General features: G+C 47.5%; 897 protein-coding genes, 10 tRNA genes, 1 rRNA gene, 25 pseudogenes, 2 CRISPR repeat arrays and 1 riboswitch (2 of these 936 only partly in view). Of the genes and pseudogenes, 474 read left to right on the forward strand and 459 right to left on the reverse strand.

Annotated features, from left to right (window positions below; genetic code table 11):
- The 3 genes in view from QVC96_RS08790 to QVC96_RS08800 are tightly spaced (at most 57 nt apart) and all read left to right on the forward strand, a layout consistent with a single transcriptional unit that may run on beyond the window.
- Positions 1-1360, forward strand: partial view of a glycosyltransferase family 2 protein gene (locus QVC96_RS08790; RefSeq protein WP_287690463.1) — the 3' portion only. Its footprint begins 116 nt before the window's first position; only the last 1360 of its 1476 coding nucleotides appear in the window; the start codon falls outside the window, past its left edge; it ends in the stop codon at positions 1358-1360.
- Positions 1361-1417: 57 nt separating this feature from the next.
- On the forward strand, positions 1418-2296 hold the full coding sequence (locus QVC96_RS08795) for a C2H2 type zinc finger domain-containing protein (protein ID WP_287688952.1): 879 nt from the start codon (positions 1418-1420) through the stop codon (positions 2294-2296).
- A complete protein-coding gene (locus QVC96_RS08800; protein ID WP_287688953.1) occupies positions 2293-2622 on the forward strand; it encodes a TA0938 family protein in 330 nt (109 codons plus the stop codon). Before QVC96_RS08795 ends, QVC96_RS08800 begins: the two co-directional genes overlap by 4 nt.
- On the opposite strand, the gene treH1 (QVC96_RS08805) is transcribed toward QVC96_RS08800, so the two are convergent.
- Entirely contained in the window at positions 2616-4382 is a 1767-nt protein-coding gene (treH1, locus tag QVC96_RS08805; RefSeq protein WP_287688954.1) for an alpha,alpha-trehalase TreH1, read from the reverse strand. The genes QVC96_RS08800 and treH1 (QVC96_RS08805) overlap by 7 nt on opposite strands.
- A gap of 377 nt (positions 4383-4759) precedes the next feature.
- On the opposite strand from treH1 (QVC96_RS08805), the gene QVC96_RS08810 reads away from it, so the two are divergent.
- Positions 4760-5377, forward strand: a complete 618-nt coding sequence (locus tag QVC96_RS08810; RefSeq protein WP_287688955.1) for a DUF973 family protein — start codon at positions 4760-4762, stop codon at positions 5375-5377.
- Between the two features lie 19 nt (positions 5378-5396).
- Here the strand turns inward: QVC96_RS08810 and QVC96_RS08815 are convergent, their stop codons facing one another.
- On the reverse strand, positions 5397-6200 hold the full coding sequence (locus QVC96_RS08815; RefSeq protein WP_287688956.1) for an acetoacetate decarboxylase family protein: 804 nt from the start codon (positions 6198-6200) through the stop codon (positions 5397-5399).
- A 59-nt stretch (positions 6201-6259) separates the two neighbouring features.
- Complete coding sequence (locus tag QVC96_RS08820) at positions 6260-6874, reverse strand: helix-turn-helix domain-containing protein (protein ID WP_287688957.1); 615 nt, start codon at positions 6872-6874, stop codon at positions 6260-6262.
- 110 nt (positions 6875-6984) lie between these two features.
- Between QVC96_RS08820 and QVC96_RS08825 the strand changes: the two genes are divergently transcribed.
- The 4 genes from QVC96_RS08825 to QVC96_RS08840 all read left to right on the forward strand — a co-directional run bounded on the left by QVC96_RS08825 (position 6985) and on the right by QVC96_RS08840 (position 11419).
- A complete protein-coding gene (locus QVC96_RS08825; protein WP_287688958.1) occupies positions 6985-8460 on the forward strand; it encodes an MFS transporter in 1476 nt (491 codons plus the stop codon).
- A 5-nt stretch (positions 8461-8465) separates the two neighbouring features.
- Positions 8466-8945 (forward strand): flavin reductase family protein, encoded by a 480-nt coding sequence (locus tag QVC96_RS08830; RefSeq protein ID WP_287690464.1) that lies wholly within the window; start codon positions 8466-8468, stop codon positions 8943-8945.
- A gap of 84 nt (positions 8946-9029) precedes the next feature.
- Positions 9030-9956 (forward strand): 3,4-dihydroxyphenylacetate 2,3-dioxygenase, encoded by a 927-nt coding sequence (hpaD, locus tag QVC96_RS08835; protein WP_287688959.1) that lies wholly within the window; start codon positions 9030-9032, stop codon positions 9954-9956.
- A complete protein-coding gene (locus QVC96_RS08840) occupies positions 9953-11419 on the forward strand; it encodes a 4-hydroxyphenylacetate 3-hydroxylase family protein (protein ID WP_287688960.1) in 1467 nt (488 codons plus the stop codon). The genes hpaD and QVC96_RS08840 overlap by 4 nt, the downstream gene beginning before the upstream one ends.
- A gap of 71 nt (positions 11420-11490) precedes the next feature.
- On the opposite strand, the gene sdx is transcribed toward QVC96_RS08840, so the two are convergent.
- Positions 11491-11823, reverse strand: coding sequence for a sulredoxin (gene sdx, locus QVC96_RS08845; RefSeq protein WP_238026609.1), 333 nt, complete (start codon positions 11821-11823; stop codon positions 11491-11493).
- 618 nt (positions 11824-12441) lie between these two features.
- A complete protein-coding gene (locus tag QVC96_RS08850; protein WP_287688961.1) occupies positions 12442-13587 on the reverse strand; it encodes an AAA family ATPase in 1146 nt (381 codons plus the stop codon).
- Between the two features lie 115 nt (positions 13588-13702).
- Here QVC96_RS08850 and QVC96_RS08855 point away from each other — a divergent pair, with 115 nt between their 5' ends.
- A complete protein-coding gene (locus QVC96_RS08855; protein WP_287688962.1) occupies positions 13703-15115 on the forward strand; it encodes an MFS transporter in 1413 nt (470 codons plus the stop codon).
- On the opposite strand, the gene QVC96_RS08860 is transcribed toward QVC96_RS08855, so the two are convergent.
- From QVC96_RS08860 to QVC96_RS08870, 3 genes are all read right to left on the reverse strand, one after another.
- The gene (locus QVC96_RS08860) at positions 15104-15538 is read right to left on the reverse strand and encodes a hypothetical protein (RefSeq protein WP_287688963.1); all 435 of its coding nucleotides are present in this window, start codon (positions 15536-15538) and stop codon (positions 15104-15106) included. The two genes, QVC96_RS08855 and QVC96_RS08860, sit on opposite strands and share 12 nt — an antisense overlap.
- Positions 15535-16077: a class I SAM-dependent methyltransferase gene (locus QVC96_RS08865; RefSeq protein ID WP_238026614.1), complete on the reverse strand. Its 543-nt coding sequence runs from the start codon at positions 16075-16077 to the stop codon at positions 15535-15537. The genes QVC96_RS08860 and QVC96_RS08865 overlap by 4 nt, the downstream gene beginning before the upstream one ends.
- Positions 16078-16267: 190 nt before the next feature.
- Positions 16268-16879, reverse strand: coding sequence for a methyltransferase family protein (locus QVC96_RS08870; RefSeq protein ID WP_287688964.1), 612 nt, complete (start codon positions 16877-16879; stop codon positions 16268-16270).
- Between the two features lie 708 nt (positions 16880-17587).
- Here QVC96_RS08870 and QVC96_RS08875 point away from each other — a divergent pair.
- Together QVC96_RS08875 and QVC96_RS08880 are read left to right on the forward strand one after the other, a co-directional pair.
- Complete coding sequence (locus QVC96_RS08875; RefSeq protein ID WP_287688965.1) at positions 17588-18658, forward strand: transposase; 1071 nt, start codon at positions 17588-17590, stop codon at positions 18656-18658.
- A gap of 302 nt (positions 18659-18960) precedes the next feature.
- Positions 18961-19314, forward strand: coding sequence for an ArsR/SmtB family transcription factor (locus QVC96_RS08880; RefSeq protein WP_238026617.1), 354 nt, complete (start codon positions 18961-18963; stop codon positions 19312-19314).
- Here the strand turns inward: QVC96_RS08880 and QVC96_RS08885 are convergent.
- The gene (locus tag QVC96_RS08885) at positions 19311-20243 is read right to left on the reverse strand and encodes a nucleoside hydrolase (protein WP_287688966.1); all 933 of its coding nucleotides are present in this window, start codon (positions 20241-20243) and stop codon (positions 19311-19313) included. The two genes, QVC96_RS08880 and QVC96_RS08885, sit on opposite strands and share 4 nt — an antisense overlap.
- Before the next feature lie 152 nt (positions 20244-20395).
- Between QVC96_RS08885 and QVC96_RS08890 the strand changes: the two genes are divergently transcribed.
- Positions 20396-20827 carry a hypothetical protein gene (locus QVC96_RS08890; protein WP_287688967.1) on the forward strand — a complete coding sequence of 144 codons (432 nt, stop codon included), beginning with the start codon at positions 20396-20398 and terminating at the stop codon, positions 20825-20827.
- On the opposite strand, the gene QVC96_RS08895 is transcribed toward QVC96_RS08890, so the two are convergent.
- Entirely contained in the window at positions 20815-21312 is a 498-nt protein-coding gene (locus QVC96_RS08895; protein ID WP_287688968.1) for a hypothetical protein, read from the reverse strand. The genes QVC96_RS08890 and QVC96_RS08895 overlap by 13 nt on opposite strands.
- Complete coding sequence (locus QVC96_RS08900) at positions 21294-22574, reverse strand: hypothetical protein (protein ID WP_287688969.1); 1281 nt, start codon at positions 22572-22574, stop codon at positions 21294-21296. Before QVC96_RS08900 ends, QVC96_RS08895 begins: the two co-directional genes overlap by 19 nt.
- Positions 22575-23010: 436 nt before the next feature.
- Between QVC96_RS08900 and QVC96_RS08905 the strand changes: the two genes are divergently transcribed.
- The 7 genes from QVC96_RS08905 (at position 23011) to QVC96_RS08935 (ending at position 30226) form a co-directional block, all read left to right on the forward strand.
- Positions 23011-23754, forward strand: coding sequence for a beta-ketoacyl-ACP reductase (locus QVC96_RS08905; RefSeq protein ID WP_238026623.1), 744 nt, complete (start codon positions 23011-23013; stop codon positions 23752-23754).
- Positions 23755-23762: 8 nt separating this feature from the next.
- Positions 23763-24920, forward strand: a complete 1158-nt coding sequence (locus QVC96_RS08910) for a thiolase family protein (protein WP_238026624.1) — start codon at positions 23763-23765, stop codon at positions 24918-24920.
- Position 24921: 1 nt separating this feature from the next.
- The gene (locus QVC96_RS08915; RefSeq protein WP_287688970.1) at positions 24922-25215 is read left to right on the forward strand and encodes a Zn-ribbon domain-containing OB-fold protein; all 294 of its coding nucleotides are present in this window, start codon (positions 24922-24924) and stop codon (positions 25213-25215) included.
- An 82-nt stretch (positions 25216-25297) separates the two neighbouring features.
- Positions 25298-26896 (forward strand): alkaline phosphatase family protein, encoded by a 1599-nt coding sequence (locus tag QVC96_RS08920; protein ID WP_287688971.1) that lies wholly within the window; start codon positions 25298-25300, stop codon positions 26894-26896.
- Between the two features lie 103 nt (positions 26897-26999).
- Positions 27000-27836: an undecaprenyl-diphosphate phosphatase gene (locus QVC96_RS08925; RefSeq protein ID WP_287688972.1), complete on the forward strand. Its 837-nt coding sequence runs from the start codon at positions 27000-27002 to the stop codon at positions 27834-27836.
- 66 nt (positions 27837-27902) lie between these two features.
- Entirely contained in the window at positions 27903-28835 is a 933-nt protein-coding gene (locus QVC96_RS08930; protein ID WP_287688973.1) for a zinc metalloprotease HtpX, read from the forward strand.
- Positions 28836-28945: 110 nt separating this feature from the next.
- Positions 28946-30226: an MFS transporter gene (locus tag QVC96_RS08935; protein ID WP_287688974.1), complete on the forward strand. Its 1281-nt coding sequence runs from the start codon at positions 28946-28948 to the stop codon at positions 30224-30226.
- Between the two features lie 1062 nt (positions 30227-31288).
- On the opposite strand, the gene QVC96_RS08940 is transcribed toward QVC96_RS08935, so the two are convergent.
- Positions 31289-31813, reverse strand: a complete 525-nt coding sequence (locus QVC96_RS08940) for a hypothetical protein (protein WP_287688975.1) — start codon at positions 31811-31813, stop codon at positions 31289-31291.
- Between the two features lie 192 nt (positions 31814-32005).
- On the opposite strand from QVC96_RS08940, the gene QVC96_RS08945 reads away from it, so the two are divergent.
- The 5 genes from QVC96_RS08945 to QVC96_RS08965 all read left to right on the forward strand — a co-directional run bounded on the left by QVC96_RS08945 (position 32006) and on the right by QVC96_RS08965 (position 38721).
- The gene (locus QVC96_RS08945; RefSeq protein ID WP_287688976.1) at positions 32006-33496 is read left to right on the forward strand and encodes a class I adenylate-forming enzyme family protein; all 1491 of its coding nucleotides are present in this window, start codon (positions 32006-32008) and stop codon (positions 33494-33496) included.
- Between the two features lie 371 nt (positions 33497-33867).
- Positions 33868-34284 carry a universal stress protein gene (locus tag QVC96_RS08950; protein ID WP_238026633.1) on the forward strand — a complete coding sequence of 139 codons (417 nt, stop codon included), beginning with the start codon at positions 33868-33870 and terminating at the stop codon, positions 34282-34284.
- Positions 34285-34539: 255 nt separating this feature from the next.
- Positions 34540-37377, forward strand: a complete 2838-nt coding sequence (locus QVC96_RS08955) for a thermopsin family protease (RefSeq protein ID WP_287688977.1) — start codon at positions 34540-34542, stop codon at positions 37375-37377.
- A 396-nt stretch (positions 37378-37773) separates the two neighbouring features.
- Complete coding sequence (locus QVC96_RS08960) at positions 37774-38271, forward strand: hypothetical protein (RefSeq protein WP_287688978.1); 498 nt, start codon at positions 37774-37776, stop codon at positions 38269-38271.
- A 15-nt stretch (positions 38272-38286) separates the two neighbouring features.
- Positions 38287-38721 (forward strand): hypothetical protein, encoded by a 435-nt coding sequence (locus QVC96_RS08965; protein ID WP_287688979.1) that lies wholly within the window; start codon positions 38287-38289, stop codon positions 38719-38721.
- Here QVC96_RS08965 and QVC96_RS08970 read toward each other — a convergent pair.
- Complete coding sequence (locus tag QVC96_RS08970) at positions 38707-39372, reverse strand: hypothetical protein (RefSeq protein ID WP_287688980.1); 666 nt, start codon at positions 39370-39372, stop codon at positions 38707-38709. The two genes, QVC96_RS08965 and QVC96_RS08970, sit on opposite strands and share 15 nt — an antisense overlap.
- A 142-nt stretch (positions 39373-39514) precedes the next feature.
- On the opposite strand from QVC96_RS08970, the gene QVC96_RS08975 reads away from it, so the two are divergent.
- The 3 genes from QVC96_RS08975 (at position 39515) to QVC96_RS08985 (ending at position 42161) form a co-directional block, all read left to right on the forward strand.
- A complete protein-coding gene (locus tag QVC96_RS08975) occupies positions 39515-41248 on the forward strand; it encodes a DNA/RNA helicase domain-containing protein (protein WP_287688981.1) in 1734 nt (577 codons plus the stop codon).
- A gap of 47 nt (positions 41249-41295) precedes the next feature.
- Positions 41296-41670: a hypothetical protein gene (locus tag QVC96_RS08980; RefSeq protein WP_287688982.1), complete on the forward strand. Its 375-nt coding sequence runs from the start codon at positions 41296-41298 to the stop codon at positions 41668-41670.
- A gap of 65 nt (positions 41671-41735) precedes the next feature.
- The gene (locus QVC96_RS08985; RefSeq protein WP_238026642.1) at positions 41736-42161 is read left to right on the forward strand and encodes a hypothetical protein; all 426 of its coding nucleotides are present in this window, start codon (positions 41736-41738) and stop codon (positions 42159-42161) included.
- Positions 42162-42425: 264 nt separating this feature from the next.
- Here the strand turns inward: QVC96_RS08985 and QVC96_RS08990 are convergent, their stop codons facing one another.
- Complete coding sequence (locus tag QVC96_RS08990; RefSeq protein WP_287688983.1) at positions 42426-42608, reverse strand: hypothetical protein; 183 nt, start codon at positions 42606-42608, stop codon at positions 42426-42428.
- A gap of 67 nt (positions 42609-42675) precedes the next feature.
- Here QVC96_RS08990 and QVC96_RS08995 point away from each other — a divergent pair, with 67 nt between their 5' ends.
- Positions 42676-43953 carry an ATP-binding protein gene (locus tag QVC96_RS08995; protein ID WP_287688984.1) on the forward strand — a complete coding sequence of 426 codons (1278 nt, stop codon included), beginning with the start codon at positions 42676-42678 and terminating at the stop codon, positions 43951-43953.
- Positions 43954-44026: 73 nt separating this feature from the next.
- Here the strand turns inward: QVC96_RS08995 and QVC96_RS09000 are convergent, their stop codons facing one another.
- Both QVC96_RS09000 and QVC96_RS09005 read right to left on the reverse strand, forming a co-directional pair.
- The gene (locus tag QVC96_RS09000; RefSeq protein ID WP_287688985.1) at positions 44027-44614 is read right to left on the reverse strand and encodes a hypothetical protein; all 588 of its coding nucleotides are present in this window, start codon (positions 44612-44614) and stop codon (positions 44027-44029) included.
- Positions 44586-45446: a hypothetical protein gene (locus QVC96_RS09005; protein WP_287688986.1), complete on the reverse strand. Its 861-nt coding sequence runs from the start codon at positions 45444-45446 to the stop codon at positions 44586-44588. The genes QVC96_RS09000 and QVC96_RS09005 overlap by 29 nt, the downstream gene beginning before the upstream one ends.
- 388 nt (positions 45447-45834) lie before the next feature.
- On the opposite strand from QVC96_RS09005, the gene QVC96_RS09010 reads away from it, so the two are divergent.
- The 6 genes from QVC96_RS09010 to QVC96_RS09035 all read left to right on the forward strand — a co-directional run bounded on the left by QVC96_RS09010 (position 45835) and on the right by QVC96_RS09035 (position 49628).
- On the forward strand, positions 45835-47070 hold the full coding sequence (locus QVC96_RS09010) for an AAA family ATPase (RefSeq protein ID WP_287688987.1): 1236 nt from the start codon (positions 45835-45837) through the stop codon (positions 47068-47070).
- Between the two features lie 330 nt (positions 47071-47400).
- Entirely contained in the window at positions 47401-47889 is a 489-nt protein-coding gene (locus QVC96_RS09015) for a nucleotidyltransferase domain-containing protein (RefSeq protein ID WP_287688988.1), read from the forward strand.
- The gene (locus tag QVC96_RS09020) at positions 47879-48301 is read left to right on the forward strand and encodes a HEPN domain-containing protein (RefSeq protein ID WP_287688989.1); all 423 of its coding nucleotides are present in this window, start codon (positions 47879-47881) and stop codon (positions 48299-48301) included. The genes QVC96_RS09015 and QVC96_RS09020 overlap by 11 nt, the downstream gene beginning before the upstream one ends.
- Positions 48302-48362: 61 nt before the next feature.
- The gene (locus tag QVC96_RS09025; RefSeq protein ID WP_287688990.1) at positions 48363-48503 is read left to right on the forward strand and encodes a hypothetical protein; all 141 of its coding nucleotides are present in this window, start codon (positions 48363-48365) and stop codon (positions 48501-48503) included.
- Between the two features lie 30 nt (positions 48504-48533).
- The gene (locus QVC96_RS09030; RefSeq protein ID WP_287688991.1) at positions 48534-48656 is read left to right on the forward strand and encodes a hypothetical protein; all 123 of its coding nucleotides are present in this window, start codon (positions 48534-48536) and stop codon (positions 48654-48656) included.
- 126 nt (positions 48657-48782) lie between these two features.
- Entirely contained in the window at positions 48783-49628 is an 846-nt protein-coding gene (locus QVC96_RS09035) for a metallophosphoesterase (RefSeq protein ID WP_287688992.1), read from the forward strand.
- 93 nt (positions 49629-49721) lie between these two features.
- Here QVC96_RS09035 and QVC96_RS09040 read toward each other — a convergent pair whose 3' ends face one another.
- Together QVC96_RS09040 and QVC96_RS09045 are read right to left on the reverse strand one after the other, a co-directional pair.
- On the reverse strand, positions 49722-49865 hold the full coding sequence (locus tag QVC96_RS09040; protein WP_287688993.1) for a hypothetical protein: 144 nt from the start codon (positions 49863-49865) through the stop codon (positions 49722-49724).
- A gap of 335 nt (positions 49866-50200) precedes the next feature.
- Positions 50201-51277, reverse strand: a complete 1077-nt coding sequence (locus tag QVC96_RS09045; protein WP_287688994.1) for an AAA family ATPase — start codon at positions 51275-51277, stop codon at positions 50201-50203.
- 335 nt (positions 51278-51612) lie between these two features.
- On the opposite strand from QVC96_RS09045, the gene QVC96_RS09050 reads away from it, so the two are divergent.
- Both QVC96_RS09050 and QVC96_RS09055 read left to right on the forward strand, forming a co-directional pair.
- On the forward strand, positions 51613-51774 hold the full coding sequence (locus tag QVC96_RS09050; RefSeq protein WP_287688995.1) for a hypothetical protein: 162 nt from the start codon (positions 51613-51615) through the stop codon (positions 51772-51774).
- Positions 51775-51930: 156 nt separating this feature from the next.
- Positions 51931-52218 carry a hypothetical protein gene (locus QVC96_RS09055; protein ID WP_287688996.1) on the forward strand — a complete coding sequence of 96 codons (288 nt, stop codon included), beginning with the start codon at positions 51931-51933 and terminating at the stop codon, positions 52216-52218.
- Between the two features lie 393 nt (positions 52219-52611).
- On the opposite strand, the gene QVC96_RS09060 is transcribed toward QVC96_RS09055, so the two are convergent.
- Both QVC96_RS09060 and QVC96_RS09065 read right to left on the reverse strand, forming a co-directional pair.
- Positions 52612-53865: a hypothetical protein gene (locus QVC96_RS09060; RefSeq protein WP_287688997.1), complete on the reverse strand. Its 1254-nt coding sequence runs from the start codon at positions 53863-53865 to the stop codon at positions 52612-52614.
- Positions 53840-55570, reverse strand: a complete 1731-nt coding sequence (locus QVC96_RS09065; RefSeq protein WP_287688998.1) for an AAA family ATPase — start codon at positions 55568-55570, stop codon at positions 53840-53842. Before QVC96_RS09065 ends, QVC96_RS09060 begins: the two co-directional genes overlap by 26 nt.
- A gap of 180 nt (positions 55571-55750) precedes the next feature.
- On the opposite strand from QVC96_RS09065, the gene QVC96_RS09070 reads away from it, so the two are divergent.
- The 4 genes from QVC96_RS09070 to QVC96_RS09085 all read left to right on the forward strand — a co-directional run bounded on the left by QVC96_RS09070 (position 55751) and on the right by QVC96_RS09085 (position 58458).
- Positions 55751-56425 carry a hypothetical protein gene (locus QVC96_RS09070; protein ID WP_425597946.1) on the forward strand — a complete coding sequence of 225 codons (675 nt, stop codon included), beginning with the start codon at positions 55751-55753 and terminating at the stop codon, positions 56423-56425.
- A gap of 57 nt (positions 56426-56482) precedes the next feature.
- A complete protein-coding gene (locus QVC96_RS09075) occupies positions 56483-57160 on the forward strand; it encodes a hypothetical protein (protein WP_287688999.1) in 678 nt (225 codons plus the stop codon).
- Positions 57138-57317, forward strand: coding sequence for a hypothetical protein (locus tag QVC96_RS09080; RefSeq protein ID WP_287689000.1), 180 nt, complete (start codon positions 57138-57140; stop codon positions 57315-57317). The genes QVC96_RS09075 and QVC96_RS09080 overlap by 23 nt, the downstream gene beginning before the upstream one ends.
- A gap of 73 nt (positions 57318-57390) precedes the next feature.
- Positions 57391-58458, forward strand: a complete 1068-nt coding sequence (locus QVC96_RS09085; RefSeq protein ID WP_287689001.1) for a transposase — start codon at positions 57391-57393, stop codon at positions 58456-58458.
- Positions 58459-58539: 81 nt separating this feature from the next.
- Here the strand turns inward: QVC96_RS09085 and QVC96_RS13925 are convergent.
- The 5 genes and pseudogenes from QVC96_RS13925 to QVC96_RS09105 all read right to left on the reverse strand — a co-directional run.
- Positions 58540-58773 (reverse strand): annotated as a pseudogene (locus tag QVC96_RS13925) (hypothetical protein); the annotation flags it as partial.
- Positions 58745-59233 carry a helix-turn-helix domain-containing protein gene (locus tag QVC96_RS09090; RefSeq protein WP_238027283.1) on the reverse strand — a complete coding sequence of 163 codons (489 nt, stop codon included), beginning with the start codon at positions 59231-59233 and terminating at the stop codon, positions 58745-58747. The gene QVC96_RS09090 and the pseudogene QVC96_RS13925, both read right to left, overlap by 29 nt.
- A gap of 35 nt (positions 59234-59268) precedes the next feature.
- Complete coding sequence (locus tag QVC96_RS09095; protein ID WP_287689002.1) at positions 59269-60063, reverse strand: IS5/IS1182 family transposase; 795 nt, start codon at positions 60061-60063, stop codon at positions 59269-59271.
- A gap of 179 nt (positions 60064-60242) precedes the next feature.
- Positions 60243-61379 (reverse strand): AAA family ATPase, encoded by a 1137-nt coding sequence (locus QVC96_RS09100; protein WP_287689003.1) that lies wholly within the window; start codon positions 61377-61379, stop codon positions 60243-60245.
- A gap of 372 nt (positions 61380-61751) precedes the next feature.
- Complete coding sequence (locus QVC96_RS09105) at positions 61752-61904, reverse strand: hypothetical protein (RefSeq protein ID WP_287689004.1); 153 nt, start codon at positions 61902-61904, stop codon at positions 61752-61754.
- Here QVC96_RS09105 and QVC96_RS09110 point away from each other — a divergent pair, their 5' ends adjacent.
- From QVC96_RS09110 to QVC96_RS09140, 7 genes are all read left to right on the forward strand, one after another.
- Positions 61905-62879, forward strand: coding sequence for a hypothetical protein (locus QVC96_RS09110; RefSeq protein ID WP_287689005.1), 975 nt, complete (start codon positions 61905-61907; stop codon positions 62877-62879).
- 537 nt (positions 62880-63416) lie between these two features.
- Positions 63417-64019: a hypothetical protein gene (locus QVC96_RS09115; protein WP_287689006.1), complete on the forward strand. Its 603-nt coding sequence runs from the start codon at positions 63417-63419 to the stop codon at positions 64017-64019.
- 470 nt (positions 64020-64489) lie between these two features.
- Positions 64490-65227 carry a hypothetical protein gene (locus QVC96_RS09120; protein ID WP_287689007.1) on the forward strand — a complete coding sequence of 246 codons (738 nt, stop codon included), beginning with the start codon at positions 64490-64492 and terminating at the stop codon, positions 65225-65227.
- A gap of 24 nt (positions 65228-65251) precedes the next feature.
- Positions 65252-66793, forward strand: coding sequence for an ABC transporter ATP-binding protein (locus QVC96_RS09125; RefSeq protein ID WP_287689008.1), 1542 nt, complete (start codon positions 65252-65254; stop codon positions 66791-66793).
- Positions 66794-66797: 4 nt separating this feature from the next.
- Complete coding sequence (locus QVC96_RS09130; RefSeq protein WP_287689009.1) at positions 66798-67760, forward strand: energy-coupling factor transporter transmembrane component T family protein; 963 nt, start codon at positions 66798-66800, stop codon at positions 67758-67760.
- Positions 67761-69110, forward strand: a complete 1350-nt coding sequence (locus QVC96_RS09135; RefSeq protein WP_287689010.1) for an alkaline phosphatase family protein — start codon at positions 67761-67763, stop codon at positions 69108-69110.
- Between the two features lie 403 nt (positions 69111-69513).
- On the forward strand, positions 69514-70536 hold the full coding sequence (locus tag QVC96_RS09140; RefSeq protein ID WP_287689011.1) for an AAA family ATPase: 1023 nt from the start codon (positions 69514-69516) through the stop codon (positions 70534-70536).
- Positions 70537-70616: 80 nt separating this feature from the next.
- On the opposite strand, the gene QVC96_RS09145 is transcribed toward QVC96_RS09140, so the two are convergent.
- On the reverse strand, positions 70617-71522 hold the full coding sequence (locus tag QVC96_RS09145; RefSeq protein WP_287689012.1) for a UbiA family prenyltransferase: 906 nt from the start codon (positions 71520-71522) through the stop codon (positions 70617-70619).
- A gap of 806 nt (positions 71523-72328) precedes the next feature.
- Here QVC96_RS09145 and QVC96_RS09150 point away from each other — a divergent pair.
- From QVC96_RS09150 to QVC96_RS09165, 4 genes and pseudogenes are all read left to right on the forward strand, one after another.
- A complete protein-coding gene (locus tag QVC96_RS09150) occupies positions 72329-73984 on the forward strand; it encodes a thiamine pyrophosphate-binding protein (protein ID WP_287689013.1) in 1656 nt (551 codons plus the stop codon).
- Between the two features lie 256 nt (positions 73985-74240).
- A complete protein-coding gene (locus QVC96_RS09155) occupies positions 74241-75728 on the forward strand; it encodes a serine protease (protein WP_287689014.1) in 1488 nt (495 codons plus the stop codon).
- 331 nt (positions 75729-76059) lie between these two features.
- A pseudogene (locus QVC96_RS09160) lies at positions 76060-76839 on the forward strand (ATP-binding protein); the annotation flags it as partial.
- A gap of 306 nt (positions 76840-77145) precedes the next feature.
- Positions 77146-77631: pseudogene (locus tag QVC96_RS09165) on the forward strand (DUF4143 domain-containing protein); the annotation flags it as partial.
- Between the two features lie 72 nt (positions 77632-77703).
- Here QVC96_RS09165 and QVC96_RS09170 read toward each other — a convergent pair.
- Entirely contained in the window at positions 77704-77835 is a 132-nt protein-coding gene (locus QVC96_RS09170; protein ID WP_287689016.1) for a hypothetical protein, read from the reverse strand.
- A 104-nt stretch (positions 77836-77939) separates the two neighbouring features.
- Between QVC96_RS09170 and QVC96_RS09175 the strand changes: the two genes are divergently transcribed.
- Positions 77940-79109: an AAA family ATPase gene (locus QVC96_RS09175; protein WP_287689017.1), complete on the forward strand. Its 1170-nt coding sequence runs from the start codon at positions 77940-77942 to the stop codon at positions 79107-79109.
- Between the two features lie 350 nt (positions 79110-79459).
- Here QVC96_RS09175 and QVC96_RS09180 read toward each other — a convergent pair whose 3' ends face one another.
- Complete coding sequence (locus QVC96_RS09180) at positions 79460-80626, reverse strand: NAD(P)/FAD-dependent oxidoreductase (RefSeq protein ID WP_287689018.1); 1167 nt, start codon at positions 80624-80626, stop codon at positions 79460-79462.
- A 687-nt stretch (positions 80627-81313) separates the two neighbouring features.
- Between QVC96_RS09180 and QVC96_RS09185 the strand changes: the two genes are divergently transcribed.
- The 3 genes from QVC96_RS09185 (at position 81314) to QVC96_RS09195 (ending at position 82968) form a co-directional block, all read left to right on the forward strand.
- Positions 81314-82495, forward strand: a complete 1182-nt coding sequence (locus tag QVC96_RS09185; RefSeq protein WP_287689019.1) for an MFS transporter — start codon at positions 81314-81316, stop codon at positions 82493-82495.
- A 100-nt stretch (positions 82496-82595) separates the two neighbouring features.
- Positions 82596-82844, forward strand: coding sequence for a hypothetical protein (locus QVC96_RS09190; protein WP_287689020.1), 249 nt, complete (start codon positions 82596-82598; stop codon positions 82842-82844).
- Positions 82837-82968, forward strand: coding sequence for a hypothetical protein (locus QVC96_RS09195; protein ID WP_255776212.1), 132 nt, complete (start codon positions 82837-82839; stop codon positions 82966-82968). The genes QVC96_RS09190 and QVC96_RS09195 overlap by 8 nt, the downstream gene beginning before the upstream one ends.
- A 210-nt stretch (positions 82969-83178) precedes the next feature.
- Here the strand turns inward: QVC96_RS09195 and QVC96_RS09200 are convergent, their stop codons facing one another.
- The 7 genes and pseudogenes from QVC96_RS09200 to QVC96_RS09230 all read right to left on the reverse strand — a co-directional run bounded on the left by QVC96_RS09200 (position 83179) and on the right by QVC96_RS09230 (position 89398).
- Positions 83179-83613: a single- stranded DNA-binding family protein gene (locus QVC96_RS09200; protein WP_287690466.1), complete on the reverse strand. Its 435-nt coding sequence runs from the start codon at positions 83611-83613 to the stop codon at positions 83179-83181.
- Positions 83614-83863: 250 nt separating this feature from the next.
- Positions 83864-84658 (reverse strand): hypothetical protein, encoded by a 795-nt coding sequence (locus QVC96_RS09205; RefSeq protein ID WP_287689021.1) that lies wholly within the window; start codon positions 84656-84658, stop codon positions 83864-83866.
- A 74-nt stretch (positions 84659-84732) separates the two neighbouring features.
- Positions 84733-85086, reverse strand: coding sequence for a nucleotidyltransferase domain-containing protein (locus QVC96_RS09210; protein WP_287690468.1), 354 nt, complete (start codon positions 85084-85086; stop codon positions 84733-84735).
- Positions 85079-85462, reverse strand: a complete 384-nt coding sequence (locus QVC96_RS09215) for a HEPN domain-containing protein (RefSeq protein WP_287689022.1) — start codon at positions 85460-85462, stop codon at positions 85079-85081. The genes QVC96_RS09210 and QVC96_RS09215 overlap by 8 nt, the downstream gene beginning before the upstream one ends.
- Positions 85463-85892: 430 nt before the next feature.
- Positions 85893-86366 (reverse strand): hypothetical protein, encoded by a 474-nt coding sequence (locus tag QVC96_RS09220; RefSeq protein ID WP_238026407.1) that lies wholly within the window; start codon positions 86364-86366, stop codon positions 85893-85895.
- Entirely contained in the window at positions 86356-87660 is a 1305-nt protein-coding gene (locus QVC96_RS09225; RefSeq protein ID WP_238026405.1) for an AAA family ATPase, read from the reverse strand. The genes QVC96_RS09220 and QVC96_RS09225 overlap by 11 nt, the downstream gene beginning before the upstream one ends.
- A gap of 672 nt (positions 87661-88332) precedes the next feature.
- Positions 88333-89398: pseudogene (locus tag QVC96_RS09230) on the reverse strand (transposase).
- Positions 89399-89996: 598 nt separating this feature from the next.
- On the opposite strand from QVC96_RS09230, the gene QVC96_RS09235 reads away from it, so the two are divergent.
- From QVC96_RS09235 to QVC96_RS09255, 5 genes are all read left to right on the forward strand, one after another.
- Positions 89997-90155, forward strand: coding sequence for an AbrB/MazE/SpoVT family DNA-binding domain-containing protein (locus QVC96_RS09235; RefSeq protein WP_425597993.1), 159 nt, complete (start codon positions 89997-89999; stop codon positions 90153-90155).
- Positions 90156-90263: 108 nt separating this feature from the next.
- Entirely contained in the window at positions 90264-90530 is a 267-nt protein-coding gene (locus QVC96_RS09240; protein WP_287689023.1) for a hypothetical protein, read from the forward strand.
- 177 nt (positions 90531-90707) lie between these two features.
- Positions 90708-90953, forward strand: a complete 246-nt coding sequence (locus QVC96_RS09245; protein WP_287689024.1) for an AbrB/MazE/SpoVT family DNA-binding domain-containing protein — start codon at positions 90708-90710, stop codon at positions 90951-90953.
- Positions 90931-91320, forward strand: a complete 390-nt coding sequence (locus tag QVC96_RS09250) for a type II toxin-antitoxin system VapC family toxin (protein WP_287689025.1) — start codon at positions 90931-90933, stop codon at positions 91318-91320. The genes QVC96_RS09245 and QVC96_RS09250 overlap by 23 nt, the downstream gene beginning before the upstream one ends.
- A 1352-nt stretch (positions 91321-92672) precedes the next feature.
- On the forward strand, positions 92673-92798 hold the full coding sequence (locus tag QVC96_RS09255) for a hypothetical protein (RefSeq protein ID WP_287689026.1): 126 nt from the start codon (positions 92673-92675) through the stop codon (positions 92796-92798).
- A 348-nt stretch (positions 92799-93146) separates the two neighbouring features.
- Here the strand turns inward: QVC96_RS09255 and QVC96_RS09260 are convergent, their stop codons facing one another.
- Positions 93147-94655, reverse strand: a complete 1509-nt coding sequence (locus tag QVC96_RS09260; RefSeq protein WP_287689027.1) for an ankyrin repeat domain-containing protein — start codon at positions 94653-94655, stop codon at positions 93147-93149.
- A gap of 84 nt (positions 94656-94739) precedes the next feature.
- Between QVC96_RS09260 and QVC96_RS09265 the strand changes: the two genes are divergently transcribed.
- Positions 94740-94901 carry a hypothetical protein gene (locus tag QVC96_RS09265; protein ID WP_287689028.1) on the forward strand — a complete coding sequence of 54 codons (162 nt, stop codon included), beginning with the start codon at positions 94740-94742 and terminating at the stop codon, positions 94899-94901.
- An 829-nt stretch (positions 94902-95730) separates the two neighbouring features.
- On the opposite strand, the gene QVC96_RS09270 is transcribed toward QVC96_RS09265, so the two are convergent.
- Positions 95731-96000, reverse strand: a complete 270-nt coding sequence (locus QVC96_RS09270) for a hypothetical protein (RefSeq protein ID WP_287689029.1) — start codon at positions 95998-96000, stop codon at positions 95731-95733.
- On the reverse strand, positions 95997-97220 hold the full coding sequence (locus tag QVC96_RS09275) for a YeeE/YedE thiosulfate transporter family protein (RefSeq protein WP_287689030.1): 1224 nt from the start codon (positions 97218-97220) through the stop codon (positions 95997-95999). The genes QVC96_RS09270 and QVC96_RS09275 overlap by 4 nt, the downstream gene beginning before the upstream one ends.
- A gap of 337 nt (positions 97221-97557) precedes the next feature.
- Here QVC96_RS09275 and QVC96_RS09280 point away from each other — a divergent pair, with 337 nt between their 5' ends.
- The gene (locus QVC96_RS09280) at positions 97558-98007 is read left to right on the forward strand and encodes a tetratricopeptide repeat protein (RefSeq protein ID WP_287689031.1); all 450 of its coding nucleotides are present in this window, start codon (positions 97558-97560) and stop codon (positions 98005-98007) included.
- 501 nt (positions 98008-98508) lie between these two features.
- Here the strand turns inward: QVC96_RS09280 and QVC96_RS09285 are convergent.
- Positions 98509-98646 (reverse strand): hypothetical protein, encoded by a 138-nt coding sequence (locus tag QVC96_RS09285; protein ID WP_287689032.1) that lies wholly within the window; start codon positions 98644-98646, stop codon positions 98509-98511.
- A 9-nt stretch (positions 98647-98655) separates the two neighbouring features.
- Between QVC96_RS09285 and QVC96_RS09290 the strand changes: the two genes are divergently transcribed.
- The 3 genes from QVC96_RS09290 (at position 98656) to QVC96_RS09300 (ending at position 107691) form a co-directional block, all read left to right on the forward strand.
- A complete protein-coding gene (locus QVC96_RS09290) occupies positions 98656-98928 on the forward strand; it encodes a hypothetical protein (protein WP_287689033.1) in 273 nt (90 codons plus the stop codon).
- Between the two features lie 597 nt (positions 98929-99525).
- Positions 99526-106099: direct repeats of the CRISPR family, unit length 30 nt; unit sequence GTTTCAAACCCTCAAAGGATCTCTACAAAC.
- A gap of 244 nt (positions 106100-106343) precedes the next feature.
- On the forward strand, positions 106344-107075 hold the full coding sequence (gene cas6, locus QVC96_RS09295; RefSeq protein WP_287689034.1) for a CRISPR-associated endoribonuclease Cas6: 732 nt from the start codon (positions 106344-106346) through the stop codon (positions 107073-107075).
- A 436-nt stretch (positions 107076-107511) separates the two neighbouring features.
- Positions 107512-107691 (forward strand): hypothetical protein, encoded by a 180-nt coding sequence (locus tag QVC96_RS09300; RefSeq protein ID WP_287689035.1) that lies wholly within the window; start codon positions 107512-107514, stop codon positions 107689-107691.
- A gap of 582 nt (positions 107692-108273) precedes the next feature.
- Here the strand turns inward: QVC96_RS09300 and cas1b are convergent.
- The 4 genes from cas1b to cas2 all read right to left on the reverse strand — a co-directional run bounded on the left by cas1b (position 108274) and on the right by cas2 (position 110630).
- Positions 108274-109230, reverse strand: a complete 957-nt coding sequence (cas1b, locus tag QVC96_RS09305) for a type I-B CRISPR-associated endonuclease Cas1b (protein WP_287689036.1) — start codon at positions 109228-109230, stop codon at positions 108274-108276.
- 314 nt (positions 109231-109544) lie between these two features.
- A complete protein-coding gene (locus QVC96_RS09310; RefSeq protein WP_287689037.1) occupies positions 109545-109700 on the reverse strand; it encodes a hypothetical protein in 156 nt (51 codons plus the stop codon).
- A 292-nt stretch (positions 109701-109992) separates the two neighbouring features.
- Positions 109993-110292, reverse strand: a complete 300-nt coding sequence (locus QVC96_RS09315) for a hypothetical protein (RefSeq protein ID WP_287689038.1) — start codon at positions 110290-110292, stop codon at positions 109993-109995.
- Positions 110293-110369: 77 nt separating this feature from the next.
- Entirely contained in the window at positions 110370-110630 is a 261-nt protein-coding gene (gene cas2, locus QVC96_RS09320; RefSeq protein ID WP_287690470.1) for a CRISPR-associated endonuclease Cas2, read from the reverse strand.
- Between the two features lie 34 nt (positions 110631-110664).
- On the opposite strand from cas2, the gene QVC96_RS09325 reads away from it, so the two are divergent.
- The 4 genes from QVC96_RS09325 (at position 110665) to QVC96_RS09340 (ending at position 114702) form a co-directional block, all read left to right on the forward strand.
- A complete protein-coding gene (locus tag QVC96_RS09325; RefSeq protein ID WP_287689039.1) occupies positions 110665-112407 on the forward strand; it encodes a TM1802 family CRISPR-associated protein in 1743 nt (580 codons plus the stop codon).
- 11 nt (positions 112408-112418) lie between these two features.
- The gene (gene cas7b, locus QVC96_RS09330; RefSeq protein ID WP_287689040.1) at positions 112419-113309 is read left to right on the forward strand and encodes a type I-B CRISPR-associated protein Cas7/Csh2; all 891 of its coding nucleotides are present in this window, start codon (positions 112419-112421) and stop codon (positions 113307-113309) included.
- A gap of 15 nt (positions 113310-113324) precedes the next feature.
- A complete protein-coding gene (gene cas5 / locus QVC96_RS09335; protein WP_287689041.1) occupies positions 113325-114008 on the forward strand; it encodes a CRISPR-associated protein Cas5 in 684 nt (227 codons plus the stop codon).
- Between the two features lie 196 nt (positions 114009-114204).
- Positions 114205-114702, forward strand: coding sequence for a CRISPR-associated protein Cas4 (locus QVC96_RS09340; RefSeq protein ID WP_287689042.1), 498 nt, complete (start codon positions 114205-114207; stop codon positions 114700-114702).
- A 690-nt stretch (positions 114703-115392) separates the two neighbouring features.
- Here the strand turns inward: QVC96_RS09340 and cas3 are convergent.
- Positions 115393-117603, reverse strand: coding sequence for a CRISPR-associated helicase Cas3' (gene cas3, locus QVC96_RS09345; protein ID WP_287689043.1), 2211 nt, complete (start codon positions 117601-117603; stop codon positions 115393-115395).
- A 223-nt stretch (positions 117604-117826) separates the two neighbouring features.
- A CRISPR array of direct repeats spans positions 117827-124626; the repeat unit is 30 nt; unit sequence GTTTGTAGAGATCCTTTGAGGGTTTGAAAC.
- Positions 124627-124716: 90 nt separating this feature from the next.
- Here cas3 and cas6 (QVC96_RS09350) point away from each other — a divergent pair.
- Positions 124717-125412, forward strand: coding sequence for a CRISPR system precrRNA processing endoribonuclease RAMP protein Cas6 (gene cas6 / locus QVC96_RS09350; protein ID WP_287689044.1), 696 nt, complete (start codon positions 124717-124719; stop codon positions 125410-125412).
- 714 nt (positions 125413-126126) lie between these two features.
- Here the strand turns inward: cas6 (QVC96_RS09350) and QVC96_RS09355 are convergent.
- Together QVC96_RS09355 and crn1 are read right to left on the reverse strand one after the other, a co-directional pair.
- Positions 126127-127338 carry a hypothetical protein gene (locus QVC96_RS09355; protein ID WP_287689045.1) on the reverse strand — a complete coding sequence of 404 codons (1212 nt, stop codon included), beginning with the start codon at positions 127336-127338 and terminating at the stop codon, positions 126127-126129.
- A gap of 694 nt (positions 127339-128032) precedes the next feature.
- The gene (crn1, locus tag QVC96_RS09360) at positions 128033-128572 is read right to left on the reverse strand and encodes a CRISPR-associated ring nuclease Crn1 (RefSeq protein WP_287689046.1); all 540 of its coding nucleotides are present in this window, start codon (positions 128570-128572) and stop codon (positions 128033-128035) included.
- A 13-nt stretch (positions 128573-128585) separates the two neighbouring features.
- On the opposite strand from crn1, the gene QVC96_RS09365 reads away from it, so the two are divergent.
- The 3 genes from QVC96_RS09365 to QVC96_RS09375 all read left to right on the forward strand — a co-directional run bounded on the left by QVC96_RS09365 (position 128586) and on the right by QVC96_RS09375 (position 132300).
- Positions 128586-128717, forward strand: coding sequence for a hypothetical protein (locus QVC96_RS09365; protein WP_287689047.1), 132 nt, complete (start codon positions 128586-128588; stop codon positions 128715-128717).
- An 878-nt stretch (positions 128718-129595) separates the two neighbouring features.
- Positions 129596-130933, forward strand: a complete 1338-nt coding sequence (locus tag QVC96_RS09370; protein WP_287689048.1) for an MFS transporter — start codon at positions 129596-129598, stop codon at positions 130931-130933.
- A 326-nt stretch (positions 130934-131259) separates the two neighbouring features.
- A complete protein-coding gene (locus tag QVC96_RS09375) occupies positions 131260-132300 on the forward strand; it encodes a hypothetical protein (protein WP_287689049.1) in 1041 nt (346 codons plus the stop codon).
- A 48-nt stretch (positions 132301-132348) separates the two neighbouring features.
- Here QVC96_RS09375 and QVC96_RS13930 read toward each other — a convergent pair whose 3' ends face one another.
- From QVC96_RS13930 to QVC96_RS13940, 3 genes are all read right to left on the reverse strand, one after another.
- On the reverse strand, positions 132349-132924 hold the full coding sequence (locus QVC96_RS13930) for a transposase (RefSeq protein ID WP_425597947.1): 576 nt from the start codon (positions 132922-132924) through the stop codon (positions 132349-132351).
- Between the two features lie 67 nt (positions 132925-132991).
- Entirely contained in the window at positions 132992-133123 is a 132-nt protein-coding gene (locus QVC96_RS13935) for a hypothetical protein (RefSeq protein ID WP_425597948.1), read from the reverse strand.
- A 13-nt stretch (positions 133124-133136) separates the two neighbouring features.
- The gene (locus tag QVC96_RS13940) at positions 133137-133382 is read right to left on the reverse strand and encodes a hypothetical protein (protein WP_425597949.1); all 246 of its coding nucleotides are present in this window, start codon (positions 133380-133382) and stop codon (positions 133137-133139) included.
- Between the two features lie 1030 nt (positions 133383-134412).
- Between QVC96_RS13940 and QVC96_RS09385 the strand changes: the two genes are divergently transcribed.
- The 5 genes from QVC96_RS09385 to QVC96_RS09405 all read left to right on the forward strand — a co-directional run bounded on the left by QVC96_RS09385 (position 134413) and on the right by QVC96_RS09405 (position 137818).
- On the forward strand, positions 134413-135717 hold the full coding sequence (locus tag QVC96_RS09385) for a hypothetical protein (protein WP_287689050.1): 1305 nt from the start codon (positions 134413-134415) through the stop codon (positions 135715-135717).
- Between the two features lie 360 nt (positions 135718-136077).
- Positions 136078-136410 (forward strand): hypothetical protein, encoded by a 333-nt coding sequence (locus QVC96_RS09390; protein WP_287689051.1) that lies wholly within the window; start codon positions 136078-136080, stop codon positions 136408-136410.
- Between the two features lie 645 nt (positions 136411-137055).
- The gene (locus tag QVC96_RS09395) at positions 137056-137196 is read left to right on the forward strand and encodes a hypothetical protein (RefSeq protein ID WP_287689052.1); all 141 of its coding nucleotides are present in this window, start codon (positions 137056-137058) and stop codon (positions 137194-137196) included.
- Positions 137193-137516: a hypothetical protein gene (locus tag QVC96_RS09400; RefSeq protein ID WP_287689053.1), complete on the forward strand. Its 324-nt coding sequence runs from the start codon at positions 137193-137195 to the stop codon at positions 137514-137516. Before QVC96_RS09395 ends, QVC96_RS09400 begins: the two co-directional genes overlap by 4 nt.
- A gap of 5 nt (positions 137517-137521) precedes the next feature.
- The gene (locus QVC96_RS09405; protein WP_287689054.1) at positions 137522-137818 is read left to right on the forward strand and encodes a hypothetical protein; all 297 of its coding nucleotides are present in this window, start codon (positions 137522-137524) and stop codon (positions 137816-137818) included.
- 166 nt (positions 137819-137984) lie between these two features.
- Here QVC96_RS09405 and QVC96_RS09410 read toward each other — a convergent pair whose 3' ends face one another.
- Positions 137985-138386, reverse strand: coding sequence for a hypothetical protein (locus QVC96_RS09410; RefSeq protein WP_287689055.1), 402 nt, complete (start codon positions 138384-138386; stop codon positions 137985-137987).
- A gap of 336 nt (positions 138387-138722) precedes the next feature.
- Between QVC96_RS09410 and QVC96_RS09415 the strand changes: the two are divergent.
- A pseudogene (locus QVC96_RS09415) lies at positions 138723-139789 on the forward strand (transposase).
- On the opposite strand, the gene QVC96_RS09420 reads toward QVC96_RS09415, so the two are convergent.
- Complete coding sequence (locus tag QVC96_RS09420; protein WP_287689056.1) at positions 139744-140709, reverse strand: PQQ-binding-like beta-propeller repeat protein; 966 nt, start codon at positions 140707-140709, stop codon at positions 139744-139746. The pseudogene QVC96_RS09415 and the gene QVC96_RS09420 overlap by 46 nt on opposite strands.
- 1005 nt (positions 140710-141714) lie before the next feature.
- Between QVC96_RS09420 and QVC96_RS09425 the strand changes: the two genes are divergently transcribed.
- Entirely contained in the window at positions 141715-142329 is a 615-nt protein-coding gene (locus QVC96_RS09425) for an IS6 family transposase (protein WP_287690472.1), read from the forward strand.
- Position 142330: 1 nt separating this feature from the next.
- Entirely contained in the window at positions 142331-143110 is a 780-nt protein-coding gene (locus QVC96_RS09430) for a hypothetical protein (protein ID WP_287689057.1), read from the forward strand.
- 268 nt (positions 143111-143378) lie between these two features.
- Here QVC96_RS09430 and QVC96_RS09435 read toward each other — a convergent pair whose 3' ends face one another.
- Positions 143379-144491 carry a hypothetical protein gene (locus tag QVC96_RS09435; protein ID WP_287689058.1) on the reverse strand — a complete coding sequence of 371 codons (1113 nt, stop codon included), beginning with the start codon at positions 144489-144491 and terminating at the stop codon, positions 143379-143381.
- Between the two features lie 647 nt (positions 144492-145138).
- On the opposite strand from QVC96_RS09435, the gene QVC96_RS09440 reads away from it, so the two are divergent.
- From QVC96_RS09440 to QVC96_RS09460, 4 genes and pseudogenes are all read left to right on the forward strand, one after another.
- Positions 145139-146206, forward strand: a complete 1068-nt coding sequence (locus QVC96_RS09440) for a transposase (protein ID WP_287689059.1) — start codon at positions 145139-145141, stop codon at positions 146204-146206.
- Between the two features lie 635 nt (positions 146207-146841).
- A complete protein-coding gene (locus tag QVC96_RS09445) occupies positions 146842-149706 on the forward strand; it encodes a hypothetical protein (RefSeq protein ID WP_287689060.1) in 2865 nt (954 codons plus the stop codon).
- A 201-nt stretch (positions 149707-149907) separates the two neighbouring features.
- A pseudogene (locus QVC96_RS09455) lies at positions 149908-150968 on the forward strand (transposase).
- Between the two features lie 358 nt (positions 150969-151326).
- Complete coding sequence (locus QVC96_RS09460; RefSeq protein WP_287689063.1) at positions 151327-152109, forward strand: hypothetical protein; 783 nt, start codon at positions 151327-151329, stop codon at positions 152107-152109.
- 397 nt (positions 152110-152506) lie between these two features.
- Here QVC96_RS09460 and QVC96_RS09465 read toward each other — a convergent pair whose 3' ends face one another.
- Together QVC96_RS09465 and QVC96_RS09470 are read right to left on the reverse strand one after the other, a co-directional pair.
- Positions 152507-154057, reverse strand: a complete 1551-nt coding sequence (locus QVC96_RS09465) for a hydantoinase B/oxoprolinase family protein (protein ID WP_287689064.1) — start codon at positions 154055-154057, stop codon at positions 152507-152509.
- Positions 154054-155976 (reverse strand): hydantoinase/oxoprolinase family protein, encoded by a 1923-nt coding sequence (locus QVC96_RS09470; protein ID WP_287690473.1) that lies wholly within the window; start codon positions 155974-155976, stop codon positions 154054-154056. Before QVC96_RS09470 ends, QVC96_RS09465 begins: the two co-directional genes overlap by 4 nt.
- Positions 155977-156077: 101 nt before the next feature.
- On the opposite strand from QVC96_RS09470, the gene QVC96_RS09475 reads away from it, so the two are divergent.
- Positions 156078-157862, forward strand: coding sequence for a HEAT repeat domain-containing protein (locus tag QVC96_RS09475; RefSeq protein WP_287689065.1), 1785 nt, complete (start codon positions 156078-156080; stop codon positions 157860-157862).
- Between the two features lie 600 nt (positions 157863-158462).
- On the opposite strand, the gene QVC96_RS09480 is transcribed toward QVC96_RS09475, so the two are convergent.
- On the reverse strand, positions 158463-159521 hold the full coding sequence (locus QVC96_RS09480) for an AAA family ATPase (RefSeq protein WP_287689066.1): 1059 nt from the start codon (positions 159519-159521) through the stop codon (positions 158463-158465).
- A gap of 174 nt (positions 159522-159695) precedes the next feature.
- On the opposite strand from QVC96_RS09480, the gene QVC96_RS09485 reads away from it, so the two are divergent.
- On the forward strand, positions 159696-160184 hold the full coding sequence (locus QVC96_RS09485) for a helix-turn-helix domain-containing protein (RefSeq protein WP_238027283.1): 489 nt from the start codon (positions 159696-159698) through the stop codon (positions 160182-160184).
- Entirely contained in the window at positions 160156-160692 is a 537-nt protein-coding gene (locus tag QVC96_RS09490) for an IS630 family transposase (protein WP_287688834.1), read from the forward strand. The genes QVC96_RS09485 and QVC96_RS09490 overlap by 29 nt, the downstream gene beginning before the upstream one ends.
- A 663-nt stretch (positions 160693-161355) precedes the next feature.
- Here QVC96_RS09490 and QVC96_RS09495 read toward each other — a convergent pair.
- On the reverse strand, positions 161356-162270 hold the full coding sequence (locus QVC96_RS09495) for a zinc ribbon domain-containing protein (RefSeq protein WP_287689067.1): 915 nt from the start codon (positions 162268-162270) through the stop codon (positions 161356-161358).
- A 278-nt stretch (positions 162271-162548) separates the two neighbouring features.
- Here QVC96_RS09495 and QVC96_RS09500 point away from each other — a divergent pair, with 278 nt between their 5' ends.
- Positions 162549-163610 (forward strand): transposase, encoded by a 1062-nt coding sequence (locus QVC96_RS09500; protein ID WP_425597945.1) that lies wholly within the window; start codon positions 162549-162551, stop codon positions 163608-163610.
- Positions 163611-163760: 150 nt separating this feature from the next.
- Here QVC96_RS09500 and cas6 (QVC96_RS09505) read toward each other — a convergent pair whose 3' ends face one another.
- A complete protein-coding gene (gene cas6 / locus QVC96_RS09505; protein ID WP_287689068.1) occupies positions 163761-164633 on the reverse strand; it encodes a CRISPR system precrRNA processing endoribonuclease RAMP protein Cas6 in 873 nt (290 codons plus the stop codon).
- Positions 164634-164772: 139 nt separating this feature from the next.
- Between cas6 (QVC96_RS09505) and QVC96_RS09510 the strand changes: the two genes are divergently transcribed.
- The 4 genes from QVC96_RS09510 to QVC96_RS09525 all read left to right on the forward strand — a co-directional run bounded on the left by QVC96_RS09510 (position 164773) and on the right by QVC96_RS09525 (position 167590).
- The gene (locus tag QVC96_RS09510) at positions 164773-165699 is read left to right on the forward strand and encodes an Hsp20/alpha crystallin family protein (protein WP_287689069.1); all 927 of its coding nucleotides are present in this window, start codon (positions 164773-164775) and stop codon (positions 165697-165699) included.
- Between the two features lie 24 nt (positions 165700-165723).
- Positions 165724-166383: a hypothetical protein gene (locus QVC96_RS09515; RefSeq protein WP_287689070.1), complete on the forward strand. Its 660-nt coding sequence runs from the start codon at positions 165724-165726 to the stop codon at positions 166381-166383.
- A 63-nt stretch (positions 166384-166446) separates the two neighbouring features.
- Positions 166447-167001 carry an ADP-ribose-binding protein gene (locus tag QVC96_RS09520; protein WP_287689071.1) on the forward strand — a complete coding sequence of 185 codons (555 nt, stop codon included), beginning with the start codon at positions 166447-166449 and terminating at the stop codon, positions 166999-167001.
- A 106-nt stretch (positions 167002-167107) separates the two neighbouring features.
- Positions 167108-167590 carry a hypothetical protein gene (locus QVC96_RS09525; protein ID WP_238026804.1) on the forward strand — a complete coding sequence of 161 codons (483 nt, stop codon included), beginning with the start codon at positions 167108-167110 and terminating at the stop codon, positions 167588-167590.
- A 276-nt stretch (positions 167591-167866) separates the two neighbouring features.
- On the opposite strand, the gene QVC96_RS09530 is transcribed toward QVC96_RS09525, so the two are convergent.
- Entirely contained in the window at positions 167867-168946 is a 1080-nt protein-coding gene (locus tag QVC96_RS09530) for an AAA family ATPase (RefSeq protein ID WP_287689072.1), read from the reverse strand.
- 563 nt (positions 168947-169509) lie between these two features.
- Here QVC96_RS09530 and QVC96_RS09535 point away from each other — a divergent pair.
- Positions 169510-170520, forward strand: coding sequence for a DNA double-strand break repair nuclease NurA (locus tag QVC96_RS09535; protein ID WP_287689073.1), 1011 nt, complete (start codon positions 169510-169512; stop codon positions 170518-170520).
- Between the two features lie 110 nt (positions 170521-170630).
- Positions 170631-172196 (forward strand): ATP-binding protein, encoded by a 1566-nt coding sequence (locus tag QVC96_RS09540; protein ID WP_238026802.1) that lies wholly within the window; start codon positions 170631-170633, stop codon positions 172194-172196.
- Positions 172197-172360: 164 nt separating this feature from the next.
- Here the strand turns inward: QVC96_RS09540 and QVC96_RS09545 are convergent, their stop codons facing one another.
- Positions 172361-173122 carry a sulfite exporter TauE/SafE family protein gene (locus QVC96_RS09545; protein ID WP_238026801.1) on the reverse strand — a complete coding sequence of 254 codons (762 nt, stop codon included), beginning with the start codon at positions 173120-173122 and terminating at the stop codon, positions 172361-172363.
- A 155-nt stretch (positions 173123-173277) separates the two neighbouring features.
- Between QVC96_RS09545 and cobB the strand changes: the two genes are divergently transcribed.
- The 4 genes from cobB (at position 173278) to QVC96_RS09565 (ending at position 176677) form a co-directional block, all read left to right on the forward strand.
- Positions 173278-174018: an NAD-dependent protein deacetylase gene (cobB, locus tag QVC96_RS09550; protein ID WP_287689074.1), complete on the forward strand. Its 741-nt coding sequence runs from the start codon at positions 173278-173280 to the stop codon at positions 174016-174018.
- 71 nt (positions 174019-174089) lie between these two features.
- Positions 174090-174578, forward strand: a complete 489-nt coding sequence (locus tag QVC96_RS09555) for a helix-turn-helix domain-containing protein (protein WP_238027283.1) — start codon at positions 174090-174092, stop codon at positions 174576-174578.
- Positions 174550-175086, forward strand: coding sequence for an IS630 family transposase (locus tag QVC96_RS09560; RefSeq protein WP_287688805.1), 537 nt, complete (start codon positions 174550-174552; stop codon positions 175084-175086). Before QVC96_RS09555 ends, QVC96_RS09560 begins: the two co-directional genes overlap by 29 nt.
- A 139-nt stretch (positions 175087-175225) precedes the next feature.
- A complete protein-coding gene (locus QVC96_RS09565; RefSeq protein WP_238026799.1) occupies positions 175226-176677 on the forward strand; it encodes an MFS transporter in 1452 nt (483 codons plus the stop codon).
- Between the two features lie 148 nt (positions 176678-176825).
- Here the strand turns inward: QVC96_RS09565 and QVC96_RS09570 are convergent, their stop codons facing one another.
- Positions 176826-178100, reverse strand: a complete 1275-nt coding sequence (locus QVC96_RS09570; RefSeq protein WP_287689075.1) for an MFS transporter — start codon at positions 178098-178100, stop codon at positions 176826-176828.
- 406 nt (positions 178101-178506) lie between these two features.
- On the opposite strand from QVC96_RS09570, the gene QVC96_RS09575 reads away from it, so the two are divergent.
- Positions 178507-178995, forward strand: coding sequence for a helix-turn-helix domain-containing protein (locus QVC96_RS09575; protein WP_238027283.1), 489 nt, complete (start codon positions 178507-178509; stop codon positions 178993-178995).
- A complete protein-coding gene (locus QVC96_RS09580) occupies positions 178967-179503 on the forward strand; it encodes an IS630 family transposase (RefSeq protein WP_287688834.1) in 537 nt (178 codons plus the stop codon). Before QVC96_RS09575 ends, QVC96_RS09580 begins: the two co-directional genes overlap by 29 nt.
- 77 nt (positions 179504-179580) lie before the next feature.
- Here the strand turns inward: QVC96_RS09580 and QVC96_RS09585 are convergent, their stop codons facing one another.
- Positions 179581-179817, reverse strand: coding sequence for a hypothetical protein (locus QVC96_RS09585; protein WP_287689076.1), 237 nt, complete (start codon positions 179815-179817; stop codon positions 179581-179583).
- A complete protein-coding gene (locus tag QVC96_RS09590; RefSeq protein ID WP_287689077.1) occupies positions 179805-180218 on the reverse strand; it encodes a nucleotidyltransferase domain-containing protein in 414 nt (137 codons plus the stop codon). Before QVC96_RS09590 ends, QVC96_RS09585 begins: the two co-directional genes overlap by 13 nt.
- A gap of 129 nt (positions 180219-180347) precedes the next feature.
- On the opposite strand from QVC96_RS09590, the gene QVC96_RS09595 reads away from it, so the two are divergent.
- A complete protein-coding gene (locus QVC96_RS09595) occupies positions 180348-181235 on the forward strand; it encodes a pirin family protein (protein ID WP_287689078.1) in 888 nt (295 codons plus the stop codon).
- Positions 181236-181341: 106 nt separating this feature from the next.
- On the forward strand, positions 181342-182679 hold the full coding sequence (locus QVC96_RS09600) for a dihydrolipoyl dehydrogenase (protein WP_238026795.1): 1338 nt from the start codon (positions 181342-181344) through the stop codon (positions 182677-182679).
- Here the strand turns inward: QVC96_RS09600 and QVC96_RS09605 are convergent, their stop codons facing one another.
- From QVC96_RS09605 to QVC96_RS09625, 5 genes are all read right to left on the reverse strand, one after another.
- Positions 182680-182910 carry a hypothetical protein gene (locus QVC96_RS09605; RefSeq protein WP_287689079.1) on the reverse strand — a complete coding sequence of 77 codons (231 nt, stop codon included), beginning with the start codon at positions 182908-182910 and terminating at the stop codon, positions 182680-182682.
- Complete coding sequence (locus QVC96_RS09610) at positions 182882-183256, reverse strand: hypothetical protein (protein ID WP_287689080.1); 375 nt, start codon at positions 183254-183256, stop codon at positions 182882-182884. Before QVC96_RS09610 ends, QVC96_RS09605 begins: the two co-directional genes overlap by 29 nt.
- Positions 183249-183419, reverse strand: coding sequence for a hypothetical protein (locus QVC96_RS09615; protein WP_287689081.1), 171 nt, complete (start codon positions 183417-183419; stop codon positions 183249-183251). Before QVC96_RS09615 ends, QVC96_RS09610 begins: the two co-directional genes overlap by 8 nt.
- Entirely contained in the window at positions 183406-183636 is a 231-nt protein-coding gene (locus QVC96_RS09620) for a hypothetical protein (protein WP_287689082.1), read from the reverse strand. The genes QVC96_RS09615 and QVC96_RS09620 overlap by 14 nt, the downstream gene beginning before the upstream one ends.
- Before the next feature lie 123 nt (positions 183637-183759).
- Positions 183760-184122: a NifB/NifX family molybdenum-iron cluster-binding protein gene (locus QVC96_RS09625; RefSeq protein WP_287689083.1), complete on the reverse strand. Its 363-nt coding sequence runs from the start codon at positions 184120-184122 to the stop codon at positions 183760-183762.
- A gap of 108 nt (positions 184123-184230) precedes the next feature.
- On the opposite strand from QVC96_RS09625, the gene QVC96_RS09630 reads away from it, so the two are divergent.
- Positions 184231-185568, forward strand: coding sequence for an APC family permease (locus QVC96_RS09630; RefSeq protein WP_287689084.1), 1338 nt, complete (start codon positions 184231-184233; stop codon positions 185566-185568).
- An 82-nt stretch (positions 185569-185650) separates the two neighbouring features.
- Here the strand turns inward: QVC96_RS09630 and QVC96_RS09635 are convergent, their stop codons facing one another.
- Positions 185651-186061: a hypothetical protein gene (locus QVC96_RS09635; protein WP_238026791.1), complete on the reverse strand. Its 411-nt coding sequence runs from the start codon at positions 186059-186061 to the stop codon at positions 185651-185653.
- A gap of 369 nt (positions 186062-186430) precedes the next feature.
- Between QVC96_RS09635 and QVC96_RS09640 the strand changes: the two genes are divergently transcribed.
- From QVC96_RS09640 to QVC96_RS09655, 4 genes are all read left to right on the forward strand, one after another.
- Positions 186431-187024, forward strand: coding sequence for a haloacid dehalogenase type II (locus QVC96_RS09640; protein WP_287689085.1), 594 nt, complete (start codon positions 186431-186433; stop codon positions 187022-187024).
- Between the two features lie 262 nt (positions 187025-187286).
- Complete coding sequence (locus QVC96_RS09645; protein WP_287689086.1) at positions 187287-187973, forward strand: DUF929 domain-containing protein; 687 nt, start codon at positions 187287-187289, stop codon at positions 187971-187973.
- A complete protein-coding gene (locus QVC96_RS09650; protein ID WP_238026788.1) occupies positions 187970-188509 on the forward strand; it encodes an adenosylcobinamide amidohydrolase in 540 nt (179 codons plus the stop codon). Before QVC96_RS09645 ends, QVC96_RS09650 begins: the two co-directional genes overlap by 4 nt.
- A gap of 174 nt (positions 188510-188683) precedes the next feature.
- Complete coding sequence (locus QVC96_RS09655; RefSeq protein ID WP_287689087.1) at positions 188684-189664, forward strand: NAD(P)/FAD-dependent oxidoreductase; 981 nt, start codon at positions 188684-188686, stop codon at positions 189662-189664.
- Positions 189665-189699: 35 nt separating this feature from the next.
- Here the strand turns inward: QVC96_RS09655 and QVC96_RS09660 are convergent, their stop codons facing one another.
- Positions 189700-190629: a hypothetical protein gene (locus tag QVC96_RS09660; RefSeq protein WP_287689088.1), complete on the reverse strand. Its 930-nt coding sequence runs from the start codon at positions 190627-190629 to the stop codon at positions 189700-189702.
- 213 nt (positions 190630-190842) lie between these two features.
- On the opposite strand from QVC96_RS09660, the gene QVC96_RS09665 reads away from it, so the two are divergent.
- The 6 genes from QVC96_RS09665 (at position 190843) to QVC96_RS09690 (ending at position 196823) form a co-directional block, all read left to right on the forward strand.
- Positions 190843-191367, forward strand: a complete 525-nt coding sequence (locus tag QVC96_RS09665) for an Hsp20/alpha crystallin family protein (RefSeq protein ID WP_238026785.1) — start codon at positions 190843-190845, stop codon at positions 191365-191367.
- Between the two features lie 350 nt (positions 191368-191717).
- A complete protein-coding gene (locus tag QVC96_RS09670) occupies positions 191718-194330 on the forward strand; it encodes a DEAD/DEAH box helicase (protein WP_287689089.1) in 2613 nt (870 codons plus the stop codon).
- A complete protein-coding gene (locus tag QVC96_RS09675) occupies positions 194331-194966 on the forward strand; it encodes an SWIM zinc finger family protein (RefSeq protein ID WP_287689090.1) in 636 nt (211 codons plus the stop codon).
- Positions 194967-195383: 417 nt separating this feature from the next.
- Complete coding sequence (locus QVC96_RS09680) at positions 195384-195725, forward strand: DsrE family protein (protein WP_287689091.1); 342 nt, start codon at positions 195384-195386, stop codon at positions 195723-195725.
- A 540-nt stretch (positions 195726-196265) separates the two neighbouring features.
- Entirely contained in the window at positions 196266-196655 is a 390-nt protein-coding gene (locus QVC96_RS09685) for a hypothetical protein (protein ID WP_287689092.1), read from the forward strand.
- A 15-nt stretch (positions 196656-196670) separates the two neighbouring features.
- Positions 196671-196823: a hypothetical protein gene (locus QVC96_RS09690; RefSeq protein ID WP_287689093.1), complete on the forward strand. Its 153-nt coding sequence runs from the start codon at positions 196671-196673 to the stop codon at positions 196821-196823.
- An 86-nt stretch (positions 196824-196909) separates the two neighbouring features.
- On the opposite strand, the gene QVC96_RS09695 is transcribed toward QVC96_RS09690, so the two are convergent.
- The gene (locus QVC96_RS09695) at positions 196910-197971 is read right to left on the reverse strand and encodes a hypothetical protein (RefSeq protein WP_287689094.1); all 1062 of its coding nucleotides are present in this window, start codon (positions 197969-197971) and stop codon (positions 196910-196912) included.
- A 253-nt stretch (positions 197972-198224) separates the two neighbouring features.
- Positions 198225-198926: a hypothetical protein gene (locus tag QVC96_RS09700; RefSeq protein WP_287689095.1), complete on the reverse strand. Its 702-nt coding sequence runs from the start codon at positions 198924-198926 to the stop codon at positions 198225-198227.
- 190 nt (positions 198927-199116) lie between these two features.
- Here QVC96_RS09700 and QVC96_RS09705 point away from each other — a divergent pair, with 190 nt between their 5' ends.
- From QVC96_RS09705 to QVC96_RS09720, 4 genes are all read left to right on the forward strand, one after another.
- Complete coding sequence (locus QVC96_RS09705) at positions 199117-199356, forward strand: antitoxin VapB family protein (RefSeq protein WP_238026781.1); 240 nt, start codon at positions 199117-199119, stop codon at positions 199354-199356.
- Positions 199322-199690 (forward strand): type II toxin-antitoxin system VapC family toxin, encoded by a 369-nt coding sequence (locus QVC96_RS09710; protein WP_287689096.1) that lies wholly within the window; start codon positions 199322-199324, stop codon positions 199688-199690. Before QVC96_RS09705 ends, QVC96_RS09710 begins: the two co-directional genes overlap by 35 nt.
- 320 nt (positions 199691-200010) lie before the next feature.
- Positions 200011-200703: a peroxiredoxin gene (locus QVC96_RS09715; RefSeq protein WP_425597994.1), complete on the forward strand. Its 693-nt coding sequence runs from the start codon at positions 200011-200013 to the stop codon at positions 200701-200703.
- Positions 200704-200937: 234 nt separating this feature from the next.
- Positions 200938-201669, forward strand: a complete 732-nt coding sequence (locus QVC96_RS09720; protein WP_287689098.1) for a GNAT family N-acetyltransferase — start codon at positions 200938-200940, stop codon at positions 201667-201669.
- Positions 201670-201746: 77 nt separating this feature from the next.
- Here QVC96_RS09720 and QVC96_RS09725 read toward each other — a convergent pair whose 3' ends face one another.
- Together QVC96_RS09725 and QVC96_RS09730 are read right to left on the reverse strand one after the other, a co-directional pair.
- Complete coding sequence (locus QVC96_RS09725; protein WP_287689099.1) at positions 201747-202646, reverse strand: hypothetical protein; 900 nt, start codon at positions 202644-202646, stop codon at positions 201747-201749.
- Between the two features lie 5 nt (positions 202647-202651).
- A pseudogene (locus QVC96_RS09730) lies at positions 202652-202942 on the reverse strand (lycopene cyclase domain-containing protein); the annotation flags it as partial.
- A gap of 45 nt (positions 202943-202987) precedes the next feature.
- On the opposite strand from QVC96_RS09730, the gene QVC96_RS09735 reads away from it, so the two are divergent.
- Together QVC96_RS09735 and QVC96_RS09740 are read left to right on the forward strand one after the other, a co-directional pair.
- Positions 202988-203476 (forward strand): helix-turn-helix domain-containing protein, encoded by a 489-nt coding sequence (locus QVC96_RS09735; RefSeq protein ID WP_238027283.1) that lies wholly within the window; start codon positions 202988-202990, stop codon positions 203474-203476.
- Positions 203448-203984, forward strand: coding sequence for an IS630 family transposase (locus QVC96_RS09740; RefSeq protein WP_287688834.1), 537 nt, complete (start codon positions 203448-203450; stop codon positions 203982-203984). The genes QVC96_RS09735 and QVC96_RS09740 overlap by 29 nt, the downstream gene beginning before the upstream one ends.
- Here the strand turns inward: QVC96_RS09740 and QVC96_RS09745 are convergent.
- Both QVC96_RS09745 and QVC96_RS09750 read right to left on the reverse strand, forming a co-directional pair.
- On the reverse strand, positions 203952-204410 hold the full coding sequence (locus QVC96_RS09745; protein ID WP_287689101.1) for a lycopene cyclase domain-containing protein: 459 nt from the start codon (positions 204408-204410) through the stop codon (positions 203952-203954). The two genes, QVC96_RS09740 and QVC96_RS09745, sit on opposite strands and share 33 nt — an antisense overlap.
- Positions 204365-205216: a phytoene/squalene synthase family protein gene (locus QVC96_RS09750; protein ID WP_287689102.1), complete on the reverse strand. Its 852-nt coding sequence runs from the start codon at positions 205214-205216 to the stop codon at positions 204365-204367. Before QVC96_RS09750 ends, QVC96_RS09745 begins: the two co-directional genes overlap by 46 nt.
- 128 nt (positions 205217-205344) lie before the next feature.
- Here QVC96_RS09750 and QVC96_RS09755 point away from each other — a divergent pair, with 128 nt between their 5' ends.
- The 3 genes from QVC96_RS09755 to QVC96_RS09765 all read left to right on the forward strand — a co-directional run bounded on the left by QVC96_RS09755 (position 205345) and on the right by QVC96_RS09765 (position 208305).
- Positions 205345-205818: a porin gene (locus QVC96_RS09755; RefSeq protein ID WP_287689103.1), complete on the forward strand. Its 474-nt coding sequence runs from the start codon at positions 205345-205347 to the stop codon at positions 205816-205818.
- A 1-nt stretch (position 205819) separates the two neighbouring features.
- Entirely contained in the window at positions 205820-207202 is a 1383-nt protein-coding gene (locus QVC96_RS09760; protein WP_287689104.1) for a phytoene desaturase family protein, read from the forward strand.
- Positions 207203-207399: 197 nt separating this feature from the next.
- On the forward strand, positions 207400-208305 hold the full coding sequence (locus QVC96_RS09765) for an alpha/beta hydrolase (RefSeq protein WP_287689105.1): 906 nt from the start codon (positions 207400-207402) through the stop codon (positions 208303-208305).
- On the opposite strand, the gene QVC96_RS09770 is transcribed toward QVC96_RS09765, so the two are convergent.
- The 4 genes from QVC96_RS09770 to QVC96_RS09785 are packed head-to-tail and all read right to left on the reverse strand — an operon-like array spanning position 208261 to position 210662.
- A complete protein-coding gene (locus QVC96_RS09770; RefSeq protein ID WP_287689106.1) occupies positions 208261-208524 on the reverse strand; it encodes a hypothetical protein in 264 nt (87 codons plus the stop codon). The genes QVC96_RS09765 and QVC96_RS09770 overlap by 45 nt on opposite strands.
- A gap of 50 nt (positions 208525-208574) precedes the next feature.
- Positions 208575-209108: a hypothetical protein gene (locus tag QVC96_RS09775; protein ID WP_287689107.1), complete on the reverse strand. Its 534-nt coding sequence runs from the start codon at positions 209106-209108 to the stop codon at positions 208575-208577.
- A complete protein-coding gene (locus tag QVC96_RS09780) occupies positions 209105-209845 on the reverse strand; it encodes a hypothetical protein (protein ID WP_287690474.1) in 741 nt (246 codons plus the stop codon). Before QVC96_RS09780 ends, QVC96_RS09775 begins: the two co-directional genes overlap by 4 nt.
- Positions 209814-210662, reverse strand: a complete 849-nt coding sequence (locus QVC96_RS09785; RefSeq protein ID WP_238026768.1) for an ABC transporter ATP-binding protein — start codon at positions 210660-210662, stop codon at positions 209814-209816. Before QVC96_RS09785 ends, QVC96_RS09780 begins: the two co-directional genes overlap by 32 nt.
- Before the next feature lie 227 nt (positions 210663-210889).
- Here QVC96_RS09785 and QVC96_RS09790 point away from each other — a divergent pair, with 227 nt between their 5' ends.
- A complete protein-coding gene (locus tag QVC96_RS09790; RefSeq protein ID WP_287689108.1) occupies positions 210890-211885 on the forward strand; it encodes an AAA family ATPase in 996 nt (331 codons plus the stop codon).
- Positions 211886-211943: 58 nt separating this feature from the next.
- On the opposite strand, the gene QVC96_RS09795 is transcribed toward QVC96_RS09790, so the two are convergent.
- Together QVC96_RS09795 and QVC96_RS09800 are read right to left on the reverse strand one after the other, a co-directional pair.
- The gene (locus tag QVC96_RS09795; protein ID WP_287689109.1) at positions 211944-213137 is read right to left on the reverse strand and encodes an MFS transporter; all 1194 of its coding nucleotides are present in this window, start codon (positions 213135-213137) and stop codon (positions 211944-211946) included.
- 111 nt (positions 213138-213248) lie between these two features.
- Positions 213249-214238 (reverse strand): hypothetical protein, encoded by a 990-nt coding sequence (locus tag QVC96_RS09800; protein ID WP_287689110.1) that lies wholly within the window; start codon positions 214236-214238, stop codon positions 213249-213251.
- A gap of 302 nt (positions 214239-214540) precedes the next feature.
- Between QVC96_RS09800 and QVC96_RS09805 the strand changes: the two genes are divergently transcribed.
- Entirely contained in the window at positions 214541-215026 is a 486-nt protein-coding gene (locus QVC96_RS09805) for a CcdC protein domain-containing protein (RefSeq protein WP_238026764.1), read from the forward strand.
- Between the two features lie 39 nt (positions 215027-215065).
- Here QVC96_RS09805 and QVC96_RS09810 read toward each other — a convergent pair whose 3' ends face one another.
- Entirely contained in the window at positions 215066-217087 is a 2022-nt protein-coding gene (locus QVC96_RS09810) for a xanthine dehydrogenase family protein molybdopterin-binding subunit (protein ID WP_287689111.1), read from the reverse strand.
- A 256-nt stretch (positions 217088-217343) separates the two neighbouring features.
- Here QVC96_RS09810 and QVC96_RS09815 point away from each other — a divergent pair, with 256 nt between their 5' ends.
- Complete coding sequence (locus QVC96_RS09815; protein WP_238026762.1) at positions 217344-218174, forward strand: DMT family transporter; 831 nt, start codon at positions 217344-217346, stop codon at positions 218172-218174.
- On the forward strand, positions 218174-219118 hold the full coding sequence (locus QVC96_RS09820) for an iron-containing alcohol dehydrogenase (RefSeq protein ID WP_287689112.1): 945 nt from the start codon (positions 218174-218176) through the stop codon (positions 219116-219118). The genes QVC96_RS09815 and QVC96_RS09820 overlap by 1 nt, the downstream gene beginning before the upstream one ends.
- Positions 219119-219155: 37 nt before the next feature.
- Here the strand turns inward: QVC96_RS09820 and QVC96_RS09825 are convergent, their stop codons facing one another.
- Entirely contained in the window at positions 219156-219785 is a 630-nt protein-coding gene (locus tag QVC96_RS09825) for a class I SAM-dependent methyltransferase (protein WP_287689113.1), read from the reverse strand.
- A 464-nt stretch (positions 219786-220249) separates the two neighbouring features.
- On the opposite strand from QVC96_RS09825, the pseudogene QVC96_RS09830 reads away from it, so the two are divergent.
- From QVC96_RS09830 to QVC96_RS09840, 3 genes and pseudogenes are all read left to right on the forward strand, one after another.
- Positions 220250-220889: pseudogene (locus QVC96_RS09830) on the forward strand (IS1 family transposase); the annotation flags it as partial.
- 106 nt (positions 220890-220995) lie between these two features.
- Positions 220996-222264 (forward strand): NAD(P)-dependent malic enzyme, encoded by a 1269-nt coding sequence (locus QVC96_RS09835; protein ID WP_238027277.1) that lies wholly within the window; start codon positions 220996-220998, stop codon positions 222262-222264.
- Positions 222254-222715: a GNAT family N-acetyltransferase gene (locus tag QVC96_RS09840; RefSeq protein WP_238027276.1), complete on the forward strand. Its 462-nt coding sequence runs from the start codon at positions 222254-222256 to the stop codon at positions 222713-222715. The genes QVC96_RS09835 and QVC96_RS09840 overlap by 11 nt, the downstream gene beginning before the upstream one ends.
- Before the next feature lie 61 nt (positions 222716-222776).
- Here the strand turns inward: QVC96_RS09840 and QVC96_RS09845 are convergent, their stop codons facing one another.
- Positions 222777-223064, reverse strand: coding sequence for a twin-arginine translocase TatA/TatE family subunit (locus tag QVC96_RS09845; RefSeq protein ID WP_287689114.1), 288 nt, complete (start codon positions 223062-223064; stop codon positions 222777-222779).
- 161 nt (positions 223065-223225) lie between these two features.
- The gene (locus tag QVC96_RS09850; protein WP_287689115.1) at positions 223226-224170 is read right to left on the reverse strand and encodes a membrane dipeptidase; all 945 of its coding nucleotides are present in this window, start codon (positions 224168-224170) and stop codon (positions 223226-223228) included.
- Positions 224171-224631: 461 nt separating this feature from the next.
- Here QVC96_RS09850 and QVC96_RS09855 point away from each other — a divergent pair, with 461 nt between their 5' ends.
- Both QVC96_RS09855 and QVC96_RS09860 read left to right on the forward strand, forming a co-directional pair.
- Entirely contained in the window at positions 224632-225024 is a 393-nt protein-coding gene (locus tag QVC96_RS09855) for a HEPN domain-containing protein (protein ID WP_287689116.1), read from the forward strand.
- A 67-nt stretch (positions 225025-225091) separates the two neighbouring features.
- The gene (locus QVC96_RS09860) at positions 225092-225331 is read left to right on the forward strand and encodes a nucleotidyltransferase domain-containing protein (RefSeq protein WP_238027272.1); all 240 of its coding nucleotides are present in this window, start codon (positions 225092-225094) and stop codon (positions 225329-225331) included.
- Between the two features lie 126 nt (positions 225332-225457).
- On the opposite strand, the gene QVC96_RS09865 is transcribed toward QVC96_RS09860, so the two are convergent.
- From QVC96_RS09865 to QVC96_RS09900, 8 genes are all read right to left on the reverse strand, one after another.
- The gene (locus tag QVC96_RS09865; RefSeq protein ID WP_238027271.1) at positions 225458-226390 is read right to left on the reverse strand and encodes an ABC transporter ATP-binding protein; all 933 of its coding nucleotides are present in this window, start codon (positions 226388-226390) and stop codon (positions 225458-225460) included.
- Positions 226371-227372: an ABC transporter ATP-binding protein gene (locus QVC96_RS09870; RefSeq protein WP_287689117.1), complete on the reverse strand. Its 1002-nt coding sequence runs from the start codon at positions 227370-227372 to the stop codon at positions 226371-226373. Before QVC96_RS09870 ends, QVC96_RS09865 begins: the two co-directional genes overlap by 20 nt.
- Positions 227341-228216, reverse strand: a complete 876-nt coding sequence (locus QVC96_RS09875; protein ID WP_238027269.1) for an ABC transporter permease — start codon at positions 228214-228216, stop codon at positions 227341-227343. Before QVC96_RS09875 ends, QVC96_RS09870 begins: the two co-directional genes overlap by 32 nt.
- Positions 228213-229280, reverse strand: coding sequence for an ABC transporter permease (locus tag QVC96_RS09880; RefSeq protein ID WP_287689118.1), 1068 nt, complete (start codon positions 229278-229280; stop codon positions 228213-228215). The genes QVC96_RS09875 and QVC96_RS09880 overlap by 4 nt, the downstream gene beginning before the upstream one ends.
- Positions 229281-229288: 8 nt before the next feature.
- On the reverse strand, positions 229289-231322 hold the full coding sequence (locus QVC96_RS09885; protein ID WP_287689119.1) for an ABC transporter substrate-binding protein: 2034 nt from the start codon (positions 231320-231322) through the stop codon (positions 229289-229291).
- A 481-nt stretch (positions 231323-231803) separates the two neighbouring features.
- On the reverse strand, positions 231804-233486 hold the full coding sequence (locus QVC96_RS09890) for a thiamine pyrophosphate-binding protein (protein ID WP_287689120.1): 1683 nt from the start codon (positions 233484-233486) through the stop codon (positions 231804-231806).
- 538 nt (positions 233487-234024) lie between these two features.
- On the reverse strand, positions 234025-235311 hold the full coding sequence (locus QVC96_RS09895) for an MFS transporter (protein WP_287689121.1): 1287 nt from the start codon (positions 235309-235311) through the stop codon (positions 234025-234027).
- 433 nt (positions 235312-235744) lie between these two features.
- Positions 235745-236710 (reverse strand): VOC family protein, encoded by a 966-nt coding sequence (locus tag QVC96_RS09900; RefSeq protein ID WP_287689122.1) that lies wholly within the window; start codon positions 236708-236710, stop codon positions 235745-235747.
- 198 nt (positions 236711-236908) lie between these two features.
- On the opposite strand from QVC96_RS09900, the gene QVC96_RS09905 reads away from it, so the two are divergent.
- The 3 genes from QVC96_RS09905 to QVC96_RS09915 all read left to right on the forward strand — a co-directional run bounded on the left by QVC96_RS09905 (position 236909) and on the right by QVC96_RS09915 (position 239679).
- Positions 236909-237661, forward strand: a complete 753-nt coding sequence (locus QVC96_RS09905) for a creatininase family protein (RefSeq protein ID WP_287689123.1) — start codon at positions 236909-236911, stop codon at positions 237659-237661.
- Positions 237662-237920: 259 nt separating this feature from the next.
- A complete protein-coding gene (locus QVC96_RS09910; protein ID WP_287689124.1) occupies positions 237921-239171 on the forward strand; it encodes an aromatic ring-hydroxylating oxygenase subunit alpha in 1251 nt (416 codons plus the stop codon).
- A 4-nt stretch (positions 239172-239175) separates the two neighbouring features.
- On the forward strand, positions 239176-239679 hold the full coding sequence (locus QVC96_RS09915; RefSeq protein ID WP_287689125.1) for an aromatic-ring-hydroxylating dioxygenase subunit beta: 504 nt from the start codon (positions 239176-239178) through the stop codon (positions 239677-239679).
- Positions 239680-239820: 141 nt separating this feature from the next.
- Here QVC96_RS09915 and QVC96_RS09920 read toward each other — a convergent pair whose 3' ends face one another.
- Positions 239821-240828: an amidohydrolase family protein gene (locus tag QVC96_RS09920; protein ID WP_287689126.1), complete on the reverse strand. Its 1008-nt coding sequence runs from the start codon at positions 240826-240828 to the stop codon at positions 239821-239823.
- A 134-nt stretch (positions 240829-240962) separates the two neighbouring features.
- A pseudogene (locus QVC96_RS09925) lies at positions 240963-241918 on the reverse strand (transposase); the annotation flags it as partial.
- Positions 241919-242783: 865 nt separating this feature from the next.
- On the opposite strand from QVC96_RS09925, the gene QVC96_RS09930 reads away from it, so the two are divergent.
- Together QVC96_RS09930 and QVC96_RS09935 are read left to right on the forward strand one after the other, a co-directional pair.
- Positions 242784-243851: a hypothetical protein gene (locus QVC96_RS09930; RefSeq protein WP_287689127.1), complete on the forward strand. Its 1068-nt coding sequence runs from the start codon at positions 242784-242786 to the stop codon at positions 243849-243851.
- Positions 243844-244626, forward strand: a complete 783-nt coding sequence (locus QVC96_RS09935) for an SDR family NAD(P)-dependent oxidoreductase (protein ID WP_287689128.1) — start codon at positions 243844-243846, stop codon at positions 244624-244626. Before QVC96_RS09930 ends, QVC96_RS09935 begins: the two co-directional genes overlap by 8 nt.
- Here QVC96_RS09935 and QVC96_RS09940 read toward each other — a convergent pair.
- Positions 244616-245257 (reverse strand): helix-turn-helix domain-containing protein, encoded by a 642-nt coding sequence (locus QVC96_RS09940; protein WP_287689129.1) that lies wholly within the window; start codon positions 245255-245257, stop codon positions 244616-244618. The two genes, QVC96_RS09935 and QVC96_RS09940, sit on opposite strands and share 11 nt — an antisense overlap.
- Before the next feature lie 150 nt (positions 245258-245407).
- Here QVC96_RS09940 and QVC96_RS09945 point away from each other — a divergent pair, with 150 nt between their 5' ends.
- A complete protein-coding gene (locus QVC96_RS09945; protein ID WP_287689130.1) occupies positions 245408-246475 on the forward strand; it encodes a transposase in 1068 nt (355 codons plus the stop codon).
- A 156-nt stretch (positions 246476-246631) separates the two neighbouring features.
- Here QVC96_RS09945 and QVC96_RS09950 read toward each other — a convergent pair.
- Positions 246632-247354 (reverse strand): annotated as a pseudogene (locus tag QVC96_RS09950) (IS1 family transposase).
- A 215-nt stretch (positions 247355-247569) separates the two neighbouring features.
- On the opposite strand from QVC96_RS09950, the gene QVC96_RS09955 reads away from it, so the two are divergent.
- Entirely contained in the window at positions 247570-248127 is a 558-nt protein-coding gene (locus QVC96_RS09955) for a helix-turn-helix domain-containing protein (RefSeq protein ID WP_287689131.1), read from the forward strand.
- A gap of 34 nt (positions 248128-248161) precedes the next feature.
- On the opposite strand, the gene QVC96_RS09960 is transcribed toward QVC96_RS09955, so the two are convergent.
- Positions 248162-249469 carry an MFS transporter gene (locus QVC96_RS09960; RefSeq protein ID WP_287689132.1) on the reverse strand — a complete coding sequence of 436 codons (1308 nt, stop codon included), beginning with the start codon at positions 249467-249469 and terminating at the stop codon, positions 248162-248164.
- A 35-nt stretch (positions 249470-249504) separates the two neighbouring features.
- Entirely contained in the window at positions 249505-250728 is a 1224-nt protein-coding gene (locus tag QVC96_RS09965) for an amidohydrolase family protein (protein WP_287689133.1), read from the reverse strand.
- Between the two features lie 200 nt (positions 250729-250928).
- Here QVC96_RS09965 and QVC96_RS09970 point away from each other — a divergent pair.
- Positions 250929-251252 (forward strand): annotated as a pseudogene (locus tag QVC96_RS09970) (IS1/IS1595 family N-terminal zinc-binding domain-containing protein); the annotation flags it as partial.
- 45 nt (positions 251253-251297) lie between these two features.
- On the opposite strand, the pseudogene QVC96_RS09975 reads toward QVC96_RS09970, so the two are convergent.
- Positions 251298-252526: pseudogene (locus QVC96_RS09975) on the reverse strand (IS256 family transposase).
- A 65-nt stretch (positions 252527-252591) separates the two neighbouring features.
- Between QVC96_RS09975 and QVC96_RS09980 the strand changes: the two are divergent.
- Positions 252592-252982: pseudogene (locus QVC96_RS09980) on the forward strand (IS1 family transposase); the annotation flags it as partial.
- 220 nt (positions 252983-253202) lie between these two features.
- Positions 253203-253871 carry a helix-turn-helix domain-containing protein gene (locus QVC96_RS09985; RefSeq protein WP_287689134.1) on the forward strand — a complete coding sequence of 223 codons (669 nt, stop codon included), beginning with the start codon at positions 253203-253205 and terminating at the stop codon, positions 253869-253871.
- 428 nt (positions 253872-254299) lie between these two features.
- Here the strand turns inward: QVC96_RS09985 and QVC96_RS09990 are convergent, their stop codons facing one another.
- The 3 genes from QVC96_RS09990 to QVC96_RS10000 form a co-directional block, all read right to left on the reverse strand.
- Positions 254300-255088, reverse strand: a complete 789-nt coding sequence (locus QVC96_RS09990; protein WP_287689135.1) for an ATP-binding cassette domain-containing protein — start codon at positions 255086-255088, stop codon at positions 254300-254302.
- A 10-nt stretch (positions 255089-255098) separates the two neighbouring features.
- Positions 255099-256064 carry an ABC transporter permease gene (locus QVC96_RS09995; RefSeq protein WP_287689136.1) on the reverse strand — a complete coding sequence of 322 codons (966 nt, stop codon included), beginning with the start codon at positions 256062-256064 and terminating at the stop codon, positions 255099-255101.
- Positions 256065-256142: 78 nt separating this feature from the next.
- On the reverse strand, positions 256143-257462 hold the full coding sequence (locus QVC96_RS10000) for a sugar ABC transporter substrate-binding protein (protein WP_287689137.1): 1320 nt from the start codon (positions 257460-257462) through the stop codon (positions 256143-256145).
- 274 nt (positions 257463-257736) lie between these two features.
- Here QVC96_RS10000 and QVC96_RS10005 point away from each other — a divergent pair, with 274 nt between their 5' ends.
- Entirely contained in the window at positions 257737-258573 is an 837-nt protein-coding gene (locus QVC96_RS10005) for an IS5/IS1182 family transposase (RefSeq protein WP_287689138.1), read from the forward strand.
- Here QVC96_RS10005 and QVC96_RS10010 read toward each other — a convergent pair.
- Together QVC96_RS10010 and QVC96_RS10015 are read right to left on the reverse strand one after the other, a co-directional pair.
- A complete protein-coding gene (locus QVC96_RS10010) occupies positions 258541-259077 on the reverse strand; it encodes an IS630 family transposase (protein WP_287688834.1) in 537 nt (178 codons plus the stop codon). The genes QVC96_RS10005 and QVC96_RS10010 overlap by 33 nt on opposite strands.
- Complete coding sequence (locus tag QVC96_RS10015; protein ID WP_238027283.1) at positions 259049-259537, reverse strand: helix-turn-helix domain-containing protein; 489 nt, start codon at positions 259535-259537, stop codon at positions 259049-259051. The genes QVC96_RS10010 and QVC96_RS10015 overlap by 29 nt, the downstream gene beginning before the upstream one ends.
- Positions 259538-259582: 45 nt before the next feature.
- Between QVC96_RS10015 and QVC96_RS10020 the strand changes: the two genes are divergently transcribed.
- The 5 genes and pseudogenes from QVC96_RS10020 (at position 259583) to QVC96_RS10040 (ending at position 262180) form a co-directional block, all read left to right on the forward strand.
- Positions 259583-259750: a hypothetical protein gene (locus QVC96_RS10020; RefSeq protein WP_287689139.1), complete on the forward strand. Its 168-nt coding sequence runs from the start codon at positions 259583-259585 to the stop codon at positions 259748-259750.
- Positions 259751-259905: 155 nt separating this feature from the next.
- A pseudogene (locus QVC96_RS10025) lies at positions 259906-260260 on the forward strand (helix-turn-helix domain-containing protein); the annotation flags it as partial.
- 533 nt (positions 260261-260793) lie between these two features.
- The gene (locus QVC96_RS10030) at positions 260794-261021 is read left to right on the forward strand and encodes a hypothetical protein (RefSeq protein WP_287689140.1); all 228 of its coding nucleotides are present in this window, start codon (positions 260794-260796) and stop codon (positions 261019-261021) included.
- Between the two features lie 64 nt (positions 261022-261085).
- The gene (locus QVC96_RS10035; RefSeq protein WP_287689141.1) at positions 261086-261211 is read left to right on the forward strand and encodes a hypothetical protein; all 126 of its coding nucleotides are present in this window, start codon (positions 261086-261088) and stop codon (positions 261209-261211) included.
- Between the two features lie 297 nt (positions 261212-261508).
- On the forward strand, positions 261509-262180 hold the full coding sequence (locus tag QVC96_RS10040; protein ID WP_287689142.1) for an HAD family hydrolase: 672 nt from the start codon (positions 261509-261511) through the stop codon (positions 262178-262180).
- Here QVC96_RS10040 and QVC96_RS10045 read toward each other — a convergent pair.
- Both QVC96_RS10045 and QVC96_RS10050 read right to left on the reverse strand, forming a co-directional pair.
- Positions 262168-263427, reverse strand: coding sequence for a mandelate racemase/muconate lactonizing enzyme family protein (locus QVC96_RS10045; RefSeq protein ID WP_287689143.1), 1260 nt, complete (start codon positions 263425-263427; stop codon positions 262168-262170). The two genes, QVC96_RS10040 and QVC96_RS10045, sit on opposite strands and share 13 nt — an antisense overlap.
- A 460-nt stretch (positions 263428-263887) precedes the next feature.
- Positions 263888-265357 carry an MFS transporter gene (locus tag QVC96_RS10050; protein WP_287689144.1) on the reverse strand — a complete coding sequence of 490 codons (1470 nt, stop codon included), beginning with the start codon at positions 265355-265357 and terminating at the stop codon, positions 263888-263890.
- A gap of 1005 nt (positions 265358-266362) precedes the next feature.
- Between QVC96_RS10050 and QVC96_RS10055 the strand changes: the two genes are divergently transcribed.
- The 5 genes from QVC96_RS10055 (at position 266363) to QVC96_RS13945 (ending at position 273199) form a co-directional block, all read left to right on the forward strand.
- Positions 266363-267109: a sugar phosphate isomerase/epimerase family protein gene (locus QVC96_RS10055; protein WP_287689145.1), complete on the forward strand. Its 747-nt coding sequence runs from the start codon at positions 266363-266365 to the stop codon at positions 267107-267109.
- 231 nt (positions 267110-267340) lie between these two features.
- Positions 267341-268330, forward strand: coding sequence for an inorganic phosphate transporter (locus QVC96_RS10060; protein WP_287689146.1), 990 nt, complete (start codon positions 267341-267343; stop codon positions 268328-268330).
- A gap of 692 nt (positions 268331-269022) precedes the next feature.
- Positions 269023-270504 carry a CoA-acylating methylmalonate-semialdehyde dehydrogenase gene (locus QVC96_RS10065; RefSeq protein WP_287689147.1) on the forward strand — a complete coding sequence of 494 codons (1482 nt, stop codon included), beginning with the start codon at positions 269023-269025 and terminating at the stop codon, positions 270502-270504.
- Positions 270505-271098: 594 nt separating this feature from the next.
- Positions 271099-271875 carry an acetoacetate decarboxylase family protein gene (locus QVC96_RS10070; RefSeq protein WP_287689148.1) on the forward strand — a complete coding sequence of 259 codons (777 nt, stop codon included), beginning with the start codon at positions 271099-271101 and terminating at the stop codon, positions 271873-271875.
- A gap of 334 nt (positions 271876-272209) precedes the next feature.
- Positions 272210-273199, forward strand: coding sequence for a Gfo/Idh/MocA family oxidoreductase (locus QVC96_RS13945; protein ID WP_425597995.1), 990 nt, complete (start codon positions 272210-272212; stop codon positions 273197-273199).
- A gap of 241 nt (positions 273200-273440) precedes the next feature.
- Here QVC96_RS13945 and QVC96_RS10085 read toward each other — a convergent pair whose 3' ends face one another.
- Positions 273441-274187, reverse strand: a complete 747-nt coding sequence (locus tag QVC96_RS10085) for a cyclase family protein (protein WP_425597950.1) — start codon at positions 274185-274187, stop codon at positions 273441-273443.
- A gap of 391 nt (positions 274188-274578) precedes the next feature.
- On the opposite strand from QVC96_RS10085, the gene QVC96_RS10090 reads away from it, so the two are divergent.
- The 3 genes from QVC96_RS10090 to QVC96_RS10100 all read left to right on the forward strand — a co-directional run bounded on the left by QVC96_RS10090 (position 274579) and on the right by QVC96_RS10100 (position 278742).
- Positions 274579-275661 carry an alcohol dehydrogenase catalytic domain-containing protein gene (locus QVC96_RS10090; protein ID WP_287689149.1) on the forward strand — a complete coding sequence of 361 codons (1083 nt, stop codon included), beginning with the start codon at positions 274579-274581 and terminating at the stop codon, positions 275659-275661.
- A 195-nt stretch (positions 275662-275856) separates the two neighbouring features.
- Positions 275857-276855, forward strand: coding sequence for a Gfo/Idh/MocA family protein (locus QVC96_RS10095; RefSeq protein WP_287689150.1), 999 nt, complete (start codon positions 275857-275859; stop codon positions 276853-276855).
- Between the two features lie 126 nt (positions 276856-276981).
- Positions 276982-278742 (forward strand): thiamine pyrophosphate-binding protein, encoded by a 1761-nt coding sequence (locus tag QVC96_RS10100; RefSeq protein ID WP_287689151.1) that lies wholly within the window; start codon positions 276982-276984, stop codon positions 278740-278742.
- A gap of 162 nt (positions 278743-278904) precedes the next feature.
- Here the strand turns inward: QVC96_RS10100 and QVC96_RS10105 are convergent, their stop codons facing one another.
- On the reverse strand, positions 278905-280002 hold the full coding sequence (locus QVC96_RS10105) for an AAA family ATPase (RefSeq protein WP_287689152.1): 1098 nt from the start codon (positions 280000-280002) through the stop codon (positions 278905-278907).
- Positions 280003-280140: 138 nt separating this feature from the next.
- Positions 280141-281115: a GH12 family glycosyl hydrolase domain-containing protein gene (locus QVC96_RS10110; RefSeq protein ID WP_287689153.1), complete on the reverse strand. Its 975-nt coding sequence runs from the start codon at positions 281113-281115 to the stop codon at positions 280141-280143.
- A gap of 484 nt (positions 281116-281599) precedes the next feature.
- Here QVC96_RS10110 and QVC96_RS10115 point away from each other — a divergent pair, with 484 nt between their 5' ends.
- Positions 281600-281749 carry a hypothetical protein gene (locus QVC96_RS10115; RefSeq protein ID WP_238027260.1) on the forward strand — a complete coding sequence of 50 codons (150 nt, stop codon included), beginning with the start codon at positions 281600-281602 and terminating at the stop codon, positions 281747-281749.
- 130 nt (positions 281750-281879) lie between these two features.
- Here the strand turns inward: QVC96_RS10115 and QVC96_RS10120 are convergent, their stop codons facing one another.
- The 6 genes from QVC96_RS10120 to QVC96_RS10145 all read right to left on the reverse strand — a co-directional run bounded on the left by QVC96_RS10120 (position 281880) and on the right by QVC96_RS10145 (position 288003).
- Positions 281880-282896 carry a thiamine pyrophosphate-dependent enzyme gene (locus tag QVC96_RS10120; protein WP_238027259.1) on the reverse strand — a complete coding sequence of 339 codons (1017 nt, stop codon included), beginning with the start codon at positions 282894-282896 and terminating at the stop codon, positions 281880-281882.
- 15 nt (positions 282897-282911) lie between these two features.
- Complete coding sequence (locus tag QVC96_RS10125) at positions 282912-284150, reverse strand: pyruvate ferredoxin oxidoreductase (RefSeq protein ID WP_238027258.1); 1239 nt, start codon at positions 284148-284150, stop codon at positions 282912-282914.
- Positions 284147-285238, reverse strand: coding sequence for a 4Fe-4S dicluster-binding protein (locus QVC96_RS10130; protein ID WP_287689154.1), 1092 nt, complete (start codon positions 285236-285238; stop codon positions 284147-284149). The genes QVC96_RS10125 and QVC96_RS10130 overlap by 4 nt, the downstream gene beginning before the upstream one ends.
- 206 nt (positions 285239-285444) lie before the next feature.
- Positions 285445-285903, reverse strand: coding sequence for an Lrp/AsnC family transcriptional regulator (locus QVC96_RS10135; RefSeq protein ID WP_238027256.1), 459 nt, complete (start codon positions 285901-285903; stop codon positions 285445-285447).
- A gap of 196 nt (positions 285904-286099) precedes the next feature.
- Positions 286100-286357 (reverse strand): hypothetical protein, encoded by a 258-nt coding sequence (locus QVC96_RS10140; protein ID WP_238027255.1) that lies wholly within the window; start codon positions 286355-286357, stop codon positions 286100-286102.
- A gap of 113 nt (positions 286358-286470) precedes the next feature.
- Positions 286471-288003: an MFS transporter gene (locus QVC96_RS10145; protein WP_287689155.1), complete on the reverse strand. Its 1533-nt coding sequence runs from the start codon at positions 288001-288003 to the stop codon at positions 286471-286473.
- Positions 288004-288448: 445 nt separating this feature from the next.
- Here QVC96_RS10145 and QVC96_RS10150 point away from each other — a divergent pair, with 445 nt between their 5' ends.
- From QVC96_RS10150 to QVC96_RS10160, 3 genes and pseudogenes are all read left to right on the forward strand, one after another.
- On the forward strand, positions 288449-288844 hold the full coding sequence (locus tag QVC96_RS10150) for a hypothetical protein (RefSeq protein ID WP_287689156.1): 396 nt from the start codon (positions 288449-288451) through the stop codon (positions 288842-288844).
- 348 nt (positions 288845-289192) lie between these two features.
- A pseudogene (locus QVC96_RS10155) lies at positions 289193-289969 on the forward strand (sulfurtransferase); the annotation flags it as partial.
- Positions 289966-290208, forward strand: coding sequence for a hypothetical protein (locus tag QVC96_RS10160; protein ID WP_287689158.1), 243 nt, complete (start codon positions 289966-289968; stop codon positions 290206-290208). The pseudogene QVC96_RS10155 and the gene QVC96_RS10160, both read left to right, overlap by 4 nt.
- Before the next feature lie 34 nt (positions 290209-290242).
- On the opposite strand, the gene QVC96_RS10165 is transcribed toward QVC96_RS10160, so the two are convergent.
- The 9 genes from QVC96_RS10165 to glcT all read right to left on the reverse strand — a co-directional run bounded on the left by QVC96_RS10165 (position 290243) and on the right by glcT (position 300138).
- Positions 290243-291241, reverse strand: a complete 999-nt coding sequence (locus QVC96_RS10165; RefSeq protein WP_287689159.1) for an alpha-ketoacid dehydrogenase subunit beta — start codon at positions 291239-291241, stop codon at positions 290243-290245.
- The gene (locus QVC96_RS10170; RefSeq protein ID WP_425597996.1) at positions 291238-292272 is read right to left on the reverse strand and encodes a thiamine pyrophosphate-dependent dehydrogenase E1 component subunit alpha; all 1035 of its coding nucleotides are present in this window, start codon (positions 292270-292272) and stop codon (positions 291238-291240) included. The genes QVC96_RS10165 and QVC96_RS10170 overlap by 4 nt, the downstream gene beginning before the upstream one ends.
- Positions 292273-292768: 496 nt before the next feature.
- Positions 292769-293173, reverse strand: coding sequence for a type II toxin-antitoxin system VapC family toxin (locus QVC96_RS10175; RefSeq protein ID WP_238026286.1), 405 nt, complete (start codon positions 293171-293173; stop codon positions 292769-292771).
- Positions 293157-293393 carry an antitoxin gene (locus tag QVC96_RS10180; protein WP_238026287.1) on the reverse strand — a complete coding sequence of 79 codons (237 nt, stop codon included), beginning with the start codon at positions 293391-293393 and terminating at the stop codon, positions 293157-293159. The genes QVC96_RS10175 and QVC96_RS10180 overlap by 17 nt, the downstream gene beginning before the upstream one ends.
- Before the next feature lie 556 nt (positions 293394-293949).
- On the reverse strand, positions 293950-295560 hold the full coding sequence (gene glcS, locus QVC96_RS10185) for a glucose ABC transporter substrate-binding protein GlcS (RefSeq protein ID WP_287689161.1): 1611 nt from the start codon (positions 295558-295560) through the stop codon (positions 293950-293952).
- A 221-nt stretch (positions 295561-295781) separates the two neighbouring features.
- Positions 295782-296882, reverse strand: coding sequence for a glucose 1-dehydrogenase (locus QVC96_RS10190; protein WP_287689162.1), 1101 nt, complete (start codon positions 296880-296882; stop codon positions 295782-295784).
- A 471-nt stretch (positions 296883-297353) separates the two neighbouring features.
- Positions 297354-298430: a glucose ABC transporter ATP-binding protein GlcV gene (gene glcV, locus QVC96_RS10195; RefSeq protein ID WP_287689163.1), complete on the reverse strand. Its 1077-nt coding sequence runs from the start codon at positions 298428-298430 to the stop codon at positions 297354-297356.
- A gap of 2 nt (positions 298431-298432) precedes the next feature.
- Positions 298433-299284: a glucose ABC transporter permease GlcU gene (gene glcU, locus QVC96_RS10200; protein WP_287689164.1), complete on the reverse strand. Its 852-nt coding sequence runs from the start codon at positions 299282-299284 to the stop codon at positions 298433-298435.
- Positions 299281-300138 carry a glucose ABC transporter permease GlcT gene (gene glcT / locus QVC96_RS10205; protein WP_287689165.1) on the reverse strand — a complete coding sequence of 286 codons (858 nt, stop codon included), beginning with the start codon at positions 300136-300138 and terminating at the stop codon, positions 299281-299283. The genes glcU and glcT overlap by 4 nt, the downstream gene beginning before the upstream one ends.
- Before the next feature lie 427 nt (positions 300139-300565).
- On the opposite strand from glcT, the gene glcS (QVC96_RS10210) reads away from it, so the two are divergent.
- Positions 300566-302227 (forward strand): glucose ABC transporter substrate-binding protein GlcS, encoded by a 1662-nt coding sequence (gene glcS, locus QVC96_RS10210; RefSeq protein ID WP_287689166.1) that lies wholly within the window; start codon positions 300566-300568, stop codon positions 302225-302227.
- Between the two features lie 115 nt (positions 302228-302342).
- Here the strand turns inward: glcS (QVC96_RS10210) and araD are convergent, their stop codons facing one another.
- Positions 302343-303461, reverse strand: coding sequence for an arabinonate dehydratase (araD, locus tag QVC96_RS10215; RefSeq protein ID WP_287689167.1), 1119 nt, complete (start codon positions 303459-303461; stop codon positions 302343-302345).
- Between the two features lie 590 nt (positions 303462-304051).
- On the opposite strand from araD, the gene QVC96_RS10220 reads away from it, so the two are divergent.
- The 3 genes from QVC96_RS10220 to QVC96_RS10230 are packed head-to-tail and all read left to right on the forward strand — an operon-like array spanning position 304052 to position 307715.
- Entirely contained in the window at positions 304052-305089 is a 1038-nt protein-coding gene (locus QVC96_RS10220) for a MaoC family dehydratase (protein ID WP_287689168.1), read from the forward strand.
- A complete protein-coding gene (locus QVC96_RS10225; RefSeq protein WP_287689169.1) occupies positions 305077-306537 on the forward strand; it encodes an acetyl-CoA hydrolase/transferase C-terminal domain-containing protein in 1461 nt (486 codons plus the stop codon). The genes QVC96_RS10220 and QVC96_RS10225 overlap by 13 nt, the downstream gene beginning before the upstream one ends.
- Positions 306534-307715, forward strand: coding sequence for an acyl-CoA dehydrogenase family protein (locus QVC96_RS10230; protein ID WP_425597997.1), 1182 nt, complete (start codon positions 306534-306536; stop codon positions 307713-307715). Before QVC96_RS10225 ends, QVC96_RS10230 begins: the two co-directional genes overlap by 4 nt.
- A gap of 103 nt (positions 307716-307818) precedes the next feature.
- Here QVC96_RS10230 and QVC96_RS10235 read toward each other — a convergent pair whose 3' ends face one another.
- Both QVC96_RS10235 and QVC96_RS10240 read right to left on the reverse strand, forming a co-directional pair.
- Positions 307819-308994, reverse strand: a complete 1176-nt coding sequence (locus QVC96_RS10235) for a metal-dependent hydrolase family protein (protein ID WP_287689170.1) — start codon at positions 308992-308994, stop codon at positions 307819-307821.
- A 69-nt stretch (positions 308995-309063) separates the two neighbouring features.
- A complete protein-coding gene (locus tag QVC96_RS10240; protein WP_238026292.1) occupies positions 309064-310443 on the reverse strand; it encodes a 4-hydroxyphenylacetate 3-hydroxylase N-terminal domain-containing protein in 1380 nt (459 codons plus the stop codon).
- A gap of 204 nt (positions 310444-310647) precedes the next feature.
- Between QVC96_RS10240 and QVC96_RS10245 the strand changes: the two genes are divergently transcribed.
- The 3 genes from QVC96_RS10245 to QVC96_RS10255 all read left to right on the forward strand — a co-directional run bounded on the left by QVC96_RS10245 (position 310648) and on the right by QVC96_RS10255 (position 313735).
- On the forward strand, positions 310648-311295 hold the full coding sequence (locus QVC96_RS10245; protein WP_238026294.1) for a helix-turn-helix domain-containing protein: 648 nt from the start codon (positions 310648-310650) through the stop codon (positions 311293-311295).
- Between the two features lie 187 nt (positions 311296-311482).
- Positions 311483-312886, forward strand: a complete 1404-nt coding sequence (locus tag QVC96_RS10250) for an MFS transporter (RefSeq protein ID WP_287689171.1) — start codon at positions 311483-311485, stop codon at positions 312884-312886.
- Between the two features lie 84 nt (positions 312887-312970).
- The gene (locus QVC96_RS10255; RefSeq protein WP_238026296.1) at positions 312971-313735 is read left to right on the forward strand and encodes an SDR family oxidoreductase; all 765 of its coding nucleotides are present in this window, start codon (positions 312971-312973) and stop codon (positions 313733-313735) included.
- Here the strand turns inward: QVC96_RS10255 and QVC96_RS10260 are convergent.
- A complete protein-coding gene (locus QVC96_RS10260) occupies positions 313710-315215 on the reverse strand; it encodes an AMP-binding protein (RefSeq protein ID WP_238026297.1) in 1506 nt (501 codons plus the stop codon). The two genes, QVC96_RS10255 and QVC96_RS10260, sit on opposite strands and share 26 nt — an antisense overlap.
- Positions 315216-315374: 159 nt before the next feature.
- On the opposite strand from QVC96_RS10260, the gene QVC96_RS10265 reads away from it, so the two are divergent.
- Together QVC96_RS10265 and QVC96_RS10270 are read left to right on the forward strand one after the other, a co-directional pair.
- Positions 315375-315602: an AbrB/MazE/SpoVT family DNA-binding domain-containing protein gene (locus tag QVC96_RS10265; protein WP_238026298.1), complete on the forward strand. Its 228-nt coding sequence runs from the start codon at positions 315375-315377 to the stop codon at positions 315600-315602.
- Positions 315586-315990: a PIN domain-containing protein gene (locus tag QVC96_RS10270; protein ID WP_287689172.1), complete on the forward strand. Its 405-nt coding sequence runs from the start codon at positions 315586-315588 to the stop codon at positions 315988-315990. Before QVC96_RS10265 ends, QVC96_RS10270 begins: the two co-directional genes overlap by 17 nt.
- Here QVC96_RS10270 and QVC96_RS10275 read toward each other — a convergent pair.
- The 5 genes from QVC96_RS10275 to QVC96_RS10295 form a co-directional block, all read right to left on the reverse strand.
- On the reverse strand, positions 315974-316870 hold the full coding sequence (locus QVC96_RS10275; RefSeq protein ID WP_287689173.1) for an isocitrate lyase/PEP mutase family protein: 897 nt from the start codon (positions 316868-316870) through the stop codon (positions 315974-315976). The genes QVC96_RS10270 and QVC96_RS10275 overlap by 17 nt on opposite strands.
- A 276-nt stretch (positions 316871-317146) precedes the next feature.
- Positions 317147-317824 carry an ABC transporter permease gene (locus QVC96_RS10280; protein ID WP_238026301.1) on the reverse strand — a complete coding sequence of 226 codons (678 nt, stop codon included), beginning with the start codon at positions 317822-317824 and terminating at the stop codon, positions 317147-317149.
- Positions 317821-318624, reverse strand: a complete 804-nt coding sequence (locus tag QVC96_RS10285) for an ABC transporter ATP-binding protein (RefSeq protein ID WP_238026302.1) — start codon at positions 318622-318624, stop codon at positions 317821-317823. Before QVC96_RS10285 ends, QVC96_RS10280 begins: the two co-directional genes overlap by 4 nt.
- The gene (locus QVC96_RS10290) at positions 318625-319770 is read right to left on the reverse strand and encodes an ArsR/SmtB family transcription factor (protein WP_287689174.1); all 1146 of its coding nucleotides are present in this window, start codon (positions 319768-319770) and stop codon (positions 318625-318627) included.
- Between the two features lie 415 nt (positions 319771-320185).
- Positions 320186-321505: an arsenic transporter gene (locus QVC96_RS10295; RefSeq protein WP_287689175.1), complete on the reverse strand. Its 1320-nt coding sequence runs from the start codon at positions 321503-321505 to the stop codon at positions 320186-320188.
- A 277-nt stretch (positions 321506-321782) separates the two neighbouring features.
- Here QVC96_RS10295 and QVC96_RS10300 point away from each other — a divergent pair, with 277 nt between their 5' ends.
- The gene (locus QVC96_RS10300) at positions 321783-322124 is read left to right on the forward strand and encodes an ArsR/SmtB family transcription factor (protein WP_287689176.1); all 342 of its coding nucleotides are present in this window, start codon (positions 321783-321785) and stop codon (positions 322122-322124) included.
- Between the two features lie 780 nt (positions 322125-322904).
- On the opposite strand, the gene QVC96_RS10305 is transcribed toward QVC96_RS10300, so the two are convergent.
- Entirely contained in the window at positions 322905-324176 is a 1272-nt protein-coding gene (locus QVC96_RS10305) for a transposase (RefSeq protein WP_287689177.1), read from the reverse strand.
- Positions 324154-324720 (reverse strand): IS607 family transposase, encoded by a 567-nt coding sequence (locus tag QVC96_RS10310; RefSeq protein WP_287689178.1) that lies wholly within the window; start codon positions 324718-324720, stop codon positions 324154-324156. The genes QVC96_RS10305 and QVC96_RS10310 overlap by 23 nt, the downstream gene beginning before the upstream one ends.
- A gap of 415 nt (positions 324721-325135) precedes the next feature.
- Here QVC96_RS10310 and QVC96_RS10315 point away from each other — a divergent pair, with 415 nt between their 5' ends.
- The 4 genes from QVC96_RS10315 to QVC96_RS10330 all read left to right on the forward strand — a co-directional run bounded on the left by QVC96_RS10315 (position 325136) and on the right by QVC96_RS10330 (position 328358).
- Positions 325136-325273: a hypothetical protein gene (locus QVC96_RS10315; protein ID WP_287689179.1), complete on the forward strand. Its 138-nt coding sequence runs from the start codon at positions 325136-325138 to the stop codon at positions 325271-325273.
- Positions 325274-325354: 81 nt separating this feature from the next.
- On the forward strand, positions 325355-326464 hold the full coding sequence (locus QVC96_RS10320; protein WP_287689180.1) for a hypothetical protein: 1110 nt from the start codon (positions 325355-325357) through the stop codon (positions 326462-326464).
- Positions 326465-326643: 179 nt separating this feature from the next.
- On the forward strand, positions 326644-327309 hold the full coding sequence (gene bluB / locus QVC96_RS10325; RefSeq protein ID WP_287689181.1) for a 5,6-dimethylbenzimidazole synthase: 666 nt from the start codon (positions 326644-326646) through the stop codon (positions 327307-327309).
- Between the two features lie 230 nt (positions 327310-327539).
- Positions 327540-328358, forward strand: a complete 819-nt coding sequence (locus QVC96_RS10330) for a mechanosensitive ion channel family protein (protein ID WP_287689182.1) — start codon at positions 327540-327542, stop codon at positions 328356-328358.
- An 83-nt stretch (positions 328359-328441) separates the two neighbouring features.
- Here QVC96_RS10330 and QVC96_RS10335 read toward each other — a convergent pair whose 3' ends face one another.
- The 3 genes from QVC96_RS10335 to QVC96_RS10345 form a co-directional block, all read right to left on the reverse strand.
- On the reverse strand, positions 328442-329458 hold the full coding sequence (locus QVC96_RS10335) for an AAA family ATPase (protein WP_287689183.1): 1017 nt from the start codon (positions 329456-329458) through the stop codon (positions 328442-328444).
- Positions 329459-329895: 437 nt separating this feature from the next.
- Positions 329896-330252: a hypothetical protein gene (locus QVC96_RS10340; RefSeq protein ID WP_238026315.1), complete on the reverse strand. Its 357-nt coding sequence runs from the start codon at positions 330250-330252 to the stop codon at positions 329896-329898.
- A gap of 40 nt (positions 330253-330292) precedes the next feature.
- On the reverse strand, positions 330293-331315 hold the full coding sequence (locus QVC96_RS10345; protein ID WP_287689184.1) for a thermopsin: 1023 nt from the start codon (positions 331313-331315) through the stop codon (positions 330293-330295).
- Positions 331316-331701: 386 nt separating this feature from the next.
- On the opposite strand from QVC96_RS10345, the gene QVC96_RS10350 reads away from it, so the two are divergent.
- The 6 genes from QVC96_RS10350 to QVC96_RS10375 are packed head-to-tail and all read left to right on the forward strand — an operon-like array spanning position 331702 to position 333709.
- The gene (locus QVC96_RS10350; protein WP_287689185.1) at positions 331702-331953 is read left to right on the forward strand and encodes a hypothetical protein; all 252 of its coding nucleotides are present in this window, start codon (positions 331702-331704) and stop codon (positions 331951-331953) included.
- 31 nt (positions 331954-331984) lie between these two features.
- Entirely contained in the window at positions 331985-332494 is a 510-nt protein-coding gene (locus QVC96_RS10355; RefSeq protein ID WP_287689186.1) for a hypothetical protein, read from the forward strand.
- A 35-nt stretch (positions 332495-332529) separates the two neighbouring features.
- A complete protein-coding gene (locus tag QVC96_RS10360; protein ID WP_238027283.1) occupies positions 332530-333018 on the forward strand; it encodes a helix-turn-helix domain-containing protein in 489 nt (162 codons plus the stop codon).
- Complete coding sequence (locus QVC96_RS10365) at positions 332990-333187, forward strand: hypothetical protein (RefSeq protein ID WP_287688932.1); 198 nt, start codon at positions 332990-332992, stop codon at positions 333185-333187. The genes QVC96_RS10360 and QVC96_RS10365 overlap by 29 nt, the downstream gene beginning before the upstream one ends.
- A complete protein-coding gene (locus QVC96_RS10370) occupies positions 333184-333522 on the forward strand; it encodes a transposase (RefSeq protein ID WP_287688789.1) in 339 nt (112 codons plus the stop codon). Before QVC96_RS10365 ends, QVC96_RS10370 begins: the two co-directional genes overlap by 4 nt.
- On the forward strand, positions 333515-333709 hold the full coding sequence (locus tag QVC96_RS10375) for a hypothetical protein (protein ID WP_287689187.1): 195 nt from the start codon (positions 333515-333517) through the stop codon (positions 333707-333709). The genes QVC96_RS10370 and QVC96_RS10375 overlap by 8 nt, the downstream gene beginning before the upstream one ends.
- 643 nt (positions 333710-334352) lie before the next feature.
- Here the strand turns inward: QVC96_RS10375 and QVC96_RS10380 are convergent.
- The 3 genes from QVC96_RS10380 to QVC96_RS10390 all read right to left on the reverse strand — a co-directional run bounded on the left by QVC96_RS10380 (position 334353) and on the right by QVC96_RS10390 (position 338627).
- Complete coding sequence (locus QVC96_RS10380; RefSeq protein WP_287689188.1) at positions 334353-334760, reverse strand: type II toxin-antitoxin system VapC family toxin; 408 nt, start codon at positions 334758-334760, stop codon at positions 334353-334355.
- Positions 334757-335002: a VapB-type antitoxin gene (locus QVC96_RS10385; RefSeq protein WP_238026316.1), complete on the reverse strand. Its 246-nt coding sequence runs from the start codon at positions 335000-335002 to the stop codon at positions 334757-334759. The genes QVC96_RS10380 and QVC96_RS10385 overlap by 4 nt, the downstream gene beginning before the upstream one ends.
- 697 nt (positions 335003-335699) lie before the next feature.
- Positions 335700-338627, reverse strand: a complete 2928-nt coding sequence (locus QVC96_RS10390) for a thermopsin (protein WP_287689189.1) — start codon at positions 338625-338627, stop codon at positions 335700-335702.
- 309 nt (positions 338628-338936) lie between these two features.
- Here QVC96_RS10390 and QVC96_RS10395 point away from each other — a divergent pair, with 309 nt between their 5' ends.
- From QVC96_RS10395 to QVC96_RS10410, 4 genes are all read left to right on the forward strand, one after another.
- On the forward strand, positions 338937-339647 hold the full coding sequence (locus QVC96_RS10395) for an ABC transporter ATP-binding protein (RefSeq protein WP_238026318.1): 711 nt from the start codon (positions 338937-338939) through the stop codon (positions 339645-339647).
- Entirely contained in the window at positions 339637-340986 is a 1350-nt protein-coding gene (locus QVC96_RS10400; protein WP_287689190.1) for a hypothetical protein, read from the forward strand. Before QVC96_RS10395 ends, QVC96_RS10400 begins: the two co-directional genes overlap by 11 nt.
- Before the next feature lie 261 nt (positions 340987-341247).
- Positions 341248-342084: an MBL fold metallo-hydrolase gene (locus QVC96_RS10405; protein WP_287689191.1), complete on the forward strand. Its 837-nt coding sequence runs from the start codon at positions 341248-341250 to the stop codon at positions 342082-342084.
- Positions 342085-342103: 19 nt separating this feature from the next.
- Positions 342104-342787: a class I SAM-dependent methyltransferase gene (locus tag QVC96_RS10410; protein ID WP_287689192.1), complete on the forward strand. Its 684-nt coding sequence runs from the start codon at positions 342104-342106 to the stop codon at positions 342785-342787.
- Positions 342788-342799: 12 nt separating this feature from the next.
- On the opposite strand, the gene QVC96_RS10415 is transcribed toward QVC96_RS10410, so the two are convergent.
- The 5 genes and pseudogenes from QVC96_RS10415 to QVC96_RS10430 form a co-directional block, all read right to left on the reverse strand.
- Positions 342800-343426: a DUF981 family protein gene (locus tag QVC96_RS10415; protein ID WP_287689193.1), complete on the reverse strand. Its 627-nt coding sequence runs from the start codon at positions 343424-343426 to the stop codon at positions 342800-342802.
- Between the two features lie 443 nt (positions 343427-343869).
- A pseudogene (locus QVC96_RS13950) lies at positions 343870-344253 on the reverse strand (ISNCY family transposase); the annotation flags it as partial.
- Positions 344254-344266: 13 nt separating this feature from the next.
- Positions 344267-344610: pseudogene (locus QVC96_RS13955) on the reverse strand (hypothetical protein).
- Positions 344555-344905 (reverse strand): hypothetical protein, encoded by a 351-nt coding sequence (locus tag QVC96_RS10425; RefSeq protein WP_287689194.1) that lies wholly within the window; start codon positions 344903-344905, stop codon positions 344555-344557. The pseudogene QVC96_RS13955 and the gene QVC96_RS10425 overlap by 56 nt, the downstream one beginning before the upstream one ends.
- 504 nt (positions 344906-345409) lie before the next feature.
- Positions 345410-345754 carry a hypothetical protein gene (locus QVC96_RS10430; protein ID WP_287689195.1) on the reverse strand — a complete coding sequence of 115 codons (345 nt, stop codon included), beginning with the start codon at positions 345752-345754 and terminating at the stop codon, positions 345410-345412.
- A gap of 53 nt (positions 345755-345807) precedes the next feature.
- Between QVC96_RS10430 and QVC96_RS10435 the strand changes: the two genes are divergently transcribed.
- Positions 345808-346296, forward strand: coding sequence for a helix-turn-helix domain-containing protein (locus tag QVC96_RS10435; protein WP_238027283.1), 489 nt, complete (start codon positions 345808-345810; stop codon positions 346294-346296).
- Complete coding sequence (locus QVC96_RS10440) at positions 346268-346804, forward strand: IS630 family transposase (protein ID WP_287688805.1); 537 nt, start codon at positions 346268-346270, stop codon at positions 346802-346804. The genes QVC96_RS10435 and QVC96_RS10440 overlap by 29 nt, the downstream gene beginning before the upstream one ends.
- 305 nt (positions 346805-347109) lie before the next feature.
- On the opposite strand, the gene QVC96_RS10445 is transcribed toward QVC96_RS10440, so the two are convergent.
- From QVC96_RS10445 to QVC96_RS10455, 3 genes are all read right to left on the reverse strand, one after another.
- Positions 347110-347409, reverse strand: coding sequence for a hypothetical protein (locus tag QVC96_RS10445; RefSeq protein ID WP_287689196.1), 300 nt, complete (start codon positions 347407-347409; stop codon positions 347110-347112).
- A gap of 2 nt (positions 347410-347411) precedes the next feature.
- Entirely contained in the window at positions 347412-347864 is a 453-nt protein-coding gene (locus tag QVC96_RS10450; RefSeq protein ID WP_287689197.1) for a conjugal transfer protein, read from the reverse strand.
- A 102-nt stretch (positions 347865-347966) separates the two neighbouring features.
- A complete protein-coding gene (locus tag QVC96_RS10455) occupies positions 347967-348398 on the reverse strand; it encodes a hemerythrin domain-containing protein (protein WP_287689198.1) in 432 nt (143 codons plus the stop codon).
- Positions 348399-348435: 37 nt separating this feature from the next.
- Here QVC96_RS10455 and uvsE point away from each other — a divergent pair, with 37 nt between their 5' ends.
- Complete coding sequence (gene uvsE, locus QVC96_RS10460) at positions 348436-349440, forward strand: UV DNA damage repair endonuclease UvsE (RefSeq protein WP_287689199.1); 1005 nt, start codon at positions 348436-348438, stop codon at positions 349438-349440.
- A 9-nt stretch (positions 349441-349449) separates the two neighbouring features.
- Here the strand turns inward: uvsE and merA are convergent, their stop codons facing one another.
- The 3 genes from merA to QVC96_RS10475 form a co-directional block, all read right to left on the reverse strand.
- Complete coding sequence (merA, locus tag QVC96_RS10465) at positions 349450-350796, reverse strand: mercury(II) reductase (protein WP_287689200.1); 1347 nt, start codon at positions 350794-350796, stop codon at positions 349450-349452.
- A gap of 9 nt (positions 350797-350805) precedes the next feature.
- Positions 350806-350979, reverse strand: coding sequence for a TRASH domain-containing protein (locus QVC96_RS10470; RefSeq protein ID WP_287689201.1), 174 nt, complete (start codon positions 350977-350979; stop codon positions 350806-350808).
- 113 nt (positions 350980-351092) lie between these two features.
- The gene (locus QVC96_RS10475; RefSeq protein ID WP_287689202.1) at positions 351093-352685 is read right to left on the reverse strand and encodes a B12-binding domain-containing radical SAM protein; all 1593 of its coding nucleotides are present in this window, start codon (positions 352683-352685) and stop codon (positions 351093-351095) included.
- 246 nt (positions 352686-352931) lie between these two features.
- On the opposite strand from QVC96_RS10475, the gene QVC96_RS10480 reads away from it, so the two are divergent.
- A complete protein-coding gene (locus QVC96_RS10480) occupies positions 352932-353447 on the forward strand; it encodes a hypothetical protein (RefSeq protein ID WP_287689203.1) in 516 nt (171 codons plus the stop codon).
- 775 nt (positions 353448-354222) lie between these two features.
- Here the strand turns inward: QVC96_RS10480 and QVC96_RS10485 are convergent.
- From QVC96_RS10485 to QVC96_RS10505, 5 genes are all read right to left on the reverse strand, one after another.
- The gene (locus tag QVC96_RS10485) at positions 354223-354426 is read right to left on the reverse strand and encodes a hypothetical protein (RefSeq protein WP_287689204.1); all 204 of its coding nucleotides are present in this window, start codon (positions 354424-354426) and stop codon (positions 354223-354225) included.
- Positions 354427-354916: 490 nt separating this feature from the next.
- Positions 354917-355948, reverse strand: coding sequence for an NAD(P)-dependent alcohol dehydrogenase (locus tag QVC96_RS10490; RefSeq protein ID WP_287689205.1), 1032 nt, complete (start codon positions 355946-355948; stop codon positions 354917-354919).
- Complete coding sequence (locus QVC96_RS10495; RefSeq protein WP_287689206.1) at positions 355926-356387, reverse strand: iron-sulfur cluster assembly protein; 462 nt, start codon at positions 356385-356387, stop codon at positions 355926-355928. Before QVC96_RS10495 ends, QVC96_RS10490 begins: the two co-directional genes overlap by 23 nt.
- Positions 356388-356390: 3 nt before the next feature.
- Entirely contained in the window at positions 356391-357467 is a 1077-nt protein-coding gene (locus QVC96_RS10500; RefSeq protein ID WP_287689207.1) for an amidohydrolase family protein, read from the reverse strand.
- A 333-nt stretch (positions 357468-357800) separates the two neighbouring features.
- A complete protein-coding gene (locus QVC96_RS10505; RefSeq protein ID WP_287689208.1) occupies positions 357801-358061 on the reverse strand; it encodes a hypothetical protein in 261 nt (86 codons plus the stop codon).
- A 304-nt stretch (positions 358062-358365) separates the two neighbouring features.
- Between QVC96_RS10505 and QVC96_RS10510 the strand changes: the two genes are divergently transcribed.
- The 5 genes from QVC96_RS10510 to QVC96_RS10530 all read left to right on the forward strand — a co-directional run bounded on the left by QVC96_RS10510 (position 358366) and on the right by QVC96_RS10530 (position 362607).
- Entirely contained in the window at positions 358366-358815 is a 450-nt protein-coding gene (locus QVC96_RS10510) for a hypothetical protein (protein ID WP_287689209.1), read from the forward strand.
- A gap of 115 nt (positions 358816-358930) precedes the next feature.
- Positions 358931-360724 (forward strand): FAD-binding protein, encoded by a 1794-nt coding sequence (locus tag QVC96_RS10515; protein ID WP_287689210.1) that lies wholly within the window; start codon positions 358931-358933, stop codon positions 360722-360724.
- A complete protein-coding gene (locus QVC96_RS10520; protein ID WP_287689211.1) occupies positions 360721-361893 on the forward strand; it encodes an NAD(P)/FAD-dependent oxidoreductase in 1173 nt (390 codons plus the stop codon). Before QVC96_RS10515 ends, QVC96_RS10520 begins: the two co-directional genes overlap by 4 nt.
- A complete protein-coding gene (locus tag QVC96_RS10525; RefSeq protein ID WP_287689212.1) occupies positions 361890-362177 on the forward strand; it encodes a ferredoxin family protein in 288 nt (95 codons plus the stop codon). Before QVC96_RS10520 ends, QVC96_RS10525 begins: the two co-directional genes overlap by 4 nt.
- A 40-nt stretch (positions 362178-362217) precedes the next feature.
- The gene (locus tag QVC96_RS10530) at positions 362218-362607 is read left to right on the forward strand and encodes a CBS domain-containing protein (RefSeq protein WP_287689213.1); all 390 of its coding nucleotides are present in this window, start codon (positions 362218-362220) and stop codon (positions 362605-362607) included.
- Between the two features lie 124 nt (positions 362608-362731).
- Here the strand turns inward: QVC96_RS10530 and QVC96_RS10535 are convergent.
- From QVC96_RS10535 to QVC96_RS10545, 3 genes and pseudogenes are all read right to left on the reverse strand, one after another.
- Positions 362732-363767: pseudogene (locus tag QVC96_RS10535) on the reverse strand (ISH3 family transposase).
- Positions 363768-363956: 189 nt separating this feature from the next.
- The gene (locus QVC96_RS10540; protein WP_287689214.1) at positions 363957-365075 is read right to left on the reverse strand and encodes an MFS transporter; all 1119 of its coding nucleotides are present in this window, start codon (positions 365073-365075) and stop codon (positions 363957-363959) included.
- Positions 365076-365105: 30 nt separating this feature from the next.
- A complete protein-coding gene (locus QVC96_RS10545) occupies positions 365106-366794 on the reverse strand; it encodes an MFS transporter (protein ID WP_287689215.1) in 1689 nt (562 codons plus the stop codon).
- 195 nt (positions 366795-366989) lie between these two features.
- On the opposite strand from QVC96_RS10545, the gene QVC96_RS10550 reads away from it, so the two are divergent.
- On the forward strand, positions 366990-367397 hold the full coding sequence (locus tag QVC96_RS10550; RefSeq protein ID WP_287689216.1) for a DUF3211 domain-containing protein: 408 nt from the start codon (positions 366990-366992) through the stop codon (positions 367395-367397).
- 133 nt (positions 367398-367530) lie between these two features.
- Entirely contained in the window at positions 367531-368484 is a 954-nt protein-coding gene (locus tag QVC96_RS10555) for a hypothetical protein (protein ID WP_287689217.1), read from the forward strand.
- A gap of 179 nt (positions 368485-368663) precedes the next feature.
- Here QVC96_RS10555 and QVC96_RS10560 read toward each other — a convergent pair whose 3' ends face one another.
- A complete protein-coding gene (locus tag QVC96_RS10560) occupies positions 368664-369536 on the reverse strand; it encodes an SDR family oxidoreductase (protein WP_238026348.1) in 873 nt (290 codons plus the stop codon).
- Between the two features lie 134 nt (positions 369537-369670).
- Between QVC96_RS10560 and QVC96_RS10565 the strand changes: the two genes are divergently transcribed.
- Both QVC96_RS10565 and QVC96_RS10570 read left to right on the forward strand, forming a co-directional pair.
- The gene (locus QVC96_RS10565) at positions 369671-370282 is read left to right on the forward strand and encodes a maleate cis-trans isomerase (RefSeq protein WP_287689218.1); all 612 of its coding nucleotides are present in this window, start codon (positions 369671-369673) and stop codon (positions 370280-370282) included.
- Positions 370270-371088 (forward strand): hypothetical protein, encoded by an 819-nt coding sequence (locus QVC96_RS10570; protein ID WP_287689219.1) that lies wholly within the window; start codon positions 370270-370272, stop codon positions 371086-371088. Before QVC96_RS10565 ends, QVC96_RS10570 begins: the two co-directional genes overlap by 13 nt.
- 173 nt (positions 371089-371261) lie before the next feature.
- Here the strand turns inward: QVC96_RS10570 and QVC96_RS10575 are convergent, their stop codons facing one another.
- From QVC96_RS10575 to QVC96_RS10590, 4 genes are all read right to left on the reverse strand, one after another.
- Positions 371262-371537, reverse strand: a complete 276-nt coding sequence (locus QVC96_RS10575; protein ID WP_238026351.1) for a winged helix-turn-helix domain-containing protein — start codon at positions 371535-371537, stop codon at positions 371262-371264.
- A 533-nt stretch (positions 371538-372070) separates the two neighbouring features.
- Entirely contained in the window at positions 372071-373042 is a 972-nt protein-coding gene (locus QVC96_RS10580; protein ID WP_238026352.1) for a DUF5305 domain-containing protein, read from the reverse strand.
- On the reverse strand, positions 373039-373464 hold the full coding sequence (locus tag QVC96_RS10585) for a hypothetical protein (protein WP_238026353.1): 426 nt from the start codon (positions 373462-373464) through the stop codon (positions 373039-373041). Before QVC96_RS10585 ends, QVC96_RS10580 begins: the two co-directional genes overlap by 4 nt.
- Positions 373454-374560 carry a signal peptidase I gene (locus tag QVC96_RS10590; RefSeq protein ID WP_287689220.1) on the reverse strand — a complete coding sequence of 369 codons (1107 nt, stop codon included), beginning with the start codon at positions 374558-374560 and terminating at the stop codon, positions 373454-373456. The genes QVC96_RS10585 and QVC96_RS10590 overlap by 11 nt, the downstream gene beginning before the upstream one ends.
- A gap of 387 nt (positions 374561-374947) precedes the next feature.
- Here QVC96_RS10590 and QVC96_RS10595 point away from each other — a divergent pair, with 387 nt between their 5' ends.
- Positions 374948-375526, forward strand: coding sequence for a hypothetical protein (locus QVC96_RS10595; protein WP_238026355.1), 579 nt, complete (start codon positions 374948-374950; stop codon positions 375524-375526).
- 591 nt (positions 375527-376117) lie between these two features.
- Positions 376118-376819: a hypothetical protein gene (locus QVC96_RS10600; protein WP_287689221.1), complete on the forward strand. Its 702-nt coding sequence runs from the start codon at positions 376118-376120 to the stop codon at positions 376817-376819.
- 370 nt (positions 376820-377189) lie between these two features.
- Here QVC96_RS10600 and QVC96_RS10605 read toward each other — a convergent pair whose 3' ends face one another.
- Together QVC96_RS10605 and QVC96_RS10610 are read right to left on the reverse strand one after the other, a co-directional pair.
- Entirely contained in the window at positions 377190-377624 is a 435-nt protein-coding gene (locus QVC96_RS10605; protein WP_287689222.1) for a PIN domain-containing protein, read from the reverse strand.
- The gene (locus tag QVC96_RS10610; protein WP_238026360.1) at positions 377584-377811 is read right to left on the reverse strand and encodes an AbrB/MazE/SpoVT family DNA-binding domain-containing protein; all 228 of its coding nucleotides are present in this window, start codon (positions 377809-377811) and stop codon (positions 377584-377586) included. Before QVC96_RS10610 ends, QVC96_RS10605 begins: the two co-directional genes overlap by 41 nt.
- Before the next feature lie 335 nt (positions 377812-378146).
- On the opposite strand from QVC96_RS10610, the gene QVC96_RS10615 reads away from it, so the two are divergent.
- Positions 378147-378476: a winged helix-turn-helix domain-containing protein gene (locus QVC96_RS10615; RefSeq protein WP_287689223.1), complete on the forward strand. Its 330-nt coding sequence runs from the start codon at positions 378147-378149 to the stop codon at positions 378474-378476.
- Positions 378477-378631: 155 nt separating this feature from the next.
- Here the strand turns inward: QVC96_RS10615 and QVC96_RS10620 are convergent, their stop codons facing one another.
- Complete coding sequence (locus QVC96_RS10620; RefSeq protein WP_287689224.1) at positions 378632-379612, reverse strand: N-acetylmuramoyl-L-alanine amidase; 981 nt, start codon at positions 379610-379612, stop codon at positions 378632-378634.
- A gap of 91 nt (positions 379613-379703) precedes the next feature.
- Between QVC96_RS10620 and QVC96_RS10625 the strand changes: the two genes are divergently transcribed.
- Complete coding sequence (locus tag QVC96_RS10625) at positions 379704-381209, forward strand: APC family permease (protein WP_287689225.1); 1506 nt, start codon at positions 379704-379706, stop codon at positions 381207-381209.
- Between the two features lie 64 nt (positions 381210-381273).
- On the opposite strand, the gene QVC96_RS13960 is transcribed toward QVC96_RS10625, so the two are convergent.
- Positions 381274-381534, reverse strand: a complete 261-nt coding sequence (locus QVC96_RS13960; RefSeq protein WP_425597998.1) for a PIN domain-containing protein — start codon at positions 381532-381534, stop codon at positions 381274-381276.
- 62 nt (positions 381535-381596) lie between these two features.
- Positions 381597-381833 carry an AbrB/MazE/SpoVT family DNA-binding domain-containing protein gene (locus tag QVC96_RS10630; protein ID WP_287689226.1) on the reverse strand — a complete coding sequence of 79 codons (237 nt, stop codon included), beginning with the start codon at positions 381831-381833 and terminating at the stop codon, positions 381597-381599.
- Positions 381834-382096: 263 nt separating this feature from the next.
- On the opposite strand from QVC96_RS10630, the gene QVC96_RS10635 reads away from it, so the two are divergent.
- Both QVC96_RS10635 and QVC96_RS10640 read left to right on the forward strand, forming a co-directional pair.
- Positions 382097-384139: a xanthine dehydrogenase family protein molybdopterin-binding subunit gene (locus QVC96_RS10635; RefSeq protein WP_287689227.1), complete on the forward strand. Its 2043-nt coding sequence runs from the start codon at positions 382097-382099 to the stop codon at positions 384137-384139.
- Positions 384140-384169: 30 nt separating this feature from the next.
- The gene (locus QVC96_RS10640) at positions 384170-385198 is read left to right on the forward strand and encodes a tellurite resistance/C4-dicarboxylate transporter family protein (protein ID WP_287689228.1); all 1029 of its coding nucleotides are present in this window, start codon (positions 384170-384172) and stop codon (positions 385196-385198) included.
- Positions 385199-385212: 14 nt separating this feature from the next.
- Here QVC96_RS10640 and QVC96_RS10645 read toward each other — a convergent pair whose 3' ends face one another.
- Together QVC96_RS10645 and QVC96_RS10650 are read right to left on the reverse strand one after the other, a co-directional pair.
- The gene (locus QVC96_RS10645) at positions 385213-386484 is read right to left on the reverse strand and encodes a transposase (protein ID WP_287689229.1); all 1272 of its coding nucleotides are present in this window, start codon (positions 386482-386484) and stop codon (positions 385213-385215) included.
- Positions 386462-387028 carry an IS607 family transposase gene (locus QVC96_RS10650; RefSeq protein WP_287689230.1) on the reverse strand — a complete coding sequence of 189 codons (567 nt, stop codon included), beginning with the start codon at positions 387026-387028 and terminating at the stop codon, positions 386462-386464. Before QVC96_RS10650 ends, QVC96_RS10645 begins: the two co-directional genes overlap by 23 nt.
- A gap of 212 nt (positions 387029-387240) precedes the next feature.
- Between QVC96_RS10650 and QVC96_RS10655 the strand changes: the two genes are divergently transcribed.
- Together QVC96_RS10655 and QVC96_RS10660 are read left to right on the forward strand one after the other, a co-directional pair.
- Positions 387241-387609: a DUF302 domain-containing protein gene (locus tag QVC96_RS10655; RefSeq protein WP_238027357.1), complete on the forward strand. Its 369-nt coding sequence runs from the start codon at positions 387241-387243 to the stop codon at positions 387607-387609.
- Positions 387610-387758: 149 nt separating this feature from the next.
- Positions 387759-387899 carry a hypothetical protein gene (locus QVC96_RS10660; RefSeq protein ID WP_287689231.1) on the forward strand — a complete coding sequence of 47 codons (141 nt, stop codon included), beginning with the start codon at positions 387759-387761 and terminating at the stop codon, positions 387897-387899.
- Between the two features lie 4 nt (positions 387900-387903).
- Here QVC96_RS10660 and QVC96_RS10665 read toward each other — a convergent pair whose 3' ends face one another.
- The gene (locus QVC96_RS10665; protein ID WP_287689232.1) at positions 387904-389796 is read right to left on the reverse strand and encodes a 4Fe-4S binding protein; all 1893 of its coding nucleotides are present in this window, start codon (positions 389794-389796) and stop codon (positions 387904-387906) included.
- A gap of 149 nt (positions 389797-389945) precedes the next feature.
- Between QVC96_RS10665 and QVC96_RS10670 the strand changes: the two genes are divergently transcribed.
- The gene (locus QVC96_RS10670) at positions 389946-391736 is read left to right on the forward strand and encodes a glycoside hydrolase family 15 protein (protein ID WP_287689233.1); all 1791 of its coding nucleotides are present in this window, start codon (positions 389946-389948) and stop codon (positions 391734-391736) included.
- Here QVC96_RS10670 and QVC96_RS10675 read toward each other — a convergent pair.
- Positions 391733-392182 (reverse strand): MarR family winged helix-turn-helix transcriptional regulator, encoded by a 450-nt coding sequence (locus QVC96_RS10675; RefSeq protein ID WP_238027354.1) that lies wholly within the window; start codon positions 392180-392182, stop codon positions 391733-391735. The genes QVC96_RS10670 and QVC96_RS10675 overlap by 4 nt on opposite strands.
- Positions 392160-393848, reverse strand: coding sequence for an MFS transporter (locus tag QVC96_RS10680; protein WP_238027353.1), 1689 nt, complete (start codon positions 393846-393848; stop codon positions 392160-392162). The genes QVC96_RS10675 and QVC96_RS10680 overlap by 23 nt, the downstream gene beginning before the upstream one ends.
- Positions 393849-393952: 104 nt before the next feature.
- Here QVC96_RS10680 and QVC96_RS10685 point away from each other — a divergent pair, with 104 nt between their 5' ends.
- Positions 393953-394228 carry a hypothetical protein gene (locus tag QVC96_RS10685; protein WP_238027352.1) on the forward strand — a complete coding sequence of 92 codons (276 nt, stop codon included), beginning with the start codon at positions 393953-393955 and terminating at the stop codon, positions 394226-394228.
- A 35-nt stretch (positions 394229-394263) separates the two neighbouring features.
- Here the strand turns inward: QVC96_RS10685 and QVC96_RS10690 are convergent, their stop codons facing one another.
- Positions 394264-394932, reverse strand: coding sequence for a maleate cis-trans isomerase family protein (locus QVC96_RS10690; RefSeq protein WP_287689234.1), 669 nt, complete (start codon positions 394930-394932; stop codon positions 394264-394266).
- A gap of 36 nt (positions 394933-394968) precedes the next feature.
- Between QVC96_RS10690 and QVC96_RS10695 the strand changes: the two genes are divergently transcribed.
- A complete protein-coding gene (locus QVC96_RS10695) occupies positions 394969-395658 on the forward strand; it encodes a hypothetical protein (RefSeq protein ID WP_287689235.1) in 690 nt (229 codons plus the stop codon).
- A 31-nt stretch (positions 395659-395689) separates the two neighbouring features.
- On the opposite strand, the gene QVC96_RS10700 is transcribed toward QVC96_RS10695, so the two are convergent.
- Positions 395690-396589: a 2-hydroxyacid dehydrogenase gene (locus QVC96_RS10700; RefSeq protein WP_238027349.1), complete on the reverse strand. Its 900-nt coding sequence runs from the start codon at positions 396587-396589 to the stop codon at positions 395690-395692.
- 352 nt (positions 396590-396941) lie between these two features.
- Here QVC96_RS10700 and QVC96_RS10705 point away from each other — a divergent pair, with 352 nt between their 5' ends.
- From QVC96_RS10705 to QVC96_RS10735, 7 genes are all read left to right on the forward strand, one after another.
- Complete coding sequence (locus tag QVC96_RS10705) at positions 396942-397589, forward strand: hypothetical protein (RefSeq protein ID WP_238027348.1); 648 nt, start codon at positions 396942-396944, stop codon at positions 397587-397589.
- 70 nt (positions 397590-397659) lie between these two features.
- Positions 397660-398130 carry a hypothetical protein gene (locus tag QVC96_RS10710; RefSeq protein ID WP_238027347.1) on the forward strand — a complete coding sequence of 157 codons (471 nt, stop codon included), beginning with the start codon at positions 397660-397662 and terminating at the stop codon, positions 398128-398130.
- Positions 398123-398533, forward strand: coding sequence for a hypothetical protein (locus QVC96_RS10715; RefSeq protein ID WP_238027346.1), 411 nt, complete (start codon positions 398123-398125; stop codon positions 398531-398533). Before QVC96_RS10710 ends, QVC96_RS10715 begins: the two co-directional genes overlap by 8 nt.
- Positions 398534-398854: 321 nt before the next feature.
- Positions 398855-400447, forward strand: a complete 1593-nt coding sequence (locus QVC96_RS10720; protein WP_287689236.1) for a B12-binding domain-containing radical SAM protein — start codon at positions 398855-398857, stop codon at positions 400445-400447.
- Between the two features lie 165 nt (positions 400448-400612).
- On the forward strand, positions 400613-401389 hold the full coding sequence (locus QVC96_RS10725; RefSeq protein ID WP_287689237.1) for a dienelactone hydrolase family protein: 777 nt from the start codon (positions 400613-400615) through the stop codon (positions 401387-401389).
- A 267-nt stretch (positions 401390-401656) separates the two neighbouring features.
- Complete coding sequence (locus QVC96_RS10730; protein ID WP_287689238.1) at positions 401657-401899, forward strand: AbrB/MazE/SpoVT family DNA-binding domain-containing protein; 243 nt, start codon at positions 401657-401659, stop codon at positions 401897-401899.
- Positions 401877-402269: a PIN domain-containing protein gene (locus QVC96_RS10735; RefSeq protein WP_238027342.1), complete on the forward strand. Its 393-nt coding sequence runs from the start codon at positions 401877-401879 to the stop codon at positions 402267-402269. The genes QVC96_RS10730 and QVC96_RS10735 overlap by 23 nt, the downstream gene beginning before the upstream one ends.
- 127 nt (positions 402270-402396) lie before the next feature.
- Here the strand turns inward: QVC96_RS10735 and QVC96_RS10740 are convergent, their stop codons facing one another.
- From QVC96_RS10740 to QVC96_RS10755, 4 genes are read right to left on the reverse strand one after another with little or no spacing between them, the layout of a single operon-like run.
- Positions 402397-403368 (reverse strand): ABC transporter ATP-binding protein, encoded by a 972-nt coding sequence (locus tag QVC96_RS10740; protein WP_238027341.1) that lies wholly within the window; start codon positions 403366-403368, stop codon positions 402397-402399.
- On the reverse strand, positions 403365-404165 hold the full coding sequence (locus QVC96_RS10745) for a carbohydrate ABC transporter permease (protein WP_238027340.1): 801 nt from the start codon (positions 404163-404165) through the stop codon (positions 403365-403367). Before QVC96_RS10745 ends, QVC96_RS10740 begins: the two co-directional genes overlap by 4 nt.
- On the reverse strand, positions 404162-404986 hold the full coding sequence (locus QVC96_RS10750; RefSeq protein WP_255776327.1) for a carbohydrate ABC transporter permease: 825 nt from the start codon (positions 404984-404986) through the stop codon (positions 404162-404164). The genes QVC96_RS10745 and QVC96_RS10750 overlap by 4 nt, the downstream gene beginning before the upstream one ends.
- A 5-nt stretch (positions 404987-404991) precedes the next feature.
- Entirely contained in the window at positions 404992-406446 is a 1455-nt protein-coding gene (locus QVC96_RS10755) for an ABC transporter substrate-binding protein (protein ID WP_287689239.1), read from the reverse strand.
- Positions 406447-406718: 272 nt separating this feature from the next.
- On the opposite strand from QVC96_RS10755, the gene QVC96_RS10760 reads away from it, so the two are divergent.
- Complete coding sequence (locus QVC96_RS10760; RefSeq protein ID WP_287689240.1) at positions 406719-407855, forward strand: thiolase family protein; 1137 nt, start codon at positions 406719-406721, stop codon at positions 407853-407855.
- A complete protein-coding gene (locus QVC96_RS10765) occupies positions 407852-408073 on the forward strand; it encodes a hypothetical protein (RefSeq protein ID WP_238027336.1) in 222 nt (73 codons plus the stop codon). Before QVC96_RS10760 ends, QVC96_RS10765 begins: the two co-directional genes overlap by 4 nt.
- A gap of 199 nt (positions 408074-408272) precedes the next feature.
- Here the strand turns inward: QVC96_RS10765 and QVC96_RS10770 are convergent, their stop codons facing one another.
- Positions 408273-409928, reverse strand: coding sequence for an AMP-binding protein (locus tag QVC96_RS10770; RefSeq protein ID WP_287689241.1), 1656 nt, complete (start codon positions 409926-409928; stop codon positions 408273-408275).
- Positions 409929-410424: 496 nt separating this feature from the next.
- Complete coding sequence (locus tag QVC96_RS10775) at positions 410425-410547, reverse strand: hypothetical protein (protein WP_287689242.1); 123 nt, start codon at positions 410545-410547, stop codon at positions 410425-410427.
- Here QVC96_RS10775 and QVC96_RS10780 point away from each other — a divergent pair.
- A pseudogene (locus QVC96_RS10780) lies at positions 410495-410638 on the forward strand (IS256 family transposase); the annotation flags it as partial. The gene QVC96_RS10775 and the pseudogene QVC96_RS10780 sit on opposite strands and share 53 nt — an antisense overlap.
- A 37-nt stretch (positions 410639-410675) precedes the next feature.
- Here QVC96_RS10780 and QVC96_RS10785 read toward each other — a convergent pair.
- Positions 410676-410888 (reverse strand): hypothetical protein, encoded by a 213-nt coding sequence (locus QVC96_RS10785; RefSeq protein ID WP_287689243.1) that lies wholly within the window; start codon positions 410886-410888, stop codon positions 410676-410678.
- 207 nt (positions 410889-411095) lie between these two features.
- On the opposite strand from QVC96_RS10785, the gene QVC96_RS10790 reads away from it, so the two are divergent.
- Complete coding sequence (locus QVC96_RS10790; protein WP_238027334.1) at positions 411096-411275, forward strand: hypothetical protein; 180 nt, start codon at positions 411096-411098, stop codon at positions 411273-411275.
- A gap of 217 nt (positions 411276-411492) precedes the next feature.
- Positions 411493-412443 carry an IS5/IS1182 family transposase gene (locus tag QVC96_RS10795; protein ID WP_287689244.1) on the forward strand — a complete coding sequence of 317 codons (951 nt, stop codon included), beginning with the start codon at positions 411493-411495 and terminating at the stop codon, positions 412441-412443.
- A gap of 136 nt (positions 412444-412579) precedes the next feature.
- Here QVC96_RS10795 and QVC96_RS10800 read toward each other — a convergent pair whose 3' ends face one another.
- The 3 genes from QVC96_RS10800 to QVC96_RS10810 form a co-directional block, all read right to left on the reverse strand.
- The gene (locus tag QVC96_RS10800; RefSeq protein ID WP_287689245.1) at positions 412580-415156 is read right to left on the reverse strand and encodes a tetratricopeptide repeat protein; all 2577 of its coding nucleotides are present in this window, start codon (positions 415154-415156) and stop codon (positions 412580-412582) included.
- 22 nt (positions 415157-415178) lie between these two features.
- A complete protein-coding gene (locus QVC96_RS10805) occupies positions 415179-415415 on the reverse strand; it encodes a hypothetical protein (RefSeq protein ID WP_287689246.1) in 237 nt (78 codons plus the stop codon).
- Positions 415416-416652: 1237 nt separating this feature from the next.
- A complete protein-coding gene (locus QVC96_RS10810) occupies positions 416653-417315 on the reverse strand; it encodes a hypothetical protein (protein WP_287689247.1) in 663 nt (220 codons plus the stop codon).
- Positions 417316-418341: 1026 nt separating this feature from the next.
- On the opposite strand from QVC96_RS10810, the gene QVC96_RS10815 reads away from it, so the two are divergent.
- The 3 genes from QVC96_RS10815 (at position 418342) to hsp14 (ending at position 420790) form a co-directional block, all read left to right on the forward strand.
- The gene (locus tag QVC96_RS10815; RefSeq protein WP_287689248.1) at positions 418342-419166 is read left to right on the forward strand and encodes an SMP-30/gluconolactonase/LRE family protein; all 825 of its coding nucleotides are present in this window, start codon (positions 418342-418344) and stop codon (positions 419164-419166) included.
- Between the two features lie 4 nt (positions 419167-419170).
- On the forward strand, positions 419171-420250 hold the full coding sequence (locus QVC96_RS10820) for an MFS transporter (protein WP_287689249.1): 1080 nt from the start codon (positions 419171-419173) through the stop codon (positions 420248-420250).
- A 168-nt stretch (positions 420251-420418) separates the two neighbouring features.
- Positions 420419-420790 carry an archaeal heat shock protein Hsp14 gene (hsp14, locus tag QVC96_RS10825; RefSeq protein ID WP_238026995.1) on the forward strand — a complete coding sequence of 124 codons (372 nt, stop codon included), beginning with the start codon at positions 420419-420421 and terminating at the stop codon, positions 420788-420790.
- Here the strand turns inward: hsp14 and QVC96_RS10830 are convergent.
- Complete coding sequence (locus tag QVC96_RS10830) at positions 420771-422228, reverse strand: AarF/UbiB family protein (protein WP_287689250.1); 1458 nt, start codon at positions 422226-422228, stop codon at positions 420771-420773. The genes hsp14 and QVC96_RS10830 overlap by 20 nt on opposite strands.
- 153 nt (positions 422229-422381) lie before the next feature.
- Here QVC96_RS10830 and QVC96_RS10835 point away from each other — a divergent pair, with 153 nt between their 5' ends.
- The 5 genes from QVC96_RS10835 to QVC96_RS10855 all read left to right on the forward strand — a co-directional run bounded on the left by QVC96_RS10835 (position 422382) and on the right by QVC96_RS10855 (position 428334).
- Positions 422382-423251, forward strand: coding sequence for a bifunctional 2-dehydro-3-deoxy-phosphogluconate/2-dehydro-3-deoxy-6-phosphogalactonate aldolase (locus QVC96_RS10835; RefSeq protein ID WP_287689251.1), 870 nt, complete (start codon positions 422382-422384; stop codon positions 423249-423251).
- A gap of 5 nt (positions 423252-423256) precedes the next feature.
- A complete protein-coding gene (kdgK, locus tag QVC96_RS10840; protein ID WP_287690480.1) occupies positions 423257-424183 on the forward strand; it encodes a bifunctional 2-dehydro-3-deoxygluconokinase/2-dehydro-3-deoxygalactonokinase in 927 nt (308 codons plus the stop codon).
- A 16-nt stretch (positions 424184-424199) separates the two neighbouring features.
- The gene (gapN, locus tag QVC96_RS10845) at positions 424200-425714 is read left to right on the forward strand and encodes an NADP-dependent glyceraldehyde-3-phosphate dehydrogenase (protein ID WP_287689252.1); all 1515 of its coding nucleotides are present in this window, start codon (positions 424200-424202) and stop codon (positions 425712-425714) included.
- Between the two features lie 167 nt (positions 425715-425881).
- Positions 425882-426559, forward strand: coding sequence for an STK_08120 family protein (locus QVC96_RS10850; RefSeq protein WP_238027008.1), 678 nt, complete (start codon positions 425882-425884; stop codon positions 426557-426559).
- A 29-nt stretch (positions 426560-426588) separates the two neighbouring features.
- Positions 426589-428334 (forward strand): prolyl oligopeptidase family serine peptidase, encoded by a 1746-nt coding sequence (locus tag QVC96_RS10855; protein WP_287689253.1) that lies wholly within the window; start codon positions 426589-426591, stop codon positions 428332-428334.
- On the opposite strand, the gene QVC96_RS10860 is transcribed toward QVC96_RS10855, so the two are convergent.
- From QVC96_RS10860 to QVC96_RS10870, 3 genes are all read right to left on the reverse strand, one after another.
- Positions 428289-428468, reverse strand: coding sequence for a hypothetical protein (locus QVC96_RS10860; RefSeq protein WP_238027013.1), 180 nt, complete (start codon positions 428466-428468; stop codon positions 428289-428291). The two genes, QVC96_RS10855 and QVC96_RS10860, sit on opposite strands and share 46 nt — an antisense overlap.
- 6 nt (positions 428469-428474) lie before the next feature.
- Positions 428475-429542: a glucose 1-dehydrogenase gene (locus tag QVC96_RS10865; protein ID WP_287689254.1), complete on the reverse strand. Its 1068-nt coding sequence runs from the start codon at positions 429540-429542 to the stop codon at positions 428475-428477.
- Between the two features lie 67 nt (positions 429543-429609).
- Positions 429610-430575: a radical SAM/SPASM domain-containing protein gene (locus QVC96_RS10870; protein ID WP_287689255.1), complete on the reverse strand. Its 966-nt coding sequence runs from the start codon at positions 430573-430575 to the stop codon at positions 429610-429612.
- A gap of 128 nt (positions 430576-430703) precedes the next feature.
- Between QVC96_RS10870 and QVC96_RS10875 the strand changes: the two genes are divergently transcribed.
- Positions 430704-431885 (forward strand): mandelate racemase/muconate lactonizing enzyme family protein, encoded by a 1182-nt coding sequence (locus QVC96_RS10875; RefSeq protein ID WP_287689256.1) that lies wholly within the window; start codon positions 430704-430706, stop codon positions 431883-431885.
- A gap of 44 nt (positions 431886-431929) precedes the next feature.
- Here the strand turns inward: QVC96_RS10875 and QVC96_RS10880 are convergent, their stop codons facing one another.
- The 3 genes from QVC96_RS10880 to QVC96_RS10890 form a co-directional block, all read right to left on the reverse strand.
- Positions 431930-432556: a PIG-L deacetylase family protein gene (locus QVC96_RS10880; RefSeq protein WP_238027061.1), complete on the reverse strand. Its 627-nt coding sequence runs from the start codon at positions 432554-432556 to the stop codon at positions 431930-431932.
- Positions 432557-432590: 34 nt separating this feature from the next.
- Positions 432591-433631: a HoxN/HupN/NixA family nickel/cobalt transporter gene (locus QVC96_RS10885; RefSeq protein WP_238027063.1), complete on the reverse strand. Its 1041-nt coding sequence runs from the start codon at positions 433629-433631 to the stop codon at positions 432591-432593.
- Positions 433632-433788: 157 nt separating this feature from the next.
- The gene (locus QVC96_RS10890) at positions 433789-434952 is read right to left on the reverse strand and encodes a glycosyltransferase (protein ID WP_287689257.1); all 1164 of its coding nucleotides are present in this window, start codon (positions 434950-434952) and stop codon (positions 433789-433791) included.
- A gap of 188 nt (positions 434953-435140) precedes the next feature.
- On the opposite strand from QVC96_RS10890, the gene QVC96_RS10895 reads away from it, so the two are divergent.
- Both QVC96_RS10895 and QVC96_RS10900 read left to right on the forward strand, forming a co-directional pair.
- A complete protein-coding gene (locus QVC96_RS10895) occupies positions 435141-435629 on the forward strand; it encodes a helix-turn-helix domain-containing protein (RefSeq protein ID WP_238027283.1) in 489 nt (162 codons plus the stop codon).
- Entirely contained in the window at positions 435601-436137 is a 537-nt protein-coding gene (locus QVC96_RS10900) for an IS630 family transposase (RefSeq protein WP_287688834.1), read from the forward strand. Before QVC96_RS10895 ends, QVC96_RS10900 begins: the two co-directional genes overlap by 29 nt.
- A 16-nt stretch (positions 436138-436153) precedes the next feature.
- On the opposite strand, the gene QVC96_RS10905 is transcribed toward QVC96_RS10900, so the two are convergent.
- The 4 genes from QVC96_RS10905 to QVC96_RS10920 form a co-directional block, all read right to left on the reverse strand.
- Complete coding sequence (locus tag QVC96_RS10905) at positions 436154-436450, reverse strand: type II toxin-antitoxin system VapC family toxin (RefSeq protein ID WP_287689258.1); 297 nt, start codon at positions 436448-436450, stop codon at positions 436154-436156.
- A complete protein-coding gene (locus QVC96_RS10910; RefSeq protein WP_238027066.1) occupies positions 436447-436707 on the reverse strand; it encodes an AbrB/MazE/SpoVT family DNA-binding domain-containing protein in 261 nt (86 codons plus the stop codon). The genes QVC96_RS10905 and QVC96_RS10910 overlap by 4 nt, the downstream gene beginning before the upstream one ends.
- A gap of 159 nt (positions 436708-436866) precedes the next feature.
- Complete coding sequence (locus QVC96_RS10915) at positions 436867-437499, reverse strand: type 1 glutamine amidotransferase (RefSeq protein WP_287689259.1); 633 nt, start codon at positions 437497-437499, stop codon at positions 436867-436869.
- 169 nt (positions 437500-437668) lie between these two features.
- On the reverse strand, positions 437669-438190 hold the full coding sequence (locus QVC96_RS10920) for a PaREP1 family protein (RefSeq protein ID WP_287689260.1): 522 nt from the start codon (positions 438188-438190) through the stop codon (positions 437669-437671).
- 155 nt (positions 438191-438345) lie between these two features.
- Here QVC96_RS10920 and QVC96_RS10925 point away from each other — a divergent pair, with 155 nt between their 5' ends.
- From QVC96_RS10925 to QVC96_RS10945, 5 genes are all read left to right on the forward strand, one after another.
- On the forward strand, positions 438346-438552 hold the full coding sequence (locus tag QVC96_RS10925; protein ID WP_287689261.1) for a hypothetical protein: 207 nt from the start codon (positions 438346-438348) through the stop codon (positions 438550-438552).
- A gap of 120 nt (positions 438553-438672) precedes the next feature.
- Positions 438673-439323 carry a cyclase family protein gene (locus QVC96_RS10930; RefSeq protein WP_287689262.1) on the forward strand — a complete coding sequence of 217 codons (651 nt, stop codon included), beginning with the start codon at positions 438673-438675 and terminating at the stop codon, positions 439321-439323.
- 191 nt (positions 439324-439514) lie between these two features.
- Complete coding sequence (locus tag QVC96_RS10935; RefSeq protein ID WP_287689263.1) at positions 439515-439967, forward strand: peroxiredoxin; 453 nt, start codon at positions 439515-439517, stop codon at positions 439965-439967.
- Positions 439968-440042: 75 nt separating this feature from the next.
- Positions 440043-440462: a hypothetical protein gene (locus tag QVC96_RS10940; RefSeq protein ID WP_287689264.1), complete on the forward strand. Its 420-nt coding sequence runs from the start codon at positions 440043-440045 to the stop codon at positions 440460-440462.
- A 15-nt stretch (positions 440463-440477) separates the two neighbouring features.
- The gene (locus tag QVC96_RS10945) at positions 440478-441104 is read left to right on the forward strand and encodes a hypothetical protein (RefSeq protein WP_287689265.1); all 627 of its coding nucleotides are present in this window, start codon (positions 440478-440480) and stop codon (positions 441102-441104) included.
- Between the two features lie 32 nt (positions 441105-441136).
- On the opposite strand, the gene QVC96_RS10950 is transcribed toward QVC96_RS10945, so the two are convergent.
- Positions 441137-441766: a hypothetical protein gene (locus QVC96_RS10950; RefSeq protein ID WP_287689266.1), complete on the reverse strand. Its 630-nt coding sequence runs from the start codon at positions 441764-441766 to the stop codon at positions 441137-441139.
- 281 nt (positions 441767-442047) lie between these two features.
- Here QVC96_RS10950 and fdhF (QVC96_RS10955) point away from each other — a divergent pair, with 281 nt between their 5' ends.
- From fdhF (QVC96_RS10955) to fdhD, 3 genes are read left to right on the forward strand one after another with little or no spacing between them, the layout of a single operon-like run.
- The gene (gene fdhF, locus QVC96_RS10955; RefSeq protein ID WP_287689267.1) at positions 442048-444969 is read left to right on the forward strand and encodes a formate dehydrogenase subunit alpha; all 2922 of its coding nucleotides are present in this window, start codon (positions 442048-442050) and stop codon (positions 444967-444969) included.
- Positions 444933-445289 carry a DUF1641 domain-containing protein gene (locus QVC96_RS10960; protein ID WP_287689268.1) on the forward strand — a complete coding sequence of 119 codons (357 nt, stop codon included), beginning with the start codon at positions 444933-444935 and terminating at the stop codon, positions 445287-445289. The genes fdhF (QVC96_RS10955) and QVC96_RS10960 overlap by 37 nt, the downstream gene beginning before the upstream one ends.
- Entirely contained in the window at positions 445270-446034 is a 765-nt protein-coding gene (fdhD, locus tag QVC96_RS10965) for a formate dehydrogenase accessory sulfurtransferase FdhD (protein WP_287689269.1), read from the forward strand. Before QVC96_RS10960 ends, fdhD begins: the two co-directional genes overlap by 20 nt.
- On the opposite strand, the gene QVC96_RS10970 is transcribed toward fdhD, so the two are convergent.
- Positions 446031-447554, reverse strand: a complete 1524-nt coding sequence (locus QVC96_RS10970) for a 4-hydroxyphenylacetate 3-hydroxylase family protein (protein WP_238027079.1) — start codon at positions 447552-447554, stop codon at positions 446031-446033. The two genes, fdhD and QVC96_RS10970, sit on opposite strands and share 4 nt — an antisense overlap.
- Positions 447555-447620: 66 nt before the next feature.
- Positions 447621-449318, reverse strand: a complete 1698-nt coding sequence (gene treH1, locus QVC96_RS10975) for an alpha,alpha-trehalase TreH1 (RefSeq protein WP_287689270.1) — start codon at positions 449316-449318, stop codon at positions 447621-447623.
- 75 nt (positions 449319-449393) lie between these two features.
- Here treH1 (QVC96_RS10975) and QVC96_RS10980 point away from each other — a divergent pair, with 75 nt between their 5' ends.
- On the forward strand, positions 449394-450530 hold the full coding sequence (locus QVC96_RS10980) for an NAD(P)/FAD-dependent oxidoreductase (protein ID WP_287689271.1): 1137 nt from the start codon (positions 449394-449396) through the stop codon (positions 450528-450530).
- 86 nt (positions 450531-450616) lie between these two features.
- Here the strand turns inward: QVC96_RS10980 and QVC96_RS10985 are convergent, their stop codons facing one another.
- Positions 450617-451759, reverse strand: a complete 1143-nt coding sequence (locus QVC96_RS10985; protein WP_287689272.1) for an AAA family ATPase — start codon at positions 451757-451759, stop codon at positions 450617-450619.
- Positions 451760-452032: 273 nt separating this feature from the next.
- A complete protein-coding gene (locus QVC96_RS10990; RefSeq protein ID WP_287689273.1) occupies positions 452033-452368 on the reverse strand; it encodes a hypothetical protein in 336 nt (111 codons plus the stop codon).
- Between the two features lie 109 nt (positions 452369-452477).
- Between QVC96_RS10990 and QVC96_RS10995 the strand changes: the two genes are divergently transcribed.
- Together QVC96_RS10995 and QVC96_RS11000 are read left to right on the forward strand one after the other, a co-directional pair.
- Positions 452478-452966, forward strand: a complete 489-nt coding sequence (locus QVC96_RS10995) for a helix-turn-helix domain-containing protein (RefSeq protein WP_287689274.1) — start codon at positions 452478-452480, stop codon at positions 452964-452966.
- Complete coding sequence (locus QVC96_RS11000; protein ID WP_287688834.1) at positions 452938-453474, forward strand: IS630 family transposase; 537 nt, start codon at positions 452938-452940, stop codon at positions 453472-453474. The genes QVC96_RS10995 and QVC96_RS11000 overlap by 29 nt, the downstream gene beginning before the upstream one ends.
- Here QVC96_RS11000 and QVC96_RS11005 read toward each other — a convergent pair.
- From QVC96_RS11005 to QVC96_RS11015, 3 genes are all read right to left on the reverse strand, one after another.
- Positions 453442-454158 (reverse strand): transposase, encoded by a 717-nt coding sequence (locus QVC96_RS11005; protein ID WP_425597951.1) that lies wholly within the window; start codon positions 454156-454158, stop codon positions 453442-453444. The two genes, QVC96_RS11000 and QVC96_RS11005, sit on opposite strands and share 33 nt — an antisense overlap.
- A 559-nt stretch (positions 454159-454717) precedes the next feature.
- On the reverse strand, positions 454718-455254 hold the full coding sequence (locus QVC96_RS11010; protein WP_287688805.1) for an IS630 family transposase: 537 nt from the start codon (positions 455252-455254) through the stop codon (positions 454718-454720).
- On the reverse strand, positions 455226-455714 hold the full coding sequence (locus tag QVC96_RS11015; protein WP_238027283.1) for a helix-turn-helix domain-containing protein: 489 nt from the start codon (positions 455712-455714) through the stop codon (positions 455226-455228). Before QVC96_RS11015 ends, QVC96_RS11010 begins: the two co-directional genes overlap by 29 nt.
- 195 nt (positions 455715-455909) lie before the next feature.
- Between QVC96_RS11015 and QVC96_RS11020 the strand changes: the two are divergent.
- The 3 genes and pseudogenes from QVC96_RS11020 to QVC96_RS11030 form a co-directional block, all read left to right on the forward strand.
- A pseudogene (locus QVC96_RS11020) lies at positions 455910-456095 on the forward strand (IS256 family transposase); the annotation flags it as partial.
- Between the two features lie 481 nt (positions 456096-456576).
- Positions 456577-457359: an AAA family ATPase gene (locus QVC96_RS11025; protein WP_287689276.1), complete on the forward strand. Its 783-nt coding sequence runs from the start codon at positions 456577-456579 to the stop codon at positions 457357-457359.
- A gap of 53 nt (positions 457360-457412) precedes the next feature.
- Positions 457413-457814, forward strand: a complete 402-nt coding sequence (locus tag QVC96_RS11030) for an acyl-CoA thioesterase (RefSeq protein WP_287689277.1) — start codon at positions 457413-457415, stop codon at positions 457812-457814.
- Here the strand turns inward: QVC96_RS11030 and QVC96_RS11035 are convergent, their stop codons facing one another.
- The 5 genes from QVC96_RS11035 to QVC96_RS11055 form a co-directional block, all read right to left on the reverse strand.
- On the reverse strand, positions 457815-458981 hold the full coding sequence (locus QVC96_RS11035) for an OFA family MFS transporter (protein ID WP_287689278.1): 1167 nt from the start codon (positions 458979-458981) through the stop codon (positions 457815-457817).
- A gap of 147 nt (positions 458982-459128) precedes the next feature.
- A complete protein-coding gene (locus tag QVC96_RS11040; RefSeq protein ID WP_238025369.1) occupies positions 459129-459545 on the reverse strand; it encodes a nucleotidyltransferase domain-containing protein in 417 nt (138 codons plus the stop codon).
- Positions 459508-459867, reverse strand: coding sequence for a HEPN domain-containing protein (locus QVC96_RS11045; RefSeq protein WP_320056936.1), 360 nt, complete (start codon positions 459865-459867; stop codon positions 459508-459510). The genes QVC96_RS11040 and QVC96_RS11045 overlap by 38 nt, the downstream gene beginning before the upstream one ends.
- Before the next feature lie 60 nt (positions 459868-459927).
- Positions 459928-460458, reverse strand: coding sequence for a hypothetical protein (locus QVC96_RS11050; RefSeq protein WP_287689279.1), 531 nt, complete (start codon positions 460456-460458; stop codon positions 459928-459930).
- Position 460459: 1 nt separating this feature from the next.
- The gene (locus tag QVC96_RS11055; RefSeq protein ID WP_287689280.1) at positions 460460-460771 is read right to left on the reverse strand and encodes a muconolactone Delta-isomerase family protein; all 312 of its coding nucleotides are present in this window, start codon (positions 460769-460771) and stop codon (positions 460460-460462) included.
- A 147-nt stretch (positions 460772-460918) separates the two neighbouring features.
- Here QVC96_RS11055 and tenA point away from each other — a divergent pair, with 147 nt between their 5' ends.
- Complete coding sequence (gene tenA / locus QVC96_RS11060) at positions 460919-461584, forward strand: thiaminase II (protein ID WP_287689281.1); 666 nt, start codon at positions 460919-460921, stop codon at positions 461582-461584.
- Positions 461585-461608: 24 nt separating this feature from the next.
- Here the strand turns inward: tenA and QVC96_RS11065 are convergent, their stop codons facing one another.
- Complete coding sequence (locus QVC96_RS11065) at positions 461609-462169, reverse strand: acetate uptake transporter (protein ID WP_287689282.1); 561 nt, start codon at positions 462167-462169, stop codon at positions 461609-461611.
- A 97-nt stretch (positions 462170-462266) separates the two neighbouring features.
- Between QVC96_RS11065 and acs (QVC96_RS11070) the strand changes: the two genes are divergently transcribed.
- Positions 462267-464261 carry an acetate--CoA ligase gene (acs, locus tag QVC96_RS11070; protein ID WP_287689283.1) on the forward strand — a complete coding sequence of 665 codons (1995 nt, stop codon included), beginning with the start codon at positions 462267-462269 and terminating at the stop codon, positions 464259-464261.
- Here the strand turns inward: acs (QVC96_RS11070) and QVC96_RS11075 are convergent.
- From QVC96_RS11075 to QVC96_RS11090, 4 genes are all read right to left on the reverse strand, one after another.
- Positions 464239-466221 carry a DEAD/DEAH box helicase gene (locus tag QVC96_RS11075; RefSeq protein WP_287689284.1) on the reverse strand — a complete coding sequence of 661 codons (1983 nt, stop codon included), beginning with the start codon at positions 466219-466221 and terminating at the stop codon, positions 464239-464241. The two genes, acs (QVC96_RS11070) and QVC96_RS11075, sit on opposite strands and share 23 nt — an antisense overlap.
- A gap of 40 nt (positions 466222-466261) precedes the next feature.
- Entirely contained in the window at positions 466262-466447 is a 186-nt protein-coding gene (locus QVC96_RS11080) for a double zinc ribbon domain-containing protein (RefSeq protein WP_238025361.1), read from the reverse strand.
- Between the two features lie 85 nt (positions 466448-466532).
- Positions 466533-467660, reverse strand: coding sequence for an MFS transporter (locus QVC96_RS11085; protein WP_287689285.1), 1128 nt, complete (start codon positions 467658-467660; stop codon positions 466533-466535).
- 60 nt (positions 467661-467720) lie between these two features.
- Entirely contained in the window at positions 467721-468128 is a 408-nt protein-coding gene (locus tag QVC96_RS11090) for a hypothetical protein (RefSeq protein WP_238025359.1), read from the reverse strand.
- A 241-nt stretch (positions 468129-468369) separates the two neighbouring features.
- On the opposite strand from QVC96_RS11090, the gene QVC96_RS11095 reads away from it, so the two are divergent.
- From QVC96_RS11095 to QVC96_RS11110, 4 genes are all read left to right on the forward strand, one after another.
- Positions 468370-468711 (forward strand): DUF2173 family protein, encoded by a 342-nt coding sequence (locus QVC96_RS11095; RefSeq protein WP_238025358.1) that lies wholly within the window; start codon positions 468370-468372, stop codon positions 468709-468711.
- 67 nt (positions 468712-468778) lie between these two features.
- Entirely contained in the window at positions 468779-469687 is a 909-nt protein-coding gene (locus QVC96_RS11100; protein ID WP_238025357.1) for a fumarylacetoacetate hydrolase family protein, read from the forward strand.
- 16 nt (positions 469688-469703) lie between these two features.
- On the forward strand, positions 469704-470885 hold the full coding sequence (locus QVC96_RS11105; RefSeq protein ID WP_425597952.1) for an MFS transporter: 1182 nt from the start codon (positions 469704-469706) through the stop codon (positions 470883-470885).
- A gap of 41 nt (positions 470886-470926) precedes the next feature.
- Positions 470927-471646 carry a carotenoid biosynthesis protein gene (locus QVC96_RS11110; RefSeq protein ID WP_287689286.1) on the forward strand — a complete coding sequence of 240 codons (720 nt, stop codon included), beginning with the start codon at positions 470927-470929 and terminating at the stop codon, positions 471644-471646.
- Here QVC96_RS11110 and QVC96_RS11115 read toward each other — a convergent pair.
- From QVC96_RS11115 to QVC96_RS11125, 3 genes are read right to left on the reverse strand one after another with little or no spacing between them, the layout of a single operon-like run.
- On the reverse strand, positions 471584-472042 hold the full coding sequence (locus QVC96_RS11115) for a DUF2299 domain-containing protein (RefSeq protein ID WP_238025355.1): 459 nt from the start codon (positions 472040-472042) through the stop codon (positions 471584-471586). The two genes, QVC96_RS11110 and QVC96_RS11115, sit on opposite strands and share 63 nt — an antisense overlap.
- A gap of 4 nt (positions 472043-472046) precedes the next feature.
- Entirely contained in the window at positions 472047-472517 is a 471-nt protein-coding gene (locus tag QVC96_RS11120) for a DUF2299 domain-containing protein (protein ID WP_238025354.1), read from the reverse strand.
- Positions 472518-472538: 21 nt separating this feature from the next.
- Positions 472539-473801, reverse strand: a complete 1263-nt coding sequence (locus tag QVC96_RS11125; protein WP_287689287.1) for a phytoene desaturase family protein — start codon at positions 473799-473801, stop codon at positions 472539-472541.
- 89 nt (positions 473802-473890) lie between these two features.
- Here QVC96_RS11125 and QVC96_RS11130 point away from each other — a divergent pair, with 89 nt between their 5' ends.
- From QVC96_RS11130 to QVC96_RS11145, 4 genes are all read left to right on the forward strand, one after another.
- Positions 473891-474457, forward strand: coding sequence for a GMP synthase subunit A (locus QVC96_RS11130; protein WP_287689288.1), 567 nt, complete (start codon positions 473891-473893; stop codon positions 474455-474457).
- 32 nt (positions 474458-474489) lie between these two features.
- Positions 474490-474933: a protein-tyrosine phosphatase family protein gene (locus tag QVC96_RS11135; RefSeq protein WP_287689289.1), complete on the forward strand. Its 444-nt coding sequence runs from the start codon at positions 474490-474492 to the stop codon at positions 474931-474933.
- A gap of 47 nt (positions 474934-474980) precedes the next feature.
- Positions 474981-475532 carry an endonuclease V gene (locus QVC96_RS11140; RefSeq protein WP_287690484.1) on the forward strand — a complete coding sequence of 184 codons (552 nt, stop codon included), beginning with the start codon at positions 474981-474983 and terminating at the stop codon, positions 475530-475532.
- 142 nt (positions 475533-475674) lie between these two features.
- Positions 475675-476034, forward strand: coding sequence for a hypothetical protein (locus tag QVC96_RS11145; RefSeq protein WP_238025350.1), 360 nt, complete (start codon positions 475675-475677; stop codon positions 476032-476034).
- Here the strand turns inward: QVC96_RS11145 and QVC96_RS11150 are convergent.
- The 3 genes from QVC96_RS11150 to QVC96_RS11160 form a co-directional block, all read right to left on the reverse strand.
- Positions 475943-477820, reverse strand: coding sequence for a peptide-N4-asparagine amidase (locus QVC96_RS11150; protein WP_287689290.1), 1878 nt, complete (start codon positions 477818-477820; stop codon positions 475943-475945). The genes QVC96_RS11145 and QVC96_RS11150 overlap by 92 nt on opposite strands.
- Positions 477817-481629 (reverse strand): S53 family peptidase, encoded by a 3813-nt coding sequence (locus QVC96_RS11155; protein ID WP_287689291.1) that lies wholly within the window; start codon positions 481627-481629, stop codon positions 477817-477819. Before QVC96_RS11155 ends, QVC96_RS11150 begins: the two co-directional genes overlap by 4 nt.
- A gap of 101 nt (positions 481630-481730) precedes the next feature.
- On the reverse strand, positions 481731-482885 hold the full coding sequence (locus tag QVC96_RS11160; protein ID WP_238025347.1) for a hypothetical protein: 1155 nt from the start codon (positions 482883-482885) through the stop codon (positions 481731-481733).
- A gap of 218 nt (positions 482886-483103) precedes the next feature.
- Between QVC96_RS11160 and QVC96_RS11165 the strand changes: the two genes are divergently transcribed.
- A complete protein-coding gene (locus QVC96_RS11165) occupies positions 483104-483559 on the forward strand; it encodes a PadR family transcriptional regulator (RefSeq protein ID WP_238025346.1) in 456 nt (151 codons plus the stop codon).
- On the forward strand, positions 483556-483924 hold the full coding sequence (locus QVC96_RS11170) for a NifB/NifX family molybdenum-iron cluster-binding protein (protein WP_238025345.1): 369 nt from the start codon (positions 483556-483558) through the stop codon (positions 483922-483924). The genes QVC96_RS11165 and QVC96_RS11170 overlap by 4 nt, the downstream gene beginning before the upstream one ends.
- Positions 483925-483929: 5 nt before the next feature.
- On the opposite strand, the gene QVC96_RS11175 is transcribed toward QVC96_RS11170, so the two are convergent.
- Positions 483930-485372, reverse strand: coding sequence for an APC family permease (locus tag QVC96_RS11175; protein ID WP_238025344.1), 1443 nt, complete (start codon positions 485370-485372; stop codon positions 483930-483932).
- A 199-nt stretch (positions 485373-485571) separates the two neighbouring features.
- Here QVC96_RS11175 and hel308 point away from each other — a divergent pair, with 199 nt between their 5' ends.
- Positions 485572-487674: an ATP-dependent DNA helicase Hel308 gene (gene hel308, locus QVC96_RS11180; protein WP_287689292.1), complete on the forward strand. Its 2103-nt coding sequence runs from the start codon at positions 485572-485574 to the stop codon at positions 487672-487674.
- Complete coding sequence (locus QVC96_RS11185; RefSeq protein ID WP_287689293.1) at positions 487625-487810, forward strand: hypothetical protein; 186 nt, start codon at positions 487625-487627, stop codon at positions 487808-487810. Before hel308 ends, QVC96_RS11185 begins: the two co-directional genes overlap by 50 nt.
- Here the strand turns inward: QVC96_RS11185 and QVC96_RS11190 are convergent.
- The 8 genes from QVC96_RS11190 to QVC96_RS11225 all read right to left on the reverse strand — a co-directional run bounded on the left by QVC96_RS11190 (position 487807) and on the right by QVC96_RS11225 (position 497738).
- Positions 487807-489381 carry an acyl-CoA carboxylase subunit beta gene (locus tag QVC96_RS11190; RefSeq protein ID WP_238025341.1) on the reverse strand — a complete coding sequence of 525 codons (1575 nt, stop codon included), beginning with the start codon at positions 489379-489381 and terminating at the stop codon, positions 487807-487809. The genes QVC96_RS11185 and QVC96_RS11190 overlap by 4 nt on opposite strands.
- A 216-nt stretch (positions 489382-489597) precedes the next feature.
- Positions 489598-491214: an ABC transporter permease gene (locus tag QVC96_RS11195; RefSeq protein WP_287689294.1), complete on the reverse strand. Its 1617-nt coding sequence runs from the start codon at positions 491212-491214 to the stop codon at positions 489598-489600.
- A complete protein-coding gene (locus QVC96_RS11200; protein ID WP_238025339.1) occupies positions 491211-491954 on the reverse strand; it encodes an ABC transporter ATP-binding protein in 744 nt (247 codons plus the stop codon). The genes QVC96_RS11195 and QVC96_RS11200 overlap by 4 nt, the downstream gene beginning before the upstream one ends.
- Positions 491955-492063: 109 nt before the next feature.
- Positions 492064-494037 carry a DEAD/DEAH box helicase gene (locus tag QVC96_RS11205; RefSeq protein ID WP_238025338.1) on the reverse strand — a complete coding sequence of 658 codons (1974 nt, stop codon included), beginning with the start codon at positions 494035-494037 and terminating at the stop codon, positions 492064-492066.
- A gap of 66 nt (positions 494038-494103) precedes the next feature.
- Positions 494104-494907, reverse strand: a complete 804-nt coding sequence (locus QVC96_RS11210) for a hypothetical protein (RefSeq protein ID WP_287689295.1) — start codon at positions 494905-494907, stop codon at positions 494104-494106.
- 30 nt (positions 494908-494937) lie between these two features.
- Entirely contained in the window at positions 494938-495789 is an 852-nt protein-coding gene (locus tag QVC96_RS11215) for an ATP-binding cassette domain-containing protein (RefSeq protein ID WP_287689296.1), read from the reverse strand.
- Entirely contained in the window at positions 495790-496539 is a 750-nt protein-coding gene (locus tag QVC96_RS11220) for a peptide ABC transporter permease (protein WP_238025335.1), read from the reverse strand.
- The gene (locus QVC96_RS11225) at positions 496536-497738 is read right to left on the reverse strand and encodes an ABC transporter permease (RefSeq protein ID WP_287689297.1); all 1203 of its coding nucleotides are present in this window, start codon (positions 497736-497738) and stop codon (positions 496536-496538) included. Before QVC96_RS11225 ends, QVC96_RS11220 begins: the two co-directional genes overlap by 4 nt.
- Positions 497739-498035: 297 nt before the next feature.
- Here QVC96_RS11225 and QVC96_RS11230 point away from each other — a divergent pair, with 297 nt between their 5' ends.
- A complete protein-coding gene (locus QVC96_RS11230; protein ID WP_287689298.1) occupies positions 498036-499187 on the forward strand; it encodes a VWA domain-containing protein in 1152 nt (383 codons plus the stop codon).
- 33 nt (positions 499188-499220) lie between these two features.
- The gene (locus QVC96_RS11235; RefSeq protein WP_287689299.1) at positions 499221-499637 is read left to right on the forward strand and encodes an SRPBCC family protein; all 417 of its coding nucleotides are present in this window, start codon (positions 499221-499223) and stop codon (positions 499635-499637) included.
- A gap of 43 nt (positions 499638-499680) precedes the next feature.
- On the opposite strand, the gene QVC96_RS11240 is transcribed toward QVC96_RS11235, so the two are convergent.
- Positions 499681-500103 carry a type II toxin-antitoxin system VapC family toxin gene (locus QVC96_RS11240; protein WP_287689300.1) on the reverse strand — a complete coding sequence of 141 codons (423 nt, stop codon included), beginning with the start codon at positions 500101-500103 and terminating at the stop codon, positions 499681-499683.
- Complete coding sequence (locus QVC96_RS11245; RefSeq protein WP_287689301.1) at positions 500100-500330, reverse strand: ribbon-helix-helix domain-containing protein; 231 nt, start codon at positions 500328-500330, stop codon at positions 500100-500102. Before QVC96_RS11245 ends, QVC96_RS11240 begins: the two co-directional genes overlap by 4 nt.
- A gap of 152 nt (positions 500331-500482) precedes the next feature.
- Between QVC96_RS11245 and QVC96_RS11250 the strand changes: the two genes are divergently transcribed.
- Positions 500483-501058: an XdhC family protein gene (locus tag QVC96_RS11250; RefSeq protein ID WP_287690485.1), complete on the forward strand. Its 576-nt coding sequence runs from the start codon at positions 500483-500485 to the stop codon at positions 501056-501058.
- Positions 501055-501453 (forward strand): SAM-dependent methyltransferase, encoded by a 399-nt coding sequence (tsaA, locus tag QVC96_RS11255; RefSeq protein WP_425597953.1) that lies wholly within the window; start codon positions 501055-501057, stop codon positions 501451-501453. Before QVC96_RS11250 ends, tsaA begins: the two co-directional genes overlap by 4 nt.
- Here the strand turns inward: tsaA and QVC96_RS11260 are convergent, their stop codons facing one another.
- On the reverse strand, positions 501454-502470 hold the full coding sequence (locus tag QVC96_RS11260) for a metallopeptidase TldD-related protein (protein WP_287689302.1): 1017 nt from the start codon (positions 502468-502470) through the stop codon (positions 501454-501456).
- Between the two features lie 126 nt (positions 502471-502596).
- Here QVC96_RS11260 and QVC96_RS11265 point away from each other — a divergent pair, with 126 nt between their 5' ends.
- A complete protein-coding gene (locus QVC96_RS11265; protein ID WP_287689303.1) occupies positions 502597-503496 on the forward strand; it encodes a BadF/BadG/BcrA/BcrD ATPase family protein in 900 nt (299 codons plus the stop codon).
- 51 nt (positions 503497-503547) lie between these two features.
- On the opposite strand, the gene QVC96_RS11270 is transcribed toward QVC96_RS11265, so the two are convergent.
- The 7 genes from QVC96_RS11270 to QVC96_RS11300 form a co-directional block, all read right to left on the reverse strand.
- Positions 503548-504027, reverse strand: coding sequence for a dCTP deaminase (locus QVC96_RS11270; RefSeq protein WP_287689304.1), 480 nt, complete (start codon positions 504025-504027; stop codon positions 503548-503550).
- Positions 504028-504068: 41 nt separating this feature from the next.
- Positions 504069-504587 (reverse strand): hypothetical protein, encoded by a 519-nt coding sequence (locus QVC96_RS11275; RefSeq protein ID WP_238025326.1) that lies wholly within the window; start codon positions 504585-504587, stop codon positions 504069-504071.
- Between the two features lie 100 nt (positions 504588-504687).
- Positions 504688-505860 (reverse strand): M28 family peptidase, encoded by a 1173-nt coding sequence (locus QVC96_RS11280; RefSeq protein ID WP_287689305.1) that lies wholly within the window; start codon positions 505858-505860, stop codon positions 504688-504690.
- On the reverse strand, positions 505800-506243 hold the full coding sequence (locus tag QVC96_RS11285; RefSeq protein WP_287689306.1) for a hypothetical protein: 444 nt from the start codon (positions 506241-506243) through the stop codon (positions 505800-505802). Before QVC96_RS11285 ends, QVC96_RS11280 begins: the two co-directional genes overlap by 61 nt.
- Complete coding sequence (locus QVC96_RS11290) at positions 506179-506424, reverse strand: hypothetical protein (RefSeq protein ID WP_287689307.1); 246 nt, start codon at positions 506422-506424, stop codon at positions 506179-506181. The genes QVC96_RS11285 and QVC96_RS11290 overlap by 65 nt, the downstream gene beginning before the upstream one ends.
- Before the next feature lie 132 nt (positions 506425-506556).
- The gene (locus QVC96_RS11295; protein WP_287689308.1) at positions 506557-506871 is read right to left on the reverse strand and encodes a DUF4898 domain-containing protein; all 315 of its coding nucleotides are present in this window, start codon (positions 506869-506871) and stop codon (positions 506557-506559) included.
- 218 nt (positions 506872-507089) lie between these two features.
- Positions 507090-507392 (reverse strand): hypothetical protein, encoded by a 303-nt coding sequence (locus QVC96_RS11300; RefSeq protein ID WP_238025322.1) that lies wholly within the window; start codon positions 507390-507392, stop codon positions 507090-507092.
- A gap of 52 nt (positions 507393-507444) precedes the next feature.
- Between QVC96_RS11300 and QVC96_RS11305 the strand changes: the two genes are divergently transcribed.
- Positions 507445-507783 carry a hypothetical protein gene (locus QVC96_RS11305; protein WP_238025321.1) on the forward strand — a complete coding sequence of 113 codons (339 nt, stop codon included), beginning with the start codon at positions 507445-507447 and terminating at the stop codon, positions 507781-507783.
- On the opposite strand, the gene QVC96_RS11310 is transcribed toward QVC96_RS11305, so the two are convergent.
- Positions 507759-508145, reverse strand: coding sequence for a MarR family transcriptional regulator (locus tag QVC96_RS11310; protein WP_238025379.1), 387 nt, complete (start codon positions 508143-508145; stop codon positions 507759-507761). The genes QVC96_RS11305 and QVC96_RS11310 overlap by 25 nt on opposite strands.
- A gap of 394 nt (positions 508146-508539) precedes the next feature.
- Between QVC96_RS11310 and QVC96_RS11315 the strand changes: the two genes are divergently transcribed.
- Positions 508540-508860, forward strand: coding sequence for a transcriptional regulator (locus QVC96_RS11315; protein ID WP_238025320.1), 321 nt, complete (start codon positions 508540-508542; stop codon positions 508858-508860).
- Between the two features lie 58 nt (positions 508861-508918).
- On the opposite strand, the gene QVC96_RS11320 is transcribed toward QVC96_RS11315, so the two are convergent.
- Positions 508919-510901: an acetate--CoA ligase family protein gene (locus QVC96_RS11320; RefSeq protein ID WP_287689309.1), complete on the reverse strand. Its 1983-nt coding sequence runs from the start codon at positions 510899-510901 to the stop codon at positions 508919-508921.
- A gap of 90 nt (positions 510902-510991) precedes the next feature.
- On the opposite strand from QVC96_RS11320, the gene QVC96_RS11325 reads away from it, so the two are divergent.
- Together QVC96_RS11325 and QVC96_RS11330 are read left to right on the forward strand one after the other, a co-directional pair.
- Positions 510992-511996 (forward strand): pyridoxal-phosphate dependent enzyme, encoded by a 1005-nt coding sequence (locus QVC96_RS11325; RefSeq protein ID WP_238025318.1) that lies wholly within the window; start codon positions 510992-510994, stop codon positions 511994-511996.
- 162 nt (positions 511997-512158) lie between these two features.
- Positions 512159-512419: a P-loop NTPase gene (locus tag QVC96_RS11330; RefSeq protein ID WP_287689310.1), complete on the forward strand. Its 261-nt coding sequence runs from the start codon at positions 512159-512161 to the stop codon at positions 512417-512419.
- Here QVC96_RS11330 and QVC96_RS11335 read toward each other — a convergent pair.
- Positions 512379-512993, reverse strand: a complete 615-nt coding sequence (locus tag QVC96_RS11335) for an IS6 family transposase (protein WP_287690488.1) — start codon at positions 512991-512993, stop codon at positions 512379-512381. The two genes, QVC96_RS11330 and QVC96_RS11335, sit on opposite strands and share 41 nt — an antisense overlap.
- A 122-nt stretch (positions 512994-513115) precedes the next feature.
- Positions 513116-513843, reverse strand: a protein-coding gene (locus QVC96_RS11340) for an IS1 family transposase (protein ID WP_425597954.1) whose coding sequence is annotated in 2 segments (ribosomal slippage) — positions 513116-513627 and positions 513627-513843 — 729 coding nt in all. Because the reading frame shifts where the segments join, the coding sequence is not laid out codon by codon here.
- Between the two features lie 82 nt (positions 513844-513925).
- Here QVC96_RS11340 and QVC96_RS11345 point away from each other — a divergent pair.
- Both QVC96_RS11345 and QVC96_RS11350 read left to right on the forward strand, forming a co-directional pair.
- Positions 513926-514408 carry a hypothetical protein gene (locus QVC96_RS11345; protein WP_287689311.1) on the forward strand — a complete coding sequence of 161 codons (483 nt, stop codon included), beginning with the start codon at positions 513926-513928 and terminating at the stop codon, positions 514406-514408.
- Between the two features lie 60 nt (positions 514409-514468).
- Positions 514469-514648, forward strand: coding sequence for a hypothetical protein (locus QVC96_RS11350; RefSeq protein ID WP_012021347.1), 180 nt, complete (start codon positions 514469-514471; stop codon positions 514646-514648).
- A 1-nt stretch (position 514649) separates the two neighbouring features.
- Here the strand turns inward: QVC96_RS11350 and QVC96_RS11355 are convergent, their stop codons facing one another.
- On the reverse strand, positions 514650-515030 hold the full coding sequence (locus QVC96_RS11355) for a RidA family protein (RefSeq protein WP_287689312.1): 381 nt from the start codon (positions 515028-515030) through the stop codon (positions 514650-514652).
- Positions 515031-515115: 85 nt separating this feature from the next.
- Here QVC96_RS11355 and QVC96_RS11360 point away from each other — a divergent pair, with 85 nt between their 5' ends.
- From QVC96_RS11360 to QVC96_RS11370, 3 genes are all read left to right on the forward strand, one after another.
- On the forward strand, positions 515116-515718 hold the full coding sequence (locus QVC96_RS11360; protein WP_287689313.1) for a hypothetical protein: 603 nt from the start codon (positions 515116-515118) through the stop codon (positions 515716-515718).
- Positions 515719-515723: 5 nt separating this feature from the next.
- Positions 515724-516182: a hypothetical protein gene (locus QVC96_RS11365; protein ID WP_287690490.1), complete on the forward strand. Its 459-nt coding sequence runs from the start codon at positions 515724-515726 to the stop codon at positions 516180-516182.
- A gap of 133 nt (positions 516183-516315) precedes the next feature.
- A complete protein-coding gene (locus tag QVC96_RS11370; RefSeq protein WP_287689314.1) occupies positions 516316-516999 on the forward strand; it encodes a creatininase family protein in 684 nt (227 codons plus the stop codon).
- Here QVC96_RS11370 and QVC96_RS11375 read toward each other — a convergent pair.
- The 3 genes from QVC96_RS11375 to QVC96_RS11385 are packed head-to-tail and all read right to left on the reverse strand — an operon-like array spanning position 516996 to position 518070.
- On the reverse strand, positions 516996-517295 hold the full coding sequence (locus QVC96_RS11375) for a hypothetical protein (RefSeq protein WP_287689315.1): 300 nt from the start codon (positions 517293-517295) through the stop codon (positions 516996-516998). The genes QVC96_RS11370 and QVC96_RS11375 overlap by 4 nt on opposite strands.
- Positions 517292-517567 carry a hypothetical protein gene (locus QVC96_RS11380; protein WP_287689316.1) on the reverse strand — a complete coding sequence of 92 codons (276 nt, stop codon included), beginning with the start codon at positions 517565-517567 and terminating at the stop codon, positions 517292-517294. The genes QVC96_RS11375 and QVC96_RS11380 overlap by 4 nt, the downstream gene beginning before the upstream one ends.
- Positions 517568-517596: 29 nt before the next feature.
- Complete coding sequence (locus QVC96_RS11385; RefSeq protein WP_287689317.1) at positions 517597-518070, reverse strand: hypothetical protein; 474 nt, start codon at positions 518068-518070, stop codon at positions 517597-517599.
- 303 nt (positions 518071-518373) lie between these two features.
- Here QVC96_RS11385 and QVC96_RS11390 point away from each other — a divergent pair, with 303 nt between their 5' ends.
- Positions 518374-518724 carry a transcriptional regulator gene (locus QVC96_RS11390; RefSeq protein ID WP_287689318.1) on the forward strand — a complete coding sequence of 117 codons (351 nt, stop codon included), beginning with the start codon at positions 518374-518376 and terminating at the stop codon, positions 518722-518724.
- A gap of 188 nt (positions 518725-518912) precedes the next feature.
- Here the strand turns inward: QVC96_RS11390 and QVC96_RS11395 are convergent, their stop codons facing one another.
- The 8 genes from QVC96_RS11395 to QVC96_RS11430 are packed head-to-tail and all read right to left on the reverse strand — an operon-like array spanning position 518913 to position 526291.
- Entirely contained in the window at positions 518913-519365 is a 453-nt protein-coding gene (locus QVC96_RS11395) for a GNAT family N-acetyltransferase (protein ID WP_238025309.1), read from the reverse strand.
- Positions 519366-519418: 53 nt separating this feature from the next.
- Complete coding sequence (gene pyk / locus QVC96_RS11400; RefSeq protein WP_238025308.1) at positions 519419-520756, reverse strand: pyruvate kinase; 1338 nt, start codon at positions 520754-520756, stop codon at positions 519419-519421.
- Positions 520753-521262 carry a DUF1955 domain-containing protein gene (locus tag QVC96_RS11405; RefSeq protein ID WP_287689319.1) on the reverse strand — a complete coding sequence of 170 codons (510 nt, stop codon included), beginning with the start codon at positions 521260-521262 and terminating at the stop codon, positions 520753-520755. Before QVC96_RS11405 ends, pyk begins: the two co-directional genes overlap by 4 nt.
- A gap of 59 nt (positions 521263-521321) precedes the next feature.
- On the reverse strand, positions 521322-522428 hold the full coding sequence (locus QVC96_RS11410) for an NAD(P)/FAD-dependent oxidoreductase (RefSeq protein WP_287689320.1): 1107 nt from the start codon (positions 522426-522428) through the stop codon (positions 521322-521324).
- Positions 522425-523093, reverse strand: coding sequence for a hypothetical protein (locus QVC96_RS11415; protein WP_287689321.1), 669 nt, complete (start codon positions 523091-523093; stop codon positions 522425-522427). Before QVC96_RS11415 ends, QVC96_RS11410 begins: the two co-directional genes overlap by 4 nt.
- Positions 523050-523256, reverse strand: a complete 207-nt coding sequence (locus tag QVC96_RS11420; protein WP_238025304.1) for a MoaD/ThiS family protein — start codon at positions 523254-523256, stop codon at positions 523050-523052. The genes QVC96_RS11415 and QVC96_RS11420 overlap by 44 nt, the downstream gene beginning before the upstream one ends.
- A 9-nt stretch (positions 523257-523265) precedes the next feature.
- Positions 523266-524960 (reverse strand): glycosyltransferase, encoded by a 1695-nt coding sequence (locus tag QVC96_RS11425; RefSeq protein ID WP_287689322.1) that lies wholly within the window; start codon positions 524958-524960, stop codon positions 523266-523268.
- Positions 524957-526291 carry a glycoside hydrolase family 57 protein gene (locus QVC96_RS11430; protein WP_287689323.1) on the reverse strand — a complete coding sequence of 445 codons (1335 nt, stop codon included), beginning with the start codon at positions 526289-526291 and terminating at the stop codon, positions 524957-524959. The genes QVC96_RS11425 and QVC96_RS11430 overlap by 4 nt, the downstream gene beginning before the upstream one ends.
- A 34-nt stretch (positions 526292-526325) precedes the next feature.
- Here QVC96_RS11430 and QVC96_RS11435 point away from each other — a divergent pair, with 34 nt between their 5' ends.
- Genes QVC96_RS11435 through QVC96_RS11445 form a run of 3 tightly spaced genes read left to right on the forward strand, consistent with a single transcriptional unit; the run spans position 526326 to position 531265 of the window.
- Positions 526326-527570: an NDP-sugar synthase gene (locus QVC96_RS11435; RefSeq protein ID WP_287689324.1), complete on the forward strand. Its 1245-nt coding sequence runs from the start codon at positions 526326-526328 to the stop codon at positions 527568-527570.
- A 7-nt stretch (positions 527571-527577) separates the two neighbouring features.
- Positions 527578-529425 carry a glycoside hydrolase family 15 protein gene (locus tag QVC96_RS11440; protein ID WP_287689325.1) on the forward strand — a complete coding sequence of 616 codons (1848 nt, stop codon included), beginning with the start codon at positions 527578-527580 and terminating at the stop codon, positions 529423-529425.
- Positions 529426-529429: 4 nt separating this feature from the next.
- Positions 529430-531265: an amylo-alpha-1,6-glucosidase gene (locus QVC96_RS11445; protein ID WP_287689326.1), complete on the forward strand. Its 1836-nt coding sequence runs from the start codon at positions 529430-529432 to the stop codon at positions 531263-531265.
- Positions 531266-531299: 34 nt separating this feature from the next.
- Here QVC96_RS11445 and QVC96_RS11450 read toward each other — a convergent pair whose 3' ends face one another.
- Together QVC96_RS11450 and QVC96_RS11455 are read right to left on the reverse strand one after the other, a co-directional pair.
- Positions 531300-532718, reverse strand: coding sequence for a phenylacetate--CoA ligase family protein (locus QVC96_RS11450; protein ID WP_238025298.1), 1419 nt, complete (start codon positions 532716-532718; stop codon positions 531300-531302).
- A gap of 31 nt (positions 532719-532749) precedes the next feature.
- Positions 532750-533925 carry a 3-hydroxyacyl-CoA dehydrogenase gene (locus QVC96_RS11455; RefSeq protein WP_287689327.1) on the reverse strand — a complete coding sequence of 392 codons (1176 nt, stop codon included), beginning with the start codon at positions 533923-533925 and terminating at the stop codon, positions 532750-532752.
- Positions 533926-534006: 81 nt separating this feature from the next.
- Between QVC96_RS11455 and QVC96_RS11460 the strand changes: the two genes are divergently transcribed.
- A complete protein-coding gene (locus tag QVC96_RS11460; protein WP_238025296.1) occupies positions 534007-535089 on the forward strand; it encodes a succinate-semialdehyde dehydrogenase in 1083 nt (360 codons plus the stop codon).
- Positions 535090-535145: 56 nt separating this feature from the next.
- Here the strand turns inward: QVC96_RS11460 and QVC96_RS11465 are convergent, their stop codons facing one another.
- Positions 535146-535535, reverse strand: coding sequence for a CBS domain-containing protein (locus QVC96_RS11465; protein WP_238025295.1), 390 nt, complete (start codon positions 535533-535535; stop codon positions 535146-535148).
- A 167-nt stretch (positions 535536-535702) separates the two neighbouring features.
- On the opposite strand from QVC96_RS11465, the gene QVC96_RS11470 reads away from it, so the two are divergent.
- The gene (locus tag QVC96_RS11470; protein WP_287689328.1) at positions 535703-536701 is read left to right on the forward strand and encodes an acryloyl-coenzyme A reductase; all 999 of its coding nucleotides are present in this window, start codon (positions 535703-535705) and stop codon (positions 536699-536701) included.
- 425 nt (positions 536702-537126) lie between these two features.
- On the opposite strand, the gene QVC96_RS11475 is transcribed toward QVC96_RS11470, so the two are convergent.
- Together QVC96_RS11475 and QVC96_RS11480 are read right to left on the reverse strand one after the other, a co-directional pair.
- The gene (locus QVC96_RS11475; RefSeq protein WP_287689329.1) at positions 537127-537387 is read right to left on the reverse strand and encodes a PaREP1 family protein; all 261 of its coding nucleotides are present in this window, start codon (positions 537385-537387) and stop codon (positions 537127-537129) included.
- Positions 537388-537653: 266 nt separating this feature from the next.
- Complete coding sequence (locus QVC96_RS11480; protein WP_287690472.1) at positions 537654-538268, reverse strand: IS6 family transposase; 615 nt, start codon at positions 538266-538268, stop codon at positions 537654-537656.
- A gap of 333 nt (positions 538269-538601) precedes the next feature.
- A riboswitch (Fluoride riboswitch) is annotated at positions 538602-538680 on the forward strand.
- Between the two features lie 15 nt (positions 538681-538695).
- On the opposite strand from QVC96_RS11480, the gene QVC96_RS11485 reads away from it, so the two are divergent.
- From QVC96_RS11485 to QVC96_RS11515, 7 genes are all read left to right on the forward strand, one after another.
- On the forward strand, positions 538696-539988 hold the full coding sequence (locus QVC96_RS11485) for a proton-conducting transporter membrane subunit (protein ID WP_287689330.1): 1293 nt from the start codon (positions 538696-538698) through the stop codon (positions 539986-539988).
- On the forward strand, positions 539985-541091 hold the full coding sequence (locus tag QVC96_RS11490; RefSeq protein ID WP_287689331.1) for a hypothetical protein: 1107 nt from the start codon (positions 539985-539987) through the stop codon (positions 541089-541091). The genes QVC96_RS11485 and QVC96_RS11490 overlap by 4 nt, the downstream gene beginning before the upstream one ends.
- A complete protein-coding gene (locus QVC96_RS11495; RefSeq protein ID WP_238025290.1) occupies positions 541088-541699 on the forward strand; it encodes an NADH-quinone oxidoreductase subunit B family protein in 612 nt (203 codons plus the stop codon). Before QVC96_RS11490 ends, QVC96_RS11495 begins: the two co-directional genes overlap by 4 nt.
- The gene (locus QVC96_RS11500) at positions 541696-543411 is read left to right on the forward strand and encodes a proton-conducting transporter membrane subunit (RefSeq protein ID WP_287689332.1); all 1716 of its coding nucleotides are present in this window, start codon (positions 541696-541698) and stop codon (positions 543409-543411) included. Before QVC96_RS11495 ends, QVC96_RS11500 begins: the two co-directional genes overlap by 4 nt.
- A complete protein-coding gene (locus tag QVC96_RS11505; protein WP_287689333.1) occupies positions 543408-544349 on the forward strand; it encodes a respiratory chain complex I subunit 1 family protein in 942 nt (313 codons plus the stop codon). The genes QVC96_RS11500 and QVC96_RS11505 overlap by 4 nt, the downstream gene beginning before the upstream one ends.
- The gene (locus QVC96_RS11510) at positions 544342-544971 is read left to right on the forward strand and encodes a hydrogenase (RefSeq protein WP_238025287.1); all 630 of its coding nucleotides are present in this window, start codon (positions 544342-544344) and stop codon (positions 544969-544971) included. Before QVC96_RS11505 ends, QVC96_RS11510 begins: the two co-directional genes overlap by 8 nt.
- A gap of 130 nt (positions 544972-545101) precedes the next feature.
- Complete coding sequence (locus tag QVC96_RS11515; protein ID WP_238025286.1) at positions 545102-545848, forward strand: exodeoxyribonuclease III; 747 nt, start codon at positions 545102-545104, stop codon at positions 545846-545848.
- Positions 545849-545907: 59 nt separating this feature from the next.
- Here QVC96_RS11515 and QVC96_RS11520 read toward each other — a convergent pair whose 3' ends face one another.
- From QVC96_RS11520 to QVC96_RS11545, 6 genes are all read right to left on the reverse strand, one after another.
- Complete coding sequence (locus QVC96_RS11520) at positions 545908-546789, reverse strand: hypothetical protein (RefSeq protein ID WP_287689334.1); 882 nt, start codon at positions 546787-546789, stop codon at positions 545908-545910.
- Positions 546790-547473, reverse strand: a complete 684-nt coding sequence (locus tag QVC96_RS11525; protein WP_287689335.1) for a hypothetical protein — start codon at positions 547471-547473, stop codon at positions 546790-546792.
- Positions 547474-547548: 75 nt separating this feature from the next.
- The gene (locus QVC96_RS11530) at positions 547549-547872 is read right to left on the reverse strand and encodes a hypothetical protein (RefSeq protein WP_287689336.1); all 324 of its coding nucleotides are present in this window, start codon (positions 547870-547872) and stop codon (positions 547549-547551) included.
- 9 nt (positions 547873-547881) lie between these two features.
- Positions 547882-548346 carry a hemerythrin domain-containing protein gene (locus QVC96_RS11535; RefSeq protein WP_287689337.1) on the reverse strand — a complete coding sequence of 155 codons (465 nt, stop codon included), beginning with the start codon at positions 548344-548346 and terminating at the stop codon, positions 547882-547884.
- A 9-nt stretch (positions 548347-548355) separates the two neighbouring features.
- Positions 548356-548667, reverse strand: coding sequence for a 4Fe-4S dicluster domain-containing protein (locus QVC96_RS11540; RefSeq protein WP_287689338.1), 312 nt, complete (start codon positions 548665-548667; stop codon positions 548356-548358).
- Positions 548668-548910: 243 nt separating this feature from the next.
- The gene (locus QVC96_RS11545; RefSeq protein ID WP_287689339.1) at positions 548911-549279 is read right to left on the reverse strand and encodes a helix-turn-helix domain-containing protein; all 369 of its coding nucleotides are present in this window, start codon (positions 549277-549279) and stop codon (positions 548911-548913) included.
- 134 nt (positions 549280-549413) lie between these two features.
- Between QVC96_RS11545 and QVC96_RS11550 the strand changes: the two genes are divergently transcribed.
- From QVC96_RS11550 to QVC96_RS11570, 5 genes and pseudogenes are all read left to right on the forward strand, one after another.
- Positions 549414-550013 carry a DUF2249 domain-containing protein gene (locus tag QVC96_RS11550; RefSeq protein ID WP_287689340.1) on the forward strand — a complete coding sequence of 200 codons (600 nt, stop codon included), beginning with the start codon at positions 549414-549416 and terminating at the stop codon, positions 550011-550013.
- Between the two features lie 329 nt (positions 550014-550342).
- A complete protein-coding gene (locus QVC96_RS11555; RefSeq protein WP_287689341.1) occupies positions 550343-551299 on the forward strand; it encodes an alpha/beta hydrolase-fold protein in 957 nt (318 codons plus the stop codon).
- 288 nt (positions 551300-551587) lie between these two features.
- Positions 551588-551977 (forward strand): annotated as a pseudogene (locus QVC96_RS11560) (IS256 family transposase); the annotation flags it as partial.
- 110 nt (positions 551978-552087) lie between these two features.
- Positions 552088-552576, forward strand: a complete 489-nt coding sequence (locus QVC96_RS11565; RefSeq protein WP_238027283.1) for a helix-turn-helix domain-containing protein — start codon at positions 552088-552090, stop codon at positions 552574-552576.
- A complete protein-coding gene (locus QVC96_RS11570) occupies positions 552548-553084 on the forward strand; it encodes an IS630 family transposase (protein WP_287688805.1) in 537 nt (178 codons plus the stop codon). Before QVC96_RS11565 ends, QVC96_RS11570 begins: the two co-directional genes overlap by 29 nt.
- Before the next feature lie 71 nt (positions 553085-553155).
- On the opposite strand, the gene QVC96_RS11575 is transcribed toward QVC96_RS11570, so the two are convergent.
- Complete coding sequence (locus QVC96_RS11575; RefSeq protein WP_287689342.1) at positions 553156-554241, reverse strand: IS110 family transposase; 1086 nt, start codon at positions 554239-554241, stop codon at positions 553156-553158.
- Positions 554242-554295: 54 nt separating this feature from the next.
- Here QVC96_RS11575 and QVC96_RS11580 point away from each other — a divergent pair, with 54 nt between their 5' ends.
- Together QVC96_RS11580 and QVC96_RS11585 are read left to right on the forward strand one after the other, a co-directional pair.
- Positions 554296-554712 carry a hypothetical protein gene (locus QVC96_RS11580; protein ID WP_287689343.1) on the forward strand — a complete coding sequence of 139 codons (417 nt, stop codon included), beginning with the start codon at positions 554296-554298 and terminating at the stop codon, positions 554710-554712.
- A 91-nt stretch (positions 554713-554803) separates the two neighbouring features.
- Positions 554804-556897 carry a heavy metal translocating P-type ATPase gene (locus QVC96_RS11585; RefSeq protein ID WP_287689344.1) on the forward strand — a complete coding sequence of 698 codons (2094 nt, stop codon included), beginning with the start codon at positions 554804-554806 and terminating at the stop codon, positions 556895-556897.
- Between the two features lie 194 nt (positions 556898-557091).
- Here QVC96_RS11585 and QVC96_RS11590 read toward each other — a convergent pair whose 3' ends face one another.
- On the reverse strand, positions 557092-557259 hold the full coding sequence (locus QVC96_RS11590) for a hypothetical protein (protein WP_287689345.1): 168 nt from the start codon (positions 557257-557259) through the stop codon (positions 557092-557094).
- A 104-nt stretch (positions 557260-557363) separates the two neighbouring features.
- Positions 557364-557495, reverse strand: a complete 132-nt coding sequence (locus QVC96_RS11595) for a hypothetical protein (protein WP_287689346.1) — start codon at positions 557493-557495, stop codon at positions 557364-557366.
- Positions 557496-557996: 501 nt separating this feature from the next.
- Here QVC96_RS11595 and QVC96_RS11600 point away from each other — a divergent pair.
- Positions 557997-558443: pseudogene (locus QVC96_RS11600) on the forward strand (DUF4322 domain-containing protein); the annotation flags it as partial.
- Between the two features lie 175 nt (positions 558444-558618).
- Here QVC96_RS11600 and QVC96_RS11605 read toward each other — a convergent pair.
- Genes QVC96_RS11605 through QVC96_RS11620 form a run of 4 tightly spaced genes read right to left on the reverse strand, consistent with a single transcriptional unit; the run spans position 558619 to position 560632 of the window.
- Positions 558619-559368: an IS5/IS1182 family transposase gene (locus QVC96_RS11605; protein WP_287689347.1), complete on the reverse strand. Its 750-nt coding sequence runs from the start codon at positions 559366-559368 to the stop codon at positions 558619-558621.
- Positions 559361-559897 carry an IS630 family transposase gene (locus tag QVC96_RS11610; RefSeq protein WP_287688805.1) on the reverse strand — a complete coding sequence of 179 codons (537 nt, stop codon included), beginning with the start codon at positions 559895-559897 and terminating at the stop codon, positions 559361-559363. Before QVC96_RS11610 ends, QVC96_RS11605 begins: the two co-directional genes overlap by 8 nt.
- Positions 559869-560357: a helix-turn-helix domain-containing protein gene (locus QVC96_RS11615; protein WP_238027283.1), complete on the reverse strand. Its 489-nt coding sequence runs from the start codon at positions 560355-560357 to the stop codon at positions 559869-559871. Before QVC96_RS11615 ends, QVC96_RS11610 begins: the two co-directional genes overlap by 29 nt.
- A 35-nt stretch (positions 560358-560392) precedes the next feature.
- Positions 560393-560632 carry a hypothetical protein gene (locus QVC96_RS11620; protein WP_287689348.1) on the reverse strand — a complete coding sequence of 80 codons (240 nt, stop codon included), beginning with the start codon at positions 560630-560632 and terminating at the stop codon, positions 560393-560395.
- A 496-nt stretch (positions 560633-561128) separates the two neighbouring features.
- Here QVC96_RS11620 and QVC96_RS11625 point away from each other — a divergent pair.
- The 3 genes and pseudogenes from QVC96_RS11625 to QVC96_RS11635 all read left to right on the forward strand — a co-directional run.
- A pseudogene (locus QVC96_RS11625) lies at positions 561129-561454 on the forward strand (ISH3 family transposase); the annotation flags it as partial.
- A 107-nt stretch (positions 561455-561561) separates the two neighbouring features.
- Entirely contained in the window at positions 561562-561756 is a 195-nt protein-coding gene (locus QVC96_RS11630) for a hypothetical protein (RefSeq protein ID WP_287689349.1), read from the forward strand.
- On the forward strand, positions 561756-561995 hold the full coding sequence (locus QVC96_RS11635; RefSeq protein WP_287689350.1) for a hypothetical protein: 240 nt from the start codon (positions 561756-561758) through the stop codon (positions 561993-561995). Before QVC96_RS11630 ends, QVC96_RS11635 begins: the two co-directional genes overlap by 1 nt.
- Positions 561996-561997: 2 nt before the next feature.
- On the opposite strand, the gene QVC96_RS11640 is transcribed toward QVC96_RS11635, so the two are convergent.
- Positions 561998-562528, reverse strand: coding sequence for a class I SAM-dependent methyltransferase (locus QVC96_RS11640; RefSeq protein ID WP_287689351.1), 531 nt, complete (start codon positions 562526-562528; stop codon positions 561998-562000).
- Positions 562529-562922: 394 nt separating this feature from the next.
- A complete protein-coding gene (locus QVC96_RS11645) occupies positions 562923-563735 on the reverse strand; it encodes a hypothetical protein (protein WP_287689352.1) in 813 nt (270 codons plus the stop codon).
- Positions 563736-564017: 282 nt separating this feature from the next.
- Here QVC96_RS11645 and QVC96_RS11650 point away from each other — a divergent pair, with 282 nt between their 5' ends.
- Together QVC96_RS11650 and QVC96_RS11655 are read left to right on the forward strand one after the other, a co-directional pair.
- On the forward strand, positions 564018-565706 hold the full coding sequence (locus QVC96_RS11650) for a DNA polymerase domain-containing protein (protein WP_238025277.1): 1689 nt from the start codon (positions 564018-564020) through the stop codon (positions 565704-565706).
- Entirely contained in the window at positions 565699-566283 is a 585-nt protein-coding gene (locus tag QVC96_RS11655; RefSeq protein WP_287689353.1) for a hypothetical protein, read from the forward strand. The genes QVC96_RS11650 and QVC96_RS11655 overlap by 8 nt, the downstream gene beginning before the upstream one ends.
- Here QVC96_RS11655 and QVC96_RS11660 read toward each other — a convergent pair.
- Together QVC96_RS11660 and QVC96_RS11665 are read right to left on the reverse strand one after the other, a co-directional pair.
- On the reverse strand, positions 566263-566787 hold the full coding sequence (locus QVC96_RS11660) for a DUF429 domain-containing protein (RefSeq protein WP_287689354.1): 525 nt from the start codon (positions 566785-566787) through the stop codon (positions 566263-566265). The genes QVC96_RS11655 and QVC96_RS11660 overlap by 21 nt on opposite strands.
- Before the next feature lie 4 nt (positions 566788-566791).
- Positions 566792-568057: an APC family permease gene (locus tag QVC96_RS11665; RefSeq protein ID WP_287689355.1), complete on the reverse strand. Its 1266-nt coding sequence runs from the start codon at positions 568055-568057 to the stop codon at positions 566792-566794.
- 115 nt (positions 568058-568172) lie between these two features.
- On the opposite strand from QVC96_RS11665, the gene purE reads away from it, so the two are divergent.
- From purE to QVC96_RS11680, 3 genes are read left to right on the forward strand one after another with little or no spacing between them, the layout of a single operon-like run.
- On the forward strand, positions 568173-568646 hold the full coding sequence (gene purE, locus QVC96_RS11670) for a 5-(carboxyamino)imidazole ribonucleotide mutase (protein WP_287689356.1): 474 nt from the start codon (positions 568173-568175) through the stop codon (positions 568644-568646).
- Complete coding sequence (locus QVC96_RS11675; RefSeq protein WP_287689357.1) at positions 568618-569703, forward strand: 5-(carboxyamino)imidazole ribonucleotide synthase; 1086 nt, start codon at positions 568618-568620, stop codon at positions 569701-569703. Before purE ends, QVC96_RS11675 begins: the two co-directional genes overlap by 29 nt.
- Positions 569700-570047, forward strand: coding sequence for a winged helix-turn-helix domain-containing protein (locus tag QVC96_RS11680; protein ID WP_238025265.1), 348 nt, complete (start codon positions 569700-569702; stop codon positions 570045-570047). Before QVC96_RS11675 ends, QVC96_RS11680 begins: the two co-directional genes overlap by 4 nt.
- 10 nt (positions 570048-570057) lie before the next feature.
- Here the strand turns inward: QVC96_RS11680 and tpiA are convergent, their stop codons facing one another.
- On the reverse strand, positions 570058-570753 hold the full coding sequence (gene tpiA / locus QVC96_RS11685) for a triose-phosphate isomerase (protein WP_287689358.1): 696 nt from the start codon (positions 570751-570753) through the stop codon (positions 570058-570060).
- 152 nt (positions 570754-570905) lie between these two features.
- Between tpiA and QVC96_RS11690 the strand changes: the two genes are divergently transcribed.
- A complete protein-coding gene (locus QVC96_RS11690) occupies positions 570906-572726 on the forward strand; it encodes a phosphoenolpyruvate carboxykinase (GTP) (protein ID WP_287689359.1) in 1821 nt (606 codons plus the stop codon).
- Between the two features lie 5 nt (positions 572727-572731).
- Here QVC96_RS11690 and QVC96_RS11695 read toward each other — a convergent pair whose 3' ends face one another.
- The 3 genes from QVC96_RS11695 to QVC96_RS11705 form a co-directional block, all read right to left on the reverse strand.
- Positions 572732-573883 (reverse strand): MFS transporter, encoded by a 1152-nt coding sequence (locus QVC96_RS11695; RefSeq protein WP_287689360.1) that lies wholly within the window; start codon positions 573881-573883, stop codon positions 572732-572734.
- A 66-nt stretch (positions 573884-573949) separates the two neighbouring features.
- Positions 573950-574729, reverse strand: a complete 780-nt coding sequence (locus QVC96_RS11700) for an MBL fold metallo-hydrolase (RefSeq protein ID WP_287689361.1) — start codon at positions 574727-574729, stop codon at positions 573950-573952.
- 38 nt (positions 574730-574767) lie between these two features.
- Positions 574768-576675: an APC family permease gene (locus QVC96_RS11705; protein WP_287689362.1), complete on the reverse strand. Its 1908-nt coding sequence runs from the start codon at positions 576673-576675 to the stop codon at positions 574768-574770.
- 368 nt (positions 576676-577043) lie between these two features.
- Between QVC96_RS11705 and acs (QVC96_RS11710) the strand changes: the two genes are divergently transcribed.
- Positions 577044-579011, forward strand: a complete 1968-nt coding sequence (gene acs / locus QVC96_RS11710; RefSeq protein ID WP_287690492.1) for an acetate--CoA ligase — start codon at positions 577044-577046, stop codon at positions 579009-579011.
- On the opposite strand, the gene fdhF (QVC96_RS11715) is transcribed toward acs (QVC96_RS11710), so the two are convergent.
- Positions 579012-580988, reverse strand: a complete 1977-nt coding sequence (gene fdhF, locus QVC96_RS11715; RefSeq protein ID WP_287689363.1) for a formate dehydrogenase subunit alpha — start codon at positions 580986-580988, stop codon at positions 579012-579014.
- Between the two features lie 112 nt (positions 580989-581100).
- Here fdhF (QVC96_RS11715) and QVC96_RS11720 point away from each other — a divergent pair, with 112 nt between their 5' ends.
- Positions 581101-581883 (forward strand): aldose 1-epimerase, encoded by a 783-nt coding sequence (locus QVC96_RS11720; protein WP_287689364.1) that lies wholly within the window; start codon positions 581101-581103, stop codon positions 581881-581883.
- 18 nt (positions 581884-581901) lie between these two features.
- Here QVC96_RS11720 and QVC96_RS11725 read toward each other — a convergent pair whose 3' ends face one another.
- The 5 genes from QVC96_RS11725 to QVC96_RS11745 form a co-directional block, all read right to left on the reverse strand.
- The gene (locus QVC96_RS11725) at positions 581902-582174 is read right to left on the reverse strand and encodes an ArsR family transcriptional regulator (RefSeq protein WP_287689365.1); all 273 of its coding nucleotides are present in this window, start codon (positions 582172-582174) and stop codon (positions 581902-581904) included.
- Between the two features lie 102 nt (positions 582175-582276).
- Positions 582277-584094 (reverse strand): thermopsin, encoded by a 1818-nt coding sequence (locus QVC96_RS11730; RefSeq protein ID WP_287689366.1) that lies wholly within the window; start codon positions 584092-584094, stop codon positions 582277-582279.
- Positions 584095-584144: 50 nt separating this feature from the next.
- Positions 584145-585776, reverse strand: coding sequence for a hypothetical protein (locus QVC96_RS11735; RefSeq protein WP_287689367.1), 1632 nt, complete (start codon positions 585774-585776; stop codon positions 584145-584147).
- 161 nt (positions 585777-585937) lie between these two features.
- Positions 585938-587254, reverse strand: a complete 1317-nt coding sequence (locus QVC96_RS11740) for a class II fumarate hydratase (RefSeq protein ID WP_287689368.1) — start codon at positions 587252-587254, stop codon at positions 585938-585940.
- A 137-nt stretch (positions 587255-587391) separates the two neighbouring features.
- Positions 587392-588249 (reverse strand): FAD-binding protein, encoded by an 858-nt coding sequence (locus tag QVC96_RS11745; protein ID WP_287689369.1) that lies wholly within the window; start codon positions 588247-588249, stop codon positions 587392-587394.
- 305 nt (positions 588250-588554) lie between these two features.
- Here QVC96_RS11745 and QVC96_RS11750 point away from each other — a divergent pair, with 305 nt between their 5' ends.
- The 4 genes from QVC96_RS11750 (at position 588555) to acnA (ending at position 594083) form a co-directional block, all read left to right on the forward strand.
- Positions 588555-589460 (forward strand): hypothetical protein, encoded by a 906-nt coding sequence (locus tag QVC96_RS11750; RefSeq protein ID WP_287689370.1) that lies wholly within the window; start codon positions 588555-588557, stop codon positions 589458-589460.
- A gap of 29 nt (positions 589461-589489) precedes the next feature.
- Positions 589490-590368, forward strand: a complete 879-nt coding sequence (locus QVC96_RS11755) for a (Fe-S)-binding protein (protein WP_287689371.1) — start codon at positions 589490-589492, stop codon at positions 590366-590368.
- Positions 590362-591492 carry a lactate utilization protein B gene (locus tag QVC96_RS11760; protein WP_287690494.1) on the forward strand — a complete coding sequence of 377 codons (1131 nt, stop codon included), beginning with the start codon at positions 590362-590364 and terminating at the stop codon, positions 591490-591492. Before QVC96_RS11755 ends, QVC96_RS11760 begins: the two co-directional genes overlap by 7 nt.
- Positions 591493-591560: 68 nt before the next feature.
- A complete protein-coding gene (gene acnA / locus QVC96_RS11765; protein WP_287689372.1) occupies positions 591561-594083 on the forward strand; it encodes an aconitate hydratase AcnA in 2523 nt (840 codons plus the stop codon).
- Positions 594084-594217: 134 nt separating this feature from the next.
- On the opposite strand, the gene QVC96_RS11770 is transcribed toward acnA, so the two are convergent.
- Positions 594218-594373 (reverse strand): AbrB/MazE/SpoVT family DNA-binding domain-containing protein, encoded by a 156-nt coding sequence (locus QVC96_RS11770; protein ID WP_012021412.1) that lies wholly within the window; start codon positions 594371-594373, stop codon positions 594218-594220.
- 207 nt (positions 594374-594580) lie between these two features.
- On the opposite strand from QVC96_RS11770, the gene trm10 reads away from it, so the two are divergent.
- A complete protein-coding gene (gene trm10, locus QVC96_RS11775) occupies positions 594581-595489 on the forward strand; it encodes a tRNA (adenine(9)-N1)-methyltransferase Trm10 (RefSeq protein ID WP_238025214.1) in 909 nt (302 codons plus the stop codon).
- Here trm10 and QVC96_RS11780 read toward each other — a convergent pair.
- Positions 595449-595766 (reverse strand): hypothetical protein, encoded by a 318-nt coding sequence (locus QVC96_RS11780; RefSeq protein WP_238025213.1) that lies wholly within the window; start codon positions 595764-595766, stop codon positions 595449-595451. The two genes, trm10 and QVC96_RS11780, sit on opposite strands and share 41 nt — an antisense overlap.
- A gap of 29 nt (positions 595767-595795) precedes the next feature.
- On the opposite strand from QVC96_RS11780, the gene QVC96_RS11785 reads away from it, so the two are divergent.
- On the forward strand, positions 595796-596524 hold the full coding sequence (locus QVC96_RS11785; protein ID WP_425597999.1) for a CoA-transferase subunit beta: 729 nt from the start codon (positions 595796-595798) through the stop codon (positions 596522-596524).
- Positions 596525-596529: 5 nt separating this feature from the next.
- Here QVC96_RS11785 and QVC96_RS11790 read toward each other — a convergent pair whose 3' ends face one another.
- The 7 genes from QVC96_RS11790 to QVC96_RS11820 all read right to left on the reverse strand — a co-directional run bounded on the left by QVC96_RS11790 (position 596530) and on the right by QVC96_RS11820 (position 600477).
- On the reverse strand, positions 596530-597285 hold the full coding sequence (locus QVC96_RS11790; RefSeq protein WP_287689373.1) for a CoA transferase subunit A: 756 nt from the start codon (positions 597283-597285) through the stop codon (positions 596530-596532).
- A gap of 59 nt (positions 597286-597344) precedes the next feature.
- Positions 597345-597947, reverse strand: coding sequence for a methylase (locus QVC96_RS11795; protein WP_287689374.1), 603 nt, complete (start codon positions 597945-597947; stop codon positions 597345-597347).
- A 96-nt stretch (positions 597948-598043) separates the two neighbouring features.
- Positions 598044-598430 carry a CBS domain-containing protein gene (locus QVC96_RS11800; RefSeq protein WP_238025209.1) on the reverse strand — a complete coding sequence of 129 codons (387 nt, stop codon included), beginning with the start codon at positions 598428-598430 and terminating at the stop codon, positions 598044-598046.
- Positions 598431-598501: 71 nt separating this feature from the next.
- On the reverse strand, positions 598502-599164 hold the full coding sequence (locus QVC96_RS11805; RefSeq protein ID WP_238025208.1) for a DsbA family oxidoreductase: 663 nt from the start codon (positions 599162-599164) through the stop codon (positions 598502-598504).
- 79 nt (positions 599165-599243) lie between these two features.
- Complete coding sequence (locus QVC96_RS11810; protein WP_238025207.1) at positions 599244-599576, reverse strand: hypothetical protein; 333 nt, start codon at positions 599574-599576, stop codon at positions 599244-599246.
- Positions 599577-599608: 32 nt separating this feature from the next.
- A complete protein-coding gene (locus QVC96_RS11815) occupies positions 599609-600022 on the reverse strand; it encodes an OsmC family protein (protein WP_238025206.1) in 414 nt (137 codons plus the stop codon).
- A gap of 8 nt (positions 600023-600030) precedes the next feature.
- The gene (locus tag QVC96_RS11820; RefSeq protein WP_238025205.1) at positions 600031-600477 is read right to left on the reverse strand and encodes a hypothetical protein; all 447 of its coding nucleotides are present in this window, start codon (positions 600475-600477) and stop codon (positions 600031-600033) included.
- Between the two features lie 204 nt (positions 600478-600681).
- Here QVC96_RS11820 and QVC96_RS11825 point away from each other — a divergent pair, with 204 nt between their 5' ends.
- Positions 600682-601398, forward strand: coding sequence for a CBS domain-containing protein (locus QVC96_RS11825; protein WP_238025204.1), 717 nt, complete (start codon positions 600682-600684; stop codon positions 601396-601398).
- 27 nt (positions 601399-601425) lie between these two features.
- Here the strand turns inward: QVC96_RS11825 and QVC96_RS11830 are convergent, their stop codons facing one another.
- Both QVC96_RS11830 and QVC96_RS11835 read right to left on the reverse strand, forming a co-directional pair.
- The gene (locus tag QVC96_RS11830; RefSeq protein ID WP_287689375.1) at positions 601426-602520 is read right to left on the reverse strand and encodes a lipoate--protein ligase family protein; all 1095 of its coding nucleotides are present in this window, start codon (positions 602518-602520) and stop codon (positions 601426-601428) included.
- Position 602521: 1 nt separating this feature from the next.
- Positions 602522-602968 carry a glycine cleavage system protein H gene (locus QVC96_RS11835; RefSeq protein ID WP_240252766.1) on the reverse strand — a complete coding sequence of 149 codons (447 nt, stop codon included), beginning with the start codon at positions 602966-602968 and terminating at the stop codon, positions 602522-602524.
- Between the two features lie 67 nt (positions 602969-603035).
- On the opposite strand from QVC96_RS11835, the gene QVC96_RS11840 reads away from it, so the two are divergent.
- A complete protein-coding gene (locus QVC96_RS11840) occupies positions 603036-603410 on the forward strand; it encodes a GIY-YIG nuclease family protein (protein WP_287689376.1) in 375 nt (124 codons plus the stop codon).
- Here the strand turns inward: QVC96_RS11840 and QVC96_RS11845 are convergent.
- Entirely contained in the window at positions 603378-604025 is a 648-nt protein-coding gene (locus QVC96_RS11845) for a DNA/RNA nuclease SfsA (protein ID WP_287689377.1), read from the reverse strand. The genes QVC96_RS11840 and QVC96_RS11845 overlap by 33 nt on opposite strands.
- 65 nt (positions 604026-604090) lie before the next feature.
- Positions 604091-605347 carry a M20/M25/M40 family metallo-hydrolase gene (locus QVC96_RS11850; RefSeq protein ID WP_287689378.1) on the reverse strand — a complete coding sequence of 419 codons (1257 nt, stop codon included), beginning with the start codon at positions 605345-605347 and terminating at the stop codon, positions 604091-604093.
- 32 nt (positions 605348-605379) lie between these two features.
- Here QVC96_RS11850 and QVC96_RS11855 point away from each other — a divergent pair, with 32 nt between their 5' ends.
- Positions 605380-605694, forward strand: coding sequence for a hypothetical protein (locus tag QVC96_RS11855; RefSeq protein ID WP_238025198.1), 315 nt, complete (start codon positions 605380-605382; stop codon positions 605692-605694).
- Here QVC96_RS11855 and QVC96_RS11860 read toward each other — a convergent pair.
- Genes QVC96_RS11860 through QVC96_RS11870 form a run of 3 tightly spaced genes read right to left on the reverse strand, consistent with a single transcriptional unit; the run spans position 605691 to position 607334 of the window.
- Entirely contained in the window at positions 605691-605900 is a 210-nt protein-coding gene (locus QVC96_RS11860) for a hypothetical protein (RefSeq protein ID WP_287689379.1), read from the reverse strand. The genes QVC96_RS11855 and QVC96_RS11860 overlap by 4 nt on opposite strands.
- A 38-nt stretch (positions 605901-605938) precedes the next feature.
- On the reverse strand, positions 605939-606394 hold the full coding sequence (gene priX / locus QVC96_RS11865; RefSeq protein WP_287689380.1) for a DNA primase noncatalytic subunit PriX: 456 nt from the start codon (positions 606392-606394) through the stop codon (positions 605939-605941).
- Complete coding sequence (locus QVC96_RS11870) at positions 606378-607334, reverse strand: tRNA lysidine(34) synthetase (protein WP_287689381.1); 957 nt, start codon at positions 607332-607334, stop codon at positions 606378-606380. The genes priX and QVC96_RS11870 overlap by 17 nt, the downstream gene beginning before the upstream one ends.
- Before the next feature lie 42 nt (positions 607335-607376).
- On the opposite strand from QVC96_RS11870, the gene QVC96_RS11875 reads away from it, so the two are divergent.
- Positions 607377-608054 carry a hypothetical protein gene (locus QVC96_RS11875; RefSeq protein WP_238025194.1) on the forward strand — a complete coding sequence of 226 codons (678 nt, stop codon included), beginning with the start codon at positions 607377-607379 and terminating at the stop codon, positions 608052-608054.
- 1 nt (position 608055) lies between these two features.
- Here the strand turns inward: QVC96_RS11875 and QVC96_RS11880 are convergent, their stop codons facing one another.
- Positions 608056-608670, reverse strand: coding sequence for a zinc ribbon domain-containing protein (locus QVC96_RS11880; RefSeq protein ID WP_287689382.1), 615 nt, complete (start codon positions 608668-608670; stop codon positions 608056-608058).
- Between the two features lie 147 nt (positions 608671-608817).
- On the opposite strand from QVC96_RS11880, the gene QVC96_RS11885 reads away from it, so the two are divergent.
- The 3 genes from QVC96_RS11885 to QVC96_RS11895 are packed head-to-tail and all read left to right on the forward strand — an operon-like array spanning position 608818 to position 611461.
- Positions 608818-609480, forward strand: a complete 663-nt coding sequence (locus QVC96_RS11885) for an FHA domain-containing protein (RefSeq protein ID WP_287689383.1) — start codon at positions 608818-608820, stop codon at positions 609478-609480.
- Complete coding sequence (locus tag QVC96_RS11890; RefSeq protein ID WP_425597955.1) at positions 609477-610313, forward strand: metallophosphoesterase; 837 nt, start codon at positions 609477-609479, stop codon at positions 610311-610313. Before QVC96_RS11885 ends, QVC96_RS11890 begins: the two co-directional genes overlap by 4 nt.
- Positions 610310-611461 (forward strand): VWA domain-containing protein, encoded by a 1152-nt coding sequence (locus QVC96_RS11895; protein WP_287689384.1) that lies wholly within the window; start codon positions 610310-610312, stop codon positions 611459-611461. The genes QVC96_RS11890 and QVC96_RS11895 overlap by 4 nt, the downstream gene beginning before the upstream one ends.
- Here QVC96_RS11895 and QVC96_RS11900 read toward each other — a convergent pair.
- Entirely contained in the window at positions 611445-611984 is a 540-nt protein-coding gene (locus tag QVC96_RS11900) for a hypothetical protein (protein WP_287689385.1), read from the reverse strand. The genes QVC96_RS11895 and QVC96_RS11900 overlap by 17 nt on opposite strands.
- A gap of 298 nt (positions 611985-612282) precedes the next feature.
- Between QVC96_RS11900 and QVC96_RS11905 the strand changes: the two genes are divergently transcribed.
- Together QVC96_RS11905 and QVC96_RS11915 are read left to right on the forward strand one after the other, a co-directional pair.
- Entirely contained in the window at positions 612283-613329 is a 1047-nt protein-coding gene (locus QVC96_RS11905; protein ID WP_238025188.1) for a DEAD/DEAH box helicase, read from the forward strand.
- A 422-nt stretch (positions 613330-613751) separates the two neighbouring features.
- The gene (locus QVC96_RS11915; protein WP_287689386.1) at positions 613752-615335 is read left to right on the forward strand and encodes a sodium:solute symporter family protein; all 1584 of its coding nucleotides are present in this window, start codon (positions 613752-613754) and stop codon (positions 615333-615335) included.
- 2 nt (positions 615336-615337) lie between these two features.
- On the opposite strand, the gene QVC96_RS11920 is transcribed toward QVC96_RS11915, so the two are convergent.
- Positions 615338-615571, reverse strand: a complete 234-nt coding sequence (locus tag QVC96_RS11920; RefSeq protein ID WP_238025185.1) for a MarR family winged helix-turn-helix transcriptional regulator — start codon at positions 615569-615571, stop codon at positions 615338-615340.
- Between the two features lie 124 nt (positions 615572-615695).
- Between QVC96_RS11920 and QVC96_RS11925 the strand changes: the two genes are divergently transcribed.
- Both QVC96_RS11925 and QVC96_RS11930 read left to right on the forward strand, forming a co-directional pair.
- Positions 615696-616295 carry a hypothetical protein gene (locus QVC96_RS11925; protein WP_287689387.1) on the forward strand — a complete coding sequence of 200 codons (600 nt, stop codon included), beginning with the start codon at positions 615696-615698 and terminating at the stop codon, positions 616293-616295.
- Between the two features lie 104 nt (positions 616296-616399).
- Complete coding sequence (locus QVC96_RS11930) at positions 616400-617206, forward strand: DUF929 domain-containing protein (protein WP_287689388.1); 807 nt, start codon at positions 616400-616402, stop codon at positions 617204-617206.
- On the opposite strand, the gene QVC96_RS11935 is transcribed toward QVC96_RS11930, so the two are convergent.
- Positions 617181-618212, reverse strand: a complete 1032-nt coding sequence (locus QVC96_RS11935; RefSeq protein ID WP_287689389.1) for a hypothetical protein — start codon at positions 618210-618212, stop codon at positions 617181-617183. The genes QVC96_RS11930 and QVC96_RS11935 overlap by 26 nt on opposite strands.
- 43 nt (positions 618213-618255) lie before the next feature.
- Between QVC96_RS11935 and QVC96_RS11940 the strand changes: the two genes are divergently transcribed.
- Complete coding sequence (locus QVC96_RS11940; RefSeq protein WP_287689390.1) at positions 618256-619449, forward strand: cation:proton antiporter; 1194 nt, start codon at positions 618256-618258, stop codon at positions 619447-619449.
- Positions 619450-619452: 3 nt separating this feature from the next.
- Here the strand turns inward: QVC96_RS11940 and QVC96_RS11945 are convergent, their stop codons facing one another.
- Genes QVC96_RS11945 through QVC96_RS11955 form a run of 3 tightly spaced genes read right to left on the reverse strand, consistent with a single transcriptional unit; the run spans position 619453 to position 622172 of the window.
- Positions 619453-619986 carry a DUF1404 domain-containing protein gene (locus tag QVC96_RS11945; RefSeq protein ID WP_287689391.1) on the reverse strand — a complete coding sequence of 178 codons (534 nt, stop codon included), beginning with the start codon at positions 619984-619986 and terminating at the stop codon, positions 619453-619455.
- Positions 619987-620041: 55 nt separating this feature from the next.
- Positions 620042-621607, reverse strand: a complete 1566-nt coding sequence (locus QVC96_RS11950; RefSeq protein ID WP_287689392.1) for an APC family permease — start codon at positions 621605-621607, stop codon at positions 620042-620044.
- A gap of 58 nt (positions 621608-621665) precedes the next feature.
- On the reverse strand, positions 621666-622172 hold the full coding sequence (locus tag QVC96_RS11955) for a DUF1286 domain-containing protein (protein ID WP_287689393.1): 507 nt from the start codon (positions 622170-622172) through the stop codon (positions 621666-621668).
- A 216-nt stretch (positions 622173-622388) separates the two neighbouring features.
- Here QVC96_RS11955 and QVC96_RS11960 point away from each other — a divergent pair, with 216 nt between their 5' ends.
- On the forward strand, positions 622389-622835 hold the full coding sequence (locus tag QVC96_RS11960) for an EVE domain-containing protein (protein ID WP_238025134.1): 447 nt from the start codon (positions 622389-622391) through the stop codon (positions 622833-622835).
- On the opposite strand, the gene QVC96_RS11965 is transcribed toward QVC96_RS11960, so the two are convergent.
- Genes QVC96_RS11965 through QVC96_RS11980 form a run of 4 tightly spaced genes read right to left on the reverse strand, consistent with a single transcriptional unit; the run spans position 622822 to position 625403 of the window.
- Complete coding sequence (locus tag QVC96_RS11965) at positions 622822-623043, reverse strand: hypothetical protein (protein WP_238025127.1); 222 nt, start codon at positions 623041-623043, stop codon at positions 622822-622824. The two genes, QVC96_RS11960 and QVC96_RS11965, sit on opposite strands and share 14 nt — an antisense overlap.
- A gap of 1 nt (position 623044) precedes the next feature.
- Positions 623045-623767: a lipoate--protein ligase family protein gene (locus QVC96_RS11970; protein ID WP_287689394.1), complete on the reverse strand. Its 723-nt coding sequence runs from the start codon at positions 623765-623767 to the stop codon at positions 623045-623047.
- Positions 623764-624606, reverse strand: a complete 843-nt coding sequence (locus tag QVC96_RS11975; RefSeq protein ID WP_287689395.1) for a radical SAM protein — start codon at positions 624604-624606, stop codon at positions 623764-623766. Before QVC96_RS11975 ends, QVC96_RS11970 begins: the two co-directional genes overlap by 4 nt.
- Positions 624603-625403 (reverse strand): radical SAM protein, encoded by an 801-nt coding sequence (locus QVC96_RS11980; RefSeq protein ID WP_287689396.1) that lies wholly within the window; start codon positions 625401-625403, stop codon positions 624603-624605. Before QVC96_RS11980 ends, QVC96_RS11975 begins: the two co-directional genes overlap by 4 nt.
- 183 nt (positions 625404-625586) lie before the next feature.
- Here QVC96_RS11980 and QVC96_RS11985 point away from each other — a divergent pair, with 183 nt between their 5' ends.
- Positions 625587-626570, forward strand: coding sequence for an NAD(P)/FAD-dependent oxidoreductase (locus QVC96_RS11985; RefSeq protein WP_287689397.1), 984 nt, complete (start codon positions 625587-625589; stop codon positions 626568-626570).
- Here the strand turns inward: QVC96_RS11985 and QVC96_RS11990 are convergent.
- The 3 genes from QVC96_RS11990 to QVC96_RS12000 all read right to left on the reverse strand — a co-directional run bounded on the left by QVC96_RS11990 (position 626567) and on the right by QVC96_RS12000 (position 628943).
- Positions 626567-626785: a sulfurtransferase TusA family protein gene (locus QVC96_RS11990; RefSeq protein ID WP_238025084.1), complete on the reverse strand. Its 219-nt coding sequence runs from the start codon at positions 626783-626785 to the stop codon at positions 626567-626569. The genes QVC96_RS11985 and QVC96_RS11990 overlap by 4 nt on opposite strands.
- Before the next feature lie 25 nt (positions 626786-626810).
- Complete coding sequence (locus tag QVC96_RS11995) at positions 626811-627476, reverse strand: HAD family hydrolase (protein ID WP_287689398.1); 666 nt, start codon at positions 627474-627476, stop codon at positions 626811-626813.
- A 63-nt stretch (positions 627477-627539) separates the two neighbouring features.
- Positions 627540-628943 carry an MFS transporter gene (locus tag QVC96_RS12000; RefSeq protein WP_287689399.1) on the reverse strand — a complete coding sequence of 468 codons (1404 nt, stop codon included), beginning with the start codon at positions 628941-628943 and terminating at the stop codon, positions 627540-627542.
- A 154-nt stretch (positions 628944-629097) separates the two neighbouring features.
- On the opposite strand from QVC96_RS12000, the gene QVC96_RS12005 reads away from it, so the two are divergent.
- The 3 genes from QVC96_RS12005 (at position 629098) to QVC96_RS12015 (ending at position 631634) form a co-directional block, all read left to right on the forward strand.
- Positions 629098-629721, forward strand: coding sequence for a hypothetical protein (locus QVC96_RS12005; RefSeq protein WP_287689400.1), 624 nt, complete (start codon positions 629098-629100; stop codon positions 629719-629721).
- A gap of 63 nt (positions 629722-629784) precedes the next feature.
- Positions 629785-630606 (forward strand): DMT family transporter, encoded by an 822-nt coding sequence (locus QVC96_RS12010; protein ID WP_287689401.1) that lies wholly within the window; start codon positions 629785-629787, stop codon positions 630604-630606.
- 53 nt (positions 630607-630659) lie between these two features.
- Positions 630660-631634, forward strand: coding sequence for a hypothetical protein (locus tag QVC96_RS12015; protein WP_287689402.1), 975 nt, complete (start codon positions 630660-630662; stop codon positions 631632-631634).
- Here the strand turns inward: QVC96_RS12015 and QVC96_RS12020 are convergent.
- The 3 genes from QVC96_RS12020 to QVC96_RS12030 form a co-directional block, all read right to left on the reverse strand.
- Entirely contained in the window at positions 631582-632541 is a 960-nt protein-coding gene (locus QVC96_RS12020; RefSeq protein ID WP_287689403.1) for an inorganic phosphate transporter, read from the reverse strand. The two genes, QVC96_RS12015 and QVC96_RS12020, sit on opposite strands and share 53 nt — an antisense overlap.
- 17 nt (positions 632542-632558) lie before the next feature.
- Positions 632559-632774 carry a ribbon-helix-helix domain-containing protein gene (locus QVC96_RS12025; RefSeq protein ID WP_238025064.1) on the reverse strand — a complete coding sequence of 72 codons (216 nt, stop codon included), beginning with the start codon at positions 632772-632774 and terminating at the stop codon, positions 632559-632561.
- Between the two features lie 533 nt (positions 632775-633307).
- Complete coding sequence (locus QVC96_RS12030) at positions 633308-634354, reverse strand: transposase (RefSeq protein WP_425597956.1); 1047 nt, start codon at positions 634352-634354, stop codon at positions 633308-633310.
- 472 nt (positions 634355-634826) lie between these two features.
- Here QVC96_RS12030 and QVC96_RS12035 point away from each other — a divergent pair, with 472 nt between their 5' ends.
- Complete coding sequence (locus QVC96_RS12035) at positions 634827-635324, forward strand: hypothetical protein (RefSeq protein WP_287689404.1); 498 nt, start codon at positions 634827-634829, stop codon at positions 635322-635324.
- A gap of 38 nt (positions 635325-635362) precedes the next feature.
- Here QVC96_RS12035 and QVC96_RS12040 read toward each other — a convergent pair whose 3' ends face one another.
- The 3 genes from QVC96_RS12040 to QVC96_RS12050 are packed head-to-tail and all read right to left on the reverse strand — an operon-like array spanning position 635363 to position 638288.
- Entirely contained in the window at positions 635363-636022 is a 660-nt protein-coding gene (locus tag QVC96_RS12040) for a DUF47 domain-containing protein (protein ID WP_287690498.1), read from the reverse strand.
- A gap of 33 nt (positions 636023-636055) precedes the next feature.
- Positions 636056-637168 (reverse strand): citrate synthase/methylcitrate synthase, encoded by a 1113-nt coding sequence (locus tag QVC96_RS12045; protein WP_238025061.1) that lies wholly within the window; start codon positions 637166-637168, stop codon positions 636056-636058.
- A complete protein-coding gene (locus QVC96_RS12050; protein WP_287689405.1) occupies positions 637146-638288 on the reverse strand; it encodes a DUF763 domain-containing protein in 1143 nt (380 codons plus the stop codon). The genes QVC96_RS12045 and QVC96_RS12050 overlap by 23 nt, the downstream gene beginning before the upstream one ends.
- A gap of 32 nt (positions 638289-638320) precedes the next feature.
- Here QVC96_RS12050 and QVC96_RS12055 point away from each other — a divergent pair, with 32 nt between their 5' ends.
- Positions 638321-638977: a metallophosphoesterase family protein gene (locus QVC96_RS12055; protein WP_238025059.1), complete on the forward strand. Its 657-nt coding sequence runs from the start codon at positions 638321-638323 to the stop codon at positions 638975-638977.
- 5 nt (positions 638978-638982) lie between these two features.
- Here QVC96_RS12055 and QVC96_RS12060 read toward each other — a convergent pair whose 3' ends face one another.
- The 5 genes from QVC96_RS12060 to QVC96_RS12080 form a co-directional block, all read right to left on the reverse strand.
- Positions 638983-639630, reverse strand: coding sequence for a peroxiredoxin (locus QVC96_RS12060; protein ID WP_287689406.1), 648 nt, complete (start codon positions 639628-639630; stop codon positions 638983-638985).
- A gap of 362 nt (positions 639631-639992) precedes the next feature.
- Positions 639993-640964: a DHH family phosphoesterase gene (locus tag QVC96_RS12065; RefSeq protein ID WP_287689407.1), complete on the reverse strand. Its 972-nt coding sequence runs from the start codon at positions 640962-640964 to the stop codon at positions 639993-639995.
- Positions 640965-640993: 29 nt separating this feature from the next.
- Positions 640994-641593 carry a cysteine hydrolase family protein gene (locus tag QVC96_RS12070; RefSeq protein ID WP_287689408.1) on the reverse strand — a complete coding sequence of 200 codons (600 nt, stop codon included), beginning with the start codon at positions 641591-641593 and terminating at the stop codon, positions 640994-640996.
- Positions 641594-641633: 40 nt separating this feature from the next.
- A complete protein-coding gene (locus tag QVC96_RS12075; protein ID WP_287689409.1) occupies positions 641634-642863 on the reverse strand; it encodes an ABC transporter permease in 1230 nt (409 codons plus the stop codon).
- Positions 642860-645466 carry a COG1361 S-layer family protein gene (locus QVC96_RS12080; RefSeq protein ID WP_287689410.1) on the reverse strand — a complete coding sequence of 869 codons (2607 nt, stop codon included), beginning with the start codon at positions 645464-645466 and terminating at the stop codon, positions 642860-642862. The genes QVC96_RS12075 and QVC96_RS12080 overlap by 4 nt, the downstream gene beginning before the upstream one ends.
- Positions 645467-645732: 266 nt before the next feature.
- Here QVC96_RS12080 and QVC96_RS12085 point away from each other — a divergent pair, with 266 nt between their 5' ends.
- From QVC96_RS12085 to QVC96_RS12100, 4 genes are all read left to right on the forward strand, one after another.
- Positions 645733-646407: an ABC transporter ATP-binding protein gene (locus tag QVC96_RS12085; protein WP_238025052.1), complete on the forward strand. Its 675-nt coding sequence runs from the start codon at positions 645733-645735 to the stop codon at positions 646405-646407.
- A gap of 198 nt (positions 646408-646605) precedes the next feature.
- Positions 646606-647409, forward strand: coding sequence for a DMT family transporter (locus tag QVC96_RS12090; protein WP_287689411.1), 804 nt, complete (start codon positions 646606-646608; stop codon positions 647407-647409).
- Between the two features lie 120 nt (positions 647410-647529).
- On the forward strand, positions 647530-648192 hold the full coding sequence (locus tag QVC96_RS12095) for a tetratricopeptide repeat protein (protein WP_287689412.1): 663 nt from the start codon (positions 647530-647532) through the stop codon (positions 648190-648192).
- A complete protein-coding gene (locus tag QVC96_RS12100; protein WP_287689413.1) occupies positions 648140-648271 on the forward strand; it encodes a hypothetical protein in 132 nt (43 codons plus the stop codon). The genes QVC96_RS12095 and QVC96_RS12100 overlap by 53 nt, the downstream gene beginning before the upstream one ends.
- Positions 648272-648342: 71 nt before the next feature.
- Here the strand turns inward: QVC96_RS12100 and QVC96_RS12105 are convergent, their stop codons facing one another.
- The 5 genes from QVC96_RS12105 to QVC96_RS12125 form a co-directional block, all read right to left on the reverse strand.
- Positions 648343-648756, reverse strand: coding sequence for a hypothetical protein (locus QVC96_RS12105; protein ID WP_287689414.1), 414 nt, complete (start codon positions 648754-648756; stop codon positions 648343-648345).
- Between the two features lie 959 nt (positions 648757-649715).
- Entirely contained in the window at positions 649716-650108 is a 393-nt protein-coding gene (locus QVC96_RS12110) for a type II toxin-antitoxin system VapC family toxin (RefSeq protein ID WP_238025048.1), read from the reverse strand.
- Positions 650089-650331 carry an AbrB/MazE/SpoVT family DNA-binding domain-containing protein gene (locus tag QVC96_RS12115; RefSeq protein ID WP_238025047.1) on the reverse strand — a complete coding sequence of 81 codons (243 nt, stop codon included), beginning with the start codon at positions 650329-650331 and terminating at the stop codon, positions 650089-650091. The genes QVC96_RS12110 and QVC96_RS12115 overlap by 20 nt, the downstream gene beginning before the upstream one ends.
- Before the next feature lie 81 nt (positions 650332-650412).
- The gene (locus tag QVC96_RS12120) at positions 650413-650763 is read right to left on the reverse strand and encodes a nucleotidyltransferase domain-containing protein (protein WP_425598000.1); all 351 of its coding nucleotides are present in this window, start codon (positions 650761-650763) and stop codon (positions 650413-650415) included.
- Positions 650705-651136 (reverse strand): HEPN domain-containing protein, encoded by a 432-nt coding sequence (locus QVC96_RS12125; protein ID WP_238025046.1) that lies wholly within the window; start codon positions 651134-651136, stop codon positions 650705-650707. Before QVC96_RS12125 ends, QVC96_RS12120 begins: the two co-directional genes overlap by 59 nt.
- An 888-nt stretch (positions 651137-652024) precedes the next feature.
- On the opposite strand from QVC96_RS12125, the gene QVC96_RS12130 reads away from it, so the two are divergent.
- The gene (locus QVC96_RS12130; RefSeq protein WP_287689415.1) at positions 652025-653389 is read left to right on the forward strand and encodes an ammonium transporter; all 1365 of its coding nucleotides are present in this window, start codon (positions 652025-652027) and stop codon (positions 653387-653389) included.
- Positions 653390-653499: 110 nt separating this feature from the next.
- Here QVC96_RS12130 and QVC96_RS12135 read toward each other — a convergent pair whose 3' ends face one another.
- The 10 genes from QVC96_RS12135 to QVC96_RS12180 all read right to left on the reverse strand — a co-directional run bounded on the left by QVC96_RS12135 (position 653500) and on the right by QVC96_RS12180 (position 661466).
- Entirely contained in the window at positions 653500-654417 is a 918-nt protein-coding gene (locus QVC96_RS12135) for a sodium:calcium antiporter (protein ID WP_287689416.1), read from the reverse strand.
- A 157-nt stretch (positions 654418-654574) separates the two neighbouring features.
- Complete coding sequence (locus QVC96_RS12140; RefSeq protein WP_238025043.1) at positions 654575-654907, reverse strand: YidH family protein; 333 nt, start codon at positions 654905-654907, stop codon at positions 654575-654577.
- A gap of 30 nt (positions 654908-654937) precedes the next feature.
- Positions 654938-655858: a CoB--CoM heterodisulfide reductase iron-sulfur subunit B family protein gene (locus QVC96_RS12145; protein ID WP_238025042.1), complete on the reverse strand. Its 921-nt coding sequence runs from the start codon at positions 655856-655858 to the stop codon at positions 654938-654940.
- Positions 655855-656547 carry a 4Fe-4S dicluster domain-containing protein gene (locus QVC96_RS12150; RefSeq protein WP_287689417.1) on the reverse strand — a complete coding sequence of 231 codons (693 nt, stop codon included), beginning with the start codon at positions 656545-656547 and terminating at the stop codon, positions 655855-655857. Before QVC96_RS12150 ends, QVC96_RS12145 begins: the two co-directional genes overlap by 4 nt.
- Positions 656534-657220: a hypothetical protein gene (locus tag QVC96_RS12155; protein ID WP_238025040.1), complete on the reverse strand. Its 687-nt coding sequence runs from the start codon at positions 657218-657220 to the stop codon at positions 656534-656536. The genes QVC96_RS12150 and QVC96_RS12155 overlap by 14 nt, the downstream gene beginning before the upstream one ends.
- A gap of 46 nt (positions 657221-657266) precedes the next feature.
- Entirely contained in the window at positions 657267-658364 is a 1098-nt protein-coding gene (locus QVC96_RS12160; RefSeq protein WP_238025039.1) for a CoB--CoM heterodisulfide reductase iron-sulfur subunit A family protein, read from the reverse strand.
- A gap of 44 nt (positions 658365-658408) precedes the next feature.
- Positions 658409-659728 carry a heterodisulfide reductase-related iron-sulfur binding cluster gene (locus QVC96_RS12165; protein ID WP_425598001.1) on the reverse strand — a complete coding sequence of 440 codons (1320 nt, stop codon included), beginning with the start codon at positions 659726-659728 and terminating at the stop codon, positions 658409-658411.
- A gap of 147 nt (positions 659729-659875) precedes the next feature.
- On the reverse strand, positions 659876-660718 hold the full coding sequence (locus tag QVC96_RS12170) for a 4Fe-4S dicluster domain-containing protein (protein ID WP_238025037.1): 843 nt from the start codon (positions 660716-660718) through the stop codon (positions 659876-659878).
- Positions 660719-660788: 70 nt separating this feature from the next.
- The gene (locus QVC96_RS12175; RefSeq protein WP_238025036.1) at positions 660789-661031 is read right to left on the reverse strand and encodes a sulfurtransferase TusA family protein; all 243 of its coding nucleotides are present in this window, start codon (positions 661029-661031) and stop codon (positions 660789-660791) included.
- Between the two features lie 18 nt (positions 661032-661049).
- Positions 661050-661466 carry a DsrE/DsrF/DrsH-like family protein gene (locus QVC96_RS12180; RefSeq protein ID WP_012021491.1) on the reverse strand — a complete coding sequence of 139 codons (417 nt, stop codon included), beginning with the start codon at positions 661464-661466 and terminating at the stop codon, positions 661050-661052.
- 194 nt (positions 661467-661660) lie between these two features.
- On the opposite strand from QVC96_RS12180, the gene QVC96_RS12185 reads away from it, so the two are divergent.
- Genes QVC96_RS12185 through QVC96_RS12200 form a run of 4 tightly spaced genes read left to right on the forward strand, consistent with a single transcriptional unit; the run spans position 661661 to position 664275 of the window.
- A complete protein-coding gene (locus tag QVC96_RS12185; protein ID WP_012021492.1) occupies positions 661661-662062 on the forward strand; it encodes a DsrE family protein in 402 nt (133 codons plus the stop codon).
- Between the two features lie 5 nt (positions 662063-662067).
- The gene (locus tag QVC96_RS12190) at positions 662068-663390 is read left to right on the forward strand and encodes an FAD-dependent oxidoreductase (protein ID WP_238025035.1); all 1323 of its coding nucleotides are present in this window, start codon (positions 662068-662070) and stop codon (positions 663388-663390) included.
- Positions 663362-663721 carry a hypothetical protein gene (locus QVC96_RS12195; protein WP_287689418.1) on the forward strand — a complete coding sequence of 120 codons (360 nt, stop codon included), beginning with the start codon at positions 663362-663364 and terminating at the stop codon, positions 663719-663721. The genes QVC96_RS12190 and QVC96_RS12195 overlap by 29 nt, the downstream gene beginning before the upstream one ends.
- Positions 663718-664275, forward strand: a complete 558-nt coding sequence (locus QVC96_RS12200; RefSeq protein ID WP_238025033.1) for a thioredoxin family protein — start codon at positions 663718-663720, stop codon at positions 664273-664275. The genes QVC96_RS12195 and QVC96_RS12200 overlap by 4 nt, the downstream gene beginning before the upstream one ends.
- Here the strand turns inward: QVC96_RS12200 and QVC96_RS12205 are convergent.
- Positions 664253-664570 (reverse strand): PIN domain-containing protein, encoded by a 318-nt coding sequence (locus QVC96_RS12205; RefSeq protein WP_238025032.1) that lies wholly within the window; start codon positions 664568-664570, stop codon positions 664253-664255. The two genes, QVC96_RS12200 and QVC96_RS12205, sit on opposite strands and share 23 nt — an antisense overlap.
- Before the next feature lie 49 nt (positions 664571-664619).
- On the opposite strand from QVC96_RS12205, the gene QVC96_RS12210 reads away from it, so the two are divergent.
- Positions 664620-665873 (forward strand): DUF1641 domain-containing protein, encoded by a 1254-nt coding sequence (locus QVC96_RS12210; RefSeq protein ID WP_238025031.1) that lies wholly within the window; start codon positions 664620-664622, stop codon positions 665871-665873.
- On the opposite strand, the gene QVC96_RS12215 is transcribed toward QVC96_RS12210, so the two are convergent.
- Genes QVC96_RS12215 through QVC96_RS12235 form a run of 5 tightly spaced genes read right to left on the reverse strand, consistent with a single transcriptional unit; the run spans position 665838 to position 670645 of the window.
- Positions 665838-666872: a histone deacetylase family protein gene (locus tag QVC96_RS12215; protein ID WP_287689419.1), complete on the reverse strand. Its 1035-nt coding sequence runs from the start codon at positions 666870-666872 to the stop codon at positions 665838-665840. The genes QVC96_RS12210 and QVC96_RS12215 overlap by 36 nt on opposite strands.
- The gene (locus tag QVC96_RS12220; RefSeq protein WP_287689420.1) at positions 666829-667650 is read right to left on the reverse strand and encodes a hypothetical protein; all 822 of its coding nucleotides are present in this window, start codon (positions 667648-667650) and stop codon (positions 666829-666831) included. The genes QVC96_RS12215 and QVC96_RS12220 overlap by 44 nt, the downstream gene beginning before the upstream one ends.
- The gene (locus QVC96_RS12225) at positions 667651-668718 is read right to left on the reverse strand and encodes a radical SAM protein (RefSeq protein WP_287689421.1); all 1068 of its coding nucleotides are present in this window, start codon (positions 668716-668718) and stop codon (positions 667651-667653) included.
- Positions 668715-669614 carry a radical SAM protein gene (locus tag QVC96_RS12230; protein ID WP_287689422.1) on the reverse strand — a complete coding sequence of 300 codons (900 nt, stop codon included), beginning with the start codon at positions 669612-669614 and terminating at the stop codon, positions 668715-668717. The genes QVC96_RS12225 and QVC96_RS12230 overlap by 4 nt, the downstream gene beginning before the upstream one ends.
- Positions 669611-670645, reverse strand: a complete 1035-nt coding sequence (locus tag QVC96_RS12235) for a lipoate--protein ligase family protein (protein WP_287689423.1) — start codon at positions 670643-670645, stop codon at positions 669611-669613. The genes QVC96_RS12230 and QVC96_RS12235 overlap by 4 nt, the downstream gene beginning before the upstream one ends.
- A gap of 157 nt (positions 670646-670802) precedes the next feature.
- Here QVC96_RS12235 and QVC96_RS12240 point away from each other — a divergent pair, with 157 nt between their 5' ends.
- The 3 genes from QVC96_RS12240 (at position 670803) to QVC96_RS12250 (ending at position 672270) form a co-directional block, all read left to right on the forward strand.
- Positions 670803-671366: a hypothetical protein gene (locus QVC96_RS12240; protein ID WP_238025025.1), complete on the forward strand. Its 564-nt coding sequence runs from the start codon at positions 670803-670805 to the stop codon at positions 671364-671366.
- A gap of 66 nt (positions 671367-671432) precedes the next feature.
- Positions 671433-671852 carry a CoA-binding protein gene (locus QVC96_RS12245; protein ID WP_238025024.1) on the forward strand — a complete coding sequence of 140 codons (420 nt, stop codon included), beginning with the start codon at positions 671433-671435 and terminating at the stop codon, positions 671850-671852.
- 70 nt (positions 671853-671922) lie between these two features.
- Positions 671923-672270: a helix-turn-helix domain-containing protein gene (locus QVC96_RS12250; protein WP_238025023.1), complete on the forward strand. Its 348-nt coding sequence runs from the start codon at positions 671923-671925 to the stop codon at positions 672268-672270.
- On the opposite strand, the gene QVC96_RS12255 is transcribed toward QVC96_RS12250, so the two are convergent.
- The 3 genes from QVC96_RS12255 to QVC96_RS12265 all read right to left on the reverse strand — a co-directional run bounded on the left by QVC96_RS12255 (position 672256) and on the right by QVC96_RS12265 (position 673557).
- Complete coding sequence (locus QVC96_RS12255; RefSeq protein WP_238025022.1) at positions 672256-672516, reverse strand: sulfurtransferase TusA family protein; 261 nt, start codon at positions 672514-672516, stop codon at positions 672256-672258. The two genes, QVC96_RS12250 and QVC96_RS12255, sit on opposite strands and share 15 nt — an antisense overlap.
- 204 nt (positions 672517-672720) lie before the next feature.
- Positions 672721-673107 (reverse strand): HTH-type transcriptional regulator Lrs14, encoded by a 387-nt coding sequence (gene lrs14 / locus QVC96_RS12260; protein WP_238025021.1) that lies wholly within the window; start codon positions 673105-673107, stop codon positions 672721-672723.
- 96 nt (positions 673108-673203) lie between these two features.
- Positions 673204-673557 carry a hypothetical protein gene (locus tag QVC96_RS12265; protein WP_238025020.1) on the reverse strand — a complete coding sequence of 118 codons (354 nt, stop codon included), beginning with the start codon at positions 673555-673557 and terminating at the stop codon, positions 673204-673206.
- 34 nt (positions 673558-673591) lie between these two features.
- On the opposite strand from QVC96_RS12265, the gene QVC96_RS12270 reads away from it, so the two are divergent.
- Positions 673592-674191, forward strand: a complete 600-nt coding sequence (locus QVC96_RS12270) for a 7-cyano-7-deazaguanine synthase (RefSeq protein ID WP_238025019.1) — start codon at positions 673592-673594, stop codon at positions 674189-674191.
- Here QVC96_RS12270 and QVC96_RS12275 read toward each other — a convergent pair.
- Positions 674180-674671, reverse strand: coding sequence for an HAD family hydrolase (locus QVC96_RS12275; RefSeq protein ID WP_287689424.1), 492 nt, complete (start codon positions 674669-674671; stop codon positions 674180-674182). The genes QVC96_RS12270 and QVC96_RS12275 overlap by 12 nt on opposite strands.
- A gap of 51 nt (positions 674672-674722) precedes the next feature.
- Here QVC96_RS12275 and QVC96_RS12280 point away from each other — a divergent pair, with 51 nt between their 5' ends.
- Together QVC96_RS12280 and QVC96_RS12285 are read left to right on the forward strand one after the other, a co-directional pair.
- Entirely contained in the window at positions 674723-675136 is a 414-nt protein-coding gene (locus tag QVC96_RS12280) for a glycine cleavage system protein H (protein ID WP_287689425.1), read from the forward strand.
- Positions 675126-675446 (forward strand): hypothetical protein, encoded by a 321-nt coding sequence (locus QVC96_RS12285; RefSeq protein WP_238025016.1) that lies wholly within the window; start codon positions 675126-675128, stop codon positions 675444-675446. Before QVC96_RS12280 ends, QVC96_RS12285 begins: the two co-directional genes overlap by 11 nt.
- On the opposite strand, the gene QVC96_RS12290 is transcribed toward QVC96_RS12285, so the two are convergent.
- The 3 genes from QVC96_RS12290 to QVC96_RS12300 all read right to left on the reverse strand — a co-directional run bounded on the left by QVC96_RS12290 (position 675398) and on the right by QVC96_RS12300 (position 677028).
- Entirely contained in the window at positions 675398-675967 is a 570-nt protein-coding gene (locus QVC96_RS12290) for a hypothetical protein (RefSeq protein ID WP_287689426.1), read from the reverse strand. The two genes, QVC96_RS12285 and QVC96_RS12290, sit on opposite strands and share 49 nt — an antisense overlap.
- On the reverse strand, positions 675968-676231 hold the full coding sequence (locus tag QVC96_RS12295) for a winged helix-turn-helix domain-containing protein (protein ID WP_287689427.1): 264 nt from the start codon (positions 676229-676231) through the stop codon (positions 675968-675970).
- A 185-nt stretch (positions 676232-676416) separates the two neighbouring features.
- A complete protein-coding gene (locus QVC96_RS12300; RefSeq protein ID WP_287689428.1) occupies positions 676417-677028 on the reverse strand; it encodes a hypothetical protein in 612 nt (203 codons plus the stop codon).
- Positions 677029-677151: 123 nt separating this feature from the next.
- On the opposite strand from QVC96_RS12300, the gene QVC96_RS12305 reads away from it, so the two are divergent.
- Both QVC96_RS12305 and mvaD read left to right on the forward strand, forming a co-directional pair.
- Positions 677152-678117 (forward strand): phosphomevalonate kinase, encoded by a 966-nt coding sequence (locus QVC96_RS12305; protein WP_287689429.1) that lies wholly within the window; start codon positions 677152-677154, stop codon positions 678115-678117.
- Positions 678101-679072 carry a diphosphomevalonate decarboxylase gene (gene mvaD, locus QVC96_RS12310; RefSeq protein WP_287689430.1) on the forward strand — a complete coding sequence of 324 codons (972 nt, stop codon included), beginning with the start codon at positions 678101-678103 and terminating at the stop codon, positions 679070-679072. Before QVC96_RS12305 ends, mvaD begins: the two co-directional genes overlap by 17 nt.
- A 41-nt stretch (positions 679073-679113) precedes the next feature.
- On the opposite strand, the gene QVC96_RS12315 is transcribed toward mvaD, so the two are convergent.
- Complete coding sequence (locus QVC96_RS12315; RefSeq protein WP_287689431.1) at positions 679114-680340, reverse strand: HD domain-containing protein; 1227 nt, start codon at positions 680338-680340, stop codon at positions 679114-679116.
- Positions 680340-681056, reverse strand: a complete 717-nt coding sequence (locus QVC96_RS12320) for a purine-nucleoside phosphorylase (protein ID WP_287689432.1) — start codon at positions 681054-681056, stop codon at positions 680340-680342. Before QVC96_RS12320 ends, QVC96_RS12315 begins: the two co-directional genes overlap by 1 nt.
- Before the next feature lie 106 nt (positions 681057-681162).
- Between QVC96_RS12320 and QVC96_RS12325 the strand changes: the two genes are divergently transcribed.
- Positions 681163-681705, forward strand: a complete 543-nt coding sequence (locus QVC96_RS12325; protein WP_238025009.1) for a hypothetical protein — start codon at positions 681163-681165, stop codon at positions 681703-681705.
- A 76-nt stretch (positions 681706-681781) separates the two neighbouring features.
- A complete protein-coding gene (locus QVC96_RS12330) occupies positions 681782-681979 on the forward strand; it encodes a hypothetical protein (protein ID WP_238025005.1) in 198 nt (65 codons plus the stop codon).
- A 2-nt stretch (positions 681980-681981) separates the two neighbouring features.
- Here the strand turns inward: QVC96_RS12330 and sucD are convergent, their stop codons facing one another.
- From sucD to QVC96_RS12350, 4 genes are read right to left on the reverse strand one after another with little or no spacing between them, the layout of a single operon-like run.
- A complete protein-coding gene (gene sucD, locus QVC96_RS12335) occupies positions 681982-682839 on the reverse strand; it encodes a succinate--CoA ligase subunit alpha (protein ID WP_287690501.1) in 858 nt (285 codons plus the stop codon).
- Positions 682836-683849: a succinate--CoA ligase subunit beta gene (locus QVC96_RS12340; RefSeq protein ID WP_238024996.1), complete on the reverse strand. Its 1014-nt coding sequence runs from the start codon at positions 683847-683849 to the stop codon at positions 682836-682838. Before QVC96_RS12340 ends, sucD begins: the two co-directional genes overlap by 4 nt.
- Positions 683850-683851: 2 nt before the next feature.
- Positions 683852-684517, reverse strand: a complete 666-nt coding sequence (locus QVC96_RS12345) for an endonuclease III domain-containing protein (RefSeq protein ID WP_287689433.1) — start codon at positions 684515-684517, stop codon at positions 683852-683854.
- On the reverse strand, positions 684510-685460 hold the full coding sequence (locus QVC96_RS12350; RefSeq protein ID WP_287689434.1) for a UDP-N-acetylglucosamine--N-acetylmuramyl-(pentapeptide) pyrophosphoryl-undecaprenol N-acetylglucosamine transferase: 951 nt from the start codon (positions 685458-685460) through the stop codon (positions 684510-684512). Before QVC96_RS12350 ends, QVC96_RS12345 begins: the two co-directional genes overlap by 8 nt.
- 45 nt (positions 685461-685505) lie before the next feature.
- Between QVC96_RS12350 and thrS the strand changes: the two genes are divergently transcribed.
- Positions 685506-687131: a threonine--tRNA ligase gene (gene thrS, locus QVC96_RS12355; protein ID WP_238024977.1), complete on the forward strand. Its 1626-nt coding sequence runs from the start codon at positions 685506-685508 to the stop codon at positions 687129-687131.
- Positions 687132-687608, forward strand: coding sequence for a methylated-DNA--[protein]-cysteine S-methyltransferase (locus QVC96_RS12360; RefSeq protein WP_287689435.1), 477 nt, complete (start codon positions 687132-687134; stop codon positions 687606-687608).
- 226 nt (positions 687609-687834) lie between these two features.
- Here QVC96_RS12360 and QVC96_RS12365 read toward each other — a convergent pair whose 3' ends face one another.
- Positions 687835-688032 carry a hypothetical protein gene (locus QVC96_RS12365; RefSeq protein WP_238024962.1) on the reverse strand — a complete coding sequence of 66 codons (198 nt, stop codon included), beginning with the start codon at positions 688030-688032 and terminating at the stop codon, positions 687835-687837.
- Between the two features lie 646 nt (positions 688033-688678).
- Here QVC96_RS12365 and QVC96_RS12370 point away from each other — a divergent pair.
- Positions 688679-688765 (forward strand) — tRNA-Thr (locus QVC96_RS12370).
- Between the two features lie 2 nt (positions 688766-688767).
- On the opposite strand, the gene QVC96_RS12375 is transcribed toward QVC96_RS12370, so the two are convergent.
- The gene (locus QVC96_RS12375; RefSeq protein ID WP_238024961.1) at positions 688768-689121 is read right to left on the reverse strand and encodes a hypothetical protein; all 354 of its coding nucleotides are present in this window, start codon (positions 689119-689121) and stop codon (positions 688768-688770) included.
- 120 nt (positions 689122-689241) lie between these two features.
- On the opposite strand from QVC96_RS12375, the gene QVC96_RS12380 reads away from it, so the two are divergent.
- On the forward strand, positions 689242-690426 hold the full coding sequence (locus QVC96_RS12380; RefSeq protein ID WP_287689436.1) for an RNA-guided endonuclease InsQ/TnpB family protein: 1185 nt from the start codon (positions 689242-689244) through the stop codon (positions 690424-690426).
- A gap of 96 nt (positions 690427-690522) precedes the next feature.
- Here QVC96_RS12380 and QVC96_RS12385 read toward each other — a convergent pair whose 3' ends face one another.
- Together QVC96_RS12385 and QVC96_RS12390 are read right to left on the reverse strand one after the other, a co-directional pair.
- Complete coding sequence (locus QVC96_RS12385; RefSeq protein WP_238024958.1) at positions 690523-690945, reverse strand: universal stress protein; 423 nt, start codon at positions 690943-690945, stop codon at positions 690523-690525.
- A gap of 164 nt (positions 690946-691109) precedes the next feature.
- Positions 691110-692429 carry a glycosyltransferase family 4 protein gene (locus QVC96_RS12390; RefSeq protein ID WP_287689437.1) on the reverse strand — a complete coding sequence of 440 codons (1320 nt, stop codon included), beginning with the start codon at positions 692427-692429 and terminating at the stop codon, positions 691110-691112.
- A gap of 119 nt (positions 692430-692548) precedes the next feature.
- Here QVC96_RS12390 and QVC96_RS12395 point away from each other — a divergent pair, with 119 nt between their 5' ends.
- Both QVC96_RS12395 and QVC96_RS12400 read left to right on the forward strand, forming a co-directional pair.
- A complete protein-coding gene (locus QVC96_RS12395; protein ID WP_287689438.1) occupies positions 692549-693736 on the forward strand; it encodes an RNA-guided endonuclease InsQ/TnpB family protein in 1188 nt (395 codons plus the stop codon).
- 99 nt (positions 693737-693835) lie between these two features.
- Positions 693836-693925, forward strand: a tRNA-Ala gene (locus tag QVC96_RS12400).
- A 107-nt stretch (positions 693926-694032) separates the two neighbouring features.
- On the opposite strand, the gene QVC96_RS12405 is transcribed toward QVC96_RS12400, so the two are convergent.
- The 3 genes from QVC96_RS12405 to QVC96_RS12415 all read right to left on the reverse strand — a co-directional run bounded on the left by QVC96_RS12405 (position 694033) and on the right by QVC96_RS12415 (position 695506).
- Positions 694033-694470, reverse strand: coding sequence for a phosphate-starvation-inducible PsiE family protein (locus tag QVC96_RS12405; RefSeq protein WP_287689439.1), 438 nt, complete (start codon positions 694468-694470; stop codon positions 694033-694035).
- 101 nt (positions 694471-694571) lie between these two features.
- Positions 694572-695066 (reverse strand): hypothetical protein, encoded by a 495-nt coding sequence (locus tag QVC96_RS12410; RefSeq protein WP_287689440.1) that lies wholly within the window; start codon positions 695064-695066, stop codon positions 694572-694574.
- Between the two features lie 272 nt (positions 695067-695338).
- A complete protein-coding gene (locus tag QVC96_RS12415; RefSeq protein ID WP_287689441.1) occupies positions 695339-695506 on the reverse strand; it encodes a hypothetical protein in 168 nt (55 codons plus the stop codon).
- Positions 695507-695551: 45 nt separating this feature from the next.
- On the opposite strand from QVC96_RS12415, the gene QVC96_RS12420 reads away from it, so the two are divergent.
- The 8 genes and pseudogenes from QVC96_RS12420 (at position 695552) to QVC96_RS12455 (ending at position 700338) form a co-directional block, all read left to right on the forward strand.
- Positions 695552-696040, forward strand: a complete 489-nt coding sequence (locus tag QVC96_RS12420; RefSeq protein ID WP_238027283.1) for a helix-turn-helix domain-containing protein — start codon at positions 695552-695554, stop codon at positions 696038-696040.
- On the forward strand, positions 696012-696209 hold the full coding sequence (locus tag QVC96_RS12425) for a hypothetical protein (protein ID WP_287688932.1): 198 nt from the start codon (positions 696012-696014) through the stop codon (positions 696207-696209). The genes QVC96_RS12420 and QVC96_RS12425 overlap by 29 nt, the downstream gene beginning before the upstream one ends.
- Positions 696206-696544 carry a transposase gene (locus QVC96_RS12430; RefSeq protein ID WP_287688789.1) on the forward strand — a complete coding sequence of 113 codons (339 nt, stop codon included), beginning with the start codon at positions 696206-696208 and terminating at the stop codon, positions 696542-696544. The genes QVC96_RS12425 and QVC96_RS12430 overlap by 4 nt, the downstream gene beginning before the upstream one ends.
- A gap of 22 nt (positions 696545-696566) precedes the next feature.
- Positions 696567-696923 (forward strand): annotated as a pseudogene (locus QVC96_RS12435) (IS1 family transposase); the annotation flags it as partial.
- Positions 696924-696992: 69 nt separating this feature from the next.
- Positions 696993-697712 (forward strand): class I SAM-dependent methyltransferase, encoded by a 720-nt coding sequence (locus QVC96_RS12440; protein WP_287689442.1) that lies wholly within the window; start codon positions 696993-696995, stop codon positions 697710-697712.
- Between the two features lie 821 nt (positions 697713-698533).
- A complete protein-coding gene (locus QVC96_RS12445) occupies positions 698534-699214 on the forward strand; it encodes a hypothetical protein (RefSeq protein ID WP_287689443.1) in 681 nt (226 codons plus the stop codon).
- Positions 699192-699455, forward strand: a complete 264-nt coding sequence (locus QVC96_RS12450; protein ID WP_287689444.1) for a hypothetical protein — start codon at positions 699192-699194, stop codon at positions 699453-699455. The genes QVC96_RS12445 and QVC96_RS12450 overlap by 23 nt, the downstream gene beginning before the upstream one ends.
- 613 nt (positions 699456-700068) lie before the next feature.
- The gene (locus QVC96_RS12455) at positions 700069-700338 is read left to right on the forward strand and encodes a hypothetical protein (protein ID WP_287689445.1); all 270 of its coding nucleotides are present in this window, start codon (positions 700069-700071) and stop codon (positions 700336-700338) included.
- Here QVC96_RS12455 and QVC96_RS12460 read toward each other — a convergent pair whose 3' ends face one another.
- Positions 700339-700887 (reverse strand): cob(I)yrinic acid a,c-diamide adenosyltransferase, encoded by a 549-nt coding sequence (locus tag QVC96_RS12460; protein WP_287689446.1) that lies wholly within the window; start codon positions 700885-700887, stop codon positions 700339-700341. It abuts the gene before it with no gap.
- Between the two features lie 257 nt (positions 700888-701144).
- Between QVC96_RS12460 and QVC96_RS12465 the strand changes: the two genes are divergently transcribed.
- Positions 701145-701218 (forward strand) — tRNA-Ala (locus QVC96_RS12465).
- Positions 701219-701221: 3 nt separating this feature from the next.
- On the opposite strand, the gene QVC96_RS12470 is transcribed toward QVC96_RS12465, so the two are convergent.
- From QVC96_RS12470 to QVC96_RS12485, 4 genes are all read right to left on the reverse strand, one after another.
- A complete protein-coding gene (locus QVC96_RS12470) occupies positions 701222-701800 on the reverse strand; it encodes an indolepyruvate oxidoreductase subunit beta (RefSeq protein ID WP_287689447.1) in 579 nt (192 codons plus the stop codon).
- Positions 701788-703614: a thiamine pyrophosphate-dependent enzyme gene (locus tag QVC96_RS12475; RefSeq protein ID WP_425598002.1), complete on the reverse strand. Its 1827-nt coding sequence runs from the start codon at positions 703612-703614 to the stop codon at positions 701788-701790. Before QVC96_RS12475 ends, QVC96_RS12470 begins: the two co-directional genes overlap by 13 nt.
- A gap of 259 nt (positions 703615-703873) precedes the next feature.
- Positions 703874-705268 (reverse strand): hypothetical protein, encoded by a 1395-nt coding sequence (locus QVC96_RS12480; protein WP_287689449.1) that lies wholly within the window; start codon positions 705266-705268, stop codon positions 703874-703876.
- A 433-nt stretch (positions 705269-705701) separates the two neighbouring features.
- A tRNA-Pro gene (locus QVC96_RS12485) sits at positions 705702-705777 on the reverse strand.
- Positions 705778-705822: 45 nt separating this feature from the next.
- On the opposite strand from QVC96_RS12485, the gene QVC96_RS12490 reads away from it, so the two are divergent.
- Complete coding sequence (locus QVC96_RS12490; RefSeq protein WP_238026868.1) at positions 705823-706548, forward strand: helix-turn-helix domain-containing protein; 726 nt, start codon at positions 705823-705825, stop codon at positions 706546-706548.
- Here QVC96_RS12490 and QVC96_RS12495 read toward each other — a convergent pair.
- A complete protein-coding gene (locus QVC96_RS12495; RefSeq protein ID WP_238026867.1) occupies positions 706508-706855 on the reverse strand; it encodes a nascent polypeptide-associated complex protein in 348 nt (115 codons plus the stop codon). The two genes, QVC96_RS12490 and QVC96_RS12495, sit on opposite strands and share 41 nt — an antisense overlap.
- Positions 706856-706913: 58 nt before the next feature.
- Here QVC96_RS12495 and QVC96_RS12500 point away from each other — a divergent pair, with 58 nt between their 5' ends.
- From QVC96_RS12500 to QVC96_RS12540, 9 genes are all read left to right on the forward strand, one after another.
- Complete coding sequence (locus QVC96_RS12500; RefSeq protein ID WP_238026866.1) at positions 706914-708179, forward strand: MBL fold metallo-hydrolase; 1266 nt, start codon at positions 706914-706916, stop codon at positions 708177-708179.
- Positions 708176-709336 carry a threonyl-tRNA synthetase editing domain-containing protein gene (locus QVC96_RS12505; RefSeq protein ID WP_287689450.1) on the forward strand — a complete coding sequence of 387 codons (1161 nt, stop codon included), beginning with the start codon at positions 708176-708178 and terminating at the stop codon, positions 709334-709336. Before QVC96_RS12500 ends, QVC96_RS12505 begins: the two co-directional genes overlap by 4 nt.
- Positions 709323-710273, forward strand: a complete 951-nt coding sequence (mvk, locus tag QVC96_RS12510) for a mevalonate kinase (protein ID WP_238026864.1) — start codon at positions 709323-709325, stop codon at positions 710271-710273. The genes QVC96_RS12505 and mvk overlap by 14 nt, the downstream gene beginning before the upstream one ends.
- Before the next feature lie 16 nt (positions 710274-710289).
- Positions 710290-712077 carry a glutamine--fructose-6-phosphate transaminase (isomerizing) gene (glmS, locus tag QVC96_RS12515; RefSeq protein ID WP_238026863.1) on the forward strand — a complete coding sequence of 596 codons (1788 nt, stop codon included), beginning with the start codon at positions 710290-710292 and terminating at the stop codon, positions 712075-712077.
- The gene (locus tag QVC96_RS12520; protein WP_238026862.1) at positions 712074-713132 is read left to right on the forward strand and encodes a sugar phosphate nucleotidyltransferase; all 1059 of its coding nucleotides are present in this window, start codon (positions 712074-712076) and stop codon (positions 713130-713132) included. The genes glmS and QVC96_RS12520 overlap by 4 nt, the downstream gene beginning before the upstream one ends.
- Before the next feature lie 75 nt (positions 713133-713207).
- Positions 713208-713609, forward strand: coding sequence for a DsrE/DsrF/DrsH-like family protein (locus tag QVC96_RS12525; protein WP_238026861.1), 402 nt, complete (start codon positions 713208-713210; stop codon positions 713607-713609).
- A complete protein-coding gene (locus QVC96_RS12530; RefSeq protein WP_238026860.1) occupies positions 713606-713824 on the forward strand; it encodes a sulfurtransferase TusA family protein in 219 nt (72 codons plus the stop codon). Before QVC96_RS12525 ends, QVC96_RS12530 begins: the two co-directional genes overlap by 4 nt.
- A gap of 37 nt (positions 713825-713861) precedes the next feature.
- Positions 713862-714755: a cysteine synthase family protein gene (locus QVC96_RS12535; protein ID WP_238026859.1), complete on the forward strand. Its 894-nt coding sequence runs from the start codon at positions 713862-713864 to the stop codon at positions 714753-714755.
- Between the two features lie 147 nt (positions 714756-714902).
- On the forward strand, positions 714903-715565 hold the full coding sequence (locus QVC96_RS12540) for a serine/threonine protein kinase (RefSeq protein WP_238026858.1): 663 nt from the start codon (positions 714903-714905) through the stop codon (positions 715563-715565).
- On the opposite strand, the gene QVC96_RS12545 is transcribed toward QVC96_RS12540, so the two are convergent.
- Positions 715549-715734, reverse strand: a complete 186-nt coding sequence (locus tag QVC96_RS12545; RefSeq protein WP_238026857.1) for a hypothetical protein — start codon at positions 715732-715734, stop codon at positions 715549-715551. The two genes, QVC96_RS12540 and QVC96_RS12545, sit on opposite strands and share 17 nt — an antisense overlap.
- A gap of 38 nt (positions 715735-715772) precedes the next feature.
- On the opposite strand from QVC96_RS12545, the gene moaA reads away from it, so the two are divergent.
- Genes moaA through folE form a run of 3 tightly spaced genes read left to right on the forward strand, consistent with a single transcriptional unit; the run spans position 715773 to position 718455 of the window.
- The gene (gene moaA / locus QVC96_RS12550) at positions 715773-716726 is read left to right on the forward strand and encodes a GTP 3',8-cyclase MoaA (protein WP_238026856.1); all 954 of its coding nucleotides are present in this window, start codon (positions 715773-715775) and stop codon (positions 716724-716726) included.
- On the forward strand, positions 716707-717771 hold the full coding sequence (locus tag QVC96_RS12555) for a M24 family metallopeptidase (RefSeq protein ID WP_287689451.1): 1065 nt from the start codon (positions 716707-716709) through the stop codon (positions 717769-717771). Before moaA ends, QVC96_RS12555 begins: the two co-directional genes overlap by 20 nt.
- 54 nt (positions 717772-717825) lie before the next feature.
- Entirely contained in the window at positions 717826-718455 is a 630-nt protein-coding gene (gene folE / locus QVC96_RS12560; RefSeq protein ID WP_238026854.1) for a GTP cyclohydrolase I, read from the forward strand.
- Positions 718456-718516: 61 nt separating this feature from the next.
- Here the strand turns inward: folE and glnA are convergent, their stop codons facing one another.
- The 4 genes from glnA to QVC96_RS12580 all read right to left on the reverse strand — a co-directional run bounded on the left by glnA (position 718517) and on the right by QVC96_RS12580 (position 722457).
- Positions 718517-719929, reverse strand: coding sequence for a type I glutamate--ammonia ligase (glnA, locus tag QVC96_RS12565; protein ID WP_238026853.1), 1413 nt, complete (start codon positions 719927-719929; stop codon positions 718517-718519).
- Positions 719930-720049: 120 nt separating this feature from the next.
- Complete coding sequence (locus QVC96_RS12570) at positions 720050-720655, reverse strand: ATP-binding cassette domain-containing protein (protein WP_287689452.1); 606 nt, start codon at positions 720653-720655, stop codon at positions 720050-720052.
- Positions 720656-720716: 61 nt separating this feature from the next.
- Positions 720717-721115, reverse strand: a complete 399-nt coding sequence (gene trxA / locus QVC96_RS12575; protein WP_238026851.1) for a thioredoxin — start codon at positions 721113-721115, stop codon at positions 720717-720719.
- Positions 721108-722457: a class I adenylate-forming enzyme family protein gene (locus QVC96_RS12580; protein ID WP_287689453.1), complete on the reverse strand. Its 1350-nt coding sequence runs from the start codon at positions 722455-722457 to the stop codon at positions 721108-721110. The genes trxA and QVC96_RS12580 overlap by 8 nt, the downstream gene beginning before the upstream one ends.
- Positions 722458-722793: 336 nt before the next feature.
- On the opposite strand from QVC96_RS12580, the gene QVC96_RS12585 reads away from it, so the two are divergent.
- From QVC96_RS12585 to QVC96_RS12595, 3 genes are read left to right on the forward strand one after another with little or no spacing between them, the layout of a single operon-like run.
- Entirely contained in the window at positions 722794-723648 is an 855-nt protein-coding gene (locus QVC96_RS12585) for a beta-ribofuranosylaminobenzene 5'-phosphate synthase family protein (RefSeq protein WP_238026849.1), read from the forward strand.
- 31 nt (positions 723649-723679) lie between these two features.
- The gene (locus QVC96_RS12590) at positions 723680-724675 is read left to right on the forward strand and encodes an RsmB/NOP family class I SAM-dependent RNA methyltransferase (RefSeq protein WP_238026873.1); all 996 of its coding nucleotides are present in this window, start codon (positions 723680-723682) and stop codon (positions 724673-724675) included.
- A 2-nt stretch (positions 724676-724677) separates the two neighbouring features.
- The gene (locus QVC96_RS12595; protein WP_238026848.1) at positions 724678-725196 is read left to right on the forward strand and encodes a DapH/DapD/GlmU-related protein; all 519 of its coding nucleotides are present in this window, start codon (positions 724678-724680) and stop codon (positions 725194-725196) included.
- Here QVC96_RS12595 and xerA read toward each other — a convergent pair.
- Entirely contained in the window at positions 725193-726053 is an 861-nt protein-coding gene (xerA, locus tag QVC96_RS12600; RefSeq protein ID WP_238026847.1) for a site-specific tyrosine recombinase/integron integrase, read from the reverse strand. The two genes, QVC96_RS12595 and xerA, sit on opposite strands and share 4 nt — an antisense overlap.
- A gap of 47 nt (positions 726054-726100) precedes the next feature.
- Positions 726101-727732 carry a hypothetical protein gene (locus QVC96_RS12605; RefSeq protein ID WP_287689454.1) on the reverse strand — a complete coding sequence of 544 codons (1632 nt, stop codon included), beginning with the start codon at positions 727730-727732 and terminating at the stop codon, positions 726101-726103.
- 87 nt (positions 727733-727819) lie between these two features.
- Between QVC96_RS12605 and QVC96_RS12610 the strand changes: the two genes are divergently transcribed.
- Positions 727820-728818 (forward strand): DUF711 family protein, encoded by a 999-nt coding sequence (locus tag QVC96_RS12610; RefSeq protein ID WP_287689455.1) that lies wholly within the window; start codon positions 727820-727822, stop codon positions 728816-728818.
- Positions 728819-728867: 49 nt separating this feature from the next.
- Entirely contained in the window at positions 728868-729917 is a 1050-nt protein-coding gene (locus QVC96_RS12615) for a phosphate signaling complex PhoU family protein (RefSeq protein WP_287689456.1), read from the forward strand.
- Here the strand turns inward: QVC96_RS12615 and QVC96_RS12620 are convergent, their stop codons facing one another.
- Positions 729918-731084, reverse strand: coding sequence for a nicotinate phosphoribosyltransferase (locus QVC96_RS12620; protein ID WP_287689457.1), 1167 nt, complete (start codon positions 731082-731084; stop codon positions 729918-729920).
- A 60-nt stretch (positions 731085-731144) separates the two neighbouring features.
- On the opposite strand from QVC96_RS12620, the gene QVC96_RS12625 reads away from it, so the two are divergent.
- The 16 genes from QVC96_RS12625 (at position 731145) to QVC96_RS12700 (ending at position 741678) form a co-directional block, all read left to right on the forward strand.
- On the forward strand, positions 731145-731615 hold the full coding sequence (locus QVC96_RS12625) for a 30S ribosomal protein S19e (protein WP_238026842.1): 471 nt from the start codon (positions 731145-731147) through the stop codon (positions 731613-731615).
- An 8-nt stretch (positions 731616-731623) separates the two neighbouring features.
- Positions 731624-731977 (forward strand): DNA-binding protein, encoded by a 354-nt coding sequence (locus QVC96_RS12630; RefSeq protein ID WP_287689458.1) that lies wholly within the window; start codon positions 731624-731626, stop codon positions 731975-731977.
- The gene (locus tag QVC96_RS12635) at positions 731974-732129 is read left to right on the forward strand and encodes a 50S ribosomal protein L39e (protein ID WP_238026840.1); all 156 of its coding nucleotides are present in this window, start codon (positions 731974-731976) and stop codon (positions 732127-732129) included. The genes QVC96_RS12630 and QVC96_RS12635 overlap by 4 nt, the downstream gene beginning before the upstream one ends.
- Before the next feature lie 3 nt (positions 732130-732132).
- Positions 732133-732396, forward strand: coding sequence for a 50S ribosomal protein L31e (locus QVC96_RS12640; RefSeq protein ID WP_287689459.1), 264 nt, complete (start codon positions 732133-732135; stop codon positions 732394-732396).
- On the forward strand, positions 732396-733067 hold the full coding sequence (locus QVC96_RS12645) for a translation initiation factor IF-6 (RefSeq protein WP_238026838.1): 672 nt from the start codon (positions 732396-732398) through the stop codon (positions 733065-733067). Before QVC96_RS12640 ends, QVC96_RS12645 begins: the two co-directional genes overlap by 1 nt.
- A 1-nt stretch (position 733068) precedes the next feature.
- Positions 733069-733329, forward strand: a complete 261-nt coding sequence (rpl18a, locus tag QVC96_RS12650) for a 50S ribosomal protein L18Ae (RefSeq protein WP_238026837.1) — start codon at positions 733069-733071, stop codon at positions 733327-733329.
- Positions 733330-733334: 5 nt separating this feature from the next.
- Positions 733335-733769, forward strand: coding sequence for a prefoldin subunit alpha (gene pfdA / locus QVC96_RS12655; RefSeq protein ID WP_287690502.1), 435 nt, complete (start codon positions 733335-733337; stop codon positions 733767-733769).
- Entirely contained in the window at positions 733766-734884 is a 1119-nt protein-coding gene (ftsY, locus tag QVC96_RS12660) for a signal recognition particle-docking protein FtsY (protein WP_287689460.1), read from the forward strand. The genes pfdA and ftsY overlap by 4 nt, the downstream gene beginning before the upstream one ends.
- Positions 734885-735157: 273 nt before the next feature.
- The gene (locus QVC96_RS12665; protein WP_238026835.1) at positions 735158-735337 is read left to right on the forward strand and encodes a preprotein translocase subunit SecE; all 180 of its coding nucleotides are present in this window, start codon (positions 735158-735160) and stop codon (positions 735335-735337) included.
- Between the two features lie 11 nt (positions 735338-735348).
- Entirely contained in the window at positions 735349-735810 is a 462-nt protein-coding gene (locus QVC96_RS12670; protein ID WP_238026834.1) for a transcription elongation factor Spt5, read from the forward strand.
- A gap of 11 nt (positions 735811-735821) precedes the next feature.
- Positions 735822-736328, forward strand: coding sequence for a 50S ribosomal protein L11 (locus QVC96_RS12675; RefSeq protein ID WP_238026833.1), 507 nt, complete (start codon positions 735822-735824; stop codon positions 736326-736328).
- 4 nt (positions 736329-736332) lie between these two features.
- Positions 736333-736989 (forward strand): 50S ribosomal protein L1, encoded by a 657-nt coding sequence (locus tag QVC96_RS12680; protein ID WP_287689461.1) that lies wholly within the window; start codon positions 736333-736335, stop codon positions 736987-736989.
- Positions 736986-737984, forward strand: a complete 999-nt coding sequence (locus QVC96_RS12685) for a 50S ribosomal protein L10 (RefSeq protein WP_287689462.1) — start codon at positions 736986-736988, stop codon at positions 737982-737984. Before QVC96_RS12680 ends, QVC96_RS12685 begins: the two co-directional genes overlap by 4 nt.
- Positions 737985-738026: 42 nt before the next feature.
- Positions 738027-738335, forward strand: a complete 309-nt coding sequence (gene rpl12p / locus QVC96_RS12690) for a 50S ribosomal protein P1 (RefSeq protein WP_012021579.1) — start codon at positions 738027-738029, stop codon at positions 738333-738335.
- Between the two features lie 51 nt (positions 738336-738386).
- A complete protein-coding gene (gene alaS / locus QVC96_RS12695) occupies positions 738387-741098 on the forward strand; it encodes an alanine--tRNA ligase (RefSeq protein ID WP_287689463.1) in 2712 nt (903 codons plus the stop codon).
- Positions 741058-741678 carry a DUF434 domain-containing protein gene (locus QVC96_RS12700; protein ID WP_287689464.1) on the forward strand — a complete coding sequence of 207 codons (621 nt, stop codon included), beginning with the start codon at positions 741058-741060 and terminating at the stop codon, positions 741676-741678. The genes alaS and QVC96_RS12700 overlap by 41 nt, the downstream gene beginning before the upstream one ends.
- Positions 741679-742013: 335 nt before the next feature.
- Here QVC96_RS12700 and QVC96_RS12705 read toward each other — a convergent pair whose 3' ends face one another.
- The 3 genes from QVC96_RS12705 to QVC96_RS12715 form a co-directional block, all read right to left on the reverse strand.
- The gene (locus tag QVC96_RS12705; RefSeq protein ID WP_287689465.1) at positions 742014-743417 is read right to left on the reverse strand and encodes a hypothetical protein; all 1404 of its coding nucleotides are present in this window, start codon (positions 743415-743417) and stop codon (positions 742014-742016) included.
- Between the two features lie 224 nt (positions 743418-743641).
- Positions 743642-743732: transfer RNA gene (locus QVC96_RS12710), tRNA-Arg, on the reverse strand.
- 163 nt (positions 743733-743895) lie between these two features.
- Complete coding sequence (locus QVC96_RS12715) at positions 743896-745263, reverse strand: hypothetical protein (RefSeq protein ID WP_287689466.1); 1368 nt, start codon at positions 745261-745263, stop codon at positions 743896-743898.
- Between the two features lie 425 nt (positions 745264-745688).
- Here QVC96_RS12715 and QVC96_RS12720 point away from each other — a divergent pair, with 425 nt between their 5' ends.
- The 11 genes from QVC96_RS12720 (at position 745689) to glyA (ending at position 754373) form a co-directional block, all read left to right on the forward strand.
- Entirely contained in the window at positions 745689-746252 is a 564-nt protein-coding gene (locus QVC96_RS12720; protein ID WP_287689467.1) for a hypothetical protein, read from the forward strand.
- Complete coding sequence (locus tag QVC96_RS12725) at positions 746249-746686, forward strand: hypothetical protein (protein ID WP_287689468.1); 438 nt, start codon at positions 746249-746251, stop codon at positions 746684-746686. The genes QVC96_RS12720 and QVC96_RS12725 overlap by 4 nt, the downstream gene beginning before the upstream one ends.
- A 6-nt stretch (positions 746687-746692) precedes the next feature.
- Positions 746693-746851, forward strand: a complete 159-nt coding sequence (locus tag QVC96_RS12730; RefSeq protein WP_287689469.1) for a hypothetical protein — start codon at positions 746693-746695, stop codon at positions 746849-746851.
- Between the two features lie 632 nt (positions 746852-747483).
- The gene (locus QVC96_RS12735) at positions 747484-747618 is read left to right on the forward strand and encodes a hypothetical protein (RefSeq protein ID WP_287689470.1); all 135 of its coding nucleotides are present in this window, start codon (positions 747484-747486) and stop codon (positions 747616-747618) included.
- Positions 747619-748279: 661 nt separating this feature from the next.
- A complete protein-coding gene (locus QVC96_RS12740; protein WP_287689471.1) occupies positions 748280-748720 on the forward strand; it encodes a hypothetical protein in 441 nt (146 codons plus the stop codon).
- A gap of 100 nt (positions 748721-748820) precedes the next feature.
- Positions 748821-749207, forward strand: coding sequence for an adenosylmethionine decarboxylase (gene speD, locus QVC96_RS12745; RefSeq protein WP_238026823.1), 387 nt, complete (start codon positions 748821-748823; stop codon positions 749205-749207).
- A gap of 77 nt (positions 749208-749284) precedes the next feature.
- On the forward strand, positions 749285-750331 hold the full coding sequence (locus QVC96_RS12750; protein WP_287689472.1) for a hydroxymethylglutaryl-CoA synthase: 1047 nt from the start codon (positions 749285-749287) through the stop codon (positions 750329-750331).
- Positions 750332-750340: 9 nt separating this feature from the next.
- Complete coding sequence (locus tag QVC96_RS12755) at positions 750341-751423, forward strand: thiolase family protein (RefSeq protein WP_287689473.1); 1083 nt, start codon at positions 750341-750343, stop codon at positions 751421-751423.
- Between the two features lie 4 nt (positions 751424-751427).
- Positions 751428-751835: a Zn-ribbon domain-containing OB-fold protein gene (locus tag QVC96_RS12760; RefSeq protein ID WP_238026820.1), complete on the forward strand. Its 408-nt coding sequence runs from the start codon at positions 751428-751430 to the stop codon at positions 751833-751835.
- Positions 751822-753054, forward strand: a complete 1233-nt coding sequence (gene hmgA / locus QVC96_RS12765; protein WP_287690503.1) for a hydroxymethylglutaryl-CoA reductase (NADPH) — start codon at positions 751822-751824, stop codon at positions 753052-753054. Before QVC96_RS12760 ends, hmgA begins: the two co-directional genes overlap by 14 nt.
- Before the next feature lie 23 nt (positions 753055-753077).
- Positions 753078-754373, forward strand: a complete 1296-nt coding sequence (gene glyA, locus QVC96_RS12770; protein WP_238026819.1) for a serine hydroxymethyltransferase — start codon at positions 753078-753080, stop codon at positions 754371-754373.
- A 126-nt stretch (positions 754374-754499) separates the two neighbouring features.
- Here the strand turns inward: glyA and QVC96_RS12775 are convergent, their stop codons facing one another.
- From QVC96_RS12775 to QVC96_RS12800, 6 genes are all read right to left on the reverse strand, one after another.
- The gene (locus tag QVC96_RS12775; protein ID WP_287689474.1) at positions 754500-755705 is read right to left on the reverse strand and encodes an ATP-binding protein; all 1206 of its coding nucleotides are present in this window, start codon (positions 755703-755705) and stop codon (positions 754500-754502) included.
- A gap of 356 nt (positions 755706-756061) precedes the next feature.
- Positions 756062-756469: a universal stress protein gene (locus tag QVC96_RS12780; protein ID WP_238026817.1), complete on the reverse strand. Its 408-nt coding sequence runs from the start codon at positions 756467-756469 to the stop codon at positions 756062-756064.
- Positions 756470-756473: 4 nt separating this feature from the next.
- Positions 756474-757496 (reverse strand): phosphorylating glyceraldehyde-3-phosphate dehydrogenase, encoded by a 1023-nt coding sequence (locus QVC96_RS12785; protein WP_238026816.1) that lies wholly within the window; start codon positions 757494-757496, stop codon positions 756474-756476.
- A complete protein-coding gene (locus QVC96_RS12790; protein ID WP_238026869.1) occupies positions 757493-758734 on the reverse strand; it encodes a phosphoglycerate kinase in 1242 nt (413 codons plus the stop codon). Before QVC96_RS12790 ends, QVC96_RS12785 begins: the two co-directional genes overlap by 4 nt.
- A gap of 41 nt (positions 758735-758775) precedes the next feature.
- Positions 758776-759519, reverse strand: coding sequence for a hypothetical protein (locus QVC96_RS12795; RefSeq protein WP_238026815.1), 744 nt, complete (start codon positions 759517-759519; stop codon positions 758776-758778).
- A gap of 92 nt (positions 759520-759611) precedes the next feature.
- Complete coding sequence (locus QVC96_RS12800; protein WP_287689475.1) at positions 759612-759797, reverse strand: hypothetical protein; 186 nt, start codon at positions 759795-759797, stop codon at positions 759612-759614.
- A 37-nt stretch (positions 759798-759834) separates the two neighbouring features.
- Between QVC96_RS12800 and QVC96_RS12805 the strand changes: the two genes are divergently transcribed.
- Positions 759835-760029 carry a hypothetical protein gene (locus tag QVC96_RS12805; RefSeq protein WP_287689476.1) on the forward strand — a complete coding sequence of 65 codons (195 nt, stop codon included), beginning with the start codon at positions 759835-759837 and terminating at the stop codon, positions 760027-760029.
- A 245-nt stretch (positions 760030-760274) separates the two neighbouring features.
- Here QVC96_RS12805 and QVC96_RS12810 read toward each other — a convergent pair whose 3' ends face one another.
- From QVC96_RS12810 to QVC96_RS12820, 3 genes are all read right to left on the reverse strand, one after another.
- Positions 760275-760790 carry a PaREP1 family protein gene (locus QVC96_RS12810; RefSeq protein WP_287689477.1) on the reverse strand — a complete coding sequence of 172 codons (516 nt, stop codon included), beginning with the start codon at positions 760788-760790 and terminating at the stop codon, positions 760275-760277.
- A gap of 929 nt (positions 760791-761719) precedes the next feature.
- A tRNA-Gln gene (locus tag QVC96_RS12815) sits at positions 761720-761792 on the reverse strand.
- Positions 761793-761990: 198 nt separating this feature from the next.
- Positions 761991-763394 (reverse strand): hypothetical protein, encoded by a 1404-nt coding sequence (locus tag QVC96_RS12820; RefSeq protein ID WP_287689478.1) that lies wholly within the window; start codon positions 763392-763394, stop codon positions 761991-761993.
- 124 nt (positions 763395-763518) lie between these two features.
- On the opposite strand from QVC96_RS12820, the gene QVC96_RS12825 reads away from it, so the two are divergent.
- The 3 genes from QVC96_RS12825 (at position 763519) to QVC96_RS12835 (ending at position 764947) form a co-directional block, all read left to right on the forward strand.
- Entirely contained in the window at positions 763519-764382 is an 864-nt protein-coding gene (locus tag QVC96_RS12825; RefSeq protein ID WP_238026061.1) for a metal-dependent hydrolase, read from the forward strand.
- Between the two features lie 73 nt (positions 764383-764455).
- A tRNA-Met gene (locus QVC96_RS12830) sits at positions 764456-764546 on the forward strand.
- A 312-nt stretch (positions 764547-764858) separates the two neighbouring features.
- Positions 764859-764947: transfer RNA gene (locus QVC96_RS12835), tRNA-Thr, on the forward strand.
- Here QVC96_RS12835 and QVC96_RS12840 read toward each other — a convergent pair.
- The 9 genes from QVC96_RS12840 to gcvT all read right to left on the reverse strand — a co-directional run bounded on the left by QVC96_RS12840 (position 764929) and on the right by gcvT (position 772350).
- Positions 764929-765066 carry a ribbon-helix-helix protein, CopG family gene (locus tag QVC96_RS12840; protein WP_048057707.1) on the reverse strand — a complete coding sequence of 46 codons (138 nt, stop codon included), beginning with the start codon at positions 765064-765066 and terminating at the stop codon, positions 764929-764931. The two genes, QVC96_RS12835 and QVC96_RS12840, sit on opposite strands and share 19 nt — an antisense overlap.
- An 82-nt stretch (positions 765067-765148) precedes the next feature.
- Complete coding sequence (locus QVC96_RS12845; RefSeq protein ID WP_287689479.1) at positions 765149-766285, reverse strand: SufB/SufD family protein; 1137 nt, start codon at positions 766283-766285, stop codon at positions 765149-765151.
- Entirely contained in the window at positions 766286-767725 is a 1440-nt protein-coding gene (gene sufB / locus QVC96_RS12850; protein WP_238026078.1) for a Fe-S cluster assembly protein SufB, read from the reverse strand.
- 98 nt (positions 767726-767823) lie between these two features.
- Entirely contained in the window at positions 767824-768570 is a 747-nt protein-coding gene (sufC, locus tag QVC96_RS12855; RefSeq protein WP_238026058.1) for a Fe-S cluster assembly ATPase SufC, read from the reverse strand.
- A 31-nt stretch (positions 768571-768601) separates the two neighbouring features.
- Positions 768602-769582, reverse strand: coding sequence for an AbrB/MazE/SpoVT family DNA-binding domain-containing protein (locus tag QVC96_RS12860; RefSeq protein WP_238026056.1), 981 nt, complete (start codon positions 769580-769582; stop codon positions 768602-768604).
- Between the two features lie 169 nt (positions 769583-769751).
- On the reverse strand, positions 769752-770129 hold the full coding sequence (locus QVC96_RS12865) for a CS domain-containing protein (protein ID WP_238026054.1): 378 nt from the start codon (positions 770127-770129) through the stop codon (positions 769752-769754).
- Positions 770130-770134: 5 nt separating this feature from the next.
- Positions 770135-770896, reverse strand: a complete 762-nt coding sequence (locus tag QVC96_RS12870) for a proteasome assembly chaperone family protein (RefSeq protein ID WP_238026077.1) — start codon at positions 770894-770896, stop codon at positions 770135-770137.
- On the reverse strand, positions 770889-771296 hold the full coding sequence (gcvH, locus tag QVC96_RS12875; RefSeq protein WP_287689480.1) for a glycine cleavage system protein GcvH: 408 nt from the start codon (positions 771294-771296) through the stop codon (positions 770889-770891). The genes QVC96_RS12870 and gcvH overlap by 8 nt, the downstream gene beginning before the upstream one ends.
- A 10-nt stretch (positions 771297-771306) precedes the next feature.
- Complete coding sequence (gene gcvT, locus QVC96_RS12880) at positions 771307-772350, reverse strand: glycine cleavage system aminomethyltransferase GcvT (RefSeq protein WP_287689481.1); 1044 nt, start codon at positions 772348-772350, stop codon at positions 771307-771309.
- A 44-nt stretch (positions 772351-772394) separates the two neighbouring features.
- On the opposite strand from gcvT, the gene gcvPA reads away from it, so the two are divergent.
- A complete protein-coding gene (gene gcvPA / locus QVC96_RS12885) occupies positions 772395-773738 on the forward strand; it encodes an aminomethyl-transferring glycine dehydrogenase subunit GcvPA (protein WP_287689482.1) in 1344 nt (447 codons plus the stop codon).
- Positions 773739-775229 (forward strand): aminomethyl-transferring glycine dehydrogenase subunit GcvPB, encoded by a 1491-nt coding sequence (gcvPB, locus tag QVC96_RS12890; protein ID WP_287689483.1) that lies wholly within the window; start codon positions 773739-773741, stop codon positions 775227-775229.
- Here gcvPB and QVC96_RS12895 read toward each other — a convergent pair.
- Positions 775206-775634: a signal peptidase I gene (locus QVC96_RS12895; RefSeq protein ID WP_238026076.1), complete on the reverse strand. Its 429-nt coding sequence runs from the start codon at positions 775632-775634 to the stop codon at positions 775206-775208. The two genes, gcvPB and QVC96_RS12895, sit on opposite strands and share 24 nt — an antisense overlap.
- Positions 775615-775938: a chromatin protein Cren7 gene (locus QVC96_RS12900; RefSeq protein ID WP_238026049.1), complete on the reverse strand. Its 324-nt coding sequence runs from the start codon at positions 775936-775938 to the stop codon at positions 775615-775617. The genes QVC96_RS12895 and QVC96_RS12900 overlap by 20 nt, the downstream gene beginning before the upstream one ends.
- Before the next feature lie 347 nt (positions 775939-776285).
- On the opposite strand from QVC96_RS12900, the gene eno reads away from it, so the two are divergent.
- Positions 776286-777536 (forward strand): phosphopyruvate hydratase, encoded by a 1251-nt coding sequence (gene eno, locus QVC96_RS12905; protein WP_287689484.1) that lies wholly within the window; start codon positions 776286-776288, stop codon positions 777534-777536.
- Position 777537: 1 nt separating this feature from the next.
- Here eno and QVC96_RS12910 read toward each other — a convergent pair whose 3' ends face one another.
- Complete coding sequence (locus QVC96_RS12910) at positions 777538-777786, reverse strand: hypothetical protein (protein ID WP_287689485.1); 249 nt, start codon at positions 777784-777786, stop codon at positions 777538-777540.
- Positions 777787-777957: 171 nt separating this feature from the next.
- Between QVC96_RS12910 and cdvA the strand changes: the two genes are divergently transcribed.
- Genes cdvA through cdvC form a run of 3 tightly spaced genes read left to right on the forward strand, consistent with a single transcriptional unit; the run spans position 777958 to position 780629 of the window.
- Positions 777958-778677 (forward strand): cell division protein CdvA, encoded by a 720-nt coding sequence (gene cdvA, locus QVC96_RS12915; RefSeq protein ID WP_238026046.1) that lies wholly within the window; start codon positions 777958-777960, stop codon positions 778675-778677.
- An 18-nt stretch (positions 778678-778695) separates the two neighbouring features.
- Entirely contained in the window at positions 778696-779514 is an 819-nt protein-coding gene (locus QVC96_RS12920; RefSeq protein WP_425597957.1) for a cell division protein CdvB, read from the forward strand.
- A 5-nt stretch (positions 779515-779519) separates the two neighbouring features.
- Entirely contained in the window at positions 779520-780629 is a 1110-nt protein-coding gene (gene cdvC / locus QVC96_RS12925; protein ID WP_238026044.1) for a cell division protein CdvC, read from the forward strand.
- A 134-nt stretch (positions 780630-780763) separates the two neighbouring features.
- Here cdvC and QVC96_RS12930 read toward each other — a convergent pair whose 3' ends face one another.
- The 5 genes from QVC96_RS12930 to QVC96_RS12950 all read right to left on the reverse strand — a co-directional run bounded on the left by QVC96_RS12930 (position 780764) and on the right by QVC96_RS12950 (position 784461).
- Entirely contained in the window at positions 780764-781063 is a 300-nt protein-coding gene (locus tag QVC96_RS12930; protein WP_238026043.1) for a DNA-directed RNA polymerase subunit K, read from the reverse strand.
- A gap of 30 nt (positions 781064-781093) precedes the next feature.
- On the reverse strand, positions 781094-782215 hold the full coding sequence (locus QVC96_RS12935; RefSeq protein WP_287689486.1) for a pyridoxal-phosphate-dependent aminotransferase family protein: 1122 nt from the start codon (positions 782213-782215) through the stop codon (positions 781094-781096).
- Entirely contained in the window at positions 782212-783183 is a 972-nt protein-coding gene (locus QVC96_RS12940; RefSeq protein ID WP_287689487.1) for an NAD(P)-dependent oxidoreductase, read from the reverse strand. Before QVC96_RS12940 ends, QVC96_RS12935 begins: the two co-directional genes overlap by 4 nt.
- A 212-nt stretch (positions 783184-783395) precedes the next feature.
- A complete protein-coding gene (locus QVC96_RS12945) occupies positions 783396-784001 on the reverse strand; it encodes an N-glycosylase/DNA lyase (protein WP_287689488.1) in 606 nt (201 codons plus the stop codon).
- Entirely contained in the window at positions 783934-784461 is a 528-nt protein-coding gene (locus QVC96_RS12950; protein ID WP_287689489.1) for a hypothetical protein, read from the reverse strand. Before QVC96_RS12950 ends, QVC96_RS12945 begins: the two co-directional genes overlap by 68 nt.
- Before the next feature lie 290 nt (positions 784462-784751).
- Here QVC96_RS12950 and QVC96_RS12955 point away from each other — a divergent pair, with 290 nt between their 5' ends.
- Complete coding sequence (locus QVC96_RS12955) at positions 784752-784970, forward strand: hypothetical protein (RefSeq protein WP_287689490.1); 219 nt, start codon at positions 784752-784754, stop codon at positions 784968-784970.
- 14 nt (positions 784971-784984) lie between these two features.
- Positions 784985-785263 (forward strand): hypothetical protein, encoded by a 279-nt coding sequence (locus QVC96_RS12960; RefSeq protein WP_287689491.1) that lies wholly within the window; start codon positions 784985-784987, stop codon positions 785261-785263.
- Here the strand turns inward: QVC96_RS12960 and QVC96_RS12965 are convergent.
- The 3 genes from QVC96_RS12965 to QVC96_RS12975 are packed head-to-tail and all read right to left on the reverse strand — an operon-like array spanning position 785215 to position 786872.
- Positions 785215-785526: a hypothetical protein gene (locus QVC96_RS12965; RefSeq protein WP_238026035.1), complete on the reverse strand. Its 312-nt coding sequence runs from the start codon at positions 785524-785526 to the stop codon at positions 785215-785217. The two genes, QVC96_RS12960 and QVC96_RS12965, sit on opposite strands and share 49 nt — an antisense overlap.
- 10 nt (positions 785527-785536) lie before the next feature.
- Positions 785537-785914 carry a hypothetical protein gene (locus QVC96_RS12970; protein ID WP_287689492.1) on the reverse strand — a complete coding sequence of 126 codons (378 nt, stop codon included), beginning with the start codon at positions 785912-785914 and terminating at the stop codon, positions 785537-785539.
- Positions 785895-786872 (reverse strand): NAD(P)/FAD-dependent oxidoreductase, encoded by a 978-nt coding sequence (locus tag QVC96_RS12975; RefSeq protein ID WP_287689493.1) that lies wholly within the window; start codon positions 786870-786872, stop codon positions 785895-785897. Before QVC96_RS12975 ends, QVC96_RS12970 begins: the two co-directional genes overlap by 20 nt.
- 106 nt (positions 786873-786978) lie before the next feature.
- Between QVC96_RS12975 and QVC96_RS12980 the strand changes: the two genes are divergently transcribed.
- Positions 786979-789375, forward strand: coding sequence for a valine--tRNA ligase (locus QVC96_RS12980; RefSeq protein ID WP_287690508.1), 2397 nt, complete (start codon positions 786979-786981; stop codon positions 789373-789375).
- Between the two features lie 46 nt (positions 789376-789421).
- On the opposite strand, the gene QVC96_RS12985 is transcribed toward QVC96_RS12980, so the two are convergent.
- From QVC96_RS12985 to QVC96_RS13025, 9 genes are all read right to left on the reverse strand, one after another.
- Positions 789422-790612 carry a pyridoxal phosphate-dependent aminotransferase gene (locus QVC96_RS12985; protein ID WP_287689494.1) on the reverse strand — a complete coding sequence of 397 codons (1191 nt, stop codon included), beginning with the start codon at positions 790610-790612 and terminating at the stop codon, positions 789422-789424.
- A 13-nt stretch (positions 790613-790625) separates the two neighbouring features.
- The gene (gene trpC / locus QVC96_RS12990; protein WP_287689495.1) at positions 790626-791378 is read right to left on the reverse strand and encodes an indole-3-glycerol phosphate synthase TrpC; all 753 of its coding nucleotides are present in this window, start codon (positions 791376-791378) and stop codon (positions 790626-790628) included.
- A gap of 2 nt (positions 791379-791380) precedes the next feature.
- Entirely contained in the window at positions 791381-791962 is a 582-nt protein-coding gene (locus QVC96_RS12995) for an aminodeoxychorismate/anthranilate synthase component II (RefSeq protein ID WP_287689496.1), read from the reverse strand.
- Positions 791962-793224, reverse strand: coding sequence for an anthranilate synthase component I (locus QVC96_RS13000; RefSeq protein WP_287689497.1), 1263 nt, complete (start codon positions 793222-793224; stop codon positions 791962-791964). Before QVC96_RS13000 ends, QVC96_RS12995 begins: the two co-directional genes overlap by 1 nt.
- Positions 793221-793805, reverse strand: coding sequence for a phosphoribosylanthranilate isomerase (locus QVC96_RS13005; protein WP_287689498.1), 585 nt, complete (start codon positions 793803-793805; stop codon positions 793221-793223). The genes QVC96_RS13000 and QVC96_RS13005 overlap by 4 nt, the downstream gene beginning before the upstream one ends.
- Complete coding sequence (trpD, locus tag QVC96_RS13010) at positions 793802-794833, reverse strand: anthranilate phosphoribosyltransferase (RefSeq protein ID WP_287689499.1); 1032 nt, start codon at positions 794831-794833, stop codon at positions 793802-793804. Before trpD ends, QVC96_RS13005 begins: the two co-directional genes overlap by 4 nt.
- Positions 794823-795548, reverse strand: coding sequence for a tryptophan synthase subunit alpha (trpA, locus tag QVC96_RS13015; RefSeq protein ID WP_287690509.1), 726 nt, complete (start codon positions 795546-795548; stop codon positions 794823-794825). Before trpA ends, trpD begins: the two co-directional genes overlap by 11 nt.
- Before the next feature lie 8 nt (positions 795549-795556).
- Positions 795557-796825, reverse strand: coding sequence for a TrpB-like pyridoxal phosphate-dependent enzyme (locus tag QVC96_RS13020; protein WP_287689500.1), 1269 nt, complete (start codon positions 796823-796825; stop codon positions 795557-795559).
- A 61-nt stretch (positions 796826-796886) separates the two neighbouring features.
- On the reverse strand, positions 796887-797162 hold the full coding sequence (locus QVC96_RS13025; protein WP_238026022.1) for an acylphosphatase: 276 nt from the start codon (positions 797160-797162) through the stop codon (positions 796887-796889).
- Between the two features lie 92 nt (positions 797163-797254).
- Here QVC96_RS13025 and QVC96_RS13030 point away from each other — a divergent pair, with 92 nt between their 5' ends.
- Positions 797255-798334 (forward strand): inositol-3-phosphate synthase, encoded by a 1080-nt coding sequence (locus QVC96_RS13030; RefSeq protein WP_238026021.1) that lies wholly within the window; start codon positions 797255-797257, stop codon positions 798332-798334.
- A gap of 226 nt (positions 798335-798560) precedes the next feature.
- Here QVC96_RS13030 and ppsA read toward each other — a convergent pair whose 3' ends face one another.
- Positions 798561-800894: a pyruvate, water dikinase gene (gene ppsA, locus QVC96_RS13035; protein WP_287689501.1), complete on the reverse strand. Its 2334-nt coding sequence runs from the start codon at positions 800892-800894 to the stop codon at positions 798561-798563.
- 109 nt (positions 800895-801003) lie between these two features.
- Entirely contained in the window at positions 801004-801669 is a 666-nt protein-coding gene (gene cdvB1/B2 / locus QVC96_RS13040; RefSeq protein ID WP_287689502.1) for a cell division protein CdvB1/B2, read from the reverse strand.
- Positions 801670-801750: 81 nt separating this feature from the next.
- Between cdvB1/B2 and QVC96_RS13045 the strand changes: the two genes are divergently transcribed.
- Positions 801751-802023, forward strand: coding sequence for a hypothetical protein (locus tag QVC96_RS13045; RefSeq protein ID WP_238026019.1), 273 nt, complete (start codon positions 801751-801753; stop codon positions 802021-802023).
- Here QVC96_RS13045 and QVC96_RS13050 read toward each other — a convergent pair.
- Positions 801995-803449: a UbiD family decarboxylase gene (locus tag QVC96_RS13050; protein ID WP_287689503.1), complete on the reverse strand. Its 1455-nt coding sequence runs from the start codon at positions 803447-803449 to the stop codon at positions 801995-801997. The two genes, QVC96_RS13045 and QVC96_RS13050, sit on opposite strands and share 29 nt — an antisense overlap.
- 89 nt (positions 803450-803538) lie before the next feature.
- Here QVC96_RS13050 and thrC point away from each other — a divergent pair, with 89 nt between their 5' ends.
- From thrC to QVC96_RS13075, 5 genes are read left to right on the forward strand one after another with little or no spacing between them, the layout of a single operon-like run.
- Positions 803539-804723: a threonine synthase gene (gene thrC, locus QVC96_RS13055; RefSeq protein WP_238026017.1), complete on the forward strand. Its 1185-nt coding sequence runs from the start codon at positions 803539-803541 to the stop codon at positions 804721-804723.
- Entirely contained in the window at positions 804710-806044 is a 1335-nt protein-coding gene (locus QVC96_RS13060) for an aspartate kinase (RefSeq protein WP_238026016.1), read from the forward strand. Before thrC ends, QVC96_RS13060 begins: the two co-directional genes overlap by 14 nt.
- Entirely contained in the window at positions 806032-807078 is a 1047-nt protein-coding gene (gene asd / locus QVC96_RS13065) for an aspartate-semialdehyde dehydrogenase (RefSeq protein ID WP_287689504.1), read from the forward strand. The genes QVC96_RS13060 and asd overlap by 13 nt, the downstream gene beginning before the upstream one ends.
- Positions 807075-807737, forward strand: coding sequence for a PHP-associated domain-containing protein (locus QVC96_RS13070; RefSeq protein ID WP_287689505.1), 663 nt, complete (start codon positions 807075-807077; stop codon positions 807735-807737). Before asd ends, QVC96_RS13070 begins: the two co-directional genes overlap by 4 nt.
- Positions 807691-808920, forward strand: a complete 1230-nt coding sequence (locus QVC96_RS13075; RefSeq protein WP_287689506.1) for an Nre family DNA repair protein — start codon at positions 807691-807693, stop codon at positions 808918-808920. Before QVC96_RS13070 ends, QVC96_RS13075 begins: the two co-directional genes overlap by 47 nt.
- On the opposite strand, the gene argF is transcribed toward QVC96_RS13075, so the two are convergent.
- Entirely contained in the window at positions 808910-809833 is a 924-nt protein-coding gene (argF, locus tag QVC96_RS13080; RefSeq protein ID WP_238026072.1) for an ornithine carbamoyltransferase, read from the reverse strand. The genes QVC96_RS13075 and argF overlap by 11 nt on opposite strands.
- Positions 809834-809865: 32 nt before the next feature.
- Between argF and QVC96_RS13085 the strand changes: the two genes are divergently transcribed.
- From QVC96_RS13085 to QVC96_RS13105, 5 genes are all read left to right on the forward strand, one after another.
- Positions 809866-810489, forward strand: coding sequence for a DUF4443 domain-containing protein (locus tag QVC96_RS13085; protein ID WP_238026012.1), 624 nt, complete (start codon positions 809866-809868; stop codon positions 810487-810489).
- Positions 810467-811525, forward strand: a complete 1059-nt coding sequence (locus QVC96_RS13090) for an ATP-NAD kinase family protein (RefSeq protein ID WP_287689507.1) — start codon at positions 810467-810469, stop codon at positions 811523-811525. Before QVC96_RS13085 ends, QVC96_RS13090 begins: the two co-directional genes overlap by 23 nt.
- 150 nt (positions 811526-811675) lie before the next feature.
- Positions 811676-812317, forward strand: a complete 642-nt coding sequence (locus tag QVC96_RS13095; RefSeq protein ID WP_255776174.1) for a replication initiator protein WhiP — start codon at positions 811676-811678, stop codon at positions 812315-812317.
- A gap of 164 nt (positions 812318-812481) precedes the next feature.
- The gene (locus tag QVC96_RS13100) at positions 812482-812808 is read left to right on the forward strand and encodes a hypothetical protein (protein WP_238026009.1); all 327 of its coding nucleotides are present in this window, start codon (positions 812482-812484) and stop codon (positions 812806-812808) included.
- A 21-nt stretch (positions 812809-812829) separates the two neighbouring features.
- Complete coding sequence (locus QVC96_RS13105; RefSeq protein WP_287689508.1) at positions 812830-813621, forward strand: hypothetical protein; 792 nt, start codon at positions 812830-812832, stop codon at positions 813619-813621.
- Here QVC96_RS13105 and QVC96_RS13110 read toward each other — a convergent pair.
- Positions 813563-814279: a hypothetical protein gene (locus QVC96_RS13110; protein ID WP_287689509.1), complete on the reverse strand. Its 717-nt coding sequence runs from the start codon at positions 814277-814279 to the stop codon at positions 813563-813565. The genes QVC96_RS13105 and QVC96_RS13110 overlap by 59 nt on opposite strands.
- Positions 814280-814463: 184 nt before the next feature.
- Between QVC96_RS13110 and QVC96_RS13115 the strand changes: the two genes are divergently transcribed.
- Together QVC96_RS13115 and thsA are read left to right on the forward strand one after the other, a co-directional pair.
- A complete protein-coding gene (locus tag QVC96_RS13115) occupies positions 814464-815075 on the forward strand; it encodes an IS6 family transposase (RefSeq protein WP_287690511.1) in 612 nt (203 codons plus the stop codon).
- 80 nt (positions 815076-815155) lie between these two features.
- Entirely contained in the window at positions 815156-816844 is a 1689-nt protein-coding gene (thsA, locus tag QVC96_RS13120; RefSeq protein ID WP_238026003.1) for a thermosome subunit alpha, read from the forward strand.
- 3 nt (positions 816845-816847) lie between these two features.
- On the opposite strand, the gene QVC96_RS13125 is transcribed toward thsA, so the two are convergent.
- Complete coding sequence (locus QVC96_RS13125) at positions 816848-817201, reverse strand: hypothetical protein (protein WP_238026071.1); 354 nt, start codon at positions 817199-817201, stop codon at positions 816848-816850.
- Between the two features lie 333 nt (positions 817202-817534).
- On the opposite strand from QVC96_RS13125, the gene QVC96_RS13130 reads away from it, so the two are divergent.
- Positions 817535-817837 carry a hypothetical protein gene (locus QVC96_RS13130; protein ID WP_238026001.1) on the forward strand — a complete coding sequence of 101 codons (303 nt, stop codon included), beginning with the start codon at positions 817535-817537 and terminating at the stop codon, positions 817835-817837.
- On the opposite strand, the gene QVC96_RS13135 is transcribed toward QVC96_RS13130, so the two are convergent.
- Entirely contained in the window at positions 817834-818205 is a 372-nt protein-coding gene (locus QVC96_RS13135) for a hypothetical protein (protein ID WP_238026000.1), read from the reverse strand. The genes QVC96_RS13130 and QVC96_RS13135 overlap by 4 nt on opposite strands.
- Positions 818192-818389, reverse strand: coding sequence for a hypothetical protein (locus QVC96_RS13140; protein WP_238025998.1), 198 nt, complete (start codon positions 818387-818389; stop codon positions 818192-818194). Before QVC96_RS13140 ends, QVC96_RS13135 begins: the two co-directional genes overlap by 14 nt.
- A 51-nt stretch (positions 818390-818440) precedes the next feature.
- On the opposite strand from QVC96_RS13140, the gene QVC96_RS13145 reads away from it, so the two are divergent.
- The 4 genes from QVC96_RS13145 (at position 818441) to QVC96_RS13160 (ending at position 823615) form a co-directional block, all read left to right on the forward strand.
- Complete coding sequence (locus QVC96_RS13145) at positions 818441-820291, forward strand: arginine--tRNA ligase (RefSeq protein WP_425598003.1); 1851 nt, start codon at positions 818441-818443, stop codon at positions 820289-820291.
- Between the two features lie 10 nt (positions 820292-820301).
- Positions 820302-820376, forward strand: a tRNA-Arg gene (locus QVC96_RS13150).
- Positions 820377-820647: 271 nt separating this feature from the next.
- Positions 820648-823119 carry an adenosylcobalamin-dependent ribonucleoside-diphosphate reductase gene (locus QVC96_RS13155; RefSeq protein WP_287689510.1) on the forward strand — a complete coding sequence of 824 codons (2472 nt, stop codon included), beginning with the start codon at positions 820648-820650 and terminating at the stop codon, positions 823117-823119.
- 121 nt (positions 823120-823240) lie between these two features.
- Positions 823241-823615: a transcriptional regulator gene (locus QVC96_RS13160; RefSeq protein WP_238026070.1), complete on the forward strand. Its 375-nt coding sequence runs from the start codon at positions 823241-823243 to the stop codon at positions 823613-823615.
- On the opposite strand, the gene QVC96_RS13165 is transcribed toward QVC96_RS13160, so the two are convergent.
- The 4 genes from QVC96_RS13165 to QVC96_RS13180 are packed head-to-tail and all read right to left on the reverse strand — an operon-like array spanning position 823602 to position 828082.
- A complete protein-coding gene (locus tag QVC96_RS13165) occupies positions 823602-824615 on the reverse strand; it encodes a hypothetical protein (RefSeq protein ID WP_287689511.1) in 1014 nt (337 codons plus the stop codon). The genes QVC96_RS13160 and QVC96_RS13165 overlap by 14 nt on opposite strands.
- A gap of 57 nt (positions 824616-824672) precedes the next feature.
- Positions 824673-826565 carry a Glu-tRNA(Gln) amidotransferase subunit GatE gene (gene gatE / locus QVC96_RS13170; RefSeq protein WP_287689512.1) on the reverse strand — a complete coding sequence of 631 codons (1893 nt, stop codon included), beginning with the start codon at positions 826563-826565 and terminating at the stop codon, positions 824673-824675.
- On the reverse strand, positions 826558-827874 hold the full coding sequence (gatD, locus tag QVC96_RS13175) for a Glu-tRNA(Gln) amidotransferase subunit GatD (RefSeq protein WP_287689513.1): 1317 nt from the start codon (positions 827872-827874) through the stop codon (positions 826558-826560). Before gatD ends, gatE begins: the two co-directional genes overlap by 8 nt.
- A gap of 34 nt (positions 827875-827908) precedes the next feature.
- Entirely contained in the window at positions 827909-828082 is a 174-nt protein-coding gene (locus QVC96_RS13180) for a 30S ribosomal protein S30e (protein WP_238025991.1), read from the reverse strand.
- 71 nt (positions 828083-828153) lie between these two features.
- Here QVC96_RS13180 and QVC96_RS13185 point away from each other — a divergent pair, with 71 nt between their 5' ends.
- From QVC96_RS13185 to QVC96_RS13205, 5 genes are read left to right on the forward strand one after another with little or no spacing between them, the layout of a single operon-like run.
- Positions 828154-829380, forward strand: coding sequence for a C/D box methylation guide ribonucleoprotein complex aNOP56 subunit (locus tag QVC96_RS13185; protein WP_238025990.1), 1227 nt, complete (start codon positions 828154-828156; stop codon positions 829378-829380).
- An 11-nt stretch (positions 829381-829391) separates the two neighbouring features.
- Complete coding sequence (locus QVC96_RS13190; protein WP_287689514.1) at positions 829392-830093, forward strand: fibrillarin-like rRNA/tRNA 2'-O-methyltransferase; 702 nt, start codon at positions 829392-829394, stop codon at positions 830091-830093.
- Between the two features lie 4 nt (positions 830094-830097).
- Positions 830098-830511, forward strand: coding sequence for a DUF61 family protein (locus tag QVC96_RS13195; protein ID WP_238025988.1), 414 nt, complete (start codon positions 830098-830100; stop codon positions 830509-830511).
- Position 830512: 1 nt separating this feature from the next.
- On the forward strand, positions 830513-831412 hold the full coding sequence (locus QVC96_RS13200) for a helix-turn-helix domain-containing protein (RefSeq protein WP_238025987.1): 900 nt from the start codon (positions 830513-830515) through the stop codon (positions 831410-831412).
- On the forward strand, positions 831390-832520 hold the full coding sequence (locus tag QVC96_RS13205) for a tRNA (guanine(26)-N(2))-dimethyltransferase (RefSeq protein ID WP_287689515.1): 1131 nt from the start codon (positions 831390-831392) through the stop codon (positions 832518-832520). The genes QVC96_RS13200 and QVC96_RS13205 overlap by 23 nt, the downstream gene beginning before the upstream one ends.
- Positions 832521-832681: 161 nt before the next feature.
- Here the strand turns inward: QVC96_RS13205 and QVC96_RS13210 are convergent, their stop codons facing one another.
- On the reverse strand, positions 832682-833062 hold the full coding sequence (locus QVC96_RS13210) for a winged helix-turn-helix domain-containing protein (protein WP_425597958.1): 381 nt from the start codon (positions 833060-833062) through the stop codon (positions 832682-832684).
- Positions 833063-833384: 322 nt separating this feature from the next.
- Between QVC96_RS13210 and QVC96_RS13215 the strand changes: the two genes are divergently transcribed.
- Both QVC96_RS13215 and QVC96_RS13220 read left to right on the forward strand, forming a co-directional pair.
- On the forward strand, positions 833385-833948 hold the full coding sequence (locus QVC96_RS13215) for a TATA-box-binding protein (protein ID WP_080512771.1): 564 nt from the start codon (positions 833385-833387) through the stop codon (positions 833946-833948).
- A gap of 23 nt (positions 833949-833971) precedes the next feature.
- Complete coding sequence (locus QVC96_RS13220) at positions 833972-834181, forward strand: DUF5622 domain-containing protein (protein WP_238025985.1); 210 nt, start codon at positions 833972-833974, stop codon at positions 834179-834181.
- On the opposite strand, the gene QVC96_RS13225 is transcribed toward QVC96_RS13220, so the two are convergent.
- Both QVC96_RS13225 and QVC96_RS13230 read right to left on the reverse strand, forming a co-directional pair.
- Positions 834178-835224: a DUF373 family protein gene (locus QVC96_RS13225; RefSeq protein WP_238025983.1), complete on the reverse strand. Its 1047-nt coding sequence runs from the start codon at positions 835222-835224 to the stop codon at positions 834178-834180. The genes QVC96_RS13220 and QVC96_RS13225 overlap by 4 nt on opposite strands.
- Entirely contained in the window at positions 835199-836107 is a 909-nt protein-coding gene (locus tag QVC96_RS13230; protein ID WP_238025982.1) for a coiled-coil protein, read from the reverse strand. Before QVC96_RS13230 ends, QVC96_RS13225 begins: the two co-directional genes overlap by 26 nt.
- Before the next feature lie 822 nt (positions 836108-836929).
- On the opposite strand from QVC96_RS13230, the gene QVC96_RS13235 reads away from it, so the two are divergent.
- Both QVC96_RS13235 and QVC96_RS13240 read left to right on the forward strand, forming a co-directional pair.
- The gene (locus QVC96_RS13235; protein WP_238025981.1) at positions 836930-837211 is read left to right on the forward strand and encodes a Gar1/Naf1 family protein; all 282 of its coding nucleotides are present in this window, start codon (positions 836930-836932) and stop codon (positions 837209-837211) included.
- 5 nt (positions 837212-837216) lie between these two features.
- Positions 837217-838101 (forward strand): transcription initiation factor IIB, encoded by an 885-nt coding sequence (locus QVC96_RS13240; RefSeq protein WP_238025980.1) that lies wholly within the window; start codon positions 837217-837219, stop codon positions 838099-838101.
- Positions 838102-838128: 27 nt separating this feature from the next.
- Here the strand turns inward: QVC96_RS13240 and QVC96_RS13245 are convergent, their stop codons facing one another.
- Positions 838129-838878, reverse strand: coding sequence for a metallophosphoesterase (locus tag QVC96_RS13245; protein ID WP_287689516.1), 750 nt, complete (start codon positions 838876-838878; stop codon positions 838129-838131).
- A 42-nt stretch (positions 838879-838920) separates the two neighbouring features.
- On the opposite strand from QVC96_RS13245, the gene dph5 reads away from it, so the two are divergent.
- Entirely contained in the window at positions 838921-839685 is a 765-nt protein-coding gene (gene dph5 / locus QVC96_RS13250; RefSeq protein ID WP_287689517.1) for a diphthine synthase, read from the forward strand.
- Positions 839667-840323: a cytidylyltransferase family protein gene (locus tag QVC96_RS13255; RefSeq protein ID WP_238026068.1), complete on the forward strand. Its 657-nt coding sequence runs from the start codon at positions 839667-839669 to the stop codon at positions 840321-840323. The genes dph5 and QVC96_RS13255 overlap by 19 nt, the downstream gene beginning before the upstream one ends.
- Here QVC96_RS13255 and QVC96_RS13260 read toward each other — a convergent pair.
- The 5 genes from QVC96_RS13260 to cutA form a co-directional block, all read right to left on the reverse strand.
- Entirely contained in the window at positions 840314-840967 is a 654-nt protein-coding gene (locus QVC96_RS13260) for a CTP-dependent riboflavin kinase (RefSeq protein WP_255776161.1), read from the reverse strand. The two genes, QVC96_RS13255 and QVC96_RS13260, sit on opposite strands and share 10 nt — an antisense overlap.
- Entirely contained in the window at positions 840964-842058 is a 1095-nt protein-coding gene (gene twy1 / locus QVC96_RS13265; protein ID WP_287689518.1) for a 4-demethylwyosine synthase TYW1, read from the reverse strand. The genes QVC96_RS13260 and twy1 overlap by 4 nt, the downstream gene beginning before the upstream one ends.
- Positions 842059-842120: 62 nt before the next feature.
- Entirely contained in the window at positions 842121-843536 is a 1416-nt protein-coding gene (gatA, locus tag QVC96_RS13270) for an Asp-tRNA(Asn)/Glu-tRNA(Gln) amidotransferase subunit GatA (RefSeq protein WP_287689519.1), read from the reverse strand.
- Position 843537: 1 nt separating this feature from the next.
- Positions 843538-843831 (reverse strand): Asp-tRNA(Asn) amidotransferase subunit GatC, encoded by a 294-nt coding sequence (gene gatC, locus QVC96_RS13275; protein ID WP_238025973.1) that lies wholly within the window; start codon positions 843829-843831, stop codon positions 843538-843540.
- Positions 843828-844151 (reverse strand): divalent-cation tolerance protein CutA, encoded by a 324-nt coding sequence (cutA, locus tag QVC96_RS13280; RefSeq protein ID WP_238025972.1) that lies wholly within the window; start codon positions 844149-844151, stop codon positions 843828-843830. Before cutA ends, gatC begins: the two co-directional genes overlap by 4 nt.
- A gap of 35 nt (positions 844152-844186) precedes the next feature.
- On the opposite strand from cutA, the gene QVC96_RS13285 reads away from it, so the two are divergent.
- Positions 844187-844549: a hypothetical protein gene (locus tag QVC96_RS13285; protein ID WP_238025971.1), complete on the forward strand. Its 363-nt coding sequence runs from the start codon at positions 844187-844189 to the stop codon at positions 844547-844549.
- Positions 844509-846125 carry a DEAD/DEAH box helicase gene (locus tag QVC96_RS13290; RefSeq protein WP_238025970.1) on the forward strand — a complete coding sequence of 539 codons (1617 nt, stop codon included), beginning with the start codon at positions 844509-844511 and terminating at the stop codon, positions 846123-846125. The genes QVC96_RS13285 and QVC96_RS13290 overlap by 41 nt, the downstream gene beginning before the upstream one ends.
- On the opposite strand, the gene QVC96_RS13295 is transcribed toward QVC96_RS13290, so the two are convergent.
- From QVC96_RS13295 to albA, 3 genes are all read right to left on the reverse strand, one after another.
- Positions 846101-846568: a hypothetical protein gene (locus QVC96_RS13295; protein ID WP_238025968.1), complete on the reverse strand. Its 468-nt coding sequence runs from the start codon at positions 846566-846568 to the stop codon at positions 846101-846103. The two genes, QVC96_RS13290 and QVC96_RS13295, sit on opposite strands and share 25 nt — an antisense overlap.
- A 437-nt stretch (positions 846569-847005) precedes the next feature.
- Positions 847006-847326, reverse strand: coding sequence for a hypothetical protein (locus QVC96_RS13300; RefSeq protein ID WP_238025967.1), 321 nt, complete (start codon positions 847324-847326; stop codon positions 847006-847008).
- A gap of 111 nt (positions 847327-847437) precedes the next feature.
- Entirely contained in the window at positions 847438-847734 is a 297-nt protein-coding gene (gene albA, locus QVC96_RS13305) for a DNA-binding protein Alba (RefSeq protein ID WP_238025966.1), read from the reverse strand.
- 372 nt (positions 847735-848106) lie between these two features.
- Between albA and rgy the strand changes: the two genes are divergently transcribed.
- Positions 848107-851556 carry a reverse gyrase gene (gene rgy, locus QVC96_RS13310; RefSeq protein ID WP_287689520.1) on the forward strand — a complete coding sequence of 1150 codons (3450 nt, stop codon included), beginning with the start codon at positions 848107-848109 and terminating at the stop codon, positions 851554-851556.
- Here rgy and QVC96_RS13315 read toward each other — a convergent pair.
- A complete protein-coding gene (locus QVC96_RS13315) occupies positions 851521-851799 on the reverse strand; it encodes a DNA-binding protein (protein ID WP_342765755.1) in 279 nt (92 codons plus the stop codon). The two genes, rgy and QVC96_RS13315, sit on opposite strands and share 36 nt — an antisense overlap.
- 104 nt (positions 851800-851903) lie before the next feature.
- Positions 851904-854699 (reverse strand): DEAD/DEAH box helicase, encoded by a 2796-nt coding sequence (locus tag QVC96_RS13320; RefSeq protein ID WP_287689521.1) that lies wholly within the window; start codon positions 854697-854699, stop codon positions 851904-851906.
- Between the two features lie 79 nt (positions 854700-854778).
- On the opposite strand from QVC96_RS13320, the gene QVC96_RS13325 reads away from it, so the two are divergent.
- The 5 genes from QVC96_RS13325 (at position 854779) to QVC96_RS13345 (ending at position 860279) form a co-directional block, all read left to right on the forward strand.
- Positions 854779-855018, forward strand: a complete 240-nt coding sequence (locus QVC96_RS13325) for a hypothetical protein (RefSeq protein ID WP_287689522.1) — start codon at positions 854779-854781, stop codon at positions 855016-855018.
- Between the two features lie 102 nt (positions 855019-855120).
- Positions 855121-856563, forward strand: coding sequence for an RtcB family protein (locus tag QVC96_RS13330; RefSeq protein WP_238025962.1), 1443 nt, complete (start codon positions 855121-855123; stop codon positions 856561-856563).
- On the forward strand, positions 856560-857492 hold the full coding sequence (locus tag QVC96_RS13335; RefSeq protein WP_238025961.1) for a deoxyhypusine synthase: 933 nt from the start codon (positions 856560-856562) through the stop codon (positions 857490-857492). Before QVC96_RS13330 ends, QVC96_RS13335 begins: the two co-directional genes overlap by 4 nt.
- Positions 857493-857526: 34 nt before the next feature.
- On the forward strand, positions 857527-859122 hold the full coding sequence (locus QVC96_RS13340; RefSeq protein ID WP_238025960.1) for a DNA topoisomerase VI subunit B: 1596 nt from the start codon (positions 857527-857529) through the stop codon (positions 859120-859122).
- Positions 859116-860279 (forward strand): DNA topoisomerase IV subunit A, encoded by a 1164-nt coding sequence (locus tag QVC96_RS13345; protein ID WP_238026065.1) that lies wholly within the window; start codon positions 859116-859118, stop codon positions 860277-860279. Before QVC96_RS13340 ends, QVC96_RS13345 begins: the two co-directional genes overlap by 7 nt.
- Before the next feature lie 44 nt (positions 860280-860323).
- On the opposite strand, the gene QVC96_RS13350 is transcribed toward QVC96_RS13345, so the two are convergent.
- Positions 860324-860494 carry a hypothetical protein gene (locus tag QVC96_RS13350; protein WP_238025958.1) on the reverse strand — a complete coding sequence of 57 codons (171 nt, stop codon included), beginning with the start codon at positions 860492-860494 and terminating at the stop codon, positions 860324-860326.
- A gap of 127 nt (positions 860495-860621) precedes the next feature.
- On the opposite strand from QVC96_RS13350, the gene QVC96_RS13355 reads away from it, so the two are divergent.
- The 10 genes from QVC96_RS13355 (at position 860622) to lysS (ending at position 868931) form a co-directional block, all read left to right on the forward strand.
- Complete coding sequence (locus QVC96_RS13355) at positions 860622-861017, forward strand: translation initiation factor IF-5A (RefSeq protein ID WP_238026064.1); 396 nt, start codon at positions 860622-860624, stop codon at positions 861015-861017.
- Between the two features lies 1 nt (position 861018).
- Positions 861019-862359 carry a signal recognition particle protein Srp54 gene (locus QVC96_RS13360; protein WP_238025956.1) on the forward strand — a complete coding sequence of 447 codons (1341 nt, stop codon included), beginning with the start codon at positions 861019-861021 and terminating at the stop codon, positions 862357-862359.
- Positions 862325-863404: a pseudouridylate synthase gene (locus QVC96_RS13365; protein ID WP_238025954.1), complete on the forward strand. Its 1080-nt coding sequence runs from the start codon at positions 862325-862327 to the stop codon at positions 863402-863404. Before QVC96_RS13360 ends, QVC96_RS13365 begins: the two co-directional genes overlap by 35 nt.
- Before the next feature lie 7 nt (positions 863405-863411).
- On the forward strand, positions 863412-864269 hold the full coding sequence (locus tag QVC96_RS13370) for an NAD(P)-dependent oxidoreductase (RefSeq protein WP_287689523.1): 858 nt from the start codon (positions 863412-863414) through the stop codon (positions 864267-864269).
- A gap of 24 nt (positions 864270-864293) precedes the next feature.
- The gene (agl16, locus tag QVC96_RS13375; protein ID WP_287689524.1) at positions 864294-865343 is read left to right on the forward strand and encodes a glycosylation protein Agl16; all 1050 of its coding nucleotides are present in this window, start codon (positions 864294-864296) and stop codon (positions 865341-865343) included.
- Positions 865344-865416: 73 nt separating this feature from the next.
- Positions 865417-866211, forward strand: a complete 795-nt coding sequence (locus QVC96_RS13380) for an SDR family oxidoreductase (RefSeq protein WP_287689525.1) — start codon at positions 865417-865419, stop codon at positions 866209-866211.
- A 103-nt stretch (positions 866212-866314) separates the two neighbouring features.
- Positions 866315-866494 carry a chromatin protein Cren7 gene (locus QVC96_RS13385; protein WP_012021704.1) on the forward strand — a complete coding sequence of 60 codons (180 nt, stop codon included), beginning with the start codon at positions 866315-866317 and terminating at the stop codon, positions 866492-866494.
- Between the two features lie 30 nt (positions 866495-866524).
- Positions 866525-867199 carry a UMP kinase gene (pyrH, locus tag QVC96_RS13390; RefSeq protein WP_287689526.1) on the forward strand — a complete coding sequence of 225 codons (675 nt, stop codon included), beginning with the start codon at positions 866525-866527 and terminating at the stop codon, positions 867197-867199.
- A gap of 2 nt (positions 867200-867201) precedes the next feature.
- Positions 867202-867474 carry a hypothetical protein gene (locus QVC96_RS13395; protein ID WP_238025949.1) on the forward strand — a complete coding sequence of 91 codons (273 nt, stop codon included), beginning with the start codon at positions 867202-867204 and terminating at the stop codon, positions 867472-867474.
- A gap of 74 nt (positions 867475-867548) precedes the next feature.
- Positions 867549-868931: a homocitrate synthase gene (gene lysS / locus QVC96_RS13400; RefSeq protein WP_238025948.1), complete on the forward strand. Its 1383-nt coding sequence runs from the start codon at positions 867549-867551 to the stop codon at positions 868929-868931.
- A 130-nt stretch (positions 868932-869061) separates the two neighbouring features.
- Here lysS and QVC96_RS13405 read toward each other — a convergent pair whose 3' ends face one another.
- From QVC96_RS13405 to QVC96_RS13425, 5 genes and pseudogenes are all read right to left on the reverse strand, one after another.
- Positions 869062-870126 (reverse strand): transposase, encoded by a 1065-nt coding sequence (locus tag QVC96_RS13405; RefSeq protein ID WP_287689527.1) that lies wholly within the window; start codon positions 870124-870126, stop codon positions 869062-869064.
- A 177-nt stretch (positions 870127-870303) separates the two neighbouring features.
- A tRNA-Leu gene (locus QVC96_RS13410) sits at positions 870304-870399 on the reverse strand.
- Positions 870400-870556: 157 nt separating this feature from the next.
- Positions 870557-870712: pseudogene (locus tag QVC96_RS13965) on the reverse strand (PaREP1 family protein); the annotation flags it as partial.
- The gene (locus QVC96_RS13420; RefSeq protein ID WP_238025945.1) at positions 870669-871034 is read right to left on the reverse strand and encodes a PaREP1 family protein; all 366 of its coding nucleotides are present in this window, start codon (positions 871032-871034) and stop codon (positions 870669-870671) included. The pseudogene QVC96_RS13965 and the gene QVC96_RS13420, both read right to left, overlap by 44 nt.
- An 84-nt stretch (positions 871035-871118) precedes the next feature.
- The gene (locus QVC96_RS13425; protein WP_287689528.1) at positions 871119-871388 is read right to left on the reverse strand and encodes a hypothetical protein; all 270 of its coding nucleotides are present in this window, start codon (positions 871386-871388) and stop codon (positions 871119-871121) included.
- A 405-nt stretch (positions 871389-871793) separates the two neighbouring features.
- On the opposite strand from QVC96_RS13425, the gene QVC96_RS13430 reads away from it, so the two are divergent.
- The 3 genes from QVC96_RS13430 to QVC96_RS13440 form a co-directional block, all read left to right on the forward strand.
- The gene (locus QVC96_RS13430) at positions 871794-873245 is read left to right on the forward strand and encodes a hypothetical protein (protein ID WP_287689529.1); all 1452 of its coding nucleotides are present in this window, start codon (positions 871794-871796) and stop codon (positions 873243-873245) included.
- 352 nt (positions 873246-873597) lie between these two features.
- Positions 873598-873921 (forward strand): hypothetical protein, encoded by a 324-nt coding sequence (locus QVC96_RS13435; RefSeq protein ID WP_238025942.1) that lies wholly within the window; start codon positions 873598-873600, stop codon positions 873919-873921.
- Positions 873922-874759: 838 nt separating this feature from the next.
- Positions 874760-875845: ribosomal RNA gene (locus tag QVC96_RS13440) — 16S ribosomal RNA — on the forward strand; it runs 411 nt beyond the window's last position.

The following is an 875845-nucleotide window of genomic DNA, read 5'->3' on the forward strand; positions in this document are numbered from 1 at the left end:
CTACCGGAGATCTAGGGTATACACACCTGAAATAGTAGGAGAACTTCCCAAGTTGAAGGTAGCCTCTTTCGTAACCTCATTCAATGAGGATCCTAACATTGTTAAATCAACACTTGTGTCTGTAAAGCTCGCAACAGACGGATTAGGTAAGGTTTTCCTCTTGGACGATTCAACAAACCCCGAGATCAGAAAGGAGCTGGAGAAGTTCTGTCGAGAAAATGGCATAGAGTACTTCCACAGGGATAACAGACGAGGTTTTAAGGGAGGGGCCATAAATGACGCGCTCAAGAAAGTAGGAGATGAATTTGATCTGGTTGCCATTTTTGATGCTGATCAAAGGCCAGTGGAAGATTTCTTCAAACAAGTGTTACCCTATTTCAAGGATCCAAAGGTTGTCATGGTTCAAATCCCGCAGGAATATAGTGAGACTTATAGCAAGATATCTAGGGGAGCAAGGTATCAGCAGGAGCCCTTCCTGAGGGTGATAATGCCCGGGAGATCAGGTACCTCGGCCTTCTCCCTAGGTTCAGGTTCCGTCTTCAGGGTCTCTGCTTTGAAGGAGGTTGGTTACTTCGCGGAGTTCAGTATAACGGAGGATGCGGCTACTTCCATCCTTCTCCACGAGAGGGGTTACAGGACTGTGTACGCTGACGCCTCATTGATCTGGTATGGGGAGCCACCGGAAGACTTGCCCTCCTATCTCACACAGCAGAGTAGGTGGAGCTTCGGGTACTTTCAGCTATTTGGTAGATTGTTAAGGAGTAACTTGGGGTTGTCAGTCTTTTTTGACTACTACTCTGGTTTCCTCTACTGGCTGAAGGAGGGACCGGTAACGCTCATGGAGTTCGTGGCTCCCATGGTGTTTCTTATCCTAAGGGTCCCCATCGTGAAAATAAACCCTTTCCTCTATGCCATGCTTTACTTTCCCTACCTTTTGGTCACCATAGCACTGTTCAGTTTCTCAGTTAGAGGAAAGGGGGAATATGGCATGAAGGGATTCTTTTATCATCAGGTTGTAGAGTACCTCTCTTTCGTGGCAATTACTGGATCATTTATCTCATGGTTAATGAGAAGGAAAATCCCCTTTAAGGTAACGCCCAAGGGAGTGAGGAGGAACTCAAGAAACCTTAGGCTCATCTGGATGCATATTTTGGTTACTCTGCTTCTAGTTATTAGTGCCATTCTGGGCATGCTATGGTTCCTTCAGGCCAGTTCCGCCAATCTCAGATATGCCATAGCCATTAACGTGTTCTGGGCACTTTACCAAGTTCCATTTCTACTGGGTGGTATATTGTTCGCTTTATCACCAATTGAAGAAGGTAGGGAGTACGTGAGGGTTGATGCTGAAAGAAGCGGTTAAGATATCTTTAGTTAATAGTGAACATTTCTTTAAATTCGAGAGTGAAGAGAAGGATTTATGCCCATCTGTCCGGCATGTGAGATCAAACTTGATTCTTGGAGGTCCGTCACTGATCATATGAGTGAGCGGGCCCAGAGAAGCGATCCAGCTCACGTAATGTGGTTGAACCGAAACCTATCCTTGCGGGAGATGACAAAGGAGGAACTGGAGGAAAGACTGGAGGCCTTCTTCTCAGGAGAGCTGAAACCCTGGATAATCTCCAGGTTTATTGAGAAGTTTTACGGCGAGAAACCTCACCCCTTCATGGTGGCCATGCAGAACCCAAGTAGGGAGGTCCTGCTGGGATATGTGATAGAACATCAGCATTTTCTGGTCAACTGGGTCAGGATCCTTTCCAAGATAGTGTATGAGACGGAGGAGTTGCCCGTAATAAGGTATGAACTGGGGAACATAACCACGGAGTTCGTAGGTACGGAGAGCTCTCCTGCCCACTACGAGCTCCTCCTCAGGATGGGAGAAAGCCTGGGGATGAAGAGGGAGAAAATACTTTCAACCCCACCTCTCAAGGGGACAGTGGAGGCAATCAACACCTGGAGGAAGTTATCCCAGAGGCACTGGGTTGAGACCATGGCAGCCATGCATAGTCTAGAACTGGTTGCCCACAAGAACCTTAGAAGGTATGGGGCCAGGATTCACTATTTCAATGAGAGAATTCTGGATTCTCAAGATTTTCCCGAGGCGGTAAAGAACTTCCTCAGGGAGGGCTATGAGGCGGATCAGTACCACGCTGAGGAGGCCCTTGACCTGGTGGAGAGGTACGCGGTTGACCAGGAAAGGGTCAAGGTAACTGTTCTGAAGTCGTTTGATGCGTTTTCCAAGTATCTCCTCTCTAGGTTAGAGAGAGCCTGGTCACTGGAGGCTGAGGTGATAGCGTGAGGATAGTGGTGAATGGGGAGGAGGCGGGGACCAAGGAGAAGGGGTGTGCCCTTTGTGGCGCAACCTGGGGAGGGTGGTACGAGGAAGTGGAAGGAGAGAGATTGTTCTTCTGTTGCCATGTATGTGCAAGGGAGTTCATCAACATGTTAAACAAGTTAAAACAGGCCACTGGCTGGGATAGAGTGGACGAACTGGTGATCAATGGAGATTATTATAGGGGGAGGAACTGCGAGGCGAGACACGGGGAAAGATCCCTAAGTTTCTACGTAAAGTTTGGTGAGGATGCGGAGGTCACCACGTTCAGGATCCTTTCAGAAAATCACTGATCTTCCTCAGGGCTGGTGGACCTGGCCTCAGCGAGCTCATTCAGTGCAAGTATCAGGTTGGATTGGGCGAACGCCTGAGGAAAATTCCCGGTGAACAGTTTTCTTTTGGGGTCCACGTGCTCTCCCACAAGGTAGGTTCCCCTTGTGGCCTCAAGGATTCCTGATATTGTTCTTTCCGCATCCTCCACTCTTCCCAGTTTTATGTAAACCCTCGCTAGCCAGAGGCTGGCCAGAGTGAAGGGGTATCTTGCCTCCCCTAGAAAGTCTCTCATGTACCGCTTGGCCTGTCCGTCAACAACCAGGTTGCGCTCTATTTCCGTCAACGTGTTGAGGAAAGTTTCGTCACTCGGCTCCACGAATCCGTAAAGAGGTAAGGTGAGTAGGGCGGAGTCCACCTCGTCACTGCCCGGTTTCTTCACGAACTTTCCCTGATTCACACAGTTCTCCATCACCCATTCCCTGACCTCTTTCCTGACCTCCTTCCATTTGTTTTCCCTGTCCACCACCTTCATGAGCTTCCCCGCTCTCTCCAGCGCCACCCACATCATTGCCTTGGAGTGAGTGTAATGGGCCTGGACCCCCCTTTCCTCCCATATCCCCACATCCTGAAGCTTCCAGTTCTCGGACACCCAGTCCGCAATGTACTCTATTACGTCCAGATGCCCCCTCACGTAAGACACATCTCCCGTGGCCACATAATACTTGTAAAGGGCATCCATGAAGAACCCCTCAAGGTCCAGCTGAAGTTGCGCTGCGGCAGCGTTTCCAACCCTGACAGGTCTGGAGTTCATGAATCCGGAGAGCCAGGGGATCTCCACCTCCTTTGGGGGAACAGAACCGTCTATGGAGTAGAGGGGATAAAGGAAGGGCTTCGTGGTGAAGGACACCATTCTGGACAGGAACTCTATGATTCGCCTGGCGTCCATGGTGTGACCTGCTGAGATGAGGCCCTCGGCCACAATGGAGGAGTCCCTCACCCATGCGAAACGATAGTCCCAGTTTCTCACGCCTCCCTCGATCTCGGGAAGAGAGGTTGTGGGCGCAGCCACCACCGCGCCCGTGGGATTATACATTAACCCGAGGAGCATGCCCACCGAGGTCTCGTATGCCGTCACCAGATCCTCTCCCTTAAACCCTGGTATCTCAAGGCGGGAAATTTTCCCCCTTCCCTTTCCCCTCCTGATCAGGTTTCTCCAGTAGTTTATGGTCCTCTCCACTCCAGTTTCCACGTCAAACCTGAGTTCCTTCCCGAATATCCCGAACCTTTCATCGCTGAAATGTCCCAGGAAGGCGTAGCCGTCCCCTGAGATAACCCATCCCCTGCTGGTCTCCTGGATCGAGGGGAAGATCAGGTGTAGTTCCAGGAACTCCGGATTCTCCGGATTAACCAGTTTGTAGATCCCGTTACTCAACCTGTAAACCTTTGCCTTCACTCTCCCGTAGTTAAACGTTGGATCAACCCAGATCTCTCGGGGAGTCCTGGCGTTGATTTTCCTGACTAGGGAGTGTTCTCCCCTGAGAAGAAGGTCCACAACCTCAGTTCCGTCCTTAAGCACGGTTTTCAACACGTTTGGGACCAAGTACTCCTGTGTTGCCACCTCCCCTGATATGCCAAAGGAACCCCCTCTCTCGTCTAGAAGCCTGGAGAAAACGGGGGAGGAATCATATCTGGGAAATGTTAACCATACCACTTCGGTACCAGTTATTAGGGCGCCGGTGAACTCGTTGTTGATACAGAACATTCTTGAAGAGAAGTCCATGAATCCTTGGTTTAGGTGATGTAATTAAACTCTTGCGTTTCATGGCAGTTGTCAAGATGATTTCTAAAAAGAAATATTAACTGATTCGTCATTTATCACATTGCGTAATGCCTCGCAAATTACCAATGGAGTTTTCGACAAAACTTAATATAATCGTGATCAATTTATATTTATGGCATCACCACAAGAAATGAATGGAATTTCCAGACTCAGGGGCGGAATAGCCTTTGAGTTTTTAGCGGCAATTTTGGCCATCATAGGCATCATCTTTTTTGCGGGAGGCATTGCTGGAATAGCGGTAGGTTTGGTAATTCTGGTTATAGCAGTAGTGATTGGCATCATAGCATTAATAAGGCTCTATGGAGGGTTTTCGGCCTTTGGATCCCTACGTTCCCAACATGGTGCTGGGAAAGGTTGGGGTAATACTGGCTATCATTCCATATATCAACCTTGTGGGTCTCATTCTCGTAGGAATAGCCCTCTATTTCATTGGCGACAGGTACAACAATGGCACACTGAAGACAGGGGGTATAATCACTGCGATCCCGTTCATAAACTTCATTGGTCTCATCATATCCTACATAGGACTTGGCTCCATCAACTTCTCCGCAGTTCCTCAACCCTATCCACCGGGTTATGGACAGGGGACAGGACCTGGACAGGGATACGGACCTTCCACTCCACCCTCACCTTTACCGCAACAGGGCCAGCCAAACGTGTCAATTTATCAGGTAGGTCAGGGAACTCTCAGGTATAACACCGCCAACTTCACCCTCTACTCCTCAGGCCAAGCAAGGATTATGGGGGCATCCCTGGAAGGAGTGGACACCTACGCGATCAGCATCAACCCCATGTTCCTGAATCCCGGAAATAACAACGTGTCCATAAACTTCTCATCATTACCTCAAACCATGGTCCCCGGAGGGGCTTACAGGATAAAGGTGAACCTGGATAATAATACGTCAGTTTACGTAACAGTAATATATTCGCAATAATCGCAACAAGAAAATCTTTTTACGTTACTTTCTCCACCTGTCCCTTTACCTTGTCTAGGAGGACAGTCTTGGTTACCCTGAAGTAGAGAGTGTAATAATACCCACCGTACACCTGGTCCACGGAGAGGACGTTAACCTCATCGTTCACGTAGCCTCCAAGTTCCACCTCCGCCGTTCCCTTCCACATCTCTCCGTACCTGCTCTCATCTCTTAACCTGCTCACAATCTCGTATACGTCATCCTCTCCTTCTCCCCTGGAGGCAAATCTTCTCACGTTTATAAAGGGTCCGAAGTTCTTCAGGGGAAGTGAATCAGTCTTGCCCTCAAGTTCAACCCTCAGCCTGAACATTACTCCACCTCCCCTGGTCACGTAACCGCCCATCTTGAGGTCAGTTTCAGGTTTATTGTATTTTGGCAGGAGGGGATGAAGTTTCGTCATCCTTATGTTGGCAATCTTCTTGGGATATCCATCCAGCCATCCCCTAACGAGGGCCCAATCCTTATCCACCCACATGTAGGGGAAATAGAGGTAATTCTTTCCCTTGTACTCCACCTTCAGCCCTATGGCGCCCTCCATGTACTGTACCAGGTCCGGCTCCAGGTACATGTAGTCCCAGTTGGACTCAGCCGTGGAAATGAACTCTGCAATGTATACCCAACCTTCCCCATCGGTCTTCATGAACTCTGGAATAATCTGTTCTGCCCCGCTGAACCTCACGTGAGATGCTATATACGTGACGCCGTAATACCATGGTGGAGGGAAAACCGTTTGCGATCTGCCCGTCCTGGTTATGGGCATTGTGAAATCCTTTTCGGAGGACATGGAATCGAGTCCCTCGCTCTATTTTTAAAAGATATCTCTAACAAGTTTCACGGAACGAGTCAGAACACCAGGTGATCTGAAACGTATTTCAGGATCTTTCTCTGAGCGTTTCTCCAGTGATATAGAAAGGTTACCTTGCTCACTCCCAGAACCTTAGCTAGGTCCTCAGCCTCGATCTCCCTGGGGTAATTGAGGTAGCCGTTATTGAGGGCCATCCAGAATACCTTTCTTTCCATTTCAGTTAGATATGGGTAACTGGGCGAGAAGTCCTCAACCCCTACCCGGACTATCTTTCCCAGGGAGGACAATTTCCCCTTCAGTTCGCTGAGCGTTCCACTCCCCGTAACAAATGTCCAGAATTCCGTTCCCCTCTCGTTGTAGTTTCCTAGAATCAACACCTCTCTGGAGTAGAGCAGACCCGCAATGGAACCCTCATATACGTTCAGGAAATCCAGAAGCGTGTCTCCTCTGTTAGCGTAAACCCTGTTCAATTTCTTGACAGACCTGTGCGATGCCATCCTTTTCCCAAGTTCCCTTGACGGAGAAACAAGCCAGCTCCTCAAGTATCCTTTGTCAGGGTAAACCTCCAGGTTCATGGTAATTGCCCTTTCCTCCGTCTCCGATGTCCAGCATCCATCGTGAATCACCCCAATCGTCACCTTCTTAAGCACCATTTTCCATCATCTATAATCTAGTTTATACCGTAATAACCTTATACTTATAATGTTTCAATATTAAACTAGTTTGATATAACGGATTAATTACTATGAACAATTCCCAAATTATGGCAGAAAAGTCCGTAAAGGCAGGGGAAATAGTCGCCAGGATAGATAGATTGCCCATCTGGTCGCTCTCGTACATTTTCATAGGCATACTGGGGATGGGATTCCTCTTCACGTTTTTTGATATTTTTGACATAAACGTCTCCTTCATCCAGACCTCCCTCACCATATTTCACGTGAGCAGTCCCTCCTCCCCAGAGATAGGGGTCCTGTTGGGACCAGCAGTGTTACTGAACTTGGTGGGGTATATAGTTGGGTCCCTCCTTCTTTCTCCCCTATCGGACAGGATAGGCAGGAGGAACATGCTCATGATAACTATGGCTATAACGGGTCTGGGAAGCCTGTATAATGCGTTTGTTAATGATTACCCCAACTTCCTCCTGGCCAGGACCATCACCGGAGTCGGGGTTGGCGCGGATCTGGCAGTGGTTAACACCTACATAGGGGAGGTAGCTCCCACGAGTGGAAGAGCAAAGTACACCAGTTTTGTGTTCCTGTTCTCCACACTGGGAGCGGGTCTGGGTCTGTGGCTCGGACTTCTGTTGACCACCCCTCCATCTCCCTTCCCTCTGGGCCTTCCCTTCGCCCTGGGAGGCTCAGGATTCCTTGCTTTAAACGGATGGAGAGTGATGTACGGAATAGGTGCTCTCCTGGCGTTGATAGGCCTGCTTCTCAGGTTCAATCTCCCCGAATCTCCCAGATGGCTAATATCCAGGGGGAGGATAGCTGACGCTGAGACAGTGGTGAAACAGATGGAGGAGAGGGCATCCAGAAAGCTTGGGTCTCTCCCTCCCCTTCCAGCAGTAATACCTCCCTACGTGGTGGAGAGGTTGTCCTATCTTGACTCATTGAAGGCAGTAATACTTGATAGAAGGTATGCAAAGCGACTTGCGGTCCTAATTCCCATGTGGTTCTTTGGATACATGACAGTTTACGTGCTGGCTGCGGGGTTAACCACAATTCTCGCGTCGCTGGGTTATCCCCCACCAGAGGCAGGCATTATAGCTTCCTTTGGAGACATAGGGTTCATCCTCTGTGCCCTCACCATAATGTTCGTTGGAGATAAGCTGGAGAGAAGCAGGTGGACCGCAATTTCGGTGATCTTCACCGTGGTGGGAGGAATTGTGATAGCGCTAGCCAAGACAGACTTGCCCTTATCCTTCCTAGGATCATCAATACTGTTTTACGGTTTCAATCTCTGGGTTCCAGTGTCCTACGCGTGGAGTGCGGAGAGCTTCCCCACGAGGGCGAGGGCTACGGGATTTGCCCTCACTGACGGACTGGGACATATAGGAGGAGGAGTGGGAACGGTGGCAGTTGCGTCCTTCGTGGCATCTCTAGTGTCCAGCGGAGTTACCACGGGATTGGCCATTGAGGTTTTCCTGCTAATAGCATCTTTCCAGATCATCTCAACTGTTATTGCTGTAACTCTAGGGCATAAAACGGCTAATAAGAGGCTTGACGAGATATCTCCGTGAGTTACATGGAAATCAACCTTTCCGAGGGCTTAAGGGATTTAATGCGAAGGTATCCGCAGGGTGTGGCAGTGGTAACCACTGAATGGAAGGGTAAGCTGGTGGGAATGACCGTGAACACGTTCAATTCGCTATCCCTGAACCCTCCGTTGGTTCTCTTCATTGCCGATAGGAGTAGGGGTAACGACTTGCCGTTCAGGGACAGCCCCAGCTTTGCCGTCAACCTTGTGGACAGCAGGGAGGTACTTGACACTTTTGCCACCAAGCCTGTGGAGACCAGGTTTCAGGAGGTGAAGTATCAACTCTCAGGTGAGGGAGTTCCCATCCTGAGTGACGCTTACGCTTACCTGATCGCTACCAGAGGTCAGGTTGTGGATATAGGAGATCATGCTATCATAGTGGGAGAGGTGAAGGAGGTTAACCTGAGCAGGGAACCGAGCCCACTGGTTCATTACATGAGGAACTACAGGAAGGTTTGCCTTCCCTGAAGGGAAGTTCTTCAATCTTTTAGATTCCAGGTCTTTAACCAGTTTGATGTAAACCTAATAAAATTCGTAAATTAAAATAGATGCATGAATAACTTGAACGTGTTTAGACTCTCCCATGTATGCGTGAGGGTAACCGACCTGGAGAGAGCGGAGAACTTCTACGTCAATCTTCTGGGTTTCGTGGAGACGGAGAAGGATGGAGATTACCTCTATCTCAGGGGGATAGAGGAGGGACAGCACCACAGCCTAGTCCTGAAGAAGGCAAGTTCGCCGGGTCTGTGCTACATTGCCTTCCGGGTGAGAGAAGGACTTGACAAGGCGAGGGAACTGGGAAACTCAGTGAAATTTAAGGAGAAGGGAGTTGAGGACTCGATCCTTCTGGAGTCTCCTGGAGGAGTTCCTTTGCTCTTTTACGAGGATATGGAGTACGTGGGTGACATCAGGTTGAAGTTTCACCTTCACCGCGGAGTTTCTCCCGTGAAGTTGGCCCACGTGAATTACATGGTGGGCGATCTGGGGAGGGAGGAGAGGTTTTTCAAGGAACTTGGGTTTGTGGAAACGGAACACTTCCTAGACAAGACGGGAAGGAAGACTGTGGTCTGGCTCACCAGGAGAGGTAACTCGCACGAGGTGGCAATAGCCGAGTCCAAGAAGAAAGTTCCAGGCTTCCATCACGAGACCTACTACGTGCACGACGTAAAGGATGTGATAAGGGCGGCCGACCTTCTAGCGTCTATGGGATATTGGGATAACATAGAGAGGGGGCCGGGGAGACACGGGGCCACAGAGGGATATTACATCTACCTCAGGGACCTGGACATGAACAGGCTGGAGTTCTTCACCAACGATTACGAGGTATTGGACCCGGATAAGTGGAGAACCGTGGAGTGGACCCATGAGCAGTTCAGATTCAGAAGCGACTTCTGGGGAAGGCCAATCCCAGACTCCTGGCTTCAGGAGTGGATGCCAGTGGAAAACCTTAACGGTGAGTTGCGGAGGTGGGAGGCATGATAAGGAAGGGAAGTGATTACGTGGAGAGTATAAGCAGAAACCCACCAGTCACCTACTATGAGGGCGAGGTTGTGAAGGATGTGGTGAACCATCCGGCATTCAGGATTCCTGTCAAAACGGTGGCAAGTTATTATGATCTTCACTGGAAAGTGGAGGGATTGAGGGCGTACAACAGGGATGTGGGTGAGGAGACGAGCATAAGCCTCATTAGGCCAAGGAGTAAGGAGGATCTCCTTAAACTGGGGGAGGGGCTGGTCAAGATTTACGAGTTCTACAGAGGTTTCTTCGGAAGAAGTCCAGATTACATGAATCTCTGGACCATGGTTTTCTTCGCTCATGCTGAGGATTATTTCGGGAAACATTTCGGTTCCAGGTTCATGGAGAACGCCATGGAGATCTATCGTGAATCCACGAAGAAGGATCACTTTTACACTCACGCAATTGTTGCCCCAATGTACGACAGATCAAGACCCCCGTCCCAGTGGGAGGACCCATACATACAGGTTGGGATAACGGAGGAGAGACCGGAAGGAGTGGTGGTGAGGGGAGCAGCGATGATCTGCACCGCAGGTCCCTACGCTGAAATGTTGTGGTACCTCCCCAATATGAGGAGGGACTCCGATCCCAGGTATGCCCTTTACTTTTCCATTCCCACGACCACCAAGGGAGTGAGGTTTATAGCCAGGAGGGGATTCCAGCCAAGGGAAGGCGGAGAGTTCGAGTATCCCATCTCCTCGAGGTGGGATGAGGCTGACGCTATCCTAGTCCTTGATAACGTGCTGGTTCCGTGGGACAGGATCATTTTCTTCAAGAAGCCTGAACTCATAGAGGACCTGATGTGGCATACCGTGGGACTGAGGGGATGGTTCAACTGGCACTTCATGATACAGCACTACACGAGGCTTAAGTTTCTGGCTGGGCTAGCCATGACCATCACCGAGGCAGCGGGAACTAGTACCTTCATCAATGTTCAGGAGAAGATAGGTGAGATTCTCCTGTACGTGGCGCTGAACGAGGCTGCCCTTTACGGCTCCGTGGCCAGGGCTCAGGAATTGCCCAACATCGTGAGACCGGATCCATACATCTCCATCTCCGCCAGTCACTTCAACATGAAGGCAGTTCCAAGGGCCAACGAAATCCTGAGACTCATAAGTGCCGGTTCCTCCATACCGATCCCAGCAGGGGCTAAGGATTTCACTAACCCGGAGGAGAGGGCTTACCTGGAGAAGTATATGGCCATGAAGGGGTTTGACGCCCTTGAGAGAGTGAAGACCTTCAACCTCCTCTGGGACGTGATAGGGTCTGAAGTTGGAATGAGGTATGAGCAGTACGATCGTTTCAGCAGAGGAGATCCAACTATCAGATGGGCCCAGACCTATACAGAGGTCTTCAAGGACAGGAAAAACGAGTTCGTGAAACTGGTCAAGGAAATCCTAGATCAGATGCCCAACCCTAAGGCGTAAAAATGGACTCCTGGTGTGTTTCACGGTTAGGGGGCCCTGGTTACGCAATGAGGAGGTTACTCTTATCCTCTTTATTCCACGTCCACTTCAATCCATCCGTTATTGTCCCTGACCTGATAGGTCTTTAGTCCAAGTTTTTCCTTTGGAGCATCCTTGGCCACGTATGGGGGTTCCAGCATCTCCCCGGTCTTCAGATTGAACACTGCGTGATGGCAGGGACACTTCACCGTTAAGTTCTGAGCGTCAAGCTCGCCTAGAATGCATCTTGCGTGGGAACAGACGGCGTCCATTCCATGGAGGGTTCCGTTGATATTGGCTATGAAAATCACCTTATCATCCACCTTAACTGCGGCGTGGCCTGCCTTTTCAAGAGCCCTTGCACTTATGGTTCTTTTCCAAGTCATAGCATGTGCTCTTTACTAGTTCTCTTAAATATTTCATTTTATAAAAATATATATGTTCTGGAATAACCAGAAAATTATAATGGAAAATGGAACGGTTTAGGAAGATCAGTGATCGCCACTCTCTGAACTGAGAGGCAGGGAAATTAAGGAGTAACAAGGTCAAGGAGAGATTCGCCACTAATCTAGAGAACGTCTACATAGATAGCAGATGGAGACGTGGAATACGATAGAACTCAGGTGGAGGAAATTTTGAGATCAATGGAGGAAATCATGAACTGGAGGAGATTTCCAGAAATGTCGAGCTGAGTAAGGGATAAATTCAGGCATCTCTCCATGTAGGGAGTACACCAAGGCCGTGTAAGCGCTGTAAGAGAGCTAGATCCCGGATGAAGGTACATGTTTGGGTGAGCGACGGAGGACAGGATTACGGTCCTCAGTGACATAGATATTCTCGTGATCTCTCCGAGACCTCTCAGCGATAAGGAAATCAAGTTGAGGAAGGGGATATTACTAAACCCCGTTGACAGACTCCTTTCCCCTCAATTCCCCAGTAGAATTACACGTGGTTGACGGGGAGAGGGCGAGGCGTATTTCAGAAACGAAAGAGACTCGTGGAAATTACGTGAGCGTCAGCTTGGGAAGGATTTTCGCAATTATGGGGTCAACCACCTGGTAAATCCCTCTCTCCTCCCTCCTCACGTAACCCTCACCCAGGAGGCTCTTGATACCCTCATTCACCCCGGATCTGTTGAGTTCAATCCCCCTCAATGTTGACCTTCCACCCCTCTCAGCCAGGAATCTCAGAATTTTCCTCGCGTTCCTCCCCAGCTTCGCGTACTCCTCGGCCACAATGTTCCTTATCAATGGATCCTCCACCATCTCCCCTAGCTTGCTCCTGGCGCACTCAAAGTCCACTTTCCCGCAGGACAGGGTTTTCAGCCCAAAGTAGTTCAACCAGGCTGGAATTCCGTCCAGTTGATCCACGGCAAAGCTCAGGGCGATCTCCTCGAAGTCCTTCCCCTCCTCCTGATAGCCCTGTTCCAGAAACCTAACTGAGATTTCTCTTGTGAAGGGCCTTATGTAGAGAGGGTAGAAGAACTGGTAGAAGGGTTCCTCTCTACTGCCGAAGATCCTCTCCAGTATACCCACGGAGGAACCCGAGACCACATATGTTACTCTATTGTGGAACTGCCACTTGCTTCTCATCAAATGAAATATCCCGGGATAGTTCTGGGATGCCAGCCTCAAGAACTGGAATTCATCAAGGAACACCACGAAGTTCAGTCCAAATCTCTCCCCTAGCACCTGAGGGAGGTCCAGGATCGCCGGCAGTGACTCTCTTCTTCCCCTTTTCTCGTCCAGGAAGACCTCAATCTCAGATGGGGGAAAATTGAACCTTATCTTAACATAACCAAGGATCTCCCTCAATCTCTCAATGAGTTGTCTTCCCTTCACCTTCATTATCTCGGGCAGTTTCACCGATGGATCAAGGCTTTTCACCAGCTCGGTGAGTATTGCTGAAGAGTAAAAGGAGAGAAAGGAAGCCAGATCGAAACTTTTCCCCTCCACAAAATCCTCTAGGGAAATGTAAACCTTGGGGATGTCAATCTCCTTGAGACTGCGCAGGATGACGGAGGTTTTCCCGATTCTCCTCACTCCCACCACCGCAGTTGGTTGCCTCCTCCTGATCATCTCCATCAAGCTGGAAACCTCGTTTTCCCTGTCAAAGGGATCGTCCGTGGGTTTGCCGAAGATAAATTTCATGGGTACCCGTGAAACATGGGTACCCATGCATAAAAGGTTTCTTGCGTTATTCTGTGTCATCTTCGTCGCACTCACCCTAGCAAAGCAAATTAATCCTGTTATCGATATATCTACTATGAGGAGCGAGTTCTGGAAGTATGTGCCCATTCTCGCCTTCATATCAATAATGACCATGTACGTGGAGATGGTGGTCCTGCCCTCATTGCCCAAGATAGAGACCCAGTTCAATGTCACTTCTTCGGAGGGCTCCTGGATACTCTCCTCGGAGACTCTGGCTGGAATGGGACTCGCCCCCTTCATAGGCAGGCTGGCTGACTCCTGGGGAAGGAAGAGGGTACTAATGTCCATTCTTTCAATCTACGTGATCTCGGTAGCCCTAACCTCACTCTCACCTAATTTCGCAATACTCATAGCATCAAGGTCGGTACAGGGGATAGGGCTGAGCATAAATCCCCTGGCGTATACCCTTCTTAGGGAGAGACTGAGCAATAAGGAACTGCCTGTAGCTCAGGGAGTAATAGCGTCCACGTTCGCGGTTGGGGCAGCAGTAGCTCTACCCATAGGTAGCTTCATATCTGAGTATTACTCATGGCAATTCGCGTATATAACTTCCATTCCATTCCTCATCGCGAGCGTGATACTGGTTTACCTCCTTCTTCCCAGCTCCACCGTCAGAACGGGGGAGAGGATTGATCTTGTGGGAGTTGGTCTGCTCTCCCTAGGGTTTCTCTTGATAGGGGTTGGGTTCACAGAGGCCCCCAGCTGGGGCTGGACCTCTCCCGGGTTCCTCTCCCTCCTGGCTCTCGGTGGATTTATCCTGGTGTACTTTGGTCTCCGCGAGAGGAGGGTCAGCAACCCACTCATCAACCCTGAAGATCTCAAGAATCCCAACATTGCAGTTCCCCTTCTTTCCTCGTTCATAACGGGATTCGGGCTTTTTCTGACATTTCAATCCCTCGTGTTCATTTTCGAGCTACCCAGGCCTGTGGGTTATGGTTACAATATTCTTCAGACTGGAGAGACAATGGCTCCCATATCCCTTATCCTCCTGATTGGCGGACCGCTCTTTGGGAGCCTCGTGAACAGGATAGGTTACAAGAGGGTAATCCTATCCTCATCCGTGGCCTCAACCGGAGCTCTGGGCTTACTTGGATGGGTTGTGGGTAAGGTAGGCGTACCGGAACTCATGGGTGTTCTGGTCCTGGTGCTATTCTTCATTTCTGGGATGAACGTCACCAGGATCACCCTCCTTCTGGCATCATCCTCAAGGGAGAAGATGTCCTCGATCACGGGCACAAACACCTCCATGAGATTGATGGGAAACACGTTGGGACCCATCATAAGCGGATCGCTTCAGGACACGTATAAGTTTCCCCTGTTCTCCGGTTTCCTTGGTAGCATTCCTCTCTTCACCTTCATTCCCTCGATCCAGGCCTTCCAGTACTCGTTCCTCATTTCCATGGCCTCTGTGATTTGCGTGGTGATACTCGCAACTAGGATAAGGGAATCTCCCATGCTAACCAGTTGAGTTGGGCCATCTCCTCCAGTCCCCGAACCTGTCATACTGGGGACAACCCCTCCTGTAGTTTATCCCCTGGATCCAATCCACGTTAACGAAGGCATCGAAGAACTTTCTCTCCAGGATAGAGGGCCTCCCAACAAGGGGGGAGAGTTCCCTCAACACCGACTCCATTTCCCGCCTAGAGGAGAAGTAAAGGATTATGATCCCCCTGCTGGCGAGCCTCAGGGGAAGCCCGAAGTGGGAGTACTTCCAGGGAACTCCCAGCTCGTTCAGAATGATCAGCACCTCCTTCAGGTCCACCTTAAGGGAAGAGATTGGGATCCCCACCTTCCAGCAATTCAGGGAGTTCTGGTGCTGAACACCGCGAAGGAAATCCGCGTAACACGGACCGCACTTCTCCCACTTTGCCCCTCCATGAACCCATCTCATTTTTCCACCAGGGCCCACCATTCCATGAAAGATGAACCGCTCTCTATCACCTTGAATGTGGAGAGGATCTCCCTCCATTCTTCCTCCGTGACAGCCCTTGGATCCCTTCCTCTTCCCTTCCTGGAACTCACGTAGGCCCTGGCACCTGGCTTCATGACCCTTCTCATTTCTGAGATTGCTCCCTTATGATCCACAAGGCAGCATATGACCAGGTTTGAAAACACGAAGTCCACACTCCCGTCCTCCAGAAAGGAAAGGGAACTGGCAGATCCCACTCTGGCCTCAACGTTGCTAAGCCCCTTCCTCTTCACTTTTTCAATTGCTCTAGGGTCAGGATCAACTGCCCAGACCTTACCCTTCTCACCCACAAGTCTGGACAGGAGAGGGAGGAAGAACCCTGGCCCAGAGCCCACATCAAGGACCACCATCCCGGGTTTCACCGAATCCCTGAACCTGCTTACGATTCTGGTGGGAGGAGAGAAGGCCCTCCTTATGGGATTATCCAGCACGAATGGTGGTATTCTCCTGTCCTGAACCATAAGTGGAAGTGGAGACGGAGATTAAATTTTTTCTCATAAATGTATTAAGTAGAAATCTAAGTTATTAATTTAAACTCAAGAGTTTAATTGAGTTTTTGCTTCAAGTGATCTAATAGTGTTGTGTTCTCGAACCTTAACTGTTTGGGAACAAGCGACATAGAGTAGATTAATGGTGAAGGGTTATCTATCCCTATATTATTCTTGGAAAGAACCTTTTGGTAACGCGATGCATGTATGAGATATACTCATCTCCCAACTCCTGAACCAAGAGTCTTTCCTCCAACTTCGCCCTGTGATTATAAACAAGAAGAGATACAATAAGTGAAAGAACCAATGAGAAGATCGATCTTGAGGTAGTTGCTATTCCGATCAGCATTATTATGGATCCACTGTAAGCTGGATGCCTTACATGTACATATGGACCTGAATCCACCACCCTGTGATCCTCCAGCACGGTCACAACTGGAGAAAAGAATTTTCCCATAGTCAAAATTGCCCACAGCCTAAACCCTATACCCCCTAATGTCAACACCACCCCTAAGTATGTCAGGGGAAATGGTAGTTCGCCAAATCCAGAGTAATAGGAAAAATACATGAAGAAGGTATCCATAAAGAAAATTGCATATAGAGAAAGTATTAGGGTTACAAAGGATTTAAATTCTCTGGATTTACGTTCCCTTCTCCCAGTTTTGCCTCCTTTCCTAACCTTAGGTAGTACATATGCGAACAGTAATTCCACAGCAAGAGTTCCATATAACAATCCGAAAAAGATTTCAGTGGTTTCTCCAATCTCATTAATCATTGAATAACTTTCTAACTTCTTGTATTAAAATTCTCTGGCATGGCGAGATTGATCCCGAAAAGACAACACTGCTGTACTGATATATTTGGTAATCCAAACTACACAATCCCAATCTATGTAGTGACATATGACTCTGTTACGATCTATGGGCGACGACAGGCCTTTTTGGGATATCCACCAAACCTCGGGGCAATTCTTGGGATATACCACAAGTATGGGAGACATTGGAAAGGCAATGGGAGCTATGACCGTGATAGCGGGATATCCAATTGATCAATACATAAACATTAAGTCTCATAAATAGTACCGAACTCCAGCTAGCTAACCAATTCTCCTCAAACCCGGCTCTGGCAAACCAGCTCATTAGGATAGTGGGGAACTCATTCCCTCTAGCATTGACTCATAGGGCGTATCAATCGGTGATAGCCAACATGTTTATCGAAGGGTTACAATCACAGGGCTATATTGTGATGGCTCCATTTACTTCTCAAATAACCGCAAATGGAATTAATCTAGGCGTACCACTACCGCAGGTTAGGACGCAATACTTTCAACCAGTGTGCATTTCAATGTACCCTCTTTACGGAAATGGTCAATATGAGGTATATATCATCGTGGCAATATACCAGTTTTAGCATTTCCCTGAACTTGACGTCAGTGCCTTGGCCCTTGAAAAGTTTTTTACCTGGGTAATACGCGTTTTGAATAATGAGAAGGGGAAAGTGGCTGAGGAAACTGAAGGAGGCATTAAGGTGGAGGAGGGACTTCCTCAACGCGCTGAGGGAGGTGCTCAGGAAGTTCAGGGCTGACGTTGTGAGGAAGCTGCTTTTGGCTGTGATCTCGGAGAGGGGAAGCCTAGCGAGTATGGCCGAGGCCCTGGGCTTCGACTACGAGAGCGTGCTGGGCAAGCTAGACGAGCTGGCCGAGGTTGACCTCATCCCGATTGTGAAGCTCCTGGTTGGAGGTCACCCCGTGCAGGTGGCGGTGGACGATACCTTCGACGAGAAGGCCTACGCCAGGGCCATGCCCGTGTCCAGGAACCTGGCCATGTTCTTCTACTCCAGGGTGAAGGGGACCTTCATCCCCGCCATCCAGCTCCTGGTGGTCACGGTGAGGGACCTGGTCACGGGCGAGGTGTACCTGGTCCACGTAGACGCGTACGTGGCCAGGAAGGTGGCCGAGATGGCCAAGGCCGTGGGACAGGACCTGAATTTCTCCACGAAGGTGGACATGACCCTCCAGGTCCTGGACAGGTTGAGGAGGGAGCTCAACGTACAGGTCATAACCTTCGACTCCTGGTACGTGAACGGGAGGACCCTCCTCTCAGACGTGGTGTCCTCCCTCAAGTCCAGCGCACGGGTCGTCGAGGGTGACAGGTCCGTGCCCGTTGGACTCCTCCCCGAGGGAGAACACCACGTCACGTACCTGGGAGTCCCCTTGAAATTAGTTGTACTGGAGGACTATAAGGGTTACGGCAGGAGATACCTCTTCTCCACCGACCTCTCCATGTCCCCTGAGGAGATACTCACCGCGTGGGAGAACAGGTGGGACGTGGAGGTGGTTATAAGGGAGTTGAAGGCTCTGGGCCTGGAAAAGGGTTCGTTCAGGACGTGGAGGAGGAACCTGGGCTACGTCAAGCTCATCTCGATCACGTTGAACTTCCTCCTCTCCCTGAGATACGTCCTTGGGGAGAGCCTGGGTGTCGTGAGGCTCTCCCGCCTGCTTAAAACCCTTTACCTTGAGGTGGGTGATACCAAGAAACTGTTCAGCCTGAGGTAAGTTCCGAAAAGTGCTACAGTTTGTTCAACCTGGCTCGTTAGCAACAAATGAGCTCGTTAGCAACAAATGAGTAAGATCACTCAAGTTATTTAGCGGAACTTCGTTATACATTTTACAATATTCTCGACATTTTTTAGATAGAGTCTACATCTAAAAATTTATTCCTTCTGTAATTAATGAGAGTTTTTACTTAATTAATACTTGATAGAATTGTCCAAGGTTGAGGTAAAGTTCAACTTACAATGGATGCAAGACCTGTAGGTAAAGGGTATGTTTTTAAGCGTAAAAAGAGATACTAATTCATGGATAACAGACCGCTGATACTTGAGCTGGAGTCCTTCTTCTCAGCGCTATCTGACGGGACGAGACTGGAGATTGCCCTGTACCTGAGGGATCATGAGGCCACAGTTCAGGAGATATCCTCTGCCCTGGGGAAATCCCAGTCATTGATATCCCACCACCTGTCCTGCCTCAGGAACTGTGGGGTGGTGAACGTGGAGAAGAGGGGGAAATACTCGGTTTACTCCCTCAATGGTGAGGCCGTGAGGAGAATAATAAACGAGGCCATAGATCACGTGAGCAGACACAGCAAGTCAATCCTGTCCTGTGAGATAGTGAGAGAGGAAAAGGCTGGGAAGGTCACGCAACCCGGTTAATTACCTTTCAGCAGTTGGAAGAGCATGTTCATGAATTTGGATCTGTCTAGCTGGTAAACCACGTTCACATTGGGTTCCTTACCCAGTACTCCCAGGTAGTCTATCACTGTTGCTCCCCTGGTGAGGCAATCGCAATTCTCCACGTCCACGAACTGCCTCTCCACGTGGGTCGCAACCCCAGGGTCAAGGGCCACCGCCGTGGTGATCAGGTCGGGATGGGGATTCCCCTTCATCCTCTGCCTCGTCATGGCAAAGTTTCTGTAATGCGTGTAGAACTTCACGTACAGCTGACTCATCTCCGTGTTCATTCTCTTAATCTCCTCCCACTCCTCGTTAACCGTGTACTGTGTTATCAGGTCCCAGGAAACCATGGTTAGATCAAATCCCGCATTGAACACGAGCTTTGCAGCGTCAGGATCCACCCAGATGTTGTATTCTGCGGCGGGGGTTATGTTGCCGTGACCGTTTATGGTTCCTCCCATCACCCACACCTTCTTCAACTTCTCAGGGAGGGTTCTGTCCTTCAAGTATGCCATGGCCAGGTTGGTGAGAGGAGATATTGCGAGAAACTCCAGCTCCCCCGGGTATCTATCAGCCATCTCGAGGATGAAGTCAACCGCATGTTTCTTCTCTGGAGCGCTAGATGCCTCCAGTGCTGAATCACCTATTCCCCCGGTCCCGTGGACGTTCTCCACTGTCCTAAAATCTTTCACCAGAGGCCTCTCCATCCCTGGATACACGGGGACATTCACGTGGAAGTATCTCCTTGCGAATTCAGACGCCCATAGAGCGTTCCTAACCTCAACCTGGAAGGAAACATTTCCCTCCACAACTGTTATTCCGTGGACTTGAGCTCCCCTGTGAAGGAGAAGGAAAAAGCTGAAGATATCATCTTCAGCCGTGTCGCAATCTATGATGAAATGCCTCATGTGTCTTCTTTCATGCATGAACTAAAAGAAGTTTCTGGGATCACGGGCAGGGTCGGAGATAGATAGCACTAAGCCCTGCTTCGCTTCGCGCTATCAGCTCACGTGATCGCCAGTACCGCTTCATTTAATTGCTTTGCTGAAGAAATTCTCTCGTGATTAGACTTCTGGGATTCTTCGGAACGCTAGAGAGAGACATGGATGTTATTGTGGTAGCCGACACTTACTCTGAGGCGGAGGAGACCATATCCACTTTCTTGGTTCCTCTGAAGGAGGTAGACCTTCACGTACTCACCACAGGTGAGTTCGTGGAGCTGGTCAAGGAGGAACCCTTTTACGCCAATGTTTATCTCAATGGAGACTTCGTTCTAAAGAACCTAAGCGTGAAGATATCCTTAGACAGAATAAGGGAAAAGGCTAGGGAGAGGTTTATAGAGCAGTGCGCTAAGGGGATAGCCAATGCGGGATTGGCATATTATTACCTCATATCTAAGGGAATTTTCCCGAGGAACAGGGATGACGTAAGGAGAATACTGAAAATTGATCCAAAGACCAAGGGAGTGATGAAGCTGTGTCAGGGCTTGTAACAGTCCTCCCTCCCAGGTCCATTTCCTCCTGTCACTGTAGTCCCACAAACTAGAATGCATAAGAGGTCGATTTTCCCCTTAGCTAAACTCTTCATTTTTCTGATCTGGTCTTTTTCCCTAAAGAGTAGGGCTCTCGTCTGAGATGGGATTACTATGTAAACTCCTATTCTGAAATCACGCTGTGTTATCAACTCAGCAATGAAATCGCCCACTTTCCTGTATTTCTCGTCTAATATATCCAAATTCCTTTGGGATTTATGGATGAAAAGGTTTCCTATCTTTTTAACGATGCTATCCATGGCTTGACCCTTTAGATTTCCCATTGCCTTCAATTCGATGTATACTATTTCATTCTGTCTAACGCAAATTCCCTCAGGATGTGGAATAGGTGCCCTGACAACGTTATCGTTTTCAAAGGAGAGAAAAACGGAACAATCTAAACGTATACTGCAATCTCCTTCCCTTATCATGATCTCTGTTGGCATCTAGCCTCCCACTTCTCGTACAGGTTTAAACCGAGGTCCAGTAGCTTCTTGTTCACCTCAGAGAATATCTCGGTGTTATTGAGAATATCCCCAGCAGAGCGCTCCATTAAGGTTCCCTCCATGACGTGATAGAAAGAGACGTTAACAGGTTTAACGAACTCTACGGTATTACCAAATACATTCTTAAATTCCGTGAGAGCTTCATCTCCCAGGCAAGGAAGGTAGTAGCTTAGCATGGCGAGGGTTAGAAGAATAATTTCGCTATGAGTGGTAATAGCTATCCTGAATTTTCTAGCTAGAGAGTAGAGGATGAGAGCCATCCTAACCTGAGACATCACGTCTAGCTGGGTCTCTGGCTCCTCTATCAACACAAGTCCACCTCTACCATCTGAAAGGCTCAGCCTCAGAGCCGCCATCTCAAGGAGGCTGGAGGAGGAGAGGGTAACCGTAAGGCCATCAAGGAGTAGCTCACCACTCTCTAGCTTCATGTTCAGGTTAAACACTTTCCTTACCTCCTCGTCATCAGCTCCATTTCTGATCATCTCCTTACCCCTTTCAATCCAGTAGAAGGCACTCCTGAAGTACGGATCGATAAGGCTCACCTTATGAAAGAGTGCCAGGAATCTACCGTGATTGAGAAGCCTTACCGAAGGAACTTTCACGCTATCCCCTATCGGCTTCATCATTCGTGGGATCACAACTGAACGTAAATAGGAGATTATGCTTGCCCTGATCTTATTTGCTAGGGCACTCATGCAAAACTCACTGTCCATTACCGTACCAGATTTGGTCACTGAGACGTCAATACTACCGTTGACGAACCCGATCTCAATCGTGTAACTGGCTCCCGGGCATATGGGACCATACGAAGGGTAAATTCGCTTTTCCAGTCTCAGCATTTCGCTTTGCCTCTCGATTAAATCAAGGAGACCATTCACATCCTTCCCCTCAATAGTTAGCTTGGTATGGTTCAATGACGTGAAGCGCCTGGAGTACCTCTCCAATAACATCTCCACTCCGCGCCTAAAATCTATGGGGCGCGAGAATTGACCCCCTTCAACAAGGGATGGGATTTCAAGGTCACCTGTCATTAGCGTAGCCAGTTCGAAGGAGTTTGCCTCGTCAAGGAAGCACAGCCACGAGTATAGAGCCTTGAGAATGTACGATTTTCCCGTATTTGACCTTCCAAATATTACGGAGAGATCTCCTAGCTTCAGATCTGAGTTCCTTATGGGTCCCAGTTCCTTGATAGTCAGTTGCATTGGATTACATTTGATTATAACATATAAATCCCCCTCAAATTACAGGGATAGTTGCTTTGTGTTTTAGGGTTACCCAGGGAAGTGATCCGGTTTGAAGGGCCTGTTGTGATTAAGGTCTATTTTTACAATGTCGCCAACCTGTGCCACTATCTTACTCTAACTCGCTGACTGTTCCATCATTATAGTGTAAGGGATGTTGGCGACACCCCTTTCACATCTCGAGTAAATTATCATGAAAAGAGGACTTGGGGGAAGTTCCTCTCGACATTTTGACGCACGCATCAATCTAACTCCTTGATTAGATTGCGTGCCTCCTTATCCTCCACAAGTGCTTAGGGAAACCTTCAATAAAACATGATGAGATCAACTGGCTGTAGAAATCGCGTGTGATTGAGACCCTAATAACGCTTTTTACCCACTCTTCCCGGTCTATGCTATGGGGGTTCAACACGTTAACAGTTTAGCCCTGGTGACTGGGGGCGCAAGTGGCATAGGCTACGCCATATCTCAGAAACTGGCGGAGAGGGGATTCAACGTTGCCATAGGCGATCTCAAGAACTACGAGGAGAGTGCAGAGAACCTGAAGAAGCTAGGCCTTCCAGTTGTAGGTCTTCCCCTGGACGTCACCAGCTGGGACTCCTGTGCCCAGTTCGTGGAGGCTTCGCTCTCCCACTTCCGCACCGACCACGTGGATGTCCTGGTTAACAACGCCGGGATAATCAGGGACTCGCTCTTCGTGAAGATGTCAAGGGAGGACTGGGACCTGGTGATCAGGGTTCACCTCTACGGGGCTTTTAACATGACCAAACAGGTTGTGGAATCTATGATATCAAAACAGCACGGGCGAATAGTTAACATGTCCTCCCTTAGCTGGACAGGTAACGTGGGGCAGGCCAACTACGCGTCAGCAAAGGCCGGCCTCATAGGATTCACCAAGACCCTAGCCAAGGAGCTGGGGAGATACAACATCACTGTGAACGCCATAGCCCCCGGTTTCATAGACACTCCCATGACCAGGAGTGTGCCTGACAAGATCAGGGAGAAGTTCATGGAGAGGCTGGCCATAAGGAGAATAGGTGATCCCGTGGATGTGGCTAACCTGGTGGCCTTCCTGGCATCAGATGAGGCGTCATACATCACAGGAGAGGTAATAGGTGTGACCGGGGGTCTAACCTTCTAGGTGGTATCATGATACTGGGTTTCGGTAGCGTTGTTCAGAAAACCTACCCAGGCACCACCTTTCAGTTGATGTCTTCCGCCGTGGATCAGGCCCTGGAGATGGCCCAGCTCACCAGGGATAAGATTGATGGTATAATTGCGACCTTCCTCCCTGGTACCTTTGACGGAAACGTGGCCCTCCATTTCTACACAAGTCAGCTTGCCCAGTATCTTGGAATAAGGCCTAGGTTTCTGGATTACGTGGATTTTGGAGGGGCATCCGCTCTGGCCATGCTGTACAGGGCGGAGAAGGCGGTGGCAAGCGGAGATGCCGATAACGTCATCCTCCTGGTTGGGGGAAAGGCTTCCCCGGTGAGGGAGAAGAGGGTCACCGCAGATTCCGTGGATAGGGCATTCTCAGGTATCAGGCTGACCCCCTTTGATGAGGTCTTCAGGGTCTACGACGACATGAACCCTGTAACGGACTACGCCCTCGTGGCAACCAGACATTCCCACCTCTTCGGTACCACCGACGAGCAGAGGGCCAGCATTGCAGTGAAGCAGAGGTTCAACGCTCAGGGTAACCCCAGGGCCATGTACAGGGATCCACTCAAGGTGGAGGACGTGCTCTCCTCCAGGATGATAAGCACTCCCCTTAGACTTCTGGAGATTGTGTACCCAGTTGATGGCTTTCACGTGTTCGTTGTGGGGAAGAGCGGAGGTAAGTCCAACATGAGGCCACTCTCCATAAAGTACTTTGGCGAGGCACACTGGCCTGAGATGCCACCCGAGTTACCGGACATAGTCTCAACGCCCGCAGTTGAAAGCGCCAGGGGTGCGAGGAGTTTACTGGAGAAGGTGGATTGCTTCCAGCTCTACGACTCCTTCACCATCACTGTCCTCCTGCAGATAGAGGACATAGGGCTCGCAGAGAAGGGAAAGGGAGGTAAGTTTGCCCAGGAGGTGGACTTCACCTACAAGGGGGAGATCCCCATAAACACTGGAGGTGGTTCACTTAACGTGGGTCAACCAGCGTACATGAGCGGTGGGGTTATCCTGGAGGAGGGGCTAATCCAGTTAAACGGAATGGGAGGCCCGAGGCAGGTGAAGGGTGTGGACACCGTTCTCCTTAACGGGATCGGTGGATGGAACAGGGCCCACTCCACCACGCTGGTACTGGGTGAGTGAAATGACCTTCAATGAAGGTAGAATAGAGTACCTCCACTGCGAGGAGTGCGGGCACAATTTCTTCTACCCAAGGGACAGATGCCCCAGATGTCACGGCAACAGGCTGGAGAGGAGGACGAGCTCAGGGAATGGAAAAATTTTCTCGTATACAGAATTCCAGGGCGGAATTTACGCAATAGTGGAGATGGATGAGGGGTTCAGACTCTACGCCAACGTCAGGAATAAGGTGAAGATAGGGGACAGGGTGAGGGCCGTGCAGGGAAAGGGAAGACCAGAATTCGTGAGAGAGCCATGAACCTATATAGCTCTACAATCACTATATATTTTACTATTTTTATGTAAGTAATGGTTATTTTCAGGATAGAAACCCTTTTGATATGAACACCTGGAAATTGATTTCCACAGTTTTGGTAATCCTGTTCGTGGCCTCCTTTTTACCCACAGCCCATGCGGGCGAGGCCTCCTCCACTGCCACCCCAATAAAGCACGTCATCTTCATAGAGCTGGAAAACCATGCCTTTGACAGCATATTCGGTACGTATCCCTTTGGTTACCCAGTGATAGAGAACAACATAACCATGTCGTTGATGAGACCGGTGAACTACATCTACAACCTCTCTCTTCTTACCCTACTCATGCAGAGCCACGGGAACGTGACGTGGATATCAGTTCCGTCGGGGAAGGATTACCTTCATCCCTACTACGCCAACTCCACAGTCCTGAAGGATCCTGTTGAGGGATACTCCAACTACCACGAGGACTGGAACTGGGGTAAGATGAACGGTTTCGTGAACGGTTCAGGTCCCCAATCCCTCGCCTACATCTCGTATGAACAGGTCCCTCTCCTGTGGGATTACGCAGAGGAATACGTTTTGTTTGACAATTACTTCTCCCCCACCCTATCCGTGACTGTTCCAAACAGGATTGCGTACATCACTGGCTTCCCAACCCAGGTGGAGAGCGACGCACCGCAGTTCGGATTGATACCCCTCAACGACTCAATACTGTATCAGCTCACGGAAAACAACATTAGCTGGGGCTGGTACGAGTACGGCTACTCAAGGGATTTCCAGCTGTTGTCTCCAGACCTCTACCTAGGTTACAACAACACCGCACCTCTCCCCGTGAGCCTGCTGAAGGGAGCAAACCAGTGGAATTCACACTATCACGATCTAACTGACTTCCTAGCTCAGGCAAAGAACGGAACCCTACCCTCCGTCTCCTACGTGATGTTCACGGGTCCCATGGGTTACGACGATCATGTGCCGGGTTACGATATGCATCCTCCCTTCAACACTACGCTTGCCATGATAGCCCTTGATAACGTGATAAATGCAGTAATGACAAGTCCTGAGTGGAACTCCACGGTGATCTTCATCACCTTCGACGAAGGAGGTGGATATTACGACCCTGTCCCACCACCCATAGTGTATGGGTTTGGACTGGCGAACGCTCCCATCCTCTCCAAGTTGTTACCGGGTTACTTCACCCTGGGACAGAGGATTCCACTGCTCATGATATCTCCCTACGCCAAGGAAGGATTCGTGGATAATTACACTGCCTCAGGCTACTCCATCCTTGCCTTCATCGATTACAACTGGCATCTCCCCTACCTTAACCCCATAGTGAAGGAGTTCGGCCCCAATGCCATCCTGTATGGACTCAACTTCACCTCTCCCAGGGCTCCTCTGGTCCTGACTCCCGAGAACTGGACCTATCCCGTACCATTGCAGTATCCCATACATTACGGATACGTTGCCACCATAAACAACAACTACACAGAGTACAACCAGCTGTATCACGTCATGAGTATGGGCAACTACTCCCTCCCAGAGTACTTCACGCAGGGAAACGTGGTTCAGGGAAGTACAGCTTCAGGCCAAAACTCAAGTCAGGGATTTCCTTCTCTCCTCCTCATGATCCCGGTGCTTCTGGTAATAATAGGCATAGGCCTCTATCTGGAGAGGAGAAAATGAGACCTATATAGAAACTGTAGACTACATAGATCTAATTAGACCTATATTCCACACTTTTTCTATATGTGTAAATCCTAATTTCCCCAACCCATCTAGCTCTACCATGAACTACATACTTGTGGGAATAGTTCTTGGACTGGTTCAAGGGATAAGCGAGTGGCTACCCATCAGCAGTAAGACACAGGTGTTGATAGCGTCAACCTTCCTCCTCGGTTTGCCCTTCTCTCTGGCCTATTCATTCGGACTCTTCATGGAGATAGGGACCATCTTCGCTGCAGTCATCTACTTCAGGAGGGAGATAGTTCGACTATTCAAGGCAATGGTGGGCAGGGGTACCGCTCTGGATCTCAAGTTATTGAAGTTCGTGATCATCATAACCGTGATTACGGGTCTGGTGGGAGTTCCCCTTTACCTCTTTGTGATAGACCTAGTTACGTCAGCGGTGGTGGGAATACCAATGACCATTCTGGGAATAATCCTCATCCTGGACGGGGTGGTAATATACTTGACCAGAAGGAGATACGTTCCCAGAAGAGGATTGGAGGAGCTGGGATGGAGAGACATGGTGATCATAGGCCTCGCCCAGGGTCTGGCGGCGCTCCCTGGGGTCAGCAGATCGGGAATGAGCACATCGGCCATGATATTGCTGGGCGTGAAACCTGAGGAGGCCTTCAGGCTCTCCTTCATCTCCCTGATACCTGCAGCCCTAGGAGCAATAGGTGTCACGGTCCTTTTCAGTAAAGCTGAGGTAGTTCAGGCCGTTCATCTCATAAATGTAACAGGACTGGCTGTATCTATGATAGTGGCCACAGGCATAAGTCTAGTGCTAATAGATGCTCTGCTCAAGTTTGCCAGATCCGGGAAGGTCCTTGTCCTGGTGTTCACCCTGGGACTGCTGGCGATCCTGAGCGGGTTGCTCAGCACCGTTTTTGGAGGATAAAACGTCCACGCCCTCTTGCACTCCTCGCTCTCCTAAACTTTTAACTCCATCACCTAATCTAGAACCATGAGCGTTAGGGAAAGGCTCCTGGTCAGCATGACAGTGGCCCTGATTCTCACAGTGCTCTCAGAGGGACTGATTCTTCTGGTAATCTCGTCGGCCCTCAGGATACCTCTTCTGCTGATTTTCCCGCTCCTCTTCGTTTTCTGGCTCTTTCAATGGTTCATCTCACCATACCTTGTGGGGAGAGGAGGGGTTGAAGTCTTCATCAACGATCCCGAGTACGGGTGGATAGTACAGATGGTTCGAGAGATTGCAGTGGCGTCAAGGGTTTCTCCGCCAAGGGTTTTCCTGGTTGATGCCCCCTATCCCAACGCCTTCGCCTATGGTAACAGTGTTTCAGGAAGGAGGGTCGGTATTACCCTTCCCCTTCTTCAAATACTGGATATGAACGAACTGAGAGCTGTGATAGCTCACGAGATAGGTCACCTTAGGCATAGGGACGTGGAGATCGGAATGACCCTTGGACTCATTCCCACCGCCCTAGGTTACATCAGCACTCTCCTCATGAATGTGGGCTTTCTGGCGATTCTCTTCGCCGGGGACGAGTTTGAGTTCCTTTTCGCCCTCCTCGCCTTAGCCCTGGGTTTCATCCTCCTGGTGGCCACTCTCACGCTTCAGATTTTCGTCCTCTGGTTCAACAGGTTAAGAGAGTCATATGCAGATTACAACTCCTATCAGGTGCTGGGAGAGGGGTCAGGTGCCCTAGCCACTGCCCTGGCAAAGATAGAGCTTTACATGCAAAAGATCAGACTGGATCCATTCACAGGGATCATTGTAACGGCAGCCCCGGTTAGGGTTGAGCAACAGGAGCCCCTCCTCGTGGTGAGGGAGTGGCTGAACAGGAAGGTCAGCGTTTTCACGGACATCCTGTCCACTCACCCTCATCCAGCAAGGAGGGTTCAGATGCTCTACAGGCTCATCAGGGAGGGAGGGTGACCAAGCTCACCAAGATTCCTAGTAACATTTTAATGGTAATACCATATCATCTAAACTTTTTAGACAGTCACACGGTTAACCTTTAAAATCTACTCAATTCATATACCTTGATGGATCCAAATCCCTTCAGTAAGAACCTGGACAAGTTCTCTTGGTCCAGGGTGCATACCTTCGCGTTCATAGCCTTCTCGGCGGGATTTTTCCTTGAGGCCTACATTTTTGGCATGGCCTCCATTGCAACCGGCTGGGTCTCCGTTCCCAAGTTCCTCACCAGTACACTCCTGGCGTGGGCTCCCCTCTGGCTCATAATAGGGATAATAGTGACCGGACCCCTCTCTGACAAGCTGGGAAGGAAAACCATGTTCTACATCACCATGACGCTTTACGGTGTGGGTGCGGTTGGCCTGGTTTTCAGCGGAACCTACTACCTTATCCTCCTATTCCTGGCGCTCATGCTCTTCGCCGCCGGGGGAGAAATGAACACAATAATGATTGCAACTCACGAGATAATGCCCAGGAAGCACAGGAGTAAGGCCTTCTTCCTTGAGCTAAACTTCATCAATGTGGGAGGTTTCGTCCTGGGCCTGGTGGGTTACCTGGTTCAGAATCAGACCGTGTTCTTCCAGAGACTCATGATAGGCGTCACGGTCCTCATTGTGCTCATGGTCCTGATCTACGCGAGGCTGAAAATACCCGAGTCCATAAGGTGGCTGGAGAAGCAGGGCAGACTGGAGGACGCTGAAAAGGAGATGAAGAAGTACTTCGGAGATGTGAAAATAATTTCCCAGGAGGAGCTGAGACCCAAGATCAAGGTAAAGAAGTTGCCCACTTGGTTTAAGCTTTTCGTGGCCATAGTGGTGGCGGCTGCGAACACCATAGGCTATGGGCTGATGACTTATGTACTAGGCCCATATTACTTTCCCAGTCAGACTGCCCTCATAATACTGGTCACAAACCTGGCTGAAATGGCTGTGGGATTCGTGATCGGAGCTTTCGCGGACTCGCTGAGCAGGAAACTCCTGCTTCTAATTTCCTTTGTCGGCGCCACAGGGTTCACTTTCCTCATCATGGGTACCATTCCCGCGTGGAGCGTCAACCTCTCCCTGTTTTACTCCCTTCTGGTGTTGCTGAACATATTCGTGGGGATCTCCTACCTCACGGAGGACGCGTTGAAGAGCGAAATATGGCCCACGCTCAGGAGGGGTACCCTGACGGCAATAGCAAGGTTCATATCAATTGGAGCGTACATTCCCACCATCTACCTGACCAGCAACTTCAGCATCTTCCAGTACACCCTGTTTAACGGTCTGGTATGGGCAGTGGGTACGGTGGCTGCTGTTCTCTGGTTTGTGAAGGGATATGAGACAGGCAAGGGAGTGAGCGTGGACTAGGTATCGGGAGAGCTGGAAGGGACAAAGGTGTAATCTTTTTTTTATGAAGAGAAATCTTTTTAAGTGTGGGGCTGTTCGCTCCTGTAATCTTGGTTGATCTCGAGAGGGGAGATCATCCTCTCCACCTTTGTACCCCTCAGTCGTCGCTATTGAACCTCGGGGTTCGTCTCCCCAATCTGTCCTCACGGTTCATTGTTTCACGAAGTTCTGAACTCTTCCAATAAAAACTCGTATGGCGGAAATCCCTATCTATCTGTTGTCCATCCTTCTAACCTCCCTCTAATCCCGGCTAACAACAATTCTCTCGCCCTAGTCAATTCGTAGCCATGATTTAACCCCTTGTTTCTCTCTCCTTGATGGAGTCGTCGGCGCGCGTAACCTGGATGAGCCTTGAGTTCAGTTCGTCGTAAAAGTCAGGTTAAAAGTCGTTCTCAAGCTTGGATCGACCACGTAAACCTTGTTGTCACAAAGATTCGGAAAGTCTCGCCCTTCGGAGTGGGATAGTTCACAGGTAAGCCACTGCCTCAGTTTCTGACCGTATCTGGACGGGGGAAAAGAGCATATGTGCCTCACTAATTCGGTTTGCCCATACCTCCAACGTGGTCTTATTCAGGTCCATCTCCCGCTGATCCACAAGAATCTGCTTCATCCTCAACGTTCACGGGGTGTCTGTGGAGGTCTCAGTAAAATGGTCTACCATACTATACCAACTCTACATGGACTTGGTATAGTATAATGTACCAACACGTGGACACGTCAAAGCCTTTACTCCAGGAAGGGATAATTAGGAATCCTCGCTCTAAACATTTCCTGGAGATTCCTTGGATTACTGCACCTCTCACGGGATTGATACATGAAAAGGTAATAGAATCCTCTCTGGCCCGAGGCAGATCATACCGTGAATTCAAGGGTTTTACCCACGGATCTACTCCCGGTCAAGAGTTTTACCTTTTCAAACAATTGTGAGGTAGCTCAACTGTGATCAAGGTAAAGAGGACATGGGAGGCATGAGGATAACGCGTTTAATTTCAGCGTACCACGTTACTCTCCCTAGAACTTCTCTCATCCTATTCCGCTACTTACCCCGGACTTGGCCAGCAACATGACGATACCCGCCATCTTGATCACGTCCCCTACTATGGACACCATGCCCGCGTTAAAGAGGAAAAGCGGAAGACCGGCTGTGAAGATCACAGCACCCCAGAAGAAGAGCGATGAATAAAGTCTCGATATCTTGTTTGCCGTGATATAAATGGATATCCCTGCAATTGGCTCCAGGGTGTAACCTGCCAGGATTATCTCCACTCCCAGAAATAGATGTTCAAATGCCAGAACCAATCCCACGAGTGTTATCACCATTGCGCTAACGGCCATATAGTCCATGATCCACGGCTTCTCCAGTTTGCTCATTCTGTAGCTCATGTAAGATGGTATGGCCATTACCCACACCACCGCCATTATGGCGAGAAAGGGTTCAGAGAGCGCATACGAGATGCCGTGAATCTCAAGTAGGGCCAGTCCATAGAGAATTACGAGTGAAGCTATCAGGCTAATTACGTTTCCTTGAAATAGATATTTCCTGTTCATATATTTCAGTTCACGGAAAAGAACTTAAACTATTGTTAAACCATATTTTAATCCTGGACCAGTTGAACTGGACCCCGTTATCTCCCCCCGAGGATTGCTTTATCCTGGAGAAAATTCGATGATAGGGGCAGAGGCGTTAGACATCCACCGAAACCTAGCAGGACTTTTAAGCCGGCGTGTTCACTCTCCATAATGATTGCAGGGCCTTCACTTAGGGAGTTATTGAGCCCTCTCACCCAACCCGAGATCCTTGAGAGGTCTACCGGTGACATCTCAGTAACCTATTTCGGTACCAGCATCTCTTACCCCAGACTAAGGGAGCTAGTTGAGGGAACATCCTCCCTACTGGCAGACCTGGGGGTAGGCAAGGGGGACGTCGTTATTCTCTCCACTCAGAATATTCCGCAGTTCCTGATAGCTGAATACGCAGTGTGGAGAAGGGGTGGAATAGTCCTGCCAGTGAATCCAGGTTACACGGAGAGCGAACTTGCCTACCTGGTTCAGGACTCCGGCGCAAGGCTCATGATCGCTTCCTGCGAATCCCACATCACAACCAGGGTTCCAGTGGTAAGGACAAATCCCCATACCTTCCATGAGGTGGAGGGATGGAACGTTCCCGACTGCGAGGAGGAGCTGGTCACGGGGGGTAGGGCTGACAAGGTCTTGGTGTCCCCAGATGACGTTGCCGTTCTCATGTACACATCCGGCACAACTGGTAAACCCAAGGGGGTGCCCATAACCCACCGTAACCTCTTTGCCTCCTCCCTCATTTATACAACCTGGTTCAGGTTCACCTCCGGGGACAGGGTACTCGGGATTGCTCCCTTCTTTCATGTAACTGGACAGGTCTTTCATGTGACCACACCCATCATGGCGGGGGCTGAAATCCATACGTCGTACAGGTTCGATCCCAGGAGAGCCCTTCAGACAGTGGAGAGGGAGAGGACAACTGTTACCATGAGCGTGGCCACGGCGTACAGGGCCATGCTGAACTCCTATTCTGGAGAGGACCTCTCTTCCATGAGACTGTGGTCCTCGGGAGGGATGCCCATGCCCAGAGCCTTAGAGGAGGAATGGAGGAAGGTGACCGGATCCTGGATTTACATGGCCTGGGGGCTCACCGAGACAACTTCACCTGCAACGCTTTGGCCCTATCCCTACGAGGGTAACCTGCCCGTAAACGAAATGGGGGTGGTGAGCTCAGGCGTACCCGTTTACAACACGGAGATCAGGCTGGAGGACGGTGAGCTTCTGGTGAGGGGACCTCAGGTCGTGAGGGGATACTGGAAACAGGAGGAGTTCAGGGACGGCTGGCTTCCCACGGGAGATGTTGGGGAGATAAGGGATGGATGGGTTTACGTTATAGACAGGAAGAAGGACGTGATAGTGACCTCCGGTTTCAAGGTGATGCCAAGGGAGGTCGAGGAGGTTCTGCACCTTCATCCTGGGGTTGATGAGGCGGTTGTTGTGGGTTTACCCGATGAGTACCGAGGGGAGAAAGTGGTAGCCTTCGTCAAGCCCAGAAAAGGGGCGACCCTGAACCTTGACGAGTTGAAGGAGTTCTGCAGGACCAGGCTGGCCCCCTATAAGGTACCCAGAGAGATCAGGATAGTGAATGAGATTCCAAAGACAGGCTCAGGGAAGATAATGAGGAGGGCGTTCAGGGAGGGATCCCACTCTTGACGTAGGGGCCTGTTGTGACACTAACGCACTCCTGGATATGACCGTAGGGAGACCATCAATTTTTCACGGATCGTGAGAAAGTGCAGGGGTTGAAGCTCCGGTACCCCTTCCCCTCAAACGAGGGCACGTCCTCTCTCTTGCGTATATGAGAGTTAGGGGCAAGGATCACCTTCCCCCAGTGAACTGGTTACTCTTTTAATTTACCTCCTTGATACTTGATCGCTGTTATGCCTTAACTTGATAGTTTTCATTCTACCCCAGTCTTCTCCCCTCATAATTTGATCATTTTTAAGTTAATCAAGACTCGCAATAAATGAAACTAATAGAAAAGTTTAAATTGTTCCATTAGTAAGATATAGCAGTGGCCTCACTTGTACAGAAAACTATTAGTGGGATATGATGGATCGGAGCACGCCAGGAGGGCATTGATTCACGCCATTCAGCTGGCCAAGCTTCATTCAGCCAAGGTGATAGCTGTGGAGGCAATAGACTCAGATCACTTTGTGCTGGAGGGATATTACAGGGAGGATCACGTTAAGATCAAGGAGAGGGTCATGTCCCACACTGAGGAGGTAAGGAGGATCTCACGTGAGCACGGGATTGAGGTGGAGTTTAAGGTGGCGAGAGGTCCTCCCGATCAGGTTATCTCCAAGTTCGCAGAGGAGGAGGACGCGGATCTCATAGTTCTTGGAACCAGGGGTCACAGGGGACTGAAGAAGGTTTTTCTGGGAAGTGTGAGTTCCTCAGTTGCGGAGAGGACCAAGAAGCCGGTTCTGGTGGTGAAGTGAGCTCACCAGTTCAAGAACGGGCAGGCAATTTGCGGTAAGTGTTAAGGTTTTCCCGCCACCCGAGCCCTGTTGAACCATATGATGTCATCACGTGTGAAAATCTTGATATGAGTCAATATTCATGCGCGTTTATCCCAGTCCTGGCAGGGAGCTTGTTCAGGTAAGAATCCAAAAACAAAATTAATCACCTACCCATGTGTCTGGATCACGGGGAATTTGGAACAAGTTTAAAGCAGTCCGGAGATCAAAACTCCCATGCGTTATGTGATGCTTACCCTTGTCCTTCTCTCCCTTGTCACTCTGTATCCCCAGGTTCACGTCCATTCCGCCCTTCCGGTTCAGGTGCCCCGTCACCTTCACGGTGATCCCTCCTCCTACTTCTACCTTCTTCCAGGATATTACCAGACCTTCTCGTGCACCATTTACTCTGGACAGAACATGACGGGACAACTCACCTCCTCCAATCCCGTCACCCTCCTCGTCCTGAACTCCACCGAGTATCAGGAGTATTCATCCACGGGCTCCTCCGCGTCCATCTTCTCGGCATATGGGGTGAATATATCCTTCAACGTGGGCCCACTTCAGGGAGGTCAGTATTACGTGGTGGTGGAGAACAACAACTCCCTAATTGCCAACATTTTCCTCACCTACAGAGGGATCCCCCTTGTCCCCTTCACCGTTCATTCCTCCCCACCGGCACCCATTGGGATAGCTGACTACGGCGTTGATAATACCTCAACCGGGTTGAAGGGCTACGTGGTGAAGTTCAACGAGGCCATTGGTAAGTTCACCATATACTCAATCTCAGCCTACAACGCCACTCCTCCCCAGGGAATATCTCCCTACTCAGCCTCCCTTCAGTTCAACCTAGTGCTTCAGGTCAACACCTTGAGGGGAAGTTACCAGTACTGGCTCCAGAACGTTCCCATCTTCCTTACAAACAACCACACGGTACTTCTCGTGGATAACGTGTGGAACCTCACCAGCTACCCGTCAGTCCTCTCCAACTCCACGGTGTCTGGACAGGGGCACGTTTACTCCTTTGGCAGGGGATATTACACAGAGTATTACTACGCCTATGGAACCTCCAACTTCAGCTATACCATACCTTTCTCAGGGGAGCTTTACGTGAAGGTGAATCCCGTGTCCCAGGGGGTCCTGGTCATGTTCGGGTTCTATAACGGAACCATGAACTGGTACGATAACGTCACCATTCATCAGAGTGGAGTGAGGAGTGCCTACCTCCTCGTGGATGGATTTAACACCACCGGGAGCGGAAGCAGATATGACGCCGAGCTCGTGTTCGGGGGAGGAGGAGGCGGGGAGATAACCTACTTCAACTCCATGAACGCAAGTCTCTCCATGTCCTACCTTGTGAACGGATCCCCAGTCACCCCCAGGGAACTTTACGGGTACGGAGCTGACACTGCAGAGGCTGCGGACAACCTGAAGACCTCCCTCGTGAATGGGGAGCCCGTGGTCACGGTGGGACAGGAGAATTTCTTCGAACCGCTCTACCCGGTTCAGGGCCTCGCGGGCCACTTCTCCTTCCATGTGGTGAGGGCAGAGGAGGGCTCCCCAGTACTTGTGAACGTGAGCGTCCAGGTGCTGAACGGAGTGGGACCTTACATCTACAGGTTCTACCTGGATCACGTCCTGGTGAGGGAGGTGAGCGGTACCTCAAGCCTATCCATCCAGCTGGATCTGGGAGTTCTGAGCGCGGGGCCACACAATCTAAGCGTGGTGGTCGTGGATGGGCTGGGTCAGTCCGTGACAGGATCAACCCAGTTCTCGGTGGGAAGCGGACCCGTGGTGACCATAAATGCCCCCACCCTCTTGGATTACGGTCAACCCCTGACGGTTAACCTTCAATACTCGGGGGGAACTCCACCCTACACCGTAACCCTCTACGTGAACGGAACACCCCACCAGGTTAGCGGGAACGCGGTAACCCTGACCCTGCAACCTGGAACCTACGTGATCTTCGCAACCGTGACCGATTCGCTGGGAGTGTCATCCTCCTCAAACAGGGTGATGGTGAAGGTGAACCCGGATCCCAGCCTTACGTTATCCTTCCCCACGATCTTGGATGTTGGCCAGGGAGGCAACATCACCTACTCGGCGTCAGGGGGAACTCCACCCTACCACGTTGTGGTATACCTCAACGGAACACCTGTGGGAAATCACGTAACCTTCACCAGGCCTGGAATTTACCTGATCACGGTGATCCTGAGGGACAGCCTGAACTACACCGTAACTAGGTACCTGACCGTGACAGTGAACCCGGACCCCCAGGTGAACCTCTCCTCCTTATCTGTCCTGGATGCCGGGCAGGTTAATCCGGTGAACGTGACCGTGTCGGGAGGAACCCCACCCTACAGAGTGGTGTACAGCGTGATGGGTCAAACCTTTACCAGCCTTGTGAACGGTAGTCTCTCCATACCCCTTTCCCCTCCGCCCGGGAACTACACCCTCAGAGTCACAGTGGTGGACTCCCTTGGGGTCTCGGTAACCAGAAATGTGACGTTCCAGGTGAACCCGGACCCGTCCCTGACCCTGGTTTACAATTCCACGATCACGGATCAGGGCGTTCCCATTTCCCTACAGGCCAGGTATTCCGGGGGAACTCCACCCTACCAGCTAGAATGGTCCACAGGCTCCTCCTCTCCCGGGATACTCTTCAACGATCCCCCGGGAAACTACACTGTAACCGTTAACCTGAGGGATGGAGCGGGGTTCACCCTGAGCAGGAGCGTGACTCTTGTGGTTCATCCGAGGCCTCAGGTTAACTTCACTCTACAGCAGACCTCCCTGTTCCTGGGCGGGGCACTGGTTGCCTCATCCCATGTGATTGGAGGGACTCCTCCATACTCCTACACCTGGTTGCTGAATGGAAGGGATGCGGGTAACGGGAGTGAACTCAACCTTACCCTCTCGCCTGGAGAGTATAACCTCACCCTTGTGGTCAGAGACTCCCTGGGGGTCCCCACCACGTATGGCATGTCCGTGAACGTGGGTTACGGCTACGTCGTGTACTTGTTTCCCGCGGCCGGAGTGCTTGCGGTGGTGGTGTTGGTGTTAAGAAGGAAATGAACCAAAGCTGAGTGAGAAAAGGTGAGCCTGAATGAATGAGATTAGTCTCTTGTTCCATTTTTATTCGATATGCCCAAATTTTATCCAGAATCAGTGTATAGAAATTAATCAAAAGCTACTGGATAGATTTTGAGTGAATATGTATAGTTATTCAGCCTTCCTCGATTGAAACAACGTAATAAATATGGATCTCCAAAATCCCGATACACCTCCTCAGTGGGCAGTGGAGAAGCGATTATTTAATGCCTTCAGATACCAGGCCTAGTTTCCAAGAGTTAATATGAAACTAGAGAAAATATATTTTAGTTATTATTACATGAGTAATATATTACCCACCCGTATCTTTTAACGTCACTAACGGAAAACCATATAAGTGTCATGTGTAATCTATTACACATGTCATATGACCCGAGGAGAAACATTTACCTCAATCTGTTCTCAGGTGTAATCAGCGAGGCGGATATTGTTAACATCCTGGGATATATAGAGAACGAGACGTCAGCCAAGGAACTTGAGGAGAGGAGCGGAATAAGCAGGAAATCCATATACAACTGGACCCATGGTAAGGTTGAAACTATATCTAGGGAGAGCAGAAGAAAATTCCTAGAGGCTCTTTTCGACATTGTGGGTGTAGAGAGGAGTCTGCTTTACCTTGCTAAATCTAAAAGGGTGACTTACATTAGATTACTCGGAGCACTCCTTGAGAACAACGTAGACATCTCTGAACTTCAGGTGATAGTTCATGGTAACATCATAACCAACAAGACGCCAGTTACACGACTCAAACCCGAATCCCTTCTATCCCAGAGCAACGAATATTTCTCTGCCGAAGGTGACACCAGCAAGAGCCAGTTATCGTCTGAAATTTCACTACCCAAACAACTTAATAAGTAGACGAGGTGTATCTTTTTGATAAATATTAAGAGAGAATTTGACTACGAAATTAAAAAGCTGGAACCTAATATATACGATATCGATCTGCAGGATAAGGGAATCAAAGGAAAGTTAGTGGTTTATGCTGTGGTGACCAACATCTATGAAAGGGAGGACCAGGGCAAAGAGCTAGAGGACAGGATTTTGGTTCGTTTCAACATCAATGTGGGTTTCAGGAATCAGGGTGAGAGAAGGTACACAGAGGAGCAGAAGCCATCAAGTCAGCTAGATATACTGGAAATGGTCAAAGTTGTTCAGGAGCCCTTCACAGAGTATGTGCTCGAGGATGGAACCACGCTGAGGACAAGGTACGTGCCTACACATATCTACTTGATGGAGGGTGCTAGGGACATGGTTGGGGATCCGATTTTCACGGTAAAGGGTTCATTACTAGTCTCACTTGCAAAATAGATTAGGGTCCATCAACGAAGCCTCCAAGTCAAACCCCGTTACTTTGGACGTAATGTCTACGGCGGAGTATATGCAATAGGGAGTAAGCGGATAACACTGGTGGTTACCCTCACGTATTTCTCTCGATATATTTTGAATTAACTCATGTCTCTCCCACTGCTCTAGGATATCCTCAATGGAATAGCCGTCCCTCTCACTCACCTGATAGAGAAGCATAGAGAGAGTAAATTTACTACTCGTTTGATACAAGTCTGAAGAGAAATATTTGAATTCTTTTGTGAGGTTCTTACATATCAGGGAAAATGTGAGGGAATCAACTAAACCTTCTAGAACTTCTTTCAGTATAGGATCGCTTACATCCCTGTGATATCTCCAATGCAAAACTTCGTGTAACACCACCCTCACGTGGATATAATTATCCATAGAATAAGGAAAAATTGTAATTTTCTTTTTGTGAGGGTCATATATACCCTCTAAGTTGTTTGAGGTAGAGAATGGTCTTGGAACAACTTCAAAGTCTGCTTGGATGACGTTAATTCTCGAAATCATTATTAGCCTTTCCAGTACCTCCTGCCTATACTTCAGCTTTTCCTCTTCACTACGGCTAATATAGGAGTCAAAGGAGATGCAGAGATTGCATCCACAGGCCATAAATTTGTTCTCCCCATTAAACCTTTAACCACTTACTAATCATTTTCTAGTATTATTGTCCACATGTCAGCTTCCAATATATCACCCGGAAATCGACACTAACCAGGAGCCCTTTTAATGACCGAAAGTTTTAGTTAAGTTGATGACTCTTCCCCTCGTTGAAAGGCCTGACAGTATCACGGTAGACATGCTGGAGAACGCGTACCTCTCCACATTCACGGAGAGGCCGGGGCTGGAGCAGGTAAACGCTTGGAAAAGCAGCCTGGAGTTCCTCAGAAACAGCGGGATCAAGACTCCGGTCATAGTGGAAATGCCTATCCTGGGTGGCGAGAGGGCGGATTTCGTTTTTGTGGACGATCAAAGAGGCCTGGTAGTGGAAATGAAGGGATGGAAAAACGTCAGGGTCCTAGATGATTACCTAGTAAAGGCTGACGGTGGGATACATCTTAACCCGTGCTATCAAGTTGAAAATTATGTGAATAAATTAAATTATTTCCACTCCTCCAACGTCAGATTTGAGGGAACGGTTGTCATGTACAACGCCAGGGACGTGGAGTTAGAGTGTGACGTAATCACAGAACCTAGGGAGTTAAGGGATGCTGTGAACTCTCTGGGCCCCGTCAATCAAGAGGCGCTCGATAGAGTTCTCAGGGGGAAGTTTCACATCACCGACGCCCTTGTTAGCCTTCTGGAGAGCCAGGGCAGCAGTATCCTGCAGAACGCCTCAAGGGCTCTCCTATCTAGGGGGTACGGACTCACGGAGGAGCAGGCTTTGCTGGTTCATCAGGTTATGGAAGATCTGGATAACAACAGGGACAGAACTTATCTGGTGAGGGGAGAGAGCGGATCAGGTAAGACGCTTGTGGCCATTACCCTCCTGATCGAGGGTCTGAGAAGGGGGAAGAGGACTGTCCTAGCCTACAAGAATAATCGTTTACTCAATACCCTGCGGATGGTACTGGGACCTGTTAGCGGTGCCGTCAGGTTTTACTCCACAGGGTATAAGGATGGGGTGGGACAGCCAAGGTTCAATGAGGAGCTCGACCTTGTTATCTTCGACGAGGCGCAGAGAATGACGGAGGACGTGATAAAGACGTCTATGACCAGGGGGAAGGTGAGGGTTTTCTTCTACGATGACAACCAGATCCTGATTGGGGAGGAGGTTGGCACCAGAGATATGTTCAGGCGTTACGCGAGTTCCTCAGCCTTCACGGAAATGTCATTATCCAGTCCTTTCAGGCAGTCCAAGGAGTACCTTTTCTGGGTAAGGGAACTCCTGTGGGGTAAACCTGTAATGGCCAGAAATCTGGGGATTGAGATCAGGGTATTCAATTCCATAACGGACATGTTGAGGGAACTAAACAACAGGGAGGACAGAGCGCTGGTATGTGCCTTTACGGAGTCTGAGGGAGACCAGAAGAATCCTGACTCTCTAAAGAACGTGAGAATAGGCTTCCCGCTTCAATCGGGTTTCTCTCTCTACAGGAACGTGGACCTGAGAAACGTGGTGGGTAGGGATAGGATAACTTGGCTTATGGATCCCAAGAAGGACTATCCCCTATACTGGACCCGAAGAAGTGACCTCTCCAGATGTGCCTCTGTGTATGGGGCTCAAGGATTCGAGGCGAGCTATGTGGGAGTCGTGTGGGGGAGGGACCTAGTATGGAGGGGTGGATGGAGCATAGATCCTGGTCCAATCACGGATGACGTGGGAGGAAGACACTCACTCAAGCGGCTAGCCTCAAGGGATCCAAAAAGGGCATTGGAACTCCTGAAGAACAGGTACTACATCATGTTGACCAGAGGAATCAAAGGTGTTTACATCTTCCCGGAGGACAGGGAAACAGGGGTCTTCCTTAACTCGCTCCTGACTTAAGTACACAATGCAGCACTTATTAACCGCTGCCCCCACAAAGCAGCGAAATGATTGAGGACCCGGTCAAGGTCACAATATACCCCAGGACACTGATAGATGAGATCCTGATCTCCAAGGAAATTGAAGGGGAGAAGATAAACGTAACAATCACCATAGCCTTTGCCAACATATGTTCCCTCCTCAGGTATAGGGTGTCCCCAGGCGAGCAGAAGGTGAGGGTGGAATACATTTACAACCTGGTGAAGAATGATGTTGAGACTGACGAGGTAAACCTTCACGAGGAGTTCCACAGGGAAATTGTAGAGGGAATTGAACTATATCTGAGCGGAACCTACAACGAGGAGGACCTGAAGTGGACGTTATTCTATAACCTTTACGACGACAGGCTGGGTTCACATTTACAGAGACTGATAATGAGGTGATACCTGAAGTACGTTGAACTTACTCTTACGAAAAAGGTTATAATATTAGTCGTAAACTATGCTATGTGAAACTTCTCATTTTGCTGGTTGTATTCCTAGTTGTAGCCGTTTCCCTAGGGGTAATTGAGGAAACCCATCTCTTCACCCGTTTCACAGTAACTAGTGCCCCATCTCGCAATTCCACCCAGGCTCCCTCTCCCACCTTCCATTCACCGCAGGGATTTTACGTGGTTAATTCCAGCGTGTACCTGGTTTACTACTCTCCATTTTCCCAGGTTAGGATAGGGAACGTTACCTTCATACATGGAGGCCCCATCATGGCCGGGTACGACGGAGTATATCTCGTGGAGAACTCCACTCCCCTGAATCTGGGGGAGGTCCAGTTCTATAACGGCACTTGGTTTAACATAACCCTTCCAGTGTTCCATCAGGGGCCCGGGATGTTGCCTCGAGGAACTCTGTATCCTGAGAACGGCGTAATACCATTTTAGGGGATTGGTCTGCTTCATGCTGGTTCAGCCGGTTAGGTGCTGGGCCTTTAAGGTTAGGTTGTACGGTTCGTCCTCCTCGGCTCCGGTTGAATGTGATGTCCTGTTTATCTCTTCTGGATTTATCGAAGCTGGCTAGAGTGCTGAGTTCATTAAATGATGGACGCAAGAGAAATTCACAACAAGAAAAAATCAGGATCACTGTCCCGTCTTATCCTGTGACCCTACCACGTGTACATAGGAACTCCCTTTCTCAGTGTCTAACCTTCATTTCCGGGCAATGTCTCCCACCGGACTTTTTAGAGCAGAGGAACTGGTCATCTGCCAGCTTCCCAGGAGGGCCCACGTATATCTCAAGAGGGGTGGCTTCAAGTGATCTGGAGCCTTCATTAGGATCTTAACCCACGGATCCGGTCTTGAGGCGCTGTCTCCTTTTTTGATTCTTCCCAAGAATCAAATTTACCTGTTTTTGATTCTTCCCAAGAATCATTTTTAACCTTCCATCGAATCTCCTACCATGAACAGGGATTCAATCATCAAGGCCATGATGGACTGGAACTTCTGGTACAGGGAACAATTCACGGGAGTCTCAAGGGAGGAGTATGTCTCCGCTCTTCTTCGTTACCTGGAAACCGGCCTGGTGGTGAATCTTTCCGGCGTGAAGAGGTCAGGGAAGTCCACCATCTTCAATCAGGCCATCAGGAGACTGATACAGGGAGGGATTGATCCCCTGAACACCCTCCTCCTCAACTTCGAGGATCCACGTCTCTCCGTCGACGGAGAGGAACTCTTCCAGGTCTATTCCCTCTTTCAGGAACTGAGGGCGGAAAAGGGAGTTAAGGGTAAGCCCTACCTGTTCCTAGATGAGGTCCAGAGAGTGAGGGGTTGGGAGGGATTCGTCAGATCCATTGTGGACAGAAAGGAGTCATTTGTAGCAGTCTCCGGATCAACCAGCGAACTTCTACACCTCAACCAGGTCCTCTCAGGGAGGCACGTTGCCCTCTCCGTGTATCCCCTCTCGTTCAGGGAATTCCTTACCTTCAAAGGAGTTCAGATCTCCTCTGAGCTGGACCTGCTGGCCAGGGAGAGCGAGGTGAAGGCACTGTTCCAGGAATACCTGAGGTATGGCGGATTTCCCCTGGTTGTCCTTTCCCCCATGAAGGAGAGCATCCTGGTCAACCTCTACCAGGATCTTGTGAGCAAGGATGTGATCGAGGCCTGTAACCTGAAGAACGCCCACCAGGTTAGGGACCTATCCCTCTTCTACCTGAGCAACGTGGGAAACAGGGTTACCCTGAGAAGGGTTTCTAGGCTCCTCAACATACCCTTCAAGAACGCACTGAGGTACACAGAGTGTCTGAGGAGAGCATTCCTGGTGTTTCTGATGAGCCCCCTCACCCCCAAGCTGTCCGAGATGGTCAGGGGAGAGAAGAAGGTGTACTCTGTGGATCACGGGCTGGCAAACGTGGTGGGATTCAGGCTGGGAGAGTCGCTGGGTTCCCTCCTGGAGAACCTGGTGTTCCTGGAACTGTTGAGAAGACATGGGGAGGGAATTTACTACTTCAGGGGAAAGAGGGGCGAGGTGGATTTCGTGGTGAAGGGAAAGGTCATTGAGGCCTATCAGGTCACCTATTCCCTGGAGGCGCAGGAAAGGGAGGTGAAGGGAATGGAGGAGCTCCTGGAGAGGGGCGAAGTCAGGGCCAAGATCATAACCTTTGATGAGGAAGGTGAAGTTGAGGTCAAGGGGAGAAGGGTTCCGGTGGTGAAGGCGTGGAAGTGGTTGCTTGGTAGGTGAGGCTCTCACCCGGTCATGGGTTCACGGCGAGCAGTTACCCGTGACGCAGAGTCTTATGCCTTAACGGGATCTATCAGCATTGAGACAGGTGAAAGCGAGCGTAAAGATAGGCCATCAGGAGGACATCATTGATGATGATCACCGTCTGCCTCTGCAATGCCTCACCGTGTCTGGACCCCCTTCCGTGAAAGAGGGACGAAAAGGAATCAATTCCCCTTAGTACAAGGTAAAATTCCTCAGCATCGTCTTCAAGGATTTGATCCGTGAGTCCCTCATGCGATTCATCCCTCAATTTACGGTAGATTTCTAAGGTTCTCATCCTCCACGCCTCCTTCCTGATCTCGCCCAAATTTCTTTTGAGCTCAAGACATAATTTCCCGCAATCCAGTGTCCCACCCCTAGCGGGATCACAGTATTCTTTACACCTCATGAAAAATACATCGGGGTATGTAGCATTGATATTAACTAGACGTTCATATCCCCTGTATACACTCCCTATTCTCCTCAATTCATCCAGTCCGATCATACTGGGATCTTTGGCTAGGGATATCAACTCCACAAATTCCTCGTTCCCGTAGGCCAGTCTCTCCAGGCACTCAAGTACACGTGATTTCCCCTCCGTACCCAACAGTTTAGTCAATAAGTCCCTGAACTCTTCCAAGTTTCATCACCAGATCCACGGCCCCTCTCACCTCCTCTATCCCCGGGCTAGGATGATCCAGCACCCTCACGAAATAACCCTTCCCCACCTCTCTAATCCAGGAGGGATAGTATGTCCCCCTGCATGTGGTGAAGTCCAGTTTCGTTGTGGAGAGCGGTATGAGGTTATGTGAAGCCTTCACAGGCCTCATTGCCTTTGAATAGGAGTAACCGAGTAATTTACCCACGATCGTGGGATTACTGTCAACCTCTCTCTCAGAGTAACAAATTCCGCTGAGATCAAGGAATTTGAGGTACTCGGTTCTAAAGGGCATATATCTGCTGTCCATGGAGGGAGTGATGTACGATGTCCCTATGATATCCCTGAAGCAGGTCCTCTCATCAACCTCGGTGAAGTGGAGATGCTCCTCCATGAATTTCAGGTTACTCATCCACTTATTTTTCTCCCTGAACTGTGAAAGCGGGTCACTGGGTAGCTTGCCCTTCTCATAACATCTCAGCCGATAGAAGAAGGGTACGTCCCCCATCCAGAGGAGGATGCCCCCTGCGTTCAGAAACCTTCCCAGGTTATTGGAGAGGGAGAACAGGTCTATGTACTCCGCGTCAAAGAGGGTGTATGGAATCACGTCCTGCAACATGATCAGTATTCCGAGAGTTTTGACGAAGTTCTGAACGGTATCGTAATCCAGTTGCGTAAAAGTGAGACCTTCCACCTGGGGTGAATTCAGGAAGGATTTGATGTCCTCTTTCACTCCGTACAGGAACTCCATTCCGGCCCTTTCAAGTCTAGGGTCGTAGTAAATCCCCACCGGTTTTCTGGCCACACTATCCATGTGCTATCCCTATCCAAAATATCTGACGGTGAAATCAGGGACCCCCGATCGAGAGTGAACCCAGTGGAAAGTGAGGAGATGTTCTTCAAGATCAGGGCCTATTTCGGTTATTTGCGTATTTAGCGTTAAAGACCCCTAAAATACACAATAATACGGGGCAGTCCCTCTAGATTGACTATCTCTTTATGAAGCAAGGCCATAATTCACGATTCAAAGCCCGCGATATAGTCCGTTACTTGTCCAGGTAGTAGGGAAGGATCACCAAGAGAGATGGGGACTCACCCCCAGACTGTAAACCGATATCTTGTTCGGACTCCTCTCTGGAGGCAATTTCGCTATCCTCATGATATCCTTATTAACATAGCGCATCCTTTAACTTGGATAATCAATGATTTCGGAAGTTAGCATTGCCAATTTCAAGGGTATTTCCAGCGTGAATATATCGCTCTCAAAGGTGAACGTGTTTGTGGGCGAGAACGGAACAGGTAAATCTACCGTAGCTCACGCCCTGGCCATGCTCTCCAGGTCTTTGAACGCTTCCAGCTTGGACATAAATCTACCCTTCATAAATCTGGGCCCCTTTAGCAAGCTGGTCCCTCCAGGTGAAAGGGGAACCATAACTTTGAAGGGCACTGAGAGGATACCAGGTTCTCCATCTCTGGAGGTTAAATACTCCCTCAGGGTGGAGTTCGATTCCCAGGGACTGTACGGGTATAAGACTGAGGTTTCCACATCCGCGTTAAACAATCTTAAAGTCACCAACACCTGGATCAGGTATGGTTCCTCGACTGTTACTCCCGCCTCGCTAAACATAGAGGGTATAACCTATGTCCTCGCTCCATCAGGTGTCATAGGTAAGGCCTTTAAACCAGGAGCATATACCTATCCTCCGCCCTCTATTCCTGAAATGGAGAACAGGGCTAGGGAAATTTACGAGCTGTTAAACGCCATATCCAATGTCCCAACCACGTCGCTACAAAAAGTCAGGGTTGTACCAATTCTACGTGGGTTCTTGGAACCGATGTACCCCATCCTTCCCTCAACCTCATCAGAGTTCAATATTAGGGGCCTGATGCACTCTGTGGGTAGCGAGATGGCGAGCAGATTAGTCTACATGGACCCTCAATCCAAGGAAAAAATCCAGAACTGGCTCAAGAGAATCTTTGACGCCAAGATAGATTGGAGAGTGGAACCCGGACCGCAGGTGAGCATATTCAACGCTGATAGGGATGTGTATCTGGTGAATGAGGGATTCGGAATAAACCAGATGGTGTTCGTTTTAGCGGAAATGCTAGGGAGTAAGGTAGTGATTGTGGAGGAACCTGAAATTCACCTGCATCCTAAGGCCCAGTTCCTCCTTGGAAGATTGATTTCAGAAATAAGTGTGAAGGAGGACGTTCAGGTAATCCTCATCACCCACAGCGAGAACATAGTATCCGGTATACTACACGCGGTAAGATCCAAGACGATTAAGCCCGAAGATGCAACTATCTGGCTATTTGAGAAAAAGGAAAAGGGTAACACGGCCAATAGGTGTTCCATTAACGAGGATGGTACCACGGATGAGGGTCTCAAGACCTTCATGGAGGCTTCAATTCTGGAACTTAGCGACATAATAGGCTAAGGTGTAGGGCGTGGGAAATCTGGTTATCCATATGAATGTGTGGATAGCGGCTGCCACTTCGAAGAATCCCAATACTGGAGATGTTGATGACAGAGCCCCCAATCTCTTACTTAGCATACTCAAGTGCAGACATAGATTTTCGTGTTGAGAGAAATAGAAAGGGAGTATTATAGCCTATTCGAGAGAATACCTATGGTGACGCCTTGCAAAATGTTGTCTATTACGCTCTAGTATCTCTATCAAATATGGTCGTCAGGTCAATCACCTCCTGCTTCGCCAGATGGCTTTCGTAAGCCGAAAAATCCTTTTACTTTCATTCTCTCATGTTTTATGGAACGTGTAGATGAGCCCTACGCCACAATCCTGAGGAACCTGCTGGAGCTACTCAGGGAGAGATTCGGAGACGATCTTTACTCCCTAGTGCTTTACGGAAGTGTGGCCCGGAGAGAGCAGAGACCTGACAGTGACGTTGATCTCCTCCTGATTGTGAGGGGCCTTCCCAGGGAGATCACAAGAAGGATTGAAATCTTCATGGAGCTCGAGGAGAAATTGAACCTGGAGAAGTACATGGACCAGGGCTACTACATAACCCTTTCACCCATCATCAAAACCCCGGAGGAGGCATCCCGCACCTCTCCCCTCTACTTTGACATGGTTCAGGATGCCGTAATCCTGTATGACAGGGACAGCTTCTTCTCGGGGATACTTGACAGGCTCAGGAAAAAGATGGAGGAACTGGGGGCGGAGAGGGTGAGGATGGGAAGGATGTGGTACTGGAGGTTTAACAAGTACAGGCCAGGTGATAAGGTTGAACTTTGATGGGCTGGCCAGGTCTTACATCATGCAGGCAGATGAGAAGCTTGAGATCGCCAGGAACGAGAGATCAAGAGGTAAATACAACATTGTGGTGAGGCAGTGCCAGGAGGCGGTGGAGCTCTCCCTCAAGGGATGTCTCAGACTTGTGGGAGTGGAGGTCCCCAAGTATCACGAGGGACCTGCTCTCAAGAGGGAGAGGGAAAGGTTCCCAGAGTGGTTCAGGGAAAAGATCGAGATATTTGCGTCGTACTCCAGATGGCTCAGGTCTGAGAGGGAGACCTCGATGTATGGTGATGAGGAGACGGGAACTCCACCTGAGATGCTGTACTCCGCCTACGACGCTGATGAGGCCCTGAAGAAGGCCTCGGAGGTCGTGGAGTGGGCCAAGAAATTGCTGGAGGCTCTGTCCACTTAAGGTATGAGGGCCGAAGCTGACCCGTTTTCTGAAGAGTCTTCATTGATGTTGGGACAGGTCCATGAACCTCCTGATCCTCTTGGAGGTTGAGGAGACTGAAGTGAGGAACGCTGCCATATCGCCAGTCAAGGAACTCCCTCCCATCCCAGGTCCTCAGGAGTTTTCACGGACCCATCCCAGGTCAGAATATTTTCACCCCTGACCCCGCTCTTCTCAAACTCCTCTTTCCCTGATGATATGGATCCGGATAGGAGAAACAAACCTGATCTTCCCAGACGAGGAGTCCATGCTCAGGGTATTGAAGAGCGCAGGAATAAGACTTGAGGATATAACCGTGGTGGAGAAAAGGGAGTAGATCTTTTTTCCCTTCCAGTTTTCCCTAAATTTGCGGATAACTTGAGAGTTTTCATGTATCTCTGGGAGAGAGTGTTTAACCCCTTCACGGGGAAAAAGCCGAAACCGTGGTACACATATACCGGAAATGAGAGTGTATCCCGTGAAGGTCCTTTTCGCCTCTGACGTTCATTACCCTGACGGTGATAGAACCTCCAGACTCTTCTCCCTTCTCAGGGGTAAACCAGATCTCCTGGTTCTGGCCGGTGACTTGATCACCCTGGGCTCGGTGCAGGATCTCAGGAAGTTCTTCGTCAAGTTGAGGAAGGTGTATCAGGGACCTGTGGTGGGAGTTCCGGGCAATCACGAGCACTGGCTCACCAGGGGAGAGAGGGACAGGGGAATCACAAGCCTCGAGAAGGTGGAGATGATAGCGGAGGTCTACAGGGAGTTCCGCGGTGTTCTCCTGCAGGTTGACGGGCCCTTTCAAACCGACTCAGGCCTCACCCTGGTGGGAACCACTGGCTGGTACGACTACTCCTTCGCCAGGGATCTGAACTTCTCCGTGGAGGATTTCGAAAACTGCAATCCGTATCACTGTACCAGGGAGGAATTGATGGCGTGTGAGAAGAGGGGTTATTGTGACTGTAAGTCCTGGTTCAATGACTGCATTTACGTGAATCTTGGAATGTCCAACGAGGAGTATCTGAGACTTAACGTGAGGATCCTGGAGGATCAGCTGAGGTCAGTGAAGGATGCGGTGGTGGTTCTCCATCACGCGCCCAGAAAGGATCTGATCAAGGTGACAGGGGAGAGGGAGAAGGACTTCTTCCTGGCCTTCGACGGAAGCGAGAGGCTTGAGGAGGTGATAAGGAATCACGGGGTTGAACACGTGATATATGGTCACCTTCACGAGGGGAGCAGGCAGGATCATGTCACGGTGGATGGGGTGAGGTACGTCAATGGGTACAGGTTCCAGCTCATGGAGATGTGATGGTCACTGGTCAACCGGTTGTGGAGTGCGTAAAGGTGAATTGAACTCACCGGTTAAGTTCTCCTTTCCTGGTGATGCGTGAACCAGATCGTCTTAGGGATCTGTCACTGCTCCTAGGAAATCCTGGAAACTCCTCTTCCTCTCGAGAAGATCTAGGGGAATCATGTTCACCATTCTGGTAAGGTCACTCTTATCATAATCCATGTGCTGTTCAATGTTGAGACGGTTCAGGATCATCCGCTTGATCCACTCCTCAATTTCTGGGTCAAAAATTACGGAATGTATCTTGTTTTTCCTATAACTCTTTCCAAGGAATTCAAGGAATTTCGCAGGTCATCCAGATTGTCATCATCCCTATCCACAAAAATCAATATCTTGTCGCAGTATGAGCCCAGCCCTTTAGAATCCTCTCAGTCTTGGAGGACATCACGTTCTGCTTTCCTCCTACAGAGTAACAGTCGGTGAACCCGACCGATTCATCAACTCTTCATAATGACTTAAGCTTCTCTAGGATCCCACGGACGAATTCACATCCATATGTGTCCTCAGAGATCCCACAAATCCTCAAGTCATCAATATATGATCCACTCGCTCAGGGTGAGCCCCTTCTCACGAAGGTTCCTTCTCAACTCCTCCGGGTTCTCAAATCTCCTCGGTTTTGTCTCACCCATCTCCCTGTCCAGGAGAATGATCTCAGATGGGTCCATGAAGTCCATCACCATGGGCGAATGGGTTGTAACAAGGAATTGGGGGGCAGAATAATTCATTACATCAATTAACCTCTCCACGAACCTCAGATGGAGGGAGTTCTCCAGTTCGTCAACCACCACCAGACTGGGCTTGAGCATATACACGCCGACCATGAGGGTGAGCATTTTGACCACACCGGAGGGCGTGGATGAAATGGTGATCTGTTTTCCGTTCACGTTCTCCTCAGCATATAATCTCACGTTTCCGTCCTCCGTCACTGTCGTCCTCACGGCCAGATTCAGCGAGTTCAGGAACTCGGAAACCTGCTTTGGCAAGGGCTTGCCCAGCAGAATCCTTGGAAGACCCATTCCATCCTCCCTCAGTCCCTCCGGAAAGCTGATGTGAACCGGTGAAAGGGCGTTCTCCGTGGAGCGGAGGATCATAACGTCATTGAAGAAATTGAGCATGAAGTCCAGGAAGTCACCCCAAGGAAGAGGTGGGAGTGAACTCATCACTATATCCCCGATCCTGGTGAACATGTTGAAGAGGCTCATGTTCTCTGGAACCTCCGCCCTTTTCCCCTCCAGATCAACTGTATTTCCCTGTCTCACGATCTCATGACTATCAAGTCTAATCTTCTCCTCCTTCACGACGAAGGCGTATTTCCCGTTGAGTGTGATCTCGTATCTGAACTCCCTATCTCTGTACTTCCCTGAGAGTTGGAACGAAATGTCAAGGTCCGGATCCTGCATGAACACAACGCTCCTGTAATCTCCCCACCTCGCAAAGGGATATGGGGGAAGAGAGGTTGGCCTCAATACCTGCTTCAGGAATGAGAAAGCGTCAATCAGGTTGGTTTTACCGCTTCCGTTGGGCCCAACCACTGTATTGATTTTCCCCAGCTCGAGAGTGACGTCCCTGTAACTCTTGAAGTTCCTAATCGTGATGGTGTGGAACATGTCTATACAAAGTTATTTCCTGCGTATAATAGCTTTCCTAGCTAACAAGGTATCCAGTCACGGGAATCGGGTTTTCAACGTCTTCCCGTATTGGATGAAGTTCAGGTAAGAGGGGAGTTTGGTCATGTTTGTCCCTGCTGGTAGCCAGATCCTATTGGAGTTGGTGTGGACTAAAACTTTGCGGGTCAAAGTAGTGGCGGGTCGATCCGCACCTCACCTCTGTTCGTTAATCACATTGGGTCGAACTAGAGGTCAGGAGACCGTTCCGGTTAAGTATAGCCTTAGTACGAGGCGACAACCTGTTCTCAAGAGTGCAGAAGGAGTTGTTTGGTTAGATGCTCATAGAGATCAGGTTGAAGGGCGAGGAGGTATATCCGTCGCAGATAAGGGGTAAGCTGGCCTTCGAGAAGAACGTAATTCTCCTGTTCAGGGTACAGGAAGGATTGTATATGTGGATTACTGTGCAGAGAACCTGGGAGGATACGAACCTCCCCTGATCCTCCAGGGAAAGGTGTACACGCTGGAGGTTGTGAGGGTTCCCCGGAGTACTCTACCTACATCAGGTGCATAGCTGGGGAAGTGGAGAGAAGGGTTAACCCTCTCTTCAGGAACAAGAAGCTGGCCTGTAATGACGAGCTGACTGTGGTGCTGGAATGAGAGTGGAGGAGATACTGGATTGCGGAGCGGTAAGGTGCATGAGGACCGGGGAGGTGTGCGTGGAAGTTGACAGGGTCAGGGTGGTGTACTCAGTGAACGTCAACCCGGGGATCCTGATGGAGATAACCCTGGAGGGGAATAACTACTCCTCCACCTGCAGGATAATTTACGATATGAGACTGGACAAGGTTGTGGACATTTCCTGTGTAGGGTTCAAGGAGAAGAGGGTCAAAATCACACTGGAGGAATGTTTCAAGCGGAAGGGAATTCTGTACGCGAGATAGGGGCTGGAGTTAAGCAGGAGTTTGACGGGTTAAGATAGGCCTAGTTGAAGCCTAGATCTGAGGTGTACACGCTGAGCTAACCCAGGTTTCCGGATGAGGACTACTCCGTATTGTTGTGTATTTAAGGTGCCTTTAACGCGAAATATACAACAAACCGAACTAGGCCCGACAATTTTCATTAGATAGTACTTTCCTGAAAATCCCTTCAAGTCCATTTTACCTAAAAGTTTTTCAGATCTGTCCAAGGATCTTCCAGTTAAATTTTATCTTTAAGATCAATGACATCGCTCATCTATGAACGATTTTCGTTTTGGTATGGATTTTCTTGAAGAATGTCTCACTACGTTAAAATCATAATAAAAGCATTATTAGAGATATGTAGAAGGAAGAAATCTATAATAGGTTCTTGAGGTAGTCGTTTGACGTGAATATCCTAGCAATCTTTGCAACGTTTTCATCATCATCGTCAGAAGGGTCTAGCACGACTATGTATAATTTCTTGGAATTTCTGAAGCTTATGTCAATAAAGCCTTCCCTCTTAGCCCGCTCATCCATCATGTATGTGGCTTTCTCCTCCACATCGAGAGTTGAAGATGAACTGCCTGCTGTTAATCTCTGAGCATCCAATCCAGGATATGTCAATATGACCGTTAATGGATCATATTCGTACGCATAAGCCATGATCTTGAATCTACTGGCGGTGAGATAACTTATACTGCTGGAGTACTTGCATTCAATCAGAACGGACTTTTTGGCTACCAACGAAAGATCTGGCCTGCCCCTGAAGCTCTTGATCTCATCCAACTTGTCTACAGCCTCAAGCTGGGAAACGTCTAAGTCACTATTCAATACCAGCTGGAATTCCTTTTCCCCTTTTCTAGCAACATATACGTTACCTCTCTCCTCTATGGTAAATCCTTCTCCCTCTAGGTACTTTACAACCAAGAAGAATATGTAAATCTCGTATAGCCTCCATAGGATGAGCTTAATCATCTTCCTCGATACCTCGTTCGTTTTCCAGTCCTTTGATTTAATTCCAAAAGATAAACCCTCGAGTTCCGACAGAGTCACATACAAGTTATAGGTTCCCTTGAGCCAACTCGGATCGTAGTCAGTCAGTGGCCTGAAATATTCACCTCTGAAGTAGTTAAGTACCCCTTTGAGTTCCTGCAATTTTTGCTCCAGCTTTTCCTTAACACTGAAGTATTTCACCTCTTCAGGTACATCCTTGACCATCTCAAAGTATCTGCTTGCTATCGCATATATCCGTCGAAGCAAGTAGTTCATTATCGCGTATTCTGGAGCGTCATAGCCCTTAATGTAAGTGTAATAGGCGTAAACTCTCCTAGACATCACGCCCAGCGTTCTCGGAACATCAACTACGCCCAGCGGTTCGCTATCATATTCGACGGTAAACTCCCGGTAGGTGAGCCTTGTTCGCCTTGCCTGCCTGAAATAGTCAAGTGCCTCTTTAATAACGGAGAGTGTCATTGTTGCCAGCACGAAATACCTAGTGACCTTATCTACCTCAACAATCTCAAGATCCTTGGCCAGCAATGATTCTAGCCTCACGTTTCCCTTATACGCAAGGTAGTATCTCCCTATCTTTTCAATTAGGCGTCTATCCCTTTTCAGCAACCTTCTCACACTCTTCCATAAATATGTCGTAATTCTTCAGGTCTCTTGAATTAACTGTTCCTAGCGTACTTTTCAAAATTTTTCCGAAACTCAAGACATCTTTATTTTCCAGTGCAGAATAAACGATTATTGCCTTTCTTAATGATGCCGGAGATATATTAAATGTAGATCTTGTATCGAACCCTTCCATTGAATCCTTGCTAGACTTTAGGGATGCGAATCTCTCTCTGAGGCATTTGACGAACTCCTTCACCTTATCGTCAACCTGTATGTTGAACGCATCAAGATCCTCTACTCCCTTGGGATACCTGAATTCAAAAACGAAAAACCTTCTGCTCAGTGCACTGCCTATGTCAAAGAGGTTTCTAAAGTCAACAAGATTCATGGTGGCAATAATCCTCAATCTAGTCAAAGGTGCGTTCTTGTGTTCTCCGTAATGTCTGAGGAAGTCTTTTGCCTCTTGATCTATCCTGTCGTCATAACTTTGAATTTCCTCTATGAGATAGGAGGGTATTTTCCATTTACTGGGATCAGTGTTCGAAAATATCGTGAAAAACTCTCCAAAAGCCTTATCTATGTCTGCTCTATTAATTTCGTCTATAATCACGACATAGTTTCCTGAGTCCTTGATCTCGGCTGCCCTGTTATAAGCTCTGATAAGTATGCCACTTCTCCATGCGACACTCCCACCTTGGATGGTCTCTCCGCCTATCACATCTCTTCTAAACCAGAGCGAGTTCGCAGTGGCTATTGTATAACAGTTATCCCCCGCAAAGTATTGCGCTAGACGTTCGGCTACCTCCGTCTTTCCAACTCCAGGAGGTCCAACAAGAAGAAGATTACCGTTCTCTATACCAGCTTTTAGATACGATTTAAGCTTAGATATGTCAAATGGAGAATTGATGTACAGTCCATCCAGTGCGATATCTGTAGTCTTCGAACATGTTATTTGACGTGGAGTACGATTAATCTCCAGTTGAGTTTGTTGCTGGATAGCCTCTTCTTGAGGACGAGAGGAATTTGTCTCCTGGTATATTTTCCTGTAAAATAGGAGAGTCTCTTTTATTTCATTCTTTTTTAGCCTTATGTAATTATCAAGCAAACATTTTACAATTTCGGGGTCATTAAAACAGTTATTCGAATTCCTTGATAGTCGGCAATCGGGCAAAGGATCAAAGGGGGTATCCCCAAAAGATTCCCAATCACTCTCAGGGCTATCCCTAAGTTTTTTGTGTATGTAAAGGACCTTCATCCTTACACGTATCTTCCAGATTCTCTCGCTCTCATTCCAGAATGCAAAATTTCTAAGGATATCATAATTGATGTCTGTAATTAATCCAAAACCGAATATAGAATTCTTTACGTAAAATAGGGCAAGTAAGGGTCTATCAATGGTATTCTCCTTTATCTGATTCCCGTAAGCTTCTACTAAACCCTTAAATGGAAATCCTGTAAGTACGTCATTTCCTTTGTTGTCGGCAACATCACCCCATAATATATAACTTGTCTCGCCATAGAGGGAGTATCTGAATGAATTCATCCAATGTTGATAATTATCTCTATTTGAGATGAACATGCATATCCTTTCTGGTTGCCTATCTGTTAGGGCCACCAATTTATTGATTGAGTCCTCTAGCTCCTTTTGGTCGGTTATGTATAGATAAGAATCTAGGTACTCTAGCCCCTTTCTAGGCGCAAGCCACTTACCAAACATTATATTGTTTGAATGTAAGACGATTTTAATTCTTGTGCATCCCTGGGAACAGGCCGTACACTATCTGGGGGCGATTCAGGTTTCCATTGCGAATTGTAATTAGTTAATCTACGTGAGAAGATCAAAATCAATCTATCATTTTTCAGTAATACTTTAAGGGGCCGAACACGATGTCATACCATGACCTCAACTCAGATACAAACCGCGTATCAACTCCAGGAGGAGTTGGTACACATCGTGTTCGACCCCGTATTTCCTAAGCACTGGCTCATAAATAAACCTGTTGAGGAGGTGGAGGAGCTAGCGATGAGGGAGGCGGAGGAGGTAAGCCCGAGGTACGCGAGGGGGAAGAGGCTGAAGAGGAGGGGATACGCGAGGTACAGGTTCCTAACTGGTTTCTCGGTGGTGATGGAGGGCAGGAGGATTGACAGGCTCAGGTGGATGAGCGTGAGGTTGCCCGTGATGTACGATGGGAAGGGGAGGGTGAGGACGGGGGTTGAGAGGGAGTTGCTGAGGGAGGAGGAAGATGTGCTCAGGAAGCTGCTCACGTTCTACTCAGTGCTGGGAGGGAAGATGAACGCGAGGCTCTGGACCCCTGAGCTTGAGGTTGAGGGAGACTTCCGGTACGTGATAGTTGACGGGAAGTGGGTCAAGCTAAGGGGAGGGAAGGGAGTCCTCCTGGTGACAGGCGTCACGCGCGAGGGTAGGAAGGCTGTGCTGGACTTCCTCCTGGCTAAGGAGGAGGACGCGAGGAGTTACTGGAGGCTTTTTGCAAGGGTGTGGAGGAAGTTCAACTTCAAGCTCGTGAGAGTGTCCGGATTGAGAAAAATTCAACAAGAAAATATCTGCAAATGATAGAATTTTAGTAGAATTTGGCGTAATACTTAAGTCGGGGAGAACGGACATCATACCATGGACAACGCCACAATCCAACGACCACAATACGTGGTGATGTCCGTTCCCCCACTGGAAGATATGCCCTCCAGAAAAATCCTTTTCCTCCTCATGCCCGTGGTGGAGATGTTGAGGGAGAGGGTGGAGGGGAGGTTACCGGGTGGGTTCATCTTCAAGCTACTGATCGTGATGATCGTTTTCACGTGTTCGTTAAGGGACGCGGTGAACCTTGTGAACACGGACGTGGTGGTCAGGCTCTTCGTTGGTGAACGAGTGGGGAAGACAACCCTGTTCGACTTCCTTGAGAGGTTCGCAAGGGAGAGGAAGGGTCTGCTCAGGGAGATCGCGAGGGATCTGGAGGGGAGGTGCAGGACCATGTACCTACCGTCTAGCGCGCTCTACGAGGGGAGTGGCTGGTGGACTCGTTCCTGCTGGACCTCCCTCCCGGGAAGACTGGAGACCATGATGGAGTATAGACTTGACGCCGTTCACCTGGGAGTGGCGGAAAGGTTGAAGGCGTTCGTGAAGGCCAGGCTAAGGAGGACAAGGAGGAGGTTCCAGGGAAGGTGGACCAAGAAGCGGTCAAGGTCGTACTTTGGGCTCAAGGTCTTCCCGCTCATCTCACCCTCTTCGTCCACCTTGAGGTTGAGTTCGCCAACTTCTCCGACGCGAGGTGCTGTCCAGGAAGGAGCTTAAGCTAGACAGGGGTTTCAGGGAACGCGGTACCTTCGTCCATCCCCGCGGTCCCTGGAAATATCTTCGTCCCTACGTGGAGCACTTCGGTATTTTCCTTAAGCACTGGAGGCCCTACGCTGAGAGCAGAACCAGGAACGAGGCCTTCATCTACATGTAGCATTTCCCTGAACTTGACGTCAGTGCCTTGGCCCTTGAAAAGTTTTTTACCAGGGTAATACGAGTTTTGAATAATGAGAAGGGGTAAGTGGCTGAGGAAACTGAAGGAGGCGCTAAGGTGGAGGAGGGATTACCTGAACGCGCTGAGGGAGGTGCTCAGGAAGTTCAGGGCTGACGTTGTGAGGAAGCTGCTTTTGGCTGTGATCTCGGAGAGGGGAAGCCTAGCGAGTATGGCCGAGGCCCTGGGCTTCGACTACGAGAGCGTGCTGGGCAAGCTAGACGAGCTGGCCGAGGTTGACCTCATCCCGATTGTGAAGCTCCTGGTTGGAGGTCACCCCGTGCAGGTGGCGGTGGACGATACCTTCGACGAGAAGGCCTACGCCAGGGCCATGCCCGTGTCCAGGAACCTGGCCATGTTCTTCTACTCCAGGGTGAAGGGGACCTTCATCCCCGCGATCCAGCTCCTGGTGGTCACGGTGAGGGACCTGGTAACGGGCGAGGTGTACCTGGTCCACATAGACGCATACGTGGCCAGGAAGGTGGCAGAGCTTGCCAAGGCCGTGGGACAGGACCTGAACTTCTCCACCAAGGTGGACATGACCCTCCAGGTCCTTGACAGGTTGAGGAGGGAGCTCAACGTCCAGGTCATAACCTTCGACTCCTGGTACGTGAACAGGAGGACCCTCCTCTCAGACGTGGTGTCCTCCCTCAAGTCCAGCGCACGGGTCGTCGAGGGTGACAGGTCCGTGCCCGTTGGACTCCTCCCCGAGGGAGAGCACCACGTCACGTACCTGGGAGTCCCCGTGAAGTTAGTTGTACTGGACTATAAGGGTTACGGCAGGAGATACCTCTTCTCCACCGACCTCTCCATGTCCCCTGAGGAGATACTCACGGCATGGGAGAACAGGTGGGACGTGGAGGTGGTTATAAGGGAGTTGAAGGCTCTGGGCCTGGAAAAGGGTTCGTTCAGGACGTGGAGGAGGAACCTGGGCTACGTCAAGCTGATCTCGATCACGTTGAACTTCCTCCTGTCCTTGAGGTATCTCCTTGGGGAGAGCCTGGGTGTCGTGAGGCTCTCCCGCCTGCTTAAAACCCTTTACCTTGAGGTGGGTGATACCAAGAAACTGTTCAGCCTGAGGTAAGTTCCGAAAAGTGCTATCCAGGATAGCCCCCGTCTTGTGGGAGGAGTGGTTGTCAAGGACGAGGTACTTGGTCTCCCTGCCCCACTTCCTCTCCATCCTGTAAACGAAGCTCTTCATGTTCTTGCTGGAGAGGGAGTTGTAGAGGGTGTACAGCACCTTCCTTGAAATGGCGTCAAGGGCGAGGAAGACGTAGAAGTGCTGGAAGCCCAGGTTCACCCTGATCCTGGGCCTGGAACCCCTCCTGGCGAGGCACCTCCTCACCGTGGTGCCCACCACCACCCTTGTCTCATCGAAGAACGCTATCCTGCGTCCCATCAGTTCCTTCACTTTTTTTAAAATCGCGGTGCTTCTCCACCTCGGCCCTGGCGTTCACCGGCCTGGGCGTCACGAAACCGTACCCCAGCTGGTGCACTACCCTGTAAAGGTGATACCTATTGTAAACTATCCCCCTCTTCCTCAGCTCAGCGTTCAGCGCCCTCATGGTCCACCCCTCCAGGTTGTATCCCAGCTCCCTGGGACTTGTCTCCAGCACCTTCTTCACCTCCTCGCTGGAGTACTTCCTGGGCCTACCCGACCTTGGCCTATCCCTCAACGCTCCGACCCCTCCCCTCTTGTACTTCGCGACCCACTTCTTCACCGTTGAGTACGAAACCCCGAGGACCTCGGCCACCCTGTACTCCCTGAACCCGTCCACGAGGTACATCTTCACCCCCAGTATTCTCTGCCTTATCCTAGCATTCTTTTCCTCCCTGTAAGCCTTCTCTAATTCCTCCACATTCTATATTAGTAATACCAAGATAAAAACTTTACCTAAGTACTAACGTAGGGGCGAAGGTACTTCCATGGACCGCGGGGATGGACGAAGGTTCCGCGTTCTTTGAAGCCCCTGTCCACAAGCTTAAGTCCCCTTCTGGACAGCCTACATCTAGCGTCCGAGAAGTTGGCGAACTCGACCTCAAGTCCGTGGACGAAGAGGGCGGGCGAGACGAGCGGGAAGACCTTTAACCCGAAGTACGACCTCGACCGCTTCTTGGTCCACCTTCCCTGGAACCTCCTTCTCGTCCTGGCCCTCAACTTAGCCCTCACGAAGGCCTTCAACTTCTCCACTTGCCCAAGGTTTACAGCGTCAAGCCTGTACTTCTCCATCATGATCTCCAGGCTGGTCTTCCCTGGAGGTAAATCCAGGAGGAAGGAGTCAACGAGCCACTCAACTCCCTCGTAGAGCGCGCTAGAAGGTAAATACACGGTTCTGCACTTGGCCTCAAGTTCGCTCGCAATCTCCCTGAGCAGGTCCCTCCTAACCCTCGCGAACCTCTCCACGAAGTGGAACAGGGTGGACTTCCCAACGCGTTCACCAACGAAAAGCCTAACTATCACGTCCGTGTTCACAAGGTTCACCGCGTCCCTCAGGGAACAACAATACACTATCATGACCACCAGCAACTTGAAGTAGGTGAAGCTCCCCGGTATCCTCCTCTCCACCCTCGGCCTAACCATCTCCACCACGGGCGTTAGGAGGAAAAGGATTTTATCCCTGAAGGGCATATCCTCTACCGGGGGAACGGACATCACCACGTATTGTGGTTGGATAATCTTGGAGTTCATGGTATGATGTCCGTTCTCCCCCACTTAAGTATTACGCCACGATTCTACAGAAGTTCTATAATCTCCAAATATTTTCTCGTAGAATTTTTCTCAGTCCGGACACTCTCTCGACAACACCGTCGTTCTCTGGGCCATCACTGACTTGGACACATTAACGTGACGCGGGCCCAACTTTCCCCTCACAGGCGTTTCACGGCCTCCCTGTACACGGGATCCAGGAACTGGTACCCGGATATCACGCTCATTCCCTCCAGCTGAGAGATGACGTTACTCAACACGCTTGACGACAGTGCGACTCCTTCCCTCTCGCTCACGCACCTCTCAAGCTTGCTCCATGAGTTCGCCCCCTCTCCCACACACTTCAGCACTTCCCTGTATCTCCTCCCCGTCACCTCTGAGATCCTGGCCTTGCTCTCTATAAGGTTTCTCAGCTCGTTCAACGCCAGCCTCACGCTCATTTCCTTCACTTCACCCAGATCCCTCCTGGACAGGTAATGGTTCCCCGCCACGGTTAACCATCCCGGTATTCCGTCAAAGAACTCCACCATCTCCTCAATCACGCTCTCCTCTACCTTCATCCCGGCCTCACTGAATCCCCTCTCCAGGAACTGGAAGCTCTGTTCCCTGCTGAACCTCTCCAGCCTCACCTCGTGATAGTACCTGGAGTAGAGTGGCGAGCCCTCGTCCTCTGTCCCCAGAAACTCGTGAAGGAGGCCTACCTCCGACCCAGTCAGGACAAAGGTCAGGTTCCTGTCGTAGTCGTAGGCGTGGGCCATGGCGTTCTTTATCTCCCCTGAATGGGGTCCCCTGAGCCTCTGGGCCTCATCCACTGCGATGATGATCCTCTTCTCGTTGAGGTGATCGAAGAGGTCACCCAGGGACACGTATCTCTTTCCCTTCCACGACAGTTCCACGTAATTTCCCATTATGCTCACTCCCTGCACCCTGGAGAGGACATCCTTTAACCTGTCCAGAGAGGAGGAGAGGGCCTGGGATAGGAGGGCGTAGAGGTCCCCCAGGGAGTAGTTATCCCTCAATTTCCTTGCATCCACCACGAGGAAGGGCAGTCCGCTCTCCCTAAGCGCAACCATGAGGGTTGAGGTTTTGCCTATCCTTCTCACACCTGTGACCACAACGAGGGGTCTGTGAAGGTTGTTCACCAGTTCCTCCAGTTCCCTCTCCCTGTCGAAGAGGTCCCTCCTCTCGGTTTTAGGCCTCTCATCGAATAACAACTTCTGCCCCAGAAGTATACTTCTGCCCCAGAAGTAAAAACTTTCCGTCAGCGTTGAGGATCCTGGACGGAGTGATCCCTTCATTCAGTCGTGTAGCGGGAGAGGGAGAGTCTCCGCCAGTAGTTCTTGTTAATTTTTATCCTCTGGCATGGGCATCGTTAAAAGAGAAGGGCAAACACTTACATAAAGTACTAGCGTAAATCGCTTACGTGGAACTTTAACTCTTTGGGGGTTAAGGGGGTGGAAGTCCCCCATCCGTAAGGGTGGGGATGGATAACCCCCTTATAGGGAAAACTTATTATTCTTTTTCTTCGTAACTTTATCTAGCCCTACAAGGCTAAAAGTGCTGGTAGGAATGAGGGTTGGGACTGCCTGATAGCCTGTGGAGCCAAGACCCTCCGTAACCCTCCTACCACACGGGGCGTCAAGGATGGGTTCCATTCGACGGGACCTCCGCTATGGGTGAGAGGGGATCGAGGTCTGGCTGAGAAGCAGGAAATCCCCATCGTGAGGTGGGGATGCTCCGTCCGTAAGGGCGGAGTAGTTCACACTGGACTTGACCGCCCTACCCACCTCATAACCTTTTAACCTGGGAGGAGAACCCTTCACATGGATGCCGATCAGATTGCCTCCATCCTGGAGGAGCGGGCCATCAAGGAAATTGAGGAACTACCCGAGGACAGGTACGAGGAGGTGATTGACGGTTTCCTGAAGTCTCCCTATTTCCTCGGGATTTACCCCAACGAGGAGGTTATGCTCAACGATCTGGTTGCCTGGTTTGCCCTGGAGTACGTGAGGTCCAGCACCACCATACTGGACGAGGTCCTTTCCAGCCTGGGGATTGACCGCAGGGAGGTGAAGGTTCTCCACGGTCCTTTCAGCATAAGGGATGCAGTGAAGGTTAATGACAGGTATTATGTGAAGCTGTTCCATCGTGACGCGGGGGAGGTTATGGTTGAAGTTGACCCTGAGCTGTGGAAAGACCTGAAGGGCTCGAAGAGCCGGATAGCGTTGCAGACCACAGTCCTGGTGGTGGGGAACAGCGCCACCACCATGGGGAACCTGTTGAAGGAACCCCTGATGACGGATTTGGGCTTCCTAACCTCAGGCTTCCTGGATAAGGCCATGGAGATGATTGACAGGGTGAGGCTGGAGGACCTTGAGGGCGTGCAAGTGTCCTCCCGGATGACGGTGAGGCAGGTGCTCAACAAACTTCCCGCCACCTGGGTGGAGGAAGCAAGCAGGTTACTCAAGGTTAATGGAAGGGTGAAGAAGGAGAGGATTGAGGCGCTGGAGAGGCTCTACCTGAATGAGACGGAGAGGGTGGTGAACAGTCTTCCAGCGGAGGCTAGGGAGGCGCTCAGGTTCATACTGGAGAAGGGAGGGATGGTGAGATATGGGGACCTCACCAGGAAGTTTGCAGATGATACAACGTATTTCTACCACGAACCCAGGACCCCCGTGGGACTGCTCAGGCTCTACGGCCTGGTTTTCGTGGGGAAGGCAAGGAAGGGAGAGAGGAGTTACAGGGTCGCCATAATCCCAGCGGACCTGAGGGAGAAACTTGAGAGGGTCCTGAAATGAGAGGAGAGGATCAGGAGCCGGTCTCGTGTAACGGAGTTGGTCGATCCTTATGTTGACTGAGGGGTGAGCCTCCGTCCAAATGTGGAAGCTGAAAGGCATATTTGGGCCCCTATGATTCGTTGTGTGTTCCACGTTAGGATCCCAATACGCGCGAAGTGATCCACAAGTTCACGGTGTGATACCTGCCAAGAGTTGCATCTCGTCACGGGAGGAAGTTTTCAATCCGTGGTGCTGAGAACCTGTTCACCCGCCTCCTGACGGGGTTCGGTGCTGATTGATCCTGTCCTCCCCCGGCAATTGGAGCGCAGATACCTAGTACCCCATACTACTGTTTGTTCAGGGGCCCTTTAACGTGAAAACAACAACTCAACCAGTTCAATATCTAGAAGTGCTGGATATCCTCAGGTGAACTCCGGTGTCGGGGACCCACGGGGGAATCCTTGAGGACAAGCGGATTTCCACGACCGACACGGCCTCAAGACTCATCACTCCCACCCTGCTCTCAGGTTTATTTATCTCGACACTAAATTGAGTAATATGAGCGACATCGTCTCCCTGGCCACTGACATAGTGGTGGAGTACGTCAAGAGCCTCGTGGACAAGTCCAGGCAGGGGAAGAAACTCACGGAACAGGAGTACAACGTTCTCCTCACCTTCCTGACCAACAAGAGAATAGATGACTTGAAGACCTACCTGGAAAGGAGCGTTGACGATCTGCGATCTGAGGTAAAGGGAGTGAAGGAGGAGGTTAAGGGAGTGCGGGACCTGGTGGAGAAGAAGTTTGAGGAATCCAGGGAGTACACGGAGAAGAAGTTCGAGGAATCAATGCGATTCACGGAGAAGAAGTTCGAGGAATCAATGCGATTCACGGAGAAGAAGTTCGAGGAATCAATGCGATTCACGGAGAAGAAGTTCGAAGAGTCAAAGCAGTATACCGATAGGAAGTTCGAGGAACTTAAAGCATATGTGGATAAAAGGTTCGACGAGATGAAGGCCTACGTGGACTCGAGATTCGACGGAGTGGAGAAGAAATTTGATACCAAACTTGATGGGGTTAACATGAGAATAGATGACCTTCGGAATGACCTGAACTCTAGGTTTGATCAGCTCATAAACATTCTAACCAAGAAGGGAGAGTGACCTCTTCACTTTCCAGGGACCGGGGACGCGCCCTCAGGTCCGTTGTGAACTTCACGTCCCTTCACGCATTGCGTAACCTGGAAATCTTCCAGGGTTTGACGGGTTAGAGATTAACGTAGCCCCATTTCGTCTATTATTTCACGTGTTATAATAAAAACTATTAACAATGTACCTTTCCTTCACACGTCAAGGATGGAAAAAACTCAAACTAAACGCTGTCAAGCTGTAAAATTTTTAAGGGGTAAGTTGACTCACGTCAATTTCGCATAGCCTGTCTGAAATTTGTGCCCCTGGATGGGTAACAGATAGGTAACTTAGTTTCGCCTTGTCATCTCTCAACCCGTGCACCGCAGATCCCCTTCTCCTATTTAGATTCAGTGGACTATATATTACTCTATATTACCATATACTTTTCTGATTCCCTATACAGTATTTCTATAAACCAGATATCGAGATATTCTCGAGAAAAAATGGGATTTAATGGTATAGAAGGAGCAATAAACGTTCCCGGTCAGATTCCTTGGGAAATTGTGGTGATTTACTTCATTGTGGCCATTTTTCTTGCATTCTACCTGGGTAAAAGGACCGGAGGCCTGAAGGCGTTCACCACTGTGGATCTGGTTTACATAGGCATCGGTGGGGCATTCTCCGTGGTATGGGAATTTTATGTGGGTGGCTTCATAGGAAGGTTTCTCCCCAGCACGGCCTTCATAAGCGTTGGCTTCTGGGGGAGACTCATCATCGTGTTCATCATAGCAGCGCTGGTGAGGAAGGTCGGGGCGGGCATGCTCACCCTCTTTGTTTACAATTTGCTGGGGGACCTGTTCCATTACGGCTTTGGCGGAGAACCAATGTACTTCATTTACGAGACGCTCACCTACGGACTCTTCGTTGACCTGATGATAGCTGCTACCGGAGGGCATATCTTCGGAATTGGAAAGGAGCTGAGGAACGGAGGCGGTGGAGGGAGAACTGCAGTCAAGGGGGCGACCCTGCTGGCGGTAGCGCAGGGAGCATTGCTTGGATTCAGCTGGGCCATTCCCGATCCCATCTTCTACAGCGCCTTCTTCAGCCCCTTCCTGTACGGCTCCTACGTGAACTGGGCCCATGTCCTGTTCAACCTGGGGGCCTTCATACCGGGAGACGTGGTGATGGGGATCATTGGAGGTCTGCTGGCTATCAGGGTGGTTAGGGCCGTTGGTCAGTAGGCGAATGGTCAGCAGGTGAACCTCTTGAATTTTGTGGAGGTCAGGGATCTCAGGGTTACTTATCTCGGTAGAGGGGAGCCGTCTCTTCAGGTGGATGGCCTGGAGATCAGGGAAGGGGAGTCAGTCCTGGTCCTGGGGAAGTCGGGATCGGGGAAATCAACCCTGGTTAACGTGCTCAACGGGGTGATTCCCGGACTGATCTCTGCCAGGGTTGAGGGGGAAGTCAGCGTTTTCGGCAGGGATCCCAGGAGGACTCCGGTTCACGAGATGGCCACCCTGGTGGGCACTCTCCTTCAGGACCCAGAGGCCCAGGTATTTCATCACCTGGTGAGGGACGAAATAGCCTTTGGACCTGAGAACTTTGCCCTTTCAAGGAAGGAAATTGAGGGCAGGGTTGAGGAATCCGCAAGGGTTACGGGGGTATCACACCTCCTCTCAAGGGAGACTTCCACCCTCTCCGGAGGGGAACTGCAGAGGACTGTCCTCGCCTCTGTCCTGGCACTTCAACCCAGGGCCCTTATCCTGGACGAGCCAACCTCCAGCATTGATCCGGAGGGAACGGCGGAGATCCTGGGCCTTCTCAGGTCGCTCAGAAGAACTGGGATGAGCATGATAATTGTGGAGCACAAGGTGGAGAGGGTGCTTCCCTACGTGGACAGGGTCATCCTGGTGGACGGTGGGAGGATAGCGCTTAACGTGGAGAAGGGAAGGCTCATGGATCACGTGGAGGTGTTAAGCGGGGCCGGAGTTGAGGTTCCAGAGTACTATCATTACCTGAGGAACCACGGCCTATCCAGGCCGGCCCTGTCCGGTTACAGGAAGAGCAAGGTCAGCAGGGTCAGGGGAGAGAGAGTGATTCTCTCAGGGAAGGTAATGGTGAAGACCAGGGATGGGAAACCCCTGGTCCACACTAGCTTCTCCCTCAGGGAGGGAGAGGTTGTCGCGCTCATGGGGAGGAACGGCGCGGGAAAGACCACTCTCCTCAGGGCCATCATGGACCTCCTGGACTCAAGGTTGAGGAGTGAGGTCACCCTTTCCCTCATGGGCAAGGACATCTCCGGAACCAGGTATTATGAGAGGGGAAGCTACATTGCGTACCTTCCCCAGAACTTTGACGTGATGTTTGTGAGGAGGACTGTGGAGGATGAGATCAGGTCATCTTCACGGAACCCTGAGATCTACCTGAGACTTTTCTCCCTTGAGCAGGTCAGGAAGGACGATCCCCTGACCCTATCCTTTGGTCAGAGGAGGAGGGTGGCCATGGCCTCCATCCTTGGAAGGGGACAGAGGGTCGCTCTCCTGGATGAGCCCACGAGCGGACAGGACTGGTATCACAGGGAGAACCTAGGAAAGGAGCTGAGGGAGCTCTCGGGAAGGGGAATCTCCATCCTTGTGGTGACCCACGATTCCAGGTTCGTGGACAGGTTCTGCGACCGCGTCATGGTTATGGATGCGGGAAGGATAGTGATGGAGGGAACACCGGAGGAGGTTTTCCAGAGGGGAGTGGTCACACCTCCCACGGAGTACCTTGTGGAGGCGGGGGTCTGGAATCCCCTTGATGGGTGAGAGCTTGAACCCCGTACTCGTTAACCTGATTAGCTGGTTCCTCTTCTTCTACGGGGTGGGACTGCCCGTTCTCCTCATAGTTACCGTGGTGAGGCTCAAGGGTTTCATGGAGATAACAAGGTTTGAGTCAGGTAAGGGATTCCTCTACAGGGTTAACCCTGTCACCAAGGTGGCCCTCAGCCTGGCGGTCATGGTAACTGCCTCCACCACAATCTGGTGGCTGGGAGGACTCCTGACCCTGGCCATTTCACTGGTTTACCTCACCCTGAGGGACGGGGTGAGAAAGTTCGTGTACCTCATGGTCGTGCTCTTCAGCAGTCTGGTATCCTCAACGTGGAGCGTGGCTCCCTACGTCCCTCCCTCAATACTGGAGCCCCTCTTCCCCAACCAGCAATTCGTGACCCTGTGGACCTGGCCCTCCTACTTTGAGGTAATGGGATACGAACCCAACCTAACCCTTCAGGGTGTGATCTATGGACTGCAGATAGGGTTCAGGGTAACGGCAGTACTGGCCTCAGCCCTTCTCCTCATCCTCACAACCACGACCTCCGACATCTTCAGGATGTTCACGAAGCTCAAGGTACCGTTATCCGTAACCTTTTCCCTTCTCGTGGGAGTCAGGACCGTGCCCAAGATATTTGAGTTGCTGGACTCCTCCGTGAAGATGCAGTTCCTGAGGGGACTGGGACAGGGGAAGCCCAGGGTGCTCTACCCTCTCCTAATGCTTTATGCCGTGTTCCTGGCGATCGTCCCCACCATGGTTTACCTGCTGAGGGGAGCCAAGACCATGGCCATCTCAGCTGATACCAGGGGTTTCAGGGCTAGGCCCAGGAGGACGGAGCTGGTTGAGCTGAGCTTTGGAAGGGAGGACTACGTGATGTGGGGAGTGATCGCTGGGCTACTCATCCTGGCAGTGGTGGCAAATTTAACGGGGTTCGGAAGATTCATACCATACGTGGGTGTTTAGATGAGGTGGGCAATCCTTCTGCTCCTTATTCTGATTCCGGCACTGATCTCCGAAATTCAGGTGAGGGGACAGAGCACGGTAACGCCCATACAGCACGTGATAATAGTGATTGATGAGAACCACTCCTTCGACAATCTGTTTGGAGTTTACCCCTTTGGCGTTCCACCCATCATTAACAACGTTACCTGCTCCGTGATGAGGCCCGTGAACCTGGAGGAGAGTCCGGGGATCCTTCGTGACGTGAGGGTACCCCTGGTGCCCGGCCTTCCCTGGTACACCTCCCCATTCTACATCAACTCCTCAACCCCTCCAGACCCCCAGGAGGGTTACCAGACCTACCACTGGGATTACTGGTACGGAACGGAGCAGGGCTTTCCCCTCTTCTCCGGATCCCAGTCCATGGGCTACTTCTCCTACGAGCAGGTGGGTATCCTGTGGGACTACGCAGAGGAATACGTTCTCTTCGACAATTACTACTCCCCTGTGCTGGACGTCACTGAGCCCAACAGGATTGCGTACCTCCTGGGCTTCCCTCCATCTTTCCACAACGACGAAAGTTCAGGGATATACTCCTTCAATCAGAGCATAATGTATCAGCTCACCCTCCACAACATGTCGTGGGGCTACTTCGTGTACGACCTTCAGGGCATTCCGTGGCCTGTTTCCACACTGAGGGGAGTTCCAGACTCCAACTTCTATAACCTGAGCGTGTTTTATGAGGACCTGAAAGACGGGAATCTACCGAGCGTTTCGTGGGTGATGTTCCTGGGCGGATCCAGTGACAGGTATGACATGCACCCACCACACAACGTGACCGCTGGAGCAATTGCTTTCTCACAGGTGGTTAACGCCGTGATGAGGAGCGAGTACTGGAACTCCACCGCGATCCTTTTCACATTCGATGAGGGAGGTGGGTATTACGATCAGGTCACTCCTCCCTACGTGAATGGGACCTCCCTGGGTCAGAGGATCCCACTCCTGCTGATTTCCCCATACGCCAAGGAGGGATACGTGGATAATTACACGGTATCCGGTTATACCCTCCTGGCCTTCATAGACTATAACTGGAGACTGCCGTGGTTGACCAGCTGGGTGGAGAACAGTGACCTGCAGGGTTTTCTCCAGGCCTTTAACTTCTCCACGGCGAGGCCACCGCTTATTCTTACACCAGGTAACTGGACCTATCCCGTCCCACTACAGTACCCAGTGAAGTATGGATATGTGGCGACCGTGGATCATCCTGTGGATAACTTGTTGTATTCCTTTCCCTCGGAAGATCTGATCCTTCCCGTGGTCATACTAATCCTAGTGGCTCTGGCAGTGGTAGTGAAAAGACGGAGAGGTCCGTGATACGCTAAATAGTCTGGAACATGATGTGTCTCTCACGTGTACAGTTTACTACACTAGAAATAACTGATAAGTAGGCATATAGTGTTGTCAAACCTGCATAAATTAGTTTAATGGCTTCGTGCCTTCGCATTGAATTCCTTGAAACTTCAAATATACCAACATGACGACACTATGAGTAGGTGTGAAAATATCTATCATTTATCACGAAACCGAGTTCTCAGGTTACAGGGAGAGGAAAGGCCAATTTTATATCGATATGTCGAAAATTTACGGAAAGTTTTTATAATAGCTAACTAAGAAAACTGCCCCGCCCTCACGATGTGGTATTTAACCCCCTTAACCAACAAGCTAATCCTGAATAGCTTTATATCCGATGTTGGGTAACTTTGGGGGGTAAACCAGTTTGGGGGGCAAATCTTATTTCACCACAAAGCCTAGGGATGATCTGAGGGATATCTTTGATCGAGATACTGAGGTTGGGCAACTCAAGTTTCTCTTAGAGAGATATCAATGGGCCACAGTATTGGGCCCAAGGATGTCTGGAAAGACCAGTCTCGCCCTGGCTGTTTCCAGATCATTCTCGAGGAGAGTTGTGTATGTCGATCTCACTCAGGTAAGGGGAATGGGAGATTTCGTTCAGAGATTCTATCTGTCCATTCCCAAATCCTTCTCGGACAAGGTGAGGGATGCCTTGGAAGCCGTAGGAGTTAACGTTGGCCCTCTCTCCCTCAGTTTCAGGCTGAAGAATAACGTGGTCCTGGCCACAATGATCAGGAGTATTTGTGACGATACCATAGTTATCTTGGACGAGGCTCAGGACCTGAGACAAGGGATAAATCACGTGATTGCGACTCTACACGGACTCCTCAATTCCTGTCCTAGACTGTCCATGGTGTTCACAGGATCTGCCATAGGGCTGATAAGAACTCTCCTCTCCCAGGAGGGAAAGGATCCCCTTGCAGGTAGGAGACCGACAGAGATTTCGCTAAAGTCCTGGGACGAGGACATAGCCAAGGAGTACCTGAGGACAGGTCTTCAGGAATGCAACGCTTCATTTTCGTCGAGCGAGTTGAACGAGACCATCAGGGAAATTGGAACCCTGGTGGGATGGCTGAACGTGTATGGAGTTAACAGGTGTATCAAGCCCCATGACGAAGCCCTGAGGGTCACACTGAGGGATGCCATCGAGATAGTTAAGGGGGAGATAAGAAACGTGGTTGAGGCGAACGCGTGGAGGAGAAAGGCCATGAGGATGCTCGCCTTGGGGGCAACATGGAGTGAGCTCCTCAGGGAGACAGGAGTGTCCACTAGGACCCTGTCCAACTTCCTGGATAGGCTGGAGAGGTTGTATATGATTGAGAGGCGGGGAGATACTTACGTCCTCTCAGACCCGGTTTATAGGAAGGTGGCCACTCTGAGGGAGTAAAATATCAGGGGCGAGTGTCGATCTGTCTTTAGCTAAGGTTAACGCCCTTCTTTACGCTACCCTGTGCGCTCGGTGGTGGCTCACGTCCAAACTCCCAGAAGAGTGGATATCACGTAAAGCGCTCCAAACAACATGAAGATCTGAGAGGTTTGAGCTGGAGAGTCAGGCGGAAGTTCTCTTGAAATCTTCAAAGACCTCCTGATCACAAAGTAACCAGTGAAAAGTGAGATTATTGCCGATATGGGAAGCAACTTCACAGCAACCAGTGAGGCCAGAGCAAGGTAGGGACAGGTCATGAAGGCCACATACAGCCTTCTCGAAAGGTCAGGGTAAAGGATTGCCAGCGTTTTAGCGCCCTTCCCCCTGTCACTTTCAATGTCTCTCAGGTTATTCACCATGAGGACCCCCGCTATGGGTAGGGCCAGGGGAATACCGTCCAATATTCCCGCCATCGAGATCGTTCCCGTGGATATGTAGTAACCACCCAGCACTATCAGGTCATAGGTCACGAAAACCAGGATCTCCCCAAGGGCCCTATGCTTCAGGTTGAAGGGAGGCCCATTGTACATGTACAGAAGGAGAACACCCAGCAGGCCCAGAGGCAGGGCCAGGGGTCTGTAAAGGGTGAGGTAAATGGCCGTGCCTAGCCCCACCACTCCCAAAGCTATGCCAAGGATTAAGGTGTCCCTCTGGCTCAGCACTCCGTGAATGATGGGATGTACCCTGTAACCGGTGTTCTCCCTCGTGTCTATACCTCGAACGTAATCGAAGTAGTCGTTGAGAACGTTCACGGACGCATTGAGCAAAACGGTTCCCAGTAATACTAGAATGTAGAAGAGAGGGTTAAACGACCTGGTCATGTAATATCCCAAGGAAAAGGCAAAGGAGGTGCAAATCACAGGCATGATGAAGGACCAGGGCCTACTCACCACGAAAAGGTTTCTAGAGGTGGTGATGAACCGTCTTGCTGAGATTTCAAAGGTCATTATTACGCGATATTTTCCACGGCGCGGGATTAGGTGCCTGAGTTTAGTAACATTTAGCTTAACAAGCGATATCATGATTAAATTATAGTTTGCAAAAATTTATAGTAACTTTGCTATATTTATCCTCAAATTGGTTAACTAGGTTAAATATTGGTAAACAAAATCTATTTCCGCTTTCATGAGGGGGAACTCGGTGAAAGAATTGGGAGAAGGCATTCATCCCGGGAGGAATACTTGTAACTTCAATCTCCCTAAATTCTGCTTGAGAATACAAGTAACATGATTGGGGTTTACGCAATACTCGTGGGTTTTGCAACAGTGTTTGGAGGCGGAGGTCTTATGGCCTACGTTAACTAGAATTTTCCAACAAAGATAAGGAGCACAGGGGTCTCTCTAAGTTGGAACATTGGTTTCCTAGTAGGGACTAGTAGGGAATTTAGTACCGCTCATCCTGACATTCGTTCTATATGATACTTCCATAGCTCTGTTCCCCATTTTGGAGATGATATCAATGATAGTGTTAGGTATCTTGATAGTGATCACAAGCTCTATCTCCCACGAGACAAGGGGAAACATTGAGTTAGATGGACCGGGTTAACGGGACCCATCATGCCTTATGTCACTGACGTTCTCGTGCTGGCTTGGGCATCATGTTGTATGTCCAGGCCCTTTTGTTTAACACATAACGATATGGGGTAGCGCGCTATGTATTTGAGGGTTTTTCATGTTTCAGATATTAACCTGAAAGTTAAGGAACCATCTTCCTGCAGGAACAAGGTTTTAATCTAAAGTCCATCTTATCTCCCATGAAGGGTTCAACTCTTCTCTTGGAGCTGTTGAAGGATTATGACGTGGAACACGTTTTCGGTTTGCCCGGAGAAACCTCGATCCCCTATTACCCTGAACTTGCGGGACTCCACGTGATAACCAGGGATGAGAGGAACGCAGTTTACATGGCCGATGCCTACGCTAGGGTGAGCTTCAAACCTGGGGTTGTGGAGGGTCCCAGCGTGGGCTCGCCATACATGTTACCCGGAGTTATTGAGGCTTACAAATCCTCTTCCCCCGTGATCGTGATCACCACCGACACAGACCTTTACGGCGAGAAAATGAACATGCTTACCTCACTGGATCAAACTGCCCTGTTCAGGCCATACACCAAGGACTCCATCACCGTGACTAGGGCTGACGATCTCTCTCACGCCGTGAGGAGGGCCTTCAGGCTCGCCACCGCAGGGAGACCCGGACCAGTTCACCTCAGGATACCCTCCCACGTACTTGAGGAGGAGGGCTCCATTACTCTCCCCCCACAGAGGGAGTTCTCGAGGTATCCTGCGCAGAGACCAGTTGCCGACCAGGACGCCATCCGGCTCGCCGTCTCTGCCCTCCTTGACAGCGTAAATCCGGTCCTGGTGTGCGGACAGGGGGCCCTCTACTCGAGGGCGTGGGACGAGGTCGCGGAGCTGGCGGAGTTGCTGGGAACCCCCGTGGGAACCACGATCACAGGGAAGGGATGCATCTCAGAGTATCACCCCCTCTCCATAGGAGTTGTGGGAGGAAGGGGAGGGACTAGTTTCTCCAATTCCTTCCTCGAGGAGGCTGACCTTGTCTTCCTGGTGGGATCCAACGCCGATTCAGCCAACACTGACAGGTGGAGGTATCCCTCCAGATCCAAGACCCTGATTCAGCTGGACGTGAGCGAGGCAGAGGTGGGAAATAACTATAACGCCATCTCGCTCATTGGAGACGTCAAGGCCACCCTGAGGGAGATCATCAAGGAGTTGAGGTCCCGTGGAGTGAGGAGGAGGGAGATCAGGGTGAACAGGAAGGAGTTCGACTCAAGGATAGAGGAGGTAGCTGGCGTCAGGGGAGACCGCGTTAATCCCGTCAGGTTCATCAAGGAGCTTGAGAGGAGGGTGGAGGACCAGGTGATCGTTGCCGATCCGGGAGTTGGGGCCATTTACACCTCTGCCCTGTTCCGCACCAGGAAAGCGGGAAGGCACTTCATTTTCAACTACGGGCTCGGGGGACTGGGTTACTCCATCCCCGCCTCAATAGGTGCACAGCTGGGATCGGGGAGGCAGGTTCTGGCCATGAGTGGGGACGGTAGCTTCGGCTTCTCAGCAGGGGAGCTGGAGACCATTTCCAGGTTAAGGAGTGACGTGGTGGTGTTCCTGTTCAACAACTCCAGCTACGGATGGATAAGGGCAGAGATGAGGGTTCAGGGCAGGGACGTCAGGGGAACTGATTTCTCCTCCCTGGATTACGTGAAGATAGCCGAGGGGTTTGGGCTCAGGGCTTACAGGATCTCAACTGACGAGGATATAGGTGATGTCGTGGAACAGGCCATGAGGACCACTCCAAGTCTCGTGGAGGTGGTTGTGGAGCCTGAGGACAGGTTCTTCCCACCCGTGGCCCACTGGACCAGGTCCCTGCCAGGGGACGTGAAACACGTGTACTGATGAATTAGAGGCAGGTAACACAAGCTGTGAAACCTGATAGAAGCGTGACCGCGTTAAACATGTAAGGCGTTTTCTAAAGCAACGCACACAATGATCATACGAGATATAATCCATCAAAACTGGATAACTATCAATCTCCGCTCTGATTTGGGTAAAAATTTATATTATTAAGACTGTCGTCTCATTTTAAATGAAAAGAATAATTTTAGTTATTATACTTATAACTTTATTTATTTTTTCTGGTATAGCGGGTTACATGGCTGGAAGCATAGAGGCCGGTAAGGTAACTGTTACTAACACAGTAATCTCTCCCTCTCCGTTATCGGATCCAGCGAACCTCGGGAACGAAGAGGATTACCTGATTAACCCGGTTTTCCCTGCACACACCATAGCTGCTCAATACGCCTATGTCACATCAGGTCAGGGCATAGTTATGATTGGGGACCCATATGCCTCGGGAAATGGATATCTGGCGGGGGCAAAGGGTTCAGCTGACGTTGCCTCCATGCTGGCTTATGAGCCTTTAACCGTGTATAATTACTATTTGTATATCAATGCACCCTATCAAATAAACGTGGGCGGCGCGGTGAAAACGGACTCCGCCACCGTGATGTATTTAGCCTCTATGCTCAATCAGCAATCCGCCCTCAACAAGTCCCTCTATTTCCTGGGAGATGTTGGGCTTGAGGGCTACATGTACTCCACCGGAGTGGTATATCAGAGGATAGTTCAGCTATATCAAGGAGGGATATATTACCTTGTAGTGCCGCAGATGATGGCCCTCGCTGAGGGAAACAACTATCAGATGGCCCTTCAGTTTGCGAAGCAACACGGTGAGGTGCTATACACCGTGTCTTCCATACCCCAGATATATCAAATCGTTACTAATACTAAGTTACCATCTCCTCAAGGCTACATTGATTTTCCGGTTAACTACAGTGTAGGGTTCAGTTATCTCTCAACTATTTACTCCAAATTATACAATGATAGTACCAACTCCACAGCGAAACAGCTGGCCAGTATGTACTGGTCCAAGGCACTTACCTTATACAGGGACAGAAATTACACAGCCTTTTACTTCCTTCCCAACCCGGCGGTGACCGCAATCCAGATACTTTACCAACCCACGTTTAACCTTTCAACGGAAGTGGATGCAGCTATAGCCAATGCAAGTGATCTGAGTAATCTGTGGAAGATTGAGTTGGCGTCGGAGGCCTCCTATCTAAGTCAAGGGAATGTATCTGACAAGATTCTGGCCAACGCCTGGGCAGCCCTGAGTCTCTCAGTCAATGCAGGTCCCACCATAACACCTGCGGGATTCTATCAGGGTCTGTACAACGCATACCTAACGGATCTATACGCAGCTGAATATCTGGATAGTGTTACCAACGGAAATTATGGTAACGTTACCTTAATCACACAGGTTTATAGGGATCCAAACGTAATCTACGACTTTGGATTTTTCGCGAACTATTATGGAAACATGTCCATAGAGTTCAGGGATTATTATCTACATCAATTAAATGCCACGGATCAACAAATAGTGCTGAATTCCATTTACTCTTACATGAACAATGAGACCAAGATTTTGGAGAATGCAGCTGCTTACTACGACGGACCTTCCATCGTGGGTTACATGTTCATGAGTTATGGAGATCAAACGCATAACCTGAATCTGCTCTACTATTCGATGCCCTTCTCCAGGTTCGTGATGAATACCGAACAGCTTACTTGGATATTATAGATTGCAGAGCTAGAATTTTTTTCTTAATCAGAGACATCAGGAAATGTTAAACATGATGTCCCAACTGGTGTATTCTAGGACCTAGAGAGTCGATTCTGTATTACCGCATTACACACTTAACGGTAAAACATCACAGTTAGTATTCAAGACGTGCGATCCAAGGATATATATCCTAAATGCGATCATGTAGGTTAAGTCTCTTTCACCTTTTGACATCTCACTAGAGAACGATCCATCAATTCATGATTAACTTGCCACCTAACTATCAACTTTTCCGGTAAACTTGCCATCAATCACTCAACTTTATAGGCAAACTTGCCACCTAACTATCATGTCTCTTGTTTCCCAGATGAGCTTTCAGAATCCGTGGTGGACCGATCCCTCCAGCATAGAGAATGACGAACACGTGAGGAGGGCCAGGTACTCCCTTCCAGTGCTCAGGGAGAACCTTCTCCTCCTTGGCCCCAGGCAGGTGGGCAAGACCACTTACCTGAAGACCACCATAAGGACTCTCCTCCAGGAGGTAGAACCGAGAAAGGTGTTCTACTTTTCATGCGATTCGCTCTCAAGGAGGGAGGATCTGGTTCAGCTGATTCACGAGTACAGGACTCTAGTAAATGGGGAGGAAAGCTTCATTTTCCTGGATGAAATCACATCGGTGAGGGAATGGAACATTGCCCTCCTCCACCTCTTCAATGCAGGTTACCTGAGAAACTCGCTGGTCTACGTGTCGGGATCATCTTCCATAAGCCTTAGCAGGGAGACCCTCCCTGGAAGACCCCTCCGTAAGACCGTATATTACCCCCTCAACTTCAGGATGTACTTCAACCTTTTCTCCAGGAAGCTGGAGGCCCCCACGGTTCCCGTGAACGATCTGGAGGGAATGCTGGGAGAGGCCAGGAAGCTTCTCCCATACCTCTCATCCCTGAACAAGGCTCTCCTGGACTACCTGGAGAGGGGAGGTTTCTTCGCCACAAACCTGGGACCCGGTCCCCATTACGAGACCTACAGGGACACCTTCCTCAGCGAAATAGCCAAGACGGGAAGGAGTGAAACCATATTCAAGCAGATCATCTCCAGGATAGTGGAGAGTTACGGAAGCAGGATATCAGGTGAACTGCCCCACCCTCACGGATGAGGCTTCTTGGTTCATTGACCATGCTCGATCCCCTCTCACCCACAGCGGAGGTTCCGTCGAATGGAACCCATCCTTGACGCCCCGTGTGGCAGGAGGGTTACGGAGGCATTGATCTCCGCAAGCTTGACTTCGGGCTGTTCCATCCCTAGGTGGCCATCCCACGGCTATTACCGCACGATGGGGTTCGGCAGGCCACGACATATTTACGCATGTTATCATTTAAAACCTTTCTTCGGAGCTATCCATCCCTCACGGATGGGGTCTTCCGCCCCCCAAAGAGATAACGGGATAGCCAGGGATATCTCGGTCTCGCACACCACCGTGTCCGAGTACCTGGAGTTAACGGAGAGGCTCTTCCTCACGAGAACCTTCAGGAAGTGGGAGAACGGGAAAGTGAACTACAGATCGCTGAAGAAAGTCTACTTCGTGGATCCATTCCTTTTCAGGGTGATGAAGAGATATTCCCTGGGAAAGGACGTTGAGACAGAGGAGATTCCGCTGTTGATAGAGGGAGTGGTCGGGGAACATCTCGCCAGGGAATACGGTGAAAATCTCTTCACCTTTTTCAAGGATGGGAGGGAAGTGGATTTCGTGGTTAAGGGGATCGGAGTGGAGGTGAAGTGGAGCAGTAGGGTGAGGGCCAGGTCCAGGATGCCTGGATATGTTCTCACCATGGACGAGTATGACCAGAATCAGAGGAGGATCCCGGTGTCTCTGTTCCTCTACCTAGTCTCCTCGGAGAGGGTGTTTTACGATCTGGGTTAGCTTGAGGCCTCCATCCCTTCACTGACGGGATAAGAGCACCCGGTTAGAGTTCTTTCCTGATTGGTTTCGCCTTCAGAACGATTTCACGTTCCCTGACCTTAACGTGGGATTGAATGTGACTATCCACACGACCAACTCAGTTCTGTTCTTGGTATGTCTTGGCGCTCTCATGGTTCCATACTTTCTCGATTTCAAGGTGCCCATACCAGATGGCTCAGTCCGAGTCGGTTGGGCCTTGAGAGATCATGATGGTCCTCAAACCTAAAATTTTAATTATACGGTGCCGTAATCATTACGGTGCCGTATAATTGCTGTTCAGCACAAGACCCAAGGAGGATAGGAGGGACCTTTACGACAGGGAAAGGGAAATTGACATGATAAAGGAGAGCATTGAAAGAAGGGAGTGGGTCTCAGTAATTGGCCCCAAGAGGGTGGGAAAGACCAGCCTTGTAAACGTGGCAGTGAAGGAGACAAACAACGCCGTTATTCAGGTAAACCTCATGAGGTTGTACGACCCCAGGAAAAAGCAGTACCCCAAGGAAGATTTCATAAGGCTCTTTCTGGAAAGCGTTAACACTTCTATCAGGAATTACACGGCACTGGGGAAGGCGATCAGGATTGTCTCTAACATTCTTGGAGTGGAAGGGCAGGGAGAGCTTGACCTTAACAGCCTGAAGTTGAAGGCGAGGCTCAAGAGGTTGAGGGGACAGGACATATCCTACTTGCTCTCAGAGATGAACTCCCTTGCTAGGGATAACGGAAAGAAACTCGTGGTGGTGCTGGACGAATCGCAGGAGCTTTCCAAGGTTATGGGGGTGAACTTTTCCTCCATATTTCACCACGTTTATGACAACTGCGAAAACACGGTAATCGTGTTCACCGGCAGTCAGTCCAGACTTGTGGAGAGGGTCCTGAGGAACATGGAGTACTCGGAGCCATTCTTCGGTAGATACATTCGTACTGTACCCCTGGGAAGATTCACGAGGGATCAGAGCGTCGATTTCCTTGAGAGGGGATTCAGGGAGGAAGGAGTCAAGGTGGAAAGGGACGTAATTGAGGGGGTGGTGGACCTTCTGGATGGGATACCAGGATGGCTCACCCTTTTCGGCTCGGAATACTCCTTTGGAGTAAAACACGGTTTGAAGCCCAACCTTGAGAAAATAGTGGATAGGGCAACGGAGGAGGTCAAGAGCGAGGTTTTGAATTTCCTTGAGGCGAGCCAGTCACCCTTCAGGTACTCAGCCATAATTCTGGCACTCGATAGGGTTAGGAGCGCCACTCTAAACGAAATAGTGAAGGTTGCCAGTTCCATCCTGGGTGAGGAGATTCCAGAGCCCAGGGTATATGAAATGTTGAAGAGGCTGGTTGACCTCGAGTTCGTGATGAAGGACGGGGATAGATATAAACTGCAACCTGATGAACCTGGGATGAGGGGAACAGTGATGGCTGCAAAGGAGATACTTCAGGGAAGAGAGTGAGCCTTCTGATGGGAGATGCTGTCGCTTCATACATCTGCCCAGATAACGTAGAACCCCGTGGACCTATGGGCCTGGGTCCCACGCCAACTATGCGATTTTTATCCAGTGTTCTTGAATGATGCTCATGCCGTGTAGTGTGGATTTTCTGAAAACTAAGCCCTATCCATAGGACACCATGGCTCAGCTAAACCTTATCCTGACGTGAATTCAAAAACTCCACACACCAATGCCGTGTGACGAAAATCAATCAAAACCACTACCGATGAGTAGAAGATTACTCCCGTATTTCCCGACCAAAAAATGAACCCACCGTGAGAGGGCACAGGTAATCCATAGGTTCAACCAAAAACTCATACCCTGTATCCGAACAGCCTCTCCAGGTAGGCCTGTTCCCATTTATCCTTCTGTATCGTGTACTCCCTATTGAGTTGCGGGTCCTTCCCCGGCTTCGGAGGTTGCGTAGTGAGGTCCAGCTGGAACTGCAGGCTCATGGTCTCGAGCTTGCCCTCCAGGTTACCCATGTAAGCCCATCCCACAAAGGCGTACTGGACCGGAACCCTCTCCGATACTCCCTCCATCTCCATTATCTTGTTGGAGGCAAAGAGGGAGCTCTCAAAGGCTATCTCTTGGTTCTTGGGGAAAGGCAACTTCGCCACGTCACCCACGGCCAGGACATCGTCGTACTTGGGATGTCTCAGGTCCTGGGGAGACCTGACATCAACGAAGGGAGAGCCCAGCCCAGCCTCCTCCACAAACCTGGGAGCCCTGTTGGGTTCCAGGAGGGCAAGGATTGTGTAGTTGTACCTCTCTCCAGACCTGGTCACAACCTGGTTCCCGTTCACCTCCGTTATCTCCTGGCCGGTTACCAGCTCAATTCCAGCCTTCTCGTAGACCTGCTTCACCACGTCGGCAATGAAGGGTGGCTGGGTCTTGTCATTAGCGTCAATGTGAACTATCCTGAACTTCCCCCTCACTCCCCTGTGGCTCAGCACCGTGTGTGCAAGCAGGGCAGTCTCCGTGGGCGCTGGGGCACACCTGTAGGGTGCCTTGGGGGCATAGACCACCACCGTTCCCTCGTTCTGTGTCCACAGCTTCTCCTTGAGCACGTTCACCCTCCCTGGATCGTACACGGTGGTGTTCTTCCACCAGAATCTGTCCATTCCCGTGATTGACGAGCCGTCAAAAACTATTCCCGTGGCCAGAACCAGGTAGTCGTAATTCATCTCCCTCACTGCACCGAAGCTTGACTCGGCCAGGTACACCTTCCTGTTCTCCGGATCCACCCTGGTCACGTTGCCCACAACCACCCTTATCCCCTTCTCTCCAGCCTTCTCGTAACCCCTTATCGCCCTGTCATATGTCTGCTCCCCCGTCAGGATCAGTGGCCTCGACGGCCCTGCAAGGTAGTAGTCCTCCTTGTTCACCACGGTGATCTCAGCGTTTAACTTTCCAGCAAGGGTGGTGGCAACTCCCATTCCACCTATTCCTCCACCAATAACCACTATCTTCTTGGTCATATGATACACTATCATTAACGCTATTTAGAGCTACTTTTAATCAGACAAATCAGAAAAACTTTTATTCCACTAAACTAGATTATCTGAAAATTTCATAACAAGAGTAGGAATGTTTAGAACAGAAACTTCCTTAACCAGTTTTAGGAATATTGAAAAGAATTGATAAAATCCGGCGTGTGTTGGTGTGGAGTATTTGAGTGAATCACGACAGGATAAGGCTAGCTGGGCCGTGGTGTCACGATGGATTGGGCTCAGTTTTCAGAAAATCCACATTAGCGTGGTGTGGTCAAACCTGCACAAATTTGTTTTAGAACATGATAGAGACTAACGTAGCCTCTATTTTGTCTATTATTTCACGTATTGGAATAAAAATCATTAACTATAAACCGTTCCTTTACACGTCAATGATGGATAAAACTCAAACTAGGCACTATCAAGTTGTAAAATTTTTAAGGAGTAAGGTAAGTCACGTCAATTTCGCATATAACCTGTTTGTTTTATGGCCTCGTGGCCTCGCATTCAACTCCTTGAACCTTAAAACAAGACGACACCACGAGATAGGGTCATCGCCCCATTCAGTTTCAGGGGCTTAACTTACCCATTCACGGGGTGAGCTAACCCTACGACGAGCTGAGCTTCACCGGATCGCGTAACCCTTAAATAGGTAACATTGATATCCATATCCTCATGAACAGGAGAAACCTGGAGTTCATACAGGTTTTGCTGATCATAGTTTCCATGACCTTCGCGGTGAGGGCCTCGAACAACATGATAGGCACCACCATCCCGCTACTCTCCAAGTTCTACTTTCACTTCACCCAGACGCAGGTGGGCTTCCTGTCTGGACTCATGTCGCTTGGAACCTTCGTGACCAGCGGAATAGTGAACGCAAGGCTGAGAAGCCATGTGAGGAGGAAGGTATTCGTCATTTCCTCCGTGGCATATGCGGTGATCCTTCCATCCTTCTATCTGGTTAACTCCACCACGATCTGGATTGTGTCCCTCCTGGCGGGGCTCTCCCTGGGGTCCATTATGCCCAACATCATTAACTCAGCGGGTCTCCTTGAGGACAGGAGGGCCAGGGAAAGGTTGCTCTCCATCTATACCCTGGCCCTTAGCGCGAGCCTGGTCGCAGGTCCAGCCCTTGAGAGCGCTGTCCTTCGCTTTTACCCTGTTCCCTTCACCTTCCTGTTCTTTGCTCCCCTGGGTATCGTGGCGGGAGTGCTCTCCCTGTTCATCAGGTTTCCCGAGGAGAGGAACACCAGCGCCAGGGTAAACGTGGTCAGGAATCCAGGTTTCATCACTGCGGTAATAAACATACTAGCGTATAACGTTCCCTTTTCCGTGATTCTCTCCTTCGGAGGTATTTACGCTGTCCAGCAACTTCACGTGAGTTACGCCGAGGTTGAGGGACTCTTCTCCCTGTTCTTTGCAACCTCCTTCCTTGCCAGGATTTACCTCTCGATCAGGCCACCTGATTCGGTCAGGGCTCACGCTGTGCTGGCCATCTCCATGACTGGACTTGGCCTCCTCCTCCTGGTTCTGTCGGGGAATGTTCTCCTGTTCACCCTGGCCCTCCTGATCCTGGGTTTCCCCCACGGTCTAACTTACCCTCTCTCCATCATCTCCATAAGCAGAACCTTCAAACCTGAGGAGAGGAACCCGGCCAACAGTCAGTTCTTCGCAACCATGATGGTGATAGGAGTTGTGACCCCTTCAGTTGCGGGGCTGGTGGCCGACGTGGTGGGATTGAGGACGCTTTTCGGAGCCCTGATACCCATCGTAGTAGTGCTACTGCTCCTCCTGAACAGGTATGTGAGGGTGGTAGACGAGGTCACCAAGGTGGAGAAGGTGGCCAAAACCCCATAATTTGTCATCAGTCAATTATCATCGATTCTCTCTGGAGAACGCAGGGTCACAGCAGGTGGACTAGGGCCTTCTTTGAGGGGCACTACAGGCTCACGGCCCTGTGGATGGTTGCCCGTGTCCAGTGGGACCGGTGTCAGCGTGGACCAACTGGTCCAGGAGTGATGAAGGGCGAGAAAGTTGCGGGAGAGTTCAGTTCGTGGAGAAGATAGGGGAGATAATGTCCAGGGCGAGCGTACCCAAGTTACAGGAGGGAGATATCCCTGAGGGAGTCCTCCTCACAGATCTCGGCCCTGGTGGGAAATCAGGAGGTGGTGTACAGGGAACTGGAGAGTATGCAACCCATGTTTGACAGATCGAAGGCACCCGTGATCATGGACGTCCTGAGGAGGCAGATGCTGTGTCCAAACCTGCAAAACAGCGGTAGGGTGCTATTCATCACAGCTGACAAGGGAAGGAGGAGAGGGAATACTTGAGACAGTCTACTACATGGATCATGAACCGCTGTTCATGGACGGGGAAAGGTCCTTAAGGGTGATGTTGAAGAAGGCCGTAAAGGGGAGAATGCCGAGAGCTGGAGGCCCACGACTACGTCTACGACATTCCTTCTTGAGGAACAGGTTTTTCTCCCTTCATCGTTTCAGGCGGAAAAGGCTCCACTTTCCCGTGATGGTTCATGGTAAAAATCAGATTGACTTGGTTAACTGTTCAAGGGTGGCCTTAATCTGACTGAGTTCCTTCTTCATCTTCTCGTATTCCTGACTGATGGCAGAGTTCATGGCCCTGCACTGTTCCTCCGTGTAATATCTGGTTATCTTCACGTTCTCGAAGTAAAGCTTCTTCTCATCCCTGTTGAACCTGACCTCAACCACAATCTTAACCAGGTCCAGCTTCCCAATCTTCATCTCCGTTAACCTGTTGAATAGCTCCTTGTTCAACTCCGACACGTCCCTTATTATCACGTCCCTTGGAACTATCCTGTTCAGGGAAACTAGGGCCACCCTCCTCAGCTTGTCGGCGAACCTGGCTGCGATTATGATGCCCGTGGATAGTTCAAACCTGTTCTCCCCCAGGGGTGAGACCCTCGAGGTGGTCTCCTCGTACTCCTGGGCCCTCTCCATATCCCGATTAATCTCCGTGGATAGTTCAAACCTGTTCTCCCCCAGGGGTGAGACCCTCGAGGTGGTCTCCTCGTACTCCTGGGCCCTCTCCATATCCCGATTAATCTCCTCTACTGACATATACTAAATTATCGAATGATTAATTATAAGGTTTTCCCGTCCCTGTACGACCGGGTACCGGGTCAGCTCTCCTCAGCCGTGGATTCATACTAGGGATGGCGCTCCCCGGGGTTCAAGGAGACCAGATCCCCTATCCTGACCTCCTGGTCTCCCTTCCGGTGAGGGTTCCGGCTATAACCCTGATCCCGTCCTCCTCGGCCATCCTCATCAGTCTCCTCGAGATCACGTTACACACCAGGTAGGGTATGATCTCCTTCCCTCCCAGACTGGAGCTGTTCTCCACTAGCTTCCTTCTCACGATCAGCTGATCCAGATCGTCCTTGGAACAGTTTGTCTTTATCTCGAAGATGTAGATCCTCTCTCCCTCCTCGTAGAAGTCAATCTCGAATTTTCGCCCCTTCACTATCAACCCCTTCTCGTCCTCTATCTCGCCGTGCTTTACCCCTGAGGGATTTATCCCGTGAAGTAGCAATGCCTCCCTGTAGAGATTTAACATGGCCCTCTCCATGTGAACTCCTCCTCTTGAGGTGTATGCCTTGAGTTCCCACCTCATGTTTCTCATTTCCCTTTCCAACCGGTCCAGCTTGGCTCCATGTTCTGTGACCAGGGTCTCCAGCCTGTCCAGCTTCTCACCCTGTCTCCTCCCATTCTCCTTGACGACTTTAAGCTCCTCCTTCAGCTCCCCGACCTCCTTCTTCAACCCATTCATGTCTCCCTTCAGCTCCCCGACCTCCTTCTTCAACCCATTCATGTCTCCCTTCAGCTCCCCGACCTCCTTCTTCAACCCATTCATGTCTCCCTTCAGCTCCCCGACCTCATCCTTAACCTCTTCCAGAGATGATATGACCACTTCATTCTTGATCCTTTCCAGAACAGCCCTCGCTACCTTCTCAATGAACTCCTGGTTGTTCAAGAGGTCTTCCATGTTAAGTCACTCACTAATAAAGAGGAGACTGTTCACCGTAATAATCCTTACTGTAGCAGACGAGTTCCCCGGCCTCACCACATCCAGACTTTTCCCTCCCTCCTATACCTCCTCCTCACTTCCCTGAAAATCTCCATTGTTAACGAGATGAACTCCTCATCACCGCACAGCACCTTACCGTCCTCAATGACCTCAAGCAGGAAGGTGCTCCCTTCCCTCAACTTCCTCAGGAACACCTCGCTGTTGTAGGCTGTGGGTATAACCCTCGGGTACCTGTACGCCAGCGCGAAGGCCTCCCTGGGGTCCTCGGGAAGCCTATCCGACACCACCAGCACGTCTATGTCGCTGTTGTTGGTGTAGTCTCCCCTGGCGTAGGATCCAAAGAGTATCACCAGCCTTGGTTCCAGGTCCTGAATCAGCTCACATATCCACGTGGCTCCTCACCCAGTCTAGTACCATCCTTGCACACTCCATACACCGCTCTCCGTTGGCCCTGTTGTAGAAATCCAGGGGAGCACCCTCGGCATACGCGTCGGGGTAACGGGAGGGAATATAGTGCTTATCCAGTTCCTGGGCGCACTCCATCACCCCGAGAATCTCCACGGTCACCTGCTGAAGAAGCAGGGTTATGGCGCTTCCCTTCTCCTCCCTGTGCAAGTGGTTCAGTAGGGCCTTCACCGCCTTCTCAGCAGTCTGCTGGGACTCGTAACACGTCTCCTCGTAAAGTCCGTTCTGGTAGTTGACCTTAGCTGACCTGAGGTTTCTCTCGGCCTGCCTTAACCAGTCCCTGGCTCTGCTGGGCATACAATAAAGTCTGTGCGGGGAGTATTAAATACCTTGTATCGTTGGCCACTAATAATCTACAGGTCATGATCTATTCTTTCCTTGATGACAATCCTTTCAGGAAACCCCGATAGAGAATGTGCCTACCTCCATTCATCAGAAGCCTTTCCATACCTAGGGCATCTTACGATGAAAGAGATACTCCCAAAAAAGTTCTCGTTCAAGTGTTTAAGCGTTAATGCTGAAGGGATAGGAAGGCGTGAGTTCGTCCGTGCGGATTATGGAACATGAAAAGAGCATGATAAATGATGAGAACCACCCCAAAACCGAATTCAGGAAGTTTATGGGATCAGGATAACAATGAACGAATTACGCAGAGAGCGGAGAGGCTGTGAAGAGATGAGGGATGAGGACAACCATCATGACAGGCTTGCCCAAACCCATCCCGATATCAAAAATTTATACAGTTCCAATTTTTATCAATCTTATTAATACTGGAACCGCAAGCTACAATACAAAATTCATCAAATCTTCCCTTCAGAAACCTGAATCCCTTTATTGTGGCATAGAACGTAGAGATGAACATAGCTGGAACCACTAGGAAAAAGCTGACTCTGCCTCCTCTTATCTGTTCAATTAAGAACTTTGAACACTGGATGTAATTGTTATTAAGGTACCCCTCATCTGATTTTCCCCTGTGTATATCCACCTTACTCATCTTCTCTCTTATATTATCCAAAAGATCATCTGTGGGGTTCGAGCTCATATACTTCATCTCGATGTAGATTACTTCTCCGTTCCTAACACAAACTCCCTCTGGATGTTCTCCGCTTCTTACCACCCTGGCATTCTCGAAAGAGAGATAAAGTATGCAGTCTGTCACCAGTTCACACTCACCATCCTTTATAGAAACATCAGTGGTCATTTTCTCTACCTTCTTTACCCTCTTTTTCTTGGCACTCCCTGGACCATTTCTCATACAGGGCCGAGTTAACCTTCAGTAACCTCCTGTTAACATCCAGAAAAATCTCGTCGTTCTCAAGGATCTCCTCTGACGTCTTATGGTGTAACTTCCCATCCTTTACAAAATAGAAGTTCACCTTCGTAGGTTCCCCCAGTGGTATCCCTATATCGAACTCCTCGCTAAATTCGTGGATATCCTTGAGGCAGGAATGATATTGTGAAAGCATGGCCAGCGTCAGTAGTATGACCTCGCTATGCGTAGTAATGATTAACCTGAACCTCTGTGAAAGGTTGTAAAGGATCAGGGCCATTCGTACTTGGTTATATATGTCCAGCTGTGATTCTGGTTCCTCAATGAGCACCAGTCCCCCACTACTGTCAGCCAGGGAAAGGTAAATGGACGACATCTCAACCAGGCTTGCGGAAGAATGCATGATGTAATGCCCATTCACGAAGAGTCTTCTATCTCTTACCTCGAGGTTCAGCCCGAATAGTTTCGCAATTTCCTCATTAACTGAATCTAGTGTGTTTAGATTTCTAGAGATCCAGTAAGACGAGCTTCTAAAATACCGAGGTCCTGTCCAAGGTGTTCTTAATGTGCCAGTACCCCCCAATAGCTTAAGGAACCTGCCATAGCTTATGAACCTCACACTAGGTAAACCTAGCCCTACTCCCAGGGAGTTAAATATCCTTCCGATAACCTCCCGGCTCAGATAGAAAATTATTCCTTGTCTTACCTCACGGCTCAACGCTCCCATACATGCCTCCTCATCATTCACTCTATCATAGTTCTTGGCTACTATATTCAGTACCCCCTTCACCATTCTCATCTCAATGCTGTATCCTGTATCGGGACAGATGACGGGTGTGACACGTTTTACTTGTTTAAACTCGGTCCTTACGAGCATTGTCGTTGCCGATTCCATTATATCTCTTATGGACGATTTGCCAATGTTAATCTCGTAATCTGCATCTCCAACAAAGCTCGCCCTATATGTCCCGATTAACTCCTCTAGTTTTAGGTTCACGGGAATATCCAAATAAACCTCTTTGGGAGAGTCTACCCTAAAGTAGGGGATTGAAAGGCTGGCTAGTTCAATGTTGTTGCTCTTGTCCAGAAAGCTGAGGGAAGAGTAAATCGCCTTCAGGACGAAGGACTTTCCTGAGTTGGACCTGCCAAACAGGACAGTAATGGGCGAGCTGAAATCCAGGGAGGTGTCATGAAGGGGGCCAAGGGAGTTAATGGTTATTCTCATTATCTACAAAACCCACCATTTCCTTAAAAGTTTAGATAACTGCCCACTCCCGTGAGGTATCGGGATCGGCCGTTAGCGGATTGCCTTCGGGTCATTCCATGAATATTCCGCAGATAGCCGATTAACCCGCACCTAAATTCCTGTACAGATGGATCACGTCACGATAAGGTTTGGCTGAGCCATGGTGTCACTATGGACAAGGCTTAGTTTTCAGAAAACACATTAAGATAGATAACATTAAGATAGGGAACTTCCTGATCAGGCAGGTGTGGTCACGGTTTGTTCATGGAACCAGGTGCCGGACCTGGACCCATGGATCCCTCCTCCACCGCATCCCACTGGTTTAACTCTAAACCACAGGTAAGATAAACTTTTAACAAGGCATGAGCTCGTGCCGAATTCCCTGGACCTTAACGTGCTGAAGGTGGTGCAGGGTTACCCAATCAAGGACCTCCGGCTTTCACCAGATCTCAAATTGAAAGAGAACGGAGGACGTCACTTAACAGATACCCATGCGTGAGGGCATCGCGACCAGTTTTCCAGATCTTTCGAGGAGAACGTGGTGGGATACCGACACACCCGTGAACTGAGCTGGAGGGTTCACACTCACAGACGTTTCGCCATGAATGATCTTCTTCCATTTGATAATCCAGGTATAGCACTTTTCGGAACTTACCTCAGGCTGAACAGTTTCTTGGTATCACCCACCTCAAGGTAAAGGGTTTTAAGCAGGCGGGAGAGCCTCACGACACCCAGGCTCTCCCCAAGGAGATACCTCAAGGACAGGAGGAAGTTCAACGTGATCGAGATCAGCTTGACGTAGCCCAGGTTCCTCCTCCACGTCCTGAACGAACCCTTTTCCAGGCCCAGAGCCTTCAACTCCCTTATAACCACCTCCACGTCCCACCTGTTCTCCCACGCGGTGAGTATCTCCTCAGGGGACATGGAGGGATCGGTGGAGAAGAGGTATCTCCTGCCGTAACCCTTATAGTCCTCCAGTACAACTAATTTCAAGGGGACTCCCAGGTACGTGACGTGGTGTTCTCCCTCGGGGAGGAGTCCAACGGGCACGGACCTGTCACCCTCGACGACCCGTGCGCTGGACTTGAGGGAGGACACCACGTCTGAGAGGAGGGTCCTCCTGTTCACGTACCAGGAGTCGAAGGTTATGACCTGTACGTTGAGCTCCCTCCTCAACCTGTCCAGGACCTGGAGGGTCATGTCCACCTTCGTGGAGAAATTCAGGTCCTGTCCCACGGCCTTGGCCATCTCGGCCACCTTCCTGGCCACGTACGCGTCTACGTGGACCAGGTACACCTCGCCCGTGACCAGGTCCCTCACCGTGACCACGAGGAGCTGGATGGCGGGGATGAAGGTCCCCTTCACCCTGGAGTAGAACATGGCCATGTTCTGACACGGGCATGGCCCTGGCGTAGGCCTTCTCGTCGAAGGTATCGTCCACCGCCACCTGCACTGGATGGTCTCCAACCAGGAGCTTCACAGGTGGGAGCAGGTCAACGTCAGCCAGTTCGTCAAGCTTGCCCAGCACGCTCTCGTAGTCGAAACCCACGGCCTCAGCCCTACCCGCCAGACTTCCCCTCTCCGCGATCACGGCAAGGAGCAGCTTCCTCACAACGTCAGCCCTGAACTTCCTTAGCGCATCCCTCAGCGCGTTCAGGTAATCCCTCCTCCACCTTAATGCCTCCTTCAGTTTCCTCAGCCACTTACCCCTTCTCATTATTCAAACTCATTATTCAAAACGCGTATTACCCAGGTAAAAAACTTTTCAAGGGCCGAGGCACTGACGTCAAGTTCAGGGAAATGCTACAGGTAGTGGGATACACTGGAACGGGTCCCGCAGGTAGCGAGACGGCAACTAAATTCTCAGTTCACTGGTGAACCCCGGACCCGATACTAGTCCCCGGGACTCCTCTCAAAGTCCTGGTGGCTTTTCCGGTGAGTATCTACCCAGGTCCCCGGTCCCTGGCGCTCTCCACATCACTCGTAACTAAACCTTCGCGAGGCACCATCACCCATGAAGCGATGGCACCTGTTTCCATCATCTCCACCAGTGGTTTTGATCAATTTTATCCTCTGGCACGGACTCCGTTCAAAGAGCATTGGGTAAAAAATTACACAGGGTACTAACGCTGTGGCACGTGAAGCCCGGGCGCAGACTCACGTAACGGCATCTTTCCCGCTGAAACTGTTCTCCTGGACGTTCCATACTAGAAGTGTTTTTATTCCAGTTATTCGCCCAGTAACTCATGGAAAGGGTCAAGGTAACAAGGAATTACTAGGTTACCATTCCTGCATCCATAAGGGAGAAACTGGACATAAGGGAGGGCGACATCGTGGAGATCACCCTCAACAACGACGAGATCGTAATAAGGAAGGCCAGGAGCAGGAGGCCCAGGATAAAACTGAACAGGAAGCTCACCGTGGATGAGGTAGAGAGGGATATAGAGGAGGGAATGAATGAGGGCAGTGGTTGACACCAACGTACTCATTTTCGATTACGTTGAGGACTCGGAGTTCCATAAGGAGAGAGAGAATTCTGGATCAGCTTGAGAGATGGGTTATCCCTCCTCTTGTGGCATGAGATGGTCTGGTTTTTCAGGAGGAATGGGCTGGACAGCAGGATAGGTGACGTGATCTCCTACCTGAATCACGAGAAAGCGGAGCTCTCGGAGGACAACTCCAGGGTGTTGAGGAAGGGACTGGAGATCATCTCGTCGGAGAAGCTATCCCTATCCCACTACAATGACGTGATCATTCTGTCCCATTCCATTATCAATGAACTGCCACTGGTCAGCTTTGACAGGAATTTGATGAAACTGGCCAGAAAGTACAACGTGAAAACTCTCTGACTCCCCGGGGATGGGCCGGAGACCGAGTTGAACCCGCGAGGATAACCTCAGGCCTGAACAGATCCAAAGAGCTGGGAGTACCGCGTTTAACCTCGTTCCAGTATTGATCGCATTCAGGGTTCGGGTGACTGCACAGGGGCAGGATAAGCTTTTGATCGTGAAACACCATTCTTCATCATGAAAATTTTCATGCTCAAGGTACACGGGAAAGGGGTAGTGGTCCTCCCGTCAGAGGTGATGAAGGCCCTGGGGATAAGGGAGGGTTCCATCCTGGAGCTCAGGGTGGAGGGTAACAGGGCTGAGATGATTGCCCCGAGGTCCCTCCTGGACCTCTTCGGGATGGACGGCGAAGGGGCGCTGGAGGTCGTGAGGGGGATGGAGGAGGAGAGGAGAAGGGAGATTGAAAGAGAGTTACGTGATTGATGCCGGAGTCGTTTCCTTGTTTCCGGGCCTCGTGAAGAGGTGTTTTGAGGACATGGTGGGGAACAGGGTGAGGCTAGTCACCAGCGAGCTGACACCCGCCGGGTTCATCTTCCATTACGCCAGGAGGTTTGGGAAGGACGTAGCTTTGGCCAGGTACAGGTCCTTAAGGAACAGCCCCCTTGAGGTGATATCACCCGACAGCTGGATAACGGAGACGGCGGGAGTGTTGAAGGCCAGCCATGGAGAGAGATTATCGCTCGCGGATTGTTTCCTTGTGGCAACTGCCATGAAGGTGAAAGGCACAGTATTGACGACCGACTCCGGGATAAGAGACGTTTACGGGAGGGTGATCAAGATAGAGTACTGAGCGACAACTCTGATCGGCTTATCCCGTTAAAGGCGACTGGGGTTGCCGGAACTCAGGTCCTCTCAGGTTATGGGTCAGCGTTATCTTCACCCTGGGCCATGGGTGTGACGGGACATTATGGAGCGTTCACGGGTGGCCTTGAAGGTAATGCGTAATCGGTTCTGATTTTCTTGGATGGGCGTCGTTTGAGGAGCACCATGTAAAGTTTATACAAGGTAGCGGTGTGCGGAGTTACCTTAATTAAAGACCTCCAGGTTTCTGCGAGATGTCAAATTGAAAGAGAACCGAGGACGTCACTTAACGGATACTCCACGCACAAGGTACTGGTGTTTTCTCTGATAACAAGTTTGGCTCTCGAGATCTCATGTAGTACTTTCTTGAAAATCCCTTCAAGCCCATTTTATCTAAAACTCTTTCAATTCAGTCCCAATAGTCTCACAATTATATTTTCATTTTAAGGTCTATGGCATTGCTCGTCTGTGAACGATTTTTATTTCAACATAAACTTCCTAGAAGAGTATCTTACCGCGTTAAAATCAGTGAAACACTATTTCAATGGGTTCCCTCTGACTTTAACCCGTTTAAGGCGGTGACGGATACTCCGCCGGGTTTATCATAACCTCCCGTGGAGATCAGTGCTCTCTCCGTAAAGATCTAAGAAACGTACTTACCATATTCTGGAGAGAGTAAAGGGGACCGTCTAGATCTCTAAGAATCTCCACAAACTAGTTATTTATAGGGAGAAGGGGATGAGGGAAGGTGAACCCCACGCGCCCGATCATGATGAACGGCTGACACTCTGACGGAGATCCCTCATCCCCTGAGGTTTCGTTATCCTCATCCCTATAAAGCTTTTTCCTCAAGTTTTTCTTGTTTTCAAACCCTCAAAGGATATCTACAAACTGTGTTATCTATATCTCTTCTCTCTATAAGACCTCCCGCTTATCCCTGTAATTTCACTCCTCCTCCCCTGTCACTATAAAGCCAATTTCCCCTAGAAAGATACGTTCATCATCTATATATTTCTCTTATCCCTTTCGCCGCCGATTTTTTTAATAGAAAAATAAACAGACTTTTACAAAATACCCCCAACACAAACCATTGAAGGTTCGAAATAGTCACCAAAAGCTAAATTAAATCGAATAGGACATAATAGGGGCATAGGGGACCGATCTGACCCCACCTAGTCATGGTGAGTGCCTTGCCGGGCGGTCATACCCTATCCCCTTTTCAATTTCCAAAAAGTTTTTGAGAACCTTTGAGGGTTTAGGCCCCCGATCACGAGAAAGCCTTAGAGAACAATCAAGGTGGTAATGGGAAACATCTTTGACCCGCCTCATCTAGGTCAGATTATGGTCGTAATATTCCTACCAGTTTACAGGGATCACCTCAGGTACCGAAATGCCTGCTTCCTGGCACTACCCATCAAGGCGGACCGTGGTATTCAGCGCCAATACGTATGGTCCAGGGATAGATAACTCATGTTACCAGTGCATCATGGTAAAGGCTCAGTGATATTTCGGTCTCTTCATGTAGACATCCAGTATTTCGCCATTTGAAGGTATCTCCATGGAGATGGGGGACCGGTTCACTTCCACGCTCCCGGGCCTTCGCAATCTCTCTCGAACTTGAAGGGTGACTGATCTCCCGGGACTACCCCACATTGTTGTATATTTGAGGGGCCTTTAACCTGAAATACACAACAAACCTAGCTAGGCTCTATCTCCCAACACATGCTCAGGTCAAAACATGGTGTGCTAGATAAATATCACCCTGACGCTGTTCATTAACCAGTACCACCAGTCTCCAAACAGTCCAGGCATAATCTAGATCACGATCTTCTCGCAGTTTGACACAACGGCCACCTCCCTCACATCCATTCCCATGGCGTCCCTCCACTCAAGGTCGGCCCCCGCCCCAATGAGGTACCTCGCCACATCCTCACGGCACTTCTCAACGGCCCAGAACAGGGGAGTCCTTCCGTTGGCCTCCAACCCGTTCACGTCAGCCCCTCTCCTCACGAGCTCCTCCACCAGGTTGAGGCATCCCTCCCCTGAGGCCACGTGAAGGGGCGAGACTCCATCCCTGTCCTTAGCCCTGACATCCGCTCCACCCGAGATGATGAGCTGGGCAATCTCCGGCATATCCCTGCATAACCTGAGGGCGTAGTGCAGTGGAGTCCTCCCCTGAGAGTCCCCCACGTTGGGATCCGTTCCGTGGTCCAGCAGGAGGGAAACGATCCTGATCAGATCATCAGGGCAGATGCGTGGGGGTGACGGCATTCCCTCACTGTCGGGATCCTTCCCGTGGTCCCTAAGCTCAGGTAACGCAGATAGGCCCCACCTTCTCAAAAACCAGGTAAAACCAGTCAGGACCTTGGGGGTGAAGCTGTCCAGGATCTGGTCCTTCCACGACCCGTCGTTGGACTTCACACGGCACTGCACTGCCAGGTGAAGGGGTGTGAGTCCCTGGTCGTCCCGGGCATTGGGATCAGCCCCAAGCCTCAGCAGATACCTGATCATTTCCTCGTCTCCCTCATCCACGGCCATGTGGAGGGGAGTTCTCCCTTTCCCGTCCCTCTCGTTCACGGTCCACCATAGCCTCCCTATCACCTCCCTGCACATCTCCTCACGGGGATCCCTTGCCCCGAACTGGCTCAGGTCCTGGGATTGGGAGAGGGGAATGCACCTTTTCACCATTGCGTGAATTGGCGCAAGCCCGCTCGGGTCCCTTATCCTGGGATCCGCTCCCCACTTGAGGAGGATAGGGATAGCCCTGGGGCATTCCCTGACCGCCACGTGAAGGGGTTTCTCCTTCCCGGCGTTGGGGTTGGCACCCCTCTCCAGCAACTTTCTCACGAGATCAAGGTTGCACATGGAGACGGCCACCTGCAGGGGGCCAGGCTCGGACATGTTCAGGTTCCCTCCCCAGTCCAGGATCAGGTCAAGGAGGGAGGGACAATCGCAGATCGCCGTGACCACCGGGTTCTCTCCCCTCACCGGAATGGCACCCCTGATCAGGAGGAGAAGGAGGAGGGATCGGTCGCAGGCAGAGACTGCGAAGTTGAGGGGAGATAGCCCCATGTCAAGAACGTTGGGATCAGCCCCAAGGGTTATGAGGACCCTCATCATCCTGGCCCTTATCTCCATGACCAGTTTCCTCTGCATTTCCCTGTCCTTCACAAGCCCAGAAATTCCCGCGGGGACGTGATCGTGAACGTGAACTATGTACCTCATGGCCTCGTCCAGTCTCTCCCTGGGCTGAAATGGTGCAATCTCCATGAACTCCAGGAGATTGCACGCGTAAATCGGTTCAAGGAGAGGATTTGTTACCATCCCTTGATTGTTTCGAAGTAATAGTGGAAAAAGATATCTGGAATTTTGGATGCGAGTTCGCCTCCCAGGGGGTGCGTGAGGAGGGTGAAGGGGGTAGCCGTGGAGGGAGTGACCAGTTCGTTGAAAATACATCATGGGATTCCGGCGTATGGTGGGGCCTCGCCTGGATATGCAGGACAGGGATGGGAGCAAGGACATGGACCTCCAGGGAGATTACAGGGAGGAGAACTGCACGCATTCAATTAGCGGGATTAACCTCGTCACCTGGACCCCACGGCTCGTGTGAGAACATACCAGGCACCGGTGTGGCAGGAGGTCAAAGATCATCCATCCAGGCTGGTCATCTCTACGAGAAATGCCCCCTATATCCATCCTGGATGGTCTGGACGCATGGACCCTCCGGTTGAGACCCCCCTGGGAATTCCGGCTCCATGACCTCAACCTCGGCGTGAAATGGTAGAAATAGCCATGAGAAATCTGATCAACTGCCTTCCATGGCCCCAACCACACCCCAAGGCCTTATCCCATCCCGAGTACGCGATTAGGTGAAGGACCTGTCTGCACCAGCTACCCGCGACATGGGTTTGAGTAGAACTGGAACCCCGCTGACCAAAACCTGCGCTATCACGGTGATGTCACCGGGGATGTCCATCGCACAAGATCCCAGCGCCAGTGGGTGGTGAGTGATATCTAGCCTTCATTGAACTCGTCACTTTTGTTACTGAAGGATAGGAAGTTACAGGAATTACCAGACCAGGCTATCTCTGCACCAGTGAGAGCTGTGCATCAAGGCACCAGTGGGAGGTATCAAGGATAATTTAACGTGGAATACACGACAAACCAGTCCTCTTGTCGCGATGAGGAACCTCAAGATGCGCCTGAGGGAGTACCTCACCCTCTTCCGGTGCAAGTTTTCATCCGCTCTCCTGGTGCCCATGCCTGCACGTTGATCTAGGCTTTTCGCAATTCTTCCCAGTGATGTCCACATCACGGGAAAATATGAAGGTCCAATCTTCCCAGGTTCTCAAGAACTAGATCAAGGAAAAAATCGTTGTCTTCATCACGCTGTCCTCAATCAGGACCTTGCCTTCACTTCTTTCTGTTTCTCCTCCTTGGGCTTACCCAGCACGGAGTAGGGGAACTGCTCGTAGACCACGGTGGCGCTCACCAGCAGGATCACCGGTATTATTCCCACAGCCGCTACCTGCTGAGCTGTCAGGGGCTTCGTTGCCGTGTTTCCCGTCACCAGGGCCGCGACCACCAGCTCCAGTATGAACCCCACGATGAACAGGACCTTGAACGCCCTGTCCATCCTCTCCAGGTTCCTTTCCCTCTGCTCGGTCATTTGTACATCACCTTCGCAGTTATGATCATTGCAGCGAACACCGCGGCCGTGAACTCAAGACCGCTCAGGGCCATCTGCATGTCACCGCTCAGTATGTGTCCACTTGCGCATCCCCCTGCCATCCTTGCACCGAACAGCATCAGGTAACCACCCACGAAGGATCCCACGAAACGCAGTGCCTGGTTACTCCCGAACCTGCTGGCCCAGCTGGGAGGTATTATGTTCCTGAAGGAGGTGAACCTCCTGGTGATGAACACGGCGCTGAAGAACGCTCCCATCAGGGTTCCAATGTCGCTGAAGGGCTCCCATCCTATTCCCTTGAACACTATCTGGCTGTAGGTGAAGGAGGGCATGAAGAGCTGGCCCACTATCCAGGAGTACGTTGTGGACTCGCCGAAGATCTGGTGTAGGAACATCTCCAGGACCACGGTGAGCCCAACTATGCCCGCCACAGACACCATGAACCACCTGGTCACGTTGCTCTCCGTTGCGTAGTACTCGTTCACCTTCTTCGCCAGGGATGTCTGGGAGTAGGGAAGAGCTCCGTCCGTCAGGTAGATTGCAGTGTCCAGGTGCTTCTGTATCTCCAAGGGAGTGTTTCTCCTCTCAATGTTCTCCCTTATGCAACTCCTTGTTCCTCCCTTATACCTGGGAAGGTAATATGCCACCAGGAAGAGCCCAATGGCGTAAACAAGGGATATGCCGAAGAGGTCCACGGGGGTAAGTCCGGAGAAGGGCTGAATCACGAACGCGGATACATGTTTCCCTCCTATCACCAGGCTTCCGAAGTTCAGCGTCTTCACCAGCCACTGACCTGCGCTGGTCTGAAACAGGGCAGTCCACGAAGCAGCTCCAAGGAGGGCTCCCAGCAGGGCGTAGATTGCGTCCCTCCTGCCCTCACCGAGGGCCATCCAGATTGAGCCAGGGAAGTAACCGGCTATTGCCAGCCCCGCTCCGAAGAGCACACCGCCCAGACCCACGCCCACCAGATAAAGGGGCTTGGGACTGAAGTGAAAACCGATACCGAGGGCGTATAGCCCGAAGAGCACGGGAGTGGAGATGGCAAGACCCAGGGCTATGCAGATCACGAAGAGCCTGTCCTCCCACTTTGCTAGCCTTATTAACGTCTCAGGATTGGCTATGCCCCAGGCCTCGGCAGCTGCTCCTATCACGAACCCTATGAGAATTCCAACCCACATGGGTGCTGTAAAGGTTATCATCTCGAGCACCAAAATCTATTTCCGCATTTGAAGGTAAAGTATCTTGATATAGTTTTTATGCAATAAAGTCATTAACCAGGTTTATTAGAGTTCTAAGAAATAATGGCAAAAAGATGAGGGGAGACACCATTTAATAAGTGAAAAGCTTGTGTGGGGAACAGGGTGAGGAGAAGCTGTGTTAAGGATAACGGGGGGAGGAGGGAGAATGGCTGGGGGCGGTGACCACTGAACACTATTTAATAGAGAGGGGATGAAACTGAGAAATAGTTAAGGGAGAACCACCAGGATAGCGGAACGGTCTCCAGAAGTTTAAATAGGCGAACTCCCAATCCCCTGTGTGGCCAGAACTTCTTATTCGGCCATCCAGCTGGCTGAAGAGTACTACTCCCTGGCCCTTAAGCTCATGGAGAAGAAGCGTTACGCCGATGCTGTCAGGAAATTGAGGAAGGCCATAAGCCTGTACCGCGACAACCACCTCTTTCACTACAAACTGGGAAATGCCCTCTTCTACACCGGAAAGTACCTTGAGGCCATTGAAGAGTTCGACGTGGCGATCAGCATAAATCCCGGTTACATTAACGCCCACTACAACAAGGGGGTGATCCTCATGGAGGAGTTCAAGTGGTATGAGTACGCTTTGGAGGAGTTTGACAAGGTCATCAGCCTTGACCAGAATGACGTGGATGCGCACAGGAGGAAGGCTGACTGCCTCTATTACCTTGGAAGGTATGAGGAGGCTGCCGAGGAGTACACCGTGGTCATGTCCTTTGATAGGAGCTACTGGTAGGTGGACGGTCAGGTTTTTTCTTGGTGAGCCAATGGCTTTATGCGAGTTTTCCCAACTCCCTGAAAGGTGCCTGTGCCAGAGAAAAAATCAAAGGATGTCCATCATTTTCTCTTGACGGAACATCCCCTTCTCAGGATGTTGACCCTCCACCATCCCACCCTTCCCACTCCAGTCGCGGGATTCCCTGTACCCAGGTATATCCTTCCTGGGTTGGCCCCATCAATTTGGATCTCAAGGCGTGGATCACGACCCCGCCCCGGAGGTAGTGGATCCTGGAGGAGACGCGGGTGCTGTCATTGTGAAACCGAATTTTCCTCTCCCCTGATGGTCCTGACCGCAGGGTTGAGCTTGAGCTCAGCTCGGTTTGCTGTGTATTTCGCGTCAAAGGCCCCTCAAATACATAATATGAGATAACCTCAGCACGGAGCTTCACCACTGTACTTTCCTCATGGACTCTGCGCCAAGGTGGACCGCAACTCTAGGGAGATTAACCCTCTGCACTTAACCCCACGCTTTCCCCGTTCCGTCGCTCACTGGCTCGATCTCGGCCTTACCTCTCAGCTTGATCTTCCCGTGGATAGTCCTGATCCAGCAAACCGGTAATTCCCATCCTGTTAAGAGACCTTCATATCCCCTCAATACCCTCCCATGGATGGACAAAGAAGCACTGGTTCTCTCAAGTTAAGAGACCTTCATATCCCCTCAATACCCCTGCACGTGAAGGAAGGCGAGGAACCAGTTGAGCATCAGGGGAGCTCCGTGCTCGGTCCCAGCGTTCCTGCTGTCCTCCTGGAGAAGCTTGTGCCACTGTTCAAGGAGGGACAGGAATCTCCTACTGGTTACGAGGCTCTCGTCATACTTCCCAGTCCCCGGTGTATCTCCTCTTCTAACATGCCCAAGTCGTGTTTTCAAACCTTCTAATGATATCTACAAACCCTCCCTTAAGGGATAGAAATCGAGGGATGAAGGGGATAGTGAGGGCTTGGACAACTGACGAATGCGGATGGCTTGGAAGCTGACCCAGACCCCTTCATCCCCACATCACCGTATTTCTTCTCTTTTAAATAAGTTTTTCCTCGCATAGTGAGTTTGCCCACAGTATCGTTACTAAGGTACAGATTCTGGGAGCAACCCTCTCTCAGAGAACTAGAACTACGGAGTGCCTCATTATATCCAAGCTTCTGTCCACCTTGGTTGCCCACTTGAACCTCACGAGCCTGTACCTGAGGAGTGAGAGGACTCATGAGAGTTTAATGGGTGACGCCACACTGCGTTCCGGAGGAGGTAGAGATGTAGTTCGTGACCCAGGTCCCCTTCCCAAGTGCATGGGCTCCTGTCTGTAATGGAGAACATAAAGTGCATTCCAGTCCTGGAGGACACGAATCCTGTGAAGACCCATGAGTGAAATGCTACCTATACAATGTTTATACCTTAATAATGGCCTGTGGACACACTCATAGTTTCACTCAAAGGATCTCTAATATAAGATTCTAGAAATATAGTCTATTCACTGAAAGTCTTTCAAATCCTCAAAGGATCTCTACAAACAAGGGAGAGAAAGAAAGCGGTGTAATATGGTTATGGAATTGTTTCAAATCCTCAAAGGATCTCTACAGACTCACGTGTCTTCCCCTGTACTCGTACAGGTACTGCTGGTTTCAAATCCTCAAAGGATCTCTACAAACTCGTAGGAGCTCCTCCTCGTCTTTGTCTAGTTTCCTATCGTTTCAAATCCTCAAAGGATCTCTACAAACCTAGGTATACCATTATCACGCCTCCGGCCATTAATAGTTTCAAATCCTCAAAGGATCTCTACAAACACTATAGACTTGATAAGCACGGATAACTCCTCAAATATGTTTCAAACCCTCAAAGGATCTCTACAAACTCTACCTGGCTCACAGGTATGCGTAGATCGGCACAGGTTTCAAACCCTCAAAGGATCTCTACAAACACCTGTAAAACTTCCCTTATCTCCTTTTTATGTATCTCGTTTCAAACCCTCAAAGGATCTCTACAAACATGGTGAGTATTACCTCTTCTTGAACAGGTGTGACGAGTTTCAAACCCTCAAAGGATCTCTACAAACATACCCGTATGGGAAATATAGATATGTGGAACAGCCCCCAGTTTCAAACCCTCAAAGGATCTCTACAAACCTCAACTCCCAGCCCATGGCTGGGAGTCGAGAAGGAGTTTCAAACCCTCAAAGGATCTCTACAAACTTTCAGGGGAGGGCCTAAGGATATGCTCGCGAAACTCGAGTTTCAAACCCTCAAAGGATCTCTACAAACAATTGATGAAGTCAAGGGAACTAACGACTTGAGGTAGTTTCAAACCCTCAAAGGATCTCTACAAACTGAAATAATAGAACATAAGCCAAATAAGTCCGGTCACTTGTTTCAAACCCTCAAAGGATCTCTACAAACCATGATAGAGGCTGGCAAGAAGTACAGAGAGAACTACATGTTTCAAACCCTCAAAGGATCTCTACAAACCAGACTGTGGGGAGAAGAAATAGAGGTCGTGGAAAGAGGTTTCAAACCCTCAAAGGATCTCTACAAACAGAGAAAAGAGTCAACGTAAATTTAACGCATGATTCAGCGTTTCAAACCCTCAAAGGATCTCTACAAACGGAAAATGGGCTATACCATACAGGAAAAGTTCACGTGCAGTTTCAAACCCTCAAAGGATCTCTACAAACTACGACCCAGAAGAAGGATATGAAATCGCAGAGAGGCGTTTCAAACCCTCAAAGGATCTCTACAAACAATTTCAACGCTGAACCTTTACAATTTAGAGTTATAGGTTTCAAACCCTCAAAGGATCTCTACAAACTCACCTGTACATCCCACTATCCACGAACATTTTTCCCTGTTTCAAACCCTCAAAGGATCTCTACAAACCCCAGATGTAGATGTCTGAACATGGTATCACCACGCTAGTTTCAAACCCTCAAAGGATCTCTACAAACACAGTACCGGAGACCAATCTGACACCGCAACAGATAGCTGTTTCAAACCCTCAAAGGATCTCTACAAACTAGAAGCCACGTTCTCCAGCGTATTCAACGACATCCAGGTTTCAAACCCTCAAAGGATCTCTACAAACGAGTTAACCAGAACAGGGCAAAAGTACAGTGCAATAGTTTCAAACCCTCAAAGGATCTCTACAAACTGTAACAGCACCATTTAGAACTCTACCACCAGTGCCTGGTTTCAAACCCTCAAAGGATCTCTACAAACCGTTCCCTAGTGCATTCTGTATTCCCTGTCCTAGACTTCCGTTTCAAACCCTCAAAGGATCTCTACAAACCTGGATCATCAAGAAGAAGGATGGGACCACGAGAACTAGTTTCAAACCCTCAAAGGATCTCTACAAACTGATCTCTGACTTTCTGAAACACAGAAGGGAAACTAAGTTTCAAACCCTCAAAGGATCTCTACAAACTTGACCGTAGAGTTCACCAGATAGATGCGGACGTTATGGTTTCAAACCCTCAAAGGATCTCTACAAACTGGGAACCCAACTAGGGCTCCTGCCAGAAAGAGATATGGTTTCAAACCCTCAAAGGATCTCTACAAACCCCCTACAGGATTAAGAATTTCTTAATGCTACTTTCATGTTTCAAACCCTCAAAGGATCTCTACAAACGATATGTATTGATGTCATTACTGTCAATATCGTGGTAGTTTCAAACCCTCAAAGGATCTCTACAAACTTTTCCTCTCTCTCCTCACTCATTCTCTCTCTTTTTGTTTCAAACCCTCAAAGGATCTCTACAAACTTCTGTTCCAGGTCGAAGTCTTTCTTTGCTATGGCGTTTCAAACCCTCAAAGGATCTCTACAAACTGAGTGGAACGTGGTCGGTGTAACAATTTGAAATTATTGTTTCAAACCCTCAAAGGATCTCTACAAACACTAAAAGTGAAATACTTAAAAATGGCACGAAAACACGGTTTCAAACCCTCAAAGGATCTCTACAAACTCGATCTTGCAAATTCAATTAACTTCGCGTTGTTGAGTTTCAAACCCTCAAAGGATCTCTACAAACCAGACCCAAACAACTCGGCCGATATTTATTTAGGAAATGTTTCAAACCCTCAAAGGATCTCTACAAACCAGAGATCACTAAAGACTAGCGACAGAATGCCGATACGTTTCAAACCCTCAAAGGATCTCTACAAACACGAGGCGTATAAATTTTGTAATGTCCGCGGTCTTTAGTAGTTTCAAACCCTCAAAGGATCTCTACAAACTGAAGAGAATAGCACTGTATCGCCCGTTCACTTTCCACGTGTTTCAAACCCTCAAAGGATCTCTACAAACCCTTTTTCGCGGATCCTGATATGTTTTGGGAAACGGTGTTTCAAACCCTCAAAGGATCTCTACAAACCACTCTTCCAGATATTCAAAATCGCGAAGAAGATAGCGTCGTTTCAAACCCTCAAAGGATCTCTACAAACATCAAGTCTTTCCAACACAACCCTGTCGTGGTCAAGAGTTTCAAACCCTCAAAGGATCTCTACAAACACCTGTGGGGGAAACCCCCACACCCCCTAGATTTTCCTTTTGTTTCAAACCCTCAAAGGATCTCTACAAACTTGCCGTAATAACCCACAATTATGTGAATTAAACTAGTTTCAAACCCTCAAAGGATCTCTACAAACCATATCTTCCAATATTTGAGGGAATCTTAGGTTTTTCGTTTCAAACCCTCAAAGGATCTCTACAAACCGATACCCCGGATCCGCTGTCACACGTCTGTGACATGTTTCAAACCCTCAAAGGATCTCTACAAACCAAATCAAATCAGGGACAAAGTGAAAGATACATTATATTGTTTCAAACCCTCAAAGGATCTCTACAAACTTTGGAGGGCGAATAATATGGTCAGTTGTTATCGGACCACGCATGAAAAAGAAGAGATAGAGGACGCAAGTTTCAAACCCTCAAAGGATCTCTACAAACAAGAGCTTAGGAGAACAATAAATGAATACTTAAGGAGATGTTTCAAACCCTCAAAGGATCTCTACAAACCGTTCACAGAGATCTGGCTGATTATCGCGTCTTTAGGGTTTCAAACCCTCAAAGGATCTCTACAAACGGTATCAGCGAAGAAAAAGAACTGAATGAAAGTGAATAGTTTCAAACCCTCAAAGGATCTCTACAAACAATAATTGAAATATCGGGTGGATTTGTTGAAATTGGAGTTTCAAACCCTCAAAGGATCTCTACAAACCGAATCCAAGAAGTTGTGGAATACACGGAAGGGAACGGTTTCAAACCCTCAAAGGATCTCTACAAACGGGAAGAGACATTGTTTATATACGGTTGTAAAATGTTTCAAACCCTCAAAGGATCTCTACAAACGCCCCTGACACTCTGGAACGTGAAGATCGTTCTCAGTAACGCGTTTCAAACCCTCAAAGGATCTCTACAAACCCACAACCTTGCTGATATTCGCGATACTCGTCTTGTTGTTTCAAACCCTCAAAGGATCTCTACAAACACAACCATTTTTATTCACCCTCTACGAAGAAAATTCGTTTCAAACCCTCAAAGGATCTCTACAAACTCCTATTTAAGTCTTTCTTACTAACACGCCACGTCCGGGTTTCAAACCCTCAAAGGATCTCTACAAACGATTATGAATTGTGATAATATGTGTGGGGGGACTATCAGTTTCAAACCCTCAAAGGATCTCTACAAACTCCTCAAATCCTGAAACAAATCCTTCCCAAGACAATCAGGTTTCAAACCCTCAAAGGATCTCTACAAACTAAAACCTGTCCCGGCTGTAGGGCGAATTTCTGAATGGTTTCAAACCCTCAAAGGATCTCTACAAACTATGGCAAAAAGGGCACTTCACTTCTTTGCGAATATGAGTTTCAAACCCTCAAAGGATCTCTACAAACGAGACAAAAGAACGAAGATGAAGTTCCTAGTCTCAGTCATTGTTTCAAACCCTCAAAGGATCTCTACAAACCACAGAGAGCACAGTCGAGCTCCATATACCTGGGATGAGGTTTCAAACCCTCAAAGGATCTCTACAAACCAGGTACCACTCCTCAAATTTCAGGGGGGTGGCCAGAGTTTCAAACCCTCAAAGGATCTCTACAAACTCCTTTATGTAAGAACACCTAACCTTAGCCTGAACGCCAGTTTCAAACCCTCAAAGGATCTCTACAAACTCCCAATGATGAAGTTGCCTTCTATCTGGTTGTGTTAGGGTTTCAAACCCTCAAAGGATCTCTACAAACCTGATTCTGCTAGCCATAATAGTCCTTATGATATTTGGTTTCAAACCCTCAAAGGATCTCTACAAACTATAGGTAGTGATTCATTTTCTCTTCACTTGTGGGGGTTTCAAACCCTCAAAGGATCTCTACAAACAAGGCATATGCTCTAGCATTTACATATTCCTTTAAACCCAGTTTCAAACCCTCAAAGGATCTCTACAAACATCCATTTGAGGAGTTCAGCGTGAGGTTGGGTGTTTGTATGGTTTCAAACCCTCAAAGGATCTCTACAAACCGCTCAAGGAATACGAAAAATTGCGGGAATCGGTAAGTTTCAAACCCTCAAAGGATCTCTACAAACTCGAACATATCAGGATGAAGATAATCGAGAAATTCTGGTGTTTCAAACCCTCAAAGGATCTCTACAAACAATTCTGGAAAAAACTATCATGAAGGACGAATTCGCAGTTTCAAACCCTCAAAGGATCTCTACAAACCTACGCCCCCACACCCCCTTCGCCCCACGCCCCGATTGGTTTCAAACCCTCAAAGGATCTCTACAAACTGGTTTGATGACTACTGGACCTAGAGGTCCAACTAAGGTTTCAAACCCTCAAAGGATCTCTACAAACACTATATCTGCCACCCAGGAAAGTTTCAGAACTGGGATGTTTCAAACCCTCAAAGGATCTCTACAAACGACAAAAGAGATATACACTTCTGGTATGGAACAACCAGTTTCAAACCCTCAAAGGATCTCTACAAACACCCAGAGATCCACACTTACACCAGCCACATAGACACCCAGTTTCAAACCCTCAAAGGATCTCTACAAACTCCTGTTCCAGAAAATTGTAATGAAGTGGAAGATAGTGGTTTCAAACCCTCAAAGGATCTCTACAAACTCCACTATCTCCAGGAATTTTCCGCCAAGCGCCTTCTCGGTTTCAAACCCTCAAAGGATCTCTACAAACGAATATGAAAATAGAACTGGTTCTGGATGGTCAAAAGGGTTTCAAACCCTCAAAGGATCTCTACAAACATCCCTATGGTGTGGGAAACAGCAAAAGGAGCCTACGGGGTTTCAAACCCTCAAAGGATCTCTACAAACGTGAGGTTCCTCGCGTTCATTGAACCCATTGGACCTCAGTTTCAAACCCTCAAAGGATCTCTACAAACTTTTCTCAAACTTCTTGAACACCAGAATGAATGGGTGTTTCAAACCCTCAAAGGATCTCTACAAACCCCTGGGTTCTTCTCTTCTGTATCTGGATGTGGTGAAAAGTTTCAAACCCTCAAAGGATCTCTACAAACTCTTGTAATTCTGAAGTGATATCATCTGGTCGCTCTGCGGGTTTCAAACCCTCAAAGGATCTCTACAAACTCCTCTTTTTGTATCAAGCCATGTCGCGTTTAAAGAGTTTCAAACCCTCAAAGGATCTCTACAAACGATATTTGTCTTCAATTTCAACACCATCAATTTTATAAGTTTCAAACCCTCAAAGGATCTCTACAAACTGTAGCGTAGTTGGGCTTACCTCGGGGAATGAGTTTCAAACCCTCAAAGGATCTCTACAAACTGTGCCTGGTACTGGGAGAAAGAGTACCCTGTTGTCTAGTTTCAAACCCTCAAAGGATCTCTACAAACTGTCATAAAGGTCAGCCTGTCTGGTGTTCAGTCTGTGTTTCAAACCCTCAAAGGATCTCTACAAACCCCTGTGATGGACCTGATAAGTTCTGGTTTACTTTTTGGTTTCAAACCCTCAAAGGATCTCTACAAACCAGACTCTACAGTTACGCATAGAACGTCCCCGATACCGGTTTCAAACCCTCAAAGGATCTCTACAAACAGCTCTTATTTCTTACATCTTTTCTCCCTAAAAAACCTTCCCCCGGACTCGGCAATTCAACCCCTCCCTTCCCTCCCCTTTCACTGCCGAGGTAATTTTCCCTCAAAAAGATATGTTCATCTCTACACATTTCCGCTCTCCCTTTCACTGCCGATTTTTCAATAGTAAAATAAACAGACTTTCACAAAATTCCCTGATCTCCGCAAACAATTAAATCATCCCCTCCTTCTAACATCAGGTAACGATGAGGATCTGCATGTCCTTCCTGGCGAGGGGCCACGTCCCCACACACTACAACTACCTCGTACAATCGGCGATCTATCATCGTCTCCCAGGGAGGATTTCCAGGGCTCTCCACGAAAAGGGTATCAGGGAAGGCCCCAGGCATTTCAAAATGTTCACCTTCTCACGCCTTTACGGCGACTTCACCAGGGACCAGGAGGGACTGCTCTTCAGGGATAGGGCCTACCTCTGCTTCTCCTCTCCCCTAGAGAGGGTCGCCACGGAGGTTTATCGATCCTTTCTCGTGGATCCGGTAATGAGACTGGACAATGCCGAGCTCATGGTGGAGGTCATGAAGGTGGTGGAGGAACCTGAGTTCACTAGCTCAACCCTGGTGTACACCCTCTCCCCAATCACAGTTTACAGGAAGTCGGATGACGGGATCAGGTACTACTCCCCTTACGAGCTGGAGTGGGGCGCCCTCGTGGACCTGAACGCCAAGAGGAAGTATCACGCTCTTAAGGGTAGATACCTGAAGTCCGGGTTGCAGGTGAGACCTCTCAACGCCGGCCTGATCAGGGTGAAGTACAAGGATAACCTAATCATGGCCTGGAAGGGAGAGTTCCAGATGAGGGGTCCCAAGTCCCTGCAAAGGGTCGTATACGAGGCGGGGATGGGGAGCAAGAACAGTCAGGGCTTCGGCATGATAGAGGTGAAGGGGAGGAGAATGAGGGATCTCCTCAGCCTCGAATGAAACGGAATTGGGGCGGTGATCGGCTGAGAGGACAGGGTGGGTCAGGTGGCCGGTCGTGAAGACCGAAGAGGAGAACCTCCTGACTTCCAGACAACGGCTCACGAACTCATTTCTTTAAAAAGTTAATTCCTCAACAGGAAAAATATATGGGCACTGTATGTTTTTTTAAAGGAATTTGTGAAAATCTTCAATATCACGGGATAATACCATCTTTCCCTTCGGATCTCAGGTAGTTTTATCCCTGGTTAACGGTGGTTGAAACGGGATCAATAGGGGATAGAAAAGGGTCTGAAATCTTTCTAGGGGTCTCGATGCTCTGGAGACCCAGTGTGTGTAGTGTGTGGATTTTCTGAAAACTAAGCCTTATCCGTCGTGACACCACGGCTCAGCCAAGCCTTATCCTGACGTGATTCACTCAAATACTCCAGACACCACTGTGTGTGGAGTTGCTAATAAGGACCTCCAGGTTTCCGTGAGATGTCAAATTGAAAGGGAGCCTGAGACGTCGCTTAACACATACTTCACACCCTACTGGAGACCGGCACTGCGCTTGGGCGGACCTGACATGGGGCATCCCTGCAGGATCGTGCTGGAGATCGATCAGAACCGACAGTGATAGCTGGTAGGTACTGGTTTCGTGAAGCGACAATGACGGGGCGAGAGGATCCATCGGATGAGGCCTGGTCACAGGGAACGCGACGCGGGACCCGGTGGTCTCGACGGTTTCATCCTCTGGCGGGAACGCAACATATCTCCACGTGACGGTCGCATACTCTTCATGTCTCGATGGTCTTATCCTCCGCTGATCATCACGACACCGGGAGGCTCACACAGAGTGTAAGCGTAAGAATCCCGCGAAATCCCGCTCGCCCCGGACGGGAAACCCAGGACTTACCTTCTCAAGATCTGGACCACCTGATACTGTGTATTTAGGGAGCCCTTAACGTGGAGTACCCGGGAAACCGGGCCAGGTCAAAAATCCATGTCCGGGGTACGGAGACTCAGGGTAACGTGATTCAGTGACATCGGGTCCCAAAGGGGCCATTCATCCCATGGAAGGACCAGGCATAAACTCGCCCTCGAGGAAAACACCGGCGCCCCACAGGGACCACACAGATGGTCTTCAGAGTTCTGGGAGAACTACGGATGCCCTGTCACCCGTGACCGAATACCGGGCTCCCCGACACCTTCACCGTCTTCATCTGGCTACGTATGGCCTATATGTCATCTCCCCCATGACGTGCCTCTCGAGCTTGTACCCCTCCATTCTTATCAGTGAGGTGTAGCTCACCTTCCTCCTCTTCACCGTTATCGTGCTGGACAGCTTCCTGTCGTACTCTGAGAGGAACTTCCTCAGCGCCTCCCTTGTGAGGCGGAGTCCGGAGGAGCCCTCCTCGAAGTCCTGTGGGGTTATGGATCCCCTGTTAATCATGGAGATTATGAGCCTGTCCACCACCACGGGCTTGAATACCTCCGCCACGTCCAGATTGAGGGAGAACCTGCGGAAGTTGGTGGTATGGAGGAAGCCTATCCTGGGGTCCAGATGTGTCTTCCTGATCTCATCCAGAACCGTGACGTAGAGCAGGGAGTTTCCAAGGCTTATGAGGCTGTTGAGCCTGTTCTGGGGAGGCCTTCTAGTCCTCTTCTCAAAGGCGAAATCCTCTCCTAGAACCTGATCGAAGCATGAGTAATACATCTCCCTTGCGTTCCCCTCGACTCCCAGTAGCTCCTGAACCGAGGATACATCCCTGTCCAGAAAGGTCCTGAGCTTGCTGGCGCACTCCGGAAGACCGTTCTCCCTCAGAATTAGTGCCATGTTCCTGATGGAGCCCTCCACGAAGGCCCTGGCCAGGGTCAGGCGTAGCCCAGGATCGTTGTAATGCTCCACCTGTTTCAGGAGAAGGTAACCAGAGACGTGATGGGTGACAGGGAGGTAACTTCCCAGGTAATGCCCCCTCAGGGTGAAGAAATGGAGGGGAATCCCTGCCCTGCTGAGGAAATGGAGGAACCTCTTGTTCAGCGTGACCTCCCCGAGAACGTAGATGGACTCAACCTCCGTGTAAGGAAGATACCTGGTTCCTTCCCTGGTGATGAAGGAGATGGTGTTGGACTTTCGCTTCAGGGTGCCGGAAGAGGTGATGAAAATCCTCTTCATGGGTAAATGTGGTTAAGGAGGGAAAAATAGTTTCATGACATTTGAAGGATGAAAACTCAGGTGATAGAAGCGATCGTGATAGAGTTCCAATAGTACTTTCCTGAAAATCCCTTCAAGTCCATTTTACCTAAAAGTTTTTCAGATCTGTCCAAGGATCTTCCAGTTAAATTTTATCTTTAAGATCAATGACATCGCTCATCTATGAACGATTTTCGTTTTGGTATGGATTTTCTTGAAGAATATCTCACTACGTTAAAATCCGTAAAGCACTATTCCAAAAAAGTTTCCGACATTTTACGGCCCGCATGGGCTCATCAAGTCCTGGGCCCGACAAAGGAGGGAACTGGTAACTGGATGAGAAAGGGAGGGGGTAATCCACGTTCAAACCCGACCCACCACTCCAGATCCCCCCAGTCCAGAGGAGGGTCACGCAGGCTCTGATCGAATCCTCCGAAGTGGGCACTTTTCATAGAGACGTGAGCCTGATCAGGTTTGTATTATTTCACGTTTAGGCCCCCTCAAATACACAATTATGGGGCATAGAGTCGTAAAATTTGTATAAATTCATCATTATGGCGTTGAGAGTTCCCATTGAAACTTGGGATACACTAACGTGACGACGCTACGACGGCGGGACTCCATAAACCCGGTGTGTGGAGTATTTGAACGAATCACATCGGGATAAGGCTTAGCTGGGCAATGGTGTCACGATGGATAATGCTTAGTTTTCAGAAAATCCACACCCATAAACCGGGTAAAAACCTACACTGAGTACCAGGGTAAAGGCGCAGTGTGGTGGGCCTCCTTTAACGCCTTTAACGGTCTCATACCCCCGTTCTGGCTCAGGAGCTTAGTTCTGGGGCACGGGTTTCGCCGAGTCCACGCCCCCTTGTGCTCAGGACGGAGGGCATAAAGGGACGGGATCGTGCCCGCTCTCCGTTGCCCTACGCCCCGGAAAGCCTCACCCCATGAACAGGGTCCCTCCATCGTCACCGTCCCCTGATTGAGGCTCTTTGCCCCTGGAGTCACGTGTTCTATCCAGCAATCCAGGCCTGTACGCACGGAGACCCTCTCAGACCTGATCAAAATCGCGCAGATCTGGAGGGCTCCTCAGACTGATGGGTCAAATCGCCCGCCCCCTATATTACGTTGCTATCCGGGTCCGTGACCCTTCCCAGGATTTCCCTCTTCACTCCCTTCCTGTTCTCCATCCTGTATATGACGACGTAATCCTGATCCCTCATTATTTTCCCTAGCTCTGCCCTGAGCAGTTCCAGCCGACCCTCCGTGATCTCGCCCTCAAACACCGATCTCTGAACCCACACGAGGTACTTCCTGCAGGTCTTGAGCACCCTGTTCACCCTGGTCTCATCTATATCGTAAACCAGAATGACGTACATCAATCTTTATAGTTGTGAATCGCCATAATAATCCATGCTATACTCCCTGCTGAAAATGGCCGAGGCCGGAATGGACCTAACCTCCCAGGATATCCCCACGCAGAAGGTTGAGCAGAAGAAGGGAAAGGAGGGAATGGAGATAATAGTCTTTGACTGCGATAAACGCCAGGTTTACTCCATCTCCGAGAAAATCACGGACAGGACATCCGAGGAATGGAACTTCGTGGGGAACTCTCCAGCCAACAGCCCCCAGGACGTGATAACCACAGACACCCTCAAGTACATTCTTGGGGTGGACGAGAAGGGAGAACCGGTGAAACCCACCAAGTTCTCCCTGAAAGTTGTCGCCGAGAGAATTCAGGGCGAACCAGCGGAGGCACTCCGGGCCGTTCTCTCCTGGTACAATCCCTCCACCCTGGATCTCACCAAGTTCAACTGGAAGGCTGCGCTCTACTCGGTGAGGGTTATCCTCCACGGTAAGGAGGTGGACATAGCCAAAACCAGGGAATACAGGGAACACCTGTTGAGGAGGTCCACTGTGGGCAAGTCCCAGGTCAACACCTCGGTCAGGTGTCAGATCTGCGGGGGTCCCGGAGCCCTGGACGATCCTGACTATCCAGCCGGATCTCCCCTTAAGGTTTACATTGTTGATAAGCTCGGGTTCGCATCGGGAATTGCGGACTCTCCAGAGGCCAGGCTCAGGTCACACGCCATCTGTCCCCGGTGCAGGAACAGGTTACTTGTGATCTCCAAGAGACTTGAAGACTTCTCGGTGAGGATAAATAAACTCAAGGCCTATGTCCTCATCCTTTCCCAGCAACCCGTCAAGTTCACTCCATCCTCCTCAGGCTGGATACTTGAGGAGCTGGAGGCCCTCTACAGGGGCGAGAAGGAGGTTCAGATAGTGTCTGGGGGGCAGGCCCAGATCACCCTGCTGTTCGGTGAAAGACAGCAGTCCAAGTTTAGACTTTACAGGATGATCCCCGACGTTCCAGTGTTCAGACTGGTGGAGTTCACCAGGACTGCCGGGGTTGTGCGTTCGAGCAGGGACTCGGATCCTCGGGGCCTTGGCCTCACGGAACTGTCCGGGAAGGCTTCACTGGATCTGTCCTTCAACTCCCTCTACTCCGTGCTACCCGTTGAGGACATGGGTAACACCCCGAGGTACATCCCCTTCCTGGACGCGATTCAATCCATTCTCCTGGAGTACCCCCTTGACCAGGACCACCTCTACGCCCAGTTCCTCAGCGTACTGAGATGCAGGAGATATGACACATGCCTCAATTCCATGACTGGGAAGTTCAGCCTGGAGGATGTGGCCATCCTTCAAACAAGCTTTATTAAGTTGTTCAGGCTACTGGGAATCATGTCAACTCCTTCACAACCAGTTCAGACCCTAGAGAAAGGAGATATCTACGATTACGTGAACAGGATAGGGCTCAATAAGGGCCAGGCCGGCCTCTTCCTCCTGGGGGCTGTGATCGCGTACATAGGAAGAGAGCAGTACCGCAAGGGAGATGAGAAGAAGGCAATTCTGGACAGGATAGATTACGAGGGAATGGACGTTGGAGACATCCTGACCCTGGTGAACAGGGTTTATGAGTCGGCTAGGGACTACAAGGTGCTCAACCGGACACAGGTGTTGCTGAGCGATGCCAATACCTACATCCTGGAGGGGAGAGATCAGCTGACCAATCCGGTGGAGAACGTCTTCCACATCCTCTCAGGGTATTCATTCCAGACAAAGTTATTTATGACCAAACAGGATAATGAGTGAGGTGGAATTTCGTGAAAAACAGTGAGATCCTTTTCGTGTATGAGGCCAAGTTAACCAATCCCAACGGTGATCCGGACGACGAGAACAGGCCAAGGATGGACCCCAAGTCCAAGAGGAACCTCGTCTCAGACGTGAGGTTGAAGAGATATCTCAGGGACTACATAGCCTCCAGGTACGGGGAGGAAAAGGTATGGGTGACCAAGATGGAGGGGAAAACGGTGGATGCCACGGATAGGGTGAACAAACTTGGAGGACCCGATAACGTTCTCAAGAACTGCATAGACGCCAGGCTCTTCGGTGCCACCATCCCCCTTAAGGGAGAGGGTAAATCCAAGGGCGCTTCCATCTCCTATGTTGGGGCAGTTCAGTTCACCTGGGGCATGTCCCTCCACAGGGTGGACCTTGTGGACTCCAGGTCCATAACCTCGGTTTTCGCGGGGAGGGATTCCGGGGAGGAGACCAAGTATGGAACAATTGGAAAGGATTACAGGGTTTACTACTCCATGATAGCCTTTCACGGTGCCGTGAGCGCGAAGAGGGCTGAGAAGCTCGGGACCAGGGACGAGGATCTGAGGGTGCTGGACAACGGGCTTTGGGAGGCTTTGCTCACAGAGACCATCACCAGGAGCAAGATAGGGCAGAGGCCCCTTCTCTACCTGAGGGTTGAGTACGACGGGGATAACTTCCTCGGAGACCTGAGGAGGTTCATAGACGTGGAGGAGAAGGATGCCGTGAGGGACATCTCAGACGTCAAGGTTAAGTGGGACAGGCTTGTCGCCGAGATCGCCAGGGCGAATCCCCCGGCAGTGTACGTGAGGTGCGCCTCAGATCCAGTGATACAGGACCTGTGCTCGAAGCTGAAGAGCACCCTGGGGGACAGGGTGAAGTCCCTGCCCCGGTAATTACGGGTAAGCGCCATGGAGGTACTGAGGTTCAGGATATCGGGTTACATGGCCCACTTCAGGAAGGTATATTCCAACTCCACCTCCCTGACCTACTTCTTCCCTCCAAGGACAACGGTGATGGGCCTCCTGGCCGGCGCGATGGGTAGGGACAGGGACTCCTACTATGAGGATTTCTCGGATCTGAAGATTGCGGTAATACCCAGGACTCAGCTGAGGAAACTGGTGTTCGCTGAGAGTTACCTGGATACCGATAGCCTCAGCGCAGATAAGTTCAGGGGGATAGGAAACAGGGTGCCCACCACCAGGGAGTTCGTTGTTGGAGATCAGGGTCTCACCTATGAGGTGTGGGTTGCTGAGGGAAAGGAGTTTGAGAGGGCCCTACGATACCCCGTTTATCCTCCCTCCCTGGGACCGGCAAACCTTCTGGCGTGGGTTCACGACGTGAGGGTGGAGGAGTGCACTCCAGTTCAGGAGATCTCGGGGGAAGTTGTGGGAGTGGTGAGGGCGAATCTGGTGGATGTAACGCCAGAGTCAGGACAGAAGGTGGTGGTGGAGGAGCTGGTGCCCAGGGAGTTCGACGGGGAGAGGCACTCGGGACCCCTGGTAAACTACTATCTAGAAGTTAGGGGAAGGCCCATCAGGGTGAAGGGTAAGGCAGAGGGAGTGCGGTGCGGGGAGACGGCCGTCTTCATGTGACCTAGCGGGTGAGTTCCGTTCACTGCGCTAGTTTTTACCCAGTTCTCCGGGCTGTGCCCGTGAGGACTGAACTCAATTAACCCCTGAAGGGATGGGGATACGTTCTCAGGACGGTACCCATGCCGGAGGATAAAAGTTCATCAAAACCACCACAGGGAACTCCACAGGATAAATAGGACTTCCCCATAATTCACTCATGTCCTACCGGATTTTCGACGACGTATTCGTGACGGGAACTCTGGTGTGGTACGTTCACGTGTGCAGGAGGGAGACCTGGCTCATGTCCAGATCCATTACACCCTATCATCAGCATCCACGCCTGGAGCTGGGCAGGGCCATTGACAGCCTGCACTCCGACCGTGTGCCCATCACCCTGGAGGGAATGAAGATTGATTCCTTCAGGGTTGAGGATCAGACCGTGATTGAGGTGAAGACATCTTCCCGTCACCTGGAATCGGCCATGGCCCAGCTCAACTATTACCTGTACCGGCTCAGGGAGGTGGGTGTGAATGCGAGGGGTCAGGTTTACATCCCCCGGAAGGGTCAGAGGATTCAGGTCACCCTGGACGAGGAGAGGGCCAGGAGGGACATTGAGGCAGTCAAGGAAGTGGTCATGGGTGAGCTTCCGCCCCCCAGGAGGATAAGGTACTGCAGGAAGTGTGCATACAGAGACTTCTGCTGGCCCCTGGAGTAGTACCGGAGCAGAGAAGGGTGAGGGAGTGGGCCTGGCAGAACTGAGCGTAGTGTCACCCACTCTCCGGCGTGGTTCCAGTCTGGCCCTCCATGAGTTTTTACCCGTGGCCCTACTCGTGGTAACCCGTGTTTGCAAATGTTTTGATGATCTGAAATTACGCCATACCATGATTAATCTAGGCCATAGTCGAGAGTCCTCGTCGGGTCGAGATCTGCTGAAGCCGGGCCCATTCACGTGACAGTGCGATCCCGGGTTGAACCTTGTCCCATTCATGTCAGGTTACCCAGCGATTTCGATTAATTTTTATCCCCTGGTGGCACCACCCGGATAACACAGGGTAAATGCCTGCAAAACCAATGCCTGCACCGAGCCCGTGAGGGGAAACTGGTCCAAACCCTCTCTCGCCGACCCTCAATCTCGGTGTGACATAATGTAGCGTTAGTACTTTGTGTAAGTTTTTACCCAGTGCTCTTTGAACGGCGCCCATGCCAGAGGATAAAAATTAATCAAAACTACTAGTGTGGATTTTCTGAAAGCTAGCGAAAACCAGCATTATCCAGTAACATCACGGCCAAGCCCATCTCGACGTGATTCATTCGAGCGCTCCACACACCACCTAACGTGATATACCCAAACCGAACCAGTCTCCCCAACCTCAAGAGTAACAATCAGATCCAGACCCCTGCGCCATCACCAGAGGGCCTGTTCCTCATCCCTGGGAACGTAACCCGTGAATCTATCATACCTTGCCTGATCCTCAAGGATGTACCACTCCAGGTCCCTGTCCTGCAACAGTCCAGGTTCCTCCCACACCCTCACCACGAAATCCATCGCCCTGCTCAGGAGTAACCTCATCCTCCACCTGGGCTCCCTGTTCCTCTTGGCCCTCCTGAGCTCCTCCAGAACCTGACTCGCCTCCTCGCCCAGCTTCACGAAGACCGGGTACTTGGGTTCTTCCTCAATGAGGCTCACCTTCAGTTCGTCATAGCTCAGCTTCATCACCCTCTCCCTATTCTCCTTGTACTCTGGCACCCCGTCCGGATGATATCTCCTGTTCACCAGGTCATAATACCTGGAGAGGTAGGGGAGAAGTTTCGCCTCAGACACTGGATTACCCTCAGAGATCAGTTCCTGAACCACCTCCCCTGTCACCTGGTAGGCTATCCTCCCGTAAATTCTCTGGAAGTCCGACCTGCCGTCCCTCACCACCTCAGGGACTAGGACCCTTCCCTTCCCCTGCCTCCAGTTCCTGTTGCATCTGCCCGATGCCTGAACCACGCTGTCCAGCGGTGCGAAGTCCCTTATCACCACGTCGAAGTCGAGGTCAACCCCGGCCTCCACCACCTGTGTGGTCACCAGGATCACCTTCTCCCTGGCCATCACCTTCCTCAGCTCCTGAATCCTTCTCCTCCTGTCCCCGGGAGTAACGTGAGTGGAGAGGTAAAACTTCCTCTTCTCCCCCAGCTGGCTGAATACCTCCCTGGCAGAGGCTATGGTGTTGACCTCAACCATCACCGATTTCCCCTCCCGGAACAGCTCCTCGGCCATCCTCGCCAGGTCCTTTGGTGAGGACTTCCCGAGCCTGAACTCAACCTCATACCTGTCCGGCGTGGCGTCAAGGGAGACCACTGGCTCCAGGGCCATGATCTGGTTAACCGTGGCGGACATCAGGATCACATTAACGTCAAGGTAGTCAACCAGGGACTGCAGGGCCTCCCTCAGGAGGAACTGGTACTCCACCGGTATGGCCTGAACCTCATCCAGGATGAGTGTGGAACCGGCGAGGCTGTGCAACCTCCTCAGGGACCTGTTGTTGGGGGACAGGATTGAGGCCACCAGGGCCTCAAAGGTTGTGACCACAACGGGGTAATCCCAGGACTCAGCGATCATGAGCCTTTCCTCTGCACTAACGTCCTCGTCGTCCTGTCCCCTGGGATCAACTCCCGGATAGAGGTGGTAGAACTTGAGGGGGCTCGTTCCCGGGAGAGCCCTGGACAGCACATCGTGAACCTGCTCCACAATGCTTATGTAGGGGAGGGCGTAAACCAGCCTTGACCTCCCAGTCTTGAGGGCAGCCAGCACGCCGGAGAGAGTCTTCCCGGAGCCTGTGGGCGCCACCAGGGTGAGGGTCTTCCCCATGGACAGGGACGAGACCAGTTGATTGAGCCTCTGCCTGAGCTCCGCCATGCTTCCCTTCCCCTGAAGGGATGAGATGAAGTTCTGGAGGGCTGAAAGGGACGGAGTGTTTGACTGCTGGAATGGGGTATCGCTGGCGCTGTGCTTGTCCGAGTCTATGAGGGAGGAGAACAGGAGCAATCCCTTAAAGTACCATTCCCAGGTATTCCTTGGAGCATCCCTCACGGTCATGAGGTCATGCATGTATTCTCTCAGGACATCTACAAGGTCCAGATCCAGGAAATCACCAACGTACTCGTGATACCTTATGTCCGACATGTCCCTGAGGATTATATCTCTTCTCCCCTTCAGGTTTTCGTACTGGGGTTTAAGGTAGCCTGGATCGTCCTCCTTGTACATGGCCCAGTTCAGGACGCTCTGCACTCCCTTCAGGTGACCGTGATGGGACCTCACCGCCAGGGATACTAGGACGGGAAGCTCCCTGGAGGACCCAGAAAGCACTCTCCTGGCCACATGATATGCGATGAGGGACGAAATCTCGGCGTGAGTGGACCTGGGGTCCTTACCGGTCTGCCCGCGGAGATGTTTCTGAAAGTAGGTGGTGTACTTACCCACGTCATGATAGGCTCCCGCAATGTACGCGGGGACGGATAGCTGGGGATGGGTGCGAGAGATGATGACCGACGCAGTGGTACCTACCTCGTTCAGGTGAACCTTGAGAAGTTTGTCGGGATGGGAGCAGAGGTCCTGAGGAGAGCAGTTCATGGGGAAAGATTGGGGAGATGATTTAAAAATATGTTAGGGAAGCGTTGTGATATTTTTACTATTGAAAAATCGGCAGTGAAAGGGAGAGCGGAAATGTGTAGAGATGAACATATCTTTTTGAGGGAAAATTACCTCGGCAGTGAAAGGGGAGGGAAGGGAGGGGTTGAATTGCCGAGTCCGGGGGAAGGTTTTTTAGGGAGAAAAGATGTAAGAAATAAGAGCTGTTTGTAGAGATCCTTTGAGGGTTTGAAACTATCTACACACCATCTGAATGAAAAGGAAGAAGCTGGAGTTTGTAGAGATCCTTTGAGGGTTTGAAACCTTAATCTTTTTCTGCACATGTGGGGCTTGAAGATTCTAGGTTTGTAGAGATCCTTTGAGGGTTTGAAACACTCCCCAGTTAATCACGCCCTTTTAAGGAAAAAAGGGTTTGTAGAGATCCTTTGAGGGTTTGAAACCTAAGACAAAGAGCTGTAGCAACAGAAATTCTATCAAAGTTGTTTGTAGAGATCCTTTGAGGGTTTGAAACTTTTCGTAAGTTTCCCAAAAAGAGATTACTCCCGTTGTTTGTAGAGATCCTTTGAGGGTTTGAAACTTAAAAGCCTTTTTTCCATATTTTCTTCGAATAAAAGTTTGTAGAGATCCTTTGAGGGTTTGAAACTAAAGGTCCACTTCTAAATCCCATATTTTCATCAATCACCTGTTTGTAGAGATCCTTTGAGGGTTTGAAACCACATGGTGAGACTGACTAGAGAATACAGACAGATTCTGTTTGTAGAGATCCTTTGAGGGTTTGAAACACATTATCCCAGTAAAAGCAGACACTGAATGGCTCATGAAGTTTGTAGAGATCCTTTGAGGGTTTGAAACTCCTGAATTCAACATATGGAAAGTTTGGACAGCACAAAGAGTTTGTAGAGATCCTTTGAGGGTTTGAAACAGACTATATATAGTCAGGATCAAGTCGACAATCTCTTGAGTTTGTAGAGATCCTTTGAGGGTTTGAAACCCAGAGTGGGGATGAAGGTGACTGTGAAGAAAGCACAGAGTTTGTAGAGATCCTTTGAGGGTTTGAAACTCTCATTAGAAATATCTTTTACAAATTCAGTAATTGAAGTTTGTAGAGATCCTTTGAGGGTTTGAAACTTTACTATGAATTGCCAGGTGGATTCTCCCTGGAAAGGTTTGTAGAGATCCTTTGAGGGTTTGAAACTCACTATTCTACCCCAATCAATGTCTGCCTTTCCTGTTTGTAGAGATCCTTTGAGGGTTTGAAACTATCATCATATTAGCGAAATTGAAAATGATGTCTACGTTTGTAGAGATCCTTTGAGGGTTTGAAACAATCAAAGCCTGAATCACAGTCTGAATCAAAGGTTGAATGTTTGTAGAGATCCTTTGAGGGTTTGAAACCTTACGATCTGAATAAACAGATTGAAAAGAAGAAATAGTTTGTAGAGATCCTTTGAGGGTTTGAAACATGACACTGTTTATGATATTGGCATTAACACTGGCCGTTTGTAGAGATCCTTTGAGGGTTTGAAACGACTGATAGGGAACACTATATTAATCCTCCTACTCATGTTTGTAGAGATCCTTTGAGGGTTTGAAACTCACTTGAGGGGGGTGTAATAGAATTTCCTGTACCGTTTGTAGAGATCCTTTGAGGGTTTGAAACTAGAGGTGGCAGAACAGAGGCCCTCAGAATCACAAGAGTTTGTAGAGATCCTTTGAGGGTTTGAAACCAATTTCAGTAAATTCTTTTTGTCGTAATTTGGGCTTCGTTTGTAGAGATCCTTTGAGGGTTTGAAACCTTGGCACTAGGAAATACATGCCCCATGGCCTCTCCACAGTTTGTAGAGATCCTTTGAGGGTTTGAAACTTCAAGGAACTAATAGAATTACAAAGAGATAATACAAGAGTTTGTAGAGATCCTTTGAGGGTTTGAAACTCTGGATGAGGCGATAACGAATAGAGTACCTCTTCTAATGGTTTGTAGAGATCCTTTGAGGGTTTGAAACAATCCATGGTGCGATAGCGAAGCCGACTCCGAGAGCCATGTTTGTAGAGATCCTTTGAGGGTTTGAAACAGATATGAAATTGAAGGAAAAATCTGGAGGGGGTACCGTTTGTAGAGATCCTTTGAGGGTTTGAAACGATACACAACGGAAGATCTGAGAGAGAAATTACATGGGTTTGTAGAGATCCTTTGAGGGTTTGAAACATGATGCCCCGTTTTCTGTACCCAAACCTCTCCTTCTTGTTTGTAGAGATCCTTTGAGGGTTTGAAACACATAAAGAAGTTGACGGAAGATGAAAAGACGAGATACGGTTTGTAGAGATCCTTTGAGGGTTTGAAACTGGTTACAAAAGATGAGGGAAGAAAGCTTTGAGGTGAGGGTTTGTAGAGATCCTTTGAGGGTTTGAAACAATTATGGGCAAGAGTAGCGTTTTCTTCGAGATAGAAGGTTTGTAGAGATCCTTTGAGGGTTTGAAACACTCCCCGGTTAACTTGGAAAAAAATTCAGTTTCTTGTTTGTAGAGATCCTTTGAGGGTTTGAAACTTGAAAGGGGAAGAAATTGGGGGATAGGAGTTTGGGGAAGTTTGTAGAGATCCTTTGAGGGTTTGAAACTACCCTGTTCAGAAGTGGATTGCGAACTTGGCGGTAATTGTTTGTAGAGATCCTTTGAGGGTTTGAAACCTTTTGCTCTACCTTTTGCGTCTCAACATGCTTATGGTTTGTAGAGATCCTTTGAGGGTTTGAAACTGTTCAGATCCCGAAAAATAGAATAATGCAATATAATGTTTGTAGAGATCCTTTGAGGGTTTGAAACACATCAAGAAGTGTGGCTTTCTGGTAGACCATTGTGGAGTTTGTAGAGATCCTTTGAGGGTTTGAAACCAATTTCCTCTTGTTTCTGTTGGAAAATCTTTTCAAAGGTTTGTAGAGATCCTTTGAGGGTTTGAAACTCTACCTTCTCCCTAGGAATGTTGTAGGCCCTTATGAGTTTGTAGAGATCCTTTGAGGGTTTGAAACAATATGACGATAGCGAAAATATTCTTGCGAACCAGAGTTTGTAGAGATCCTTTGAGGGTTTGAAACCAGCTGACAGAGACAGCTGTCAACGTGCGATACATTATAGTTTGTAGAGATCCTTTGAGGGTTTGAAACTAAAACAGATTTCTCTTGTGTCATAGGAATTGTACCGTTTGTAGAGATCCTTTGAGGGTTTGAAACGCAGCTGCTGGGCCGTCAAGCAATCTCTCAAATATTGTTTGTAGAGATCCTTTGAGGGTTTGAAACTCCAGTTGTACTTGACATCCAGTCTGTCCACAACTGTCGTTTGTAGAGATCCTTTGAGGGTTTGAAACCTAATTTCGAAATCGCAACTTGCGGAGTTAATAGGTCGTGTTTGTAGAGATCCTTTGAGGGTTTGAAACTCTTGCCCCTCCATTTGAACCACCAATTGGGTCACTGTTTGTAGAGATCCTTTGAGGGTTTGAAACAGTGCAACATCCACAACTTCCGGGTAGTTACTGAACTTGTTTGTAGAGATCCTTTGAGGGTTTGAAACTTCTGGTTTATAAGTGGTAACGCTTCTGCGGGATCCTGTTTGTAGAGATCCTTTGAGGGTTTGAAACCAAGAGAAAAGTCAAGATATTTCCAGTAAAAGTTAGAGAGTTTGTAGAGATCCTTTGAGGGTTTGAAACTGCTATAATCCTCTCTTTTCCCTTTTCCTCTTCCTAGTTTGTAGAGATCCTTTGAGGGTTTGAAACATAAATTCATACACTTCATCAAGATCAGTTACCCTCTGTTTGTAGAGATCCTTTGAGGGTTTGAAACAATAGTGGTGTTGTGTATATGTGTGGTAGTGGTATGAGTTTGTAGAGATCCTTTGAGGGTTTGAAACTCGCACAGAACTCCCGTACCCTCTCTGGTCTCCACTAGTTTGTAGAGATCCTTTGAGGGTTTGAAACCCGATGAGCGTGCCTGCTTTCTAGACATCTGGACGGTTTGTAGAGATCCTTTGAGGGTTTGAAACCAGGGTCAGGCAACCCCCTTCCAAACACCTGAGGATTGTTTGTAGAGATCCTTTGAGGGTTTGAAACTATCAAAGGATCTCTCAATCAGGGCTGAGAACCTGAAGTTTGTAGAGATCCTTTGAGGGTTTGAAACATAACAACGCCTTCAAGTATAGCGGAATAATAATATGCGTTTGTAGAGATCCTTTGAGGGTTTGAAACTCATTCAGGGGAAGTTTGTTTGCCTGGGCAAATACAGGTTTGTAGAGATCCTTTGAGGGTTTGAAACCTTCCAAAGATTTTGAATGTGGGTATTCCTTCCCACAGGTTTGTAGAGATCCTTTGAGGGTTTGAAACTCTTAGAGGAGTGCAGAAAATGAGTAAAGGAGAAATGTTTGTAGAGATCCTTTGAGGGTTTGAAACAGATGTACAAGACGTTCAAGATCGTAATTCTTCTTGGAGTTTGTAGAGATCCTTTGAGGGTTTGAAACTTTTGAGGCTGACTCGTTGCCAACTGCCGGTTGCAAGTTTGTAGAGATCCTTTGAGGGTTTGAAACTCCTGTTTCCTCCCTCTTTTTCTCCTTCTCAAAAAAGTTTGTAGAGATCCTTTGAGGGTTTGAAACTCCTGTTTCCACTCTTCGAGTTCGTCACTGGATAGTAGGTGTTTGTAGAGATCCTTTGAGGGTTTGAAACATTTCTCAGGTCAGCAGGCATCGAATACGATGTAGAGAGTTTGTAGAGATCCTTTGAGGGTTTGAAACCTGATAGCGGATCTACAATGAGGTATTCCCCACTTAACGTTTGTAGAGATCCTTTGAGGGTTTGAAACTTGTATCCAGGGCTGTGAGGATCTGAAAATGCCTTCCCTGTTTGTAGAGATCCTTTGAGGGTTTGAAACAGCTCCCTCCCTACAGACAATATGGCCATCAATCCGTCGTTTGTAGAGATCCTTTGAGGGTTTGAAACTTGGCTAATGTTTCTTTACAAAAATAAATCTCAAAAAGTTTGTAGAGATCCTTTGAGGGTTTGAAACAACGAAAGGAACTCGTTATTACGTTCATAGTGTCGTGTTTGGTTTGTAGAGATCCTTTGAGGGTTTGAAACACTGTTCCCCTCACAATCTTGAGGGGCTTATACAACTCGTTTGTAGAGATCCTTTGAGGGTTTGAAACTCTTTAGCGAAAGACTCGAGGCGTGAGGCCAGGACTTCGTTTGTAGAGATCCTTTGAGGGTTTGAAACCTATTGATAGGGACTATAATGCGTCTCTGAACATTTTGGTTTGTAGAGATCCTTTGAGGGTTTGAAACGACTATAGTCTCGAGACTCACTTTTCCTCGACAGTAGCGTTTGTAGAGATCCTTTGAGGGTTTGAAACAAAATCCCTGGGAATCATGAACGTGTTCCTAACCTTCAGTTTGTAGAGATCCTTTGAGGGTTTGAAACTCTTTGACCTGGTTGCAGAGATTATTTTCTCATAAAGTTGTTTGTAGAGATCCTTTGAGGGTTTGAAACTTCCCTAGAAAGTTACGTATTGTTTTCTTTCTTTGGACGGTTTGTAGAGATCCTTTGAGGGTTTGAAACGTAATTCAGATTCATGCATATCTTTTAGGGCTTTGTGTTTGTAGAGATCCTTTGAGGGTTTGAAACTCATCATTTTGTGCTTCTCACTATTCTGTGCCAGTTTCTGTTTGTAGAGATCCTTTGAGGGTTTGAAACTTGTGGAATACTGAGGCTTGATGATCTCACTACATAGTTGTTTGTAGAGATCCTTTGAGGGTTTGAAACTTGCCAGAGCCTGTTCCCTCTTAATCCCTAGTCCCGAGTTTGTAGAGATCCTTTGAGGGTTTGAAACAGACGCCAGGTGGAACTGTGACAGAACCGTACTCGGTGTTTGTAGAGATCCTTTGAGGGTTTGAAACAGAAAAACAAGGCAGAGAAGAGAGAAAAAAGAACAAAGTTTGTAGAGATCCTTTGAGGGTTTGAAACCAATTTCGGCAATAGCGTGGGGGGAGCAATATGGGCCGTTTGTAGAGATCCTTTGAGGGTTTGAAACTGTAATTCAGAAAATCTTGATAAGATAACGTTCTTTTTGTTTGTAGAGATCCTTTGAGGGTTTGAAACATAATGATAACAAGGAGGAAGAAGAAACAGTGACAGAGGGTTTGTAGAGATCCTTTGAGGGTTTGAAACCTTTGTAAAGTCGGTTTACGTAGGAGAGCGAGGGTAGTTTGTAGAGATCCTTTGAGGGTTTGAAACGTGGGTTTTTGCCCCTGGAGTGACAACATGACATCCCCGCGTTTGTAGAGATCCTTTGAGGGTTTGAAACCGTTCTTTGTGTCCTTCTTCAGGTTCAATGAACGCGATGTTTGTAGAGATCCTTTGAGGGTTTGAAACTTTTTCTTCGAAAGAATAGAGATTACTGGGCTGTCGTTTGTAGAGATCCTTTGAGGGTTTGAAACTAAATGTCTGGAATTGCTGAAACATTGTAGAATTGTAGTTTGTAGAGATCCTTTGAGGGTTTGAAACTGCTAGAGAATGTCAGTAACGTCAACCGGTCTAAGGTGTTTGTAGAGATCCTTTGAGGGTTTGAAACTAGAATTGATAAAGTCGGCAGCGTATGTGTATATTGCTGTTTGTAGAGATCCTTTGAGGGTTTGAAACCTACGACCTAAATGGAGGAACAGCACTGGCGAGTGGTGGTTTGTAGAGATCCTTTGAGGGTTTGAAACTGCTAATCTCTTGAATTGAAGCAACTTTCTCGTTCTTGTTTGTGGAGATCCTTTGAGGGTTTGAAACAATGGTGTCTATAGCTTCTAATTCTAATCTCGTTAAAGTTTGTAGAGATCCTTTGAGGGTTTGAAACGCAAACTGGTTTACCCACTCCTCAGTCTGAACGTTAGGTTTGTAGAGATCCTTTGAGGGTTTGAAACCCTGCGAGAGTCGTTACATATTTCGGCTCCGTCCACGAGTTTGTAGAGATCCTTTGAGGGTTTGAAACAATCAACGAATTTCTCATCAGTTTACCTTGAGATGGGTGATGCCAAGAAACTGTTCAGTCTAAGGTAAGTTCCGAAAAGTGCTACTTGGGGTGGAAGGGAGGAGACTCTTCTCCAGGAGGCCAATCACCGTCAGGGGTGGTACAGTGCTGGAGGCCTCTGTGGCCTTTCCCCTCAACCCGGAGGCCATGAACGTGCAGGAAAGCAGGGTCAGGACACCCTACGGCGAGTTCCTTTTACGTCCCCGCTCCCTGTCGGTCCTGGATGCGCTTACCCCACCCGACGGGAATGTGGTGAGGGTGAGGTTCCTTTCCCCGGTTCTCCTCTCCTCCCTCCTCCAGCTACCTCCTTCGCTCTGGTCAAGGTTCAGGGGGAGGGGCTCCAGCTTCACCGTTCCCTCCCCGGGTCTCATACTTGGCTCCGCCTACAAGGTTTACCAGGGGGCCAGGGGAAGGAGGGAGGAGGATGAGAGGGTTTTCAGGCTGGTGACGCTGGCCAACTCCCTCTCCAGGGTTACGGATTTCAGGATGAGGCCCGTGACGGTGGCTCTGGGCGAGGACCGTGACGGAAGGCTGAGGAAGGTCAGGGGAGTGACGGGATGGATTGAGTTTCATCTTCCTCAGGAACTGAGGGGAACCCTGAAGTACCTGATGGTGGGGTCATACCTGGGTATTGGAAGGAGCAGGGGAATAGGGCTGGGGGAGATCCAGGTGGAGGTGGGAGATGAAAGGACCTCCCGTGAGGCTGAGGGGAGAGGGGACCTGAGCGGGGAGGCAGGCCCTTCCTGATCTGGGTACGCAGGGTTGGGCATGCGTAACATACCTTCACGGTGTCTGCTGGTGTGTGGAGTGTAATCAAACACCTGGGTTTCTGCGTGATGTGAAATTAAAAGACAGCCGAAGACGTCACTTGAGTTTACATACCAGATGTCCATTGATATACTTTTAGGTCAGGGAACCCGGTGAGAAGTCAAGCTGGAGGACGTTACCCAGGCTTTGCTACGACAGGGAGTCAGTCCTTAGAGGGTGGTGTGCGGAGTGTAATCAAACACCTGGGTTTCTGCGATGTGTTGAATTGAAATAAGACCGAAGACGTGTCTCAACAGAGTCTCCCGGAGGCAGAATTCAGGGACTGCTCCTCACTTCGTTCACAAACCCTCCCACAGCGTCTCAAGGGCAGATGGAATTCAGAGGACATTGATGAAACTTGAGGTGGTGATGAGGGAGGCCCGAGACACAGGGTTGCCCTCATCCGCTTCCATGGATCATAGTTCATCCTTGATCTTTTCAGGTGAATAGACAGGATATGGCGCTCCCATCGGGAGACTGAAGCATCGCCTCTGGAGTGAGATGGTCATTTTCCAGACGAGAAATAATTCCTTAGTGCCTTCACTAGTTTTGAAGCGATAATGTAGAAGGTTCTACACTGGACCTGGATCTCCATTCACCCTCGCTTTTGTACCTTGCATGCGGTTCAGCCCACCGCAGGTCTGATGAATTCCGTCAGACAAGATCCTGCAGGTACTCCAGCACCTTGGCGTAGTTTAGCTCCCCCACCAGCGTCCTCACCCTTGTCCTCAACTCTCCCCCTTCAGCCACTGTCTGCCCCATCTCCACCACCTCCTTTCCGTCAAGCAGTATCCTGGCTTTCCCCGTCCTCGCCTGGATCCTCCCGAGACACTGCAGGAACGTTCCCCGGTCACCTTCTCCCACCCTGATCCCCTCCAGTGTCACTGTGTCCACGCCAAACCCCATGGCCTTAGAGCCCAGCTCCCTATCCCCTGTCACGAAGATCACCTTTTCCATCACGTAGCTCTTGATGGATCTTACCTCCTTCAGTATGGAAACGTCACTGCGTTCTCCCCTGCGTTCCCCGGGAACCCTGTGAATTGCGTTGTAGGCGTCGAGCCCGAGGAGGAAGGTGAAGAGGTTGGGGTCCCTTGAGCTGTTCATTGCCCTGCTGGCCAGCTCATCGTAGACAGTCCTGAGGGGAAGAAGTTTCAGGTTCCTTCCCACCCTCGCCAGCTCAGCCAACCTGGTGCCCATCCTTATGTATACGTTTGTGTCAGCCACGATTATCCCCTCCCTGGCCTTACTGGTCACCAGGTCCTCGTTGGAGAACCTCAGGAAGCCGGACCTGAACAGGCAGAGTTCCTCATAATCCTCATACTCACGGGGTAACTTCACGCCCACCTTTCCCTTCAGGGAGAGCACGTTATACAGGGCTGTGAGCGAATCGGCAGTGAGAGAGGAGATGGGCTCTCCACCGGTCACGGGTGGAGGATCCAGCTTCACCACGTCCCCTGTTCTCATGTCCGTGAGCCTGAGGTGATGGAAGGGGAGGTAACCGAACACCCTGTATCCCTCTGACTCCTGGAGGATATACGCATATCTTACCTGGTCCGCCATAACGTAGTTAAAGGCCGTGAGGGCCATGTATTTCCTTCCGGGGGTAATGTCCAGTACGTTCACGCTCTCCTCCCTCATCCTGCTCCTCCATGAGGTTATGTCGTTCCCCACCACCACCTCACGAATCTGGGGAGATAGGCCCAGGAGGCGAAGCGCGCCCTCCAGTTTGGCCTTCCTCTCCCCCAGACCATTACTGTCCTCCCTGTAAATCCTTATCTCCTCCGGTTTCACACCAGCGAACACCTCAGTCATGATTGCGTTAACTGTGGAGACAGACTTATCGGATCCCAGGGTTGCCAGTATCATGCAGGTAGATGGGAGTGGGAATTTAAAAGGTGAGAGGCCGTTTTCCATGTCCTGTCGTCTACTGGACGATCTAGGTAGGGAGTGGACCTGGTAGTTTTGATTAATTTTTATGCTCTGGCATGGGGCACCATTCAGAGAGCGCCGGGGAAAACTTAAACAAAGCACTACCATGTCCCCAGTGACCGAACAGTGCAGGAGTCACTGACTAAAGACTTCCAGGTTTCTGCGAGAATTGAGGGCAGAGGACGTCTCTTGAGATACTCCACACACTGACTCTGGCGCGGAGCAGGGCTCAGTAGGCATACATGAGGAGGGATGTCACTATCCTGCTGACTACTCACACCACCTGCGCAGGGAACTCCGCAAGGGTCGCCCAGGTGATCCAGAGTGATCCAGACATCATGTACTGAACCAGAAATTCGTTAAACGTTAACCCATGGTCTCCCCCATTCCTTGAGGATTATCTCGTCGCCGGGTTTTCACGCTCGCATGAGGGTTAGGACCCGGGACATTTCTCGAATAGTGTGTGGAGTATTTGAATGAATCACTTCAGGATAAGGCTTGGATGAGCCATGGTGTCACGTTAAGGCCTGGTTTTCAGAGAACTCTCACATTAAGTTTTCCCACTTGCTCCCTTCTAATTCCCGGGCCACAACCCGCCCCAGACGAGTTAGCTGACCCCCCAGCTTTCCCCTCACTCCAGGAGAATGGTCTTGACGTTCCTGGAGGTCAGGGTGCAGAAGTCCACCCTGCACTCTCCCCTCTCTCCTGCTGAGATGTCCTCATCTCTGAAGTTCTTCATCCTGTTCTGAATCTCGTTGTAATCGCTCTGGGGAATGATGGAGGTGATCACATGGGCTTCCCTCTGTCTCGCAGCCATCACTGCAGCCACGCTCATGGCCTTCCTTCCTCCCGTGAAATCCACGTAGTCCTCAGAGGAAATCCTGGACAGGACCTCCCTTCTAAACTGAATGTAGTCTGACCTGGAGTTAATATCGTTCATGTTCAGGGGTATTCCCACCACCTCCACGTCCCTACCGCCACAGCAGGCGAATATGGCCTTGAGTAGCCTGAACGCCCTTTCCACTGCCGGGTCGGATGTCCTTATCACGTAAACCACCTTAACGTCCACAGGGACGGGATTATCAGCCTCGTAATTCCCCTGCCTCAGGTTCATGAAGGTCTCGAAGACGCCACCCGGGCTTGTCCCGAGCGTGGATACCAGTTTGACCATAACCTGAATTGTGGTGGAAATAAATAAGCTTGACGAGATTGAGCGGTCAGGGACGGGTAAGCCCCGGGACCGGGGATCCGGGAGAGTCCTGGCGAGCGGGGATGGAAGTCCCTCCATCCCGGGTGTCCCTCACATCTTGCTGTGATCTTCAACTGGCCCGCTTTTTTTGTCCGATGGAATCTCCCGGGAAAAGCAGGGAGAGCTACTTGATGGGATTCCCGCCACACCTCCCCAGGCCTGAGGAGCTATCCACGACCCGATTATATCCGGGGGTCAGGTAACCGACTAAACTATCCCAGTTTCTCTGGGTCAGGCTTGATCACGGCGGGGATATCCCAGGGATGAGACCAGGCCATTGCCCGTACATCTTTAGTGTTTACTCCATGCCCTGCGGATCGGGAGCCACAAAGACGCGAATAAAACCACTGACCGCACTGTGCGGTACTGTGATCAAGGACCTCCAGGTTCGTGCGATGTAAAATTGAAAGAGAACCGAAAGCGTCGCTCAGCGGATAAGTGGTGAGCGAATTCAGGGAAAAGACCAGGGGAATATGTAAACTTGGCCCCGTGCCGTGGTCGCTTAATTACGGCGCTCATGGTCCATTCCCCGTTCCAGTAGTAATACGGAATGGTCCATAGCAGGTGATTTCTCGTCTTTTTCTCGGCATCGACACGCCCTCATCATTCCCCCGGAACAGGGTGGGATCCAAGGAGCCAGGCCCCCGTGCTCATCGCCGTTTCTCTCTCGGGATCTCCTCACCATTCAGACGCAAGTCCCTACCTTTCAGGGCCCACACTGGGCGTGACGTGATGTTACCCCGTCCATATCAGGCCTCCTCATCTCAAGCAACCTATATACTCAATATACCCCTATATACACCTATCTATCCTATGTCGATAATTGTTAAATCTTAAAATCATCTAGAAAAAGTTAAATGAATTTAAAAGATGTTTTCAAACCCCTCGATGAAACGAACTTCAATATGTACCACTTCAGAAGCCTGTTAATAGCAAACCCTTGGGATGTTCACAATAAGCTACAACACCACGTTCGTCTCCATAGAGCTGAAACAGCTATCGCACATCTTTCACACCACCGGAATCCTGTTCGTGTTGCTGGGCACCGCGTCCCTGTGGACGGCAATAGCCGGGGCGCTCATCTTCGGCTTCATCTCAAACTTCAAGGGAAGGAAGGCAGTGTACGGTTTCGAGTGCCTCTTTCTGGCCATTGGTTCCATCCTGGGCGCCCTCACCACTAATGCCGTGGAGCTTGTGATAACCCAGATGATATTCGGCATTGGCATAGGTGGAGATTTCGTGCTGTCTCCAATAGTGGTGGGAGAGTTCTCGGAGATCAGGGACAGGGGCAAGCTCCTTGCCTTTTCCGTGGGCGTCACCGGTCCCATAGGAAGCGTGGTCAGCGCCGGAACGATTTTACTGCTGAACGCGCTGAACGTATCCCCCGACCTCAGCTGGAGGATAGTCCTGGCCCTGGGTGCCATCATCCCAGGCTCCGTGATCTACCTGAGGAGGAAGGTTCCGGAATCGCCCAGATACCTGGCGAGGATAAAGGGAGATCTGAAGGAACTTGAAAACGTCATCAAAACCGTGGCAAGGAAGGACGTGAATCTTGACGCAGACGTCAGGGACAGGACGCCGGTCCTCTTCTACATCAGGAAGTATGCGTGGTTCATATTCATTGCCGGGTTCCTGTGGTTCCTGGATCACATGGTCAACCCTGGAGGAGTTTTCGAACTGGCCCTGGTGGCCTACCCGCTGGGAATAAAGGACCTGGCGCTGTTCAGTCTGCTGATAACGCTTCTGGCCTCCATCCCTGGGGGCATAGTGAACCTGCTACTCATTGACAGGTGGGGAAGAAAACCCCTGGAGGCCGTAGGTTTCGTGGGAATGGGAGTTGCCCTCATCCTGTTCTTCGTGCTGAAGGTGACGGTTCTGAAATCTCCGGAGGGCCTTGTTCCCCTGGTGGCAGCCCTGATCCTGGCGGGATATCACTTCTTCCACAATGTGGGACCGGCAAACGTGAGCGCGGCCGGAGTGTTCAACGTCGAGCTAGTTCCCACCAAGATAAGAGGGATAGCTTCGGGGATAACTGTGGCAATAGACAGGACCGGAGCACTGGCGAACTCCGCAATATTTCCGTTCCTGGTGACCAACTTCGGTATAGGTCTTGCCGTGGGAATAGGGGGTTTCCTGGGAATTCTGGCTGCGATGATCACCATGCTCCTGGTGCCGGAAACCAAGGGCAAATCCCTGGAGGAGGCGAGCAGGGAGGAGGAAGTGGCGAGGCTCGCGGGTAACGCTGAGAAGCAGAGGGGTCTGGATTACGAGGAAAAGAAGTGATGAAAGTTTTAGAGAATTTTTTGTGGGTCTCTCTGGTGTGTGGAGTATTTACTTATATCTTGAGATAGATTTGAGTGGGAATTTAAAATACAGAATCATGATCAGGAACCTGCTCATCTCGTCAACCGGACACTTCACGTTGAGAGAAGGAAATAATTCTTGGGTTGTCCAAGTCTGCGGGGAAGTTGTCACGGGCCATGAATGAAGTTTACATCAAGGGGTCAGATACCATGTTGCATGTATACGGTTCCAGATAGGTGGCGGTGAACTGGCCACATCCCAATTTGATCAACAAGGTATAAAAGCATCTCATGTAACCAGAAAATGTGAGATCTTTAAAAATATTTTTCAGTGTTATAATACCGGGTATACCGCGCGCCATTGAGGAGCTGAACGTGGAGATTGGCGACGGAAATGAAGTGAAGATCAGGGCACTTGACGGGATGGGTGCTGAGTACCACGTGAACTCATCTCATGTTGAAGTGGATGGTCAGGTTTATGAATGGATGGCTCCAGATCAGCACGTGACCGTGGCGGGGAGATCACCCCAAATTGTCCAAGCTCCCGTGATGGAGGAGAACGGTATGCAAAGGCCCTGTTACGTTTACCTGGGAAGATCCTCGATCAACGGGAATGTTATTCACCTGGATGAACTGATAATCTCCACCGCTGAGTTGAAGATCCTGAACGTTCGCCACATCTTCAGGGAGTCCAGGACTGCCCTCCTGGAGATAACGGAGTATGAGATCGAGAATAGCCTGAATTTCCCCGTGGAATACGCCTATCTCTCCATGGACAGGGACGTGGAGAGGGTGACGGTGAACGGAAGGAGAGAGGGATTCAGGTGGTTGACACAGGTGCCTGAATTGGATCTGGCTGTGGTCCAGCTGGGGCAAAGAGTTCCCCCGGGGAGAATCTTCTTCGTCAGGACCTTCAAAACCCTGAGGGCGAGCGGGGACACCAGATCTATTTCTATCCCGCTTAAGAAGGGTACCGAACATGAGGTGTTTCTCTACCCGTACGAGGACTTCAGTCTGCTACCACTGGAGATAACGCCGAAGGAGATGATTGAGGAGAGAAGGCCAGACATGCTGCACTTGAAGACAGGGAAAAGACTTGAAAAGGACCTTGACTTGAAAATCAAGTATATAACGCTTTACAATAAGATAGGCTACGTGATTCTGGCCGTGTTCATGTTATCAATAACTTCTTTTGGATTACTAGGAGGCGCCGTAGGTCTAGACTTACCATTGCTGACTCATTACCTGTTTGAGCCCTTATCTAATCACAAGTTAATATTTCCAAATCTTTTTACCTCGTTCTTAATTGGAGGGCCATTCAGGTTTCCATTGCGAATTGAATTCTAGTTCCTTCATTTCTCATTATTCAATGTAGGATTAATTGAGTGGAAACGTCTAGATCGTAAAGAAAACGCTAAATATATGGATATTATTCCATTTCTGCAAAAAATTATCCAAAATGTTGTAGTTATCGGCGATGGCCCAGACGATCTGGAGCAGCCTGTGGGGCGTGTGGTACTTGCCGAACCTCCTCCTCTCCACCAGGGAGTTGAAGGACTCCACCAGGTTGTTGGTGGAGAGGAGGCGCTGAAGTTCTTGGGGAAGGGAGAGGAAGGAGAGGAGACCGCGTTCCACCAGTTCCTTGATCCTGTCAGGTAACTCGGCGAGCAGGCCAGACACGAGGAGGTCGATCTCCTTCCTTTCGTCGCAGTCTAAGCGCCTCTTGACGTGGTTGAGGCAGAGCTGCCTCTTCGCGTCTATTCCCGAGAGCTCAAGCGCGGAGTCCACGGACCTGACCATGTCCGCAACCACGAGCTTGAAGTTGAACTTCCTCCACACCCTTGCAAAAAGCCTCCAGTAACTCCTCGCGTCCTCCTCCTTAGCCAGGAGGAAGTCCAGCACAGCTCTCCTTCCCTCGCGCGTGACGCCCATGGCCACCAGGAGGACTCCCTTCCCCTGAGCTTGACCCACTTCCCGTCAGCTATCACGTACTGGAAGTCTCCCTCAACCTCAAGCTCAGGGGTCCAGAGCCTCGCGTTCATCTTCCCTCCCAGCACTGAGTAGAACGTGAGTTCCTGAGCACAGCTTCCTCCTCCCTCAGCAACTCCCTCTCAACCCCCGTCCTCACCCTCCCCTTCCCGTCGTACATCACGGGCAACCTCACGCTCATCCACCTGAGCCTGTCAATCCTCCTGCTTCATCACCACCGAGAAACCAGTTAGGAACCTGTACCTCGCGTATCCCCTCCTCTTGATCCTCTTCCCCCTCGCGTACCTCGGGCTTACCTCCTCCGCCTCCCTCATCGCTAGCTTCTCCACCTCCTCAACAGGTTTATTTATGAGCCAGTGCTTAGGAAATACGGGGTCGAACACGATGTGTACCAACTCCTCCTGGAGTTGGTACGCGGGTTCGATAGTTAGTTTGCTCATGGTATGACATCGTGTTCCCCTTAAAGTATTACTGAAAAATGATAGATTGATTTTGATCATCCCACGTAGATTAACTAATTACAATTCGCAATGGAAACCTGAATCGCCCTACTGTTGTGAATTTCGTGGGACTTCGGCATGAAATTCGTGGTAGACCAGCTCCTACCCGTCCTCGCATGCGCTCTATCAACGAAGCGTCAGCGCCCTCATGTAATCTGGTGGGAATGTTCATTCCCTGGTGTAAAGGATTTAAGAACCTCACATCCCACAAGCTCTAGATTGCGGGCTACTCCACATTGTCATGTATTTGAGGAGCCTTTGACTAGTGTGTGGAGTATTTGAATGAATTTGAATGAATTACGTCAGGATAAAGCTTGGATGAGCTACGGTGTTACGATAGATAAGGCTCGGTTTTCAGGAAAATCCACGCGTTAGCCTTTAACGCAAAATATTCTACAATCGACCTGGCCCCCCTCATATGGAGCAGAGTTCAGTAATATGAGCAGATATTTTTCTTATGGGGTGAGTGGAGCATCCCGACAAGGCTGGAGTGGTCCTGGTAGGACTATTTAGTTGTCACAGGTAAGATTTAGTTGCGATCCAGAAACCGGATGCGCATAGTCTCGTCAAACCTGCATAAATTCGTTTTACGGCCTCATGACTTCGCGTTGAGCTCCTTAAACCTTAAAATATGCCAACATGATGACACTATACGGATGCGGAATAATATCCTTATTCTTAGAGCCGGAATTATTGATATATTGGATTTTTGTGAATACTCCTTATCTTAATAAAGGAGGTTCTCCTGATAGCTCCTGGATTGAATAATAAAATGATAGGATAAAAATATAATTAAAATATAATTCTTAACTGGACCATGGATAGCACGCAATTTTACACGGGTTGAACTAATCGGCTGGGATCATAAAGATTGGGAAAATCCTCATCCTTCAGGGCGATGTAGCTCACAGTGAAAATCTCCTAACTGCCTAGAAAAATTTTTTAATTAATATTTAAGATTTGGTAAGCGATGGCGTCACTCCGTAGTTTTCTAGTGATAGGAGAATTAATCATGGTTATCTTGTCAGCCCTCTTCATCCTTTCCTCAAATAACAGTGGGGTTGTTTCAGTTAATAACTCTGTCACAAAAATATCCAACATTAATAACTCTAGCTCTAATACTAGGAATGCACAAAATACCGGCACGGGTACAGGCACCACGGAAATAACCACAAACATAAATAAGGTTCTGAACGTAACCCCCATACCAAACGGCACTGAGATAAGGCTAAAAATTGTAAATTTCCAGGATTCCTTCACGCCCTCCCCGTTCCAGGTGGAGATCACGTTGACCAGGAACGAGCTAGGGTCGGTTGTGTTCAATCACGTGGTGGCGGATCCACTCAGCGCACTATTTTATGAGCCCGGTGTTGGGAACCTTTACGCCTGGCTGGAGAACTACACGGGCAACTACATGGTGTGGTGGGTCAAGTTACCACAGGCTATACCCCCCAGCTCGGCCGTCACCATCTACATAAACCTGAGTCGCGTCAATAACTATCCCTTCACGGGAATGTCGCCCGAGGTGGAGAACGCGCTGGGCATTCACGGATACGATAACGGCGGGAAGGTGTTCCTCGCGTATGGATACTTTAATGACACGACAGATGGGTGGAAAGCGTATAATACCAGCGATCAATTTGTCCCGCAACCCTCCCCAGATGGAATAGAGATGCTAAATAATCAGGGAGATCAGGGTACATACATTCTCCCTCCGGTAAACTTCTCGTTAATGCCGGTGGTGATTGAGGAGGCGTGGTACGAGTCCTCTGGAGCAGATGCCAACACCATAAACCTGTTCGGGAACGGGACAGTTATAGGGGCAACAGGACCGGGCGGTACTGACGGGGGAGGTACGCCTGCCACGGGAATTTTCGCCCAGTTCGAGTACTACTCCAACCAGCTCTTCCTGAAGTCGGCCTACACCAATTCCATTCTCAGCCAGACCTCTTTCGTATCCTCGGCCTACACGCTTTACTCATACATGATAGTGAGCCCAAACCAGGTGACAGCAGGTTACTACGAATACTCACCAAACCAGGTATGGGTCCCATTGACCATGCTGGGTAGCCTCCTGTCCTCGGGAAACACTTCCTCCGCGCCAGGCTTTCCACTGAACAGCACGTCAGCTCGATTGGCTGGGCCCAGCCTGATGATCGGGGCGGGTAGCGGGGATTCCACCTCCTATCAGTACGTTGAATGGGTCATAGCCAGGGCTTACCCACCCAACGGTATGATGCCGGTTCTGGAGAACATCTCTATTCAATCCGTGTGAAAATTAGTTGCGATTTTTTGTATGATATTATTTCATTTATAATGTATTCCGATAAAAAATTGAGCGGGACGGAAAGAATTTACAGAAGCTCATAACATGAGCGTGCTCCTGTAAATCCTCCGCTACAATTCCTGAAGGTCTCATTGAAAGGGCTCAACGGGAGGAGACTCGTTCCCTCAACCATTCATGAAGATCGCAGAAGGGGCAGGTAAACCTGGGAAAGATCTCCTAAAGCAGACTCAAGTGCTATCATGTCCTGTTGTAGTAGATGGTGCCTAATGTGGTTGCAGAAGAAAGAATTCTCTATGCACTTCCCTACTAGAAAGATAAGCTTAATAAATGAACGCTTTATAATCATTTGTGACTGGAAATAGAAGTTACAGGGGATTATCTTCAAAAAAGAGCGAGATATTACTGTTCCTTCTAATGTTGATTTTGATAGTTCTGGGCTTACATCTGGGGTCCAAATTACTTCTGGAAGTAAACTTAATAATCGGTGTGATGATCGCTCTTCCCTACGAAACCTATCTTCTTGTCTCCTCAAGGAGACGGCCAATTATGCCTTCTCCTCCTCCTCAGAACGGCTTAGGGAAATTTGATTTAGTTATTAATAATGATTCTAATTCTATTTGTATGATAATGGATATCATTAATGATAAAGGAAAAAAGATGTACAGGATAGTCTGTGATTAAACGAGCTGATGTGAATTTTCCTGGTTTTCTAGGTTCACTTCATGGATGACATTTAGATCGTTTTAGGGCGAGAGTCAACAGAGTACCTAACTGAGAAAAATGAATGAGAAAATATTTGGGTTTTCAGGTTTTGGAGGAATATGGGCAACGTTCAGAGAACACCAGGCAAAAAATACACAAAGTACTAACGCAAAGTCTTGGACATGACTTTACGTGTTTTCTGACTCCCTAAACTAAGGCATTGCTCATGCTTGGAGGATAAAATTAATCAAAACTGATAGTGGCAAAGGAGGGGCGACTCAGGTTTCCATTGCGAATTGAAATAAGTTAATCTACGTGAGAAGATCAAAATCAATCTATCATTTTTCAGTAATACTTTAAGGGGGACACGATGTCATACCATGAGCAAGGTAAAAATTGAACCCGTGTATCAACTTCAGGAGGAGTTGATACACATCATGTTCCCGTGTTCCCTGTATTTCCTAAGCACTGGCTCATGAACCTGTTGAGGAGGTTGAGGAGCTCGCAATGAGGGAGGCGGATGGGGTAAGCCCTAGGTACGAGAGGGGTAAGAAGTTGAAGAGGAGGGGATACGCGAGGTACAGGTTCTTGAAGGTTTCTCGGTGATAATGGAGGGCAGGAGGATTGAGGGGCTCAGGTAGACGTGAGGTTGCCCGTTGTGATGGGAAGGGTAGGGTAAAGACTAAGGTTGAGAGGGAGTTGCCGAGGGAGGAGGAAGATGTGCTCAGGAACTCACGTTCTACTCGGTGCAGGGATGGAAGATGAACGCGAACTGGACCCCTGAGGTTGAGGGAGACTTCCAGTACGTGATAGCTGACGGGAAGTGGGTCAAGCTCAGGGGAGGGAAGGGGGTCCTCCTGGTGACAGGCGTCACGCGCGAGGGTAGGAGGTGCTGGACTTCCTCCTGGCTAAGGAGGAGGACACCAGGAGTTACTGGAGGCTTCTTGCAAGGGTGTGGAGGAAGTTCAACTTCAAGCTCGTGGTTGCGGACATGGTCAGGTCCGTTAGTGCTTTGTGTAAGTTCTTACCCGATGCTCTTTGAATGGTCCTCGTGCCAGAGGATAAAAATTAATGAAAACTACTAGTAGACATGCTTGAGCTCTCGGGTGTAGACGCAGGGCAGCTCTGCCTCAACTACGTCAAGAGGCACCTGAACCGCGACGAAAGGAAGGAGGTCGACCTCCTGCTCTCTGGCTTGCTCCAGTTCCCCGACAGGATCAGGGAACTGGTGGAACGCGGTCTCCTCTCCTTCACCTCCCTCCCTCAAGAACTTCAGCGCCTCCTCTCCACAACCTGGTGGAGTCCTTCAACTCCTGGTGGAGAGGAGAAGATTCAGCAAGTGCCACACACCCCAAAGACTTCAGATGGTCTGGGCTATCGCCGATAACTACAACATTTAGGATAGTTTTTTACAAGAATTAAATAATATCCATGTACTTCTCGTTTTCTTTACGATTGAAACGTCACCACTCAATTAATCTTGCATTGAATAATGAGAAATGAAGGAACTAGAATTCAATTCGCAACGGAAACCCGAATGGTCCTTTCATATCCTACCTTCTACGTATTACCAGTATTATAATTACTATTGCAATAATTACAGCATTTAATAGAGCAATTAGTAAAGTGTACTTTACTGTACTTGAACGGTACACTATATCCAATTGGCCAGATCCATTAATCGTCCCATTGAAGGTATTGGTATACCATTTCTCATTCAAAGTTGTATTGACAATGGGATTAGTGACGCTGTAAGACGAACCTGAGTCTAGCCATATCGCTACAGGTTCTCCGGATAATGTAACTGAGATAGGCGAACCAAAACTAAAACCTGCTAGAACAGGAGGGTTGGGAAAACCTTCTCCCCCAACAATACTGTATGAAAAGTTAACTAAGTATTGATGATAGTAAACTATTTTAATCGACTGTGTACCTGTTACAATTCCAGAGGTCATATTTGTTGCCCACCTTTGAGCCCCATTGGAACCAGGTAATATGGGCGTCACATTCCATTGCGTTCCATTCTCGACTACGATTGAAGTAGGTGTCTGGCTTAATATAACTGTAATTCTAGATCCATCGAACACATACGTTAAGGATGGGGAGCCATATCCAAATCCTCCTCCGACTACCTCATAGCTTACATAAATCTGAATACCTGACGAGAAGGCGTAAAGATTCCCGTTTGATGTCAGGACATACAGAAAACCATTTATAGCATTTCCCTGAACTTGACGTCAGTGCCTTGGCCCTTGAAAAGTTTTTTACCTGGGTAATACGCGTTTTGAATAATGAGAAGGGGAAAGTGGCTGAGGAAACTGAAGGAGGCATTAAGGTGGAGGAGGGACTTCCTCAACGCGCTGAGGGAGGTGCTCAGGAAGTTCAGGGCTGACGTTGTGAGGAAGCTGCTTTTGGCTGTGATCTCGGAGAGGGGAAGCCTAGCGAGTATGGCCGAGGCCCTGGGCTTCGACTACGAGAGCGTGCTGGGCAAGCTAGACGAGCTGGCCGAGGTTGACCTCATCCCGATTGTGAAGCTCCTGGTTGGAGGTCACCCCGTGCAGGTGGCGGTGGACGATACCTTCGACGAGAAGGCCTACGCCAGGGCCATGCCCGTGTCCAGGAACCTGGCCATGTTCTTCTACTCCAGGGTGAAGGGGACCTTCATCCCCGCGATCCAGCTCCTGGTGGTCACGGTGAGGGACCTGGTCACGGGCGAGGTGTACCTGGTCCACGTAGACGCGTACGTGGCCAGGAAGGTGGCCGAGATGGCCAAGGCCGTGGGACAGGACCTGAATTTCTCCACGAAGGTGGACATGACCCTCCAGGTCCTGGACAGGTTGAGGAGCTCAACGTACAGGTCATAACCTTCGACTCCTGGTACGTGAACAGGAGGACCCTCCTCTCAGACGTGGTGTCCTCCCTCAAGTCCAGCGCACGGGTCGTCGAGGGTGACAGGTCCGTGCCCGTTGGACTCCTCCCCGAAGGAGAACACCACGTCACGTACCTGGGAGTCCCCTTGAAATTAGTTGTACTGGAGGACTATAAGGGTTACGGCAGGAGATACCTCTTCTCCACCGATCCCTCCATGTCCCCTGAGGAGATACTCACCGCGTGGGAGAACAGGTGGGACGTGGAGGTGGTTATAAGGGAGTTGAAGGCTCTGGGCCTGGAAAAGGGTTCGTTCAGGACGTGGAGGAGGAACCTGGGCTACGTCAAGCTGATCTCGATCACGTTGAACTTCCTCCTGTCCTTGAGGTATCTCCTTGGGGAGAGCCTGGGTGTAGTGAGGCTCTCCCGCCTGCTTAAAACCCTTTACCTTGAGGTGGGTGATACCAAGAAACTGTTCAGCCTGAGGTAAGTTCCGAAAAGTGCTACATTTACTAGAACCGGGTTTGCGGTTATTGATGCCCCTAGGTTCTTCTCCCAAACCGGTTTCCCGTTAGTTGCATTAAGGGCGTAAATTATGCCATTGGTCGAACCCACATAAACTATGCCATTACTCGACACAACAGGGGAAGCTATTACAGCACCTTGAACTGAGTAAGTCCACATTATATTGCCTCTTGATTGGGTTAACTCATAGATGTTACCTCCGTCAGTACCCACGTATATGAACCCATTAGCTAAAGACGCTGTGTCCTCTATCGGAAACCCTAAATTCACCTTCCACAATACAGTACCCGCCACACTGATGGCATAAAGATATCCAGATGATGTACCCAGGAAGAAAGTCCCAGAACTATAGGAGGGTGTGGAAGTTATGTTCCCAGTGATGTTCAGGCTCCATTGCGTGATCCCTGATGATATATTTATTGCAGAAACCTTATTCCCTCCGGCCACGACAACTAGGCCATCTCCCACTGTGGGTATAGTAGTAATACTGAAATTAGTATGATCTGTCCAATCTGTCGAACCAGTACCTGCAACATACGAAGTTATCTGGTTGAGTTGATACGGAACTTCAAATACATATCCGTCATAGTACGTAACAAGACCATACGAGTAATAGGCACTCTCCGCGGGTGCAGGAGTGATTGAGATAGACCAAACCTGCCCTCCATTGTAGGCGTTATCGGCAACTAGATCAACTGTTGTTCTGAAAAAGCCAACTTCATAGTTCTCCGCGAAGATAAGCCCCTCACCGTAAGCTGGATATGAAGTCCCACTAACTCCGTTCACATACGCGGAGAATAGGGTACTTCCATTTAAACCATTGATAGCCGTTATTCCCCCGCTATCGGGTTTACTGACGTACAAAATGTTGTTAATAACTATCAAACCATCTCTAGATCCTTGTATATTATCACTCCATACGATATTATTAGTAGTTGGTCCAATTGAGCCAATATAACCGGTGTGACAGGCGTTACCATCGAACTGACTCCACACCTCCGACGTAGAATTTGAGACAGGGCTCAGTGGTGCGCTTCCCGTTCCCTGGGATGCAGAATTAACCATTAAGACCAATCCGTTAAACGCTCCTAGGAATAAAAGAAATATAATAACTAAATTGATACTCTTGTAAAATTTTGCATCATACTTTGAATTACTCGTTATCATACCGCTATACCTCCCTCTCGCAATCATATTTAGCGTCACATATAATGTATAGTCGTATCTCTTGCTCTGCTAAATAATTTGGACAAATAAATCTTTCACTACCATCAGTTTTTAACATATTATTAGTAAATTCATAAATTGTTGTATATAAACCTTCTTGTTCCATCCTCTGGGTGCATTCACGTCTCCATTGTGAATTGAATTCCAGTTCCTTCACTTCTTATTATCCAATGTAAGGATTAATTAAGTAAAGCCGTCGGTAGTGTTATTATTGAGGTACAAATTCTTGGACAAGCCCCCTTTTCCACAGAATGAGACCTACGGAGTACCTCACCATCTTTGATCTGCGTGAGACTGTCCGGACTGAGAAAAATTCAACGAGAAGCCATTGAGTTTCTAGATTTTCGCTAAATTAGGGTAAAGCTTTAGTTTAAGGTACCAGGAATAACGTAAAGTCACTGGAGCCTTCGATGGAATTAAGGTGACTACTTAATTCGACTTATTTATCTATACTTTTCTATCAAAATAAGTTGAATTTTGTGCGTTCCGGATACTCTCTCTTCAGACTTGCATAAACTCATCTTATGGCTTCGTGACTTAGCATTGAATTCCTGAGTGTGTCCAACAATATTGCTATAATAGACAAAATTTAAGTTGGGCCAGGACGGGTTGAGTTTGGGTGAGAGCGTGAAGATCGCGTCTCTCCCCGTCCTGACCCAGATAATGTGTTACCTTCTAAGGGTTAATAACCTTGAGCCCAGGTTCCACTCCCTGGAGGAGGTGGCGAGGGCCCTTGCTGGTTACTACCTGGGCCACTCGCTCAGGAGGTTCAGGTTGCCCAGGAGCACGGTTCACTACTACTGGAGAAGGCTGTCCAGCGCGAGAGTTGACGTGCCTGTGTCAGGGGAGTACGCCGTGGACGAGACCAAGGTAATCCTGGTTAAGGGCGTGGTGTACTACCTGTGGGTCGTGAGGGACCTCAACACGGGCGTTATACCCTTCTTCATGGTCACCGAGGCCAGGTCAGGTCTGGACGTGCTAATCCTGGTAGGGGGAGTGAGGGAGGTTGAGCTGAGGGTGAGGGGCGAGGTGCTTAAGGCCAGGTACGTCCACGACGGCCTACCCGCGTACAACTTCCTCTCCATGGCAGGGGTAGAACACGAGCACATCACCTTCGGGGTGAGGAACAGGGTTGAACAGGTCTTCAGGACGGTGAAGCACAGGTTGTCAGGGATGGACTTCCACTTCCCGTGGAACTCCAGCAAGTGGAGCCTGAGGAAGTGGTTCTCCACTTACTTCACCGTCTACAACCTGTTGCAATTGTGGCAGGTGAGATAAATTGTTGGACACACTCGAATTCCTTAAAACAAAACTTAAAACATGCCAACATGAGGACATTATGATGAACATTAGCGAGATTAATCTTTTCCACCTCCTGAGTCACGGTCTCTCTCAACTGGGCTCCACTTTTGATCACTTATCAATGTCTTTATTTATGAACCTTAGTATTGTAAACATTATAGCCCTGAGCTTGGGCAATTTTGTTGGGACTGTTTTAACAGTTCTTTTAATAATTGGTAGAATATCTTTAATTATTTTAGTAGTTGTCATTATTAAACTTGTTATCTCTAAAGGTGAGTTAGAAAATAAGTTTAAATTACTAATTTCAGCTTTTGTTGCTTTTATTGCAATAATATCACTTATTATTTCCTTGAATAAAGGACTTCTTTCATATATTGTAGACGCGCTACTGGAGGTTCTAGGGTTCATATCTTTACTCGCCATAGTACGGCCAGGAATTCCTATATTTGGTTATCTTTTCCAGATTCTTAAAATAAAATTACTTGAAAGAGAACTGAACAATCTTCGTTCATCTAAAAAAGAGGACTATCAGCGGATGAATCATCTGGATATAACAGAGGATTTCCAGAGAAAACAAGAATTCTCTGCCTCAGTACGAAATGAAGAATTCTCTGTAACAACACGAAGACAACCTAAAGGACCATCCCGTCCTAAGTTCAAAAAGTATGACATTGCGATTATGAATGGGAAAATCGTATTCATTGAGGATATAGTGGAGAAGGATGGGGACATCTACTATCTGGTGAGGGAAGTTTAAATTTTATTTCAGTAACACTGTCAATACTATCTCCTAGGTATTGATGCGAAATCAGCTAATATTGTCGCAAGGCACGAACTCGATACAACTGTTAATTTTGTGCTTATCAGTAAAGTCGAATTTCATGCGTTGTGACACTCTCTTATTTTTCAGGTTTTCGAAGAGTCAGAGCAATACTCTAGTTTAGGGAGTCAGGAATCACGTCTCTCTATTCAAAGTATCTGACCTTCTACTAAAAGTGAGTCGGACTATTTGTTTTTCACACTCCCTACCTTCTCCTCACAACTGCAATGATTAAATACATTATCATGACCACTAAATTGGCTAACTCCAGCAGGACATAGTTTGAGCCCACTGCCCCTTGTACACTTGGTATTATGGCCGTCCCCGTACCAGAGGAGACCGAACTGATGGGTGTAACTGGATGGGACGAATTTGTCGAAAAAATCTCCAGAACTCCAACGTTGTTATCCGTACCTGCCGCTATAACTTCCCCCATGTTGTTAATTATCGCGTCATTGACTCTGGTAAAATTATCAAGCAATGTTTGATTAAAGGGAATAAGGGTCTGATTACCGGGGTAGTACTCAGCGAGAAACGGTATGTTGCCGGGTAATTCCCCACTTATCAAAATTTCTTGTCCGTGACCGTAAAATGACCCGACTGACAACTGTGGAGGAAACTCTTTGGTAATATTAATTGATGTATTTGTCCTCGTATTAAATAGATAAATGTAATTTCCCGAAGACGTTTGTCCACAAATGATTATGTAAGGCCCGGCATATCCTATTCTCCAGATCACATTCAGACTGTTCACCGCATAACTGTAATCAACGAACTGCCCACCGTTGGTTATGCTACCGAACTTTGCATTTGTATTGGGAAAACTTCCAGCTCCCGCTCCCGCTATAAAATACGTTTTGGTGTAGTTATCCCAAAGCGCAGAGTTGGTGGCGAAATAGTAGCCTATGTTGGATCCGAGGTTGGTAAACTGGTTATTGCTGGGATAATAGAAGTCAAGAGGTGTGAATAGGGAACTTGCTCCTGCCAAAAGAAAGGTACTCCCGTTTGAAGCGATTGTGTTCATCCACCCAAAATTCCCGCTTTGCAAAATTTCTGATGACATGTCCCTGAAGGTCAGATTGCTATACAGGATTCCAAAATTGCTGGTTGGGTTACTGCTGGTTCCACTCCCACCAACAACAAACACATTGCCACCGTAGGTTACTGAGTTCAGCGGTCCGTAATACGTGGGTAACATGGAAGAAAGATCATAAAAAGTGTCGTTTGATAGGTTCAATATCCCTAACCTAGCATTATTGTAGTTATTTCCCCCGCCCACCAGAACAACCATGTTACCATTTTCAGCCAGCGAGTTCACGCTGTTCCATCCATTAATTTTAAGAATACTATAAAAACTGGGGTTCAAATTACCGGGATCACTCCTGGACGGGTTAACTCCATTACCCGTAGCCGTTATAAACGTTGAGGATAGAAAGATCATCGTCAGTATTACCACTATGGTTAAATCTTTCCTTTTCCTTGAGCAGATATTTCTAAATGAAATCTGTTTCAAGTGGGTCAGAATTATGTCTGTTTTCTCCTATAAAATCTCGTGTGGAATAATCCGGGGCGATTCAGGCTTCCATTACGGGTCGTGCTCTGGTTTCTACCTTTCCATAAAACTTAGAATAGCAAATAAGATCAATTGAGCAAAGCCCTCTTGATCGTGAGGTAAAAGAGATTTATGTAAGGATATTATTTTTGGGGCCTATCTCATACTGTTTTGTATAGGGAGCCTTCAACAAGTTTGGATTTTCTGAAAACTAAGGCTTATCCATCGTGACACCATGGCTTAGCTAAGCCTTATCCTGACGGGATTCATTCAAATACTCCACACGCTAGTCTTTAACGTGAAATACACGACAAACCAAGCTGGTCCATTGTTCCTATAGCATTTCCCTGAACTTGACGTCAGTGCCTCGGCCCTTGAAAAGTTTTTTACCTGGGTAATACGGGTTTTGAATAATGAGAAGGGGAAAGTGGCTGAGGAAACTGAAGGAGGCGCTAAGGTGGAGGAGGGATTACCTGAACGCGCTGAGGGATGCGCTAAGGAAGTTCAGGGCTGACGTTGTGAGGAAGCTGCTTCTGGCTGTGATCGCGGAGAGGGGAAGTCTGGCGGGTAGGGCTGAGGCCGTGGGTTTCGACTACGAGAGCGTGCTGGGCAAGCTTGACGAGCTGGCTGACGTTGACCTGCTCCCACCTGTGAAGCTCCTGGTTGGAGATCATCCAGTGCAGGTGGCGGTGGACGATACCTTCGACGAGAAGGCCTACGCCAGGGCCATGCCCGTGTCCAGGAACCTGGCCATGTTCTACTCCAGGGTGAAGGGGGCCTTCATACCCGCCATCCAGCTCCTGGTGGTCACGGTGAGGGACCTGGTCACGGGCGAGGTGTACCTGGTCCATATTGACGCGTACGTGGCCAGGAAGGTGGCAGAGCTGGCCAGGGCCGTGGGACAGGACCTGAACTTCTCCACCAAGGTGGACATGACCCTCCAGGTCCTTGACAGGTTGAGGAGGGAGCTCAACGTCCAGGTCATAACCTTCGACTCCTGGTACGTGAACGGGAGGACTCTCCTCTCCGACGTGGTGTCCTCCCTCAAGTCCAGCGCACGGGTCGTCGAGGGTGACAGGTCCGTGCCCGTTGGACTCCTCCCCGAGGGAGAACACCACGTCACGTACCTGGGAGTCCCCGTGAAGATAGTTGTACTGGAGGACTATAAGGGTTACGGCAGAAGATACCTCTTCTCCACCGACCTCTCCATGTCCCCTGAGGAGATACTCACGGCGTGGGAGAACAGGTGGGACGTGGAGGTGGTGATAAGGGAGTTGAAGGCCCTGGGCCTGGAGAATGGTTCCTTCAAAACGTGGAGGAGGAACATGGGTTACGTCAAGCTCATCTCACTGGCGTTGAACTTCCTCCTCTCCCTGAGGTATGTCCTTGGGGAGAGCCTGGGAGTCGTGAGGCTCTCCCGCCTGCTTAAAACTCTTTACCTCGAGGTTGGTGATGTCAAGAAACTGTTCAGTCTAAGGTAAGTTCCGAAAAGTGCTATTCCTACTATAAAGACTTCTAAAACATTGCAGTTTTAGGCCATGGCTCAGACCATCTCCAGAAAGAAGAACTGGCACTTGGGAGGGGTAAAAGGTGTGAAGTGGTACTTCAATCTCCATAACCTTCTGGAATTGGACTAAACAACACGACCCGTGAGTCCACGTTGAGTGACACGTTAGTTCTTTTTCGAGTGGGAAAAGACCGCTGGACTCCTGTCAAACCATTAACTTTAACTGGTGTAGTGTAATTCTAAAACACCTTAAAAACCCATTTTATCTAAAAGTTCTTCATTTCTGTCCCAACAGCTCACGCTTATATTTTACTTTTAAGGACTATGGAATTGCTCATCAATGAAATATTTTCATTTCAGCACAAACTTCCTTAAAGAGTATCTCACTACGTAAAAATTTAGAGTAATTACACCAGTGGTTTGTGTAAGTTTTCACACACCCTCCGAGAGTGCCCTTGACAAAAATTTTCAAAACTGCTAACGAGTAGTTTCTTCCCATTATTCTCTAGGAAGAGTCCCATAAATAAAAAGAAAAATCACTTAATCGAAATTCTCAGAGTCGCGGATCTTTCATTCAACATTTTTAATCCCCTCATCATTCATGTTCCCATGGTAAATGAAGTGGACAGGAAGCAGGTGGCCGAGGAGATCCGGGAGTTAAGCGTGGCCACTGTCTCCGGCCTACCTCTTGTGGGGAAGACCACACTGCTCAGGGAAGTGAAGGGAGATAAGGAACTGCTGGAACTACCCAGGGAGTTCAGCTCCGTGGAGGAAATCAGGAGAGTGAGGGAGGAGGTGGCCCAGAGGAGGAAGAGGGGAAAAGTTGTGGTGGAGGGAAGGAGTTACATCATCGCCCTCCTTCTGGGAAAGGCTAAGCTGGGAGAGCCCTCACTGGACAATCTGCTCTACGGGAACATGCTCACCAACTACTCATGGGACGCCATGAAGATCGAGGGAATGAAGTCGCTCAACGAAGAATCCCTACTTAAGGTAATAGAGTACTCGTATCTCACCACTAAGCGACACGGGACCTTCATTCCTCCCCTCGTGAAGGAGGGAATTTCCCTTCTAAAAGAAGGTAAACTGGACGAGATACTTCCGGCGGTACAACGCCTGAAGCAACTGTACGCCAATCCCCCAAGGGCAAAGGGCGAGGCTGGTGTTACGGAAATAGTGGGTTCAGTGTTTTCTCCCGGGGAAATGAGATGGGTATGGGATAGGTTGAGCGATAACTGGAAGGAGCTAATCTACTACCTTCTAGATGCGTATCTGGGTCTCCTTCCCGGCAGAGCTAGGGAAATCATCAGGGAATACATCAACGTGGAATCCAGGAGGCCGTCCCTCAATCTACTTGATCTGAACTTTCCCTCCAGCCTTCTGGATAAAGTGGAGCGGAACGCAACACAGCTTGTTCACGGGCATCTGGTCATTCACGGTATGCTTGGAATAGGTAAGACGGAGTTTGCAGGTCATGTGGTCAGGTATATCACCACGAGGGAAAGCTCCTTCGTCCTCACCGAGCCGGAGAGGGTGGAGGAGGTAAGAGCTCAAGGCAAGATTCCCCTGATCCTGGTGGATTATCACGATACCTCTTTCCATTCCCTCAGGGAGCTCTGGGATAGGGCCCAACTCAACGCCAGGAAGATCTACGTTCTCACCCACGAACTCAGGCACGTCATGCAAAGGGTAATGGGAGATGGAGTCACGTATTTTAACTATGACGTGCTGATCACGCCAGAAAGGCTCAATAACGTTCTCAAGTATGACTGGAGTGGCCTGCTTTTCAATGTGGTTTTCCGGGGAGACGAGAACCTCGCGAGAAAGTATCAGCCACTGGTGGCCATGGCCGGAAAGTACGGAGGTCCCCTCCCCCCGAGGTTCGCCGAGATGATTCTGAAGGTTAACGGTGTGGAGAACCAGGACCAGGAGGTGGTTCAGTACTTTACATCTGCCAGGATATTACCTACGAGTGAGGGTAGCGTCAAGTACAGGGATCCCTTTGACGACTACCTGAAGGAGTTTGTGGAGAAGGTGAGAAGGGAAGGGCTGGCAAGACAGTTCATGACCGCATATGTCCTCTTCAGCCTGAGAGGACTGGAGGAGTTCAGGGGGTTACTCAGATATGTGGATTTCCCCAGTGAGCTTGCGGACTACCTCGGGTCACCCTCCCGTTTGCCCAGGGTTTCGGGGCTCCTTCTCTCCAGGGCAATTCCCCAGCTGGTTGATCTCTACCCTGAGAACTGTGAACTGGTCCCTGACCTCTTCGAGTGGAAAGATGATGAGGACGTCAAGGAACTCGAGAAGATAGTTGAGGATCCCGTGGGCACGCTGGAGGCACTGGTGGGCACGCTGGTTCACTCCACCCAACTGCCCTGCCTGAGGAAGGCCTTCGAGTACGCCACTTTCCTGGTTTTCAGGGGTGCAAAGGGGATATTCAACCCGCTCAAGGACATAATGTTCAGGAGAATCATGGAAACGAGGGATGACTACCTGGTGCTTCTTTATTCCTACATGTCGATGATAAAGAACAGCGTGGATCACCTGAATGAGCTGGCGCAGATCTCACCCAGGGCCAGGAGTTACACCCTGCTGGCGGACCTGGGAAAGGATGATAAATCTCCCCTGGGAATCCTGATGGGATGTCTGGGCATGGCATTCGGCCTGGAGAAGTTTGCATTGAGAGTCCTTAAGGACTTTAGTTACGCGCAGGATTTTATGGATGCTGTGAACGAGTTTCAGAGAAGGGTTAACCTATTGAAATCCTCCATCAAGAGGGTGGACAGGGAGAGCCTAAACATGATTAGCAGGGTGTTTTCGCTTCACCCTGACAGTGTGGTGCAGGAAATGGAACTGGTGCTGGATGATTTAAAGTATTTGATGGCCTTCATTCTGTTCAGGGACTCATACGGGAGGGATCTGAGGGATACCCTGAGGGATATTCTGAGCCTGAGCTCCGGGTTCTGCAATCACGTGTTCAGGAACAGGAAAGAGGCGGAAAGTGGGAAGCTCCTGGGCTGTTATCAGTTCAAGCTGGCCAGGGTGCTTCTCATGGGAAACAAGTATGAATACAGGAACGTTGTGGAGGACATCCTGGAAATCTCTAACCGGGATGACGAAATCCTCGCCACTGCAGGGTACATCGCCTCCCTTGCCCTGGGCAAACCCGCTAGGAAGGGGAAGGTCACCATACTGAGGAACCTCATTCTCATGGATGTGGCAGAGGCCCTTGCGGGTAACGCTGAGAAACTTGAGGAGATAAGGGAGACAGTCAAGGTTACCGCGGAGGATGCTCTCCTGCACGATCCTATCATGTCGGAGGTGGCAATTTCGGTCAGGATGATGAACGGTGAGGATCCCACCCCTGTAGCGAGGAAGGCTGACGAGAACGTGGGCATTTTCGCTAGCAGGGTGGTTCATCAAAACCTCAATGATAGGACGAGGTATCTCGCGTCCCTCATTCTCCTGGTACATTGAGGCGTCTACGGTGGTTTACCCAGGTTATTTCCCGTTAAACGGGTGAGCTACTTCAAAGCGGGACATGGGATTGGTCATGTGCGAACAGCGCTTTTCGGAACTCACCTCGTGCTGATAAGTTCTTGTAGCATTTCCCTGAACTTGACGTCAGTACCTCGGCCCTTGAAAAGTTTTTTACCTGGGTAATACGGGTTTTGAATAATGAGAAGGGGAAAGTGGCTGAGGAAACTGAAGGAGGCGCTAAGGTGGAGGAGGGATTACCTGAACGCGCTGAGGGATGCGCTAAGGAAGTTCAGGGCTGACGTTGTGAGGAAGCTGCTTCTTGCCGTGATCGCGGAGAGGGGAAGTCTGGCGGGTAGGGCTGAGGCCGTGGGTTTCGACTACGAGAGCGGGGTAAGCTTGACGAGCTGGCTGACGTTGACCTGCTCCCACCTGTGAAGCTCCTGGTTGGAGATCATCCAGTGCAGGTGGCGGTGGACGACACCTTCGACGAGAAGGCCTACGCCAGGGCCATGCCCGTGTCCAGGAACCTGGCCATGTTCTACTCCAGGGTGAAGGGGGCCTTCATACCCGCCATCCAGCTCCTCGTGGTCACCGTGAGGGACCTGGTCACGGGCGAGGTGTACCTGGTCCACATAGACGCGTACGTGGCCAGGAAGGTGGCAGAGCTTGCCAAGGCCGTGGGACAGGACCTGAACTTCTCCACGAAGGTGGACATGACCCTCCAGGTCCTGGACAGGTTGAGGAGGGAGCTCAACGTCCAGGTCATAACCTTCGACTCCTGGTACGTGAACAGGAGGACCCTCCTCTCAGACGTGGTGTCCTCCCTCAAGTCCAGCGCACGGGTCGTCGAGGGTGACAGGTCCGTGCCCGTTGGACTCCTCCCCGAGGGAGAACACCACGTCACGTACCTGGGAGTCCCCGTGAAGTTAGTTGTACTGGACTATAAGGGTTACGGCAGGAGATACCTCTTCTCCACCGATCCCTCCATGTCCCCTGAGGAGATACTCACGGCATGGGAGAACAGGTGGGACGTGGAGGTGGTGATAAGGGAACTGAAGGCTCTGGGCCTGGAGAATGGTTCGTTCAGGACGTGGAGTAAGAACCTTGGTTACGTCAAGCTCATCTCGATCACGTTGAACTTCCTCCTCTCCCTGAGATACGTCCTTGGGGAGAGCCTGGGAGTCGTACGGCTCTCCCGCCTGCTTAAAACTCTTTACCTCGAGGTTGGTGATGTCAAGAAACTGTTCAGTCTAAGGTAAGTTCCGAAAAGTGCTACTGGAGGTCTTTGATTACAGTTACGCCACTAACTACTCTTTCACAAGTACAATTCAAGGGGCATTGGGTAACGACTGACACAAAGTACTACCTAGGAGGTTACTTCCAGTCCCTTTACCCGGTGACCTACATGATCGTGGCGATCCATTGAAACAACGAGAGGTGGAAGCCACGTTCCGTGCAATCAGGTACCACTCCTATCACCCTCCCTTGTTCAACTCTTCCAAGTGACGGCCACGAAAGCTTAAACACGGTTTCTTATAGTCCCCTTTACAGCAGTGTGGAGCAGACCCCTTGCACAGGCCACGAAAGTTTAAAACTTCCCTCTTGTTCATCCTGTAAATGACCTTTGTAATTTCTATGGTTGCGGGTCAGGGGGTCATCTTCGCATCGGATAGCAGGGCCACAAGCGGGGCAGTCTTTGAGGAGGAGAGGAAGATCCTTCCAATCTTCGTCATGGATAAACAGGAGGTGGACCTGGCTGTAGTAGCAGGAGCTGGGAACGCCTCAATCGTGAAGCAATCGTTTCAGATCATCACGAGGCACTTCACCGGTTATTACCAGAACATGAAGGTGGCACCGGAGGGTGAGGAGCTCGATAGGTTAGTGGACGAGATCCAGGACACTTTAATGACCAGGTTTCAATACCTGCGACAGAACGGGATCCAGCCAGATGTGTCAATCCTTCTTGGTACCCTGTCAGGTTGCGAGCCCAGGCTCTACTCCTTTGACTCGACGGGACTTTACGAGCCGAGGCATTATGACCCGGGGTATGAAATGATAGGAATAGGGAGGGACACCGGTGGTTTAACCCTGCTCAACCTCCTCGGGTACTCCAAGGACAAGAACTGGGACATGGGGCTCCTCACAATGTTCCTCATAGACGTGATCGCCAGGGTGAATCCATACGTTTCCCCGGTGACGAGCTTCATTGACTCAATGTACCTGAGGTGCGAGAATGGGAGAAGAGTTATGGGCCCTCTGCAGTGGAAGGCCTTTCGCAGGTATAAGAAGAGCGTTGAAAAGAGGATAGAGATGATTAGGACGGTTTGGGAGCTTGGTGAGAGATTAGGGGATGAGAGCGTCCTTGAGGCGTTGAAGAAATTGGCCGAGGAGAAGAAGTGACCAGGCGAAGGGCTCTTAACCTAAGAAGTTAGCTGGGAGAAGGTAACCTCAACGTTCTAAAGAATTAAGTTTAGAAGTCTTTAGTTTCGGATCGTCCGGGCGAAGAGCTAGCTTTAGGGAATCGTTCGGGATCGTGCTCCGTGAAGTAAAACTCTCTTTCACTCAAACCACTTCAATAAGAACGTAATTTCCTTGAAATTCTTTCAGGTACATCCAGTGTGTGGAGTATCTGAGGGTGGACAGAGCCTTGATCACAGATGCCTGGGGTAGTCCATCAACCCCGTCTCATCGAAGTGGGATATCATCGGGACGGGAAAATCTCCACACCACCTCCTCAAGTCAAGCTGGCTTGATCAGCAACTCTCCCGAAAATCCACCTGCTCTCCACCAGGTCTGATCAAACCTGACGGGAGGCATTCCCTTCCCCTGTCTCGACCCGACCGTATCCTCCACCACCAGGTGTCTCTATCACAACCTCGTCCCCTCTCTCTAGGACTGTGGAGAATTTTCCTGGCATTTCCTCCTTCCTCCCTGTGGCCCTGATAATGGTCACCCTCCCGGGCTTTCCGTCTCCTCCACCCTTCAGTCCCCACGGACCAATCCTGAACCTCTCAGCCATCACGGAGAGCCTTGTCCTCTCCAGCACCTTGAAGCTCCTCACTATCCCGTCCCCTCCTCTGAATCTTCCGCTCCCTCCGCTTCCCTCCCTCACCCTGTACCCTGTGAAGAGGAGGGGGTATTGCCTTTCCGCCACCTCAATGGGCGTGTTCAGGGTGTTGGTCATGTTCACCTGAACTGCCGAAACACCGTCCCCATCCGGTCTGGCTCCCGTCCCGCCTCCCACGGTCTCGTAGTAGGCCCAGTACCTCCCCCTCAGCCCTCCCATCATTACGTTCATCATGGTACCAGATCCGGCTGCCGGAACGGGCATCAGGTGGGAGAAAGCCTTGAACGTTGCGTCCGCAATCCTCTGCGAGGTCTCCACGTTTCCTCCTCCCACGGCCATGGGCTTCACCGGATTCACGAGGCTACCCTCAGGTGCGTCCACCCTGATCAGGCTGTAGAACCCATCGTTGGTGGGTATGTCCTTTCCCAGAAGGGCTCTCACCACGAAGCTCACTGCCGAGAAGGTTACCCCGTACACGGCGTTGAAGGGAGCATCAACCTGGGGATCCGTGCCGGAGAAGTCAGCCCTTACCCCTTCCCTCACCTCGACCCTGACCCTGATCCTCCTGAGCTCATCCAGCTCCAGAAAGTCCTGGTCCTCTCCAGACCCCTCACCCCACTTAAGGATCTCTGAGAGGGCTAGCCTCCTTCCGTAATCCATGGTCCTCTCCCACGCCTCCCTCACCCTCTCCACGCCGTATCTCTCTACTATCTGTCTGACCTTGGAGATCCCCACCAGGTTCGCTGAGATCTGGGCATTGAGGTCTCCCAGAGACGCGTCCGGAACCTTGAAGTTCTCCCTGACGAACCTGAACACATCCCCGTTCACTTCTCCCCTCCTGACTACCTTCACGGGAGGAATGACCACACCCTCCTCGTAAAGCGTGATAGCGTGGGGATTGAGACTACCTGGATATGGACCTCCCACGTCCACGTGGTGGGCCTTGTTCACAACGTAACCCAGTAGTCTTCCCTGAAAGATTGGGGCCATCACCATGACGTCATTGAGATGGGTTCCAGAGATGTAGGGATCATTCACCACCACCATGTCCCCTTCCTCCAGCTCCACCTGCCTGAGGAGGTTCTTCACGCCCACGCTGAAGGAGCCCAGGTGTACGGGGATGTGCTCCGCCTGTGCCACTATTCTCCCCTCCTCGTCAGCGATGGCACAGCTGTGGTCCATCCTCTCCCTTATGTTGGGTGAAATGGCCGATCTCTTGAGCATGACCCCCATTTCCTCCGCCACGAACTCCATGGCCCTGTGAATAATCTCCCAGCTCATGGTCTCACCATCGTAATTGAGTCCTCCACCACGGCCTCCCACCCATCCTTCACCAGGGTGGTGGAGCTGAACTCCTCCACGATCGCCGGTCCCCTGACCCTGAAGCCCCTGGGCAACCTCTCCCTCACGTAAACGTCCACGTTCACCCAGTCGTCGTCTAGCAGGACTCTCCTCCTTTCCCGTGGTCTGTCCACCTCGCCAAAGCTGACCCTGATCTGCACTGGCCTCCGCCTGATGGCGAATACCCTTATGGTCACCACCTCTATGTCCCTGTCCCCCATGACGAAACCGTAGATGGATTTATGAGCCTCTTCGAAGACTCTCCTCACATCCCCCACGTCGCTAACGGGCACTGTTAGCTCCCATCCCTGACCCTGATACCTCACGTCTGCATACCTGAGGAAGAGGTCAACCTTTCCCCTGAGCCTCTCCGCGAGGCTCCTCTCCAGCTGGGCGAACTCAGCCTCCAGGTCTTGAGGGTAGGATTTCCTTGCCTCGAAGCGCCAGTCCGCCAGTAGGAGGCCCATGGCACTGAATAGTCCAGGGTAAGGGGGTACCTTCACCGTCCTTATCCCCAGCTCCTCGGCGAGGTACAGCGCGTGCTGTGGCCCAGCCCCACCGAAGGCCACCAGGGTGAAACCGGAGGGATCGAGGCCCCTCTCCACGGTGACCAGGCGAATTGCCCTGGCCATCTCCAGGTTGACCAGTTCCAGGGCCTCCTTGCTCACCTCGTGGGGATCTCCGAGGAATGAGAGACCCCTCATGGCCAGTTCCCTGTTCAGTTTCAGCCCTCCCGCCAGGAACTCTCCAACCCTCCCCAGGACCAGGTTGGCGTCCGTAATCGTGGGCTTCTCCCCTCCCCTGCCGTAACACATGGGACCTGGATCCGCCCCCGCGCTCACAGGTCCTACCCTGAGCGCCCCCGCCTCATCCCTCCATATCACAGTCCCTCCCCCTGCGGAAACCTCTGCCAGATCCACGAAGGGGAACCTGATGGGGTAACCGCTACCCTTCACCACCCTTCCATAGTGGACCTCTCCCCCAACCTCGTACTCCGTGGTTATCTCAAACCTTCCATCAAGTACCACCCCTGCCTTGGCCGTGGTTCCGCCCATATCGAAGCTGATCACCTGCCCTGGGAAGAGGGAGGCTGAGGCCACCACACCCGACGCGGGACCGGACTCCACAAGCTGGACAGGTCTGGACGTCGCCTCCTCCACGTCCACGAGTCCTCCTGAGCTGGACATTATGTAGAGGTTGGGGATGAACCTGAGCTCCTCCAGGTAGGATGAGATAAGTGGCATGAGCACAGCGTTCACGAGGGTGGTTGACGTCCTCTCATACTCCCTGGGCTCCGGGGACACCCGGGAGGAGAGGGAGACATATCTGAAGTGCCTGGAGAGCACCCTTCCCGTCCTCTCCTCGTTATCCGGGTTGAGATAGGAGTGAAGGTAACTCACGGCCACTGACTTCACCCCTTCCTTCCTCAGCATCTCGGAGATGGCCTCAATTTCCTCCTCCCTAACCTCCCTCAACACGTTACCCTGGGCGTCAACCCTCTCGTCCACCTCAATCCTCAGCTCCCTGGGGACCAGTTGCCTAGGCTTCTGGAAATAGAGGTCGTAGAGCCTTGGCCTGTTCTGCCTCCCTATCTCCACCACGTCCCTGAAACCCTTCGTGGTGAGCAGTGCCGTCCTGGGGAGGTCCAGTTTCTCCTGTCCCAGCAGGGCATTGGTTGCAAGGGTCGTGGCGTGAACCACCTCTGAGGGAGCGCACTCCATGGAGGAGAGGACGTCCCTTATCACCTGGGCCGGTCTGGTGGGATTCGTTAGAGTCTTCACCGTGACTATCTCCCCATCCCTGAGGGTCACGAAGTCCGTGAAGGTTCCGCCAACGTCTATGGCAACCCTGCATTCCATGTGTAAAGTGTGGTGGGCAGGGTTAAGTTTCTTGTTGATCCAGACCGCAAATTCTTGACCTGGATCCGAAATGCTCAAAACTTTGCTGTTAAACATTACGCATGGACCTGAAAAATGTCCTTAACGAGAGGTTTCTGGATCTCCTCAGGTCAGGGGATCTATATTACGAGCATGAATGGATGGATTACGCGGAGGAGTTATACGATTTTCTCATATCTCCAGATAGGGTAAATCTCCTTGAATCAGAGGAACCCGTTGTAAGGGAATACGCGTGGAAGATTTTCCTGAGTGTTGCAACAGATGAGGAGATAAGGATGAGAAAGACCGGGTTCCTGGAGTCGCTGGACATGGGGGCAAATCTGTGGTTCAAGGTTAACGAACTCCTGAAGAACAGAATCCTCACTAAACAGGAGATTTTACCCTTTTACGGTCACAGGAATGAATGGGTGAGGTATTATGCCTGGATCCATGTGACGCCCGGCGTAATCACGCAGCGAGACCTGGAACCCTACAGGAGGCGCTTCCTGGAATTGCTCGTCTCCAGCGATATGAGCCTGAGATTGAATGCCTGGGAAGGTTTACTTCGCCTTGATAAAATAAATGTGATGAAAGTCACTGAGGGCTCAAGATACAGGAGAGGGTTTATTGAACTCCTCAGGTCAGACAATGAGAGGACGTTCCTGATCTACGCGGATCTTCTCAGGGGACCTGCCAGAAAGGATTTCCTGGATCTCCTGGGAAGCGATGATCCCATGGTGAGAGCGAACGCGTGGTATTCCCTGGCGAAGGATGAGAGCTACCTGGAACTGGGGATGAGGTGGGTGGGCAAGCTGAGGGAATTGCTCTCTCACCCGGATCACTGGATCAGGATAAAGGCCTGGACGGCTTTCTCGACCCTGGTTATGATGGACCTGGTAACGAGGGAGGAGACGGACATTGGACTGGAGGAGTTACTGGAGGACCCTGACCTGGAGATAAGGATAAGGGCATGGGTAGTGGGAGATCAGGTACTCAAAACCGAGGAGATGATGCCACATGTTAACGCATTGATGGAGGTGATAAGGTCGGGAACTCTAGATTGGATTGACGCCATAGATCTGTTTAATGTCCAGGTACTTGAACCGAGCGATCGCGTGGACATGGTGAGGCGTTATCCTGAGATGCTCAACGAGGCGTTCAGGGAGATATTCTCGGAGTTGGGAGTTGAGGGGATGGAGGAGATCCTAGCCGAGGGGGATGAGAGGATATGGAGAGAGCTAGGTAGGGAAAAGCCGTTTAAGATCAGAAACGAAATGAGGGATTCGAGTTTTCAGGGACTAGTGAGGAAGTTTCTGGCGCATCCTAACCTGAGATTGAGAGCCATGGCCTGGTTCCACTCAGCTAGATATCTTGATGCTAGGGAGAGAACCAATTTCATCCCGTACTTAAGGGAGATCTTTTCGGGGGATGACGAGGAGGCGAAGATCATAGCCTGGAGGGCAATAGCTAGGAAGGATAATGAGATCAATCCCAGGGACTTTCCGGGATATGTGGAGGTGGTGATAAGACACCTAGATGAGTTGCCTGAGGTGGTTGTGATGTTGCTGAGGGAGGGCTTGTTATCGCCCGTCAAGGTTAAGGGACTGAAACCAGAGGAACTTGTGAAGAGGGCCAGTAAGGAGGATATCATCTTTCTAGGAAAGATGGGTCTTCTCACAGGAGAGGACCTTATGCTGATAGCCAAGGAGACCGCAGATCCGGAGCTGGAGATCGCCCTGTGGAATCAGTTTCAGGAGCTGTTTGAGTTTAGACTGGAGGAGAGCCTGAGTTACCTTTTGAGGTTCTGGGAGGAGAACAGGATGGAGATTATGCTGGTTCTCATGAAAATTGCTAGAGGGAAGACGTAGTGGAGCTCACCTCGTAATGGAAGGGGGTGAATAGCCCCGGGAACTGGAGGGGATGAACTCATGGGCAATCTTGATGATGCTAAATCCATCGTGCAATCATAAACGTGGGCGCCATGGGATAGAAAAGAAGTGGAGCTTGAGGAGGATCTTCCCAACCGTCCTTCCCCATGGGGTGCCATCAACGAGGTGCGTTGGACTTAACATCCACGGATGAGAGAGATGCATAGCGGATTGGCTAGGAGGCCCATTCATGAGGGTGAGGGTAGTGTGTGAAGTTACTGTAATCAGAGACCTCTAGGTTTCTGGGAGATGTCAAATTAGAAGAGAAAGGAATACGTCACTTAGCAGACACTCCACACGCTAGGATGATGAGGTTGAACCCAGGGAGCTACCTCACATCGTTGTGTATTTAAGGAGCTTATAACATGAAGTACACAACAAACCGAATTAGACCCACCAATGATTCTTCACTGACCTAGCATCCCATGAAGGAACACTGCCTTCATGTAGAGTTTTCTTGTTGGTACAATTTTGAGGTCACGATGACCTTGTGCAAAGTCATCACAGCACTACTGTGGAAATTTCACCACGACACGGTCCTCAGCCTCCAAGGGCCCTCCTCACCACCGGATCCGTTAACTCATACCTCCCCCTCTCCCTTCTGGTCACGTAGCTCATTTTCTCCAGTCTCTCCAGGAACCTTTTTATCTCGGCATCATACACAATCCTCTTCTCCTTCTCCTCCAGATATCTTTTGATCTCGCTCCACCTGTCATGCCCCAGGGCTATGGCCTCCAGAACCAGGACGTAGTTCCGGGAGAGGTGACCAAGCTCATGAAGCACAGTCTTGCCTGCCACATCGATCACCTCATCCACAAACTCATTCCTCGCCTCCTTAGCCCTTACGCACCTATACCCGAACTCCGTTAACCACCCCACGACCCCATCCAGGCTCTCCACCGCGTAATCTAGGACCTCCTGTGACGGGGTGAGGTTCACCTGACTGAATCCCCTCTCCAGGAATTCCCTCGACGCACCGTGATCAAATCTCTCCAGCCTGATCTCCTCCACATGCCTTCCGTACAGGGGAGAGGATGGGTCCTCGAGCCTCAGGAAGTCGCGCAGGAGGCCTATTTCCGATCCCGTGAGGATGAAGGTGGTATTCCTGCAGTAGTCGTAACAGTGAGCCAGGAGGGATAGCATTTCATTCCCAACCTTTCCCCTCAGGTTCTGCGCCTCATCCAGCGCAATCACCACCTTACCGGACTCGTTCATCCTGTCCATGATCTGGGCCAGGGATGGCCTGCTCCTGACGTCCCAGGATAGGGACACGTTTACCCCGAAAAACGACACTCCCGAGATATGCTCCAGCAGTGGTCGGAGCGGACTCCTTCTGTTTATCTGGGAGAGAACCTCGGAAAAAAGCACGTAGAGGTTCTTGTATGAGGAGAGCGACATCCTGGCGTCCACCAGGGCATGAGGCAGATCCACCTCGTTGAGAAACACCTTGAGTACTGAGGTCTTGCCAATCCTCCTCACTCCGGTGAGCAGGATTATGGGCCTGCCCACAAGCGCGTGAAGTTCTCTCAGCTCCCTTTCCCTGTCATACAGGTCCTCCCTGGTCTCCTTGGCTGTGGGCTCGAAGTAGATAACTAACACCCTGTTAGTATACTAACACCCTGTTAGTTTTAAGCTTTATAGTCTTAGATTCCCTCCAGGACATTATCTAAGAAGTGCAGTATGGTGAAGATCCACGTATCTGCCTTAAGGTGAAACTCTAGACTGCACTAGTACTTAGGTAAAGTTTTTATCTTGGTATTACTAATATAGAATGTGGAGGAATTAGAGAAGGCTTACAGGGAGGAAAAGAATGCTAGGATAAGGCAGAGAATACTGGGGGTGAAGATGTACCTCGTGGACGGGTTCAGGGAGTACAGGGTGGCCGAGGTCCTCGGGGTTTCGTACTCAACGGTGAAGAAGTGGGTCGCGAAGTACAAGAGGGGAGGGGTCGGAGCGTTGAGGGATAGGCCAAGGTCGGGTAGGCCCAGGAAGTACTCCAGCGAGGAGGTGAAGAAGGTGCTGGAGACAAGTCCCAGGGAGCTGGGATACAACCTGGAGGGGTGGACCATGAGGGCGCTGAACGCTGAGCTGAGGAAGAGGGGGATAGTTTACAATAGGTATCACCTTTACAGGGTAGTGCACCAGCTGGGGTACGGTTTCGTGACGCCCAGGCCGGTGAACGCCAGGGCCGAGGTGGAGAAGCACCGCGATTTTAAAAAAAGTGAAGGAACTGATGGGACGCAGGATAGCGTTCTTCGATGAGACAAGGGTGGTGGTGGGCACCACGGTGAGGAGGTGCCTCGCCAGGAGGGGTTCCAGGCCCAGGATCAGGGTGAACCTGGGCTTCCAGCACTTCTACGTCTTCCTCGCCCTTGACGCCATTTCAAGGAAGGTGCTGTACACCCTCTACAACTCCCTCTCCAGCAAGAACATGAAGAGCTTCGTTTACAGGATGGAGAGGAAGTGGGGCAGGGAGACCAAGTACCTCGTCCTTGACAACCACTCCTCCCACAAGACGGGGGCTATCCTGGACCTGTTCAGGAGAAGGGGAGTGAGACCCGTTTTCACCCCAAAGTACTCGCCAGAGCTAAACCCTGTGGAGAGGATCTTCAAGGACCTGAAGTTCCACCTTGCGAACAGGTTCTTCAACAACGTGGAGGAGGCAAGGGAGGAGGTGAGGAGGTTCTTCGAGGAACATCACGATCAGTTTAATCTTGATGTGGTCCAATATCTGGATTTAGATGAAATAGAGGTAGAAAACAATGGATAAAAACTTCCACAAAGTACTAACGGATTTTCCGTTTTCAACAAGGAAATTTAACCCGCCGGCTTGTCACGAAGCGAGGCAGTCTGTGAAGGGGATGCAAAGCTTAAGGAGTTAACCCATGACGGGGTCAAACACAGAAGGGTACATAGGCCTCTCCCCAAACTTTTTACCCTCACTTTGAAACCATTTGAATGGTCAAAGATCTAGGTCTGCTTCGTCGTAGATGAGCCATGATGAGGACGTGAAGGGACCGGAGAGTGAGGACAGAGACGACTGTTGGATATCTGGTTAGCTAAGGGGTTACGTGAACACATCACGTACAAATTCCTTCTTTTCGCCTAGCGGGTGGAGTATCTATTAGGTGACGTCCTCGGCGCTCTTTCGATTTGACATCTGGGAGAAACCTAGAGGTCTTTGATTGCAGTAACTCAATACACTACTTTTCGCTGATGATATGTAAACCTTTCTGAAACCTCGCCTTTCTCTCCTGACTCTCGGTTGATGGATCATTTTCCAGGATCATATTTAGTCCATCCCGTGATCTATTTAAACATGTGGCGTGATATCTTCGGACATCTTGAGCGAAAGGGCTGTACACAAGCGTAAAAACTGGTTTGCGGTCACCAAAACACTTCTAGGAAAAAAGCGATACTCCCTTCTAAAAAACTATTGGAGGATATCTTGAATTATAGAATGCAACTGTTGCTGGCTTGGGGAGATGTTTTCCACATACACAAATATAACCGTGGTTCCGTTAACTGCTGAAACTGAATGATAACCGTATCCGTAGGTGAAGCCATTGATAGTCCCTGCATTAGGATCATCGGCGGCCCTGTACTTGAAGTACGATATGGCTTCCTGTGGTGTCTGGAACTGGTATTTCCATACCGATATGAACACGTATGAAGAATAAGCTCCTGACACGTTGTAGCCATAGATCTGTTCATTTATCACGTAATTGTAGTTGTAGGAACCATATTCCTTCACCTGTGTGCCGTTCAAGTAGGTTAGGGTCGAGACGTTTCCTGTGACGTTGGTTATGGAGGACTCGCTGGTATTGAGGATCCATTGACCTCCAAATATGCTAACAGCCTGCGATGGCGTCATGAAGCACACATCAGAGGATGGTAGAGGCGCAACGTGAGTAACATTGGGGTTGGTTAATGGTGAACTCCCGCCAGATCCGGAGGAACTGGTAGACCCAGAGGAACTGCTAGACCCACCTGACGAGGAAGTAGATGAGCTTCCAGACGAGGAGCCTGAGGAACTTGATCCTCCTGGAGGAGTTGGTGGAATCACTTTGCTTGTTGACGGATGATTGAACATTGGAACAACCACGAAGACCGCAACCAGGAGTACCAGCACAGCCATAACTCCTGCCACTATGGGTAGTTTGAGGGACCTCCCTTTCTGAGGAAGAGCAGGGTACTGTGCGGGCTGATACGGCTGATATGGTTGATAACTTGGTTGATAAGCTGGTGTGGTCTGATATGGTTGCTGGTTTAGGAGAGAACCGCACTTTATGCAGTAGTTGAAGTCATCTCTGTTCTGGTATCCGCATTTGGGGCAAACTTTGACCATGATCTATCATCCATTTATAGCTTAAAGAATATATAAACATTTCTTAGTGGTTAAAATGTTACTTTGATGAGTTGTAATGATTGAGCAGGGTATGAAGTGCAGAGTATTAGATGAACCACGTTAAGATACGGTTAAGCGAAGCTAGGATATTGCCATCAGTAAGGGGGGCGATTCAGGTTTCCATTGCGAATTGTAATTAGTTAATCTACGTGGGATGATCAAAATCAATCTATCATTTTTCAGTAATACTTTAAGGGGGCCGAACACGATGTCATACCATGACATCAACTCAGATACAAACCGCGTATCAACTCCAGGAGGAGTTGATACACATCGTGTTCGACCCCGTATTTCCTAAGCACTGGCTCATAAATAAACCTGTTGAGGAGGTGGAGGAGCTGGCCATGAGGGAGGCGGAGGAGGTAAGCCCGAGGTACGCGAGGGGGAAGAGGCTCAAGAGGAGGGGATACGCGAGGTACAGGTTCCTGGCCGGATTCTCGGTGGTGATGGAGGGCAGGAGGATTGAGTACAGGCTCAGGTGGATGAGCGTGAGGTTGCCCGTGATGTACGACGGGAAGGGCAGGGTGAGGACGGGGGTTGAGAGGGAGTTGCTGAGGGAGGAGGAAGATGTGCTCAGGAAGCTGCTCACGTTCTACTCGGTGCTGGGAGGGAAGATGAACGCGAGGCTCTGGACCCCTGAGCTTGAGGTTGAGGGAGACTTCCAGTACGTGATAGCTGACGGGAAGTGGGTCAAGCTCAGGGGAGGGAAGGGAGTCCTCCTGGTGGCCATGGGCGTCACGCGCGAGGGAAGGAGAGCTGTGCTGGACTTCCTCCTGGCTAAGGAGGAGGACGCGAGGAGTTACTGGAGGCTTTTTGCAAGGGTGTGGAGGAAGTTCAACTTCAAGCTCGTGGTTGCGGACATGGTCAGGTCCGTTGACTCCGCGCTTGAGCTCTCGGGAATAGATGCGAAGAGGCAGCTCTGCCTCAACCACGTCAAGAGGCGCCTGGACCGCGAAGAAAGGGAGGAGGTCGACCTCCTAGTGTCTGGCCTGCTCCAGTTCCCCGACAGGGTCAGGGAACTGGTGGAACGCGGTCTCCTCTCCTTCCTCTCCCTTCCCCAAGAACTTCAGCGCCTCCTCTCCACCAACAACCTGGTGGAGTCCTTCAACTCCCTGGTGGAGAGAAGAAGATTCGGCAAGTACCACACGCCCCACAGGCTTCTTCAGATCGTCTGGGCCATCGCCGATAACTACAACATTTTGGATAATTTTTTACAAGAATGGAATAATATTCATATACTTCTCGTTTTATTTACGATCAAAACGTCATCACTCAATTAATCCTACATTGAATAATGAGAAATGAAGGAACTAGAATTCAATTCGCAATGGAAACCTGAATGGCCCAGTAAGGGTAAGCTAGGGAAAATTTTCACCTGCACTGCAACTGAACTTAGGTCGCAATAACACCGAGTCTGGGGCGTTCCGGCCTCACATGGTCCTCTCCGCCTCGGGTTTCGCCTCACCCTCCCTTTCCTTCACGAGCCTGATCGATATCTCCCCCAGTCCGATTCCCCTGCTCCTCCCTATTCCAAGGAAGGACCCCACCTCGAGGTACTTCACTATCCTCCTCTTGAGGCTACCAGGCACATCAAACTCCATCCATCCCATTACACCCCTGGTCTTCCTCAACCTTCCCTTCTCATCCTCACCTATTATAGCTGTGACTGGATGGAGGTTGTATCCCACAACCCTGGAAAGGGCGTTCACCATCACGGTGAGCTTGAACGTTTTCATGTCATTCTCGTAACCGCTGGTTTTTCCCAGGACAGCGAGATACTGGCGATACGCCGAGGCCACCACGAGCCCCGGGGAGGGAATGAGTGAGAATCCCGCGTTATACCTCCTGTACCTCTCCTGAAGGAAGGGTGGAAGATAGATCTTTGAGGATAGCAGGGTTGGGGTCCTGAACCACACCTTCAGGTTTCCCTCAATGCTGGCCGGAGGGGATTCGTCCAGGATAGTGATCTCCTTGAGTGATACCTGAAACTCCCCATAGGGCGTGCTCACCTTTCCTCCCTCAACGTTTAGTGCCTCCTTGGTGAAGGGAAATGAAACCGAGGCAAACATTCTGACCCCTCCCTTCACCGCCACCGGTTCACCGGTGGAGAACAGCCTCTTACCGTTCACCTCAAGATTGGAGATGAAGAGGGGCTTCTGCTTCTCCCCTGACTTGACCATCTCCTGGAGGAACGGGAGAACCTGATTGGACAGCACCAGGTATTTCACCACCTTGGAGGAGAGAGGAGGTAGCACCACATCGCTCACTGGAGTCACGGTGAAGGTCATTCTGATGAGTTGCATGGAAGATAGAGCTCTTCATGGTATAAAAGGATGAGGTAACCGTGACCTGATTGGAACCCCGGAAACACGTTCGTGAGACTCTCCCGGTTCACACCAGCGTAACTCAAGGTTTATTATTTTTGGTATCCCAGATAATTACATGTCTCAGGATGATGTGGCTTCGCTGGTTCAGACCATGACCCGGAAATACGCGGAAATCATCGCCATCATCTTCTCCAACGACCAGGTGATAGGGGAGATGGAGGAGGCGCTGGAGAGGGTGAACCAGACCCTGGACAGGATTGATGCCCTTCTAGGTGAGCATAGGTTCTACATGGATGAGGTAAACGAGGTCTCAGACGAAATCCAGGAAGCCCCGGACGAAATTCTCAGGAAGTTCAGGGAAGACCTAAGGAACCACATACTGGACCTGGGTTACATAAAGAAGAAGGCGGCGGAGATAGATGAGAAATTTAAGAAACTCTCCCAGAGGAACAGGGAGATATCCAGGGAGACCAAGGAGGTAAGGGCCAGAACCCTGGAGAGCATGATGAGGGCGAGGGATTTCCTCAAGGAGCACGAGCAGGTCTTCGAGTTGCTGGAGAAGGTCAGGGACGGCTCCACGCTGGATCCCAGGGAGGTGGAGAAGCTGAGGGCCATTGAACCGGGGATGGACCCGATCCTTCAGGATCTGAGAAGTTCGAACGAGGGGCTGAGGAAGTTGAGGAACACCTACCAGGAACTTGGGGATAACCTTTACGAGCTTCTCCTGGAGATAGAGGCCTTTAACTCAACGCTGGAGGGAGTGGTGAGGAGGTTCACCCTGAGTAACCTGGTTTCAGGTAAGAGGAGACCAGAGGTGATAGTGAAGGGGGACAGGATACTGGTGGTCATGGAGGTGAGGGGCGTGAAGGAGGAGGACGTCAGCGTGAGCGTTGAGGGAATGATTCTTGTGATCAGGGTTAAGGATAGGGAGATGATGGTGAACCTGCCCGAGAGGGCGAGGCTCACCTCGGTAAAGGTTGTGAACGATACCCTCACCGTGGATCTGAGGAGGGAGGCAGGTGAGCAGGGCGGGCTAGCTTAGGGTGGCCCGGGTGTAGGTGTGAACATGAAAGCCGTGAACCTCGACAGCTTCTTCGACTACCTTCCCAGTCTGGGCGAGGAGGAATATTACCTTTTCTACCTCATTTCCCGGGATCGCGAGGCAAGGAGGGAACTGGGTGTCAACGTGGACAAGGTTCTCTTTCGCGTCGCGGAGAGGGATCCCAGGAGGGCCACCGAGATTCTCAGCGCCATCAGGGGGAGGGCAGAAATCTTCAAGGTGAGGGGAGTGGCGGTGAGGCGGGAATGGGTTAAGATCATGTTTCTGCTGAACCCCGTAAACTTCGTGAGGGCCTCCAGGAAGGTCACAGCCAGGTTCGTGGAGAGCTGTGGGGAAAAGATGGATATAATGAAGCTGTATCATTCGGAGCTTGCAAGAAACGTGGATTTCAGGATATTCATGCTGGATATTGACGTAAGGGAGAGGGAGGTTCTGAGGCAACTGAAGGGCATCAGGGCCAGACTGGTGATCACCACCAGGAGGGGATTCCACGTTCACATGTGGAAGGAGGACGTGGATGAGCCCAGGCGACTCTTCAAGCTTCAGGGAGTTGAGGTCAAGACCAGGGACGCCTTGGAGTATGTGCCCCTTCTGGATCAGGGGAACTTCACTCCCCAGGCATATCAGGTGGAGGACGCATCTGAGGTTGAGTCACTTCTCCAGTGAGGAAAGTCAAGCGAGAGACCTCGCGGAGATGAGAATTTAAACGTGCACCCAAATTTTCCCCTCGTGAAGCTCTTCCGCCTCAATTTCGATGTGGTGCTCACCAGGGGAGATATAACGGAAGTTGAAGCAGATGCCATAGTCAACGCGGCCAACTCTTACCTTTCCCACGGGGGAGGGGTGGCATGGGCAATTGTGAGTAAGGGAGGAGACGTGATCCAGAGGGAGAGCGATCAGTACGTTCTGGAACACGGTCCCGTCCCCGTGGGGGAGGTGGCGGTGACCAGTGCAGGGGCTTTAAGGGCCAGATATGTAATTCACGCCGTGGGACCGAGATATGGGGTTGAGGGCAAGGATAAGCTGTACTCCGCCGTGAGGAGATCGCTGGAGAAGGCAGAGGAGCTGGGGTTGAGGAGCTTGGCACTTCCGGCTATATCCACAGGAATATTCGGTTATCCTCACGAGGATTGTGCCGAGGTGATGGCCCGCGTGTTCCTGGAGTTTAAGCCGAGGAGTTTGAAGAAAGTGATTGTGGTCCTCTACGACGGGAGGGCATACTTAACCTTTGAGGATGTGTTCATGAGGTTGCTGAAATCGCGGGGATCTCACGAGGAAACATGAGCCCATTCGCGACCTGACTGGCTCCGTGAAAGTCTGAGCAGAGATATCAACGCTGATTGATCAGGATGTTCAATCTTTATATTTTCCTTAGCACATAGAGATGATAATGGCTATAATAGTGAGAAAGGTTCATAAGAGGGACGATGGAACCACCGTGTGGATAAGGGTTGGAGACTCGTCCCCAATTATAAAGGACGGCTCCGTGATAGACGGAGGTTTCTTCATCAGGATTGGAGACGACTCAGGGGACAAGATGATCAGGCTCTCGGATCAGGAGGCACTGGACATCGCCTACAGGATAATCGAGGCATATAGGAGACATGTTAGGACCTTCGCTAAGCTTGACGAGCTCTCCTACGAACAGTACAAGAGGACCAAGAGGGCTGAGAACGAAGAGGAGGAGGAGCTCACCCCTGAGATAATGGAGAGGGAGATCATCAATTTTCTCAAGGACCTGGGTGGGGAAAGCACACTGGAGGAAATAAGGAGTGCCCTGGGAGAGGAGTATGCAGCCTACGCTCGAGGTCCCATGAAGGACAAGAGGGTCAAGATTGAGGGAGGGAAGGTGAAACTCCTGAAGGGTGAGTGAATCGCGGAGACAGTGTTCTCCCGGTTTGTGTCCGGATTATGAATTTCACGGGGTAGTTACTCCGTGTCCTGCTTGTCACGCTTCACCAAGTGCCCTTTTTGTGACGCCTCAATCCCGCAAGGGATTTGATGGTCGTGAACCGGACCCCTAACAACATCACAAATTACATAGTCTTCATCCCTATCTGAACTTTTCTGTGTCAAAATGACCACTTGCGAATGATCCCGCACCCCGTGACCCAACTTTAGAACGCACCTCAACTAGTCCACAGCTTCACTAGAACTCCTCCAGTACTGAGTATCTCACTATGGGATCGGCCACACGATAACCGTCATCAACCTTCTCCAGGAATCCGTTTTTAACCAAGTTTTTAAGGTCCCTTGATAGGGTTGTATTGCTCACGGTTCTTCCGGTGGAGGCAACCAGGTAATCCTTTACATTTTTCCACTTTGCCTTCCCCAGGCTGGCCACACACTTCATTATGGGAAGGTAATAGGGACTCTTCATGAACAGTTCCTGCAACTCTTCCCTGATTAACCTGGTGCCCAGCTCCTTCACCTCCTGTATTGCCTCACCGCCCCTCTCCAGGTAAAGCTTTCCGAAATAAACCAGCCAGCCCACAATCCCATCAAGTTCCTCAACAGCCCTCTCAATCAGGGAGTCGCTAACGCTCATCCCCAGCTCCTCGAATCCCCTCCTCAAGAACTCCCTGGATCTCTCCCTGTTGAATGGCTTCAATTCAACCTCAACGTAATATCTTCCGTAGAGCTCTGACCTGGGGTCGTCCGCTCCTAAAAAGTCGTGAAGTAGTCCCACCTCACTCCCGGTTAAAACCAAGTTGATCCCCTTCAAGTGATCGTAAACGTAGGCAAGTATGGGCCTCAACCCGATTGTCGAGAATCTCAGGTACTGTGCCTCATCGAACACGAGCGGAATGCCTCCCTGCTTTAGTCCGATCTCGTTCAGGACTGTTAGGATGTTGTTCAACTCTCTGCCCATTTCTCCAGGCCTCAGGTTCACCTTCACTGGCCACTCCACGCTAAGGTTCAGCCTACTCAGTATGTCCCTGACCTGTTCTTTCCTGCTAATCTTGGTTAATGAGGAGTACAGTTCCTCGACCAGCTTTTGAGCGTGAACCTTCCTAGTGTTGGAATCGAAAATCTTTCTAACATCAACGAAAATGTAATTCAACCTGAGCGAGTTGAGCACTGAGAGGATAAGGCTGGATTTACCAACTCTCCTGAGTCCCGTAAGTACAATCATCCTTTCCCTCAGGTTCTCCCGCAGTTTTCTCGTCTCATCTTCCCTGTCGAAAAGATCGTCAAGCGAACCCTTGGGTTGCGTATCGAAGAGCAAGTTACACCCCTGTAACTTAGTTACACCCCTGTAACTTAAATCTAACTGTCGACCAGTTTGGATTTAGTGAGAACCTGATCTTGAGACCACAGCTTGGTTTAACCGTGTTTTGACGTGATCCTTTCAGATAATCTCCGCGTAGTCCCAGGCCCGCCAAACTGGGAATAACGCCATCCAAGTTAATGTGTGGAGTATTTGAATGAATCACGTCAGGATAAGGCTTGGATGAGCCATGATGTTACGATAGATAAGGCTCGGTTTTCAGAAAATCCACACATATCCAAGCCGTCATAATTGCGACTCGGTTATCTACCAGTGCGTCCGGGTGTATTAACACAGACCGTGAAATAATGAAGAGGTTGAAACCAGATCGCGTGTGCAACGTCTCACAGTAGGTGCTGTGCGGATCTAACCATCTCAACCCGAATAAATTATCTCCGTATTTTCCGTTAAATTCAATCCCATTAGGGAAAGTCTTCACTGACCTTAACGTGTATTGGCTACCCCGCCCCTAGGTTGTCCCAATCTTTATAATACTTGTGGGATATACACTTTCGATCAAGGTGGAAGTCCACGAGGTAATCAGGGACCTGATGGCAACGCTTTCCCGGCTTTCCAGGGAGAAGCTGTTTCTGGGCGTGACCCTCCAGGAGGTTGAGGACTCCACTTCGGTAGAGGTTGAAGGTCCCCTAGAAAGTTGCGAACCCTTCACCTCCTTCTCCTATCTGGATACTTCCTCCCGGTATATGACCGTGAGGGGGGCCAACATATACATGGCCTCCCTTTACGCCAACCTGGAGGGGCAACACATGACTGTGCCCCTTAGCGCTTCCCTCCCCTTCCTTGCGATTAAGGGTTCGAAGGACGTTATGGAGATGATAGAGGGCTCACCGCTCTCCTCCATTGTGAGGACCAGGAACGTCAACGGGGTCCCCTACGATCCAGGTTACAAGGATGACAACATTCTGGACGAGTTGAGGATATACCTTGAGAACAGGGCAATAGAGAGGGCTAGGGTTGCCATAGTGGATGGTCCCGTCTTTCCCGGGCCCTACCTGCCCCTGGTGGGTGAACCATACAGGTCCGCGTTCGAGAAGCTGATCCACGACAGAAAGAGAGATCGCCTGGTGGGAGTGGTGAAGAGGCTCTCCATGTCGAGGAAACTCTCCAGGGTGAAGGACCTGTGGAGAGGGGATGGAGCTCCCACCGATGACGTGCTGACCCTGGAACTGGGAAGGGGGAAACAGGTTTACGTCACTCCCGTGTTGAGGGAGGAATACCAGCTCTCCAGCATTTCACTTCAACGTTACATGGTTTACGTGAAGGTCAGGGATTCAGCCTTCAGAGTGGAGAGTCCCTCCAGGGATCTGCTGTGTCAGGGAGTGGCCACGTCCCTGGCCCACGCGTCATATAGGGGTATACCCGCCTTCATAGAGGCTGCCGACAGGCTCTCAAGGAAGTTGAGCGCATCCACCTTCGTTCTGTCGTTCATCTATGCCAGGGGACAGGTTGATGTCACCTATGACGACTGGAACAGGTTCCAGCAGGCCAACATGGATCTGGAGATGGGGTAGTGAAAAGAGGGAATCCCGTTCACGTTGATCTGGATGCGAACTGTCAACCACGGGGTGAGGCCTCTTCGTGACTCCCAAAGAGTTAAAAATAAAAAATCCCCTTAAATCCCATGAGCCTTGAGGAAGCCAGGAACAGGGCCAGCAGATACGGGGAAGTCGTGGGACTGATCAGCAGGGTCACGCCCATCTCCCACGGGAAGGACAACAATGAAATTCGCGCCGAGATCCCCTATGAGGTTTACCTCAAAAGGAAATTCCTCATTGGAAGTTACGTGGGTATATCCATCCCGGTATCCGGTACCCTCATGCTGGGGAGGATAACCTCAGTTGAGAGGGCAGACATCCTTGCCATTTCCAGGATTCCAGCTCTTTCACCCGTGGAGGACACCTCCGCCATAACCACGCCTCTATCCCTCACCATAGAGCTTCTCTCGGAGAAGGTGGAGGGCGAGGTCGTTCCTCCCAGTTCCCCAGTGGATCCCCAGAGTCCCATCTTCGTTCCTAACACGGAGTTCATAAAGGAGATGCTGGGTTTACCACCTGATGGAATCACCGTAGGGAAACTGGTGGAGGGGTATAAGCTTCTGGACGTTCCAGTGAACCTCACCGGGGAGGCATTGCGACACCACGTCCTCGTGGTGGGGACCACTGGCGCGGGTAAGACCAACCTTCTTCGCCTCCTGATAACCAGGAGCAATATCCCCGTCCTCGCCTTCGATATTCAGGGCGATTACGTGAGGACGATGGCCACGATTGGGGGAACCGTCCTGGTTCCCGTGACCAGGGAGATGGGGAGGGTGACAGATTTCATCTCCCTTTTCTTGAGGAGAAGTAACCTGCAGGACTACAAAATAGCCAGCGTTGATGGGCAGAGGGTTACCCTCACCAACGGGGAGAGGACCTTTTACGTGGAACTGATGGGGTTCAGGTTGAGAGAGACGTACAGGGAGATCCCCGATGTCTCGCCCATCTTCTCGGGACAGGGAGCCTACTTCTTCAAGATGATTGCTGAAAACTGCCTCACGGAGATTGATAACTGGATCGAGGAGTGCAACCCTCTTTTCAGCGAGTTTCACGTACATCAAACCACGGCGGAGAACATTAGAAGGTCAGTGATTATGTTGCAGGAAACGGGAATTCTGGACATCCCCCTGGAGGGGGGATATCTGGGAGAACCTGACTACGAGGACCTTGTGAGGAGGAAGGCCATCGTGGACCTGAGGTGGGTGATGGAGAAGGGAGTGTCCACTGCGACAACGACGGCCTTTCTCGTGGTGGATCGGATATTCAGGTTGATAGATTCCAGGTATAAGAACGAGGGAGTGGAGACGCCCTATCTTCTGGTGTTTGACGAGGCTCATGAGTACTTCCCTCAATCAAGGCGAGATGAGGAAAAGGAGGGGCTGGAAAGGCTAATAAACAGAATATTGAGGCTGGGAAGGGTCAGGGGAATTGGAGCAGTGCTAGCTACTCACAGGCCAACGGACCTCAATGATCTCATCCTTACCCTGACCAACACCAAGATTGCCATGAGGGCAGATGAGGATGCACTGGAGAAGATCGGTATGGAAGAGTACGCCAAGATCCTTCAGGCCTCTCCTCCGGGTTACGCGGTTATGAGAACCTTCTCCCTCAAGGTACAGGATCTGGTGTTCAGAACTGACAAGTATCAGTGATGGGCAACGGTGAGACCACAGCAAAAAAGCATGGAGGCCTGACGCCTGTCGTGGTGATTGGTGCTTTGTGTGGTTTTTAACAGTGTTCTGTGAATAGTGTCCACGCCACTATAAAAGCAATCAAAACTACTAATGCATCTCCCTACCGCGGATCCCGTGCTAAATCAGGCGGGAATTATCCTGAGCACCTCGCTGAGGGAAGTTATCACGAAAACGCTACCCAGGAACATGTACATGTGAGAGGGCTTCATACCGTTGGCCAGCCTGGCGAAGAAGTAGCCAGAGATAAGCGCGGTGATCCCTATCACCAGTGAAGCAAGGAGGTTCACCCTATCCGCGAGGGAATATGCCAGTCCACCGCTCAATGCAGATAATAACATGGCCAGCGTTGCAGTCCCTATCATTTTCTTCACGTCCATGGAGAAAAGTATCATCATCACTGCAATGAACATGATTCCCCCACTGGCTCCCAGCGTTCCTGTCACGACTCCTATGATCACGCTCATGACAGGAGCCAGTACGTAGCCCCAGAGTCCCAGATTCCTTCTTCTGATCTTCAGGGACGGATTTCTGGATCTCCGGAAGGAGATGTAGGCCATCACTGCGGTGAAGACCGTGAAGGTTCCCTCCAGCAATTTATCTGGAGTGATGAAGGCAATCCTTGATCCAAGCTGGGCTCCCAGGATTGCCCCAACACCCATCAACAGGGAGGTCCTGAGGTCCACGTTCCCGTGCCTGAAATAAACGAATATGACTGAGAGTGTGGTGATTATGTCGACCCAGAGGCTTGAGCCTACGGAATCAACAAAGCTCAACCCAAGGTAGGACAGGGCAGGTACTACGATCAGGACGCCACTTGATCCCGTAATTCCCGTCAACGCACCAACGGCAATTCCAACGAGTACGAGGATTAATATCGATATCATGATAACCATCTAACAAACTAAACGGATTAATATTCCTAGTGATCCAGGTAGCGTCTCGAGTGTCGCGAAAGCATGAACTACTCCGCCCTCAAGGATGAAGTGCTTGCAGGTTAAGACTCCCAAAGAGTTAAAACATGAAGGGAGGAGAGTAACTCATGGAACTCGCTGAACTGCTCCTCACCTCCACTCACGGGATCGCCTTCACCGGTGCTGGGATAAGTACTCCCTCCGGAATACCTGACTTCAGGGGTCCCCAGGGCCTATGGAAGAAATATCCGCAGGAACTCTCCTCCGCCTCTTACCTTAAAAGCGACCCCAGGGGGTTCTGGGAGTTCTACGCCTTCAGGTTAAGGGCCATGGACTCGGTCTCCCCTAACCCTGCCCATTACGCGCTGGCGGAGCTGGAGAGGATGGGCCTCATCAAGTACGTGATCACGCAGAACATAGACGGACTTCATCAGGATGCCGGTTCAAGGAACGTGATAGAGCTTCACGGTACCTCCCGGAGATTCTACTGTGAGGAGTGCGGGAGGCAATTTGAGAGACGGGAGGTTCTGGAGAAGGTACAGGGTGGAGAGTTACCACCCCGTTGCCAGTGCGGGGGACTCATAAGGCCCGCAGTGGTGCTCTTTGACGAGCCAGTACACCGGATAGGGGAGGCCCTAGCAATCGCTCAGGAGTCAGACCTGGTTCTAGTGGTTGGATCTTCCCTGACGGTTTACCCCGCGAACCTGATTCCACAGGTGGTGAAGGAGAACGGTGGGAGGCTTGTAATCATAAACATGGTGGAGACTCCCCTAGATCACGTGGCGGATCTGGTCATTAGGGAGAGGGTGGAGGAGGTCCTTCCCAAAACTGTGAAAAGAGTCAAGGAGATTGTGGGATTAAGCAATTGAGAGGTTTCACCGTTCACTCCGAACGCTAGTACTTAGGTAAAGTTTTTATCTTGGTATTACTAATATAGAATGTGGAGGAATTAGAGAAGGCTTACAGGGAGGAAAAGAATGCTAGGATAAGGCAGAGAATACTGGGGGTGAAGATGTACCTCGTGGACGGGTTCAGGGAGTACAGGGTGGCCGAGGTCCTCGGGGTTTCGTACTCAACGGTGAAGAAGTGGGTCGCGAAGTACAAGAGGGGAGGGGTCGGAGCGTTGAGGGATAGGCCAAGGTCGGGTAGGCCCAGGAAGTACTCCAGCGAGGAGGTGAAGAAGGTGCTGGAGACAAGTCCCAGGGAGCTGGGATACAACCTGGAGGGGTGGACCATGAGGGCGCTGAACGCTGAGCTGAGGAAGAGGGGGATAGTTTACAATAGGTATCACCTTTACAGGGTAGTGCACCAGCTGGGGTACGGTTTCGTGACGCCCAGGCCGGTGAACGCCAGGGCCGAGGTGGAGAAGCACCGCGATTTTAAAAAAAGTGAAGGAACTGATGGGACGCAGGATAGCGTTCTTCGATGAGACAAGGGTGGTGGTGGGCACCACGGTGAGGAGGTGCCTCGCCAGGAGGGGTTCCAGGCCCAGGATCAGGGTGAACCTGGGCTTCCAGCACTTCTACGTCTTCCTCGCCCTTGACGCCATTTCAAGGAAGGTGCTGTACGCCCTCTACAACTCCCTCTCCAGCAAGAACATGAAGAGCTTCGTTTACAGGATGGAGAGGAAGTGGGGCAGGGAGACCAAGTACCTCGTCCTTGACAACCACTCCTCCCACAAGACGGGGGCTATCCTGGACCTGTTCAGGAGAAGGGGAGTGAGACCCGTTTTCACCCCAAAGTACTCGCCAGAGCTAAACCCTGTGGAGAGGATCTTCAAGGACCTGAAGTTCCACCTTGCGAACAGGTTCTTCAACAACGTGGAAGAGGCAAGGGAGGAGGTGAGGAGGTTCTTCGAGGAACATCACGATCAGTTTAATCTTGATGTGGTCCAATATCTGGATTTAGATGAAATAGAGGTAGAAAACAATGGATAAAAACTTCCACAAAGTACTAGCGGAGTTTTCTTTGGTTCATTTTCCTTCCCTAACTAATCCTGACCGGTTCTTGCGCTTTAAAAACTCGATCTAAAAGATATATCGAAAAGTTTAATTCGCGCAAAAACATTTTCTTGTCATGAATCCCAGGGGAGTTACAAGAACTCTTCTCTCCCTCACCCTCATGTTGATGCTAGTGAACTATGTGGAGACCATGGTCATACCAGCGTTACCCAAGATAGAGGATCAATTCTCCACCACAGCGACGACAGTTGCGTGGGTAACCTCGGCCTATCTCATCGTTGGGGCTGTGGCGTCTCCCATTTTCGGCAAACTAGGAGATAGGTACGGTAAGAAGAAGGTTTACCTCATCTCCATTGGGTTCTATTCGCTTGCGGTTCTCATGGCCGGTTTCTCACCCAACATCTACTTCCTTATCTTCTCAAGGGGAGTTCAGGGTATAGGTTACTCCACCTTTCCTCTGGCAATAGCCATAATCACTGACCTCTTTCCCAAGGAGAGGGTTGCATGGGCTCAGGGAATCCTCAGCGCGACGCTGGCCGCAGGTCCTGCCCTGGGCCTTCTTGTGGGTTCATACATAGTTCAGGATCTGGGATGGCCCTACGCCTTTCACACAGCTTTCATCCTATCCGTGATCCTTCTTGCCATCTCGGCCAAGTTCATCGTGGAGATTCCTGAGAAAACTAGGGAGAAGATAGACTACCTAGGTGCAACCTTTCTCATGCTCACTGTGGTGCCCCTTCTGGTTTACCTGTCCAACGGCCCAAACGTAGGATGGACGACCCTGAGCCAGATTTCCCTGATTGTGGTGTCAGTGGTGGCTTTCCCCATTTTTGTGATGGTTGAAAGGAGGACCTCTGAACCGTTAATGAGGCTTGACCTCTTTAAGGTGAGGAATCTCATGGTAGCGAACGTGGCCGGCCTCATCTCAGGCACAGGAATGTTCCTGATGTTTACGGGACTGGTTTACTATCTCCAGTTACCTCAACCCTACGGACTGGGCCTGACCATAATTGAATCTGGCCTTCTCATGGCGCCTGTGGCCCTGGTCATGATGACCCTGGGCCCCGTTGTGGGCAGGGCAATTAACGTAATAGGTCCCAAACCCCTTCTCGTGGTAGGGTCCCTGGTTAGCATGCTTGGATACTTCTTACTGGACACCTTCAGATACAATGAGTATGAGGTGCTGTTTGACGTGATCGTGGCCGCAGCGGGGCTGGTAAACTTGATAATTCCGCTGGTTAACATGGTCGCTGTAGCTCTACCTGAGGAGCAGAGGGGAATAGGAATAGGAATGAATACCCTGATCAGGACCATTGGGAGCGCCATAGGGCCAGTGATATCCACTGTTTTCATGGATACCTACACTACCTGGTTGTTGTATGATGTGAATGGTCAGTTCTTCCCGGTGGCACAGGTACCGGATTACTCGGCCTTTCACTACATGTACATGGTTGCCATAGTCCTCATGTTCTTCAGCCTGATAGCGTCTCTCTTCACGAAGAACTACGTCATAAAGGCTAGACAGGAGGTGAAGAAGGAGGCCATTGAGGCCAGACACCCAGGATGATTTTTCACGTCCTTGGGGATTCTCAAGGTCAGGAACTTTTCAATAGTGAAAATTGATTCTTTCATTTCTTGCAAGCACAGACTTCCCCAGTCTCGTGTTAGACCTTCCCGTAGCAATGGACTTGCACTTCCACAGCAAGTACAGGACCTCATTGCCTGCTTTTAACTTCCTTTAATCCCAGGGACACCTCCTCCAGTTCCTTCCTTTTAGTCTCCCTCAACAGGAGGGCCATCCCGAGGGCTATTGCGGAGGTTACCGAGAACACCAGAAGTGAACTGGACAGCCCGAGGGCCTTGACCATGCTCGGGAAGAAAACCACCCCCAGGACCGCTCCCATCCTGCTCACCGCAGTTGCGAATCCCTGAGCGGAGGACCTCACAGGGGTAGGGAAAACCTCAGCTGGATAGAAGAGCGTTACAGCCCCTGCCCACTGCTCCATGGCCACGAACACCGCAAAATAGGGTACGAGAGCGACCCCGGTTATCTTGAGAAGGCCTCCTGCGCCAAGGAGCAGGGCCATTACCCCCAATCCAGTCAGGAGGACCGCCCTCCTTCCCATGGAATCAATGGCTACCTCTGCAAGGACGTACCCAATAATTGCCCCAACTGCAATTATCATGGTGGCGTAAATTACCTCGTAGTTGGAGGGAAGCGAGAATTCCCTGAAAATGGCGGGGTAATACAGTCCTATGCCGTAGGATGCCACATCAAACAGGAACCAGATGGTTGAGACTAGGAGGAGGTAGGGAAGTAACTTAATTCTGAACAGGTCCAGGAACCCCCTCACTCCCTTGTTCTCCTCCTCCTGCGTTGGCATACCCTCACCGCTCAGCTTACCCTTACTTATTAACCACCTGGGAGACTCAGGAAGGGAGAACCTGGCCACTATCACTGGGATGGAGAGAAGCGCACCAAACGCGAAGGAATACCTCCAGAAGTATCCCCCTGTGGGGAGAAACACCAGGTTAACCACCGCGGAGAGCAGGGTACCCACCCAGTACATGGAGACCGCCCCTACCAGATACCTTCCCCGGGACTTTGAGGGTGAGTACTCTGCCATGAGGGAACTGCTCAGGGGATAATCTCCACCAATACCAACGCCTAGCAGTAACCTGGAGAGGAATAGCTCTAGGAAGTTCTGTGAAAGCGCAGAGGTAATGGCGAAAACCGTGAAGATGGCCAGGTCAAATCCCATGAGCTTCTTCCTCCCCATCCTGTCAGAGAGAAGTCCCAGTAGCACTGAACCTACTATCATTCCCATGAGGGATGCTGAGCTCACCAACCCCTCCTGCAGTGGATTCAGATGGAGTTCCTTGGGGAGGAAAAGAAGCGCAAAGGATATCACGGATAGATCGTATCCGTCCAGAAGAAATCCTGCGGAGGAAACGAAGAAGGATTTTAGCTTTCCGGGAGGACTAGACACACTCTTCTCTTTCAGTCCACCCTTAAATGCTTTCAGGGATGAGGATAGAGAATTCGTCAAGACGAGTTTAGTGGGGTGAGTGGAGGTTCATCGTTAAGTGGCCAAGCTGGGCTGGACTGGGGAGTTTTTAAGAGTCACAACCCATTCGTAAAAGGTCCAGACAGGAGAGCAAGGTCATCGACTTTCCAAGACTTTGAGGTAACTAACACAGTACGTCGCTTTCCCCAATCGCATCTGCCTCAAGGATCCCAGTACTCTCTGGCCCTCTCCTTCAATTTCATTGCTATTTCAAGGAGCTTCCTGTACTCCCTTCGGTTCAGTATATCCTCCACCATCTCTAGATCCACCTCTGAATATTCGTTAGTACTTAGGTAAAGTTTTTATCTTGGTATTACTAATATAGAATGTGGAGGAATTAGAGAAGGCTTACAGGGAGGAAAAGAATGCTAGGATAAGGCAGAGAATACTGGGGGTGAAGATGTACCTCGTGGACGGGTTCAGGGAGTACAGGGTGGCCGAGGTCCTCGGGGTTTCGTACTCAACGGTGAAGAAGTGGGTCGCGAAGTACAAGAGGGGAGGGGTCGGAGCGTTGAGGGATAGGCCAAGGTCGGGTAGGCCCAGGAAGTACTCCAGCGAGGAGGTGAAGAAGGTGCTGGAGACAAGTCCCAGGGAGCTGGGATACAACCTGGAGGGGTGGACCATGAGGGCGCTGAACGCTGAGCTGAGGAAGAGGGGGATAGTTTACAATAGGTATCACCTTTACAGGGTAGTGCACCAGCTGGGGTACGGTTTCGTGACGCCCAGGCCGGTGAACGCCAGGGCCGAGGTGGAGAAGCACCGCGATTTTAAAAAAAGTGAAGGAACTGATGGGACGCAGGATAGCGTTCTTCGATGAGACAAGGGTGGTGGTGGGCACCACGGTGAGGAGGTGCCTCGCCAGGAGGGGTTCCAGGCCCAGGATCAGGGTGAACCTGGGCTTCCAGCACTTCTACGTCTTCCTCGCCCTTGACGCCATTTCAAGGAAGGTGCTGTACACCCTCTACAACTCCCTCTCCAGCAAGAACATGAAGAGCTTCGTTTACAGGATGGAGAGGAAGTGGGGCAGGGAGACCAAGTACCTCGTCCTTGACAACCACTCCTCCCACAAGACGGGGGCTATCCTGGACCTGTTCAGGAGAAGGGGAGTGAGACCCGTTTTCACCCCAAAGTACTCGCCAGAGCTAAACCCTGTGGAGAGGATCTTCAAGGACCTGAAGTTCCACCTTGCGAACAGGTTCTTCAACAACGTGGAAGAGGCAAGGGAGGAGGTGAGGAGGTTCTTCGAGGAACATCACGATCAGTTTAATCTTGATGTGGTCCAATATCTGGATTTAGATGAAATAGAGGTAGAAAACAATGGATAAAAACTTCCACAAAGTACTAGTGAATCACAATGTTCCTAAAACCTATGACCTTGTTCATGAAATCCACGTCTTCCTCGTCAATAAGTCCCCTCTCCCAACTTTCTTGTAATGTTTTTGTAGCCTTGCGCGCTATCCCCCATGTTGGAGAGAAGCCTTGATCCAAGGTGAATGAGAGCTTGAGCCTGCAACTGAAGAGAATGAAGGGCTACCATTTGATCCCTCCAATCACTCAGGTCGTAATCCCCGGATGTGAACTGATCCGGCCTGCCCGTTATATCCTCCAGGACTTTCAACAACTTGTCTAGGACCGCCATCTCCTCATTATCGCCCTTCCCGCATTGTCTATTATGTCCAGCTTCCTCATGTCTATGAGGAAGTCCTCACAGATGGATGCCCTCCTGTGCATTCTGTCGTAATCCTCGAGATAAAGGATTAAGGAGTCGCTGAAGACCTCGTGAACCAGAAAGCAGTCGGTGCTGTCTGATATCATGACGAGGTCAACCCTCTCGAGGTCCAGGTACTCCATCAAGGAGGTGAGAAGGGATGAGTAGGCCTCCAAACTCTTCCTCTTGAATTCCACCGCTATATCCAGATCCCTTCCCCTGCCCTTCCTGGCGAGTGACCCAAAGAGAACTGCATAATACACGTTGAAGTCCTTCCAGTTAAAGGCCCTGAGCCTCCCCAGATATTGTGAAAGTTCAAGTAAGTCTGGCACATGTAAATTAAGCACTGGTCGCTTATTAGCTCTGCTTTTGCCTTCCTAACTTAACGCCGGGGAGCCATTTACGCATGGACTTGCCCAAGTTGAAGCAAGCTTAAATACTTTACTTGGTAAAGTTAATTTATGCTTAGAAAAGTCTCGTATATGTTAGAGGGTAAGGAAACCAGGGATGGGGCTGGAGTCAAGCTGTACAGAGTTTTCGGCGGACCTCATACCTATTCCTTGACCGATCCGTTTCTTCTCCTGGACTTCTTCGGCTCAGATAACGTGGAGGATTACATAGCGGGGTTTCCGTGGCATCCACACAGGGGTATTGAGACCCTAACCTATCTCATCCAGGGAAAGGTGGAACACGAGGACAGCACTGGAGGGAAGGGGGTTCTTTACCCCGGGGACGCACAGTGGATGACCGCAGGTAGCGGGATATTCCATCAGGAAATGCCCAAGCCCTTGAGCGAGGAGGATGTACTTCACGCCACGGTACTGAATACCATGAATAAGGGGCTTCAGTTATGGATCAACCTGCCAAGGAACATGAAGATGACTGACCCCGTGTATAGGGATGCTAGGAGAGGTGATATACCTGAGGTTAAGATAGATGGCGGAAGGGTCAAGATTATCACGGGGGAATACGACGGAGTTGAGGGTCCCGTGAGAGTCACCAGCCCGGTTGATCCAACCTACTATGAGGTGAAACTGGAGCCTGAGAAGGAGTTCAGGGCAAGTGTGAAGAGGGGTTACACCGTGCTGGCCTTCGTTGTGGAGGGAAGTGCAAAGATGGACGATAATGTGACTCTGTCGGAGGGTCATCTGGCGATCTACGACGACGGTGATGAGCTCCAGATAACCACGAAGAAGGGGGCCCACGTCATAGTCCTGTCCGGGAGGCCCATCAATGAACCCATAGCCTGGTATGGTCCCATAGTGATGAATACCGAGGAGGAGTTAACCCAGGCCCTGCTTGATCTGAGAAGAGGTACCTTCGTGAGGAAGGCCCCCATCACCCAGTGAAATTATCCCGAAGAGTCCTGGCAGTAATAGGGGCATCTGCCTCGTCGTTGATTGGGTTGGATCTAAAACTAAATAAATATTTAACTTTTAATTCGTGTTTTATTCCATGACTGACTTCGACGCCATAATCCTTGGTGGAGGAGGAGCAGGTTACACCACTGCCTTTGAGCTTTCCAGGGGCGGAATGAAGGTCCTGATGCTGGAACCTAAGGGCGTTCTGGGAGGAAACTGCCTATATGAAGGCTGTATACCCTCCAAGACCTACTGGTATGGAGCAAGTGAAATTGAAAGGTCCAGGAGAGTCCCCTTCATGAAGGCGGAGATATCCTTCCCCAAACTCGTGGAGTGGAAGGATCAAGTACAGGAAAGGAGGTTCAGGCAACACGACGAGGAAATCAAGGAACATGAGAACTTGACCTTCATCGCAGATTCCGGGGTAATGGTGGATCAGCAACACGTCAAGGTTAGGGATAAGACGTTCAGTACAAGATACCTCGTGATAGCCACTGGGGCCGACCCTGTAGTACCGAAGGGGTATGAGGGCGGGATCACCACCCACGACCTGCTAATGCCCAAAACAACCATAAGGGAAGTTCCAGAGAAGTTTGCGATCGTGGGAGGAGGATACATAGGGGTGGAGATGGCCTCAATCTTCGCCAGACTGGGCTCACAGGTTACCTTGTTTGCGTCCCATCTCATCAAGGAGGTTTCGCAGGAGGTTCAGGCTCTTCTGGAGAAGGAGTTGACCAATGCGGGAGTTAAAATAGTGAAGGAAAGGTCCTCGGGCATCCTCAGGGAGAACGGGAAAACGGTCATTACGGAGAAGGGAAGATATCAGGGTTTCGATGAAGTGCTTGTTGCTGTGGGAAGGAAGCCCAATACCTCTGCGGTGAACGGAATTCCCCTGGGAAAGAGGGGCGAGATAGAGACTTCCCCCGGGATGAGGACCGTACTGGATAACGTATATGCGCCCGGGGACGTGAACGGAAAGTTCATGCTATTCCACATCGCAGTGCTTGAGGGATGGGTGACCGCACAGAACATTCTCGAGGGAAACAGGGAAGTGGTAGAGATGGATTACAACGCTGTCCCCTTCGCTGTTTACTCCTTCCCACAGGTAGCATGGGTGGGACTCTGGAAAGAGCAGGCCATCGCCAGGGGTTTTGACGTGGAGACCAGAAGATACGATCTCTCCCTGGATTCCAGGGCACAGATAGATGGATTCGCAGAAGGATGGATGGAGGTGGTCATAGAGAGGGGAAGCCAGAGAATTCTTGGGGCACAGGTTGTGGGAGAGGATGCGGACATGTTAATAGGGGAACTGGCCCTGGCTGTTGGTGAGAGACTAACCAGTTATGAGCTGGCCAGAATCAGTCAGCCACATCCCACACAGCTTGAGCAAATCACCTCACTGATGAGGAGAGTGGTGAGGAGAGCGAGGTAATCACGACAAATCGATGATGTTTGCCCTCTCCTTGGCGAAATATAGGAATTCATCTACTGACATATCTGCGATCCTGGACGCACCGCGAAAATCACCGCTATCCACGTAATACTCCAGGGCTATCCTCAGTTTTGGAGGAAGGGAGTTGATGAAGTTCCAGTCGGCAGATTTCCTTCTCATCTCCCTGGCCTCCTCAACAAATCTAAGTATTTTCCCAAGTTTGGATTCCATATTTTCCAAGTAGATCCCGAGTATATGAATGTTTGGTTAGCCTCATGTAATTTAATATTTCTTTTTTAAAATCATGGATTATTCCTTTCCCGCTTAGATTAAACAGAACGTCTATGCCCCTGAGTGCCCTCACCCCCTGATACTCGTCTATCATCTCTATGGCAGAAAACACTCCCCCATTCTCCGTGAGCACATCTATGGACAACTCCTTGCCAAAGACCAGGCATACTGCCTCGGGATAGTCCGCGCTTCTAACCGGCAGTGATCTGGTCTTATCCACGACGTTTAAGGCCCTGTTCCTGGTCTCCGAGTTCTCCCCCAGTACCTTGATTCTTCCGTTACTCATCCAAGTTGGAAACCCAGATTAGGGGAACTTCAGTTCTGATCTCGTTCAAGACGCTTTCAGTGATAAACACTATCTCGTAACAACTGAAGAGTAGATCCCTCTTATCATACTTGGTCCAGTCAATCAGAAATGAGGTATCCATGATTGCCCTAATCGACTGCAATGATCCCAGCCTTTATCCTCAACTCATTGAATTCATCGACGGCCAACCCTGCTAGCTTGGCCCCATTATAAATATCTCCAGTCTCCACGTAATACTCCAGGGCTATCCTCAGTTTTGGAGGAAGGGAGTTGATGAAGTTCCAGTCGGCAGATTTCCTTCTCATCTCCCTGGCCTCTTTTTCGGCCTCCATTCTTCTCCTAAGCCACTCCTCGTTCATTGTTTACAATATCTCCTTAAAGAATAAGAGATATGTGGGACTTTGTTGCGTACAGGTTGAGTGTAGGGGACCCAGGAACGTTAAATCATCCTCAAGATGTCCCTAACCCTTGAACTTGACCGCTCAGTGTCCTCTAATCCTCTCCATGATGGCCTGCATACTTGAATACAGGATCTCTCCCCTGGTAACAGGGGAAAATTCCTCAAAGATTCCCTGACCAGGTCTTCCAACCAACATTTCCACGTTATTCCTTTTCAGGATCGAGTACGAGGGATAACACAGGGAACCATGTGCTGCTATCACCCTTTGCGCCCCCAGCCTGACGCATTCCCTGGCCACGGCAGGTCTCTTCATTGGAGAACGGAGAGCCGGGTTTTCCTCCCTGGTCATTATTTCCCTGTTCCTGTCGTCAAATAGGATTAGAAATTTTCCCCTGGAGAAGACCTCAATCTTATCCTGATCGTCCACAACTGTACAAATTTTCATAGGAATGAGAAGAACTGGTGGCTAAAAACCTTAGCTCAAGCGTGCCTTTCCACTGAGGCAGAGTTCCGGACCTAGACCATTTAAATATCCTTGTGTGCACAAATTGTTATGGAGAAGATCAGTGTCGCCTACGCAACAGCGGTTAGCTTAGGGGCCATAATTGGATCGGGGATTTTCGTCCTCAGTGGAACCGTCATCTCCCTGGCCGGGATTCTGTCAATTCTGGCCTTCGCCTTTGTGGGCTTTCTGGCCCTCATTATTGCGTTTGAAACAGGCGAGCTCACATCCCTCTTTCCTGACCTTAAAGGATCAGCCTATTCCTTCGCCAATGAGGCCTTTGGTACGCATTTGGGTTTCGTCACAGGGGTACTCCTCTATTTCAGTTACGCCTCCAGTATAGCAGCTATCTCCACTGGTTTTGGATCATATCTTTCCTCTATAGTGGGCGGGGATCCAATCATCTATGCAATACTGCTCATACTGATCCTGTCGGTGCTTAATCTGATGGGTGTGCAGAAGGCAGCCGAGGCCGACTTCTACCTGGTCATGATAAAGGTGGCTATCCTTGTAATTTTTTCCGCCTTTGCCCTCCTCCTTGTGAACAGGGTGAACCTGGCCAGTCACTTCACCATCCCCGCAGACGCAGGATATGGCTTTCTGGAGTCTTTCCAGGGGATAATCTTCGCGTACTCGGGCTTTCAAAGCGTTTCAACAATAGCATCAAGTGTGAAGGGAGGAGGAAAGGGAGCAGCCAGGGCAATAATATACAGCGTGATCATAAGCCTGGTACTGTACGTGACCGTGGTAATTTCCATGATGATCCTGGTCCCTGCAAACCTTTACAGAATTAGCGCGGATCCCCTATCCTTCGCCCTATCCTACGTGCATGCACCACAATGGCTTTACCTTGTAGTTGGAATTGGGGCACTCATTGCCACAACCTCTGCAACCCTGGCCATGATCCTGACTTCGTCCAGAATGATCTATCAGCTTGGAGCGGATGGACTACTGCCAGGGATTGTGGCCAAGTACAACAGGGAGAGAGATGTGGCAAGTAACGGAGTGATAATTTCAGCTATCATAGGCCTCGTCACGCTCTTTGCAGGGAACGTATACGTGATAGCTGCCATCAGTAACTTTGGTCTCCTTTTCTCCTATCTTGTTACGTCCCTGGCGGTCATCCACCTGAGGAAGAGAACCAATCCAGAGTTCAAGACTCCTGGCTATCCCTATCTGCCCTGGTTCTCGGTGGTGGGACTTCTGGTCATCTTTGTGGGAATGCCTAAGGAGGCTCTGCTCATAGGTGCCCTTTCAACAATGGTACTGCTCGTGATATACTCCTTGATGAGGGAAGGTAAGAGGGAGAAACCGGAGAAGGTGAGGCTGTTTGATGTTCTGCTCAGCTGGAAAGAAAGGAGAGATCAGGGGATGAAACAGGGATCGTGACCAGGACGTGGGACCAGCTTGGAGTTTTGATGATGCCTGACCAGGACATGATTAAGAAGCGTGAATAAAACTTTACGGGGCGCTAATCCAACTCCTTCTGAACTTTCAGGACCCTCCTCCACAGACCTTCCTCCACGAGGGAGGAGATCCAGTTAAACTCCAGGGATTTCAGGAGAGTCAGGATCGCTTCCCCATCCGGGTTACCTTCTCTCCATTGATTGAAAAGAGTTAGAGCTCTCACGGTCATGTTCACAATTCCCGGATATCTCACCTCAAGTTTACGGGAAACGTCAATCATGTAAGCCTTGGGCACCGCGCAGTAGGTGTCTTCCCTCCTCAGACCGTGAACCACCGCAAGGGCCTGCAGTAATCTTCTCTCACTCTTGTAAGCCCTGAAGGCTGAGAGTCTCAAACAACCTCTCCTCAATCTACTCACTGCCACAAGGAAATCATTCAGGCTCATCCTTGCATAATCCCTTTCATTTCGCGTCATGAAGAACCTGAGAATGGCGAGTTAATAGCTTCACCTACATGAAGCTCACTGCGATGGACTTCCGGCCGGTAACTCAAGCTGGAGTAGTGCTTTACGGATTTTAACGTGGTGAGATATTCTTCAATAAAGCTCGTATTGAAATGAAAATCGTTCATAGATGAGCGATGACATTTACCTTAAAAGTGAAATTTAATTGGAAGATAATTGGGACAGAACTGAAGGACTTTTAGGTAAAATGGACTTGAAGGGATTTTCAGGAAAGTACTACTGGAGCTTTTCAAGCTGTGCGTCTCGCGCGGGAGAGGGTTTTGTCCAAACCAAAGGTTAACCAATTTACAATCTTTTAACTGCGCAATTCAAGACATGACCATGAGACTCATACTCGCATTCGACGTTTTCGGAACGCTTCTGGATACCTCAAGTTTTCCGCCGGAAATAAGGAGAAGACAGCTGGAACTTACATGGGTCTACACAACCATGGAGAAGTTTGTCCCCTTCAGGGAGATCACCAGACAGGCCATTCAGGAGTACCTCCTCACTCACGAGGGATCGGAAACCGATCTGATGAACGCCTGGTTGAACCTGAGGGCTTACCCCGACACCAGGTTCTTGAAGGACATATCAGAACTTGCCGACGTTTTCGCGTTGAGTAACGGTTCGGTAGAGGAGGTTGAGGAACACCTGAGGAGGAACGGGGTGCTCCAGTATTTCAAGGGAGTGGTTAGTGCCGAGGAGGTTAAGGCATACAAACCTTCCCCCAGAGTCTACAAATACTTCCTGGAGAGAGCCGGTTACCCTGCATTCCTGGCCTCATCAAACTGGTTTGACCTCATGGGGGCGAAAAACGCCGGGATGGGGGCCCTCTACCTGAACAGGAGAATGGAGAAGCTCTCCCTGGTTCAGGTTGACATAATAGCAAGGGACCTGGAGAAACTGGCCCTTTACCTGAAGGAGAAGGCGTAAACGAGAGGGTTCTCTGGCCTCTTCAGGAAAAACTCCAACATGTGAACGCATCCCAATTCATTGTTTGTACCAAGTTTGAAACTAGGGGCTACTTCATATTTTGTTATGTATTTAAGGAGCCTTTAACCTGAACTACACAACAAACTGAGCCGGGCCCTGAAACTAATCTGGTGTCGTCTTTCATCGCTCTTCTCCCCGCTTCAGTTAGACCTCCATCGCCAAGTTACGGCAACCATTTTATTTCATACGCGGAACTTTTCTCATGAATCAGAAAGTCATCGTGATCGGGATTACCATAATCGTGGTACTGATCCTGGTTCTGGGAACACTCCCCGTGTATGGAGTTCCGCTGGATACGCCGTTCAGGGTTTCCCCGCAACAGCTCACCAACCAGACGTGCGTTCTCTTCATTTCCTGGTATGGATGTCCCTATGGAGCTACGGACAGCTGGGCACTCTATCTAGCCCTGTCCCACTACGGAAAACTTAACGTAACCCTGAACCACTCTGACCCGCTGGACGAATACCCCAACACCTCCGGGCTTATCTTCGAAGGTTTTACCCCAAATTCAACGGTGAGATTCAGGGTGATATACCTCTACAATGAATATCTTAACGCTTCTGCCAATGGCACGCCCATCAACAATTACGTGGAGTATGGCCTTCAGCTGATCAGGGATGAGGCTCCGTGGGCCTACCCTCTGGTCAACAGGTATGAAGTTCAGAGCTTTGCCTCAGGAGAGTTCTTCAGACCTGCAGTGGACCTGGGTAGTCCATCACACATACCCTCCACCATTATCATATCCGGGCCAAAGGGAACCTACATGGTGATTGGTTACCTGTATTCTCCCTCTACAATAACCGGTTACTCCCCGGAGCAACTGCTTCACAACCTCACCAGCCTAAAACCGGTGGTGAGTGCGTCGGAGGAGATCGAGGGATTGCTATGATGAAAGTGATGCATCTCCCCCTCAAGAGGGAATACATTGTCCTAACCTCTGCCCTCTACCCTGAAGGGGTTGGCAGGGCCAGGGGAATATGCGCCATATTCGTGGATAAGGCCTACTGTAACAAGGATCCGTGGAGCGACGTGAGATCTCTCTGCGCTGAGGGCGAGATCGCCTTCATCACAGCTGCCACCGCTTACTCCCACGAGGAAAGATCCTGGGGCGAGCTTTACGTGAGTGCGGGAGTTGGGGAGAGCGGGGAGGACGCAGGCTGTACCATCAACGTGGGGGCATTTGTGAACGAGGGACTGAACCTGAATGGTCTTGTGGACCTTGTGAGGACCGTAACTGAGGCAAAATCAGGGGCCTTGAGGGATCTGGGACTTAACCTCACCGGTACGGTGAGCGACGCAGTGGCGGTGGGCAGTACACCCGGGGATGGATATTTCGCCGGTCCAGGCACGGCACTGGGCAAGGAGGTTGCAAGGGATGTGAGGCGAAAGATTGTGGAACTGCTGAGGTCCACGTCCAGTGATTAGCGCTTCACGATCATGACAGGAAGGGTAAATTTTGCGTGCTTTCTCTTAGTATTTTTCATTAATTTTTATCGCCTGGCACGATCACCATTCAAAGGAATTCGAGTAAGAACTTACATAAAGAACTGCTGAAGAGACATCAGGCTAGATCGTGAAAATCCATGGGGGAGATTTCATTTGTCCCCTTCTCAAGTCACTTTTTCCCTTCTCGTTCTCCTGATTCCCGTCACTAACACGGAGTCGAGTGCCTTCCCCGGCATGAAGCCCTATTTACCACATGAAGAAATTTCTTCCATGAAAATAGCCATAGTGGGCGCGGGACCGGCAGGACTCTTTCTGGCCAGAAACCTGAAGGAGGACGTGATTGTTTACGAAAGGGAGAAGAGGCTCGGCACCAAACCCTGTAGCTGGGTTGTCCTGTCCTCGGTGGAGGACCTCCTCTCAAGGAATGAAATTCTGTTCAAGATAACGGGGTACAGGATCTTTTTTGACAACAAACTGGTCCACGAGGTTCATTCCAGCGAACCCTTCGCGTATATAATAGACAAACCCAGGTTTCTGGAACGCTTGGCTGAGGGAGTTGAGATCAGGTGGGAGAAGGGAGAGATCAGGGGAAACGAGGTCAATGGTATCAGGTATGACCACGTGGTGGACGCAAGGGGATATCAGGCCCTCTCCCACGACACCGTTCAGGCAATCCAGTACGATACTACCTATCACGCAGAGGAGAACGTGCTGAACTCCTATTTCTACTCAGATTTCGTGGGTTACGGATGGGTTTTCCCTGGTCCTCACGGCGCCAGGATAGGGATTGGTGGTGAGGCTCCCTTCACCGTGCTCAGGGAGAGACTCAATTCCCTCCTCGCTGGGGAAAAGGTTAGCTACGGAGTGGCCAGGATCTCCATGGGAGGTCTGAAGCTGGGGAACGCGGTGGGAGAGGCAGGTGGCGCGGTGTTTCCCATCACAGGGGAGGGAATAAGACCATCCCTGATGCACGCGGAACTTGTGGCCAGGAGGATTGCTGGCGAGGAGGTGGACCTGAGGAATTCCAGCCTCTTCAGGATTATGAATGCCCATCTCAAGGTTGTGGAGGAGGCGAGGAAACGTGAAAAACCCGGGGAATACGTAAGCAAGGTGTTCATGGGAACGTTAAGGTGACAGCTCATGATCTTGGAGAGTTTCACAACTTCAATCTATCCAGACTCCACAAGCTTCTCCACAAGGATTATGCCAGGCTCCACATGAACTCTCTTCTCCCCTCCCCTATTTACCACCAGGTCACCCGGGTTCAGGATCAGGATGGTCCCAGTTCTCCTCTCAAAGGAGTCCAGAAGTACGCCCGTGGTGTTCACAGGTCCCCAGGTCAGGGGGCCCTCGCTTCTTCTCAGATACTCGAGGAACCCGTCAATGTTTTCCCTCACCTTCCTGGCTCTAACCTGTGCCAGTATGTGAAGTACGTCCAGGGGACTCTCCACCTCCCTCTCTATGTGTTCCTCATCCTCGGAGATGTGCTCCTCCGGGTCTATCCTCCCGTAACCCTCAACGTACTCAACTCCGTTCTTCCCTGCAATGCGGAGGATCTCAGCCTCCACTTCCCTGAATTTCTCCTCCAGCTTCTCCACCCCCTCAGGGTTCCTGTCCAGAACACGATACATCTCCATGTAGTTCCTGGATAGGAGGGCCAGCTCCTCCACCTCACGGTCGCGGAGCGAGTTCACGAACCTCTGATATACGTTCTCCGGTTCACTGGTGTTCCTCAGGTACATGTAATCCCTTGCCTCGAACTGGATCAGTTCCTTGTTAAGGATGTGCTCCCTCAGACCTGACATATCCCTGAAGCCCTTTATGATCCTTAGGGCGATGTCCAGAACTCCCACCGACACGCCCTCCTGGAAGGGAAAGGGCTCGCTATATAGGTAATCTATGCCCAGGCATTTCCTCACGTCGGTGCAGTGCTTGTTCACCTCAAGAACGTAGACCACTCCATTGTCTTCCCCAATGACGTAATCCCTCAGGGGATCAACAGTTTCCACGTACGTGTATCCCTGAATCTTGTAGGTATTTTCAGCTATGGCCATTGCCATTTCGTACCTGTTTTCGTGGAATTTATCCAGGAATTTCATGCATCTACATGAATACGTGAGATTATAAGCATGGACTGACCGGTCAAGATACGGACTCGAAGGCAAATTTTCTAGGAAAGGAACTCTTTCCGTCTCGAACGTGATCAGTGTGGATACGGAGTCTAGAAGGGTCTTAAATCACCCCGTTCCTTCCTTTACGGAAACAAGAAATCGTAAAGACATGTTTTTAACTCTCAAATCCACACCTTATTTATGTTTGGATTTGGAAAAAAGAAGGACAAGAAGAAAGATGAGGAAAATAATGAACAGACGGGGCCCGTTGATCCGTTCTCCAGCTTTGACGATATCTTTAATCAATTCCTGAAGATGCAGGAGGAAATGATCAAACAGCTCATGGAGAGTGGAGACGTCAGGACATACACCAGGAGAGTGACCATAGGTCCGGACGGACAACCGAGGATTGAGGAATACGTCAATGGAGTCCCGATCTCCCAGGTCAAGGAGAAGGAAGTTGAGCCTCCTGAGGGAGACTTCGAGGTGGTGGAAAGCGGGGATAAGGTTATAGTTACCCTTGAGGTTCCAGGCGCGAAGAAGGAGGAAATTCAGGCAACCCTAAAGAATAAGGTGAAATTGATAGTGGAGTGGAATGGGAGGAAGAGCGAGATATCCCTTCCCGGTCCGGTGGAACCAGTGTCAACGAAGCTCAATAACGGGGTCCTGGTCTTCACCTTCAAGAAAGCTTACAAGGATGGTGAAGAGAAGCTCAAGATTCAATGATTTCACAGTCCATAGAAACCTACATAAATTCGTCTATAACGTGCTAACGTAGCGTAAAAATCCTAAAAACCTTAAAAATGATATAACGATTCGACGAACAATTTTGTTGTCCTGAATAACAATTACAGTAAGAGAAGGAAAATATCTCCAAACAGGTGTGAGTTGCGTAAGTGTGATGGCAAAAATCATGATGACGTAATGTCCCTGTCTTCTGTGTTTCTAATGAGGTTTTGGGGCTACCCCATATTGTTGTATATTTAAGGATACTTTAACGTGAAATACACAACAAACCAGACTAGCCTCGAGGTTTTTCAATTAAAACTTAAATGTCACCAGCACGTTCTAAAATTGTGGGCGTATTACACGGAACCTGGGATGGCGAAAATTTTTACACATGGCTTGAGAACGAAAACGATGGAGAGCTGGGCTCCCTGAAGGACGTGGATGTCCTGATCCAGGAGCTAGAAGCCGTCCCTACCACAATAGAGGTCGCTTTTCCTTCTAAAGATGGAAAGCCCGCCCTTTATCCCTACTCTTCGGCAAGGGAGATCTCGCAATTTAAGATCCAGGCCATGAAGATTCCTAACCGCCATCTTCTGAGATTTCTCGTTGAGAGATACGACTTCCCCTACTCAAATTCCATGAACTACTGGAGGCACGTGCTCCTTGTGGTGCTCACCCTGATCAAATGGAGGAGAGGTTTTTACCCCAGATTTGAAGATAGGATACACTGGGAGATCGAGGAAAATCTCCTGCATGAGATCACGAAAATCGCACCTGTGGATTCCATGCCCTACAGTTCCTGGTCCTCAAAGGAGGGAAGAAAGGAGATTGTGAAAAGCTTTGTCGACGCAGTAATGGATTCCTTGGCCAACCTCAGTCTGAGTCCTGATGATTTGAGGGTTCTCTCCAGTTATTCCCTTTCCTCCTCGTCCCGCTACACCCTTTACTTCCTCGCCACGCCTGAGGAGGAAGGATGGAGAGTGACCTTTGGACTTTATGACCTTCAAAGGAACGCCATGATTCCCTACGATTTCTCAGTCTTGAAGGCGGAATTCCACGAAATGCTTCACAGGGTAATGAGATACCCAGAGGTTAGAAACAACATTTACTATAATACCCCTTTCGTCGTGGATCACGAAAGTGCAAAAATGGTAATGAGGGCCCTCTCCTATCTATCTAAAAAGGGATACAAGGTTTTTGTGAGGACCAAGGCCCGGGTGAAGCCAGTGATAAGGACCTCCGGCCTAAATCTACTTACCAAGGAGGAGATAGAGAGTTTCGATTACAGGATTGCCCTTGGAGATCACGAGCTCTCTCCCGAGGAATTTGAAAGGCTTGTTCGAGAGAACAGACCCTACCTTGAACTGGGGGGTAAGCTAATAGAAATCTCTACGAAAGACCTAGAGAGGGTTGAGAGGATCCTCGATAGGATCAAGAAGGGCGAGCTAAGCAGGACCGAGCTCGTGAGGGAAGCCCTGTCAGGTTACGTGGAGGGAGAACATATCAAGGGACTAGTAGAAAAGCTGGAGGATAAGAAATTCTCCGTTCTTGAGCCCCCAAACCTGAACGTGAAGTTAAGACCCTATCAGGTTAAGGGCTTTTCTTGGATGAGATTCATGACCTCCCTTGGTTTTGGAGTCTGCCTAGCCGATGATATGGGACTTGGAAAGACTATTCAGACAATTGCCACCATAGCCAAGGCAAAGGAGGAAGGGGAAGAGGTATCACCCTCTCTAGTGGTATGCCCCACCTCCGTGTTAAGGAACTGGGAAGAGGAGATAGGGAGATATGCCCCATCTCTCACCTTCACCGTAATTCACGGAAAGGAGAAGGGCAGTGTGAACGGTGAAAAGGTAGACGTTTACATCACCACCTACAATACCCTTCTCATGAGAGAGGAGTTGTTAAGGGTAAACTGGAAGTTCCTTGTTCTGGACGAGGCTCAGAACATAAAGAACTCCGACACCAGGCGGAGCAGGTTAATTAGGCAGTTAAAGGGAGAGTACAGGATTGCGTTAACGGGCACTCCCATAGAGAACAGCGTGAACGACTTGTGGTCAATAATGAACTTCCTCAACCCAGGTTTGCTGGGCAGTAGAAATGAATTTGAGGAGAGATTCGCGAAACCCATTAGAGGGGGAGATCAGGAGGCCAAAGAGACCCTGAGAAGGTTAATAGCCCCCTTCATCCTCAGGAGAACGAAGAACGACGAAAGCGTTGCCCTTGACCTTCCCGACAAGATAGAGATGAGCGAATACTGCAATCTCACGGAGGAACAGGTCGCCCTGTACAGAGCAATTGTGGACGATTTCTTAACTAGGGTGGATAAGCTCAGCGGAATGAAGAGGAGGAGTTCCATTCTGGCCACAATAACCAAACTCAAGGAGGTGGTCGATCATCCTGCCCTCGTGAAGGGGGACAGGGACTACTCCCCGGTGAGATCGGGCAAGTTAAAGAGGGCCCTGGACGTGGTGGAGGAGGCCGTAAAGGAGGGAGATAGGGTGGCAATCTTTACCCAGTTCGTGGAGATGGGGGAGATCCTGAAACTTGCCCTTGAGATGGGAGACTATAACCCCCTTTTCTTTCATGGAGGTCTCTCAAGGGAGGAGAGGGACAGGTTACTTAACGAATTTAACGCAAACTCGGACAGAAAGGTCATTATAATGTCCCTTCGTGCAGGAGGAGTTGGGATCAATCTGACATCGGCAAACAGGGTGATCCATTACGATAGATGGTGGAACCCAGCTGTGGAGAATCAGGCCACGGACAGGACCCACAGGATAGGCCAGACTAAGAAGGTAATAGTTCACAAAATGATCTCGCTGGGCACAATCGAGGAGAAAATAGACGAAGTAATAAAAACAAAGGAGCAGGTATACAGGGAGTTCATAAGGGGGAACGAGGAGGTACTGACTGAACTCTCCACTGAGGAACTAAGGAGAATCCTGGAGTTGAGATGAATGCCATTGTACGATAGCTCTTGGTATACGGATGCATGGGTGAGACTGGGTTTAAGGAGGGCTAAGAGGGAAAGGAAGGAGAGGGGAATAGACTACTATAAGGAAGGAAGGGTGAACGTGGTGAGCATCGCTGAGGGTGAGATCAGGGCAACGGTGAGGGGAAGTTCCAGATACCTAGTTACTATTAGGGCTCTACCATTCCCTCCTGGTGCGAACAGGATTATCCTGGAGAAGTTAAACGTTATACTTAATCTCAACACCTTTCCCGAGGAGGTTGAATTGGAGCTCAGGCTGAAGGGTCTCTCCCTCCTCCCGGAAAAGATTGATTATGACTGCACATGCCCGGATAATGCGAGGCCTTGCAAGCATGTGGTGGCCACTATTCTTGAGACCGCGAAGATCTTCGCAAGGGACGTACGCAAATACCTAGTCTTCAGAGGATTTAAATCTGAAAACAACTTCGACGTTAAGGAATATCTTGGGGACAGGGAGGAGATGGAGAACCATTTCTCGTCCCTTGTGAAGACAATGACCTTCATGTATTCTCCTGTGGAAGATGAGGAACTTGTAAGGATACTCAGGAAGATGAGCAAGGTGGGGGACACTCTTCTAAAGAAGCTCAAACAGAACCTCTAGTGATGGCCGTAAAAGTGTCTTGGGAAAAGAGGGAAAAGTCACGCTATGCGAAAGGGTTAAGTAAAACCATGGGATCGATAATTACATTGAATACCATTCCTTCAAAGGCACATTCATCCTTAAGACCTGAAACGCGATGTAAAAACAATAATGCAAAATGATTCCGTCTCCTAGTAATTGGATTATTTAAACCACCAAGTTTTACGTATTCTAAGGTAAAGGGGATTTTCATCGAGACGACGAGATGAATGACTGCGGTACTTTTCCTTCCCGTACTCAAAATAAAAACAGATCAGGAACTTGTTAGGATCCTTCTCCTTTTGTTGGTAGACGTCTTCAGTCCCTGAGAAACGTTATAACCAGGAAAATACTATTCATAAAAGAAAAACTTAAGATTGCTAAAAGAGTTTTTAGTTCATGGCTAAATTCCTACTTGTGGTAAAATCCCAGGATCAGCCAAATGTAAATACTGCAGTGAATGTGGCAAATGGTCTAAAGATGATGGGTGCGGAGGACGTGAGGGTGGTATTCCTGGGACCTGGAATAACCGCACTTGACAAGAAAGGCAAGCTCTCAGAGATAGTCAGTAAAAACGTGGATGCGTTTAGGAAGAACTCGGTCAAGGTGTACGCCTGCGAGATGGCAATGAAAAACTATAACGTGAGTAAGGAGGAACTGGTTCACGCAGATGAGATCAGCAGGGGAGCAGACGTCATAGTAAAGTTCGCTAATGAGGGCTACATCATCTTAACATTTTAAGGCTCAAGTTCTATACAGATTTATTTCCAATTTTTTTTAAATTATATATCTGTGATAACTTATCTGAACCAAACTAGGAAAAGATAGGCTGGAAAAAGGAGAGATGTCAAAAGACATGACCTTGAATATTACAGTTGAAAATATATACATAATTATAGTAAAATTTTATAGCTGATCATAGTGTCATCATATTGGTATTTTTAAGTTTCAAGGAATTCAATACGAAGTCATGAGGTTATAAAACTTTATGCAAATTTCGCGACATTATGGAGTTGAGTCTTATTATCATAGCATTTCTATGACCTAACAACTCTTGACGAGACTACTTTATATGCTGTGTAGTCGAGATCTATGATGCTGAATATATAATAGAGCCAGTAAGTTGGATCTTTTTTAATCTTCTTGTTCATCCAATGCTTGGGAGTATCCATAACCTCTAGCGCCCTTAAAAACAGATATGAACGGACCGTATTAGTCTTAGGTCCGCCACACAGTGGCAAATCGGCATTTGCTTATCTATTGTTTAAGGCACTTAGGGAAGTGGGAAACGATGCTGCCCTACTGGATTGCGATATTCCTTCCCCTACATTTAGAAGATATGATATACTTTCAAATGAGGAAAACCAGCATGCATACTTAACTCCTAACTACAGCAAGCCCACCGAGGAGATTAACCCAGAGATGTACGAAAATATTATTGATCTAAACCTAGCTGCAGTGATAGAGAAGGGAATAATAGTAATGGATGGATTGGGTAAGCATTCAAGGTTAACTGATGCCCTCATTAAACGCTCTAAGGCACTCATTGTGCTGAGCAAGCACAACTTAACCCAAGATGAAATGAAAAGTTCCAATTACGTTATTAATGGCAATCCAACTCATCCCTTTACGTTCTACAGAGGGGCATTGAGGATAACGACCTATACGTAAAAGGTTCAGGTATACGTGAACATTGACAATTTTGAGGGTCAGCTTTACGGACTGTCAAGAAGTGGAATACATCACGGAGATGTGACTTCGATACCCAAAGATACCCTAGCGGAAATAAGGAAGGTAGCTTCCTACATTCACGATCACGGTTTGTGGACTTCCTCGTGACCCTAACGGGGCAACATCCTCCACGATCGTCGTGGCAACTTATTATTGTTAACCGTCATGCCCTGAATGACAAATTTTCTGAATATCTATAACTTTTGAGTTTCATCGAACTCTGATATCCTGTAATTGACTCCACTCCTCTTGAGCACGGCCACCGTTTCCTCAAACGCCCTATCGGGCACGAGCAAGTGATCGTGGGATATGAACTTGATTCCTTTGAACTTCCTGGAAAGTCCATGATATTGCTTAACATAAGTCTTGTTTCCAACCCTCTGTACAGTCCTACCTCCCACGAGCAACCTATGTAACGTCCTTTCACTTACCAGGGTAGACTTGGATATTTTCAAGACCACTTGTGGAAATCCGCCTATTCCCAAGAAGTAGCCCATGTCCACCTGATCCACCGGATTCCCGAACTCTAGTACGGCTCCTTTACCAAATCTAGCCTTCAACCTTAATTTCTCTCCGCTAACGTCAAGGAAAAACGTCGGTTTAACTGTGAATATCGCATTCACAGCTCCATGAACAAGCATAGGTTCGACTCCCTCTGTCACGTATATCTCAAATAGGTCGGCATAGACTTCAGGTGAGTTCTTCTCAGCCAGAAGTATTGATCTTCTCTCACGTTTGACTATCCTCCTTGGACTCTTAAAGTCCTCACCCTTGATCACCCTCTCTACCGTCTCCTCCATGGAGCTCAATGAGGTCTGGATTATTCCCCTCACCTTCTCTAGCTCGCTCTGTTCTGGAGCCCTCTCCATAGAGATAATCTCGTTCAATTTCACCCATTCATCTTCATGATCGCCAAGAAAACATCTGGATACCTCCCTATCGGGCGTCACTGAGATACCTTTCTCCGTCAGGATCTCCCTCTCTATCCTGGTAGGGGAGTTAAGTTTGCTGGGAACGTAGAGAACAGCTACCTCTCCCGGTTCTATCTTAATCTCGTTTACGTCTTTGGGGAGAGGAACATCCAGAATCACAAGAGATCTGTCGCTTGGATCAGTGAATTTGAGGACATTCTCCCATAACTCCGATCCCACAAACCGGTAGTTTACGCTCTTCCCTTGACTTCGCAATTCCTTTACGGTGAGGGCAACATTGATGACGGCAGGGATGGAAGTTCTTGACGCTATAACATTTACCATATGTAGTCATTAAACTGACTACAATAAAACCTTTGCGGACATCTCCGTGGGAATATGGTGAGGAAATAGCCAGGACCACTGGGATTGTATATTTTCATGCTAGAGTCAGTGTGTGGAGTTACTGTAATCAGAGACCTCCAGGTTTCTGCGAGATGTTAAATTGAAAGAGAATCGAAGACGTCGCTTAAAGATACTCCACACATTATATCTTTCCTAGAGACTAGATCAATTCTCAGCTCAACTCTGGATGATATCATGTTTCCGGTATCAATTCCATAAGCTTCCCTTTCTCGGCCTGACCAAGGCTCCTGCACCCAACCTTACTCAGGGAGGAGGACATCACATACCCCTTTCCAACATGAAGGTCATAGTACTGGTCACTTGAGCTGGCCCAGTTGAAATAATGAAGGCTTGCCCTGGAGAGAGGAGATCCAACTCCCCGTGGAATTTTGAGGACCAATAGATTCAATGCAGTCCGCGTGTAAGGAATCAGCTCGTTCACGCTGTTAACTCCCTTCATGGAAAGGTATCTAGCAACTAGCTCTGAATCAACCACTCCCTCAACCCCCATTCCAATCTCCTTTCCAAGGGAGAGGTTCACGCTCCCATTATGGGCCACGTAGAGCAATTCCCTGTCGTTGGATTCTAGGTAGGGATGGGAGTACATGGAGGACACCAGGGAGGGATCACTAGCTTTCCTAGCGTGAATGATCACCATCATCCTGCCTGAAAGGGAGTCCACCAGGTTGATGAGAGTGCTTCTCTCGGAGGGTTCAAACACAGGCCTTGAGCTCCTGTGATGAATTAGCCTGTCCTCCGTGAGCGCCACAATACCCCATCCGTGAGGATGTGACCATCCCTTGAGTGGGTCGTCCTCCGCTGCCTTCACCAGGCAGTCCGCAAGTTCCCTTAACGTTGCCCTGTTACTTCCGTGATATGCTACCATCCTGCACATGTGAAGATATTGAAATTGACTTGATTTAAATATTGCTTCCGGTAATTCTGTTCAAGCTTGTTAATTTTTCACATAATATTCAGTTCCTGGACCTGAATCTGCCACCATGGGAATCTGGCACAGGTTAAAGAACCCGTATTAGCCCTATCAGCGTAATCCTTTTATTACCTGTAGTCTATATACAGAATACATGAAGACCATTATGATCAGAGATGACGTGTATGAGAGGCTTCTGGAAATCAAGGGTGACAGGAGCTTTAGTGAACTGATAGATCAGCTGATAAGGGAGTCCAGGGATTCAAGGAATAAACGCCTCATGAGGTATTTTGGAATACTGACGGATGAGGAGGCGAATAAACTGGAAGAAGAGGTCAAGAGAGCTAGGGAGAAGTTAGATGAAAGTATTAGCCGACACGTCCGCTCTGATTGAGTTCATGAGAGGAAATGAAAGGGCAAAGAGTTTTATCACTGGCGCGGAAAAGGTCTACGTGAGCTCCCTGTCCCTTTACGAGATTCTGGTGGGTAGAACGCCCAGAGAGGAGATATTGGGCCTAGTCTCTTCCCTTGATGGAGTTCTTCCGCTGACCGGACGGGACGGCGTTATTGCATCCTCCATATACAGGAAGTTGAAGAGTGAAGGAAAGCTAATAGGGAGCATTGATATACTTATTGCCTCCCAGGCCTTGACCAGGAAGCTGACGGTGCTGACCAAGGACAAGGACTTCCAAAACGTTAAGGACGTCAGGGTTGTGCTGATTGAATAGGGCTTATCCATCAGGGGTTGAAGTACTATTCTTACGTCACACTGGTTTCCTTGATCAAGATTGAGAGCAATTTCCGGTCATTTTTGCTCAGTTACACCTGTGCAGTTTTCAGGTGTCCCTGAGAACTGGACAAGGTCGTGATACTCTCGCCATTAATGCAGGGATGGAGTTTCTGCCTCTTTCTCATGGGCTAACCTCAGGAATCAAGAGGAGTCTTTATCCTATTACCCTCTCCTTATCGGCCTTTACCAGTTGTATTTAATCTAAACTAGAGGTTAATCTTAAATAAGAGTTACTCTAAATTACATTTGGATGGAAAAATGGAAACTCAGGAAAGAATACCCCTAATAGGTGAAAAGTTCCCGGAGATGGAGGTGGATACAACCCAGGGTAGGATGAAACTACCCGAAGTATTTTCAGGGAAATGGTTCGTGATCTTCTCCCATCCAGGGGACTTTACTCCAGTGTGCACCACGGAGTTCTACAGCTTCGCCAAGCGATACCAGGAGTTCAAGAACCTGAACACCGAGTTGATTGGCCTATCCGTTGATAGTAACATCAGTCATATTGAATGGGTGAACTGGATAGAGCAGAACCTGAAGATTGAGATTCCCTTCCCCATAATTGCAGATCCAATGGGTAACGTTGCAAAGAAACTGGGGATGTTGCACGCAGAGTCCTCAACGGCCACAGTGAGGGCTGTGTTTATCGTGGATCCTAAGGGAATAGTGAGGTTAATAATGTATTATCCGCTGGAAATTGGAAGGAACATAAGCGAAATATTGAGAAGCGTTAAGGCGTTGCAACTTGTGGATAAGACCGGGAATGTGATACCAGCTAACTGGCCCAACAACGAAATGATCGGGGACAACGTGCTAAATCCACCGCCCAGAACCGTGAAGGACTCCAAGCTGAGATTACAGCAATTCAAGGGATTTGCGTGGTGGCTGACTTACAGGGAAGCTGATAAGAAGGAGGTAGAGGAGGCAAAGAAGCTATTGTCCCAGAACTAGTCTCATGAATACAATTTCTTTTTTAATAATATTAGAAAATTAACTCTATTCAGTTATAGAAAAGAGTAATAACATTTTACAATTACTCCTTGTTTTATGCCATGAGCACTGGGGAAATCCCTCTGAAGGATTAATAATCCACAGGTGAAGGGTTTAGCACTATTATGCGTTTAGCTCTGGTCTGCACGTCCTTGCACAGTGGGTGCTTAATACATTGTATGTCGCATCATTTTCATGCGTATATACTTCCATAGTCTCGATCAGTTACCCCCGGATCTTAGGGAAAGGATAAGGAAACTGTACGCAAGGGATCCCATAACATATGCCTACCTTTATTACGACCTAATCACTCCCGAGGAATCCGCAAACACCTCCTTGATACTGGACAATTCCATGGTAGTTCTCTGGAGAGGCCTCATGAGGAATGACGTATTGCTTTACGGAAACGAAGTGGAGCTTATCCCGGACTTGGACATACACAATATTCAGACTTACAACCTAGAGGAAACGGAATATCTATCAAGGAGATTTCCTAAACTGAGGGCCATCAGATATCTTGACATGATATGCGAACCCATTGGACCCAGCGAAACTGCGACTAAACTGCAGGTCGAAGACCTTGATCAACTAGCGGAAATCAGGGAATTATCCACGGGTAGAATATCCCGGGAAAGGGCCAGGAGACTGCTGGAGAAAACATTTGGAGTTAAGGAAGGTGGTAAACTCGTGTCTATTGGCAGTTCCCTAGTTACCTTACCGGAGGTCTGGATAACAGGCGGAATGTTCACCTTGCCCGAATACAGGGGAAGAGGATACGCAGGGGAGGTAGTGAAGGCCATGGCATGGGAGGCCAGAAGAAAAGGAGCCATTCCCCTTTTGCACGTTAGGGAAGATAACCTCCCGGCTATCAGGGCCTATTCACGGGTAGGGTGCAGAGAATTAAGGAGGCGGTGGTGGTTCATATGACGTGGAGTGCATGTAGTAGCCACACGCTCACAGATACCACGACCGGTCTCAAGCACAGGGAAACCTTAAAGGAGAACTCAACTGTGACTTAACTCACGCTCAGTTCCAGGGATGGACAGAACGCCTTTCTCCAGAAGGTAGTTCAGATAAATCTCGTTCACGAAAGTCCTCACAAACCTCGCCTCTCCAAATCCCAGGCTTGCTCCCCTTTGCTCTTCAATTCTGTAGTTAATAACCGCATATCTGGATGTCATGGAAAGGACCAGGTCCTCATGGGAATTAATGAAGGTCTCGTCCAGTGGACTTCTCCTTGGCCTTATCACGGCAAAGCTACCCGCATTGAGGACCCTGTAACTCTTTCCTGCAAATCTGGCCATCGGTCCCACCATGCTCTCTATCATGGTTACGAACCTTACCCCCAGCTTTTCCCTGAACTTAAGCAGTTTGCCGTAAACCTTGGCCGGGGCAAGACCTGTTAACTTCCCGAAAACGCCCATTCCCGTCACGAACCAGGGTTTGGGATCCATCAGGAGCACGTGATAGGTGTGGTAACTTGAGGGTGAGGCCATCACCAGATCCACGCCGGTGACCGAGTCCAGCTGATCCCTCAGCTTACTCACGCTCTCCACCCTGGTGAGATCGTCGTTTGATATCACCACCCACTTTGGCTTGAACTTCAGAGCCTCATTGACCCCTGCGTTCACGCTCCTAGCGTAATTGAAGAGCGGTCCTCTGCTCTCCACGAAAATGATATGCAATCCCTGAAAGTGCTCCCTCGTCCTTGAGGCTAGCTTCCCTGAGGCGTCCGCAGTGGGAACCACTACCACGATCTCGCTATCTCCCTCAACCTCCACAAACCTCATATCTGCGCTGGGCCTTCCCTTCATCCACTCTATTATCTCCTCCCTGGAGAAGGTGTAGTATATCCTCTCCACGTCCTTGGGAGACCCCCTGAAAAGCTTCTCTATCTCCTCCATGATCATCACCTCACGTTTGCGGTCTGCCTCCCCAGAAAGTACCTGTAGAAGAGGGTGTAAAGGGTCAGCATGGAAAAGGAGTAAATGAAATCCTCAACCGGGATCGTTATCACCCTGACTCCCAGTATGCTTCCGGGACCATACTCCACCACGGGAAGGGCTGTGAGAAAGAAGTCAAACACCAGGAATGGAACGTAACTGAGGGCTATGAAGCGCCAGAAATTCAAGGACTCCAGCATTCCCCTGTCAAGTAACCAGCTCGCAATCAGGGCCATTCCCATGTAAAGCAGGTCCACTAGTACTTAGGTAAAGTTTTTATCTTGGTATTACTAATATAGAATGTGGAGGAATTAGAGAAGGCTTACAGGGAGGAAAAGAATGCTAGGATAAGGCAGAGAATACTGGGGGTGAAGATGTACCTCGTGGACGGGTTCAGGGAGTACAGGGTGGCCGAGGTCCTCGGGGTTTCGTACTCAACGGTGAAGAAGTGGGTCGCGAAGTACAAGAGGGGAGGGGTCGGAGCGTTGAGGGATAGGCCAAGGTCGGGTAGGCCCAGGAAGTACTCCAGCGAGGAGGTGAAGAAGGTGCTGGAGACAAGTCCCAGGGAGCTGGGATACAACCTGGAGGGGTGGACCATGAGGGCGCTGAACGCTGAGCTGAGGAAGAGGGGGATAGTTTACAATAGGTATCACCTTTACAGGGTAGTGCACCAGCTGGGGTACGGTTTCGTGACGCCCAGGCCGGTGAACGCCAGGGCCGAGGTGGAGAAGCACCGCGATTTTAAAAAAAGTGAAGGAACTGATGGGACGCAGGATAGCGTTCTTCGATGAGACAAGGGTGGTGGTGGGCACCACGGTGAGGAGGTGCCTCGCCAGGAGGGGTTCCAGGCCCAGGATCAGGGTGAACCTGGGCTTCCAGCACTTCTACGTCTTCCTCGCCCTTGACGCCATTTCAAGGAAGGTGCTGTACACCCTCTACAACTCCCTCTCCAGCAAGAACATGAAGAGCTTCGTTTACAGGATGGAGAGGAAGTGGGGCAGGGAGACCAAGTACCTCGTCCTTGACAACCACTCCTCCCACAAGACGGGGGCTATCCTGGACCTGTTCAGGAGAAGGGGAGTGAGACCCGTTTTCACCCCAAAGTACTCGCCAGAGCTAAACCCTGTGGAGAGGATCTTCAAGGACCTGAAGTTCCACCTTGCGAACAGGTTCTTCAACAACGTGGAAGAGGCAAGGGAGGAGGTGAGGAGGTTCTTCGAGGAACATCACGATCAGTTTAATCTTGATGTGGTCCAATATCTGGATTTAGATGAAATAGAGGTAGAAAACAATGGATAAAAACTTCCACAAAGTACTAACGAAGGTGTAGGAATGTGCAAGGAAGAGAGGGGAGATTGAAAGCGAGGCCACTCCGGCCAAGAGGCTAATCCACGAGGCCCACCTGACGCGCGAGTCCCTTCTCCTCCTCATAAAGTCGTATATCATGATGGTGGCAAAGGGAGTGACCACAAAGAACATCACCTCCTCAACCGGCAGGTTAACCACGTAAAGCCCCAGCACGTGAGAGGGATTGAAGGCCCACGAATCACGATAGGTGGCCAGGAAATCCCAGAACAGGTAGAGCGGGGCAACCACCCCCACTGATTTCATGAGGGCAACATAGTTCCTCCCTCCCATCCACAGCGAGATCAGCAGGGTGGGGAAGAACATCATGGAATCTATCTCAGCATAGGCAAACCTGCCAACGAGGAAAGGGATCTCCATACGTAAACACCCACAGAGTTCTTCATGACTGAAAGAACTATCTTCCTCTTCTTGGGTTTAACCTTTCTGGACAGGACGACGCAGGGGGAGGAGCTGATCCTCAATCCCGTCCACTTATACATCTCGGAGGCGGTCTTTATGGGTACGAGGTATCTGCTGGGGATGAACCTGTAACCCCTCTCTGCCTCCCTCTCAAATTCCAGGTATCTCTCAACCTGAAACCTCATGAAGTCCTTGAACTTGTCGGTGCACTCCAGTCCCCTTACCCCAAATCTCTCCATATCCTCAACTGGAAGGTACTGCCTTCCCAGGTACTCGTCCTCCTTTACGTCCCTGATGAAGTTGAGGTACTGCATGCTCCTGCCCAGCATCTTGGCGTAGGGCTCCGCCTCGCCTGGCAGATCCAGTATCTTCATCATGAAAAGCCCTATCACCTCCGCCGATCCATACATGTACTTGAGGGTCTCATCCAGGGTATAGTACACCCTCTTATGAAGGTCGCTCTCCATGGCGTTAAGGAACGCCTCTACCCACTCCTCCCTGAAGCCCTTCCTCTCCTTGAGCTCAACGAAGTTCTCCAGTACCACATTTCCCGTCCTCCTTCCATCCCTCTCCATCTCATACATTTTCCTCATCTGATAGAACTCATCCCTCCTCTGGGGAACGCTGTCCACAAGGTCATCAAAGACCCTCACAAACGCGTAAAGTTTGGTCACATCCTCCCTAATCCTGGGAGGAAAGAACAGAGTGCTGTTGTAGTATGTCGTGCTCCCACGCTTGAAAATTTCGTCAAGCTGTTTGTTCAAGTTGTATCGTGTTAAACCCTGTTAAAGTGAATTAATGCATTTGTAAAAAACTCTTTAATTGACGACTATAGGGAACTGAAAGAAAAAATCTAATTCATATTTAAAAGGGGACCCTCGCCCTTACAATTATGATCATTGAAAATATGCTGGAATATGCAGGAATTTTCGCCCTCACCTTCGTGGGGATGGAGTTCGTGGCAAGGGGAATGCACAAATATGTGATGCATGGGGTGATGTGGTCCGTTCACGAGGATCATCACAGGGAAAGGCAGGCGGAACTGGAGAAAAATGATCTCTTCGGGCTCCTTTTTGCTGGAGTTGCCATTTTCCTGATATTTCAGGGGATCCTCCACGGAAACCTGCTGGCCCTGAGCGCTGGTCTGGGCCTCACGGGATATGGGGTGGCCTACTTCTTCGTGCACGACATGGTAATCCACGACAGGCATCTACACCTCAGGAGCTGGGGAATGAGGCACAGTCCATTCAGGGAATTGATCCTGGTTCACGACGTGCATCATGCTGAGGGAGAGGGTAACTGGGGGTTCCTCTTCGTGATAAAGGGACTGGACAAGATACCCCCGGAACTGCAGGTGAAGAAGTGACATGAGGGCAGTGATAGTGGGTGGAGGGATAGGTGGACTGTCCACTGCCCTTCTCCTGAGGGGAAAGTTTGAGGAAGTAGTTGTGGTGGAGAAGAACTCCACCGTGGGAGGGAGAGCCAGGTCCTTCAGGGCAGGGGAGTTCAAGTTTGACATGGGACCCTCCTGGTATCTCATGCCCGAGGTGTTTGAGAGGTTCTTTCGCGAGATAGGGGAGAACCCTCATCCCGTGGTTAGGGTGAATCCGCTGGTCAGGGTTGACAGCGGGAAACTGGGAGAGAGGGGAGAGAGCGTAACCTTCCATGAGATCGCGGAGGAGATGAGGGATTACCTTGAGGACACTGGTTACATGTATGAAGTGGCCATGAGGAAGTTCCTGAACAAGGAAATGACCATACTGGACTTCCTGGACAGGGAAGTTCTCTCCAATCTGGGGAGGATTCCCCTCTGGGAGAGCCTGGACAGGTTCAATTCCCGATATTTTCGCACCGACCTCATGAGAAAGGCCATGGGCTTCTCCTCGGTGTTCCTGGGTGGCTCTCCATTCAATACGCCTGCAGTTTACGCAATGGTGAACTACACCATATATGGACAGGGGGTATATTACCCCAAGGGCGGATTTGAGGGATATGTGGACAACCTTTACCAGATGTGCAGGAGGGCGGGAATCGAGTTCAGACTTAACTCTCCCGTGACCAGGGTGAAGGTTGAGGATAGGAGGGTCATGTCCGTGATCACTCCAGATGGGGAAGTGGAGGGAGACGTGTTCGTGTTTAACATGGACTACCACTACGCGGATACCCTCCTTCCAGATGAGTTCCAGGTGGAGAGGGAGTGGTGGAGGAAGAAGCTAGCCCCATCAGCGATCCTTGGTTACCTGGGAGTGGAGGGAGAGATTAACCTGCCCCATCACACGGTGATAGTGAACGGGGACTGGGCCGATCACTTCAGGTCACTGGAGGAGAGGAGATTGCCCACACCGGAGAACATGTCCTATTACGTCAGCTACAGGCGGGCAACTGACGATAACCTGCTGGGAAGGGACCTGGTTATACTTATTCCCGTGGCGCCCGGGGTCAACACCAAGGAGGAACTGGTTAAGATAGCGTTGAGAGACCTTGAAATTAAGACGGGGAGCAAGATTCAGGTAAAGTACTCCAGGATTTACGGTCCCGAGGACTTCGTGAGGGATTACAACGCGTATCAGGGAACGGCATTCGGGCTCTCCCACACTCTCGATCAGACTGGCCCCTTCAGGTTACCCATGAAGAACAGGAAACTGAGGAACCTCTACTACGTGGGCCAGTACACCCAGCCCGGAATAGGTGTTCCAATGGTAACCCTGTCCTCCATTCTAGTGAGGGATAGGATTCTCAGGGAAATGTGAATCTACAAACATCCTCTAGACCCAACAATTCGAGCCACTGATTCTTGAAGACGTGAGTCACGGGAGTGTGCAATGGAATATCTATCCCGATGATTGCGTGTCACCTCGCCTGCCGTGTCGGAAACCACAAGCATCCGATTCATGTCGCCCCTGACCAGATCTTCTTTACCTATTATCCTGTTCTCCTCAGTTATTGTATGCCCCTGAATCCAGAAGTAAAGAAATTCCTCTCCCTCTTACCTCCCCAGGACCTATCCCGCGACGTTAGGGAGTTAAGGAGGGCCTGGGACTCGGCCTTCTTCGCAACGAGGGAGAAACTGGAGATTGTTCAGGACCTCGAGATACCCACCAGGGATTCCAGGATCAGGGCCAGGCTTTACGTTCCCTCTAACAGGGAGAATCTTCCCGTGCTGGTTTACTATCACGGTGGAGGCTTCGTTTTCGGTAGCATTGAGAGCTATGACGGTCTCTCTAGCCTCATAGCCAAGGAGTCCGGAGTGGCTGTCCTCTCAGTCGAGTACAGACTGGCCCCAGAGCATAAGTTCCCCACCGCGGTGAACGACTCCTGGGATGCTCTTCTCTGGATCTCGGAAAACGGGAGCAAGCTGGGTCTGGACACCTCCAGACTAGCAGTTGCCGGTGACAGTGCAGGAGGGAATCTGTCCGCCGTCATGACCCTCCTGGATAGGGATCAGGGAAAACGAATGATCGGATATCAGGTCCTGATTTACCCTGCAGTCAACATGGTGGATAACTCTCCTTCAATTCACGAGTTCGGCGAGGGATATTTCCTCACCAGGTCCATGATGAGCTGGTTCGGATCCATGTACTTCTCCTCGGGTAGAGACGCAGTATCCCCCTACGCCTCACCCGCCCTGGGCAACCTCCATGACCTGCCTCCCTCCCTGGTGATAACGGCAGAATACGATCCCCTGAGGGATCAGGGGGAGACCTACTCTCACTCCCTCAACGAGGCTAGGAACGTCTCCACCCTGGTCAGATATCAGGGAATGATTCACGGCTTCCTCTCGTTCTATCCATGGATAACTGCGGGTAGGTTAGCCATTCATCACATTGCCGGAGTTCTGAGATCCGTCCTTTAATCTACCCTTGCACATGTCCTCAATCACCGAGATCATGGCAACAATGACCAGCGTCTGGGTATCTATGCTCTCGTCGTAGGACGCGTTCTGAAAGTACCTGATTCTCCTCCTGGTCTCCTTTAACACGTCCTCCAGGTAACCCGTTCTTTCTGAAATCCTCTCAAGTTCTGAGAGGAATCTATCCACCGATCCCGTATACGAGGGAATTGTTCTTCCCATGGGTTTACTTGCACCCCTCAGCTTAAATTTTCAGAGAGGGATTACCGAAACTAAATTGAGAGGTTGAGACGGGTCTCCAGAATAACGAGGATCAGGCCCAGAGCCGTCAGGATCCCTCCCACGCCCTCCACCACGGCTGGATCCTGTACCAGGTCCATTCTGTCCACCTCCACGTGAATATACACAGGAGAGGTGACGTTGCTGGACACGTTCTGAACCAGGTGATTTACCACCTTCTGGGTAGTGACGTTACCGCACTTCAACGTCTCGTTCTGCGTGATTACCTCCTTGGCAACGGTGACTATGATCTCCTTATACCCCTCTATGCTCCAGTTTCCCGGGGTAAGGGGCGAGGAATAGGGAAGCTTGACCACCCTACTCCCATCGTGATTTATGAGGACGTAGACCGTAGTGTTTGTGGCGTTCTCAGAGATGGAGATGAAACCTGACGCTGTGGGCGGGACGTCCAGGTTCACGGGGTGGGGTCCCAAGGTTAGAGTGTACTTCACGTGTGCGTTAATGCTCACACTGCCCAGGGCAAGGATCGCTATCCCCAGGGCGAGTAGGAGGGTTCCAATCTTCATGGCTCTAACCCCCTGAATCTGAAGAAGGCGAATAGAAGGGCGAGAACTGCCAGCACCCCATCCACCCAAACCCCCGAGATTATCTGGGAGATCAGGTTTCTTCCCAGCGAATCTGCTATCCACAGCACGTAAGGGTTGGAGAAGGAACTGAGGTAGAGGAGGGAAGTGTTTCCCTGTATTAGCTGGTAATATCCCAGGGCACCCCCAAACACAAATATGGATCCAAGAACGAACATTGAGGTCAGGGTTGCAACGCCAGGACTCTTCAGGAGGATGGTGAGAAGGAACACCACGTTGAGGGAGAAGAAGTATCCCGAGGTGAAGGTGGCCAACAGCAGGGAGGGCACGCGTATCCCTGAGAGCTGGGAGTAAAGAAGCGAAGTCAGGAGCCACAACGCCCACGGTATCACCACGTCCGCGAAATATATGTAAAGGAAGAAGATCTCTCTCCTCACGGGCATGGTGAGAAATGAGATTATACTTCCCTTGTACACGTGATCTCCCGTGACGAATATGACGTTCCTGAGCCCCAGGGCGAAGGCCAGGGTCTCCGCCACGCTGATCACAGGAGTGAAACCCAGCACCACGCCCAGGAGGCTGAAGTTTCCCCTCTCGTAAAATGCGGAGAGGAAAATGTTGGCAACTAGCATGGTTGGCAACACCAGCTCAAGGGTGGGCTCCCTGTACCTCTCCCTGAAAACTATCCTAAATATTTGAAAACCTCTTGAAAGCCTCATCAAGGGACGACCTCCTCACAGTGATCACGCTAATGTGGTTCTCGTCCAAAAGGTCCACCACTTCCCTCAGGTTACCCGTGACCTTGATGTATCCTCCCTCCATGGTTCCCCTTCCAAGAACCTTGATTGCCCTCTCAGGATCGTCAACGAGAAGGTAAATCTCTCCCTCCTCAACCCTCAATGCCTGATTTATTGTACCAGAGAAGGAGATCTTTCCCCTGTTTATGAAGATCACGTGAGTTATCACCTTCTCCAGTTCAGAGAGTATATGGGAGGAGATGAAGAGGGTAACTCCCCTTCTGTGGAGCTTGGAAATGACGTCGTAGAATTCAAGCCTGGCCTTGGGGTCAAGGTTTGCGGTGGGTTCATCTGCTATGATTAGTTCAGGGTCCCTTATGAGGGCTGACACCAGTTGAACCCTCTGAGCCAAGCCAGAGGAGAGCTGAGAAAGCCTCTTGTCGGCGTGTGGGGTGAGCGCAAACTCCTCCATGAGATCCCGGGGATCCCTGCCGTATACCTTCCCCACGTCGGTGAGGTATTCCCTCACCTTAACCTCCTGCGGGTGATAGATTGTGGTGAAGATGATCGCTATTCTCTCGTAAATCCTCGGGTTGTTCCATGGGTCCATACCCATCACCTCCACCTTACCCGAGGTTCTCCTGAGCAGTCCTGTGAGAATCTTGATTGTGGTGGTCTTGCCTGCACCGTTGGGACCTATGAAACCCGTAATGGACCCCTTCTCCACGGAGAAGCTTACTGAGTCCAGCACCGGTCTCTTGCCGTAAACCTTGGTGAGGTTCTCAACAAGAATCATCAAGAATCATTATGGGTCAATCTTCTACCAGTTAATATATTTCTGCCCATATTCTCCCCCAGGGAGTTTACTGTGGATCTTGTTAGTAGTTTTGTAAGTTCCATCACACGGGATGACAGAGACTTGACGTACAAACTCTCCTGGTTATACCCCTATTAGTTACTAATATGGCATCTATTCTCCCTGGAATAAGGGAAGAATTTAAGGGAGTACCCCTATTAGTTACTAATATGGCATGCTCATTATTCGATCCCTATCCCAAGGACGACAGGAAGAACTTCTTTGATAGGGACGAGCTGATCGAGGACGTTAAGAAACTGGTGGAGGCAAAGTTCTGGCCCCTGCTTGTGGGGCCAAAAAGGGTGGGCAAAACCTCGATAGTCAAGATAGTTACCAAGGAGCTCGACGGAATTTACCTTGACGCCAGCGGTATCTCCTCCATCAGGGAGCTCACCAGTCGACTTATTGATAGGATAGAGACGCTTTCCCTAAGCCTAGATATCAGGATCCTGAAAGTTGAGGTCCAGAGGAAGCCTGTAATCACCCTGGAGAAGGTTCTCTCGAAACTGGGTGACAGGGTTCTCGGTGTAGATGAGGTTCAGAACATAGCAACTCCCTGGCTGACCTCGGTTCTCTCAACGGCCTACAACTCCAGTGATGTAAGGTTCATCTTTACAGGATCCATGATTGGAATGTCCAAGGTATTGGCCGGTGGAGGGAAGGGAAAGAGCAAGACCATAAAGGGTAGGCCAATTGTGGAGAGGGAAGTGACACCCCTGAACCTGGAGGAGGGGATCGCCTTTCTCAGGGAGGGTAAGAGAAGATGTGATGTGAACATGACCGAACAGGAGATGACGGACGCCTCATTGACGTATAGGGGGATAGCGGGTTGGCTCACGTACTATGGCAATTTCAGGAGCCTCGGGTACGATCACGAGAAATCCAAGGAAGAGGTGGAAAAAATTGCCCTAAAGCTCGTGAAAGAGGAATACGAGAGGCTTGGAGAGATTGAGAGGGCAGTCCTAAGGGGATTAAGCCTGCTAAACTCTCCGAGCTGGAGGAACCTTAAGAAGGTGACCGAAGCTTTACTGGGAAGAGAGGTGAAGGACTGGAGCTTCACCCACGCCCTTAAACAGCTAATCAATGCCAGAGTTGCTAAAAAGGAAGGTGAAAATTACTCGCTGGTGGATCCCATGTATAGGGAACTCCTGAAAACTGGGGATTAATTCAACGATCGCCCACCATGAAGGTCTTTGATCTCGTCATCTCGTTTCATGCCCCTGTCTACCCCTCAGAGATAACCACCTTACCTGTTACTGCCTTATCAACTCCCCTGAAAAACTTGAAGTACAGGAACGAGTTAGCTACCGTGGCAACGAAAGCGGCCTCAAAGGGGATCGCGAAGGACACAGCGTGCAACAGGTAGCCGGAAAGCGACGTTGAGGCAGCAGCTGGAATAAGTCTACCAGCCTGATTCGCACCTGTGGCTGTGGCTCTCCTTCCCTCTCCCACCAGGTTCATCATGAGCGCTTGCTGAGCTGGCAACGCTATTACCCTGAGTGGAGTGAACAGCAGATAATCAATTGAGGCTAGGTACCACACCCCAAGGAAAGGAAACAGGAGAACTAGGACAGCTGAAATGGTCCTTGTGGTTATGATCAGCCTTACGAAACCCAGCCTCTCTGTGAGCGCTGGAGTTGCCAGCATGAGGGTGGCCGAAATCACTCCTCCAAGTGAAACTAGGTCCCCAATGAAACCCTGAGATAAACCATAAGCCTCGCTGAAAATTATGGGAATGAAGGGAACGATCAACCCCTGTGATACTCCGTTCAGGATACCGGTGAGGGTGAATTTCTTTATCGTTTCGTTATCTCTCCTTGTTACCTTGGGCTCCTGTTTCCTCTCCCTTGGCTTAAAGTTCTCCTTCACGGGAAGAATGGCCAGCGCAGATAGGGCAGATACCAGAAAGGAGATCACGAAGAGCTCGACATAGCTTGATCCGTTGGCTAGCAGAGCTCCTGCAGAGCCAGCGTAGCTGGAGATAATGGTGAACCAGGAGAATATCTTGGTCCTTTCCTCCGGCTTAACCTTCTCGGTGAGAAGCGCGGTCTGCATGGGGGCCACACTCGCTCCAACACCTCCACCCACTAGTCCCCCTGCTATCCCGAAACCTCCCAGCGCAGAGGATAACATGAGAAGGAAGAAGTTTGAGGTGAGTAGAAGGATGAGGACTGACACGGGAAGGAAGGAGAGTGTGGCCAGAAGTATCTTTTTTCTTCCGTACCTATCAGAGTAAAATCCCAGCACCAGGGTAAGCAGGGGCGTAACGAAGGCCCCCACCCCGAACAATATACCCACCTGCAGAAGGGAGAGATGTAACCCGTGAATGTAATACAATCCAACAATTACCGCCAGAAGCCCGGCGGCGAAGCTCCTTGCAACCCTCGAGATCATTAATAAAAAGACGTCCCGTTTCATAGACTAAATGGAATGAATGAACATTAAATATTTTATGATTAAGGTTCTAAACACTCTTGATGTCAATGGAAAGGCTCTAAACCAGCGTAAAGGGGTACGGAAAGTTGGACGTCATTCCGGTAAGGGCCACCTCCCCGTGGAAAAGCCGTAGAAGTCCTCATACACGATATACTCGAGATGAGCGTCATTCAGGCTCTGAATTAAGGACATGTACTCATCCCTGTTTTCATAAACACATCCCACCGGAATCATGCCCTCATAGTAATCCCTGTACATTATATAGTTCTCTGAAAGTATCTTTAAGGTCCTGCTCGTGGTCTCTGCCTTGTCCTTTTCATCGCAGAGTATGGTTAGGGCGAACATGGTCTTCCCACTCAACTTCGTGGAGTCTATCTGGGGGTAAAGCCAGAACGCCCTCAACTTCACCATGGAGTCCAGGATCCTCTTAACTGTCCTGTATCTAGATTTTCCCTCCCCTTTCATCACCTTATTAGCTATCTTGGGAACAGAAAGTGACGTATCGTCCCACAAAGATCTCAGGATTTTCCTCTCCAGTGAGTCTCTCTCTTTCAAGTTCTTCAGGACCCTCTCTTCCTGATGGGTCTCTGGTTTCACTGAGATAAAGTTCGCCTTAACTATGGTATTATCCATTATCTCCAGGTTCCTGTATTTTAAGGACATGTACTCCAGCTTCTCCCTCAGTGTGGATTCGTGAGACACTATTTCCATGACCACAAGGGATGTATCCGAGGGAGGGCCCGTGTTGGCTCTATAAAAGCTCTCCAGGAATGAGGGAGGTTCCCTTCTCACATCATCGTAAATTGCCTTCACCTCACGGGAGGGAGTCAATCCCAGCAGGATGAACTTGGAGAAACCCAGATAATCCAGGTTGAGGGCTATGTACAGTTTCTCCGATACGAATCCGGCAGATCTCATCTCCTGGAGTCTCCTGTCCACCTTACTGAAATTTATTCCAAGCTTGCTTGCGATTCTAGAGGAGGTGGGGTAATGAAACTGCCTTTCCTCACCGGGAAAATGAAGTAATCTAACAATGTCCCTTGAAGTATCATCAAATTGTAACAATTTCGCCTTTTCTGACACTTTTGTCAAAGTAAATATTAAACTTTGCTCAAGTTTAACGAAAACTTGTCAATTCTTTTAAATTTGAACAAAATGTGAATAATGAAATATCACCTAGCAGGCTTGCAGTATAAATGGCAGGCTCCGTGATGCAAACGAGGCTAATATTTAGAGGGAAATTGAAAACCACTTAGCTTTGGGCAATCATAACTTTAAGTTGGTCTAGTAACCCTTAAAAGATCATATATGCTTTCTGGAACAAAACATTATTGCATAAGAGATTTTATTATCTTGTTAATGAAATAACTAATCATGTGACTAATATGGCTTCAGTAAATGATGCTTCTGGCACAAATCTCAGTATTTTAATCTATATATTTATTATAGCAATCATCGTATTTATTGGATTCCTAAGGAATAGAAATGGGAGAAGGTACCGCCCTAGAAGACTCCTTATAAGGCCAATTATTTATCTTCTTCTTGGATTAATCATTTCATTGGAGAACATTTCCTTTTTACCCTTTGTAATTGTCGCTGTATTTGCCGGTTTCTTAGTCGGAATGAGATATGGGGAATCTGTAACGCTGTTTCATAAAGATGAGCAATTATACTACAAAAGGTCATCGTTTATTTACGGGGTTTGGCTAGTCCTGCTCTTGGTGAGATTGTCGCTTGAATTCCTGTTTCCTACAAACATAACCATTTCCTTAATCATTGATTCCATGCTCATGTTTTCAGCGGGTCTTTTGATAGGAGAATCCTATCATGTTTTAAGAATGGCTAACTTTATGAAGAAAGGATTAATATAGTGAAATAATATAATAAGATTTAAATAAATTCGTTTTAATTTACCATGGTTCAAAGGGTAACGAGCTCAACTTCTTTCCCAGAGCCTTCTCTAGAGCCAGGAAAGTGGCTGGAAGGGCGCCCGTGGTTCCAGCCTCGCCAACACCCCTTGATCCTGAGAAGAGGGATGACCTGAACTCCACGTACTCCGGAGTAACCTTCCTAGGACCTTCTACAGCAGTCAACATACCGCAATCCGCCACTGAACTGCACATGGGGTTACCCCTCTCATCAAACTTCATGGCCTCCATCATAACTTGAGATACTCCCTGAAGAACCCCTCCAATTATTTGGCCCTCCACTTCCTCGCGATTGAGAACTCTTCCCACATCATCCACAGCGTAGTATTCCACCACCCTGAACATGCCCGTTTCGCGATCCAGTTCTACCCTGGCCACATGGGCTCCTGGGGCAAATATGTCCTCGGCCCTATAAAACACCTCCACTGCAATCTCTTTGCTCAGGTCAATCCTCCCACCCATTCTCCTCTTTAGTTCTTGGGCAGCGGCCAGAGCAGCCGAGCTTCCAACAGTGCCTCCTCTTGAGCCGAAACTTCCTATTCCCTCCTTCACTCCCTCACTGTCACCGGTTTTGACCTCGACCTTATCAGGGTCTATTCCCAGTTCCTCAGCCACTAGTCCCTTAAAGGAAGACTCGTATGCCTGACCATGAGCTCCCAACCCTAGGTGAACTATTACCCTCCCATCCCTGACCTCTATCCTAGCGCTCTCTCCCGGTGAGGTCCTCACTATCTCGGTGAAGGTCACAAGGGATACTCCCCTGGATGTTTCTCTAAGCTTTCTGTAGTAATTGGCTGCCCTATCAAATACCTCCCTGTATCCTGCTGCGTCATACCTTAAACCAAGAGGTGTCACGTAACCTGAATCATCAACGAGGTTCTTCCTCCTTATTTCCACTGGATCCATCCCCAGTTCCTCAGCCAAGTCCTCCACTAAGGTTTCATGAATGAGCGCAGCCTCAGGTCTTCCAGCTCCCCTATAGAAGCCCATGGGCGGAGTATTGGTGTAAACCGTGACCGCCCTTACTGAGGCAAACTTTAACTTGTATGGACCATTGGAGAGTCTGGCCACGAACTGAGATATGAAATAGTTTATTCCGTAGGCATATGCCCCCATGTTTGCTATTACCACTCCCTCCATTCCCAGCATCTCACCGGATCGAGTGGCGTAGAGCTTCATGTCAGATACCTCTCCTCTCCCCTGCGACTGGGCGTTGTTTAGTATCTCAGATCTAGTCTCAATCCATTTCACGGGTCTCCCTAGCTTCAGTGAGGCTAAGGCAGCTAAGGCATATTCAGGGTAACCTCCGCTCTTGTTTCCGAAACCACCTCCCACGTTCGGTGGGGAACTGACCTTGATCTTCTCAGGCGGTATACCAAGTAGCTCATGAAGGTCGTTCCTCACCCCGAAGGGAGCCTGAGTGGATACCCTGACGTTTAGTGTGTCTCCCTCCCACCAGCACAGAATCCCCTTGGGCTCCATGGGATTTGTTGCCACCCTGCTCTGCTTGATCTTCCTTCTCACAACCACGTCAGCCTTTTCCTTGAGGGAGAGATTGCCTCCCTGAAGGGGTTGATCCATGAAAACGTTACTCCTGAGCTCCGGGTGAATGGGCTCTGTTTCAAGGGCCCTTTCCGGATCAGTCACGGCCTCTAACTCTTCATAATCCAGAGAAACCTCATCAGCCAGATCTTCCCCCTCATACCTATCCTCAACCACAAAGGCCATCACGGGTTGACCCACGAAGTTCACCCTTCCATTTGCCAGCACTGGCATCCTCACCACCTGAAGACCCTCGGATGGACCGAAGAGTCTCACCGGCATCCAATTCTTTACCTGTTCCCAGGTGAAGGTGAGTAGAGCCTTTTCTGGTCCCGACACCGACTTGATTATCCCCCTCGCTATCGGAGATCTGACCACATGAAGGTAAGCCGTATTAGGGGGAGTTATGTCGTCTATGTATACGGACTTTCCCACTATAATGGGGTAGTGTTCCTTTAACATATCCTATATCTACGCGAAACGCGTATTAAGCTTAACTACCTGAATATTAACTTTCTTTTGATTCTTAAACTTCGCCAATAGGTCTTGTCAGGAGTTCCGATACGACTTTTTTGTTTTCCGGTTGAGGGAAGTGACGTAACTGTGTAACTTATCAATGCCCTAACGCCCCTAGATCAAAACTGCATGATAAACCCAGATCGATTTCAAAAAAGGAAAATAATTAACCATTTAAACTTTAATTTGATACTAATTCTCTGTGTCTAATGCCTATCTCAAGGGTTTTAGATGGTTAGGACCACTGGCCATAGTGTGGGGGTTAACCTATCCCCTGACCAAGATAGTGTCGGCAGACGTTTCTCCCCTGATCATTACCTGGGTCAGATTTGCTGTCGGGGCACTCTTCTTTCTTATCATGTCCGGTTTCAAGGTATCTGCCGGGAGGAAACAGCTCATCACTGCGATCTTCAACTTCACCATCTTCATGCTTTGCCTTAACGTGGGTACCTCGATTTCCAGTAACCCAGGACTTGCAGCACTGATGATATACACTCAGCCAATATTCGTAATAATATTTGAGAGAATGCTGGGAACTACCATCTCTACTAGATCAGTGGTAGGGATTGTCTTGGGAATATTGGGGCTTGCTCTGTCCATCACATCAGCCAGTCTAGATGTGGGAATCCTGATTGCACTGATCGGAGGAATAAGCTGGGCAGTGGGAACTGTGTACTACTCAAGGAACCTTACGGGCGAGAGCGTGCCCAAGCTTAACGCTTTCATGAGTTTGGTGTCCTTACCCGTGGCGCTTGCTGTCACTCCCCTGGACTATTACTTTACCTTCACTCCCCTTACCCTAGCTCTACTAATAGCTCTAGGCGTGCTGGGGCAGGCTGTGGGGTACATCCTCTGGTTCAATGCGTTAAAGGAAATGGGAAGCATCAGGGCATCTGCCGGTTCTCTTCTTGTACCAATTGCGGCATACATTCTCAGCTTTCTAACCCTTGGCGTACTTCCAAGCCTGGGAGAGGCCGTGGGATCCGTGATAACGCTGATAGGAATATATTTGACCATTACGTCAAGAAAATAATGTGGGTCACTCAGTTTTACAACGTGAGGGTGTATTACGGGAGGGGAGTCCTGGACTCCTTAAGGGATCTGGAGATGAAGGAACCCATCGTGGTGACCACCGGGAGCCTCTTGAATTCCTCCCTTCTAAGAGAGGTTACATCCAGGGTGGATAATCCCTTGGTGATAAGGGGACCATCACAGCATACGCCTAAGGCAGAGCTTGAGGTTCTCTCCAAGATAAAGGGAAGGAACGTGATATCCCTGGGAGGAGGAAGCATCATCGATGCGGTCAAGATTTCCTCTCCCGCCTTTCACGTTTCCGTTCCGACCACATTGTCGGGAGCAGAGCACACTGCGGTTGCCGGATACACTGATGACGGCATCAAGAAGACAGTGAGGACAAGACCACCTGACGTGGTCATCCTTGACCCGCTCTCGTTAACAGGGACTCCTGAGAGGCTAGTGGTAACCACCGCATTCAGGGCATTGGATCATGCGGTTGAGGCAAGCTACTCCACGAAGAGTTCTCCCTTTACCGATGCTCTCTCTGCGAAGGGATACGAGTACCTTGTAAACTGCCTCGTGAAATGGGACCTTGAGCTCTGTCAAGTGGGTACCTGGCTGGCCTCACTCTCTTTCATGTATGGGGGTAGAGGATTGAGTCACGTCTTTGGATACGTTTACGGACCAGCCTTCAACATTCCCCACGGCGTCACGTCCTGCATATCCTTGATTGAGGCCGTGAAATTCAATGGTGGGGCCCCAAAGTTGGGTAACGTTGTGGAAACACTGGAGAAAATCCTTGAGAAGTACAGGATTAAGGAGAGCCTCTCTAAGTATACTACCCTTGAGGGGGCACTTACTCACGCCAAGAAGTTGAGTGAGATGACCAATGCCTCAGAAAATCCTAGGAAAATGAGCGTTGAGGAGGCCAAGGAATTCATCGAGACGGTCTATGATTAATCTTTGTCGATAACATCCTGTTTAGCTAGGAGCAATGCTACCTCTTCAATATCATTCCTAACCCGCCAGCATCTTCCGCCACTCTAATCAGCTTGACATTACTCTCCTTAGCGAAATCACGTGGAGCCCTTGTAAAATCCAAGTTATCAATCAATAGCACTCCTCCCTGCCTAAGGTGAGCCCAAGCAATCCTCAACTCAAACATCACGTTCTCGTAAGTATGTTCACTGTCATGAAGGAAAATGTCGATCTTTCCAGCTTGATTCATCAGTTTAGGTAACACGTCCTCACTTCTCCCTATGTACAGCCTCCATTTTCCCTTCAGTTCATCGGGAACAAGAAAACCGACTGGTTTACCGTTCTCTAGGATATCCCTCACATCCACAGAGTAGAGGATCCCCTTTCTCAATCCCGAGAGAATCATTGTTGTGGATACTCCTGGACCCACCCCTGTCTCGATTGCGACCTCAGGGTCCAGATACCTCACAAGAGAGTAGAGAATGAGACGCTTCCTCTCGGTCAATGCGTAGGGAAAACTGGAGCCCAGAACGCTCCCAAGTCTGTCGCTGATCTCCTTTGCCTCTCTCCAGTAACCCTGTAGGTTCACTCCCAGTACTTCTTCCAGTTTTTCCATTGCTGTAGATATGTCATCCGTGTTATTATTCATGAACTATCCAAGGGACGCCACGAAAATAGCTGTGTGAAATTTCATTGTTCCACGAATGCTAAATATTATTCAATGTAAATCGGTAACTAAATAAAATTAATTTAGACATCTCTCCTCTAGGTGCTTCTCATGCCATTTCTCTCTATACCTTCTCTGATAATGAAGGAGAAACTCAGGATTAACTTAATTCGATAAAAACTTTTAAAAATTCGATCCGTTAAATTAATAATCTTTTATTCAATAAAATAGCGATCAGAGTGGACAAATATTTCTGAACTTAGCTAATATATTCCACGTTATGTTAAAATCTCTGGCGAATTGAGCATCCGTAAACGAGGCCTATGCGCCTTTACAATGTCAGTTCGGACCAATCGTTTCAATATCTCCTTTGGTTTGTGGGGTTTCTGGAGTGTGCCCATAGTGTCGTCATAAAGGCATTAATATTTGTATAGAAAGTATTGCTTATGGCCAGGAGGGGAATGAAACCTGTTTATAGGGACGTTACCTGTACCTCTTGTCGAATCACGTGGTTAAGAACAGGAAGATAATGGAGAGGCAGTTCTACCTGTGCAGGGAGTACAGGAGGAAGTGGAGGAAGCGAAACACCATTGAGATAAGAGCGTGAGGGAGAGGGCCCTCAGGATGCTAACGGGATGAGCATGAGATCTCCAGGGTACTTCAGGTTCCCCTGGGCACGGTCTTCATATGGATCAAGAAGTACTGAGGAAAGAAGTACACAAAGCCCGCGGAGCTGTGGAGGAGAGCCAGGGATGAGCTGAACGAGGGCGTGAAGGTCGTGAATGAGATGCGAACCTCAGAAGGTACGCGAAGGCGTTTTACTGATGGGTCTTCACGGGATTCATGTTCTCCAGCAAGGGAATGTACGTCATGTTCTCCGTGGGAGACAGGAGCGAGAATTTCAGGAGCTCGCGCATCTGAGAAGGGGACCTGGGTCACGGACGTCCACATCTCTATTTCCTCCCGGAACACAAGGTGGTGTCACCCGTTAACTCCAACGAGTCCCTCAGGGACAGGCTCGTGAGGTTCAAGAGGGCAACCAAGGTGGACAGGGGCCTTGAGATGATTAGGTACTCCGTAAGTCTATTCTGTGAGAGAGGGCTGGCCCAGAATTTATACCTTAATGACAACATTATGGACACACTCACAAATCGAACCATAACATTTTATACCAATCCCTTAATTTATCATTATGAAATCCGTAGAGATCTCCCTTAAGTACCAGGGTAAGATCGAGATGCTTCCGAAGGTTCCCATCTCCAGCTACGAGGATTTCTCCGTGATATATACTCCAGGAGTGGCCGAGGTCGTGAAGGAGATAGCCAAGGACAGGGAGAAGAGCTTCCAGTTGACCAGCAGGTGGAACAACGTGGGTATTATCACGGATGGGACGAGAGTGCTAGGTCTAGGTAATGTGGGGCCTGAGGCCTCTCTGCCCGTGATGGAGGGGAAGGCCCTCCTCTTTAAGTATCTAGGTGGCGTGGATGCGTTTCCCCTTCCCCTCGCGGTGAAGGATGCTGACGCCATAGTTAACGTGGTTTCCGCTCTGGAGCCGTCGTTTGGAGGGATAAACCTGGAGGACATTGAGAGTCCCAAGTGCTTCTACGTTCTGGAGAAGCTTCAGGAGAGAATGAATATACCCGTATGGCATGACGATCAGCAGGGAACCGCGGGAGCAGTGCTAGCTGCGCTCATAAATGCCATGAAGCTTACTGGGAAGGGACTGGACAGTAAGATAGTGATATTTGGCGCTGGGGCAGCCAACATCGCCACGGTTAGGCTACTGAAAGCATATGGCTTTGATCCCAAAAGAATGATAGTGGTGGACAGGGAAGGTGTGCTTCACGCTGAAAGGAGGGACTTGGACTCCATGATGTTCAATCATAAGTGGAAGTACGAGATTGCGGTCACTACAAACGGATTCAACATCACAGGTATAGATGAGGCTTTCAAGGATGCGGACATCCTCATCTCGGCATCAATGCCAGGACCTAACACGATATCCAAAAGATGGATAGGTCTCATGAAGGATCCCATTGTCTTCGCGTTAGCTAACCCAATTCCAGAGATTTACCCCTCCGACGCGTTGGACGCCGGGGCCAAGATTGTTGCCACAGGTAGAAGCGATTTTCCCAATCAGGTAAATAACTCCCTTATTTTCCCTGGAGTTTTCAGGGGAGTCCTGGACAGTAGATCCTCGAAGGTTGATGATCAAATGGTGATAGCCGGCTCGGAGGCTTTGGCCAAATACGCTGAGAAGAAGGGGATATCCCCAACATACATTATTCCAAGGATGGATGAGATGGACGCCTATTATGAACTTGCCTCAGCTGTTGCGGAAAAGGCCGTGGAGAGGGGATATGCAAGGGTAAAGCTGAGCAGGGAAGAGTTCAGGCTCATGGCCAAGATTAAGATAGAACAGTCAAGAAATAAGATAAAGGCGATTCAAAGTGTTGATTAGAAAGGCCGAACCCAGGGACGTTGAAGTCATAGCTGATATGTTCGAGAGAATGTATGCTCTCAATTCCGAGTTTGATCCCCTCCTTCAGGTGCATGACGAGATCGAGGAAAGACTGAAGAAAAGCCTCTCCGAGGACTTGAGGAGCGAGGATAGCCTGGTGGTTGTGGCTGAGGAGGATGGAAAAGTCATAGGAGCAGTGAGGGTAAGACTAGAAAGGAGAGAGTACTACGTACCGGAGAAGATGGCAGTTATTGAGGAGATCTACGTAATGCCTGGATATAGAAGGGAGGGAGTGGGAGAGAGACTTGTGGACTTCGTGATATCTGAGCTGTCCAGAAAGGGAGCTAAGTCTATTATGGCCCGTTTCCCTGCCAAGAATATCATCGCCGTCTCCTTCTACAAGAAGAGGGGGTTCAGGGAGATACATTATGAATTCATAAAGAAAATATGAGAGGCGTTAGGTTCGGCACAAGGTTAGATCTGGGCAATTATCATAACAAGGAAAAAGTGCCTTACTTGGAGCCTTGCCTTTTCAATTGCTCCAGCTGGTTCCGAAGATTCCTTATCTGTCTCTCCAGTTCCTCAACCGATACCTTCCTCTGCGAAGCCTGAGAAACCTGCTGAGACTGTTGAACCTGCATCTGGGCAATTTCCATTTCCGCCTCCATTCTCCCCTTCTTGAACTCCCCAAGAGCCCTTCCCATGGATCTGAACAACTCGGGTATTTTGTTACTTCCCACGAATAGAACTAGCGCTACTATTATTATGATCGCGAGATCGGATGGTTGCATCGCGACCATTTTCTGTTTCCTCTTACATAGCTTAAACTCAAGAGTGTTAAAAAAGATAACTTTGCAATTTTAGGTCCAAATATTGAAAACAGAGTTCAAAATCTTGTCGTCAATGATGCCGACTGGTTAAGAAGAGCTAATCACCCTGTTAAAGTACTGTGGATGGGTCATCATGGAACAGAGTAGCCCATATTGCTCATAATCACCCTCATGGCATTTTTCCAGAGAACTTCCTCCTCGTGACCATCCACAAACTTCAGTAGTTCCTTTACCTTCATCACGTTCTCGAAGCCCTGAGGTGTCTCTTTAATCCCCAGGAAATCGGTTCCCAGGGAAACGTATTCCCACCCGTACGACTCCCCCACATATCTCAGATTCTCCGCCACTCCCTGAATAGTGGGCTCACGTAAGGTTGAGACAATGGCAGTTATTCCTATCACTCCCTTGGTCTTAACCACTGCCTCGATCTCCTCGTCATCCAGATTCCTCCTGTGCATTTTTAATTTCATCATATTTCCGTGGGATACTATTACAGGTTTCCTAGTGATTGAGGCCACTTCCAGGACTGTCCTTTTTCCTGCGTGGGCAAGATCCACTATAACTCCAAGGGAGTTGGCCAGCTTAACCAGTTCCTCTCCCTCCGAGGTCAAGCCGTAATCCTTCCCTGACATGCAGGAGGAGGCGAACTTATTGTCATAATTCCAGGTCAGTCCCAGGTTCCGAACGTTAAGTTCCCTTAGGAGGTAAATGTCGATGTAATCCCTCAACGCATCAGCTCCCTCCAGGGAGAGGAGGAGTTTCGTTCGTGGCTCGTTCAGATCTTTTGCAGACCTTACTATCTTGACAAGTCCCTTTCTTTCCAGGTAGAGGTAAAACTTGATCTGGTCTATGAGAAGTTCGAAGGAGAAAGTCGTGGAAGGGGTGAACGATCCATAAAGGGAGGTCAATAGATCGGATCTCTCATCCCTTGTGTTAACGTGAGGGAAAATGGAGGCAAAAACAAGGGAATCGAAGTTGCTCAGAAGCTTAAGGCTTGACTGATGATCTCCATCAATTACGTCTATCCCCTGCTGATTGGAGTAGGCCAGATCCTCATGAAGATCTATGAGTTTCATGGCATTTTCTTATGTGATATCCTTAAAAGGGATTGCTGGATCTTACGGTATATGTTTTCGGTCAAATTACCAGAAATCACTAAAAGTCATATTCTAAAATATGATATTAGCGGATATGATGTGCCTAGGTAGTGAGAAGAGCGAGTATCAGGGGTGAGTATCAGGGGGTGCCTCTCTGTTTGGTTAGTATTCATGGTGCATAAATATCATGATTAATGAGGACATATAGTCATGAATACATTTTAGATTTTTAAAATGAAGATCAAGTGAACGTCAAGTTATTCCACGGCTACTTATAGTCTAATGAGTATCATTTAGCCGAGCCAAAAAAGAAGTTTAAAAATATTTATTATACGGAAGATTACAGGAACCAATGGAATTATCCTAGAGATAAACCTCTCATATCTGTATAACGACTTGGGATCCCTACTATTTAAAAGGCGTCATGAAGTATCTATCATATGACAAAGGAGGAGGAATATGGTCATCTGCTGGACAGATCAAAACGCTTTTATGAAACTGCCATCTTCCAGCTCCAGAAAGGTTATTATGACCTTTCCGCCTTCAGTCTGGAGCAGTCATTACAACTCTTCCTAAAAGCCATGATTGTAAGGCTTGGATATGATTACCCCAGGACCCATAGCATCAGGAGGCTCCTGGAGATAATACGCGAGATAACTGGACTGGATGAGATAGCCCGGCTCGAGACTAGGTACGAGGTAGAACTTGGACTATTTGAGGACGTCTACATCACCTCTAGATATATAGCAAGGGAATTTAAGGAGGGTGAAGTTAAAAGATTAAGAGAGGTAGCGGATGAGGTGATGAGAGTTATCGGACAAACTCTTAATTGAGGAGGCAAAGCGCAGGGCTAAGATCTTCAATGACTTGCCCCATTATTTCTCGATAATACTTGAAACCATGAATGAGCTGGATAAAGGGGCTGAGGTGTACCTTTTCGGAAGCGTTGCTGAGGGGAGGCATTTACTTTCCAGCGATATAGACATCCTGGTGGTCACGGAAATCCCGCCTGAAGTTGTGATATCAACCCTGTGGAAAAAGGGTGTGGAAGATCCCTTCGAGATTCACGTGATAAGTAGAAATGATCTTGAACTGTATAGGCGGAGATCTAAACTAATTTCCTTAAAAAGCCTAGTTTAGTCTGGAATCTCACGCAGGACTTAAGGGAATTTTGACGTCAATTCCTAGGAAATGTTATAGGTCCTTTCAAAGGGAAAAAGTGTATATTGACTCAGCGATATCGCTGATCTAATCCTTAGACGTGAGTTAATATAGGAAACAGGCGACCTCGTGATCTTGTGAGACCCTTTTCAGCACAGGCTCAGTAGTCCTGCAAACTTCCTTTGCGAATCTGCACCTGTTTGCGTATCTACACCCCTTGACGGGTACTTCCCCTTCCTGAATAAACTCCAGTTTCCTTATCCTCTCCATGAAGCCCTTGGTGGGAGTTACGTTGAGCAATTCCATAGTATAGGGGTGTAGGGGTTTCCCTATTACTTCCCTCGCTGAACCCCTCTCCACAATCTTTCCCGAGTACATAACAGCCACATTATCGGACATGTACTTTGCCACCAGCATATTATGGGTTATGAGGAGATAGGACACCTTCCTCTTTTCCTGAATATCCAGAAGGAGATTGAGTATCTGGGCCTGTATGGAAACGTCCAGATTGGAGGTCGGTTCATCCAACACGATGAACTTGGGATCGCTGATCAGGGATCTAGCAATGGCTATTCTTTGCCTTTGCCCGCCAGAGAACTCGTGTGGAAATCTGGTCGCCACTCCTGGATCTAGTCCCACTAGGTTAAGCACTTCCCCCACCTTCTCTTCTCCCTTCTCTCCTAAGGGCAGGAGAGGTTCCCTGATTATATCACCCACCCTCAATCTAGGATCTAGGCTCAGGTAGGGATCCTGAAGCACTATCTGCATCTCCTTTCTTATGCTCCTCATTTGAGACTCCTTCAGGTTTGTTATGTCCTCTCCCTTGAAGATGATCCTTCCCTCCTTTATCTTGATGAGTTTAAGAATTGCCAGAGCCAAGGTAGATTTACCGCTCCCTGACTCCCCTATTACAGTGAAAGTCTCTCCTTCTCCTATCCCTAGTGAGACTCCATCAACGGCTCTTATGATCCTTCCTCCCGCGTTGAACTCCACCTCCAGGTTCTCGACCTGGAGCAGGTTAGTATAGGTGGCAGGCAACCTTCCTCCCTCCTAAAACTCTGGTTTCAGGGTCCTCAGATATGCACTTTTCCATGGCCAACTTACACCTTGGATTGAAGGAACAGCCAGATGGCAACTTAAGAATGTTTGGTGGAGAACCCGGTATTGACTCGATTCTCTTCTCGTTCTTATATCCATCAGGGATGGAGTTAATTAGACCCTTAGTGTAGGGGTGCATGGGCGATTCAATTATCTCCTCTGCCTTTCCCTCCTCCACGGCCTTCCCGGCGTACATTACAACGATCCTATCAGCTATCTGCCCCACTAACACCATATCGTGGCTTATGAAGAGAACTGAAAGTCCCAGGTTTTCTCTCAGTTCCGAAAGAAGTCTCATCACCTGCGCCTGGGTTATCATGTCCAGAGCAGTGGTCGGCTCGTCTGCGATAAGGAGTGAGGGTTTCAGGAGATATGCCATGGCAATCATGATCCTCTGCCTCTCTCCCCCCGAGAGTTGATGGGGATACTTCTCCATGATAACCCTGGGCCTCTTAATCCCAACCCTTTCTAGGGAGTCCACAATCTCCTCTTCGTTGTCGCCCTTTGGGGGTTTCCACATTCCAACGCTCCATCCTCTCCTTCCTGACCTGACGTCTATGGCTTCCTGTAACTGGTCACGAATCTTCATGGTAGGGTTAAGGCTCGACATGGGATCCTGGAATATCATGAAGATGTTTGTTCCCCTGTAAAGGTATCTTTGGTCCGTCTTCACCTTGGTGATGTCCCGTCCCTTAAACAGGATTCTTCCCTTGCTTATCCTCGAGTTCCTGGGGAGTAGTCCTATGATGGCGTGGGCGAGGGTACTCTTCCCTGAACCGCTTTCCCCCACCACCCCTACAACTTCTCCCTTTCCCACGTCTAGATAAATATCTCTTACGGCAAACGCTTCCCTTCCCTCCAGGTAATAGGAAACCCAGAGGTCCTCAACCTTAAGCGTTAGCTCTTCTGACGTAGTCTCCACCTCTTGGATCTAGGTAATCCCTAAGTCCCTCACCGAAAAGTGAGAAACCTACAGCCATTAACGTGATAGTTAGGGCAGGGAAAACGGAGGACCACCAATTCCCTGGCAAGGCAGTTAAGCCGTCGTATACCATCCTTCCCAGCTCTGGAGTGGGCGGAGGAGCGCCCAAACCAAAGAAGGCAAGGATAGAGTAGAAAAGGATAATGGTTCCCATGTCCAGCGTAATATACACTATAACAAGGGATAATATATTTGGGATAATATGTCTCCTCATGATCTCCCACCTAGTTAAACCTGCTGCCTTTGCCAAGGTAATGTAGGGCATTCCCCTCACTTGAAGAACCTGACTCCTCACCAGTCTAGCGTAAATCGGCCAATTCACCACAATAAGGGCAATCATGCTGAAGTAGAGCCTTTCCGCCACGTGCGTCTGTCCTAGAATTGTGCTTATGGCCAAGGCCAGCAATATTCCAGGGAAGGCAAGGAAGATGTCTGTGAACCTCATTAATCCCTCATCCACGAGCCCTCCCACGTAACCGGAGATCATCCCCACGAGCCCTCCTATGAGAGCCGAAGCTCCGGCAATGATGTAGGGAATTGCCACATCGTTGGGTAGGGCCGCAAGCACCCTTGTGAAAACGTCTCTACCCTCGCTATCTGTGCCGAAGAGGTGAGCAGTGGAAGGTGGAAGGTTGGCCAAGGCGAAGTTGATCTTGTTGGGATCGTAGGGAGTAAGGAGTTTCAAGTCCAGTGCAGAGATGATGGCCAAGACTATGAACCCAACAATGATTACAGCTCCTGCCAATAATGTTTTACTCGATAACAGTACTGTTCTGGCACTCATACCGTCTCCCTCACCCTAGGATCCACTACGCTGTACAAAATGTCGGCAACAAGGTTAGATATGACCACCACTATTGTTACCACAACCGTCCCAGCTAACAGGGAAGGAGTATCTAGGTCCAAGAGACTCTGAGCAAGGTAGTATCCCATTCCGTAATAATTAAAGATTGTTTCCACCACGAGAGCTCCCTGAATTGAACCCGCGAAGATCACGCTTGACAATGTTATTGTGGGAAGAAGGGAATTCCTCAGTGCATGACGATATATCACGACCCTCTCCCTTAACCCCTTCGCTCTTGCGGTCTTAATGTAGTCCATGTTGAGGGCCTCTATCATTGAGTTTCTGGAAAGTCTAGTTATCCCACCGAAACCAAAGAGGGTAAGGCTCAACGCCGGTAAAATCGCGTGATCCAGGGCTGAAGCGAAGGCGCTGAAATCCCCCACGAGAAGAGCGTTCAGGATGGGCATGTTATCAAAGAACCAGAATGGGTAATACTTTCCGTTGAATGGGTCATATATCTCAAACTTGGGCTCCTTTAACGCCAGTATCGGATCAACTGGATACGAAGCGGGGAAGGCGTGAACGTCGTAGGCTAACACTAGGAGGAGACCCAGAGCCACAAAGAAGGGGGGAACGCTTCTGGTTACTGTGTAGATAATCCTGATGGCATTATCTAGAAAGCCATTGGGCTTAAGACCTGACAGGACGCCCAAGGGAATCTCAATGATCAACTTGAGTATCAGGGATATGACTGCAAGCTCCAGAGTAACGGGCAGGTACTCCTCCACAAGCTGAATAACGGGGGTTTGGTAAAGGGGTGAGATTCCCCAGTTACCTGTGAAGAAATTCTTGACATAATAGAGGAACTGAATGTACCACGGAGAGTTCAGGTGGTAAAGTTGGGTAATTATCTGTATTTGTTCAGGTGAAGCTTCGGGCCCTGCCCAAATGGAGGCTGGATTTGGGGCCGCCACGTTAACCAAGAAAAAAACGAGAACTAATTCACCAAAAATAACTAGAAGTGCTCCTGCCACACGTTTTCCGATTAGTTTGGCCAGCCCCATGTTCTTCCCTAGTATATTGTTGCGTAGAATAATCCATCAAATCCTGGACTGTAATATATTCCCTGAATTCCGTGAGCTGTCACCGTGTATGCAATGAAGTCGTCAAGCCACACGTATTGGGCCTGCTGTAGCGAGAGCTCGGTAATTTCGTTAAAGATTCTTTGAAGCTGAACCGGGTTATCAGTCCTCACTGCCTGAATTATAAGGGAGTTTATCTGCGAATTATCTACGAAAGCTGGGTTACCGTGATGAAGCCTTGCCTGAGACATTAAATAGATTGCAGGATCAATGGGGTTCAGCACAGGTGGGAAATTGGCCGCAAGTTGGAATGCCGGATAACTGCTGGAATTGGGCGGGTTGAGGTAGGACTCCACTATGGTAACTGCAGATTCAGGATTTAATTGCACTTTAATCCCGATCTGAGCTAGTTGCTGTTGCACTATGAGAGCCTCGTCCTGAAGTGCCGTGCTACCTGTCTGGTAAGTTAGCACTATGGTGGGGAAGGGTGTCCCTCCAGGATTAACAGTTGTTCCGTTGGGAAGGGTTAGACTGAATCCTGCCTGAGTTAGGAGATGTATAGACAGGGATGGATCGTAAGTGTAGCCTTGTATTGAGGAGTTATAGAAGGGAAGGGACGGATCGTCAGGACCCACGTAGCTTATGGCCAATCCGTCATAAACCTGTTGCTGGATCTGTGTTGCATTTATTGCATGAGCGATAGCCAATCTGACGTTAGTGATATTGAATGGGTATTGATAAGCATCCATTGCCAAGAAGTCTATTTCTGGATATGGTCCCCACACGTAAACAGTTCCATATGTGCCATTATAGACCACAGGATAGCTAGTGTGACTTCTTATGTAAGAAATACCCTGGGAGCCAATAATCTGCGATAAATCTATTATATCAATCTGAGCTATCTGGGCCTTCCCGGATTGAAGATCACTTATTCTCAGGGCTTCGTTGGTCTGGTAGTCTATCACGATGGTCTTGATCTTGGGGGTAGCCAACATGAAGTTCCTCTGAGACTGAGGAACCTTGGAAGCCCAGTAGTTAGGATTAGCCTGTAGGATGACATAGGACTGACCTATTGGAGTTTCCAACACATAGGGACCTGAACCTAGGGCGTGGGTGGAAAGGTAAGTGTTGGCTGTATCAATCTGGACTCCTCCATGCTCATCCACGAAGACCGGATCTACCACAGCTCCTGCAGAAGTGGACATTGCTGCCAGGAATGCTGAATATGGATATTGCAGGTTAAATTGAACAGTATACGGATTTACCACGACCACAGCCTGATAGGGATAGCTCATGACTTTTTGAATGGTTTGGTTACTCACGTTGAAGTGGGATAGAATATAGGCTAGGTCGTATGCGGCTTGTTCATATGCCTGAGTTAAGTTTGAGGGAAAGGTATAGCCCGCGTACTCCAGAGCTTGAAGGGTACCGTTAGGCAACTCTATGGTACCAGTTGCGCCACTTGGCAACTTTCCTACGAATCCAAGTCCATCATTAACTGATAGTCCCTGGCTAACGTAGACCGAAATTCCAAGGTTGATTAACATGGTCCTATAGACCGAGAACCAAACGTCAGTAGCATTCAGAGGATCGCCGTTGCTGAAGGTTATAAATGGCCACAGGTGGAACACGTAGGTCGTTCCGTTATTTAGTACCGTGTAATTCTCAGCCAATACACCTACAAAACTGGAGGTATTGGTTCCGTTGTAAAACACGAGAGTCTGATAAACGTTCTGTATTAATTCTCCTCCTGCAATATCATAGCTAGATGCAGGATCTACACTAACTGGTGGAGTTGCCTCGTCAACTGTGATGGTTGAGGGTATGGATGTAACGTTTGTCGTGGTCACAGTCACGTTTGTCTTAGTAGTTGTTATGTTCGTAGGGTGAGTAACATTAACGGGCGAGGGAGTAGGTACAGTTGTATGTCTCGATAGAGATATGAACGCTACTGCAGCTATTATAATTATTACTACAATTATACCAGCAACTAGGGTCCGACTTATACCTTTTCTATATTTCATAAGCAACTAGGTTTAGTAGTTATATTAAAACATTATCCCATAAGGGATGTGCCTAACTATTACAGGATTAAAAAGTTTTATTAAACAGTTTATTACTATCATTATAAATCTTAGTATTATAAAGTGAAATATCCAGGGATGTATTTATGTATGTTTTCTTAAAAACCCGACCTTATATTAAAAGTTTCTAATTAAAGGGTAAACTAAGTATATAAGTAGCAATAAGTCAATTTTATTTCTGGCTAATTTTGCAAAATTATCATACTTCAATTGCAATATTATTAACATTTAGCCTTATCAATAAAAATCATTCAAATGACGTTTACCTAGAAGAGATTTTTGTGTGGAATTCTGGAGCATTGTAATGTGATCATGAAACTATAGAACCAGGAATGATCCTCTCTCAAAAACCTTAAGATCTCAATATCTCCAAAATATGTCCCATCAAATTATATGAGATAATATCTAATTTTATATATTTCTAGAAATATTTTCTTTTCCAGATTGTTCTTGATGGATATGGAAATTCGGAGTTCATGGGGACCTCAATTACCGTTCCTATCTTTGACGTTAATGCTCTCTGGAGCTTGTCATAGAACTCTTCATTAGAGCTTACAGTAACTCCATTAAGCCCCATCGCTTCCGCAATTTTTGAGATATTTACCTTAGGAAGTTCTGTAGCCACTGGCTTAGATCCTCTTTCAATCTGTTCCTTCCATATTAATCCAAGCTTACTGTCATTGAAAACAACTATCACTGGATTAACATGCAACTTGTTCACTAGTCCAAGGTCAGACACTCCCAGAAGGAAGCTCCCATCTCCTGTCACGGCCACTACGTCGGCCTCAGGTGCAGCAATCTTTGCTCCAATAGAGCCAGGAACTGCAAAACCCATGCTATCGTAGTTTCTAGAATGTAAAAACCTACCAGTCCTTCTAAACCTAAAGACATCGTTAAGCCACACTCCACCAGCAGCCCCTGCGTCACCTATGAGAAAGAAGTTATCATTTACTGATCTCTCTATGGCCCTTATCACATACAGGGGATTGAGCCTTTCCGACACCGATACTATTTCTTTCTCCACTTCACTCTCTACTTGAACCTTTATTTTGTTAATTATATATATTCTCTCCTCTCTTCCTGCCCTATCCAATTTATGTTCACTTAGGCTTGAAATAAGCGCTTCCAAGCTTATCCTCATGTCACCGAAAAGTCCATCCACCTCTGAGTTACTTGGGTTATCTATATCTATATAAATAATATTGCAATGCTTATTACATCTACTTCTTAGCGCCAGATCCTCAGATGAGCCTACTCTTATACCGACACTGATTACTAGGTCAGACGTAGATATGGCATAGGTTGCGGAAGGATGATCAGACTGCCCAATACTACCAGCATAAAGTTCCCCGTAGGGAAAGGCATCTGGATAATTTCTAGGAACTATAACGGGGGAAGCTAGCAATTTAGCCAGTTCCTCCACCTTATCTTGGACACCTGCTCTTATTACGTATTTACCTGCAAATATAAGCGGTGCCTTAGAAGTAACTATCTCGTTTACTATCTTACTTAAAGGACTTCCCTTGACTGTAGGAGAATCTATTGATAAGTTAATTTTGTGTTCTGGAAACTCTGTTTCTTCATTGAGTACCTTATCCACGACGGCAACGTATGATGGTCCAAATCTCCCACTAATAGAATGTCGATAAGCCTCTATTATGGTAGGCTCTATCTCCTTAGGTTCCTTAACTGTTGCAGTGTACTTGGTAATTGGTTCGAATATTCTCTCTTGAAAATAGGGATCTGCGACTCCATGAAAGGCCTCTGTGGGGCCCTCAGGCGGGTTTCTGGCTGAGACAAGCAGTAATGGAGAATTGGCCGTATACGCTTGGGCCACACCTGTTACGCAATTGGTAACACCAGGTCCTGCGGTCACTAATACCACTGCGGGTTTACCTGTTATTCTTCCAACTACGTCTGCCATTACTACACCGTTACCCTCATTTATCACTCCTATTATCTCTGGAACGCTCTTGTCCAAGTAATCTAGGATAGGAAGAATTTGACTGCCAGGTTCAACAAAGACCTTACTCATTCCCAGCTTCTCTATCACATTTGCTACAATCTCTCCTCCTCTTTTGACTGAAGTAAAAGGAAGAGCCATGTAGTTAGTGCGTTAGGGATGCTTAAATCATTTATGTAATTATGAAGAATAAGGGGAATATGGTAGCATGTGAAGTATGCGAAGATGAAGTCGAACCTATTCAGACTAGACGTTTAACTGAATGATAATAATATCTTGATCTTCTCCCGTAAATACTATAAGACAGATTAAGATATACAATAAGTAGAATTAAGTCGAGCAATAAGACATAGTGTCGTCATGTTAGCCTTTTAAGGATCAGGGATTTCCGTGCGAAATTACCACGTTATAAGGCGAATTTATGTAAGTTTGACGACACTATGCAATAAGACTGCACTGTTTCCCGAGTCAAGATATCCTAGAAAAATACTCCTAGAAAATTACTTTTGATTTAACTCGTTATTTATAATATGCATAAGGTCTCAAGGACCATAATTAGGAGACAATTCAGTGATAATGTATATAATATAACTAGGGAATATCTTCGTTAATTACAGATCTCCTATAGTAGTAAATCTTTACAAAAAATTTCTTATATATCGAAATAAATATATTATATTCACCCGACCTTGATACCTCTCGTTTCCCTAGCTAAGAGCAACGAAACGAGGGAAAGAATGGCTGTAATTGCAAGTATGATACCTATATATATCGAGTTTACTTTACTGGTACCTACTATATAACCTATTAGCAATGACTGTGGGAGAACACCCAAGAGAACACCTATCTGATAGGCCAAACCTGATCCTGAAGCCCTATATTTTGGATCAAAATATTCCGAAAGATAAGAGGACAGCACAGCCACAGCTCCGAAGGCTAATCCCATTAGAATCACTTGGCTTAGCAAAACTAACGAAGGAACTGCAGTATTTACCAGGAGAATGTATGGAATTGAGAAAATTATCGCAATCGCGTAAATGGCAATTAGCAAGTTCTTCCTTCCAACTATGTCAGCTAAGAGACCACAAATTATCACTAGAAATCCTCCAACTATTTCTCCTATTACCGTAGTGAAAGAGGCAAACGACCTAGGTAGTGAGAGGGCCACCGATATATAAGTAATCATCACTGTAATCGCAACGTAAAATGGTGTTTGTGCAATCATATTGATACCTGCAAGCTTAAGGACGTCTGTCCATTTCTCCTTAAATACTTGTAGGGATGGGAGCGAAAGGACTTTTCTCTCGCTAAAAATTTTGGAGAAGATAGGACTCTCCATGAGAGTATATCTTAGAAACGCTCCAATGAGTATTACCACAATACCAATATAGAATGGTATCCTCCAGTAAAAATCCACGAACGATTTGAACCCGTATATACTTAGGAGCAAGGTAGTTAGCACAGCCGCAGCTAATCCTCCTATAGCATATCCCTCTGGAACTATACTAGCCCATAAAGCTCTCCATTTGGAAGTGGACGCGTGCTCCACAACCCAAGTAGTGACACTTCCCCATTCTCCTCCATAGCCTAGTCCCTGAAGTATTCTCGCAATGAAAAGGAGTATGGGGGCTGCCAATCCCAAAACCGCATAACCTGGTACTATCGCTATGATCAATACTCCAACTCCCATAGTTAAGAGCGTAAATACTAGGCTACTTTTCCTTCCAAGTCTATCTCCATAATGTCCGAAAAGAAACGCTCCAAATGGTCTCGCAACAAAGGAAACTAAGAACGCGCCCAGGGAGGCAAGCAGATCCGCAGCAAAGTTACCTTTAGGAAAGAACACATATGGCCAAGCTATGCTTGAGGCGAGTCCTGCTGCTATAAAGTCGAAATCCTCTATTGCAGTACCTATCATTCCCATTGCGGAAACCTTAGCTAGTTCAGACACCTTGGACTGAGCCATCATTTTATGTTAATATTAACTTGTATTTAAACTTTATATTAATGAAGAACTATACATTTTATCTATTAATATAATAAGAAAATGAAATAATAGCTCATAGGATCGTCATGTTAGCATAATTTCAAGATTCTAGAAACTTGATGCAAGGTTATCATGTCTTAGAATGAATTTACGCTAATTTGACCACACTATGTAATGGCTAACTGTCTGTCTATCCATGCTATTGCTTTTCGCCTTGAAAACAGATTTCTATGTCAAAGCAAGAAGTTCCCAAAAGTATACGCACGACCGTAATATTGGAGATCGCACTAGTTGATCTCTTACAAGTTAGATTTTAGAGCCTGTCAGAACCTTCAATATATAACAACATCATCTTAGGTCTTTGTTGAGCCCTTATCTTGTTAAAACGTAATGTAATACATAGATAATATCCTTACAGCGAGATAGGAGTTTCGCCGCCAATCTTGCTTTGAGTTGCAAGTTTCCCTGTAATTGGATCGATAACAGGGGTTTTTTCCCTAAATCGTGGTGGAGGTATATGTCCCCAAAGCACAAGCCTCCTTGGGTCCTCCTCCCACACTATTGGTTGCCAGTTAGGGTTAATCACCATATAATCTCCTGTGAATAGCTCAACTCTATAACCGTTTGGGTCCCTTAAGTAAATGAAAAGCCCGTTAGTGGCCCTATGACGGCCTGGACCAAATTCAATTTGATCAATTCTATTCATGTACCCAAGAATATCACAAACTCGTATTATATCATTCACATCTCTCACTTGAATTGCAATATGATGAACCGCGGGCCCATCGGACCTAAATACAGCTAAATCGTGAGTGTTACCCTTCCTAGTGAGAAATATTCCGTTGGTTTTGCCTTCCTTGGATCTTATTTCTTCAGTAATGATAAACCCTAACTGCCTAGCATAAAAATCTACTTCTTTTTCAATTAATTGTGTATGTACTGTAACATGGTCCAAGCGTAATGGAAATCCTCCCTTTCTAGTTATAAAGTCTTGATGCATTATTTTTTCGCTTTTCATTGAACTGACGAATTCTACAGGGAAACCTGACGGATCCTCCACCAACAGTCCCTCGTTAACTCCCTTTTCATGTTCGATCCTTCTATACCCTAAGTTCTTTTCATCGAGGATTTTCATGATGGAATTTAGCGCCTTTTCCCCATTTACCCAAAAAGCGAAGTGATGCAGGCCAATTTCTTTTCCCTCAGATAACATTATACTGTGATGGAAGTCTTCCTCGTACCCCCTCAGATAAGCCTCTGTGCCATTATCTTCTGTTACAATCATACCTATCACATTTTTATAGAAATCTAGGGATTCCTGAATATCCTTTACCTTCAGGGACACATGAGAAATTCCTGTAATTAAGGTATCTATCATGAGTGAGATTATTTATTACTGATTATAAAAGAATTTCGGTAGTGGTCGTCTTATGAGAGAATTGCATTTATATTGCCAGGTAAAAAAGTCTATAATTGTAAGGTCTACTGAAGAGAGATTACATAAAAATAGATAGATTACATAAAAATGAACTACCTCCTGGAACGCTTAAATACAGCATATCCTCAATTATAGCTAATGAAAGTAGATCACGAAGTCATGACCATATTCATGACATGGAATGAAGTCATGGAAAAGATAAATAATGGTAGAAAAACCTTATTTATTCCGGTAGGTTCAACGGAGCAACACGGTTCACATCTTCCTCTCTACACCGACTCTCTATTAGCAACTCATATATCTACTTCCCTTGCCAAAAGAATGAACGGTTTGGTGGGGCCACTGGTATCCTTGGGATATTCTCCCTATCATCTTCATTTCCCTGGAACGGTTTCCCTCTCATCTCAAACCCTGAAATCAATCTTGTTAGATTACATATCATCAGCCGTAAACCATGGATTTGAGAGAATAATCATTATTCCAGCCCACGGTGGGAACTTTAAAGCAGTAAACGAAGCCATTAACGAATCAGGTTTCAGTAATGTAGAATCTTATCCGGATTTTGAACGTTTTTCCGAAATAATTAATCAACCGGCTTTGAAAAGAGGAATACCGAGGGAATTAGTGGGAGCTCATGGAGGAATCGGAGAAACATCCCTTATGTTATATCTAGAGCCCGATTTAGTTAGATTGGATAAGTTAACCAAGGGTTATGTAGGAAACGTGGAAAAAGCCAGGGAATTAATGAGGAAGCAAGGCATTCATACCGTGTCTGATGTGGGAATTATAGGTGACCCTACTTTATCTTCATCCGAGATGGGGAAAGAGGCCTTCGAGCTCCTAATAACAGAATTATACAGTTATTTTAATAAAACTATAAATAAACTTTAATAATGGTGTTCGCTTAAATAATATTTATAGTTAGATCCTAGAGGTGGTATAGTGTTCAATATCGGTTAGGTGACCTAGTTATCTTTCAGTTAAACATTTAATTCAGCCCCTATTTGGCCTTGTTTTTATATGCTTCATACGCTACTAAAATACATATTCGAAATATGGAACGAAGGCACCTGACATCATAGATAAGTTTTGTTAGCATGAATAGAAAAGATCTAATAACCCCAATCAAATAATACATTCTGATGGCAAGATGGATCTTGATTCTTTGGTAATAGTAGATGAAGGCCTTATTTCGCGGGAAATATTTACGAACGAAGATATTTACCGGTTAGAGCAAGAGAAAATTTTCGGTAAATGCTGGTTATATCTAGCCCACGAATCCCAGCTGAAGAATCCTGGAGACTACGTTACCACGTACATGGGGGAAGACCCGGTTTTAGTAATACGAGGAGAAGATGGAAAGATCGGGGCATTTCTTAACCTTTGCAGGCACAGAGGTACAAAGCTCTGCGTAAGAGACGAGGGAAACTCATTTTTCTTTACTTGTCCATATCATGGTTGGACTTACAACAGCGAAGGAAGATTGACTGGTGTCCCATTGGAAAAAATAGCTTATCCAAATTTGGATAAGAGTGAGTGGGGGCTAATACAGGTTCCTAGACTGGTTAATTACAAGGGGACTATCTGGGGAAATTGGGATCCAGAAGCCCCTTCGTTTGAGGAATACCTAGGGGACATGAAGCCATATTTCGACATGTTTCTAGACCGGTATGACGGAAACATGAAAATATATGGAGGAGTGCACAGATGGATTATTCCAGTTAATTGGAAAATACCTTCTGAAAACTTTATGGGAGATTCGTACCATGCATTATTCACTCATAAATCCGCTGTGGAAGTAAGGTTAAGAAACCCATATTCTCCAAACGATTTTGAGATCTCAACTAAAAATGGGCACGGCTTTGGGGCTCAGGTAGGGGGAACCGGAAGAGGAGTTGAGGCCAGTGAGGAATATAAGAAGATACTGTGGGAGTCCATAGATAAAATAGCTGATAAGATGGGCGATTTTGTAAGGGATATCATGCCATTGGGACATCTCCATATTTTTCCTAACTTTTCAGTACTGGATTTATGGCCATACACCTTCCTTCGTGTTTGGAACCCCAAGGGGCCAGAGAAGACTGAGGTAAGGAGTTGGCTAGTAGTGGACGGAAGGGTATCAGAGGAGGAAAACAGGAAAATAGCAAAAAAATTTGAGTTAGAATTTGGCCCTGGAGGAGTATTTGAACAGGACGATGCTGAGGTTTGGTTCAGAATTTCAGAAACCTTAAGAGGACCAATGGGCAGAAAAGTAAAGCTAAACTATCAAGGTGGTTTGGGAATGGAAAAGGAAGCCAGTTCGGTTCTTGGTCCTAACGCACGTGGAATATTGGGTGCTCCCTTCGGCGAAACAAATCAACGCATGTTTTATAAAAGATGGCTAGAACTGTTAAAGGGATAAGATAATGGAACAATTCCCAAGGCAGGAGATAGAGGATTTTTTATATCGTGAAGCTAGGCTTCTCGATGAAAGAAATTTTGACAAATGGTTAGAGATGTTTACTGACGATGCTGAATACATTGTGGTATCGACTAAGTTTCAAGATACGGTTAGTTCAGAGGGCGTAGCCACTCATGGTAAAAGGGAAATAATCATCTTTGATGATACTAAGGCAAGTCTTACATTGAGGGTTCAGAGACTTAAGACAAAATATGCTTGGGCCGAGGATCCACCGTCAAACACCGTTAGGGTTGTGAGCAACGTATTAGTAGAGCCTGTGAGCAACGTAGCATTGGTCTTTAGTGATGTAGTAATTTATAAGGCAAGAGAGGAGGCTGATATTGATGTAATCATAGCCACCAGAAAAGATGAGATCGTAAGGAAAAAGGAAGAATTAAAAATTAGGAGACGCGAGGCAAGGCTAATTCCACCTGTCCTAAACATCAGGAATATTAGTGTTTTCATATAAGTCCAAGGGGACGCATGGGGCTTGATCTGGTCTCACGTTCATTTCATGTTAAAGACTTCTTATCTTAAATATATCACAAAATGGTTAGCCATGGTAATGAGCCATGACATAACAAGTAAATAAAGTATTAGCTAATCGAACCTAAATATTTAGGATTCTTCTTATATTCTCACTGAATATATATCTTTTGCTTTCGTCGCTTATAATTAATTCATGTATTATTTTGGGATATGTCTCAAGTCTATGTCGTCCTGATTTAGGTCCCCATGGGTAATCGGTGGAAAAAACAAGTCTCTTCGGTCCTAAAACCTCTAGTGCGCATTTAATACTTGCAACGTTTCCCCCTATTGCAGTATCATAATAGATTTTTTGTAACCCTTCTTGGACTCTTTCGGGTGAAGGAACTTGGTTAGGAGTGGAGAGGGAACTTTGATCTAGGGACTCAAATATCCTTCCCCATAAAAATGGTATTACGCCACCCAAATGATGGGTTACAAGTTTAACGTCAGGATATTTTTCTAGAATACCTTTAGAGGCCAATCTATAGATTACAAGAGCTGACTCATAGGGCCATGAGAATATATGAAGAGCGTTAAATTCCCCTTCCGATGGTCTTATCATTCCTGCACATGGATCTATGGGATGAAGAAAAATAGGAGCTTGTAGCGAATTTGCCTTATCCCAAAACTGCTTAAATTCATCCACAGGGGTACATTTGATATGTGACAAGGCCAGAAAGCCCTTTAAGCCCAGATCATTTATAACTCTTTTCATCTCCTCCTCATCTATCTGACCTGCATTGGATATAGCTACCGTGCCAATAGCGATAATTTTTCCATTACTACTTTCTTGTATCTTCGATAGTTCATCATTGAGAATGGCAGATAATTTCCTTTTCATGTCATATGAAATGTCGAAGATATTGGGATCTAGGGTCGGTTGAACTGTGATCACTTGAACGTCTATTCCAAACTTCTCCATGTCCTTTATTCTTTCCAAAGTATCGCAGAAATGCCTATGAACATTACACATCTCTAGGTAATTACCAGAAACATTCGTAATTGAAAAATTACCCAATTCCCTTCCTATCTCCTTAAGTCTTTTAAGATATAATGGGGGATTAATGTGAGTGAAGCTATCTATTATCATGAATTAATATTTGCTTTTCTGTGTTAATTTAATTTATGGTTGACCAGCAAGGGCCATTCAGGTCTCCATTGCGAATTGAATTCTAGTTCCTTCATTTCTCATTATTCAATGTAGGATTAATTGAGTGGAAACGTCTAGATCGTAAAGAAAACGAAAAGTATATGGATATTATTCAATTCTTGTAAAAAATTATCCAAAATGTTGTAGTTATCGGCGATGGCCCAGACGATCTGGGTTAGCCTGTGGGGCGTGTGGCACTTGCCGAACCTCCTCCTCTCCACCAGGGAGTTGAAGGACTCCACCAGGTTGTTGGTGGAGAGGAGGCGCTGAAGTTCTTGAGGAAGGGAGGTGAAGGAGAGGAGACCGCGTTCCACCAGTTCCTTGATCCTGTCAGGTAACTCGGCGAGCAGGCCAGACACGAGGAGGTCGACCTCCTTCCTTTCGTCGCGGTCCAGGCGCCTCTTGACGTGGTTGAGGCAGAGCTGCCTCTTCGCGTCTATTCCCGAGAGCTCAAGCGCGGAGTCCACGGACCTGACCATGTCCGCAACCACGAGCTTGAAGTTGAACTTCCTCCACACCCTTGCAAAAAGCCTCCAGTAACTCCTCGCGTCCTCCTCCTTAGCCAGGAGGAAGTCCAGCACAGCTCTCCTACCCTCGCGCGTGACGCCTGTCACCAGGAGGACTCCCTTCCCCTAAGCTTGACCCACTTCCCGTCAGCTATCACGTACCGGAAGTCTCCCTCAACCTCAAGCTCAGGGGTCCAGAGCCTCGCGTTCATCTTCCCTCCCAGCACTGAGTAGAACGTGAGCAGCTTCCTGAGCACATCTTCCTCCTCCCTCAGCAACTCCCTCTCAACCCCCGTCCTCACCCTGCCCTTCCCGTCGTACATCACGGGCAACCTCACGCTCATCCACCTGAGCCTGTACTCAATCCTCCTGCCCTCCATCACCACCGAGAAACCAGTTAGGAACCTGTACCTCGCGTAACCCCTCCTCTTGATCCTCTTCCCCCTCGCGTACCTCGGGCTTACCTCCTCCGCCTCCCTCATCGCTAGCTCCTCGATCTCCTCAACGGGTTCATGAGCCAGTGCTTAGGAAATGTGGGGTCGAACACGATGTGTATCAACTCCTCCCGGAGTTGATACGCGGGTTCGATAGTTAGCTTAGTCATGGTATGACATCGTGTTCCCCTTAAAGTATTACTGAAAAATGATAGATTGATTTTGATCATCTCACGTAGATTAACTAATTACAATTCGCAATGGAAACCTGAATCGCCCACCAGCAATGTTTCCGGCGGATAATTGGCGATAAATGAGGAACATTAGGCTTTATAAAATAATTCAATTTAACATTAATGCATGTAATATCAGTTAGGTAGCTGTAAGGCTATATTTCTGTTAAATGTCCATTTGCCATCGATCTGGCCTTGTTTTCGGATATCCCGCACATTAATTTTATGTAATTTTTCGTAACAACGCCCACAGCTTATAACATTTACTAGAATTTCTTGGATGCTCTCATAGTGTAGTCATGTTAGCATATTTTTAAGGTTCAAGGAGTTCAGTACGAACTCTCGAGGTCATAAGACGAATTTATGCAAATTTGACGACACTATGGATGCTCTGAACCTTCACATAATCCCTTCTACACAGGTTTAGGTTGGAAATTACTGGAAATATCGGTTAATATCTCTAAGCTAATTAGAATGAACTTGCAATCTAATTAACCGTCAAAAGTATATGGTAGCTGCTGGGAACCATAAAATCTTCTTTAACATTTATATGGCCTATGTGAAAATGAAAGGGCTTTGTTTATAGATACTCCGCATATTGCCTTAGCGAAACGGAAATCAGTGGTTTATTTCGAAATACTATATACCACAAATCCTATTATATTATTGGGCAATAAAATTTAATAGCTAAAGTTGCAGGATTGAGATTGGTGATGATTTAAATGGAGCAGAGTGATGTATCTCCTTTCCTATATAAAATGTTCAGGAGGCAGCTCCAAAACTGTAAGTTAAGAAGTGACGAGTCCTTAGCGGTAGTTACGGACCTAACAAGTAGGAGGGATTACGCTGTGGCCGCAATGGCTGCAGCATCAGATATGGGATCCGACACCTTCCAAATAACAATTCCCAATTGGGGTAGAGGATGGTATGATGAAAGTGGAAATATAGACTTAGGAGGAATGCTGGCCCTATCTAGGTCGGTCATTAACTCTTTAAAGGGAGTTAATCTAGTTTTGGATCTTACCCTTGAGGGTTTCATACACACGCCAGGAAGAGTTGAATTGGTTAAATCGGGCACAAGAGTACTAAGAGCAGGGGCACAATCACCGCAGGTACTCAGTAGACTCATGCCATGGTCTGATGAGGAAGCTAAAATGATGAAAGAAAGGGTACTTAAATATGCCTCCATGCTGAGAAATGCCAAGGTCATGAGGGTAATGTCGCAAGCGGGAACAGATTTCACAGCTATACTTTCCCCTAATACTACCTTTGCCTCATATGGTTTCTCCGATGAACCCGGAAGGTGGGACGTTTGGGGTCAAAATATGGTGAGTAACTATCCCACGGATTCTCACGGTAAAGTAGTCATAGATACTGGAGATTATAACGTTACACCCTTCGCAATGTATCACACTGGGAGGATCGAGTTAATTATCGAAAACAACTACGTCGTTGATGTTAGGGGAGATAGCTTTGATGCCAAGCTAATGCGTGAACATTTAGCTATATACAACGACAAGAACGTGTATGCCGTATCCCATGTGGGATGGGGGTTAAACAAGAAAGCCAAATGGCCCAACATGGCCACCTATGACAGATCGCCAGACACTAAGGGAGTGAGCGGAGATGAGGGAAGGGTGTTCTGGGGAAACTTTCTATTTTCCACAGGTCCCAATCACCATATTGGAAGATTCACTAGGAACCACTACGATATTGCCATGAGGGAATGTACCATCTATCTAGATGACAAGCTGGTAGTGGATAGGGGAAGAGTCTTAGGAGATGAGTGAGCGGGGAAAGGCTTTGCAAGAGCTATCGGGTAAAGTATCGCTTGTGGCAGGAGCGCTGGGTGGAATAGGAGAGGCCATTTCCTCAAAGCTAGCAGACATGGGATCGGATCTGATCCTTGTGGCTAGGGACTCTAATGGATTGACGCGTTTAAAGGAGAAACTCATGGAAACGCACAGAGAAACAAGGATATGGACCTATCCTATGGACCTATCCTCCGTGGATGAAGTAAGGGGTAAAGGCAAGGAAATCGTATCAACTTCAGGTAAGGTTGACATACTAGTTTACAACGCTGGTGTGAACTCCCCACATCACTTCCTTGACTTAGACCTAGAAGAGTGGGAGACCATTATCAACACCAATCTCAGGGGCGCATTTCTGCTCCTGAAGGAGATAGTTCCAGAAATGATGACCAAGAAATATGGAAGGATAGTTATAATGTCCAGCATAGTGGCAAAGACAGGTGGACTAGGCAAGGCCAATTTAGCCTATACGGTTTCCAAGGCTGGACTCCTGGGATTAACAAGGAATCTAGCTAAGTACTTAGCGCCCTATAACATTACCGTAAATGCGGTGGCTCCATCCTTTATTGAAACTGATATGCTTCGCAAGACTGGATTTGATCAAAGATTGGAGGAACTAAAGAAACTCCATCCACTCGGTAGAATTGGAACCCCTGAGGACGTGGCAAATGTTGTGGCGTTCCTAGTTAGCGATGCAAGCTCCTTTATAACTGGCGAAACCGTAAACGTGAACGGCGGATTGCTTATGGATTAATTTTCCTCAGGAAACTTCCTATTATCTTTCTCTCGGCATTCCTCAAATGATATATAAGGGTAGACTTCTTTACACCGAGTAGAGATGCTAATTCCTCGGCCTTAACTCCTTTAGGGTACTCAAAATAGCCCATATCGAAGGCTAGATTCAGCGCGGTGATTTCTGAATCAGTAAGACCATTTAAATAGTTTCCTACATCACTTATTGTATAGGATTCTATTTTCGCACTTCCTCTTAGATCACTTATAACTCTGGATATTTGATATTCGTATCCCAAGAAACTCCATTTCTCCCTACCACCGACATTTGACATATTTAATGCTAGGACGTTATTCATGTTAAAAATCTCTAAAATGGATCCACGATAACCCACTATCATATCGACTAGAAATTTATTATTTAATCTTGAGATATTATTTACCTTCTTTATTTTAGTTCCGTTTAGCATGAAGATCTTTTCTAGATCCTTTTTATTCATAAGCATGAATACCCTTATCTTGTTATCTTCTGGATAATATACTCTCCCTAACGATTCGATAACAGACTCTTCGATATATGATGTCCAACAATCCTCATGAAATACGTTCATGTCGACACGCTTCAAAGGAAACTTTGTGTGATCGCTTTTCATGCATAGAAGTTTGTACCAATATATATATAAATATATGTTATAAACATGTGATATTTTCCTTTTTCATATATGAATAGCATTTCCCTGAACTTGACGTCAGTGCCTCGGCCCTTGAAAAGTTTTTTACCAGGGTAATACGAGTTTTGAATAATGAGAAGGGGTAAGTGGCTGAGGAAACTGAAGGAGGCGCTAAGGTGGAGGAGGGATTACCTGAACGCGCTGAGGGATGCGCTAAGGAAGTTCAGGGCTGACGTTGTGAGGAAGCTGCTTTTGGCTGTGATCTCGGAGAGGGGAAGCCTAGCGAGTATGGCCGAGGCCCTGGGCTTCGACTACGAGAGCGTGCTGGGCAAGCTTGACGAGCTGGCTGACGTTGACCTGCTCCCACCTGTGAAGCTCCTGGTTGGAGATCATCCAGTGCAGGTGGCGGTGGACGATACCTTCGACGAGAAGGCCTACGCCAGGGCCATGCCCGTGTCCAGGAACCTGGCCATGTTCTTCTACTCCAGGGTGAAGGGGACCTTCATCCCCGCCATCCAGCTCCTGGTGGTCACGGTGAGGGACCTGGTCACGGGCGAGGTGTACCTGGTCCACGTAGACGCGTACGTGGCCAGGAAGGTGGCCGAGATGGCCAAGGCCGTGGGACAGGACCTGAATTTCTCCACGAAGGTGGACATGACCCTCCAGGTCCTGGACAGGTTGAGGAGGGAGCTCAACGTACAGGTCATAACCTTCGACTCCTGGTACGTGAACGGGAGGACCCTCCTCTCAGACGTGGTGTCCTCCCTCAAGTCCAGCGCACGGGTCGTCGAGGGTGACAGGTCCGTGCCCGTTGGACTCCTCCCCGAGGGAGAGCACCACGTCACGTACCTGGGAGTCCCCGTGAAGTTAGTTGTACTGGACTATAAGGGTTACGGCAGGAGATACCTCTTCTCCACCGACCTCTCCATGTCCCCTGAGGAGATACTCACCGCATGGGAGAACAGGTGGGACGTGGAGGTGGTGATAAGGGAACTGAAGGCTCTGGGCCTGGAGAATGGTTCGTTCAGGACGTGGAGTAAGAACCTTGGTTACGTCAAGCTCATCTCGATCACGTTGAACTTCCTCCTCTCCCTGAGATACGTCCTTGGGGAGAGCCTGGGAGTCGTACGGCTCTCCCGCCTGCTTAAAACTCTTTACCTCGAGGTTGGTGATGTCAAGAAACTGTTCAGTCTAAGGTAAGTTCCGAAAAGTGCTATATGAAATATTCGGTAAGTTACACGATGATTATCTTTTCATTGATTATCTCATGACGAGGCTCATTCAGGTTCCCCCTTGTGAATTATAATTAATCTACGTAAGATGGTAAAAACGATCTGTTATTTCATAGTGTCATCATTAAGGTACAAATTCTGGCACCAGCCCCCTCTCCCACAGAACGAGACCTACGGAGTACCTCATCATATCAAAGCTCCTGTTCACTGCCTTGGTTGCCCTCTTGAACCTCACGAGCCTGTCCCTGAGGGACGAGTGGAGGGACTCATTGGGGTTAACGGGTGACACGACCCTGTGCTCGGGGAGGAGGAAATAGACGTTGTAGTCGTCCGAAACCCAGGTCCCCTTCTCGGGCACGTACTGCGCGAGCTCCTGAAACGTGTTCTCGCTCCTGTCTCCCACGGAGAACATGACGTACATTCCCTTCCTGGAGAACACGAATCCCGTGAAGACCCACAAGTAAAACGTCTTCGCGTTCCTCCTGAAGTAGGTCCACATCTCGTCCACGACCTTCACGCCCTCATTCAGCTCATCCCTGGCTCTCCTCCACAGCTCCACGAGCTTTGCTCATTCTTCCCTCCGTACCTCTTGATCCACGTGAATACCATGCCCAAGGGGACCTGAAGTACCTTGGAGATGGCCCTCATGCTCATCCCGTTCGCGTACATCCTGAGGGCCCTCTCCCTCACGCTCTCATCGTGATGGTGCTTCGCTCCCTTCACGTCTTCCCGCACTCCCTGCACAGGTAGAACTGCCTTCCCGTCACCTTCCCGTTCTTAACCACGTGATTCCGCACGAGGGACAGGGAACGTCCCCGTAAACAGGTTTCCTTCCCCTCTTGGCCATAAGTAATACTCCCTATACAAATATTTATACCTTAATGACGACGCCATGGACACTTTCGTGTATAAACGTTAAGAATATAGCTCAAATAAACATATTACTAATGAAGGTTTGTGAGGAATACGTTATATGAATTAAGCTTTTCCATTCATCATGACAACTGTTGGACAACATTTATAGGAAATTATGTTATTGAAAATCTTTCGCGTTTCGTAAATTTGGAAAAGGGTTATGTTAGAAGTACTATAATATTGGAAAAGAAACATAAGGATTTAATTTATACAATAAAGAAACATAGGTCATACATCGACTATTATTCGCTACATACTTCCGGCAGATATGTGATATTTGATTTCAAGAAAAATACCCATCGTGTATTGGAAGCCATACTTTCGTTGGACGGATTAGTAGTTGATGATTTTAAATATGATGGGAAGGAATTTTGGAAAGTGTTAATATATAGGGATAAAATCAATGAGCTTTTAGATATATTGAAGAGCGAAGGGGATATCCAGGTTTTAGGTATGAAGGAGTATGAACATAAAGAAGACGAATTAACTCCACAAGAGTTAAAAATACTGAGTCTAGCATTTATGCAAGGTTATTTTAACTTTCCAAAATCCATAAGAATGGGTAAACTGGCCAAATTCTTAGGTGTTAACAAAGCCACTGTCGCTTATCATTTGAGGTCGGCGGAGCGTAAAATGATCAACAGATATCTAGAGGAATTGAGATTTAGGAACATTATTCAAGCTAAAAAAGACTATGAAACCTAACTCCTCCTGTTTATCCTCCACGAAGTGTAAAGGGTTACTCCAAGGCCCTTGTAGCTGTATCCTCCTTGACGAGTAATACTCCTATCAAGCCCAGAACACCGTAAATCACACTTACTAATGCCACGTAAGGCCAACCTATTAAATAATTATCATTAAATTGTTGAAGTATAAACGTCATTATTATTGGTGCTAATCCTCCAGATAAAGGTGTTGCAAGATTTATTGCAAACGACGTCGCCGTGTATCTATATTTTGTTGGAGTATATTCAGCATAAAACGTTGGCATTACAGACCATCCAAATAATTCTATAACATAATATGCAGCAACGGCAAGTATAACTAAAGATGGAACTCTTGTATTCATTAGAATGAAGAAAGGAAAACTAAATAAAATGACTCCAATGGGACTAATTATCATGATCTTTTTCCTGCTTCCTATAACATCACTAAGATACGCTGCTACCATTGTTCCAAATACTGTAGCTATAGCTCCTATCATTACTGCTAAAGTTGCAAAGCTTGAATTAAAATGAAGAAATGATTTTATATATGCTTGACTGAAGCTAATTGCAATATAGAAACCTGCACTGGCCTCTAGGAATATCATAGCCATGATAAAAACTTTCTTCCAATCTTTTTTCATCATGTCAACAAATGGTATCTTCGATATTTCTTTTTTAGAAAGCAACTTGGTGAAGAGTGGGGTTTCATAGACTTTATATCTTAAAACAGCTGCAGTGATGGCTATTACAAATCCAATATAGTATGCTATTCTCCATCCAGAACTTAAAAATACCGGCTCGGGTAGTCTTTCGAGTAATAAGAAAGCGACATTTCCAAGAATAACGCCAAACTGAAGCCCTTGCTGAATCCAACTTACCCAGAATCCCCTGAACCTTTTAGTACTTACGAACTCAGTTAACATCGTAGCTGCCCCACCCCACTCGCCACCTATCCCAAGTCCCTGAAGTAGCCTAAAAAGAGTGAGCAAGATAGGTGCCAGTATACCTATTTGGGATAAAGAAGGATCTAGACCTATACCTAGAGTGCCTATGCCCATAGTTAATAATGTCCATACTAGTGACGATTTCCTCCCAATTTTATCTCCAAAATGACCGAATAAAATTGATCCTATAGGTCTAGACAAGAAACCTATCCCAAAAACGGTAAAGGATAGGAGCAGTGCTGTAGCGGGGTTAGAAGAAGAAAAGTATATTTCAGGCCACACTATTGCTGCTGCTGTTGATGACACTACAAAATCATACCATTCAAGAGACGTACCTATATTAAGTACGGCTGTTATTTTTACAAGATCTTTCCTTGCAAGTTCTCCTCCACTCATTTCAGCACCTCTTAATTCAATTTGAGCATAAAAATTTAAAAATTAAAATTATAGAATTTCTTTGAATTCAAAGATAGAATATTCATTAAAGATTCTTTTCCTAGCTCACTTTGATTCTCTATGAAGTTCCTTACTGCACCAATCACCATTTCTTCATGGCCATAATCTGTGGCAAAGACTAATTGCGATCCTATACCCATTTTTCTTATCATATATTCCAAGATATCTGTAGGTTCTTCGGCCTCAACACTTACATATATATTTCCTGACTTCAAGTATTCTAATGGCTGGGCCTTAGGAAGCTCGTTTATACCATAATATTCCTTTGCTATTTTTATGGATGGATGCTCATATTGCTCGCTGTAATAAAATATCCAGTAGGGAAGCCAAGTGGATCCGGCCTCTGCCAGCAAAACTTTGATGTTAGGATATCTATCAAAGTAACCTTCACCAATTAGCAATGTGAGTAATATTTCCATGGTTATAGAGTGGGTCATAACTCTTGAATAAAGATACTTTCTCCCTAGCAAAATCCATGGTAACGGCAGTGAGGATAGAGAGTGGATGGTGACAGGAACATTAAGTTTTGAGACCTCTTTCCAGAACGGATCGAATGAAGGATCGGCAACTGTTTTTATTCCGTTCCCCACTTCACCTTCACCAATAACTATCGGTGGAATTGCAATTCCGGCATAACCATTGTAGTTTACCACTCTATGTAGCTCGTCGATGGCAAGTCCGACATCCTGTAATGGCACGACATAATTAGCCTTAATCCTTTCAATGCTTTCTAGTTTATCTGAAACATATTGATTGTATGCCCTGCACAGTGAGGCAGCGTAATTAGCATCCTTTATCATAGCTATGGGTATAGCTAGCGTAGGATTCACAACCTGCATATATACTCCCATCCTATCCATGTCCCTAAGTCTTCCCTCTATGTCATCTAACGAGCCGTCCCTAGCAGACGGTGTCTCATTGTGCATATCTATTACTTTACCAAACCTTGGATGATCAAAATGCTGAATTAGACCTTTGACGGGACCTGGTCCAGGCGCTCTTAACGGCCTCGGTACTAACATACCATCAATCACCCAATATCTGGTTCCAAACTCCACATCTTCTACAACTTGAGGTAACTTGTACTTTGAATCCAGGTATTTTTGGTAATGCTCAAGCTTCTCAACTATATGTGCATCTGCATCTATGACTTTTATCTCTTTATTAAAGATACTTTCCAATTTTTCCTTCTCACTCATTTTGTCTTCCCAATCATAAGCTAGACAAAGTCGTAAAAATAACATTCTCAAACGACGTTTAAGGCCGTTAATGACAAAAATGGGTTGAGATCGTTCCCGAAAGCATTATACTTTCATAATTTTACGGGGAAAATAACATAGTTAAACTGCTTCAGAGTGTCGTCATGAAGGTATAAATATTTGTATAAAGAGTATTACTTATGGCCAGGAGGGGAAGGAAACCTGTCTACGGGGACGTTCCCTGTCCCTCTTGTGGAAGTAATCACGTGGTTAAGAACGGGAAGATAAGGGGAAGGCAGTTCTACCTGTGCAGGAAGTGCGGGAGGAAGTTCGTGGAGGGAGCGAAATATCGTTACGATAGGAGCGTGAGGGAGAGGGCCCTCAGGATGTACGCGAACGGGATGAGCATGAGGGCCATCTCCAGGGCACTTCAGGTCCCACTGGGCACGGTATTCACGTGGATCAAGAGGTACGGAGGGAAGAAGTACGCGAAACTCGCGGAGCTGTGGAGGAGAGCCAGGGACGGGGCTACCCCATATTGTTGTGTAGGAAAATATAAAGAACCCGCGTTATAAGCTTTCATGGTCCGTCACCTGGAAGCGGGCAGCGTGGAGCTGGCGAAGGTGGTAGGAGTGGTGCCTGATGACCGACATGGGACGCGACTTCCACCTCGCGTTGTTTCCATGGATAGCCACGAACAGGTAGGTCTCCAGGTAAAGGAGGGACGGGAAGTAACCTCCGAGGTCGTCCTGTATCCCGTCAAGGTAGGAGTTGAAGCTCTCGGAACTGTTGTTGGTGTAGATGTAGTGCCTCACCTCCCTGGGAAAGTTCAGGAAGGTGTAGAGGTCTGAGGCCTCAAGGAGTCGCCTGGCTCGCCTGGGCGAGTAGGGCTCCACTACCTTGCTGAGGGACTCGAGGATGGCCTTTCCCTCCTCAACGTTCCTGGCCGACTTGAGGGGAGATGGGAGGAGACCTTCTCCTTCTCGCCGTCCGGAAGCGCCCTGTACAGGTTCCTGGCCAGATGAACCAAACAGAGCTGGTGCTGGGAGGAGGGGAAGAGCGTGGAGATCAGCCTGTCCAGTCCCGGGAAGTCGTCCGTGACAATCACGTCAACCCTGCTGACTCCCCTGGAGATTAGCCCGTTGAGGAAGTGCCTCCACCCGTCTATATCCTCGTTCTCCCTTATCTCGTAGTCCAGGACGAACTTGTTTCCGTCCAGGTCGACGCCGATCGCCACGTATACTGCTTTCTCCTTCACCACCTCGTTCTCCCTGACCTTGATGAACTTCACGTCCGCATACACGGCAAATAGGTCGTGGGGGAGAGGAGTGGATTTGAACTCCATCAACCTTCTCGCTATTCTCTCGACCACCCTGTCCATCACCTCCGGGTACTCTATCCCCCTGCTCCTCAGGACTGCCTTGACCTGGCCTGGGGACAACCCCTCCAGGACCAGGGCCTCCAGGAACTCCTCGTAGTCCTCGCTTGTCCTCTCTCCCTTTTCAGGCAAAATCCTTGGCCTGAAGCCCTTCCTCCTCGTCCTCGGAACCCTCCTAAGCTCGTCGTCCCTGGTCCTCAGGTACCTGAAGTACGTCCCGTTCTTCACGTCGTCGTGCTCCTCCAGGTACGCGTCCCTCTCCGCCTCCATTGCTGCCTGGAGCACAAGCTCCTCTATCTCGGTGAGGGACACGCCCTTCTTAACTGCCTCCTCCAGCACTGCCTTGGCCTTGGCCTTTACCCTCTCTGCTTCCGGACTCATGGTATTACCCCTTCCGGGGATATTTTTATTTTTTGCCATTATTTTTCACCTCGTACTCCACAACTAACCGGGGTAGCCCCAGGGACGGGCTGAATGAGGGCGTGAAGGTCGTGGACGAGATGTGGACCTACTTCAGGAGGAACGCGAAGACGTTTTACTTGTGGGTCTTCACGGGATTCGTGTTCTCCAGGAAGGGAATGTACGTCATGTTCTCCGTGGGAGACAGGAGCGAGAACACGTTTCAGGAGCTCGCGCAGTACGTGCCCGAGAAGGGGACCTGGGTTTCGGACGACTACAACGTCTATTTCCTCCTCCCCGAGCACAGGGTCGTGTCACCCGTTAACCCCAATGAGTCCCTCCACTCGTCCCTCAGGGACAGGCTCGTGAGGTTCAAGAGGGCAACCAAGGCAGTGAACAGGAGCTTTGATATGATGAGGTACTCCGTAGGTCTCGTTCTGTGGGAGGGGGCTGGTGCCAGAATTTATACCTCAATGATGACACTCTGAACTGCTTTCAAGAGCTATTAACGTAGACCTTTATGTATTCCCAAGATACCGAACAAATAGTATCTTCACAATAAAAGCGAGAACATGTTCGCTTAGGACTCACCGAAAGAAAAGGTAAGAAACTATAACTTCATTTCCCTGATTAAGCATTGTGTTTTTGGAAAATCCACTCTAAACCTTTATTTAAGAACTATAACTAATATATTCTTATGAAGTCCTATCCAACAAGTTTGGTCAAGATTACTGTAAGAGGTATTCATGATAACTGCTGGAGTACAGACAAAAGATTAACTAAGGGCATTAAAATCCTTGATTTTAGAATAATTGATGATAATCATCTCAGAATGCTTGTGTCAGTACACAAGGACAATATAAGCATCCTACTACGATTACTCAGGGAAACATACAATCTGTTTATAGTTAATGGAGTTTCTGCGTATGGTACAAATAACTATATTGTAAGCTTTGTTAAGAATATTCACGAAATTTCTATACCTAAAATGATTGACATGTATCACGGTTACTTTCTGGGTAGTATTTACAAGAATGGTCTTGAAGAATGGAGATTTGTCTTACCCGAACGCGAGACAAGGATTGTTCTTTCAGAGATCAAAAAGATCATGAGCCAAATGGAAGTAGAAGAAGACAAATATGAACCTGTTGAACCGATCGACCTCAACGATAAAGAGATAGAAATCTTGAGAGTTGCTACCGAAATGGGCTATTATGATAATCCTAAGGGAGTAGACTTAGAAGAAATTGCAAGAATATTGCATATGTCACCATCTAATGTTAACTATCATTTGAGAAATATAGAAAGAAAAATTCTAGTCAGTTTCATGAAAGGACACGGTGCCATATCCCGTGTGAATGAATAGTATTTATTTTCTTACGGATATAAGCCAATCAAAATATGAAAGTTTTGTACTTTTATCTTAGCGATTTATTTTTAAGATTAATATACTGTATATAACTTACTAACATCTTTCAACGGAATCATATTAATAGAGAACAAAATATGAACTAATCGCATTATAAAATACTAAGGATATTTCAGCAATAAATCAATAATGAAGATAAAGTACACTTTCTAGTCCGCCTTGTTCAATAACACTTCGGATTTATACTTCTCTTCTATAAGGTTATCACGTTTATTTGGAACTTTTTATTGATTTAGCCTAAAGTCCATGGTACATAGCGAACTAGATCATACAATAAGAGATATGCTTGATGCGCAAATAAAAATTCATGCCAATAACGCTATCTTCGTCAGTTGGAAATCTCCGTGTGCTCCATCTAGAAAATATTAATGAACCGCTCTCTCCCTAGTTATTTTTACAATATATTCTTCCATTTCCGTTGGACCCATATCACCTCTTTTTACATCTAGCACTAATTTACCCTGATCCATTACAAGGATTCTTGTTGCTATAGAATATACATGGTATATATTATGGCTAACTATTATTGCTGATGCGTTATCTTTATAGGTTTCGTTTATTACTCTTTTTACGAAATTCAATACCTCGTTTGCCTCATACACTGATAATGCACTTGTGGGCTCATCTAATAGGATGAGACTGGCATTAAACATAAGAGCCCTCGCTATTGCCACTAATTGTCTTTGTCCTCCTGACAATTCTCCAGCTAACTTATCTGGGTCTACCTTGATCCCTAGGGATTTTAAAAATTTTTCACTCTCCTGTTTCATTCTTTTCTTATCTAGAAATATCCCTTTTTTCTTCTCAAAGGATAGATATATGTTCCTATATATGGGCATTGTCGATATCAAAGCCAAATCTTGATAGACAATCTCTATCCCTGAAATCCTAGCGTCATAAGGGGACTTAAAATTTACCTTTTCTCCTTTAAAGTATAGGGAACCCTTGTCTGGTTTATGATAACCGGCTAATAACTTCAGTAAGGTCGACTTTCCTGCACCATTATCGCCCACTAGTCCAATTATTTCCCCATAATCTATCCTAAACGAGACATCGTTTACTGCTGGGAAATCCCCGTAATACTTGTAAAGGTGATCTGCAACAAGTAAAGGCTTGCCTTTTTGTTTCTCGTTATTAATGTAATCCACAGTCATTGTACCCACCTTAAGTTTGAACTTTCCTCCTTAATAATTTTTCATTGACAATAGCGATTGATACAAGCAGAGCACCTACGAATGAATAGTAATAATATGAAGGGACCCCAGCAAGTACCAATCCCACGTATATTGCACCTATTGTTAAGGCGCTAAACACTGTGCCTTCTACGCTTCCAACACCTCCAAACAGAGACGATCCCCCTATAACCGCAATTGCTAGCACAATAAGGGGTAGGTCTTGTCCCTCCACAGGTGATATGGTAGTATAATAGAGTAGGGACATTATTCCCACAAGTCCAGCGATAGTACTGCTGAATATGAAGAGAATTATCTTAGTAAGCCTAGTATTCACTCCAACAGCATATGCCGCATTTTGAGATCCACCAGTTGCGAATATGTGATTCCCAAACCTAGTATGTTCCAGAAGAATGTAGCTTAACACGGCAAAGATAATAAACCAGGCTATCCACATGTTAAAGCCATAAGGAAGTCTCCCACTTAGGTAATACCAAAATGGAACTCTTGAGAGGCTTACAGATATTTCAAACCCTCCTGTTGTCACAAATATCAAACCCTCTAAAAGGAAAGACGTGCCCAGGGTTGTTATAAAAGATGGGACACGAAGGTATGTTGTAATTAACCCGTTACCTAATCCTATAATTGCTGAAATTACAAGAGCTAGGAGTAGCGCTAAATATGGACCAAGAGTAGGTAATGCATATCCGAAAATCATACCAGAAAAAACGAAGACCTCGCCCACAGATAAATCAAATTCTCCCCCTATGAGTAGCAAAGTAACAAATATAGCTATTATTCCATCCTGAGTAGCGACTAAAAGTATATCACTCAGGCTCTCCGGAGTGAAGAACAGTTTATTTATAGCATCAAATAGAAACATTATTACTATAAAAATAATTAATATACCTAATCCTCTCTTTTCCCTAAATAGCCTAATTATATACGAGCTACTCAAAACAATCACCCAATATTAATTGGATTAGCTATATTAAAAAATTTTATCTTGATGATGCTTTCATTAATTACATGACTATTACAGATATCTGATTACGTCTCTGAAAATGTCCTGAACTATTGCGGTTATATCGTGTTCTAAGGACTGTAGTGATGTTTGATTTCTCTCGCCATTAATAATAACTTCATAGTAACCTTTCTTATGAATAAATTGTACCGTGACTCTAGAAAGCAATTGCTTTGAGTTTATGTGACCTAATATCAACGGATTCATATATACGCCATTTGGATCTCCGCCTACTTTTAGATAGGATGAAAGTAAACTAGTCTCCCCATTTTGTTCTTCTATCAGTTGAACATTTTGGGGAGTAATTATAAATGGACCTGTGGAGATGTTATAGATTGCTGGAGCTAGATGTAGCTTTATATACATAAACATTACAATAACACTTAAGAATCCCTGTTCCATGGGCTGTTGGTCAACAGTACCGTCATCTATCCCAGCTTTAATTGCATTAATAGTGGTGTTATCATAATCGAAAGAGAATAGGGCAATCTTATGTGCCAGACCGGTCTGATTAAGAGCTGCTACAGCCGGATCGGTTCCTGCGGGTCCTAAGGTGATGATCACTTGGGTGTTTGGGTGATCAGTGAGGTATGAGGATATGATCGATTCGGATTGAGCAAAGTTAAGATTGGTAGGTACTACTGTAGCGTTGGGCAGCCCATTCTGATTTAATACATAGTCTATACCAGCTATCCTTTCTGTTAAGGAGAACTGACCTGGTTCATGGTTAAAAATAACGATGTTTGTTGGTTTCTGCCCATTATGAGTTTGTTCATACCAAGTAATTATATAATGAGCCAATCCTACCCCAGCTTCGTAGTCGTCTTGTCCAACGTATGCTATTGTCTCGTTATAGGGGAATGATGGATATGAAGAGGAAGTGGGAATTGCGTTCACCACTAACACTGGTATTCCTTCTTGATAGGCCTGATTAATATATGGAATTTCTGCTGAGGGAGCGGGAACTGAAATTATTAGGCCATCAGGCTTCGCAGCCAATGCACTGGACAAGAGTTGCGTCATGGCTGAGATACTGAAAGTACTCGGAGCCTCATAAATAACCTTAATTCCTAATAGAGCTGCTGCATATTCAGCTCCCTCTATTACTGGTATCCAGAATGGATCCGTGGGAGCACCATGAGTTACCATGTATATCGTTATTCCAGAATTTGCGGCTGCAGCTGGAGGAAGAGTAGAGGAGATTGTAGAATTACTTGTGGTTGAAGTTACAGGGGTAGGAGTTGTAGTGGTAATATGTGTATAAATTAGCACGCCTGCGAGTGCACCTACTATTATTACTAGTGCTATAATTATAGGAATATACTTATTCATAGCTAATTCACCTATCTATTGAGTTTATCTTTCATTTCTCCAGGTATAAAAGTTTTATCGTAGTGTCCATAGTGTCGTCATAAAGGTATAAATATTTGTATAGGGAGTATTACTTATGGCCAAGAGGGGAAGGAAACCTGTTTACGGGGACGTTCCCTGTCCCTCGTGAGAGTGTCCGGATTGAGAAAAATTCAGCAAGAAATTATCTGCAAATGATAGAATTTTAGCAGAACTGTGGCGTAATACTTAAGTGGGGGAGAACGGACATCATACCATGAACACCTTAGATATCAAGAGACCACAATACGTGGTGATGTCCGTTCCCCCACTGGAAGATATGCCCTCCAGGGATAAAATCCTTTTCCTCCTCATGCCCGTGGTGGAGATGCTGAGGGAGAGGGTCGAGGGGAGGTTACCGGGCGGGTTCACGTACTTCAAGCTGCTGATCGTGATCGTTTTCACGTGTTCCTTGAGGGACGCGGTGAACCCTGTGAACACGGACGTGGTGGTCAGGCTCTTCGTTGGTGAACGCGTTGGGAAGACGACCCTGTTCGACTTCCTGGAGAGGTTCGCAAGGGAGAGGAAGAACCTGCTCAGGGAGATAGCTAGGGATCTGGAGTGGAGATGCAGGACCATGTACCTACCGTCTAGCGCGCTCTACGAGGGGATCGAGTGGCTGGTGGACTCGTTCCTGCTGGACCTCCCTCCCGGGAAGACCAGCCTGGAGACCATGATGGAGAAGTACAGGCTTGACGCTGTGAGCCTTGGACCTGTGGACAGGTTGAAGGCGTTCGTTAAGGCCAGGCTGAGGGCGAGGACAAGGAGGAGGTTCCAGGGAAGGTGGACCAAGAAGTGGACAAGGTCGTACTTTGGGCTCAAGGTCTTCCCGCTCATCTCGCCCGCCCTCTTCGTCCACGGTCTTGAGGTCGAGTTCGCCAACTTCTCCGACGCGAGGTGCAGGCTGTCCAGGAGGGGGCTCAAGCTCGTGGACAGGGGTTTCAGGGAACGCGGTACCTTCGTACACCCCCGCGGTCCCTGGAAATACCTTCGTCCCTACGTTAGTACTTTGTGGAAGTTTTTATCCATTGTTTTCTACCTCTATTTCATCTAAATCCAGATATTGGACCACATCAAGATTAAACTGATCGTGATGTTCCTCGAAGAACCTCCTCACCTCCTCCCTTGCCTCTTCCACGTTGTTGAAGAACCTGTTCGCAAGGTGGAACTTCAGGTCCTTGAAGATCCTCTCCACAGGGTTTAGCTCTGGCGAGTACTTTGGGGTGAAAACGGGTCTCACTCCCCTTCTCCTGAACAGGTCCAGGATAGCCCCCGTCTTGTGGGAGGAGTGGTTGTCAAGGACGAGGTACTTGGTCTCCCTGCCCCACTTCCTCTCCATCCTGTAAACGAAGCTCTTCATGTTCTTGCTGGAGAGGGAGTTGTAGAGGGTGTACAGCACCTTCCTTGAAATGGCGTCAAGGGCGAGGAAGACGTAGAAGTGCTGGAAGCCCAGGTTCACCCTGATCCTGGGCCTGGAACCCCTCCTGGCGAGGCACCTCCTCACCGTGGTGCCCACCACCACCCTTGTCTCATCGAAGAACGCTATCCTGCGTCCCATCAGTTCCTTCACTTTTTTTAAAATCGCGGTGCTTCTCCACCTCGGCCCTGGCGTTCACCGGCCTGGGCGTCACGAAACCGTACCCCAGCTGGTGCACTACCCTGTAAAGGTGATACCTATTGTAAACTATCCCCCTCTTCCTCAGCTCAGCGTTCAGCGCCCTCATGGTCCACCCCTCCAGGTTGTATCCCAGCTCCCTGGGACTTGTCTCCAGCACCTTCTTCACCTCCTCGCTGGAGTACTTCCTGGGCCTACCCGACCTTGGCCTATCCCTCAACGCTCCGACCCCTCCCCTCTTGTACTTCGCGACCCACTTCTTCACCGTTGAGTACGAAACCCCGAGGACCTCGGCCACCCTGTACTCCCTGAACCCGTCCACGAGGTACATCTTCACCCCCAGTATTCTCTGCCTTATCCTAGCATTCTTTTCCTCCCTGTAAGCCTTCTCTAATTCCTCCACATTCTATATTAGTAATACCAAGATAAAAACTTTACCTAAGTACTAGTGGAGTACTTCGGGATCTTCCTTAAGCAGCACTGGAGGCCCTACGCTGAGAGCGGGACCAGGAACGAGGCCTTCATTTACGTGATAGCCATCACGTACAACATGGTCCACTTCCTCTCCATCCAGAGGAGGACTCCTCCCCACCTGCGGGCAGTGCAGTTCCCCTGACGTCCTGGGACGTGAAGAGTCAGGGTGAAGCGATGATGACGTATTAAGATTTGCTCTTAGATATAAATTATGTAGAATTATTTAATCCTTCTTCAAGGTGCAAGCTTGATATGACTGATTAATATTATACATTATAGTCAAATAAGCCGAATTTTGTGCATTCCGGACACTCTCTCGTGCGGAATCACGTGGTTAAGAACGGGAAGGTGACGGGAAGGCAGTTCTACCTGTGCAGGGAGTGCGGGAAGACGTGAAGGGAGCGAAGCACCATCACGATGAGAGCGTGAGGGAGAGGGCCCTCAGGATGTACGCGAACGGGATGAGCATGAGGGCCATCTCCAAGGTACTTCAGGTCCCCTTGGGCATGGTATTCACGTGGATCAAGAGGTACGGAGGGAAGAATGAGCAAAGCTCGTGGAGCTGTGGAGAAAGGCTGGGGAGACATTGGATGAGGGCGTGAAGATGAACGAGATGTGGACCTACTTCAGGAGGAACGCGAAGACGTTTTACTCGTGAGGGTGTCCGGACCGAGAAAAATTCAACGAGAAACTGTTTGAGTTTCTAGGTTTTCGCAGAATCAGAGTAATACTTTAGTTTAACATGTCAAGAATCACGTAAAGTCATTCCTGGAACTTTCCATGGAATTAAGGTCTCACTAATTCAACTTATTTATCTATATTTTCCTATCAAAATAGATTGAATTTTATGCGTTCTGGACACTCTCTCGTGGGTCTTCACGGGATTCGTGTTCTCTAGGGAGGGAATGTACGTCGTGTTCTCCGTGGGAGACAGGAGCGAGAACACGTTTCAGCATAGTGACGTCATCAAGGCATAAATTCTAGCTATCCCTTTCCTATGACACGGGACCTATCCGTAGGATATGAATATTGAGTATCAGTGTGTAGCATCTGAATTATTTCATCCAAGATTACATATTCGTATCGTTAGTTTTCCTAGAGGACCGCGAGTTATTCAGTGATTATACGGACTAGACTACCCGTACCGTGTATGCCTCTACCACGGGGAAGTGGGCGACGTTCCTCATGACATGGTATAGCCGGAACTTGAGCAGGAGTACCTGGTCTGAAGGACTGGCCCTAGTACTGTTGCTGAACACCTCTTCATGGGGATCACGATCTCGGCCCTCTACCTCCTCCTGCTCCACTCCCTGGAAGATCCCTGTAGGTCTTCACAAAAATGGCGTAATACCCATTGAATTCGTGTCCTCTGAGAGGAGGAAGGACAGGATTGGTCAAATTACGACGAGGTGAGGAATGCCTCCCTAGACTCCGAAGGAGTGAAGGACAGGATTGAGTCGATGAGTGACGGGACGGGATGAGCGCGAAGCGGAAGGTATGCATGAGTGAGAAGGAACCAGCATCAAGGTGGTTCGTAAATAAGGAGAGGATGAACATGGTGGAGTGGAGATGTGGAACTCAGAGATTGAGTCCGCGAGATTAATAGGATTAGGGGAGGGAGGTAAGGTAGTCAGGTTTGGAGACAGGGCGTATGACTCCAACGGGATTTACGAGCTGGTCCCTACCCGGTTACACTCGGGAAGGATGCTAACTCTTCAGACACTCCACACACCACACGCTAGTATAAATGAATGTTGTTTTATGTCTTCCAACAGATGTTGCACATGTTACTACAGACTAAAATAGATTTATCATAAATATATAGAAAAAATTATAAAATGTTTTAACTTGAGGCTACAAGCATAAAATATTTTTATTAAATAGCTTTAAACAACATGACATGAAAGCTGTTATTTTTGACATCGATGGGACGCTACTCGAAAATTCGAGGGCTCACAAATTAGCTTTCTCCACACTTTTTAAGAGATATGGAATAGATAAGCATAAATATAATAATCTAATAACACACGGAATGACGGATAGAGGTATAGTCTACGAGGTATTTAGAATTAGTGGGTTTCAAAAATCTGAACAAGAACTGGATCTCCTCGTTAAAGAACTCTCGGATATCTTCATGGAGTTCTTTGAACCTTCGGATGTGGCAATGCTACCGGGCGTAGCTGATCTCTTGAAAGAACTCTCCAATAAAGCCATACTTGGAATAGGAACTGGTAACTGTAAGAAAATTGCATTGGCTAGGCTAGCTGCTGCCGACCTACATTCTTACTTCAAGTTCGGCTCTTTTGGAGATAACTTTCTAAGGCGAGAGGAAATGTTACAGGAGGCTCTGAGCCTAATACCTCGTTCAGAGAATTTGGATATTTTTGTGATAGGTGACACACCTAAAGATATAGATGCTGCCAAAAAAGTACGAGCTACTGCCATAGCAGTGGCCACGGGAAATTATACCGTTGACCAGTTGGCCGATGCGGATCTTGTCGTCGAGAACTTCTCAGTTGACAGAAGAAAAATAATAAACTTTATTTTAAATCACCACAGTTATAAATCATAATCAGGCCAGTATTTTCTCATGGCTTCATCGTCGAGATCTAAGCCTATTCCCGGTTCTTCGGTCAGGTTTATGAAACCTTTATCTATTATTTTCTTTTTATGCTTTATAATATCATTCCAGAAAGGAACGTCATGCCCATGAAACTCCAGCACTCCCAGTGTATTTGCTGTGGAAAGTACATTGGCATAGGCCATGGTCCCAATGGGTGAGGCGGTATTGTGAGGAGAAAGTTCTATATCATACATTGAGGCGAGTTCACCAATTCTTCTGAGTTCAGAGATACCACCGCATTTTACTCCGTCGGGAGTCCATACTTTCACTCCAGTTTTAAGTAGGTCTTTAAACTGGTATACGGTGTATAGATTTTCACCTGTAGCAATTTGACCGCAGTACCTTTCCAATAACTGTAACTCATCCATATTATAGATCGAGATTATAGCTGGTGTGGGATCCTCTATCCATCTTAGCCTATAGGGCTTCAGAGCTTCACAGATCCTTATAGCAGTATTAAGGTTAAATCTCCAGTGAAGATCTACCATTAGGTCTACTTCCGTGCCCACAGTTTCTCTAACGGCTCTCATTATGTCGGCTAAGTAATCTATATCTTTTAGGGTAAGTTCACCGCTCCTTATTAGATAATCTTTTAGATATGGGGTAGGGATATCTAAATCAAATTTCAGTGCGGTAAACCCTTCATCAACTAGCTTCTTAGCTCTCTTAGAGTAGGCTTCTGGCGTATAGTCTTCGTTCCACCTTTCAATGGAAAGCCTACCATGGACTGGGTTGGACGTGGTAGCTAATCTTTGGGATTCCACTTCGGCTGACTTTATCCAAGGTAAATTAACTGGCAAATGCATAGCATTCATCGCCTCTAGTCCCTTTCCTCCATGCGCATCCACATATACCCTTATAGATTCCCTATCTCCACCCAATAACCTCCAAACTGGCACGTTCAGATATTTCCCTATTAAGTCAAAGAGGGCTATATTTATTGCAGAAATAACATGATAGACAGTGGTTCCCGCGTAGAGAGAAGCGAACCTAAGTTTCTGCTCAATCCTGTTTATCTTAAATGCGTCTTCTCCCACCAAGAGTTGCCTGAACTCGTCTTCCATTCCCTTTAGACCTGGTGCAGGACCAGCTTCACCAGTTCCATATAGGCCGTTATCTGCATATACCCTTACAAATGACCACTCAAAGTTTGCTTGCGCAGTGAACAACTTGAAATCCTTGATTTTTAGATTCATATCAACCCATCATAATGATTCCTTGCGTATTGGCTTTAAATTTTTTTATTTGCAGGCATGAATGGGGTTCTAGGATTTTTAATATTTCATACTTATAATGAGAAATTTATCTATTTAATGAAACTCTAAAAACGATATCAATGTGGCAGACCCCGGTATGGTTTGTACATGATATTTCAATTGATTTTTAAATTTTCCTAGATCTATATAATCAGTCATCACCGGTATAATAAATAATCCAATGTGCATTGGTGGATAGAGTGTCTAATAAATGGTCATCAAAATCTGGCTTGGTTAAGCCATGGTCTCATGAGGGGTTAGGCTCGGTTTCAGAAAATCCACACTATGCACCCTTGTTCTAGATACAAATAAGGCCTTTTTAAGATTTCATACACAAGATAATTTATATGCTCATAAAAACTAATTTTCTTAATAAAAATTTTAAATTAGTTATAGATCTTTAACTAACTTGAGGCTTGCTAGCCTTCTCTTTTTTCTTATTCTTAAATATTCCCATATAAAGCCTTGTCTCCAGTTCATCTGGAGTAAGATTGGATGCTTCGGGCATCATTAGGAATGACCATAGGGCTACAAATAAAATTGCGGCACCTAACAGGGCTAACGCGCCTCCGAAGCCCACTGCAGCAACTATGGAGGGGATAACGAACGAGCTGGTGGCTGCTCCGATCCTGGAGAATGTAGATGCTAATCCCATTCCTGTACCTCTAACCCTAGTAGGCCACAGTTCTGCCAACGTCATTGTATATGGACCTGGCCCGAAATTCATGAAATAGTAATATGCTGAGAATAATCCCAGCACTGCAAGGAAAGGAAGAACCTTAAGAGATTCATATATGGCTAATCCTACAAACATATCAATGCCCATTATGAGGGAACCCACAATCACTAGAATTCTTCTTCCAATCCTATCGTAGTAATAGGCAGCAGTGTAGTAACCCAAGAGTGCAATTCCCCAGTATAACGCCGAGGCTAAGAAAGCGTCTGCCTTAGATGTGAGGCCAAGTCCAGCCGTAATATATGGTGTGTATAGGTTTGCTCCATAGGCTGCAACGTCGAAAACCGGCCACCAAACCCACGCAAATAGGGTTACCAGCCACATCTTACCTCTAAATAAATCTTTGATGGAACCTTTAGTAGCTTGTCCAGTGGATATCTTAGCGTCTGAGCTCCCAGCGATTTTCTTTATGGAATCCTCTGCTTCCTTTTCCCATTTCTCCTTTTTAGCCCCTCCAAGTTTAGCTTGGATTTCAGCCCATCTAGGAGATTCCAATATACCTGTCCTCAGGAGGATTACCACAAGTCCCCAGATAGCTTCGGAAGCTAGCATTACTCTCCACGCTAAGTTCGGATTTGATGCTAGACCTACGGCCAGTGCATACGCGGTAAGAAATCCTACGATCGAACCTATTCCCCAGAAGCTATTCATAGATGCTAGGGCGAAGCCTCTCCTTTTAGACGGAGCATACTCAGCAACTAGAGTTGGTGAAAGTGCATAATCTCCTCCTACACCAATTCCCACTAGAAGTCTTGTGATGAATAACTCAGCAAAATTGTATACAAGACCAGAAAGAAGTCCGAAAACAACCAGAAATGTTAGATCGAAAATGTAGAGGAATCTTCTGCCAACTCTGTCAGCAATTGAGCCAAATACAGGTGCACCGACTGCCACGCCTATGAAAGCAGAGGCAGCTAGAAGTCCCGTATCAACTGCGTTTAATTTCCATAATGGGATGAGGAAAAGGAGAGCTGCACCTATAATTAGTGTATCATATGCATCGACGAATTGCCCCATTGAGGCTGTAAACCATGCATACCACCAGTATCTGGGCAATTCCCTAAGACCTTTATTCTCGAAGTCTTCTGTTCCTCCTAAACCTTTATCCTTTGAATCTTTACTTTCCACTCCCATGGCCTCAATTCATTTTTGTTTTAACTTATTTAAAAGGTTTTCGTTTTATCATGATACTCTATTATATTGTAAGATTTTATATAGTAATTTAGTAATTAGGAAATAAGATAGCTCCTGGGAAGGCCTTGAATTTCCTTTTAGGTAAAATATAGTCATACTTTTAACCCTCTTGTGAATACATTAAATATCAGAATCAAGGAGGAGGCCAAAATTTTTATATTAAGCTTAGGCAAAAGGAGATAAACTTTTGTTTTAACTTTTCGAAATAATCTAATCTCGATTCTTAAATCGTGATTTCTGGACGTCAAAACTAGCAAGTATAAAGACGTTAACTCGCAAATATTCGAGGCTTCACGATAGAAGTAAGGCAAAGCTTATATATGGAAGATTGTGATAGTGGCCACCTCTTGAACATTGCTAAGAGTTAATTACCGTAGAGACCAACTTTTAAGAGTATGAGTCCCATCTAATTGATAGTTAATAAAAATAAAAATTTCACGATTTCATGAATTCAGGTCAATATGGAGTATCTGAAAGCCATCCTCAATCCATTGTTCAGATGGGCTAACGATAGGTAAGTACTGGATTTCAGAAAATCATGCTAATTTAGTGGTTTGATGTATGAAATCTCTATTAGGCGACATGTTAAATCTTCTTTCAATTAGATATTTAATAGATGCTCACAAGGCCTTAATTACAATAACTCCAGGCACTAGGTTAAGCATACTCTACATGAGCGTTACTTTCACTAAAACTTGCTTTCACAGATGGAGAATATAAATGTACGTTACAGCTAGTATCAGATTAAATGCGATCGGAACAACTGAATAATTTTCTCTTTCTCTAAGATAATCCTTTAGGCCAGGAAAATGGATCCTAGGATATGCTTCTCTACTTTCATAATGATCTTCTAGCTTCAGAGATTTAGTAAACAATTAAATTACCTAAAACCTCACGTAGTATGGTAAATTAAACTTATTAATTAAGCTGACATGAACTATTGATGTGAAAATAGCTGTTACCACGTTATGTTGGGGAAAAATAAAAGACAAAAACGAAATGCAAACTGTCTTACATGAGGCTAAATCAATAGGATATCAAGGTATAGGATTGGAATTTAGGCTTCTCCCTAAAGAATTAATTAAACATCCACATAAGATTGCCATAATGTTGCACGAGACTGGGATTGATAACGCTGGTGGTTATTTCTCGTTAAGAGAAGAAGAACTGGATGTAGCAGAGAAAAGTGGTACTACACTTTTATGGATAGTTGCTCGTGAAAGGGACTGTTCCAGTGCTATAGAGAAAATAATAACATATAAGAAAAAGTCCAGCGAAAAGGGCATAGACTTAGCTCTCCACAATCATTTGAGGACATGTTTCGAATCGGAACCTGAGATAGTAAAGTTGCTAGAAGTGGTTCCAGATCTAAAGATATGTCTTGATACTGCACATGCTGAAGCTGCTGGAATTAATATTATTAATTTTATAAAGAAATTTAGCAATAAAATAAGTCTTATTCACTTAAAGGATCTAAGAGCAAGATTACCTAAAAGTGAAGTTAGATTTACGAGAGACTTTGTAAATGTGGGCCAAGGCATAATAGACTTTTATGAGATTTTATCAACATTAAAAGATGTTGGTTATGATGGCTATGTTATGTTAGAGTTCGATAAAATGGAGAGAGAAAAAGTAAAAGAAGAGATCAAAAAAGGATATTCTTACATAAGAGATATACTGAAGAAGATATAACATAGTTTACCTCCTAGTTATGATGAATAAATAATTAATCTTGATTCCTTATTTAAAATTTTAAATAAGTTATTAAAACAATGTATATAGAAGCTTAAGTTTGATGATCTTAATGAAGTAATTACCACCACACAATTCTGAAATCTATATAGAATATATAGACTATATTGTCCTATATAGTTTCTATAGATCACCGCAAAGTTAAAAAACGATAATTGAGAGTAATCTCCCTTGGATGTTTCAGAGATGGTGGTAATACCGATAATGATGCTTTTATTTGGAGCCTTGCTGTCATTCATGGTAGGCGGCAATAATGCTGTTCCAGGTATTTCCATTTTAATAGCAACAAACGTAATAAAAAGACGATACGTGATAGTCGTAAGCTGTTTGGCAATGTTCTTAGGAGCATATTTGGGGAGTATCCGGATGGTAAATTACACTTTGACTGTGTTTTCTGGTCCAATGCAACTACTTCAAATAATAGGTTTAAGCTCCTTACTGACCTCACTAGGTTCCTTTTATTTCTTAAATAGAAGGGGAATTCCCACGTCATTGAGCCAAATGCTACTTCCATCTCTAGTTATATTATCCCTTATTACATCTTCTATACATATTTACTGGAGTAAAGTTGATCTTACGGTTATATCATGGGTTATTGCACCAATCGCATCTGCTTTCTCGTCTATCATTTTGATAAATATAATAAGAAAAACTATAAATAGATTTATAGATAAGAATCTAATAGTATCTATGAAAATTTACAAAATATTAATTTTAATATCATCTAGCCTTATTATTTTTGTATTAGGGGCCAATACTATAGGTCTCATAATATCCGTAGGATTAATTGGATCACGTAGTATTAGTATTATTGTACCATTCGTTTTCGCAGTTATGTCGGCACTGGGAGTATTACTCCTTTCTAAAAGATCAGCACTGAAGATGGGGTTTAAGCTGGCTAAATTAAATTATTCGTCTTCGTCATCTGTCATGCTATCAAGCTTCCTAGTAAGTGAAATATTTACGTTGATCGGAATACCTATTTCACTTACCCAAGTTACCATGGGAGGCATTATGGGAATAAGTCTACTAGACCTTAATCGGTCAAATATACCTGAGCTCAAAAAAATACTCACAACTTGGTCCATCGCACCAACCGTGTGCCTGCTAGGATCGACAGTGTCCTATGAAGCCCTTTTATCCATATTGCTCCACTATTAATTTCATAGTATTGTCATAATAGGGATAAATTCTGGGATCAATTTCCTCTCCCACAGAACTAATCCCATCAAGTATCTCATGGTCTCAAAACTCTTGCTCAATGCCTTAATATCCCTCATGAACTTAGTAAATCTATTCCTTAAGGATGAGCAAGGGACTCTCCCTAGAAGGTTCTATCGCTCTTGTCCTCACGTAAAAGACCATGTACATGTCATTCCTAGGAATACGAATGTCACTAAAAATCCCCATACGCGAAATGCTTAAGTGTATACCATGCTAAAGTCCAGATCTTGTTAATGACATTGATATCTTGGTCCCCTACATTCTCGCACCCCAGAGCACCATGATCTTGGCGTCCCCACCCCATCCTCTTGATCCATGTGAAGACCCTTCCTAGGGTACCCGAAAACTTCGGAGAGCATAGTGCCGTCATAAGGGAATAAATGGGCTACCACACAATGTTGTGTATTTAAGGAGCCTTTGACGTGAAATACACAACAAACCGAGCTAGGCCCGAATAAATTATAAGCTCCACAGAGTCAGACGTAACCTCATGGCATTACTAGAGAGATTTATACCAGAACGACACTACGAATCGCGGGCCTATTTTCCTTTACACAGAAAATATATTATAACATTTTACTGGTAATTTTAAACATACTAGTGAAAGGTTTAAATAACACATATCCTATATGACAAATAATGGGAACATGTCACTCCATATTATCCACGATAAAATAATGAACCTAATAAACGGTAAACTGGTAGAATCCTCATCGCATGACTATCATCCCATATTTGATCCAGGCAAAGGAGAAGAGATTGGAATGGTACCATTCTCGTCTAAAGATGATGTGGATAAGGCGGTAGAAAGTGCTTCTGACGCTTTTGAGAGTTGGAGCAAACTTCCAATGCCTGATAGGCTCCAATACCTTTTCAAGTTAAAGGTTGCTATGGAGGAGAAAAAGAAGGAATTGGCAACTGCCATAACCATAAATCACGGAAAAACCTTGACCGAAGCTATAGGAGAGCTGGATAGGGCGATTCAAAACATCGAGTCAGCAATATCCCTTGGATATACTCTGTTTAAGGGGCAATATATGAGATCGGTTGCTGTAAAAATTGATGAGATTTCTGTGAGAGAACCTATAGGCGTTGTGGGGATTATCGCTCCATTTAATTTTCCTATTATGGTCCCATTCTGGTTCATTCCATACGCTTTAGTCTATGGAGATACGGTAGTAGTTAAGCCCAGCGAAATAACTCCATTGGGCATGATGCTAGTAGGTGAAATACTTCAGAAGATCTTTCCCCCAGGAGTTGTTAATATCGTCAACGGTGCCAAGGAATCAGTAGACAGAATCTTAGAACATGGAGATATTAAGGCGGTAACATTCGTGGGATCAACTAACACGGCTAAATATATTTATGCGAAGGCAGCAGAACACGGGAAAAGAGTTAGCGCTAGTGGAGGAGCTAAAAACTTTGCAGTCGTAATGCCTGACGCTAAGTTAGACGATACTGTGAGCAACTTGATCTCGTCGTTCTTTGGAAGTGCAGGTCAAAGATGCTTGGCTAACGCAAACCTAGTAGCAGTTGGAGATGTTTATAATGAGTTAAAGCGAAAGTTCGTTGCTGCGTCAAAGTCCATGAGGGTAGGATATGGACTAGATGAGGGAACTGACGTTGGCCCTGTTGTAAATGAAAATGCTCTAAGAAGAATCAGAGGGTATATCGAGAAAGGCGTAGAAGAGGGCGCCAAGTTAATACTTGATGGTAGGGATGTCAAGGTAGAGAGGTATCCAAAGGGATATTATATAGGTCCTACCATTTTTGACGAAGTGTCTCCCGATATGGTAATAGCCAAGGATGAAATATTCGGTCCTGTAGCATCCATACTTCATGTCAGAAACTTAGACGAGGCAATTGACCTAGTAAATAGAAGCAGATATGGCAACGCATCATCAATATTCACATCCGCTGGGGGTGTTGCAAGGGAATTCGCTTCTAGAGTAGTCGCTGGAAATGTGGGAATTAATATAGGAGTTGCGCAACCTATGGCATTCTTCCCATTTGCTGGAATGAAGGAGTCCTTCTTCGGTGCGCTACATCCTCAAGTGGAAACTCTTGATCTCTTCACAGATAGAAAGGTTATAATTGAAAGGTGGTTCTAAATTTTAAAGCCTTCCTTTTTTGTATAGTTTTTATCTAAGGCATAAGGCCTTTATAGTTATTTTAGGTCGGACCATTTACGTCTTCATTGCGAATTGTATTCTAGTTTTTCGTTTCTTATTATTCAGTATAGGATTAATTGAGTAGAATTGTCTTGATAGTAGAGAAAAGAGAAAATAAGATATATGGATACTATTCCATACTATATAATAATTATTGAGAATACTCATGGCGCCATCAATTTTGCAAAAATTGTTACACGACGACATAGTGTAATCATAGTGGCATACTTTAAGTTTCAAGGAGTTCAATGCGAAGTCATAACGCCATAAGGCGAATTTATGCAAGTTTGACGACATGATACACGACGAAATAGCTTTGAGATCTAATTCCCTGCTCTCTTAAATTATGCTGATGTGACGACAGTATGAACACACTTTATATTATCTAAAATAAAATTATAACGAGATTACGTACCGGAAGATGAAGTTAATTCATGATAACTATATTAACTATAATTTAAAAATGTAATTAAAATGCAAGATCCAATTAGAAAAATATATAAATTTATTCTTCGGAAGGTATAGAGAAGAAATATGTCTTTCACTCTACCCATTACCAGAACGGGAAATTCGAGTATAGTACCCCCACCCCCATATTATTATGGTGTAACATACATAGCGTCTCACGTAAAGTTTGAATGTAAGAAAGCATCCAAGATACTCCCTGAGTACCTGACGACTGATGGGGAAGGGTGGATTTATGTAGCAGAATTCATATCAGTAATGGGAGAAAAGTGGGAAAATATGTATATGGATCCAGATTTAACGCAATATATGGAGGGCGCGATAGGACTAAAGGTTAATTTTGAAGGAAAAAACTACCTTTATTATCCTTTTATGTGGGTCGATAAGGATTGGGCATTAGTCAGGGGATGGTTAGACGGTTATCCCAAAAAATTAGCTAAGATAAGCATGACAAAGCTTCATCCGCTTTTACCAAAATATGATTCGCCCAAAAGTGGAATAAAGCTGGGAGGCTATGTGGTAAGAGGAGGAGGTGTCATGTTTAGATTGAGGGTAGAGCTAGCTGAAAAAGCGGAAAAAATTCCAGTAAGTGATTTTGGCCCTTTTCTTAACATCAGGAGATTTCCAAGCAGAGGGGATGGAGAAGAAGAAGTATATGAGCTTGTCAGTAGAGTGAAAGAAGATAGTAAACTTGAGAACGTATGGAAAGGAAACGCAGAAGTGGAACTTGGAGGATATATCAATGACGAGGTTAACTTGTTAGAAATAGAAAAAATATATAGTGGATATCACTTTCTACAGTATTTTAAAGTAAATAAAACTGTTTTACTTAAAAAAGGACCTTAACCCAGACGGTCAACGAATAGAGCCTTGTTTTTCCATAGTGCCGTCAAACTCGCATAAATTCATTCTATAACGCGGTAACTTAGCACTTTTCATTCAGGTTTTTGTTGATTTCGATAAATATTCAATGTATTATCCTGAGAAAATTACGTATAACAAGTTAATCATGATATTTCTTATAAATAAAAAAGATATTGTGATAGTTAACGATAATTCAATATAGATAGAGATGTTAAGTAAAACTTACTTTTAGGCAACCTCACTAAGTAGTCGTCATTTAGGCATCCATAAAAATCCTTAATTTAGAGTTCTGCCTATGTTGTTTTGACCTCCAATGATGTATAAAGCAATAATAGTAGGAGCAGGAAGATTGGGTAGAATCCATGGAATAAACCTAAAGAATACCGGAATGGTAGAAATTGTAGGCGTAGTAAATCCATCCAAGGAGAAAGGAATGAAACTTGCAAGTGAGTTGGGCGCTATCTATTTCAACGACTTCCAGAGCTCTTTAAAGGCCATGAAACCTGATATGGTGATCATAGCTTCGCCTATGAACACTCATGCTAATCTAATTATTGAGTCTGCAGAAAACGGTATCCACGTATTCACAGAAAAACCTATGGGGATAAATTCCAATGAAAATAGCAAAATTGTGTCATCGGTACAAAAGAATAAAATCAAGCTACAGATTGGCTTCCAGCGATTGTATGATGATAGCTTCATAAATGCTAAAAGATTATTGGACAGCAACGCTATCGGCAGGCCGTTAATTGCAGAGCTTATTAGTAGAGACCCGACCCCAGAATTTCTACCCTATTTACCCTATCCTGGAGCCATATATGATGACTTTGTAATACATGATTTTGCCACATTGGTTTCATTTTTTGGTTTCAAGAGAATGACCGTCTACTCAACCGCACTCGCCTTTTCATTTCCACAATATAAGGAGGCTGGGGATTACGACAACACGTTGGTGAACGTGAAGTACTACGATGGTCCGCTGGTCAACATAGACACCAGTAGGTGCTCCAAGTACGGCTACGATATAAGGCTGGAGGTACTTGGGGAGAACGGCCTGTTAAAGGTCGAGAACGTTACTGACTACCAGACCTTCGTGTATAAGGGGGATTCCGTCACTCATCCTCCTTACCTGTGGTTCGAGGACAGGTTCAGGGACGCGTACAGGAGGGAGATAGAGGCCTTCGTCAAGGCGGTGATGAACGACGAGAGGACCTTTCCTGACGAGGTCTTCGGGATGCAGGTGGGAAGGATATCCGATGCGGCGAAGAAGTCGGCGCTGGAGGGAGTGCCGGTGACAGTTGAATGAAGAACGCGCGACGTGGAAAAGGAATATAAAAAATTTTTATTTTTATAGAGATATTTTAATGTGTGGTAGCCGCTAAGTAATGTTATAGACTCTCTTTCAATTTAATGTTTAGTAGGAGTAATAGGACCTCAATTACCTATACTCCACACACTAGAGATATTTCCTAAATATTCTAGAATTTATTTCATAAAACATATGAACTTATATGCGCCTCCATGCTAACTCCATAACATCTAAACAATCATTCCTTAAACCTCATGAATATCGCTCTTACAGGAGATCCATCTAGTCCAACAAGATTCAGCGGCATAACAATAAATATTCCAGTTACAAAGTCTATTTTAGTCCCTCTAAAAACAGCCTCTAGATTGTATAGTCCTTCCACTATTAATATATCATTCTTCATTAATTCTACATGGGTCAAGATTGCATCATCTCTACTCATTCTGGGAGTTGCAACTTCTACTGTACCTGACCAACCAGCAATGCTCGGACTATCTATCCCCACTAACCTTAGATTATTAAAAGAGGCCAAATATCTTGCACTATCAGGAGTCAGATATCTCCAATCATATACTGGAATGTTGTACGGCTTCTTGAACCCAGTATAGAGAATTACTGAGGTGGCTTTCGCTATCTCTTCTTCGAATTTCTTTAGCTCATTCACTAGTATTTGCATCTGTCCTCCATTACTCACATTTATAAGTAGGGCATCCGTTACGAATCTATCCACTGTGAATTTGTCGATACTATTTCCACTGGTCATGTGAGATGGGGCATCAATATGAGTATAATCTTGTGTAGTTATACATATTTCGTGAGCTTCAGACCTATCTCTTTCCTTGTATCTTATCTTGTTAATCCTTATTGGGGGCATGGTAGGCCACATTATTGCGTTATGGGTCAACGGCATGGAAAAATCGTAATATTCAAAATTGCGTAGAAACTCTCTGATTTGTGACGTATCTTTATTCGGAAGATCTCTCATCTCTCATTGATTAATTTTTAGTGGGGTAGTATGTAAACTTTTAGATTTCATTGTCGCTTGTAAATCCTGAAGGACCTCAGTCCTCTTTTTTGTTAGGGCAACCGGTCCGCTGATTTAATACCATAGGGAACTAGGGCATTACATTCATTTAATGGCAAAGATTCTAGAGAACGAAAGTATAGTAAATTGAGACTAACTTAGATATTTATGAAATATATCTTTTCATGTAGCCAGTACCGACTATATGGACTATAATAACTCCGAGGGAAAGAATTACTCTCGAACTGAGACCTAGATATGATATGACCGTAAACATATGGCTTTCTAACGTCGAGTTACAGCGTTATGTTTAATTAATTTTTGAGAGATGTCAATAAGAAGTTGGATGGATATGAGAAGAGCTATAATAATTAATCCACCCCAAGCCGGGGTTAGATTTGAAAGACTCCCTGACGAGAACAGACCAGCTCCTAACCAGATAAAAGTAAGAGCAATTTACACGGGGATCTGTGGAACGGATAGGGAATTAGCCAACGGCCTATTAAAGCACAGCATCCCGCCTGAAGGAAAGGAGTTCATGATACTGGGTCATGAGGTAATAGGTGAAGTCGTGGATAAAGGCAAGGATGTTGACGAATTTGAGATTGGCGATAAAGTAGTTGGATTAGCCAGGAGAAGATGCGGAAAATGTTTAAGCTGTGAGATGGGGAGGCCAGATTTGTGCGAAACTGGTCAGATGCCCATTGCCGGAGTGAAAGGAAAAGATGGTTTCATGGCAGATACCTTTAATGATGAGGCAAAATTTTTCGTTAAATTACCCGATACTATTACGGACGAATCGGCTGTTCTCATTCAACCTCTTGGAGACATAATCAAGGCAGTGTATACGGGAATAAATGCGCTTAACTCTAGGTTCACATGGTATTGTAGGGATTCTACACTGCGGTGCAGGACGGCTATGATACTAGGCACAGGTTCAACAGGGCTTTTATTTTCAATGTTATTGAAGACCTTAGGTCTGAAAGTAATTCTTGTAAATAGGAGAGGTCCCACAAGTGCAGAGGAAAGCATCACAAAAAGTGTTGGTGTAAGCTTCTTAAGAATAGACGAGGAGTTACCGCTAGTAGATCTTCTCATTGATACTTCAGGATCCACAGTTTCATTACTACGGGCCCTTCAGAGGGTAAGGCCAAATGGTGGAGTAATTCTTTTCGGGTTTGGATTAGGAGATGAGTCCACGTTTAAAGCCCAACATCTGACAGACCTAGTTTATAGGAACATACTAGTTCTTGGATCAGCAGCGCATGGCAAAATACATTTAGAGGAAGCGGTAAAGCAGTTTGAAATTATAAAATCGTATTACAACGAGGCTATAAAGAAAATGATAACAAGGGTAATTTACCCGGAGGAGGCAATTCCATATATAATGAAAAAGCAGGAAAATGAAATTAAGATAGTCATGAAATGGAGGTAGCTAGATGATCTTCTTCGGCTTGACTTTCTGTGCATTTTAAATAATATTCTTCTTTTTATTCCTTATCAATTAGACCTTAAATTTGGATCCGAACTCGATTAGGCTTCGTTATTAAAATCCATACGCTAATTCTTAGCATGAATTACCCACGTTAACTTTATAAATTGACTACAGTAGCTAGTTTTGTTCTGAGGCATGAGAAAGGTTCAGGCAATAGTAGTGGGAGCAGGAAGAATGGGAAAAGTACATTCTAGGAACTTAAAACAAATCCCAAATGTAGAACTAAAGGCAATAGTTGATATAGATCAAAGAAGGGCATCGGAACTTGCCAACGAGGTAGGTGCTGCCCCCTTTTCTAGCTTATCTTCTGCGATTGCTAGTGTTAAACCCGACCTTGTGGTCATTACCAGTAGCACTCAAACTCATCTACCACTTATAAAGGAGGCCGCCGAGAACGGAGCCTATATTTTTGTGGAGAAACCAATGGGACTTAATTCAAAGGAAAACGAGGATATAGTAAGAATAGTCCAAAGTAAGAAGGTGAAGCTTCAAGTAGGTTTCCAAAGGTTATATGATCTTTCTTTTATCGAGGTCCAGAAGCGTTTAGGTAGCGGAGAAATAGGGAAACCGCTTATAGCTGAGCTCATAAGCAGAGATCCTTCTCCCCAGCCTGGTATTGGAACCATACTCTACCCTGGAGCAGTATATGACGATATGGCAATACACGACTTTGCCACTATGGTTTGGTTGTTTGGTTTCAAGAAAATGACGTTATTCGCTACTGGAATGGCCGCAGTATTTAAGGAGTATAAGGAGGCTGGGGATTACGACAACACGTTGGTGAACGTGAAGTACTACGATGGTCCGCTGGTCAACATAGACACCAGTAGGTGCTCCAAGTACGGCTACGATATAAGGCTGGAGGTACTTGGGGAGAACGGCCTGTTAAAGGTCGAGAACGTTACTGACTACCAGACCTTCGTGTATAAGGGGGATTCCGTCACTCATCCTCCTTACCTGTGGTTCGAGGACAGGTTCAGGGACGCGTACAGGAGGGAGATAGAGGCCTTCGTCAAGGCGGTGATGAACGACGAGAGGACCTTTCCTGACGAGGTCTTCGGGATGCAGGTGGGAAGGATATCCGATGCGGCGAAGAAGTCGGCGCTGGAGGGAGTGCCGGTGACAGTTGAATGAGCCGTAGCCAACATTTGCTTACGAATCAGATAATCTAACTTAATACTAACAACGTCAGCATAACTTATATAACAATTTTTCCATATATCTCTTGATCTTAGAATGACGTTATATACAGGAAGTCAATTGGCTCTTGAGTATTTTAAGAAGGCTGGAATAAAACACGTATTTGGCATTCCGGGGCATGGAAATGCCGCTTTAACTGACGTTCTATACGACATGAAGAAAGACATGGAGTTTATCCCAATAAAACATGAACAATACGGAGGGCATATGGCTGATGGATATTTTAGGGCGAATAGGAAAACTCCCGCCATCGTAACTACCTCAGTGGGTCCTGGAGCTACTAACCTAGCTACAGCTTTGGCTACTGCCTATGTCGACTCCTCGACATTCATAGCGTTAACAGGGGACATTCAGACATATCTTCTTGGGAAAGGAATATTCCAAGAGATTGAAAGGCAATTTCAAAGCGATTATATTAATGCCATGAGACACTTCACCAAAAGGGCATATTTTGTCACAGATGTAAGGCAACTTCCAAACGCTATTTCCAATGGTCTCAAGGAAGCAGTCTGTGGAAGACCTGGACCGGTATTGATAGGTTTGCCAATGAACATTCAAACAGACACAATAGACGTCGATATTAATAGTATCCCTCTTGTATTACAAGTGGGCAGGATTAGACCAGATAGGGAGAAAATAATTGAAGCGGCCAAACTCCTTGTATCAAGCGAGAGACCCTTTATTCTTGTTGGAGGAGGAGTTGTGATGTCGGATGCCACAGAGGAGCTTGTCAAGTTAGCAGAGCTACTGGGTGCCCCAGTTGCTACTACATTCAGGGGTGATGCCAAGGGTAGTTTTCCAGAGACCCATGAACTATACGTTTTCTCAGTGGGTAATATAGGAAACCCAGTAGCGAATAAACTTGCATCAGAGGCGGACGTCATATTGGCTATAGGTGTGACATTTAGTGACGAGACCACAAGTTCCTATGTGCGCGGTATTACCTTTAACATACCGCCCACCAAGGTGATTCAAATAGACATTGATCCTCATGAAATCGGAAAGAACTATCCGGTGGAGATTGGAATATGGGCCGACGCTAAGACTGCTTTAGCGGAGCTTTACGAGGCCGTAGAAAGCTTGGGCAAAAGAGGTAAGAATATCTCAGAATACACCAAGAGGATAAGGGAGATGAAACAGCAATGGTTTAATGAGGTTGAGGAATTAAGGAAACAGGCACCAATGGGGATACCTGCATTGACTAAGATTCTTAGAGAAAACTTAAGCAATGATACAATAATAACACTCAGTGCTGGATTGCCGCAAGAGATATTCTCCCAGTTGTGGATCACGGATAAGCCTAGAACCTTTATTAGCTCAGGTGGATTTTCTACCATGGGTTTCGCACTTCCTGCAGCAATAGGAGCTAAGTTGGCAGTGGGTGACACTCCAGTTATTGCCATAGAGGGGGATGGGTCCTTTCTGATGAATAATATTGAATTACTTACCGCATCTCAGCAAAACTTACCCGTTATAACAATCATACTAAATAATTACGGCTGGATCTCTATAAGAGACCTCCAAATAAGGAATTTCGAACATAGATTGATTGGAACAGAATTTAGAGATAGAAGAGGAAATTTAAAGGCTCCTTCCTTTGAAAAGATTGCCAAAGGTTATGGAGCGGAGTACTTCAAGGCAGAGACGCCCGAGGAAGTAATCTCGACTGTAAAATCCGCTCTTAAAATAAGCGATACCCCCTCGGTTATTGAAATAATGATAGAAAATAAGTTCCCATATAGCGGGACAAAGGCATATGGCTACTGGGATATACCTAGAAGGTCAGGAACCAGCGATAAGGAAGTACGGAGTTCAAGGTGATGCCCAGACTAGCCTTACAGGAATTCATTGACTACTATGCCAACGATATGGCATCCTGTTCCTGGTGTAGAGTTACTGAAAATTCTGAATTAATTTAGCTTATACTTACTCAACTAAATATAAACCAAGGAAATCTCAACGACCCTCATAAAATGTTTTAGTTTACGTCTTGCCTAGCTTCTTAGAAATCTCAATTAACTCCTTAGGGCCTATGGAAACGTCTCCAATTTCCGGAGGTTTCTCCCTCAGGCCTATCAGCCCAACCTTATCCGCGACTTTGCTCATCCTCTTCACCGCCTCTCTGGCCTCCGAAGTGGTTATCTCTCCCATCTTGACCTCAAATGCTATAATTCTCCTTCTTCCCTTCATTACCACCACGTCTATATCCTCTCTGGGAGAGTAAACAAAATCTCCACCGTAATATTTACTTATCATCTCTCCCACCGAGAACTGAACCTCCAGTCCCAGGGGCAGATCGCTAACCTTGACGTCCCTTTCGCTAACTAGGTACTTTGACTCGGCGTACAGCGAGAGTGAAATCACAGGGGAGACATGTCTATAGTAATACTCCTTTCCCAGGGTCCTAATCTTCCTTATCAATCCCATTTTGCTTAACCTGTTCATCAGGGAGGACACTGTTGCCTCCCCACCCTTAACCTGCAGGATACCTGCCAGCTCCGAAGTTCTCCAGATTCCCTCTGCCACCTTGAGAAGCACCTGGTAATATATCTGGGTTAAACTTCTCTCCTCCTCCTTGAACACCTCTCCTATGAGACCCTTGGAGATCAGGGAAAACTCCTTCAGTCTCTCAACAAATTCCTCGTATGAGTTAATGAAGGGAATGATCCACGGATCCCTGAACAGGGTGGACAGCACCGGGTCCTCCAGCTGGGACAGGACATCCTCGTAACTCATGATTGGAATCTCCCTTGGAGTCAACAAGCCCAGGAGGGGAGAGTTCCTGTCGAATACCTTTTCCAAGACTCCATAACTTGAGCCGGCCAGGATGAGGGTCCCGCCCCTGTCAAGACTGGAGATATCTGCATAAAACTTCTCCGGCATTCTCTGAAACTCGTCGATGATCACGGTGCCACCCTTCTTGAGCTCTGAGCGAACCTCCCTTAACAGTTCCTCCACCTCCACCCTTTCCCCGCTCTCCAGCAGGCCCTCCGTTTCATTGGCCATGGTGACGAAATAGTCGTACTTGATGCAGTTCTTCATGAGCGTAGTCTTTCCCGTTTTTCTCCTACCGTACAGCAATAGCCAGTAATCAACTCCTGAGTTCCCCGCATTCCTTTCTTTTTAGTACTAGTCTCACGGGACTAGTCTGATAGGACAAGAATATATAAAGTTGTCTCTTCCCTCGACACCTGCTGATTGTCCCTGATCCTCCATGTTTCAGGCCTGACTAAAGTTCAGGTACCACGAGTAGAGGGTATACCCTAGGTCGGCGGTGCCGCTGGAGTCGTTGAATTCCATGCCCACCTGAATGGCGTCAAGATAGTAACTTTCATTATAGTTCACATTGGCTCTCTGCAGGTAGGGATTAAGGTTCTGCAGAACGTGTGTTATGGGGATACCCACAGTACCCTGCAGGTTTTGGGGAGGTAACAGGTAAACTCCTGTCCATCCGGTCGCTGAACCAGTCCTGGGCAGGACGTACACAGCCCAGGACATGTTCTTGAGGGTTCCGTTGACCAAGACAGGGAAGGTCATGTAGCCCGTGAAGATGAAGTACTTGTTCTGGGTTATGTAGTCGCTCCCGTACATCCATATCATCACCTCGAAGTCCCCATACTTGAGGTAGGTGGTGTTGGGGTCCCGGGTTAACCAGATGTCGTACGAGAAATCCTGTATGACGCCCAAGTTCTGAAACACCCTGAACTTCAGGATGGAGTAAAACTGCGGTAGATCTGAGATTTTTTCAGGTAATGGTAGTAATGGGGAGACCAGGGTCTTCCCCGCGAAGGGGAACCAGCCCTCCTCTCCATACATTAAACCGGGGTATCCGTCCACGGGTATGGAGGGAGTTATCTTGGTGATTTGGGTCATTTTAACGGTGACGTTAAGGTATGGAGTCAGGGTCATGTTTGTAACGCCCAGGGCAGTCCTCACGTTCCAGAGGAACGGGGAGAGGAAGAGGCTGGAACCATTAGCGTATAGTTCGCTCATGGAGTATCTGCTCTGACTGAGGTAACTTCCCAGGATGGATACATCCCTCTGGGGTCCGGGAAACAGGACTACAAGGTATTTACTGGCGACGGTAGGAACTCCGTTATTTTCAGTTGAATGGTTGTCATATCGTGTATAAAACGCAACTGCACCCAGCAACACTGCTAAAATTAGTGCTGATATGACAATTTTTCTTACCACGAGAAGCTCTGTCTGGGGAAAATTATAAACCTTGTATACATGCTTTCAGGCTGATAGGAATGTATGAAGATACTAATCTCATGTAGCGATCACGACACACTCCACTTCCTTCCGACAGAGGACTCCTTCTCACTTAAGTACAGTGTAATCCCCGACATCCCCTGACGGGAAGTATCTATGCGGGTCATCATGTGCCATATGGGTTCATGGTATGAACCTAGCGGAGTTATTCGATCCATTTTCAAGGTATGAGGCTCGATACTACTGATTAATCTTATCCCTCTTGGTCAAGGGTAAAATTTTATGCATTCAGGATACTCTCTAGATAGTTTGTTTCAATACTTTGCAATAAACTTTAAGAGGATCATCGAGGAGGGAGATTCCTGATGAAAGTTTCGTTCACTGCAAGAATCTTCTTACGGCTATTTGGAGAACCAATTTTCGCTGATCTCTGCTCAGGAGAAATAAGATACTTGGGCTAGGGGTGGCCATAGTAGAGACAGGGATAATTTACGGAATTCTTCTTGCGAAGGGTTACGATGGAACGGTGAGGAACACGTTCAGGATATTTCAGTTGATGGTGTCCGTGGTGGCGGCGTTGATCTTCCAATTCATCATTCTCAGGATCATCTAGTGGTGAGAGAATGAGGGAGTGAAACTCAAGAAGAGAAAGGACCTGGGCCCTCAAAAAGAAAATAGAGAATCTCTTGAATAAGGCCAAAATAAACCATGACTTTTTTAAGAAAAAAACTTTTTTTCAAGTGTTATTTCCTAGCTAATTCCACGGACCTGATGGGCATTACTCCAGGTATCTCCCACTTCTCATACATCTCATCGACCATTTTCTGGAAGTAGTCGTAATCCTCCTCCACAAAGTGGGAGAACCTTCCCTGTTTCTCCAGGTATTCCCTCACCGGCTTCCTCTTTATCCTTCCCTCCACTATACCCTTCGTTGGCTCGTTGTACACTATCTTGCCGTCTATGTACTCATACAGGGGCCATATCCCTGTTTCCACGGCCAGAGTTCCCAGTTCGTGAGAGTACATGGGATCGTAGTCCCATCCCTTGGGACATGGATCCAGAGAGTGTATGAAGGTGGGTCCTCCGGCGCTCAATGCCTTCTTTATCTTGTTTAATGTGTCCAGTGGATAGGCTGGACTGGTGGTGGCAGCGTATCTCACGTTCCTATGTCCCGCAATTATCATGGGGACTACGTTCTTCTTCCATCTCCTCTTCATTATTCTCCTGGCCGTACCTGGCCTACTGAAAGACGTCTGTGCACCATATGGCGTCATGCTTGTCTCCTGGATGTCCGTATTCGCGGATGATTCATTATCATACAATATTATTAGGAGATTATAATCGTAGGTCATGGCGTTGGACACTCCTGAAAGACCCATGTCCGCACAGCCCAGGTCACCGCAGAACACTATCACGTTTATGGGTTCCTCCTTTATCTTGCCCTTCCTCATCAATGCCCTTAGAGCGGCCGCCGTGCCCAGAGCGGCTCCACCGGATCCGCCCAGCTGAGTGTGGACCCACGGGACAACCCACGATGTGGTGTAGTATGTTGTGTTGGCTACATACATGCAACCAGTGGCGCCCACAACTATGGTTCTTTCCCCTGATATCTTGGCCAGATACCTCATTAGGAGGGCAGATTCGCATCCCTGGCATGTCCTGTGCCCTGAGGTGTAGAACTCCTCCAAGGGAGCCTGCTTTATTGTCTTTATGATGGATTTATACATTCTTTCCTCTTTTTCCAACTCATTTTCGGTCATGTCTGGTCACCTCCACTACCAGGGATCCCCCCTCACGTTCACCCAATAGGTGTGCCTTGTGAGGGGTGTATCCCTCTGCTCCACCCCGATCTTGATTATCTTCTCCACGTCCTGTATGGTTATCTCCCTTCCTCCTAGACCTCCAATGAAACTGAGGACCTTGGGTCTCTCATCCAAATCGTAAAGGGAGGATCTAACCTCGTGATACACCACGCCGCCTCTGAAGGGTGAGCCAAGGGAATAGTCCCTATCCACTACGCACACAACCTTAGCGTTTGCAAGATACTTCATGACGTCCTCTGCAGGGAATGGTCTGAACCACCTTATCCTTAGCATTCCTGCCTTCACCCCTTTCTCCCTCATGTTCTTTATGGCGACCTTCATGGGTTTAGAGACTGTTCCCATACCTACTAGGATCACGTCTGCATCCTCTACCATGTAAGGTTCAACGAATGGGTTCTCTGGCATGGTGATGTCCCTAGTTGTACCCGGATACCTCCCGAAGGTCTTCTTGAAGGACTCGTAAGCCTCCTTGATCACCTCCCTAGCCCTTTCCATTCCCTCGTCATGTTGTCTCCTTATCTCTGTAACCCAATCCTCATTTACCTGTGGAGCAACACTGATGGGATTGTCTGGATGAACTCTGAGCTTACCCCTATCGTAGGGTGGAAGGAAGCTCTTCACAAGCTCCCTATCGGGAAGTCTCACTATTTGCTCAGAGTGGGTGAGAAATCCACCGTCCATTGAGACACCCACGGGGATGAGCACCCTTGGGTCCTCCCCAATTCTGTAAGCGAGCAATGCTGTATCGAATGCCTCCTGGGCAGTATCAACCCAGACCAAGAGCCATCCCACATCCCTGACCATCAACGCGTCGTTATGCTCAACTCCGTATGCTCCTGGATCGTCCAGTGCCCTGTTCCCTATAACCGCGACGACTGGGGCCCTGTCCGTTGCCGTGACAACTATGGCCTCCATCGCGTATAGCCAGCCCACCCCGCTCGTCCCCACCAGGGTTCTGGCTCCCACCAGTGACGCATGCTTGACTATCTCAAACTGCCCGTGCTCACCTTCAGCTATTATGAACTCCGCGTCCAACTGTCCGTCAGCTATGAGCTTGGATATTGTGTCCATAACCTCTGTGTAAGGTCTTATGGGATAAGCAGCAGTAACATCCACATCAGCATACATAGCGGCGTAAGCAACGGCCTGGGTTCCATTGAGGAGAATTTCCTTCTCTGCTACCTGTGTCATCTTCCCAACCCCGGAACAATTGGTCTTTCCCTGACCTCAGCCCTAGCGTTCTGAAGCCATTTCTTATATTCCACCTTGTTAGCTTTCCACATTCCGTAAGGCCTCGTGTAATCTGGTAACCTTTTCTCATCAACCATCACGATGCAGTTCTTTACCGGACAAACCTCGGCACATATACCGCAACCTACACAATAGTCGTATGCTATATCATAATAACCGTCTGGAGTCTTATCGAAACACTCATCTGGGCAATACACCCAGCAGAGATCACATTTTATGCAGGCATCGAAGTCCACCGTGGGTCTCTCGGTCTTCGTTGTACCTCTCTTGAACTGTTCATTTCTTCCTCCCCTGGGCACTGCGGGTATTGCTGTTCCCTCCATCATTTCCTGCCATGTCAGGAGCCTAGGAGGAGCGTACTTGAACTCCACTCCCTCTCCAGGGTTCATGGTCTTGATCACTAGCCCCTCGTATGCCTCCTCCACTGCCTTCAGTCTCTCATTGAGCTTATCCTTCTTATGCGATTTCACGTATGAGACGACATGCTGGATGTCCACTATGTCTGGTCTTACCTTAGCTATGGCTCCCCACACCCTCTCCATAGTGGTATCATCGTTGAATGCCCACAGGCCTGAGAAGGATCTGTCCCAATTGAGTTTTCCTAAGGTCCACTGAAAGTCCTTGGAGGGCGTAAGTTTAACCATCTCTTCCATGGGCTTCCTTGAGGTGACAATCATGGCTCCGTCCTTCCTCAACTTCAGGTTAATGGGCTGAACACCCTGCCAGGCCCAAGATTCTACGCCCTTCAGTAGGGTATCGTCTAGGACAGCTATCACGTCCACATACTCTGGCTCCACTCTTGTGGAATATCCTATCAGGTCCTCCTCGCTTACGTTGCCTACTGCTACATAGTACTTCGCAGGAACTCCGTTTCTCTCAGGAGAATCGCCGTATCTTCCGAACGAAACTGCAGACTTCCCCATATCTCTCGCCATATACACCAGTCCCTCAGCAACATACTTCGCTAGCCTCTTCTGGAATATCCCCCTATAGGTTATCTCCACATACTTTACATCTTCTTCTCCCATTTTCTCATGTATATTATAGTAGTTGCTTACATTTATAGTTTTAAGTAATTTTTTCAAAAAATCCAGTTTGCGTCTGGAAGAAAGTTTCAAGTCCCAAGGTGATTCTTTGTAAGAATCTCAAAGTGACCAAGATAGTCCAATTAGATTTTCAAGGGAGAACTCGTCAACAAGATGTTCAATTAAAGTGAATTGGATTAGGAAAAAAATTAGAGTAGGATGGAGGGATCTATCTTATATCTTCTTATTATCTTAGAAGTCTCAACTGAATTTATACCCTTGATATTATACAATCTGTTAGAAATGAACGAGTAGGCCTCTTCCTCCTCCTTGAATACGGCGTGAACGTGAAGCCTAGGTCCGCTATCAACGCCATAAACCCTTACCACGGCAGGAAACTGAGATATTTCGTTGACCACCCGCTCAATATATTTGGGGATCGAATCAATCTCCAGTATGAGAGAGACCTTATAGCCAAGGTTCGCCCTATCTATGAGGGGAACGTAACCGAGAATTATCCTGTTCTCCTCGAGCTTCTTTATTCTGTATCTAATGGTACTCACTGGCATGCCCAATTCCTTAGAGAGCACGGTGAGGGTGAACTTAGCGTTATATCTCAATCTCTCAAGTATTTTCATGTCCACCTCATCAAGTTTATAATCCTGCATACATATTATTAATAACGTAACTAATCAGTATTAAAGTTTTCTAACATATTCGCAAGCAGCAAGGGCAATGTATTCAAGTTTCTGCAATGATCAAAGTTACAGATTTGCAGAAAGTTTAAAGGATGTCACGAAAAGTAACGTCCAAAAGAACTATGTTACTTCGTTAATTAAAAAAGAAAATTTGTTCAAATATATTTCATTTCTCTCCATATCCTGGTGGTATTTTTCTATTTCCTATTGCCCCACTGCCGAACGCCAGAATGATTCCGATCCAGTTAAGTCCTATCCCCACAGCCACTATGGAACCGGAGTGGGCATTTACCCCCAGCACATCTACCCCCAATCCCACGAATAGGAAGACCCATCCCAGTATATAGATCACGGTATCCGATACGTTTATCAAGCCCTTATGAATGGTCCACTCCTCGGTTTGATCATCTCTTTCCTTACTCATTCTACTTCATTATAATATGGTTTTTAGAGTTTAAAAATCTTTTCCCAAAATAATCTCAGATAAAATAAAATATGATAGAAAAATCAATCTAACTTGTTTGTGACTCTAGAGTATCATTTACTATATTTTTGAATCAGAGCCTGTAGCTTTTCCTGAGGGATCTTTGAGGCAACCTCTTCCGGTATAGGTTCATGAAGTTTTAATCTAACCTTAATGTAATCCTCTATTGTTGGAGGCTTCTCCACGAACCAGACCAGTGCAGCAGCTATCAGCGAAAATGCGGCACCTATCCAAAATACCACAGACCACGCCAGTGGAGTTATGGTTATCGGCGCACCCGTAACGACATCGGCCCAGATACCTCCACTCACTAGCGTCAATATAACTGCCGCTACTATTCCTCCGAAAGCTCCACCTACCACCTTTAGGGCGTAGGGAATACTCCAGTTCTTTCCTATATTGTTTTCACCGAAGTAGTCAGCAATTATCAACCAGTCGAACACGAAACATGCACCCGATACTGCACCTGTGGCTACTGCTAATATTGCCCAAGGAATCGCCAAATGAGCTAATCCTGCATATAGAACACCTAGACCACCTATCCCCATAAACGAGTAGAATATGGTAAGCGCCTTTCTTCTTCCTATCAGACTTGAGATGAAGCCTTGAGTTGGCCTACCTAGACCATCCGTCAATGCGAAACCTGCTGCACCAACAGCGAAAGCTATACCTCCCCCAAACCCCATGGCTGCCCCGAAAGGTGCGTAGAATGACACATTAAATAGTGAGGCCGCCAGCGCTAGCGTGAATGAGATCATCTGAGCCTTTCCTATCGGAGTTGCCAGCATTTCCCTGGGGCTCCATTGGGCTACCGCAGGCGGATTAACCTTTAATTCTCTTGACTTGAGTTTAGCCTGCCTAGCGGCAATGGGATCTACATCCTTGGGCCACCAATACTTCGGAGGATCTGTGACTAAGAATCCAGCTATTATTAATCCTATCCCAATGCTGAGGCCAGTAATGTATAATATTTCTTGGAAGTTACTGGAATTAAAGTCGAAGATATACAAAAGAATGTATGGGACCGCACCGTAAGCCCAAGCACCATTTGCTAGCCCTAATCTCCATCCTTTCTTTTCCGGGAACCACTTATTGACCACGCCCCCTCCCACGGCATACCCTAAACCAGCACCCACACCTCCTATAGCCGCGTATCCGAGATATGCTATCCAAGGCTGGAACGAATTAGCGAAAAGGTAATATGCTACCATGAGCAAGGCACCGCCAAACAACAGTGCCCTTCTTGGACTAATTAGACCCTTCTCCCTCAATCTTTGAAAGATCATGGCACATATGGTGGCCTGGAAAAGCACATACACCGTATAATTGAAGAAACCCTCAGCGAGTGACCACCCATAATGGGAAATTACCGTTGTTGAGGCTGCACCCCAACCGTACTCTAGTACGCTACCGAAGAAAAATGACATCCATGCGCCTAGCAACAAGAGCCTCCTGCCTATTGGATATCCCAGCATCTTCCTAGTTATCGCCTTTACGTCCTCTCCTACCCTGTATTTCCTGCCTACACTATCAACTATTATGGTATATTCCCCATATGGGGACTTGTGCTTTGTCGAACTTTCCATTACCATTTACACCTCTTTATATATCACGGAAGATTCTGTATTATCAGCGTAAAAACTATTACTGAATTATAGTTACCTTAAATACGTTATAATCTATAATAAAGATAGAGGAAATAATTGCAAGACCTACAAGGATCATTCTCATCTATAATTATAATTATTAAAGTCAATCACGCTGTGATAATAAAAACAGCAATTCTAATCAAAAAAGCTCCTAGACCTTAGGTTTACATTGGCGATGAAGTAGTAAGTACTTTGCAAATATTTTAAAGCCATATAAGTAGTGGCTTAGGTTTCAGAATTAGACCATGTAATTAATGAAATAATATGGAAAGGTGAAGAGGGTTCCACGCTAATTTATGTCCTATAGATGATTTCGAGGTTAGATCTCATCAGAGTGTAAATAACGAGTTGTTTTTAAAACTATTACGCCAAAAGTTTAGAGGTGAGACTTTTGGGGGAAAAGAAAAAGCTAGATAGAGATATGGCTAGGAGTAGAGCCAAGAGAAGAGTGGCACTAATAGGTGGAGTTTTTTGCTTCATATTTGGTATAGCAGGATTTCTTGAAGAGTTGAATGGTGGCCTTCTTGAATCCCTAGACGATTTCATTTTTCTAGCTATAGGGATTATTATAATTATATTATTCCTAATTTATAGGAATACATTCACAAATAGGGACTTGAATAGATTCCTAAATGTAACTACACTGCTACTTGTATTGGGTCTAGTATTCAAGTTATTAGCCATTGGGGCGCTTGAGGCAAGGGATCTCTCAGCTCTCGGAGACGACTATCCAAGTGTTATTCTCATTCTATTAGTTATTATCTATAGATTCCTTTAAACTAAATTCTACTTTTAAAGACAATAGAGTATTCATTAGTTACAGCTCTTTGCGCCTAACCCATATGACAAGGCAGTTTAGAATAACAGATAATTCTAAAATTTAAATTATATCACTATGATATATCAATACTATTGGATTTGCCATCCAGGGCGTTAGAAATTCAATGGAAAAATTATCTACCTCTTCAGCACTTTCGTAGAGTTAGAACGATAAGTTCCAGAAACGGAGATCATGAATGGTTCGCGCCCATGAATTGTAGGGGCATCGGGATGGCCACTTGATTCAACTTATTTTGATAGAAAAGGATAGATAAACAAGTTGAATTTTATACATACCGGACACCCTCACGACCATACCACAGCCTACGATGCATGGCATATACCCAACGCCATCTTAGTGAGATGGAGAGAGGATTTAAGGCATCCGGAAATCAGGGACTTCATTACTCCCCAACAGTTTGAGGACCTCATGAGAAGAGTGGGGATATCCAACGAGAGCACTGTTATCTTGTACGGCGACTACAACAACTGGTTCGCAACATATGCCTTCTGGTTGTTCAAGGCATATGGGCATCAGGACGTTAGATTGCTTAACGGAGGTAGGACCAAATGGGCGAAACTGGGTCTTCCCACGTCTAAGGAAGTTCCAAGTTATCCCAAGACAGATTACAAGGTTAGTAAGGTAGACTGGGGAAGTCATAGGGTCCTGATGTGGGAAGTTCTTCAGAAGGTGACCAGGGGGGAGGCTGGAAAGTTCGTGACCCTAGTTGATGTGAGATCTCCCAAGGAGTACACGGGGGAAATTAAGGCACCGCCGGAATACGCAGATGAGCAAACTCAGGTGGGAGGTCACATTCCTGGAGCAATCAACATACCCTGGGCTCAAGCGGTGAATCCAGATTCAGGAGAGTTCAGACCCTATGATGAACTTCTCAGAATATACTCCAATGTGCCGAAGGATAAGGAGGTAATCACGTACTGCAGAATAGGGGAGAGGGCGGCTCATACCTGGTTCGTGCTGAAGTATCTCCTAGGATATCCTGCAGTCAGAGTTTACGATGGATCCTCAGCTGAATGGAACAACGTAGTTGGGATACCGGTGAAAAAGGGAACTGAGCCTTGAAGATATTAAGGGAGCTAGAGTTCAGGAGAGAGGAGATATGCGGGGCTAATAACCCCGTAAGGATCATCATAAACACAGTGAGGGAGTTAAGAGAGTGTGAGGGAATTAAGGTAAAGGTGAATGATTACGATTGGGTCCTCACTCTAAGGAATTTGGCTGAAATACACGACTTCAAGGTGGAAGAGGGGGAAAGGGAAAATAATTTTTTGAATTTGATCATTTATAAACCATGTAATTAGATAAAAAAATTGAAATTTTTATCCTAGTCCCGATCTATCTTACCATTTCCCTGATTTTGGCCTCTATTTTTGCCTCGCTTGGAATTACCTCCCTCTCCAAGGGCTCGCTGAAGGGGATCGGCACGTCCGGTACTGTCAATCTCTGAATTGGAGCCTTTAGCTCTCTGAAGGCCCTTGACTGGATCCTGAACGCTACCTCACCAGTCATGCCATAGCTCATGTAATCCTCGTCCACTATGAGCAACCTTCCAGTCTTCTTTACCGACCTGGAGAGCGTCTCCTCGTCTAGGGGTACCAGTGTTCTCAGGTCCACCACTTCGACGGAGATGCCTTCCTTCCTTAGTTTCTCCGCAACCCTCATGGCCCTATGCACCATCACTCCCACAGATGCAACGGTCAAGTCACTCCCCTCCGTCTTCACTATCGCTCTCCCAAACTCCAGCTCGTATGGCTCTTCCGGCACTTCATCCTCCTCTCCCTCGTAGGGGAGAAATGGTAGTCCCGTGAGGAGTTTGTGTCCGAATATGACAACAGGGTTAGGATCTCTCAATGCCCTAATGGTCAAGCCCTTAGCGTCGTAGGCATTTGAGGGAACTACGACCTTGAAACCCGGGACGTGGGCGAAAAGTCCGTAAAGCACTTGAGAGTGCTGTTCTGCGTCCCCATAACCGCCACCCACTGCTGTTATCACTGTGACAGGCATGGGAAACTGTCCCCCAGACATGTAGTGGTTCTTGGCCATATGGTTGTACATCTGATCGAATCCCGCCCCTAGGAAGTCCACGAACATGAGAGATACCACGGGGTGAAGGCCAACTGATGCCATTCCCACTGCCATTCCCATGAAGGTCTGCTCCGTGATGGGCGTGTCCACCACTCTTTTCCTTCCAAACTTATCAAAGAGACCCATGGTGAACCCGAAGACAGCACCCCAATAGGTAACATCCTCCCCCAACACTACAATATCATTTCTCCTCTCCATCTCCTGGGCTATTCCTTGAGCTATGGCCTGGGAAATTCCCTTCATCTTCATCTGAACACCCCCGTTAGAGCGGTTGAAGGTTCAGGATAGGGACTTTCCTCGGCGAACTTTAAGGCCTCATCTACTTTCTCCTTGGCCTTCTTTCTCCGTTCCTCCAGTCTCTCCTTCTCTACTCCCAACTTGGTCAACCTGTTACCCAACCGAGTAATTGGATCCATTAATCTCCACATCTCAACTTCATCCCTTTCCCTGTACTCCTGTCCATCTCCCTCGAAATGACCCCTGAATCTGTAGGTGACGGCTTCAATCAGGGAAGGACCCCCTCCACTCCTGGCCCTTTGAACTGCCTTTCTCGTGGCAAGATAGACATCAATGACGTCCATTCCATCCACAAGATAGGACGGAATGTTCAGGGACATTGCCCTCTGGAAATGATGGGGCGTGGCAAGGGCTATACTCTTGGGAGTGGAGTCGGCGTACATATTATCTTCAACCACCAGTATAAGGGGAAGCTCCCATAGTGACGCAGCGTTCAAGGTTTCATAAAAGGTACCGTGATTCGCTGCTCCCTCCCCGGCGAAGGCCACAGCAACATTATCTTCTCCCCTGTACTTGAAGGCGAAGGCTGCTCCCGCAGCCTGGGGAAATGACGCGCCGACTATTCCGCTACACGAAAACCTCACTTCCTTATCAAAGAGGTGCATATGTCCCCCCTTCCCTCCGCATAGTCCCGTGCTCTTCCCAAATATTTCTGCCGCTAACTTTCTGACGTCTGTTCCCTTTGCTATGGCGTGATGATGGGGCCTGTGAGTGCTCACAACTACGTCCTCTTTCCTCAGATTAGAACCAACTCCCACAGCCACCGCCTCCTGCCCTGAGGAGAGGTGCATCTCACCCCTTATTGGTCCTGAGGCCATGTTAAAGGGATTTTTACCCTCATAGTACTTGGCCCCTATAGCCTCCTCGAACTCCCGGATGAGACTCATCTCATAATACATCTCCAATAACTGATCTAGGGTAAGCCCAGCTGACTCCACTAACCCCTTGAGGTCCTTTACCGTAGGTTCAGGTTTCAGAAACATGTGTATCACTATCCTTTTCATTGAAGAGATTTAAAGATTCTCCTATCTTGTATGTTTCAATTTTTAGTTAACTTAATCAATGGGTGTATTCCATGAAGAGCAGGAGTTTTAGCATATCCAGAGTCCTTTAAACTCTAGGATGTGTTCATTAATAAGATGTGTCGGGAGACTCTGTAAATTTCTTGAAATTTACTCTATAAATCTAATAATTCAACTTGTTCTCAACAATCACCTTCCCTAATAGGGTTCGTATTGGCATTGAGTCGGGCTTATTGAGGATTTTCCACCAACGGAAAATTTCTGGAGCCGGAATTAACCCGAGCTAGTACAAGAGGTTCAATCCAGTTACAAGGTTATATGAAGAGAAATGATATATTGAGCGGAAAGAAATGTTAGGCTGAAAAGCTTCTGGGGAAAAACCGGATGCATGATAGGTGAACTGCCCTATCATGGATGGAGTCCTCTGCCCCCATCTCCAAAAAAGATAAACAAAGTCCTATGAACAACTTACAAACCTTTCTCCCTTCAGGGCCGAGATCAGCTTTAGATCCAGGGTTAACACCTCGCCACCTAGAGTGTTGGCCAGAGCTACTAGGGACGCATCGTACGTCGTTATCCCATACTTCACGGAGAGCCTATAAGCTTCCTGCGCAAGTTCCCTTCCCTGATGGACAGGAAAGTTGGAAATGAAGTTCAACCCCTTTGTTACGACCATCTCTCCATCTTCCGCAGAGATCTCTCCTCGTACCACTCTTTTCCTCATCACGTTGGGGAATTCGTAATAAATGAGATCGAGGAAGTGAAGGTCGTCATATCTCTCCAGCAGATTCCTGACGCATTCGCTTGCGCTCTCTGGCAGGAACACGGAAACGAGGGCAGAGGTATCAACGACTATCCTCATCCCTGTCCTCCCTCACAAGATGGGAGGAGGGCGACAGTAACCCGTACTTTGCCCTTAACTCTTCCCTGGTCCTGTCCGCATCTGTAAGCATGAGCCTCTTTTTCTCTCTTCTGACCACCTCCTCAAGGTATTGCCTGACCAGTTCTGCGTAGTCTATCCTTAGGTTTTCAAGATCTTCCTTTAACCTCCTGCTTATCCTCACGGAGATGGTCTCACTCATTCTTCCACGAATATAATTTGTCTTGCAAACTTTTAAAGTTTATCTCTATGTAAACTTCTAATTTCATGAGGTTATGCTGGATAACCGGAGATTGAGGAAGATTAACTTCTCCCTAACGAATTTTCCCTTAGTGACTTATCCCGCATACAATCTTTCGTCAGTGCGACACAACTCATCAGTTTGCGAAGGTGACGCTCCTCATCGTATCCTGGAAACTGGATAGACACTTCGTCTGCCTCTTGTGATGATAGATCGCTAACTCCAGCGGGTAGTTAGACACTAGCCAAAAAGAGTATTATCTAACTATAAAGTTTTTAAGGGGAAAGAGGCCACGTGAATCTCACGCATAACCCAAGAGAATTTTCCATCATTGGAACGATTCCGGAGTCCGGAAAATTTTTACCTTTTCACCAAGATATCACGAGATTTGTTCCAATAATGGAAACATTAAGACAATATGTCTGGATTTTCCTTTTAAATTGTATATTAGATAAACATCAAATATAATATAAGAAAAATTAGACTAGGTAATAAAAAGATCTATACTACTCATTACTTATCTCCAAAGCTTCGAATCTCCTGTCAATAGGATAGCTAGTTTCACGTAGCTTGTCTGATTTAATTCATAGTAATTACTGGACGTAGATGATGAAGGATAGTTAGACTTAACCCAGGGTGGATAATATCCTCCAAATGGATGTCCTTGAAATCCTAGGAAACCTAAGCCGAACTTAGCTGCAGTTTGCCATTCTAGGTACTCCTCATGCATGGATGAATTGAATTGAGACTCCCAAGCAGAAAGCGCAGGAGATCCAGTTTGTTGTAATGTAAGTAAGCCGGAATAAAGCTGGGCATCAACATCGGCAAAAAGCGAGAGCGGATCTATAACAAAGTTATTAGGAGATGTATTTAGCAGGTGTTGGTACATCCAATATTGTTGAGGTGTATTGTACCAATCTGTTCCATTCTTGTAATACGTGACTGCCTTCCATTTGGTCCATACCTCTTGACCCTGATAGGATATCCAATACTTGATAAATGTAAGTGCTGCCTGTTGTTGATTACTTATTGGTACTGCAACCGCGTCTGATACTATAGGGAAGTAGTTTTGAGTTCCTGGAAATGGTTGGGCAACCATAGTTACGTTACTCCAGTTAAGATATGGTTGCACTGCCGGATAGGTAGTAACGTTCAGGAAATCATAAAGGTAGTTAGTTGCTGAATCCACATCTACCTCAAATGCAGCCTTACCTTGATCTACTAAGGTGATGCCTTGTGGCCAAGTCATGGATTGCCAACCTGGATAATTATACGAGGTGTAGTTCAAGAAAAGATAATTGGTTTCATTAAATACCTCTTGGACAGCCGTATTACTCAAATTAAGTGTACCATATAAGAGTTCATCCATCAATCTAGGTCCGCCAATGCTCAGGAAGATTGCAAACCATAACTGTTCTTGATCATACCCACCATCTGCTCCAGGTACCATCCAAGGAGTTACACCATGGTGGGCTAGCTGGACAGTATCATAAGTGAGTTCACTTAAGTTCTGAGGAACAGGAAGGTTATACTCTCTTAGCAAATTCAAGTTATAATATAGCACTAGCCCACTATGCACGCTAACCGGAACGTTTAGCATTGTGCCATTATATGCTGATGCTTCCATGACCGGCAGGATTGCATTATTTAACAATCCCTCCTTCTGAACCACTGGGGTCAAATTAATAAACGTGCTTAGTCCCTGGGGACTTGATTCAACATAACTTAACATATTTGCTCCAACTAAGCTCTGGAACAGGGAAGGAGGTTTACCGGCCTCAATAAGCGCCAGAATTGCATATTTAGCGTTTGTACCTCCAGCCCCCGGGACTAGATTCTTGGTAACTGTATAACCTGGGTAAGATGATTCAAATGCCGGAATGAGATGATTCAGGGCTACCTTACCTGTTGTCGCCCACCATGTATAAAATACAAGATTAGTGATAGTACTGGTAGTTGTAACGTTAGTAGTAGACTTAGTTGAGGTGGAAATATTTGAAGTGGTGATTGGGGAGGTCGGTTTAGTGTGGGGTATCAAGAGTACCGCCGATATTGCACCTACTACTATTAAGACCACAACGACAACGATTATGACCCATGTCATGGTTGACATAGCTTTTCTCGTCATACTTAATAGCTAAGATTATATCACTAATAAGTATTTCCATGATAAAATAGCCTATGCTAAAACAATATCGTTATCTAAATAACTCCGAATTTCTTCTATTAAAACTTCTATAATGTTTTGATCTAGCTATACGAAAATTTAACCTAGTATCCATACCGAGATATTGTTTTATTATCTTGTCATTAGTATTTATAGATGAAAATAATAAAAATAGTTCTCTTTTAATCCCAAGATATCCTCATCTTGATTTCGCCCCGCCTCTTTTCCTTGAGTATCTTCAAAACTTCTTTCTCTTCATCAATACTTACCGTATCTGTTATCAAGTTTTTAGATGTCTTGGGATAAAGCGTTTTCCATGACGCTAAATGTGATACTGCTAGTTGAAAATGAGGCTTTTGTCCATTTACTAAACCCAAAAATACCTTGTTCGCGTGAACGATTTGCTGAATTGATTTGAAATCAATTGTGGCGGAACCTGAAACGGGGAAACCGAAAAGGCCTACTACACCATTTCTCTCCAATAATGGAAGAATTTTTGTAATAAGACCTGCATCTGCACCTGTGGCTTCAATGATAACGTCGAACTTTCCAACCTTTCTGCTCAATTCTTCATAATCATTTACAGAATTATAATAGTTTATTCTTGCCTCTTCTAACAAAATTTGTTCTGTTTCATTGGGCTCTCTTTTATTGGATATCCAGACTTTGATTCCAAGTGTTCTAAATAGTAATGAAAATAGTACGCCTATTGGCCCTGTACCGACAATTAGCACCTTTCTACAATTTAGGGTACCGTCGTCGCAACTCCAAATGGGAACTCTTTTTTGAACCTCAAATATTTCCTCAACTGATTTTTCCACATCAGCTAAAGGTTGGGCTAGGATCCCTATATCCTCAAGGGACTTGGGAATTCTTACAAGATATCTCGGATCGTCATACCACTGTTCCCTCATAAATCCATCCATACCTACAATTCCGGCTTCACGAAAGTTCCCAGTCTCGCAGAAATCTGACCTACCTACTAAACAGTTTTTACAAACTCCACATCCTCTTCTGTTTACAGGCATCACCATATCTCCTTCTGAGAAGCCTTCATATGATTCCTCCACCTTCCCAATCGCCTCGTGACCCAATACAAGAAAATCCTTTCCCTTAGGTAACTCTGAAAGAATCAATTTCCCGTTAACAACTTCCCTATCGGTTCCACATACTCCACTATATAATGTCCTTATCTTTAAATATCCATAATTACTCAGATCTTTTTCATTGACATTAGAAATTTGAACTCCTGCTGCAGGCGGTTTAACAATTATGGCCTTCATTGATAATGCACATTAGTATAAAGAAAATAAGTCTTGTTAGCAAGTTATGATAGAGCCGTCATATTAGGGTTACCCATTTAGAGCACTTAACCTAAACATTGTTTGAGGGACTCAGGAGATCATGTATTTTGATGAAAGGTCACGAACCTCTCCATGCTTAATAATCCAAATATCGTAGATTAATCTAAAGTTTAGGTCACCTTAGTTCGTGGAACGGTCTTTCAAAATTGATGATAGCGATAGTCATCCAAAATTAACTTGCTATGCCCTTAGTTAAGCACATATAGACTCTAATCTCCTATTATAATTTGTGGGCATCTAATGCCTACTTATATATCGATGGGGTACCAAATTATTGTGTATTTGAGGGGTCTTTAACGTGAAATACAAAACAAACCGAACTAGGCCCTATCGATGAACTAGACAGTCTTGGATTCTTTTTATAAGAAACATAACTAAAAAAATCAAAAATTACTGATTAAATACCATTACTGAATGCTTCTTAACATAAACAAGTATTTCTTCGCCTATATTCGTTCTATGATCTGTGTAAGTAACGATCTCTTCCTCGGAATCAGGAGGAGATACAGTTATTCTAAATAAGCCACCCTGATAACCCACTACTTTTATCTTACCCTTACCCACAAAAATCCATGAGTCGTCGTTTATGACCTCCTTAGATAACTTAACATTCTCAGGTCTCACTCCTATCATAATTTTCTCAGAAGCAGGATTATCTTTTCTATAGGTATCTGGGGGAAACTTAAAACTGCTGACAATGACTCCCTCATTACTTAACTTTCCTTCCAGTTCATTTATTTCTCCGATTAGGCTGGCTACCTCAACAGATACAGGATCATTGTAAATCTCGTCGGGATTACCAATTTGAGCAAATTTACCTTTCACCAGTACACCTACCCTTTCTGCTATGGCAAAAATGTCCGCAGGGTCGTGACTGACAATGATCAGAGTAATCCCCAACTCGTTCTGAACTTCTCTAACTAAAGCTCTAGCGCTATCTCTCATTCTAGCATCTAAATTGCTAAACGGCTCGTCCAAGAGAAGTAAAGATGGTTGCTTCACCAGGGCCCTAGCTAAGGAAACTCTTTGTTGTTGCCCGCCTGAAAGTTCCCTTGGGTAATGGCTTAGTACATGGGAAATATCAAGAATTTTAGCGACCTCTTCTACTTTTTTCCTGATCTCTTCCTTACTCATTTTCATGTTAGTTAATGGAAAAGCAATATTTTCGAACGCGGTTAAATTGGGATACAATGCCCAAGTTTGGAACACCATTCCTATTCTCCTATCCTCTGGTGGAACGAAAAGTTTGCCGTTTCCTGCAACCAGCTTATCGTCAAAATATAGTTCTCCACTACTGGGAACATCAAGGCCTGCTATACTTCTCATAAGAGTGGTTTTTCCTGCACCGCTGGGTCCCAGAATACCGAACCTCTCCCCATTGTTTATAGTAATGTTAATGTTATCCAGTGCAATAACCTTACCTTTCTTAAACACCTTTGAAAGATTTTTTGCGACAACCTTGACCATGGTTACACCCCCTTTCCTCCACCTCCTAGGGCTATCAACCCTCTTATGAAGTACCTGCCTAAAAATATGAATATTGCCAGGGGTATTATACTTGCCAGCATCGCAGCAGCAAAGGTATCGTTATATAATGTACCGTAACCTCCCGTATATGCTTCCACCGCAACCGATATCAACTTCATTTCAGGAGTAGTCACTAATACTAAGGGAATAAAGAAATTATTCCAGGACTGAATAATAATAAAAATTAACGTGGAGATAAAGCCGGGCATTGACAGCGGGAATACTATTTTAAGAAATATTTTCAGATCACCTGTTCCATCAATTTTCGCTGCCTCAACTAAACTCCTAGGCAGGACTGATATAAACATGGACATGAGCAGAGCTCCTGTTGGAATATAAAATATAAGCATGGCAAATATAATTCCAGCGTAAGTGTCCAAGAGGCCCATATCCACTATTAGCCTAGTTAAAGGTATAAGAGTTGCCTGATACGGTATGAAAGTGGCCAAGGCAATGAGAGAAAATAGGACGTCACTCAATGTGGAGGAGAACCTACTATAGGAATACGATAGGGTGTAGAAAAAGTAAGCTCCCATCGCGCCTAGAAAAGCTGCTATAAAGGATGTAGGAATTACAATAATCAGGCTATTTAATAGTGGTTTTGCTAGGCTACCGAATACTGAGACATAAGCTCCGATGGAAAATTGAGTTGGCGGTACCAGTACGGGAGTAGACGATACCTCCAAGTCGCTCTTAAAACCATTTATAACCATTGCATAAACTGGTATAAGCCACAATACGCTTACCACAGCTAAAGCTAAGTAGTGCAAAGATGCCTTTATTACTGGTCTCATCTTCTGATCCACCTCCTGATCATAATCAAGGCATAGGGTATAATGACTATTGTGGCGATGACAGTGATTATTGTAGCCACAGCTGTTGCGTCAGAGAAAAATTCCACTGTAAATAGATAATACATATAAAGTACTGATGTCTGTAGAAATATATTAGTTGTTCCTCCAGATAGTATGAAAGGTAGGCTAAATATTCTAAATGAAAACAAGAATAATAACGCAGTAGATATAACGAATGAATTAAATGAGTTTGGAACTAATAATTTATACGTTATCTTAAACGCGCCTGCTCCATCCAACCTTGCCGCTTCTACCACTGCCTTGTCTATATTCATAAATCCAGCAAGATAAAACAGTGCGGCTATCCCTGTATATGCCCAAACAGATACAACTATTAAACTGGGGAACATTGTCGATGTGGAAGACAACCATGGAAACTGTGGCAATCCAATTTTTGTTAACACCCAGTCGATTCCAATGTTAATATTGTATAGCCATAACCAAATGAGACCATTGACAGCCATTGAAATAGCCAATGGATATATCATTATTGACATGAATATAGATCTCGCTCCATTAGATTTAAGAAAATATAATAGTGATGCCAGTAATATTCCTAATATATTACCTATAGCCACAAGACTTACAGACAACTCTAGTGAATGCACTAGTGAATTAGAAAATTGAAATTGTCGCACAACGGATACGAACGTTTCCAATCCCACTAGGGAAGGCGTAGGATTTAGAAGAGACCAGTTCATGAAAGATACGCCGGCGTTCCATAGCACTAAATACAGCAGGATTATTGAAAAAAGTGCTGTTGGAACAACCAGAATAACAGTACCTTTCTTCATGTTATGCCATCAAATTAATTTGTATGAGGAGCGATATATAAGTTAATGATTATCAATCTCCCTTGATAGCTACTTTCATAAACTTTTTACTAGAGTATCTAAGTGTATGTATGGCTCCAAAAATAAACATAACTTATATATCCGCTTATATCTATGAGTTATGATAATTTGTATATATTATATAATTATAGTATTTAAATAAAAATCGAACCTATTTTTAGTGACATGCAATATAAAAAGAGCATCGATGATATTCATGTTGATTTCATCGATGAAAGTATAAGTCCCTAGAAATGTTGAGACGTATAAGTCTAGTTTAAACTCTTATTTGCCTTAACTGTATATTTTAATCAAAATGATTTGAAAGTTGAAACATATGAAAAGATTTATTAACCGTAATTATGAATTCAAAAAAAGGGGATAGACTATGAAAAGATACCCCTATAGTATAGTTAGAGGTCTTTCTTCTACGCAGATAGGAATAATAGTAGGCGTAATCGTAGTAATTATAATAATAGGAGCAGTAGCTGCAATTATGTTAACTAGGAAACCAACTCCTACGACGCCCGTAGTTACAAATATCACAACCACGACGACTCCGCCTACTAATGTCACTACATCGCCGTTAGTATTCTATACATGGTGGGCTACGGAGGGGAAGGTGGCACTCAATCATCTGATTCCTGCGTTTGAAAGTGCAACGGGACTTCAGGTGGAACCAAATGTAGTTCCTGGAGCTGGTGGAACTAACGCAAAATATGCTATCCTTGCGCTAATCGAAGCAGGAAAACCGCCGGCATCGTTCCAAGTGCATTTCGGTCCTGAAATGATTAGTTACGTAGAATCTGCTCCCAATGGGTTGAACGACTTCGTAAACATGACTCCATATGCAGTCAAATGGGGTTTGATGAATAATGCTGTATATGCAGTGTTGCAGGCGGGAGCATTCGATGGAACCTTGCTTTCTATACCTGTTAATGTACATAGAGGAGCACTGCTATGGGTGAATAGCCAGTTATTGAGGGAGTACAACTTACCATTTCCATATAATTTCAGTACTCTGGTATATGACACAGTTCAACTGGCCAATCATGGAATTCATCCATGGATGGTTCCTGGAGGAGATGGTGGATGGGATCAGCTAAACCTATGGGAAGACATATTCCTGTATTTGGCTGGACCCCATCTATATAACGAGATGGTTTACGGTACCATTAATTTCAACAACGCTACAGTGCAAAAACTAATAAATGAGACGGACTATTGGTTCTTAAACTTCACAAGCTACGATTATCCTGGATGGCAATCAATGACGTGGACTCAAGGATTAACGTTGTTAGTACAAGGAAAAGTTGCATTTCAGGCTAATGGGAACTGGCTGACCAATTATGCCTATGACTTTCTCAATACTACAAGCTATCCTCCGCTACCTCAATATATTAATAGTCCTAACGTAACCCTTATCGAAACTCCGTTCCCAGGTACACAACACTATTATGCCTTGGTTATAGACTCCATAGGTATCCCCACTGGACCTCAAGAACAGGACGCTCTTAAGTTGGCTCATTACTGGTCGTCGTATCAAGGCCAAGAAATATGGACGAAGTGGAAAGCAGTTACCTATTACAAGAACGCCACGGACTATTTCAATACTCCAGCCCAGTGGTATGATTATCAGCAATTGTTGAATACTTCAGAACAGAACTTTGTATATCAACTTTCCGATGGAGGTACATTTGATGACGTATATGCTCAGTTAATTTCAGGAGTGCTAACGTTACAGGAAGTTGGAACTCCAGGTTTATCTGCCTGGAACTCCACTCTAGTTAGTGCAATGCATGAGGAGGAACAGGAATGGCTATCTGCAGCAAAATTAGGCTTAGGATACTTAGGATTTCCGAATCATCCATTTGCAGATTATTACCCACCATGGGTAACTAATCCCTCCGCATATGGACTGGACCTATCATCGCAACAAACCAGCAATAACAGCGCTCTGGTATTAATATTGCCTTTGCTACTTGTTTTGGATGCAGGATTATTCCTTTCCTCAAGGGGAAGAATTCTTTCAAGACCTCTACTGAAATAAGTGAAAAAATTAAATTTCTTTTTTATTTTTAGATTCTTATTTTATAAGATAAAATTTGGTCTATGATAATACTGATCATTATAAACTTATTACGATTTATTTTTGATTACCAAAATTATTTACACTTATATCTCTCAAATACTTCATCATTGATGGTTAGGCCAAGTCCAGGAGAATCTGGAACCACTAAATAACCATCTTCGATAGGTATACCTTCCCTGAATATCTTGTCCCTGAGATCATTCTTTCTCAGATGCATTTCAATCCATTCCAGACCCAGTGCAGCTGCCACATGTAGATTTGCAATTAATGATATTCCTCCCGCAGAATAATGAGGGATCAAAGAATATCCCATGATGCTGGCCATATCACCAATCTTCATCATTTCAGATATCCCACCAGTCCACATGGCATCAGTCTGGACTATATCAACTGCACCCCTCCTCATTATCTCGTAAAACTCCCATCTGGTAAAGGCAGTCTCATACCCCGCTATGGGTATATCCAGCTCCTGTGCCAGCTTAGCACTTAGATCCAGATAATCGGTCTGGATTGGCTCCTCAAAAAACCATACACCAAGTTTCTCTAAATTCTTTCCCATTTCCAAAGCTTCCTCAAAGGTGAAAACGTTATTTGCGTCCACTGCCATTCTTACCTTATCCCCTATCACTTCTTTTATGACCTTTAACCTCTCCAAGTCCTCCTCCATACTTCTCGCTCCAATCTTGACCTTTACTCCCTTGAACCCCATTCTAACATAGTAAGCCTCCTCATCCCTTAATTTCTCCATATCCTTTTTATCCGAGTAATAACCTCCAGTTATATATGCCTGGATTTTCCTTTTGGAGCCTCCAAGGAGTTTATAGATGGGTTTCTTCGCCTTCTTACCCATGATATCCCAAAGCGCTATATCGACTCCACCAATTCCTGCTATGACTATCCCACGTCGTCCAAACCTTAGGGTAGCCTTATACATCTTGTCCCATAGGTGTTGTATAAGTTCCTCATCTTCCTTCAATAAGATAGGCTTCAATATCTTCTCAACTGTAGTTTGAACAGCATCTGAACATCCATAGGCCAATGACTCGCCATACCCAACATATCCATCCTTAGTTTGTACTTCTGTGACGAGAATTTCCATCGGGTGTTCGGCTAAGCCCTTTATGGCCAAGGCATCCTTTTCGTCACTGATGCACTCGTAACAGAGTTTGTAGGTTTTAATATCGCTTATCATTAAACAAAGTTGATTCTCCTCTTATAAAAAGACAACTTATATGAATGTGTGGCTCTGAATATATTAGGAAAACGATATTATTTAGGATATAACAAAATCTACTCAATTTTATCTATTTCTCCCGTTACTTTTACTTTATAACCAGGAATATATATCAGAGAAGCAATATACTGATTTAGATATCATATTTTAGATACTTTTAAGTCTAACGAGAGTTATCAATTGTACGGTTATCATTTTGTTATAGATATTACTAAAAATTAATTGTCTGAACTGGCTTTATGAGCAAATAATATATTATGATCCTAAATACATAATACCCAAAGTCTAATATGGATATTACTAATTATAGGCCATTCAACTGACTATTGTTTCTCTTTATTAAATTAGGTCTGTATTAATACTTACCGCTTTTCTAAAAAAACACGAAATAAATAATAGTATATACTCCTTATGCTTAAGGTTCTCCTGTAAAATTTAAAGGTAAGTTCAATTTTCTGATCAGTATAAACCCATGCTAATCAACGATCAAACTATTGTTAGAGAGTACACTTTTTAACCTTATTTTCAAAATAAAATAGGGTGATTCAGTGGTATTTGGGGCATTTGGCCCTTTCTTTGAGGACTTTGACCTAGGTCAGATAATAAGGCATAGGCCATGCAGAACGCTGGAACAGTGGGATAATGTGCTGTGGTCAACCCTCACCCTAGATTACACTCCTCTCTACCTAGATGCCGTTTACGCCTCTCTAACGGAACTTGGCAGGATTGTGCTAAATCCTCGGCTTGTTCATTCAGTGGTGATAGGTCTAGCGACCAGAGACACAAGCGTGAATACCCTCGCGTTTCTTGGCATAGATTACGAGAATTTGAGGAGACCCGTTTTTCCGGGAGATACCCTGTGCGTGGAGACAGAGGTTGTGGGAAAGAGGGAGACCAAGAGGCCCAACGTGGGCGTTGTGAGCTGGATTCATAGGGTATACAATCAAAGGGGAGAGGACGTTTACGAGATAAAGAGGAACAATCTGATCTATAAGAGGTCTACCTCCCCTTGGATCAGGTTCCTTGAGGGGAGAGGAGAGATGGCTAACTCCAGTCAGCAGAGTGGGGAAAGGGTAACGTTGAACACTGAGGAAAGGAAGCTATCTCATCCCGGCTGGGAGGGAAGATACCTCGAAGACTTCACTCCTGGAGAAAGGGTGATTCACAGGTTAGGTAGGACCGTAACGCAGTACGACAATATCCTGAGCACCGTCTTATCCATGAATACCGCGACCCTTCATCTTGATGAGGAGTACATGAGATATCACGATTACGGAAAGACAGTGGTACAGGGACCATTCATAGTGGGAGTCGCATCCGGAATTTCCTCCTTCGAGCTTGGGGCGAACATCTCCGCAGATCTGGGAATAAAGGAACTGAAGTTGAAGGCTCCAGTCTTTGACGGCGATACACTTCACGTTATAAGTGAGGTTCTGGACGTGAAACCTGACAAGGAGAAAGGGAAAGTCACGGTAAGGAGTACCGTGTACAAGAACAACTTCTCAGTTGAGGTTTCCAGCTTTATCAGGGAAATAGAGGTTTTCAGAAGGGAGTACTCACCATGGGTGAAAATATGGAAAGGATAGGGTGTAGCGAACTTAGAGAACTCGTTTCTGATCCCATGGACACGGTGAAAAGATTCCTTCCCAGAAAGGGAGTGATCGCCTTCGGAGGCATGTCAGGATCTTCCGTTCCCAAGGAATTTCCGAGGGCTATGGCGAAACTTCTGGAGGAGGATCAAGGATACTCGTTAACCCTTCTTACGGGAGGAGCAACCTCAGAGGAGTTCGAGAGGTCAGTCTCGAGGATTGCCAGGATCTTTCACAGGAGATACCCCTTCCTGAGCGGTGGGGAGCACAGGAACATGGCCAACTCGAATATCCTCCAATTTTTCGATTATGGCCTGTATAAGTTCAACAGAATGATTCGAACTGGAGGACTAGGAGAAGTGGATATAGCGGTAATTGAGGGAACAGCAATCCTTGAGGATTGCTCTGTGATACCCTCACTGTCGCTGGATTCCTCCCTCTCCTTTGTGAGGATGGCAAAGAGAGTTATAGTGGAGATAAACGAGAGCAAACCTAGACTGGACGGACTTCATGACGTATACATGGAAGATTCTCCCATTCCCTTGAGAAGAGTCTGGCAAAGGATAGGAGACATCAAGCTGAGAATACCTTCCTCTAAGATAGTGGCCATTCTGCTCACAGAGGAGAATGATAGTTCGCCAGGCGCCTACAAGTCTCCGGGAGACGCTGAGACGAAGATCTCGGACAATATCCTGCAATTCCTTTCCCAAGAGATTAAGAAGGGATTTTCCAGGGAACTTTATGAGAGGGGAGATCTAATTCTTCAACCGGGTGCGGGATCCCTCTCCAGTAAGCTGGAGGAAAGGCTATCTCAGTTTGGGTTGAGAGTTGACGTGTGGGCTGAAACTTTACCTGTCAAGTGGGCCCTGCATGCTGGGGATTACGCCAAACATGTTAGCTCCTCAGCCCTTTTTGCCCTTCACGGGGACGAGAAATACCTTCATGAATTCTATGAAACCAGGGACTTTAAGAACGTGGTACTTAGGGGGCAGAACGTTACCAATAATCCTGAGGTCATTCAGAGGCTAAACCTAGTGTCCATCCTTCAGGCCATAAACGTAGACGTTTACGGAAATGCCAACATATCACATATTCACGGAAAAATATACAATGGAGTTGGCGGATCAGTGGACTTTGCCCCTAACGCTTACATTACGGTGATTGCCCTGCCCTCGACCACAGGAGATGGGAAGATCTCCAGGATAGTTCCCATGACAACTCATGTGGATATACCCGAGCATTACGTTGACGTAGTGGTCACGGAACAGGGATATGCTGATTTGAGGGGTAAGGCACCTATTGAGAGGGCAAAGGAAATAGTGGAGAGATGCGCTCACCCCAGCTTCAAGGATTCCCTCCTTAGATACTTGGAGAGGGTCAAGGAGATCGGCCACGAAGGTCACGATCCCGGGCTCGCTTATGAGCTGTTCGGTGATGCCCTATAAACGAGGTTTCATCTCTCCTGGGCATAAATGAGGACACGTCACTGATCCTGAGTTCGCTCAGGGAACTGATGGGTAAGTATCCCGAGAAATACTGGAGCGAACTGGACGTTCGCGAGGAATTTCCGTCGTCATTCTTTAATGAGTTCATGGAACTGGGATTTGGACACATCCTTTTTCCTAGGGAATATGGGGGTGGCGGAATGGGTGTTCTTGATGCCTCCCTTATACTCAGGGAAATAAACCTCCTGGGAGGTAACGCTTATTTCGTCCACGGTCAATACTATAACACAGTCCTCCTCAATAAGTGCGCCCAGGAGTCCATGAAAACTAGATATTTCCCCGAGATCGTGAGGGGTAACCTCAAGGTTCTCAGCCTGGCCCTGACTGAACCTGAGGTGGGCTCCGACACCACTAAGTTAAAGACCTCTGCGAAGAGGATTGGAGATCATTACGTGATCAATGGACATAAGATCTTCATATCGAGGGCGGATAAGACGGACTTCATAATATTGGTCGCTAGGACGAAGCCCTTCAACAGGGAGAGAAAGGCCCATGGAATAACCATGTTTCTCGTGGACATGAGGGACTTGAGAGGGAGGATAGAGATGAAAAGGATTAGAACCATGGCCAATACGGACGCCTATGAACTCTATATAGAGAATGTGGAGGTGCCAGCGAGTAACGTCATAGGGAACGTAGATGAAGGGTTTTACTGTCTCCTCTCCTGTCTCAATGCGGAGAGAATTATGATAGCTTCGGAGATGATCGGTAACGCGGAATATTTCCTGGAGAAGGCCACAGAATACGCTAGGACGAGGCAAGTCTTTGATAAACCCATTGGACAAAATCAGGGCGTTCAATTCCCCCTAGCTCAGGGATTTGCGGAACTGATTTCCTCTGCGCTACTCCTGCGACACGCCGGTGAACTCTACGATTCGGGATCCGATAACAGAGTTGTGGGAACCTATGCCAACATAGCCAAATACAAGGCGAGTGAGGTGGCGTGGTATTTAGGTAACGTTGCAATGGACGTGTTTGGGGGTCTCGGATACTCCAAGGATTTGGGGATAGAGAGGAAATTGAGGGAAACCAGGCTCTTTCTGGTTGCACCGGTGTCCAGAAACTTAATTCTCGCGGATCTGGCCCATAACGTTCTCAAGTTGCCTAGGTCTTTCTAGGGGGTCAAGGAGTGGATGGAGAGTCTCTGTGGAGGATCAAGACATTGTCCATACAAAAGACCCCCCGACAAGGCGTAGTTCAGATTCTACATCACGTAAAGGTCTACACTCCTAACCCAGCTCCCCTGTATATTTTACCATTCCTCACCACGTGGATCACGTTCTCGGGAGAAAGGTTTTCCACGTTCTGCGTCGGGTCGGCCTTCAGCACTACCAGGTCTGCGAGATAGCCTCTCTCTATTTTACCCACCCTAAGTCCAAGGCACTCCCCAGCTATCGAGGTAGTTGACGCGAGAACCTCGTGATTACTCAAGAACTGTGAAAGGAGAACCGCCTCCCTGTAATTTCTCCCGTGAGGCCTGGAATCTGAGCCCACGTAGTCCGTCCCAGTTGCGATCTTCAGTCCCGCTGATCTAGCCAGCTTAACATCCTCCTTCATATGCCTCGAGACAGCCTCCTCCCTATATCTTCTCACTTCAGGATTAGACACGTGAAAGGGAATCTCGTAAGTTGCCAGGGTGGGAATATAACAGGTGCCCCTCTCCTTCATGAGGGATGCTGTCTCCTCATCCAGTCCCAGACCGTGCTCAATAGTATCCACCCCAGCCTCCACGGAGTTAAGGATTGCCTCCCTACCGTAGGCATGAGAGGCAACCCTCAATCCGAACCTGTGAGACTCCTCCACAATTGACTTAAGTTCGTCTGGTCCCAGACCTGGAAGTATCTTCCCGCCCTGGGAGAATGCACCCGACGCGTATACCTTGATCACAGTTGCCCCCTGCCTCACCGCAAGCCTCACCGCCTTCCTACACTCGTAAGGGGAATCACAGTAGAAGGAGTAGGAAAGCCTCTGGGCAACGTCCAACGGTAAGTCCTTGGGATCGTCATCTCCCCCCGTGATAGCCAGGGAATATCCTGAGGCAATCACCCTAGGTCCAATTATCTCCCCCGACGCCTCCAGTCTTGATAGCCTGGTTGCTACCTTGCTTCCCAGATCCCTGACCGTGGTGAACCCTGCCCTCAAAAGAGTCTCCATATCCCTCGTGCTTCTAATGGCTACGTCGATCTCATTCACCAAGTTCCACGATAACACATTGTCCTCATGTACTCCAAAGAAGTGAAGGTGCGCATCTATCATTCCTGGCATAATGAATCCGTGAATTGCATCACCTTCCTCAACTCCCTCCTCCACTTCCACTATCTGATTCCCCTCCACCACGACCATTCCTCTCTCGATTACCCTTGTCCCATCGAAAATTTTTCCGGCAAGTTTTAGCATGGTGAAAATGAGACAAGCGCCATTTAAATCGTTTTAGGGAGGACTTGACGCCTTACGGAAATCCTTGGTTCAGCTCTTTAGGAGTGATCTAACCAGTTTCTCTGAATCCGAGAAGTCATATCCCCTATACAACTCTATCTTGCTGGCCTCCATGGAACCTTCAGCGTGGACCATTAGAGTCAGGAGATACCCGGTGAGATGACTGGAGCCCAGCTCCTTGGCCATCTTCAACACCTGGGTTCTCTCCTTCCCGTCCACTGCCCCTCTCAGATACTTGAGGATTTCCTCCCCTCCCTCACCCTTCAGGTCCTCCTCGGAGGGCATGGTCGCTATTATCCCTCCTGAAATATCTATGAGATCCCTCACCACGTCGTGGAAGTGGGCGTTAGAATACAGTTTCCCCACGTTTGTGAAGGTTGGATTGGGAATTGCCACACTCTCATCAATCAAGGGAGAGAGGGCAGCCGACAGTGCAGTTGCCCTCATAACCTCCTTGTACATGATAATGTCCACCATATCGTCCCTCACCTGTTTTTCGTTCTGAATCCCGTTCACGTATGACGCCAGCCTGGCTGCTCCCAGGAATAGGTTAGCTGTTGCAACCCTGTAGGAGAGGGCAGTGAACCTGTGAAAGGTGGCGAAAAGCGTTGCCAGCTGTCCAGCGAACTTGCTCTCCTGGAACAGGAATACCCTATCCCACGGCACGAAAACGTTATCGAACACAGTCAGGGTCTCCAGTTCGTAATCCTGCCGGGAAACCACCGCAGAGGAGTTCCCCTCCAGCTCATCTATGGGCCTCACGTACATTCTGAGTCCCTCAGTCTCCGCGGGGACAGCGAAGGCAACGGCGTATTCCTTCTCGTTATCCCTCATGGCCCTGGTGGGGATCACGACTATCTCATCTGAAACTGCAGCCTGTGTTGTGTGAGCCTTGGCCCCCTTCACCACTATCCCATCACTTCTCACCTCCGTTATCCTCAGGTACATGTCCGGATCCTCCTGTTCCTTGGGTCTCTTGGACCTGTCCCCCTTCACGTCTGTCTGCGCTGTGGCGAGGGTGAGGTCCCTTTCCTTAACGTAAGCCAGGTAATTCTCCACTCTTCTTGTGTAATCTGTTCCCCTTTCCTTATCCACTTTCCTTGAGGTGATCAAGAGTGCGAAGAGGGCATCACTCCCTATGGCTTGAGATATGTTGAATATCCCGTTGCAATACATGGTGAGACCGTAAATTAGCCTGTGCCTCTCCATAAGGTCTTGGCTATCTCTCGGAACACGAAAGAACTTACTTGAGTTATCCTCACCTACCCTTTCCCTGTACTCAAAGAGCTTGGAGGCATGGGAAACTGCCACCTTGATTACTGGATGCTCCGTGACATCTATCAATCCGCCCCTGTAGAAAACCTTTCTCCTATCCCTTAAACCCTTCACGAACTCTTCCTTAGTTCTCATATACTATCATGTGATATAATGATTAATAACTTTTCAACCGAGAACAAAGCTAAAGTCGTACCAGACCCTTCAACACGTCACATTGCCTTAACTACCACTTCTAGGCGATAGCTTATCCAGTTTTTACTCTATCACCTTAAGTAACTCACAAATAGATAATAAATTAAGTTTAAAGTTTAAATCTATGAATGAACAAGTAGTACCATGTATTCCAAATATCCCCTTAAACTTGTCACAGTGGACCTGTTACATGAGGGATGCTGGACGAGCTTCTTGGACAGCAAGGTTCAGGTAATTGCTCATCACAGTAACGGAAACATGGTGAGAGACCTCGTTGTGGGCAAGTTGGATAGCTTTAGGGTCATAAAGCGTTTGGACAGGTCAACACGAATAAACACGATCTCTAACGTGAGTTATCTTGATAGTGAGAGGGTTCTCGTTGATATGACTCTGGATTATAGGAATTCCATTTTCTCCATGTTGGATACTAAGAACGTTATGGTCCTGGAACCTACTGTCGTTTACGGTAACGAGGTCTGGAGTTTCTTGGCGTATGAGTACCAGATAAGCGAAATCCTGCATGATCTCAGGGAAGCGTCAAGGGTGAACGAGGTAGAAATACAGGACTATGAGGGATTGGAGTTAAGTGAGGAAGAGGTTGAGGTCCTCTCAGCTGCGATCGATATGGGATATTTTAACATTCCCAAGGAGTCAAACTTAAGGGATATTGCCAAGGCCACTGGAAAATCGGTGAACATGGTTGCATACACTTTAAAGAGCGGAGAAAGAAAGGTAATCCGCGGAATTACTCAGCTTCTAAAAAGGTGGAAGTACCTGCCCAGAACATGGTAAAAACCACGTAATTTTCTAAGGTCTGGACTGCCACTATACATGATAAAAATGACGTAGCTATTTCGTCAGAAAGGTAGTTTCAATGAGGCTGAACTCACGTCATTTCTAAAATCATAGAATCTACTTTATTTCTAAAATATTGATCAACGATAAAAGTTTATATATTTCATGAGCAAATTAAACCATAATGGCAGATAGCTCTAATTTAAAACAGTCACCAGACTGGTATATAGCTAGGGTAGATAGGCTTCCCACATGGGGCCTATCATACGCTCTAATATGGGCTATGGGGTTTTCCTTTTTTATAACATTGTACGACGTCATAAACGTGGGATTCGCCCTTCCCTATATACCCTTTGTGATAACTGCAGGCCAGGCCTCCCTCATCGCTTCATTGGGACTGTGGGGTTACGTCGTGGGAGCACCAATTTTCTCATATATGGCAGATCTAGTTGGAAGGAGACCCACCCTAATATTCACGGCCCTTCTCACGGCACTGGGAAGCTTCGGGGATGCCTTCTCAGTAAATTATCCAATGCTTGCGGGGTTCAGATTTATTACTGGCATGGCCATAGGAGCTGACCTAGTGCTAGTGATGACATACATGGCTGAAATGTCTCCCGCCTCCAAGAGGGGTCAATACACAAATCTCGCCTTCATAGGTGGCTGGGCGGGAATAGGGATTGGACCGTTCATAGCTGCACTAATAGTAACCTCCATACCCAGCATAGGATGGAGAATAGTATTCGTGGTGGGCGGTATTCTTGCAGCTTTGGCGCTGGCAATAAGGGCATATGCTCCTGAGACAGTCAGGTTCCTTGCCGTAAAGGGGAAGTTCAACGAGGTCGATAACCTTGTCACAAGTATGGAATCCACTTCCATGAAGAGAGCTGGAGTTAGCCAGCTACCCGAACCCAACATGAAAACCTATAATGTTCCCAAGGAAAACCCATTCAAGACTCTAGCTAAACCCAAATATCTCAAGAGGCTCATAGTGCTCTTCCTTCTGATGTTCTGGATATACTTCATGGATTACCCCTTCCTAGTTCTCCCAGAGACCTGGGTTAAGGACATCCTAGGTTACAGCGGTTCCCTGTTCTCATCAGCTGTGTTCTATTTCGGATTGGCCGGAATAGGGGCTTTCCTAGGGGCCATACTGTTAAGGTTCATCATAGATAGATTCGACAGGAGGTACATGACAGTATTTGGAGTCGTAGTGTACACTATTGGTACAGCCATCATGGCCATTGGAGGCGTCGCAAGAAGCATTCCCACATTCTTTATAGGCGCTTTCATAGCTGAGCTAGTGGGCGTGGGATGGTACAATATCTATTATCTGCTATGCAGTGAGAACTTCCCAACGAGCGCCAGAGCCACGGGATATGCCATAGCTGATGGAGTAGGTCATGCGGGAGGCGCCATTGGATTGCTCGCAATATTTCCTCTAATCCCTCTTCTGGGTAATGTGGGTGCTTGGACTCTACCATGGATACCTGCCATTGTAATGGCCATACTCACGGTGTTTACGTTACCTAAAACAATAAAGGTGAGGCTGGAGGAAATTAATGAGGCTACCGACGCTCATGGGTAGTTCTTAACAGATCTTACTAAAACAACCTTTTTTGTAACCATTGTCTTGAGTAGAAAATATTAGATCCCTTCTCCACTTTACATTATGTACCAGCTTAAGGGAAAGGTTTTCGTGGTGACGGGGTCCGGGAGAGGTATAGGTAGGGAGGTTGCAATAGGGGCCTCCCTTGAGGATGCAAAGGTCGTGGTAAATGCGAAGAAGGGAAAGGATGAGATGGAGGAGACAATCAAGGAGATAAGGTCGAGAGGTGGGGAGGTGGTAGGAGTACTGGCGGACGTTTCCACGGAAGAGGGATGTAAGGAGCTGGTGAACGTCGCAATTTCAAGTTTTGGTCGCCTTGACGTTCTGGTGAATAACGCTGGAGTGGGAATATACTCACCATTCCTGCAGGTGGACGACAGGATCGTGGAGAAGCACTTTCAGACGGACTTCAAGTCCGTGTTGTACTGTTCTAAGATTGCGTCACCACATATCGCTGAAGGAGGTGAGATCCTGAACGTAGCGTCCCTGGCGGGAATTATGCCGTTCAAGGGATTGTCCATTTACGGTGCAATGAAGGGGGCAGTCATTTCCCTCACCAGATATATGGCCCTTGAACTGGCACCCAGGATCAGGGTTAACGCTGTGGCCCCTGGGCTAGTAAGAACTAGGTTGGGAGAGAGCCTCCCAAGGGTCTGGGGGATGAGCGAGGAGGATTACGCCAAGAGGTTCACGCTGACAGGTAGAATCTTGGATCCGGCGGACGTGGCCCAGCTCATTCTCTCCATTATCAAGGTAGAGGGGATGACGGGGCAGGTTATCTCCCTTGATGCGGGGGAATCTCTCAAGGGATCTGTAGGAGTTTTTTGACCTCCTCTCTCACCACCTTCTTATCAAGTTTACCCGTACTGGTCTTGGGGATGGAGTCCACGAACACTATCCTATCCGGTATCCACCAGTCTGGAAAGGCCCTCAACGACTTCAGGTAATCCACGATCTCTTGAGGACTTGTGGGCTCTCTGGTCACTACTAGGGCTACGGGTCTCTCACCCCACCTCTCGTGGGGAACTCCAACCACCACAGCCTCCAAGACCTTATTAAAGGACATTATGGCGTTTTCAAGCTGAACGCTACTTATCCACTCCCCTCCGCTCTTGATGAGGTCCTTCTGCCTATCCACAACTTTCACGTTGCCGTCCGGGTCCACAGTTGCTACATCTCCCGTCCTGAACCAGGTGAAGGTTCTGTCTCCCTTGAAATACCTCCCTGTGACGAAGGCACCACGGACTGCCAGCTCGCCCACTGTCTTGCCATCCCAAGGTAGCTCCTTTCCCTCTGGGTCCAAGAGGGCTATTTCGAACCCGAATATGGGATAACCCTGTTTGGTCAGAGCGTCCAAATCCTCGCTCCTGTTCACCGTGGCTATTGCCTCAGTCTCAGTCATTCCCCACGCATGATAAGTTCTCACCCCCACTTTCCTCATCCTCTCCATGAGCCCCCTGGGCGGTTCAGCTCCTCCCATTACCACGGTCCTGAGCTTTCCAAGGTCCTCCCCCTCCTTCTCCACATAGTTCATTACGTCGATCCAGACAGTGGGCGCGCCTGCAGCCACGGTTACCCCCTCTTCCCTGATCAGCTCCACCAGGTCCCTGGGCCTGGGCCTTATCCCCGGTAACACGAGCTTGGCCCCGGTCATTAGGGAAGCAAAGGGTATGTCCCACCCCGATATGTGGAACATGGGCACGACATCCATCACCACGTCACTTGAGGAGAGGCCCAGAACGTCCCCAGCTAGAAGGGAGAGGGAATGAATGAAGATGCTCCTGTGACTGTAAATGACACCCTTGGGCTTACCCGTGGTGCCTGAGGTGAAACAACTCACCGCCCCGCTCCTCTCCTGAAGATCTGGAAGTTCTGAAGCTGGGGTCAGGGAATCCACAATCTCGTCATAGTCCTGGTTAAACTTAAAGGTCTTCACATTGAAGGTAGCCTGAATGTCCTCATCCATGAATACCCCCGAGTCCTGCATCTCCCTTATGACGTACTCCATCTCGCTTGGATGAAATCTCACGTTAACAGTATGGAGAACTCCTCCGGTTAGGGGGACCGCAAAATACAGTTCAAGATGTCTGCTCGTGTTCCACGCCACGGAGGCCACGTTCTTTCCTGCCAAGTCGTTCTGACGAAGGAACGTTATGGTCTTTCTTACTCGCTGGGCGAACTCGGAGTAAGTGTACGTTTTCCTGGTAGATGAGAACCTTGATACGATTGTCCTGTTCCCATAGAGCTTCTCAATCCTCCAGAAAATGGACTTTATGGTCAATTCGTAATCCATAATGGTGGAATCCATAAAATAGAGAACGAAAGCATGTTAATATTTATTCACGCATAAAATGTAACTACATGGATAAACCTGGCTAGCGAATACACAGTTCCTAAACGGGGAGAGAGGATTCGTGGCCCCAACACGTGAGGTTAAACTTTTCAACTAGTTTATCCAAGGGAGATTATGGAGCTCAAAGTTTATCGGAAAGGGATAGTGGTGATCCCACGGGAAATCAGGGATGAGTTAAAGATTAGGGAGGGTTCAAGACTTGAGGTTTCCGTCAAGGATGGGGCAATAATCCTACGTCCCAAACTAACCCTCCTAGACGCTTTCAGTGTGGATGACAGGGTAAAGGGGCTGGAAACTCTCAGGTTAATTCACGAGAGGAGAAAGGATGAGGGAGAAGATTAGCCTAGATTCTGGATTCTTCTCTGTGTATTTCTCCGGATTGAACGAGAAATCCAAGGAGATAATGGAGGGGATCTATTCAGGTGAGTACGAGGCCTATCTGCTAACCATGAATCTCGGGGAGTTCCTAGACAGTTACAGAAGGATTCATGGTTTAACCTACACTGAAGTTAAACTAAACCTTATCCTCGATTCGCCCATCAAGATCGTTCCCTTATCCCAAGAGATAGTGAGAGAGGCAATTAAACTCAGGGAGAAGTACAGGACACTCTCCCTAAGCTACTCCTATCTCCTTGCTAGTTCCATGGAGCTGGGTTCCAGAGTGGTCACCACAAACCAGGAAATCCTCAAGGTTAGACAGGACTCCATTCTCCTCACTCCCTACGTGTGACATATCTCTTTTCCAGGACCTGCACCTCTGGCAACCCTATGAAGGAGAGGAAATCCCTGAAGGGGTAAAGCTTATCCATTACGTTGAGAGGTGTGCCATCTCTTCTGATTTGATCCAGCACACTCTTCATGGCCGACGTCGCAGACAGCAGGGTGCTCACGGGGAATATGATCAACTTAAACCCCAGCCTCCTCAGGTCCTCCAGGGAGACAGGAGGGGTTTTTCCTCCCTCCGCCCAATTGAAAAGTAAGGGAATACCTTTCAATTCCCTTGAAATGGTCTCAATCTGTTCCATGGACTCAGGCGCCTCCACGAAGAGCATGTCGGCCCCGGCCCTGTAATATTCCTTTGCCCTCTCCAGAGCTGAATCAAGGCCCTCAACTGCTATGGCATCAGTTCTGGCAATGAGAAGGAAGTCCCTGGATTTCACGTCCTTCGCTGCAGCGATCTTCTGAACCATGTCGTCAACGGATACCACTTCCTTTCCCGAGATATGACCGCACTTCTTAGGAAAGATCTGATCCTCAATGTGAATTCCCGCAACTCCCACATTCTCGTACTCCTGAACAGTCCTTATCACGTTAATTGGGTTTCCGTAACCTGTATCTGCGTCGGCAATTACTGGGATATTCACAGCGTCCACAATCCTTCTTGCGTTCTCCACCATCTCGGTCATGGTCAGGAGACCGACGTCCGGGTAACCCAGAAGTCCCGCTGAAGTTCCGAAACCTGTCATGTAGACGGCCTCAAATCCTGCTGACTCCACCAGCCTGGCAGATAGGGCGTCAAATGCACCAGGTGCCAGAATGACATCCCTTGAAGAGAGGAGTTCCCTTAACTTGCGTGGACCGTTCACCTTCTCCTTTAAAAGTCGAGACATGAGGTAGATATGAAGAGGACAAAAATCAATTTTGGGTAAACTGGGGAACGAGACAATGCATCAAATACTAATATTGTCTCAAACTCCTGTTACTCCCCTGAAAATCTCTTCAAGCCCATTTTGCCTAAAAATCTTTCAGTTATATCCCAATTGCCTAATGAGAAAATTTTACTTTAGAGGTTAATTGTGATGATAGTGTATGGACATTTTCATTTCTACACGAACTTTCTTGAAGAATGTTTTATCATGTTAAAATCCGGAAAAAGGTATACTTTATCATGGTCTCCTACTCACCCTCAAATAGATCAAGACCCCTATCACGAGAAAGACTGCAACTCCTAGATTCCACTCCCAAGAGAAACTTCCTCCCAGATCGTATCTTAGGGCCTGCGCAACGTAGGTCGTGGGCTCGAGCAGTGATGGGACCTGAAGGTAAACTGGCAGTGCGGAGTACGGAACAAAGGTTGGGGCAAAGAAGGAGAGCCCAAGCCCTAAAACCTGGGACAGCTGATTAACCTGCCTCTGTCCGAGAGCCAATCCCAGATCCATCCCCAGCACTATGGAAGTTATTAACGAGAGGACTAGGGTCGTCATGAGATAGGCCCAATTTAGGCTGAACAACACCGCCGTTCTAGATATCACCGTTATTAACACCACCAGGGGAATGGATATTACCAAGGTGATGAATGCCAGGGAGAACGCTGTTAACCACTTGGGCGATCCAGACACGTAAAGGAGAGTCAACTGTCCCTCCGTTTTCATGAACGAAATCTGCTGTGAAATGGATAGGAACCCATCCAGAAAAATGTAAAGGGTCAGGGTACCCACCAGGGTGTTCAGGCTGGGTAGGTTGAGTATGAGAGCAATGGGGAAGAAGAGAAGGTAAAACAGTGTGGTCAAGATATAGAAACGTACCTGCCTTAGGTAGATTTCCACAAGAGTGAAGAACTTCATTGGAATAACCTCATGTAGATTTCCTCTAGCGAGGGAAGCCTTACCTCAAACCTGAAGTCTGCCCTTCCCAGAAACTCCTTCAACTCCTCCCTTTTCACATAATGCTTCTCTCCCGTATCCACGTTCGTAACCTCGTAATACTCTGAGAATCTCTGTTTTATTTCTGACACCTTTCCCTCCAGGAGTATCTTCTTGTTCAGAAAGTAAATCCTGTCGGACAGAGTCTCCGCCTCCTCCAGGTAATGAGTGGTGAGTATAATGGTCTTTCCATCCTTCTTCATCTCCAGGAGGTAATTCCAGACGTCTCGTCTCGCCTCAGGGTCTAAGCCCACTGTGGGTTCATCCAGTATCAGCACCCTGGGGTTAGAGATTATGGCAGAGATGATCAGGACTTTCCTCTTGTTACCTCCTGAGAGATTGTCAACTCTCGCCCTGGGGTCTATTCCCATGGATTGAAGAAGTTCCCTTCCCCTGGCCCTGGCCTCCTCCCTTGACAGATTCTTCAGCTTACCCAGTAATGTGACGTGCTCCTCTGCGGTTAGCGAGTCCAGTGGCCTTCCCTCCTGAGGTACTACCCCCATAAATTTGAGCGCCCTCTGCGGTTTCTCTCCCATGATGCGAAGTTCTCCCCTATCGGGATAGAGCTCTCCGTAAATCTGCCTCATGAGCGTGGTTTTCCCACCGCCATTGGGGCCTAGGAAAGTCACGAATTCGCCCTCATTAATGGTGAAGGATACACCCTGGTTAGCCACGTTTTTACCGTAGCTCTTCCAGATATCTCTTGCCTCTATCTGCGACATCTAATCACTCTCCCTGATCCTAACCAATCCTCCCTGAACCTGCGTGGAGATTGACAAGTTCACCTTTCCAGGGCGTGACCTAGGGATTGTGGTCAAACCCAAGTCAGTGGAGGAGGAGGTGATTATTCCCAGTTCTCTAGGTAGAGAGAGCGAAAGCTCAACAATGCCTCCCTCCACTGTCAAGGAGAGCGAGCTTTCCGTGACGGGATAGGATAGCCTCCCGTCCACTTTCCCTCCATCTATTCTCAGCTCACACGCTCTCGTATGGACACCCAAGTGGAGCAATCCTCCAGCCAGATCCGCTTTGAGAGAGTCTACCTTCAGTCCCTGAATTGTCGCCTTTCCTCCATTAATGTCCAGTTCCAAGGTATCAAGATCCGGATAGGAGACGTTGAGATTGCAACCGTCGGCGTTGATCGTCCCCTGGGACAAGTCAAGATCTCCCAGATCATGACACTGCGCCAAGAGGTGAGGCTCGCCCTTGAGAAGTTTAACCAATCCGCCATTCAGGTTTATTTCAAGCCTATTGGAGAGAGGAATCCGATCATCGTAAACCACGTGCAAGTTGCTCAGTTTAGGTAGCCTTGAAGTCACATAGGAGAGGAAATTACTTAGGGGTGACTCGGGTTCGGATGTGTTCAAGTTTCTCTCTTCCCCTTGGGTTTGCAGGTTATATTTCCCCTTAATCCTGTCCCTCACCAGTGATAGGGTCTCGTTAGAACATGATAGATTGTCCACGTTTTCTATGACCTCTAGGACTTCATTAAGTAAAGACGAATTTACTTCAGAGAGATCTAGGTTTCTAACGTTCCTTATGACCAGCTTTCTCCCCTCTTTTCTAAGTTTGATTAGAAGTTCGTTGTCTACCTTCACGTAGTTCAAGTACTCTACCACCATGGGAAAGAGACGCGACTCTCCCGCGTTAATCATGGAGATGAGGTTTAATGCCTTAACTCCGTCATCTGTCAGGCGATATATCCCTTCTTCGTTCTTGGTTACCAATCCATCCAGCTTACGGAGATGGAAGGAGAGACTGGGACTGTCCAATCCAAGCTCGTTCGCCAGCTCAGAGAAGGTCTTAGGAGAGGATAGAGACTGGAGTATCCTCCTCCTGGTCTCGTTTGATATGGCTTCGAATATATCCATACATTTACAAGAATAACTACACATTTAAGTTTTTCGTAATTTTCTATTTAGTAAAGAAAAATTTACCCCTTGACAACGAATATTTTGTGATAGAATGAAGATTTATGGATGTTTTCCAGAGTTCAAAAATAGTCTATTCAGACCCTGCCCATGAATTTAACACTTACTAGTATTTTTCAGTTTAGTTCCGATTGTAGTTATATTCTTCTCCTTCTTGAAAAGGGCCTCCTTCAGTGATGCTCAGGACATCACGTAACGATTGGGCTTCTGTAAATCGCATGGGATAAGCTACCCTGCCCTGAAGGGCAGAGCTCCCTAGTTTCTGATATGGTGCGTAAGGGCCTTCGGACTTAATGAGCGCATCTTAATATCGTGTGTGGTCTAACGTGTATGACAAGGGATCACTTATATTTCATCAATTTAAGACAAACCACAAGGAGAGCAAGGTAAGGGATAGAACAGGTAAAGCGAGGAGGAAACCCACCTTCATATAATACCATGGAGATATCTTGACTCCTCTCCTCTCAAGCATGAAAAGCCAAAGCAAGGTGGCCAGAGATCCTATGGGCGTAAATTTTGGCCCTATATCGTTCCCGATCACGTTGGCATATATTAAGGTTACAGGATTCGTCATTTTACTCAGGGCTAGGTTCCCTATCATCACCGACGGCATATTATTCATGGTTGCAGCTATCATGGCAAACAGGTACCCCCCAAGAAGAGTTGAGGCAGGATTTCCAAAACTAACAATACTATTCAAAATCATCAGGAGATAATGGGTGAGTCCCTCCCTTCCCATACCGAAAACTATCACGTACATTCCCAGAGAGAAAATGACAATCTGCCAGGGAGCTCCCCTCAGAACCGAATTGGTATCAATCTTACGATTGATTCTAGCCACAAGAAAGATAACTGCCACTGTAGGAACAGCAACAAGAGCCACTGGAACGTTGTATAGGCCTCCCAGTGAGTAGGCCACTATCAGCACCGCTATCGTGGGCAAGGCAAGCCTAAACAGCAGGGGATCCCTGACCACGCCCTTGGGATCCCCCACATTCTCGAGGTCATAGCGAGCTGGAATGGATCTCCTGTAATAGGTCAGCAACAGGATCACGCTGGCTCCCACAGAAACTAGGTCGGGGATGACCATCACCCTCGCGTAATCAAGAAAGGATATGGAAAAGTAGCTTGCCGTGACTATGTTAACCAGGTTGCTTACCACAAGAGGTAAGCTAGCCGAATCCGCTATGAAACCTGTGGCCATAATGAAGGGTATAACGTGTTTCTCGTCCATTCCTACCCTAATAAGGAGAGAGTAAACAATTGGCGTGAGGATTAGGGCCGTTCCGTCATTTGCGAAGACTGCGGATATCCCTGAACCCAGGAGGATGATGAATATGAAGAGGAGGACGCCCCTTCCCTTAGCTAGCTTGGCCACCTTTATCGCGGAGTATTCAAAGAATCCAGCCTCGTCAAATATCAGGGACGCGATGATCACCGCAATAAAGGTGAATGTGGCGTTCCATACTATTCCCCACACTATGACAAGATCGTGAAGCGTGGTAATTCCAAGGAGAAGGCTCAGTATGGCTCCTAGGGAAGCTGAGTAGCCTATACCGAGATTTCTGGGCCTGGTCAAAACTAGAAGAAGAGTCACGAAGAATATGGCCAGGGAGACAATGAACAGATGCGTGGGTAACACCTCAAACGCGTTGGTTTTCTGCTTGTGGCTCAAGATTATAAAGGCTATTGTAGATTTTTCATAAAGAGGTTTTATTATCTATGAGTATATTCTAATATTCTAATATATCTCCGCGTTGTAGTGTGACATGAATCATGGTGGACTGAACATATCGAAATGCATGAAAATTTATCCCATGAACCGTCTCCCCTAACTCGTCACTCTCTTTGATCAATCATTAGTTTCTGATGAGGTACCTTCAGATCATGCCGGAGTAGCCTTGATAGGTCCTGTAATCACGTTTAAGAGCTGGAGCTCTCTGTTTAATATAATGAGCCTCAAAAATTACGACATCGACGAAATGGCTAACATCTTAAAGGTCCTGGGCGATCCCACCCGTCTTCATATCCTTAAGCTGATCAGCGAAAGGGAGCTTTGCGTGTGTGAGATCTCCTCCATTCTTGACCTATCCCAGTCAAACGTGTCTCAGCATTTGGCTAAGCTGAGATCGGTAAATCTCGTGAGGGAAAGGAAAAGAGCTCAGTGGGTCTACTACTCGTTAAATCCTGAACCCTTTCCGCTTCTGTTGGAGATCCTGAAGAACCTGCCTGATGTCTCGGTGGAACTGAAGAGAGGAGAAAGGGTAGCCGAAAATAACAGATGTAAGATTTGAGTGCTGGTCGTGGTGAGAATAGGGCTACCCAAATTGTGTATTTAAGGAGCTTTTAACATGAAATACACAACAAACCGAGCTAGGTCCAGTTAATGTGGTCTTTGAAACTTTCCTTAAACTATGTGTCACGACGCTTCAACTCTTGTGGTTAGGGGGTGAAAGTCCTCCAGAAGGTTGGGGATGGATAGCCTCCTGTAGGAAAAAATTTTATTATTGCGTTCAAAATTCTATCTCTCCCTATAGGGACGAAAGTGCTGGTAGGGATGAGAGTTGGGACTGCCTGATAACCTGTGGAGCCATGAACCTCCGTAACCCTCCCACACGTGGGTCAAGGATGGGTTCCGTTCTGCGGAACCTTTGCTGTGAATGGAGGGGATCGAGGCTCGGCTAAGAAGCGGGAAATCCCCTTCGCGTGGTAGGGATGCTTCGTCCGTAAGGGCAAACCAGATCACCATGTGAGATGCCCCTCGGGAAGTTTGTACCCAAATGAAATAGTGTGAATAGGTGAGCGATGACATTCATGTTAGGAAAATTTGTTGCTTATTGGCCTAGAAGCAAGAGAGTATAAGTGGAAACTTGAGTGGATTTTCAGGGAATATTCCAGCTTAATTTTATGTCCCACTATGCTCATTCATCTCAAGTGGAAAACAGCATAGCGTAGTCATGTTGACATATTTTAATTTTCAAGGAGTTCAATGCAAAGTCACAAACCATATTTATGCAAATTTTACGACATTATGAATAACAGGACTAATTTAGACGATTGAAGGGGTTTGGGTCTCATTGAATTTCATGTACTTTGTATTCAATTCTCGACCCTTGGAGTTCACCGAAGTCGCGGATTGAACCGCTCATCCTTCTCACTCCCATTAGGGGGATAACCCCACTCACCTCACGGTGAGGAAACCCCCACATCTTGAGGTTAAACCTGTTCAGAAACCTCCTCATGATGTTAAGTGACGCGTTGAACTGCCTATCAATTGCGAACCCACACCTCCCGCACCTGAAGGTCCTGCCAACCGTTCGGGAAACCCATCCACATCTGGGGCAAGACCTGGATGTGAGGTGCGGGTTCACCTCCACCACTCTACAACCGTATAGGGGAGCCTTATACTTCAACACGACAACCAGTTTCCTCCAGACAGTCCTTGAAAGCTTACGTGATAAGGATTCGCTGGCGTCATCGAACATACCTTGCTTATTCAACCTCTCGAAGACCAGAACATGATTATTGTATAGCTCAAGAATGAAGTTAGCCAGCTTGTGAAGCAAATCGTTAACCCTATTCCTCTCGCGATGAGAGTACCTCTCCATCAGTCTCTTGCCACCCTTCAACTTTCTAGAGGCAACTGACTGTACCTTAGCCCTCTTGATTTGCATGACATACTTCAAGGAGTAAAGTTGCTTCATAGAGATCGTGATGAATTTCTCGCCATCGTAACCGTCCAAGGAGTACAAGTTAGAATCGAATGCTACAGTTTCAGGTGGCGTGGTTGTTGGTGATTCTTTTCTGAACACTAAGTACACTTTATCCTCCTTGATCACCGGTTCTGTTAACTCCATTCCTTCCACTCTTTCAGAGAACCAGCTTCCGTCCCAAGAATAGGTGATGTACTCGTGTGGTTTCACGGTTATCCTCACGCTCTTACCGAGGACTTTCCTCAACGTGGTTTTCACCCTCACGTAACCCTTCTTCACAAGCGGTGGTTTGAACTTGCTTCTCCCCTTCTCAAATCTCCTCCTCCAGGAGTCAAGGATAGAGTATACGTCGTGAATTGCCTGGTCAACGTAGTGTTTTGCCAGTCCTTGCGCGTTTTGGGTCATTAAGTATTCTCTTAACTCTTTGTATATTTCCTTCTTTTTTGGTAACTCTACTCTTCCATTCTTCACGTTAACTTTGTTGAACACGTACTTTATTCCCTTGTTTAGTAAGTTCACGTAGGCACGAATTAGTTCTTTGCTTCTTTCCTCCTCATTTCTTATCGCATACGTTAAATGTATGTATTCTTTTTCTTGTGGTATGAATGTTTCAATCCTTAAGTTCTTCAACACATTTCTTCACCTTTTCACGCTCATGACCTCTCGTTCTGCCAGAGAACGAGACTAGGATACTGATCAAGTCTTCAATTAGTTCCTGTTCTGGATCCTCTTTTTCGAGCACCACTATCTCGCAACCGTGTGTTTTACACACCTCCTCAAGTATCTCAAATCCGAATCTCACCAGCCTGTCCTGGTGAGCCACGACTACCTTGCTCACCTCGTTGTTTAGTATCATTCTGAGTAGTTTCTGGAACCCTTTCCTCTTCATGTTCAATCCAGATCCCATATCAGTGATAACGAGGTCGTGTTCCGGAACCCTTTCCTTCAAGTAGTTCACTTGATTCACCAGGTCGTTCTGTGCGTCTGATGACACCCTAGCGTAAAGTACCACTTTCTTTTTCCTTATTATTCCTGCCAATCTCTCAACGTCCTCCTCCCGAAATCTCATTTTCCCAGATGGCAATCTCTCTGGTTTTATGTACCCTTTTTTCACGTATTCCTGCAATGTTCTGTAGGAGATTCCCAGTCTCTGGCAAACTTCCTTGGGCCTCAGCATTGTATTTGATTTGTATACAAAGTATTTAAACTTCACGCTTTAGCGGAAACAGTTTTCAACGGCGTTGTATGCTAATGAGAGGCCCTCATGAGCTAGTTAGCAAAATATTCCACGACATGATCGCTTCAACCTCAAACACGTTAGAAAAAATCTAGCGAATTCATATATGCGTGAGCTGGATAGGATATCTTAATGAATTAAGATTTCCCAGGGGAAAGCAAGTATATATAAAAGCTTTTATATCGTAATACGCCTCTGTGTTTAAGATTATGCTGTAAACATGATTAATGCTACACGTTAACAACTTAAAAATGTACAGTTTTCTCGTGCGGTCTTTGTGAATTAAATTGCATTTCTATAGTATTAGGATAGAAAAAATAATAAGATGTACAGGAGAATATAAAATTGAACAAAAATGAGGTTAAATCCAATCCAAACACAACTCGTAATCAAGTTAGCCATGATGGGAGCAGCAGCCACCGCGTTGCTGTTGGCCAGTCACGGAGTCATTATACATGCAGGAATATCCTCAGGAAACTTAGGAGGATACTAGAAGTTGTGAGTAAAACTCTATGTGTATGTGTTTAATTCTCAAGGTAACGTTTATTAGAGTGTTAGAGAACAGATACAATTGATGTCAAGGATTATTGCGGATGATGCGGATATATCTAAGGCTCTTATGTACATCCAGCGATTTGGAGACTTGAACCCTAAAATACTTGGTGCATTAGCGAAGATGAAAAATGCGGACTCGGTAATAAAACTAGTTAAAGAGCAATTTTCTCTATATACATCATATATACCTAGATATAGGTCGCTCGGACTGAAAGCTATATTTACATTAGTGAACGCTGATCCAAGAATAGAACTTGTGGATATATATGAGATATTTGATGGTTTTACGGCATTCATTGGAAGGGACCAGATATTCAATGATAAATTAATCATAACTCTGATAATTCCTCCTAAATTTGAGAAGGATATAATAAATGTTTTCAATGAGCTAGAAAATCGTAATATGTTAGAGGTAACTAGCCTTTACGACACAGAAGATAGCATACAGTTTACGTATGACTTTTCCACTTATGATTTTAAACTTAGAAGATACAAAGACCAGTTTTTGGTGGAACCTAGAGAGCCTGTTTACTTCCCTGACTTGAGCGATGGATTTGAACCTGACTGGGTAGATCTACAAATAATTGGCAAGAAACAGGAAAGAAATTACCTAACACTTAAGCAGATAGCAAATTTAATTAATGTGAAATATAAAACTGTTTTGAAACATTATCAAGAACATGTGATTGGAAAAGGACTAATCACTGCATTTGGCATACGACTTAACGGCGAGAATCAGACTAGATTATCTATTATATTTGACAAGAATGAAGAATTTCTACGAGAATTAACTAGGATACCTACACTAACTCATGTTCATCGACTTGGCAAAAATACCTATTTCGGTATCGCTTTTTTAGAAAACTCGATTTCTGGAAAGATACTAGAATATATCTCTCAATTAAAATACAAATACCACGTTGATGCAGACATTATGATTCATCCCTTCGAACCTCGGCTTAAGTATCTGCTAGCTGCATCAATCCCATACGAGCATTTCACCGTAGATGGTAGATGGACGATAGACACGCAAAAAATGTTGGACAACGTGAGAAAAGTTAAAGCCAAACTCATGGGGTCTAATCCCAGCCAGAGCGTCTTCATTCCTAAATTCCATAAGGTAGAATAGTGAGCTATCTTGCCCTGAAGGGCGAGGTTTTCCGAATCTTTACAACCTCGTTCTGCGAACCTTTCTACTACACTCCGGTTGATCGCGATCAGGTGGTGAAAAACCAGGGAAAATTCTGAAGGGATAACACAAACCTAACTCTTCCTAAACCAATTTAAGCTCCTGGATACTCTATCCATATGGACCTTTACGAAGCGATTAAGGGAAGAAGGGATATAAGGAGTTACTTCAAACCCGATCCTATCCCCAACGAGGTGCTATCCAAAATCCTTTTAGCAGCTCACCTGGCTCCTTCGGTGGGTTACTCTCAGCCATGGAACTTCATCCTAGTGAAGGACGCTGACGTCAGGAGGAAGGTGAAGGAGGAGGCAGAGAGACAGAGGGCCAGATACGCGGGGCTCCTAGACGAGAAGAGAAGATCCCTCTTCAACACTATCAAGATTGAGGGTATCATGGAAGCTCCTTACAACCTGGCGGTAACAGCGGACTGCTCCAGATTTGGACCACACGTTCTGGGCAGAATAACCATGCCTGAAACGTGTCAGTACAGCGTTGTTCTTGCCATCGAAAACCTCTGGCTGGCAGCTAGGGCCGAAAACATCGGGGTGGGTTGGGTAAGTTTCCTAGATAAGGAGAGGGTGAAGGAGATACTGAGTATCCCCAAGGAGATAGACCTGGTGGCTTACCTGACCATGGGATATGTGACCTTCTTCCCTGAGAAGCCTGAGCTTGAGCAGAAGGGGTGGAACAGCAGACTGTCCCTCTCAGAGCTAGTGTTTCAGGATGCCTGGGGTAGGAAACCCAACGATGACTTGATTAGGTGCCTGAAAGATGTCAGACTCTGAGAACGCGAGAAAATGCGCATCAAATCCACTTAATTTCTTCACCTATTCCATACTGTCGTCATGCGTATCTTAAGTTTCAAGGAATTCAATGAGAAGTCATAACGTCTAGGACGAATTTATGCAAGTCCAACTACACCACGACCTATTCCATCATTTTCCTTCACTTCCTTACTTTTAACAATTTAAGGAAACAATAAGATTTAAACTAACACCCCCATTTATATCTCACAATGATAATAGCCCAAGCCCAAACAATATCCCAATCTCTAAGTCAATTAGGAACTGAATTTGTTAATGCAATACCATCCATCATTTTATTTGTCATAATAGTGATTATAGGATACATCATTGCCAACGTTGTGGCTACCGTGATAAGGAGAATACTGCCAAGGATCATGAGCGGACCCTCCTCAGCCATAAGCAGTGATCTGGTACCCGGTGTGGTGAAGGCCCTCATAATCCTGCTAGCGCTGGCGGTCGCGCTATCCGTGCTAAATCTGGGACCTGCAACGGTCTACGTCGCAGAGGTGGCGAGATACTTACCGGCATTGGCTGGGGCAATCCTCCTGCTCACGCTGGGACTTTCCCTGGTCAACATTCTCATTGACTACATGATGAAGCAGATGAACAGCAGTGATCCATTCATACAGACAATTTTCTCAGTGCTCAGGTTCGGAATATATGCCGTGATCATCACCGTGGCTGCAACACTTGCGATATTCTACTGGATACCAAGTATTAGCCCATACCTCTTCTACGATGTCATCCTGGCGTCTGTGATCCTCATGTTCGCCTTCACCATCACGGATAAGGCCTTCGACACAATCTCAAGGACTGATCCCAACGCCACCACTCTGGTATCGTATGGAAGGTTCATTCTCTACACCGTGTTCATACTCATTGCTGTCGCCATAATTACCCAGCCGTTTGCCAACGTTACCGGGGTTTTGCAGATCCTGGCGTGGGGACTGGCCATAGGTTTCGGACTACTCCTGATACCCCTGGTGTATGCATACGCCAAGAGGCTTGCGTCCGAGATGTCAAGGTAAATCCTTCTTTTTTCCTAGGGACCCCAGGGAGATGATGGTCTTCACTGGGCGACACATTCCTGTTCCACACTACCCTTCTCTTTTTACGGAACCTCGGAGAGCAACCTGCCACTACCACAGCAACCACAAGAATAGGGATCAGAGCCTTTTCGTTTATCCCAATCAGCCAGTTCATAACCCCGCTCAGTCTTCACGAGGAATGAGTAATCCATTAAGTTGTTAATTATTGTCAGGACTGTGGCATCATTTATTTTCCTTCCCTCAAGGGCCTCCAGTGAACCCTTTACATCGCTCCATGTGCATCCCTGCTTACACGTCCTCAGAACCCTCTCATATCTCTCCCTGGATCCTAACCTATTCCCCTCCTTCAGGAAATTCAGGAACTCCCTGCGAAGGAGTCTCCTAGCCACCTTCTTGGTCTCCTCCAGTGCTCCGTCAAATCCCCTCTTTACCGCGATGTAACCGTAAAAGGTTAGCCAGCCCGGGTTACCTCCCAGCTCCTCATACACCTCTTCCCCACCGCTGAACTCTATTCCGTGCTCTTGAAATCCTTTCCTCAGAAACTGAACTGAGGTATCCCTGTCGAAGGACCCTAGCTCTACCTTAACGTATGCCCTCCCGTACAGTGGGGACTCCTCATTCTCCAGTTTCAGGAACCCAGAGAATGCCCTTACCTGCGACCCGGTAACCACGAGATGCAGATTGCTCAGATGATCATAGGAGTAGGCGAGGGAGGGAAGTAGACTGTAACCCCTCAGCTTGATCAGTTCCTGGGCCTCATCGATGATCACAAAGACCTGTTCTCCTCTCTCCTCACCCCACTCATTGATCCTCTCCAGCAGATCCGTGAAGTTTACCCTGTTTTCCCCATCCCAGGATAGGGAGATGGAGAACCCGGTCACGGTGACCCCTCTCACCCTTGAGAGGAATTTCTCCAACCCCTGAAATCTTTTGATTTTCCCGTTAATCTCCCTCTCCACAACGGAGAGGAAATCCTTATATGCAATGTATTCCCTGGACTCGAAGGACCTGGAGTCAAGGAATATGTATCTTTTTCTCAGACTGTTTAGGAGCGAGAGGATGAGAGTAGTTTTCCCCATCCTCCTGAGACCCTAGAGAAGGATCAATGGGGAATCGAGAGATCCCTTTAACTGCTCAATCTCCTTTTCCCTGTCAAAAACTTCTTTCAATGATCTTTTTGGTCTAGGATCAAATAGGGCTAAACTTACCCCCTCCCAAGTAACTTTGGGGATACTAAGTAATAAGGGTTCAACTCCCTTCCCTCAGTGATAGGGTAACTTGTTCCACGCTATTACTTTGTGTAAGTTTTTACCCAGTTCTCTCTGAACGGTGCCCATGCCAGAGGATAAAAATTAATCAAAACTACTAGCGAATTGGGGGCCTAGCTCAGTTTGTTGTGTATTTCACGTCAAAGGCTCTTAAATGCACAACATAGGATACCTCCAATTGGTTTGTCAAGTTAGGACTCCTTGAGTCAGCCTGAGCTCATGAGCTAACTTTAACTGACCCTCTCGTTTCACGTAATTACCAGCTGGAATCCCTTCTCCACCAGGTCCTGAAAGGCGTAATGATCGTGCTCGTCCCCCAACAGCTTTACCTTGAGCTTATCCCTTATGTTCAGGTGCGGAGGAGACGCACAATACCCGCAAGCCCCAAGGAGGAGACCCCTCTTCACCACCTCTTCGAATGCAGGTCTTAATCCCCTGTATGGGCTCTCCGCGATGGGTATTTTCGTTCCTAGTCCGTCCAGATAGACCAGAACCTCATTCCCCCTCTGACTCAGCTCAACGGCGTAGTGAAATGCGTGGGCTGCCTTAATTGACTCAGAGAGGCTCGAGGGATCACTCATCACCACGAAAAGGAGTTTTGGCATAAAAATTACTCGAAAATCAGGATAAAAACTTTTGAATAATCTAGATGAGGATCGCTGTGAAGTTATTGGTGAGGAGTGTGAGCTCCTCCGTTCCCACGTAACTGTCTGGCACGCCGTTCAACAGAGTATCGTGAACGTTGTAGGCACTCTCCGCAGTATTAGAACCGAAGGTGTACAGCGAGGGTATTGGAGTCACGCTACCCGTGCTGGACAGGTAGTACAGTCCAAGGGTGGAGTTGAGATGTGTGAACTGAGTTGGCGCACCATTTCCGCCACCTCCCCACACCAGTTCCGCATCGTAGTAGAGCCCGTCTGGGGTGTACACGTTACCGTTAACGGTAATTTGGGCCGACTTTATCCCGGGCTGGGATATGGTAACCTTGTCATAGTACTGAACAGGGGTGACCTGACTTCCCTGCAAGATCTGGTACCCGAACCATATGGTGACCGAGTTACTTGTGTACGAAGTGTTTACAACGTACACATAGGAGAACGGGAAGGAGTAGGCAAAGGTTGGCCCAACGTCGTAGTAGAACGTGTTACCGCTTCCCGCTGAAGCAACCTTTCCGTTTCCAGATACAGCGGAGGAGGACAGGGTGGAGGGGTTCCCAGTGAGGTTCCAGATGTTATCAATGAAGGTAACCTGATCATTATTGGTCTGGAAACTACCAACATCCTGAAGCCAGTACGCAAAGGTTCCCTGAGTCGTGTTAACCTGCAGTACCACGTTCATCTGCAGGGTGGCTGAGTAGGGATTGACCCCGTATTTCCTGGCCTGCTTGTAGTAAGCCAGCAGACTGGTTATGTTGGCGTAACCCAGTACCTTGGAGGTCTCTATGACGTATGGTGTTACCTTACCTGAGTAGTTGTAGAGGCCAAAGGATGCGATCCCGGAGGGAGCTGGAGGCGAAGTGTAGTAAAGGAAAGGATTCACGTACTCTCCGCGTGGCTGAGGTTTACCGTGAACTGGAGGGAAAAAGATGGGAGACTGCTGAACTGCAGCAACAAAAAATGATGGAAGGAACAGGATAACCAGGAGGATCATCGCTTTAAACTTAAACATTGTATGATACAACTTGTTCCATTATTTTAATGTTTCTATATGTTGGACACACTCAGACTTACACTAGATCGATCTTAGGGATATTCAGTTCTCATTTGTGAATAGTAATTAGTTAATATACACGATATGATCAAAAACAAAACTAATCCATGATTTTCGATAACGGTTTAAGGGAACGTGATATCGCATTCAGAATATAGTGCACAGTTCATTAGCTCCATAAAGGCGGATATACACTGCGTCCTGTGTTTTCAGGCTACCAGTTCGTGAACCTATTGAGAGAGTGTCCTGACTGAGAAAAATTCTACGAGAAAATATTTGGAGATTATAGAACTTCTGTAGAATCGTGGCGTAATACTTAAGTGGGGGAGAACGGACATCATACCATGAACTCCAAGATTATCCAACCACAATACGTGGTGATGTCCGTTCCCCCGGTAGAGGATATGCCCTTCAGGGATAAAATCCTTTTCCTCCTAACGCCCGTGGTGGAGATGGTTAGGCCGAGGGTGGAGAGGAGGATACCGGGGAGCTTCACCTACTTCAAGTTGCTGGTGGTCATGATAGTGTATTGTTGTTCCCTGAGGGACGCGGTGAACTTGGTGAACACGGACGTAATAAAGGCTTTTCGTTGGTGAACGCGTTGGGAAGTCCACCCTGTTCCACTTCGTGGAGAGGTTCGCGAGGGTTAGGAGGGACCTGCTCAGGGAGATAGCGAGCGAACTTGAGGCCAAGTGCAGAACCGTGTATTTACCTTCTAGCGCGCTCTACGAGGGAGTTGAGTGGCTCGTTGACTCCTTCCTCCTGGATTTACCTCCAGGGAAGACCAGCCTGGAGATCATGATGGAGAAGTACAGGCTTGACGCTGTAAACCTTGGGCAAGTGGAGAAGTTGAAGGCCTTCGTGAGGGCTAAGTTGAGGGCCAGGACGAGAAGGAGGTTCCAGGGAAGGTGGACCAAGAAGCGGTCGAGGTCGTACTTCGGGTTAAAGGTCTTCCCGCTCGTCTCGCCCGCCCTCTTCGTCCACGGACTTGAGGTCGAGTTCGCCAACTTCTCGGACGCTAGATGTAGGCTGTCCAGAAGGGGACTTAAGCTTGTGGACAGGGGCTTCAAAGAACGCGGAACCTTCGTCCATCCCCGCGGTCCATGGAAGTACCTTCGCCCCTACGTTAGTACTTAGGTAAAGTTTTTATCTTGGTATTACTAATATAGAATGTGGAGGAATTAGAGAAGGCTTACAGGGAGGAAAAGAATGCTAGGATAAGGCAGAGAATACTGGGGGTGAAGATGTACCTCGTGGACGGGTTCAGGGAGTACAGGGTGGCCGAGGTCCTCGGGGTTTCGTACTCAACGGTGAAGAAGTGGGTCGCGAAGTACAAGAGGGGAGGGGTCGGAGCGTTGAGGGATAGGCCAAGGTCGGGTAGGCCCAGGAAGTACTCCAGCGAGGAGGTGAAGAAGGTGCTGGAGACAAGTCCCAGGGAGCTGGGATACAACCTGGAGGGGTGGACCATGAGGGCGCTGAACGCTGAGCTGAGGAAGAGGGGGATAGTTTACAATAGGTATCACCTTTACAGGGTAGTGCACCAGCTGGGGTACGGTTTCGTGACGCCCAGGCCGGTGAACGCCAGGGCCGAGGTGGAGAAGCACCGCGATTTTAAAAAAAGTGAAGGAACTGATGGGACGCAGGATAGCGTTCTTCGATGAGACAAGGGTGGTGGTGGGCACCACGGTGAGGAGGTGCCTCGCCAGGAGGGGTTCCAGGCCCAGGATCAGGGTGAACCTGGGCTTCCAGCACTTCTACGTCTTCCTCGCCCTTGACGCCATTTCAAGGAAGGTGCTGTACGCCCTCTACAACTCTCCAGCAAGAACATGAAGAGCTTCGTTTACAGGATGGAGAGGAAGTGGGGCAGGGAGACCAAGTACCTCGTCCTTGACAACCACTCCTCCCACAAGACGGGGGCTATCCTGGACCTGTTCAGGAGAAGGGGAGTGAGACCCGTTTTCACCCCAAAGTACTCGCCAGAGCTAAACCCTGTGGAGAGGATCTTCAAGGACCTGAAGTTCCACCTTGCGAACAGGTTCTTCAACAACGTGGAGGAGGCAAGGGAGGAGGTGAGGAGGTTCTTCGAGGAACATCACGATCAGTTTAATCTTGATGTGGTCCAATATCTGGATTTAGATGAAATAGAGGTAGAAAACAATGGATAAAAACTTCCACAAAGTACTAGTGGAGCACTTCGGGATCTTCCTTAAGCAGCACTGGAGGCCCTACGCTGAGACCAAGGTTAGAAACGAGGCCTTCATCTACATGATGGCCATAACGTACAACATGGTCCACTTCCTGTCCATTCAGCGCAGGACTCCTCCTCAACTGCGAGCGGTCCAACTCCCCTAACGTCCTGGGACGTGAGGGGTAGTGCTGGATGCTAATGACCTGTTAATATAGAATCGTCGATATAAACTGTATAGAACTATTTAATCCTTTTTCAAGGTGTCGGCTTGAGACAAGTAATTAATTTTATGCTTCTTAGTTAAATAGGCCGAATTTTATGCAATCCGGACACTCTCTCGAGGCCTTAACGTTGATGGAAGGTAACGAGGTAACACCAGACACTCTAGGGTAGGGAAGAGAAAGGTAGGGTGGAGGCTTACTAGGGTTCCCGGTTGCAGTTGAGAGAGAAGGGTGAGGCTTACTAGATGAGCACGGAGTTACTATGTGTGACGGAGAGGATCACGATCAGGGTGATCCTATTGTTATCCTGTTGAATAGGGGGTAGTGCTTTGCGGGTTTTAACGGAGTGAGATTTTTTCAAGAAAGTTTCGTACAGGAATGGAACTTGTTCATAGATGTATAATGGCTTGAGCTTAAAAGTGAAATTTAGTTGTAAGAAAATAGTAATGGAACTGAAAGACACTTAGGTAAAATGGACTTGAAGAGACTTTCAGGAAAGTGCTAGGGGGATGTAAAACTCGCATCACGAAACCTAAGTCGGCCCCGTTACCTTAGATGAAATAGTATCAGAATGAAATTACTATTTTTAATCCGTTATTATTTCTATACCAACTTCATGTGCTATCAGGTCTTTTTTACCGATTATATCCTTATCGAACGTGAGAAAATTCTCAGCTTTTAAAAGATAGGCGGAAGTTATCTGCAAAACATCAAGTGTCTTGAGTTGTAGTCTAGTGGATAAATCAGTGGATTTCCTGATTAGCTCGTTATTATCGATCTCAATCACCCTTACTTTCGTGGCCTGAATCGCATATAACATTGAGGCTTTTGCCCTCACACGATCCTTAATTTTCCTGGAAAAGAACGAGCTAAGCTCAATCAAAGTGATTTCTCCCGTTATTAAATTATCAAATTCCAAAATTTTTCTTGCTTTATCATGGTTACTATCTTTTTCAACAAAAGAAAGAATAACATTAGTATCCACGTAATTCATGCTCTCTCTTCCCTTAAATCTGAGGTATCCAATCCCTCGTATGGAAAACCCTCCCTTAACCACTTATCAACTAGCTTCCTAACCTCCTCTTCCTCCCTCAACTTTCTTTCAATTTCCGCCTTGCCATACTCTATGAGGAGATTAACAGCCTCGTTTTTAGTTTTGGCAATGCCCAATTCCAGAAGCTTATTAATTAGATTGGCCACCTCTCTCCTCACCTTTATTGTAAGAGTAATTGACATATTACGCGTATAATACGTAGGTACACCATATAAAAGTTTCACATAAGATGTGAGAGAATAGGCCATTCGGGCTTTCCTTATAATTTAATTAATATACGTGAGGTTGATCAAACTCAATCTATTAATTCTGTAGTGGTTTAAGGTGAACGCGATGCCATAGCATGCGTAATCTAACCAAAGAATTATCGTATCAATTCCCCAAGGACTCTACACGCATCACGTTCTTCTCCGTATTTCTTAAGCACTGAATCACAAACCTGTTGATAGAGGAACTGTATTTGAAGGACGCGAACGAGATTAGCGCGAGACACGAGCTAGGTAAGAGCGTGAAAAGGAGGAGACATGCTAGGTGAAGACTCTTGACAGGTCCTGGTTGTGGTTGAGAGTGGAGAAGCACCAAGAGGCTCAGAAGGACAAGCGTGAAGTTCTCGATGATGAGAAGAGAGGGACACAATCAGGATGATCTCCCCTAACTAATCCTTCGTTGAATTATAAGAAATAGAGAGACTAGAGTATATTTCCAATGGGGAAACCTGAATGTGGCTCACCGAATATACTACAGTTTTTTTAATGTTTCTAAAATATTTTCTCATGAATGTAATTGAGCACAATCCAGAAACCAAATCCTATAAAAAAGTGAAATTAGTGAATTTTTATCTGCTTAATAATCCTCTTGGTGAAACCTTGAATATATTGACTATCTTCTTCTCAATATCACTAATACTGCACCTGCTACCGCAATTGCGACAATAACAATCCCTAGAAACACGGAACTTATCGAGGTCTGCAAAGTCTCTTGAACTGGTTGATCTACCATGATGCTCCCGCCCAGTCCCACTACGTCTGTTCCGGTGAAACTTCCAGTTAAGTAGAATGGTAAATTAGCATTCAATGTGACAGTGGATCCGGCATTTACCCATTCGCTGTTGGTCTGAACTCCGTTTATGGTCACAGGATATTGGGAGTTAATCTGAATTAAATACTGTTTAGTTGTTTTAACCGATATGGTTGCAGGACCATTCATGGTCAGAGTTGCAGGAGAGATTCCGGTAACAAGTTCTCTTGTCGTGGGGTTAACGTAATACGTCACATTTTCCACGTTTATGATTGTCCCGGCGTCGTACCAGCCTGAACTCAAGGTCTCGTTGCGACCATTAACCAATGCATATGTGGGGATTGGAGAGTTCAGGATAAGTCGATACTGAATAACGGTTGATATTGTGATAGTTTCCGGTTGGTTCACTGTTATAGTTGAAGGGGTTATTGATGTTATTACATACCTTTCATTGGGAGATGGATAGTAGGTGATGTTTTCCACCTGTATCAACGTTCCTTGATTGTACCAGCCCGATTGAAGAGTTGAATTTTCATATCCTATTTGAGCGTACACGGGTATGGGAGACGATACCTGAACGTAGTATTGTACCTCCGGAGTAATGGTAACATTAAGAGGGGAGTTAACGGTGAGAGAGGTTGAAGGTGTTACATGGCCAATCACCTCCCTTTCCCCTGTGGCCACATAGTATGGAATGTTCTCTATGTCTATGGCGGATGATTGATTATACCAGCCTGAACTCAAGGTCTCGTTGCGACCATTAACCATGGCGTAAACTGGAATGGTTGAAGAGACATCAACATAATACTGTTGATAATAGGTCACGGTGACAGTGTTAGGAGAGGTGGCTGATCCCTGATAGTTATATGTAATTACTCGTTCCCCTCCATTGCTGGAAAGAATTTGAGGAAATTCATAGTTGGTGCCATAATCTACCCACAGGGTAGTGGGTAACTTTGCAGTTCTCAGATTCCCTAGATAATAATAGCTCACTGTGGGAACCTCGGGCCCCTGATACTGGAAGCTTATCTGAACCTGTTCATAGTAGGTGATTGATAGCTCAGTTGAGCCCGATATCTCCCCCTGACCATTGACGGCAACCCATCGATAGCCTCCCTCGGTTATGTTGGAGGCTGAATAGGTAGTGCCAGATGGCACCTTAATGTTCAGGTTATTGAGAGGCTCGGTAACCTTAGTACCATTAGGGAAGGTGAAAGTTATCATGGGTGTAGAGGGAGGCGTTTGACCATTGACGGAGTAGGACCCCGTCACGGAGTAAACTTGAGGCTGTGCAATGTTAATCGTTACATATTTCACGACTGAAAATCCGGGAAATAATGTAGCATTAACCTCCAGTTGATAGGAGCCTGACGTGGTTGCCTCAACGGGAATGTTGAACGTGGTCTGACCGTTCACATGTAAGGTATATGTTCTGGTCTGAGATGGACTTGAGACCTGAAGAGTAACGTACCCGTAGGCCTGAATTTGAACCGGTACGTTGGTTGTCTGTCCTAGCGACATATCTACGGTTGGAGGTACTATTACATTAAACTGAGTGACACTGGTGGTTACGGAGCCAGGCAGAGCCATCACGTTAGCCTCTCCCACCAGCTGGTCGTTGGTGTTATAGACAAGGACCGAATAGTTAACGTAAGGCTCTAGGGTGAATGTGGCCGATCCTCCCTGGAATGGGTAGAGATTTCCATACCTTTGGGCGTATTGATAGGAATAATCATCATTATAGATTTGAACATATCCCTGGTTTAGTCCCGTATTTACGGTCAAACAGGTAATGTCGGATGTATTCCACAACGGTCCCAGAGTGCCAGGTCCAGTAGTTATATACGCTGTTGGGAGGCCAGAAAATAGATAATAATAATAAAGGACTTGCAGGTTGGATGACGTTTCCGCTGTATCCGAACCGTAATTATACGCATTTATGACCTCCTGGAAATTATGCCCGTTCCAGTAAAATAAGAGTAAATCGACGTTAGCCTGATCAATGTAGGTTGTTGACCCTCCCCCAGGTCCGGCTAGATCAAGTTCAGCATCATAGTAGTTACCACTTCCTGTGAGGGCACTTCCGTTTACTTCGAAATATACGTTAGAAGCACCACGGACATTGGTGACGGTGACCGTATCATAGTTTACCCACCCGTAACCGTCATTATACCAGAAATAAATCACCGGTTGGCCAAGATTATTGGTAGTGACGTTCACGAGAAGATCGAATGACGCAGGAAGTGATAGGGTAACGAAAGATCCTTGATCATAAGAGCGATCATAATAGAAAACTTGCGAGGGGTATCCATTTCCAGTAGAGTTACCATACTGCCCATTTCCTTGAAGTGATGTAACGTTACCAAATGGTGCACTATAATTCCAGATATTATCTATAAAATAAATATTATTATTTATCGTATTAAACCGCGCGACGTCCTGTACCCATAGGGCGTAACTTACCCCGTTATATTTATAGTTAAGCACTACATTAAGCTGGAAAGTAACGATGGTAGATCCCACCGGATTATGAGCCTGTAGGCTGTTTATGTAAACCTGTCCTAAAAATTGTGTGGTGTGATAGGAATAGTCCCCATTGGGTCCAACCCCGTAATCTGCAATTCCCATAGGGGCCGGTTCAGAGGTATAAGATCCAGGCTGAAGATTCTGCGTATTACCAACTAAACCTATTTCACTATTGGAGTGAAAGTAATTACCAATTTCCCCAGTAGTTATGAGTGCTGGAAGCAGTAGGAAGGTCATTAGAATTATACCCTTTAAGTATCTCATGAATAGTAAGAGTAAGTTATTCTATATTAATTTTGCCCATTAATCATTGCTCAATTTTGACGAGTTTGAATAAGTTAGGTGATCTGAAGCTATATCCTTCTAAAGATGTACACAGAACTTTCTTTATGGACTCAAATAAGCTATTGAAATTCAAGTTAACGCTGTTAGGAAGCGAGAAAATCTTACGTTGTAGACAATGCTTTCCAAGCCGGTAAGTTAACCTCTTTACCCTTACTTTACCTTTCCTTAGACGACTTTACGATTAGGTATTTACAAAACCATTTAATTTTTTGGGTTCATTGAATGGTAATGGACTGCATCACGCTGACCAACGTTGTGAAGAGGTTTGGGACAACATATGCGTTGAATGGCCTCTCCTTCTCAATACCGTGCGGTGGCAGGTACTCCCTCCTGGGTCCCAATGGAGCCGGTAAATCCACGACCATGAAGATCCTCGCTGGACTGATAAGACCGGACAGTGGGGAGGCCCTCATCAAGGGGATGACCCCAGGGAGCAAGGAGGTCAAGAGGATCCTGGCTTACCTGCCCGAGGATCCCGTGCCCTACAGGATCCTGACCGTGAGGGAGAACCTTGAGTACTTCGCGTCCCTGAGGGGAATTGAGAACCCCAGGGAAAAGGCTGAGGAGATGATTGACCTGTTCGGGTTGAGGGAGTACGAGAGGATACAGGCTGGGAAGCTCTCCAGGGGGAACCAGCAGAAGCTCTCCCTTGCCCTTGTCCTGCTTCACGATCCTGAGATAGTGCTCCTGGACGAACCCCTGAACTACCTGGACATTCCAACGCAGGAGAGAATAATTAATATCCTGAGGGGAATGAACTCAACCTTCCTGGTCTCCACTCACATCATGTCCATTGCCTCTAGGCTCACAGATCACGTGGTCATGATCTCCAGGGGTAGGGTAATCTGGGCCGGGAGTATCCAGGAGCTCAGGGCCCTGGGGAGGGAGGACGAACCCATAGAGAGCGTGGTGTCGAGGATGATGACCGATGATCACTAAACTGTTGAAGGTCATCATACTATCCCGTTTCCCCAAGAGTACGATCCTGATGATCGTTCTACTGGACACGGTTCTTGTGGGGATGAGCCTTCCCGGGAGGAGTTTCTCACCTGCAATATCTCCAGAGTTCTCCCTCCTTTCCATTCTCTACATCACCTTCCTTGTGGGAATCTCGCCCTTCAACTCCAGGTTCAACCTCGTAACCAAGTCGGACTCCGACTTCCTGGTCATGCTTCCCGTGGACGATAGGGAATTGATAGCCTCATTTATCCTTGGATACTTCGTGGTGAGTCTTCTCTTTTCAGCCGTGTTTGTGGCATGGTTTGTGTATGCCCTGGGACTGGCTGGCCTCATCATACCCCCTTTCCTCGCCCTCGCGATCTCATCCATGTCCGGGACTCTCTACAACTTGGACAACAGGAGGAAGGCCCTGGTGAGCGTGGTTATGGTGGCCTGGTTCCTTTCAGCCCTGCTGAGGTTCCCCTTCAGTCCCCTCTCCATGTTCGCCGGTTACAACTACGGCTACCTGATCCTTCCGGCGTTTTCTGTAGTGCTCCTTGCCCTGGCCCTGAGAAGGTTCAACTACACCACGTTCTCTACCCTCTCCTACACTCCTCCAGGGAAGCAGGAGGTTAAGAGGGAGATCACCTTCAACTCCAGGAGTCCCTTCCTGCTTATGCTCAGCAGAAACCTGAAGATCTTTGAGATAGGAGGAAGAATGAACCTCATGGGGAGTTACACCTTCGTCTCGAGGAGAATTGAATGGTGGAAGATACTCTCCGTGACCACAGGGATTGGGGTGGTGATTTACGTGTTAAATCTCCTGGGTTTCAGGGGGTTTGCGCTAGGCTTTTACGTTCTACTCGGGACCTGGATATTCACGGTATCATACTCCAACTCAGCCTTCATATCCGAACCCGTGTGGCTTGACATGAACGTGATGAGTCCCATCCAGTTCGCCAGGTATTACGTGTTGAGCAAGGCGGTATCAATCCTGTTGATGCTGTTGCCCATAGCCCTTTCCTTCCTTGTGCTGGGAAAGATAGGAATGGCTGTGGCAATGGTGGTGGACCTCCCCTTGAGCTCAATCATGATAATTTCGCTATATGCCAGGTTCTATCAGATCAACTTTCAGAATCCCATGACCTTCAGTCCTTCCCGTTACCTGGTGGGGATGTTGACGGTGATTCCACTGGTGGGGATTGTTCTGGTGGCGTTCCTTCCCATTCCGGGAGTTATACTTGGAGTTGCAGTGTTCGAGAGCATAATTTCCTTACCGTTCTTACTTGTCCCTGGTTACTGGAACAAGGTCGTGGAGAAAATCGTCACCACAGTCTGACATGAAGGTTACTCACCTCTTCCAGTTTAAGAGCTTGTTGACAGCGGGAGATGGATTGGGGGCCACTCCAGATTGTGTATTTAAGGAGCCTTTAGCGTGAAATACACAACAAACCGAGCTGGGCCCTGATTGGGAGATCAGGTTACTTCTTACTAAGTATTGCTTCCCGATCAGCTTAACCAGCAACATTCGAGATTTCCTCGTGATGTCTTTAACTCCCCGGTTAAAGAAAGCTAATTACCTCGTCGAAGGAAATAGTGTATGGACCTCAAGATCACAGTCCTGAGCGATAACTTCTCATCCACGGTCATACCTCCCCTCCTCGGAGAGTGGGGATTCTCAGCCCTCGTGGAATACGAAGACGTGAAGGTGCTGTTCGACGTGGGTAACTCGGGCGTTCCTCTGCTACACAATTCCTCCCTCCTGGGAATCGACCTGACGCAGGTTGACTATATTGTCCTCAGCCACGGTCACAGGGACCACACGGGTGGCCTCGGCAACCCAAAGCTCCTGAGGAAACTAAGGGGGAAGATGGTGATAGCTCACCCTGGCGTGTTTGAGCGAAAGCTCCTCAACTGGTCCGGAAGGATTCAGGACATTTCCATCCCCCTCTCCAGGGAGGAGATGGAGAGGGAGTTCTCCCTGGTCCTTACAAGGGATCCACTGGAGGTGGTGGAGGGGCTTCACTTCAGTGGGGAGGTGAAGAGGTTTGGCTTCCCCCAGTATACAGGAGGTCTCTACAAGGCCCTGAACTCCGTTGTACCGGATAACATGGAGGACGACGCATCCCTATACGTGAGCGGTGACAGGGGAGCAGTTGTGCTCACGGGCTGCGGTCACGCAGGAATCCTGAACATACTGTCAGACATGAAGGAGAAGGTCAAGCCAGGGGAAATAGAGGCTGTGCTGGGAGGATTCCATCTTCTCTCCTCTCCCAGGGATCATGTGGAGGAGGTGTTCTCAAGTCTCGTGAGACAGGCCAGAAAGGTGGGACCGGCACACTGTAGCGGAAACGTGATCAAGGCGTTAGCCCAGAACCAGAAGGTCTTCCTAGATATGGGAGTTGGGAAGGTCTTCAGGTTTACGGATCACGATTGAACTCCCGAGGTTTTTCAGAATGCAAGAGGTTAAGGCCACAGATGAAGAGCTGAAGAGGGTTTACGAGGATATACCCTCAAGTTACGACAGGGCTAACAGGTTCATTTCCTTTAATCAGGACGTGAGATGGAGGGCTGACCTGGTCAAGACAGCACTGAAATTCTGCCCCAATCCCTCGTTAGTCCTAGATGTGGCCTCAGGAAAGGGGGAACTCACTTACGTTTTCAGAAAGTTCTCCAACGCTTACACTGTGATGATGGATTACTCTGAGAACATGTTAAAAGGAGCAGTAGTTGAAGGAGATAGGGTACAGGGTTCCTTTGACTCACTGCCATTCAGGGATAACTCCTTCGACATGGTCATGAGTAGTTTTGCCCTTCATGCAGCAGACGACGTGGAGCTGGTGATCAGGGAGATGGATAGGGTCTCCAGGCACCTGATAGCCTTCATTGCCATGGGTAAACCAGACAATCCCTGGAAGAGAGCCTACGTGGGGTTTTACCTGCACTACCTGATGCCCTACATTGCCATGCTTGGCGGGGCTAAACCCCAGGATTACAGGTACATATACTACATATTCAGGAGGCTATCCACGAACCTGTATTACAAAACCCTCTTCTCCAGGTTGTTGGATATCAAGGTCTACAGGGAAATGGCCTTAAACCTGTTTTATTTCGTAGTTGCGGAAAAAAGAGAACGATAAAAAGATTCCTTTTCACGGGGCATGAGCCAGGTGGGCCGGGATAGTCTCTATTCCTATTACCGCGCCCAGTATACCTGCAACGATCACTGCCAGCCAGAATAGCACGAAAATCACCATCCACGCGCCAATGGACGCCTTGTTTGTTACCGATTGAGCTCTCCATCTATCTAATGCCACTGTAACAGGGTAACCCAGTATTCCTGCAATGCCGTAGGCCGTGTAAAGCCCTAGCAGGGCCAAAGGTTCCTGAGTTAAGCCCAACCTGTAACCCACAACGCCGTAGTATATGGTAATCAACCCGGCGAAGAGGGCGAATATTCCCGTGGTCTGAAGTCTCTTCTCCATGTAAACTGCAATGGAATAGGAAAGAATGACGATACCCAGCAGGAGGTAAACATCGTAGAACAGGATGTTGTAGCTACCGGGTAAGGTCCAGGTGAACTCTCCCCAGAGAGCCATAATGGTAATGACTACGCCTAAGATACCTGCAGGTATAATGGAATCGTCTAAGCTCCTCTTTATGGCACTGTATCCCTCCTTTCTGAAGCCAAGGTAGGCCTGTATAGTGGTGTAAGATATGAGAACGGACACAAGGGGTAAGGTGAATAACATCAGGGCTAAATCATCTATGAATGCCATTTCGATCACCAATATATCCTCGATTTTCAAACCTTTAAATATAGCATATTTATTTATATTTTGTTTATAATTTCTAGCTATGTTATCCACGATTTATGTTAATTAATACTTTAAATAAATGGGAAAACCGCAAATATGTGCAATTGGGGGTTAATGTATATACCTGTGAGTGGACGCTTGGCCTTCCCTACCTTCCACCCTTCTGATCGTGATGCTACTGTGGTCCTTGTGCGTATTATTTTAGTCTGCGCATCCAGGAAGTAGTGCCTAAGAGGATCATGAGAAGTCTTTTCTCCCTCCTGAAGTTATTCGGGTTGGCTAGGATTTGAGTAGACAACATCTATCACTCTCGTCTCAGTCAAGTTCTTCAACCTGACGCATTGCTCTTCGGAACATGGAGTAGTGTTTTACGGATAGGTTATATACGAGATTGACGTGCCACTTTACACTTTTCGCCTCCTCGTGAGACCCAGGTAAACTCTTTTCAGCACCGTGGAAATCTCTTTGACTCCCAGGGAGAGCTTGAGGGAGTACCTAACGAGGAGGAGCGCGATCAACGTGAGGGCGACGAGCTTGATGAAACCCAGGGTACGGGTCAGGGATCTGTGCGATCCCTCCTCAAGCCCCAGCTGCTTCATCTCCCTGATGATCACCTCCACGTCCCACCTGTTCTCCCACGTTACCAGGATCTCCTCCTCGGAGGTGGAGGTATCGGTGGAGAAGAAGTATCTCCTGCCGTGACCCTTATAATCCACCACGAGTAACTTAATGGGGACGCCCCTGTACGTGACGTGGTGAACCCCTGGCCCGAGCTCGTCCACTCGCCTAGGTTCGCCACCCTCACCCGGGCGTTGGACTTGAGCTCCTAGACCAGGTCCGGAGGAGGGTTCGCCCGTTCACGTACCACGTGTCGAACACTGTCCCCTGAACGTTGAAGATCTTCCTCAACTTAGACACGAGCTCCAGCATGAGCTCTTAGTCCTGAAGGTAACCACTACACCCCTCTTCTCCAGCTCGTCCTTCACCTTCCTGGGCACGTAGATCTCCACGTGAACCGGGTAGACCTGGTTGGTCCTAAGGTCCTTCATCGCAATAACCAGGAGCTGAAGCGAGGGAAGGAACGCCCTTTCACGGGACGTAGAAGATCTGCGCCCACGTCCCGGAAACGGGCTCAGCCAGGGCATACCTCTTCACGTCGTGCGTGTCGTCCACGATGAGCAGGACCAGATCGTCCCTGACCAGAGCCTTCACGACCCTCTCCAGCTCTGTCTTGGAAAGATCGTCCAGCTTCCTCAACCCGTTCCCGTAGTTGAAGCCCGCGATCCTGGACATGGCATACATGTTCTCTCCCGTTAACGCCAGCGCGCTAGTCAACTTCACGAACGTGTCGCTCCTCACAGCGTCCTGCATCCTCGCCAGCCTCTTCACTTGCCTACCGAGCTCCTCCTGAACCTTCAGGGGGTCTATGCAGGTATACATTAGCCAAAATTCTGCGATACTTGGTTATAAAGTTTTTAACGTGAGAGGGAGGTCACGTCAATCTCGCATATAACCTATTACGGATTTTAACGCGGTGAGATATTCTTCATGAAAGTTCGTGTCGAAATGGAAATCGTTCATGGATCAACAACACCACAGACCTTAAAAGGTAAATATAATTGCGAGGCTATTGGGACAGAACTGAAAGACTTTTAGATAAAATGGGCTTGAAGGGATTTTCAGGAAAGCACTAATGGAGTAATTCGTGGGCATGTATTCTAGACTTGGAAATCTCCCTACTGCCCGTGGATTAAATTTTTGTTGAGATGTAGCGTTTACGAGAAGCTGGGCTTAAGGTCTCTAAATCAGGGATGAATACCGCAATATTTGAAATAGTTAAGCAAAACTGAAAATATGCATGTTTAAGAGAAGCTATCCACAAGGACAAGAGTGGTGAGCTACCCTGCCCTGAAGGGCTAGGTTTTCCGAATCCTTATAATCTTCCTAGAAAGTTACGTTCTCAACCAATCTTTCTACTAGTTCACTAAGGTTATCCTCGAACTCCGGATTCTCCGACAAATAAGTGAGAAAAATATCCATCGCCTTGATAATTTGGATTATCTCCTTTTGATGTTCCTTTACGTCTAAAAGGTATTCCTCTTCTTCTGGGGTTCTTTCGTAACTGTATCTGGGTGTATCTCCGGCAGCCTCTTCTAAATAAGTGGATAGTGCTATGAAATTGACTATATTCTGAAGTGCTATGTCGGTCGCCACTAGTATGTACGGTATTAGATCCAGATTGTCCCTTATCATCTTAACGGCTCTTGGGTCTAATCCTTGACATTCCATTGATTCACTAGTACTTAGGTAAAGTTTTTATCTTGGTATTACTAATATAGAATGTGGAGGAATTAGAGAAGGCTTACAGGGAGGAAAAGAATGCTAGGATAAGGCAGAGAATACTGGGGGTGAAGATGTACCTCGTGGACGGGTTCAGGGAGTACAGGGTGGCCGAGGTCCTCGGGGTTTCGTACTCAACGGTGAAGAAGTGGGTCGCGAAGTACAAGAGGGGAGGGGTCGGAGCGTTGAGGGATAGGCCAAGGTCGGGTAGGCCCAGGAAGTACTCCAGCGAGGAGGTGAAGAAGGTGCTGGAGACAAGTCCCAGGGAGCTGGGATACAACCTGGAGGGGTGGACCATGAGGGCGCTGAACGCTGAGCTGAGGAAGAGGGGGATAGTTTACAATAGGTATCACCTTTACAGGGTAGTGCACCAGCTGGGGTACGGTTTCGTGACGCCCAGGCCGGTGAACGCCAGGGCCGAGGTGGAGAAGCACCGCGATTTTAAAAAAAGTGAAGGAACTGATGGGACGCAGGATAGCGTTCTTCGATGAGACAAGGGTGGTGGTGGGCACCACGGTGAGGAGGTGCCTCGCCAGGAGGGGTTCCAGGCCCAGGATCAGGGTGAACCTGGGCTTCCAGCACTTCTACGTCTTCCTCGCCCTTGACGCCATTTCAAGGAAGGTGCTGTACGCCCTCTACAACTCCCTCTCCAGCAAGAACATGAAGAGCTTCGTTTACAGGATGGAGAGGAAGTGGGGCAGGGAGACCAAGTACCTCGTCCTTGACAACCACTCCTCCCACAAGACGGGGGCTATCCTAGACCTGTTCAGGAGAAGGGGAGTGAGACCCGTTTTCACCCCAAAGTACTCGCCAGAGCTAAACCCTGTGGAGAGGATCTTCAAGGACCTGAAGTTCCACCTTGCGAACAGGTTCTTCAACAACGTGGAGGAGGCAAGGGAGGAGGTGAGGAGGTTCTTCGAGGAACATCACGATCAGTTTAATCTTGATGTGGTCCAATATCTGGATTTAGATGAAATAGAGGTAGAAAACAATGGATAAAAACTTCCACAAAGTACTAACGTTACTCCTCAACTAGATCATAACAGTTGCCAATTGTCCTAACAGGATCATCCTTCAGATCGCTTAAGCTTACCACTTCTAAATATAATTTCATTACCGTAAACATTTCATCATATTTTCGACTAACAGGTTTTTATCCATGAACGAGGCTAGAGCCCGATAGAACTTCCTTACTTTTTTATTCTCTTCCCCCGTTTCCAGTTTTACTAATACATTCAATATTTCCTTCAAGTGAGAACTAGTTATGACCCTATGCCCCAATTTTTCCGGGTTTCTTAACTGCTTTATCTGATTCTTGATTTCATTGTCAAGATTCTGTAATTTTCTCGGATCTCTAAGTTCTGCTTTTTTAGACCTAGCGTAAATAATATGAGTATAATCAGTGCAATTGGGTAAATTGCGTGTAAAGCTTTACTGAGCTTCTCGGTAGCCGCTCCCATAAGAAATATTTTGTTATTTTCGTACCCCTCTTTCGCTGTAGGATCAACTTCTCTCTGAATATCGTCATAAAGCTTCAGTATTGTTTTAACATCTCCATGAGCATCCTTAATGTAGCTCCGAAAGAGAGATTTGTATTTTATCATTTTTATCCATTTATTAATTCCTGAATTCTATTTTTTATGATGGAGTAGTCGCTATATTTAGGATAATTGCTATACACATATATTAATATATCTTTCCTGCTTTTAACAATCCACTTTTTGAAGAATTCTTTGACTTCAGGCTCCACTTCTTTCAAGTCCCTCCTCTCTTTCAAAACATAACTTCTTTTGTATCCTACTACGTCACCAGTGAAAGGATCAACTATAGGCTTCCCGAGCTCTTCCACTTCGCCTGTCTCAACCAGATCGATTAACGCATTATTCAATTCCCTGGAGTAAGGACCGAATAACCAAGGTTCGAACTTCAGGCCCAGATTTTTTCCACCCTCCCCCTGGAGAAGAAAGAAGATTTTCTGGATCTTAGTCGCAATAACCTCAGTGCCCAGGTCGTTGCCAATCTGAATAAGTGCTTTCAGATAGTTGCGTAAGTATGACATATATTATCTCGTTCTACCCAGATAAAAAAGGTTATATTAGACAACATGAGTTCCATCCAAAAGAGTTAAAGAGAGCAACTAGCTAATTTCAGGACATTATCTTCACTTAACTCTCATTCCTGTAATTTTAGTATAATCCGAATATCTTTTTATTTCTTCAAGAATTTCATTCCATAAACCTGAGAGGTTCAAGGGCTCTACGAAGAGCTTCTCCTCCTCGTTGAGGTTGTGATCCAGAACGATCTTCACATACCTCTGAATCCAGTCCTTCCTTCCCTGGGAAATGGCACTTGTGCCGTATTTATCTATGAGGAGATGGTCGTTGCTGAAGGGTTTGGCCTTATCTCCCAGAAGGGGAAAGACGTACTTGTCCTCTATCCTGGCATGCCATCCCACCACAAATGAGTGAGTCTCCCAGAGAAGGGATAGCCCCTGTTGAGGGTTCTGATCCAAAATCTCCTGGGCTATGGAGAACCTGAGGCGAATTACCGCATGTTCGAATCTCAAAAGATCCAAGGGGTCATGAACGAACATGAAAATACATTGTAAAGCAAGGATTAAATCTCTTGACTTGAGCGACGAACTGTCCGGGATAGAACTCACGTCAACCCAGCGACGCGTTTCCCACGGAATCAGCGTTACATTTCCTCTAAAGCTAAAATTTAACCCTTCAATTGCACGGGATCCCGTGAAGATAGGTTACGTTTCCACCAACTACTCCATGGGTTATAAGGCTGACGCAACCTTCAGGTTGAAGAATCTTACAGAGGAGAAGGTGATTGAGACCGCGTCCTCAAACCTGAACTGCCTCAAGAGAATACTGAAATGGAATGTGAGCAATGATATTCTCTTCTTTAGGATTAGCTCCAACACCGTTCCCTTCGCCTCCCATCCCATGAACACCGCGAACTGGAAAGAGGAACTTAGGGGCTTGCTCAAGGAGGTCGGTTCCTTCATCAGGGACCACTACCTGAGGATATCAATGCATCCTGGACAGTTCACGGTGATAAATTCCGAGAAAAGGGAGGTGGTTGAGGCTAGCGTGAGGGAGCTGGAGTATCACGCGGATCTGCTTGACCTGATGGGCGTTGAGGGAGTCATACAGATTCACGTTGGGAGCGGTAGCGGAGGGAAAGAGAGGGGATTGGCGAGGTTTGTGAGGGGTTTCTCCCTTTTGCCGGAGAGGATTGCCAGGAGGATCGCGGTGGAGAATGATGATAGGATATATACCCTTCGCGATTGCCTTGTCCTTAACAGGGAGCTGGGAATACCTGTGATATTAGACAATCTTCATCATCAGGTTAACAGCAGTGGAGAGGGACTATCTGAGGCCTTCTCCCTGGCCCGAGAAACGTGGAGGGGAACTCCAATGACCGATTACAGCTCTCAGGAGCCCGGTGAGGAAGCGGGGGTTCACGCCAGTACCCTGGATGAGGACGACTTCAGAAGATACGTTCAGGAGATATCCAGGGTGGGAGACGCTGACATCATGCTGGAGATAAGGGACAAGGAAAGAAGCGCACTGAAGGCCGTTCAGGTTCTGAGATCCATGAAGGTGGGAAAATCAAGAACCTAGGTCCTCAGTTCACACGCAACAACTCAACCTGCTCACATCGGAGCGGAACGCCAATGCCACTAACCTGAGGGACTCCGCAATCGTGGGAAATACGTGGACTGTCTCCACAAGATCGTCCACGCTCGCCCCGAGTCTGATCGCCAGCGAGGCCTCACCAATCATCTCTGCCACGTTCTCCCCCACAGCGTGAACTCCCACCACTTTCCCGTTCAGGGTAACCATCTTAACGAATCCGTCCCTGGCGTCCAGTATCTCCGCCTTGGCCACTGAACTCATGGGTAGAACCCTCGACTCCATCTTACCCTCCTTTGCCCTAGCCTCAACCTCAGTGAGACCGACCCTGGCGAAGTTGGGCTGGGTGAAAATGACCTGAGGAACGGCATTCTCGTCAATTGTCTTATGAGAGCCCGTCAGTGCGTTCTCGACAGCGACCGAACCCTGCCTGCCAGCGAGAGCCTCCAGCATCTTACCTCCAAGCACGTCGCCCGCCGCATACACGTTCGGGTTATCCGTCCTAAGCTCCTGATTCACCCTGATTCCTCCCCTTTCATTCAGGGAAATACCAGCGTTATCGAGTCCCAGCTCAACGTTGGGTTTCCTCCCTGTGGCGAGAAGTATCTCATCTGCCTCTACCTCACCCTTGTCTGTGACCACCACCTTCCCTGCACCTCTTCTCACTTCCTTAACCCTGACCCCCGTTACCACTGTTATCCCCTCCTTCTCCATGATCCTTCTGGCCTCGATCGAGGCCTCTGGTTCCCAGTCAGGGATAAGCTTGGAACTTCTCTGAAGAATTGCTACATCCACGTTCATCCTCCTATACATTTGGGCGAACTCAAGGGCCAGGGCCCTACCTCCTATTACAACCAGGGAGTCAATTTTCCTGTCCGGGGACAAGGCCTCCCTGTTGGTCCAGAACCCGGCCTCCCCTATTCCAGGGATGTCCGGCACCAGTGGAGATGAACCTGTTGCGATCAGGAATTTCTCCGCCTCAATAACTTTACCGTTAACCTTCACAGCGTGGGGTGACACGAACCTGGCTTCTCCCTGAATCAGTTCCACGTCGTAATAGGAAAGAAGATCCTCATACTTGGTCTTCCTCATCTCCTGAACTAGGAGGTCCTTCTCCCGAAAGGCTGCGAATTCCGGGTAGACTTCGCTTCCCGTAACTTCCCTCGCCACCTTATAGATCTCTCCGACGTGTAACATTCTCTTGGAAGGAACGCAACCCACATTAACGCAGGTACCTCCCACTTCCCCCTTCCCTATGAGAACCGGTTTGACTCCCAGTTCATTTGCCTTAATCATGCCTGCAAATCCGGCTGCCCCATAGCCAATGATGGCGAGCTTATACATCTCTCTTCACTAACAGCAGTGCTGGTTCTTCTCAAAGGCATCCGCGCAATGGGAACAGCAGAAGTAATGAACCTGACCGCCTATCCTCCTTGTATACAGGTTTTCAGAGGTGAGTGGCTTACCACAGGTCTCGCATTTATCTCCCGTTGATGCCTCGGGATTAATTCTAAGATTTAACTTCATAGGGATATATCCTCGTCGTCACTAATAAATATTTCTATACTTGAACAGTTGTTCATATGTAATCTTCAGAAGAAACTCAACACCAACCCCCATGAGGGCAAGTGACTCACCTCCTAATCATCAATGGAGAAGTACCTGTTCCTTTTCTCCTCGGTTTCGCTATACACTATCACCTTGCTCGAGGATATAAGTTCCTGTAATTTTTCCTCTGAAGGAAGAGTCCCCTGCCTCATAAGCCTAGCAGTTTTAATCAAACCCGCAGGAAGGCTTACCACTATCTCCTTCACGTAATGCCCCAACTTTCCGGCGAAATATCTCTCGGCTCTCCTCAACAACTCCAGCTTTCTCTCGGGTACCTTACTTCTCACAAACTTTCCCCTTATCCATTTCCTCAGGTAGAAGGTGTAATTACCGTAATACTGCAGGAATTGAACCAGTAAGGGGTTACTCTTAGTTTTCATCACGGGAAGCAACACGTCGTAATAATCCCAGTTCAGGGTAAACAACCTCTTCTCCTTAAGGGCCTTCACGAAAACTCTCGTCCCGGGTAGCGGGGTATAGATGCTGAACTGAACACTATCAGCCCCAAGGTCAGAGAGCCTGTAAGCGAACCTAATGGTCTTCATCATTTTCTTGAAAGTGTCGTAGGGTGCGCCCAGTATTAGTCCTATAAGGACTATTACCCCGTTCTCATGAAGAACCTTGACGGCCTTCTCAGCTAGGGAGGTGACGGTTCCCTTATGAAGTTTCTTCAGGGTCTCGTCGTCACCAGATTCTACTCCCAGGAAGGCTATTCTTAGCCCAGCATCTGAGGCCTTTTTGATTACCTCTGGGTTCCTTGCAGTAATGTCTACCCTCATTTGAGCGATGAAGTTAGCACTCAGCCCGTTCTCAATTATCTGATTAAAGAGAGTCATCCTGTCCTTTATGTTGGGCTGGACAATGAAGATATCATCGGTGAAGAACACCCAGCTGTAGCCCAGCCTCTTAATCTCTGAGAGTTCCTTGAGAATCCTTTCATTGGACTTGTTTCTCCACGAGTTTCCCCAGGTGGGAGTTACGGAACAGAACTCACAGGCGTAGGGACATCCCCTACTGGTCTCCATACAGGCCACGGTCTCATTCTTTCCAAACACATCGAAAGTGTACTTCTCCCTGTTCACTAGATCAAAGGCCGGCATGGGAAGCTTATCCAAGTCCCTCATGAGCGGTCTCGGTGGTGTTCTCTTTATGGTACCGTCCTTGTCCCTGTACACTATCCCCTTTACCTTAGCTAGGTCATCGTGATTTTCCACTATGTTAACTAGTTCCATCATGGTCTCGTCACCTTCTCCCATGACCACTACGTCAAAGTGATTCCTTAACATCTCTTCAGGTACAAAGGTAGCATGATGACCTCCTGCCAGGGTAACTACGTCTGGTTTCATTTCCTTGATTCCCTTGGCTATGGATACTGAGACATTGTGGGCTGCCGTAGCGTGAAGTGCTAGCCCAACTATATCAGGGTTAAACCTCAAGGTTTCATTAATTACCCGAGGAACGTTCATCTGATCGGCTTCCATGTCAATAATTTTAACCTCGTGATCTCCCGCCTCCTTCACGTCCCCAGCAAGTTGTAGAAGGCCCAGGGGAACAGGAAGAAATCCGAAGGACCTAAGATATCCACTCCCAGTTGGATTACTGGGGCGTATGAAAACAACTTTCATATAATGATTTGAGGACTTATCATTAAATACTTTAATATCAAACGTGGAATATTAAGTACGAGAAGTAGGTAAGATTATTACGTCACAGACATTCCCTAGTATACTCGTATTAATCCTACAATGTAAACTTAAACTTGTTCTCCATACACTGAACTGTACTTAAATTATATAAAAATAATTATAATTAGAAATAGAAAACATAAAGGAAAGTTTTTATACTGTAATGAGAAAAGATAGTGGATATACTTGATCGAGAACATTGAGTTCACAGTTGACCATCCCAGAGAAGCAGTCCTGTCCAGATTAGCTAATCCCTTCTTTTTCGTGGGAAGTTTGGGGCATGTGGCCATCCTAGAGCTATATGACGAATCATCCCAGAATTTCGTCATGCCGTCCCAGGCAACTTCCCCCAACTACACGAAATTTCACGTAGCTTACCTCTTTGGTTCCGGAAAGGCCTGGATAAAGGTTGGAAATGGAGTGAAAACCAGGGAAGGATTCCTTGAAGGACCTATATACTCGCCTTTAGGTATCTCCTACAAGGGGGAACTGATGGATCACGAGACGAAGTTCGAAATTGATATCTCAGCTAGCAGAGTGAATGACGGGACAAAGGTTAAGATCATGATTAATACCTCAGATGGGTCCAGTATCTGGCTGAGAGCTTCAGGTTTCAATTTCTCTGAACTGGTGGAACACATGATCAAGGGACACGTGATTCCCATACTGGGCAGGTATCCCATATCCAAAAGCGTCTGCTGATCAAGCGAGCTACGCCGTCCTTCACGGCAGACACAAAATCATCCCCTTGAAGATAAATCTAAATTATAAAAAACGATTCCATAATTTTAATATATTTAGATATAAATTCATCGATAACCTCATTCATGAAAACGAGGATAAGAAAGAGCCTGAAATTCTTTCTACTCACCTCTCCCTTTGCCTGAAACATAACCTCCATCACCACTTAGGACTTCCCTCCTAAAAATACGAAAAACAATAAACGATAGTAATAACGATAGTAATCACTGAAAATCTTTCGACTAGTTTTCATGCAAAGATACTTAGCCAAAAGCCCCTATTGTACAAAGATCTTACTGGAAACAGTAACGTAAAATGTATACTATGCAACTAACTCACTGATATTACTTTAATACCTAAGATACTATGTATCTATCCCTTTTAGAAAATATATCTTTATCAAAAGTTACAAATTTTGTAGCTCCAATTATTTTACTTAGAACTAAGTGTAGTAGATCTAAAGTCCTTAACTTTAATGTATAGTATTTTAAAGCTTCTTTAAAAGCAATGTTCAAATCTGTTTCTATCAACTTAGAGCCTACTTTATCTATGGAATAGAAAGCTAGTTCAATTTATCAAATCCAGCTCTAGTACAGACAGATGCTGGTTCAAGCAGAACCAATCCTGATACAACCTTATTATCATCTTCAATATTTTCCATCTAACTTAATGGCCAGTTCATGGTGACTATCCTTTTTATCCATAAATGAGATAATAAAGCTAATATCTAAATAAATTATTGACGTTCCTCTTCCAGGATCTTGGACAGACCACCGTGTTGCATTTTATAGTTATTTTTCTTGAGTTCCCCAACACCCTCAGAGATTTTCTTCCAAAAATCCAGTTCCTGTTTAACTTTCTGAATTCCTAGCTCTATCATTATATTGATTGCGTTAGATCTACTTTTAGCCATTCCATATCTTACCATCTCATCGGCCAATTCAACAATCTCTTTCTTTACTTTTACTGTAATAGGAACAGACGCTATGGAACACCTAGGTATACCATTGGAAAACTAGTATTTTAAGTTTAGATTTTTCTTATCACAAATCTGCAATGTGAAGCAATTAGCATGCGAAAGATAAATGATAGAGCTTCCTCCGAAGCTGAACGTATTACACTTTATATGGGATTTATTACTGAACGTTATAAACGCCCGACTAATTCACTTCACACATCGATAGAAGCACATTTGTATTACATAGATTTTCCAGTAGTGTGTGGATTTTCTGAAAACTAAGCCTTATTTATCGTGATACCATGGCTCAGCTAAGCCTTATCCTAACGTGATTCTTTCAGATACTCCACACACTAGATTTTCCAGTTCTTATAATTGAGGCACTAACCATCGTAACCAAAGAAACCTCATATAAGCACAATCTTAATAGAAATAAAAAAGTTATTATTGCAATGTGGAGTAATATATCATTTTATGGTATTAGGACTCCTCTCCCAATGATTTTCCCGTTCTTTAATTCTTCAAGTGCCCTATTAGCATCCTCTAATGGGAATTTCTGTACCTTTAATTTTACCTTATTCTGGACATATAAATTCACTAACTCACTAAGTTCATTATAAGTTCCCACCAAGTTGCCCACAACCATAATTTCTCTATTTACAAAGTCTATAGTAGGATTTCTAAATTCCCCTCCATATCCCACAATGGAGTATATACCACCTTTTCTTACCATTCTCAAAGCATTTTGAGGAGTAGAGTATTCCCCGACGAAATCTATAACTACATCAACACCTACATTATCGGTTAATTTAAGAACATCACTAATCCCACCATCTTTGCCAGCTAAGATTATTTCATCAACATTCAATTCTTTTGCTAACTTTGCTTTCTCTTCATTTATATCTATCGCAACTACTTTTGCGGGTGTAATAGCCTTTACCACTTGTATTCCAATATGTCCTAAACCGCCTACACCAATAATAGCTACTAAGCTTCCTGGGTAAAGATAAGGAGAAATTTTCTTAACTGCATGATAAGCTGTAATTCCAGCATCAGCTAAGGGAGCCATTGGTATTATATCCACACCCTTAGGTATCTTTATTGCTGAAAAAGCAGAAGTCTTTAAGTATTCTGCATATCCTCCGTCGGTCCCGTCTAATCCTGGAAACTTACCATAGGGGCAGTGCATATCATTTCCAGCTCTACATGCTCTACAATGTCTGCAGGTAATATATGGATGCAAAATAACTTGATCTCCAACATCTAACCAGTCTACTGCCGTCCCTTTCTTCTCTATTATCCCTACGTTTTCATGACCTAAAGTGAAGGGAAGTTTTGGATTCACAATACCTTTCCATATTCCCTCTTGAATGTGCAAATCTGTTCTACAAACTCCCGCTCCTTTAATTTTAACTATTATGTCGTAAGGTCCATCAATTTTAGGTTCTGGTACTTCGTCTATTGACAATGGTTTATTATAATCATGAAGTCTGAACGCTTTCATTTCTCTTAGCCTCTGATATAAGTTTACAAAATTCCCCATTCAAATCTAAGGATAATCTGGTTAGTTGATTACTTTTAGCCTTTTCACGCTTCTCATTAAAGATTCTCTTTATAGCCCCATAGTTTTCCCTCTCAACCTCACTCTTGTAGCATTCGTCGAATCCAATTCCTTTATTTATGCAATCAGTAAGCTTCTTGGAGTCATGATGATCCATGACCTCAATTATAACCTCGGTATATTGGCTTCTTAACGTTCTCTTAACATCTTCTAGGATCATATAGAGAAATAGTGGTGGACAGAAGAAAGTGGGAGGAGAAAGTACAATTCTTATACTATTATTATACTGATTTATGCTGATCTCCTTAACAAATCCCAATTTCGATATAGAGAAACTAGTTTCAGGATCTATCACGTTATCTAGTAATTCCTTCGGATCCAAAATTCACACCTTGATGTAAAGTGGTTTAGCGCTCTTACTAATCTCGTCATTTCTGTTTATTACCTCTTGTATGTTAATTCCCCATAATTTAGATGCATTCTCGTATAGGATCTTCTTCTTTATATCAAGCGTTAATTGAACCCCATATTCTTTTTCCAAATCTGAGGGTATCTCGAACTTCATAAATTCCTCAATTATCCACTTCGGGTTCCATATAGCATAATCAGATCCCATTAAAATCCTATCCGGCCCTAACCAAAATAGTAACTCAGCCATTATCTGCGCGAAGTATTTCGGCCTTTTATGTATGAAGGCTGACGCTACTGCTAATCCAGCATAAATGTTCTTATCTTGTACCGCAGTCCATACAAAGTCATCTAGCCTAGGTAATCCTATATGAGTTACGACAAATTTAATTTCAGGGAAAGAAGAGGCTGCAGCATCGACATCACTTATATCGAATGCGTCCTTATCTAAAGGCCATACAGTAGGCCCCTTGTGAGCTACTAAAACATCTATGCCTAAACTTTTACTGAACTCTATAAACTCGAATGCCTCTTTGGAATCTAATTTCCAACCTCTGGACAGTTTACCTCCTATATCCTTCCATTCTGCGGTGTATAGTTTTACATGTTTCATTTGCCAAGGTTTTACTCTATATCTACTGACATCCTCCTCTAATCTTCTTTTTCCTTCCTCACCATCTCTGGGATCCCACCTAGTACCTATAATAAATCTATATGGATTTTGCAATGCTAATTTACCAAACTCCTCAGTATTTCCAAATGGTTCACGATAAAAATAAAGTAAATATTGAGGTTGCGTTATTGCAACATCCACATATCCGTTTATAAAGACGTTTTCGATCATTCTATTCCCTCCATAATACTTGAAAGTACTGTAGTCCATCAAATACGATTCCGGAGTTAATGATTTATGATAATCATAAAAACAATCAATCCAGCCCTTGGCCAATTCTGGTCTTAACCAGTTCTCCTCATTGGCCCTCCATACATGAACATGATAGTCCACAACCGGTATCTCTTCCCTTTTTCCATCTCCGGTTTCAAGTACAATCAAAATATTTCACCAGCTATTAATTTGTAATAAGTCTTATATAAAAATCTTTCTTATCATAACTTACGAATGTTTATATTTTAGTACTTAGTTCATTAATAAGGTAAGACAATCATCTAATCATATAATCTTAACAATGTTTATATGGAATTAAGCTGAGTTAATAGTAGGAGTTTGAGTTTCATCGAATTTCATATTTGTATTCAATTCTCGACCCTTGGAGTTCACCGAAGTCGCGGATCAACCCTTTCATCCTTCTCACCCCCATTAGGGAGTAACCCCACTCACCTTACGGTGAGGAAACCCCCACATCTTGAGGTTGAATTTAGATAATAATCATTTCATTATATTCAACGATGCGTTGAACTGCCTATCAAGGGTGAACCCATTTATAATATCCACGCCTACCCTTTTACCTAGAGTAATTACGTCGGAGTCATAACTCAGAACGGGAACGTTCAGCCTTTTCGCCACAACTACAAGCAGGTGATCGTTAATTCCTCTCAGGTTTACATTCAGGTTCAACGCCCTCCTGAAGTCCTGTCTCCCAACCATGACAGAACCATTTAGTATCTCCTCCAGCTTCCTCCTCACCATTTCCTAGTCTTTTTTAGCTTGATTGACGTTACAAGATATCCCTCACCGCCCTGTGAAAGGGGGAATTTTCCACAAAGTCGTAAACCAAAAACGTTTGTGTCAACTACCGCTGTACGCATCCTCTGCAAGCCTATCTATCTCCTCCTTGGTAGACAACTTCACTAGTTCCCTGTAAATATTTTCGTCCAGACGGACAAGGATCCTTTTCATCATCTGAATATCTAGTCTAAATTCACTTATATCCTTCCACTTGAAACCTTGCTTGTAACCCAGAACTTTTTAATTTCACATTTGGATCTACATGGTGTCCTCAGACAAGGAAAGGATCCTTTCTAACATAAGGGAACTCAAGATAGGAAAGGAGGAATTGCTCAAATACCTGCAAAGTGGAGATAAGGACATCAAGCATGAGGCTTGGATCGCTGCCGAGAAACTTATCAGCCATGGAAGGCTCGACGTGGAATCACTCCTCTGCTTTCCGGACCACGGAACACGGTACAGAGTATGGAATTTGATTCCAGGTCTCACCCAGGTTAACAGGGAGGCCGTTCTCCACAACATCCCCTGTTTGCTTGAGCTACTTAAGGATGAGGATCTCAACGTGAGAAGGCTGACATGGTACGTCACTCTACCTAAGCTCCTGGATTACGTGAACCTTGAGGACGTGAGACGACTAACTGCTTTCTGCAAAGAGGTAGCTGTGGGAGAATGGAAGGACCTGCTGGATGAAACCTGCCGTGAAATACTGGGTTGACCACTCAAGACCCGTTGTTTTATACAACAATTCATGTTAAAACATCTATCATCATGTTCATTACAATTGATGGTGAATTTATATACGTGGATTTCGTAATTAATGATGAAAAAGAATGGTAAGAATTATCGTCTCCATTAAACAGGTCCCCGATGCTGACGATCTAAGAGTTGATCCGGTTACAAACACGCTGGTTAGGGAAGGGGTTCCTGCCGTGGTTAATCCCCCTGACCTTCATGCCATAGAGGAGGCTGTGAGGCTCAAGGAGAAATATAGTGGTAAGGTCACGGTGATAACCATGGGTCCACCTCAGGGCGAGCAGGCGCTTCGTGATGCCTTGGCCATGGGTGCGGATGACGCCTATCTCATCACCGATAGGGCAATGGCCGGAGCAGATACCTGGGCCACCTCTTACACGCTGTTCAAGGCAATTCAGAAGCTAGGTGGGGCAGACCTATATCTCTTTGGAAGGAGGGCAGTGGACGGGGAGACGGAACAGGTGGGTCCTCAGACCGCAAAGTGGCTGGGGATACCGGTGATAGGATACGTGAAGGAGGTGAAGGAGCTGGATGAAAGACACGTTGTTGCGGTAAAGTCAACGGAGATGGAGGAGGTTACCATGGAGTCTCCAATCCCGGCAGTTCTCACAATAATGGATACAGCCAATAAACCAAGGGAACCAGACATCAACTCCCTGATCAGAGCGAAGACAGCCAAGATAGTCAAGTTCTCCAAGGATGATATTGGGGCGGAACCGAACAAGATTGGGCTTGCGGGTTCCCCAACGAAGGTGATAAAGGTTCATCCTCCACCCAAGACGAGGAACCCGGAGATCAGGAAGGTGAGTGAACCGGGAGCCATAGACTGGCTTGCGGAAAAGATAAGGGAATCGCTCAAGGAGGATTCCTCCAGCACCGCGCAGTACGTGAAACCACAACCCAAGGTGAAGGTTCAGGGAGAGATATGGGTTTACGTGGATCACGTGAGTGGAGCTCCAAACTTGGCGTCCTTTGAGATCATGGCAGAGGCTAGGAGGATCGCTGACCTCATGTCCACTAAGCTGGGAGCAGTTATCGTAGGAGACAATGTTGACTCCCTGGTGGAGCTCTCCTTCAAGCACGGTGCAGATAAGGTGTATCACGCGGTAACCAAGGGTTACAACTATTACGATAATGACGTGTTCACAATGGCCCTTTCCAAGGTTATTCAGAAATACAAGCCCGAGGCAGTTATGTTCCCTGGAACCAGGAACTCCAGGGAGCTCGCATCAACCACAGCGATCACGGTGAATACGGGGTTGATAGCTGACTGCACCAGCTTTGAGGTTGATGACAAGGGAGTACTCAACTCCACCAGGCCAGACTTTGGAGGAAAGGAGATGTCCACGATCATCTGTCCCAATTCCAGGCCCGTGATGGTGACCGTGAGGCCAGGGGTGTTCAGGCCAATTCGATTGGAAGGAAAGGGAGAGGTGATAAGGGAAGAAATCGAGGATCTCTTCACAAGGTTCAAGGTTCTGGACAGGAAGGCCCTGGAAAAGAAGAACGTGCTGGCAGAGGCTGAGGTGGTTGTGGGTGTGGGGAGAGGAATAAGGGATCCCTCCAATATCAAGATGATTGAAGAGCTGGCCTCCAAACTAGGTGGAGTGGTGGGGGTCACGAAACCTCTCGCTGATTCAGGATGGTATCCCAAGGAGAGGCAGGTGGGACAGACCGGGACAACCATAAGACCGAAGCTCTACATCGCTGTGGGAATTTCCGGGGCAGTCCAGCACCTGGTGGGCATCTCTGGAGCTAAGAAGGTCATTGCCATAAACAACGATCCTGAGGCGCAGATCTTCGGCAATGCCGACTATGGTCTGATTGGGGACCTCTTTGAGGTAGTACCAGAACTGATAAGGAGGTTATGAAGTTGTACGACGTTATCGTAGTTGGTGCAGGACCTGCAGGAAGTGCTGCTGCCCTCAAGGCAGCCAGCATGGGGGCAAAGACCCTCGTCCTTGAGAGAGGGTCAGAGCCAGGGGCCAAGAACGTATCGGGAGCAATGGTCAGGGTAGATGAGCTGAAGGTATTTGACGTGAAGAACATCCCCGTGGAAAGGGAAGTGAAGAAGGTGAGGCTGACGCTGGGGAATAGCGGGGAAGTTTCACTGGAGATAAAGCCCAGGGAGAGGCTGATAAACGTGGGAAGGCTAAAGCTGGACAAGTGGATGGCCTCCCAGGCGGAGAGTGCTGGTGCGCTTGTCCTGACTAAGACCACCGTCCTGAAACTTAAGCCCGAGGGAGTGGTAACTGACAGAGGAGAGGTACAGGGAAAGGTGATAATCCTCGCAGAGGGTGCCAATGCCCTAGTATCCATGGGAGCAGGGTTGAGGAGAGACCTTACTTCAGAGGAGACTGTTCAAACGGTGAAGGAGGTGTACTCTCTCAACAAGGATGAAGTGAACAGGAGGCTGAGCCTATCCACCGATCAGGAGGGGCTGGCAGTGAGATACCTGTTCCAGGACCCCGTCCCTGGAGCTGGATTCCTGTACACCTACAAGGATTCCATAGCCTTTGGCGTGGGAGTTCACATGACCTCACTCATCTCCCACAGGATTAGACCACAGGACGTTCTTGAGGAGGTCAAAAGAACGCTCGGTATCCAGGAGCTAGTGAAGGGTTTCTCACTGAGGGAGTACTCCGCCAAGATCATCCCTGAGAACGGTTTTCCGGCGTGGAAGCCATGTTCAGGTAACGTGTATCTAGCTGGGGATGCCCTGGGTCTGGTTAACCCCGTCACCTTCAACGGAATAGGCCCCGCGGTAATCTCAGGCGCACTTGCAGGGGAGTACGCAGTGAGGGGAGAATGTCAGGGTTACGAGAGGGCTCTCCTCAAGGACAGAGTGGTGTCCCAGTCTGTCAAGATGAGACCCCTGGTGAAGGAATTGTTAAGAGAGGAAAACATGAAGTCTTACATCTCCATGGCCACGGAGCTCTCCTCGTCCTGGATCTCCGGAGATCTCTCCCTCGATGCCGTAAAGAAGAACTCATGGAAACTATTCAAACATGCATTACTTCTCATGGGTGCTCTATCATGAGAGTTGAGGAGAAACTTTACACCTTGAGATACAAGAAGGATGAAGAACCTCATCTAAAGATAAGGGATCCGGCGCAATGCCTCAAGTGCGAACAGGAGTACGGAACGCCACAACCATGTATAGCGGTGTGCCCCGCGAACGTCTACAGTTGGGATGGACACAGACTGGTGCTGTCGTACGAGAACTGCGTTGAGTGCGGTGGGTGCAGGATTGCCTGTCCCTTCCACAACATCGCCTGGAGTTATCCTAGATATGGTCTCGGGATGTCCCTCAGGTATGGTTAAGTCAAAGTTTTTTAACTAGTAGTTGTTATAATATATGATAATGAATGTTGGACAATTAGTTGTAAAAAAGTTAGTTTCACTTCCTGTTTCCTCCTCCATGAGGGAGGTCGCGAAAGTTATGAAGGAGAATGACGTAAGTTCGGTTATACTCACCAACGAAAAGGGAGAAATTGTGGCCATAGTGACTGAGAGGGATATAACGAGGGCAGTGGCGGACGGGCTCGACTACTCCACCCCTGCGGGGAGAATAGGGAATAGTCCCGTTATCTCTGTGGAAAGGGATTTACCCCTTCTGGAGGCACTGGAGCTGATGGGAGAAAAGAAGATTCGCCATCTCCTCGTGAAGGATAAGGACCAACCCATAGGTGTGGTATCTTTAAGGGAAGTCGCAAACACGATCTCTCTCATGAACTTTGCAGACTCCTACTAGTCTTTTTGAACTCCCTTTCCTTTTTTAAAGCTTGCCTAGTTTGCGTGTATTTCATTTTAACGTCTCCTTGACTCTGAACATGTGATGTGGGTAAGCTATCCGCCCTGAACGGTACTCCCCAAAATCACCCCCTTAAAAATAAATCAAAATAAATAAAAAGCGGTTCTATACTTTTAATCAATCGTGATAAGAACTTATTTTGTATTTCATCTATAAAAAGCAAATGAAGGAGAAGCTTGAAGTCAGTCCTCTTAACTTCCCCCTTGAGGAACAAGAACAGCGAGTAAAGGAACGTGGCCAAAACGAAGACGAGAAGGCGGAAGACCCAGCTCCTGGAACAGGTGAAGGGGAGGAAGCCCTTCACCTCCCTGTAGGAAGTCTCGATGGGGTTCCTGATCCTGTCGTAAAGCCTCAAGACCTTGTCCTTGGGCAGGTCGAGGTTGGTCGCCCTGGCGAAGTACTCGACGTGGGACCTCCTTCTAGTCACTTCACGACCGTGGACGATCAACCTGAAGCTGACTTGATCAGTCCTCTTGCTCGCGGTGGTGTAAGGGCCGTCATACTCCTCGTAAACCTTGACGTCGCCCACCGGGACGCCCACAATGTACCTAAACTGGGAGAGGAACTTTATGACCTCTACTGTGTAGAAGCCTGCGTCCAGCGCTATTATCCCAATCTTAAATCCCAGGGAGAGGACCTGCTCCACGAGGATTTTCACCACTTCGTCCTTGCTCATCCCGTTGTAGCGCGTGAAGGCTAGGATTACGGTTTTGCCGTTGTAATCCGTAGTAGCTGTGGCGTAGTTCCACTGGTATCCCTTATCCCCGCTTCCCAGCCCCTCCACCCTCTCTCCCCAGTACTTCACCCCCGTCCAGTCTACGCTCACGTCCACCTCCTCCACCCCCTTCAACACCTCCCTCGCCACTTCCTGTACCTCCTGGAGCAGGCGGTCCGCTACTTCTATCCCCTGTTCCTCCACGTAGTTCCTCACGGTCTGTGGGGATATATCGTAGCTTCTCGACCTGTTCTCCACCGAGTCTCTCCACAGGCAGGCCGAGACCAACGTCTTCGCTACCTCTTCCTTCCTTGAAGTTTAGCGAGGAAAGGGTTATATATCCTAGCTTCTGGATGTTTACGTTGTGGGAGAGTAGGGTGATCATGGGTAATATCACCATCCTAGTATTACCCACTCTCCCACAAATTTCTTTCTCCAGCAGAGTTCAGTTTGTTTCATGAGTTTTAATTCACATCCTCTCCTCCAGTCTAAAATAAAGCTCTAGTGATTTTTTCATAAACTGAATTTGGGGAGTACCGTGAAGGGCGAGGTTTTCCGAATGCTTATAACCATCTTATTCATCCACTATTCCCACCTTCCTCATCAAGATTACGCCAATGGCCATCACGAGAGCCAGAATCGCGAGCAGGACTCCCTGAAAGCCCAGAAATGTTATCCCTATACCAGAGACAAATGAGGTGGCAGAGCCTATCATGGTTAATGACGCGAAGAAAATACCGTTGGCCATGCTCCTCATCTCAGGGGGAACTCTCCTCGTTATGGCCACGGTGGAGAGAGGCATGGTTATGCCATGTGGTACCCCGAGTACCGCCAAGGTAACCAGAAACTCAACCAGGGACCTTGAAAGGATCATGATCACTATACCTGTCACCGTGAGACAGAGGGACAGGGTTACCCCTCTCTTCACCCTCTCCACAGGGTATATGGACATGATCAGTCTGGTTAGAAGAGAGGCAAGAAAGAAAAGAGAAAACCCTATCTCCACCTCAGAAAGGGTTGAACCAAATCTCTCCTTCATGTAGATCCCACCGAAAGTGAGAAGAAAGGAAAAGATGAGTTCGTAGCTGGCTATGTTAAGGATTGCCACCGTAAGCGCTGGATTTCCCACGATCCTGGTCCTGCCCGAACTGGAGGAAATCCGTGCTGTGCTTAGGAGGGGTAGGGCAACCAGTGGCGCCAGGGCAAACCCAAGGAAGACCCCACGAACTCCCAGGACAGGAAGCAATTTGGCCTCAAGAAGTGGTCCCACCACCAAACCTATGCTGAGGGATAGAGCATATACGTTCAATAACCTTTCCCTCGTCCTCCTCTCCTCTTCTTTTCCTGAAATGGTTATCAGGTTGGGCATGATGAGACCCAGTGCGCCCCCAGAGGTACCAGTTACGATCCAGACAGTTGAGGAGGAGACCTTTGATAGTAATGCCAGGGACAAGGAGTACAGGAGGATACTGGAGAGGAAAACAGGCCTGCTGGAATATCTAACGAGAAAGGCACTCCCCACGAAGGTGGTCACGGTGAATATGGCGCTCAATGCGCCCACACCTAAACTGGAGAAACCCAGTGAATACCTGGCGAGGATCGGAAGGGTAGTTGAGATCACGTTACTCGAGGCCCTTATTAACAGGGTGGATACAACAATGGTCAGGGCTAGAAGAACTATCCTCCTATCCATGGAGCTTCACAGATTTTGATTAAAAAGAAATCATTTGCTTTGACCCTTGGTCGTCTCCACTATTCTCTCTTCATAGATCACGGTTTTACCCCTGAGAGCTGAAGCTATGGCAGCTGCAAATGACAGCCCAGATGCGGTGAAGAAAGCGATCTTAAGTGCCTTCATGAAGGCGGGAGCAATCACGTTGGGGAACCAGGTATTTGCAGTTATGGTGGAGATCACGGAGCTGGGAATTGAGCTGGCCACAGAGGCAGGAAGCTGGGAGAGTATGGCTGATACCGGGTTGTATCCCAGAAACGCTGCAAATATGGCTGCGGTGGGAGGTATCCTAGTCATGTAGGGAATCAACTGCGGGGCGCCAGCGGATGTTAACGCCGTGGAGAGGGTTGTGGGCAGGATCACGTAAAGCACTTCAATGACAATGGTGAAAAACACTCCAATGCTCAACGTGCTTCCGGTGTTGGTTAACATAGCCCTTATGCCAGACGCTGATCCCCTGTGACGTGGAGGAGACGCATTCATCAGGGAAGCAGTGTTGGGAGATACAAAGAGTCCATTCCCCAAGCCCATCATGAAAATGATGGTGGCAAATTCCAGATAATTGAAATTATATGGCAAAGTGGTCAAGGCTAGAAGGCCTACCCCAAGTATCACCAGCCCCAGGGTTGCAAGAGTCCTTGCCCCATACCGATCCGATAGTCTCCCGGCTATGGAACCCATTATTCCGAACCCCGCAAGTAGGGGAAGCAGATATATCCCAGCCCAGAACGGGGTGACCTCGTAACTGTAGCCGTGTAATGGTAACCATATGGCCTGCAAAAGCAGAACCAGCATCAACTGAAGGCCACCGAAAGCCAGTTGGGCCAGTATTATAGCAGCTGATGCCATGGAGAAAGCCCTTATCTTAAAGAGTTCAAGCCTGAACATGGGATCAGGAACCTTGGTTTCTACGAAGAGGAAGACGCCCAGTAAGGCCAAGCCTCCCACTATCGCAGAGATCACATATGGATTTGACCATCCAGTTACCTGATTCCCGTAGGGGAGAATACCGTAAGTTATTCCCACCAGAATGAGTATTAAGGACACTGCAAATAACACGTTGCCTGGAATATCTATCTTCTGATTCCTCTCTGGCTTACTCAACTGCTTTAGTGACCTCATTGACCAGATAGTTCCAAGGATACCTATAGGGACATTCACCAGGAAAACATCCCTCCAGTACACTGAGGCCAATATACCGCCTATGATTATCCCGGCCACTCCACCAAAGATTCCTATGACCCCGTTAAGTCCCAGTGCAAATCCCCTCTCCTTGGGTGGAAATGCCTCAGAAAGGATGGCGGCACTATTTGCCATCAAGAGTGCTCCTCCGACTGCCTGCACTACCCTGTACAGCACCAGCTGGAGTGCCGCTACATCTCCCTGTCCAGGCGTCAGGTAAAGGAGAACTGAAGCTATGGTGAAGATAAGGAAACCCAGGTTGTACATCCTTACTCTCCCGAAAATATCCGATATCCTGCCCAGATTCACCACGAGGATGGCAGAAACTATGCTATACCCAAATAAAATCCATAATAGATACTGAAATGAGTTAAAGGGGTTTATTCCTATTCCTCGGAATATTGCTGGTAGGGAGATCAACACAATATTAGCGTTCATGAAGCCCATGAAGACGCCAAGACTGGTGTTAGATAAAGCAATCCACTTGTACTGAACCATATAGTTAGAAGGTTAATCTTTATTTATTAAAGTTTCTTTACATGTTGTGTGTCACGATTTAAAATAGTTGATTTTTCACATTTTAAAATGTTGAATTGGCGAAAACCGTGATCATGTTTTCTTTAACTCGCCGTAATGCGTTATGTTAAATAACATTATAAAAACGCTTTTATGAGCTCAGTAATACCTTCTCTTATGGAGATAACGAAAAGTGTAAAGCTAGAACACGGATGGGACGCCACAAGTACCATTCTCTCAGATCCTAGATTCGTGATCCCTAGGCTGTTTCCTGTGGCGAAGGAGTTGACAGTTAATGGTTCGGAGTTTATGGGCAAGGGAAGGTACGCCATGAGGGACTTCGAATTATCTGGAACTGTCTTCAAGGGAGTGGACATAAGATATGTCTTTCAGATAAAAAGCGGAGGAATAGGAACGGGAAAACTTGTGCTTACTCAGAACGGTGACACGTTGATCCTAAAATTTGAGTATGAAGGGGTGTTCGAACGTACATTCTCCCTCATGTCCAGGGACAGATGGATCAATGGCTTCCTAGAGAAACTCAACGAGGAGATCAGACTTGAACGAATTAAGAGAAAGATATGATCTTCTTTAAAGTCTAGCTTTGACCTGATTGTGTAAATTCGGACGAACCCATTCCGGGGAAGAAGGTCCTTGAAGGATTCTAAATCGAGACCTCCACATATCCTTATATTATATAGAGGAGATCACCTATCATGTGAACCTTTTCCAGAACAATCCCAACCTGAAATCGGAACTGCTACAATACTGCAAGAAAAGACTGGGTCTGACTCCAGGAGAGGAGGTTCTGGAGGAGTTTCAAGATATCTTCAGGGACTATGACGGGGAACTGTCCAGGAGCGAGATCCAGTACAATACTGAAAATCTGGATTCACTGAAAGAAATTCAGGCTTTCCTGAGGTTTCCCACGTACCTGGAGCCGAAACATGACGGAACGCAGATAGTCATGAAGGTTGATGATAGAATCCACATGAAGCATAAGAACGGGACGGAAGTGGACAAACAGGACCTGGGGCTCCTGCTGGGGGTCTACGCCAGATTCAAGGGCGACTTGCTGAAGCTGATGGAATTGATGAGGGAAGAGAAGGTGGTTGTCAAGATTGAGATTTTCGGAAGAGAGTATACCCCTTTTAACGTGGAGAGAGAACTCCTGAACTTCAGTGTTTTTGACGTGCTAAGGGAGGGAAGATACTTGGAACCACCCGAGATAACCCTACCTCACGCTGTGGAGTACATGAGAGTGAGAACTCCTCAGGACATTGATGCGGAGAGAGTGATGAGCTGGTTGAAGAGCAAGGAAGGGGTGGTGATAAAGGTATTCGACAACGGGGAGCTCAAGGAAATGAGAGGGGGAAGAAACTTCAATATGCTAACCTTCAAGTACAAACCCTTCACAAACCTTCTGGAGGATGAAGCCAAGAAGCTGAAACTCAGGGTGGACAGGAAGATGCTGGCCCTGGCCGTGTCAGAGATGGTGACAGAGTACGTCAAGGACAGGTCATTGACCGTGGAGGAGGTAATGGACAGGGTAATGAGGGATCATCCGGAGCTTCAGGACTTCATGAGGGAGAAAAGGGAAGTGCTGACAGGGTTCTGGACAGAGAGCGAGGTGATTAAGTCCCTCCTGGAGTCGTTCAACCAGAGGGCCTAGCTCGGTTTGTTGTATACTTCAAGTCAAAGGCTCTAGTGTGTGGATTTTCTGAAAACTAAGCCTTATCCATCGTGACACCACGGCTCAGCTAAGCCTTATCCTGACGTGATTCATTTAAATACTCCACACACCACAAAGTCTTCTAAACAACGGGGTAGCCCCCAACTAGATGTTTCCCGTTACCTTGCCTCACCTTCAAGTTCCCTCCTCAACTCCATGAGCCCTTCCTCAGCAGTCATGGGTTTATGACCCAGCAACATGGCCCTGTCAACATTCAGGGATGAGTTCAGGGGTCTCCTCGCGAGCCATTTCATATCCCTGGAGTAAGCAGGTCTCACCAGCCTCTCATCAAGACCGAATGTTCTGGCCAGACTCAGCGAGAAGTTGTACCTGCTGATCTGAGACTTACCGGCAAGGTGTAACACACCCCTAACCCCCTTCTCCACGCTTTCCTTCAGCATGAGGGCGAAATTAGTGTTGAGGGTGGGAGAGGTAATCTGATCTACCAGAACATTTACCGGCTCCCCGGCCCTCAACTTCTTCAATAACCAGAGGGCGAAGTTATCCTTCCCGCTGGCTGGATTGCTACCGTAAGGGGTACTGGTCCTGACCACCAGGCTGTCCACCTCCCTCGCCACCTTCTCCCCCTCTAGCTTTGTCAGACCATACACGTTCACTGGGTTGGGTTCATCCTCCTCGCTATAATTTCCCCGGTTTCCATCAAATACATAATCTGTGGAGATGTAAACCAGAAGGGCGTTACTCTTCCCTGCAACCTTAGCAATTTCCCTGGTTACCTCAACGTTCATTAGCCTGGCCAGCTGGGGTTCCCTTTCGCATCTATCCACGTCAGTGAGAGCTGCAGCGTGAATTATCACGTCAGGTGACAGGTCCTCAATAGGCTTCATGTTGAGGGCGCTTAAATCCATGATAAGATGTCTAGAGGTTTCCGGCTCGCTCCTGTTGTATACCCCTATCACCTCCTCGTTCTTGAACGCCTGAACTATCCTCTTTCCCAGAAGACCACCAGCTCCTGTCACTACCACTCTCATGAGGATAATACCTCCCTCTAACGTTTAACGTTATTGTCCTAACACAGCTTCAAGGTTGTGTTGAGATCAGCGTTTCCACGGGGCTTCACCATAAACTTATTAAGTAAAAAAAGATTATCATTTCTAAATGAAAAATGAGAATTTCTCTCATTCTTTCTGAGGAAAATAAAACACTTGAAAGGGATCTCTCCGCGTTGATGGACGTGAGGGCTTTCTACATGAAGTTTTACCCGGGCCACGGGGAGACTCACAAGGAAAGGGAGAGGATGTTCCGAGAGCTTTCCGAGATCAAGGATGAGGTGGAGAAGGGAGATCTGATACTTTACGCAAGATCTTACGGTGTCTTCTCTCCGCATGGATGGAAACTGCTTCACAGGTTCTTCTCAAAACCCGTGCTCATCGCCACCGAGGAAATAGTTAAACAGGTGAGTGGAAAGAGCATCTTCCTAGTAAGTCCATACAATCAATACAGGCATGATTATGAGGTGAAGTGGTTGAGAGGGTTCAATACCAGGGTTGTGGGTTCAGTTGCCCTTGGAAGAACTGGTGGAGAGGCCATATCCAGCACTCCTCCCCACCTCGTGGAGGGAGCTGTGAAGATAGGTCACGAGAATCCTGAGGCTGAGATGATATACGTGGCATGCACCATTCTCTCCACCCTTCCTTACCTTCACAGGCTGAAGGGAGAAAAACCTGTGATAACTGCGTCATCTGTATTGGTTGAGGGAGCAAAATGGAATGGATAGAACAGAGGATACGGAGGTGCAGGTCAAGGTCCTGCGAGGAGGTCCTTCTCTTCATATCCGATAACCTCTTCAGGACAAGGAGAAACACGCTGGACATCATCGATCAGGTTCCCTCTGGATGGTCTGGCCTGCGAAAACTTGTAAGGGAATATGTGCGGAGATCCATGGCCATTTACCATGACCTGATTTTTGGGGAGGAGATCAAACGCGCTGTCATGGAGGGCTATCGAAGTGCCCTGAGAGGTAACCTCCATTCCGCTGAGGAGAGTAACAGGTTTATCCTGGAGAGGTTCTGTCTCTCAAAGTTCGTGGAGAGAACTAGCGATCTCTACCTGGATCTAGTGAGGACCAGAACCTGGCACAGGCTGGTTGACGCAGGGTTCATCATTACAAGCCTAGGAGAGGCGCTCTCCAGAAAGAAAAAGCTGGGCGTAAAGGGGACATTAAAAGGGGAAGGGATATTCCTTGCGGGCAAACCCGTGTGCAAGAGACATCTGACCTTTCCCCAGTATTCCAGAGACCTTCATGATCTCGGGGTGAAGGGAAGGATAAGATGCAAGTGCGGTGCCCCCGCTGTAGACCTGACTCTCGCAATGCCCAAGGTGAGCGCGCTGATAGGACTTGCGTGCCACTTATCCGGTTATGATCCCAGGAACCTTGAAAGGATCTACAGTAACCTTTCCAGGATAGTTCATCCCTACGGCTTCATTGACTTTGATAGGGAAAAGGCGTTACTAGTCTGGTTTCGCGACTACTTTATGTTATCAGTAGAGTTCAGTAAAATAACGAACATCAACATATATTGATAGAAAGTTTTTAGATTGCCGTCATCATGATCACGAGATAATTAGATATCATAATTATAGATTTCGCGTTATTGATTATATTTTTTAACTTCTGATCTACAGTTCTAAGATATTTTTATCATTTTATAGTACAAGGAAAAATATTTTAAATAAATCTTTTACCTATATAAACCTCACACGTCCGAGATATCCTCCATCATCTTCTGCATGCTCTTTTTGAGCTCCTTGAATTTCCTCAGCTTGTCCAGTGTTTTCATCCCCTCTCCCGTCAACCTGTACTTTCCTTCAACTAAGGAAATGAGACCAATATCCATCAAGTGATTCAAGTACCTAAGAAAGGAATCGTAATTCAGACCGGATTTATACATTAAGTTGGTCTTGTTAGTCCCAATTCCAGAGCAACCCTCCAACATACTCAAAACAATTTCTTGCCTAGTTCTTCTTATCATGATAACCAGATAAATTAACAGCCTTTAACATATAAATCATTTGTACGTGGTATCTAGCAACTTTGACATCTCCATTGACTTGTTGTCAAAATTTTATATCATACATTTGTTATAAATTCTTGGTGATCCACATAGTATCATCATGTTAGCATATTTTAAGTTTAAAGGAGTTCAGTACGAAGTCACAATACCGTAAGACGAGTTTATGCAAGTCTGAGGACACCATGATGATCAGTGATAGGAAAATGATAGTGGTACCCACTGACCCACAGGGTTTTCTATCCCTATCAGGTGACTAATTCTAGAGCTTCGCGATAATGGAAGACAGAAAATATCAGGGTACTCTTCTAGGAGTTGATAAATTGATTTAGCGTATAGTTAAATTAGACGATTGCCTGAAACTTAGAAGTTAACATGTTATGAACGTGACTGCCGGATCTATCCTTATCTGAACAAACCTTTTCACCCTTTGTACGGAGAATATTTTAGAGCTAAACAAATAGTATCAGAGTTAAAAAATAAAAACAATAACTTTAGCTCTTATTCCATACGTAAGTTGTATCCGAATCGATGATGTAGTAGCCCTTATCAAATTTCACTGGGGTTCTGGACAGCGTTTTCGCGAGCTTCAGTAATCCCCTGGCACTCTCGACCTTAACTTCCCGGGAGTTTGTTGAAGGAGCGGTCCCGCTCACCGATAGCTTTCTCAGGGTCCTCTCTGCCATGGCCTCTGGATTCATAGTTTCTCCAGCCTTAGGTCCATAAACGAAGGATACTCCTCCAAATATGGCAAATATTCCCCCTGATATGAACAGCATTTTATTGTACCCTGTCATACCCCTGACTAGATCCTGGTGATAGAGCGTCTGAGTTACATTACCTCCTGGGTCCTGGGAGAATGTGTAGTTGAGGGAGCCGAAATAAACCTCCATGCTCTTTTCAAGTGTAACCGGAACCACGTCACTCCCGCTATGCAGAGTTAGGTTTGCAATAACCACCAATTTTATTGTAAACCTCGTGAAACTGAGTCCAACTTGCTGGTTAATTTTCTGGGTAAGGTTATTGAACTGGGTTATGTTAGGGGCATACTTGAAGAAAAGCAATTGTCCCGAAGAGTTTGCGATGGGTCCGTGGAAGCTTCCTATGTACTTAGTCCAGTCGCTTGTGGAGAGATACTCATAAACGACGTATGTTCCATTGTACGACGTGGGAGAGCTTCCAGAGGCGTTCACTTCAGCATGCAAAGTGATGCTTTCCACCAGTTTGGAGAACATTGTGCTACTGTTCACACACGTCACGTTATCAAACAGGATCGAATCGTTTATGTGAAAGTTACTCCACAGATTGAGCTGGGCCTGATAACTGTACGTTGGCACTTCATAGGTCCTGTAATAGGGAACATTGGAGGCGTACCCATAATAAATCATTGTCCCGGACACTGAAAGAAATAGCAGACAAATTGCTAGTGCTATCATGGTCCTGGTTTTCATGAATCTGGTTTTCATGGCGAATCAACCCCTATTATTCCCAGACTCCCCTGTCCTATGAACATCTGCATGGACACTGTGGGGGTGGGCGTGGAGGTGGAGTTAAGCGTTACCTCAGCCCAGGGCACTTGATTAAAATACTGAATTACTAACTCTCCATTCTGTATGGTGTACGATCCATCCGTTTTCACGTTCACTATGGACGCGTGAGGACATATAATGATCACCTGAATCTGGTTAGTGTACGAGACTAGGTACACATCGTTTAACGATAGATCATACGTCTGATTTCCTTCATATGTCATGGAACCATACGCCATGGTTGGTCCCACTTCAAAGGTGCCGCGATTGGAGACTCCGAAACCCGGCATCCACGATGAGAGAACTAGAAAGGAGGCTACGGCAATCATGAAAATGGTTAGAACTATTTTACCAATCATCACTTTTCAGCCTCACTATGTAGATGAACATTATAAATGGCAATGTACTAATGATTGAGCTGATCAATAGCAATTCCAGGGGATAGTATTTTAGCCCCTGCGCCAGGGGAGTAATGGGGAAAAGGGTGGGAATTACGAACGCCTTCACCACAACCAGTTTGAGTCCTTGAGATCCGTTCCCTATTGCGGTAAACTTGAGGTGAAGGGTTTGAGAGGGCATAAGTATTGTATTGGTGGGGGTAATATTGTAGTAGGCGGAACTTGAACCCCTAACAGAGGAGACCTCAACGTACTCGGGAATGAGGAGCCTGTTGGTTACGTTCACCACGTAAGAGGACGAATGACTATGCATAATTACGCCTAGATCTATTGAAGGCGTGTTTAGGGCGCCACCTCCTATTTCCACTGGTGTATTTGAGGTGAAGTAGGAAAATGTGGCTGAGAAGGACATGGCAAGCGAAGCAATGATTGTAAAGGAGATGATCACGACACCGATTCCCAGCATTATGCCCCTGGTTGAGATCCTTAGTTGCCTCCGTTGACGACTCTTGGTAGACGTATCCAGCACCAGGAATGATATCCCTATGAGCGTGAGGATTATCACGCCTTCCAGGGAGTTATTCTCGAGGAAATAGACGATGGAACCTATCCCTGGAACTATCACGGGGTTTCCGTTCAGGACCAGGAGCTTCCCGTAAATCTCCGAAGAGTTCACGGGAGGCATGTAAATCTGATCCACGTAATCGTCGTTTATTCCCTTGGTGATGAATCCCTTACTTGTTGAATTCACCACCTGATGAATGATGTAAGGCGGATACCCAGGTATTTTTCCGTAGTCTGGATCATGAAACACAATTATGTTGCCCGGGGTTACTTTCCCTGCAAATGGCTCAGGTACTATGAACACGAGTTCACCCGGCTTAAGGTACGGATACATGCTGTACCCGCTGGTAAAGGCAACAAATAGTGGCCTGCCATCAAGATTTGCAGAAATGACGGCTACGGAGAAGATCAGGAGGAAGACGAGAAACAACTTGAAAAGTAGCCTTAGGACAGGTTTGGCGTACTCCCACGCTAGATCAACAGCAGGATTCAAGGAAGTTTCACCTCATAGTTCAAGCTAACTAATGTCATGTTCTACTGCACGTTGAAAAATATTTAAAATCCTCTCATTTAACTCGGCTCTAGTACATACTTTGTGATATAGTTAGTAGGTAAGCGAGGATTTTCACATAAACTGTAGTGTGTGGAGTATTTGAATGAATCACGTCAGGATAAGGCTTAGCTGAGCCATGGTGTCACGATGGATAAGGCTTAGTTTTCAGAGAATCCACACACTACATGAACTGTACTTGAGTACTTTCAGCGATGCGTTACACCGGTGAATGTCTCCTTATGGATCACGAATCGAGAAAGATATGTAACAATCCTCGCTTTACACAGTCTCAATTTATTAATTTCGCACATTGATTTACTGCATGATATGTTCTTAACACTCCTGGAAATCATCAATCTCGCCCTGTCCACGACAAGTTTGGTGCTGTTATGGAAACTAGTTGATTACTACAATGGAATGATCAAGTCCATGAAGAATAAGGTGATAAACGCAAGTATTCTCGACTTTTTAATTTCGCTGACTGATCTGTTCTCCCAAGGGGAAGCCACCAACCTGCTTGAGGATCTGTTCGTGTATATAACTAACCTACAAGGAAAGGAGTGGAACGACATTTATACTGAGGTGGTCAACAGATTTATTCCCATCAAGAGACAATTGGAAATGGTGTTGAATAAGGCCAACGAGATAGGTAACCTCACAAACAGGATCAATTCTACGACTTTCATTACGAGGTCGATCAGGATTCTTTCCGTTATAACTGTAATAGAGACGGTTCTTGGGCCCTTCTCCGGACTAATGTCGTCCTTTCAGTTCAAAGTTGTACTTTACGGAAACGTGGTTCTTCTAATCTTAATTATCATTGTCCTAGTTATTTACGTGTATGACACCACCAAACATATGTCGTCAGTGATGAAGGCGGTAAAACGGATGGATAAATCTCCTTGAGCAGGCCACTGTAAAGAGCCCTAAGTCTCTGCATTTATGTCAATGAAAACCTCATCTTCGGTTATCTTAGTATCATAATTTTTCAAATTTGTGGGTACTAGAGACTATAAACAGGAATAATTACAATAATACCGTGAAGCTTTGCATTGTGGAATCAATCCTTGCCATCTTGTTTCAGTGATCGGTAGCAATAGTTCCATTTATCAACTTTGTCTTGACTATGTTTTCGGTATCGCCTACAGTTACAGTACTACCATGGTACTACCCGCCATACTCATTGGGGTACTGGTCGGTAATAGAAGAATAATGGGAAAGTACGTATACTGGGAAACCGAGGCTCGTTATCTGTTTCGCGGTCATGGCGTCAATACTTATGGGCGGGATTATGGGTATCATGAACACGACATGAAGGACTTAATGCCTGAGATTTCTCGTGGCACATAGCAAACTATGGGTAAAGTACTTCCCCATTCTAATAGATACGAAATGAAGGGTTAGATATATACCACAGAGATTTTGATATATATTTTATTTTAACATGATGAACTTAATTTAAATATCCAACTAAACTTATATGTTTTCAGTGAAACCGTGAACCTAAAAACCATAACCGCAATATCCGTGTTAGTCGCGTTAGCTACAGTACTGTTCGCTCAGATGTTTTTGGTGGGTTTCAGTATTGGTACTGACGTTGGTGGAAGCGTCGTGAATATCAATAGTCATGACGCGTTAATCGAGATCCAGCCTCTTGAAAACTTTGCAACGGTAAATAGCGCAGGCCAACTGACCGTATCTCTTCCCGAGGTAGGTCCTGGTAGCGCTCCTGCCACAAACCTGGTCAACGACGAGGGTAACGCTTACACTGCAATATATGTATGGAAGGTTGTCGATGTACAGTATAATGGAAATGGAACATTAATGGTGAACGCCTCAATCGAGAACGCACACTTCTCTCCATCTAGTGTAGATCAGAACATCGGATTCTTAATACTAGCTTATCCCAATACTTCCACCCTTAACTCTAATCTTCTGTTCGTTAACAACACTATCCCAGTAACTCAATCATCTACTCAGGCCCAAAGTGGACAGATCTCTCTTGGTGGCGTTACATTCACATTATTAGCGACGGAAAACATAAATCAGCACTACGCCACTTCCGGAGTTACCTTAACCGGCGGACAGCCAGGTTATGACATATTGATAGTGGAAATGTTGGTGAACAACCCAGGTGCACCAGCGGCGACAACGTTCGACTACTACCTGAACCTCTACGGTTATCAACTAACTGAGTAACACGGCAATTTTTATTTTTCTTTTTTTAATTTTAAAAATTTTTGATTAGGAATCAACAATTTAGTCAGTACTTCGTTGATATGTGGATTCGGTTTAGCTAAGCCACGGTGTCATGACAGAAGGCCTGGTCCTTTCATTCACTCCAAGTACTCTTTAGGATTTTACCTGGATGAGCTCCGAATCCTGCCCTGGCCTAGGATAGAGAGCTCTGACATAAAGTGTGTGAAGCATCTTTTAAGTGACATCTTCGGCTCTCTTCCAATTTGACATCTCGCAGAAACACGCAGGTCTTTGCTCAGTCACTCCACACATTACCTACACATCGTAAAACCCTACTTAACTGAACCGCACTCTGACTGTTCATCTGACATTATGAAACCAGGAGAATACCGTTCACGTTAAACCCGTTACTGGAGAGGAAGTTCACGAATCTCTCATCAACAGTTACAAGGGGCAGAGAGGTCCTAACGTGAGTTGCATAGAGGATAGCGTCAAATACGTCATTCCATCCATTCCTTATCACCTCATAGGTCATTATCAGGTCCTGTTCCACCGGTTGAATCAGATTCACTTCATATCCGACGTACAGGAACCCATCCAGTGCCTCTCTGGGGATGGAGGCTAGTCTCCTCTTCTTGGCCTCTTTCATTATCACGGCGAAGAGCTCCGTTAGCATGAGGGAGGGATAGTGCAAAATCTTGCCCTCCAGATTTAGATTCGCATCTGTCACCCTTATACCCACGAAAGGAAGCAGAAAAGAGGTATCAACCAGTAACTCCGAGATCTCTGCTAATCTCTTCTCCAACCTCTTCTACCTCTCGACTTGAGATCTCGGCCCAGTACTTATTGGCCCTCCTCAGTGGTAGGATCTCTATTTTCCCATCCTTCACCGTGAGCAATAGGCTGGATCCCTCACCTATTCCCAGGCTCTCCACGACCTCGTTGGGCAGGTAAATTGCGTTTCTCTTCCCAACCTTTATTACTTTCTCCATAGGTGTAACTGGTCCCGGTAAAATAAAAGTTTGTCTGATTACTCAGATTAGTCAGATTAGACTGACTAAAATGATTGTGTTCCTTAGCCGAGATCACTGTCGTGAGTGATGGCCGGGAGCTTAGTCCAGTTTACAGGGCTCACGTTGAGGGCTCCTTAGATGCAGGATAATATGATCTAGCCTTGACCGGTAACTATTCGCTTGAAATCCTGTTCTAATCTACAAAATCACAAGAGGACTTGTATGAGAAATTTGACAAGTGCAGGGCCTCCATGTCAAATAACTCATGCATCGCATTAGAGACCTCTTAAATACTTACAAGATAGCTATTATTCATGACAACGAAAAGACGCGGAAAACTGGAGATTTACCTTGACATCTTGTCAATCTGTGCCATGGGAGGTAAGAAAACCGAGATCATGTATAAGGCGAATCTGAGCTATGACCTCCTCAACAAGTATCTTCATGACCTGGAGCAGAATGAGTTTATAACAACAGGGAATACGAAATGCCTGACAGAAAGGGGTCAGAGATTACTCGACCTTCTGGTGAAGAGGGAGAACACCAGAAGAGAAATTGAGGATCTGGAATTCAGAATCTCCATGTTAACCTCACATCCTCAGGGAATGAAGGAGGGAAAGATTGAAGTTAGTAAAGCTAATTGAGAAAACTCGAGATAAACCTTTTTCATCCAGTTCTAATCTTGTTTAGATAAGTTTCATCTTTTCGCCGGCTCACGTGATGTAAAACGAACCACACACTCGTTTTTCCAAACCTGATATATGTAGTCACGTGCGTATATCGTGAAGGAAAGTACTGATCAAGGTTTAGCAACCCTATAAACTCTCTGCTGAATGTTTCGCGGATTCGCAATTCTTTTCACAATACCCTTCCTTACGAGGATTGACAAGGCATATCTGATGGTCCTATCTGGTAGACCGGTCTTCTCCACCAGTTCCCTGGGCGTAGCCTCGCCGTAGATCTGAAGCATCTTGAGCACAAACTTGGCACTGGGTGGTATGTCCTGGCTCTCAAGTGTCAGTTTCACCTTTCTCTCAATGTTCTCGCCCACCTTCTCAGTGAACCTGATAAGGAAGACCGGATCTCCCTTCTCCACGATCACCCTGTCACTAACCCTGACCCTTGTTACGCCATCCAGAACCGCCTCCACGCCCACCTGGCTGGAGATGTCCCTGATCTCCAGTCTAGCCTCGTCAGGTATCACGAGACTCCTCCTCATGGGGTTTAGGGAGTTGACCGGAACCACTACGAACACCCTTGTTCCCTTGAGAACCATGGGTCCTCCAGCGGAGTACGCGTACGCCGTTGAACCCGCGGGTGTGGCCACAATGATACCGTCCGCCTTATCGTTCCACAGGAGCTCCCCGTTGACTGTCAAGGAGTACTCCATGACGGTGGCGCTTCTGGAGGGGAAGAGTGCCAGCTCATTCAGGGCATAAACGTCACTGGAGCCCACGCACACCTTCAGCCTGGTGAGCTGTTCCGCGCGGTACTCTCCCCTGGAGAGCCTCTCCAGCGCCCCGTTAAGACCCTCCCATTCCACGGAGGAGTAGAAGGTGGAGTAACCCGGGGGACTTACGTGGAATATTGGCGCCCCAGGGACGCCAAGGGTCTGAAGCAGTTTCAGTAGCTCCCCATCCGTCCCCACCACGACTATTGCGTCGTAATCCTTGGTGGCCTCCTCCAGCCCGTGCTCACCCATGAGCCTCCTGACTCTTTCTCTAACCCTAGGGACCTCCCCCTCCACGTGTAGGAACATCCTTGTTATCCTGTCTGGCATTTTTTGCCGTTCCCCGCCCATTCTCTATGCATATTTTGACAAGTTAATATTGATTTATCTTGTTATCCCTTATCTAGATTTCTGGGTTAACATGTCCAAGTTCCTCAGACAGTCCTCGGGACTTGTGAAACAGGCCACCCTTAAGGACCTAGTGATGCTGAACGTGGCAAACATGGGTGCAGGGCTGGCCGTTTTCCAGGGGATTTCCCCCTACATAGTTCCAGGTGCAAGGCTGTGGGTGGCCTCCCTTCTCACCTTCCTCATCTCCCTTCCCCTGGTCCTCCTGTACACGGCCCTAATGACGAGGATGCCCAGGACCGGTGGGGATTACGTGTGGCTGTCCAGGAAACTCAACGGAACGCTGGGCAATATCATGGGGATAGCCATAGCCTTCAACATGCCTCCCTTCTTTGCGCTTTCAGCATTCTTCTCTGTGTCAGCAATAAACGCCGTGCTCTCTGAGATTGGGGTGCTGGATAACGTGAAGTCGCTGGTGTACCTCAGCAATAACGTGTTCGTGAACCCCTACGGGACTCTCACGCTGGGGCAGGAACTGCTCATCTATGGACTCTCGGCCCTGGCGTTCCTCATGATCATCGCAGTGAACATAGTGAAACCCAGGTGGGGCTACTCCCTCACCACCTGGCTTGGGGTTTTCGCATCTGCGACCCTGGCCCTGGGGGTGGTGATGATCCTGCTCAACGCGGGGGACTTTCACCAGCTGGTGGGGGTCTTCCTCTCCAGAGAGGGAGTGACTCCCTCAAGTTACAGTGGCCCATCCTTCAGCCTTGGATCCACGGTTTACATGATACCTTATTTTGCCTCCTACGCGTATATCTGGCTTTACGCAGGGCCCGCGGTGGCATCTGAGGCTAAGGGGAACGTAAAGCTCAACCTGGTGCTGGGCAGTCTCCTCACCACCGCCATGATCACGGTTCCCTTCCTTGTGATGGACCTGGTGGGCGGTTACGCCTTCAACGCGTCACTCTACCCCTCGTTCACCTACAACTTCTGGACAGCAGCCATAGCAGTCTCTCCTCTCCCGGTTCAGTGGCTCCTGGGTCTCGGTCTCATCTCCTGGAACTTCTTCGTCATGGCCTTCGGTGTGGTGGTGTTCTCAAGATATATCTTCGCCTTCTCCTTTGACAGGATATTCCCTAGCGCCTTCGCAAAGCTGAACAGGGCCTCCTCCCCCTACGTTGCCCACGTCCTGGACCTGATCCTCACGCTAATCTTCCTGGCGATCCCCCTCATCTCAGTGAACGGTGCAGAGTCACTTTATGCGTATACGCCCCTCGCAGCAATTTACCTCTTCCTGGTGGGGTTGACGGGAGTTAAAGTGGGAAGGAGTGAGGGAAAGTCCTCTCTCGTGATACTGGGGGCTCTGTCCTCTGCCTTCATGGCCTTCCTGGCGTATGAGTCCGTGACCAATCCCTTCTTCGGGGTGGTGTCCAGCTCTGGGATCAACGTAATAGGAACGGGTTACCTGGTGGCTCTAGTGGGAAGCGGAGCGCTGATCTACGCCGTTGCCAGCAGGCTCAGGAGGAAAGAGGGGATAGAGCTAAGGGAGGTGTTCCGGGAAATTCCGCCTGAGTAATGACTTGTTTAGGACTAATGTTACATTCTACTTTTCTGATCACTTCATCTTAGATTTAATCTTTTTAATCAAAAGTTAATAGCTCCAAATTCAATCTCTTAGAAGTGAAAATAATCATAAAGTCGTTGAAGTCACCATATCCCTTTATCTCCTCTAGGTGCGAGATGGCATAGCTTATGTCCTCCACCTCGTTAGGAACTACGTTAATTTTGGGATCTCTGATTACTTCACCGATTACTTTCAGGTCTACACCATGTTTAACCAGGAAATATGCAATTTCAAATACGGAGATAAGACTGAGTTTGCAATCTTTATCTGGTCCCAGATCTTTAGGGCTTTTTCATGAAACTCGTTGTCCTTAAAAATGAAGCTATGACGAAATTAGTGTTAACCACTTCCAATCTCTTTCCCTGCCTCCCTTACGGCTCTATTAACGTCTTCATCGGTTATTCTTTTCCCTATGGAAACGTTAAGAGAGGCGATGATCCCCCTTTTCTTCTCCACAACTATCCTGTCTCCCTCGATTCTCAGGATCAGTTTATCGCCAACGTTTATGTCCAATTTAGTCCTAATTTCCTGAGGGATGGTAATCTGGTAATTCCTTGTGACCTTAACCTCCATCATGAAGTAACAAGGCATAGTAACATATAAACCCGGCGTCAAGTGGTGGATTTTTCCTGAAAAGCAGGCCAACTTTATTAAGTTCTAACAAGCATGCTAAAAACAAATTACTATTGGTCACCGATGAACTGATTAGCTCGGTTTGTTATGTAGTTCACGTTAAAGACTCCTTGCACAACAATGTGAGGTAGCCCTCGCAGGCCACTCCATGGGACATGAAACACGTTCAAGAAAGGCTTTTTATGTCCAGTTTATAGGCAATCGTTATGGCCATAAGGATAAGGGAACATCTGGATGAGATAACTGGTCACGGAAAATACGTGGATGACGTGGAACTCCCTGACACAGTCTACCTAGGAGTGGTCAGATCTCCCATAGCGAGGGGAAAGGTAAACGACATCTCCAGGAGTGATAATGTTCTGCTCTTCCTGGATTGGGATGCTGTCTCCGCATATATGCCTATCAGGCCCGATCCCAGAACCAAGAACCTGGTCAAGATGCCCATTGTGAGCAACGGGAGGGTTAACTTCGTTGGACAACCCGTAGTTGCCTTCGTGGTGAAGGACAGATACGAGATTGAGGACGTGACTGAGGAGATAGGAGTTGATTACACGCAGGAGACGCCGGTCCTCTCGGTGAAGGACTCCCTCAGGGAGGAGGTGAAGATTCACGAGGGAGGGAACGTGGCAATAGACCTGGACCTGAGTGGAGGGGACCTGGACCAGTTGGTGAACTCAGAGGTCACGGTGGAGAGGGAACTGTGGCAGGACAGGATAGTCCAGCATCCCATGGAGCCCAAGGGTGTGATCTCCTACTATAACGGGGACATGCTCACCGTGATAGGATCTTTCCAGTCGGCCTTCAGGGTGAGGGCAGACCTGCAGGAGGCCCTGGGGATCTCACCTGAGAGGATAGTGGTTTACTCCCCTCCCAACGTTGGGGGAGGATTTGGAAACAAGGTGCCAGCTTACCCAGAGTACGTCCTCACTGCTATGGCATCCATAAAACTGAGAAGGCCTGTAAAGTGGATTGAGACCAGGAGGGAACACCTCACCAATCCCACTCAGGGAAGGGGAGTTTACTCCAGGGTGAAGCTTCACGCCAGGAGGGACGGCACAATCCTGGGCCTGGAGGGAACCATTGCCGTGGATCTGGGAGCTTACGCCTTCACCATTAACACCACCACCCCCGCATTCATCGCCTCTCTGACAAACGGACCCTATAGGATGAGGTTCGCCAAATTGAGGGCCATGGGTGTCTACACAAACAAACCTCCTACAGGTCCATACAGGGGGGCGGGAAGACCTGAGGCTGCACTGATAACGGAGACGCTTGTTGAGGACCTGGCTGAGAAGCTGGGCCTGAGTTCCGTGGAGATAAGGAAGAGGAACTTCATTGAGGGAGAGTTCACCACACCGCTGGGTGTGAAGATTGACAGGGCCGCTTACAAGGAAATGTTCACCCGGGCGGAGCAGGTCTACTACGCCCTCAAGGAGAAATACAGGGAGAAGGCGATATCCTTCGTGGCGTTCAGTGAGGTGGTGAGGGCATCGCCAGGAGAGGGAGCCAGGGTGAGGATAGGTAAGGGAGAAGTCCTGGTAGCGGTGGGTAGCGGACCCCACGGACAGGCCCACAGGACAACTTTCGCCCTTCTGGCCGGTGAGGTCCTGGGTCTCGATCCCAGCCAGATAAGGGTTGAGGTTAACAATACCTCCCTGGTCAAGGAAGGGATTGGAAGTTTCGGAAGCAGGAGCGCCGCTGCTGGCGGATCTGCGGTGATTGAGGCCTCCAGAGCAGTTCTTCAGAAGATAAGGGAGAGAGGGCTCACCGTGAAGGAGGCAATGGCATCGAACGAGGTCTTTGAGGCAGAGGTGTTCACCAGGACCTCCGACCTCTACACCCCCGGGATACATATGGCAGTCCTGGACCTGGATAGGGAGACGGGCTTCGCCAGGGTGGTGGAGTACCATGCCATAGATGACGTGGGGAGGGCCATAGTCCCCTCAGAGGTCGAGGGACAGATCATAGGGGGAGTTCTTCAGGGGGCATCTCAGGTTCTCCTGGAATCAGCTCCCTATGACGAGAACGGAAATCCAGTGTATGGATCCATCTCGGACAACGGATTTCCCACCGCAGTGGAGGCAGTTCGCAGGGTTGTGTCGGAGACCTTCTCTACCCCCTCTAACACTCTGAGCCAGGCCAGGGGAGTGGGTGAGGCTGGAACCACAGGAGCCCTGCCCGCAGTTTTCCTGGCGCTTGAAAAGGCCCTGGGGAGGAAGTTGGGCGGAACTCCCTACTATCCCGGGTAAATCTTTTTCCCGGGTTTTCAAACACATCCCATGCTCAAAAGGATACTTTTTGAGATCTCCGTTCTTTCACCTTCCTACTTCGGTGCCGTTATGGCCACGGGAGTAGTATCCATCATTCTGAAGGTGTACGGGCTCATCTCTCCTGCCCTGTTGCTCACCGTCCTGAACCTGTTCCTTTACCTTGTGTTGATTGCCCTCAACCTGGTCAGGGTATTCAGGTTCAGGGAAAAGATGAGGGAGGACGTGCACGATCCTGGCAGGGGACTGGGATATCTCACGGTGGTGGCGGGGACGGACGTTGTTGGAGACCAGCTGGTGTTAATACTTCATGAGGCTGGCATCGCCCTGATCCTCTGGAGTGTAAGCCTGGTCCTCTGGGTAATCCTGCAGTATTATTTCCTCTTCACCCTCACCGTGAGGAGTGACAAGGGTGGAATCCAGGACGTGAACGGTCTCTGGCTGTTATTGCCCGTGTCCACCCTCACCCTTTCAGTCCTGTCAGTGGACCTTTCCACTCTGGTTTCCCCGTTGATCTTCGCCGGTCTCATCACCTATTTCGTGGGATGGGTAACCTATCTGGTGGTTACGGTGTTAATTGCGTCCAGGCTATTCCTGACCAGGGTTGGGGCGGAGGATATGATTCCGGCTTACTGGATCAACGGTGGATTTCCCGCCCTGGCTTCCCTCTCATCTTCCCTCCTCCTTCTTCACTCAAGTCCCGGCTATCCCGTTCTCCTCGAACTCAGGGATTTTCTTCTGGGATCGGGGATACTGGTCTGGGCGTATGGAACCTGGTGGATGCCCCTACTCTTCCTTCTCTTCGTGTGGAAACATGTGGGAGGACATATCTCATTCCTGAAGTACGACTTCCAGTTCTGGAGTGCGGTGTTCCCCATAGCTGTTTACGACCTTGGTACGTACTTTACTGCGAGGGTTAGCGGGATTCCCGGCGTTTCACTGATTAGTTACATGTTCGCCTATATATCCGTGATCCTGTGGGCGTATCAATTTGGGGGGTTGATATACAACATCGTGATAAAGCTGAGAAAGCCCCTGTGAGAGGGGTTTGGGTCTCATTGAATTTCATGTACTTTGTATTCAATTCTCGACCCTTGGAGTTCACCGAAGTCGCGGATTGAACCGCTCATCCTTCTCACTCCCATTAGGGGGATAACCCCACTCACCTCACGGTGAGGAAACCCCCACATCCTGAGGTTAAACTTATGCAGAAACCTCCTCATGATGTTAAGTGACGCGTTGAACTGCCTATCGAGGGTGAACCCGCACCTCCCGCACCTGAAGGTCCTGCCAGCCGTTCGGGAAACCCATCCACATCTGGGGCAAGACCTGGATGTGAGGTGCGGGTTCACCTCCACCACTCTACAACCGTATAGGGGAGCCTTATACTTCAACACGACAACCAGTTTCCTCCAGACAGTCCTTGAAAGCTTACGTGATAAGGATTCGCTGGCGTCATCGAACATACCTTGCTTATTCAACCTCTCGAAGACCAGAACATGATTATTGTATAGCTCAAGAATGAAGTTAGCCAACTTATGAAGCAAATCGTTAACCCTATTCCTCTCGCGATGAGAGTACCTCTCCATCAGTCTCTTGCCACCCTTCAACTTTCTAGAGGCAACTGACTGTACCTTAGCCCTCTTGATTTGCATGCCATACTTCAAGGAGTAGAGTTGCTTCATAGAGATTGTGATGAATTTCTCGCCATCGTAACCGTCGAGTGAGAAAAGATTGGAATCGAATGAAACAGCATCGAGGGGAGTCGTCATTGACAATTCCTTCCTGAACACCAGGTACACTTTATCCTCCTTGATCACCGGTTCTGTTAACTCCATTCCCTCAACCCTCTTAGAGAACCATCTTCTATCCCATGAGTATCTGATGTATTCGTGTGGTTTCACGGTTATCCTAACACTTCTACCAATGATCTTCCTCAACGTGGTTTTCACCCTCACGTAACCCTTCCTCACAAGCGGTGGTTTGAACTTACTTCTCCCCTTCTCAAATCTCCTCCTCCACGACTCTAGGATAGAGTATACGTCGTGAATTGCCTGGTCAACGTAGTGTTTTGCCAGTCCTTGCGCGTTTTGGGTCATTAAGTACTCTCTCAACTCCCTGTATATTTCCTTCTTTTTTGGTAACTCTACTCTTCCATTCTTCACGTTAACTTTGTTGAACACGTACTTTATTCCTCTGTTCAGTAAGTTCACGTAGGCACGAATTAGTTCTTTGCTCCTCTCCTCCTCATTTCTTATCGCATACGTTAAATGTATGTATTCTTTTTCTTGTGGTATGAATGTTTCAATCCTTAAGTTCTTCAACACATTTCTTCACCTTTTCACGCTCATGACCTCTCGTTCTGCCAGAGAACGAGACTAGGATACTGATCAAGTCTTCAATTAGTTCCTGTTCTGGATCCTCTTTTTCGAGCACCACTATCTCGCAACCGTGTGTTTTACACACCTCCTCAAGTATCTCAAATCCGAATCTCACCAGCCTGTCCTGGTGAGCCACGACTACCTTGCTCACCTCGTTGTTTAGTATCATTCTGAGTAGTTTCTGGAACCCTTTCCTCTTCATGTTCAATCCAGATCCCATATCAGTGATGACTAGATCATGATCTGGAACCCTTTCCTTCAAGTAGTTCACTTGATTCACCAGGTCATTGTGTGCGTCTGATGACACCCTGGCGTAAAGTACCACTTTCTTTTTCCTTATTATTCCTGCCAATCTCTCAACGTCCTCTTCTCTAAATCTCATTTTCCCAGATGGTAATCTCTCTGGTTTTATGTACCCTTTTTTCACGTATTCCTGCAGCGTTCTGTAGGAGATTCCCAGTCTCTGGCAAACTTCCTTGGGCCTCAGCATTGTATTTGATTTGTATACAAAGTATTTAAACTTCACGCTCTAACGGAAACAGTTTTCAACGGCGTATATGTTCACCAGACGCCCAGCGGGCCTAGCTACCCTCATCCTTAGAGTGCCTAGGAGCCATGGTCAACATCACCCACCGCTCACCACGAGAGCGTGAAAATGGGTAAAAACTTAAAAATAGTCTCGGTCTCCTTCACTCGATCCTTATGATCAAGAGAGAGTTCTCCATCCCCATGGATCAGATTCTTTCTAGGATAAGGGAGAAGATCAGGAGCCTTGGCGCGGACATTTTCGCTGAAATAGATCACGCCCTTAACGCTGAAAAGGTGGGCCTGAAACTTGAGCCCACCAGGGTACTGATCTTTGGAAATCCCAGGATTGGTACCCTCCTCATGCAGGAGAATAGGGAAATTGCCTACGAGTTGCCCCTGAGACTGGCTATCTGGAGCTCCGAGGGGAAGACCTTTGTTCTCTATGAGTTGCCCAGCGAGATAGGTAAAAGATTCGGTATAACCAACGAGGAGGTCCTGAAGAAAATGGACGCCTTCATGGACAACGTGGTTAACGTACAGTGACCCCTTTCCAGGTGGGTTCATTTTTCATTAATATAAATATTTTCTACGGAATCCTAGAATACTTTATCTTCCGAGTCAGATCTAAACTCGCTTAAAGCGTCACAGTAACTTTTTAAACATTACAGTACAAGAATAAACTAGGTGATAAGATGATTAAGCTACTTGGAAGAAAGGAAACCCCTTACGACATGGCAAAGATGCCCGATGAATTCCTCAAGGTTGAGTACCCAGAGTACTATAACTCATTGAGGAAAAGGAAATACGAGGATCCCATGATGTACTTCTCGTGATTTTTTACCTGTGTAACGTGAGAAGGTTTCTAACCTCAAGGTTTTCGTTGGGACAAGCATCCACGCATCTGGCACATCCCACGCAACTTATCCTGTTGGTGTATCCCCTATCAAGTATGTCCTTACTCACTGGAATCTTAACAGGACATGAGGAATCGCAATTTCTCGTGGTACAGGTTCTGCACGTATCGAGATCCTTGGCCCTTATCCTGAATAACACCTTGTTGAAAATTCCAATGAAGGTTCCGAAACCGCACCATCCCTGTCTGGCACAGGCGTATGTTCCGAACACTGGAGTAAGGAAATAGAAGAACCACCACACGTAGTTAAGGGTGAACATTCCGTAGAAGTTCAGAGGATTGAAGGGGAGAGTGATGCGATGTAGTTCCTGCATAATGTAAAGCCCAAAGAACAGGAACATGGGAACCATGAACACCCACCTGAGGTAGTCCCAGATCTTGGATGAACCCTTGACCTGAAATTGCTCGTAGAAGACGTTGGAGAACATATGCGCAGACATGCAGACAAGGTTGCAGTAACTTCCTCTGCCAAATAGGATGGAGGCAACCACTATTACTCCTAGGGAGAGGATAAAGCCACTGAGCGTTACTGGGAATATCATCCCGCTCATTCCAAACACGTAGAAACTGGTGTAATAGGGAATCAGCACCACAAAGATGGGAATACCTGCAAGTATTGCTAGGGTCCAGCTTCTGAGATATCCAGTTCTGACGCTCTTATACCTCTGATACACCAGGAACGACATCTCTGCTCCCATCATGATCACGTAAAAGGGAGACATGGTAGTGGTCATCACTAGCATGAAAGGAGTCATGAAAAGGGATATCAGAAAGTTCGCATGAAGATACATCTCCGTCATGGCCAGAGGATTTATGGGGAATAGCCACCAGAGAGGATTGGTGAAGGGAGACCTCATGTGCATCATGCCGTGCATGTTCATCATGCCGTGCGTTAACATGGATTGGCCGGAGAAGATCTGATTTGTTAAATTGAAACCTAAAACGCTCTCCCCGAATCCCATTGTTAACTCGGCCATGTTCACAAGGACCAGGAAGATGAATGGATACCTTAACTTCATTTGTATTCTTGATGAGGGAAGATCGTAAAAGATGAGCAGGAAGTACCAGGCCATTGAAATCACCATGGCAAAGGTAATGAGATAAAGATCATTTAGAGCGAAAAAGGATAGACCCATCATCATGACGAAATCGAAGAGCGCAAGGGTTATGGAGACTAACTGTCCCCTCAGGGTTGGTTGCCTCATCTCCACGACGTAAAGCATTACAATGTTCACTATCATGATAGCTGAGGATACCAGGGAGGTTACCAATTCCACTTCACCGATCCTGTACAGGGAGGGCATGAATGCCATGGAGAGCGCGAAAGTGGTCAGGGACCACTCCAGCACGTTTTTCCTCCTGGAGACGGCCATGAAATATATTCCATCGCCCAGCATCATGAGTCCAAAGGCAGGGTTCTCAACTGCGGTAAGGATGGGATTCGGTTCAGGAAAAAAGGAACCGTATAGGAATCCCATGGAAAGCTCATCGAAAAGCAAGACTAGGGATAGTGCGACTGAAACCCTGAGGTTTCTCCTAATGTTGATCCTCTCAGGCTTCACGAAGATGGAGAGGAGAGAAGGAATAAGTGCAACTACCAAAGCCGCCAGTTCCACCAGCAACGAACCATGTAATACTCCTATCCAGGCAATCGATAAACTCTCACTGGCCATGACCAAGGTGATGGAGAGAAGGAAGAGAAGAGCTCTTAAATTTACGAATTCCCTCCTCAGGATATAACCGAATATCCAAAAATCGATTAACATCATGGCTATAATATAAAATATCGAGAAATACAGCAGGATCTGGTTCTCCATTCCAATCTATATAGATTTCCTCTCACCAAGTTTTAAATTTTACATTTAATTTAGATTTCTAGAGAATATATAACTAAATAAATCAAGTTTACGTGCAAATTGGTTGTATCAAGAGGGAAGGATTTTAACAACTGGGAGAAGAGTAGGACATGACCCGAAGCATTGTACTGGGCAATGGTAAACTTACCACGCTCTTTGATACCAATTACCTCATGAAAGAACTATATTTTCCCTTATCTATAGATAATCACCTTCATACAGGAAGGATCGGATTTCTAACTAGATCAGGGTTCCATTGGTTTCATGATCTAAATCCAGAGATTAGTTACGAGCCCGAAACCCTAGTCTCCAGCGCTTCAGTAACCATTGATGGGGAGAGCGTCATGGTAACGGATACTGTAGATCTTGCCTATCCTATTCTGATCCGCCGAATATCGCGTAAAAGAGGTAGGGTTTTCTTTGCATGGGACTTTCACATTAACGGAATAGAATACGGTGATACCGCGCTATTCGATCCTTCATCTAACTCCATCATTCATTACAAAAGGGATAAGTGGTTCCTATTTTCCTGCGGAGTGGAGCCATTTCAGTATGCGACAGGATATAAGGAAACAGGATCTTATCAAGGAACGTGGAAGGACTGTGAAGACGGTGAACTATCAAATAATCCAATTGCACAGGGTGCCGTGGATTCTGCCGTGTCATTTGAGGTTAACGATTCCATAGCTTGCTGGTTGGTAGGAGGAAGGAGCTATAGGGATGTCATATCACTTCATGAGTACGTTATGGAAAGAGGAGGGGAAAGGATACTCGATAGAACTAGGAAGTATTGGAAGGCGTGGTTAATTAAGGCAAAATACAACGAGATTAAGAGGAGTCTCCTGACTATAGCTAGTCACTGGCAGGAGAATGGTGCACTTCCAGCATCCCTGGATACTGACATAATGAGGTTCAACAGGGATAATTATAATTACGTGTGGCATAGGGATGCAGCCTTCGCAATAATTGCCATGGCACTTTCTGGATATGAGGATCTGTCGAGAAAGTTCTTTCAGTTCTCGAGGCCATTGCTCTTTCGCGGTTATCTATTTCAGAAGTATACCGTTGACGGGCATTGGGGTAGCACCTGGCATCCGTGGACTGGGAAATATCTCCCAATCCAGGAAGATGAAACTGCGCTCATGATTTACGCACTTTGGGTACACTTCTCAATTTTCAAAGATGTTGACTTCATCAAGGAACTTTACAGACCTGGAGTGAAGGCGGCTGCTGACTTTCTTTGCTCATATTTAGACGATGATGGAGAGCACGTCCTACCTTCATATGACCTTTGGGAGGAGAGATATGGGGTTCATTTCTTCACTGGAGCAGCGGTTTATGCAGGGTTGATATCTGCATCTAGGTTTGCCTCCTTCTTTGGGGAGGAGGACGTTTCGATCAAATACATAACTGTTGCAGAGTCCATAAAGAAGGGACTGGACAACTTCTGGTTGGGAGATCACTTTGCGAGAAGCGTCATAGATGGTAAAATTGATCCCACGGTAGACTCCAGTACTGTCCTCGGAAGTCTCCTCGTGTATCCAGCGTCTGATCCGCACGTTAAGGCCACTAGGGAGACCGCGGAGAAAAAACTAAAGGTTAATGATGGGATAGCTAGATATGAAGGGGATCAATACCTGAGAGACGGAGATGTACCCAATCCTTGGTTCATCACTACTCTCTGGGTCGCACAAGAGCTTATAGCCGAAGGTGAGAATGAGAAAGCACTTGAATACATAAGATGGGTTGAGAAAAACTCACTCAAAACTGGAATAATACCTGAACAGATAACTCCCTCGGGAAAATATCCCTCAGTATCACCCTTAGTGTGGAGTCATGCAGAGCTAGTAAGAACCTATTATTACTTGAACTTGGGATTCAGGAACCACCTTGAGAGCTAACCGGATTGGGCCAACTTTTCCTGTTTCACGATTTTATCCTGAACCAGATCAAGTAGGGCTATCAATCTCTCCTTTTCCTCCACGCTCAAATCCTTCATTAGCTCCGAGGCCATCTCCTCGTAGATCTGCATTGCCTCCTCTGTGGCCTTCACTCCAAGGTCCGTTATCTGCACATTAATGATTCTCCTGTCCTCCCTGTCCCTCTCCCTCTTCACCAGTCCCTTTTCCTCCAGCCTGTCTATGGCGGCAGTTATCCCAGCCTGGGTCATGAGTACCTCCTTGGCTAAGTAGACCATGGACTTCGGGGATTCCTTAACGGTCATGAGAATGAGGAAGTCTATGTAGTTAAGCCCGTGCGACTCCAGCCTCCTATTGAACTCCCTCTTCACTGCTCTGTAAACCCTGGAGATCCTCACAAGCACTTCAACGTCTAGTTTTCTCTGCATCATATTGGACAACCTCCCCCGGGATTTTAGCTTTTCCCCTCAACGCTGAGGCTAGGGCCGCCACGAAGGACAGCGCAGCCCCGAAGTAGAACGTTTCCCTCAAGGCCAGCATGAAGCTGGGGGCTATGGCACTCGGGAACCAGGTTCTCTGCTCCATAATGGAGATAGCGTTACCAGGAATTTGAGAGGCCACTGACGGTGGTAATGTCCCTAGTAAGGCCTTCACCGGGTCGTATCCTAGAAAGGCTGCAAAGAGGGCTCCAGTCACCGGAACTTTCTGCACGTAGGGAGATAGCTGTGGGGCTCCAGCCTGCGCCAGGGCGTGAGACAGTGAAGGTCCCAGAGACGAGCTGAGGGAGAGTATCACTATGGTGAAGAATATGGCAATGCTCACGGTTTGCCCGGTGTTCTGCAGGGTTGATCTCATCCCCGATGCTGCTCCCCTGTGCTTTGCGGGTACACTGCTCATTATGGAGGACGTATTAGGGGACGCAAACATACCGTTCCCCACTCCCATCATGAAAATTATAGCGCCAAATACTGGATAACTGAAATTGTAGGGTAAAGTGGTCAGGGCCAGAAACCCTGCACCGACCAGGATCATGCCTGCGGTGGCCAGACCTCTCGACCCGTACCTGTCGGAAAGCCAACCGCTAACGGGACCGGCACTCACAAAGCCCACCATCAGGGGTATTGTGTAGATCCCTGCCCAGAACGGCGTTTCGGAATAGGAGTATCCATGAAGGGGAAGCCATATTCCTTGAAGGAAGATCACTATCATTATCATAAGACCGCCGTAACCTATGGATCTCAGAAATCCGGCGAAGTTCGCAGCCGTGAACATTCTGTTCCTGAATAACTCCATTCTGAACATGGGGTACTTGACCCTCGTCTCCACGAAGGGAAATGACGTCAGGAGTCCCACCCCCGCAACCATGGAGGCTATAACGAGGGGATTTCCCCATCCGGTCTGCGCGGAGTCATAGGGCATGAGCGCGTAGGTCATGGCAATTAACACCAGGATGAGGCCAGCACCGAACACTGCATTCCCTATCCAATCTATGCCCTCCCTGTTCCTAGCACTGGTCTCCTTGAGTTTCAGGTAACTCCAGGCCGTCCCAAAAACTCCCACTGGAACGCTCACCAAGAAAACGTAACGCCAGTTGATGACCGAGAGTATCCCACCCAGAATGAGACCTATGAGGGAACCGGCCAAGGCAGCAACCTGGTTTATCCCCAGCGCTCTTCCCCTCTCGTTCATGGGGAAAACATCTGTCAGAATGGCAGCGCTGTTGGCCATCAGGAAGGCCCCTCCAATCCCCTGAATTATCCTGAATATTACCAGCTCGAGCCCCGCCACGTCTCCGCTACCAAAGGTCAGGGATAACAGGATTGATCCCACGGTGAACACCAGGAAGCCTAGGTTGTATAACCTGACCCTTCCGTACATATCTGACAGCCTTCCGAATGAGAGAAGTAAGGTGGCTGTCACCACGTTGTAACCCATGAGAATCCAGAGAAGGTACTGGAATGATGAGGGAGCCAGGGGATTTATCCCTATTCCACGAAATATTGCCGGAAGGGAGATGATGGTGATGGTGCCATTTATCGTTGCCATCAGCACCCCCAACGTGGTGTTACTCAAGGCGATCCATTTGTACTGCATAGTTAAACTACTAACTATTAACTATTTAATCTTTTTGCTAAGGGATTGAATTCATTGAACCTAGGGTAGAAAATCTTATATCTTATGAATTTAATATTATATCTATGACAAAGGTTTACGTAATACATGAGTGGGATGATACGCAAAAGGATCAGGCCCTGAAGTTTTTCAATGGGCTCGTGGACATGGCTAAGGGAAAGAAACTTCCCAAGGGATTTAAGCTAGAGAAGCTTAACGTAGATGAGGCAAACAAAACGGCGGTCTGCGAATGGGACGTACCCAGCATGCAGGATCTTGCAAATGTTGCGAGTCAGATGGGGATAACCTGGAAAGTGAAAATGATAAGTCCCGTAACCAAGTATGAGCACAAGTTACTCTAAGTTTTTCAGTCTTTTCCGTCGCCTTCTCGTCCTGGTCATATTCCTGGAATTCTGTGGGAGATTTTCAACCTTTCCAGAGCTTCAAACATTGCTCCGGAGTTTTCGGAGATGACTGGCATGCCTAGGTCCTCATGAAGATAGCTCAGCACGTCGTAGGTAGCAAGAGCAGTGCACGCTATGTAAACCGCCTCCGCCTGCACAACCTCAGCGAGATGCCTCTTCACTAGTCTGTAAATGGTGAAGGTATTGGTGTTGGATATGTCCACGCCCTTTACCTTATTGAGTCCGTCGTATCCGGTCACCTGGAACCCCCTGGATCTCCAGTATTCCACTTCCTCTAGGGTTCTCTGTTTAATGTAAGGGGTGCCTATCCAGATCCTCCTTACCCCAAGTTTTCGCAAAACTTTCTCCACAGCCTCCTCTGGAATCACAAGGTCTGCAACTTCCTTGATGTATGACACGTGCCTGTGGGTGCCATAGGTTCTACCGTAAATTACCACGTCCGATACCTCGCGTAAAAGGTCATATGCCAGGGACAGTTCCCTTTTAAACTCCTCCGGGTCGGTGGGTTCACATCCCCTCGTGGGCCTCGTCCTGGTGGAGTGAACCGTGACTCCTTCAGGACTCATCCTCCAGAGATCGTATTCCAGGGATGCGTTATTTGCAGGGACAATGACCCCAATTCTACCTCTTCCTCCGGGCATACTCGGGTTTAAATCCGCTGAAGAAAAAAGTCATTCGTGAAAAGTCTGATCCAGGTTACCAATGAATTCTTTCAGTACAGGAAGAAGGGTGACGACGAAATTCTTGAGGAGGCGCTGGAAAACCTGGATTACGAGAGGGGAAGAGTTAGGATAAGGGATGAAGTGATCAAGGTCTCCAGAAGGAGAGATGTCGTGGGAGTCTACCTCGCAAATATTCCTTACCTCATCCTGGGGGATGGTGAGATCCACCAGGAACTCCCGGAAAAGGTGATGAAGGCACAGGACTATGCAATCAAACTCATGGAGTGCGGGCTAAATGATCTGGCAACACTGGAGAGCTACCTGATCCTGGAGATGGGGCTCAGGAGCCTTTACTCCGCGTGGATGGGTGAGAAGGTGACCATAAGGTATGGAAAAAGGAAGGTCAAGGTCGGGGGACTGGATTACAGGAAGCTAAAACTTTACATAAGGAAAAAGGGCTGGAGCAAATACAGGGTTAGGGTTAAGGGAGAAGTCTTCCCCTTTTCCCAGGGGCTCCTGCTAAGCTGGGCTGAAAGGTTTGTGGATCAAAGGACCAGTTTAGCCTTAAGACTCTCCATAAACGTGAGGAACCTCCTGGCCCATGGAGAACTGGAGTGGAATCTCCATCCCACGCTCAGTAACGTGAGGACGTGCTCCCATGTGGTGTGGAACATGTTCCGAAAGCTTGATACAGAGGGAGAGTAACATCCATCTAGCTTACACCGAAGAGGAGTGCCTAGAGGTAATCTGAGATCCTCACCAGGTTGCTGGCCTCTCCCGTTGTCAGATACCTCTCCAGGTTGGCACAGGCAGTGATCATTGCCCTCTTCAACGTTTCACCGCTGGCGGACGCGCCGGCGGTATGATAGGTTCCAGCGAAGTTCTCCAGATCCCACAGGGGACTATCGAAGTTCTCCTTTCCATTCTTCCTCCAGAACACATCAGTCCCGAACATCAGGTCTCTCCTCTCCTTGAGGATCCTGATAATGTCCTCCTCCACTATGGTTTCGCCCCTCCCCACATTCACCAGGATCGACCTTTCCTTCATCAGACTGAGCACATCGTAATTCAGAAGGCCCCGGGTCTCCCTGTTGAGAGGAAGGGCATCAAATATCACATCCCCCTGGGGAATGGCCTCTCTTAACCCGTTGGGAGGAAGTTTGACATCAAAGAACTCGGGTCTCTTGAAGGACCTGGACACTCCGATCACCTTCATGGAGAACCCATACCTGGCTATCCTTGCAATCTCTGACCCTATTCCCCCGGCTCCTAGAATCACGGCAGTACCTCCACTGAGGGAGTACGTTTCCACTCTTCTCCTCAGGTTTACCCTCTTTGCGAGGGCCAGCGCGAGAGCCCACGCGTGCTCAGCCACGGACTCGGAGTAGGCCCCGGCGTTGGACATCACGGTTACGTTCCTCAGTCTCTCAAAGGGAAGATCGTCAACACCGGCCGAAAAGGTCTGGAGCACCCTCAACCTGGGCATTTTCTCAAGGAAAGTGGAAACCCTGGAGGGCCATGTCATTAGAACCTCACCGTTCATGAGGTCAATGTCCGTGAGGTTGGAGTCCCTTACCCCGAACCTATCCAGGAGATGGTGGCACTCCTCGGGTAACCTCTCTGTGGAAATAATCATGAACTAATCTAGTTATTCGGGTAAATAGATTCTCCGCGTGTCTCTGATGACACCAGTGTTCAGCGTAGTTTTAATCGTCTATCCCTGAATAGGGTAAAATTGGGGGCAATGTGGTCATGTTGGCGTATTTAAAGTTTCAAGGAATTCAACGAAGCTATAAAATCAATTTATGCAAGTTTAACAAAACTAGAAACTAAGTAAACTTATACAAAGAATGTGTTTCGCTCAAGATCCCTAGATGGGGCCTCGGTCAAAGGTGAAAATAAGGACGCGAAACCTTTGACGGATTCGAACAGCATGCCAGCCTGATTCACCCTTGAAAACTTAAATTGTTTCTGGTAAAACACAAGTAATGACAACACAGGTGCCTAGCCTCTGGCAAAATCTGGTAAGCTCAAGGATCACGACCTTTGTGATACTGGAGAGGGAAATTGGTAACCGGGACCTACTCAAGGTCGTAGGAGACACCCCATCCATTGTTCCCAGAGCCTACCCTGGGATAGGAATCTCTTTGATGACAGGAATTCCCAGAATTCAGATCGGTGATCTGGGTGGGAGTCCGCTTTTCGCCACAAATCTCATGCATGGTCAATCCGTAAGGGGGGCGCTTTTCACAGAATTTTCTGAACGTGAGAAAATAAAGGAGAAGTTAGCCCTCCTTGATGATCTCGCCAGATCCACCTCTATACCTATCCACTTGCGTGAGGTGGACATCAACTTACTGGTTAAGGGTCACTTCAGGTGCATTAACTCAGACCTGAGCTTCCTGAACACCTTCCCAACCCCATGCTACTATAGCGTGATCTTATCAAACGAGTGCCCCAAATCAGGCAACATAAGGGGAGTTCAGTGGAGGGAAATCCAGATAGGGGCAAATCCAGAGCAGAGCGAGCAGGTGGTGATTAATGGTGTTCTCAGGGAGAAGGAACTAGGGGGATTGATCGATTTATTCGTGAAGGACCTCGAGCTGATGTATGATAGATTTGTAGAGTATACGTGAGGCGATTTACGTGGTCGCTGGGGCTACTCAGATTTCGATATTTTCACCTTCAGAATCTACGTTCGCACCTGTGGAACGGAAGGATATTCGATTTCCCATTTCGTCGGGCTCAATCAAGGAAGTGACAATTGCTGACCTGGAGATCTTAGTTATTGAGGACAGCTTGTATCTGGATGAAGTGAAGCCACTTCTGGACAACCTAGCACTAAAGGTTCCGGTCCCAAAATCCATCCTGGACAGGACAGGCTTAATCATGAGATATCCTGAGTTATTTCGAGGAGTCGTAAGGTTCGGAATCATGATAGCAAGTTCCAACGAGGAGATGGTGGATATATTGAGGGCCTTTACCAGCCTGCTGGATAGGTTTGGGGATAAGATGAAAGGTGTAGGTCTGGCAGAAATAGATGATGAGCCTGCTTTTATTCACGTTGTGATGGACTGTGGGGAAGAGGAATGGAATGAGGCCTTGAAGATCGTGTTCAAGCACCCTCATGCGAAAAAGCTTAACGTTCTGTGTGAGAAAGCCTTGTTCGGTGTTTGAGGAGTTATATATGGATCTTTTATCTCTAATATATACAGACTTATGCCAAAAAACCAGTTCCGTCTCCAGCTTCAGGAGGGCAGTGAGTGCCTTTTTCTTCATAGTATTTGAAGAGTGGATGCGCAGGCAAGGAGATAATCCGCCCACTGGCTTCAAGGAAAAGGACTTTATGAATGATATGACGCAAAAAGTTTATGGAAATGTAGAGTTAACCAAGTCTCTATTCACAATTTACTTTTACAGAACACTTGCGGATCACTTCTACGATTACGGAAAAGGGTATATAGGCGTTAAGCTTTACAGGTATTATCAGGGAAACCAATTGGACCATCCTTCTATTGATGCCTCTCACTGTGAAAAATCTTTAAATTCGGCCAGAGAGCTACTCAAATTCTTGAGTTAGAGTAAGGAGTTCCTTGACATGCCTGCACAAACCAGTGTTGAATTTTGGCCCAGCTTGATTTGTTGTATATTTCATATTAAACGCCCATTAAATGCACATGAGGAGGTCCTAGAGCTTTCCAAGAACTAGGCCTTTCCTACAGTGACCCGATGTCCCGGCTTAACCTATCTTTACCGATTCTCACAGATACTCTGCATATACATTTTAGAAGAATTGGTAATTAGCTCAACGCTAGAGATTTTTACTGTGAGTTTAAGAATTAATTGATTAACTGAACATCATTTAATTAATCTTTAAATTCTTAAGCGTTCATGTGTACCCATGTCTGGATGGAGCGTTATCCTGACCTCAGATAGGGGATCATTCACGAGGTTTGGACCCTCCAGCGTACTGGGCTATGTGGCATGTATGCCTGCCAGACTTGTTCCTAGGTTCTTCATGGACAGGTTCTTCACCCCGCCAATAGAGGAAACGGATAAGGAGGGGAAGGCGCTCTACGCGCCATACGCCCTGAGGAAAATTGAGGCCACCCTGGTCACGAACGGAATAACTGACGTTGCAGTAATACAGCCGGAGAGGCTGGAGAAGGTTATCTCAGCTAAAACCAAGATCGTGGGGATATCAGTTCATGATCCCAGGGGTCTGGATCCCGTAACCTTCAAGCTGGCCATGCTCTTTGGGGGAGGAAAATCTTGGTTGGAACAATTCTTCGACGAACTGGGAGACACCATCTCCAGGTTGAAGAGGAGATACAACTTCAAGGTCATAGCGGGTGGTCCAGGTGCATGGGAGTTGGCTCGCGATAGACCGGATTGGCTCGACGTGCTCCTCCTTGGAGAGGCTGAGGTCGCCCTACCTCCCCTGGTGAGGTCTATCCTCAACGGAGAGGAGGTTCCTCCCATGGTGAAGGGAAGGGATCCCAGGGTGGAGGAAATTCCTCCCATCCTTGCTCCTACCAGGTGGGGAGAGGTACAGGTGACCAGGGGATGTCCCAGGGGATGCAGTTTCTGTTCCATTACCCCTGAGACCTTCAGAACTATCCCTCTGGACACAATCAAGAGGGAAGTTGAGGTAAACCTCAGGGGAGGAATAAGAAACATTGATCTCATCACAGATGACATCCTTCTCTACGGCTCCTCCAAGCTGAGGGTGAACCATGACGCCATCGTGAAGCTCTTTACGGAGGTTAAGAGAATGGGAGTGGATGGACTGTTTTGGCCCCACATCTCCGCTCCTGCAGTCAGGGAGAGCCCCAGGACGGTTCAGGCCATGGCCGACATTGCGGGTTACAGCTTTGACAGGTCAGTGATGCCGGTCGTGGGCCTGGAAAGCGGGAGCCTCAAGATCCTAGAAAAGTACATGCCGGCCAAGGCCTTCCCATGGACTCCAAGAGAGTGGGCCGATGTGATATTGGACGCTACTGCCATAATGAACGATAATTACATCTTCCCCTGCTACACCATGACCATAGGTTACAGGGAGGAGACTGACGATGATGTCCAAGACAGCATTGACCTCGTTCAGAAGATAATAGATCACGACTTCACGGCGTGGGTCTTCCCCCTTCCCGTTATTCCCATCTCCACAACAAGGATTAAGGACAATCCGTTCCCAGCCCTTGAAAGGTTACCCTCCAAGTACTGGGACCTCCTCTACGTAGCGTGGACGTACAACATGAAGGTTACTAGGAAACTAGCCCCAAGGTTAGCTGGAGGTAAGGGAATCACAGGGAGAATAGTCAGGTACATGATAGATAGAATATTCTCCTCAATTGAGTGGTTCTTCAGGGACTTGAAGGAAACTAAGGGAAGGAAGTCCTTGGAGTTCTCATCCATCAATATCAATAATGTGAGGGGGACCATAAGAGCCATCATGGAACTGGGAAGGCTGGCATTCAAGAGCGAGAACACGTGAAGAGTGCCCGGGGGAAAGGCATTCCTTTCCCTAGATTCAATCCCCTTTTTTTCTAAGGGTGTTTCCCATTGTTCGGACAGGCATACAGGGAAAGTGGAAAAATTACCAAGTTGCCTCTTACTGCCAGAAAGTTAAGTTTTTCATTATTAGATGTCTAAACTTGGTATGGAAGAAAAAATAGTTAAATTTCCAAGTTTCGACGGTAAAGAGGTAGAAGGTTTTCTGGTCTCAGGTGGAAATAAGGCTGGCATTATAGTGATCTCCGAGATCTGGGGAATGACGGAGTACATAAGAAACGTTGCTAGGAGACTTGCAAACCTTGGATACACGACCCTGGCGCCAAACCTCTACTCAAGGAATTCCGAGATCTTCAACGAGAGAACCATTTCAGGTGTAATGAGAAGGTTCTTCTCCCTCCCACCCGAGAAGAGGGGAGATAAGGAGGCGGTGGCTAAGTTAGTTGAGGGACTTACCGAGCAGGAGAAGAAAATCTACCAGGAGCTCGTGGTTAACAGGGCCTCAACGGAGGATAGAATGCTGAGTGACCTAGAGCACGCCTATCTCTTTCTGAAGTCCCTTGGTCTATCTAAGTTTGGAGCCATAGGCTTCTGCATGGGAGGAGGACTGGCGTTTCAACTCTCGACCCAGGTTCCCCTGGACGCCACGGTGGTGTACTACGGAAGGAACCCCAGGATACTTGAGGACATAGCAAAGATAAAGGGACCGGTTATGGCCCACTACGCGGGGGAGGACTCGGCAATCAATCAAGGAGTTCCCGACATGGTGAAGGCCATGATACAGTACAAGAAGGAACTGGACATGAAGATCTACCCTGGAACATATCACGCCTTTGCCACCGAGGGAGGTCCGGCATACAACGAGGCTGCAGCCAAGGACGCGTGGGATAGGACAGTGAGGTTCTACACAAGGGTTCTGGGATGAAAACATGGCCCAGGAGGAGAAGGGGAAAATCATTGAAGATTGCTTCATGACGTGGGTTAGAATTCTTGAAATGACTGAAAAGGAAAAGAAAGACGAAAAGAAAAACTGATTTTTTACGTTTCGAAATTGTTTTGAGTAATATGTTGACTAGGGATTTGGAGAAAGGGGATCACACTTATTTCTTACGCTGGGCAGTAGAGTTAAACCGTGAGAAAGTTAAACTTCCCATAAGTTAAACATATATTTCGATTCAACTTACAAATCCACATGAAAGTTAAAGTTCACAAAAAGGGTATAGTGGTTTTACCCAAGGAGGTTAGGGATAGGCTAAAAATAACTGAAGGAAGTGTGTTGAAAATTGAAATAAAAGGAGACGAGATAGTTTTGAGGAAAGAGGTATCTTTACTGGACGCGTGGGGAATGTTTGAGGGTAGGGCAGATTCAGAAGAGGCTTTAGAATTACTCAAGGAGATGAGGAGAAAGGAAGTTGAGAAAGAAAATAGTTATTGATACTGGAGTTTTCGTTAACTATTTTCTAAAGAAAAATGAAAAATATAGGAAAGCCATGAGCGAGATAATAGCAAGTGGCTCCGGCTTAACCCTTTATTTGAACATAACAGAGCTCTACTACATTCTCGGTAGGTTATTGGACAAGGAATCAGCTTCTGTTGCCATATCACTGATCAAGAACTCTTCTATCAAGATAGTAAATATTGACGAGAAATTAAGTATAAGCGCAGGTGATCTGAAGTTAAGTTACGATTTCCTATCCATAGTTGATTGCTATGTTATTGCACTTGCGGAGGGGGAAAGGGCAATGATCTACACAGTTGACTCCTCTATCGAGAAAGTCTACAAGGACACAGTCGTAATAAAATAGTAATAACGTCTCCTCAAGTTTAGGGATAATTGACGACTACAGGAGACATTACGCATTGATGAAACCGCACAGGGCCTCCTTACGCATAAAAAAGAACATGGAGTGGAGAAATACTAAAAAAAGAATTTTACTCCTCAAGTCTTCCATCCTTAAATTTCCTGTACTGGGTTATTTCGAATCTTACCTCATCTCCCACATCATAATACTCCTCGGAAAGGATCGTTATTCCGTAACCCTTGAAGACGCAGATTAGATACCTAGAGTCTCCTACCGCCTCCACTGACTCCACAGAACAGGTCAGATCTCCTTTCCCGACATTTACCCACTCAGGTCTGAAACCCACTTCCTCAACCCTCTCGCCCAGTATCTCCCCGGGAACGAAGTTCATGGGGAAGTCTCCTATGAATTCGGCAACCCACTTGGTTCTAGGATAATCATATAGTTCCTTGGGTTTACTAACCTGTTCAAACTTTCCCGCATGAAGCACGGCAACCCTATCAGCGAGACTTAATGCCTCCTTTTGATCATGAGTAACATATATGAATGTTCCCTTTAGCTCCTTCTGAATTCTCTTCAGCTCACCTCTAGCTACCGTCCTCATCCTGGCATCCAAATTGCTTAAGGGCTCATCCAAGAGATAGTAAGACGGGTTCCTCACAATAGCCCTAGCTATAGCCACCCTTTGTTGCTGACCCCCGCTTATCTTTGTTACTTTCTTATCCAAGATCTCGGAGATGCCCAGGAGACCTGCTACCTTTTCTACCTTTTCCCTTATCTGCTCCTTTTTCTCCCCCTTCATTTTCAGTGGAAATTCTATGTTTTCCCTCACCGTCATATTCGGGTAAAGCGCGTAATTCTGGAAAACCATAGCCACGTTCCTCTTCTCCGGAGGTTTATTGGTCACGTCATCCCCATCCACAATTATCTTACCCTTATCCGGCTTCTCAATTCCTGCCATGATCCTGAGGAGGGTGGACTTTCCCTCTCCGCTGGGTCCAAGAATCACGAAGAACTCACCGCTCTCTATCTTTTCTGTCACTCCATCCAGAACCCTCTTGGTTCCGTAAACCTTTACCAGTTCAACCAGTTCTACGGTCATCCCTTGATCCCTCCTGCCAAGTATTCTCCTCTAAGATATTTCTGTAAGGCGAAAGTTAATACTATTACGGGTAAGGTGAAGACTAGGGAGAATGCCACTCCGGCTAGCAGGTTTCCCCTGGTAACGTCAGAGTAGATTGTAACAGGCAACGTTGAATGGAATGGGATCAACAGAATGGCGTAGGTGAACTCATCCCATGAAAACATCCAAGAGATCAGGAAAGCTGCAGCTATTCCGGGCGCAGCTATGGGCAAAAGTATCGAGAAGAGTCTCCTTAATAGCCCTGCCCCATCGACTCTAGCCTGATTCTCCAGATCTTGCGGTATGGACGAGAAGGTCCCTTGAAGGATAAAGGTAGCCAGTGGAAGGGTGATCAAGGTCTGAGCTAGGGCAAGACCCACAACGCTCTCGAAGAGGTGAAGCTTGATGAACTCCACCGCTATGGGGATTCCAATGACAATGGCGGGCATCATGTTGGTGACCAGCAGAAGAACGAGGATGGGATAGGCCACGGTTCTGGGGAGTCTACTGAGACCGTAACCCGCTGGTACCGCAAGTATTAACGTGATTACTCCCACTAAAGTAGCAGTCTCCAAGCTCTTGATTAGGGGATCTATGAAGGCGGAGCCCTGGAGGGATACCACAAGGTTATTTAACGTAAGCGATATGGGGAGTAGAGCTGGATACCTAGCTAGTATGGTAAATGTGGGCGAATTGAATGCTAGCAGGAAAAGGACGTAAAGGGGGAAGAGAAAATACGCTCCGACCACTATGGCACCTATATAGGACCATTTCATGTGGATCTACCTCCTGTCAACTTTATCACAACACCCATGAAGACCAGGATGAATCCCAAGAGGACGGTCGCAGCTGCAAGGGCCAGACCTACTTCAGGGAATGTGGTGGTATAGAGGTTATACACAAGCGTTGTAAGCAGGGGTGGATGATCCCCTATGAGGATGAGCGGGAGAGCGAAGATGTTAAACTCCTGCACTCCTCTGAGAATGAGGGCTACACCTATGAAACTCCTGAGATTTGGCAGGGTGATGTGGACGAATCTTCTAAATGGACCCGCGCCATCTATTGCAGCCGAGTAGTAGAGCTCCCTTGGAATGGAGGACATCCCGGCGAGCAGTATTAGGGAGACTATGGGTGTGTTTTTCCAGCTGTCTGCAAGCATAACCACAATGAGAGAGGACAAGGACGTCTGATACCAGTTCACATTGGTACCAAATAAGGAGTGTATAATTGTGTTGGCATAACCTCCGCTGGTCTGGAAAATGAAACTAAAGGTGATGGCGGCAACCACGGTGGCGACGCCCATGGGAATAATAGTTATGGTGGAAAGTGCCTTCTTTCCGAAGAATTCTCTGCTTAACACTGACGCCACGAGGAAGCCAAGGGCCAGCTGAATGAGAAGTGCTCCCACGGTGACCAAAACAGTGTCTAGGACGGCTCCTCCTATATTGAAGTAGGTCAACTCCTGATAATTGTGTAGGGATAATCCCCCGTGGGGATCCTGAAAACTCAGGTAAACCGCGTCCACGGTGGGAAAAAAAGAGAACGCAACGATATACCCCACTGCTGGCAGGACAAGTAAAAAAGGGGTTAACTTCAATTCTTTCACCCGTATAAAGGTCCGTAAACTCCCTGTTCGTATTGTTGGGCCACCGTAGTGTTGTAGTTCTGAGCTAGGTAGTTATACATCTCCTGATTCGCCTGGCTCAGAATGCTGGGTATCTGAGAGTACGGAGCGTGATCCACTATTATGGTATCAAATACTTTGTCAGCTATTTGTCCCCACACCGTTATCCATGGAACTGGCTCTCTGAAGAAGGCATTGCTCATTGCCTCCTCCTCTGCCTTATATAGGGCACTTATGTTGCTGGGCAGGTTATTGTAAGCCTGCTGATTCACTGCAGGCCATGAGAGATATATGATGAAGTCTCTCTGGACCTGCGTAGATAGCAGGAACCTTGCGAAATCTATTAGTGCTGGAATGTCAGTTGCACCCTTTGGTATGGCCAGGACGTCTCCTCCTACCAGATGATCTCCATTGGCTGGTCCCACAGGACCTGGATAGAATCCTATGTGACTCATGTTTACACCTTCGCTAGCCATGACACTGTAGATGTAGGGCCATTGATAGTCAACCATGTAATATTCCCCGCTCAGCAGTCCCTTGTAGCTACCCCAATATCCGTGGACGTAGCCCGGAGTGAAGTAACTGGACAGGTTATAGAGGTACTCGAAGGCCAAAACGTCTCCTGAATCATTAAACAGGAATGGATTACCTCCTGCCTGGACCATCCACTGGTAGAGCTCGGTGTAAGTGCTTGCTCCACCATGGCCTTGGAACATGATTGGGGCAACTCCAGTCTTAGCCTTTATCTCCGAGGCGACCTGCATGAGCTGAGACCAGTTCTGTGGAGGAGTCAGGTTGAGCTCCCTTAACAGGGTTGCGTTATACCAAACTAGAGGTATGTTTCCCCTCAATGGAATGAAGAACTCTCCATGATACACGCTTTGTTCGTACTTAACGAGGGTAACCATTGATGGAATAAGGGATACATTCTGTAGTATTTGGCTGGTATAAGGTGTGAGATTCATTAGATAGTTACCATTGAGAAGCTCTCCTATCACCAAGTTGTCCTCTCCAATTATCACGGGCCCTACGTTTCCGCTCAATTCAAGTTCCTCAACGCTCTTCACAATGTCCGTTGCGCCCTCATCTACGTAATTGATATGAATGTTGGGATACTCCTTCTCGAACTGAGGAATGATCACGTTCTGCATCACTGAAGCCTCTGACTGGGAGAGATCATCAAAATACGTTATTGTGACGTTTCCTGTGACAGAGGTTGTAGTTGTGTTGGTAACAGAAGGTGTAGTGGTGGAAGTGTTGGTGACAGTGGGAGGACTCGTTTTATGGGTTGTTAACTCTATGGCGGCCACAGCGCCTACAATTATTATTACTACAACTATTCCTATTATTACAGATTTAGCTAAACCCCTAACTGCCTTTTTATTATTAACTCTCGGTAACAAGGGTATCACTTTCCTCATATTGAACTCCATGTTATTTAAATATATCTGTGATTTTTATACATACTAGTATATAGATAAATTCAACTAATAAAGTATAAATATAACTTCAAGATTTTAAGTATAGAGAGAATCGTGAGGTAAAGGAGACTGGAGAAAAAATAAGATGTTTTAGGTGAATTGAATGGAAATAATATTGATACTGCATTACTGTTTTTTATTCTTCAGTCATTTAGAATCTAAAAGATACTGTTACATTAAAGCTCTAAGTTAAAAATTTAAACATCGTGGAGTGTGTTCAAGGGATGGTTGCCATAGTTGATGCGTGGTTAACACCCTTCGGGAAGAGAAAGGAGAGCCTCTTTGACCTGGCAAAGGAGTCCTCCCTTCCCCTGATCAGGAAGTTCAGGGATGCCATAGATTTCGTGATAATCTCCAACTCCTATTCAGGAGAGTTCAACGGAATATCTGGGGTGAACAACCTGATCTCCACCTATCTCTCACTGGAGGATATCCCTTCCATCAGGGTGGACAACACCAGCGGGAGCGGTGGCAGTGCAGTGCTCGTTGCCAAGAGCTTTCTGGATTCCGGGATGGCCAGGGCCGTCCTGGTGATCGGGGTGGAGAAGATGTCCACAATGAAAACCAGGGACGTGACCTCGGTGATCTCCTCACTTCTGCCCCCGAGGGAAAGGTCAGTGGGGATCTCTGTTCCTTCCCTAGCTTCACTCATGACCAGGGAGTACCTGGACAGATACCGCGCGAGAAGGGAGGCAATAGCTGAGGTTGCGGTGAAAAACCACAGGAACGGGGCCAGGAATCCCTTCGCGCACATAAGAAAGGAGGTAACGTTAAGCGACGTCCTCTCCTCTCCAGTGGTTGCAGATCCCTTAACACAATATGAGTTCTGTCCCATAAGTGACGGCTCTGCATCACTTCTCCTGGTGAGAGATGAGGAGGCCCTGAGCTTCACAGGTAAGCCCGTGTATATCAAGGGAATGGCCATGGGATCGGATTCATCGCATATAACGGATAGGGAGGACCTCCTGGAGATGAGGTCCGTGAAAAGGGCCGGGGAGCTGGCCATGAAATTTAGCGGGGTAGAGAGGGTGGACTTCGCAGAACTCCACGATATGGCCACCATCCTGGAGATAGTGGAGGCTGAGGCCCTGGGTCTCCTCAGGAAGGGAGAGGGCTGGAAATACTACCTGGAGGGACGTACGGAGGTTAACGGTGATATGCCCATTAACACCAGCGGTGGACTGAACTCCAAGGGGCATCCCATTGGAGCAAGCGGAGTGGCCCAGCTGGTTGAGGCGTTCCATCAGATCAGGGGAGAGGCCGGTGAAAGACAGGTTAAGGATGCGAGAACGGGGCTGTCCCTGAGCATGGCCGGGTTTGGAAACTCAGCCACGGTAACTGTGGTGGGTGATGAGCCGTGATAGTGTACGTGTGCAATTCGTGCGGTAAGGGTTACTTTGAGCCCAGGGGGATATGCAAATGCGGATCGGATAGCTTCAGGGAGGAGGAGAGGGAGACCAAGAGGTTACACTGCGTCAAGCTGTTGGTTCCGCCCGCCGGATTTCCGGAACAGGTGGAGTTCTGCCTGTCCTCCGCCGGAGACACCAGGGTCCTTGAACTGGGGGGATCGAGAGAGTAGTGGGGAGCGAAGAATCAGACTGTGGGATAAGCGGGTAAGGGACGGATGGAAACGCGGGCAGACCTGGTGTGTGGAGTATTTGTTAAGCGACGTCTCCAGTTCTCTTTCAACTTGACATCTCTCAGAAACTGGAGGTCTTTTTACAGTTACTCCACACGCTAGGACAGTCCAGATGACAGGGAGGGAAAGGCAAACGGGATCAGGTTAAGCTTTTCCTCAACTCATTCACCACCTCTGGATCCTCAAGTATTGTGGCATCAACTTCGTTCCCCATGACGAGGTCCCTCAATATCCTCCTGACTACTTTCCCGCTCCTCGACTTGGGAAGCCTCTGCACCTTCACAACCCTGTCCACCACGTATATTGGGCCCAGCCTGGATCTGACCTCCGCCTTAACCCTTTCCGGATCCGCGTCCCCCACCACAAAAAGTATTAACTTCTCTCCCTTAACTGGGTCTGGAACTCCCACCGCGGACACATCCTTAACCCCTGGGAGCTTGGAGATCACATCCTCAACCTCACCGCTGGTGATCCTGTGGCCAGCGATCTTTATCATGTCATCACTTCTCCCCACAATCCTCACGTAACCCTGCTCCATTACGGCCAGGTCCCCTGTGTCATGTCCGCCATACCTCTGGTACTCCCTGAACTTGGCCTCGTTTCTCCAGACGCCCACAAACCTGGTGGGAAACGGACTCTTGAGGACTAGGTGACCCACCTTACCCTCAACCCTGTGGCCCTCCTCATCCACAGTCTCCAGCAGGGCTCCGGGGAAGGGGACGCCGGCATATCCCTTCCTTGACTCAACCCCCAGAGAGAAGGGAGTGCCCACCACGTATCCTGTCTCAGACTGCCCGTAGATGTCAGTCACCCTGTCAGCGAACCTCATGGCGTAGTCCCAGGAGGGTTCATCCAGTATCTCCCCAGCCGTCGCCACGTATTCCACCCTGGGGAGGGTTAAATCCATGCCCCTGAGCAGGCGAAGCAGGGTCGGGGAGGTGAAGAACACCCTCGGGTTCTCCCTCATCATGATGTTCCTCACCCTGTCCCTGGGGTAATCGGGAGCCCCCTCCATGAAGACCAGGGTACCCCCGTGAAGGAGGGTGCCGTACATTATCCTTGAAAAGGTTATCCATCCCACATCCGCAGTGGTGAAGACCACGTCCCCACGTCTCAGGGAAAACACTATGTCAAACACCGTGTAGTGACCCACCATCCACGAGCCGTGGGGTAACACTATACCCTTTGGTCTTCCCGTTGTACCCGAGGTGTACATTATCATGAGGGGGTCGTTGGCCTCAACCCTCTCAGCATCAGTGAATTCCCCTTCCCAAGGTTTCATGTGACGATCCAGCATCACGTCTCCTCCCAGCAGGGGGATCTTCTGCCCCCTCCTTTGGGTGTGGGAAGTGGTTAGAACCACCTTGGGCGAGAGGTCCTGGATCCTGGCCTTTACTGCCTGCTCGCCAAGGCCAGCGAAAATCACGGAGTAGATAACCCCCATCTTTGCGCAGGCGAGAAGGGAGGCTATGGTCTCCGGCAGGTTGGGCATGTAAATGGCCACCCTGTCTCCTTGAGTCACACCCCTATCCCTAAGGATCCTGACCACTCTCTCTGTCAGGCGGGCTAGTTCGGAGTACGTGATTTCCCTTCTCTCGTCCTCCCCATACCAGATGAGCGCGATTCCCTCGTGAGAGAGGACGTTGTGGGCTATGTTGGTCTCTCCTTTGACGAACCACTTGCCGTCCTGAAGAACGGAGTCCCAGGGAGTGAACCATTGCATTTTAGAGGCAAAGGGAGACCAGTAGAGCTCTGGCCTCTCCAGGGCAGTTGCGAAGGCTGAGGCGTAATCCATGGGGATGATAACATGGTGGAACTTAAAAGGACTTCGCGTTTGAGGGAGGGTATACTCACGGTCTGAGGTCCAGCGCTTGGGATATTACATGGGGGATGTGAACCCTCGAGGAAGACTTCTTGTCCCACGAGATCGTGAAGAGCGGAGTCTGTACCTAGTCTAGAATTCTCGGGGCTACCCGCACTGTTGTGTATTTAAGGAGACTTTGACGTGAAATACACAACAGATCAAGCTAGGCCCATTCTCCGGTCTGGAGTGCCTCTCGAGTGAGTGTCCGGACTGAGAAAAATTCAACGAGAAACCATTGAGTTTCTAAGTTTCCGTGAAATTAGTGCAGTGCTTCAGTTTAAGGTGTCAGGAATCACGTAAAGTCATACCTGGGGCTTTCCATGGAATAAAGGTCGCCACTTAATTCAACTTATTTATCTGTAACTTTTCTATCAAAATAAGCCGAATTTTGTGCGTTCCAGACACTCTCTCTAGTTCCCCGACGGAATCAGGGAATTGATGGAACGCGGTCTCCTCTCCCTCTCCTCCCTTCTTCCGGAACTTCGGCGCCTTCTCTCCACGACCTGGTGGAGTCCTTCAACTCCCTGGTGAGGAGGAGAAGATTCGGCAAGTACCACACGCCCTACAGGCTGCTCCAGATTGTCTGGGCCATCGCTGACAACTACAACGTTTTGAATAATTTTTTTACAATAACGGAATAATATCCATATACTTCCTGTTTTCTTTACGATTATGACGTCACTGCTCAATTAATCCTACATTGAAATGAGAAATGAAGAAACTAGAATTCAATTCCCAATGGAAACCTGAATCGCCCGTATACCCTGAGTTGGTGTAATTTTTTATAATGTAGGAAGAGTTATCCGCCTCGACTAATATGTTCTGGAATTCGGGAAAATCATGGACCTTCATCCGGTACAATGTATCTCCTTTCCCCTCAAGTATTTTCATGGAGATTATTTTAAACCTAAACCAATTAGGTTTTGGAATTTTTAGTGATCAAGTAAAACCTAGATGATGAAGAAAGTGATCTGGATCTCCTCACTCAAAGGAGGCACTGGTGGAATGCACAGATGAAGACGTGAGAGGTGGTACTAACGGGACGACTAACAGAGCTCTTAGAAAAATGTTTAGCAAAAGGAATTTGAGAGGTCCCTCATGAAGGATCTCATGCAGTCGGTGAGATCGGGGTCATTAACTAGTTCCGAAAGCTTCACACAGATACTCTTCAGGTCAGGAGAGCTAGAAAACTGTTCCAAGGCAGAATCCTTCTCTCCTTTACATGCCAAAGCGGATAACATGAGAAGATATGTGGAAGGGTCAGGAAGAAGGTTCTGAGAAATTCTAAATTCCTCATATGCATCAACATGGTTGCCCTTCTTGAGGAGCGCATTGGCCTTATTGTTGGTAATCTGGGTTGTTGGGGTTGAGGGAGATGGCCATGTCGTGAGAGTGTCCGGACTGAGAAAAATTCTACGAGAAAATATTTGGAGATTATAGAACTTCTGTAGAATCGTGGCGTAATACTTAAGTCGAGAGAAACGGACATCATACCATGAACTCCAAGATTATCCAACCACAATACGTGGTGATGTCCGTTCCCCCGGTAGAGGATATGCCCTTCAGGGATAAAATCCTTTTCCTCCTCATGCCCGTGGTGGAGATGGTTAGGCCGAGGGTGGAGAGGAGGATACCGGGGAGTTTCACCTACTTCAAGTTGCTGGTGGTCATGATAGTGTATTGTTGTTCCCTGAGGGACGCGGTGAACTTGGTGAACACGGACGTGATAGTTAGGCTTTTCGTTGGTGAACGCGTTGGGAAGTCCACCCTGTTCGACTTCGTGGAGAGGTTCGCGAGGGTTAGGAGGGACCTGCTCAGGGAGATAGCGAGCGAACTTGAGGCCAAGTGCAGAACCGTGTATTTACCTTCTAGCGCGCTCTACGAGGGAGTTGAGTGGCTCGTTGACTCCTTCCTCCTGGATTTACCTCCAGGGAAGACCAGCCTGGAGATCATGATGGAGAAGTACAGGCTTGACGCTGTAAACCTTGGGCAAGTGGAGAAGTTGAAGGCCTTCGTGAGGGCTAAGTTGAGGGCCAGGACGAGAAGGAGGTTCCAGGGAAGGTGGACCAAGAAGCGGTCGAGGTCGTACTTCGGGTTAAAGGTCTTCCCGCTCGTCTCGCCCGCCCTCTTCGTCCACGGACTTGAGGTCGAGTTCGCCAACTTCTCGGACGCTAGATGTAGGCTGTCTAGAAGGGGACTTAAGCTTGTGGACAGGGGCTTCAAAGAACGCGGAACCTTCGTCCATCCCCGCGGTCCATGGAAGTACCTTCGCCCCTACGTGGAGCACTTCGGGATCTTCCTTAAGCAGCACTGGAGGCCCTACGCTGAGACCAAGGTTAGAAACGAGGCCTTCATCTACATGATGGCCATAACGTACAACATGGTCCACTTCCTGTCCATTCAGCGCAGGACTCCTCCTCAACTGCGAGCGGTCCAACTCCCCTAACGTCCTGGGACGTGAGGGGTAGTGCTGGATGCTAATGACCTGTTAATATAGAATCGTCGATATAAACTGTATAGAACTATTTAATCCTTTTTCAAGGTGTAAGCTTGAGACAAGTAATTAATTTTATGCTTCTTAGTTAAATAGGCCGAATTTTATGCAATCCGGACACTCTCTCGAGTTCGCGGAGTGCACCGTCTAGGTCGCCCTTCTCGCGGAGCGCAGTGGCCTTATTGTTGTGGTAAGCTGGGTTGTTGGGGTTGAGGGAGATGGCCATGTCGTATTCGGAAATCGCCTGATCGAATTCGCCTTTCAGGTAGTGGGAAAACCCCTTCATGAAATGTGACATGTCCTCGGTATCACGTTCTGGGTTGAGGATGCCCAGCACCTCGAGCACGTTGACCACTCTGCGAGTGTAGGCCACCAGTAAAGATGAAGTCGCGGTTAAGTTTCCTGATAGGTCTTGGTAGTCTATTTTCTTGTTAATGTCTGAAAGCCAACCTGAGACCGCTTCTGCGACCTCTCCCGTGAGTAGCCCGCTCATGTAAAGCGCGGTGAGCCAGTAGAAGGGCCTCTTCTCCAGTCTTGAACTGTCCTGAAGGTATGAATTCACTAGGAAACCTACCACCCTGTAGTATAGGTCCAAGGATTCGCGCCTCAGCTCCTCATATTTCAACTTCTCGGAAAGGAGATCAAATCCGTAACCTGAGTTCGTCCTCCTTAATTTTCTCCTCACCACACTGATCATGACCTGGAACACTAGGAAGTCCACCACGTCCTGAAATGTGGCGAAAGCGTCATATTTAAGGGTCTTTTCGATCTCCTCGCGGATTTTGGGAACCTTGATGTCCATTTGCCTCAGGAGGTCCCTCATCCCGTTCAATCGCCTTACCTCATCCACGAGCTTCGTTATGTCCTGACCTTCAGGGAAATTCTCGCTGGCGATCTCATCGGTGACCTCCCTGTACCAAGAGTGGAGGGAGGCAACTTTATCCTTCACGTCCACAAACCTGGGGAGCCTCGTCCTGGTCATCCTCTGGAACTCCTCCAAGAACTCTTCAGGGAAACCGGGGTAGTGAGAAACTGCATAATACGTGAGCAGGAGGTGAGGACTCCCATTCTCCCCTGCCTCTACCCCCGTTTCCAGCCTGAGTATCTCGGCCAGCAGGGAGCTGATTCCCCTGGGCAGTCCCCTGAGCACTTGATTTACGTCAAGGTTGGAAACCAGTTTCTCCGTCACCAGTTTCGCCGCCTCCACGGCGTAGAGGGAAAGCCCCTCCGCCCTATCGGTTATGGCCTGGGAAATGGTGTCTAGCTCCTGATCTAAGAACCCACTTAGTTTGCCCTCTTTCATTCTCCTCTCCATCTCATGTTCCAGGGATCTCCTGGCTATCTCCTTCACGACCTCCCTGGAGTAATTCACCCTCATTATGTCGAACCTGTCGTCCTCCCTGAGCCTCTCGAGGAGATCCTTGAGGTAACCCTCCCTCACTGCGACCACTATCCTGGAGAGGGGAGGAGGACTGCCCTCATACTTCAGAATGCGATCCAACAGATTTACGTTCTCCTCCCTGGTCAAGTCCACAATCGCGTAGGAATCGGTAAGCTCCACGAAGTCCACAGGACTGAACTGGCTCACGTCCCTTATCCAGTAGAGGTCGCGTCCCTGGAGGAGTTTCCTTCCCACAAGATAAAGCAGTGTAGTCTTCCCGGAGCCCGGCTCGCCCACGAGAAGAACGAACTTTCCTGATGCCTGAGAGATTACACGGTTCACCAGATCATCCACCTCCCTGTCCTCCTTACTGTTGCCCAGGCCCACAATCCTCTCGGGTTCCCTCAAGTTCACAAGTTCTCTCCTGAGTTCCATCTCGTTCCTTATCCTCCCAGTGCCCCTGGAAAGTATCTCTTCCCTGAGCTTCTTGAGGTCGTTCTCCAGCTTCGTAACCATATCCTGCAATTTCCTGAGCTCGGCCTCCAGCCTTTCCCATTGACCCAAAATCTGATTTAGGGAAGTGTAGGCCTCATCGGCTCCCATTCCGAGCTCATAGGCCACCTTGGCCGCGATCAACCTCTTGAGCTCCTCGTTCAGCTTACTCCAGTTCTTCGAAAGCTCGACCATGGAAGCCCAACTCATCTCATCCCTTTCCGCGAAGTGAAGGAGCAAAACTATTGCGACGCTCGCTGCAGTGGCTACTAGACCTAAGGAAGGAAGAAGTATGGAACTAATTTCTCCCAGCACTTCCCGGTTTCCAAGCATCCCTCTGGTAAGGGCGATAAGTGTGTTAACGATCCCTCCCCTCACCTCCTCCCATTCGGGAAGATCCAGCATGACATGCACCCTAGAAAATATCTCCATCTGTTCATCAAATTCGTGAGGTTGAAGAAGAAGTATCCCAGGGGGCACGAAACTGGCCCCCAGCCAGCTAAGTTTCTTCCTCAGGGCCTTATCATTTCTTATCCTCTTCAAGTTCCTCTTGGCCACTTCGTCCTCGAGTTCCATCACCAGGGGGTCCTCCAAGGGTATTCTATAGACGTAAATATACCCCTTTTTCTTCATGGTCCTTAGATGTTCCAGTACGGGCTCTAGAACCAGAAAGTCTTTCCTGAATGTGCGGGTGAGATAAGATATCTCCCTCTCCTTTAACCCAACCTTACTTAATTCGCTCTCAACTCCCCATCCCACCTTGGCTAGAAATCCTCTAACCCGCTTCCCCATCGCCTCCAGAATGTTTGGTACTTCATCCTTGTTTTTGTCCAGGAGATAGGCCCAGAATCTCAGTGAAGAAATTTGCGCCCGCCAATTCGCTATCCTTCAGGTATTTATCCTTCAGGAAGTCCTTTCCACCCCTGGGGGGACCCACTATAATTACGCATTTTTCCCTGGATTCCCTCATCAGGCTCTTTATATCCCCCACAACCTGCTGGTTGAATCTGGAGAAGAGGTCCATCTGGGGAGGGGAAGTGGATGACATCATGCTAATATAATTATATAGAGATTATATAAAAACTTATAATATAGAGAACCTTGATTTGATGTGAACTAAACTTAAATTTACACCCTTGATGACGTAGTGTGTCCGCAAGCAAGCTTGGTCAGTTCTTAATTCATTCTTTAATTCTTGATGTTCTTGAAGTGACTCTAAACTCTCGAAATAAGTTCTCATCAAGGCTTCCATTGTGAATGATGACGCAATCTACGCGATATGATCATTTTATATATCTATAGCTCTGGGATTAATACCTTTTAAGAAGATGATGTAGTACCATACTCAGGATTTAACAGGATATACCAAGTCCTAAAGTTAACATGCATTATGTTTCACAATTTACTTAGAAGACGATCATGAAGCCGTTGGGAGGTGCTAGCCTAGAGGAGGACTGGGTCTGCCCGAGTCTCCAAAGGTTAGGCTCATGGAGGAGGAGATCCGTGAGATATAGGTTCTCTAAGGTTAAACGTTGGTGTCAAGGGTATGAGGGCGGGAAAGGAGCCACGCATGGAGCCCTCAGAGACTGCCACATGATAGCATAAACCGTGAAAAGGGCATACTTGGTAAAGTTACTCAACGATTAAAGGGATCGGCAGTAAGTTCAGAGACCTAGCCTGGGACGCAGTCGATGATCAATTTCCACAGGGCCAGTGACTATCGCTACAGGAACAGAAACTATCACTTCCCAAGCTCCTTCCAAACCTAGGCCGTTATCTTGGCAATGTTGTAAAAGAGTCTTACCATTGTTCAACTTAATGCTTGCAAAGTTAGGGTTGACGATCCCCTGATATTTAATGCCGTATACTAGTGTAGAAATTGGAACTCCTCCCACACGATATTTAGGTTCATATGGCAAGGCGAGTTTACACTGAGCTACAGTAGGGTCATCTGTGTATAGTGTGGTCCAATATGTTCCATATCTATCTATGGAAAATACAAATTTTCTTTTTCTAATATAGTGTGTGGATTTTCTGAAAACCAGGCCTTATCTATCGAGACAGCACGGCTCATCCAAGCCCTATCCTGACGTGATTCATTCAAATACTCCACACACTATTTCTAATAAATCCGTATTCATTACCATTAGGAATGTACCTATATAAATAGAACTTTGTATCCAGTTCTTTAATATCCTTAAACCATTTCTTACCGTGAGTATTAATAAAAGTATCAAAAATACCCGAGCGTACCCAGTAATCATGGTCCGGGATGAGCGACAATCTCTTCACCTGAAATTGGGCAGATAATACTTTTTGCTTTCACTGATAGTACTATACATGCCCAGGAAAGCTTCTATTACGCTCCTTTCCGTTAATCCTATCTTTCCTAATATCCTGTCAAGTATCTCCTGTACTACCGGCTCTCGTACATCTAGAGTTTTTACCAGTTTGATGACCTCTAGATTTTCAATTTTACCTTCAATCATTTTCCATGTATAGATCACTTCCTGGGCCGTAAAAGTGTTAGCATCAGTAAACGAAATACCTTCCAGATTTAGCGATACGTGCTTAAGGTCCCCAGATGATTTCTCGTTACCCGATCTCTCCTTGGTCACAAATCTAACCACGACGCTGAGCGTGTCCCATGGGAATATTTCCGTTTGTATCTCGGAAAGTTCCATACTGAGGACCTCGTTATTATTGAGCTCATCTATGTTATCAAATCCCATGTGAGCACATCCATTTCTAGCTCCCACTATTTCAGCGCACCTTTGGTTGAGTCCCCTTTCTACACATGCTTTAATGGCGCGTTTTCTAAAGTCTACGCAGAGGGACAAATCCTTCAGTTTACTGGCAAATATTTCGGTTCCCCTGGCTATGGCGTCTAAAATGGGTCCTCTACCAGGATCTTGGTAGATGTCCCAGAAGTCCTCACCATACTTGTACATCACTTTAACCTAGATATATTCAGCTTTTCACGATATAAGGATATTGATAATATAAATGTGATTGTAATCGGAAAGTTATCAATCTAGTTTTATGTAATTATGTAAAATCACTGGTTGTATATGAATGATACATGGAGATCACCAGAAAGATGAGGTGTGACATTTTGGTTAAAGTATAGTGCCAACAGGTTCGTATGACTCACCCTTGAGGAGAAGCGGATCACGAAGTTGAGGAGGGTGAGGGGACCTGGGAATGTCGGGATTGCCGTTACTCTTTGAAATGGAGTACCCATAATCCCGGTCTATTATCCTCTCTCCAGTTTTTCCCTCATGGACCGGTCCAGGATTCTCCTGAGCAACTCCACTTCCGTGATGGAGAGCGGGAGAGGTTGTTTAAAAATCTGTCAAATGCCATTTGACAGTTCTACGTATAACTGTCAAATAGAGTTTGACAGTCCTGATGTGATGGGAGCATGAGAGCACAGAACCGGATTTCTGTAACTGAAAATAATGAAATCATGTTGATGAGTTTGGATAAATTCATCATATGGCGTTGTGGTTTTCCACTGAACTACCTGGACCTTAAATTATGAGGACCATTGGTCCTTCAACTGGATAGGGTAAGATGATGGGATAACCTTGATGGTGTTGTGAAGTGACTATTCTAGTGAACTGAAGCACCTTTATGGATGGACTTCCTGGTACCAACCTCATCCTACTGTAAGGTTCATGTCAAATGGAATCCCATCTTCAACGCCCCGAGTGGGAGGATGCATTGGTCTCCGTAAGTCTCACTAGGTTCCCCTGGGTGGCTATCCCACGTGACTACACAATGAGTTTTACAGCCACAATGACTCTATACGTATTACGTTTAGAATCAATATAAGACTAACCCAACCTTCGGATGAGACTTTAACTCCTTAGCTTCAAGATTCTACATACTCCGGGAAAAAGATACCTGATGACGGGGATGTAACTTTGTCTCCTACACCAGGTTTTTTAATATCATTATGCATTGAAAGTTAAATGGAACCATCCATTTACGTCAGAGCAAACGCCAGACTGGGAGAGGGACCTCTATGGGATCCCAGGAATGGAACACTCTACTGGGTGGACATTGAAGGAGGGAAATTACACGTAACCAGGGAGGGTAAGGACAGGACCATCGATGCTCCAAGCATGATCTCGGCGCTGGGCCTCACGGAAGATCCCGATACGCTCATAGCCTCTGCGGGACTAACCCTGTACAGGTACTCCCACACTTTCACCCCCATCTCCAGCATCAAGGGGGAAGGCGTGAGATTCAACGACGGTAAGTGCGGACCTGAAGGGGAGTTCTGGGTTGGAACCATGGACCTAAAGGAGGAAAGGGACGTGGGAACACTCTACAGGTTCAACGGTGACTTCACTCCCCTTGTTGATCACCTCATAATCTCCAATGGGATGGACTGGTTCAGGAACGTATATTACCTTGTGGACAGTCCGAGGAAGAGGGTTTACGCCTTCAGGGTGAGGGGAGATGAGCTGGAGAGTCTAGGGGCCGCAGTGGAAACCTCAGATTACCCGGGGGTCCCTGACGGGATGGTTGTGGACTCCTCGGGACTCATCTGGGTTGCCCACTACGGAGGGGGACTCATCACGGTTTGGGAGGCGTTCTCCAGGAGGCCAGTCTTGGAGATCAGGACACCTGTAAAGATCGTGACGTCCCTCACCTTTGGGGGTCCTGATCTCAATCAACTTTTCATCACCTCCTCCTCCAGGGCAGGGGAGGATCTTGGGGGTTCGGTGTTCGTCATGGACACGGACTACAGGGGACGCGAGCCCTTCATCTGCAGGGATTTCTCACGGTGAATTCATGGACCTCAGGATCCCCCTAGTGGCGCTGATGGGAACTGTAGTTTCCTGGTACTCCTTCTTCTCCGTGGGAATACTCTCCGCGTCCCAATCCCCCTTCCATTCCCTTATTCTCTCGGCTCTCTTCTACTTCTCTGCGTTCGTTGGTAGGCCTATGGGGGCTTACCTCCTCGGGAGGCTGGGGGATGAACTGGGTAAGAGGTTCTCGCTCTCCCTTGTGTTCCTGTTCCTCTTCGTGGGGGACCTCCTGATTTCCTTGAGATCGCCCCTCCTCATAATTTCGCCAATACTCATTGGCCTCGCCCTGGGCGGTGAGTGGGGAAACGCGTCCGTACTTGTTGCGGAAAGCGCGGAGAGCATGAGGGGTGGATGGACCAGCGTGGTGCAGTTATCCGTTCCCCTGGGTCTGCTCCTCTCGCTCACCGTGATACTCTCCCCACTATCCCTGCTGGTTCCCTCCCTTATCTCAGCGTTTCTGATTCCCGCGATACTGCGCTTACCGGAGCCCAGGGGAAGATTGACGGGAGCCCAGCTAAGCGGTATCAGGTCCTTGATGAAGGGAATCATGATCAAGGCAGGGGAGAGCTCCAACTTCTACCTTTTCACTTCCTTCTCCATTCCGTTCCTGGTGAAGGCCGGATTGGACCTGGGTACCCTCCCCGTGCTTCTGGTGTCGGTCGAGGAGATTTTCCTGATGATACCCATGGGAATAGCTTCTGACCTCATGGGAAGAGGGAAGGTGATAAGGACTGGAATGTTGCTAATGCTGATCTCCTCAGGGCTGTTGAGCGTCTCGGTCCTGGTGAGGAGCCCGGTCCTAGTTTTCGCCTCCTTCCTTCTCTTCGGCGTTGGGGATACCCTGAGCTATGCCCCGCAGGGGGCCTACCTTTCCGAACTTTACAGGGCTGAGGAGAGGGTGATGATGACTGGGCTGGCCTATCAACTCTCTGCCGTCCTGGCGGGAGGAACCTCGATCCTCCTCACGTCCATCTCGCTCTCATTTCTGGGGGAGAGAGGAGGCCTGCTGGCGATACCCCTTCTGTCGTTGATGTATGTAACCATGTCAGTGCTCTCAGTGTAGGACGGTGAAAAGGGTTAATAATGACAATTCACACTTTTACCCATGAAATGGAGACTCCTTTTCCTTCTCCTGAGACTCTTGAGAATATTCAGAAAAAGGTAGAGTAGAGCTTATTTTTACTACTCTACGAAGCAATGATTTTTTACCCTCCTTCACACTACTTATCACATGGAGATCCTTTTACGTGAACTGGGTAAGCAGTTGAATGACCTGACCAAGGAATTTTATGAGAAGGTACTTCCCCCAGTGGACGTGTATGAGCAGGGGAATACTCTCGTCGTGATCGTGGATATGCCCGGTTTCGACAAGTCCAGCATTAACATAAGGCTATCCTCCGACGGAATCCTGAGGGTGGAGGGAAAGAGGGACGTGGAGCAGGCAGGGATAAAACACGTGGCGCAGAGACCCTCGAGGATCATGAGGGAGATCAAGCTACCCGTGAAGGTTCCAAAGGACGCGGAGGTAACGGGAAAGTACGAGAATGGGGTTCTCACGCTCAAGATCCCCATAGAGGGGGCAGCTAAGGTAAAGATAGAGTAACCGTTATTCCAAGAAGGGCTATCAGTATGGATACCACATCGCCCAGGAAAAAGTAGGCAGGGATGGAGGCAGCCACCACCGGTATGCCAATCCATTTCCTCTCCCTTCTTTTGGGCAGGGTTGGTTGCTTCAGCATTCTCTCCTTTATCCCCGCGGAGAAGTAATTGACGTAATCCATGACCTCATCCACGAGCGCCATCCGCATTAACCCCTCCTCCTCCACTAGCCTTACCAGGTTGGGCAGAAAATCGAATTCCGGATCAATCATTCTGCACGTACCCTCCAGAACGGAGGACATCCTGAAATACAGGGCTATCTTCTCCGGTAACCTGAGGGGGAACTTGAAGAATGCCTCGCTTGCGAGCCTGTTAAACTCCTCAAGCTCCAACTGGTCCACCGGAACACCCTTCATCTCCCTTATCATCAAGTCGAACCCCTTGGCCAGAACCTTTCGATCAGCGTAGGGCTGAACTGCGCCCAGCTGATCCAGAACGTTCACCAGCATCAGGGGGTCGCCCCTGCTTATGGTCACGTACATGCGGATCAGCTTCACCCTGGTCTCCCTGTCAATGTAACCTGCCATCCCGAAGTCGTAAAGTATTATGTTCCCGTCCTCATCCACGGAGATGTTTCCGGGGTGCGGGTCAGCGTGAAAATACTCCCCCTTCAGTACTGGGTAAACGAACACCTTGAACACCCTCCAGGCTAGACCCTTTCTATCAAACCTGTTCAGGGCTTCCTGTGAAGTGATCTTCATACCGGGGATGTACTCCATGACCAAGACGTGCTTTGTTGCCTTTATGGTGGTGGGGATCCTGACCCTGAATCCCTCAAGCTCCTCCCTCAACTTCTCGGTGTAGAAGGCCTCCCTCTCGTAGTTAAGCTCCTCAAATATCCTGGAGGAGAACTGCCTGAAGATGAGCTTGAGAGTCTCCACCAGGCTGGAGTCCAAGATCAGCCTGGTCAGGGGAAGGAATCTCCTCATCACTGAGATGTCAGCCTTCAGGATATCCTCAACTCCAGGCCTGTTCACCTTGATGGCTATCTCCTTCCCGTCCTTGCTTATCCCCCTGTGAACCTGTCCCAGACTGGCTGCAGCCAGGGGAGTGGGATCAACTTCCCTGATCACGTCTCCAGCCTCCCTGAAGATCATTTCCTTAACCTGCTCAAAGGGCGCTGGAGGTACCTCGTCCTGAAGCCTCTGTAACTCCCTCATGTACTCCTGGGGGAGGACATCAGCGCGCACGGAGAGAACCTGGCCCAGCTTGATGAAGGTGGGGCCTAACTCTATCATGGTATCCACAAACTTCCTGGCCTCCTCCTCTAGCTCCTCTCTGGGAATGGTCTCGCCTTTCAGTATCCTCCTCCTGAAATCCCTGTACCTCAAGAGCCTGGGCGTCATCTTTCGTAGAATGGTGAAGGTCCTGGAGATAGACACATGTAGATGATTCCATGTTACAATAAAATCTTTATACGATGGGACCTGGCCCAAGCCTGTGACCGCCAATCCTTCACTAGCCCAATTCAGGAGTATCGCGCAAAACTGCACCAGGAAGGGCAGGTTTTTATTTAAGATCCCCATCTATTTCCCATGGAAGTTATAGTTCCCATTCTCACACCCTTCAACCCCGATGGTACCATTAACAGAGAGGCCTTGAAGACCCACGCCCATAACCTCCTAGAGAAGGGGATTGACCTGATCTTCCTGAATGGTACCACTGGACTGGGACCTGCACTTTCCAAGGAGGAAAAGAAAGAAGCCCTGAAAACCCTCTCGGACATCACTGACAGAATCATATTCCAGGTTGGAGAGCTCAACCTGAACCACGTGCTGGAACTGGTGAAGTTCTCATCCGATTACGGAGTGAGGGGAATAGCCTCATACTCCCCCTACTATTTTCCAAGGCTTCCGGAGAAGTGGTTGATCAAGTATTTTCAGACCATTGTCTCCCATTCCTCTCACCCCGTCTACCTTTACAATTACCCGCTGGCCACAGGTTATGACATCTCGGCAGAACTTCTCTCCAGGTCTGGACTTGAATTGGCAGGGGTTAAGGATACTAACCAGGACCTCTCCCACTCCATGAAGTTCAAGTCCACCTTCCCCAAGATGAAGGTGTATAACGGCTCTGATACCCTCGCATTCTATTCCCTCGTTTCGCTTGACGGAACGGTTGCGTCCATGGCCAACTGCCTTCCCACCCTCTTCGTTGAGATGAAGAGGGCCATTTCACAGGGAGACTTGAGGAAGGCCCTGATTCATCAGAGGTTAATAAGCTCCATGGTGGAAATGGCCAGGAAATATGGTCAGTTGGGAGCCCTTTACGTCCTAACGGAGATCACTCAGGGATACTCGGTTGGTAAACCTAGACCTCCCATATTTCCACTTGATGAGGGAGAGGAAAAGGAGCTCAGGAAAGAAGTGGAGAACTTCCTCAAGGGCCTCGGTGTTACAGCTTGAAGACCATGGTAACTTTGGGCGAGATTCTCATAGAGCTCAACGCAGTGACGTCAGGACCTCTCAGGCACGTGAACTACTTCGAAAAGCACGTTGCGGGGAGCGAAGCCAACTACTGCGTGGCCTTCATCAGGCTTGGAAATGGTTGCACCTATATTGGAAGGGTTGGACGCGATGAGTTCGGTTACAACGCCATTGAATGGCTGAGAGGGAAGGGGGTCAACGTTGAGCACGTCAAGCTTGACGAGAATCCCACGGGTTTATTTTTCATTCAGAGGAATTACCCTGTACCACTTCACAGTGAGTCCATCTATTACAGGAAGGGGAGCGCAGGAAGTAAGCTCTCGCCAGAGGACGTGAAGGAGGATGTGGTGAGAGGAGCCGACCTCGTTCATTCCACCGGAATAACCCTAGCTATCTCAAACTCTGCCAGAGATGCCGTGTTCAAGGCATTCTCGCTCAATGAGAGAAGGTCATTCGACACCAACATAAGGCTAAAACTCTGGACTCCCGAGGAGGCAAGGAGCGCGATCATGAAGCTTCTAAGAGATTACCCGGTGAAGTACCTTATCACTGACGTGGACGACTCCAGGATTCTTGTGGGAGAGACTGATCCGGATAGGGCCTCCACTCTCCTGAAGGAATACGCAGAGGTTATCATCATGAAGCAGGGACCCAGGGGAGCTTCCCTTTATCACGATGGGGGCAGGTACTTCTCCCCGGGCTATTCCGTCCCCGTGGAGGACGTGACTGGGGCAGGGGATGCATTAGGAGGAACTTTCCTCTCCCTGGTTGCCTCAGGGTTCTCCTTGGAGAAGGCCCTGGATTACGCCATCGTAAGTTCAACGCTCAACGTAATGATAAGAGGCGATCAGGAGAACCTTCCCGGTCTACCCGAAATAGAGACCTTCCTTAGGGAAATGGATAAAAAGTAAAGCATGCATTCTATTTATGAACCTTAAGGAATTATCCCCGGAATTCAAGGAGATAACAGGGCTGGAGTCGAACACTCAGGTCTTTAAGACATATCTCGCAGGAGACTGGATTTCCACAAAGGAACTGGAGGAGGTCGTGTCCCCCATAGATCTCACAACCTTTGCCAAAGTTCCAAGACTCCCCTACGAGATGGTGGACAGCACCCTTTCCAGGATATCAGAGAAGGGAAAGTGGGAAATCCGTGACCTTCCAGGAGAGAAAAGGCTGAGAATATTCCACGAGATGGCTTCCCTCTTGGACAAGTTCAGAAATGATCTGGTTGAAGTCCTCGTGATAGGTAACGGTAAAACCAGGGCAGCGGCAAACGGTGAGGTGAACGCGTCCATTGAAAGACTGATCAGGGCAGACCTAGACGTGAGGAAACTTTACGGAGAGTACGTGCCAGGGGACTGGAGCAGTGAGAGCCTGGAGACTGAGGCCATAGTGAGGAGGGAACCCCTGGGTGTGGTTCTTGCCATCACTCCCTTCAACTATCCTCTGTTTGATGTGGTGAACAAATTCGTCTACTCCACGGTGGCAGGCAACGCTATCCTCATCAAACCGGCAAGCAAAACTCCTGTCCCTGCCATCCTTTTCGCCAGAATTGCGGAACTGGCCGGATTTCCCAAACATGCCCTAGGAGTTTTAACCATCCCCGGAAAGGATATGGACAGGGTCGTGTCAGATAAGAGAATCGGGGTAATCTCCTTCACCGGAAGCACTGAGACAGGGGAGAGGGTAATCAGGGCAGGTGGAGTGAAGCAGTACGTAATGGAACTGGGAGGAGGGGACTCAGCCATAGTCCTGGATGACGCTGATCCCATCTCTACCGGGCAGAAACTTGTTACTTCAATTACCTCATACAGCGGACAGAGATGCGACTCCATAAAGTTCATCTTCTCTGAGCCCGGAGTGTACGAGAAGCTGAGGCAAACATTGTTGGAGGAACTGGCAAAGATCAAGGTGGGAGATCCCAGGGAGGACGTTAACATGGGGCCCATCATTGATAAGGGAACGGTGGATGAACTGGAGTTCTCAGTGAAGGATGCGCAAGAGAAGGGAGCGAAAATCATCTTCGGGGGTAAAAGGGTGAAGGAAAACTACGTAGAGCCCACCCTGATAGAGGCCTCAAAGGAGGTGGTAAAGAGCCTATACCTCTATCAGAAGGAGGTTTTCCTCTCGGTTGCAGTCCTGGTCAAGGTCAACAACGTGGATGAGGCCATCTCCCTGAGCAACTCAAGGAGATATGGCCTCGATGCCTCGGTGTTCGGAGAGGACATCAACAAGATCAGGAAGGCCATAAGACTGCTTGAAGTGGGGGCCGTTTACATCAACGACTTTCCAAGGCACGGGATAGGGTACTTCCCCTTTGGTGGGAGAAAGGACTCGGGACTGGGAAGGGAAGGGATAGGGTACACCATAGAGCATGTGACGGCCTACAAAACTGTAGTCTATAACTACAAGGGAAAGGGCGTATGGGAGTACATGTGAGAAACCCGGTTAGGTTCGCTCTCTTCCCGTTAAAGTTTCCTTAAATGCACACCATGATTCCACGGGAGTGATCCAACCGCACCTTCAGTCCCGTTGGAATATCCCCCAATTTTCAACAATGATTCCATCATCCTTTATTTATTAACTAAGAATCATAATTATAAAATGTGGAAGTCACATACGAATTTGAAACGAGCAAACCCAGTAACGTGGTTAAGGAGTACCTATCCAATCCGCACAACCTCATGAAGTACGTCCCAAGCTTCAAGAGTCTAAAGGAGACTGAGGAGGGCTGGGAACTTCAGGTCTCATGGATGATAACGGTCACGCTCAGGGTGACAATGCAACAGTCCAGGGACGAGATAACTTACCTCATCAAGAAAACCCAGGGACTTGTGAAGGTAAACTCATACCTGCGCTTCCTCATCCTCCCCACCAGGGACAGGACCGTGGTGAGATTAACCTTCTTTTACAGGGGACCCTTTGAGAGGGTTGCCAAGAGACAGACTGAGGAATTCTATAGAAGGGGCGTGGAAATATTTAAGAGGGATCTGGAATCGATCCCCAGCGAGGAAAGAAGGGAAGAACGGGGAGTTCCTAGCAACGTTAAGCTACTTCTGGGCATGAAGACCCTCCTCTCTAAACAGGTGGGAAAGGATCAGCTAGATGAAATTCTGGAGCAGGCCATGCTCTGGAGCGTGAATTCACAGGTGGTTGTACTCGTCTCGGACGGTTCCAGAAAAGTGGAGTTAAGGTTTAGAAATGGGGACCTTGAGAGCGGTGGAGATTTGTCGGAACTGGGCGACATGATCACGGTAATTGTGAAGGGAGAGAAAGGAGGTTAACCAAATTATCCTAGGTTGCTAACTAGCTCATGGATCCCTTTGAATACCTTGAAAACCTAGATGATCCCAGGACGAAGGAGTTCATTGAGGAGGAGAGCAGGAGGTCCTCCTTCCTTCAGGAGAGGGCGAAGCTCCACTACCAGTCCATCCTTACGAGGCTTGTTGAGGAGAGGCCCATCGCGCTGGTGGGTATAGGAAAGGGACTGGCCATCCTAGTCAGATCTAGAGAGGGAGTTCACGCTGAGATCAACGGAAACGTGGTTAGGAGCGAGAGGGAACAGGATATTTTCAACTCTCTGGAGAAGGTGTGGAACTCGGACCTCGTGAGAATAGGAGTGGGAATTACTGGGTCTGACCAGGGATATTCCCTCCTGGTGGACGAACACGGCCAAGTGATGAGGAGAGTCCAAGGACTAGTTAATCAATTCTTCTATCTGAATGGTAGGTTATGTTACGTTAAAGAGTACAGAACAGAGAGCTCCCCAGACGGTGTACCTCCTGCTGTGGAGAGGATATTCTGCGAGGAGGAGATGCTCCCCTTCTACCCTGGGAGGGGTGAATGGATATCAGTTAAGGCAGAGGGGGATAACATTCTCCTGGTGAGGGGAATAGGTTGGAGCAAGAAGGTGATCTATCGAAACTTCGAGAAAATGGATGAGGGTGATATCACCTCTTACGACATGAACGGAGGAAGAGTACATTACGTCAAAGGAAATTCCCTTGTTCGGGATGGAAAGGAGTTATTCACCCTAGATAGGCCAGTCCTGGACATGAAAGTGATGGATGACGGAATTCTGACCCTTGAGATTAGGAATTACAGAACCTCTCTCGTGAAGTACTCCGAGGAGGGAAGGGAGACCTGGAGTTACACGCGGGATCATATACTTTCCTTTGACGTTGTGGAAAACGAGATCTATGCGCTGGAGACCTCATTCAACAAGTCCTATGCCATTTTCAAGATTAAGGATGGGAAGGTAGAGGTTCTGAAAAGTGGAAGAGAGGAGAAGCTCACAGTGAAGGAGGTATACGTACAGGGAGACGTCCTTCTGCATGGGTTCCTTCTTACCAAGGGTGGAAACAGGGGAGTCGTGGTTTACGGTTACGGTGGTTTCTCAATTCCCTTGTTGCCCAGCTATAATCCTCTCTTTCTCGAGCTAATGGATTCAGGTTACTCCGTCCTGGTCACAAACCTCAGGGGAGGCTTCGAAAATGGGGAGGAATGGCATAAGGCTGGAATGCTCAGGAACAAGATGAACGTGTTCAAGGACTTCTCAGAGTTCCTCCAGGTCGTGAAGATGATGGGAGGGAGAACCATAGCCATGGGTGGAAGTAACGGTGGACTGCTGGTGGGGGCAACCCTCAATCTCTATACCCACCTGGTTGACTGTGGGGTGATAGGGTATCCAGTCCTGGACATGTTGAAATTCCACAGGTATCTGGCGGGGATGTACTGGGTTCCAGAGTACGGAAACCCTGAAACTGACGCTGATTTCCTTCAGTCGTATAGCCCCTACCACAACCTGAAGAAGGGTCTTCCACCTACCCTGGTGTACACGGGGCTAAATGACGATAGGGTCCACCCCATGCACGCACTTAAGTATGTGGCCAAGTCCAGGGAGCTGGGGAACAGGGTTTACCTCTTCGTGAACAGGAGGGCTGGACACAACCTGAGCAGGCCTGAGGCTAGCGCTGAGGAGATGTCCGTGATAGTCTCCTTCGTGGAACAATGTCACTCGCTGGATTCCTCCTTCCAGAACTTCACCATGAAGATGTAGATGGAGAGGGCCCATATGACCGAGATGATGGTAAGTATCAATCCCACGGTGAAGTCCTTTAACGTGAGATACACACCAAAGACTGTGAGGAAAAGGAGCCCGGAGACCACGTAAAGTAACTCCGTTCTTTCCATTCATTCTCACAAAGTCCAATCTATGACGGTCTTTATCTCCCCTGGGATCTTCTCCCTCAGGACCTGTGGAGCCTCCTCAACGCTAACCCTCTTGGTAATCATCCTTTCAAGGATACCTGGATATCTGGACTTCCACTCCATGAGCAGGTTAACCCCACCCTCAAAGTCGGCCTTTGACGCGTTTACGCTTCCAAAGATGAGCACGTTATTCTCTACTAGGGCTGTTACATCATCCGCTGTAAGCTGATATTTTTCCAGTCCCGTTGTCCCGAAAAGGATAACCGCCCCGTTTTTCCTTACTCTGGAAAGGAGCGGTACGATGGCCGAGGGATGACCAGACGTATCCACGAGAAGGTCGGGCTCAAGATCCCCATGTTCCGAGGTGTTAACGAAGGTCGCACCTATCCCCCTGGTGATCTCGCTTTCCACGTTGGAAGGAGGCCTTCTGTTCGCCACTATTACCTGAAACCCCATGCTTCGGAGACCCATGGAGAACAGGAGACCAATGGGACCGCTTCCCAGAACCACAGCCGTTCTACACGAGTAGGTGGAATCGTCGCATCTCCACCACATCCTTCTCTGAAGATATTCCATCTCTGTAAGTGCCTTAACCACATTGGAGAGAGGTTCCAGCAGAACTCCCTCTTCTCCCAGTTCCTTAGGGATCTTCACAAGATATCTTGGGTCCTCAAGGAACTGTTCCCTCATGGTTCCGTGAGCTCCCCTGATCCCTATTTCCGTGAATCTCCCGGTCTCGCAAAAGTCCTGTCTCCCCAGCATACAGTTTAGACACGACCCGCATCCCCTCCTTACCACAGGTACCACCAGGTCTCCGGGACTGAACTCCCCGAAGCCCTTTACCACTTCTCCCAGGGTCTCGTGGCCAAGAACTAGAAAGTCGTATCCTTCAGGAGGTCTGGCAAAGGTGAGCCTACCCGTGACCAGACCCCTATCCGTTCCGCAGAGTCCGTTAAGCTTAGTCCTCACCACTACCTTCCTGTCTACAGATTCCTTCAAAGAGATATCCTTGACCTCAACTCCTTCATTGGGTGGTCTTACAATAATTGCCTTCATAATAGAAATGTCTCCAACTTGGCTTTATCTTTTGGGGGAAACCCGAATGTGGGGCACTTCAACTTTATCACGCCCTTCCCGTAAAGGCCCACTTGCCCATTTCCCTCACATACTCTGCCAGATCTCTCAAACTGTTGAAGGACGCCGTCTGGAGGTGGAGGTACTCATATCTGGCCACGTCCTCCAGCATCTTCTTTCTCAGCTCATCAGCCCTTCTTGAACTGAGAAGGTCCTCCAGCCTGTTTCTGGTGAGGTTACCTATTATTTCCCCGTTAACATCATCCGGGTAGGGCAGGTCACCGTTGGGATATACCGTGATGGCATAACTCGTTAACTTGCTGGGAAGTTCCCCACCCACAGCACGTATAAATCCCCAGGAGTTGTTTAGAGTTGAGCCGTACTTCTTCTTGAGATAGGAGAGAACCTGGAAATACTTCTCCCGGTCTGGGGCCAGCTTAACCTTGGAGTCCGGGTAATCCACTGCAGGCATTAGGAGGATCTTGTAACCGCATTCCCTGACCTTTCTCACCTTCTCCTCAAGCTTATCGATGTTATACCTTGTGACCACGGTCTGAACGTTAACTTTCAGGCTATATTCCCTGAATTTGCAGAGTGTGTCGAATGCCTTTACGTTCCAGTGATACTCGTCAATTGAATAGTGGAGAAAGTCTATCCTCTCGGATAACTTGGTCAGAAAGTCCGGATCGTTCAGCTTGTATCCGTTGGTGGTTAACATCACGTAAAATGAGCCGTCGTGGGCGTACTCTAGGAGTTCTAGGATGTCTGGCCTGGTCGTGGGTTCTCCCCCTTCAAAGGATAAAACCACCACGGTGGACCTCAAATTGTCAATGACTCTCTTGAGCTGTTCAGTACTTGCCTCCTCCAGCGTCCCGGAGTAGTAGGAGGGATTACAGAAGGTGCATCTGAGGTTGCAGTGGGAGGTTACCTTGAACGTGGCGTAGGCGACGCTGTACCATTTCCCAAGAAGCTGAGTGTTTATGAACCACTTTATTGCCTTGAGGTTCCTGTTCAAGGAACCACCCCCATGCTTTCAAAAACCATGAAAATTGTTATGCCAAGAACATTTAAAATCTTATTATCAAAGATTTGATTGAGTAATGAGACTGGAAAGTATATTACTTATTGCGAAGCATTCTTGGTATGAAAATCCAAGAGATTACTCCGTTCGCTCTCTCCTCAAAGGAAAAGGGATCTGCCACCTGGGCCTCCACCATGATTGTGGTGAGGGTAACGACCAGTGATGGTATGGTGGGATATGGAGAGGCCGTGCCTACATTAAGGGTAAAGCCAGTATTCAGCGCAATTCAACAGGTGAGTAAGGGCTATCTGGGAAAGGAGGTGGAAAGCGTTGAGAGAAACTACCACGAATGGTATAAGCAGGACTTCTACCTGAGCAGGTCCTTTGAGTCCGCCACCGCGACCAGTGCACTGGACATTGCGCTCTGGGATCTGGTGGGAAAGGAACTGGGTGCTCCCCTTCATAAGTTACTTGGAGGGAAGTTCAGGGATCATGTGCCCGTTTACGCCAATGGGTGGTATAAGGATTGCGTAACGCCGGAGGACTTCGCCAGGGAGGCAAAGGAAGTGGTGAAGATGGGATACAGGGCCATGAAGTTCGATCCCTTCGGTCCCTATTACGACTGGATAGATGAACGTGGACTTAACCAGGCTGAAGCTAGGGTGAAGGCAGTAAGGGAGGCAGTGGGCGATGAGGTTGAGATCATGATTGAACATCACGGGAGGTTTAACGCCAACTCGGCTATTGAGATCGCAAGAAGACTTGAAAAGTACAGGCCCCTGTTCGCTGAGGAGCCTGTTCATCATGAGGACGTGGAGGGATACAGGAAGTACAGGATGCACTCTAACCTGAAGGTGGCCATGGGTGAAAGGCTTGTGAGCCTGAAGGAGACCCTTCTTTACCTGAAGGAGGGACTGGTGGACGTGTTACAGCCCGATCTAACCAACATTGGGGGAGTTACAGTGGGCAAGAAGGTAGCGTCGCTGGCCGAGGCCTTTGACGTTGAGGTTGCCTTCCACAACGCCTTTGGTTCCATACAGAACGCTGTGTCCATTCAGCTGGCCTCCGTTATTCCCAACCTGCTCCTGCTGGAAAACTTCTACGACTGGTTCCCCCAGTGGAAGAGAGATCTGGTGAAGAATGGAACTCCCGTGGAGATGGGAAGGGTCAGGGTTCCAGAAAGACCTGGAATTGGGGTGGAGGTTGACGAGAAGGTGTTAGAGGAGTTGAAGAGCGATCCCGTGGCACTGGACGTGGTGGAGGAACCCGTGTGGGTTGTGGGAGGGACGTGGAGAAACTACTAGCGTGGAAAGTGAAATGGCCACATTTCGTCATTTCAGTCATGGTTTCAGGTTAAGTGGAGGGAAGCGTTAACGTAGAATGTTTCAAACCTTCCGGTTAATCTCTCAAGGATCTTACCAAGGCCTCCTAATTGCGATCTGTACTCGTTAATTGCCCCAATCTTGGTTTCCCTGTGCTTACATATGTCCACCCTAACCCTTCTCCAGTTTCTAAGTTGAAGCAGTTCTATTTTTCTAGTTCCCCTGGGAAGCCAGATCAGGTAGAACCTTGCCGGGACACCTAACCTCATCACAATCCTTCCCACCTCCGAATGATCTGGATGACCATCGTGGGGAAGGGGTGAATAGACCACCGATGGGTTCCAGGCCCTCATCAGGTCCCTAAGAGCATACTCCACTTCGCCTGCCTTGAGCCTTACATGCGCATCCTCAAATCCCAGGAAGGTTACATCACCTGGTTTTAGCCCGAGCCTGCCCACTGCCCTGTACAGCTCGGATTTCCTGAGCTGGACGAGCTCATTCTTCCCCCTTAAATCCTCACGTGGTGCCCCGTATCTTCCGTCCGTAACCACTGCAACGTGAACTTCGTCACCCCTTCTCACATAACGCAGAATTGATCCCCCACAACACAGGGTTTCATCATCCGGATGAGGCGCGATGACGAGAACCTTCAACTCAATTCCTGTCACGGGATCAAGATAAAAGGGTTTACCTGTTGAAGGACCTGGAGACCCTGCTCACCCTTACCCTGTAGACCACTGCAGAAATGCTCCACACGGCCACGAACACAGACACGATGAAGATGCCCACATAGCCCCACTCCGTCCCTCCATTAACCCATGCAATCCAGCTCCAGATTCCTCCCTGAAGGTCCAGCTCAGATTGAAGGAGGCCCAGAAGCTCCAGTGAACCTATCAGGAAGGCGACCATTACCGAGATCACGGTCATGGTGAGGTTATACCACACCTTTCTGAGGGGGTCTCCAGCGAAGGCCCATCTGTACGCCCCGTTCATGAAGAATCCATCCGTGGAGTCAATGAGTGTCATCCCTCCTGCAAACAGGGCTGGAAACAGGAGGGCATACCACACTGAGACATTGCTGAACAGCCCGGAGGAGGTGGCGGTGATCGCCAGAAGCGCGGTCTCGGAGGCAGTATCAAACCCGAGCCCGAATAGGAAACCTATGGGATAGAGGTAATACTGATTCCTTATTAACGAGAATAGCCTCCTGAAGTACCTTCCCATCAATCCTCTCTTCTGCAGTACGTTCTCCACCCTTTCGTTGTCCACCTCTCCCCTCATCATTCCCTTGTACAGTTGATATATTTCTAGGGCAACGAAGAAGTTCAGGAAACCCAGCAGGTAGAGAACTCCCCCGCTCACGGAAGTTCCCACAATGGAACCTATCCTCTCCAGACTAGGTATGCTTCCCTCCACCAGTCGCGTGGTGAGCACTAGTCCTAGGGAGAGGAGGAAGACCACAGTGGAGTGCCCCAGGGAAAAGAACGTTCCCACCAGTAGTGAGCTCTTTCCCTCCTGCGTCAGCTTCCTCACGGAGTTGTCTATTGCTGCAAGGTGATCTGCATCCACCGCGTGCCTCAATCCGAGGAAGAACGCGAGAACTCCCAGCGAGAAAAAGGAGACAGAGGATGATCTTGCCTCCTGCGAAATCCTTACAAGTTCAAAAAACAGGATCGCGATCACGGTCAGGTTCAGGACGTAAAATACACCAATTTTACTCCTGATCATGTGGCTGGATAGCCTATCCATATTAAAAGGATTTCGCTACGGAGAGGTGGTAAGACCTGCTCATCAGGGATGAAAGCAAGTTACGACGTTTTGAAATGATGGACTGTCAAATTCCTTTCCAGGTGGGATTCCTTGAGAAGGCAACAGCTCCAGGACGTCAGTATACTCCCGGAAGGGAAAATGTCTTGGCCATCTTATTGATGGACTCAATTTCTGCCAGAGCCACCTTGTCCCAGGAGGAATAAATTTCAGGGAAGATGACGTTGACCTCTCCTTGCTTCAAGCAGAGGGATGCCATACCGGTTAAATTGTCCTCTTCCACAGTGCTGACACCCTTAACTCCCTGATATACCTCCCTTATGGCGGGCGTATCATATGCAACCACGGGAGTGTTCAGAGCCAGCGATTCCAGTACCACAAGGGAGAAACTGTCGTAATGGGAGGGGTACAAAGTGAACTGTGCTCCGGCAACCATCTCATACAGATCCCTCCCTGTCTTGAAGCCCAGATACTCCACGTTAACGTTGAGCCTTTGAATAAGTCTCATGAAATCCTCCTCATCCTTCTCGTCCAGGAATTGACCCATGACATATAGCCTCATGTCTCTGCGCTCATTCACCTTTTTCCAGATGAGGGGGACATCAAAAAGTCCCTTCTCCGGGATCAATCTGGTGAAGTAAACGGCATAATCCTCCTTTTCCCTTCTGAATCTCCTGATGCCAGGGTCTATGGCGTTTCCAGGAATTGTGACGTCGTACGGAATTAAGCCATTCAGACCTGAATAGGCGAGGGGTACCCTACTCACGGAGATGGTGAAGTTCAACTTTCTTGCCCTTATCAGGGATAACCAGGTTCTCTCCTCCCTCCTCGATTCCTGCACGGCCCTCTGGAATCGATCAAGCGCCCTTCCCGTGGGACCTCTAAACTTGATCCTGAAGAGGGTGGAGAGATCCCTATAGAACGGCTCCAGTTGAAGCTGGACTCCCACTGGAGAACTTGTCAGCTTTGAGGCCAGCTCCACATTTTCCCCCGAGTTGCTGTAAACGAGGGCCATGTCATACTTATCGCGGTTCAATCGTTGTGTGAACTCCTCCTCCGAGCTGGCCTCCCTCACGGCATCCAAGGAACTCCATGCCCCCAGATCCCTCAGGATGGAGAGGAGCTCATCCCTGTGCCCATTCAGGGCCAGCCTCACGTTCCTCAGGGAGGGCACGATATCCATGTCCAGATAAGAGGGCAGTCTCCTCATCATCTCTAGGTTTCTCTGATATCCACCGCTGTGTTCCACGAGGCCGAAGTCCACGATCGCGAGAACTTTCAAGTTAGAAAAGTAGAGCAAAAAAGGGTATAAAAGATGAGCAGAGGATCACTCAATCCAGATCCTAGATACCTCCTGAATCCTGTCGAAGTCGGAATCCTCCGTTAGTATTCTCTTTATGGAGTTATTCAGCATCACCGCCACGTTAGTACTTAGGTAAAGTTTTTATCTTGGTATTACTAATATAGAATGTGGAGGAATTAGAGAAGGCTTACAGGGAGGAAAAGAATGCTAGGATAAGGCAGAGAATACTGGGGGTGAAGATGTACCTCGTGGACGGGTTCAGGGAGTACAGGGTGGCCGAGGTCCTCGGGGTTTCGTACTCAACGGTGAAGAAGTGGGTCGCGAAGTACAAGAGGGGAGGGGTCGGAGCGTTGAGGGATAGGCCAAGGTCGGGTAGGCCCAGGAAGTACTCCAGCGAGGAGGTGAAGAAGGTGCTGGAGACAAGTCCCAGGGAGCTGGGATACAACCTGGAGGGGTGGACCATGAGGGCGCTGAACGCTGAGCTGAGGAAGAGGGGGATAGTTTACAATAGGTATCACCTTTACAGGGTAGTGCACCAGCTGGGGTACGGTTTCGTGACGCCCAGGCCGGTGAACGCCAGGGCCGAGGTGGAGAAGCACCGCGATTTTAAAAAAAGTGAAGGAACTGATGGGACGCAGGATAGCGTTCTTCGATGAGACAAGGGTGGTGGTGGGCACCACGGTGAGGAGGTGCCTCGCCAGGAGGGGTTCCAGGCCCAGGATCAGGGTGAACCTGGGCTTCCAGCACTTCTACGTCTTCCTCGCCCTTGACGCCATTTCAAGGAAGGTGCTGTACACCCTCTACAACTCCCTCTCCAGCAAGAACATGAAGAGCTTCGTTTACAGGATGGAGAGGAAGTGGGGCAGGGAGACCAAGTACCTCGTCCTTGACAACCACTCCTCCCACAAGACGGGGGCTATCCTGGACCTGTTCAGGAGAAGGGGAGTGAGACCCGTTTTCACCCCAAAGTACTCGCCAGAGCTAAACCCTGTGGAGAGGATCTTCAAGGACCTGAAGTTCCACCTTGCGAACAGGTTCTTCAACAACGTGGAGGAGGCAAGGGAGGAGGTGAGGAGGTTCTTCGAGGAACATCACGATCAGTTTAATCTTGATGTGGTCCAATATCTGGATTTAGATGAAATAGAGGTAGAAAACAATGGATAAAAACTTCCACAAAGTACTAGTGAAGGGCATCGGAGGGAGGAATGGAGTACCTTAGCATTATTCCCTTACCCACCTCGTACTCCCTCAGGGTAATGGGGAGCAGGGTCACATAGGGTAGAACGAGCTGATCCAGGAACTCCACGGTGTCGCTAAAGTCAACCTGATACTTTTTCCTTGAGACGTAAATAACCTCATCCAGCACAAGCGCGTCCAGGGCAAGACTCTCGCTGGACAGAAGTTTCAGATAGAACCTCTTTACCGGATCCACATTTAGGTTAAGATATACGAGAAAGTTTGCGTCCAGAAATATCAATCTTGGAACTCCTCTTCCAGGGAGAGACCCTTCAGGTCTCCCAGTTGTGCCTTCCTTGCGTAGGCTATCTTCCTGCCATGTTCCTCAAATTTCCTCTCAAGTTCCTTAAAGTCAACGTTCCTCTCCCTCTCCAGAATTATTTTTCCGTCCTCGACCCTCAGTTCGAGGGTGTCACCCTCATTGATTCCCAGGAGATCCCTCACACTCTTGGGGATTATCAAGTACCCCTTCTTCCCCACTTCCACCCTGATGGTCAAACTGGCTTCACTAGGGTTTAGCTGGTCAAACTGCGCTAAAAATGTTTCGTGTCGAGAGACCTGGGGATTGGCAGGCAGGATGTAACCCGGTTTTTACCTTGAAAGATATGCGACGGCAAAACTTTGCGGAAAGCCCCTGCGCACCAGGCAAAAACCAGTTTAGAGCCTTAACCACCACTCCACCAAGTAACGGGCTATTCTCATGAAGTGATCCTCCCTTTTCTCCACCTCTCTCGTCAAGCCGGGATCACCACCATACGTCCTGATCCACTCTTCAACCATTCTCGCGTTAACCTCCACATGAAACTGAAGGCCCAGAGCACGCCTGAAATAGAAGGCCTGGAAGTATCGGTTACTGTATGCCAGAAGCTCTGATCCCTCAGGAAGAGAAAAGGTGTCCCCATGCCACTGAAAAACCTCAACCTCGTGCAGTTCCGCCAGTCTTCCCGTGAACCTCACCTTTCCAACACCAACTTCCGGGCCTAGACCACCCTTCACAACTGTGCCACCCAGCGCGTGGGAAAGTAGTTGGGCCCCAAGGCATATCCCTAGAACTCTCTTATTCTCCTTGATGGCCTTCCTGATCAGTTCGAGTTCAACCCTGAGCTGGGGATACTTCTCCATCTCGTATACCCCCATGGGTCCTCCCAGTATTATCAGTCCGTCGAACCTTTCCCCACCCGTCAGGTTTTCCGCGCTCATCGTGATCATATCTATCCCCGATCCCAGAAACTGTTTTAAAGTGCCTAATCCTTCAACCGGATGATTTTGTATCACGATGTACGTAGGCATGTGACGTTCATGGCCCACGCATTAATATCTGTAAACGCATTATCGCTGAACTCTTTTCAATCTTGAACTAAGGAGTCAGGTCTATGGCTAAACATTGCGTATGAATTGCTTAACAAGATTGGAAATCTAAAGCCTCCATCATTTACCAGATCTAGCGTAAAGCCTTTCCTTAACTGAGCGATTTCAGTTCCTCTTTAAGTCTCTCGGCCAGGAGTTCAACCTCCCTCTCCCTGATATCTGAAAAATATTTCTCCACAAGTTCGGGAATCTGGCTCACCACCTCCACTAGATCCGCTTTCACGTCCTCCTTTCTCCTATATCTAGAGAAATCAGGCTCGAAGCCGTTGTATTGATATTCGTGAAGATCCAGTGCCTTCTCAACTAAAATATCAATGTTTATCCCAATTCTCTTAAAATAATTTGACAGCATCTTCATTGAGTGGGTGGGAACCAGGTGCCCTTTCGTCCTCAGCCAAGCCTTCTCCTCGTTACTGCCCAGTTCTATCAGTTTGCCCTCATACCTGACCACAAGCGCAGAGAGAAGTGACTTCACCGAAGAGAACGCCTTTCCTGCCGAATTCCTTGTAATCCCCTTCTTAAAGAGGTCAATGGCTAAAATGGAATCGTTAATAGCCTCAATGACCCTAGCTAGAACGTAACTTTCATCGACATTTACTAAATCTCTCTCCACGAATTATAATTCCAGTTTAAGTTTAAAAACCTGTAAGAGATGTGTTATGGCCATTCAGGTATCCATTGCAAATTGTAATTAGTTAATCTACGTAAGACGATCAAAATTAATCTAACATTTTCAGTAATACTTTAAGGGGAACACGATGTCATACCATGAGCAAGGTAACCATAGAATCGCGATATCAACCCCTTCTGGAGTTGATTCGCATCGTGTTCGACCCCGTATTTTCTACACCGGCTCATAAACCTGTTGAGGAGGTAGAGGAGTTCGCGATGTGGGAGGCAGAGGAGGTAAGCCCGAGGTACGAGAGGGGTAAGAAACTGAAGAGGAGGGGATACCCTACATTACCGTGTATTTAAGGAGCCTTTAACGTGATATACGCAACAAACCGAACTAGGCCCAGGATAAGGTTTGATGAAACAACCTGCGATGGAACCTTACGTTTTGCTTTTTAGGAGTTTTAACTACAATATAATACAATGAATCCAAAAAGAATTTTCGACTTAACCGTAACCCTCCAACCCTTCATGCCTGTATGGCCCACCAATCCCATGGTAGAGATAAGGCCAGTCGGGATAATGAGTAGGGACGGATATAACGTGGAAACAATCTCCTTTGCCACACACACTGGAACACATATAGATGCTCCCTATCATTTCGACGAGTATGGCGTTACGGTGGACAGGATTGACCTAAATATCCTGGTGAACAGGGGCTACTGCATCTCTCCCAAGATAAAGGGTAAGGAGATCACCGCAGAGGCGCTGAAGGAGGTATGGAAGCCTGAATATGACGGAAAGACTATCCTCATAAGGACGGGATGGGACAAGAAGAGGGCCTTCACCAGGGAGTTCCTCTATGACTTTCCCGGACTATCGCTTGATGGGGCAGAATTCATCATGTCGCGAGGAGTTAAGCTGGTAGGTATAGACACTCTGGGAATTGAGCCATACGATCACACGGACTTCAGGGTACACAAGAAACTTCTAAGCAGTGGAGTTATAGTGATTGAAGACTTAGCTAACCTAGAACAACTGGAAATTGGAAAGGAGTATACGATAGTGGCGCTACCAATAAAAATAGGGAAGGGGAGCGGAGCCATGGCTAGGGTAATTGCTGTTGAAGAGTAACTTGGGGAATTGTTGTGTAGGGAACCTTTAACGTGGAATGCGTAACGTACCTGAATAGACCTTCTCAAGAATCATCAAATCCGAAGAGATCTGATTGTCATTACTTATTTTAAAATCCTCAGATTTTAAAAAGCAATCCTAGAAAATGCTCATAAACAAATCATTTTAAACTAGTTCTCGAAACTTTCGATATGAAGCTGAAGGTAGGTGATCAGGCTCCGGATTTCGAGGGCGTAAACGAGAAGGGGGAGAAGGTAAGACTCTCGGACTTCAGGGGCAAGTATGTTGTTCTATATTTCTACCCCAAGGACGACACTCCGGGATGCAGGGCGGAGGCTCTGAGCTTCAAGGAGAACTGGGACGAGATCCTGAAGAGAGGGGCCGTGGCGATGGGGGTGAGCGGAGACTCACCCGAATCCCACGTGAGATTTAAGGAGAAGTACGGTCTTCCCTTCACCCTGATCAGCGATGAGGGAGATAGAATAAGGGAGCTCTACGGAGCCAAGGGGCTTCTAATTCCCGGGAGAGTAACCTTCGTGATTGATCCGGAGGGAAAGATAAGGTTGATCTATTCCTCGCAGATGAATCCAACCTCCCACGTTAAGGAGGCCCTGAAGGTTATCCCTCCCACTCCACTCACGTGAGGGTTAGGCCAGAAAATTGGTAATGATATTAATCGAAACAGAAACCTTAATTTAGTCAGCCTTCAAGATTGACTTATGAGAACCGATATTCTCGTGTTTCTGGCCTACAAGTATGCCAAGGACGGCAAGAAGGAAGTGATCTGCAGGGAGATGGCGGACAGGAGGTTTGTGATCGTGTCCAGTAAAAAGACCACCGACCTGCTCCTTTACTTGATCTCAAGGAATATTGGCCTTGAATCAGTGATGTACGTTGTGGACTCCAACACTCACGTTTCCTTCTCCAAGGCGGAGGACCTTAACGCGTTAATAAGGGAGATCTCCATGACCATGTATGACGACGACAATAAGACCTTCCTGCAGAGACTGGAGGATGACGGATCCTTCTTCTTCATAACCGAGCGGAACGGAATATACGTTCTCAAGAGACTTGAGTCAGAGGATTTCTTCAAGATGTGCACTGGAGAGGAGAAGGGAGGATCTCATCCCCATGTATAGGAAAAAGTGTTTTTCATGATGGTGGATATCCAGCACGTTGGGATCAGGGGATACGAGAGGGACCTTGGACTGGATCTGGTCCTTCTCAATCCGTCCTACAGGCTGGGATGCCAGTGTTGCGTGGATGGGTTTTACCAGCAGTACCTCTGGTCCAAGGGAAGAAAGGGGTTCATTCAGCTGGGTATTTACAATCCGCGTTGCAGAGTACCGGTGGAGGTTGAACTTGAGAGGCAGATCAGCAAGGGAATTGCGGGAGTGGTTCTGAACCCGGCAAATCACGGATATGCCCTGAAGGAGGCTAAGAGGGTCGTGGATTACGTGAACAGGAGGAAACTTAACATATATCTCTACACCAGGACCCTCGGCCTGGAGGAGCTGGAGACACTGAACGACGGACTGGACGTGAACTTAATAATTTTGGATCCCAGGAATGAGATCTCTCCGCTGTTCCGCGAGACAAACGTTTACGTTAATGTAAGGGACTATACGGGAGATGTTTCTAGGAGGAGGGCTATCCTTGGCACATTTTACCCTTACGAGAGAGAGGAGAAGGCAAAGGAGTTACTATTTAGGTTTGGATGGACGTTCAATAACCTGCTTGAACTCGTTCAACCCTGGCTTAATGATGTAACCGACTGGTAGACAGGATCTTTCACGTCAAAACCTTTTCCCAGTTATCCCTTCAACCTAGTTTCCCTGGCCCTCCTCAACTCCTCCATCATGTTCATTATCTCGTTGAAGGGTGTCAGGGCCTCCAGGTGAACCCTGCCGTCGGATACTATTTTCATCGCCTCGGGATATATCTCGTTCAGCCTCCTCAACGCGAATCCCTTATCAGTGATGAGCCCCAGACCGAAGTTAATGTGCCTGGCCTCGTCCTCTATGATGCGCTTTATCCCCCTCGTGAACTGGGTCAAACCGTACCTCTCTCCCATACTTCTCAGAATGTTTAGCCCTGTGGTTGCAAGAATGCCCTCCGTAACTAGATGGAACCTGGTCACTATCCTCTGGATGTCACCGCTCTCAAAGTCCTTGGTCAGCTCATCAAAGAACGTGATGTATGAACCTGGTAGTTCAATCTCCGAGAGTGGTTCATCCCTGAAATAGCTATCAAAGAAGTCGAAATGTTCAAGCTCCTCCTGATACTGCTGTGGCGAGTATCCCCTCACGTTGCCCACGAACTTCATGGAGAGGGGTCTCAGAATACTCCATCTTGCCATATACTTTTTGGGATAAAAATGGGCTGATAAATACCTTATACCAAATCTAACTTCTTCAGGAATTTGATTCCAGTTAGAGTCCATATAGATAAGTCATTAATATAAGCTAAAAACTTTTTTATAAAAATAATTAAAATGAGTCATGCGACCATGAGCCATGTTTAATGAAGAGACCATTCAAATCGTAAAGTGTTCAATGACCACGTTATCGCCTAGAAATGGGCAATTAAATACATTTAAAGTACTCAATTCAAATCATCAATTGTCTATTTTCACACTGCATTTATGTAAAGCTTATAAAATGTATATAAAGTTAAACAACAATATAGAGATATGTTTTTAAATGTACCCAAGAGAAGTAGGGCATGTCTCTCACGGTGAGCGTGAATGGTAAAGTATACTCTGCCGATCCCGGGGAGACCATCATTAGCGTACTGAAGAGGAACAACATCTACGTCCCCCACGTCTGCTTCAATGAGGGACTCGTTCCCCTGGAGAGCTGTGACACGTGCCTAGTGCAGGTTAATGGGGAATTGAAGAGGGCCTGTTCCACTAAGGTTGAGGAGGGGATGAGGATAACCACCAGTGACGAAGTCTCCAGAAAAATGAGGAGGGAGGCTATCTCCAGGATACTTCGTTATCACAAGCTGTACTGTACGGTCTGCGAAAACAATAACGGGGATTGTGCCCTGCATGAGGCGGTTATAAAGGAGAGAGTATTTCATCAGAGGTACACGGAGAAACCCTATTCCCTGGATGATACGGGTCCCTTCTACGTTTACGATCCTGCACAATGCATCCTTTGTGGGAGATGCGTTGAGGCATGTCAGGACTTTGCCGTGAACGAGGTGATCTGGATAGACTGGAGCCTGAACCCTCCCAGAGTGGTGTGGGATCGTGGAAATCCAATTGGGAATTCCTCTTGCGTAAATTGCGGGACCTGCGTCACGGTCTGCCCTGTCAACGCGCTAATGGAGAAGGGAATGCTGGGTGAGGCTGGACTCTTCACGTGGATCAACCCTGAGCTCAAGAGGAAGACCATTGAGGCAGTGGGTAAGGCGGAGGACAACTTCAGCCTGCTCATGACGGTGAGTGAGCTGGAATCCAAGGCCAGGCAATCACAGATCAAGAGGACCAAAACCGTATGCACCTACTGCGGAGTTGGCTGTTCCTTTGAGGTGTGGACTAAGGGCAGGAAAATACTGAAAGTGGAACCCAAACCTGAATCCCCCGCCAACGGGATCCTGACCTGCGTTAAGGGTAAGTTCGGGTGGGACTTCGTTAACAGTCCGGACAGGATAACCAAACCGCTGATAAGGGAGGGAGATCACTTCAGGGAGGCCAGCTGGGATGAGGCAATTCAGCTGGTTGCAAAGAAGTTCAAGGAGATCAGGGAGAGATATGGACCTGACTCCATGGGCTTCATCGCCTCAGATAAGATGACAAACGAGGAGGCTTACCTCCTGCAGAAGCTGGCGAGGGCCGTGATAGGCACCAACAACGTGGATAACTCCTCGAGGTACTGTCAGTCCCCCGCGACGGTGGGGTTGTGGAGGACCGTGGGCATTGGAGGAGATTCCGGGACAATAAGGGACATAGAGAGCGCAGATCTTATCTTGATAGTGGGCCATAACACCACTGAGAGTCATCCCGTAGTGGGGAGCAAGGTCAAGAGGGCGCAGAAGATCAGGGGAGCTAAGATTGCCGTGATAGACGTTAGGAAACACGAAATGGCGGAGAGGGCAGACCTATTCATCAGACCAAAGCCCGGTACCGACGCAGCGGTATTGGCAGGTGTGGCCAAGTATATACTGGATCGGGATTGGGTAAATCATGAGTTCCTCAAGAGGGTGAACGGTTTAGACGAGTTCAAGGAGACGATTAAGGGCTTTACCCTGGACTACGTGGAGAGCGTGACTGGAGTTCCCAGGGAGCAGATAATCAGGCTGGCGGAGATGATACATGAGGCAAAGGGAGTAGCGGTCCTGTGGGGAATGGGCGTGACCCAGCACCTGGGTGGAGCTGATACGTCCACCATCATATCTGATCTCCTCCTTCTCACCGGTAATTACGGGAGGCCAGGGACTGGTGCATTCCCCATGAGGGGTCATAACAACGTTCAGGGAGTGAGCGACTTCGGTTGTCTACCTAACTACATGGTGGGATATCAGAAAATGGAGGAAAGCGTGATGTCCAAGTTTGAGGATGCTTGGATGACTACGCTGAACAGGAAGCCAGCACTCCAGATACCTCAGATGATAGAGGGAGTTCTGGAGGGAAAGATTCACGCGCTCTACGTTGTGGGAGAGGACACTGTGACGGTGGATTGCGGGACTCCCCTGACCAGGAAGGCACTTGAAAACGTGGACTTCCTTGTGGTGCAGGATATGTTCATGACCGAGACGGCTAAGCTGGCTGACGTCATACTTCCGGCCGCAGCCAGCCTTGAGAAGGATGGAACGTTCGTCAACACCGAGAGAAGGATACAGAGGATATACAAGGCCATGGATCCCCTAGGAGAGTCCAAACCGGATTGGGAAATAATCCAGATGATAGCCAATGCAATGGGGGCAAACTGGACCTATCATCATCCATCGGAGATCATGGATGAAATAGCCAGGTTGACTCCCGTGTTTGCCGGCGTCTCCTACTCCCGACTGGAGGGTTTCAACAGTTTGGTGTGGCCTGTAAATGAGGACGGCACAGACACTCCTCTTCTTTACATGAACTCCTTCGCGACTCCTGATGGCAAGGCTGTCCTCTACTCGTTGGAATGGAAACCCAGGCCTCTGAAGGATGAGGTACACTCCATAGTGGTCAACACTGGTAGGGTCCTGGAACACTTTCACGGTGGTACCATGACGGGAAGGGTTGAAGGGCTCAGAAGAAAGTTCCCAGAAACGTTCGTGGAGATATCCAAGGAGCTGGCGGAGAGATACTCCATAAGGAACGGGGATCTGGTGCTCGTGAAGTCAAAGTTTGGCGGGGAAATCAAGGCAAGGGCGCTGGTGAGCGAGAGGGTCACAGGAGAGGAAGTGTTTATACCTCTTTTCGCCTCTGAACCCTCTAAGGGAGTGAATAACCTGACGGGGCAGGAGTTTGACAAGGCCTCCGGAACTCCGGGCTATAAGGATACGCCGGTAATGATAGAGAAACTGGCCAGTGGAAGCGGTACCCCTCTACCAAGAGATAACTGGAGATTCCACGTTCAGGAAAGAAAGAGACAGGTGGGAATTGAGGTGACCAAGAAATGGATGAGAGAGGAGTTCAAGCCCTTGACAGAGTGATGGCTCAGCTCCAGGAGAGCGGAGAGGCCCTGGAGCAGTTCCTGAGGTTAGTGAACGCCCTGAACAGATCGGGTATCCTCCCGTTCCTGACAGGGCTGGCAGAGAACCTCGATGTGACCATCTCCTCCTTAACGGAGCAGAACACAGGACTGATCAGAACATTGAACGTGATATATGCGGTCCTTAACGGGGATGAGGAGGTGGAAGACGTACCCCTCACCAAGATATTGCAGGAGTTCAATGACCCTGATGTCAGGAGAGGACTACTACTTCTACTGAAGATACTTCGGGCGATAGGCAGTGCAAGTAAGCAGGGTTAACCTGGTCAAGGTGAGGGATGGGCATCAAGAGGTGGACGAGGATTACGTTGCAGTGGAGGAACCGCTGGACATAACGATATGCAACCAGGAGTGCAGGACCTTCGCCATAGTAATGCGAACTCCTGGGAATGACCAGGAGCTGAGCCTGGGATTCCTCTACTCCGAGGGGGTTATTGACTCCCTAGACGACGTGATCAAGGTCAAGCAGGAATTGAACAGAATTGAGATATATCTAAGGGACGTGAAAAAGATAGAATCCCGTCAAATTGTGGTGAATTCCAGCTGTGGAGTGTGCGGGAGGGCTCTCCTCTACACTCTGGACATTTTATCAACCAGTACCACTGTGAGCAGGGACGTTATAGTTTCCCTCCCCGACAAGTTAAGGGAGAAACAGAACGTCTTTAATGTGACGGGAGGTCTCCACGCTGCTGGGCTCTTCACGAGAGATGGAGAACTGCAGTTCCTATTTGAGGACGTGGGGAGGCATAACGCCGTGGACAAGATTGTGGGAAAACTTATCATGGAGAGGAAGCTACCAGCCAGTTCAAGCATTCTTCAGGTAAGTGGAAGGCTTGGGTATGAAATAGTCAGCAAGGCGATAATGGCTGGAATTCCCGTGATAAGCGGAATCTCGGCCCCAACAAGTTATGCTGTGAGAATAGCAGAAAGCTCCGGGGCAACACTGATAGGTTTCGTGAGAGGAAAAAGTTTTAACGTGTACTCCCATCCCGAGAGGATATCTTAACTCTTCAGGCCAACCTCCTTGGCCTCTGCCTCAGACTGGCTTTCTCTCCAGGGCTCCGCCTTACTCGTGAACTTCACCTCGCTCTTCCTCCCGGCCAGCCTCTTGGCAACCTCCTGGGCGAAGTTAAGATCGTATAGCCTAGAGAACATTATCCTCTGCGCGGCAGGACTGCCAGCCCCGTGAACTGACTCTATCTGGAATGCTACTCCCATGCTCACGTTCTCCACTAGCCTGACCATCCTCAGCCTGTCCTCAGCGGTGAAGTCCTCCGCCCCCTGAAGGTACCTGGAAATGTACTCTTTCAGCTTGGGGTTCTTAAGGTCCCACTCGCTGGGGGCAGTTCCTACTATTCCTCCAGCAAGGTCTATGGAAAGCTGTGCAATCTGGGATGGGAACCTCGCTACCAGATGCTTTGTGACGTTGGCATGCATGGGGTTCACCCACCAGCAGTTGTCGCACATCTTCACGGCGTTCAGACTTGCAGCTATCCCTGCGGAATACATTGTCTCAGTCAGGAAGATCATCTCTGTGAGCTTATCCTGAACGTGAGAGGCTCTGTCGACTCCAATCTGCTTCGCCAGATCTGCGCTTGCCCCTATGATCACGTCTCCCAGTCCAGCCTTGCAACCACCATATCCCTGCCTGTGATAGGCGGAAAATATCTCCACGAGGGTGCCCGTGTACTCCCACTCCCCAGCTAGGAAAACCCTGTTCATGGGAACGAACACGTTATCGAAGATCACCAACCCCTCATGGTTGTAGAAGTAAGGAAGCCCATCTATCTCCCCTTCTTCCATTCTCCTGGCATCGTTTAACTGCCTTCCCACAACTATCTTCACTCCCTCGGTGTCCGTGGGAATTGCAAAGGCAACGGCGTAATCCTTGTCCTCAGGTCCCATAGCCCTGGTCGGTAGCACGACCATCTCCTCGGTTGCAGCAACGCCCGTTATGTTGGCTTTGGCTCCTGACACGTATATTCCATCCTTTGTGACCTCGGTTATCCTGAGATAGGCGTTCTTGTTGGGTTGCTGACTTGGTTTTAGATTCCTAACGCCCTTAGCATCGGTCATGGCTCCAGCCAAGGCTAGATCGTTTTTCTGAACGTACTTGAGGTACTCCACAAACCTGTCCCTTACCTCAGTCTTCCCCTTCTTGGCCATCATTGTGGTCACAATATGAAGGGTGTTCAGGGAATCCCATCCCACACATCTCTGGAAACATGCGCCCGTCTTATGGCTCAGCTTCCTAAGTAACTTGACCTTAGCGGCCAAGTCATCCGGAGACCTGTGAATGTGATTGAACCTGTTGATCTCCTCCTCAAGGTAGGGACTCCATGCCCTACCTAGCTCCTTAGTATCCTCCTCCCAGGCAGCGTCAAAGGTAGCCTTAAAGGACATAACGGAGGGCTTAAGGAAGGGATGCTTTGTCACGTCCTTGACTTCCCTACCCATCACGTAAATCTCAACCTTGGACCTATTACTTATGGATTGAAGGTATTGTTCTCCTGTCCTGACGACCATACAGGTTAGTAGTGTTTAAAGTTTTTAAAGTTTAGTATAATGTTCTTTTAACTGAAACTCAAAGGTTCACTGTAGACGCTCCAGTTCCCTGAGCGCTGAAACCACCTGGGCGTGAACGAAAACCTGTGGGAAGTTTCCGGTGAATTCCATGGTAGAGGTATCGAGGTGCTCCCCCAGCAGATGAAGGGTACCAGATACCTTATCCAGCCTTTCCAAGATGTCCTTGGCCTTCCTTGTCTCGCCCAGCCTTATGTAAACCCTGGCCAGCCAAAGCGTGGTGAGAAGGAAGGGATGTTTCGCCTCCCCCATGAAGTCCGATAAATACCTCTTCACAAAACCGTCCTTAACTAGGTCCTTCTCTATCCTCTGAAGAGTGTTGAGAAACAACTTATCATTTACATCAACGAATCCGTAAAGAGACGCGGACAGGATGGAGGCATCCACTTCTGTGCTTCCTGCGTATCTGGGGAAGTACTCTCCCGAATTTTCAAATATCCAGGATCGCAATTCCTCCCTTCTCTCCTTCCAAGGGTCGTTCATACCCAGGGCATTCATAATCCTCCCCGCCCTGTCCATTGCAACCCACATCATTATCTTGGAGTGAATATAGTGCCTTGGCTCTCCCCTGTCCTCCCATATACCAGAGTCCTTCATTCTCCAGTTCTCTGCCTCCCAGTCAGCAAGATAGGTAATCTTCTCCAGGGAGTCGTAGATGTAAACCCTGTCCCCCGTTCTCTCAAAGTATTTATATAGGGAGGCCATGAAGAAGCCCTCCACGTCAAGCTGAACCTGAGTTGACGCTCCGTTTCCCACTCTCACAGGCCTGGAGTTCCTGAAACCAGAGAGCCAGGGAAGTCTTTTCTCCGGTGGAGGGATTGTACCCTCCACGGTATAGAGCGGGTAAAAGAAGGGTTTAGACGAGAAATTGATCAGGGAGAGCAGGAAGTTAATTATGTCCCTGGCCTTAACCACGTAATCGGCGTCAAGGAGAGCCTCAGCTATTATGGAGGAGTCCCTGATCCACGCGAAGCGATAGTCCCAGTTCCTTGAGTCACCCACTACCTCAGGTAGGGAGGTGGTTGGCGACGCTATGGGTCCACCGGAAGGAGCGTAAATTGAACCCAGGAGGACTGCCACCGAGGTGGTGTAGAGTTCCCTTAGATATTCCTTGGACGCCGGTAAGGATCTCCTCCAGTACTCAACGGTCTTCTCAAAGGGCCTGGAGAAGTCAAGGGAAAGTCTAGAGGTTCTTTCACTCATTGGACCGTGCTTGGCATCGGAGGAGTAATTTACCACCAGGTATCCCCTTCCCCTGGAGAACCTCCATACATCATCGCTCTCCACCTCCACCTCTCCGTCATACTCGTAAAGGAAGGCCACGCAATCCCTTCCCCTGGGATTGATCCTTCTGTTCCCATCTGGAACGGGTCTATATAAACCGTAGTAGAAGATCGGGTTGAACACAACCTTGAAGGGGAATTCGCTTTCAACCTTCCTGATGATAATTGTCTCCCCTATGGGGATGAGGTCCTGAATCACCATTTTCCCCTGATCGGTTTCAACGTAGGTGGTGAGAACCATGGGATCCCTGTACTCCTGAGCCATGTACGTAACCTCACCAGGGAGTATGGAGAACTCTCCTCCCCTTTCATCAACCAGCTTGGAGAAAATTGAGGGAGAATCGAATTTAGGCACTGGAAACCAGACCACTGAAGTACCGTCCAGAATTGCGGAGGTGATTTGATTGGAAATGAAGGCTAACACACCTAAACTATGAGAGCGAATATTAAACTATTTGGGAACAACAAAGATTAATTCTCCTTTATCTCATCTTATCTTATGAAATTCTTGATACTTGGTGCCGGTTACGCTGGGCTGACGGTGGCTCACAAGCTGAGGAGATTTCTAGGGGACGAGGTAACCGTCATCTCAGAGTCGAGGGTGGTGAGAGAGAACACAATTTTCCCGCTCCTTCTCACGGATGAGGTGAAGGTAGAGGAGACTGAGTTTGACGCTAAGTTGGCCATGGAGAGGAAGGGAGTTAACTTCGTTGAGGCCAAGGTGAGTCAGATCCTGCCGGAAAGCAGGGAGGTTAAGACGGACAGGGGAACCTTTGATTACGATTACCTCTTTCTCGCCCTTGGCGGAGGATATGAGGAGAACTTCAGAAGGATTCCTGGACATGAGAACGCGGTAATGCATCACACACTTGATGGCTTCCTTAAGCTTAAGGAACTACTGTGGAACACTAAGGGAGACGTGTTCGTGGGAAACGCCCCAGGAAGTCCCATAGAGGGACCCTCGTATCAGGTAGCCCTCATTGCGGAGTACATACTGAGGAAGAGGGGAGCTAGGGGAAGAGTTTACCTGGCAACTCAAAGCCCCAAGGGTGTGTTTGGACCCATTCCTCTGGATTGGGTACATGAAAGGGCAAACTCCTACTTCGAGAGGAGGGGAATAAAACTCCTGAAGGGAAAGAGCGTAAAGGAGGTAAGGAAGGGGATGGTGGTCCTGAATGACGGTCAAGAGGTGGAGGCTGAGGTAATATCTGTCCTCCCATCCCTCTCAGCCCCCAAGGTGGTGAAGGATGCAGGCCTTGCAGGAGGTTCTGGCTTCGTTGAGGTGAAATTACCAAGTTTCAGGAAGGATGAAAGGATATTTGCGCTTGGAGATCTTGCTCAAACGCCCTTCCCGAGAACTGCGAGGGCAGCCATGATCTCTGCGGAAAACGCAGTATCCACGGTTCTAAAGGAGATTAGGGGATTGGATTTGCCCATGTACTCCCTCGGAGTTCTGTGCGTTATGGAGGGAGGAGATGATGGCGGTATCTTAAGGTTTGACACCAACGGGAAGGAGACAAAAACAGCGTTAGCGTTCAGCAGGACTTACGTTATGATAAAGAAAATGTACAGCAGACTTCTAGTCAACAGGGCATTTGACGTTCCCTATCACGGTGCTCTAACGGTGGAGACATAACCCGGATTACCTGGAGGAATTTAATTGTAGTGACGCGTAAGGATTTTGAAACTAAACCTTTAGATCTCTTGGGAGAAATGAGAAAATTAGCGAGACTGTAGATAATGAACCACCATAGGATCCACTACCCTATAGACGCCCCTTTCCTCCCTCTCAACGTAACCAAATCTCATGAGCTGTTGAAGCGCCCTGGTAACGGCCCATTGATCGTCCCCTAAGTCCTTTGGCCTGGCCTCTCCGCCTAACTTACACATAGCTTTCAAGACTGATTTTGCGAAAGATGAAAGTTTCCGTAAATCTCCCTCCAATGCAGTGATAACGTTCTCGTCCTCAGGTAAACTTTGGAGAACTTCGCTAACTGATCTTCTCTCCACAACCATCTTAATTCCCACCAAGTTCAGCCAGGCAGGGAATCCATCCACATAATCCACTATCGTGTCCAATTCCTCCTCCCTCACCCTCAGGTTCTCAGCCTCAAAGCCTGTCCTCAGGAATTCCTTCGATACATCCCTTGCGAAGGGGGTTATCCTAGTCATATAGAAGAACTGATAGAAAGGCTGGCTTCGTGAGTTAATCAGTTCCTCCAACATACCTGTCGCCGACCCAGATATGACGTAACTCACTTTCCTGTGAAATTGCCATTTACTCCTCATAACGTGAAAGATCTCAGGAACAGCCTGTCTTGCCAGCTTCAGGTACTGAAACTCGTCCACCACAAATATTATTCTCTGGATTTCGAAACGCTCTGCTAGGACCTCCGGTAAATCTAGGACCCTGGAGAATTCCTCGCTGAGATCCTTGTTTTTCTCCGATTTATCCAGGATGACTTCCATGAGTCCAGTGAGTTCTGGAATGTTAAAACTAACCTTTACCATCCCGATTAGATCTCGTAGTTGCTTTACATAGCCCTTTGTCATATCCATAGCCCTTTGGATCTGGCCCCTATATCCTGCATGGGCATATATGGAGTAGGTCAACTTACTCACGTATGCACTCAGGAACTCTGCGAAGTTGAAACCCTTTTCGCCTCTAACAAATTCCTCAGCGGAGATATACGCATAGGGTAGGGGGACCTTCTTGAGAGAGGCTAATATAATGGAGGTTTTGCCAATCCTTCTAGGTCCTATTAAGCCAACCGGTTGTCCATTTTTCATCAGGGCTAGAAGAGAATTGACTTCATTCTCCCTGCCAAACGGGTTGGAGGTTGGCGGACCATAGAGGAACCACATTTTGCGGGTACCACCTATTTGCTGGTACCAGCAATTATAAAACTTGCACTTATATCACATTGATACTGACAGTTGGCTCATGTCCTTCTCCTCTGATCTTGTCCTGTTTCTAGGGTACATTGATACCTGATGTCATTCATAGCTAGTTGAGGAGAAAATTTCCTAGTCAAATGTTCCCTGGAACCCTGGTTATGGTGGGTAACCCCTGGAATACGCCCGAGAAAATACCCTGGGTAAGAACGTAAGTGAAATGAAAACTTAGAGCTGTAATTATCAGAAGTATCCCACAAAGTAAAGGGAGGAATAGAATGTCTTACCATACGCAATTACAATAAAGATTCCGTTAGCAAAAGACAATGCTACCAGAATAGCTAATAGAAGCAATGACAGCTGGGGAATACTGACCTGTCCAAGAGTGAAAATCGAATTAATAACGTTCGTACTAAATATATTCTCGAATACCTTGATTAACGCCAGAAGTGAGCCACCTATGGCCGAACTAGCTCCTTGCATCGCGAATACCGAGGCCTCAAAGGCCCTACCGTTTTGCTCCCTTCTAGCCCCAAGGTTGAGCAATGTAGTCCCTTTCCTTGAGACAGTTTCACCCACCTCTTTTACATTTCCCCTTAACTTAACAGCAGTAGAAGCGAGTATCTACATGATGTGTCTACGTTAGTACTTAGGTAAAGTTTTTATCTTGGTATTACTAATATAGAATGTGGAGGAATTAGAGAAGACTTACAGGGAGGAAAAGAATGCTAGGATAAGGCAGAGAATACTGGGGGTGAAGATGTACCTCGTGGACGGGTTCAGGGAGTACAGGGTGGCCGAGGTCCTCGGGGTTTCGTACTCAACGGTGAAGAAGTGGGTCGCGAAGTACAAGAGGGGAGGGGTCGGAGCGTTGAGGGATAGGCCAAGGTCGGGTAGGCCCAGGAAGTACTCCAGCGAGGAGGTGAAGAAGGTGCTGGAGACAAGTCCCAGGGAGCTGGGATACAACCTGGAGGGGTGGACCATGAGGGCGCTGAACGCTGAGCTGAGGAAGAGGGGGATAGTTTACAATAGGTATCACCTTTACAGGGTAGTGCACCAGCTGGGGTACGGTTTCGTGACGCCCAGGCCGGTGAACGCCAGGGCCGAGGTGGAGAAGCACCGCGATTTTAAAAAAAGTGAAGGAACTGATGGGACGCAGGATAGCGTTCTTCGATGAGACAAGGGTGGTGGTGGGCACCACGGTGAGGAGGTGCCTCGCCAGGAGGGGTTCCAGGCCCAGGATCAGGGTGAACCTGGGCTTCCAGCACTTCTACGTCTTCCTCGCCCTTGACGCCATTTCAAGGAAGGTGCTGTACACCCTCTACAACTCCCTCTCCAGCAAGAACATGAAGAGCTTCGTTTACAGGATGGAGAGGAAGTGGGGCAGGGAGACCAAGTACCTCGTCCTTGACAACCACTCCTCCCACAAGACGGGGGCTATCCTGGACCTGTTCAGGAGAAGGGGAGTGAGACCCGTTTTCACCCCAAAGTACTCGCCAGAGCTAAACCCTGTGGAGAGGATCTTCAAGGACCTGAAGTTCCACCTTGCGAACAGGTTCTTCAACAACGTGGAGGAGGCAAGGGAGGAGGTGAGGAGGTTCTTCGAGGAACATCACGATCAGTTTAATCTTGATGTGGTCCAATATCTGGATTTAGATGAAATAGAGGTAGAAAACAATGGATAAAAACTTCCACAAAGTACTAGCGGAGTCCACGGACCTGACCATGTCCGCAACCACGAGCTTGAAGTTGAACTTCCTCCACACCCTTGCAAAAAGCCTCCAGTAACTCCTCGCGTCCTCCTCCTTAGCCAGGAGGAAGTCCAGCACAGCCTTCCTACCCTCGCGCGTGACGCCCATGGCCACCAGGAGGACTCCCTTCCCTCCCCTGAGCTTGACCCACTTCCCGTCAGCTATCACGTACCGGAAGTCTCCCTCAACCTCAAGCTCGGGGGTCCAGAGCCTCGCGTTCATCTTCCCTCCCAGCACTGAGTAGAACGTGAGCAGCTTCCTCAGCACATCTTCCTCCTCCCTCAGCAACTCCCTCTCAACCCCCGTCCTCACCCTCCCCTTCCCGTCGTACATCACGGGCAACCTCACGCTCATCCACCTGAGCCTGTACTCAATCCTCCTGCCCTCCATCACCACCGAGAAACCAGTTAGGAACCTGTACCTCGCGTATCCCCTCCTCTTGAGCCTCTTCCCCCTCGCGTACCTCGGGCTTACCTCCTCCGCCTCCCTCATCGCTAGCCCTTCGACCTCCTCAACAGGTTTATTTATGAGCCAGTGCTTAGGAAATACGGGGTCGAACACGATGTGTACCAACTCCTCCTGGAGTTGGTACGCGGGTTCGATAGTTAGTTTGCTCATGGTATGACATCGTGTTCGGCCCCCTTAAAGTATTACTGAAAAATGATAGATTGATTTTGATCATCTCACGTAGATTAACTAATTACAATTCGCAATGGAAACCTGAATCGCCCGTTCAAAATCCCTATGTACTTCAGAGCATTGTATAGGTGATGTATCATAATATCCATAAGGAACTAGAATTCAATTCGCAATGGAGACCTGAATGGCCCAGGTGTTCCGTGCTAAGGGGTTTAAGCGTATTTATGTTCGGCAAAGAATAATCCTTGATTCTTTATGTGGCCGCAGAGTGAGAGAATATCTGGCGGGTAAATGTAGTGTCCTAGAAGGTAACGTGAGTTTCAAGAGATTATGATATCATTTCCATCCCACGTGACACAAGGTCATAGCCGTAAACTTGATGATTTTCTCCAATCCCCTGCGGGTGTGTGAGGTTAAAGAGGCTACTAAAGTCATAAGCAGGAACTTGAGATAAAACAGTGGCTGAATCTATGAAATGAAGGGAGCCTAGTTCCAGAATCTAAGTCATGATAACTACACTAGTACTTTGTGGAAGTTTTTATCCATTGTTTTCTACCTCTATTTCATCTAAATCCAGATATTGGACCACATCAAGATTAAACTGATCGTGATGTTCCTCGAAGAACCTCCTCACCTCCTCCCTTGCCTCCTCCACGTTGTTGAAGAACCTGTTCGCAAGGTGGAACTTCAGGTCCTTGAAGATCCTCTCCACAGGGTTTAGCTCTGGCGAGTACTTTGGGGTGAAAACGGGTCTCACTCCCCTTCTCCTGAACAGGTCCAGGATAGCCCCCGTCTTGTGGGAGGAGTGGTTGTCAAGGACGAGGTACTTGGTCTCCCTGCCCCACTTCCTCTCCATCCTGTAAACGAAGCTCTTCATGTTCTTGCTGGAGAGGGAGTTGTAGAGGGCGTACAGCACCTTCCTTGAAATGGCGTCAAGGGCGAGGAAGACGTAGAAGTGCTGGAAGCCCAGGTTCACCCTGATCCTGGGCCTGGAACCCCTCCTGGCGAGGCACCTCCTCACCGTGGTGCCCACCACCACCCTTGTCTCATCGAAGAACGCTATCCTGCGTCCCATCAGTTCCTTCACTTTTTTTAAAATCGCGGTGCTTCTCCACCTCGGCCCTGGCGTTCACCGGCCTGGGCGTCACGAAACCGTACCCCAGCTGGTGCACTACCCTGTAAAGGTGATACCTATTGTAAACTATCCCCCTCTTCCTCAGCTCAGCGTTCAGCGCCCTCATGGTCCACCCCTCCAGGTTGTATCCCAGCTCCCTGGGACTTGTCTCCAGCACCTTCTTCACCTCCTCGCTGGAGTACTTCCTGGGCCTACCCGACCTTGGCCTATCCCTCAACGCTCCGACCCCTCCCCTCTTGTACTTCGCGACCCACTTCTTCACCGTTGAGTACGAAACCCCGAGGACCTCGGCCACCCTGTACTCCCTGAACCCGTCCACGAGGTACATCTTCACCCCCAGTATTCTCTGCCTTATCCTAGCATTCTTTTCCTCCCTGTAAGCCTTCTCTAATTCCTCCACATTCTATATTAGTAATACCAAGATAAAAACTTTACCTAAGTACTAGCGCTTGAGCTCTCGGGAATAGACGCGAAGAGGCAGCTCTGCCTCAACCACGTCAAGAGGCGCTTAGACCGCGACGAAAGGAAGGAGGTCGACCTCCTGCTCTCTGGCCTGCTCCAGTTCCCCAACAGGATCAAGGAACTGGTGGAACGCGGTCTCCTCTCCTTCCTCTCCCTTCCTCAAGAACTTCAGCGCCTCCTCTCCACCAACAACCTGGTGGAGTCCTTCAACTCCCTGGTGGAGAGGAGGAGGTTCGGCAAGTGCCACACGCCCCACAGGCTAACCCAGATCGTCTGGGCCATCGCCGATAACTACAACATTTTGGATAATTTTTTGTAGAAATGGAATAATATCCATATACTTTTCGTTTTCTTTATGATCGAAACGTCACTACTCAATTAATCCTACATTGAATAATGAGAAATGAAGGAACTAGAATTCAATTCGCAATGGAGACCTGAATGGCCCTTTTGAACGCAGGTATAAAGCAAATTGCATTCACTAATGTCCAAATGCAATACCTGGCCATAAACAAGGCAACACATAACTGACGCGTTAGAGGCTTGCACGATCTCTCCACTAAGATGGCGCAGGGTCGAATCTCCAATGTCTTCGTGTTTCCCTTTAAGGAGGAACTTTTCCAGTTTTCTGGCACATCTGAGTATCTTCCTAGATTTAGCCAGATAGAGACTCTGGCGAAAATGCATTCAAAAACATGTTTAACCACGGACTTCAAGATAGCCACAGGAGGTTATACCTCTCAATAAGTGAAGGGCCAACGCTCTCAAGATTTATATTAGTTCCCTTGATTTTAGTGAGTATGAGGTTTTCAATAACAAGTATAAAGGGTGGTGTTGGAAAGTCGACAGCCTCAGTGTTACTATCACTGGAATTAAACAGGTTAAATAAGGGAGTTATACTGGTTGACATGGACCTATCAGGTTACACATCCTTCCTGGCGAGACTGGACGGACCAGGGCTCCTATCATCCATAGTTGATGGCCTAAATCGCGAGAAGTATTTTAAGGACGAGGGAAATACCCGGATAGTTAAACTGGCTGGAGACGGCCCAAGGATGAAGATTGACGTCGAAAAGATACGTAAGGATGAAAGGCTATTCACCAGGTTTCAAGAAACATACTTTAAAGCCCTTTCATTTCCACATGAGTATACCATTATTGATAACTATCCTCTTTCTTCACCCACGGACGAAGAGATCGCCCTGGAAAGGGAAATCTATTCGCTCAGGCATAAAGACCGCTGTTACGACATAAAGGTAACCGACTCTAACGAATTTGACATTAACCAGACCCTTGAATATGCCATCTATCAGAAGAGCAGGGATTCATGCGAGACGCTTGCCTTAGTGATAAATATGATTCCGTCCCCATCAAGAAAACGCACACTTGAAAATAACATGAATACTCTCCTGAGCAAGATAGATGCTAAGGTTGGAATACTTGTCCCGTTCATTGAGGAGCTTTTTCAGTACTCTGGCCCCATAAGGGATATCCCTAGGCTCCCACAATTCGCCAGACTGGCTGAAATGATTGTTAGTGGAGATGTGGACAAGGGGAGGGAGAAAACAGTGATCAGTTACTAGTCTTCAACGAACTTGTAAAAAGAAGTTTATTTTAGCGAATCATGAAGTAGACTATGACCCATGAATTTGTATTCGAAGATACGGTAAGGATATATGACACGGATGCCCAAGGCATAGCACACTACGCATCCTATTACCGTTTCTTCACAAACACAATAGAGAAATACATGAAGGATAAAGCTGGTATACCCTACCCAAACGTGAACGATCAGTTATGGTTTGTAATGGTTGAAACTCACGCTGTATACAAGAGGCCAGTGAGATTAGGGGATGAGCTCACCATTATGATCTCGCCACAGGTAGTGTCCAAGAAGGTTATTAGGTTTGATCTTAAGATTTTGATTAAGGGGAATGTAACCACAGAGGGATACGTGACACAGGTGGCCATAGATCCCAAGGTCTGGAGATCGGTGGAAATACCCGAGGACATCCTGAAGAGGATAGCTGAGGTTTAGCTACCTCAGGTTTCCCTGACTACCTCCCTGACCCTGCTTGCTACCCTGACCTACAGGCCTTTGACCAGCTCTAACCCTAGGCATCACTGGAATCAGGGCTAGAACTCCCATGAGACTGCCCAGAACCAGGTAAATCTCTGACACTTCCACATTTAACGTGTAGAGATAGGCGAAAACGAAACTCCCTAGAATTCCTCCTAGTGCCTTTCCCGTATAGAGGATACCACTGTTCACTGTTGAAAACCTTGTACCGAATATTTCCCCAGCAACGTTGAAGTATAACGTTATCATGGACCCACCTGCGAATCCTATGAGGACCGTCGTGGGAACCAGCTGACCCAGAAGTAGAGTCAAGGATCCCACCAGCAATATGGTGTTCAATATGAGGGTTGTTCTCACTATGCCAACCCTGTCAGCTATCCTTCCCATGATTGGCCTCATACCGCCACTAAGAAGTGGAAAAATGGAGATAAGGATGGTAAGTTCCTCTGGTGAGAGGTTTTTCCCAATGACTGCCAACTGGGATGAGATTGCCGTTAGGGGAATAACTGCGCCCACGAAGGAGACATAGATTAACCAGAACTTGGTTGTGAAAATAACCTGCCCCGGTGGCCTCCCTTTACTTGAGGCTGGATACTTGACTAGGGACATCAGGGCTGTGACCAGTACAAGCTCCGAGAGACCGATGGTCAGGGTAACAACCTTGTAATTATCAACGTGAAGTATCAGGGGATTTGCCACCACTGAACCCAGTCCAAATCCCATGGACACTATACCCGTGGCGAAGCCCATCCTGTCACTGAACCATTTCATGGCTAGGTTGGCTGCTATCCCATAAAGAATTCCTTCACCTATGCTTCCCAAGGACCAGAACACGTAGAAGTAAATGATACTGGGCGAGAAATAAGTTCCAAGAAAGCCCAGCGAGGCAAGTAATGACGCCACTATGCCCACATTTCTCGGTCCATCCTTGTCGGCAAAGTGACCTCCCAATGGCTGAAAGAAGGAGGAAAACACGCTGAAGAGGGTGAAGCCAAGCGCAATCTGCACCACGGAAACGTTGAAACCTTCCTTGAGAAGGGGTTCCAGGGCATTCCAGGAGTACTGATATAAGGAGTTGAAACACATCACGATGAAACCAATCACTAGGAACGTCTCTCTTTTCATTGTTTCATGAACTTGGTTCTTTTTAAAAAGATTTCTCTCGATTAAGCTTGAATAACATAAACATTGCTAAATTATTGATATTAAAAATGATTAATCAGGGTTCCATAGTGAGGAAAGTAATAGAATGAGGGTTTCCTGAAGATCGCATCACTGGGTTGGAGTCCTTATCCATCCCTCCCTGGTCTTCTTGAGCCCGTGGATTCTTCCTAGAACCATGTCCCTGTACCTTTTGAAGATTGAGAGATTATCACATTGAAGAACTCCCTCGTAAAAGGCGTCTATCACCGTGGTGTTGAATTCCTGTATTTCGCGTTCAAGAGATTCCACCTTTACGTAATGTAAATCGATTTCCCCGGGTGGTACACCTGGCCTCTCCTTTCCCACAACCAGGAGGTCCCAGTCGCTGTAGATCATGTTATCTCCGCGTGCCCTTGACCCAAAGAGGATGACCGTATACTCCTTTCCACAAAGCGCAGAGACATATTCCCTCACCTCTTTCTCTTCCTCCGCGTAGATCTCCCACAGATCAGATACTATTGAGTAATTTTTCCATGCATTTGACACATTTCTCACCCTCCTGTCTCTCTAGATCAATAAAACTCTCCTCTGGATACCTTGAGCCAGTGTAGAGCATTGAAAGATAGTTTGCGCAATCCAGTAGCTCGTCATACATCGCTACTCCGTGTAATTTGCTTATCTCCTGTAGTAATCTCTTCAAAGAATGTGTGTACAGAATGGAACCTGTACGTTGAAGAATATACCCCTTGAATCTCAGTTCCACAGCCATGTGGGAATGAAAACAGGCCTCGGGATAGTAACCTTTCTCCATCAGAAGTATAGCCACTTGCTTCTCCTGCTCGCTCTTTTCAAACCACTTGGCCACAATTGATTGTTAACAATCACGTTATAAACATTGAACTTACCGGGTTGGAGGCTCAAGAGAGACCTATCGAGGAAATATCATCTCCCTTTTGACCTGAATTGAGGATGGGATAGTTACTCCCTCAGCGCTGATCATGCAGAATTCCGGCGACGGACCCATGGCCAGCAACCTCCTCCATAGGGATCCGCTCACCTCCAGTGATGCATAGAATTTCTCGTATTGAACTCCCCGGGGCTTGGAGAACCAGGTCGCCACATCCTGCCTTACCTCACTCAACTCCCCAGCCTTTAGCGCCAGTAAGGTCCCCTTACCTTCAAGGGAGAAGGACGCTATCTCGTCATGAACTGTCCTCGTGTCCTTCTCCACTGCATCTATCAGCCTGTCGAGAACCCCAGAATCCTCAATGAGGTACCAGTCCTCATACACGTCACCCTGAGGCATCCACGAGACCCCAGAAATCCTGTAACTGGTAGAATGAAGAAACCCCCTAACCCCTACCCTCTGGAAATTCTCGTGAAATCGGATCAGGTATTCCTCGTACCTCTCCCTGTTCACCTGCGGATCTCTCCTGTGCCAGAACACATAGGCCTCCATCTCAAGTCGCCAGTTTCTTCACCAGTTCATAGAAGTTCTCATAGGGATGTATGGGATACACCTCTATGTCAACTCCATACCCCATTTCCTTCATGATGGGGAGATTCTCCAAGATTTCGTCAAGTTGCTCGTGGGAGTTCACATCCAGAACCGCTACGACCTCCCTCTTCCCCGATACCTTCCATAAGCCCTTGATTACTCCCTGCTTCAACGCAGGTAGGGCTGCCTCAGCCTCCCTTTGCCAGATCTGCATCAGATGTCTCTGGGTGAGAGACTCGGGCTGACGTATCTTAAACCAGACAAGGTATAACATTATTACAATTTCGTTCCATAAGTAAATAAACATTTTTATGGGATGAAGGTACTGAGTCACTGTCTAGTCCATCCCTGCGTCCAAACACAAAGGATGTTTCCCATCTGTTATAAATTGCTTATTAACCTAGTAATCAAGTATAATGCCATGGGCAGACAGGAAAGGTTCTGGGCCTCAATTCAAGACGTGATTCAAGGAATTGAGCAACACCCCTTCATTACGGGGCTTGTGGACGGATCACTTCCCATGGAAAGCTTTCAATTTTACATAGTTCAGGATGCCCTCTACCTCAAGGAGTTCGGGAAGGTCCTTCTAATGGCATCCGTGAAGGCTGAGAACGAGGAGCAGAGAGTGAATTTCCTTACCCACGTCCTGGACTCCATCAAGGTAGAGGAAGGACTTCACTCCTCCTTTCTGAGGAAGTGGGGAGTGGATCTGGAGATGCAGGAAATGTCTCCCGTGAACAGGGCATACACCTCCTTTCTACTCAGCGTTGGCTATTCCTCCCCCTTCCCTGAGATTTTGGCGGCAGTCCTGCCCTGTTACTGGATATACATGCACGTGGGGAAGTCCCTTGTGAAGAGGGGATCTCCCGTGGAGGAGTACAGGAGGTGGATAAACACGTATGGAGGCGAGGAGTACGAGAAGGGAGTGAGATGGGCCATCAATCAACTGGAGAGGGTCAGCGTGGATGAGATCACGGAGAGGAAAATGATGGAGAACTTCAGGCTCGCATCAATCTACGAATTCATGTTCTGGGATTCAGCCTACAGGAGGGAACATTTCCCCTTTCCGGTAAAGAGTAGAGGATAAAAAAGAATATCTTTTCCCAACCTGTCAGGACATAGGTGCCCTTCCCAGAGGGGCCTTGGCACCCAGTGCCTCAGCCACTACCTGAGCCAGTCCTGTATACCACGCTGCTATTGCGGTCAATATGCCCACATATCCGCCCGCGTGCGACAGCCCCGCATTTCCCGTCATGGCACCTATCCCCAACAGGAAGAAGGTTATCCACAGGAGAAGGAAGGTCACGAATAGTCCCATGTTTGACTTGAAAGTCCCTATCCACATTACGAATGTAAATATTCCGAACGCCACTAGGACATATCCTATACCCACCGCAGTAACGTCTCCAAAAATTCCTAGAGACGTCAGGAAGAACCACTCCCAGAACGCGCCATATGTAAAGAAGGCAACGTATCCGAAGGTATTGCCTGCCCTCCACTCCAGTATTCCCGCAAGGAGCTGGGCCAACCCTCCATAAAAGGCAGCCAAGCCCAGAACCGCGTTAACTCCACTGGAAAGTAGACCTGCGTTATACGTACTTAAAACGAGGGTGGTTAGAGCGAAACCTGAGAGACCTAGGGGTGCGGGATTTGCTCTTTTTTGTTCTGTCATGTAGATTCCTCCCATCTTCTCATCTAGAAAATTTAAATCTTTTCTAAGTCTTCCATACTACAGCAAATTTATAATATAAATTTCCAAAGGTATTTGCATGTCTCAGTCGGAAAATGAATCAGGTCTACCTTTTCATGAGAAAATAACACCGGAGCTACTCAAGCACAGGCTGGTAACTCCCGAGGAATATCTGAGGATCCACAAGAGGACGGTGGAGAACAATCAGGAGTACTGGGAGTCTGTTGCAAGGGAGCTGGACTGGTTCAAACCATGGGAAAAGGTGCTTGATGACTCGCGTCCGCCCTTCTATAAGTGGTTCGTTGGTGGAGAGCTCAACGCTTCTTACCTAGCAGTTGACAGACATGCCCACTCCTGGAGGAGAAACAAGGTTGCCATAATATGGGAGGGCGAGCCCTGGGAGAACGGTCCCAAAGAAGTGAGGAAGCTAACTTACCTTGATCTCTATCGTGAAGTGAACAGGGCAGCATACCTTCTCAAGGAGGTTTACGGGCTCAAGAGGGGTGATACAATAGGGATTTACCTTCCCATGATTCCAGAACTCCCGATCTTCATGCTGGCCGCCGCTAGGTTGGGTGTCGCCTTCACCGTAGTCTTCTCAGGTTTCAGTGCACAGGCGGTAGCTGACAGAATGAACGACGCTGACGCAAAATTGTTGATCACCGCGGACGGCGGTTGGAGAAGAGGTAGGGTTGTCCCCCTAAAGGAGATTGTGGACAAGGCCCTTGAGACCGCCACCACGGTGAAGAACGTTCTTGTTGTGAGAAGGACAGGGATAGAGATCAGCATGAAACAGGGGAGGGATGCGTACCTGCACGAGGTCATGGCCAAGGTCCCAGTGAACGCATATGTGGAACCCGAGAGGATGAAAAGCGAGGATCCTCTCTACATACTTTACACCTCAGGAACAACAGGCAAGCCCAAGGGCATAGTCCATGATACTGGGGGATACATGACCCTTCTGCACAACACAATGAAGCTGGTGTTTGATATCAGGGACACTGACGTTTTCTGGTGCACAGCGGACATTGGCTGGGTCACGGGGCACTCGTACATAGTCTTTGGACCACTTCAGGAAGGAGCTACGGAGGTGATGTACGAGGGGGCCATGGACTTCCCTGAGCCCGACAGGTGGGTATCAATTGTGGAGAGGCATCAGGTCTCAATACTCTACACCTCCCCAACGGCGATAAGGACTTTCATGAAGCAGGGAGAGCAATGGATAAAGAAGCACGACGTTAGCAGTGTAAGGCTCATTCACTCGGTGGGAGAGCCCATTAACCCTGAGGCGTGGAGATGGTTCCACAAGCTTGTTGGAAGAGGTCAGGTTCCCTTCGGAAGCACGTGGTGGATGACCGAAACTGGAGGAATCATGATATCCCATACACCTGGAGGTTACCTGGTACCAATGAAACCTGGGACCAACGGCCCTCCAGTTCTGGGGGTGGAGGCTAACGTGTTTGACGAGGATGGGAAACCCATGCCGGAGGAGCAGAAGGGTTACCTGGTGATCACCAAACCGTGGCCAGGAATGCCCCTCACCATCAACAAGGATCCAGAGAGATACGTGAAGGTTTACTGGAGCAAGTTCCCCAACGTTTTCTATGCAGGGGATTATGCCATAAAGGACAGGGACGGATATTTCTGGATACTGGGAAGGGCTGATGAGGTTATGAAAATTGCTGGGCACAGGATAGGAACATACGAACTGGAATCTGCACTGGTTCAGCATCCCGCCGTGGCTGAGGCCGCTGTGGTGGGCGTTCCGGATCCGGTCAGGGGTGAGGTGGCTGAGGCGTTCGTTATCCTTAGATCTGGTGTTGAACCAAGTGCGAAGCTCAAGGAGGAAATAGTGAAGTTCGTGAGGGAGAACTTCGGACCCATTGCCGTGTTCAGGGAAATCCACTTCGTGTCCAAGCTACCTAAGACCAGAAGCGGTAAGATAATGAGGAGAGTTATCAAGGCAGTTGCCACAAACTCCCCTGTGGGGGATGTGACCACGTTGGAGGACGAGGCCTCAGTGGAGGAAGTGAGGAAGGCCTTCCAGGAGCTCAAGGAGCAGGTGGGGAAGTGAAATAGGAGAAATAGATCCTCCCAGCTACGTTGCAGATGGCCATAACGTTCTTTTTTAGAAACTCCTTCATCTCCTTTTTCACTCCGTAATAGGCTAGGGTGATCTTGGGATACACAGTTATACCGTTTATGGAGGCGTTGAGCTGGATCACGAAGTTGATTGAATTGTTCTTTTCATTCACGTTACTCTGAAGGGAGAAGCCAAAACCGGGGTTATCAAACCTGATCTCCATTTTCTTCTCCACATCCCTGAGCTTATCAGCTGTGAAGATAACCATAAAGTATCTCAAAAGGTCCTTCCTCGTTAGTTTATACTGTTTGCTTCTTCCTAGTTCCATTGTCTCCAGATCGCACAGGCCCTGGCACTGGGAACCGTAACATAGCTGACAGTACTTGGAAAGCAATATCCTAGCGAATAGATTTCCCATCCCCTCCACGTCATAGTAGTAAAGGAGGTCTCCATCAGTGATTGCCCTGTCCACAAAGTCGGAATAGGGAATGTCCTGCTCCTTGGCGTTAAGGAATTGAACCACGCTGGATTTTCCCCTGACCATCGTGTAGTTCTTCAGATCGTATTCCATTTCCAGAAGCCTCATGAGAGGTACCTCACCGTTCTCCGCCTTCACCTGGTCCAGTATCCTCGATGTGGACCCCTTCCCCGATTTTCGTTCCACGATGTAACTTACGTCCACTCCCTCCTTGTGAAGGGATCTCAGCGCCTCATCCAGGTCGTCATATTCGGGAGTCTTTGGGGTCAGGGTCACAACAAGGTACTTAACCCCCTTGGACTCGCTCTTCCTTATCAACCTGCCCAGTCTCTGATAGAACCTGAGAGGGCTCTTTGGTACGTCAGTCATTATCAGGAGTCTGGCCTCTGGAATATCTATCCCTTCCTCTCCAACGTGGGTTGATATGATCACGTCTACATCACCGTTTTTTGCCTCATTTACGATCTGCAGGCGTTCCTCCTTGTTTAACTCCCCGGTTAAAGTCTTGACCCGGGTTATGCCCATGTTGTGGAGCAACACCTCGAACTCGTGGGCAGTTGAACGCCTAGCTGTGAAGATCAGAACCGGTCTGTGCTCCTCAACATCGTAGGCCTCCAAAATCTCCTTGATGCTACGGGCCTTGTGGCCTAAACCCTCGGTACTGCACAACGTCCTCAAAGCCACGTTATCTGACACCTTATCCCTGAGATTCTCGAGGCTCTCGCAGAAGGCCGTCTTTCCATGACTGTAAAGGGTGAACCTGAGGAAACTCAGGGCCCTTTCATCGCCGGCCACCTTCCCCTTCAATAGGGCATCGTATGCCACGTTTTCTACCCCGTCCATCTCGGCGTCAAAAACGTCGGCTATAGCCTTTGGAAGGGTGAAGGATGGATCGATCTCCGACAGCTTCCTGAAATCGTAAGCTAAGAGAGAGGGCATACCAAAGGTTTCCACAAACCTGGAGTCCATACTGTACCTTTTGGAGCTTGGGAGGAGGGCAGTGAAGCCTATCACGATCTTTGGCCTCATGGAAAGCAAACCTGACATGTACCTGGGATCGCCGAAGGCATGATGGACCTCATCCACGATAACTGCATCTACCCTAGGCATGCACTTGGAGGAAGTAAAGGGCGTTGAAACCACGAGCTCCTTTCCCTCCTCGAAGCTGGCGCAATTTCCCTCATACTCCTCCCCAACGCTGTCGAAGACCTTAACCCAGAAGTTATGATACATCTGATCGCACAGAAGCCTGGTTGGCTCCAGGACCAGTACCCTCATTCCCTTCCTTCTGAGATGGTCAGCCAGCATGAGCTCCACAAGCGTCTTTCCAGAACCTGTGGGCATGGAGACCACTACGAACCTGCTTTTTTCCAGGGTGTTAAGGACGTCAGTGACTACCCTTTCCTGATATGGGTAGGGTGTGAAACCGAGGGAGTCCCTAAGTTTCTCAGCAAACGTCTCGGAAATACTCACAAAAAGTAAGCGACTTCGAGGGTTAATATTATTGATCCGTTCACATCAGGGGCGCGTTACAGTAGAGGCAGGTGGTTCTATTGGCTGGATTTGACCTGGCACATTTGGGACATATCTTCACCTGAAGTGCGCCGAACCTGTTGGGGAGAGTTGCACCACATCTCTTGCAGTGTGTAAGAACGTCTGGATTCATCTCTCCACAATTAACGCATTTAACTTTTCCCATTTCCCCTGATAAAATTCAATGACACACCCTTTAAAATTTCCTGTGAGGTTGTTGAGATTTCTAGGTAGCGAAGGGACCACCAGGATCACGACCTGACTTCCCTCAGCTTTAGATACCAGAAGGAGGTGATCAATCTCAGGACGGCCGACGTTAGTAGCAAGGCCCTAATATCCGTCACTAGCCCCAGAAAGGGAATAAGAAGGTTCAGTATGAAACTTGATAACACTGACCCAGCGAGGGCCCCCAAACCTTGCAGAACAGAGTAGAAAGCTAGGGCCACCTTCATATCCTCCTTGGAGGAGCTATCATACAGGTAACTTATGTACGCAGTTGACCCCACCATGCTCGTGAAGCCCGCAACAACCTCAGCCAGATAAATGTAGTATACGCTTGGGGATAGGACATAGGATAAGGGGAAAACAGTGAGGAGTGCCCTTCCCAGGAACATGGCTATCCTCCTGTTTCTGGTTATCAGTCTCGCCACCCATCTCCTCATGATAAGGGAGGAGATTCCTCCAATAACCGAGATGATCGCAATGTTCACGTAATTCATGTGAAAGATGTATATCTGTGCCAGAGGGAAAAGGGGCCAGGCAAAGGACCAGAAAAAGGTGAATACGGTGGTGAGTGAGAGGAAACCCCACATGCTCCTGGGAACGTGAAATCTCCTTGCAGGATCTTCATAATCAACGTCAGATTGCCTCAACACTAGGATCGTGAACAGGGTGATTACCCCGCTTAGAATGAAGGGAACCTTGATGAGTTGTAACGACGATCCCGCGAATATCCCTGCACCAAGAGTTGCAATGAGCCCTCCAACATTGGCATAGGCCGTGTATTGTGTCAGGACCTCTCCCCTAGATGTGGAACTCAGCTTCTCCATCACTAGGTTCCATCCCATTAATGACATTCCAAGACCCAACTCCGCCACGCAGTAGGTTAAGGTAATATAAGGGCCAGTGAAGGGTAAAAGAGACATGATAATCCAGGCAATTCCTGAGATGAGGTTTCCCAAGATCAACATGGTGAGCGCCCTCACCCTGAAGAGGGCAGTTATGAACTCGGAGACTGAAGTTAGCACGGTGGAGGCTGAGCTAATTATACCCAGATACTCGTTCACAACTCCAGACGAGGCCGCGGTGAACGTGATGAAGGGTTGAGATAGGTTGTTGGCCAGACTTTTCAGTACAGCGTAAGTTCTCAACGGTTTCAAGGTTATACACAGATTGAAGAAATGGTATTAATTTTCTGCTCTACATATGAAGAATCTCAATTACATGTAAGTGTGAGGCTTTCCCATTTTCCAGGATTCCATGAGCATCACGTCCCTGGGGTCAGCCAGATTCAGTGACAGGTTGTGCGCGAAGCTTCCCTCACCGAACTTCTCGTCCACAATCTCCAGAGTTACTCTCCTCACCTCCCTCTCATCGGCTATCCCCAGAAGATGAAGATACTCATGCAGGATTACCACGTAAAGATACTCAAACAGATCGGACTGAGGGATCCCACTAAGAGGCACGGTGTTCACATAAATGACGTTCTGACCTGCTCTCACAAATCCTAGAACGGATGGAGTAAACGGTACCAGTTCTATCTCCGCCTTCACAGATTTTCCGCTTCTCCTTAACACATCTCTCGCCACCTCATTAAGTACAGAGTAGGGCGTTTCCAGGGTTGGCATACTAAAATCTCTGCGTCTACTCTTTTATACAAGTGTTAAGATATGGTGATGTTAATTTACTAAATATTGCAATATTTAAATCGTGACTTTTATATGGTCCAAATTAAACCCTGTTAAAGTGAACTATAATTACAGAATAAGTTGGAATGATGAACATCATTTATTTTAGTTTACTTTGCAATTTGAAATGTTTAATCATCAATCTTATATATATGATTGATACAATATAAAGTAGATAAACATGTCCGAGTCGGAAAAGCTGGAAAGGCTAATGAAATTGAAGGGAGCAGTGGCAGCAGGTAAATACACCATGGACGGGAAACTAGTGGAGTACAAGGGAAATCTACCAAAGGATATGGCGGAGATGGTAGCTATGATGTGTGCAGCGAACACCATGATGGGGAGGATGCAGGCTGAGGGTTTCACTAAGTTTTCTGGAATGAAGTGGTCTCCATTTCACGGATGGGCAGTGGCAGCTGGCGACTATGCGGTCTGCGTGATGGGTCAATACGGCGTTTTCGTGGAAATGGCCAAGGCTGACTTCAACGAGATATTCAAGACATTGATGGAAGTAGCCAAATAGACGGGAGATAAATCTCTAGCGTGGAAATTCAAGTAAGGCTTTTTTCCTTCCCCAATTAAGAGCGGATATGAGGCTCTTCACCTTTCTAAAATTTGGCGAAACTAGGATAGGCCTGGAGAGAGATTCAAGGAGGCTCGATCTCTATGAGGCCTACAAGCTGGTGTACGGAACTAAGGAGGCGCCAGGTTTTCTCCTTGATATGAAGAAATTAATCATGCTTGGGAAACCTGTAATGAATGTCCTTCATGAACTGGAAAGGGAGTGGCCTAAGGAGGCTGAACTCACGGGTACGCTGGAATGGTCACCTCCTGTACCCTATCCAGAGAAGATTTTGTGCCCAGCAGTTAACTACAGGGCTCATGGTCAGGAAGCGGGGACAGCACCGCCACCCAAACCATATTTCTTCACAAAATTCGCAAGTTCCCTCGTGGGGCACGAGATGCCTGTCATAAGACCAAAGGTCACGGAAAAACTGGACTGGGAGGTGGAACTGGGCATAGTTATAGGCAAACCTGGGAAGTACATAGAGCCTGAACGTGCCCTGGATTACGTTTTCGGATTCACAGTGTTTAATGACGTTTCGGTGAGAGATTGGCAGTTTCCAGAGGGATGGCCTAAGACGCTGAACCCCTATGGCCAGAACTGGGTTTGGGGTAAGGCCATGGATAGGACAACACCTGTGGGACCAGTGATTGTAACCAGGGATGAGATCGGAGACCCCAACTCCCTCTCCATGACCTTGAAGGTTAACGGTAACATTGAACAGAACGGCAACACTAGAGATCTTATCTTCAATGTCCAGCAACTGGTGAGCTGGGCCTCCAGGGGAATTACCCTTTCCCCGGGTGATATAATCTCCACAGGTACTCCGCCTGGAGTTGGGTTCGCAAAGGGAAAGTACCTCAAACCGGGAGATGTCATGGAGGCAATTATTGAGGGGATTGGAACACTAAGAAATAAAGTGGAACAGGAATAAGGATCTTGGTGATTTTTTGGATTCCTTTAACTGGCTCCTTCTCTCCAGGGCCCTTAGAAGCGTAGGGATAATGTTCGTGACAATATCTAGCTCCCTTTACCTCTCAACCCTAGGACTTTCACCGGTGATAATTGGTCTGGTATTCCTGGGAATGACGGGGTACATAGCTGGGTTCTCCCTCTCCTTGGGCATGCTGGGTGATAGGATAGGCTACAAGAAGTCACTGATTCTTGGGGACCTTGTACCGGCCATTGCCCTCATCCTTCTCATCTCCACTAGGAATCCAGTGATCGTGATACCATCTGCCATAGTTACAGGTTTGGGAGGTACTGCTGGAGGAGCCAGAGGGGCCTTCTCTCCTGGGTTGACTGCTCTGATCGCGAGGAACTGGAGGGAGGATCAGGAAAGGGTAAAGAGGATGGGAAGGCTGACCTCAGTCTCAGCCTTGGCTGGAGCAGGGGGGGGGATTCTGCTAAGTTTCCATGACTATTTACCCTTTGGAAACGTGAATGACTTCCGTTTCCTTTTTGCCGTCGCGTCGGGACTACTCTTCGCTTCCGCCCTGTGTATCCTAAGGGTGGAGGAACGTAAGGGTGAGAGAAAGAGTAGCAGGTTCATGAGGAAGGGGAGTCTTAAGTATGTGTCCAAAATAATAGCCTCAAACACGCTCTCCGGGGCTGGAGTTGGATTGGCTATTCCACTTCTACCCCTCTGGTTTAGCCTGCGCTTCCATGCCTCGCCCCTTGTGATTGGGGCCATATTCACAGGCGCCTCACTGAGCACGTCTTTGGGTTCCTATATGGCCACTAGGATATCTGGGAATGCGCTTAGGCTGGCGTCGCTAACCAGGATAATGAACGGGGGATTTCTCATAGCCATGGCAGTGTCGCCCTTTCTACCACTGGCGGGGGCACTCTACGTGATCAGGGGATTTAACGCCGGTGTCGGTATGCCCAACAGGACCGCAGTGAATGTGAGAGGAGTATCAGAGGACGACTTCGGTACCGCATCCAGCCTTCAGGGAGTGGCCACACGACTCTCACAGATGAGCTCTGGAGCGAGCGGATACCTGCTTGAGGAGAGCTTTGCCCTACCCCTTGAGATAGGAGGAGTGGCGCAGACCCTTGGTGGAATTCTCTATTACGCGCTTTTGAAAGAAAGGGAGGAGAGAAAGGAGGAGAGACCTAAGACCGTGTAGGCTCCTCAAGATACTTTATCCCGTCCTGGAAATACACTGTCATGGAAAGGATATGGATAGTTGCCTATGCCTATCTAGTTTACCTTTTCCTGGCCACCATTCCCCAGCTAACTAACCTTCCGGGATTCAATCTAGGTATACCCATTCTTGTCCTGATATCCGTATATTTTTATCACTCCTACACAAAGCTGAGAAAGGGCTCAGTGGTCTTCTTCATTATAGGATTTCTGATCGGATACCTCTTCGAGTTCCTGGGGGTACATACTGGTTTCCCCTTCGGTAAATACTATTACACGTCGGGTTTGGGATATGAAATCCTAGGGGTACCGCTTATCATTCCCTTCCTCTGGTCCACTCTGGCTTACTTCTCGTACCTTCCATCGGGAAATCCCTTCATTTCCTCCTGGATCATGGTGATGATAGATCTCACTGTTGATCCCCTGTTCTCCAGGTTTGACTGGCACTGGATTACACCGGGTCAGTATTTTGGCGTACCCATCTCCAACTTCGTGTCGTGGTACGCCATCTCCCTTCTAATCTATTTTACATGGAGAAGAAGGGTTACCTTCAAGTACGACGTGAAGGCTTCTCTCTTTGTCTACGGGCTCGTTCTGGACCTTGCCCTTCAAGACTACTTCGCCGGACTAGTGCTTCCCTCTCTCATATCCTTTGTAGTGGCCTCCCTTTCCTTTCTCCTTCTACATGTACTTGCTCGTGGGCTGGGGCACGCCAAATCTGTCAGCGAACATGAAAATAACTAGAGTACCCGCGTTCCTCACCTTGTACATGGTGTTCATCACGTCGTTCTCTGTAAGGTCCTCATCCAGCATTACCCTGCTCACGAATATCAGTTGAGGGATCTCATCGTCTGGCGGAGTGAAACCAACATCAACCTTCATCCTTAACAGCCTGTATCTCAACCCATTGAGGAATTCCTTTCTTTCATTGGGAGGAAGTGACCTGAGCTGGGATTGATGATACTGGTGAATTCCAACAGCCATTCCCAGGACGTATACCCTTGAGTCCTTATCCGGTTTAATGAGCTCCAGCTGGGGTCCACCCTGTTGAGGAGAGATGGCCAGATGGAGAAACTCCTTCGCCTGTGGAACTTCCTTCACGTTAAGTCCCAGAGACCTGAATACCTTCACTGGATCCATGATCTCACCCATACATGGTGCTGGGCTTTGTTTCCCCAGCCCCAAAGGCATCCAGGAACCTCAGAATCACGTAGGTTCCGGCATTCCTCACCGAGTAGAAGGCCTCAAGAAAGTCGTTGGCCCTCAGGCCGTCTTCATAGATCACCTTGCTTACATTTATCAGCTGTGGAATCTCCTGACCTGGCGGTAGAAACGCCACGTCGACTTCCATCTCCATGAGGTAATACTTTATCTCATCAATGAAAGCTTTCCTGGTGGAGGTGCTCATTTTCCTGAGCATGTCCTGGTGGGTCTGATGCACTGCTATACCCATTCCCACAATGTAGAAGGGAGTCATGTTTGTGGGACGTACCACATCCACCACTGGAGCACCCTGAGGAGGGGATACGCTAACATGAAAGTACTCCTTGGCACCGTCAGGAGTCCAGACCTTCATTCCCAGTCCAGTTAACCACTCCTTTATCTTATTCTCCATAGGGGGAGATGAGTCTAGGAATTAAAAACCCTGTCGAAGGTCCTCCTCCACGGCCAACGCCACATTGTAACCGGGAATGCCCGTGACCTGACCACCCGGGTAGGTGCCAGCCCCTGAAAGGTAGAGGCCCTTCACGGGAGTCCTGTACCCCCATCCCTTCATTGGCCTCCCGTCAAAGAGATAGGGGTATCTCATGGGTAAGTGGTTGAGATTTCCTGCAGGTGCATGATAGTGCTTTAACGCATATTCCGCGTTTATTTTCTCCTCGTAAATTATCTCTCCAGAGAACATGGAGAGAACCTCTTCCCTGTCACCCATGAACTCAAGAACGGGGGCTCCGCGCGTATCGTCCACGGCTGACGGCATGACAATCTCTCCAACCTCCAGATCTATTATGCCCTGTAAGTAAGGCTTGAGTTCCTCCTTGACCTTTACCCCTTCCCTGAACACCACGTTATACTTAACCCATCCTCCCCTTCCTGGATCCAGTTTCAGGTCGCTCAAGGGTTCAGTCATGGAGAAAGTGCTGACGGGGCTGATAGCTGACACAACGAGGTCTGCCTTTATCTCTTTCTTCCCTACCCTCACTCCAGTTACCTTACCGTTTCTAACTAAGATCTGATCAACCTTACTCCTAGTTACAATCTGGACCCCCAGGGATTTAGCCTTCTTCTCTATGTAACTAGCAACTGTCCCCATTCCCCCTGGAACAAGTGACCAGTCGTTATAAAAATAGGCCACAACGTAAGCCGGAGAGTCCTCCATGGAAGGATAAATGAAGTATCTGTGCACATCTCTTGGAAGATACTCATTCAGGAAGTGATGAGAGGTTTCCCTCACTATCTCAGGGACTCCCTCTGATTCCGCTACCTCAAGTACCTTTTCCCTTGAGGGAGGTCTTGAAGTGAAGGTGAATCTCGACATGATCTCCTTCATTTTGAGGAGTTTATCCTCGAACTCCGAGAACCTAGGGAAATATCTATTTAGAATCTCCCTTCTCTTCCTGGGATCCCTGTAGAAGGGGATCAATTTTCCATCATATTCAATGGTCTGAAATATATCGTTCTCTATGACGGGTATCCCGAATTCCTGTCTCAGGGATTCGGGCATGATCCCAAGAACATAGGAGGCCCTGCTTATCACTGCCTTGCCCTCCACGGCACTCTCGGTCATTCCGCCCGTTCTGTGGGACGCCTCAAGAACCGTCACATCCAGACCCAGCTTCCTAAGGTAGTAAGAGGCGATAAGCCCGTTATGTCCAGCCCCTATTACCAGAGCTTTCATTTGACCCAATTCCCCGAAGAAGTAAAATGACTTTTGGACAGAAACTGGGAGGGACATGAGCTTAAAATCCCTTCCACATCAGGTAAAATGTGAAGATAGGACTAATATACTTCGGTGGTCAGTACAATCACCTCATCCTGAAGAACGTGAAGTATCTGGGAGGGGATATTGAAACCGTGGATCCTTCCCTACCCCTAGAGAGGGTGAAGGGATATGACTGCCTGATCTTCAGCGGAGGTCCTCAATCCGTGAAGGAGGAATTGCATAGGATGGGGAACTCGCCCCTCTTCGTTAGGGAGCTCAGCGTTCCGAAGCTGGGTATTTGTCTGGGGCATCAACTTATAGCTCACGTCCTGGGAGGAGTCGTGGATAGGGCTAACACTCCAGAGTTCGGGCTGGTCAGGATCAAGGTGGAGGACCATGACACCATCCTAAGAGGTATTCCCTCGGAGTTCAATGCATGGGAGAGTCACAACGACGAGGTGAAGTTCCCTCCTCCAGGGTTCAGAGTTCTTGCAAGTAGCGAGACCACCAAGGTGCAGTCCATGGTTAACTCAGACAACGCTATCTTCACCGTGCAGTTTCACCCTGAGGTTAAACATACCGAGCATGGGACTCAGGTACTTAAAAACTTTCTTGAGGTATGTAAAAAGTAGATGAAGAACAGCGGATCAACTGAGGTGAAAGGTTGTACTGGGTGAGGAGAAACAGATTGGGCGGATCCCACATGCCCTCCCATCTGGAGGAGATCCGAGAGTGGAAGAGGAAGGGGGTCAGGAAAGTCCTGGTGTTAACTGAGGATTGGGAGATTGAGGATACGTGGGGGAACCCTGAGTATTATTTTTCCCAACTCAAGGAGGAAGGTCTGCAGTTCCTCCATGTCCCGGTCCCAGATGGTTATGCCCCCACGAAGGAACAATTTGATGAGATTGTGAGATGGCTGGACAGCGGTAACAACCTAGTTCATTGCGTGGCCGGTATGGGAAGAACAGGCACGGTTCTTGCGGGCTACCTAGTTGTGAGGGAGGGAATGAGTCCAGAGCAGGCTGTGCAGGAGGTAAGGAGATATAGGCCAGGGGCCGTGCAGACCATGCAACAGTTCATGTTTCTTCACGGGTTGACCAACCCTTGAAACTGGAACAGGACTACCTGGTGAACTTTCTCTATCTGGTTCAGAACATGATAGCCAAACAGGTTAACCTGGTGAAACTAGAGAGGGAGCCAAGAGAGATGTGCGGTGTGGACGTTGCATATAAAGGAGAGATGGGAGTTGCAGTGGTGGTCTGTGACGGTGAAACTCAAATTATCAAGAAGGTCAAGGGAAGGGTGAGTTTCCCCTACATCCCCGGATTACTCTTCATGAGGGAAGCTCCCCTCATGGTAAAAGCACTGGAGGACGTCAAACCCGATCTCCTGCTAGTGGACGGACATGGTATAGCCCACCCAAGAAGGAGTGGCATTGCCACTGTGCTGGGCGTTCTTCTGGAAACTCCCACTGTGGGAGTGGCTAAATCCAGACTCGTGGGTGAGATAGTTGAGGAAGGCGGAGTGAACTACGTAACCCTGAACGGGGAGAGGGTTGGGGTCAAGGTGGGAAAGTACTACTACAGTCCTGGTAACCTGGTGAGTCTGGATGACGTGATCCAGCTCAGCAAGATGGGTTACCCCAAGGTGTTGAGGGAGGCTGACAGGTTATCCAAGGTGTATAGGAACGAGATGGACATCAGCTAAACCCTCGTCGTCACCAATCGGTCGGGCAAGTTCTCATCCCAAAGGGGGTCCATCCCGCCCTCGAAAGGAGCACCCCAACTTCACGGAAAGGGAACTTTGACTCCCCAAAAGGATTAAAGTGTCTGCATTTTAATTGTTAGTCATGAAGCGAGTTCTCAGAATCCCTAGATTCAACAAGGAGGGAAAGCCCAAGACGCTGGAGTTACTGGTGGACTCCCCGGTGATGAACGATAAGGGATTTCCGCAGGAGGGTAAACTGCTTCTAGTCATAGATGACGGAAAGAACAGGGTAGGATTTCAGTTGAGTACCGCTGAGGCAGCACTCCTTTATCAAAGGTTAAGTTACGTTCTAAACGAGTCAGCGAAGGAGTATATTCAGATTGAGGAAAAAAGCAAGAGGAACTATCAATCTACAAAAAAGGGTAGGGACGTGGAAGAAGAGCAAAGCGAAGAGGTTCCACCAGAATACTTTGATGAAATGCCACCAGACGATCTTCAGTGACCTTGATCGCCTCGTGATAGGGAGGATCTCCAGACAACGTTCCTGACAGGGGCGTGAAACTTCTCTGTATCTTCAGATAGTACCCTGTGGCGTTAACCGAGTTATTCTGGCCGGCCTCTGCTAGAAAGTTCTCCTTGAACGCCGTTACCCCGGGTTCCTCGTAGGTGAAGGTAAGACTCTTCTGCGTCAGGGCGTTGTTAGACGTGAGCTTCACTAGAACCGCGCCCCCGTAACTGTTTATCACCTCGATTATACCCGAGAAACCACCCTGCGCGGTCAGGTTTTCTTGGAGGGATTGCCTTGTGGTGTAACCATTCAGGTTGAAGAAGTAGGAGTAATAGGCTCCTAACTCCACGGATCCATTCTGAGCATATGACAGATTGAAGGGAATTACATTGGGAGAGGATATTGGTGTGGCAAAGGCTGAGATCTGCAACGTTACAGGATAGTTTCCCGCCAAATACATGGATGAGGAGTAAAACCCGGACTCGTTCGCGACTTCCTTGAACGTCTCATCCAGGTAGGCGAATTGATAGATATTATTGAAGGTTTGGGAGGCATAGAACTTTCCGCTCTGCGATACTGTTGCCATCTCATCTCCATGAAGGAATGTCAGAATTGAGGAATAAGTCAATGTGTAGCTTCCGCCCTCCTGATAATGAACCCCTGAGAAACCGCCCACAAATATGGGTGAGGAATCCAAGAACCTGGAATAGGCCTGTACCATCTTTCCAGATATCATTGGGTTGCTCTGATTGACCCATAGGGCTAGGAACCCGGAGAGGTCCCAGTCGAAAGAGGGACTTCCCGTGAGCTCCTTGGCAGTTGCCAGGTTTGTGATCGACACTGTGATGTTGGCTTTGGTTCCCATCGCCAGCAAGGGAGTGAGGTCAATCTGATATGGGGTATGGAAGGCCAGGGTGTTAATGCTTGGCAGTGGCTTCCACCAGAATAGATCTATCCCTCCAGTGTATATTGTCTCATAGGGAGGTATCACTGAGGTCAGCAGGCCGTTATAATACATCAGTATATCCCTGGTAGCCGGCTCATTGCTGTACCAGAACTCGTCAAGACCTCCTCCCTCCTCGTAAAGGAACGCTGTCATCCTGTACGTACCGTTTGGTATGGTCACGGGAGAGGTGTAACTATCCTGATTGGGATTAAGGATCACATAGGAGTAGTTGTAATTGAACGTCCCGTTGACGAAGAGCGGTATGAACTCGTTGGGGAGGTTCCCCGGAGCCTTTCCAGGGTAGAGGGCCAGAGTTATGTTGACCACGTAGAGACCGGTTATGTTGACCTTTGCGTCATAGAAGTTAACCAGCACTGGCTCGAAGGTCACGTTTCCGTGTAGGAGGTTCTCAAACATGGTCAGATCCACGGAGGCGCTGGAGTTCTGAATTTCCTGTGTGGATCCCCAGAACACCGGTATCCCATCCACAAAGATGTAGAATGGGCGGTCAAACTGTGTACCATTGACCTCCTTCACGCTCACATTCATGAGGATGAAACTGTAGGATCCGTTGGGGATGTGAACGATGAGGTAGTAGGGTTTGAAAGCGGTGTCGTTAAAAACTAGGTTCTTCGCCACGGTGACCAGGACAGGGGTCTCGTTCGGTGGAAGATATCCGACTGCCTCGAAAGAATAGTACTTGGGATCCAGACCCTGCATGGAGGTTACGTTGTAGAGGGTTACGCTGTGGAGTTGCGGAGATGACTGGGCAATCACACCTATCCCTGGGAGAAGTCCCAGGATCAGAATGGTTAGGAGGAACCAGGACTTCATTTTCTCACCCTCAGGATAAGGATAAGTAATATGACTACCACAACAGCAAGGGCTATTATGCCCACCTCGAGGTATGTTATCTGCTGATGAAGTACAGCCTCAGGGTAAAGATTGTCCACGTTAAAGGATACGTTGTACTCCAGCCCATTCTTCAGAACCGCCAAGAAGTGATATGTTCCGGAAGGTAAAGAGGAGGCGTGGAATGGGATGTGAAGTGTTACCGATCCGTTGCTTGCGGTATAGGTAAAGTTCTGGGCCTCTCCGTTCAAGTATACCGATACTGGCTTCAGGAAGGGCGAGATGGTCACATTAATCACCTGGAAGGAAGAGGTAACGTTGCTGGTGACCTCCAGGACTCTGGGTGGAGGAGTGAGAGAGAGGTGCGGTGACAGTACTGTGGTGCCCTGTAGTATCACGTTCCCACCACTCACGTTAAAGGCATAGGTTGAGTTTACCAGGGATGAGATAAGGCTGACGTTGGAGTTACTCAGCGTTAAGGCTACACCGGAACCACGAATTGTGGAGCCAACAACAGTCAGGGTGGAGTTCAGGGCATTTATATGCCCTACTTGAGATGACGAGACCGTAACGTTGGAGTCGATAGCCGTCAAGTTGTTTACAGTAGAGCCCACAAGGTTCAGTGAAACACCCTTCACTGTGAGGTCAGGCGAGTATACCTGGTACAGGGTATATCCATTTCCGTCGTGTACCGCGTAGGGCAGGGAGGAGTTTTCGCCAATGGTGAGAGGACCCATGTAGGTCTGATCTGCAACGTATAGATTCTCGCTGGAAAAGCCGGGATAGCCCAGGGCTGTGGTACCCTGAACCACTCCAATCCATGGGCCTGAAATTACTCCGGGCTGACTTCCCCTGAATTGTGCATTGCCAGAGAAGTAGGGGACAGTGAAGTTACCCACCCACATCCCAAGGGTGGCATTATACTGGAGGGGTACCTCGTAATTCACCTCATTCAGGAGAGATTCGAACGTTGTGCCAGCGGGCATCAGGGTCAGGGTGAACATCCCCTGTGTGACAGGGCTTCCGTTCTGGTATGTTATTTTCACCTTTATTGGCACATTCTCTCCCTGATAGAGATAGGTTGGCATCAGGATGGTGGTCTTGATCGAGGGACTTACATAGAACCACGTGGTGAAGTTTCCGTACTCTAGGCCCACGGACGTATTGACAACGGAATGATATACAACCCTGTAAATTCCCGGGGTGAAATTATACGGAACGGTGAAGTTGGCCTCCTTCAGACCAAACAGCAGGAAAATACCGTACTGCACAGTGTCTGGGGCTGAAACCATGGGGACCTGTGCCACCAGCTTGTCTCCTTGATACACATAAGCTGTGACATTAGAGGTGAATAGGCCTAATCCGAAACTGCTTATGGTCTCCGCGAAGAAGCTTACATTCTCTCCAGGAGCAACTCCTGGCAATCCTGTTATGATAGAAGGATAGACGGTGCCGTAAACTGCGTCGCCGAACGTTAGGTATGTGTACGTTGATCCTCCTGTGGTGTTTATGACCAGAAGATAAGTTCCCTGTGGCATATTGGGAAGTAGGGAAAACTGGCCGTTATAGATACCGGGCATCTGCGACTGTAACAGGGTAAAGTTCAGCAGAGTTTTCCCATTCTTCACCAGATATCCGGTAACGGACATGTTGGAAAGCGGTGTTCCATTTGGTGCTGTCACCTGCACTTGAACTGGAACAGGTTCACTGGGAGGTATGGGGAGTGAATAGGGGAAGGGAACTGGCTGGGATATTACCACAGAGTCCCCCACATCTATGTCCACCTGAGCCACACCCTCAACACTGCCGGAGGATCCCCTAACCACTATGGACCAGATGTTGGGTGGTCCTTCACTCACCGTGAACATTCCATTCCAATACGTTCCGTTAAACTGCAGAGGTACTTTCATGAGGAGGCCATTGACCGTATAGATATATGCCGTGAAATTGCCAGAACCGACTATGTCCCCGCTCTGATTTGTGATATACGACACGATCTTCACCGTGGAGTTATATGGATACCACGGATAGCTCTGGTTTCCCGAGAAGGTTGAGACTGAAATCTTGAGTTGGGGCTGCTTTAGATACTGCTTCACGGCGTTCAGCAGCCCAGGATAGTTGGGCGTTCCCAGGCCCGTAACCATGTTATAACCAAGCTTCGCAGAGTAAACGCCATTGAAGCCACCCGTCACCTGATGGAAAGCCTGTGTATACAGGGTGGAATTTGAGTAAATCCAGTAGAGCATGGGATTGAGAAGTCCCAACGACTGGTTTAACTGGGAGTCAAGGTCGGCAGTCACACCTGCCCATATGGGGGAGGCAAGGCTTGTACCTCCGATCACCTCCTCCACCCCCTCAGCGTAGATGACAATACCCGTATACGGGTTGGCATCTGCACTTACGTCTGGAACTTCCCTGGTTGAGGCATTGAGATATTGAATCTGATACCAAGGTGCAGGGAACAGTGAACTAACACCTCCTCCCGACGCGACGCTAGTAATCCCAGGTTCAAAGTATTGGGGAAGAACTCCCCATGCAGTCTCATATCCATAACTTACGTTGGCGTTCTTGTTCTCGATGGAACCAGATGTGGCATTCACGTAAAGGGAAGTGCCTCCCACGGCAGTAACAAAGGGAGAGGAGGCAGGAAAATTGACACCACCGTAACTTGTTAAGGTCCCACCAAAAGCACCATTATCCCCAGAGGATGCGAAGAACGAAATACCCTCAGCGGTCCCCAGGGCAAAATAATAGTCTAGATACGGGTAATTGGGCGTACTGCCCTGGAAGTAGGCGTAAAAGCCTGAGGCACCAATCAAGTTCTCGGGGAGGCCCCAGCTCATGGACACCACCTGAGCTAAGTCCTGCGATACCACAAGGTCAACCGCTTCAAATAGTGCTGATCCAGCGTTGGATGCTACCACGTCTATGACGTGGGCATAGGGAGCCATGGAGTGAACAGTTTCCACGTCCAGGGCTGTCTCCACATCCCATCCGGTGAAGATTCCATAGATGGGGTGATATGGTCCCACCGGTAAGATGGTGAGATTTATGGGAGGAAGGTTGTTCTGCGCGTCAAAGGCCTTAACGTCCTGCGTAAGCTCCGGATCTCCGTAGGCGTCAATTATGGCCACTGTAACGTTCTTCCCTCCAGGTATCACGTTGTAAGCCTGTGAGATTTCTCTCCCTGTATAGTAAGTTGCTGAAAACTGGAATCCATAATATCCCGGAGAAGGAGATGACAATCTTAGCTGTCCATCACTGAGGTTTCCCAGAACCACCAGATCAGGCTTAATCAAACTGTAATTTGAGAGGCCCATAATCAGGGAATTGCTTAGAGGGCTGGGAACTATAGGTGTAGTTTCTGGTCTATAGTATAGTAAAGCCCCGCTCTTGTACAGGGAGAGGGAAGTGTGGAAAACTTCCTCCACGGTAGAGGCATTGGAAACTGCCATCACGGAGAAGGGACTGCTATACACCACTGTAAAACCGTGGCTTTTCAGGTAACTTATCACCTCTCTCTCCTTCTGCACATTTCCAAACATGGATATGAGCTCTGACCTGTTCAGGGGATGTATCTGATGGTTCCCTATCTCCTGGACCAGTAAGTATAGGTAGTTCATGTTCTTAGGAGGTATGAAAACCGACACGCATACCTGGGAACTGGGAGGCAATAACTCCTGAAATGTTCCCTGATACTGTGGACCATAATAGGTTGCGTAAGAGCTAACCTGCAGTGGAATAATGGGTGAAAGAGCAACGACCAGGGCCAATAATAAACCGAGTTTCATGCATTTAATGCATCGGGGACAATATATTAACTTTTTGAAAATATCAAATCAATTCTTGATTTAGACCTAAAAAGGATCAAAAATAGGTAACTTTGGAGAAGTTATAGTTGGCCTAAAAGGTTTTGAAGATATGAGAGAAGCAGGGACTGGCTGGCTACATGAGCATAATTGGTTTCCATAACTAGATACTGACCTGATACCGACTCCAGCACCAGTGTGTTATTGTTAATAGGGTATGGATTGGCGATGAAGTACGGAGCACCATTAAAGTTTCCTTGAGTTATCACGGAATTCATTCCCGTGTATTCCTTCATGTTTTCATAGAAGGAGAGAGTCATGTTATACTGAGCTTGAGCTTGCGATGGCGTGTTGAACTGAGTCACTTGAACCGCAAGTATTGAGGAGCTGTTAGCGTAAATGGCCAGATATCCAGCACTTACGTTGAGCTTCCATTGATGGAACAGTTGCTGATACTTTGACTGCGCATTACTCATGTTAAGGTTTGAGAACTTCATGCCGTGGAAATTGCTCATGAATCCGTTTCCTAGACCTGTGGAAAGATTAAGGGAGTTTAAAGCGGTGTAGTTGATGTATGACCAGTAGGTCAACTTCATTTCGTTCACGCTACCAAAAATGGAGGGTGGTTGCACCACTGCTGATTGAGAATTTACGGCATCCTGATACTGGTTCATAAATAGGTTAAGTGAGGCCTGAGAAGGATCACTTACACCTGTCACCATAACTCCAACTAGGTATTCTCCGTTGTAGCCAAGCGCTATACCATACTTGGAAATGTTACCATACACATATTCCAAGTTACCACTCTTATTTACGTTGAAATTGTAACCTGCAACTAAGATCAATGCAAGTTTTCTAAAGTCCTGTGTAACATTGGACGAAGTGACCTTGGATACGAAAGTTATAGCCGTGGAAGTGCTGTTATGAACTAGAACCTCCGCGAAGGTGGTTCCAACCATTTGTGAGAAATTGCCCAGATACTGTGAGGTTATAGTGTTCATTGGAGCCAGTCCGGATAAGTTACTTAACTCCATCCATGCTCCAACCGTGTAACCCGACACTCCAGTTGACACTTGAGCCTGAACTGGAGAGAGAAGAACAGTACTGCTGGGCGCTGAGGCAAGATTAACTTTAGCCTGCTGAACAGTGTTATGTGGAACAGATAACTGCATGAACCCAATCACTACGACGGCTATCACCAAAATGGCTATTACTCCTATAACTAGAGACTTGTTCATAATAGTGATCCCATCCGAGATGTTTAAAAACATTGTCAAAATAGCTTAGAATCTGCATCCTTGACAAAAGCCAGATATCATCTCGACTTGGCCTCAAATATTCACTCGATGGTTCTCTGGAAATCACTGATACCGTGGGTCTTTTTCAATGCCTTTACCACATCTTAGAGCTCAGAAAGATTTATATCTGTAATCCGATATCGGTATTTAGATACACAATGTTTCACCACGGATTTGGTCATAGGGGAGGTAGGAGAGGGTTAAGGTTCGTAATACTCTTCTCGTTGAATGAGTCGCCCAAGAACGGAATTGAGATAATGAAGGAAATAGAGGAAATGACCAAGGGTTGGTGGAGACCCTCGCCCGGCTCCCTTTATCCTATGCTGGCAAAAATGTCTCAGGAGGGATTCATAAGGAGGAGAGAAGATGGAAAATATGAATTAACCGAAATAGGCAAAGATGAAATAGAGATAATACGGCAGAGGATGGCCGTGATGTCCAGCTTTAAGGAGAGCATGAGACGTGAGCCCTCATCCCCCGAGGAGATAATTGAGGAGATAGAATTTTACGTGGACTACCTAGAGGATCTAAAGAGGAACGATCCAGGGAAACTAAGCATGATTTCAGATAGAATTAAAAGACTCAGTGAGAGATTAATGAAGGTGGTTTCATGAAGGTCGCTGTACCTGTAACTAATGGCATGATAGATGGACCTGGAGAGGGACTCACGGTGAGGATATACGAAGTTGATGAAAAGATAAGGCTGATCGAGGAGTACGAGAATCCAGCACTCAAGGCTACCGCTGCTAGGGGAATATATATGCTTAGATCAGCTCTGGATAAGGGAGTGACGGCCTTTGTGGTGGCTGAGATAGGGCCTCCAGGTGTCAGATTCCTGGAAGGAAAGGCAAAAATATACATAGCGGAGGGCAGGGTTGAAGACGCACTTGATAAACTAATCAAAGGAGAACTAATGGAAACCCATGAACCCACACATGGAGAGCATCACGGTCACGGAGGACATCACATACATCACTAAGACTACTAGGTTACCTTCTCATCCTCCGACTTTCTCGCTTTGATTTTCCCATACTCGTTTGACTTCTCATGATGATTGGCCTGTCCATTATGTTGTCCATTGCTTTCCTCATGATCCTCCTCGTCCTTACTCGCTTCGCTCATCTCTATAATTTCGGCTGCCAAGAAACCCAGGATTATGGTTCCCATAAAGAAGTAAACGATTATCGGTGAGGAGGTTTTGATGGATTGGAACAGCTCATAGGATGAAAACAATATACCCCCTAGGGAGAGCACAAGCCAGTTAACTCTCTTGTTAACCTTAGTGATAGAAATTCTGAATAACGAGAAATCTGACGCCAAATGAACGAAAATGTTGGCCAGCAATGAAACCAGACCTGCTATTGTGAACGCTAAAAATGCGTTAAAGCCTGTAAGCAGGATTCCGCCTAGAACTATTGCCACAAAAGTGGCCACTGTGACCAGGACAGCGTTAATTGGTCCTCTTCCCGATTCTAGCTTTCCAAGGAGCTCTGGTAAGAATCCTCCTCTAGACATTGCGAAAATGGTTCTGGATGTGGCCATCATGTAAGTTAGGGTGGCCAATATCCCATCGTTGGCAGCAGCAAAAAGAACAAAAACGAGAGTTATCAATCCAAATCTATCTTCAATGAGTTGAACCAAATTTAGCTGATTTGCTACTAGATGGAAATAAATGACGTGATCTGTTATTCCGTATACATCAAAGGCCGCAAGGAGACCGCCCAAAAGGATAACTGTCACTATTGCCCTTGGAACGCTCTTCTCAGGGTTCTTGACCTCACCAGACAGAGGAGTGATGGAGCCGTAGCCGGTTGGTATGGAGGACCCAAACAGGATTGCTAGGGCTAGTGTGCTAAGGTTAAGATTTGACGGAATTGGATTATAGAGATAGAAATGGGTAGAGGCCATAAACAATACTGCCAGAGCTGCCATCATACTAATTTCAATAAGGCTCGCAACTATAGCATATTTTGCTGTGGGTTTTATTCCTAGAATGGCAAAAACACTGGAAATTGTCAGAATGACCGAAGCAATAACCACGGAGGGTACGGGAATTATAGTGGACAATATGTAGGAAGCTCCCAGCACATATGCAGCACCATACATCGAGGAGTAGAGAAGATATAACCAGCCTGTTTCGAATCCCAGCCTCTTGGTCAATGTGTAGTATGCGTAGGTATAATATCCTCCAGTTTTGGTAAATTTTCTAGATAAAACATAAACTGAAAGACCGTTAACCAGGACTAGGATTGTCCCCAGGATAATGGCCAGGGACGCCCCGGTACCCACAAGCAGAAATGCGTACAAACCGTAGGTTAACACGCTGAGAAATGGAGATTGACCTCCCAAGGAGAGAAATATAAGGTCTAGGATTCCTATGACCCTTTTAGGTTCCTCATTTAGCTGTTCCTGAGATCCCTTTGACATTCAGGGAAAATGTTATTACCATAGAGATTTTAAAATCTTCTTGTAACAGGCAAATAAAAATAGCTTAACGTGATAATTGAGAAATTATTTCATTATATCATGAAGATTCCATAAAGCTTAGGACGTTCTGATAGCCGGGCTTCTGGAAGGACCATGATTTCCGCAATATAATAAAGGGTGGAATGGATTTTGTCCATTAATGAAAATTATTGGTGTTGAGGAACTTCCTATGGATGTCAGGGTCAGGGACGTGCTGAAGAGGAGAGGAATAGTAACCCTAAATCCCGTGCAATGCGAGGCTGTTGAAAAGGGTTTGTTACAAGGTAAGAGACTACTCCTGACTTCACCCACCGGTTCAGGGAAAACACTCATAGCTGAGCTTGGAATGATCTCTCATCTTCTCAACGGGGGAAGAAGAGCCATCTACGTTACTCCCCTGAGGGCGCTAACATCTGAGAAGTATAACACGTTCAAGGACTGGGAGGCGCTGGGTTACAGGGTAGGAATGACCTCAGGGGATTACGATACTGATGACGCCTTTCTCAGTAAATATGATATTGTGGTCACAACGTACGAAAAGCTGGACTCCCTCTGGAGACACAATCCCTCGTGGTTAAAGGAGTCCGACTATTTCGTTCTTGATGAGTTTCACTATCTGAATGACGGAAAGAGGGGCCCAGTGGTGGAAAGCGTGGCAGTGAGGGCAAAGAAAAGGAACCTTCTGGGGTTAAGCGCCACGGTGAGCAACGCTGACGCCATCGCGGAGTGGCTCAACGCCATCCCTGTGAAGACCAACTGGAGACCAGTCCCACTGAGGGAAGGCGTACTTGTGAATGACAGAAAGATAATGGTTTCCTATTCAGATGGGACCATCATCCAGCTGAAGGGAAATGACGGAATTCTCGCCTACACCAAGAGGGTTGTAGAGGATGGTGGTCAGGTCCTTGTATTCAGAAACTCAAGGAAGATGGCTGAAACCACCGCAAGGAAGATAGCCGAGTTGAATCTTCCGCTCAAAAGAAAGGAGATAGAAGAACTGATCTCCAGATTGAGGGAAGTTGAAGATGCGGGTTCAGACGAAAAGACAACTCTAGCGGAGCTATTGAGCAAGGGAGTGGCGTTCCATCATGCCGGTCTATCAAAGGGACTGAGGGATTTGATTGAAGAGGGGTTTAGGAAAAGGGTGATCAAGGTGATTACGGCAACTCCAACGCTGGCTGCAGGTGTTAACTTACCGGCCAGAGCTGTGGTAGTGGGAGACATTTACAGGTTCAACAGAAAGATCCTGGGCTTTCAGGAGGAGATCTCGGTTATGGAGTACAAACAGATGAGCGGAAGAGCGGGAAGGCCTGGTTACGACAGTGAGGGCGAGGCGGTGATAGTGGTGAGAAACAGAAAGGATTCGGAGAGGATAGCGAAAAAGTACATCCTATCTCCACCAGAACCCCTGGAGTCCAAGCTGGGTAACGAATCTGCGTTCTATTCCTTTTTGCTGGGCCTGGCGTCGGAAGAGGGAACCACAGAAGATCAGGTTAGAAACATGGCGCAGGAGACCTTTCTGGACAAGGAGCTTGTGAAGTCCTACCTTGAATCTGGACTCAATTGGTTGAGGGAAAACGGATTCTTCACCGAAGGAGTGAAGTTGACCAAGTTCGGGAGAAGGGTTGCGGACCTTTACATCAACCCCTTCACTGCAAAGCTGATCAAGGACATCCTATCCATGAGCGAGGCAGAAAGCTGTGATATTCCCTACATTCATATGCTAGCCCTGACACCAGACGGACCCATAGCCAACGTGAGCAAGCCTGAGGAGGATGATCTCCTTGAATGGTCGCCATGCCCTACATTCACTGAGGTGCCAGATGACGAGGACGAAGAGTTCCAGTATTTCTCCGCCCTTAAGATTGCTCTAATTGTTCATGATTGGATTGAGGAAGTTGAAGAGGACGCCATTCTATCAAAGTATGGGATAGGTTCTGGAGATCTAAGATCCATAGTGGAGACCATGGAATGGCTCACTTACTCGGGTTATCAGGTGAGTAAGGCCTTGGGGTGGGAATCCCACGCTGATATCATGTTCCTGCTCAACAGGAGGGTATCGGACGGCGTGAAGGAAGATCTGCTGGATCTGGTGAGAGTGCCGGGAATTGGAAGGAAGAGGGGAAGACTACTGTACCAGAACGGTCTCACGAAACCGGAGGATCTGGTAATGAATCCTGAAAAGGTTAAGGCAATTCTCGGTGAGAAGATAGGTGAGAAAGTTGTCAAGGACGCTGCAAGAGTTATTGGAGGAGTTCTTTAGGGCAAAGGACGGGGAAGAACTTGCGTTCCAGGGAGATAGGGATACCTTGAAAAAACTGGAATTGGTGTTGAGAGCTTTAGCCCAAGATACCAGATATGATGGAAATAGATTACTGGTGAAGAAAAGAAGGCCTTAGAGGGGAATATTTCCATGCTTCTTTGGATACCTGAACTCCCTCTTGTTCTTCAACATCTTGAGTGCTGAAGCTATCACCTTTCTGGTGTCCTTTGGCTCTATGACGTCATCAATCAATCCCTTCTCTGCTGCCCAGTAGGGGTTGGCGAATAACTTCTTGTACTCTGCTATCCTCTCCTTGATCAGATCGTCAGGGGACTTACTATTCTGTATCTCCCTTCTGTACAGGATTCTTACAGCACCCTCAGGCCCGGTGACTGCGATCTCAGCAGAGGGCCACGCATATATGAGGTCGGCACCAAGGCTCTTAATGCTCATGGCTATGTGAGCCCCTCCATAGGACCTTCTAACTACCACGGTGACCTTAGGAACAGTAGCCTCAGCGAACGCGTACAACATCTTTGCACCATGCCTAATTATTCCCTTGTACTCCTGATCGGTCCCTGGCATGTAACCGGGTGTGTCAACCAAGCTTATTAGAGGGATATTGAAGGCGTCACAGAACCTTATGAATCTGGCTGCCTTATCTGAGGCATCTATGTCTATTGCCGCTCCAAGATGAGCTGAATTGTTGGCAACTATTCCAACCACATTCCCAGCCACCCTCCCGAATCCAACTACCATGTTCTGGGCCCAGTGTTTCTGAACTTCCATGAACTCACCGTTATCCACGGTTCTGTATATCACTTCCCTGATGTCAAAGGGCTTAACCGTGTCCGTGGGAACCACGCTCTCCACATCTTTCATCTCCCTATCTGCCGGGTCCCCAGTATCCATGAAGGGAGGTTCCTCCATGTTATTGGAGGGCAAGTAGGAAAGCAGCCTCTTTGTTATGTTAATGGAATCCTGTTCATTCTCGGCAATGAAATGGACAACTCCTGATTTAGTGGCGTGGATCACGGCCCCACCAAGGTCCTGGAAGGAAACATCCTCTCCCAGCACCACCTTTGTTATCTCCGGACCTGTTACGAACATGTAGTACGCATCGCCCTTGATCATGATGATAAAGTCGGTGAGAGCAGGGGAATACACAGCGCCACCGGCAGCTGGACCGGCCATGATGGTTATCTGTGGTATCACGCCAGATGCCATGACATTGGCCTTAAAGACTGTACCGTAACCCTCCAGGGCAACGGCTCCTTCCTGAATCCTAGCTCCTCCTGAATCGTTTATCCCGACCACTGGCGCTCCAACCTTTAACGCAAGCTCGTACACCTTCGCTATCTTGGATGCATGGGTCTCTCCAAGGGTTCCACCAATTGACGTGAAGTCCTGGGCAAACGCAAACACTGTCCTGCCTTCGACCTGGCCCCAACCCGTGACTACTCCATCTCCATAAACCTTGTTTTTATCTAGTCCGAATTCCGTAGCCTTGGTTGTGGCAAAGGTCATGACCTCGTTGAAGGTTCCCTCGTCAAATAACAGGTTCAATCTCTCCCTGGCAGTCAGCTTACCCTTGGCATGTTGAGCCTGTATTCTTTCCTCCCCTCCGCCCATATAGGCCTTGGCCTTCAGGTTTCTTAACTCTTCAACTAACTTTGACATGTCCGGTTTTTCGAAAGTTGCAGTCATGTGTAATCGAAACCTATTGCAAACTCTCTCTTAAAATTTTTATCATTTAAACTTTAGGAAAATTATACATGCTGATATTTTATAATTATAACTTTCTTAGTCATTCCCTCAGAGTTCGCGTATGGGCCCTCACAGATCGGATCCCGGATTCCTCATCACTGGTGAGTAGTAGATGATGGCCAACGTTAAAAGTGTAAGCTGGACTTGAGATGAGGACTATGCAGCATATATACCCTCTTCCGCAACGTACTTCTGCCTGGCCAAGTCCATGAGCTTTCTGGTGAAGAAAAGGGAATAGATCACCACCACTATCGCAAACAGAATTGAAAGCCATCCCACCAGCGCGAGGTTCCCCTGACTATCTGCAAGTGCGAGCTCTTTCATTAAACCTTGATGAACCTGAAGTGTTCTCCCGTCATATATGTCTGGCCAGTACTCTCCTATCGCCAGACCTCCCCAGGCGCTGTTCACGGTGCTGGTCAGGCCAGCAACGATGTATGGCATTGCCGAGGGAATTACCACCCTTCTCAGCCTCTGCCAGAACGTGAGGTTCAGATTATCCATGACTTCCCAGTACTCCTTGGGCATGTTCTTGATACCCATCCAGTAACTGTAGAACACGTAGTAGAAAGTGGAAATAAAGCCCAACAATAGAACATAAAATTCGTTGGTGAAACCTCCCAGAAAAGACCTCAGAACGGGGTATGTCGCCCCATACAGGAGGGGAAAGTATGCAGGAGCAGGAAAGGATGCCACGGTCTGTATAACTGGTATAATTACCCTCTCTGTTCTCTCGTGAATGGAAAGCCAGTATCCAACAAAGATAGCTATTATCAAGGATATTACCGCTATTATTCCCACCCTGAGGTAATCTATTCCTATTAATACCAAGTCGTAAGGAGTTGAGGAGACCAGTGAGTTCCACGTCTCAGGGGGTACAGACTTGACCACGGTAAAGACGGAGTAGGAAATTCCTATCAAGAAAAGAACCGCAATAATCTTACCCAGATTTCCCCAATGGCGCACTCTCTCCTCATCCTCGTCAATATCTGCAGGAATAGGTTTACTCCTAGTCACGTATCTGGCCAACTTGGCCACGGGAGCTATGGCATTACTTATCTTGGCGGAGTATCTGACCCTGAACCTTCCCCTTCTCACGGCCATGTTGGAGGATTCTGTATCAAGACCGTATCTCTGAACCGAGAATGAAGCGAACTCCCTTAACGCCACGGTTATGAAAACTACCACCACTGCTAGAATTCCCAGAGCGTAGAGAGCCTGGTTGTAAAGTCCCGAAGTGGTCAACCTGGAGATAAGGGATCCGATCCCAAAAACTGCATAGTTACTGTTTCCAACACTGAAGACCTCACTTACCGTGATGTAGAACATTGCATCCGCGAAGCTGGGAATCAGATTGGCGGCAATTCTGGGTATGGAAAAAGGAATGTAGAGCTTGGACATCTTTCCCAGGAAACCCAGTCTCATGTTTTCAGCAACCTCATTCAGGTTCTCTGGAACTGTCTTGAAGGCCTGGTAAATCCCCATCCATATGTTCCACACAACTGCAGTGAACACAAGAAATATCACTGCCAGCTCAGTGCCCAGGAATCCTCCTATGTCTGTAACAAAGAAAATCAACACTACAGGGAAGAAGGAAATAACGGGGACGGATTCCAGGACCTCTGAGACCGAGATGTACACGTTCTCAAAGGCCCTGTTTCTCAAGGCCAAGTAGCCCAGAAGCCATCCCGTTACAATGGAGAGGATGATGGTGATGAAAACTCTTCCCACTGTGACACCAACAGCCAGCAACGCCAGGAGGGGAAAAATCAACTCTCTTTCACCCGTTTCTTGACCGGGGTCAGAAGCTTATACAACGTGTCCAGATACTCCTGAAATCTAGGATCCTTAGGATTTCTGGGCCTCTCTAAATCTATGATTACCTCACCAGCTATGGTGGCGGGACTTCCGTTTAGAACATAAACCTTGTCAGATAACTCCACAACCTCGTTCATGTTGTGAGAAACCATTACCGCTGTCTTGAGCGAGGTATCATCGTTGAAAATGGTGGAGTAAATTTCCTGCCTGAGACCTTCAGCGGTGAGCTCATCCAAGTGAGCGAAGGGCTCGTCCATGAGCAGAACGTAAGGATCTGCCGCCAAGGCTCTGGCTATAGCCACCCTCTGCCTCATTCCCCCGCTCATCTGTTTAGGATAAAAGTCCTCAAAGCCCTGAAGTCCCACAAGCTCAAGCATCTTTCTGGCTATCTTTTCCTCCTCCTCCTTGGGAAGCTTCCTATACTTAAGGCCGAGTTTAACGTTCTCCAGGGCAGTTAACCAGGGAAAGGTGGCAATCGACTGGTGAATGAGAGCTATTCGCGGGGTGGGATGGAGAACCTTTTTCCCCATTAATCTGACCTCTCCCTCGGAGGGCTTGATAAATCCTCCCAGAATCCTGAGCAGAGTGGATTTCCCAACTCCTGAGGGCCCCACTATGGCAGTGAGTTGATTCTCCTCAGTCCTGAGAGTGACGTTCTCGAATACCCTGTAGTTATTGGGATACTGATATGCCAAATTGACTCCCTCTAGGATTGTTCCATCTGACCATCCCCACTCAACGTTAAATTCAATTCTTAAAAGCTTATTCTATCATAAAGTAATATTTTGTGCTCGAGGATTTAACTTATCCCGTAAATACCTGTTCCAGATCCCTTATCACGTATCTCTCTCCCCTCTTTCTTAGCAGATGTAATTTCACCATCTCCCTTAGAACATCCCCTCCAAATCTGGAGGAGACTTCCTTGAGGCTAAATTCCTTTTGACGGTACTCCTGAATTGCCCTCCTAACGTCAAAGGTCAAGGGATCGTTGGAGTAAACCTCCCTGCACATCAACTCTATCTGGACGTTGGACCTCCTGAGCTCATCCCTGAGTTCCCTGTAGCCCACCTTCATGCAGAGCTCGCGCAGATCCTTTATTCCCAGGGACAGAACGTGCACCACGGCGTCCCTGGTTAACCCTGACTTGGCAAGTTTCACGCCATCCGGAGGAACACCGTATTTCAGGCTGTCATGAATTTCTAGAGCCTTACGAAACCTGTCATCTCCCAGCGCCCTTAAAACGCGGAACATGGCGAAGGAGATCCACTTGGCGTTTGAAATGACCTCCCCCAGATCCTTGGAGGTCAGCTTTTCGCATACACCATCCAGACTGTTCCCGCTCATCCATCTGGTGAGCAGTTCCTTCCCTTCCTTACAACCCCTGAGGGACTGGGCAACCGCCGATGAACTCGCAATGACGGTCAGCAGGTCTGCTCCCTTGTCCTCTATGGGGAAACCCGAGAGGGCCTTAACGTCAATATAACTCACGGCCACGGCTCTTCCCAGAGGGGTCACCGTCACCCCTTGATCAGTGGTAACAAGTTTCATTTCCCTGAGCCTTAACACAGAGGACTCGATTACACTATTCTCGATCCCTCTGAAATTGAACGTTGAGTTTAATGACCTTCCAAGATCATCTATATCCACCCCGTCATTCCACGAAACGAAGGCCAGAGAGAGTGTGTCAAGATCCGGTTTGATTACCTCTGCCTTTGTTCTTCCACGATAATATTTCTCCTCCAGTTGAACTGCAAATTTCTCGGAATTGGCAATGATTATGGCCATTCCCTCCTTGTCATACCTGGGCCTTCCTGCCCTTCCTGCCATCTGCTTGAACTCTGCAGGAGAGACGTCTTTCCATCCCTTGAATTCTCCCCTCTCGTCAACATCTGGCAACTTAAGTTCGTAAAAGACGACAGCATAAACTGGCAGGTTTACTCCCTGACCCAGGGCAGTGGTGGACACCACGACGTTGAGGTTTCCCTCCATCAACATATCCAGCACCTTCCTTCTCTCGTCGTGGGATAGCCCGCTATGGTAGTGATTAGCCTTGAAATCCCTTTTCTGAAGCTCCAGAGCGAGAGTCTCAGCAGACCTCCTGCTCTTCACGAAAACCAGGGCGTTCTTGCCCATGGAGACAATCCTTTGGAGAACCAGAACCAGTAGCTCAAACCTGGGACGTGTTAGCCTGGACGGCTTCAGGTTCTCCTCCCATTCTCCACACCTGAGAACGTAGGGAAAGGCAACGCATTCATGAAGGGGAACGGTCCTCTTGTCGTGGGAAATGAGCCTAGCGTCGAGCCACCTCACGTATCTCTCAGGTTCACTAAGGGTGGCACTCAGGGCTATCAGGGGAACCTTCCTGGATTTTGCCCAGAGCACTAGGTTTTCCAGCGCTAACCCCCTATCGCTTTCCACGTTATGGACCTCATCTATTATGATCTTCGAGACGTTATTGAGCCAGGAGTAGTTGTGACGTATGGCGCTGTCAAACTTCTCATAGGTGGTGAGGAGAACGTCTCCGCTTATCTTCCTGAGATCCTCTTCATAAACGTCAGAATCCACCATCACTGCCCTGGTTTTATCCTTGATGGAGAGATATACTTCCCTGGATAGAGCCTTCAAAGGAGAAACGTACACGGAAATCCCTTTACTCTCAACTAGAACTCTCTTAGCAATGTGAGTCTTCCCGCTACCGGTAGGTGCAGAAATCAAGTAGTTCCTATCCCTGTCATTGTTATATTCCTTGAAGAACCTCTCGGCTAATGGAAAGTCCATTCAGAGAGAGTGGAACTAGACTAAAAATAACATTTTCTACAGGATACTCTACAAGAAAGACCATTATCAGGTCCTCCTGGCGTAGTCCCAGCACTTCACCTCTGCGTCCTCCATCTGAACCATGGGTGGCTTTTGCAGTCTACACAGCCTCTGTAGATCCCTCTTTCTCCTCATAACCTCACAGTAATCATGAAACCTGCATCCGCTCATGCTTCCCTCTCCAACTTCGACCACGCTAACCTTCTCTCCCTTCCTACCAAGGCGAATCACGGAATTTGCCAACACCATGGAGTAGGGATGAAGCAGACGAGTACCCCGCTCAACCACTTCGTCCTCATACATCACGGTAACAGAGCTACAAGGTGAAATAAGGTCAACAGAGCTAACGAACAGCAACGCGTCCAGCCCCCTTGATCTAATGATTTTGACTAGGAGTTTCTCTACCTTGAGCCTCTCCTGTTCCTCCACCTCCTGGAAAATATCCTCAACAATGACGAAACGCGTTTTCTCCATGAAGAGAGGAGAGAGGTAAACCTTGACCAGGTTTAGATCGCTCAGGTCATCCAGAGAGTCGTCGGGAATTCCCAGAAGGAACATTATTTCCTGAACCCTCTTACTGCTCTTTAGCCAAGCCGAAAGTAGGTCCTTTGCCTTTATTCTACCCCTCTCGAGGTGACGTGGAATAAGGTAGGTGGACCTTATACCATCCTTCCTCGACATATACTCTCCGGTGGATGGATCGATATACTGAACTTCCAGATCTCCCCTTTTCAGGGATTGGGAAAGCCTAGCCTTGTACTCATCCCACTCTCCAAGAATGCAGGTAATGTCCTTTATCAAGGGTATTGGACCATTCTTTAGCTGTATCATTGTACCACCACTACTCGTAAAGGAATAGGGTTATATCCCGCAGGCATAGGCAATACACCTGACCCTATGGTTACCCATTGAAACCCAGTTCACGTTCTGAAAGCACTTGGGAGTGGAGTGTTTGCAGATCCCTGAATAGGGGCAACCCTTTCCTTCTACCTTCTCCTCCTCAATTTCCCCGTTAATTAGATCTATGGTGTAGGGATGTAAGGGTGACTGCAGGACCTCAGGACCCTCCTCCACCACTTCCCCACGATACAGCACCATCACGTGATCCGCAAGCCTGGAGAGAATTCCTGGATTGTTTTCCAAGAACATGAAGGAGCTTCTGACGGAACCCATCAGATCTATGATTGAATTCATCAGAGTGGCCCGTCCAATATCTCCCAGTCCGAATTCGAGATCGTCAAATATCACGTAATCCGGTTCCAGAAACACTGCGAGAGCTATGGCGACCTTTTTCAGCTGTAAAGGAGTGAGTTGATAGGGCAACTTTTCCATTACGTCAGAGTTGAGTCCCATGAGCTTCAGATACTCCAGTCCAACTTCAACTCCATACTCGCTGTTTCCAATCTCATGGGAAACCACAATCTCGGCAAAGTGGGATCCAACCGTGTACAGAGGATTGAACATGGTACCGGGATCATAAAACACTGCTGATATCCTCTCCCATCTGACCTTATGAAGAAGGTCCCTCGATTTCAGCAGATCAATGCCATCAAGGAGGATGGAACCGGAGACGTTATCTAAGAGACCTAATGTTGCAGGAATGATGGCCTCCTTTCCGCTGTCCTTCTCTCCCAGAATTCCCACAGACTTCTTATCCAGCTTGGCACTGAAGCATTTCAGCCCTTTCACTGTAACACAGTTATACTCCAGCATTTATCTCACCATTGAATCTGAAACCAGGAAGATGAGAATCAAGAGAATTGCCCTGAAACCTGCTGGGGGAAGAAACAGCCACCAGAAGTCAAAGAGACGCGAGCTATTCAAGAGTGTTGTCAGTGTAGGAAAGTTGGGATCCCCAACTCCAGCTATCACTCCTAGTGCGGTATACACGGCTATCCCATCAACCACTGAAGGCAGGAAAAAGCGTTTTGACAGGGCCTTGCCTATTCCCCAGGAACTTCTCAGCCTTTGGTAAATGGAGATTTCCGGGATCTTGAAAAGTGGATTTCCCTTGCACACGGCTTCCGACACCTGTCTCGATATCACAGACCATCCAGTTAGCCCCACAACCAGGGCAGTCAGGAAGAAATTTGCCTTTACAAAGGTCACCTCCGGTGTGGCAAAAAGTATGATGATGGCCATGAGAATGGGCACCCTCGGAAGTGAGGTTATGCCGTCGGATACCCTCATCATCAGAGACCTGAGGCTACCACATGAGCTACCGGCCAGGACCCCGTATGAAACCCCCAGACCAACCTCTATGAGCGCTACCATAATACCAAAGAGGAGTGTATCCACCACAGCTCTAGCATTAACGTTAATCATGTTACCACCATTCACGTAGGTGCCCAGCGGGTACTGGTGAGATGGAGGAAGAAGCGGGGAACCGCTAGGTAGCTGAATGAAGGTGAAAACTAAGGCCCATCCAAAGTAAATGAGGAACCCCAGCAAGGCCCATCTCATCTTCTCACCCTGGGATCAACATATCCATAAAAGATATCTCCCACAAGTCCAGAGAGCAAAACGATGGTGGAATAGAAAATAAGGACCCCCTCGACCACCTTAAAGTCACCGTAAACTGCGCCCACCCTGAGAAGGAATCCTAGACCTGGCCAGTAAAATATGGACTCAACAAGAAATTCAGCCACCAGCATGTCCACGAAGGCTGCAGAAATCGTGGATAACGCAACTACAGAGGCACTTCCCAGCATATGCCTGTAAACCAATATTGTCTTTGAGAGTCCCTTGGCCTTCAAAGGATCATTTACACCATAGGGCAAAACCAACCTGTTCGCGTAGGTTCCGATGAAGGGGAAAAAGAGGGCTATAACAGGGAAAATTATGTTAACACCGTTCTCCACCCTCAGGTGGAACGCATAGATAAGCGAGAGGGCAATGATCCAGGAAGCCAAGGCGTTACCTATGTACTTCCACCTCCTCACAACCTTGGCCACCAAACCCTCTTGGGCAATGCTTCTAACCGCCATGAATGAGCCCAAGTAAATGGATAGGGAGAAAGATATCCCCGATAGAATGCTTGTGTAAGGAAGTGCAGACACAAGAAGGGAATCCACACTTAGACCGTAATGTCTGCTTAAACCGAAATTGAAAGTTAGAAGCTCAAGGATTACCTTGAACAGGTTCTCTCCATGAAGGATCTCCAGGATAGCGGTTATAATGGATATGATGAGGATTGAGATCAGGAATGATAAAAATCTCTTAATAACATAAGCGGAGAGGGATCCTGCACCCCTAGAATTGGCTAAATCTCCGATGGCCCTCTCCTGGACAAGCAGGACGGTTCCCCTAAATCCCATGGCTGAACCCACGAATACCAAGAGTATACCAGGCAAGGACAAGGGAGCTAATTCCTCTACATATCCGTGAATCACGTACACATAAAATGAGGAGGAGTTTAGTGATATGTTCTCTACCTGCTTCAGCACAATTGTTTTACTTCCGCTCAGTATCACCGTCGCGGTGGGAGGCCCTTTACTCATCACAGCCCAGTACTGATCCTGCCAGTCACTTGGTGGTAGTGCACAATCGCCCTCGCCATAGGAAACCAGCGAGACGCGCTGACTTTGTGTCGCCAGAAAGGAAAGATATATTCCAGCCACGATAAGCATTAACGAGATTATTACTAGTGACCTTGCTCTCATTTTGAAGCGGTTGGTTAGTTGACCTAAAAACCTTTCTCTTTATTTAAAGTTTTCTTAAAAAATTAACAACTTTTCCATTCTATACAGCTTTATCTGTCTCATATGGCGCTGTCAGGGGGCTCCATAGTGTCGTCATATTGGCATTTTTTTAAGGTTCAAGGAGTTCAATACAAAGTCACGAAGCCATAAAACAAATTTATGCAAGTTTGACGACACTATGGGGGGCTCCAACATCTAATATCACAGTTTTGAGATAAATATAGGAAAGTTTAAACGCTGTAATAACTAATTTGTCCCATGGGGCTTTCAGTACTCTTTAACGTTAGCCATGGCAAGAGCTTTATCCAAGAGATTAGGGCCATGTTTAGAATAGTTTTGGTACCTGAATCAAAGTTTGAGGCCAAGAACCTTCACTACGTTGTTCTGATTGACCGAAGCTACTCCATGAAGGGTGAAAAGCTGGAGATGGCTAAGGAGGGGGCTAAGTTACTGGTTGAAAACCTGCCCAAGGAGAGTTACTTCTCCCTACTGACTTTCAATGAGAAGGTCTCACTTTTGAAGGAACATGTACATCCTTCCCCGTTGGGAAGGGAACTTGAGGAGATAAAGGTAGGGAGTGGGACAGCCCTGTATAAGGCATTGCAGGAGGCATTTAATCTGGCGAGAAAATTTGGGGGACCGACCTACGTCATTCTTCTCACAGATGGCGTACCCTCTGACATGGGATGCATGCCCGGTCTATCGAGAAAGTTTGACCTGAACAGATGTCTTCCCGTATACCAGGGATTGTCTGTCCCTGATAACGTGCAGATAATTTCCTTTGGGATAGGGGATGATTACAGTGAGGAAATACTCTCTCAGGTCTCTGAAAGGGGAAGAGGCTTCTTTTATCACATCACCGATCCCGCGGAAATTCCGGAGAAGATGCCCAGATTGGCTAAGTCTCAAGTGGCTGCGAGTGATGTCGTAGTTGATCTGGTGTCCGAATCACCTGTGAAACTGCTGAACTATGACTCCTTGCCCGTAAGGATAAACGCCGTTGAGGGAGTGGTGAAAATCTTCGGGGAAACGGTTATCCCCAGAGAATATTCAGGGAAGTTCATGACGCTTAAGGTGAGATACAGGGACGAGAATGGTGATCAGAACAGAACCCTTGAGTTCTCCTTAAGTAAGGCACGAAACCAGCAGGAGTTCGTCTCTGGGATAGACAGGGACCTGATCATGGAGTACGAGTACTTGCAAACTCTTCAGAACTACTCCAGGGATTTGGAGGCAAGAAATCTGGTCGAGGCCACAAAGAAACTGGATAGACTCAGGGAAATAGCGGAGCAGACTAGAAGGCAAGACCTCCAGGAAGTTGCAGAGGAGCTCACCAGGAAAATGTCAAGTGGAGGTAACACAAAGGAGATCGCCAGCGAAGTTACGAGGAAAATGAGAAATGCGGAGTAGCCATTTATTACTTGATAGAACTCTATTTAGGTAATGATTGAGTTCAGGATCGTAAAGGAGTTTCCGCCGAATCTTCGCGAAAGAATTTGGGAGATAGTTAAGGATGTCAACTCCATGCCTAATTACTGGAAAGGTATACGAGAACTTCACGTGAACAAGGTAGCTGATAACATGTTTGAGGGTGAGGTGAGGTTTGCATTTCCATCAACCTCCAGGGTGAGGATAGAGATCCTAGACCACTCCGTGATTCTTCACTTTCTCAGTGGAATTCTAAAAGGAACAAATAGGATAGACGTTCAGGACTCCGCTATTACCTCAACATGGAGAGTTGAGATGCCTCTCTACATGAAGCCCTTTGAGGGGAGAAACAGGGAGCATTTCTCTCAGGGGACCGAGCATGCCCTTGAGAGGATAATTGAGACAGTTAGATTAACTTCCATGAGCTCTTGATCATGTGATGATCACGAGGATGGGATCAGAGTACCGCTCAACGTCATTCCAGAATCTTCGCCTGAACCCCGTGCCTAGACAGAAAATCCTCAGCCTTCTGGAATTCCCTGTCAGCCGTCACAAGTTCCCTGGACCCAAGGAGAACTGCGTAGCTCACATGGAGGAGATCAAGGGTTCTCAATTTAACTTCCTCAGCTATTCTCAACGCGTAGTGAACGACCTCGGACAGGTTACCCATGGGCGAGTTCCTAATCCCGCTCAGACTCCTCACGGATATATTGAACCTGTAAAGAATGTTTACCGCACTGGGTAGAGGGTCAGGCACATTCCTTGAAAGGTAACTCACCAATTCCACGAAACCCAGCTCTGATGTTATACCACCTCCCTCCAGTTCCCTCAGAGCCTTATCCCTTCTAGGATCATTGAGGATAGACAAGACAATAACGCTAGTATCAAAATATTTCAATATCTCTCCCTTTCTTGCAAGAAATCCTCAAGTCTCTTGTTTATGAGCTGAGTGCCAATCTCCTTGGACTTGTTTAGAATACTTCTCCACTCGTTGACTTCCTTAAGTCCCTCTGAAATGATGAAGTTGAGTGCCTCATTTCTCGAACTGAATGTCCCCGAAGCTACTAGCTCGTCTATCTCCTTGAGTATCTCCCTTTTGACCCTCACAGAAACTACTTCACTCATAGTATACTATAGTTAGTACACCAGTTATAAACGTTCCTCAAGTGTAAAGAGTTTATCCATCTCTACTGGAGAATAATTGTAAAAAACGGATTCCTGAAACATATTAGGCACACGTTTATATTTTTGAGATAACCATCTTTTTTGTGGTACCCATGGACGTTCTTATCTTCTCATCAAGCCGTGAAGCTGAGATGGAGGAACCTGTTTTCTGCGATAGGGACACTGTGAAGGTTGATGAGAGCAAATGCAAGGGCAAGTCCCTGGGCGTTGCGCCCACGGTCTCTAGGATGTTGAAGATGCTGGGGTACAGGGTAATCATAGTGGATCCATTCGCTGAGGATGGGGATTACGAGGCGGATCAGGTAATCAGGGGAAACACGTTCCAGATCCCAGACGAGCTCGTGAAGGACAAGTACGTTTTGGTCGCGACAAAACACGTTTATGATACCTGGGCATTAATGAAGGCCATCCTAGGAGGCGCTAAGGAAGTGTCCGCAGTGATGAGCGTGAAGAGAGCAAAGGTAATCCTGAAGAGATTGTTGCAGGCAGGGATTCCAAAGGAGAAACTCCTCACCTTGAGGATACCCGCTGGCCTGGATCTTAATGGTGAGGAGGAGAATGAGATCGCGCTGAGCATTGTAGCAGAAATTGTAGCTGTTTCTAGAGGAGGAACGGGCATTCCATTGAGGGATAAGAAGGGACTGGCTAAAGTAGTGGAGGAACTTTGATAACATACGAACCCATAGGTTTCGTAGAGGTGGAGGGTGAACCCTCCAGAGGAAAGGAGTGTTTTGTGGTTGTGCGACCTGAACTAGCTGAGGGTCTGACTGGGCTAGAGCAGTTTTCTCACGGGATAATTATCTATCATCTTCACCTTTCTCATTTCAATGGTCTCATTAAGGTTCGGGGAGGAGAGAAGGTGGGAGTATTTGCAACGAGGAGTCCCAATAGACCCAATCCCATTGGTATATCAGTTGTGGAGATCCTAGAGGTCAAGGGGAACAGGGTCAAGGTTAGGGGACTGAATGCCTTTAACGGGACCCCAGTTCTGGATATCAAGCCGTATGATAGATGGGATTCCGTGATTAACCCGCAGGTTCCCGGTTGGCATCAGGTACAGTAGCTAGATGAGCAATCTGGCGGTCATCCTCACGAATGGCGCCACTGCCCCGTGATCCTCATCCAAGTACACGAGCCTAGTATCGGATGTGATAGCATCAAGGGTGCTGAGTTCTGAGAAGGGAATTGCAATTTCTCTAACAAGTATCTCTCCCCCACCCAGCTGAATAACCCTTCTGGGCCTGATCCTTATACTCTTCTTCACAATCTCCGATTGGGTAGCACCGAGTACCATCAAGGCATTTTTTGACTCCTCCATCAATTCCCTGAGTTTCCAGTCGCCCGGTTTCAGCACGGCGTTAAAAAAGTCGGGCTTGGGGTACATTCCTCTACCGTTACCTGGCGCGCCCGTGTAAAGAGTTCCCAGGTAGTTTAACACCTGTCCATTTCCCACGAGTTCCTTTCTCTCTGTCTTCACTCCCTCGTCATCAAAGGTATAATAGGCGTGAGAGTATGCAATTAGGGGATCATCATACAGGGTTATGTCAGGGAGGCCTCTCTCATCCTTGCTCAGAAGAGGCGAGTCTGCCATGAGCATGGCCATTAAAGATTTCAGCAGATGGGAAGTAGCCTCTGGATCTAGGAGAACTCTCCCCTTTTCCGCGAAGAACACAGTGTGCCTGAACCCACTCTCTTCCTTAAGAAATTCCAAGACGCTGGGTATGTCCATTGGATCGCCCGTGAACGCGAAATCTCTTCCGTTAACCGTGACGTAGTTCACCAGCTTTTCCTCGATGCAGGAGTAGTCATCCCAGATTATCTCCCTCCTCACCTTCCTGATTTCTATTCTATCTCCCAGCTGGATCCTGTCAAGTAATTCCCTTGCCCTATCCCACTTAGCAACTGAGGGGTGAACAAAGGAACCGCAGATGGGATCGGGTTTTCGATCCTTTCCAGTGTTGCTCCATCCAGAGTCCGTTAAGTACCTCGTTACACTCCAGGTGGAGCTCTTGTTATAAGTGACCGATGTGTTACCCCTTCTCTCCTTAATTACGGACTCGTGATGGAGGCTGATTTTCATGGTAGATATTTAAGACCATCAATTGAAAAATGTTCTCAATATTAATGTCATCTTACAACCTCGATCAATGATGTTGAAGAATGTGTTATCCCTTAAAGTTTAAACCTAGAAAACTCTGTTATACTCATGATAGTTGTAGGAGTTGATGGTGGAGGGACAAAGACAAAGGCCATTGCCGTGGAATGTGCGAACGGTACCGGAAAGATAATAGCGGAACATGAAACTGAGGGATCCAACTTTCACAACGTAGGAATAAGGAAAGCAACCCAGAGAATAAGGGAGGCAGTTATGGAGAGTACAAGGGGGGCTACACCTGACCTCGTTGTAATGGGACTGGCGGGTCTAGATTCCAAATATGATTATGAGGTACTCTGGGAAAACCTTCACGGGTTGGGAAAAGAGGTCATAATGGATAACGATTCCTTCTTCTTGTTATACAGCGAGACGAGGGGTGGAAAAGGGGTCATAACGATCTCTGGAACAGGTAGCGTAATCCTCGGAATCAATGGGAATAAAAAGGTTAGAGCGGAGGGTGCGGGATGGTTCCTCTCGGACACAGGGTCAGCGTACTGGGTTGGAAGGGAGGCGTTGAGATACCTCACAAAGGTTCTCCAGGGAGTGGAAAAGGAAACGGAAATGACCAAGGCTCTGACAAAATCACTGAGGATAAGGGATATAGATGACCTGATTTACTGGGTCTATCACAAGGGTCATAATGTGGAGAGGGTTGCCTCTGTATCCAAGATAGTGGATAAGGCTTCAAGGAAGGGAGATAGTGTGGCCAGCTCCATTCTGAGCAGGGCTGCCAGCGAATTGGGTGAGATAGCCTCACGGGTTGCCAGGGAAGTTGGATCCAGCTCCGTGTATGTGGTCGGAGGAATGTTCAGATCTAAAACTTACGCCAAGGAATTTGAGAAGGCCTTGCTGAAGTGGAGAATTAAGACGGTAAAGATAGATAAGGACCCCACAATGGGTCCCCTCATGTATGGACTTGACAGGATCAACTGCAAGTTAAGTGAGAGTTAAGGATTTTCAGAAGCCGTAAATGGCTAGACGGAAAGTGAGGGGAATTTTTGACTAAATGAGCTTTCCACCTTGATATTTACCCTGATATACCTTTTCCGTAGGTGAATCCAACTTGGAGAAAATGAGGTGAATGACACCCATACCCTTCCTTAACTTTCCTCCTCTCAAGGTGCTTATGGCTATGATAATCTTTCCTTGATAACCTGCATCGATTACCGTTGGGGGCGCAATGAAGCCATTTCTTGCCAGCGTGCTTCTCAAGGTCATTATGGCAATGGTGTCGGAGGGCATGTTCACCTCCTCACAGCTCTCAAAGAGGTAAGTGTTACCGGCTTCTAGGTCAGCATAGTCCAAGAAGTTAATCTCCTCAAGCTCCGACTTAACCTCGGGTAACTGGGATCCTCCCTTCACCCTCCAATACCTTTCCCCACAAATCCTCAGATCATAGCCATTCTCCTTGACGTTCTCCCGTGAGTAGTTAAGTATCATGCTTCCCAGGGACTTGAGAATGGACTGGTGAGCGTAAATCACGAAATGTTCTTTGTGTTAAAGGACTTTTAAGGAATACAGCCTCAGATACTCCACTCTTGGAAATTGATCTTCCTGACCTTAGCCTTTAACATCTCCACACTGGACCTCAAATTATCCACTGCTTTTCCCAGATCTCCTACTTCCGAGAGGAACGGAATTGACATAAGGAATAGCTTCTCCACAGCCTCCATCAAGTCCAGGGCTGAAGATTTCAGATCAACCTCTAGATTCACTTTTTCGTTCCGAATCAGAGATAATACATACGCAACTGTTACCGTCTTGAATACCTCCTCTAGCCTATCTATCTCCCTAGCCGATTCCAGCACTTGAGACACCTGTTCAGCCAATTCCAGTTTTCCTTCTTTCATGAAATCCTGCAATCTCTTTGCTAACATATCCGTTATCTCTGACCTAGCTAACTCACTTGCCCTAATCACGTCCTCGGCTTCGGGAACCTTAAGATATATCACCGTGCCGAAAACATCATCACTGGTATTAAGCGGTATATCCTCCAGGTACTCCCTGAATCCTAGATAGTGTTCGGCTCTTCTCTTGTACATAGATAAATCTTTGAAAACCGCTATACTCATTGATAATCATATATGAAATTTCTGACTTATAAAGATGATCAACCTTTTTGGAAAATGTAATGGAATATGGCTAGACTCGTCTAAACCTAGTGGTGAGGGTCTGAGGATCTGGGATCAATGCTCCTTCTCTTCTATCTCCTGTGTAACCAGCTTGCCTAGCATGTCTGAAAAACTCTTCATTGAGCTTCTCGGTAGGCATGGAATCCAGTTCCCTCAACGCGTTAACCAAGCTCTTCCTCAGCACCTCTAGGTACTTGGAATCCAAGGGAGTTGGAATATCGGCGTCTGAGTGATACACCCCTATCATATCGTCGTTGTAAAGGACCAGACCCGGAATTCCTCTCTGCACAAAGGGATAATGATCGGAAAAGGGGGTGGGCATTTCCACCCTCTTTACAGGAAAATGTCTAGACAAAAACCAAAGGTCAGGTGTTCCAGAGAATACAACCCTGGAAGGATAGATCGCATCGAGTGAGATCATGGCAAACACGTCATTCACCGGATATTGGGACGAACCGGTACAGCATCTGGGTCCCTCCTCTGAACTGAAGAAAACCAGCTTAACCCCGTGTTTCAGGTCCAGTCTCTCCAAGTCTTTCTTAAGCTCCACCAAGAGCTGAACGGATAAAATATTATCATGAAATCCTGTCAACCAATGATCCACATGGGCGCCTAGAACCAAGAAGGAATCTCCTTGACTCACTGTGACCTCAATATTTCTGGAACTGACCTCTACCAGCCTGGTATCAGAACAGAATTCAACAAAACCCTCTACCTTTCTCGACGTGAAAAGGGTGGGAGGTGAGCCCTGCGGGAGGGTTATTCTTCTCAGCTTACCATCCTCCACAATTATTACCCCCTCATACTGAGAAAGTGGTAAGTCCTTCAGCTCGAAGGGATGTGGAGTCATTGAAAATAGACCCACCTCCCTCCCCACTCTCCCCTTAACGCATCCTGAGGTATAGGGCATAGCCACAGAAGGTATCCTCTCACCGTTCACAAGGGCCTCCGTATATCTAACATCCCAGAACTTGGTGTTAACGGGAATAGACCTGCTATCTGGAAACAACTCCTCAAGGGTTTCCATTATCCTGGATTCTACAGGTCCGCCGTGAACCGCCTCGCCCATTCTGAATATTCTCTCGGCCAATTCCATGGACAACTGTAGACCATGGGGAATAATCAATCTTCTCTGCTTCCTATCTCTCCCTCCACCACTCTCATGAACCTTCTGATCGTCCAATACGTTACTGGTTCCCTATTCTTCCGAAGGTCTCTAACTCTGCTGAAAAGCTCGCAAAGCTCATCGTTCCTGATTGTTTTACAGCACTCCATCACCTCCCCATCGGATAGGGGAATATTCCCTTTAGAACAACACTTGGACCTTATGAAGGACCTTATACCTCTGTAGAGATTATTAACAGATGATATCTCGTCTCCTCTCGCTACACCCTCAAGGCTCAGCTTCACCTGTGTCCTCGAGTAACGGAGGAGCTTACTGCATGTCTCTTTGGTGAAATTAAAGGTGAAATTGGGAAGGGAACCACATATTAACTTGGAGTCATTCAGAACATAGTAACATAATGGATCTCCCTTCACGGCATAGCATGTGTAGAGTCTCCTCATTCATTACCACAGGAGAAAGGTCCATGGATGCAAGCTCCATGAGAACACTCTTATCATCAGCAATGGCAATTACGTTGATGTCCGAAACCCCCTCTACGTAATCCTCCCTAGTGTAGGATCCAAAGTACAGAAGTGCCCTAACTCTCCCGCAGATCTCCTTGAATTGATGTTCTGATATCACAGTTCACCTTTATCCGGATTGGTATTTGTGCTCACCTACATGGAAATAGACGGTCAATTCACTCCTAGCCTAACTTTCTTGCTCGAATCCAAAGCCTAAAGTTCTTGCACAAAAGTATCACGACATACCGAGTTACTTAAAATAGACCAGCAAGGAATCGTTATCCAGCTTATGACTAAATAACACGTTAATACTTACGCCAGGAAAGGCGTTCTTAGCCGATTCAAGAAAGCCCTTCTCTGAGCCTAGATATTCTCTCGACACTACTATCACAATTTTCTGAACATTCTTAGGTAAAATCAGCGAAAGCATTTTCCCTAGATTCGAAACCGCTTTCATGGGGATCTTCTTGGGGGTCGAATTAACGCCGAAAGAGGATATTAACATCTCTAACAGCTCCGGCTCAACCTGCTCATTTCCCCCCTTGGCCATGATATCAGCCATCATCGTCCTTCACCAACAGCGAGAAAATAATCATGAGTGTTGAAAGACCCCCGCTTACTGACTTCTTTACTAAATAAAATTTTAAAGATTATGCTCTTGATTGATCTCAAGGCAGGGGAGAATCGCCGTCGGTATTAAATTTGAGTATTTTCGATGCCGCATTTAAATAAACTTTGCATAATTTCAGATATTATCTATCTCTGAGCTTTAAAAGAAAACAATCAACCTTTTACCAAACCAATTACCAAACCTATAATGAACGCGATGGAATTGTAAGGAAGCAGATCCAGATATGCGGATACTTTGGACTCTGCCTGAGTTGCCGTTTGACCAAGACTCATCAGCGCATGTTCCACAGACGTGGGAGTTATTGCCCCGACGGCTATTAATATGATGATGATTGCCAGGATAATTATTCCAACCTTGATAACATTCTTTATAAGGAACCCTATAAGTAATCCGAGCACAAATGCCACTATCAGTGATATGATTCCTGTTTCAGTAATTCCAGAAATTGGTGTCATAATCTCTATCCGAAAAGGTGACTTTTAATGTTTGTGACAATAAACTGAATCCATGAAAGTCGTAAAATATGAACTCGAGGGAAAAATTGAGATCAATGGAAAGATAACCACATTTAAACGAAAATATAGACATCTCAAATTCGCGAAGGACTACATCAGATCATTAACCGGTACAGAGGTCAAATGGAGTGAAGACAGGGATAAGATACTTGCCGAGTATAAGGGGCAGGGAATCTCCTATCAGTTCGAGATCAGGAAAAACAGGATAATTAAGCCCAAGAAGGAGAAACAAGAAAAGAAGGAAGAAAAGCAGACAAAAGAAGAGAAGAAAGAGGAGAAGACAGAGGAAAAGAGTTCAGGTCAATCTCAGGCTGGTACTACTGCTAGCTGAACGTGTGCCTTAAAGTCGTTTTTCATGGCATTGGCCAAGCTTATCATATCGGCAATAACTCTTTCGTATAGTTCTTCCCTGTTCACCCAATACATATACGCTGGCCTTCCCTTTCTCTTCTCGTCCTCCGTCACTTTCTCCCTATTTATTAATCCTTTGTAAAGCAGGTTATTGATGGACTTGCTTATGGAGGCCTTAGTTACTTTCAAGGTCTCTGCTAATTCCTCAGTGGACATTTTTTCTCCCTTGCATGTTAACACGTGTAAAACCTCGACATCGCTTCTTGAAAGCCCATACAGAAACCCAATGACGTCTTGAATATCAACTTCCCTTCCGTCTGGGAATCTTATTTTATTTGCTATCTTGTTCATTTCTTTCTCACTAAAATCCTTATGGGATAACTTGATTAAAAAATGTATATATGTTAATGTTCAGAACAATATGAAAGTATGCACTTATATATAAAAATGTACATCTTTGTCTAGAGCTTTAGACAAAAGTGGTAAAGGTTGTTAAAGTTAAAGTTATGAATTTGAAGGGCGCTTTTTTTTTTCAGCGGATCGGAAGAACTCTATTGCCAAGAAAGAGATCACCTTGATAGGAATTTTCCTTAGGAAAGTTAACCCCTTACTCTGAGATGTCCTGAACTTAGAATGTCCTGAACTTAGAATGAGCAGTATATTAACAGGGTTAATACTATCAACCTGAATATCATATACCAAATGTATAACTTTGCTGAAAGAGATAATTGAATTCATGAAATGGGAAACGCCATGTGAACAGGCATTTAACACTGTGGTTCCTTACCTCAGGGTCGCAATTATGAGGAGGTTAGTGGACAGAAAGGTTCCAGTTAAGAGAGCTGCAAAGCTCATTGGTTTGTCCGCCACCTCCTACGAGAAAAGGGTGAAGGATGAGATGAAGCTAAAAACTCTTCTCAGTGATCCAGAGATATCAGACATGATAGATGGGGTTGCGAGCAGAATAATTTCAGGGGAGAGAGTGGAAGAGACCACATTTTGCCTCCTCTGTTCTAGGTCTAGGGAGATATTCGGGTTACCTCCCTGCATGATCTAGTGAGAAAACTAACCCGATCCGATTTTCAAGTTAGCCTATGCGTGAAGTGTGAATTGATCTAAAACGTTACCCTCACATCCACCGCAAATGCGCCCTTTTCGTTCACTATGAGAGGGTTAATGTCCATCTCCTTCACGTTCAGGTCCAGAATTAGCCTCGACACGTTGGATACTGTCCTTATAACTGAACCCTCATCGTAACCCCTTTTCCTTGCCCTTATCATGTCAAGAAGCCTACTTTCTCGTAGCATTTCAAGGGCCTCGTCTTCGTACACAGGTGCTATGCCGTAACTGACGCTCTTGAGGACCTCAACGTATATCCCTCCCACTCCTACTAACACCGTGTGACCAAACACTGGGTCTCTAATTCCACCCACGTAGGCTTCCAGTCCCGTTAGTTGCTCCTGTATCATGACTCTCTTGGTAATCTTGGAAAGGAGTTCGAACTTTTCCTTAACCATGTCTTTCTCCACATTCATGTAAACTCCCTTCAGTTCTGTCTTATGCACAGGTTGGTCCGTGGAAATCTTCATGACCACCGGGTAACCGATCGAGTCAGCATACCTTTGTGCCTCCTCCGCTGTGCTTGCAATACCCCATCTGGGTGTCTTCACACCATAAAGTTCCATGAGTTTTAGACCCTCGTAATCGCTCAGGAAGCTTTTCCCTTTGCTAAGTTCCTGAGCCGAGTTTATGGGTTGCGTTACCCTGACCTTCTTCCTGGGAGAGGGTCTCCTGACCAGCTTGCTTATGGCATTAACGGCCTCCTCAGGGAAAGTAAACACAGGAATGGAGGCAGATTCCAGTATCCTTGAGGCTGAATCCTCGTCATAGCCCATTGTCACTCCTATGATTCCCTTCCCCTTGAAATTAAGGAGAACCTTGGCCACTTCAGTACAACTGATGAAAGGTAGGGACTCCACTATCACCAGTTTAGTACAGTCTAGGTCTGAGACTATCTTAAGGGAGTTGAGGTACCTATCCCTACCAGCATCTCCGGACAGGTCCAGAGGATTCTTGGGAATGCTTTGTGGCGGAAGGACCTTCCTCAACTCCGCGCTGAGCCTTTCGGGGATCCTCACCAGTGAAAGTCCTGCTCTCCCTATGGCGTCCGAGGTTAATACGCCGTGACCACCTGAGTTGGTCACCACAAGGATCTCATCCCTGATGGGTTCGGAGGAATTGACCAACTTGGAGAGGTTCAGGAAGTCCTTGAGGTTCTCAACGAAAATTCCGCCCACGGTCCTGATTGCGGCTTTGAAAACGTCGTAGGAACCGGCCAAGCTTCCCGTGTGGGTCTTAACTGCCTCCGCACTCTGAGCCGAGGCTCCGCCCTTTATGAAGATAACCGGTTTCCTAGATGTGGCCTCTGGTATGATCTCGAGGAACTTTTCGCCATCGGATACACCCTCAATATACACGAAAATGGCCTTGGTCTCGGGATCCTTGGATAGATAATCAATGACCTCGTACTCCTTCACGTCTGTCTGGTTTCCTAAGCTTACCAGAAAACTTACCCCTGTCCGGGATTTCTGCGCCCAGTTAAGCATGTAGGCGCCTATACCACCGCTTTGTACCACAAGCGCGATCTCGCCTCGTCTAACATCAGCGAAGGCAAACGTGCCGTTATAATCGGGAGTTAGAAGTCCCATCGTGTTTGGTCCAAGAAATCTTATCCCATACTTACTCGCAATGGATGTCACTTCCCTTTCCAGTTTCTCTCCTTCTGGCCCCACTTCCCTAAACCCTGAGGTTATGACAATTCCAGCCTTGACACCCTTTTCCCCAGCCTCCTCCATAACCTCTGGAACTGACTCCCTGGGAACGGAAATGATGGCAAGATCTACATCATCCTGAATATCCTTTAATGATTTGTAAGACTGAACTCCCTCTATGGTCTCAGATTTGTTGTTAACAGGATAGACCTTACCGCGGAAAGTGGAGGATACGTTTCTAAAGATCACATTTCCGACCTTCTCCCTATTTCGTGAAGCCCCCACCACTGCAATGGTCCTCGGCCTGAAAAGATAATCTAGATCCATGAAACAATCTGGTCTTCACGGTTAATAACGAGTGCGGTCCGACCATGTGCGTAGATAAGTCATTAAACTTTGGAGAACTCCAATAACACCATGAAAGTTAGATGCACGAGATGTGGAAGAGAAAGAGAAGGCACAGAGGTAAGATGCAAGTGTGGTGGAGTTTTCAAGGTTGAAGTGGACATCCCTTTCTCCAAGAATCTCAGGGAGAACTTCCCTTATGTCGAGAGATGGGTTTCCCTGGGAGAGTGGAACACGCCCTCCATCTCTGTGGATGGATTCACGTACAAGCTGGACTTCCTTAACCCCACGGGCTCGTATAAGGACAGGGGATCAGTTACCCTAGTTTCCTACCTCTCTCAACTAGGGATAAGGGAGATCTCCGAGGATTCCTCAGGTAATGCCGGAGCTTCCATAGCTGCATATGGAGCCATGGCTGGAATGAAGGTAAAGGTTTTCGTGCCTTCAACCGCAAGGGGAGGAAAGCTAAAACAGATCGAATCCTACGGAGCTGAAGTGATAAGGGTGGAGGGCACAAGAGACGACGTATCCAAGGCTGCAGAGAACTCTGGAGCCTATTACGCGTCCCATGTACTTCAGCCTGAGTTTAGAGATGGAATTAGATCGCTAGCATATGAGATAGCCAGGGATAGAGGATGGAAGGCTCCCGGAGAAGTGTTTCTACCCACTTCCGCCGGTACCCTTCTGCTGGGTGTATATGAGGGGTTCAGACACCTCTTGGGGGAAGGGATGATTGACAAGATGCCCAAGTTGATTGCCGTTCAGACAGAAGAGGTTAGCCCGGTGTGCTCCAAGTTTAAGGGAATAAGTTATACTCCACCGAGCAGGGTAACCTCCATCGCTGACGCTTTAGTATCAACAAATCCTGTGCTTCTGGACGAGATGATTAGGGTTCTTCGTGAGACAGGAGATTGCGTTATTGTGAAAGAAAACGAAATAATTGACTCGTGGAAGTACCTCTCCAAGAAGGGTATACTGGCAGAATATAGCTCCGCCGTAGCTTTGGCAGGAGCTAGGAAATATGAGGTATCCGATCCAGTGATAGTGCTTACAGGTAATGGACTCAAGGTTATTTAAACACGAGATCGTCAAGCTAATTTATTTTAAATAAAATTCACGAATAATAACTGTGTCTCCTTTATAAACTCCAAAGAAAAATTAACAACGTTAATCATTATGCAATCTTATAAACTAGAAAAAGAATGAAGATAAGATAGAAAAAGACTTGGCTGGTTGTTTATGATCCGATTTTCAGTTTTGGGATTTAAAGGTGGAGTTGGAAAATCGACTATTGCTTATCTGCTAGCTAAAAAGTTGGCTGAAAGGTATAAAGTAACCCTTGTCGACAGGGATAATACAAATACTATAGGAAGACTTCATGGACTCAACGATGGTCTGATAAATGCCCTGACCGAAGGTAAGGAGGGTAATTTCCTGGCTAGAGAGTGTGTCCAACAATTTATCTCACCTGCCACAATTGCAACAGGTTGTAGACGGTGAAGTAGGTGGAGAACCACTTCCTCAGGCTCCACTTGCTGGAGTTCCATGGGAAGTGGAAGTCCATCCCTGACAACCTGTGCTTCACCGTCCTGAAGACCTGTTCAACCCTGTTCCTCACCCCGAAGGTGATGTGCTCGTGTTCTACCCCTGCCATGGAGAGGAAGTTGTACGCGGGCAGGCCGTCATGGACGTACCTGGCCCTGAGCACCTCGCCCCTCACCCTCAGCTCAACCTCCCTCACTCCCCCTACCAGGATTAGCGCGTCCAGACCTGACCTGGCCTCAGTGACCATGAAGAAGGGTATAACGCCCGTGTTGAGGTCCCTCACGACCCACAGGTAGTACACCACGCCCTTAACCAGGATTACCTTGGTCTCGTCCACGGCGTACTCCCCTGACACAGGCACGTCAACTCTCGCGCTGGACAATCTCCTCCAGTAGTAGTGAACCGTGCTCCTGGGTAACCTGAACCTCCTGAGCGAGTGGCCCAGGTAGTAACCAGCAAGGGCCCTCGCCACCTCCTCCAGGGAGTGGAACCTGGGCTCAAGGTTATTAACCCTGAGAAGGTAACACATTATCTGGGTCAGGACGGGGAGAGACGCGATCTTCACGCTCTCACCCAGAATCAACCCGTCCTGGCCCAACTTAAATTTTGTCTATTATAGCAATATTGTTGGACACACTCATAGTGTCGTCATTAAGGTATAAATTCTGGGATCAGCCCTCTCTCCCACAGAACGAGACCTACGGAGTACCTCATCATATCAAAGCTCCTGTTCACTGCCTTGGTTGCCCTCTTGAACCTCACGAGCCTGTCCCTGAGGGACGAGTGGAAGGACTCGTTGGGGTTAACGGGTGACACGACCCTGTGCTCGGGGAGGAGGAAATAGACGTTGTAGTCGTCCGAAACCCAGGTCCCCTTCTCGGGCACGTACTGCGCGAGCTCCTGAAACGTGTTCTCGCTCCTGTCTCCCACGGAGAACACGACGTACATCCCCTTCATGGAGAACACGAATCCCGTGAAGACCCAAGAGTAAAACGCCTTCGCGTTCCTCCTGAAGTAGGTCCACATCTCGTCCACGACCTTCACGCCCTCATTCAGCTCGTCCCTGGCTCTCCTCCACAGCTCCACGAGTTTCGCGTACTTCTTCCCTCCGTACCTCTTGATCCACGTGAATACCGTGCCCAGTGGGACCTGAAGTACCCTGGAGATCTCATGCTCATCCCGTTCGCGTACATCCTGAGGGCCCTCTCCCTCACGCTCCTATCGTGATGGTGTTTAGCTCCCTCCACGAACTTCCTCCCGCACTTCCTGCACAGGTAGAACTGCCTTCCCCTTATCTTCCCGTTCTTAACCACGTGATTACTTCCACAAGAGGGACAGGGAACGTCCCTGTAGACAGGTTTCCTTCCCCTCCTGGCCATAAGTAATACTCCCTTTACAAATATTTATACCTTAGTGACGACACTATGGACACACTCGACTAGACGAGGAAATCTTCAAGTATTGAGCCTGACAAGATTCTTTCCCAGAACTATTCCTACCCCCGAACAGATAGCTCCCCTATACAGGGATATACTCAAGGGTAGTGACATTGTGATAACCGATAATCCTCCCAACTTGGATGAGCTGTGTGAACTCGAGTATAAGGCTTTCTGGTTAGCTACTGGAGACGCCCATTGTAACAGCATTTTCGTCACAACCCCGGGAGTTGCCCTCAGACTTACCCTTAAACACATGAATGAGGTTCCTGCACTTTTGAAAACGTGGGTTCCTGATACACGTTACTTCAGACTAACTGCCCTAGTCATAAACATGGTCAAGGGAGAGGTAGAGGAAGTCCCGGTTGAGAGGAAAGTAATTATCCCGTTCCACAGGGATATGCTCTATGAAGGGCTTCAGTTGGATTCGAACCTTCCAGGAATTGAAAGACTGGCTGAGATGGCAGAACAGGCCATACAGCTCAACCTGGTAAGCGAGAAGGAGTGAGCTTATTGTAGAAATGCTTAAAAAGGTGTAATTCACACTATCTATTTTAAGTGATGGCAAATGCTATACAGAAAGGTCTTTGAAGGTATTGCCTATTCCATAGTGGAGGACGACGAAGCGTCCATCGTGTTCTTGGAGGGTAAGCCCGTTGCGGGCTCCTGCATAGAACACGGGAACCACGAGCTGTTTGATGTAAATTGTCCCCACATGGAACAGCTACTAAAGAAAGTTTTTTCTTGAACTAAAATTTGTACGCAATAACTGCTATTTCTACTAGGGATCCCCTGGGTAGATCTCCTACCTGAACAGTTACCCTCGCTGGAGGTTTTTCCTTGAAATATTTGGCGTACACCTCGTTGAACTTAGGGAAATCCTGAAGATTCTTGAGGTAAACGAAACTCATGGTTACGTTATCTAGGGTCATTCCGGCGGAGGAGAGGATTCCCTTGAGGTTCTCCATGACCTGCCTGGTCTGTTCCTCAATTCCTCCCTTAACCAGCTCATTTGTCTTTGGATCCAGAGGAATCTGACCTGATACGAAAAGAATCCTATCAGTTAGGACAGCCTGAGAATAGGGACCTATGGGTTTTGGAGAGTTCTCGGAATAAATTATTTCCTTCATGGGGTATGATCCTCGTGGAAATTAAAATGACTTCTCCCCTTCTACCCTGTTCTATAGCTTAAAAATAACTTCTAAATTAAATCATATGCAGTTGAAAATATCATGGACTGATCTCCCCTCCGAGGTCATCCCTCACTCCAGCAACGATAGCGATGAAGATATGGACGTGGTGTCCTCAGCCCTGATAGATACGCTGATTCAGAACATGCCAAGCGAAATAGTGGAGCTTGATCCCGGAAGAATCATTATGGCATCTCTCCTTTCCAGCAGACTCGTGTCGGGGATTATAGATTACCTGGAAGGGAGAAGATGGGGAGGAAAGTACTATTCAGGTGACGTATCGGCGACCCTAGGAGAGACCATGGCCTATGCAGTTCTGGAGAAAAAATTCGACGTTAAGTTCCTTGACGTTATTCCCCTGAGGCAGGTGAAGTACCTGGGTTTTTCTCCTGATGCCATGATAGATGTAAACAAATATCCTAAGCTCCTCTCATTCCTGGGAGGAAAGGGCCTACTATTCCTGAACGCGAGGGGGTCCTACAAGTGGTCTCAGGCCTGGCTCATGAGGAATCTGAAGAGAGACCTTATACAGGTGGAGAAGGTCAGATACCCGGACAATTTCGCCATGCTTACGTACCTGTACAGGGATGAAGAATGGAAAATGATGATGGTGGTGATAAGACCTTGAACTGTATGGAAGAAATTGGGAAGGCGTACTTCCTGTCGTGGGTTGGTGACAGGGGGTACGTGGAAAGGGTAAGGAGGGAATGTCTCAAGCAATTTGAGGAGCCTGCACTGAAGGAGGAGTTGGCTAGGGTAGCTGAGATGGTAAAGAGGGATTGGGAGTTTCCACTATTCCTGAGAGATCACGGAATAGATAGCCACAGGCTGGTCAGGGCAGCAATTCATGAGTTCCTTGAGAGATTGAGCTTCACCACTGAACCTAGCACGATTGAAAGTTTAGGGGACGTAAGGTTCAGCGTAAGTGACCTTGAGTTTGTGAAGATAGTGAGGGGTTACTGCGAGAGTTGTACAGGCTACAGATTTGAGAGCGACGGAAATGGATTTGGAATAAGGTATGAGAAACTAATATACGCGGAAACTAGAGGAGACGTCAGGGAAATGATAAGAAGGTTGATTGAAAGGAGATAACTTCGGACCAGGAACAAAAGTCTAAACCTCAGCTCTTGCAACCAAAGCATCACAGTTCACTGAGCCTGGAAGCTCATCATCATTCATGATATCGTCAACTAAATATTATTTTCTTCACTCCTAATATTTCCCCATGAACGTCCTAGAGCTCACAAAGGATGACCTCTCACCTAACCTGGGAATAATACCTGTGGGAAGCCTAGAACAACATGGTCCCCATCTTCCCTTGGGAACAGACTCCATAATAGCTGAAGCGGTGGCGCAGAGGGTAGCCCAGGTGGAAGGACTCCTTCTATTTCCCACGGTCTATTACGGCTGTTCCATAGAACATGGTAGTCTTCCCCATGTATCCCTTGACGACGTGAACTTCATCAACATGATCAGCGATATCCTAGAATCTGCTGTGAGGCTGAACGTGAAGGGAATTATTCTGGTAAACGGTCACGGAGGTAACACCCAACTGCTAAAGGTTGCGGTTAGAAGAATTAACTTCAGGCAATCTCAACCCCTGGTGATGCTAGCTGATCTTCGCGAAATCGACCTCTTCTCTAGATATCAAGACCTTCACGCGGGGAACGTAGAGAGCTCCTTGCTGATGTTTCTCAGACCCGAACTGGTGAGACAGGACAGGATTCCCACAAAAACCGTCTTCTCTCCCCTCACGTTCACGTTATTCACCTCCGAAAAGGGAGGAAGCGACGGAGTTGTGGCAGACAAGGTTGAGCCCAGTAGGGAGCTGGGAGAAAGGGTATTCAACGAAATGGTTGAACTTGTCACAAGGAAAGTGAATGAGTTAAGATCAGTCCTAAAGTTTTAAACGGTCTCTTTCCCCACGAGAATCTTGGAACACTCCCTGACTCTTGGCTTAAGCTGTAGGGAAAGGATTCCCTCATAACTTGCCTCTAGAATCGTGCCCTTGGTTATCTTTATCCTGCCTATTCCGTCCGGGCTCCTAAATCTAAACTCTATTTCCGTAACTATCCCAGGATTAACCTTGAGGGTCCCGGATAACATTATGGCTTCCCTTAACTTGAAGGCCCATTCTAGATCTGAGATCTTTCTCATTTCCACGATCTTTCCCATGCACTTCAAAAAATCCTCGATATCTATCATAGCATTACCACCACGTCCTTACAGTCATATTTACGTTGAATCAGAGGCTTCAACTTCGTCTGAAGGGTTCCTGCAATACATTCAAGGTACTTAGTGTTCTCATCATCTACTTGACCAATTCTATATGAAAACTTAAAGATAGACACTTGGGATGGGGGCTTATACCTCCCCAGCTGATCTCTCCAAGCGTCAACCACAAAAACCTTAGTGGGATTCTCAAGTACCACTATTACATCTTTCCAGTAAATGTAAGGGGCTTTCAGGGAAGGCATGTAACTCCACTGAATGGTAGGCTTGATAATCATCCATACATCTTCCTCTCAATATTTCTCATTCCCAAAGAGGTCACAATGGCGACAGCATTGAAAATCATGGCCACAACTCCACTCCCTATAAAGGGCAATTCCGTTGCTGCGTCAAACGGGTTATCTGGTTTATGCCCAAGAACTGAGCCAAAGATTACTCCCATTAGAACAATGACCAACACTGACTTCACAATATTCATCACATAGATTCTGTTAAGCATGAGCTGAATTCCCAAGATTACAACGGCATCAAACATTACTGAAAATATGGGAGTCCCAACTTCCAGTGCCAGCAACACGATATTTGGTACATCAAAGGAACCCGATACGTCATAGACGTAAGCTGCCTCGAAAGTAGCTCTGATAATGGCTAACGTCATGAAGACGACAGCAGCTACCGAGGAAAAGAAGTACGATACAATTGTTGCATATCTAAAGTAATTAAATCTCGGATCTGGATTTTGAGCCATATAATTCAAGTGTATTTTCTAGAAAATCTATATAAAATTTTCTTTTTGGTCTAAAGGTATTTTGACCACTTCAATAAAGAAATGAATTCTTTTTAGAGAATGACATTACTAATTTTAAAAGATTGAAAATGTAGTAATCTAGATTTTGAATGATCTAAAAAAGGTAAAGAGAATTAAACTTATCTGTGAATTTTGTTCTTAAAAATTGAAAACCTACACCTTATCATTGAGCTAACTTGCGTCTTATGCTCTTCTCTCAAGTTAGCTCAAAACTTTAAAGAGCGTTAAAGATATATTATCATAATGAAAAATGATTCAAGAAAACTTGTGATTCCCTGCGAGACTGCTATGAGAGATGTGATCCCAGCGATCAAGGCACTTCTAGTTAAGGAACTGGTTAACCAAGGCGAGTCTCAGTCCCGTGCAGCCTCACTCTTGGGTTTAACTCCCGCTGAAGTTAGTTACTACCTGAAGGGAAAGAGGGCTGAGGGAGAATACAAGGCGATCTTAGAGAAGGACGAGGAATTCATGGAAATGGTGAGGCATTACACAAACAAGCTTCATGAGGCCGACCAGGTGAATATTTGTCCCCTTTGTAGTCTGGCCAGAAAGAAGTTAGGGATAATGGACTACTCCTGTCCGTATGACTGGTAGTTCTTCAGGATGAATTATCAAGCTAGGACCGTTCTCTAGAATGGGGGCTACCCATATTGTTAGGTATTTAAGGAGCCTTTAACGTGAAATACACAACTAGCCGAGCTATGTCTCCGAGAATGTAGTGGTTTCCCATAATGGTTGCGGAGAATAGATTAAACTTCCCACACATAGGAAAACCTACTCCTTTAATTCAATTCCAGAACTCCCTTAACCTGATCCTCGTCGTACTCCAGCTTGAAACCCAGCTTTTTCCCTATCCTTATCATTGGATAGTTCTCGGGAAGGGTGTAAAATCTAACCCTATGGATACCCATTTTCTTTGCCCTCCTTATCAGCTCAGCGACCAGCTCAGTTCCAATACCCCCTCTCCTCTGATTGGGCTTGACCGCAACAGAGAACTCTCCGTCGTCATAGAGGGTGGCCTCTCCAACCACCTCACCGTCTATCTCTGCCAATAACGTGATATGATCCTGCCTACTGAAGAGCTGTTCTATCTCCTCGTGAGAGACCCTGTGAAATGAGAAAAAGCGCATGTACAGGTCCTCTGGAGTGAGAGACTGATATAGCCTGTAAACCCCCTCTATATCGCCTCTGGTTGCCTCCCTGATGGTCAAGGGCAAACTTATACTCTCCGACATAAGTTTATGTTTCTATACTAGAATTTAAACTCTTGCCATTCCCCCAATAGGCACTAGTCGATTGTGTGGAGCTTGAGTAAGTTAGTCCTCCCGGATTCCATCTTGGGATCCCCGGCCACGATAACCACGTTGCCCCTAATTCCCAGTTCCTTGCATTTACTCTCCAGGATTGACACTAGATCATTGAGATCGCTTGCCCCTTCCTCGAGCGGTATGGAGACAACGCCCCAACAGAGCTTGAGTCGTCTGGCTACCTTCATATCGGGGGTGAAGGCCAAGATCATGGCCCTCGGTCTCAGTCTAGAAACCCTGATGGCCGAAAGACCGCTTCTGCTGTGAACTGCTATCACGTGGGACTTGGAAAGTTCACATAATGACGAGGAGGCATAGGCAATTGCGTCATCTGGGCTTCTCATGGGCGATGGGCTGAGGGGTTTTACCTTATCCTCGGAGGAGGAGATGATCTGATCCAGGTATTGCACTGCCTCAACTGGGTACCTGCCCACCGCTGTCTCATCGCTGAGCATTATGGCGTCCACACCCTGATAGACAGAGTTGGCGATGTCGATTACCTCTGCCCTAGAGGGCAGGGGGTTACTCACCATGGACTCCAGAACCTGTGTGGCGAGAATCACTGGCTTACCCAGCTGTTTTGATATCCTGATTATCTTACGTTGAATGTAGGGCAAGTTCTCCAGGCCGATTTCCACTCCCAGATCTCCACGAGCGACCATTACACCGTCACTCTCCTCCACGATCCTGAAGAGCCTCTGCACTGCCTGCCCTTTCTCGATCTTCGAGATAACCCATGCCCTCCCGTTTATTTTCTCCTTGGCCCTCATGACGTCATTTTCGCTGAGCACAAAGGATAGGCCCACGTAATCTGCCCCTAGGGATAAGGCATCGTCCATCAACTTAAGATCATTTTCGGTCAATCCGGAGTCCAGCGTCATATCAGGAATATTGATACCCTTCCTGGAGGTGAGGGTGCCAGGGGTTAACACTACTCCCCTGACCTGGTTGGAGGAGACCTCAGTTATTCTCACCTTTATGAGTCCATCTGCCAGCAGAATTACTGAGCCCGGTTTAACACTTCTATAGAAGAGCGGTTCCTGAACCACTATTCCCTCGTCTGGAGAGAATAGAACTTCTTGGCCTAGGGACAGTTCAATCTTTCCTATATCCCCTACCCTGAGCTTAGGACCTGGAAGATCAGCAAGGATGGAGGAGTTGGGGGCCTGAGTCTTCAACAACTCGAAATACCTGGAATGAGACTCGTAATCCCCGTGGGCCAGGTTCACCCTAAAAATGTCCACCTTATCCCTGAGCTTGGGAATTAAACTCTCGGAGGAAGGGCCTAGGGTGGCGACAATCTTGGTCCTTCGTGTCATGTTATTCTTGAGAAAACCTGGTTAATATCTCTACAAGCTTCCTTTAATCCCTTCTCGCAGGCCTGCTTTAGAAGTTCCTGTTCCTTCTTCCTGTTACCTATCTTTCCATAGGCCGCGGCCAACTTCACGAGGAAGGGTGCAGGGATTTCGTTCATCTCCGTGAGTAACTTATCCAGCTGATCCTCCCTTCTTTTCTCCACAAGAGCTGAAAGGGCTATATCCACGAACTCCGAGTTCTCTCCGGCCCTCATGAAGCAGAATATCACCCTCTTGAGGTTACCGCAGGCCGTGATGTCAAATATCTTACCTATGGATTTCAGCGTTTCAACAACGTAGGCACAATCTGCAGCATCAATGACATTACAGATGACCCAGTTAGCCTCCTTTATGTTGGAGGAATTCACATGTTTCCCAATTATTTCGACTCCCTGCTTCACGTCTCCTGAGATAATCTTTTCCTTAGCTTCCATTAGGGATTTAACTAGTTCCCTGCTCTCAGTTACCATGAGTAATATACCGTACCAAGGCTTAAATGGTTATACCATAATTTTCCTTAAGGACTGTATTAGGGACTAGAGCGTAACCTTTCCACGTATCTGGAAATGTATCCAAGCTTGTTTCTCCTCCCAAGAACCAGCTCACTGGCGTAGTAACCCATAGCTGGCGCGTAGCTCCATCCCAATCTGCACGCACCAGTGGCAATAACAACGTTATCCAATTTGCCGATTATAGGGAAGCCGTCCGGTGAGCATGGCCTGAAACCCATGTTCTTGTCTATCACCTCCCCGACCTTCACCAAGCCTGAGACCTTTGAGAGAATATCCGTTCTCCATTCGCTTCCATAGTCAGCTGAAAACCCTCCTGTGATCTTGATATGATCCGAGAGTGGAGATACGGCAATTCCTTCATCAACAGTCACGAATGCACCCTTTATCTTGGAACTGCCTTTAACCCAGGCTCCGTAACCTTTGAATGAGGTTACCGGTAACCTGAGAAACTTAGTAATCCAGACTCCGTTTGCGAGGACTATGGCGTCGAATTTCTCGCCGTTGATGTTATACCCATTGAGATCTGGTGAGGCCTCCTCATTACGAAAACTCACCTTCAACTGAGCCAGTTCTCGAGTTATTCTATTCACGAACTTCTCAGTGGCAATCCTACTCAGTTCTGGAAAGAATATTCCCCCAGCAAACCCAGGAACTTCAGTTACCTCAAACTTGGGTGAAAAAGGACTACGTTTCTCCTCTTCCTCGCCCTTTTCCAGGTCCTCCTTACGCGTGTATATCTCCAGCAGACCATCGTTATAATAGTCGAAATCGTTCCTCTCTTCCGCCATTTTGGCGTAGGCCTCAAGGGAGAACCTCGCCATCTCCCTCATCATCTCCCATGCCTCCTGAGGTGGTTGCTTATTCAGGGAGGAGAGGAGCTCGACCACCCACATGGAGTTCAGTTGCCTGACTTCCGTGACTCCTCTCCTCATGAAACGTAACATCTTCACTATCATGGAGGTTGTATTAATCCTGTCAAAACGATAAGGTTCTATTAACCCTGCTGCATGAATAGAGTAGTTGCCCGGCGCAGGATCATACACAGTTACGGATGCGCCTTCCCTCGCCAGAAAGTAAGCTGTCATTAATCCAACAATACCGCCACCCACAACTCCTACCTTCATTTTAACTCCTCCAGGATTCTCCTTGCCCTCAAGGAAAGGGAAGACTCTCGTTCTGTGAGCTCTTTCAAATAAATAAGATTTTGCTCAACGTCCTCACTGGTGAGTATGCCCTTCTCCACGAGAAACTTCGCCGTTGACCACGCCATCATCCTAATTCCAGGCTTCCTGATTTTCAGGAACTCCACCAGCCTCTCCCTGTCCCTTAGACCAACTATCCCCAGGTTCACCAGTACGGGAAGAAGTTTCCAGGCCTTTTTCCTCACGGTGGGATAGTAACTCCTTAGCATCCTCCAGAAATGTTGCCTGAGTCCCACAAGCTCCTCCCTGGAAAGGAGGCCCAGTTCAATGACCTCCCTCACGTGTTGCCATGCAGTGAGTTTTATCCTGTCCGATCTTGAGGAAAAAGCCTTCTCAAGGCCCTTTACCTCCAGCTCCTTATACAGGTGGAGGTGTTTCCAGGCATCCTCCCTCACTCCCTGAACTCTGCTCCAGAGGAGGGAACGAAGGTAAAGCCTTATACCCCGGAGTTCCTGGGGCTCATCCCTCATTATCTTTTCCATTCTTTGCCATTCTAAATTCCTGGTCTCTGGATCCAAGCTCTTTAGGTTCCTAGGATTCAGCTTAACCACCTGATGCTGTCTGCACCACAGTGAGTTTTTCCCCATCCTTAACCTTTTCGTCCTCCAGTAGAGGTACTCCATCCCTGAGTACAACTGAGCCCTGAACAGTGAGCCCCAATTTCCTCACAAGGTCCCTCACTGTGGAATTGGGGTTTAACTCAACCTCCTTCTCCCTCTTCTCCCTGGGTAGGTACACGATAACCTTCATCTTCCCAGCCTAAAGGTAGGCAGAACCCCTATATTTAGCCATCACCAGTGCCCTGGAATAGCACTCGAGTGCCTGATTGGTGATGGCGTTCCATCTGAACGTGGTATCGACCTTCCTTATAGCGTTCTCCCTGATCCTGTCCCAGGACTTCTCCTTCACGCTGGAAGATACCTGGTTGAGCAATTCCCTGTCTCCTGTTTCGCTTGCCTTGGACAGGAGCAGGGCGTCCGTCAGGCTGGACCTCAAAGCTTCAATATTCTCCCTCTCAGTGAGGAATCCATTACCGTTCTGATCAGCCCTTACGTCATCAACTATCTCAGTTAAACCTCCCACGGCCGATGCCACCAGGGGCGTACCAAGTGCCATGGCCTCTATGGCGGTAATACCAAAGGGTTCCCATCTGGACGGCATTGCCATCACTGAGGCTGAATAGTGCCATAGCCTGAACATGTTTTGATCCATGGTGCTCACTGCGAGAATCCTCACGTTATCCCTAAGCTCCGACGCCCTATCCACTATGTCCTGCAGAAGTCCGTAATCGTCTGAGGGAATTCCCATGACCACCAATCGCGCGTCCGGAACCCTCTCAACAACGCCCCTAAAGGCCCTCAGTAGCAGATCAATCCCCTTCTGATAAACCAATCTACCAGCGAAAAGTACCAGCTGACCCCTTTGAAGAGGCTCGTAACTCCAGTCGTCCCTGATTCCGAGTCTACCTCTGTTGGCCCACAGCACGCTCCCTGTGGTGTAGTCTGAGGGAACAAATCTGTTGCTGGAGAGGGACGCGAATAATTTCTCCCTTATGCTAGCCCTATTGTCCGTTCCCATTGAGGAAAGTGCGTAACCCTTGACCTGATTGATGTCCCAATCCGTACCATTGTAGATCACACACGACTTGTTCTCGGCGAAACTGCCGGAGAAGGGAAGCACGTCATTGAACAGGTAATTCTTGCTCACGGTGGTGATGAGGTCCGCCTCATAAAACCCGAACCTCTCAATTTTTCCCTCGCATGAATCCCAGAGATTCCTGGTGCTGTTCAGCACGTGCTTCGAGACCATCCACACGTAGTGGGCGTAATTCTCTAGTCCGGCCCAGTCCTCTGAGGCGAAATGCCACGGTGCGCCCACCCTATTGAGAAGATGAACAGTGTAAACCAGTGGAACTATCACCCTCCTTTCCTCCAAACTCATCTTGGCCCTCACTCCAGGGAGAACCGAGTGCCAGTCATGAGCGTGAATTAGTGAAGGAATGTTCTCCAGGTTCAGAGTGGAGACGAGATGCTCAACTCCCCTGGTAAGCAGGGCGGACTTCTCCATGGCATGATCATAAACGCCCCAGGAGTCGATTATCTTTCCCGTATCGTAATCCAGCCCCTTCACGAGGATCATCTCCACCCCTTCAATCTCTCCCCTCTCGAAACCGAGCCTGAAGGGATAGTTCCCTCCATCCAAACCCCTCCTGTTTCCCGTGACTGACGTGGGTATTTCCTGGAGCTTTAACTTACTCCTGTAAATCCCGTCCAGATGCCTTCCGTGACTTGGCATTATCACTGTAACTTTCTTTCCCATCTTCGCGAGAGAGGTGCTTAGGGCATAGACTGCAGAACCTAGTCCCCCGGAACTGGTTATTCCCCTGAACTCAAATGAGATCATCCAGACACTCTCAATGGACTCCGGTATCCAGAAGGATTCCATCCTTTTCATTGTAACCACTCCTTCAGATACTTCAGGTGATCCTTGAGTGATTCGTCGCGTTTAACTATTTCCCTGAACTGGTTCTCATCCCACGCAACTCCAACCCTCTTCCCGTCCTTGTAGAAGAAGAAGGGCTCGTTCTTTATCCCCAGCTTTTCAAGTTCATCGTGAAGGAAGGAGTTGATGGCATAGAACTCGTTCAGGAACGCATCTATGGGTGAGTTATAGGCATTGAAGTAGGAGTGAACCTCTCCTGGACCTCCCCCTTCCGTGAAGAGATAGTAGTAGTTGTCGCTGGTGGTGAAGTATCTCCACGCCTTCAGGAAATCTCCTCCTAACTCCTTTGAGGTCATTTCAGACCTTCTCACTGCCTCATCGTAGGCCCATTGCATTATGTTTCCCAGCCAGCTCGTATGATCCTTCCTGATGTCGGCCCAGGATGAAGTTCCTGTAACCTCAAGGTCGTAATAGGGACTGCTCTCAACCTCCCTAGGTAGGGTCATCTCCACTCCCTCCCTGTTGAGTTCCCTGGGCAACCACCTCAGGAACTCCAAGATACCGCTCTCCTTCCAGTGATGTTCCCCAAAAGTCTCGTAATCCACGAACACCGTGACAACCTGGCCCGGCGAGGCCTTAATCCAAGAGGAATATTTCTCCGCAGTGAGTGGATATTGATCCCAGTTGGGATTGGAGAACCTGAAGGCTATGTCATCGCTCAGGGTGAAGTTCCTTGGAAGGATGGAGATTTTACCGCCCTTCCTCCTGTACACGAAGTTAGGAGACTTTCCCTTCAGTACTGACTCCTTTCCCTCCATCATGATGCCCTTGAACCCCATGCTTTCTGCCTCCTCCACCACAGCCAAGTTGGTCAGGAGCTCAGTGTTCTCGAACGTGACTGGCGTCTGTCCCAGAAGGGATCTAACGGTCTCAGCGTGAAGCCTTACCTGCTCCCTCCATTCCGTCCTGTCCTCCCACATGGAGGTAACAGAGTGATAGTAGGTCTGGGCTAGGAACTCGACCTTACCTGTGCTTGAAAGTAATTGAAGCAGGTCAAGAAAGTCCCTACCCCATCTCTCCGCCTGTTCCAGTAGAGTTCCTGACACCGAGTAGAAGAACTTCACCTCCCTTCCCTCATCCTCTCCCGCCTCTATCTCCTCAAGGATGATGTTCGTGGCGGGAATGTAACACTTGGCCCTCACCCTTTCAAATATTTCCCTATTGAGCCTGTCGTCGAAATATTTATCCTGTGGAGACCCCCTGAACCTTGGATTCCAGAACGCGTCTTTCCTGATCCTGAACGGTTGATGAACCTCAAAGCCCATTATTACCTTGCTAGTCATAATACACTTAAGTGAGATCTGATAAATAAAAGGCATGCAATGGTCTCCTGAGGATATAAAGGTTATCATTCCCATAGGGGGAGAAGCAACCAGAATGCGACCTTTAACGGTTGAAACTAGCAAGGCCACAGTGAGGTTGCTGAACAGACCACTCCTTGAGTTTCCCATCCTGGAACTGGCAAAGCAGGGAGTTAAGGAATTCATCTTCGGCGTAAAAGGGTACGTGAATTATAAGTCGCTCTTTGACACCTTCAAGGAAGGAATAGGGTTTTCAGCAAGGTACAGGATTAAACCAAGGGTCCACTTCAAGTACCAGCCCAGAGTGGACAGCGTGGGCAACGCTGACTCGGTGAGGATCAACATGGATTACTACAGAATAGACGATATCACCTTGGTAATACAGGGTGATAATCTAATCAAACTGGACCTGAAGAAGCTCGTGGACTATCACCTCTCCAAGGGGTCTTTAATGACCATTGTCCTCAAGAAGTGGGCTGACGTGAGGGAGTTCGGAGTTGCGGACCTTGGAGAGGACATGAGGATAAGGAGATTCGTTGAGAAACCAAAGGAGGGGGAGGCTCCATCCAATCTGATCAACACCGGAGTCTACGTCCTCTCTCCCAAGATTAGGGACATCTTCGCAAGCGAGGAGGTATCGGCAATGAGGGAGGAGGGAAAGATGGATTTTGGAAAGGACATAATTCCTTACCTGATCCAGAAGGGATATCCCGTTTATGGTTACGTTACGGATTCCCTCTGGTTTGACGTGGGAACTCCAGAAAGATATCTGGACGCCATGAAGGTTCTCCTCGAGAGCCTGGATGAGCATGAAATGGGCGGAAAGAGAATTGATCAGTCCAAGAGAATATTCGTCCAGGGAACTAGCCCGGACTCCATAAGAAGGAGGAACGTAATAGCCATGAAATACAGAAAGGGGAGGATGAGGATCGAGGGGAGCGTGCTAATAGGGAGACACTGCCAGATAGGGAACAATGTCTACATTGAGAACTCCACAATAGACAACTTCTCCATCCTTAAGAATAACGTGAGGGTTATTAGAAGCTCTATCATGGATAGGGCCTTCATTGGTGAGGGAGTTGTGATAGAGAACTCGGTGATAGCGAGGCACGTGGAGATCAGGGGAGGGGCAAGGATTATCGGGAGCGTGATAGGTGATGACGTTGTTATAGACGCTGACACGGAGATAGTGAACTCCAAGATATATCCACACAAGGTTATTAATGCCAACAGCAAAATTCACGATACAGTTCTGACTTGATGTCCCCATGAGATTGGCTAGCATTGGAAACGGAAAGATGCTGGTGAACTTTGATGACCACGGAAGGATTATTGACCTCTATTACCCCTACATAGGAATGGAGAATCAGACGTCCGGAATTCCAGTCAGGGTAGTACTCTGGGATGGGAAAAACGTTTACTTTGACGAGTCGTGGAAAACGGAGGTTTCATATGAGGATGGAACAAATCTCGTGGAGGTCAGGTGGACCATAGATAACCTAGGCCTGGAGATAACCTCCTATAACTTCGTTGATGTGAACGAGCCTGTAATGAACTCCATCATCAAGGTTCTATCCAGGGGTATGGAGGGCAAGATAAAGCTATTCTTCATACACGACCTGAACATTTACTCTAATCCCTTTGGGGACACGGCCCTTCTGGACCCGGTCACGTGGTCCATCATACACTACAAATCCAAGAGGTATGTGGGTATCAAGTTGATGTCCACTGAAATGAACAACATGGAGTTCTCCGCAACTAAGAGTGACCCACTAGATGACGTGAAGGATGGAAGACTTGACGGTAGCCCGATCTCCCACGGAGACGTGAAGTCAGCAGTGGGCATAGAGCTTAACCTGAGGAGCAAATCCTTTGTGAAGGCCTACTATGTGATTGGGGCTGGAAGAAACCTGGAGGAACTGAGGAGGCTCCTCACCGAGGCCAATCCGGCCAAGATAGAGAGCAACTTTGTTTCCGTGTTCCAGTTCTGGAAGAGCTGGCTCTCAAAGGGAAGCTGGACCTCCGACCACGAAAGCTGGCTGTACAACGTCAGTCTCCTCACGGTAAAGAACCACATGGACATAAATGGATCCATCATAGCTTCATCGGACTTCTCCTTTGTGAACATTTACGGGGATTCCTACCAGTACTTCTGGCCAAGGGATGGAGCCATTGCTGCCCATTCGCTGGATGTTGCGGGATATGGGGAACTGGCCATGAGACACTTCAACTTCGTGAAGGAAATAGCCAGTCCCGAAGGATATCTTCACCACAAGTATAACCCCAACAGGACCCTTGCCAGTTCATGGCATCCGTGGCTCTACAACGGTAAGAGGATCCTTCCCATCCAAGAGGATGAAACGGCGCTAGAGGTGTGGGCCATAGGAAGCCATTACAGAAGGTATAAGGACCTTGACGAGTTAACTGAGATCTACAGGAAGTTTATGAAACCTGCCCTGCAGTTCATGATGAGATATACCGAGGACGGTCTTCCCAAGCCCAGCTTTGACCTCTGGGAGGAGAGATATGGTATTCACATTTACACTGTTTCCACGGTGTATGGAGGGCTTACCATGGGGGCTGAACTGGCAAAGGGAATGGGAGACGAGAGCCTTTCAGAGGACGCCCTGGAGGTAGCCAAGACCATGAAGGAACAAGCCCTATTGAGACTCACAAATGGAAGGAGGTTCCTGAGAAGGCTGGACGAGAACTATCAGCCCGATCCCGTTGTTGACGCCAGCATGTATGCCCCGTACTTCTTCGGGATGGTGGAACCCATTCATCCCATCATGGTCTCTACGATGGAAGCCATAGAACAGAGACTGATGGTGAACGGCGGAATTGCGAGGTACGAGAACGACATGTATCAGAGGAGGAAGGCTCAACCCAATCCCTGGATAATCACCACGTTATGGGTGGCCCAGTACATGATAGACACCTCCAGGTTGGATAAGGCCAAGGACCTTCTGAACTGGGTCATGAAGAGGGCAACTCCCTCTGGTTTCCTTCCAGAGCAGGTGGATCCAGAAACTTGGGAACCAACCTCAGTTATTCCCCTCGTGTGGTCCCACGCGGAACTAATAATCACATTAAATAAATACCACAGTAAATACTAACCGCATGCTTGATCCCAGGGAGTGCGAGGACAGGGAGTGGGTAATACCCACAGGGACAGGGGGTTACTCCTCCTCCACCTTGTGCGGAATAAACTCCAGAACTTACCACGGGCTTCTGGTCATACCCCAGGATCCACCCCACAGAAGGTACATGACTCTGGCCAAGGTTGAGGACTTCGTTATAACGGATGGCCAAGAGTATCCCATGAGCACCAACCACTATCTTAATGACGTATTCTATCCCGAAGGGTATAGGTTCTTGGATCACGTGGAGAGGGGAGAGAACTTCGTCAGGTGGGAGTACCTTTTTGGGAACTCCAGGGTGGAGAGGACCCTGCAGGTGCACAGAGGTTACGATGCCATAACCCTGTCCTACACTTCCCAGAGGGGCATCTTCAGGTTATGTCCCCTAATCACGTACAGGAGCCACCATGTGGCACTGAAAACGGTTCATCCAATCTTCTCGTATAAGATCCTTCAGGACCATATTCTCCTTCTGGCTAACGGAATACCTTTCCTGAGGGTAAGGATCAGGGGAAATTATACCCTTGAAAAAACGGAGTACTGGTACTATAACTTCTTCTATCGCTTGGACTTTGAGAGGGGAACCAATTACCTAGAGGACCTGTATAATCCGTTCTGCGTTATCAGCAAGGGTAACAGGATTGATATGGACTTCTACTGGGGCGAGTTTAAGCCAGAACAAAAGATCCTTGGTTCCAAGGAAATCATGGACCTCCTTTCAAGCGCCGGAAAAAGTTTCCTGGTGAAGAGCGGGGATGATTACGCGATCATTGCTGGATATCACTGGTTTGATGAATGGGGAAGGGACACCATGATCTCCATGGAGGGAATTCTCCTCATGAACGGGCTATTCGAGCAGGCCAAGAAAATTCTTCTGAGATATTTCAATGCCCTCAACAGGGGCCTGATGCCCAACAACTTTCTTGGAAACAATGAGAGCGCCTACAAGGGTGTTGACGTCTCCCTGTGGGGAATCAACGCTGTATACAAGTATTATCAGTACACAAATGATGGGGAGTTCCTGAAGAGGGTCTTTCCCAGGATGCTTGAGGTTGTGGACTGGTACTGGAAGGGAAACGGGGTTGTGGTGAATAGGGAAAACTTGCTCTATCACGTTGGGGCACCGAGAACGTGGATGGATGCTCAATTTGATGGGGAGATAGTTACTCCCAGGGAGGGGGCGGCTGTGGAGATCAACGCTCTCTGGTACAACGCATTGATGATCATGGACCAGATATCCAAGAGACTTGGGATACACGACGATGAGTTCGTTGAGAAGGCAGAAAAGGTGAGATCGTCGTTCATGGAAAAATTTCCCTCTGAGGCCGGTCTCTACGACTACATTGGATGGGACGGTAAACCAGGAAGGGAAATAAGGCCCAATCAACTCGTCGCACTTGCCCTCCCCTACCCCGTTGTATCCAAGGATATCGCCATGAGGGTATTAGAGGTGGTAGAGATGGAACTTTTGAGACCCTACGGTTTGAGTACGCTCTCCAAGAGGGACAGGGGTTACACCCCATTTTACAGGGGTGACAGGGCCAGCAGGGACAGGGCATATCACAACGGGCCCATATGGCCGTGGCTTGTGGGGATTTACGTTGATGCTAAGCTGAACTTTGAGTACGACTCCATCAGAATCAAGAATCTGCTGAACCAATTCAGTCCTCTCCTTGGTGTAGCAGTTAAGGAAAACGGTTACGTTCCTGAACTGTTCGAGGATATCCCTCCATACAAGAAAGGAGGTTGTATTGCTCAGGCGTGGAGCGTGGCAGAACTCAACAGGGCCATAAGAAACATCATAAATTACTCGTGAGGGTAATTCGCATAACAGGTGGAAAAATCACTCTTCATTTCTTTCTCTGATCCAGGAACACCTGTAACTTGTAACCTGTCCAGACCGTTTTGCCTGGTTCGACCCATTCTATTTCCACGTCGTCCTTGCTGAGACCTATCCTTTCGGCAAGAATCTCCCTAGCCCTAGAATCGTAACTGGAATCTACCATGTTCCTCCTGGTTTCAACCCTTATCTTCAGCTTGTCCATTTCGTTACCGTAAATTATCACGTTGAACATTCCAGTGGTGTCTGGTATCTCGTTGACCGCATCCTCCACGTAGATTGGAAGCAATAACTTGCCCTTAACCTTGAACATCCACTCCACCCTTCCCGGAATGGGCTCCACAAATCGGGCATGAGTTATTCCATATGTGGGGTCAGGATCCGTGGTGAATTCATTCTTCACGTAATCGCCAAGGCTATATCTTATCAGGGGCATGGTGAAGTGGTTGAGAAGCGTGGCAATCAGCTCTCCCCTCTCACCCTGGGATGCTGGCTCATCAGTTTTGGGATCCACAATGTCGAAGATCTCCATGTCCTCCCATACCACCAGTTGGCCGTCTAGTCCAGGAACCTCAACTGCCATATGCCCGTCTGTTGTGCCCCAGACGCTTATGGCCAACTTGGCGTTTGGATGAACCTGGAACAGCTTCTTCTTTGTGTTCTCCGCAGCTGCCCCTCCATGAAGGAGGAGAACCTTAAAAGGAGACTCCCAACCCTCAGCCTTAGCCTCCTCGCCTATGAGCCTGTGGAGCCACGGGGTTGTGGCGAGAACGTCGACCTTCCAAAGCCTGAATATGAGGTTGTGCCTCGCCTTCCAAGAGAAGTAGGTCTCTCCTCCACCTGCAATGGCTGTAGCGCCACACCTCCACATCGCAGTCTCCACCACTGGGGGACCCCAGCTGTAGAAACCCGACATATTGAGGTAATTGGCGTACACCGTTGTGGGCTTTACTCCGGCAAAGGTCCAGAGGTACCTGGCCTGCGCCTCTTCGAAATAGTCAAGCTCTAAGGCACCCCAACCCTGAAAGGTCGGCAATCCAGTCGAACCTGAAGTTGCACCCACGAACCTGATCCTCTTGGCCAGTTCAGGTACCATTATGGATCCGAAGGGTGGATTGGCGGAGAGGTCCTTCCTGAGCTCGTCCTTCCTGAGAATTGGTATCCTCACCACGTCCTTCCAGTCGCGAATCTGGTCAGGGTCGAAGCCCTTGGACTTCCAGAAGTTTCTGTAGAAGGGAACGTTCTCCCATGCCCACTTCACTATCCTTTTGAGCCTGAAGGACTTTACCTTTTCCAGCTCCTCCCTCTTCATGGTCATTACTTTCCTGTTCCACAGGGTCTCAGAGGGGTTTAGGGGGTACTGTGTGTTTATGTAACCTTCCCTTCTTAACTCATCGTGAATCCTTTCATACTCCTGGAGAACTGTCATGGTTGTAGAATGTTTAAATAATTTAAAAACTTTAAGCCTTGCCGTACTGGTAAAATCCCCTGCCCGCAGTCTTCCCTGTGTATCCCTGGGATACCATCCTGACTAGGAGGGGATTGGGGGAGTAGGCCTCGTAGCCCCTTGAATGGATCTCCCTGAGCGTGTTGAGGATCCTGTCAAGCCCTAGCTCGTCTGCCATCTCCAGGAGCCCCCTGGGGAAGTTGAAGCCTAGTCTCATCACCGTGTCCACCTCCTCGGCGTTCACTATGCTGTTCTCTATGAGCCATGCACCCTCGTTCACAGCAAGGGAGATAATCCTCTCCGGGGGAACCCTGCTCTCAGCGGGTAACTGTACCTTGGTGTACTTCCCAGGAGCAGGGTATGTGTAGAATCCCTTACCTGACTTGACCCCCAGCTCCTTCCTTTCAACCCTCTCCCTGTAGCTGGAACACTTAACGTCTGAAGCTCCTCTCTCAACTATGACCTTCCACAGGTCAACCACCACGTCCAGGCCAACGTAATCTGCAAGCTCGAAGATTCCCATGGGTAGCTTCAACTTATTCCTTGCACTTGAGTCCACCTCCTCCACGGTGGCCTCACCGCTCTCCACCTCCCTGCACGCTTCCTGCAGAAGCCTGAGGAAGATCCTGTTACTTACGAATCCGGGCACCTCCACCCTCAGCCTTACGGGGGTTTTTCCCATCTTTTTGGCCAGTTCCACGGTGAAACTTGTTACCTCCTCTGAGGTGTACTTACTGGGGATAACCTCCACCAGCTTCATGAGAGGCGGTGGGTTGAAGAAATGCATCCCGATAACTTTCTCTTTTCTTGAGGTTATCTCTCCAATGTCGCTGATGGGAATGGAGCTGGTGTTTGTTGCCAGGATGGAGTCCTTGGGCACCACCCTATCCAGTTCCTGAAATACCTTCCTCTTCAGGTCCAGTATCTCTGGAACAGCCTCTATGGCGAAATCCACGTCCTTTGCCACGTCGTAGCTCACGGACATTTCAACTCTGCTCATCACCGAGTCCGGGGTTTCCCCTATTGTGCCCCTCTCATGTAATCTCTTAAGCGATTCATACATCCTTTCCTTGGCCCTGTTCAGGATATCCCACGATATGTCGATTAGCTTTACCTCCATGCCCGCCATGGCAGCGACTTCGGCTATGCCATGACCCATGGTTCCCGAACCAACAACAGCTATGCGCATACGAGTATGAAAGAGAACCAATTTAAAAGAGTGCTACTTTTACACTTTAAACATTTTAAACCCCGAAGTCTACTGTAGAATGTGAGAGCAGCAGTACTTCACGGGTATAAGGAACCGCTGTCCATTGAGGATGTGGACATTTCCCAACCCAGGGCTGGGGAAGTCAAGATTAAGGTTAAGGCCACTGGCCTCTGTCACTCCGATGTAAACGTGTTTGAGGGGAAGACTCCAGTCCCACCGCCGGTTGTAGCAGGCCACGAGATCTCCGGAGTGGTGGAGGAGGTGGGACCTGGAGTGACCAGGGTTAAACCTGGGGATAGGGTTATCTCAGCGTTCATTCACCCCTGTGGCAAATGTGGTAACTGTGTGGCGGGTAAGGAGAACCTGTGTGAGACTTTCTCTCAGGTCAGGCTCAAGGGAGTTATGCCAGATGGAACCTCGAGACTCTCCAAGGACGGAAAGGAGATAAGGACTTTTCTGGGAGGAGGTTTCGCCGAGTATGCCATCGTTGGAGAGAACGCACTAACCAGGGTCCCAGAGGATATGGATCTGGAAAAGGTTGCCGTCCTTGGTTGTGCTGGCTTGACAGGTTACGGTGCAATATCTTCCTCGAGGATTGAACCCGGAGACACTGTGGCAGTGATAGGGGTGGGAGGAGTGGGTCTATCCACAATCCAGCTCCTCAGGGCCTCGGGGGCTGGAAGGATAATTGCCGTGGGAACAAAGAAATGGAAGCTTGAGAGGGCCATGGAGCTGGGCGCCACTGACGTGGTCAACTCTAAGGAAACTGATCCTGTAAAGGCGATAAAGGAAATGACCGGGGGAGGTCCCCAGGTCGTGATAGAAGCTGGAGGAAATGAGGACACGATCCATATGGCTCTTGACTCTGTTAGAATAGGAGGTAAGGTAGTCCTGGTGGGGTTACCTCCGGCCACAGCAATGATCCCCATTAAGGTGGCCTCCATTGTTAGGGGAGGCATAGAAGTCGTGGGTAACTATGGGGGAAGACCTAGGGTGGACATGCCGAAGCTTCTGGAACTGGTAAGACAGGGAAGATACGATCCCTCCAGGCTTGTGACAGGGAGATTCAGGTTAGAGGAGATAAATGAGGCAGTGAAGATGCTGGAGGAAGGGGAGGCCATAAGAAGTCTCATAGTACCTTGATTTCACGTTTCTTTTCACACGCTTTATCTTTATTCGACCTAACAAGGACGGCACGGTCACCAGATAGTCAGGTCTGTAGCGATCAGACCTAGACTTCTGGCAACATCCCTAAGCGACACGACACCAATAACCCTGTTGCCCTCCTTCACTACCAAATGCCTTATCCCCTTGCCCACCATGAGAATTGCTGCTTCCCCAACTTCAGTTCCAGCATCTGCAGTTACCAAGTTCGTGCTCATAACTTCCTTTACCTTAGTGGTCAGGGGAAGATCTGAGGCTATGGCATAAACTATGTCCCTTTCCGAGATAATCCCTTTGGGTTCTCCTCCCTCAACAACCAGAAGGGACCCCACTATCTCCTTTTTCATGAGCTTGGCAGCATGAACCAGATCCGAGTTGGGGTCTATGGTTACTGGTTCCCTTCCGATTAGTTCTTTCACAATCATTAAGTAGTATATCGTCGCGAAGGATAATAAAGTTCCCAATTCTCCGCGGTATATCTGCATGCCTTCACAAGACTAGATTCCAGATTCGAATATCGAATGAAAACCCCGGGGATATACTCCGATTAAAAACCAGCTATTTTTTAAGTTATTTAAATGTATTTAAAGTGATGAAAGCTGTCGTAGTGAAAGGACACAAACAGGGTTATGAAGTCAGGGATGTTCAGGACCCGAGACCTGGCGGAGGCGAGGTAGTGATCAGGGTGAGAAGGGCGGCCCTCTGTTACAGGGACCTGCTCCAGCTACAGGGGTTCTACCCTAGAATGAAATATCCTGTGATTCTGGGCCATGAGGTAGTTGGAGAGATCGTGGAGGTTGGACAAGGAGTGAACAACTTCTCTCCCGGGGATAGGGTGATCTCCCTTCTCTATGCGCCTGACGGGACCTGTCACTATTGCAGAGAGGGAGAGGAGGCCTATTGCCACTCCAGGCTCGGATACTCAGAGGAACTGGACGGTTTCTTCGCAGAGATGGCAAAGGTGAAGGTGACCAGCCTCGTCAAGGTCCCAGCGGATGCCTCGGATGAGGGAGCTGTAATGGTCCCATGCGTTACCGGGATGGTGTACAGGGGATTAAGGAGAGCAAACCTGAGAGAGGGAGAGACCGTGCTGGTAACGGGGGCGAGTGGTGGAGTGGGAATACATGCGTTACAGGTGGCAAAGGCCATGGGAGCGAGGGTCGTGGGAGTGACAACCTCAGAGGAGAAAGCGTCAATTGTGGGAAAATACGCTGACAGGGTTATAGTTGGATCAAAGTTCTCAGAGGAGGCCAAGAAGGAGGACATAAACGTGGTAATTGACACTGTGGGAACACCCACCTTTGATGAAAGTCTGAAATCCCTCTGGATGGGAGGCAGAATAGTGCAGATAGGTAACGTGGACCCCACACAGTCCTATCAACTCAGACTGGGTTACACGATTCTTAAGGACATTGCCATAATTGGACACGCTTCGGCAACTAAGAGAGACGCGGAAGGAGCCCTGAAATTAACCGCAGAGGGGAAGATAAGGCCAGTGGTTGCGGGGACTGTTAGCCTTCAGGAAATAGATAAGGGATACGAAATGCTCAAGGATAAGCACAAGGTGGGGAAAGTGCTTCTCAGTCCCTGAGACCCAGGCATCAGGTTTTGATGGGATTGTGCCCTTGGGACGCTGGAATGGGGGTTTAACCGAGCCTTTCTAACGTACCCCTCGAACATGAATGTTTACGACTGGAATCAGGAAATAAAGAGGAACTCAACAGGTCCCTACCTGGGGGAACCCTCCTGATCCTGCTCTTTAACAAATTTTTCCAGGTTATTCTTTAGTTTCTCATTGATATCTATAATCTCACGGTTCTCCACGAAGTACTTATTTATCAGTCCGTACACCTGCGTTATAACTTTGATGATGTCATTCTTCACCTGTTCCTTATCCTTATAGGGAGAGAAATCCGGATCGAAACCGTTATACTGGTAATCGTGAAGATCCGGCGTTATCTCTATTTAACAAATATACATCAATTCCGATCTTCTCAAAGTACATTCCCAGAGATTTTAGTGAGTGAGTGGGTGCTGTATATCCTTTCTTTTTATCCATTCTTTCTCGTTTTCTTGTTTAGCCATTTCAACTAGGTTATCTCTGAATTTAACCACTAAGGCTGAGATTAATGATTTTACTGCTACAAACGCCTTTCCGGCGCCATTTCTGGTGTGTCCTCCCTGAAAGAGATCTATGGCTAAAAGAGAATCTGCTAACGCTTCAATAACCCTAGCATAAATATAGTCTTCATCAACATTAACTAAGTCCTTTTCCACAATCGAAATTAACGTTAGAGCGCATAAAAACTTGTTAACATATCAGCAGGTTATATCCATAGAGACATAGAAGAATGTTCCTCCAAGAACTTAAGTAAAGGGTTTTGTAGAAATTAAAGATTGCAATGTGCACCACATCCTTTTGCGAGGAGTGAGAGGCACCTATGATAGAATGAACAAGTGAAATGGAGGAGAGAAGTTTATGGAAGGGCCTACCTTGGTTTGTTATATATTTCACGTTAAAGGATCCGAGTGTGTCCAACAATTTATCTCACCTGCCACAATTGCAACAGGTTGTAGACGGTGAAGTAGGTGGAGAACCACTTCCTCAGGCTCCACTTGCTGGAGTTCCACGGGAAGTGGAAGTCCATCCCTGACAACCTGTGCTTCACAGTCCTGAAGACCTGTTCAACCCTGTTCCTCACCCCGAAGGTAATGTGCTCGTGTTCTACCCCTGCCATGGAGAGGAAGTTGTACGCGGGTAGGCCGTCGTGGACATATCTGGCCTTAAGCACCTCGCCCCTCACCCTCAGCTCAACCTCCCTCACTCCCCCTACCAGGATTAGCACGTCCAGACCTGACCTGGCCTCGGTGACCATGAAGAAGGGTATAACGCCCGTGTTGAGGTCCCTCACGACCCACAGGTAGTACACCACGCCCTTAACCAGGATTACCTTGGTCTCGTCCACGGCGTACTCCCCTGACACAGGCACGTCAACTCTCGCGCTTGACAATCTCCTCCAGTAGTAGTGAACCGTGCTCCTGGGTAACCTGAACCTCCTGAGCGAGTGGCCCAGGTAGTAACCAGCAAGGGCCCTCGCCACCTCCTCCAGGGAGTGGAACCTGGGCTCAAGGTTATTAACCCTGAGAAGGTAACACATTATCTGGGTCAGGACGGGGAGAGACGCGATCTTCACGCTCTCACCCAGAATCAACCCGTCCTGGCCCAACTTAAATTTTGTCTATTATAGCAATATTGTTGGACACACTCGGATCCTTAAATACACAACAATATGGGGTAGCCCCCATATGGAAAGAGCTCATGAGGTTAAGGTCTACAAAGTTAACCATGTGGCATCTCATGAAGGGGTGAGATGAATTACTGAAAGCATTCCCTCCATCAAGATTTAAAACTACCTCTTGTCAGTTTACGTGTTGTCACCTGATATAAAAACCGGTCATTATAAAACAAGGCTTATAATCTAGTATCATGCTAGAGCAGTGGGGATGGCGTCCCCCAGGGCTAGTTCCCGAACCGCCTGAAGCATGAAGGCTGATGACGCCTATCTCTTGCATGGGTGAGATAGGATGATTGGCCTAAACCTAGTGGGATGGATTATACTCACTCCAATTTTGGGAAGTGTTGTAGTCGTCAATGAAAAGTATTCTACGCTAGCCTCAGCTGGTGTCACTCTGATACTTGTGCTTCTGCTCAAACCCCTTTTGCCCATTATCTCTCAGTTCTACGTTAACACGTTAACATGGTACCTTATGGTGATGGTTGCAGGAGTCTATTTGCTTTCCGCCGTTTACTCAGTGTTTTACCTAGAGAAGAAGGGGCCCCAGGAAAGAAACTACTATTATTTTCTCAACCTGTTCGTCGCCTCAATGTTGTTCACTTTATCGGTAAATAATCTAGGGCTTATGTGGGTGGGATTGGAAGCCACCACAACCTCATCTGTACTCCTGGTAACCTTTGAAGGTACTCCTACAGCGCTTGAGGCAGGATGGAGGTATCTTCTCCTTGTTTCCTCTGGAGTTACATTCGCCTTCATATCTGTGATCCTTTTTTACTATGGTCTACACACCCTGACCATAACGGAGGTCCTGTACGCCCATTTCTCCCCTCTTTTCTCCTTGGCATCAGCAATAGCTCTTTTAGGTTTTGGTACAAAGGCTGGAGTTTTTCCCATGAACACGTGGCTTCCTGATGCGCATTCAGAGGCTCCTTCGCCTGTGAGTGCGCTCTTCTCAGGAGTTCTCTTGCCAGTTGCGGTATACATATTGCACATAACTTTCACCATCGCGCCACTTCCAAGCTTGTATAGCTGGCTGGCCACAATCTCCATCTTAGTTTCATCCCTAATGATGGCAAGCCAGAGGTACTACAAGAGGCTATTTGCCTATTCTACCATTGAAAACATGAATTTTGCCCTATTGGGGGTAGCGGTGAACTCGTTAACTGGTTTAGTAATACTCCTGGTTACCCACGCCTTTGCTAAAGCAGGAGCCTTTTATGCCTCGGGTTCCCTGCTTAGGAACAAGGGAAGTAAGGAAATTGATGAACATGGACTTTACGGAAGTCCCATTCTCGCCTCCTCATTTCTCCTATCATCCCTGGCGGTGACAGGAGCACCACCCTTCGGAAACTTTCTTGGAGAGTTCCTGATCCTGTCCTCTGTTATTAAACATGGACTTATCCCACAGTTCTGGATCGTGATAGTCTCTTTGACCATTTCGTTCATTTCCGTAAACTATCACGTCTCCAGGATGATCTTCAAGGGAGAACCCTATCAAGAGAAGCACAGGGAACTCTCAATTATTGCCATGATATCAGCACTTATCCCACTAATTCTCGGAATTGTGGGGGTGTTGCTATGAGAATCATAGGAGATCTGGGGCCATATTGCCTTACTTCAGAGGGGCTTAGAGAAGGACCGTGCGCTAGAGAAGTAGAGGAACATAGAGATCTAGGTTATGGTTCCTTCAATTTCCTCTATGGTCCGTCAGCTGGAGGTCTGCTGGAGTCGGTAGGATTCGAAATAGCAACTTATGGGGAAAGCATTGAGAGGATTGGTCATGTCCCTTATAAGGGGAGACAAATCAAGATTACACAACTGCCCGTTGAGGAAGCTCTAATCAGAGTGGAGAGAATAAACGGAGCATTCGCGGCCTCCCATTCAATTTCTTTCCTCCAGGCTGTGGAGAAGGCCTTCGAGGCAGAAGTGCCCTATGAGGTTACCGTTTCTAGGATGGCTCAGCTTGAGCTAGAGAGAATCAGGAACAACCTGTTTGTGATCCAGAGGGTTCTGGAGTCCGCATCGTTCTTGGTTCCATCCTATCTTCTCCTTCAACAGGTGGAGGAGGTTAACAGGACAATAGCAAGGTCGTGTGGGCACAGGTACTTCTTTGGGGCCAACTATCCCGGGAGGGTGGAATGCGAACATGAGGTTCCATCCTTGAAAATCGGAGACGTGGAGAAAATACTGGAGAATAGAATCTTCATAGACAGACTGCAAGGCAATGGTGTCATCAAGGAGGATAACTCCATTGGTCCAGCTGCTAGAGCGTCTGGGTTTAGATATGACGCCAGACTGGACTCTGACTTGTTTGTTTATCGAGACTTCGACTTGAAGGTTCCAACTCAGGATCATGGAGATGCTTTCTCCAGAATACTGGTTCGCCTTGAGGAGATTAAGGAGTCGCTCAGAATTCTCCAAGAGTTGAGGGTGAAGCCTCATACTTTCCCCATGAGAGTAAGGGATGGGGAAGGAATAGGAAGGGTAGAGAGTCCATCAGGAGATCTGGCTTACCTAGTTAGAATTAGAAATGGACGAATTGAGAGAGCGTTTCTTCTGGCACCCTCAAGTGTGAATATGAGGCTTTTCCTCAGGTCAATGCCCGGAAATATATTTACTGATTTTCCCTTCAACTGGGAGAGTTTCGGGATCTGGATATCTGAACTGGAGGTTGATCTAAAATGAATTGGTTCTTGAAGGGAATTAGGATGGGTGTAAGAACGGAAAAGGATTATCATCACGAGACCAAATGGCCTTCTAGGCTTAAGAGGGCTCAGGAGGGGGAGGTAAAGTGCCCCACAGATGCGATAGGCGAGGAATGGAGACCTGAGAGATGTATCTTCTGTAGGGCATGCGAACCTCTCTTCTCGCCAACTGGGGAGACCCTAACACCCAAGGTTGAGAGATCAGATAGAACCTTCAGGAGATCGTTCTATTTATATCCATTGGACGCAGGAAGCTGTGGTGCCTGCAACCTGGAACTGAGATTAATATCTTCCCCTCAGTATGATATGACCAGGTTTGGAATTTTCTTCACCAATACACCCAAACATGCCGACGCCCTTGTGATCATGGGAAATCTGGGTAAGAGAATGGAAGAGGTCATAAGAAGGGCTTACGACGTCATGCCTTCACCCAAACTGGTCATCCTGCTTGGTACATGTGCGATATCAGGTGGAGTTACTGGAATTCCCCCTGATATTAGGGGTGACGTCATAATCCCGGGGTGTCCACCAACCCCCGCCTCAATACTTGATGCGCTGATAAGAGCTAAGGGAGGAGAGATTCCTTGATTGCCGATTTAGTTCTTCTCGTTTATGCTTTATCTATCCTGTCCTTAGCGGGATCTTTCTTGAGTAACAGAATATCCCTGATACTGCTGGCTTTAGCCTCAGGTGTTTTTGCCATTTACGGGGCGACGAACTTACCCTCAGGCATCTTCTCCTTGGTAGCTGGGATTGTGTGGACTCTAGTGAGTATGTACTCCCTTGTGCACTACAACAATAAATGGCTTACAATGATCCTGAGCGGGACCGTACTGGGAATTATTGCGGTTCTAACAAGTTCCAACTACGTTGAATTTCTTGCCGGATGGGAAACCATGACTCTCTTCTCTTTTGGTGGAATAGGACTCTATAAAAAAGACTGGAGACCTGCATTAACTTTTCTTGCGTTTGGGGAACTAAGCACTGCATTACTGATTTCTGGTTTCGCCCTCGCTTATTCCATGACGGGAAGTTTATCCTTTGAGGATTTGAGCAGTCCGCTTCCCCTGATCATAACCTCGATGGGTTTCATCGTAAAGATGGGGATATTTCCCTTCCTAGTAGTGGAATGGTTACCCATAGCCCATGGGAACGCCAGATCTGATCTATCTGCAATCCTTAGCGCGACTATGACCATGACGGGAATTTATGGGATATTTAAGATGGAAACTTTGAGTCCAGTCTCTATGTACCTTGGGATCTTCCTCCTATTGATAGGAGCTTTCTCAAACCTCTTCGGGGCTCTCTACTTCTATGTTTCCGATCACGTGAAGGGACTACTGGCGTTCAGCACTATAGAGAACAACGGCTCCATGCTTGCGTTACTGGGAAGCCTAGAGCTCGTGTATGGTAATCTGAGGGAATTCGTCATGTTCAGCCTTCTCACCTACTTGATAGCCCATTCGCTTGCAAAGACAGGCCTTTTCCTGTCAACGGGATACATTGAGGGAGAATCCTTAACAACTGCGAAGGCGTTTAGACATGGACTCTCAGTACTGGGAACAGTCCTAATGACGATGTCCATGTCAGGTCTCCTGCCAACTATAGGGGGAATAGCAACGTGGTCTTTGCTTGAGTCAATGTTCATGGAGGCAATCACGTTGCCCCACCTGATCAATATAGTCCCGGTGATAGCGGGGATAATGATAGGTATGGGTGAGGGATTTGCTACAGGTGCCCTTGCGAGGTTTACGTCCTATACCCAGTTAACGCGCCAGAAGGGGAAAAGATATGGGATAATCCTTACGGTGTCAGGTATTCTTCTTCTGGTGACCATGGGCCTCGCGTATCTTCTATCCCCTTTCAATACTAACGTCTCCCAGTTGGGTGTTGGACTAAATTCCCTGATCTCTTCCCAATATCAGAGAGCGTTTGGGGGAATTTCTCCACTTTACGTCCTAATTGTTTGGCCAATAATTGCTTTGGTGATATATCTATCCCTAGGAAGGAGAAAAATCAGGGTAGTTGATACCTGGGATAACGGATCTGGTCAAGGGTTTAGATACACTTCATTCGGTATGGCAAACAACCTCAGGCTAATGTTGAGGGCTCTCCTGAGAACCAAGACAGGATCACTAGAGACCAGCGCGGACATCTTCTGGCAGGCAATGCTGGTTCTGGTTAGATCATATACAAAGTTTTCGAGGCTCTTCTCCAGGAGCTTCATGAACAGCTCCATCACATGGTACATGATCTACATGATAGTAGCCATCATCTTGATCATGGTGATTACGTTATGATAAACACGCTGATTGAGACGCTCGTTCAAGTATCCGCGGTTCTTGGCCTAGCGCCTCTCTATCCCGGTATTTTAGAAAGGATGAAGGCCATAGTCGAGGGGCGAAGAGGTCCTAGCATATTTCAACCCTATTATGATCTCATAAAGCTTTCTAGAAAGGAGATGACTATCCCGAGGAATGCCGGATGGCTTTTCGTGAACGGACCCTACCTAGTTTTCTCTGTCTATGTTTTGATCTCCTTCGTTATTCCTGTGGTCTATCCAAGGCCCTTATATCTCACTCCTGTGGTGGACTTTCTGGGAGGTGCACTACTTTTCTCTCTTGCTGGATTCTTAAAAATATACGAATCCATGGAGAGCTCCAGCAACCTTGTAACGCTAGGGGTGTCCAGAAACATCTCCTTTGCCTACTTGGGAGAGGCTACACTGCTCACCGTCTTCATGGCAGTCGCTCTGGTGACAGGGACTAATAATCCCTACGTTACACTGGAAACTATTCAATCTCCAACGGAGTATCTTTTCCTCCCACACGTTACAGCGAGCGTGGCCTTTTTCATGTTATGGTTGTATGAAACCGGGAAGCTTCCACTGGAAAGCTCTGGAATGTCGGAAATGGGAATGATTGATGATTCCCTTGTATATGAGTACAGCGGAAAGGGCCTAATGCTGTTGAAATGGGGAGGCTACGTAAAGTCCTATCTTCTCGGATCAGTCCTGTTGAATGTGTTCCTCATACCATGGGGAATGCAGACTGGTATACTTGGGGCGATAGAGGACGTTGGAATAATGTTCCTAAAGTGGTTGATCCTCCTAGGTGTAACCCTCGTTATAGAGACCAGCTTAGCCAAGTTCAGGCTATTCAAGATCCAAGATTTCCTAATTGTAGCCCTAGTGCTCTCTGCCTTTTCTATAATTTTAACGGTGACCCTCAATGGTTGAACCTGTTCAGGAGATTATATTAATACTCTCCTTTCTTTTACCCGTCACTGCCCTTTACGTTCAGGGTCAAGCATACTTCAATCCAGCAATAAAAATAATAGGAATTCAGTCGCTGTTGATTGGGATAATTTCCTTTATTTACTATTTCCTTACAGAGAATGTAGAATTTATTATACTAGGTGGAATTATATTTCTCACTAGAGCGTTCCTTACACCCTACATTCTCCTCAAGACTGTCAGGTTTAAGGAATGGGATAGAGAGAGGGTGAAGGTTCTATCCAGTTTCGTTGTAAATCTAGCCTTCTTCTTCTCGGCAACTCTTCTGGTAGTATACGCGGTATTCGTCAAAGTCATACCAACAGAGTATGAGGGGGTTATCATGCCAATGACGCTTTTCTTCCAGGGTTTATTCCTTATAGCCTCACGTAAATCTACCACAGCTCACATACTGGGATATATTGAACTCGAAAATTCACTTGTAGTCCTTGGTATATCTCTTATACCGCCTCCAATTCTAATAGACGCTACAGTTTTTCTCGACGTTCTGGCCTTGGTGGTCATATCGTCGGTCATCATTGTGGAAAAGAGAGACCACGAGCCTGTTGAGGAATTAAGGGGGTGAAAGGGATGGATATCACGCACGTGATACTACCTGTTTGAGCATCTCGGCCCTATTAATCCTAGTCCTCCGGAGGAATTTTGATTTCGCAAATGGAACATACCTTAAGAACCTTGTAAACAACAAACCTACCATGAAGATACTTTCGTGGAACATTAACGGTCTCAAGGCCATACTGGGAAAGGGACTGCTGGATCTGGTCAAGAGTCAGGAATACGACATCCTGATGTTTCAGGAGGTTAAGAGCAGTCAATTACCCATTGATTTTCAACTGCTTCCCTACAGGTCATATCTTTACCCGGCTAAAAAGAAGGGATATAGCGGGACCCTCACCCTAACAAGATTGGAACCACTCTCCGTTAGATACGGTATAGGCGACGAGGAGTTTGATTCGGAGGGCAGAGTCCTAACCCTTGAGTTCCACAAACTTTACGTCATTAACGTGTATTTCCCAAACGCTGGGGAGGAGTTGAAAAGGCTAGATTTCAAGCTCCGTTTTGACCAGAAGTTTCAAGACTTCGTGAAAGGGCTCGGTAAGCCATGTGTGATCTGTGGTGACTTCAATGTAGCCCATGAGGAAATTGATATAGCAAGGCCTAAAGAGAACGTTAATCACGCTGGGTTCACACCCGAAGAGAGAAAGTGGTTTCACGAATTCCTGGCCTCAGGGTTTGTGGACACCTTTAGGATGTTTGTCAAGGGAGGAGGGCATTATTCCTGGTGGTCCTATAGGTTTCACGCTCGGGAAAAGAACATAGGCTGGAGAATAGACTACTGTGTGGTCTCCAAGGAGCTCGAGAAATACGTAAAGAGGGCAGAGATCCTAGAAAGCGTGATGGGGTCAGATCACGCTCCCGTTACTCTAGAGATTGACATTTAATTTACTTCAGGATTACTCTGGGATATCTCTTACTGGATCGAGGAATTATCTAAACGTTACTACTTCCACGAATCAGAAGGCACCTGGTACAGTAGTTCCTTTTCCGAGAGACTTAAAACCCTCAAATTGTTCAGAGTATCTAAAATTCTTCTGGCGGTGGTCATCCACACGTCCGATTTAACATTAACTGATACACTATTCACGAATTCGGTTAGAGAGTTGTGCAGAATGTTGTAGATTTCCCTTTGGTCATAATCCTCCGTAAAAAATATGATCTTGTCATACATGTTGCCTCTTAACGTTAAGTAAATTTCCTTAAATATTATCCTGTCACTTCTATTATCACTTGCCTTTCCATGCCTCTTTATATATCCATTGATAATTTTCTCTTCAATGAGTTGAATTTCTTGTAAGAGTTCTGTATCTAAATTTAGATATTTTGCTGATTCAAAATCTTTGCCAAGTTTTTCGATGATATGATAGGTTAATATGTTCATGTAATTATTTCCCAACACATCAAGAAGAATTTCCTGTTTAGCCCTAGTTACCAGCTTATGTCTGAACGTCCTGAAGAACCTATGCCCTATCTTTGCCTTATCATCAAGATTTCGATCCGTGTACTTAGCCGTATAAACCCTCCTGAACTTCTCATAAAAGTTTTTATCGATCTCAGACAATAAATTGTCTCTTTCGATGTACGACATTGCGTCCCAGTTATCGGGTAACTCTTTCTCCACTAATACCTTAACAACATCAAAGATCTTAGTAGCGGAACTCTCAAGTTCTTGTTTAACTGAATTGAGTAGAAATAACTCAATTTTCTTTTGATTATTTTTCTTAACATATTCAGTTATCTCCATTACTTGCCTTTCCTTTGCCTTATCTAGGTAACCAAAGACGTAGTAAAACAAAACGTTAGTGTCAAAGGTCACCCCTATCATTCAGTCACCAAAAAATGCCCTCAGATAATCTTCGCTGTGTGCCATTGGTAATGGCGGGGCGAATCTAATGTCGAGTTCGATTAGGATAGTAGCAAAAATTGCTACTGCATTGTAGTTGTTTATCCCGCTTTTCAGGTAAAGAGCTATTGGAGAGAAGAAGTAAAGTAGATACCAGTTTATCCCATGGACCTTCCTCGTGAGGGGTACATTATCCTTGGCCCTTATGTTGAAAGTATCAACTAACTCCAGGTCCTTGAGGAGATGGGCTAGCACATCCAGAAACATCTGATAGTAGTGTTCCAGTAAGGGATTTGATCGATCTCTCTCCCTTAGTAACTTGATGAAATCATCCTTAGACCTTATGAACATGTCCAGCGTTTTTCTTGTTCTCTCAATCCAGAAATGTTTATAATCAGTGTCGTTAAGGTTCTCAAGTAGGGAGTATACCCTTGAGTAATCATCAGTAAGCTCCTTGAGTTCCTCCAGAGGGGGTGGCTCAATCATGTCAGAGGAGCTCAACATTAATATATATTCCGAGAGTTTTTGATAAAATTTGGTAAGAGACTCTGAATACTTTTCGTCCAGCTCTTTAATTTTTCTCTTCAGCACATCAACTGAAATTCCAAGCCGAGCCAGTTTCATCTCGTCCCCTTTATCGAACTCTGCTGATAGTACAGCAATCATTTCCAACTATTATTAGCATTATTAAGCTAATAATCTTTTCCACCTGCCCTAAATTCTTTCTGGATTACGTAACTCCTACAGGAGCATGAGCAAGTAGACCATTTCCACAAGCTCATAGATGCCGTAATACGTTAAACCGTTGGAGATCTGCAATTTACCTAACCCTCCCCTCACATAGTAGGCACCGCCTAGGACGTGAATAACTAGATAGAGAACTCCCACATAATATAGAACACCGGTCACAAAATGAAACAATACTAGAACCAGATAGAAAATTGCCTCATACACGGCTATGACGTTTCCCAGTTTCTTTGGAAAAGCTTTTTTCATAAACGAAATGATTGTTCCTGTTAGATGAATGACGACCATGAGTGCTATCATCGCCAAAATAAACTTCATCAAACCACATCACATGTACTTGGGCTTCCAGTGTGATGGTAATATGGAGTCCCTTAGCTCGTAAAGTATGTCAGGATTCCATGCCAATTCCTTATCTAGTTCATGATAAATACTGTGTTCCTCTATGGAGTTATGCGCCTTGAGCAATTGCATGAGAAGGATCAGCCTCCCCTCAATTTCCCTATTCCTTTCCTCCAAGAGTCCTAGAATGACGTCAAGAAGGTTCCAGATTGCCACGTGTTGCATCATTAACTCGCTTATCCAGTTTTCAAGATCTGGACCCTTAAGGTGAGGGAAAAGTATCTCTTCTTCCAGATAAATGTGAGTCTTGATTCTGGCATTCGCAACTTTCACCTTATCCCGGGCCTTCTCCCACTCATCACGTCTAATCTGTGCCAGAACTTCCTCTAACTCATCATCCCCTTTCACATGATCCCTGGTCATGAACAGGGAAATGGTCTCTACGTCCTGCAATTTCCTCACCTATGGAGGTTTCACATCTATGGCTGCCACTGGGCATACATTAACGCATGCCATACAGAATATGCACGCGTTCTCGTTAACAGGATCTGCCTTCTTCTCGGACACGGGATTACCAGGAGTATCAAACCACTGGAACACGTTAACAGGACAAGCAGTTATGCACGAGCCATCAGCTATGCACACATCAAAGTCCACTCCCACGATTGTCCCATGAATTCCCAAGACTTTAGGCGCATCCACATTTCCGTAAACCTTATGACCCACGTGCTCTCCTGACACAGGCCTTGATCTGTAGTTGGGGTCTATTCCCATCAGATCACCAAGTCTCTTGTCTCAGGAGGATAACAAAAGTTAGTACCCTAAATAGTGAGGGTTTATCTGCAATCGGTGAATAGTCGCCTCGTGAACTGCTCCGTGTATTCTTAATCAGGACTATCACAATGGGGATTACTCGCCACAGGTTAGATTAGCGATTCTTATCCTGTCTTTCTAAAAAGATTGAGGGATACGTTCATGTCTATTTTCTAAAAAAGAGGGAAGTTACGCCTCGCGTTATTATTTCACTAAATTCAATGTTAATTTCTGATATGCCTCCTCCATATCGTTCCAGATTCTCTCTAACAACTTCGACCTATTTACATAATACTCAAATTGAAATCGGCCCTTTCCACGTTTCGTGGTACCACTTCTTCTTTGTCTTCTTTCAACCAGCCCTAGCTCATACAGTCTCTTCAACGAGAGGGCAATGGACACCTTCGGTACGCCTACCAATGGTATTAACTCCTCTACTGTAATAGGTCTTTCATTTCCTAGTAATTTCCAAAGAATCTCCATTGTTGTAGGAGTAAGGCCATACAAAGATCTTATTAACCTTAATGCTGCCCTATCCATTATGTTACGATTAATTTGAGCAGTTTGACCCATAAAATCAATGATTATTTCTCTGTTTTTAATTATTCACCCTAAATATTTAGGTACTGAATGTTCTAAAAAGATCAATGAAATGCCCTAAACATTTAGGGTCTTTTCTTATTTTCATTGACAACACTCTAGATTATATGGTCACACTGGATTTGAGGGAAGTAGATCCCCCTCATAGGCACAAGCTGGTTCTAGAAACCTTTCATAAGATGAAGGCTGGAGAGGAACTGGAGGTAATAGCTGATCATTATCCAGCCCATCTTCTACAGTTAGTCTCGGGCAAAATTAGAAAGTATGAGGTTAAAGAGAGTGAGGACGGTAACTTCGTATTGAAGCTAACTAAGGGTGAAGAGGAGTCTAAGGCCGTCATAGCCCATCTGTCAGATTACAGACAAACAGGAGAAACATTCACTCCTATACCTGTGATCAGAAAGGACGAATATGGAGCTATCTTAGTATTCTTCAAGCCTGGGCAATATATTCCAGCACATGCCCCAGATTCCGACCTCATCTTCTACGTAATTGAAGGAAAGGGAAAAGCCCAGATTGGGGAGAGCCAAGTCGAGATAGATAAAGGCTCTATCATTATTGTTCCAAAGGGAGTAAAGAGGGGAATAACGGCGGAAACGTACATGGAGGCACTGCATGTGGTGGTTCCAGCTCCATCTCCAGAGGATCACGAAAAAGTGATGGAGGCCGCAGCTAGAGGAAGTAAAGAAGTTCAGTTAAGGAGCTAGTTTCGAACAGGCCCCCGTGACTAGCTAATAGCTTTGCACTGTAACCTGATGACCTCTAAAGTACCCCCCATGTACAACTCCTCACTCTAATCTTGTTAACCTCTTTCCCTCCCTATAGAATAAAGAGTACATATCTCACATAAGTTATGTGATTCACGCAGCTATCTAATATGGACTTTAACTCTCTTTTTGGGGAAGTATGCACCAGAAAACCCGAGGCATGAAGAGGTCCATCAAAGTTTATACTCATTGTGGTTTCCCTTTCTCCTCCACACACGTTGCTCTAGGCTTTCTTAAGCTTTTTAATTATCTCACAAAACCCTTCTCTCATGGAAATCGAATACCTAGAGATTGAAAGTGATTTTCTCCGTGACAATCCCTGGAAGGACCCATACAGGAGAAGGGTTGCTGTCATGACTACTGGATCTAAGGAGAACATTCCTGGAATTCTCTATCTCAGTGGCTATTTCTCAACATCTCTGGCTCAATTGAATCTTGATCCTCTCTCCGAATCCCTGAAGGACAGGGTGGAAAGACTCTTCATGGAGAAAAAGATTGGTGATCTGGCCCTCATCCTCCCGGATACCTTCACCTCTCTGGGAGGAAATCAATACCTTGACTCGAAGGCAGCAGGTCTTTACGAATCCTTTCTCATGAGGGAACTCGTTCCCCAGGTGAGGGAAAAGTACCGGATCACTTCTCTAGGAGTTATGGGGAAGTCCTCAGGTGGATACGGAGCCTTACATCTGGGGAGCAAGTACGACTTTCAGGGGATGGCAGCCCACTCTGCTGACGCCTACTTCGAATATGCCTACCTCCCCCTCTTTCCAAGAGTGATACAGACCCTGAGAAGAGCTGGTAATCCCAAGGAGTTCGTGGAGTTTTTCTGGGCTCAGCAGGACCGTAAGAGGAGGGACCTTCTGGATGCCATGATGATAGTGGGGCTCTCAGCCTTTTACTCCCCCGCGGAGGGCGTGGAATTACCCTTTGAGATGGACACTGGAAGGGTAAGGGAGGATGTCTGGAAACACTGGATTTCTCTTGATCCAGTGAGATTTCTTGTAGAACGAAAGGACGGGCTGAGGGGAAAGTCCCTCTACATTGACGTGGGAAGCAGAGACGACTTCAATCTCCAGTACGGAAACAGGATGATTCATGAGTTGCTGAACAGTTGGGGAATTCCACACGTCTATGAAGAGTTCCATGGAGGTCACATGAATACCTCGTACAGATATGATATCTCCCTCGTTTATCTTTTCGAGCACCTGAATGGCGAGCTCTCTTGATCTTCGCCCTAGATGATCATCTTTGTACAAATATCAGTTTTCAGCCTCTTCGCAGAATCTATTTCATTAGTGTATTATGTCTATGTGAGCTACCCCGTCCGGGCGATTCAGGTTTCCATTGCGAATTGTAATTAGTTAATCTACGTGAGAAGATCAAAATCAATCTGTCATTTTCAGTAATACTTTAAGGGGAACACGATGTCATACCATGAGCAAGGTAACAATCGAACCCATGTATCAACTCCAGGAGGAGTTGATACACATCGTGTTCGACCCCGTATTTCCTAAGCACTGGCTCATAAACCTGTTGAGGAGGTGGAGGAGCTAGCCATGAGGGAGGCGGAGGAGGTAGCCCGAGGTACGAGAGGGGGAAGAGGCTGAAGAGGAGGGGATACGCGAGGTACAGGTTCTTAAAGGTTTCTCGGTGGTGATGAAGCAGGAGGATTGAGTACAGGCTCAGGTGGACGTGAGGTTGCCCGCGTATGACGGGAAGGGTAGGGTGAGGACGGGGGTTGAGAGGGAGTTGCTGAGGGAGGAGGAAGCTGTGCTCAGGAACTCACGTTCTACTCAGTGCTGGGAGGGAAGATGAACGCGAGGCTCTGGACCCCTGAGCTTGAGGTTGAGGGAGACTTCCAGTACGTGATAGCTGACGGGAAGTGGGTTAAGCTCAGGGGAGGGGAGTCCTCCTGGTGACAGGCGTCACGCGTGAGGGTAGAAGTGTTCAGTAATAAACCTTTCTACCTTAGTACTTAGGTAAAGTTTTTATCTTGGTATTACTAATATAGAATGTGGAGGAATTAGAGAAGGCTTACAGGGAGGAAAAGAATGCTAGGATAAGGCAGAGAATACTGGGGGTGAAGATGTACCTCGTGGACGGGTTCAGGGAGTACAGGGTGGCCGAGGTCCTCGGGGTTTCGTACTCAACGGTGAAGAAGTGGGTCGCGAAGTACAAGAGGGGAGGGGTCGGAGCGTTGAGGGATAGGCCAAGGTCGGGTAGGCCCAGGAAGTACTCCAGCGAGGAGGTGAAGAAGGTGCTGGAGACAAGTCCCAGGGAGCTGGGATACAACCTGGAGGGGTGGACCATGAGGGCGCTGAACGCTGAGCTGAGGAAGAGGGGGATAGTTTACAATAGGTATCACCTTTACAGGGTAGTGCACCAGCTGGGGTACGGTTTCGTGACGCCCAGGCCGGTGAACGCCAGGGCCGAGGTGGAGAAGCACCGCGATTTTAAAAAAAGTGAAGGAACTGATGGGACGCAGGATAGCGTTCTTCGATGAGACAAGGGTGGTGGTGGGCACCACGGTGAGGAGGTGCCTCGCCAGGAGGGGTTCCAGGCCCAGGATCAGGGTGAACCTGGGCTTCCAGCACTTCTACGTCTTCCTCGCCCTTGACGCCATTTCAAGGAAGGTGCTGTACGCCCTCTACAACTCCCTCTCCAGCAAGAACATGAAGAGCTTCGTTTACAGGATGGAGAGGAAGTGGGGCAGGGAGACCAAGTACCTCGTCCTTGACAACCACTCCTCCCACAAGACGGGGGCTATCCTGGACCTGTTCAGGAGAAGGGGAGTGAGACCCGTTTTCACCCCAAAGTACTCGCCAGAGCTAAACCCTGTGGAGAGGATCTTCAAGGACCTGAAGTTCCACCTTGCGAACAGGTTCTTCAACAACGTGGAAGAGGCAAGGGAGGAGGTGAGGAGGTTCTTCGAGGAACATCACGATCAGTTTAATCTTGATGTGGTCCAATATCTGGATTTAGATGAAATAGAGGTAGAAAACAATGGATAAAAACTTCCACAAAGTACTACTGAAAATCGTGCATAGCCCTGACTACCCACGAAAGCGGGACGTCACGTCCCCTACCTGACCTCGAAGGGCCTGTTGTGGTAGCCCACGCTCCACACTATCCTCGCGAGCTTCCTGGCGCAGGCAATCACCATCTTCTTACCGCGAAGCCTGTCCCTGTGCTCGTCGTAGAACCTGGTTATGACGGGGTTGTTCCTGTTGGCTATCATGGCCAGCGCGGCCATGTAGAGCGCCTTCCTGAGGTAGCGATCACCACGTTTGGATATTCCCCTGGACGTGGTCCTAGATCCGCTCCTCTCCACCACGGGATCCAGACCGCAGAAGACGGAGCTCTCAGCTGAGGGAAACCTGGAGAAGTCCACGACCCTGGCCAGGATCACCGCCCCCGTGATCGCTCCTATTCCTGGGATGGTGAAGATCGCGTGATCCGGGACGATCTTCTCCATCTCCTTCACGAGCCTCTCCCTCCTCTCCTGGAGCTCCAGGACGAGGGCTGCAAGCTCCCTGAGCTCGTAAATTGCCTCAGCGTAGGGAAGCTTCACGTACTCCTGGTCAAAGGCGTACTCTCCCCGGGCTATTTCCCTGATCTTTTCCCTGGTCACCCTCCCGTCGTCAACCAGGAGGAGATTCTGGAACCTGTTCCTGCACCTGGTGAGAAGGTCGTCAACGAACTCGAGGTAGGAGACCAGCTCCCTCAGGTCGCTCGTTACGAACGGACCTCCCTCCATGCTTGCCAATTTCTCCGCATCGTTATAATCGCTTTTCCTCCTGGGGTCCTTCTCCCTGGCCAGGACGTTGGGGCTCACGACCTTCACCTGGCATCCCCTCGCGGAGAACCACGCTGCGGGCTTCACCGAGTAGGTTGAGGTAGCCTCGAGCACGATTGTGACGTCCCGCCCGGTGGGCACCCTCGAGTAGCCCACCCTGTTGTTTCCTGTCCTGAACCTCCTTCCCTGGAGGTAGCACTTCAACTCCTCCCTGTCCACGTCCACCCCGACCACGGTACGCTCACCCTTATATCCGTGAAGGCCAGGGGCCTCACACCGTTCAGTCCTAACTTCACCCGTGGTCCCGGGTAGAGCGGAGGCAGGGGTCACACTCCTACTCGTGGATTTCCACACAGGGCCGTGCTCTACCATTCTGCCTCCCCCAGCTGGATATTACGCCCAGCCTTAATATCTTATATAAGGGCCGTGCTGGACTTCGTTTTGGCTAAGGAGGAGGACGCGAGGAGTTACTGGAGGCTTTTTGCAAGGGTGTGGAGGAAGTTCAACTTCAAGCTCGTGGTTGCGGACATGGTCAGGTCCGTGGACTCCGCGCTTGAGCTCTCGGGAATAGACGCGAAGAGGCAGCTCTGCCTCAACCACGTCAAGAGGCGCCTGGACCGCGACGAAAGGGAGGAGGTTGACCTCCTGCTCTCTGGCCTGCTCAAGTTACCTGACAGAATCAAGGAACTGGTGGAACGCGGTCTCCTCTCCTTCACCTCCCTTCCTAAAGAACTTCAGCGCCTCCTCTCCACAACCTGGTGGAGTCCTTCAACTGGTGGAGAGGAGGAGGTTCAAGTACCACACGCCCCACAGACTCCAGATCGTCTGGGCCATCGCCGATAACTACAAGTCTGTTTATTAACTTTACTTTTCTTTACCATATTACTTGCTATAAACTTTATAGTTAATATATCTTTATTATTTATAATATCATATGTCAAATGAAAATAAGTTTAGGATTACTAGTTTAAATGTAGGTGGAATGGCGTGTGCATTTTGTGCATCTACAATGGAGAATGGTTTAAGTAAAGTTAATGGGATTAAGGAAGTGAAAGTTGTTTTAGAATCAAATGAAGTTTTTGTTAAATATGATTCTTCAGTAATTACAGAAGAATCTATTAAAAAAGAAATAGAGAAATTAGGATATTATGTCTCAGATAAAACTACTAATGATATATCTTTTATGCTTAAAGATATTAAGAGAAGGTCAATAATTAGTTGGAGTTTAACATCTTTATCCTCATCGCTTACATATCTAGCTATAAGTTATAATAATCTTACTATGTATATTTTTTATTTGATTTTAGTAGTAGTTAGTTTTAATTTATTTTATATAGCAAAACCTATTTATATTGGCGCATTAAATGCTATCAAAAAGAGAATATTAAATGAACATGTATTATATGGTGTTGCTGGATTAGCATCATACACTTTAGGAATTTTATTTCTAATATATAAAGATTTACTAGGATTCCTTTTAATCTCATCCTTACTCACTTCTTTACATCTTTCAGCAGGATGGATGGGAGGGTTATTAAATTACAAAGTTGAGAGAGCGTTGCATAAAATAATAGAATTAAGGCCTCCATATGCACATTTATTAAACGGAGAAGATGTACCTATTTCTAAGTTGAGAAGAGGTGATATAATTTTAGTTAAACCAGGTGAGAAGATACCTTTAGACGGGATAGTTATTGATGGTGAGAGTGAAGTTTCTGAAGCATTAATAACTGGGGAATCTGAACCAGTAATAAAGAGAAAAGGAGATTTAGTTATTGGAGGATCAACCAATGGTAACGGATATTTAAAGATAAAAATTGTTGAAGATTATAACAATAGTTATCTTTCTAGAATAATTGGTTTAATAAACAGTGTAAAACAAAAGAAATCTAGGTTTATGTCATTCTTTGAGAGAGTAATTGATAAAGTATGGGTGCCATTAGCTTTAATTATATCGGTTGTTACATTTTTTGGATGGTGGATATATGGTATATTAATTGGCAAAGATCTAATTCTTCAAGGTATTATTAATGCATTATTAGTAACGGCTATAGCGTATCCTTGTGCAATTGGTTTCTCGACTCCTTCTATTAATCTCTCATTGTACGAGAAATTATTAAACCATGGTATATTAATAAAGAATCCATATGTGTATGAAAAGCTTAAACATGTTAAAATACTAGTCTTTGATAAAACTGGCACAATAACTTGTGGAAAACCCACTGTTAAAAAGTATACTGGTGATCAGAAAGGATTATTATATGCCGCTTCTATAGAGAGACTATCCGCACATCCAATAGCAAAGGCTATAGTTACTTATGCTAAGGAAAAAGGAGTTGAGGAATTTTTAGAAGTAATTAATTTTAAAGAAATCCCTGGTAAAGGTGTTATAGGTAATATTAATAATAATGTAGTGGAAGTTAAAAGAGACGCTAGTGGAAATGTTACAGTCTATATAGATAATGAGTACGTAGGTAGTTTTGATATCGAGGATGATATTAGACCATACGTTAAAGAATATATTAAGGAATTAAAAGAGATGGGATTAAGAGTTATATTATTAAGTGGTGATAAAGAAGATAAAACTAGAAAGATAGCACATAAAATAGGTATTAATGAGTATTACGCTAATGCTTCACCAGATGATAAGGTAAAAATAATTAAGGAATTAAAAGAGACTGGAGAAAGTATAATGATGGTGGGTGACGGAGTTAATGATGCTGCTGCATTAGCAATAGCTGACGTTTCTGTTGTTATGGGATCAGGGGTTGATGTTTCAAAAAATATCTCAGATATTATTCTAATTAGTAATGATATTGGAATTTTGGTCAAATTGATTAGAAATAGGAAAAAATTGAGTAAAGGAGGTCCTTTGAATGTATTAATAGCATTATCATATAATGCTATAGGAATACCCCTAGCAATTTTAGGTCTATTAACAATGCAAATAGCTATGTTAATAATGGCTCTTAGTTTAATTTCTGTGTTTCTTAATGCTAATATATTTAAGAAAATGATAAATCTTTAATTTTACTATCATCGAAGATTATTGAGTTAATATGCTATACCAAATCATTCTAAAACTAAAATTTGAATATCATATTTATCATTTTTGTCATAGTCTCCTTTTTTCTTGTAGTGTGTATCATCTGAATTTTCTCCTAATAGATTATATATTTGCTTAACAAAATTTCGCCTGGATCACCTAATTCCCAAAACGGGTTACGCAACGCGAATCGCGTGGACCTCTCCCACGGGGGAGTCGGCCTCACTCCGCATGCGGTGGTAGAGCCAGAACTTCAGGAGTGAAGCCCAGCCCTGGAGGACGCCCCTCGCCCTCACCCCATCGCCGAACATCCTCTTGATGATATCACGATCTCGACCCTCCACCTCCCGTAACCCCTCTTCCGGCTCCAGTCGCGGGAGATTGCTGTACTCAAGGATCGTCTCCTTCTTGGGTTCGCCCCATCAATTTGCGGACCTCCTGGGCGGGGCTACGACCTCTGGGACGGGGTCGTAGATCCTGTTGGAGTCGTAGGCCCTGTCACCGTAAAACTTCGCGACCTTCCCTCCTTCCTCACCACCTTGATGGCCTTGACCGCAGGATTGAGCTCGGAGTTCTCCACCTCAGCACGACCCTCATGGACTCAGCGTCAACGTGAACCGCGACCTTCAGGAACTTACCCCCCCCCCCCGTACTTCGCACTTATATACCTCCCTGCTCCACGCTCATCCCCGTCCCGTCGCTCACCAGCTCTATCTCGCCCTTAACTCGAAGTCCAGCTTCATCTTCCTCAACCTCAGGTGGACAGTCTCGATCAGGTACACCGGTATTTCTTATCCCTGAAGCGACCTCAATATCCCCTCAATACCCCTGTGCGTAAAGGAAGGCGAGGAACTCGTTGAACATCACGGGAGCCTTATACCTGGTCCTCGCGTTCCTGTTGTCCTCCTCGAGAAGCTCATACCAGTGTTAAAACAGAAACGGGAACATCATCTAGTACCTGGTCGCGAGGTTCTCGTCGTACTTCCCCCAATCCCTAGTGTATCTCCTCTTCTCGGAGGGCATAACCATCATGGGTATTATGCGTTTTTAAGGTTAGCTCTTCAGAAACTCCACAAACTAAAAAGAAGTAGCAAAAACACTAGCATCAGCATGCATATGGCAAGACTCAATAGAAAACAAATCACAAGAATACCAAGTCTCACCACAAACAGTAAGAAACTACGTACAACAACAAGGAATACAAATAATAGATAAAATATTACAAGATATAAGAAAAATAGCACTAGAAATACTAAAAGAAGGAAAAACAATAAACATAAGCATAGACTGGACAGGAATAAAATACTGGGGAGAAAAAGTAGAGGGAATAGGAAGCGGAGAAAAGGGGAACCAATGGAACTACGCAACAGCAACAACAAAATACAAAGGGAAAATCGTAATCCTAGGATTCACACCATTCACCAACGGAATGAGTAAGGCTGATGTTGTGAAAATCCTAGTGGAACAAGTCTTATCACTAGGTTTTCAAATAGGATTAATAGCACTTGATGCCGGTTTTTATAGTGTTGAGAGAGTGTCCGGATTGCATAAAATTCGGCCTATTTAACTAAGAAGCATAAAATTAATTACTTGTCTCAAGCCGACACCTTGAAAAAGGATTAAATAGTTCTATACAGTTTATATCGACGATTCTATATTAACAGGTCATTAGCATCCAGCACTACCCCTCACGTCCCAGGACGTTAGGGGAGTTGGACCGCTCGCAGTTGAGGAGGAGTCCTGCGCTGAATGGACAGGAAGTGGACCATGTTGTACGTTATGGCCATCATGTAGATGAAGGCCTCGTTTCTAACCTTGGTCTCAGCGTAGGGCCTCCAGTGCTGCTTAAGGAAGATCCCGAAGTGCTCCACGTAGGGGCGAAGGTACTTCCATGGACCGCGGGGATGGACGAAGGTTCCGCGTTCTTTGAAGCCCCTGTCCACAAGCTTAAGTCCCCTTCTAGACAGCCTACATCTAGCGTCCGAGAAGTTGGCGAACTCGACCTCAAGTCCGTGGACGAAGAGGGCGGGCGAGACGAGCGGGAAGACCTTTAACCCGAAGTACGACCTCGACCGCTTCTTGGTCCACCTTCCCTGGAACCTCCTTCTCGTCCTGGCCCTCAACTTAGCCCTCACGAAGGCCTTCAACTTCTCCACTTGCCCAAGGTTTACAGCGTCAAGCCTGTACTTCTCCATCATGATCTCCAGGCTGGTCTTCCCTGGAGGTAAATCCAGGAGGAAGGAGTCAACGAGCCACTCAACTCCCTCGTAGAGCGCGCTAGAAGGTAAATACACGGTTCTGCACTTGGCCTCAAGTTCGCTCGCTATCTCCCTGAGCAGGTCCCTCCTAACCCTCGCGAACCTCTCCACGAAGTCGAACAGGGTGGACTTCCCAACGCGTTCACCAACGAAAAGCCTAACTATCACTAGTACTTTGTGGAAGTTTTTATCCATTGTTTTCTACCTCTATTTCATCTAAATCCAGATATTGGACCACATCAAGATTAAACTGATCGTGATGTTCCTCGAAGAACCTCCTCACCTCCTCCCTGGCCTCCTCCACGTTGTTGAAGAACCTGTTCGCAAGGTGGAACTTCAGGTCCTTGAAGATCCTCTCCACAGGGTTTAGCTCTGGCGAGTACTTTGGGGTGAAAACGGGTCTCACTCCCCTTCTCCTGAACAGGTCCAGGATAGCCCCCGTCTTGTGGGAGGAGTGGTTGTCAAGGACGAGGTACTTGGTCTCCCTGCCCCACTTCCTCTCCATCCTGTAAACGAAGCTCTTCATGTTCTTGCTGGAGAGGGAGTTGTAGAGGGCGTACAGCACCTTCCTTGAAATGGCGTCAAGGGCGAGGAAGACGTAGAAGTGCTGGAAGCCCAGGTTCACCCTGATCCTGGGCCTGGAACCCCTCCTGGCGAGGCACCTCCTCACCGTGGTGCCCACCACCACCCTTGTCTCATCGAAGAACGCTATCCTGCGTCCCATCAGTTCCTTCACTTTTTTTAAAATCGCGGTGCTTCTCCACCTCGGCCCTGGCGTTCACCGGCCTGGGCGTCACGAAACCGTACCCCAGCTGGTGCACTACCCTGTAAAGGTGATACCTATTGTAAACTATCCCCCTCTTCCTCAGCTCAGCGTTCAGCGCCCTCATGGTCCACCCCTCCAGGTTGTATCCCAGCTCCCTGGGACTTGTCTCCAGCACCTTCTTCACCTCCTCGCTGGAGTACTTCCTGGGCCTACCCGACCTTGGCCTATCCCTCAACGCTCCGACCCCTCCCCTCTTGTACTTCGCGACCCACTTCTTCACCGTTGAGTACGAAACCCCGAGGACCTCGGCCACCCTGTACTCCCTGAACCCGTCCACGAGGTACATCTTCACCCCCAGTATTCTCTGCCTTATTCTAGCATTCTTTTCCTCCCTGTAAGCCTTCTCTAATTCCTCCACATTCTATATTAGTAATACCAAGATAAAAACTTTACCTAAGTACTAACGTCCGTGTTCACCAAGTTCACCGCGTCCCTCAGGGAACAACAATACACTATCATGACCACCAGCAACTTGAAGTAGGTGAAACTCCCCGGTATCCTCCTCTCCACCCTCGGCCTAACCATCTCCACCACGGGCGTTAGGAGGAAAAGGATTTTATCCCTGAAGGGCATATCCTCTACCGGGGGAACGGACATCACTACGTATTGTGGTTGGATAATCTTGGAGTTCATGGTATGATGTCCGTTCTCCCCCACTTAAGTATTACGCCACGATTCTACAGAAGTTCTATAATCTCCAAATATTTTCTCGTAGAATTTTTCTCAGTCCGGACACTCTCTTGAGACTATAAGGTTTCTTTCACAATTTAATTATATTATTTCAGTCCCCGTTGGTGATGTTAAGATTTACGAGGAGTATGATGGGGTTTATTCTACCAATAGTAAGAGGTTGAGGAGGGATGAGCAGGTTAGTTTTAGGTTGGTTGTTCATGGTAGGGATGTTGTTAGGAGTGGTAGGTCTAGGGTTGAGTTCATTGCTAGGGTAGTGCTTTACGGATTTTAACGTGGTGAGATATTCTTCAATAAAGTTCGTATTGAAATGAAAATCGTTCATAGATGAGCGATGACATTTACCTTAAAAGTGAAATTTAATTGGAAGATAATTGGGACAGAACTGAAGGACTTTTAGGTAAAATGGACTTGAAGGGATTTTCAGGAAAGTACTACTAGGGGTACTAATCTTGATTTACCTAAGGATGAGATGTTGAGGTTGTATGATGATGTTAGGAATCCTATTGAGACTTCTTATAGGAATATTAAGAGTTTTCTTGTTTTCACTAGTTCTAGGAAGTGGGTTTTCGTTTGTTTGTGTTCGTTTTGGCTATGTTTGTGTATTCGTTGTTTTTGTTTATCAAGGGAGAGGTGAGTAGAGAGGATTTCAGGTTCTTTCTTATTCTGGTTTTTATGATTGAGGTTATTGATGAATTTTTATCTAGATATATTAAAATTATAGAACCGTTTATTAATAATTTAGATTTATTTTTAAGGGGGTGATTTTGGGTCTACCGCTAAACTGCGAGGTTTTCCGAACCTTTATAAATATATCATTCTCTATCGGCTAGAAGAAAGATTATTAATCTTCTATAACAAACTATTTCTTAATGATAGAAGTCGTATTGCTTACCAAACTGATCCTGCTGGTGGTTGGGGTAGTTTCCTCTGTGTACGGTGTGAGTTACGTGATACTGGGAAGATTTGATATACCCTTCATCCCTAGAAAGGACTCAACCATGATCGGCTCAATGCTTATTGGAATAGCGTTAGCTCTATTTATTGTGTCCATATTTATTCCATGATGAACGTTCTGGTTGGATTCGAAGATGGGCAGGTTTTTTCCCTTGATGATACTGGAGTCATAAGAAGGTCCACAGGAGTTCCCTCCATAATAATTGTAAGGGAATTAACCAAGGAGAAACTTCAGGACTATGCAAGCAGGGGGATGAAAGTGTTCCCCTGCGACTCTGACGAGAAGGAGTGCCTCTCCTTGGTTCTGAACAAGGTTTTCCCTCAATGTAAAACGTGTAAATTCGCGTAATTCTAGCATTTCCTCTTTAGGACCAAGCCAAAGTGGTAGGGCCCTGGAGAGAACTCCCTTTCTACCTCGAAGTCCTTAAAGGTTGAGAGGTAATCCTCTCTGGACATCCTTATGTGTACCGGGGGTCCAAAGGGAGCGTCCTTCCTCCAGTCCACTATTATTACCTTCCCGCAGGGCTTGAGTATCCTCAACACCTCCTCGTAGGTTCTCTCCCTGTCCATGTCATGAAAGGAGCTGGAAAACACCACCACGTCCACCGAGGAGGAAGGAAGGGATGTGCGCTCCGAGGACTCATTCAGGAAAACAGTGGAACTCTTCTTTACCCTGCTCTTAGCCATTTCCAGCGCCTCTTTGCTGAGATCAATGCAGTATAGCTTTAGGGAATGCTCTTCCAGCACTGGACAGTAATAGCCGGGTCCACATCCCATATCAACTACTACTTCATTCCCCTGGAGCAGAAATGGAATGAACTTCTCTGGGTCCTCGAACTTTTTCCTTTCTGGATCTAAAAGCCTCCTGAAATGATGGTCCATAAGAAATTGAAGTTTTTCAATAATTTAAGGATAGTTTAATAGGTCATGATAGCTAGATGGAAAAGTGTGAACTGCCCCACCCTCACGGATGGGGCTTCTTGGTTCATTTACCATGCTCAATTCCCTCTCACCCACGGCGTCGAATGGAACCCATCCTTGACGCCCCATGTGGAAGGGTTAAGGTGGCATCGGTCTCCTTAAGCTTGACTTCGGTTCCATCCCTGGGTGGTAATCCTACGTGATCGCATGATGGGGTTCAGCAGGCCACGATAGATCTACGTATTATCATTTAAAACCTTTCTTTGGGCTATCCATCCCTACCTCACGATGGGATCTTCCGCCTCCTTAACCTCCGAAGAGATAAAGTGTAAAAGGAACTGTGTGAGTTTAGTAATTAACTATTCTTTTCCTTTACTAATTCTATGCTCTTAAGGACTTGATCACTGGTATAATCTAGAACGCGCTCTAGGTCAACTTCAAGGGCCACTGCTACGGCCTGACCAGTCTCCAGTAAGAGGTTAGCCAGAACATCGTTACCTGTTATCACCTGGTTTCCCCTAATCATCTTCATAAGGCCTGGCTTTCCTCCAGACACTTGAATGCTTGCCCTTATGTTCTTGCCCTTAATCACGATGACTCCAGTTTTCAAACTACTGATCAGTTGTCTAATCTTTGTTGCTACCTCCGATATCTCTCCCTCCACTCTGGCTACCTCAGTTAGGGGCAATCCCTGAGGTTCTGATACCGTAACCTGTTCCCTCTCCATATAGAACCTCAGGTATGGAACTATGTGATCCTGAATGAAATGCTCCGCAAGCTGGAAGGGACTCCTCCCCATCAGCTTGTCCAGCGCAGAGTTCTTGTAGTTTACATCTAGGCCTATTCTAATCTTTGATCCAGAGCTGGTATCCTCAACTAGGAATTCGGTCCTCCACTCAAATTTACCGTCATCCGACTTCCCGTTATAAACTATTGCTCCGCCGGACAGACTTGGACCAGTCATATGTCCTAGGACCACATGTAACTTGCTGTCAGGGGTACCAAATATGTAGAGAACTCTGTAATCTCTCTCGGGGGCAGTGAGTTTCCCGGGAGCAACGTATTGACCTGTGTTCTTATCCAGGACTTGAAGAATATTGACATGACCCATGACTCCTGAGAACAGGAAGGGGTCCATTAACCCTGACTTGATCACTGACTTTGGCACTTTTACATCTATTTCATAGGTCTGTAACATACCTATTCTTTTTTTCCATACTAAATTTTCTAGTTATAAATTTTTCCCAGAAATACGTCAAATTAGTCCTAACGTTTAGTTACACTAGGTTTAATGAAGGAGTGAAGACAATGATTCCAAGATTCCGGGGGCAAGACCTTTCACCGTCTTACTAGGTAATCCGTGGTCAGTTTCACCTGAGTGACTATCTCTTCTCTTAAAGAAAAGGAAGGGAAACTGGTATTTCGTTCCAGATAGTGGACTGATAGCGACATGGAGGGATATGTAATCGATGCTGTGCCATACAGGGGTAGACTGAAGATTGTGCTGGACGGCTTCAGGGAGGCGTGGGTTAGGACAACCTACCCAATTTACGTCATGACCGATAAACCTGAGGCAATAATGGAACATCCTTCAGTGGTATCTCACGAGGAGGAGGACTGGAGAACCCTCTCCGGTGAGAGAGTCAAGCTTCACAGATATGAGCTTACGGACCTGGACGCCTGGTCCTACATTTCCAGAAGGGCGACCGTGGTGAACCAACTTCCCACAGTGCTCTCCCTTGTTCTGGATAGGCTGGGGGCCAGACCATTCAGGAAGGTTAAAATAGAGGATGGCAGAATCGTGGAGTCCTGGGATCCTGGCCTCTCCTTTCCTCCAGTGAGATATGCCACAGTGATAACCCACGACTGGTATGGCCCCGCTGAAGAGGGAGGCATGTTTGAGGCTGAGGTAAACGGAGAGGTGAAGAGGGGGTTCCTGAGGGATCTGGACCTTGAGGTTGATGTGGCGGGCTGTTTCGGGAGAGCGTGCGATCATGTGAGAGCGCCGGTCAAGATAAGACTTGAACACAAGAAATCCCCTGTTTCCGTCAAGGGTCTGATCGAGTGGTCCTATACCTGTAAGACTCCCCTGAAGGAACTGGTAAACGCAACCATAGGGAAGGCACTCACCACGAACGAGGCATGGGTAGCATTTGAGAGGAAAGTGGTTGTCCCAAACCTGGTTCCCAGGGTGGAAAAGCTCAGGGACATGGACGAGATGCTCCTGAACGATAAGGGTGGGCTAGTGTTCTTCCCCAGGGTCGGATGTTTCGACGATGCCTGGCAGATTGACTTCTCCTCCATGTACCCTTCCCTCATAGTAAAGTATAACATCTCGGGAGAGACTGTGGACGCATGCGACGACGTGGTCACTGAGATAGGCCACACCATCTGCAACAGGGAGAGGGGAATAGTTCCAGAGGCACTTTCCTGGTTAATAGGGAGAAAGGAAGCCCTGAAGCCCGTGGATCCTGAGAGGGCGGAGGCCGTGAAGTGGATACTTGTTGCATCCTTCGGCTACCTGGGATACAGGAACTCCAAGTTCGGAAAGATTGAGGCGTATGAGCTGGTAACATACTACGCTAGAAAGACGCTGAGGAGGGCAGTAGAGATCGCCCGTGAGATGGGGGTGGAGGTGCTTCACGGTATAGTGGACTCCTTGGTGGTGAGGGGAGATGCCCCACAACTGGTGAAGAGATTGGAGGAGGAGACGGGATTGCGCCTCCGTTCAACCAAGTTGAAGTGGATAGTTCTTGGAAGGAGGAGGGATGGGTTGCCCTATCCCATGAGGTACTTTGGGATGACTGAGGAGGGAATGAAATACAAGGGAGTTATCAGGAGAAACATGCCCAACCTGGTGAAGGAGTTCCTGGAGAGCTCCATGGAAATTCTCTCCAGGGCAGAGAGCTGTGATGACCTGAGTAAGCTCAGGTCCAATCTGGTTGAGAACCTCATGGAATACGAGAGGAGGGTTATGCATGGTGAACCCAGGGACTTCGTTATGTGGATTAGGGGAGAACCTTACGTCAGGGGAGTCAGGGGGTTCTACAACGCCAGAGATGGCTTCATGGGTAGGGATTCCGAGTACTACCTTGAGTACCTCAGGAGAACGGCGAGGGAGGTCCTGGGTATTGGATGAGAGGCCGATCACTGGATTTCAGGAGCTTGACAGGATAACCCAGGACGATGAGTTTGTGGAGTTCTACTCCAGTGACTGGGAACTCCTGCGACTGTTCTACCACAGGGTTATCGCCATCTCCTCACCCATCCTTGTGGTCATTGTCTCGGAGAGGGGAGGGCTTGATCCAGTTCTGGTGAGGAGATTTCAGCGCATATTTAACGTGAGCGGAGATGTGAAGCTGAGGAGGGCTTTCAAGGCTGAAGACGTGGAACCCACAATAAGGGCCATGGAGGACAGGGAACTGGTGGTGGTGGACCCGTATCATCACAAGAACAGAAGAGAATACACCAGAATAGTTGGAGCCCTGAGGGAAAGGAGGAGCAGACGTTTTCTGTTCAGCTACATGGACAGGGAGAGGGAGGGATCAGTCTTCGGGCTTCACACAGCCCACAGCGTAATCAGGCTGGAGAGAAGCAGAACCGGTTTCAGGGCTATAGTGTTGAAGAGCGTCACCGTGGATAACGTGGAGATACCCTACGGCCTCTGGGACATTTACGGAAGAGGAGAGGAAGGGTTAATGAAATGGCTCCTGTGAGTTGTCTGGAACTAGGTATTTCCCCTGACCCAGCCTTCTAGGAAGGGGTACATCTCCCTGAAGAAGGTATATCTCACCGTCACTGGCCCTGAAAGCTAGGGTTCTCCCCCTTAACCAGAGGTTCGCGGTGAGGGCACATACCACCGCATCAGCTTCGTCCTTGTTACCCGAGATCGCCCTCCAGTCCCACCCCAGTAGCTTGAGGGATGAGGTTGGGTGGGTCTCTATGGCCTTCAATCTCCTGGATAGCCTGATCCCCCTTTCCGTAAGACTTGAAATGAAGGAGGGTGGGAAAACCCTTAACCCCCGGGATAGGAAGAGCCTGTCCACTTCCCTGAACCCCTTGGCCGTGGTAAGGGGAGCATCCACCGCTACCACGCTTGCCCCCTCACACATGTCCACTATCTCATCATCGCTATCAATAAAGGTCACAGTGATCATGTCCCCATCCATCACAGCCACTGCCGACTTCCGTTTAACCGCAAGGTCCACCCCGCATTCCAATATCTCATTCCTCCTCTTCTCTTACCATTTCTAGGCTCTCGGCCAGCAGGAAACCCAGAATTATCCATCCTAGGAAGAAGTAAACCACGTATTTCTCCAGCTGAACTAGTGAGATGAAAAGGACCCAGGCGGAGAACGCTAGGGATATGGCGGAGAACGCTATCTCGTGAAGGTGCTTCAAGGGTTTTCTCCTTCCCATCCTCGCAAGGGAAACGCCTGCAGCCATGTGAATGTAAAGGTTGCTCATGCCCGACACCCCGCCAATCAGACCCAGTGCCACCAGGGGGCTGAAATTCAGCGATAAGAAGGAAAGCGAGATCAGCATGAGGACGGAGACCAGTACCTCTGCTACCTTGGGCTGACCCCTGTACTCACTGGCCAGATACCTGATTAGATGACCATTTTTGGACATGTTATAGATCGTTCTAGAGCCAGCCAGCAGGTATGCTATACCTCCCAGCACAGCGTCGCTCAGGGCTACGGCCGAGATGGCAACGCCTCCCGCTAGCCCAAACTTTGAGGTGAGAAACTGCACCAGATTACCAGTGAAACCCAGGTCCGCCAGGGCATAAAAGAAGAAAGAGGCCATTCCACCTCCCACGAGAGGGACAAGGAGGGATATCCTGCTCACCGTCTTGGAGGCGTTCTCTATCTCCTCAGGGTAACTGACTATGCTGGAGTAACCTGAGGGAATTCCTATACCAAACAGGATGGCTTCGGGCAAATTCATTGGAAGGGATTTGGGAACAGGGTTGTAAAACACGAATCCGGACTGATACATGAAGAAGACTGAGAGGCCTAGGATGGCAACTATTTCCAGTATTCCCACGACCATAGCATATCTGGCTGAAATTTTCACTCCCGCAATGACCACCGTTGAGGCGAGAATGGAAACCACCAGAGTGAGGTAGAAGGGGTTGAGTCCCGTCAGCAGGTTGAGCACATAGACCCCACCCATCATTAAGGTGCCCCCATAACTTAACGAGTAGAGAATATACATCCACCCCGTGGTTATGCCCAAGTTGCTGGTCAACGTGTGGAGAGCGTAGGTGTAGTACCCCCCACCCTTGTTAAATCTTTTTGAAAGCGAGTACACGACGGAGGCATTGGCCATGACGAGAAGGGTAGTCATTATCATGGCAAAACCTGCGTGAACACCCACGTACGAGATCATCACTGTCCCGAAGGCCATCAGTGAAATGAAAGGTGACTGTCCGCCAAAGGATAAAAAGAAGACTTCAGTGGGTGAGATCTTTGGTTTACTGCCCATCGTAACTATTACTGAAATGAAGTATAAATGAGGCACTCTTAACAAAATCTTGAAACGTGTAGTTGAACTGACACCTTAGTTAAATGTTAATTTACCAGTGTTCTCTAGGTTAACCATGCCACTCGTCGGAGTAATCATGGGGAGTAAAAACGATTGGGAAGTGATGAAGGAGGCAGTTGATGTCCTGAAATCCTTCGGGGTGAATTACGAAGCTAGAGTTGTATCCGCGCACAGGACGCCAGAGTTTATGATGAAGTACGCCAAGGAAGCACACGAGAGGGGGATCGAGGTAATTATTGCGGGGGCTGGAGGTGCTGCCCATTTACCTGGCATGGTGGCCTCCCTGACCCATCTGCCCGTTATAGGTGTACCAGTCCCCTCCAAGAACCTCAATGGCCTTGATTCGCTTCTCTCCATAGTACAAATGCCCTATGGCGTACCCGTCGCCACAGTAGCAATTGGAGGGGCTAAGAACGCGGGCCTATTGGCCGTGAGAATACTGTCAGTGAAGTACCCGGAGCTTGGAGAGAAAATGAGAAAGTTCATGGAGGAGATGAGAAATGACGTACTCTCCACGGAACTCGTTTAAGTTCTGCATCCTGGGAGGGGGACAACTGGGCTGGATGATGGTCCTTGAGGGGCTCAAGTTCCCTCTCTCCTTCTACGTTTATGGTGACAGGGAAGATCCGGCTTGCAAGATCGCCAACTGCTTCAAGGAAGAGTACAGGAAGGTCATTGAGGAATGCGACGTCGTGACCTATGAGTTCGAACACGTGGATGATCAACCCCTTGAACTGGCCAGGGACCTCAACAAGCTAGTGCCAGGAATAAATGCGGTGGAACTGAAGAGGGCCAGACACCTGGAAAAGGAGTTCTTGAGAAGGGAGAGCCTTCCGGTGCCCAGATTTGTCACGGTCAGGGGAGGTGATGAAGCCCTCAGGGTCCTCAGGGATGAGTTTAACGGAACCGGTGTTATAAAGAGGTCCAAGGGCGGTTATGACGGAAAGGGACAATTCTTCATCAGGGGTGACGCCGAGAAGTACTCCTTCCTGAGGGAGGAGAACGACTACTTCGTGGTGGAGGAGCTGGTGAACTTCGATTACGAAGCCTCAATAATAGCCGTGAGGAGGGGAAACGAGTTCAGAGCCTATCCCCCAACGTTCAACTACAATGAAAAGGGGATTTTGGTCTACAATTACGGTCCATTTGGAAACGAGGAGATGGTTAAGATAGCTGAGGAACTCACAAGAAAGCTGAACTATACCGGGGTGATGGGGATTGAGTTTTTCGTTAAGGATGGAAAGGTACTCATTAACGAGTTCGCTCCCAGGGTGCATAACACGGGCCATTACACGCTTGACGGGGCAGAGGTGTCCCAGTTTGAACAGCACGTGAGAGCCCTGGCTGGACTGGAACTGGGAAGCACCAGCGTGTTGACTTTCTCAGGAATGGTAAATATCCTAGGCATAGCCAATCCTCCCATGGAAATCCTGAGGATTGGAACAGTCTACTGGTATGGAAAGAGTGAGGCAAGAAAGAGGAGAAAGATGGGACATGTTAACGTGTTGGGAGGAGATCTGGCAGAAGTTAAGGAAAAGATTGAAAATGTCATGAACATATTATATCCCAATGGGCCTGATCTATGAAGTTTAATTTCAAAATCTGGATAGAGGACGACGAGGGGAAACCCGTGATGGGAAAGGGCGGAGTAGCCTTGGTTAAGGCAATAGTTGACTCGGGCTCGATATCCAAGGCCTCAGAGGAGATGAAGGTATCATACAAGTTCGCCTGGCAATACATCAGGAGGATCAATGGAGAGATTGGAGGAATACAGATGAGAAAGGGAGGAAAGAATGCTGGTGGAACGAATATCGACCCAAAGGTGATAAAGACCATAAGAGTTTACGAACAGGCGCAGGAGGAAGTTAGAAGGGTTCTCGAAAAGTATTCTAAAATGCTTGAGGAGGAAATTAACGAAGGGAATGACTGAACGGTTAACTTCACCTTCCTCCTCTCTCCTCAAGAGCCCTTATGGCCCCATTCACGAACTCCAGGAGCACTTTCTGTGGTTCCTTTGCCTTCATTATTGCGCTGGCGGCTCCAACTCCGTCAGAACCCAACTTCATTGCCACATACACATCCTCTCCCGAAGTGATGCCTGCACCGGCCACGAGATAAACTCCTTCCACCTTTCTTATCTCATCCACGGCACTGGTTATAACCTCAGGTCTAGCCTTGGATACTGATATTCCTGAGCCTATCAACTCTGGTGGTTCCACCAAAACTGCAGTGGGTTTCAGAAGGGCCATGGGTGCAACCAGCTCGTATCTGTCCACACATACCACCGACTCCAGACCAAGCTTTCTCATTCTCTTCAAGGCATCATCCATCTCGTCCATCCTCACCCTCTTCTCGCTGTGATTTAGCAGGCTTCCCCTGGCCCCGGCGTCCTTTATCAACTCTGGGGTTATTGCACCCGTGTGTGCGCCCTCTGGAACTCCGTCCACATGCTGGGCATACACGGGTATACTCACCATCTCCGCAACTCTGGTGATCATAGTTGCTGGAACGGCAACTATTATCTCAGTTGATGTCTCTAGAGCCACCTTCTCCACAATCTTGGCCATCTCCAGCCCTCTTTTGCCATAGGAAGTCTCATAGACCTTGTAGTTCACAAGGATAATTGGAACCTTCATGGATAGAGAAGATCGAGTTTTAAATTAAGTTTTGTTGTCTAAACTCCCCAAAGTCTAGATTTTCAACATTAACTTACTTTACCCTGGACGTTACAGGGTCATATGAACCTTTCATGTTTAAAGAATTTAAGTAAGGATTTCACATTGTTAATATGGAAGTTTTTCCCGAATCATTAAGGGGGAGACTCTCTTCTTTTATGTCAAACAAATTATATCAGCTACATAATACTAATCTTGTTACCTTTTTATCTGATATAGTGGAATTATGTGAACCAGATAGTGTGTACCTGGTGGAGGGGACAAGGGAAGATCTTGAATACGTGAAAAGAAAGGCATTGGAAAACGGAGAGGAGATTCCTCTACTCAACCGGAACCACACAGTTCATTTCGACCATCCCCTCGATCAGGCTAGGGCCAGGGAGGATACCTTCATCTTGAGTGGAAAAATTCCCTTCGTGAACACTAGACCCAGGGAGGAGGGATTGAAGGAAGTCCTGGGGATCCTGAAGGGCTCCATGAAGAACAGGGAAATGCTCGTGGGGTTTTACTCCCTGGGGCCAGTTAACTCAAAGCACAGAATCCTTGCAGTTCAGGTTACCGACTCAACCTACGTGATACACAGCGAGATGATGCTGTACAGGAGCGCCTTCTGGGAATTTTCGGGGAACGTTGATTTCCTGAGGTTTGTTCACTCAAGGGGAACTCAGGACATCAAGAGGAGGAGAATAGCCATAGATCTGGGCGGAACAGTATACAGCGTTAACACCACGTATGCCGGGAACAGTGTGGGTCTCAAGAAGCTCGCGTTAAGGTTAACGTTGAACATGGCCGTAAATGGGGGATGGCTCTCCGAACATATGGCTATCATAGGAATTGACGGTGAGAGAACGCATTACGTCACTGCATCCTTCCCTTCAGGTTCAGGGAAAACTAGCACGTCCATGTTGGGAAAGTTGATAAGCGATGATCTTGCCTTCATCAGAAACGTAGATGGAAAGGCGAGGGCCTGGAACCCCGAGGCGGGAGTTTTCGGCATTATTCACGGAATAAATCCCAAAGACGATCCAATAATCTGGGAAGTTCTTCACAAGGATGATGAAGTGATATTTTCCAACGTATTATTGAAACCTGACGGTACAGTTTACTGGGATGGAAGCGGGGAGCCGGAACCCGAAAAGGGAGTAAACTTTACGGGAGAGTGGTGGAAAGGGAAAAGGGACGGCGAAGGAAAGCCCGTTCCCGCGAGCCATCCCAACGCAAGGTTCACGGTGAGGCTCACGTCCTTCAGAAACCTTGATCCAAGGTATGAGGACCCTGAAGGAGTTGAGGTGGAGGCTATGATATTCGGGGTTAAGGACTACAATACCCTAGTTCCCATTGCAGAGGCATTCGATTGGGCCCACGGGGTTGTGACCATGGGGGCCTCCATGGAATCCGCCAGGACGAGCGCTGTCCTCGGGAAGTCGGATGAGATGGAGTTCAATCCCATGGCCCTACTTGACTTCATCTCGGTGTCACTTGGGATGTACCTCCGTAATTACCTAGATTTCGGGAGGAGATTGAGTAAATCCCCAAGAATATACAGCGCCAACTATTTCCTGAAGGGCGAGAAGGGATTCCTGAACAGCAAAGAGGACAAGAGGGTGTGGTTAAGATGGATAGCCGAGAGACTAGAGGGTAAGGCAGGATCAATCCTTACTCCCATCGGTTACATTCCCAAATATGATGACCTGAGCAGACTGTTCTATCATGTCCTTGGAAAGGACTATTCAAGGGAGAGTTATGAAGCTCAGTTCACTATCAGGTTGAAGGCTTACAAGGAGAAATTCAAGAGGATAAAGGATATCTATATGAGCGTTGATGATACCCCTGCAGAGGTTATAGAAATCCTAGATAAACAACTGTTAGAAATTGATAAGTACGTGAGAGAATTTGGGGATAGAGTCACACCATCTCAGCTGGAGTCAAGCTGAAGAGCCTATTTTTCTATGTCAAGTATTTGTTTGTGCAGTAAGTGAATTATCCCCTCCACTCCAATTAATGCCAGACCCAAACCCACCAGGGGGAATAGCCCTGCAGTGAGAATGAGTGGAACAATCTCCAGCACCGTAATTCTTCCAACGTTTGTCATAAGCTCGTCTACCCCAATTATACTGGTTAAGTATTCGTCCCCTGCTCCCTTCCTCAGTGCCCTGAACCACATTATCTCCAGGTTGGCATCGGCAAAGGTCAGCGCAAACATCGAATAAAGGAGGGCCCACGGCGTGTGGAGGAGAAGTGGTGGGAAAAGGGAAACCTTCAGAACAAGGTTAATCAGATCCATCAGGGAAGAGCTCTTCAGCTTGGTTACCACATAGGATCCGAAAAATATGCCCACATAGAAGGCAGCCTGGGCGAGGCTGTAGAAGATTTGTGTTCCGCCCTCCAGTGAAACCAGAAGGGGAGTGTAGTTGATAAGAAAGGATATTGCTGCCTGATCCACAGCAAGACCCAGAATTGCACCTCTAGCCTCTGGCCTGGTTATAAATATCTTGAATCCAGTGAGGAGATTAACTTCCTTTTTCCCCTGGTTTATCCTCAGGTTGCGGACAAGAGGTAGGGAAATGGCCAGAGCTGTTGCCGATATGAAAAGAACGTAAGGTCCCAGATAGTTGAGCAGGAATGGCCACGCCAATGTACCGGCTAGGGTCGAGGGCTCCTTGAATGACCTATTAATAAAGATGGCTCGGGACATCAATTCCTTAGGAACCATGGTCACAATTGATGCTGAACCGGTTTGGGTAGACATCTCAGAGTTAAACGCCCTTGCATAAACCACTGCCAGTCCCGCCAAGTACATGTGGTAACCCATGAGAAGTGCAAGCACCACCAGAAAGGCAGGTGAGATTGCCTTGGTCACGAAAAGTACCTTGCCCCTGTCATATCTATCCCCCAGATATCCCGCAATGGGGGATACAACAATCCTGGATATAACCCTGGAGGAGGCAACCAGGGAGAAAAGGAGAAGATTGTGCAGGTTAACATAGAATAGCCACATCACCGTCATTTCGCTTAGTGGAAATACCCCGGATGTAATCGCGTTATTCACTATGAATCTTCTAAAATCAGGGTAATCTAGAGGTGAGGGCATCATTACTAGAGAGCGTAAACAATTTTAAGCCTTTTTCCGCGAGATTTCTTAAGTTACAGTTTATCACTACGTTTTGGAACCTGTCTCCAAGGCCTTGTAGGCCTCCTCCAGTCCCCTGTAGTTTACCTCTAGATGTTTACCCAGTATTTGCTCTGCCAGACCTCCCAGATCAACATTAACCCTGTAGTCCCTGTTAAGTATCTGGTTCAGGTGTTCCTCAAGGTGAGATGGAGGAACCAGGCCACCATGGGCAAGTCCCACCGCTCTAGGGTAGAGAGAGATTTGTAGCTTTATGCTTTCAATGTAACTCTTTAGATCCAGCGGTGGAGGCGTTGTGGGAATGGGAACTCCGTTATATCTCCCTCCAGCAGAGTCTCCGGAATAGAGGATACCATCTACTAATACCGAGATGTGATGCCTCGCATGGCCAGGGGTATAAATGATCTTCATCTTCCTCTCCCCTAGATCGATCTCCTCTCCTCCCTTGACCTCCAAGAAATTGGCCTCCGTTGGGGCAACTTCACCGTAAATATCTGCCACCTCACCAAGCACTAGCTTCGCGTCCTTGTTGATCTTGGTAGGATCCCTCAGGTACTTGGAATATCCCTGATAAACTATCACCTTTGACTTATACCTCTGTACAATCTCTGAAAGTGCACCAACGTGATCTATGTGAAGGTGAGTAATTACCACGTAATCCAGCCTGTCAAGAAAGCTGGCATCCATAACGGAATTTGCCACGCCTGCATCTATCATGACGTTGATTTTATCACAAACGACAAAGGAGTAAACAGCTTCAGGGAATTCTCCCGGACCTGAAGGTATAGCATGTATGCCGGAACACATGGAAAAACAATGGAAAGAAAGGGTAAAAAAAGAATCTATTAGGGTGGGGCCTCCCTTGTTTCCTCCAGGATATCCTGGATTGCCTGAGTCCTGAATCCGCTCTTCACTGCACCGTAATGAGCTGCTAGAGTAACGATAGCTGCAACCACTGTGTCCTCAGGGAACGGTATTACAGGGTTCAGACCGAAACCGCCAAAATAGGAGATTACAAGTACAACGAAAATGTATGCAAGCAACCAGTAACTTGCCGTGATCTCTCTCTTCACCTCTTCACCTTTACCAAAAGCATGCAGTATAGATATGTCAAATATTACTAGACCAGCCATAATTAGAATGTAAATGAGGAATGCTAAGTTGTTTGCTGCACTTAATGATAATGTAGCTCCGTATAATTCGAATGCCAGAACTAGTGTCACCACGATATTTACTATACCTACTACAGTTGAGAAGCCCTTGTTTATTCCCATGACTTTGTAGGCATAATATCCGAAGAATAATGCAAGGCCAAGAAATATACCCGTCACCACATAAAATAGGGTGGCAAAGCCGGACCAGTACACTATTAATCCTGCAGCGAGAGTAGCGATTGGGGCAATTACTTTTGCTAACGGCAACTTATATGGTCTATTTAGCTCTGGAGCTGTATTTCTCAAAGTCTCCAGTCCTATTCCGCCCATTATATATGTAAAGACGGTAGCCGAACTAATGAAAGTTACCAGTGACTGCCATGAAGGGAACGGTAGCATAAATATTGCTGCAATAATGGTAGCTGCAATGAGCGAATAAATTGGGATTCTTGTTTTCCCGACCTTGAGGAATATTCCAGGCAAGTAGCCGTTGGTTGCAAATCCATACATAGTTCTGGTACTGGTACCTACGTATATCCAGCCAGTTCCGCTTGGCGACACTACAGCGTCTAAAAGAAGTATGTATCCCCATCCTCCAAATATTAGGGACAAGAAACCTAGCGGTGCTGCTAGCTTGAATATCTGATAAAATGGCCCAGATGGAAGACTAGTTTGCTGCAACTCCGTCCAGTTTCCAGGAGTCACTGGTATTGTACTATTTCCGCTGGTGACTGTTAACGCGTTCCAGTCTATTCCTCCTATGAATGCGACCTGAAGTAAGGTATACAAAATGATAGCTATAATTAATGAGCCCATAACAGCGAAGGGAATATCCTTTCTAGGGTTCCTTCCCTCTCCTCCGTATTCCACTGCCTGTCTGAAACCTAGATAGGAAAATATAACACCGGTAGTTGGAATTGCATAAAGAACCGCTGACATCCCATATATTCCTGAAGATCCAGCCGCTACGTTAGAGGGTGACGGGAAAAAGCCTCCACCTAGGGTGAAATTGGCCGGATGAAAGTAGAAGATCAGGAGGATAACCACAGTGATTGCAGGTATCAGTAACTTCCACCAGCCCGCACCATGGGTAACTTTTCCGAGGATATTAACTCCAACATAATTCAGGAAAAAGAAGAAGAGAAGGAACAGGTAAGCAGTAAGGATCCCCAAGGGCGTCAATACACCTTTTGCTGTAAGTGCTGGGACCAGGCTAGATAGATAGGTTACTGTTCCCGTTGCCTCAGTTGCTGGAACGGAGGCAGCAGACAAGAAATACGTCCATGTTATGATGTACCCTGCCACTCCACCATGGGAGTAGTGAGGATACCTGACTATACCTCCAGACTTAGGGATGGCTGAACCTAGCTCCGAGTATGCCAACCCCACAAACAGAATCAATACTCCCGCTATTATCCAAGATAAAATAGCTGATCCTCCAGCATCCTCAGCAGTGTACAGGATCCCGAACAGCCATCCAGAGCCTATGATACCTCCTAAAGATAGGTAGAGCAGTTCAAATTTGCCTAGGGACCTTCTAAGTTGCTTATCAGACTCTAACCCCAAATCCCCTGCCTTTTGAGACTTTTCGCCTGACATATCAAACACTAGACCGAAATTAATTATTAAAAATCTTTCTGCTATCTATCACTCTACTTTATCCTTTTTTTAAGGTGGTAAGGAATTACCATAAGTGTTTTTCATTTTAGTATGCTAAAATCATTGTTATATTGTAACTATTGAGAGCTATATGGTTAGAAATAGCTGAATATAATGTCAAATATACCCAATTAACTTACCGTTTTACTCCAGTGATCTAATAAATCCGTTTCGGAGATAGATCTTTTTCGCGTCAATTCAATAGAATTTGAATAATTATCTCGACTATGCTTGCCCCTACTCCTTCCAGGCTCAAGGTTGAGGGTAATCCTTTTTAATAGTGTATAAGCATGTTTATGCGATATATTATGGTTGAGGAACAGACCCTGAAGACTGGGTCACAGGAACTGGAGGAGAAGGCAGACTACAACATGAGATATTATGCTCACCTGATGAAGTTAAGCAAGGAAAAACCTGCGGAGTTCTGGGGATCCCTGGCACAGGACCTCCTGGACTGGTATGAACCCTGGAAGGAGACCATGAGACAAGAAGACCCCATGACAAGATGGTTCATTGGAGGTAAGATCAATGCCTCCTACAATGCAGTGGACAGGCACCTAAATGGTCCAAGGAAGTTCAAGGCTGCGGTCATATGGGAGAGCGAGCTGGGAGAGAGGAAAATTGTGACCTATCAGGACATGTTCTATGAGGTAAACAGATGGGCCAACGCACTCAGGTCATTGGGAGTAGCTAGGGGAGACAGGGTAACCATATACATGCCCCTGACTCCCGAGGGTATAGCTGCCATGTTAGCCTCAGCTAGGCTGGGCGCAATTCACAGTGTTATATTTGCAGGGTTCGGTTCCCAGGCCATAGCTGATAGAGTTGAGGACGCTAAGGCTAAGGTGGTTATCACAGCCGATGCCTACCCCAGAAGGGGAAAGATCGTGGAACTCAAGAAGACGGTTGACGAGGCCCTGAACTCCCTTGGTGAACGAAACCCGGTCCAGCACGTGTTGGTGTACAGAAGGATGAAAACTGAGGTTAACATGAAGGAGGGCAGAGACGTTTTCTTCGATGAGGTAGGGAAGTACAAGTACGTGGAACCTGAAAGGATGGATTCCAACGACCCCCTCTTCATCCTCTATACCTCGGGCACTACGGGGAAACCAAAGGGTATCATGCACTCCACTGGTGGTTACCTAACTGGAACGGCAGTCATGCTACTGTGGAGCTACGGCCTGAGTCAGGAGAATGACGTTCTCTTCAACACCTCAGACATAGGCTGGATAGTGGGTCATTCCTATATCACGTACTCTCCCCTGGTCATGGGAAGAACTGTGGTGATCTATGAAAGCGCGCCCGATTATCCATATCCTGACAAATGGGCTGAGATTATTGAGAGATACAGGGCGACCACCTTCGGTACCTCCGCCACGGCTCTCCGATATTTCATGAAGTACGGAGATCAGTACGTGAAAAATCATGACCTCTCATCGGTCAGAATAATTGTGACCAACGGTGAGGTTCTCAACTACTCTCCCTGGAAGTGGGGACTGGAGGTGTTGGGTGGAGGGAAGGTTTTCATGTCGCATCAGTGGTGGCAAACAGAGACTGGAGCACCCAACCTGGGCTACCTTCCCGGAATAATTTACATGCCCATGAAGTCTGGGCCAGCCTCAGGTTTCCCCCTGCCGGGTAACTTCGTGGATGTTCTGGACGAGAATGGCAATCCAGCTGCTCCCCGGGCCAGGGGATACCTTGTAATGAGACCGCCATTCCCGCCAAACATGATGATGGGAATGTGGAACGACAACGGAGAGAGGTTGAAGAAGACCTATTTCAGCAAGTTCTGTTCCCTGTACTACCCTGGAGACTTCGCCATGGTGGATGAGGACGGATATATCTGGGTGCTGGGAAGGGCAGATGAGACGCTGAAGATTGCAGCCCACAGGATTGGAGCGGGGGAGGTGGAGTCTGCAATAACGTCTCACCCCTCGGTTGCAGAGGCAGCAGTCATAGGTGTACCTGATCCCGTGAAGGGCGAGGAGGTTCACGCATTCGTGGTTCTAAAGCAAGGTTATGCGCCATCCCCAGAGCTGGCCAGGGATATACAGTCACACGTGAGGAAGGTAATGGGGCCCATTGTGAGTCCGCAAATACATTTCGTGGATAAGTTGCCCAAGACCAGGTCCGGAAAGGTAATGAGAAGAGTGATAAAGGCAGTGATGATGGGGTCAAGTGCGGGTGACCTTACCACCATAGAGGATGAGGCTTCCATGGATGAAATAAAGAAGGCAGTGGAGGAGTTAAAGAAGGAGCTGAAGACGGGTTAATCAATAGATATTTTCAATTTTTGATATACTTACCTCGGTATATTTATACCTGGGAGTTTTTGTTTCTGGATCTAGCTCATCGCAGACAACGTTGTTGATACTTCGCACATGCATATACGCAAACACGGTGCCCTCTAACACGTCAGGGGAAATCCTGGCGTTTAGAATTGCCATACCGCACCTGGAGGTTACCTTTACAATATCATTATCCCTTATGCCAAGGCGTTGAGCGTCCTTAAGATTGAGATAAATCACGGATGCAAGCTGACTAAATCCAGGCGTTCTGCTTATCATCTCGTCGGTGTTATACCTGGTCACTGCCCTACCCGTAATTAGTATGAGGCCACTCTTGGGCTCCGGTTGTTCCTCAAACTTTAACTTGGCCTTTCCGTTAGTGGTGTAAAATCTCGTTCTGTAAAGGACGGTATCGTTCTCAGGATATCTGGAGGGAGTGGAGTAGTCCATTACCTGATCTAGCGTGAGGTTGGAGTAGGTCTTTGCAACCGTTTTCATTTCCTCAAATACCTCCTTCGGGTCTCTTGAAAAACCCTTTAATCCCAGCCTATCCGCTAGGAGAGAGAGGATCTCTAGCTCCTCTTTCACCTCCCCTGGAGGAGACACGGCCTTAAACCTCCACTTCACGATTCTGTCCAGGCTGGTTACAGATCCCTCCTTCTCAGTCCACATTGCTGAAGGTAAAACGTAATGGGCCAATTTGGCCGTTTCCGTCATGAATGGATCCATCACCACCAGAAGCTCCAGAGACTTCAGGAAGTTCTCAACCTTTCTCCTGTTGGGGAAACTTACTGCAGGATTGAAATTCATTAGCACTATAGCCTTCATATCTGAACCGAGAAGGGCCTCAGTTACAGTCTTCCCTTCCCTCATGGGAGGTAGAAATCCCCATATTTTCTCAAGTTCCTTGGCAGTTTCCAGCTCCATGGGGCCATTGGGAAACACGTTAGGTTTAATCAGGTCCCCAGATCCCTGTACGTTAGTTTGACCCCTATACACCAGAAGGCCAGCCCCATCAATTCCCACGTTGCCCGTGAGTAGGGCCAGATTAATCAGACTGCGTACTGCCTTGGGTCCACCGGTCTGAGTTAGTCCAAGTCCCCAGGAGAAAATCACCGGCTTTTGTGAAATTAACCTGGCAAACTCTACGATAATGTGTTGTTCAATCCCAGTAATTCTCTCAGCTTCTTGGATTGTGTAGGATTTAATGAGCCTGGAGAACTCTTCAAAGCCGTCGACCCTGTCCTCAACGAATTTCCTGTCGTAAAGATTGTTGGAGATCAGGAAATTTGCCACAGCGTTAAACAGGTAAATGTCGGTACCTGGCCTGATCTTGAGATGGAGATCTGCCATCTTGGCAGTTCCAGTAGTTCTGGGATCTATCACCGCAATTTTCCCGTTATTCTTCTTCAATAAGGAGAGGTATTGAACCAAGACGGGATGGCTCTCAGTTAAAGATTCTCCCGCTATCACCAGGGCCTTACTCCTGGGAATCTCGGTAACTGAGGTGGAAGTGGCACCAAGTCCCACCATTTCCTTCAGGGCTGTAGCAGAAGGATCATGACAGACTCGTGCGCAGGAATCCACATTATTGGTTCCCAGCGCTCTCGCCAACTTCATCATGGCGTAGCCTTCTTCAAGGGTGTTTTGGCAACCCCCATAGAACCCTATGGCCTCTGGTCCATACCTTTTCCTTATCTCGAGGAGTTTGGTAGCAATCTCTTGAAGGGCGTTATCCCATGAAGTCCTGACCATCACGTCCTTTTCCCTCTTGAGAGGATAGAGAAGTCTATCCCAGCTGTTTCCAGGCTCGTGGGCAGTACTCCCCTTACCGCAGATATGACCTCTGCTCACAACATGATCCTGGTCCGGGTATAGCCTCATGATCAGGTTGTTGTCAACCTCAAGTACGAGACCACATCCGACTCCGCAGTACGGACAAATACTCTTAGTTTCAAGCATTAACCTACGTAGGATTGTATTTAATTAAACCGAAACTTAATAGGAGTCTTTAAAACGGGTAAACGGAGTTAACTCCCATATTACTTTTTAGTTCAACGAAAGCATCTTTCCCATGCAGATTAAGATATCCTCAGGGGACCTGGAAGCGGTTGTGGACCAAAGGGGTGCATATCTTCGCTCCTTTAGGGTAAATGGGAAGAACGTGATTGCGGAGGGTCAGGAGAGACAAACCAGGGGAGGGATGGCCATTCTACTTCCATTTGCCAACAGGATCAAGGGAGGTAGATATGAATGGAAGGGAAAAACCTACACTCTCCCCGTGAACAGGGAAGGAAATGCCATTCATGGTTTAGTGATGGACAAGGCGTTTCAGATCCTTTCCAGTGACGAGAGAGAGGTGAGGCTTGGGTTGCAACTGGCGGATAGGGGGTATCCCTCGAGCTTGCTTATTGAAGTGGACTACCTTCTCAAGGACGGATTAACATGTGTCATCTGGGTGGAAAATGAGGGAGATGAAGCTCCCTTAGTTGTGGGAACCCATCCCTACTTTATCGTTGAGGGAGAGTGGGAAATATATCCAAACAGGGCAAAGAGATGCGTGATGAAGGATAAGATACCTACCGGAGAGATGATAGATTTCACAATAATGCAGGGCGAGTACGACGATTGCTTCCATTTGCCCGGAGACCTGACCCTTTCCTCCAGATACTCCAAGATAAAGATCTCCAAACCCGGGATGGATTTCGTTCAGCTTTACACGGGAATCCCGGGCTCTGTTGCCGTTGAGCCAATGAGCGGTGCCCCAGACGCCTTTAACAACGGAATAGGACTGCTAACCCTAGCCTCTGGGGAAAGGAGAAGGTTTGAGATCAGGATAGAGGCGCAGTTGCTGTAATGTGGACAATACAATGAGCTAGCAACCAAATCTCAGACATAGGACCTGTTCCATTTCCTGGAGAAGGTCCTTGAGCATGGGATACTCCCTCATTAGCTCATCTATCCCATTCTGCGTTATGCTGAGGATAAGCTCACCGCCTATTATGGCCTTCTGTTCAATTAAATCCTGTTTCAGGAGAGCATCCAGATCCCTCTTCAGACGTGGACCGCTGATTCCCGTATATTCCTCGATCTCTGACGTGCTGAGTTCCCCCTCCAGTAAGAGGGTCAGTATCCTTAGTTGTCTCATGTTCATTAATCAACTAGACGAGAACTTAGTAAAAAACCCTAGCTTAAGGGGGTGATATCGAGTCGAAGTTATTGAAGAGTGGGCTGGCCTAGATGAACTTGGCTATATGTCGAGAGTGGGCTTTCTAAACCTGTTAATGAGTATCCACGCCACTGCTATCACAATAACTCCAACCACAACACCGGGTATCAGGTAGGGAGGTAATCCGGTCCCCTTGGTGGCAGGGACCCCTGAAGTCTGAGTTGATGAAGTCTGAGTTGAGTTACTGGGTGGTGTAACCTTCTTGGTTGTATTGGTACTGCTGGTTGTTGATGTAGTTGTATTGGTCTGAGTCTTGGTGATCGTATTCGTCTGGTTATGAACAGGTGTGATCACGGTTCGGAGCGTGGGTATGGACGCGTTAAACTGATTCGTGAGGAAGACTGGGTTCTGCTGTCCTTTGGAGACAGAGACAAGATTATTCATCAGGGAGACGTGTAAGTCACTGCTACCCTCAGCCGTGTCAGCACCAAAGCTGTAGATGCTGGGGAAGGGATGAAGCGATCCGTTATAATAGAAAAGTGCCAGGGACGCTGAAAGGTTCTGGAAATAGGCTACCTCTCCATTTCCTCCTCCCCCGAACACCAGCTCTGCGTCATAGAAATTGAGGGTAGGCGGATAGCTGTATCCATTAACGTAGAGATAGGCTTGGGTGGCGCTTGGATCCAGAATGAGAGGGGAGTCGAACTGCTTCCAGCTCCCGTTAACCACAGTACCGTTTTCAATCAATTTATAGTCGAAGCCTACCCTCACTCCAAGCTTTTTGAGTACGGACACGTTCACAGAAACCAAAAGGGAGAGGGGTGTCCTGTATTCCACACTCTGGGTCCTGTATGTGTAATATACCCCGTTATTAAACGGTGGATAAACTCCACCCTTACCCTGAATTGTAACATTTGTGAGGGTAGCGTTTTCGTTGGTAACGTTCAGGACCGAGGACTGGAAACATAGGGTGGACTCATTGGTGATGAAAACAACGACGTTCTGTACCCAGTAGGTCTGGTTTTCCTTTCCATTCACCACAACCAGGGGAACGTTCAACTGAAGACTAGCGGAGTAAGGAGATACGTTAAGCTCCTTTGCTGACTGATTATATGCAAGTATCGAGGAAATGTTGGCAAATCCAATCACCGAAGATGCCCTAACCACGTAGGGGACCGGCACTCCGGATCTGTTAAATTGGCCATAACTGGCCACACCCATGGGAAAATCAGTCCTGTTCAAGGACAGTGGATTGGGATAGGTAGGGGCATACATAACTGAGGAGTAAATTGCCAGTATTGAGGATCCGGGATTAATCACTGTGATAGAGTAATTACCTGGGTTCAGGGTAAGTGAGCGATTCACGAAGGTCAGAGGTACATCCCTAGAGGGCCCTACAGAGAAATAAGTCACGTTACCTGAGGTCACCTGCAAGGAAAATGAGTTATTGGAGACTAGATAGAGATGTAGATGGAAGGGATAGGTCAGGTTAAGCCGGTAGTTTTCTTGGTACCCTGGAGGTAAAGTGTAGGACACCTGTGCGGGACTCAGCCTCATGGTGTACTGAAGGGTTACCTGCTGTAGATAGGCGTAAAGCACGAGATAGTATTTACCAGGGGTGAGTAAAACCTGGTTACTAAATGAGGAGTTAAGGATTGCCACACCCTTGTACGGATTACCCGTGGTGTCAAGGAACTCCTGAAACTGTGACTGATTCATTATCATTACGGCTACACTGCCTGTGGAGTTCCAAGAGTAGGAAAGTATTTCCGTGGTGTTAACGTTCAGCGGGATGTACTCATACTGGCCCGCACTGAGTATAACAGAGCTTGGTGATTCAAGTGAAAATGCGGGAAACAGCGATATTCCGAGCAATATAGTAAATAGTAGCCACTTCATGACTGAAAATTTGTTGAAAAAATAAAAGTCTTTCCTTTATTTACCACTTGTTATACTCTTCTCATCAGGAGCACTACAACTGCTACTATAATTATCACTACTACGGCTATGGCCACGTATAGTAATGCATTCCCGGAACTTGGGGATGAGGAGGTGGAGGATGTTGAGGGGGTTGTGGATGTGGTGGATGAACTGGTTGTGGATGTGGTGGATGCACCGTAAACCGCATAGTACGTGTTGGACGGATCGTCATATATCACCAGCTTGCCATTCGCAACGAAGTAGTTGGTGGAGTTCAAGGGAACTAGGGAACCGTTAACCTCCTTATAAACCACGACACTCTCGTTCTTGAGCAGAGTGACATTGAACAGTATGTTTCCGCTGGCGTTCACCACTATCTTTTGAGCCGGGAATTGATGACCGGTCATGTTAACCACGGTTTCAGTAACGTTTTCTGGCCTTGTCACGGTAACGTTAATGGCCTTTCCGCTGGGTGTTACCACAAAGAACTGATAGGTACCGTTCAGTGATACCTCAACTAGGTGGGCCCCCTCACCGTGACCATGCTCCACCACGTAGACTGGATGGGTCAGATTGACATAGGCGGTAGACTCGGCGGAGTCGTTAGAAGTTATCACAACTATCACTGGCACGCCATGTACTTCCGCCTCGGCCTCCGTCTCAGCTCTAGGAGGTTTCACGTGACCTGTGACCATCTTGAGTTCTCCGGCGACCAGGCTTGAGAAGGAATTCGAGATAATTCCCTCCCTGCTTCCCTGCTTGGAGAGGAAGCTGTTGTGAACGTATCCCAGTACGGTACCGTTAACTCCGAAGAATTCTATGGTAGAGAACTGATAGTATGACTGTCCTGATACGCCGAACTTGCCGAATCCAAGGTCCATCAGGGCGAACCCTTCTCCCTTCCACACCAGGGCAGGAACCAGTGAGCCATTGAAGTATGCTAGGGTGGTGTTGTAGTTGGTCGTGGCGTTAACGCTCCCATTGCTTACCTGTAGCTCGTCCTGTTCGGGTTCATATCTCCTCGGGAAGTTTTGCTGTACCTCTACTTCTCTGGTGGAATGAGCTACCACTGTGGAAGTTACCTGAACCAGGTTGAGGTTTTCGCTGAACTCGTGGTTGCCCACCGTAAGGGGCACAGTGATGTTAGCCAGAGACGTTCCATTTGTGAACACCAGAGTGAGCATGCCGGTTTCATTCACATAGGCCTGCGTGGTTATGGAGGCATTGGCACTGGCTAGTCCTGCCCAAACAAGCTCAGTCATTCCAGAGGTGTTAACCACTAGCCTGATGAGCTGTGGTATCTGAGAAGTCACGGTGAGAGTTCCCATAGGGGAAAGGCTCACGGTAATGTTGCCCTTGTAATCCTTCACGCTTCCAGTACTCAGCTGATATAGGGTGGAATTGCCTTGAATCTTTACGCTCTCACCAGAGTAGGTTGAGGTATAGGTAGCACTCGATACGTAATAGTAAATAGTGCCATTAAGATCGTGAAGCCCGTGAATTACGTGCAGTCCAAGACCCACGTTGTACACGCTATCATATCTCTGATAAACTACTGTTAAATTACTCTGGTTTGAGTCTGAAATAGCAGTTACACTAAAAATTGATGCAGTAATTCCCAGGGCCAAGATTACTAACATTAGGATGAAGAGTTTTTCCATCTTTATCTAAGAGGAATTGAACATTCCTCTATTTAAGACTGATTTGTTAGTTGCAGTTCCACTTGAGCGGAATATGAAAATATCTGATTAACTGACTGATTGCTCGTTGAGAAATAGATTAAATATATCTCCTTAGCTAAAAATAAAAATTATAAATCCTTTTACTTAGTTTGTATTCCAGGTCTTACTAGTTTACTTAGATCTAGTATATCATCTATTTGTTTATCACTAAATCCAAGTTCCCTAAGTGCCTCTCTGATGGACATTCCCCTGTTGAGCATTTTCCCTATCTGTGACGCCTTATCATATCCCACTATGGGTGAGATTACGGTGACCAGCGCTGGACTGCTTTCCGCATACCTCTTCATCTTCTCCTGGTTGGGGACCATTCCCTTAATCAGCAGAGAGGAGAACTTGTTCAGGCCCTCGGAAAGGAGGTCCACCTGCGTGACCACGTTCTGCCCTATCAAGGGGACTCCCATGGCCAGCTCGAATTCTCCTAGGTTTGACGCAAACTGATTAGCCTGATCCAACCCAACCACCTGTGCTGCTATCAGCATTGATGCCTCCGCTGTCACAGGGTTGGTCTTTCCTGGCATAATACTGCTCCCGGCTATCTCCTCCTGCGTAGGAAGGTCGATCTCACCTATTGCTGTCATTGGTCCGGAGAACATCAACCTGAAGTCCTGGGCCATTCTGTAAAGTTCCACGGCAACTGTTCTCATTACCCCGCTGAGAGTTAGTAGATCGGTGAGGAACCTCAAACCTCTGAAGGGGTTGGCAAGGGTAAAACCCTGCCCCGTGACCTGGTTGATAACTGCAATAACTGTCTCCCTGAACTTAGGATGAGAATTCACTCCTGTACCCACCGCCGTGCCTCCAATGGGTAGCTCCTTCACGTATTCAAGAACAGTCTTGAGCATGTTGAGATCGTGAGAGAGGGCATCTGCATAGGCGTGAAGTTCTTGACCAAGGGTAACTGGCATTGCATCCCTCAGGTGAGTCCTGCCAGACTTCACCACTGAGGAGTACCTGTCACCAGCTTCGCGCAGGGAACTCACTATCCCCTCCAGAGCCGGGATCAATTTTTCCTGGACCTGCTTCACCGCGCCTATCCTGATAGCTGTGGGTACAGTGTCATTGGAGGACTGACTCATGTTAACATGATCGTTGGGATGTACCTTTAGACCTGAAATCTGCGAGGCCCTCTCTGCAACGACCTCATTCACGTTCATGTTGAGTCCCGTTCCAGAGCCTGTCTGGAACACGTCGAGTACAATTTTGTCGTCATGTTTACCCTCCATCAGTTCCATGGATGCCTGCTCTATTGCCTTCCCAATCTGCTGATCTAGAATGCCCAGGGTAACGTTTGCCCTTGCACACGAATACTTTACAACGCCCATGGCAAAAATTAGAGATTTATGAAACCTTGTTCCCGTATTCATGAAGAGTTTGGGTGCACTTTCTGTGTATTTCATGAGATAGAGAGGTGAAATTGGCATAAAGGCTTTCCTCAGGTTGAGGGTGAGGCGATGATGTTGAGATCAGTTAAAGCGTCGTATTTCCCGAAAGGCTTGAAGGGGTGGAGAAACCCGAACCTTCAGAGAGACTTGCTTTACACTAAGGTGTTCCAGTGATCTAGAACCCTCTTTAACTTCTTCACAACGCCTGGCACGTCTCCTGTGGGAAAATACTCCCACCCGTTTAGTTCATTTTCCTCAGATGTGTAAACCTTGCTCCACTTAACGCCGTGTATATAGTAGGCGTAAATGGGCTTCACCCTCTCCATTAATTCCATGAACGAACTGAGGTCCTCGGTTTTCACCATATAGCTTCCCCTATCGCTATCCTCAACTACGGGAACGCCCTCATAGGACTCTAGTCCCTCAAGTTCGCCCTCACTCAGGGAGACGTGAAGTCTGTAACCATTATCATATTCAACGAGGAAGGCAAGAGGTTTCAACCCCAGGGCCTGTCCATACAACTTGATGAGCTCCTCCGTTTCCACCCTCTTCGTGAACGTCACTACCCTATGGGGACGGGGGAAAAGTTTCATGGAGGCCTCAGTGAATCCCCCGAGAAGGCCCTTGGAACCAATCAATCCTCTCCACTTCAGGATACCTACCGGTGTGACTACCTTAGCCCATTGTGTGAAAGAGTAAGGTGTACCGTACCCCGTGGAGATTGGATATGCCTCATTCAGTGCAAGTAAGCCCCCCACTGTACCATCGTAGAGTGATGGGAAAAGGAGATCAGATGACATGGCCTCCTCCCTTATCTTGGTCACTGAGGCACCAGCCTGCGCTACTACCTCTCCTCTCTTTATCTCGAAGCCTGACATCTTCAGTGTGGAGACAATCAAGTCTGCACTTTTGCGTGAATGTGTTCCTGTGCCCACTATGGAAACAGTCTTTCCCTCAACCCTGGCACTCCTAAGGATTTCCAGTAATTCCATGTCGTTGTTAATTTCCATGATTGTTACATTCTTCTCGTACTCCTTAAAAGGAAAAGGGCGTGTCGATGAGAATTTATTGATCTGCATGCAAAAAATTAATTGCTAACCAGTCTGAAGCGTTTTTGTGTACTTAATGCATTATAAAATACTAACAGTTATAAAATACTGTTGGTCTCTTACCACCATGTAGATAATCGAGACGCGGTTTCCTTCGTGGTGATAGGTGGAGCAGGGATAAGAATTATACCACTGGACCAGTTCGTGAATCCCTCAGAAAACAAAAACTTTATATTCTTTAGGGTGACCCTAATATTTGATGAAAAATGAATTTCCTTGAACTTTTACTGAATCCTCCTCAGGACCTAACTATTGGCGAGATTCTGGTGATTTCATTCATACTAGGTTTAATGCATGGGGCAACGCCTGACGAGCATACCTGGCCCATAACCTTCAGTTACGCTGTGGGGAAGTACAGTACCAAGGGAGGGATGAAGGCAGGTTTCCTGTTCTCTCTTGGCTTCACTGCTCAGAGAGCACTGTTGACGACTCTAGGATTCCTAGGATTGGCTGAAATCTACAACAGGTACAACCTCGATGGACCAGTATACATGATAGTGGGGATAGTAATGGCCATAGCCGGATCTTACATCCTGAAGGGGAGATATATTCACCTACCAATTGACAGGCTTCTGGGTAGTGAACATCACGATCCCATGGCCGAGAGGAACGAACTGAGGGACCCGCCCATTAAGATGACCATCGTCCACGGATTGATTGCAGGGTTTGGATTTGGAGCATATGCCTCCATCATCACCTTCGTGCTTGCACCCAGGATGCCAAGTATAATCTTTGCTCCCTTACCTGGGGTGATGTTCGGCTTGGGCACCATGACCATGCAGATAATCTTTGGGGCACTGTTTGCAAACCTGATGAAGGTGAAGAAGCTAACCGAGGAGGACATACGATACGTTGGTAGCAAAACCGCAGGCAGAGTCTTGTACTATGGAGGAGTCACGTTCTCACTGGTGGGCCTGCTCATCATCCTGTTCCCCAGCATTGATAACTGGGCATTATCCACAGGAGTCCCCATTCCTAACCTTGACGCCATAGATGTGGGGTTCCTTCTCGTTGTGACCGTTGTGGGAGTGCTGGGGGTGATCAGCATGATAATGAGCTACAGGGAAATGACCAGAACCAAGGGAAGGATTAGTAAGGAAACTAAAGCGTGACATTTTTACCACTTCAACCACTATCAGGTATGGAAAGTCTCAGATCTTTCCTCAAGGAGAGCCTAGACAAGTACGATATGCCCTTCCCCGTGGATAAGAAGGTGTGCTCAGGTTGGGCGAAGGACCTTCCCCATGGAGGAGAAACCATCATTTTCACATCCTGCATGTATCAGATTGAACCCGTGGTTCCCACCCTGAGTAAATTTTCTTCAATGACTGGGATTTTCACAGGAGCCCTCAAGGGTCTATCCTCCTTGGCCAAACTTGTAAAGCCATCCAAGGAGGAGATTGACAGGGCATACAAAATCCTGAACAACGTGGTGAATGCCCTGAGAAGGAGAGGAATCAATCCTGGTTACCTCTATGAGGACGAGCCATACAGTGGCGCCCTTCTCCTGGAGGCAGGCCTCCTAGAGGATTTCGCCAATCATGCCAGGAGAGTAGCGTCTATGCTGAGGGATAGGGGTGTGAAGAGGGTGATCACTGTGGATCCCCACACCCACAACGCATTGACTAGGTACGCGGAGTTTGTCCCCTTCGACGTGGAGGTTGTGAACTATCTCCAGCTTGTGGATGCGGAGAAGAAGATTGAGGGAGAGTTCACCATCCATGATTCATGCCTCTACTCTAGGTTCCTGGACCTGAGGGATAGGTACAGGGAGCTAATCTCTAAATCGGGAATTAAGCTAAACGAGGACTTTCTCGTGACAGGGAGGGAGACCTCAACTTGCTGTGGAGGCCCCATCGCACTGATTAACAGGGATCTGAGCGAGTCCATAGCAGAGAAGAGGGCTCAGGAGCTCAATAAGCTCTCCAACAAACTCTTGGTGGTGTGCCCCATCTGTTACATCACCCTATCGCCCCACTTCAGGGGAGAGGTGAAGGATATAGCTGAGGTGATATTATGACCTGGGAAATTGCGATCGAGAGGACAATAAGAAACAACGTCCCCAGGGTTTACAACGTTCTGGAGAAGTATCCCTACATCCTTGAGCTTGCAAGGGAGTTGAGGGAGGCAAAGTTGGAGGTTCTAAACAACCTCGAGTCCTACGTGGAACAAACAGTGGAGTCTGTGAAAAGAATTGGTGGAGTGCCACATGTGGTCGGAAACTCTGAGGAGGCTAGGGAAGTAGTCTCCAAGATAATTGGAGACAGAAAGAAGATTGTCATGGGCAAGTCAATGGTGGCCTTTGAGGTAGGATTGAGGGAACATCTCAAGAACATGGGAAAAGAGGTATGGGAGACTGACCTCGGAGAATTCCTAATTCAGCTAGCGAACGAGCCACCCTCCCACATTATAGCGCCTGCAGTTCACATGTCAAAGGAGAGGGCCGAGGAACTTGTCAGGGAAGCTCTGGGAGGGCTTCCCCCCAACTCCACCCACGAGCAGATAGTGGCCAGAGTGAGAGAGTTCCTGAGGGACAAGTTCGTCAATGCTGAGGTTGGAATAACCGGTGCCAACGCCATAGCGGCAGATACAGGTTCGATCATCCTTGTAGAAAATGAGGGAAACATTAGGTTTACCACTGTATCCCCTCCGCTTCACATTGCCGTGGCGGGTTTTGAAAAGATTGTACCCACTCTCCCCCACGCAATGATGGAGGCCATGGTTCAGGCAGCCTATGCAGGTCTATATCCACCAACATACGTTAACCTGACCTCAGGGCCCAGTTCCACTGGGGATATTGAGATGAAGAGAGTGAGCCCTGCTCACGGACCCAAGGAGTTCCACTTGGTCCTGGTTGATAACGGGAGAGTGAGGGCGTCAAAGGACCCTGACCTGAGGGAAGCCCTGCTCTGCATCAGGTGTGGGAGATGTCATCTTCACTGCCCAGTGTACAGAGCGATGGATGGAAAATGGGGCGTTCCTCCCTACTCAGGTCCCATGGGCTCCATGTGGTCTTACATCGTGTTTGGCGACCCAAAGCCCTCACTCCTCTGCACCCATTCAGGTGGATGTAAGGAGGTCTGCCCCATGAAAATAAACATCCCCAAGGTACTGGAGAAGATAAAGGCCAGGGCCTGGAGCTGACTTTTAAGCTTTCTCACCCATTCTTACCCATAGAAAAATCTCTTATTGTCACAACGCTATTAACTTGCATGAAAATCGAGAAATCCAAGATAGGAAACGCTTACTATTACCCCCTTTCCCAGCTCAAGGAAATGGGGTTTGATGTAGAGAAATATCCCTATTCCATAAAAATCCTCATAGAGAACGTCCTTAGGAACCTCGATGGCGAGAAGATCACGGAAGAGGACCTTGAGGTTATTGCCGGATGGAAAACCGGTAAGGACTTCGCGTTTTCTCCTACCAGGGTCATCATGCAGGACTACACTGGAGTTCCCCTGCTGGTAGACCTCGCAGCCATGAGATCAGAGTTACAGAGGAGAGGGAAGGATCCCTCCCGCGTCAATCCCAGACTACCCTCTGACCTGGTAATAGATCATTCTGTGCAGGTGGACTATTTTGGAACCGAGTATTCCCTGTCCCTTAACATGAGGAGGGAATTTGAGAGAAATGAGGAGAGGTATAAGTTCCTGAAGTGGGCCCAGGGAGCTTTCACCAACCTGAGGATAGTTCCCCCAGGTAATGGTATCATCCACCAGGTTAACCTGGAGTTCCTGAGCAAGGTTGTGGACCTCAGGGAACATAAAGGCGTTCTCACCGCGTTTCCCGAGATTGTGATCGGAACAGATTCCCACACAACCATGGCAGACGGTATTGGGGTACTGGCCTGGGGAGTGGGAGGTCTTGAGGCCGAGGCGGTCATGCTTGGGGAACCATACTACATGACGGTGCCCGAGGTTGTTGGTGTTAGACTCACGGGAGAAGTGAGAGAGGGAGTGACTCCAACCGACGTGGTGCTATACATTACCGAGACGCTTAGGAGAAAGGGAGTTGTTGGAAAGTTCGTGGAGTTCTTTGGCCCCGCCCTCTCCCATCTGTCTGTGCCAGATAGAGCCACCATAGGAAACATGGCCCCTGAATACGGTGCCACCGTGGGTTACTTCCCCATTGATGACCAAACTCTGAATTACCTCAGGGCGACTGATAGGGACGCAAAGATGGTGGGAGAATACGCTAAGGCTCAGGGCATCTTCTACGGAGTGGAACCCAAATACACCGATGTGGTGAACATTGACCTATCCGATGTGGAACCGTCTCTGGCCGGGCCTAGAAATCCCGATGAGAGGGTACCCCTAAGGAAAATGGCCGAGCTAAAGACGGGTAACAAGAAAGGAAAGAAGATAGCAGACGGTAGTGTGGTGCTGGCCTCAATCACCAGCTGTACCAACACCTCAAATCCAACGGTAATGCTGGGGGCCGGAATACTGGCTAGAAAGGCAGTCGCTATGGGTCTCAGGTCCATGAACTACGTCAAGACAAGCATGGCACCTGGGTCACCAATAGTGGTTAAGTACCTGAATGAGGCTGGGTTAACCCCCTACCTGGAGGCATTGGGTTTCCACGTTGTGGGATTTGGATGCACCACATGTATTGGGAATGCCGGTCCCCTACCCAGTGAGGTCGAGGAAGATCTGAAGCAGGGGATTGAGGGATATGCTGTCATCAGCGGAAACAGGAACTTTGAGGGTAGGATAAATCCCCTGCTTAAGGGAACATACCTGGCGTCTCCAATACTGGTGGTGGCATATGCGCTGGCTGGAAGGATCAACATTAACTTTGAGAACGAACCTCTGGGCATAGATCCTAACGGTAAACCGGTTTACCTAAAGGACGTATGGCCGAGCATGAAGGAAATATCATCTTATCTCACGCTGGCATTGAACCCCAAGTTCTACAGTGAACAGAAGGGAAGGATATTCGATGGCGATGAAAACTGGAAACAATTGCCTGTTGAAGGAGGCTTGACCTTTGCATGGGATCCAAAGTCCACGTACATAGTGGAACCTCCGTGGTTCAAGGAGAGCTCAGAATTCAAGGAAATTAGAAACGCCAGAATTCTAATGATGCTAGGTGACAAGGTAACCACGGATCACATCTCCCCAGCAGGTCCCATAGCCAAGGACTCGGATGCTGCAAAGTATCTTGAGGAGAGGGGAGCTAGGGAGCTCAACACCTATGGTGCAAGAAGAGGAAACCACGAGGTTATGCTGAGAGGTGGATTCGCGAATCCCAAGGTGAAGAACATTCTCGTAAATAGTGAGGGCGGGTTCACCGTTCATTATCCCGATGGCACTGTGGACACGGTATACAAGGTTGCTATGAGGTACAAGAGCGATGGAGTACCCCTGGTCATATTTGCAGGGAAGCAGTACGGAACTGGAAGCTCAAGGGATTGGGCAGCCAAGGTAACTGCGCTACTGGGAGTAAGGGCTGTGATAGCGGAGAGTTTCGAAAGGATCCACAGAAGTAACCTGGTGGCCATGGGCGTCATCCCGGTGGAAGCAGACTGGAAGTCTCTGAACCTGAAGGGAAATGAGATTGTAGACGTGGAGCTGGATGAAATGAAACCGCGAACCACTGTAACCATAAGGGTCAGAGGGGAAACCGAGAGAACATTGAAGGGAATGGCCAGAATTGATACAAGGACTGAGCTAGAATATGTAAGAGATGGTAACATACTGAACTACGTCTTCAAGAGAGTCATGCAGGACTAGGGCCTTAGGAGCTGTTCAGATGCCTCACTGCCCGCCTAGTTTCTGCGTCTGTAGTCTTGACATAAACCCACTCTTTCCAAGTATCTCAGAAGAGGAAAAAGTAAAAACGGAATATAACTTAAATAGAGTTGGCTTTACTGCTTCATTGGCAAAATTTTTACAGAGTTCTCATTTTCATCGAACACTACTCTAACTAGGTCCCCTTCCTTTATCTGAAACTTTTGTCTGATTCTAGCAGGTATGGTAACTTGATAGTTTCTGCTCACTTTAACTATATCTTCTACTGCCATTTTTATCCATATCCATTACTTACTCAGCGTTTATAATATTTTCTATATACTTTCGACGGAGATGACAGGCAGTATAAAAAAAATTTGGTGAAAAGTTCTATTTGAATCTTCATTAGATTTTCTTTATCTTGGGAGGTTCAAAGTCATTGAAAATCCAATTCAACACCAGGATTTTAAATGGGGGACCTTACACTTGTTTGGATACGCTTGATACTTGGAAGGGCCCTGGGCAAACAGTTGCTGGAGGCGGGAATAGACGACCTATACATCAAGGGACTGAGAAGACCTTTCCTGCAACATGTAGCCCTGAAGCTTGTCCTTTATGATTGGGGATTGAAGCGAGGGATTTACTATGGGAAAAAGATAGGTGAGGAGTATGGTATATCGTTCCTGAGTGGAAAGGGAATGGAGATGTCAACTGAGTCTCCCCATCCTCAGGGGGAGAAGTTCCCATTCCAGGCCCCCACTTTTCCGCTTTTCGTGATAGACCTGTCACTCTGGGACAGGCATTCTCAAGACGAAAAGAGGAAACTGGTGAACCAAATCCTGATGGTGATTTCAACCCTGAGAAAGTATCTCTGGGACTACAACCTGTCCCTCAACCACACCACGCAGGAATTTGAAGAGATGCTAAGGGATGTGGCCTTCTTCAACAAGGTTAGAAGAAACGCGGAGCCCGTAAATGCAATTGTCCTGGATCCATACGCGGAGAAGGAGGCGACAGAGGAAATTCTGAAGAGCGCGAGTACCTTCATACTGGGCGGAATTGTGGACGATTCTGGATGGAAATATGCAACTAGGGAGATGGCAGGAATTGCCGGATATCATCAGACGAGGGTGAAGATTACACTTCGTGGGTCCAGAGTTGGAGTGCCAGACAGGCTGAACAGAATAATCTCCATAGTGCTGAGGGTGAGGGAGGGGCAAAGTCTGGAGGATAGTATACTCGAAGAGCAGTCCAATGCCGACAAGTTCGCCCGTCTCCTCCGGGATACCACCTTGAACGGGGACCTGGAGGGAAATGCTCAATGGTTAAGGGCTGGGGAGAAACTCAAGGAGAGAGTGAAAAAGATCATCAGTCGAACTCGGCCTGGATCTTCTTCTTCCCTTCGATGAGGGACCTGGGAAAGGGAAAGTTCTTGACCTCCTCGAGAGTTATTCCCTTGGACTTAAGCTCTATCACTGCTTTCCTGAGGTCCTCCCTGTGAGTGGCGTATTTCACGGCATCCCTGATGGCGGTCAGGTCTGGATCCTGTGGCCTGAACCTCTCAGCACTTATCACATCCCATCTGTTTCCCTGTTGCCTGATGAAAACTACGTCCTGGAAATAGTCAGGGACCACGTGGTTAACCCCTGCAACGAAATATTCACGATATCTGTAAACTGAGAACATACAAACATCTTATAACCACGGTTAAAGAAATTTCTCCCATGAAGATAGACTACGTCATAAAGGCCATGGCTGAGCTCATAGATGATTACGAGACTGTCTATGTCGGTCTAAACTCCATTCCTGCCCTGCTTGGAGCTTTTCTGGCCAGAGATATGATGGATAAGGAGATAAGAATAATCGGAGTGGCAGAGGCTGATAACCCCAAAAGTATCCTCCTCTCGCCTTCCACGGGAGACCCCTTCTTCCTTGATGGAGCACCAGTGATGATCACTGCCGACTCCTTTGACCTAGCCCAGAAGGGAGAACTTGACGTCATGTTCCTAGGTCCCGCACAGATAGATCAAGAGACTAATGTGAACTTGTCTGCAATAGGAGACTACAGGAGACCATCGGTGAAACTTCCAGGAGGGGCAGCGACTGCATACCTGATGCCGCTGGCAAACAAGTTAATTCTGTGGAACCTGAAGCACTCCAAGAACACCCTAGTTAACAGGGTTGACTTCGTCACGGGAACTGCCAAGTATTCCAATAACAAGGTGTTCCTAGTGACCAATCTGGCGGTACTAAGGTTTGACAGGGAAAGAAAGAAGTGGATGGTTAAAGCAGTGATGCCGTGGGCCACGCCAGAGAACATAATCCAAAATACCGGCTTTCCCGTGGAGATAGAGTCCACTAGAATTGTTACGTTGTATTATGATGAAATAGAATACCTTGATATGCTTGATCCGAGCAATCTAAGAACTGCTCTGGAGTTTTAACTGGCTCAAGCTTCGCCCAACAATTTCATTATTGCCTCGTAATCGGCGTCGTACAGAGGATACATACTTGTGGGCTCTGCTCCGCGCGGGGCATGCACCACAGCATCCACGTAAATGGAATTTATTGTTGGCCTCCTTCCATAAAAGTAACTTTCGTCCACTATCTCCTCTGCCGTAATGATCACCGTCTTCGCTGCCTTGGCCTTGTACTCATCTTCATATAATGGTCCCAGGATTTCTGCGTTACCGTGCTCATCCGCCCTATTAACGTGAATTATCGCAACATCGGGGACAATGGCCTTAACCAAGAGAATCTCCTCTCCGGTGAACGGATCCTTTGAAACTTTCCAAGTTCCAACCTCTTCATGTATCTTAACTAGATCGCTACCTATAACTCCCTTAACAGGCATGAAGGGAAGACCGCTCGCTCCGGCCCTAATTCCGGCTATGAAGGCCCCACAGGTATCTTCGAGTAGTTCAATCTCCCCGTTCTCAACCTTTTTCCTGAAAGTGGGCAACATTCCGAACCATTCAAGGGTTGCCATGGCCACCCTGACCCTATTGACCACGTTATGTTTCAATAGTACCTCAAGGGCCACCCCTGGCTCCCTGTCAATAAACCCCAGTTCCTCGTATTCATACTCCACAAGGATATTCACGAACGCCATGGGATTCCTGTGAATGGAAATTCCGCTCATGGTAATGATATCCCCTATCCTCACAAGGGACATGGCCTTCTCAAGGGAAACTAGCTTGGACATAACGGAATGTTCGGTATTTATTGTAATTAACTTTTCTAGATGAGTGATGGAGGTTGAAACTACCTGATCTTTTTGCTCTCCACGATCCAGAACCCATCCTTCAGGGCAAGCGAAACAACGTTAAATTTCACGAGGAATTTCAGGGCCTCTGAGGGCTTTACACCCCCAAATAACTTATCCCTGAACACCAGAAAGAACCTACCACCCCTTCTCGTAACCCTATGAGACTCCCTGACCACATCATAATCTAGTATCTCGTAAGCAATTACGTTGTCAAAAACTTCATCGCGAAAGGGAAAGGGATGGACTCCATGTATCAAGTCCCCTAACCCGGAACCCGATAGGCAGGCCACATGATTCTCAGCACACCAACCCACTCCCAGAGTTTTACCTTTAACCACTATCTCTGGGAATTTTCCAGCCATCTGGTCAAATCTCACTATCCTGTCTCCGTTCACTATGACGGGATAAGCAGAGGACAGGAGGCCAATCTCGCCCCTCAACATATCACGACCCATAATCAGATCAGCATCTGGAAGAACTGACGACCTCCCCATACTGGCACTAACTTTTTCCACTGTTCCATCTACGGTTTCAATGTAAATGGCCCTCCACAAAGGTGCTATACTGTCCTTATCGTCCTTGAGAATGGCAAGCTTCACGGAGAAGGGATATGTTTCATCCAATAAATATTTTCGTCTAAACTAATTAGATGATCGTGTTCTTCAGTTCCTAGACGGAAACCAGTCCTACGAGAGTTAAGAAAGTTGCATTTCTTTCAATTCTGCAGATAGATCAGTTACGGAAACCATACCAACAATCTCGCCCTCGCTATTGGTCACGGGTAAATGTCTGATCTTCTTTTCAGCCATAAGCTTTGCAGCCTGTATTATATCAACTTCCTCGTTCACCGTTACCAAGTCACGCATAGTTGCTACTGTCCTTAACTCATCCATAGCTGAGGCGCCATTGGCTATAGCTCTTACTGCGTCCCTATCCGTGAATATCCCCTTAGGCTTCCCATTATCGGTTACAATAACCGATCCTACGCCCTTCTCCAGCATTAACTTGCAGGTTTCCTGAAGCGTGGTATTCGCTTCCACCTGAAATACGGGAGAACTCATTACATCTTTGACTCTCTTCATAGGTAATCATAGGTCCACAATGGAAATAAGCTTTGTTGAAGAGGATGACTCGATCCGTTTCCGTATATAACTTATTGTTCCCAGTAGGCTTTCAACTCTATCTTCTTGGGCTCACCGTATTGTAACACGTCATCGATTACCTGTTTAAGGTATTCCTCAGACTGCACTCCCCTTATGAGCCACTTCTCATTCACAAGAAGAGCTGGAACTCCCTTAATTCCCATTGCTTTAGCTTCTTCCTCGTCCTGTATCACCGCAAGCTTAGCCTCTTTGGACTTGAAATCCCGCTTAAACCTGTTTATATCGAGACCTATCTGCTCGGCTATTGAGATCAGGACTTGATCATCATTTACGTTTTCTCCTTCCATAAAGAATTTCTCCTGAGCCAGTGTGAAGTATTCCCAATGACCCTCATCCCCCCGTTGGAATTCAGCGGCCTTACAGGCCATGAGGGGTGGCATGGACCAGATGTGACCTATTTTACCCTTTTCAATTACTTTCTTGGGATCGTAATCGGGGAAGTACCTAGTCAGTATGGAGAACTCGCTCTTGAATAGTTCTCTCGCGTCCTCAGGAGTGGGTGCTGCGGCTATTAGGTCATCAAGGGATGATATTATCATGAATGCCTTATGCTTAACGTGAACGTCCTTATACTCCGAAACCACTTTCTTTAACCTCTTGTTGGTAACGTAGCAAAAAGGGCACAACACGTCATGAAAGAATGTTATCTGCATCAAGTTGCCTCTTTTACCCCTATTTGTCCACGCTTTTAAAACGATCGTACTAATCTAGAGAAAAAAACAAAAAATCAATTTAGATCTGAAGTCCTGCCAGGGAGGCCAATTCCTTGATTTTCTGGACATCCTCCATGATGTCCTTCAGCTCTCCTTGAAGTTCCTGCAACTGGGACATGCTGTTTATTATTTCCTCTAACTGCTTCCAGTAGTACTTCATGACAAGGTCTATCTGATACCTTTGCATCGTTATCATTCCCAGGAGGACGGCAAGCTTGGGCATGATGCCCTTGGAGACGAGGATCTTCTCGTGTTTGACTGAGATATCGTTCAAGTTGTCCAGTAGATCAAACAGATAGCCCCTGATCTCCTCAAGTTGCTTCTCTCCAGGCTTTACGAGTTCTTCCGCCATTATTTATCGAAAAAACTTAAATAAATAGGGCTTTAAGTCTTTCTCACTTTCCAAGTTACATCCACGTCGATACTTCTCATGAGGGTATCCTTAAGAGGACATCTCCGCATGGATAGCTCCATGACCTTCTCTATCCTTTCGTCATCAGAGTAAACCGTAAGATCGTACTTAACCTGTAGTAGCCCAGGGGGCACGTTGGGATCTCCCTGAAAACCCTTGGGATCCAGCATTCCCTCAATATAACCTTCGACTCCCTGAAGTTTAACCCCCATTTCCCTAGAGATGTAGTAGATGGTCAGTATCATACAGGAAAGCGCGGCCCCAAGCATTATCTCCTCCGGAGTAGGATCCTCCGATCCAATGAGACCTATCCTCAGCTCCACGTCCTTAACGCTCACCAGTGCAGTCTCTCCCTCCAGCTTAGCCTCAGCTGTGAAAGTGATCATGGTTTCACCTAATTGATCAACCCAAGGTCCCTGAATATAGCAGCCTCAGTTGCGAATCTCACGTAAAGTTTCGTTCGCTCCTGCTCTGAGAGGGTCCTTCCCAGTTGCCTCTCCATGTCATCTATCTGCTTGCTTATTACCACGCTTATGTTTGTCTCAATGGAAGGTTTGTTCACCTTGAACATAAGGTAGATATCCATGAGAAATTTGTACATTTCCTCGTCCATGTTAAGCAGATATTGACCCACCGCCGGGATTTGTTGGCCGTTAAAATCCACCATTCTTCCCTTAAAGTATGGCCTCCACGTCAGCATGTTGGACTTAACAAATTCCCAGGAGGGAGGAAATCCCCTGTACTCATCAACTGATGGAACGTTAACCACCTTGTACTCATTGCCATCTATCTCTATTATTGCCTCAACCTCTAGCTCAAGGTTTCCCACTTTCTCGATCAAAATTTCACTTGTAAGAGAGTAGACTTTCTCCCGTAAAGGTTTTTTCCTTTTGTCTGAAAATGATATCGGTGGAAAATATGCAAGCTCAGGTTTCAGATCCATGCGTGGAGGAGTGCTTCAAGCCAAAGGGAGAATGGAAATTCACGGATATATCGGAATGCCTTTCCAGATGTTCCTCGGTCAAAGTAACAAAGCCGTGATCCCATGAAAGTAAGGGAAGTAATGACTAGGGACCTGGTTAGGGTGGAGCCTGGAACCCCCTTAAGGGATGCAATAGCCCTTATGCTTGAGAGAAGGATAAGAAGGTTAGTCGTGGGGAAAAGTCAGGGTATAGTGACCATCAGGGATCTTGTGTACGGATGGATAGAAGGGGCTAGGGCTGTGGAGGACGTGATGAGCGGGGACCTCCTGATGATTTCCCCAGAGGCTGATACGAAACAGGCATGTAAAATAGTGACAGGAAAGGGTGTGGGGTCGCTCCTGGTGATAGAAAATGAGGATGTGGTTGGTATTGTCACGGAAAGGGACCTTCTCCGATCTCAGACTGTGAACGAAGAAGTTAAGGTGGGCGACGTAATGAAGGTAGATCCCCTGATCTCCGCCCCTGAGACCAAAGTGCTGGAGGTAATCAAGGCAATGAAGGAAAACTGGGAGAGGCACGCAGTAGTTGTGGAAGAGAGCCTTCCCGCTGGCGTCGTGTCAATACGTGATGTGGGCAGGGCTATCCTTGAGGGCAGGACCGGATCACCCGTCTCAGACATAATGAAGAGGCCAGTTTTCAGGACAACTCCAGACTCGTCCCTGGAGATTGCCAGAAAAATAATGGTCCAGGAAAACGTGGGATTTCTCCCAGTGGTGGACTCCAGAACCCTCCTTGGTAGCGTAGAGGAGAGGGAGATCCTAGCTGTAATTGCAATTTAACTCTATATTTTTATAATGTTCCAAAAATTATATAACTTCCTGAACTTCTGGCTTATTCAATATTTCCTGAAAAGCCTTCTTCAGGTCCTCAGCGCTGAACCCAAATATCACAGGTTTCAGTTCAGCAAACGCTTTATCTATAGCACTTGGTATATCGTTGACGTAAATTCCGCTAAGTCTGTCCTCGAGCTTCTCCAGAAAGTCCCTGGGGGACATAACGAAGAAGTCACCTGAGATGGAGACTTCCTGTAGCTTCTTCTCCACAAATTTCGCGGTAATCCTTACCAGTTTCCTAGCCTTGTAATCCAGGTGACATATGGCAACAGCTGAGGAGATCTTAACACATCTCTCCGTCCTCAGATCGGGGTGCCTCCTGTCCTTATAGTAAACCCATTCCTCGTTCCTCTTTTCGCTAGCCAGCTGTTCCCACCTCTCTATCTCTTCTGGCGTCAGCATAGAATCCTCGAACTTTATTCCAAGGTGATTTTCAAAGCTCTGCTTCAGTTTCTTATCGATCTCCTCCCTAGGCGGAACGTAACCCAGCTCACGCTCCAGAGAGGTTATCCATTCCGACATATCCTTCGCCATTTTATCCCTGAACTTTTCGGAGGGGACCTTGATACATTTGCTCATAAGGTCCGTGTCGGCTCTCATGAGTATGTTACCTGCTATGACCACGGCCTTACCGTGTGTCATTGCACCGTTCCCGCTGATCTTTCTGCCGTTAACCACTATATCCTGATCTCTCAATGAGGCGTTCAAACCGTAATCCTTGAGCACATCCACCACAGGGGTGAGGTACTTTTCATATAATGCCTTGGGGTCTGAGGGTGCCTCCTCCTGCCTCAACACAATGAAGTAGTCGTGCTCTCCCTGAGTTATAACAACCGTTCCTCCTCCCAGATCCCTTCTAACGACAGGTATCTTGTTCTTCAGGGTGAAATCAAGGTCTACCTCAAGCCAAACTTCCTGATGAACCCCAACGTTTACGAATGGTTCCTTAACTGAAAAAACCAGAAATGTGTTTTTTCCTCCCCTTGTAACATATTCAGCTACAGAAACGAATGACGTAACCATGTGATAGCCGTCCTGTGGAGGGAGGGAAATAAACCTCCACGACATTTCACAGCCTCTTGCAGGATATTTTCTCTGCTGCAACTAGCTCCTTTAATTTCTGAACTGCCTGAGCTCCCGTGTAGAGCTGTTTCAGCTCCTCTGGATTGGCCACCTTCATCCTGACTAGCCAGCCGTTTCCGTAGGGATCCCTGTTCACAAGAACGGGGCTCTTCTCCACCTCTCCATTCACGTCAACAATCTCACCAGAGACTGGGGCTGGGACTGGACCTGCCCACTTTCCGCTCTCCATGGTAGCCACAGGCTTTCCTTTCTCAACCTTGGTCCCCTTCTTCTTTATCCTGACCTTTACTACCTTACCTGCCATGGTCTGGGCTATGTCAGTTATGCCCACCAGAATGGTATCTGCAGATTCCTGCTTTGCCCACACGGTGTTTTTACCATCGATGTAATAGAGAAGGTTTTCCGGAATCTCACAATTCGATTCCACGACCATTTTATCACTGGTTTCCTAATTAGAGTATACTAAACTAAAAATCTTTCCAATAGAATAGATGAAATAAATGAAACGTGAGAAGAAGGGTTACGTAGTTCTTTTTGAATGTGAAGATGGAGTTGTGGAGACTCCAGGGAAGAGGTTTATGATAAGCAGTGGAACTTACGCCTACGTGGGGTCTTGCGGGATAAACTGTGTAAAAAGAATTGAAAGGCATCTGAGTGACAGCCTTGCGAGGAAAAGGTGGCACGTCGATTACCTGAAAAGCATATGCAAACCTCTAGCGGTAATTGTTCTCCCCCTACAAGAGGAGGAGCTGGCTAACCTCCTATCCAACCCTGTGAAGGGTTTTGGGTCATCCGACTGCAGAAAACATGAGGGACACCTGTTCAGGATAGAGGGGTCAAGCTTACTCAGCCTTATTGCACACTCCAAGATCTGAAACGTAAACAATATCCCTTCCCTCCAACTTGAAGGACTTTATTGTCAGCTTTACGCCCCTATCCAGGGCCTCCCAGAAAGCCTCAGAAAACGAGGGATCTGTGTCCTTGTTGGGAAGGAAACATGTTGCAGGTCTCATTACCAGGATCATTAGCATGGCATCGTGTCCCTCTTCCCTCAACTTGATTAATTCCCTAAGGTGCCTTTCTCCCCTTCTTGTGGGGGCGTCCGGAAACAGGGCAATCCCGTTCCTCACAAGTGAACAGCCCTTTACCTCCACCCACGTGTCGTTAAAGTGAAAGTCAAGCCTGCTGTGGCCAACCCTTACCTCGCTTTCCGCGTCAGGAGGAAGGAATCTTCTTGCGATGACAGGATGAAATCGGCTGTCAATTATGACCCACTCGCCATCCCAACCTGCTAGGACTGAACATGAGGTCTTAATCCCTCTGGTTTCCCTTACAAGTACCCTGTTACCAGGATATACTAGCTCCTTAAGTCTCCCTGGATCGTGAAGATGGCAGATTAATCTTGACTGCATCTTGACCATGAACCTGTTTGGCCTAGCCTCGACCCTTTCCTCCCAAATTCTTCCCTCCACCCTGACTACAGTGAACATTTTACCCTGTGCACCATCCTAGTACTGATGATGAGTTTGCCGAGTGTGGAATGATGACCTGAAAACTAAGGCTGAGCCAGATGCCTCACGAAACGCTTCATCCACTCCTTGGCCATGTTGTAGTCCTCTATGTAAATGTTCTCGTTAAAGGAATGGATGTTTGATCCCGGATGCTCGACCCCAACCCCGTCCGCTATCTGGTTATTTCCTAGAATCCTTGCAAAGGACTCCATGGGACCGGTACCGTAGCTGTTGGGGATAACCTCTGGTTCAATCCCGTACACCTCCTTAGCTGAGTCCATCAGGGATCTGGCAATCTTGCTGTTAATTGAGGTTCTGTAAGGTCTCACCTTACTCCATACCTTGATATCCACTCCCTTAAGATGAGTCTGAAGTATCTTCAGGATTTCCTCTGGGTCTTGGTCGGGGACAAGCCTGAAGTCCAGCTTTGCCATAGCGTAGGATGGAATAACGGTCTTGGAACCCTCACCTGTATACCCAGAGTAAAGGCCGGCGACGTTACATGTGGGTTCCTCAACTAGCTTCCTCTGGAAGTCCTCAGGGAGCTCCTGACCCAAGGCATCTTCCATGGACTTCTTGTTCCCCTTCAGGTACCTCCTCTCCTCTTCCGTGAGCCACCTAACCTTGTCGTAAAAACCGGGAAGGTTAACCTTGTCACCACTCTTCAGGGAGGAGAGGATTTTAATTAGTTCCCACGCTGGATTCTTTGCCACAGGGGCATACATGGAGTGGAGATCCTTTTGGGTTTTGACTGAAATCTCCACGTACAGCAGGCCCTTTACTCCCAGTACTATCTCTGGAGCACCACTGGATCCCTTTCCGGCCCCTTCCCAGAGAACGTAATCCGACCCTAGCAGATCCCGGTGATCGTTAAGGAAAGAGTCTATGTTGGGACTACCTATCTCCTCCTCCCCCTCATAGATGAACTTAACATTAATAGGTGGTTTTCCCATTTCCACCAATGCCTGCAGTCTTGCCATAAGGGAGCCCTTATCGTCTCCAACCCCACGTCCTATCAATTTCCCGTCCCTTATTACTGGATCAAAGGGGTCGCTGTTCCACTTGTCCAGGGGTTCAGCTGGTTGCACGTCGTAGTGGTTATAGATCAGTAGTGTCCTGTTGGCACCAACATTTATCTCCCCATAGACGTAGGGATTTCTTGACTTGTGCCTGATCAGTCTTGCCTCAATTCCGTGAGCTTCCATGTAATCCCTTATGAACCTGGCTCCCTCCTCTCCTTTTCCCTTAGCTGAAGTGGTGTCTATCCTCGCAAACTCGATTAGGTCCTGAATTGAGTTCATGTTTTTTAAATGACAGTTCCATTAAATAAGCCATGATAAAGTACGCCGAATACGTAAGGCACTCCATGACGGAGCCCCTTCTCCTCATTTACGTTTATAAGAAGGTTGAGGACGGGAAGGTTATCTCAACCTTCAGGGTGAACGTATACAAGAACATGGCTGTGGCAATATATGAGGATGATAAACTACAGGGTGGCGAGGTGGTTGACGTTTTCCCAGGAACCACGGAACATATACTCAGGGTTGTGGAGAAGTACTATCAGAAGGAGATCGATGACCTAGTGATTTTTGGAGAAAAGAGCTACGTTGATAATTTTCTGGACAAGGCAGAGGAGAGGCTTGGTTAGAGGGCCATTCTACCGAACTTAGTCCTCAGGAAGATACCCACCAGCAGGAAGAAGACTCCGAAGCCCAGTATCACGGGAACCACAGACCTCCATGGACCAAATCCGTTGAGATAGGCAGAGAGAATCAGGGTCATAATGAAGAATGCGACCAGTGGTGTAACAACTGCAAACCAGGTGAATGTATCCCATCTCTTTTCAGATGCCATAAAGGTATTTTTAGATAGTACGTTATAAAGTTTTAATACTATTTTCTTTCTAAAACAGCCTTAATTGCCTGGTAGAGCTCGCGGTCCTTCAGCTCAAGGGACTTCAGGGAAGGTGGCATTAATCCCTTACTCTTCACTCCCCTAATCACGGATCTGATCCACGTCTCGTACACTTTTCCTCCGCTCTTGTAATAGAACTCCTTCAATTTCTCTACCGCGTCGTCTTCGGGTAGCTTCTTCACGTTGACTAGATACCTTGAGCCCACGTAAAGGATAAACCTTTTCCTGCAGTCCGTTAGTCCCTTCTCCAGCACCTTGTCTATCCAGTCCATGGAGGTGCTTCTGGGTCTGGGAGGGAAGACCCCATCAACCTCGAAGAGGAACTGCCCCGTTTCGTCATAAACCCTGGAGATTCCCCCTTCGTACTCCGACTTTCCAGCGGGGCTTCCGTCTGGATAGTGTAACATACTGGTGAACTTAGCCTCCCTTGACAATCTGACTCTCTCCTCCAGTCATTTTGATCCTGATGGCACAGAAGGAACAGATCTCCCTATCACTGTTGGTAGGTTTTCCACAGATCTTACACTTCCCCAAGTTGAACTTTGGGAGATCCTCGAAGAAGGGCCTTATCTTGGTCTCGAAGTTTTCCACAAGCCTTGCCATGAAACCTGGTATCTCATCCTCAGCATTCTCTATTACTCTCCTGAGCTTGTCTGAGGTTGGGCCTCCAACCCTGGGATTATTGGGACAGGAATCCATAATGAAGGGAATGCCATTAACTAGGGCGTAAGTAGTGGTTTCCTTCTCAGAGACCAGGAAAAGCGGTTTTATCTTCCTTATATATCCGTTCTCTGCAGGAGAGACAGCCCTCAGTCTGGCCAAGTTGTGCAGATCGCCAGAGTGATAACCTGAAAGAACGAACACCGCCATATCGTTCAGGTTATGGCCAGTAGCCAGAACATCTGCCCCCAGCTCCTGGGCAACTTCCTCTAGTACGTATCTCTTGACGAGCCCGCAAGTGCTACATACTGGCCTCTTGATTCTTGCCTTCGCGTCGTCAATGGTAAACCCATACTGTTCCCTGAGGGAGACAACTCTATATTTGATCCCTAACTTCTCAAAGTTCTTCACAGCGAACTCTGTACTTAGAGACGAGTATCTAGTACCCCTGTCAATTCCCAGGTCTATATTCACCCCAACAACCTCGAATCCCATTTTTCCTGATAACTTGGTGAGCACGTGGAGCAGTGTTGTGCTGTCCTTACCTCCTGACACTGCGACCGCTACCTTCTCATTTTCATGTATCATCCCGTAATCCCTTATGATCTTCTCAACCCTGCCCTCTAACCACTCCGTAAAATGCGTGGAGCAAAGAGTGAGATTGACCGATGTTACTCTGATTATAGCCTTAGAGCCACACTTCTTGCAGTACACACGTATAAATGTTTTTAAAGGGATTATTAAATAGAGTGCGGAATGGAGATACTGGCCGAACTGCATCCCAAGCGTAAAATCGACAAGCTTAAGAAGGAGATATCCTCCCTGGAAGCTTTTGACGGCTTTGATATACCAGACGCACCTCTTGGAGAACCTTCAGTCATGCCCTTGGCTGTGGGCGTACTGGCCAGAGAGCAACTGAATGAAGGGAAAAGGATTATCCTGAACCAGAGGCTAGCAGACGTCAATGAATTATTCGTCAGGTCACTCTCCATAACTGCTCGACTCTTCAATTTTGATATAGCCTTCACAAAGGGAGACAAACCCAAGTTTGGGAAGGAAGTGGATCAGGTTTCAACTGATAGGGCAATAGAAATCTCTAGAAGTTATGGAGTTAAGTCTGGCGGAATGTTAAGCTTGAGGAAGAGCAGGGAAGAGATATTTTCCAGGCTGGATATGCCAGCGGATTTCTTTCTTGGACTCTATTTTGGCGGAGTGAGCTCCTTAGAAGGGTTACCCCTGGAGAAGATTATCCCCTATGTCATCATTAGAACAGAGAAGAACAGGGAAATCCTAAAGGCTCTACCCCAACCAGCATTTGACGCTGAAAGCGTTAATACCGTGATAGAGGAACTTTCGGGAATAGGAGTAAAAAGCGTGCTCTTATCTTCTCCTGGGGATCCGGACTCGCTTCAGAGAATGATAAAGAAAATCTAGCTTAGAACAGCTGGGTCCCGCAACTCATGCAATATCTAGCTGTACTGGGGTTAGGCGTCCCGCAGGATGGACAGTACTTCTGTTGAGGTTGTGAGTATTGGGGTTGTGAGTAGGGCTGATTGGGTTGTTGAGGTTGATATGGAGTTGGGGGATACGAAGGTTGATTTTGCGGATATTGATAGGGGTTTGGCTGAGAATAGGGCTGATACATGGGGTTCCCAGCTCCCTGAGACATAGAATACGCTAAGTTCTCCACTTCCTTAATGATATCTTTCTCGAGTTTCAGATCGTATAGCTCCTCAATGCCCTCCACCACAGCAAGCGGAGTGAATACAAGGGCCGCTATAACGTCCTCCGTTACGTCAGCCGCCTTTAGCCAGTCAGCTAGTCCTACATCCACGTTTAAAAATCCTTGACCGCCCATGAGTCTGACGGTAAAGGCCCTATCCGCACCGAAAATCGTTCTCAGGAAGCCAACCTTCTTAGCCTGAACTACATAGCTTGAGCCCATCCCTAGGACTTGCGTCTGATAATGCTTTTTTGATCTAAACCAGTTCTCCAGCTGATATGCTATCTGTTGAGGGTTTACGTAAACTCCCTGGATTGTCTTCTGCATTACCTATCTTAGGAATTTAGTCAAACTAAAAACTTTTTGATGATATTTCTTGGGTAGAGGAGGGACATTCAATGCAGAAAACTGGAGTGTTAGATCGTCTTTGTTAGCAAAAATACTTAATAGGTTAATTGTATCTACAATATTACCATGACATGGAAATGTACAGGATGTGGAACTGAGAACCCTGATGATGCCATGTACTGCACCACTTGCGGGCTAAAGAGACCAGATGAGTCAGTAGGGGCCCAATCGGCTCCACAGGAAACCGTTGAAAGTGCTGGTTCAGTTGCACAACCAACTGAACAACAGGAACAGGCGGTTCAACCAGTAAATCAACCCGTTGAAGCGCAGGCTCAAACACAGGAGCAACAAGCCCAACAGACTGAAGTACAGACCGTAACTACCGCTGAGAATCAGGCTCAAACTACCACAACATCTCAGCAGAGCGAGGTCACCGAAACGCCCACGCCCACCGCACAAGAAGGTAAATACTACATTCAGTTCATTGCAACTCCGGTCTCGGCTCTAAACAAGACTAAGGTTCCGCTGGATTTTGACGTTTTCGAAAATATTTCCCTGGGAAGAAGTCCTGAAAATGTCCTAATGATTCCAGATAGCGAGATTTCCAGAAGACATGCAATTCTGTCCAAGGAGGGTGATACGCTTTACATAGAGGATCTGAACAGCACCAATGGCACGTACATTTATGACGGAAAGGTATTTCAGGCTGTAAAGGGTAAGGCCCAACTTCCTAAAAACGCCGTTGTGAAGCTGGGCAATAATACCATTATCAAGATTGTGAGAGAATGAGCTCCTGGCCCCAAGAGAGGAGGGATAGTCTCCTCGAGCTTGTGAGAAAATCTAGAGAAGCTTTCTCCTCAATGAAACCTCTCTTGAGGGTTGGGGATAGGTCAAGAGTTGCTTTTGTTGGGGATACGCACGGGGCCTACATGGTTACGAAGTATGTTTTCGAGAATTTCTCAGACTACGACGCCATAGTCTTTCTAGGGGATTACGTTGATAGGGAGCCCTACGGACTGGAGAACCTAGAGATAATTCTCTCCCGTTTCCTAGAAAACAAGGGCAAGGTAATTGTCCTCAGGGGTAACCATGAGAGCCCGCTCACCAATGAATATTATGGATTTAGGGCGGAGGTAAGGGAGAAACTGGGAGATGAAAACTACAAGGAGTTCGTGGACCTCTTCTCCGAAATGCCCTACGCTGCCATAGTGAACGATTACCTTTGTGTTCATGGAGGGATAGCAAGGAACTTGAAGAGCCTACAACAGATAGAGGAGCTCAAGAAACCTGACATAATACCAGAGGACGAAATAGCCTTCGAGATTTTATGGAACGATCCCAGGGAGGAACTTGACGGTTTCGTCCCCAATATCCGGGGTGAAGGAACGTTCTTCTACGGGAAGGATGTGACTCTTGAATTCCTCAGGGAAAACTCACTTAAGGGGATAATCAGGGGGCACGAGGTGGCTGACGGCTTCAGGTCTGAGATAGATGAAAGGGTTATTACAGTGTTTTCCAGTAGATACCATAAGATGCGTGCAGGGATCTTACTTCAGGACCAAGGTAAGTTCAACATGGTTTACTTGGACGAGGAGTTCCTTCTGAATGGTGATAAATCATGACCCTATCCATGAAGGTGGAAGTTAGTCACAGGTATTCATTTAACAGCGATCTGAAAATGGCCTTTAAAATCTTACTAGTTCCAGAAAAGATCTCAACTGCAACAGGATTTCACTACATTGTTCTTTTGGATACCAGCGGATCCATGGATGGCCTTAAGATAGAGAGCGCCAAGAAGGGTGCTATAGAACTATTAAAGAGAATACCTCAGGGTAACAAGGTATCATTTATCACCTTTTCCAGCAGGGTTAACATTGTGAGGGAGTTCGCTGATCCTGAGGATCTCACGGCTGAGATTACTGGCTTATCCGCTGGAGGTCAAACTGCCTTCTTCACAGCTCTTCTCACTGCTTTCAATCTTCACAACAAGCACGGGATACCAAGTTATGTGATATTGCTAACGGATGGGAATCCCACAGACGACACTAACGTGGAGACATATAAGAGACTGGCTATACCAAACGGAGTCCAGACCATATCCTTCGGACTTGGGGACGATTATAACGAAACCATACTGAAGTCACTGGCTGACAGATCAGGTGGAGTCTTTTACCATGTAAATGATGCCATGGAGATCCCGGAGAAGCTTCCCAAGGCTGCTAAAACCAAGATAGCCGCAAAGAACGTGACGGTGGATATAGTTGCCGAGTCCAACGTGAAATTGCTCAATTATTCAGGCCCGCCGGTTCAGCTTAATGCTGTTGAGGGAGTTGTCAAGATACTTGGAGAGGCTGTAGTTCCGCCTAACTACAGTGGAAACTTCATGACGGTGAAGGCGAATTACGAGGAGCCAGTTGACGGAAGAAAGCAGGCTCTGTTAAGCGTGGTTACCATTAAGCCAGCAGATAGTCAAGCTACCTTCGTGAGTGGAGTAAATAAGGACGTTCTGCTGGAGTACGAGTACTTTAACAATCTCCAGAAGATATCCAGTGAGGTTCAGGCAGGAAACCTGGTGGAGGCAACCAGGACGCTCAAGAGGATGGAGGAGATAGCCGGTCAGACCAGGAAAATAGAGTTAATGGAAACTACACGAAGGCTGTCAGATAGTCTGGAGACCACGAAAAGGTCCGGTAACGCCACGGAGCAGACCAGAAAACTATCGAAGGAGGTCTCCAGTGAGGTCACAAGAAAGCTCAGGGGAGAGAGCTAACCATCAGAAAGTCTATGTCAATAATCTTAGCCTTAACTTTCTCTGAAACCTTCACGTTCTTCACAATTGCTGGTAATTTCTTGGCATGAATACCCCAATCATCCAAGAATTTCTGTAACTGAATCATGACTTCTTTACTGCTTTTGCCCAAGGCCGGTATATCGTGAAGAATTAAGATGCGCTCTGGATTGACTTTCCTACCTAGAATAACTAGCTCTCCTCTCATCCACTTATCAGATTTGAGGACTCTAGGTACTATGGTGAGGGTATTCATGTCGCTCAAACTTCCAAGTCTACCGTCACTTGAGGACGAGACTTCTATTTTGTAACCAGGCTGAATTCTTTTCCCCGGTAGAACTGATTCCCTGAGCAGAATAAGCTCCCTTAACGTCCTTCCATCCCAGTCCAGTGCAACTATCTTTGGCCTTTCTTCGCCGTATTCCGGAACCAACTGCCTTGTGGTTGTTAGATATTTCGTTTGGGGAGTTAGCAGAGAATTAATCCTCACTCCGAAAAGTCTCATGTGTACAAGTTATACAAAGAAGTTAATTTGTTAGTTATTAAATTTCACTTAAATCTGTCCAAAATATCAAGTGAGAAATTAAAATGCTTAAACATTACCATGAATCTCATTCAGGATAAGATTAACATAAGATAAAATGATGTGGGAGACACTTTACATTTACGATAACTATAATTATCTTTTGTCCTTAAATCATGAAAACTTTTTAGCACAAGGACAACTTAGAGATGTTCTAAAAGATTTAGAACGTTTAGATTTTTCAAGTGAATTTATTAACTCAGAAATTTACCTCAGCCTCATGTTTGATCAGTTAAGCGATCAACTGAAAAGGGCACTGGCTGACATTAATTACCAGCGTCCCACAAAGGTACAGGAAATAACCATCCCAGTATTCATGAATGGGGAGAGCGTAATAGTTCAGGCCAAAACTGGTTCAGGGAAGACGGCCTCTTATCTGATACCTGTGCTAGAGAGATATCACGATACGCTCATATTGGTTCCCACACGGGAGCTAGCGGAACAGGTCGCATACGAGGCCAAGAGGCTTGGAAAATACAAGAGGACCTCCGTAGGAGTTATCATAGGCGGAGTTGGCTATGACAGGCAAGAAAGGGAGTCCAATAGCGAGATCATAGTGGGAACTCCAGGGAGGATCCTTGATCTATGGGGTAGAGGAACGTTAGACCTTTCCAGGTTCAAGCTGGCCATTGTGGACGAGGTTGACAGAATGCTCGATATGGGGTTCATAGATGACGTTAGGATGATACTTTCTAAGACCAGCGCAGAGAACTTCGGCTTCTTCTCCGCTACTGTACCCCCAGAGGTAAAGGAACTGGCTGAGGAGTTCTCCCCTAAAGCAAGGTTCCTTAAGGTTGACGAATATAAACCGGTGGAGATAGACCACGAATTTTATCCGGTACGCGATAACTGGAACGAGAAGGTTACCAAGCTTCTCAAGGACGTGAACGGGAAGGCTATCGTTTTCACCAACACAAAGGCTAGGGCAGAGGCACTTTATGACAGAATCTCCGACAGAGTTAGCACGTCTCTTCTTCACGGTGACATGTCTCAAGGTTCAAGAAGGAGAAATCTCATGAACTTTAAGAGAGGTCAAAGCGATGTTCTCATTTCCACAGACTTAGCTGCTAGGGGGATAGATGTGATTGACGTTGAACAGGTGATCAACTTTGACCTGCCCAGGGACGTTGAAACCTATATTCATAGGGTTGGAAGGACAGGAAGAATGGGAAGGAAAGGGCGAGCAATATCATACTATACGAGAAGAGAGGAGGAAATGGTTCAAAGAATAAGAGGGGTTATCAAATCAACTATCATTTCTCAATAGATTCAAAATAAAGGATAAAATTTATTAACATGCGTTATTTTCATCTTTTTTCATTAAACTGTCTCGAACCCATGTTTAAGCCGTCTATCACGAGGAATAAACTTGCCTTCTATTGTAAGAGATATAATTTGTCATACAATAAGATTGACAATGATAGTTTCCCTTTAGATTATAAAATTTATAAGCGCGAGAACGCTGTAGTATCTGAGATATCGTATGAACAAATATTATTTGGCAATGGGAATCGCATTCTTGATTGATATAATAATATACTCTTTATTTCCGGTTTTTAATAATTCTCTTCCCTCGATAGGCGGATTAACGACGTTCTACTCTTACCAGATAATCCTTCTGATTGTGTCAACAATACTTTTTGCGGGAGTTGTACTTGCAGTGAAAGAGAACGGAGGTAGGTGAAGAGAATGGTATTTGGAAATATAGATGGAGTTACCCTTGGGGTATTCATTGTCCTATTTGCCATTTTTGCCTTCCTCGGTTTTTGGGCGTCCAGATGGAGGAGAGGGGATCTATCCAAAATTGATGAATGGGGGCTTGGAGGAAGGAGACTAGGCTGGTTACTGGTATGGTTCCTGATGGGAGCTGATCTGTTCACTGCCTATACCTTCATTGCTGTGCCTTCCAGCATGTTGGCTATAGGATCATTGTACTTCTTTGCTGTGCCATACGTGGCCTGGGGGTTTGCAGTTGCACTTTTGACCATGCCGAGATTATGGACAGTTTCCAGAAACAAGGGGTACGTCACTGCTTCCGATTTCGTTAAGGACAGGTTCGATAGCAGATGGCTCGCCATTGCAGTAGCTTTGACCGGGATAGTTGCTGAACTACCTTATATTGCATTGCAGATAGTTGGTATGCAGGCTGTACTTGCGTCTCTACTAGCAGGTCTAACTGGGGTGGTATCTAAGACCATATCAGACGTTGCCCTGATAATAGCATTCATCATCCTCGCCTCATTTACGTTCACCAGCGGATTGAGGGGAGCTGCAATTACTGGAGTCTTTAAGGATATTCTAATCTGGATTACAGTGCTTGCAGTAATAATTATTGTACCACTAAGTTACGGCGGGTTTGCCAGCGCGTTCCATAATGCAGCCACACAATCTGCTACTGTGAACCTGGCACTGAATCATGCTAAGGGACCCATAAACTACGGAGCCCTGTCGCCTAAACTGATCCCAGCGTATTTCTCGCTATCTCTAGGATCAGCACTTGCACTTTACCTCTACCCACACGCCATCAATGGTTCGCTTAGCTCCGAGGATAAGGGAAAGCTGAAGCTGGGTACTGCCCTATTACCGGTTTACGGTATTGGATTAGCCTTGCTAGCTCTTTTCGGCATCCTAGTGTACGCCGTGCCAAACGCCTTAAATGCGGTGATCAAGCTGGGCGCAGGTACCTTCGTGGTTCCTTCACTCATAGCATATACAATGCCTGACTGGTTTGTGGGATTAGCTTACCTTGCGATTTTCATTGGAGGACTTGTTCCAGCAGCAATCATGGCCATTGGTGTCGCTAACCTTCTAGTGAGGAATGTGATAAAGGAATTCAAATCCCTTGAACCTAAAACGGAGGCCACTCTGGCTAAGGTCGTTTCAACAGTGTTTAAGTTCGTGGCTTTAGGTTTCGTATTCGCTGTTCCTGCGACCTACGCAATCCAGCTCCAGCTACTCGGTGGAATCCTGGTAACCCAAACCCTGCCATCCGTGTTCTTAGGGCTCTATACCAGAAATCTAAATGGAAAGGCCACTCTAGTGGGATGGGCAGCGGGGATTCTATCAGCATTAGCACTAGTTATAGAGGCTAACGCTAAGTTCGGAGCAATCAAGACCAGCCTTTATGCAACTCCGCTGGGTCCACTTTACATAGCCATTCTAGCTCTGCTAATAAATCTCGCCGTAACACTGATAGGGTCTGGAATAGCCTACGGGATGGGATGGAGACCAACCCAGAAGATAAAGGAAGAGGAGATAACCAAGGAAATGTAAACTTAAAGGGAATCATTTATTTTTCTTACTTCCGTAACTCCTTTTTCCGTGAGTGAGTAATAGACCTCCTTCTTTATCAACCCCTTAACGCTTCTGGAGATGAGACCCTCTAATTCCATGGGTCTCAAAACACCAAGTAAGTCATCCTCATCTATTCTCAGCTCCCTCGCAATCCTCCCTAACTTCGCCTCCCCATGACTATATAGAAAGAGCAGGACCTGATCCCTGAAACTCATATATCCTTTTTATGTGAGGAAGTTAAATGCTAAAATTTAATGCTTAGATCCACTACCACCTTGAAGGGAGCTGGAGTCCGGACTTTAATAACAACCAAATAAACTTGTTCTGCTACTTTATCTAGTGGAGCTTAAAGTAGAGATTCCTGAGGACGTGATTTTTCCACCACTTCCAGAACTTTCCTTTATTTGTTCAGGAAGAATTACAGACTCCAAATGCTCAGGTCCCTCCATATTCCGCGATCAGGACTTCATAACCGCCACAGCTTCGGATCTCATTGCGTCCATGAGCATATCAGGGTTGATTAGGTCGAGACTGAGAGGGAGGAAAAGGGAAAGATGGCTCAACTACATGACCAAATACGGAATAGAGATTGAACCCAGAGAATTCACAGCTGTGCTGAAGACAGGCTCGCTGGTCACCATCTACGCGGATGGGCTTGACTTTGAGGATGTGGCGGGCAATACAATCTTCAAGGAGTTCAGGGTAACGGGGATGGGAAACATGTATAACGTGATCGAGAAGTTGACGGAGATCGAGCCCAGACTGATGATAGCTGAGACTAGGGGAAATTTATGGTACTTGGTGAGTGCCTTCAAGTTGATAAGCATGGACCAGGGTATAAGGAAGGTCTTGGAGAAGTTAATTAATGTCACCAGAGCTGACTGCGACGAAATAACACAGATTAAGAATGGAAGAATCTGCCTCAAGAGAACGAGTTAGTGTAATGGATTGGAGCAATGGGAGACGGTCAGGTATCATATCTTCAAAACGTACTGGAGCTATTTTGAAAAAGGTTTAAATGTGAAACTGGGCTAACTCATGTGATGGCTAAGGGGAAAAAGAAGAATAACGAGAAGGAGAGCAGACTCATTTACATACCTTTCATAGCACTGTTGCTGGTCATAGCCCTATTCATAGGACTTAGCTTCAGGCCCAGCGTATCAACATCTGCCCCAAGCGCATTCACCAACTTCGTTAAGGTTTCATCCACGGATTATGCCCCTAACGGAACAACCCAGGTGTATCTAATTAGCTGGTACGGTTGTCCCTACGGAGCTACCCTGTCGTGGCCCCTATACATTGCCCTGAGTAATTACGGAAATCTTACGGTTACGCCACATTACTCAGTAGCGGAGCCTGACATAGGAAATGGTGCACCTATTCCAGGACTTCTGTTTCAGGGGTTCACGCCTGACTCTAATGTTCAGTTTCACGCTATCTATATTTACAATCAATATCTTAATGCAACTCCCTCAGGAGAACCCGTCAACAACGGTGACAGAGTCCAAGTGGGACTGAACGAGCTGGGTAGCATGACCCCAAGCTGGGTTGTTAACCTTGTGGAACAGTATCAGCTTAACCAGACTCAGGTGGTTTACGACGGGCATCAGGTTCCCATAGCTCTGGGAAGCAGTGAGCCCCACCTGGTCACAACCCTGATAATATCAGGGCCAGGAGGTACGTGGATCATGCTGGGGTATCCCAAATCCTTACCGCCTGGGGAGCTGGTGAGCATTAGCACAAACTCAACCCAGCTTCTCAGTGAAATAGAGAGTGGCCACGTTCCATCTCAAATAGAGTCCACGGCACAGCAGATTCTACAGATTATACAGAAGGCCTCAGGATCTTGACGAAATCTGACTCTTTCTCCATCCTGAACTTCTTTATCCAACTCAAGTAGTCCAGTCTCTCTAGAGATGGAACCTTCTGATCCGTCAATACTATGAATTTCTCGGAATTTAGGCCATATTTCTCAACCAGGCTGTTTATGCTATCCACATTGTAAAGGATTGGTCCCACTTCAACCTCATGATACTGTGCCTGTCTCAGTAACTGAGAGAAGGTCTCATTACTGTTCCATGCCTCCATTATGGATATGTTACCCACAAGCTTGTTCCTGGGGTAGACGAAGAGAGGTAGTATCACTACGTCAGCACTGGGAGAAGTAGTAACCTTGGAGGATATCATGGACTTAATCACGGAGAAGAGCCTGATCATATAGGTTCTTCCAAGATCTGCATCATACTCCTTGTCCTTATCGTACTTCTCGTGAAAGTTCTTGTTTAACCAGATGAATGAATCCACTATCTCGCTTTCCCTCGACGATACGAAATCAAGTATCTGAACCGATGAAGCCTTCGCCAGTGCGGAGTTAGTATTCGCTGATTGTCCAGCTAGTGCTGGGGTAAGAAGTAAAACCTTTCTCCCTGAAATTTCATTTGCTATTTCCCCTATCTTGAACGCGTCCTGCTCCAGAGACGCCAGAGGATTGGCCGCTATTCCCACCTTCATCCCACCTTCCCTGGTCATGGAGTAAAAGGTAAACCTGAAATGATCAATTTCCTCAGCGGTTGGGTACCAAGTTTTGTAGGTCTTCATTCCCTCGTCCTTTATTTCGTTAACCTCCTCCAGTATTCTCTCAAAAGCCTCATGAGTATCCTTGAACTCATCGTCCAGCCTGCCATATGGGACAAAAATGGGTTCCCCGATCCTAGGGAAGAGATACCTGAAGCCGTATAGCCTGGCTACCTCAGGAATCCCTGAGTCAATCAGCGTCTTTATGGCTTTCTTCATCACGGGATTAAGATGGTCAATATGAAGGATGTTCTTCTCCTCCCTCTTCCTGAAAATTGACATAAACTAGATTAATGTTCATAGTTATAAAAGTCAGTGGCATGACATGAATTCCGACCAAGTGTACTTAGCACTGTTGGAGATATTCATTCTGGTGACGGTTGCTCAGGGGCTTAAGGTCGCCTCAAGTAAAGCTCGGGTTCCCCCGCTCATCATGGAGCTGTTGACCGGACTAATACTCAGCCCCTTCGCTCTGGGATCTTTTCTGAATACTATTACTGGTTATCAGATATTCACTATCAATTCATATCTCATCCTCTTCTCGGAGTTCTCCGTAATCCTTCTCATATTTGCCTCTGGACTTGAGCATGGATTTAAGTCACTCAGGACTTCGGGGACTCTCGCGTCCCTAGCTGCAACCTTTGGTGCAGTTTTGCCCTTTGTAGGAGTATTTTTGTACATGTCGAGATTCGTCTCGTTCAACGTAGCTATCTTGATGGGTGCTGCCAGTGCGGCTACCAGCTTGGCTGCTGTGGCCTCAATTATAGAGGGCGAAAAGCTTGAGAATGAGCGGTATGTGAAGATTACGTTATCTGCCGCCGCCATAGATGACGTTGTAGCTTTTATTATCCTTTCAGTCTCATTGGCAATAATAGATTCTGGAGGCCTAACATTTTTCGACGTCCTAAAAATAACCCTGACTGTGGTTATTTCCTGGATCATCATCTTCTTCGCCTCGGTCTTCATCATACCAAGGATAATATCCATTGTATCTGACTCCCTCGTTGTTGACGTCTCCCTACTGGTCCTGTTCGTCCTGGTCACCATCATGATCACCTTGGGGTTCTCACCCATAATAGCAGCCTTCATAGCGGGAGTTGCAATTGCTGAGAGTAGAAAGGCCGAGAGAATAAGAGGTATGGTAAAGACGATGATAGGAATATTCGGTTCGCTCTTTTTCATTAGCATAGGAGCCCAGACTGACGTATTCACGTTCATATCTCCCAGTGTTCTGATTCAGGGAACAATAATCACGCTAATAGCTGTGGCGTTAAAGTTCGCGGGAATATATCCCTTCGCATATCTTTACAACAGGGATGGGAAAAAGGCCCTCGCATCATCGCTTGGCATGATACCCCGGGGCGAGATGGGACTGGTTATCTCCTCCATTGCGTTCTCCAGTGGAATATTTGATCAGGTGGACCTCTCTGAAGTCATCTTAATGAGCCTTGCCACCACGGTTATAGGTGCGATCGCGTTCGAAAGGAGCACAAGAAGCATAATGAAGACCGAGGCCTGAAAATCAGATGTTGAAGACCGATCTCAAAAGCCTGAATAGCACCACAACAAAGATTGTGGTCATTATCCCGAACATTGTCAACCCGGTCACTACTTCCTGTCCTACTGAATAGGGGGAGAAGGAATATACCTGGTTGGAGTAAGGTGGCCATCCCACTATAAGTATAACTGAAAGAACACTATCGGCTCCCATCCAGCCCACGAAAAGAAGAAGTTTCATGGGAAATGAAAGAGAGTTAGACGAGCCCCCTGCTAACACACCTGCAAGTAAGAGGCTGAGATCGTTGATAATCCTATAAGTGGAAAATGTCCCAGCCAGTGCATAAAAGAAGGGAACGTGCCAGAGAACCACTAAAAATACTGCAGGAAGTACAAGCAGTGGCGAGTACTTTCTTCCCATGCTAAGTAGAAACCCACCTATGAATAGAGCGTAATGGGATGCCATGAAAAGTGGCTCGAATCTGAACTCCTCAAGTTCCGTAATAGGGTTCAGGGCAAACACAAGTAACAGAATCCCAGCGATAATCCTAGGCTTCAATAGATTCAAAGAAGAAAATCTCATAAATAACTTATTTTTGAAAAAACTTATAAATCTATTCTGGGGGAATTTCCTTGAAAACTAGGGAAATGTCTATGCCCTTCTTTTTGTTCCTATAACTTGACACCAGATATACTAGGAACCCTACCAGAAGCACCCCCACCACGAATACCAGTGTTGTTATGTTAACGGAACCTGAGGATGTGGTGAAGCCAAATAACGGGTTAGTGGCAGCTTCATAGGTGAGGAAGGCAAAGTACAGAGCTGAGATCACACCTGCTATTGAAATGCTCTTTGCCCTACTCTTTACGCCGTAAATTGCACCCGCCACGCTTGCCACCAGGAAGTAGAGGGAGCCCAGAATGGTTGCGCCGTACAGCGAGAGAGCGGCATTCAATGAGAACACAGGTACAAGAAGGAAGAGCAGGGTAATGGTCAGGTCCAGTGCGTGAGCGTAAACTGGTGAACCAAATCTGTTCACCTCCGCAAACTTCTCGGGGAGAATCCTGTCAAAGGAGAGAGCAAAGACATACCTAGAGAACACTATTATACCATACGCGAGGACAAAGAAGTTCCAAGCTATGGCTCCTATACCAATTATCCATTGCAGAGCTGAATTTCCAGCTAACGCTATGGCAACTGTCCAGAAATTATAGATGAAGTAAGGATAGGCTGCAAAGTTGAAAGAATATCCTGCCACTAGATCCATTTCAAGGAAACCGCCCGTCACCAGGATAGCCGTCAGGAGAAGGGCAAACAGAAGGTTGAACTTGGCCACCCTTTCACTCTGCTTGAATTCTGCGGAAACCGCAGGTCCTGCCTGCATCCACGGATAAGTATACAGGGCGAACAAGGGTAACAGCAATACCGTTGAGAGGAGGCTAAAGTTGGTGGGGAATGGGGTATGGGGGGATGATTGGTAAACGTTAACTAAACTCGAATTGATGGAGTTGAGAAATGGTACTATCGCTGTTCCAAATCTGCCTACCGAGGCACCTATTACTATCATGGCAATGACAAGAGTTGAAAGTGAAAGTATTCCGAGGCCCGTTACTATGGAGTAACCCCACCTCGACCTGAATATATTGAGTAGGATGACAATGATAAAGAAGGCTGCTGCTATCCCGTAGAATAGGGCCTTCTGCTCAAGGGTTAATCCGCCATTGTAGGGGTTGACAAAAACGTTATTTGAAAGGGAAACTAAGCTCGGGGAGTTATCTACGCTCCCTATAGTGTACAGGACAGCGTTGATGCTGGACGCCGAGAAGAACGCGACCAATGCGAAATAAGCTACGGACTCTAACATGAGCGCTATGGCCATGGTAGACCCAACTGCTCCATTCAGGTTCCTGCTTATCCAGACGTAATCGCCCCCTGTTCTTCCCATCTTCCTTGTCATATACGTATAAACCAGGAGCTGAGGAAATGCGAAAATGAGACCAATTATGGACGCTAACCAGAGCACTCCTCCAGGATAGTTATTGATATAGGGCGAAATGGACTCAAAGAGTGTAACGCCAGCGGACATGTTGCCAATATTCAGCATCACCGCATCGAGCAGATTAACCTGCTTGAGGAGACCTGAACTTTCCCTTATAAAGACGTTTCTTTTACTACTCACGATTCTCTGTTGGTCACTCGGTTTAAATTTTTTACTCAGTTAAGTATAACTCACGAAATTAATCTTGCCCAAAATTTACATGACTAAGTAAATGGAAGGGAAGTGCAGAATGAAGTTGCGATAGAAGGGCCATGTAAAGAAGCGCTGACCCTGCCAGGATGGCCAGTCCATTCACGAAGATGCTATCGTAGGGAAAGTGAGCCAGGGCGAACCTGGTCCACCTCCTCCCCTGCCTTACGTAAATACCCCTCTCAGTGAAGAGGTCCAGCAGGAGGTGGGAGGGACCGGCCACGAGGCCCAGGAGGACCAGAACAACGTAGCCCTCGAGAAGCGCCAGGGGAACTGCAGGGATAAGACCCCAAGGAAGGCTCCTGAAGAGGGTGTGCGTCCTCGGGGTCCTGCGTATGTAACCTCCCCTGACCTCGTGACCGAGCCTGTCAATTAGGGTGTTGGAGATCCAGGAGATGATGAAGGAGAGTGTGAGGGCAGTGTAGAAACCCAGGAAGGGGGATGAGATCGCGGTGAGCAGGCCTGTGGTGAACACGTAGTGGGTAACTAACTTCATCCTGCTTAACATCACGCGAAGATATTTATGTATAACATTCAGGAAATATGATTTGGATTCGAGATGTATATCAATATACAGTTTTATCACTGGAATCTTTAATATACTGATACAATATATCATGAAATTTTGAAATAAGAAAGGGAATGAAATAGTTATATCTGCTAACCAACTGAAAGGAAAGATTTTTTAGGTCACTCCTATATAAAAACGATTATGACCTTTTGGCTAGTACCAATCCAGGAAGATATGTGGGATAATATTCAGTATGATGGAGTATATGGATATAAAACGAATCTTAGTAAATATATAAAGAAAGGTGATAACATTATTTTTTACGTCAGCAAGTATTATGCCACAAGGTACGGGGGAAAGATAGTGGGCATTGGGAGAGTTGTCTCCGACTGGTACTATGATGAGACTCCCCTTTATCCTGAGGAGAAGGTCAGAAACAGAGCGGTCTTTCCCCACAGGGTGAAGGTGGAGGTGTGGATCACCGGTGCATGTGATGTAAAGAGCTTGATAGGGAAGGTAAAGTTCGTGGAGGACGTGGTGCAGTTGCCCAAGTACCTGAGGAATGCGCCCGCCAATCTGGGAAGGCCCATCCTTGATTCGGATGCCAAGGTAATGGAGGAGTGTTTGAGACAAACTATGTATGACTGAAACACTCCCTCACCTTTTCAAGGAGTTCGTCATTATCCACTCCCAGAATTCTCGCACTACTGGACCTCAAACTTGAAAGGTCTCTCTCCAGCTTCTCCAGGTCCTCCTCGGATCCAAAGAAATCCCCAGTAACTTCTACCCTACCCTCCACAACCCTGAGGATGATGGTCTTTCCAGCCCTGGACCGGAATATCTTTTCGCAGATCATACTACCTCACAAAGGTCCACTTCTCGTTGGTATATTTGTAACTGAGTTGTTTCGAGAGTTCAATTTCCAGGGTTGTTAGTTCCCCTTCTTCGGCCCTAAATACCGAGACAAACCCTGACAACAGAGCCTTGAGCGCCTCTTCCCTGGAGACCTTCCTGCCCAGAAGGAGGGAAAGATTTGAAACCCTCGAGGAGGGAGTGCCCCTAACTAGCTCCTTTGGTTTGGGAACCCTAATGAGAGACATCAGGGAAAGATCTGTTGCATACATGAACGTGCCGTGGACGAGAACAGCGTTGCCCTTCTGAGCCCCAGCCATTCCAACTACCTTCTTGTCCCTGACCACAACGTCATTAATGGGCACAAACTCTCCCTCTAAGCCCAGCTCCCTTAAAGCTAGGACCATGGCCTCTCCTATCCTCCTGTACACACTCATCATATCCTGTGACCTGACGGCCACGCTCCACGTGATCTCTCCAAACTCATCGTGGAGAGCTGGACCCCCTCCAGTGAAACGTCGAATCAGTGGCACTCCCTTCTCCTTAAGTAGTTCCAGGTTAACCCAGTCATTAACTGAGAGAAACCTTCCTATGGTCAGGGTGGTGGGCGAGAAATTCCAGAACCTAACAATCTCGTCCACAATTCCCTGGTTCAGGAGATGCAGGGTTACCTCGTCCAGGGCCATCTGCCTCTCTCCTGGAGCTCCTGCCTCTATCACGAGTCTCATACCCTGAAGGCCTCCAGATACTTCTCGGGTAAACTGCAACACGCATCGTATATTGTAAGGTTAAATTCCCTCACGACCTTGTGATGGGGATTGGCTATCCTCTGAACAAGCCCCCTCTCCAACACAGTCCTGTCCAGTTCCTCCTTTATGGAGTAGGGTCTCATGCAACCCATACTGGTCCTGCCCCCCATAAGACGGGATCCGTACTCTATTAAAGGAATTATCTTCTTCGCATCCACCTTCACCGCATGAGATGGAGTACCGGGAGTGGGTATCATGACTAAAAAGTTCATGAGATAGGGTTTCAAAGTGGAGACCAGTTCTATCTCCTGCTTTAGATCCTCCTCTGAATCTCTAGGGATTCCCAGCATAAGATGTGGAACAATGTACTCAGGACCGCGCTCTATGAATTCCTCCAGCGTTCTAACGTAGGCCTCTCTTTCCACCTTAATTCCCTTAGCCTGATAAGCGCCTGGAGAGTAGGCAAACTCAAAATCAACAATATCTATCACACCTCTCATTTCTTCAATGGTCTGCCTACTCTGTAATCCGGGATGAAGGTTAAAGACCACGTCCAGTTCCCTCTTAAGTTTCCTCATAACAGGAAGGAATGAGGTGACCGGAAGCTTTCCTTCCCTATCAAATCCTCCACTGACCAGGAAGCCTCTTACCCCACCTGAATAGAGCTTCCTAACGGTTTTCTCAAAGACTTCAGGGGACATTGCCCCTTCCATGGAGGAGATATATTTACTACCGCAGTAAAAACAGTTGAGAGAGCACTGTCCTCCAGTGACGCTAATTGTTGTGAACTTAGATTTTGAGATGAACCCGCCTATCATTCCTTTCTCACCATAATGGGAACATTGTATAGTTTCCCTCTGGGATCCTCGTTATAGAATGGCCTGTCACATGATGGACACCCGGAGGTGAGGTAGGACAGATTCCCGCCATCAAATCCGTGGGATAGGGAGAACCTGATCCTCTGAATCCTTCTGTAGTCCTCTAACCTGGGTGAGGATCTGGATTCCATGGGCGTTCCCTTAACTGGAGTGAAGGCGAAAAGGGCCACCTCTGCTCCCATGGAGTAGAGTTCCTTCATAAGGGAGATGAACTCCTCCTCGTTTTCCCCAAGACCGTAAACTAGATGAACGAAAACCCTTCCCTTTCCAATCACTTCCAGGGACCTCCTCACGAAATCCAGATAATCGCTGAACTTGCCAGGCTTGCCTGCATTCTCCCAGTTTCCCTCAGTGGTGTCCATCCCAACTCCCAGGTAGTCAACCCCTTTCTCCTTCAGTAACTTCAGGTGCTCCGTCGAAATGGGTACTGTAGTTACTGATTTCCTTGTCTTGATTTCGCTCACTATTTTGAGCGTCTCTTCCTGAAAACCAGGCTTAACTACTGTCTGTAAACAGAACCTCTTGAACGTGGAAAGCATATCTTTCACTTCATCCAGTGAAACGTTATACCACTTTACCCTGGACAGGTAGTTCTTGTCCGCGTTATTATGCAGGGATTGGGAACAAAATCTGCACTGGTTTGTACACCCACCCTTCATCAAGGCATAGGCTGTCTCACTGTAACGAATACCCTTCTTAATAGCATAATATGTTCCGGCAGAAAGCAGAACTTCCACGATTCATTCTGACCCCCGAGAGATAATAAATTTCCACCCTCTTGGTTTTATGTACCGCGTCCCATTTACAATCACGAGACCTGTAAGATATTATCATGATGAATATTAAGATCTTAAAACTGTTATTAATATACAGCAGAAATGGTTTAAATCGCGGTGGAAGAGATATCACATGATAATACAATGAAAGTTGTAGTGCTAGGAGGAGGGTTTGCCGGTTTATCAGCCTTAAACTTTTACAGGGATGCCCTAGTAATAGACTCCAAGGAATACTTTCTGCTGACTCACAGACTGGTGGATGTGATTGAAACAGGTAATCCTTCCCTTGCCACAATACCCTATCCCAAGGATATAGTTAAGGCAAACGTGCTAGGTGTGGACTTCAAGGGTAAAGTTGTCAGAACAACTGAGGGAAATTTCAGCTACGATAAATTGATAATTTCCTTAGGTTATGAACAGGATACCTCCAAGGTAAAGGGAAACGTTCAGAAGCTGGAGAACCTAGAGGATGCGCTCACCATAAGGGCCAAACTACCCCATACCAAGAGTGTTGCAATTCTTGGAGGAGGTAATCTTGGAGTGGAGCTGGCGGGGATTTTACGGGAAATGGGTAAGGAAGTTTACCTCATTGAGCTACAGGACAGGCTCCTTTCCTTTATGAGCAAAGAAGCGTCACACTATGCTGAGAAAAAGCTCAGGGAAATGGGTGTTAACCTTCTCCTTGGAACAAAGGTGGAAGAAGTGAGTCCTGAGGGGATAAGCACGAGCAGGGACATGGTGAAGGTGGACATGGCCATTATGGCTGCAGGCCTTCGCGGTCCGAAATTGATTGAGGATCTGGGGCTCAGCAATAGGAATGGAAGAATGCTTGTTAACGAGTATCTACAGTCTGTGGACTACGAGGATGTTTTTGGCGCTGGAGATTGCATGACTACCAAGTCTTTCGTACCCATGTCTGCGCAGGTTGCTGTTCAGTCAGGGAGGACAGCAATAGAGAATGCTCTTGGCCACAACGTCAAGTTCACTTACAAACAGGCTGGAATAGTTCTGCGAATAGGTTCAGAATATTTTGGTGATTTAATGGGTAGATTCGTTAGGGGGTCCATGGCAGAACTTGCTAAGAGAGTTGGTATATACAGGGCTATAAAGATGGTTGAATCCCTTTAGGTTCTCCTTGATGCGACTACGAGAAAATTATCTTCATCTTGAGTTATCGTGTAGCTCATCCCGTTCTTAACGAGAAGGGGAATTATATCCCTCTCCAGCACTGTTCTATCATCCGTGATTATCCTAATCTTAGTTCCTGGTTCCAACTTCTTGAGGGCTGAGTAAAGGGTCAGCTGGGGGACGGAACAACATAGCCCCGTCAGATCAAGCTCCATGAGTAATATTATGGAACTCTAGGTATTAAACAAGCTTATGTTTATCGAGATAGGTCATTGCCTCAATAAGATTTCTCACCTTTTCCACTCTCATATCGTCATAGAATCCAAACCTGTCCAGAAGAAGGGATTCAATCCCTGCCCTCTTTGCCCCAACATAATCCAGTTCATATATGTCTCCTATGTGTATAGCTGGTTGTTCAGCATACTCTAGCGCATATCGGAAAATTCTCGGATGAGGCTTAACCACGCCCACATCGCACGAGGCTATAACTGCCTTGACGTACTTTCTTATACCTAGGGAATCTATCACGTCGTGCATTCTCCTCGTGGCGTTGGTTATCAGAACTACATCAACTTCCTTGGAGTTAAGGTACTCAAGGAATTCCTTAGCGTCCTCGTATAGAAAATAATCCTGGCTTGGGGTGTAATCTCCACCCAATTGCTCAAGGATCTCCCTTGATGGAAATATGTTGAGCTCGTACAGAAGTTCTCCCACGTCTACAGGGTTCAGTCCTAACTGGTTGGGGAAATTGGTCTTTCCCATAACCTTTGATAAGGCCCTGAACACTCCCTTGGCTGACACATTATAACCAGCTTTTCTTAGTCTAACAATTAGTTTTTCAAAGGACATAGGCCTGAATCCAACTAGGGTCTCTCCCACGTCAAGGAAAACTGATCTGAATTCCATAAAATATATAAAAAGAAGAAAGTTTTAAAAATAACCTCTTTAAACTATATAGGCTATATATCTTTATTTAGTTTCTTGAGACTGTTCTAGAACAACGGAATCCTGGGAAACCTCTTCAAGACTCTTGAGCTTAGGTTCCTTGATAGCTATCAAGGTCAGCACTGCCCCCACCACGCTTATCACTGCTAGCATTTCCAGGATTCCCTTTATTCCTAGAGAGGAGAGCAGAGCAGGGAAGTAAAAGGTAGTAATGGCTGCGCCAGTCTTACCGGCTGCCGCTGAGATTCCGTGTCCTGTCGTCCTGTAACTGGTTGGGTACACCTCTGATGGAATAACGAAGGTAGTAGTGTTAGGACCAAAGTCTATGAAGAAGTATGATAGGGCATACAGCGCAAACGCCTGTGCAGAAGGAATCAAGAATCCTTCTAGTTTAGCTCCCTTGGCCACTGCAAGCAAGGAAACTACTCCGTAAAGCACCGCCATCATCATGAAGCCCAAGGTCTGTATTGGCTTTCTTCCAAGCTTGTCCATTAGGGCCACTGCGGTGAAGTACCCAAAGAACCCAACCATGAAGGGAATTCCTGCGTATACAATCTCCTGACCCACTGACGCCGGTTTACCCAACACTGAGGAAACTATGGGACCTGAATAGATACCTGTACCGTAGAATGCTATGTCCAAGATGAACCATGTTCCAGCTGTTCCAAGCAATAACAACCAGTACTTGGAGAAGAACTCGGATACGCTCTTTCTCTGTATCCTAATCCTTTTCGCTTCGGTCTTGGAAGTCTCCTTGGCCACAAATTCAACAGATTTTTCCACGTTATTTACGTCGCCTTTTAAAGCGGAATATCTGGGTGTCTCGGGAACTTTCCTTCTCAAGTATATCACTGTTGCTGCGGGAATTGCTCCCACAAAGGCCATCACTCTCCAGGCCATGTCTGGAGGAAGAGTGAAAGCGGAAATTGCTCCCACTGCCACAGCAACTAAACTTCCAATTCCCTGATTTGCGAAAACCAAGGCCACAAGTTTTCCCCTATCCTTAACGTTGGCATATTCGCTCATTATGGTAGCGGAGATGGGGTAATCTCCTCCTATACCAATTCCCATTATAGACCTGAAGATGATGAGCCAAAGAACGTTAGGTGAGAACGCGGATAAAGCTGCACCTGCAGTGAGAAGGGACGCCTCCACTCCATATACGGTCTTTCTACCAATAAGATCACCTAGCACACCAAAGATCAATTGTCCAATTATGGCAGTAAAGATTGCAGATGAGGCCAAGAGACCCTCATATAAAGGCGTCAAGGTAAAACCAGGCAAATGATACGCATTGAAGATATCAAGGATGGCACCTATTATGAAAAGATCGTAGGCATCAGTAAAGAAGCCCATGCCTGAGGTGTACCAGATCTTGATGTGATTAAAGTTCAGTTTTACATTGTCCAACGATTTAAAGGGTTCCATATCCTTTCTGAGCTACTCTAACCTTGGAAACCTTATATAAATGACCCATATATTTTATGTAATCTATTTAGTTCTATATAGTCTACATAGTCAAGGTTTCACGGTCTAGGTTTAACTGAGTTACATTTTAATTTAATGACGCCTTCTCGATCTCATGGATGTAGGAGTATTTCTAGCTGCGTTGGCCATGGGGACCCTGGAGCTATCTGAAGCGGGGGCAGTGTCGGCGATATATGCTGGAGCATACAAATCATGGATTCCCTACATTTACGGAGCTTTGGGCGTGTTGGTGGTTCTATTACCCACGTTCACGTTGGGAAGGTTCATAGAGTTGCTTCCAATTCAGTATGTTCTGATAGTGGGCGCAATAATATTGGCCTATTTTGGGTACAGGCTCATAAGGAGTGCCAGAAGATCCTTTAAGGGTATTCGTAAACATCACGGGGAAGAAAAGGAAGGAATGGGCGTGGTTCTGGTTGTGGCAATCACTGAGGCTCTGGAGGATGCGCTAGTGGCCTTGGCTTTAATACCGCAGAGCTACTCCTCAACTCTCTTGGGAACGGGGATATCTGCAGTGCTGGTTCTAGGACTAACGGCATTGCTCAAGAATCAGATTGCAAGAATCAGGCTTCCTCACCTCAAGTTTGTTTTATCATCATTGCTCTTTTCACTCGCTTCTCTGTGGATACTTGAGGTTACCCTAGACGTGACGGAATTCATCGTACTTCCCCTGTTTCTCCTGTACCTAGGAGTGAACTACTTGATCATCAAGATCTGACATGCTCCCGGCCTAACAATCCCTACCTCTAATTTTTAATTTATGTAATGGAAGACTGAATAAATGAGGCTAAACAGGGCTTTCTACGATCTGGTAGGTGCTTCGGTGCTTTGGGGAACGATCGGAATAGCGGTACAGGAAGCTTACAGAGTAGGGGCAAATTCCTTTGGGATTGTCCTGTTCAGAACGCTCTTTTCGTGCCTGATATTGCTCTATGGGGGAAACAGGAAAATCCTGCTCAGATGGGAATCTGCCGTAATGGGTATTATAACAGGAGCCTTCTACGAAATCTATGCTTTCACGATAATTCTAGACGGTGCACCGCTGTCATCATTTCTTCTCTATACCGCTCCCCTCTTCGTTATACTGTTCTCCTTCGTGCTGTTTAGGGAAGAATTAAGCCTTAGAAAAGTAATGGGCTCCGTCATCGTCATAGTTGCGCTCTACCTTGACTATCTAGGCACCCCCACACCCGTGGAGTTGATATGGGGGATCCTCTCAGGGATGTCCTATGCGGCGTTAATCTCATTCTCCAAGTTTCTTCAGCTACGAGGTTTCTCAGGTTGGGACGTTCTCAGTGCACAATCGGTCTGGTCACTTCCCCTCTCTCTCGTGGTAATCTTACCCTTTTCGAGATCCGTCTCCCTGGGATCAGTGGCTGGTGGACTCTACATGGCGGTCCTTGGCACCATAATCCCTTATTACCTCTTTTATAGGGGAATCAAGATTATGGATTCCGCAATTGCCACAGTGATATCTGCGCTGGAACCTGTGGTAACAACACTGCTGGCCTATCCTCTTCTGGGACAGATTCTCACGCCTTTACAGATATTGAGCGCAACTCTTATCCTAGCAAGTTCCATTTGGCTTAGCGTATCGAGATGATACCTTAGTGCTTAGGTCCTCTTTTTTAAAACATGTTCGGGTATTATTTCCCAATGAAGAGTGTCATAGAACCCTGGGGAGTTTACATCCCTTTCATTTACGGTGCAATAGCTTACTGGGCCTTGGGAGCATTACAGATAGTTATAGGAGGGAATCTTCACCCACTCTTCATGATGAGTGGGGCCTATCTCTTTTACGTGGGAATGATGTTTAGGCTTTTCGCGCCCGCGAGGAAATATATGGTGGGGCACTTAGTCACGCTGGTACTCTTGCTCTCCCTGATCCCTGTTCTCATTGGAGCTGGAATGGGGGTAGCATTCATGATAATGATGTGGGCCATAGGGGATGTGATGAATTACGGGTCCAAGTTTCCCATTAACTATCTGGTTTTGGTTTCCTCTCTAGCTGGGACTGTATCCTGGTACGTGTTCAGTTTCTTTCACGATTTTTACGTCCTTGAGGTTCCACTCCTGCTTTACGTCCTGGGGGTTAACGTGGGTATTTTCTCTGCCACTCTTGGCGCTAGACCATTGTTGGGCAAGAAACAAATTCCTTTACTCCTAACAATTCTAGCAAGTTACTTCTTTCCTTCACTGATAAATCTCATCACGGTTGTATATCCCTTTCTTCTCATTAGAGGAAGGACTTTAAGGGTGGGAATAAATCTAACTACTCTATCTGCACTACTGAACGTGGGCGCTATCGTCTTTTCAGGAATCTTTGGCCTTTTCGAAGGAGGGCTCTATCCACTTCATTCCTTCACGGTGGGCATAATGACTGTTCTTCTCATGAGTTGCTCAACTTACTCTCTGGCCAGGTATAATTACGGATGGGAATGGCTCATCCCACTCCTTCTTGTGGTTGATCTGATAACCTTTACCGGGATTCCGTGGGTATTGGCCCTACTTTTATATCTCTATCTGGTTAGGAACGCATTGGGCCTATACTCCTTGAAAAATGGGATCTCTTCAAGGTTCATAAGCCAAGAAGGCTCTTCAAAACACCAAAGGCAGCAAGGGATGAAATAATTGCAATAACCGGAGAGGTTAACCATCCCTTCGTAACCTGTTTCAGTTGCGTCTTAACGTCAGGACCATAACTCCTGAAACTTAAACCTAGAATTCCACCCATCACCGTCTGGGTTATGGAAATTGGCACCCCAAACAACGTGAAGATCTCCGATATTATGTCACTCCCCAACAAAGCCGATGTAGCGCTCAGATATCCCATCCTAGTTAGTCTAAAACCAACCACAATTGATGCCTTCCTTGAGCTAAAGTAGATACCGAATGAGGCTGCAAGAGCGTATAGAGGAAACACAACGTAAGCAGGTTCGGAAAGTAATCCCTCTGAGGTTATTATTCCAATAGCATTTGCGCCTGTGACGAAGGAGGTAAATACTGCGGATGAGATGATCAGGAACTTATATATTTTCATTTCCCTTATAATTTTTTTCTCTTTAGTTGTTATCCTCACCAGTATATAATAAAGTAGAAGTGAGGAAACTATCGCCAATAGGGGAGAGAAGGCCCAAGACATGACGGTAAACCAGAACTTCCCCCAGTCAAAAGAGAGCTCCCTGGACAGAATCACCAGTATGGCCAAGGAGGGATAGATCATCTGACTTAAAGACGATGGGATGCCAGAGCGATTGAGATAATAAAAGGAGACCACGGAGGCTAGGAACACGGAGAGCACTGCTATACTGAGATAGGGTTGAACCCCGATAACCGTTCCCCTTATACTGCCAGAAAGGGATATGGCACCCACGGAGACTCCAAGGAACATACTAACGGCGCTAACCAAATACGAATATTTTCTCTTCATGGAGTTGGTGGATATAAGTATGCCTAGAGAGGTTGCAGAATTATTTCCTCCAACCACAAAGGATGAAACCAAACCTACAAGAAATAATCCTAAATTTAATAAATTCATTGAAATTCAGTTCCTGATTACGCCTTGAGTTTTTGAAGTTTAAAGAGTATTGCGTGCCTTATGAAGTCGCTTCTTGATATGGAATTTCTAGATACGCCATTTCTTTGTTTTATACTTTCATCTATCCTCTGAAGTAGAGAGGCGTCAAGCTTGAAAGTGACTGTTTTTGTCTCTTTCCTTATATCTATCTCTATTGTGAATCCCTCACTTTCTCCTTGTTCATCCTTAGACAAATTCATAACCATAGCCATATCTTTGTATAAGCCTTGATAGATAAACCTTTCGAGGCCACTGTCTTTTGAATTGTTTAAATACTTTAAGCCCGAAGCTAGTAAACACTGTACATAATAAGAGTAAAAAAGCTGTATAGTGTAAATACAGTATAGAGGTAAATACCATATAAAATAACAAAAAGAAAAGGTCTCTTAACAGTTTTTATGACCGTAGGCAGTGCAAGAAGTTATTTTAGTTTGCTTCCCTTAACAACTAAAATATTCATCGCATTTAAGCTAAAAGTCAACCTTGATCGCATAATCAAGGGCTACTTATAATATATCGAAAATAATATTGCTTGGATGCCCTTCGTCAAAAAGGCACATCGTATAAGAGTTTGGCCTAACCCTTTGAACAGTGTTCTTAATTTGTTCGCAATGTGCTGTATCCGGATTTAGGACAGCTATCAGGGCCATTCAGGTCTCCATTGCGAATTGAATTCTAGTTCCTTCATTTCTCATTATTCAATGTAGGATTAATTGAGTGGAAACGTCTAGATCGTAAAGAAAACGCTAAATATATGGATATTATTCCATTTCTGCAAAAAATTATCCAAAATGTTGTAGTTATCGGCGATGGCCCAGACGATCTGGAGCAGCCTGTGGGGCGTGTGGCACTTGCCGAACCTCCTCCTCTCCACCAGGGAGTTGAAGGACTCCACCAGGTTGTTGGTGGAGAGGAGGCGCTGAAGTTCTTGAGGAAGGGAGAGGAAGGAGAGGAGACCGCGTTCCACCAGTTCCTTGATCCTGTCAGGTAACTCGGCGAGCAGGCCAGACACGAGGAGGTCGACCTCCTTCCTTTCGTCGCGGTCCAGGCGCCTCTTGACGTGGTTGAGGCAGAGCTGCCTCTTCGCGTCTATTCCCGAGAGCTCAAGCGCGGAGTCCACGGACCTGACCATGTCCGCAACCACGAGCTTGAAGTTGAACTTCCTCCACACCCTTGCAAAAAGCCTCCAGTAACTCCTCGCGTCCTCCTCCTTAGCCAGGAGGAAGTCCAGCACAGCTCTCCTTCCCTCGCGCGTGACGCCCATGGCCACCAGGAGGACTCCCTTCCCTCCCCTGAGCTTGACCCACTTCCCGTCAGCTATCACGTACTGGAAGTCTCCCTCAACCTCAAGCTCAGGGGTCCAGAGCCTCGCGTTCATCTTCCCTCCCAGCACCGAGTAGAACGTGAGCAGCTTCCTGAGCACATCTTCCTCCTCCCTCAGCAACTCCCTCTCAACCCCCGTCCTCACCCTGCCCTTCCCGTCGTACATCACGGGCAACCTCACGCTCATCCACCTGAGCCTGTACTCAATCCTCCTGCCCTCCATCACCACCGAGAAACCAGTTAGGAACCTGTACCTCGCGTAACCCCTCCTCTTGATCCTCTTCCCCCTCGCGTACCTCGGGCTTACCTCCTCCGCCTCCCTCATCGCTAGCTCCTCCACCTCCTCAACAGGTTTATTTATGAGCCAGTGCTTAGGAAATACGGGGTCGAACACGATGTGTACCAACTCCTCCTGGAGTTGGTACGCGGGTTCGATAGTTAGCTTAGTCATGGTATGACATCGTGTTCGGCCCCCTTAAAGTATTACTGAAAATGATAGATTGATTTTGATCATCCCACGTAGATTAACTAATTACAATTCGCAATGGAAACCTGAATCGCCCCAGCTATCACACCAACTATAGATTTAGGTAATGCTGTATTAATTACTGCGTCCATGTTAGAAACCATCTTAATAGGCAACGTGACTTTGCGCTCAAAACCATGTGTATTTAACATTTCTCGAACGTGAGGCGCTATCTGGATCACTGCCATAGTAACACCATGTATTCAATATCTCTAATCATCCATTTAAGCTTTTCTTACTAGATAGAGCTAAATTCTAGAAGATTAATGTTCTGTTTTCTATTATCTAAATCGCAATCATTTCTATATAAGTCTTCATGAATAGAGCGAAGCGAGTCGTCATTCTAACTGAATATCTCCGGGAAAAGTTTTTATGCTTTCATGAATTAGGAGAAATCATGTCAGACACATCAAACACGAATAACAAGGAAAACAGGACCGTTACCATAAGGGGGATCGATTCCAAACTCTACGAGAGGTTAGTGAATTTAGCCCGCGAGACAGGTAAAACTGTGGGAGAGGTCACGAATCAGGCCATTGGAAACTTTCTAAGTGCAATCTCCGAGGCAGAGATGATTACCTCCAACGTAAAGGATGGCATAAAGAGTACAGGTAAAGCCTTCATAGATGGATTTAACGAGTCTAAGAGAAATGTTCTGGTTGTGTCCAACATTGGGGAAATAACAGTCTTCAAGTCTGAAATAATATCAACAGGTAGGCCAGTTTCATTCAGGAACATAGGAAAACTGATACTGCCGGATATTGATCAGGATACCCTGGAGAGATACGTTGACTCCATCATTTCCGTTGACGAACTTGTTGTCCCGCCATCCATCAACAAGTTAATGATAACAAGAAAGGCACGGTTTGTTAAAAGGATAACACAGCAACAATAATAGGCATCGAAGATCTTCTATAGCAACGTGTTTCTCGTTCAGGCCTTCAAAGTTGCATAAAGGGTCTCTATACTTAGTGTTGCCTCTTCCATGTAATCAAGAATATCATCCATGAAAATGATTACGTCCTTGAACTGGAGGATGCTGATAACGTCAGCAATGCCCTCAGAATCATACAACTTCTGTATCAGAACGTCCTTGATGTCATCTCCGTTCCTTTCCAGTAGCTGGATCTCCTTCCCGATCCTTATTGCCTCCTTCATGTCGGTTTTCATGTAGGAAATCATCTCGGTGAGTTTCTCCCCACCTTCAATCACTGTGGAGAGATAGGTTAGAAGACCGTCGCTTAAGGCCTTCAGTAACCCTTCATTGGGTTTCCTGGAGGAGATTGCCCTCCCTGAGTCCTTAATGGCCTTTATGGTGTTATAAAGCGCCTGATTCAGCATCATCATGGACTCCTTGAAGTCTGGGAGGAAAGCCTCCCCATAAAGCATGGATACTATCTCCTCCCTTATCATGGCAACCCTTTCATAGATCGCCTTTATTCTAATGACCTCGGACATTACGCCTTCCCTGTCTCCCTTGATTACCTTTCTCACAAGTTCGTTCAGCCTCAGGATGGCATCATTAATGTTTTTGGTCATTTCAAGAGTTTTAGAAAACAGTATCTCCTCCTTGTTAATGGTGAACTTAATCATCACGAATACTATTTTCCTTTGATATTAAAACTATTACCTTTCTTCTATGGGAACGTACCTTTTTCCTAGATCTCCTACGTAGATGGCCTTGGGTCTTATGAGTTTGTTATCCTTCAGGTATTCATCCACGTGAGCCGTCCATCCAATAACCCTGGCTGAGGCGAAGATCGTGGGGAAGAGATCCGGGTCAAAACCCATTGAGTAGAACACAAGCCCAGAGTAAAAGTCTACATTGGGGTAGATTCCCCTCCTGCCAAGTATCTTTATCCCTATTTCCTCAACCTTGTTCGCTATTTCAAACAGTCTTTTGATCTCCTCAGTCTTGGAGAGCTGGGTTGCGTATTCCTTGAGAATCTTCGCCCTAGGATCCATGCTCTTGTAGATCCTGTGCCCGAACCCCATCAATCTCTGCCCTGAACTGAGCTTATTCATCACATACTTCTCCACGTTATCAGGAGTACCAATCTCCATGAACTGCTTCAGAGCCTCTGAGTTGGCTCCCCCATGAAGGGGACCCTTCAGTGCAGATATACCAGCTACAACTGAGGAGTAGATATCGGAGAGTGTGGAGGCGACAACGAGACATGCCATTGTTGAGGCGTTCATTTCATGATCCATGTGTAGCATTAACGAAACATCCATGATCCTTGAGTCCGTGGGAGATGGTCTCTCGCCTCTTATCATATAAAGGAAGTTCTCAGAATGGGAAAGTGAGGGGTCCGGTTCCACGAACTCCTGGTTTCTTTTTGTCCTCTGAATCAAAGATATTATTGTAGGGATCTTTGCAGTCATCCTTATTGCCTTCCCTATGAGGTCTCCATCACTTCTATCTTCCAGCCCCATCATGCTCACGGCAGTCCTGAGTATATCCATTGGGTTACCTGACTTTGCGGTCCTCTTCACGAAGTTAGAAATGTCTTCGGAAATGGACCTCTCCTCAGCTAACCTGGACTTGAAATCTTCTAACTCATGCCTGGTGGGTAACTTGCCATACCAAATTAGATATGCAACCTCCTCGAAATTGGAGAAACTGGCCAAATCAAATATGGAGTAACCCCTGTAGTAAAGTCTACCTAGCTCACCGTCAATATAGGTGATGGAGGTCTCCTTTATGGCAATATCCTCAAGTCCTTTCCTTAACTCCAAGTTTCATTTCCCTCAGCTTATTTAACGCAAGGGCTTTATCTTTTTTCTCTAGCTTAGCTTGCGTCACAAACTCTTCAAGGGTGTGAATGACCTCAAAGGCGATCTCCCTGTGTACAGAGAAGGGGACCCCATCCTTCCCACCTATTGCGAAGGCGTACTTAAAGGGATCAAAGGGCACGTTAACCGGGTCGTTGTACGAAGGTGGTTCATTATAGATTAGATCGGACACCAAACTCAAAGCCCTCATGGTGGAGGGACCTACACCCAAGAGGAGAGCTTCCTCAAGATTTGCGGGTGAATACTCCCTCACTTCGTGGAGAACCTTCACAACCCTCTTCACATCAACGGGCTTCATGTAAACTATCCTTGCCTCAGCGGATATGGCCCCAGTGGTTCCAAGGCTAACCCAAGAGTCCAGAGATGTACCCTTAATCATAGCCATGGACCTGAGATACTCCCTCTCTATCTTGATGGGGTCTTCCCTCAGTAGATCCATGATCACCTTTTTCGCGTTAATGGAGTCGTGAATGTTCAGCACAGCTTTTTCCCTTTGTCCAGCTAACCCCTCGCGTTTCTCGTCAACCGGGTTACGCACTGAACTCCAGTGATATCTCCTGGCAAACCTCGTGGTGGGGTTCATTCCCTGCTGAATTATTGCCCACTTACCCGATTCCGATACCAGAAGGGAGTGATGATATAGCTCATGGCCGTCCTGGAGAAGGGTGGTATCGGTCTTGGCAACCAGTTTACTGATCCTGATAAGTCCCTGAGAGTCCACGTTGAAATTGAGTGGAAGGGTGGCCAATTCCTTAGGAACATTTAGGGAGTTCTTTCCCTTTCCTCCAGTCACAGCCAACCCATCTTGAGCGGGGCTAATTACCTCCTTCAGTATGCCCAGGGTGACTGTGGTCGAACCAGAGGAGTCCCAGTCCATACCTATTACGTTATTGAAACCCTGAAACCAAAAAGGGTTGGATAACCTTTCGACTACCTTATCTGGACCCCACTCAAGAAGCATTACATCTACAATAGCTCTGGACAGCCTCTTCATTATAGGGATAAGCCATTGGGGAACTCTGCCGTAGTGAAGCGGTAAGTCACTGATGCCTGTTATCTCCATGAAATATTTATTAGCTACACTAATTAAAAACCATGATATTGGGAGCTATCTCTGACATACACTCACCAAGATTCCTCAACGATTTCTTTATAGCCTTCAGGACGGCGCCACCATACGATCTATACATTCTAGCCGGAGATCTGGTAGACAAGGGTAAGGTTCTCCATTTCGATCCCATCTACAGGTTATTGTCCTCCAAGCGAGTGATAGCTGTATTTGGTAACGACGACTTTAGAGATTTGAGGGCTGAGTATAGAAGGCTCTACCCCAAGATAGTCTGGCTTGAGGAAGAAGCCACTTCACTGAGGATTGGGGATTCCACACTTTACTTAGTGGGAAGTGAAGGGGTAATTGAGAGGCCCACCAAGTGGCAACTAGAGAGTGGAATAGGCAGGGAATTCTATATGAAGAGGAAAGAGAAGATTGAGGACCTCCTCTGCAGAAAGGAAGGAGACCTGACTGTTCTGATCACCCACTATTCTTCCGCCTATGAGACAGTGAAGGGTGAGAAAACCTGGGCCTATCCTGAGCTTGGCTATCCCCTGATTAGGGAGATAAAATGCAAACCGGACATCGCAATACATGGTCACGCTCACAAATCAGTGGTCACTCACGCTAGAGTGGATAGAGTGGAAGTGTATAACGTTGCATTACCGGCAAATAGAGGGTTTACCACAATAAAAATCTAAAAAGGTTACACTCTTTGATCTGGGGGTAGTTCCTCATACTTCTTGAACATCAGGTACCAGGCTTTTGCATTGGGTAACTTCATCCTCATTTCTGCTTCCATGAGTGTAGTTGGAGCTCCAACCACAACCTCCTTCCCAGGTTCCCAGTTCACGGGAGTGGAGACCTTGGCCTTATAGGACACTATTAGAGCCTTGGTTATCCTGATTAACTCTTGCATGTTCCTCCCAGCTTCTATGGGATATTGGGCCATGAACCTTATTGTTCCTTGCGGATCCACTATGAAAACTCCCCTCACTGTGAGTCCAGAATTCTCCTCAACTAGATCCAGCAATCTCGACAGTTTCTTCTCCGGGTCAGCTATAACGGGGAAGGGAATTTTCAGGCCATATCTCTGCTCTATATCAGTTAACCAAGCAATATGGGAGTAAATACTGTCCACGCTCAGGCCCACTAACTGTACACCTAGCTTCTCAAATTCCGAGTAGTTCCTAGCAAACTCGGCGAACTCAGTTGTGCAGACTGGTGTGAAGTCCGCAGGATGAGCGAATAGGAACAACCATTTACCCTTTCCAAATATGTCCTTGTAAAAGTCTATCGGACCAGCTGTGGTCATAACTTGAACGTCTGGGAATTTTTGATATACTTTGACCATTTTGACACCTGCACTAATTACTGCCTAGAAGGTTAAATTGTTGTCGCTATTAACTAGAAGTTACTTTTTGTAGAGATTCAACATACTACTCACTAGACCTCTTCAACGAGGCGCACAGTGTAGCATTGGGGTTTACTCCATATTGTTGTGTATTTAAGGAGTCTTTAACGTGAAATACACAACAAACTGGGCTAGTCCCGCATTAGCATGTTTTTAAGGTTAAGGAAATTCGTGCTATGTTATCACGTCGTAGGACGAATTTATACGGATTTGACCACAACTTGAACGAGACGAATAAATTTATTTCATTTTAGATCGAATTCATGGAAACTAGCTATATTTCGTTTAAATCTCAAAACTTGTTAATGTGCTGTTTTTCTCTCATACTTTACCAGACCTTCGCGTTTTATCACATCTACCACAACTCTTGAAACCCAATCTATGACTGGTCCCTTTATTCCCAACCATCTCAGAAACCTATAGAACACGGGAATTCTTAGGGACGCGCCAGCGGCCAGAGGGTGACCCCCACCACCTAATCCCACCGCAAAACGTCTCACGTCTATGGTGTTGCTCCTGAAGGAAACTGCCTTCCCGTTAGCTGAAACGAAGATATCTGCACCTGTCCTCGTCATGAGAAATTGGGAGGCGTAACTTATATCGGGTGGACCTTTCCACCTTATTGCGACTACTACCTTCGCCCCCTCCACATCCAACACTTTAACGTATTTCCAGATCTTCTGGTATCCTTTCAACTCCTCATCTATTCTAGTTTCCAGAATTCTCTGGAACTCCTCATTCCAGAGGGTTCCACCATAGAAGATCTCAAGTAGCCTCTTTTTCCATTCAAAACTTCTATCATTCTCAACTATCCTTCTCAGCTTTTCTCCCAGCGGATCATCGTGAAGCCATATATCCACGGAACAGTCAGCTGAGGCGAGCCTCTTGGATATCTCGTCATCGGGATTCATTACCTTATTAACCACTCCAGCCCCGCATGTGGTTACGTCGTGATAAACCTCAACGCCCACTTCCTTCAATTTCGATTTCCACTCGTCCTTCCAGACATGATGGTCAAACCATTGAATGGTAGCACCTTCGCCCTTAAGTCGCTTAACAGCTTCAACCAGGGAGGGAAAGGTTGATTCGTTAATTCCTAGATCCGCTATCATTATCTTTGAAACTCCCCTTAGCTCCAATTTTGCCAGAACTTCGTGAAGTTTCGTTGGTTCTGTGAACCAGACATTTTTGGGTAAGGAGTTAACTGCCCTAGCGTAAACGCTGGCGGAGGCAGTTCCATCAAAGTCGTTGTGCACAATGGCGTAATAGTCCATTTTCTCAGGTCAGGTTTCACTGGTAACCATTACTTAAAAGTAATTCCTTGAGTGGAGGTTATCTTCCCTTTATAAAGAAAGTCCACCTGCCTCAGAGTTGCATAGTAGTCAAATTCCGTTATAGCTGATATCCCGTCGGTTGGTACAACAATGTTATACCACCTCAATGCAGCGCTCCCTGCTGTATGGAGAACGCATATGTTAGCCACAGTTCCGGTCACCACCAGAGTATCTATACCCTTAACCTGAAGATAATAATCTAGGGAGGTTCCGAAGAAGGCGTCATATCTCAATTTTTTAACAACGTAGTCATCTTTCTCGGGTTTCAGTTCGTCCACAATCTCTGCTCCCCAGGATCCAGCAACAGCATGTTCTCCCCATATCTTAAACTCGGGATCATCTTTTAGGTGCCAGTCCTGAGTATATATGACGTGAGCACCTGAATCCCTTGCCTTGGTAATCAACTGCTTTATGGGAGAAATTGTGGACTCGGCGTCAGGCACATAGAGTTTCCCCTCCTTCCTTACAAAGTCATTTTGCATATCCACAACTACAACTGCACTTTTTGCGGGATCTATGGATAAGCTCTTTAGAATAGGAATTTCAGGAGTTAGAATCTCCTTTCTCACAAATGAAAAACAGAATGCGCGTTAAAAAAGATCCCGGATTTCATACTTCATACCTTAGCGCCACTGCTGGTTCGATCCTGGAAGCCCTATAGGCTGGTATAATTCCGGCTAATAGGCTAAACAGGACGGTAATGAGTATTACCTCAGCCATGAAAGTGGGCTCAAATACTGGGGTAATATGAGCATTTATTCCAAGCCCTCCGGACGCAGCAGCGCTTCCTCTTCCGGCCCCGGGTCCTCCAGAATCTGTAGCTGAAGTGAGAAGGTATCCCATGCCAACTCCCGCTCCTATGCCTGCCAGTCCGCCAAGTAGACCCATGAGGATAGCCTCTGTCACAAATATGACCATGATACCCCTTCTAGTGAAGCCTATGGCCCTTAATACTCCTATTTCCCTTGTTCTCTCCACCACCGTGGTGAACATGGTACTCAGGATCCCCACGAAGGCTACAATGAAAGATGAGGCACCGGCAACGAAAAGAAGACTGCTAACCGCAGATAGCGAGTTATTTATGAGGGTAATGAATTGCTCCACAGATGTGACGCTCACTGACCTTCCAAGTTCATTATGTATTTCGGTAACAACATTGTTCACTTGAGATACGCTACTTGCTTCAACAATTAAACCGCTGTACTGATCCCCGTAGTACTGAGAACCTACTATATTTTGCACAACTAGTGCCCTGTCTATGTCCGCAAAGGCGCTACTGAATTCGTTGAAACTTCCCGTGACCAAGAAGGTCTTTGTGATCTTCCCGTTAGGCGTATTCATGACCACTGTTATGGTCTGACCCACTTGATATGTGGGCTGTCCGGGGTATTGGGGATGAGCTATGTAATAACCGACCACAGCTCCATAAGATGAGTAGGGTGAGGGATATTGGCCTTCCTGCAAAGTTAATCCGGGGAACACCTCGGAAGCCCGACCTGTACTAATGGAGAGAATCTCTGTAGCCTCCGGACCGCTTGGGGTTTCAATTGTACCAGAAATAAGATAAAAGGGAACTACAGCCTTAACACCCGGCATATGGGATATCTGTTGCACGGTATAGGATGTAATCACGTTAGTACCTGGCGTAACGAAGATGTCCGTGGGAGAAAGACTAGAGAAAAGCTGATGGGTTAGGACTGAGGAAAATCCTAGGGTTAAACCCGTCAATCCCACTACTATGGCTGGGCCTATTAGAATACCTAAGATGGTGAGACTGGTCCTCAGCTTCTTCGAGGTTAAGGCTTTAAAGGAAAAGCTTACAACATCTGAAAATTTCATTTCTTTCCCCTCCTAAGTACTAGGAGGATGGCTAGAACTATCACGACTATTAGAAGAACGAATATCACTATATCTGGTAAGAGGGAGTTGCCACTTCTTCTGAAATGTCTGAAGTTAGCTAGCGTGGTAGCGTTAAAGTGAGTTGCAGATGGCGAGAAACTGAGGGTATAAGTCAGGTTATGAGGTTGATATATGGCATCTTCGTAGGATACTACTATCTTGATCTCGTGAGTTCTTGCAGTGGAGGAATTCCCTCCCGTGAAGGGTAAGGTCAGCGTGGTCGAGAAGGGAGTGGGGCTGTTGGGTGGTACGCTCCCTATGTACGTAGAGTTACCATTGACGTAAACCGTGACGAAATTGGCAGATGCTGTACCAAAATTATCTAGAACTCCACTGACTGTTAGAGAACCATTGGAGAACGTCACTGAAGGCTGTTGTAGCACTAGGTCCACTAGACCTGTAGCTATCAACGAGAAATTATAGCTTTCACTGATAACTCCACTTCCAGGCAAGAGATACTGGACCTGCACGGATAGAGGTAACGGAGTGGTCGATGAGACTGTGGGTAATAGACTTAGGGTTACGCTATAACTCTTTTCTGGGGAAAGAGTACCAATATCCACTGTGTTTTGAGATATGGAAAACTCGGATGAAGGCCCAAATAACTTTAGTACAACGTTGTTAAGGGGAGTTTGGGCAGTGTTTATCAGCTTAACTGTTACATTATTAATTGTACCGTAGAAGACCTCCGTTGGGGTTATGGTGACGCCTACGATATTTTGAGCTGGAAGCACGTTTATTGGGATTGTGTAAGTAACGCTCTTGGTCACCCCCTCATAATTGTAAACTAGGGTTAGTGTGGCTGGATAGGTCCCGGCTCCAACTCCCTGGGCAGATATCGTGAAAACTATTGTGGCGTTAGCGTTAGGACCCAAGTTTAAGGTCTGATTTGAGAATCCCACAACACTGAGACCTGCTAGCCTGAGACTGGCGGAGACGGATGATATTGACACTGGATCGTTGTTCACCAAGGTGATGGGTAGTTCAGCCTGAGTTCCCTGATATATGGTAACGTTACTGAAGGACACAAGAAGTTGGCTCTGCGGGTATACGTACACTGGGATCTGCGACTTCACCTCATGATATCCATAGTTACTGAAATAACTCACGACGAAGGGTATCTCGTGATATCCAGGTGTGATGTTCTGTGCCAGGGTAATAGTGAAGGGTACTTGAGCATAGTTTACGCCCTGTCCAGATGCTGATAGAGTGGGAACAACATATGTGTCGTAGGTTGCACTTACTCCCGTTGGTGGAAGAATCGTCACATTAACATCTGAGATGGGGTAAGGAAGGGGATTGGTAAGCAGAAAAGTTAATGTGGCACCTGTTGTTCCAGGAGTAGCCAACGTGGACCAAGTGGGATCTGACAAGGTTGGTACTGCATTATAGTAACTTACCTGTACGAATGTAGTAACAGTTGTTTCTTGCTGTTGTCCAAACAACTGATACGTGATGGCAAATGTGACAGGATATGCTCCAGGTAGCAGGGTCTGCGGAACCTGGAATGTATAGTTGAAACTAGAAGTTCCCTGAAATGTGGTGGGTGTGAAGTTAGAGCTAATGAGAGTTAAGCTGGTCTGCGGGGTTACGGACTCAATATATGCGTTAAAAGAGGAGTTTACCCTTAACGTGATGGATACTAGAGAGGAGGGTGTGGCTGAAGCGGAGGTAGCGTAAAAGGTTAACGGCGTTTTTGGATAGATGGTGAGAGTTAAGGGTATGTTAACCAGCGTTACGTTAGCATTACCTGAAGTTATGTTAGAGTTTGTGGCATAGTACCTGTAGCCCAGATAGTTGGTGAATGTCACCGAGTAGTTGAGGGTGTAGGTCCCCGGGACTGCCTTCTGGGTAACGTTGACCATTTGAGTTGATTGAAGAGTTTCCTGAGGGGGAATTGAGGGAATAGTGAACGTAAGGAAGTTCTTGCCTGTTTCGCTCATCAAACCAGATGGAAGGGTCAAATTTACCAGAACATTATCTACTGTGTTACTTGAGGGGTTTGAGACGGATACTGTGATTGGTGTAACCCCCTCTCCCGTGACCAGTGGTTGAGATACCTGGCTGGTTCCGCCCTGGATTCCCACGGGAATTGGGAAATCGACTGCAGATACAGGAATTTCAATGTTGAACGTTTTACTTTCAACACACACCTGGTCCGCTATTGGGGCTCCATAGTTAACCGTAACCTTAGCTGAATAGTAACCTGGGGACGCCGAGCTAGATACGGTTAGGTAGAAAACAGCGAGGTAGTAACCACTTCCCTGAGAAACTCCTGCCTGATTCCCGCCCACTGCAGTGAAGGGGGAACCAGTGGGAAAGGAAATGGATGCGCTCAGTGGAGTGGCAGAGTCGACTGCCCCTATCTCGACATAGAATGGAAAATCAGTGTAACCTGGGTAAGCGCTTACCGTGGAACTTGGGCTACCCCAACCATATCCCAAGATGGAGACCGTGGGGGTAGCTGGATTGGCAGTGACGATAAAAAATGATAAAGGAGATAAGAATACTACCATAAGTAGTAAAACTATCAAATTTTTCATAGTCGGTTATTCGATATGCCTTTTATAAGACTTTTCCATATACTCCTGTTACATCCTTTATAAGACTCGTTTACCTTATGTGATGATGTAGAAGATCTCCAAGGTTATTACGACCCAGAGAAAGAAGCCTTAAACTCATTCTGACCAGAGGATGAAATTTTAGCCGTGCGTGAAGTGAAGATATCGGGGCAGAGGGAAAGGAAGAGTCGCCTCTATTCAGAGGTCTCCGGAATATCTTTTTAAATGCGTAACTTGACCTTTGCCTTATGGAAGTTATAAAGCTTGAGAATGTGAGCAAGGTTTATGGAACTAAGGTCAAGGTTACCGCACTCAAGGAGATCAACCTTAGCATTGAGGAGGGAGAGTTTGTGGCAGTGGTTGGGCCTTCTGGAAGCGGAAAAACCACCATGCTCACGATAATGGGAACCTTAGCTAGGCCAACCACAGGGAAGGTATACATTTACGGTCACGATACAACTTCATTGAACGATGACGAACTTTCCAAGATCAGGAACACATATATCGGGTTCGTTTTTCAGAACTACAACTTAATAGATAGAATGAGCGCTCTAGAGAACGTCGAGTTACCGTTGGTGGCTCGTAATTTACCCAAGAAGGAAAGAAGGGAAATTGCGATGGACATTCTGACAAAATTGGGCCTAGGAGAACTTGCCTATAAGAAACCCACCGAACTGTCGGGCGGACAACAGCAGAGGGTATCCATTGCAAGGGCTTTAGCGCAGAGTCCAAAGATAATCCTCGCAGATGAGCCCACAGCAAACTTGGATACCAAGAGCGGTGAGGCTGTACTGAAGACGTTTCAGCAGGCCAACAAGGAGTTCAAGACCACCGTTGTCATTATAACTCACGATCCAGATGTGGCTGCCATAGCTGGAAGAAAGGTTCACATCAGGGATGGGCAGATAGAAAGAATAGAATAAACAGTTTGATTCTATAATTAAAACTTTTCCTTCAACTTTTCATTACTTGAACTAATTGGGAGTATCTTACCTGCTTATCACAAGAAGTCTCGTTATGACTTTCAAAAACGACTCCCTGGTATGACCTTTCAACCAAGCTTTACATAGTCACGTCAGAGGAAAACCGCTATTAACGCAGGATACCCTTTTACACTGAAGTTGAACAAGTATTACTTTATCCTCATCCTAGGTGGGATAACCTTCGGTACTGCGGCCATATTCATCAAGCTTTCAGAAATGTCTCCGGGAATGATTGCCTTCGCCAGATTCTTCATAGCTGGACTAATACTATCCAGGGGAAAACTGGATCCTAGAAAGATACTTTCCCAGTGGAAGGTGGGACTTTTGTTATCAGCCCACATGATACTTTTCATTTTCAGCGTCTATCATACCACAATTATTGACTCCACGGTGCTGGTATCCACGTCTCCACTGTTTTCTTTGGCTCTCGCTCCACTGGTCGGAATCCCCACAACTAGAAAGGAAATCATAACAGGACTAGTGGCCTTCCTAGGGGTTGTCCTCATGAATTTTCCCGTAAATCAAGGTTATCTTCTAGGAAATCTCATGGCGATAGTATCCGCCTTCACCATAGCTCTCTACACCATCCTTCTTTCCAAGACCGGCACTGAAGATCCTCTCCTCCTGACATCTTACATTTACTTAATGTCGAGTTTATTTAGCCTCCCAGTAGCCTTATTGCAGGGACCCGGAAGGATAGATTTACCCTCTACGCTATCCCTTCTGGGACTCATAGCCCTACCAACTCTGGTGGGACATACCTCAGTTATCTACGCCTCGGGGCATGTTAAACCTCAGCATATAGAGGTAATTGGTCTTCTGGAGCCGGTTGTTGCAACCCTCCTGGCATTGCCAATATTTTATCAAGTGCCCAGCTTGCTTGAGATAGTTGGTGGAGGAATGATCGTTCTTTCAATATCCATCCTCACCTGGAGAAGGTGACCCATTTTTCTGCAGAGCTCCTGATTGATTTGTATCTGTACTGAAAGCTCTTTGATGCACAGCAAATGGGATTAGTCCCTTTATCCACGTTTATAAGGAAACATTGAGTTAATTATTTCGATGGATATCTCAAACCTGTTACAGTCAGGCAACCTGAATCTGGCCCTGCTGAAACTCAGGGAACTAGTGGAGCAAAATCCATCCAAGGAGAACTATCAGCTCCTTGGCAGGGTTCTCCTGGAACTGGGAAGAGATGATGAGGCAATTGATGCGTTTATCAAGGGGGAAGATTACGTGAGCGCATCTAAGTTGCTGGCATTGAAGGATCCAGACTTAACCCTTAACCTTCTTAAGAATAGAGAAGGTAAAGAGGTCAGGATAATTCGCGCAATGTTGCTTCTCAGGAAGGAGAGATACGACGAGGCACTTAAGGAGATTGAAAACTTGGAGGATAGGGATCCTCTGGTTCTGAAGGTAAAGGGGATATCAGAGTATTTCATGGGGAGGTTTTATGAAGCGCTTCAAGATCTCAGCAGGGCCATATTCTCTTATCCCTTGGATGCTGATCTCTTCTATTTTAGAGCCCTTACTAGGATCTCACTGGGAGACGAACAAAACGCCGAAAAGGACCTGGATATTGCCATAAACCTTAATCCTTATTACGCTGAGGCATACTTAAACAAGGGAATCCTCACAGGAAAAAAGGGGAGATATTCAAGGGGCTATCAGGTTGTACACCAAAAGCATCAATCTCAAGCCCAACTACAAGGAGGCATACATTAGGAGGTCAAAGGCCTACTCCCAGCTCGGAAGAGAGGAGGAGGCCAGATCAGATCTGGCCAAATCAGAAAAACTAGATTAGCGGGCCTAGCTCAGTTTATTGTGTATTTCACGTCAAATGCTCCTTAAATATACGACAATGCGGGGTACCGATTAGCTCTGGACCTGAGCGTATGAGTAAATTACAGGTTCCAGCTGAGAAGACGTAATTATCGTAACCTTGACCAGCGTTGAATTGGAAAGACTTGCCCCTGTGAACTCCACGTGAAGAGTGGTAATTGAGCCTGCAGGTAATGTGAAAGTCGTCGTGTTCTCCAGGTTACCTAGTGTGACGCTTTCCACTCTTATTGCCGTAGCCCCCGAGTTTTCAAGCGTAACGTTTAGCTCCAGTTTCCCATTATTTTCGGAAAGCGTCGGAACGCCTCTGACATACACTATGTTCTGCGAGCCATATGATTTGAATAGTGTAAAACCAAGAAGGGAGACAGTCAAAGTTAATGTAACTGCTACCACTACTAAGATCAATACAACTATAGAGTCTGAAAGACCACGCTTAACTTTGTTCATTATAGAAGATAAGGTAATATTTTCTATATAAAACTTGCTATTCATGTCTGGGCTTGTTCTCCCGATAATTGGATTAATTTTACCCATTAGCAAAATCTTTATGAATGTTCCGTGCCATATAATCTACTTCAGTCAAGTTTTGCTATTATCACGACATGAGGAAGCAAATACAACACTTGAATGAGGGGAAGGGGAAAACACTGGATAATAATTTCTCGCGTAATTTAAAATTACACGGTATGGTCGCATGATCTCTTATGCCTCCTGGAAATGTCCTGAAATGGGGCCTTGCATCTACTCCAGACGAGAATTGGGGTCACGCTAAGATTAAAGTACGGGAATCGTATCACGTATTCATGTTAGCTTCCTATGGGTTACAACGACTCACTGCTAAATACAAGTTGCATCCTTGTTTCAAATGCACGCGTTCCCTACCATTTCGTGGATAACGTGAGGTCCATACGGGAAATTCGGTCATTAAGACAGCCTAATACCATGTTACTGATTCATTCTGTCGCTGTATTACCCCTGTAAACGATCGCGGTTAACGCTCCACAACTCACTTACCAGTAGCGTATTAAGACTAAGCACGTTTATCTAGTAAGGAAAATGGATTGATGCACTTATCGATGCACCGGTCAGTGCACTGATCTTCTCTATCACGTCAATCCATAAATAAACTGGATTTGGATATTAATAGAAAAATGTTATCACTCTTTTGGTATAGCCCAGACAAACAGCATTCAGGGGTAATACTGATGGAACGTAATATCCTGATCTGACCCCTAGGTAACAGTTCAATTCAGTGAAACAAATAAAACAAATTTACTTGTAAAGCATTATTAAATCGGCGTATTTGTAATCAACAACTAATAATAGCCATCTAGGCATCATAACCATGGCGCAATGTAAAGCAAATTTACTTCTAGCCTGCAGTCTGTTACGCCTTTCAAGGCCCCCTAAGTCTTGGATAGCGGTACCAAGTCAACTCGATATTCGCCGGATACCCTTTCTGCCACCTCATGATCTGATGTTACAATGATTCCACCCATTTTATCCGCTGTGGCCACTAGAAAAGAATCCCCCAGGGATAGGTTATATTTTACCCTGATTTTGTAAGCAGTCTCAGCCAATTCCCTGTCCACTTCAACTGGCTTAACAAAGGTGAGGAGGTAGTTAACCCTAACCCCTGAAGCCTTCACCCCGAACTTCCTTGCGTAGTGGAAGGCAAACTCGGAGAGGTTGATAACATTTATCACCTTCTCGTCACGGTTCAGAAAGTACCTCTTGACGGAGGGAGTGCCTGCAAAGAACTGGAATATGATGTTGGCATCAAGGATGTACCTTTGCACGTTCCTCTTCCCTTTCCTTCACGTGTTCGCTAGCCAGCTCCTCTAGTCCCATCCCCTCATCCATGCCAAACAGTTCTTCGGGAGATTTCTTGGGAAGGATGTGCACCCCATACTCATCGCTGTAAATGATCACCTCGTCACCTTCCTTCATGTGATGTAGATCTCTCATCTCCTTTGGAATCACCACTATCCCCTTCCTGTGAATCTTGGTGGTGGATCTCATAATAATGGTTTAACTTCCAGGGTAATAAGGTTTAACTCGGGCTTCCCACTCTGAAACGATTTTCCTGAACTTCGAAACAAGTTACTCAAATAGAGAATAGTCGTCCAGTATAACAACCTTATCCTTTAGCGCCTCCTTCCATCCTATCTTATTCATCTTTATCCTAAATTCCTCGGGGGTATAGGGCTTTACCTCAAAACCTTCTCCAATCCTGAACATATCGAATCGATCCAGGAACCTGACCCCTGCAAATTTCTCGGAAATTAAAATCAGATCCACATCACTCCACAGGTTGAAGTCTCCCCTAGCGTAACTGCCGTAAAGGACTACAGTTACCTTTCCCAGACTTTTCCGCCATTCCTCTGCGTAAGTTTTAACCTGAAGAAGAACCGCTTCCCTCTGCTTTCTCCTTTCTTCTAAGATCCTCTCCAGCCACCTTCACCATATCTATTATTTTTGACGCGCACTCAATAGCCTTTTGCTTATCACTCTCGCTATAGGATTCCTGCGGGATAGCTTCCTCCGGCAGGACATCAGGATACCTTGACGGTATGTAGATACGGGCAAGAAACAGGGCACAATCCATCATTGGGCCCGAAATGTCCAGTCCAGTTCTCTTTAGGAGGGATGGCAAATCATGCCCGAAATACTGCTTTCCTATTAAGATGAGGTAGGCCTTTACGGAGAGTTGCGCGGCCTGCTCCGCCTTAAAGCACGCCCAGTTAAAATCGCTGTCCTTTTCAGCGCTTCTCAAGGTACTTACTGACGCCCTCATCCATCGCTCGTACTCGCTCCAATCCAACACGTTTTCAATTGGCCTGATACTGTTAAAATCTCTTCTCCATACCGTCTTTGGTGGAACTCGGAGCTCTGCGATTCGCCAAGGTCCCTTCACTTCAATGACTTTAAAACCATAAATTACCCTTTCGAATTTTTAATACACTCGCTACATCACTCTCTGGATATAGCTACTTTCACTCTTCCTGAGGGAGTAATATCCATTAACGTAATACTTTCAATTTCAGAAAAGATCGTGAATGCCAAGGTTTCCAGTGTAGATAACGTCTTTTCAGGGGATATCCTTAACCCTAGTAATATTTGGTATAGTTAACTCGAGATTAACTTGACAGTGGAAGGGAGTGAGATATACGGTGGTAAAGTGAAGGAGTTGCGAGAAAACACGTTAATCGAGAAAATTCTTCGCCAGGAAGTTGTTTCCTATGGAAGATGAAAAAAGCAATTAATGATCAAGTTTTATTCATTTATACTCTGAATCTGCATGATAACAATATTAATCTTCTTCTAACGTAGTTTTAACATATTTCGCGTGAACATAAATGAGAGAAACTCCCTCATTTTCTAGACTTTACACTCTAGACACTGCCCAACTCCGTTCTTATTGGAGACTCAAAAGCAAATAATTTGTGATTTCCAAAAATATTCCATTCGCAGAATAACCTAAAATTTGTCGGGCAACATTCTGGGACAAAAGTTACTCCAACAACCTGGCTATGTCTTAAGCTACCAAATGCAATGCATCATCTAGATCCTGTCACGAGTGAAAAGTGGACAAATATAATGATAAAATGATAGGAAATAAGTTGTATGTTTTTTAATTCTCTATTCTTATGATTGATCATCTTTGATGCAAAAGACAATCAAACTTATATGATAAATCTAAAGTTTAAGCTTTATGGCATTGGGAAACCTAGCGACGTATCCGCCGGCAGCGGTACCCCAATGGTTGAGTTTAGGATCCAACTCCTGGATGCTAACAGCTACAACGCTCGTCATGATACAATCGGTTCCTGCCCTTGCCCTCTTCTACGCCGGCATGACCAGAAGGAGGTTTTCCATGAACACAGTGATGATGGTTCTTTACTCCTTTGCATCAACGTTCCTTGTATGGACCATCCTAGGTTATTCACTTAGCTTCTATTCATCATCCATACATGTGGGCGGGCTCAATTTCCTGGGGCTACCTCTTCCCGTCTGGAACTTACCCATGTTTGGGGAAACCGTGTATGGTCCCACGGGGACTCCGCTCAATATCCCATTCCTCACATTTGTTATGTTTCAATTCGCCTTTGCTGCCATAACCCCGGGACTTATAGTAGGGGCCATAGTGGAGAGGACGAACTTCAAGGCATGGATGTTGTTCTCCCCCATCTGGATTGTGCTGGTTTACGCTCCGGTAGCCTACTGGTTATTTGCAGGTGGCTGGTTAAACCAGCTAGGGGCTGTGGATTACTCTGGTGGATACGTGATTCATATGACCGCAGGGTACTCCGCGCTAGCCCTCGCTATGGCAATAGGACAGAGGTTACCCCATGAGAGGAAGATTGAAGCCCACAACCTTCTGCTGACGGCTCTGGGCTTCGGACTTGACTGGATGGGATGGAACGGGTTTAACGGAGGAGATGCCGGAGGGGCCACAATTGACGCTGCCATAGCTGTGTTCAACACTAATTTGGCTGCTGCAGCTGCGGCAATAACCTGGATTGTCATAGATATGAAGGCATTCGGGAAATCATCCTTCACCGGTATGGCCAACGGGGCCTTCGCGGGTCTGGTGGCCATAACTCCCATGGCTGGGATGGTTAATCCAAGCGAGGCTTTGGTGACAGGAGTTATCACGGCTCCCTTGGTATGGATGGGGCTGTACAAGCTACTGCCCAGGCTAAGGGTAGACGATGCCTTAGGGGTTTTCCCCGTTCACGGTATTGGAGGGACCGTGGGAGGTTTGCTGACCGGCCTCATGATAGATCCTGCAGTGTCCCAATATTTCCTTCCTGGATATAGAGGTGCACTATTTGGAAACTGGCATCAATTTCTGGTGCAGGGGTTGGCAGTACTGGTGGTGGGAGCTTATTCCTTCATTGTGAGTTTAGGTCTGGCTAAGCTGATAGGTAAAATAACCCCGTTGAGGCTAACTAGGGATGAGATAGCCCAGGGAGATTACGCAGTACATGGAGAGACTGCCTATCCTGATGTCATGGCGAAAGAACAGATTAAGTTGGAAAAGAAGAGCGAGAGAAAAATTACAGAAGAGAAATAAAAAAGTGATTCGCCATTCGTTGTAAAATCGAGACGTGATGCGTTAAACGTAAGGAAAACTTTTTGGCGTTGTGTCCATTTCCAATAGGCTTATACGCGGTACCACGCAAATCAAATTGAGAAAAATTGAAATATGAAGGCGACGTACAGCATTACAAAGTACAGAACTGACAAGATCAGCCCCTCTGCAAACGTCAACTTACCATCTCTAACTATCGCTATACCTATTAAGTTGGAAATGAGGGCTAGGAGTAAGAAGGGTCCCCTAACGTCTACGAAGTCTAACCCTACTAAACCAAGAAGAAAGGTCGCATTCTGTATCTTGCTACCGAAATAACTCACCACCGCGGTTGAGCCTCCAGCCGGGTATCTGAGGGCTATCCTCAAGGCGGACATTCCTTCTTCTAACTCAGCCACAACAGGGGTTAGCGCAAGGGATATCCAGGTTTGAGAAATCCCGCTATAAGTTGCCATATCCGAGATCAAGTTGACGAAGTAGGGTGAGAGCACTATCACTATGCCCCCACCAACCAGTACCTCCATCACGCTCTTGACGTTGATTTTACCTCTGGTACCCCTCCTGATCCTAGAGGCCACATAGTAAACGTAAATTGAGAATAGAACTGCAGAGAATAAAGGATTCAGGTCACCTAGGGCCAGGGACACAACTAAGATGATGGAGGCAAGGGTCATAACCAATAATTCCCGCTTGTAGTCTCCCTTCATGGTCAGGGACTCGCCCCACTTTAAATGATAGGCAATCGCAACCAATCCAAGGCCCAGGGTGAATAGAACTACATTACCTCCAACGGCTGAGCCGAGGGCAATCCCACCCTTGTGTTCCAGTACCGCCACAAGGACTATCAATGTCTCGGGTAGTGCAGTGAGAGTCCCCAGTATCACTCCCCCTGCGAGACCTTGACCCATGACTCTCTCTAGGTCCTCCACTCCTCTTGATAGAAGTTCCGCCGAGAGTAACATTAGAAATAGCACTAGCAAAAACTGTAATAACAGGTAAGATAGTTCCATCACGTCAAACTGACAACATCTGTATTATAAGCTCAGAACATGGCGAGTCGGATGATGAAGGAGTGAGAGAAAACAAAAGATCAATTAGTTAATGATAGTCTTTGTGAATGAATCAATCAACTCACCGGTATACTGGAATATAAACAGTTTCAGTCATCTATATTACTAGTAACGCTAGACTCACGGCAACTATGAGCACTATGGCTGCGAAAACAGAGTTGAGAACGTGTCTCGATCTATACGTATTATTTTCCAAGTCTCTCTCCGTGAGATGATACGCTAAAAGCCCATACACTATCACTACCGCTCCAAGCACAATCATAACTTCACCGAAGATCACGGATTGCCCCACTCCCTTTACCCCTTTCAGGATCTGAAGGAAAAGAGCAAACTTGGCTATGACAAATCCAAATCCTATGAGCGCAATTCCGGTTCTTACCCAGGCTAAAAACGTTCTCTCGTTTGCCATATGGTCCGATGGGGATACCATGGTTAGAGAATAAGATGGAAAGAAAAAAGTTTAGAGATATCTCTTGAGGACAGACATGGGATTGGAGAGGTTAGCCGTGAGGAGAGCCTCCTCCGGGCTGTGACCGAAAGCGAAGGCCAGCAACTGCGTAAAGTACACCAGTGGCATTCTCAGATCTTCTCCATACTTCTCAGCTATCTTGTTCATGTTGGTCTCTATGGCCACGTGTCCCAGTGGGCAGTCAGTTATTAGGAGTTCTGCACCATTTCTCTTGGCATCCTTCAGAATCCTGGCCTCAAGATGCAGTGAGGTGGTGACGTCGGAGTAAACGTGAGGTCCTCCGCAACACATCGTCTTGGACTCAAATGGAACTACTTCGGCACCAAGCGCCCTCAACAGTTCGTCCATAAACACTGGCCTCTCTGGGTCATCCTTCATCTTCATGTACCCTGTCAGCGTGTAGGCCTTAGGTCTGGAATACAGACAACCGTAGTATGGGGCTACCTTCAGTCCCTGAAGTGGCCTCTTTACCCTAGCTTTTACGCCCTCTGGTCCTACTGTGTTGTAGATGAACTCAACGGCATGGATCATGAGCAGTTGCATATCGTACTGCTTCTCTCCCATCTTCTCCAGATAGGAGTTAACCTTCTCCCTGAGTTTTGGATACCTTGTCATGAAGTACTGGGTCCTCGATAGGGAATAGTGGCATCCTGGACAGGCTGACATCACGGCATTGGCTCCCATCTGCCTCGCCAGGGAGAGGTTTCTGGCGGGGAGCAGTAGTCCAGCCATGGTATTTACGTTCTTGACTTCCAGAGCTCCACAGCAGTTGTAGTCCTCGATTTTCTCATAGTTTATTCCAAGGTCTCTCGCTACCAGCTGTAGAGATACGTCATATGACTTCCCTAGTCCGTCCAGAGCACAGCCCGGATATAGGGCTACTTTACCGTATGGGTTAGCTATCTCGGTCATTCTGGGGTCACCTCCTCCTTCATTGCCTCCTCAAGGACAGGCTTTATCCTGTCCCACTCCTTCACCCTACTGGGCTTCATGAGGTCCTTTATTAACCCTGACTTGAGCAGTGGGCCCATCATGATGAGCAGATCCCTCAAGCTCATGGTAACAAACCCAGCCTTAGCAGATGCGCCACCAAGCAGGAGTTCGCTGATCCTTCCTCCATTCTTCATCACCGTCTCCAGGAAGAGCTCATCGAACACGGTTCCTGGATCGGTCTTGACGAGACCATGCTTCAGTAGGTAGTTATGAATGCTGTGTACAACCTCCTCTACCAGTACTCCCTTAGGGCATCTATGGGTGCACTTCTGGCATGATACACATCTCCAGATGCTGTCCTGAAGCTCTATTAGCGATTGTTTGTCTCCCTTTCTGGCTAGATCAATGAACCTTCTGGGACTGTAGTTTGGATCATACTCCCTCATGGTACAGCCTGAGGTACAGGTTCCGCATTGCCAGCAGAGGCTGATAGTGGCACCTTCAACCGTGTTGGCAATCTCATCCCACACGGACTGGTCGTAGCCTGTTTGCGTCCTCTCTATCATGAAGGCGTTCCATGTTCCGTCTAGCTCTACTCCATCTACTATTACCTTGTCTTTTTGAATTAAACCCTTTATAATGGGTTTTTCCAAATTAGGTATGGGCAAGTTTTATCACCTTTATATATGGTTTTAGGCCCATAACCAGGGCCGTGGTTGTGAGGTGTGTGGGGATTAACCCCGCAGCCTTCTTATCGACTGCGAGGTGTGTAGTATAGTCCAAATACCTCACATATGCGTATACAAGAAAAATGGAAGTTGGATAATAATTACCTGTAGACAGACCGAAGACCTCAAGGACCTTCTTAAGCTCGTTCACCGAGGATAGGAACTCTTCCGTGGATTTGAGAGATAGATTCTCCTTCAGCACGTAATTGATGGAGCCTGTATTTCTCTTGGGATTCCATATCCATCTAGTCCACAGGGGATACTCCTCAGGATAAAGATAATGGATTATCTCCTTGGCCATATCCTCCATGTCCTCCTGATCGGAGGCCCTCACCGCGGAGACGAACTTTTCCACTCTTTCCTGATATGACAGATTCTCGTTTCTGAGGGTTTCAAGGGCCTTCGAAAACGCTGTTACACCAGTGTTCCTCAACACGTCGTCGTAATGCTTCCTTGCGTAGAAGACTGAGTCGAAAACCTGTTTCATTTCCTCTTCAGTATCAACCTTTACGGTCCTGAGGAAGTCGGTCTTTAATTTCATTGCCTCAAGTATGAGATTGAGGGACTTCTTAGCGTCCCCTGAGGCAGTGTTATTCACGTCTACATTTAACATTGCATTGTAAATCTCACGGACGAAATCAACGCTCAAAAAAACTGTGCTAATGATGGGCCACCTCGACCCTCTTCTTCGCGAAGTCGGATTCGTCCCATACGCCCTTGGTCACATACTCATAGGCCTTCATGGCAGCGGCATATCCCTCGGTGATGGAGTCAGAGATGGTCTTGGGACCAGTTATGGCACCTGCCAGGAATATTCCCTTCTTAGTGGACTGCACCGGTAATCTGTCCGGGTCTATGGGCTTTACGAACCCGTGCTCCTCAAGTTCTAAGCCTAGGGCCTTTGCCACCTGCTTTGAACCCAGTCCTAACTCCATGCCGTTGGCCAGAATCACCATATCGTAGGGAACCACAAGCGCCCTGTTCAGGTTCATGGTGTCCTCACCCTTGATTATCACTGTGTCATTTGGCCCTCTCATGAACTCGGATATCCTTCCCCTGATGTAACCGACCCTGTACTCCAGCTGGGACTTCCAGTAGAGCTTATCCTCCATTAGACCATAGGTCCTGATGTCCATGTAGTAGATGTGGACTACCGCATCTGGCACTCTCTCCTTTATCTCCATGGCCTGCTTCGTGGACACCGCACAGCAGACCCTGGAGCAGTAAGTGTTACCCACAGTGGCGTCCCTGGATCCCACACAGAGAAGAATGGCAACCCTCTTGGGTGGTACACCCTTAGTTGTTACGAGCTTATTCTCGGAGAGCATCCTTTCTATGTCTGAGATCTGATATATGTTTGGAATTATGCCGTAACCGTACTCGTACTTTCTCCTGGAATCGAAGTGCTCAAACCCGGAAGCTGCAATTATTGCGTTTACTTTCTCATTAGTTATTTTTCCGGACTTATCTTTAATGGAGACGGTAAAGCCTTTTCCCTCGTCCTTAACACCCTCAACTATACTTTCCATGTAGGTTTTTACTCCGCTTGACTCCACGCCCTTAATCAGGGGGTCAAGCACCTCTGAGGCTGGCCTAAGCTCTGGGAAGAGTAAGCTATACTTCAGTTTCTTAGGAGTGCCTCCCAGATATGACTCTCTTTCAACTAAAACCACATCTACGCCAAGGTTTCTTAGCTCCTTGGTTGCCGACAGACCGGCCGGACCGGACCCTATTACAAGAACCCTTTCTCCTGCCAAATTCCCACTCTCAGATCATTTTTAATAAAAATAATTAAAAAGGTTTACTTAGAAGTGTTTGGCACTTGGGCCTTATCGCCCTTGTACCACTTTACCCTTTCTGGGACTGAGAGGTAGAAGTCGATCTTCCTGTGGGGCTTGTAGAGGTACTCGGGCTCCGCTTTCCCTTCTCTCAGGTCAGCCAAGTACTGGATGAACTTCTCCTTGTAATCATCCACGTTTACGCCTATCTTCCTCATGAATCCTTCTACGTCAGTAGCGTGCCAGTGAACCTGGGCGATGGTGTAGGGATCAGCACCCATTGCAATTGCAGCGAACTGAGCGTCTGCTAGCACTGGCAAGTTATAGTTGAAACCGTGAGCCTTTCCCGCCCACTGGCTCTTGTCTAGAGTGGTAACACATCCGGTGTCGGAGGTCACGAATATGTCGGCCTTTCCTTCCTCGACTGCCGGAATAACCTTCTTGAATAGTGCAAAGCTCCTGGAGAACTCCCTCTCAGTCAGGATATGCCTGAAACCGAAACCACAGCAATCCCACCACGTGGAGTAGTCAACCAGTTTGGCTCCGAAGTTCTGTGCAGTACCGCTCGGAGCTGCTGGCCTTCTACCCTGGAATACCTCTGGATCATAAATTGTGTCCTCGGGCACTAGCTTGTATACATGGCATGGTGTGTGAACTGCAGCCCTTATTCCGCTGAGATCATACTTCTTCTGCTGGGCTGCCTTCTTGCTCATGGTGTATAGCCATTCTGAATAGTGAACCACCTCTTCCGGTATCACTATATCCATATCCATTTTCCTCATGATGGGTCTCAACTTGTCCCTAATCTCTTTGTGGAGAACTAGCATGTTCCTGATCTCCTTATAGTGACCAAATGAGGTTCCACAGTGGATTAGTGGGAAGTAATCTATCTCGTATGCCCTCCACATGTTCCTGACATATACTCCAGCCAGAGCCACAGGGTTAGACGCGCCGGAAGCGTGATAGTTCCATCCGGTACATGAGGTCTGATGAGGCTCGTCCATGTAGTCTATCTCCATTTTGTTCATCATCCAGAACACGGAGGTGGGATAGCCTGGGATATGACCGCACTGCCCACAGCTCTTGTGTTGCCATAACTTGGTAGTTGGAATGATCTTGGGAGAGCCGTTCAGGGTCTGCATCTTCACGGGGTTGTTGTAGGGCTTAATGTGATGCACAATTATCTCGCCCTTGTCCTCAAGCTTGTATAGCTCCTCCTTCACGTGTTGTAGGCCATGAGGTGTACTATATCTGTAGATTATTCTTTGATACACTTCGTTCCAGTCAACATTGTCAGCCATGGGGAAGGCTTCCTTGAGCTCTTCCTCCATTTTCTTATCCATTTCCTGCGTAGCCAAACTTTACACCTTCAATCATTATTATTCCTCAGGGTTATATACTTTACTTATTAAACATTTTATGTAACTATGAAAGGTTTTTCTAAACTCAAGCAAATAGCGAGAAAAAGGGAAAAAAGTTAAAAAGAAAGACTAAAGGTCTAACCAGCTGTCTGGAAGCTCGTTCTCGTCCAGCTCTCCCTTTTGCCACTTCTCCTTGATTTCCTCCAGCTGAGACTTCCTGTCCTCGTAGATATCCATGATCATGTCATAAAGGTCTTTGTCAACTCCTCTGAGCGAATCCATGACTCCTGACTCTATCATGATGGTCATCATTTCAACTGCAGTCTGAAGCGAGGGATGCCAGCCAATGTCTGTCCTCTGCATCAGGTCCACGGGAATAGCTTTTCTGTATACGTCCATGTTCTTCGATTCCTCGACTGCCTGTGGTCCCCAGTCTGGGAAGGAATCTGGCTGAATCATGTCTGGAGTAACTTGGTTACCCATAGTTAGCACGGTATAGAGGACCCTTCTATATGGAGCGAGGATCTCCTTGGCGGATGGCAGGGCAAACTGAACTGAATACTCTCTCAGGAGCATGATCAGACCAGCTATCTCATTGTTGAATGGGCATCTCATGGAACACGTGTAACACTGCACACATGCCCATACTTTCTTGTTGGTGAACTCCCATATTTTGTCCACCTCGTCTCTCATCATGTACTGTATCATTTCCCTGGGACCGAAATCGTAGAACTTGGCTGCAGGACAACCTGAGGTGCAAACTCCACAGTTCAGGCAACCCCTCAGGTACTCGTTATATCTAAAGTCTGACTTCACTGCCTGCCAGAACTTTATGGCGGTTTCCCTGTCTTGAGGTGACAGGTTTGATAGTAGATTTCTCTCCTCTTCTGGAACTGCACCCTGAACGTCGTATGCCATATCTAGAAATCTTGGATCGTCGGGTAGTTGGAGTATACTCTTAGCTTGTGCCATCTTTCCACAGGTAAATAATGATAAAAGGTGACTTATAAGTTTTGTTAAAAAAAATCTAAAATAAAATAAGTTACTTGGCCCTCTTCACGAGGATCCTAGTTACGCCGCCCTGCTGTTGAATGTCCAAGATTTGGTGTCCTGTTCTTCTTGCCCATGCCTCTATATCAGGCTTGGCTGCTGGATCCGTGGCGAGTACCTCAAGAACTTCGCCAACATTTATTTGCTTTATTGCCTTAGCGGTCTCCATCACGGGGCCGGGACAATACATTCCCTTTACGTCAAGGGTTTTGGCTATTTTTGCCTCTTGTGACATTTATATCACCATCCAAGTTCAGATAAATAGGGTTGTTCCTCCCTCTGCCCTATCCAGGAAGGTGGCAACACCTACCACATCGTCAACGAAGTCAGCTAGATCTTCCTTCTTCAGGCCGAAGAACTCCATGGTTGTGGAGCACGCATATACCTTAACCTCGCCAACTTCCTTAGCCTCTCTCACCATCTGATGCCACATGGGGAACTTCATATCCATCATCCTCTTCATCATCATGGGGCCCATCTGCTCGTAGTTTTTGTCCACCTGTGGTTGAGCCTGCATTCCGTTCTTGCTAATTGCGTTCAAGCCCCAGAAGGTGAAGAACAAATTAACCTCGTACCCTGAGGCTGCTGCGCCTGAAGCTAGAATGCCCACAGGCATCAGCTTATCCACTGTTCCTGAGAAGACTATTATGGATAACTTCTTTCCTGCCAAACTTTCACCAAAATATCTTTTATATCAAAAATATTTAAGCTTTGTGGTGTTGTTTATAATTTGTAAAAACATTCTTTAATTATCAATTAGATAGGTATGTAAGATACTTACCCTCATTTCTCAAGAGATCCCTCGATGAATATGTTTGATAAAAAATATAAGTAAGCTAAATTAAATAATCATGAGGGATAGACTTGGCACAAACCCAAACTGAACAAACACAGGAGGAACAGAAGAAGAAAATCCTCATAGTTGTGACCCACGGACCAGAGGACCTTGACAGGACATATGCACCCCTCTTCATGGCATCAATATCTGCCTCAATGGAATACGAGACTTCCGTGTTCTTCATGATAAAGGGTCCATTACTGCTGTCAAAGAAGTGGCAGGAGGATGAGAGAAAGAAAGGAGGAAATCCGTTCATACACTTCTTCGACATGGCAAAGGACAACAACGTAAAGATGTACGTATGTGTACAGAGCCTTAAGGATATGTGCCACATGAATGAAAGTGACGTTGTGGATGGAATAGAACTTGTGGGAGGATCGACCCTAATAGATTTAACACTGGATGCGGACAGAACACTGTTCTTCTGATTCCCATGAAGTTTGACGTTGTGGTAATAGGCGGTGGCTCCGGCGGTTACATAGCAGGATCAGTGCTGGCGAGGAGCGGGAAAAAGGTACTGGTAATAGAGAGGGAAAAGTTCGGAGGGGTCTGCGTAAGGTCAGGGTGTGTTCCAAGTATTTTTTTATATGATGTTTCTTTTTCCCTAGCAAGGTTCTCTGAGATTGGGAACTATAAGGGGCTATCGGTGGATGTTGGAGTAAGGGATATATTCGCGTCTAGAAACACCATGATAGAGTACCTTTCTGATGCAGGACAAAGGCTGGTTGAGGATGCTGGCGGGACAACAATGATGGGAGAGGCCAAGATTAGGGGGTCAAAAGTTGAGGTAAATGGAAAGGAGATAGAATTCGATAAGATGGTTATCGCCTCGGGCTCCTCGCCTGCTTTGCCCAGAATTAAGGGAGCAGAGGATGGGATGACCGAGGATCAAGCGGTTAACCTCAATTATGTACCCAGGGAGCTTGTTGTGGTCGGGGGAGGATTTGCAGGGGTTGAGATAGCCCAGTTCTTTGCTAGGTTGGGATCCTCAGTGTCCCTTATCACGCGGGGAAATGTGCTCCACGAAATGGGGGAGGACGCGAGGAAGGTGATTATGGACTCCCTAGAGTGGGACGGAGTCACAATAAAGGAAAACTGCGAACCAGTATATCAGGATGGCAAGTTACTAAAAACAACCTGCGGTGAGTTCAGGGGTGAAGTTGTATACGCCACCGGGAGGAAGCCTAACATCCCTGACGACGTGAAATCCCTCGGAGTGGAATTCAACTGTAATGGAATAGTTGTGGATAGGTACATGAGGACAAGCAACCCACGGGTTTGGGCCATAGGCGATGTTGTGGACAAGAAGAGAAAGGTGGCCCATTCTGCCATGATGGAGGGAGTTATTGCTTCCCTTTCGATTCTCGGACAGCCCGTGGAGGTGGATTACTCGGCCGTTCCACAGGTGGTCTACACGGACCCCCAGATTGCTGTGGTAGGGGAAAGGGAAAACGCCGTTAAGTTCAGTTCCTTTCCTCTTGGCGCCTCTACAAGGGCCATTATCCACGGTATCAGGGAAGGGTATGTGAAGTTGGGTTTCGACGAACAGGACAGGGTGTGTTTTGGTGAAGTTGTGTCCCAATACTCAGAGGAAATAATTAACATTATTTCCATAGCAATAAAATCGAGGATGAAGGCAAGGGATCTGGCCCTCACGCCATTTGTTCATCCATCCATCTCAGAAAGCGTAAGTAACGCAGCTAAAGCATTATTTAACTTGGACGTGGATGTATTCAAGGATAGGAATGGAACTTAAGGAGTATCTGGAAAAGAAGAATTTCTCTTACACAAGGAACGGTGACGTTGAGATGATAACCATGGACGATTATTCCTTTTATATTAAGGGCACTGAGGTTCACATACCCATACCGCTTCCCACGGGAAGGGAGAAACTTGATGATCTGGTAACCATGGGGACTTACTATGCCAGGGCCTCGAGGTTAGTTCAGGGAATAGGAGAGCCAGTAACCTATGCGTTGAGGGAGACAACTGTGGAAGTGGTCATTCGCTTCAATGATCGAAATGAATTGGAACAAAAGTTAATTAAAGCCCTTGAGGGAATTGAGAGTTTGAGGTATTTCATGTGAGCTACGATAGCATTGTCAAGCAGTATGTCAAGGTTCTGAGAAACCTGAAGATAAGTCACTGTAAGGCCTCCGAGTTAATATCTCAACTTAGCGGGGCCAGTATTGAAGTAGAGGAAAGTGAAGGATGCGAAAGGCCTCAAATTCAGGTGTGGTCCAATGGCAGGAGGCATTTCTCATACCTAGGTATTCCATCTATGAATGAATTGTGGCCTTTCCTTAATGCCCTGGTCAGGATTTCCACGAATACCGTTCAGCTCGACCAGCAGGAGCTGGACATGGCGAAAATGGTAAGAGGAAACGTGAAGTTATTCGTAACCCCAGATTGCACCAAGTGTCCCATTGCTGCCGAACTCCTCTACCAGGTTGCCCTTGTGAATCAAAACGTGGAATTGGAGATCATAGATAGCGAGGTCTACGATGACCTAGCGAAGAAATATCACGTGATGAGCGTTCCAAAGATAGTCCTTAACGACAAGACTGAGATCCCTGGAGGATTTCCTCCCAACATAGTCTTGAAGATGCTGGTAAAGTCTAGTCAGGGGACACAACCTTAACTCCTAGTCTCTCCGCCTCCTTCTTTACCTTCTCGTCCGAAGCAATCAGAATTGCCTGAAGGTCTGACGCAACCATTATGGCCTCTGCCTCATGCATGGGCAGGCCTGAAAAGGTCCCAGGCTTATGCGAGTAAGCCCTGACCCATACACCCCTATCCAGCGCGTAGTCAATATTTATGTGGTTCTGAAGCGCGTAAGAGACCCCGTAGGTGGTGACTATTAACTTGTACTCCGAAAACTTCTCAAGAATAACGGCCAGTTTCGAGTAAGAACTGGGTGAGATTACGGCAAACATATTCATTAAAATTATTTAAGTAATGATATATAAGGAGTAGTGAAACAGTATGTCGCAACAGGATCCACTGGAAATTTTGCTCAAAGAAGAGAATTTACAAAAAGTTACCAAATTGATGGACGTTCTACCCACGTTCGAGAAGGTAGCTGAGAAACTAAGTGAAATGGACAAGAAGGGAGAACTTGACTTCATGCTGGATATGCTGGGGCAGGTCGTGAGTATAGCTGACGCCATTCAGAAAGCTGATCTGATGAACACGTTAGTTTCGTTCGGGATGGATCAGATAGGGAAGGTTCAAGCGTTGTGGCCCCTGCTGGAGAAGATGACAAGTGATAGGGTAATCAGCATCATCCAGCAACTTGATATTGACTCCACCTTAAGCGCACTCGAGAAGCTTACCCCAGTGCTTAACAAGCTGACCAGCGATAAGGCAATAAAGGTACTGCAGAGCATAGACTACGACTCTCTTCTGGAATACATGGGCTCCCTAACACCGCTACTCAGTAAGCTGACAAGCGAGAAAACTTTGAAGATAATACAGAGCCTTGATATGGATGCCCTCCTTACCGCTGCCGAGACCATGACCCCAACCCTGACCAAACTTGCCAACATGATGAGCGAGATGCAAAAATCGGGACAGCTGGACAACCTAATGAACCTCATGCAACAGGGTCTCGCACTACTTGACACTGTACAAAAGACTGACCTGGTGAACACCCTGATAGCCTTCGGGATGGATCAGATAGGGAAGGTTCAAGCGTTGTGGCCCCTGCTGGAGAAGATGACAAGTGAGGAAACGATCAACATGATACAGAAGATGGATATTGACGGCTTGCTAAGGGCCATGAACTCCTTGATGCCCATGATGCAGAAGCTCACCAGCGATAGGGCAATTAAACTGATTCAGCAGTTGGATGTGGAGAGCATGCTGGGAGCCTTTGAGGCCTCCATGCCGGTTCTGAAGAAGTTAACTGATGAGAAGACGGTCAAGGCGCTGGCTCAGATGGATATGGATTCCATGATCAACCTGATGATGAAGTTCGCTGAACTGCAGAGGACAGGCGTCATGGACAGAATGTACAAGCTGATGGATGTGATGGCAGATCCACAACTTGTGGATACAATGGTTTCAGTGATGGAGAAGTTCGCCAAGGCAATGAAGATATGGGCAAACGAACTGCCAAACGTGAAGCCTGTGGGTATAGGAGGATTGGCGGGATTAACCAGGGACCCAGACTCCAAGTATGCCCTGGGTATAATGACTTCTCTACTTAAGGCTACCGGGAAGGCGTTCAAGGAATAGATCAACCAACTTTTTCACGTAAGCCTTTTTCTCCTCATCCTGGGTTGGTATTTCATCCTTAGTTTTAGTTCCCATGAGACCCATCACGAAGGAGAACATGGAGGGTGCTGACCCTGGACCGTAGCCTCCTCCTCCATAGGAAATGATCCTTGCGTTGAGCCTTTTGGCCAGCCTGCTCACCTTGAGACCCAGTAGGTTGAAAGAGTTTGTGGTCAGGTTCAGGGATTTCAGTCCATCGTCCTTATGACCGTCCACTCCAGCAACCACGAGCAAGACCGAGGGCCTGAACTCCTCAACCACCTCTAGGATTCTCAGTGCCTCTTGAAACGAATCGTCAGCGGAGCCCAGGGGTAACCCCACATTAAAGTTATATCCATAACCTTCGCCCTCTCCTATCCTTCCGGGATCCCCGGTACCTGGAAAGAACTTTCCGTCATAGGCAAAAATGTTTACCTTCAGTACCGGTTTATCGTAAAACATTTCCTCCACACCGTTGGCATGGTGGGCATCCACATCCACGAGGGCAACTCTCTCCCCGTTCTTGATCAGCCTTGAGATGGCTAGGTTAACGTCGTTTATTGGGCAGAAACCCATGGACCTTGACCTTGTGGCGTGATGAAATCCACCAAGCGGGATGTATATTGTCTCAAAGAACCTTGACAAGGAGATTGCAGTGAGAGTTGAACCTGCTACCAGAAGTATATCCTCAAACATTCCGGGGTAGTGAACGGTATCTCCGGAATCCAAGAAGCCGATGTGAGGAAGGGAGCTTACTTCCTTTATTTTCCTCAGAAGGCTCTCGTCTTGAACCTCTAGGAGATCTTCATAATGGGCTGGCCTTGGTGACATGAAGTAAACGTTGTTCAGGGCAGAGACCAGCTCCCTGAACTTGGATATCCTGCTCTTGGAAACATCCCTTATCATGGGGTGGGAAAAAGAAATCTCTCTGAATCTCTCATCCCATATGATCCCCAATGATCGCCCATACGTCAACTTCATCACCCTCCTTGAGGTCCATCTTACCGAATATCCTGACTACGGGTCGACCCCTGAATGAGAGAATGCTCTCCAGAAGAGGCGGACCGTCCACTGGCCTGTTTGCCATGACCTTGAATGCCGAGTCGTATTCCCAGTTCTTGACAAGTCCCTTCCTGCTCTCAAAGATGCTGAGATTACGTCTTGTTCTGGCTACGCTATACTTCTTTCCTCCTACCATGATTACACCTCTCTGCCTTGTCCCAATTAACCCACCGTAACCAGCAAAGGGAAGACTGGCGTTAAGCAGACCACCACAACACCCAAGACCCCTGAAATCTCCTGCTATGGAATAGGTAGATAGTCTCACATCAATGAAATTCTCTGAAGTCTTAACTACCTGACCTATACCCCTTTCATCCGATGTTTCGATTTCTGGGAAGGTGAACCTAAGTCCCTCAATATGAGCATGTCTAAAGTCTCCACCGGTATATGGAGAGGATATCATTTTTCCCAGGGCCTCACCTGGTTTAATCTCCTCCCCAGGCTCTAGATAGGGAGCTACATGAAGCGCCTTCAGAAGCTTGGACCCGCTTTTCACCACCACTAGGTAATCGTGGTCTGTCTCAGCATACCTGTTGGGTCTTCCAACCTTGAACCTCTCAACGGATAGCACAATGCCTCTAAAAAAGGAGATAAAATCCTCCCTGTCGTAGGAGCCCACATCTACCGCACTTACCTTTACGTGCGAGGGGAAACCACTTGTGAAAAAACTGACTAAGCTACCCTCTGGAAACCTCATTTAGTTCAGGAACCTCTTAGCCAGAGGTAGTCTCGATGACTTAATTGCATTGAGGGTCTGTTTCTCGTTGGGATACCAGGGAATATTCCTCAATCTATCCCCAGGTCTCTCATTGGAATAAGGCCTGTTGCATCCTGGACACCCGCTAGTCAAGAAGGCTCCAGAGAGTTCCTGAAGGGTTATATCGGGGCTCAGATTAATGTCCACTAACTGTCCCTTTTCATCGAACACGAAGTCCTCAGCCTTCACCAAGTCGTTCTCAATCAACCACCTCGATATCTGCATTCTCCTGTAAACGTGAAGGGGTACGGGCTTTCTGTTCTCCATGGGGGTCGACTCTTCCGGGTAGAAGGCGAAGAGACTTATTTTGGCTCCCCTGGAATGAGCGTAAAGCATAAGGGATACTGCTTCCTGCTCTGTTTCGCCAAGTCCAATGATTAGATGTATCCCGGCGTTCTTCTTGCCGAATACCTCCACCGCGTCGTCTATGGCATGAATGTATCTATCCCAGCTATGCATACTCCTCACAGGTTTCCCCCTCACGGCGTCAAAGACCCTCTTGCTAGCAGCATCTATGGCAACATCTATCATGTTTCCGCCTGCCTCCTTCATCTTGCGCATGTCGTCCTTGCTAGTGTATGTTGCTGTAACCAGCTCGGAGATCTGTAGCTCTATTCCCTTCTCTCTAATTCTCCTGGTTATCTCCACGGAATCGGGGGACGCCCTGGGATGAGCCAGTTGACCAACACAGATTCTCTGTAACCCGTAGTTTGGATCCCCCTGTCTCTCCTTTATTCTGTCAAGTACTGTATTTAGAGGCCTTAATGGCCATTCTACCCTTATCAAAGTCTTGCACTCAGGACCTTGACTTACTTCCCTTGCCTGACCGCAGTAGATGCAGTTTGCCTTACACCCATCAGGGTAGTACTGCAGGAGGTTGATGGTGGTGTTCAGTGCTCCCTTCAGAAACCTTCCAGGTGAAAAACCTAGCACCATATCCGCACCGAAGCTGAGTCTCACCCACTCAGGACTACTTATGGGTTTTACTTCATTCAATCTTAGGGTCATATGGACACCCGTAATAGAAAGTCATGTATCACGTTGCCACAACATGCGTGGCTAAGGATTACCTCCCTTCTCCCCATGGCATACTCTATGGTCTCCTGGGAGGGAAATGCCATACCGTCTATACCCTGATCCACGGCCATTTTCTCCACTTCAAGGTAGGCCTTCCCCCTGGGCCTAGCACAGCCCAACATGACAGGGGACGTGAAGAGCTCCCTGGCCCTCATGAGAACTTTTCCCAGCTCCTCTGGGGAGGGTTCCTTCACTCCCTTGTAGGGAGTTCCCACCAGGGGCATTAGTCCCACAACAATCACGGCGTCTGGATTGACCTCCCTTAAAAGTTCCAGCGCATGAAGATCTCCCTCCACTCCCCTCTTGCTGAGCCCAACTATGACATGAGGGGCAATCTTGATTCCTGCCTCCTTAAGGAACTTAAACGAGTTAAGGTAATCATCAACTGTGAATGGCTGTCGCAAAACCTCGGTTATGGTCTCCTGATCCCCAACCATATCCAATAATGCGATCTTCACCCCGCTGTCCTTGAATCTCTTGGCTATCTCCCTGGATTTGACCACTCCTGTATGAGCTATAACAGTGACCTGTGGATACTTCTTGAGGACTTCACCATATTTCCAGACTGGGACGTCTCCCCTGGGAGAAGATCCTCCAGACAGGATCACTCCCTTCTGACCTGCCCTACTAACATTTTCCATGATCCTCTCAAACTTCTCCTTTGTGGATCCGTCCTCCATTCCCTCAAGAACTCTGGTCTCGCAATGCTTGCAACTGAAGGCACAGGATGTGCCGGTTACGGAGATTGGTTTCCACCCATCATCTGAGCTTAGGTAGTCCGTCTCATACCTCTTAAGTGAGGGCGCGTAAAAGAAGATGGGTTTCATTTCACCAGACCCTCCAGAAACTGAATGAATTGATCCCTGTCCACTCCCAGGAACTTGACGCCCTGAAACCAGTCAGAGACCTCTCTTCTTAGATCCTCTACCCTGGACCACTTGAGTCTAGCCTCGAGGTCATAAATGCTTCTTCTAGGTTCCACGAAGAAGTCTCCAGTGATTAGAACTGACTGTATAAGGCCCTTCCCGGCCAGCTTAACCTGGACCCTAAAGAGTCCGCCTGGAAGCTTGATCTCTCCCTGCCTAACATCCTCTCCTTCAAGAGTTTTCCTAAGGCCGAAGACCCACTCCTGAGATCTATACTTCAACTCAAGCTCCCTGATGTTCTCCTCCTCCCTAGGCAAGTACTTCTCGTCATGGAGTTCCACGCCAAGCGATTCCTGGAAGGCTGATCTGGCTTCCCTTATCACCTCTTCCATGGGAACCCGGGAATCCAGTTCCCTGTTTAACCAAGTTATTCTTTCCCTGAAGTCCCTTGATACCTTATCCTTCATTTTCTCTGTGCTCAACTTCAGAGTGTCAACCATGGCCTGTACATCAAAGTCCACCAGAATCGTTCCGGTCACCGAGATATACTTCCCCACGGAAAATGCCCCCAAACCCGAAATCTTCCTCCCATTTATTTCAACGTCGTTTTTGGGCCTGAAATTGGCCTTGATCCCAAACCTGGAAAGGGTTGATATCACCGCGTCTGCCGAACGCTTAATAGCCGATTCCACAGAGCCTCCTAAAAGCGACGATTCTGAATATATCTCCCAGCCCAGCTGATCTGGGCCCATGATTATTGTGCCTCCACCCGTGGGTCTTCTCCCCACGTCCCATCCCCTCTCTCTCACCCTCTCCAAGTTAACCTCCTGCTCAGCAGATTGATGATAGCCCAAAAGAACTGCGGTAGGATCAAAGATAACAAACCTGAGAACAGGTTCAGATCCCTCAGCAACGGAATCCAACAAGGCCTCCTCCCCAGCGAGGATCCTGTGTTGAGGTCCCTTCTCTAAAATAAACCTAAAGCTGGGCATTTCGTTAACTTAATGTACCATATTATATATAAAGATTTTCCCCAAAAAACTTATTATAAGTATCTTTTTACGTTTTGTTTATTTTAAGCATCAGGTGGCAATTCTCCTGGGTTTAGGTGTCAATAACGTATTTTTTAGGACGCGAGTAGCCAGAGTCATGATAAACATTGCTGACGTGCTGGCAACTGTAGGTCTGATAGGCGTAGCGCACGGTCTGGAACCCGATCACATCTCCTCGGCTAGGTTAGTGAGGAAAAACAGAAAATTGGTGGAAATGGCCATATTTCACTCGGCGGGTTTCGCCCTGATAGCGATCCCGCTCTCTCTTGTCCTAATTTACTTTAGTTACGTGAAGCCTGAAATTGAACTGGCCTCTGACCTATTGGGGATAGTGTTTGGAGGCCTCCTTCTAATTTCCGGGATATTTAGACTGGAGTTCGAAGTCGAACCCAAGAGCACGGGACTAATTCAGGGCATGTTCAACGTTACTCCCTCTAAGATAGTTACAATAATCTTAGCCATGAATACGGGATCCATACTCCTTGGGGCTGGGGTAATAACCTGGTTCGCCATAGTAACCAGTCTCTCAATCATACTTGTTGGAATGGCTACCCTACGCCTTCCTAGGAACCTTGACCGAGTGCTGGATGTCGCTACAGGAACGATCACAATTCTGTTCTTCATTCTACTATTAAATGAAAGATTTGTAAACATCATGTAAAACTCAATAGTATAGCTAGAAAACCAAGTATTAGCTTTTAAAATGTTCCGTACCTAATATAAATCCATGGAGGAAAGTCAGATAAGGTATGTTTTAACCAACTTCAAGAGGATAGCCACAATCGGGTTCTCCAAGGATCCCGAGAAGCCATCACACAGGGTTCCCAAATTTCTTATGGAGCACGGATATGTCGTTTACCCGGTAAATCCCACCGTAACTGAAATTCTTGGGAGGAAATCATACCCTTCATTAAAAGACGTTCAAGATGATATAGATGTGGTTCAGGTGTTTAGACCCTCAAAGGATGTACCCGCCATTATTGACCAAGTGCTGGAAAGGAAAAGGGAAAGGAACGACGTGAAGGCTGTTTGGCTTCAGGAAGGAATAAGGGATGATAAGTCTGCCGAAAAGGCCAGGTCTGAGGGGTTAATAGTAATCCAAGATAGATGCATGTATAAGGAGTATGTGAAACTCTTCGGACAATAGAGCCCAAGGTTTTGGGATGATGTCTGAAAAAATAGAAAAAGTTTTTAACGGGCATACTTTATAAATATTTATGATGGAAACTTTCGACGCACTTAAAGATACATTGAAGGAGAAGAAGGAGAGTATAAGGTGTTGTTATAAGATCAGCGATACCGATGTTGATTGCCTGTTCAAGTTGCTTGAGCTTGGAGAGCCAAAGACCTCGGTGGAACTTGGTAAGATAATGGGGCTAAGTAAAACCACGGTGGAAAATAGCATGAAGAAGTTAATAGAACTTGGACTGGTCGAAAGAATCAAGGTCGACGGGAAAAAGATAGGAAGGCCGAAGTTCCTTTATGCGGTCTCTGACAGCTTTCAGGAGAGAGTCAAGATTGACTTGAAGAGATGTGCCGAAAAGATTCTATCAGCAACCTCCTAACTCTTGAACCTTACCTTCATTACCAGAGGAGGACATCTTCTCAAGAACTAAGGTGTAAGTGCCTCCCTGAGAGGTATGTTCTATAACCTTGCAATCCATCAATTTCACCGCTTCCATTATCATGTCATCGCATTTGGGGTCCTTGAACGTTACCTTTAGCCTTCCCTCTTTCATTTTCATTAATTTTGCAGCTACCTTCATGAATGGTTCGGGACATTCCAGATCCAAGAGATTTAGCTCCTCCATGGCATTTAATGAACCCAAAAAGCTAAAAAGTCTTCTTAATCATGAAAGAAATCATGAAAGTTGTATGTCCAGTTTGTAATAGACTCTTTGAAGCGGAATGCACACCCTATCAGCAAAAATACGAGGAAACGGTTTACTATTTTGACACAGAAATCTGCCAGCTCACCTTCATGAGAGAGCCTGATAGGTTCCGCTATAAATGCCCTAGGGCTTCGGAAAGCTCTTGAGTTCGGCGGGAGTTAGACCGCTAAATAGCTTGGCACAATATTCGAAGTCCTTCGATATCTTATCCGTGAGAGCTTCCGCGTCCACGGCCTTATATATGTATCTTGGTCTTCCTCCCTTTGATCCTTGATCCTTTACCCTTTCCACGAATCCAATGGAGATTAACTTGTTCACGGACCTGTTTATGGACGCCTTACTAAGCTTCAGCACGGAGGCTAGGTCGTCCTCAGTCTTAGGTCCCATGTTTATCAATGCCTTAAGTATCTGAAAATCCGTGTCAGAGATGTCGTAGCAGAAGCTCAGCGCTTCCACCAATCCTACTTCCCTTCCGGAAGGGAGTCTAGCTTTTAATTTTTGGACTTCCATTCTAACTCACATAATATGTGGTAAAAACGTATATATAAATCTTTGCTTATTTTAGCAAAAATGTATCTCGTGATTATTGCAAGAATAAAATATTCATTAGGCCCAAAGTCCCCTCTTCATATCCTCGAGCTTGGTGAAAAGAGATATCTGAAAGTATCTCATTACCTCTATTGTAAAGTTTATAGCATCCTGGTCAGGCATTTGGGAAATTTTGTTTCTGAGTTCGTTAATGAATCTGGTCATATCATTGTAAGTTTGTTTAGACAGCTCGTATTTGGATAGGTCCAGAACCTGAACAAGTTCGTCCTTGGTCTTGGCCTGCTTTATTGCGTTATACATCTGCATAACCACACCCTTCCCCGTTTTTCCAAAGAGGGCCTCCTCCGGATTTCGCAGCCATCTGGCGTAGGTGGCTGCCAGTTTTTTGGCCTCGTTTTCCTTGCTTTCCATTAACTTATTTTCGTTTTTTGTTATTTAAAAAAGCATGAAGTCCTTGTTCCTAGTATCAGGTGGTTTGGACTCCACTGCGGGTATGTACAGATACAGGGAAATGGATTACGATTGTATGATAATGAATTACGGTCAGAGAGCGTTCAAGGAACAGGTTAAGTACGCGAGGGTCAATTGCGAAAGGCTGGGAAAGAGACTGATTGAGGTTGACGTGAGGAAGATGGGAGAATACTTCAGAGAAGGGAAGTCCCTGATCCCGCACGAACCCATTAAACATAGAAATGCTGTGATGATTCCCTTCGCACTCACGTATGCCTTGGAAATGGGTTACTCCTCAGTTTACGTTTTCACGGTTAGTGAAGAATGTCAATACGAATCCAACAAGCCTGAGATTATGAGTGCCCTGCGAAAGTTAGCTGAAGCTCTCCGCATAAACCTCGTTTTCCCGTTTATGGGACTATCCAAAGCCCACGTACTCAAGATTGGAGTTGAGTACGGCATGAATCCGCTAGATACTTACTCGTGCCTTTTAGGTCACAGGGCCCATTGTGGAAGATGTTCCCAGTGTGAGGCAAGGAAACTGGCGTTCAAGATAGCAGACATGGAAGATAGGACCAACTATCTATGGCAGTAATTTAAGCCTCTCCAGGGACTTCAAGGCCTCGTCTAGGTTCTTGACCTGAATGAAAGGGCTATACTTGGAACAATCGCTCTTCCTCACCACGCAGACTACCCTAATCCTTGAATCGTAGAATCTCGCTGAAAGAAGATCCAATGGTGATGAGCCTATGATCACCAGATTTAGAGGATCTAGCCCATTCTCCATGACAAGTCTCTCTGTTGGTTCCTTAGACGGCTTGGTTTTGCCTGTGTTACACACAAACCTCTCCTCGATCCCCACTTTCCTCAATATTTCCCGGGTATCTTCACAGGAGTAAGGGGAGAGAAGGTAGACGCGTCCCCTATTTTTCACCCGCGCATAGAAGCTTGGCCAATCAGGGTTCACCCTACTAGTTATGGGAACCGGTGAGTTACTGCCCTTATAACTGGAGTAGAGCGACTCGGTTGTATCCACGTCTAAAACTACGCCGTCCAGCCATATCCCAAAATCCATGGGTTTTTTAATAAATTAAGATTTATAAGTATTGATTACCTCAAATTCCACATGCGAATAAATGGCTTTTCATTTCCCGAAGACCTTCTCTATGACCCTGAGAAACACGTATGGGCAAAGCTGGAAGGAAACATCCTGACCCTAGGAGTAACCGATCTGGGACAGTATATGACTGGGAAAATATTTCAAGTATCTGCTAAAAATGTGGGAGAGAAGATCAACCCTAGGACGCCTGTATTCACTGTGGAAAGCGCAAAGTGGATAGGAAAGTTCAGGTTCCCAATTCAGGGAGAGGTCATAGAGGTTAATAAAAGAGTCTTGGATAACGCCAACCTGCTGAACGATGACCCCTATGGAAGCTGGATCGTGAAAATCAGGGTAGAGGAGATGGACAGAAATGCCTTCAAACCCTTGGGCGAAGTGAAGGAGATATTTGAAAAGGAGGCCAGCAGAATTGCTAAGTGAGAAAGAGGTAGTTCTCCAAGCCGTTGAGATGGTGGGCAAATGGGATGTTATGCTAGCTGGAATAAACGGTGACGAAATACTCATCGTATCCAAGAGGGAATGCCCCAACTCCCTATCAATAGATGGCAGAAATCTAAATGTGAAGAGGTACGATCCAGATAGTTATATAAACATTCTCCAAGAGGATGAGAACGTTTTCAGAAGGTATAGGATGTATTACTTTGTCAAGGTCTATATGAGGAAAATACTAGACCTTCTTGCCTACTTGGAGGTCTCCAGACTTTCTATGGACTTTAAGACACTGGAATAATCCTTGGACAAGGACATATAGAGGAAAATGGATAGAAAGGTGTAATAGAGTGCCACCAGTTCAATCCCGTACATTAACCCCAAGTCCATCAGCTCGGCATCGTAGGGCAGGAAAATCACCAGGGCTAGGCCTATTAGACTGATTACAATCATGATCCTTATCTGAAGAGACATTGTAAGTATCCTGGATATGGTCCTGCGTGCCTTCTCGAATCTGGAGATTCCATCCCTAATCTCGCTGAGCTGACTCTTTATATCACCAATTTTACTCCTCATAAAGTCCAAAAGATCCTTATCATTCATACCGGCCAGTGAACCAACGAGGCTCTGTTGAACTAGGTCGTTATCTGAAACGAAGTTAACGATCTGCTTAAAGGTGTAAAGCAGAAATACGTCTTCCACCTTGTGCGATACTGGCTCCAGTTTACTTACAAACCTCTGTAGACCGTAGTAGGAGATCACCAATTCCATAAGGATTATTAGCGAAAACAGAAGGGCCTCCTGTACAAATGTTGATGCCATCTAAGATAATTCATTTAATGTCGAATTTAAGAGTTCATCCAATCTTAGCTCTAGTTTTCTAATTTCTCTAAAGTTATTAAGGATCTGCCTACCCTTCTCGGTTAACAGGAAAGAGCCATCTTTCTGTTGAATTAGACCTTTACTCTTCAGTATTAATAGATATTTTTCTGTAAGCCCTTCGCTTAAATTAGCATTCTTCATAATGGAGGACTTGCTAGTACTGCCACTACTAACCACTTCAAGTATATCCGCCATTATTTCCACTGATGTCCTCCGAGATCGCATGAGTATAATACTACAGTTGTTCTTTTTAAGTGTTTTCATATTAACTGACGGTTTGTCAGATGAGCAAACATGAATAACCCATGTAAACTTGTTTACATAGTAAAAATCAAGTAGTTTCGTAACAAAATGGATTTCTTAAACTAACTCAAAGGATCCTCTTCAGTTCATTTTGATGTCCCTGATTGAGGTTGATTCTGTTTCGTGGTTATGAACATCAGATTCTTTATTACCTCAGCATCCCTTTCTCCACGATATTTACCAATTAATTCAACCAACTTCTCTATCTCATCGTTGGGTGTCTCCTTCTCCACCGTCTGGATTAGTTTTCCGAACAATTCCTTGCTCAATAGCTCCATCATCTCGGTGTACTCCGGAATGGTGAGCTCTGGAACTTCGGAAAGTAGCTGAATATAACCTGTGGACACTATTCTTAATCCCTTTTCAACTAAGTTGGATATTTCCTCTGGCTTAGGTTTTTCTTGAGAGGTTCCAAGGGATTTAAGGGACTCAAGAAACTTGGTCAATCTATATCTCTGAAGCTCCAGCGAGATCATTGCGTTCCTAACGCTCTTACTCGCTATGTATCTTATTTCGCCAGAGTCCCTCACGATCACGATATACTGGGAAAAGTATAAATCTTCAATAAGTTTCACAATGGTGTCCTTGCTAAGAAATGGAGACAGAGTAGCAAAGAGCTGATCAATAGAGATTCCTCCATAACCTTCCTTGGCTACGGCCACCAGAACCGTCCTGTGTTTCTTGTCAAGAAAGTCCATATGGAAATTCTAAAAATCTCGAATAAAGAAATTAGCTATATTCTGATCTTGTTGCTCATACCTTAAGAGCTCATGTAAACACACCTGAATAGCTTTATGGTCTTATTCAATTGAGTAAAATAAATGCAGAATGAGGTAACGGCGCCAGGAAAGGTCCTATGGATAGGGAGCTACTCAGTGGTATTCGGTGGGATATCACATGTGATAGCCATAAACAGGAGAGCCAGGTGCAGGTGTGAGGAATCTCAAAGGCTGGAGTTCATCACATCATACGGGAATTTCCTCGAGGGTCAAAACGAGCTCATTGACAGCGTGCTTGAAGAAGTTAGACGAGTTTACGAAATTCCTCCCTTAAGGGTTTACCTCATAAACGACCCAGAGTTCCAGATAGATGGGAAGAAGACCGGTCTTGGAAGCTCCTCTGCAGGAACTGTGGCGCTAACGGGTTGCCTCATATATACCCTAGAAGGAAAACTGGACGTGGATCTGGTGTATAGGCTTTCGCAGAGGGCTAACTATAGGCGACAGAAAGGTATTGGGAGTGGGTTCGACATAGCCGCGGCTACCTTCGGTAGTGTTGTGTACAGAAGATATAACGACATCAACAAAGTGGACTCCACCATAAAGAAACTACAGATTCCAGGCAACTTACAGATTCTCTTGGGTTTTACAGGGAGAAGTGCTAACACGGTAAACTTGGTCAGGAGATTCGAGGAAGTTAAGGAAAACCAGCGGTTCAAGGAAGTAATGCACGAGATTGAAATAGATAACGAGATGGCAATCAAACTACTGGAGCTCGGGAAAGTTGACGCCGCGATACCTCACATAAAGTTGGCGCGACGAAACCTGAACTTGCTCTCGAAACAGGTTGTGGGCGTGGAATTAGAGACCGAGGAGGATAGGAAACTGATGGCACTAGCCGAGAAAAATGGTGCCCTTATATCCCTAATGCCTGGAGCAGGTGGAGGAGATCTCATAATGGCTTTAGGAGAGAACCTTGAGAAAGTAAGGGAGGCCTGGCAGAAAATGAGTATTAGAACCATAGATGTTAAACAGGATGAAGGTGTGAGAGTTGAAACTGGAAGCTGAGGCAATTGCACCCTCCAATATTGCCATCGTGAAGTACTGGGGAAAGAGAGACAAGGAGCTTAATCTGCCGTTGAATTCTTCACTTTCCGTATCACTTGACTCCCTGTGGGTCAGATCGAAGGTTACATTCGATGAATCCTTGGATAGGGATGAGGTTCTCATTAATGGTAAAAGACTGGATGAGAGAGAGGTGAACGAGTATGCAGGGAGGGTCTTGAGAAGGTTTAGGGAACTATACGGGAAAAGTGTATTCGCTAGGGTAGAGTCCACAACCAATTTCCCCAGCTCGGCTGGATTGGCATCCTCTGCAGCAGGAATCGCTGCGCTGACCTTTGCATCAAACTCTGCTCTAGGACTGGGCTTGAGCAACAGGGAGCTATCCAAGATTGCCAGGATCGGATCAGGAAGCGCGTGCAGGAGTATGTTCGGCGGATTCGTGAAATGGAATAAGGGTGACCTGGATAGTGGTGAGGATTCCTTCTGCGAGGAGATTTTCCCACCTAATCATTGGCCGGAACTTGTGGATATCATAGCAATTTTCGGAGAGGAGAAAAAGAAGGTGTCCTCTAGATCTGGAATGGAGAACACTACTGCCACCTCCTCGCTGATGAAATGCAGACTAGAGTTCGTTAAGGAAACGTTTGAGGAAGTAGTCAACGCAATAAGGACAAGAAATGCGAGCAAGTTCTTCGAGCTCACCATGAGACATAGCAATAGTATGCACGCTGTAATTCTGGACTCATGGCCCCCAATGAATTATCTGAACGAGAAATCATTCAGGGTAATGGAGTGGATAGCCGAGTTCGGTAAAGCTGGGTACACATTTGATGCTGGTCCAAATCCACACATATTTGTGCTGGAGAAGGACATGGGTGAAGTGATGAAATTCCTGAAGGAACTTGGAAGCGTGAAGATTCTAGTGAGCAGGGTTGGAAAGGGCCCTTATCTAGTATAACCTGAATGCGAGCTATCTCTCGCCTCGCATTGAACGCATCATCAGTCCCCACATTCAGTCAAGATCTTCTCATACTTTCTTCCAAGATCCTCCCTGCTCACATGATAGCCCACAACTACCTTTCTGATTTCGCTTAATGAACCGATAACTGGTGATATCCTCTTTAGTCTCTCAACCCCGTGCGGAGTGAGGATATAAACCGCTTCATCCTTTTCTTCCCTGTATGGAACATCGTTGAATTCATGGTAAACGAGAAGGCCATCAGAGGACCTAACATCCTCATATATTTCCTTCTTCATCGACTCCAGCTTGTCTATACAACTGGGACCCGGTTCAATCTTGATTCTCTTGAAACCCTGCCTATACATGATTGCATTACGTAATTCATGCCTGACCAGCTGTAACTTTGAAACCACAAAATTATCATCAAAGACCAGGAAGTCCTTCACCTCTGTTGGCACAACTAGGTATCCATCCCTTAACAACTGAGCTATGGCCTGTGAGAGAATTGCGTTATACATCCCGACAACGCTGTGAAAATACACGTTCTGGAACATGTACATTCTGGCCAGAAGGAATTGCTCCACTATGGGTAAGATCTTGCTCAGGACCACAAGCATGTCATTCTCGAAAAAGAGGAATCTCTTCAACCTTTCGATGTCAAACTGGCCATATTCCACCCCAGCGTAATAGGAATCTCTGAGGAGATAGTCGCTCCTGTCTGCGTCAATGAAATTGGAGATTATCAAATGAGCTAGCTTCTCCTCCTTGTTCGAGGGGGTCTCTAGCAATACCCTGGTGATGAATTTAACCGGGTCCTCGAACGTCCTAAAGCTCTTCTCGAGCTCGGATCCCAAACCACTCTCCACTAGCTGAGTACCCAGAATGACGTGGGTCTTCTTGTCCCTTTCAAATACATCCACGCCATAAATCCGTTTTGCGACCTGAAGAGCGTTCTCAAACGTGTGAGAGAAGGGAAGATGCCCCACATCGTGGAGCATTGCTGTGGTAGCTATAAGTTCCATAAGCTCCTGGTCCAGGAATTCTAGCGATGAGTTTTCCTTGATATACTTGAGAAACTCCAGGGAGAGATGCATCACCCCAAGGCTGTGTTCGAAACGGGAGTGATTCATCCCCGGGTATACCATGTAAGCGAGGGCAGTCTGCTTCACGTATCTAAGGCGCTGAAAAAGCGGGTTTGAGATTACAGGAAGTAACCTGTCAGGGACCTCTATGTAGCCATGAACTGGATCTCTTATTAATTTCATTATTTCATTTCCGAAAATACGGTTAAAATCAATTTTGCACCGTCGACAACGCTTCTCTCAAGGTCCTCCTTGGAGATCCAGTTTCCACCAGAAGCCAAGTTATCGCTAACCACCAGCACCGCTGCAGATCTCGTCCCCCTTAACCTGCTCAAGAAGAAGAGGGTGGCGCATTCCATCTCCACGCCAATATTACCCCTATCCGACCATCTCTTTACGAAATGCTCGTCTTCAGCATAAAAAGCGTCACTACTGAAAATATTTCCAGCGTAAAATCTGCGTCCCGCTGAGGCAAAAGATGTGATAAGCCTAGAGACTATCTCATGGTCAGGTGTTGCCGAAACAGAGGTTAGATCCCCCACATACTGGAAGAAAAGTCCTCCTGGATTATAGGATGCACCCGTGGGAATAATGTATTCCCCCAGGCCTATTTCAGGCCTCAGGGCACCAACTGTGCCAAGTCGAATGAAGGTGTTGCCTCCCAGCATGTGCAATTCCTCAAAAACTATGGCCATAGAAGGTCCACCTATACCATGGGTGGCTATACTAACCCTAGTACCGCGATATGTACCAGTGTAGACTAGAAAGCCCCTGTTCTTGTTAACGAGCTTAGGAGATTCAAGCAGGGAGGAGAGAAGTTCCGCTCTTCCCGGATCTCCCACAACTAAAACCTTCTCTGCAATATCTCCCTTCTTTGCAAGGATGTGAACGGGGTTCATCTAGCAAATGCCTTCATGAAATTTTTAAGATTAGCGTTGGGAGAGTTTAGTTTTTGAAGGGAGTGTAAAACATGGTTTTATACGTCGTCTACAAAACTGATTAGTGATGGATGGAAATGAAAAGGTCTCCGTGGAGATTGACGGTGATAAGGCCAGATTCAATGGGGTAATAGAGTCCTTCAGGGTTAACTCTATCCACGTATCGCCACCAATGGATGGTTTCATCCACTTTTATATAGATGACAAACAACTTGTTATATCGCTTACTGAGGAAGAACTAACTGACGTACTTTCCAGAGTTAGAAAAGATGAGATTGCTCCCTCACGAAAGGATTTTGAAATATCTCAGATAGGGTTACTCTATAAGCTACTCGTAGACTCCCTCGAGATAATCAACGTTTCCGACTGGTCCCTACAAACAATGTTTACCATAGTAAACGGAGAAAGGGTGAGGACCAGCATAGGCCCGAACTGTGAGTATAACGACTGCGTCTATATGGCCATCTTCTCTGGTAACGACATGATTTACCATCTGAAAATAAGGTTCTCGGACGGTTCTTTTGAGGCTACAGTCTTCAGAATTACCCCAACAGCACTGAAAAACGAGCTTGTGTTCCATATGCTTAACAAGTCGTTTAGACTATACTAGTTTTACTTTTACTTCGAAACTAAAGAAGGAACTGCTTAAGGAAAGGTTTTAAAAAATGAGACCTTACTATTATCTTATGAAAGAAAGAGAGGTTGAGGCAAAGAGGCTCGTGGGAAAGAAACAGGTTAGAGGAAAGGTTTATGAATATGAATACTACACACTACCTCTAAACCTGTATATTCCAAAGTCAATGGTGGAAAAATTTGGAAAAAGATATATGTTGCAGGTCGATGAGGACACTGGCACCATAACGATAAAACCCAGAAACAACTGATCTTATTTCCTGACGACTTTGGTCAAGATATCCCTTATTTCGTAAGGAGTTTTAGCTACGGGTATGTCAGCTTTCTTGAAGGCCTCTATCTTGCTTTCAAAGGTTCCCATACCCATATAGACGACCGCACCGGCATGACCCATCCTTTTCTCTCTGGGAGCCGTTAAGCCAGCTATGTAACCCACTATGGGCTTCCTGATCTTTCCCTCTCTCTTGAGTTGCGCTACCCTCTCCTCCATTGTTCCACCTATCTCCCCTATTATCACAATTGCCTCTGTTCTCTCGTCCTGATCAAACTCCTGAACCACTTCCTGAAGAGATGTTCCAACAATTGGATCTCCTCCTATTCCAATCACAGTGGACTGTCCCATGTCTCCAACTAGATGAGAGACCTCATACGTAAGAGTACCAGATCTGGACACTATCCCCACGGTCCCCTTCCTGAAGTATTTAGCTGGTAATATTCCCAGGAGTGACTCTCCTGGCACTATGAGTCCAGGACAGTTGGGACCAATTATTCTGGTCCCTCTGACCTTGGCATACCTGACGAATCTGGCAACGTCGATCACAGGTATGTGCTCCGTGATAACCGTGATCAGCTTAATTCCTGCGTCCACGGCCTCATATGCAGCCTCGCTAGCGAAGCGTGCTGGAACGAAAATTATGGATGCGTCTATTTCATGTTCCTTGAGCGCCTCCCTAACAGTATCGTACACTGGAACCCCATTTACCTCAGTTCCGCCTTTTCCTGGAGTTACTCCCGCAACTATCTTAGTTCCGTACTTGAGCATCATCGAGGTGTGGAAGCTTCCTTCCTTTCCAGTAATTCCCTGAACGAGAACCCTGGTTCCTGAATTTATGAACGTAGAGCATCACCTATAGCACTTAATGCGTCTTCGTATACCCTTATTCCGTGACTTTGAAGGATTTTCTTTCCTTCCTCTTCATTTGTACCCGTAAGTCTGACGTAAATGGGCTTGTTCACCTTCTGATATGCCTCTACAATTCCCTTAGCGACTTCATCGCACCTAGTTATTCCCCCGAAGATGTTAATCACTATCTTTCTCACCCTCGGATTACTCCCAACCCTAATTACCGCCGAGGCCACCTTCTCAGTATCTGCACCGCCTCCTACGTCCAAGAAGTCCGCAGGATTACCTCCCATCAGCTTCACTAGATCCATGGTTGCCATGGTGAGACCTGCGCCATTACCTATTATACCCACGTCACCCTCCAGCTCCACATATGAGTCCGTGGGGACCTTCTCCCTTTGCAGTTCCTTCAGTAACTCCTCATGCCTATACAACGCATTGTCGTCTAGGATAACCTTGGAATCCAGAGCCAAGGGACCGTTCTCCGTTATTGCCAGCGGATTGATTTCTGCCAGTTCCGCGTCATACTCCAGGATGAGCCTGAGTAGACCTTCTATAACTGAACTTAGACCCCTGTATCCCACATATTTCTCTACTGCATCAATATCATATCTCATGAGTTTTCTGTCTATGGGGATAACGAATGTCCTTACGTCCTTGCTTTCCTCTATGTTAATCCCGCCAAATGGGGAAGCCACTATCATTGGATTTCCAGTTTCCCTATCCATCATGGCTGAAAGATATATTTCCCTGGAGTGAGGAACAAACTCCTCTATTAAGAACGTGTTAACGCCTTCCTTCATTAGCTCTTCAATGGTTCCATAACTGTCCTCAGTCACCCTCACAAGTCCCCTTTTTCCCCTACCTCCCTCGAGTAACTGCGACTTGACCACAACTTTTCCTTGAACGTGAACCGGGGACCTTACCACCTGTCCGCGTGGCACTGGAATATTGACAAGTGAAAAAAGTCTTTTTCCCTCGTACTCATAAAGTTTCATGGCTATCTATAATTATATTCGCATACTTGTTTAAGAAAGCATCTATCACACTTAGGCTTGGTTAGTAAACAAAAAGCTTTTCCAACAGCGCCTAAACCTGCATGCAAAATCTTATACAGGTACAGATCCTGTTGAACATTGCTATAGACGAATCCCGGAAGTTCCCTTTTACTCATGTCTCGCCCTGTTACTCTGCTAAGGACTCTTCTGGAGTACTCCGTGCTGGGGAAAATGGGCTGATTTCCCGCAAACAACAGAATGGAATCAGCGGTTTCTTCGCCAACCCCCTCCTGTTTCAGTAGAAGGGGTCTCTTTTCGAGGACTAGGACTTTATCAAGACCTCCCATTTCCTTCACGAACCTCGCGAAGCTCATAACCCTTCTAGCCTTCGTTCGATAGAAATTGATGGGCTTGAAGTAGGTCTCTAGAGAGGGAAGATCAAGGTCAGCCAAGGACTCTACCTTGGCTAGGCTATTTTCCTCAAGTGTCCTTATCACTCTCTTAACTGACTCCCACTTGGTCAATTGAACAAGAAAGGCGGAGATTACAATTTTGTCTGCAGAATCGAAGCCGTCCCACCACGCATAGGATTTGGGATCAGTGATAACCCAGCCTGTACTTCTTATTATATCCCTGTTCTCCCGAAAGAGTCCCACAAGTTCATTCAAGATAATCCATGATCACCTTTACCAGCTTCTCCGTCCCAGGTTGATGGGAGTTGGGTTTTTTACGCTCGTTGATGGCCTCCATTAACTTCTCATCATCCCAGGTAGAGGGATCCTCTAAAAACCTGGCTCCTATTATTTCGGAGTAAAGTTTCACATCCTCAAAAGTAGCTGCCCTAGTAAGGCTTCTATTGAATACTAGAATTGTGGGTTTACCATAAAGTACAGCAGACTCCATGGCCGTTTTACCTTGATGAGTTATTATCACGGAGGCCCCTGCAATCAGCCTTTCAATATCTGGATCAAAACTGAAGGCCTTGATCCCCTTTTTCGCATAGGGCTCTGGAGATACCTTTCCGGTCTGAATTATCAAGTTTGTTAGGCCCAGGTTGGATACCTTATCAAAGAGAGCCTTGAAACCCTCTGTTCCTGCAGTAACCAAGATATATCCTTCGTCTACTGGATCGTATTTCCTCCTTTGAAGAATAGGTCCCACCACTATTCCGTTTTTATAAAGCGATGATTGCTCCTTCCAATGAAGAAACACTCCCTTGGAGAAGTGCGAGAGGATAGAAACTGCCTTTCCTCTAGTTACAATCCTGTCTTGACTCTCCAGGGCGAACAAAGTAGATCCCTTCACTCTCTGAAAGAGAGAAGGGATAACTGAGTGATTCGAACCAGTGGCAACAACCACGTCATATCTGGGTAACAAGATTGATTGGTGGAGAGCTCTGAATCCCTTAGTAACAAGGGAGTAATTTGACCCCTTGGGATCCCTTGGTTTACTGACCTCATATATTTTTCCGGCGTAGGGACTCACTAGCTTCCTGGAGTTCTCATCTCCCTCCGGAATTACAAAGTCTGCCTTAAAGGGGAGGTACTCCGCTATGGCCTTGGCAAATCCAGTATGGCCTCCTCCGCTGGCTATGATGAGCAGTCTCTTCATGCTAAACTATAAGATTTTTACCCTTTTAGCCTATTTAGGGCTAACATGGAGTCCTATAGAGGATTGTGGCTAAAGGGAGCAATAATAATGGCGTTGAACATGCATAATGCTGGGCTTGCACCAGTTGAGGTAGGCCTAGGAGAGAGGGATTTCTACATTGACGTTCAGTCCGACTCGTCTCTTTCTCTTCAGGAGTCTGAGAAGTTTGCTCAATGGAAGGATTACAAATATGAAATAAAGGACGGAAAGATAATCTATAACGGTAAACAGATAAGCTTCCAAGGGGATGTGATACCCTCGGGGGAGCCTAGATACTTTAAGGTCTTAAACATCTCGGTACATCACCCTTCAGCCAACACACAATTGGTGAGAATAAGGGGTATAGCCTTTGAGACCAAGGAACAGCTGGATGACTACCTACAATGGCTGGAGAAGGCATCTGAGACCGATCACCGAATTATAGGGGAAAAGATGGATCTGTTCAGCTTCCACGAGGAATCTGGTCCTGGTCTAGTCCTGTTCCATCCTAAGGGTCAGCTAATCAGAAACGAAATGATAAACTACATGAGGGAAATTAACGCATCTATGGGTTATCAGGAGGTCTACACGTCCCACGTGTTCAGGACAGTCCTCTGGAAGATAAGTGGTCACTACGATACCTACAGGGATAAGATGTTGATCTTCCAGAAAGACGATGATGAACTTGGGATAAAGCCAATGAATTGCCCTGCTCACATTCTGATTTACAAATCTAGGGTGAGGAGCTACAGGGACCTTCCCATCAGGTTCTCGGAGTTCGGTAACGTCTATAGATGGGAGAAAAAGGGTGAGCTTTACGGCCTCCTTAGAACCAGAGGGTTTACACAGGACGACGGTCATATCTTCCTGAGGGAGGACCAGCTAAAAGATGAGGTAAAGAACCTAGTTATGAAGACGCTTGACGTACTGGGCAGGTTTGGGTTCAAAGGAGAGGACGTCAGGATAAACCTGAGCACAAGACCTGATGAAAGCATAGGAAGTGATGAGCAATGGGAGAAGGCAACTAAGGCCCTACTCGACGTACTTAAGGAGCTCAATGTACCCTACGTGGTTAAGGATAAGGAGGGTGCATTTTACGGACCCAAAATAGATTTCGACATCAGGGACAGTTTGAACAGATGGTGGCAACTCTCAACCATTCAGGTTGATTTCAATCTACCCGAAAGATTCAAGCTGGAGTACGTGAATGAAGACGGAAGCAAGAAGAGGCCGGTAATGGTTCACAGAGCCATATATGGTTCGCTGGACAGGATGATAGCTATACTTCTTGAGCATTTCCGCGGAAAACTACCCACCTGGCTGTCTCCTGTTCAGGTGAGGGTTCTCCCCATAAGCGAGGATAACTTGGATTACGCTAGGAAGGTAGCAGATGTGCTACTCCAGAGGGGAATCAGGACAGAGATTGACCCGAGTGGTGAGACTCTCTCAAAGAGAATCAAGAGAGGTTACGATGACGGAGTTCCATACCTTCTCATAGTGGGGAGGAAAGAGGCCTCGGAGGAAAAGGTGACCATAAGGGCCAGAGGAAATGTTGAGATCAAGGGTGTACCTCTTTCAAAATTTGTAGATGAGATATCTCTAGAAATAAAGAATAGAGATGCTGAAAACACTCTGATTAAGAGGATTGGATGAATGATAAAGTATGGGACTTACGTTAGCCCTCTGGGCCCTATTACGGTTGTTTCAGATGATGAGCAAATAGTTATGCTAGATTTCTGTAAATGCGCCGAGGAAAGCCTTGTAGACAACGATAGTTTTAGGGATCTTTTTAAAAGATTTGATAATTATTTCCAGGGTAAGAGAACGGAATTTGATGATATACCTATCAGGCTCAATTCCAACAGCTTCAGGATGAGAGTTTACAAACAAGTTAGAAAGATAAGATGGGGCGAAGTGGCTACCTACAAGGAGGTCGCAGATGCTGTGGGCACTTCACCTAGGGCGGTAGGCGTTGCCTTATCTAAAAACCCAATCTTGTTATTGATTCCGTGCCATAGGGTTGTAGCAGAGACTGGATTAGGTGGATACTCCAGAGGTGTGGATCTAAAGAGGAGACTTCTAGAGTTAGAAGGTAGTTTAAGGAAAGTGTCCTCTATTGCGACTAAGTAGTGGGCCACCAAGTTTCCCATTTATCTCTTTGGGGGTTGGGGGAGCGGAAGACCCCATCCATAAGGGTGGGGCAGTTCGCCGGTGGACATCACTATGGTACTACACACTGGCTAGTATTTTTACTAGCCAGCATCCAAAGATCGTTAATTGAGAGTTTGCTCAAATGAAGGAGAGAAAATTGCTCCATATAAGGTAGAAAAATCCTTTAACTTATATAATTTTATTTTTAAAGGTTAAAACTGTATTCTACGTCCTCGGTCTCTCCAATATACCAATCCTTGGTAGCCCTCTCTATCCCCTTCTCTTTTATCTCATCTAACATTAAACTGAAGTGCTCATTGGCTATTTCGGCACAATCCTCAGGAAGCCTTGAAATGAGTTCATTAACAACTTTCCTTATTAGATTTACATTTTCTACTTCCATCGTATTTTTAGAAAAATATATAGAAGGGAGAGAAGGTCGTTACTAATCTGATTTGGCCCACTCTCTCAAAATTTTGGGATCATATGGGAGACGAGATCGATGGAAGGCTTATTGGCTTATTCTATAAAGTGGAATTTTTGATTTATGTAGCTGGTTTACATTATTGGATGAACTTCCTTTACTTGTATCCTTATTCCCGGTGTATCTTTCATACTCGCTAAAATATAACCGTGAGTAAACTGCTCCACCCTCACAGATAGACTTCTTGGTTTACTGACCGTGCTCGGACCTCTCTCCCCATGGCAGATGCTTCGTCCGACGGAATTCATCCAAGACCCTGTGCAGTAGGGTCACGGAGAAATTAGTCTTTACAAGCCCGACCTTGAGTTCAGTCCCCGGGTGGCCATCCCACGTGACCGTATGATGAGACTAATAGACCGCAATAGGGCTTAGTCAGGTATGTTGCGCATCTCAAGTTAAAGGCCCCTTAATTCATCAAAATGAGTAGACCCGCAGTAAACCTAGTCTATATCATTTTGAGCATTTTTCCTTTGAAGGATCTCCACACCTAACCTTAGAATAGGATCCTTCCCCTTAGAACCCAGAAGATAAAATTTTTGAACTACTCCTTGCTCTACTAAACTGTGCCGCGGTAGCTCAGCCTGGCTGGAGCGCTGCCCTGGTAATAGACCCGGGCAGGCAGAGGCCCCGGGTTCAAATCCCGGCCGCGGCTCCTCACATGTATGTCTGAGGTCTTTGGGCGGTTGGATACTTCTTGATCATGTTCTCTATGATCAGGTTCCCCTTACTAAGTTTTCTGAGAACATAAATGGATAGCACCTTTAGCTTTCTCATCCTTAACTCATCCATTTCCTTTTCTATTTTTCTCAATTCCATATCCTCATCTTCAAAATCATCTAGGACAGACTCTCTCGAATTTAGATCCCTAAGTATTTTCTCGATTTCGGAGGAGACCCTAAGTATTTTCTCATCGTCTTCTTCCTTAGCCAGTTCAAGTATCATCTTCCCAGCCTTGGTCAGGTTTCCCTTATTCAACTCATCAGCTATCTGAAGAAGAGTATCAAACATTAGTTAGATTTCTCCCGACAAAGGTTATAAAAGTTCGGAAAAACCTAGCCGTTTAACGGCGGGGATGAACGAATGCGTCCGAACAAAACAGATTTAAAATGAACTAACTATGTTTTTGCAATGTATACCTTAAGGTTTCGCGCGTACGCCTCCTCTGACGTGTTGAGGGAGTTAAAGTCCCAGTTGAGGTTGCTGTGTGAGGCGTACAACACCTTAAGGTATGCAGACATCGCGTTCCACGAAAGGGATGGGAAGTGGTTGAACAGGACCGAGCTGAGGCAACTAGCTCTTGACCTAAGAAGGCAGGATCGCGAGTATAAACGCGTGTTCTCCCAGGTCTTCCAGAACGTAGCGGACAGGTACTGCGAGGCCAGGTATCGCTTTCTCCAGGGGCTGGCCAGGTTCCCCAGGGAGAGGAAACCTGAAAGGTACAGGTCCCTGGTGTATCCACAGAAGGGATGGAAGATCCTCTCTACTAGACCAGCAAGATCAGGGAGGAAGAGCTGGATTCACCTTTCCCTCTCAGGTCTTGGCGTGTTCAAGGTCCTGGCCCATCGACCGCTTCCAGACAAGATCAGCAGGGTCGCGGTGAAGGTGACGCCAACCAACAAGGTCTTCGTGTCCTTTCTGGTGGAGGGAGACCTTCACGTTCAAAGTGAAAGGACGGGGAAGGTCGCTGCACTGGACCTTGGCATCTCCCACCTCCTGGTCACGTCAGACGGCCACTACGTGGATAACCCCCGCTTTCTCGAGAGGGTCCTATCCAGGTACAGGTCTCTCTCCAGGCTTCTCTCCAGAAAGAGGAAGGGTTCAAATAGGGAGAAGGCCAGGCTCCGTCTCGCCAGACTCCTGGAACGGGTGATCAACGCTAAGACCGACTTCTACTACAAGCTGGCCAACGTCCTGGCCAGGTATTACGACGTCCTGGTAATGGAGGACCTCAACGTGGTGAAGATGACCAGGGACGGGTCAAGAACCCTGAACAGGCATCTCCGTGACGTTTCCTTTTCTAGATTCTCCTCAATCCTTAAATGGGTCTTCCAGAAGCACGGTAAGGAGGTCCGCGAAGTCAACCCCGCATACTCCTCTCAGATCTGCTCCAGGTGCGGTAGAAGACATAACCTCTCCCTCTCTGACCGCGTCATCACCTGCCAATGTGGCCTGGTTCTTGACCGCGACCTCAACGCCTCCCTCAACCTCCTCAGGAGGGCAGGGTGGGAGCCACCCGTTGAGCCTGCGGAGATGAGGCCTCTATGGCAAGCCTCATCCATGAAGCAGGAAGCTCCGCCCTTCAGGGCGGGGTAGCTCACAAACAAATTTTAATCTAGATGTTCATTGAATTTAACATGTAGTAAAGAAATATTGTCTAGATGAAATTAATCTTGCCTGGGTTAAATAAGCTCACTTAATAACCAAGACCGGCACCTTAGACTCTTGAACAACTCTGGTTGAGACACTGCCAAGTAGGACTCTTTTCATTGTTGATAGTCCCCTGCTTCCCATAACTATCAGTTTTATACCGTTCTTATGAACATAATCAAGTATGACGCTGGCAGGGTCTCCTTCAAGCGCCTCTCCCACACCCTTCAAACCTGCATTCGTTATTTCTTTCAATGCATTATCTATGTCATCTTTAGCTTTCTTCTCCATGGCCTTTACTGCATTTAGAGGAGGCAACACACCTGAGCCGTAAAATACTGCTTCATCTACTACCTCTATGACATAGATCACGCTACCGTATCTCTTAGCGATATCAATGGCAACTTGAAGGGCCTTTTTCGAATGTTCAGATCCGTCGAATGGGACAAGAATTGAATCGAACATTTCAATTATACATGGAGCATGATCCATTTAAAGCTCTACTAAGATACAGTAAGGCCAAAACTTGTATCAGTGTTAACTTCTGAAGAATGTCCACGCCATACATTTGGATGATCCTAAACCTGGAATGAAACAAGAGTCCTCACCATCTTCACCCTTAAGGCACGTTACTTCTTATGAACGTATCCCTTTTGAGCTTCCTCTAAAGCTTCCTTGACTTTTCCCGATGCTGTCTGCACGGAACATTGGGCTAATGTCTCGTAACCCCTTTGGCCCAGCTTGTCATAGTTCTTGACGGCCTCAAGTAAAGCCTGAGACATCTGATCAGGCCTATCTGGAGAAAAGGTATAGCCATTTACCCCATTTATGATTAGCTCGCTTGCGCCAGCACCTTCACTGACTACCACCGGCTTCTTGTAATTCCATGCCTCACAGATGGTAAGCCCAAAGCCTTCGCTTCTAGAAGTTAGAGTCACCACATCACTTCTCTGGTAGAGTGCCATTAGCTCCCTATCGCTTACATATCCAGTGAAAATGACCTTGTCCTGAACTCCCAACTCGACTACTAAGTCTCTCAATTTTCTAGCCCAGATGCTGGCCTTATCGTGTCCTAGGTTTTTACTCGTGAAACTTCCATTTCCTGCCACAACCAGCCTCAGGTTGGTGTTCTTTATGGCCTTTATGGCAATATCTTGGCTCTTTATCGGGTCCATTCTTCCAACCAGGAGGACTATCCTCTCGTCGTCCTTTATCCCGAACTTCTCAGAGACGGACTCGACTTCGCTTCTGCTTACAGGGGTGTATGCTGAAGGATCTATGAAAGGATATATCTGCCTGACCTTAACCTTGACACCGGATCTGACCAGTCCCTCTAGGTCCCTTTTGGTACTGGATATGACCAGATCGAAACCCTCAAATGATCTGACCAGAAATTCCCTAACCCTATCGCTCAGTCTCTCTGGTATGAAAGGAATATGGTACCAAAGAACTGCTGGCGCTGATGGACCAATAATCCCACCAACCAGTAACTGCTGAAAATCATTGATTAGGTACACATCGGTATCAGAATAGAACTCAAGAAGCTTTATGGCAGAATACCAGTTATAAGAAGCGTACGCTATATAGTCCGATCCAACGATATTATATCTGTAAAGTCCGTGGGCCTCATTATATAGACCCTCCTTGAATCTGGTGTAGCTGGATAGAAGATTGGGAGGTAAATCTATGAAGTGGAGCTCTATCCCTTCCAATGTAACTTGAGGTGGATATCCAGGACCTAAAGCTACCCATCTACTTCTCTCGAAATTAGAGGTCTTAACAAGCGACATCATCATCCTTGCTACTCCACCCACCGAGATCTGATAGTCCTGCTCTGACAGGGAACTCAAATCAAGAGGAATTGGAACTTCTCCATATCTTTCTAAGAGTTCCTTATAGGTAAAGTTGAAACGAATTGGCGGAGTTTGAGTATTGATGGCAATTTTCATGCTGTAACTAACGTAACGATCTGTTATAAAAGTTCGGAAAACCTAGCCGTTTAACGGCGGGGATGAACGAACGCGTCCAAACAAAACAGATTTAAAATGAACTAACTACCTTTATTGTAATGTATACCTTAAGGTTTAGGGCGTACGCCTCCCCTGACGTGTTGAGGGAGTTAAAATCCCAGTTGAGGTTGCTGTGCGAGGCGTACAACACCTTAAGGTATACAGATATCGCATTCCATGAAAGGGATGGGAAGTGGTTGAACAGGACCGAGCTGAGGCAACTCGCCCTTAACCTGAGGAAGCAGGACCGCGAGTATAAACGCGTGTTCTCCCAGGTCTTCCAGAACGTAGCGGACAGGTACTGCGAGGCCAGGTATCGCTTTCTCCAGGGGCTGGCCAGGTTCCCCAGGGAGAGGAAACCTGAAAGGTACAGGTCCCTGGTGTATCCACAGAAGGGATGGAAGATCCTCTCGACCAGGCCGGCCAGGTCAGGGAAGAAGAGCTGGATTCACCTTTCCCTCTCGGGTCTTGGCGTGTTCAAGGTCCTGGCCCATCGACCGCTTCCAGACAAGATCAGCAGGGTCGCGGTGAAGGTGACGCCAACAAACAAGGTCTTCGTGTCCTTTCTGGTGGAGGGAGACCTTCACGTGGAAAGTGAAAGGACGGGGAAGGTCGCTGCACTCGACCTAGGCATCTCCCACCTCCTGGTCACGTCAGACGGCCACTACGTAGATAACCCCCGCTTTCTGGAGAGGGTCCTATCCAGGTACAGGTCTCTCTCCAGGCTTCTCTCCAGAAAGAGGAAGGGTTCAAGTAACTGGGAGAAGGCCAGGCTTAGACTAGTGAAACTCCTGGAACGGGTGATCAACGCTAAGACCGACTTCTACTACAAGCTGGCCAACGTCCTGGCCAGGTATTACGACATCCTTGTGATCGAGGACCTCAACGTGGTGAAGATGACCAGGGACGGGTCAAGAACCCTGAACAGGCACCTCCACGACGTCTCCCTCTCCAGGTTCTCCTCAATCCTTAAATGGGTCTTCCAGAAGCACGGTAAAGAGGTCCGCGAAGTCAACCCCGCATACTCCTCTCAGACCTGCTCCAGGTGCGGTAGAAGACATAACCTCTCCCTCTCTGACCGCGTCATAACCTGCCAATGTGGCCTAGTTCTTGACCGTGACCTCAACGCCTCCCTCAACCTCCTCAGGAGGGCAGGGTGGGAGCCACCCGTTGAGCCTGTGGAGATGAGGCCTCTATGGCAAGCCTCGTCCATGAAGCAGGAAGCTCCGCCCTTCAGGGCGGGGTAGCTCACAAAGATGCGAGGGGTACATCGCATTAATAGAGGAGGAATGACCTTGACAGAATTGGCGATAACATTTTTAGTCAAACGAAAGGATAAAGTATGTGGGCCGGTAGCTCAGCCTGGAAGAGCGCTCGGCTTGCAACCCATGGGCAGGATACCGAGAGGTCCCCGGGTTCAAATCCCGGCCGGTCCACATCCTTGTTGCAGAATAGGCAGGTTGATGTTCTAATTCTATCTGTAGGATATTGGGAAATAAATCTAAAAATTTGATACGAAATGAAAATCCATTGAAGATTTTAGTCATTGCCTTGCTTTTTTCCTTGTAAGTTGTCGCCCTCTGATTTTCTTTCTTGTTCTTCTAGAAATGACGTATCTCGCCAGGGAACCTGCAACGATAAGACCTCCTAATGTTAACAGATCGGTGTAATTAAAGGGAGGAGCTAGTATCTCGATGATAACCTCTCTAGATACAAAGGAGATCATAGCATCTATAACATAGACAACGCTCCTCCCCTTACCTCTAAAGAAATCTAGGGCACTCAAGTAGACCTCAAGGAAAACGATGATTAAAAGTACATTTTCAAGAATGACCGACGCAACATAGATTAACCCTGCTTGAAACGCTGTAACTATCTGAACAGCAGTACTCGCTATGGTAAAAGCCAGACCAAGCAAGAGAAGAATCTGTACAATTATTGATACTGATTTAAAGACGAGTGAACTACTAATTATTTTCATAGGATCATGTAATATTGGTCCATTCAAATAATTATTGGTTATTTTACTATATACCTTCTGCTTTACGCTTAGTTACTTGGGATTGACCGGCGAGTAGAATTTCATCTAACTCTATTCTCTATAGCGTTTGCCATGTCTACAACCTCCCTTGGAATGTCAGCGTTCCAAAATCCATTAAATGATAGGTCTCTGTAAAATGGTATGACTAGCATGCCTAACGTGGGCTTGATATTAATCCTGAAATTTCCCTTCTCTCTGACCATGTTAATCACAATATAGTCTAAAACTCCTCTGGCAGAATCATTACTAGTCTTAACTAATTCAATATATGATTCAACCATCTTTTCCGTGGACATTATGACGAATTCCTGAGGACTGCTGACAGCTATAATATGTGTAGGGTCAGTCCTCTCATCATAGAACGCAAGGATCTCTCCAGAAACCACCTTGTCGTATATGTGAACGCCGTAGTCGACTATTAAATAGTCTGTATCCGAGATAATTTCATCATACGTATCCTTTATCTTGCTCAAGTTAAATGAGGAGGAAAGTTGAGAAGACATAGACACTATCTTTAGGTTTCCTTGATCTACCATATAGTCGTGACCGTCCTCTAAACTACCACGAATACCGTGGATATTACATATAGTTCTAGATGAACTAACATCAATAATTGACACCTTATATTTAGACGAGAGAGTGTCCGGATTGCATAAAATTCGGCCTATTTAACTAAGAAGCATAAAATTAATTACTTGTATCAAGCCGACACCTTGAAGAAGGATTAAATAGTTCTATACAGTTTATATCGGCGATTCTATATTAACAGGTCATTAGCATCCAGCACTACCCCTCACGTCCCAGGACGTTAGGGGAGTTGGACCGCTCGCAGTTGAGGAGGAGTCCTGCGCTGAATGGACAGGAAGTGGACCATGTTGTACGTTATGGCCATCATGTAGATGAAGGCCTCGTTTCTAACCTTGGTCTCAGCGTAGGGCCTCCAGTGCTGCTTAAGGAAGATCCCGAAGTGCTCCACTAGTACTTAGGTAAAGTTTTTATCTTGGTATTACTAATATAGAATGTGGAGGAATTAGAGAAGGCTTACAGGGAGGAAAAGAATGCTAGGATAAGGCAGAGAATACTGGGGGTGAAGATGTACCTCGTGGACGGGTTCAGGGAGTACAGGGTGGCCGAGGTCCTCGGGGTTTCGTACTCAACGGTGAAGAAGTGGGTCGCGAAGTACAAGAGGGGAGGGGTCGGAGCGTTGAGGGATAGGCCAAGGTCGGGTAGGCCCAGGAAGTACTCCAGCGAGGAGGTGAAGAAGGTGCTGGAGACAAGTCCCAGGGAGCTGGGATACAACCTGGAGGGGTGGACCATGAGGGCGCTGAACGCTGAGCTGAGGAAGAGGGGGATAGTTTACAATAGGTATCACCTTTACAGGGTAGTGCACCAGCTGGGGTACGGTTTCGTGACGCCCAGGCCGGTGAACGCCAGGGCCGAGGTGGAGAAGCACCGCGATTTTAAAAAAAGTGAAGGAACTGATGGGACGCAGGATAGCGTTCTTCGATGAGACAAGGGTGGTGGTGGGCACCACGGTGAGGAGGTGCCTCGCCAGGAGGGGTTCCAGGCCCAGGATCAGGGTGAACCTGGGCTTCCAGCACTTCTACGTCTTCCTCGCCCTTGACGCCATTTCAAGGAAGGTGCTGTACGCCCTCTACAACTCTCCAGCAAGAACATGAAGAGCTTCGTTTACAGGATGGAGAGGAAGTGGGGCAGGGAGACCAAGTACCTCGTCCTTGACAACCACTCCTCCCACAAGACGGGGGCTATCCTGGACCTGTTCAGGAGAAGGGGAGTGAGACCCGTTTTCACCCCAAAGTACTCGCCAGAGCTAAACCCTGTGGAGAGGATCTTCAAGGACCTGAAGTTCCACCTTGCGAACAGGTTCTTCAACAACGTGGAAGAGGCAAGGGAGGAGGTGAGGAGGTTCTTCGAGGAACATCACGATCAGTTTAATCTTGATGTGGTCCAATATCTGGATTTAGATGAAATAGAGGTAGAAAACAATGGATAAAAACTTCCACAAAGTACTAGCGAAGGCGTTTTACTCTTGGGTCTTCACGGGATTCGTGTTCTCCAGGAAGGGAATGTACGTCATGTTCTCCGTGGGAGACAGGAGCGAGAACACGTTTCAGGAGCTCGCGCAGTACGTGCCCGAGAAGGGGACCTGGGTTTCGGACGACTACAACGTCTATTTCCTCCTCCCCGAGCACAGGGTCGTGTCACCCGTTAACCCCAATGAGTCCCTCCACTCGTCCCTCAGGGACAGGCTCGTGAGGTTCAAGAGGGCAACCAAGGCAGTGAACAGGAGCTTTGATATCTTTGATATGATGAGGTACTCCGTAGGTCTCGTTCTGTGGGAGAGAGGGCTGATCCCAGAATTTATACCTTAATGACGACACTATGGACACACTCGTACTATACGAATTAAAATTTATAACTTTTTAAGTAAGTTCTATATTATGGATCCTTTGAAAAAATTCTATGAAGAACATTACTCAAAAATTATAATTACAAGCCATATGAAAAAAAGAGTTTATTTAACGATAGATAGTATAAAGAATAATCTTTCTTCATTTGAAACTATCCTTGAAATAGGTTGTGGTACTGGCGAAAATCTAGCTCTTTATAGAGATTATTTCAATTTTAAAAAGACATATTGCATAGAAATCGCTGATAACGCACTTAACTCTATTAATGAAAAAGGAATTATCCCCTTCATAGAAGACATAAATAAAGACGAAATTCCTTTAGACGATGAAAGTATAGATATTGTAATATTTCAAGAAGTAATAGAACATCTTTACAATTCAGATCTTGTAATGAAAGAAATTTATAGAGTTCTTAGAAAAAATGGATTGTTAATCCTTAGTACACCTAACCTTTCATCATGGATAAATAGAATAACTCTAGCTTTAGGATATCAACCTTTTTCTCATGATGTTTCATTCATTGCAGGTTTTGGAAGAATTAAATATAAAAATCAAACAAATGGGCATATAAAATCATTTACTTTGAGAGCTATGATAGAATATTTGAAGTATTATAATTTCTCTTTGATCAAAATTAAAGGTGTAGAAGCTGATGGAATCAATAGTAAACTTGTAGAACTTATAGACAAAACATTAAGTCGTTTTCCTTCATTAGCCTCGCATATGTTTGTTGTAGCTAAAAAAACTTAAATCATGTCACAAAACGGTTTTTAATTGATTATAAACATTTATTTTATCTTTTTGTTATTAACGAGCGATTCAAGTTTCCATTGCGAATTGTAATTAGTTAATCTATGCGATACGATCAAAATCCATCTATCATTTTCAATAATACTTTAAGGGATCGAACACGATATCATACCATGTCAAGACTAACAATCTAACTCATCTATATCAACTCCTCCTGGAGTAGCATTTTCCTGAACTTGACGTTAATTTCTTTAACTTTGAAAAGTTATAAATTAAGTATTATTAACTTTAAGAAATAAAAATAATATAGTCTCTTATTTGATTAAAATTATTCATTTTAAGGGGAAAAGTAATTAAAACTACTCAGTCTTAGGCAAGTTCCGAAAAGTGCTATCCATAAAGTTCTATCCTTGATTGTAAAAGCCCTAAAATTCTAAAACTTTCCGAAATGAGTAGTGATATTTGTAATCTAGCAGGAGTTATTTTTACTGATAGAGAATATTAATTATATTTTATATAATATTTGAAAATTAAGATCCTTCTCTGAATCAGAAACGGCCGTAGAATTAGTGTAAAGTATTCAAATGATACACTAGTAATTCTGGAAAGTCTTTAGACTAGTGTTTATGTAAAGTTACTATGATTAAAGATCCATATCGTACGAAGACTTTCCGGAAATAGTAACACTAATAGTGACGTGTCAAAATATCACGTGAGAGTGTCCGGATTGAGAAAAATTCAACAAGAAATTATCTGCAGATGATAGAATTTTAGCAGAACTATGGCGTAATACTTAAGTCGGGGAGAACGGACATCATACCATGGACAACGCCACAATCCAACGACCACAATACGTGGTGATGTCCGTTCCCCCACTGGAAGATATGCCCTCCAGGGATAAAATCCTTTTCCTCCTCATGCCCGTGGTGGAGATGGTGAGGGAGAGGGTCGAGGGGAGGTTACCGGGTGGGTTCACCTTCAAGCTGCTGATAGTGATGATCGTTTTCACGTGTTCGTTAAGGGACGCGGTGAACCTTGTGAACACGGACGTGGTGGTCAGGCTCTTCGTTGGTGAACGAGTGGGGAAGACAACCCTGTTCGACTTCCTTGAGAGGTTCGCAAGGGAGAGGAAGGGTCTGCTCAGGGAGATCGCGAGGGATCTGGAGGGGAGGTGCAGGACCATGTACCTACCGTCTAGCGCGCTCTACGAGGGGAGTGGCTGGTGGACTCGTTCCTGCTGGACCTCCCTCCCGGGAAGACTGGAGACCATGATGGAGAAGTACAGGCTTGACGCTGTTCACCTGGGAGTGGCGGAAAGGTTGAAGGCGTTCGTGAAGGCCAGGCTAAGGACAAGGAGGAGGTTCCAGGGAAGGTGGACCAAGAAGTGGACCAGGTCGTACTTTGGGCTCAAGGTTTTCCCGCTCATCTCACCCTCTTCGTCCACCTTGAGGTTGAGTTCGCCAACTTCTCGGACGCGAGGTGCTGTCCAGGAAGGGGCTTAAGCTCGTGAACAGGGGTTTCAGGGAATGCAGTACCTTCGTCCACCCCCGCGGTCCCTGGAAATATCTTCGTCCCTACGTGGAGCACTTCGGGATCTTCCTTAAGCACTGGAGGCCCTACGCTGAGAGCAGGGCCAGGAACGAGGCCTTCATCTACATGATAGCCATCACGTACAACATGGTCCACTTCCTCTCCATCCAGAGGAGGACTCCTCCCCACCTGCGGGCAGTACAGCTCCCCTGACGTCCTGGGACGCGATGGGTCAGGGTGAAGTGTTGATGATGCATTAAAATTTACTCTTAGATATAAACTGTATAGAATTATTTAATCCTTCTCCAAGGTGTGAGCTTGATATGACTGGTTAATATTATGCATAATAGTCAAATAAGCCGAATTTTGTGCATTCCGGACACTCTCACGACAATGTTTTTGCCATGCCATATGCCACAGTGGACTTTCCCACACCGCCCTTGGCCCCTATGACAGCAATCCGAATCATTTTCTTGGTCTATAGTGATTCGCAAAGAAAATATTTCCGCTTTCAATGGGCACGTAATGGAAATGAATCATTGAATTTGTAAGAATAGATGTGGAAGAAAATGCTATCCTCATGGAAGCTAAATATTCCGAACTGATTTAATTTTGAAACAGCCATATTCTTGCAAGTGGATGAGCCTAAATCCTGTAGTATTTCTTGTCTTTCTTCTTGGCAATGTGGAATCTTTTAGGTAACTTCTTACTGCTAAATGCCCTAGGGAGCCTTTTAAAGGTGTAACACCCGCAATTGTCTAGAAGGAGATAGCGGTCGTAATCCAGTGACAATATTAATATTTGGAACTGCAGGGCACACTAACTCATGGTCAAACTTGTTAACTGGAGAAAAGCGACGCTGACGGAACAGAAGATGAACATAGGCTCTATCTTGAGGAGGACCAGCGCAGATATAGTAATTATTCCTTTGAGTAGAGGAAAACTAGTGGAGTACATAAAATCCACAGATTTGGACACCATGGAGCCTTTGATTATAAGGCTTGAGAGAAAGGGTAAACTCAGGAGGGAACTGGAGAAATTGAGAAACGAAGGATTTGAGGTGAGGATAGTTATTCCTAACTTGGAAGGGAACTAGTCACTTACTTTTACCTTTCCAAATCACATCCGGATTGCCTGTCTCCTTGTTGACCCAAAGCCCAAGTACAAATAACAGGCTTGATAATCTATTCAGGTAAATTACATGATCCTCCTTTGTTATATTTTCTCTATACAGACTTACTACACTCCTTTCTGCCCTCCTGCAGACGGACCTAGCTAAATGCAGGAAGGAAGAGGCAATATGTCCTCCAGGTAAGACGAAGTTCTTCAGTGGGTCTAGCTGGTTGCCATAGACCTCAATTAATTTTTCAATTTTCTCAACTTTATACTTCCCAAACCCCATACTAAATCCCGCTATTTCCGAAGAGATCTCAAAAATATCCCTCTGTATATCATGAATCAATTCCCTTAACCTAGGGTATAGGGACGCAACCACGCCTAAAACAGAGTTCAATTCATCTAGATTGCCCAGTGCCTCCACTAGCTTGTCATCTTTCCAGACCTGACCTATAGATGGGATTCTTGTAAGCCCTGAATCACCTGTACCTGTATACCACTTCCCGGACAATGTGCTGAAGCCATCCATCTTCCTTTCTTGGGATTTAAAAACAGTGTATATGTGTAGGATACCTCACAAGGGTGAATGAGAGGCATACGAGCCGTGAGTGAAGGGATCTGGATGTTGAAGTTAAAGGAAGTATGCCCACTATCGCAGATCTACCCTCCAGAGACTAACTTAAACCTCCAAGAAGGTAAAAATGAACTGCCCCACCCTCACGGATGGGGTCTTCCGCCTCCTTAACCCCCAAAGAAATAAAATTTGATAACACTAAGAGTTCTAGTGGGCCGGTAGCTCAGCCTGGAAGAGTGCCTGGTTCGCACCCAGGAGGTCCCGGGTTCAAATCCCGGCCGGTCCACTCTCACTTTTGCACAACCAATCTTTGTTCCTTGACCCTTTCCCAATATCTGACTCCGGCCAGGAAGGAGTTCCTATTATTTTGGTCTCTTAATAAGGATAGAAAATCCTCTTCCTCTAAGTACTCCGAGAACCTTGCTTGATATACTATACCTAAAAGAGCGGTATTGCATTTACCTGCATTTCCTGTTATCTTGTTGCAGTCCAGTACATATACTTTCCAATCTTTTAGCCTCCCAATTACTTGCTCTGCATCATGTTCTTGAACCTTAGGGAGAGAAGGTGGCTTCACTGATGCGTTCAAGAAGATCTCTCCTGATTTTGAAAGATACTCAATGTTCCTTAGCGCCTCTGTGGCCTCCAGAGCAATCATTATATCTGCTCCTCCACGGGGTATGAGGGGAGCCTCAACGTTTCCAATTCTGACATGAACGTTCACTGCGCCTCCTCTCTGGGATAGACCGTGAGTTTCAGCCTCAAATACCCTGTATCCCTTATTACCAAAAGCCTCGGCTATTATTCTTCCTGCAGTGACGACGCCCTGACCTCCTATTCCAGCTATTAACACGCTTAGCTTGTCCACGCCTCATCCCATCCTGCCGGTTTATCTCCCTCAAGTCTAATTGCATTAAAGGGACAAACAGGTACGCAAGCACCACATCCAATACAATCTTCCGGGTTAATTACTGCTTTTTTATCAGTCCTTTTCAGGATTGCAGGACAAGTAAAGTGGTCATAACAGATGGTACAGCCAGTGCATTTATCGTAATCCACGACGGCAACCTGTGTGGGTTTCACCCTATCCAAGACCTCAAGTGCACATGCCCTCTTTGCCACAACCACCGCTGGAGCTAGGTTCTTCTTTACCCATTCAGAGGCCCTGGCCACAATCCTGGAAAAAGCGGGACTGAACGGGTCTCCCACCTCCACATACTCAACTCCTAATCCCTTGGCAGCACTGGCAATATCAATAACTGTTGATGGACTCCCTTGCTGTCCAGTCATGGCAGTGGAACGATTATCTAGGACTATCACGAGAACTGGAAACTTATTATACACAGCGTTTGCCAAGGCTGGAAGTCCAGTGTGAAAGAACGTTGAATCTCCAATGACCGCCACGGGAATAACGTGTGTAGATCTATACACTCCGTTGGCTATTCCCAAGCTACTACCCATGGATATTAAGCTGTCCTGTTCGTTAAAGGGTGGAAGAACACCCAAAGAGTAGCAACCTATATCTCCTGAATAGAAGGTGCTTGAAATCCCACCTAGGGCGAGTCCCTTCTTAAGGAAGAAGAAACTGGATCTATGGGGACAGCCTGGACACATTGCTGGAGGTCTTCTGGGAACATCCTCAGGAACTGTTGGGGAGTCAACTATGGGGTCGATCCCAATGTTTAGGAAAGTGGCTACAGCCTTTAACACTCTTTCGAGGGTCATCTCTCCCATGTATCCAGTGAGTTTCTTTCCCTCAACCTTGACGCGCAATCCATGGTCAAGCAACATGGACTTCAACTGGTTCTCCACTATAGGGTCTAGCTCCTCTATTACGAGTATTCTCTCAACGTCAGTTAGGTAGTCCAGAATTTTCTCCGGCAGGGGCACAGAGCAGGATACGCCCACAACCCTGACCTTCTCGACCTCGAGATTTCTCAGGGCCTCCAAGACATAGGAATAGGAGATTCCAGCTCCTACCACCGCAACATCGCCATCTCCACGAGACTCCACCAGATGTGATGTGAGCGACTTGATTTTCTCCCACCTGTTAAGCTGTTCCTCCCTGTCTTTTCTAGAGACCTCTGGTACAAGGGAATACTTTCCCGGGTTCTTCTGCAATCTTCCATACACAGGTTCCCCTTTGGGAAGAACATTGACCTGTGACCTGACATGACTTATTCTTGTATTTGTGGAGATGATAACAGGATGACCAACCTGCGAGCTCAGATTAAATGCCTCAACTGTTAGATCATGAGCGGATTGAGGATTAAAGGGCTCAAACACTGGAATCATTCCCATGAGTCCATAATATCTGGTGTCCTGCTCGCTCTGCGAAGACCACATACCTGGGTCCCCAGCCGAGACCACCACAAGGGCCCCTGATACACCTGTGTAGGAAGATGACATAAGAGAATCGGAGGCAACGTTCATTCCCACATGTTTCATTGTCACCAGTGCCCTGGCACCCATCATAGCGGCCCCAAATCCGGTTTCAAAGGCCACCTTCTCATTGGAACTCCATTCAGTATAAACATCCTTGAATCTCATAAGGGTCTCAATTATCTCGGTGGATGGAGTGCCCGGATAACCTGCAGCCACAGCAACACCAGACGCGAGAGCACCATAGGCTATAGCCTCATTACCCAGCATTAACCTAGGCTTGGCAACTAACATAACTATCATGATAAACTTTACATGTAAACTTATAAAGATAAATACCATTAATTGTGTTAAGTGTAAAAGGTTTTAGTATTTACATGACATCATGATGATAGATAAATATGATAAGTGACAAATATACTAGTACTTCAGGTAATTTGTTTTCCACCTCTATCTCATGTGGACCCAGATATTTCGCGACGATAGCTTAAAGTAGTTATGACATTTCCTGAAGAACCTCTTGCCAACCCTCGTTGAAGGGAGTCAGAAACAGGTTAAATTAGTCGTATGTGGAGGCGCAGTCGTTAACCATCTCGGCGAGATCGTCGTAGGAGTAGTCGGGGTGATCCTGGATGGCCTCGGAGGCGCAGTTCTCCACCCTGAGCTTGCGCTCGTACCACTCCCTGTAGAGCAACCTGTCCGTGATTGGGGGAGGATTTCCGGAGAGCTCCTGGACAAGCCTGTTGTAGGTGGCCTGAAGCTCCTGGGCTATCTCCCTGGCCGAGGCCAGGGCCTGCTCGTAGGACTGGTCCATCCAGTCAACCAGGGTTGCAGCGGCGAGGGAAATGAAGGGAGGGAAGCCCAGCTCGGAGAGGGCCCTCCTGAAGCGCCTCTGGGCGTCCAGGAGAGTCAGGAGTTCCTGCTCGAGGCCCAGGTCTCTTGCCCAGGCCATGACGCCCGAGGAGGTGAAGGGAGGTGGTGTCACTGCCCTCACTGCAACTGCGTCTAGGCCCTGGAGGATGTCGTATCCCGAGACCAGGCCGGCTATCCCGAAACCTGAACACGTGTTCCCGCAGGCGATGGAGGTGAGGATGGGAGCGCCCAGGTCGGCGTCACCAATACTGGTAATGGACTTACCTAGGTCGCATAGATACTTGGGCATAATTTGGGTACAGAGTGAGGCGATCTCCTGGCTCATCCCGTTCAACGTGAAGAAGGAGAAGTACATGTTGGTGGGGATGGAGAGGTTGCCTATCTGTATGGGCTTGGCTGGGGTGGCCCCTATTCCCTCGTAGACGAAGGGATATTCATCAGAGGATGATCGCATAACATCTTCGCCTGACCTAGATAGGTTGTAATTTCCCCTTTTGTCCCTATACGTTAGAAATCTAGATGTGGTTCTTAAATTGGGCGCCTGGGTCATCAACCCCATGAATATCGCCTGGTAACCTGAGAGCAAGTTCCACACGGGTCCCAGGATACCGCCACAGTCCCTGAACTGGGCCGGGTTGTACCACGTTGGGGGAACCTTCAACTTCTCCATGGGGAAAACCCCAATCCCCGCCTGGGCGAACCTGTCCAGGATTCCCACCCTGATCTTCCCGTAGGAGGTGGCCTTGCTCCCTCCCTGGTACGCGATGATCGTCCCGTTGGTCCAGTGGGGAGATACCCCGCCCACGTAGTACCACTCCCCCTTGTCCTCCGTCCTGAAGAGCATGCCCTGCCTGTACACCCTGTCCGGGTCGCTGTCAGCCTCTACCCTCAACCTCTGGGAGGTAGCAATCGCAGGGTAAACCTCGTACCTCCTGGGATCTCCTCCCTGGTAAAGGGAGAAGTAGCTCCTCAACCCCTGCTGGAGGCACTCCTCCTGCTTCACGTTGAGGCTTATCTCTAGACCGATGATGGGGCCCAGGGCGGGTCCCAGCCCTGAAATTGATCCAACAACCTGAGCCATATACATTCTGGATTTAGAGAAACTATTTATCCTTTGCCGTGATATCTAGGGTATTATATCTCTGTGGGTCTCTTGACGGGTGGCCCCCATGAAATCGGGACTTGATCAGTTTCACATGTTCCGGTAATTTGAAACCTCAAATAACAACTTAGATAAAGTCCATCGAGGTCCCGGTAATAATCCTAGGGTATTTCTTAACCGTCCTCTCACCTAAGTTTGCATGATACATGTCTGACCCATGCATGGCTTACTGCAATTACTTCCAATTCCTGCCCACTTCTGTCGCTCCACGAAAGTTAACATTCCCCGGAAAGACTTCTTCCTTAGCACCAAATGATTGTAAAAATAAGATAATATGATAATAGATTTTAATATTTATACTTCTCTCGGAATAGATAAATTTACTAGATGATAAATATACAGACAGGGAAGATGGGCCCGCCGGGATTTGAACCCGGGATCACGACGACCCGAACGTCGCATCCTAATCCAAGCTAGACTACGGGCCCTCGTACCAAGTGAAGTTATAATATGCGCGTTTATAAAAGCTTTCAATGGCCACTGAATACGTCATAGAGAGCATTGCCAAGAGAATAGCGGGAGACATAGTGTGGAGTGAAAATCCAGGTCTTGCAATGAGAAAGTGGAGGGAGACCTTTGGAGTTTCCCAGTCAGAACTGGCGCGGATACTTGGAATGTCCCAATCGGTCATAGCGGATTACGAAAGGAATAGAAGACAGCCTGGAAGTTACGTGGTTAAGAAATTTGTAGAAGGATTGATAGAGGCTGATTCCAAGAGAGGTTACAGAGTTATAAACGAACTGGGGAAGCTATTTTCCCTGAACTTTCCCTTCATAGTTGACATGGCAGATTTCGTCTCACCAATCACGCTCCAAGATGTTGTAATGGCAGTGGATGGGATACCCATAATGGCTGACCTTAGCAATATACAGGTTTACGGTTACGTGATCACTGACAGCATTAGGGCAATAACGGCGTTGAGTGGAATGGAGTTCTATCAATTTCTCTCCATAGTATTCAACAGGATATTGGTCTTCACCAAGGTATCTAGTGGAAGGTCCCCAATGATAGCCCTTAAAATAGCTCCAATAAGACCTAAACTGGTGGTTCTTCACAGGCCAGTTAAGATGGATCCCCTATCAATCTACATTGCCAACAAGGAGGGCATAAACGTGATAGTTTCCACAAAGAGAACAGAGGACGAGCTCCTTAACGGGCTCAAGAGCCTTGTCCTTCGGTCAGAGCCAAAATTGCCTTAGCTATATCCCCGTTGGCCTTCTTAAGTGCTTCCCTGACTTCCCCCTCTGGCTTTCCAGTCTGTTCCATAACGAACCTGACATCGTCTTCGTTCACTTCCACACTGGGTTCTGTTTTAGTCTCCACCCTTGTGGTACCTCCCACGACGGTTATTGCTTCCTGTCCCATCACGTTGGCTTTGGTCACCATGGGAGACTCTATCACTATCCTCTCACTTGGCGTTTCTATTATTACTCGTAAAGCGTCTATATTCTGAGTTTTTATACCCATTTTCTCAAGCTTCTTGAGATCCTTAGGGCTAACCTTCATTAGATATTTTATGCTATTACTCAAACTTAATATTTGCGGTTAACCTTTACTAACAGATATGGAGTATAGCATAAAGATACTTGGCGGAGGCAATGAAGTAGGCAGAGCTGGAATTGAAATTTCCAACTCCGACGAATGCCTAGTTCTTGACTACGGAGTAAATTTTAATCAAAAAGATGAACCAAACTTCCCACTTCAGGAAGCGCCATCCAAGGTCAGGGGATTCGTGGTTTCACATGCTCATTTGGACCACGTTGGGGCCTTACCCATTTACCAGATATCCAGCAGTAAGCCGGTTTACGGAACAGGGATCTCAAAGTATATCACGGAGTTGATGCTGAAAGACTTCATAAAGCTGTCAGGACCTAAGGTTCCCTTTGAATGGGTGGAAGTTAAGAAAACCATGGATAACTTCAGGACGTTTAATTACGGTGAGGAGGTGGAGATAGGAGGCTTCACCATAACAACCTCTAGCGCGGGCCACATACCCGGAAGCGCCATCACCGTGGTGAAAACGGAGAAAGGAGACATTGCGTATACTGGTGACATAAACGTGGCAATGGCAAAACTTGTGAAGCCTGCAGAGCTAGACGTTATGAAAAAGTCTAGGGTTATAATCACTGAGGCCACGTACGGGAAGTTCAACCATCCCACCAGGAAGAGCGTTGAGGAGGAATTCTATACCTCTGTCATGGAGGTGCTTGAAGGTGGGGGAACAGTCCTGGTCCCTGCGTTCAGCCTGTCCAGAAGTCAAGAGATACTTTCAATCCTTGCGGAGAAGAATATACCCTATCCCGTCTATTATGACGGTCTTGCTAGGACAATAATGGAGATCATGATAGATAATAGCCAGTACATAAATAACAAGGAAGCGCTAAGGAAGGCCTATGACGAGTTCCAGTACGTAAAGGGGTGGGAAGACAGGAGAAAGGCCTGGAGGTCTAATGGAGTCATAGTTGCCAGCGCGGGAATGCTCAAGGGTGGACCAGCCGTATACTATTTCAAAAAAATAGCTGATAGCCAGAAGAACGCAGTGTTCCTTGTGAGCTACCAGGCTGAGAACACGCCCGGAAGAAAGCTTTTGGAGATGGGTAAGTTTGACGACTCTTCGCCGTTGCTGAAGGCCAGACTTCAGATGTTTGATTTCTCAAGTCATGCAGGGAAAAACCAGCTACTGGACATTGTGAAGACCTCTGAAGCCCTCGAGAAGATAGTAGTGGTGCATGCGTCTCCAGATAGCGCACAGGCGTTCTCAGATTTCGTGAAGGAGAAGTTGGGAGTAGAAGTTTTAGTACCGGAGAATGGACAAGAAATCCGGCTATGATACTGTTATTCATACACGCATCCAGTTTCTCCTTTGAGGTAAAGCAGAAGGCACTGGAGATTGCTGAGGACCCAAATCCCGGCTCTTTCTCTTCCCAAAATACGCTAGTTACATTTGTTTCCGTTGAGAAGGGGGATGACCAGGAGATACTTGAGAGAGCCCTAGAGAACGTTAGAGATGTGATGAATAAAACCAGGCCTGATACTCTTGTACTCTATCCCTACGCCCATTTATCCTCAAATCTAGCTGACCCAAGAACGGCAATCCAGGTGCTTAATTCCCTTTACGAAAGGCTCAGAACTGAGAAGGAGAAGGTGATTAAGGTGCCTTTCGGATGGTATAAGGCCTTCACGGTGAGCTGTTACGGTCATCCGCTCAGCGAACTGTCAAGGAGAATAACCAAGGCCGTGGAATATCAGAAGAGCAAGGAAATGGAGGTTTGTTCCAAGTTTGGATTTCCAGGATCTCCGGAGTCCACGTTCATGAAGATGGCAGTTCTGGAGAGGATAAAGAGAGATTCGGGTGTCAAGGGGATCATTTACGGTGAGACCAATACCAAAGGTTTCTTGAGCGTGAGGTTTACAAGACCGGAGGGTAGAGCACTTCCGTGCGTCAACGAAGATCCTCGTATTGAGGTTGTGTATGAGAGTGATAGGGACCCCGATTTTCCCAGGGAATTTCAGGACTCAACAAACAAGTTTCAGATCTGGAATAGGAACGGAGATAAGGTGAGAATAGATGTTGGCCTAGCGCTATATTACATTCTTCTGAAGGCCAGGGAGAAACAAACGCCCACCTTACCCCTGTGGCTATCACCAGTTCATGTGAGGATACTGAAGGTCAGGGAAGAGGATAACGTGGAGGACATGGTGAATTCCTTGAGTGAAAGGGGAATAAGAGTGCAGGTAGACGACCTGGAAGACGGGCTGGGCAATAAAATACGTAGGGCAGGGATGGACTGGATCCCATTCGTGGCCATAGTGGGGGAGAGGGAACTCAAGACGGGGAACCTGACCGTAAGGATAAGGGAGACGTCCGAACAAAAACCCATGACACTAGATGAGATAGAGAGAGCAGTTAAGTCCGCGGATGATCTCCTCCTACCATCTAACCTGCCTGTGAGCCTGAAGGAGAGGTTAAGTAATGAGAAGGGTTGAGGCTATAGTTCCCCTTAAGCTTACTCTATTCGGGGAACATGCAGTAGTGTACGGAGAACCTGCTATAGCCATGGCAATATCAGAAACAATGAAAGTTCGCGTCACGGAGAGCGACAGAACCATCGTGTCCTCCTCGTCCCTCAACATCGGGAACATAAAGGTGGATTTAAGGGATATGAGGGTGGAGAGCGAGCAGGTTGGAAGGGCGCTATCGTTTGTCTTGGAAGCGCTTAACTATTTTGAGGAGAAGGAACCTGCTCTAATCTCCATAGAATCATCAGTAGATCCCTCAGTTGGATTGGGCACCAGCGCTGCAGTGATAGTGGGAGTCGTCTCCGCTTACTCCAGGTTTCTCGGTTACGATATGACCAACTTGGAGATAGCCAAGGTATCACGGCACATTGAGAAAAAGGTCCAGGGTTTAGGCAGTAGAATGGATACCTTCACTACTTCGCTGGGAGGTATTCTATACTTTCCGAGAAATTCGGAGGACGTGGAAAGGGTAAACTCGTCATTGAGCATCTCAGGAGGATATGTGAGACGCATCTCCTCTACCGCTGAAATTCTGAAGAGGGTCAAGGCGGTGAAGGATAGGAGCAGGGAATTCGACGATATACTTCACTTGATAGGGAAATTGGTGGATGAGGCTAGATGGGGAATTGAAAGAGAGGACATCGAAACTGTGGGACAATTAATGTATGTGAATCATGGACTGCTGATGTCCCTAGGAGTTACTTCACCCGTGCTGGACGAACTGGTTTCCACCGCGAGAACCATGGGACTTCCCGGTTGCAAAATGAGTGGCGGAGGAGGGGGTGGGTCCGTGGTCTGTCTCAAATCACCAAAGGCTGAACTTCTTTTAGAGTCAAGGGGCTTCAAGATTGTCAATACTGAACTAAATCAAACAGGTGTGGTGATAAAGGAAATAAATGATTGAACATTAACCATGTATTATGTGCGGAATCATCGGAGTGGTCTCCATTGGGGCCAAGGACGCTGCTTTAGCCAAGATCACTTTGGATGCATTGAAGAGCTTGGAATATAGAGGATATGATAGCGTGGGAATGGCCTCCATGGACAGCTCTCACCTGGAGGTAAGAAAGGCAGCAGGAAATGTGGAGAAGTTTGAGAGGATAAAGAGCCCATTGAGCATGAAGGGAAACATTTTCTTGGGCCATACCAGGTGGGCTACTCACGGCGAGCCTAACGATATCAATGCGCATCCCCACCTTGACTGTACAGGGGAGATAGCAGTTATACATAATGGTACAGTTCTCAACTTTCTGGAACTCAAGCAGGACTTAATTGCCAAGGGACATAAGTTCGTTAGCGATACCGACACTGAAGTGATTGCCCATCTCATTGAACACTACAGAAAGCTTGGAATGGACAACTTCTCCGCATTTAAACAGGCGATATATAGCATCCAGGGAGATCACGCTGTTCTGGCTATAATAAAGGGGGATAATAGAATATTCTTCTCCAAGAAGAACAATCCCCTTATAATAGGACTAGGAGATGACATGAACCTCATATCCAGTGACGTGTGGAGCCTTGTTAGAGTTACCAACAGGACCATAACCGTTGGTGACGATGAACTGGGTTACATAACGGCGACCTCAGTTTACGCGGAAAAGATTACGGGAGAGAAGGTCAACCTCGCATCCAGGCTCATTATTCAGCAGATAGATGGATCTGCCACATCCCTTCAGGGATACGAATCATTTATGATGAAGGAGATCAGGGAAAGCTGGGGAGCTGTCAGGGATACCATTGTTTCCCTTATGAGCGATATGGAGAACATGGGTAAGGCTGTAAAGGCTATGGATAAGGCAAGGAGGATATTCGTGGTTGCAGCTGGAACGAGTTATCACGCTGGACTAATATTTGCATCTAGGTTGATGAGGATTGGAAAGACCGTTATCCCCGTCATAGCATCAGAGCACGATAACGTGAAGACGGGAGAGGATGATGCTGTCCTGGTCATTAGCCAGAGCGGAGAGACCATGGACTCGCTTCTGGCAATGAAAAGCTACAAGAGTAACGGTTCCTTTGTGATCTCGCTTACCAACACCCTTGGAAACAGCATATCATACCACAGCGATGTTGCACTTCATACTAGGGCAGGACCAGAGATAGGCGTGGCAGCTACTAAGACCTTCACCTCTCAGGTAGGAGCTTTACTGCTGATCTCCTCCCTAATGCTGGGAGAAAGCTTGGATTATCTCAAGGAGGCTGAAAGCACGGTATCGAACAGCTTCTCCAAGTCAATTGGTTACGCGGAAAAAATAGGAGTAGAGGTTGCAAAGAAGCATAGCTTATATTACTTGGGAAAGGGACTTGGGGTTCCCATGGCCATGGAAGGTGCGCTGAAAATCAAGGAAATTGCATACATTCACGCGGAAGCATATCCCGCAGGGGAGAGTAAACACGGACCAATTGCGCTGGTAGAGAAGGACTTCCCTGTAATCTTCGTGAATACAGGCGAGCATGTGGATGAGCTCAGGAATAACCTGAAAGAGATGCAGAGTAGAAAGGCTAGAGTATACGTAATCAGTGCAGGTTCCGAGCTCAGGAGCGATCAAGAAATTACTGAAATAATGGTTGACATTAATGATAAAAGACTGGCGCCACTGGCGCTGGCACCCCCTTTGCAGCTAATCGCGTATTATGCAGCAAAGGAGAGAGGATTCAATCCAGATAGACCCAGAAACCTGGCTAAAACGGTGACCGTTAGATGAAGGGGTTAATATTAGCAGCGGGTAAAGGAGAGGGGTTGAGCCCTTACAGCGAAAAGATACAGAAGGAGACTATACGCGTTGTTGGTAAACCTGTCATAGAATATGTGATAGATGGGCTCACCTCCGTTGGAGTGACCGAGTTTACCATCGTGGTGAATGAGAAGGAGGAACAGGTTTTACAGGCAGTGAAGGACCTTAACGTGAGGGTGGAAACGGTTAGACAGAAGTCTCCAGGAATATCAGGGGCAATTCAAGATGGGATGGAATACATGGATGACATGTTTGTTCTGGCCTTTGGAGATATAATAGCGCCCAGGGATTTCTACAGGGAACTCATTACCACATATCACAGGTCCGGTTCGCCCGTGTTTTCTACTGTTCCTGTATCCACGGGTCTAGATACATATGGTCTTGTGAAGGTTGATGAGGGATTACGAGTAGTGCGTGAGGGATCAACTCTCGCGTTGGCAGGGGCCTATGTGATACCCAAGAAACCATTCAGGGACTTCCTTCAATACCTAGATGAGGTAGCCAGGGACGCTGACTATTTCGTATGGACAGGAACGTGGGTGGACATAGGATATCCAGAGGACTTAATCCAGGCAGTGGAAGAGTTGCTGAAATCTGAGTCATCAAGAATCTCCAACAAGGCTAGCATAGCCAGCACTGCAGTAATTGGAAAGAGCGTGATAATTGAGGATGGGGCAGTGGTGGAGGACTTCGCCATAATTAAGGGCCCGGCGTATATTGGAAGAAATGCTTACATAGGGTCCTTCTCTTTGGTCAGGGATTTCTCCTCCATAGAGGAGGGAGCAGTGGTCGGAGCCTATGCGGAAATAGCTCATTCGTTGTTGGGACCATACTCCGTCACTGGATCAAAGTCATATATTACTCACAGCGTGGTTGGAGATAGAACCAAGGTGGGAGCTTCTGTCATTACTGCTAGCTATCCCGCGACAACTAAAAGACAGGTTTCCGGGAAGTTCGGCGCCCTCATCTCACCAGATGAGAACATACCCCACGGAGTCGTGATTGGACCTTCCTACAGGAAATAACGTCAACTCAATCCAGTCTCTGGTAACAGGCAGGTCTTTCTGCATCTTTTTAATTCGGTCACATTATCTTCAATTATGGGAAAACTAACAATTCTCCTTGCGGATAACAGCATGGATAAACTATATCACGGACTCGTGTTGGCGCTGGACGCCAGATCTATAGACTGGACCGTGAAGTTCTTCGTAACATCTCAGGCCGTGTCCATCTTTACTAAACGCTTCAAGGGGAAGTCGAAACTGAGGCTCGGATTTCTGGCTAGACTTTTTGTAGAATCAGAAATGAAAAGAATGGGACTTCCGGATACTTCCGTCCTCATAGAGGAAGCCATAAAGGAAGGTGTTGAGTTTTACGTGGATGAGGTGGGACTTAAGATAGCACACTTGGGGAAAGAGGATCTCCTTGATAACGTGAAACTCTCCGGAGGAATCACGTATCTGAAGGAGGCCCAAGATTCCGATGTGGTGGTAACATTATGAAGGAAATAGAGACTAGCGAGGTTTGCCCAGTAGTAATTCTTAAGGTCATGAGGGAGTGGAGAAACGTCAAGGGGGAGGAAGAACTGGTAGTTAAAACTCCGTGGGAGGCTGTAACTCAAGAGCTTGAGAAGTGGTGTAATGAGACTGGGAATCAGTTCTTAGGTTACACTAAGGAAAAGGGAAAGTTCGTAATCAGGTTGAAATTAAAAAGATAGATTATTATATCACCCAGATTTCCTTTTCTAAGGGTAGATGCGTATTGTGTCCTCAGATAAGGTATACTTCGATCCTATCCAGCTTTTAGAGGAGAGCTGGCCTACTCCCCTTCTCAAACTTTCAATTGGTCAAGATGTGTGGGCTAAACTTGAGTTTTTCAATCCCTTTAGCAGAAGCATAAAGGACAGAACTGCCCTTTTCCTCTTCAGGGAGGCACTCAAGGAAGACGCAAAGCAGATAACGGAAGCAACTTCGGGGAACATAGGTGTTGCCTTATCATCACTTTCGGCCATATATGGCAGGAAATTCGTGGCTTTTATCCCAACGCAAGCTCCAAGGGCGTTCAAAATCGCTATGAAGGTGCTTGGAACCGAGGTTATAGAGGCTGGAAAGTCCACCAACGATCTATTACCACTTGTGAAGAATTACGCAAAAACCTCGGGAAGCTATCATCTAAACCAGTTCAATAACCCCCTCAATGTCAAGGCACACATGGAAACTACAGCTAAGGAGCTTGATGAACAGCTGAGGTCCGTGAACAAATTTCCAGAGAGAATAATTGCAACTATGGGAACTGGAGGACATATTGCAGGGATATCCAGGTATTTTAAGGAGAAATATGGGGATGAGGTGGAGATAGTTGGTGTTCAGCCAGCGGAGAATGAGAGGATACCTGGAATAAAGAGGCAGAATGGCGACACACTGATCTCTTCTGTAAAGGTAGACAGAGTAATAGACGTAACTTCTAAGGAGGCGGTGGATGGAGTAGTTAAGGTAGCGAGAAGTTCTGGCATACTTGTGGGACTTAGTTCCGGGGCCACGATAGCGGCGTATCAAAGGTTGAGCGATGAGAAAACCACTGTTCTCATTTTCCCAGATGACGGCTTCAAGTATCTTGATGAAATAGAAAGGCTACTTAACGGAGCTTAATCTCCTGAAACTAAGATGCAGATTTACTTTTTCCTGAATGGATTCGCACTGGACCTTGGGGGATGGCGAAAATACCAGATAGCTTTCAAACCCACATACTGCTTGAAAACACCATTAGTTAAAAGGTCAAGAATTCTATAAACTACCATGAAAATAGAAGACGCCATCAGAGTGCTTTATGCTCAAACTAAGATTCTGGAGACTCAAGGGCAAAAATACGTTGTAAAGTGCTATGACTCTAGCGTAGCATTGAAATGGTACTTCATTTCCTCCATGTTCAGACCCTTCCCTTACGTTGCCAATGCTCTTACCAGGATGAGCAGGGAAATGGAGTTCATGACCTATCCTTGGAAGAACCTAAGGGTCCCAAAAATAATAGATTTCGACATCAAGGAAAAATGCGTTATCAGGGAATTCGTGGATGGGAGAACTCCCAGCACAGAGGATGATTTCATAAATCTGGCGCCCGCGTTAAGGGAAATACATGATAACGGATTCGTTATGGGAGACACTAAGTTTGAAAATTTTCTAATAAATGATACAATTTACGTAATAGATGCGGAGGAAGCCATAGTGAGCGATGAGCCGGAGTTGAGGGCATGGGACATCTTGGTGTATTTCCTTTTCGTCGCTTACAAGTATATACAAGATCTAAAGGGATTTGAAAAGATTACCCGGGGATTCCTGGAGATGTACAAACCGGGTAGAGACGTGGCCCTTAACGTAATGAGTTTAAGAAACGTTCAGCTTCTTTCCCTCTTCCCTCCAATTCATCTGAGCGTGCTCAGAAAAATTATTTCCGAATTTTAATCAACAGCGTGTTATCTGCCCTTTCCAGGGCAATTTCTGAGTCAGTCAACTTGGTACCACAGGCAGGACATCTATAGAAGTATCTGATTATCTTTCTGTTATTTGTCGTCTCCGCCTCTGAGATGAATTCCATCTTTACCCCGCATCTGGGACAAATTACCTCGTTCATATTCGAGTTTATAAGTTTCCTCACGGGTATAAAACTTAATGATTGACAGGTATGGAAGGCCTCTAGAGGACTTGAGAGTTACATTGACTCACGTATGTAACTTTTCCTGCTTCTTCTGCCACATGGAAGGAGAAGGTACTGAATCCATGCAGGGATTATCTCCCTATCAGATAGGCCTTGTCTCTAGGGTGGCTGTGGAATTTGGAGTGAAGAGTGTAAAACTTACAGGCGGGGAACCGACCCTACGAAGGGACCTGCCAGAGATCATAAGTGAAATCAAATCCTCAGGCGTTAGCGACGTCTCAATGACCACCAATGGATTTCTTCTGGCAAATATAGCAGGTAAATTGAAAGATGCGGGTCTGGACAGGATCAATGTTAGCCTACATGCTCTAACGAGGGAAAAGTTCAAAGACGTCACTGGAGTTGATGGGCTAGACAGAGTAGTAGCAGGGATAAGGGAGGCAAAGAATCAGGGTTTTAAGCCCATAAAATTGAACTTTGTGCTAACCAAGAGAAATAGCGAAGAGGCCAAAAGAGTAATAGAGTTTAGTGAGGAAAACGGTATTGACGAGCTTCATCTCATAGAACTACATCCGGTGGGTCTTGGCAAATCAACCTTTTCCTATCATAGGAGCATGGAAGATCTGGAGAGGGAAATAGCCAAGATGGCTGTGAAGTCTGAGATAAGAGAGAAACACTTTAGACCAAGGTATACATTGCCCTCAGGACTAGTGATAGAGATAGTTAAACCGTATGCTAACCCGATCTTCTGTGCAGGATGTAATAGGGTGAGGTTAACTGTTGACGGTAAGCTGAAGACGTGCCTCTACAGAGAGGACAAGGTAATAGATGTCATGTACGCGTTGTCCAGTGAGGATCTAACCTATGAGGAGAGATTGGAGCTATTGAGGCATGGATTTGAGGCAACTATTTCTATTAGGGAGCCTAACTTTAAGTACATGACGAAAATTGAGGCTCAACAAGCTTGAGAAAATAAAGGAAAAATTCAACACTAGAAACCTGGCCATAGTGGGAGAGCCTAACCTTTTCTACTTTACGGGATATAGAGGAGTTGGAGGTTTACTGGACTGCGACGGTACCAGGACCCTTCTTGTACCACTACTGGAAAGGAACAGGGCCTTGGGAATCAAGGATATGGATGTGAAGGTATACTATCCTGTGAAACTCGAGGTAGACGTAATTGAGGGTACTCTAGTTTCAGCAATGGAAAAGATTTGCCCTCCCTCCGAGGATAAGAGACTCTTGATGGATCTGGGCTACGCCTCCGTAGATTTATTCCTTCAGCTGAGTTCCAAATACGAGGTAAAGAACATTACAGACGAGATACTGCAAACTAGGGCGATAAAGGAGGAGCAAGAAATAGAAGCTATCCGCCGTGCACAGAGTGCAACTGCAAACGCAATGAGGAAAGCGAGTGAATCCCTTATGGATGGGGTGACCGAAATAGAGCTTGCCGGTATAATTGATGAGGCCATGAGAAGGGGTGGCGCAGAGGACTACGCTTTTCCCTCCATAGTGGCATTCGGAGAGAACTCAGCTGAACCTCATCATATTCCCTCTGAAAGACGTTTACGAAAAGGAGATACGGTGGTAATAGATATAGGAGCAAAATATAGCGGATATTCCTTTGATAGCACTAGGACGTTCCTGTATGGAGTCACGGAGAAAAGTAAACGGATATATAATGTTGTTCTTGAGGCCCAGCTGGAGGCCATAGATGCCATTCAAGAAGGGATAGAAGCCTCCCAGATCGACAGAATAGCCCGCTCCAGAATAGAGAAAGAGGGTTTTGGAAAACTCTTCGTTCACTCCACAGGGCATGGGGTTGGAATAGAGGTTCATGAAAGTCCAGCAATCTCCATGAAATCTAAAGATGTTCTAAAGGAAGGGATGGTGATAACGGTGGAACCTGGGATCTACGTTCAAGGAGAACTGGGAGTTAGAATTGAAGATACAATAATAGTCAGGAAAGGGAAACCTGAGGTCCTTGAAACTCTTTATAAGAGCTTGTGAGTACATTTAATATAAGAATTTTTAGTAGATGCATCTTAAGATACCTGTTTGGCCATGGAAACTTCATTGAGCAAAGAAAAACTAGAAGAAGAGATAGCCAAAAGAGTTAGAGAAATTCTAGAACTTTTGGGAGAAAATCCTGATAGGGAGGGACTAGCAGAAACGCCCAATAGAGTAGCCAGGGCATTTCTAGAGATGACATCAGCCCTGAGAACTTCTCAGCCTGAGATAAAGGTATTCAAACTGGGGGAAGATGGAGTCTCATACGAGGAGGATCAAATCGTTTTGGCTTCCGATATCCAGTTCTCGTCCTTGTGCGAGCACCATCTCCTACCCTTTGTGGGGAAAATACATGTTGCCTATGTTGTTGGTGAGGAAGGGAAAGTTGCAGGTTTTAGTAAGATAATAAGAATTGTGAATTATTACGCCTCTAAACCACAGATTCAAGAGAGACTGGTTAGCGAAATAGCTGATGCCATAATGCAGAGCGATCTACATCCTAAGGGCGTAATGGTAATAGGAGACGCTGTTCACATGTGTTCTTATGTTAGGGGAGTGAAGGATAAGGAGGCTAAGTTGTTATCCGTAGCAAGCAGGGGGATCTTCAAGACTAATAGGACCTTAAGAAACCATGTATTTAGAATGCTTGAAGTGTCAAACAGAAAGGGATTCAGATTAGGATAATTTTCTTAGAAACACTTTAAATCACTCCAGAAAAGTATTATAGAAATAATTAAGGAAAAAGTTAGACATCCAGGTAGTAGTATATTTCCATTGGGTGTGGATACATCTGAAGAGTTCTGCTTTCATCCCTTTTCATGTCTATATAGGTCTCCAGTATGGATGAGTTGAAGATGGGTTTCAGAAACTCCATATCTGATTCCAGTTCATCTAATGCCTCATCCAACGAACGCGGTAACTCCTTTATTCCGAGTTCCCTTCTCTTTTCCGGAGTTAAATGATAGATGTTAGTATCTACAGGATTGCCTGGATCGATCTTCTTTTTTACTCCATCTAGGGCTGCTGCAGCTATAGCTGCAAAAGCTAGATACGGATTGGTTGAGGGATCTGGAGCCCTGTACTCTATTCTCTTAGCCTTTTCCATTCCCTTATAGTAAGAGGGGACCCTGATCACGGCACTTCTATTTCCCTTACTCCACGCCACGTAAACGGGCGCCTCAAATCCGGGAATTAACCTTCTGTAACTATTAACGGTGGGAGAGACTATAGCTGATAGAGATCTTGCGTGGGACAAAATTCCGCCTATAACATATCTACCAAATTGACTAAGTTCTGCGTACTCATCATTAGGGTCATACATCAAGTTCTTGCCATTCTTGGTCCATAAACTGAAGTGAGTGTGCATTCCTGTTCCATTATCGCCGAACATGGGCTTGGGCATGAACGTTGCAACAAGACCATATTTGGCTGCTACGTTCCTGATAACATACTTTAAGGTTTGCAGTTTATCTGCAGTATCAACCATGGTAGAGAATCTGAAATCTATCTCTCCCTGACCTGCAGTTGCAACTTCGTGATGTGTGGCCTCTACGGTAAAACCAAAGTATTTAGTCAACGTCTGAACAATATCTAGCCTTACATCCATGAGCTGATCCACTGGGGGAGCTGGGTAGTAACCTTCCTTGTATCTTATAATATATCCTCCACCACCGTTCCATGGGGCCTCCTTAGCGGTTATCTTATAACCTGTGCCCTGTTGGGGAGTCTTGACGTCTACATCGACCCTGTCAAATAGGAAGAACTCCAATTCTGGTCCATAATAGGAAACGTAACCTTCACCTGACAAGACACTTTCTGCCGTCTCCGCTACGTATCTGGGATCCCTTTCAAATCTCCCCTTTCCTCCACCCCAATAGACTTTGGTCAGAACTCTGGCCACTGAAGGAGACCAGGGTAAGGCAACAAGACTCTCTAGAACGGGTGAAAGAACCATGTCGCTTTCATATATTGTGGTGAAACCCTTGATACTGCTTCCATCAAGTTTCCCAAAGCCGTTCTTTATCTCCTCCACTGTGAAATCGGAAGCAGGTATGGTAACATGCTGTAACCTACCCGGTAGATCTGTAAATTGCAAATCTATCCATTCTACCTTATTTTGTTTCACGTATTCTACCGCTTCTTCAGGTGTCTTAGGCATGTATTTGGCATAATTGACTGAGTATAAAAGTCTGTTTGTATTTATGATAAAAAGAGTTCAGGAACTTAAATTCTAAATTAAAAAGTACTTCCTATATAGCGTAATCTATAAAGCAAGAAACTAGAACCTTTTCATCAAAGAACCATTGTTCATCACGTAGTGATGGTCCGCATAGTTCGCGTCTGAAATGTCCTGAGTGGTGAAGAGCAGGTCGAAACCAAAGGACTTTCTTACCTCAATCAGATTTTTGATGAATTTCTCTTTATCACTGATGTTGGCCATGGCCTCATCTATCAGGAGTAGACGTGGCCTTCTCAAGATCGCCGTAAGTATGGAGACCCTTTCCCTTTGTCCTAGACTCAGTTCTTTCATTCTCCCTGTGAAGTTTATGGAAAATAGGTTCTTCAGTTCCTCCATCTCCTTATCCGTTATTTGATAACCGCCAAGTTTGACGCCGAAATATAGGTGATCGTCCACCTTCATAGACGGAATATAGGATTCTTGGGTTATCAACACGATTCCCCTCTTTTCTGGAGGAAGGCGAGTTACGTCTTCCCCAAACAGCTTCACGTTACCCCTGTCCGGTTTAATGAAACCGGCTATTATGTTCAGGAAAGTGGATTTCCCGGATCCGTTGGGACCAGTTATGCACACGATTCCTTGGTCGTGAAGTTCGGCATTCAGCGTAAAATTTCCAAGTTTCTTGAGAGCCACAACGTCAAGCATGTTGTATTTACTAGGAGAAAAAGAGATAAAAATCTTCATCGGGTAAATTCACTAGGTGAAATCAGATATATTTCTTAAGAGCGCTCTCCAGGGTATCTTCATCAACTGCTCCAACAAGTGTCTCTTTAACCTGTCCATCCACTAGGATGAGGGTGGTCGGTATGTTCATTATTCCGAACTTATCTGCGGTCTTGGGATTCTCATCCACATTTAACCTACCAAACAGAGCCTTTTCGCCATACTTTGATGCTACTCTCTTAAATACAGGTTCGTAGAGGTGGCAAGGAGCGCACCACTGTGCCCAGAAGTCTATTACCACCACCTTATTCTTGGAAAGTATCTCTTCCAAGCCATCGTCAGTAATGGCAACGATCTTCTCATCGCTCCTCCTCTCTAGGGAGGATGCCTTCCTTTTTAGTCTCTCCGAGATTTCCTTGGCTAACTGTTCAAGCTCACTCAAGTTTATTCACTATGTAGACTCTCTTTAACTTCTTATAAAATGCTACCTTTGAGTTAACGTAATCTAGAAGCTCCTGCTCGCTTACCCTGTCTCTCAACACGACCTTGGCTACCGGCTGTTGCCCCATATTGCCCGCATCCTCCCCGATTACCCTCGCTTCCTTGACTGCTGGATGGGTGAGAAGAATGGACTCTAGGTCCTTGGGAAATATGGGATAACCCTTGTATTTGAGCATCCTTTTCTTCACTCCCTTGAAGAAGAGAAGTCCACGCTCATCAATTGTGACTAAATCTCCTGTCTTGAGCCAACCATCTTGCCAAACTGAGGCGTTCTCCTTGGCATCCTTGTAACCCAGCATTAGCCAGGGTGCTCTAACCCATAGCTCACCTACTTCCCCTGGTCCAGCGTCTTTACCGTCATCCTTGACTATTCTGATGTTCACATGTTTAAGGGGCTTCCCAATGGTTATCACCCCCGTTACATCCCTGGGTTGAATCGTTAAAACCAGCCCCTCAGTGAAACCATACTGCTGAATAATATCTTTGCCAAATTTTTCCTTGAACCCCTTGACAGTGTTGGGGAAGAGAGGTGCAGCGGTGCTTATACACACTTCGAGGGACCCAAACCCGTACCCCTTCTCTATAAGGGAGTCGTAAACCATTGGCACGGTTGCCAGAAAATTAATGTCGTGTTTCTTTACAATTTCACTCACCTCAACAGGATCGAACTTTTTGATTGGTATGATTTGTCCTCCAGCCTCCAGTGCAACTCCAAGGACACTGTTTCCTAGAACGTGAGCTATGGGCACGGTTAGAATGGTCGAGATGCGTGAAAGTCCTATGGCATCATACAGGACTTTATCGTTGAGTTCTACCCTAGACCCGCTATGGATGACCTCCATTGTCCTTCCAGCTATTCCCGCATAATAATAGGATAGGCCGGGAGTATTGTCGTCGTAATCTTCAGGCCTCTCCCTCATCTCACCATCAAAGGATGGTATTATAGCCTTGTAGTCCTTCAGAACTTCCTTCTCCCTAGTGAGGGTTTCTTGATCCACAAAAACGAGGTCCGGGGAGCTGTCCTCCAGAATGAATCTCAGATCCTCTGCTGAGGTTAATGGATCTATGGCCACTACTTTAGCGCCGGCCCAGAATCCTGCAATATAGGAAAGCACTGATTCCACCGAGTTGGTCATGAAATGTGCCACAACGCCACGTTCGGGTATACTTGAGGCAAGCCTGGCTACCTTGTCCTTCGCCTGCTCATAAGTTATTATCCCTGGCACGAGGTAATTGTTGGGTCTGACTTTACTCCACTTCTCAAGAACCTTAGCTATGCTCATTTCCAAATCCATTTTCATTCTCTTTTAATAGCTTTTTAATCTAGCCTGTGTGAGTTGCGCCAGATGAGTTGGGGGACCGAATCATATCCTGTCTTGCCGGCCCCAGAGATACCATATTTGTATACTTCACTAACGTTTCCAGTGAACAATGAGCTTGCAGGCCTGCAGTTAACTGGAATCGCATGCTACAGTAGTGATGATTCTCAAGATTTTGTTATCCTCTGTTCTGGATTAGATTCGGAGATGCATCGGGTAAAATCTCGAACTAGGTACAGTGAATTTTCCCTGACCTCAAAGGAAAGGGTTTAAGATTCTGTCGCTTCCTGAGTCTTAGGGATGCTAACAGTTAGGGGGCTTTCGAGAATCCACATAACCCTGTTCGATCTGGAAGGAAAGCATGGCCGAATCGATGGGGGTATGGGGGTTGCACTTAGATATCCACGAATAGTGGTGAACTCAGGCAATTGTGAGGAGGTAAAGGTAGGAGACTCACGCGCGTCTATCTGCGTTAAGGAGGATTACGAATCCCACGTGGGATTGGGACATACGACTCAGTACCATCTTTCAGTGGCTAAACTGGTTTCTGAGCTTAACTTTGAGAGAAAGAGTGCCTATGAACTTGCCAAGCTGGTGAGAAGAGGTGGAACTTCAGGGGTTGGAGTTCACCTTTTTGATAGGGGTGGATTCGTGGTTGATGGAGGGCATTCAACAAGGATCAAGAACTCACCGTTACCTTCTGATTACTCCAGCGCACCTCCTCCTCCCATGTTGCTCAGGGTGAACTTCCCGTGGTATATTTACGTTAACATACCATCGGGGAGAAGGATATTTGGACCGGAGGAGCTCAAGGCTTTCAGGCAACAGGCTTCAGGTTTTGACGAATTGGCCAGGGTAGTTCTCATGGAGTTCATCCCATCGGTCGTGGAGAGGGATCTGTCAGGAGCTCTGGATGGATTATGGAAAATTCAGGGTTTAGGTTTTAAGAAGGTAGAGGTGGAACTGCAATCTGATACTGTTAGGGAGTACATGTTGAGACTTTACAAAATGGGATTTCCCTCCGGTCTATCCTCTTTCGGACCCGCCATTTTCACCTTCACCTCATCAAGGAGGGAAGGAGAGGAACTGGTTTCCAGATTTGGAGGATGGGTCACAGAGCCCAACAATAGGGGTGCTGAAGTTGAGTGGTCCTGAACTGGTGTATGACGAATACGTACTGGAGGAATTGAGGAAGGTATATGGAACTTCGCTCAACGAGTTCTTGGAATCTCTGGGGAAACCTAACCCCAGGCTTTATCTTAGACTCAATACATTAAGGAAGAAGGAATTGAAAGATGAACTGGATGCTTTTAAACAGGATGAAGACTTTGAGGAGGCCTATTTTGTGGAGGTGAAGGGACCAAACTCTCTGGAGCTGTACAACACAAAAGTTGTGGTTGACAAGAAAACGGCTGAAAGCGCGCTACTTGGCTCCAATGTGTACAGGCCTGGAATAAAGAAAATTGAAGGAAACGACTCCAAGGTTTCCGTCATCTCGGAGACTGGACAGCACGTGGCCAACGGTATTCTAAGAAAGGATAATATGACGGTGGAGGTTACGGAGTCCCTTTATTCCTCAATTAAGGTTGCGGAACTTGACGTGGTTAAGAAGGGGCTGGCCATCTCTCAGGGAAAGGCCTCCATGTATGTGGCCAAGCTGTTGGATCCAAAACCCAACGAGTTGATAGTGGACATGAATGCGTATCCAGGAGGGAAACTCACCCATGTTTATCAGCTTGAACCTAGGGCTAGAATCGTGGGTTTTGATCATACAAGGAAAAAGATAGAGAAACTAAGGAACATTCTGGATATTCTCAAGATGAAGGTGGATGTATATGTGGCTGACTCACGATACCTCTATGAGGACCTGGGAATTAGGGATGTGGACAAGGTTATGATCGACCCACCCTGTTCTGCGCTCGGCGTCAGACCTAAAATCTTCGACCAGAAGACCAGGGATGATATACAGAACTTCTCCTCATACCAGAAACAGTTTCTCAACTCAGCATACAAGATCCTGAAGCCTGGGGGAACAGTAATCTATTCCACATGCACCACTACTCTGGCTGAAAACGAGGAAGTCGTCACAGATCCGCGTTTTGAAATTGAGCTCATGATAAGGTTCCATCCCAACGTTCACCAGATGACCGGATTCTTTATAGCGAAGCTAATCAAAAGGTGACTATGCCCGTTGAAGAGTTCTTAGGTAAGAAGCCAAGGATATCTCCCAGGGTCTATCTCCACCCTACATCCTATGTTATAGGAGATGTTGTAATAGGAGAACTAACTAGCGTATGGCATTACGCTGTGATAAGGGGCGACAACGATAGTATAACCATTGGGAAGAAAGCGAACATCCAGGAAAACTGCTCCCTTCATACGGACAAGGGATTCAAAATAGAGATAGGGGACCTAGTAAGTATTGGCCATAATGCAGTGGTCCATGGGGCGACGATCGGCAATAACGTGATTGTTGGAATGGGGGCCATCCTACTCAACGGTTCCAAGGTGGGAGATAACGTTATCATTGGAGCAGGCGCGGTCGTGACCGAGGGCAAGGAAATACCATCCAACAGTTTGGCTTTGGGCGTTCCAGCTAAGGTTGTTAGAAAATTGACGGAGGAAGAAATACACATGATAGAGGCCAACGCCATGGAATACGTCCACGAGATACAGTTACTTCTTGGAGGGCAGAAAGTCTAGGTTTCGAAGGCCTTCCTGTACGCGTTTTCTAAATCCTCGGTGATGAGATGGGTGTATATCTGGGTTGTCTTGATGTCCTTATGTCCCATGAGCCTCTGCACGGCAGGAAGCGGGATACCTCTCCTTATGGCATTCGTGGCGAACGTGTGTCGCAATATATGTGGCCTTAACCACGTTAGTCCTACCCTTTTGCCGAGCCTTTTTATCAGCTTGTATAAAGCTTGATATGTCATATTGAACAACGGATCGTTTTGGTCGCTTTCCACACGCGTCTTCCTTAGATACTGTTTGAGAAGAGTTGCAGTCCTAGATGTGAAGAAAACTATCCTCTCCTCGCCGTTCTTTGTCTCCCTAACTCTTATCACCATTCTATCTAGGTCAACGTCACCTCTCTTTAACGAAAGTAACTCCGAGGAACGAAGGCCCGTATCCACTAGGAGCGAAATTATCACCTTATCCCTCAGTCTCTTACATGCCGAGAGAAGAGCCGTGATATCCTCCTCCCTGAGGGCTACTCTTTCAGGGCCCCTAATCCTTGGAACCGGGGGCCTCACATTCACCCCCAGCCACTTCAGGAACCTCCTTACTGCTATCACATAGCTCCTTATGGTCGCTGATCTACCCCTTCTATCAGTCGTTCTCGATCTTCCCTTTCTGGAGTTAAGGGAACTGATCCAGTTGATCACGTCCTGAGTGGTCACGGTCCTGGGATCTTTCTTCACAAACTGCAAGAAGTCCTGAATTGCGGTGGAGTACAGCTTTATGGTTCCCTGCCCGGCCCCAGAAAACCTTAGCGACTCCATAAAATATTGGAAGGGATCCGCATCAGCAGGAGGTTCACCAAGCTGAAGTTTCATAAAAAGATCATTGGATGTGAGATCATAAAAGCCAGAGTGCCACGTTACTAGTATGCTTTGAGGTTCAGGTAAAGCTCACCTCCGCTTGATAGAGGTAGGGAAACCGAGTAATACTGTCCCTGGTTCAGGGAGGGTGATACTAGGTGACCACCCAAGGCAACATATGAGTATGTAGTGCCGAAGTAAAACGTGTAGTTGTGCATACCCGGATATATTGCAACTCTTTGCTCATTAGGTGAGAAATAAGACCACGTGCCAGTGTAGTACTGGTTCCCGTTGAAGTTTACCGGTTCGGCATAGACCACTGAAGGATATGTGGAGTCTAGGGTTACATTAACCTCATAGAAATAGATTGTGCCTTGCGTATTCCAGCAGAAGATATTGGTATTAACCAGAGTTATTCCTCCGTTACCTATCTGAAACACTGATCCAGGGGAACCATTCAGCTGAGTGCCGTTAGCTATACTGAGTTTATTTAACAGGATCACGGCGTAAGGTCCATTGGTAAGCGAGGCGGGGTTACTTGCTACAACATAGTTTCCACAGTAGGCCTCATCACCAGCCGGAAGATTCAAGATCGCCTCTCCGTGGAGTAGATGTTCAGGTATGAAAGGAGTGTCATATTCTGTAACGCCATTCCCCGTAACGGTGTTAAATACAAGGGGTTGACCATCAAGGAGTATCTCTATCCCCCTAGGCGTATCCTGTATAGTCATGTTAAGGCTCCCAATGAATGTTTGAGCCTGGGAGGTAGCAGTTATGGAACCAACCCTGACTGTGTAATAGCCTATGTTTGGATTGTCCATTACATTCGCTGGAGAAAAGGCAGCCACAAAGGCTAACGGAGTAAGGAAAGAAACCGGATAGCTATGATACTCCATCCATATCACTTGCGTCTGCTGGGGAGTATATATGACGAGCGAGATGGGGAGAGTGGCATATCCTAAATCGAGGTAACCGTTAATAGGGCCAGACTCGTAACAATTACTATATCCTCCAGTTTCCCATATCCTTCCTAGTGTCCAAGAAAACTGTAGTTCTAACGCCGATCCATTGTAGAATGGGAAGAGAATTGAGGAATTGTAAATAGACCCATAAAGATAATGGCTAGGAAAAGTGTAGGTGAAACCCTGACTCATTAGTGGGTCAAATCCAGTGAAAGTTGAGGAAACATATCCCTGAAAAGATGAAGGTATAGTGGATCCTATGTCATATTGCCCAGGCACATAATAATAGACCTTACCTCCATATTGATATGAATATCCGCCCACTAATGAGCCGGAGGGAAGCCAAGGGAATATTGACTGTGAATCCCCTCCAGACAACTGTATATTGGAGATATTAAATACCTGTCCCTGATCTGTTACAGCTAGAGCCCAGCCGTAACCTCCTAGGATTGAGCCTATATACTTGGGCTGGGCTCCTATCTTCATGTTTACCTTTTCAAATTGACCGTTTGGAAATATTACATATGATATATTTACTGGTTCGTTTGAGTAGATCTGGCCTCCAGGCAATTCCACCACTGATGCTGGCACATTATCAACTTGTGAAGCCACGTACGAAATACCCTTAAAGGTAGAGTTCTGTACGTAAAGAATTACGCTTACAGCTGAGACAAAGATTATCACCAATATTAGACTAGAGATTATTCCAGATATACCCCTCTCCTTCTTCATGAACACCTGATGATTTCACGGTTAATTTAGAATGGACGCTCAACCGAAACTTAATAGATTTATTTTGATCCACCCAAAGCAATAGTCATGAGGATTAGAGCCTTCACGGCCTTCCTTAATAGAACGTCCCGCGATATAATTCAGGAAAATGTAGAAAAATTGACCTCTATAAAGGTTGAAGCTTTTTCCAAAAGATTAACCCTCCCTCATCCCTCTAGGGATCTTACACTAGACAAGATCGTTGATATGTTGCCACAGGGGGATATCCTTTTCTCCCTAGGAGGACTGAGAGACGACGACCCCAGGATAGAGCAAATTCCAGACGTTCTGTCCACCTCAAATAACGTCTTCATTCACGTTCTACTGAAAAATCATGACAACATTTCCACGATAGTTAAGGTGATGTCTAAACTTGAACCAGAGCAAGCAACCAGATTTGCCATTCTACTCAACGAGGAATTCCTCCTTAGCCCCTATTACCCCACATCCTCTGGAGATGACATTCACAAGGGATTCGGGATGTCCCTGATTTACGTTAACGAGGTCATGAGAGGAGAAATTACCTCCTCCATCATCAAGGCCAAGGAAATAGGTGAAAAGGTTGAGAAGGACATCGGACTGCGTTTCCTTGGGATAGACCCTTCCATTTCGCCCTGGATGGAGGAAAGTGTTGGAGATCTTATTGAATCAAGATTAGGAAAGGAACTGTTCTCTCCAGGTTCCCTTTCAGTTATCAAGGAACTAAACAATGATATCATGACCAGTTCTGTGGAGGCAGGAATTAATCCGCTTGGTTTCTCAGAGCTCATGCTACCCATAGCCGAGGATGAGACGCTAAGGAAAAGGGTACTAGAGGGTAAAATCACGCTAACTCACCTGGTTGCAATGAGTACCGCATGTGTTGCTGGATTGGATATGGTTGGAATTGAATATGACTTGAAACTTTATACCGATCTTATTAAAGATCTAATTGTTATTCATTTCTTGAAAAAGAGACCATACGGCATAAGAATCATACCTTCCCATGGAGAAGAAAAAATATTCACCAAAAGTTTTGGCATTATACCAGTGATCAAAACAGTATAGACTCGGTTTAAATTACTTTTATATACTCTTGAACTATATAGAGAGTTATATGGAAGTTAGAAGAGTTCAAAAATTCGGGAAATCTACCCTTATGGTTTCCCTTCCTGCTGACTGGGTAAAGGAGGTAAGCCTGAACCCAGGAGAGAGCATTTACCTTGAGGTTGATGAAGATGGTAGCCTCAAGGTTTACCCCCCAAATCTGAAGACCGAGAACGCACCAAGAGAAATGAAGGTGAAGATCTCGGTAACCACTTCCCCCGAGCTTGTAACGAGGATAATCTACAGCCTGTACATCTTAGGATTTGATAGAATACTCATTGAGACAACTAACGGGCCGTTCAATGAGGACCTCCTCAGAAAGATAAAGGAGACAGCTAGGAGTTTAATAGGTCTGGAGATAGTTTCGCAGGACATAACCAGCATTCAAATACAGTCATTCCTAGATCCCACCAAGTACAACATTGGTAGTCTGATAAATAGATTGACCAACACGCTCAAACAAATGTTACACTATCTGAACCTTGGAATCAGAGAGGCTAGCAGAACCTTCCTGCAGGAAGTCGTGGAACTGGAAAAGGAAGTTGATAGACTCTATTACCTTTCCCTGAGGCAGTTACTTTTAGCTCAGGTGAACAGAAGCCTTGCCTACATGATAGGAGTGAAGAGAATACAGATAGTGGGGAACAGGATACTCATGAAGGCTGCGGAGGAGGCTGCTGATGAGATAAGTGAGGCTGCAAATGACTTACTAAGTCTACACCCCGAGGATCTAGCACTACTCAAAATGTCGTGGGATAAGATGGACATGTTGATAGATCAAACCGCCGTAGTAATAGATCATGTGGTTAAGGTGTTAAACAAGGAGGACATAAAACTTGTAAATGAAGCATTGGAGGAGTTAAGGACCTTAAGAAGGGTGCTTCTCTCAGACGCTCTAATACTTGAGGAAAGAATACAAAGAATGAACGCTCCCAAGGTGGCAACTGCGATTAGAACCCTGAACCTCAGACTTTATAACGCCATAAGAAGGATGGAACCCATTGCGGAGATTGCCTTCAACAGGGGTATAGAGAGCCTGAAAGAAGTGGTAATAGAGTAGCTAGTGTTTTTCCTGCTGAGTGATTGAGAATTTCCTGAGCTGGGAGAGAACTCTTTCCCTTATTTCAGACGGTGTTGGCAAACTTCTCGTTAATTTCCCTGATTCCATGTACTTCTTGAGGAGAGGTTCACAATCCATTTCCTTACCCCAAGGAACTATATGATCCTCAGTTCCGCAACGATATACCTGTTTGAAGCCAGGCCACTTACCCCTCTTGGTAATGGGGATCCATCTCCCATTAACGAATTTCTCCACTATATCTGCACTGAAGTCAACGCTCTCTGGAAAGGCCACGCTGGTCCCAACCCCGAAACCGTCAACATAGTCTCGCAACTCGGTTACTTGAGCCTCATCCAGTCCCCCGCTCACGATAATCCTCACGTGAGTAAATCCGTGAAGATTGAGGGTCCACCTAACCTCCTGGATTATTTTCCTGAAATTCCCTCTCCTGCTTGAGGGGGTATCGAGCCTGATCCCGTAAAGCCTGTTTCCCAGAAGCTGAGCAGCCTTGAGAGCCTCAGTTCTCTCATCCTCAAAGGTATCCACCAGGATTATCCTAGGAACGTCGGGTTCAACACCGGCATCAAATATTTTCCAAGCCTCCACATTATCCCCAACCGCCAGCATGAGTGCGTGGGGCATGGTGCCGGAGGGTTTTACTCCCAACTCCTTTTCACTAAATGCCCCTGATACCCCATCCATCCCGCCTATATAGGCTGACCTGTCAACCATGGGAGCTATGGCCGGGTGAACGGACCTGAGACCAAAGAATATCACTTGCTTATCCATTGCAAGGCTCTTAATTCTAGCCGCCTTGGTTGCCACGCTGCTCGCATGTCTCAAAACTCCCAGGAGCGCTGTCTCCAGTACGCCGAAATCCAGATAGTTTCCCTCTATCACGAGGACCGGCTCTACCTCCTTGAACAGGGTTCCCTCGTCCATTGCGTAGACGTCGACATTTTTGCCCTCCAAGAGGTACAGTGCCTCCTCCAATCCTGCAAAAACTCCCCACTCATAACCTCTTGGTAGTCCGTAGGAATGAAATTCCATTCTAACCCTCACGTTGGTTATTCCAGCCTTCTCCAGTGCCTTTGAGGTTCTCTCAAAATACACATCCGTTATTTTTCCTTCCCTTATTTCCTGCGACGTAGCGATGTGTAACTTCACGTGACCATATTGATGAGGTTAATTTTTAAACCTTGAGGAAGAGCTACTACTGAATCTAATATGATCACAGCTAACATGGTACCGCCAGATTTACTGGTCAAAAGATTATCAGATTACATCAAGAACAACGTCAGTGAAGTCCAACCTCCCGATTGGTCACTCATCACAAAGACTGCGTCATTCAAGGAGAGAATTCCTGACGATCCGCAGTCCTGGTGGTATATGAGGGCGGCGTCAATCCTCAGGAAACTTTACGTTCTTGAACACTTCGGAGTCTCAGAGTCTACCAGGTTATATGGAGGCCTTAAGAGAAGGGGAACAAAGCCACCTGTCTCGGCTAGGGCACCGGGCCATTCCACCAGGTTATTATTCCAGCAACTGGAAAGGGCTGGTCTTGTTGCCAAGACTAGAGGTGTTAGGAAAGGCAGAGTCTTAACACCCAAGGGAAGATCCCTTTTAGATAAAATGGCTCACGAAATCTTTATAGATCTAGCAAACAATAATCCTGCTTTGAAGAAATACTTGGAGTGAGAGGATAAATGTCACAGGATGACTATTCTGATCCAGAATTGGAGGAGCTTCTTAGAAGGAGGGCGCAAACAGAGAGCAGAAGAGCTACTGAGGAAAGGCAAAAGAAAGCAGAGCTAGAAGCTAGGAAGGAAGCTTTACTTCGTTCCATTCTGACCCCGGAGGCAAGGCAGAGGTTAAATAACGTGAAGCTGGTTAAGCCAGAACTCGCAGAATCGCTGGAAGATCAGTTAATAGCTTTGGCTCAGAGCGGAAGGATAAGAGTACCGGTTACGGACGAAGAACTTAAGGAGATCCTGTCTCAGATAGCCGGTCAGTCAAAGAGAGACTTTAAGATCCAGATAAGGGAGAGGGGTTGGAAATGAGTAGATATAAACCATCTGGGCTAAAGAAGAGATTAAACAAGGCACTCAAGTCAAACTCCTCTGTACCAGCTTGGGTTATTCTTAAGACCAATGGAGAGGTCAGATTTAACCCCAAGAAGAGGAACTGGAGGAGAAACGACCTAAAGGTGTAGGGAATGGAACAGAAAGACAACTTTGAGATGATTATAAACCTGAGAAGGGCACATGAATCCAAGAGGCCAAGGAAGTTCAAGAGCGCCGTGAACCTGATAAGAGATACCGTAATGAGGCACTTTGGTGCAGAGAAAGTGGTTCTTGATCCATTTCTCCTTAGTTACATCTCCGCAAATTCTAGAGACAAGGTGGCAAGAAGAGTAAGGATTGTAGTGAGTAAGATAGGAGAAAAGACTTTTCTTGTGAAGCTAGCAGTGAAGCCTTAATGAATCTACAAAGATTTAGTGTCTTCGGCAGTGATAACATAGGTGTTTACATTTTTACAAATGATAAGTACACAATAATTCCGACCAATCTGGACAAGCAGAGTAAGAGCATAATACAGGAGAATCTAAAAACCGAACTCATCGAGACAACCGTGGCCGATAGCTTCCTTACGGGGATTTTCGTGGCGGGCAATAATGAAACCATTCTCCTTCCACGGATTGCCAGGGATGTGGAAATAAACACGATAAAGGGAATAGCCAAGGATGTACGGGTGGAGGTGGTGGATGTTAGAGCTACTGCGCTGGGTAACGTGATACTGGCCAACGATAATGCTGCTCTGGTCTACCCTGAGTTCTCTGATGCCGAAATGAACATCATTGGTAAGGCTCTGAACGTTAAGGAGATAAGGAAGGGGACCATAGCTCAGGTTCTGGTTGTGGGATCGGCCGGAGTGGTGACCTCCAAGGGAGGTCTTCTTCACGTTGAGGCAACAGAGGAGGAGGTGAAGACATTGAGCTCATTTTTCAAGGTCAATCTTGAGGTGGGCACTGTGAACTTTGGAAGCGCCTTCGTGAGGAGCGGAATGGTAGCTAACAGCCACGGGATACTCGTCGGGTCCTCAACCACCGGGCCAGAGATTTTAAGAATACAAAGAGCGTTTAGTGATTGAGATGACTGAAGTTAAAACTTACATGGTTAAAGGGACTGCTCTCTTCAACGAGAGTGAATTCCCAGTAAGACAAAACTTCACCAAGTACGTGAGAGCGCTCAACGAGGAGCAGGCTAAAGAGAAAGTATACATGGAACTGGGAAGTAAGAACAAGATAAAGAGGAGGAACATAACCATTCAGGAAGTTAAGGAAGTAGATCCATCCACCGTGAAAGAAAAAAGGATAAAAGAACTATCTAAGATAGATAAAATAATATTGTGATAGAAATGGCTGAATCCAACAATAGGATGGTAGTCAGCTTAGAGGATTTACTGGCTCAGGCCGACGCCCTAAGGAAAGAGATAGATGCCCTTCAGAAGCTGAGGGATGAGATCGCGGAATCGTTAAACGCTGCAAGAAGTGCCAAGGAGGCGATAAACCTGATAAAGGGACAGGGAAAGGACCTCATGTTATCAGCAGACAGGAGAGGGTTCGTTCTGTTGAAGGTCACGGAAATTCCCTCCTCCAAGGTTTTGGTTAACTTGGGTTTAGGTTACTACGCTGAGATGGAGCCAGATCAGGCTTCCAAGATACTTGAGGAAAGGGAAGAACAGCTGAACAAGAGCCTTCAGGAGATAACGGCCAGGCTTAACAATGCAGTTAATGCATACACCCAGATAGCCGAGATTCTGAACAGGGCCCAGCAACAACAAGGTGAGTGAACTGTTTCGACAGGCTGAAGAAGGCCTTTTCGTCCTTCACTGAGAAGCTATCCAACAAATTTGAGAAGGAGGAATCCGAGGAAGATAAACGGGAACAGGTTTCTCAACTCGCTCAATCTAGTGTTCCTCAAGAAAATCAAGCCCAACAGCAAACACCCCAGCAAGCTCAACCACAGCGAGATAGGCAGGAAAAGGAGGAAAAGCCTGAAATTAAGGAGAGGGAAGAAAAGCAAGAACAAAAATCAGGTCTCTTTGGCTTCCTAAGGTACAGGGAAATAAAGGAAGATGACATCTCTGACCTGATAGAGGAACTTAGGATAGAACTCCTAGAAGACGACGTGTCAATGGAGGTAACCGATAAGATACTGGAAGACCTGAAGAACAGTCTTGTGGGACAGAAGGTCTCTAGAAGGGAGAACCTTGAGGAGCTTATTCAAAAATCACTAAAAAAATCGCTAAGGGAAATTCTAAGAAAAAATTACAGGGAAAAAGACATAATTGATACCATCAAGAGTTCCAAAAAGCCCTACGTAATCGTGTTCTTTGGGGTTAACGGAGTGGGAAAGACCACCACCATAGCAAAGTTTGCCATGATGCTCAGAAAGAGCGGACTGTCCGTCATAATAGCAGCATCCGACACCTTCAGGGCAGCTGCCCAGGAGCAACTTGCCTATCACGCCTCAAAACTGGAGGTACCATTGGTTAAGGGGAAATATGGGGGAGACCCGGCTTCTGTGGCCTTTGACGCCATTCAATCAGCTAAGAGCAGGGGTATTGATGTGGTCCTTGTGGACACTGCGGGAAGGATGCACACTGACAAGGACTTAACGGAGGAGCTCAAGAGAGTGGTGAGGATTGCTAAACCAGACCTCAAGATTCTGGTTCTGGACTCTCTCGCCGGTAATGATGCTCTACAGCAGGCTGAATACTTTGAGAAGAACGTGGGATATGATGCGGTCATTCTCACGAAGGTTGACGCAGACGCCAAGGGCGGTGTCGCGCTATCCCTAGCGTATAAGCTAGGGAAACCCGTGATCTACTTGGGGATGGGCCAGGATTATGATTCCCTGGTCAAGTTTGACCCAGACTGGTTTGCGGATAGGTTACTGAGCTAGGAGTACCCTAATGTATTTAGTTAACTGCCCGCCCTTACGGATAGATTTTCTACCCCCAATCCCCAACAAGAAGTAACTTATTACGGGGCCTAGCTTGGTTTGTTGTGTATTTCACGTTAAAGGCTCCTTAAATACACAACAATATGAGATGCCCCATTGCGCAACCAACGCATCAAGCCAAGGAGAGTGTTCAGTTTCCATTTATTGACGTTCTTAACACATGTCCCTGGCCCGTTCAGTTAAATTAATATTTTCAAGGACAAGATAGAGTGTATGGGCTTAGCTGATAGGATAAAGAAACTTAGGGAAGACTGGAAAAGGATAATCAGCGTAGCTAAGAAACCTGACAGAAACATGTTCTACCTGAACCTGAGGGTAACGCTTATTGTCCTCCTATTCGTGGGCTTGTTGGCATTCCTGGTTCAATTGGCCTTCTCAATCCTCCTTGGTTAGAGGGATGCTGAGTGGAGACTCCAAAAGTTAGGAACTTCTATGCCGTGAAGGTGACAGGGGGTCAGGAGATAAGCGTTGCAATCATGCTCGAGGAAAGAATCAAGACAAACAACATTGGGGACGTTTACTCCATAATAGTCCCTCCTGGTCTTAAGGGATACGTTATCGTGGAAAGTTCAGGCCCTCACGTGGTGAAGTTCATAATTGCCGGCATCAGACATGTGAGGGGGATTGCCCCTGGACTGGTTCCCAAGGACGACATCATGAAAATGGTTTCCAAGAAGCAGACAGGGCCATCCATAAAGACAGGGGATATGGTGGAGGTCGTGTCAGGGCCGTTCAGGGGAATGCAGGCCCAAGTAATGGGCTATAATGCTGATCGCGGAGAAGTAGTTTTAAATATACTGGAATCGGCCTTTCCTCTACAGGTAACAATACCTGTGGATCAGATAAGACCAGTTAAAAAGACGTAAGGTGAAATTTCATGGCTAAAAAATCCATAAAAGTAGTGGTAGAGGGAGGGAACGTTAAACCCGGTCCACCCCTCGCCCCAACCCTATCCCAACTTGGGTTAAACGTTGGGGAAGTGGTCAAGAAGATAAACGAGGCCACGTCCCAGTTTAAGGGGATGACTGTCCCCGTCACGCTGGACGTGGACACGGACACCAAGAAGTATGAGGTGTCCGTAGGAGTTCCGACCACTACTTCTCTCCTGGTGAAGAAGGCCGGAGCTAGCGGGCCTTCAGGGGATCCTGAGCACAAGAAAATAGGCAACATCTCAATGGACGACGTGATAGAGGTGGCCATCTCCAAGAAACCATCCCTTACAGCAAAGGAACTTAAGGGAGCTGTGAAGACTATCCTGGGAACAGCCAAGTCCATTGGCCTGACCGTGGACAACAAGGATCCCAAGTTGCTGGTGAGGGAAGTGGAAGAAGGTAAATATGACGATAAGATAAAGGAAATGGAGGAGAAGTGGTCTTCAGGGTGATTAAATGATAGTCCCAAAGGAGAAAATTGAGGAAGCGGTGAAGCAGGCCCTTTCCAAGGAGAACAACCCCAAGAGGGAGTTCACGCAAAGCGTGGAGCTGATCATTGCCTTCAAAGACGTGGACATGAAGAGGGGAGACATAAAGCTCAGGGAGGCCATTGTGTTGCCCAAGCCCCCATCAAAGCCAAGGAACGTTCTAGTGGTACCCTCCCTAGAACAGATGGAGTCGGCAAAGAGGGCCGAGCCCAACGTTATCCTATCAAAGGAGGAGCTTCAGAAGATCCAGGGCGCCAAAAGGGCAGTGAAGAAGCTTGCCAGTAAGAACCAGTGGTTCCTCATAGCACAGGACTCCATGTCACTTGCAGGTAGGATCCTGGGTCCCTCCCTGGGTCCCAGAGGTAAGTTCCCCACTCCGTTACCCTCTTCCTCTGACATCTCTGAGTATATACTCAGGTACAAGAGATCGACCCTAGTCAAGACCAAGGATCAGCCTCAGACCCAGACCTTTGTGGGAACGGAGGATCAATCACCGGGAGATCTGGCGGAGAACGTGTTTGCCGTACTTAACGGAATTGAGGGAAAGATAAAGGGTCCTTCCTACATCAAAGCTATATACGTGAAAACCTCTATGGGTAAACCAGTTCAGATTAATCTGAAGTGATCACCATGAGCATAACAGAAGAAAGGAAAATTCCCAAGTGGAAAATTGATGAAGTGGCTGAGCTGGAGGAAAAGATCAGGAACTCGAGCACAGTGATGATTGCCGATATCCAGGGGTTTCCCACGGATAAGCTTCACGAGATAAGGAAAAAGTTGAGGGGAAAGGCAGAGATCAGAGTAACCAAGAATACCCTGTTCCTTATCGCAGCCAAGAGAGCTGGAGTGGACGTAAGCAAGATAGAGAACTACATCACCGGTAGCAACGCCTTCATTTTCTCAAATGATAACCCCTTTGCAATCTCAATCTTCCTCTCAAAGTTCAAGCTAAAGAGGTATCCAATGCCGGGCGACAAGGCAGACGAGGAAGTGGTCATTCCGGCGGGAGACACGGGGATGACCGCAGGCCCCATCCTCAGTACCTTCGGAAAACTCAAGGTTCAGACCAAGGTTCAGGATGGGAAGGTTCACGTAGTGAAGGACACAGTTATAGCGAAGCCCGGGGATCCAATACCTCCCGAGGCAGCGCCAATTCTCCAGAAACTGGGAATAATGCCAGTTTACGTAAAGCTGAAGCTGAAGGCAGCATATCACGAGGGACTGATCATACCAGTAAGCGAACTAGAGATCAATCTGGATCAGTACTCCTCCATGGTTGCGGAGGCCTCGAGGAACTCCCTAGCGCTAGGAGTGGAGATAGCATATCCAGTGCCAGAGGTGCTGAAGTTAACCATAGGGAAGGCTCACATGAGAGCGTTAGCCCTTGCTGGAGAGGCAGGCTTCCTCACTCCAGACACAGCAAACGCGGTCCTGAGCAGGGCAGTAGCCAAGGCCTACGCCCTGGTATCGGCCTTAGGCGGAAAAGTGGATCTAGGAGTAGAGGTTCCCAAGGCACAGCCCGTCCAGGAAGAGAAGAAGGAGGAGAAGAAGGAAGAGGAAGAGAAGAAGGGTCCAAGCGACGAGGAGATCGCTGGAGGACTCTCCTCCCTGTTCGGATAAATTAGTTTTTTAAAGTGTGTCACCACATCATAGGTGATCGAAATGGAATACATATACGCAAGTTTGCTTTTGCATACAGCAAAGAAGGAAATAACTGAGGACGCCGTAAAGAGCGTGCTCAGCGCTGCTGGAGTTGAGGTAGACGAGGTTAGGGTTAAGGCAGTGGTCGCTGCGCTCAAGGAAGTAAACATTGACGAGGTTCTAAAGAACGCCACCGCAATGCCCGTGGCAGCTGCACCTGCAGCGGCTCCAGCACAGGAGGCAAAGAAGGAGGAGAAGAAGGAAGAGGAAGAGAAGAAGGGTCCAAGCGACGAGGAGATCGCTGGAGGACTCTCCTCCCTGTTCGGATAAATTAGTTTTTTAGAAGACGTTTTAATCTTCTCGGGTTTTTATTTTACCGGTATGAAGGGAAATCAGGAGGAGTACAGGCTCAGGTTCTTTCTCGATCACGATTACTTGAGAAGGGAATGTAAGGTATGTAAAACTCCTTTCTGGAGCAAGGATAAGACAAGGGAGGACTGCGCAGACATTCCGTGTTCGGACTACTATTTCCTTGACATGAAGGAAAGCAACCTTAACTGGAGCGTGAGCGAAGCTAGAAGAAGGTTCCTGGAGTTCTTCAGGAGGAACGGACACGAAATTATCCAGCCCAAACCCGTGCTCGCCAGGTGGAGAGAGGATCTCTACCTCACCATTGCAAGCATTGTGGATTTTCAGCCATACATCACCAGCGGTATCTCGCCTCCTCCTGCAAATCCCCTGGTTGTATCCCAGCCCTGCATAAGAATGGATGACGTGGATAACGTTGGAATAACCTTTGGGAGGCACCTCACCACCTTCGAGATGGGTGGTCATCACGCGTTCAACTACCCGGATAAGTTCGTATACTGGAAGGATGAGACGGTTGCATACGCCAAGGAGTTCTTCACCAAGGAAATGGGAATCCCTGAGGAGCTTCTCAACTTCAAGGAGTCCTGGTGGGAGGGAGGTGGGAACGCTGGTCCCTCATTTGAGGTAACAGTGGGAGGGCTGGAGCTGGCCACCCTGGTGTTCATGCAGTACGAGATGAGGGGGCAGGAGTACATACCCCTGAAACTCAAGATAGTGGACACTGGGTATGGAATAGAGAGGCTGGCGTGGTTTACCCAGAAGACACCAACTGCGTTCCATGCCATTTACGGGGAACTGGTGGACAGGTTCTTTGAGAAACTGGGGCTACCCAGGGTTAACTCCGAGATGTTGAAAGTTGCATCCAGGTTTGCTGGGAGAATAGACCCTGACGTTCCTTCCACGGTACAGGGCCACAGGGAACAGGTGGCAAGGGCCATGGGGCTTCCCGTTGACGAGGTGAGCGAAGAGTTAACCAGGGCTGCCAGGGTGTTCCAGGTCCTGGATCACACAAAGACCATTGCCCTCATGCTGGGAGATGGCCTAGTTCCCTCGAGCGGAGGGGAAGGGTACCTGGGAAGGCTCCTGATCAGGAGGGCCCTGAGAACCCTGAAGCTACTGGGCGTGGACGTGAGGCTGTCCGAGCTCGTGGAAATGCAGATAGGGTTCTGGGGAAGGGACTTCACTCAGCTGGTGAGGAACAGGGACTACATTCTGGATGCAGTGAACCTGGAACAGGAGAAGTTCAACGACGTACTCACCAGGATTAGCTCAGTGGTTAGCTCCCTTTCCAAGAAGAAGATAGGTGTTGAGGACCTCATCCAGCTTTATGACTCCCAGGGAATCCCGCCCGACCTGATCGCGGAGGAGATGAGGTCCAGGGGTCTCAGGGTTGAGGTCCCGCACAATTTCTACTCCATAGTGGCGAAGAGGCATCAGAGCGCGCCCGTCAAGAAGGAGTGGGACTCAACCAAGCTACCAGCTGAGATTGCGAACCAGGTTAAGGAGTTGCCCCCAACTGAGAAACTGTACTACAGGGATCAATACGCCAGGTCCTTTGAGGGTGTTGTGGTCAAGTCGCTGGGTAAGTATCTGGTACTGGACAGAACGGTGTTCTACCCTGAGGGAGGTGGACAGCTGGGGGATCAGGGATGGATCCTCGTGGATGGTCAGAAAGTGAGGGTGGTGGACACACAGAAGGTAGGTGACGTTGTGGTTCATGTACTGGAGAAGGAGGTCGCACTGAAGGAAGGGGCGAAAGTGAAGGGGGAAATCGACTGGGTGAGGAGGTTCAGAATGATGAGGCATCACACCGGGACTCACGTGGTACTCGCAGCGGCAAAGAAACTCCTGGGGGATCACGTGTGGCAGGCTGGGGCAGAGAAGACTCCTGAGAAGGCCAGACTTGACATAACCCATCACAGAAATCTCACAAGGGAGGAGGTGAGAAGGATAGAGGAGATGGCCAACCTGGTCATAGACGACAGGAGACCCGTGACCCCGTTTGAGATAAACAGGACTGAGGCCGAGTCCAGGTACGGGGTCTCAATTTACGAGGGAGGAGTTCCCAACAAGGCGGTGATCAGACTCCTGGAGATTAAGGACTGGGATGTGGAGAGCTGTGGAGGAACCCACGTGTCCAACACAGCGGACATCGGGGGAATCAAGATCGTGAACGTGGAGAAAATACAGGATGGCATCATCAGGCTGGAGTACGTGGCTGGGGACGTCATCTCCTCCTACGCTGGACAGCTGGAGGATAAGCTGGAGGGACTGGCCAACAGACTTGAGACGTCCTCATCGCAGGTTGAGAGCAGAGTGGAGAAGCTGAAGGAGGAGAACGAGAGGATGAAGGAGCTTGTAGCGTTTTACAGAAGACAGTTCCTGGACGAGCTGGAGAAACGGGTTGAGGTGAGAAACGCGGGAAAGGTGAAGATTGTGATCCTGCCCGCCCTGAAAGATGGAGAACTGGAGAAGGAGGCGATGAAGAGGTTAACCTCATCTCAGGGAGTGATTGTGGTCCACGTTAACCAAGTGAATGGAAAACTCCAGGTCGAGGTGGGGACAAGTAAGGATCTTAACGTGTCTGGCGTGGTTGCGGAACTGGTGAAAGCTGGAGGAAAGGGAGGAGGGAAGGGAACCTTCGGATCAGTGATGATGGAGAAGGGATCAAGGGAGGAGATAATTGATATCGTGGAGAGAGCAATTAAGGGAGGCAATTCTTGACTACAGATACCTTCTGGATAGGGGATATGGAAGCAAGCCCTCCCTCGATCTGATCACGGGGAGATACGGGTTAAGCAGAGAAGAGAGGCTACTCCTTTTTAGATGTATTCACCCTGAGGAGGAAGTTCTCAGGATCAGGGAGAAGGTTGGACTGGTGGAACCTCTGGTGGTGGATGGATTCAATGTTGGGCTAAGCCTAGTGAACGCCTGGAGCGGGGAACAGCTCTTCCTCTGCGACGATAACTTTGTGAGGGACCTGGGGCTTGGAAAGAGGAAGGGCGACTCCAGACTCTTGGATGCGCTGGTTACCGTGGGGGAACTCTTGATCTCACTTGGACTGGAATTCAGGATAGTGCTGGATTCCCAGGTGAGTATGAGCGGTGAGCTTGCCAGCAGGCTGAGAGTGATGGGTTTTAACGTGAGTGTTGTGAGCAAGGCTGATAAGGAGGTTATAACGTCCAGGGGAACCTCCCTGACAAGCGACTTTGTGATTCTCCGTAAGTCCGCCAGGGTCTTCGATGTGGTATCCCTCATGGTGGATAGATTCATGGTAAACAGGATCCTAGACCTTGTGGATTGAAGGAAGAACTTCATGTCGAGAGGAGCGAAGAGAATTCACCGCTCTTTTCACTCTGTTAGAAGGTTAACATACCATCATGCTAGCTACAGGTTCTTATTAAGGTGCCTAAACAGACAATGTGTTTATCTCTATCTTGAATGATGCTTCACGGATTAGACGCGATGAGATTCTTCAAGGAAGTTAGTGCTGAAATGTAAATCGTTTATAGATGAACAATGCTGTAGACCTTAAAAGTGAAAGATAATTGTGAGACTGCTGGGAGGAACTGAAAGACTTTTAGATAAAATAGACTTGAAGTGATTTTCAGGAAACTCTTGAACTAAGATGCAAGGTTCCTAATCTGGATAGCCTGCGCAATCCTGCGTCTCTGTTTGGAGTTCATCGTATGTGATATTGGGATTATCTAGGATTATGTCGCGGGCGCAGTTCTCGACCTTGAGCTTGTACAGGGTCCATTGTTCGTAGAGGAGCCTTTCCGAGAGTGGTGGTGGGTTACCCGCGAGCTTCTGAACGACCTGGTTATAGAGGCTTTGCAACGCCTCAGCTTTCTCCCTAGCTTGGGCTAGTCCTTGCTCATAGCTCTGATCTATCCAGTCTACGGTTGAGGCAGCGACGGCGATGAAGGGTAGGGAGGCGAGATCTGTTATTGCTCTCTTGAACCTCCTGTTGCCCTCCAGAAGGGTTGAGAGGAGGTCACCTATCCCAAGCTCCTGGGCCCAGGCCTCAATCCCGGTGGAGGTGAAGATAGGTGGCCTGACCGCGGAGATGAAGACGAGCTGAAGGCCGGAAAGGGAGATCTCCTGGACCTGACTGACGAGGCCTGTGATGCCGAACTGGGAGCACTGGTTTCCGCATGCAAGGGAACCCACGATTGGGGAGCCTATGTTGGCCTCGTCTATCTTAAGGTAATCTGATGCTAGAGTACATTCGGATTTCAATGTAACTTCCTGGCATATTGAGGCTATCTCCCTGCTCATCACGTTGAATGTGAAGAATGGAAAGTAAATCTTTTGCACAAGGTTACCCAACTTGATGGATGAGGGGCTAGGGCCAACTCCCTCGTAGACGACGGGGTAGGTATCGGAGGCTACCCTCATAACGTTGTTCTCTGCCTCCTTGGAGAGGTAGTAATGTCCGTCCTTGGAGCTATATGAGAGACGAGGGTAACGTTCACTATACTCCCTTATTACAGGGACATTGGTCAGCATGGCGAGAAAGCCAAGCTGATATGCTGATAGGGCATTCCACAGGATCCCCAGCGTTCCTCCACATTCCCTGAACTGGATTGGATTATACCACGGAGACGGAATCCTCTCCCTGTAAAGGGGAACGGCTCCAACTCCAACCCTATCCGCGTAACCCGATATTATCCTTGCGGGTAGCTTGCCCGCAGAGGTAGCCTTGGACCCTCCCTGATACACCACGAGCTGATCCGCAGCCCAGTAGGGGGATATCCCACCAATGTAGTACCACTCCCCCGTGTCCTCCGTCCTGATCACCAGACCCTCCCTGTATACCCTGTCCACCGAATCCGCTCCTGCCTTCAGTGCCCCTGACGAGGCCACAGCTGGATAGACCTCGTACCTCTGATAACTATGCTGTCCGAACAGGTTGAACTCCTTCCTAAGCGCTTCTTGCAGGCATTGCTCCTGCTTCACATCAAGGGAGATCTCCGTGCCTATCAAGGGACCTAATGCGCTGGCTATCCCGGAAAGTGACGGGTAACCTGAAATAGCCATGAATTTTATTCTCGTAGTCTCATTATATACCTTTTGGCTACATTCACGCTGAAGATAAAAGTTGAGTTTATCTTTCAATTCTTTCAAGATTCTCATTTCTTTGCTAGTCTACTAGGATAAACTAAGGAAAAGAGAATAACAGTTAAACATGGGGGAAGGAGTGAAGTGAAAGGCAAGGTTTAGAATTCCACCAAATCGAAAGTCTAAAGATTGAATTTTTATTGCGGACCCGGGGGGATTCGGACCCCCGACCCTCGGCTCACTCTTGCCTCCGCTTAGGAGGCCGGCGCTCTATCCTGGCTGAGCTACGGGTCCCTACAACTAGAGGGGGAGGTATCAAAAAAGATTTACGCTCATTATAAACGTCGAGCATGTTCGCTCAGTATGAAGATATTCAGTAATAAAACGGAACCTCTTGATAATATTTAAGTTAAGTAGCTTATTATACAAGATACTACTATTAAATATGATATCAAAATCATCCTATAATCCATGTATTTGGACCGGCTTCACTAATTGACGTACTATAAAGCTTAGATTGATTATAATACCATACTGTGGCAGATAACTCACTAGGAGGAGATGATGAGGGATACACAAAATACCAGTAAACTATAGCATACAAAGATGAATCTTTAGTGTTAATTATGTTATAAAGATTGTTCGTGTTGTTATAATATTGAGGATCTGAGACTCCTGGATGATATACTGTACTAGATACATCATAGAAGGCGGTCTTATTACTACTATCTTGTAATGACTCAAGAAACGCTTGAGATACAGCATCAATGGAATCAGGAGATCCAAACGTAATCTGAATTGCATATCCATTGGTCTCTCCTCCAACTTCAATACTCTGTTTACCTATTAGCTTTGAGGAATTATAGAGCGTAATATTATAACTCAAATGACCTTGATTAGCTTGGTGTCCGTATGATATATCATGATTAGCTTGGTGTCCGTATGATATATTCAGGAAATACCACTCAAATGGAGTCACATTCCCTAAATACATGACACTACCAGAACTGTTAGTATCAATGTATATCTTGAGCCCACTTTGATATATTTTGAGATAATAAAGCCTGTGGTTGGTAGTATTTATTACAGCGTAAAATATAGTGGAATTGATGGTAGCGTTACCCAGTGGCTCAAACCATAAACCTGTTTGGACTCCCTGGTTGTCGCTGAACAAGTGGGGTGCCTGGAAATTAACTTGTTTACTATTTCCTAAATAAACACCTGTATGTGTAACAACATAGAGTCCTAGTCCAGCGTTTGCAGGGTTAACGAAGAAGTATCCAAGTCTGTACCATTTCCCAAACTCGTGCGTCAAGATCCAGACCACAATGATCTGTCCTGGCTTTACGATGGAGTGCACAATGTAGGTTCCTGTACTCGACGCATTATATGCAGGTACACCCGACTGAAGTTGCTGACCCTGTGGAGTGAAGATGGGGAAGGACAAAGTGAAATAGGGCAACACCTTGGCAGTCCCCGTGGAGTTTACCAGTATAGTCGCGTTGGGTTCACCCTGAGGACTGTACAGGTAAGTTCCTAAACCAGGTAACGGATTGACCACAAAGGGAACCAGAACTACGTTCTTTACGGGCGCGGAGTACCACAGTAGAAATGAGACGTTAAAATAGGTGAAACTGGGACCTATTCCCTTAAACGTTATTGGGGAAACGAAGATCTGCGTCTGCTTTGACTGGGATACCACAATCTCATTGCCGGCAATAGCAGTGCCCTGAGTTGAAAAGTAAGAATTGTAGAGCCCGAAGACGCCTATGGCTAGCATTAACGTAACTACAACAACCAGCAGTGTCACTACAACTGATGGCATAAAATAATTCTAACCAAACTAATATATAAGTCAATGAAGAAATCTCATAATAGTTTTAGGTCTCTCTGAGAATAACTAGTGTAAAACCTAACGTGAAACCAGTATTTATGTTACGAGGCTATGCATAACATCATTTTACCTCATTACAACAGATTAGCCTTGAAATAATCCATTACGGGTTAAAAACCTGGTCACCTTTCACTCTAACGAAAAATTCAAGACCAATTTCTTTTGTAGCCTTCATGAAATATTATTTTCTTAAGTATCTAGATTTGATTTTAGGTAAATTTATACTAATTCTTCTACATGTTGATCGAAATGCGTCTTCCTAACCCTTAGGATTTGGACTCACGTTAAACCCTGATTAATAAGATTCGTTCACCAAAACTTATTTACAAGGATGTTCACCATTTATATAGAAGTTCATGCCTGAAAACGTTGTCCAAGAAATTATACTGATTGCGGTAGTTGTGGCTCTAGGTATAGCGATCGTTGCCTTTTCCATCTCCGTGTTATATCCCCAGATAATCTTAACGTCCGAAGAACAAACCGCTAGCAACATTGCCTCGCAGACCACTCTCAGCGTTGGACCCCTCATCAATGACTCCACCTCAGGTAGTTTAGTGCTTGAGGTTTACGATCCAGCTGAGAGCGGTAACGTCTCCATTGTGGCTTTCTACGTACCGCAGAGCTTTGAGTCCTCCATCTCACTGGTAACCCCTAGTACTCCTCCAAGTCCCTCAACATTCAAGGTTTATTCGATTACCGGGGCTCTTAACAAGGCCGTTAACATCTCGCGAATTTATGACCTGAATGGTCACATTCTTTATGCATCACCCTTGACCGCGTACAGCGTACCCTTTAACACCCCTGTAACAGTACTGGCGAAGGGGTACACCCAGGGTGATGTGATCGTGATCTGGGTTCTTTATAGTGAAGGGGATACCTTCAGGATAGGTTACACCTTCACGGGGGTGCCCTCCTCATGATAAGAAGGGGTATTTCAGTCCCTATCTTCATGGTTCTCATGTTTATTCTGCTTGTGGCAGTACTGGTACCGGCTTATCTTTTCATAAGTTCCACACAGATTTACTCGAATCAGGGATCACAGCAGGCCACCGGTTACCTCGAGGGGCAGAACCAGGAGGTGAATCAGGTGTTTAGGGGAAATCCCAACATTTACTACAACTCGAGTAGATCTCCCTTCCTGCGGTTTGTGTTCACGTCCATCCCTTACCCATTAAACGTGACGCAGATCTACTTCTATAATGGAACGACGTGGAGCCCTGTGTTGAAGGGCTCACTGGTGGTGGCTGGAAATATATCTATTCCCCTTCCAAGTAAGGCCTTCAATAGATATGTTATCATAGTGTCTGGAAATGGGAACATTTACTTCTTAATCCCCAACACCTCTATAGTGTGAGGTGCCATGAGACTGCAATTATCCAAGGGTCTAGCAAACGCAATTGCAATCCTCATGTTAATAGTTATCGTATTGGTGATTTTTGTCCCCATGATCGCGTTTTTTGTTAACAGTCAGCAGGCTAACTCAGCGGAGCTAGCTACCGTGAATAACTACGCTCCTTAAGTCCCTTCAGATCAAACAGGTAGAATACGGTCATCCTGCCATCTACTATAATGGTTCTTACATTGAATTCAACTACACTAATGATGGTATATTCGTTCCACCTACCAACCTTACCATAGTAGAGATACTTTATTTTGTAGGTGGAGTGTGGCGGAATCTTTCAAATCAACCAATTACTGTAAGTCCGTGCACACCGTCCACACATATTATTCCTATCAATCCACAAGGCAAACCAATTATCATCGTAACATCTCTAGGAAACCTATTTTTCCTCACACCTAATTCATCTATAGGGCCATATTATACCGCTATACGTACAAGTCATAGTTAAAAACTCAGTAATCTATCCAGTAAAGAATTTCGTCGCTTTTATGAATTTATTCAATAACTATTCTCATTTATTTATGCTGTACGTAAATGATAATTATATCACAATTGAGACTAACTACTCTGCAATAGATTATCAAAAAGTTACAGGAATATATCTTTATAATGAATCTTTGCTTTAGTAGTGGAACGATACTTGGAATCAATCATAGTATCGTCATTAAGCTACAAATATTTATGCAGGGAGCATTGCTCATGGACAGGACGGGAAGGAAACCTGTCTGCAGGGACGTCCTCTATCCCTAGTGAGGAATCAGGTTGTTAAGAACGGGGAGGTAATGGGGAGGCAGTTCTACCTCTCAAGTGTGGGAGGACGTGGAGGGAGCGAAACATTGAAGAACGAGATGGAGATACCCTCAAGACGTACGCAAATGGGATGAATATGAGATATCCCGCGTTCAGGTCTCCCGGGCATGGTCTTCACATGGATCAAGAGGTACGGAGGGAAGAGCAGAGCTCGCGGAATTGAGGAGAGCTGGGGTTAAACTGAATGAGGGCATGAAGATGGATGAGATGTGAACTTCGGGAGGAACGTGAAGGCGTTTTACTCGTGAGTCTACGGGATTCATATTAAGGTAAGGAATGTACGTCATGTTCTCGATGTTAGACAGGAGCTTGCACAGTGCCCTAGAAGGGGACTAGTTTCGGATGACTATGACGTCTATTTACTCCCTGAACACAGGGTTGTATCCGTTAACCCCAACTAGTCCCTAGGTGACAGGCTCGTGAGGTTCGAGAGGGCAACCAAGGCTAACAGGATATTTGAGAGGTACGTAGATCTCATTCTGTGGGAGAGTGGGCTGGTGCCAAAATTTATACCTTAATGATTACATCGCAGACATGCTCGATTTTCAGGCCGAAAGGTTTATTACTGAACACTCATCGTAGAGGGTTTAAGACAGGTTTGAGCTGGGAACCTTACGAATTTTTAAATACTGTCAGTAGTATAATTCTACTTACACTAATCAGAATGAATTATCTCTTAAATATTACCGTGATATACAGTTGGTACGTGGGTTGGAATAAACTCTAGGTGATTCTATGAAAGCTCAATCAGAGTTTATTGCATTTATCATTGCAATAATTCTCGTTGTTATAATCTTGGTCCCGCTTGCCTTCCTTGTCTTGGACTTCTCTAAACCATCTGCTCAACAGGTGGACGAAATCTCCGTCCTCAGGAGGCAGATAGATGGAGGCTCCATCCTTATCTTCTTCAACTCCACTCCCTCCCAGTCTACCCTGCTCACCATAAGAGGGGGTTCCAATTACACCCTCGATGCAGTCTTCTATGATTATCACGGGCAGTGGGTTAACATTTCAAATCAAATCACCATCCAATCTTTGCAGTCCCTTCCAGCCCCTCTCATCCATAACTTCACCCTCCCCTCTTACGTCTGGAACAGGACCCTTCTCCTTGAAATCTCCGGTTACAACGTCTCAGTCTTCGCCACCGTTCTCCCAAACGAGACTGCCTTCGCGTAACAATGTCGTGACTCCTCTCTTTTTTCCTCACCTCAAAACCTCTAGTTACATTTATTAATCCTAGAATCACATCCAGTTTTGGAGGGTACAAGAACAGGAGATGTCTGAACAGGTCACGTTCCAATCCCCTGAAGACAGAATTGTAGGAAAACACGTTTTTGGAAACCTCTACGACATAGACCCGGAGGACCTGAACAACGAGCAACTTCTCAAGGATCTAGTTCTCAAGGCTGTTGAGATTGCCCACATGAACCTGGTCGAGGCTAAGTCCTGGAGCTTCGGAGGAAAGAAGGGCGGAGTCTCGGTCATAGCGCTCATTGAGGAGAGCCACATTGCACTTCATACATGGAATGAATACAACTACGCCACCCTTGACGTTTACACCTGCGGAGAGGACAGCGACCCCCAGGCTGCGTTCAAGTTCATTGTTGAGGCCCTGAAGCCTAGGAGGTACCAGGTCTTCTTCGCAGACAGAAGCTCCAGTTAACCTTTTTTCGACTCCTGTCTATAACCCTATAGACAATTACCGAAAACCTTTATAATCATGACGAATTATGGGACAGGATGCATACAGGAATCATTGGATGGGGTTCTTACGTTCCCAAGTACAGGATCAAGGTAAGTGATATTGCGTCGGTATGGGGAAAGGAACAGGGAGTTGTCAAGGCGCTGGGTCTCACGGAGAAATCGGTCCCGGCCGCGGATGAGGACTCGACAACCATGGCCATAGAGGCGTCACGCGACGCCCTCACTAGGGCAATGATTGATCCCAGGGAAGTGGAGATGGCGCTCTTTGGATCGGAGTCCAAGGTTTACGCGGTGAAGTCCACATCGGCAATCCTTATTGACGCCCTTGGCCTCTCCAAGTTCTCCCTCACTGCCGACCTGGAGTTCGCATGCAGGGCCGCCTCAGCAGGGTTGAGGATGGCCTTCTCCATGGTGGAGAGCGGGCAGGTTTCCTACTCCCTCGTGGTTGGCTCCGACACGGCCCAGTCCAATCCAGGCGACGTCCTTGAGCTCAGCTCCGCAGCTGCCGCCGTGGCCTTCGTTGTGGGAAGGGCGGAGGAGGCCTCAGCCGTGGTCGAGGCAAGTACGTCCTACGTGACTGACACTCCGGACTTCTGGAGGAGGGATGGGATGCCCTATCCACTCCACGGGGAGGCGTTCACGGGTGAACCAGCGTACTTTGCCCACATCTACGAGGCGGTGAACAGACTCCTTCAGGACACCGGTCTAAAGGTGTCAGACTTCGACTACTTCGTGTTCCATCAGCCAAATGGAAAGTTTCCGTTCCAGATGGCCAAGAAACTGAGCGTCCCGCTGGAGAAGGTGAAGCAGGGGATGGTTTCCACACTGATAGGGAATCCATACAATGCCTCGGCCCTCCTGGGCTTCGCCAGGGTTCTGGACGTGGCCAAACCTGGACAGAGGGTTCTCGTGGCACCCTTCGGTAGCGGTGCGGGAAGTGACGCTTACAGCTTCGTGATAACTGAAAAGATTCTGGAGAGGCAGAAGTTGGCGCACACCACTGACTACTACATTCAAAGGAAGAAGCTGGTGGATTACGCAAGCTACGCAAAGACCACCCACAAGTTCAAGGTTTACGATTAGGTGAATTACATGAACGTTTTCGTTGCCACAGGGTCCACCCTCAGGGTGGACAAGTACTACGAGAATAGCCTTCTGGACCTGGCCATAGCTGCGGTCTCGGAACTGGAGGAGGAGCTCAGCGAGCACAGGCCGGACGTTCTCCTCCTGGCCAACGCCTATGGGGAGAGCACTGAGGAACAGGTTCAGCTGGCTGGAAAGCTGGCCGGATCCCTGGGTTACAGGATTCCAGCCATCCGCGTGGAGAACGGGGACGCAAGCGGAGGATCGGCAATCTTCTCAGCTTACTCCCTGGTGAAGTCAGGCACGGCAAAGTCAGTTCTCGTGGTTGGGGCGGAGAAACTGGGGGATCTCCCTGCCTCCCACCTCAACGACGTAATAGCCCAGAATCTGGATGAGGAGTTCTCTTACAGGGCTGGGGTTATCCCGCAGGCATACGCGGCAATCCAGATGAAGCTGTACATGAAGAGGTATAACGTCTCAAGGGAGTACTTCGCGGAGTGGCCCTACCTCATGCACAGGTATGCCTCGGAGAACCACCACGCGTTCCTGAAGTTCCCCGTGGACAAGGAGACCATCCTCTCCTCTCAGGTGGTATCGGACCCTATCAGGCTCTTCGACACAGCTGCCAGGGCAGACGGAGCGGCGGCTGTGCTGGTGACAAGTGAGGAGGTTGCCAGAAAGGTGAGCGAGACTCCCGTCAAAGTTGAGGGAGTGAACTTCTCCACCGCTGGGGTTAACCTGAGGGAATTGCTCTCCGTGAGGGATGTGGTGACCCCCTGGAAGGAGTTTAAGCCTGACTTCTACGAGATTCACGACTCCTACAGCATTACTGCGGCCATGATTCTGGACGAGCTGGGTCTTGAGAGGGGAAAGTCCCTTCACCAGCTGGACCAGATTCAGGTTAACTACTCTGGGGGTCTGAAGGCCAGGGGCTACCCTGGAGGTGCAACAGGGGTGTACCAGGTGGCTGAGGGCTATGCCCAGCTTGCGGGCACCTTCAAGGGAAGAAGGGTTAAGGACGCGAGAAGGGGGTTGATCCTGTCCATGGACGAACTGGGCTCACTTGCGGTTTCCGTTGCATTGTCGAGGTGAGAACATGAGAATCCTACCACCCAAGATCTGGAGAAACAAGGATACCCACTACTCCCTTGTGGCATCGGTGTGCGAGAAGTGCGGTCACGTGAACTTCCCGGCCAGAACGGTATGCAGTAACTGCGGTTCATTCAGGGTGACCACCAGGAAGCTCTCAGGAAAGGGAGTTCTTCTATCCTACACTGTCTCCCATCAGGTCAGGACAGGCCACGAGAAGGAATCTCCAGTGTACTTTGGACTCATAAGGCTGGACGAGGGGGTGGAGCTGGTTGCCCCGCTGGTGGACGTGGATGAGGAACCCAGAGAGGGACAGAGGGTTGAGGCTACCATAAGGAGACTGAGGGTGGACTCCAGCAATGGGCTTATAGAGTACGGTACCAAGTTTAGGTTGGTAGATGATGGACAAAATTGATGAAGTGGTGGAGAAGGTAGTAAAGGGAGAGATAGAGCTTCACAGGGTCGACGATCACCTGGACGCTAACGCTGCAATGGTCGCAAGGAGGCTGGCCATAGAGAGGCTCACGGGGAAGAGCTTTCCCTCCATTGGGGCAACAATCATTGACTACCTGGACGTGAAGGGAAGGAATGCGGAGAACGTGATAGGTGCAGCGCAGATACCGCTGGGAGTTGCCGGACCAGTACTGGTGGAGGGAGATTACGCTAAGGGATCCTTTTTCGTCCCGCTGGCAACAACTGAGGGAGCGCTAATTGCAAGCGTTAACAGGGGAATGAAGGTTCTGAGACTTTCAGGTCCGGTGAGGACCAAGATCCTGAGGGATGGAATGACAAGGGCTCCCGTCTTCACCTTTGATAGCGCACTTGATGCCTTCAGGTTCACGGAGTGGGTTAAGGGAAACTTTCCCGAGATCAAGAGGGTTGCGGAGTCCACCTCTTCCCACGCCAAACTCGTGAAGATTGATACCCTTCAGCTGGGCAACAACGTCTGGTTGAGGTTCGAGTACGAGACAGGGGACGCCATGGGAATGAACATGGTAACTGTAGCGACTGAGGCTGCATGTTCCTTCCTTGAGGAGAAGTTTCCCGGGGCCAGATGCGTTGCGGTCAGCGGAAACGCCTGCAGTGATAAGAAGCAGTCCATGACCAACGAGCTTTTGGGGAGGGGAAAGAGTGTGGTTGCTGAGGCCCTCATTCCCTCAAGGGTTCTGGAGACCCATCTTAGGACCACGGCGGAGAAGATTCAGGAGGTTAACCTGAGGAAGAACTGGCTGGGCGGGGCCAGGGCAGGCACAGTCTTCCAGTTCAATGCCCACTTCGCCAACATCATTGCAGCTATCTTCATCGCCACGGGACAGGACGTTGCACAGGTTGTGGAGAGCAGTACGGGTTATACCTGGGTTGAGAACAGAAACGGAGACCTGTACATCTCCGTCACCCTGCCATCTCTGGAGGTTGGCACGGTTGGTGGAGGGACCAGATTGCCCACTCAGAGGGAGGCGCTCTCCATGATGGGAGTGGAGGGAGGAGGTAATCCCCCAGGAAGTAACGCGAAAAAACTGGCGGAGATAATCTCCGCCTCTGTCCTGGCTGGAGAGCTGAACCTTCTGTCCGCACTCTCCACTAGGGAGCTGGGGAGGGCCCACCTTCGCCTTGGGAGAGGCATGAAGACTTAATTTTTTAGAGTTAATCTAGAGTTATGGACGTTCAAAAGGAACTGGAAAAAGTGATTGAGCTCACCAGGAGCCAGAACAAGTGGAGAAGGACAGAGACCATAAACATGATTGCCTCGGAGAACGTTATGAGCCCCCTGGCTGAGGCCCTTTACATGAGCGATTTCATGTCCAGGTATGCTGAGGGGAAACCGTTCAAGAGGTTCTATCAGGGAACCAAGTACGTGGATGAGGTGGAGACGCTGGCCATGGACCTCATGAACCAGGTGACTGGAAGCAAGTTCTGTGATCTCAGACCTACCAGTGGCACCCTCGCCAATGCGGCCGTGTTCAGGGTTCTGGCAAGCCCCGGGGAGAAAGCGTTGATTGCCCCCGTCCAGGCTGGAGCTCACGTGAGTCATACCAAGTTTGGGACTCTTGGAGCGCTGGGAATTGAGCACATAGAGATGCCGTACGACGAGGAGAACATGAATGTGGACGTGGATAAGGCTGTGAAAATGATAGAGCAGATCAAGCCCAGGTTCGTGGTTCTGGGTGGTAGCCTTTACCTCTTCCCGCATCCCACAAAGGAACTAGCCCCTCACGTTCACGCCGTTGGGGCAAAGCTGGTTTATGACGCAGCCCACGTTTACGGACTCATGACGGGGAAGGTATGGGCTAACCCCCTTGATGAGGGGGCCGACTTCCTAAACGTCTCAACCCACAAGACCTTCCCTGGACCACAGGGCGGTGCCATATTCTCCAACGAGGAGGAAGAGTTCAAGAAGGTGTCCAGAACTATCTTCCCGTGGTTCGTGAGCAACCATCACCTGCACAGGTTACCCTCAACTGCAGTGACTGCCCTGGAGATGAAGGTTTACGGTGAGGATTACGCCAAACAGATCACCAGGAACTCAAAGGCACTAGCTGAGGCCCTGGCTTCCATGGGATTCAAGGTGGTGGGAGAACATCTGGGTTACACCAAGAGCCATCAGGTGGCGGTGGACGTGAAGAACCTGGGTGGAGGAGCTTACGTGGCTAGGACTCTGGAGAGCGCAAACATCATAGTGAACAAGAACCTTCTGCCACATGATCCACCGGAGGCAGTTAACGATCCCAGCGGGATAAGAATTGGAGTGCAGGAGATGACAAGGTTTGGAATGAAGGAGGGTGAGATGGAGGAGATTGCGGGACTCATGAAGGAGATCCTGGTTGATAAGAAGGACATCAACGAGATGAAGAGGAAGGTGATCCAGATGAGATCCAGATTCCTGGAAGTTAAGTACGCCCTGAACTACGACCTATCCAAGTATAACTCTAAGCTGATCCCAATGATACTCTAGATTTTTAATAACAAACACCCGGGGCTCCCACATTGTTATGCATTTAAGGGGCCTTAGCCTGAAATCAACAAACCGGGCCGGGCCCAGATTTTTCACAACTCCCCTTTCTCAGGGTAATACTCCCAATCACTCCAGTAGGAACTTCCACAGGGGGATTAACTTGATCCCATCAATCTCATCCTCGTAGTCCCAGGTCACCAGAATCTTCCTTTTTCCCCTCACGCTCTTCAGGTTCTCAATTTCCCTTTCGGGAATTTCATCCTTTCCGTTGGCATAGGTAACCTGTATAAAGGAGTCCGGAGTGACAAAATCCACTTCCTTACCCTCCTCCCTGTAGTACTGGAGTTTGATTTTCCTTCTGGCCAGGTGTAACGCGACCAGGTTCTCCATAATCCTTCCCATGGAACGATCCAGCAATACAAGGGAGATGATTCCAGGATCCACCAGGTATAATTTCTTAGGTGAGACCAGTGCAGTCTTCTGACTCTCGCTGTACCTTTCGCAGGGTAAAATTAAATGGGAACTTATCATGGCATCAAACCACTCCTCTACGGTGTTAATGCTCAGCTTGAGCATCTTGGAAATCCTGTTGAGGGAGATTTCGTTAGCGTAGTACTTCATTACACTGAAGGCAAAGTCATGAAAGGTCCTGATCCTCTTAACCCGTATCCTGTAAACTATGTCCTTGGCAAATATATCCGACACTATCTGATGTATGATTTCCTCGGAGATCTTGTGAACCTCCGGAAATCCCCCAAGCCTGATATAGTTCTCCAGTTCCTTCTTCAAAGTTGCTTCGGAGAGAGAAGTGTAAACATCTCTCATTCTCTCCGGTTTGACACCCCTATACCTGAGATATTCAGGAAAAGAAAAAGGAAACAGGGTGAAGTCGATATGCCTCCCTGTCAGGTGAGTTGCCAGCTCTCCAGACAGGAGTTTCGAGTTACTACCTGTGAGGATTACCTTCCTGCCTTCCTCCCTTAGCCTGTTCACAAAGAGTTCCCAGCCAGTCACGTTCTGAATTTCGTCGAAGACCAGGTATTCGACTTCACCAAAAAGTTCGTAAAGTGCTCTCTCCACCTGGGAGAGATCCTCCATCTTGAGCCAATAGAGCCTTTCATCGTCAAAATTGACGTAACCGTAGTTTGAACCCCTCACGATCATCTTGGCAAGAGTGGACTTTCCTGACCTTCTAACTCCAAGGATTGCCAAAACGTTAGGCGAGACCAGATATCTCTCCAGGTCAGGGACGTCCCTCTCTATGAGTTTCTCAGATTCCAGACGCCTTTCCAGACGCGTCCTCTGGTCTAGGAGAACTTGTTTTAATTCCACATGTTACCTGATCTGCCTGGGATATAAGGTTTATCAGTATACTGATAAACTCTAACGAAGAGCTTCTTTAGTAAACTGAAGAAGTGCGAAAAGGGATCTGCTGTGAATGGCTTACCTCTAAGAAGACCATTCGCTTTCAAGGCGTTGAAATCATGTGATGAGCAGTGTCCTCATCTAGACCTGAATAATCCCCAGAAGGATCGAAGGTGGAGAAAGAATGTAGTGTCGTCAAACTTGCATGAATTTGTTCTATGGCTTCAGGGCTTAGCATTGAATTCCGTGAAACTTTAAAACCAACGTGACGACGCTCTGAGAAAGAATACACTTCCTTAGCAGGAATCCACTAAAAGAGTGTATCATCTCACCACTATTACGGTCACGGGTGCGTTGACTACCACTGATAGGGCGTTTGAACCCGTGTTAATGTCACTGTTCGTGGTGTTGCCCCTGGCCCCCATAATAACTGCATCAAACACTCCCTCTGACAGAACCTTGATAATCTCATTAGAGGTACTGCTATCCCTTGGCACCTCAGCTACACGGAACTCATAATCAATTCTGTCCTCAACCTTCTCCTTCACAAGCTTCTTCACCGTCTCAGTGTCGGAACATCTGTCGCACGCGTAGAACACCGTGACTCGAGAGCCATATCTCAGGCTGAAATCCACTGCCAGCTCCAGTGCTCTCATGCTGTTCTCTGATCCGTCCACTGGCACCAGGATTTTTCTGAACCACATGCTTACAGTATAGGTTGGAGAACCCATCTTATCACACCAGATATCCCTTTCCAATTCCCATGGAGGCATTGGTCATCTCAATTGACTTCCTCCCGTCAGCGAAACCGGAAACTGCCCTTATTGCATCCACGTTTTCTGGAACCACAATGGACTCCTGATGAACTGCATACATCAAGAAGATCTCGTTCCCCTTTACAGATACCGAGTCCTCGAAGACCACCAGCTCATACAGGTCATTTCTGGGTCTTCCCATGTCCCTGGCGACTTCCACTATCTCGGCTGTTGAAGATACCTTGGATTTTCCCGATACCAGGAGTATCCTGGGTGTTGAGCTAATCACAGAAAGGACATCCTCCCTGGTGACAGGGCTACTCACCGTAACGTCAAGGAGATGAACGTGCATTAAGGTTGTAGGAGCCACAACTGCCATGGTTACGATATCAAGATCCTTGAGAACTGTGTTCACGTCCTTGGCGTGATGGCTGGGTATGGAAGCCGGATCAGGCACCAGGGAATTGATGGGCCCCTTCTTTACCTCCTTGGGGTCTGCGCCCCTCCTCACTATGGTACCCCTGACCCTGGTTATCTTGCTCACCCTGTTCAGGGTGCAGAGGGTCCTCAACAACCCGGTAGTGTTGCAGGACACCACTCTCACATATTTCTTATCCACAGCCTCGTCGTAATTGCACAGTGCGGAGAAGGATACGTCTGCCACATTGGCCTTCTCCCCTCCCTGAAAGAGCGCCCTTTTCCCCATGGACGTGTAAACCTGCTTGTACTGGGCACCAACGCCGTTGGGAGTTGCGTCCACAACAACGTCAGCCTCCCTGATCATGTCCTCCAGTACTCCCTTTACCTTGATTCCTGCCTCCTCGAACTCCTTCAGCGATTCCTTGGTGACGTAGAGGTTAATCCCCATCCTCTGCGCCTGATATGCCTCGTAGTTGGGTGAGGTCTTGGATACTCCCACCAGCGTCATATCAGGTTGAGCTAGGATTGCGCTGGCCACCCTCTTTCCAATGGTTCCGTAACCGTTAACCGCTACCTTGATCACCTCTTCAACACCTCCCTGGCTGAAATGTCAAGGGCCTCTAGGGCCGGCAATCTCTCTCCTGCAAGGAAGAGAAGGAGAGCTCCACCGCCCGTGGACACGTGAACCTTGGAACTGTCCAGAGGTCCCACTCCTCCCAGGAGGCTGATCATATGTCCTCCTCCAACTATGAGGTAACCTGGACTCTCCAGGGAGTTCCTGAGGAGAGCCCTGCTTGACTCCCTGAACCTTTCGTCCTCTATTACTCCCATTGGTCCCCTCATGACTATGATCTTTGCGTCTCTTATAAACGACGAGTATATTCCAACCGTGGTTGAACCCACGTCCTTGATAACGCCGGTGACCTTGCTAGCTGGTTCCTCGTACACCTGGCCTCCCTTCTCCACCTTGAAGTCCACGGGAATCTCCACCGGAGCGCCTGAGAGGAGAAGCTTCCTTGCCCTTGGGATCAGACTGAGGACTCCGGCCTTCTCAAGGACCTGAAGGTTATCCTTTCCCAGGTCCAGCCCCTTGGCAACTGCGAAGAGCTCAGCTATGAGTCCTCCCGTCAATATCCTGTCAGCTAGCCTTCTCTTCACAAGGTTCTCAATTATCCTGAGGCTGTCCAGAACCTTCCCTCCACCCATGATGAAGACCTTGGGTTCCTCTCCCTCATTGAAGACCTTGGCCAGAGCTGAGACCTCCTTCTCCATTACCCTCCCAGCACTGGATCTCAGCACGAGAGGGAATCCCACGAGGCTAGCCTGGCTCCTGTGGGCTGTGGCAAACGCATCGTTCACATATCCCTGAAAGAGCGGTTGGAGTCTGCGAACGAGAAAGCTCTTCGAGTGCTGAAGGGGAGAGGCCTCTATCAGTTCCTCTGAAACGAACCTGACATTGTCTAGGAGAAGGACTGACCCCAGTTTCATGTTCTTTATTCTCTCCCGGGCGTAGGGCCCCATGACGTCTCCCACAAACTCAACTTCCATATCCAGGTGTTTCTGGAGGAGTCTGGAGTGCTCCTCAAGGTCCGTGAAGTCGTTGTCTCCGGGCCTCCCCTGATGTGAAACCAGGACTACCCCATTTCCTCGATTCACAAGTTCACGAATGGTTTCCACGTGGGCCTTTATTCTGGAGTCATCGAGAAGTTTCCCCGTCTTTGAGTCAACGGGTGAGTTTATATCAATCCTCACCAGGACCTTGCTGTTAACGAAGTTGAGATCGTCCAGTGTGGGAATACTCATGTCATTTACTTTAATCAGAATTGATCCCCGCGATCATTTTAAACAAGGGGATTAAAATTTTAGCACGATGGATAGATGGAGAGAAAGTTATCCCACAGAAGGGGGATGAGGGATTCCCTCCTCAGGTTGAGGAGAACTATCTCGATCTCCGTGGTCTGGGGATTGGAACTCCTCGTTTTTAACCTGAAACCAACGGCATCATCGAGAAAATAGGAAAAGGACTCCCTTACCCTGAAATGGTCCAGGTGAACCTTTTTACAGTTAAAGGTTAACTTGGCCATTCTGGAATCCATGAAATCCGTCTCGACACTGCACTGGTCCCCTTCATTCCCCATCATGGCGTTGAAAAGGTGCTCCACGGTGTAGGGAATCTGAGAACTTGAGACTCCGAGCGGAGGGATGAGAAGTTTCACCTCCCCCGTGGAGTTCTTAACCTTCTTTGCGATGAAGTTGAAGTTGAAAAAGAGGAAAATGTCATTACACAGCCTGACCTTAACGGTCCTTATCTCGCCCACGTTACCTAGATCGTCAAATATCTTCCTGAGTGAGTCCTGAAATGCCATCTCAGATACATTGTAACTTGTCTCCACCATGCCCTTCAACGAGAAGAGATTTGGGATCACAGGGTCCTTGAGGTACTGGAGAACATAGATCTCGTTTTTCTTTGAGCCCGTCTTGGAGACTGCCTTGGAGATTGTGTTGACAAGAAAGGACAGTTCCTTGTTTGATCCAACTATTGCCCATTCTCCGAATTTATCTCTTTCAAATCGTCGCTTATCTTTCTTGAGGAAATTCCAGGGCATTCATTAATGTTAAGATACCCACAATAAAAACCTTAAGAAAGGGAGTGGTGAATCAGTTACCTCAGTATTTCCGGAAATTTCCTACCCAGGCTCTAGGAAGTTAGGAGGGTTATCACGGATAAAAAGTTCGTAGTGCCGGAAAGTGGGCCAAGCTTAAGGGGGTTCTCCCCGTGACCATGAACGTAACCCGGGAAGGGAGGAGGCTGGATTTCGTTCTGGTCTAGGAGGGCGCTAAGACTGGAAACTGAAAGCCAGACTCGGAGGAGGTTCAGCTTCACACTGCCACTGCAGAAATAATCAGGCCAGTGGACGTACTTGAGTTCTCCTGTAAACGCAGGACATCTCTACCCCTATCACGTCAAGAGACCTTTGAACCTAGGTGGGGAACTATCTCCTGATATCAGGCCTGCTTACCAAGTTCCGGACAGGGTTAAGGAACTAATGGAACAGGATCTCCTCTCCTTTATCTCCCTGCTCCGCGAACTTCAATGCTTCCTCTCTATGACATAGTGGAGTTCTTCAACTCGCTTGAGAAGAGGAGGTTAGGCAAGTTTCACACCGCATACAGACTCCGGATCATCCGGACTATAGCCCAGTACCACAACATTTTCGATAATCTTTCTCACAAATGGAATAAATCCCCACATATTCATCATTATCTTCACTATTGAGGCGATTCTACTCAATTAAGTTACAGTGAATAATAAGAAATGAAGTGATCAGAATACAATTAGCAGGAGACGTGTGGCTCCAATCTATAAGCTGAGTTTCTTAACCCTTTCAACTAAATCTTTTACTTCAGTATCCTTTATTTCTTTGGAAAAATATTTCTCTATAAAACTAGGTAATTGAGTTATTACATTTCTTATATCCTCTAAGACATCCTCCTTTTTCAAGTAAGGAGAGAAGCCAGGCTCGAATCCATTATACTGATACTCGTGAAGATCATACGCTAAGTTTACCAAATTTTCCAAATCAATTCCAATCTTTTTCAAGAGTATGGATAAACTCTTCATGGAGTGTGTGGGCACAATATGAGCCTTCCTTTCAAACCATTCGAATTCAGACTCATCAACATATTTTTCGATTTCATCCTTATACTTTACTATAATAGCTGATAGGAGTGCTTTAACCGAATTAAATGCTTTCCCAGCTGAATTTCTTGTAAAACCTCTATTCCATAATTCCGCTGAGAGAAGCAGGTCGTCAAGACTTTCTATCAGTCTGGCAATAACGTAATTTTGATCCACTATTAGTAAATCCTTCTCCATTGATATCAGTTATTTTAAGTTTAATATCGCGTAGATTTAAACCTTATCCGTAAACCGTTTTAACCCTTGGATTATGCGTGAGATTGACGTGATATTCCCTATCCCTTAAATAACCTGATGATACTTTTTCAGGCTAGCTCAGTTCGTTGTATTTCGCGTTAAAGGCTCCTTAAATACAACATGGGCATGACACACGGATGCCTTCATCCCTCGAAGAGACAGGATGGGAGAACTGACGGAATAAGGTCGTGATAGGGGGAAGGAGCTGGATCCGGAAAACGTCTCGTTCAAGACAAAGAGGAACATGGATTTACGTCAAAGCTCATCTGGCTCAAATTGAATTTCCTTTGGTCTTGAGGCATCCGAGAGACCAAAGTTGTGAGTCCCCTCGCCTGCCTGAAAACTCTTTACCTTGACAGGAAACTGTTCAACCTGAAATAAGTTCCGAAAAGTGCTATTCTTGTAATGCTTTCCTGAAAATCCCTTCAAGTTCATTTTACATGAATGCTTTTCAGTTCCGTTCCAATTTTCTTACGGCTAAATTTCACTTTCAAGCTTAAGCTATTGTACATTAATGAACAATTTCCATTCCTGTACGAACTTTCTTGAAGATATCTCTCTACTTTAAAATCCGTAAGGGGTCGATGGACTCGTTTTCACGAATTTTGTATGGCAGGGCGAAGACCCTACTCGTTGACTAGAAACTGGTCCTGGAGGCTGGACCTCACATCACTAAAGGTTAGGGGTCAAATGATCGGGTACTTAGGCCCGAGGGGATAGAGCTGAAAATTGCTATTTATGTCTCTCTAGAGACTCTATAGACCTGGAGAGAGATGATAATTCTAAGATAGAACTTAGAATGTTATGATTAGTCTGATAAGAGTACGATACACGAAGTCTTGATGGAACAAAAGCCGTTAGAAATAAGGTAGCCGGGCAGGGATTCGAACCCTGGTCCCAGGGGCCAGAGCCCTGGATCCTTGGCCGCTAGACTACCCGGCTAATTAAATAAGCTGAATTTCTGTGTTATAAAGCTTCCCTAACATCACGTTATTAGTATTTCATTACCATATTATACTGGGCAATAATTAGACTCATTCTGCCCAACTTTGGTTATAAAATAGATTCAGGCTGGATCAATAATAAACAATTCTTTTCAGCGTAGGCTAAATACTTTATGTGCTAAGCCATCCCAACTCTCTAGCCCTGGGCGCAATAGTTCACCTCCTCCAGGAGATCATCATAGGAGTAGTCCGGGTGGTCCGCAATTATCTCCGAGGCGCAGTTCTCAACCCTCAACCTGTGCTCGTACCACTCCCTGTACAGTATGTCCGTGACGGGAGGAGGGTTACCTGAGAGCTCCTGCACAACCTTCTCGTAGGTGGCCTGAAGCTCCCTGGCTATCTCCCTGGCCGAGGCCAGAGCCTGTTCGTAGGATTGGTCCATCCAGTCAACTAGGGTTGCAGCGGCGAAGGAGATGAAGGGAGGGAAGCCCAGCTCGGAGAGGGCCCTCCTGAACCTCCTAGATCCCTCAAGGAGGGTGGAGAGCTCCTGATCCAGCCCCATTTCCCTAGCCCAGGCCATGACGCCCGAGGAGGTGAAGGGCGGAGGTCTCACGGCGCTGATGGCGACAACCTCGAGTCCCTGAAGGGAGATCCTCTCGTACCCTGAGACGAGACCCGCAATCCCGAAACCTGAGCACGAGTTGCCGCACGCAAGCGAGGTGAGGATTGGGGAGCCCACGTCCGCCCCTCCTATCTTCACGGCGTTCGGAGAGAGATTTCCTTCGTTGCATATCTCTCTTGGCAGGATCTGCTCGCATATGGCCTTGACCTCCTGGCTCATCCCGTTCAACGTGAAGAAGGGGAAGCGGGTGTTAGCTACTGGGAGACCACCGATCTGCAGAGGTCTTCCAGGAGAAGCCCCTATCCCCTCGTAAATGAAGGGGTAATCATCTGAGACCATCCTCATTATATCTTCGCCTTGCTTGGATAGGCGATAATTTCCGTTTTTATCGCGGTATAAGAGCTGTTTGGTTAGATATGCCATTCGCAAGAACGGCGCCTCGGTCATCATTCCCATGAAGATTACCTGGTATCTCGAAAGCGCGTTCCACACTACCCCCAGGATACCGCCACAGTCCCTGAACTGGGCCGGGTTGTACCACGTGGAGGGAACCCTCAACTTCTCCATGGGGAAAACTCCCACCCCGGTCTCGGCGAACCTCTCCAGGATTCCCACCTTCACCTTTCCCGAGGAGGTCGCCTTGCTCCCGCCCTGATACGCCACTATCCTGTCATAACTCCAGCGGGGAGATACCCCGCCCACGTAGTACCACTCCCCCGCGTCCTCCGTTCTGAAGAGTATGCCCTGCCTGTACACCCTGTCCGGGTCGTTATCCGCCGACATCCTCAGGGAGGATGAGGTAGCAATAGCGGGGTAAACTTCATATCTCTGCGCGTTTCCCCGCCCATAAAGGGAGAAGTAGCTCCTCAACCCCTGCTGGAGGCACTCCTCCTGCTTCACGTCGAGGCTTATCTCCAGCCCTATCACGGGTCCCAGTACGGCTCCCAGCCCTGAAATTGATCCAACAATCTGCGCCATATTCATTCCTCCATCAAGAAATATAAATCCCTATCGTAATCGAACGCCGTATTATCATGTAAGAATAGTGCCCACTCCACCAAACATACGAGAAAACTAAAAGGTAAGCACGAGTTTTCCTCCCATGAATCTGAACTCACATATAGCTTTCGCGCTTGCGGTGGGCCTAGCTCTATTTCACAATATCCCCCTTGCAGTCCTGGTCGGAATAGGGGCAGCTCTGCCTGATCTGGACAGGGAGTACATCTTCACAAGGAGAAAGATATTTGCAAAGTACCAGCTTCACAGGGCACTCTTTCATAACGTTTTCGTGGGACTGGCAGTTATGTACTTCAACTTCTATCTGGGTCTGGGAATGTTTCTGCACTTTGGATTAGACCTCTTAACCTCCCCCACAGACAGAGGGATTGAACTTTTCTTCCCCCTTGGAAGATTCATCAGGACGTTCAAACTTCACTATGATGGAAAGGTATCCAAAAGCAAGGGAGTAATGTGGTACTTGGAGGATCCGGCCACCCTCGTGAACAGAACTGCAGATCCTGGACTCAGGGAGGTTGAGAGGATGCCGTGGATCAGGATATATGGCCCATTCAAGAATAGCAGACTTGCGGACTGGACAGTGTTTTACGGTAGTTTCATTTTCATCCAGTTATACGAAATTAACAACCTGGTGAGCTGGTGGGAAGATTTCCTGTACACCGCATTCGTGAGGTATTTCCTCATAGACGTGGGGATAGTGATCTTCTACGCCTTGGGTGAGCTGTGGAGAAGGAGACTACAGTTCTCGCAGGTAGACGCGAAAACTAAAGGCGCCATACTTGGTGGAATGATACTTGGTCTTGCCCTGATCCTAATCCAGGGGGCTACCCTTTACTCCCCCATGCCCTTGAACGGTAAGTTGATGGAGCTGGCCCTACTCTCACTGATTCTGGGACTAGTGATGGCTACATTGCACGTGAGGCTAAGGTTCAAGGAAATTGTCATGTGAGGGAGGGTTAGTGACATGGGGTAATGGTATAGAGTAGAGGAAAATTTTTAGGCATAATGACCTCATTAGAAGTGCCGCCGTAGCTCAGCCTGGCCAGAGCGCCGGACTCATACGGGTGCTGGGTCATCCGGTCGTCCGGGGTTCAAATCCCCGCGGCGGCACCATGGTGTCACATTTAGCCCAACTCTTTGCCCTGGTACTTTTAGGGGGGTTTCATGGTGCCTGCTTAAGGGGTCTTTAACGTTGAATATATGGCGGGCAGGCTTCCTCTCGTGTTGACAACGTTTTTAGACCAGTTAGAGGGAAAATAGAAATGGAACAATATACAAGCAATATCCAGTATTTCACTAATGAAAATCCATGCGGACGATAGATGAGAAAACCAAATCTTCAACTCTCTCTGCTCAATAGAGGACTGGTCTGCCAACATATGATGAGTTAGATTTTAATGGGTTCATGAAAAATAGTTATAACGTGCCGCTGTAGCTCAGCCTGGCCAGAGCGCCGGCCTTGTAAGGTTTCCCAAGCCAGCCGGCGGTCGCGGGTTCAAATCCCGCCAGCGGCTTCTAGATACTTCCTGAGCGCATCCCTGATGATCTCGCTCCTTGGAGTCCTCTTGTTAGCCGCATAGAGATCTAGCTTCAGCAACAGATCCTCTTCCGCTTTAAACGTGATTACTCTCATTCTCTCGGTATTACTACCTTAGAAAACCGGAATATATTGGACCATTCACAAATAGGAATAGACGGAGGGTTAGACGAAAGTATTAGTATCCCATCTTGGTGATCGCATCCTCCACAAGCTTCCTGATTATGTCGTTGTCGTTATCATCAGTAAGGAAGCCCCTGATTATTAACCCCTCCGCGCTTCTCTTGTCCAACCCCCTGTTTTCTAGGTAGAAAATTAGATCTTCATTTACCTTGGAAGCTGAGGCCGAGTGTTTTGCCGTGATTATCTTTCCTGTTTTCACCTCGAGCATGGGCGCAACGACTGCCTTAGCATCATCTCCTATGATCAGTGCCCTCCCGAGGATCGTTGTGGAGGAATCAATGGCGTTCTCGCCTATGACCGCATCTCCCCTGATCACGGTGTAGGAACTACCGGAGGCTACGGCCTTTAACACACCGTTACTGACGCTTTTCCTTCCCACATGGTTGACGTTTGCCAACACGTTAACCCTGTTGTTTCCTATTCCAAGGCTCTTGGCGTTAAAGTTGGCAACAGCTTCGTCCGATAATTCTACGTGGTACTCTGTGTGGCCCAGGGATTGACCCACTGAGAAAATTGAGGAATTGATTTCTCCCTTGATTGAGCCCTTGGTGTAGGTGAACGCATAGGAATCCCGGCTCGAGTTAACAATGGAGAAGGACATGGATGAGCCCTTCGGTACATCTAGGGAGATCACCGCAGAAGGCATTGCCCCGTCTGAACTATCGGAGTAGTAGATCACGTCAACGTTATCCCCGTCAGGAACACTTACCTCCACGAGAACGGGGCAAAAGATTTTCCCCTGGCACCTGTTGTAAACTAGATACTTCCCTCCCCTGTTAATGAGCACCTTTCTGGAGCCTGCCAGGGTTAGAGCCACGAGTTTGTGATCCTCTGGCTTAACAAGGCCAGAGTTAACAGAGTCAATGGGTGAGAAGTTCAAAGGAGTGTTGTTACTAATTACAAATGACGTGTAACCTTCCAGTGGGATTGTAAGATCCTTAATAGGGGTAGCCCTCATTTCAAGGTTGAGGGTATCGAAAACTGACCATTCCGTGTAGTGCTTTATTGTGGGAGAGTCGCTGATGACCTGATATGGTAAGGTTAGATACTTCTGAAAAATCTCTTCTCGTTCTGTTTTGGATTCCAAAGAGGAGATATACTTGAGGAAACTTTCTTGGTCAACAACAGGCATTCATGCCACTGCTCCCAGCTTATCCAGCTCCAGCTTAATAACCTTGTTAAGCATGGTGGCGTATTCGAAGGGTAGCTCCTTCATGATCTCGTCAATGAAGCCCAGCACAAGCATTGATGTTGCCTCTTTCTCTCCTATACCCCTGTTCATTAAGTAGAATAGCTGATCCTCGCTCATCCTGAAGGTATGTGCCTCATGGGCTACGTCAGCGTCGTCCTCAAGGACTTGGTTATGCGGGAAGGTATAGGCCTTGGTCTTCTCGTCCAGCATTAGTGAGTCGCACTTGACGAATGCCTTAGCCCCCTTGGCTCCCTTATTAACCTTGATAAGTCCACGGTATATGTTGACCCCGCCACCGAACCCTATGTTCTTGTTCACAATCTTGCTCTTGGTGTTGGGTGCTGCGTGTATCATCTTGGATCCACTGTCCTTCCACTCTCCCTCACCTGAGGCCAGGGTTACCACCAGACTGGTGGAGCTTGCGTTTGGACCCCTCAGGATCGTGGTTGGGTACACGAAACTGTATTTGGAGCCCAGGGAACCCTCAACCCACTCTATGTTTGCGCTCTCATCTGCCCATGCCCTCTTGTTGTTGAAGTTTATTACGTTCTTGCTCCAGTTCTGGATGGTGGTGAACTTTATCTTTGCGTTCCTCTTGGCGTAAAGCTCGACCATTCCGTCGTGGAATGAGAACTTCCTAAGCTGTGGGGCGCTACAACCCTCGATGAAGTGAAGATATGATCCCTCATCTGCAACTATCAGCGTGTGCTCGAACTGGCCCTCCATCTCCCTGCCAATGATGAAGAAGCCCTCCACAGGAGTGGTTATCTTAACTCCCTTAGGGACGTAAACGAAGACTCCTCCACTCCAGAGGGCACCATGTAACGCAGCGAACTTGTGATCAGATGCTGGGAAGATCTTCATGAAGTAATCCTTCATGAAGTCAGGGTACTTTCTCAATGCGTCCTCTGGTGGCATCATTATGACGCCCTTCTTGGTCAGCTCCTCCTTCACGTTGGAGTAAATGGGCTCGGACTCAAAGACTGCCACTAGCCCTCCCAGGTACTTTTTCTCCGACTCCGGTATCCCAAGGACATCATAGTACTCCCTTATCTCCTTTGGGATCTGATCCCAGCTATTGGTCTGATCAACGTCTGGTTTTACGTAAAGTTCAAGGCTCGAGACGTTAAGCGAACCCAACACATCAGGCAACCAGTTTGGAGTTGGAATCTTCTCAAAGAGCTCAAGAGACTTGAGCCTGAGCCTCAGCATCCACTCTGGCTCCTTCTTTATCTTGGAGATCTCCTCTATCGTGCTCTTGGTTAGTCCTGACTCAACTATCCTTCTATGAAACTCGCGTTGATCCAGCTTCTCATACTTCGCCTCGATGGACGCGTTAAGAATCTCGTTCATGTCCAGCGATAGTTTCTCTTCTGTCATCTTTCTTACCATCTTTAACTGTGTTAAAGATAAGCTATAAGCCTTTCTATTATATCTTCTCAACTAAATTAAGCTAAACGAAAATTAAAGTTTAAAAATTAACCGTGAGATTTAATTACTCCCTCGTATCCCTTCTCGTCAATGAGCTTTGCGAGCTCCATTCCGCCACTGGCTATGATTGTTCCCCTGTACAGAACGTGGACCTTGTCTGCATTGACGTAATCAAGGATTCTCCTGTAATGCGTGATTATCACGTAACCCGTATTGTTCTCCGCCCTGAGCTTCTTTATACCCTCTGAAATTATCTTCAGTCCATCAACGTCAACTCCAGAGTCAGGCTCATCCAAGATTGCGAATTTAGGTTTCATGAGCAACATCTGAAGGATCTCGGTCCTCTTCTTCTCACCACCACTGAAGCCGTCAAAGACTCCCCTGTTTAGAAGAGTCTCGTTGAGGCCGACAGCCTTAGCTATATTCCTAACATCGGCCACTATCTCCGACACTGACTTATTGGAGCCTGACACTCTGTTATGTTCAGCCACTAGAAGAGTGGAGAGTTTAACTCCGCTTATCTCTATGGGGTTTTGAAAAGCTAGGAATAGCCCTCTCTTGACCTTCTCGTCAGTTTCTAGGTTGGTTATGTCCTCACCATCGAGTGTGATTGAACCCCTGGTAATCTTATACTTGGGATGACCCATGAGAGCCAGTGAGAGGGTGGTTTTACCGCTTCCATTGGGACCCATCAGAGCGTGAATCTCTCCGCTCTTGACCTCAAATGTAACTCCCTTAAGAACTTCCTTACCCTCAACCTCAACGTGAAGGTTTTCAACCTTAAGTGTAGACATTGTCAATTCACCACACACCATTTATTGCATTTTAAGTTAAGTTTCTTTCTATCCAAGGCATATCCTCCAGGAACAGTGTACAGGACGAATTCTCTAGAGCGCTCTCCAGAAGTCCCACTATCTGTTTGATGTACTCTACGACCGGAGTATTGTTTAGCTGAGATAAGTTGAGCCTAGATTCTCTGACTAAGTTAAGACCGTTTAGAACCCTCTTGGTGCTGGGAAATAGAACGGTCATTATAACCTCGTCCAAGAGATCGTTGACCTTTTTCAGCGTCTCGACAAGGACCTGAGATTCCTCCTTACTAGGGCTGGATGACCTGATTGCGTCCATCAATTTATCTATCACAGTGTCCACGTTAAGGAGGGTAGTGGTATTTATCACGATAAGGGTGTTCTTGGTCATATTCTTGGCGGTCTCGTATCTGCTTCCCATGACTCTTCTCATTAACATGTAATATAGCCTGCGCAGATCCTCATGATTCCCTGAGCTCTCCCTTGGCGTTTCCCCTGATATCAGGGCTATGGTCTCGTCAACTCTCTTGGCAACAGTGTTGAGCATCCTTCTGAGAAGGGACTCTATCCCAACCTTTTCAGTGTCCAAGAGGCACTCCACCTTGATTCTGTTCTCGGATGTTTCCGTTACCTCGACTCCAACTATCTGCTTTGTTACTTGAATGAGGTCCTCAACGTCCTTGGGTTGAATGGATCTCTTGGATTCCAGGATGATTTCGTCGTATCCAAGGGTGTAGAGACATGGGATAATGCTGGGAATTGGTTGCTTCAATGAGTCAACATCAATCTTGATGGACCTGTGATTATTCTCCATCTTTATCTTCTCTGCAATCAGCTTAAGAGAGCCATCACTTGACACCTCTATCAGGATCTTGTCTCCCGGTTTAACGTTCCACCTATTGATCCACTTCTTGGGTAATGTAATGAAAAGGGAGGATGAGCCGAGCTTCTGAACCTTCCTAGTCTCTATATCCTTGGCGTTATTAAGCTCCTCCAAAATTATCCCTTAACTAGTTATCTTAAACGGCGTTTATAAACATGTTGCAACGCCTTCATAAGAGTTTGAAAAAGGGACTTTTATTATCTCTCGTAAAGTTTTGACCTTTTATATGAGCACAAATAAAGTTAGAAACCAAATTTATAGCAACACTGAAACTTTCAAATTATCATTTAGTATTCGCCTTGATAAGCCTTAGGGTTATCCTTCCCTTCACCCTGGAGACCTTGATCTCCGACCCTTCCAATTCCTTGGGAACCTTCAGGTTTAGCCTGTACTTCACTCCCCTTGAGTTGGTGCAGGAAAGCTCAAGGTTCTGCCCATTCAGCTTAACGTATATGGTCTCCTCTTTCAGGTGGGGCACATCCACTATGTAGATTAGCTCGTTCTCCCTTCTCAGTTCACTGTAAAGTGGAACCAGACAGCTCTCCCTTTCCACGGCCTCCCTTATTTCGTTGGACATTAGCTCTACCATGTTTTCCATTTCCCTCATTTCCGCCTCTATGGCCTTCTTTACCATGTCGTAAAGGTCCTTATATGCAGGCATGTCTTTCACGCGTAGGTCATTGGTTTTCCTGAGGAATAGGTGGGAAGTTCCCTCTTTGTTTGCTCCATCAAGCCCTTAATCCTAGATCTGATTTCCTCAGCCTCCTGTAAAAGGGCGCTAGTATCTATGGTGAATCCAAGGTATTTTCCTACTATTTCTAGGGCAACAGCTGAAGCTTCGGGATCTGGTATGTCCAGAAAAGACTCCACGACTATGGCGAAGTTGCCTATGTTCTTCTTTGCAGTCTCATAAAGAATTGGAGCGTATGGACCGGAAATGTAACCTTGGCCGAACTTCTGAACGTTGTCGAGTCCGCCCAGACTTGAGGCCAAATCCTTGGAATTTGCTATCCAGTAGGCAGTTGGTTTATCTATATCAAGCCTGTTGGGTATGGGCAACCCAGTTATGGAGATAACCGAGCTGATACCGTATCTGATGGCATACTCTGTTATAAACTTGGCCAGTGGATAGGCAGCGTTAACCGGAAGCGCTGTCCATGAGTGAACAACGATTATGTTGAGATCCTTTCCGTGATAGAGCCTCAGGGGAGATTTGGCAATTCCATCATCAACATGCAGTATAGGGGGAAGATACTTTCTAGAAAATACTTGGCCATATTCCTGGACCAGTCCCTTGCTGATCATGTATTCTGTAGCAATCTCTCCGACTAGACCCGCATCAGGTATACCCACAATCATGTACGAGGGTTTCCTCAAATCCGGAACATAATTTTCCTCTACTTCAAATCCTTCCTCCACATCAATCACCCTTAATCTTCTCCGCATATAATTCTGCAGAGAGAAGCTTTTTACTTTCCTCTGGATTGGTTATTTTTAACTTGAATAACCAGCCTGAGCCATAGGGATCCTTATTTATTAGCTCTGGACTGGACACTAATTCCTCATTCACATCTATCACTTCCCCAGAGAGTGGCGAGTAAATGTCTGCCGCCGCCTTTACTGATTCCACCACCGCAATCACTTCCCCAAGGGAGACCCTCTGTCCTCTTTTGGGTAAATCTACCCCCACAATATCCCTGAGTTTTTTCTGAGCGTAATCCGTTATCCCGACAACTGCCTCCGTTCCATTTAACTTAACCCACTCGTCGCTCTCGGTATAAAGTAGATCACTTCTAAGAACGTATTTACCAACCTTAATTTCGCTCAAATTAAGCGCCTCATTTTAATAATGGGAAATCTGACAATTTAACGCTATAATCCTTCCCTCTCACCTCAACCTCAGCATTTCCGCCCACTAAAAAATGCCTGGAACTCAGGTATCCCATTCCTATAACCCTAGACAGATAGGGAGAAAAGGTAGAGCTCGTTACGTAACCCACTTCCTTTCCTGCGATCTTGATCTTAGAGGAGTTCCTGGGGATAACTCTTTGATTCTTGGGTAGTTTTAAACCAATTCTCAGCTTATCCACGCCTGCTCTTAGGATCTCCAGGAGAGCACTTTTCCCTATGAAGTCCTTCTCTAGGGAGTAAACCCAGTATCGGGCTTCCACTGGATTCACATCCTCTCCAATATCCTCCCCATAGAGGACGAAACCCATTTCCTGCCTCAAACTATCCCTCGTGACTAAACCGGCCCCTTTAATCCCTCGGACTATGAGCCTTTCCAGAATTGATTGGGCCACCTCAGGTTTTGCCCAAAATTCTACTCCGTCCTCACCGGTCCATCCAGATCTACTCAAAAGGAAAACCTCATGACCCTCAAACTTGGCGTTTAACTTGAACTGTAGAGGAGAAAGGTCCGGTTTCTCCACCACTTCCCAAATCCCCCGGCCCTGAAGAGCTATCATGACCAAGTCGAAGGTTAAGTCCTGTACCTCTAAGGTGGAGTTCTTCCTGATCCAGTTTATCACCTTCTCCCTGTTTATCGCATTGGTGACCACAAGAAACTCCGATTCGGAAACCTTGTAGGTCATTACGTCGTCCACAAAACCGGCCCTGTCGTTGAGAAAGGCCGTTGGACCAATCATGTTGCCAGGTGGAGAGTCAGAGATCTTCTTTGCAATGAGATTTTCAAATTCCTGTAGTTTTCCTGTAACCCTCAATCTACCCATGTGGGATAGGTCGAAAAAGGCTGACTTGGTCCTGACAGCCATATGCTCCTCCTGATAGGAGGAGTAGGTCATGGGCATTTTCCAACCTGCAAACTCACCCAGACTTGCCCCTAACTTTTCCTCAAAGTTAATCAAGGGAGTCCAAAACATTCATAACCGCCTTCTATTGTTTGATATTTGCTGATGGAGTTTAAATGGACAACCATCCCTGGCTTCCAAATATATCTAGGATTCAGGACATGTTAAGGGAAATTGGCGTAGAGGAAATTGACGAGCTTTTTCAGGACGTTCCAGAGGATCTAATATTGAGACGAGAACTGAAGGTGGGTTACGACTCTCCTTTATCCGAGGAGGAAATAAGATGGAGATTAGGCCAAGTGGCTGAGAGGAACTTAAAGTTAAAATATCCCCCTTTTCTTGGCGCTGGGGCATATCCCCATTCAATTCCTTCCGTGATTAAGTTCATTCTGTCCAGGTCGGAGTTCTACACTGCGTATACGCCTTATCAACCTGAGGTAAATCAGGGTCTCCTGCAGGCCCTGTTCGAGTATCAGAGCCTCATGGCTGAACTTCTGGAGATGGATGTGGTTAACTCGTCCCACTACGACTGGGGAGGTAGCCTGGCCGAGGCAGTTCTCATGGCGCACAGGATCAACGGGAGAAGAAAGGTAGTGGTTCCAGAATCCATTAACCCGCTACACGAACAGGTGCTCAGAACCTGGATATCTGGTAAGGAACTGGAAGTGGTCAAGGTTCCCACAGGAAAGGACGGCAAAGTGGATCTTGATTTCCTATCCTCCCTCAATCCGGACGAGATCTCCTCCGTGTACGTTCAACAGCCCAACTTCTTTGGGGTAGTGGAGACTGAACTGGAATACGTGACTGAGTGGGCGAGGAAGAATAACGTGGTGAGTATTGTAGGGGTGAGCCCGCTCTCCCTGGGACTGATAAAGAGTCCGGGTGAACTTGGGTTTGACATAGCAGTTGGGGATGGCCAGGAATTGGGGATACCGCTCAACTTTGGAGGTCCATACAGCGGTATCCTCGCTACTAGGATGGACATGAAATTGGTGAGGCAGATGCCTGGAAGAATCGTGGGCATGACGCAGGACGTTAACGGGAAAAGAGGGTTTACCCTGATTCTTCAGACGAGGGAACAGTTTGCGAGAAGGGAGAAGGCAACATCAAACATCACAACTAACGAGGCTCTCATGGCCCTAGCCAACGCTGTTTACCTATCCCTCCTTGGAAGAAACGGTATCAAGGAGTTAGCTATCGAGATTTACAAGAGATCCCATTACGCTTTGAAGAGGATGGAGGATGAGGAGCTTGGCACTAGGAAGTGGGAATCTGACTTCTTTGAGGAGTTCACCTTTGTGTTCAGATCCGATTACGATAGAATTCACTCGGAGTTGCTCAAGAGGGGCATTCATGGCGGGCTGAAACTGGGTCCTAGGGAGGCACTGTTTTGTGTAACTGAAGTCCACACCAAGAGGGCAATAGATGACCTAGTTAACGCCATAAAAGAGGTGGTCTGAATGTGGAGGCAAGCATATTGGGATGAACCTCTCATCACTGAATACAAGGGAAAGGGAAGGCAAGGATTTCTTGTGCCCAAGGAGAATATTGAGGCAGAGATCAAGTTACCTGAGAAGATCAGGAGAGGAAGGGAACCTGAGCTGCCAGAGGTCTCAGAACTCGAGGTTGTTAGGCACTTCATTAGGCTCTCCCAGATGAGCTTTGGCGTTGATACGGGAATGATGCCATTGGGATCGTGCACCATGAAGTACAATCCCAAGATAGAGGAGGAGACAGGAGTGTTTGAGAGAACCCATCCACTGCAGGATCAAGATACTGTTCAGGGGAACTTGGAGGTAATGTACGAAATGCAGAGGTGGCTGGCTGAGGCCACGGGGATGGACGAATGCAGTCTACAGGTTCCTGCAGGATCCGCAGGCGAGCTGGCTGGAGTCCTGATGATCAGGAAATATCATAGAGAGCAGAACAGGAGGAGGGGGGAAATGCTGGTTGCCGACTCGGCTCACGGAACAAATCCCGCTAGCGCGGCCATGGCTGGCTTCTCGGTAATCTACATTAAGTCCAACCAGGAGGGACTGGTTGACCTTGACGTGCTCAAGGGAACTATATCAGAGAACGTTGCAGGGTTCATGCTGACCAATCCCAACACCTTGGGACTCTTTGAGGAGAACATTAAGGAGATAGCCGATCTAGTTCACTCCGTGGACGGAGTACTCTACTACGATGGAGCCAATCTGAACGGAATACTGGGAATAGTGAGGCCCGGAGACATGGGATTTGACATAGTTCATCTCAACCTTCACAAGACCTTCGGGGTCCCCCACGGGGGTGGGGGTCCAGGGGCTGGAGCCGTCTGCGCCAAAGGTAAAATGGTTGAATACCTCCCTTACCCCGTGGTGGTCAAGGGAGATAGATACTCTCTGGTCAAGCCCGAGAGGTCCATAGGAAAGATTTCTGTCTTCAACGGTAACTTCGGTAACCTAATGAGATCCTATGCCTACATTCTTGGCCTTGGTGGTAAAGGAGTATCCATGATTGGGAAAATGAGTACCTTGGCCACAAACTATCTAATAGCTAAACTGAGGGGGGTTAAGGGACTGGAATTAATGGCTCCTCACAGGTTCAGAAAGCACGAGGTCGTGTTCAGTGCTAAGAAACTGGCTGAAGAGACAGGGGTAACTGCATTCGATGTGGCTAAGGCACTACTTGACAGGGGTTTCTACGCGCCCACCATATACTTCCCGCCCAACGTAGAGGAGGCTCTCATGATAGAACCGACGGAAACGGAGCCCGTAGAGGTCTTAGACCAGTTCGCTGAGGCGATCAAGGAGATTGTGGAAAAAGCCTACATCAATCCTTCAGCCATAACCTCCACTCCCCAGAACACTGCGGTGGGTAGACTGGATCAGGTGAAGGCGAACCATCCCAGCACAGTAACTCCAACATACAGAGTTCTCAGGTCTAGGTTACCTAACCAGGGAAGAAAGTAGGATAGATAGGTAACCTAGATAAGGGATGGAAATAACATATCCATCTATTTGAGTCACTTTTCCTATCACGTCACTGGAGGGAACACCAGGGGCCGGCTCTAACCCTATCTGATTATCGGGTTGAGGATTGGATATCTTATCCACCCCCTGGGTTACGTAGTATGTTCCGTCAACCCTTATGACCCTGTGGATCACGTAGGTGTGAAGCTGTGGCGACCTATATATTATGATTGAGTGATAAGTTACGTGAGTTGGAGGCTGATAGAAGGTCAGGGCCCCGTTCTGAAAAATCGGATACATTGATACTCCTTCCACGCTAGCAGAACTCACTATGTTAGAATAAAACACGATATAAACCAACGCAATAAGAATGATGATCGCTATATCACTCTTCTTCATCCAGATCGCCTAAATCCAGCTCTATTACCTCCCCTTCATCGGTTCTCTGCTCCTTCTTCTCTCCTCCAAACTTCTTCACGCCCTTCTTTCCCTCCACTTCTACCTCTGATCCACCTGCCCTTATCTTGGAGACCACTGCTCTCCATCTGTGACCGCAATTGGGACATTCATATGAACCCATTACGGTAATGGTTATTCTACCGTACGCGTCAGGAAGAGGAGATACCAAGTTCCACGTCTTTATGGGCTTCTCTGCCTTAGTCCCGCAGTTGGGACAAACGTCCGGTTCACTTTGTTTCTTCTTGGGCATATGGAGTTATATGTAAGGTAACAGTTTAAAAAATAGTATCGTTATAATGGAGGCAGTAAGGAAAAGTAATCCATTATAAATATATTTGTAACTTCTTCGTATCACTAGAACGTATCCTATGATATTTAATACGAGAATGATAGGAAGAATGTATAGATAGGACACGAGGTAGGGATAGGAGGCCAGAAAGGGTGCCGTGATCCAAGTTATTGTGAACGCCGTTTGATTGCTCATTTTATCCTTCAATAAATGGTAATATACGGGCGACATCACACCGTAAAACAGGAAGAGGGCTATCGGCACCATTAACATTTTAGCCTGTGTATGATGAGTAGCAATGAATTAAAATGATGAACGGTTTCTCAATAGCTAAGGTCCAGGGTTACGAGATCATTGATTCTAGGGGAAATTTAACTGTTAGGGCCAAGGTCACTTTGGAGTCTGGAATTAGAGCAACAGGTGATGCACCCTCAGGGGCTTCCAAAGGTACCAGGGAAGCTATAGAGCTCAGGGACAAGGATGGTTCGGTCAAAGGAGCTGTGGACTCCATAAACTATTACATTTCACCTGCACTCACGGGACTGGACGTGAGAGAACAGGGAAGAATAGATAAGCTGATGATAGAGTTGGACGGAACGGAGAACAAGTCCAGGTTAGGAGCTAACGCCACTATAGCTACATCCATTGCTGTAGCCAAGACCGCGTCCCTTTCCATGGGATTGGAGCCCTTTATGTACATTGGTGGGGCTAGAACACATACGCTACCGGTACCACTGCTGAACATCTTGAATGGGGGACTACACGCTGGTAACATGTTAAAGATCCAAGAGTTCATGATAATTCCAGCTAAGTTTGATACCTTCAAAGAGGCCTTGGTTGCCTCCACAAAGATCTATAAAACACTGAAATCCCTGGTCACAGAAAGGTACGGAAAGATATACACTGCCTTAGGAGATGAGGGAGGGATCTCCCCACCTCTCAGTGTGACTGAGGACGCGCTAAAGCTCGTATATGAGGCAATTAAGAGGTCAGGAATGGAGGGTAGAGTCTTCATGGGAATGGATGCTGCTGCATCGGACTTTTACAACCCTGAGAAGGGAGTGTATGAAATAGACAATACAGCTAAGTCCCCAGATGAAATGATAGATTTCTATGCGGACATAGCAAGTCGTTACCCTTTACTGTATCTGGAAGATCCATTTGAGGAGAACGATTTCGGTAGATATTCCGAGTTACAAAATAGGATCAAGAATGTCATTATTACTGGAGATGATATCTTCACTACAAACGTGAAATACCTGAGGAAAGGAATTGAGATGAAATCCGCAAAAGGAGTTATCGTCAAGGCAAACCAGATCGGAACGCTAACTGAGACCATCGAATTCTTCGATTTAGCAAGGGACAACTCCATAAAGACCGTGGTCAGTCACAGGAGCGGTGAAACTGAAGATAGCTTCATTGCCGATCTGGCTGTGGGACTGAATAGCGACTTCATTAAAACAGGAGCCCCCTCAAGAGGGGAAAGAACTTCAAAATATAACAGATTACTTGAAATTGAAAACGAATTTGGATTTGAATATCTAGGCAGGAGACTCTAGTTTACGGCAGCAATATCCCTACCACTACCAGACCAACGGCCAACAGCAGTAGGAAGAGAATGAATTGTTTAGTGGTTAAGTTGGGTACAGCTTTAACTGCCTTGAAGAGACCGTAAACCATTCCCCCTATGGCCACCAGGAACAGCACTATGAGCCCCATTGCTATCAGTGTTATTGATAAAGGCTCAGTGTTGAAGCTTAATGGATGGAACAACTGATTTGTTACGTTTACAAGCGTCTGTAACGTCATGATCAAACCTTATATTGGACATGGAAAGTTTATTTAAATTGTCCCCCGGAATTACCTTTACCAGTGATGAAGGTTAAAAGCGCGTATTAGATGAAGAACAACCTACTCTGAGGGGCACTAAGCCTTTTAAGCCATTCTTGGAGTAACCTCTATTTTTGAGGAGTAATACCTATGGCTATATCGTATGATAATTTAATGAAATTCATAGGTCAAAAGGTGAAGGACGTTTACGGGAGAGAGGTAGGCTACATTGTCCATGTCTATACAGAAGTGGACGGAACGGTGACCGGGATAGAGGTCGCATACGGGAACACTTTCTCCACGTTAGATCCGTCCAGGATATCACTGGTTAATGATGTATTGGCTATCCTTCCCGATTGGAAGGCCGACTCTATGAAATCTATAATGCAAATGGAGAAAATAAGGAAGAGGCAGAGGGCACTAGAGGAGTTATACGCAAAGCAGGAAATTCCAAAATCTTCCTATGATGATATGAAAAGGAAACTTGATTCCGAAATGGTGAAAATAAGGGAGGATTATGCCAAAATTAAAAGCAAGCTAAAGAGCAGACTCAATGAGGTGGAGGATCAGATCACTCATATAGACAGGGCAATGATCGCAGTAAAAATGAGTTATATAGCAGCTGAACTGACTGAGAGTGCCTACAAGGGCTCCATAGAGATACTGAGGCAGGCCAAGGAGAGTTACATTGTAGAGAAGGATGACATAAGAAAGACCATGGAGAAACTGGACCTGAGTGATAGAGATAGTGGGTTAGATATAAAAGGAGCAGGGTCCCTCACCAATGGAACCGAGTCATCAACAAAGCCCGATCTTAGCAGGACGGAATTACCTACACCAATACCTGTTAAAGTCTTAAGCACACAGTGACCAACCTATTTCTTTAGGATGAAGTTAAGCTTACTTTTCAACATTACAAGGAAGAAAGATGAACAGATGTTGTTATCTTCCAAATTAACTGAAATTTCTATTAAATTGAGAGATCAGCAGGACAAGCTTGACGAAACCATGAGGAAGCTGGAGGATAGGGACAAGGACCTCTTCGACAAGGTGGTGAGGTCCCAGGAGAACGGGGAGATGACCAGGGCTACCATTTACGCTCAGGAAATTTCGGAAATAAGGAAAATCATGAAAATAGTTTACACCGCGAGGCTGGCCATAGAGAAGGTTAGGATTAGATTAGAAACCATTCACGATATCCAGGGGGTGTCTTCCATGATTGGTCCCGTAGGAAGGACTTTGGAGAGCTTGAAGGAGCAAGTAAGAGGAGTGGCTCCAGAAGTGGCCATAGCTTTGGATTCGATTATAAGTAGCGTGAATAGCATTGCCGTTGAAACGGGAATGACGGTAAGCGATAGATCTCTTGTCCCTACGGTAGACGATGAGGCAAGGAGGATACTTGATGAGGCCAGAAAGACAGCTGAAACTAAGATCAGTGAGAGGATGCCCAAGCTCGATTTACCTCATCCTCCCAAGGAGAGTGTAACTCCCATGGAGCCTAGTATGATAGGGCTTCCGTATCCTCCATCCGAACCCAAGGTGGTTAGAAGAAAGATAGGAGAGGAGGAACTTCTGACCCTTATAAGGAACAGTGGGGGTATACTTGATGTGTCCCTGGTGGCTGCGGAGTATGGGGTGGACAAGAATGAAGTCCTTGGGATACTGAACAACCTAGCTAAGAAGGGTCTAATAGCACTGGAGGCCTGACTCAGATGAGTGCCCAGGTGATGCTGGAAGAAATGGCAAGGAAGTATGCCATAGCCGCGGTTAGGGCTGACAAGGAGGGGAGAAGGGAGGATGCCATCAACAATTACAAGAAGGCGATTGAGGTGCTTACACAGATCGTTACCCTCTACCCTGATATGGTTGCCAGGAACGCCTATGAGCAGATGATCAACGAGTACAAGAAGAGGCTGGATACGCTAAACCAAATGGTTCCGGAGGGAGGAGAAGAGACTGAAAAAAGTGAAGAAGAGATAGTCATGAAGGAAAAACCCAAGGTGACCCTGAACGAAATTGTTGGACTAGAGGACGTGAAAGAAGCTCTTAAGGAGGCAGTAGTTTATCCTAGCAAGAGACCAGACCTCTTCCCGTTGGGCTGGCCTAGGGGGATCTTATTGTATGGTCCTCCAGGATGTGGAAAAACCATGATAGCGGCCGCAGTAGCAAATGAACTTGACTCGGAGTTCATTCATGTGGATGCGGCCTCAATCATGTCAAAGTGGCTTGGAGAGGCGGAGAAGAACGTAGCCAAGATATTCAAGACTGCCAGGGAGCTCTCTAAAAAGGAGAACAAACCTGCCATCATCTTCATAGATGAGCTGGATGCGTTGCTTGCCTCCTACACATCAGAGGTGGGTGGAGAGGCCAGGGTTAGGAACCAATTCCTCAAGGAGATGGACGGATTAGCCGACAAAAACGAGATTTCCAGAGTGTATGTCATAGGGGCGACCAATAAGCCGTGGAGATTGGATGAACCGTTCCTGAGAAGATTCCAGAAGAGGATATATATCACCCTTCCAGACAAGGCCCACAGGTTAGAGTTATTGAAGCATTACTCTTCCAAGGTGAAGCTGGATCCAAACGTGAACCTTGAGGAACTTGCTGAATTGACTGATGGATATACGGCCAGTGATATTAGAGACATAGTTCAATCGGCTCACATGAGAGTGGTGAAGGAAATGTTTGAAAAGAACCTGCAGGAGCCCAGAGCGATAAACATGGATGATTTCAGGGAAGTGCTTAAGGTCAGGAAGCCGAGCGTTAACCAGGATATGTTAAAGGCATACGCAGCGTGGCACGAAAAGTTCAAGGCTTTATAGCCTTTTTAAATTTTTTAGAGTTCTCAGAGGTTTTAACGATTTCTTAACTTGGTTCGTGATGCCTAATCCAATATACTCAGATACCCCAGGTTTGTCTTCACCGATCATTTGGCATGACTCACATCATCGCCAGATTAAGGCTTCTTTGAGCTAAGCTTCATTACAGATATAAGCTCAACTTTTCCGTTGGGAAACCTCCTCCTTACACTAATGGGTAAGAGGTTGGATCTAAACTCTTCCTCAGCTATCCTAAGTGAGCTGGCTCCTTCAAGTCCAGCTGAGGAAACATCAATAAGGGGAGAAGCACCCATGGCCAGCTGGAGTGCCCTGGCACTAATTATTCGTGCCCTCTCGTAGGAAGTAAGCCTGTCTCTCCAGCTCCCCACATAAACCTGCGTCAAAGGGTTAATCCCTGGAGCTTCGTCTTGACTCATACGAGACACCTGTTTTAAATAAATAAAAAATTAGTTATCCCAGTCCATTTCTTGAGCTATAGAATCTGGAAGTTTGCAGTCTGCAGAGGGGACATCGTTCAAATCTACCTTAAGTATATCCGACAGTGCGTATCTCAATCTGAGTACGGCCCTATCATCTATCATTCCCAGAGTTCCTATTCTCACTATCTTATCCTTGAGCTCGCCAATTCCCCCTGAGATCTCTATTCCTCTCTTCGAAAGTTCCTCTATCATGGATTTAGGTGAAACTGGAGGAGCCCCAGCTACCACTGTATTGGAAAAATTACTCTCATTTCCGAGTAAAGAGAAACCTGCCTTGGCAGTTATACTTCGCACGAACCTGGCACATGCTTCATGCCTCTTCCATCTCCTCTCAACGCCTTCCTGGTGAAGAAGTTCTGTGGCTCTCAGTGTAGAAAAGAATACACCCACTGCAGGAGTGAAAGGAGTTTCCCTTCTATCCTGGAATTTAAGGTGAAGCTTGAGGTTGAGGTAGTTTGGCGCATCGTCCTGAAGGTTGCGGATTCCTTCCTCCGATAGCCCGACCAGGCCCATGCCTGGGACAGAGGCTAGCGCCTTCTGGCTACCTGTTGCTACTGCGTCTATGTTCCACTCGTTTACCCTTATTTCGTAGGCACCGAAACCTGAAACGGAGTCCACCAGAACCTTCAGTCCCATATCCTTAGCCAATTTCACAACCCTCCTCAAATTCCTGAATGCTATACCAGTACTGGTCTCGTTATGAACGAATGCTAGGGCCGTAGCGTCCTTGTTGGTATCGAGTATCTCCTTTATCTCCTCCTCCGAAAATATCTCCCCAAAGGGTTTCCTATACACCACTGGAGAGGTACCCCTTCTTACTACTGAGTCCAGCAATCTCTCGCTGAACTCCCCGTAAGTCAACACGATGACCTTTTCCCCCTTCTTCAGAAGGGAGAACACCATGGACTCCACAGCAAGAGTACCAGATCCAGTGAGCAGGGCAACTCTAGAGGAGAAAAACGCACCCTTTAAAAGGTGCTCAAGTTGAGCAACCACTCCTCTGAACTTCTCGGATCTATGATTAACCACGACTGTGGAATTCTGGGCCACACTTCTTGGAACGTTTACTGGACCAGGAATGAGCATCAAAGTTTAACACCGAGCTCCTGTAAAGCCCTCAACAGGTTTTCCGTGGTCATGACAGCAACCCTGTACTGTGCCTCCTTGGTCTGTGCCCCTATATGTGTGGTGACTGTGACCCTTTCGTGCCGGAGCAGTTCTAGCTCCCACTCCTCCTTTGGTGGTTCGTGCCAGAACACATCTGTGGCGTAGGACATAACCTTTCCCTCCTTTATGTAATGGAGGAGGGCCTTTCCGTCAACAGCCACTGCTCTGCTTGTGTTGACTATGATGACTCCCTTCTTCATCATTTCAAACTCTCTGGAGGTCAGTATTGGTTTGGCATCCTTCCCTACAGTCACGTGAATACTAATCACGTCGGACTGGGTAACCAGTTCATCCAAGGAAACCGCTCTAGATCCGATCTCCGCAGCCCTATTGGAGACATCGATTACATCGTACGCCAAGACGTTCATGCCCATGGCCTTTGCAATAACCCCAACCTTATACCCTATTCTTCCGAATCCTATTATTCCAATTGTCTTTCCACTCAATTCGACTCCTTCAGTTTTCTTGTATATACCAGACTTAGCCAAGGTCATGGAGGTAAACATGTTGCGAGCTCCGGCTAACATTAGACCTATCGTCAACTCCGCAGCGGAATCGGTAGAAGCACCTGGCGCATATACGACCCTGATCTTTCTCCTCTCGGCTTCCTCCGTATCTATGTTGTCCACACCTATTCCTGCCCTAGCTATAACCCTCAACCTTTTCCCTCTCTCTATGACCTCCTTGTCAACCTTGGTTCTGCTCCTGACCACCAGTACGTCATAGTTCTCCACCACCTTCAGTAACTCCTCCCTATCTATATCGGGCTGATAGTTTACCCTGAGACCCTTGGTTTTCAGTGTCCTTATCATGTACTCGTCAATTGGATCGGTTATTAGTATGGTTAGATTTTCTTTAGCTAGAGAACCATCCATAAAGTTGCCTGCCATGCTTGTTCACCTTCAAGAGAATTATTTAACAGGATGAGAGTGATGATGAAATAGATGAAAGGGAAATAGAGAAATAGAAATATTTAGAAACATAATATTGATTAAAATAGTGTTGGTCACGCGTAGTAACCAGTTGGCCATTCATGTTTAGTCACTTTAATCGATATTCACTAGTTTATATACTTTTTTCTAACTAGAGTAAATGAGGATACCTATTTGGCTATCTTGCCCGTTTTGAGATACCAGATGTAAAGGTCCAGCACTCCCACTGGAAGGTCCAGGGCTGATGCTATACCCCTGAGTACAGACTCCAGTTCTAGGTACCTCTTCCTTGAGGAGATTTTCCGGTCTTCCAGGTAATCGGAGAAAAAGCGTAATATATGTCTGTCAATTATTGCCAAGTCCAGATATCCCATGTTCCTGAGAAAGTGACTGGCCTCCTTCATCCCAAGACCCTGGACTTCCAGTAACATCTCCCTAGCCTCAATCTGATCCCTATCGGCTATCCGCCCAATCTCCTTAAGCTTGCCGTAATGCGATCTGCTCCTTACGATGTATTTTGCCTTAAGATTTGGAAACCTGTAGCCCGTTTCCTTGAGAACCTTGGATATCTCCTCAGCTGATCCGTAAAGGATGAGATCTCCCAAGGACTGAAGGGCTGTGAAGGCCCCGATGAAGCTTGAGTTAGCCGTGAGTATGCAGAGAACCAGTTCCCTGAACCAGACCTTCTCGCTCGCCCTATTATTTAACCTAAACTCCTCTACTCTTTCTAGAACCCTTGCTCTTAACCTTGCGTCTCTTACGACTTTTCTTAACACGTCTTTTCCTCTTTTTCTCTGGGGTTTTAGATTCTCTTGGAATCTCGGGTTTCGTGTCCTGTATGGAGGAGAGGGAGATTATTCTGCTACCCTGTTCCGTCTCCACTATAACGAAGGGAAGGGATGGAGAGAAATTGATGTTTATGCCAACATATCCGTAGGGCTCTAGGACTTCTTTGTACTCAACTTTCACTCCCTCATTGGCAAATTCGCGTGGAACGCCAACACGTTTCACGTTTACTATCTCGCTAAAGGGGTAGGTCACATTAAGGCCCAGGTTAAGGGATACTGTACCCTTAGCCCTCACTAAGACGACTTTTCCCTGCACACTTATCTGCTCCATCTCCTCAACTGAATTCACCGATCTCTTCTCCTCTCTCTCATACTTTACCCCCACAAGTGATACGTCAGGAAAGACGGGCACAGTTACTGGATCATAATAGATTATGGTAGCATCCAAATTGACCCATCATATTAACGGTTAATGTATGTAATTAAACTTCTCCTGTAGCCAACTGGTAAGACCCTGAGAAGACACTATTATAGTAAAATCGATTATGTTAATTATGAGGATTTTAATCCGGATATTGAGCAATTACATGATGGGCGATGGGCCGCGGAGTGGAAAGGCATTAGCTCAAAGGAGCTTAGGGGGCTAGCCTTGAGTTCATGGATCTTGTGCAAAACATCGTCTACGTGCCTACCCGGAAACTTTTATAACAGGAGAGACTTTATACTTCTACGATAAAAATGAGCTTGAGGTTGAAGGGAACTAACGCTTATGGTCATCTTGGCTGGTTTGAGGTTTACTGTTCCATATGTGACAGAACTTTAAGGCTGGGCATAGACGTGGTATACAAATGTCCCAAATGTGAGAAAAAGTACAAAGCATACTTCTGTGAGGCCGATAAGAGAGGTTTGAAGGGCAGGTGCCCATACTGCAACACTGAATTGGTACCCGCAGTATGATAGAGAATTTTTACGTGAATCACTTCAAGGTTTCGTTTATCAAGGACGGGGATAAGAGGTTAGTTTTTCTAGACCTTTCCATACCGTGCAAAAAGAAACTCAAGGAACTTGAATATCTTGACGCTACCATAGAAACCAAGTTCGGGGTCATTAGAAAGATAGTGCTCTGTCCCGTGAACGGAGTGGCAGTCATATGCAATGTCGTGGTGGAATTGAACTCCTCGAACCCTTCCGCGGAGGAGATTCACAGGGAAGTGGAGTCCGAGTTAATGAGGGTTGGGTGCACTCCATAATCCTTCAGTTTGAGGTTAATCTTCTCTGAAAAATTCACTATGTCCTGCGAATCCTTGGATTTTATTCTGAACGCCAGATACATAGGTCTCATTTCCTGTTCAGCGAGGTACACGGTGATTAGGGACGAAGAGGAAGGAGAGCAGAGGAAGGATGCTCCAATTCTCACGGGAACACATATACCCTCAAGCACTTTAACCATGTCCTTGAAGATGTCCCTTATACGTTGAGGATCCGTCTGAACGCCTAAAAGAACCTCAAACAAGAAATTCCCCTCATTTTAGGTTGGTTCTCTTGATGGGGATTTTGAGCGTGTCCATTACTGCCTTGACATAGGGGTAAAGGTTGGCGTCGCCTGATATTCTCTTCAGTTTTAACTTTCGGTAATTCATCTCCAGGGACACAGCTCCGTCCTTAATTACCACCAGCTTCCCCCTTACCCTTCCCCTGAGGTTCCTGACAAACCTTGCGTAAATGAATATTCCCTTTTCCTTCAGGTTTATCAGAACGGCCTCTCCGTCTTTGTAGAGCGGAGGTATCTTTGTGCCCTTGGGATTGAGTTGTTTCGGTTCGTTATCCCATTTAAATAGCAGGGACCTCACCGCGTGCTTTCCAGACTTGCTCTTAGATTGCTCAAGTACTAATTCCACCACTTTTAATCAGCTCCATAGACTCCTTGATTCCCTGAAAGTCAAGTTTATCCTCAAGGAACGCATCTATTAAGATTTCACTCCTGAGGAAATGCCTTAACATTATCCTCCTCATGGAGATGTTGGACTTCCTATACCAGTTGAGTAGCAAGGATTGGATGGATATTCTCGACTCTATGGTGGAGAGCCCCTTTTCCAATTCCTGCTCCAGAGGCTTTCCCCTATTCAGGGCACTAAAGGCTATCTCAGCTGAAATAGCCGAGGGTCTTATTCCCTCCCCGCTCAGGGGAAAGACCAGTCCCCTGGCCTCCCCTATTCTACCTTCTTTCTTGACGACCTTGCCTATGGATATTGGGGCGCCCCTGATGTCAATGATCTCATACTTTGTGAACCTTTCCCTCAGATATTCCAAGAGAAGCCTCCTTGAGTTCCTTTCCTCAAGGAACCCGGCACCCACGTTAAGTAAACCTTCCCCCGCTGGAAATATCCAGTAGAATCCGGTTAGTCTAGTGTTAAACTCGAGGATGGCCTCTGGGTTAAAATCCTCAACCTTCATTATTACCCTTGTGGTATATACCACTTCCCTATCCATGGGATAGGGACCTCTGGAATCGATCACCGCATCGTAGTTGTCAAGCTTAGGCTTTTCGTTCCCCACAACCTGCCTCAGCTTCGCTCTCATGGAGTTTATCCATTCGCTCTTGTTTATGGTAAGCCATTTGGGACTCCTGTAACTCACGTCATAGATCCTCTCCCCGTCCAGATAAAATGCGAAGTCCCTTATCTCATACTCAACCTTCCAGGGAAAGGGAGGTTTGTAGACATTGGGAACTATGTCACCACAGGGCTTGAAGTACCTCTCCTTGATATCGAATAGGGTAACATCGTGTCCAGCATCATGAAGTAGTGAACCCAGGAGAGATCCACCCACCCCTCCACCTATGATGGCAACCCTTAACATCAGCTATACATTGTCGAAAAGTATAAAAGATTCTTTGTAAGCACGTTTTTATATTCTAGTTAGCGGTGATCTGTTATTGTTGTCCCAGGATGAGATTTTAAAGAGAATGGAGGAATGGCCCAAACATTATAGTCCCAAGGATATTGAACCCAAATGGCAGAAACTTTGGTTAACCCAGGAATACTGGGAAAAGATATTCAAGTTTGATGAGAACTCCGAGAAGCCTGTTTTCTTCATTGATACCCCTCCCCCGTTCACAAGCGGAGAGCTACACATGGGCCATGCCTACTGGGTTACCATAGCCGACGCAATGGCCAGATTCAAGAAACTTCAAGGTTATAACGTCCTCTTCCCCCAGGGATGGGATACCCAAGGCCTGCCAACGGAGCTCAAGGTCCAGTACAAGCTTGGGATACCCAAGGAGAACCGGGAGCTGTTCCTGAAGAAGTGCGTGGAATGGACGGAGGACATGATAGGGAAAATGAAATCTGCCATGATAAGGCTGGGATATAGGCCCAACTGGGAGCAGTTTGAGTATAGGACATACCACCCAAACTACAGGAGAGTTATACAGAGAAGTCTAATTGAGATGCATCAGAAGGGAATGATAAGGATGAAACAGGGGCCTGTGTACTGGTGCCCCAAATGCGAGACTGCAGTGGCGCAGAGTGAAGTGGGATATCTCGAGAAACAGGGTATTCTAGTCTACATTGGATTTCCCCTGAAGGAAGGTGGGGAGATAGTCATTGCCACAACACGTCCTGAACTTCTAGGAGCTACCCAGGCTGTTGCCGTAAATCCCCAGGATGAGCGTTACAAGAACCTCGTGGGAAAGAAGGCAATACTTCCGCTCTTTGAGAAGGAAGTTCAGATAATAGCTGATCCGGATGTGGAGAAGGACTTTGGAACAGGAGCTGTGATGATAAGTACATACGGCGATCCCCAGGACATAAGATGGCAACTCAAGTATAACCTTCCGGTCACGGAGCTCGTGGACGAGAGGGGGAAAATAAAGGGGACGGGCTTTCTGGATGGATTGAAGGTGGAGGAGGCTAAGAAGAGGATAGTGGAATTATTGAAGGAGAAGGGATATGTTAGAAAGATTGAGACCATAAAGCATAACGTCCTATCCCATACCGAGAGAAGTGATTGCCTCTCACCAATAGAGTTCTTGGTGAAGGAGCAGGTATACATTGATGTTGTCCCCTATAAGGGGAGACTGCTCGAGGAGTACAAGAAAATGAACTTCAAGCCACAGAGAATGGCAGGTAAACTTGAGGAATGGATAAATAACATTGAGTGGGACTGGAACATAAGCAGGCAGAGACTTTACGGGACCCCCTTACCCTTCTGGTACTGCGATAATCTACATCTGGTTCCAGCTGATATCTCCTCGTTGCCTGTGGATCCCACCAAGAGCAATCCACCCGTGGATAAGTGTCCACATTGTGGACTTCCACTGAAACCATTGACACATGTAGCTGACGTCTGGGTAGACTCCAGCGTGACTGTGCTTTATCTGTCTGGGTTTTATGAGAACAAACTCAGGTTCAACAAGACCTTCCCAGCGGATGTGAGACTGCAGGGTACTGACATCATTAGAACCTGGCTATTCTACACTTTCTTTAGAACTCTAATGCTTGCTGGGAATGTGCCCTTCAAGAGAGTGGTAATACACGGTCAAGTTCTGGGCCCAGATGGAACTAGGATGAGTAAGAGTAAAGGTAATAACGTCTCTCCAATGGACAGGATAGAGGAGTTTGGTGCTGATGCAATAAGGATGACCCTGCTTGACGCCTCCATAGGCGACGATTTCCCCTTCAAGTGGGACACGGTCAAGGGAAAGAAGTTACTTCTTCAGAAGTTGTGGAACGCTAGCAGGCTAGCCTACCCATTCATACACGGCAGGAAACTGGATAGACCAACCACGTTACACCCCATTGACCAGTGGATACTGGCTAGGCACAAGGAGTTTGTGGAGAAGACCATTCAAGCCTACGAAAATCAGGACTTCTTCGTGATACTTTCCATGCTTTACGAATACTTCTGGGAAACCATAGCTGATGAGTATCTTGAACTAATCAAGCATAGGCTATTTAATGATGATAAGTCTGCCATATACACTCTGGGAAGGATACTTAAGGATATAATTATCCTGTTGCATCCTATTGCCCCGCATATAACGGAGGAAATTTACTCCCTCATTTTCGGCGAGAAACAGAGCGTCCTACTCGAGAGCTTACCTTCAACCGACGACATCAAGGTAGCAGAGGACGTGGTGAGGATGGGAGACTCTGTCAAGAAGTTCAACTCACTGGTGAGGACCAATAAGGTGAAGATGAGGATGTCCATGAACTCGCAGATAAAGGTGGAGGTACAGGGGCCGAAACAGTTCTTAGAGGACCTAATGAGAGTGGAAGATGATCTCAAGAAAACGCTCAAAATAACTGAGATAACCTATAGGGAGGCGGAGCAACCGGACGTGAAGATATCTCCCGCGTGATTCAGACCATGGGAGTTTTGATCATCGATCACCCGTAACTTTTTCATCAACCTGTGAGTTTCTCCAGTGCCAATTTCATCCTTGATACTCCCTCTTTAATTTTCTCCTCATCTAGGGCAAAGCTCAGTCTCAGGAAGTTTCTTCCAACCTTTTCAGGGAACACCTCGCCTGGAATGGTGACTACTCCGCCCTCCTCAATGATTTTCACCGCCAGAGCCTTTGAGTCCATTCCAGTTCTCTTCAGGATCTCACTAACGTCTGGAAACATGTAGAACGCTCCAGAGCTCCTGTAAACCTTGATTCCCTTGAGGGTCTTAAGCTCTGAGAACATTACGTCCCTTCTCCTCCTGAACAGGTCTATCATATGCTTTACTTCGTCAAAGGTATCGAAGGACGCAAGGGCACCCCTTTGCGCGAAACTTGTGGGACATGTGTATATGTTGGACGCCAGTATACCCACCTTATTTATGACCTCCTTTCGTGCCACAATATACCCCAGTCTCCAACCTGTCATACTAAAGGTCTTGCTGAACCCGTTTATGTAAATCACATTGTCTCTCCAAGATTCCTGCAACACGCTTCTGAATCCACCGTCATAGACGAAATAGTCATAAATCTCGTCTGAGAGAAGGATTAACCTCTTCTCCCTGGCTATATCAACTAGGTCCTTCGCAAGTTTATCGTTAAAGTTCATTCCAGTGGGATTGTGGGGGTTATTATAAACTATCATCTTGGTTCTTGGAGTGATCTTGGAAACTAGCTCGTTCATATCCACGCTGAAACCTGTGTTCTCGTTGAAGTGAAGGGGTACGTAAACCGGTTTCCCTCCAAGAAGATTTACTACTTCTCCATATGAGTAGAAGGATGGATCAAACATGATCACCTCGTCACCAGGATTGACATACATCAGAAATGCAAGGAACAGAGCAGTCTTTGCCCCAGGGGTAACAGCTACCTCCTCCTTCCTGATCTGATCCCCGTATCTTTGAGTTAGAAATTCCGCTATCTTGGATCTTAACTCGTCAAGGCCTAGTGCTGGAGTGTATGCAGTGAAACCCTTATCCAGTGCCACTTTAGCCTCATCCCTTATCCTCTGAGGAGTAGGTAGATCTGGTTGGCCTATACCAAAGTTAATGGTTTTTATTCCCCTGGTTCTCTCCACGTTCCTAGCTATTTCCTGATAAAGGAGAGTTGACTCTCCGGTTAACCTTGAAAGTGAACTTGCGAAATTTTCCATTTTTCCCCTTCTACTACCCCTTAACAAACTCTTTAATCTTATCTGGATTGCGCATCAAGCTCGAGCCTATAAGAAAGGCATCTGCTCCTTTCTCCTTCAATAACCTGATTTCCTCCACGGACTCTATCCCGCTCTCGGCCACCTTGGTAACTGTTGAAGGCATCTGCTCCAGTAGTTTCATGGCCATCTCCTTCTGAATTGTCAGCGTGAGGAGATCCCTTGAGTTCACGCCTATGAGACTCGCTCCGCACCTCAAGGCTATATCTAGATCTTCCCTGTCGTGAACCTCGACCAAGGCCTCCATTCCATAGGATCTCACGTATTCCAGGAGGCCTGAAAGTTCCCTCTCCGTGAGAATTCTTACGATAAGTAAAACGAAATCGGCTCCAAGGTCATATGCGGTATCTACCTGATTTTCCGTGACCACAAAATCCTTCATGAGCAGTGGAATCTTGACGTTCCGTGCTATTCTCTCCAGATACTCATAGGATCCGCCAAACACAGTATTTTCAGTAATGACGCTGATGGCCACAGCCCCGCCCTTCTCCATTTCCCTGGCGTATAAAACAGGGTCCCTATCCTCAGAAAATCCGGAGGGAGACTTCCTCTTATACTCTGCAATCACCGGGTTAAACCCTGCTTCTTTCGTGGTCCTTATCCTTGGAACTATCTGCAGAACTGGCTTCTCCCTGCTTCTGGAAACGTAAGGTCTCCTCTTGGCATTTTCAACTACTTCCTTGATCCATCCTTCAAGATATCTTGGCATTATCAGATTCTGTTGAGGAAGTTGTAAAATATTTTTTGTCCTAGGGTAGTTCCCACGCTCTCAGGATGAAACTGAACACCGTAAATCCTGTACTCCACGTGATGTAGACCCATTATCTCCCCATCCTCCTTGGAGACCGAGTCAACCGCTAGAGGAGGGGTGACATTATCCACGACCAAGCTGTGATACCTGGTTGCCCTGAACTCAGTTGGCAGTCCGGTGTATAGGGGGCTTTCTCCAGTTCTGACAACGGTGCTGAGTTTCCCGTGATATATTACCCTAGCCCTCCTTATTCTGGCTCCGAATGTATAGCCTATGGCCTGATGTCCCAGGCAGACTCCAAGAATTGGAATTCTCTTCCCCAGGGTTCTGATAACCTCAGGAACTATTCCCACGTCCTCTGCCTTCTCTGGGGATCCGGGGCCTGGCGATATCACTATTCTGTCCGGCCTAAGTCTCTCGATACCCCTCACAGATATCTCGTCGTTTCTCACTACCAGGGGGTAACTTCCAAGCTCTCCTATACTCTGTGCGATGTTGTAAACGAAGCTGTCATAGTTATCTATTATCAAGGTTATGTCCATTAGCTCACCCCAAGAGCTACCTTCAGGGCCCTCATCTTATGCTCGGTTTCGAAGTATTCCTGCTCAGGCACCGAGTCGTAAACTATCCCTGCTCCTGCCTGTATGCGGAGTATATCCCTGTTAATCATAGCAGTTCTAATTGTTATTGCGAACTCTGCCGAATTCCTGGAGATGAAACCAACCGCACCAGCGTAAGGCCCCCTCTTATAAGGCTCCAGCATCTCTATTATGTTCATTGCCATGGGTTTTGGAGCACCACTTACAGTCCCTGCAGGGAACATGGACCTTAGAACGTCCAAGGAACTTGCATCCTTTCTCAACGTACCCACAACCCTGCTGACTATATGTTGCACGTGACTATACTTCTCAACATAGGCAAACTCAGGGACCTTCACCGTTCCGGGGACGCAGGACTTTCCTATGTCGTTTCTAGCCAGATCCACCAGCATCAGGTGTTCAGCCATCTCCTTCTCGGAGGCAAGAAGTTCCTGTTCCAGTTCGAAATCCTCATCGCTCGTCTTTCCCCTAGGTCTGGTGCCCGCTATTGGAAAGGTTTCGGCGATTCCCTTCTGAACCGAGAAAAGGAGCTCCGGGCTGGACCCTATTAGTCTCCTCTCTCCAAATTTCATGTAAAACATGTAGGGAGATGGGTTTATCCTTCGTAAGTTTCGATACAGCCTCATTGGGTCACCTTGTACCTCATACCTGTAAAATCTAGAAAGAACGACCTGAAATGCGTATCCAGACCTGATATACTCCAGGATCGAATTTACCCCGGATTCATACTCCCGCTTATTCATGGATTCGTCGTAGGGAGTGACCTTAAACTCGTCCTGTTCAAAACACCCAGCTATTGATGGTATATCACCCTCCACGAACACTTTGCCCAGCGCGTGATCAAAGACCAAGATATTCTCTGGAAGGAAGAACTCGGCATCTGGCCAATCCTCAGCAATGGGTTTTAAGTCCCTTATCGTCTCCCACCTTCTCACTGCGTCATATGAGATATAACCCAGAAGCCCACCGGAGAACCTTAGCTCTCCCTCCTCCACTCCCCTCAGGGCATTGGTTACCGACTCCTCTAGGTCATCTCCTCTATTTACTTGGATCTTTCTCTTAACCCCCCAGGCAATTACGCTGTATCTGGCGGTATTCTGGGAACCCTCAACGCTCTCCATTAATGCAGCGATTTCCTGGTCTCTTTCAATACACTGATAAACCTCATAGGGTTGGGCAAATGCCGTAATGGGGTAGGTCTTCATCTAATCGCCTCTAGAATCTTCCTCACCTTACTTAGGTTCTTTTTCCCAGGGTAGTCCTCAACTCCCCTAGATATGTCAAGCCAGCCAGGCTCAAGTCTCAGGAAATCGTTAACATTATCAGGGGAAATACCTCCTCCGACTCCCAGTCCTGGATAGTCCCTCAGAACTTTTGACAGGAAATCAAAGTTGGGCCTATCTCCTTTCCTCTCCAGATCCAGAAGAACCATGTTGGTAACGTCTAGGACTCTACGCAGATAGTCCAAGTATCTCTCCGATGAAGGGACGTAAAGAATGGTCTTCTTGGAGTACGACTTAGCCAACTCAAGTTCCTCCTCGCTCAGGACCCTGTGTACCTGAACCGTGTCAACGTAGGGGTTCTCCAAGATAACCTGAAGCGGACGTGTCACGTTCACCGAGACTAGTGGAGTGGACACGCTCCTTCTCACTATCCTCAAAAACTGGGTTTTAACGTATCTGGGGCTCACAGGATCCTCCAGGAAACCAAGCATGTTAACCCCCAATCTAGATATCTCCACCGCGTCATCCAGAGTGGCAATACCGCATATCTTTATCTTGGTCATAGCGACTCCCTTATGGTATTGAACTTGGTGAGATCACCGTTATCCCTCACCACGATCTCCATTCGTTCAGGTAACCTTCTTACAAGTTCCTCTGATAATTCAAATCCATCCTTAAAGTCAGAAACCACTCCTGCAGTGTAAAGGGCAACGCTCACGTTTATCCTGATGAATTTCTCCACGTCCTTATCCTTTCCCGCACATGCCCTCAACACCCTCCTCACAGAGTCCAGAGGATCAGTGGTTGTTAGTCTGGAAACGAGAACTGGTTGACCAATAATCTCGGTGAAATCGAAAGTGTACTCCTCAACCTTTCCCCCTGCGACTTCCGTAATATAGGTCTTACTTTGAGGGCTAACCTCGTCTAACCCAGGCTCTCCATGAACCAGCAGAAGCTTAACGTAACCTAGCTTAAGGGCTGCCTCTGCAAGCTTTCTCATGACTGGCAGGGAGTAAACTCCCATAACCTGCCTCTCAGATCCTGCGGGGTTGGTCAGGGGACCCAACAGATTGAAGATAGTCCTGACTCCCAAGATTCTCCTTACTGGTGCCACATTTTTCATGGAGGGATGATATAGCTGGGCAAATAGAAACACGAAATTATCCCGCGAAAGCAGATCCTTTGCCTTTTCGGGAGGAACCTGAATGTTATAGCCGAGGGACTCAAGGAAGTCAGCGCTACCGCTCTTACTGCTTGCAGCCCTATTGCCGTGTTTCGCCACGGGGAAGAGGGAGCTCACAGCTAGAGCCGATGCTGTGCTTACGTTGATTGTCCCCATTCCATCTCCTCCTGTACCAGCGGTATCAAGGGTGTTCCTCAAATCCAGTTTCAATGCGTGTTGCCTCATGGAAGTGGCGAATCCTATTATTTCCTCAGGAGTCTCTCCCTTCATCTTGAGCGCCACTAGAATTCCAGCAACCAGGGGTTCTGGTATTGATCCCTCCATAATTAAATCTGCCAGCTCCTTGGCCTCTTCCTGGGAAAGAGAGATCCCCTCAGTTAATCTCCTGAGTACCTCCCTAGGCTCCATCTAGTATCCCCCTGAACTTTCTAGCTAAAGAAATAGCTGATTCGACCCCGTTCCTCTCTATTTCCTCAATGTAAACCGTACCTATGGCCACACCGTCCGCTCCAGCCTTAAGTGCCTTCTTCATATCCTCTATATCAGAGAGACCAAATCCCACCACTAGCTTGTTATTGACCAAGGTTCTCACCCTGGTTATGAGGGAATCTACGCTAACAGGTAGGGGAACCCCAGTGGTGGGTCTAACGCCGTAATAGAGGAACATGTCAGACAATCTGGATACCTTGTGTATAAGGGGATCCGGAACTGAGGGAGATGTGAAGATCACCGCACTTAAACCGTGACTCTTGATCTCGTTAACGTATTTCTCATACTCATCGACGAAGTCTATGAGAAGATCTGGGAACAGCACGCCATCAATTCCCACCTCTTTCATTTTAGCAAGCACCTGCGAGAGAGAGGACACCCAATCCTCCAGATATGTCAGTATCACGAGGGGAACGTCTACTGCTCTTCTAGTTTCCTCCAGGAGGGACCAGAAATCAGTCAGCCAAGTAGAAACTTGTTTATAGCTCCGCCTAATTACGGGTCCATCGTATTTGGCGTACTTGGGCAGGAGACCTATTTCCAGAATGTCAGATCCGGCCTCTACAAGTCCCTTCACCAGCCTCAGATAGTCCTCCCTATTGGGATAGCCGAGCGTTGCATAGGACACAAGCATCTTCAAGCTTAACCAATCCTCTTCATCATGGATTCGTAGTTGGGTAGATCCAGCAATCCGTGACCGCTCAGGTTGAATACTATCACCTTCTTCTCGTTCTTGATCTTGGCCTCACGTGCCTCCTCTATGACTGCCCTTATGGCGTGAGAGGACTCGGGTGCTGGAACTATTCCTTGGGTTTGAAGGAATATTTGAGCGGCCTCAAATATCTCCTTCTCATTGTACTCCCTCCAATCCACTATCCCCTCCTTGATTAACATGCTCAGAGAAGGCGCAGCTCCGTGATATCTCAGCCCTCCAGAATATATTGGAGGTGGTACATAATCCCTTCCCAGAGTGATCATCTTGACGAGAGGCAAAAGTCCCGCACTGTCTGGGAAATCGTAGTTGTAAGCTCCCTTGCTGAACTTCGGTATCTCGTACGAGCCAACTGCAATGTACTTGGATCCCTTCTTGGATCCGATGAACGGGAAGGCAAAGCCTCCAAAGTTACTCCCTCCTCCCACACAACCCACCAACACGTCCGGTTCTTCGTCTAGCTCCTGCAGTTGCTTCATAGCCTCTAGTCCTATAACGCTCTGATGCAGAACCACAACATCTAACACACTTCCCACAAGGTACTTATAGCCATTGGAAAGGGCGTACTCTATGGCTTCGCTCATGGCTATTCCAAGGGAGCCTGGATGATTTGGGTTCTCATTCAGAACCTTCTTGCCATACTCGGTGTGTGATGTGGGGCTAGCAAAAACCTGCGCGCCATACAACTGCATAATGGTTCTCCTCTGTGGCTTCTGTTCGTAACTCACCTTCACCATGAAAATCGTGGAATTAAGTCCATACATCCTTGCCGACAGGGCCACGGCTGTTCCCCATTGACCGGCCCCGGTTTCAGTAACTAAGTGATCAACTCCCTCCTTCATGGAAAAATAGGCCTGCGGTAAAGCGGTGTTTATCTTGTGGGAACCGGTGGGAGTTGCCCCCTCATACTTGAAATATATCTTGGCAGGAGTGTTGAGAAATTCCTCTAGTCTCTTAGCCCTCACCAGTGGGGTAGGCCTGCCTATGTTTATGTAGGCCTCCCTTACTTCTCTTGGGATTGAGACAAACCTCTCCACCGTGAACTGTTGTCTCAAAACCTCACTTGGCATTATCTTTCTCAGGAGATCTATCCTAGAGAACTCTGCATCTGGAGGATCCCTAGGAGGAGGTAAGGGTTTAGGTAAATCAGGTATAATGTTATACCAATAACTTGGTATTATTTCCTCACTATTTGCCATTGGTGCAACAAGAACACCGTCTATTAAATAATTTTGTCCTTTTTAAATGTATAGGATTCCCCTAATACGTGTCGAAGGAGGTGAACTCGCCCTTATAGTTCTCCATCTTATGCGTTACCTTGGTCACGAGAGCTAGGGGTGGTCCTTTCCATAGGTAGTTGAGAAACTGCTGAATTGATTCCTCGTAACCCTCGGCCACCACCTCAACTGTTCCATCTGGCAAGTTTTTTGCATAGCCCTTTAATCCAAGCCTCACAGCGTGAATTTGTACATATCTCCTGAAACCCACTCCCTGCACTTCTCCCTCAACTATTGCGTGAAGCCGTGCTAAGCCCAAAATATCACCTCAGTGTCGCTCCACTTCTTCACTACTCGGCTAAATCCCTTTCATCACTATATTTTTAACTGCCTAACAAACCTAAAAAGCCAATGATCAAGATAGCAATTGCTGGCCTTGGAAATTGTGCATCCATGCTTGTGCAAGGAATAGAATATTACAGGAAAATGGGAGAGAACTATTTTGATGGATTGATTACGCCAGTTATAGGCGGGTACAAGATAACCGACATTAAGGTGGTAGCGGCCTTTGATGTCTCCGTTAACAAGATAGGGAAGGATGTAGCGGAGGCAATATTTGAGAAACCCAACATAACTCCTAGAATAGTTGAGATGGATAAACTGGGAGTTGAGGTTTCCCCAGGGCCCGTGCTGGATGGAGTTGCCCCCCACATGACTAACGTGTTCAATCCCTCTGGTGAGGGAAATCTCGAATCCGTTGTGGACACTCTGAAGAGCAGTGGAGCGGATCTACTTGTCAACATGTTGCCGGTGGGTAGCGAGATGGCTTCCAGGGCCTACGCAAGGGCATCGCTGGAGGCCAGAATAGGTTTTGTGAACGCAATTCCCGTTTTCATTGCAAGCGATCCCACAGGGGAATTTCCAAGGAAGTTCAAGGAACTTGGTTTGCCCATTGCCGGAGACGACGTAAAGGGACAGGTTGGAGCCACAATATTTCACAGGGCCATTACCTCGCTCTTCAGACTGAGGGGAGTCAAGGTGGAGGAAACCTATCAGTTGAATGTGGGAGGGAACACAGATTTCCTCAACATGAAGACGGAAGAGAGGCTTCACTCCAAGAGAATAAGCAAGACCAAGGCCGTGACAAGCACCCTTGAAAACGAACAGGAAATAGAGACCCAAGGAAGGATAAGAATTGGGCCAAGCGATTACGTCCCCTTTCTTGGAAACACCAAGGTGGCGTACATTTACGTCAACGGATCGGGATTTGCTGGAAGACCAGTGAAAGTAGAGGCAACCCTAGAGGTGGACGATAAGGCTAACTGCGCCTCGGTGCTTGTGGATGTAATAAGGGCAGTGAAGCTGGCCAAGGATAGGGGAATAGGGGGTCCCCTCAACGAGGTCTCTGCGTTCTATTTCAAGCACCCGCCTAAGCAGGCTAAGGACGATGAGGAGGCCTATCTCTGGTTCAAGAAGTTCATTGAAATGTGAAATCTGTGAGGAAAGGGATGCCAGAAACACATGCAGTATATGCGGGAGAGTGGTGTGTGACCTCCATTTCAGAGGGAATATATGCTCCGTGTGCCAAATGTCGATGTGCGAGCTCTGTGGAAGAAACCTCTCCATAGGCTACTGTGAGTCATGTGGTAGACTAATATGTGAAGAATGCGTTGCTTACTCCAACGGTTCAAGAAGAATATGTAAAAAATGCGCTGGGTTACCTTCTTCTTAGAAGAAGCTTCTGCTCTATACTGGCAACAAGTCTCCTCGTGTATATTACCGTATCCGGGTTTATGCTTATGCTGTCGATGCCCTCCTTCACTAGGAACTCGGTTACTTCGGGGTAGACGCTGGGAGCCTGCCCGCATATGGAAACTGTCCTTCCGTACTTGTGGGCTATCCTGATCAATCTCTTCATGGATCTCAATACAGCGGGATCCCTCTCGTCATAGTAGCCCATTCTCCCTAGGATTTCCGAGTCTCTGTCCACACCGAGAGTTAGCTGAGCTAGGTCATTGCTACCTATACTGAACCCATCAACCATCTTTGAGAACTCATCAGCCATGGTTATGACGGAAGGAACCTCGGCCATTATCCAGACCTTAAAGTCACCACTCCTCCTGAGACCCTCATCCTCCATGATTCCTATGGCCTTGTTCAATTCCCAAGTGGTTCTGACGAAGGGGAACATAACCCACACATTCTTTAGACCCATCTCTTCCCTAGCCTTTCTGATTGCTCTGACCTCCAGTCTGAACGCCGGTTCATACTGCTGGCTTACGTATCGGGAAACTCCCCTCCATCCTATCATTGGGTTTCTTTCCTCGGGTTCGAACTCCTCTCCACCTATCAATCCCCTGTACTCGTTGGTCTTGAAATCGGAGAACCTAACCACTACCGGTCTTGGATATATGGCTGACGCGACTCTAGCTATTCCATCGGCTAACTTGTTCACGAACTCATCAGGTTTCCCTATTTTTATGAGATAGAGCGGATGATGCTTTATCCACTCGCTTACAATAAACTCTATCCTCATGAGCCCTATTCCGTCAAACGGAAGATCTAGATATTTCTCAATTATGTCCGGCTGACCCAGATTCATGTATATTTTTGTGCCGGTGACGGGGAAGAGACTCAGGAGCACATCCCTAGACAATCCAGAAACAGAGGTCCCCTGGTGCTCCTGTTTTGGCTCCTCTGCGACTATCCTGCCGGCATATACTACTCCCCTTGTGGCGTCCACCGTGATCTCTTGACCGGTCTCCAGAACCTTTGTGGCATCCTTGGTTCCCACTATTGCCGGTATTCCCAGCTCCCTAGAAACTATTGCCGCATGACTGGTTATCCCACCCTCGTCTGTAACTATTGCAGAGGCAATCTTCATCACGGGGACCCAATCAGGGTCCGTCATCCTCGTTACAAGGATTTCTCCCTTCTGGAAGTCCTTGGATTCCCTCACGTCCATGAGAACCCTGGCCTTTCCGCTAGCTATACCTGGGCTTGCTGCCAGTCCCTTAACAAGAACCTTCCTCTCTGTGGGTTGAGTAGTAGACTTTACCACCTCCTTTCCCTTGGAGGCCCAGAAGGTTTCGGGCCTAGCCTGTACTATGAAGACATTATCCGGAAACTTCATGTCAGCATCTATTGCCCACTCTATATCCATGGGCATACCGTAATGACTCTCAATTTTCAGGGCTAATTTAGCCAATTCCAGCGCTTCCTCGTCCGATATACTTGGGCTCTCACTCTCATCGCCATTAAGCGGAACCTCGACGTTATTCCCCTGATTGTACACGATCTTCATGCTTTTCTTAGCTATTCTCTTATCCATGATCTTCAGATCGGATTTGGAAATTATGACCTCGTCAGGGGTGACCTTTCCCCCAACTACAGCCTCTCCTAACCCCCAGGATGACTCTATTACAATGAAATTTCTATCGCCGTTTGAAGGGTTAAGGGTGAACATTACTCCAGAGGACCTAGAGTTTACCATTTTCTGGACTACAACGGCCATCTCCACTTTGGAAGAGTCTATCCCCTTGCTCTTCCTGTACTCTATGGCCCTCGCGTTATAGAGACTGGCCCAGACAGCCTTGACCATATTGATCAGATTTGCCCTCCTCACGTTGAGATAGGTGTCCTGTTGACCAGCAAAACTGGCGCTCTCTATGTCCTCTGCCGTAGCAGAGGACCTAACGGCTACCAATATCTCCTTACCCACTGACCTAGAAAGCTCATCAAAGGAACCGTATATCATTTCCTCTAGGTCATGGGGAACCTGTGAAGTGAGAATCAGATGTTTTATTCTCTCGCTAGCCTTCTCAGACGATTCCTCCTCCTTCAGGATTGAAACAATCTTATCCCTTAAACCATTATAATCCAGAAAGTACGAGTAAGCTTTTGAAGTAATAACGAAGCCAGGGGGTACGCGGATCCCCTGGCTAAGGAGCTCCCCGAGGTTAGCCCCCTTTCCCCCTGCAAGCTCTACCATATCTTTCCTTACTCTCGATAAAGGAAGGATACCCTCTTCTTTCAAAATTTGAGTAACCAATAAGATATCCCCACTATCTTTTTCGAATCAAAACTTAAAAATCTGCTTAGAAGATTAAAGCGATTAAAAAATAGATCATATAAAACAGAAAGGATTAAAAGAATGAGAGTTATTTAGCCCCGTTCCCGTTCTCTGCCTTCTGGGTTGTGGTCACTAAGGCGGGAAGGTCAGGGAAGTTCTCCTTCATTCTCTGCTCAGCTATCATGCTTGCCTCCTGCAATATCTTCCTTGCCTCTGGGCTAGTGGCAGCCTGCTCTATGCTAGTACCAGTGAAGTCTCCGGCCTCTATTACGACCTCCTGTAACCCTTCCTCCACGTCAGCTAGCTCCATACTGATCTCAGGCATCACTCCCTTTATGGCATTCTTTAGTTCCCTGACTACGCCGATCACGGGAATCAGGTTGTTAAATACGTCAGCAACCTCTGTTACGGTTTCAAGCCTGAGCTGTACCTGTTCAAGGGCAATCTGCACCCCTATTATTTGCTTCGTCATCTTTCTAATCTCAGCTATTTCGTTGGCGTACATGGATGCCCTGGCATTGTCCTTGGCCATCTGCGCTGAAATAACCCTTTCAAACAGAACTCTGTCTCTCTCCTGCATCTTGGAGATGTATACTTCTAACCTGTTAATTGTGGTTCTCAACTTGTAATTTGAGGTGACCAGCTTATACTTCAGGGGTTGCTTTGTCTTGAAAGCGTTCTTAACTCTCTCTCCAATTCCAGCCTCTTGCCTTCCATTCCAGTTCCTCACGAAGTCCTCTACTTTACTGGTCATGTAAGCTCTATTGTTTATCTTGGGGAGAAACAACGTTTAAGATAGAATATACATAATACAGGTTAACTGGCGCGTGATAACATGGCGGACTTCAAGGCTAGGTTAGATGGAGAAAGGATTATATTGGAAACGATAAATGGAGCTCCCCTCCTCATCAGGGAGGTAATAGTAAAGTACAGCGTCACCTCTCTTTCTCCGTCAGAGGAGAGGAGCAGGAGAACCATCACGGACGAGACTAAAGTGGAGAAGATTACCAACAAACTCGAGATACCCACAAGAGGTCTAGACGTGGTGGAGGTAACGGTGATCTACAAGAAAGGCGAATCTACCTTGAGGGAGGATCTGGCCATTTAGACCTTATCTTCTCCCAGACTTCAGACACCCGTTTAACCGTGTCAGGATCACTTTCAACTGGATCTGGCCAGTCCTTTCCCAACTCCTCCCTGAACTTCCTTGTCGCATCTATCCCCATTTTACTCCCTAGGGGCGGATTGGGGACAGTGTGATCTAAACTATCGTTTAACGCGTTGGTCACTATCATGACGTCTCTTTGCGGATCCACCGTACTGGCAATAGCGTAAAGGACCTGGTTCATGTCGTGAATGTTGACATCAGCATCAACTACGATAACCAGCTTCAGGAAGCTGAGCTGGCCAGTGCCCCATATGGACATCATGGCCCTCCTGGCCTGTCCTGGATATCTTTTCCTGATCGAAAATATTCCAATACTGGTGAAGAGACCGTACTCTGGCAGATTCATGTCCACCAGGTCCGGGATTATCATTTTCAAGAAGGGGAGGAATATTCTCTCCACTCCCTTGCCTATCCAGGCGTCCTCCAGTGGAGGCTTACCCACCGAGGTCACGTGATAGATGGGGTTCTCCCTGGAGTGGGCCTTCTCAAGTTTGAACACCGGATAGTAATCCTGGGGAGTGTAGTAACCCAGGTGATCCCCGAAGGGTCCCTCAGGCCTCAGATCGTTCAGGTCCACGTAACCCTCAAGTACCGACTCGGCATGTGCAGGAACCAGTATACCATTGTCCAGCTCCACCACATCCACACCGTCATCCCTTAGTATCCCGGCGAACAGGTACTTATCCAGCCCTGGAGGTACAGGAGATGCTGCGGTGAACGTTATGATAGGATCCACCCCATTGACTATCGCCACTGGCACCTTGGTCACGCCTAGGTCCCTATACTTAGAAGCTGCTAGGGATCCTCTCTTAAACGCCTGCCAGTGCACTAACGCTTCCCTGTCGTTCAGTATCTGTATTCTATAAATACTTAGATTATTGACATTTTTTTCTGGGTCCTTAGTTATTACAATAGAAAACGTCATGTACCTGCCTGCGTCCTTGGGCCATGTTTTTGTGGCAGGTAATCTCTCCAGGTTTAGGCTCTTATCCTCCCTGAAGAGGGCTCTCTTACCCTTGGGCATGTATTTTCCCATCTTCAGGAGAGATGGAAGAGATCTGACCTTGTCAAGTATCGTGACAGGAACTTCGCCGAAACTCGCCAGGAAGCTGTCCGCTATCCCCTCAAGGTTCCTAGTCCCAAACAACTCGTAAATCCCCTCCATGGAATAATACACGTTGGTTAGGACTTTCCAGTCAGGGTAACCCTTAACCCTAGTGAAGAGGAGTGGTGGAAGATGGGAGTATGTGGCCCTTCTTCCCAGCTCCGCTATCTCTAGGTTCACGTCGACCTCATGCTCTACCTCGATAAGCTTACCCCTAGAACGCATGCTCTCTAGATAATCCCGCAGATCCTTGAAACCCATGGAGTCAAAGGTCCCATAAAGTTTAAATTTTTACATACAGCGATCATGCAGGCTGGTGACATGTCGTTGGAAACAAACTAGAAGGATCTATGCGTTGTATTGAATGTGGTTTCCAAAGTGAATTGGACCAAAAAATGATCACTTGCCCAAGATGTGGGGGAATACTTGAGATATCTGTAAAATTGCCCTCCACATTCTCGTTCTCCAAGCTAAGAGGTAGAGGAGTCTGGAGATACTCCCCTGCAATAGCTGGAAATTACAAGAAAATTGTAAGCATAAGCGAGGGCGGAACGCCTCTGATCAGGTCAAGGGAGAACAACGAAGTATATTACAAGTTCGAGGGAGCAAACCCAACCGGAAGCTTCAAGGACAGGGGGATGACAGTAGCCATCAGTTCTGCGGTGAGCGAGGGATACAGGATCGTGGTCGCTGCGTCCACAGGGAACACGGCGGCCTCAGCGGCTGCCTACTCCGCGAGAGCTGGTCTCAAGATATACCTAGTCCTGCCAAAGGATAAGGTTGCCATAGGCAAACTGGCCCAATCCATCCTGTACGGTGCCACAATCCTAGAAGTCGAGGGAAGCTTCGATGTCGGTATGAAGGCAGTGATGAAGCTGTACAAGGAAGTGGGAATAGTTTATCCGCTCAATTCTTTCAATCCATGGAGGCTGGAGGGTCAGAAGACCATCGCGTATGAGATAGCTGAGGAGATAGGGGTTCCCGACTACGTGTTCGTACCGGTTGGGAATGCTGGGAATATTTATGCAATTTGGAAGGGCTTCACAGAATTAAGGGATGCGGGAGTAATTGACAGGGTACCCAAAATGGTCGGTGTCCAAGCCGAAGGAGCTTCACCAATCGCCAGGGCTATTCTGAACAACCAGGACGTTCCCCAATTTGTGGAAAATCCAGAGACTGTGGCAACTGCCATAAGGATAGGAAAACCAGTGAATTGGAAGAAGGCCATGAAGGCCATTAGGGAATCGCAGGGAACTGCAATATACGTCAGTGACAACGAGATCGTGGAGGCCCAAAGGGAACTGGCCAGAAGGGAGGGGGTAGGGGCCGAACCTGCATCAGTGGCGTCCTTCGCTGGATATAAGAAGGCCTTGGAGCACGGACTTCTGGACAGGACAAGTAAGACAGTCATGATACTGACAGGGCACGCACTAAAGGACCCTGACTCCATGATAAAATCCTCGGCCAGACGTATAATTGTAAATCCAGACCATTTAGAAAGCATAATTTTGGGTGATCTGAATGCTAGTGGTTAAAATAGGTGGATCAATTCAGAAGGACGAGAAAGACTTTGAGCTCATAGCTGACAAGATAAACCACTACTCCTCATCAAGGGATAAGACGATTGTGGTGACCTCCGCCCTGAAGGGAGTAACCAACAGCCTCATTGAAGCTACGGAGAACAGGGATAAGGCAGTGGAAATAGTCAGCGAGATATATGATAGACATGTCAAGCTCCTGTCAAAGGTTGTGGACGGACCGGAATTTGACAACGCTTTCAAGTCTTTATCCAAGCTGGCCGACGAGCTGTTCAGAATAGCATGGTCCATCAAGGTGCTGGATGAGATATCGATGAGGGTTAGGGATTACATCCTCTCCTTCGGTGAAAGGATGGCCAGCATAACGCTGGGAGCCATGCTGAGAAGCAGGAAGATGGACGCCCAGTCCTATCCAGAACCCTTGCTCGTGACAGATGATTCCTTTGGAGAAGCCAACGTTATGGAGGATCTCTCCGCCATGGAGGCGAGAAAGGTTCTTGACATACCATCTAGGATCGTAGTAATTCCCGGTTTCATAGGCAAGACCCCAACAGAGAGATACACCACCGTCGGGAGGGGAGGTAGTGACTATACCGCCACTCTCCTAGGTAAACTGCTTGGGTTTCCAGAGGTGAGACTAATAACTGAAGTTCCAGGTATCATGACTGCTGACCCCAGGAAGTTCCCAGGGGCCAAGACCATATCCAGACTTTCCCTTGAGGAGGCAATGGAACTGGCGCAGATGGGAGCTAAGAGGCTTCATCCCAGAACCTTTGAACCAATGTTTGACAGGGACATAAGGGTTTACATAGAGGGACTTTACGACGAGGGTTACACCCTGGTTCAGGGGACGTGTGATTCGTCGGATAAATTGAAGGGAATTGCTGTGCTGGATGACCTTAAGTTGATCTCTGTGGAAAGCACCAATATAGTGGGGAAGATAGGCTCTGCAGCGAGAGTAATGGAGAAGGCGAGAGAGGCTGGAGTTAACATAATTTCCCTATCCCAGCCGGCTTCCGAGACAACAATCCACATTGTAGTTGACTCCAAGAACGCTGACAGGCTTTCAGCGCGCCTCCACGAGTTAAGAGATGTGGATAGTATCAACGTTCAAGATGCGAGCGCAGTGAGCGTTGTGGGATGCGGATTGAGGAACAGGGAGCTATTTAGAGAGGTATTAAGGGAGGCCTCGTCCTTTGAGGTGGCCTCAATATCCAGGGGACTGAAGAACGTGAGTGCCACCTTTGTGGTGAAAAGAGATGAAGGTTTTAATCTAGCTAAAGACTTACATGAGGTTGTTGTGAAATGGATAAACTAAGGGTATCTCTTCTGGGAGCTACTGGAATGGTAGGGCAAAAGATGGTAAGGCTACTCTCCTCCCATCCCTACATTGAACTCACCAAAGTTAGTGCATCCCCGGGTAAGATAGGCAAGAGGTACATTGAGGCAGTAAGGTGGGTTGAGGGCGGTGAGGTGCCCGAACAGGCCAGGGACCTCAGGATAGTGTCCACCGAACCTGAGGATCACAAGGACGTGGATGTGGTACTCTCGGCCCTGCCAAACGAGATGGCTGAGGGGATAGAGCTTAAACTGGTTAGGGAAGGAATAACCGTGGTGTCCAATGCAAGTCCCTTCAGAATGGATCCAGAGGTTCCGCTTATCAATCCCGAGGTAAACTGGGAGCATCTGAGACTTCTGGAAACTCAGAGGCAGAAGAGGGGCTGGAAGGGTCTCCTTGTGAAGAACCCCAATTGCACCGCAGCCATAATGAGCATGCCCATCAAACCCCTTCTCAAGTATCGCTTGAATCACATGATTATAACCACCCTTCAGGCGGTGAGTGGAGCTGGATATAACGGTCTTTCCTTCATGTCCATAACCAACAATGTTATACCCTTCATAAAGGGCGAGGAGGAGAAGATACCTAAGGAGTCCGGGAAAATGCTGGGAACCCTCGCTAATGACTCCATCCACCACGTGGAGCTCAAGGCACTGGTAACGTCCACCAGAGTTCCCGTCAAGGTAGGTCACATGGGGGTTATCTACCTGTTCTTTGACTCCCCGGTTAATGCGGAGGAGGTGAAGAGGGACCTTTCATCCTTCAAGTCTCTACCTCAGGAAAGGAACTTACCCACGGCCCCCAAGACCCCTATCAGGGTACTTGAGGGAGAGGATAGGCCTCAGCCTGAGATAGACGTTGGAGCGGAGAAGGGAATGGCCATCAGTGTGGGAAGGGTTAAGAACGAGAATGGGGCAATCAGAATGGTTGTGCTAGGTGATAACCTGGTCAGAGGCGCAGCGGGAATAACAATACTCACGCTGGAGGTCATGAAAGAGCTGGGCTACGTATGAGAGTGGATTTTCACGTTCATTCCTTTTTTAGTGATGGGAAGCACGATCCCGAGACCCTGGTTAAGTACGCTAGGAAACTAGACATACATATCGCCCTGACCGATCACGATACTTCCCGGGGCATATCACGAGTTGAGGGAGAGGTCATACCTGGACAGGAGGTCACAACCCAATTCGGACACGTGGTTATTCTCTGTAACTTCCCTCCAAACCCTCCAAAGGACCTTTCCCTTCTTGTGGACTACTCCAGGGAGAACTCATGCGTGCTCTTCCCCTCACATCCCTTTGACATCTTCAGGAAAGGGATAGGGGAACAGGTATACAGATTCAAGTTTAATGCCATTGAGATATATAATTCAAAGGCTCCGCGAAGGGCAAACATGAAGGCGGAGATTGCCAGCAGGTCGCTCTCATTGCCCGGACTCGCCAACAGCGATGCCCACGTGAAGGAGTCCATGGGCTCAGCATACAACGAGGTGGATTGTGAGGAGTTTAACGTGGATGAGATACTGGAGAAGTTGAGAAGGGGAGAGATCTCACCCGTACCCGTGGGGCTTACAGTAACCGCTAAATTGAAGATAGCCCAATGGTATATAGAGAGGAAACTGAGACTTGAGAAGGATACCCGCGGAACTCTGCGTGAGGTGCAAGGGAACTAAGTTCTTGTGTGGCCTCTCCTCATGTCCCATTACTGAAAGATTCAGGGCAGTGGTTAACGCTACCTCCAGAATATCTCTGGATAGGGGAGTAGTGGATGGTTCCACTCCTCCCAGTGCAGTGGTGGGGGAAAGGGGTTACCCAAAGGTCTCCCTCAGTTTCAATGTGGCTCCAGGTGTGGTGGGTGAACAGGCCAGGATCTATGAGGATCCCGTGAACTGGTGGGGAAAGGCAACAATATATGACATTATAAATTATCGCTCCTCTCTAATTTCCAACTTCTCTTCCGTTCAGGTTCACGACGTGTGGAAATTATACGAAAAGGAGCTCTCACTTGCCGTGGTTTCTGAGAGACCCGTTCAATCCGAGAGCAGGATCTCTGGAAAGCTTGAGGCCAAGTTAAGATTTGATGGCTACGTGCTACCCAGAGGACCCTCAGTGAAGGCTGAGGAGATCAGGGTGGTGGAGAACCCCAAACTTCCCAGAATGCTTGAGAAACTGATCCAAGATGACGTGAAGGCAACTGAGGGAGTGGTTTCCCTCTACGAGAGCGGACAGGATGTGTACAGGATCATAGACGCTCTCTCCCTTGGGCTACTGGGTACCAGGAAGGGGAGGAAGCTGGTTCCCACAAGGTGGGCAATAACTGCTGTGGACTCCATTGTGGGAAAGGAACTGCACGATCGCGTGGTGTCGTTACCCCAAATAAATGAGGTCATGGTGTTCTATCAAGGTTACCTTGGAAACCACTTTCACGTAGTTCTCTACCCCTCTTCCTACTCTACCTCGTGGGTGGAGATCTGGCATCAGATGGCCCTCTGGTCCAGCGAGCTTGTAATTACAGACCTTCGGGAAGACTACTGGGGCAACTATGATACCTTGGATGGAGGATATATGGCAGCCAGAACCTCTGTGCTGGAATACCTGAACTCCATCTCGAGGTCTGCAGGAGTGATCATTATCAGGGAGATAACGAAGGACTACTTCGCGCCTTTGGGGAACTGGCACATCAGGGAAACCGTGAAACGGGCCTTTCAGAACAGAATAGCCAAAACCTCCAGCTTGGGGGAGGCCCTTGACCTTGTTCAATCCAGACTCAAGGAGAAGAGGGTGAACCTCAGGGAGATTAGAACAATCAGGGAGATCCTTTCACAGAGGAGAATAGACGATTTCTTCAATAAATGAGGGAGAAGGCCGACATAGCCGTGTAGAGCCTGTTCTCCGCCTGATCCCAGACCCTGCTCCTCCTTCCATCTATGACGCTCTGCTCCACCTCCTCTCCCCTCACCGCTGGAAGGCAGTGCAGGAAGATGGAGTCGGATGAAGTATACCTCATGAGATCCTCGGTCACCCTGTACCTGGAGAGGATCTCCTTTCTCCTCTGGGCCTCGGCCTCCTGACCCATACTCACCCATACGTCCGTGTACACCACGGACACTCCCTTAACTGCGTCGTAGGGATCTTCATAGAACTCTATGATGGCGCGACTGGCCTCCGCCTCCTCCTCTATTCTCTTCCATATTTCGGGCCTTGGCCTCATCTCCTTCGGAGAGGCGACCCTTAACTCCAGACCGAACTTGGCCACAAAGGCCATCAGGCTGACAAGAACATTATCTCCCCCGTCACCTATGAAAGCCATGGGCTTGTTAAGGGTCCCAAAGATTTCCTTTATGGTCATGAAGTCGGTGAGGGCCTGAAGCGGATGTGATAGGTCACTTAACAGGTTAACTGTGGGCCTCCCTGAGTACTCCGCGAGCTTCTCTAGGGTCTCATGCTTCAAAACCCTTGCTCCTATTCCGTGGACCATCCTGCCCAGTATCCTGGCTGTATCCTCTATGGGCTCTCCCCTGGAGAGCTGAACATCGTTCTTGCTCAGGACTATGGCCGTTCCGCCCATCATGGAGATGGCCAGCTCGGAGCTGATCCTGGTCCTAGTGCTGGGTTTCTCGAAGTACAATGCTATCCTCTTTCCCTCCAGTGCCTTCGGGACGGAGTTGGTCATAACTTTCTCTTTCATGGAAAAGGAGACGTCAAGTAACTTCTGTAGATCGTATCTGTCGAGATCCAGGAGACACAGAAGATTATTGCCTTTTAGCATCATTTAAAAGTGAAGGACGGCAATTATAAAGTATGAGTGGTATCTCCGCCCTCCAAGAGGCCACCAAACCCAAGCAGGGGAACAGGCCCAGCTACGACGAGGCTTACGTTATGTGGGCTTTGAACCTGATTCATGACGAACCACCAATGGGCAGACTAACCCTCATGAAGAGGCTGGGGCTGAGCGAGGCGTCGGTGAAGACCATGATGAAGAGGTTAAGGGAGTTGGGGCTGATAATTGTTGATAGGGTAGGGGGCACCGAACTGACGGAGAATGGCAGGAAGCTTGTGGAGGGCTGGAGATCGAGGGTGAGAATATCGGAAGTGCGCATAGATTCACTCAACTGGAGTGCCATCCAGCTGGTCCTTCTGGGTGGGAAGAACCTGGTGGAGAAGGAGGGAGTAATCCAGCTCAGGGACCTCATCATCAGAATTGGAGCCGAGGCCACCCTTATCACCGTGAAGGACAGCCAGGGGATTGAGATCCCGCCTAAAACTGAGGATTTCTCCATAAAATCCCTTCTTCAGGAGGTGAGCCTTCTTTCCGCTCAGTTTCCCGTGGGGAGTCTCATCATCTACCTAGTCCCGCAGGACACTCATTTGGCATATAAGGTGGGAATTTCTCTCCTAGAACATGAGAGTAGGATTTCTGGTTAATCCATACGCAGGTTCCGGGGGAAGGATAGGTCTCAAGGGAAGCGATGGAGTGAGGCTCCTGAACCCTGAAATTCCACACAGAGTTGGTAGATTCCTGTCTAGGGCCCCGGACGTGGAATACCTAGTTCCGAAGGGGAAAATGGGAGAGGAGTACATGAAGGGTAGTGGGAAAAGGTATGCTCTCCTGAACTCCGGGAGAGACGACTCAACTAGGCAGGACACACTTGAGGCCGTCAACGAGATGAAGGACAGGGAAGTTAACATCGTGGTATTTGTGGGTGGTGATGGCACCGCGAGAGACGTGGCTGAGGTGGCAGGGGATATACCAATCCTTGGTGTACCTGCTGGAGTAAAGATGCATAGCGGGGTGTTTGCCACAACTCCTGAGAGCGCCGGAACGCTCCTAACTCAATTCGTTCAAGGAAAGGCCAAAATAATGAAGGCAGAGGTCATGGACTTGGACGAGGATGAGTATAGAAAAGGGAGATTTGTGGTTAAACTATTTCATGTAGTTAACACTATCTCATTTGCAGATTTACTCACCCCAAGTAAGGAAGAATACAACTACTCAGATGAAATAGATTCCATAGCCTATTTCTTTCTAGAAAAGGTCATGAATGAGAACGTGACCTATATCATGGGCCCTGGTACCACAGTTAAGAGAATAGAGCAAATTTTAGGATTTTCTCCAAATTTTTTGTCTATAGATGTTATGAAAGGAAGAAAAGTGATAAAATACAATGCAAACTACGAGGATTTGAAGCAATTAACCGGGGAGTTAAAGCTGGTCCTGACCCCCATTGGAGGGCAGGGCTTCGTCATAGGGAGAGGTAACCAGGAGCTGGGGCCTGAAGTTCTGAAAAGGGTGAGAAAGGAGGATCTGATTCTTCTCGGATCGAGGACAAAATTGAGCAAGCTGGAATGCCTCAGGTTTGATACCGGGGATCCACAGCTGGACCTCAAGTTCAGTGGTGTCTACAGGGTAATAGTGGGATATGACGAATACATGGCAATTACTACATGCAGTATCACTTAGACAAAAAAGCCATGGTATTCCCTAGGCAATAATTTACCTATCCATTAAAAGCAAATTCGCCTATACATTATCGCAGTGTCCGATAGGGAACCTAGCGTGGAGGATATTCAGGTCTCGCGGGAGAGTAAGGCATCTCCCAGATCCAAGCTTATGGAAGCTATCCTCGTTCTTCTCCACGCTAGGCCCCTCAGAACCTCGGAGATATCCTCCAATCTGGGATATGAAACAAAGTATGTGAGCAGTTACCTGAGCTACTGGAGAAAGAAGGGGCTCATCTACCTGGAGGGTGGGCGGTGGTATCTCACCCCTCAGGGTGAGTCCTTGGCAACGGCCATCATTGAATCATACTCCAACTCTAGGTTTAAGGAAATGCTCGTGATTGCCAAGCAAATGCTTGGTGAACAGGTTAAGGACTCAATAAACAACAAAAGTAAACAAAGCTCGGAAAAACAGGAGAAGGAAGTTTTGTCGTTTATTGACTCCAAAACCAGATCTAGGGACAATAAATCACAAAACAGGGATCCAGCGGTTTGTCTATCGGATATTTCAGAGAAATTAGACGAAGATGAAAGAGATATTCTAATGTTTCTTCTAGAGAGATATAAACAATGGGGCTCCACATACATATACATGGATCAGTTGCAGGAAGAGTATAAGGCCGACTCCGCCTGGCTCTTCAGGGTGTTGAGAGGCCTACAAACCAAGAAGATACTTTATCTCTACAACGACCCTAAGCTGGGCTTCAGAATAGGTTTCTCTCAGAACGTCAAAAGGAAACTGGAGAACTGCTAATACTTACTTCTACCATGGCTGATTTCTTGTTGATCACTAACGCGTTATGACAAATAATTATACAAACATGTAATAGTCAATCTGACAAGAAAATATGAAAAGAGTAGTAGTAATCTATATAACTGGTCCAGTTGAAGAGATGGTAATGTAGAGAGGTGTTTCCGTTGTCGTCAAATAAATCAATAAAAATGTCCGAGGACGAGATCAATAAGGCATTGGCAAAGGCTGAGAAGGAGGCAGAGAAGAAGGATCATAAGAAGATCTGGATAGAGAAGATCATGAAGAGTGCTAAGGCCTACTACAAGGTTTGTCCCTATTACGATAAGAAAACTTCAAAATGTTTCCTTTCACTTTCGAATAAATGTAATAGAGATGGAAAATACGAGAATTGTCCAGTATTTCTGGAGTTCTTGGACAATAAATACCAGGAGTTCACTTCTAAGAAGAAAATTTTGCCACTGGACTTCTTGGATCTCGCCCAATCAGTTTGAGGAAGAGGCGTGTAATTAAAAGTGCCCAGAAAGAAAAACGACGAGGAAGAGGAGGAAGAAGAGGAACCGAGAAGGGAGAAGAAGGCCAAGAAGGAGAAGTATGTTGATGCTGAGAAGCTCCTTGACGAATATCTTGAAGAGGTTGAAGTGGGCCTGGGAATATCTCATCTCAATCTGGACAAGGAACTGCTTAAGGAGATCCTGAAGGAACCCTTTATCTCAGCTGTGGGTCAGGTGAAGTCCAAGCCCAAGGCCAGAACCATTATAAATAGGCTTAACGCCTCCAGGGATGAAATGATGGAGTATCTTGCCGTTAGGATCGTTCGAGAAGTGGAGATAGGCAAGCTAACCGATGACCAGTTAGAATTCCTTGTGGTGAATATAAAGAAACCAATAGTTGATCTGGCCCCCCAGTTATACGCTGAGGCCAAGAAGAGGGGAAGAAAGGACCTGATAGACATTCTCCAGTATAATTGGAACCTGTTTGGTCTCAGATCCCCCGTGAAATGTCCCAGGTGCGGGTTCGAGGCGGTGATGCCTGACTACTCGTGCAGGGTTTGTGGTTACTCCCTCTCCACAAGGGAGATTAAGGAAGCGGTGAATCTCATGTCACAGCTGGAGGAAATGTATTCATACGATCCCGAGGGTTTGAAGGAGATAATCACTTCAGGCTACTTGATTTACCTCTCTACAGGACCCGTTCCTCCGTCTAGGTTCAACCCATCCAATTCAGAGATCTTTTACGAGATAACACTCACGTCTCAGGAGAAAGCTCAACTGAACAGGCTTTACAATATTCACCATCAGGTCTGATGACCGCTCCACACCTTTTACACCTTGAAAACCTGCTCAGGATTGCCTCAATGGAGGGAGGAAAGGTGTGGAAGACCTCGTTGTCGCTGAAGTCCGAGTGAAGCCATTTCAGGATCGCGTCGAAAACCTCATCACCCGTCTTTAACTCCCCGGTTAACTCCTGGAACCCCCTCAGCTCAGTGATGGGGGTATCATAAAGGGGTGAAACTAGGGTCTTTCCAAGCATCTGAGACTTGAGGCCATAGAGTGAAAGATAAGAATTCTCCAGGGAAGCTGAAGAGTAAACCAGATAGGCCCCGAAGAAGTCTGCAGTGAAGGGCAGGATGACCAGATTCTCTGCCCGTCTCTCAATCTCCAGGAGCAAGTCCCTGATCATGGAATTTATCTCCTTCTTGGTTTCCACAACCAACTCGTTCATAGTAAAATTGCAATTTGGGCAGACTTTTCCTATTAGATATCTTAAAAATTGACCTATTTCCTTATAGAATACTGGATAGGCTAGGATAACCTGTGACCCCCTTAGATTTATTCCTGCCCTGCCAAGGTTCTTTCTAACCCTGTGTAAAACTTCCTGCCTGGAGCATCTGGAACAGAGGAGCTTCCCGCTCACCAGTATCTCCGCTCCCTCTTCACCGCAACTAACACATTTCACATTCATTTCTGTGAATCCAAGGAAAAAAGTCTCCCGTTAGCTTCATAGTGCCAAGAGAAACTGAAAAATTATCGGTCTCACGGGAGTGTGTCCAACAATATTGCTATAGACAAAATTTAAGTTGGGCCAGGACGGGTTGATTCTGGGTGAGAGCGTGAAGATCGCGTCTCTCCCCGTCCTGACCCAGATAATGTGTTACCTTCTAAGGGTTAATAACCTTGAGCCCAGGTTCCACTCCCTGGAGGAGGTGAGGGCCCTTGCTGGTTACTACCTGGGCCACTCGCTCAGGAGGTTCAGGTTGCCCAGGAGCACGGTTCACTACTACTGGAGGAGATTGTCCAGCGCGAGAGTTGACGTGCCTGTGTCAGGGGAGTACGCCGTGGACGAGACCAGGGTAATCCTGGTTAAGGGCGTGGTGTACTACCTGTGGGTCGTGAGGGACCTCAACACGGGCGTTATACCCTTCTTCATGGTCACCGAGGCCAGGTCAGGTCTGGACGTGCTAATGCTGGTAGGGGGAGTGAGGGAGGTTGAGCTGAGGGTGAGGGGCGAGGTGCTCAGGGCCAGGTACGTCCACGACGGCCTGCCCGCGTACAACTTCCTCTCCATAGCAGGGGTCCAACACGAGCACATCACCTTCGGGGTGAGGAACAGGGTTGAACAGGTCTTCAGGACGGTGAAGCACAGGTTGTCAGGGATGGACTTCCACTTCCCGTGGAACTCCAGCAAGTGGAGCCTGAGGAAGTGGTTCTCCACCTACTTCACCGTCTACAACCTGTTGCAATTGTGGCAGGTGAGATAAATTGTTGGACACACTCTCTCATGGAAGAGTTAGATTTATATATAAGCGATCTGAATGGACACCAGAAAAGGTGATAATGAATGGCTGGAGTTCCAGTTCTTCTATTCAAGGAAGGCACCTCAAGGTCAACAGGTAGGGATGCGCTCAGGAACAACATACTTGCAGCAAGAACTTTGGCTGAGATGCTCAGATCCAGTTTAGGTCCCAAGGGATTGGATAAAATGTTGATTGATAGCTTCAATGATGTGACCATCACTAACGACGGAGCCACAATCGTCAAGGAAATGGAGATTCAGCACCCCGCTGCGAAGCTTCTGGTTGAGGCCGCTAAGGCTCAGGACGCTGAGGTGGGCGACGGTACAACCAGCGCTGTGGTTCTCGCAGGCCTTCTCTTGGAGAAGGCAGAGGGCCTTTTGGACCAGAACGTTCACCCAACCATAATCATAGAGGGATACAAGAAGGCCTTCAATAGGGCGCTTGAGCTCCTCACTCAGATCTCCACCAAGATAGACGTCAAGAACCTTCAGGATCCCGCGGTTAAGGCCAACCTCAAGAAGATAGTTTACACCACAATGGCCAGCAAGTTCATTGCCGAGTCCGAGGCCGAGATGAACAAGATCATGGACATAATCATTGATGCCGTTTCCAAGGTAGCCGAGCCACTACCCAATGGCGGTTACAATGTGAGTTTGGATCTGGTGAAGATCGATAAGAAGAAGGGAGGAACAATCGAGGACAGCATCTTGGTCCACGGTCTAGTTCTTGACAAGGAGGTTGTCCACCCAGGCATGCCCAGGAGAGTGGAGAAGGCAAAGATAGCGGTTCTGGATGCCGCTCTTGAGGTAGAGAAGCCTGAAATTTCCGCAAAGATAAGCATCACCAGCCCAGAGCAGATTAAGTCTTTCCTAGACGAGGAAACCAAGTATCTCAAGGAGATGGTTGACAAGCTGGCCAGCATTGGAGCTAATGTGGTGGTGTGCCAGAAGGGTATTGATGACATAGCTCAGCACTTCCTTGCCAAGAAGGGAATACTCGCTGTTAGAAGGGTGAAGAGGAGCGACATTGAGAAGCTGGAGAAGGCTCTTGGAGCTAGAATAATAAGCAGCATCAAGGACGCGACTCCAGAGGACCTAGGCTATGCGGAACTGGTCGAGGAAAGGAGAATAGGAAACGACAAGATGGTCTTCATTGAGGGAGCTAAGAACCCCAGAGCAGTGAACATCCTGTTGAGAGGATCCAACGACATGGCCTTGGATGAGGCGGAGAGAAGCATTAATGACGCACTTCACGCCCTCAGAAACATCCTGTTGGAGCCAATGATAGTACCAGGTGGAGGAGCAATAGAGGTCGAGCTGGCAATGAAGCTGAGAGAGTACGCTAGGACTGTTGGAGGAAAGGAGCAGCTCGCCATAGAGGCTTACGCTGATGCCTTGGAGGAGATCCCGAGCATACTTGCTGAAACCGCCGGAATGGAGCCCATATCAGCCTTGATGGACTTGAGGGCAAGGCATGTTAAGGGAATGGCCAATGCCGGTGTAGATGTAATAAATGGAAAGATAATCGACGACATGTTCTCCATTAACGTACTGGAGCCTGTCAGGGTGAAGAGACAAGTCCTCAAGAGCTCAACGGAGGCGGCAACCTCAGTGCTGAAGATTGATGACCTGATTGCAGCATCCCAGTTGAAGTCCGAGGGCGGTAAGGGTAAGACCCCAGGCGGAGAGGAAGGAGAAGGAGCTGGAATGGGAGGAGCTCCTTCCTTCGGTTAAAACCTAAAATTTTTTATACATTAGAAGAGTGTCTGAATCTTCCAAGTCTTTGTATCCATCTATCTCATCTAGAGCCTTTTTGGCCGCAGCCTGAATATCCTTATCGGAGTAGCTAGAGATTACCTCTTGGAGTAATTTCTTGGATAGATCAACGCCTAGCACAAGCACAAGTTCCGTGAAGTCGGGGCTCTGGAAGTATTCAACAAGCCTTTTGGGGTCCCCTCCATAAGAGGAGAACTTGTATTTGGATTCCGCAGCTGCCAACAGTCTCCTCACATCGTCCAATCTTTTCAGATCTAGGGCAGTTGGAGTCAGTATCCGGCTTGCAATGTTTCTCAGAAAATCTGGATCTCCCAAATCGGAATCGCCTAATGAGGTTATTATGCCTTCATCTATAAAAGGATTAGTTATGGGGGATGTGAACAGTGTATAGACATGGTGTTCAGAATTAGAAAAATTCCTAATCTTACTTTTATTACAAGGAATGTGCCCAGAATATTCTTGCATACATATTTAAACTGTGCGTAGTTATATTCCCTATCTCTATATAAATATAACTAAAAATTAACCTTATATTACAAATTTCATAAATAAACACGCTTAAACCTTATCTATTTTTAGGGAAGATGTTAGAAGTGTATTCACAATATTTAAAAGAGGATTAACCGAGTAGTATACTAGTGAACTGCGTTGAGTGCCAAAAGTAAAAAAACTAGAAAGACGAAAGAAAGTGAGGGTGAAGTGGAGAGTAAGCTCAAGGTAGTTTATTCTGACAAGGACGTAGTAGTCATGACTGCTCCCAACGAAGAGGAGCTAAAGCAGATACTTCTAGATCTCCTCACGGAGAAGCCCATGAACCTGAAGGAACTTCACAGTAAGCTTTCCGGGATCGCAAGTGAGGATAAGATAAGGAGAGCCCTAGCCAGCCTGTCAGAAAATAGACAGGTGACTTTGCTGGAAGACGGAAGGTACGCTAAACTGGGAACAGATTAGCTAGTTCTAATTGGGCAGGTTTGCCAGTGTTTGTTGCACATTAAGGCGTTGCTTATGGTCAGGACTCTAGCTAAAATGTTGCAGTAGGCCACGTAACCCCTCTGGGTTCTAACTGGTCTGTAGTGTTCACATTGGCTGTCCAACGGGGTCTCCATCACGTTAACCTTAGGATAGAACTTGACCTCTTGATCCACACCCTGATAAAGTTCCAAACCCTGCTTCTCCTCTCCCGTGTCCTGGTAATACCTACAACCTCTATAGGATTTGAAACATCTGTTGGGGCTAGTTACGCTATCTGAGGGAGTATCTAGCATGGGTGAGGTACAAAAACCTGACTTATAGTAGGGGCAAATATCACGTCTCTGCAACTTCCCTCACTATGACGTGTACCCCTGTTAAATCAAGTTCCTCGTTCCATTCCGGAATGTGCACCGTCACCACGTTCACTGCATCAACGTCCTTTAACCCGCTCAGTACCTCCTGCAACCTTTCTCTAGAGCTCCCCTTGCCCGTGAAATCCTCTACCACTAGGACTTCGGCTATTTTCTTCATGATATGAGTCTTAACTTTAAAGAGTTAAAAGGGTAACAGCGGACTATGGCAGTGGATATTCTAGCGAAGATAAAGCAGGAGATATCCTACCAAGTGGGTCAGGAGCTGGGAATAGGGCAGGACTTGGTTTATAAGGTAATTGAATACCCTCCAAGGGAGGAGATGGGAGATTTAGCCATACCCTTTCCTGCGCTGGGAAAGAAACCGCAAAACCTGGAGGTTAAGTCCAGGTTTGTTAAGTCGCACTCGCTCTCAGGTCCTTTCCTCAACCTGAAGCTGGATGAGGCTCAGCTCTTCAAGGAACTCTTCTCGTCGTTGGATCAAGATTACGGAATAGAGAGGGTGGAGAAACCCAGAAGGATCGTGGTGGAGCACACCAGTGCCAATCCGATTCACCCGCTTCACATAGGTCACCTCAGAAATTCCGTGATAGGGGATGCCCTTGTCAGGCTCTCTAAGGCTAGGGGTCATGAGGTAATCACCAGGTTCTACGTCAATGATAGCGGTAGACAGGTTGCAATCCTGATTTACGGTCTCTCCAAGCTTGGCTACCCTGAACCACCCAAGGAGGCCAAGAAGGACCTGTGGGCTGGAACCGTGTATGCTATGACCAACATCATCCTTGAAATCAGGGCTTTGACAGATGAGCTTAAGACCGTACAGGACGCAGAGTACAGGGAAAAGGTAACCAAGAGAGATGAGCTGGTAGGGCTGGCCTCGGAGATAAGGTCCAGGAACCAGGAATACTTCGACAGGCTGGCCGAGGCCATAAGAGATGATCCTGACCCCGAGGGAAAGATAGCAGACATCATAAGGAAGTATGAGGCCGGGGACCCACAGATCAAGGAAATAGTCAGAAAGTACGTGAATTATGTACTGGATGGGTTCAGGGAGAGTTTAAGCAAGCTGAACATCACATTTGACGAGTTTGATTACGAGAGCGATCTGCTATGGTCCGGCGAAGTGAAGTCGGTGCTGAGATCCGCATTGAGCTCCAGGGCTAGAATAGAACATAAGGGAACGGAGGCGCTGGACCTGGACAAATATCTAGACGACGAGGTGAGGAAAGAGTTGAGGATTCCGGCAGGTCTGGAGATACCTCCCCTGGTTCTGACCAGGTCTGACGGAACAACGCTTTACACGGTGAGGGATATAGCGTATACCATTAAGAAGTTCTTGACGAGCAAGGCAGATCAAGTGATTAACGTAATAGCTGAGCAACAGACAGTTCCGCAGATACAGCTCCGGGCCGCCCTCTACCTTCTAGGTTACCCCGAGATGGCGAAAAATCTGGTTCATTACTCGTATAGTATGGTAACCCTCCCGGGAATGACCATGAGCGGAAGGCTGGGCCGTTACGTTTCCCTTGATGAGGTTTACGAAAAGGTGAAACAGGCTGTGGAGGAGAAGACAAAGGATAGGGGTCAGGTTAACATACCCGAGATTGTCAACTCGGCAATAAGGTATGCCCTTCTCTCAGTTTCAGCGGACAAGCCAATTACGTTCAACGTGGGCAAGGTTACAAACTTCGAACAGAATAGCGGGCCCTATCTCCAGTATACGTACGTGAGGGCCTATAACATCCTCTCCAAGTTCACGGGTGAGATAAGTCTCGACGTAGATTACGGTGACTTGGCGGGAGAGAAGAGAAGATTGCTTCTGGCAATTGCCAAGTTCCCAGAAACCTTCAAGAACTCTGCTGATAGCTTGGAACCCGAGGTTCTGGTTTCTTACCTGAGGTACCTGGCTGACACCTTCAATGCCTGGTATGATAAGGAGAGAGTTCTTCAGGAACAGGACGAGAAGAAGAGAATGACCAGGTTAAACTTAGTGAAGGGAGTGGAGATCGTCATGAGAAACGGTCTGAGGGTTCTAGGAATAAGTTCATTAACCAAGATGTAAATCTTCTATTGGACCCGTAGCTCAGCCAGGATAGAGCGCAGGCCTTCGGAGCCTAAGGTCCCGGGTCCGAATCCCGGCGGGTCCGTTTTTAGGCATCAAGGGAAATATTGCAACTCTTGGGCGAGCTCGTGGAAATTTCCCCAATTGGTTGCCATTTTAAACTCATGAAAGACAGAGCCCTATTTCCTCTTCTTTATAGTAAATTGAAAGATAATGATGAATCAAGCTGATCTCTGGGTAACTTGTATTGAAGGGCCCCCTCAAAGGCAAGTTCAGAATAATACCCGCGAGAGATAATACCATAACACGCTAAGAAAATGGTTAAATGAAAAAAGGTAGAGAGTATATAGATTCTCATGCAAAGTGACATCAGTGTACTATCCCTCTCTAAGATATCTGTCATAAAGCGTGATGGTAAGAGGGAGGAATTTAAGCTGGAAAAGATCCTCTCAAAGCTCGGTCCCTTGCACGATGAGATAGTGGACGGAATTGCGAAGGATGTTGTTCAGAACTCTACTGACAATGTAATAAATACTAGATCACTGGCAGATATTGTGGAGAGGAACCTGATTGAGGGTTCCCTGGAGCATCCAGAACTCATGGATCTAGCCAAAAAATATGTTCTGGCCAGGATTTACAACCATGTATTTGGGAAGGGAAAATGGGGCGAATTTGATCCTAAGGATCTTCTCATTAGCTATAACGCGCTCAAGGTGCTGGAGGCAAGGTACCTGCTGAAGGATCCTGAGACTCTCAGGTATATTGAAACACCTCAGATGATGTTTAAGAGAGTTGCCTCATATCTAGCTAAGGTTGAGCAGGACAAAAATGTTCAGCAGGACGCTATGCAGAAATTCTATGAGATAATGTCCTCTCTCAAGTTCGTACCCAACACTCCTGCCCTCATGAACTCTGGAACCAGACTTGGTATACTCTCCGCATGTTTCGTTCTACCGGTCAGGGATTCCATGACCTCTCCATCGGGAGATGGTATCTATGACACACTCAGGGCTATGGCATTGGTCCATCAACAGGGTGGGGGAACTGGATTCGACTTCTCCGAGTTGAGACCCAAGGGAGATGTTGTGGCGTCAACTGCGGGAGTTGCATCTGGCCCGGTCTCCTTTATGAAAATATTTGACGTTTCCACAGATGTGGTGAAACAGGGAGGTAAGAGACGTGGCGCTAACATGGGCGTTATGCATGCCTGGCACGCTGACATTGAGGATTTCATCCATGCCAAGACTGGAGAATTGAAGGACGTTCAACTTCAGAACTTCAACATTTCGGTGGGCGTTTATGACTACTTCATGGAGGCAGTGATGAGGGAGGAGCAGGTTCCTCTTATAACCCCGAGGAAGACCAAGATACCCGGTACAGATCACGAATACTACATTGTCAAGGCAAGGAACTATATGCGTGAGGAGTGGGTCCAAGAGGAGATACTCAGGGAGCTGGAGGAAAGGGGACCAGTTTACTTGGACGAGAGCAAGATAATCACGGTAGACGAGGCATTAGCCATAGCGGAGAAGGAGGGTGCCGTGATAAGATGGGTTAACGCTAGGACAATCTTCGAGCAAATAGTTAAGGGCGCTTGGGACTCCGGCGATCCAGGTCTCCTCTTCATAGATGAGATCAACAGGAGACATCCCACATGGTACCTGGGGAAGATCCAGGCCACTAACCCATGTGGAGAGGAACCGCTACTGCCCTGGGAGTCGTGCAATTTGGGTTCCCTCAATTTGGAGAAGTTCGTTAAGGAGAGAGATGGAAATCCATACATTGACTGGGAAGACCTAGCCAACACCATAAGATACGCAGTAAGGTTCCTTGACAACGTGGTGGACGCCAATAGATATCCTCTACCCCAAATAGAGCAGGCAACCAAGAGGACTAGAAAGGTTGGACTGGGCGTGATGGGTCTAGCCAGGGCACTGATAAAACTAGGTATCCCATATGACAGTGTTGATGCGGTTTACGTGTCCTACTATCTGGCCAAGTTCATTTACTATCACGCAATGAAGACTTCCATTGAGCTGGCCAAGGAGAAGGGATCCTTCCCTGCATACGACCCAGTAAGGTACAAGGATGTATGGGAGTCAGCTAGGGAACTTGATGATATGTTGGCCATTTCTGGGATCAGGGGTAAACCCTCAGAATACGCAAAGAGATTGATGTCAGAGGCCGAGAAACTGGACGTCACTGTCCTCAAGGACATGAGGCTCAAGTATGGCCTGCGAAACGCCACCGTGGTCTCCGTGGCTCCGACGGGTACAATATCCATAATAGCTGGCACGTCATCATCTATTGAGCCCCTGTTCGCATTGGCGTTCATCAGGAATGTGGCGGTTGGAAAGTTCATGGAGATTGATCCCCTCTTCCTAGAGTACCTGAGAAAATATGAACTGGACACACCGGAGGTGGTCAAGAAAATTGCTGAAACAGGAGAGGTGGGTGATAACCCGTTTGTGCCCAAGACCATAAGGAGACTGTTCAGGACTGCTCACGAGGTGGAACCCATGTATCACGTTCTGCATCAGGCAGCATGGCAACAGTGGAACGACTCTGGAACCTCCAAGACGATAAATCTGAGGAGTGAAGAGCCCGCAGATACAGTGGAGAAGGTTTACATGACGGCCTGGAAGTTAGGAATAAAGGGCATAACTGTGTACAGGGACAAGTCTAAATCTCAGCAGGTCATTTACTTCGGGTTAAAGAAGGAAAGGGAGGAGAAGTCTAAGGCTTTGCCATCATCCCTCAGAATGGAAAAGAAGTTCGTGGAGGTTAGTGAGAACTTCGCTGGCGGATGCAAGACGTGTGAGCTCTAGCCTAATCATACATTTTAGTTTTTAGAGAAAATCTTTCTGCTTCTATCTGCAGTCAAATTGTAGTCTGGCTCTATATTCATGTTTTTATACATGTATTCATAATAGATTAATGGTAAAGACGATGTCATTGGTTCCACCTTGCGAGTACTCTGTAAAAGAGCTGTTGCCAGCAATGCGTTCAATTATTGCTACCAAGCTGGTAAAGGACAAGGGATATCCACTGTATAGAGCAGCATTACTCATGGGAATAACCCCGGCTGCAGTTGCCAATTACATGAATGGTAAGAGGGGCACGGCAGTAAAGAGCATAATAGAGAAGGATCCCAGGCTCATGGAGATGATAGGTGATCTGGTTGATAAGATAAGTTCCTCGGGTGGTAGCGCTCAGCTTTCAAGCTATTATTGTATACTTTGCGCTGAGGGGAAGAAGGCACTGAAGAGAAATGGAATATCCCTTCCCTCTTGCCTTTACGAAACTAATCTCATGTTGAAATGATCTTTTTCTTTAGCAGGGCTTCAAGCAATCTCCTGATCTCAAGAGTAGCCGAAAGAAGGCCCCATCTTCTTATGGGGATCTTGACCCTATCAAATTCAGGTTCCACGCCTTCCCTGGATATATCCCTTGGGTCCAGCAAGGATGCACCTGTTATTCTAGCGGGTAGATAAAGGGTTGATACCACGGGCTTGTCATCTAGGTTCAGCAGGGTTATGTGTAATCTACCGTTTTCGTATTTCAGGTGAAGAGGTACAACGGAGGAAGGCTCTATTCTCAGAAGGGATACCTTGTACTTGGGCTTACAATCCAGATCCACAACTTGGTTAACCGTATCCCAAACCATTCTGTGGGGTTTAGCCTCCCTCCAGCTCGTGGACCTCCTTACAACGGCACCTCCATCCACTTTGACTCTCCCGGTTTCAAATTCCATGGTGAACGGCCTGCTAGAAAACAGGGTGTAGGAGGAGGAACTTCCTTGAATCGAGACCATGAATGTCTCAATGGAAACGAAGGACCTCAATCCGGTAGAAGAGATGTACAGGGGATTGAGGTAGTGAAAAAAAGCGTTATAAAATCCAGTTTGAACAAGTTCAGTTACACTCACCTCTTCCTGAAACTTGCCAGGGCCCACTTCCCCAGGTGCTAGGTTAACGGGTCTACCAGAGTGGAGTACTGTCCTTTCCCAGGGAGAAGGGTTCAGGTATCCTTCCCCCTCTTCGCAGGGCAAGAGGTCCCTAACCATGGATTTGAGAGAATCCAGATCAATCCGTTGGAAGTTCCAAGGGATGGAATGCTCTCTCAGTGGTGTCATCGCCTCATGGACCTCCCCTCTCCCTCTGACCTCAACCACCGTTCCGTCCGGACCGTGAAGGGAAAGCGACCTGTCCCATTCCAGCGAAAGATTCAGTATCCTAGAAACCAGGGGAAGCTGTTCCATGGCCTGTAGCCTCTCATCCAGGTAGATGGACTGATCCCGTCCAAGACCTAACTCTTCCAACATCCTATGCACCGTCAGACAAATGCCTTTTCTTCACCGTTCAGGCTCGGGGGTAACTCGTCATCCGGTTTCATCTTTCATTACTTTCCTTATTAGCTCTGCTACTTTCTTTCCCTCTACCCTTCCCCTAACCCTCTCCATCACCTTGCCCATGAGGAGGCTAAATGCCTTGTCCCCCTTGGATTTCACCTCTTCCCTGTTCTGCGCCACTACCTCCCTGATTAAGTTAATCAGTTCCTCCTCAGAGATTCCGGAATATTTGGAGATAACTGCCTCAATCTTGGTGTTAGAGTTTGGTGTAGAGTACTCCAGAAGTATCTGGGGAATGGAGTCCTTGGTTATCTTTCCTTGGTTTACACTCGCTATTACGGTCTCAATGTCCTCGTCGGTTATCTTGTCTATATTACCTCCTTGGGACTTGACGTATTTTAGCGTGTTCTCTAGGGTTGTGGCAACGATGGTGGGGGAAACATTGGTGTATTTTCTGGTCAGATATTCAAATTGATCTAGCCTTGGACTATTCAATACCTGTTTAGCCAGCTCCTCGTTTAGACCCATTTTCATGAGCTCCTTGAGTTTCTGCTCCGGGGTTGACGGCATAATCTTCTTGGCATCTTCAAGTAATTCCCTAGAAAGAATGGATGGAATATCCGTTTCAGGATACATTCTTGCTGATCCAGGTTGAGGTCTCATGAATTTGCTTGTGCCATCTTCATTGGCTGCCCTAGTCTCCTTGGGCACTCCTTCAAAAGCCTGAGATAACCTATCCCTAATGACCTGTAACGCCTTTCTGACCTTCTCCTCTGGACCCACGACCAATATAAAACCGTCCAGCTCGCCCGTTCCAAGCTCCTTAGCCACTCTCTGAACCTCTTCCTCCACTATACCATAGTTGGGGAGCTCATCCGAATGGAATATTCCGCCTAGTCCAGCCAGGGCCTTAACGTAATCTGATACCTCAGTCCCGAACCTTCTTCCAGGCATCACCTGTCTTCCTAGAATTCCCTTAAATCCAGGTGCAAGTAAACCAAGAACCTTACCGCCCTTCTTGAGCTCAGATTGGATAAGCCTGCTCCTAGACGAGGTGAAAAGTCCTGTAAGGTCTTTCTCCTTCACTTTCCTCTCAAAATCATCCCTTGTAATCCTGGTTCTCAACTCATCCCTAATTTTCAGTAGCTCCCTTTGCCTGTTAGCTTCATTCTCTATGATCTTCGGTATCATATCCAGCTCCTGGACCCCTTTGATCTCCGTTTTAACTCCACCAGCTATGGAAACGTTGAGGTCTTGCCTTATGGTTCCCAATCCCCTCTTCACTCTCCCCGTTAGTCTCAGCATCTGACCGATGAGTAGTGCCACTCTCTTTGCCTGTTCTGGAGTTTTGATGTCAGGACCAGTGGAGATCTCTATGAGAGGGATACCTAGCCTATCCAAGTTATACTTGACGGAATCGGGGGTGTCCTCTAACTTTCTGGCAGCGTCTTCCTCTATGGCGATGGTCTGTATGGTCACCAGGCCCTCAGCGTCCTTGATATACCCTCCAAGTCCCACTATTGCAGTACGCTGAAAGCCTGAGGTATTTGAACCATCTATAACCGTTTTTCTCATAACGAAGATCTCGTCCACAGGCTCGCCGTTGAATGCTAGAGTCATGGCAAGACCCAGCTTAATCGCGTCCAAATTCATGGGGTGGGGCGGTTCTTCGTCGCACTCAACGAGGCAACTGGACTTCCTCGGAACTTCGTACACTATTTTCTTCCCTTTTTCCCACTCAAAGAAGGCTGCAACATCAACTTGTCCCAACTCGCTTACCACTGGTCTCAAGTACCTCTCTAGTTTGCCTTGACTCTCCTCGTCCAGTGTGGTGGGGCATTCGCAGAAGAGTTTATGGGACGTATTGATCTGCTGATGTATTTCCAGCCCCACCTTTAGTCCCATCTTCTCGTATTCACTCATGTTTCCACCTCGGGAAATGATCCAAGGAGTGTCTTGGATTGTACTCGCCCACCATGTTGGTTAACATGATCCTCTTCACCTCATTCAGGTCTGAGGTCTGGCCCAGGGCCCACATCAGCTTAACTAGTGCAACCTCGGGCAACATGTCCTCCAGTGGAACTACCCCAGATTGTTGTAGCATCCTTCCAGTCTGATAAACATTCATGTTTACCCTTCCGAAGAGACACTGGGAAGTCATTCCCACGAATATCCCATCCTTAACTGCCTTTCTAAAGGCCTCCTGGAAATCGGAGGAAGTATGACCCAGGCCAGTTCCCTCGATTATTATACCCCTATAACCAGCAGACAGTAGAATCTCCACAATGTCGGGTTTAAGTCCTGGGTAAAATTTCAAGAGAAAGACCCTGCTATCGAATTTTGCGTTGACCTCCACCCCATCAGATTTCTTGATGTAATCGTCTCTTAATACCTTCACAGTCTTTTCCTTCCAAAGTACCTTAGCCAAGGGGTGATCATTGATACTCTGGAAGGCATCCCTTCTACTCGTGTGCATTTTCCTTACCTTCACACCCCTGTGGGCCAGTGTGTATGTGTCTGAGCTTTCCCCGTGCATATTGACCACCACCTCTCCGAAGGGAGCCTCCTTGGCCAACAGTATCGATGAAACAAGGTTTATCCCGGAATCACTACTGGGCCTATCGCTACTTCTCTGTGAACCCACAAGTACCACAGGCCCTGGCAGACGCAGGGAGAAAGCTAGGGCCGCAGCGGTATAGCTCATGGTATCTGTTCCGTGAGCAACAACAACCCCTTCACTTCCCTCATCAAAGGCTCTCTTGACGGCCTCCGCTATCTTTACCCAGAATTCAGGTTTCATGTTCTCGCTGAGGATACTGAAAAGAACCTCAGCGGAGATCGAGGTGATTTCCTCGATTTCTGGAACGAATCTAATGATCTCCTCCGTGCTTAGCGCAGGTCTAACTGCCCCAGTCTCGTACTCCACCTTACTCACGATTGTACCTCCAGTGCTGATTATCTTCACTTTTCCAGGACGAGACACTTCGTGGCCCTTCCTTTCTACGACTTTATTGCCTCTCCCTAGGAGAGTGACCTTGACCTTATTTACCGAAAACCCAGCGTTGTACCCGTTGTCCAGCTTAAGAACTACTACAGAATCGTCACGGGAATATGACGGCATGAGGATTCCCTTCACATTAACCTTATCGTTATAGACCTGTAATACGTCCCCTATATCAGCCCCTAAGGAAGAAAGTAACTCTAGAGCCTTTCCCCTATAACCTTCTAACATTTTACAGGGTATAAGAGAAAATATTTAAAAAACCTTACATCCTTCTGGGTGCACGTTGTGGTTTCTGAGTTGATTGCTTAAGAACTCTCTTCTCGTACTCTATTCTGTTTCTGACCCTCGGCACTTCCTTATGTCTCTCCTTTGGTTGGATCTTTGGGGTCTGTCCCCTAACTTTCCCGGCCTTTGTTAACGAACCGTGAGATGGCATTTACTATCCAGTATATGTGGTAAAACAAGACATTTAAACTTAGAGCTTTACCTACATCCGGGCTTTACTCAATGAAAATTTATTTGGCTGAGCACACGATAGGATCCTTTGCCTTTGACGAATCAGGGAACCTTCTGGATTATGTCCTTAATCCAAAGGAACTGGGCAAGGTGGTTGACATTCTAATAAACGTGGAAAAGGGCGAACCTATGCCCTCCACTATGGAATTGATTCAGAAATTGAAACCGTCAGAGGTAGTTGTGGAGAGCGAGACGGAGAGCTCAAGGATGCAGTCACTGGGAGTTAAGGTCGTATCCAAACCCCACCACGTGGGGGCTAGGGCCCTGAGGGGCTCCCTCGCTGAACTTGCAGTAAAGGCAAAATTCGCGGAAAACCCAGGAGAGGTATATAATTTCCTTTATCAGGTTTCTTTGGAATACACGAGAAGGAAGCTGAGAAAGGCTGCCCAGAAGAGGGACCTTCTAGCCATACAGGCCATAAGGGCCATAGATGACATTGATAAGACGATTAACCTTTTCTCAGAAAGGTTAAGAGAGTGGTATAGCATACACTTCCCAGAAGCGGACAAGTTGATTGAAGATCACGAGCAGTATGCCAAGGTGGTCTCTCTAGCTGGCTATAGGGATAATGTAACGGTAGAGACGTTAACCGAGATAGGCCTTAACGAGCAAAAGGCCAAGAAGCTTGCGGACGCCGCCAAGAAGAGTATAGGAGCAGATATTTCTGACGCTGATATAAACTCCATCAGGGATCTGGCAAATACGATTTTGTCTCTTTTCAAGCTCAGGAACTCACTTTATGATTACTTGGACTCAATCATGAGGGAGGTAGCCCCCAACGTGACTGAGCTGGTGGGTCCAACCCTTGGGGCTAGACTGTTGAGCTTGGCAGGGAGTCTTGAGGAACTATCCAAGATGCCAGCTAGCACCATCCAGGTGTTAGGAGCAGAAAAAGCGCTCTTCAGGGCACTTAAGAGTGGAAGCAGGCCTCCTAAACATGGAATCATTTTCCAATATCCAGCGATTCACGTGTCTCCAAGATGGCAGAGGGGGAAGATTGCTAGAGCTCTAGCTGCCAAGTTGGCAATAGCGTCAAGGATAGATGCCTATAGCGGGAGATTTGTGGGGACTCAGCTTGTGGAACAGGTGAACAAGAGAATAGAGGAAATCAAGACAAAGTATGCACAGCCACCACCCAAGAAACAGCAACCTAAGGAAGAGGGGAAAAGGTTCGATAAAAGAGAACATAAAAAGGGGAAGAAAGGAAAGAAAAGGTAGGTTGAGTGATTATGTCAGAACTGCTGGACACGGTTAAAAAAACCGAAATGGAGAACGTTTACGAATGCGTCTATGTCGATGGTACAGTGAGGCTTTGCACAAAGAACTTGGCCAAAGGATTCACGGTGTACGGAGAGAGAACCGTGAACTATGACGGGGTTGAGTATAGGGAATGGAATGCCTTCAGGAGTAAGTTGGCAGGGGCTATCCTAAAGGGATTGAAGGAAAATCCTGTAAAGAAAGGATCAAAGGTTCTCTATTTAGGTGCAGCCTCAGGTACAACCCCAAGCCACATCTCAGACATAGTTGAGAATGAGGGGAAGGTTTACGGCGTTGAGTTCTCTCCTAGGGTAGTGAGAGAACTGATTCTAGTTGCTCAGCATAGACCCAATCTGTTCCCAATTCTGGCCGATGCCAGGTTTCCACAGAACTACTCGTCCTTGGTTGAGGATGCTGATGTGCTTTACGTGGATATTGCCCAACCAGATCAGACAGATATTGCAATATATAATGCAAGATATTTCCTAAAAGATAATGGACATCTCCTTCTGGCGATAAAGGCCAGAAGCATAGATGTCACAAAGGATCCCACGGAGGTATTCAAGGCCGAAGCGGAGAAACTGAGAAATGAGGGTTTTGACATAATGCAGATTGTTAACCTGAATCCATATGACAAGGATCACGCTATGGTGCTAGCTAAGTTCAAGGGCTAGATCCTTGTTCGATAAAATTTTCCAACTGGGATTAAGGGATATCCTAGATTCCATGCCCGCAGAGTACGTCACGCTAAAGGAAGCCATGGATGGAAAACTGGAAATAACCTTGAATAATGGTTTTAAACATAAATTTGATCCAGACGAGGTTAAGAAGCTCTCCAGTGCTGTTCCCCTATATCTTTGGTCCATGGTGAGAATCCCCTTCATTGTGGTGAAATTATCCACTCCTGGAGAGTACTCAATTAATGGATCGGAGTGGGATATGAAGGCCATCTCCTCCATCCTTAACATTTCGGGTAACGTAATTTCTGTGGGACAAATGGAATCCCTTTTAAGGGAATTTAAATCATTAATATTTATTACCCTTGGTTATGATAGTATTTCTGTAGTGAACGAAGAAAAGGAAGGTATCTAAAATGATACCTGGAATGCTGGACGAGGTACTAGACGTACTAGAGAAGGAAGGTATAAGTTATACTCTGATAGAATACCCTGAAAAGAACAGGAAATCCATAGATATAATCGCAAGAGGAAAATTGAGAAGGTTCGTGATAAAGATATCCAATGATAGGCCCTCCAAGGATGAGACCAGGGATCTAAAGAACTTCTCAGCGGTGCTGGGGAGCATGCCGGTTATGGTAACGGATGACACGGAAGAGGACATAGCAATAGGTAAGGATAACGTGGTTGGGTTATCAGTGGAAGGCCTAGCAAAGGCATTGAGAGGGGAGAAAATTTTCATCTATAGAACACGAGGTGGCATATTCATTAAAATCAGGTCAGATGTCCTCCGAAGGAAAAGGACAGAGATGAACTACAGTATGGGAGATCTATCCAAGATTCTTGGTGTAACCAGGAAAACCATTTACGACTATGAAAACGGCGAGTCAGACGTCTCCATAGAAGTTGCCGAGAAGCTGATTGACCTCTTCGGGGATGAGGTTATAGGTGATGTGTGTGATGATGCCATCCCTAGATTGGAGACAGAGTCCCAATCAGCTGATACTATCAGTTCTAGGATAGCAAAGAACCTGACTGACGCTGGGTTTGCCTCAGCTTCCGTCAGGTTCACCGCGGTGGACGTTGTTGCGTCCAAGGGCACAAAAAGGATCTTGGTTACAGTGGAACCAAAGACCCAGGATCAAATGGAGAAGAAGTTGAGAGAGGCATCAAAAATAGCAAATGAGTTGATGTCAGAACTGGTGATAGTGGTCAGGAGTAACTCTACAGCGAAAAGGCTAGATAAGGATGGGTTTAAAATTCTCACCTCCGAAAGCATCGACAGCCTCAGCAATGAAATTAATAGAAGTGATTGAGGGAAAGGTAAGGCTTCTTGTCCCAGATCCTTCTCAATTCTCTAGGGAAGGTAAGTTTGATCCAGCTTGGTCTCCGGTATTTTACAACCCCAGAATGACCTTTAATAGGGACGTTAGTGTCTTAGCGGTTTCGGTAGTATCTCCGCCTTCTGTTTTGGATGCCATGTCAGCAACAGGTGTTAGGGGAATCAGGTACGTCGTGGAGAGTAGGATTGAGGGAGAGGTCATCCTTAATGATAAGAATCCAGTATCCGTGGAGTTAATCTCAAAGAACTTGGAACTGAACGGGGTCAAGGGTAAGGTAGTTAAGTCCGATGCCAACTCCCTAATGCATCAGGTTAAGGTGGGCTACACAGATCTGGATCCCTTTGGATCTCCTGCTCCCTTTCTTTTCTCCGCAATCTCGTCCTTAAGAAGGAAAGGAGTTCTAGGGGTGACTGCCACCGATCTCTCAGCACTTGAGGGAAAATCTAGAACCTCTTCCAGAAGGAAATATGGCGTATCTGGGAGTAAATTGAGTTATTCCAAGGAGGCTGGATTGAGAGTCTTGCTGGCTAAAATAGCTAGAGAGGCATCAGTGCAGGAAAAGGGAATAAAGCCCCTCATGGGTTTCTATCATGACTACTATTACAGGCTATTCGTTAAGATGGAGGATGGAGCTAAGAGGGCCGACAGGAGCCTAGAAAGTCTCGGGACTCTTTATGAATGTGGTCTATGTGGTTACTCCTTCATGAGTGTTGAAGGATGCGAGCGAAAATGTCCTGTTTGTGGTGGGGAACTGAAGTATTATGGTCCAGCATGGGTTGGAGAGCTTAACGATCAGGAATTTTTGGAAGAAATGAAAAACAAGCTCACGGGATTTTCTTATCTTCAAAATTTTGAGATGATATCTAAACTTTTGGAAAGATTAGGGATGGAGAATAGATTTGGACCATACTACAGGGTCGATGTGTTGGCTTCCAGGCTAAAGGTAAATATGCCTTCCATGTTCTCACTCCTGCAATGCTTAGATGGGGTTAGGACCCATTTCGACCCCAGGGGATTCAAGACATCCAGGGAATTTCCAGAGGTCATAGAGTGCATTAAAATGTTATCCGCAAGGACGTGACTAGCACCTAAACAGAACTGAATTGAACAAAGAATCAATTTCTGTCTAAACATGAGAAAGCGGAGAACCTTGGTAGTCCGAAATATTAGGAGGTACCCCACATTGTGTATTTAAGGAGCCTTTAACGTGAAATACGCAATAAACCGAGCTAGGCCCACATATTAACCTAACATGTCCATGGAGAGTATCCAAGAGGAAAGCTTGGTACAAGAACTAGGATTCACGTGCGCTCCGTTATCGCACTTAAACAAAAGTTTACAGGAGAAACAGGGAATCTCCTCTATGCTATCCAGATTCACATATATGCTCGATTCCTCAACTGTCCTTATGGCGAATAGCTTGATTACGCTCTTTCCGTTCTCCTTTATTGCCTTCTTGGCTATCATCTTTTTGTCGATCAATTTCTTTATAATTGTAGCAAGTTCCCTTGTGGATAGACCTAGTTTCTTCGCAAGTTCCTGTTGAGAAATACCATCTTCACCGCTCTCAAGGATTTTCTTGTGAATTAACTCCTCCTTTTCCATTGAAACTTTTGATTCCAAAGCACTAACACCTGCGTTGGCTAATTCTATAATATGTGATCACCGCCTTATTTACTTTACTACCGTTCATCCGTGAGGTGTTAAGCCAACATGCATGTTTAATCATTCACTAGAAGTAGAAATTGTGGGCTAATGGGTATCTTGAGCAAAGGGATCTTCCAAGCCACTCGAGTACTCTAGCTTAAAATTAGAACCCTCTAAAAATCTTCCCTTGCACTTGTCTTGATTACAAGGGAATTAAAAAGCTGGAGTTTATAAAGCAGTATAAAAACTATATTACTGGTGACTCTGTATTTCCAACTCGCCGGCTTATAAGCCAATAATAAGTATTGAAAACATTGTAGCAACAGTAACCTTGGAACAAACTCTAGACCTTTACGCCATGGAGAGAAGCGTTCCAAACGTTGAGTATGATCCAGATCAGTTTCCAGGCCTAATATTCAGGCTTGAGAGTCCTAAGGTAACTTCCCTGATCTTCAAGTCCGGGAAAATGGTTGTTACCGGTGCCAAGAGCACGGAGGAGTTGATCAAGGCGGTTAAGAGGATAATAAAGAGCCTTAGAAGATACGGAATTAGAATAGGTGGTAAACCTAAGATACAGATCCAGAACATAGTTGCCTCCGCCAATATGCACGTTCATGTGAATCTGGATAAGGCAGCTTTCCTGCTCGAGAATAACATGTATGAACCAGAGCAGTTTCCAGGTCTTATCTTCAGAATGGATGAACCTAGGGTGGTCCTTCTAATTTTCAGTAGTGGTAAAATGGTGATAACTGGGGCCAAGAGAGAAGACGAGGTGTATAAGGCAGTAAAGAAAATCTTTGACAAATTAGAGGAGCTGGACTGCATCAAGGCAGTGGAAGAAGAAGAGGAATTAGAAATTTAAAATAGTGAGGTGTAAGTGAGACCATGGCTCTTAAACACGAAAAGTACGTCTACGTGGAGGTAGGAAAATCCAGGTATGCTAAGTTGAGGGTTCTTAAGAACAAGGATGAAAATAGTCCAGAAAGATACATCGTACTTAACAGCTTGGTTGCCAAGAAAAGCAGAGATGCGAAAGTTCTAAAAATGGACGATCTTCCCCTTGAAGTTAGGGAAAAGCTAAAGGGAATTTCTTAAGTTGACTTGAGTCTGTTTTTCTCAAAGCTGGAAAGAACAAAATAGGTAGCAATGAGAATGAATGATGAAAGAAGAAGAAGGTAAAATGACTGTATCTGAATTATGTAGGCGCCACTTTCAAGGTTTCTTAGAAGCCCCGTGAGGACAAAATACGCAAGTATGGATGCCAATATCTTCAAGAGATCGTGCCAGATCCTTATGTCCTTTGAGAGAGCTCTAGACAACAGTTTACCGGAGTACAAGATGATGATGGAGAAGGTTAGATACGGCAATATGGCGAGCAATGTAGACGAAACCGATTTCATGGAGAGAGGTCCAGCTGTGGAAGCGACAAGGTAACCGTTGATTATGGCCAGCACCAGGGATATGGAGGAAAGGATTGCCACAATGACCATGATAGTCGAGTTTTCCCACCATCTTTCAATGGCATCATCTATCCCAAATCCCCTAACCAACATGGCTCCTCCTAGGACCAGAAGTATTGAGGGAAGAACGTAAGCGGTTAGGCCTGCAATGGCCAATATACTGGAGACGAAGAGAATTATCCCGGGAACCCCCAGAAATAGTCTAGAATATCTGCTTTCAGTTACCAGCCTCTTCAGATATTTTCCAAGAAGGATGTAAGTTTCCTCAACTCCTCTGTGCTGTTCCACTATAACCCTTTCTATCCCCACTATTTTCAGCCTGCTCTCAATGACAGGGATAGCCTTCGCATCTTCCGGGCTATCATATACCAGGATAGCCTGATCTGGCTTGACGGACCTAATAACCTCATCAACTTGCTTTGACAGGCTCATTTGAGAATCTAGCCCACCTCTCTGTGAGCCTGCAACGAACACTATCTCAACATCTTCCCCGTTCTCCTTCATGTTAAGGTATATGTTGAATGCGGTTACCATGGTGTTGAAGTCTGAATCTAAGGCCAAGAACCTCGATGACTTCTCTATGGCCTCTCTGGCCTTTGTCTCACCTATAACTGGGGTAGAAACACCAGCCCTGCTTAAATCATCGTCTATATCAATGTAAATTATCGCCGTCTTCATTATTACCCCGATGGTCCCCATAAAGGGCGTATATTTCCTCGAACGTCAGTCTCTCTCCCTTCTTCAGTTTCTCCTCTGCAACCTTCTTCCTCTTCTCCATGATCTCGGCAACGTTAGCCCTGGGGGCACTAACTCCCTGTTCTAAGGCCTTCCTGGCCTTTATGAGCTCATCAAGCTCCTTACTTTTTGTTTCTATCTGTTTCTGTAACTCGTCAATTTCCTTACTCTTAGCCTCTATCTGAGAGGTCAGCTCATCAAGCTCCTTAACCAACTTGTTCCTCTCATCCCTCAAACTCTTCAAAGTCTTCCTTTTCTCACCAATTTCTGAAATTAGCGAAGATATCCTCTGTCTGATAGTGGCCAGCTCTATTCTCTTTGCAAGGAACTCTGCCCTCTCCTCGTTACCCTTCTCCTTTACCTTGAGGATTTTCTTGGCTTCGTTTAGCCTTCTCTCCATGTCAGCTATTCTCTGAATCAGCTTCTTTTCTTCTTCAAGTGTTAGAGAAGAGGTCTGTATTCTCCATTCAAGGCTCTTTATCCTTTTCTCCAGTAGATCTGGATTTAGCCCCTGAGTCTTTTTCATGAGGTTTCTCAGTTCCTCGAACTCTTTCCTCATTTCCTTAATTACTTCAAAGATTTGTTCCTTCTTCTGTTTTAATTCCTTCAACTCGTTTACCCTTGAGGTGTATTCCTCGAAAACAGTCTTGAGCTGTAACCTTACGGCTTTCAATCTCTCTATCTTTTCGCTCTTCTTCTGTCTTAACTTTCTTATCTCCTCAATTGAGGCATATCTTTTCTCCCTAAGGACTGAAATCTCATTCCTCACGTCAGATATCTTCTTGTAAATGCTTTCTTCCGTGGCCTCTGCTGGCGGATTGCTCATCAGGGTTACATAAAGAGTACTCCGTTAATAACTTTTCCTAGAATTGTCTTGATTCAAATGTCTGTTCAAGATTGGTGGACATGGTTTCATCACAATGAAGTGAGATGCCCTGCCGATTCACCGCATAGACCCATAGAGTGAGCTACCTCGCTCCGAAGGGCGAGATTTTCCGAACCTTTATCTCTTTTGGAGTTAAGGGGGTGCAAGACCCATCCGTGAGGAATGGATACTCCCCATTATATATAGGGGTTTTGAATGATAATGCGTAAATCAACTGTAGCCTGCAAAACCCCATCATGTGGTAATAGCCATGGGATGGCCACCTAGGGATGGAACCGAAGTCAAGCTTGCGGAGACCAATTCCACCTTAACCCTCCCACACCGGGCGTCAAGGATGGGTTCCATTCGACGCTGTGAGTGGAGGGGATCGAGCATGGTCAATGAACCAAGAAACCCCATCCGTGAGGGTGGAGTAATTCACAAAGTGTTCAGTGTCTATCATACCTCCATTCAACTGCACAACGCTTAGGAGACAAAGGCCCAATCACTGGGAAGGTGAGAGACCAAATATGCCAAAACAAAAAGATTCTTTAATTTAACACATTTTCTTTATAATTTGAGACCAGGTAGGATAAAAGATAAGTATATACTAAATTAAATGAAATATCATTAATTTCTACCTCATTCGCAGTGAATCGCTGGAACGTTTATATACAAAAAAGCTTGTAATCCCCATCCCAAGCAGGTATTATCTTCGCGTCAAATTACGTTGGTATTATCTGCTACTAGATATAAGTGAAGGAATGACATCTATCTTCACTTGTGAGGAGCACAAAAATAATTCCCATAGGAGAATTTGAGTCACTTGTCCTAGGTGATAAGTGGCTCATTAAAGCCGATGCGAATTACGATTATTCCAGAAATGACCCATCGGGGCTTGTATTGCTTGATGCCAGTCAAAGGAGAGTTGGCAAGGTACTAGATGTTCTAGGAAACGTTAACAGGCCATACATACTCGCAGAATCCATATCAGATTCTACACCCCCAAGAAAGCTATTTCTTGAAATTCCACAGCGTAAACATTCCAAGAAAAACAGAAGGTGAGGCAGATGATATGTCCAGTTTGCCAGGGAAATGAGATTATCTTCGATGCAGAACGCGGGAACTACGTATGTGCCAGGGATGGGACTGTAATAGAGGAGAACGTCATAGATCAGGGTCCCGAATGGAGAGAATTCGATGCGGGCGACAGGAACAAGAAAAGAAGAGTGGGAGCAGGAGTTACAGACAGGGTTCATGACCAGGGATTTTCCACTTTAATCGGAGGCGGAAGAGTAAAGGATAGAATGAAGGCGATCAGGCTTCAGAGGCTACAGAACAAGTCGAGGGTTACATCAAAGGACAAGAAACTCGTAACATATCTGTCGCAACTTAACAGTGAGGCTGCCAAGCTGGGATTGCCTGGATACGTTAAGGAGACGGCGGCCGGGGTAATAAAGAGATTGATTGACTCTGGTCTTGCCAGAAGGATAGATATGTACGCATTAATTGCAGCCACAATATTCTATGTGAGCAGATTGTACAAGATTCCGTTGCAGTTAAATGAGGTAAAGAAGCTTTTCAATGTGGATTCCAGCTCCTTCTGGAAAGCCTCGGCCAGAGTTCAGAACGTAATGCAAAAGGGTTCATTCTTCTCTAACTTCGGAGGACCTTCCCCCTTGGAACACATACCGGACATTGTCAATAAAGCTAAGTTACCTCAGCATGTGGGAACGATGGCAGCGGAGATAGCGTCCATTTTGGTGAAGAATGCAATAACCAGCGGGAAGGGTTACCTCTCAGTCGCTGCGGCCTCGGTCTATCTGGCAAGCACCATACTAGATCATAAGAAGACCCAGAAGGAGCTTGCAGAGAGTCTAAATATCACCGAGGTTACTATCAGGAACAGATACAAGGAGATAATTAGCGCCCTTGATGTTGAGGTCTATCTTTAAGCCTTTTATAGTAATTTTGGTGAATGTTTACAGTATAATATTTTTTAGAAGGTTTAATTCGGGGAACTCCATTATTCCCTCATTCTCCACTATTACAAAGGGTTTTGCTTTTTCCAGAATTGCGTGCTTTTTCATCAAGGGACTCATGTATCCTGAATGAACTAGGGAAATATCATTGCCTGATTGATATCCACCGAGGGCAGGGAGGGCTATTACATAGGAGTTTCCCGCAAGAGGTGAGACCAGGAAGCATGGAAATTTTTTGGCGAATCCCAGTTTGTCCCTTATTGAGATCCGAAGATGCTCATGTCCTATAATATAAATCCTGTTCTCCTTAGGCTCTATCTCCCTATGTCCGTGGAAAATGAACAAATCCTCACTCTCAACCTCATCTAGAAGTTCAACATTATCAAATTTTTCCGCAACTAGAGAAATATAGTTATCGTGATTTCCCCTTACCAGCTTCACGGAAGCGCCCATTTCCTTCATGTCCTTGAATATCTCAGTGAGATCTTCCTTCTCCTGCCTACCAAGCCCGTTAAATCTATGCTTCATATCACCATTAATAATTATCTTATTGGTCTTGAACACATCCAGAGCCCTCCTGTAAATCGCAAGGAATCTCTTCTTCTGTATCCTTGGCAGGAAAATCCCCTTTGAAGCCATTTCCTCCTCATAGCCTATGTGAACATCTGACAGAATGATCGAGTTTAGGCGCCTAGCGTAGATAACGGGTAAATCCTCCTCCACCTCTAAGTCCCTGACTATGCTGACCAAGTCCGATACACCCTTATTCCAGCTCTCACCATGGAAAACTTAATGTCGGATATATACTTTGTAGGGCTTGGGCTATCAAAAAGGTTTCTTACTAACGCCTCCCTGGAGGTAATGAAGAACTCGGACGTGATTTACGCTGACGTTTACACTTCAATTAGTTGCGATTTAAATGAGAAAACGCTCAGGGAAATCACAGGCAAGGATATTATACCCGCGTCCAGGGAAATGTTGGAGACTAGGGAGAAGGAGATCTATAAACTACTGGACTCAGGTAAGAGGGTTGTAATAGCAGTGGTTGGAGACCCCATGATTGCCACAACCCACGTGAGCTTAGCCACCGGCGCCAGGGCTAGGGGACATAGGGTCAACGTTATTCCAGGGGTTTCAGTTCACTGTTACATGATATCAAGGTCTATGTTATCTTCCTATAAGTTTGGAAAATCAGTCACTGTAACCTTTCCTGTACTGGATAAACTTGACTACACTCCATACAGGGTAATAAAGTCCAATAGGGAGCAGGGTCTTCATACCATGGTTTACTTGGATTTGAAGGAGACCGGAGTCATGACCGCAGATCTAGCCCTGGCTTATCTCAGGAAGATGGAAAGCGATATTGGGGAGAAGGTTATCTTGGATGATGATCTGGTAGTGATAGGAGAAAGGCTCGGATGTCAGGATGAGAGCGTCAGGGCTATGAAAATATCAGATGCTTTAAATCAAAAATTTGGAGCTCCTCCGCACATTATAATAGTTCCATCCAGAAACCTATATGAGATGGAGATAGAGGGATTGAAATGCCTGAGTTAAGGGATAGGGTAATCAAGTATATCAATGGCATGGAAGAAACCCTGAAAAAGGTCAAGGGAGACGAAAGGATACTTAGCCTCGCGAGACAATACGTGGAGGACGCAAAATACTATCTGGAAAAGGGAGACCTCGAAACGGCGCTGGTGGATGTGGTCTACGCGGAGGGTTTGGTGGACGCTCTGAAAATAGTAGAGGGTGAGGGAGCCAAGAAGGTGTTTGTGGGCGGAACCTTTGATATAATTCATCCAGGTCACATAGAGTTCCTCAGGAGGGCAGCCTCTCTGGGTAGAGTGTACGTGGCAGTGTCTAGGGATAAGAACGCGGAAAGAGTGAAGGGTCGTAAACCTGTAAATGACGAGAATCAAAGGCTGGAAGTTGTCAAGAGCATCAGGTATGTGTATGAGGCATTCCTAGGTGACGAGAACGACTTTCTCAGAAGCGTGGAGAGGGTCAAACCAGACATAATCTTTCTTGGTCCAGACCAGAAAGTGGACGAAAAAGCCCTAAAGGAAGAATTGGCCAAGCGTGGTATTTTCGTGGAGGTGGTGAGGCTGGAGCAGAGGATAAATAGGTGGGGCCATAGCAGTACATCTGCCATAATAAAGGAGATAACTGAAAGATACTGTAATCACGCGTAGGCCTGAATGAGCACTTCATCTCCATCCTTGATATTGAGCTCCTTTCTGAGATGATATGGCGAGATTACCTCGATAACGCTCTTTGGGTGAACGCTCCTGAGAGGGAACACCACGGCTGCAGGTTTTAGATCGTTTACGGATGCTGGAAACGCCCTAACCGCACCTAATACCCTGTTCTCCTCCTTGTGCTCCGGAATGGTTATCGCCTTGGAGATATCCAATATGAGTCTGTTCTCCAAGGATGTTCTGTCGTAAATCACCAGGTTTAGGGTTCCAGGATAGGGCTCGAAACCAAGGAACTTCTTGAACGATTCCATGTAGTACGGCATGGAGAGGAATATTCTTCCCTCCCCTAGGCCTGAGGTTGCCCTTCCCCTCATTTCTAGCACGTGAGATGAGATAATTGTTCCCCTCATCATAGAGAGGCAGTCCTCTAGTAATTTCTCTCCATTCTCCGTAACCCTGATTATCTCCCCCTCCTTTGAGAGGGATCTTCTAATGAGGTTCCTTTCCTCTAACTCCTTGAGTTTTCTGGACACAGATTGCTGGGACATTTTAAGTTCCTCGGCGATAGCCTGCTGGGTAACTTCCTTCCGCTGTAGGGATAGGTAGACTATCTTGGCAATTAAACACTCATCACTCATGGTTTCTGACCATCTCCCTCTTCAGTGCACCCCATTTCAGCCTCCCTATATTCTCCGTTAATGTCATCTTGGGTGTCCTGAGTTCTCCAGTCCCATTTCTCGGTCCACGCGTTACCTATTTGCATGGGTCTGTCCAGAGTGCTCAAGAGAACAATTCTGCTGGGCGCGTGTTCTGAAATTATTTTATAGCCAGTAAGCTGGGCTAGCTTCTCCGCAAAGGATCTGATCTCAGAATGCCTCGGCATTGCGTCCTTTGTAAGCCTGTAGGTTGACGGACCCACGTGCATGTATGCCTTGACCTCAATGTAGGTCGGCATGGCCATCTCCATTAACTTGGCAAACTCCCTTGCATCATCGTCCCCCATATTTACCTCCTTCATCATGGTCATCCTGATCACCGTGGGCGAACTGAAGCTAGGGAGTATTTCGAGGGTTTTCATTACGAGGTTCCAGGAGTTTGCTACAACAGGCCTGTTGATCAGCCTGTGCTTTTCTTCATTGGGAGCCTGTAGTGACACAAAGAGTTGCGATGGCTCCTCCTCCAGTGAGGCAAGTACGTCAGGCCTGACACCGCTGGTTACAAGAAATGTCGTTATCCCACGTTTATGATATTCCCTAATGAGCTCCCCGATCCTTTCGTAGAGAGTGGGTTCACCTGTGAGGCTTATCGCCACATGTGAAGGTTTCATGGCCTCCAGTGCCTTACTGTTCTCTACCCCTTCCCTTCCTAAATAACCAGAAACCGATCTCTTGTGCTCCTCTATGGATCTCTCCACAATGTACTCCGGGTCATCCATGTATGGCATCTTGGTTTCATCCCAATCAAGTCCCACATCCTCGGGTTCCAATCTCCAGCAGTGTATGCACCTGAACCAGCACCACATGCTCACAGGCGTCATCTGCACACATCTGTGACTCTCTATACCGTAAAATTTACCCTTGTAACAATATCTTCCGCTGGTTAAAGCCTCATGTGTCCAGTGGCACTTCTTGTAGGCGCTATGTCCACCAATCAGATGATACCTCTGCTTCTCCATCTCCTCTCGTATTTTAGAGAGCGTGTCAATCCTGAAACTACCTTTAACCGCCATTAATTATACCAAACAAGATTACTCGGCAAGTTTAAAATGCTTAGCTATGTTACCACGGTAACTCACAAGGGCGCGGTAATATCTTTCAATCCAGTTATATTTTCCATGTACAGGGAGACACCCATCAGGAAGGTGTCCGAGAGGTATCTTCCCATAAGCTGTACTCCCACTGGTAAACCGTTATAAAACCCTGCAGGTATTGACAGCCCAGGTATTGCAGCCAGGTTTGCTGTGACCGTGGCCACGTCCATTGCGTACATCTTCACAGGATCATCTATCACCTCACCTATCCTTGGTGGAAGTATTGGGGAAGTTGGCGAGACTAGGATGTCATATCTGCTGAACAATTTTTCCAGAGAGTCGCGTATTAATCTCCTAGTCTTCAGTGCCCTAATGTAAAACTGCTCATAATAGCCGGCGCTCAGAATGAAGGATCCCAGCAATATCCTTCGCTTGACCTCCTTCCCGAATCCTTCACCCCTGTTCCTGCTGTAGACATCTTTCCAGTTCCCCTCAGCGTTGGAGGAGTAGCCGTACCTCACACCGTCATATCTAGCTAGATTTGAGCTCGCCTCGGACATCGCGATAATGTAATAGGTTGGAAGCACGTAGTCCACCATCCCAAGGTTGGTTTCCTCTACCACTGCACCTTCTGACGACATTTTGTTGAGGAAGTCCTTCACCACTCCCGCTACTCCTGGATCTGAAGCGTCCATTACGTCCTTAAGCACTCCAACCTTTATGCCCTTGACTGCTATGGGGTTAATGGAAGATGGGGGAGAGTAATCTATAGTGGTTGCGTCCCTCTGGTCGCTCCCAGCTATAATTGAGAAGAGCAACGCTAGGTCAGCGGAGTTCCTTGCCATGGGACCTATCTGCTCCAAGCTGTTGGCATATGCTACTAGTCCGTACCTGCTCACTGTCCCGTAGGACGGTTTCAGTCCATAGGTGGAGGTGAAAGAGGCTGGAGTCCTGATGGAACCACCTGTATCTGATCCAAGGGCCACACTCACGTATCCTGCAGCCAGCGCGCTTCCGCTCCCCCCGGAGGATCCCCCGGGCGTCCTGGACAGATCCCAAGGATTTCTGGTGGGACCGAAATAGCTCGTTTCCGTGGTTGAGCCCATGGCGAACTCATCCATGTTAGTTTTGCCGAGTATCACAGCCCCTTCTTTCCTCAGCTTTAAGATCACTGTGGCGTCATATGGGGGCACATAGTTCTCAAGCATCTTGGATGAGCAGGTTGTTCTTATCCCCTTAGTTGAGATATTATCCTTCACCGCTATCAATAACCCGGAAAGTCTTCTTCCCTCCTTCACGGCCCTCTTAACTTCCTCTAGCACATCTTCTTCTCTCCTTATTGTAACGAAGGCCTTGACCCTGTCCTCCACCCTTTTTATTCTCTCAAAGGTTCTACCCACGTACTCATCTGGAGATAAGTTTCCATTCCTTAAGTCGTTCACCATTTCTAGGATCATGTTATCCACCTATGGTACTAGGGCCTATGATATACCCATCCTTTTTCTTGGGCACATTGGATAACGCCTCATCTCTGGAAAGGGGTTGGTTAGGCCTATCTGGCCTCAGTTTCCCTGTGGATAGGGGATGGAACATGGGCTCCACGCCCTCAAGGTTCAGTTCGTCTATTTTGTTGAAGAAATCAAGAATTCTGGCAAGATCCCTCATGAATTCCTGCCTTTCCTGTTCCGTAAGGGAGATCAAGGCAAGCCTCTCGAGTTTCCTCATGAGCTCCTCATCAACCCGAACTTTCACTTGGAAACACTCTCATCTATCCACTCCAGATACAACTTAAAACCATTCTTTATATCTAGGGCTAGAATCTCAGGGACCTTGTAGGGGTGAAGTTCCTTGAGTCTCTTTATCAGTTCGTCAAGCCTGTCAGAGTTGGTTTTTATTAGTGCAAGAACCTCGCTGTCCTCCGTAACCTTGCCTTCCCATCGGTATATGGAGACGAGACCAGGAACTAGGTTAACGCAGGCCGCCAGTTTTTCCTCCACTAAGGTTCTTGCAATCCGCTTGCCTTCCTCCATCCCGGGTAGCGTGCTGATCACAAGGACGTACTTTCCGTTCATGGCAAAATATTAGCTAGATTTCAGAAATAAATGTAATGAGGCCAGCAGAGATCCCCTTTCAAGCTGAAGGAATAATGGACGCACTAAACCTTGGAATATCAGAGGCCACTTACTTGGGCGCAGAGTTCATTGGGTTGACGCTGGATAACGGAATAGGCCTCATATTGAGGGTAAGCCCTGACGAAAGAATCATAAAGATCCTGGTAATGAGCGAGAAAGAGCTACCTTTACCTCCCCTGGGTATATTCGTGAGATCGGACGGGAAGGCCTACAACATATACATCGTGGATAAACCTGAAAAGCTCAACGAGGTAGTAGGAATGGATAGGAAAGTGATCTTTGTGGAAGTGATATCTGGTGTCCTTGAAGACTTTCTACGTGAAGCCCTTCAACAATGAGGTTCTGGAGAAGCTGATTTCCTTTTCAAAATTTCTTGGCGAGGATCAGAACGGAGCAAAATTCATGGTTGACCCAGAGAGGGCTAGGATAAATGGGATAACTCTGGAGCAAATAAGGAAAGTCCTCGAGGAAGTGGGAGTAACGCTTGATCCGGAGTTCCTCAATCTCCTAGAGAAGGAAATGGGAGGTTATGATGTGGTTTTTGAGCTGGAAGGTAGTAAGCTGGTGGTTAGGGCTAGAACGAGAATATCGGATATCCTGAGAAAGTATAGGATAAGCATACCCTACGATCCAAGAGATAGGGTTTACAGGACTAGGCCATTCTACTATCACGTGCTCAGGAGGATCCTAGAGAGCGAGGGACTAAGGGTGAAGAGACTGGAACTGGCTCAGGATCGCTTTTCCTTGAGGGTAACGGCGAACCTAAGGGAATATCAGCTCGAGGCAGTTAGGGCATGGAAGGAGAACGGGTATAGGGGGGTGATAGCCCTTCCCACAGGTGCAGGAAAGACCCTGATAGGAGTGCAGGGTATGAGCATGTTGGGCTTGCCCACCCTAATCGTGACTTTTACCAATGAACAGCTGAGGCAGTGGGAGGAGACAATCAGGAGATTCACCACCGGGGAGGTTGAGGTCGGTTTATACTATAGCAGGAAGAAACAGCTTGCCCCAATCACGATTACCACATATCAGACCGCAATTAAGCATATGGATGAACTTTCATCGTTTCAGTTCCTGATAATAGACGAGGCTCATCATCTTCCCGCGGAGAAGTTCAGGGAGATAGCCCTGTCCTGTGTGGCCCAGTACAGGATGGCCCTCTCTGCAACTCCCTATAGGTCAGACGGAAAGCACGTGGAACTCTTCAGACTGATGGGAGGCCTGGTATACCAGCGCGGAGTGGAGGAGCTTGTGGCTCAGGGTTATCTAGCGCAGTTCAGGGTTCTGAGGATCAAAATTCCTCTAACCCTCGAGGAGAGAGTGGAATATGAGAGCCTCATGAGGAAGTTCAGGTCGCTCTCGGAGGGAAGGCCGATTCTAGAGATTGTCAAGATAGCAAAGGAGGGCGAGGTTAAGGCAATAGAAGCCCTAAAGGTATACAACAGAATAAGGTATTTAATAGGTCTAACAAAGGGAAAGCTATCCAAGATCAGGGAGATAGTGGAAAACGAAAGGGGGAAAAAGGTTGTAATCTTTACCCAGTACGTGGAACATGCTGAGCTCATTTCCAGGGTGATTGGTGGTTACATGCTCACCGGTCAGATGTCAAAGAAGGACAGGGAAGAGGTTCTGGAGAAGTTCAAACAGGCTAGTTCAGGTGTTCTGGTTTTAACCACAGTGGGTGATGAGGGGCTGGACATTCCAGATGCGAGCGTAGGGATCGTGGTGGCCGGGACTTCTTCCAAGAGACAATATATACAGAGGCTTGGCAGACTTCTCAGGAATAATTCCGGGAATAAGGTAGCAATACTCTATGAACTCATAGCTAAGGGAACCTCAGAGGAGTATCAGTCGAAGAAGAGGAGATCCACCTCATTAGATGACCTGTTTTACTCATTAGAGGACAGGAAGTAAGTAAGGGAGTGAGCAAGCGCCAGTAACAAGGTTCTGTCATCACTCAGGAAAACCTCTTTTCCCCTTGACGAGATTAGGGGTTGACCTTGCACGGTGACTATGGGAACCCCGGGGAGAGAAGATGCAACTCTAAACTTGGATCTACCGAGGAGTTCCCTTGCGGTAAAGCCTGGGAGGAATTCATGGCTCAGAACCTCCAGTTCCCCTTCAATCTCCGAGGACGGCTCCATCACAACGACGTTACCACCGACTCTTACTCCATCTACCCAAGTGGGGGATGTTATCATGTGAGGGCATTCATGGGAGACCACGGAAAGGGGAGGGAATGTTTGAGCCTTCCCCCTAACAAATGCAGTGAAGGGTTTCACGGTGACCAGATCTCCAGGGCCCAGTAGGTTCACCTCATGGGGTCTGCAGATCCTCCCCTCAAGAATATATGGCATAAATCTAAACCTTAAACTAGAATATAAAACGGCTATGATAGGACTTGTAAGGTCTGACCGTGATGAGCGACCAGGCTTTGAGCCGTAACAAGATGTGACGAGGAAATTGGATCATCGCAGTACAGTTTCATGGGGAGAGCGGAGATCCATCGTTTAGCATATTATACCACAGGAGGAATGTAAGGCAATCATGAAGTGGTTGAAGAAAAGGGATGCAGTAATTTATTTTTTATTATGGAAGAAATTCAGGGATACGGGGTTCACTCTCTTTGAGGCCTATTCTCATCTGGATCCGTATTTTTCTAAGAAAATAACAAAATCTACCATAAGGTACATGCTGAGAGCAGGCTTACTGATAAATAAGGATGGCAGGATGTATCTTTTACCCCTAGAGGAATACCTAGAGCTAATTTCTCTACCATATCTAAAAAGAAGGGCTAGTCTTCGTCATAGAATTCAAGGATAACCTTTACCTTGACTTCCTGTTTTGATAGAGGAGGTATCTTATCACCGAAGTCGACTCCAATGGCCACGGGATTTCCCATGGAATCGTTAAATCTGACCTCAGCAACGTAATGCTTTGAGGGTCCACTGCTCATCATGTTCATGAGTTCTGAGTATATTCTGGAGATGGCCATCTGAAATGCAATTGGACTGGAAAGGTCCTCTGGCCTGAGCTGTATTGAGGCTAGATTTCCCATTACTTCACCTATCTTTGCCTTTGCCTCAAATTCTACCTTATGAGTAGGTTGACTCATGTCTATCTTATAATAAGATCTCCAGTGGTCTATTAAATATATGCCAAGAAGCCTTCAGCGCCCAAAATAGAATTATCTCTGGAACGGCGTAAAAAATCGCTATCTAACCGTTTATGCCTTTTTCCTTATACTTATCTCTATCGTAGATACCCTAGACTGCCTTCCGTCTTGGCTGGTCACTACTTGGCTACCTACGCCTATGGCTCTGATCTCTATCTTGTCTGGAAGGAATCTGTTCCTAACTATTTCCACAGTATCCACAGCTTTGCTTATTGCCCTTCCTCTAGCCTTTATTATGATCTCTGGAACGCCCTGGTTTAGCAGAGTCAAGGCAGCTAGGACATAGTTCATTACTGGCTTTTTACCTACAAGGACTACGTTACTTGGAGTAGGAGATGTTCCGCTCATTTTATTCACCTATGTGCGGATCATAACCATATCGTAAGTTTAAAAAGTTAATCGGACGGCCATTCAAGGTTTTGTAATAGTATTGGTATAATTTCACTTTATATCCAAGTTTTCCTTGATCGTGTCATAGTGTCGTCAAACTTTAAATTAGTTTTATGGCTTCGCGACTTCGCATTGAATTCCTTGAAACTTGAAATGTGTCAACGTGACGACACTATGAATCATGTTTGTGAATAAGGGAACTCTGAGTAATAATAAGAATTTAAAACGTTCTATTTTCAGTCAACGCTATCTGGAACTTATAAACGAAACGTTTTGGTAACATCTGGAGTCCTATCTTATAAATCCCTTCCCTTTCCAAGCTAGGAATTAATGATAACTTCAGTATTCCATAGCTCTTGTCCCAACTGTCAAGGACCTCTTGAAGATTACAGGGCTCTGGCAGGTTTACCGTGCAGTGCGTGCATGCCTGGAAGCGTCGACTCATTCAAGGATTTACCTCAGGAGGAAAAGATAAGGGTTGTATACAATATCTTGGTTAATAACGGGAAACTGGGAAAATACTGGGAACTGTACTACACCACAGAAATGTATAATGAGATTATCAACTATTTTAAACATGCCACAGGTAACGAACCCTGGTCACTGCAGAGGCTTTGGCTCAGGCGTTTGGGAGAGAGGGAGAACTTCTCCCTGTCTGCACCCACAGGGATGGGAAAGACCACCACCCTGATCTCATATTCAACTTACCTCTCCAAGGCAGTTTTATACATAGTCCCAACCAAATCCCTCCAGGAACAGATATGCTCCAAAATCGGAGCAATCTCAAGCGTTTCCTGCGGAAAGGTTGACCCCAACTCTATCTCTGTACTTACTGTAAGTTACGTTAACAAGAACTACGAGCAGATCAGGGATTACAGGCCAAATTTCATCGCAGTTGATGACGCAGATGCCATAATCAAGAGCGGGAAGACTACGGATAAACTTGTCGAGCTAATGGGAATCCCCAAGGACGTGTATGAGGACGCAATGAGGCTGGTGAGGCTCAGAAGGATGCTCTACTTAAAGGACAACAAGGACGAGATAATGGAGAAAATAGCCCTCCTGGAAAGGAAGATACAGAGCTTCACGGGGATAATTGCTCAGCTGGTTGTTGCCAGCGCAACCCTAAGACCCAAGGGGGTGAAACAGAAGGCGTTGAGGCATATCTCGGGCTTCGATATCTCCACAGCCCAAACTTACGCCCGAAACATAGTTGACTCATTCACTTCCACCAGTCTGGAAGAGGTGGTTCAGAGGCTGGGACCTGGAGGTCTGATCTTGGTCTCCAGGGAGTACGGAAAGGAGAAAATGAAGGAGATCAAGGAAACCCTAACATCCATGAACTTCAAAGTGGGTCTGGCTATCAGTGGCAGAAAGTTCCTTCAGGACTTTTCAGACGGAAAGACCGACATCCTTGTGGGCTCCGCCTCATATTATGGCGTGGCTGTAAGGGGAATAGACGAACCAAAGAGGCTGAAATATGTTCTGTTTTATGGAGTGCCCAAATCCAGAACCAGGGCAGAGGAATCTGTAAAGAATCCCTTCACGCTCTTGAGGGTGTCCAGACTCTTGGGGATACAGGTTCCTGAGGAAGAGATATTGGGCCTATCCCCAGCTGAGGCTCAGGCCATAAAGATAGCCATGATAACCGGTCAGCCTCTGGAGGGAAGGCTGGGCACACTCCTGGAAAAAATGAAGGTTCTCGTGAAGGAGGCTCAAGAGGCCCTCAAGAAGGTGAACGGAACCATTGTGGGAGAGACCTTCCAGATCTCTAGGAAGGGAAAGGAAGTGTTCATAGAGTACCCCGATATCATAACTTACCTCCAGGGCTCCGGGAGGAGTAGCAGGCTCCTAAATGGGGGGCTAACGCAGGGCCTGAGCGTCATCTTGGTGGATGATCAAGTTATATTTGAGCTCTTCAAGAGGAAGATGAACTTCCTGATTCCTGGGTTCGCCCCGGTAAACTTCGAAACCGTTGAGCTGGATAAGGTAAAAGAGGAGATTGAAAGGACCAGGAGGGAGGGAGGAAACAGGATAGAAATTAAAACGGGACTTTTGGTAGTCGAATCTCCCACTAAAGCTAAGACCATCTCTAGACTGTTCGGCTTTCCGGCCCGCAGAAGCATAGGAGGAGTTCCGGTATATGAGACCGTGGTGGTTGAGGGAAACAGGGTGTACATTCTGGACGTGATGGCCACAAAGGGCCACGTAACTGATCTCACGCTTGAGGAAAAGGGGTACTACGGTGTTGAGATCAAGGGGGACAGGCTCAGTCCCTTCTATTCCCACATATACAGGTGCTCCAGCTGTAAAAGATCTGTGAGTAAGGAAGTGGAAACTTGTCCCTACTGCGGATCCAACCTGATCTCCTCCTCTCTCTCAACTATCAACGCCATGAGAAAGCTCGCCCTAGAGGTGGACCAGGTATTCATCGCCACCGATCCGGACACCGAAGGTGAGAAGATCGCATTTGACGTTGCCATCAACATATCTCCGTATAACCCCAACATAGCTAGGATAAAGTATCATGAGGTTACCAGGAGTGGCATAGTGGAGGCATTGAGGACCTCTTCTTCCCTGGATATGAACGTAGTCTACAGTCAGATGGTGAGGAGGATAGAAGATAGATGGATCGGATTTGAACTGAGCAAACTGCTCAAGCTCAGGTTCGGAGATAGAAACCACGGAGCTGGAAGAGTGCAAACTCCGGTCCTAGGATGGATAGTCAAGAAGACCGTGGATTATAAGCAGAGAATGGGTTGGATACTTAACGTCAAGGTAGGAAGTTACGTGTACAGGGAGTTTCACAGGGAGAAACCCAACCTCCAGGACAAGACCGTGGAAGTTGACGTGGTGGAGGAAAGAGAGGAGACGTTACAGCCACCTCCACCCTTCTCCACAGACGACCTATTGATAGAGGCATATAGGTGGTACAAGATCCCAGCGGAGAGAGTTATGAGGCTTGCCCAGGATCTCTTCGAGAGCGGTCTCATTACCTATCATAGAACAGACAGCCACCATGTGTCTGGAAGGGGAATGGAGATAGCCAAAGAATATCTGGAGAAGACGAACCTATCCCACGAGTATCAGCCCAGGGGATGGGGGAGTGAGGGGACCCATGAAGCCATAAGACCTACTAGGCCACTGGACCTGGAGTCACTCAAGAGAGAGATTGCTGAGAACCCCACAATGCTTTCAGTGAAGTTTTCGTGGGCCCATTTCGCCTTGTATGACATGATATTCAGGAGATTCATGGCCAGCCAGATGCGCGAATCCAAAGGAGTTGTGAGGAAGTTTAGAATGAAGCTGGGAGAAAGAACCTGGGATGCGGAGCTATTGGTGAAAATGTATGGCGGTTTCTCCAACCTCTATACCTACAGGCTATATGACGTGCCTGTGGGAAAGACCAGTGCAGAGATCAGCGTGGTTAGGGGATCAGACGTGAGATTGCTCACCTATGCAGATGTCATTAAGGATATGAAGGAGAAGAGGATAGGAAGACCCAGCACCTATGCCAAAACCATTCAGTCCCTCCTAAGGCACGGATACGTGATCGAGAGCAAGAAGAAGGCAGTCCTAGTAGCAACAAAGAAGGGGATAAATGCCTACGAATTCCTCTCCAGGTTTCCAGACCTTACCTCTGAGGAGGTCACCGCGGATCTGCTTTCCAAGATGGATGCAATCTCCACAGGGAGTTTAGAACCAACCTCAGTACTGCTTCCGATTCTCCATAACCTACAAGGTCTAGAAACTCTTCCTAAGTCTGAACAGGAGATATGATATCCTTCTCCTGTCCTTGAATTCACTGCCTATGCTGACATCAACAAGGACTACACCATCTCCCAGTTTTTCCTTCAGGACGTTATATACATCCACGGTTCTATCTATCTCCCTACCGTAACCCTTGAGCTCCACGTCCTTAACTCCTTGGTTAAATGAGGAGATTATGTCTAATACCTGTTCCTCTATGGACTTATTCCTGCTTACTACGAACTGAGTACCTCTTTCCATTAGGACTTTCACTACACTCATGAACCGCGATTGACAAATAAATCTATTGATTGCACATTCAATTCCTCGCTTCAGTAACACGGGCCAGTATCATCCAATCATATCTTGGGCTCTCATCACGTATATTTGAGGTTCTGAATGTAAGCTGACGCATTTAGGAGGAGATAGGGAACGATATCCCTCCTCACGAAATAGTATCGTGGGGACATGTTACATATCATGGGATCCACCGGGTCGTGGATCCTAAGCTCCCCAACCTCATCCATTGGAATCCTCTTCGCGAACTCCTCTGGATTTTCTAATATCTGTTTTGGCTTAAATATCAACTCTGTGTTACTGGAACCTTCGATGGACCTCATTTCAGCTATGAAAGTTTCATCCTCGTTGATGGGAGCGAAGGAGGTATAGAACTCATCTGAGTTCACAAGTTGTTTCAGCTCTTCCACTGTGCACCACCTGATCTCCTTGCTATCCACGTCCACGAAGCTGGTTACCCTATACTTTGTGCTCGTCTTTCTCATCTGCTTTAGTTTCACCTCAAGGCTCCTTGGGGGAATAGATAACATCTCAGAAATTTCATGAACGGTATATGCTCCGCCTTTTAGCGCGTCGTAAATCAGGATGTTTATTCCAGAAATCCACGGCTTGATTGGGGCGTGTGATAGAACCGCCTCACTCAGTGGTGTCAGGTAATCAGATCTGACTATGGTTATCTTCCCTTCCCTTATCCTCCTCAGGGTAGCCATGGTCCCCCTTATGTTAAAGTATCTCTTGACTGTCTGCCTGAGACCTTCCTTTATTATCAGTTTGTCCTCCTTTGGGTTTATCTTGCCTATTTTACCAAAGCTGGCCTGTATCTCCTTCTCAACGGACATGAAGAGCGGAGATCTTAGAATTGACCTGAAAAGTATTCTCCTTATTTTCTCTTCCTTCATCTGGATCAGTTCCCTAAGGAGGTCCCTGTCTGTGATGTTTATCGAAAACCCGTAGATTGAAGCCCTGGTATAAACGTTGAGTGTGTACTTGGAGGTGGCCAGATACATAAGCATGTGGGCTATTGTGTTGGCTATCTTTTCATCAATTAACGTGGAATAGATGGTCTCCTTATCTGTTATAGTCATGTATATTACGTTCGATGAGGGTAGCGGTAACTTACCCTTTACGTATTTCTCCATTAGCGCACGTAAACTTACCTTGGCGTTCTCCTCTAAAACCTCACTCTCCAGTATTTTATCATTCTTAAACAATTCCTGTATTTCCCTGGGGATGAGTTGGGATTTGGGCACTCCTTCTCCCTTCCAGATGGGTATTTCTCCCTCTCCGCGATCTGCCGGTAACAGGTCCACCATCATCATTCCATTATGTATCCTTGCTACCTTCCACAACTTACCACTGATTCTGATCAGGTCGCCTGGACGAATATGCTTGTATACGTAGATCGCGTCTATCTCTCCTATTATCTTCTCTCCACTCCTCAGGGTGAACGCATCGTCGTTACTTATCAGCGAGAAGAACTCCGAGAAGTTCTTGGCCCACACAAAATTGTTGGATCTGTTGAAGGTCCAGATCTTGAAGAATGACTTTCCCAGCTTGAGTTCGTCTCCCTCCAAAACCACCAAGTTGTTCCTTTGAAGGTAGGAGATCAGGTTCCCAAACTCCTCCCTGGTCAGGTCCCTGTACACCTGAGAGGCCGTAATTACGGAAAAGACGCGGTCCAACTTCACCGAGGAGTACTGGAGTAGCATACCGAGTATCTCCCTGGCCACAACGTCCAGGGGTCTGATCCTCCTGGGAGGCTCCAGTTTCCCCTTTTTGGAAAGGGAATATATGGCCAGTGCCTCTAAACAATCAAAGTCCTGCACACAAATGATTTCCCCGTAAGGTATCCCTCCAACGCAATGACCGCTCCTCCCCAATCGTTGAAGGAACGATGCAACTGAGGGAGGAGGTCTATACATTATTATCTTCTTAACTTTCCCCACGTCTATACCGAGCTCAAGGGTCTTAGTGCAGAGAACGGCTCCAGCCTTACCGCTTCTCAGGTTCTCCTCCGCACTGCTCTTAGAATCCCTGGAAATGGAGGAGTGATGAACAAATATCCCCTTCTCCCCCAGTTTCTCCAGTTCCTCATGTAACCTTTCCGTGAGGAACCTAGAATTGGTAAATACCAGGGTGGGCGGTTCCAGAGATTCCTTAATGGTCTTGGCAGAGGCTACCCAGATATCACCCGAATCGCTAATGGACCTTATCTTGAGTCTGAACTCCTTCCCCGCCTCACTCTTTACTATGGTTTTGGGCCTACTTGAAGAACCGAAGAGCGTAGTCGCAACAGCTTCCTCGTTGCTGATGGTAGCTGACAGGCCAATTCTCTGAAAGTCCTTCCCCGAGAAATCCTTCAGCCTTTCAAGGAGGACGAAAAGCTGGGCCCCCCTCTTGGACCCCATGAGCTCGTGTATTTCGTCTATTACCACCCAGTTCACGTTCTTGTAGTTCTCCCTGAACTTGGACGCCCAGTCCATGTCTATTTCCAAGCCCTCAGGGGTGGTAACAAGGATGTGGGGAGCCTTTCTCAGCCTCATGTTTTTCTCCTTCTGCGGAACCTCCCCGTGTTTTCTATTCACCACAAAACCCAGTTTTGACGCCCACCAGTCTATCCTTATGGTAATGTCATTTATCAATGCCTTAAGTGGAGTAATGTAAATCATGGAGACGGGTTTCTGCTCTCCCTCCGACATAAGGCTGAGGATGGGGAGTAAAGCGGCCTCGGTCTTTCCAAATCCAGTGGGCGCTATGATCAGCGTGTTATATCCCCTCAATATAGGTTCCATGGCCATTTCCTGAATCTGGGTCATCTTAGTCCAGTTTCTCTCCTTCATCAGGCTCGATATCTTCTTGCTGAGAGAGTCACTCATCTATTTCACCATTATATCGTTTGGCGGGACAGTACCAGCTATGGTTATTTTTAAAAATATAAAATCTATCCTCGTCAATATGTCACAATCCCATGTTTGTGTCACATGCGGTAGGCCTTTCCCTGAAGGACAAGGAATAATTATGTCGCTGGCAGGAAGAACTCTGGAATTTCACAGTAAGGCCTGCGCGTACTCTTTCCTGAGGGAACTGGTGTTTTCAGTGCCCGAGGACTGCGTTTCATCTCCACTTAGGGAAATCTACGAAAAACACCAGGAGGCACTGGAGGAGATGAAGAAGAGGGCGGAAAAGAGGATTTGATCAGCGTAGTTTTGTTCATCACGATTCAGGGTCCGCCACACTCATCAGCGTGATGAGAACAGTTTTATTACTTAAAAAGGATTGACATGATTTGAATCTTCCATGGATATTTCTCTAAAGCGTGTGGACTCCTTTGAGTGGAGGATAGAAAGGAATGGTTGCATGAAAGTGCCAGCCACAGTCTTTGCAGATGACGTGCTCATCGAGAAAATGAAGCAGGACATGACACTGAGGCAGGCAACCAATGTGGCCTGTCTACCAGGAGTCCAGGAATCAGTTTTCGTGCTTCCTGATGGACATCAGGGATACGGTTTTCCCATAGGGGGAATAGCTGCAACCTCAATAGAGGAGGAAGGAGTAGTCAGTCCTGGAGGCATAGGTTATGATATAAACTGCGGAGTCAGACTGTTGAGGACCAACCTCGATTACTCCGACATTAAACCGAAACTGGTTGATGTAGTGGAGGAACTTCACAGAAGCGTGCCCAGCGGGGTTGGAAGCGAAGGTAGGATAAAGCTCACACAGCAGGAGTTGGATAACCTGCTCCAGGAAGGCGTTAGGTGGGCAGTGGATAAGGGTTACGGATGGAACGAGGATACGAATAACATTGAGCAGAAGGGTAGCTGGGAACTGGCCGACCCAAGTAAGGTTAGCCAAGTGGCGAAACAGAGGGGAGCAGCGCAGCTGGGAACTCTGGGTGCAGGAAATCACTTCCTTGAGGTCCAAGTGGTTGACAAGATATACGACGAGAGGATAGCAAGAGCCCTGGGGATAACTAGGGAGGGACAGGTTACTGTTATGATTCACACGGGATCCAGGGGTTTGGGACATCAGATAGCCAGCGACTATCTCCAGATAATGGAGAGGGCCATGAAGAAGTACGGAATAGAGGTACCCGATAGGGAACTCGCGGCAATTCCCTTCAACAGCAGGGAGGGACAGGACTACTTTAGGGCAATGGTCGCAGGGGCGAACTTCGCTTGGAGCAACAGGCAGCTGATCACCAACTGGGTGAGGGAGAGTTTCGGAAGGGTCTTCAAGGTCGATCCAGAAAAGCTGGACCTGCACATCGTGTATGACGTAGCACATAACATAGCCAAGATAGAGGAGTACGACATAGGAGGTAGGAGGAAGAAGGTTCTGGTTCACAGGAAGGGCGCGACCAGAGCCTTTCCACCGGGTAGCCCAGAAATTCCGCAGGAACACAGGGATATAGGACAGGTGGTCCTGATCCCTGGAAGCATGGGAACTGCCAGTTACGTGATGGCCGGTATACCTGAGGGGAGGAGGACTTGGTTCACTGCCCCACACGGAGCGGGGAGGTGGATGTCTAGGGAGGCAGCAGTAAGGAACTATCCTGCAAATTCCGTTGTGGGATCCCTGGAGGAGAGGGGAATAATAGTCAGGGCTGCCACACGCAGGGTAATAGCTGAGGAGGCTCCAGGAGCATATAAGGACGTGGACAGAGTCGCAAGGGTGGCTCACGAGGTTAAGATAGCCAAGCTGGTCATGAGACTTAGACCAATAGGAGTGACCAAGGGTTGAAAAGAGAGGACATCTTGGTGGAGGAAGTCCAGGACGTCACTCTCGACGAGCTTAAGGGGTCCAACCTCCTTGAGGTCTACAACAAGATTTACGGATTCAGCGCAGAGAGCCTTTACAGGGGATCTAGGATCCTCAAAAGGATAGTTTCCGAGTGTGATCTCAGGTTCATTTCCTTCACAGCTAACCTTGTGTCCACAGGACTGAGGGGTCTCCTTGCAGACATGATCAGGAGGGGATACTTTAACATGGTTGTTACAACTGGTGGAACAGTGGACCATGACATTGCCCGAAGTTTTGGAGGAAAGTACTATAAGGGATCGTTCGAGTTCAGCGATGAGGAGCTAAGAAGAATAAACGTGCACAGACTGGGAAATATACTCATTCCCTTTGAGGACTACGGAGGGGTGGTAGAGGACGCTGTAAACAGGATCGTTCCTCCCCTGGTTAAGGAGAAGAAGGAGTGGCCCGTCTATGAGCTCCTGTGGGAATTTGGCAAGAGGATAGAGGATAAACATTCCATCTTAAGGGCAGCCTACGACACCAAAACCCCCATAATTGTCCCAGGTATTGTGGACGGAAGCTTCGGAACCAACCTGTTCATTCAGTCCCAGTTCACAGGACTGAGAATAAACCTCTTTGAGGACATGAGGCTCATCAAGGATAGGGTGTTCTCCAGCAAGATGGCCGGAGCACTTCTCATAGGTGGTGGTATCAGCAAGCATCACACCATATGGTGGAACCAATTCAGGGATGGACTGGATTACGCGGTTTACCTCACCACCGCCCAGGAATTTGATGGAAGCCTCAGCGGAGCTAGGCCCAGGGAGGCAATCTCCTGGAATAAGATAAGGGAAAACGCGGAGCAGGCTGTCATCTACGCTGACGCCACCCTAGCCCTCCCGCTCTTGGCCACATCCTTAATAAGCTAAGTCGCATAATAATATGTCTATCATGGTGATTTAAGTGTCAGCTAAAGAGAAATTTACTAGTATCTCGCCGGCGGAGTTCTTTAAGAGAAACCCGGAACTGGCAGGCTTCTCCAATCCAGCCAGGGCCATGTATCAAGCCCTCAGGGAGTTAGTGGAGAACGCACTTGATGCCACGGACGTCCACGAGATTCTTCCCTCAATTAAGGTCGTGATCGAGAGGACCAGTCAGGAAAAGGAGATTTACAGGCTCACCGTGGAGGATAACGGAATAGGTATCCCTCCACACGTGGTTCCAGACGCATTTGGAAGGGTACTTTACAGCTCGAAGTATGTTCTCAGACAGACAAGGGGAATGTACGGGCTTGGAGTTAAGGCAGCAGTACTCTATAGCCAGATGTACCAAGACAAACCTATTGAGATAACCACCGCGCCAGTTAACTCCAAAAGGATTTACAGTTTTAAGCTGAAGATAGACGTCACGAAAAACGAACCCATCATATATGAGAGGGGATCGGTCAACAACGATACCGGTTATCACGGTACCTCGGTGTCCATGTATATCCTTGGAGACTGGATGAGGGCCAAAAGCAGAGTATACGAGTACATAAAGAGGACCTACATCATTACCCCTTATGCTGAATTCTACTTTAAGGACCCTGAGGGTAACGTTACCCTGTATCCCAGGCTCACCAACAAAATGCCTACCCCTCCCAAGGAGGTAAAACCCCATCCTTACGGTGTGGATATAGAGTTACTCAAGAACATGATCTCCAGGCAGAAGGAGGACACAACGGTGAAGGATTTCCTGGTGAAGGAGTTCCAGAGTGTTGGGGAAAAAACGGCCCTAAGCGTAATTGAGATGGCTGGCCTGGATCCTGAGAAGAAGGTCCAGAAGCTCACTGACGATCAGCTCTCCAAGCTAGTAGATGCCATGAAAAACTTCCCCGACTTCAGGCCCCCTTCACCTGAGGCTCTTTCCACCATTGGGGCTGACCTGATCGAACTGGGATTGAAGCAGACCTTTAACCCGGAATATGTGGGCGCGGTGACCAGGAGACCCAAGGCCTATCAGGGTCACCCCTTCATAGTTGAGGTTGGCTTGGCTTACGGTGGGGATATACAGCCCTCCGAGGAACCCACGGTCCTGAGGTATGCCAACAAGATCCCCCTCATATATGACGAGAAATCTGACGTGGTATGGAAAGTAGTTGAAGAGATTGACTGGAAGAGGTACGGAATAGAGGATGAACAACTTCCCCTGGTCGTCATGGTTCATCTCTGCAGTACAAAGGTACCCTATAAGAGCGCAGGAAAGGAGAGCATAGCTGATGTGGAGGAAATAGAGAAGGAGATCAGGAACGGAATAATGGAGGCCTCCAGATCTCTTAAGACCTTCATGACGGAGAAACGGAAGGAGGAAGAGGCTAGGAAGAGGCTTCTAACCTATCTGAAGTACATACCTGAGTTGGCCAGATCCCTTTCCATCTTCGTGACTGATGGAAAGAAGGAGTTAGCCCCCAAGGTCCAGGAGGAGATACAGAATAAGATGATTGACCTTGTGGTGACTAAGCTTAATATTAAGGACAAAGATTTGGAATTATTTAAGTCGTACAGGGTTGAGACATTATGAGCGAGTTCGTATCTAAGGTGGACAAGGAGGCAAGGAGCAGGGCAGCCGAGACCTTAAAGAAGAACTTCCTCACTCTCTTGGATCAGCTAAATAGGGGAGAACCCCTGGTCATGGAAATTCCCAAGCGAACCCTAGCTAATACAGTATATGACGAAAAGAGGAAACTCCTCCTCCTGGGAGAGGAGAAAATGAAGAGAAGCTTTCTGGACATGAACGAGGCAAGAAGGTTCATGCAGACAGTTCTCATGGGAAGTATCATTTATGACGCCCTCGTCAACGACGAGTATCCAACCATCCGTGACCTCTATTACAGGGGGAAGCACTCCATAATTCTCAGGGATCCCAAGGGAAAGACGCATGAGGAGAACACCTGGGATGAACAGAAGGAATCGGACAGCGTGATAATAGACATCGAGGTCTTCACCTCACTCCTCAGGGAGGAAATGCTGATCCTGAGCAAGGAGAAGGGGAAAGTGGTTGGAGACATGAGACTGAGGAGCGGTAACGACATAATAGATCTGAGCAAGATGGGGCATGGGGCCTACTCCATAGAGCCCACCCCAGACCTGATAGACTTCGTCGAGGTTAACGCTGATTACGTCCTTGTGGTGGAGAAGGATGCAGTGTTTCAACAGCTGCATAGGGCCGGCTTCTGGAGAAAGTATAAGTGCATCTTGATCACCAGTGCCGGACAGCCAGACAGGGCAACAAGGAGATTCCTCAGGAGGCTTAACGAGGAGTTGAAGCTACCAGTGTACATCCTGACAGACGCCGATCCCTATGGATGGTACATCTACAGCGTCTTCAGGATAGGATCAATCTCACTTTCCTATGAGAGCGAGAGGCTCGCCACGCCGGACGCCAAGTTCCTAGGGGTGTCAATGGGGGACATCTTTGGGACACCCAAGAAGAAAGCCTATCTCAGTGAGAGGGAGAGGTCCAGCTTCATAATAAAGGCCAAGGAAACCGACATAAAGAGGGCCCTGGAAATAAAGAACTACAGCTGGTTCAAGACCAAGAGCTGGGAGGAGGAGATAAACATGTTCCTACAGAAGAAGGCCAAGCTGGAAATAGAGGCCATGGCCAGTAAGGGTCTCAAGTTCCTCGCCTTCCAGTATATTCCTGAGAAGATTCAGACCAAGGACTTCATAGGGTAAGACCAAGGTTTGAAATGGTCAGACGAGACAGGTTATTTCATCGATCAAACTGAATTGGGCTCCTCATCCACCTCTAAATAGCCAAGTATCTCATTAAAAGTGTTCTTCTTGCACACCTTGCAGTAATGGTAAATTGATTTCTGCTTACTTATGTCAAAACTTACGTTGAGTAACAGCTCCGAACCGCACTCCGTACATCTAATTTTCCAAGGCATACTTATTTAGGGACGTGGGTTCAAAATAAATCTGCTGTGAAGAGGAATCTAGTCTGATCCATGATGAAGGGCCAAAGCTCAGAGCAAGAGTTTTAAGCCTAGTGTAGAAGTGGTGAACTGGATAATAATGGGGATAAATTACTCCACAGTTGGTGAAATGAAAGAAGGTAGCTACATAGTTATAGATGGCGAGCCCTGCAGAGTGGTAGAGGTTACCAAGGCCAAGACCGGAAAACACGGGAGTGCCAAGGCCAACATTGTGGCAGTCAGCATCTTCACCGGGGCCAAGAAGACTCTCATGGCTCCAGTGGACTCCACGGTAGAGGTTCCCATCATAGAGAAGCGCATGGGGCAGGTGATCTCCAACGTTGGTGACAAGGTTCAGATAATGGATCTTGAGACCTACGAAACCTTCGAGATAGATATGCCCACAGAGGAGGATGTGGCCAGCAAGATAAAGAAGGATGCAGAGGTGGAGTACTGGGAAGTGATGGGAAGGAAAAAGATAGTCAGGGTAAAGTAACTTGTTGGACGGAATAAGGGACGCTGTAAGGAAATTTTTGGGAGGTAACGCTTCCTACGAAGTAGCTGTGGAGGAGTTCATTAAGGATATTCAGAAAGCCCTTATTTCGTCAGATGTGCAGGTTAAACTTGTTTTCTCCCTCACCAGCAAGATTAAGGATAGGCTCAAGAAGGAGACTCCTCCCTCCAATCTTGAGAGAAGGGAGTGGTTCATCAAGATAGTTTATGACGAGCTTTCAGCCCTGTTTGGAGGGGACAAGGAGCCAGAGGTCAATCCAAAGTCGATCCCGTGGGTCATCATGCTGGTGGGCGTTCAGGGCACCGGGAAGACCACAACGGCGGGAAAGCTTGCGTACTTCTACAGAAGGAGAGGTTACAGGGTAGCCCTTGTTGGAGCAGACGTCTACAGGCCCGCAGCTCTGGAACAATTGCAACAGATAGGGAAACAGATAAACGTACCAGTTTACGGAGAGCCAGGGAGCCAGGACGCCGTGGGAATAGCAAAGAGGGGAGTGGAGAAGTTCCTCTCAGAGAGATATGAGCTTGTGATTGTGGACACCGCGGGCAGACACGGATACGGTGAGGAGGTTAAACTCCTGGAAGAGATGAAGGATATATACGAAAAGATCAAGCCCAACGAGGTAATCCTGGTTATAGACGCCTCTCTGGGCCAGAAGGCCTACGATCTGGCCAAGAGGTTCCACGAGGCCAGTAACGTGGGTTCCATTATCATTACCAAGATGGACGGTACCGCAAAGGGCGGGGGTGCTCTTTCAGCAGTGGCAGCCACTGGAGCTCCCATCAAGTTCATTGGAGTGGGCGAGAAAATAGATGAGCTGGAGGTATTCAACCCAAGGAGATTTGTTGCAAGGATTCTGGGAATGGGAGACCTTGAGGCCATCATTGAGAAAATGAAGGCCATGGAGGATTATGAGGGAATACAGAAGAAGATGGAGGAAGTCATTACAGGTAAGTCTAAGCTCACCCTCAGGGACATGTACAAGCAGATAGTGGCTGTGAGGAAGATGGGTCCACTCTCCAAGATCCTTCAACTTATACCCGGTATGAACATGATGGGAGACATCCCTGAAGATCAGGTTAAGGTGGGAGAGCAGAAAATGCAAAGGTGGCTCTCCATCATGAATTCAATGACCTATCAGGAGCTGGACAACCCCTCAATAATTGATAAGCAAAGGATGAGGAGGATAGCCATGGGATCTGGAACGGAAGTGGAGGAGGTCAGGGAACTCATAGAACACTTCAATACGGTGCAGAGAACTCTTAAGATGCTCAAGAGAAGGAAGAAGGATGTGGAAAAACTCTTCGGCCAGCTGGGTGGCTGAGCAGGCCCTATCCCTACTGGAAAGGTATCCACTCTGTGACTCCTGTCTGGGCAGATGCTTCGCGAAGCTCGGTTACGGTCATCTCAACAGCGAAAGGGGTAGATCCATAAAGCTCTCCCTGATCCTGGAAATTGATAGGAAGATCAAGGAGCATCAACTCCCCGACCTGGAGGGGATAAGGGAAGTACTCTTCAACATGGGGGGAGCAGGTGAATCGCTCTTTTCCCACTATTTTGGAAAGGGCTTTCAGAGGAGAGCCTGTTACCTCTGCAATGACGTCTTGGCACAGGTGAAGGAGGACTTCGTGGCAAAGGCCCTTTCCATCCTGAGAACCTCTCCCATGAGGTACGTGCTAGGTGTCAGGCTCTCCCCCAGAATGCAGGAACTGGAGACCAACTTCGCCGTTGGCAATGGCCTGATGTATTACGAGAGCATGAAGGCTGAGATCAGGAGGGAAGTGGGGAAGAAACTATCTCAGCTTGGTTTTGAGCCAGACATGGACAATCCTGAGGGAGAACTGGTGTACGACTTGGATACCAGGAGCGTTGAGGTGATAAGGAAGAACCAGAAGGTACTTTATCTCTACACTAGGCTCTCAAGGGGAGTCCCCATATCGTCCTGGTATTCCAGGGGAGGAGATTCGCTGGATAGGGAGATAGGAAACAAGATTATTATACCCTTCACCGAGCCCTCAGATGTGCGCATACTTGAACCCTACCCCCTGATAATAGAGGACTATCATGAGGAGAGAAAGGAGGTCATGGGCTACTCCCTTGTTAAGGTTTCCTCACTTGGCAAGAGCGAGTTCAATCTGCTCGTGGAAAACAAGCCCCTATCCAGGACCTACAGGGTGATCTTCTACTCCACTGAAAAGAAGGGGCACGAGATATATGACGGCATACAGGACATGCTAGTCGAGGCAAGGAATTTCGACGAGCTCATGGAAAAGATCAAGGAGATGAACGTGGAGATCATCTCTGTGGATCTGATTCGCACAGAGGGAAAGCATAGAAGAATAAGAGCTCTTTTAACCAAGACGGAGTAACTAAGTTATGCGCGTGGGGTTAGCCGGATTAGGAGTAATGGGTTGGAGAATAGCTGTCAACTTAAGAAATGCAGGCAAGCTGGACGTGGTGTATAACAGGACTACCTCCAAGGCGGAGGAGTTCTCCAAGAAATATCAGGTGAAGATAGCCAAGAATGTCAGAGAGTTGGCTCAGGAGTCAGACGTGATAATCCTCATGCTATCTGACGACATGGCGGTCAAGGAAGTGATATCGGAAATCCTCCCTGTGGTCAGGGGTAAAACTTTGGTAGACATGTCCACCATCTCTCCCTCACTTAGCATGGAGTTAGCAACACAGGTATTCAACGCCGGAGGAAGGATGTACGACGCTCCCGTGGTGGGTACTTCTGTCATGGTGGAACAGAAGAGGTTAACGGTACTGGTAGGGGGACCAGAGGATGGATTCCCAGAGATACGGGACCTTCTCTCCCACACCGCTTCCACCGTGCTATACATGGGTAAGAACGGAATGGGCCTATACGCTAAACTGGTTAACAACTTGCTCATAGGTGCCTACGTGGCCTCTATGGCCGAGGCATTCAACCTGGGAGTCAAGAGCGGACTGGATCCCAAGCTTGTGGCTGAATTCCTCGCCAAGTACAGCAGTGCCAGATCTCCCACATCCGAGATCAAGGCCGGAAAGATGGCCTCCAGGGACTACTCGACCCAATTCGCCACCAAACATATGAGAAAGGACCTTGAGATAATAGATAGGGAGGCTCAGAGGCTGAGAATAATCACCCCGATGTCCTCCCTCGCCCTCCAGCTCTACAGGATGGCGGAGTCCTGGGGCTTCTCGGAGGACGACTACATCTCGGTACTGGAGGTCTTCATGAAAAAATAGGGGTGTTTCGTCATAAAGACATGGATGATCACACCTCTTTTTCTTCCTGTTAGAGGAGGAACAGAAGTCCACGTTTATAATCTGAGCAAGGAACTGGTTAAGCTTTCGGTTGGCGTTGAAGTACATACTACCAGGGATACTTACGAGGAAAAGGGTGTTCTCAAACCGCTCGAGGTTATAGACGGGATAAAGGTGATAAGGCATCCCAGGACATGGAGATTTAGTAAGGAACCCGATTTACTCCATTTTCATAACCTAGGAAGAAAATTTAGTCCCTGGAACCTTTACACCTTTTGGTTTACCTTATTTGAGTCAAGATTTTACGATATTCCCATGGTCATAACTCCACACGACATTTTTGTGGTAAATAGGGGACTCATTTTAGATACGTTACAGAGGTACATGGGAAATAGACTTCACCGCATAATCGCAGTAAGCGAGTGGGAAAAGGAAGAGATGATAAGAAAAGGTTTCCAAGGAAGCAAGATTGTAACCATACCAAACGGCGTAGAAGATAAGGTATTTGACTACCCAGCAAGGGAAGGAACACATGACTATTTATTCTATTTGGCTAGAATTAGTCCCGAAAAGGGCCAACTATTTGCCGTTAAATGCGTCGAGAATATGGACATTAAGTTAGTGCTGGCGGGACAGGTGAGAGATCGGGAATATTTTGAACTTCTGATGAGGACTGTAAAGGAATTAGGACTAGAAAACAAGGTAAAGTATCTAGGACAGGTGACGGACGAGGAAAAATACGCCTTGATTGATGGTTCTCTTGCGCTCATCTTAACGTCGGAAGTCGAGGCGGATCCATTAGTGGTTAAGGAGGCCATGGTTAGGGGAGTTCCAGTTATTGTTGGCGATAGGGCAAAGGTTCTTCCCACTTTAGTCAAGGATCGCGTTAATGGGTTTGTGGTCTCCAACTGTGAGCAACTGAAACAGGCAGTAGAGTCCCTAAGGGACCCAAACCTGAGGAAAGAGATAGGAGAAAGAAACAGGGAAATCTCCAAGAACTGGAGATGGAGAGAAGTGTCCCTTAAGGTTCTCGAGCTTTACAAGAGCCTTACCTAACTCGTGTTTCCCAGTTGCAAATCGCATCTCTCATTTCCCAACATTTTTAACGTCTCCCCTCTCTCTTTACCCGATGTTTCCTGTTCAGGGAAAAAGAGTCCTTGTTACCTCATCCACGGAGGGAATAGGCAGGGGAGTTGCAGAGACCTTCGCCTCCAACGGTGCAATCGTCACAATCACCTCCAGATCCAGAGAGAAGCTGGAGAGCGCCCTGCACCACCTGAGGAGAATTAACCCAGCAGTTTACGGCACCCAATCAGACATGACCAATCTGGACTCGCTGAACTCCCTGGTCTCATACGCCCTCCACGTGATGGGAGGAATCGACATCCTGGTGGTGAACTCTGGAAATCCACCCAGGGAGCCAGTCACCTTTTCAGGCACCGAGATCCAAGACTGGGAGCATGCAATTAGGTTATATCTGCTCAGCGCAGTCTCGCTCACCAAACTTGTCATCCCCAACATGGTCTCCAGAGGATGGGGCAGGATCTTCTTTCTCTCCTCCTGGACCGTGAGGGAACCCCAGAGCATTCTAGTCCTTGCAGACGTTTCCCGTTCACCCCTCCTCCAGCTCACCAAGATACTCTCCAGGGATTACGGGAAACATGGCATCACAGTGAATACCATCCTCATGGGGAGCTTTCCCACCGAGGGGGCCAGAAGGACCCTTTCCCGATACGCCGAATCCAAGGGCCTTCCCTTCGATCAAGTTTGGAAGGAGAGAGTTCTGGACCCCATCTCAGTTGGCAGGATAGGTGACGTGAAGAGGGACCTCGGTTCTCTCCTCCTCTTCCTCTCAAGCGATATGGGTAGCTACATCACAGGCACAGGAATCCTAGTAGATGGAGGAACCAGTTCCGCAGTTTAAGGCAGTCCTTCAATGTCAGTCATTGATAAACTCATGGTATTATCAATTGCGATACTCATGGAAAGGTTTATAATATGAGTCCTACAACATTAAATTGATGAACATGACATACAAGAAGGCAGTCAAGATCAAGACGCCTGGAGGAAAGGAAGCTGAGCTAGCCCCAGAAAAGGCATGGACCCTAGCCCCTAAGGGCAGGAAAGGAGTCAAGATAGGCCTGTTCAAGGACCCCGAGTCGGGGAAGTACTTCAGGCACAAGCTACCCGACGACTATCCAGTTTAAACTTTTTATTGAGATCCCGATTCTTCCCTGATGAAACTGGTAGTCAAGGTAACAGGGAAGTTTTTTGATGCTGAAGGAGACAAGAGCCAACTCTCGTCATCCATCAGGTCCCTTGTGCAGGAGGGTCATCGCGTGGCCCTGGTGACGGGAGGAGGGGCCACCGCGAGGAGATACATCTCTCTGGGCAGGTCCCTTAACCTGAACGAGGCAAGCCTCGACCTCCTTGGAATCTGGGTGGCCAGGCTCAACGCGTTCCTCATGGCCATGTCCATGCCCGACCTGGCCTACGCCAGGATTCCGGAGAGCCTGGAACAGTTCCTGGAGTACTGGGGTCACGGAAAGGTGGTGGTGGTTGGAGGATTTCAGCCTGGACAATCCACCGCTGCTGTCTCAGCCCTGGTGGCGGAGGCAATTTCGGCTGACTATCTGATCATGGTCACCACGGTGGAGGGGGTGTTTGACAGCGATCCCAAGAAGAACCCCAACGCCAGGTTCCTCCCCCGGGTCACCACAACCCAGTTGAGATCCATCCTGGAGTCCACTCAGTCCGTCAAGGCGGGGACATACGAGCTTCTGGATCCCATGGCCATGAAGATCGTGGAGAGGTCCAGGATCAGGGTGATAGTGACAAGCGTTGACAAGATAGGGAAGCTTGCAAGAATTATTAAGGGAGAAGAAACTGCTAGTATAGTTGAGCCGGTGTAACCATGTCAGTCCTGGATCAAGAGGAGTTCGTGGAGCTCAGAAAGTACAAATCCAAGGTAAACCCCAAAGAAGTGGAGGCAATACTCTCCGAGGTGGAAATGGAGAGCAGGAAGAACGCGATCAAGACTGCCCTCATCTTCGTGTACGCCAACCACGTGGAGTCCATCACAAGGAACAGGCCCCTCTACAACCTGATCGGGGCAATCCTCGAGAAGTATTCCCCCAAGATGGGGATAGAAAGCGTTAAAGAACTCATATTAAACTCCCTATCTTAGTTCGAACTTTTCACTGGTCTTTTACGTAGATATTAATAAGTTTCTTACCGATCTAGAACTTCTAGGTGCGATAGATGAAAGTAGGTATACTGGACTCTACTTTGAGGGAAGGCGAACAGACTCCCGGAGTTGTGTTCACCACGGAACAGAGGGTTGAGATAGCCAAGGCCTTGTCAGACCTGGGAGTTTCCATGATCGAGGCCGGTCACCCGGCGGTTTCACCGGACATTTACGAGGGAATAAAGAGGATTGTGAAGCTCAAGAGGGAGGGGGAAATAACCTCAGAAATCCTAGGCCACAGCAGGGCAGTGAAGAGGGATGTGGAGGTAGCCAGCGAACTGGAAGTTGACAGGATAGCCATCTTCTACGGGGTCAGTGACATTCATCTCAAGGCCAAGACCAGGACCACAAGGGAGGAGGCACTCAACATCATTGCGGACGTGGTTCAATACGCCAGATCGCACGGGGTTAAGGTCAGGTTCACCGCCGAGGACGCGACCAGGACCGACCTGGATTATCTAGTTAAGGTGGCGAAGACGGCGAGGGATGCTGGAGCTGACAGGGTGAGCATAGCAGACACGGTGGGAATCCTCTATCCCACCAAGACCAGGGAACTATTCTCCTACCTCGTGAGGGAGGTGCCTGGAGTTGAGTTCGATATCCACGCCCACAACGACCTTGGAATGGCTGTAGCCAACGCCCTGGCAGCCGTTGAGGGCGGGGCAACCATAATCCACGCCACGGTGAACGGTCTCGGAGAGAGGGTTGGGATAGTGCCTCTCCAGACCGTGGCAGCTGCACTGAAGTATCACTTTAACGTGGACGTGGTGAGGCTGGACAAGCTGTCGTCTGTTGCCTCCCTTGTGGAGAAGTACAGCGGAATACCTATGCCCCCCAACACACCAATCACGGGAGATTACGCCTTCGTACATAAGGCAGGAGTTCACGTGGCCGGAATATTGAGCGATCCCAGAACCTACGAGTTCATGCCGCCTGAGGTCTTTGGCAGGTCCAGGGACTACGTCATAGACAAGTACACGGGGAAGCACGCACTCAAGGACAGGTTTGAAAGACTGGGGGTGAAACTGGACGACAGGGAGATGGAACAGGTCCTCGCAAAGATCAAGTCCAGCGAGGGAACCAGGTACTTCAGGGACGTGGACCTCCTGGAGATAGCTGAGGAGGTGACCGGGAAGGTGCTGAAACCCAGACCCCCTGAGAGGATAGAGGCCGTGGTCTCAGTGAAGTGTGGCTCAAACGTTTACACCACATCCGTGACCAGGAGGCTGGCCGTGATCCCGGGGGTTAAGGAGGTAATGGAGATCTCAGGTGATTACGACATAGTGGTCAGGGTGGAGGCCAGGGATTCGGCTGAGCTCAACAACATTGTGGAGAGCATAAGGTCAGTGAAGGGAGTGGAGTCAACGCTGACATCCCTGGTGCTCAAGAAAATGTAGTTGACCCTGGGCTTGAACCACCTCCAGGCAAAACCTTCGCTTGTTGTGTTGCTACAGTGTCGTTAAGCTTACATTCTGTTTTATCGCTTTGCGACTTCTCATTGAATTCCTTGATAGCACTTTTCGGAACTTACCTTAGACTGAACAGTTTCTTGACATCACCAACCTCGAGGTAAAGAGTTTTAAGCAGGCGGGAGAGCCGTACGACTCCCAGGCTCTCCCCAAGGACGTATCTCAGGGAGAGGAGGAAGTTCAACGTGATCGAGATGAGCTTGACGTAACCAAGGTTCTTACTCCACGTCCTGAACGAACCATTCTCCAGGCCCAGAGCCTTCAGTTCCCTTATCACCACCTCCACGTCCCACCTGTTCTCCCATGCCGTGAGTATCTCCTCAGGGGACATGGAGAGGTCGGTGGAGAAGAGGTATCTCCTGCCGTAACCCTTATAGTCCAGTACAACTAACTTCACGGGGACTCCCAGGTACGTGACGTGGTGTTCTCCTTCGGGGAGGAGTCCAACGGGCACGGACCTGTCACCCTCGACGACCCGTGCGCTGGACTTGAGGGAGGACACCACGTCGGAGAGGAGGGTCCTCCCGTTCACGTACCAGGAGTCGAAGGTTATGACCTGTACGTTGAGCTCCCTCCTCAACCTGTCCAGGACCTGGAGGGTCATGTCCACCTTCGTGGAGAAATTCAGGTCCTGTCCCACGGCCTTGGCCATCTCGGCCACCTTCCTGGCCACGTACGCGTCTACGTGGACCAGGTACACCTCGCCCGTGACCAGGTCCCTCACCGTGACCACCAGGAGCTGGATGGCGGGTATGAAGGCCCCCTTCACCCTGGAGTAGAACATGGCCAGGTTCCTGGACACGGGCATGGCCCTGGCGTAGGCCTTCTCGTCGAAGGTATCGTCCACCGCCACCTGCACTGGATGATCTCCAACCAGGAGCTTCACAGGTGGGAGCAGGTCAACGTCAGCCAGCTCGTCAAGCTTGCCCAGCACGCTCTCGTAGTCGAAACCCACGGCCTCAGCCCTACCCGCCAGACTTCCCCTCTCCGCGATCACAGCCAGAAGCAGCTTCCTCACAACGTCAGCCCTGAACTTCCTTAGCGCATCCCTCAGCGCGTTCAGGTAATCCCTCCTCCACCTTAGCGCCTCCTTCAGTTTCCTCAGCCACTTTCCCCTTCTCATTATTCAAAACCCGTATTACCCAGGTAAAAAACTTTTCAAGGGCCGAGGCACTGACGTCAAGTTCAGGGAAATGCTATCCTTGAAACTTAAAATGCTAATATGACAACTATGGTATGGGCCTGCAATTTCATGAATTTTTCCTTCTGACCAGCTCGAGAAGGTCCAGAATCACCAACGTGCGGGGACGGGGATTTGAACCCCGGATGGCCTGCGCCAGCGGATCACTCTGGCGGTCTTGAGTCCGCCCCCTTGGACCAGCTCGGGCATCCCCGCACTATTATACGGAGTCCTTCAGGGTTAAAAATATGTTGCGCATCCAGACTTGCTGTAACTGGGCAGAACCGCAACCCGTGATCGTGTCATGTGGGGTCCCGCACTACCCCAGAATCTCCGCAATCTCGTGTATCGACCTAGAGTTTCGCATAACTTCATCTTCAAGACCCCGGGACACTGCCAGCAGTTTCACAGCCTCCTCCGCTGCCTTATAGTACTTCTCGCTAGCCTGAACCGCATCTCCCTTCTCCAACAAGCGATCAGCCTCCTCAATCCAGGATAGTATTAGATGCTTTATCCGAGATTCTGACAAGCTCTCTCACTTTCTTAGCCTCCTCTTTAAGAATATAAGGTTCAGGAGTAGCGCTCAGAATTAAGATAGCGGATTTCCAGAGATCCTCGATTCCCCCAATCTCCTTCTCCAGTTCTCTCACAGCTTCTTGTAAATCGTCGAGACTCCATTTCCCCTTTCTTTCCACTTCCTTAACTATCCTAAGGTTCCTCGAAACGGCTAGAAGCTTGATTGCCTCCTCCGCTGCCTTATAGTACTTCTCGCTAGCCTGAACCACATCCCCTTTCTCCAGGAGACGATCGGCCTCGCTTAGGTAAACATCAGCCGCGGTTTGAACTATCATGAGTTAAGATAATCTCCCCCGATATTTAACAAGTTATTCCCCTGTCGCAAGCCTGAACAGCACAGATCTGCTTTGAGAATTCCGTCAACACAGGTCCTGCGTGTAGCACAGGTAGGCGTCGTGGAGCTCCTGGCCTACCTCGTCCTGGTGGTCCTCGTGTGGGGGTGATCTAATCTCGTTGATTATGGCCTTGGCTATCTCATTCTCCTCCATCCGAAAAAGTGCTCCTGTCCACGGCACGGAGTCAACCATCTTCCTGGCTAACTCCTCATCCACTCCCATGGACACTAGTACTACCTGCACCCTTATTGCCTTCATGACCGCGTCCATGGCCTCCTTGAAGCCAAAGCCCATAGCTCTAAACTAGATATGTGGCTTTTATAAATGTCTGGAAAACCTCGCCCTTCAGGGTAGCTCACAAAGCTTCGCGAACATCAATGCACTTCAGGAAAGATCTTATCGGTGGGTCGACGAGACCATCTGGATTCGGGAGACCTGTTGGGGCCCATACCCTCTGCTGTGTAGTGTAACGTGAGCGCGGAACATGGTAGCTCCAGCTGAACTTCTAGCGTCAGTACTTTGTGTAAGTTTTTACCCAGTGCTCTCTGAATGGTGTCCACGTCGGAAAGTAAAAATTAACCAAAACCACCAATGCACTGAGCTGCTGTTGATGAGTGTGTCCTGCGAAAGTCTTGATCTAGAGATAAATAATTTCAGAGCGGAGAGTGGGATAAAAAAGGATAGGTTCTGGTGAGATCCATGGGAGAAGTTGTAATCTTGAACCAGGAGCAGGTTGAGGTTATTCCCCTTGAGCAGATCTTCGAGAGGATCGCAGCAGTCCTGGGGATAGGGATCACGCTAGAATTGGTCACGAGCGAGGCGGAGTGCGAGGCCAGCCAGCTGAGCTTCTTCTGCAGTAATCGCCTTGACGACGCGCTCTACAGGATGACTCCCGCCCTCATAACCCCCACCAGGTGGTCTCCGGGAGGGCTGAGAAGGGGTAGGGCCACCACCCCCTCTGAAGCTCCCCCGGACGTGTTCAACTTTGTGAGGCACGGGATCCTGGTGAAGACTGACAGGTGCACTGGAAAAGAGTGCGTCTACGTGTACGTGGGAGGGGCAGCCAGGGAGTGGCTGGACGGGGCTGAAAGGTTCATGGTTGCCCAGGGAGGGGCGTACTTCACGACCAGCGTTAACAAGGGGACCGGGGCCAAGCTCGCGAACGTTGATTATCCCCTCATGATGTTACCCGTGAAGGGAAACGTGAAGAACTTCCTGCAACCCTACGACCCGGCCTGTAGGTTGTCAGGGCAGGAGAGGTTCCTGGATAGTGTTATGAACATGAACCCGGTGTATAGGACGGTGGAGGGGATACAGCAGGCCCTTAACCACCTGTCCTGGGCAGGGGCGGGATTGATCCCCACGTACGTGCCGTACATACTTCAGCACGTTTTCAATGAGACACTTGGATTTACCCAGCAGGTTTACGTGAAGGAGTCTCCCAACAGGAACAGGTACTTCCTAAACAATCAGGTGAGGCAGGATATCATCACCATCTCAGGTAAGGCTCCTCTCTTCCTCCCCGGGATAATCGGGTTCCCTGACGTGAATCTTGAGGGCGTACCCACAGCCGTGATCTACACAAACCTTGGGGCCCTGGGAACCCCCTGCGGGCCTGACAGCGCTGACGTATATACCATCAAGTCGATGTTCACCAACCCTAGGCTAGTGGGTATACCCCAGAACCCCTTGATCTACGGTTCCCCAGTCCTGGTTGGCGGACTGTGCACCGGCGGATGCGAGGGAGTTAACGTCATGGGCTTCCCCTTACCTCCTTCCAGCTCCTACTCCACCATGCCCGCCTACTCCCTCTCCACTCTCTTCCCGGCCCCCAGGAGCTGGTCCATGACTGACCTCGAGAGTTACGCCCGCCAGCTCGGCATCTACGACAGCTTCATGGAGGCCCTGAACGCGGTCATGAAGGCAATAAGGGTAGAGATAATACTCGCATCCAAGGGAATTGAGAGGGAGTTGGCTGAAAAGCTTGTCAACTCCTTGTCCTGGATGGGCTCCCTCTTCCAGATGGAGGAGAATGAGATAGCCAAGGCCATAATCAACGAGATTAGATCACCCCCACACGAGGACCACCCGGACGAGGTAGGCCAGGAGCTCCACGACGCCTACCTGTGCTACAGGTTCGGACATTGCTAACTCCCATAGTGTCGTCATGTTAGCATATTTTAAGGTTCAAGGAATTATGCGAGGTCGCCACGTCATGAGACGAATTTATGCAAGTTTGACGACACTATGCTAACTTCCAACACAACACCTCAAACCGAGAGATCCACCTTCACAGGCAAGTCTATTCTCACTAAACCTTGGATCAGGATCCCCCAGAGTATCACCTTTCTGCAATTCAACCTAGAACGCTCCCCTTACACTCAAGGTAGTGCTTTACGGATTTTGATGTAGTGAGATATTCTTCAAAAGAGTTCGCAGAAAATGAAAATTCATAGATAAGCAATATCATTGACCTTAAAAGTGAAATTTTACTAGGAGATCATTGGACAAAACTGAAATTATAGGTAAAATAGACTTGAAGGGATTTTCAGGAAAGTGCTATCAAGGATTTCCCCCATCCCTGGAACCCCCGGAGGCTACTCCCCATCCACAAGACAGGGAAATCACCCAGTCTAAAACACTCTTACCGTCTCAGGGTCATCTCCTCGCCTACTCGCAAAACTCATTTAACCACCTCATTTGCACCCTTTTCACCATCTCCTTTCCGAGTACAGGGACACTCAGTACAGTCTACCACGTCACGGGGAAGGGTTGTCCGCCCGATCTCATTCGCTTTCCATCTCTACCCCTGGCTCTCAGAAGTTGAGATCCTTCTCGCCGGGGATATCCAGGGCTTAGAAAACCCACACCCTGAGAAATCGACGGAGACTCTAGGGAATCTTGGGTGACGACTCCACATAAGACGAAACCGCATCACCCAGAGATCCTGAGCACTGAAAGTAACCACACCCAACGCATCTTGATGCAAGCTATCCCAAAACCCACAAACTCCCTTCATAACGTCTTATCCACTCACCACCCCAAATCCACGACCCTGCTCCAGACTCAATGTCCCTCATCCGGATCAGGCAACACTTCATCCAACAATCTTCACGGAAACCCTCAACTCCCTACTTGCACTCTCTCAACCCACCATATCCCATCCACACCACAGGACAGATCCCTCTAGACCAATCCAGACTCAGCTAACTCCGCCCCGGAACCTGCCATCCCACCCTCTCCTCAACCTGCGTACACCCTGGTTCGTGGAATTCAAAAAACATCCATCACTCTCAAGTTATTCTAGAAATTTTCCATAAACTTTCTTATCTCTCTCCCTCTCTATCTAAATTCTTTTCTCTCTTGCCCGGAATTTATACGCTATCTTTCACTTAGTAACATCTCTCACCGAAAACTATTTTTTAGATTTCTCTTACTGGTCATCGACTCTTAACTCCCTCACTGGATAGGCAGAACCACCTTCACATAAGGACGTAAGCTTTATATTAGGTTCCAGGATAATAGTTATCTTGCGCAATGCCCCCGGCGGGCAAAACACCCGCACGGGGTTACGCTTATGGGGAGTTGAGTTCCCCGGAGCTAATAACTCCGGGTCTCTCATCTCCGACAGGGGAACCGAGGGTGGTGAAAGGTTAGCTGCCCTAATTCCGGTTGATCCTGCCGGACCCGATCGCTATAGGGGTAGGGCTAAGCCATGGGAGTCGTACGCTCTCGGGAAGAGGGCGTGGCGGACGGCTGAGTAACACGTGGCTAACCTGCCCTTGGGATCTGGATAACCCCGGGAAACTGGGGCTAATCCGGAGCGGGTAAGGGAATCTGGAACGATCCCTTACCTAAATGCCTCTCGGCTGATCCCGTCGAGAGGTGCCCAAGGATGGGGCTGCGGCCCATCAGGCTGTTGGGGGAGTAAAGGTCCCCCAAACCGATAACGGGTAGGGGCCGTGGGAGCGGGAGCCCCCAGTTGGGCACTGAGACAAGGGCCCAGGCCCTACGGGGCGCACCAGGCGCGGAACGTCCCCAATGCGGGAAACCGTGAGGGCGTTACCCCTAGTGCCCTCGCAAGAGGGCTTTTCTCCACTCCAGAAAGGTGGAGGAATAAGCGGGGGGCAAGACTGGTGTCAGCCGCCGCGGTAATACCAGCCCCGCGAGTGATCGGGACGTTTATTGGGCTTAAAGCGCCCGTAGCCGGCCTGTAAAGTCACCGTTTAAAGACCCGGGCTCAACTCGGGGAACGGCGGTGATACTTACAGGCTAGGGGGCGGGAGAGGTCGGAGGTACTCCCGGAGTAGGGGCGAAATCCTCAGATCCCGGGAGGACCACCAGTGGCGAAAGCGTCCGGCTAGAACGCGCCCGACGGTGAGGGGCGAAAGCCGGGGTAGCAAAAAGGATTAGATACCCTTGTAGTCCCGGCTGTAAACGATGCAGGCTAGGTGTCGCGTAGGCTTTGTGCCTACGCGGTGCCGCAGGAAAACTGGTAAGCCCGCCGCCTGGGGAGTACGGCCGCAAGGCTGAAACTTAAAGGAATTGGCGGGGGAGCACCACAAGGGGTGGAACCTGCGGCTCAATTGGAGTCAACGCCTGGAATCTCACCGGGGGAGACCGCAGGATGACGGCCAGGCTAACGACCTTGCCAGACTCGCGGAGAGGAGGTGCATGGCCGTCGCCAGCTCGTGTTGTGAAATGTCCGGTTAAGTCCGGCAACGAGCGAGACCCCCACTTCTAGTTGGTAA

It is taken from the genome of Metallosphaera javensis (ex Sakai et al. 2022), from assembly GCA_021654415.1.
Taxonomy (GTDB): domain Archaea; phylum Thermoproteota; class Thermoprotei_A; order Sulfolobales; family Sulfolobaceae; genus Metallosphaera; species Metallosphaera javensis.

Excerpts from the sequence above, each read along its gene's own strand:
- QVC96_RS09525 (WP_238026804.1), top strand. The coding sequence starts at position 167,108 with ATGGCTATAATAGTGAGAAAGGTTCATAAGAGGGACGATGGAACCACC.
- QVC96_RS10980 (WP_287689271.1), top strand. The coding sequence starts at position 449,394 with ATGAAATTCTTGATACTTGGTGCCGGTTACGCTGGGCTGACGGTGGCT.
- QVC96_RS11680 (WP_238025265.1), top strand. The coding sequence starts at position 569,700 with ATGAAGTTTAATTTCAAAATCTGGATAGAGGACGACGAGGGGAAACCC.
- QVC96_RS11900 (WP_287689385.1), bottom strand. The coding sequence starts at position 611,984 with ATGAGACTTTTCGGAGTGAGGATTAATTCTCTGCTAACTCCCCAAACG.
- QVC96_RS12165 (WP_425598001.1), bottom strand. The coding sequence starts at position 659,728 with ATGGATAAGAAAATGGAGGAAGAGCTCAAGGAAGCCTTCCCCATGGCT.
- QVC96_RS12130 (WP_287689415.1), top strand. The coding sequence starts at position 652,025 with ATGGCATTGGGAAACCTAGCGACGTATCCGCCGGCAGCGGTACCCCAA.
- QVC96_RS10635 (WP_287689227.1), top strand. The coding sequence starts at position 382,097 with ATGGCCATAAGGATAAGGGAACATCTGGATGAGATAACTGGTCACGGA.
- QVC96_RS08995 (WP_287688984.1), top strand. The coding sequence starts at position 42,676 with ATGAACAGGGATTCAATCATCAAGGCCATGATGGACTGGAACTTCTGG.
- QVC96_RS13420 (WP_238025945.1), bottom strand. The coding sequence starts at position 871,034 with ATGATAGTTCAAACCGCGGCTGATGTTTACCTAAGCGAGGCCGATCGT.
- QVC96_RS12050 (WP_287689405.1), bottom strand. The coding sequence starts at position 638,288 with ATGGAGATAACAGGCATCAGTGACTTACCGCTTCACTACGGCAGAGTT.
- QVC96_RS10085 (WP_425597950.1), bottom strand. The coding sequence starts at position 274,187 with ATGAGAGATCTTCCGAATAAAGATACGTCACAAATCAGAGAGTTTCTA.
- QVC96_RS09760 (WP_287689104.1), top strand. The coding sequence starts at position 205,820 with ATGAGGGCAGTGATAGTGGGTGGAGGGATAGGTGGACTGTCCACTGCC.
- QVC96_RS09835 (WP_238027277.1), top strand. The coding sequence starts at position 220,996 with ATGAAATCCGTAGAGATCTCCCTTAAGTACCAGGGTAAGATCGAGATG.
- eno (WP_287689484.1), top strand. The coding sequence starts at position 776,286 with ATGATGAACGGTTTCTCAATAGCTAAGGTCCAGGGTTACGAGATCATT.
- QVC96_RS11975 (WP_287689395.1), bottom strand. The coding sequence starts at position 624,606 with ATGATAGGCGGGTTCATCTCAAAATCTAAGTTCACAACAATTAGCGTC.
- QVC96_RS10310 (WP_287689178.1), bottom strand. The coding sequence starts at position 324,720 with ATGCTGAGGCCCAAGGAAGTTTGCCAGAGACTGGGAATCTCCTACAGA.
- QVC96_RS13060 (WP_238026016.1), top strand. The coding sequence starts at position 804,710 with ATGCTAGTGGTTAAAATAGGTGGATCAATTCAGAAGGACGAGAAAGAC.
- QVC96_RS13200 (WP_238025987.1), top strand. The coding sequence starts at position 830,513 with ATGATACCTGGAATGCTGGACGAGGTACTAGACGTACTAGAGAAGGAA.
- QVC96_RS09820 (WP_287689112.1), top strand. The coding sequence starts at position 218,174 with ATGTGGGTCACTCAGTTTTACAACGTGAGGGTGTATTACGGGAGGGGA.
- QVC96_RS11515 (WP_238025286.1), top strand. The coding sequence starts at position 545,102 with ATGAAGATACTTTCGTGGAACATTAACGGTCTCAAGGCCATACTGGGA.
- QVC96_RS10095 (WP_287689150.1), top strand. The coding sequence starts at position 275,857 with ATGAGAAAGGTTCAGGCAATAGTAGTGGGAGCAGGAAGAATGGGAAAA.
- QVC96_RS11620 (WP_287689348.1), bottom strand. The coding sequence starts at position 560,632 with ATGAACTCCAAGATTATCCAACCACAATACGTAGTGATGTCCGTTCCC.
- tenA (WP_287689281.1), top strand. The coding sequence starts at position 460,919 with ATGGGCAGACAGGAAAGGTTCTGGGCCTCAATTCAAGACGTGATTCAA.
- lrs14 (WP_238025021.1), bottom strand. The coding sequence starts at position 673,107 with ATGGAAGTCCAAAAATTAAAAGCTAGACTCCCTTCCGGAAGGGAAGTA.
- QVC96_RS10005 (WP_287689138.1), top strand. The coding sequence starts at position 257,737 with ATGAACACCTTAGATATCAAGAGACCACAATACGTGGTGATGTCCGTT.
- QVC96_RS11090 (WP_238025359.1), bottom strand. The coding sequence starts at position 468,128 with ATGCCAACCCTGGAAACGCCCTACTCTGTACTTAATGAGGTGGCGAGA.
- QVC96_RS11725 (WP_287689365.1), bottom strand. The coding sequence starts at position 582,174 with ATGAGACAACTAAGGATACTGACCCTCTTACTGGAGGGGGAACTCAGC.
- QVC96_RS12595 (WP_238026848.1), top strand. The coding sequence starts at position 724,678 with ATGCCCGTTGAAGAGTTCTTAGGTAAGAAGCCAAGGATATCTCCCAGG.
- QVC96_RS09605 (WP_287689079.1), bottom strand. The coding sequence starts at position 182,910 with ATGGAATCCAAACTTGGGAAAATACTTAGATTTGTTGAGGAGGCCAGG.
- QVC96_RS12005 (WP_287689400.1), top strand. The coding sequence starts at position 629,098 with ATGGATGTAGGAGTATTTCTAGCTGCGTTGGCCATGGGGACCCTGGAG.
- cobB (WP_287689074.1), top strand. The coding sequence starts at position 173,278 with ATGGAACTCGCTGAACTGCTCCTCACCTCCACTCACGGGATCGCCTTC.
- QVC96_RS11675 (WP_287689357.1), top strand. The coding sequence starts at position 568,618 with ATGACGTACTCTCCACGGAACTCGTTTAAGTTCTGCATCCTGGGAGGG.
- QVC96_RS11890 (WP_425597955.1), top strand. The coding sequence starts at position 609,477 with ATGAGCTCCTGGCCCCAAGAGAGGAGGGATAGTCTCCTCGAGCTTGTG.
- QVC96_RS13095 (WP_255776174.1), top strand. The coding sequence starts at position 811,676 with ATGGAAGCTATCCTCGTTCTTCTCCACGCTAGGCCCCTCAGAACCTCG.
- QVC96_RS11375 (WP_287689315.1), bottom strand. The coding sequence starts at position 517,295 with ATGATAGATATCGAGGATTTTTTGAAGTGCATGGGAAAGATCGTGGAA.
- glmS (WP_238026863.1), top strand. The coding sequence starts at position 710,290 with ATGTGCGGAATCATCGGAGTGGTCTCCATTGGGGCCAAGGACGCTGCT.
- QVC96_RS10350 (WP_287689185.1), top strand. The coding sequence starts at position 331,702 with ATGAACTCCAAGATTATCCAACCACAATACGTGGTGATGTCCGTTCCC.
- cas6 (WP_287689068.1), bottom strand. The coding sequence starts at position 164,633 with ATGCAACTCATCAGAATGACCTTCACCGTGACTCCAGTGAGCGATGTG.
- QVC96_RS09185 (WP_287689019.1), top strand. The coding sequence starts at position 81,314 with ATGAACAGGAGAAACCTGGAGTTCATACAGGTTTTGCTGATCATAGTT.
- QVC96_RS09170 (WP_287689016.1), bottom strand. The coding sequence starts at position 77,835 with ATGGGCACCTTGAAATCGAGAAAGTATGGAACCATGAGAGCGCCAAGA.
- QVC96_RS11790 (WP_287689373.1), bottom strand. The coding sequence starts at position 597,285 with ATGTCCAAGCTAGTTTCCCTTGAGAAGGCCATGTCCCTTGTGAGGATA.
- QVC96_RS10135 (WP_238027256.1), bottom strand. The coding sequence starts at position 285,903 with ATGCAGGATTATAAACTTGATGAGGTGGACATGAAAATACTTGAGAGA.
- QVC96_RS12040 (WP_287690498.1), bottom strand. The coding sequence starts at position 636,022 with ATGATTAAGTTCACCATTAACAAGGAGGAGATACTGTTTTCTAAAACT.
- QVC96_RS12015 (WP_287689402.1), top strand. The coding sequence starts at position 630,660 with ATGAAGAGTGTCATAGAACCCTGGGGAGTTTACATCCCTTTCATTTAC.
- QVC96_RS10335 (WP_287689183.1), bottom strand. The coding sequence starts at position 329,458 with ATGGGGAAAACTACTCTCATCCTCTCGCTCCTAAACAGTCTGAGAAAA.
- acs (WP_287689283.1), top strand. The coding sequence starts at position 462,267 with ATGTCTCAGTCGGAAAATGAATCAGGTCTACCTTTTCATGAGAAAATA.
- QVC96_RS11755 (WP_287689371.1), top strand. The coding sequence starts at position 589,490 with ATGGAAAGTCTCAGATCTTTCCTCAAGGAGAGCCTAGACAAGTACGAT.
- QVC96_RS09355 (WP_287689045.1), bottom strand. The coding sequence starts at position 127,338 with ATGATACTGGCAACCCTGGGATCCGATAAGTCTGTCTCCACAGTTAAC.
- QVC96_RS13240 (WP_238025980.1), top strand. The coding sequence starts at position 837,217 with ATGATATGTCCAGTTTGCCAGGGAAATGAGATTATCTTCGATGCAGAA.
- QVC96_RS08865 (WP_238026614.1), bottom strand. The coding sequence starts at position 16,077 with ATGGTTCAGGACAGGAGAATACCACCATTCGTGCTGGATAATCCCATA.
- QVC96_RS10865 (WP_287689254.1), bottom strand. The coding sequence starts at position 429,542 with ATGAAGGCAATTATTGTAAGACCACCCAATGAAGGAGTTGAGGTCAAG.
- QVC96_RS13380 (WP_287689525.1), top strand. The coding sequence starts at position 865,417 with ATGTTTCCTGTTCAGGGAAAAAGAGTCCTTGTTACCTCATCCACGGAG.
- QVC96_RS10835 (WP_287689251.1), top strand. The coding sequence starts at position 422,382 with ATGGAAGTTATAGTTCCCATTCTCACACCCTTCAACCCCGATGGTACC.
- QVC96_RS10525 (WP_287689212.1), top strand. The coding sequence starts at position 361,890 with ATGAGAGTTGAGGAGAAACTTTACACCTTGAGATACAAGAAGGATGAA.
- QVC96_RS12610 (WP_287689455.1), top strand. The coding sequence starts at position 727,820 with ATGAGGATTAGAGCCTTCACGGCCTTCCTTAATAGAACGTCCCGCGAT.
- QVC96_RS13300 (WP_238025967.1), bottom strand. The coding sequence starts at position 847,326 with ATGAGTCAACCTACTCATAAGGTAGAATTTGAGGCAAAGGCAAAGATA.
- QVC96_RS09860 (WP_238027272.1), top strand. The coding sequence starts at position 225,092 with ATGAATGAGCTGGATAAAGGGGCTGAGGTGTACCTTTTCGGAAGCGTT.
- QVC96_RS10550 (WP_287689216.1), top strand. The coding sequence starts at position 366,990 with ATGGAGATAACGAAAAGTGTAAAGCTAGAACACGGATGGGACGCCACA.
- QVC96_RS09805 (WP_238026764.1), top strand. The coding sequence starts at position 214,541 with ATGGCTTCAGTAAATGATGCTTCTGGCACAAATCTCAGTATTTTAATC.
- QVC96_RS12000 (WP_287689399.1), bottom strand. The coding sequence starts at position 628,943 with ATGGAACCCTTTAAATCGTTGGACAATGTAAAACTGAACTTTAATCAC.
- QVC96_RS11735 (WP_287689367.1), bottom strand. The coding sequence starts at position 585,776 with ATGGAAAAACTCTTCATCCTAATGTTAGTAATCTTGGCCCTGGGAATT.
- QVC96_RS08980 (WP_287688982.1), top strand. The coding sequence starts at position 41,296 with ATGATTGAGGACCCGGTCAAGGTCACAATATACCCCAGGACACTGATA.
- QVC96_RS12325 (WP_238025009.1), top strand. The coding sequence starts at position 681,163 with ATGGATGGAAATGAAAAGGTCTCCGTGGAGATTGACGGTGATAAGGCC.
- cas6 (WP_287689034.1), top strand. The coding sequence starts at position 106,344 with ATGAGGATCTGCATGTCCTTCCTGGCGAGGGGCCACGTCCCCACACAC.
- QVC96_RS11815 (WP_238025206.1), bottom strand. The coding sequence starts at position 600,022 with ATGATCACTTTCACAGCTGAGGCTAAGCTGGAGGGAGAGACTGCACTG.
- QVC96_RS09700 (WP_287689095.1), bottom strand. The coding sequence starts at position 198,926 with ATGTGCAGGATGGTAGCATATCACGGAAGTAACAGGGCAACGTTAAGG.
- QVC96_RS10570 (WP_287689219.1), top strand. The coding sequence starts at position 370,270 with ATGGAATGGATAGAACAGAGGATACGGAGGTGCAGGTCAAGGTCCTGC.
- QVC96_RS09585 (WP_287689076.1), bottom strand. The coding sequence starts at position 179,817 with ATGGCGGTCCTAGACAAGTTGTTGAAAGTCCTGGAGGATATAACGGGC.
- QVC96_RS09475 (WP_287689065.1), top strand. The coding sequence starts at position 156,078 with ATGGACCTGAAAAATGTCCTTAACGAGAGGTTTCTGGATCTCCTCAGG.
- QVC96_RS11955 (WP_287689393.1), bottom strand. The coding sequence starts at position 622,172 with ATGAAGTTAGTTACCCACTACGTGTTCACCACAGGCCTGCTCACCGCG.
- QVC96_RS11740 (WP_287689368.1), bottom strand. The coding sequence starts at position 587,254 with ATGAAATACACAGAAAGTGCACCCAAACTCTTCATGAATACGGGAACA.
- QVC96_RS11335 (WP_287690488.1), bottom strand. The coding sequence starts at position 512,993 with ATGTGTTACCTTCTCAGGGTTAATAACCTTGAGCCCAGGTTCCACTCC.
- cas2 (WP_287690470.1), bottom strand. The coding sequence starts at position 110,630 with ATGTACGTCATTCTGGTTTACGATATAGATGAGACCAGGGTGAACAGG.
- QVC96_RS12190 (WP_238025035.1), top strand. The coding sequence starts at position 662,068 with ATGAAGTTTGACGTTGTGGTAATAGGCGGTGGCTCCGGCGGTTACATA.
- cas5 (WP_287689041.1), top strand. The coding sequence starts at position 113,325 with ATGGAGGTACTGAGGTTCAGGATATCGGGTTACATGGCCCACTTCAGG.
- QVC96_RS09790 (WP_287689108.1), top strand. The coding sequence starts at position 210,890 with ATGGCATGCTCATTATTCGATCCCTATCCCAAGGACGACAGGAAGAAC.
- QVC96_RS09040 (WP_287688993.1), bottom strand. The coding sequence starts at position 49,865 with ATGATCCTGAACCGTCTCAACATTGAACAGCACATGGATTATGATAAG.
- QVC96_RS09930 (WP_287689127.1), top strand. The coding sequence starts at position 242,784 with ATGGAGCAGAGTGATGTATCTCCTTTCCTATATAAAATGTTCAGGAGG.
- QVC96_RS12380 (WP_287689436.1), top strand. The coding sequence starts at position 689,242 with ATGTATACCTTAAGGTTTCGCGCGTACGCCTCCTCTGACGTGTTGAGG.
- QVC96_RS09695 (WP_287689094.1), bottom strand. The coding sequence starts at position 197,971 with ATGGTAAATGTTATAGCGTCAAGAACTTCCATCCCTGCCGTCATCAAT.
- QVC96_RS09400 (WP_287689053.1), top strand. The coding sequence starts at position 137,193 with ATGAACGCGAACTGGACCCCTGAGGTTGAGGGAGACTTCCAGTACGTG.
- QVC96_RS11485 (WP_287689330.1), top strand. The coding sequence starts at position 538,696 with ATGATTGGCCTAAACCTAGTGGGATGGATTATACTCACTCCAATTTTG.
- sdx (WP_238026609.1), bottom strand. The coding sequence starts at position 11,823 with ATGACTTGGAAAAGAACCATAAGTGCAAGGGCTCTTGAAAAGGCAGGC.
- QVC96_RS11550 (WP_287689340.1), top strand. The coding sequence starts at position 549,414 with ATGGTCACACTGGATTTGAGGGAAGTAGATCCCCCTCATAGGCACAAG.
- QVC96_RS11770 (WP_012021412.1), bottom strand. The coding sequence starts at position 594,373 with ATGGCAGTAGAAGATATAGTTAAAGTGAGCAGAAACTATCAAGTTACC.
- QVC96_RS10800 (WP_287689245.1), bottom strand. The coding sequence starts at position 415,156 with ATGGGGAAGCGGGTTAGAGGATTTCTAGCCAAGGTGGGATGGGGAGTT.
- QVC96_RS11095 (WP_238025358.1), top strand. The coding sequence starts at position 468,370 with ATGTCCGAGTCGGAAAAGCTGGAAAGGCTAATGAAATTGAAGGGAGCA.
- QVC96_RS09705 (WP_238026781.1), top strand. The coding sequence starts at position 199,117 with ATGAAGACCATTATGATCAGAGATGACGTGTATGAGAGGCTTCTGGAA.
- QVC96_RS13355 (WP_238026064.1), top strand. The coding sequence starts at position 860,622 with ATGGGGATAAATTACTCCACAGTTGGTGAAATGAAAGAAGGTAGCTAC.
- QVC96_RS13070 (WP_287689505.1), top strand. The coding sequence starts at position 807,075 with ATGAGAGTGGATTTTCACGTTCATTCCTTTTTTAGTGATGGGAAGCAC.
- QVC96_RS11745 (WP_287689369.1), bottom strand. The coding sequence starts at position 588,249 with ATGGAAATTAACAACGACATGGAATTACTGGAAATCCTTAGGAGTGCC.
- QVC96_RS11175 (WP_238025344.1), bottom strand. The coding sequence starts at position 485,372 with ATGTCAAAGGGATCTCAGGAACAGCTAAATGAGGAACCTAAAAGGGTC.
- QVC96_RS10320 (WP_287689180.1), top strand. The coding sequence starts at position 325,355 with ATGTCAAGGATTATTGCGGATGATGCGGATATATCTAAGGCTCTTATG.
- QVC96_RS09620 (WP_287689082.1), bottom strand. The coding sequence starts at position 183,636 with ATGAACGAGGAGTGGCTTAGGAGAAGAATGGAGGCCGAAAAAGAGGCC.
- QVC96_RS12540 (WP_238026858.1), top strand. The coding sequence starts at position 714,903 with ATGAAAATAGAAGACGCCATCAGAGTGCTTTATGCTCAAACTAAGATT.
- QVC96_RS10675 (WP_238027354.1), bottom strand. The coding sequence starts at position 392,182 with ATGCAGAGAAAACTAGACGTTGAAGTGCTTGTGAGGATCTCCAGGGTT.
- QVC96_RS13425 (WP_287689528.1), bottom strand. The coding sequence starts at position 871,388 with ATGGGCTTTGGCTTCAAGGAGGCCATGGACGCGGTCATGAAGGCAATA.
- mvk (WP_238026864.1), top strand. The coding sequence starts at position 709,323 with ATGAGAAGGGTTGAGGCTATAGTTCCCCTTAAGCTTACTCTATTCGGG.
- QVC96_RS09205 (WP_287689021.1), bottom strand. The coding sequence starts at position 84,658 with ATGGAAGACCTCTTGAACAACCAGGAGTTCATTGAGAAGGTAGCGAGG.
- gatE (WP_287689512.1), bottom strand. The coding sequence starts at position 826,565 with ATGAGTGAATACGAGAAGATGGGACTAAAGGTGGGGCTGGAAATACAT.
- QVC96_RS10950 (WP_287689266.1), bottom strand. The coding sequence starts at position 441,766 with ATGGACTCTAACTGGAATCAAATTCCTGAAGAAGTTAGATTTGGTATA.
- QVC96_RS12055 (WP_238025059.1), top strand. The coding sequence starts at position 638,321 with ATGATATTGGGAGCTATCTCTGACATACACTCACCAAGATTCCTCAAC.
- QVC96_RS10410 (WP_287689192.1), top strand. The coding sequence starts at position 342,104 with ATGCAAGAGGTTAAGGCCACAGATGAAGAGCTGAAGAGGGTTTACGAG.
- acnA (WP_287689372.1), top strand. The coding sequence starts at position 591,561 with ATGAAAATCGAGAAATCCAAGATAGGAAACGCTTACTATTACCCCCTT.
- QVC96_RS12240 (WP_238025025.1), top strand. The coding sequence starts at position 670,803 with ATGATAAACATTGCTGACGTGCTGGCAACTGTAGGTCTGATAGGCGTA.
- QVC96_RS12195 (WP_287689418.1), top strand. The coding sequence starts at position 663,362 with ATGTATTCAAGGATAGGAATGGAACTTAAGGAGTATCTGGAAAAGAAG.
- QVC96_RS10450 (WP_287689197.1), bottom strand. The coding sequence starts at position 347,864 with ATGTCATACTTACGCAACTATCTGAAAGCACTTATTCAGATTGGCAAC.
- QVC96_RS10520 (WP_287689211.1), top strand. The coding sequence starts at position 360,721 with ATGAAGTTGTACGACGTTATCGTAGTTGGTGCAGGACCTGCAGGAAGT.
- QVC96_RS12155 (WP_238025040.1), bottom strand. The coding sequence starts at position 657,220 with ATGTTAAATGTAGACGTGAATAACACTGCCTCAGGGGACGCTAAGAAG.
- QVC96_RS09940 (WP_287689129.1), bottom strand. The coding sequence starts at position 245,257 with ATGAAAAGCGATCACACAAAGTTTCCTTTGAAGCGTGTCGACATGAAC.
- acs (WP_287690492.1), top strand. The coding sequence starts at position 577,044 with ATGGTTGAGGAACAGACCCTGAAGACTGGGTCACAGGAACTGGAGGAG.
- QVC96_RS11990 (WP_238025084.1), bottom strand. The coding sequence starts at position 626,785 with ATGGAGCTTGATCTGACGGGGCTATGTTGTTCCGTCCCCCAGCTGACC.
- QVC96_RS09630 (WP_287689084.1), top strand. The coding sequence starts at position 184,231 with ATGGAGAAGATCAGTGTCGCCTACGCAACAGCGGTTAGCTTAGGGGCC.
- QVC96_RS13205 (WP_287689515.1), top strand. The coding sequence starts at position 831,390 with ATGAAATTAATAGAAGTGATTGAGGGAAAGGTAAGGCTTCTTGTCCCA.
- QVC96_RS12170 (WP_238025037.1), bottom strand. The coding sequence starts at position 660,718 with ATGGCACAAGCTAAGAGTATACTCCAACTACCCGACGATCCAAGATTT.
- QVC96_RS10875 (WP_287689256.1), top strand. The coding sequence starts at position 430,704 with ATGAAAATCCAAGAGATTACTCCGTTCGCTCTCTCCTCAAAGGAAAAG.
- QVC96_RS12350 (WP_287689434.1), bottom strand. The coding sequence starts at position 685,460 with ATGAAGAGACTGCTCATCATAGCCAGCGGAGGAGGCCATACTGGATTT.
- QVC96_RS12035 (WP_287689404.1), top strand. The coding sequence starts at position 634,827 with ATGTCAGACACATCAAACACGAATAACAAGGAAAACAGGACCGTTACC.
- QVC96_RS09635 (WP_238026791.1), bottom strand. The coding sequence starts at position 186,061 with ATGACGCGAAATGAAAGGGATTATGCAAGGATGAGCCTGAATGATTTC.
- QVC96_RS09600 (WP_238026795.1), top strand. The coding sequence starts at position 181,342 with ATGACTGACTTCGACGCCATAATCCTTGGTGGAGGAGGAGCAGGTTAC.
- QVC96_RS10490 (WP_287689205.1), bottom strand. The coding sequence starts at position 355,948 with ATGAAAGCGTTCAGACTTCATGATTATAATAAACCATTGTCAATAGAC.
- QVC96_RS11480 (WP_287690472.1), bottom strand. The coding sequence starts at position 538,268 with ATGTGTTACCTTCTCAGGGTTAATAACCTTGAGCCCAGGTTCCACTCC.
- QVC96_RS11930 (WP_287689388.1), top strand. The coding sequence starts at position 616,400 with ATGGCTAAGGGGAAAAAGAAGAATAACGAGAAGGAGAGCAGACTCATT.
- QVC96_RS12175 (WP_238025036.1), bottom strand. The coding sequence starts at position 661,031 with ATGTCACAAGAGGCAAAAATAGCCAAAACCCTTGACGTAAAGGGAATG.
- asd (WP_287689504.1), top strand. The coding sequence starts at position 806,032 with ATGGATAAACTAAGGGTATCTCTTCTGGGAGCTACTGGAATGGTAGGG.
- QVC96_RS10040 (WP_287689142.1), top strand. The coding sequence starts at position 261,509 with ATGAAAGCTGTTATTTTTGACATCGATGGGACGCTACTCGAAAATTCG.
- QVC96_RS09410 (WP_287689055.1), bottom strand. The coding sequence starts at position 138,386 with ATGACCTCTGGAATTGTAACAGGTACACAGTCGATTAAAATAGTTTAC.
- QVC96_RS08895 (WP_287688968.1), bottom strand. The coding sequence starts at position 21,312 with ATGCCAACAGAGATCATGATAAGGGAAGGAGATTGCAGTATACGTTTA.
- QVC96_RS11220 (WP_238025335.1), bottom strand. The coding sequence starts at position 496,539 with ATGAGATGGGCCTTGCTGGGGTTCCTCATTTACTTTGGATGGGCCTTA.
- QVC96_RS09675 (WP_287689090.1), top strand. The coding sequence starts at position 194,331 with ATGCCATTGTACGATAGCTCTTGGTATACGGATGCATGGGTGAGACTG.
- QVC96_RS09495 (WP_287689067.1), bottom strand. The coding sequence starts at position 162,270 with ATGGTCAAAGTTTGCCCCAAATGCGGATACCAGAACAGAGATGACTTC.
- QVC96_RS12220 (WP_287689420.1), bottom strand. The coding sequence starts at position 667,650 with ATGAGGTTTCCAGAGGGTAGCTTAGTCAGTTTTTTCACAAGTGGTTTC.
- pyrH (WP_287689526.1), top strand. The coding sequence starts at position 866,525 with ATGAAACTGGTAGTCAAGGTAACAGGGAAGTTTTTTGATGCTGAAGGA.
- QVC96_RS09070 (WP_425597946.1), top strand. The coding sequence starts at position 55,751 with ATGACCTCAACTCAGATACAAACCGCGTATCAACTCCAGGAGGAGTTG.
- QVC96_RS12235 (WP_287689423.1), bottom strand. The coding sequence starts at position 670,645 with ATGCCCAGCTTTAGGTTTATTTTAGAGAAGGGACCTCAACACAGGATC.
- QVC96_RS09510 (WP_287689069.1), top strand. The coding sequence starts at position 164,773 with ATGTCTCAGGATGATGTGGCTTCGCTGGTTCAGACCATGACCCGGAAA.
- QVC96_RS09310 (WP_287689037.1), bottom strand. The coding sequence starts at position 109,700 with ATGAAAAGTGCCCACTTCGGAGGATTCGATCAGAGCCTGCGTGACCCT.
- QVC96_RS11350 (WP_012021347.1), top strand. The coding sequence starts at position 514,469 with ATGCTATACAGAAAGGTCTTTGAAGGTATTGCCTATTCCATAGTGGAG.
- QVC96_RS09850 (WP_287689115.1), bottom strand. The coding sequence starts at position 224,170 with ATGAAACTCATAGATCTTCATGAGGATCTGGCCTACTCCAATCAGCAG.
- QVC96_RS11230 (WP_287689298.1), top strand. The coding sequence starts at position 498,036 with ATGGGGCTTTCAGTACTCTTTAACGTTAGCCATGGCAAGAGCTTTATC.
- QVC96_RS10945 (WP_287689265.1), top strand. The coding sequence starts at position 440,478 with ATGATGGTGGATATCCAGCACGTTGGGATCAGGGGATACGAGAGGGAC.
- QVC96_RS10250 (WP_287689171.1), top strand. The coding sequence starts at position 311,483 with ATGGCAGATAGCTCTAATTTAAAACAGTCACCAGACTGGTATATAGCT.
- QVC96_RS13220 (WP_238025985.1), top strand. The coding sequence starts at position 833,972 with ATGGCTCTTAAACACGAAAAGTACGTCTACGTGGAGGTAGGAAAATCC.
- QVC96_RS08875 (WP_287688965.1), top strand. The coding sequence starts at position 17,588 with ATGAGAAGGGGAAAGTGGCTGAGGAAACTGAAGGAGGCATTAAGGTGG.
- QVC96_RS11965 (WP_238025127.1), bottom strand. The coding sequence starts at position 623,043 with ATGATCTGCGAAAAGATATTCCGGTCCAGGGCTGGAAAGACCATCATC.
- QVC96_RS13155 (WP_287689510.1), top strand. The coding sequence starts at position 820,648 with ATGCAAAGTGACATCAGTGTACTATCCCTCTCTAAGATATCTGTCATA.
- twy1 (WP_287689518.1), bottom strand. The coding sequence starts at position 842,058 with ATGGCGGTTAAAGGTAGTTTCAGGATTGACACGCTCTCTAAAATACGA.
- cas1b (WP_287689036.1), bottom strand. The coding sequence starts at position 109,230 with ATGAAGAGGATTTTCATCACCTCTTCCGGCACCCTGAAGCGAAAGTCC.
- QVC96_RS12135 (WP_287689416.1), bottom strand. The coding sequence starts at position 654,417 with ATGGAACTATCTTACCTGTTATTACAGTTTTTGCTAGTGCTATTTCTA.
- QVC96_RS09085 (WP_287689001.1), top strand. The coding sequence starts at position 57,391 with ATGAGAAGGGGTAAGTGGCTGAGGAAACTGAAGGAGGCGCTAAGGTGG.
- QVC96_RS12085 (WP_238025052.1), top strand. The coding sequence starts at position 645,733 with ATGGAAGTTATAAAGCTTGAGAATGTGAGCAAGGTTTATGGAACTAAG.
- QVC96_RS10455 (WP_287689198.1), bottom strand. The coding sequence starts at position 348,398 with ATGTTCGTTCATGACCCCTTGGATCTTTTGAGATTCGAACATGCGGTA.
- QVC96_RS12715 (WP_287689466.1), bottom strand. The coding sequence starts at position 745,263 with ATGCCATCAGTTGTAGTGACACTGCTGGTTGTTGTAGTTACGTTAATG.
- QVC96_RS08910 (WP_238026624.1), top strand. The coding sequence starts at position 23,763 with ATGATACTGGGTTTCGGTAGCGTTGTTCAGAAAACCTACCCAGGCACC.
- QVC96_RS10935 (WP_287689263.1), top strand. The coding sequence starts at position 439,515 with ATGAAGCTGAAGGTAGGTGATCAGGCTCCGGATTTCGAGGGCGTAAAC.
- QVC96_RS11435 (WP_287689324.1), top strand. The coding sequence starts at position 526,326 with ATGCAATGGTCTCCTGAGGATATAAAGGTTATCATTCCCATAGGGGGA.
- QVC96_RS10515 (WP_287689210.1), top strand. The coding sequence starts at position 358,931 with ATGGTAAGAATTATCGTCTCCATTAAACAGGTCCCCGATGCTGACGAT.
- QVC96_RS10985 (WP_287689272.1), bottom strand. The coding sequence starts at position 451,759 with ATGTGGTTCCTCTATGGTCCGCCAACCTCCAACCCGTTTGGCAGGGAG.
- QVC96_RS11520 (WP_287689334.1), bottom strand. The coding sequence starts at position 546,789 with ATGATAGGGGTGACCTTTGACACTAACGTTTTGTTTTACTACGTCTTT.
- QVC96_RS09045 (WP_287688994.1), bottom strand. The coding sequence starts at position 51,277 with ATGTTCCACACCATCACGATTAGGAACTTCAAGAGTTACAGGGACGTC.
- QVC96_RS13395 (WP_238025949.1), top strand. The coding sequence starts at position 867,202 with ATGTCAGTCCTGGATCAAGAGGAGTTCGTGGAGCTCAGAAAGTACAAA.
- trpC (WP_287689495.1), bottom strand. The coding sequence starts at position 791,378 with ATGCCAAGATATCTTGAAGGATGGATCAAGGAAGTAGTTGAAAATGCC.
- QVC96_RS09770 (WP_287689106.1), bottom strand. The coding sequence starts at position 208,524 with ATGGGAAGAACAATTCCCTCGTATACGGGATCGGTGGATAGATTCCTC.
- QVC96_RS13945 (WP_425597995.1), top strand. The coding sequence starts at position 272,210 with ATGTATAAAGCAATAATAGTAGGAGCAGGAAGATTGGGTAGAATCCAT.
- QVC96_RS12115 (WP_238025047.1), bottom strand. The coding sequence starts at position 650,331 with ATGAGATCCACCACCAAGATTCACAGGAAGGGGATAGTGGTGATTCCA.
- QVC96_RS09095 (WP_287689002.1), bottom strand. The coding sequence starts at position 60,063 with ATGAACTCCAAGATTATCCAACCACAATACGTGGTGATGTCCGTTCCC.
- QVC96_RS13365 (WP_238025954.1), top strand. The coding sequence starts at position 862,325 with ATGTGGAAAAACTCTTCGGCCAGCTGGGTGGCTGAGCAGGCCCTATCC.
- QVC96_RS11165 (WP_238025346.1), top strand. The coding sequence starts at position 483,104 with ATGTTTCACCACGGATTTGGTCATAGGGGAGGTAGGAGAGGGTTAAGG.
- araD (WP_287689167.1), bottom strand. The coding sequence starts at position 303,461 with ATGATAAGCGATATTAAAACCTACAAACTCTGTTACGAGTGCATCAGT.
- QVC96_RS10785 (WP_287689243.1), bottom strand. The coding sequence starts at position 410,888 with ATGAAAATACTTGAGGGGAAAGGAGATACATTGTACCGGATGAAGGTC.
- QVC96_RS09255 (WP_287689026.1), top strand. The coding sequence starts at position 92,673 with ATGGTCGTAATATTCCTACCAGTTTACAGGGATCACCTCAGGTACCGA.
- QVC96_RS09985 (WP_287689134.1), top strand. The coding sequence starts at position 253,203 with ATGAAGTCCTATCCAACAAGTTTGGTCAAGATTACTGTAAGAGGTATT.
- QVC96_RS12265 (WP_238025020.1), bottom strand. The coding sequence starts at position 673,557 with ATGGAAAGCAAGGAAAACGAGGCCAAAAAACTGGCAGCCACCTACGCC.
- QVC96_RS10725 (WP_287689237.1), top strand. The coding sequence starts at position 400,613 with ATGGAAGAAAAAATAGTTAAATTTCCAAGTTTCGACGGTAAAGAGGTA.
- QVC96_RS11810 (WP_238025207.1), bottom strand. The coding sequence starts at position 599,576 with ATGGCGGAAGAACTCGTAAAGCCTGGAGAGAAGCAACTTGAGGAGATC.
- QVC96_RS09065 (WP_287688998.1), bottom strand. The coding sequence starts at position 55,570 with ATGTTTGGTAAGTGGCTTGCGCCTAGAAAGGGGCTAGAGTACCTAGAT.
- QVC96_RS08850 (WP_287688961.1), bottom strand. The coding sequence starts at position 13,587 with ATGAAATTTATCTTCGGCAAACCCACGGACGATCCCTTTGACAGGGAA.
- QVC96_RS10685 (WP_238027352.1), top strand. The coding sequence starts at position 393,953 with ATGACAAAGGTTTACGTAATACATGAGTGGGATGATACGCAAAAGGAT.
- QVC96_RS09270 (WP_287689029.1), bottom strand. The coding sequence starts at position 96,000 with ATGACCGAGCAGAGGGAAAGGAACCTGGAGAGGATGGACAGGGCGTTC.
- QVC96_RS10885 (WP_238027063.1), bottom strand. The coding sequence starts at position 433,631 with ATGATCAGGAGTAAAATTGGTGTATTTTACGTCCTGAACCTGACCGTG.
- QVC96_RS09050 (WP_287688995.1), top strand. The coding sequence starts at position 51,613 with ATGCTCATAGAGATCAGGTTGAAGGGCGAGGAGGTATATCCGTCGCAG.
- QVC96_RS09405 (WP_287689054.1), top strand. The coding sequence starts at position 137,522 with ATGCTTGAGCTCTCGGGTGTAGACGCAGGGCAGCTCTGCCTCAACTAC.
- QVC96_RS12755 (WP_287689473.1), top strand. The coding sequence starts at position 750,341 with ATGAACGTTTTCGTTGCCACAGGGTCCACCCTCAGGGTGGACAAGTAC.
- QVC96_RS11800 (WP_238025209.1), bottom strand. The coding sequence starts at position 598,430 with ATGAAGAGAGTCAAAGATGTAATGAGTTCTCCCGTATTTCAGGTGGAA.
- QVC96_RS11415 (WP_287689321.1), bottom strand. The coding sequence starts at position 523,093 with ATGGGGAAAAACTCACTGTGGTGCAGACAGCATCAGGTGGTTAAGCTG.
- QVC96_RS12780 (WP_238026817.1), bottom strand. The coding sequence starts at position 756,469 with ATGGGTTCTCCAACCTATACTGTAAGCATGTGGTTCAGAAAAATCCTG.
- QVC96_RS12495 (WP_238026867.1), bottom strand. The coding sequence starts at position 706,855 with ATGAAGGTTAGCCCTAAGGATCTCAAGAAGCTTGAGAAAATGGGTATA.
- QVC96_RS11605 (WP_287689347.1), bottom strand. The coding sequence starts at position 559,368 with ATGGATAAAAACTTCCACAAAGTACTAGTGATAGTTAGGCTTTTCGTT.
- QVC96_RS09875 (WP_238027269.1), bottom strand. The coding sequence starts at position 228,216 with ATGAGTGCCAGAACAGTACTGTTATCGAGTAAAACATTATTGGCAGGA.
- QVC96_RS10065 (WP_287689147.1), top strand. The coding sequence starts at position 269,023 with ATGACAAATAATGGGAACATGTCACTCCATATTATCCACGATAAAATA.
- rgy (WP_287689520.1), top strand. The coding sequence starts at position 848,107 with ATGATAACTTCAGTATTCCATAGCTCTTGTCCCAACTGTCAAGGACCT.
- QVC96_RS12330 (WP_238025005.1), top strand. The coding sequence starts at position 681,782 with ATGAAAGAAAGAGAGGTTGAGGCAAAGAGGCTCGTGGGAAAGAAACAG.
- QVC96_RS11050 (WP_287689279.1), bottom strand. The coding sequence starts at position 460,458 with ATGGAGGCCTATGTGTTCTGGCACAGGAGAGATCCGCAGGTGAACAGG.
- QVC96_RS13405 (WP_287689527.1), bottom strand. The coding sequence starts at position 870,126 with ATGAGAAGGGGAAAGTGGCTGAGGAAACTGAAGGAGGCGCTAAGGTGG.
- hsp14 (WP_238026995.1), top strand. The coding sequence starts at position 420,419 with ATGGAGATCCTTTTACGTGAACTGGGTAAGCAGTTGAATGACCTGACC.
- QVC96_RS10970 (WP_238027079.1), bottom strand. The coding sequence starts at position 447,554 with ATGGTCGTCAGGACAGGAGAACAATACCTTCAATCCATAAGTAATAGG.
- QVC96_RS11545 (WP_287689339.1), bottom strand. The coding sequence starts at position 549,279 with ATGGGTCAAACTGCTCAAATTAATCGTAACATAATGGATAGGGCAGCA.
- QVC96_RS11495 (WP_238025290.1), top strand. The coding sequence starts at position 541,088 with ATGAATTGGTTCTTGAAGGGAATTAGGATGGGTGTAAGAACGGAAAAG.
- QVC96_RS09515 (WP_287689070.1), top strand. The coding sequence starts at position 165,724 with ATGAAAGCCGTGAACCTCGACAGCTTCTTCGACTACCTTCCCAGTCTG.
- QVC96_RS10070 (WP_287689148.1), top strand. The coding sequence starts at position 271,099 with ATGTCTTTCACTCTACCCATTACCAGAACGGGAAATTCGAGTATAGTA.
- QVC96_RS12630 (WP_287689458.1), top strand. The coding sequence starts at position 731,624 with ATGTCACAGGATGACTATTCTGATCCAGAATTGGAGGAGCTTCTTAGA.
- QVC96_RS13385 (WP_012021704.1), top strand. The coding sequence starts at position 866,315 with ATGACATACAAGAAGGCAGTCAAGATCAAGACGCCTGGAGGAAAGGAA.
- QVC96_RS12920 (WP_425597957.1), top strand. The coding sequence starts at position 778,696 with ATGAAGTTAAGCTTACTTTTCAACATTACAAGGAAGAAAGATGAACAG.
- QVC96_RS10180 (WP_238026287.1), bottom strand. The coding sequence starts at position 293,393 with ATGAGTGAGACCATCTCCGTGAGGATAAGCAGGAGGTTAAAGGAAGAT.
- QVC96_RS10530 (WP_287689213.1), top strand. The coding sequence starts at position 362,218 with ATGAATGTTGGACAATTAGTTGTAAAAAAGTTAGTTTCACTTCCTGTT.
- QVC96_RS08940 (WP_287688975.1), bottom strand. The coding sequence starts at position 31,813 with ATGAACAGGAAATATCTATTTCAAGGAAACGTAATTAGCCTGATAGCT.
- QVC96_RS10245 (WP_238026294.1), top strand. The coding sequence starts at position 310,648 with ATGTATTCCAAATATCCCCTTAAACTTGTCACAGTGGACCTGTTACAT.
- sufB (WP_238026078.1), bottom strand. The coding sequence starts at position 767,725 with ATGACAGAAGAGAAACTATCGCTGGACATGAACGAGATTCTTAACGCG.
- QVC96_RS10545 (WP_287689215.1), bottom strand. The coding sequence starts at position 366,794 with ATGGTTCAGTACAAGTGGATTGCTTTATCTAACACCAGTCTTGGCGTC.
- QVC96_RS11030 (WP_287689277.1), top strand. The coding sequence starts at position 457,413 with ATGACCCATGAATTTGTATTCGAAGATACGGTAAGGATATATGACACG.
- QVC96_RS10665 (WP_287689232.1), bottom strand. The coding sequence starts at position 389,796 with ATGGAGAACCAGATCCTGCTGTATTTCTCGATATTTTATATTATAGCC.
- QVC96_RS12535 (WP_238026859.1), top strand. The coding sequence starts at position 713,862 with ATGCGTATTGTGTCCTCAGATAAGGTATACTTCGATCCTATCCAGCTT.
- QVC96_RS12060 (WP_287689406.1), bottom strand. The coding sequence starts at position 639,630 with ATGGTCAAAGTATATCAAAAATTCCCAGACGTTCAAGTTATGACCACA.
- QVC96_RS08975 (WP_287688981.1), top strand. The coding sequence starts at position 39,515 with ATGACTCTTCCCCTCGTTGAAAGGCCTGACAGTATCACGGTAGACATG.
- QVC96_RS09825 (WP_287689113.1), bottom strand. The coding sequence starts at position 219,785 with ATGAATAATAACACGGATGACATATCTACAGCAATGGAAAAACTGGAA.
- QVC96_RS12635 (WP_238026840.1), top strand. The coding sequence starts at position 731,974 with ATGAGTAGATATAAACCATCTGGGCTAAAGAAGAGATTAAACAAGGCA.
- glcV (WP_287689163.1), bottom strand. The coding sequence starts at position 298,430 with ATGGTCAAGGTTGTCGCAAAAAATCTTTCAAAGGTGTTTAAGAAAGGT.
- QVC96_RS10670 (WP_287689233.1), top strand. The coding sequence starts at position 389,946 with ATGACCCGAAGCATTGTACTGGGCAATGGTAAACTTACCACGCTCTTT.
- QVC96_RS08930 (WP_287688973.1), top strand. The coding sequence starts at position 27,903 with ATGAGCGTTAGGGAAAGGCTCCTGGTCAGCATGACAGTGGCCCTGATT.
- QVC96_RS13050 (WP_287689503.1), bottom strand. The coding sequence starts at position 803,449 with ATGGGTTTCAAGGATCTGCGGGATTATCTAGAGAGCATGCGTTCTAGG.
- QVC96_RS11320 (WP_287689309.1), bottom strand. The coding sequence starts at position 510,901 with ATGGATCTAGATTATCTTTTCAGGCCGAGGACCATTGCAGTGGTGGGG.
- QVC96_RS10380 (WP_287689188.1), bottom strand. The coding sequence starts at position 334,760 with ATGAATTACGTGGATACTAATGTTATTCTTTCTTTTGTTGAAAAAGAT.
- QVC96_RS12500 (WP_238026866.1), top strand. The coding sequence starts at position 706,914 with ATGGAGTATAGCATAAAGATACTTGGCGGAGGCAATGAAGTAGGCAGA.
- QVC96_RS09765 (WP_287689105.1), top strand. The coding sequence starts at position 207,400 with ATGCCCCTGAATCCAGAAGTAAAGAAATTCCTCTCCCTCTTACCTCCC.
- cdvA (WP_238026046.1), top strand. The coding sequence starts at position 777,958 with ATGGCTATATCGTATGATAATTTAATGAAATTCATAGGTCAAAAGGTG.
- QVC96_RS11145 (WP_238025350.1), top strand. The coding sequence starts at position 475,675 with ATGAAGCGAGTTCTCAGAATCCCTAGATTCAACAAGGAGGGAAAGCCC.
- tpiA (WP_287689358.1), bottom strand. The coding sequence starts at position 570,753 with ATGAAGGTTCCAATTATCCTTGTGAACTACAAGGTCTATGAGACTTCC.
- purE (WP_287689356.1), top strand. The coding sequence starts at position 568,173 with ATGCCACTCGTCGGAGTAATCATGGGGAGTAAAAACGATTGGGAAGTG.
- QVC96_RS10620 (WP_287689224.1), bottom strand. The coding sequence starts at position 379,612 with ATGCCAGACAGGATAACAAGGATGTTCCTACACGTGGAGGGGGAGGTC.
- QVC96_RS09545 (WP_238026801.1), bottom strand. The coding sequence starts at position 173,122 with ATGATATCGATATTAATCCTCGTACTCGTTGGAATTGCCGTTGGTGCG.
- QVC96_RS12490 (WP_238026868.1), top strand. The coding sequence starts at position 705,823 with ATGGCCACTGAATACGTCATAGAGAGCATTGCCAAGAGAATAGCGGGA.
- QVC96_RS10010 (WP_287688834.1), bottom strand. The coding sequence starts at position 259,077 with ATGGGACGCAGGATAGCGTTCTTCGATGAGACAAGGGTGGTGGTGGGC.
- QVC96_RS12825 (WP_238026061.1), top strand. The coding sequence starts at position 763,519 with ATGAATCTGAACTCACATATAGCTTTCGCGCTTGCGGTGGGCCTAGCT.
- QVC96_RS11720 (WP_287689364.1), top strand. The coding sequence starts at position 581,101 with ATGCAGATTAAGATATCCTCAGGGGACCTGGAAGCGGTTGTGGACCAA.
- QVC96_RS11530 (WP_287689336.1), bottom strand. The coding sequence starts at position 547,872 with ATGAAGTTTATTTTGGCGATGATAGCACTCATGGTCGTCATTCATCTA.
- QVC96_RS11905 (WP_238025188.1), top strand. The coding sequence starts at position 612,283 with ATGTTTGATCAGTTAAGCGATCAACTGAAAAGGGCACTGGCTGACATT.
- QVC96_RS11355 (WP_287689312.1), bottom strand. The coding sequence starts at position 515,030 with ATGAAGGAAATAATTTATTCCGAGAACTCTCCAAAACCCATAGGTCCC.
- QVC96_RS10700 (WP_238027349.1), bottom strand. The coding sequence starts at position 396,589 with ATGATTATTTCCACAGAGAGGTTACCCGAGGAGTGCCACCATCTCCTG.
- QVC96_RS09120 (WP_287689007.1), top strand. The coding sequence starts at position 64,490 with ATGGGATTTAATGGTATAGAAGGAGCAATAAACGTTCCCGGTCAGATT.
- QVC96_RS11985 (WP_287689397.1), top strand. The coding sequence starts at position 625,587 with ATGAAAGTTGTAGTGCTAGGAGGAGGGTTTGCCGGTTTATCAGCCTTA.
- QVC96_RS12845 (WP_287689479.1), bottom strand. The coding sequence starts at position 766,285 with ATGCCTGTTGTTGACCAAGAAAGTTTCCTCAAGTATATCTCCTCTTTG.
- QVC96_RS10815 (WP_287689248.1), top strand. The coding sequence starts at position 418,342 with ATGGAACCATCCATTTACGTCAGAGCAAACGCCAGACTGGGAGAGGGA.
- QVC96_RS13020 (WP_287689500.1), bottom strand. The coding sequence starts at position 796,825 with ATGGCAAATAGTGAGGAAATAATACCAAGTTATTGGTATAACATTATA.
- QVC96_RS13190 (WP_287689514.1), top strand. The coding sequence starts at position 829,392 with ATGTCAGAACTGCTGGACACGGTTAAAAAAACCGAAATGGAGAACGTT.
- trpD (WP_287689499.1), bottom strand. The coding sequence starts at position 794,833 with ATGGAGCCTAGGGAGGTACTCAGGAGATTAACTGAGGGGATCTCTCTT.
- QVC96_RS09945 (WP_287689130.1), top strand. The coding sequence starts at position 245,408 with ATGAGAAGGGGTAAGTGGCTGAGGAAACTGAAGGAGGCGCTAAGGTGG.
- QVC96_RS10340 (WP_238026315.1), bottom strand. The coding sequence starts at position 330,252 with ATGCCAAAACTCCTTTTCGTGGTGATGAGTGATCCCTCGAGCCTCTCT.
- QVC96_RS10900 (WP_287688834.1), top strand. The coding sequence starts at position 435,601 with ATGGGACGCAGGATAGCGTTCTTCGATGAGACAAGGGTGGTGGTGGGC.
- QVC96_RS13180 (WP_238025991.1), bottom strand. The coding sequence starts at position 828,082 with ATGCCATCTCACGGTTCGTTAACAAAGGCCGGGAAAGTTAGGGGACAG.
- QVC96_RS12995 (WP_287689496.1), bottom strand. The coding sequence starts at position 791,962 with ATGGACATAACCTTGATAATAGATAACTATGACAGCTTCGTTTACAAC.
- QVC96_RS09935 (WP_287689128.1), top strand. The coding sequence starts at position 243,844 with ATGAGTGAGCGGGGAAAGGCTTTGCAAGAGCTATCGGGTAAAGTATCG.
- QVC96_RS10190 (WP_287689162.1), bottom strand. The coding sequence starts at position 296,882 with ATGAAGGCCATAATTGTTAAACCGCCTGCAGCAGGAGTTCAAATTTCT.
- QVC96_RS12520 (WP_238026862.1), top strand. The coding sequence starts at position 712,074 with ATGAAGGGGTTAATATTAGCAGCGGGTAAAGGAGAGGGGTTGAGCCCT.
- QVC96_RS11850 (WP_287689378.1), bottom strand. The coding sequence starts at position 605,347 with ATGAACTCAATTCAGGACCTAATCGAGTTTGCGAGGATAGACACCACT.
- QVC96_RS11665 (WP_287689355.1), bottom strand. The coding sequence starts at position 568,057 with ATGGGCAGTAAACCAAAGATCTCACCCACTGAAGTCTTCTTTTTATCC.
- QVC96_RS09560 (WP_287688805.1), top strand. The coding sequence starts at position 174,550 with ATGGGACGCAGGATAGCGTTCTTCGATGAGACAAGGGTGGTGGTGGGC.
- QVC96_RS12730 (WP_287689469.1), top strand. The coding sequence starts at position 746,693 with ATGAGACTGCAATTATCCAAGGGTCTAGCAAACGCAATTGCAATCCTC.
- QVC96_RS09340 (WP_287689042.1), top strand. The coding sequence starts at position 114,205 with ATGTCCTACCGGATTTTCGACGACGTATTCGTGACGGGAACTCTGGTG.
- QVC96_RS10860 (WP_238027013.1), bottom strand. The coding sequence starts at position 428,468 with ATGGAAAGAACGGAGTTACTTTACGTGGTCTCCGGGCTCCTTTTCCTC.
- QVC96_RS11610 (WP_287688805.1), bottom strand. The coding sequence starts at position 559,897 with ATGGGACGCAGGATAGCGTTCTTCGATGAGACAAGGGTGGTGGTGGGC.
- QVC96_RS09640 (WP_287689085.1), top strand. The coding sequence starts at position 186,431 with ATGAGACTCATACTCGCATTCGACGTTTTCGGAACGCTTCTGGATACC.
- glcS (WP_287689161.1), bottom strand. The coding sequence starts at position 295,560 with ATGACGAGAAAAGCTATGTCAACCATGACATGGGTCATAATCGTTGTC.
- QVC96_RS11100 (WP_238025357.1), top strand. The coding sequence starts at position 468,779 with ATGAGGCTCTTCACCTTTCTAAAATTTGGCGAAACTAGGATAGGCCTG.
- QVC96_RS10270 (WP_287689172.1), top strand. The coding sequence starts at position 315,586 with ATGAGGGAGAAGATTAGCCTAGATTCTGGATTCTTCTCTGTGTATTTC.
- bluB (WP_287689181.1), top strand. The coding sequence starts at position 326,644 with ATGGACCTTTACGAAGCGATTAAGGGAAGAAGGGATATAAGGAGTTAC.
- crn1 (WP_287689046.1), bottom strand. The coding sequence starts at position 128,572 with ATGGTCAAACTGGTATCCACGCTCGGGACAAGCCCGGGTGGCGTCTTC.
- QVC96_RS10390 (WP_287689189.1), bottom strand. The coding sequence starts at position 338,627 with ATGAGATACTTAAAGGGTATAATTCTAATGACCTTCCTACTGCTTCCA.
- QVC96_RS13260 (WP_255776161.1), bottom strand. The coding sequence starts at position 840,967 with ATGAGTGATGAGTGTTTAATTGCCAAGATAGTCTACCTATCCCTACAG.
- QVC96_RS11010 (WP_287688805.1), bottom strand. The coding sequence starts at position 455,254 with ATGGGACGCAGGATAGCGTTCTTCGATGAGACAAGGGTGGTGGTGGGC.
- QVC96_RS10030 (WP_287689140.1), top strand. The coding sequence starts at position 260,794 with ATGACATGGTATAGCCGGAACTTGAGCAGGAGTACCTGGTCTGAAGGA.
- QVC96_RS12360 (WP_287689435.1), top strand. The coding sequence starts at position 687,132 with ATGATAAAGTATGGGACTTACGTTAGCCCTCTGGGCCCTATTACGGTT.
- QVC96_RS12570 (WP_287689452.1), bottom strand. The coding sequence starts at position 720,655 with ATGCTTGACGTTGTGGCTCTCAAGAAACTTGGAAATTTTACGCTGAAT.
- QVC96_RS13090 (WP_287689507.1), top strand. The coding sequence starts at position 810,467 with ATGAGAGTAGGATTTCTGGTTAATCCATACGCAGGTTCCGGGGGAAGG.
- QVC96_RS10475 (WP_287689202.1), bottom strand. The coding sequence starts at position 352,685 with ATGAAAGTTGTTTTCATACGCCCCAGTAATCCAACTGGGAGTGGATAT.
- QVC96_RS11425 (WP_287689322.1), bottom strand. The coding sequence starts at position 524,960 with ATGAAAAGGATGGAATCCTTCTGGATACCGGAGTCCATTGAGAGTGTC.
- QVC96_RS09470 (WP_287690473.1), bottom strand. The coding sequence starts at position 155,976 with ATGGAATGCAGGGTTGCCATAGACGTTGGCGGAACCTTCACGGACTTC.
- QVC96_RS09755 (WP_287689103.1), top strand. The coding sequence starts at position 205,345 with ATGATCATTGAAAATATGCTGGAATATGCAGGAATTTTCGCCCTCACC.
- QVC96_RS08920 (WP_287688971.1), top strand. The coding sequence starts at position 25,298 with ATGAACACCTGGAAATTGATTTCCACAGTTTTGGTAATCCTGTTCGTG.
- QVC96_RS13225 (WP_238025983.1), bottom strand. The coding sequence starts at position 835,224 with ATGAAGACGGCGATAATTTACATTGATATAGACGATGATTTAAGCAGG.
- QVC96_RS11125 (WP_287689287.1), bottom strand. The coding sequence starts at position 473,801 with ATGAAAGCTCTGGTAATAGGGGCTGGACATAACGGGCTTATCGCCTCT.
- QVC96_RS10145 (WP_287689155.1), bottom strand. The coding sequence starts at position 288,003 with ATGGAAAGTTCGACAAAGCACAAGTCCCCATATGGGGAATATACCATA.
- QVC96_RS12975 (WP_287689493.1), bottom strand. The coding sequence starts at position 786,872 with ATGTTAAGGGTTGCCATCATAGGTGGAGGGGTGGGTGGATCTCTCCTG.
- QVC96_RS12340 (WP_238024996.1), bottom strand. The coding sequence starts at position 683,849 with ATGAAACTTTATGAGTACGAGGGAAAAAGACTTTTTTCACTTGTCAAT.
- QVC96_RS10225 (WP_287689169.1), top strand. The coding sequence starts at position 305,077 with ATGGAAAGGATAGGGTGTAGCGAACTTAGAGAACTCGTTTCTGATCCC.
- QVC96_RS10940 (WP_287689264.1), top strand. The coding sequence starts at position 440,043 with ATGAGAACCGATATTCTCGTGTTTCTGGCCTACAAGTATGCCAAGGAC.
- QVC96_RS10385 (WP_238026316.1), bottom strand. The coding sequence starts at position 335,002 with ATGTCAATTACTCTTACAATAAAGGTGAGGAGAGAGGTGGCCAATCTA.
- QVC96_RS10585 (WP_238026353.1), bottom strand. The coding sequence starts at position 373,464 with ATGATTGGTAAAATAGTTCTAACCATTTTCATGATTGCCGTAGCCTCC.
- glcS (WP_287689166.1), top strand. The coding sequence starts at position 300,566 with ATGAAAAGATACCCCTATAGTATAGTTAGAGGTCTTTCTTCTACGCAG.
- QVC96_RS11845 (WP_287689377.1), bottom strand. The coding sequence starts at position 604,025 with ATGTTCACTGTAGTCAGGGTGGAGGGAAGAATTTGGGAGGAAAGGGTC.
- QVC96_RS09610 (WP_287689080.1), bottom strand. The coding sequence starts at position 183,256 with ATGAGTAACGGAAGAATCAAGGTACTGGGGGAGAACTCGGAGACCAGG.
- QVC96_RS10655 (WP_238027357.1), top strand. The coding sequence starts at position 387,241 with ATGATCAAGAGAGAGTTCTCCATCCCCATGGATCAGATTCTTTCTAGG.
- QVC96_RS09260 (WP_287689027.1), bottom strand. The coding sequence starts at position 94,655 with ATGGTAACAAATCCTCTCCTTGAACCGATTTACGCGTGCAATCTCCTG.
- QVC96_RS12605 (WP_287689454.1), bottom strand. The coding sequence starts at position 727,732 with ATGAAGAAGGAGAGGGGTATATCTGGAATAATCTCTAGTCTAATATTG.
- QVC96_RS12680 (WP_287689461.1), top strand. The coding sequence starts at position 736,333 with ATGATAGTCCCAAAGGAGAAAATTGAGGAAGCGGTGAAGCAGGCCCTT.
- QVC96_RS10925 (WP_287689261.1), top strand. The coding sequence starts at position 438,346 with ATGAGCAAGGTAACCATAGAATCGCGATATCAACCCCTTCTGGAGTTG.
- QVC96_RS08860 (WP_287688963.1), bottom strand. The coding sequence starts at position 15,538 with ATGAGATGGGTTCATGGAGGGGCAAAGTGGGAGAAGTGCGGTCCGTGT.
- QVC96_RS09720 (WP_287689098.1), top strand. The coding sequence starts at position 200,938 with ATGCGTATATACTTCCATAGTCTCGATCAGTTACCCCCGGATCTTAGG.
- QVC96_RS09895 (WP_287689121.1), bottom strand. The coding sequence starts at position 235,311 with ATGGCTCAGTCCAAGGTGTCTGAACTAGCTAAGGTTTCCGCAATGGGA.
- QVC96_RS08885 (WP_287688966.1), bottom strand. The coding sequence starts at position 20,243 with ATGAGGCATTTCATCATAGATTGCGACACGGCTGAAGATGATATCTTC.
- glcT (WP_287689165.1), bottom strand. The coding sequence starts at position 300,138 with ATGAAGAAAGGTACTGTTATTCTGGTTGTTCCAACAGCACTTTTTTCA.
- QVC96_RS11705 (WP_287689362.1), bottom strand. The coding sequence starts at position 576,675 with ATGTCAGGCGAAAAGTCTCAAAAGGCAGGGGATTTGGGGTTAGAGTCT.
- QVC96_RS10740 (WP_238027341.1), bottom strand. The coding sequence starts at position 403,368 with ATGACCGTAGAACTGGTTGAACTGGTAAAGGTTTACGGAACCAAGAGG.
- QVC96_RS10165 (WP_287689159.1), bottom strand. The coding sequence starts at position 291,241 with ATGAAGATGAAGGGAATTTCCCAGGCCATAGCTCAAGGAATAGCCCAG.
- QVC96_RS11640 (WP_287689351.1), bottom strand. The coding sequence starts at position 562,528 with ATGGACCATCATTTCAGGAGGCTTTTAGATCCAGAAAGGAAAAAGTTC.
- QVC96_RS10575 (WP_238026351.1), bottom strand. The coding sequence starts at position 371,537 with ATGATAAGAAGAACTAGGCAAGAAATTGTTTTGAGTATGTTGGAGGGT.
- QVC96_RS12725 (WP_287689468.1), top strand. The coding sequence starts at position 746,249 with ATGATAAGAAGGGGTATTTCAGTCCCTATCTTCATGGTTCTCATGTTT.
- QVC96_RS10240 (WP_238026292.1), bottom strand. The coding sequence starts at position 310,443 with ATGAGAACTAAGGAAGAGTTCGTGAAGGGTTTAAGGGATAGGAGAAAG.
- QVC96_RS12270 (WP_238025019.1), top strand. The coding sequence starts at position 673,592 with ATGAAGTCCTTGTTCCTAGTATCAGGTGGTTTGGACTCCACTGCGGGT.
- QVC96_RS10000 (WP_287689137.1), bottom strand. The coding sequence starts at position 257,462 with ATGAATAAGTATATTCCTATAATTATAGCACTAGTAATAATAGTAGGT.
- QVC96_RS11390 (WP_287689318.1), top strand. The coding sequence starts at position 518,374 with ATGAAAAATGATTCAAGAAAACTTGTGATTCCCTGCGAGACTGCTATG.
- QVC96_RS10275 (WP_287689173.1), bottom strand. The coding sequence starts at position 316,870 with ATGTCTCGACTTTTAAAGGAGAAGGTGAACGGTCCACGCAAGTTAAGG.
- sufC (WP_238026058.1), bottom strand. The coding sequence starts at position 768,570 with ATGTCTACACTTAAGGTTGAAAACCTTCACGTTGAGGTTGAGGGTAAG.
- QVC96_RS09775 (WP_287689107.1), bottom strand. The coding sequence starts at position 209,108 with ATGAAGATTGGAACCCTCCTACTCGCCCTGGGGATAGCGATCCTTGCC.
- QVC96_RS10690 (WP_287689234.1), bottom strand. The coding sequence starts at position 394,932 with ATGCCCGGAGGAAGAGGTAGAATTGGGGTCATTGTCCCTGCAAATAAC.
- QVC96_RS12250 (WP_238025023.1), top strand. The coding sequence starts at position 671,923 with ATGATGGAAACTTTCGACGCACTTAAAGATACATTGAAGGAGAAGAAG.
- QVC96_RS10290 (WP_287689174.1), bottom strand. The coding sequence starts at position 319,770 with ATGGATATATTCGAAGCCATATCAAACGAGACCAGGAGGAGGATACTC.
- QVC96_RS08820 (WP_287688957.1), bottom strand. The coding sequence starts at position 6,874 with ATGGTGCTTAAGAAGGTGACGATTGGGGTGATTCACGATGGATGCTGG.
- QVC96_RS12985 (WP_287689494.1), bottom strand. The coding sequence starts at position 790,612 with ATGGAAAATTTCGCAAGTTCACTTTCAAGGTTAACCGGAGAGTCAACT.
- QVC96_RS09900 (WP_287689122.1), bottom strand. The coding sequence starts at position 236,710 with ATGATAGATACCTTAATTACAGGAATTTCTCATGTGTCCCTGAAGGTA.
- QVC96_RS13230 (WP_238025982.1), bottom strand. The coding sequence starts at position 836,107 with ATGAGCAATCCGCCAGCAGAGGCCACGGAAGAAAGCATTTACAAGAAG.
- QVC96_RS11170 (WP_238025345.1), top strand. The coding sequence starts at position 483,556 with ATGAAGGTCGCTGTACCTGTAACTAATGGCATGATAGATGGACCTGGA.
- QVC96_RS12245 (WP_238025024.1), top strand. The coding sequence starts at position 671,433 with ATGGAGGAAAGTCAGATAAGGTATGTTTTAACCAACTTCAAGAGGATA.
- QVC96_RS11055 (WP_287689280.1), bottom strand. The coding sequence starts at position 460,771 with ATGTTATACCTTGTCTGGTTTAAGATACGTCAGCCCGAGTCTCTCACC.
- QVC96_RS11210 (WP_287689295.1), bottom strand. The coding sequence starts at position 494,907 with ATGATACAGCTAAAGAATGGTCCAATACCCTTGATAAAGGACATTACC.
- QVC96_RS10615 (WP_287689223.1), top strand. The coding sequence starts at position 378,147 with ATGACAACGAAAAGACGCGGAAAACTGGAGATTTACCTTGACATCTTG.
- QVC96_RS11140 (WP_287690484.1), top strand. The coding sequence starts at position 474,981 with ATGATAGCCAAACAGGTTAACCTGGTGAAACTAGAGAGGGAGCCAAGA.
- QVC96_RS10650 (WP_287689230.1), bottom strand. The coding sequence starts at position 387,028 with ATGCTGAGGCCCAAGGAAGTTTGCCAGAGACTGGGAATCTCCTACAGA.
- QVC96_RS09845 (WP_287689114.1), bottom strand. The coding sequence starts at position 223,064 with ATGGTCGCGATGCAACCATCCGATCTCGCGATCATAATAATAGTAGCG.
- QVC96_RS12405 (WP_287689439.1), bottom strand. The coding sequence starts at position 694,470 with ATGAAAATAATTAGTAGTTCACTCGTCTTTAAATCAGTATCAATAATT.
- QVC96_RS09910 (WP_287689124.1), top strand. The coding sequence starts at position 237,921 with ATGGATCTTGATTCTTTGGTAATAGTAGATGAAGGCCTTATTTCGCGG.
- agl16 (WP_287689524.1), top strand. The coding sequence starts at position 864,294 with ATGATCACACCTCTTTTTCTTCCTGTTAGAGGAGGAACAGAAGTCCAC.
- QVC96_RS11205 (WP_238025338.1), bottom strand. The coding sequence starts at position 494,037 with ATGGACTTTCCATTAGCCGAGAGGTTCTTCAAGGAATATAACAATGAC.
- QVC96_RS10745 (WP_238027340.1), bottom strand. The coding sequence starts at position 404,165 with ATGAAATGGTCCTATATAGGTGCCATAGTGGTCGGAGCGTATTTTCTC.
- QVC96_RS11875 (WP_238025194.1), top strand. The coding sequence starts at position 607,377 with ATGGAGATACTGGCCGAACTGCATCCCAAGCGTAAAATCGACAAGCTT.
- QVC96_RS09225 (WP_238026405.1), bottom strand. The coding sequence starts at position 87,660 with ATGAGAATAACCATTAACTCCCTTGGCCCCCTTCATGACACCTCCCTG.
- QVC96_RS12840 (WP_048057707.1), bottom strand. The coding sequence starts at position 765,066 with ATGAGAGTAATCACGTTTAAAGCGGAAGAGGATCTGTTGCTGAAGCTA.
- QVC96_RS10680 (WP_238027353.1), bottom strand. The coding sequence starts at position 393,848 with ATGCAGTACAAATGGATCGCCTTGAGTAACACCACGTTGGGGGTGCTG.
- QVC96_RS10565 (WP_287689218.1), top strand. The coding sequence starts at position 369,671 with ATGAGAATTTCTCTCATTCTTTCTGAGGAAAATAAAACACTTGAAAGG.
- QVC96_RS10640 (WP_287689228.1), top strand. The coding sequence starts at position 384,170 with ATGCTCAAAAGGATACTTTTTGAGATCTCCGTTCTTTCACCTTCCTAC.
- QVC96_RS11805 (WP_238025208.1), bottom strand. The coding sequence starts at position 599,164 with ATGCAGATAACATTCTTTCATGACGTGTTGTGCCCTTTTTGCTACGTT.
- QVC96_RS09325 (WP_287689039.1), top strand. The coding sequence starts at position 110,665 with ATGCTATACTCCCTGCTGAAAATGGCCGAGGCCGGAATGGACCTAACC.
- QVC96_RS13185 (WP_238025990.1), top strand. The coding sequence starts at position 828,154 with ATGAAAATTTATTTGGCTGAGCACACGATAGGATCCTTTGCCTTTGAC.
- QVC96_RS09110 (WP_287689005.1), top strand. The coding sequence starts at position 61,905 with ATGGATGCCGATCAGATTGCCTCCATCCTGGAGGAGCGGGCCATCAAG.
- QVC96_RS10610 (WP_238026360.1), bottom strand. The coding sequence starts at position 377,811 with ATGGAGAAAGTAATAAAGGTTGGGAAGAGAAACGCAATTTACCTGCCC.
- QVC96_RS11190 (WP_238025341.1), bottom strand. The coding sequence starts at position 489,381 with ATGACTGCAACTTTCGAAAAACCGGACATGTCAAAGTTAGTTGAAGAG.
- QVC96_RS10035 (WP_287689141.1), top strand. The coding sequence starts at position 261,086 with ATGAGCGCGAAGCGGAAGGTATGCATGAGTGAGAAGGAACCAGCATCA.
- QVC96_RS12010 (WP_287689401.1), top strand. The coding sequence starts at position 629,785 with ATGAGGCTAAACAGGGCTTTCTACGATCTGGTAGGTGCTTCGGTGCTT.
- QVC96_RS13115 (WP_287690511.1), top strand. The coding sequence starts at position 814,464 with ATGTGTTACCTTCTAAGGGTTAATAACCTTGAGCCCAGGTTCCACTCC.
- QVC96_RS10280 (WP_238026301.1), bottom strand. The coding sequence starts at position 317,824 with ATGAAGTTCTTCACTCTTGTGGAAATCTACCTAAGGCAGGTACGTTTC.
- hel308 (WP_287689292.1), top strand. The coding sequence starts at position 485,572 with ATGAAAATTATTGGTGTTGAGGAACTTCCTATGGATGTCAGGGTCAGG.
- QVC96_RS09565 (WP_238026799.1), top strand. The coding sequence starts at position 175,226 with ATGAATCCCAGGGGAGTTACAAGAACTCTTCTCTCCCTCACCCTCATG.
- QVC96_RS09680 (WP_287689091.1), top strand. The coding sequence starts at position 195,384 with ATGGCTAAATTCCTACTTGTGGTAAAATCCCAGGATCAGCCAAATGTA.
- QVC96_RS11245 (WP_287689301.1), bottom strand. The coding sequence starts at position 500,330 with ATGAGTGAAGTAGTTTCTGTGAGGGTCAAAAGGGAGATACTCAAGGAG.
- QVC96_RS10630 (WP_287689226.1), bottom strand. The coding sequence starts at position 381,833 with ATGATGGAGGTTAAGGTCACAAGGAATTACCAGATTACCATCCCTCAG.
- QVC96_RS08905 (WP_238026623.1), top strand. The coding sequence starts at position 23,011 with ATGGGGGTTCAACACGTTAACAGTTTAGCCCTGGTGACTGGGGGCGCA.
- QVC96_RS12425 (WP_287688932.1), top strand. The coding sequence starts at position 696,012 with ATGGGACGCAGGATAGCGTTCTTCGATGAGACAAGGGTGGTGGTGGGC.
- QVC96_RS12315 (WP_287689431.1), bottom strand. The coding sequence starts at position 680,340 with ATGAAATTAATAAGAGATCCAGTTCATGGCTACATAGAGGTCCCTGAC.
- QVC96_RS12390 (WP_287689437.1), bottom strand. The coding sequence starts at position 692,429 with ATGAAAATTGCCATCAATACTCAAACTCCGCCAATTCGTTTCAACTTT.
- QVC96_RS11575 (WP_287689342.1), bottom strand. The coding sequence starts at position 554,241 with ATGGTAGAGCACGGCCCTGTGTGGAAATCCACGAGTAGGAGTGTGACC.
- QVC96_RS09810 (WP_287689111.1), bottom strand. The coding sequence starts at position 217,087 with ATGTTAAAGGAACACTACCCCATTATAGTGGGAAAGTCCGTATACATA.
- QVC96_RS11455 (WP_287689327.1), bottom strand. The coding sequence starts at position 533,925 with ATGCGCATAGCTGTTGTTGGTTCGGGAACCATGGGTCATGGCATAGCC.
- QVC96_RS11995 (WP_287689398.1), bottom strand. The coding sequence starts at position 627,476 with ATGGAATTCAGATCAGTTTTCCTTGACGTGGGAGAGACCCTAGTTGGA.
- QVC96_RS10330 (WP_287689182.1), top strand. The coding sequence starts at position 327,540 with ATGATAATAGCCCAAGCCCAAACAATATCCCAATCTCTAAGTCAATTA.
- QVC96_RS12675 (WP_238026833.1), top strand. The coding sequence starts at position 735,822 with ATGGCTAAAAAATCCATAAAAGTAGTGGTAGAGGGAGGGAACGTTAAA.
- QVC96_RS10770 (WP_287689241.1), bottom strand. The coding sequence starts at position 409,928 with ATGGATTACGCCTCAGCCTTCGCAACTGCCCTGGAGAGGCCAGAGCTC.
- QVC96_RS12430 (WP_287688789.1), top strand. The coding sequence starts at position 696,206 with ATGAAGAGCTTCGTTTACAGGATGGAGAGGAAGTGGGGCAGGGAGACC.
- QVC96_RS09880 (WP_287689118.1), bottom strand. The coding sequence starts at position 229,280 with ATGGGGCTGGCCAAACTAATCGGAAAACGTGTGGCAGGAGCACTTCTA.
- QVC96_RS10855 (WP_287689253.1), top strand. The coding sequence starts at position 426,589 with ATGGATCCCTTTGAATACCTTGAAAACCTAGATGATCCCAGGACGAAG.
- QVC96_RS12615 (WP_287689456.1), top strand. The coding sequence starts at position 728,868 with ATGGAAGTTAGAAGAGTTCAAAAATTCGGGAAATCTACCCTTATGGTT.
- QVC96_RS09665 (WP_238026785.1), top strand. The coding sequence starts at position 190,843 with ATGTTTGGATTTGGAAAAAAGAAGGACAAGAAGAAAGATGAGGAAAAT.
- QVC96_RS10365 (WP_287688932.1), top strand. The coding sequence starts at position 332,990 with ATGGGACGCAGGATAGCGTTCTTCGATGAGACAAGGGTGGTGGTGGGC.
- albA (WP_238025966.1), bottom strand. The coding sequence starts at position 847,734 with ATGAGCGGAACATCTCCTACTCCAAGTAACGTAGTCCTTGTAGGTAAA.
- QVC96_RS10285 (WP_238026302.1), bottom strand. The coding sequence starts at position 318,624 with ATGTCGCAGATAGAGGCAAGAGATATCTGGAAGAGCTACGGTAAAAAC.
- gatA (WP_287689519.1), bottom strand. The coding sequence starts at position 843,536 with ATGATCCTAGAAATGGTGAACGACTTAAGGAATGGAAACTTATCTCCA.
- QVC96_RS11330 (WP_287689310.1), top strand. The coding sequence starts at position 512,159 with ATGATCCGATTTTCAGTTTTGGGATTTAAAGGTGGAGTTGGAAAATCG.
- QVC96_RS10625 (WP_287689225.1), top strand. The coding sequence starts at position 379,704 with ATGTCCAAGTTCCTCAGACAGTCCTCGGGACTTGTGAAACAGGCCACC.
- QVC96_RS11750 (WP_287689370.1), top strand. The coding sequence starts at position 588,555 with ATGAATTTCCTTGAACTTTTACTGAATCCTCCTCAGGACCTAACTATT.
- QVC96_RS12225 (WP_287689421.1), bottom strand. The coding sequence starts at position 668,718 with ATGACCCTAAGATTGAATGAAGTAAAACCCATAAGTAGTCCTGAGTGG.
- QVC96_RS09425 (WP_287690472.1), top strand. The coding sequence starts at position 141,715 with ATGTGTTACCTTCTAAGGGTTAATAACCTTGAGCCCAGGTTCCACTCC.
- QVC96_RS12720 (WP_287689467.1), top strand. The coding sequence starts at position 745,689 with ATGCCTGAAAACGTTGTCCAAGAAATTATACTGATTGCGGTAGTTGTG.
- QVC96_RS10720 (WP_287689236.1), top strand. The coding sequence starts at position 398,855 with ATGTCTGGATGGAGCGTTATCCTGACCTCAGATAGGGGATCATTCACG.
- QVC96_RS12075 (WP_287689409.1), bottom strand. The coding sequence starts at position 642,863 with ATGAAATTTTCAGATGTTGTAAGCTTTTCCTTTAAAGCCTTAACCTCG.
- QVC96_RS10170 (WP_425597996.1), bottom strand. The coding sequence starts at position 292,272 with ATGTTTCTGAAACCTGAACCTACGGTAAAGGACCTCAAGGGGTTAGTG.
- QVC96_RS12705 (WP_287689465.1), bottom strand. The coding sequence starts at position 743,417 with ATGGCTATTTCAGGTTACCCGTCACTTTCCGGGATAGCCAGCGCATTA.
- thrC (WP_238026017.1), top strand. The coding sequence starts at position 803,539 with ATGCGTTGTATTGAATGTGGTTTCCAAAGTGAATTGGACCAAAAAATG.
- QVC96_RS09890 (WP_287689120.1), bottom strand. The coding sequence starts at position 233,486 with ATGGCTCTTCCTTTTACTTCAGTCAAAAGAGGAGGAGAGATTGTAGCA.
- QVC96_RS10120 (WP_238027259.1), bottom strand. The coding sequence starts at position 282,896 with ATGACCGAAAATGAGTTGGAAAAAGAGGAAAGAATGTATAAATCCATC.
- QVC96_RS11540 (WP_287689338.1), bottom strand. The coding sequence starts at position 548,667 with ATGGGAATAGACCCCAACTACAGATCAAGGCCTGTGTCAGGAGAGCAC.
- QVC96_RS10805 (WP_287689246.1), bottom strand. The coding sequence starts at position 415,415 with ATGATGTCATCCACTTCCCCTCCCCAGATGGACCTCTTCTCCAGATTC.
- QVC96_RS13000 (WP_287689497.1), bottom strand. The coding sequence starts at position 793,224 with ATGAAGACCTACCCCATTACGGCATTTGCCCAACCCTATGAGGTTTAT.
- QVC96_RS11525 (WP_287689335.1), bottom strand. The coding sequence starts at position 547,473 with ATGATTGCTGTACTATCAGCAGAGTTCGATAAAGGGGACGAGATGAAA.
- QVC96_RS08795 (WP_287688952.1), top strand. The coding sequence starts at position 1,418 with ATGCCCATCTGTCCGGCATGTGAGATCAAACTTGATTCTTGGAGGTCC.
- QVC96_RS11265 (WP_287689303.1), top strand. The coding sequence starts at position 502,597 with ATGATAGTTGTAGGAGTTGATGGTGGAGGGACAAAGACAAAGGCCATT.
- QVC96_RS10505 (WP_287689208.1), bottom strand. The coding sequence starts at position 358,061 with ATGGTGAGGAGGAAGCTGGAGGAGATACTAAATGGTTCTGTCATGGTT.
- QVC96_RS11405 (WP_287689319.1), bottom strand. The coding sequence starts at position 521,262 with ATGGTAACTGAGAGCAGGGAACTAGTTAAATCCCTAATGGAAGCTAAG.
- QVC96_RS09960 (WP_287689132.1), bottom strand. The coding sequence starts at position 249,469 with ATGAGTGGAGGAGAACTTGCAAGGAAAGATCTTGTAAAAATAACAGCC.
- alaS (WP_287689463.1), top strand. The coding sequence starts at position 738,387 with ATGAAGGGAAATCAGGAGGAGTACAGGCTCAGGTTCTTTCTCGATCAC.
- QVC96_RS10045 (WP_287689143.1), bottom strand. The coding sequence starts at position 263,427 with ATGAATCTAAAAATCAAGGATTTCAAGTTGTTCACTGCGCAAGCAAAC.
- QVC96_RS10125 (WP_238027258.1), bottom strand. The coding sequence starts at position 284,150 with ATGACACAGGTAGCAGAGAAGGAAATTCTCCTCAATGGAACCCAGGCC.
- QVC96_RS11695 (WP_287689360.1), bottom strand. The coding sequence starts at position 573,883 with ATGCCCTCACCTCTAGATTACCCTGATTTTAGAAGATTCATAGTGAAT.
- QVC96_RS12255 (WP_238025022.1), bottom strand. The coding sequence starts at position 672,516 with ATGGAGGAGCTAAATCTCTTGGATCTGGAATGTCCCGAACCATTCATG.
- QVC96_RS13140 (WP_238025998.1), bottom strand. The coding sequence starts at position 818,389 with ATGAAGAAAATAGCCGAAGTCCTAGTGGTAGAGGATTTCACGGGCAAG.
- QVC96_RS10265 (WP_238026298.1), top strand. The coding sequence starts at position 315,375 with ATGGAGCTCAAAGTTTATCGGAAAGGGATAGTGGTGATCCCACGGGAA.
- QVC96_RS09645 (WP_287689086.1), top strand. The coding sequence starts at position 187,287 with ATGAATCAGAAAGTCATCGTGATCGGGATTACCATAATCGTGGTACTG.
- thsA (WP_238026003.1), top strand. The coding sequence starts at position 815,156 with ATGGCTGGAGTTCCAGTTCTTCTATTCAAGGAAGGCACCTCAAGGTCA.
- QVC96_RS11855 (WP_238025198.1), top strand. The coding sequence starts at position 605,380 with ATGATAAAGTACGCCGAATACGTAAGGCACTCCATGACGGAGCCCCTT.
- QVC96_RS09500 (WP_425597945.1), top strand. The coding sequence starts at position 162,549 with ATGACATCAACTCAGATACAAACCGCGTATCAACTCCAGGAGGAGTTG.
- QVC96_RS11315 (WP_238025320.1), top strand. The coding sequence starts at position 508,540 with ATGAAATGGGAAACGCCATGTGAACAGGCATTTAACACTGTGGTTCCT.
- QVC96_RS11000 (WP_287688834.1), top strand. The coding sequence starts at position 452,938 with ATGGGACGCAGGATAGCGTTCTTCGATGAGACAAGGGTGGTGGTGGGC.
- QVC96_RS11585 (WP_287689344.1), top strand. The coding sequence starts at position 554,804 with ATGTCAAATGAAAATAAGTTTAGGATTACTAGTTTAAATGTAGGTGGA.
- QVC96_RS13295 (WP_238025968.1), bottom strand. The coding sequence starts at position 846,568 with ATGCCATATATTCTTGAGGGGAGGATCTGCAGACCCCATGAGGTGAAC.
- QVC96_RS11730 (WP_287689366.1), bottom strand. The coding sequence starts at position 584,094 with ATGAAGTGGCTACTATTTACTATATTGCTCGGAATATCGCTGTTTCCC.
- QVC96_RS12530 (WP_238026860.1), top strand. The coding sequence starts at position 713,606 with ATGAAGGAAATAGAGACTAGCGAGGTTTGCCCAGTAGTAATTCTTAAG.
- QVC96_RS12865 (WP_238026054.1), bottom strand. The coding sequence starts at position 770,129 with ATGCCTGCATATAAGGACCTTTACGACATGGTAAAGAAGGCCATAGAG.
- QVC96_RS08815 (WP_287688956.1), bottom strand. The coding sequence starts at position 6,200 with ATGTCCTCCGAAAAGGATTTCACAATGCCCATAACCAGGACGGGCAGA.
- QVC96_RS12210 (WP_238025031.1), top strand. The coding sequence starts at position 664,620 with ATGTCGCAACAGGATCCACTGGAAATTTTGCTCAAAGAAGAGAATTTA.
- QVC96_RS11860 (WP_287689379.1), bottom strand. The coding sequence starts at position 605,900 with ATGGCATCTGAAAAGAGATGGGATACATTCACCTGGTTTGCAGTTGTT.
- QVC96_RS08870 (WP_287688964.1), bottom strand. The coding sequence starts at position 16,879 with ATGATTAATGAGATTGGAGAAACCACTGAAATCTTTTTCGGATTGTTA.
- QVC96_RS12545 (WP_238026857.1), bottom strand. The coding sequence starts at position 715,734 with ATGAACGAGGTAATTTGTCCCAGATGCGGGGTAAAGATGGAATTCATC.
- QVC96_RS11830 (WP_287689375.1), bottom strand. The coding sequence starts at position 602,520 with ATGTCGTGGAGGTTTATTTCCCTCCCTCCACAGGACGGCTATCACATG.
- QVC96_RS11080 (WP_238025361.1), bottom strand. The coding sequence starts at position 466,447 with ATGGGAAAAGTTAAATGCGTTAATTGTGGAGAGATGAATCCAGACGTT.
- QVC96_RS09795 (WP_287689109.1), bottom strand. The coding sequence starts at position 213,137 with ATGAAACGGGACGTCTTTTTATTAATGATCTCGAGGGTTGCAAGGAGC.
- QVC96_RS13320 (WP_287689521.1), bottom strand. The coding sequence starts at position 854,699 with ATGAGTGACTCTCTCAGCAAGAAGATATCGAGCCTGATGAAGGAGAGA.
- QVC96_RS09220 (WP_238026407.1), bottom strand. The coding sequence starts at position 86,366 with ATGACCACTGATGTTTCTATAAAGGATGGTGAGTGTGAACTGGTGACA.
- QVC96_RS09540 (WP_238026802.1), top strand. The coding sequence starts at position 170,631 with ATGAGCCTTGAGGAAGCCAGGAACAGGGCCAGCAGATACGGGGAAGTC.
- QVC96_RS09195 (WP_255776212.1), top strand. The coding sequence starts at position 82,837 with ATGTTTGACAGATCGAAGGCACCCGTGATCATGGACGTCCTGAGGAGG.
- argF (WP_238026072.1), bottom strand. The coding sequence starts at position 809,833 with ATGCTAAAAGGCAATAATCTTCTGTGTCTCCTGGATCTCGACAGATAC.
- QVC96_RS11325 (WP_238025318.1), top strand. The coding sequence starts at position 510,992 with ATGAAAGTTAGATGCACGAGATGTGGAAGAGAAAGAGAAGGCACAGAG.
- QVC96_RS09005 (WP_287688986.1), bottom strand. The coding sequence starts at position 45,446 with ATGGATAGTGTGGCCAGAAAACCGGTGGGGATTTACTACGACCCTAGA.
- QVC96_RS12820 (WP_287689478.1), bottom strand. The coding sequence starts at position 763,394 with ATGGCGCAGATTGTTGGATCAATTTCAGGGCTGGGAGCCGTACTGGGA.
- QVC96_RS08840 (WP_287688960.1), top strand. The coding sequence starts at position 9,953 with ATGATAAGGAAGGGAAGTGATTACGTGGAGAGTATAAGCAGAAACCCA.
- QVC96_RS10345 (WP_287689184.1), bottom strand. The coding sequence starts at position 331,315 with ATGTTTAAGTTTAAAGCGATGATCCTCCTGGTTATCCTGTTCCTTCCA.
- QVC96_RS12900 (WP_238026049.1), bottom strand. The coding sequence starts at position 775,938 with ATGCCCAAGAAGAAACAAAGTGAACCGGACGTTTGTCCCAACTGCGGG.
- QVC96_RS13330 (WP_238025962.1), top strand. The coding sequence starts at position 855,121 with ATGGATATTTCTCTAAAGCGTGTGGACTCCTTTGAGTGGAGGATAGAA.
- QVC96_RS11115 (WP_238025355.1), bottom strand. The coding sequence starts at position 472,042 with ATGGATCCAGTGAAGGTATTCAGGTCTCTGGGACTTAACGTGAAGGAA.
- QVC96_RS12215 (WP_287689419.1), bottom strand. The coding sequence starts at position 666,872 with ATGAAGTTGACGTATGGGCGATCATTGGGGATCATATGGGATGAGAGA.
- QVC96_RS11635 (WP_287689350.1), top strand. The coding sequence starts at position 561,756 with ATGAACGTTCTGGTTGGATTCGAAGATGGGCAGGTTTTTTCCCTTGAT.
- QVC96_RS11970 (WP_287689394.1), bottom strand. The coding sequence starts at position 623,767 with ATGAGACTCGTGATAGAGGCAGGAGCTCCAGGAGAGAGGCAGATGGCC.
- QVC96_RS09145 (WP_287689012.1), bottom strand. The coding sequence starts at position 71,522 with ATGACCTTTGAAATCTCAGCAAGACGGTTCATCACCACCTCTAGAAAC.
- QVC96_RS12440 (WP_287689442.1), top strand. The coding sequence starts at position 696,993 with ATGGATCCTTTGAAAAAATTCTATGAAGAACATTACTCAAAAATTATA.
- QVC96_RS12980 (WP_287690508.1), top strand. The coding sequence starts at position 786,979 with ATGGAGGAATGGCCCAAACATTATAGTCCCAAGGATATTGAACCCAAA.
- QVC96_RS11225 (WP_287689297.1), bottom strand. The coding sequence starts at position 497,738 with ATGAGAGCAAGGTCACTAGTAATAATCTCGTTAATGCTTATCGTGGCT.
- QVC96_RS09385 (WP_287689050.1), top strand. The coding sequence starts at position 134,413 with ATGGCGTCACTCCGTAGTTTTCTAGTGATAGGAGAATTAATCATGGTT.
- merA (WP_287689200.1), bottom strand. The coding sequence starts at position 350,796 with ATGTATAAGCTCGCCATCATTGGCTATGGGGCAGCCGGATTTGCAGGC.
- QVC96_RS09855 (WP_287689116.1), top strand. The coding sequence starts at position 224,632 with ATGACAAAGGAGGAGGAATATGGTCATCTGCTGGACAGATCAAAACGC.
- QVC96_RS13325 (WP_287689522.1), top strand. The coding sequence starts at position 854,779 with ATGTCACAATCCCATGTTTGTGTCACATGCGGTAGGCCTTTCCCTGAA.
- QVC96_RS11235 (WP_287689299.1), top strand. The coding sequence starts at position 499,221 with ATGATTGAGTTCAGGATCGTAAAGGAGTTTCCGCCGAATCTTCGCGAA.
- QVC96_RS11380 (WP_287689316.1), bottom strand. The coding sequence starts at position 517,567 with ATGCCTTCCCTGAAAGCCCCTTACATTTACTGGAAAGATGTAATAGTG.
- QVC96_RS11295 (WP_287689308.1), bottom strand. The coding sequence starts at position 506,871 with ATGATGGCTGATATCATGGCCAAGGGGGGAAATGAGCAGGTTGAGCCG.
- QVC96_RS10790 (WP_238027334.1), top strand. The coding sequence starts at position 411,096 with ATGAAGGATCTCATGCAGTCGGTGAGATCGGGGTCATTAACTAGTTCC.
- QVC96_RS12065 (WP_287689407.1), bottom strand. The coding sequence starts at position 640,964 with ATGGACTATTACGCCATTGTGCACAACGACTTTGATGGAACTGCCTCC.
- dph5 (WP_287689517.1), top strand. The coding sequence starts at position 838,921 with ATGTCGGATATATACTTTGTAGGGCTTGGGCTATCAAAAAGGTTTCTT.
- QVC96_RS13005 (WP_287689498.1), bottom strand. The coding sequence starts at position 793,805 with ATGACCAAGATAAAGATATGCGGTATTGCCACTCTGGATGACGCGGTG.
- QVC96_RS12140 (WP_238025043.1), bottom strand. The coding sequence starts at position 654,907 with ATGGTATCCCCATCGGACCATATGGCAAACGAGAGAACGTTTTTAGCC.
- QVC96_RS09215 (WP_287689022.1), bottom strand. The coding sequence starts at position 85,462 with ATGCCCAGCAGAGCCAGGGACTGGTTAAGGCAGGCCGAGAGAAACCTC.
- QVC96_RS12080 (WP_287689410.1), bottom strand. The coding sequence starts at position 645,466 with ATGAAAAATTTGATAGTTTTACTACTTATGGTAGTATTCTTATCTCCT.
- QVC96_RS10595 (WP_238026355.1), top strand. The coding sequence starts at position 374,948 with ATGTTCTTAACACTCCTGGAAATCATCAATCTCGCCCTGTCCACGACA.
- QVC96_RS09780 (WP_287690474.1), bottom strand. The coding sequence starts at position 209,845 with ATGAGGCTTTCAAGAGGTTTTCAAATATTTAGGATAGTTTTCAGGGAG.
- QVC96_RS12105 (WP_287689414.1), bottom strand. The coding sequence starts at position 648,756 with ATGAACAAAGTTAAGCGTGGTCTTTCAGACTCTATAGTTGTATTGATC.
- QVC96_RS09135 (WP_287689010.1), top strand. The coding sequence starts at position 67,761 with ATGAGGTGGGCAATCCTTCTGCTCCTTATTCTGATTCCGGCACTGATC.
- QVC96_RS09465 (WP_287689064.1), bottom strand. The coding sequence starts at position 154,057 with ATGAGCTGGGAGATTATTCACAGGGCCATGGAGTTCGTGGCGGAGGAA.
- QVC96_RS09015 (WP_287688988.1), top strand. The coding sequence starts at position 47,401 with ATGGAACGTGTAGATGAGCCCTACGCCACAATCCTGAGGAACCTGCTG.
- QVC96_RS09920 (WP_287689126.1), bottom strand. The coding sequence starts at position 240,828 with ATGATAATAGATAGCTTCACTCACATTAATCCCCCATTATATCTTAAA.
- QVC96_RS12320 (WP_287689432.1), bottom strand. The coding sequence starts at position 681,056 with ATGAACCCCGTTCACATCCTTGCAAAGAAGGGAGATATTGCAGAGAAG.
- QVC96_RS10090 (WP_287689149.1), top strand. The coding sequence starts at position 274,579 with ATGAGAAGAGCTATAATAATTAATCCACCCCAAGCCGGGGTTAGATTT.
- QVC96_RS08935 (WP_287688974.1), top strand. The coding sequence starts at position 28,946 with ATGGATCCAAATCCCTTCAGTAAGAACCTGGACAAGTTCTCTTGGTCC.
- QVC96_RS09290 (WP_287689033.1), top strand. The coding sequence starts at position 98,656 with ATGGATGGACAAAGAAGCACTGGTTCTCTCAAGTTAAGAGACCTTCAT.
- QVC96_RS11895 (WP_287689384.1), top strand. The coding sequence starts at position 610,310 with ATGACCCTATCCATGAAGGTGGAAGTTAGTCACAGGTATTCATTTAAC.
- rpl18a (WP_238026837.1), top strand. The coding sequence starts at position 733,069 with ATGACTGAAGTTAAAACTTACATGGTTAAAGGGACTGCTCTCTTCAAC.
- fdhF (WP_287689363.1), bottom strand. The coding sequence starts at position 580,988 with ATGCTTGAAACTAAGAGTATTTGTCCGTACTGCGGAGTCGGATGTGGT.
- QVC96_RS10660 (WP_287689231.1), top strand. The coding sequence starts at position 387,759 with ATGATTAAGCTACTTGGAAGAAAGGAAACCCCTTACGACATGGCAAAG.
- QVC96_RS09200 (WP_287690466.1), bottom strand. The coding sequence starts at position 83,613 with ATGGAGAGGGCCCAGGAGTACGAGGAGACCACCTCGAGGGTCTCACCC.
- QVC96_RS09580 (WP_287688834.1), top strand. The coding sequence starts at position 178,967 with ATGGGACGCAGGATAGCGTTCTTCGATGAGACAAGGGTGGTGGTGGGC.
- QVC96_RS12740 (WP_287689471.1), top strand. The coding sequence starts at position 748,280 with ATGAAAGCTCAATCAGAGTTTATTGCATTTATCATTGCAATAATTCTC.
- QVC96_RS11510 (WP_238025287.1), top strand. The coding sequence starts at position 544,342 with ATGGTTGAACCTGTTCAGGAGATTATATTAATACTCTCCTTTCTTTTA.
- QVC96_RS12930 (WP_238026043.1), bottom strand. The coding sequence starts at position 781,063 with ATGAGTCAAGACGAAGCTCCAGGGATTAACCCTTTGACGCAGGTTTAT.
- QVC96_RS10540 (WP_287689214.1), bottom strand. The coding sequence starts at position 365,075 with ATGGATAGGAGGATAGTTCTTCTAGCCCTGACCATTGTTGTATCCACC.
- QVC96_RS11250 (WP_287690485.1), top strand. The coding sequence starts at position 500,483 with ATGGACGTTCTTATCTTCTCATCAAGCCGTGAAGCTGAGATGGAGGAA.
- QVC96_RS11305 (WP_238025321.1), top strand. The coding sequence starts at position 507,445 with ATGAAAGTCGTAAAATATGAACTCGAGGGAAAAATTGAGATCAATGGA.
- QVC96_RS10140 (WP_238027255.1), bottom strand. The coding sequence starts at position 286,357 with ATGAGTAAGGAAAGAGATGATCAAACCGAGGAGTGGACCATTCATAAG.
- QVC96_RS11260 (WP_287689302.1), bottom strand. The coding sequence starts at position 502,470 with ATGAAAATCAGCCTCCATCACGAGTCCGTAATTAAGGAGAGAAGGGGT.
- QVC96_RS10425 (WP_287689194.1), bottom strand. The coding sequence starts at position 344,905 with ATGTATACCTGCATAGACCCCCTGAAGGTTCAGGAGGAGCTCGGTAGG.
- QVC96_RS10050 (WP_287689144.1), bottom strand. The coding sequence starts at position 265,357 with ATGGGAGTGGAAAGTAAAGATTCAAAGGATAAAGGTTTAGGAGGAACA.
- QVC96_RS09010 (WP_287688987.1), top strand. The coding sequence starts at position 45,835 with ATGATTTCGGAAGTTAGCATTGCCAATTTCAAGGGTATTTCCAGCGTG.
- QVC96_RS09625 (WP_287689083.1), bottom strand. The coding sequence starts at position 184,122 with ATGAAAATTTGTACAGTTGTGGACGATCAGGATAAGATTGAGGTCTTC.
- speD (WP_238026823.1), top strand. The coding sequence starts at position 748,821 with ATGTCTGAACAGGTCACGTTCCAATCCCCTGAAGACAGAATTGTAGGA.
- moaA (WP_238026856.1), top strand. The coding sequence starts at position 715,773 with ATGATTGACAGGTATGGAAGGCCTCTAGAGGACTTGAGAGTTACATTG.
- QVC96_RS12940 (WP_287689487.1), bottom strand. The coding sequence starts at position 783,183 with ATGGCAGGCAACTTTATGGATGGTTCTCTAGCTAAAGAAAATCTAACC.
- QVC96_RS10400 (WP_287689190.1), top strand. The coding sequence starts at position 339,637 with ATGATCACTAAACTGTTGAAGGTCATCATACTATCCCGTTTCCCCAAG.
- QVC96_RS11835 (WP_240252766.1), bottom strand. The coding sequence starts at position 602,968 with ATGGTCGTGGAATCGAATTGTGAGATTCCGGAAAACCTTCTCTATTAC.
- QVC96_RS12275 (WP_287689424.1), bottom strand. The coding sequence starts at position 674,671 with ATGGATTTTGGGATATGGCTGGACGGCGTAGTTTTAGACGTGGATACA.
- QVC96_RS11570 (WP_287688805.1), top strand. The coding sequence starts at position 552,548 with ATGGGACGCAGGATAGCGTTCTTCGATGAGACAAGGGTGGTGGTGGGC.
- QVC96_RS10705 (WP_238027348.1), top strand. The coding sequence starts at position 396,942 with ATGACAACACAGGTGCCTAGCCTCTGGCAAAATCTGGTAAGCTCAAGG.
- QVC96_RS09115 (WP_287689006.1), top strand. The coding sequence starts at position 63,417 with ATGAGCGACATCGTCTCCCTGGCCACTGACATAGTGGTGGAGTACGTC.
- gapN (WP_287689252.1), top strand. The coding sequence starts at position 424,200 with ATGAACCTTAAGGAATTATCCCCGGAATTCAAGGAGATAACAGGGCTG.
- QVC96_RS12955 (WP_287689490.1), top strand. The coding sequence starts at position 784,752 with ATGAGCTTGAGGTTGAAGGGAACTAACGCTTATGGTCATCTTGGCTGG.
- QVC96_RS11385 (WP_287689317.1), bottom strand. The coding sequence starts at position 518,070 with ATGGCTCAAAATCCAGATCCGAGATTTAATTACTTTAGATATGCAACA.
- QVC96_RS12505 (WP_287689450.1), top strand. The coding sequence starts at position 708,176 with ATGATACTGTTATTCATACACGCATCCAGTTTCTCCTTTGAGGTAAAG.
- fdhF (WP_287689267.1), top strand. The coding sequence starts at position 442,048 with ATGTCTCTCACGGTGAGCGTGAATGGTAAAGTATACTCTGCCGATCCC.
- QVC96_RS11690 (WP_287689359.1), top strand. The coding sequence starts at position 570,906 with ATGGAAGTTTTTCCCGAATCATTAAGGGGGAGACTCTCTTCTTTTATG.
- QVC96_RS09965 (WP_287689133.1), bottom strand. The coding sequence starts at position 250,728 with ATGAGTGAGAAGGAAAAATTGGAAAGTATCTTTAATAAAGAGATAAAA.
- cutA (WP_238025972.1), bottom strand. The coding sequence starts at position 844,151 with ATGAACGGAAAGTACGTCCTTGTGATCAGCACGCTACCCGGGATGGAG.
- QVC96_RS11365 (WP_287690490.1), top strand. The coding sequence starts at position 515,724 with ATGGAAGAAATTGGGAAGGCGTACTTCCTGTCGTGGGTTGGTGACAGG.
- QVC96_RS12665 (WP_238026835.1), top strand. The coding sequence starts at position 735,158 with ATGGGCTTAGCTGATAGGATAAAGAAACTTAGGGAAGACTGGAAAAGG.
- glnA (WP_238026853.1), bottom strand. The coding sequence starts at position 719,929 with ATGCCTAAGACACCTGAAGAAGCGGTAGAATACGTGAAACAAAATAAG.
- QVC96_RS09650 (WP_238026788.1), top strand. The coding sequence starts at position 187,970 with ATGATGAAAGTGATGCATCTCCCCCTCAAGAGGGAATACATTGTCCTA.
- QVC96_RS11150 (WP_287689290.1), bottom strand. The coding sequence starts at position 477,820 with ATGAAGTCCTGGTTCCTCCTAACCATTCTGATCCTGGGACTTCTCCCA.
- QVC96_RS08900 (WP_287688969.1), bottom strand. The coding sequence starts at position 22,574 with ATGCAACTGACTATCAAGGAACTGGGACCCATAAGGAACTCAGATCTG.
- QVC96_RS11935 (WP_287689389.1), bottom strand. The coding sequence starts at position 618,212 with ATGTCAATTTTCAGGAAGAGGGAGGAGAAGAACATCCTTCATATTGAC.
- QVC96_RS12585 (WP_238026849.1), top strand. The coding sequence starts at position 722,794 with ATGCTAACAGTTAGGGGGCTTTCGAGAATCCACATAACCCTGTTCGAT.
- hmgA (WP_287690503.1), top strand. The coding sequence starts at position 751,822 with ATGGACAAAATTGATGAAGTGGTGGAGAAGGTAGTAAAGGGAGAGATA.
- QVC96_RS11275 (WP_238025326.1), bottom strand. The coding sequence starts at position 504,587 with ATGTACAAGAGAAGAGCCGAACACTATCTAGGATTCAGGGAGTACCTG.
- QVC96_RS11700 (WP_287689361.1), bottom strand. The coding sequence starts at position 574,729 with ATGTGTTCCGGCATACATGCTATACCTTCAGGTCCGGGAGAATTCCCT.
- QVC96_RS11960 (WP_238025134.1), top strand. The coding sequence starts at position 622,389 with ATGACCTTTTGGCTAGTACCAATCCAGGAAGATATGTGGGATAATATT.
- QVC96_RS11490 (WP_287689331.1), top strand. The coding sequence starts at position 539,985 with ATGAGAATCATAGGAGATCTGGGGCCATATTGCCTTACTTCAGAGGGG.
- QVC96_RS10395 (WP_238026318.1), top strand. The coding sequence starts at position 338,937 with ATGGACTGCATCACGCTGACCAACGTTGTGAAGAGGTTTGGGACAACA.
- pyk (WP_238025308.1), bottom strand. The coding sequence starts at position 520,756 with ATGACACGAAGGACCAAGATTGTCGCCACCCTAGGCCCTTCCTCCGAG.
- QVC96_RS09035 (WP_287688992.1), top strand. The coding sequence starts at position 48,783 with ATGAGAGTGTATCCCGTGAAGGTCCTTTTCGCCTCTGACGTTCATTAC.
- QVC96_RS11630 (WP_287689349.1), top strand. The coding sequence starts at position 561,562 with ATGATAGAAGTCGTATTGCTTACCAAACTGATCCTGCTGGTGGTTGGG.
- QVC96_RS10560 (WP_238026348.1), bottom strand. The coding sequence starts at position 369,536 with ATGAGAGTGGTAGTGACAGGAGCTGGTGGTCTTCTGGGAAAGAGGATA.
- QVC96_RS09445 (WP_287689060.1), top strand. The coding sequence starts at position 146,842 with ATGGTAAATGAAGTGGACAGGAAGCAGGTGGCCGAGGAGATCCGGGAG.
- QVC96_RS13085 (WP_238026012.1), top strand. The coding sequence starts at position 809,866 with ATGAGTGGTATCTCCGCCCTCCAAGAGGCCACCAAACCCAAGCAGGGG.
- QVC96_RS12750 (WP_287689472.1), top strand. The coding sequence starts at position 749,285 with ATGCATACAGGAATCATTGGATGGGGTTCTTACGTTCCCAAGTACAGG.
- QVC96_RS09025 (WP_287688990.1), top strand. The coding sequence starts at position 48,363 with ATGAACCTCCTGATCCTCTTGGAGGTTGAGGAGACTGAAGTGAGGAAC.
- QVC96_RS10580 (WP_238026352.1), bottom strand. The coding sequence starts at position 373,042 with ATGAAAACCAGATTCATGAAAACCAGGACCATGATAGCACTAGCAATT.
- gcvPA (WP_287689482.1), top strand. The coding sequence starts at position 772,395 with ATGGACAACCATCCCTGGCTTCCAAATATATCTAGGATTCAGGACATG.
- QVC96_RS09740 (WP_287688834.1), top strand. The coding sequence starts at position 203,448 with ATGGGACGCAGGATAGCGTTCTTCGATGAGACAAGGGTGGTGGTGGGC.
- QVC96_RS11285 (WP_287689306.1), bottom strand. The coding sequence starts at position 506,243 with ATGAGGAGACTCTACACATGCTATGCCGTGAAGGGAGATCCATTATGT.
- QVC96_RS10430 (WP_287689195.1), bottom strand. The coding sequence starts at position 345,754 with ATGGAATGTCAAGGATTAGACCCAAGAGCCGTTAAGATGATAAGGGAC.
- QVC96_RS12810 (WP_287689477.1), bottom strand. The coding sequence starts at position 760,790 with ATGGAGAAGGATTTACTAATAGTGGATCAAAATTACGTTATTGCCAGA.
- QVC96_RS13045 (WP_238026019.1), top strand. The coding sequence starts at position 801,751 with ATGGCGGACTTCAAGGCTAGGTTAGATGGAGAAAGGATTATATTGGAA.
- QVC96_RS11840 (WP_287689376.1), top strand. The coding sequence starts at position 603,036 with ATGAAACGTGAGAAGAAGGGTTACGTAGTTCTTTTTGAATGTGAAGAT.
- QVC96_RS09180 (WP_287689018.1), bottom strand. The coding sequence starts at position 80,626 with ATGACCAAGAAGATAGTGGTTATTGGTGGAGGAATAGGTGGAATGGGA.
- QVC96_RS12205 (WP_238025032.1), bottom strand. The coding sequence starts at position 664,570 with ATGTTTGCCGTAATCTCACCCAGTTCTTACTCGAAACTGGCCGTTATT.
- QVC96_RS13350 (WP_238025958.1), bottom strand. The coding sequence starts at position 860,494 with ATGCCTTGGAAAATTAGATGTACGGAGTGCGGTTCGGAGCTGTTACTC.
- QVC96_RS09370 (WP_287689048.1), top strand. The coding sequence starts at position 129,596 with ATGTTCACAATAAGCTACAACACCACGTTCGTCTCCATAGAGCTGAAA.
- QVC96_RS11065 (WP_287689282.1), bottom strand. The coding sequence starts at position 462,169 with ATGACAGAACAAAAAAGAGCAAATCCCGCACCCCTAGGTCTCTCAGGT.
- QVC96_RS09240 (WP_287689023.1), top strand. The coding sequence starts at position 90,264 with ATGGTCTGGTTTTTCAGGAGGAATGGGCTGGACAGCAGGATAGGTGAC.
- QVC96_RS09440 (WP_287689059.1), top strand. The coding sequence starts at position 145,139 with ATGAGAAGGGGAAAGTGGCTGAGGAAACTGAAGGAGGCGCTAAGGTGG.
- lysS (WP_238025948.1), top strand. The coding sequence starts at position 867,549 with ATGAAAGTAGGTATACTGGACTCTACTTTGAGGGAAGGCGAACAGACT.
- QVC96_RS11370 (WP_287689314.1), top strand. The coding sequence starts at position 516,316 with ATGAACGTCCTAGAGCTCACAAAGGATGACCTCTCACCTAACCTGGGA.
- QVC96_RS11360 (WP_287689313.1), top strand. The coding sequence starts at position 515,116 with ATGCAGTTGAAAATATCATGGACTGATCTCCCCTCCGAGGTCATCCCT.
- QVC96_RS09990 (WP_287689135.1), bottom strand. The coding sequence starts at position 255,088 with ATGACTGTGGATTACATTAATAACGAGAAACAAAAAGGCAAGCCTTTA.
- xerA (WP_238026847.1), bottom strand. The coding sequence starts at position 726,053 with ATGAAACTTCAGCTTGGTGAACCTCCTGCTGATGCGGATCCCTTCCAA.
- gcvT (WP_287689481.1), bottom strand. The coding sequence starts at position 772,350 with ATGTTTTGGACTCCCTTGATTAACTTTGAGGAAAAGTTAGGGGCAAGT.
- QVC96_RS09150 (WP_287689013.1), top strand. The coding sequence starts at position 72,329 with ATGAAGGGTTCAACTCTTCTCTTGGAGCTGTTGAAGGATTATGACGTG.
- QVC96_RS09885 (WP_287689119.1), bottom strand. The coding sequence starts at position 231,322 with ATGAAATATAGAAAAGGTATAAGTCGGACCCTAGTTGCTGGTATAATT.
- thrS (WP_238024977.1), top strand. The coding sequence starts at position 685,506 with ATGGAGTCCTATAGAGGATTGTGGCTAAAGGGAGCAATAATAATGGCG.
- QVC96_RS11940 (WP_287689390.1), top strand. The coding sequence starts at position 618,256 with ATGAATTCCGACCAAGTGTACTTAGCACTGTTGGAGATATTCATTCTG.
- glyA (WP_238026819.1), top strand. The coding sequence starts at position 753,078 with ATGGACGTTCAAAAGGAACTGGAAAAAGTGATTGAGCTCACCAGGAGC.
- QVC96_RS10235 (WP_287689170.1), bottom strand. The coding sequence starts at position 308,994 with ATGCTAAAACTTGCCGGAAAAATTTTCGATGGGACAAGGGTAATCGAG.
- QVC96_RS12030 (WP_425597956.1), bottom strand. The coding sequence starts at position 634,354 with ATGACTAAGCTAACTATCGAACCCGCGTACCAACTCCAGGAGGAGTTG.
- QVC96_RS08960 (WP_287688978.1), top strand. The coding sequence starts at position 37,774 with ATGTCATATGACCCGAGGAGAAACATTTACCTCAATCTGTTCTCAGGT.
- QVC96_RS10440 (WP_287688805.1), top strand. The coding sequence starts at position 346,268 with ATGGGACGCAGGATAGCGTTCTTCGATGAGACAAGGGTGGTGGTGGGC.
- QVC96_RS08915 (WP_287688970.1), top strand. The coding sequence starts at position 24,922 with ATGACCTTCAATGAAGGTAGAATAGAGTACCTCCACTGCGAGGAGTGC.
- QVC96_RS10445 (WP_287689196.1), bottom strand. The coding sequence starts at position 347,409 with ATGATAAAATACAAATCTCTCTTTCGGAGCTACATTAAGGATGCTCAT.
- QVC96_RS09055 (WP_287688996.1), top strand. The coding sequence starts at position 51,931 with ATGAGAGTGGAGGAGATACTGGATTGCGGAGCGGTAAGGTGCATGAGG.
- QVC96_RS11885 (WP_287689383.1), top strand. The coding sequence starts at position 608,818 with ATGACATGGAAATGTACAGGATGTGGAACTGAGAACCCTGATGATGCC.
- QVC96_RS11920 (WP_238025185.1), bottom strand. The coding sequence starts at position 615,571 with ATGAGTTTCAGGGATCAGGTCCTGCTCTTTCTATATAGTCATGGGGAG.
- QVC96_RS09905 (WP_287689123.1), top strand. The coding sequence starts at position 236,909 with ATGAAAGTAGATCACGAAGTCATGACCATATTCATGACATGGAATGAA.
- QVC96_RS10810 (WP_287689247.1), bottom strand. The coding sequence starts at position 417,315 with ATGTACAAGTATGGTGAGGACTTCTGGGACATCTACCAAGATCCTGGT.
- QVC96_RS08825 (WP_287688958.1), top strand. The coding sequence starts at position 6,985 with ATGGCAGAAAAGTCCGTAAAGGCAGGGGAAATAGTCGCCAGGATAGAT.
- gcvPB (WP_287689483.1), top strand. The coding sequence starts at position 773,739 with ATGTGGAGGCAAGCATATTGGGATGAACCTCTCATCACTGAATACAAG.
- QVC96_RS12095 (WP_287689412.1), top strand. The coding sequence starts at position 647,530 with ATGGATATCTCAAACCTGTTACAGTCAGGCAACCTGAATCTGGCCCTG.
- QVC96_RS12460 (WP_287689446.1), bottom strand. The coding sequence starts at position 700,887 with ATGGATGGCTTCAGCACATTGTCCGGGAAGTGGTATACAGGTACAGGT.
- cdvC (WP_238026044.1), top strand. The coding sequence starts at position 779,520 with ATGAGTGCCCAGGTGATGCTGGAAGAAATGGCAAGGAAGTATGCCATA.
- QVC96_RS11915 (WP_287689386.1), top strand. The coding sequence starts at position 613,752 with ATGGTATTTGGAAATATAGATGGAGTTACCCTTGGGGTATTCATTGTC.
- QVC96_RS10960 (WP_287689268.1), top strand. The coding sequence starts at position 444,933 with ATGGATGAGAGAGGAGTTCAAGCCCTTGACAGAGTGATGGCTCAGCTC.
- QVC96_RS09745 (WP_287689101.1), bottom strand. The coding sequence starts at position 204,410 with ATGGAGATCCCTTTCCTCGTTGGCAGGTTTGCCTATGCTGAGATAGAT.
- QVC96_RS12290 (WP_287689426.1), bottom strand. The coding sequence starts at position 675,967 with ATGGCATCAACATTTGTACAGGAGGCCCTTCTGTTTTCGCTAATAATC.
- QVC96_RS12640 (WP_287689459.1), top strand. The coding sequence starts at position 732,133 with ATGGAACAGAAAGACAACTTTGAGATGATTATAAACCTGAGAAGGGCA.
- QVC96_RS10405 (WP_287689191.1), top strand. The coding sequence starts at position 341,248 with ATGGACCTCAAGATCACAGTCCTGAGCGATAACTTCTCATCCACGGTC.
- QVC96_RS13940 (WP_425597949.1), bottom strand. The coding sequence starts at position 133,382 with ATGAGCAAACTAACTATCGAACCCGCGTACCAACTCCAGGAGGAGTTG.
- QVC96_RS13030 (WP_238026021.1), top strand. The coding sequence starts at position 797,255 with ATGATCAAGATAGCAATTGCTGGCCTTGGAAATTGTGCATCCATGCTT.
- QVC96_RS09595 (WP_287689078.1), top strand. The coding sequence starts at position 180,348 with ATGCTTAGAAAAGTCTCGTATATGTTAGAGGGTAAGGAAACCAGGGAT.
- QVC96_RS12455 (WP_287689445.1), top strand. The coding sequence starts at position 700,069 with ATGGTCAAACTTGTTAACTGGAGAAAAGCGACGCTGACGGAACAGAAG.
- QVC96_RS11650 (WP_238025277.1), top strand. The coding sequence starts at position 564,018 with ATGGAGGGATATGTAATCGATGCTGTGCCATACAGGGGTAGACTGAAG.
- QVC96_RS11440 (WP_287689325.1), top strand. The coding sequence starts at position 527,578 with ATGAGATTGGCTAGCATTGGAAACGGAAAGATGCTGGTGAACTTTGAT.
- QVC96_RS11120 (WP_238025354.1), bottom strand. The coding sequence starts at position 472,517 with ATGGAGAATAAGATAAAGGAGTGGTTAACTGGACTGGGAATGAAGGTC.
- QVC96_RS10370 (WP_287688789.1), top strand. The coding sequence starts at position 333,184 with ATGAAGAGCTTCGTTTACAGGATGGAGAGGAAGTGGGGCAGGGAGACC.
- QVC96_RS11005 (WP_425597951.1), bottom strand. The coding sequence starts at position 454,158 with ATGAGCAAACTAACTATCGAACCCGCGTACCAACTCCAGGAGGAGTTG.
- QVC96_RS12020 (WP_287689403.1), bottom strand. The coding sequence starts at position 632,541 with ATGAATTTATTAAATTTAGGATTATTTCTTGTAGGTTTGGTTTCATCC.
- QVC96_RS11395 (WP_238025309.1), bottom strand. The coding sequence starts at position 519,365 with ATGTCGGAGAGTATAAGTTTGCCCTTGACCATCAGGGAGGCAACCAGA.
- QVC96_RS11025 (WP_287689276.1), top strand. The coding sequence starts at position 456,577 with ATGAGGTTTTCAATAACAAGTATAAAGGGTGGTGTTGGAAAGTCGACA.
- QVC96_RS10175 (WP_238026286.1), bottom strand. The coding sequence starts at position 293,173 with ATGAGGATAGTCGTTGATACCTCTGCCCTCGTTTCCGTGTTCCTGCCA.
- gatD (WP_287689513.1), bottom strand. The coding sequence starts at position 827,874 with ATGTTAGAAGGTTATAGGGGAAAGGCTCTAGAGTTACTTTCTTCCTTA.
- QVC96_RS12760 (WP_238026820.1), top strand. The coding sequence starts at position 751,428 with ATGAGAATCCTACCACCCAAGATCTGGAGAAACAAGGATACCCACTAC.
- QVC96_RS11035 (WP_287689278.1), bottom strand. The coding sequence starts at position 458,981 with ATGAAAAGAGAGACGTTCCTAGTGATTGGTTTCATCGTGATGTGTTTC.
- QVC96_RS10375 (WP_287689187.1), top strand. The coding sequence starts at position 333,515 with ATGGATAAAAACTTCCACAAAGTACTAGTGGAGCACTTCGGGATCTTC.
- QVC96_RS12645 (WP_238026838.1), top strand. The coding sequence starts at position 732,396 with ATGAATCTACAAAGATTTAGTGTCTTCGGCAGTGATAACATAGGTGTT.
- QVC96_RS09915 (WP_287689125.1), top strand. The coding sequence starts at position 239,176 with ATGGAACAATTCCCAAGGCAGGAGATAGAGGATTTTTTATATCGTGAA.
- QVC96_RS12410 (WP_287689440.1), bottom strand. The coding sequence starts at position 695,066 with ATGGTAGATCAAGGAAACCTAAAGATAGTGTCTATGTCTTCTCAACTT.
- QVC96_RS12230 (WP_287689422.1), bottom strand. The coding sequence starts at position 669,614 with ATGAAACCCATCTTCTTTTACGCGCCCTCACTTAAGAGGTATGAGACG.
- QVC96_RS12480 (WP_287689449.1), bottom strand. The coding sequence starts at position 705,268 with ATGGCTCAGGTTGTTGGATCAATTTCAGGGCTGGGACCCGCCCTGGGC.
- cdvB1/B2 (WP_287689502.1), bottom strand. The coding sequence starts at position 801,669 with ATGACCAGTAAAGTAGAGGACTTCGTGAGGAACTGGAATGGAAGGCAA.
- QVC96_RS08945 (WP_287688976.1), top strand. The coding sequence starts at position 32,006 with ATGATTGCAGGGCCTTCACTTAGGGAGTTATTGAGCCCTCTCACCCAA.
- QVC96_RS13110 (WP_287689509.1), bottom strand. The coding sequence starts at position 814,279 with ATGAATGTGAAATGTGTTAGTTGCGGTGAAGAGGGAGCGGAGATACTG.
- QVC96_RS08880 (WP_238026617.1), top strand. The coding sequence starts at position 18,961 with ATGGATAACAGACCGCTGATACTTGAGCTGGAGTCCTTCTTCTCAGCG.
- QVC96_RS09710 (WP_287689096.1), top strand. The coding sequence starts at position 199,322 with ATGAAAGTATTAGCCGACACGTCCGCTCTGATTGAGTTCATGAGAGGA.
- QVC96_RS11215 (WP_287689296.1), bottom strand. The coding sequence starts at position 495,789 with ATGCTGGAGTATAACTGTGTTACAGTGAAAGGGCTGAAATGCTTCAGT.
- QVC96_RS12365 (WP_238024962.1), bottom strand. The coding sequence starts at position 688,032 with ATGGAAGTAGAAAATGTAAATCTAATAAGGAAAGTTGTTAATGAACTC.
- QVC96_RS10415 (WP_287689193.1), bottom strand. The coding sequence starts at position 343,426 with ATGGCATTCATAGATGATTTAGCCCTGATGTTATTCACCTTACCCCTT.
- QVC96_RS10730 (WP_287689238.1), top strand. The coding sequence starts at position 401,657 with ATGAAAGTTAAAGTTCACAAAAAGGGTATAGTGGTTTTACCCAAGGAG.
- QVC96_RS13370 (WP_287689523.1), top strand. The coding sequence starts at position 863,412 with ATGCGCGTGGGGTTAGCCGGATTAGGAGTAATGGGTTGGAGAATAGCT.
- QVC96_RS11465 (WP_238025295.1), bottom strand. The coding sequence starts at position 535,535 with ATGATTGTGAAAGAACTAATCGGAAGGGAACCAGTAACCATAGACCCC.
- QVC96_RS12300 (WP_287689428.1), bottom strand. The coding sequence starts at position 677,028 with ATGGACTTTCTTGACAAGAAACACAGGACGGTTCTGGTGGCCGTAGCC.
- QVC96_RS11450 (WP_238025298.1), bottom strand. The coding sequence starts at position 532,718 with ATGACAGTTCTCCAGGAGTATGAAAGGATTCACGATGAGTTAAGAAGG.
- QVC96_RS13160 (WP_238026070.1), top strand. The coding sequence starts at position 823,241 with ATGTCATTGGTTCCACCTTGCGAGTACTCTGTAAAAGAGCTGTTGCCA.
- hpaD (WP_287688959.1), top strand. The coding sequence starts at position 9,030 with ATGAATAACTTGAACGTGTTTAGACTCTCCCATGTATGCGTGAGGGTA.
- QVC96_RS13285 (WP_238025971.1), top strand. The coding sequence starts at position 844,187 with ATGAGGCCAGCAGAGATCCCCTTTCAAGCTGAAGGAATAATGGACGCA.
- treH1 (WP_287688954.1), bottom strand. The coding sequence starts at position 4,382 with ATGGACTTCTCTTCAAGAATGTTCTGTATCAACAACGAGTTCACCGGC.
- QVC96_RS09460 (WP_287689063.1), top strand. The coding sequence starts at position 151,327 with ATGACCTTTGTAATTTCTATGGTTGCGGGTCAGGGGGTCATCTTCGCA.
- QVC96_RS11880 (WP_287689382.1), bottom strand. The coding sequence starts at position 608,670 with ATGCAGAAGACAATCCAGGGAGTTTACGTAAACCCTCAACAGATAGCA.
- QVC96_RS13935 (WP_425597948.1), bottom strand. The coding sequence starts at position 133,123 with ATGAGCGTGAGGTTGCCCGTGATGTACGACGGGAAGGGGAGGGTGAGG.
- QVC96_RS13430 (WP_287689529.1), top strand. The coding sequence starts at position 871,794 with ATGGGAGAAGTTGTAATCTTGAACCAGGAGCAGGTTGAGGTTATTCCC.
- cas3 (WP_287689043.1), bottom strand. The coding sequence starts at position 117,603 with ATGAACTGCTCTCCTCAGGACCTCTGCTCCCATCCCGACAAACTTCTC.
- QVC96_RS10930 (WP_287689262.1), top strand. The coding sequence starts at position 438,673 with ATGAATCCAAAAAGAATTTTCGACTTAACCGTAACCCTCCAACCCTTC.
- QVC96_RS10755 (WP_287689239.1), bottom strand. The coding sequence starts at position 406,446 with ATGGAGTTCAATATGAGGAAAGTGATACCCTTGTTACCGAGAGTTAAT.
- QVC96_RS11470 (WP_287689328.1), top strand. The coding sequence starts at position 535,703 with ATGAAAGCTGTCGTAGTGAAAGGACACAAACAGGGTTATGAAGTCAGG.
- QVC96_RS12395 (WP_287689438.1), top strand. The coding sequence starts at position 692,549 with ATGTATACCTTAAGGTTTAGGGCGTACGCCTCCCCTGACGTGTTGAGG.
- QVC96_RS09715 (WP_425597994.1), top strand. The coding sequence starts at position 200,011 with ATGGAAACTCAGGAAAGAATACCCCTAATAGGTGAAAAGTTCCCGGAG.
- QVC96_RS10915 (WP_287689259.1), bottom strand. The coding sequence starts at position 437,499 with ATGCCTACGTACATCGTGATACAAAATCATCCGGTTGAAGGATTAGGC.
- QVC96_RS11505 (WP_287689333.1), top strand. The coding sequence starts at position 543,408 with ATGATAAACACGCTGATTGAGACGCTCGTTCAAGTATCCGCGGTTCTT.
- QVC96_RS12580 (WP_287689453.1), bottom strand. The coding sequence starts at position 722,457 with ATGAGCATAGCTAAGGTTCTTGAGAAGTGGAGTAAAGTCAGACCCAAC.
- QVC96_RS11300 (WP_238025322.1), bottom strand. The coding sequence starts at position 507,392 with ATGACACCAATTTCTGGAATTACTGAAACAGGAATCATATCACTGATA.
- QVC96_RS12525 (WP_238026861.1), top strand. The coding sequence starts at position 713,208 with ATGGGAAAACTAACAATTCTCCTTGCGGATAACAGCATGGATAAACTA.
- QVC96_RS12910 (WP_287689485.1), bottom strand. The coding sequence starts at position 777,786 with ATGACGTTACAGACGCTTGTAAACGTAACAAATCAGTTGTTCCATCCA.
- QVC96_RS10130 (WP_287689154.1), bottom strand. The coding sequence starts at position 285,238 with ATGGGAGAAGAAGATGTAAAGTATGTGGAGATAACCTATAGGGGGATA.
- QVC96_RS11430 (WP_287689323.1), bottom strand. The coding sequence starts at position 526,291 with ATGACTAGCAAGGTAATAATGGGCTTTGAGGTTCATCAACCGTTCAGG.
- QVC96_RS12795 (WP_238026815.1), bottom strand. The coding sequence starts at position 759,519 with ATGCCCTGGAATTTCCTCAAGAAAGATAAGCGACGATTTGAAAGAGAT.
- QVC96_RS11420 (WP_238025304.1), bottom strand. The coding sequence starts at position 523,256 with ATGAAGGTTATCGTGTACCTACCCAGGGAGAAGAGGGAGAAGGAGGTT.
- trpA (WP_287690509.1), bottom strand. The coding sequence starts at position 795,548 with ATGCTTGTGTCCTATGCAACGCTCGGCTATCCCAATAGGGAGGACTAT.
- QVC96_RS12305 (WP_287689429.1), top strand. The coding sequence starts at position 677,152 with ATGCAGAATGAGGTAACGGCGCCAGGAAAGGTCCTATGGATAGGGAGC.
- QVC96_RS10795 (WP_287689244.1), top strand. The coding sequence starts at position 411,493 with ATGAACTCCAAGATTATCCAACCACAATACGTGGTGATGTCCGTTCCC.
- QVC96_RS11445 (WP_287689326.1), top strand. The coding sequence starts at position 529,430 with ATGCTTGATCCCAGGGAGTGCGAGGACAGGGAGTGGGTAATACCCACA.
- QVC96_RS12445 (WP_287689443.1), top strand. The coding sequence starts at position 698,534 with ATGGACAACGCCACAATCCAACGACCACAATACGTGGTGATGTCCGTT.
- QVC96_RS12375 (WP_238024961.1), bottom strand. The coding sequence starts at position 689,121 with ATGTTTGATACTCTTCTTCAGATAGCTGATGAGTTGAATAAGGGAAAC.
- QVC96_RS10470 (WP_287689201.1), bottom strand. The coding sequence starts at position 350,979 with ATGAAGTTAAATCTTAGAATTAATCCCGAGGCATCAACGGGAGATAAA.
- pfdA (WP_287690502.1), top strand. The coding sequence starts at position 733,335 with ATGGCTGAATCCAACAATAGGATGGTAGTCAGCTTAGAGGATTTACTG.
- QVC96_RS12280 (WP_287689425.1), top strand. The coding sequence starts at position 674,723 with ATGCGAATAAATGGCTTTTCATTTCCCGAAGACCTTCTCTATGACCCT.
- QVC96_RS10255 (WP_238026296.1), top strand. The coding sequence starts at position 312,971 with ATGTACCAGCTTAAGGGAAAGGTTTTCGTGGTGACGGGGTCCGGGAGA.
- QVC96_RS09030 (WP_287688991.1), top strand. The coding sequence starts at position 48,534 with ATGATATGGATCCGGATAGGAGAAACAAACCTGATCTTCCCAGACGAG.
- QVC96_RS08925 (WP_287688972.1), top strand. The coding sequence starts at position 27,000 with ATGAACTACATACTTGTGGGAATAGTTCTTGGACTGGTTCAAGGGATA.
- QVC96_RS09275 (WP_287689030.1), bottom strand. The coding sequence starts at position 97,220 with ATGATAACCTTTACAGCACCCATGTGGGTTGGAATTCTCATAGGGTTC.
- QVC96_RS10260 (WP_238026297.1), bottom strand. The coding sequence starts at position 315,215 with ATGGATTCCACCATTATGGATTACGAATTGACCATAAAGTCCATTTTC.
- QVC96_RS09660 (WP_287689088.1), bottom strand. The coding sequence starts at position 190,629 with ATGAAATTCCTGGATAAATTCCACGAAAACAGGTACGAAATGGCAATG.
- QVC96_RS11825 (WP_238025204.1), top strand. The coding sequence starts at position 600,682 with ATGAAAGTAAGGGAAGTAATGACTAGGGACCTGGTTAGGGTGGAGCCT.
- QVC96_RS09075 (WP_287688999.1), top strand. The coding sequence starts at position 56,483 with ATGGACAACGCCACAATCCAACGACCACAATACGTGGTGATGTCCGTT.
- QVC96_RS08855 (WP_287688962.1), top strand. The coding sequence starts at position 13,703 with ATGAGGAGCGAGTTCTGGAAGTATGTGCCCATTCTCGCCTTCATATCA.
- QVC96_RS08955 (WP_287688977.1), top strand. The coding sequence starts at position 34,540 with ATGCGTTATGTGATGCTTACCCTTGTCCTTCTCTCCCTTGTCACTCTG.
- QVC96_RS11780 (WP_238025213.1), bottom strand. The coding sequence starts at position 595,766 with ATGTTCTCAGTTTACAGATATCGTGAATATTTCGTTGCAGGGGTTAAC.
- QVC96_RS12385 (WP_238024958.1), bottom strand. The coding sequence starts at position 690,945 with ATGTTCGATTCAATTCTTGTCCCATTCGACGGATCTGAACATTCGAAA.
- QVC96_RS10300 (WP_287689176.1), top strand. The coding sequence starts at position 321,783 with ATGAGCCTCAAAAATTACGACATCGACGAAATGGCTAACATCTTAAAG.
- QVC96_RS09725 (WP_287689099.1), bottom strand. The coding sequence starts at position 202,646 with ATGGAGGAGATAGAGAAGCTTTTCAGGGGGTCTCCCAAGGACGTGGAG.
- QVC96_RS09100 (WP_287689003.1), bottom strand. The coding sequence starts at position 61,379 with ATGAAGGGATCACTCCGTCCAGGATCCTCAACGCTGACGGAAAGTTTT.
- QVC96_RS13165 (WP_287689511.1), bottom strand. The coding sequence starts at position 824,615 with ATGTTGGAAGAGTTAGGTCTTGGACGGGATCAGTCCATCTACCTGGAT.
- QVC96_RS09245 (WP_287689024.1), top strand. The coding sequence starts at position 90,708 with ATGAAAATTTTCATGCTCAAGGTACACGGGAAAGGGGTAGTGGTCCTC.
- QVC96_RS08830 (WP_287690464.1), top strand. The coding sequence starts at position 8,466 with ATGGAAATCAACCTTTCCGAGGGCTTAAGGGATTTAATGCGAAGGTAT.
- QVC96_RS09155 (WP_287689014.1), top strand. The coding sequence starts at position 74,241 with ATGGCTGGAAGCATAGAGGCCGGTAAGGTAACTGTTACTAACACAGTA.
- QVC96_RS09490 (WP_287688834.1), top strand. The coding sequence starts at position 160,156 with ATGGGACGCAGGATAGCGTTCTTCGATGAGACAAGGGTGGTGGTGGGC.
- QVC96_RS10315 (WP_287689179.1), top strand. The coding sequence starts at position 325,136 with ATGAGGTTAAATCCAATCCAAACACAACTCGTAATCAAGTTAGCCATG.
- QVC96_RS10760 (WP_287689240.1), top strand. The coding sequence starts at position 406,719 with ATGGTTGCCATAGTTGATGCGTGGTTAACACCCTTCGGGAAGAGAAAG.
- kdgK (WP_287690480.1), top strand. The coding sequence starts at position 423,257 with ATGGTAACTTTGGGCGAGATTCTCATAGAGCTCAACGCAGTGACGTCA.
- QVC96_RS12145 (WP_238025042.1), bottom strand. The coding sequence starts at position 655,858 with ATGACCGAGATAGCTAACCCATACGGTAAAGTAGCCCTATATCCGGGC.
- QVC96_RS11110 (WP_287689286.1), top strand. The coding sequence starts at position 470,927 with ATGGAAAGGATATGGATAGTTGCCTATGCCTATCTAGTTTACCTTTTC.
- glcU (WP_287689164.1), bottom strand. The coding sequence starts at position 299,284 with ATGAGACCAGTAATAAAGGCATCTTTGCACTACTTAGCTTTAGCTGTG.
- QVC96_RS10820 (WP_287689249.1), top strand. The coding sequence starts at position 419,171 with ATGGACCTCAGGATCCCCCTAGTGGCGCTGATGGGAACTGTAGTTTCC.
- folE (WP_238026854.1), top strand. The coding sequence starts at position 717,826 with ATGGAAACTTCATTGAGCAAAGAAAAACTAGAAGAAGAGATAGCCAAA.
- QVC96_RS12625 (WP_238026842.1), top strand. The coding sequence starts at position 731,145 with ATGATCACAGCTAACATGGTACCGCCAGATTTACTGGTCAAAAGATTA.
- QVC96_RS11160 (WP_238025347.1), bottom strand. The coding sequence starts at position 482,885 with ATGAACAAGTCTCTAGTTATAGGAGTAATAGCCATTTTGGTGATAGCC.
- QVC96_RS08970 (WP_287688980.1), bottom strand. The coding sequence starts at position 39,372 with ATGGCCTGTGGATGCAATCTCTGCATCTCCTTTGACTCCTATATTAGC.
- rpl12p (WP_012021579.1), top strand. The coding sequence starts at position 738,027 with ATGGAATACATATACGCAAGTTTGCTTTTGCATACAGCAAAGAAGGAA.
- QVC96_RS11155 (WP_287689291.1), bottom strand. The coding sequence starts at position 481,629 with ATGAAACTCGGTTTATTATTGGCCCTGGTCGTTGCTCTTTCACCCATT.
- QVC96_RS11555 (WP_287689341.1), top strand. The coding sequence starts at position 550,343 with ATGGAAATCGAATACCTAGAGATTGAAAGTGATTTTCTCCGTGACAAT.
- QVC96_RS11410 (WP_287689320.1), bottom strand. The coding sequence starts at position 522,428 with ATGAAGGTAGGAGTTGTGGGTGGCGGTATTGTTGGATTAATGACAGCT.